Raw genomic sequence first — 922,746 nt, 5'->3', positions numbered from 1 at the left:
CTTCCCGACGGCGGCGATCATCAACGGTCGTCGCGGTATTGAAGAAGCTTATCGTACCGGTCGCGGTAAAGTGTACATCCGTGCCCGCGCGGAAGTGGAAGTAGACGCGAAAACCGGTCGTGAAACCATTATCGTGCATGAAATTCCGTATCAGGTGAACAAAGCGCGCCTGATCGAGAAAATCGCGGAACTGGTAAAAGACAAACGCGTTGAAGGCATCAGCGCGCTGCGTGATGAGTCTGACAAAGACGGTATGCGCATCGTGATTGAAGTTAAGCGCGACGCGGTCGGGGAAGTGGTGCTGAACAACCTCTACTCCCAGACTCAACTGCAGGTCTCTTTCGGTATCAACATGGTGGCACTGCACCATGGTCAGCCGAAGATCATGAACCTGAAAGACATCATTTCAGCGTTTGTGCGCCACCGCCGTGAAGTGGTGACCCGCCGTACCATTTTCGAACTGCGTAAAGCCCGCGATCGTGCGCATATCCTTGAAGCACTGGCGATTGCGCTGGCGAACATCGACCCGATCATTGAGCTGATTCGTCGTGCGCCGACCCCGTCGGAAGCGAAAGCCGCATTGATCGCACGTCCGTGGGATCTGGGCAACGTGGCTGCGATGCTGGAACGTGCTGGTGACGACGCTGCGCGTCCGGAATGGCTGGAGCCAGAATTCGGCGTGCGTGACGGTCAGTACTACCTGACAGAACAGCAGGCCCAGGCGATTCTGGATCTGCGTCTGCAGAAACTGACCGGCCTTGAGCATGAAAAACTGCTCGATGAATACAAAGAGCTGCTGGAACAGATCGCGGAACTGCTGCACATTCTGGGCAGCGCCGATCGCCTGATGGAAGTGATTCGCGAAGAGCTGGAGCTGATCCGCGATCAGTTTGGCGATGAGCGTCGTACCGAAATCACCGCGAATAGCGCTGATATCAATATCGAAGATCTGATCAACCAGGAAGATGTAGTTGTGACCCTGTCTCATCAGGGCTACGTGAAGTATCAGCCGCTGACCGACTACGAAGCACAACGTCGTGGTGGGAAAGGCAAATCGGCTGCACGTATTAAAGAAGAAGACTTTATTGACCGTCTGCTGGTGGCCAACACCCATGACACGATCCTCTGCTTCTCCAGCCGGGGTCGTCTGTACTGGATGAAGGTTTATCAACTGCCAGAAGCGAGCCGTGGTGCGCGTGGCCGTCCGATCGTCAACCTGCTGCCGCTGGAAGCCGACGAACGTATTACCGCTATCCTGCCGGTTCGTGAGTACGAAGAGGGCGTGAACGTCTTTATGGCGACCGCCAGCGGTACGGTGAAGAAAACCGCGCTGACCGAATTCAGCCGCCCGCGTTCTGCCGGTATCATTGCGGTGAACCTGAACGATGGCGACGAACTGATTGGCGTGGATCTGACCTCCGGTTCTGACGAAGTCATGCTGTTCTCGGCGGCGGGCAAAGTGGTGCGCTTTAAAGAGGACGCCGTCCGTGCGATGGGCCGTACTGCGACTGGCGTACGAGGCATCAAGCTGGCGGGCGAAGACAAAGTCGTCTCCCTGATTATTCCACGTGGTGAAGGCGCGATCCTGACCGTGACGCAAAATGGTTACGGTAAGCGTACGGCGGCGGAAGAGTATCCGACCAAGTCCCGTGCGACGCAGGGCGTTATCTCTATCAAAGTGACCGAGCGCAACGGTTCTGTTGTTGGCGCGGTGCAGGTTGATGATTGCGACCAGATCATGATGATCACCGATGCCGGTACGCTGGTGCGTACTCGCGTGTCGGAAATCAGCGTGGTAGGACGTAATACTCAGGGCGTGATCCTCATCCGTACGGCGGAAGATGAAAACGTGGTGGGTCTGCAGCGTGTGGCTGAGCCGGTGGATGACGAAGAACTCGACTCCATCGACGGTAGCGCGGCGGAAGGGGATGATGATATCGCCCCGGAAGCGGAAACCGACGACGATGTCGCCGATGACGCTGACGAGTAATCGGCGAGTTTAACGACTGCACAAAAGGGAGGCGCTGCCTCCCTTTTTTTCGTCCTGAATTCACCATTTCCCCTTGCCAAAAGGTCCTGTCCGGTGACTTTTTCCTTCATGTATAAAAATACAAAATAAAATGAATAATTATAACTCTGTGAAGGTGCTCACTGTTTGTGCAGCCATTTCCCGTTAACTTTCCTGTTACCAAACCGCGATATTTACGAGCCCTTACTGCCAGGAGAACTGAAAAATTATTAAATAACATCATCTGAATTCTTAAAGACAAAAGCGTTGGCTGCCTTCATCTGTCAATACACTTCTGACGGATGAATATACTTATACCTACACGTTGGGAGTTAACTATGATAGTTGAAATAGCAGAAGGCTTTATCCATCTTTTCCAGAGCGCAGGTAAGATATTCTCCGGGATGATCGTCAGTACCATTCCGATGCTGATAACCTTAATTTTGACCGTTAATTTTATTATGAAATTAATTGGCCAACAGCGAATGGAAAAAGTCGCCACCCTGATGGGGAAGTCAAAAATATTAACCTATGGAATTTTGCCGAGTTTTGCCTGGTTCTTTCTTAGCAGTCCGGGTGCGCTGACGATGGGTAAATTTCTGCCCGAACGTTGTAAACCCGCTTATCAGGATGCGCTGGGCAGCACCGTACATCCGCTGACCTCTCTGTTCCCACACATTGTGCCATCTGAACTCTTTATCTGGCTGGGCGTCGCCGCTGGCCTGACGCGACTCGATCTACCGGTTGCCGACCTGGCATTACGCTATATCGCTGCGGGTATTCTACTCGGTTTTATCCGTGGTTTTCTGACGGAATATATCTTCACCCGGCTGGAGAAACGCGAACTTAATCAGGAATAAGGGAAAACAATGAAAGTACTATTTTCGGCTGACGTCGTAAAGGCTGGAAGAAAAGTGGAAGAGGGACTGCTTAATGGCATGTTGATTACCTTTAATGACCATGCTCCGGAAGATTATCTCGATTATGTCCTGGTCATTAAGAATATTGTTTGTGATGTTACCCCATTACAAAAAACAATGGATTATGTTCTGCAGATTAATAATCAGACCTGGAATATAACCTGCTGGGGAGAGGCCGCATGGCAAAATTTATGCGAGTTAGGTCATGTGACAGTGGTATTTGACGGGGCTGAAAAGCCAATAGCCTATGGTTCATTACACGTTAACAGTCATTGTTCTCCATCCGTAAATGAATTGATTGGCCTATTGACAATAATGAGGAAAACCAATGAAAACCGTACTGATTAAAAAAGGTCATTCAGGGATTGGCGATGACATGTATTTATCTCGCGATACCCGCATGGTCATCCTGTCGCTTACCGGCAAAACCATTGATCCGGTCGCGAAAAAACTGGGTGAAATGCTGGAAATGACCGTGGTTAACGGCTTTGACGCCATGCCGGATGATAAGAAAATCCTTTGTGTGGTCATCAACTGTGGCGGTTCACTGCGCTGCGGCATTTATCCGCAGAAAAGAATCAAGACAATCAACGTACTCCCTACCGGTGCGATGGGGCCGCTGGCGAAATATATCACCGAAGATATTTACATCTCTGATGTCAGTCTTGAATCGCTTTCGCTGATTGAAACCATTAATCAACCGGTAACCGGGGAGGAAAACGTTGAGCTCAGTGATCCTCTCCCGGCAGACCATGCCTGTGCCGTGGCTCACGAACACGTGGAGGCAAAACCACGCGGTTCCGCGACCAACACCGCGCTGGAGTTGATGACGCGTTTTGCGACGGGAATCGGTAACTTTGTCAGCCTGCTCTACTCCTCGGCGCGTGAATCGGTCGAGCTGTGTATTAAAAACGTGATCCCCTTTATGGCCTTTATCTCGGTTCTGATCGCTCTGGTTCAGGAGACCGCGATTGGTCAGTGGACCGGGAATGCGCTGTCGCCGCTTGCCGGATCGTTAACCGGTCTGTTTGTGATTGCGATTATTTGTGGTCTGCCCTTCATCTCTCCCATTCTGGCTCCTGGCGCGGCGATTGCGCAGGTCGTTGGTGTGCTGGTAGGAACGCTAATCGGTAGCGGGGTGGTTTCACCGCTGATGGCGTTGCCGGCGCTGTTCGCGATTAACGTCCAGGTCGGTGCCGATTTCATTCCCGTTGGGCTTTCCATGCAGGAGGCGAAAGAGAAAACCATTCGTCTTGGCGTGCCCTCTTTCTTGCTGTCACGGATGATTACCGCGCCTCTGGCGGTGGCCATCGGTTATCTGTTTTCGTTTGGCTTGTTTAACTGAGGAAATGTGTAATGAACAAAATCAATGCCGCGGTGGTGGGGGCCGGTATTTATGGCAAACATCATATCAATGCGTATCACTATAATCCGTGGGTGAACCTGGTGGGGTTTTGCGAGATCAATCCGGACATCCGCGCCAACGTTGCGGCGGAGTTTCAGGTGCCTGGTTATGCCTCGCTGGCAGAGTTGTTTGCCGCGACGGACGTTGATCTGATATCAATCGCGACGCCGGATCCGTTCCACTTTGATGCCACGATTGAAGCCATCAGGGCGGGCAAACATGTGCTGATTGAGAAACCGATGGCGACAACGTCAGCGGAATGTCGGGAAATCATCCGCTGTGCGCAGCAACAAGGAGTGAAGATTGGCGTTGATTACCACAAGCGTTGGGACGGGATGGCACAGCATATTCACCATGAGCTGTTGAAACCCGAAACCGGTCAGGTCCTGCGTGGCTATATGAGCATGGACGATATTATCGACGTGCCGAAAAACTGGCTGTCATGGGCGAATGAGAGTTCTCCCGTTCATTTTCTCGGAACGCATTGTTTTGATTTGATTAGATATTATATGAACGGCGCCAATGCGGTGAGCGTCTATGCGATAGGGCAGAAGAAGAAGCTGGTGGCGGAAGGCGTTGATTCCTGGGATACCATTCAGTCGTTTGTCACCTTTGATAATGGCGCGCAATGGACCGTTGAAGTGGGGTGGTGCTTACCACCTTCATTTCCCAAAGCAAACGATGGGCGTAGTTTTGTTATTACCGAGAATAACTATTATCGCGCCGATGCGCAGTTGCGGGGATATGAAATGTTCACCCCTCAGCGCAGTGCAACGCCAAATTATAATTTTATTAATTACGTTAATAATAAAGCCAGTGGCTATGGGATTCAGCCAATACATGATTTTGTTGAGCACATATTATTTGATACCCCTTATCTGGCAACCGCTGATGATGGGTTGCAGGCGACGTTAATATGTGAAGCCGTGCATCATTCGTTATCGACAGGACGTATTGTGCAGTTATAACTCATCGGTGGTTTACGCCTCATAAACCGTTTTGCTGGCTTTAATTTCTTTGATTAAGGCAGGGTTCGTTATTCCCCCTCAACCCGGTCGATGATCATCGTTTATGAGGCGCCTTTTCATTATTCATATTCAGATAGCAATATTGCAGCGCGTGGAAAAAAAGCGTGTGTAAAGACATTTTCAGTGCGGCGAAACTGAGGGGGCTGACGCTGGACTGAGGCGTATATAAGGTTACATCGGCAAGCGTCGCGCCGCTCTGATGGCAGGAGACTGCCAGTGAGGCGGCCTCATGCTCGCGAATCAAGGTAATGAGTTGATTATCCGGCTCATCTTTGAGTCCAGGAAGCAGGATCACGGAATCACAATCCGTCAGGGTGTTTGTCAGCAATGAATGGGCATTCTGGTACTCTACGGGAATGCAGACTTTACCAATATCACTATAATCCTGAATGATATTGCTGAGTAATGAACTCAGTTCTCGCGGATGACAGAAATAGAGGTTACGGCTGGAATTAATAATTTCAAAAAAAGTATTAAGGGCCGCAGGGTTATTATTATTAATAAACTCGCCAAGAATAACATTGTTTTTCGTTGCCTGGGCCGGAAGCAGTGCCTCAGGTTCGCTGCGCAGACACTTAATTAAATCATATTTAAATGAAGTAAAGCCGGTATAACCGAGAGATTGCGCAAAGCGAACAATGGAGGGTTGGCTGGTTTGCGTCTTTTTTGAAATTGCCGTCGACGTCAGTTTTTCCGCGCCCGATAATGTAGCCAGAATGTAACGGCTAATTGTTTGCTCCGCGTGCGTACCTGTTTTTACCAGTAACTGAAGTTGTTCGATAATGTTCATTGAGGTCCCTCGGTTTTGTTTATTATGACAGATACACTTTATCCTTCAAGCAGCCTCTGTGTTGGCGATGGAGCGATCCGGCTCGTCCATGAGCCTCGTCCCTTTAAGCCAGCGCAAGCGTTGTTCAAAATGCCTGCTGCCTGTTGTCCTGCGACTCGAAGGATTTAGTGTCTAACCAGGGGACCCCAGGGATTAATTCATCCTTTCCACAATCATTGCAATGCCCTGACCGCCGCCGATGCACAGCGTTGCCAGACCCAGCGTTTTATCCCTGGCGGAAAGCGCATGCAGCAATGTCACCAGGATCCGCGCGCCGCTGGCGCCGATCGGATGCCCAAGCGCAATCGCGCCACCGTTCACGTTCACCTTTTGTGGGTCGAAGCCCAGCGTCTTGCCGACGGCAAGGAACTGCGCGGCAAACGCCTCATTGGCTTCAATCAGATCGATATCGGAAAGCTGCAATCCGCATTGTTTCAGGGCTTTCTGCGTGGCGGGTACCGGCCCCATCCCCATCAGCGCTGGCGCGACGCCGCCGCTGGCATATGCCTTAATGCGTGCCAGCGGTTTCAGTCCTGCCGCCAGTGCGGCAGATTCTTCCATGACCACCAGCGCGGCCGCGCCGTCGTTGATCCCAGAGGCGTTGCCAGCGGTGACGGTGCCGGCCTTATCAAACGCCGGACGCAGTGCCGCAAGACCTTCTGCTGTTGAGTCAGCCTTGGGGAATTCGTCGCGGTCAAAGACAATGGTTTTTTTACGCGACGTGACGCTGACCGGCACAATTTCGGCCTCAAAGGCGCCAGAATGGATGGCGGCGACCGCTTTTTGCTGAGAGAGCAGTGCGAGCTCATCCTGCATGTCGCGGCTGATACCGTATTCACGGGCGACGTTTTCGGCGGTGATCCCCATGTGATAACCATGGGTGGCACAGAGCAGACCGTCACGCAGAATCACATCCGACAACTGGCCGTCGCCGAGGCGATAACCCCAGCGGGCTTTCGCATCCAGCAGATAGGGGGCCAGACTCATGTTTTCCATGCCGCCAGCAACCAGCGCCTGTGCCTGACCGGCCTGAATTGCCTGGGCGGCCAGTGCGACGCTTTTGAGCCCTGAACCGCAGACTTTGTTGACGGTAAACCCGCAGACGGTTTCGCTAAGGCCGCTTTTTAACAGTGCCTGGCGCGCCGGGTTTTGTCCCAGACCGGCCTGCAACACGTTGCCCATGATCACTTCATCCACACGTTGCGGGTCGAGTTGCGCGCGTTCCAGCGCGGCGCTAATCACAGTCGCGCCAAGTTCGATGGCACTGGTGGTGGCCAGCGCGCCGTTGAAGCTGCCGATGGCGGTACGTACTGCGCTGACGATGACACAATTTTTCATCTTCTGTTCCTTAAAAGTGAGTCGCTGCCGTCAGAAAAAGGTCAGACCGACAACAAAAATGACACCGGAGAAAAGCAGGGCGGTGATGCAGTACCCCATGATGTCGCGAACCCCCAACCCGGCGATGGCCAGTGCGGGAAGCGCCCAGAAGGGTTGCGCCATGTTCATCCACTGCTCGCCGTAGGCAATCGCCATCACGGATTTACCCAGATCGGCCCCTAGCGCTTGCGCGGCTGGCATGACGAACGGTCCCTGAATAACCCAGTGACCACCGCCTGACGGCACGGCAAAGTTGATCAGCGCAGAGCTGAAGAAGGTCATGACCGGGAAGGTGTCTTTATTGGCGACGTTGATGAAGAACTCGGTGATGAGTCCTCCGAGACCGGAGTGCTCCATCATCAACTGGATACCGGCATAGAACGGGAACTGCACCAGGATACCGGCGGTGCTGCGCGCAGCGGCACTAATGGCGCGCATATAGGCCATCGGCGTTTTGTGCAGCAGCAGACCGGCAATCATAAACATCAGGTTGACGGTGTTGATGGTGATGTTGAACCCTTTCTCGGCGAAGTAGATCCCGAGATAAGCGATGCCTAATGCCCCAATGATCAGCGCCAGGATTCGGCTCTCTTCCAGTTTTTCGGACGGAGGCGCATCTGCTGGCAAGGTCTTCTGGAAATCAGGCTCTTCCATCAACAGTTTCGGATCGACGCTGACAACATCCGACGGTTTTGGCGTCATCATGCGGGTGATAAACGGCATGACCACAATCAGACCGAGAGTGATGAAGATGTTGAAACCGGTAAACAGGGTGTCGCTGACCGGAATCAAGCCCGCAATGTGTTCCACCGGGTTACCCGGCGTTGCCGCCAGCAGGGGCATCGAGCCGGAGAAGCCGCCGCCCCAGGTCAGAAAACCGATATAAGCGCAGGCAATCAGCAGCGGATAATCGGATCCCGGCACGCGACGGGCAACTTCACGGGCAAACATCGCTCCCACTACCAGACCGAAGCCCCAGTTAATGACGCAAGCGACGGAGCCAAAGAAGGTCACCAGCATTACGCCCTGCGCGGGCGTTTTTGCGGCAGACGCGGCAGTACGCAGCAGGTTTTTCACCGGACCGGAACTGGCCAGCGCGTGACCTGTCACGATGATCAACGCCATCTGCATCCCGAAGGCCAGCAGATTCCAGAAGCCATCCCCCCAGAAACGCACCATACTGATCGGCGTTTGCGGCGTCAGCCACAGCGCGATGCCGAACGTCAACAGCGTCAGCAGCATGGCGAAAATCAGGGGATCGGGCAGCCAGCGACTGACGAAGCGCGTCATGAAACGCGAGATACGGCCGATCATGCTTCACCTCGCTGAACGACCAGATCGGCGGCAATGTCAAACTGCGCTTCTGTTTTTGCTCGCAGAGTATCGAGGTCGCACCCGTCGACGATTTCCGTCAGCCACATTTTGCCGTCGATAAAGCGGAACACGGCGAGTTCGGTAACCAGCATATGCACCGCATGTTGGGCCGTCAGTGGCATGGTGCAGTGGCGAAGGATTTTCGCCGAGCCGTCTTTCGCGCAGTGTTCCATCGCGATAATCACTTTGCGCGCTCCGGTTACCAGATCCATCGCGCCGCCCATCCCAGGGACCATTTTGCCGGGCACGACCCAGTTCGCGAGGTTAGCCTGTTCATCAACCTGCAACCCGCCCAGTACGCAGGCATCGACGTGGCCGCCACGAATCAGCGCGAATGACATCGCGCTGTCGAACATCGCCGCACCCGGCAATATTCCGCAGGGTTGACCACCGGCGTTCACCAGATCGGGATGCGCGGTCGTGACCGGTCCCAGTCCGAGAAATCCGTTCTCTGATTGCAGGGTGATATGAATGTCATCCGGCAGATAGTTGGCGACCATCGTCGGCAGGCCAATGCCTAAATTCACAACATCACCATCGCGAAGTTCTTGCGCCACACGGCGCGCAATACGTTGTTTAGCATCCATTATTTGCTCTCCTGTGGCATGACGATATGGTCGATAACGGCGCCGGGGGTGACTATCTGGTCAGGCAACAGATCGCCTGTCTCAACGAGTTCGTCAGGTTCCACCAGGGTGATATCGGCGGCGAGGGCAATAAGCGGGTTGAAGTTGCGGGCGCTGAGTTGGTAGGTCAGGTTGCCGAGTGGGTCGGCACGGTGCGCGCGGATGAGTGCCAGGTCGGCACGCAACGGTCGCTCCAGTAGCCAGGTTTTGCCGTCAAGCGTCAGGGTTTGTTTGCCATCTTCCACAATCGTGCCGACGCCGGTTGGGGTCAGGAAGCCGCCGAGTCCAGCACCGCCGCAGCGGATCTGTTCAATCAGCGTACCCTGCGGCACCAGCTGAACGTCCATCTCTTTGGCGATCATCCGACGCCCGGTTTCCGGGTTAGTGCCGATATGGGACGCAATGACTTTGTTCACCCGGCCATTGACGATCAGCGGGCCGATGCCGGTATCGACAAAGGCGGTATCGTTGGCGATCAGTGTCAGGTCTCTGACGCCGGATTCAAGTAAGGCTTCGACAAGGCGGGGCGGGGTCCCGACCCCCATAAAACCACCAACCATGATGGTCATGCCGTCACGAAAGAATCCGGCAGCGTTCTGTAAGGTAATCAGTTTTGTTTTCATTATGTTTCCCTTTTGCATACTCCATTTTGGGTACACAAAGGGAATAGCAAGCGGGATGCCAGAATGGCTAACGGACAGGGATATTAGTTAACCTGTTGAATATAATTAAATATTCATGGGGGTGTTGTGTGATCTTAGTGCGGATGCTATGCAGAATTTTGCGCACTGTGCAAAATTCTGCATAGCAGATTCTGGTTCTACAAGCCTGCCGTATCGATACCGTATTCCTGCAATTTATACATCAGGGCACGTCGACTGATGCCTAACATCAGGGCGGCGCGGGTGCGGTTTCCTTCATGCTGTTCAAGTACCTCGATAATGATCCGCTTCTCTTCGCGTTTAATCTCTTCTTTCAGATTGCGTTCACCGGGCTGTGTGGCCTTTATCTCGCTGCCACCACCCACCGGCTGGCGGAGCGGGGCAGGCAGATCTTCTGCAAAAATGACGGCACCGGTATTCATCACCACCGCCCGCTCAATGACGTTTGAAAGTTCGCGGATGTTTCCGGGCCAGGGCCAGGTGGTAAGCATCGACATGGCCGCCGGATCGATCTCAATAATGTCGCGCTGATTTTCCGAACTGAATTTCTGCAGGAAGTGGTTAGCCAGCAGCGCAATGTCTTCCCGTCGTTCGCGCAGCGGGGGAAGTTGCAGATGAATCACATTCAGACGATAGAACAGGTCTTCACGGAAAGCGCCTTCTTTCACCATCGCATGGAGATCGCGGTTGGTGGCAGCGACGATGCGGATATCCACCTGAATCGTCTGATGCCCGCCCACGCGTTCGAATTCCCGTTCCTGCAGAATGCGCAGTAATTTAGCCTGGAGCACCAGCGGCATTTCACCAATTTCATCGAGTAGCAGCGTTCCCTGATGAGCGCGTTCGAACAGTCCCTGACGCTGAGTTTGTGCGCCGGTGAAAGCCCCTTTTTCATGACCGAACAACTCGCTTTCCAGCAGCGACTCCGGTAACGCGGCGCAGTTGATTTTGATAAACGGACCGTTTGCCCGGCGCGAATTGTAGTGAATAGCGCGCGCAATCAACTCCTTGCCGGTACCGCTTTCACCACTGATCAGAACGTTGGCCTGCGACAGGGCAATTTTCGCCGTGTCTTTGCAGATATCCATCATCCGCGGACTGTTGGTCAGGATATGTCCCCACTGCCAGCTGGTGCTCAGCGCCTGATGCAGGCTGCGGATCTCCTGTTTCATCGCCTGCAGTTGCAGGGCGCGTTGGATCAGTAAATTCAGTTCATCGAGATCGAAAGGTTTGATCACGTAATCAAACGCCCCGCTGCGTAATGCTTCGACGGCGGTTTCGACTTCGGCGTAAGCGGTCATCAGGATCACGGGGATGCGCGGCTGCTGAGTGCGCATGACTTTCAGGGCGTCGATCCCGTTCATTTCCGGCATGCGGATATCCATCAGCACCACATCCGGTGGAGCGTCGGCAAAGCGCTGCAACGCTTCCTCCCCGTTGCTGGCACAGTGCGTTTCATGCCCCTGTAGCGAAAAGGCGGTGGTGAGCATGCGACGAACGTTATCTTCGTCATCCACAATGAGGATACGGTAGCGGGTTTTCATACTGACAAGTTTCCCTGTGGGTTAATCGGTAAAATAAGGGTAAACGTCGCGCCACATCCGGGCATGCTGGCGACGTGAATATCGCCCTGATGAGCATTGATAATGCGTTGGCTGAGCGCGAGTCCAAGCCCTGTTCCTGAGGCTTTGGTGGTGAAAAAGGGGTCAAAAATCTTTTTCTGTAGCGCGATATCGATCCCACCGCCGTTATCTTCAATCGCCACGGCTTGTTGCGTGGCTGAATATTGCCAGGTGCGAATGCGGATTTCACCGCGTGCGTTGATGGCCTGCACGGCATTAATCAAAAGATTGAGGATCACCTGTTTTAACAGCTCACGATCGGCAACGATGGCAGGCAGCCCCGTATCCTGTTCAAAGTTGAACGTGATCCGTGCCTGAACGCCGGAGGTTTGCACCAGAATCAGCGTCTCTTCGATCAGCGAATTGAGCAGCACTTGCTGCCACTGGCTTTGTCGCGGCCGGGAGAAATCCAGCAACTGCTGAATGACTTTGTTGATGGAATCAATTTCTTTTAGTACCACGGACAGATATTCCTGATGCACAGGCAGGCTGGTTTGTTGACGGATGATCTGCACATAACCCCGGATGGCGGTGAGCGGATTACGTACCTCATGCGCCACCCCGGCCATCAGTTCACCCAAAGTGGCAAGTCTCTCGGTTTGCGCCAGGCGACGCTGCGTTTCTTTGCGGGCGGTCAGGTCGGAAAAAATCACCAGCGCACCGATCAATTCACCATTGGGGTTATGAATACGGCTGGTGGTGACACTGAGTTCAATGGTGCGGTCGCGCGCCGGAAAGCTAACTTCCTGTGCCAGATGCTCCGTCCCGTGCGCCAGGGTATCGAGAACCGGGCTGGCAAAATGCGGGTCGGAGAAGAGGGTGGCATAGGGGCGACCGACCAGTTCATTGAGCGTATAGCCGGTAATCATTTCCGCCGCAGGGTTCATGGTGGTGACATCGCCCTGTCTGTCGATTGCGATCACCCCATCGGCGGCGTTTTCAATGATCAGATCGTTAAGGGTTTTCGTTTCACGCAACGTTTGCGCCAACGCGTTAACGCTGCGGCTAATTTGCCCCAGTTCGCCAGGCAGATTGGGAAGTTGCGCTGGCGTTTTTTGCGCCAGCGTCGACAGACCGTCCGTGATGATGTCGATATTGGTGCCAAGGCGTCGGGAAAACAGCACGATCAAGAGCAGGCTACAGAGCAGACCTGCCGCCAGCACCGCCATGATGCGCACGTCCATCCTCCACGCCTGACGCTGGATATCTTCCGTCAACTCATTCGCCCAGATGTAGCCCAGCACGTCGCCATCCCGGGTGATGGGGATCATTGAGTTAAGAATATCGCCGCGCACCTGGCGACCGGAAAAGACGACCGGGGCATTGCTGCGCATCACTTCGCGTCCGGGGTGATCGGCGGCAATCGTCACGCCAACGTTATTTTGGTACAGCGCGGAAGGGGCGTAGGTCACAATCGCATCCAGCGCTTTGTTATAGTAGCCCGCGCCGACGCCCGGAAATGCCTGAGTGATCCGCTCGGTGATGGGGCCGAGTTCGGTATTCAGCGCCTGAATACGTTCGTCCCGCGGCAGCGCCGTAAAATGGGTAAAGCGATCGCCCAGCGCCTGATCGAGCAGGTGTACAACGGCAGATAATTTTTTCTCTTTTTCAGATAAGACTGCTGACCGTCCTTCGGTTTCTACGATATAACCAATCGACAGCGTCGGCACGATGACCATCAGAAGCGCCATCAGGATCATCTGATTGCGTAAGCGTCGCGGGTATAACCCTCTCAAAAAGCGCATGCTGGCATCCCTGTGACCCATTTTCTGACAAACGCTAATTATCGGGGGTTGCGGCAACTGTTTCTCAGCGGTGTATCATATTCCCGCAAACGCAGGCGCGGGCATTGCGACGACGCGCATTTACCGCTACCTTAACCACACTCCATTTATCGCCTGAGGCGGAGCTTCGCCCTTTTGAAATACCTTGCATCCTTTCGCACGACCCTGAAAATCTCGCGCTATCTGTTCAGAGCGTTGGCGCTGTTGATTTGGCTGCTGATTGCCTTTGCTTCGGTGTTCTACATTGTGAACGCCTTGCATCAGCGGGAGTCAGAGATCCGCCAGGAGTTTAATCTCAGTTCCGATCAGGCCCAGCGCTACATTCAGCGCACGTCGGATGTGATGAAAGAGCTCAAGTACATCGCGGAGAATCGCCTGACGGCGGAGAACGGCGTGTTGTCTTCGCGGTCGCGTGACGATAAAACCGAGGTGCCGACCTTTCAGCCGCTGTTTGCCGATTCCGACTGCGCGGCAATGGGCAACGCCTGGCGCGGATCGCTGGAGTCGCTGGCGTGGTTCATGCGCTACTGGCGTGACAACTTTTCCGCTGCGTACGATCTGAATCGTGTATTTCTCATTGGCAGCGATAATCTCTGCATGGCGAATTTCGGCCTGCGCGATATGCCCGTCGAGCGCGATAACGCGCTGAAAACGCTGCACGAGCGGATTATGAAGTACCGCAACGCGCCGCAGGATGAATCCGGAAACAACCTCTACTGGGTGGCGCAGGGACCACGTCCAGGGATTGGCTATTTCTACGCGCTGACGCCGGTTTATCTGGCAAACCGCCTGCAGGCGCTGTTGGGCATTGAACAATCCATTCGAATGGAAAACTTCTTTACGCCGGGCAGTCTGCCGATGGGCGTGACCATTCTGGATGAAAATGGGCATGCGTTGATTTCGCTGACCGGGCCGGAAAGTACCATCAAGGCGGAACCTCGCTGGATGCAGGAACGCTCCTGGTTTGGCTATACGCCGGGCTTTCGTGAGCTGGTGCTGAAGAAAAATCTGCCGCCGTCTTCGTTAAGCATTGTCTATTCCGTTCCGGTCGATCTGGTGCTGGAACGGATCCGGATGCTGATTCTGAATGCCATTCTGCTGAACGTGCTGGTAGGTGCGGCACTGTTTACTCTCGCGCGGATGTACGAACGACGAATCTTTATTCCGGCGGAAAGCGACGCCCAACGGCTGGAAGAGCATGAGCAGTTTAACCGTAAGATTGTCGCGTCCGCACCGGTCGGGATCTGTATTCTGCGCACCGTTGACGGTATTAACATCCTCAGTAACGAGCTGGCCCATACCTACCTGAACATGCTCACCCATGAGGATCGACAGCGGCTGACTCAAATCATCTGTGGACAGCAGGTGAACTTTGTCGATGTGCTGACCAGCAATAACACCAATTTGCAGATTAGCTTCGTCCATTCCCGCTATCGCAATGAAAACGTGGCGATTTGCGTGCTAGTGGATGTTTCCGCCCGCGTCAAAATGGAGGAGTCGTTGCAGGAGATGGCGCAGGCGGCTGAACAGGCGAGTCAGTCGAAATCGATGTTCCTGGCGACCGTCAGCCACGAGCTGCGCACGCCGCTGTATGGCATTATCGGTAACCTTGATCTGCTGCAAACCAAAGAATTGCCAAAAGGGGTCGATCGCCTGGTGACGGCGATGAATAACTCTTCCAGTCTGCTGCTGAAAATCATCAGTGACATTCTCGACTTCTCGAAAATCGAATCGGAGCAGTTGAAAATTGAGCCGCGTGAATTCTCGCCACGTGAGGTGATGAGCCACATTACCGCGAACTATCTGCCGCTGGTGGTGCGCAAGCAGCTCGGGCTGTACTGCTTTATCGAACCGAATGTGCCGGTTGCGCTTAATGGCGATCCGATGCGCCTGCAACAGGTGATTTCTAATCTGTTGAGCAACGCGATTAAATTCACCGACATCGGCTGCATTGTGCTGCATGTCAGCCGCGACGATGATTATCTTAGCATTCGGGTGCGGGATACCGGCGTCGGGATCCCGGCGAAAGAAGTGGTGCGCTTGTTCGATCCGTTCTTCCAGGTCGGTACGGGTGTGCAGCGCAATTTCCAGGGAACGGGGCTGGGACTGGCGATTTGCGAAAAGCTGATCAGCATGATGGATGGTGACATTTCGGTTGATTCTGAACCAGGGATGGGGAGCCAGTTTACAGTGCGTATTCCGCTGTATGGCGCGCAGTATCCGGCGAAAAAAGGGCTTGATGGACTTACCAGAACACGTTGCTGGTTGGCGGTGCGTAATGCGTCTTTGTGCCAGTTTGTCGAAAACAGCCTGACGCGTAACGGTGTTGAGGTGATGCGTTATGAAGGGCAGACACCGGCGAGTGATGACATGTTGATCACCGACGATGCCCTGGAACAGCCGTGGCAGGGGCGGGCAGCGGTGATTTTCTGTCGGCGCCACATTGGTATTCCACTGGAAAGGGTGCCGGGGGAATGGGTGCACAGCGTGGCGTCGCCACATGAACTGCCGGCGCTGCTGGCCCGGATCTACCGTATTGAGCTGGACGATGAGGAGCTCTCTTCCGCGTTACCGGCTCCGGAAAAAGCGGCGGCCACCAATGATGACATGATGATCCTGGTGGTTGACGATCATCCGATTAACCGCCGTCTGCTGGCCGATCAACTGGGATCGCTCGGGTATCAGTGCAAAACCGCCAATGACGGCGTGGATGCCCTGAACGTGCTGAGCAAAAACCATATCGATATCGTGCTGAGCGACGTAAACATGCCGAATATGGATGGCTATCGACTGACACAGCGCATACGTCAGTTAGGGCTGACTTTACCGGTAGTTGGGGTGACGGCCAACGCTTTGGCCGAAGAGAAGCAGCGCTGTCTGGAGTCGGGGATGGACAGTTGCCTGTCGAAGCCGGTCACGCTGGACGTTATCAGGCAGACGCTGGCGGTGTATGCGGAGCGGGTCAGGAAAACGCGAGCATAAAAAAGCCCGGTAAGCGCTGAAACTTACCGGGCTTTTTTACGTCTGCAAGAATCAGTCTTTGTCTGCCGGACTCAGGGTCACGGAAGAGAGATAGTTCAGCAGTGCGATATCGTTTTCAACGCCCAGTTTCATCATTGCTGATTTCTTCTGGCTGCTGATGGTTTTGATACTGCGGTTCAGCTTCTTGGCGATTTCAGTCACCAGGAAACCTTCGGCAAACAGACGCAGAACTTCACTCTCTTTCGGAGAGAGACGTTTGTCACCGTAGCCGCCCGCGCTGATTTTTTCCAGCAGGCGAGAGACGCTTTCCGGGGTGAACTTTTTGCCTTTCTGCAGCGCAGCCAGCGCTTTCGGCAGGTCTGTTGGCGCGCCCTGTTTCAGGACAATCCCTTCGATATCGAGATCAAGCACCGCGCTCAGGATTGCCGGGTTATTGTTCATGGTCAGAACAATGATCGACAGGCTTGGGAAATGACGCTTGATGTATTTGATCAGGGTGATCCCATCGCCGTACTTGTCGCCCGGCATAGAGAGATCGGTAATCAACACGTGTGCATCTAATTTTGGCAGGTTGTTGATCAGTGCTGTGGAGTCTTCAAATTCGCCAACAACATTCACCCACTCGATTTGCTCAAGTGATTTGCGAATACCGAACAGTACAATCGGATGGTCATCGGCAATAATTACGTTCATATTGTTCATGTAAAGGCTACCTTGCTACAGCAAGCTCTTGACGTAGGTGTCAATGTCGCTGATGTATTTTTCTATTCCTGGAGCATCTTTCTCACGAATCAGATGTTCCAGCGTTTCACATAACTGCTTGCCGGGTACCAGATTTAGCATGGCAAACACGCCTTTCAGGCGGTGAGCCGTTTGGGCTAGCGCAGCAAAATCGCTGATTGCAGCCTCAGTATACAACCTCTTAACATCATCCGGTACTGTGTCTACAAATAGTGCGTAATAACCGCTGGCATGAAGTTCGGCGTTTTCATCACCTCCCAGAGGGGATTCCGGGATCGCTTCTTGTGCCAGTTGCTCTTCAATTAGTTGTAGTACAGCTTCCTGCATAGCGTTGCTCATATTAAAGTTGACGCGAAGCTGGCCTGGGCCAATTTTCCGCACGCCTGACTCATCATCGCTTAAAAGCAAGCCGGAGGCAGTAAGATTAGACGGATTATCAGTTAAAAAGAGATCATATTCTTGACTTATGAGTCTCTCATCCGGGGTGATGCAGGTCGCTCCCCAGTTTTCCAACTGGCGAAGCACGATATTGCGCACCTCGTTAGAGGTCACGTCGATCATCACGCTGACATCATCCAGCAGACGCTCTTCGTCTTCTTTATGCTGGTCGAGCGGCGTCATTTTAACATGGACTGTATAGCGTGTACCCAGCGCATCTCGCGCTTTTATGCTCAAATGTCCGCCAAGTTTACGCGCCAGCTGATCGCATAACCAAAAGGCCAGCGGATTGGCTTTACCGTAACGGTCTTTCTGCGTCTCACTGATGAACGGGAAATGCAGGTTGTCAATTTCGCTTAACGTCACGCCTTCGCCGGTATCCAGAATGCGGAACGTCAGGCGCTCGGCCACCGATTCGTCCTGATCAACCTCGAGCGTGATTTTGCCAATCTGGGTAGTTGTTACCGCGTACTGCATCAACAGCAGTAAGATCCGTCGCAGTGCATCGCGATCGCCATGTCGTTCGTCGTTTGCCTTCAGATGGTTGTTGATGAGCAGTTGCAGGCCTTTACGCTTCATCGCGGGCAGCACTTGCGGGACGACTTCGTCAATTAACGCCTGAACCGAGAAGAGGGTAGGCTCACTCTTCCAGGCGTCGTTTTCCAGCATGTTCGCCAGTTGAATTTCATCGATCATGCGGACCAGTACATCGGCATGATTCGCCAGTTGCTGTGCATCAGACGTTTGCAACTGGGCAACTTCCGCTGCCAGCGTTTTGACCGGCTCTTTCAACGTCTCGCTGATGTTTTGCATAAAGGCGACGCGGCCCTGCTGATTTTTTTCATATAACCGCTGAGCCTGTTTGAGCTTTTTGTTCACCAGCACTTCACGATCCTGGTCGCGGATAATAAAGATCTGGGTGCGTGGAGCGACCTGGCTGCGGAACAGGCGTATCTCATACAGCTCGTTATTGACGGTCGCCTGGATCACGCCCTGATGCTGTTCCGCCATGCTGGTGATGTTTTGCAGATTCAGATGCGGCAACAGATGGTCGGCAATTTTGTTACTCATCACCGTGCGGTTCGCTTCTTGATCATGCACCAGCAGACCCAGCGGCAGTAGGGAGACAATCTCTTCGTTAATCGCACGCAGAATCCGTAGCTCATTATTAGCTGCGGTATTGGGCGCGACTTCCGTTGTGCGTCCCGGCTGGTTGCGGAAGGTGGTATAGCCGAACAGGGCGAGCGCCAGCAGCCCGATATTCAGCAATAGCGGTAACAGGATGTTTTGCAGCGTATCGAGCAGTAGGGTGCCAAACGGCACCTGCCAGACCAGGCGCATTCCCGTCGAGTTCAGCGCCGACGAGATTTCAATTTTCGAACTGTTAAAGCTGATGCTTACGCTGTCGGGCGATTCTTTATCTGCATTGCGTGCGCTGGCTGGAGTCGTGTCAGGCTCAAGGCGGAAGCTGTCCAGTGGCATGCCGGGAGGAATTAAGTCGTTGATGGGCAGGTCAAACGCGACAACGGTCGCCAGGTGTCCCGGCTGATTAAACGTGGTTCGCAGCGTAAAATAGTGGCCGTTTTGCCACGCCAGCCGACGCAGCGATGAGAAACTTTCCCGTTCGTCAAGCGCATTGGCCTGCTGGAGCATTTCTGCCCGACGGGAATCGACAATGCTGCCGATGGTCGACTCTTTAAATCCTGAAGAGAGATCTTTTAACGGCAGCGTCGAGATGAGCGTCAGGCTGTTATCCTGCCCGTTGAGATAATACATGGACCACGGCACCGTCTCAGCGCCCCACAGCGTGTCGAGGTAGGACGAGATGCGCTGCGTCATTTCCAGCGTTGAGCTGTCATGCGAGCCAAAGATCAGCGCTTCGGTTTTTCGCCGTGGTTTTTCAAGATAGTAAACGTCCTGTTTCAGGCGCGTTTCCTGCAATCCTTCGCTGCTCGACGGATTCGTCGTCGCGGCGATGTTGTCATAGATTTGCCAGGTCGCGTAACGCCAGGTATCGATACGCTTATGAATTGCATGGGTGATATCGACGATTTGATAGCTTTTATCTTTCAACCAGGCGTTAACCGCGCTTTGCACCATCACGCCCATCGTCACCAGCAACACAATGATCAGCAATAAAAAGAAACGGGTAATGCTTCCCGGCAGGAGGGAAAATCGGGACGTAGCCGTTGTATCAGACTGACTCATTCGTGGTTATGACCTGTAAAACAACGCAGAAGGTGAAAGGGCAGTATAAAGGGTACGGTGTGAATTTCCACACTCTCTACTCATTGATGTTCTGCATTTTTTGCCAAAAAGAATTCATCAGTTAAATGGCGTAAAAGTGTACAGGCCCACCAGAGGCGTACACATATTCCCCGTCAAGTGTGAAGAAATAGCACGAAATAACAAGAAATCGGTTTCTGATATCAGTCAGTGACTGAGTGAAGGTAAATAGTTAATAGTTGTTATTATTTTTATGCGGTAGCACATAAAGAGAAAATAAGTGTAAAGAAGGGTAAAAAAAAACCGGACGCATCGCATCCGGTTGAAATAGGGGTAAACAGACATTCAGAAATGAATGACGGTAATAAATAAAGTTAATGATGATAGCGAGAGATATTTTAGAGATGCATGACGATTTTGTTTTGTCATTCAGTGCTATCAAACTTATTTGTGTAATTAATTGTTTTATATGTATTTTATATATTTCTTGAGTGATCGTGCTTATTTTTTGTCTTTTTGAAGCAAAAAAAAAGTTCCTTGGAATTTACATTTTGAAACATCTATGTGGATAAATGAAACATCTTAAAAGTTTTAGTATCATATTCGTGTTGGATTATTCTGCAATTTTGAGGAGAATGAACTTGCCGACTGGTTAATGAGGGTTAATCAGTATGCAGTGGCATAAAAAAGCAAATAAAGGCATATAACAGAGGGTTAATAACATGAAAGTTAAAGTACTGTCCCTCCTGGTACCAGCACTGCTGGTAGCAGGCGCAGCAAATGCGGCTGAAATTTACAACAAAGACGGCAACAAATTAGACCTGTTCGGTAAAGTCGACGGTCTGCATTATTTCTCCGATGATAAAAACGCTGATGGCGATCAGACCTATATGCGTATCGGCTTCAAAGGCGAAACCCAGGTTAACGATCAGATCACCGGTTACGGCCAGTGGGAGTATCAGATCCAGGGTAACGCGCCTGAATCCGAAAACAACTCCTGGACTCGTGTTGCCTTCGCCGGTCTGAAATTCGGCGATGCGGGTTCTTTCGACTACGGTCGTAACTACGGCGTTGTGTATGACGTCACGTCCTGGACCGACGTCCTGCCAGAATTCGGTGGGGATACCTACGGTTCTGATAACTTCATGCAGCAGCGTGGTAACGGCTTCGCGACTTACCGTAACGCTGATTTCTTCGGTCTGGTTGATGGCCTGAACTTTGCCCTGCAGTATCAGGGTAAAAACGGTAGCCCATCTGGTGAAGGTGCTGATGGCATCGCTTACACCGGCGTGACTAACAACGGTCGTGAAGCGCTGCGTCAGAACGGTGACGGCGTTGGCGGTTCTGTAACCTATGACATCGGCGAAGGCTTCGGTCTGGGTGCGGCAGTGAGCAGCTCCAAACGTACTGATGAGCAGAACAGAGCGATCTACCTGGGTAACGGCGATCGCGCTGAAACCTACACCGGTGGCCTGAAATACGACGCTAACAACCTGTACCTGGCGGCGCAGTACACTCAGACCTATAACGCAACGCGTGTAGGCGGCGAAGGTTGGGCAAACAAAGCGCAGAACTTCGAAGTGGTTGCTCAGTACCAGTTCGACTTCGGTCTGCGTCCGTCCGTTGCTTACCTGCAGTCCAAAGGTAAAAACCTGGGGACTCTCAACGGTCGTAACTACGACGATGAAGATCTGCTGAAATATGTTGATGTGGGCGCAACCTACTACTTCAACAAAAACATGTCCACCTACGTTGATTACAAAATCAACCTGCTGGATGACAACAACTTCACTCGTGATGCCGGTATCAGCACCGACGACGTTGTTGCACTGGGCCTGGTTTACCAGTTCTAAGTTTGCTTAATGTCGATAAAAGGCCCTGCGGGGCCTTTTTTTGTGCGGTTTTTCGGCGTACAACCGCCGGTTTTTGGTGTACTCTTGCGCCTCTTTTGCAGGAGGACAATCACGTATGGAAATGAACGTTGCTCGTGCGGCCTTACTGGCTGTGACTCTCTTTTTTACCGGGTGCGATAACGCACCGGACGCGGCGCAAACGCCTGCCGCGGCTCCGGTCGTGCTGGAAGGGAAAACAATGGGCACCTTCTGGCGCGTGAGCGTGGTCGGAGTCGATGCCAAATCAGCAGCGGCGCTACAAACGAAAATTCAGACGCAACTGGATGCCGACGACCAACTGCTCTCCACTTATAAAAATGATTCGGCGCTGATGCGCTTCAACCAGTCGAAAAGTCTTTCTCCCTGGCCCGTCAACGAGGCAATGGCGGACATTGTTACCTCAGCGCTGCGTATTGGGCAAAAAACCCAGGGGGCGATGGACATCACCGTTGGGCCGTTGGTGAACTTGTGGGGGTTTGGTCCCGACAAGCAACCGGTCCAGATCCCGACGCAGGCGCAAATTGATGCGGCAAAAGCCAACAGCGGGTTGCAGCACCTGTCGGTGATCAACCAGGCGAAACAGCAGTACCTGCAAAAAGATCTGCCAGATTTGTTTGTCGATCTCTCCACTGTCGGTGAAGGCTATGCCGCCGATCACCTGGCACAGTTGATGGAGCGCGAAGGTATCGCACGCTATCTGGTCTCTGTCGGGGGGGCGCTGAACAGTCGCGGGATGAACGCTGAAGGGCATCCGTGGCGGGTGGCGATCCAGAAGCCTACCGACCGTGAAAACGCGGTTCAGGCGGTGGTGGATATTAACGGGCACGGTATTAGTACCTCCGGCAGCTATCGCAACTATTATGAGCTGAACGGAAAACGCCTCACTCATGTTATCGATCCGCAGACGGGACGCCCCATTGAGCATAATCTGGTGTCAGTGACGGTGATAGCGCCAACGGCGCTGGAAGCGGATGGCTGGGATACCGGACTGATGGTGCTCGGCACGGAGAAAGCCAAAGAGGTCGTACGCCGGGAAGGGCTGGCGGTGTACATGATTATCAAAGAGGGGGAGGGATTCAAAACCTGGATGTCTCCGCAGTTTGAAAGTTTTCTCATTCGTGAACAAAATTAAAAAGCAAGATTGCGGGTTTTCGTGTGATGGGTTTCGGACACACTGCCGCTAAGCAGGCACTATGCTTAACGAAGGAGTCCAGTATGAAAAATTCTCTACGCGTAAATGACGACCAGCGCTGGCAATCGGTGCTGGAACGTGATTCTGAGGCTGACGGACAGTTTGTCTTTGCGGTGCAGACGACCGGCATCTTTTGCCGACCTTCCTGCACGGCAAAACATGCGCTGCGTAAAAATGTCCGCTTCTTTCCTGACGCGCAGGCCGCGTTGCTGGCCGGGTTTCGCCCGTGTAAACGCTGTCAGCCGGATAAAGCCAACGCCCGGCAGCATCGACTGGATAAAATTACGCTTGCCTGTCAGCTTCTGGAGCAGGAGAGCCCCATCACGCTCGATGCGCTGGCTGAACAGGTGGCGATGAGTCCGTACCATCTGCATCGCGTGTTCAAAGCCACGACCGGGATGACGCCAAAAGCGTGGCAGCAGGCGTATCGCGCCCGCCGACTGCGCGACGCCCTGAGCCACGGCGAAAGCGTGACGCAGGCGATTCTGAATGCCGGATTCCCGGACAGCAGCAGCTACTATCGTAATGCTGATGCAACGCTTGGGATGACGGCGAAGCAGTTCCGTCGCGGCGGTGACAAGCTGGCGGTGCGCTATGCGCTGGCGGATTGCTCACTCGGACGCTGTCTGGTGGCGGAAAGCGAGCGGGGGATTTGCGCCATTTTGTTAGGGGATGACGATGCGGCGCTGAAGGCTGAACTGCAGACATTGTTCCCGGCCGCTCAGGCTCAACCCGCCGATCCCGCTTTCCTGCAGCGTATTCGCCACGTTATCGCCAGTATTGACGGGCGTGATGCCGCGCTGTCGTTGCCGCTGGATATTCAGGGTACCGCGTTTCAACAACAGGTCTGGCAGGCGCTGCGGGCGATCCCTTACGGTGAGACCGTCAGCTACCAGCAACTGGCAAAAGCCATCGGTAAGCCGAACGCGGTTCGTGCCGTCGCCAGCGCCTGTGGCGCGAATAAACTGGCGATCGTGATCCCCTGTCACCGCGTTGTGCGAGGCGACGGTTCGCTTTCCGGTTATCGCTGGGGCGTGTCGCGTAAGGCACAAATCCTGCGACGTGAGTCTCCTGATGAGGGGGCATAATGCTTGATTTGTTTGCCGATTCGCAGCCCTGGCAGGAACCGCTGGCACCTGGTGCCGTCATTTTGCGTCGCTTTGCCTTCAACACAGCGTTGCAACTGGTGCAGGAGATTGAGGCGGTCGCCCGTCGGTCGCCGTTTCGCCAGATGATCACCCCCGGCGGTTACACCATGTCGGTGGCGATGACTAACTGTGGACGGCTGGGCTGGACGACCGACCGTCACGGCTACCTCTATTCGCCAATCGATCCGCTGACGGGGGACGCCTGGCCGGATTTTCCGCCGTCCTTCCTGCGGTTGTGTCAGCAGGCGGCAACGGCGGCAGGCTATACGGATTATCAGCCGGACGCCTGCCTGATCAACCGCTATGCGCCTGGCGCAAAGCTTTCGCTGCACCAGGATAAAGACGAGCCGGATCTGCGGGCGCCCATTGTTTCTGTCTCGCTGGGATTACCGGCTGTCTTTCAGTTTGGCGGCCTGAAACGTAGCGATCCGCTGACGCGCGTTCTACTGGAACATGGCGATGTAGTGGTCTGGGGCGGCGAATCGCGCTTGTTTTACCACGGAATTCAGCCGCTGAAGGCTGGGTTCCATCCGGCGACCGCCGACTGTCGTTACAATCTGACTTTTCGCCAGGCGGGTAAAAAAGAATAAAAATAAGAATTATTATTGCTGAACGCGTTGAGATGTTTAAACTGCGGGCTGTTATTCCTTGTCCGGGTTGTATGAATGGAACTACTTCTTCTTGTCTGGCGGCAGTATCGCTGGCCATTTATTTGCGTGATGGCGCTCAGCCTCGTCAGCGCGGCGCTGGGGATTGGCCTTATCGCTTTTATCAATCAGCGTCTTATTGAGACTGCGGATCCCTCTCTGCTGGTTTTACCGGAATTTCTCGGACTACTGTTACTGCTGATGGCGGTGACGCTGGGTTCACAACTGGCGCTCACCACGCTGGGACACCACTTTGTCTTCCGTCTGCGCAGTGAATTCATCAAGCGTATTCTCGATACGCACGTGGAACGTATTGAACAACTGGGCAGTGCCTCTCTGCTGGCCGGGTTGACCAGCGACGTGCGCAATATCACCATCGCTTTTGTTCGTCTGCCTGAACTGGTGCAGGGGATTATTCTGACCGTCGGTTCGGCGGCGTATCTGGCGATGCTGTCGACCAAAATGCTGTTGGTGACCGCTATCTGGATGGTCATAACCATCTGGGGCGGGTTTATGCTGGTATCGCGGGTTTACCGGCACATGGCGACGCTGCGCGAAACCGAAGATAAGCTGTATAACGATTATCAGACGGTGCTGGAAGGACGCAAAGAGCTGACGCTCAACCGCGAGCGGGCGGAACATATCTTCAACAACCTCTATATTCCGGATGCCAAAGCGTATCGCCACCACATTATTCGCGCCGATACCTTCCACCTCAGCGCCGTAAACTGGTCGAACATTATGATGCTCGGCGCGATTGGCCTGGTGTTCTGGATGGCAAACAGTCTCGGCTGGGCGGATACCAACGTTGCGGCGACCTACTCGTTAACGCTTTTATTCCTGCGCACGCCGCTGCTGTCGGCGGTGGGGGCACTCCCTACGCTGCTTACGGCGCAGGTTGCTTTCAACAAGCTGAACACATTCGCGCTGGCACCGTTTAAAGCAGAATTTCCGCGCCCGCAGGCGTTCCCGGGATGGAAAACCCTCGAACTGCGTAACGTCATGTTCCACTATCAGGACAACGCGTTCTCCGTGGGGCCGGTGAATCTGACGATCAATCGCGGTGAGTTGCTGTTCTTAATCGGCGGTAACGGCAGCGGCAAATCGACGCTGGCGATGCTGCTGACGGGGCTGTACCAGCCGCAGTCCGGGGAGATCTTGCTGGACGGTAAGCCTGTCAGCGCCGAAAAGCCGGAAGATTATCGCAAGCTCTTTTCCGCGGTGTTTACCGACGTCTGGCTGTTTGACCAGCTACTGGGACCAGAAGGCAAACCGGCCGATCCTGCTCTGGTTGAGAAGTGGCTGGGGCACCTGAAAATGGCGCACAAACTGGAACTGAGCGATGGCCGGATCCTGAATCTGAAACTGTCGAAGGGGCAGAAAAAGCGCGTGGCGCTGCTGCTGGCTCTGGCGGAAGATCGCGACATTATCCTGCTCGATGAGTGGGCGGCCGATCAGGATCCGCACTTCCGCCGCGAGTTTTACCAGGTGTTGTTGCCGCTGATGCAGGAGATGGGGAAAACCATTTTCGCCATCAGTCACGACGACCACTATTTTATTCACGCCGATCGTTTGCTGGAAATGCGTAACGGACAACTGATTGAGCTGGTGGGCGATGAGCGTGATGCTGCGTCACGCGATGCCGTCGCGCGCACGGCCTGATTCATCTGACCGTGGTCCCGATGGCGCAAGGCGTTTCGGGACAACGGTTGTTTTTTTATTCATCTGACGCCCCCGTTTATTGTTATTTACATAACCTCGCGCCATGCTTAATGGCATCTCGTATCATGGATTTATGATTAATGTTCGCAAAACACCAAAACAGCGCAAGGCTGCGCGATGAAGAGCGTGCGCGGCTGATCTGGCTGCTTACCACCGATAAAGCCATTGTTTCCACCCTGTTAGGCAAGCTCACCCTGGCTGAGCAATATGATGTCGGAACGTTAGCCGACGATATTGCTGAGGTAGGCGCGCTGGTCGACCATCTTCCACCACCTGACCTGGCGGATACCCTTGAAGCGCTCCCGTCGGAAGAACGTCACGCCCTCTGGCGGCTGATTCAGAGTGAAAAGCGTGGATACGTCCTGCTTGAGGCGTCCGAAAACGTCTGGGATGACCTGATCGATGAAATGACCGATCGGGAACTGCTTGAGGCGCTGCAATATCTCGACATCGACGAACAGATTTACCTGGTTCAGCACCTGCCGCGTAACCTCACAGGCCGGTTGCTGGCGACGCTGCCGCCCGAAGAGCGGGCCCGCGTGCGCCAGGTCATGCATTACGAAAAGAATCGCGTCGGCGCGATCATGGAATTCGAGGTCATCACCGTGCGCCCGGATGTGACGCTGCAAGTAGTGCAGCGTTATCTGCGTCGTCTGGGCAAGATGCCGGAAAACACTGACAAACTGTTTGTCACCCGTCGCGACAAAACGCTGGTCGGTGAGCTAACCCTGACCTGTATTTTGCTCAATGACGTGCAGTGCAAAGTCAGCGAGGTGATGGATGACGATCCGCTGACCTTCGCCCCGGAAGATAAAACGGAAAATGCGGCGCGTACCTTCGAGCGTGACAACCTGGTCAGTGCGGCGGTAGTCGATTCTGCCGGTAAACTGATGGGACGCTTGACGATCGACGAGATCGTCGACGTGGTCTACGAAGAGACGGACACCGATCTGCGTCGAATGGGCGGATTGAGCGCCGAAGAGGATGTTTTTGCGCCCGTTCCCAAAGCGGTGAAAACGCGCTGGGCGTGGCTGGCTATCAACCTGTGTACTGCGTTCATTGCCTCGCGCGTGATTGATGGCTTTGAACACACCATTTCACAACTGGTGGCGTTAGCGTCGCTGATGCCCATTGTCGCCGGGATCGGCGGGAATACCGGTAATCAGACCATCACCATGATTGTTCGGGCGCTGGCGTTACAAAACATCCAGCCGGGCAACCTGACGTTTCTTATTCTGCGCGAGATGGGGGTGGCACTGGTCAATGGCCTCGTCTGGGGGGGGATTATGGGCGGGATCACCTGGTGGCTGTACGACGACATGGCGCTCGGCGGGGTGATGACCCTGGCAATGATGCTGAACCTGTTAATGGCGGCGCTGATGGGGGTGATTATCCCGATGACGATGGTGAAGCTCGGGCGCGACCCGGCGGTCGGCTCGAGCGTGATGATCACCGCGATTACCGATACCGGCGGATTCTTTATTTTTCTTGGGCTGGCGACGCTGTTTCTGATGTAGTGCGTCGTTTACGTTTCACGACGCGAGGCAGTAATCCCATCGCCACCACCCCGGCAACCACGCCAATCGCCAGGTTGCCGGTGGAGACCGTTGCGCCAACGGTAATGACCATTACCAGCGTTTCCACCACGGGCAGTGTCGTCAGGGTGGCGGGCTGGATACTGTGCCAACTGAACGTTTTCACCGCCACAATCACCATGATCCCGGCCAGAACCGACATCGGGATTTTCGCCATCACGTCGCTCAGCGCGGTGACCAGCAGCAGTAAAATCAACCCGGCGGCGATCGTCGACACGCGGCTACGGCCTTTCCCCATCTCCACATTCACGATGGTCTGTCCGATCATCGCGCAGCCAGCAATGCCGCCGTAAAAGCCCGCCAGAATGTTGGCGAACCCCAGACCCGCGCTTTCACGATTTTTGTTCGACGGCGTGACCGTCAGGTCATCAACCAGTTTCGCCGTCAGCAGAGACTCCATCAGGCCCACAAAGGCGATACTCAGCGCGCAGGGCCAGATAATTGTCAGCGTTTGCAGATTCAACGGCACTAACAGCTGCGTCAGTCCCGGTAGCCCGCCGCTCATTGCGCCTTCATCACCAACGGTCGGCAGCAATTGTCCGGTGGTTGCGGTAAACAGCGTCAATAAAACAATGGCAATCAGCGGCGCAGGAATGCTTTTAATAACGCGCGGCACCCACAACACAATGAGTAGCGTTAAGGCAAACAGCCCCCAGATGAGCGGGCTTTTGCTCCAGAAATGGGGGACCTGGGCGAAAAAAATCAGAATACCGAGGGCGTTCACAAACCCGGTCATGACGGCGGCGGGAATAAAACGCATCAGGCGCGCCATCCCGGTAACGCCAAACAGAATCTGGATAAACCCGGCTAATACGACCGCTGGCAGAATGTACTGTACGCCATGCTGGTGCACCATCGGGCCTATCACCAGCGCAACTGAACCGGCTGCTGCCGTGACCATCGCCGGGCGACCGCCCATGAAAGACATTGCCAGACAAAGCACCACTGAGGCAATCAGGCTGACTTTCGGGTCAACGCCGGCAATCACCGAAAAGGAGATCACTTCCGGGATCAGCGCCAGCGCGGTGATCACCCCAGCCAGCGTTTCGCGTACCAGCAGACGTGGGGCGCGAAGAACGCCACTGACCGTGTGTTCCGCTGCCAGAGCAGGAGACGAAGGGGTTACAGACATATTTACTCTCAGGTCGGAAAGGGCCTGATAACAGCAGACCGACAGGCGTCCGTGCGGTGAATCACAACGCGCCGCATAGTACCTTTCTGGAGCGTCTGTTTCCAGAAAATATTGTGAATAACCCTATAAAGATTCAACGTATTTTTAACGTTTTTAAAATCTTAATATAATTTATAAACAATATTTAAATATTATTACTGAAGTGTTAACGTTGGTGCCGCTCGATTTTCACCTGCAAAAAAGCAAAAAAACGATACTAAAAGTAAGGCATTAACCATATGAAAAAAGTGACTGCCATGCTCTTCTCGATGGCCGTAGGGCTGAATGCTGTCTCGATGGCGGCAAAAGCGAAAGCGACGGAAGAGCAGGAGACGGACGTACTGTTGATCGGCGGCGGCATCATGAGCGCCACACTGGGAACTTATCTACAGGAACTGGAACCCGACTGGTCGATGACCATGGTGGAGCGCCTGGACGGTGTCGCGCAAGAGAGTTCAAACGGCTGGAACAATGCCGGTACCGGGCACTCTGCGCTGATGGAGTTGAACTACACACCAAAGAAAGCCGACGGGAGTATCAGTACCGAAAAGGCAGTCGAAATTAACGAAGCTTTCCAGATTTCCCGCCAGTTCTGGGCGCATCAGGTCAAGAGTGGCGTGATGCACAACCCGCGCACCTTCATCACCACCGTTCCGCACATGAGCTTCGTCTGGGGTGAAGAGAACGTCAACTTCCTGCGCGCCCGCTATGCGGCCCTGCAACAAAGCACGCTGTTCCGTGGTATGCGCTACTCCGAAGACCACGCGCAAATCAAAGAGTGGGCACCGCTGGTGATGGAAGGGCGCGATCCGAAACAGAAAGTCGCCGCTACGCGTACCGAAATGGGAACGGACGTGAACTACGGCGAAATTACGCGCCAATTGATTGCTTCGTTGCAGAAAAAGCCTAACTTTGCACTGGAGTTGAGCACCGAAGTCCGTGGATTTAAACGTAACGACGATAATACCTGGACGGTGACCGTCGCCGATCTGAAAAACGGCGAAGCGGAACATAACATCAAAGCCAAATTCGTCTTTATCGGTGCGGGCGGCGCAGCGCTGAAACTGTTGCAGGAAACCGGTATTCCGGAAGCCAAAGAGTACGCAGGCTTCCCGGTTGGTGGGCAATTCCTGGTCGCAGAAAACCCGGACGTGGTGAACCGGCATCTGGCGAAAGTGTACGGTCAGGCTTCCGTCGGCGCGCCGCCGATGTCGGTCCCGCATATCGATACCCGTATTCTGGATGGTAAACGTGTCGTGCTGTTCGGGCCGTTCGCCACCTTCTCCACTAAATTCCTGAAAAACGGTTCGCTATGGGATCTGCTGAGTTCAACCACGCCTTCCAACTTCATGCCGATGGTCAACGTCGGGATGGATAACTTCGATCTGGTGAAATACCTGATTAGCCAGGTGATGCTGAGCGATGATGACCGCTTCGACGCGCTGAAAGAGTACTATCCGCAGGCGAAGAAAGCGGACTGGCGTTTGTGGCAGGCGGGTCAGCGTGTCCAGATCATCAAACGTGATGAAGACAAAGGGGGCGTGCTGCGTCTGGGGACGGAAGTGGTGAGCGACAAAGAGGGGACCGTTGCCGCACTGCTGGGCGCGTCACCGGGCGCATCCACTGCGGCACCGATCATGCTCCATCTGATGGAAACCGTCTTTAAAGAGAAGGTGAGTACGCCGCAATGGCAGGCGAAGCTGAAAACGATTATTCCGTCTTACGGTACAAAACTGAACGGCAACGTTGAGGCGACGCAGCAGGAACTGCAATACACCAGTGAAGTGCTGGGGCTGCAATATGTTCAGCCGCAGACGACGGGCGCGGCACCAAAAGCGCAGCTTAAACCACAGGCTCAGCCTGCGCGTAAAGAAGTGGCAGATATCGCACTGTAACGGTATTGCCGGATGGCGCTGTGCCGCCATCCGGCATCATCAGAGACTTAACGCGTTACCGCGTTCTGCACGTTATCTTCCGCTTTCCAGATGCGGAATTTCACATCAACATTTGCCGGGGTATACACCACGATCGGCAACTTGCTGTTGTAACGCAGCATACCGTCATTACCCAGATAGGCGGTCACAAATTTCTGCTCTTTTTTGCCATCCGGACAGGCCATCATGGTCGATACCGGGGAGGTGACTTTATTAAAGACGTAGTAGTCATAACCCCAACCTTCCAGCGTTTTGCTTTCCAGCTCGCCGCCCAGGCGATGCTGATTGCAGTCGACTTCCAGCGTCTGTCCGATCATTAGTTCCACTTTAAGAGTAGATTCATCTTCCTGATGGGGTAGCTGAATAACCTGGCGCTTCATGCCTTTTTCCGCCTGCGGCCAGGGGGCGATTTTTTCCAGCGGTTGCGGATTAGCTTCCGTGGAGGCCGCCCACACAGAGGTGCTGGCGAAAGCAGCGAACAAAACGGCAGGAACCATTGTCTTTATTTTTGAGTTCACAGGTTTTCCTTTTTTATCTTATGAACGATTTCACGGCAGATTAACATATAGACCAGAATCATTGATCTGTCTTTACGTATTTTTAAAGTCTATTTACTGTGGTTATGTAAATTGGTTGGTTATTTATTCTTGTTTTTGCCGTTTGTTTTGGTTAATTATCCCGGCAATCATTGCGATATATAAAATATTACATAACCATTTGATCTGTGCGGAGAAGCACATTCTGACAAGCTTCATTAACACTCTTTTGATCCAACCACTGGTTTTACCCCGATTGGGGTATGCACCTGGAACACATCCTTTACTATCTTACCGATCATAATAATGACTTAGTAGTAACGCGGTTTTTATTGTCGTTCACCCAGCCGGGGGAGCGTCGTTTATGGAAGGGCGATGCCATGGTTGATCTATCCCGTCGAGGCATACTGACTGGCAGTTGGCGTAGTGCCAATCGTGGGATTCGTCCGCCGTGGATCATGGAAGCATCCCAGTTTCTGTCCCAGTGCACCCGTTGCGACGCCTGTATTCAGGCTTGTGAACACGATGTTTTGCAGCGTGGCCCGGGTGGCTATCCGAGCGTTAATTTCCAACAAAGCGAATGCACCTTCTGCTACGCCTGCGCGCAGGCTTGCCCTGAATCTCTCTTTTCTCCGCGCCACACCAGGGCATGGGATCTGATTTTCACCATTGGGCAAGCGTGTCTGGCGTATCAGTCCGTAGAGTGCCGCCGCTGTCAGGATAGCTGTGAACCGCAGGCGATCCTGTTTCGCCCAACGTTGTCCGGCATTTATCAGCCACAACTCGATAACCAGAACTGTAACGGATGCGGCGCGTGTGTCGCCAGTTGCCCGGTGTCAGCCATTACCGCGGAGTATAACCATGCACATTAACTGGCAGGTCTGCAGCCTGATTGTTCAGGCCAAAGGCGAACAAGTACAGGATATTAGCACGCAGCTAAATGCTTTGCCGGGCTGCGAAGTGGCCGTAAGCGACGAGCAAAGCGGCCAGATGATTGCGGTGGTTGAAGCAGAACACAGCGAAACGCTGATGCAAACAATTGAGTCGGTACGCAACGTTGCGGGCGTGCTGGCGGTGTCGCTGGTTTATCACCAGCAGGAAGAACAAGGTGAGGAAACACCATGAAACTCAGTCGTCGTAGCTTTATGAAAGCTAACGCCGTTGCGGCCGCTGCGGCGGCTGCCGGGCTAAGCGTACCGGGCGTTGCCCGCGCAGTTGTCGGTCAACAGGAAGCCATTAAGTGGGATAAAGCCCCGTGCCGTTTTTGTGGTACAGGCTGTGGCGTGCTGGTCGGCACTCAGCAGGGGCGTATTGTCGCCTGTCAGGGTGATCCGGAAGCCCCGGTTAACCGTGGTCTGAACTGCATCAAGGGCTATTTCCTGCCCAAAATTATGTACGGAGAGGACCGTTTAACGCAGCCATTGCTGCGTATGAAAGACGGTAAGTACAGCAAAGACGGTGAATTTACGCCGATCAGCTGGGATCAGGCTTTCGATGTGATGGAAGAGAAGTTTAAAACCGCGCTGAAAGAGAAAGGCCCGGAGTCTGTCGGCATGTTTGGTTCCGGCCAGTGGACCATCTGGGAAGGTTACGCCGCCTCCAAACTGTTTAAAGCGGGCTTGCGCTCGAACAACCTCGATCCCAACGCGCGTCACTGCATGGCCTCAGCGGTGGTAGGCTTTATGCGTACCTTTGGCATGGACGAACCGATGGGCTGCTACGATGATATCGAGCATGCCGATGCGTTTGTCCTGTGGGGCTCGAACATGGCGGAAATGCACCCGATCCTCTGGTCGCGCATTACCAACCGTCGTCTCTCCGATCCGAATGTTAACGTCTCCGTGCTGTCTACCTTCCAGCACCGTAGCTTCGAGCTGGCGGACAACGGGATGGTGTTTACGCCACAGTCTGACCTGGTGATCCTCAACTACATCGCTAACTACATCATTCAAAACAACGCGATTAATCAGGACTTCTTCAGCAAACACGTCAACGTCCGCAAAGGGGCAACGGATATCGGTTACGGCCTGCGTCCGACGCATCCGCTGGAAAAAGCCGCGAAAAACCCAGGCTCTGATGCTTCTGAGCCGATGAGCTTTGAAGACTACAAAGCGTTTGTGGCTGAATACACGCTGGATAAAACCGCTGAAATGACCGGCGTGCCGAAAGATCAGCTGGAGCAACTGGCGAAGCTGTATGCCGACCCGAACAAGAAAGTCATCTCTTACTGGACGATGGGCTTCAACCAGCATACGCGCGGCGTGTGGGCCAACAACCTGATCTACAACATTCACCTGCTGACTGGCAAAATCGCGCAGCCGGGGTGTGGACCGTTCTCACTGACCGGTCAGCCTTCTGCCTGTGGTACCGCGCGTGAAGTGGGAACCTTTGCCCACCGTCTGCCGGCGGACATGGTGGTCACTAACGAAAAACACCGTGAGATCTGTGAAAAGCACTGGAATATCCCGGCTGGAACCATTCCGGCGAAAATCGGTCTCCACGCAGTTGCCCAGGACCGGGCATTGAAAGACGGTAAGCTGAACGTCTACTGGACGATGTGTACCAACAATATGCAGGCCGGTCCGAACATCAACGAAGATCGTCTGCCGGGCTGGCGCGATCCACGCAACTTTATCATTGTCTCCGATCCGTACCCGACCGTCAGCGCGCTGGCCGCGGACCTGATCCTGCCAACCGCAATGTGGGTGGAGAAAGAAGGGGCTTACGGTAACGCCGAGCGTCGTACCCAGTTCTGGCGTCAACAGATTAAAGCGCCGGGCGAATCGAAATCCGATCTGTGGCAACTGGTTCAGTTCTCGCGTCGTTTTAAAACGGAAGAGGTCTGGCCGGAAGAGCTGCTGGCACAGAAACCGGAACTGCGCGGCAAAACCCTGTACGACGTGCTGTTTGCCACCCCTGCGGTGAGCAAGTTCCCGTTGACGGAGTTGAAAGAGGATCAGCTTAACGACGAATCTCGTGAGCTGGGCTTCTATCTGCAAAAAGGGCTGTTTGAAGAGTACGCCTGGTTTGGTCGTGGACACGGTCACGATCTCGCCCCGTTCGATGACTATCACAAGGCGCGCGGCCTTCGCTGGCCGGTGGTTGACGGGAAAGAGACGCAGTGGCGCTACAGCGAAGGCAACGATCCATACGTCAAAGCAGGTGAAGGCTACAAGTTCTACGGTAAGCCAGACGGTAAAGCGGTGATCTTCGCGCTGCCGTTTGAACCGGCCGCAGAAGCGCCGGATGCCGAGTACGACCTGTGGCTTTCCACGGGGCGTGTACTGGAGCACTGGCATACCGGCAGTATGACGCGCCGCGTGCCGGAACTGCACCGTGCGTTCCCGGAAGGGGTTCTGTTTATCCATCCGCTGGATGCGAAAAAACGGGATATGCGCCGTGGCGACAAGGTCAAAGTGATCTCACGTCGTGGTGAGGTGATTTCCATTGTTGAAACCCGTGGACGTAACCGTCCGCCGCAGGGGCTGGTCTACATGGCGTTCTTCGACGCCGCACAGCTGGTGAATAACCTGACGCTGGATGCGACGGATCCGCTCTCTAAAGAGACGGATTTCAAGAAGTGCGCCGTGAAACTGGCGAAGGTGTAACACGCCATGTCCAGGTCAGCGAAACCCCAAAATGGCCGCCGCCGCTTTCTGCGCGATGTTGTTCGCACTGCAGGCGGACTGGCTGCCGTTGGCGTGGCGCTGGGGTTACAGCAGCAAACCGCACGGGCTACAGGCGTGCGGTTGCGCCCGCCTGGGGCCGTGAACGAGAACGCCTTTGCCAGCGCCTGCGTGCGCTGCGGGCAGTGCGTTCAGGCATGTCCGTATGACACCTTAAAACTGGCGACGCTCGCATCAGGGTTGTCGGCGGGGACGCCGTATTTTGTTGCCCGCGAGATCCCGTGCGAGATGTGTGAAGACATTCCGTGCGCCAAAGTCTGCCCCAGCGGGGCGCTGGACCGGGAGATTGCCTCCATTGACGATTCGCGGATGGGGCTGGCGGTGCTGCTGGATCAGGAAAATTGCCTGAACTTCCAGGGATTACGCTGCGACGTCTGTTATCGAGAATGCCCAAAAATCGATGAGGCTATCACGCTGGAACTGGATCGCAACATGCGAACCGGCAAACATGCGCGATTTATCCCGACCGTTCACAGTGACGCCTGCACGGGTTGCGGGAAATGTGAAAAAGTCTGCGTGCTGGAACAGCCGGCAATAAAAGTGTTGCCGCTGTCGCTAGCGAAAGGGGAGTTGGGTCACCATTACCGCTTCGGCTGGCTGGAGGGGAACGATGGCAAATCGTAAACGTGATGCCGGGCGTGAAGCGCAGGCGAAAAAAGGCGTCTGGCGGAGTCATCGCTGGCTGATTTTCCGCCGGCTCTGTCAGTTTATGGTGCTGGGGATGTTTCTGAGCGGCCCGTGGTTTGGCGTGTGGATCCTGCATGGGAATTACTCCAGCAGCCTGTTGTTGGAGTCGATCCCGTTGACCGATCCGCTCATCACCCTGCAAAGCTTGGCGAGCGGTCATCTGCCTGTGGCGGTGGCGCTAACAGGTGCGGCGATTATTACCGTGCTTTATGCCCTGGCAGGAAAGCGATTGTTTTGCGGTTGGGTTTGCCCGCTGAACCCGATTACCGATTTTGCGGCCTGGCTACGCAGAAGGTTTGACCTGAATCAGTCCGCAACCATTCCACGTCATATACGGTACGTACTTCTGGTTGTCGTGCTGGTGGGTTCAGCACTGACCGGGACGCTACTGTGGGAATGGATTAACCCTGTTTCACTGCTGGGGCGTAGCCTGGTGATGGGATTCGGTAGCGGCGCACTGCTGATTATCGCTCTGTTTTTATTTGATTTGCTGGTCGTTGAACACGGCTGGTGCGGGCATCTTTGTCCTTTAGGCGCACTGTATGGCGTGCTGGGTAGCCAGGGCGTATTAACCGTTGCGGCGCAAGACCGACAGAAATGTAACCGCTGTATGGACTGTTTTCATGTTTGCCCGGAACCGCATGTATTACGTGCCCCGGTGCTGGATGAGCAAAGCCCGGTGCAGGTCACCAGCCGCGATTGCATGGCCTGCGGTCGCTGCGTGGATGTCTGTTCTGAGGACGTATTTACAATAACTACACGATGGAGTTCGGGAGCGAAATCATGAAAAGCCATGACCTGAAGAAAGCGCTGTGTCAATGGACAGCCCTGCTGGCCCTGGTGGTGAGCGGTGCGGTTTGGGCGGCAAACGGAGTGGATCTTAGCCAGTCTCCGGAAGTGTCGGGGACACAGGAAGGGGCGATTCGCATGCACAAAGAGCAAGAGCGTATGCCGCTGAATTACGTGAATCAGCCGCCGATGATTCCCCATAGCGTCGATGGTTACCAGGTGACCACTAACACCAACCGCTGCCTGCAATGCCACGGCGTTGAAAGCTATCGTACCACCGGCGCGCCGCGTATTAGTCCGACGCACTTTATGGACAGCGACGGCAAAGTGCTGGCCGAAGTGGCGCCGCGTCGTTACTTCTGTCTGCAGTGTCACGTGCCGCAGACTGACGCCCCGCCGATTGTGGGTAACACCTTTACCCCATCGAAAGGTTACGGGAAATAAGAGGTTATTATGGAAAATGCTAACCGTAAACCAGGCCGGATTAAGCGCCTCTGGCAATGGTGGCGTCGCCCCAGTCGCCTGGCGCTGGGTACGCTGCTGTTAATCGGGTTCGTCGGCGGGATTATTTTCTGGGGTGGATTTAACACCGGGATGGAAAAGGCCAACACCGAAGAGTTCTGCATTAGCTGCCACGAAATGCGCAATACCGTGTATCAGGAATACATGGAAACCGTACACTACAACAACCGTAGCGGTGTGCGTGCGACCTGTCCTGACTGCCACGTACCACACGAGTTTGTGCCGAAAATGATCCGTAAGATCAAGGCCAGTAAAGAACTGTACGCAAAAGCATTGGGACTGATTGATACCCCGCAGAAGTTCGAAGCGCATCGTCTGACGATGGCACAGAATGAATGGCGAAGAATGAAAGATAACAATTCTCAGGAGTGTCGTAACTGTCACAACTTTGACTTCATGGACTTAACGGCCCAGAAGAGTGTCGCCGCAAAAATGCACGATCAGGCGGTGAAAGACGGGCAAACCTGTATTGACTGCCATAAGGGGATTGCGCATAAGCTCCCCGATATGCGCGACGTCAAACCGGGCTTCTGACGGGATGGTAATGAGTGGGTAGTATGCTTGAAGCCAGAAAGCTCCTCTGTGAGCGGGATGAACGAGTCCTGTTTAGCGATTTGTCATTCCAGGTCAACGCCGGGGAGTGGATACAGGTCACCGGCGGCAACGGCGCAGGGAAAACCACCCTGTTGCGGTTGCTGACAGGACTTTCTCGTCCTGATGCCGGTGAGGTGTGCTGGCAGGAGCAACCGCTACATCGTGTGCGGGACAGCTACCATCAAAATTTGTTGTGGATTGGCCATCAGCCGGGGATCAAAACCCGGCTGACGGCGTTGGAGAACCTGCGTTTTTTCCATCAGGACGGCGATATCGCGAAATGTCTCGCGGCGCTGGCGCAGGCCGGTCTTGCCGGTTACGAAGATATCCCTGTTAACCAGCTTTCTGCCGGACAGCAGCGCCGGGTGGCGTTAGCGCGTCTCTGGCTGACCCGCGCCACGCTCTGGATCCTCGACGAACCCTTTACCGCCATTGATGTGAACGGCGTTGAACGCCTGACGCAGCGGATGGCGCAGCATACCGAAGAAGGTGGGATCGTTATCCTCACCACCCACCAGCCAATGAACGTTGCTACAGACCGTATTCGCCGGATTGCGCTGACTCACGAGAGGGCAGGGCAATGATGTGGCGTATCTTCCGTCTCGAACTGCGCGTTGCCTTTCGCCATAGCGCGGAAATTGCCAACCCGCTGTGGTTCTTCCTGATTGTTATTACGCTGTTCCCGCTGAGCATTGGGCCGGAACCACAGCTGCTGGCGCGCATTGCGCCGGGGATTATTTGGGTTGCTGCACTGCTGGCCTCGCTGCTGGCGCTGGAGCGACTGTTTCGCGATGACCTGCAGGACGGCAGCCTTGAGCAACTGATGCTGCTGCCAATCCCATTACCGATGGTGGTGCTGGCAAAAGTGATGGCCCACTGGATGGTCACCGGTCTGCCGCTATTGATCCTCTCTCCGCTGGTGGCATTGCTGCTGGGGATGGACCTCTACGGCTGGAAAATTATGGCGCTGACTCTACTGCTGGGGACGCCGACGTTGAGCTTTCTCGGCGCACCAGGGGTGGGGTTAACGGTCGGGTTAAAGCGCGGCGGTGTATTGCTGAGCGTACTGGTACTGCCGTTGACCATTCCCTTGTTGATTTTTGCGACTGCCGCGATGGATGCGGCATCCATGCATCTTCCAGTGGATGGATACATGGCGATTTTGGGCGCGTTACTGGCAGGTAGCGCGACGTTAAGTCCTTTTGCAACGGCGGCGGCGTTACGCATTAGTTTGCAGTAATGAGTTGCCTGATGGCGCTGCGCTTTTCAGGCCGACAAGAGCCGGGTTTTTAGGTCGGATAAGGCATCAGCCGCTATCCGGCATGACGGTAACTTTATTCGTTTGAGTCTGGTGACTGAACTATGTGGAAAACACTTCATCAACTGGCTATGCCCCCACGGCTGTATCAGCTTTGTGGCTATTTTGTGCCGTGGCTGGCCGTCGCCTGCCTCCTGGTTCTGGCGACGGGCTGGATCTGGGGGTTCGGTTTTGCGCCGGCGGATTACCAGCAGGGGCAGAGCTACCGCATTATTTATCTGCACGTTCCGGCGGCGATCTGGTCAATGGGGATTTATGCCTCGATGGCGGTAGCCGCGTTTATCGGTCTGGTCTGGCAGATGAAGATGGCGAACCTGGCGCTGGCTGCAATGGCGCCGATTGGCGCGGTGTTTACGTTTATTGCGCTGGTCACCGGCTCGGCCTGGGGTAAACCGATGTGGGGTACCTGGTGGGTGTGGGATGCGCGGCTGACGTCAGAACTGGTGCTGCTGTTTCTCTACGTCGGCGCAATTGCTCTGTGGCACGCCTTTGATGACCGTAAGATGGCGGGGCGCGCGGCGGGGATCCTGGTGCTGATTGGCGTGGTGAACCTGCCGATCATTCACTATTCGGTGGAGTGGTGGAACACGCTGCATCAGGGCTCGACCCGTATGCAACAAAGCATCGATCCGGCCATGCGCACGCCGCTGCGGCTGGCGATTGTCGGCTATCTGCTGCTGTTTATCACGCTGTCGCTGATGCGGATGCGTAACCTGATTCTGATAATGGAAAAACGTCGCCCGTGGGTGAGTGAACTGATCTTAAAAAGAGGCCGCCAATGACCACTGCATTTGCATCCTGGAGTGATTTTTTTGCGATGGGCGGCTACGCCTTTTACGTCTGGCTGGCTGTGGCGCTGAGCGTCATCCCGCTGGCAGTGCTGGTCATTCATACCGTGACGCAGCATCGCGCAATTTTGCGTGATGTCTCCCGTCAGCGGGCGCGTGAAGCCCGCCTGCGTGCAGCGCAGACACAACGGGAGGCGGCGTGAATATTCGACGTAAGAACCGTTTATGGATTGCCTGCGGCGTGCTTGTCGGGTTAGCGCTGACGATTACGCTGGTGCTGTATGCGCTGCGCGCCAACATCGACCTGTTCTACACGCCAGGCGAGATTCTCTACGGCAAGCGCGAAACACAGCAAATGCCGGAAGTGGGCCAGCGGCTGCGAGTAGGTGGTATGGTTATGCCCGGCAGCGTCAAGCGCGACCCCAACTCGCTGAAGGTGAATTTCAGCATCTATGATGCCGAAGGCGTGGTGGATGTGACCTACGAAGGCATTCTGCCGGACCTGTTCCGTGAAGGACAAGGCGTGGTGGTGCAGGGGGAACTTGGCGAGAAAAACCATATTCAGGCGAAAGAAGTCCTCGCCAAGCACGATGAAAACTACACGCCGCCGGAAGTTGAAAAAGCGATGCAGGATAACCACCGCCGTCCCGAGAGCGTCTATAAGGATAAAACATCATGATGCCTGAAATTGGCAATGCGCTGTTATGCCTGGCACTGGGCGTTGCGTTGTTACTCTCAGTCTATCCGCTGTGGGGCGTGGCGCGAGGCGATGCGCGGATGATGGCGTCGGCAAGACCGTTTTCCTGGCTGTTGTTTATCCTCGTGATGGGCGCCTTTCTGGTGCTGGTCAACGCCTTTGTAGTGAATGATTTCACCGTCGTTTACGTCGCCAGTAACTCCAACACGCAGCTGCCGGTCTGGTACCGCGTCGCCGCCACCTGGGGGGCGCATGAAGGCTCGCTGCTGCTGTGGGTGTTGCTGATGAGCGGCTGGACCTTTGCCGTCGCGCTGTTTTCCCAGCGGATGCCGTTGGTTATCGTCGCCCGCGTACTTGCGGTGATGGGGATGGTTAGCGTCGGTTTTCTGTTGTTCATCCTGTTTACCTCCAACCCGTTCACCCGCACGCTGCCGAATTTCCCGATAGAAGGGCGCGATCTCAACCCGTTGTTGCAGGATCCTGGGCTTATCTTCCATCCGCCGCTGCTGTATATGGGCTATGTTGGTTTCTCGGTCGCCTTCGCGTTCGCTATCGCGGCGTTGATGAGCGGTCGCCTGGACAGCACTTTCGCCCGTTTTTCCCGTCCATGGACGCTGGCCGCGTGGGTTTTCCTGACGCTGGGGATTGTGCTGGGTTCAGCATGGGCGTATTACGAACTGGGCTGGGGAGGCTGGTGGTTCTGGGATCCGGTGGAAAATGCCTCGTTTATGCCATGGTTAGTGGGAACCGCACTGATGCACTCGCTGGCGGTCACTGAACAGCGCGGCAGTTTCAAGGCGTGGACGCTACTGCTCTCCATCTGCGCGTTTTCGCTCTGTCTGTTGGGGACGTTCCTCGTGCGTTCGGGCGTGCTGGTGTCGGTGCATGCGTTTGCTTCCGACCCGTCTCGCGGGATGTTCATTCTGGCCTTCATGGTGCTGGTCATCGGCGGCTCGCTGCTGCTGTTTGCCACGCGAGGACATAAGGTTCGCTCCCGGGTCAATAACGCCCTCTGGTCGCGTGAATCGCTGCTGCTCGGTAATAACGTGCTGCTGATTGCCGCCATGCTGGTCGTGCTGCTCGGCACGCTGCTGCCGCTGGTGCATAAGCAACTCGGTCTGGGCAGTATCTCTATTGGCGAACCGTTTTTTAATACCATGTTTACCTGGCTGATGGCGCCGTTTGCCCTGCTGTTGGGTGTTGGCCCGCTGGTCCGCTGGGGACGCGATCGACCGCGTAAACTGCAACGACTGCTGGTTATCGCGCTGGTCAGCACCCTCGTACTCTCTCTGCTGCTGCCGTGGCTGTTTGAGAACAAGATTGTCGCCATGACCGTAGTCGGGCTGGCAATGGCCTGCTGGGTGTTTGTGCTGGCGATGGCGGAGCTTGCGCAGCGAATTTCACGTGGCGCGAAAATGACGCTGAGCTACTGGGGAATGGTGGCCGGGCACGTCGGCCTGGCGGTGACAATTGTCGGCATCGCCTTCAGCCAGAACTACAGCGTCGAGCGCGATGTTCGCATGAAAGCCGGTGACAGCGTCGATATTCATGAATATCGCTTCACCTTCCGTGAAGTGAAGGATATCACCGGACCAAACTATCGCGGTGGTGTGGCGATTATCAGCGTGACCCGTGATGGCAAGGCAGAAGCAACGTTGCACGCTGAAAAACGGTTCTACAACAGCACCAGTTCGATGATGACGGAAGCGGCGATTGATGGTGGCATCACCCGCGATCTGTACGCCGCGCTCGGTGAAGAGCTGGATAACGGCGCGTGGGCTGTTCGTCTATATTACAAACCGTTTATTCGCTGGATCTGGGCGGGTGGGATATTGATGGCGCTGGGAGGGCTGTTATGCCTGTTTGACCCGCGTTATCGCAAACGCGTACAACCGCAAAAATCGGCGTCGGAGGCGGTATGAAGCGCAACGTACTTTTGATTCCCTTTGTGATTTTTCTCGTGATTGCCGCAGCGCTGCTGTGGCAACTGGCGCGTAACGCAGAAGGCGACACGCCGACGAATCTGGAGTCGGCGCTGATTGGGAAACCGGTACCGACTTTCCGGCTTGAGTCGCTGGAGAACCCCGGTAAGCATTATGAGGCAGACGTGCTGACTCAGGGTAAACCGGTCTTACTCAACGTCTGGGCAACGTGGTGTCCGACCTGCCGCGCTGAGCATCAGTACCTGAACCAGCTGTCGGCACAGGGGATTCGCGTAGTGGGGCTGAATTATAAAGACGATCGCCAGAAGGCCATCGTCTGGCTGAAAGAGTTGGGCAATCCTTACGCGCTGAGCCTGTTTGACGGCGACGGTATGCTGGGCCTGGATCTTGGGGTCTATGGCGCGCCGGAAACCTTCCTGATCGACGGTAAAGGCATTATTCGCTATCGGCATGCCGGGGATTTGAACGCCCGCGTCTGGGAGAGTGAAATCAAGCCGCTGTGGGAGAAATACAGTAAGGAGGCCGGGCAATGAGAATTTTGCTGAGTGTGCTGATGCTGCTGTTTTCTGCTAACGCGCTGGCCACCATTGATGTGATGCAGTTTAAGGATGAGACCCAGGAGCAACAATTCCGCCAGTTGACTGAACAGCTGCGCTGTCCAAAATGCCAGAACAACAGCATCGCGGATTCCAATTCGATGATTGCGACCGACCTGCGGCAGAAAGTCTATGAGCTGATGCAGGAAGGGAAAAGTCAGAAAGAGATCGTCGACTATATGGTGGCGCGCTACGGTAACTTCGTCACCTATGATCCGCCGCTGACACCACTGACTGTCCTGCTGTGGGTGCTTCCCGTGGCGGCAATTGGCGCAGGTGGCTGGATTATCGTTGCCCGTTCGCGTCGGCGGGTACGCCTGAAACAGGAGGTGTTCCCGGATGAGATATCGTTACCGGAGGGTAAACGAGCCGGGCTGGCGGTTTATCTGCCAGGGATAGTGATTGCCGTCATCGTGGGGGCCGTCAGTTATTACCAGACCGGGAGCTATAAGCAGGTGGAAATCTGGCAACTGGCGACGGCACAAAGTCCGGCACTGCTGGAACGCGCGCTGGATCCAAAAGCGCAGCCGCTGGATGAGGAAGAGATGACGCGTCTGGCGCTGGGGCTACGTACTCGTCTGCAAAGTGATGCGACGAACGTAGAAGGCTGGATCATGCTGGGGCGGATCGGAATGGTGCTTGGCAATGCCAGTACCGCTACCGAAGCGTATGCCAACGCCTATCGACTCGATCCGAAGAACAGCGATGCTGCGCTGGGCTATGCCGAGGCGCTGACCCGTTCTTCCGATCCTGATGATAACCGTCGTGGAGGGGAGCTGCTGCGAGAACTGGTGCGTAGCGATCACGCCAATGTGCGGGTTCTGAGCATGTATGCCTTCAACGCCTTTGAGCAGGAGCGTTTTGGCGAGGCGGTTGCCGCCTGGGAGATGATGTTGAAGATGCTGCCAGCGAACGATACGCGTCGTGCGGTGATTGAGCGCAGTATCGCGCAGGCGATGCAGCACTTATCGCCAAAGAGCGAGTAACCACCCGGCCAGATGGCGAGGCACAGGCCCGATAAGCGTAGCGCCATCGGGCATTTGCTGGGCTATTGCATACCGCGGGTTTGTAAAAACACGATGGTCGCGGCAACGCGTGAGCGTACGTTGAGCTTGCGCAGCAGGTTGCGAATATGCACTTTTACGGTTTGTTCGGAAATATTGAGGACCGAGGCAATCTGCTTGTTAGACAGCCCCTGTGCCAGCTCGTGCAACACATCCAGCTCTCGCTCGGTCAGCATGCTGAACGGATCGTCCTCTTCACCAAACATTTCGCGCTCGCGCAGATAATCGCTGACGCGTTCGCTGAAAACTTTGCCGCCATTGGCGCCTGTGCGAATGGCATCCAGCAGAACTTCCGGATCGCTGTCTTTCAGCAGGTAGCCATCTGCGCCGGCGTCAATCAGGGCGTAGATGTCGTTGGCCGAATCCGAAACGGTGAGAATGATGATCTGCGCCGTGATCCCATCGCGGCGCAGGGCGTTCAACGTATCCAGACCGCTCAGCCCTTTCATATTCAGATCAAGCAGGATTAAATCCAGATCGAGACGGTTTGCCAGATCAATCGCCGTTGCACCATCGCCCGCTTCGGCAACCACCTCAAATGTCGGATCCAGTTCCAGTAATTGACGGATACCACGACGCATAAGAGGGTGGTCATCTACCACCAGCACCTGAAAAGGCGTTGCTTCAGGCATAGTTATCTCCCGAGATTTTATTAGAATCATTATTGTTATTCGATCGCGAATCGTCCAGATTCACCGCATCGATAAGAGGGAGAAATATTACCCCAGATTACGCATGGGTAAGAAGTAAAACCTGAAAGATGAAAGGATATTCAGGAGCATAAAAAAACCAGCCCATCAGGGCTGGTTCTTAAGGAGTATTTTGGTCGGCACGAGAGGATTTGAACCTCCGACCCCCGACACCCCATGACGGTGCGCTACCAGGCTGCGCTACGTGCCGACTCGTGGGAGCTAATACTACCGCTTTCCGTACCGAATGCAAGGGGACATCCAGCTAACTGATTAATAATAAATCAGTTAGCGATAAAACGCTTCTCGTCTGTCAGCACCTGTAATAACAGACTCAACTGTGGCTTCTGATCTTTAATCTTCTCGCCGCGTAAATCGTATGTCTGGTACTTGCCGTTGTTGTTCAGCACCAGCGTCATTTCCGGCGTGGTGATTGCCAGCGTACTGAGATCGGCCGCCGTTACCCAGTAGTGACGACGATTGGCATTGAACAGATCCTGCCCCTGCGAATATTCATTAGCCGGCGTGCTGACGTGGAGCAGACGCTGCATCAATGTGGTCATGACGTCTGTGTGATCGGTCAGGCTGTTGATCCGCTGTGCGGGAGTCCCCGGCCAGTGAATAATGAGCGGAACCTGCAGGTGGCCGTGCGACCAGGCGAAGTTTTTCTCTTCATCGCTCAACGCGACGCCGCGACCGGCGGTGATTATCACCACCGTGTTATCCAGTTTACCGGACTCACGCAGTGCGCCGAGCACACGGTTGATCTGCTTATCGACATCTCCCGCCGCGCGAGCGTAGCGGCGAACGAAGTTAGACTGGTTGCTGTCGTCAACGTTGGTGCCGTTAAACGAAACCCATGAGAACCAGCGGTTGTCTTCCTGCGCGTAACGCCCCAGCCAGTTGATCCACTGGCTGGCGGTCTGTTCGTCAGACTGCGTCTGTACGCTTGGCATCGAGAAATCAGACAGTAACGCCTGGCGGTAGAGTGGGCTGGTAAAGCCGTCGGAAGAGAACAGTCCCAGCTGATAGCCTTGCTGATTCAGAGCCGAAATCAGCGCAGCCGGCGTTCGGGTGGACAGAATACCGTCCATATAGCTCGGCGACACGCCGTAAAACAGGCCAAAAATACCGTTATCGGTGGTGTTGCCGGAACTCATGTGGCGCGTGAAGGCAATGTTTTGCCCGGCAAATTCGGCAAGTGCCGGCATCTGCTTTTCATAGCGCGAATAGTTCAGGCCATCGACCGTGATCAGCAGGACGTTTTGCCCGGTTCCCATATCGCGATAGCGTAATTCGCTCAGTGGATACTGCACGGACACCGCTTCCGGATTCCCCTGTTCGACCAGACGGCGCTGATACTCCTGCGCATCCAGCAGGCCATGTTTTTCCAGAAACCGGCGCGCGGTCATCGGATAGGAGAGCGGCAGGTTGGCGCGCTGCATGGTGATCGGACGATAGAAATTGGCATCCGCCCAGATATAGACCACATGTGAAGCAATAAATGACACAAAGAAGAAGGCGGCCAGCGGCTTGGCGAAGTGACGACGACGCGTCAGGCTGCGCAGTTTTTGCCAGCTCCAGGTCGCAAACAGCATTTCAATCAACAAGATAACCGGTACGCTGATAAACATCAGCTGCCAGTCGCGCGCCATTTCATTTTGGTCGGGGTTAATCACCAGTTCCCAGACGATGGGATTAAGATGCAGGTGGAAACGGGTAAACACTTCGCTGTCGATCAGCAGAAGCGTCATTCCGGCCGTCGCCAGAATGGCTGACAGGAAACGCATCAGCCTCTGGGACATCACAATGAACGTCAGCGGGAACAGAATCAGCAGATAGGTGGCAAACACCAGAAAGCTGAAATGGCCGACGATACTCAGATAAGAGTAAACGCGACCGGCCAGCGTTGTCGGCCAGTCGGCGACAAACAGGTAACGGCTGCCGAGCACGATAGCCAGCAGAATGTTGAACAGTGCAAACCAGTGCCCCCAACTAACCATCTGGGAGACTTTTTCACGGTAGCGCTGACGATGAGTTACCATAACGTGTCGTTCGTTTCCCCGAAATCGGCTTTTAGTGCGCTTTGTCGTCGTTAACCGAGGACTGCAATGCGCGGGCAAAAGAGTTCGCAATCGCCTGGCGCTGAGCCGGGGCAATGCTGGTATTAATAAGGTTGGTGACCATGTTTCCCAGCACCATCAGGGAAAGATCAGTCGGTGCCTTATGTTTTTCCAGTACGTTGAGCATCTCGGTGAGCAGCTGTTCAACGTGTTCGTCACTATAGCGGGAGATTTGTGGCATAAATCGACATCAGTTTATTCATGAAAGGGCAACATATTACCGTAGCAACAGTTTTTTTTCCGCTTTTTTATCCTCAATAATTCGCGTTACCGTGCGACAGGCAAAACGGCGCTGCATCTTCTGTTGCGTCGCCTCGCCGGTGGTGGTTGAATACCGCCCGGTCTTTAAGGAGAGTTTATCATGAGTCTGGATATCAACCAGATTGCCCTGCACCAGCTTATCAAGCGTGATGAGCAAAACCTTGAGCTGGTCCTGCGCGATTCATTACTGGAACCGACAAACACCGTTGTCGATATGATGGCTGAACTGCATCGGGTCTATAGCGCGAAAAACAAAGCGTATGGCCTGTTCAGCGAAGAGAGCGAACTGGCGCAAGCGCTGCGCTTACAGCGCCAGGGTGAGGAGGATTTTCTCGCCTTTAGCCGTGCGGCGACCGGACGTTTACGTGACGAGCTCGCCAAATACCCGTTTGCTGACGGCGGCATTGTGCTGTTCTGTCATTATCGCTATCTGGCGGTAGAGTATTTACTGGTGGCGGTGCTGAACAACTTAAGCAGCATGCGCGTCAATGAGAATCTGGATATCAACCCGACGCACTATCTGGATATCAACCATGCGGATATCGTCGCGCGTATCGATCTGACCGAGTGGGAAACCAATCCGGAATCCACCCGCTATCTGACCTTCCTGAAGGGGCGGGTAGGGCGAAAAGTGGCTGACTTCTTTATGGATTTCCTCGGAGCCAGCGAAGGTCTCAACGCCAAGGCGCAAAACCGTGGACTGCTGCAGGCGGTCGATGACTTCACCGCTGAAGCGCAACTGGGTAAGGCCGAGCGCCAGAACGTGCGCCAGCAGGTGTACAGCTACTGCAACGAGCAGCTTCAGGCCGGTGAGGAAATTGAGCTGGAGTCGCTGTCAAAAGAACTTTCTGGCGTCAGTGAAGTGAGTTTTAGCGAGTTTACGGCAGAGAAGGGCTATGAGCTGGAAGAGAGCTTCCCGGCCGATCGCAGCACGCTGCGCCAACTGACCAAATATGCCGGCAGCGGCGGTGGGTTAACCATTAACTTTGACGCGATGCTACTGGGCGAGCGTATTTTCTGGGATCCGGCAACGGATACGTTGACCATTAAAGGCACGCCGCCGAACCTGCGCGATCAGCTTCAGCGCCGTACGTCTGGCGGTAATTAAAAGCCATAAAAAAACCCCGCCGGAGCGGGGTTTTCTTCAACTTGTTGGCGATTACGCGCGAACGAAGTCGATGTGAGTCAGCTTTGGCTTGAACGCGTGACGCTGTACAGCCTGAGCTTTAACTTTTACTTCTTTACCGTCAACAACGATGGTCAGAACGTCGCTATAGAAACCTTCTTTAGCTTGCATGTTCATGATGGAATCGTGGTCCAGTTCGATAGCAATCGGGGCTTCTTTGCCACCGTAGATGATTGCCGGGAACTTGTTAGCGGCACGCAGGCGGCGGCTCGCACCCTTACCCTGCTCTTTACGTACTTCAGCGTTGATAGTAAACATTTAAATCTCTCTTTAATAATTCCTGCTACAGGCGACCCAGCAACAGGTAAGTGATCTGCTTTGCGTATGCAAAAGCGGGCGAGATTCTATCCTCAAACGCCCGTTACATCAATCAAAAGTACGATTAACCGCGTAATTCATGTGCCCGACGGAAACGCCCCTCGTAATCGAATACCTTTTCCCGCACCTGCCAGTACTGGCCTTTCATCCGCGCCACCACAAAGTCGGGATGGCGTAACAAGGGTTGTTGCGCGAGGATATCCGCCGCGGTGATCCAGCGTAGCGGCACACCTGGCGTGCGGGTATGCGGGCGGATAAACAGTTGTTCAAATGCCGTACGTTGGGCAGGGGTTTGCAGGCGAAAGCGCTCGCTAACGTCCGCGCCATCTTCGTCATAGTAGGTGATTTTCAGCCATTCGCCTTTCTCGTCATGGCCGTGCTGCAACGTCATGCCGCTACAGCGGAGCACCAGCGCGTCTTTCAGTTTCAACGCTGCTTTCAGCATGTCGTCGGGATCGACAAGGATCGTATCGCATTCCCGACAGCGGCGAGCGGCAATGTCGTTTTCGGCGTTGCACTGCGGGCAATTTTTAAAGCGGAAGCGAAAATCGCACTGCTCGCGATGTCCTTCATCATCTTCAAACCAACCCTGACAGCGGCGGCCAAAATGTTCGAGCAGCGTACCGTCAGCGGTGGTTTTGCCCCAGAAGGTATTTGCGAAACCGCAGGCCGGGCAGAAGACCTGGACCGGCACGTTATCACTTTTGCCTTTCGGACTCCCCACCTCCGGAGAATAGAGATCGTGCGGATTACCGGCGTAATCCAGAATCAAACAGTCCGTTTTTCCCGGTGCGAGACGCAGGCCGCGACCCACAATTTGTTGGTACAGACTGACTGACTCGGTGGGGCGCAGAATGGCAATGAGATCGACGTGCGGGGCATCGAAGCCCGTGGTTAAGACGGAGACGTTGACCAGATAACGAAAACGCTGAGCCTTAAACGCGTCTATCAGCTCATCACGTTCAGGACCCGGCGTGTCGCCGGTAATCAGCGCGGAATCCGCTTTCGGCAGCAGTCCGGCAATCTCTTTGGCATGCTCGACGGTGGCGGAAAAAATCATCACCCCTTTGCGGGTCTGGGCGAATTCAATAATCTGGCTGATGATATGCGGTGTGATACGCTGCTGCTTTTTCAGCTCACGGTTCAGGTCGGCTTCGCTAAACAGACCGTTGCTTTGCGCCTGCAGGCGGCTGAAATCGTACTGCACCACCGGCATGTCGAGGCGTTCCGGCGGCGTAAGATAGCCGTGCTTAATCATGTAGCGCAGCGGCAGTTCGTAAATGCAGTCGCGAAACAGCGCCTTGTCGTCGCCGCGCACCATACCGTGGTAGTGAAAATGATAGATCCAGCCTTTGCCCAGACGAAAAGGGGTGGCGGTCAGCCCCAGCAGGCGAATGTGGGGATTGGCGTTGCTCAGATGGGTGAGTATCTGCTGATACTGGCTCTCTTCGTCATCGCCGATACGATGGCATTCATCAACAATCAGCAGCGAAAACTCGCTCTGGAAGGCGTCCAGATTGCGAGCCACGGACTGAACGCTGCCGAACACCACTTTACCGTGGCTCTCTTTACGTTTAAGTCCGGCGGCAAAAATATCGGCTTCCAGCCCCAGTGCGCAGTATTTGGCATGGTTTTGCGCCACCAGCTCTTTCACATGCGCCAGAACCAGCACGCGGCCTCTGGCGACGCGCGCCAGTTCAGCAATCACCAGGCTTTTACCGGCGCCAGTGGGCAGAACAATCACCGCAGGCGTGCGATGGCGACGGAAATGGTTGAGCGTGGCATCCACGGCTTCTTGCTGGTAGGGGCGAAGTGTAAAAATCATGGTCTCACAATACGTAACGAACTCGGGTATAGTATGCCACGAATCGTTTTCCCTTGAGGGATGTTGTTAGCCCGCTATACTGGGCAGATAACGGCTCCACTTTTCGGGCGACGCGCCCGACTCCCGTATTTTTACAGGCAAAATCACACTCATGCGACTTGATAAATTTATCGCTCAGCAACTCGGCGTCAGCCGCGCTATTGCCGGGCGTGAAATCCGCGGTAGCCGTGTTACCGTGGATGGTGAAATCATCCGGAATACTGCGTTCAAACTGCTGCCAGAACACGACGTAGCATATGACGGCAACACGCTGGTTCAGCAAAACGGCCCACGTTACTTTATGCTTAATAAACCCCAGGGCTATGTGTGTTCGACGGATGACCCGGATCATCCGACGATCCTGTATTTCCTGGATGAGCCGGTCGCGCATAAATTACACGCTGCGGGTCGCCTGGATATCGACACCACCGGTCTGGTGCTGATGACCGACGACGGGCAGTGGTCGCACCGCATCACCTCTCCGCGTCACCACTGCGAGAAAACGTATCTGGTCACGCTGGAGTCGCCCGTCGCCGAAGATACCGCCGCGCAGTTTGCAAAAGGCGTGCAGTTACATAATGAAAAAGATCTCACCAAACCGGCTGTGCTTGAGGTTATTACCCCGACGCAGGTGCGTCTGACCATCAGCGAAGGACGCTATCATCAGGTGAAACGGATGTTTGCCGCCGTGGGTAACCACGTGGTAGAACTGCACCGCGAGCGGATAGGCGCCATTACCCTTGATGCTGACCTTGAGCCCGGTGAGTATCGCCCTTTGACCGAAGCCGAAATTGCCAGCGTCGGCATGTCGTCCAGCTAAATTCAGGAGTTTTTTGTGACCACCCGGCAGCACTCGTCCTTTGCCATTGTTTTTATTCTCGGTCTGCTGGCGATGTTAATGCCGCTGTCGATCGATATGTACCTTCCGGCGCTACCGGTGATCTCCGAGCAGTTTGGCGTGCCGGCGGGCAGCGCGCAGATGACGCTTAGCACCTATATTCTGGGCTTCGCAGTCGGGCAGCTACTGTATGGGCCGATGGCGGATAGCCTTGGGCGAAAACCGGTGATCCTCGGTGGCACGCTGGTGTTCGCTGCCGCCGCCGTAGCCTGTGCGCTGGCGCAGACCATCGATCAGCTGATTGTGATGCGATTCTTCCACGGTCTGGCTGCAGCCGCTGCCAGCGTGGTGATCAATGCGCTGATGCGCGATATGTATCCTAAAGAAGAGTTCTCCCGCATGATGTCGTTCGTCATGCTGGTGACCACGATTGCACCGCTGATGGCACCAATCATCGGCGGCTGGGTGCTGGTGTGGTTGAGCTGGCACTCTATCTTCTGGATCCTGGCGATCGCCGCGGTTCTGGCCTCTGTCATGATCGCAACGCTCATTAAAGAGACGTTACCGGTTGAAAAGCGCCAGCCGTTCCATATCCGCACGACAATAGGTAACTTTGCCTCGCTGTTTCGCCATAAGCGGGTGCTGAGCTATATGCTGGCAAGCGGCTTTAGCTTTGCCGGGATGTTCTCTTTTCTCAGCGCCGGGCCGTTCGTGTATATCGAAATCAACCACGTATCGCCGCAGGATTTTGGCTACTACTTCGCGCTAAACATCGTCTTTTTATTCATTATGACGATTTTTAACAGTCGCTTCGTACGCCGGATCGGTGCGCTGAACATGTTCCGTACCGGATTGTGGATCCAACTGGCGATGGCGGTGTGGATGGTGCTGAGTGCGCTGTTTGGCATCGGTTTCTGGGCGCTGGTGCTGGGGGTGGCAGTCTTTGTCGGTTGCGTGTCGATGATCTCTTCCAATGCGATGGCGGTGATCCTCGATGAGTTCCCACACATGGCGGGAACGGCCTCATCGCTGGCGGGCACTTTCCGCTTTGGCATTGGCGCGCTTGTTGGCGCGTTACTCTCTCTGGCAACGTTTAACTCAGCCTGGCCGATGATTTGGTCTATTGCCTTCTGTGCAAGCTGTTCAATTTTGTTCTATCTCTATGCGAGCCGCCCGAAAAAACGGTGATCAAATACACAATATGGAAGCCGTTCGGCTTCCTTTGTTGATGTATGTCAACGACAATCCTATCATTCCCCCGATATATGTTTATTTTATGTAAAATCAATTTATGTAAAAAGTCACATCATTGTAGTTAAAAAGGTTGAGTTAGATCGCAGAAACGGGTACATATAGCCCGCGCTCCTGTCCCGACTGGAAATCTCTATTTTAATAAAGGCCATACCCAACATACTGGCCACGCGGGAGAAGGATTGCCACGTTATGCATCCGTTTAAGGACGGATTGTCAATGATGTGTTAATATAGATGTAAATAAATTGTGAAGTGATTGTGCTTCCGGGGAAAGAAAGTGACAACATTACAGCTCTCAATCGTTCATCGCTTACCACAGAACTATCGTTGGTCTGCGGGTTTCGCAGGTTCGAAAGTTGAACCGATTCCGCAAAATGGCCAAAGCGTCGAAAACAGTCTGGTGGCGCTTAAACTGCTGAGTCCGGATGGCGATAGCGCCTGGCCGGTGATGCATAAACTCAGTCAGGCGCTCAGTGATATCGAAGTGCCATGTTCCGTACTGGAATGTGAAGGCGAACCGTGCCTGTTTGTGAATCGCCAGGACGAATTTGCCGCGACTTGTCGTCTGAAAAACTTTGGCGTGGCCATTGCCGAACCGTTTTCTAACAACAATCCATTTTGAGCGTCAGCTTAGCGTGAGAAGTTGACGCGTATACGCCTGTTGCGGTGCGCTAAAGACGCGCTCGCATTGCCCCTGCTCAATAACCTCTCCCTGTTTCAGCACAATCACCTGATGGCATAGCGCACGTACCACGTGCAGATCGTGGCTTATGAAGATATAGGCCAGGCGATGCTTTTGCTGTAGCGATTTCAACAGCGCGAGAATTTGCGCCTGCACGGTCCGGTCGAGAGATGATGTCGGTTCATCAAGAACAATCAATGACGGCTTCAGGATCAGCGCTCTGGCTATCGCAATCCGCTGGCGCTGACCGCCGGAAAACTCCGCCGGATAGCGGTGGCGCGTGTCGGCATCCAGTCCCACTTCCGCCATCACCGCCATGACCTGCTGCTCGCGCTGTTCGGCTGAGAGCGATGGTTGATGAACGCGCAGTCCCTCTTCAATGATTTGTAACACGCTCAGACGCGGATTCAGCGAGGAGTTGGGATCCTGGAAGACCACCTGAATACGATGACGTACGGACAACAACTGTCGGCGGTTAAGATGTTGTAACTGTTGGCCGTCAAATTCTATGCTGCCCTGAGAGGTGATAAGCCGCAGGAGCGCCAGCCCGGTGGTACTTTTCCCTGACCCTGACTCACCAACCAGCCCCAGCGTTTCACCCGGTTGCAGACTGAAACTGATGCCTTTCACCACCTCATTGTTTGCCACCACGCGCTTGAGAATCCCTTTGCGAATGGGGAAGGCGACGCGCAAATCCTCGACCTTTAGCAGAGGTGAATGTCCGGCTGGTAGCGGTACGGGGTCGCCTGTCGGCTCGCTGTTGAGCAATTTCTGCGTATAGGGATGCGTGGGCGCGTGGAGAAGGGGAGCGGCCCGGTTTTGCTCAACGCATTGCCCGTTTTGCATCACCGCTATGCTGTCGGCGAGCTTCCTGACAATACTGAGATTATGGGTGATAAACAGCATCCCCATGTTCAGCTCGCGCTGGAGTTCGCGCAACAGTTGCAGGATCTGCGCCTGTACCGAGACATCCAGCGCGGTAGTCGGCTCGTCGGCGATGAGTAATTCGGGTCGCGTTAACAGCGCCATCGCAATCATCACCCTCTGACGCTCGCCGCCGGAAAGCTGGTGCGGATAATCGCCCAGCCGGGTTGCAGCCTGCCGAATACCGACCCGATCGAGGCAGCTTATTATCTCTGCGCGTGCCGCCTCCCGGCGCATACCGCGGTGCAGGGAAAGGACTTCATAGAGCTGTTTTTCGAGGTTATGGAGCGGGTTCAGCGACACCATCGGCTCCTGAAAAATCATGGCGATCTTGTTGCCGCGCACGCCGCGTAGCGTCTGCTCGCTGGCGTGGAGTAATGACTCGCCGTGAAAACGGATATCGCCGCTAAGATATACGGCGGGCGGCGTGGGCAACAGGCGCAGAATCGACAGTGCGGTAACACTCTTGCCGGAACCGGATTCTCCTACCAGCGCCAGCGTTTCGCCGGCCTCCACGCGCAACGACACCGCGTTAACTACCGTACGAACCGTTTCCTGCTTACGAAATCCCAGCGTCAGATTGTCTATATCGAGCAAAGGTTGCGTCATGTTACACCGCCTTGTTGGGATCGAATGCGTCACGGACGGCCTCGCCAATAAAGATCAGCAGCGAGAGGAGAATGGCGACCGACAAAAACGCAGTAATACCCAGCCACGGCGCCTGCAGGTTGTTTTTGCCTTGCAGGAGTAACTCACCGAGCGAAGGAGAACCTAACGGTAAACCAAAGCCAAGAAAATCGAGCGACGTCAGAGTGGTGATGGAACTGCATAAAATGAACGGTAAGAAGGTCAGGGTGGCAACCATCGCGTTGGGCAGCATATGGCGAAAGATAATACTGCGGTCGCTGACGCCGAGCGCCTGGGCGGCCCGGATATAGTCGAAGTTTCGCGTGCGTAAGAACTCCGCACGCACCACGCCGACCAGACTCATCCAGCCAAACAGCACCGTAATCGCCAGCAGCCACCAGAAGTTAGGCTGCACGACGCTGGAGAGCAAAATAATCAGGAACAGCGTCGGCATACCCGACCAGACCTCGATAAACCGTTGGCCCCATAAATCCACTTTGCCACCGTAGTAGCCCTGTAGCGCTCCGGCCAGTACACCCATGACGCTTGAACACAAAGTCAGCATCAGGCCGAAAAGAATGGAGATCCGCGTGCCGTAAAGCACTCGCGCCAGTACGTCGCCGCCGTTGGCATCGGTACCCAGCCAGTTCTGCGCCGAAGGGGGCGAGGGGAAGGGTTTGTCAGTCGCAAAGTTGATGCTGTTCGCCCCAAAGCGCACCGGAGCCCAGAGGACCCACCCGCGGCTTTCCAGTTGTTGCTTCAGCCACGGGTCCTGGTAATCCGCCCTTGTTGCCAGCGGCCCGCCAAAATCGCTCTCACTGTAGTTCTTGACCAGCGGGAAATACCAGCTTCCGTCGTAGCGCACTAACAGCGGTTTATCGTTAGCAATCAATTCAGAACACAGACTCAGACCAAACAGGACGAGAAAAATCCACAGCGACCAGAAGCCACGACGATGATGGCGAAAACGCGCCCAGCGGGCCTGATTGACGGGGCTTAAATGGGCCATTAACGTCCCTCAAAATCAATGCGCGGATCGACCAGCGTATAGCTGATATCACTGAGAATATTCAGCAGCAGGCCGATCAAGGTGAAGATGTACAGCGTGCCAAACATCACCGGGTAGTCGCGTGACACCGTTGCCTCATAACCCAACAGGCCCAGACCGTTGAGGGAAAACATCACTTCGATCAGCAGCGAACCGGTAAAAAACATGCTGATGAAGGTGGCCGGAAAACCGGCGATCACCAGCAGCATGGCGTTACGAAAAACGTGCTTCCGCAGGATATTCCCTTCACTGACCCCTTTGGCGCGGGCAGTGACGACATACTGCTTGCGCACTTCATCAAGAAAGGAATTTTTGGTCAGCATCGTTAATGCAGCAAACCCGCCAATGACTGTCGCCAGGACGGGTAAGGTGATGTGCCACAGATAGTCGGTTACCTTTTGATACCACGGCAGCGTGTCAAAATTCGCCGAGACCAGACCACGCAGCGGGAAGAGGTCGTAATAGCTGCCGCCGGCAAAGAAGACAATCAACAGTATTGCGAACAGAAACGCCGGGATAGCGTAGCCGATGATAATAAACGCGCTACTCCAGACGTCAAACCGGCTGCCGTTATGCACGGCCTTGCGGATCCCCAACGGAATCGACACCAGATAGATGATGAGCGTACTCCACAACCCCAGGGTGATCGACACCGGCAGACTCTCTTTGATGAGCGTCAGTACCGAGGCGCTACGAAACAGGCTGTCGCCGAAATCGAAGCGGATATAGTTCCACAGCATGGTGAAATAGCGCTCGTGCAGTGGCTTATCGAAACCGTAGCGTTGGGTGATTTCGGCAATCACTTCCGGATCAAGGCCGCGTCCCCCGCGATAGTTGCTGTCGCTGATATTTCCCACCCCGGTTCGGGCATGGCTGGCGCGAACACCTTCGCTCCCGGCACCGGGCAGCGCGCTCGTTTGACCAAATTCGATGGCGGCAATCGCCTGATCGACCGGGCCGCCGGGGGCAATTTGCACGATAAAAAAGTTGATGGTGATGATTGCCCAGAGCGTCGGGATAACCAGCAACAAACGACGAATCAGGTACGCGCCCATTTATTCACCCTGCCGTCTGGCGGCAGGTAACTTCGCTGCCCGGTTTACGTCATACCACCAGTTATCCAGGCCAATGGTATAAATTGGACGAATGCCTGGACGGGAAAATTTATCCCACCAGGCCAGTCGATCTTCCGCCATGTACCACATCGGCAACATGTAGTAATTCCAGGTCAGCACGCGGTCCAGCGCACGTCCAAGCGGCAGCAGTTTGTTTTTATCACCCTGTGCGGCGATGATTTGGGCGATCAGTTTGTCGACCACCGGACTTTTCACACCTGGAGAATTATAACTTGAGTCGATATACTCGGACGCCCAGGAGATTTGCAGATCGGAACTGGGCCACGGCATCGCCTGCCACAGGGTCGGCATCATGTCGTAGTCCCGGCTGCGCAGGCGATTGGTGAGCTGTGAGTTATCCACCTGACGAATAGTCATCGTAATCCCCAGACGCTGGAGATTATGCTGGAAGGGCAAGACCCACTGGCTGTTACTGGCGGCGGAAATGAGCAGTTCAAAATTCAGCGGTTTGCCAGTGACCGTGTTAATCCGTTGCTGACCTTTCAGTTCCCAGCCCGCGTCTTTCAGTAATTTATCCGCTTTTAACAGGTTTTCCCGATCGTAACCGTCGCCTTTGGACACGGGAGGCTGATAAATCTGGCTGAAGACTTCCGGCGGCAGATCCTTTTTCATTGGCGCAAGCAGGACCAGTTCAGCCGCATCGGGGTAGTTTCTGGCCGCATACTCGGTGTTCTGGAAATAGCTGTTTGCCCGGCTCCAGGCGTTGTAGAACAGCGCTTTATTCATCCATTCAAAATCAAACGCCAGCGTAACGGCTTCACGGACGCGTCGATCATTGAAAACGGGGCGCTGAATGTTGAACGCCAGCCAGCGCGTATCCTGCGCTGATTCATTTTTCTGCTCATCTTTGATGATGTACTGATTATCAAAGTTTTTGCCAACATAGCGCGTCGCCCAGTTTTTGGCATCGCTCTCCAGGCGCAAATCAAACGCGCCGGCCTTAAAGGCCTCAAAGGCTACGTTGTCGTCGAGATAATAGTCATAACGAATGACATCGAAGTTCCAACGGCCACGATTGACCGGCAGATTGGCCGCCCAGTAATCCTTCACGCGCGTATAGACAATATATTGCCCCATCTTCCACTGACTAATGCGATAAGGACCACCACCCAGCGGCGGTCTGGACAACGGGTCGCTGAGCTTATGATCTTTCCAGTACGCTTGTGGCATTACGGGTAATGAGAACAGACTGAGCATATCCTCTTTACCCGGCTTCGCGAGCTCCATGCGTACGGTGAGTGGGGCAATGGCTTTAACCGTTGTGCCTTTGTAGACCAGACGAAACTGTGGCACGCCTTCAGTCATAAATTTGTTGAAAGTGAAGGCGACATCTTTGGCCATGACGGGCGAGCCATCATGAAAACGAGCGCGGGGGTTGATCGTGATTTCCACCCACGAATAATCCTCTGCATAGCGTGCGCTCTCGGCGATCAGCGGATAATAGCTGCCGGGCTCGTCATCAGAGGTGGTAAACAGGGTGTCGTAAAGCTGTTCGGTCCGGGCGCCGGGGTTACCTCGCAGGGCGTAGCGGTTGAAGTTGTCGAAGGTGCCGAGCGCGGAAAGGGTAATCTGACCGCCTTTGGGGGCGGCGGGATTGGCGTAATCAAAATGATCAAAGTTGAACGCGTATTTAGGCTCTCCCAGTACCGCGAAGGCATAACTCTCTTTGATCGCCTGCGCCTGGACACTCGCGCTTATCAACATGACAAACAGCAGCAATATGCGAACGATTATCTGCAAAGGGATTCCTTGTCTTGCTTACCTGCCCGCGCAGGTCACTCTGATGCCTGAATAATAGGGCAGGTGGCGTCTGTTGTGAATCCACGCGTTGGGACTTTACCATTTCAGCGCGTGTGGCTGTGAAACCCAATCAACAAATTTGTCGAGCGGCAGCGGGCGGCTAATCCAGTAGCCCTGCAGGAAGCGAACCCCGCGTTCATGCAGCCATTTTGCCTGCTCAGGCGTTTCCACCCCTTCGGCTACCGTCATCATATCGAGGCGTTTAGCGAGCGTCAGCACTGCATCCAGCACCGGCGAAGTGACGGTTTCTGTTCCAATGGCGTTAATAAAACCGCGATCGATTTTCAGATAATCCAGGGTGTAGCGTTCCAGATAAATCAGCGCACTGTGGCCGGTGCCGAAGTCGTCTATCGCAATTTCGAAGCCCGCGGCGTGCAGCCACTCAAATAACTGTGACGCTTCATGTTGCTTGAGCATGTCGCGTTCAGTAATTTCCAGCACGATCTGGAAGTGGTTGGGCGGCATCGCGGCGACTAACTGCCGAACGTCATCTTTAAAACTGCTGCTGTGCAGGTGATCAGGCGCAATATTGATACCGTACTTCGCGCCGACCGGGAGGACTTTTTGCAGCGTAGGGGCGTCCCGCGCCACCAGCTTAAACAGATGTTGGGTCAGCGGCACAATCATGTGCTGGGCCTCAGCGTAATGAATAAACGCATCAGGTGGGATTTCTCCCGCCGTTGGGTGTCTCCAGCGCAGCAACACTTCCAGCCCGGTGACCTTCAGCGACTGCGTATCCACGACAGGCTGATAGACGACGTAGAACTGATCGCGTTTGATCCCGGTGAGGATCTCTTTTCCGGGCCGCAAGCGAATGCTCATGACGTAGTAGCAGAGTAAACCCGCAATGATCCCACCCATCCCGCCGAGAAGCAGGGCATACCATAAGTCGGGCCAGGTCCAGTTGGTTGCGTATAGCCTGATCGTCACCGGAACACCGGCAATTTTTGCTTCGCGCTCCGGTGAACCGTCGAGTTCATCAACGGTGAGCAGATGGTCTGAAAAGGTCGACAACACGGTGTTGCCGACGATGATGGCAATCCCGTCAAAGTCTTCCTGGCGGGCGGTATAGAGCAAATACGGCGTAAGGTTGATATTCAGGGAGGTGAAAACGCCGCTATTCATCATCAGGGGATTACGATACCAAATCACCATCGCGGGTTTATTGGGCATCATCGGCGTTCCCGGGATAATCGCCATATCGATATCTTTACCAATATCGAGGCTGGGGACCAGTTCAGTCAGCAGCGTATCCATGCCTCCGGTTGCCGATGAGCAAAATGCTTTCTTATCCTTGACCAGCAAAAAGGCACGAACGTTCAGGCTAAAGGCGGCACGGGAAGTGAGTTCTGCGCTGACTTGTTTACAGGTCTTTAAAGTCAACGGTTGAAGAATGTCGGTAGTACTTTTGAGATCGGCAAAATAGCTAACCAGGTAATGCTGAATGTCAGAAACCAGCCTGTCGTATTTAACTTCCCGCTTATGCCACGCCATCACGAATTGTAAGCTACTGATAACAATAGCAACGACAACCCCGGTAATCAGGCAGGTAAGCACGATTTTTCGACCAGTCGTTAAGGCGTGAGTGAACATGATGCCTGGCTTTATCCTGAGATTGCGATGATGATAAATGTGATGGAATAACAAGACTATAGCCTGGATTGCTTCGGCGAGTCATGCTTTTCCACAGGGAGAAAAAGGGAATCAAAAAAAAAGCACCGCCGAAGCGATGCTTTTCGTCTGTCTCGTCAGGGTCGCCAAGGGATAGCAACCAAACGATTAACTGCGGCTCAGAACCCGACGCGCTTCGTTATAGCGCTTCTTCCAGTATGGCTCGTTCATGCTGGAGATGATGACACCGCTGCTGGTAGAGGCATGAACAAACTGGTTGTTGCCAATGTAAATACCAACATGACGGCCCGTCGAACCTGCGCGAAACAGAACCAGATCGCCAGTACGCAGATTAGTGCGCGAAACGGATTTACCGGTTTCCTGTTGCTCGTAGGTGGAGCGTGGGAGTTCTAAACCAAACTGTTCACGGAATGTACGCTGTACAAAGCTGGAACAATCAATACCTTTTTTGGAGTTGCCGCCGAGACGATAGCGCACGCCTTTCCAGTCAGCGTACTGATCCATAATCCGCGATTTAACATCGAGGTTACGTACCATACTCTCAAATTCATCCTGAGAAGCTTGCAGTGAGGAAGCTTCTTGATTCACACCAAGCGTCTCAGAATGCGTGTTCTTTGCGGTGTTTGTGGTAGTGCTACATGCAGAAAGCAGTACCGCGACTGCTATCGCGGGGATCCCGCGCAAGATATATCTCAAGATCGGTTGAGATTTGACCATTTTGTTTGTTTTCCCTTGAAGTCCTTAACGATAAATATCGTTATAAAAAATGCCAAACGTGACGAGACTAATTACCTGCGCACAATGAGACAATTCTTTAAGCGCAAAACTGTGGCAGAACGCACAAATTTATTCGCGAAGAGAATAATAACCCAGCGAGGCAAAACGAGTTCGAGGTTACCCGATCGTTTCAGGCTTGGCGAGTGATTTTATCTGAATTTTAATAAGAAAATGTGATACAGAAAGTGAATAAACGGGATTGGTCAATTTAAACGCAAAATGGCGGAAAAACAGGCAACTCATTCATTCTAAAAGGTAATGTTATGACAAAATAATGACGATGAGATGAATAATTTATCTTAACACATCATCAGGGCGTAAGAATAAACCCTGATAATGTTAATAACTGTGGGTTATTTGTTTAAGATTTGTGTGTTTTTGCCGGGAAGATAATTGTCGAAAAGCGCGATAAGGCGATCGCTTAACGGGGTCAGGAGACACCAGGGCAGGCCAATTAGAACCACGGTTAATGATCCTACGGCGATATCGGTGAACCAGTGGGCGCCGATCATGACACGCGGGAAAGCAAAAACCACAACAATAATAAGGCCGATAAATCCTGCGGCTTTTCCGAAATAGCGCAACATAAATGCGGCGAAAATAAGCAGCATCATCCCGTGATCGCCAGGGAAACTGTCTTTGGAGGCATCCTTCGTCGAAATATGCAGCAATTCGCTGACGCGATAAATATTAGCAAAACTGAGCGTAGGACTGGCGCGTTTTACAGGCAGCAGCGCCTGACCTGCCTGGTTCAGAACCACGGCGGTAAGCAGCATCACCAGACCGATGATGACAATACGGCGGCGGCCTGCAGGCGTCTCTTTCAGCCAGAAATTCAGCATCAGACAACCCATCGCCAGCAGGGAACAGGCGTCAAACGCCCGATTATTGGTGATGGCGACCAGCCACAGGAAGGCCTGGCTCTCTACCAGTTTCTGGTTAAAGAAGTGGAAAATGCCGGCGTCAACCGGGAACCAGAATCCATGATTCACGGGCATATACCAGCTCATGAATAACGCCAGACCGGCAACATTCAGCAGAAGTATCAGTGGTAACCGGATTTTCATATTTAACGTGTTCGCTGTTCAATAAATCGCAGGCAACCTTACGCGTGTTCAGCTAAACGAAGCTTCAACAATGCGCTCTGCAACGTATTCCAGTCTGCCTCGGTGCTGGAAATCAGTTCAATACGACTGTCCGGCGGCGCGACATTCTGCGTTTCAATGTGCAGATCTTCGCCCTGGCGATTAATGCGCACGAGGCCTTCCGGAATACGCATGACTCCCTTCACCCGGCCAACCGGCGCCAGTCGTGCCCATTCCAGCAGTCCGATGGTGTCAAAGACCGTATCGGCATCAAAAATCCAGCCGCAGGCCTGATGCCCCTGACCGCTGTTCAGGCTACGACGCCAGCGTTGTTGAGTTGGCAGGCTCAGCGCCGCCAATCCTCGCGGTTCTGGATGGCTGTGCGAATGCGCGGCGCTGGTGGGCAATTCAGCCAGATTCAGACGCGGTAAATCGAGCAACTGTCTGTCAATCTGACCATGCGTGACCTGCACTAACTGACGGTTGCCGCCAAACTGTTGCCACCAGGTTTGCAGCGCACGTTCACTTTCCGCAGTCGCACGATCGGTTTTATTCGCCACAATGATATCTGCTGCCGCTAACTGATCGCGGAAGTTCTCATTGGTAACGCTTTTTTCATCCAGCAATCCGCGAGGATCAAGAATGCACAACGTGGCGCGCAGGTCGATCCAGGGTTCATACACCGGTGCGGTGAGGAGGGAGAGGATCTGTTTCGGATGCCCCAGTCCAGTTGGTTCGATCAGCAGGCGGTCTGGTTTTCCCTGACGCAGCAGGGTATTCAGTCCAACCTGCATGGGCAGGCCGTTCACGCAGCACATACAGCCGCCGGGGATCTCTTTGAGCAACGCGCCGCTATCAGCAAGCAGAGCGCCGTCAATGCCGACCTCACCGAACTCATTGACCAGTACCGCCCATTTTTCGGCGGGGTCTTTGTGCGCTAACAGATGGAGGATAGAAGTGGTTTTTCCGCTGCCAAGGAAACCGGTGATGAGGTTAGTTTTGGTCACGCCTGCTCCAGAATAATGTACCGTAACGGTTTCCATTAATCCTGGCGAAAAAAAGTGAAAAAGAGAAGGGCGGGGCGAACGAAGACGGCCTTCGTTCACCTTAATGGCAGAAATTGTTAATTTTTTAACGTATCAATCACCGCCTGATGTGCACCGTGTTGCGCGATACGCTGCCAGGCCGTTTCAATCGTCTGGACAAAAACCGGATTGTGCGGGAGGTCGTTGCCGAAAATTTCCGATAAGGAGAGCAGTGCCGACACGCGCTGATCCTCATGATGGGTGGTCACTATAGCGCGGATTTTATCATTCAGCGGGTCGCGAACGTCGATGGTCGTGCCGGCATCATCGACGCCGCTGACATAGCGCATCCACCCCGCCACGCCCAGCGCTAAGAGTGGCCATGCGCTTTCGCGTGCCAGATGGAGACGAATGCCCGCCAGCATCCGCTGCGGCAGTTTCTGACTGCCGTCCATCGCGATTTGCCAGGTTTTATGCTTCAGCGCCGGATTCGCAAAGCGTTCAATCAGGCTTTGCGCGTAACCGGTCAAATCCACGTCAGTAATAGTGAGCGTCGGCGCCTGTTCGTCCATCATCAGTCGGTACGCGGCTTCGCGGAATGCGCTGTCCTGCATGCACTCATTAATATGCTGAAATCCGGAAAGATAACCGAGATACGCGAGAAACGAGTGGCTGCCATTAAGCATCCGTAATTTCATCTCTTCCCAGGGACGCACATCGCTGACCATCTGCACGCCAGCCGCTTCCCATGCGGGACGACCGGCGACAAAGTGGTCTTCAACCACCCATTGAATGAACGGTTCACAGCTGATGGCGCAAGGATCGGTCACGCCCAGTTCGCGAGTGATCTCCGCCAGCGACTCTTCCGTCGCGGCCGGAACAATGCGGTCAACCATCGTGGCAGGGAAGCTGACGTGCTCGCGGATCCAGTCCGCCAGCGCGGGGGATCGTTTTTCCGCCATCCCCAGCACGGCGTTCTTCACGACGTGGCCGTTATCAGGAATGTTATCGCAGGAGAGTACAGAAAAAGCTGCCAGGCCGCGTGCCTGCCGACGTGACAGCGCTTCCACCAGAATACCCGGTGCTGAATGGGGTTCATCAGGCGATTGCAGGTCGTGAACAATGCGCGGATTTGTCAGGTCCAGCGCGCCAGTAGCCGGATCGATGCAATACCCTTTTTCGGTGATGGTCAGTGAGACAATCGCCACCTGAGGTTCGCAGAATTTTTCGATTATAGCGGCGAGCGAATCGAGTTTCGCATTCAGACATTCGTTGACGGCACCGACAATAATCGCCTGATTGCCGTCTGCGCCTTTTTCCAGCACGGTGTATAAATGATCCTGCTCGCGGAGTTGACGCATCAGCGTGTCGCCGCTGAACAGGCTGATTTCACAAATTCCCCAATCTCCGCCCTGGGCGTTCAGCACCCGATCGGTCAGTAATGCCTGATGCGCACGATGAAAGGCACCAAAACCGAAATGCACCATGCGGGTTTTCAGTTGCTGGCGGTCATAGCGTGGCGTTTGTACGCCATCCGGCAATATTGCTGAGGCAATTGTAGTCATTTATTACACACCTGATTAACCATAAATTAACAACGCCAGTGTAAAGTTATATGACAACAAATGAAATTGGTAAGCCTGATTTATCCGGGTAATGTGAGCTGGATCAATCAATCACGCCCCTTTTATTGATCACCTCGTAGAAGCCTGTATGGTAGTCGTCATTCTGGTAAGCTAATTTGGTATAACAACTTTGTGAGGTAAAGCAATGGAACAAACCTGGCGTTGGTACGGGCCTAACGATCCGGTATCGCTTGATGATGTGCGTCAGGCTGGTGCAACGGGTGTTGTGACAGCATTGCACCACATTCCGAACGGTGAAGTGTGGCCGGTCGATGAGATTAAAAAACGTCAGGCGATTCTGGCGGAAAAAGGGTTAACCTGGTCGGTGGTCGAAAGTATTCCGGTTCATGAAGAGATCAAGACCCGCTCCGGTCAGTATCAGACATGGATCGCAAATTATCAGCAGAGCATCCGTAATCTGGCAGCCTGCGGCATCGACACCGTCTGCTATAACTTTATGCCGATTCTGGACTGGACGCGTACCGACCTTGAGTACGAATTGCCAGACGGTTCGAAAGCGCTGCGTTTCGATCAAATAGCCTTCGCCGCTTTTGAGTTGCATATCCTCAAGCGTGCGGGTGCGGAAGCGGACTATAGCGAAGAAGAACAGCGTCAGGCGTTGGCCTATTTCAATGCCATGAGCGACGCGGATATCGAAAAACTGACCCGTAATATCATTGCCGGTCTGCCTGGTGCGGAAGAGGGTTATACGCTCGATCAGTTCCGCGCGCGTCTGGCCGAGTATGACGGCATCAGCAAAGACGATCTGCGTGACAATATGGCCGTGTTCCTGCGTGCGATTGTCCCGGTGGCTGAAGAAGTGGGCGTGCGTCTGGCAGTGCATCCTGACGATCCGCCGCGTCCGATTCTCGGGTTACCACGCATTGTCTCCACCATTGAAGATATGCAGTGGCTGAAAGAGACCGTCGACAGCATCTACAACGGTTTCACCATGTGCACAGGCTCTTACGGCGTTCGTGCGGATAACGATCTGGTGAAAATGATTGAAACCTTTGGCGATCGTATCCACTTTACCCATCTGCGCTCGACGTGCCGCGAAGCGAACCCGAAAACCTTCCATGAAGGCGCACATTTGCAGGGTGATGTGAATATGGTCGCGGTGGTGACGGCGATTCTGACCGAAGAGCAGCGCCGCAAGAAGGCGGGGGATTTGCGTCCCATTCCGATGCGCCCCGATCACGGTCATCAAATGCTGGACGATCTGCATAAGAAAACCAACCCGGGTTATTCCGCGATTGGCCGTCTGAAAGGGCTGGCGGAAGTGCGCGGTGTAGAACTGGCGCTGAAAATGACCCAGTTCCGCGACCTGCTGTAAAACAGCAAACGACAAAAAAAGGACAGCTCAGGCTGTCCTTTTTTACATCCATTCAAAAATTAATCCGCACGGCCCATATAGCGGCGCTCTTCGATATGAATGCGGATTTTCTCACCGGCGCTCAGGTATTCTGGCACCTGAATAACCAGACCGGTGCTCAGCGTCGCGGGTTTGTTACGCGCACTGGCGGAAGCGCCTTTGATGCCTGGAGCGGTTTCCACGATTTCCAGATCCACCGTCTGCGGCAGTTCGAGCGCCAGCAGTTGACCGTCCCAGGTCAGCACCTGCATATCCGGCATTCCACCTTCCGGGATAAACAGCAGCTCTTCTTCGATCTGATCTTTGGTGAAGGTATAAGGCGTGTAGTCTTCTTTATCCATGAACACGTATTCGTTGCCATCGATATAGGAGAAGTCGACGCCACGGCGGCTCAGGGTCACGGTATCGACAATGTCATCGCCCTTGAAACGCTCTTCCACTTTCAGACCCGTGCGGACATCGGAGAACCGCATTTTGTACAGCGTTGCCGCGCCACGGGCTGTCGGGGACTGAATATCGATATCTTTCACAATCAGCAGTTTGCCGTTGTAATTCAGTACCATACCTTTTTTGATTTCGTTCGCTCTTGGCATCGAAAAGATCCTGTTATAGAGATTAGCTAAATTATCGCGTCAAACTACTCGCGCCGGGTCATTCAGGCAAGTGGAATTCACCTTTAGCTGGTGCAAAAAAGGTGGTACTGTGCGCGCCTGTCCGGTGGTCACAATAAAGAGAGTCAGATTATGGAATGCCGTCCGGATTGTGGGGCGTGTTGTATTGCCCCTTCTATTTCCAGCCCCATCCCCGGCATGCCGCAGGGAAAGCCCGCAAACGTCAGGTGCGTCCAGCTCTCAGATGACAACCTGTGCCGTATCTTTGGCTCCAGCCTCCGCCCCAACGTCTGTCGCAGCCTCAAACCGTCCCAGGAAATGTGCTTAACGAACCGCGACGAGGCGATGACCTGGCTTATTGATCTTGAAGCGCTGACCGCGCCCTAAACATCCTTAATGCGCGACAGGCAGGCCATGGTGGCGACAATCATCACCAGCGCAAACCAGAAAACGGCATGGTAGTTCCAGATTTCAGCGGCAATGCCCGCCAGCGATCCGGCGATAATCCAGCCGACGCGGATGGTATTGGTGTAGAGCGTGGTGGCGGACCCTGCCTGACCAGGCATCAGATCCTGAAAATAGAGCATACCGATGCCGCCGAGAATACCGATATAGATGGCGTTCAGCAATTGTAAACCCAGCAGCACAACAGGGGAGTGCGCGACCAGCATTCCTGCGTAAAAGCAAAAACCGGCAGCGACCGCAATGCACATTAGCAGACGTTTACCCAGACGTTTTGCGAAGTAGCCAGCAATCAACATGGTCGGGATTTCCAGACCGGCCGCTGTCCCCATCATCACACCCGCCAGTTTCTCCGGCAGATGCAGCTCATTAATAATAAACAGCGGCATATTAATGATATACAGGCTGTTGGTACCCCACATTAAGGTACAAATGGCAAACAGCAGCAGGGTATCGCGACGGTTACGACGCGGCGCTTCCAGCGTACCGATCGCCAGTGCGGTCTCTTTGCGCATGGATGGTAAGAAAAACCATACCATTGCCCCGCAAACCACAAACGCCACCGCGGCACTGAGGTACATCACCGTAAAGCTGAAGCCCATTGCCAGCGCGTAAGCCAGCGGCGGGCCGATCACCCACGCGAGGGAAACCTGGGCGCGCAATATGGAGCTGAACATCACCGCTTCACGGCCTGTGCGGTCAGCATGTTCGCGGGCCAGGGCAAACATTTGCGGGTTGGCGGTCGAACCAAAACTGCTGAGAAACACCCCGACAAACAGCAAAATAAAGTAGTTACGATTCCAGGCAAATAACACGCACGCCAGCATGCCCAGCGCACAGCAGAAGACGATCAGCTTTTTGCGATCGCCTTTTTTATCTGAACGTCCCGCCAGAAACTGGCTCACCAGGATGCCGATCACCGCACTGCCGGTAAAAAAGAAGCCGACCATTGCTGGGCGCGCATGGACTTCATCAGTCAGAAAAAGGCTTAGCGTGGGGGTCTGTAGCGCACCGGCGATACCGGTGAGAAAGGCGACAATAAGGAAAGCCGTAGACGTCAGGTCAAACGTTTTTGGCGAGGCGGCAGCGGGGGTATTGTGCATGTTTGGATATCAGTAGTGTGACGAGACGCGGAGTTTACGCCGCTTAGTGAGAAATAAACAGATGACTAAATCAAAATCGCCACGAAAAATCAAAATGGCATTTCACTCTGACAATGCTGTTAGCTGACGCTGCTGAATCTTAAGTGAAATGACGCTGTATTGACTTCAGCAACCTACCGCCAGTGAGGCAAAAATGTGCATTGCTTCTAAATTTTGCGATCAAAAATGCAACTTTACTTGCGTGCTGAAGCAGAAAGCGCAAGACTTCTTGAAACGTTTCAGCGCTGTCGAGTTTCAGTTGAGGGAACCGTATAGCGTCTTTTTTCTCATGTAAGCTGAATCGTTTCAATTCAGCAGGAGAGGAGAACCATGTTTCAGTTATCCGTTCAGGACATTCATCCGGGCGAGCAGGCCGGAGATAAACAGGAAGCCATCCGTCAGGTTGCCGCTGCGTTAGTGCAGGCTGGCAACGTTGCGGACGGCTACGTAGACGGCATGCTTGCTCGCGAGCAGCAGACGTCCACTTTTCTCGGCAACGGGATTGCGATTCCGCATGGCACAACCGACACCCGCGATCAGGTGCTGAAAACCGGTGTACAGGTTTTTCAGTTCCCGCAGGGCGTAACCTGGGGTGACGGTCAGGTGGCATATGTGGCGATTGGCATCGCCGCCAGCTCCGATGAGCACCTTGGTCTGCTGCGTCAGCTGACGCACGTGCTGAGCGATGACTCCGTAGCTGAACAGCTTAAGTCAGCGACCACTGCTGAAGAACTGCGTGCGTTGTTGATGGGCGAAAAGGAGAGTGAGCAGCTGAAGCTCGACAACGACACGCTGATGCTGGATGTCGTCGCGACCGATTTAGTGACGTTGCAGGCGCTGAATGCGGCACGTTTGAAAGAGGCTGGCGTCGTAGATGCGGCGTTTGTCGCGAAAGTGATTAACGAACAGCCGATGAACCTGGGTCAGGGGATCTGGCTCAGCGACAGTGCTGAAGGCAACCTGCGCAGCGCCGTGGCGGTAAGTCGTGCGGTAAATGCTTTTGACGTACAGGGCGAAAAAGCGGCGCTGCTAGTGACCGTTGCCATGGCTGACGACCAGCCCGTCGCCGTGCTGAAGCGTCTGGGCGATCTGCTGCTGGAGACGAAAGCTGACCGTCTGCTGAACGCCGACGCGGCGACTGTCCTGGCACTGCTGACCAGCGATGACGCTCTGACTGATGATGTGCTGAACGCCGAGTTTGTGGTCCGCAATGAGCACGGCCTGCATGCCCGTCCGGGGACCATGCTGGTCAATACGATTAAACAATTCAACAGTGAAATTACCGTGGCAAACCTTGATGGAACCGGCAAACCGGCAAATGGACGTAGTCTGATGAAAGTGGTGGCGCTGGGCGTGAAGAAAGGACATCGCCTGCGCTTTACGGCGCAGGGGGCTGATGCTGAACAGGCGCTGAAAGCGATTGGCGATGCCATCGCTGCCGGTCTTGGGGAGGGCGCGTAATGAGCAGACGTGTTGCGACCATCACGCTAAACCCGGCCTACGATCTGGTGGGGTTCTGTCCTGAAATTGAGCGCGGTGAAGTTAACCTGGTAAAAACGACCGGTCTGCACGCGGCGGGGAAAGGGATCAACGTCGCCAAAGTGCTGAAGGATCTCGGGATCGACGTGACGGTCGGCGGTTTCCTCGGCAAAGATAACCAGGACGGTTTTCAGCAGTTGTTCAGCGAACTGGGAATTGCTAACCGTTTTCAGGTGGTGCAGGGGCGTACCCGCATCAACGTCAAGCTGACCGAAAAAGACGGTGAAGTCACCGACTTCAACTTCTCCGGTTTTGAGGTCACGCCTGCCGACTGGGAGCGTTTTGTTAATGATTCCCTGAGCTGGTTGGGTCAGTTCGACATGGTGTGCGTCAGCGGCAGTCTGCCATCCGGCGTGAGTCCGGAAGCCTTCACCGACTGGATGACGCGTCTGCGCAGTCAGTGTCCATGCATTATCTTTGATAGTAGTCGTGAAGCCCTGGTTGCAGGACTAAAAGCCGCGCCGTGGCTGGTGAAACCGAACCGCCGTGAACTGGAAATCTGGGCCGGCCGCAAGCTGCCAGAAATGAAAGATGTGATTGAGGCGGCGCATGCGTTACGTGAACAGGGTATCGCACATGTGGTGATCTCCCTGGGGGCAGAAGGCGCGCTGTGGGTGAACGCCTCGGGAGAATGGCTCGCCAAACCGCCTTCGGTTGACGTGGTCAGCACCGTAGGCGCCGGGGATTCGATGGTTGGCGGCCTGATTTACGGTCTGCTGATGCGTGAATCCAGCGAACATACGCTGCGTCTGGCGACAGCCGTTGCTGCGCTGGCAGTCAGTCAGAGCAATGTTGGTATTACCGATCGTCCTCAGTTGGCCGCAATGATGTCGCGTGTCGACTTACAACCGTTTAACTGACAGCAGGAGAGGCATAATGAAAACGCTGCTGATTATTGACGCTAACCTCGGGCAGGCTCGCGCTTACATGGCGAAAACTCTGCTCGGTGCGGCGGCGCATAAAGCAAATCTGGATATCATCGACAATCCAAATGACGCTGAACTGGCGATCGTACTGGCCGATGCCATCCCTAATGACAACGCGTTGAACGGCAAAAAAGTCTGGCTGGGTGATATTGCCCGGGCGGTGGCGCATCCTGAGCTATTTCTTAGCGAAGCCAAGGGTCACGCGAAGCCTTATAGCGCACCGGTTGCTGTAGCGCCTGTTGCCACAACCAGCGGTCCGAAACGCGTCGTGGCCGTGACGGCATGCCCAACCGGCGTAGCACATACCTTTATGGCGGCGGAAGCGATCGAAACCGAAGCGAAAAAACGCGGCTGGTGGGTGAAAGTCGAAACCCGCGGTTCTGTGGGCGCTGGCAATGCCATTACACCGGAAGAAGTGGCCCAGGCGGATCTGGTGATTGTGGCCGCAGATATTGAAGTGGATCTGGCGAAATTTGCTGGTAAACCCATGTACCGTACCTCTACCGGTCTGGCGCTGAAGAAAACCGCGCAGGAACTGGATAACGCTGTGGCGCAAGCCGTGGTATATGAGCCCGCCGGCAAAGCGCAGGCTGCGGCGAATGAAGGGAAAAAAGAGAGTGCTGGCGCGTATCGTCACCTGCTGACGGGCGTGTCCTACATGCTGCCGATGGTGGTTGCCGGCGGTCTGTGTATCGCGCTTTCCTTCGCCTTTGGTATCGAAGCGTTTAAAGTCGAAGGGACACTGGCGGCCGCGCTGATGCAAATTGGCGGCGGTTCAGCCTTTGCTCTGATGGTGCCGGTTCTGGCGGGCTACATTGCTTTCTCGATTGCTGACCGTCCGGGTCTGACGCCAGGTCTTATCGGCGGTATGCTCGCCGTCAGCACGGGTTCTGGCTTTATTGGCGGGATCATTGCGGGCTTCCTTGCAGGCTATGTGGCGAAGGCCATCAGCACGAAGTTGAAGCTGCCGCAGAGTATGGAAGCGCTGAAACCGATCCTGATTATTCCGCTGATTTCCAGCCTCGTGGTGGGTCTGGCTATGATCTACCTCATCGGTAAACCGGTCGCCGGGATCCTCGAAGGGTTAACGCACTGGCTGCAAACCATGGGGACGGCGAATGCGGTGCTGCTGGGTGCGATCCTCGGTGGGATGATGTGTACCGACATGGGAGGGCCGGTTAACAAGGCGGCATACGCGTTTGGCGTCGGTTTGCTGAGTACACAAACCTACGCGCCAATGGCGGCCATTATGGCGGCAGGCATGGTGCCACCGCTGGCGCTGGGGCTGGCAACCATTGTTGCGCGTCGTAAGTTCGACAAGGCGCAGCAGGAAGGGGGTAAAGCGGCGCTGGTACTGGGTCTGTGCTTTATCACCGAAGGAGCCATTCCTTTCGCCGCGCGCGACCCGATGCGTGTTCTGCCGTGCTGTATCGTTGGCGGCGCGCTGACGGGGGCGATCTCAATGGCGGTTGGGGCGAAACTGATGGCACCGCATGGTGGTCTGTTTGTTCTGCTGATCCCAGGGGCGATTACCCCGGTGTTGGGATACCTGATTGCCATTGTCGCCGGTACGCTGGTTGCGGGTCTGGCCTATGCCTTCCTGAAACGTCCGGAAGAAGATGCCGTCGCCAAAGCGGCATAAAGTCATCATTTCACACCAGGGCAGAGAGTTCTCTGCCCTTTTTTTTATCTTCGTTTTGTGTCCTTCCTCTCAAATATTTCCTCGCTTGCAAACTGTATCTATAAAAAATTGTGATTCTGTTCATATCTGGCGGTTTTTGCTCTTGCCAGTGCGTTTACTTTCATAAAAACAAGCTTACTATAAACACATGTTTGAATATAAACATGTGCTCTAATAAGTCGTTTGAGCCGTGAATAGTCTTAACAATCTCAAAGTCATGGTATTTTCGTACCAGGAGATGTGCTATGCGCGAAAAGGAATACATCATCACGATTGGTTCCGCCAATATGGACGTTGCAGGATATTCGCATGCTTCCTTGAATTATGCGGACTCAAATCCGGGTAAAATTAAATTTACACCTGGCGGAGTTGGTCGCAATATCGCTCACAATCTTGCATTGCTCGGGAAAAATTCCTGGTTAATGACGGCGGTTGGCAATGATTTCTATGGCCAATCGTTATTGGCGCAGACGAATCAGTCAGGCGTGCATGTGGATAATTGCCTGATTGTTGCCGGTGAGAACACCTCAAGTTATTTATCGCTTCTCGATAATACCGGTGAAATGCTGGTGGCAATCAATGACATGAGCATTACCGAACATATTTCGGCGGCGTTTCTGGCGCAGCATCTCAATTTTATCCGGGGTGCCCGTGTCATTGTGGCAGATTGTAATATTAGTGAACAGACGCTGGCCTGGTTACTGGATAACGTGGGGGATGTACCGGTGTTTGTTGACCCGGTATCGGCGTGGAAATGCGTCAAGATCCGCGAGCGTCTGGCCCAAATTCATACCCTCAAACCTAATCGTCTTGAGGCGGAAACTCTCAGCGGCATTGCGCTTTCAGGGCGCGAAGATGTTGCGAAAGTCGCTGCCTGGTTCCATGCGCGTGGCCTGCACCGTCTGGTACTCAGCATGGGGGGCGATGGGGTCTATTACAGTGAAAAAGACGGTGAGAGCGGCTGGTCGCTACCGATAAAAACCCATGTCGTTAACGTTACCGGAGCGGGAGATGCCATGATGGCGGGACTCGCTTCCTGCTGGGTTGAAGGCATGCCCTTCATTGATTCTATTCGATTTGCACAGGGTTGTTCCTCAATGGCGCTGGCCAGTGAATATACCAATAACCCTGAATTATCTGTTGCGAACGTTAAAACCCTTGTGGAGAACACAGAATGTCTGAATTAACGATTTCCTCTGAATTACTGCATATTTCGCCAGAAGTCCAGGACGCTATTAACAGTAAAAAACCGATTGTTGCGCTTGAATCGACAATTATTTCTCACGGTATGCCTTTTCCACAAAATGCGCAGACGGCAATTGAAGTCGAAGAAACTATTCGTAAGCACGGTGCTGTGCCGGCAACGATTGCCATTATTGGCGGAGTAATGAAAGTCGGCCTGAGTAAAGAAGAAATTGAATTATTAGGTCGCGAAGGACATAGCGTAACTAAAGTCAGTCGTCGTGATTTACCGTTTGTGGTAGCCGCTGGAAAAAATGGCGCGACCACGGTTGCTTCAACCATGATTATTGCCGCCCTTGCGGGTATTCACGTTTTTGCTACCGGGGGTATTGGCGGCGTTCATCGCGGTGCGGAACATACGTTTGATATTTCCGCCGATCTTCAGGAACTGGCTCATACCAATGTAACCGTGGTTTGTGCCGGCGCGAAATCTATTCTCGATTTAGGTTTAACCACGGAATATTTAGAAACGTTCGGTGTGCCGTTAATTGGATATCAGACCACTGCGTTACCGGCATTTTTCTGCCGTACCAGTCCGTTTGAGGTCAGCATTCGTCTCGACAGCGCGAAGGAAATTGCCCGGGCGATGGCAGTGAAATGGCAAACCGGCCTGAACGGAGGTCTGGTGGTCGCCAATCCAATCCCGGAAACCTACGCCATGGCGGAAGAGAAAATCAATGCGGCGATTGACCAGGCCGTCCGGGAAGCGGAAGAGCAGGGCGTTATCGGTAAAGAGAGCACGCCGTTCCTGCTGGCGCGCGTTGCTGAATTAACCGGAGGCGACAGCCTGAAGTCCAACATCCAACTGGTGTTTAACAACGCCGTACTGGCCTGCGAGATAGCGAAGGAATATCAACGCCTCGCCTGATCGAAACGAACGGGCAGCGTGCGGTCGCCCGAAACCACCAAAACCTGGCCTCGCGCCGGGTTTCCTGGCATGAAGGGAAATCATTATGGATATAATGAGAAGTGTTGTGGGTATGGCGGTACTGCTGGTGATCGCATACTTACTGTCAGTGAATAAAAAACACATCAGCTTACGTACCGTGGGCGCAGCGCTGGTGCTGCAAATTGCGATTGGCGGGATCATGCTCTATTTCCCGCCGGGCAAATGGCTGGTTGAACAGGCGGCGCTGGGTGTGCATAAAGTTATGTCTTACAGTGACGCGGGCAGTGCCTTTATTTTTGGCTCTCTGGTTGGGCCAAAAATGGATGTGCTGTTTGATGGCGCCGGTTTTATCTTCGCCTTCCGCGTGCTCCCGGCGATCATTTTTGTCACCGCGCTTATCAGCCTGTTGTACTACATTGGCGTGATGGGACTGCTGATTCGCATCCTGGGCGGGATTTTCCAGAAGGCCCTGAATATCAGTAAGATTGAATCGTTCGTTGCGGTCACGACGATTTTCCTCGGGCAAAACGAGATCCCGGCGATTGTGAAGCCGTTTATTGACCGCCTGAATCGCAATGAACTGTTTACCGCGATCTGTAGCGGGATGGCCTCGATTGCGGGCTCGATGATGATTGGCTACGCCGGTATGGGCGTGCCGATTGATTATCTGCTGGCGGCCTCGCTGATGGCGATTCCTGGCGGGATCCTGTTTGCGCGTATTCTGAGTCCGGCAACGGAAGAGTCAAAAGTCACTTTCGAAAACCTCTCTTTCACCGAGACGCCACCGAAAAGCATTATCGAAGCCGCGGCAAGCGGTGCGATGACCGGGCTGAAAATTGCCGCAGGCGTGGCAACGGTGGTCATGGCGTTTGTCGCGATTATCGCATTGCTTAACGGCATTATCGGCGGAATTGGCGGCTGGTTCGGCTATGGTCATGCGACGCTTGAAGGGATCTTCGGCTGGGTGTTAGCCCCGCTGGCGTGGATCATGGGCGTTGACTGGAGCGATGCCACCCTGGCAGGGAGCCTGATTGGGCAGAAGCTGGCAATCAACGAATTTGTCGCTTACCTCAACCTGTCGCCTTATTTGCAGGATGGCGGCACCCTGGATGTGAAAACCATCGCCATCATCTCTTTTGCGCTGTGTGGGTTTGCCAACTTTGGTTCCATTGGCGTAGTGGTCGGGGCGTTCTCGGCTATTTCGCCTCAGCGCGCGCCGGAAATCGCCCAGTTGGGTATGCGGGCGCTGGCGGCAGCCACGCTCTCTAACCTGATGAGTGCGACCATTGCCGGGTTCTTTATTGGACTGGCGTAGCGTGGCTGATGGCTTATCCGGTCAGGGGACCGACCCTGGGCCGGATAAGCCGTTTTCACTGGCTTGTTTTTAACAGATACAGCGCGTTATCAGCGGAAAGGGTGGGGTTGTTGATACTGACGCTGGCGCGTGACAGGGCCGCACAGGCCATTGCGAAATTCGCGCTTTCGCGAAAATCGCTCCCTTCCAGAAAGCAATAGATCAGTCCGGCCATAAAACCGTCATCGGCACCGAAGCTGTCGACCACCGTATGCGCGGGCGGCGTGAGCAAGAATTGCTCGCCATCTTTCTCGCTACAAAAGACTGACTCATCTTCCAGACAGACAAAAATCTGTTGAATGCCCTGTTGATGAAGGGCATTCACCGCGCTGAGTCGATCGGCATCGCTGTTGATGGGGTGACCCCATAAGATCTCCAGCTCTTTTTGTGTCGGTTTCAGCGTATGGATGCGCGTAAACCAGGTTTTCACCTTCGTCGCTTTGAACTCGGAAACGGTATCAATAAATACCGGAATATCATCAGCAACCGTAAAGACCCATTCGATGGCTTCCGGCGTCAGGTTGCAGTCCGCCAGCACCACTCCGGCGTGACGGATTAAATCCCGCGAGCTGTTCAGCAACTGCGGCGTCAGCTGTTGCAGGATATGGGTATCATTAATTGCCAGCACCGTCTCTTCTTGCTGATTGGCGATGGAGAGATAAGTTGAGGTGTTATGCCCGTGCAGGCGAATGCAACTGGAGATATTGACGCCTGCCTGGCGTGTTTGTTCCAGCAACGTCTCGCCGTAAAAATCACTGCCGACAGCGGAAATCAGATGCACATCGCGACCCAGCAGGGCGAGGTTATGGGCAATGTTGCGCCCGACGCCACCTGCAGAACAGTGGATACTGCCTGGGTTAGAGGCGGCCTGCGGGTAGTGGATATCCGCCATCCCACGAATATCCATGTTAATCGCCCCTACCACCACGCAATAGGCCTGTTCGGTAAGTATGTAACCTTTTCCTTTGATTGCCCCTTTACGCATCAGGTCCATGATGTGCGCGGCGACGCGTGAACGGCTGATCTGCAAAATATCAGCGATTTCGTTTTGCTGAATCAGCGGGTTGCGGCGCAGAATTTTGAGTATCTGTTTTTCCCTGTCGTTCATGATTACGCAACCGCCTTTTCAGTTTGCTGCGCTTTCAGCCACGCGATCTCTTCTGCCCAGATGTCGGGATTGATGGTTTCCAGCACCAGCGGAATGCCGTCGAAACGGGCGTCCTGCATGATCCAGCGGAACGCGTCATGACCAATGTTGCCTTCGCCCAGACTGTGGTGACGGTCGACCCGGCTGCCAAAGGCACTCTTGGCATCGTTCAGGTGCATACCGCGCAGATACTGGAAACCGACGATGCGCTCGAATTCGGCAAAGGTTTTTTCGCATTCGGCGGCGGAACGCAAGTCGTAACCCGCGGCGAAAGCGTGGCAGGTGTCAATGCAAACGCCGACGCGTGATTTGTCTTCTACGCCATCGATGATGGCGGCAAGGTGCTCGAATTTGAATCCGAGGTTGCTGCCCTGACCGGCAGTATTTTCAATCACCGCAGTCACCCCTTCGGTCTGGGCGAGTGTGATGTTGATCGACTCAGCAATCTTTGCCAGACACTCGTCTTCCGAAATTTGCATCAGGTGGCTGCCTGGATGGAAGTTAAGCAGAGATAAGCCGAGTTGTTCACAACGCTGCATTTCATCAAGAAAAGCCGCGCGGGATTTTTCCAGCGCCTCGCCGACCGGGTGGCCCAGGTTGATCAGATAGCTATCGTGCGGCAGGATTTGAGCGGATGTGAAGTGGTATTGCTCACAGGCGGCTTTAAAGTCATCGATGATTTGCGCGGTAAGAGGGGCGGCGCGCCATTGACGTTGATTTTTAGTAAAGAGTGCAAACGCGGTTGCCTCGATTTCAGCGGCGCGAATTGCGGCATTTGCCAGCCCGCCAGCTGCGCTGACGTGTGCTCCGATGTATTTCATTAAAGACTCCTGTTAACCCACCAGATGTGGCCTGGCGGATTTGTGTATCCGGAAATTGAATCTTGCCAATCATAGCGGGTTAACAGGGTCAGGATGTAGTGAATTATGCAATAACGTGCTGGACCAGGACGTTAATCACGCCACCGCCGACAATCAGCCAGATGAACAGCACCAGTGCCATCAACAGCGGTTTCGCCCCGGCTTTCTTCAGCGCGCTGACATGCGTCGTCAGCCCCAGTGCCGCCATTGCCATGGCCAGCAGGACCGTATCCAGTGTGACCAGCATGTTCACCACTGCCTGCGGTAGCAGGTGGAATGAGTTGAAAATGGCGACCACAATGAACAGAATCGCAAACCACGGAATGGTGATTTTGCTTTTTTCCCCACCGCTGGCCGGTGACAGTTGCTTAACGCGAGCGGCCATAAAGATGAGGAACGGAGCCAGCATCATGACGCGAAGCATTTTGGCAATCACCGCTGCGTTTTCGGCGTCCGGGCTAATCGCGTGTCCTGCCGCCACAACCTGAGCAACTTCATGCATGGTGGAGCCAATGAAGATGCCGTAGGTTTCCGGACTAAACCAGTGCGCCAGCAGCGGATACATCGCCGGGTAGAGGAAAATCGCCATCGTCCCGAAGATCACGACCGTTGCGACGGCAACCGTGACTTTGCTGGCTTCGGCTTTCACAACTGGTTCCGTCGCCAGTACCGCCGCCGCGCCGCAAATGCTGCTACCCGCGCCGATCAGCCAACTGGTCTGGCGATCCAGCCCAAAGACTTTTTGCCCCAGAAAGCACGCCAGCATAAAGGTGCTGGACAGCGTCAGGATGTCGATCAGAATGCCGCTGACACCTACGTCAGCAATTTGCGCGAAGGTGAGGCGAAAGCCGTAGAGGATGATCCCCAGGCGCAATAAATGTTGTTTGGCAAACAGGACGCCGCCGTCACAGCTTTTCCAGATCTGGGGATAGACGGTGTTACCGATCACCATCCCCAATAAAATCGCTAAGGTGAGGGCGCTGAATCCGGCACCCGCCACGGCGGGAATGGACCCGCCCCATAAGGCGACTCCGGTAATCACTGCACTCAGGGCAAGCCCCGGAATAAAATGCCACATTGTTCGACGATGATTCGTTAAGGTGAGTTCTGTCATTGCCTTCTCCTCTTTTATGGGCAAAAGGTTACGGCGAACTGGCTTAAAAATAAAATTGATTATATATTTATAATTAATCTTTATAAGTGGTAAGCGACCATGCACATCACCCTGCGGCAACTCGAAGTCTTCACCGAAGTTTTGAAAAGCGGCTCAACAACGCAGGCATCGGTGATGCTGGCGCTGTCGCAATCGGCAGTCAGCGCGGCGCTGACCGATCTGGAAGGTCAACTGGGCGTTCAGCTTTTCGACCGCGTAGGCAAACGGCTGGTGGTGAATGAGCACGGGCGCTTGCTTTACCCGCGGGCGCTGGCGTTGCTGGAGCAGGCGGTGGAGATCGAGCAGTTGTTCCGCGAAGACAACGGCGCGATACGCGTGTATGCCAGCAGCACCATCGGCAACTATATCCTTCCGGGGGTGATTGCCCGTTATCGGCGAGATTTCCCCGCGCTGCCGCTGGAACTTAGCGTCGGCAACAGTCAGGATGTGATTACAGCGGTGCTCGATTTTCGGGTCGACATTGGGCTTATCGAAGGGCCGTGTCACAATACGGAGATCATCTCGGAGCCGTGGCTGGAAGATGAACTGGTGGTCTTCGCCGCACCATCTTCACCGCTGGCGCAGGGACCGGTGACGCTTGAACAGCTCGCAGCCGCCCCCTGGATCCTGCGCGAACGCGGTTCCGGGACGCGCGAAATTGTCGATTATCTGCTGCTGTCGCACCTGCCCAAATTTGAAATGGCGATGGAGCTGGGAAACTCAGAAGCCATCAAGCATGCCGTTCGTCATGGGCTGGGCATTAGCTGTCTGTCACGACGCGTGATTGATGAACAACTCCAGGCGGGAACGCTGAGCGAAGTGGCGGTGCCGCTTCCGCGTCTGGTGCGTACGCTCTGGCGGATCCATCATCGCCAGAAACACCTCTCTAATGCGCTCCAGCGCTTCCTCAATTATTGCGAATAATGCCTGCCGGGGACCGATCGCCTGACGGTGATAAGTCCTGGGGGCAGTAAGTTCCCCATTCTCTGCTATTACTTATAATCCGCGGCCAGTCATGAAGGTCTCTTATAACAGCGCATTTGTGCCGGAAGACGAGCGTTTCGTCTGCTACAATCGCGCCTCATTTTTTGGATGGATAGCATTTTCACATGGTTTCCGAAACTAAAACCACAGAAGCGCCCGCGTTACGTCGCGAACTGAAGGCGCGTCACCTGACGATGATCGCGATTGGCGGTTCTATCGGTACAGGTCTTTTCGTGGCATCTGGTGCCACCATTTCCGCAGCGGGTCCAGGCGGTGCGCTGTTTTCCTATATTCTGATTGGCCTGATGGTGTACTTCCTGATGACCAGTCTGGGCGAACTGGCGGCGTATATGCCGGTGTCCGGTTCGTTTGCGACCTACGGTCAGAACTATGTTGAAGAAGGCTTCGGCTTCGCGCTAGGCTGGAACTACTGGTACAACTGGGCGGTGACCATCGCTGTTGACCTTGTGGCGGCACAGCTGGTGATGAGCTGGTGGTTCCCTGATACCCCAGGCTGGATCTGGAGTGCGCTGTTCCTCGGCGTCATCTTCCTGCTGAACTACATCTCGGTCAGAGGTTTTGGTGAAGCGGAATACTGGTTCTCACTGATCAAAGTGGCCACTGTGATTATCTTCATCATTGTTGGCGTTATGATGATCGTCGGTATTTTCAAAGGCACTCAGCCGGTGGGCTGGAGCAACTGGACGACGGGCGATGCGCCGTTTGCCGGTGGCTTTGCGGCGATGATTGGCGTGGCGATGATTGTCGGTTTCTCCTTCCAGGGGACGGAACTGATTGGTATTGCCGCCGGTGAATCTGAAGATCCGGAGAAGAACATTCCGCGTGCGGTGCGTCAGGTGTTCTGGCGAATCCTGCTGTTCTATGTCTTCGCGATTCTGATTATCAGCCTGATCATTCCGTACACCGATCCGAGCCTGCTGCGTAACGATGTGAAAGACATCAGCGTCAGCCCGTTCACGCTGGTCTTCCAGCATGCCGGTCTGCTCTCTGCGGCGGCGGTGATGAATGCGGTGATCCTGACGGCGGTGCTGTCGGCGGGTAACTCCGGGATGTACGCCTCAACCCGTATGCTTTACACCCTGGCCTGCGATGGTAAAGCGCCGCGTATTTTTGCGAAACTGTCTCGCGGCGGTGTTCCGCGTAATGCGCTGTATGCCACGACGGTGATTGCCGGTCTGTGCTTCCTGACCTCAATGTTCGGTAACCAGACGGTGTACCTGTGGCTGCTGAATACTTCCGGGATGACGGGCTTTATCGCCTGGCTGGGGATTGCCATCAGCCACTATCGTTTCCGTCGTGGGTATGTTCTGCAAGGGCATGACGTGAAGGATCTGCCGTATCGTTCCGGCTTCTTCCCGCTGGGGCCGATCTTCGCGTTTGTTCTGTGTCTTATCATCACGCTAGGCCAGAACTATGAAGCGTTCCTGAAAGACACCATTGACTGGGGCGGCGTGGCGGCAACCTATATTGGTATCCCGCTGTTCCTGATTATCTGGTTCGGCTATAAGCTGACCCGCGGGACTCACTTCGTACGTTACAATGAAATGCACTTCCCGGAACGCGTGAAGAAATAGTCGTCACCGCATGAATAAAGCGATAAAAAAGCCTCCGTTGCGGAGGCTTTTTTTTGGGAGGGACTCAGAAGTTGTACGTCAGACCTACCGTATAACGACGACCATCGAGAATGGTGTCATAGGTATCGTAATCAATCTGTTTATCCAGCGCGTTATACACCCCGGCTGTCACCAGCAGGTTTTTGTTCGCGTTGTAACGCAGACCGACATCAACCTGCGTATAGGACGGTGTGCCCTGCGACATTGAGGTGCGGCTCAGGTATTCAGACGTTTTACCGCGGAAGTTCAGACGGCTCCAGAAGCCGACGGTCTCCGTTGCCTGCCAGTCCAGCGTGGTGTTAAACATATGCTTTGGCATTTTGTTTAATGGCTTGCCTTCAAACTGGCCGCTCTTCTGTTCTGACTCGGTATAGGTGTAGTTAGCCGTCCAGTTGAGGTCGCGGGTCATCTTCCAGCCGAATGTGGATTCCACGCCACGCATGTTGGCTTTATCGACGTTCACGCGATCGCTGACAAAATCATAGCTTTCGCTGCCAATCGTACAGGCCGGATCGGCGCTGCTGTTGCAGCGACGGACTTCGGTGATCTTGTCTTTGAAATCAGTATTGAACAGGGTGATGCCGGCATTAAGGTTATCGCCGTTATCCCACAGCAGTCCCAGCTCTTCGCTCAGGCTCTTTTCCGGTTTCAGATCCGGGTTGCCGACAATAATGCCATTCAAACGACCGCCACCGGTTACCTGACCCCAGTTTGCGGAGGATTGACGCAGATCGGGTGCGCGGTAGCCTGCGGAGACGCCACCTTTTAAGGTCCATTGATCGCTCAGATGCCAGACGCCATAACCGCGCGGCGTCCAGTTGTCGCCGTAGTTTTCGTCCTTATCCATACGGATCCCGCCGGTCAGGGTAAAACTATCGGTCATCGCCCATTCGTCTTCTGCAAACAGCGCCCAGCTCCAGCGGGTCAGTTTATTCAGACCGTCAGCCGCTTCCAGTTGGTTGCCGTTATCGCGCAGTTTTTCATAACGGTACTGACCGCCCAGCGTCATCGTATGGGCGCCGAGGAAAATCTGGTTCTGGTTATTGAAGATCGTGTTGTATGACTTCATCTCACGACCCGGGTTGTGGGTCTCTTCCTGCTGGATATAGCTGGTGCTGTTGAAATCATCGTAATAGCCGCTGTGCGTCAGTGAATACGTGGTGTGCTCATAGCGGTTTTCACTTTTCGTGTTTGGCTTACAGGTGCCTTTCCGGCAGGTTTCCTCGGCCATCGATTTACCTGGCGTACTGTTGCGATCCTGCAATTCACGAGCGATATCAAAATCGATGTCGTTCTTATCATCCGGTGTAAAGTTAAGGGTCAGACCGCCGTTACGCAGGCGCTGCTCATTGTAACCGTTGACGATCTGATCTTCCGCGCGGCGGGACAGCAGTCCGGTGACTTTCGCACCCAGCAAGCCGTCGATCAGCGGACCAGAAGCATAGGCATTGGTCTGGAACAGATCGCCGGAGTCGCTGTTTTCCTGGAAAGTAGCGTCACCGTGCAGAGAACCGGTCCAGCCTTTGGTGTTAGAGACTTTTTTGGTGATCACGTTAATCACGCCGCCCATCGCATCGGATCCGTACAGCGAGGACATCGGGCCACGGATGACTTCGATACGCTCGATGGACTCCAGCGGCGGCAGCCAGCCCTGCTCGATCCCAGAATTATCGCTGTTCGGACGCGTACCGCGAGTGCTGATGCGTTTACCGTTCACCAGGAACAGCGTGTATTGCGACGCCATCCCTCGGATGCTGATATCACTGCTGCTGCCCCCGCCTGTGACGACTACGCCAGGGACATCTTTCAGTGCATCGGTAACGTCACGATAAGCTTTGTCTTCAATTTGCTGTTTTGAAATAACCGAAATTGAAGCTGGGGCGTTCTGGATCTTCTGCTCAAATCCCGTCGCGGTAACCACAACGGTATCCTGATCGGCAGCATGAACGAGCGATGGGAGGCATGCCGCGCTGACGACGATGGCAATAGCCTTAACGTGAGGTATAGTCATTTTGTCATTCCATTAAACGAATAAAAACCGCGTGCCATGTAAAAGGCCATGACAACTGTATGTGTTTGTCTTTTAAGAACTCTTAGCGGTAAAGAAGCGGGGGAAATTGTACAAAAGAATGAATATTTGTAAACACAAATGATAATTGAAATCATTTGCGTTTGTTTGGTTTGTAAGGAAAAACCTTTTAAGTCAATAAGATAGCGGAACGTAAATGTGAGGAAAAAATGAAGAAATCATGGAGATGTGGAGAAGAAGAAGGAGGGCGCATTGCCCTCCTGCGGTTATTTCATCAAATGTTCGGCATGGAAGCGCAGATGATCCTCAATGAATGAGGCAATAAAGTAATAGCTATGATCGTAACCAGGCTGAATACGCAGCGTCATCGGCCATGCGGTCTGGCGTGCGGCTTCAGCCAGAACCGCGGGTTGGAGCTGATCGGCCAGAAACTGATCGCTGTCGCCCTGGTCAATCAGCGTCGGGATGGCGTCTTCCGGCTGGCTGGCGTACATCAACGCACAGCTATCCCATTGCGCCCATGCGGCGCGATCCTCGCCGAGATAGGCGAGAAACGCTTTTTCTCCCCACGGGACGCGGCACGGGTTAACGATGGGGGCGAATGCAGAAACGCTGGTGTATTTGCCTGGATTTTTCAACGCCATGATCAGCGCACCGTGACCGCCCATGGAATGTCCACTGATCGCGCAGCGATCGCTGACGTTAAAATGCGCCTGAATCAGCGACGGGAGTTCGTCCCGCACGTAATCATACATGCGGAAATGAGCAGCCCAGGGTTGCTGCGTCGCATTGAGATAAAAACCGGCCCCCTGACCAAGATCATACCCCTCATCGTTGGCGACCTGTTCACCGCGCGGACTGGTATCCGGCATGACTAAAACGATGCCTAATTCAGCCGCGATACGCTGCGCACCGGCCTTAGTGGTAAAGTTTTCATCATTACAGGTTAACCCGGACAGCCAGTACAGAACCGGCGGAGGGGTAGTATCACGAGGGGGAGGGAGAAAAATGCTGAACGTCATTGCACAGTTCAGCGTGGTGGAGTCGTGACGCCAGCGTTGCTGCCAGCCTTCAAAACAGCGGTGCTCTTCGAGCATTTCCATGCGTGGCTCCTTGTTATGTTGAACCTGAATGTGTTCGCAAACTCCCCATAATACAGATAATTCATGGCACTGTGAGTAACTTTCACTTCCGCATCGCGCAGACTTGCTTCATCATTGAGCACACGTCGATGTAACCCTTCCCGTCCCCTTTTACGAAACGTGGTTTGAAAGGCAACGGCGATTTCAATAATTATCGTTGTGAATACTGGATTATGTGCGCGGCCTCACGCACAATAATCAGGCTGTCAACAGCCTACAAACTTTGCCCCACGCAGGGCAGAGGCGCCACACCTGCAGGAGAAGAATAAATGTCATCACTCAGTAAAGAAGCGGCCCTGGTTCATGAAGCGCTGGTAGCGCGAGGGCTGGAAACGCCGCTGCGCCCGCCCGTGCATGAGATGGATAACGAAACGCGCAAACGTCTTATCTCAGGCCATATGACCGAGATCATGCAGTTGCTGAACCTCGACCTGAGCGATGACAGCCTGATGGAAACCCCGCATCGCATCGCCAAAATGTATGTCGATGAGATTTTCTCAGGCCTGGATTACGCCAATTTCCCGAAAATCACCGTCATTGAAAACAAAATGAAAGTCGATGAGATGGTCACCGTACGCGACATCACTCTCACCAGCACGTGTGAACACCATTTTGTGACCATTGATGGTAAAGCCACCGTGGCCTATATCCCGAAAGAGTCGGTGATTGGTTTGTCGAAGATCAACCGCATCGTCCAGTTCTTTGCCCAACGTCCGCAGGTACAGGAGCGTCTGACGCAACAGATCCTGACCGCGCTGCAAACTCTGCTGGGAACCAATAACGTGGCCGTATCGATTGATGCGGTGCATTACTGCGTGAAAGCACGCGGTATTCGTGATGCCACCAGTGCAACCACCACCACCTCGCTTGGCGGTCTGTTTAAATCGAGCCAGAATACGCGTCAGGAATTTTTGCGCGCGGTCCGTCATCACAACTGATTAAGGCAGGAGCTATGGAGCGTAATGTCACGCTGGATTTTGTCCGTGGCGTCGCCATCCTTGGCATCCTGCTGTTAAATATCAGCGCCTTTGGTTTGCCAAAGGCGGCTTACCTCAATCCCGCCTGGTACGGAAATATCACGGCTTCAGATGCCTGGACATGGGCCATTCTGGATCTGTTCGCGCAGGTAAAATTTCTCACTTTGTTTGCACTGCTGTTTGGCGCGGGCCTGCAAATGCTGCTGCCGCGCGGTAAGCGCTGGATCCAGTCCCGCCTGACTCTGCTGGTGCTCCTTGGTTTTATTCATGCCTTGCTGTTTTGGGACGGCGATATTCTGTTGGCCTATGGGCTGGTGGGGCTGATCTGCTGGCGACTGGTGCGCGATGCACCATCGGTGAAAAGCCTGTTTAACACCGGCGTGATGCTCTATGTGGTCGGCATTGCCGTTCTGCTGCTGCTTGGCGCGATCTCCGGCAGTGAAACAAACCGCGCCTGGACGCCGGATGCGTCTGCGTTGCTGTATGAACAATACTGGAAGGTGAATGGCGGCGTGGAAGCCATCAGTAATCGGGTCGATGCCTTATCGAATAGCCTGCTGGCGTTGGGCGCGCAGTACGGCTGGCAACTGGCGGGTATGATGTTGCTCGGGGCGGCACTGATGCGCAGTGGCTGGCTGAAAGGGCAGTTTCGTCTTTCGCATTACCGACGCAGCGGTTTTTTACTGATCGCCGTGGGTCTACTTATTAACCTGCCTGCCGTGGTCGTACAGTGGCAACTGGAGTGGAGCTATCGCTGGTGCGCGTTCTTGTTACAGGCTCCGCGTGAGCTTAGCGCACCATTTCAGACGCTCGGCTATACCGCGCTGATGTTTGGTTACTGGCCGCAGTTAAGCCGCAGCAAAATCGCTCATGCGATTGCCTGTGTCGGGCGAATGGCGCTGACAAATTATCTGCTGCAAACCGTGATTTGCACCACGCTGTTTTATCAATTCGGCTTATTTATGAAATTTGACCGACTGGAACTGCTGCTGTTTGTCATCCCGGTGTGGCTGGCAAACCTGCTTTTCTCCGTGATCTGGTTACGATTCCTGCCTCAGGGCCCGATGGAGTGGCTCTGGCGGCAATTAACCCTGCGAGCGTCAGGGACGTCATTGTCCCGTACATCCAGATAACGATCTGGATCACAATCATTAACAAAATGGATGTAAGCGCTTTCATCGCTGTGACCGCACTCACGTAGTCCTTTTCCCTCCGCTGACAAAATAGCCGCCAGTTATGCAGCGAGTGGCTGCAATTCCAGACAGGGTAGTGAATATGATCACCATTCGTGATGTGGCGCGTCAGGCAGGCGTATCGGTAGCGACGGTTTCCCGCGTGTTAAATAACAGCGCGCTGGTCAGTCCTGATACGCGCGAGGCGGTAATGAAGGCGGTGACGCTGCTGGGCTACCGGCCAAACGCCAATGCCCAGGCGCTGGCCACGCAGGTCAGTGAAACCATCGGCGTGGTGGTGATGGACGTGTCCGATGCGTTTTTTGGCGCGCTGGTGAAAGCGGTAGATCTGGTCGCTCAACAGCATCAAAAATATGTGCTGATCGGCAACAGCTATCATGAAGCCGAAAAAGAGCGTCATGCCATTGAGGTGTTGATCCGCCAGCGCTGTAACGCGCTGATCGTTCACTCAAAAGCGTTAAGCGATCGGGAACTGGGCGAGTTTATGGATCAGATCCCCGGTATGGTGCTGATCAACCGCATTGTCCCTGGCTACGCCCACCGCTGCGTGTGCCTGGACAATATCAGCGGCGCGAAAATGGCGACCCGTATGTTATTGAATAATGGTCATCAGCGGATTGGCTATCTGGCTTCCAGCCACCGCATTGAAGATGACGTCATGCGCCGGGAAGGGTGGAGCAGTGCGCTTAAGGAGCAGGGCATTGTGGCGCCTGAAAGCTGGATTGGCATCGGATCGCCGGATATGCAGGGCGGTGAGGCGGCAATGGTTGAGCTGCTGGGGCGCAACCTGCAGCTAAGCGCCGTGTTTGCCTATAACGACAATATGGCCGCGGGCGCGCTGACGGCGCTAAAGGACAACGGCATTTCCATTCCCTTACACCTTTCAATCATTGGTTTCGACGATATTCCCATCGCCCGTTACACCGATCCCCAGTTGACAACGGTGCGCTATCCCATTGCTTCTATGGCAAAACTGGCGACAGAACTCGCATTACAGGGCGCTGCGGGAACGCTGGATTTATCCGCGACCCACTGCTTTATGCCGACCCTCGTGCGGCGTCATTCGGTTGCTGTACGACAGAATGCGGCGGCGATCACTAACTTATGATTTCGCCAGATGTAACCGCTTTCAATATGTGAGTAAATTCACAGTATCTTAACATTGTGATAGCTATGATGGCACCGCTTGTCGCACTGTAACTACGATGTAACTGTGAGTAATCACTTTTACCGAGGTAAAAGCGCTTTAAGCGAAATTAAAGCCTATTTCTGGAGCGTTACCGGGCAAGGAAGAGAGATTTTTTTAAAATGAGCTTCGGCGTTTACATAACACTTCATTAACGTTTTGTCCCGCCGGGCATTTATCTTACGTACTACCCTGCATAATAAAACCGGAGTTACCATGAATAAGAAGGTGTTGACCCTTTCTGCCGTTATGGCAAGCATGTTATTCGGCGCGGCTGCACACGCTGCGGATACTCGCATCGGTGTGACAATCTACAAATATGACGATAACTTTATGTCCGTGGTGCGTAAGGCTATCGAAGCAGATGCGAAAACGGCGCCAGATGTGCAACTGCTGATGAACGACTCGCAGAACGACCAGTCCAAACAAAACGATCAGATCGACGTGCTGCTGGCAAAAGGCGTGAAAGCGCTGGCCATCAACCTGGTTGACCCGGCGGCTGCGGGCACCGTTATCGAAAAAGCGCGCGGTCAGAATGTGCCTGTGGTCTTCTTCAACAAAGAACCTTCCCGTAAAGCCCTGGACAGCTATGACAAGGCTTACTACGTCGGTACTGACTCCAAAGAATCCGGTATTATCCAGGGCGATCTGATTGCCAAACACTGGGCGGCAAACCAGGGCTGGGATCTGAACAAAGACGGTCAGATTCAGTTCGTGCTGCTGAAAGGCGAGCCGGGTCATCCGGATGCTGAAGCGCGTACCACTTACGTTATCAAAGAGCTGAACGACAAAGGCATCAAAACCGAACAGCTGCAGTTAGATACCGCCATGTGGGACACCGCAATGGCGAAGGACAAAATGGATGCGTGGCTTTCCGGTCCGAACGCCAACAAAATTGAAGTGGTTATCGCCAACAACGATGCGATGGCAATGGGCGCCGTTGAAGCGCTGAAAGCACACAACAAAACCAGCGTACCGGTATTTGGCGTCGATGCGCTGCCAGAAGCGCTGGCACTGGTGAAATCCGGCGCACTGGCCGGTACTGTGCTGAACGATGCGAACAACCAGGCAAAAGCGACCTTTGACCTGGCGAAAAACCTTGCCGATGGCAAGGGGGCGGCTGACGGCACTGAGTGGAAAATCGAAAATAAAATCGTCCGCGTTCCTTACGTAGGCGTTGATAAAGATAACCTGGCCGAGTTCACTAAGAAGTAAGTTTGTGGGGCGCGATGTTATCGCGCCCTTTCATCACGCACTCTGCGAGGCCAACAAGGTATAATTATGGTCAGCACAACTACTCAGCCGTCAGGCGAATTCTTGTTGGAAATGAGCGGCATCAACAAGTCTTTTCCCGGCGTTAAGGCACTTGATAATGTTAATTTAAAAGTCCGCCCACATTCGATTCATGCATTAATGGGAGAGAATGGCGCAGGAAAGTCGACACTATTAAAATGTCTTTTTGGGATCTATCAAAAAGATTCTGGCAGCATATTATTTCAGGGTAAAGAAATCGATTTTCATTCAGCCAAAGAAGCGCTGGAGAATGGTATTTCAATGGTACACCAGGAATTAAACCTGGTATTACAACGTTCTGTTATGGACAACATGTGGCTGGGGCGTTATCCCACCAAAGGCATGTTTGTCGATCAGGATAAAATGTACCGCGATACCAAAGCGATTTTTGACGAGCTGGATATTGATATCGATCCGCGTGCGCGCGTCGGAACATTGTCCGTCTCGCAAATGCAGATGATTGAAATTGCCAAAGCGTTTTCGTATAACGCCAAAATTGTGATTATGGATGAACCGACCTCTTCATTAACCGAAAAAGAGGTCAACCATCTGTTCACCATTATTCGCAAGCTGAAAGAACGCGGTTGCGGTATTGTCTACATCTCCCACAAAATGGAAGAAATTTTCCAGTTGTGTGATGAAATTACCGTGTTGCGCGACGGACAGTGGATTGCGACGCAACCGCTGGAAGGGCTGGATATGGACAAGATCATCGCCATGATGGTCGGCCGTTCCTTGAACCAGCGATTCCCGGATAAATCCAACAATCCGGGGGAAGTGATTCTTGAAGTGCGCAACCTGACCTCGCTGCGTCAGCCGTCTATTCGGGATGTTTCCTTTGATTTGCATAAAGGCGAGATCCTCGGTATCGCAGGACTGGTCGGCGCTAAGCGTACTGACATCGTTGAAACGCTGTTTGGTATCCGTGAGAAATCATCGGGCACCATTACGCTGCACGGCAAAAAGATTAATAACCACAGTGCGAATGAAGCCATTAACCACGGTTTCGCGCTGGTCACCGAAGAGCGTCGTTCTACCGGGATTTATGCTTATCTGGACATTGGTTTTAACTCCTTAATTTCCAATATTCAGAATTACAAAAATAAAGTGGGTCTGTTAGATAACTCACGAATGAAAAGTGATACCCAATGGGTTATTGACTCTATGCGGGTAAAAACGCCAGGTCACAAGACGCAAATTGGTTCGCTTTCAGGCGGTAACCAGCAGAAAGTGGTTATTGGTCGCTGGCTGCTGACGCAACCGGAAATTTTAATGCTCGACGAACCCACCCGTGGGATCGACGTCGGTGCGAAGTTTGAAATTTATCAGTTAATTGCGGAACTGGCGAAAAAAGGTAAGGGGATCATTATTATCTCCTCCGAAATGCCGGAATTGTTAGGGATAACGGATCGTATTCTGGTCATGAGCAACGGCCTCGTTTCTGGAATTGTTGATACAAAAACGACAACGCAAAACGAAATTCTGCGTCTTGCGTCTTTGCACCTTTAAGATCAGGGGCTCCTCATGAGTGCGTTAAATAAGAAAAGTTTTCTTACTTATCTGAAAGAGGGCGGTATTTACGTCGTTCTTTTAGTCTTGCTGGCCATTATTATTTTCCAGGATCCCACGTTCTTAAGTCTGCTTAACTTAAGTAATATTCTGACCCAGTCTTCCGTGCGTATTATCATTGCACTGGGCGTCGCCGGTCTGATTGTCACCCAGGGGACAGACCTGTCAGCGGGTCGTCAGGTGGGTCTGGCGGCGGTGGTGGCGGCAACGTTGCTACAGTCGATGGAGAACGCCAATAAAGTGTTCCCCGAAATGGCGACCATGCCGATTGCGCTGGTTATCCTGATCGTCTGTGCTATTGGCGCGGTCATCGGTCTGGTGAACGGGATTATCATTGCTTACCTGAACGTAACACCGTTTATTACGACGCTCGGCACGATGATTATCGTCTACGGGATCAACTCCCTGTATTACGACTTCGTGGGGGCTTCACCGATTTCGGGCTTTGATAGCGGCTTCTCGACCTTTGCGCAGGGCTTTATCGCACTGGGCAGCTTCCGGCTGTCGTATATCACGTTCTATGCGCTAATCGCCGTGGCGTTTGTCTGGGTGCTGTGGAATAAAACCCGCTTCGGTAAAAACATTTTCGCCATCGGCGGTAACCCGGAAGCGGCTAAGGTATCAGGCGTGAACGTGGCGCTGAACCTGCTGATGATCTATGCGCTGTCCGGTGTGTTCTATGCCTTCGGCGGTCTGCTGGAAGCGGGGCGTATCGGCTCGGCAACCAACAACCTGGGCTTTATGTACGAACTGGATGCGATCGCGGCGTGCGTGGTCGGCGGCGTGTCGTTTAGCGGTGGGGTGGGAACGGTGTTCGGCGTGGTGACCGGTGTGATCATCTTTACCGTCATCAACTACGGTCTGACCTACATCGGCGTTAACCCGTACTGGCAGTACATCATCAAGGGCGGCATCATTATCTTTGCGGTCGCACTGGATTCACTGAAATACGCGCGTAAGAAGTAATCCCTTCAGGGCAGAATCAAACCGGTGCAGACGTGCTCTGCGCCGGTTTTTTTATTTGATAAAAACTAACCAGATGCCGACAAGCAGCGCGCCGACCGAAAGGCCAAAGTAGACGCCAATATAGCTCCAGTAAGCGCCAGGTTCCGCTGCGCGCTGAATTAAGCGCGGCGTTTGCGAACCTTTGACCGTTTTCTCAACGACGCCAGAGCGTAACCCTTTAATACCTTCCCGCAGGGTCCAGGCGACGATCATCAGTACGCCAATCACGATAAAAAGCGTTTTGTCTTCCATGCTTATTTTCCTTGTCTCTTTTGCAGTTCAAGCAATTGTTCCGGTGTTACGGCCGGATAGCCCTGGGCATCGTCGGGAACCTGATGCAGGGAGGGAATTGGCACTAACGGGCCGAGGAAACGGGGTTCACGTTTAAACAGATACAGATCGGCCAGCGCGCCAAAACGTGCGCCAAACTCGCGTACCCGAACCGTCAGCATATCTTTTGGCGACGGCACGGCGTAGCACTGTGCCTGAATCCCCATATGCAACGCGATAAACAGCGCGCGTTCGCAGTGGAAACGCTGGGTAATGATGATGAAGTCATTGGTGTCAAAGACTTTACGGGTGCGGACAATCGAATCGAGCGTGCGGAATCCGGCGTAATCTAACACAATATCGGCAGGATCGACGCCAGCGGCAATCAGGTCTTTGCGCATCGTCATCGGTTCGTTATAGCTTTGCAGGGCGTTGTCGCCGCTGAGCAGCAGATAGTTAACTTTGCCGCTGTTATAGGCGTTCAGCGCACCCTGAATACGGTAGCGATAATACTGGTTGATCACCCCGGTACGATAATATTTGGCCGTGCCGAGCACCACGCCAACCTGGCGGTAGGGCAGGTCCTGAAGCTCATCGTAAATATAGGGGGCAGTTTTCCAGCTCATCCAGCGATCAAGGCCCAGCACGATCAACAGCAGCAAGCCGATCAGGACCAACAGGCTGTAGAGGGCGCGCTTTAGCATGAAGAAAACTCTGTCACTGGATGAAATTTCAATCAGGCTACTGTACCCGCTGGCGAAGCGCAAGAAACAGCAGTCTGATTGGGGGGATTTTCAGCAATACGTGAAACAAGCGTAGGCCTGATAAACGTTGCGCCATCAGGTGGTTAGACCGGATAGCGATGAAAACGCCTTATCCGGCCTGTGCGCGGACGCCCTCAGACAATTAGCCCAAAAGTACGCGATCGATGTTGCTGCAGCCCAGCGCTTTCAGCGTGGCGGCGGTGGCATCCCACTGGATCAGCGGCGCGTCGGCTTTTTCCGCCAGCACCGCACGCTGAATATCGGCATAACCATAGCCGTTCAGATTCAACATAATCAGCGCGCCCTGTAGCGGTGGGATGGTCGGGTTAAATGCGGCGTTTTCGCCATAGCTTCCGCTAAAGATACGTCCATCTTTGCACTCCAGCGCTACACCGCTCGGTGACTGGCTGTACGGCATATGACTGCGGCTCGCGGCGGCAATGGCCGCTTGCGTCAGCGCATCTCCCTGAGGGGCGAAACCGTGATCTTGTTCGTCCATCAGTAGCGTTTTGATGTCGAGATCTTTCGGCCCAAACGCATCCGGCAAATAGTCGCGCAGCGTATGCGGTTCCCGACCGGGCAGGTGAATGCGCAGATCCAGCCCGCTGTTCAGTTCGTTCATAAACTGGCGGCAGTGGCCGCACGGGGTGTAGTTAACGGTGATTGCGGCGAGACCTTTCTCGCCGCGCAACCAGGCGTGGCTGATGGCGCTTTGTTCAGCGTGAACCGTTTGTTGCATCGTCGCGCCGAGGAATTCCATATTGGCGCCGAAATACCACGTTCCGCTCACGCCGCGCGCAATTGCGCCAACGTTAAAGTTCGACAACGGCGTACAGGCGCAGGCCGCCGCCAGCGGCAGCAGCGCGAATGCCAGTGCGTCTTCGTCCAGTCCCGTTGCGCTTTTAAGCATTGATACCTGCTCAGCCGTCAGCGACGCGGGGAAATGCGTATCTGCCAGAATGGGCGCCAGCGCGGATTGCAGGTTGTCCGCAAGTTGGCTAAACGCAGTGTGAAAACGTGGGTGCATGGCGTTGCCTCATAACAATGTATTGGGATCGTAGTGTACGGGCCTGTTATGGCTATATGTGTGATCTAATTCTCATTGTGTATGCAACTTATGAAACATAAATTAAAAATGCGCGACGTATCGCAAATTTTAGCCCACAACCGCGAGAATAACCGGAAACAGGAACGGGGCGATCAGCGAGGTAATAATCCCGCAAATCACCAGAGCCAGCGAACTGAATGCGCCTTCCTGATAATCCAGCTCCGCACAGCGGGCGGTGCCGAGGGCGTGGGACGCGGTGCCCATCGCCAGTCCGCGTGCGGCTTTGGTTTTAATGCGCATGGCGTTTAACAGGGTATGACCAAAGACGGCGCCGAGTATACCGACGAAAATCACGCACACGGCGCTGACCGCCGGAATGCCGCCGATGCTGCCGCCCACGGCCATCGCAATCGGCGTAGTGACGGATTTCGGTAAGACGGAGGCGGCGATTTCAGGCGTGGCGCCCATCAACAGCGCCACTGTGGTGCCGGTCACCATCGCCACAACGCTGCCAACAAAACAGATAGTAATGATTGACTTCCAGCGGGCGCGAATCTGATGCAGCTGTTCATACAGTGGATAGGCCAGCGCCACGACCGCCGGTTGCAGCAGGTCATTCAGCACTTCGCTACCTTTAAAATAGCTGTCGTAGGAGATGCCGGTCAGCAGGAGGAACGGGATAATCACCACCATCGCCACCAGCAGCGGATTCAGTAAGGGAAATTTAAACCGTGTCGCCAGTTTGCGCGCACCGAAAAAAACCGCCAGCGTCAGCGGTAAAGACCACCAGATTGACGACATCATTCTTTAGATCCTTCCTGACCCACCACTTTCCGTTCACCGTGAACCAGATGTGAACTCCAGCTCACGACCAGAAACACCACCAGCGTACTGATCGCACACGACACCACCACCGGGCCAAACTGCGCGCGCAGCAGATCGAAGTACTGCATCACGCCGACGCCAATCGGCACAAATAACAGCGCCATATAGCGAATCAGCACATAGCAGCCAGGATTCACCCATTTCGCCGGGATAATTTGCAGCGCCAGCAGCACAAACAGGATCAGCATCCCGATGATGCTGCCAGAAATGGCGACAGGCAGCAGGGACGCAATAAAAATGCCTGCATACAGACAGGCATAAATCAGCACGAAAGCGCGTAAGTATTGCCAGATGATATTCAGTGTCTTGCTCATGTTGAAATTCCTCGAAGCGACGGATTCATCATACAATTAAACTTTAAAACGTGCTATCGATCACATCATGAATTCTTAGCATACTGAACATAGACAGCGGGAACATTGGGCAATATCCCCAATACGTGATGCTAAACTTGTGCCAGCAGTTGCAGAAAACGACTCAGCGCGCTGGACGGCGTCTCATTATTGCGCCAGAACACGCCCACGCTGCCTTTTTGTTCAATCTTCGGTAGGTTGAGGATCACCAGCTGTCCCTGGCTGGCATAGCGCTGCGCCAGCCGTAAAGAAAGGATAGAGATCATATCGCTGCTTTGCAGCAGGTTAGTACTGACGTTCATCGATGCCGACTCGATGGTGTTCTCCGGCAACATCACTCCGTTATCGACCAGCGCGTTATCAATACTCAGGCGGATAGGCGTTCCCGTCGGCCAGACGATCCAGCGCCAGTGCGCTAGATCGGCCCAGCTCAGGGTGTCAAACTTCGCTAATGGATGGTGGGGACGGGCGACAAAGCAAACGGGTTCGGTATACAGCACCTGATAATTGAGCGGAAGCTGCAGTGCCCGCCCACCGACGCGGCCGACCACGACATCCACGGAACCGGCAAGCAGGTCGTGCAGCAGCGGCGTCATGACCTTTTCTTCAATGTTAAGGTGCAGCGTCGGCATCTCCACGAGCAGATTAAGGATCGCCTGCGACACACAGTCGGTCGCCACTGGCGAGCAGCCAATCTTCAGGCTCCCTACCAGCCCGCCTTCTTTAAAGCGTGCCATTTCATACTGTGAACGCTCCATGTCATTGATTAAGCGCTGGGCGTGTTGCAGCAGCAACTTGCCGCCTTCCGATGGGCGCAGGCCTTTACTGTGACGTTCAAAGAGCGTGATCCCCATCTCATCTTCGAGCTGTGACAGCCATTTCGACAGCGCGGGCTGGGTGATATTCATCATTCGTGCAACGTGCGTGAGATTCCCTTGTTCGCCCAGCGCCACCAGCATTTGCAGATGGTGCAGCTTCAGTTTTTGCGCCCAGTTTGCCATCAGCGATAACCTCCAGGTTATGTCTCTGCATGAAATGCCATTGTACATTTTATCGCCCAGTCTACAAACTCGTAACATACCAAAAACAAAACAACATCTGTCCCTACCTGCACCGAGGCATTCACTATGACTCAACGACGTGAACTACAAGCCCTGATCGATGCTGCTCCTGTCAGCAAGACACAGTGGCGGGTGATCATCTGCTGCTTTCTGGTGGTCATGCTTGATGGTTTTGATACCGCAGCCATTGGCTTTATTGCACCCGATATTCGTACCCACTGGCAGTTAACTGCCGGAGACCTCGCTCCGCTGTTTGGCGCAGGTCTGTTAGGACTTACCGCCGGCGCCTTACTTTGCGGACCGCTGTCTGACCGTTTCGGTCGCAAACGGGTGATTGAGCTCTGCGTGGCGTTGTTTGGTGCGCTGAGCCTGATCTCCGCCTTTTCGCCGGATTTGCAAACGCTGGTTATCCTGCGCTTTCTGACCGGTCTGGGCCTCGGCGGTGCCATGCCCAACACCATCACCATGACCTCTGAATACTTGCCCGCCCGCCGCCGCGGTGCGCTGGTCACCCTGATGTTCTGTGGCTTTACGCTCGGTTCAGCGATGGGCGGAATTGTCAGCGCGCAGCTGGTGCCGGTTATTGGCTGGCACGGGATCCTGGTCCTCGGCGGCGTGTTACCGCTGATGCTGTTCTTCGTCCTGCTCGCGGTCCTGCCGGAATCTCCACGCTGGCAGGTCCGTCGCCAGTTGCCGCAGGCAACCATCGCCAGAACGGTCAGCGCGATCACCGGCGAACGTTACGACAATACCCAGTTTTACCTCCAGGAGGCGGCGGCGATAGCCAAAGGCAGCATTCGTCAGCTGTTTGTTGGCCGTCAGTTGCCCATTACCCTGATGTTATGGGTGGTGTTCTTCATGAGTCTGTTAATCATCTATCTGCTGTCGAGCTGGATGCCGACGCTGTTGAACCATCGTGGGATTGACCTGCAGCAGGCTTCCTGGGTGACGGCGGCGTTCCAGATTGGCGGTACGCTCGGCGCGCTGGCATTGGGCGTGCTGATGGATAAACACAATCCCTTCCGGGTGCTGGCTACGAGCTACGCGCTGGGAGCGGTATGCATTGTCATGATTGGCCTGAGCGAAAACGGTTTATGGCTGATGGCGCTGGCGATTTTCGGTACCGGGGTAGGTATCAGCGGATCGCAGGTGGGCCTCAATGCCTTAACCGCCACGCTCTATCCCACCCAGAGTCGGGCGACGGGCGTGAGCTGGTCCAACGCGGTGGGGCGCTGCGGAGCGATTGTCGGTTCGCTTTCCGGCGGCGTGATGATGGCGATGAATTTCTCTTTCGACACCTTGTTTTTCATTATCGCTGTTCCGGCGGCCATTAGCGCGGTGATGTTAGCCGTACTTACGGTAGTTGTCCGCCAGTCAGCCTCTGTCCCTGATGCTATGCCGCACGCAAGCGTCGTGAACGAATAAGGAGAATCCCTATGTCAGACCATAATCAGGATGTTAAAAACAGCCGTCAGCAGTTTTACCAGCATATTTCGGGGCAGAACCTGACCCCGCTGTGGGAATCGCTGCATCATCTGGTTCCACAAACGCCGAATCCGACCTGTGCGCCAGCATACTGGAACTACCAGGAAATTCGTCCGCTGCTGCTGGAAAGCGGCAACCTGATTGGCGCAAAAGAGGCGATTCGTCGCGTGCTGGTACTGGAAAACCCGATGCTGCGCGGTCAGTCCTCTATTACGTCAACGCTCTATGCGGGACTGCAGCTCATCATGCCGGGCGAAGTCGCTCCCAGCCATCGTCATAACCAGTCGGCGTTACGCTTTATTGTGGAAGGGAAAGGGGCATTTACCGCCGTGGACGGTGAACGCACCCAGATGCACACCGGCGATTTTATTCTGACCCCGCAGTGGCAATGGCACGATCACGGTAACCCTGGCGATGAGCCTGTCGTCTGGCTGGACGGTCTGGATCTGCCGCTGGTTAACATTCTGGGCTGTGGTTTTGCCGAGGATTACCCGGAAGATCAGCAGCCGGTTTCACGCAAAGAGGGCGACTATCTGCCGCGCTATGCCGCCAATATGTTGCCGCTGCGCCATCAGAAAGGCAATTCATCGCCAATTTTCAACTATCGCTATGACCGCAGCCGCGACGCGCTGCAAGACCTGACCCGTCTGGGCGATGCCGACGAGTGGGATGGCTACAAAATGCGCTATGTCAACCCGGTGACCGGCGGCTACCCGATGCCATCGATGGGGACGTTCCTGCAACTGTTGCCAAAAGGCTTTACCTCGCGGGTGGCGCGTACCACTGACAGCACCATTTATCACGTGGTTGAAGGGGCGGGTGTTGTCACCGTCGGCAACGAGACGTTCCATTTCTCAGCCAAAGATATTTTTGTGGTTCCGACCTGGCACGGCGTGTCATTCAAAACCACCGATGAGACCGTTTTATTCAGTTTTTCGGACCGACCGGTACAGGAAGCCCTCGGGTTGTTCCGCGAAGCCCGCTATTAATTTGGGAGAGAACCATGACTCAGTATGTATTTGCACCACAGGCCCCCGTTACTGTCCCGGTTGTCGGCAGCGATGCGCAGTTCCCCGTCCGTCGCGTGTACTGCGTGGGGCGTAACTACGCCGCCCATGCCCGCGAAATGGGGTTTGATCCGGACCGAGAGCCGCCGTTCTTTTTCTGTAAGCCTGCCGATGCGATTGTGCCGGTTGCCGCAGGCGAAACGTTAGCACTGCCATACCCGGCGCAAACGGATAACTATCACTATGAAATTGAGCTGGTGGTCGCCATCGGCAAAAAGGGCAGCGATATCCCGTTAGAAAACGCTCATGAGTATATCTGGGGCTATGCCACCGGACTGGACATGACCCGCCGCGATCGCCAGATGGAGATGCGTCAGATGGGCCGTCCGTGGGAAATCGGCAAAGCGTTCGATCTCTCTGCGCCCATCGCGCCGCTGCATAAAGCGGATGAAATTGCGGATATCACCTCTGCGCCCATCTGGTTACAGGTGAATGGCGACGATCATCAGCGCAGCGACATTCGCCATCTGATCTGGTCGGTAAATGAAACGATCAGCTATCTGTCCGGCTTCTTCGAACTGCAACCGGGCGACCTGATCTTCACCGGCACGCCGGAAGGCGTGGGTGCCGTAGTGAAAGGGGATGTGATCACCGGAGGCGTGGACGGACTGACGCCTATCGCTGTGAAGATTGTCTGAGGTGATGTATGAAGCTGTACAGTTTTTTTAACAGTTCGGCGTCGTACCGCGTGCGTATCGCGCTGGCATTAAAGGGCATCGACTACCACACGGTGGGCGTCAATATCCGTATTGGGCAGCAAAATGAACTGGCCTACCGGCGGATGAATCCGGTGGGGCTGGTACCAACGCTGGTAACCGATGATGGCGAAGCGCTGGGCCAGTCGCTGGCGATTATCGACTGGCTGGACCGGCATTTTCCGCAATCACGCTTGCTGCCCGTCAGCGATCCGGCGCGCACGCAGGTGCTGGAGATTGTCTATGCCATCGCTTGCGATATTCATCCGGTTAATAACCTGCGGGTGCTGCGCTATCTGAGCGAGGAACTGAAGGTCAGTGAAGAAGAGAAAAAACGCTGGTACGCGCACTGGATCCAGCAGGGGTTAAGCGCCGTTGAGCAGCTACTGCGTCAGAGTCAGTCGCAGAACTTCTGCGTGGGTAATGCACCGACGCTTGCCGACTGCTGTCTGGTCCCGCAATGGGCGAATGCGTTAAGAATGGGGTGCGATCTGAGCGGCTATCCGCGCTGCAAAGCCGTGTATGACGCCTGCACACAGCTCCCGGCGTTCATCGCCGCCGCCCCGGAAAATCAACAAGATAAAATCTCAGCCTGAGAAGGAGAATGACAATGGCTAAAGTGACGAGCGCAATTATTGTCGGCGGCGGAATTGGCGGGGCAGCCACCGCGCTTTCGCTGGCGCGTCAGGGTATCAAAGTGATGCTGCTGGAAAAAGCCCATGAAATTGGTGAGATCGGCGCGGGCATTCAGCTCGGTCCCAACGCCTTCTCTGCGCTGGACAGCCTCGGCGTCGGCGACGTCGCGCGTCAGCGTGCGGTGTTTACCGACCACATTACCATGATGGATGCCGTGAACGCGGAAGAAGTGGTGCACATCGAGACCGGGCAGGCCTTTCGCGACCACTTCGGCGGTCCGTATGCGGTCATCCACCGGGTCGATATTCACGCTTCCGTCTGGGAATCCGTACTGACTCATCCAAACGTTGAGTACCGGACCTCGACCAATGTGGTCGACATTCGCCAGACGGCGGACGACGTAACGGTGTTCGACGAGCAGGGGAATAGCTGGACCGCTGATATTCTGGTCGGTTGTGATGGCGTGAAGTCGGTGGTGCGTCAGAGTTTGCTGGGCGATTCGCCGCGCGTGACCGGACACGTCGTTTACCGTGCGGTGATTGACTGTGCGGACATGCCGGAAGACCTGCGCATTAACGCGCCAGTGCTCTGGGCCGGGCCGCATTGCCACCTCGTGCACTACCCGCTGCGCGGTGGCAAGCAGTACAACCTGGTCGTCACCTTCCACAGCCGCCAGCAGGAGGAGTGGGGCGTGAAAGACGGCAGTAAGGAAGAGGTGCTGTCGTATTTCGCCGGGATCCATCCGCGCCCGCGGCAGATGCTGGATAAACCCACGACCTGGCGTCGCTGGTCAACCGCCGATCGCGAACCGGTAGAGAAATGGGGCACTGAGCGCATCACGCTGGTGGGCGATGCCGCGCACCCGGTGGCGCAGTACATGGCGCAGGGTGCCTGTATGGCGCTGGAAGATGCTGTGACGCTGGGTAAAGCGCTGGAGCAGTGCGATGGCGATGCGGCGAAAGCCTTTGCGCTGTATGAGTCGGTACGCATTCCACGCACGGCGCGCATCGTCTGGTCGACGCGCGAAATGGGGCGCGTGTATCACGCAGCAGGCGTGGAGCGTCAGGTGCGAAACCTGTTGTGGAAAGGTAAATCGCAGGCGGAGTTTTATCGCGGCATGGAATGGCTGTACGGCTGGAAAGAAGATAACTGTCTTCTGCCACGCTGAGAAAACAGGCGCTTTGCGCCGTCATCCGGCAAAAGGTTTTGCTCATCGCACAGAGGCGCTATGATAGCGCCTCTTTTTTTTGCGGATAACGATATGCGTGTTTTACTGGCGCCGATGGAAGGCGTACTTGATTCACTGGTGCGCGAACTTCTGACGGAAGTGAATGACTACGATCTTTGCATCACCGAATTTGTGCGCGTGGTGGATCAACTCTTGCCAGTAAAAGTCTTTCATCGACTCTGTCCCGAACTGCTCAACGGTAGCCGGACCCCATCCGGCACCTTAGTGCGCGTGCAACTGTTAGGGCAGTATCCCCAGTGGCTGGCGGAAAATGCCGCCCGCGCCGTGGAACTCGGTTCTTACGGTGTTGATCTTAACTGCGGGTGTCCGTCAAAAATGGTCAACGGCAGCGGCGGCGGTGCGACGCTGCTGAAGGACCCGGAACTCATCTATCAAGGCGCGAAAGCGATGCGTGAAGCGGTGCCGGCGCATCTGCCGGTGACGGTGAAAGTGCGTCTGGGCTGGGACAGCGGCGACAAAAAGTTTGAGATTGCAGATGCCGTCCAGCAGGCCGGGGCGAGTGAACTGGTTGTACACGGGCGCACCAAAGAGCAGGGCTATAAGGCGGAACATATCAACTGGCAAGCGATTGGCGAAATTCGCGAGCGACTGTCTATTCCGGTGGTTGCCAATGGTGAAATCTGGGACTGGCAAAGCGCCCAGGAATGCCTGGCCGTCAGTGGCTGTGACGCGGTGATGATTGGCCGCGGGGCATTAAACATTCCCAACCTCAGCCGGGTGGTGAAGTATAACGAGTCGCGAATGCCATGGCCGCAGGTTGTCGAACTGCTGAAAAAGTATACCCGTCTGGAAAAACAGGGCGACACCGGTTTATATCATGTCGCGCGTATTAAACAATGGCTGGGCTATTTGCGAAAAGAATATGAAGAAGCCACGGACGTTTTCCAGTCGATTCGCGCCTTAAATAATTCACCGGATATTGCCCGCGCGATCCAGTCGATTGAAATTTAATATTATTGAGCTGCATATATTCTGCTTGGATATATTTTGCCAGGTGTGACTTTTCATTGCTGAAGATGTTATGCCACGCGTAACTAAAAAAGCGCGCACAACAACGGGTAAGCTCCGCGCACCTTTTCTTATCAGAATATTTTAATGACTCGTTACTCTTTTCACGCGCTGAAAGCGGGCTTTCCGCTGGTTATTCTGCTCGCGGGATGTGCTCACATGCATGACACTCAACAGACGCTGACTCAACAACTTCCCGCTTCTCACGTAGATTCGGCGCTGCCGTCAGCGTTGAAGAACGGGTGGCCCGGAAGCCAGTGGTGGCAGGATTATCATGACGCACAGTTGAACGAGTTAGTGAAGAACGCACTTTCCCGTTCTCCGGATATGCAGGTGGCGGAACAGCGAATCAGACTGGCCGAAGCGCAGGCTAAAGCCGTTGAAGCCCAGGACGGGCCGCAGGTCGATTTCTCCGCCAATGCCGAACGGCAGAAAATGTCCGCGGAAGGCATCATGGGGCCGTTTGCCCTGAACGATCCGGCCGCAGGCACGACGGGGCCGTGGTACACCAACGGTACGTTTGGCCTGACGGCCGGTTGGGATCTCGATTTATGGGGCAAGAACCGCGCGGAAGTGACCGCGCGCATCGGGGCGGTGAAAGCGCGGGAAGCCGAGCGTGAGCAAACCCGTCAACTGTTAGCCAGCGGCGTGACGCGGCTTTACTGGGAATGGCAGACCGAGGCGGCGCTGAGCAAACTGCTGACTCAAATTGAACGGGAACAGCGTAACATCATTGCTAGCGATCGCCAGTTGTACAATAACGGCATCACCTCTTCGGTAGAAGGCGTGGAAACGGATATCGATGACAGTAAAACCCAGCAGCAGTTGAATGAGGTTGCCGGGAAGATGAAGGTGATTGAGGCGCGTCTGAGCGCGCTGACCAACACGCAGTCGGCGGCGCTGAAGCTGCATCCGGTGAGCCTGCCAAAAGTGGAAAGCCAGTTACCGACGCAACTGGGCTACTCCTTACTGGCGCGCAGAGCGGATTTACAGGCGGCGCACTGGGTGATCGAATCGTCAATGAGCAGCGTGGAGGCGGCGAAGGCAGCATTCTACCCCGACGTCAATCTGATGGCCTTTTTGCAACAGGATGCGCTGCATCTGAGCGATCTGTTCCGCAGTTCCGCCCAGCAGATGGGCGTGACCGCAGGCCTGACGCTGCCGATCTTCGACAGTGGCAGACTGAATGCCAACCTTGATATCGCTCAGGCGCAGAACAATTTGTCGATCGCCAGTTATAACAAAGCCGTCGTTGATGCGGTAAATGACGTGGCGCGCACGGCCAGTCAGGTGGCGACGCTGATGCAGAAAAATCAGCATCAGCAGCAGATTGAACATGACGCCGATCGAGTGGTCAGCCTGGCGCAGGCGCGCTATAACGCCGGGATTATCGCAGGCTCTCTCGTTAGCAAGGCCAGAATTCCCGCGCTGCGCGAGCAGAGTAACGGACTGATTTTGCAGGGGCAGTGGCTGGATGCCTCCATCCAGCTTACCAGCGCGCTCGGCGGCGGTTACCATCATTCCTGATTATTTCGGTTGCTTCGAAGAGAGTTTCTATACTTAAGGCTCAGTTCTGTTGCAACCGGAGGATGATATGGCAAAAGCAGCAATCGTGACGGCTTCCGATTCAGGTATTGGCAAGGCGTGCGCCCTTCAGTTAGCGAAAGCGGGATTTGATATCGGCATCACCTGGCATTCAGACGAGCAGGGAGCGCGTGATACCGCCCGTGAGGTGGAAAGTCATGGCGTCCGGGCGGAGACCCTTCAACTGGACCTGAGCCAGCTGCCGCAGGGTGCACAGGCGCTGGAACATCTGATTGCGCGCTTTGGCCGGATCGATGTGCTGGTCAATAACGCGGGAACGATGAGCAAATCCGCATTCCTGGAGACCTCCTTTGACGACTGGCGGCAGATATTTACGGTCGATGTCGATGGGGCGTTTCTCTGCTCACAGTTGGCGGCCCGCCAGATGGTGAAGCAGGGACAGGGGGGGCGCATTATCAATATTACCTCGGTGCACGAACATACCCCGTTACCTGAGGCCAGCGCCTACACGGCGGCGAAACATGCTCTCGGCGGACTCACCAAAGCCATGGCGCTTGAGCTGGTCCGCCATAACATTCTGGTTAACGCTGTGGCGCCTGGGGCGATAGCCACGCCGATGAATGATATGGATGACAGTGACGTTAAGCCGGGAACCGAGCCGTCAATCCCGCTGGGAAGACCTGGGTCGACGCGGGAAATCGCCAGTCTGGTCGCCTGGCTGTGCTCGGAAGAGGCGGGTTATACCACCGGGCAATCGTTTATTGTGGATGGGGGATTTATGCTGGCCAATCCCCAGTTCAGGCCGGAATAACCCGCTTACCCCACCTGTTTACGGCTGCGGCGTTTCAGCCACCAGCGAACGCCGATCACCAGCACCACTGCCAGAATCAGCCAGATCCAATGTTTGAGATGCTGATCGAGATGATGCAACCATGGCGCGACCACTTCACCTCCTGCATAACCCAGGGTGGTGAAGATCAGCGCCCAGACCAGCGCGCCAAGGATATTCAGCGGTAAAAAAATCTTTGGCGGCAGATGGCTGGCGCCAATCAACAGCGGGCCAATCACGCGAAACCCGTACATAAATCGGGTGCCGATCACGAACAGATACGGGCGACGCTGGATCATCTTCTGCGCCTGACGAATTTTGTCACGATGACGAGCAAAGCGGCGCAGGATCCTGCCACCAAAGCGGCGTCCCAGCAGATAAAGTAACTGATCGCCTATCATGCCGCCTAAGGCCACGGCCACGACCACGAGGGGGAACTTGAGTAATCCCTGATGCGCCGCCACGCCCCCCAGCAGAGTAATGGTTTCGCCTTCCGCCAGACTTCCAACCACCAGCGCGGCATAACCGTATTGCGCAATAAGACTGTTTATATCCATACGTATGTATGACCTCCACAATGGTAAGCATACACCCTCTGAATTCGTGATGCTCAAAAAGGGCCATCAGGCGCGGCGGCATTTCTTTATCTGTACAATAAATAATCGCAAAGCTGAATTATACTTGAAGTGTTAGGTTCACAGCTGACAACAAGGGGGCGGTATGAACCATGTCTGGGGGCTGTTTTCTCATCCCAATCGTGAAATGCAGGTGATCAACAGCGAGAACGAAACGGTTTCGCATCACTACACCCACCATGTGCTTTTGATGGCGGCCATCCCGGTCATTTGTGCCTTCATTGGTACGACGCAAATCGGCTGGAATTTTGGCGACGGCACTGTCCTGAAGCTTTCTCTGTTTACGGGCCTGGTGCTGGCTGTTCTGTTCTATGCCGTGATGCTGGCGGGCGTGGCGATCATGGGGCGCGTGATCTGGTGGATGGCGCGGAGTTATCCGCAGCGTCCGTCTTTGACGCACTGTATGGTGTTTGCCGGTTATGTGGCGACGCCGCTGTTTCTTAGCGGTCTGGTGGCGCTGTATCCGCTGGTGTGGCTTTGCGCATTTGTCGGGACGGTAGCGTTGTTCTATACCGGCTATCTGCTCTATGTAGGCATTCCGACATTCCTGAATATCAATAAGGACGAAGGGCTGAGCTTCTCCAGTTCAACCCTGGCTATCGGCGTACTGGTACTGGAAGTGCTGCTGGCGCTGACCGTCATCCTCTGGGGATACGGCTATCGCTTGTTCTGATTATCGTGCTGCGTTGCTGGTGCAAAAGCCAGCAACGCAGCCTTTCCTGACGATTCTCTTCTGGCGGCAAGGTCATTAGCTCGCTATGATTCCTCTGCTAGCCTGAGCCATCCTGACTTCGGCGGTGCGTGTCATCACGCGTGAATCATTTTCTGAAATCTCATCATGCTGAAATTCCGAGTTTCCATACTGAGCCTGGCGCTGATGCTGGCTGTGCCTTATGCGCCGCAAGCGCTGGCAAAAACGGCGGCGGCTGCCGCGGCGTCTCAACCTGAGATTGCCTCCGGTAGCGCGATGATCGTGGATCTGAACACCAATAAGGTGATCTATTCGAACCATCCGGACCTGGTGCGTCCGATTGCGTCGATAACCAAATTAATGACGGCGATGGTGGTGCTTGATGCACGGCTGCCGCTGAACGAAAAACTGAAAGTGGATATCAGCCAGACGCCAGAGATGAAAGGGATCTACTCTCGCGTGCGGCTGAACAGTGAAATCAGCCGTAAAGATATGTTACTGCTGGCGCTGATGTCCTCGGAAAACCGGGCCGCAGCAAGCCTGGCGCACCATTATCCGGGCGGCTATAACGCCTTTATTAAGGCGATGAACGCGAAGGCAAAAGCGCTGGGCATGACCCGGACGCATTTTGTGGAACCAACCGGTTTGTCGATTCACAACGTGTCGACCGCGCGCGATCTCACCAAACTGCTGATCGCCAGCAAGCAGTATCCGCTGATTGGGCAACTGAGCACCACGCGTGAAGATATGGCGACCTTCGCCAACCCGGCGTATACGCTGCCGTTTCGCAATACCAACCATCTGGTGTATCGCGACAACTGGAATATTCAGCTCACTAAAACTGGTTTCACCAACGCCGCAGGGCATTGCCTGGTGATGCGCACGGTAATCAACAATAAACCGGTGGCGCTGGTGGTAATGGATGCATTCGGCAAGTACACCCATTTTGCCGATGCCAGTCGTTTACGCACGTGGATCGAAACCGGGAAAGTGATGCCGGTTCCGGCGGCGGCATTGAGCTATAAAAAGCAAAAAGCCGCACAGATGGCTGCAGCGGGCGGCAATGCGGGTGAGCAGACCGCGCAAAACGATTAATTACTCTGGCAGCGTCCAGTCACCTTCGTTGAGTGGGCGCTGCATAATCAACGTATCCCGCCAGTCTCCTTTCTTATACCCGACGCTACGCAATTGTCCGGCAATCTCGAAACCGTGTTTTTTATGCAACCGTAGCGACCCGGGATTGTTATGCCCGTCGCCAATCACCGCCACCATCTGCCGCCATGGCCCTTCCTCGCAGCGGGTGATTAACGTCTGCATCAGCAGGCTGCCAATGCCGCGTCCGGTCATGCTGGCATCGACATAAATCGACTCTTCCAGGGTATAGCGATAGGCCGGGCGCGGGCGATATTGTGTGGCGTAGCAATAACCGACAACCACGCCGCGATAGAGCGCCACCAGCCACGGCAGACCATACTGCGCGACCGTACGCATACGTCGGCGCATCTCATCGATCGTCGGAGGCGTTTCTTCAAAAGAGGCGCGGCCATTCAACACATGCCACGCATATAACGAGGAGATCGCCTCTACGTCGTCGGGCAGCGCGTCGCGCACCGCAATATCGTTATCAGAAAGCGTATCGGCAACAGACATGGTTCTCACCTTTGCGAAGAAAACCGGAGTCCTCACGACTCCGGTACATCTGCTTACTTTTGCACGATATTTCGTGCAAATCCAGCCTGCGCCATTAAGCAGTTTACTGGAGTTAATCAGAAGAGGGGACTTTCCAGAATTTCTGCTTACTGGTCTTGCCTATTCCGGGATTCATACTGTTGGTCGGGTCATTTTCGCGATAAAAACGGGTCAGCGCGGGCGGTGCTTCATACAGATGCCCGACGTTATGCTCTGCCGGATATTGCGCACCGCGCTGTTGCAGCAGTTCCAGCATTTGCTCTTTCAACGCGTGAGCATCCACGCCTTTCTTCACGATGTAATCCTGGTGGAAGACATAGCACATAAAGTGACCGTAATAGAGTTTATGTACCAGTTGGCTGTCGATTTCCGCCGGCAAATGTTCATACCATTCGGTGTCATTGCGGCGCAGGGCGATATCCAGCGCCAGAATATCCTCCACCTCATCGGCATGAACCGCCTGGTAGCGAATCGCTGCGCCAGCGGCTGCAAAGCGGTGCAGGAAGGCCTTGCTGCCTTCTTCCGGCGTGCAGGCAAAGAAGTCGCCTTCTGCGGTTTTAAAAAATTCCGTGAGCCAGTTTTGCGCTTCAGCGACGCCATCGCCCGCCATTTTTAACAGCAGATGATGTTCATATTTATCGCGCCAGCTTTTCATGCGCGGCGGCAGATGACTCGGGAACAGGTGACCAAACTTTTGCATCGCGCGGTCGGTAAAGTGCGGACGGAAGAATTTCACCTTTTCCAGCATCGCATCGGTGCGGCCCTTCAGCGTGAAGAAGAACGGCATTTTGTCGGTGCCGAGCTTGTCAATCATCAGGAAGGTGTCTTTGCCGTATTGTTCAGCAATGTCGTAGATATCGCGGTGCATGTATTCACCCGCGACCGGCAGATTGTCGAACGTCGACAGAATATGGCGACGGAGCGCTGTCAGCACCTCGGGTTGGTTGGTGCCAATGTAAAATACCTGCTGGTTTTTTTCCGCTTCAAAGGTGTCGAGACGCACGGCGAAGACCGCCAGTTTCCCGGCGCAGCCGGAGGACTCGAACAGGCGCTCCGGGTCAGCGTTATAGCGCGCGGGGGTGTCGGCATCAATGTCTCTGACGCGGGTGACGTAGTCGTGGTCATGCGCATGACGCCCGTCGTGGCGGACATTTTCCTCTTTGATCCGCTCATCGTCCAATTGACTCAGGATCTGCTCCGGCGTTTGCCCCAGATCGATCCCCAAATGGTTAACCAGTTGCAGCTTGCCGTTTTCATCAATGCGGGCAAACAGGGACATTTCGGTATACGCTGGGCCTCTTTGCACCAGCGAGCCACCGGAGTTATTACAGATCCCACCAATGACCGACGCGCCGATACATGATGAGCCAATCACCGAGTGCGGTTCACGCCCCAGGGGTTTCAGCGCTTTTTCCAGTGAGTACAGCGTGGTACCTGGATACGCCAATACCTGCTCGCCTTTGCCCAACACGTGCAGTTTGTCGAGGCGCAGGGTGCTGATAATCACAATCTCGCGGTCATAGTCATTGCCGTTCGGCGTGGAACCTTCGGTCAGGCCGGTATTGGCGGCCTGCATCAGGATAATTTTATCGGCGTTGACGCAGGCGTTCAGTACGCGCCAGAGTTCCAGCAGCGATCCGGGAAAGACCACCGCCAGGGCGTCGCCCTGACCGGAACGGAAGCCCTTGCGATAGCGGGCGGTTTTAGCCGGTTCGGTAAGCAGGTGTGAATGTCCCACCAGACGGGCGAGCTCATTCAGGAAGGTTTTATTATCAGTTGTTGTAATGGAAGACATTTTCCACTCCTTGTGGTGGGACAAAATATCAGGTTCAAGCATAGCGCTTTGTATGACAATACGCTTTCTCATTCACGCTGTCTTTGAATTGGCGGCGTTGAAAATTAAGAGAATAACCTTAGCTTTCTGCCGCGCTGCCGTTTAGGCTTATGGCAAAATGTGGTTTTTGCTATATTTTCGCTGCCACGTCGGGCTTTAGAGGAAGAGAGAATCAACATGAAATGGCTATGTTCTGTAGGTGTCGCAGTTAGTCTGGCATTGCAACCCGCGCTGGCGGAGGAGCTGTTCGGAAACCATCCGCTGACGCCGGAAGCGCGGGACGCGTTTGTCACCCAGTTGCTGACGAAAATGACTGTCGATGAAAAGATTGGTCAGTTGCGTTTAATCAGCGTCGGTCCGGATAACCCGAAAGAAGCGATCCGCGAGATGATCAAAGACGGCCAGGTGGGGGCAATTTTTAACACCGTTACCCGTCAGGATATCCGCAAAATGCAGGATCAGGTGATGGAACTGAGCCGCCTGAAAATCCCTCTCTTTTTTGCCTACGACGTATTGCACGGCCAGCGTACCGTCTTCCCGATTAGCCTCGGACTGGCGTCCTCTTTTAACCTCGACGCGGTGAAAACCGTCGGACGCATCTCGGCGTATGAAGCCGCCGACGACGGCCTGAACATGACCTGGGCGCCGATGGTCGATGTCTCCCGCGATCCGCGCTGGGGACGCGCCTCGGAAGGCTTTGGCGAAGATACGTATCTGACCTCCATCATGGGAAAAACGATGGTGGAAGCGATGCAGGGCAAAAGCCCAGCGGATCGCTATTCGGTGATGACCAGCGTTAAGCACTTCGCCGCCTACGGCGCCGTGGAGGGCGGTAAAGAGTACAACACCGTCGACATGAGCCCGCAGCGCCTGTTTAACGACTACATGCCGCCGTACAAAGCCGGGCTGGATGCAGGCAGCGGCGCGGTGATGGTGGCGCTGAACTCATTGAACGGCACGCCAGCGACCTCTGATGCCTGGCTGCTGAAAGACATTCTGCGCGACAAGTGGGGCTTCAAAGGCATTACCGTTTCTGACCATGGTGCTATCAAAGAGCTGATTAAACACGGCACCGCCTCCGACCCGGAAGATGCCGTCCGCGTGGCGCTCAAGTCCGGCATTAACATGAGTATGAGCGACGAGTATTACAGCAAATATCTGCCAGGGCTGATCAAATCCGGCAAAGTGACGATGGCGGAGCTGGATGACGCGGCGCGGCATGTACTCAACGTGAAATATGACATGGGGCTGTTTAACGATCCGTACAGCCATCTGGGGGCAAAAGAGTCTGATCCGGTGGATACCAACGCCGAAAGCCGTCTGCACCGGAAAGAGGCGCGTGAAGTGGCGCGTGAAAGTCTGGTGCTGTTGAAAAACCGCCTCGACACGCTGCCGCTGAAAAAATCGGGGACGATTGCGGTTGTCGGCCCGCTGGCGGACAGCAAACGCGACGTGATGGGCAGTTGGTCCGCCGCAGGCGTTGCCGATCAGTCCATCACGGTGCTGACCGGTATTAAAAATGCTCTCGGTACAAAGGGTAAAGTGGTGTACGCCCATGGGGCCAACGTCACTAACGATAAAGACATTGTCACCTTCCTCAATCAGTACGAAGAGGCGGTGAAGGTGGATCCACGTTCACCTCAGGAGATGATTGATGAAGCCGTCAAGGCGGCGAAGCAGTCTGACGTAGTTGTCGCCGTAGTGGGTGAGGCGCAGGGCATGGCACATGAAGCGTCAAGCCGTACGGATATCACGCTGCCACAGAGCCAGCGCGATCTGATTGCGGCCCTGAAAGCGACCGGCAAACCGCTGGTGCTGGTGCTAATGAACGGTCGTCCGCTGGCGTTGGTGAAAGAAGATCAACAGGCCGATGCGATTCTGGAAACCTGGTTTGCCGGTACAGAAGGCGGCAACGCGATCGCCGACGTCCTGTTTGGCGACTACAACCCGTCGGGCAAACTGCCCATGTCTTTCCCGCGTTCGGTAGGGCAGATCCCGACCTATTACAGCCACCTCAACACCGGTCGTCCGTATAACGCCGACAAGCCGAACAAATACACCTCTCGCTACTTTGACGAAGCGAACGGTCCGCTCTATCCATTTGGTTATGGTCTGAGTTACACCACGTTTGACGTTTCTGACGTGACGCTCTCTGCGCCAACCCTGAAACGCGACGGCAGCGTGACGGCAAGTGTGAAGGTGACCAACACCGGTAAGCGTGAAGGTGAGACGGTGATCCAGCTGTATGTGCAGGACGTCACGGCTTCCCTGAGCCGCCCGGTGAAAGAGCTGAAAGGCTTTAAGAAAGTGAACCTGAAACCTGGTGAAACGCAAGCCGTTAGTTTCCCGATTGATATCAATGCGTTGAAGTTCTGGAATCAGCAGATGAAGTTCGATGCCGAACCCGGCAAGTTCAACGTCTTTATCGGCGTCGATTCTGCCCGCGTGAAGCAGGGGTCGTTTGAATTGCTGTAACGGTTACAGGGGGAACTGACCAATGGGTTCCCCCTTGTTGGTCCCGTGAAAATACGGAAATGTCGGGTTAACCGAATACTTTTCGACTATGCTTTCCCCTCAAGTCGCTGAAAAAGTCGGCAAAAAGATGAGGAAAGCTTCATGACAATCTCAAAGATTTGGGCCGGTTCGCTGGCGCTGTTAGCGGCAGTGAGCTTACCCTTGCAGGCGGCGTCGCCGGTAAAGGTCGGTTCGAAAATTGACACCGAAGGCGCGCTGCTCGGCAACATCATTTTGCAGGTGCTGGAAAGCCACGGCGTCAAAACGGTCAATAAAGTCCAGTTGGGCACCACGCCGGTCGTGCGCGGCGCGATCACCTCAGGCGAACTGGATATCTACCCTGAATATACCGGTAACGGCGCGTTCTTTTTCAAAGATGAAAACGATCCGGCGTGGAAAAACGTACAAGCTGGCTTTGAGAAAGTCAAAAAACTCGATGCGGAGCAAAACAAGCTGGTCTGGTTAACGCCGGCGCCAGCCAATAATACCTGGACTATCGCGGTGCGCAGCGATGTCGCCGAAAAAAATAAACTCACCTCACTGGCCGATCTCGGGCGTTATCTGAAAGAGGGCGGTACTTTCAAACTGGCCGCCTCCGCTGAATTTATCGAGCGCGCAGACGCGCTGCCCGCTTTCGAAAAAGCCTACGATTTCAAACTCAGTCAGGATCAGTTGCTGTCGCTGGCAGGGGGTGACACCGCCGTGACCATCAAAGCGGCCGCGCAGCAAACGTCCGGCGTCAATGCCGCGATGGCCTACGGTACGGATGGTCCGGTCGCCGCGCTGGGGCTACAGACCTTAAGCGATCCTAAAGGCGTTCAGCCCATTTATGCGCCAGCGCCTGTGGTGCGTGAGGCGGTACTGAAGGAATACCCGCAGATGGCGGAATGGCTGCAACCGGTGTTTGCCAGCCTCGATGAAAAAACGTTGCAACAACTTAATGCCAGCATTGCCGTTGAAGGGTTGGACGCCAAAAAAGTGGCGGCGGACTATCTGAAACAAAAGGGATGGGTGAAGTAAACGGACTGAAAAAGGTTGGGTGACGTGTCAAAAGTCAGTATTCAGCGCGTACTGTTGCTGCTGGTTATTCTTTCAGCCGCTGCTGTCGCGCTGCCGTTTGTGAACTATGCGCCGAATCGCCTGGTATCGGGAGAGGGACGCCAGCTCTGGATGCTCTGGCCAGGTTCGGTGTCGATGCTCACCGGCGCGGGTTGCGCCATGTTGACCTTGTGCTTTGTGCCGGGAAGAAAGGGGGCCGTGTGCACGCTGGTGGTGGCGCAACTGCTGGTGATCCTGATGTTGTGGAGCGTCGGCAAGGCGGCGACGTATCTGGCTGAAACCGGGACACCGCTGGCGCGAACCAGTGTGGGAAGCGGTCTGTGGCTGGGGCTTGCGCTCGGATTGCTCGCCTGCAGCGATGCCATCCGACGGATCACCGGGCAACCTCTCTGGCGCTGGGTGTTACATACGCAGATAGCGATTGTTCCCGTCCTACTCCTGTTGACGGGAACGTTCGACGATCTCTCGTTACTCAAAGAGTACGCTAACCGCCAGGATGTCTTTGATGATGCACTGGCTCAACATTTGACGCTGTTGTCAGGTACCGTATTGCCCGCGCTGGTGATTGGCATTCCCCTCGGTATCGGATGTTATTTTTTCCCGTCCCGCCAGGGACCGGTGTTTACCGTCCTCAATGTGATCCAGACCGTTCCTTCCGTTGCCCTGTTTGGCTTGTTGATTGCGCCGCTTGCCGGACTGGTAAAATCGTTCCCCTGGCTTGCCACGGTGGGCGTGTCGGGAACCGGTTTGACCCCGGCGTTGATCGCGCTGGTGCTGTATGCGCTTCTGCCGCTGGTTCGTGGCGTGGTGGCCGGGCTGAATCAGGTTCCCCGTGATGTTCTGGAAAGCGCACGCGCGATGGGCATGAGCACCGCTCAGCGTTTCCTTCACGTGCAGTTGCCGCTGGCGTTGCCGGTCTTTTTACGTAGTTTGCGGGTGGTGATGGTACAGACCGTCGGGATGGCCGTCATCGCGGCGCTGATTGGCGCTGGCGGTTTTGGCGCGCTGGTGTTTCAGGGACTGCTCAGCAGTGCCGTGGATCTGGTGCTGCTGGGGGTGATCCCGGTTATCGCGCTGGCGGTACTGATTGATGCGCTGTTTGATTTAGGGATCGCTCTGCTGAAGGTAACCCACCATGATTGAATTTAGCCACGTAAATAAAGCCTTTGGTGAGCACAACGCGGTTAGCAACCTGAACCTGCACATTCAGGAAGGCAGTTTCTCAGTACTGATTGGTACCTCGGGCTCGGGGAAATCCACGACCCTGAAAATGATTAACCGACTGGTGGAGCATGACAGCGGCAGGATCCGCTTTGCAGGCGAAGAAATCCGCAGTCTGCCGGTGCTGGAACTGCGCCGACGGATGGGCTACGCGATTCAGTCGATTGGCCTGTTTCCGCACTGGACGGTGGCGCAGAACATCGCCACCGTGCCGCAACTGCTGAAGTGGCCGCGCAGAAAAATTGATGAGCGGGTGGCAGAATTAATGGCGCTGCTCGGGCTGGAAGAGGGATTGCGCGAGCGCTATCCGCACCAGCTTTCCGGTGGGCAGCAGCAGCGCGTGGGCGTGGCGCGGGCGCTGGCCGCCGATCCGCAGGTGCTGTTAATGGATGAACCGTTTGGCGCGCTGGATCCGGTCACGCGTGGGGCGTTGCAGCAAGAGATGACCCGCATCCACCGTTTGCTGGGGCGAACCATTGTGCTGGTGACGCACGACATTGATGAAGCGCTGCGACTGGCGGAGCATCTGGTGCTGATGGACGGCGGCGAGATAGTCCAGCAAGGGACACCGTTGGCGATGCTGACGGCCCCGACGAATGATTTTGTGCAACAGTTTTTCGGTCGCAGTGAACTGGGGGTGCGACTGCTGTCACTGCGCACCGTGGCGGACTATGTTCGCAGGGATGAGCGCATTGACGGAGAGGCGCTGACGGAAGCGATGACGCTGCGCGATGCGCTTTCAGCGTTTGTCGCGCACGGCCGCGATGTGTTACCGGTGGTCAACCGGCAGGGCATGGTTTGCGGGACGCTGCATTTTCGCGATCTGCTATCGGAGACGCTGACGCATGAAACGACTGCGTGACCCGCTGCTCTGGCTGATCGCACTTTTCCTGCTGATGCTGGCAGGTTTACCGCACAGTCAGGCGATTTTCGCCAGCCTGTTTCCCGAACTTCCACGTCCGGTCTATCAGCAGGAGAGCTTTCTCGCGCTGGCGCTGGCCCATTTCTGGCTGGTGGCCGTGTCGAGCCTGTTTGCTGTGGTGATTGGTGTCGGCGCCGGGATTGTGGTGACCCGACCATGGGGAAGAGAGTTTCGTCCGTTGGTGGAGACCATTGCCGCCGTTGGACAAACCTTCCCGCCCGTCGCGGTATTGGCGATTGCGGTGCCGGTGATGGGGTTTGGTCAGCAACCGGCCATTATTGCGTTGATTCTGTACGGCGTGTTACCCATCCTCCAGGCGACGCTGGCGGGGATAGGATCGATCCCGGAAAGTGTGTGCAGCATTGCCAGTGGCATGGGGATGAGTCAGGGACAACAGTTACGCAAGGTTGAGCTGCCGCTGGCGGCACCGGTGATTCTGGCAGGTGTGCGAACGTCGGTGATTATCAATATTGGCACCGCGACTATCGCGTCGACGGTAGGTGCCAGCACGCTCGGTACACCGATTATCATTGGTCTGAGCGGGTTCAATACGGCGTATGTCATTCAGGGGGCGCTGCTGGTTGCGCTGGCGGCGATCATCGTAGACCGCCTGTTCGAACGGTTAGTGCAGCACCTTAGCCGGCACGCAAAATGAAGGTATAGCCTGCAAGCATCACGCCGCCAATACCGCCAATGGCCATGAGTAAAAAGAGGGTGATGACACCGATTTTCGCTATGCTCATGATGTTCTCCTTATGTTAACCCAGAGATTATACAGAGAAGCGTAGCTGTTAATGAATCATTAAATGCCAAGCGGGTAAATATCGTGCCCTTCCGCACGCCAGGCATTCAGTTGCTGTTGCTGCGCCGATGTCTGATTTTCACCGCACCACACCAGTAAGGTGCGCCCTTCGAACAGGTCCGGGCGAAACTGGCTCAGCGAATGGGCCAGAACGTCAACCCGCCATCCCTGCTGACTGGCGACCCAGCCTTCCAGCCACAAACGCGTGGTATCGTGAATATTCCAGCCCACCACCAGCGCATCTTTCCCCTGTTTTTTTCTGGCTGAGGCGAGGCAAATGGCGACGTAATTGATCAGTACGCCATCAAGGATCCCCAGTAGCGCCAGTAGCGTCGGCTGTTGGCACTGCAATCGTCGACGTAGCGGAAGAAAAAGATGGGTGGTCAGCGTTTGCGCGGGGAAATCCTGGCCACGCTCTTTCAGCCAGACCCGCAGGTTGTGCAGATTGTTGTTTTGCAGATAGTGCAACAGGATTTCCTGTTGTTCACGCCAGCCGTTTTGCAGGTCTACGTTCTCATTGCTCAACAGCATTTTGACTTTGCTGACCTGCACCCCGTTATCTATCCAGTGCTTGATTTCGCGGATCCTGTCGATATCCGAATCATTGAACAGGCGATGCCCGCCGTCGGTACGCTGGGGTTTCAATAATCCATAACGCCGTTGCCACGCGCGAAGCGTAACGGGGTTAATATCACAAAGCAAAGCCACTTCACCTATGGTGTAAAGCGCCATTATTTTATCCTTGCTCGCGAGGTCCCAGTCTAACTTTAGTCGCTCTTTTTCGAACCAGGTAGTTTTGTCTGTTTTTTGTTCAGGTGAGGGGTGGTTTTATCAGTACACCGGTACTTTTTGTGTGATATCCCTTACTAATTTCTCATTTTATGCAACAGTTCAAAGACAGATCCCGCGAGTCGATGTATGTTACGCGGTTTTAGTTGATGTGTGGTCTGCAGGTATGTACGAGTTTAATCTGGTGTTGCTGCTGCTTCAGCAGATGTGCGTGTTCTTGGTTATCGCATGGCTGATGAGTAAAACTCGTTTATTCATACCATTGATGCAGGTAACCGTTCGTTTGCCGCACAAACTGCTGTGCTACGTAACCTTCTCCATTTTCTGTATCCTCGGCACCTATTTCGGTCTGCATATTGACGACTCTATCGCCAACACACGGGCAATTGGCGCGGTGATGGGCGGTCTGCTTGGCGGGCCGGTCGTGGGTGGACTGGTGGGGCTGACCGGGGGTCTGCACCGCTACTCAATGGGCGGCATGACGGCGCTCAGTTGTATGATCTCCACTATCGTGGAAGGATTGCTGGGTGGCCTGGTGCACAGCGTGCTGACGCGGCGGGGACGCACGGATAAAGTCTTTAATCCGCTGACGGCCGGGGCGATCACATTTGTCGCCGAAATGGTACAGATGCTGATCATTTTGCTGATAGCCCGGCCGTTTGACGATGCTTACCGACTGGTCAGCAATATCGCCGCTCCCATGATGGTCACCAACACCGTCGGCGCGGCGCTGTTTATGCGTATTTTGCTCGACAAGCGGGCGATGTTTGAAAAATATACCTCTGCGTTTTCCGCTACTGCGCTGAAAGTGGCGGCCTCCACCGAGGGGATCTTGCGCCAGGGATTCAACGAAGTGAACAGCATGAAGGTGGCGCAGGTGCTGTACAAAGAACTCGATATCGGCGCGGTGGCAATCACTGACCGCGAGCGGCTGTTAGCCTTTACCGGGATTGGCGACGACCATCACCTGCCGGGCAGGCCGATCTCCTCCGGTTACACGCTGCGGGCCATCGAGACGGGCGAGGTGGTTTACGCTGACGGCAACGAAGTGCCGTATCGCTGCTCACTGCATCCACAGTGCAAGCTCGGTTCTACGCTGGTCATTCCCTTACGCGGAGAAAACCAACGGGTGATGGGCACCATCAAACTCTATGAAGCGAAAAACCGGTTGTTCAGTTCCATTAACCGAACGCTGGGTGAGGGGATTGCGCAGCTACTTTCTGCGCAGATCCTTGCTGGACAATATGAACGTCAGAAAGCGATGTTGACGCAGTCAGAAATTAAGCTGCTGCATGCGCAGGTCAATCCGCATTTTCTGTTTAATGCGCTCAACACCATCAAAGCGGTGGTGCGCCGCGACAGTGAACAGGCGAGCCAACTGGTACAGGATCTCTCTACCTTTTTCCGTAAGAACTTAAAGCGCCCGTCGGAGATCGTCACACTGGCCGACGAAATTGAGCACGTGAATGCCTATCTGCAAATTGAGAAAGCGCGATTCCAGTCGCGGTTGCAGGTGAGTTTAAACGTGCCGGATGCGCTGGCGCATCAACAGTTGCCAGCCTTCACCCTGCAACCCATAGTCGAAAACGCCATTAAGCATGGGACATCGCAACTGTTGGGCACGGGGGAGGTGTCCATCACCGCCCGTCAGGAAGGGCAGTATTTGATGCTGGATATTGAAGATAACGCCGGGTTGTATCAGCCCTCCGCGAACGTCAGCGGTCTGGGCATGAATCTGGTGGATAAACGCCTGCGTGAACGGTTTGGCGATGATTATGGTATTAGCGTCGTCTGCGAACCGGATTGCTTTACCCGAATAACCCTACGACTGCCCCTGGAGGAGACGCATGATTAAAGTGCTGATTGTGGATGATGAACCGTTAGCGCGGGAAAATCTGCGGATCCTGTTACAGGAACAAAGTGATATCGAGATCGTTGGCGAGTGCGCCAACGCCGTAGAAGCGATTGGCGCGGTGCATCGACTGCATCCGGACGTGCTGTTTCTGGATATTCAAATGCCGCGTATCAGCGGGCTGGAAATGGTGGGTATGCTCGACCCGGAGCATCGGCCGTATATTGTTTTTCTGACCGCTTTTGACGAATACGCAATTAAAGCCTTTGAAGAACACGCTTTTGATTATCTGCTTAAACCGATAGAAGAGGCGCGGCTGGAGAAAACCCTTAGCCGCCTGCGCCAGGAGCGGAGCAAACAGGACGTATCGGTATTGCCGGAAAACCAACAGTCGCTGAAGTTTATCCCCTGTAGCGGCCATAGCCGGATCTATCTGCTGCAAATGGATGATGTCGCTTTCGTCAGCAGTCGCATGAGCGGTGTTTATGTCACCAGCAGCGACGGCAAAGAAGGCTTTACTGAATTGACGCTCAGAACGCTGGAAAGCCGCACGCCATTGCTGCGCTGTCATCGACAATATCTGGTTAACATGGCTCAGTTACAGGAAATTCGTCTGGAAGATAACGGTCAGGCGGAACTGATACTGCGTAATGGGTTAACCGTTCCGGTCAGTCGCCGCTATCTGAAAAGTTTGAAAGAGGCGATTGGCCTGTAAAACTGATACACTGCGCGCCATTGCATTATCGACAGTTGAAGGCTCTATGCTAAGTAACGATATTCTTCGTAGCCTGCGCTACGCCCTGAAAGCCAATAATAACGACATGGTGCGCATTCTTGCGCTGGCCGACATGGAATCCACCTCTGCGGGTTTCGACACCTGGATGACCAGGGAAGATGAAGAGGGGTTTGTCCGCTGCCCGGATATTATCCTCTCCGGATTCCTGAACGGCCTGATTTACGAGAAGCGTGGCAAAGATGAGTCAGCGCCTGAACTGGCGCTTGAGCGTCGGGTGAACAACAATACGGTGCTGAAAAAGCTGCGTATCGCTTTTTCACTGAAAACGGATGATATTCAGGCGATTATGACCCAGCAGAACGTTCGCGTTTCAATGCCGGAAATCACCGCCATGATGCGTTCTCCGGATCATAAAAACTACCGCGAGTGTGGTGATCAGTTTATGCGTTATTTCCTGCGCGGATTGACGGCGCGTCTGCACGGCAATAAAGGCTGATAGAAAGCGACGACCCGGCTGGATGCCAGGTCGTCGTCGTTTGATTATTTCACTTCTTTAAAGCCAGCGGTTTCCAGCATTTTCTGGCTCTGTTTCATGCTAATGCCGTTGCTTGGGTCACCCGAGAATTGCGTACCCATCACGCCCTGCAGCTTTTTAAAGTCAACTTTTTCCATGTCAACAGAAACGGTTTCTTCCGCGTAGCCATCCTTATAGGTCAGCTTTTCTTCCACGCCAGGAATGTTTTGATATTTTTCGCTGATCGGATCGAGGATTTTCGCCGCATCTTCTTTGGTTTTTACCCCGATAGAGGCGTAGTTGATTTTGTTCTCTGAGGTCTGCTTAATGACTTTGTCACCCTTGTAGGTATAGGTCATTACGATCTCAGTGCCATTGACGTCCGCTTTGAATGTTTTGCTTTCTTCCTTGTCGCCACATCCTGCCAGAGAGAAAACGAGAACTGACGCAAAAACGACCGAAAAAAACGTATTTAATGCTTTCATGTAAAACTCCATTTTATTAAACGTCTGCTGCTCAAAAATAAACCTTGCAGGGTATGTATACCAGAAATGAGGCAGGAGAGGGGAAAATGGCTACTGAATATGTCTGATAATGATCATTGAAAAATCTGAAATCATGCGAGTTATTGCCTGGATTAATATGACGCAAAAGAAAAAGCGCCGTGAGAGCGGCGCTTTAGAGAGGCTTATTTAACCTGGTGTCCAGGCTTTGCGCCTTCATCCGGGGTCAGCAGGAAGATGTCTGTCCCGCCAGGACCTGCGGCCATCACCATCCCTTCTGAGATGCCAAAGCGCATTTTACGCGGCGCCAGGTTTGCCACCATGACCGTATGACGACCAATCAGCACCTGCGGGTCCGGATAAGCAGAGCGAATGCCGGAGAAGACGTTACGCTTCTCGCCACCCAAATCCAGCGTCAGGCGCAGCAGTTTATCGGAGCCATCAACGAATTCAGCGTTTTCAATCAACGCTACGCGCAGATCGACTTTCGCGAAATCGTCAAAGGTAATGGTTTCCTGAATCGGGAAGTCCGCCAGTGGGCCGGTTACCGGAGCTGCCATAGCTTTCACCTCTTCTTTAGAGGCTTCCACCAGCGCTTCCACCTGCTTCATATCGATACGGTTATACAGAGCTTTGAAAGTATTGACCTTATGGCCCAGAAGCGGTTGCGCAATAGCATCCCAACGCAGTTCGGTGTGCAGGAATGCTTCAACGCGCTCGCTCAGCGTCGGCAGCACCGGCTTCAGGTACGTCATCAGCACGCGGAACAGGTTGATGCCCATCGAGCAGATCGCCTGCAGATCGGCGTCGCGACCTTCCTGTTTCGCCACCACCCACGGCGCCTGTTCATCAACATAGCGGTTCGCGACATCCGCCAGCGCCATGATTTCACGGATCGCTTTGCCGAACTCACGGCTTTCCCACGCCTCGCCAATCACAGCCGCTGCATCGGTAAAGGTTTTATACAGCGCAGGGTCAGCCAGTTCAGCCGCCAGTACACCATCGAAACGTTTGTTGATAAAGCCAGCGTTACGGGAGGCGAGGTTAACCACCTTGTTGACGATATCGGCGTTTACGCGCTGGACGAAGTCTTCCAGATTCAGGTCGATATCATCAATGCGCGAAGAGAGCTTCGCAGTGTAGTAGTAACGCAGGCTGTCTGCATCAAAATGGTTCAGCCAGGTGCTGGCCTTAATAAACGTGCCGCGGGATTTGGACATCTTCGCGCCGTTGACCGTGACATAACCATGCACGAACAGGTTCGTCGGTTTACGGAAGTTGCTGCCTTCCAGCATGGCAGGCCAGAACAGGCTATGGAAATAGACGATATCTTTGCCGATGAAGTGATACAGTTCGGCAGTAGAATCTTTCTTCCAGTATTCGTCGAAGCTGACGGTATCGCCGCGCTTATCGCACAGATTTTTGAAAGAGCCCATGTAGCCGATTGGCGCATCCAGCCAGACATAGAAATATTTGCCCGGCGCATTCGGGATTTCAAAACCAAAGTAAGGGGCATCGCGGGAGATATCCCATTGCTGCAGGCCGGATTCAAACCATTCCTGCATTTTGTTCGCCACCTGCTCCTGCAGCGCGCCGCTACGGGTCCACGCCTGTAGCATTTCGCTGAAAGAGGGCAGGTCAAAGAAGAAGTGTTCGGAGTCACGCATCACCGGCGTCGCGCCAGAGACCACAGACTTCGGCTCGATCAGCTCCGTCGGGCTATAGGTCGCGCCGCACACTTCGCAGTTGTCGCCATACTGATCCGGTGATTTACATTTCGGGCAGGTACCTTTCACAAAACGATCCGGCAGGAACATACCTTTTTCCGGATCGTAGAGCTGAGAAATGGTGCGGTTCTTAATAAAACCGTTCTCTTTCAGACGGGTATAGATGAGCTCAGACAACTCCCGGTTCTCGTCGCTGTGCGTGGAGTGGTAGTTGTCATAGCTAATGTTGAACCCGGCGAAATCCGTCTGGTGCTCCTGACTCATTTCACCAATCATCTGCTCCGGGGTGATGCCAAGCTGCTGTGCTTTCAGCATGATCGGCGTGCCGTGGGCGTCGTCGGCGCAGATGAAGTTGACCTCGTGGCCGCGCATTCGTTGGTAACGGACCCAGACATCAGCCTGGATGTGCTCCAGCATATGGCCGAGGTGGATTGAGCCGTTGGCGTACGGCAGCGCGCACGTTACCAGAATTTTCTTCGCGACTTGAGTCATAGTAGATGTTACTTCTTCTCTGTTGAAAGGGGGTTCTGATGTTACCTGAAAGGGAATAACTACGCCAAGAATTAAGGGCATCAAACCACAAATGAATAATCGTTACCGCTGGAGTACACTACCTCACTACAATTGACCTTTTCAGAACAACAAAAAGGAGTCGGGATGAACGCACAATCCCAGGCCAAATCACCAGAAACCCTGCGCGCCATGGTCGCCGGGACGCTGGCCAATTTTCAGCACCCCACCCTGAAGCATAACCTGACGACACTTAAAGCGTTACACCACGTCGCCTGGATGGATGACACGCTGCACGTTGAACTGGTCATGCCGTTCGTCTGGCACAGTGCCTTTGAGGTGTTAAAAGAGCAATGTAGCGCTGATCTGCTGCGAATTACCGGGGCGAAGGCGATCGACTGGAAGCTTTCTCACAACATCGCCACCCTGAAGCGCGTGAAAAATCAGCCGGGCGTGAACGGCGTGAAGAACATTATCGCCGTCAGCTCCGGCAAAGGCGGCGTCGGTAAATCGTCGACTGCGGTAAACCTGGCGCTGGCATTAGCGGCAGAAGGGGCGAAAGTAGGGATTCTGGACGCCGACATTTATGGTCCGTCGATCCCAACTATGCTGGGGGCGGAAAACCAGCGCCCAACCTCGCCGGATGGTACCCATATGGCACCGATCATGTCTCACGGGCTGGCGACGAACTCCATCGGTTATCTGGTCACTGATGATAACGCGATGGTGTGGCGTGGGCCGATGGCCAGTAAAGCGCTGATGCAGATGCTACAAGAGACGCTGTGGCCGGATCTGGATTACCTCGTGCTGGACATGCCGCCGGGTACTGGTGATATCCAGCTGACGCTGGCACAAAACATCCCGGTCACGGGGGCCGTTGTGGTGACCACGCCGCAGGATATTGCGTTGATTGACGCTAAAAAAGGCATTGTCATGTTCGAAAAAGTCGAGGTGCCGGTGCTGGGCATTGTCGAAAACATGAGCATGCATATCTGCAGCAACTGCGGTCATCATGAGCCGATCTTTGGTACCGGTGGCGCGCAAAAACTGGCTGAGCAGTATCACACGCAACTGTTGGGACAAATGCCGTTGCATATTAGTCTGCGTGAAGATCTCGATCGCGGGACGCCAACCGTGGTCAGCCGTCCGGACAGTGATTTCACCGTAATGTATCGCGAACTGGCGGGACGTGTTGCCGCACAGCTTTACTGGCAGGGTGAAGTCATCCCCGGCGAAATTGCCTTTCGCGCCGTCTGATTTCGGCTAATCGGTTTTATTCTTTCTATTCACCGCATTGATTTTATATCGGTGTGGTGAATATCTAATTTGAATAACGCTATCTGAGTTATGCAGAGCCACTGAATAACGTGGGCGTTCTTCTTAAATCTGACCGTCTGTGCGGGGTTATCCTGATGACCTTAACGATAAAATAAGCGTTGGATTCCCCCTCAGCCCGAGGGGGGCGAACCTCAACGATGATAGAAAATCTCGCCGTCGTAAGCTTTAATAATTTTACCGTCAGCATCATTGATCAGCACATAGGCACCGCCCATGTAGGTCCAGTGTGTCCCGGCATCTGGCGCAGGTAAATTACGCAGATTCCACTGTTTGATGGTGTACTCGTCAGTGCGATACATCTCTGGCACCGTATCGCCAGGCTTGAAGTGGGTAAAGTCGGCGATGAAACCACTGAGTTCATATTGATCAATCCCCTTCGCGGGGACGGCTGTAGCTGGTGCGGCCCAGACCGCGCTGGATGCGAGCAGCAGCGCGCCTACCACCAATTTATTGTTCATACTTCTACGCTCTCCACTGTTAGGACCCTCAAAATCAGTCGTGTATCTTTCCCGGCCTTCATGATAACTGACAAGCGCGGGTTTGTTAGATTCCCGAAAAATTCGTAAAAAATGTAAAATTTATTAGTCTGACATGCACTATAGAAGAAAATCGCCAAATACGGGGAGAGAGGCGATGCCTTTCGGAACACAGGCTAACAGTGGATTAGCCCCATATGCAAAAATGCAGACGTTCAGCGTACATCACGCCTGCAATAAAACCCGCACTGATGATAAGGGTGTGCAGGAAAAAATGAAAAATAATTAACTTCACTATCCGGAGGCTCATTTTTAAATACGTATTACAGACGATGTTGTTGAGAATTGTCTAGCTATAACAATTAATTAATGTCAACATATAAACAGATTGAAATAAAACTATGGATTGTTTCTGAATTTTCAATATTGATAAAGATCATGGAAAACCCGCTGAATAGCAATTAAGAATCATCGTTTTGATGACATTAGTCTTTTGTATTTGTTACGTTAATTAATTGCAAATTTGAAGGCGGGGAATAACTATTTTCTTCGGATTTATCCTGGTGTCATGCATTCTCTAAGTTATTTGATCTTAATTTCCCTAAATTATATTGACATATGAAAGCGGCCTAAATATTCTGCGCACTAAATAGTGATATAAAAACACGCTGCTTTTGCAGGGTGATATTATTTTGTTAATTAATGATGGTGATGGCAGTGATGAAACAGTTAACTATAAAAAAGGCGGTATTTTCGCTTTTGGTTGTCAGTATTCTGTCCGGCTGTGTGTCGGAAGAGCAGCGCCTGGCGCGCTGTGAAGCCAAAGGCGTCAGTCGTGATGTCTGCTATCAGGTAGAACAGTCTAATCAACAGATGATTATCAATAACGCGGAGCAAAACGCGTATGTGAATGCACGTGAAGCGGTAAAGCAACACGCTCAGGCGGCAAAGAAAAAAAACATATATCACTTTGAAGGCATGGAAATTAAAAAGGTGAGCACCGGGCTTGATATTGATGGAGCTCATGCTGCGGTTATCGAGAAAGAGGAAAAAGCGACAGTCTATCAACAAGGGTTGCACTATTTTGTCGTGTACACCAACGGACGGTTAGCCGTGCTGAACGAACAGAGACAGTTTTTGGGGTGGGCGAAATGAGAAATTATCTGTTAGCGCTTATTCCGCTAACGTCCTTTTCCGCAGATGCTTCTGATATTGCGCAGGCACAACAAGCCGTTGCTCATGCCCAACCAATGGTTGACGCGGTATAAGAGGATATTGCCGCCGTGCGGGTGGCGGCTTTCACTATTGATGTTCAGGCTGAACAGGTAAATGCAGAGTAGCGAAAGGGTTACAAATCGGGGCAGTGAGGGTATCATCACGCGAGTGACCTGACCGTCACGCAGAAAAATTTCGTTAATGACTCGGGGTGCCCCTTTTCACGAAGGGCTGAGAAATACCCGTACCACCTGATCTGGATAATGCCAGCGTAGGGAAGTCAGACACTGCTCGTGTCCCTTCTTCGCGCGGGCAGGAGCGTAACCATGCAGCCTGACCTGCACAGCCGCGAACATGCGGTTCGTACCTTACAAGATTTTCGTACCCTTTCTCCGTTAACACATTGTATGACCAATGACGTCGTGCAGAGTTTTACCGCCAATACGCTACTAGCGCTGGGGGCTTCTCCGGCGATGGTGATTGAGCCCGAAGAAGCTCGCCAGTTTGCAGCCCTTGCCAGCGCGTTGCTCATCAACGTCGGCACGTTGACACAACCGCGTGCACATGCAATGCGGGCGGCGGTTGAGCAGGCAAACAGCGCCAAAACTCCATGGACACTGGACCCGGTTGCCGTAGGCGCGCTTGAATACCGTCGCCGTTTCTGCCTAGAACTCCTTGCCTTAACACCGGCTGCCATTCGCGGTAACGCCTCTGAGATCCTGGCGTTAGCCGGTGAAAGCGCTGGGGGGCGTGGAGTGGATGCTACCGACCCGGTTGCAACGGCTCTGCCGGCGGCGCAGATTCTGGCACGCCACACCGACGCTGTTGTGGTAGTCACCGGCGAAGTGGATTACATCACCGACGGCGAGCGCACTCTGAGCGTCACCGGCGGCGATCCGCTGATGACGAAAGTCGTGGGCACTGGCTGTGCGCTTTCTGCCGTGGTCGCCGCCAGCTGCGCGCTACCCGGAAACCGGATCGAAAACATCGCGTCCGCCTGTGGATGGATGAAACTGGCAGGACAGCACGCCAGCAAAATCTGTCACGGACCCGGCAGTTTTGTTCCGGCGTTTCTTGATGCGCTCTACACCCTGGATGCGGAGGTCGCAGCATGAAGCGGATTAACGCACTGACCATTGCCGGTACCGATCCCAGCGGCGGCGCCGGTATTCAGGCCGATCTGAAAACCTTCTCGGCGCTCGGCACTTACGGCTGTGCGGTAATTACCGCGCTGGTGGCGCAGAATACACGCGGCGTGCAGTCGGTGTATCGCATTGAACCGGATTTTGTCGCCGCGCAGCTCGATTCGGTGTTCAGCGATGTGCGCATCGATACCACCAAAATCGGTATGCTGGCGGAAACCGATATCGTTGAGGCGGTGGCGGAGCGACTGGAACGCCATCAGGTGCAGAATGTCGTACTCGACACAGTCATGCTGGCGAAAAGTGGCGATCCGTTATTGTCGACTTCCGCCGTTGAGACATTGCGCAGGCGACTGTTGCCACAGGTTTCACTCATTACGCCTAATCTGCCCGAAGCGGCAGCGCTGCTGGATTGCCCGCACGCACGAACAGAACAAGAGATGCTGGAACAGGGGCGGGCGTTGCTGGCGATGGGCTGTGGCGCAGTGTTGATGAAAGGCGGTCATCTGGACGATGAACAAAGTCCTGACTGGCTCTTTACAGTGACCGGTGAACAGCGCTTTACCGCACCGCGGGTGATGACCAAAAACACGCACGGCACCGGATGTACGCTCTCTGCGGCGCTGGCCGCGCTGCGTCCACGGCATGCTGACTGGGCCGGGACAGTGCAGGAGGCGAAAGTCTGGCTGTCGGCGGCGCTCGCGCAGGCTGACACACTGGAGGTTGGACACGGCATCGGGCCGGTTCATCATTTCCACGCGTATTGGTAGCGTATATACTGGCAGCAGACTGGCTGTCAGGAAAAAGACTCATGGAACAAGCGCATACTCAACTTATCGCGCAACTGAACGAACGTATTTCAGCGGTGGATAATACCCCGCTGTATATCAAGTTTGCCGAAACGGTGAAAAATGCCGTGCGGAGTGGTGTGATTGCGCATGGCAACATTTTGCCTGGCGAACGCGATCTCAGTCAGTTAACGGGCGTTTCGCGCATCACGGTGCGCAAAGCGATGCAGGCGCTGGAAGAAGAAGGCGTGGTGACGCGTGCTCGCGGCTACGGCACGCAGATCAACAACATCTTTGAATATTCGCTGAAAGAGGCGCGTGGGTTTTCTCAACAGGTGGTGCTGCGCGGGAAAAAACCGGACACCTTATGGGTCAACAAACGGGTGGTTAAGTGTCCGGAAGAGGTGGCGCAACAGCTGGCGATTGCCGCCGGCAGCGATGTGTTTCTGCTTAAGCGCATCCGCTACGTTGATGAGGACGCAGTTTCTATCGAGGAGTCGTGGGTACCCGCGCATCTTATTCATGATGCCGATGAAATTGGCATATCGCTGTACGACTATTTCCGCAGCCAGCATATCCATCCCCAGCGCACGCGCTCACGGGTGAGTGCAAAGATGCCGGATGCTGAATTCCAGTCGCATATCCAGATGGACAGCAAAGTGCCGGTGCTGGTGATCAAACAGGTAGCGCTTGACCAACAGCAGCGGCCCATCGAGTACAGCATCAGCTACTGCCGAAGCGATTTATACGTCTTTGTGTGCGAGGAGTAACGCCTCGCGAAACGGCGCACAGTCACCGCCGCGATGTCCTACCACCCACGATGCCACGGCGTTGCCGAGCAGCACGGCATCCGCCAGCGACCAGCCCGACGCCAGCCCGGACAACATGCCGCCCGCGTGGCTGTCACCGGCGCCAATCGTGTCAACGACCGTTGTCGGGAAGGCGGGGACGCATCCGGAAGATTGCGCGCTGAAGTACCAGGCGCCTTCTTTGTCATGGCGCACGATTAACGGCGCAGAAAATTGCTTCACCCATTGCGCACCTAAGTCTTCCACATCCTGGCTGAGACCAAACCGCTCCGCCGCGATTTCGGCTTCCTGACGATTGAGCGACACCAGAGGGCGACAAGCCAGAATGCGTGACATCAGTGCATCAGGAATATCGCCAATGCGCGGGCCAAAATCGATAAACGGCATAACGCGATCCAGCCCTTCCAGCCACTGCACCAACAGCTCGCCGCAGGGTGAGGAGAGTTGATAGCCCGAAAGATAAATCAGGCTGTCAGGTGGGATGGTGAGCTGGGCCAGCCAGTCGGTATTCCACTGGTTCTCCACGCCGCTGAATGACATAAACGTGCGCTCGCCATCCGGTTCGACCAGCGCAAGGCACCAGCCGTTGTCACCTTGTGTGGTCTCGATGAGGCTGTGTAACCCTTCTTTCGCCATCCGGTTACGAATGATCTCGGCCCATACGCCCTGGCCCAGCGGCAGGGCGTTACCGGCATCAATACCCAGCCGTTTCAGCGCCACGGCGATGTTCAGCGCGCAGCCGCCGACGTTAACGCCTTGCTGTTTGAGTTCAATGTCACACCCGCGCCAGGGCAGGGCATAGGCATCAGCGATGACATCGATGACCGCCGCGCCGATAACCGTGACCGGATGGCGGGTCGTTAACCCCGGCAACAGTTCGGCTAAACGTGAAGTGTTCATGACGCCTCCCGACGTTGGCGCAGACGAGCAAGCGCCGTCGCATAGCGGTTGAAATCGAGCTGATTGACCGTATCCAGCTCTTGTTTCCATACCGGGTTGATGGCACCTATACCCTGCAACGCGCCGCAAATGGCCGTTGCCATTGCTCCAATGGTATCGGTATCGCCGCCGAGGTTGGCACACAAAATGGCGCAGCGATTGGGATCCGTTTGCGCCAGTTCGACCATCGCGATGGCGCAGGCCACCGATTCGATCGTGCTGGTTCCGGCGCCAATCACCTGATACAACTGTTCGCTGGCCGCTTCGGCTCCGTCAGCATTGCGCACAATTTTCAGCGCCATCTCCAGACGCGCACAAAGCGATGCGCTGAACGTAGTAATGCGCTTTTGCTGGGCGTGCAGGGCGATGGCGGGAAGCGAGTCAACAATTGCGGCCCAGGAATCACCCTCAATCGCCCGTGAAATCGCCCATGCCACCACCACCGCACCGGCGATAGCCAGATCGGATTTGTGCGTCGGGCTGGAGGCCAGCGCGATATCCTCAATAAACGCATCCAGATCGCGGGCGGGCAGCAGGCATCCCAATGGCGATACGCGCATGGCCGCGCCGTTGGTGACGCCGTTATTCTCCAGTTCTGCTACCGGTTTCCCGTCGCGAATCGCGTTCAGGGCGATTTTCGACGTCGGCCCGAGAACGTTTTTATTGAAGGCGTCAAAGCGCAACGCCCAGTCGAGAATGTTCCGTCCAATCAGGTCCGGGTCGATCTCGCCGTCGCGTTCCAGCAGAGCATCCGCCAGACAGAGCGCCATTGAGGTATCGTCGGTAAATTCTGCGCGGCCAAAATAACAGGCCGCATTATTTTCTTTTGGGCCCGGCAGAAAGCGGTCAATCCAGCCAAAGTGTGCTTTGACGCGGGTTCTTGGCCACAGTTCTGACGGCATACCCATCGCATCCCCTAACGCCTGCCCGTAAAGAGCACCGAGAATACGTTCTGCTTTCATTTTACTTCCCCTTGTGTCAACGCAGTCTCGCGAACCTCAATAGCGGTAATTTCTTTGTCCGATTCGCGAAAGAAAATCATGAATAGTAGGGCTATCACGGCGATCATCACCGCCCCGAATGTCCACATGCCCGCCCAGTTGAAGGTCAGGCCATTGACCGGCTCCGGATAAGCAAACATTTTTTCCATCATCACGCCGCCGAGACGGTAGCCCAGCAGGCTGCCGAAGCCCTGACAGCAGAGCGTAATCAACCCCTGTGCGGCGGTACGCATATGCACTGGCGCTTTTTTATCGACGTAGATGTACGCCGTCACGTAATAGAAGTCATAGCTCACGCCGTGCAGCAAAATACCGAGGAACAGGAGGGCATAGGTGAAATATTCGTCTGCGCTGCCGTAGATGAAAAAGCCGTAGCGGATCGCCGCGGTGATAAGACCAAGTAGCAATACCTTCTTAATACCAAAGCGTTTCGTAAAGAAAGGCAGCGCCAGCATAAAGAAGATTTCGGAGAACTGACCGAGGGTCATCCAGCCGGTGGCGTTTTTCATCCCCACTTCGGTCAGATACCCATTGGCGAAGATGTAATAGAACGCCAGTGGCATCGCGAAAAGGAACGAGCAGAAGAAAAAGACGAGGAAGTTTTTATCACGCAGCAGGATCAGCGCATCCAGGCCCAGCATGACTTTGACGTCCATCTTGCCGGTGCTTTTCGGCGGGGTATCCGGCAGAAAGAAGGCAAACACACCCAGCAGCGCAGAGCTGGCCGCCGTCACCAGCAGCGGGATGTTGGTTGGCGAGATGTCATTATAGCCCAGCATCTGTGGCAGGAATCCACAGGCGAGACCAGAGGCAATCCAGCCGATGGTGCCCATTACGCGGATGCGCGGGAAGTCACGCTCCACGTCCGGCACGTTAGCAAACGCGATGCTGTTGGTCAGCGCAATGGTTGGCATATAGGTGAGCGAATAGGCCAGCAGCAGCGGGAAGAATCCACCGAACGTCGTCTGCTGAGCGGCAAAATACATCAGTACCGCACCGGCGAACATCAGTACTGCCAGCACTTTTTGCGCCGAGAAGAAACGGTCGGTCAGCGAGCCCACGAGGATTGGCGACAGAATTGCGGCGATCGCCGTACAGGCATAAGACCAGCCAATCTCACCGGCGGTAAAACCACTTTTACTCAACCAGAGCCAGAGCGGAACAAACCAGGCTCCCCAGATAAACCATTCAACGAACATCATGAACGACAGTTTCACTGTAGTTTTCATCTTTAAATCCTTCATGACAGGTAAGGTACGTCATGACAGTACCACTTAATAATACCTTTTAAATACCTTTGAGGTGAAACCTTGACCGTCTTAACACTTTATCGTCAGTGAATCGTGCCAGCAGATAGCGCTGAAAAATCCCCGAAAGATGGAAAAAATGGTCGGTCGGTACCAGACTTATGGCTGCCCGCAAAACGCGGGTCAGGACAATCCACATTCCGACGCATTCGGAACTTACGGGAGCATAACTATGACTGATATTGCGCAGTTGCTTGGCAAAGACGCCGACAGCCTCTTACAGCATCGTTGCATGACCATACCCTCAGACCAACTCTATCTGCCCGGACATGATTACGTCGACCGCGTGATGGTGGACAACAACCGTCCGCCTGCGGTACTGCGTAACATGCAGACGTTGTATAACACCGGGCGTCTGGGGGGAACGGGTTACCTGTCCATTTTACCGGTCGATCAGGGAGTGGAACACTCGGCAGGGGCGTCGTTTGCCGCCAACCCGCTCTATTTCGACCCGAAAAACATCGTTGAACTGGCGATCGAAGCCGGATGTAACTGTGTGGCCTCAACCTATGGCGTACTGGCTTCCGTCTCGCGTCGTTACGCGCATCGCATTCCGTTTCTGGTGAAACTCAACCATAACGAAACCCTCAGCTATCCGAATACCTACGACCAGACGCTGTATGCCAGCGTAGAGCAAGCGTTCAATCTGGGGGCGGTGGCCGTAGGCGCAACCATCTACTTTGGTTCAGAAGAGTCACGTCGGCAGATTGAAGAGATTTCCGCCGCCTTTGAACGGGCGCATGAGCTGGGTATGGTCACCGTACTGTGGGCCTATCTGCGAAATGCCGCGTTCAAAAAAGAGGGCGTCGATTACCACGTCTCCGCCGACTTAACCGGGCAGGCGAACCATCTGGCGGCAACGATTGGTGCGGATATCGTCAAACAGAAAATGGCGGAAAATAACGGCGGATACAAAGCCGTGAATTATGGCTACACCGACGATCGCGTCTACAGCAAACTGACCACAGAGAACCCGATCGATCTGGTGCGCTATCAACTGGCAAACTGCTACATGGGGCGTGCCGGGTTGATTAACTCCGGCGGCGCGGCAGGCGGCGAAACTGACCTGAGCGACGCGGTACGTACGGCTGTAATCAACAAACGTGCAGGCGGGATGGGGTTGATTCTGGGTCGTAAAGCTTTCAAAAAATCGATGGCTGACGGCGTGAAATTGATCAACGCCGTGCAGGATGTCTATCTCGATAACAAAGTGACGATTGCTTAACGCAGTAGCGGGCAATCTGGCGGCAGTCGACACCGCAACGCGGCGGGCAGGATTTCGATATGAAATTCCTGTCCGCTCAGCGGTTCGCCATCAAGATTAAAGGTAATGTCATGCGGTGCCCGGATATCAAACCAGGCTGAAGCGCCGTCGATGATATTGGGGTTTTCCTCCTGTGGTTTCAGGGTGGAAAATAGCGCGGGCAGGATCTCTTCCCCGGTGAAAATCCGCAGTTGCAGCAAACCGTCGTTGATCAACGCATTCGGACACAACTGCTGACCGCCGCCAGCCTGACGCCCATTACCAATTCCAATCACCAGCGCATCACCCTGCCAGTGGAAGTTCTCACCACGGATTTCGCAACGGTCCGGTTTTAGCGTATCCATGCGCATCAGGCCGTGAATGATGTATGACACGCCGCCCAGCGCCGCTTTCAGTTTTTCCGGCGTCTCGGTGGTGATACGCGTACCAAAACCACCGGTTGCCATATTGATAAAACAGGTTTTATCGTTGACTTGCGCCATATCAATCTCAATGGCGTTACCGACAATCGCCAGCTTCAGCGCCTTATCTAACTCCTCAGGGATCCCGACGCTGGTGGCAAAGTCATTGGCGGTGCCCAGTGGCAGAATGCCCAGTGCGGGAATATCGGCCCCCTCACACTGGATCAGCGCCATCGATACTTCGTTAATCGTGCCGTCACCGCCGCCGGCGATCACCGTTTCAACGCCCAGACGACGAGCCTCTTCGACATAGCGCTGCGCATCGCCTTTTTCCCAGGTAACGCGAACGTGAATCTCTACTCCTTCGTCACGGAGCAGCCCAATGGCGTCCCGCAGTACGGGGTTATCAGCACTTTTACCATTCAGAATCAATACGCTGGAGGGAAAATGATCCATTCCTTTTTTGCCTGTTTGTTTTTGGAATCTATGAAGAAAGTGTATAGCAGAAACGAAAAGGGGAGGTCAGAACAGGCTTAAAATACGCACACAATATACGATCAGGCCGCAAAAAAATAAGCCTGCGTAAGGGAGATTACGCAGGCTAAGGAGGTGGTTCCTGGTACAGCTAGCATTTATGGGTTATGTTTTTCAGCGAAACGGATAATACCCTTAATGAACGAAGCGGTATGTGATCGGTTTCTAAGATTCCTCCTGGCGTGAAAAAATAACCCTGATTAACTATTTAGCGTGCGGATTTCGCGTCGATTCGCCGGAAAAATTGCGCATTAACAGTGCATAATCCAGCATCAGATCCTGTGGAACAGGGATCCATACGGTATAACCGTCCCCCGGCGCCACTGGCATTGGCTCGCCTTTGGCGTTTTCCATCTGCGCTAACGTGAAGTTCACGTTGCCCTGTGGGGTCATCAGTTCCAGGCTGTCGCCGACGGAGAATTTATTTTTCACTGCCACGGCCGCGAGGTCGCCATTGCGCTCACCGGTAAACTCACCCACGAACTGCTGACGCTCGGATACCGAGTAACCGTATTCGTAGTTCTGATAATCGTCATGGGTGTGGCGACGCAGAAAACCTTCGGTGTAACCACGGTGCGCCAGACCTTCCAGCGTTTCCAACAACTGCGGATCAAACGGCTTACCGGCAGCGGCGTCGTCAATCGCTTTACGATAAACCTGTGCGGTACGCGCGCAGTAGTAGAAAGATTTGGTACGGCCTTCAATTTTCAGCGAGTGCACGCCCATCTGCGTCAGGCGCTCAACGTGGGCGATGGCACGCAGATCTTTCGAGTTCATGATGTAAGTGCCGTGCTCGTCTTCGAACGCGGTCATGTATTCGCCCGGGCGCTGGGCCTCTTCAATCATAAACACTTTATCGGTTGGCGCGCCGATACCCAGCGTCGGCTCCACGTTTTGTACCGGGATCGGCTCGTATTTGTGGACGATATTACCGACCACATCTTCTTTGCCTTCCTGTACGTTATATTCCCAGCGGCAGGCGTTGGTACAGGTGCCCTGGTTCGGGTCGCGCTTATTGATGTAACCGGAAAGCAGGCAGCGACCAGAATAGGCCATGCACAGTGCGCCGTGAACGAAGATCTCAATCTCCATCTCCGGTACCTGGTTGCGGATCTCTTCAATCTCTTCCAGCGACAGTTCGCGCGACAGAATCACACGGGTCAGCCCCATCGATTGCCAGAATTTTACCGTCGCCCAGTTCACGGCGTTGGCCTGGACCGAGAGGTGAATCGGCATTTCCGGGAAATTCTCACGTACCAGCATGATAAGACCTGGATCGGACATGATCAGGGCATCCGGACCCATTTCCACCACTGGCTTCAAATCGCGGATAAAGGTTTTCAGCTTCGCATTGTGCGGGGCGATGTTGACCACCACATAGAATTTTTTCCCTAGCTCATGGGCTTCATTAATGCCGCGCTGCAGATTCTCGTGGTTGAATTCGTTATTGCGCACGCGCAGCGAGTAGCGCGGCTGGCCCGCATAGACGGCATCTGCGCCATAGGCGAAAGCGTAACGCATATTTTTCAGCGTTCCCGCCGGTGAAAGGAGTTCCGGTTTAAACATAATGTTCTCGTTCTGATGACAGGTCAGATCCGCTTCACCTGATGAAGCGGCTAGAGGAGAGTCCTCACGTTAAGGGCGGGCATTGTAGCGCTGCGGGCAAATGAGGTAAAGGAAAACGCCGGGCCCGATAACGCGGCGTTATCGGGCCACTATTTGCGCTACCGTGTCAGACAATCCGGCAGGCATCCGCTTCCCAGCGATAGCCGACGCCATACACTGCACGGATAAACGACTGCTCTTCGTCAAGCGCTTCCAGCTTGCGACGCAGGTTTTTGATATGACTGTCGATGGTGCGGTCGGTCACCACGCGATAATCATCATAGAGATGATTCAGCAACTGCTCACGGGAAAACACTTTCCCCGGTTCGTGAGACAGCGTTTTCAGCAGGCGGAACTCCGCAGGCGTCAGGTCGAGCATTTTATTACGCCAGGAGGCCTGAAAACGGCTTTCATCGACGATCAGCGGGCTTTCGGCGTCCAGTTGCTGTAATTCACGCTGCGGCTTACAGCGGCGCAGAATGGTCTTCACGCGGGCGACCACTTCGCGCGGACTGTAGGGTTTGCAGATGTAATCATCCGCACCAATTTCCAGTCCCAGCAGGCGGTCGATCTCCTCAATTTTGGCGGTGACCATCACGATTGGCACCTCGGAGAAGCGACGGATTTCGCGACACAGGGTCAGGCCATCGGTACCCGGTAGCATCAGATCCAGCAGGATTAAATCCGGCGGCGTCTGGCGCACATAAGACAGTACCTGATCGCCATGGCTAATCAGCGTCGGGGCATAGCTCGCGGCGCGCAGATAGTCGATAAGTAACTGTCCCAGCTTGGGTTCATCTTCCACAATCAGAATGCGTGGCGTGTTTTCATCAATGGGTAACTCAGTCATACGTCTCTCTGTAAATCGCGTTCCAGCGGTAATTCTACTGTAATGCTTACCCCGCCAAAAGGCGAATGGGCAGCGTGGATGCGGCCATTATGGGCCTCAACGATGTTGACGCAGATCGCCAGTCCCAGTCCGGACCCTCCGCTGGCGCGGTTGCGCGATCCTTCGGCGCGGTAGAATCGCTCGAACAGTTTCTTAAGCTGATCGTCACTGACGCCCGGCGCGGAGTCGGCGAAGGTGATCAGCACGCGCTTGTCGCGCTGCTCTGCGCTGATACGTAAGCTGCCGCCGCTGTCGGTGTAACGAAGGCTGTTTTCTAACAGGTTGTTGAATAACTGCATCAGGCGATCGCGATCGCCGAACACGGTAACGCTATCGGGCAGGGAAAACTGTAGCGTCAGACCCCGGCTGGCAAAACGTTCGCGGAATGCGCCGCCCGCCACTTCCAGCAGTGGGATCACGTCGACGGTAGTTTTTTGGTAGGCCAGCGCGCCTTCGTCAGACATCGAAAGCTGGTGCAGATCGTCGACCAGTTTGGTCAGTGTCCCCACTTCCGCCTGTAACGAGGCCACCGATTCCGGCGTGAATTTTCGCACGCCGTCCTGAATCGCTTCCAGTTCACCGCGCAGAACTGCCAGCGGCGTGCGCAGCTCATGCGAGATATCGGCCATAAAATCGCGACGCATCTGCTGATTCTTTTCCAGGGTACTGGCGAGCTGGTTAAAGTCCTGCGCCAGTTTGCCCAGCTCATCGGCGCTGGTGGCGGCAACACGGGTGGTGAAATCCCCCGCAGCCAGTTTGTGCGTGCCTTCGACCAGCCGTTTGACCGGGGCCAGCAGTCCGCGCGCGAGTGGAAAGGTCGCCAGCGCCGCCAGCAGGGTTGAGAGCGCCACAATCAGCCAACTGGTGCGCCGCTGCTGTTTATCGAAATTAATGTCGGTGTTACGTGTCAGACGTTCAACAGGGGAGGCAATGACGGCACCGACCTCCTGACCGTTAACCAGAATGGGCCGCCGCGTACCGTCTGCGGGAACCGGGCCGCGCGGGCCAACCATGACATGCGCATCCTGGTCCACCACCCAGAACTGCGTGCGCCAGCCGTGTGGCGGCATACCAGGGCCTTGTTTATCATCGTCTTTGTCATGTTCAAAGGAGCGGAGGATCTGAAACACAAAGCGGTCATTATTGCGCAAAAAGCGCCAGCTGCCGTGCTGTTGGTACTGTTCTCCTAACGCATCGCTGAGCATGGTCAGACGCTGCTCGTTGCCGTTTTTGATGTAGTCAATGAACCCTCGCTCGAAGCTGATGCGTACCGCCCAATGCATACTGATCAACAACACGATGCAGGTGGCGAAAATCGCCAGAAACAGTTTGCCGGTAATGCCGGGTCGCCAGAGCTTCATCAGGTTCTCCTTTTGCGTCGCGCAATGACGACATTTTTATGGGTATCGTTTGGGACGCGGGCAAAGATCACGGCGGGCAACGCAATGATTAAAGCCATGCACAGCCAGGTGTACATAAAGACGGTATGCGACGTTCCGCTATCCACCGTAAACTGTTGTTGTCCGAACATCCCTAGCAGCAGACCGGCAACGGTGACGCCGATACTCATTGAGAGTTGCATAATCATCGACAGCAGGCTGTTCCCGCTGCTGGCCAACTCATCCGGCAGATCTTTCAGGGTCAGGGTGTTCATGGAGGAGAAACGCGTCGAATTGACCATGCCCTGAACAAACAGCACCAGCGGCAGCACGTAATACCAGCCCAGCAGCGCAGTGGACATAAACAGCAGGGTTACCACCGACAACCCAAGCGTCGTGGCGACCAGCACCCGACGGTAACCAAAGCGGTTAACCACCTGTACAACAATGCGTTTCATGCCCATGCTACCCAGCACCATCGGGATCATCATCAGCCCGGCGTGAAACGGGGAAAAGCCGAGACCAATCTGCAAAAAGACCGGCGTCATGAAAGGCAACATGCCGCTGCCGATGCGTCCGGCAAAGCTGCCGAACAGCCCCAGCGAGAAGGTTGGCGTGCGGAACAGGTGGAGACTGAACAGCGCTCGCGGGTTAGCTTTGGCGTGTTTCAGGTAGAGCAAAATGGCCGCCACGCCGCCCACTACCAGCGCGCCGAGCGCGAACGACGACATCCCCATCCCTTTGCTGCCGTCCAGCGCGATGGTCAGAACCGCCATCCCCGTCGCTAGTAGCAGAAAACCCGAGAGATCAAAGCGTCGGGTTTGCATGGTGTAGTTGGGCATCAGCAGCAGCGTGGCGATCGCGCCGACAATACCGACCGGCAGATTAATCAGGAAAATCCAGTGCCAGGTGGCATATTCCACGAGGATCCCGCCCAGCGCCGGGCCCAGCAACGGGCCTATCTGACCTGGCAGCGTGACAAACGTCATCGCCGCCATGTACTGTTCGCGCGGGACAATCTTCATCACCGTCAGCCGGCCGACCGGTACCATCATGGCACCGCCAACGCCCTGTAACACCCGCGCCATGACCAGTTCATTGAGCGTGCCGGAACCGGCACAAAACAGCGAGCCCAGGGTAAACAGCACAATGGCGGTAAAGAAAATATTCCGCACACCGATTTTGTCTGCCAGCCACCCGCTGGCAGGCAGCATGACCGCCACGGTCAGCACATACGAAACCACGACCATGTGCATATGCAGCGGGCTTTCCCCGAGGCTTTTTGCCATCGAGGTAAGCGCGGTATTGACGATGGTGGTATCCAGCGACTGCATAAAGAAGCCGAATGCCACAATCCACAGTTGCCAGCGGGTGCTGTTGGGAAGTTCTGTCATGTCTCTGTTATCGGTTTACGGTGTTTACGCGAAAAACGCAGCCGCAGACGGTCGAAGAAGAGGTACACCACCGGAGTGGTATAGAGTGTTAACAACTGGCTCATCACCAGACCGCCGACAATGGTAATCCCCAGCGGCTGACGCAGTTCAGAACCGTCACCGCCGGAAAGCACCAGCGGCAGCGCGCCAAACAGCGCGGCCAACGTGGTCATCATAATCGGGCGAAAACGCAGCAGACAAGCCTGGAAAATCGCCTGTTCTGGCGTTAGGTTGCCATGCCTTTGCGCCTCCAGCGCAAAATCGACCATCATGATGGCATTTTTCTTCACGATGCCAATTAAGAGCATGATCCCTATCAGGGCGATGAGGCTGAACGGGGCATCGAAAATCTCCAGCGCTAAGAGCGCGCCCACCCCCGCGGAGGGAAGCGTGGAGAGGATGGTTAGCGGGTGGACATAACTTTCATACAGTATGCCAAGCACAATATAGACCGTGGCGATCGCGGCAATAATCAGGATCACCTGGGAATTCATGGTTTCCTGGAAGACCTGCGCGGTCCCGGCAAAACTGCCGCGCACGGTAGACGGCACGCCCAGTTGGGTCATCGCCCGATTAATGGCGTCACTGGCTTCTGACAACGAGGAACCCGTAGGCAGGTTGAAAGAGACGGTGGACGCTGCCGACAGCCCCTGATGATTCACCGACAATGGCGCGTTCGCCGGTTGCCATTTGGCAAACCAGGAGAGCGGAATCGCCTTACCGTCACTGTTAATGACGTACATTTTCTCCAGCGCGCTGATGTCCTGGGTGTAACGCGGGTCGACTTCCATCACCACTTTATATTGGTTCATCGGCTGATAGATGGTGGAGATCTGCCGCTGACCAAAAGCGTTGTTTAACAGGCTGTTTGCCGCCTGCACGTCAATACCCAGGCGCGCCATGGTTTCACGATCGTAGGTAAGATTCATCTCCGCGCCGTTATCCTGTTGATCAGAGTTGACGTCCGCCAGTTGGGGCAGGGCGGCTAAGGCTTTACGAATCTTCGGTTCCCATTCGCGCAGCGCCGCCAGATCGTCTGACAGCAAGGTGTACTGATAGCTGGCATTGGACTGGCGTCCGCCGACACGAATATCCTGCACCGCCATCAGGAACAGATTGGCACCGGGCTCTTTTGCCAGTTTCACCCGCAGACGGTCGATCACCTGCTGCGCGGTCTCCCGGCGTTCATCACGGGACTTAAGGGTGATAAACATCATCCCGCTGTTGACTCGCGAGCCGCCGGTAAATCCGGTGACATTATCCACTGCCGGATCATCGCGAATAATCTTCATAAAGTCCTGAAGCTTACCGCGCATCGCCTGAAACGAGATGCTCTGGTCAGCCTGAATCCCGCCCATCAGTACGCCGGTGTCCTGTTCCGGGAAGAAGGTTTTCGGAATCGAAATGTAGAGCCAGATATTCAGCGCAATAGTGCCGAGCAGCACCACGCCGACTAGTCGCGTATGGTTGAGCACCCATTTCAGCGACTTACCGTAGCCCTGTTGCAGCGCGACCAGCATGCGGCCAAATCCGCGCAGCCGCTTCTGCTCCCGTGGCTGGCTGGATTTTAGCATCCAGCCGCACATCATCGGGGTGAGCGTGAGCGACACCAGCAGCGAGATACCAATCGCCACCGACAGCGTGACGGCAAATTCACGCAGTAATCGTCCCGGCAGCCCGCCCATCAGCAGCAGCGGCAGGAACACGGCGACCAGTGACAGGCTCATGGACAGCACGGTAAAGCCCACTTCACGCGTGCCCTGAAGCGCAGCCTGCAAAGGTTTCATTCCGGCTTCCAGGTGGCGCGAGATATTTTCCAGCACCACAATGGCGTCATCGACCACAAAGCCGGTGGCGATGGTCAGCGCCATCAGCGACAGGTTATTGAGACTGAATCCGCACAGATACATCGCGGCAAAGGTGCCAATTAACGAAACCGGAACCGCCACGGCGGGGATCAGCGTGGCGCGTCCGGATCGCAGGAACAGAAAGACCACCAGAATGACCAGCGCCACGGAAATGACCAGCGTCTGCTCAACTTCCTCCAGCGAGGCGCGGATGGTCGGCGAGCGATCCTGCGCGATTTGCATATCAATCGACGCCGGGATGGTGGACTGCAACTCCGGGAGTCTGGCCCGAATGCTGTCGACCGTCTGGATAATGTTGGCTTCCGGCAGTTTGCGGATCATCAGCAAAATCGCCGGCTTGGCGTTGGTCATCCCGGCGTTGCGGACATCCTGTACTGAGTCCGTCACCGTGGCGACATCACCCAACCGTACGGCGCCGCCATTATTGTAGTGAATCACCAGTGGTTGATATTCCGCTGCCGTTTTGAGTTCGTCATTGGTCTGGATCTGCCAGCGATGCGTGGAATCTTCCAGCGCCCCTTGCGGTTTGCGCACGTTGGCGTTGCTGATAGCGGTGCGTACCTCATCCAGCGAGACGCCCTGATTAAACAGCGCCTGCGGATTCAAACCGACGCGCACGGCGGGCAGCGAGCTGCCGCCTACGTCGACGTCGCCGACACCGTCGATTTGTGCGATGGTCTGCGCCAGTTGGGTTGAGGCGAAGTCGTAGAGCTCACCTTGTGAGTATGTCTCCGAGGTTAGCGTCAGAATCATGATCGGCGCGTCGGACGGATTGGCTTTGCGGTAAGTTGGGCGGCTCGGCATGCCACTTGGCAGCAGACTTTGCGCCGCATTTATCGCGGCCTGCACATCTCGCGCCGCGCCGTTGATATCGCGATCGAAGTTAAATTGTAAAATGATGCGCGTGCTGCCGAGGGAACTGCTTGAAGTCATCTCACTGACGCCGGCAATGCGCCCAAGTGATCGCTCCAGCGGCGTTGCGACGGATGACGCCATGGTCTCCGGCGAGGCTCCTGGCAGCGAGGCGCTGACCATAATCACTGGAAAATCAACCTGCGGCAGCGGGGCGACAGGCAACAGTCGAAATCCCAGCACGCCGCAGAGCGTGATGGCGAGAGAAATTAAAATCGTCGCCACCGGGCGGTAAATGAAGAGAGCGAAAAACTTCATTTACGCCTCCTCTTCCCGGTGAGAGAAGCGGTTTTTCATATACAGTGACAGGCGGTCAAACAGCAGATAGATAACCGGGGTGGTGAACAGCGTCAGCACCTGGCTGACCAGTAAGCCGCCCACCATACCGATCCCCAGCGGACGGCGCAGTTCTGCCCCCACGCCGGTGCTCAGCATCAGTGGCAGTGCGCCCAGCAGCGCCGCCAGTGTGGTCATCAGGATCGGACGAAAACGCAGCAGACAGGCCTGGAAAATCGCCTCGCGCGGCGCCATCCCCTGTTCGCGCTCAGCGGCAAGGGCAAAGTCGATCATCATGATGGCATTCTTCTTCACAATGCCGATCAGCAAAATAATGCCGATAATGGCGATCACGCCGAGTTCACTACCGGCAATCATTAGCGCCAGCAGCGCGCCGACTCCAGCCGTGGGCAGCGTAGAGAGAATGGTGATTGGGTGAATAAAGCTTTCGTACAGCACGCCGAGCACGATATACATCGCCACCACCGCCGCGACAATCAGCCAGATGGTGCTGCTCAGCGCCGCCTGGAAGGCGAGGGTGCTACCCTGGAACTGAGTGGTGATATCCACTGGCAGATTCAGCGTTTTTTCGCTGTCCAGAATCGACTGGACCGCATCGCCCAGCGAATAACCGTCCGGAACGTTGAACGAGATAGTGGTGACCGGGAATTGATCCAGATGGTTAATCGAGAGCGGCGCAAAGCGTTGTTCAACCTTAGCGATCGCGCTGAGCGGCACCATGCCGCCGTCGCTGCTGGTCAGACGGATTGAATCCAGCGCCGCCAGTCCAGGCGTCATTTCCGTATTGTGTTCCAGTACCACGCGATACTGATTCGCCTGAGTGTAGATCGTGGAAATCAGGCGCTGACCGAAAGCGTTATACAGTGCGTTATCGACATCCGCCATGCTGATCCCTAGCCGACTGGCGCTGTCGCGATCGACATTCACATACGCCACCAGCCCCTGATCCTGCCAGTCGCTGCTGACGTCAGAAAGCTGCGGCAACGCCTGTAGTTTTTCCATTAGTTGCGGCACCCAGGTGCTGAGGGCATCCAGCGAGGTGGCCTGCAGCGTGAACTGATATTGCGTGCGGCTGACCTGTGTATCAATCGTCAGATCCTGCGTCGGTTGCAGATACAAGTCGACGCCCGGCACTCTCGCCACGGCGTCCTGCAAACGGGCGATCACTTTCTGGACGCGGTCATCACGTTCGTCGAGCGGCTTCAGGTTGATTTGCAGACGCGCGCTGTTCAGTGACGGGTTGGTGCCATCGACGCCAACGAAGGAGGTCAGGCTCTCAACCGCCGGATCTTTCAGTATCACGTCCGATACCTGCCGCTGGCGCTGGGCCATACTGGTAAAGGAACTGGACTGCGGTGCCTGCAACGTGCCCTGAATGATGCCGTTATCCTGGATCGGGAAGAAGCCCTTCGGAATAAACACCCACAGCATGATGCTTAACAGCAGGGTGCCGAGCGCCACGCTCAACGTCAGCCACGGATGGTTCAGCACCTTCGCCAGCCAGTGTCCGTAACCGGCAATCACCCGATCAAACATTTTCTCCGACGCGCGGGAGAAGCGGTTTTGCTTACGCAGTGACTCCTGGCTCAGCATTCTGGCGCACATCATCGGCGTCAGGGTTAACGACACCACGGCAGAGATTAAAATCGCCACTGCCAGCGTCACGGCAAATTCGCGGAACAGACGTCCGACGATATCGCCCATGAACAGCAGCGGGATCAGGACCGCAATCAGCGAGAAGGTCAAGGAGATGATGGTAAAACCGATTTCTCCGGCTCCTTTCAGCGCGGCTGTCAGCGGCTTTTCCCCTTTTTCGATATAGCGCGAAATGTTTTCGATCACCACAATCGCATCATCCACCACAAAGCCGGTGGCAATGGTCAGCGCCATAAGCGTCAGGTTGTTGATGGAGAAATCGAGAAACACCATTACCGCAAACGTGCCGATCAGCGACAGCGGGACGGCGACGCCCGGAATAATGGTGGCGGGAATATTGCGCAGGAACAGATAGATAATCATCACAACCAGCGCAATAGCCAGCATGAGCTCAAACTGCGTGTCGCTGACCGAGGCGCGGATGTTAGTCGTGCGGTCAGACAGTACCGTCACGTTTACCGATTTTGGCAGGCTCTCTTTAAGCTGTGGCAACATCTGATGAATGCTGTCCGCCGTTGAGATGATGTTCGCGCCAGGCTGGCGCTGGACGTTCATCACAATAGCCTGTTCTTTATTTGCCCATGCGCCGAGCCAGCTGTTTTCCGCCCCTTGTTCTACGGTCGCGACATCGCCCAGACGAACCGGCGCGCCGTTCTGGTAAGCAATAATGAGCTGACGGTATTCGTCGGCAGACTGCATCTGATCGTTCGCCGAGAGCGTCACCGCGCGGGTGGGGCCATCAAGGCTACCTTTGGCGGAGTTGACGTTTGCGCCGGTAATCGCTGTGCGGACGGTTTCACTGGTCAGGCCCAGCGCGGCAATGGCCTGTGCATTGAGCTTCACGCGGACCGCCGGACGTTGACCGCCGGAGAGCGTCACTAACCCGACGCCGGAGACCTGGGAGATTTTCTGCGCCACGCGGGTTTCGACCATGTCTTCGACCTGGGTCATCGGCATGGCGGTAGAGGTCACCGCCAGCGTCATGATCGGCGGATCGGCAGGGTTGACCTTGCTGTAGACCGGCGGGTTCGGCAGGTCGCTCGGCAGCAGGTTGGTGGCGGCGTTAATGGCCGCCTGAACTTCCTGTTCGGCCACATCCAGCGGCAGGGTCAACTGGAACTGGAGCGTCACCACCGACGCGCCGCCGGAACTTTGCGACGACATCTGTTTCAGCCCGGACATCTGGCCGAACTGGCGTTCCAGCGGCGCGGTGACCGCAGAGGTCATCACATCCGGGCTGGCGCCAGGATACAACGTCACCACCTGAATGGTGGGATAGTCCACCTCCGGTAGCGCGGAGACGGGCAGAAAACGATAGCCGATGATCCCGGCGAGGAGAATCGCCACCATCAGCAGCGTGGTGGCGACAGGACGCATAATAAACAGGCGCGACGGGCCGCCTGTGCTGCTCGGAGGTAACACCTGCATCAGGAGCGCGCTCCTTTCTGACCGTATTCACGGCTGGTGGCTTTTGTATCGGTGGTGACGGCGGCTTGCGCTTCCACCACTTCCACTTTCGCCCCTTCCGTCAGGCGGTCAATCCCGTCGGTGACGACGCGGTCACCGGCCGAAATCCCGGCGCTGATCACCACCTTCTGACTGTCCTGAATGCCCGTTTTGACCAGATGCTTACTGACTTTGTTTTCATCGTTCAGCACCCAGACGAAGTGTCCTTCGTTGCCCATTTGTAGAGCGGCTGTCGGGATCACCACGGCGTTTTGTTCCGTGTCGACCAGCATCCGGGCATTCACAAACTGATTCGGGAACAGCGCGTCATCCTGGTTATCAAAGCGAGCTTTTACTTTGATCGTCCCGGTCGTGACGTCGATCTGGTTGTCCAGACTCAGCAATACGCCCGCGCTGAGCTTTTTCGAATTGGTGCGATCCCAGGCTTCAACAACCAGCGATTGTCCGCTTTTTTGCGCCTGCACGACGGTGGCGATATCGCTTTCCGGTAGGGTGAAAATCAGGTCGATGGGATGCGTCTGGGTGATCACCACAATACCGTTGGTATCACCACTGGAAATCTGATTGCCGACATCTACCTGTTTCAGACCAACCCGACCATCAACCGGTGTGGTGATTCGGCTCCAGTCAAGTTGTAGCTGCGCGCTGGCGACGCTGGCCTCATCGGCCTTAATCGTACCTTCGGATTCGCTCACCAGCGCCTGCTGGGCGTCCAGCTCCTGGCGGGAGACTAAGTTGCTTTTGACCAGTTGCTGGTAACGAGCCAGATCGCGACGCGCGTTAGCGAGGGTGGCTTTGTCTTTCGCAAGGACGCCCTGCGCCTGTGCCAGTGCCACTTTAAACTGGCTGGGATCGATCTCCGCCAGCAGGTCACCGGCTTTAACCTGTTGACCCTCCTGGAAATGAAGCGCCAGTAGTTGTCCATCCACGCGGCTACGTACGGTGACGGTGTTAGCGGCGGTCATCGTGCCCAGACCGGTGAGATAACGCGGAACGGCCTGCTCCGTGGCGGTCGCGGCCTGCACTGGCGCGAGTGGACCTGAGCGCATACCACGACGACCTGCGCCAGCCGTGGGTTTCGCTTGTCCGGTTGCGCCGGGCGCGCTGCTCTGCGGTTCGCTCCGGTTCTGCCAGAACCCGTATGCGGCGATGGCGGCGATGACCACCACGATGGTGATTACCCAGCGGGATTTGTGACTGCCTTTCATCGTTATGAGTTTCTCATCCTGAAACGTTTCGCGGAATGATACTAGTTTAGCCAGCCATCAAGGGAGAAAAATGGAGGAATTATGAAACCCTGTACGGATTCATCCGAATGGCGGCGCGCTTTGCGAGGCGTTACGCAACAATCATCGCTGAAAAAGGCGCATGAAAAATTGTGCGCTACAGTGGCGGCACGGCAAAAAGGAGGTAAGCCACGGATTTCAGCAGGACGCTGAAACGGGAAAGCCCCTCCCGAGGAAGGGGCCAAAATAAGGAAAGGGTTATGATGAAGGTAGTCATCATACTGGTGATACTCTTAGTCATTAGCTTACCGGCTTACTAAGACACCAGGGGGAGGGGAAACCCTCCCTTACCCTCACTCCTGAAACTAAGCCACATGAACCTTAATGTCAATCCATCCGCGTTCAGCTTGCGAGGCGTTTAGCGGAATACCACTTCAGCCCAGCGGGCCAGACCGGCGGTGACGGAGCCGAAGTCATCGCCACCGGCAATGGGAATACCCGGCAGTTTGGCGGCCAGCGCTTTTTTGATCAGCGGCGAGCGTGCGCTGCCACCGGTCAGATAGATGACGTCTGGCTTTTCCTGGGCGTTATCCAGCGCCAGTTGCACCTGTTCCAGTATCCGGGAAAGCGGCTGATCCAGCGCGCTCTCCAGCCCCTGTTGGCTGATGACGGCGGCCAGATCGTCACGGATAAACGGGAGCGCTGCATTAACTTCGGGTTGTGCAGACAGCGTAATTTTGCTCTCTTCGGCGCTGCGGACCAGCCGATAACCGAGACGCTGACGCCAGACTTTCAGCAGCAGCGCCACCTGCTCCGGTTCGCGGGCATCGCGTACCAGGTCGTTCAGCAGACGCCCCGTGGCGCTGCTGTAGAAATCGCTTTGTGCCGGAACGTCGTTGATCGCCACCGCGTTCCACCACGGCAGCACCGGTAGGGCGATCCCTTTCTCGGTTTCGCCCCCCATCCCCAGCAGCGGCATCAGGTGTTTAAACGCCAGCGCGATATCCAGATCGTTCCCGCCAACGCGACAGCCGCTGTGACCCAGCAGGCTGGATTCGCGGTCAGCGCGGTGATGCCATTGTGGCCCCATCAGCAGTAACGAACAGTCGGTGGTCCCCCCGCCGATATCCACCACCAGGACGCGTTTCTCTTCCTGTAATGTCGCTTCGTAATCCAGTCCCGCCGCCACCGGCTCATACTGGAAAACGACATCCTGAAAGCCAGCTCGTTTTGCCGCTCGTTCCAGAATACCCTGCGCCTGGCTGTTCGCCTCATCGCCGCCTAATCCCTGGAAGTTAATGGGACGTCCGATCACGGCCTGGGTGATGGCTTCGGGGAGTTGGTTTTGTGCCTGTTGACGAATGTGCAGCATCATTGCGCAGACTAAATCTTCGAACAGCGCGACCTGTTGCGGTTTTAGTCCGCTGGCGCCGAGGAAGGATTTCGGCGACTTAACGAAGTACACCTCTTCCGGGTCATCAATATAGTGTCCAAGCGATGACAGGCCAAACTGTACGCTGCTGGCGTGAACGTCAATGTCCTCGTCGCGATTGAAGCGAATGGCCCGACGCAACAGCGCCTGCGTTTCATCGTCTGGTGTCGGAACATCATGATGGCGGTAGAGCCATTCGCTCACCGATTCACGCGTCGGCGCGCAAAGCATGGAAGGCAGCAGCGTACTGCCATTTTCCATTTTCAGCAGTTGCGGCTTGCCGTCGCGCATGACGGCGACAGAACAGTTAGCGGTACCGTAATCAAATCCAATAAACACCTTGAAAATCCCCATGCCAGTGAAGAAGGGGCGTGACTTTAGCGAAATGTCGTCGTCGCGACAACTGGAATATGAAAGCAAAGCACAACGCCTGAATAGCGATTATGCTGAAGGTTTGCAGAAAAAGGAGAGGATGATGTTTACCCTGAACTGGCAACCGCCTTATGACTGGTCATGGATTCTGGGTTTCCTTGCCGCCCGTGCGGTCGACGGGGTGGAAACCGTTGAGGCGTTACGCTACACGCGAAGCCTGGCGATAGGACAACATAAGGGAATCATCGCCGCCGTTCCCGACACCGCGACGAACACGCTTCAGGTGACGCTGAGTGAAGGGCTATTGCCGGTCGCGGATATCTGCCTTGAAAAAATGGAGCGACTGTTTGATTTGCGCTGTAAACCACAGCAGATCAGCCATGCGTTAGGTGAACTGGGCGCGGCGCGTCCGGGACTGCGCCTGCCCGGTTCGGTGGACGCCTTTGAGCAGGGCGTCCGGGCGATTCTGGGCCAACTGGTGAGCGTGGCGATGGCGGCAAAGCTGACGTCGAAGGTTGCACGATGGTATGGCGACGTGTTAGTGGACAGCCCGGAGTACGTCTGTTTCCCTACGCCTGAACAGCTAGCCGCAGCCGATCCGCTGGAACTGAAAGCGTTGGGCATGCCGCTGATGCGCGCCAACGCGCTTATCTATCTGGCGCAGGCCGCCCGGGATGGAATACTGGTAACCCAGCCGCCGGAAGATATTGAACAGGGAATCAAAATGCTACAGGGATTTCCGGGGATTGGTCGCTGGACGGCAAACTATTTTGCCCTGCGCGGCTGGCAGGCGAAGGACGTGTTTTTGCCTGACGACTATCTGATCAAACAACGTTTCCCGGGGATGACTCCCGCGCAGATCCGTCGCTATGCGGAGCGCTGGAAACCCTGGCGCTCCTACGCGTTATTGCACATCTGGTATACCGAGGGATGGCAGCCGTCAGTTGATCGCGAAATAACTGGTGTTGAGTAGCAGATCCAGCGGTTGCGCTTCGGCGATGATATCGCCATAAATCTGGTCGATACCAATACCTGACAGCGTATCCATGACGATCGGCGTTTGCACCGGCCCGGCAATGGTTTTCATCCCCAGGCGCTGGGCGTGGCCCTGGATAATCGACACCAGCATTTCATCCATCATGTTGCCGTGAATGCTGGCGCTCAACTCACTGTCGAGCAGCAGGTAATCCGCCAAACTTTTGGTCATCAGATTGAAGATCTGCAGATCGCGGCCAATCTGGCTCACAATGATGTGACACCCTGCCTGGCGCAATGTCTGAATTGCTTTGGTGCTCTCCTGTGGGTTCAGTAACAGCGCTTCCGCAGGCACAATCAGATGTAGCAGGCGTCCCGGCAGAGTGCTCTGCTCCAGTTGAGCCAGAAGTTCGTCAATCAGCGTTGTGCTGATTAATCCCGCCACCGAAAGCGGCAGGGCGACGCTGAGTCCTTTGCTGGCAACCGCTGGCGCTGCATGATGGAAAAATTCATGGAGCACGCGGCGATCCAGCGCATGGCTGAGCGCCGGATCGGCTAAGCTTGCCCGAAAGGCCTGCTCTTCCATGACTTCTCCTTCACTGGTCCACAGTCGCAGCGAGATCAGCCAGAAATTACGTGCTTCGGGAATGCGTGGTGACGCAACGCCGCGGGCGACCATCAGCAAGTGGTTATCTTTAATCATCCGCCATTGCTCATCCAGCGACATCATCGCGCGCTCGTGATGCGCCTGCTCTTGTTGTGGTTCATACACGGTCACCTGGCCGCGCCCGCCATTTTTAGAGGCATAGCAGGCGATATCTGCCTGCGACATCACCTCAACCGCCTGGCAATTGTTCTCGTCGATGAGCGTGATCCCGGCGCTGGCACCAATGCGATGCAGGCGGCCTTCCCACATAAAGTGGTAATCATTGACGGCGTTAACGATCCGCGTGGCGATAAAGCGCGCGCTTTCAATATTACACTCCGGCAACAGCAGGCCGAACTCATCACCGCCCAGACGCGCCAGCACGTCGCTGGAACGCAACATGCTGAGCATCAGTTGCGCCAGTTCGCGCAGCAGCGCATCGCCCGCCGCGTGACCGGCGCTGTCATTTACCGCTTTAAAACGATCAAGATCGATAAAGACCAGCGCGTGGCGCTGATGCGCACTGCGGACGGTTTGCAGCAGCAGTTTCAGCTTGTTTTCAAAACTAGCCCGATTGGTCAGGTGGGTGAGGGCGTCGTGGGTGGCGCTGTAGCTTAGCTGGCGCAACATCTTACGTGACTCGGTGACATCCTGAATCACCAGCACTGAACCGATATTTCCACCGTCCAGGGTGCTAAGCGGGGTTATGCTGTAGTGAATGTCGTAACTGCCGCCGTTGCGACAATGGAGAACCACATCCTGTTCGATGGCGGAGCGGGACATATCAGCACTGTAGATGTTCTCCATCAGCGGGCCGTTATCGCCAAAGGTGATGCGCAGTACCGTCAACAGCGGTACGCCAATGGCATTCTCCTGCTGCCAGCCGCTCATCTTCTCGGCGACCGGGTTCATAAAAGTAACTTTCAGATCAACGTCAATACACACCACCGCTTCCCCGATGGAGTCGAGGGTAATGTGCAAACGCTCTTTTTCCTGAAACAGCGCTTCATTCAACTGCTTCACTTCGGTCATGTCCATATTGATACCGAGCAGTCGTTCGACTTCGCCATCTTTATTTAACACCCGATTCGCCAGCGAGCGGATATGGCGGACGCCGTCTTTCACCGCAATGCGGAATTCCATCTTAAAAGGCTGGCGCGCGGCTAAGGAGTCACGAACCACCTTTTCTGCATACTCGCGGTCTTCCGGGATAACGCAGTCGTACCAGAGCGACCAGGTAGGCTTAACATGAGCGGGAACCTCATACAGTTCGAACATACGCTTATCCCAACTGATGACGTCGGGTTGCAGTTCCCATTCCCAAATCCCAATGCCGCCAGCTTCGTTTGCCAGCGTGATGCGTTCCATCAGCCGTTTGTTAACCCATTCTGTATGTTTGAGATCGTTGATGTCTTCAATTTGGGCAATAAAGTAAAGCGGCGTGCCGTCAGAATGGCGGACCAGCGAGACGGTCAGCAGCGCCCAGACGATCTCGCCCGTACGGGTGTAATAGCGTTTCTCCATCGAATAGCTATTAATGTCGCCGCTCACCAGCATGGTGAGTTGCTCCAGATCTTTATGCAGGTCTTCCGGCCAGGTGAGCTGTTGAAAGGTCAGCGCGCGTAACTCATCCTGGTTATAGCCGAGAAACTGGCATAACGCTTTGTTGGCCTGCAGCCATTGCCCTTCTGTACCGACCAGCGCCATACCGATCGCTGAATACTCCATCGCGTTGCGAAAACGTTCTTCGCTTTCCGTAATGTGCTTACGTTCGGCGCGAAAGGCGTACATCACCATGGTCATGATGTTCGCGGGTAAGAGAATCATTAAGAACGGCAGCCACGGCAGGTTGTTCATGACATGCACTTTGGGGGTGACCAACAGTGACGGGTCGGCCGCCATCATCAGCGATACCATCATGACGGTAGCGAGGAAGATGAGAAAGGCTTCCATCCGTGGCAACCGCACGGCGCTCCACATCAGCAGTACGATCACTAACGTAAAGGGCCATGGAACATACTTCATGGCGAACCAGCTCAGAACCAGGGTGACGACTAGCGTCAGCAATGTTTCCAGGAGCAGACGCGGGTTGCGGTGGCGCAACAGGTAGTGTGGTTTGAACAATAATCCCAACGGTACCAGCGCCAGCGCGCCGATGGATTCCGACAGCACCCAAATCAGAAACGCTTTCAACGGCGTTTCATTCGGCGACATAATCCACACCAGAATACCGCCCAACAGCGGCGGGATAACCGCACTGCCGAAGGCAAGACGTAGCCAGTCATTGAGATTCTGTAACGGGTTGTACCAGGGTAACAGCTTACGTAGCAGCATGGCGCCGACGACGGCTTCAATGATGTTGATCGCGGTGTAGGTAAAATTCAGCGCGCTGGGCGGGAACAAGACCAGCGATGCGCCGATGCTCCCTAACGAACAGGCGAGCGCAATTCCGGGCCACATCCGTCCGGCGTGACGGTAAAAGGCCACCATCATGATCGACGTCGGGAACCAGAGCGGGGCGAGTTGGGTGCCAAACTGGGATAATTCCAGTGAGAAAAGGGTAAAAATAAAAGCCGTCAGCCCTAAACTGACGAAGCGCAGCAGAGGATGCGGCAAGGTAACTAAAACATGTTGGGATGGTTTACTCATTACCCTGTATCCGAGTGGCCGGAACGTCGCGGAACGCCCGGACGCATCGTGATATTCTCTGTTTATGCTAGTACAAACAATTTACAATTTATATCCCGGTTGCTCATTATTTGACATTATATGGCGATTAATTACTGCGAAACCGGGTTAATTCCGCGGGGTGCTCTAAATCTGAACAAATAAATTTGCGACAGGGAAACGTTGGGCGCGAAATACACTCCCTGCTATCTCGACTGGTATCGCACGCCCGAAATCCCTATAATTGCCGCGTTTGACGCCCATGCGGCGTCGTCCTTCCTAACCAGGTTATTCAGGTCGCTAAATTTATGACTGATCAGTCCCATCAGTGCGTCATTATCGGTATTGCTGGCGCATCAGCTTCCGGCAAGAGTCTTATTGCCAGTACCCTTTATCGCGAGTTGCGTGAACAAGTCGGTGACGAACATATCGGCGTTATTCCCGAAGACAGCTATTACAAAGATCAAAGCCATCTGTCGATGGAAGAACGCGTTAAAACCAACTACGACCATCCGAATGCGATGGATCACAGCCTCCTGTTTCAGCACCTGCAGGCCCTCAAACGGGGTTCGGCGATCGAACTACCGGTATACAGCTACGTCGAACACACCCGCATGAAAGAGACGGTTCGTGTTGAGCCAAAGAAAGTCATCATTCTTGAAGGGATTTTGCTGCTGACCGACGCGCGTTTACGCGAAGAGATGAACTTCTCTATTTTTGTCGATACCCCGCTGGATATCTGCCTGATGCGCCGTATCAAGCGTGATGTTAACGAACGTGGTCGTTCAATGGATTCCGTCATGGCGCAGTATCAGAAGACCGTGCGTCCGATGTTCCTGCAATTTATTGAACCGTCTAAACAATACGCCGATATTATCGTGCCGCGCGGTGGGAAAAATCGCATCGCCATTGATATTCTGAAAGCGAAAATCAGTCAGTTCTTTGAATAAGCCCGGCGAATTGTGTACCGTTCAGTGATAACCTGGTTTGCCCTTAATGCACAATGCGTTAAGCGCCCGATGCACGAAAGGAGAAAGTGCCATGCGTCTGTGTGACCGAGATATTGAAGCCTGGCTTGATGAAGGCCGTTTGTCGATCAACCCGCGTCCGCCCGTTGAGCGCATTAATGGCGCAACCGTGGATGTGCGCCTGGGCAATAAATTTCGTACATTTAGTGGACATACCGCTGCCTTTATCGATTTAAGTGGACCGAAGGCAGAAGTGAGCGCTGCGCTGGATCGCGTTATGAGCGATGAGATCGTCCTGGCGGAAGGGGATGCATTTTACCTGCATCCTGGCGAACTGGCGCTGGCAGTGACCTATGAGTCGGTGACCCTGCCAGCGGACCTGGTGGGGTGGCTGGACGGTCGCTCTTCACTGGCGCGCCTGGGTCTGATGGTTCATGTGACAGCGCACCGTATCGATCCGGGCTGGTCTGGCTGTATCGTGCTGGAATTCTATAATTCCGGTAAATTGCCGCTGGCTCTGCGCCCAGGGATGCTGATCGGCGCGTTGAGTTTCGAGCCGCTATCGGGGCCTGCGCTTAGACCTTACAACCGTCGTGAAGATGCGAAGTATCGCGATCAGCAGGGCGCTGTCGCCAGCCGGATTGATAAAGACTGAGTCTACTCCATTGAGGATAGCATGAGACGATTTCTGACGACGCTGATGATTTTGCTGGTCGTGTTGGTGGCCGGCTTCTCCGCGTTAGTATTGTTAGTCAATCCGAATGATTTCCGCGCTTATATGGTGCAACAGGTGGCTGCGCGAAGCGGTTATCAACTGCAACTGGACGGCCCACTGCGCTGGCACGTCTGGCCGCAACTCAGCATCCTCTCCGGGCGTATGGTGTTAACGGCAGAAGGGGCCGCTGAACCCCTGGTTCGTGCGGATAATATGCGTCTGGATGTCGCACTGTGGCCGCTGCTGAGCCATCAGCTCAGTGTCAAACAGGTGATGCTCAAAGGCGCAGTGATTCAGCTAACGCCGCAAACGGAAGCGGTACGCCGTGAAAACGCCCCGGTGGCCCCGAAAGACAACACCTTGCCAGATGTTGCTGAAGATCGCGGTTGGTCGTTTGATGTCGCCAGCCTGCGTGTAGCGGACAGCGTACTGGTCTTTCAGCATGAAGATGATGAACAGGTAACCGTTCGCGATATTCGTTTGCAAATGGAGCAGGATGCACAGCATCGCGGCACCTTCGAATTTTCAGGCCGGGTGAATCGCGACCAGCGCGACCTTACCCTTGCTTTCAACGGTACCGTTGACGCTTCCGACTATCCGCATAACTTCACCGCGGGTATTCAACAGTTAAGCTGGCAGTTACAGGGCGCCGATCTGCCGAAACAGGGCATCCAGGGGCAGGGACAACTGCAGGCGCAGTGGCAGGAAGAGAAGAAAACGCTCACCTTCAGCCAACTCAATGTGACGGCGAACGACAGCGCCCTGACCGGAAACGTGCAGGTGACGCTGAAGGAACAACCGGCATGGCTCGTCAACCTGCAATTTGCCCGCCTGAATCTGGATAACCTGTTAGCGCCGCCCGAAAATGCCAGCAGCGCCAACGGCGCGGTGGCGCAGGGGGGAAGTCAGCCGCCGCTGGCGCGTCCGGTGATTTCAAGTCGTGTGGATGAACCCGCCTATCAGGGGCTGAAAGGCTTTAGTGCCGATATCGCGCTGAAAGCGGATAACGTGACATGGCGTGGGATGAATTTTACCGACGTCAGTAGCCGTATGACGAATCAGTCCGATGTGCTGACGATCGCCGAACTGCAAGGCAAACTCGATGGCGGGATGATATCGTTGCCGGGGACGCTGGATACGCGTGCGCAAACGCCACAAGTGGTATTCCAGCCGCGTCTGGACAACGTCGAAATCGGTACGATCCTCAAGGCATTCAACTATCCGATTGCCCTGACCGGCAAAATGTCGCTGGCGGGAGATTTTTCCGGTGTGGATATCGATGCCCAGTCATTCCGTCACAGCTGGCAGGGGAAAGCCCATGTTGACATGCGCGACACGCGGATGGAGGGCATGAACTTCCAGCAGTTGATTCAGCAGGCCGTGGAACGCAGCGGCGGCGATGTACAGTCGATGCAAAGCGTTGATAACGCGACGCGTCTGGCCCGCTTTGTCACGGACCTGACGCAGGATCACGGTAAACTGACGCTGGATAACATCGCAGGCGAGTCCGCAATGTTGTCCCTGACGGGGCAGGGGACGCTCGACCTGGTCGGGCAAACCTGTGATACGCAGTTTAACGTGCGGGTGCTGGATGGCTGGAAGGGCGAAAGCAAGCTGATCGATTTCCTGAAGGCGACTCCGGTTCCGCTGCGAGTTTACGGTAACTGGCAGGCGCTGAATTACAATCTGCAGGTGGATCAGTTACTGCGTAAGCATATGCAGGATGAAGCGAAGCGTCGTCTGAACGACTGGGCGGAGCGAAATAAAGATTCCCGCAACGGCAAAGATGTGAAGAAACTGCTGGATAAACTCTGATTCGGTAGGGCGTGTGTACCGGATGGCGACGCTTCGCGTCTTAATCCGGCCTGGAAACGGATAATGGCCATATGCCGGGCGGCACATTCGTCACCCGGCATTGTTTTATATTAAACCTCGTAATCCATCTCATCCTCATTGCGTAAAGGCATAATTTGAACCTTCTGTACGCGATGGCTTTCCACCTGCAACGTTTTGAGCAGGAAATCGCCCACCTGGACTTCTTCTCCCGGCTTCGGCACGCGCTGCAATTCTTCCATCAGCAGACCCGCAATGGTGTGATATTCCCGTTTTTCATCAAGCGGCAGCGGGACATATTGCACCAGATCTTCCAGCGGCATGTGGCCGTTGACGGTCCATGAGCCGTCCGGGTTTTTCTGGATGTCATGGCGGGCATCTATCTCTTCCGCCTCGTTCGGCAGATTACCGGCAATGGTTTCCGTGACGTCACTGAGCGTCACGATCCCTTCCACTGAGCCGAATTCATCGACGACAAAAGCAAAGTGTGTCCGCGCATTGCGGAACTGCTCCAGCGCCGGAAGCAGAGGTAGCGTTTCCGGGAACACCAGCGGCTGACGAATCAATACCCGCAGGTTCAGAGGTTCACCGCGCAGCGACTGTTGTAGCAGGTCAATCACGTGCACCACGCCCAGCAGATCTTCCTCATCGTGACCACCGGTCACCACCAGGCGCGTATGCTGGTTTTTTTCCAGCAGCGAGCGAATCTCTTCTTCCGGCGCGGTGAGGTCGATATGCTCGATGTCATGGCGCGAGGTCATAATACTGCTGACCGTGCGCTGATTGAGGTTGAGTACGCGCTCAATCATTCGACGCTCTTGCGGGTTGAAAATCTGGCTGTCGTCATGGTCAACCAGCAGCGAGGCGGTTTCCGCATCCAGTTCGGCTTCTTCTTTCTGGCCGCTCAACAGACGCATTACCGCCTCGGTCGTCCGTTGGCGCAGGGTGTGATTGGCCGACAGGAAACGACGACGGTTAAAGATAGCCAACTGGTTCAACGCTTCGATCATCACCGAGAAGCCAATGGCGGCGTACAGATACCCTTTCGGAATCCGGAAGCCGAAGCCTTCCGCCACCAGACTGAAGCCGATCATCAGCAGGAAGCTGAGACAGAGGATGACAATGGTCGGGTGGCTGTTCACAAAGCGGGTGAGCGACTTACTCGCCAGTAGCATCAGGCTGATGGCAATAATCACCGCCGCCATCATCACCGCCAGGTGATCCACCATACCGACGGCGGTGATCACGGAGTCGAGCGAGAAGATGGCATCCAGCACCACAATTTGCGCCACCACACCCCAGAATTTCGCCCCTTTACGCTGAGTGGGGTTGTTGCTGTCTTTCCCTTCGAGCCGTTCGTTCAGCTCCATTGTGGCTTTAAACAGCAGGAAGAAGCCCCCAAACAACATGATCAAATCGCGGGCGCTAAAGCTCAGACCGTGCACGCTAAACAGCGGTTTGGTCAGCGTGACCAGCCACGAGATTGATGCTAGCAGCAGCAGACGCATCAGCATTGCCAGGATAAGCCCGGTCACGCGCGCACGGTCGCGCTGCGCAGGCGGCAGTTTCTCTGCGAGGATGGCAATAAAGACTAAGTTATCAATGCCGAGGACTAATTCGATCACGACCAGCGTGACCAGTCCGGCCCAGATTGACGGATCGGCGATCCATTCCATAGTAAATGTAATACCTTTCGTTATATGACAATTGTCACAATTCGATCATGGATAAAGCGGACGGAAAATGCAATGGCGAGAGGGGATTTCTCATGTATTCACCTTGCTGATTGCGCTGAAAATAACCATAAAGTTTCTGTCGGGAATAATTAAATATGGCAAAAAGCTATTTAGGAAATATCGCAGGGTGAATAGAGGAAATAGATTCTGTCAACATCAAGTAATTCCTAAAATCTGGCCAATATATCGCTTAATATTAATCTTAAAAACAGAGAATAGCAGGCGTGTTACCTTGCCTGCAATTACGTTAGCTGTAACAATTCTTCCAGCGTTAATGATGGACGAGTAAATATATTACGTGGGGTTCCGGTTCATTAATGGCTGACATTCAGAATGCCTTAACATTTTCTCTGTTACGACAAACAGTGAAATAACAAGGCTTATAAAAACATAACCTAATCAGTGTATTGGTAGCTAAAAAGCCAGGGGCGGTAGCGTGCCTGAACGCCTGATGACGAGTCTGCATTATTCTGTCAATAGCTTACGGATGAATTCAATTTTTTTAGGACTGATGCCAGTTAAATTTCTTTTCAATTAACTGCAATGTAAATGTGTACGGCGAAGTCGCTATTTAAATTGCACAGGATAATTACTCTGCCAAAGTGATAAATAATCAATGATGAAATCCAAAATGAAATTGATGCCATTATTGGTGTCGGTAACCTTGATAAGCGGTTGCACAGTACTTCCGGGCAGCAATATGTCTACGATGGGCAAAGACGTGATTAAACAGCAAGACGCTGACTTTGATCTCGACCGGATGGTGAACGTGTATCCACTCACGCCACGACTGGTAGAACAATTACGCCCGCGCCCGAATGTCGCCCAGCCGAATATGTCGCTGGACCAGGAGCTCGCCAGCTATGAGTACCGTGTCGGGGCAGGGGATGTGCTGAGCGTGACCGTCTGGGATCACCCGGAACTCACTACGCCTGCGGGCCAATACCGTAGCTCCAGCGATACCGGTAACTGGGTTCAGCCCGATGGCACCATGTTTTACCCGTACATCGGCAAGGTCAGCGTGGTCGGAAAAACCCTGGCAGAAATCCGTAGTGATATTACCGGGCGCTTAGCGAAGTACATTGCTGACCCGCAGGTGGACGTTAATATCGCCGCTTTCCGTTCGCAAAAAGCCTACATCTCCGGGCAGGTGAATAAATCCGGGCAGCAGGCGATCACCAACGTGCCGTTGACCGTGCTGGACGCCATTAACGCCGCCGGCGGCCTGACGGAAGTGGCTGACTGGCGCAACGTGGTGCTGACGCACAAAGGTAAAGAACAACGCATTTCACTGCAGGCGCTGATGCAAAACGGCGATCTCAGCCAGAACCGTCTGCTTTATCCCGGCGATATTCTCTATGTGCCGCGCAATGACGACCTGAAAGTGTTCGTGATGGGTGAAGTGAAAAAACAGAGCACCCTCAAAATGGACTTCAGCGGCATGACGCTGACCGAAGCGCTGGGTAACGCCGAAGGCATCGATCTGACCACCTCCAACGCCAGCGGCATCTTCGTGATCCGTCCGCTGAAAGGCAAAGGCCCTGGCGGCAAGATTGCCAACATCTATCAGCTCGATATGTCTGATGCGACCTCTCTGGTCATGGCGACGGAATTCCGTCTGCAGCCGTATGACGTGGTGTATGTCACCACCGCACCGGTCGCGCGCTGGAACCGTCTGATCAATCAGTTGCTGCCGACCATCAGCGGTGTCCGTTACATGACGGATACGGCCAGCGACCTTCATAACTGGTAATCGTCATGTTTAACAAAATATTAGTGGTTTGCGTGGGGAACATTTGCCGTTCCCCGACGGCAGAGCGTTTGCTTAAACAATATCACCCGCAGATAACGGTGGAATCCGCCGGTCTGGGCGCGCTGGTGGGAAAAGGCGCTGACGCTTCAGCGGTGAGCGTGGCGGCAAGTCATGATCTTTCTCTGGAAGGACACTGCGCGCGTCAGGTCACCGGGCGGCTGTGCCGGGACTATGACCTGATCCTGGCGATGGAAAAAAGACATATCGCCTCTCTGCACGAACTGGCGCCCGAGATGCGTGGCAAGGTCATGCTTTTCGGGCACTGGGACGATGAACGCGAAATTCCCGACCCGTATCGTAAAAGCCGTGAGGCGTTTGAAGCGGTGTACGCCTTACTTGAACGGTCTGCTCGCCAGTGGGCGCAGGCATTGAACGCAGAGCAGGTAAAATAATGACAGAAAAAGTAAAACAGTCTGCCGCACCGGTAACGGGCAATGATGAGATCGATATCGGTCGTCTGGTGGGAACCGTTATTGAAGCGCGCTGGTGGGTGCTGGGCATTACGGCGGTCTTTGCGCTATGCGCGGTGATTTACACACTCTTCGCCACGCCGATCTACAGTGCGGATGCGCTGGTACAGATTGAACAAAACACCGGCAACTCGCTGGTGCAGGATATCGGCTCTGCGTTATCCAACAAGCCGCCGGCTTCGGAAGCGGAAATTCAGCTCATCCAGTCGCGTCTGGTATTAGGCAAAACGGTGGACGATCTGGATCTGGATATTTCGGTCACCAAAAACACCTTCCCGCTGTTCGGCGCGGGCTGGGAACGGCTGATGGGGCGACAGAATGAATCGGCAAAAGTCACCACCTTTACCCTGCCGAAAGGGATGAACGAGCAGACCTTCACCCTGACAGTGCTAAGTGACAAAGACTACCAACTGACCAGCGACGGCGGCTTCAGCGCGCGCGGACAGGTCGGGCAGACGCTGAGCAAAGACGGCGTCACGATAGTAGTCAGTGAAATTCATGCTCGACCGGACACGGAATTTACTGTCACCAAATTCTCCACGTTAGGGATGATCAATAACCTGCAAAACAACCTGACGGTAGTCGAAAACGGCAAAGATACCGGCGTGCTCAGCCTGAGCTTTACTGGCGAAGACCGCGATCAGATCCGCGACATTCTCAACAGCATTACCCGAAATTATCTGGAACAGAACGTTGAGCGCAAATCTGCCGAGGCGGCGAAAAGCCTGGCCTTCCTGGCGAAACAGCTGCCGGAAGTGCGCCAGCATCTGGACGTGGCAGAGAATAAACTCAATGCGTTTCGTCAGGATAAAGACTCCGTCGATTTGCCGCTGGAAGCGAAAGCCGTGCTGGACTCAATGGTTAACATTGATGCGCAGCTTAACGAACTGACCTTTAAAGAAGCGGAAATCTCGAAACTCTTCACCAAAGCGCACCCGGCGTACCGCACGCTGCTGGAAAAACGTCAGGCGCTGGAAGATGAAAAAGCCAAACTGAACGGGCGCGTGACGGCGATGCCGAAAACGCAGCAGGAGATTGTGCGCCTGACGCGTGACGTTGAGTCGGGTCAGCAGGTCTATATGCAATTGCTGAACAAACAGCAGGAGCTGAAGATCACCGAGGCCAGCACCGTGGGTGACGTGCGGATCGTTGACCCGGCCATTGCCCAGCCTGGCGTGCTGAAGCCGAAGAAAGCGCTGATCATTCTCGGCAGCATCATTCTGGGCCTGATGCTCTCTATCGTTGGTGTGCTGCTGCGTTCACTGCTCAACCGCGGTATCGAAAGCCCGCAGGTGCTGGAAGAGAATGGCATCAGCGTATACGCCAGCATTCCGCTGTCGGAATGGCAGAAAGCGCGGGATAGCGTCAAGACCATTAAGGGTGTTAAGCGTTACAAGCAGAGCCAACTGCTGGCAGTGGGTAACCCGACCGATCTGGCGATTGAAGCCGTGCGCAGCCTGCGCACCAGCCTCCACTTCGCCATGATGCAGGCACAAAACAATGTCCTGATGCTCACCGGGGTTAGCCCGTCTATCGGGAAGACCTTTGTCTGCGCCAACCTTGCGGCGGTGATCAGCCAGACCAACAAGCGTGTACTGCTGATCGACTGCGATATGCGTAAAGGCTATACCCACGAACTGCTCGGCACCAATAACGTCAACGGTCTGTCCGAGATTCTGGTCGGCAAAGGGGATATCGCCTCCTGCGCGAAACCGACGTCCATTCCTAATTTTGACCTTGTACCGCGCGGTCAGGTACCGCCAAACCCGTCTGAGCTGCTGATGAGCGAACGCTTTGCTGAACTGCTGCGTTGGGCGAGTAGCCACTATGACCTGGTGCTGATCGATACGCCGCCAATCCTGGCCGTCACCGACGCCGCGATTGTCGGACGTCACGCAGGCACGACGTTGATGGTCGCTCGCTATGCCGTCAATACCCTGAAAGAGGTGGAAACCAGCCTGAGCCGTTTTGAGCAAAACGGCATTCAGGTGAAAGGGGTGATCCTCAACTCCATCTTCCGGCGCGCCACCGGGTATCAGGATTACGGGTACTACGAGTACGAATACAAGTCCGACACAAAATAAAAAATCGTGAGTGGCCTACACGTTGGGCCCTCCGGCATCACTTCCTGGGAAAAGAGCATGAATACAGAAAATCCGCTGATCTCCATTTATATGCCAACCTGGAACCGGCAGCAGCTCGCCATTCGGGCAATTAAATCGGTGCTGCGTCAGGACTATCCCCACTGGGAGATGATCATTGTTGATGATTGCTCTTCCTCTTATGAACAGCTACAGCAGTTTGTTGAGGGATTAAACGACCCGCGCGTACGTTACACCCATAATGAGATCAACTCTGGCGCCTGCGCGGTGCGTAATCAGGCCATCGTCCAGGCGCAAGGGCATTACATCACCGGTATTGATGATGATGATGAGTGGACGCCAAACCGTTTGAGCGTGTTCCTTGCCCATAAACATCAACTGGTGACTCACGCTTTTTTGTACGCCAACGATTATGTCTGCGAAGGCGAAGTTTACTCGCAGCCGGCGAGCCTGCCGCTGTATCCGAAATCCCCTTACTCGCGCCACCTGTTCTATAAACGCAACATCATTGGCAATCAGGTCTTTACCTGGGCGTGGCGGTTTAAAGAGTGCCTGTTCGATACCGAACTGAAAGCCGCGCAGGATTACGACATCTTTCTGCGGATGGTGGTGGAGTATGGCGAACCGTGGAAGGTGGAGGAGGCGACGCAGATCCTGCACGTTAATCATGGCGAAATGCAGATCACCTCGTCGCCGAAGAAATTCTCTGGCTACTTCCATTTTTACCGCAAGCATAAAGATAAATTTGACCGCGCCAGTAAGAAATATCAGCTGTTTACGCTCTACCAGATCCGCAATAAGCGCATGACCTGGCGCACGTTGCTGACGCTGTTTTCACTGCGCAACGGCAAGCGTCTGGCTGACGGGCTGCGAGGACGTTAAGCATGCTGGAAGATATCCGTGCGAACAGCTGGAGCCTGCGCCCGTGCTGCATGGTGCTGGCCTACCGGGTTGCTCATTTCTGCTCCGTCTGGCGCAAAAAAAACGTGCTGAACAATCTGTGGGCCGCGCCGGTGCTGGTGCTGTATCGGCTGATAACCGAATGCCTGTTCGGCTATGAAATCCAGGCGGCGGCCACCATCGGACGACGCTTCACCATTCATCATGGTTACGCCGTGGTGATTAACAAAAACGTGGTGGCCGGTGACGATTTCACGGTTCGTCATGGCGTCACTATCGGCAATCGTGGTGCTGACAGCCTGGCCTGTCCGGTGATAGGCAACGGCGTCGAACTGGGTGCCAACGTGATCGTGCTGGGTGACATCCGCATCGGAAATAACGTGACGATTGGCGCAGGCAGCGTGGTGCTCGACAGCATCCCGGACAATGCGCTGGTGGTGGGCGAGAAGGCCCGGGTGAAGGTAATTAAATGAATATTGTGCAATTTAATGTGCGACTGGCGGAAGGTGGTGCGGCTGGAGTGGCATTAGATCTGCATCAGCGCGCACTGCAAAAAGGGCTGACTTCGCAATTTATTTACGGCTACGGCAAGGGCGGGAAAAAGAGCGTCAGCCATAGCCACTATCCTCATGTCATCAAACAGACGCCGCGTCTGACCTCGGTGGCGAATATCGCCCTGTTTCGCCTGTTCAATCGCGATCTGTTTGGCAATCTGAACAATCTCTATCGTACCGTGACCCGCACGTCAGGCCCGCTGGTGCTGCATTTTCACGTTCTGCACAGCTACTGGTTGAATCTGGCTGACGTGGTAGCGTTCTGCGAAAAGGTGAAAAACCACAAGCCGGACGTCACGCTGGTCTGGACACTGCACGATCACTGGAGTGTGACCGGGCGCTGCGCCTTTACCGACGGCTGCGAGGGGTGGAAAACCGGCTGCCAGAAATGCCCGACGCTGAGTAATTATCCGCCGGTGAACGTTGACCGCGCGCATAACCTGGTCGACGGAAAACGCCAACTGTTCCGCCAGATGCTGACGCTGGGTTGCCAGTTTATCTCTCCAAGCCAACACGTTGCCGATGCGTTTAACAGCCTGTACGGCGCGGGGCGCTGCCGCATTATCAATAATGGGATCGATGTGGCGACCGAAGCGATTCTGGCAGAATTGTCTCCGGTCAATGAGACCCCGGGGAAACCGAAAATTGCGATTGTGGCTCATGACCTGCGCTATGACGGAAAAACCAATCAGCGTCTGGTGCGCGACATGATAGCGCTGGGCGATAAGGTTGAACTGCATACCTTTGGCAAATTCTCGCCGTTTGACGGGGCAAACGTGGTGAATCACGGCTTCGAAACCGACAAACGCAAACTGATGAGCGCGCTCAACCAGATGGACGCGCTGGTGTTCAGCTCCCGCGTGGACAACTATCCACTGATTTTATGTGAAGCGTTATCAATCGGCGTGCCGGTGATCGCCACCCACAGCGACGCGGCGCAGGAAGTGCTGCGCAAGGCGGGCGGAAAAACGTTTGCCGCTGAAGAGGTGCTGTCACTGGTGCAGATGAACAAAACTGACATCGCGCAGACGGTTTTTGGTACCTCGCTCAGCGCCTTCCGCGAGCGCAGTCGTGCGGCGTACAGTGGTCAACAGATGCTGGAGGAATATGTCTCGTTCTATCAGAATCTGTAGCTATCTGCTGCTGCCGCTGATCTACCTGCTGGTCAACGTCAAAATTGCCCAACTGGGCGAAAGCTTCCCCATCACTATTGTCACTTTTTTACCCGTTTTATTGCTGCTGTACGTTGAACGAATCAGCATTAAGAAGCTGATGATTGCATTAGGGATTGGTGCAGGGCTGACGGCGTTTAACTATCTGTTCGGTCAGTCGCTGGACGCCAGCAAATACGTCACCTCGACGATGCTGTTTGTCTATATCGTGATCATTATCGGTATGGTCTGGAGCATTCGCTTCAAAACCATCTCGCCGCATAACTACCGTAAGATCCTGCGCTTTTTCTATCTGGTAGTGGCGTTGGTGGTGGTGCTGGCGGCGGCGGAAATGGCGCAAATTATCCTGACCGGCGGCAGTAGCCTGATGGAAAGCATTTCGAAGTACCTTATTTACAGCAATAGCTATGTGTTGAATTTTATTAAATTTGGCGGCAAGCGAACCACCGCACTCTATTTCGAACCGGCATTTTTTGCTCTGGCCTTAATCTCAATTTGGCTCAGCATCAAACAGTTTGGTATCAAAACGCCTAAAACCGATGCTATGATTCTGGCAGGGATAATATTATCAGGATCGTTTTCAGGGGTAATGACATTTATCCTGTTTTACCTGCTGGAATGGGCGTTCCAGTATCTGAATAAGGATGCGATAAAGAAAAAACTGCCGCTGGCGATAATCTCATTAGCCGTGTTTTTAGTAGGGGTGATATTTGCATTTCCTTATATCTCCACACGTCTTGGAGATTTAGGAACGGAAGGGTCGTCTTCTTATTATCGTATTGTCGGTCCGTTAGTGATGGTCGGTTATTCTTTAACCCATATCGATGGCGTCGTCAGATTTGGCTCACTTTATGAATATGTCGCATCATTCGGAATCTTTAACGGTGCAGATGTCGGGAAAACAATAGACAATGGTTTGTATCTGCTGATTATTTATTTTTCCTGGTTCGCGGTGTTAATGACGCTGTGGTACATGTGGAAAATCTTAAAAATGACGTTAAATGCATTTGGCGATAATCGGAATTTTCGGGTGCAACTTTATCTTTTTACACCGGTGTCACTGTTTTTTACCGGTTCAATATTTAGCCCGGAATATGCATTTTTAATCGTTTGTCCGTTTATTTTGCGCAAGGCGCTGAATATGACAAAAGTATGATGAGGTTAATTCTATGCTGCTCAGTATTATCACCGTCGCGTTTCGCAATCTGGACGGCATCGTCAAAACCCATGCGTCGCTGGCGCATCTGGCGAAGGCGACCGACATCCGCTTTGAGTGGATCGTGGTGGACGGCGGTTCAAATGACGGTACGCAAGAATTTCTGGAAAACCTCTGCGGTAACTACCACTTACGTTTTGTCAGCGAACCGGATAACGGCATCTATGATGCGATGAACAAGGGCATTGAAATGGCGCGTGGCAAGTTCGCGCTGTTCCTTAACTCCGGCGATATCTTTCATCCGGATGTCGCCCACGTTGTACGTCAGTTACAGACACAAAAAGATGACGTGATGATTACCGGTGATGCGCTGCTCGATTTTGGCGATGGTCATAAAACGAAGCGTAGCGCGAAACCCGGTTGGTATATCTATCACAGCCTGCCGGCCAGCCATCAGGCAATCTTTTTCCCGCTGGCGGGACTAAAAGTCTGGCACTACGACCTGCAATATAAAGTGTCATCGGATTATGCGCTGGCCGCCAGATTGTATAAAGAAGGTTATGACTTTAAAAAACTGGACGGTCTGGTCTCTGAATTTTCAATGGGCGGTGTGTCAACGACGAATAATCTGGAATTATGCGAAGACGCCAAAAAAGTGCAGCGTCAGATATTACGCGTGCCGGGTTTTTGGGCTGAATTATCGAAGCTATTACGCTTACGTACGACAGGTAAAACGAAAGCCTTATATAACAAAGCCTGAAATATAAGGATTAATGATGCAGGATTTACGTGGTTTCTCCGTACCGAAAGGATTTCGCGGCGGAAATGTAATTAAAGTGCAATTGTGGTGGGCCGTACAGGCAACATTATTTTCCTGGTCACCGCAGGTGTTATATCGCTGGCGCGCTTTTTTGCTCCGTCTGTTTGGCGCGAAAATAGGAAAAAACGTAGTCATTCGACCGTCAGTGAAAATTACCTATCCGTGGAAATTAACCATTGGTGATTATGCCTGGGTAGGGGATGACGTCAATTTATATACGCTCGGCGATATTACGATTGGTGCCCATGCGGTGGTTTCGCAGAAAAGCTATTTGTGTACCGGCAGTCACGATCATACCAGCGCGCATTTTGATATTAACGCCACCCCGATTGTGATTGGCGATAAATGCTGGCTGGCAACGGATGTGTTTGTGGCGCCAGGCGTAACGATAGGCGATGGCACTGTCGTCGGTGCGCGCAGCAGTGTTTTTAAATCGCTACCGGCAAATATGATTTGCCGTGGCAATCCCGCAGTTGTGATACGCGAACGCGTTGAAAAGTAATCAGTTTCCCCGTCATGTTTCGGGTTGTAGCGGTGTTGGCATTCCTTGATTATCCGGTCACTTACTTCTGTAAGCTCCTGGATAAGCGGCGTCACCGCCTTGCTATAGCCCGAACGATTTAGGGGATAATTAAGAGGTAATAAAATGTCTAAAGTCGCTCTCATCACCGGCGTTACCGGGCAGGATGGTTCTTACCTGGCAGAACTTCTGCTGGAAAAAGGTTATGAAGTTCACGGTATTAAGCGTCGTGCGTCTTCATTTAACACCGAGCGCGTGGATCACATCTATCAGGATCCCCATGCGAGCAACCCGAAATTCCATCTGCACTACGGTGACCTGACGGACTCCTCCAACCTGACGCGTATTCTGCAGGAAGTGCAGCCGGATGAAGTCTACAACCTGGGTGCGATGAGCCACGTTGCGGTTTCCTTCGAATCGCCGGAATACACCGCCGATGTGGATGCGATGGGAACGCTGCGTCTGCTGGAAGCCATCCGCTTCCTCGGTCTGGAAAAGAAAACCCGTTTCTATCAGGCATCGACCTCTGAGCTGTACGGTCTGGTGCAGGAAATCCCGCAAAAAGAGACCACGCCATTCTACCCGCGCTCGCCGTATGCGGTCGCCAAACTTTACGCCTACTGGATCACCGTCAACTACCGTGAATCCTATGGTATCTACGCCTGTAACGGCATCCTGTTTAACCATGAATCGCCGCGTCGTGGCGAAACCTTCGTCACCCGTAAAATCACCCGCGCGATTGCTAACATCGCTCAGGGGCTGGAGTCCTGCCTGTATCTCGGCAACATGGATTCCCTGCGTGACTGGGGCCATGCGAAAGACTACGTCAAAATGCAGTGGATGATGCTGCAACAGGAACAGCCGGAAGACTTCGTGATCGCGACCGGCGTGCAGTACTCCGTGCGTCAGTTCGTCGAAATGGCGGCGGCCCAGCTGGGGATCAAACTGCGCTTTGAAGGCGAAGGCGTGGAAGAGAAAGGGATTGTGGTTTCTGTCACCGGTCATGACGCGCCAGGCGTGAAACCGGGTGATGTGATTGTGGCCGTTGATCCGCGCTACTTCCGTCCGGCAGAAGTGGAAACTCTGCTGGGTGACCCGAGCAAAGCGCATGAGAAGCTGGGCTGGAAACCGGAAATTACGTTGCAGGAAATGGTCTCCGAGATGGTCGCTAAAGATCTGGAAGCGGCGAAGAAACACTCCCTGCTGAAATCTCATGGCTACGAGGTTGCCATCGCGCTGGAGTCCTGAGAATGAGCAAACAACGTATTTTTATCGCTGGTCATCGCGGAATGGTGGGTTCCGCGATTGCCCGCCAGCTTGCGCAGCGTGGTGATGTGGAGCTGGTGCTGCGCACCCGCGATGAGCTGAACCTGCTGGACAGCAAGGCAGTGCTGGATTTCTTTGCCACTGAGCGTATCGATCAGGTTTATCTGGCGGCGGCGAAGGTGGGCGGTATTGTTGCCAATAACACGTATCCGGCCGATTTCATCTTTGAAAATATGATGATGGAAAGCAACATTATTCACGCCGCGCATCTGCATAACGTGAATAAGCTGCTGTTCCTCGGTTCGTCCTGTATCTATCCCAAACTGGCAAAACAGCCGATGGCGGAGAGTGAACTGTTGCAGGGCACGCTGGAACCAACCAACGAGCCGTATGCCATTGCCAAGATTGCCGGTATCAAACTGTGCGAGTCATACAACCGCCAGTACGGGCGCGACTATCGTTCCGTGATGCCGACCAATCTGTATGGTCCACATGACAACTTCCATCCGAGCAATTCGCACGTGATCCCGGCGTTGCTGCGTCGTTTCCACGAAGCGACCATGCAGAATGCGGCGGACGTGGTGGTGTGGGGCAGCGGGACGCCGATGCGTGAGTTTCTGCACGTCGATGATATGGCCGCCGCCAGCATCCACGTGATGGAACTGGACAGCGAAGTCTGGCAGGAGAACACCCAGCCGATGCTGTCGCACATTAACGTCGGTACGGGCGTGGATTGCACCATTCGCGAACTGGCGCAGACCATCGCTCAGGTTGTGGGCTACAAGGGCCGCGTGGTGTTTGACGCGACGAAGCCGGACGGTACGCCGCGAAAACTGCTGGATGTGACCCGTTTGCATCAGCTGGGCTGGTATCACGAGATCTCACTGGAAGCGGGCCTTGCCAGCACATATCAGTGGTTCCTTGAGAATCAGCATCGGTTCCGGGGGTAAACATGTTTTTACGTCAGGAAGATTTTGCCACCGTCGTGCGTTCCACGCCGCTTGTCTCCCTCGATTTGATCGTGGAAAACGCGCAGGGGGAATTTCTGCTGGGTAAACGACTGAACCGACCGGCGCAGGGCTTCTGGTTCGTGCCCGGTGGCCGGGTGCAAAAAGATGAGCCGCTGAGTGCGGCCTTCGAACGCCTGACCGAAGCCGAACTGGGGCTACGTTTGCCGCTGTCTGCCGGGGAGTTTTATGGCGTCTGGCAGCATTTCTATGACGACAACTTTTCCGGTGAAGACTTCTCAACGCATTACATCGTGCTCGGTTTCCGTCTGCGGGTGCAGGCGCATGATGTGCCTCTGCCTGACGCGCAGCACGGCGCTTACTGCTGGCTGACGCCCGCGGCGTTGCTGGCTAGCGACAACGTCCATGACAACAGTCGGGCGTATTTTTTGCCGGAATGTCAGGCTAAGGCGCTGGGATTATGAGGATCCTTGTGTATGGCATCAACTACTCACCGGAATTAACCGGCATCGGTAAATACACCGGTGAAATGGTGGAGTGGATGGCGCGCGAAGGCCATGACGTGCGGGTTATCACCGCGCCGCCGTATTACCCGCAGTGGAAAGTGGGCGAGCGCTATTCAGCCTGGCGCTATCGCCGGGAAGAGGGGGATGCCACTGTCTGGCGCTGCCCACTGTATGTGCCAAAGCAGCCGTCAACACTGAAACGATTACTGCATCTGGGCAGCTTCGCCCTCAGCAGCTTTTTCCCGCTGATGGCGCAGCGTCGCTGGAAGCCGGATCGCATTATTGGCGTGGTGCCCACGCTGTTTTGTACGCCGGGAATGCGGCTGCTGGCGAAACTCTCAGGCGCCCGCACGCTGCTGCACATTCAGGATTATGAAGTCGATGCGATGCTGGGGCTCGGTCTGGCAGGCAACGGTAAAACCGGCAAAGTGGCACAGCTGGCGACCGCTTTCGAGCGTAGCGGTCTGCATAACGTCGACAATGTCTCCACCATCTCCCGCTCAATGATGAATAAAGCCCAGGCGAAAGGGGTGGCGGCAGAGAAAGTGATCTTCTTCCCTAACTGGTCAGAAGTCGCCCGTTTTCAGAATGTTAACGATGACGAGGTTATCAGCCTCCGCCAACAGCTTGGTTTGCCGGATGACAAAAAAATCATTCTTTACTCCGGCAATATCGGCGAGAAGCAAGGGCTGGAAAACGTTATTGCGGCGGCGGAACAACTGCGTGAGCAGCCGCTGGTTTTCGCTATCGTCGGGCAGGGCGGCGGCAAAGCGCGTCTGGAGAAAATGGCCCGCGAGCGCGGTCTGCGCAACGTTCTGTTTTTCCCGTTGCAGCCTTACGAGGCGCTACCTGCGCTATTGAAGATGGGCGATTGCCACCTGGTGGTGCAAAAACGCGGGGCGGCGGATGCCGTTCTGCCCTCCAAGCTGACCAATATTCTGGCGGTGGGCGGCAATGCGGTGATTACCGCAGAACCGGAGACGGAACTCGGCCAGCTTTGCGACCGCTATGCAGGCATTGCGGTGTGCGTTGAGCCGGAATCGGTCGATGCGCTGGTGGCAGGGATAACGATGGCGCTCACCATGCCAAAAAACAACACGGTGGCACGTGAATATGCCGAACGCACGCTCGATAAAGAGAATGTGCTACGTCAATTTATGAATGATATTCGGGATTAAATTATGAGTCAGACAACACTCTATCCGGTTGTGATGGCCGGTGGCTCCGGTAGCCGCTTATGGCCGCTTTCCCGTGTACTTTATCCTAAGCAGTTCCTGTGCCTGAAAGGCGATCTCACCATGCTGCAAACGACCATTTGTCGTCTTAACGGTGTGGAGTGCGAAAGTCCGGTGGTGATCTGCAACGAGCAGCATCGTTTTATCGTCGCGGAGCAATTGCGTCAGCTTAATAAACTGACGGAGAACATTATTCTTGAACCGGCGGGACGTAATACCGCGCCGGCCATTGCATTAGCGGCGCTGGCGGCAAAACGTCACAGTCCGGACTGCGACCCGCTGATGCTGGTGTTGGCGGCAGACCACGTGATTGCCAACGAAGAGGCCTTCCGCGACGCGGTGCGCAACGCAATGCCGTACGCCGAAGCCGGAAAGCTGGTCACGTTTGGTATCGTTCCGGATCTGCCGGAAACGGGCTACGGCTATATCCGTCGTGGCGATGTCACCCCCGGCGTTAACGATGCCGTGGCGTTTGACGTTGCGCAGTTTGTGGAAAAACCGAGTCTGGAAACAGCGCAGGCCTATGTCGCCAGCGGTGATTATTACTGGAACAGCGGGATGTTTCTGTTCCGCGCCGGACGCTATCTGGAAGAGCTGAAAAAATACCGTCCCGATATCCTGGAAGCCTGCGAAAACGCGATGAGCGTGGTCGATCCGGATCTCGATTTCATTCGCGTGGATGAAGCATCATTCCTGGCGTGTCCGGAAGAATCTGTCGATTACGCAGTAATGGAACGCACGGCGGATGCGGTGGTGATGCCGATGGATGCGGGCTGGAGCGATGTCGGCTCCTGGTCCTCGCTGTGGGAAATCAGCGCCCATACCGCCGAGGGAAACGTCCATCACGGCGACGTCATCAGCCATAAAACCGAAAACAGCTACGTCTATGCCGAATCGGGACTGGTGACCACCGTCGGCGTGAAAGACCTGGTGGTGGTGCAGACCAAAGACGCGGTGCTGATTGCCGACCGTAACGCGGTGCAGGACGTCAAAAAAGTGGTTGAACAAATCAAAGCCGATGGCCGCCACGAACACCATATTCACCGCGAAGTGTACCGTCCGTGGGGGAAATATGACTCCATCGACGCCGGTGACCGCTATCAGGTCAAACGCATCACCGTGAAACCAGGGGAAGGGCTGTCGGTACAGATGCACCACCACCGCGCCGAACACTGGGTGGTGGTGGCGGGTACCGCCAAAGTCACCATTGACGGTGAGATCAAACTGCTCGGTGAAAACGAGTCTGTCTACATTCCGCTGGGAGCCACCCACTGTCTGGAAAACCCAGGGAAAATTCCACTCGATCTGATTGAAGTGCGCTCAGGTTCTTACCTCGAAGAGGATGATGTAGTGCGGTTTGAGGATCGCTACGGCCGGGTGTGACGCCCTAACCATCATCTTTCGCGCCGCAGATGCGTTGGCTTCCTTTACGCACCCCGGTCACTTCGTTGACTAAGCTCCCGGGGATACGCGCAGTCGCCGCCTTCCTGCAACGCGAAATCTAATGGTTATGTACTTTACAAAAAATATCTCCAGTCCGGAGAGGGACAACTGTTGCCTGAATAAGGGTAAAAACATGACAAAATTAACCTGTTTCAAAGCCTACGATATTCGCGGCAGGCTGGGCGAAGAGCTGAACGAAGAGATTGCGTGGCGGATTGGTCGCGCTTACGGCGAATTTTTGAAGCCGAAAACCATTGTGCTGGGCGGCGACGTGCGTCTGACCAGTGAGGCGCTGAAGCTGGCGCTGGCAAAAGGGTTGCAGGATGCCGGCGTTGACGTGCTGGATATCGGCCTGTCGGGCACCGAAGAGATCTACTTCGCGACTTTCCACCTTGGCGTGGACGGCGGGATTGAAGTCACCGCCAGCCACAACCCGATGGACTACAACGGCATGAAGCTGGTGCGCGAAGGCGCGCGTCCCATCAGTGGCGATACCGGTCTGCGTGACGTGCAGCGTCTGGCCGAGGCCAACGACTTCCCGCCGGTGAACCCCGCGCAGCGCGGAAGCTATAAGCAAATCTCCCTGCGTGATGCCTATATCGACCATCTGTTCGGCTACATCAATGTTAAAAACCTCACCCCGCTGAAGCTGGTGATCAACTCCGGTAACGGCGCGGCAGGCCCGGTGGTGGACGCCATCGACGCGCGCTTTCAGGCGCTGGGCGTGCCGGTAGAATTGATCAAAGTGCATAACACCCCGGACGGCAACTTCCCGAACGGCATTCCTAATCCGCTGTTGCCGGAGTGTCGCGCCGATACCCGCAATGCGGTGATTGAACATGGCGCGGATATGGGGATTGCCTTTGACGGTGATTTCGACCGCTGCTTCCTGTTCGACGAGAAAGGCCAGTTCATCGAGGGTTACTACATTGTCGGCCTGCTGGCGGAAGCGTTCCTCGAAAAACAGCCGGGCGCCAAAATCATTCACGACCCGCGTCTGTCCTGGAACACGGTGGATGTGGTGAAAGCGGCGGGCGGCACGCCGGTGATGTCGAAAACCGGTCACGCTTTCATTAAAGAGCGGATGCGCCACGAAGACGCCATCTACGGCGGCGAGATGAGCGCCCACCACTATTTCCGTGATTTTGCTTACTGCGACAGCGGAATGATCCCGTGGTTGCTGGTGGCGGAACTGGTGTGTCTGAAGGGACAGTCACTGGGTGAACTGGTACGAGACCGGATGGCGGCATTCCCGGCGAGCGGCGAAATCAACAGCAAGCTGGAGGAACCGGCGGCAGCGATTTCTCGGGTGGAACAACACTTTGCCAGCGAGGCGCTGGCGGTGGACAGAACCGACGGGATCAGCATGTCGTTCGTCGACTGGCGTTTCAACCTGCGCTCCTCCAACACCGAACCGGTGGTACGCCTGAACGTGGAGTCACGCGGCGATATTCCGCTGATGGAAGCGCGAACGCGCACTCTGCTGGCGTTACTGAATCAGTAAGGTCAGATCTTCCCTTACCCGCTGGCGGGTAAGGGGCTAATAACAGGAACAACGATGACAAATCTAAAAAAGCGCGAACGGGCCAAAACCAATGCATCGTTAATCTCTATGGTGCAACGCTTTTCAGATATCACCATCATGTTTGGCGGGCTGTGGGTTGTCTGCGAAGTCAGTGGACTGCCTTTCCTGTATATGCACCTGTTGGTGGCGCTGATCACGTTGGTTGTTTTCCAGATGCTGGGTGGCATAACCGATTTCTATCGCTCATGGCGCGGCGTCAAAATTTCCACTGAACTGACTCTCCTGCTGCAAAACTGGACGCTGAGCCTCGTCTTTAGCGCCGGTCTGGTGGCATTCAATCAGGATTTCGATAACCGCCTCGCGGTCTGGCTGGCGTGGTATCTGCTGACCAGCGTCGGACTGGTCTTCTGCCGATCGTTTATTCGCATCGGTGCAGGATGGCTACGCAACCGTGGCTACAACACGCGCCGGGTGGCCGTCGCGGGCGATCTGCCTGCCGGACGGGCGTTGCTCGATAGCTTCCGCAACGAACCGTGGTTAGGTTTTGAGGTAGTTGGCGTTTATCACGATCCGAAACCGGGCGGCGTTACCTCTGACTGGGCAGGTAACCTCGAACAACTGGTTGAAGACGCGAAAGCGTCACGCATCCATAACGTCTACATTGCGATGGCGATGTGCGACGGCGCGCGGGTGAAAAAACTGGTGCGCGAACTGGCGGATACCACCTGTTCGGTGATCCTCATTCCGGACGTGTTTACCTTCAACATTCTGCATTCCCGCATCGAAGAGGTGAGTGGCGTGCCGGTGGTGCCGCTGTATGACACGCCGCTGTCGGGTATCAACCGTCTGCTTAAGCGTGCGGAAGATATCGTGCTGGCGTCGCTGATCCTGCTGCTGATCTCCCCAGTGTTGTGCTGCATTGCGCTGGCGGTGAAGTTGAGTTCGCCGGGGCCGATCATCTTCCGTCAGACCCGTTATGGCATGGACGGTAAACCGATCAACGTGTGGAAATTCCGCTCAATGAAGGTGATGGAAAACGACAAGGTCGTCACACAGGCGACGCAGAACGATCCGCGCGTCACCCGAGTGGGGAATTTCCTGCGTCGTACCTCGCTGGATGAACTACCGCAGTTTATTAATGTGCTGACCGGTGGCATGTCTATCGTCGGGCCGCGTCCGCATGCGGTGGCGCATAACGAACAGTATCGTCAACTGATTGAAGGCTACATGCTGCGCCACAAGGTGAAGCCGGGGATCACCGGTTGGGCGCAAATCAACGGCTGGCGCGGTGAAACTGACACGCTGGAGAAAATGGAAAAACGCGTGGAGTACGATCTGGAGTACATCCGCGAGTGGAGCGTGTGGTTCGACATCAAGATCGTTTTTCTGACGGTGTTTAAGGGCTTTGTTAACAAAGCGGCGTACTGAGGAACGGTCATGAGCTTACGTGAAAAAACCATCAGCGGCGCGAAGTGGTCGGCGATTGCCACGGTGATCATTATCAGCCTTGGGCTTATCCAGATGACGGTACTGGCGCGGATCGTCGATAACCACCAGTTCGGCCTGCTGACCGTGTCGCTGGTGATCATTGCGCTGGCCGATACGCTGTCTGACTTCGGTATTGCCAACTCCATTATTCAGCGCAAGGCGATAAGCCATCTTGAGCTGACCACGCTGTACTGGCTGAACGTCGGGTTGGGAATCATCGTCTGTGTGGCGGTCTTCCTGCTTAGCGATGTGATTAGCAATGTGCTGCATAACCCGGATCTGGCGCCGCTGATTAAAACGCTGTCGCTGGCGTTTGTGGTGATCCCGCACGGGCAGCAGTTCCGCGCGCTGATGCAGAAAGAGCTGGAGTTCAACAAGATTGGGATGATTGAAACCAGCGCTGTACTGGCAGGCTTTACGTTTACCGTTGTCAGCGCGCATTTCTGGCCGCTGGCGATGACGGCCATACTCGGTTACCTGGTAAATAGCGCGGTGCGCACGCTGTTGTTTGGCTATTTTGGCCGCAAGATCTACCGTCCGGGTCTGCACTTTTCGCTGGCGTCCGTTTCGTCGAATTTGCGCTTTGGTGCGTGGCTGACGGCGGACAGCATCATCAACTACGTCAACACCAACCTTTCCACGCTGGTGCTGGCGCGTATTCTCGGTGCCGGCGTCGCAGGGGGCTATAACCTGGCGTATAACGTGGCAGTGGTGCCGCCGATGAAGCTCAACCCCATCATCACCCGCGTGCTGTTTCCGGCATTTGCCAAAATTCAGGACGACACCCAGAAGCTGCGCGTGAACTTCTACAAACTGCTTTCCGTGGTGGGCATTATCAACTTCCCGGCATTGCTGGGCCTGATGGTGGTTGCTAATAATTTTGTGCCGCTGGTCTTTGGCGAGAAGTGGAACAGCATCATTCCTGTGCTGCAACTGCTGTGCGTGGTGGGGTTGCTGCGCTCGGTTGGTAATCCGATTGGTTCGCTGTTGATGGCGAAAGCGCGGGTAGACATCAGCTTTAAATTCAATGTGTTTAAAACGTTCCTGTTCATCCCGGCGATTATTGTCGGCGGGCAGATGGCGGGCGCAATTGGCGTGACGCTGGGCTTCCTGCTGGTGCAAATTATCAACACCATTCTGAGCTATTTCGTGATGATCAAACCGGTGCTGGGTTCCAGCTACCGCCAGTACATTCTGAGCCTGTGGCTGCCGTTCTATCTCTCATTGCCGACGCTGGCGGTGAGCTACGGTCTGGGTATCGCGTTACAGGGACATCTGTCGCTCGGTGTGCTGCTGGCGACGCAGATTGCCGCCGGTGCGCTGGCGTTCGCGGTGATGATCGTGCTCTCACGCCATCCGCTGGTGGTGGAGATGAAGCGCCAGTTTTGTCGCAGCGAAAAAATGAAAACCTTGCTTCGTGCAGGATAAGTTTTGCCGGATGGCAACGATTTTAAGAGGGTGAAATGAAATTATTGATTCTGGGCAACCATACCTGCGGCAACCGTGGCGACAGTGCGATTTTACGTGGTCTGCTGGACGCCATTCACCGCCTCGAACCTGACGCGGAAGTGGATGTGATGAGCCGCTACCCGGTGAGTTCGTCCTGGCTTTTGAATCGCCCGGTGATGGGCGATCCGCTCTTTTTACAGATGAAACAGCACAACAGCGCGGCTGGCGTAGTGGGGCGGGTGAAAAAAATCCTCCGTCGTCGCTATCAGCATCAGGTGCTGCTTTCCCGCGTTACTGATACCGGCAAGCTGCGTAATATCGCGATTGCTCAGGGTTTTACCGATTTCGTGCGTTTGCTTGCGGGTTATGACGCTATCGTTCAGGTGGGCGGTTCGTTCTTCGTCGACTTGTACGGTGTTCCGCAGTTTGAACACGCGCTGTGTACCTTTATGGCGAAAAAACCACTGTACATGGTCGGTCACAGCGTCGGTCCGTTCCAGGATCCGCAATTTAATCAACTGGCCAACTATGTTTTCGGCCACTGTGATGCACTGATCCTGCGGGAGTCGGTCAGCCTGGAGCTGATGAAACGCAGTGACATCACCACCGAAAAAGTGGAGCACGGCGTGGATACCGCCTGGCTGGTGGATCATCATGATGAAGATTTTACGCCGGGCTATGCCGTTCAACACTGGCTGAGCGTAGCGGCGCAGCAGAAAACGGTGGCAATTACTCTGCGAGAACTGGCGCCGTTTGATAAACGCCTGGGCACCACGCAGGAGGCTTATGAGAAGGCCTTCGCCGGTGTGGTCAACCGCATTCTGGATGAGGGCTATCAGGTTATCGCACTGTCTACCTGTACCGGCATTGACAGCTATAACAAAGATGACCGCATGGTGGCGCTGAATCTGCGCCAGTACGTCAGCGACCCGGCGCGTTACCACGTGGTGATGGATGAACTCAATGATCTGGAGATGGGCAAGATCCTCGGCGCATGCGATCTGACGGTTGGCACACGCCTGCATTCCGCCATTATCTCGATGAACTTCGCGACGCCTGCTATTGCGATTAATTACGAGCACAAATCGGCGGGCATCATGCAGCAACTGGGGATGCCGGAGATGGCGATAGATATCCGTCATCTGCTGGATGGCAGTCTGCAAGCGATGGTGGCGGATACGCTCGGACAGTTGCCGCAGATCAATGAGCGTCTTGCGCAGGCGGTGCGTCGCGAGCGTGAACAGGGATACCGTATGGTGGAGTCGGTGTTAACGCGCATCGGGGAGGGGAAATGAAGGTCAGCTTTTTTTTACTGAAATTTCCGCTGTCGTCGGAAACCTTCGTCCTCAACCAGATTACCGCGTTTATCGACATGGGTTTTGACGTTGAGATTGTCGCCCTGCAAAAAGGTGACACGCAAAATACGCATGCCGCCTGGGAAAAATATGGCCTGGCGGCCAGAACGCGCTGGCTACAGGACGAGCCGCCGGGACGTCTGGCAAAGCTGCGCACTCGGGCAGTGAAAACGCTGTCAGGACTGCACCGGGCGACGACGTGGAAATCGCTCAATTTTTCTCGCTACGGCGATGAATCACGTAACCTGATCCTCTCATCAATCTGTGCGCAGATAAGTCAACCCCTGCGTGCGGATGTCTTTATCGCCCACTTTGGTCCGGCGGGCGTAACGGCGGCGAAGCTGCGTGAGCTGGGCGTTATTCAGGGCAAGATTGCGACGATTTTTCACGGTATTGATATTTCCAGTCGGGAAGTTCTTAACCATTACACGCCGGAGTACCAGCAATTGTTCCGTCGTGGCGATCTGATGTTGCCGATTAGCGATCTCTGGGCTGGAAGGCTGAAAAGTATGGGCTGTCCACCGGAGAAGATTGCCGTTTCGCGGATGGGCGTGGATATGACGCGCTTTACGCACCGGCCAGTGAAAGCACCCGGTACGCCGCTGGAGATTATCTCTGTTGCGCGACTGACTGAGAAAAAAGGACTGCATGTGGCGATAGAGGCCTGCCGCCAGTTGAAAGAGCAGGGTGTGGCGTTTCGTTATCGCATTCTGGGTATGGGTCCCTGGGAGCGGCGATTGCGCACGTTGATTGAGCAGTATCAGCTCGATGATGTGATTGAGATGCCGGGATTTAAGCCCAGCCATGAAGTGAAAACGATGCTGGATAACGCGGATGTCTTTCTGTTGCCGTCAATTACCGGCACGGATGGCGACATGGAAGGCATTCCCGTTGCGTTGATGGAAGCGATGGCGGTGGGGATCCCGGTGGTCTCTACCGTTCACAGTGGGATCCCGGAGCTGGTGGATGCCGGGGAATCCGGCTGGCTGGTACCGGAAAACGACGCCCATGCGCTGGCGCAACAGCTCGCGTTGTTCAGCCAACTTGACCACCAGACGCTGGAACCCATCATCCAGCGTGCGCGTGAAAAAGTTGAACATGATTTTAATCAGCAGGTGATCAATCGTCAGTTGGCCAGCCTGCTGCAAACGATGTAAACCGAGGTTGTATGCCAGAGAAAACACTCTCCCGACGTACCTTCCTGACGGCAAGCTCCGCGCTTGCCGTACTTCCTGTCCTCCATTCACCTTTTGCCCGCGCCGTTGCGTCCCGCAAAACCGTCAATATTCAGGATTACAATGCGAAAGACTGGATTGCCTCCTTTCGACAGGCCTTCAGCGACGCAGAGACCGTGGTGGTGCCAGCGGGACTGGTGTGCGAGAACATCAATACCGGCATTTTTATCCCACCGGGAAAAACGCTGCATGTGCTGGGCCGCCTGAGCGGTAATGGGCGTGGTCGCTTTGTGTTGCAGGAGGGATGTCAGGTCACTGGCGAGAAGGGGGGGAGCCTGCACAATATTACGCTGGATGTTCGCGGTTCCGACTGCGCGATTACCGATCTTACGATGAGTGGTTTCGGGCCGGTGACGCAAATTTATATCGGCGGGAAAAAGCCGCGCGTGATGCGCAATCTGGTCATCGATAATCTCACCGTGACCCAGGCCAACTATGCGATTCTGCGTCAGGGATTCCACAATCAGGTCGATGGCGCGCGTATTACCCACTGTCGTTTCAGCGACTTACAGGGCGACGCCATTGAATGGAATGTCGCTATTAACGATCGCAATATCCTGATTTCTGACCACGTCATTGAACGGATCAACTGTACCAACGGCAAGATTAACTGGGGGATTGGCATTGGGCTTGCGGGGAGCACCTACGACAACACCTATCCGGAGCAGCAGACGGTTAAAAATTTTGTGGTCGCCAACATTACCGGATCAGATTGTCGGCAACTGGTGCATGTCGAGAACGGCAAACATTTTGTGATTCGCAATGTGAAGGCGAAGAACATCACCCCGGATTTCAGCAAGAAGGCCGGCATCGACAATGCGACGGTTGCCATTTACGGTTGCGATAATTTTGTGATTGATAATGTCGATATGGTTAACAGTGCCGGGATGCTCATTGGCTATGGCGTGGTCAAAGGGAAATATCTCTCCATCCCGCAAAATTTCAAACTCAACCATATCTCCCTTGATAACACGCAGCTTGAATATAAATTGCGCGGCATTCAAATTTCGTCGGGTAATGCCACCTCCTTCGTTGCACTGACTAATATCGAGATGAAACGCGCGACGCTGGAGTTGCATAATCAGCCGCAGCATCTTTTTCTGCGCAATATCAAGGTGATGCAAGAGTCAGCAACGGGACCGGCGCTGAAGATGCACTTTGATCTGCGCAAAGACGTGCGCGGTAAGTTTATGGCGAAAGAGGACACGCTGTTGTCGTTGGCAAACGTACATGCGGTGAATGAGAAGGGGCAAAGCTCAGTGGATATAGACCGCATAAACCATCATGTGGTGAACGTTGATGCGATCAACTTCCGCTTACCGGAGGGGAGGGGGTGATGCAACCCGCCATAATCTTACTGGATATCATGTGTTAAAAGATTATAATTGCGGAATTACTGTTAAAGCTGGGGCTGGGCAGCACTGACTACTCAGGGAAGATTCTCATCTTTATCTTGTGTTTTTGTCTTAATAACCAGACTAAGTGATTTATGAACGATAACGTTTTGCTCATCGGAGCCTCCGGGTTTGTTGGAACGCGCCTCCTTGAAACCGCCGTTGATGACTTTAACATTAAAAATCTGGATAAACAGCAAAGCCATTTCTATCCGGAAATCACGCAAATTGGCGATGTCCGCGATCAACACGCACTGGATCAGGCGCTTTCGGGTTTTGATACCGTAGTCCTGCTGGCGGCTGAGCATCGCGATGATGTGAGCCCAACTTCTCTTTACTATGATGTCAATGTTCAGGGTACTCGCAATGTTCTTGCCGCCATGGAAAAAAATGGTGTCAACAACATCATTTTTACGAGCTCTGTTGCTGTATATGGTCTGAACAAAAATAACCCTGATGAGACACATCCACACGACCCCTTCAACCACTATGGTAAAAGTAAGTGGCAGGCCGAAGAAGTGCTACGTGAATGGCATGCAAAAGCACCTGATGAGCGTTCGCTGACTATTATTCGACCAACGGTGATATTCGGTGAGCGTAACCGCGGCAATGTTTATAATCTGCTTAAGCAGATTGCGGGCGGTAAATTCATGATGGTGGGGTCTGGCACTAACTATAAGTCTATGGCCTATGTTGGCAACATTGTTGAATTCATTAAGTATAAACTTAAGAATGTACAGCCAGGCTATGAAGTCTACAATTATGTAGATAAGCCTGATCTGAACATGAATCAGCTTGTTACGGAAGTTGAACAGAGTCTGGGCAAAAAGATCCCTTCAGTTCATCTGCCGTATCCATTAGGCATGCTTGGGGGCTATTGTTTTGATGTTCTCAGTAAACTCACTGGGAAGAAATTTGCGGTAAGTTCTGTTCGTGTCAAAAAATTCTGCGCTACCACGCAGTTCGATGCGACTAAAGTTCACTCTTCAGGGTTTGTAGCGCCTTATACCCTTTCTCAGGGGCTGGACAGAACGTTAAAGTTCGAGTTTGTCCATGATAAGAAAGACGATATTACGTTTGTTTCCGAGTAAGACATGACGTTAAAGTGATTGCACTGCTACCTACGATAATTCGGAAAGCGACTAAGCTATTGTAAGCAGAGAAGGTTTTCCGAGTTATCTGAGTTAAACCTCACGTTGATGAAGTGTAGTGTGAGAAGACATTTTATCTCAACGGTGTGAATTCAATCACGCCAAGGGAGAAGGAAGCCTGGAACTGACTAGCTCATGGCAAAGACCCAGACTTCATCAGCCATTCAAAGGTAGGATAGATAATGACGAATTTAAAAGCAGTTATCCCGGTAGCAGGACTCGGTATGCACATGTTGCCTGCCACCAAGGCAATTCCTAAAGAGATGCTGCCGATCGTCGACAAACCCATGATTCAATATATCGTTGACGAAATCGTAGCTGCAGGGATCAAAGAAATCCTCCTGGTGACTCACGCGTCTAAAAACGCCGTTGAGAACCATTTCGATACATCCTATGAACTTGAGTCACTCCTTGAGCAGCGCGTGAAGCGTCAGTTGCTGGCGGAAGTGCAGTCTATTTGTCCTCCTGGCGTGACCATTATGAACGTGCGGCAGGCGCAGCCGCTGGGGCTGGGTCACTCCATTCTTTGCGCGCGTCCGGCGATTGGCGATAACCCTTTTGTGGTGGTATTGCCTGATATCGTTATTGATACCGCCAGTGCCGATCCGCTGCGCTATAACCTTGCGGCAATGGTTGCGCGTTTTGAAGAAACTGGCCGTAGTCAGGTTCTGGCGAAACGTATGCCGGGTGATCTTTCCGAGTACTCCGTCATACAGACGAAAGATCCGCTGGATAATGAAGGCAAGGTCAGTCGCATTGTCGAATTTATCGAGAAACCCGATCAGCCGCAGACGCTGGATTCTGATCTCATGGCGGTAGGGCGTTATGTCCTCTCAGCGGATATCTGGGCCGAACTGGAAAGAACCGAACCGGGCGCCTGGGGCCGTATCCAGTTGACCGATGCGATTGCAGAACTGGCGAAAAAACAATCTGTTGACGCCATGCTAATGACCGGCGACAGCTACGACTGCGGTAAGAAATTGGGCTACATGCAGGCGTTTGTGAAGTACGGACTGCGTAACCTGAAAGAAGGGGCGAAGTTTAGGGATAGTATTGTTAAAATGATAAACAATTAATTTGTGGCAATTAACGAATTAATAAACTGATATCAAAGCAGTAGTCTTATAAGAGCTAATAATTAGCTACTGCTTTTCTTTTTGCAAAAAAGTGCACTGGTAACTGTTAAGCCAGGGGCGGTAGCGTGGAATTTTGAATGCGTAAAAACAAGGCTGCTGGTCATATGATAATATTAGCCGTTGGTACCCTATTAACGGCATTGTTAAATTTTGCTACGCAATTCATGCTTGCAAAACATATGTCACCAAGCGATTTCGGGATTTTTTCATCTGCTTTTTATTTAACAATGACTGTTGCTCCATTATGTGGTTTCGGAATACCACAATTTTGGTTGAAAGCGTTTGGAAGTGAGGGGTGGGGAGGTGTTAGATTTATTATTCCTGGTTTAACATTTACATTATTCACGACGTCAATCATAATTGTCATTCTCTCAGGTTGGTTCTTATATACGGAATATTATCATCAAAAATTATTATTTTTATTGTCATTTATCGTTCTTTCCCAAGTGATAATAGAGTTACTAGGCGCGCTTTATCAATTAGAAGAAAACTATATAGCTGTATCTGTAGTGCAAACATCAGTATATATTCTGCGTTTCAGCGTATTAATTATTATTTACCTTCTTTTTAATGAAGTTTCTATAAGTAGCATTTCTGTTGGGTACGCAATGATATCCTTTTTGATGGTAATTTCAACTTATAGAGTGATTGAAAGGCTAATTAAGAAGAATGTATATTTAAAGGGTCATACTGAAAGAAAATTCATTAAACGCCAAAATGTTGATAAGCTTGAGATGATTAAAGAGTCTGCAATTTTTGGGATTTCTGGCGTTTTCTATATGGTTTATTATCAAGTTAATATTGTCCTTGTTAAATATTTTATTTCCACAGAAGATGCAGGTTATTATAGTGTCGCGTTTTTATTCATTTCTGCCGCTATACTGTTCCCTACAGTGATATATCAAAAATATCTTCTTCCAAAACTACATCGATGGGCTTATCAGGACATCTCAAAACTAAAAACAGTATATAAATATGGCAACATACTAATGTTTATGCTTGGGGTTATAGTAACAAGTATCATATATTTTTTATCTCCATTTATAATTCCATTCTTATTTGGATGGAAATATATCGATGCAATTGAATTAATTCAATTAATGGCAGTCAGTATTCCAATTATTTATTTAGCAAGTAATTCAGGTGCAATACTTGTTACTAAAGATAATATGCGATCAAAAGTGAAAATAATGTGTATCGCGAGCATTATAAGTCTGATTAGCTTTTTCTTGTTCTACAAACATATCGGCGTTTATGCCGGAGTTCTTGCAACAATTTTAAGTAATTTATTCATATGCCTTGCATATAATTATAAAAGCATTCTTTTTTTTAGGGAGGGTGAATGAGTATTCAGAATGTAATAAAAAATAACTACTGCATAGGATGCGGAGCATGTTCTTATAAAAATAATAAGATAACACTTGAATGGGATGAATATGGAATACTTAAACCGCAGGGTAATATTGATGAACTTGATGATGAAATATGTCCATTCTCATCTCACCATAATGAAACGAGTATAGCAGATTCATTATATGGGGAAGTTGATAGTTTAAGTTTCCATCAGAAAGTTGGCTATTATCATGAGATTTTCGCTGGTTATGCTAGTGAGGGAAATTATAGAGAAAATGCAAGTTCTGGAGGACTCACAACATGGTTGCTTGTCGAATTGATGTCAAAAAAATTAATCGATGGTGTAATTCATGTTGGGGCATCAAAAAGCAATGAGCAGTTATACACTTATTCAATATCAGAATCTATTGAAGATATAAAATTAAAAACACGATCTCAATATTATCCAACAAAATTTGATAATGCACTAGAAAATATTGATTCAAGGAAAAAATATGCTGTAGTCGGTATTCCTTGCTATATCAAAGCGATCCGCCTCTTGTGTAAGAAAAATGATGAACTAAATATCTCTTTGAAATATTTTATCGGCATATTTTGTGGGCATCTCAAGACAAAAGCATTCTCTGAACTTCTCTCCTGGCAGCAAGGTATCTTACCTTCAAATCTTAGGCACATAAATTTTCGAGTCAAAAATTCATTTGGGACAGCTAGCCGTTATAGCATAAAAGTCACATCATCAAGTGGTGTTGAAAGGATGGCTCAGACAGGACATCTATACGGAACAGATTGGGGATTAGGATTATTCAAACCTGAAGCATGTGAATGGTGTGATGATATAGCAGCTGAAGTTGCCGATGTTGTCTTTGGGGATGCATGGCTTCCAAAATATGTCTCGGATCCAAAAGGGACCAATATAGTATTATCGAGAAACCTTGAAATATCGACTCTTTTAAAAGAGGCGGCTGGCGCGGAGCGACTATTTTTAGAGCATATTGACGTTGATGATGTCATACATGCTCAGGCAGGCAATTATAGGCATCGACAGGAAGGACTTTTAATAAGAATTAAGGATGCAGATCTTGAAAAAAAATGGCATCCTCAGAAAAGAGATTTTTTACTACCTACAAAAGTTGATGAAAATCGCAAGGAAATCTATCGCATAAGAAAAATTATATCAAGTAAATCACATGCAATATTCTTCGAAGCCAAAAAGAAGAATAATTTGATGTTTTTCTTTTATAAAATGGCATTCCATGAAGTTAAGTATCGAATTCTAACTAAATCATTAATTAAAAATAGCATTAAGCATATATATTTTATTGCTAATTATTTGAAGAGAAAAGGTGTCAAATGAGTAAAAAGATAGGGTTGCTCACGTTACCATTGATTTCTAATTATGGTGGCATTCTACAATGCCTGTCGCTAACTTTTGTTCTGAAAAAAATGGGGCATGATGTAACGCTAATTGATATAAGACCTGCGTTAAATCCAACAAGGCGTTTTTTGTTATATATATTAGCACGATGTCCATTTCAGAATATTCGTGGCATTCGTGAGAGATTTATTAAAGAAAAGCAAAATAAAAAAACCATTAAGAAGTACATAAATAAACATACAAAGAAAATTGAAAATTTAAATCAATTAAAAAATGAAAGCAAAACATTGGTTCTGGATGCTATGATCGTAGGTAGTGACCAAGTCTGGCGCTATGATTATATCAATAATGACATGTATTCTGCCTATTTCTTAGATTTTTATGAGGGCGAAAAATGTAAAAAAATATCATATGCAGCTTCATTTGGAGTTGATGTCTGGAAGCATGAAGACAAAAGACAATTAACCAGGTCATTACTTAAACAGTTTGATGCGATTTCAGTACGTGAAGATACAGGCGTTGATATTTGCCGAAATGAGTTTTCTATAGAGTCTGTAATACATGTTCTTGATCCAACTATGCTTGATTTATCCTTCTATGATGATCTTCTTTCAGAGCATTCACCAAATCAGGATACAGGTTATTTACTTAAGTATATTCTTGATGAAAAAGAAACAGCGAGTGTTTTCTCAAGCATAATTAAAGATAAACGAGAGATAAATTCAGAAAAAGACATACATGATGACAATAAATATTATACCCTTGCTGAATGGGTGCAGAGATTTAAGAATGCAGAATATGTAGTGACAGATTCTTTCCATGGCATGGTATTTTCAATCATCTTTAACAAGAATTTCATAGCAATAGGGAATAAATCCAGAGGGCTAAGCCGCTTTATATCTCTCTTAACACTGTTGGGGCTTAAAGAAAGACTCGTTTATCCAGAGGATATTAAAAGTGGTACTGACTTAACTAATGTTTTGTCAAATGATATTGATTATGTGAGAGTCAATGAAATTGTTGAAGTCTGGCGAAAGAAATCATTAAATTATTTGGCAGATAGTCTTAGATAATTCAAAGAAACCATTTAGAGATAATATATTTAAATGCATACAGCCCCACTTTCATATAAGTTAATCCTTTTATTAGGCGGTGTAAGTTTATTATCCATCCCTTTTTCACCAATTGCCAGTTTTGCCATTTCAATTTTAACGCTACTTACAATGTCAAAACATCTTATTGGCTATTTTCGTCAATGTTTAATATTGCTGGCATTCATTTCGCTTTTAATAATTATCGCGTCCAGAAATTACACTGATGAACTTGATCATGATTTAAGTCATTATTTCATGGTGTATAAAGCAATTTCCTCTGGATATTACAGTGAAATTTTTGGGTTTTCAGGTGGCATCGAAGTTGGGTGGCCATTGATATATTTATTTATATCGAAATGCACGGCAAATATATCACCAGTGGGTCTTGCAGTAATTAATACTTCTATATGTCTCATTCTCCTGTACGTATGGATGCTTAAATATGCTTTCAAAAATGAGTTACATAGTCAGATAGGAATAATCGCTGCGTTAATTATTCTATTTGCATCAATTCAGACGTATGGCTATTTACAAAGGCAAGCTATATCGACAGTAATATTACTTTTTGCTATATCGACGTCAGGTAAAAAAAGTTTCTTTTATTTAACAATAGCTACGTTATTCCATTTAACTTCACTTCCTATAGGATTACTTTATTTATTCTTGAAGAGATACTATAGTAAAATTAGTTTGCGTCATATAATTATAATTTTTATTTTACTGATAATAATAAAATTAAATTTATATTTTGTTCTCAACTTTTTATCTGAAGTTGGGGCAGGATTACCAGGGGTAAACAAATTAAATTTTTATTTGATGACAGCAACAGAGTTTAGCTTTACATCAAAAAGATTTGCAATATTAATCTTCCCATTAACGATTGTACTGATGCTATGCTGGAATAAAATTAACAATAGCTATTGGAAAATTATCGCGATATATAGTTGTCTTTCATATATAGGTTTCTTGGGGGTCCCTTTGGGACCTGAGAGAATTAATTTTATATTGCTATATATATATGGCTATTTTGTATATATGTATATATATAAATTCTACCCTTCTTTAACAACATATTTTATATTGATTTATGTCTTGTTGTTTATTGCTGAGAAAATGAATTTTTTCGGAAATTCTTTAGATCCATTTTGGTCCCGATATCCTTTCTTTTCATTTGAACCGTTTTATTATCTCTACTAATTAATAATCTGCTGGAGAATGTAATGTTATTGTCAGTTGTAATACCACTATTTAATAAAAAAGAATCGATCCAGTCAACAATTACAGCAGTATTAAATCAAAGTTATGCAAGATTTGAATTAATTATAGTGAATGATGGTTCGACTGATGGAAGTGAGAATGTAGTAAGAGAATTTAATGATAAACGCATTAGACTTATTAATATTGAAAACTCCGGGGTGTCAGTAGCACGAAATATTGGCATAGAAGCGGCTAAATCAGAATATGTTTGTTTACTAGATGCTGATGATTATTGGAATTCTGTTCATTTGGAAAAAATCGTCAATCTAATTACTTCGTATCCGCATTGTGCATTGTATTCTTCTAGTTACTTTGAGATTTTAGAAGACGGAACTACATTCATACCAAAGAATAAATATTCGAAAAGTTATATGGGTGTATTAGAAGATTTCTATTTAGATTACTCTTGCTGCAGAGGTCTTATTCACTCATCTTCTGTTTGTGTAAATAAATTTCTATTTCAAAAGATGGGAGGATTTCCTCGAGGTGTGAAACTCGGGGAGGACATTTACGTGTGGCTAAAAATGTCTATGCTTGGGGACGTAGCATACTCTGGGGATCCCCAAGTTGTCATTCGGAGGAATGCTGAAAATAGAACATCAACTAGAGTGAACAATGATATTCTATACCATGTTAAGTATTTCCATGAGCATCCAGAAGAAAAAAATATGCTATCTGATGAAAAGATTAATTCATTAAACATTTTCCTTAAAAAAAATGTATTTATTAATGCACTTTACTCCTTATCTATAAAGGATAAGGTAACGTTCGATAAGTATTTGATTGCTTTAAAATCGATTAGTTTGTCATATTATATATATCATAGTATATTAGGTAAAATACTTAATCCAAAGTTGCTTAAAATACTTAGAAAATTTAGAAATAGAATACAGAGCTCATAATGGAATTTTTTTTTTGAGTATGTAATTATCTAACGGGTAAAGTTATGTCTATATTAGTGACAGGTGGTTGTGGGTATATCGGAATCCATACCGTGTATTCTTTGGTTTCCCAAGGATATTCGGTTATAGTACTGGATAATTTTTCAAATTCAACTATTGAACCTTTGCGTAGAGTTGAATCTATGACTGGCCAGAATATTACTTTCTATGAAGGCGATTCTTGTTGTGAGAAAACACTGGAAAATATCTTCAGCAAAAATAATGTTACTGCGGTGATTCATTTTGCAGGATTAAAGTCAATAGGTGAGTCTATTAAAAAACCTGTTGAATATTATGTAAATAATGTTTCAGGTACACTGACGTTATTGAAATGTATGATAAAAAATAATATTACTAATTTTATTTTTAGTTCTTCGGCAACTGTCTATGGCAAAACAACTAGTTATCCAATAAGTGAATCAACATCTATAGGGGGAACTACAAACCCATATGGAAGCTCAAAATTATTCATGGAGTTAATGCTCAATGATATATCACAAGCTCATGAACAACTGAAAATCACAATATTACGATACTTTAACCCTATTGGCGCACATGAATCCGGAAATATTGGCGAGCAGCCTAATGGAATACCAAATAACCTAATGCCCTATTTAACACAGGTCGCAATTGGCTCTTTGCCGTATTTAAAAGTATATGGATTTGATTACCCTACACACGATGGTACAGGTGTTCGGGATTATATCCATGTAATGGATCTTGCTGAAGCTCATGTACAGGCATTGTCTAAAATTTCTTCTTCTGATGGTCTACAAATTTATAATTTGGGTACTGGCAAGGGATACTCGGTTTTAGAGATAATTAATACGTTCGAAAGCGTTACTGGAATTAAAATCCCATATAAATTAGTACCTCGTAGAAAAGGTGATATTGCAGAGTGTTGGTCTGATAGTTCAAAAGCAAATATCGAATTGGGATGGAAGGCCAGGAGGGGGATCATCGAAATGATTCGAGACGCCTGGAAATGGCAGTCTAACAACCCTAATGGATATGGAAAATAATTCCCACTAAAATAATTATATGGTAACTGAATGAATTCCGTTAAAAAAAATCTAGTTTTTGTGATTACAAAGTCAGAAGTTGGCGGTGCTCAAAAATGGGTAAGCGAGCAAAAAAAAATTCTCGATAATTATTTTAATGTTTATCTTGTTACTTCAGACAAAGGATGGCTAACAGAGGAATTTCCTGTTAGTAATACATTTATTATTCCAAGCTTAATAAATGTAAAAAACATACTAAACATATTTCATGTTGCTAGAGCTTTAAAAAAAATTAAAGCTGATATTGTTGTTAGTAATTCGGCAAATGCCGGCCTGTATGCTCGTCTTTCTAAACTAATTTGGAAGCACCGTGCTATTTATGTCTCACATGGGTGGTCGTGTATATATAATGGTGGTCGAGCACAAAAAATTTACTGTCTAATTGAAAAATGGCTGTCTTATCTTTCTGATTCTATTTTATGTGTTTCAGATAATGACAGGAGAAATGCTATTAAAGTAATAGGTATCAAAGAGTGTAAACTGGCCCTTATAAATAATGCAACTCTTCCTGCTGAAACTATGGTTGACCCCGTTAAGTATCATTCTGGGCCATTAAGACTGGTTTTTGTTGGACGGATGACATACCCAAAGAGACCCGAATTGCTTGCTGAAGCATTGCATAACAAAGAAGATGTCAATATGTTTTTTATTGGCGGTGGTGAGTACCTTGAGGCGCTTAGGGTGAAGTATAGAAATCAAGATAATATTCATTTTCTTGGTGAAGTTAAAGGGTTTTGTAGCTACAGGGATTATGATGCCTTTATTTTGACTTCAGATAGTGAAGGGCTCCCAATGTCTGCAATAGAGGCTGGGGTTGTTGGCCTTCCATTACTATTAAGTGATGTTGGTGGTTGCAGTGAACTCATTTATGAATTTGATGGTGAAAAAAACGGAATTTTATTTGGGAACAATGTTGAGGAAGTTTCATCAGCTATTGATGAAATGCAAGCGCATTATAACGAATATAGATTCGTGGCAAATAAAGTTGCGCATCACTTTAATTTAAATAATCTGAAAGATGAATACATTAACTTATATAAAGGTTCGCAATAGTAAATTAGCCTACTCTGGCACCAGGGTCTGGTCATTACTTTTCCTCTGCTGTAAGATTTATCCACATTCAAGCCGCGCATACATCGCGCGGTGACCACACCTGACAGGAGTATGTAATGTCCAAGCAACAGATCGGCGTCGTCGGTATGGCAGTGATGGGGCGCAACCTGGCGCTCAACATCGAGAGCCGTGGTTATACCGTCTCCGTGTTCAACCGCTCCCGTGAAAAGACCGAAGAAGTGATTGCCGAGAACCCGGGCAAGAAACTTGTGCCTTACTACACGGTGAAAGAGTTTGTTGAATCCCTCGAAACGCCTCGTCGTATCCTGTTAATGGTGAAAGCAGGCGCGGGTACCGATGCAGCCATTGATTCTCTGAAACCGTATCTGGATAAAGGCGATATCATCATTGATGGTGGTAATACTTTCTTCCAGGACACCATTCGTCGTAACCGTGAACTTTCTGCTGAAGGTTTCAACTTCATCGGCACCGGTGTTTCCGGTGGTGAGGAAGGTGCGCTGAAAGGGCCGTCTATCATGCCGGGTGGGCAGAAAGAAGCCTACGAACTGGTGGCTCCGATTCTGACGAAGATCGCTGCAGTCGCTGAAGATGGCGAGCCTTGCGTGACTTACATCGGTGCTGATGGCGCAGGCCATTACGTGAAAATGGTTCACAACGGTATCGAATATGGCGATATGCAGCTCATCGCTGAAGCCTATTCTCTGCTGAAAGGCGGCCTGAATCTCTCTAATGAAGAGCTGGCCAGCACCTTTACGGAATGGAACAACGGCGAGCTTAGCAGCTACCTGATTGATATCACTAAAGACATCTTCACCAAAAAAGATGAAGAGGGTAAATACCTCGTTGATGTCATTCTGGACGAAGCGGCAAACAAAGGTACCGGTAAGTGGACAAGCCAAAGTTCTCTGGATCTCGGCGAACCGCTGTCTTTGATCACTGAATCTGTTTTTGCGCGTTACATCTCCTCGCTGAAAGACCAGCGTGTTGCTGCTTCTAAGGTCCTGACCGGTCCGAAAGCGCAGCCTGCAGGTGATAAAGTTGAGTTTATTGAGAAAGTTCGTTGTGCGCTGTATCTCGGCAAAATCGTTTCCTACGCGCAGGGCTTCTCTCAGCTGCGTGCGGCGTCCGACGAGTACAACTGGGATCTGAATTACGGTGAAATCGCGAAGATTTTCCGTGCAGGCTGCATTATTCGTGCGCAGTTCCTGCAGAAGATCACGGATGCCTACGCGAAGAATGCAGGCATTGCCAATCTGCTGTTAGATCCGTACTTCAAGAACATCGCTGATGAATATCAGCAGGCGCTGCGTGATGTTGTTGCCTACGCTGTTCAGAATGGCATCCCGGTACCGACCTTCTCTGCGGCCGTTGCCTACTATGACAGCTATCGTGCTGAAGTACTGCCAGCTAACCTGATCCAGGCACAACGTGATTACTTCGGTGCGCATACCTATAAGCGTACTGATAAAGAAGGTGTTTTCCATACCGAATGGATGGATTAATTACATTGTTTGTCAGAAGCCCGGTCTAAAGACCGGGCTTTTTTTTATCCTGATTCTTATTGCATAATTTTCATCGCTTAATATTAACTTAATATTGTCCCTTTAGGATGATAAAGATAATCCTAATTGTATTAGGCTTCGTTGACACATTATTCGCCCAGGCGCTAAAACAATAATAACGTGTCAGGATGTGAATACATCATGATGTCTAATTAAGTTAATTCTGAGAGCATGCAATGAAAATCACCATCTCCGGTACCGGATATGTCGGGCTGTCCAACGGTCTGCTAATCGCACAGCATCATGATGTGGTTGCGTTAGACATCATCCCCTCTCGTGTTGAAATGTTGAATGATCGGATATCTCCGATTGTCGATAAAGAAATTCAGCAGTTCTTAACGTCGGAGAATATTAATTTCAAAGCCACACTGGATAAGCATGACGCCTATCGAAACGCAGATTATGTTATTATTGCGACGCCAACCGATTATGATCCGAAGACCAATTATTTCAATACTTCCAGTGTAGAGTCAGTCATTCAGGATGTGACAGCGATTAATCCAAATGCGGTGATGATAATTAAGTCTACCGTCCCGGTTGGGTTTACCGCCGCGATGGGTAAGAAATTTAATACGCAAAATATTATTTTTTCCCCTGAATTTTTGCGTGAAGGTAAGGCGCTCTATGACAACTTATATCCGTCGCGTATTGTCATCGGCGAGCGCTCTGAACGGGCAGAGCGGTTTGCCGCTTTGCTTCAGGAAGGGGCGGTGAAGCAAGATATTCCTACGCTGTTTACGGATTCTACTGAAGCAGAAGCGATCAAGCTTTTTGCTAACACCTATCTGGCGATGCGCGTGGCCTATTTTAACGAACTCGATAGCTACGCTGAAAGTTTAGGTTTAAATACCCGCCAGATCATCGAGGGGGTTTGTCTGGATCCGCGTATTGGAAATCACTACAACAATCCCTCATTTGGTTACGGCGGTTATTGCCTGCCAAAGGATACCAAGCAGCTTCTGGCTAATTATCAGTCAGTCCCGAATAACATTATTTCAGCGATCGTTGATGCCAACCGCACCCGTAAAGACTTTATCGCTGATGCCATTCTCGCCAGAAAACCAAAGGTTGTAGGGATATATCGTCTGATCATGAAAAGCGGCTCGGATAACTTCCGCGCATCGTCCATTCAGGGGATCATGAAGCGCATTAAAGCCAAAGGTGTAGAAGTGGTGATTTATGAACCTGTGATGCAGGAAGAGATGTTTTTCAACTCGCGTATTGAGCGTGATTTGACACAGTTTAAACAACAGGCTGACGTCATTATCTCGAACCGGATGGCTGAAGAACTCAAAGACGTATTCGAGAAAGTCTATACCCGAGACCTTTTCGGTAGTGATTGATAAGTCAACTGAGGGGAAGGGAGTCCCTGATAATGGGCTAAAGACCTACCAGAATTTTCGCAATCCTGTCAAATTTCCTATGGCATAAATTACGTTTCCCGATAAACTGTGGCGAGTTTAGAGCTTTCTTGTTTAGGGCAATGATGACAGTGGAAAATAACAACCTATCCGGGCGCAGCAACGAACCGGAACAGATTGATTTGATTGACTTAGTGATTCAGATTTGGCGCGGTAAAGTGACAATAATCATCTGCATTATTGTGGCTATCGCTCTGGCCGTGGGTTACCTGGCGGTGGCGAAAGAAAAATGGACCTCAACGGCGATTATTACTCAACCTGATGCGGGCCAGTTGGCATCCTATACCAATGCCATGAGTATCCTTTACGGTCAGGATGCGCCAAAAGTGAACGATGTTCAGTCGGGTGTTATTGGCCGTTTTAACTCGGCATTTTCCGTGCTTTCTGAAACGCTCGATAATCAGGAAGAACCAGAGAAGCTGACCATCGACGCGTCTGTAAAAGGCCAGCCTCTTCCGTTGAAAGTCTCCTATCAGGCAACCTCGGCTGAAGCTGCGCAAAAAACGCTGGCGCAGTACATTCAACAGGTTGATGAAGCGGTCTCCAAAGAAATTAATACTGACCTCGCGATGAGCATTAAAACACGTGCTTCTGACTTAGAGCATTCACTCGTAGCGCAGGAAAAGGTCGCTCAGGAACAAAAAGCACTGCGCATTGCCCAGATCAACCAGGCGCTTTCCGTTGCGAAACAGGCCAACATCAAGCTGCCGCAGGTCCAGCAGGCCGATCAGGTCTCTCAGGACATCATGTTTATGCTGGGGAGCGATGCGCTTTCATCGATGGTGAATAACGAAGCGACCCGCCCGCTAACGTTTTCGGATGACTACTACCTGACCCGTCAGAATCTCTTAGCGGTTAAGGCGCTGAAAGTGCAGCCTGACAGTATTCATGCCTATCGCTACGTGATGAAGCCGACGTTGCCGATTCATCGCGATAGCCCGAAAAAAGCGATTACCCTGGTACTGGCGGTACTGCTCGGTGGAATGGTTGGTGCCGGCGTGGTGCTGGGGCGTAACGCGCTGCGTAACTACAAACCCAAAGCGCAGTAATATTACCCCCTCAAGAAAAAACCGGGCCAGTTGGACTGACCCGGTTTTTTTACGCCTTACGATCACTGATGGCGCTTGCGCAGGTTCTCAATGACCGTCGTCAGGTCGAGATCCTGATCCTGTAGCAGGACCAACAGGTGATACATCAAATCCGATGCTTCGTTGGTCAGTTCGAATTTGTCATGTACCGTGGCTGCCAGCGCGGTTTCGACACCTTCTTCACCCACTTTTTGTGCGATGCGCTTGGTGCCGCTGGCATACAGTTTCGCGGTATAGGAACTTGCCGGGTCGGCTGTTTTGCGTTCAGCGAGTAGCTGTTCAAGTTGATACAAGAACAACCACTGATGACTGGTCTCGCCGAAGCAGCTACTGGTGCCTTTGTGGCAGGTGGGTCCGACAGGATTCACCAGCACCAGCAGGGTATCGTTATCACAGTCTGGCGCAATGCTGACCACGTTCAGAAAGTTGCCTGACGTCTCGCCTTTGGTCCACAGACGCTGTTTGGTGCGTGAGAAAAAGGTGACTTTGCCGGTTGCAAGGGTTTTATCCAGCGCGTCTGGGTTCATATAGCCCAGCATCAACACTTCACCGGACACCGCGTGCTGTACGACGGCGGGCATCAGTCCGTCGGTCTTTTCCCAGTCCAGTTGGCTGCGTTGTTGCTCTGTTAACATATCCTGATCTCCACGCCCTGCGTTGCCAGGTACGCTTTTAATTCACCAATATTGATTATCTGTTTGTGGAAGACGGAGGCGGCAAGCGCGCCATCGACATCGGCATCGCGGAAAGCCTCGAGGAAGTGTTCCATGGTTCCCGCACCGCCGGACGCGATCAGCGGTACGCGGCAAACGTCACGTACCTTTTTCAACTGTTCGAGGTCGTAACCGTTACGCACGCCGTCCTGGTTCATCATGTTGAGGACGATTTCTCCGGCACCGCGCTTTTGCACTTCCTGTACCCAGTCAAGAGTTTCCCAGGTGGTAACGCGGGTGCGGCTTTCGTCGCCGGTATACTGATTGACATGGTACTTACCGGTTTCAGCGTCGTACCAGGTATCAATACCCACCACAATACACTGTACGCCAAAGCGATCTGCCAGACGGGTAATCAGCGTCGGGTCAGCCAGCGCTGGCGAATTGATGGAGATTTTGTCTGCACCAAACGAGAGAATTTTGGCCGCGTCGTCAACCGACTTGATCCCGCCCGCCACGCAGAAAGGAATGTCGATCACTTCCGCGACGCGCGAAACCCAGCTTTTATCGACCACACGACCATCGCTGGACGCGGTAATATCGTAAAACACTAGTTCATCGGCACCTTCATCGGCGTAGCGTTTCGCCAGCGGGACGATGTCGCCGATGATTTCGTGATTACGGAACTGCACGCCTTTCACGACCTGACCATCGCGAACGTCGAGGCAAGGGATTATACGTTTTGCCAGCATTGGATCGCCTCCTTAACGGTGAATTTGCCTTCCAGCAGCGCACGCCCGACGATCACGCCGCGCACGCCGGTTCCGCGCAGGGCCGCAACGTCATTGATGTCGCCAATGCCACCGGAGGATTGAAAGGCAATTTGCGGGTATTTTGCACAGACTTCTTCATACAAGGAGACATTCGAGCCCGCCAGCGTGCCATCGCGAGAAATATCCGTACAGAGCACATGTTTCAGGCCCACTGGCAGATAGGTTTCGACCAGTTCTTCGAGCGAAACGCCGGAGTTTTCCTGCCAGCCGCTCACCGCCACCTGTTTGTTTCCTTGCTCATCTATGCGGACATCGAGCGCCAACACCAGGGCATCAGCGCCAAAACGCGCGAACCAGCCTTTCACCATGTCTGGCGACTTTACCGCCGTGGAGCCAACCACCACACGAGCGACACCCGCTGCCAGCAGGGCCGCAACGTCGTCTTCAGTACGTACGCCGCCGCCGACCTGGACCGGTACGTTCACGCCAGCTACCAGGGTTTTTATCAGCGGGATCTGTCGTTTCGCCGGATCTTTCGCGCCGGTTAAGTCAACCAGGTGTAACACCTCGGCACCCTGCGCTGCGTAATCCTGTAAACGCGGTAGTGGGTCGGTGCCATAATCGCGCTGCTGTGCATAATCGCCCTGATGGAGACGCACGACGGTGCCGTCGATCAAATCTAAAGCCGGAATAATCATCACATCTCCAGAAAGTTTTTCAGCAACTGTGCGCCAGCGGCACCCGAACGCTCCGGGTGGAACTGCACGCCAAAGAAGTTATCTTTTTGTACGGCGGCGGTGAACGGTTCGCCGTAGTGGCATTGGGCGATGGTCCACGGATTGACCGGCATGGCATAGCTGTGCACAAAATAGAAATACGCGCCGTCTTCAATACCCTGGAATAACCGGTTGCCTGCCTGCGGGTAGACGCGGTTCCAGCCCATATGCGGCAGCGGTAAACCGAAATCGGTCATCTTCGGTACGTCCTGATCGACGATGCCCAGCAGGTCGACGCCGTTCGTCTCCTCACTTCGCCGCCCCAGAATTTGCATTCCGAGGCAAATGCCCAGCACTGGCTGCGTGCAAGCTTTTATCAGCTCGATCAGTTCGCGCTCGCGTAACTGGTCCATTGCCGCCTGTGCCGTACCGACGCCGGGGAGAAAAAGTTTATCGGCCATTAACACCACGTCCGGGTCGCGGCTGACCACCGGATCATAACCGTGACGCGCGACTGCGGATTTCACCGAGTTCAGGTTGGCGCAGCCGGTGTCGAGGATCACCACGTTCATCACAGCACTCCTTTGGAGGAGGGAAGGGTATCACCCTCAACGCGAATGGCCTGGCGCAGGGTACGGCCGAAAGCTTTGAACAGACTCTCCACGCGATGATGGTCGTTTTTACCTTTCGTTTTCAGATGCAGCGTCACGCCCATGGTGTAGGAGAGTGATCGGAAGAAGTGTTCGATCATCTCGGTACTCAGATCGCCGACGCGCTGATAGGTGAACTCGGCACGGTATTCGAGGTGCGGACGCCCGGAGATATCCAGCGCACAGCGCGCCAGGCATTCGTCCATCGGTAGCACAAAGCCAAAACGGTTGATACCGCGCTTATCACCGAGCGCCAGTTTTAACGCTTCGCCCAGCGCCAGACCGGTGTCTTCCACGGTGTGGTGATCGTCGATGTAAAGATCGCCTTTGACGGTAATCTCCATGCGGAACCCGCCGTGTGTCGCAATTTGATCGAGCATATGGTCGAAGAAGCCGACGCCGGTGTTAATTTTGCTGCCGCCTTCACGGTCCAGCCACACTTTAACGTCAATCTGCGTCTCTTTGGTGACGCGCTCAACGTGGGCGTAGCGATCGCGTTTCGTCAGTTGCTCACCGATTGCCGTCCAGTTCAGCGTCTCGCGATGGTAACGGAGCCCGGTAATCCCCATGTTTTCAGCCAACTGGATATCGGTAGCGCGATCGCCAATCACGTAGCTGTTGGCGCTGTCCATCGCCTGCTCAGCGAGATAGCGTTCGACCAGCTTCACTTTCGGCTTACGGCAGTCGCACTCCTCTGCAGGCAAGTGCGGGCAGATCAGCACTTCATCAAACTGCACGCCCTGAGAGGTCAGGATTTGCATCATCAGATTATGCGGGCCGTCGAAATCGGCTTGCGGGAAGCTTTGCGTTCCCAGACCGTCCTGATTAGTGATCATCACCAGCTTAAAGCCCGCGTTTTGCAGCTTCAGCAGCACCGGCACTACGTCGGGCTCGAAGGCGAGTTTGTCAAAGCGATCCACCTGGAAATCGCTCGGCGGTTCGGAAATCAGGGTTCCATCACGATCGATAAAGAGATACTTCTGGCTCATACTTGCTCCGCACGTAAAGCGTCAATGACGCGCTGGCTTTCTTCACGGGTACCAACAGTAATACGCAGACAGCCGCTTAAAGAAGGTTGCTTGTTCTGGTCTCGTAAGATAATGCCCTGATCCCACAAAGATTTAAATACGCTACTGGAGGCGGTAAAGCGCGCCAGAATGTAGTTGGTTTCGGAGTCAAAAACCTGTTCAACACAGGCAATCTCTTTAAGCGCCTTCACCAGGTACTGACGCTCAAGCAGGATCTGCGCCACGCGTTCGCGCATAGCATTGACGCCTTGCGGGCTCAGCGCTTGTTCGGCAATGTCGGCAACAGGGGTAGAAAGCGGGTAGGGCGCGATCACTTTCAACAACAGGTTAATCACCTCCTCATTCGCCAGCGTAAAGCCGCAGCGCAGACCAGCGAGGGCAAACGCCTTGGACAGCGTGCGCAGAATGACGAGGTTAGGATACTCAGAAAGCCAACCCGCCAGCGTTGCCTGCGGGCAAAACTCGATATAGGCCTCGTCGGCGACCACAATGGCTTTGTCGCGCGTCAGTTCCAGCAGCGTGCGCAGATCCTGCGGGTTAATCAGTTGTCCGGTGGGGTTATTGGGACTGCACACGTAAACCACCTTCACGCCATCCAGATTGTCAGAAATGGCCTGCATATCCAGTTGCCAGTCGGCGAGCGCCGGTACGGTACGGCATTCGACGCCGATGGTTTCGGCGCTGACGCTATACATCCCATAGGTGGGCGGGCAGAAGAGAATCGCGTCTTTCCCCGGTTCGCAGAAGGCGCGGATAAGCAGCTCAATGCCTTCATCTGCGCCACGACTGACCAGTACCTGCTCCGGTTTAACTCCGGCGTACTGCGCATAATTTTCAATCACCGCTTTCGGCTGGCATTCCGGGTAACGGTTCAACGTTTGTCGGGTGAGTTGATATTCAACCGCTGTCGGGAATTCGTTGGCATTGAGCCAGACGTCGCCGTTGCCGCCCAGACGACGAGCAGATTGATACGGGGTCAGATTGCGGACGTTTTCACGGGCTAAGTCGGTGACGCTGAACGTGTTTTCAGTGCTCATGCTTGCTCCTTCAGGGCGTTAACGCGCAGGGTGACGGCATTTTTGTGAGCGGTCAGGCGTTCCGCCGCCGCCAGTGTCTCGATGGTTGAAGCCAGCGCGGAGAATCCCGCTTTCGACAGTTCCTGAACTGTCATGCGCTTCTGAAAATCCGCAAGCCCGAGGCTGGAACAGGTGGCGGTATAGCCGTAGGTCGGCAGCACGTGGTTAGTCCCGGAGGCGTAATCACCCGCTGACTCCGGCGACCAGTCGCCGAGGAACACCGAACCGGCACTGGTGATGTCATCAACCAGCTCGCGGGCATGACGGGTTTGAATAATCAGGTGCTCAGGTCCATAGAGGTTAGAGATGGCAATACACTGCGCCAAATCTTTCGTCACGATTAATCGACTGGCGCTGAGCGCCTGACGCGCCGTTTCTGCGCGCGGGAGTTCAGCCAGTTGACGTTCAACGGCTTCGGCAACGCGACGGGCGATGTCGGCATCCGGGGTCAGCAGAATGACCTGGGAATCCGGACCGTGTTCCGCTTGCGAAAGCAGATCGGAGGCGACGAAATCCGGCGTGGCGCCGCTGTCGGCAATCACCAGTACTTCGGACGGTCCGGCTGGCATATCAATCGCCGCGCCGTCAAGACGCTGGCTCACCTGACGCTTCGCTTCGGTCACAAATGCGTTTCCAGGGCCAAAAATTTTGTCTACTTTCGGCACGGATTCGCTGCCAAACGCCAGCGCGGCAATGGCCTGTGCACCGCCAACATTAAAGACTTCCTGCACACCGCACAGCTGCGCCGCGTAGAGAATTTCATCGGCAATCGGCGGCGGGGAACACAGCACCACCTTCTTACAGCCCGCAATACGTGCCGGGGTGGCGAGCATCAGCACGGTAGAAAAGAGCGGGGCGGATCCGCCGGGAATATACAAACCGACGGACGCCACCGGACGCGTCACCTGCTGGCAGCGGACGCCTGGCTGGGTTTCCACATCAACGGTCGGTAATTGTTGCGCGTTGTGGAAGGTTTCAATGTTTTGCACCGCGACAGCCATCGCCTGTTTGAGATCGTCGCTTAGTCGTGCGCTGGCGGCGGCTATCTCTGCTGGGGTCACCTTCAGCGCCGCAACCTCGGTTTTATCAAACTTCGCGCTGTACTCGCGCAAGGCGTCATCGCCACGGGTTTTGACGTTATTCAGAATCTCGCTCACGGTGCGGGTGATGCTGTCAGACGCGGAAATCGCCGGGCGCGTCAGTAATTCACGCTGCTGCTCAGGGGAACAGGCGTTCCAGTTAATGATTGTGCTAAAGCTCATGGCCATCACTCCATCATCTTCTCAATCGGCAGCACCAGAATCGAGCTGGCGCCGAGCGCTTTCAGTTTTTCCATCGTCTCCCAGAACAGGGTTTCGCTGCTGACCATGTGCATCGCCACGCGTTGCTGATCGCCAGCCAGCGGCAGAATAGTTGGGCGTTCGGCGCCTGGCAGCAGCGCGATGACCTCTTCCAGACGCTCGCTTGGCGCGTGCATCATGATGTATTTCGATTCGCGAGCCTGGATAACGCCCTGAATACGGGTCAGCAGCTTATCGACCAGTTGCTGCTTGGCGTCGGTCATCTCACCGTCACGCTGGATCAGACAGGCTTTAGAACGGTAAATCACTTCGACTTCGCGCAGCCCGTTGGCTTCCAGGGTCGCGCCGGTCGAGACCAGATCGCAGATGGCATCGGCGAGGCCCGCGCGCGGAGCCACTTCCACAGAACCATTCAGCAAGCAGGATTTAAAAGAGACGCCTTTCTGGTCGAGATAACGTTTGAGCAGGTGCGGATAAGAGGTGGCGATGCGCTTGCCATCCAGCGCGGCGGGGCCATCCCAGGCTTCATCCACTGGCGTTGCCAGGGAAAGGCGGCAACCGCCAAAGTCGAGACGACGCAGCGTAAAGTAGCGAGGATCTTCACCCTGGGCGCGGCGGTTCAGCAGTTCTTCTTCCAGAACGTTCTCACCGATGATGCCCAGGTCAACCACGCCGTCCATCACCAGACCGGGGATATCGTCGTCACGCACACGCAGAATATCAATTGGCATATTCTCTGCCATCGCAATCAGGCGCTGAGTGTGTAAATTAATTTTAATCCCACAGCGGGCGAGTAATTCGCGTGAGTCATCGCTCAAACGACCTGATTTCTGAATAGCTATGCGTAAACGGCTGTTGTCTAACATTCTCTTTTCCTCTTTATCCTGTCTGAACCTGTCTGAATTTCGCGCCAAAAAAAAGCCCCCGGAAGATGATCTTCCGGGGGCTTTCTCATGCGTTCATGCACCACTGGAAGATCTGAATGTCTCCCAGCACACATCGCCTGAAAGACTAGTCAGGATGATGGTGATGATGGTGATGTTTAAATTGAACGCGTGTCATAAAATTCTCGATGAATGCTTATTCATGTGATGCCTTTTAAGCTAAACCACTTTAACGTCTTAAAGCAAGCGCTTTTTTTAATTCCTATTTATAGTATGAATTGTCAGTCTTAAAGCGCTGGCGTAGCCTTATAGACATAGTGCTGGAGTCAGGAGAAAACGGATGAAAAAGGTCGCAGTTGTCGGTTTAGGATGGTTAGGCATGCCGCTGGCGATGTCGCTCGCTGCCAGAGGCTGGCAGGTGACGGGGAGCAAAACCACCCAGGATGGCGTGGAAGCGGCCAGAATGAGCGGGATCGAAGGATATCCGCTACGGCTCGAGCCTGAATTGGTGTGTGAAACAGACGATCTGGATGCGCTGATGGATGTCGATGCCCTGGTGATTACCTTACCGGCTCGACGCAGCGGTCCGGGAGAGGACTTCTATTTGCAGGCGATGCAGGAGCTGGTGGACAGCGCGCTGGCGTATCGTATTCCGCGCATTATCTTTACCAGTTCGACCTCCGTCTATGGTGATGTCCAGGGGACGGTAAAAGAGGGAACCCCGCGCAATCCGGTCACCGCCAGCGGTCGTGTGTTAAAAGAGCTGGAAGACTGGCTGCATAATTTACCGGGTACCTCAGTTGATATCTTGCGACTGGCCGGGTTGGTAGGGCCGGGGCGTCATCCAGGTCGCTTCTTCGCGGGCAAAACCGCGCCTGACGGCGAACACGGCGTCAATCTGGTGCATCTGGAAGATGTGATTGCCGCCATTACGCTGCTGTTACAGGCACCGAAAGGGGGACACATCTATAATATATGTGCGCCTTCGCATCCTGCACGCAATGTGTTTTATCCGCAGATGGCGCGTCTGTTGGGAATGGAGCCGCCGCAGTTCCGCGATTCAGCGGATAACGGTAAAGGTAAAATTATCGATGGCAGCCGGATTTGTAATGAGCTTGGGTTTGAATACCAGTATCCCGATCCGCTGGTGATGCCGTTGGAGTAATGCATACCGCCAGCAGTTAGTCGCCATACAACGCAAGGGGGCGTGTATGAAACCACTGCTGGACGTGCTCATCATCCTTGATGCCCTTGAGAAAGAGGGCAGCTTCGCGGCGGCGTCCGCCAAACTGTATAAGACGCCGTCAGCTCTTAGCTATACCGTCCACCGTCTGGAAAGCGACCTCAACATTCAGATCCTCGATCGCAGTGGCCATCGCGCCCGGTTCACGCGCACGGGGCAAATGCTGTTAGAGAAAGGGCGAGAAGTTCTGCATACCGTGCGGGAACTGGAAAAGCAGGCGATAAAACTCCACGAAGGCTGGGAAAATGAACTGGTGATCGGCGTGGACGATACCTTTCCTTTTTCCCTGCTCGCCCCCCTGATTGAATCCTTTTATCAGCACCACAGCGTCACGCGCCTGAAATTCATTAATGGCGTGTTGGGGGGATCGTGGGATGCGCTGATCCAGGGCAGGGCGGATATTATTGTTGGCGCGATGCATGAACCTCCTTCATCCAGCGACTTTAGCGTTGCGCGCCTGGGTGAGCTGGAACAGATTTTCGCCGTTGCGCCACACCATCCGCTGGCTGAAGAAGCCGAGCCGCTGAGCCGCAGTACCATCAAACGCTATCGCGCGATTGTGGTCGGCGACAGTTCGCCTCTCGCTGCTGCAACGGCGACGCAACTGCTTGACGATCAAGAGGCAATCACCGTCTTCGATTTTAAAACCAAACTGGAACTGCAAATCAGCGGTCTGGGATGCGGTTATCTTCCGCGTTATCTGGCGCAGCGCTTCCTGGAAAGTGGGGCGCTGATCGAGAAAAAAGTGGCGGCGCAAATTCTCTTTGAACCAGTATGGATGGGGTGGAATGAGCAGACGGCGGGGCTCGCCAGCGCCTGGTGGCGGGATGCGATTTTAGCAAATAGTGCTATTGCGGGGATCTATAAAAAAGACGATAGCGAAAAATCAAACATTTAAGAAAAAATAGTTCGCGACAAGCTACTCATTCTCTTGTCTTTTCGCCTCATTTTAGTGCACAATGCGCCGCTTGCAAAAAATGACATTAACCGACGTTTTAATACGCGTCGGTTATTTTTTTGCATCAAACCAATCATTCATACAAAGAGGCCGGGCTTCGTACCGGATAGATATTTACTAAAAACCGACAGTTGTTGTCGCTGAGGAATCCAGAAGATGGGGCAATTTTTTGCTTACGCGACGGCATTCGCCGTAAAGGGGAATGACCATGTCGCATAACGCTACTCCAAAAACCTCTCGCGTGGAATTGCGTAAAACGCTTACGCTGATTCCGGTTGTCATGATGGGCCTTGCCTATATGCAGCCAATGACGCTGTTCGATACGTTTGGTATCGTTTCAGGCCTCACTGACGGTCACGTTGCAACGGCGTATGCCTTTGCGCTGGTCGCTATTCTCTTTACTGCGTTGAGCTACGGTAAACTGGTTCGCCGTTTCCCGTCCGCTGGCTCGGCGTATACCTATGCCCAGAAATCCATTAGTCCGACCGTCGGCTTTATGGTTGGTTGGTCATCTCTGCTGGACTACCTGTTCATGCCGATGATCAACATCCTGTTGGCAAAAATTTATTTTGAAGCGCTGGTGCCGTCCGTACCGTCGTGGATCTTTGTTGTCGCGCTGGTGGCCTTTATGACCATTTCCAACCTGCGCAGCATCAAGACCGTGGCAAACTTCAATACCCTGATTGTGATCCTGCAGATGGGCATTGTGGCGGTGATTGTTGGCCTGATCATCTACGGCGTTTCGAACGGTGAAGGCGCGGGTACGCTGACCAGCACGCGTCCGTTCTGGTCGGAAGGCGCACACGTCGTGCCAATGATTACCGGAGCAACGATTCTGTGCTTCTCGTTCCTGGGCTTTGACGGTATCTCTTCGCTGTCTGAAGAGACCAAAGATGCAGAGCGCGTGATCCCGAAGGCTATCTTCCTGACGGCGCTGATTGGCGGCCTGGTATTCATCGGTGCCTCTTACTTCCTGCAACTGTACTTCCCGGATATCTCTCGCTTTAAGGATCCGGATGCCTCTCAGCCTGAAATCATGCTGTATGTGGCGGGTAAAACCTTCCAGTGGGGCGTGCTGATTTTCTCCAGCGTGACCGTTCTGGCGTCCGGTATGGCGGCACACGCAGGCGTCTCTCGTCTGATGTACGTGATGGGCCGTGACGGCGTATTCCCGACGCGCTTCTTTGGTTACATTCATCCGAAGTGGCGTACCCCGGCATGGAACGTGCTGCTGGTGGGGGCAATTGCGCTGATGGCGATTAAATTTGACCTGGTGACGGCGACGGCGCTGATCAACTTCGGTGCGCTGGTGGCGTTTACCTTCGTGAACCTGTCTGTGATTTCACAGTTCTGGATCCGCGAAAAACGCAACAAGACGCTGAAAGACCACTTCAATTATCTGGTGCTGCCGGTATGTGGCGCGCTGACTGTTGGGGCGCTGTGGATCAACCTGGAAGAGAGCTCTATGGTTCTGGGGCTGATCTGGGCCGGTATTGGTCTGGTGTATCTGGCCTGCGTGACCAAAAGTTTCCGCAACCCGGTTCCGCAGTACGAAGATATCGCCCAGTAATTCATAAGGTTTGTAGACCCGGTAAGCGAAGCGACACCGGGCAGGAAGCCGGAGTTAACCACTCCGGCTTTTTTTATGTCTCTGGTTTATTTCCCGTCATTATTCATAACCATTCGTTCTAAATTAGAGAATTTCGTTATTGGTTCCCGGCCGCATGCTCAGGAATAATTTCCTGATTGATATTCTTCAGGCTAATGAATTTATGTTTTCAATGATTTTAAGCGGGGTTATCTGCGGCGCGCTGTTGGGCTTTGTAATGCAACGTGGTCGATTCTGCCTGACCGGCGGTTTCCGCGACATGTATATTGCTAAAAGCAACCGTATGTTTTATGCGCTGCTGATTGCGATTTCCGTGCAGAGCGTCGGTGCCTTTGCGCTGATTCAGGCGGGAGTGATTCGTTACGATGCGGGCGCGTTCCCGTGGCTCGGTACCATTGTTGGCGGTTATATCTTCGGGATTGGAATTGTCTATGCGGGCGGATGTGCCACCGGAACCTGGTATCGTGCGGGTGAGGGGCTGATCGGCAGCTGGATAGCACTGGCGACCTACATGGTGATGAGCGCGGTAATGCGTTCGCCCCATGCCAGCGGTTTAAACCAGACGTTAAAAACGTACAGCACGGAGCACAACTCCATTGCTGACACGCTGAACCTCTCCGTCTGGCCGCTGATCGCCGTTCTGCTGGTGGTGACGCTCTGGGTAGTCAGTAAAGAGCTGAAAAAGCCAAAGCTGAAAGTCGCCTCTTTGCCGCCGCGTCGTACCGGGCTTGCACATATTTTGTTTGAAAAACGCTGGCATCCGTTCGTGACGGCGGTACTGATTGGTCTTATCGCGCTGCTGGCCTGGCCGCTGAGTGAAGCTACCGGGCGTATGTTTGGACTCGGGATCACCTCGCCGACGGCTAACATTCTGCAGTTCTTGGTGGCGGGAGACAGCAAAATCCTTAACTGGGGCGTTTTCCTGGTGCTGGGGATTTTCCTTGGTTCGTTCATCGCGGCGAAAGCCAGTCGTGAATTCCGCGTGCGGGCTGCCGATGCGGCAACCACGCTGCGCAGCGGCTTCGGCGGGATCCTGATGGGATTTGGCGCCAGTATTGCCGGTGGCTGCTCTATCGGTAACGGTCTGGTGATGACGGCGATGATGACCTGGCAGGGCTGGATTGGCCTGGTATTTATGATCCTTGGCGTCTGGACCGCGTCATGGATTGTGTTTGTTCGACCGCAGCGTAAAGCCCGTCTGGCAACCGCTGCGGCAAATTAAGCGTAAGGATTAATGATGGCGATTAAAAAACTGGACGTGGTCACACAGGTTTGCCCGTTCCCACTGATTGAAGCAAAAGCCGCGCTGGCTGAAATGGCGAGCGGTGACGAACTAGTAATTGAGTTTGACTGCACACAGGCGACAGAAGCGATCCCACAGTGGGCTGCTGAAGAAGGGCATGCGATTACAGATTATCAGCAGGTTGGCGATGCCGCCTGGAGCATCACCGTCCAGAAAGCGTGATAACAGGCCCTCCGCCGTGGCGCGGAGGGCGATTCTCAGACGATCTCTTCAGCGTACTGCCACAGCGCCTTCAGCAGTACCTGCTTCTCTTTATCATCCGCATATTCCTGATACAACATCTGCAACTCGTCGGCGTAGCGCTGCAAATATTCCGGCGTAAAGACCTGACGACGGTGCTCCAGCCAGCGCTGTTGCTCCGCTTCATCCAGCGTGCCGGGGAAATTACGCGCCCGATAGTTGAACAGCAGTTTCTCAATACGTGGATCGACAAAGGTGATGTCCAGTGCCGGCAGGTTTTGCGGGTCGGTTTCCAGCACAATTTTCATTGCCGCACGGTCAGCATCGCTAAAGAAACCATTATAAAGCTGGGCATCGACGTTGTCAGACGGCGTGAACGGCTCGGCTTCGGCAAAGATGGCGACCACTTTGTCACGCACCTGCGGATTTTCACGCAGGACTTTCAGATTATCGAGACAGTGCTGGCGATTAATCCCCAGACGGTCGGCATCTTCCGGGCGCAGCGTGTTCGCCTGCGCCAGCACCGGGCATTTGTTGATGTGCACCAGCTTCAGCGGCACGGCGGCGGTATCGCCCAGATCGGCTTTGGCGGTGTACAGACGTTCGCGCAGGGTGTCGCTGTCCAGTTCCAGCAACGGCGAAATATCACCGGCCAGGTCGACCATGATCACCGCATTACGGTTATCCGGATGCCAGGCCAGCGGTGCAACCCAACTGGTGTTGCCGCGCCATGCGCCAAACATGCCGGAAACATGCACCAGCGGTTTCATTTGCGGCACGTCAATCAGCGCGGCCAGCTTGTGCTTATTGCGGTGCGTATAGAGATACTCAAACAGACGTGGCTGCCGTGACTTCACCAGTTGCGCCATCGCAATGGTGGCATAGACATCCGCCATCGCATCGTGCGCGTTGCTGTGCTCAATACCGTTTGCTTTCGTCAGATGCTCCAGGCGAAAGCTGGGGAGGCCGTCGTCATTTTCCGGCCAGTTGATGCCTTCCGGGCGCAGGGCGTAGCAAGCGCGCATCACGTCCAGCAGATCCCAGCGCGAATTATCATGCTGCCAGCTCCAGGCGTAGGGATCGTAGAAGTTACGGTACAGCACGTTGCGCGTAACCTCGTCGTCGAAGCGCACGTTGTTGTAGCCAATAATGCAGGTTTTCGGCACCGTAAACAGGGCGTGGATCCGCGCGGCAAACGCAGCTTCATTATCACCTTTCTCTCGCGCTTCCTGCGGGGTGATTCCGGTGACCATCACCGCGCCCGGCTGGGGCAAATAGTCATCCGCCGGTTTGCAGTAAAAAACCTCAGGTTCACCGATGATGTTGAATTCGCTATCGGTACGCAGAGCGGCAAATTGCGCAGGTCTGTCGAGCGCCGGATGAATGCCAAAGGTTTCGTAATCGTGGAAGAGAAAGGTGGGTTGTTGCTTGCCGTCATTCATAAATAAGTGGGTTCCGTGACTTCTGGTTGCGCGCTGCCTGGACTGCACAGAGTACCAAAATTCGGCGTGGTAATCAGCCTGACTCACAGAGAAGAAAGACAGAAAGCGGCTGGAGATAAGGTGCAACGGATCAATCAAACAGGGAATAATGTGCGATAAGTCACATTTTCTTGCAATTATTCCCTGTTCGTTTATCAGAATTTCCGTAAAAAGGACGGCTCTTTTGAAACGTCTGAGGACATGCTGTTGAAACCCCGTCTGTTTATTACCGCTTCTTTACTCGCGATGCATCTCTCTTCTGCACTTGCTGCCGGTACGGCTGACTTTGCGCCACCGCCACCTGGCATTGAAGCCGGTTCATGGGTGCTTATGGATTACACCACGGGGCAAATTCTCACGGCGGGTAATGAACATCAGCAGCGCAATCCTGCCAGCCTGACCAAGCTGATGACCGGTTACGTGGTTGACCGCGCCATTGACAGCCAGCGCATTACCCCGGACGACATTGTCACCGTGGGACGCGACGCGTGGGCGAAGGACAACCCGGTGTTCGCCGGATCCTCATTGATGTTCCTCAAAGAAGGGGACCGGGTGTCCGTGCGCGATTTAAGCCGTGGGTTGATTGTTGATTCCGGTAACGACGCCTGCGTAGCGCTGGCTGACTATATCGCCGGAGGACAACCGCAGTTTGTCGCGATGATGAACAATTACGTCAAGAAGCTCAATTTGCGGGATACCCATTTTGAGACGGTGCACGGACTGGATGCCCCTGGTCAGCACAGTTCAGCTTACGATCTGGCGGTGTTGTCCCGGGCAATCATTCATGGTGAGCCGGCGTTTTATCACATGTACAGTGAGAAAAGCCTCACCTGGAACGGTATTACCCAGCAAAACCGTAACGGACTGCTGTGGGATAAAACCATGAACGTTGATGGCCTGAAAACCGGGCACACCTCAGGCGCGGGGTTCAATTTGATTGCTTCTGCGGTGGACGGTCAGCGCCGACTGATTGCCGTGGTGATGGGCGCGAATAGCCCAAAAGGGCGTGAGGAGCAGGCACGTAAACTGCTGCACTGGGGACAACAAAATTTCGACACGGTGCAAATCCTGCGCAGCGGTAAGCAGGTCGGAACGGAGCGTATCTGGTACGGTGATAAAGAGAAAATCGCGTTAGGTACCGAACACGATTTCTGGATGGCGCTGCCAAAGGCGGAAATGCCGCACATCAAAGCGAAGTACATCCTGGATAAGAAGGAACTGGAAGCGCCGCTTGCCGCCCATCAACGGGTCGGGGAAATCGAACTCTACGACCGCGACAAACTGGTCGCTCACTGGCCTCTGGTCACGCTGGAAGCTGTCGGTAAGGGAGGCGTCTTCTCCCGTCTGAGTGATTATTTCCATCACAAAGTCTGAATCGTACTGACAGAGACTGGCAGGAGTTCGGTTCCGCTCACATAATAACCACAAAGTGCTTGTGACGGCGGTTTAGTCTTCGTTATGCTGTATATAAATACAGTGTAACGATGGAGGCAACATGAATTACGAGATCAGAAACGCTGATAAGCGCACCGTTGCAGGTTTCCACCTGGTGGGACCGTGGGAGCAAACGGTGAAACAAGGCTTTGACCAGTTGATGATGTGGGTCGATGGCAAGCAGGTTGTGGCGCAGGAGTGGATCGCCGTTTACTTCGACAATCCGGATGAAGTGCCCGCCGAAAAACTGCGCTGTAGTACGGTCGTTTCCGTGCCTGCTGATTTTGTCATCCCGGAAAACAGCGAAGGCGTGACGCTCAGCGAAATCGACGGCGGTCAATATGCGACGGCAGTTGCACGCGTCGATAATAATGATTTTGCCACGCCGTGGTATCAGTTCTTCAATAGCCTGATGCAGGACAAGGCATATGAAATGGCATGCAAACCCTGCTTTGAAGTCTATCTGAATAACGGTTGCGAAGACGGTTACTGGGATATCGAGATGTATATCGCGGTGCAACCAGCCACGAAGTAAGTCTAAAACCAGGCGGACCGGCGCGGAGCGACTACGCTTAGCGAGATGTCCTGTCCGCCACAGTGAACTTCTGCGCGTAAAAACAGGTACAATCATTTTGCTTTTTCCTGATGGAGTGCATGAGTGCGTGCCGACAAGTCACTGAGTCCATTTGAAATCCGCCTGTATCGCCATTACCGCATTGTGCATGGTATTCGCATCGCGCTGGCCTTCATCCTGACTTTTTTGCTTGTTCGTTTATATAACATTCCGGAAGGGACATGGCCCTTGATTACGCTGGTGGTGATTATGGGGCCGATCTCGTTCTGGGGAAACGTGGTTCCCCGTGCCTGGGAGCGGATTGGTGGTACGATCCTCGGATCGGTGCTGGGTCTGGTGGCGCTGCGTCTTGAGCTATTCTCATTGCCACTGATGCTGCTCTGGTGTGCGGCAGCTATGTTCCTGTGTGGATGGCTCGCGTTAGGAAAAAAACCGTATCAGGCGCTCTTGATTGGCATCACGCTTGCTGTCGTCGTGGGTGCGCCCGCTGGCGATATGGAGACCGCACTCTGGCGCGGCGGCGATGTCATTCTGGGGGCGCTCCTCGCCATGCTGTTCACCGGAATCTGGCCGCAGCGCGCCTTCATTCACTGGCGCATCCAACTGGCGCACTGCGTGACGGCCTATAACCGGGTGTATCAGGCCGCGCTGTCGCCTAATCTGTTAGAACGTCCCCGTCTGGATAAACATCTGCAACAGCTATTAGGTGACGTGGTAAAAATGCGCGGACTTATTACGCCGGCGAGCAAAGAGACGCGTATCCAGAAATCTATTTTTGAAGCCATTCAGACCGTCAATCGTAATTTGGTTTGCATGCTCGAATTGCAGATCAATGCCCTGTGGGCGACCCGTGAAAGCCATTTCGTCATGCTCAATGCCCATACGCTGCGGGAAACGCAGCAAATGACCCAGCAGGCGCTGTTGACGATTGCCCATGCCTTGTTCGAAGGTAATCCGCAGCCGATTCTCGCCAACAGCGAAAAACTGAACGAGATCGTTAACGAATTGCGCACGCTGATCCGTCAGCACGATGAACATCATGTGGCTGAAACGCCGATTCATGGCTATGTCTGGCTAAGCCTGGAAACCGCCCGTCAACTGGAGCTGCTGTCGCATCTTATCTGTCGCGCACTGCGCAAATAAAAAGCAGGTAAGGGGAATGCTGCCCTGGCTGCTTCGATTCAGCAAGGAATAAGGGTATGATGGAAACCAGAATGAAGCCATTGTCATTTGCGGCTGCGAAAAGTAATGTTAGCCCTATCGTTTAAACGAATCCGACTCTCACATTATCAGGGGTGTAAAAATGGAAACTACCAAGCCATCTTTCCAGGACGTGCTGGAATTTGTCCGTCTGTTCCGTCGTAAAAACAAACTGCAGCGTGAAATCCAGGACGTTGAGAAAAAGATCCGTGACAACCAGAAACGTGTTCTGCTGCTGGACAACCTGAGCGATTACATCAAGCCGGGGATGAGTGTTGAAGCTATTCAGGGCATCATCGCCAGCATGAAAAGCGACTATGAAGATCGCGTTGATGACTACATCATCAAAAATGCAGAGATCTCCAAAGAACGCCGCGACATCTCCAAAAAGCTGAAAGCGATGGGTGAAATGAAAAACGGCGACGCGAAAGCGGAGTAACGTTTTGCCAGCAGTGAGGATCCGTCAGGCGATCCTCACTGTCGTTTTACGCCACCGCTGACCATTCGCAATAAATGCTGTTCCGGCCAGTGCTCAGTCAGTCTGTTCCTTGCCAGTAACCACTTAACGTAATCAACATCGTGTCGCTGTCTGTCGAGCATCAGTCCGACGACGCTGCCGCTGTGCGCCACGTTCACGCCGTATAAACCACACTCTTCAACCAGCGACAATAGCGCGTCGAAATCCGGTTTTGGCAACAGCATCTGGCTGGCAATAGCGCTCAGCGTCGCCGCTTCTCCCATACGATAAGGATTTTGCTCCGCACAGGCTTCCTGTACTTTTTCCCATGCCCGCTTCAGCGCCGGTGCGCCCGCATGTAAACCTGCCTGCCGGGGAATGCGATGATAATCCGCGGTGCGTAAAGTTTGCGGACTCTCCAGTACGAGAAGATCCAGCGCCGGTTGAGCATCGCAGGGGATTTGCGTTGATGCGTCGTTGTGGTCAAACAGCGTCAGTTGCTGAAAAACGGTGCTGTCCGTCGGTTCCAGCGAGACGCATAGTTGCGCGAGGGTGGACTCATCCAGCTGATGGCCCAGATGCTGCGCGGTGGCGACAGCGGTTGCGGCAATATCCGCCGTACTGCTGGCCATGCCTTTGGCAATCGGGATAGTTGAATGGATCGAAACACGGATATCCTGACTCAGGTGGGCAGGGTAGTCCCAGTGTTCAAGAAGTCGGTTGACCATCGCCCGCGAAAGAGGGCGCTCATCCGCCAGAGGGGAACCGGTGCTGACCTCGACGGTGCTGTACCAGTCAACCGGACAGGAGATCAGTTTCTCGCTGCCCATTATCCAGCCCTGAATAAGTTCACCGCACGACGCGGGGCACTGCGCAACAGCCACGTTATCACCTTTCTGATCTGTAATCCTCGGCGCATAGTGTCATGGCGATTGCGCTATTACCATGATTTGCCGCAATTTGCGCGGCGCGAACTCAGGCCGACACGGCGATACTTTCTGATTCTGCGAGAGCAATCCGCATCACATCCTGGGCTATCATCAGCTCTTCGTTGGTGTTGATGACCGCCACTTTAACCATGGCGTTTTCCGCCTGAATAAAGGTCGCATTCCGCTGATTCTTCTCTTCGTCTACGATCAGACCCAGGAAGTGCAGATTCTGGCAGATTGCCGCTCTGGCGCGCGCTGAGTTTTCCCCGATACCTCCGGTAAACACCAGCGCATCCAGACCACCCATTTGCATGATATAGCTGCCAATCGTGGCGCGAATACGCTCTGCAAACAGTGACAGGGCGAGCGCGGCGCGGGGATTTCCGCCGTCAGCAGCCTGCTCAACGTCACGATAATCATGCGAGACGCCTGAAACGCCAAGCAGTCCGGATTCATTGTTCAACAGGTGGTTAAGTTGCTGTGGCGTTTTGCCTTCACGTTGCGCAACCCATGGCAAGATGGACGGGTCGATATCCCCGCTGCGGGTACCCATCATCACGCCGGACTGTGGGGTGAAGCCCATCGAAGTATTAACCGACTTACCGCCTTTAATCGCGCAAATACTGCTGCCATTGCCCAGATGGCAACACACGACCCGCAGCGCGCTAAGCGGGACGCCAAGTTTTTCGGCGAGCGTCGCGCTGACGTACTTATGGCTGGTTCCATGAAAACCGTAGCGACGGATGCCAAACTCTGCGTAATACCGCCACGGAAGCGGATAGATATAGGCTGGCTCTTCCAGCGTTTGATGAAACGCGGTATCAAACACGGCAACCGAAGGCACGTTGGGCAGCAACTGGCGAAACACGTTGATGCCGAGCAGGTTAACCGGGTTGTGCAAGGGCGCCAGTTCGGCAAGGCGTTCAATTTCCGCCAGTGATTCATCGGTCACGCGCGCAGAATCTTTAAACGATTCCCCGCCATGCGCCACACGATGGCCGACCCCCTCGATGTCCTGCAGGCTGGTAATAATGCCGTGGCTGATCAGCATTTCGAGAAGCAGGGTCACCGCCTCGCGATGGTCGGCAACCGGGGTGGTCTGCTGCCATTTTTGATCCTGCGCTTTCAGGGTGATCCGGGCATCCGGCAGGCCGATACGTTCAATCAGCCCCTGACACAGCAAATCACCCTGCGGCATGTCCAGTAACTGAAATTTAAGGGACGAGCTGCCCGCGTTGATCGCCATTATTTTGTGAGACATGAAGATTCCTTTTGGTTCAGAAAGGCAAACAGTTCATCGAGTCCGGAATGGTTGACGGCGCTGGTCACGAACACACGTTCTGCGCCAGCCTGTTCCAGCCAACCTGTGACCTGCGCAATTTTCTGCGGGTCCGCTAAATCTGATTTGGTCACAACGCCGAACGCCGGTCTGTTCATTGGTGCCGTAAAACCGGGGGAAAAAGGTGACCACTGTGCATCGCTGTTGAGCACGAGCGCAATGACATCCGCCTCGCAGGCACTCGCCAGCAGCGCGCTGTAAAGACAGCGGTTTTCCAGATATTCGCCAGGCGTGTCGATGGTTTCGGCAGACCAGACAATCGCCTGCGTTTTCTGATATGCGAGAGCCTCGCCGCGCAGACACTGCGTCAGCGAGGTCTTACCGCACTGGCTGGGGCCAATTAACATCATGCGCTGCATCACGCTATGTCCGCGTGATGGAACAGGTTGTAAAGCGCATCATTTCGCCGAGCGTGCGCGTAACCTGTTTGAGGGCGTATTCCACCGCCGAGACGTCGCCGGTTAACACCACCGCACCCGTGAAGCGGTCAAGAAAGCCGATCTCGACTGCGCCGGATTTCGTCGCGATATCGCAGGCAATAATGGATGCTTCACTTGGCGTGATGGTGAGAATGCCAATCGCCGAGACGCTGTCCTGCAACCCCAGCTTTTTGAACAGGTCTTTGCCGGGATTCGCAATCAGATGCGCCAGCGTGACCTGTTTGCCTGGTACGTACTCTTGGATCATGCGATCCGTGGTCGGTTGCCTTTCCATCATCCCTCCACCATCTGACGCCACATCGCTTCGTGCGGGCGAGGGATCACTGAACGATAAACCAGCAGGCCTTTTTCACCCGCGCTCTCACTGGCAACCGCGACCGCGTTGTTGACATCGGAGACATCACCCGCGACCACCATGTAGCATTTACCTCCGATACCGAACGCCATATGAACGCGCACGAGCGTAACGTTGGACGCCTTCACCGCCCGGTCAGCCGCGCTGATACAGGCTGCTACGCTCCAGGTTTCAACTATCCCCACAGCCTGACGTTTGTCCACGCTGTTCAGTCCGCTAATCGCGGGAAGCACGCTGGCATGAATATTGGGTAACACCAGACTGTCGACCAACATCTCGCCAGCGAGCGCATTTCCGGTCTCGATCGCCTGTTGTACTGCGCCGACATCGCCGCCCAGCATGAGCAAAAACTTACCCGGACAAATGGTTTTGCTGACCAGCAGATCCACATTGGCGCTTTTCAGCATGGCATCGCCTGCTTCCATCCCTTTGGCAATGCTGGTGAGTTCTAAAATACCTATGGCCTGAGACATGGTTAACCTCTTACAACGATGATGGCCTGATCTGTTACCTCACAGACAATGCCGTCAATACTGGCGTGAACAGGCGCGCCGAGCGCACCTTGCGGAATTTCAGCGACGCACTGACCACGCGCGACACGCTCGCCTTTCTGAACGCAGGGTACCGCGCTGGCGCCGATGTGCTGGCGCAACAGCAGCGTCGTTCTCTCAACAACGGGCTCGCTGTCGACTAAGGGCGCTTCCCGATACCACGGTGTCAGCCCCAGTTTGGCGATGAGTCGTTTTACCGGCACCAGACGGTATTTTGCCATCTCATCCGCCGGGTTGAGCGGCCCCTCGTAGCGCTGATTCTGTGCACGTAGCTCGCGCTTCAGCATCCGGTTAATCCGCATAGGTGAAATACCTACCGGGCAGGCCACACTTTCACAGACGTTACATTCAGAACAGGTGAGGGCACTGAGCAACAGCTGTGGCGTGGCGGCCTGATGGAAATTGACTGCGCGCACCAGCAGATGCGGAGAGAGCTCGTGACCGATGAGATGCCTCGGGCAGAGATCGGTACACAGGCGACACTGTTCACAGACTGTTCTCGCCACCGACAGCACGGTGCGCTCATCCTGCATACGTCGCTGAATCAGTGGATGTGTTTTCGGCAAAACCAGCAGTCCGCCGGTGGTTTTCGTGACCGGCGCGTCCAGTGACGTCACCAGGCTTCCCATCATCGGTCCGCCGTTGATAAACCCGGGATCGTCGATGGTCGCGCCGCCAGCCATCTCCAGCACGTCGCGTAAGGACATACCGATGGGGACGGTCACGGTCTGTGGACGAGCAACGGCGCCGTTGATAGTGAGCGTGCGGCGCGTCACTGGATAGTGCTGTTCGACCGCGCGGGCGATATTCAGTACGGTTTGTACGTTATTGACCACAACGCCCACGCTGACCGGCAGCGCAGCGGGGGGAACGCGGCGACCCGTCGCCATCCAGATGGTCAGTACTTCATCGCCTGCCGGATAAACATCAGGCAGAATGTGCAGTCTGATCGCCGGAGGTAAAAGCGGCGTCAGGGCGGTAATCGCTGGCTGGTACTTCTCTTTCAGGGCGATGATCCCTTCGCAGGCGCCGGTGGCCTTCATTGCATACTGTACGCCGCGAATCAGACGCGCTGCCTGCTGCGCCATGAGTTGCTGATCGACTTTCAGCATCGGCTCGCATTCGGCTGCATTGACGAGAAAAATGTCCACCTGAGCCTGGAGTTTGACATACGTCGGAAAACCGGCACCACCAGCCCCCACAATGCCTGCCGCACGAACGCGTTCAACGAGCGTCGGCGCATCCAGGACGTCTGGTTTATCATTCAGGGCGGTATTCATAACAATTCCTCAAGCAGTTCCTGAATGGCCCCGACATCCGCCGCTCTGGGGTTGGTTTTCAGCGTCACGTCTGCCAGCGCGGCTTGAACCATTGCCGGAATGCGCGCTGACCAGTTCTGTTTCTGTTCTTTAAGCGCCACGGCAAGGGTTGGGATAGCACACGCTTTTTTCAGTTGCTCGATGTGCTGCACCAGCGCGTTCACGCTCGCCGTTTCATTGGCGCTGTCAGTACATAAATGACAGGCCTTCGCGAACCGGGCGTAACGTTTAGCCGCTCGCGGATCGTGCGCGTTGAAGCGGATCACCGACGCCAGCAGCAGGGCATTCGCCAGACCGTGCGGTAAATGGAACTGACCGCCTAACTGGTGGGCGATGGCGTGGTTCAGTCCCAGTCCAGCCTGGCTGAAGGCCATCCCTGCCAGCGTAGAGGCGTTGTGCATTTTGCCGCGTGTAGCGAGGCAGTCGCCTTTACGAACCGCGACAGGCAGATACTGAAAGACTATCTGAGCGGCTTTTTCCGCGAGTGCGTCGGTAAAGTCACTGGCGCGCGTGGACACATAGGCTTCCAGCGCGTGCGTCAACACATCCATTCCGGTATTGGCGGTAATGGCGGGTGGGACGCTGACGACCAGCATCGGATCAAGGATCGCCATGTCCGGGTAGAGCGCGTTATTGAACAGCGGATATTTAATGCCTTTCTCCGGATCGCTTATCACGCAGGCGCTGGTCACTTCCGATCCGGTTCCGCTGGTGGTTGGGATCGCCACACAGGTTTCAATATCAATATCAAATTGACGACTGAACCAGACAATGGCTTTCGCAGCATCCAGCGCGGAGCCACCGCCGAAACCAATCACCACGTCGGGGCGCAGGGACTGCATTTGTGCAATCCCCTGAACGACGGTTCCGATAGTGGGGTCGGGCGTAATCTCACTGAAGACGCTGATCCGGTTATCTGCCGGTATCGCCTCGCGAAGCGTATCAATCAGCGGCGAACGGGCGAGAAAACCATCGCAGATAATCCAGATGTGCTTGTTCGTAAAGCGGCCAAGCACTTTCAGGCTTCCAGGGCCGCTGTACAAACGGGTTTGTAGTGAAAAAGTATTCATCACAACCTCATTAGCGGATTGAGAAACCGTTAGTCAGCACACAGCGACGGGAGCGGGCAAACGTGCGTGCCGATGTTGTCCCTTCACCCGTCGGCGTGGCGATGGTGAAGGTGGTAAACCCTTCGCCGCCGACGCCAATCCCCGCATAGGAGGGGCCGTTTTTAACGAAAATGGAGGTCTGCAGCGTTCGCGCCGCAAGGTTCAGGCGAGAGACATTCTGCGAATGCATAATGGCGGTGTGGTGTAATCCTTCTTCCACTTTCAGCGCCAGCGACAACGCGGCGTCAAAATCTTTCACCTTCACCACGGGCAGCATCGGCATTAACTGCTCGCTGGTTACCCAACTGTCGTCGGCGCTGACGACGCCAATCAGCAGGCGCGGCGCTTTTGCCGGGAGCGGAATACCGGCGGCTTCAAGCATAGCGCAAGGGCTTTTACCCACCAGTTTTTTATTGGCTACCCCCTCTGGCAGACAGGTTGCACGCAGCTTCTCTGTCTCGGCTGGACTCAACAACAGCGCGCCGAAACTTTGCATCTGCTGAATCAGTTGTTCAGCGACGGATTCCACCACTATCAGGCTTTTTTCTGCGATGCACGGCAGGTTGTAGTCAAACGACGCGCCGTTGATAATATCTTCCGCCGCTTTCACCAGATCGGCCGTCTCATCGACGATGCAAGGAGGATTCCCCGCGCCTGCACCAATCACTTTTTTTCCGCTCTTCATACCCATTGCCACAATGCCCGGACCGCCGGTAATCGCCAGCACGGCAATTTTCGGGTGCGCCATCATCTGCTGGGTGGCTTCAAACGTCGGTTCGGCAACGGTCACCACCAGATTGCGAATGCCGCAGCGACGAAACGCAATATCTTCAATCATGGCGATAAGTTTCAGTGACACGGCCTTCGCACCCGGATGCGGGCTGAAATAGACGCTGTTGCCCGCCGCCAGCATGCTGATGCTGTTGTTGATAATGGTCTCTGTCGGGTTAGTGCTGGGGGCGACGGAGCCGATCACGCCAAACGGTGAATATTCAAACAGCACCATGCCGCCATCGCCGGTGAGCGCGGTGGTAGTCAGATCTTCGATGCCAGGAGTATTGTCCAGCGCCGCTTTGTTTTTGAGGAACTTGTCCTCTTTGTTACCCATTCCCGTTTCCGCGGCACTCTCTGCTGCCAGCGAGGCCAGCTGTGGCGTGAGCTCTTCACGAATGGCGCTGATAATAGCGCTGCGCGTTTTCAGAGGTGACTGCTGATAACGCAAGAATGCCTGGTGGGCAGCATCGACAGCTTCACCAACAGACTGAAAGATGCCGTTCCCTTTGATTTCAGTTTTTGCGGGAGCCAGTTGCTCGCTCAGAATAGTGCGGATGAGGGTTTCCAGTTCGGTCGTATTCATTGATGTGTTCTCACGTTTATTGCCGCAATGGCAGCCTGTGCAATGTCCATGTCCTGTTCAACGCTTCCACCGCTGATACCAAGACCCCCAATAAGCAATCCATCACGCCATAGCGCGTAGCCGCCACCAAAAGTGACGACTTTTCCCTGCATATGACTTTCCAACCCGTATAGCGGCGCGCCGGGCTGAACTACTGACGCAAGTTCGTGCGTCGCGGTTTTCATCGCCACCGCAGTCCAGGCTTTTTTCGGCGCCAGTTCACTGCTGACCAGCAGGGCATCCGGCATCCGCCAGGTGACGGCTTCGGTGCCGTTAGCATCAACAATGCTGATGACCACCGGGACGTTTAAGACTTGCGCTCGCTCGACGGCGGCGCGTGTTAACTGGTGAAGATCGCCAAAGGAGAGCGACATCGTAGATTCCTTTTTGACAGGGGCGTGACCCGCTGCCAGATAGCGCTTCGTCACTTCCCGGATAATGGTGTCCTGATGGGCGTCGTGATCTTCCGCGCGCGCCAGTGCATACAAGCAGTCTGACAGGCGGTTGATATAGCGCATCAGCACATGCCTGACGGTGACCTCGGCCGCGAGTTCCACCAGACGGCGTTCGGCCCGGCGCGCCAGAGTGCGGGCAAAATGCAGGCGGCTTGCGGCTTCGCAACGGCCAGGCAAAATGAAACTGCGCAAGGGGGCAACGCGTCCCATCGCGGTGTCGATAGCCGCTTCCAGTGCGGCAATTTCCTCAGAGCTGATATAGCGCTGATCCGCAGACGGCTGCTCGCTTTCGCTGGCAAGTTCAGCGCTGAACCAGAAAATTTGCAGTTGAATGGCCTCCAGCAGCGCGCGATGCTGCGCGCTATGGGTGGCGCAGACGCACAGGCTCAGCGCGGCGTTAAGCTCATCGAGCGTGCCATACGCTTCCACGCGGGGGTGCGTTTTACTGACGCGCTGTCCGGTAAAGAGCGCGGTTGTGCCAGCATCACCTGTGCGGGTATAAATCGCCATAACTCCCCCTTACCGAGAAAGCGTGTCGACAATGCCGACAACGGCCAGATCGATGGCCTCATTCGGCCCGGAAAAAACATGTCTGGCGCTGGAGCCACTACTCAGGAGCACCAGTTCGCCAACGCCTGCGCCGACGGAGTCAACGGCGACTTCATCACCTGCCGTTGGGTTCGCCGGCAATTCACCGTCGGCACTCACGCGGCGTACCAGCAGAAGTTTTTTTCCGACCAACGAGGGCGATTTTTGCGTGGATACCACCGCGCCTGTAACACGTGCCAGATGCATGGTTCACTCCTGCTTCATCAATTGGATGTGGCGCGAGCTCGCGGTCTCGCGAGCCAGCGCGGTAACAACACATTTGCGATGCAGCACCAGCAACCCTGCAGGTAACGGGGCAACATCGGCATAACTTAACAGTCGGGTGGGGTGCAGCATGATAGGCTGCCCCTGTTCGTCACAGAGAATCAGCGGCAGTCGGGCCAGTTTTTTTACCGGCACGGCGGGCAGTAACCGACGTTGCACTGAGAGTTGCACCCGCAGGCCCAATGCCAGCGCCTCATGGATCATGACGGCGGCGGCATGTGACGAATCGTTGTTGGCGATCTGCTCCAGCAGGGGCAGATCGACCTGTAAAATATGCACAGAGGCATACTGAGAAAACAGGGCGCGGGACGGTGTTTCCCGCAGTTGCGCGACGCTCAGCGTGACGGTGCTTTGCGCACGACGTTGCAGGCGGGAGACCACCTCCTCGACGATTCGCTGCAACAGATCGCCGTTCATCGCTCAGTCACCAGTGTGACGAAAGCATTGGGATCATCTGCCCCGGCGGCATTGGCCTCGTCCGTATCAATATGCATCTCCAGACGCATGTCGGGGGAAACGCGTACCGCAACGTTATCGAAGATCAGCCGACGATCGGTGCCCTCAATGGCGACACTGACGCTATCGCCGTGAGCAACGCGCAGGATCAGCGCATCCAGCGGCGACATATGAATGTGGCGCTGGGCGACGATCACCCCGGAGGTGAGTTCGAGTTCGCCAAAGGGACTCACGAGGCGAATACCCGGCGTACCTTTGAGATTTCCGGACATCCGCAACGGCGCGGCGATGCCCAGCGTTCTGGCATCTGTGCGCGAAATCTCCACCTGGCTGGTGCTACGCAGCGGCCCCAGCAGGCGGACATTTTTCAGTTGACCTTTTGGTCCCACTAACGTGACGGTTTGCTCAGCCGCATACTGTCCCGGTTGTAGAAGCCCTTTTTTCTCACTAATAGGATGTCCCGGAAATAGACGGGCATAATCCTCAGCGTTAAGGTGGATATGACGGTTGGAAACGCCCAGTGGAATGGGGCGATCCCGTAATTCATTCAGCACTTTGCTGACCGTCGTTTCCAGAAGTTGCTTATCCATTACGCTTAACCTCGTTTACCTGAATGCAGGCAGAGCGACCGGGGTTCGCCTTTCTGGCGCTTACAGGCCGGGTCCAGACACAAATTGCAGCTGATGATCCCGTCTTCAGGCGCCGCTTCCGGTGCTGACTCTTCTACAACGACTTCAGTTTCAGGTTCTTCGATGGGGGCTGGCACGGATTCCGGTGCAGACACCGTTGCGGGTGCAGGCACAGGTGCCGGAGTGGCAGCCATCGCGCGAGAAAGAATGCCCTCGCCAGGTCTGGCGATCACTTTATGCGCGACCAGGCCATCTTGCTGTTCAGCGAGATGAGCACCGGTGATAATGGCAGACTGTACTGATGCCACATCACCGGTGATCTTGATCACCGTCCAGCCTGAACCGTTGGTTTTTTCAAGGCCAACCAGCGTGATGGAAGCCGCTTTCGCCATGGCATCTGCGCAACAGATGGCTAATGCCAGACCACTAACTTCGAGTAATCCCAGTGATTGCTTCACGCTGTGCTCCTTTTCGATAATGCTCAGGCCGATTTCGGTAAAATAGCCTCAACGTCGCTGTGCGGACGCGGGATAACGTGGCTGGATTTCACCTCACCCACGACGCTTGCTGCCGCGCAGCCTGCATCAACGGCGGCTTTAACGGCGCCGACGTCACCGCGAACCATGACGGTCACCAGGCCGGAGCCGATTTTTTCGTAACCGACCAGTTGCACGTTGGCGGATTTCACCATGGCATCTGCGGCTTCAATCGCGCCGACCAACCCTTTTGTTTCAACCAGACCCAGTGCGTTATTCATACTGCAATTCTCCTGTGGATTAAGCATTGAGATCCCGGAAGGGGATCCCTTTGACTAACCTTGCCGCGTTGTTTCCAGTACTTCGCCGGTCAAGGCTGTTTTGGCGATACGTCAGCGTAAAAAGCGGCGCTGAAGTGGGTAAATTCTTGTAGTGCACGACCAGGGTTTCTTCATTGCAGGCGATGCCGACCAGTAGCGGAGACTGGCGGGCCGCCTGCCATGCGCTCTGAACGACTTCTCCCGCCGCCTGGTTTTGGATCACAAACGGAATGCCTTCTTCTTCAATGCCGAGCAGCACCTCTTTCCAGACTGAAAGGCAGTCGCCGATGGTCGAAATCACAATGGCAGGCGTGGTGACGCTACTGTCCATGGGCAAACTCCTTATGCCAGGAGAGGATGAGCCCAGTCGCAACCGCGTTTCGCGGGCCTTCGGTGCCGCGAATGTTTCCGCGTCCGGCCACCAGGCGATAATGCGCCAGGGCGTCCGTCACCAGTTGCGGCACTTCAAAGTCCAGCGAGGAGCCACCGACCAGAACGACAAACGGAATATCGCGGATATTGCCCGTCGGGCTAACCTGTCGCAGTGCGCGCAGGGCGTTGGTGACAAACACGCGCTCTTTGGCGCTGCGGCGAATGGCGCGAACTTTCTCCAGCGCGAGATCGCCGGGCAGGGGCACCAGTTCATCCGGCTTGACCACACAGACGCGGGCAAACACCGCAGGGGGAAGTGGCGTCGGGAAGAATTGAACGCTACCGTCTTCATGGCGCAGATGGAAAAGGCTTTCGACTTTGGCTAACGGATACTTTTTGATCTCTTCCGCCAGATAGCGGTCATCAAGTCCCAGCTCCCGGGCGATGATCATGGTAACCATGTCGCCAGCCCCGGCGAGGTGGGTGGCGATAATTTCGCCTTTGGGATTGATAATGGAGGCGTCGGTCGAGCCCGCACCTAAGTCCAGAATCGCCAGCGGACGCGTGGTACCTGGCGTGGTGAGCGCGCCCAGAATTGCCGCTTCGGCTTCTGCACCGCCAACCTGTACATCCACGTTCAGCTTTTCTTTGATTTCGCTGGCGATCATTGCCATCTGCAGACGGTCTGATTTCACCATCGAGGCGATACCGACAGCCTGCTCAAGAGAAAACTCACCGGCCAGTCCACCGGTGACACTGACCGGAACGGAGGTATCTACGGCCAGTAAATCCTGGATAAAAATTTCGTTGCTTGGCTTATTGGTCAGTTCAGCCATTGTCTGGCGAACGTGTTCCAGCATACCGCCAATATTGGTGCCCGCTTCACCGGTAACGTTGTCCAGTTTCGGGCATTCGCCAACTGCTTTCATAATGGCATCGGCGCCTGCAGCGACATCAACGCGTAGCGTGCGCCCTTGGGACTGCAGTTCAATGTTTCCGGCAGGAATGGCACGTGCTTTAACATCGCCTGACGGGGTTTTCACCACCACGGCGGAACGGTTGCCAATCAGCGCTCGCGCCATCGGGACAATGTTTTTGGTCTCGTCCGCATTGAGATTAAACACCGTCGCGATGCCATAAGGATTTGACAGCGTTTCGATGACTTTACCGGGCACGGCGACCTCAATGGCGGCCAGCATTCCGAGCGGGATACGGTCGATGTACAGCACTTCGTCAACGATGGGCAGGGGTTTTTCCAGTCGGTTACTGACCAGAACGCCATCGTCCTGTTGCAAAATGACACCGGTTAACTGGTAACCGGCACGGACAGAGGCGTTAATCATGGTGGCGACATCAGCGAAATCGAAAGCAGATGACACCACCAGAATTAACGGGGTATCCGCCGGTCGGGTGAGTAACTCTTCCGGCGTGATAGTGATCCCCACCCCCAGGCCGACGCCGCCCGGTGTTTTCGGGTTATGACCGATCATGGTGGATTCGGTGATGATGGTTTCCGTGATGGTTTCCATCGCGACATCACCAATCACCGGGGTGGCTTCGTTGATACGGATAAGCGAGATATCGCTGACATTGATGCCTGCACGGTTAGCCGCAAGCGTGAGCGCCTCCTGAATCCCAAACACATTACGCAATGTGCCTTTTATCCCGGTGGTTTCTGCCAGCGCGCTACCGGTAATGGTGAGCGCGCCAGTGTCATCCAGCGTCGCCAGCGCGACTTCTGTGGATGAGTTGCCGATATCAATACCAGCTATATATCTCATGACCTTTCCTTAGTCGTCGCCTTTCAGCTTCTTACGCTCGACGTACAACACCGCCGCTTCACGAACAAACGCGGCGCAGATTTTGGCCTGATAGCGGTTTTCAAGATCGTCCGCGATCGCGAGCAGTTCTTCTTTCGTTGAACGATAAGGACGCAGGGCGTTATAGATCTCGAGAATGCGATCGTCCGGCACCGCCGTCAGTTCTGCGGCGCGCTCAAAGTTCATCGCCAGGCGGTCACGTCCGGCATCTTTGGCAATAGCCGCCTGAATGCGCAGCGTTTCCGGTGTGATACGCATATCCTGTGCGGTCACTTTGTTGCTCAGAACGTTTTCGAGGGTGAACTCATCCAGCGTTTTGTTGGTGGCCGTTTTAACCCACTCAGGGTGCTTACTGGCGAGCGGATAGTCAGTCACTTTGGCGGTCTGGGTCGTAGTGCCCGAAGCTGCTGCCGGGGCAGATGTGTCGCCCTGCAGGCTGTTCATGCGGCTCAACACATCCCGAACCATCGATTCAATTGCATCGGTATTCATAAAGGGATCCTTATTAAAGCGCCACGCGCAGTTCCTGCGGGTTTTTGCCCGTCACGACGTACTTCGTCTCTTTAATGTGCAAGATGGCGGATTTAGCCTGATATTTCGGGCGCGCCATCTGGTCGTTCAGCGTCGGGACCGGCTGCGGTGATTCACGCTTGGCATAACGCGCGGCGTTTTTCCCAATCTGGCGATAGGTTTCCAGCGTCAGCAGCGGAGCCTGCGGGAACAGCTCCAGGTTGGACAGCGGCGGCAGTCCCTGTTGATGGATGACCGTCGTGCCTTTTGACTGGATGCCGATAGAGATGCCGGAACCACTCAGACGGTTACCCTCAACGGCAACGAAGGCCACGTCGGATGATTTAAAGCAGCGAATTACACGCGCTTTAATACCTTCCTCTTCAATCCCGGCAATCACTTCGCGCAGAATGTTTTTATGCGGTAGACCGACGATGTTAACGGTCTGAGAGAGACCAAACGCCGGGCCGACCGCAATAATCACTTCGTCCTGTTGCGTGCCCTGTTTCGCCTCGCCAATTTCCGTCAGGAAACTGTCACCGGCCGGTGCAGCAGGCGCGGTTGACGTTCCCGGTGCACGAAATGAGACGGGCTTATCGCTGGTCTGCATTTCGGACAGCACGTCTTCGATAATCTGGCGCAGCAATTTTTCATTAATTTCCATTGTTCACCCCTTAGCCAAGCTCGTTGGGATCAAGTGCGCCAGGGATGTTTTTAATTTCTTCCCAGCGTTCGCCTTGCAGGCGATAACCTGTTGCCGGACCGGCATAATCGTTGACGTCATTGACGGCAGAGAGCACTTGTCCATCGCCGACGATGATGGCGGAGGTATGCAGATAGTCCCCGGTTAACTTGGCCTTCTGGATGTTGAGCATGTCCTGCGCGACATCGGTAAAGCCGCCCTGAGCCAGTGCTTTCACCACTTCCAGACCGTTGCGGTTCTTATTGATGATTTCCTGCGCAAACTTGATGTCCTCAACGATGTTACGTTCAGGCATATCTTTCGAACCGTGGGCGTAGGTTGCGGCTTCAACTTCTTCATCCGTAATGGGCGGCAGCCCCATGCCAGCGAAAACCGCCTGCAGAGCGCGCGCTGCTTTGTTACGAATGGCGATAACGTCTTCTTCACGTACCGGACGCAGACCACCGTCCACTTTCAGGTCGCGCTGGATAACGTTGTAGTCATCAAAGTCTTCCGCATCTTCGTTGGAGCCCGCGAACATGTTGTCGTAGTTCGGCACGGCGGAATAACCGGAAGAGATAAAGTCTGTCCCCGGCAGGAACTGCATCAGCAGACGCGCGGTACGACGCATATCGGAGTGGGTAAAGGTCTGGTCGTTACTGGAGGCGCATTCCAGATCCAGCGAGGAACAGATCAGGTTTTCTGCCAGTACCGCACGAATTCCTGATGGCACTGCGGACGGAACGCCGATGCAGCTTACGGAGCCGTTTTGCAGACCCTGTACGCCTGCCGCTTTGGTGATGTAAATGCAGCGCGCTTCGAGATACAGCATGGATTTGCCCTCGGCATAACCCATCTGTACTTCAGAACCTGAACCGGAAGTGAAGCGCATTTTCAACCCACGCGAAGCGTAAGAAGAGGCGAGGAAACCTTTTGACCACGGCGTGTCGTCGCCGTCAGTAAAGACCGGTTCGGTACCGTAGACGGAAATGGTTTCGGCGTAGCAGGTGTGTCCCAGCATACCGAGCTTCAGTTCGGTTGCCTCTTCCAGTGAACACTGGGTTAACACGCCGGGGCGGCCCACCTGGGAACCGACGAGCAGTGCAATGGCGTTGAACGGAGCATAACGCGCCACGGCTACTGTGGTCTCTTGCTCGTCAAATCCGCGCCATGCGCCTTCTGCGGCGTCGGCCGCAATCTGTACCGGGTTATCTTTGACGTTGGTGACGTGCGCCTGTTGGGATGGCGTGCGACGCGCGCGCATCTTTTGCATCGCCATCATCATCTCAACCACGTTCATGTGCGAAACCACTTCGACAATTTTTGCCGGGGTCATCGCCGTGGTCAGTGGCACAATGTCGCGACGTTTTACGTTAGGATCGCACAGCATGTTAGCGAGTTTTACGGAGTCCATCGCCATCACTTCTTCTGCGCGTGCCAGGTTGATGCCGTAACGGGCAATGAAGTGGTCAATCAGGTCAAACTGGCTGACCGATTTGCCATCGAGTTCGGTGACGGCGCCGTTAACGATTTTAATCGACGGCTTGGGATCGTTCGGGCTTTCCATCGCAATGAAGCCTTCTTCGATCCACTCCTTAACGAATCCGTCCTGATTGACAGGGCGTTTCGCCAGTGCTTCAAATCTTTTCGATCTCATGAATGAGCCTCACGGAGTTCAGATATAGGACGGGCGATCGTTTTTCGGTTCAGCACCGAGGGTCGCAAGAACGGTTTTACCGATTTCTCGCGCTGAGATAACCGCCTGACGCACTGCGCCAGAATCGCCGGAGATCACCAGGATCGCTTCGTTACTGAAGCTGGTGCCATGTGCCGGAGAGCTGTAGGCCACAACTTCAACGTTCGCGGCTTTCAGGGCGGTATCTGCCATTAACACGCCGACGGAAGCCGGAGCACCCACAATCACGCCGCAGGCACGGCCAACCGGCGCACCAAACGCTTTTTCCAGCGCGTAACTGGCGCGAGCGGTGTACTGCAGTTCGATATGTCCGGCTTCGTTGCCATACACATCACCAAAGGTGCGATCGAGTTCTTTCAGCGCCACTTCAATTCCGCGCTTAACGTCGGAAACGTCGTTACCGCCGATAATGATGAGAGAACCGTGACCCGCGCCGCCTTTGGTATCGCGAGGGAGTTCAATGCTTACCACTTCGGTATTGGTGGCTTTGACCGCTTCGTCTGCCGCCATAATGTGCGGACCCGCGCCGGTACGCGCGCCCAGGATGCCAATGGAGCGATAGCGCTTCTCAAGCTTCATTGCTTCCAACAGGGCACTGTCTACGTTTGCAATCACCAGACCTACGGTGTCGCCAATCGCGGTGCCAACAAATTCCGTTAAACTGCAGCTCTTCTCTGCCATAGCCGTCTCTCGTTTTGGATGGGTTTTATCAGGGATACCCGCTTGATCAGGCGTTGCCACACGGGCAATGACCTGCGCCATGATCTGTTCAACCAGTTCATTGCTGCTCATGGGTTAATTCCCTTCGGTAAGATTTTTTCAACATCGGTATGAGGGCGTGGAATCACGTGTACGGCTTTCACTTCTCCCACGTTGCGCGCAGCAGCAGCACCAGCATCGGTCGCCGCTTTTACGGCACCGACATCACCGCGAACGATGACGGTTACCAGCCCTGAGCCAATTTTTTCGTAGCCGACCAACATGACATTGGCTGACTTCACCATTGCATCTGCGGCCTCTATGGCTGCAGTTAAGCCTTTGGTTTCTACCATTCCTAATGCTTCTTGTTGCATAAAGACCTCGCCTGGGTTGTCCCGATATTCATGACTATAAAAAGAAGCGAGGAAAAAGAATGGCTGACTTGAAAGTCTGGGTGAAAAATTAGTGGGCTGTGAATGTGACAAACTTGCTATGTTTTATTTTATCTATTTGTTTTTATTGTTTTTATTATTTTTTATTAATGTGATATTTTAGCTTTTTATATTCCATATTTACATTTTAGAGGGTGACAAGGTTAATTTAATTTGCTATGCGGAAAATCACAATTTGTGACGTTGATTGAAAAAGGAAAATCTTCAAATAACCAATTTTTGCTATCACGAATCGTCCTGGTTAATTACATTCAGGCACTCTACACGCTGCCTTTGAATAAATAGATGGCAAGAAATTGCTATAACAACACGATTTTTCCAGGTCTGAGAATGCGCAGTTTGCCAACAATTTTCAGCGGCCTCTTCCTATAGTAGTGCCGTTGTACTCTACGACCAGCAAGGGTCCGCTGGTAAGGACACGAACGCTTCTAAGAAGGTGTCACAATGAATGATTCACTGAAAGCGCAATGCATTGCCGAGTTTTTGGGTACCGGATTGTTTTTGTTTTTTGGTATCGGCTGCCTTAGCGCACTGAAAGTCGCAGGCGCCAGTCTGGGTCTCTGGGAAATTTGTATTATTTGGGGTCTGGGTATTTCGCTTGCGGTTTATCTGACGGCGGGAATTTCCGGAGCGCATCTGAACCCGGCCATCACAGTCGCACTCTGGCTGTTTGCCTGCTTCCCGGGACGCAAAGTTCTGCCTTACATCATCGCGCAGGTCGCGGGAGCGTTTGGCGGTGCGGTGCTGGCTTATCTGCTTTACGGCAATTTATTCACCGAGTATGAAACTGCCCACAACATGGTTCGCGGCAGTGTCGATAGCCTCTATCTGGCCAGTATTTTCAGTACCTATCCGGCGGCTGCGCTAAGCGTGTGGCAGGCGGCAGGGGTCGAAATCGTCATCACCTCAATCCTGATGGGGCTGATTATGGCGCTGACCGACGATGGTAACGGTGTGCCTAAAGGGGCACTGGCGCCACTGCTGATCGGTATTCTGGTGGCGGTAATTGGTGCATCCACAGGCCCATTAACCGGCTTTGCCATGAACCCGGCGCGTGATTTTGGTCCTAAGCTGTTCGCCTGGATGGCAGGTTGGGGAGATATTGCGATGACTGGTGGACGCGATATTCCGTACTTTATTGTGCCGATTATTGCGCCATTGATTGGTGCGTGTGCGGGCGCGGCTATCTATAAGTACCTTATCGGTAAGAATTTGCCCTGTAATACGTGTAAAATCGAAGAGACGGACGCGTAATTTTGGCTGGCGTGGCTAATATCACGTCTTTAATTTCTTTTTCGTGATCTGCTTTCACGAACTGACTAAAAAGTCTCCCCACCCAGGGAGACTTTTGTTATTGTCCCTTGTACTTTCTGTCATTTACATACAAGGATGGGGATGATAAGAAGTAAATGTAAAATTTATGTTTTCATTATAACAATGGATTAACTGAGGGATTTTATCATGATTTCTGCGAGCACCCTGAACTCAGAACTCATTAATAAAATCGCACAGGATTTTGCGCAAGCGACCAGCCTGGCTGTTGTGGTTGTCAATATTCACGGTGATGAGATTTCTGAGCTGTTTAATTTCACACCTTTTTGCCAACTGATGCGTCAGCATCCGCAACACAGTACCCGGTGTCGTATGAGCGATCGCTGTGGGGGACTGGAAGCGTCAAAATCGGATCAACCCTGTATCTATCGCTGCCATGCCGGGCTTACCGATTTCTCTATTCCTCTCGTGATCGCAGGCCATCTTGTTGGATTCGTTCTCTGCGGCCAGGTGCGTTTACGTAACGATGATGGTGCCGATCTGCTCGATATCATGAAGGTTGACGATCGCTGGCAGGCCGATCCTGAACTGCTCAATGAGTTCAGTAATGTCCCGGAAATGGACTATTCTCGCGTGATGGCCTCGGCGGATCTGCTCAAACTCATTGTTGAAAACTGCCTCAAGAAGCAACTCAATTTCGTGGTGATCAAAGACAGCACGCAACCTGCTGAGCCTTCACGCCCGACCCGCGCCGCCAGCCCTCATGACAGCAAAATGAAAAAGGCGTTACGCTATATTGATGCCCACTTGTCAGACGATCTTCGCCTTGAAGATGTGGCCTCGCATGTTTACCTGAGCCCGTACTACTTCAGCAAACTGTTCAAAAAATATCAGGGCATTGGTTTTAACGCGTGGGTCAATCAACAGCGCATGGCCAGTGCCAGAGAGCTGCTTTGTCACAGTGACTGGAGCATTGCCAGTATTGCCCGCAATTTAGGTTTTTCGCAAACCAGCTATTTTTGCAAAGTGTTCCGTCAGACTTATCAGGTTACGCCGCAGGCCTATCGGCAAAAAATAAATGAAAACTTGCCTGCTGAATCGGCATAAATAGCAATATTTTGCTATTGCCGATTTTTGATATTCCCGCGTAATCCGGTCATTTATAATGGTTAAGTGTTTTTAGTACAGCAATAAATTGTCATAGCGCAATAAAATATCGCTCTTTACGGAATAAACTTCACCAGTTTTTATTTCTGTGATGAGATACAGTGTCATTGTTAAGAGGTTTCATTATTCTCTTGCATGACATTTCATTCAGAATCGTTTTATTGCGGCGTTTTTTGTTGATAAAAAATGCGTAACGAATAAGTAACGAAAAGTATTGTTGTGATGAGGAGAATTCATTCTGTTCATCATTTAAGCCGACAGGTTTGACACATTTGTGTCTGGGAAGGGGGTGAAAATCCCCCGCAGCCCCCGCTGCTGTGATGCTGACAACCCCGTGAAGACCACTGATCGCAAGATTGGGAAGGACGGGCGAGGACGACGCTAAGCCAGAAGACCAGCCTGTCGGATACTACCAACAACTTCGGTGGGAAGTGGGTTGCTCAGATGCGTACAGTCGGAAGACTGGGTGTCAGTACATCCCTACCACCCTGAACAGGATCAGGGTCATGGCGGCAAAGCAGTACGCGTTTGTTCTGGCAGGTACCGGTAGCGGCTGTGGTAAAACCACAGTGACGCTGGGCTTGCTGAACGTGATGAAACAACGTGGTTTACGCGTCCAGCCCTGCAAAGTCGGCCCTGATTACCTTGACACCGCCTGGCATACGGCCATCAGCGGTACCGCCTCCCGCAACCTCGACAGTTTTATGCTCCCCGAGCCGGTGCTTAATGCGCTGTTCCGCGAACAGATGCAGGATGCAGATATTGCAGTGATCGAAGGGGTGATGGGGCTGTACGACGGTTACGGTACAGATCCTGATTATTGCAGTACCGCCGCGATGGCCAAGCAGTTGGGCTGTCCGGTCATTCTGCTGGTTGACGGGAAAGCCGTTTCTACTTCCATTGCCGCCACGGTGATGGGCTTCCAGCATTTCGACCCGACGCTGAACATTGCCGGCGTCATCGTTAACCGCGTCAACAGTGAGCCCCATTTCCAGTTGCTGAAAACCGCTATCGAGCACTACTGCGCTGTGCCGGTGCTGGGTTACGTCCCGCGCGTTGACGGCGTCGCGCTACCCGAACGGCATCTGGGATTGGTGACCGCGCGTGAGTCCGTCGTCAATCAACAATCGTGGCAGGATTTCGCCGCCCGGCTGGAAAGTACACTGGATATCGATCGGTTGCTGGCGTTAAGCCACCTTCAGGCATTGCCGCCAGGCGAATGGCCTGAACGTCCTGCGCCCAACGCCGGAGAAGGACTGACGCTGGCGATGGCTGATGATGAGGCCTTTAATTTTTATTATCCCGATAACGTGGCGCTGCTGGCGCGTACCGGCGTCAACATTGTGCGCTTCAGCCCGCTCCACGATCGCGAATTACCCGATTGTCAAATGGTCTGGCTGGGCGGCGGTTATCCGGAACTGCACGCGTCCGCGCTGGCGGCCAATACTACTATGCTGACAAGCCTGCGCGAGGCGCATCAGCGCGGTGTCGCCATTTATGCCGAATGCGGCGGATTGATGTACCTCGGCAGCCTGCTGGAAGATGCCGACGGGGTTGAGCATCGCATGGCCGATATCCTTCCCGGTCGCAGCAAAATGGGTAAACGGCTAACCCGCTTTGGCTATTGTGAAGCGCAGGCTTTGCAGCCCACGCTGCTGGCCGCGGAAGGCGATGTGCTGCGCGGTCATGAATTCCATTACTCCGATTTTTCCCCTGAAACCCCCGCTGTGCTGGCTTGCCGTAAAGTCCGTGACGGTCAGATGGTGCAGGCGTGGTCCGGTGGCTGGCGAACGGGCAACACCTTCGCCAGCTACCTGCACGTTCACTTTGCTCAGCGTCCATTAATGCTTAATCACTGGCTGAATGCCGCGCGGGAGGCGTTATGACGCTACTGGCATGGTGTGTGGCCTGGCTTCTCGATGTCGTGATTGGCGACCCACCACACTGGCCGCATCCGGTGCGCTGGATAGGCAATCTGATCACTACCGTGCAGCGGATTATCCGCCGCTACTGCCACAGCGACCGGGCGTTACGCATGGGTGGTGGGGTGATGTGGCTGGTGGTTGTCGGCTTGACGTGGGCGGTTGCCTGGGGCGTGTTACACCTGGCGGCGTGGATTCATCCATGGCTCGGTTGGGTCGTTGAAGTCTGGATGATTTTCACCGTGCTGGCGGGGCGCTGTCTGGCAACGGCGGCGCAAGAGGTTGAGCGCCCGCTGCGCGAAGGTAACCTTGCACAAAGCCGCGAAAAGCTCTCGTGGATTGTGGGGCGCGACACATCGCAACTTCAGCCAGAACAGATCAACCGGGCGGTCGTGGAAACCGTGGCGGAGAATACGGTTGACGGCATTATCGCGCCGCTGTTCTTCCTCTTAATTGGCGGCGCGCCGATGGCGATGGCCTACAAAGCGGTGAACACCCTGGATTCCATGGTGGGTTATAAACACGAAAAATACCGGGCGATTGGCATGGTCAGTGCTCGCCTGGACGACGTCGCGAACTACATTCCTGCACGGCTGAGCTGGCTGCTGCTGAGCGCGGCAGCGGTGTTGTGCCGTCGTGACGGCGCCCGGGCGCTCTGTGTGGGCTGGCGGGATCGCTATAACCACAGCAGCCCGAACTGTGCCTGGGCGGAGGCTTCCGTTGCCGGTGCGTTGGGCATTCGACTGGGCGGCCCGAATGATTACTTTGGCGAGCGCGTTGAAAAACCGTGGATCGGCGACGCGCAGCGCACTATTTCCATAGATGACATTTCCCAAACGATTCGACTGATGTGGGTTGCCTCAACGCTGGCTCTGGTGCTGTTCCTTGTGACGCGCTGGCTGGTAATGGGTGTGGCCTGAGGATAAATGACAATGCAATACATCCAGCAACCCCAGGCGATTGAAGCCAAAAGTTTTGACATCATTGGCGAGATCATTCATGAAACGCGCCCGGAGTACCAGTTTGCCAGTCCGCTACATGAAGCCATCATCAAACGGGTGATTCATACCACCGCTGACTTCGACTGGCTGGATATTCTCTGGTTTTCGGATGATGCGCTGGAACAACTTTGTGCGGCGCTGAGCCGCCCGACGGTTATCTATACCGACACCACCATGGCGCTTTCGGGGATCAATAAAACCCTGCTGGCGAAGACGGGGGGCGAGTGTCGCTGCTATATCAGCGATCCGCGCGTGGTAGCGCAAGCGAAAGCGCAGGGTATCACTCGCTCAATGGCGGCTGTCGACATTGCCGTGACGGAAGAAGGCGAAAAAGTGTTTGTCTTTGGCAACGCGCCCACTGCGCTGTTTCGCCTGTTGGAAAAAGATGTAGCGGTAAGCGGCGTGGTGGGCGTGCCGGTGGGATTTGTCGGCGCGGCGGAATCCAAAGAGGCGCTGACGCACAGCCCGTTGCCCGCCATTGCCGCCCTCGGACGCAAAGGCGGCAGTAACGTTGCGGCGGCGATCGTGAACGCCATGCTGTATTACATGCAGGGGGCGCGATGAGCGATCAGACTTTCGACGCGCCCGTCTGGCATAACGGCAAAGCGCTGCGCAAAGGTTATACCACTGGATCGTGCGCCACGGCGGCGGCAAAAGTCGCCGCGCTGATGGTGTTGCGTCAGCATCTGATCCATCAGGTATCGATTGTCACACCTTCCGGCGTCACTCTGTGTCTGAACGTGGAATCTCCACACATTGAAGGACAGCAGGCCATTGCAGCGATCCGTAAAGATGGCGGCGATGATGTCGACGCCACCCACGGGATGTTGATTTTCGCCCGCGTCACGTTGAATGACAGCGGTGAAATTGTCCTGTCCGGGGGCGAAGGCGTCGGCACCGTCACCCGCAAGGGGATTGGTCTGCCTGTCGGCAGCGCGGCAATTAATCGCACCCCGCGTCACACCATTGAGTCCGCCGTGCGTGAGGCGATAGGCCCGGTACGCGGGGCGGAAATCGAAATATTTGCCCCGGAAGGCGAAGAACGAGCGCAAAAAACCTACAACTCGCGTCTCGGTATTCTTGGCGGAATTTCCATTATTGGCACCACCGGTATTGTGACCCCCATGTCCGAAGAGAGCTGGAAGCGGTCGTTATCGCTGGAGCTGGAAATCAAACGTGCCGCCGGACTGGAGCGGGTAGTTCTGGTGCCGGGTAATCATGGTGAGCGTTTCGTCCGCGAACAGATGGGCATCGATACCAACGTGGTGGTCACCATGAGCAACTTTGTCGGCTACATGATTGAAGAGGCGGTGCGGCTGGGATTTCGCCAGGTCGTGCTCGTCGGTCATCCTGGGAAATTGATCAAAATTGCTGCCGGGATCTTCCATACCCACAGCCACATAGCCGATGCGCGAATGGAAACGCTGGTGGCGCATCTGGCGCTGCTCGGCGCGCCGCGGGAGTTGCTGACGCTGGTAAGCGATTGCGACACCACTGAAGCGGCAATGGAGCACATCGACGCGTTCGGCTTTCAGCACCTCTACAACCATCTTGCTGAACGCATCTGTCAGCGCGTGATGCAGATGCTGCGCTTTACCAAAACCCCGCCGACCTGCGACGCGATCATGTTTTCGTTTGATAACCAGGTTCTGGGTAGCAACCGCCCCGTCGACGCTATCGCCCGGGAGATGCAATGCTGACGGTCGTGGGGATGGGGCCAGCCGGTCTGCACCTGATGACGCCGGCGGCGCGCGCGGCGGTTGATGAGGCCGATGTGCTGGTCGGCGGTAAGCGCCATTTGCAGCAGTTCCCGGACTTTCGCGGCGAGCAGTTTGCGCTGGGCGCCAACATTCCCGAACTGCTGGCATGGATTGCGGCGCATCAGGATAAGCGGGTGGTGGTTCTGGCTTCTGGCGATCCGCTGTTTTACGGCATCGGTACGCGGATGGTGGCGCATTTTGGCGTTGCGCAGGTACGCATCATTCCAGGTATCAGCGCGGTGCAGTATCTGTGCGCGCAGTCGGGAATCGACATGAATGACATGTGGCTCACCAGTAGCCACGGGCGCAGCGTCTGTTTCGATACGCTGGCGCAGCATAACAAGGTGGCAATGGTCACCGACGGTCAGTGCGGGCCGCGTGATATTGCTGCACAACTGGTTGCACGAGGAAAGGGCGATCGCTGGATGGTGATTGGTGAAAACCTGGCGATGGAAAACGAACGGATCCACTGGCTGCGCGTCAGCGAGGTCCATGCCGAATATGAGATGAATGCAGTGGTGATCCTTGATGAAAGATGAGCTTTTCCTGCGCGGTGAGAAGGTGCCGATGACCAAAGAAGCGGTACGTGCGCTCGCTCTCGCAAAACTTGAACTGCACCGGGCCAGTCACCTGATTGATATCGGGGCCGGAACCGGCAGTGTGTCCATCGAAGCCGCGCTACAGTTTCCGTCGCTACACATTACGGCTATTGAGCGCAATCCGGCGGCGCTGCGTTTACTCGACGAAAACCGTCAGCATTTCGCCTGCGCGAATATCGATATTCTGCCGGGTGAAGCGCCAATGATGATGACCGAGAAAGCCGATGCCGTCTTTATGGGTGGCAGTGGGGGACACCTCACGGAACTGATCGACTGGTCTATGCGCCAGTTGCACGTTGGTGGACGCCTGGTGATGACCTTCATCCTACAGGAAAACCTCAACACCGCGCTGGCACATTTGCAACAGCGCGGTGTGCAGGACGTGGACTGCCTGCAAATGCAGATTTCGTCGTTGACCACGCTGGGCGCGGGTCACTATTTCAAACCGAACAATCCCGTTTTTGTCATCGCCTGCCAGAAGGAAGAACGCCATGTCTGAGACATTTGATCCCCGTTGTGTGTGGTTTGTCGGCGCAGGTCCGGGTGATCGGGAGCTGATTACGCTTAAGGGTTACCGGCTGTTGCAACAGGCGCAGGTGGTGATTTATGCCGGATCGCTGATCAACACCGAACTGCTGGAGTATTGTCCGGCGGACGCAGAGTGCCACGACAGTGCGGAACTGCATCTTGAGCAAATCCTCACCCTGATGGAAGAGGGGGTGAAGGCCGGAAAAACGGTAGTGCGCCTGCAAACCGGCGACGTGTCGCTGTATGGCTCGGTGCGCGAACAGGGGGAAGAGCTGACCAAACGTGGTATCCCCTGGCAGGTGGTGCCGGGGGTCAGCGCTTTCCTCGGCGCGGCGGCGGAGCTGGGGGTTGAGTACACCGTGCCGGAAGTCTCGCAAAGCCTGATTATTACGCGACTCGAAGGTCGCACGCCGGTGCCAGAACGTGAACAGCTGGAATCGTTCGCCAGCCACCAGACCTCAATGGCAATTTATCTCTCCGTCCAGCGCATCAACCGGGTTGCGGAACGGTTGATTGAGGGCGGTTACCCGGCGACCACGCCGGTGGCCGTGATCTACAAAGCGACCTGGCCGGAAAGTCAAACTGTGCGTGGCACGCTGGCGGATATCGCCGATAAAGTGCGCGACGCCGGGATCCGCAAAACGGCGCTCATCCTGGTCGGGAATTTCCTCGGAGATGAGTATCACTACTCCAGACTTTATGCCGCGGACTTTAGCCATGAATACCGTAAAGCCTGAATCAATCGCGCTGTTTTGCCTGACGCCCGGCGGTGTAACGCTGGCTAAACGGCTGGCAACGATGTTACCGCTGACCTGTTTTACCAGTGAAAAATTGCTGGAGGACGGTTTCTTACCGTTCGACGGCGGGTTCGCCCACGCCGCGCGCGACGCGTTTTCGAACTATTCCGCGCTGATTTTTATCGGGGCGACCGGCATCGCGGTGCGCGTGCTGGCCCCGCTGGTGAATGACAAATTCAGCGATCCGGCGGTGGTGGTGATCGACGAGCGCGGCCAGCATGTGATCAGCCTGCTTTCCGGCCATGCGGGCGGCGCGAACGCGCTGACCCGTTATCTCGCCGGCATGCTGGGCGCCGATCCGGTGATTACCACAGCCACCGATGTCAATGAGATGGCGGCACTGGACACCCTCGCGTTTCAGCTCAACGCCCGTATGACCGACTTTCGCACCGCAGTAAAAGCGGTGAATCAGATGCTGGTGAGCAACCAGCGCGTGGGTCTGTGGTGGGATGAAGAACTGGATGAAGACGTCCGCCACTGCGATCGCCGTGGGTTCATTACCGTTACCGATCTCCAGCAGTTGCCTGAACTGGATGCGCTGGTGTGCGTCACGTTACGTAACGAATTGCCGGATATTCCGGTTCAACACTGGAAACTGGTGCCACAACGGGTGGTCGCTGGCATTGGCTGTCGTCGCGATACGCCGTTCCCACTACTGGCTGCGCTGCTGGCGCGTCAGCTTGAAGCGCAGCGCTTTGATCCGCTGGCGCTGAAAGCCATCGGCAGCGCGTCGCTCAAGAAAGACGAAGAGGGGCTGATCCAACTTGCCTCCTGCTGGCGTGTGCCGTTTGAAACCTTTAGCGCTGACGCGCTGCGTGAGCATGAACATCACTTTCCGGCTTCGCCGTTTGTTCGCCAGACGGTCGGCGTCGGAAGCGTCTCGGGTCCGGCAGCATGGCTGCTGAGTCATGGGCAATTGACCGGCGAAACCTTGCGTGAGCAGGGCGTCACTATCACTTTGGGAGTTTCACACTGATGTTAACCGTAATCGGAATCGGCCCCGGCTCACAGGCCATGATGACCATGGAAGCCGTTGAGGCCCTGCAGGCGGCAGAAATTATTGTGGGTTACAAAACCTACACTCACCTCGTCAAAGCGTTTACCGGTGACAAGCAGGTGATCAAAACCGGCATGTGCAAAGAGATCGAGCGCTGCCATGCGGCGATTGAACTGGCGCAGGCCGGACACAACGTGGCGCTGATCAGCAGCGGTGACGCCGGTATTTACGGCATGGCGGGGCTGGTGCTGGAGCTGGTCAGCAAACAGAAACTGGACGTTGAAGTGCGCCTGATCCCGGGGATGACTGCCAGTATCGCGGCGGCGTCGCTGCTCGGCGCGCCGCTGATGCACGATTTTTGTCACATCAGTTTAAGCGATTTACTTACGCCGTGGCCGGTTATCGAAAAACGTATTATCGCCGCCGGAGAAGCGGACTTCGTCATCTGCTTCTACAACCCGCGCAGCCGGGGCCGTGAGGGACATCTGGCGCGCGCATTTGAACTGCTTTCCGCCAGTAAGAGCGGGCAAACGCCGGTGGGAGTGGTGAAATCTGCCGGGCGTAAAAAGCAGGAGAAATGGCTGACTACGCTGGGCGAGATGGATTTTGAACCGGTGGATATGACCAGTCTGGTGATCGTCGGTAACAAAGCGACTTATGTGCAGGACGGTCTGATGATCACGCCACGAGGTTACGTGCTGTGAGTTTTGGTGAGGTTCTGGTCATGGGCGGCACCAGCGATGCCCGTGCGCTGTGCCAACAACTGGATGCCGCTAATGTGGCCTACACCCTGTCGGTGGCGACGCCGACCGGGAAACAACTGGCTGGCGATATCAAGGGGCAGGTGCGCTGTGGTCGGCTCGAGCAGGATGAAATGGTGAACTGGCTGAAGGAGAACGGAACGCGATGGGTGATCGATGCTTCGCACCCGTATGCCGAAGTGGTGAGCCGCAATATTCTGTGCGCCTGCGAACGGGCTGGCGTGCTGCTGAGCCGCTACCAGCGCCCGGAACAGCTTAGTGAACTGACGCATCCGCTGCTCTTTACCGTACAGAGCATTGCCGAGGCGTGCGACGTTGCACGACGTTTTGGCGAGCGCGTACTGCTGACCACCGGAAGTAAAGATCTGGCGCTGTGGCGCGCGGGGTTGCCGGAAAAAACGCTGCTCGCCCGCGTGTTGCCCGTCCCCGAGGTGATTCAACAGTGCGCCGATCTGGGCTTTGGTGTAGGCGAGACGTTCGCGCTGTGCGGGCCGTTCAGCGCTGAATTTAACGCTGCGTTTTATCGTCAGTGTCAGGCTGACGTCGTGATAACCAAGGCTTCTGGCGCAGAGGGCGGTTATCAGGAAAAGGTTCAACCCTGTCTGGATGCAGGTATTCCCTGCATCGTGATTACCCGCCCGGCGCCGCTGGTGACGGGAGATGAGTTACTGGAAAGTCAGGCCGCATTTGCGCAACGTTTGGCGCGCTGGCTGGCCGCTGCTTAAGGAATCAGAAAATGAAAAAAGCGCTTCTGGTGGTTAGCTTTGGCACCAGCTATCACGATACCTGCGAGAAGAACATTGTGGCCTGCGAGCGCGATCTGGCCGCCAGCTGTCCTGACCGCACCCTGTTCCGTGCCTTTACCTCTGGAATGATTATTCGCAAGCTCAAACAGCGTGATGGTATTGAGATAGATACCCCGCTGCAGGCGCTGCAAAAGCTTGCTGATCAGGGATATCAGGATGTGGCGATTCAGTCGCTGCACATCATTAACGGCGACGAATATGAAAAAATTGTCCGTGAAGTGCAGACTCTGCGTCCGCTGTTTGCCCGCCTGACGCTGGGCGTGCCGCTGTTGAGCAGCCATGACGATTACGCGCAGTTAATGCTCGCCCTGAAACAGCAGATGCCTGTCCCCGCCGCCAATGAGAAAGTGGTATTCATGGGCCACGGCGCCAGCCATCACGCGTTTGCCGCTTATGCCTGCCTCGACCACATGATGATGGCGCAGGGCTTCCCGGCGCGCGTCGGCGCGGTGGAGAGCTATCCGGAAGTCGATATTCTGATTGAGAGCCTGAGCAAAGAGGGGGTCAAAGCCGTCCATCTGATGCCGCTGATGCTGGTTGCAGGGGATCACGCCATCAATGATATGGCTTCGGACGACGATGATTCGTGGAAAACGCTGTTTACGGCGGCGGGGATCACGGCAACGCCGTGGCTGAGCGGTCTTGGCGAAAATCCGGCGGTGCGGGCGATGTTCGTCGCGCATTTGCAACAAGCGCTGAGCGTGGCGATGGAGGAAGCGGCATGAGCGGCAAACTGTACGCCCTGAGCACTGGCCCGGGAGCAGCCGATCTGATTACCGTTCGCGCCTCACGTATTCTGGGTTCACTGGATATTCTCTATGCCCCGGCGGGACGTAAGGGTGGCGACAGCCTCGCGCTTTCCATCGTGCGGGAGTACATCGGCACGAACACAGAAATTCGTTGCTGCCATTTCCCCATGAGCGCAGACAGCGCGGAAAAAGAGGCGGTCTGGGATGAAGTGACCGCAGCGTTGGTTAAGGAAGTGGAGGCAGGCAAACAGGTGGGATTTATCACCCTGGGTGACGCCATGTTGTTCAGCACCTGGGTCTTTTTACTACAGCGCATCGGGTGTCCTGACTGGCTGGAGATCGTGCCTGGTGTGACGTCGTTTGCCGCCATTGCCGCCCGATCCAAAACGCCGCTGGCGATGGAACAGCAGTCGCTGGCGGTGATCTCCTGTACCGCACCGGAAGCGGAGATCGCCCAGGCGCTACGTCAACACGACAGTCTGGTACTGATGAAGGTCTATGGTCGCTTTGCGCGGATTAAAGCGCTGCTGGATCAGGCCGGATTACTGGATTGTGCACTGATGATGTCCGAGGCCACGCTCCCTGGAGAGCAGTGCTGGCGGCATCTCAACGAGGTCAGCGACGATCAGCCGTTGCCTTATTTCTCGACCATCCTGGTCAACAAACAGTGGGAGTATGCAGAATGAAACTCGAACAACAGCTCAAACAGCTGTCATTCAGTGGTCTGGCTGCGGCGCTATTGCTGATGATTGTGCCGGAGCAGGCGTTCGCCATGCACATCATGGAGGGATTTTTACCGCCGATGTGGGCGCTGGCCTGGTGGTTGCTGTTTTTACCGTGCCTGTGGTACGGACTGGTGCGCCTGCGACATATCGTGATGGATGACAGCCATCAGAAAGTGCTACTGGCGCTGTGCGGGGCGTTTATTTTTGTGCTGTCGGCACTGAAGATCCCGTCGGTTACCGGTAGCTGCTCACATCCGACAGGCGTCGGGCTGGCGGTGATCCTGTTTGGTCCGGGCGTGGTGGCGGTTCTCGGCGCTATCGTACTGCTGTTCCAGGCGCTGCTGCTGGCGCACGGTGGCTTGACCACCCTGGGCGCTAACGGCATGTCGATGGCGGTGATTGGCCCGGTTGTCGGCTATATGGTGTGGAAGATGGCCTGTCGCGCCGGGATCCGTCGTGATGTTGGCGTCTTCCTCTGCGCCATGCTGGCGGATCTGGTGACTTACTTTGTGACATCTGTACAGCTTGGCGTGGCCTTCCCGGATCCCGAAGCGGGCGCGCCAGGATCTGTCGTCAAGTTTATGGGGATTTTCTGCCTGACGCAGATCCCGATTGCTATCGCCGAAGGCTTGCTGACCGTGATGATCTACGACCAGCTGACGAAACGGCAACTGATAACCGCGCAAGGACATTAACATGAAAAAGACGCTGATATTGTTAGCCATGGTGATTGCTTTGGTCGTGTTGCCGTTCTTTATCAATCACGGTGGTGAATACGGTGGCTCGGACGGTGAAGCGGAAAGCCAGATTCAGGTGGTTGCTCCGCATTATGAGCCGTGGTTCCAGCCGCTGTATGAACCGGCGAGCGGAGAAATTGAAAGCCTGTTGTTTACGTTGCAAGGCTCGCTTGGCGCGGCGGTGATTTTCTATATTCTGGGCTACACCAAAGGCAGACAACGCCGTGATGACCGGGCTTGATCGACTGAGCTATCAGAGCCGCTGGTTTCACGTCGCACCAGAGCGTAAGTTCCTGTTCTGGCTGCTGCTGATGACTCTGGCGTTTACCCTGCCCGCCTGGGGGCAGGGTATCGAGCTGGCGCTGATTGCCGGGCTGACCTGCTGGCTGCTGCGCATCTCCCTGCGCCGTTGGTGTCGCTGGATGGCGCTGCCGTTTGGTTTTCTGGTGGTGGGGGTGGTGACGATTCTGTTCAGCGTCAGCCGCGACCCACAAACGCTGTTGGTCAGTTTTCCGCTTGGCAGTTACTGGCTGGGGGTCACGGCGTCTGGGCTGCACACCGCGAACGAGACGTTCTGGCGGAGTCTGGCCGCGCTGGCCGCCACGTTCTGGCTGGTGCTTAACCTGCCGTTTCCGCAGCTGATTTTACTGCTCAAACGGGCACGGATACCGCGTCTGCTGACGGAACAGATCCTGCTGACCTGGCGCTTTATTTTTATTCTGTTAGATGAAGCGATGGCGATTCATCGCGCGCAGACGCTGCGTTTTGGCTATCGTAGTCTGCCGATTGGCTATCGCTCGCTGGCGATGCTGGTGGGCGTTTTGTTTACCCGGGTGCTGATTCGCTATCAGCAAATGGCGGCGACGTTAGATATCAAATTGTATCAGGGCGATTTTCACCTGTAAGGAAAAGCATGCTTGCCACCACCGAACTCTGGTTTCGTTATCAGGATGCGCAGGTACTTAAAGGGCTGACGCTGGATTTTTCACAGCATGCCGTCACCGGACTGGTGGGAGCCAACGGCTGTGGGAAATCCACCCTATTTATGAATCTGAGCGGATTACTGCGACCGCAACAGGGCGCGGTATTGTGGCAGGGAAAACCGCTGGACTACAGTAAGCGTGGCCTGCTGGCGCTGCGTCAGCAGGTCGCGACGGTGTTTCAGGATCCCGATCAGCAAATTTTCTACACCGATATCGACAGCGATATCGCCTTCAGCCTGCGCAATCTTGGCGTGGAGGAGGGAGAAATTGCCCGACGAGTCGACGAGGCGTTGACGCTGGTAGATGCGCAACATTTTCGCCAGCAGCCGATTCAGTGCTTAAGCCACGGACAAAAGAAGCGGGTGGCCATCGCCGGTGCGCTGGTGCTACGGGCAAAATACCTGTTACTGGATGAACCCACGGCGGGGCTTGATCCTTCAGGACGTAGCCAGATGATCGACATCATCAAACGGATTGTGGCGCAGGGAAATCACGTGGTGATCTCCAGCCATGATATTGATCTGATTTATGAAGTCAGCAATGCCGTCTACGTTTTACGTCATGGCGAAGTGCTGGCGCACGGTGAGCCGGGTGAGGTTTTTGCCCGTACAGAACTGATTGAAGAGGCCGGGTTAACGCAACCCTGGCTGGTGAAACTGCACGCAGAGCTAGGTATGCCGCTGTGCAAAACCGAAGATGAATTTTTCCGTTGTATGCGACAACGCGCAATCAAGGAGGCGTCATGACGCAGGCCATTATGTTGCAGGGAACGGCGTCTGACGTCGGCAAGAGTGTTCTGGTGGCGGGACTGTGCCGCATTTTTTATCAGGATGGTCGGCGGACCGCACCGTTTAAGTCGCAGAATATGGCGCTCAACTCCGGCATCACGCCGGAGGGGAAAGAGATGGGCCGCGCGCAGATTTTCCAGGCCGAAGCGGCGGGCATTGTGCCAGATGTCCGCATGAATCCGGTGCTGTTGAAACCGACCAGCGATCGCAAGGCGCAGGTGGTGCTGATGGGACAGGTGGCGACCGATATGGATGCGGTCAGCTATCACGAATACAAGCCGCGTCTGCGCGAGCAGATCCTCTCAGTTTACACCAGTCTGGCACAGGATTTTGACGTGCTGGTGCTTGAGGGGGCGGGCAGTCCGGCGGAAATTAATCTGCGTGACCGCGATATCGTCAATATGGGGATGGCCGAAATGGCGCAGTGTCCGGTGATCCTGGTGGCTGATATTGATCGCGGCGGGGTGTTCGCGTCGATCTACGGCACGCTCGCGCTGCTGCATGAGCACGAACGTGCTCGGGTGAAAGGGGTGATCATCAATAAGTTTCGCGGTGACGTGGCGCTGCTTTACTCCGGGATCGAACAGATTGAAAACCTGACCGGTGTGCCCGTACTGGGCGTAATGCCGTGGCTGGATGTCGATCTCGAAGATGAAGATGGCGTGGCGCTGCAAAAAGGGAAATACCTGCGCACCGAAAAACGCGACATCAACATTGCCGTGGTGCAGATCCCGCATATCTCCAATTTCACCGATTTTAACGCGCTGGCCGCGCAGCCCGATGTGCGCGTGCGCTATGTGCGTCATCCGCAAGAACTGGCGGACGTTGACCTGGTGATCCTGCCGGGCAGTAAAAATACGCTCGGCGATCTGGTGTGGCTACGTGAAAGCGGCATGGCCCACGCGGTTTTGCAGGCGCACCAACAAAACATCCCCATTGTCGGGATCTGTGGTGGCTACCAGATGTTGGGCGAGACCATTATCGATGAGGTCGAGTCAGGGCTGGGAACGCTACCGGGTCTGGGGCTGCTCGATACGGTAACGCATTTTGCCCAGCGGAAAACCACAACCCAGGTAACGGCGACGATGTCGTCGACACTGCCGGACTGGTTGTCTGCGGCGTCCGGGTTGCCAGTGCGCGGCTATGAAATTCACATGGGCGAAACGACGCTGAACGGCGATTGCCAGTCGGTGATGCAACTGCAGAAGCACGGCGAAAACGTCGCGGATGGTGCCGTCACCGCCGACGGACGAGCGTTTGGGACTTATCTGCATGGCTTGTTCGACAGTGATGATTTTACGCGAGCGCTGGTCAATGGCCTGCGCGTGCGTAAGGGGCTGACTCCCCTGGATCCCACCTTCCAATACGCGCAATATAAATCGCAGCAGTTTGATCTGCTGGCGGATGCGATGCGGCAACACATCGATATTGAGAAAATATATACCATCATGCAGCAACATCGGGAGTCAGTATGATGATTCTGGTCACTGGCGGCGCACGCAGCGGTAAGAGTCGTCATGCCGAAGCCCTGATCGCTGATTTCCCGCAGGTGCTGTACATCGCGACATCGCAGATTTTTGATGACGAAATGGCAGCGCGCATTCAGCATCATCGTGATGGACGTCCAGCGCACTGGCGTACCGCCGAGCGCTGGCAGCATCTTGATGCGCTGATCACTGCGGATAACGCGCCGGATGAAGCCATTCTACTGGAGTGCATCACCACCATGGTCACTAACCTGCTGTTTGCTTTGGGCGGCGACAGTGACCCCGATAGCTGGGATTACGCCGCGCTGGAAACGGCGATTGAGGCGGAGATCCAGACGCTGATCGCGGCCTGTCAGCGATGTCCGGCCAGGGTGGTGCTAGTGACCAACGAAGTCGGGATGGGGATCGTGCCGGAAAACCGTCTGGCGCGGCACTTTCGGGATATCGCCGGGCGTGTGAATCAGCGTCTGGCGGCAGCGGCGGATGAGGTCTGGCTGGTGGTATCTGGTATTGGAGTCAAAATTAAATGAGTAAGTTGTTCTGGGCAATGCTCTCTTTTATTACGCGTTTGCCCGTTCCGGGTCGCTGGTCGCAGGGACTGGAATTCGATCAGTATTCTCGCGGTATTGTGACTTTCCCGCTCATCGGTCTGCTACTCGGTGCGTTGAGTGGGCTGGTGTTTATGCTCTTTCAGCCCTGGTGCGGCGCACCACTGGCGGCGCTCTTTACCGTGTTAGCGCTGGCGCTGATGACCGGGGGCTTTCACCTCGACGGTCTGGCTGATACCTGCGATGGCGTTTTCTCCGCCCGCAGCCGCGAACGTATGCTGGAGATTATGCGCGACAGCCGACTGGGAACGCACGGCGGTCTGGCGCTCATTTTTGTCTTGCTGGCGAAAGTGCTGGTGATCAGTGAACTGTCGCTACGCGGCACTCCTGTGCTGGCCGCGCTGGCAGCCGCCTGTGCCGTTGGGCGTGGGACAGCCGTGTTGTTGATGTATCGCCACCGCTACGCCCGTGAAGAGGGATTAGGCAACGTGTTTATCGGTCATGTCACCGGGACGCAAACCTGTTTTACCCTTGGTCTGGCCGCGATTCTGGCGGCGGTTCTGTTGCCTGGAATGCAGGGGGTGGCGGCACTGGTCGTGACGATGGTGTCTGTCTTCCTGCTGGGACAACTGTTAAAACGGACGTTGGGTGGGCAAACCGGCGATACGCTGGGTGCGGCAATAGAACTTGGCGAGTTGATATTCCTGCTGGCTCTGCTGTGAGTCAGCCAACACAATGAGAACGCATATGCAAACGTTAACCTCTTTACTCCGCGAAATTCCGCCGCCAGACCGTGGCGCGATGACACGCGCGCAACAGCATATTGATGGCCTGCTTAAACCGCCCGGTAGTCTGGGTCGGCTGGAGGCGCTGGCGGTACAGCTGGCCGGTATGCCAGGTCTACACGGTGTACCGCGTGTCGGTGAAAAAGCGATACTGGTGATGTGCGCCGATCACGGTGTCTGGGATGAAGGGGTTGCCGTTTCGCCTAAAGTGGTGACCGCCATTCAGGCGGCAAATATGACGCGCGGCACGACGGGCGTTTGTGTGCTTGCCGCTCATGCCGGTGCAAAGGTTCATGTGATCGACGTGGGGATTGATGCTGAACTCATCCCCGGCGTAGTGAACATGCGCGTCGCACGTGGGTGTGGAAACATCGCCACTGGCCCTGCGATGAGCCGTACGCAGGCGGAAGAGCTACTGCTGGAAGTCATTCGCTACACACGCGAACAGGCGCAGCGCGGCGTGACGCTGTTTGGCGTTGGCGAGTTGGGGATGGCGAATACCACGCCTGCTGCGGCGATTGTTAGCGTCCTGACAGGCAGTGAGGCTGAAGCGGTGGTGGGAATTGGCGCTAACCTGCCGCTTTCCCGTGTAGGCAATAAAGTGGAGGTGGTTCGCCGGGCGATTGCCGTCAACCAGCCCAATCCGCATGATGGGGTGGATGTGCTGGCGAAAGTCGGTGGATTTGACCTGGTGGGCATGGCGGGAGTTATCCTGGGCGCCGCGTCCTGCGGTTTACCGGTGTTGCTGGATGGCTTCCTGTCCTATTCCGCTGCGCTGGCCGCCTGTCAGATTGCGCCGGAGATCAAACCGTATCTGATCCCATCACATTTCTCCGCCGAAAAGGGCGCACGGATTGCGCTGGAGCACCTGGAGCTTGAGCCTTATCTCAACATGGGAATGCGCCTGGGGGAGGGGAGCGGTGCTGCACTGGCGATGCCGATTGTGGAAGCGGCCTGCGCGATGTACAGCAACATGGGAGAACTGGCGGCCAGCAATATCGTGCTGCCGGATGGCAAAGAAGCGTAATAAGGTAACCTTGCCTGGCCGGTAAACCGCGCAGTTTGCTGGTCAGTGTGAGAGAAGAGGTTAATCGCCTTTAAAAACGCTATAATTTGCCCACATCTGCCGCGACTGAGGAAAGGGAAATGTTGCCTCGTGTAAAATTGTTTTGTTCATTATTTATGCTGCTTGCAAGCCAGAGCGCGCTGGCTGTCAGCTATCCACTGCCACCTGAAGGAAGTCGTCTGGTTGGAAATCCGCTGACGATTACCGTTCCCGACAAGAATACGCAACCGCTTGAAGCATTTGCCGCTCAGTATGGGCAGGGGCTGAGTAATATGCTGGAAGCGAATCCGGATGTGGATGTGTTCCTTCCGAAGTCGGGTTCAACGCTGATTGTGCCGCAGCAAATCATTCTGCCTGCTACCGTTCGTCAGGGCATTGTTGTGAACGTGGCGGAGATGCGTCTTTACTACTATCCAAACGGCAGCAACACGGTTGAGATTTTCCCGATTGGTATTGGCCAGGCAGGACGAGAAACGCCGCGTAACTGGGTGACGAGAGTCGAGCGTAAGCAAGAGGCGCCGAGCTGGACGCCGACGGCGAATACCCGCCGTGAATACGCAAGCAGAGGAGAAAGCCTGCCCGCCTTCGTTCCTGCGGGGCCGGATAACCCGATGGGGCTGTACGCCATCTATATCGGCAAGCTGTACGCTATTCATGGCACCAACGCAAATTTTGGCATTGGTCTGCGCGTGAGCCAGGGCTGCATTCGTTTACGCAATGATGATATCGAACATCTTTTCCAGAACGTGCCCGTCGGCACCCGCGTGCAGATTATCGATCAGCCGGTGAAAACCACGACGGAACCTGACGGTAGTCGCTGGATAGAAGTGCATGAACCACTGTCCCGCAACCGCGCGGAATATGAATCTGACAGAAAAGTCCCGCTGCCGATCACACCTGTGATGCGTAGCTTTATGAGCGCTGAGGGTGTGGATACGAACCGTGTCAGCGAAGCGCTCGAACGCCGTTCGGGGATGCCCGTCAACATCAGCCACGGACAAACTCGCATTTAATGACGCCGGGATGGTGTTCTGAAAAGCAAAAAGCCCGCTAAAAAGCGGGCTTCTTAAATTTGGCTCCTCTGACTGGACTCGAACCAGTGACATACGGATTAACAGTCCGCCGTTCTACCGACTGAACTACAGAGGAATCGTGTGAACGGGGCGCATATTAGCGACGCCCACTGCCGTTGTCAAAGCCTGAATGCACCATCGCGATCGTTTGTCGAAATATTCCTCATTTCGTTGTTTATTCAGACACAACGGGTGATTTTGTCAGCTTTTGATGTTCCGGGCGCGGGTATTTCCATAGCCAACGTCCGCTAACCATACGCCAGTAAAACAGCGCTGCACGTACCGCCCAGTCGAAGAACATTCCCATCCAGACCCCGACAACACCCCAGCCAAGTACAATCCCCAGCGTATAACCAGCAACCACTCGACAGCCCCACATTCCCAGCATCGATACCCACATGGCAAAACGTGCATCGCGCGCGCCTTTAAACCCTGAAGGTAAAACCCAGGATGCAGCCCAGATCGGCATAAACGCCGCGTTGAGCCAAATCAGGATGACAACCACGTCTTTTACCTCCTGATCGCGGGTGTAAAACGAGGCCATCAGCCCGGCAAACGGCGCGCTCAGCCAGGCAATCGCGGTCAGGCCAATCGTGGAAAGCCAGAACACGTGGCGCAATTGAATCTCCGCCTGGGCAATCTTTCCGTTTCCAAGACGTCTTCCGGTAATAATGGTGGATGCCGACCCCAGCGCGTTTCCTGGCAGGTTAATTAGCGCGGCAATGGAGAATGCGATGAAATTACCGGCAATGACGCTGGTGCCCATCCCGGCGACAAACATCTGCGTTAATAACTTGCCGCCGTTGAACAGTACCGATTCAATGCTGGCCGGGATACCAATCCCCATCACTTCCCAGATAATGGCGAAGTTCAGCGGTTTAAAATAACTTTTCAGCGGAATGCGCAGCGCCGGGTTAAAGCCAATCATCAGCACCCAGATAATGGCAACCGCGCCAATATAGCGCGAAATAGTCAGGCCCAGTCCTGCGCCGACAAAGCCGAGCCCTTGCCAGGAAAAAACTCCGTAAATCAGGATGCTACTGATAATGATATTAAGGATATTCATCCCACCATTTATCAGCAGCGGAATTTTCGTATTGCCCGCGCCGCGCAACGCGCCACTACCAATCAGAGCAATCGCTGCGGCAGGATAACTAAGGACCGTTAATTCCAGGTAAGTCAGCGCCAGCGCCTTCACTTCCGCTGTCGCTTCGCCTGCCACTACATTGATAATCTGCGCGCCAAAGTAATGAATCACCGCCGCCAGGATCACGGCAAACAGCGTCATAATCACCAGAGATTGTCGGGCCGCAGCACGGGCGCGTCGGCGGTCACGTTTACCGAGGCTAAAGGCCACCACCACCGTCGTCCCCAGATCGATAGCGGCAAAAAAAGCCATAATTACCATGTTGAAGCTGTCAGCGAGACCGACGCCCGCCATCGCTTCTTTACCCAACCAACTGACCAGAAACGTACTGAGTACGCCCATCAGCAAAACGCAGGTATTCTCCAGAAAAATAGGCACAGCAAGTGGGGTAATTTCGCGCCAGAAAAGTACCTTATAGCTCTTGCGTTTGGCATACCAGGGCGTGCGGGTGACGGCCTGACGTAGGGCAGCGGAGACGTTCAAAATGGACCTTAGAGAAGAAAGTTGAAACCTCATTTCAAATGATGAGGGAGAAACGGAAAAGCTGCAAAGTTTTTTGCCGATTAAATCTCCGCAATTGCAACAAATTGTTGAGAGAAGCGCCAATTAACCGTGCATGTCTGAAATGGGGTTTGACAAAAGATTTTTCGCCGCTAAGATAAGCCTCCACAACGATTCCTCTGTAGTTCAGTCGGTAGAACGGCGGACTGTTAATCCGTATGTCACTGGTTCGAGTCCAGTCAGAGGAGCCAAATTTAAGAAGCCCGCTTTTTAGCGGGCTTTTTGCTTTCTGCCTCTGGTTCTTCTTAACGGAATGGTGGCTCGTTGAAGGTGCGCAGTTTGCGGGAGTGCAGACGGTCGCCTTCAGCACGCAGCAGGTCAATGGCGCGAATACCAATCTGCAGGTGTTCGGAAATGGCCCCCTCGTAGAAACGGTTTGCCTGACCGGGCAGTTTGATCTCACCGTGCAGCGGTTTATCCGAAACGCACAACAAGGTGCCATAGGGCACTCGGAAACGGTAACCTTGTGCGGCGATGGTGGCGCTTTCCATATCAATTGCCACGGCGCGACTCAGGTTAAAACGTAGCGCAGAGGCGGAGTAACGCAATTCCCAGTTGCGATCGGAGGTGGTCACCACCGTTCCGGTACGCAGACGTTGTTTGACTTCTTCACCGGGCATGCCGCTGACCATCTTCGTTGCGTCATACAGGGCGCGCTGTACCTCTGCAATGCTAGGAATCGGGATATCCGGCGGCAGTACCGCATCCAGCACCTGATCATCTCGCAGATAGGCATGGGCAAGCACATAATCGCCAATCGCCTGGCTTTCACGCAGGCCGCCGCAGTGACCAATCATCAACCAGACATCAGGGCGCAGAACCGCCAGATGGTCGCAAATTGTTTTGGCGTTAGACGGGCCTACGCCAATATTTACCAGCGTGATCCCCTGACCGTCGGCAGTGATCAGATGCCAGGCGGGCATCTGGTGTTTCTTCCAGGCCAGATCGGAAATGGCTTCTTCGGGCGCTTCCGTTTCAGCGGTGATCCAGATGCCTCCGGCGCAGGAAAGCGCAATATATGGGCTGTCCGGATCGAGAATTTGACTGCATCCCCAGCGCACAAACTCATCCACATAGCGGGTGTAGTTGGTGAACAACACGAACGGCTGAAAATGTTCCACCGGCGTGCCGGTATAGTGACGTAACCGGGCGAGTGAGAAATCGACCCGTCGTGCGTCAAAGTGCGACAGGGGAGAATACTCGACGGGATGATAGATGCCATCTGCGGTTTCATCACCAATTTGCGCCAGTTCGGTGGTTGGGAAATGGCGGGTTAGCCCAGCGCTCATTGAGCGGTCAAGTGTGAGCTCAGAACCGTCAATCACGTACGGATAGGGGATCTCATGCTGTGATGGCTCGACGGTGATCTGCGCGTCGTAGTCCTGATACAACAGCGTGAGCTGTTCTTCCAGATAGGGGCGGAACAGTCCCGGACGAGTGATGGTCGTGGTATAGCAACCTGCATGAGTAAAACGCCCATAAGCACGGGTTTTCGGGGGATTGGTGGCATTGCCATCCCAGGTAACAGAAAGCGATGGATAAACAAAAAGACCTTTACTCCGGGCGGTGAGATCGGGAAGTTCCCCCGTTTCAATGTACGTGCCAATGGCACTGCGTAGCGCCTGAACCGACTGCTCGTAGAGTGCATCAAGTTTTTCCAGCGCTTGTGCAGGCGTCAGGCTGGAGCCCTTACTCTTCATCTGTGTCTCCTTGTTCTACAGGTGTACTGCTCACCCGATAGTATGTCACCGGAATGTGAAACAAAAGTCAGAGTTTTAGAGAAGAGGCGAGAGCCGAATGGCCCTCGCAGAGAACTCAGGCGTGTTGCTTATCTTTCATCAGCAATGCGGTGGCGGCCGAAATCAGGCAGCCTGCCAGCAGGTATATAGCCACGCTGTGCCAGTCGCCACCGGAGAAGGTAACCAGCGCCGCGGCGATGAAGGGGGTGAATCCGCCGCCCACCACGCTGGCAACCTGATAACCCACGCCAGCCCCACTGTAGCGATATCCTGCACCGAACATGCCGGTGAACATCGGTTGCTGCACACAGACCACCATGTCATGAGCAATGTTAGCAAGCATGATCGAGAAGAACACAATCCAGAAAATCGACTGTGATTCGAGAGCCATAAAGAACGGAAATGCGCTTAGCGTGCCAATCAACGCACCGGTAATATAGACGCGCCGACGGCCAAAGCGGTCTGCCAGCCAGGCAAAGCAGGGGATGGTCAGGCAGCTTAACCCACCGACCAACAGGCCGATATTCAGAAAGAGCTCACGCGGCAGGCCGAGGTTTTGCGTTGAGTAATTCAGGGCGAATGCGGTAACGATGTACATAGTCAGCAGTTCGCACAGACGGAGCGCAATAATCTTTAAAAAGGCACCCGGATGGCGTACGAGCGCTTCCATCACCGGCAGGCGCTTTTTCTCTTCAGGCGCCTGCTGTTTCTGCTGTTCAAATTCTGCTGACTCTTCCATCCCGTTTCGCACCCATAACGCACCAAGCACCAGGACGATGCTGAACAGGAACGGAATACGCCAGCCCCAGCTCAGGAACTGCTCGTCGGTCGTCAGATAACTGATCAATGACACAAGACCTGTGGAAAGCAGCAGACCGACGCCGTAGCCCACTTGTACACCACTGCTATAGAACGCTTTTTTGTTTTCTGGCGCGCTTTCTACGGAGAGTAATGCGGCACCGCCCCATTCACCGCCGACCGCAAATCCCTGAATCGCGCGCAGCAGTACTAACAGTACCGGCGCCCACCAACCAATAGCGGCGAATGAAGGAAGAATGCCAATCAATGCTGTGGCAATACCCATCATCCAGACGGTGAGCATCAGCATCCGCTTACGGCCTAAGCGATCGCCGAAGTGGCCGAAGATCACGCCGCCCAGCGGACGGAACAGGAAACCGACACCAAAGGTGGCAAATGCGGCAAGCGTACCCATTGCCGGGCTGACCTGCGGGAAAAACTCACGGTTAAAGACCAGTGCGGCGGTAATGCCATAAAGCAGAAAATCGTACCAGTCGACGACGGCACCGGCAAAGCTGCCCAGCGCGGCACGTCTGGCGCGATTAAGCGATGGGGTTTCCTCTACGGAGGGGGTGGAGATGAGGGTGGAATCCATAGTAATCCTGTCTGTACTGATTTTATTATTAGTATGGGAATAAGAGTCACACACATTGCGGCCAACCTATAAGTGGTTGTTATGAGACTACCGCGACAGACAGGAAGAGAAAACGATTTTTAATCCACAAAGGGCAGAACAGGAAAATGAAGCGGATATGGCGTCCGAAAAAGCAAAAAGCCCGCTAAAAAGCGGGCTCTTCAAAATTTGGCTCCTCTGACTGGACTCGAACCAGTGACATACGGATTAACAGTCCGCCGTTCTACCGACTGAACTACAGAGGAATCGTGTGAACGAGGCGCATATTAGCGACGACGATTGGGGTTGTCAAAGGGGGAAATGCGATTGTGCGTCTGTTTGCTGACAAAACCAGCAAAGCGGTGAACTTTCGGTCTCCGGTGGGCTTTGCCCCATTCTGGTGCGTGTCTACCCCGGATGGGGCAGATCGGAAACCGCTGACGAGAATCGATATTACCGATAACAATCATAAATGCTTATTTTACGGCGATTTAACACCAATTCCTCCTCTTATCCGAAACTGGCAAGCATCTTGCAATTCTCTCCTGACATCACTGCCAGCATGGGTTCTGGCATTCCGGACAGGAGGCAAAATGAACTTCAGACGATTGAAATATTTCGTGAAAATTGTCGATATTGGTAGCCTGACACAGGCCGCTGAAGTATTGCATATCGCACAGCCCGCGCTGAGTCAGCAGGTTGCCACTCTTGAAGGCGAGCTCAATCAGCAATTGCTCATTCGCACTAAACGAGGGGTGACGCCGACTGAAGCGGGAAAAATCCTCTACACCCATGCGCGGACGATCCTTCGTCAGTGTGAACAGGCGCAGTTAGCTGTCTGTAATGTTGGGCAAACCTTAACGGGACAGGTGTCGATCGGTCTTGCACCGGGCACTGCTGCGTCGTCGGTCACCATGCCGCTGCTACAGGCGGTGCGCGCAGAACTGCCCGAGGTACTGGTGTATCTGCATGAAAACAGTGGGGCCGTACTGAACGATAAATTATTGAGTGGTCACCTGGATATGGCGGTGCTCTACGAGCGTTCTCCGCAGGCAGGCATTACCAGCCAACCTCTGCTCAAAGAAGACCTCTTCCTTGTTGGTACCCGCGATTGCCCGGGGCAGAGCATAGACCTTACCGCTGTTGCACAGATGAATCTTTTTCTCCCTCGTGACTACAGCGCAGTCCGGTTGCGGGTTGATGAAGCCTTCTCACTGCGGCGTTTAACGGCGAAAGTCATCGGCGAGATTGAGTCGATAGCCACGCTGACCGCCGCGATTGCCAGCGGCATGGGCGTGACGGTGCTACCGGAATCCGCCGCGCGTTCTCTGTGTGGTGCGGCAAATGGCTGGATGGCACGCATTACTTCGCCGTCGATGAATCTGTCGCTGTCGCTGAATATGTCAGCAAGAGGGAGTTTGTCACCGCAAGCACAGGCGGTGAAAGAGATCCTGATGTCGCTGGTGAGCAGTCCGGCACTGGATAACCGCGAGTTGCAGTTGGTCAGCTAAACGTTATTCCATGACGGAATAAGATGCAGGTTTTTATTATTTGTTATGCCGGACATCTGACTTTAACAATAGCGGCATGTCTGATGTATCCGGAGCAACAAGTGAATTTCCAGCAGCTAAAAATTATCCGTGAGGCAGCCCGTCAGGATTACAACCTGACGGAAGTCGCCAATATGCTCTTTACCTCACAGTCAGGGGTGAGTCGGCATATTCGCGAGTTAGAAGATGAGCTTGGGATCGAGATATTTATCCGTCGGGGCAAGCGTCTGCTTGGCATGACCGAGCCAGGTAAGGCGTTATTGGTTATCGCCGAGCGCATTTTAAATGAAGCCAGTAACGTACGCCGACTGGCGGATTTGTTCACTAATGACACCTCGGGCGTGTTAACTATCGCCACGACGCATACGCAAGCGCGATACAGTCTGCCGGGGGTGATCAAAGCCTTCCGCGAATTATTCCCGGAAGTTCGTCTGGAATTAATTCAGGGAACGCCGCAGGAAATAGAGACGTTATTACAAAATGGCGGAGCGGATATTGGTATTGCCAGCGAACGGCTGAGCAACGATCCCCTTTTGGTTGCTTTCCCCTGGTTCCGCTGGCATCACAGCCTGTTAGTGCCGAATAATCATCCGTTGACCCTGGTTTCGCCGCTTACGCTGGAGTCGATCGCCCACTGGCCGCTGATCACTTATCGGCAAGGGATCACCGGGCGTTCCCGCATTGATGAAGCTTTTGCCCGTAAAGGTCTGCTGCCGGATATTGTTCTCAGCGCGCAGGATTCCGATGTGATTAAAACCTATGTCGCGTTAGGACTTGGGATTGGTCTGGTGGCGGAACAGTCCAGCGGTGAACAGGAAGAGGGGGCGCTGACGCGACTGGATACCCGGCATCTGTTTGACGCCAATACTGTCTGGCTAGGACTGAAGCGCGGGCAACTCCAGCGCAACTACGTCTGGCGATTTATCGAACTGTGTAATGCGGGATTGTCCGTGGAGGATATCAAGCGGCAGGTGATGGACCCTGATGACGTGGCGATTGATTATCAGATATAAAGCAAAAAGCCCGCTAAAAAGCGGGCTTTTTAAATTTGGCTCCTCTGACTGGACTCGAACCAGTGACATACGGATTAACAGTCCGCCGTTCTACCGACTGAACTACAGAGGAATCGTGTGAACGAGGCGCATAATACTGACCTCGCTACGGCGTGTCAACAGTAAAATTAGCACGCTTTTTCAAGTGGTTAATTAATCCCCAAAATGGAGGATCAGTGAACCTGCGCAGGGTCAAATGGGTCATCGTCTTCGTTATCACGAAGGCGTTGCAGAGGGTCCTGCTGATAGAACTGGCAGAAACGTTGCCACAGCGCGGGGAACCGTGGCGCAAAGAGTTCCGGGGCGCTGAAGAAATATTCTGACAGGACCGCAAAACATTCCGCCGGATCGCTCGCCGCATAGGCATCAATGCTCGATGCCGTTTCACCCACCAGATCAATTTCATCCTGAATATTGTTCATTGCGGCGTGCAGGTCATGCTCCCAACTGGCGACTTCCCGCAGAGGAATCAGCGGGATGCCGCTGGCGCGATCGCCATTACGCATGTCCAGCTTATGGGCAACTTCATGAATAATCAGGTTAAACCCGGAGGCGTCGAAGGAGTCCTGAATATCCAGCCAGTTCAGGATGATTGGTCCTTGCTGCCAGCTTTGTCCGGACTGAACAACGCGCTGGTTGTGGACCAGACCAATATCATCTTCCCATTCGTCATCGACGACAAAGGGCGCAGGGTAGATCAGCACTTCATGGAAGCCATCCAGCCATTCGATACCCAGTTCCAGAACCGGCAGACAGAAAAGCAGGGCGATGCGCGCGCTTTTCAGCGAGTCGAGTTCGAAACCCTGAAGGGCGACCAGCCTTTTTTGTTGCAGGAATCGCTCTGCCAGCGCAATGAGTCTGGCTTGTTCTTGCGCGGTCAGGGTCACAAGCAGGGGGATTGCAAGGGCTTCCTCCCACTGAGCAGACTCATTTTGTGCGGTGTCTTGTGCTTTCCAGGGCCACTTAATCATCGATTTGCTCGCAAACTCGTCACTTGAACAAAATTGAAGGGACAGGGTCTGTTAAAATGCCAAATTACCTGGCATGATGGCAACCATCAAAACGGAGAGATGCCGGAGCGGCTGAACGGACCGGTCTCGAAAACCGGAGTAGGGGCAACTCTACCGGGGGTTCAAATCCCCCTCTCTCCGCCACTATTCAAACACTTACCCTTCCTGTTGTCAGTGACACACGTCCCGTTGAGAAAAACGAACAGAGATATAACGCCGAAGTTCCCTTCAGCGCCATTATGTTCGTCACATTTTCAATGACGATCACGAACAGCCAGGAAGCCTGGAATCACAGATTGCCGGTTCCACCATCTACCAGTAGTTCCGTACCTACGGTATAACCCGACTCATCAGATGCCAGATAGAGCGCGGCCTTCGCCAGTTCCGTTGGCGTACCCATGCGTCCCAGAGGCACCAAGCTGGCAATGTCACTTTGCAGCGTGCGCTGCGCTTCTTCACTAAGTCCCAGCTTATTGAGCGCGGGTGTGGCAACTGGGCCTGGACTTAAGCCATTAACGCGTATTCCTCGGGGTAAGAGTTCTGCCGACAGTGTGCGTGCGAGCGATAATAATCCGGCCTTACTGGCGGCGTAAACGCTGCTGGTTGGCAGACCAATATGCGCGCTGACCGAGCCGCAAAGGATCACGGAAGAGGGATTATTCAGAAGTGGCAGCAGTGCCTGCAGCAAAAAGAAAGGCCCCTTTAGATTGATTTGCATCAGGCGGTCCCACTTTGCCTCATCCCACTCTTCGATCAGTCCGTGCGTGACGTCACCCGCATTGACGAAAACGGCATCCAGCCCCGGCCAACGCGAAGCGAGGGTTTCTGCCAGCCCTTTTTGTGCCTGAATATCCCCGGCATCGGTGGCAATCACCCATGCGCTGTCACCCAGAATGCGTTGGGCTTGAGCGAGCGTGCCGGGATTGCGCCCTGTGACAGCGACATGCGCGCCTTCGGCAATAAACTCCTGCGCAGTTGCCAGACCAATACCACTGGTCCCGCCTGTAATGAGCGTATATTTACCTGTTAAGCGACCCATTTTACTTCTCCTGAATTGTCTCTGGAGAATGCACTATAGAAACGTTAGTATCTAAAGGAAACCAGGTACCAAATGGATACTAAAGAGGCAAGAGGTGTGCTATGGCGGAATCAGCCGACGGTGTAACGGAGAAAAATTTTCAGCATCAACCCTGTCCGATGACTCGCTTCGTCAGTCTGGTCTCCGGAAAGTGGGCAATACCGATTTTGTACCGTCTGATCGTACTGAATGCCCCGGTGCGTTTCGGCGAGTTATTGCGGGCTGCAGCCCCCATTACGCAAAAAGAGCTGACAAAACAGCTGCGTTTATTTGAGTTACGCGGACTGGTGTCACGTACAGTTTATCCGGAAATTCCACCGCGCGTTGAGTATCAGATAACGCCATTGGGATTGACCATGCATGGTGCACTGGCGCCTCTGGCTGACTGGATGCGGGAAAATGGCGACAAGCTCAATACTGAGTGACATTTCAGGCACAAAAAAGCCCGCCGGAAGCGGGCCTGGAATTATTCTGGCGATTAGAACTGATACACCAAGCCCACAGCAACGATGTCATCGGTCGCGATGCCATTGTCTGCATAGAAGTGGTCATCGTTATCCAGCAGGTTGATTTTGTAATCAACGTAGGTGGACATGTTTTTGTTGAAGTAGTAAGTCATACCTACATCAACGTATTTCACCAGATCTTTGTCGGTGTAACGTGGGTTACCATCACCATCATGATCCTGACCACCCAGTTCCTTCCCTTTAGATACCAGGTAGGCGATAGAAGGGCGCAGACCGAAATCGAACTGGTACTGTGCAACCGCTTCAAAGTTTTTGGTCTGGTTGGCAATACCGCCATTGGTTTCACCTTTACCGCCGCCGTAATAGGTCATATTGCGAGTTTCGGCATACATCGTGGCCAGATAGATATTGTTCGCGTCATATTTCGCGCCAATGGTCCAGGCTTCAGCTGTTTCACCACCGGCGTAGTTGTTGGCACGAGAACGATCGCCATATCCGCGAGAAACCTGATCATCCGTGCGGTCAGATGAAGAATAGGCAGCACCCAGGCTTAAACCGAAGTCAAAGTCATAAGAGGTGGACATACCGAAACCGTCGCCGTTTTCCTGGGCCAGTTTACGATTTGTGCTATTGCCCGAGCCTTCCTGGCCAAAACTTGCGCCTTCATTGTTGCCCTGATACTGCAGCGCGAAGTTCAGGCCATCAACCTGACCAAAAAAGCCTTTGTTACGGTAGGTGGCTACGCCGTTAGTACGACCCAGCATATAGACGTCGGTCTGGGTGTAGGAGTCACCACCAAATTCCGGCAGCATATCAGTCCACGCTTCGACGTCATAAACCACGCCGTAGTTACGACCATAGTCGAAGGTACCATTCTGACCGAAACCTAAACCCGCGAAGCCCAGACGCGTTGCGGAATCGCCTTTGTCACCTTCGGTACCGCTTGCGTTAATGTTATATTCCCACTGACCGTAACCAGTCAGTTGATCCATGATCTGGGTTTCACCCTTGAAGCCCAGACGCACATAGGACATGTCGCCATCACTGTCAGTGTTGTCTGAGAAGTAGTGCAGTCCATCCACTTTCCCATAGAGGTCCAGTTTATTGCCGTCTTTATTATAGACTTCAGCAGAATGGGCTGCGCCAGCAATCAATAATGCTGGAACGAGCATTGCCAATACTTTTCTTTTCATTATGTATTCCCTTATGATAATAATCTTCATGAATAAGTGCTGCTTTCCAGAAGAGCACGTCTGGATACTATTCCAGGAGTTCATTTTATTTTAAAAATAACATGTAACAATTGTATTTTAAATATTTCTAAATGTTTCAATATGGGTATTTATAATTCATATTGTATGATAAATATAAAACAAATTCATGATCTTTATGGTTTAATATCAAGTATTTATGCTTTTTGTTTTGATATTGATGACTTGGATGTTTTCCAGATGACAATCGTACCCATTTGCCGAGTGTGATAATTAAAAAAAACCGGCATAAATGCCGGTTATAAAAAAATGATTAAATGATAAAAAGGCTAATAACACGTTTATAGTGCCATGATTAATATAAAACAAAAACCAGATTCATGGGTTGGCGTTTTATTTGTTTATGATATGAGTAAATAAACAGGAGTCTGGATATTTTTGAAAATAAATGGAAATAACAGAGTGTTTTGTGACATAACTAAAATTGCCCTGGATCAATACATCTGCAAAATCAATGATTCGTGACTATATTGTGACGCACAGAACAGAAAAATGTGACTATAATCACAAAAAAAGAGCAAAAAAATCTCTCGAGTTACGTCACAAAAATGGAGTTTCCTTTGAGCAGTATGGAAGAAAGAGCAACGCGGAGTCTGGGCGGTAAACTGGCATTGTGGGTGTTTTACGCTTTCTGCGTCTATTTTGTCTGGGCCATGCTTCGTTATGCCTGGGTGATCAGCCACATCCAGTCAATTCCGGTTGCCGGATTTGAAAGTTCGCTTGGCTCAACCAGCGGAAAATGGATGGGGGCTTTGCTGGGGTTTCTGGTACTTGGGCTGGTGGGGCTGATTCTTGGCGGCATCGCCTGGTATACGCGCCCGCGTCGTCAGCCAACGTGAAGCTGCCGGAGAAACTTGCTACTGTAGCCTTTCTTAACGTACGGGAGGCACTGTGGATCTTCAGCACTGGCAATCACAATTTGAAGCATGGCTTTGCCATCATCACACCCGGCAGGACGCCGCGCATGATATTTTTCACTTCCGCCGCGTCTGGGCGACATCCCGACAGTTGATGGAGGGACAGACGGTCGATGAGCTGGTCGTGCTGACCGCGTGTTATTTTCATGACATTGTCAGCCTTGCCAAAAATCATCCGGATCGTCATCGCTCGTCGGTCCTGGCGGCGGCAGAAACCCGCCGTATCCTCATCCGTGATTTTCCCGCTTTCCCCGAGTCGCAACTGGCCTCGGTTTGCCATGCGATTGAAGCCCACAGTTTTAGCGCAAATATTGCCCCCCTCACGTTGGAAGCGAAAATTGTTCAGGATGCCGACAGGCTTGAAGCGCTGGGCGCGATTGGGTTGGCGCGTGTTTTTGCCGTTTCCGGCGCGTTAGGCGTGGCGCTTTTTGATGGCGAAGACCCCTTCGCCGAGCGGCGAGCGCTCAACGATAAACAGTTTGCCCTTGATCACTTCCAGACCAAATTACTGGCGTTGCCCGACACCATGCAAACCGAGCGTGGCCGGGAACTGGCCCGGCATAATGCCGGCTTCCTGGTGAACTACATGGCAAAACTGAGCGCGGAGCTAAAAGGGGAGTACGAATCTGTCGATCCGGCGGTGATCCGCACGTTTAGTCCCAGCCACTCGTGAGGTCAATTTTATGTTAACCTGACGCCACTCTTTTTTGGTCGGTTAACGATATGCAGCAAAATCTTTCAGTAACAGGTTCGCTGGTTCCCGCAACAGACAGCAATGCAGACGTTCCGCAGGCGTTATTGGCGAAATTGTTGGAAATTTATGATGTTAAAACGCTGGTGGCTCATCTGAATGGAATCGGCGAGAACCACTGGAGTCCGGCCATTTTAAAGCGCGTGGTGGCGAATGCCTCCGCCTGGCACCGATTAAGCGAACGAGAGTCGGGGTTTTTGCGTACCCTGTTGCCCACGCCGCCAGCGCACCATCCGCACTATGCCTTCCGCTTTATCGATCTCTTTGCCGGTATTGGCGGTATTCGTCGCGGATTTGAGGCGATAGGCGGGCAGTGTGTGTTTACCAGCGAGTGGAACAAACATGCGGTGCGTACCTATAAAGCTAACTATTACTGCGACCCGGCCAGCCACCACTTTAATGAAGACATTCGCGACATCACGCTCAGCCATCGCGAAGGTGTCAGCGACAGTCAGGCGGCGGATCATATTCGTCAGCATGTGCCGCAACATGATGTCCTGCTGGCAGGCTTTCCGTGCCAGCCGTTTTCCCTTGCCGGGGTGTCGAAGAAAAATGCGCTGGGACGCGCCCACGGTTTTGCCTGCGATACTCAGGGAACACTGTTCTTTGACGTTGTGCGAATCATCGATGCCCGCCGTCCACCGATTTTTGTTCTGGAAAACGTGAAAAACCTGAAGAGCCACGATCAGGGCAAAACGTTCCGCATTATTATGCAGACGCTGGACGCTCTGGGTTACGACGTTGCCGATGCAGAGGATAATGGCCCGGACGATCCGAAAATCATCGACGGCAAACATTTTTTGCCGCAGCACCGGGAACGCATCGTGCTGGTCGGGTTTCGTCGCGATCTGAACCTGAAGCGCGATTTTACCCTGCGTAACATCAGCACGCGTTACCCGCCGCGGCGGACGACGCTGGAGGAATTACTGGAACCAGTGGTTGAAGCCAAATATGTGTTGACGCCTGTACTGTGGAAATATCTCTACCGCTACGCGAAAAAACATCAGGCGAAAGGTAACGGTTTTGGCTACGGCATGGTCGATCCCGCGAATCCGAATAGCGTGACGCGAACGCTTTCCGCGCGCTATTACAAAGATGGTGCTGAAATTCTGATCGACCGCGGTTGGGATTTCGCCACCGGGGAAGTGAATTTCGACGATCCGCAAAATCAACAGCATCGTCCACGTCGCCTGACGCCGAGAGAGTGCGCACGACTAATGGGCTTCGAGTCGCCGCAGGGATACCAGTTCCGTATCCCTGTTTCTGACACCCAGGCCTATCGCCAGTTTGGAAACTCGGTGGTCGTGCCCGCGTTCGCCGCCGTGGCGAAATTGCTGGAAGAGAACATTAATGCGGCGGTCGCGTTACGGCAGCAAGAGAGCGCTCATGGCGGACGTTCACGATAAGGCAACGCGCAGTAAAAACATGCGGGCCATTGCAACCCGCGATACGGCTATCGAAAAACGACTGGCGGGGCTGCTGACGGAGCAGGGGCTCGACTATCGCGTTCAGGATGCTTCACTACCCGGTCGTCCTGATTTTGTGGTGGATGAGTATCGCTGTGTCATTTTTACCCACGGCTGTTTCTGGCACCACCATCACTGTTATCTGTTCAAAGTGCCCGCGACGCGCACCGATTTCTGGCTGGATAAGATTGGTAAAAACGTGGCGCGCGATCGCCGCGATATCCAGCATTTACAGGAACTGGGCTGGCGGGTGCTGATCGTCTGGGAATGTGCGCTACGCGGACGGGAAAAGCTTAGCGACGCTGCGCTGTCAGAACGTCTTGAAGAGTGGATCTGCGGCGGCGGCGCGCCCGCGCAGATCGACACTCAGGGGATGCATTTACTGTAACGTTTTTTTGTTTTCCACCGCGTCAGGCATCGGTTTGGCCGGGAAAAGGTATTTCCCCAACGTGACCAGAACGACCGCAAAGACAATGACCCCCAGCGCCAGCCATTCAATCGGCGCCAGACGTTCACCTCCCAGTCCCGTCCCCAGTAACACCGCAACGACCGGATTCACATAGGCATAACTGGTTGCCAGCGCGGGGCTGACGTTACGGATCAAATACATATAGGCATTGATGGCAATGATGGAACCAAACAACGCCAGGTAGCCGACCGCCAGCAAGCCTGACAGCGACGGCAGCGCGGTCAGTTTTTCACCGCTGAGCAGTGAGGCACACATCAGTACGATCCCGGCGGCGAGCATCTCTATTGCGCCGGCCATCATCCCCACCGGTAGCGTAATACGCGAACCGTAGACGGAGCCAAACGCCCAACTGATCGAACCGATCAGAATTAATATCGCCCCCCACGGATTGCCGCTCAGATTACCACCGCTGTTGAGCATCACGATCCCCGCCAGCCCAATCGCAATCCCCAGCCATTCGAGCCTGCGGGTTTTAATGCCAAAGAAATGGCTAAAGCACAGAGTGAATAGCGGCACCGTCGCCACCACGACCGCCGCGATCCCGGAAGGGACGTTTTGATGCTCCGCCACGGTAACCAGACCGTTGCCGACGGCCAGCAGTAAAATACCAATCAGCGCCGCGTTAAGCAGAGGACGAAGCGGCGGCAGTTTATGGCCGCGCAGTAGTAAAAAGGCGGTTAACAGTCCCCCGGCGGCGAGAAAGCGCACGCCAGCCATCATCAGCGGCGGCCAACTTTCCACACCGATACGGATGACGAAATAGGTGGAACCCCAGATGATATACAGCGCGAACAGCGCGCTGAAAAGCGGTAACAACTGCCTGAAACGCATAATCCCTCACGTGAAAAACGCTAACAAGCGACATAGTAAACGCGAAAACTATCAGGCTGGCGAGCGATATAATTCATGCGTTTTGTTAAAAAAATGTTGACGAATAACACCAGTTTCGGCCTCGCGTGTTTTACTCCATACTTAACGCTTCAAGAATAAAAAAATGAGGGAATAATTTTGGCAGGAAGTAGCTTACTGACCTTACTCGATGATATCGCCACGCTGTTGGATGACATCTCGATGATGGGCAAACTGGCCGCGAAGAAAACCGCTGGTGTACTGGGGGATGACCTGTCGCTTAACGCGCAGCAGGTGACGGGGGTAAGAGCAAACCGCGAGTTGCCGGTGGTCTGGAGCGTTGCGAAAGGCTCGCTGGTTAACAAAGTGATCCTGGTGCCGCTGGCGCTGCTCATCAGCGCCTTTATTCCCTGGGCGATTACGCCGTTGTTGATGATTGGCGGCGCCTTCCTCTGTTTTGAGGGCGTGGAGAAAGTCCTGCACACCTTCGAATCGCGAAAACACAAAGAAGATCCGGCTGAGCGACAGCGGCGGCTGGAAGCGCTGGCGGCGCAGGATCCGCTGGCGTTTGAGAAAGATAAAATCAAAGGCGCAGTGCGAACCGACTTTATTCTTTCAGCAGAGATCGTGGCGATTACGCTCGGGATTGTGGCCGAGGCGCCGTTGCTCAACCAGGTGCTGGTTTTGTCAGGCATCGCGCTGGTGGTGACCATTGGCGTTTATGGCCTGGTTGGTCTCATCGTTAAGCTGGATGATATGGGGTACTGGCTGGCAGAAAAAACCAGCGTGCTGGCGCAGACATTAGGGAAAGGGCTGCTGGTTGTCGCGCCGTGGCTGATGAAATCACTGTCGGTGGTGGGTACGCTGGCCATGTTCCTGGTGGGCGGGGGAATTGTGGTACACGGTATTGCGCCGTTGCATCATGCCATTGAACAGTTTGCCCAGCAGCAAAATGCCGTGGTGGCGTTGATTTTACCGACGCTGCTGAATCTGGTATTGGGGTTTATCATCGGTGCCATCGTTGTGCTGCTGGTGAAAGCCGTTGCCAGAATGCGCGGGGTTGCGCACTAAAAGTCTTCCTCAGAATGAGGCAAAACCGGACATCCTCGTCTAAGGTGAAAACGTTCACTGGATACAGGAGGTAACATGGTTTTTTTGGTCAGTGAGGAAGTGACTGTGAAAGAGGGCGGTCCGCGTATGATTGTCACCGGCTATTCCAGCGGTATGGTGGAGTGTCGGTGGTATGATGGGTTTGGCGTCAAGCGAGAGGCATTCCATGAGTATGAACTCGTCGCTGGCGCTACCTGTAGACGGTGTGATGAAGCCTGATGACAAAACGCCCGGCGGATGTCGGGCGTTTTCTTAAAAAATGCGTGGCGGCAACAATACGTAACGTACTGCGTTATGCCAGGATTAGGAAAGCAACAGCGAGTAGGGAGTGGGCAGAGTGCCGCACGAAGCAACGATGGAAAACGGGGGCTGGCTGAAAACGTTGGCGCGGCGACTCGGCCCTGGCCACGTCGTGAATCTCTGCTTTCTGATTGTCATGTTTTTTTCGACTCTTCTGACCTGGCGGGAAGTGGTCGTCCTGGAAGACGCCTATATCTCCAGCCAGCGTAATCATCTGGAAAATGTCGCCAACTCGCTCGACAAGCAGTTGCAATTCAATGTGGATAAGCTGCTGTTTCTGCGTGACGGGATGCATGAGGCGCTGATCACCCCGCTGGGGTTTTCGGTCTTAAGAGATGCGGTTACCCATTTTGAGCAGTTGCGTCATTCACGCGTCTGGCAACTTGAGCTGGATAAGCGACGGACGCTGCCGCTGAATGGCGTTTCTGATGCGTTTGTAAGTCAAACTCAGTTGCTCTCGCGTGACGATCAATCGCTGAATAACGAGCTGACCGCCGCGCTGGAAGTGGGCTATTTGTTGCGTTTAGCGATCATCCGTACATCGATGTCGCAACAGGCGATGTATGTCTCGCGCGCGGGCTTTTACGTCTCCACGTTACCGACATCGCTGTCCAGCGATATTACTACCCGATATTACGACTACGTGATCCAACCCTGGTTTACCGAGCAGTCGCAGCGAAAAAACCGCATGCGCGGCGTACGCTGGTTCACCACGCCGTCACCCGATCTCTCTTACGAGCAGCAGCGCGTGACCGTTAGCGTACCGCTGGATTATCACTTTTACTGGCTTGGCGTGCTGGCGATGACCATCCCCGTGTCGGCAGTCGAACGGTTTATGGATGAAGCCATCGATAAGGACGTGGAGGGGGTGTATCAACTCTATGACAGCAAACTGAAGCTGCTGGCCGGTTCCTCGGCGGAATTGAGAAACGCGAACACCTTTGATGAGCGCGAACTGGCGATGCTCGCGCACGATATCGAACAGGATACCGTAGGCGGTTTGCGCATGGGGAGCCGCTACATCAGTTGGCAACGTCTGGATCATTTCGATGGCGTACTGGTGCGGGTACATACCTTAAGCGAAGGGGTACACGGCGATTTCGGCAGCATCAGTATTGCGCTGGCGTTACTGTGGGCGCTGTTCACCGCGATGCTGATCATCTCCTGGGTGGTCATCCGTCAAATGGTCAGCAATATGTTTGTGCTGCAAAGTTCACTCCAGTGGCAGGCCTGGCACGATACGCTGACCCGCTTGTATAACCGCGGCGCGCTGTTTGAAAAAGCTAAGCACTTGACTCAGCGTTGCCGAACGCAAAAACAACCGCTGTCGGTTATTCAGATCGATCTGGACCACTTCAAAAGTATTAATGATCGCTTTGGTCACCAGGCCGGGGATCGGGTGTTAACGCATGCCGCAGGCTTAATCAGCGGGACATTGCGTACTTATGATGTTGCGGGACGAGTCGGCGGGGAGGAGTTCTGTGTGGTCCTGCCGGAAACGTCTCTGGCGCAGGCGGAGCAGATAGCTGAGCGCATCCGCCTGCGGCTGAATGAGAAAGAGATTCTGGTGGCGAAAAGTGCCACGTTGTGGATTAGCGCCTCACTCGGGGTGAGCAGTACCCAGGAGACCGGAGACTATGATTTTGAGCAGCTCCAGTCACTGGCGGACCGTAGACTCTACCTGGCAAAACAGGCAGGCCGTAACCGGGTCTGTGTCTCGGATAAAGGCTAAGGCGTGGCGAAAAAATGGGTCATGCCTTCGTCCCAGCCTTCCGGTCCCTCTCGCTGCGTGCGGTAAACCTGCACGGTGCTGTCGGGGCGTAAAATTACCCCTTCGCGACTTAAGCCTTTCACGATGACGGCGTAATCCATCGCCTCCAGCAGTGGCGCGTCATTCGGGCCGTCGCCCAGTCCGACGGTGACCGGACGTCGCTTCCCCTGTTGCTGATATTGGGCAATCAGCCCGTTTGCAGCCTGATCTTTTCCAGCGCTGGCATCCAGGACATGCCAGAAGCGAGCGCCATGGACAAACTGTAATCCCAGGTCGTTTAGCTGTCGGGTGAAGTCGGCCATTCGCTCATCGCTGTCGCGCCAGATCAGCGTGACTGAGGCTTCATGCAGGCGCGTTAAGCTGGCCTGGGCATGTGTCAGGCCAGTCCACTCGGCGATGGTGGATTCATCGACATCATCAAACGTCGTAAATTTAAACGAGGATCGGGTACGAAGTTTGTTAATCACGGCGCTAATTTCAGCATGTGAAGCACCGGCTATCTGTCGCGGGAAGTCAGGATGCGTCTGCCAACGGCTGTCCAGTTCAACCACGGCGCCATTCTCAGCAATCAGCGGCAATCCCTGTAAGCCGAGTAACTTCTGGATGTGCAGCATTTCCGCCGCCGTTTTGCTGCTGCACAGGATCAGCGGAATATTTTTCTCACGCAGTCGGGCGAGCCAGGCGGCGGCAGGCTGCCAGTCATAAGTGTGACTGTCCAGCAGCGTGCCATCCAGATCGGTAAAAATCAGCAGTGGAGCGTCGAGTGAAAGCATTTTTATTCCTGTCACGTGGGCCGCCGTATTCTGGATAAATCCTAAAAACAGGGTGTTTGGCCTGAAGGGGGAATGGGATCGATCCCGTCATCAGGCGCGCTGGCAGCCGGTCCGCCCCAACCATTAGAAGGATTAATCATTTGTCTGAAAAATATTTGCTTGTCATGCAAAAAAATTGCGGATAAGGTTTAGCGTACATCAGATTTCCTGGTGTAACGAATTTTCAAGTGCTTCTTGCATAAGCAAGTTTCATCCCGACCCGTCAAGGTCGGGATTTTTTTCGCTGCAGCTCATCGATTAATTTCTGTCACGCTAAAATCATGGATGTCGAGCTCAAACGCCTCGGCCAATTCATGCCATGTATGATACTCACGGCCATCCACACTGACTCTGTCCGGGTCGTTTCCGCTACGATGGATCTCACTCTCGCTGATTTCATTAATCGCCGCCAGCAACGCGTCAACATCGACGCTGACTTCACGTTTTGCGGTATCGCTGTACTCTTTCGCGGTCTTCATTTCAACCTCGTCATTCACCGTGCCAAAGTCTAAGTATAGACCGTTGAGAAAACCCGCAATCGAACCGCTCAGACGCTGTCAGGCAGCGGTTTTTGTTCTACACTGGCACAAAGCCACAGGAGGATAATGATGAAGGTGAATGATCGGGTCACAGTCAAAACGGACGGCGGTTCTCGTCGTCCTGGCGTGGTACTGGCAGTGGAAGAGTTTAGTGAAGGCACAATGTACCTGGTTTCGCTGGAAGACTACCCGCTCGGCATCTGGTTCTTTAATGAGTCAGGGCATCAGGATGGTATCTTTGTGGAGAAGGCGGAGTAGGATTGCGACAGCCGATGTAAACCCGGCTGGTGGGACATCCACCAGTCGGGACGTCTCATCGCATGTTAACAAAGATACCGTTGGTCACGTTATCGGTTAGTCTGACGACATGATAGATAACCTGTTTGTTATGCGTCTTTATCTTTCGTTTTATATTCCCCTTATGGGATGACACCGTTTTTGCCTTGATATTCATTTGATCCGAAATTTGAATTGTTCCCTGGCCTTCCATCCACATGCGCAGCATGCTGGACTCAGTACGACTTAATGATAACGTCGGTAAATTTATTACACTGGCGGAATCCGTCTCTTTTTTCAGAATATCGCCAAGGAGATCGTCCAGTGATTTTGGCTTTATTGATTTTGAACTGATCAATAAGTTTTTTCTGACTAACAGATATTCATCAAAATGCACATTGGCAATTGCCATAAAAACAATAAATAACGTATTGGGATGCTGATTAATGATTTGCTTTATATGCTGACTGTTGGCTGGGTCATGGATAAAACAGTCTTCATTAATAAACACCACAGAAGGTTGGTGTGTATCACAAGCGATGTCGAGTTCGTCAACGGTCTCGATGTCGTTGATTTCCCTTTTTTTCACCCCTCTGCTTACCAGATACCCGGTCAAACCTAGCCGGGTGTAACTGCATAGATCCATAATAATCGTTGACATGGCTTACCCTCACTCAATGCGTAACGATAATTCCCCTTACCCGAATATCTCACACAACTTAACGGAACCGAATGCTTCACCTAATGAGACGCGTTTGCGGTTTTCAGGCGGACTTACTATCCCGTAAAGTTACGTATAATTTGCCTGGAATTGTCTTAAAGTAAAGTAAATGTTGCGTTATGTGAGTGAGATAAAAACAAATAAAGCGCGTGAGAGTTATCCTGGTAGATGTTTTTACTGAATGACTTTAGGATAATCCTTAGAATAACAAGATAAACATTATGGACTATTATTAACGGGCAATTCACTAACAATATCAGCTAATAAATTGAAAATTTCGCTAAATAGGTGTTCACAAAACGGCGCAATCAACGGCATTAATGCCGCGATTAACGCGATGCCCACGGTCAGGGTAAGCGGAAAACCAATCACAAATACGGATAATTGCGGAGCCATACGATTTAGTAATCCCAGTGCCAGGTTCAGCGTTAGCAGCATGGTGATGACCGGCAGCGCCAGCATCAACCCGTTGAGGAAGATCAGGCTGCCCGCTCTGGCCAGCGCCAGAAACGCGTTGCTGTTCACCGGATTACCGCCAATGGGCAGGGTGTGGAACGTGTCGACCAACAGCGAAATCAGCCACAGATGACCGTCAAAGGTCAGGAACAGCAGCATCGCCAGCATATCAATGATTCTGGCAAGCACCGGCATATTCAGATGGCTTGCCGGATCGACAAAGGTGGCAAAGGAAAGCCCCATCTGCAGACCGATAATCTCACCCGCTGTACGCACCGCCGCAAAGGCAAACTGCATGGTAAAGCCGAGCGCGATGCCGATCAGAATTTGCTGCATCGCCAGCCATAGCGCATTAAACGAAAAAATCGGCACGTCGTTAGGCGGCAACGAAGGGGCAATGACGAGGGTAATGATGATCCCCAACCCCAGTTTCACCCGTTTGGGGACGGCACGTTCCCTGAGGATCGGAGCGGTAGTAATCAGCGCCAGTACGCGCAGCAGCGGCCAGAAATAGAGGCTCAGCCACTGCAGCCATTGATCGCTGGTTACCTGCAACATCCGTCGTCTTACCCGATGATGTATGGCAGGTTGGTGAACAGCGTGCGCACGTAATCCAGCAGCAAATTCAGCATCCACGGACCGGCCACGATAATCGCCGTAAACACCGCCACGATTTTCGGGATAAACGACAGTGTCATTTCGTTAATCTGTGTGGCGGCCTGTAAAATACTGATGATAAGCCCCGTCACCAGCGCGACCAGCAGCAGGGGGGCGGCAAGCGCCAGGGCAACTTTCATGGCCTCGGTGCCAATCATCATGACCGATTCGGGTGTCATTTTTCGCCTCTAACTGTAGAAACTTTGTGCAAGCGAACCCACCAGCAGTTGCCAGCCATCAACCAGCACGAACAACATCAGTTTGAACGGGAGGGCAATGGTTGCCGGGGGAACCATCATCATCCCCAGCGCCATCAGCACGCTGGCGATCACCAGGTCGATAATCAGGAAAGGAATGAAAATCGTAAAGCCGATCTGGAACGCGGTTTTCAGCTCGCTGGTCACATAGGCGGGAAGCAAAATGCGCATCGGTACCGCTTCTGGCCCCTGAAGCGGACCGCTGTTTGCCAGACGGGCGAACAGGGCCAGATCGGCTTCGCGGGTCTGGCGCAGCATAAATTCACGTAGCGGCTGTGCGCCTTTGTCCAGCGCTTCCTGCATCGAGATTTTCTCTTCGCTGAACGGTTGATAGGCCTCAACATAAATCTTGTCGATGACCGGCGACATGATGAAAAAGGTCAGGAACAGCGCCAGTCCCAGCAGCACCTGGTTTGGCGGTGCGGACGGTGTACCGAGCGCATTACGCAACAGACCGAAGACGATGATGATGCGGGTGAAGCTGGTCATCATCAGCAAAATAGCCGGAATAAAGGTCAGCGAGGTGATGAAGACCAGCGTCTGTACGGGGAGCGACCAGCTTTGTCCGCCGCCGGGCAGCGGTTGGCTCACCAGTCCAGGAAGTTGCGCCAGCGCGGCGGGGCTGATTAGCCATAGACCGGTCAGCGTAAGGGATAACAAACGGCGCATCAGGATCTCCCGGAACGCTTAAGCAAACTCTTCATCATGGCCTGAAAATCGGCAGGAGCAGACGGCGTCTCTTCTGGCACGACAGGGGCTGGGGGGAGGGTATGCAGCACATTGATGGTTGACGCCGTGACGCCAAGCACCAGCCGTGCATCCTCAACATCCACAATCACCACCCGCTCGCGCGGACCCAATGAGGTACTGGCGGAGACTTTCAGGCCGCGCGTACTGCCGCCTTTCGGCGCAAAACCCAGGCGCTTGATTACCCAGGCGGCTACCAGGATCAACAGGATGATCCCCAACAGCGCGCCGCTTACCTGCATCAAAGGCGAGCCCGGTATGGCAGAAGGCTGTTGAACGGTGGCCTGGGTTTTCATGATTAACGACTCAGACGACGCATACGCTCGGACGGGGTGATGATGTCGGTAATGCGTACACCGTATTTATCGGCCACGACCACCACTTCACCCTGGGCGATCAGATAGCCGTTGATCAGGATATCCAGCGGTTCACCCGCCAGGCCGTCCAGCGCCACCACGGAACCCTGCGTCAGGCGCAGCAGCTCTTTAATGGTCATCCGCGTGCGGCCCAATTCGACGGTCAGTTTGACCGGAATATCCATGATCAGATCGATATCCTGTAGCGTGCCGCTGACATCGCCACCGCCAAGCTGCTGGAAAACGGCGTCGGCCGCACTTTTGCTGGTCGTGGTTTTTTGCTCGTTCAACGCGTCAGCCCACAGATCGTCCAATGCGCCAGTGTTCTCATCAGACGGATTATTCATGTCACTCATTTGGGCTGTTCCTCATTCAGCGAATTCAAAATCGGGTTAATCAAATGTTCCACGCGTAACGCATACTGGCCGTTAACCGTGCCGTATTGGCTTGTCAGTACAGGTACACCGTCCACATGAGCAATAATGCGGTCTGGTTTTTCTATTGGCAGCACATCGCCGGGTTGCAGTTTTAATATCTGAGAAAGGCGCAGCGGAATATCGGCAAAGTTCGCCACCAGCTCCAGCTCGGAGTGTTGAACCTGACGCACCAGATTGTCGCGCCAGTTCTGATCTTCATTGCGGGAGTTTTCCAGCGGCGGGTTCACCAGCAGTTCGCGCAGCGGTTCAATCATGCTGAACGGCAAACAGATGTTGAACTCACCGGTCAGGTTGCCAATCTCGACATGGAAAGGGGTATTGACCACGATATCGTTCGGTGACGTGGTGATGTTGGTAAACTTCACCTGCATTTCAGAACGCACGTATTCCACTTCCAGCGGATTGATCGCCTTCCAGGCGTCGCTATAACCTTCCAGCGCCAGTTTCAGCATGCGGTTGATGACGCGCTGTTCGGTGTGGGTAAACTCGCGGCCTTCCACTTTCGTCGGGAAGCGGCCATCACCGCCAAACAGGTTGTCGACGGCGATAAACACCAGGCTCGGCGAGAACACTACCAGACCCGTACCGCGCAGCGGCTTCAGGTGGATCAGGTTCAGGTTGGTCGGTACCGGCAGGTTACGAGCAAACTCGTGATACGGCTGAATGCGGATCGCGCCGACGGTGATATCCGGACTACGACGCAACAGGTTAAACAACCCCATCCGGAACTGACGGGCAAAACGTTCGTTGATGATCTCCAGCGCCTGCAGACGCTCGCGCACTACGCGACGCTGGGTATTGGGATCGTACGGGCGAATTTCGCTTTCGCCCGCGATACCCGGAGTCGGCTCGTCTTTCGTGTCGCTGTCGCCATTCAACAGCGCATCGATTTCAGCCTGAGAAAGAATACTGTCGCCCATGTCTTTACCGCAGAATGAAAGCTGTATACAGCACGTCGGTGACGTCCTGTTTGGGTTGTCCGGCAACGAGCGGAGGGGAAAGCGTCTCTTTAATCGCCGCGATCAATTTTTGCTTACCTTCTTCGGTAGACAGTGCGTTGGCGTCCTGACGAGAGAACAGCAACAGCAGACGGCTACGGACTTCTGGCAAATATTCGTTCAGGCGCGTGCGCGTGGCTTCATCCTTCAGACGCAGCGTCACGCCGATATACAGAACGCGATCCGCATCGCCCAGATTGACGGTAAACGTATCCAGGGCGAAGAACACCGGCGCAGGCGGCGGCGGTGGCTCATTGGCCGCCGGAGTGGGATGCTGCTGCATACGCCAGTAGCTATAGCCTGCGGTGGCGCAGGCGGCAAGGGTAATGATTACCAGCAGCGGGATCCAAATTGAGCGTTTGCTCTTTTTGCTAATCGCGGAATCAGTCATCTGATACGGGCTTCCTGTTTCGGTACAGCTTATCGGCTGATTATCCCGTGTCCTGACCACGGCAAAGCGTGGAAAAGACGCGGATAATCGTGCTACCTCTGGCGTTAGGCGAAGATATCGACGGCGCCATTACCGCGTGCGGCGGACTGGAGCGAAGCGGGAACCGCCAGCTCGCTCTCGTCATCAACCATGAGCCGATCCTGTCCCTGCGTGCGAGCCGTCTGCTGCTGTTGGGATGAGGCGTGCTGCTGGTCGGCGAAACTCTCGCTGCTAATGCTGCTTTGTCCCAGTTGAATGCCACTTTCCGCCAGTTGCGTGCGCAGCGTCGGCAGGGCGGCTTCCAGCGCCGCGCGAACGTGACTATGGGCTGAGACCATCTGCAATTGTGCCTGGTTATCATCAAGTTTAAGCGAGATTTGTACCTGACCCAGATCTTCCGGATGCAGACGCAGTTCCGCGCTCTGCTGACCCTGACGGGTAAACAGCGTGATGTGTTGACTCAGGGATTGCTGCCACTCATGGCTACCCAACGGTGCGCTCAGAACCGGTGCGGCGCTGGTGGGCAGCGGCTGTGAGGCGGAATGCGGGGTTGTGGTTATCGCGATGCCTGGCGTCACGGGTGAAGGCGTACTGTCGATCTCCGCGTTGACGGCAGCGGCAGCCACCACAGGCGTAGTGACCGGCTGACCTTTAGCGCTTTCCGCAGCGATCACCGGCGTGGCATTGTCCATTTTGCTTTTTTTCGCATCGTCATGGGTCAACGGACTGGTCGCGGCCTGCGCGAGCGAACGTGGATCGGTGCTCAACGTGGTGCTCAGCACACGCCCTTTTTCACCGGTAGTTACCGGCGGTGTCGTCATTCCCGGTTGACCCGGCAGCATGGCGAAAAGAGCGCTGAGGTTGGCGAGATCGTCATCGCTGAGAGCCGTGGCACCTTCATCTTTCTGCGCGGACTGGCGCAGGGCCGCGAGCGCACTGCTCTTTTGTGTGGGTGTCAGGGCGGACAGCAGGGCCTGCGCATCGCTCAGTCCTTTTTGCAACTCTTCAGACTGTCCTTCTTTGGCCGCTAACAGGTCGGCCAGTTTCACGGTCTGCGAAGCGTCACCGTCCTGTGCCAGCAGTCCTTTTTGCAGTTTGCCGCTGGCGGCATGTAAATCGGCTAACGTCAGCGGCGCGTCTTTACTCTGTGCGTCGCCTGCGCCTAATGCGCCTGCCAGCAGGGTCAGAAAATCCTGGGCGGAATCCGTCGCCTTACCGGACGACAAGCCGGTAATAAGGTCAGTGTCCGTGGTGACCCGTTGGGGTAAAGTGATCATTCTGGTTTCCTCATTGCTGCACGCTGCGCAAATTCATCCATTTTTTTCTGATCCAGGCGGTTTTCAGCCAGTAAGGCCGCCGCGTTCTGTCTGTCTTGTAAGGTTTGCCAGGCCTGAAGCCGTTGTTTTTTTTCACGCCAGCTGTTCAGCGCCATATCTACTTTTTGCGTCCACTGCGTTAACTGCTGGCGGTGTTGTTCCACCGCTTTTTCCAGGGTCTGAATAAATTGCTGATAGTTAATCCAGCGATTACTGGCAATCCCCTGACTCATATCGTTGTTGAGGTTGCTGCGATATTCATTCTGGTAGTCAAGCAGCATCGTGAGCTGTTCTTCCGCCTGCTGAAAACCGCGGCGCATTTCACCTAACAGCAGCGCCGCGTCATCCACCTCTTTTTCGGCGAGATCTTTGAGTGTTGCCAGTGCACCATGTTCAGCCATGACCATTACCCTCTTGCTTCATCACACCGTCGGGAAAATCAGATCGAGCGCCGACAGAGAATCCTCCCAGTCAGCGCGTTCGAAAATACCTTGCTGCAAAAACGCCTCCAGTTGTGGCCACAGCGCGATGGCTTTATCGAGCATCGGATCGCTGCCTTTGGCATAGGCGCCGACGCTGACGAGATCGCGGTTGCGCTGGAAGCTCGACAGCAACTGCTTGAAGTGACGTACTTTGGCGTAGTGTTGTTCCGTTATCAGCGCCGTCATCGCACGGCTAATCGACGCTTCAATGTCGATAGCGGGGTAGTGTCCGGCCTCCGCCAGACGTCGCGACAGCACAATGTGACCATCAAGGATGGCTCGCGCCGAGTCGGCAATCGGGTCCTGCTGATCGTCGCCTTCGGTCAGTACCGTATAAAAGGCGGTGATGGAACCGCCGCCGTGGATCCCGTTACCTGCGCGTTCAACCAGCGCCGGAAGTTTGGCGAAGACCGACGGCGGATAGCCTTTGGTGGCCGGTGGTTCACCGATCGCCAGCGCGATTTCACGCTGGGCCATGGCATAACGGGTCAGGGAATCCATGATCAGCAGCACGTGCTGACCGCGATCGCGGAAATCTTCGGCGATACGGGTGGCATAAGCGGCACCCTGCATGCGCAGTAAGGGCGACACGTCCGCCGGTGCGGCGATCACGACCGAACGCGCGCGTCCGTCGGCACCGAGAATGTTTTCGATGAAATCCTTCACTTCGCGACCACGTTCGCCAATCAGTCCAACGACGATGACGTCGGCGCGGGTATAGCGCGCCATCATGCCAAGCAGCACGCTTTTCCCGACGCCGGAACCGGCGAACAGCCCCATACGCTGGCCGCGACCGACGGTTAACAGGGCGTTGATCGGGCGCACGCCGGTATCCAGCACATGCTCAATCGGCGTACGTTGCAACGGGTTAAACGGCTGGGTAATCAGCGCTCCGGTTTCCGTGGTGTCGGGGGAGGGAAGGCCGTCAAGCGGTTTGCCGCTGCCGTCGAGCACGCGACCTAACAGCGCCGGACCCAGCGGCAACTGTTTACCGCTTTGCAACCCTTCACCGGCGATGTTTTTGGCGTAGACACGCGCGCCGGGCAGAATGCCTTCGACCTCTTCGAGCGGCATCAGAAACAGGCGCTGACCGTTAAAGCCCACCACTTCACTTTCCACTTCGCGGGTTTCCGTTCCGTCCTGGCGTTCAATCACGCAGGTCGCGCCGAGCGGCAACTGCAACCCGGTGGCCTCCAGAACCAGGCCGGTGGCGCGGGTCAGTCGTCCGTAACGACGAACGGCCGGAAGCTGCGCCATTTTGGCTTCGAAATTATCCAGCGTTGTCAACCAGCGAGTCAGGCGTGAGGTCATCAGATCACTCCCGGCGCGGCCAGACGACACAGTTCTTGCCAGCGGGTCGCCACGCTGGCGTCGAGATCGCCTTCATCCGCAGAAACTTTGCAGCCGCCATGGTGCAGGGTCGGATCGCCACGCAAACGCCAGCCGTGCAGGCTGAGGGTGGCACCGAGCATCTCTTCAACGCGCTGTAAATCATCCGGATGGACGCGCAGCTGCGGTTTGCCGCTGAACAGGGGCTCCTGTTGTAAGAGCTGTTGGATCTGCTTGATTAAGGCGGAATTATCTACCGCGGGCGTCTGACCAATGACCTGACGCGCGGCTTCCAGCGCCATCTGCATCAGACGCGAAGCGATCACGCTGTCCAGCGCGTCCAGCGTGTGCTGGAATTCGCTGACCAGTTGTTGCATCCGCGCATGAAGCGGGGCCTGCTGGGTGCGCGCCTGCACCTGGCCCTGTTCAAGCCCTTGTGCCAACCCTTCCTGATAGCCTTGTTCATGACCGGACTTACGTCCTTCCGCCAGTCCCGCGTTGTAACCTTGCTCGTGGGCCTGAATTTTCAGCTGGGCTAACTGTTGCTCAAGCTGTTGTTCCGCACTGATCTCGGGTTCGTCCTCTTCAGACACGGGGTCATCGTCGTGCTCCATGGGCACAAATTCAGCCAGCGGCGGCGCGAGATCGTCCGGGGTCCAGATTTTCCACGGCAGCTCGTTAGACATAAGTATCCTCGCCGCTGCCAATCATCATCTCGCCGGTCTCGGCCAGACGACGCACAATCAACAGAATGGCCTTCTGCTCGTTTTCCACTTGCGACAAACGCACCGGGCCACGGTTGGCGAGGTCGTCGCGCAGGATATCTGCCGCACGTTGCGACATATTGCGCAGGAACTTCTCGCGCAGCGGCTGTTCCGCGCCTTTCAGGGCGATCAGCAGCGACTCGGAATCCACTTCCTGTAGTAAACGCTGGATGCTGCGGTCGTCCACATCGACCAGGTTTTCGAACAGGAACATCTCGTCGATAATTTTTTGTGCCAGCTCGCCGTCGAATTCGCGCACAGCGGTAATAACCGCTTCTTCTTGCTGCGTTTTCATCAGGTTGATAATTTCTGCCGCCGTTCTCACGCCGCCCATTTTGCTGCGCTTGAGGTTCTGACCGTCGAGCAGGCCGTTGAGCACTTCGGTCAGTTCCGCCAGCGCGGCAGGCTGTACGCCGCCGAAGGTGGCGATACGCAGCATGACATCGTGACGCAGACGTTCGTCGAACAGCGCCAGGATATCCGCCGCCTGACCGCGTTTGAGGTGCACGAGGATGGTGGCGATAATCTGCGGGTGTTCGTCGCGGATAAGGTCGGCGGCGCTTTGCGGCTCCATAAAGTTGAGCGTTTCAATGCCGCTGGCGGTATCACGGGTTTCAAGAATATCTTCCAGCAGGCTGGAGGCTCGCTCTTCGCCCAGCGCCTTCACCAGTACCGAACGCAGATATTCGTTGGCATTGATGTTCAGGGCGGCGAACTGCTCGGCTTCCTGCTCAAACTCCGCCAGCACGTCGGTCAGCTGTTTGTTGGAGATCTGGCGGACGTTCGCCATGGCGGCGCTCAGGGTCTGCACTTCGCGCTGGGAGAGGTGTTTGAACACTTCCGCCGCGCGATCTTCGCCAATGGTCATCAACAGGATGACGCTTTTATCGGTACCGGAAAGAGCATTACTCATGATCGTTATTCATCCACTGGCGAATGACCAGCGCCACGACGCGCGGATCGTTATCTGACATTTCGCGAATGCGCTGGCTCATCACTTCGGCGCCCAGGCGCTGATTTGCCCGACGCTGCTGAGTCTGCTCATCTTTACTGAGGCGAACCTCAACGGCTTCTTCGGTCTCCTGACGGAGTTGCTCGCGTTCCTGCGCGGCTTTCGCCTCTTCAGCGCGACGGGTCAACTGCGGACGAATCGCTTTGCGCCACAGGATCCATGCCACCAACAGCACCAGCAACCAACGTCCGGCCGAGATCAACTGTTCGATAAACAACGGCTGTTTCCAGAACGGCAGTTCGCCAGCGTTGTCATCGGTAGCGCTGAACGGTGAGTTGACCACGTTCAGGGTATCGCCGCGCTTGTCCGAGAAGCCCATTGCTTCACGGGTCAAATCTTCAATCTGCTTCATTTGATCGGCAGTGAGCGGCAGTGGCTTGCCATCCGGCAACGTTTTGTAGTTCACGACCACGGCGACGGAGAGTCGCTGTATATCGCCGACGTTCATTTTTGTGTGGCGAATGGTGCGGTCAACTTCATAGTTGCTGGTTTCGTTGCGTTGGGTATTACGTGGACCAGCACTGGCGCTGGTGGCCGTCTGCTGCTGCGCGTTCTGTCCATTTTGTGCATTCTGCGCATTTTGCTGATTCGCTGGCGGCGTGGTGATCGGCGCCGTATTGGCTGGCGCAGGCTGGTTAGAGAGGGCACCCGGTACGCCACCTGGCAGACCGGAGCCAATTTGCTCGCTTTCATTCAGTTGACGCGAACGCAGTACGGCCTGAGAGGCATCGCCGTTTGGCCGATACTGTTCTTCTGTCTGCTCTTTATTGGCGAAATCCAGCTGCGCGGTGACCTGCGCGTGGACATTCCCGTTACCGACAATCGGTGACAGGATCGATTCGATACGGCGCTGGACACGGCCTTCCACGTCGCTGGCGTATTTCAGCTGTGCGTCGTTCAGATCGCGACTGCTGGTATTCGACTGCGTGAGCAGATGACCGGCCTGATCGACCAGCGTCACGTTGCCCGGCGGCAGACCGGCTACCGCGCTGGAAACCAGATGCACGACCGCAGTGATTTGACCTTCATCCAGCGCACGCCCCGGTTCCAGATTGACGGTCACCGAGGCTGAAGGGGATTTCTGTTCACGCACGAACAGAGACGGCTTGGGCATTGCCAGATGTACGCGGGCGCGCTTAACCGGGCCAAGGGTTTCGATGGTGCGTGCCAGTTCGCCTTCCAGCGCACGCTGGTAGTTAACCTGCTCGCTAAACTGGCTGATGCCGAACTTTTCCTGATCCAACAGCTCAAAGCCCACCGCCCCCCCTTTCGGCAGTCCTTGTTGGGCAAGACGCAGGCGCAGTTCATGGACTTTGTCGGCGGGAACTTCAATCGCGCCACTGCCTTCCGAGAAGCGGTACGGGATGTTCATCTGGGTCAACTGGGTGACGATCGCGCCGCCATCCTGATCGGATAAATTGCTGAATAACGTACGATAATCAGGCGCTTTAGCCCACAACACCATCGCCACAATAATGGCGACGGCCGCAGAGCCTGCCACAATCAGAGGAATTTTGGGATTCGCACGCAGGCGATTAAGCCACTCGAGAGGTTTAGATTGGGTTGCAGCCGATGCAGTCGCGTTCATCTCGCACCTCGTGACTGCTCGTGGACGGCTTTATTTGCAAAGTGGAACAAGACTCACTCCCGGGTCAGCAAAATCGAAAAATTGACGGTCTCATTATTTGCGGTTTCGTTTTTTTCTATGCGGCAAAAACCGGGGTTTTTTATCGTTATTTAGCGCCTTTATCTTATTGACAAACTGGTAATCTCTGCTGCGTAGAAAACCATCCAGAGGATTATCATGTCAGCGATTCAGGGGATTGAAGGGGTTATCAGCCAGCTCCAGGCGACGGCGATGAGCGCCAGGGCGCAGGAGACACTGCCGCAACCGACCGTGAGTTTTGCCGGTCAATTGCACGCGGCGCTGGACCGCATCAGCGATACGCAAACTGCTGCCCGCGTACAGGCGGAAAAATTCACGCTGGGTGAGCCGGGGATTGCGCTCAACGATGTGATGACCGATATGCAAAAAGCCTCAGTTTCCATGCAGATGGGAATTCAGGTGCGCAACAAACTGGTGTCGGCCTATCAGGAAGTGATGTCCATGCAGGTGTAGGTTTGAGTGCCGGATGGCGTTGGCGCTTATCCGGCCTGTGATTCCCTGTAGACCGGATAAGGGGCCGTTGCCTTCCGGCAAACAGTTACTTCTGAATCAAATAACGAATTGTCGGCCCATCTTGCTGAATATCGAGCACGGTATAGCCATGGTTGCGCGCATCCAGCGGAATGTTATTGATGGACTGCGGACAGTCGCTGACCACTTCCAGAATTTCCCCTTTCTTCAACTGCGGCATCGCTTCCAGCGTCGCGACGGCAGGGTAAGGGCAGGGCTCGCCGACCATATCAAGGCGATAATCAGGAACAATGTTTTTCATGCGGATTCCTTAGCAGGGGTCAGCCCGGCACGACGGAAGAAATGTTTTTCCCAGCCGATGATTAACATCAGGGCGGCAAACAGCAGCAGATAGGTTACCAGCAGGCCGCCGAGCGGACCGAAGGTATTGAGCAGGTTAATTTTATCCCAGTTGGTGGCCAGCGCAGGGGCGAAGTCATCCCAGTAGTAGGCCAGAATCGTTGAGCCGATGACGTTACCGAGACCCACCCACCAGTAGTGTACCTGGCCTTCCACCGCGCGGTACATCCAGCCGGTTTCACACCCGCCCGCCAGCACGATACCAAAACCAAACAACAGCCCGCCGATTACTGCATTTGGGCCCGCCCACATGATTTTGGCTTCCACGCCCAGTTGTACGTAGCTGAAAATACCGATTGCGCTGACGCCCATCCCGAAGATGATCGCCTTTGCCATATGGGTGCGTCCGGTGATCCACAGATCGCGGAAGGCGGAGGTGAAGCAGATTTGCGCGCGCTCGATCAGCAGACCAAAACCCACGCCGAACAGCATCGCCAGACCCAGCTTCGGCTGGTTCATGGCGGTCAGTAGCGCCCAGCCAATCATGCCGATAAACACCAGCATGCCGAGGCGGAAACGACGGCGCGCCTGATCCGGTTTCTGCGTCAACGGCGACGCAGCGGAGACTTTCTGCATGTTGACCGGAATGCGGAATATTGGCAGCAGGGTAAAACGTGCGCCAAACCAGGAACCGATGGCGGTTGCCAGGGCAAAGAACCAGGCGTGCAGAGAGAATTGAGGAATACCAGTAAAGAATGCCGCCAGGTTGCAGCCCATCGCCATACGCGCGCCGAACCCGGCGATGATCCCGCCCAGCACCGCCTGCATGATGCGGATGCGACTGCGCGGCATGCGTAGTTTGACGTTGTTGGCCCACAACGCTGCCGCGAAGCAACCGCCGAACATACCGAGGATCATCATCCCGTCGATGCGAGTGAGCGGGGTGCCTTCCAGGTGGATCAGCTTGTAGTAGCCCCATTCTTCCGCATGGACGCCAAACAGTTGCAGGATTTGTCCGCCCCAGCGGGTAAATTCACCCGTGACGGCCCAGAAGGTGCCAGTGATGCCAAAATAATACGTAGAGAGAATACCCGCTGCGATGACCGCAGGGATGGGCGCCCAGAATTTAACTAACCAGGCTTGTTTGAATTGTTGCCATGACATGTGTTTTGCCTCTGAACTCAGAAGGTGTGAAACAAGAAAGCGGATAGTACACCACGGCGGCAATTTTGCCTGGTACTATTAAGCGGTAATCCCAAATGGATCAAAGTTCTGCTGGCACCGCGAAAGGCTGGCGACCGCAGGCCTTTAATGCCACAATCCTCTTTTCTTCGCATGCAGGATGAATGATGAAAAAATGTGCAATCGTTGGGGCGTTACTGATGTTAGCGGGATGCGCCGAGGTGGAAAACTACAATGATGTGGTCAAAACGCCTGCGCCCGCCGGGCTGGAAGGGTACTGGCAGACTAACGGGCCGCAGCGCAAACTGGTGAGCCCGGAAGCTATTGCCAGTCTGGTGGTGACCAAAGAGGGCGATACGCTCGATTGTCGCCAGTGGCAGAGGGTTATTGCGCTGCCGGGTAAGCTAACGATGTTGTCCGGTGACTTAACCAACGTGACGGTCAAACGTGAACTTTATGAGATCGAGCGGGAAGGGAACACCCTGGAATATGACGGGATGACCCTGCAACGCGTGGACCGTCCAACGGTGGAGTGTGCCGCCGCGCTGGAGAAATCCCCGCTGCCAACGCCATTACCGTAATCAATTGTCCCCGACACTTTTCCCTGTCGGGGCGCTTCATCAGATCACCTCTTCAATGACCCATACGCTGACGCTGCCGCCATTGCAGTAAAACGTAGCCCCGCCATTTTCGTCAGTGATGACGATCTCCTCGCGGTTTCCCAGATAGTCGCGCCAGGTTTTATTGCCGTAGTTTTCACCCAGCATAAGCGTTTTTTCACCGTCGTCGCCATTGGATAACACCACCACGCATCCGGGATCGTCGTCCGTTCCGCTACGGCTGAAAGCAATGCAGTTGGGGTGATCAAACCAAAGCGTCTGAATGCCGTGGGCGAAACGCTGGCGGGCAAGAATGAGTTCGGCGAGTTGCTCGATGACAGGCATGTCGATGGTATAGGTTTCTCCGTCGCCTCCGGTATCTTCATAGTGCGCGCCATAGAGATCTGGATAGAAAATCGACGGTACGCCATTTTCCCGCAGCAGGATGAGCGCGTAGGCCAGCGGTTTGAACCATGCTTCAACGGGGGCTTCCAGCGCCTGCAACGGCTGGGTGTCATGGTTGGCGACCAGCGTCACGGCGTGAAACGGATCGGCTTCTACCAGCGTGCCGCTGAAGATCTGGCTCATGTCGTAATCACGTCCCTGACGCGACGCTTCATGAAAATTGAGCTGTAACGGGGCGTCGAACAGCATCGTTTTGCCTTCCACCTGGTCGATATAGGTTTGCAGCTTATCCACTTCGTGCGACCAGTATTCGGCAACGATAAACAGCGGCTTCGGTGCCACCTCCTGAACGTGTTCAATCCACTCTTTATAGAACCAGGCCGGAATGTGCTTTACCGCATCGAGACGAAAGCCATCACACTGCGTTTGTTCCATCACCCAGCGCGCCCAGTATTTAATCTCTTCGGTGACGGCGTGATTACGAAAGTCGATGTTTTCGCCCATCAGGTAATCGAAATTGCCCATTTCATCGTCGACCTGGTCGTTCCAGCCCTCGCCGGTATAGTCGTTGACGATTTTAAAAATGCCGTCTTCGTCAGGGTTTTCGATGTGGTCGATGCCGCTGAAGCATTTGAAATCCCAGATGAACTGCGAGTACTGACCGCCTCGCGCCGGGAAGGTGTAACGCGTCCAGGCTTCGCATTCGATGATCTCATCGGCAATCTGCGTGCGATCGTCTTCGTTGACCCGCTGTACGCGCAGGGGCTCTTTTTCGTCCGCCCCCATTTTGTGATTCACCACCACGTCGAGTAGCACCGCGATGTCGTTTTTCTTCAGCGCGTCGATAGCCGTAAGAAGCTGCGCCTTATCACCATATTTGGTGGCAAGGGAGCCTTTTTGGTCAAACTCGCCGAGATCAAACAGATCGTAAGAGTCATAGCCGACGGAATAGCCGCCTGACGCGCCTTTATAGGCGGGCGGCAACCAGACCATGTTGATACCGATATCATTGAGGCTGTCTGCGCGCTCTGTCACCTCTTGCCAGAGTTTGCCACCTTCAGGGTAATACCAGTGGAAGAACTGCAGTAACGTGGGGTTTTTCATCTTCCGAGCTCCAGAAGTCTTGTAGACGACCTCTGGAGTATGGAAGATTTTTGCTAACGTAGCGGGAATTATTGTGGAGCAGGGGGAGCGTCGGGTACCAGCAGCATGCCAGAAAGTCGACCATAAGCATTGTTGAGCGACTGCTGACGCGTTGACTGGCCTATCAGACCACTAAGCTCATCGAGCCGTTGGCGCAGTAAACCTTTCAGGCATTCTTCGTTATCCAGCGTCTGTTTGATATAACTGGCCACGATATCCTGAATGCTGCGTGTCATGCCCGGTGGAGTTTGCGTTTCAACGACCGCTTCAATACTTTGCAGATAGGTGACTTCCTGTTCCAGTAAAAGGTCCCATTCACCCCGCTGCGCAAGTTCGAGCAGCGACTGACTGAGCAGCGCAATGCGCTGCCAACGGTTGATAAACTCCACGGCTGAGGTCATTAACGAGACTCCTGGGAAGATGCTTTCGGTGAGATCTGTTTCCAGGCTTCCGCAATGTTGCCGAGTAACCCTTCCACTTCTTCAATGGCTTGACTGTCATTGCGTAAATTAGCAAGTAATAAACGACGGATCATATAGTCATACAGCGAAGAGAGATGGTCGGCGAGTTCGCCGCCATTCTCCTGATCCAGTCCCGCTTTCAGACCATTATCAATGATATTGATAGCCTTACTCAATGCTTCCCCTTTGGCGGTAATATCACCTTGCTCTAAAAACAGGCGAGCGCGCACCAGGGCGCTGTTTGCGCCATCAAACAACATTTCGATCAACTGGTGCGGACTCGCACTCATCACGCCGCTTTCCACGCTGATTTGCGCATAAGCTTTGGTACCGCTCGCGGTATACATGTTTACCTCTGGTTATCAGGAACTGGTCATCGCAGTAAATTGCTGGTTCAGGTAGCTACTGGTGTTATTCAACTTGCTCATCATGGTATCCAGTTGCGTAAATTGAGCCTTATACCGCGCAATGGTATCGTCGATACTGGTGCTGACGGCCAGATATTGCTTGGTCAGCTTTTTCAGTGTGGCGTTAATGTTGTCTTGTGCACTATCAATAATGCCGTCGTCGGCCAGGTAACCTTTAACTTGCTCTGCAATTTTGCTGGTGATTCCGGTTTCTTTACCATCACCGACCAGTAATTCGCGTGTACCAGCGGTATTTTCATCCAGCGCTTTTTTCAGTTTGGCATCGTCGATTTTTAATTTCCCGGTTGTGCCGTCGGATGTGATGCCAATTTCGTTCAGGGTTTTAAAGGCTCCGGTGCTGCCGGCATTAGAAAACTGAGCGCGAATACCCGTCTGAATAGTACGCACAACGCTATCCCCGAGCAGCGCACCGTTATTTTGATCCTGTTCTTCTGCTCCAGGATCCACCTCAGTGTACTTGGTCAGTGATGAGAAGGTGTCAAGCAAGGAGTTATAGGCATCCACCCAGCCTTTAATCGCATCAGTCGCTTTGCTATTGTCTTTGGTGACCGTCAGGCGTGCGTCGGTGACTTCTTTGGTCAGATTCAGCGTGACGCCCTGCGGCGCATCGGTAATCGTATTACTGGGACGCTCAATCTCGATGCCATTAACGGTAAGTTGCGCATTTTGCGCGCTAACCAGCTGTTTCATATTCCCGCTGCCAGCGGTGCTGTCATAGGCTAATAAATCGTTAAGTTTGCTGTCGCCTTCAACCGAAATTGTCATCGTGTTCTCAGTGCCAGAGTCGGCAGTGAGAACTAACTGATAATCACCTTCTTTTACTTTGACGATACTGGCCGAAATACCACTATCGGCATCGTTAATGGCATCGCGAATACCTTCCAGAGACGTCTGGTCTTTAGACAGTTTAATTTCCAGCGGCTCTTTGCGCCCGGCTTGTTCAATTTTGATGGTGCGAGTGTCAGAAGAGGTATCACCCAGCGCATCTTTCGTGGAACTGATGTCTACTGTGGTACTAAGTGACTGCGCCTGCGCCAGTTTGGTCACGCTGACGGTATAAGTTCCTGCTGCTGCGCCCGCAGTCGTCGTCGCGGTTAAATCTTCCGTGCTGCTGGTAATGGTTGTGCTCTTAAAAAGATCGGCACTGTTCAAAGTGGTGTTGGCGGTCTGAAACTTTTCCAGTGCGCTTTTAAGCGTGCCATAAGCCGTTAATCGCGCGGTATTTGCGCTCTGTTGCTGTGTAATAGGCGTTAAGCGTTTTTTTTCTGCAGTGGTCAGGTTCGTCAGCAATGTGTCCAGTGGTAAGTTTGAGCCTACGCCCAATGATGTAAACGAAGCCATGCCTTATTCCTTTTGATTGCAAACAGTAGTTAAACGCGTTATCGGCAATCCCGGGGCAAAGTTTAATAATAGTTTTCGAAAAATAATGCCCGGAATAATGGCGTATAAAGAGGGTATTTCAATGGCTAAGAAAAAATGATTGGGAAACTCAAAATTCTCTAAAGTTCGAAATTCAGGTGCCGATACAAGGGTTACGGTGAGAAACCGTGGGCAACAGCCCAATAACATCAAGTTGTAATTGATAAGGAAAAGATCATGGCACAAGTCATTAATACAAACAGCCTGTCGCTGTTGACCCAGAACAACCTGAACAAATCTCAGTCTACCCTGAGTTCTGCTATTGAGCGTCTGTCTTCCGGTCTGCGTATCAACAGCGCGAAAGACGATGCTGCGGGTCAGGCGATTGCTAACCGCTTCACCTCTAACATTAAGGGCCTGACTCAGGCTTCTCGTAACGCCAACGACGGTATCTCCATTGCGCAGACAACTGAAGGCGCTCTGAACGAAATCAACAACAACCTGCAGCGTGTGCGTGAACTGACTGTTCAGGCAACTAACGGCACGAACTCCGATAGCGACCTGACCTCTATTCAGAACGAAATCACCCAGCGTCTGAGCGAAATCGACCGCGTATCCGGTCAGACTCAGTTCAACGGCGTGAAAGTACTGGCTCAGGACAACACCCTGAAAATTCAGGTTGGCGCTAACGACGGCGAAACCATCTCCATCGACCTGAAAAAAATCGACACCCAGAGCCTGGGCGTGTCTGACTTCCGCGTGAACGGCGCGCAGAAAGCCACTGCCAGCGACCTGATTTCTAAATTTGGCGCGACCGGTACTGATAACTACACCGCTATGGTTAGCGATGGTACTAAAAATCCTGGTGATGCTGACTATTCTGCGGAATCAACCAAAATTACTGTTGATGTTAAATCCCAGACAGTAATGAACGATGGTAAGGCACTGTATGTTAGTGCGAAAGATGGCAGCTTAATTGATACGGCCACAGTTGGTAATACAGCTTCCACCATTTATACAACCACTGCAGCCCAAAATGATAGTGCTGAGGGGCTGGCAAAATTAGGTGCTAGTGCAAAAGCTGGTGATAAATTCACTTATGATGGCATGGAATTCACCGCTAAAGCTGATTCTGACGAATTTGGTAATGGTACCTATACGGCGAAAGTCGATGGAAAAACCGTCACCTTCACTGTTGCTGGTGAAGATGTTGATGGAGATAAAGCAACAGTTAAGACTGACGTAGCACTGTATGCTTCTCAAAGTGGAACTTTGACCACTAACGCAACAACCGCCAACAAAGCCGCTACAGTAACCGATCTGCAGAACGTCAGTGCAACCAAAACAGGTAGCACGCTGAAATCAAGCGGTGCAACCTATAACGTTGACGTTGACGGCGTTGTGACTAACGATGCTGACGATAAAGTCATGTACCTGACTACCGACAAAAACGGTAGCGCTAAACTGGTTAACGAAGACGTGGCGAAAGCCAGCACCAGCACTGAAGACCCGCTGGCTGTGATCGACGCTGCGCTGGCACAGGTTGACGCTCTGCGTTCTGACCTGGGTGCGGTACAGAACCGTTTCGATTCTACCATCACCAACCTGGGCAACACCGTTAACAACCTGACTTCTGCACGTAGCCGTATCGAAGATGCTGACTACGCGACCGAAGTGTCCAACATGTCCAAAGCACAGATCCTGCAACAAGCAGGTACTTCTGTTCTGGCACAGGCTAACCAGGTTCCGCAGAACGTTCTGTCTCTGCTGCGTTAATTTACGCTTCTTGCGCAAACCCCGCTCCGGCGGGGTTTTTTCGTTCTGGCTTTACCGGTAACCCCTAAATAACCCCTCATTTCACCCACTATTCACCCGATTAAAACCCCTGCAGAAACGGATAATCATGCCGATAACTCATTTAACGCAGGGCTGTTTATCGTGAATTCACTGTATACCGCTGAAGGTGTAATGGATAAACACTCGCTGTGGCAGCGTTATGTACCGCTGGTGCGTCACGAAGCGTTGCGCCTGCAGGTGCGTTTGCCCGCGAGCGTAGAACTGGACGATCTGCTACAGGCGGGCGGTATCGGGTTATTGAATGCAGTTGACCGATATGACGCTCTGCAAGGAACGGCATTTACCACTTACGCAGTGCAGCGTATTCGTGGGGCGATGCTGGATGAACTACGCAGCCGCGACTGGGTGCCGCGTAGCGTTCGGCGCAATGCCCGCGAAGTGGCACAGGCGATGGGGCAACTGGAACAGGAATTAGGGCGCAACGCGACGGAAACTGAGGTGGCGGAGCGGCTGGCGATTCCTGTAGAAGAATATCGTCAGATGTTGCTTGATACCAACAACAGCCAACTCTTCTCCTATGACGAGTGGCGGGAAGAGCATGGCGATAGTATCGAGCTGGTGACAGAAGAACACCAGCAGGAAAACCCGTTACAACAGCTCCTTGAGAGCAATTTGCGCCAGCGCGTGATGGATGCCATTGAAGCCCTTCCGGAACGCGAACAACTGGTGCTCACGCTCTATTACCAGGAAGAACTCAATCTCAAAGAGATTGGCGCGGTTCTGGAAGTCGGAGAGTCACGGGTCAGCCAGTTGCACAGTCAGGCCATAAAACGGTTACGCACGAAGCTGGGTAAGTTATAGCGAACGACGTTGTCGGCGCTGAAAAATGCCGCACAACGTATTGACTACCAGGAGTTCTCATGACGGTGCAGCAATCAAAAAGACGGCCTCTAAGCCGCTACCTCAAAGACTTTAAACACAGCCAGACGCATTGCGCCCATTGCCACAAGTTACTGGATCGCATCACGCTGGTGCGCAAAGGGCAGATCGTCAATAAAATCGCCATTTCCCGCCTCGATACGCTCATGGATGAAGCCGCCTGGCAGCAGGAGCAGAAAGAGTGGGTGGCGCTATGCCGTTTCTGCGGCGATCTGCACTGCAAAACGCAGAGCGATTTCTTCGACATCATTGGTTTTAAACAATTCCTGTTTGAACAGACCGAAATGAGCCACGGAACCGTACGCGAGTATGTTGTCCGTTTGCGCCGTCTCGGTAACCATCTCAGCGAGCAGAAAATTTCTCACGATCTACTCCAGGACGGTTATCTTGATGAAAACCTGGCGCCGTGGCTGCCGGAGACCAGCACCAACAACTATCGCATCGCACTGCGTAAGTACGCCCAATATAAAGCGCATGCTCGCCCCGAACCGCAACAGAATTCCTCCCTCCGGATGACTTCTGATATATATTAAAAATGAATAAGATGTAGCAGAGTGATTTATGTCGTTACCCATAAACGCTCTACACTACGGGCATTCATAACAACATTCGGGGTAAATATGAAATTAGCACTTCTGGGACGCCAGGCGCTGATGGGCGTGATGGCTGTGGCGCTTGTCGCGGGAATGAGCGCAAAAACGTTTGCAGATGAAGGTCTGTTGAAGAAGGTTAAAGATCGCGGCACGCTGCTGGTGGGGCTGGAAGGTACCTATCCGCCGTTCAGTTTCCAGGGCGATGACGGTAAATTGACCGGTTTTGAAGTGGAATTTGCCGAAGCGCTCGCGAAGCATCTGGGCGTGAAAGCCACGCTGAAACCGACCAAATGGGACGGGATGCTGGCCTCTCTGGATTCTAAACGCATCGATGTGGTGATCAATCAGGTCACCATCTCCGACGAGCGGAAGAAGAAATATGATTTCTCTACCCCTTATACCGTCTCCGGTATCCAGGCGCTGGTGAAAAAAGGCAATGAAGGCGCGATTAAAACCGCAGCCGATCTGAAAGATAAGAAAGTGGGCGTGGGCCTGGGGACTAACTATGAAGAGTGGTTACGTCAGAACGTCCAGGGCGTTGATATCCGGACTTATGATGATGACCCGACGAAATATCAGGATCTGCGCGTAGGCCGTATCGACGCCATTCTGGTGGATCGTCTGGCGGCGTTGGATCTGGTTAAAAAGACCAAAGATACGCTGGCGGTCACCGGTGAAGCCTTCTCCCGTCAGGAGTCAGGCGTTGCGCTGCGTAAAGGCAATGAAGATCTGCTGAAGGCGGTGGACGCAGCGATTGCTGAAATGCAGAAAGACGGCTCGCTGAAGGCGCTTTCTGAGAAGTGGTTTGGCGCGGATATCACCAAATAGTCCAAACGATATGAAAAAAAAGGCGCTTTAATCAGCGCCTTTTTTATTTCATGCGTTTGAACGTGCATAATAAAAAGAACATCACAACAACGAATAATCGGAGGCTTTATGCCACTGCACAACCTGACACGCTTTCCGCGCCTGGAATTTATCGGTGCGCCGACGCCGCTGGAATACCTGCCGCGCTTTTCTGACTACCTGGGACGGGATATCTTCATCAAACGCGATGACGTCACACCGATGGCGATGGGCGGAAATAAGCTGCGCAAGCTTGAGTTCCTGGCCGCAGATGCGCTGCGTGAAGGCGCTGATACGCTGATCACGGCAGGCGCGATTCAGTCTAACCACGTGCGTCAGACGGCGGCGGTCGCCGCGAAGCTGGGACTGCACTGCGTGGCGCTGCTGGAAAACCCCATTGGCACCACGGCGGAAAACTATCTCACCAATGGCAACCGACTGCTGCTGGATCTGTTCAACGTACAGGTTGAGATGTGCGATGCGCTACATGCACCGGATGCCCAATTGCAAGAACTGGCCACCCGAATCGAAGCGCAGGGCTTTCGTCCCTACATTATACCGGTTGGTGGTTCAAACGCGTTGGGGGCATTAGGCTATGTTGAAAGCGCGCTGGAAATCGCTCAGCAGTGTGAAGGCGCGGTGCAGCTCTCTTCGGTGGTGGTAGCATCTGGCAGTGCAGGAACGCACGCCGGGCTGGCGGTTGGGCTGGAACAACTGATGCCGGATGTGGATCTGATTGGCGTAACCGTTTCACGCAGCGTAGCCGATCAAAAACCGAAAGTGGTGGCGCTGCAACAGGCTGTTGCCAGAGAACTGGAACTGACAGCGGCGGCGGAGATTTTGTTGTGGGATGACTACTATGCCCCAGGCTATGGCACGCCAAATGAAGAGGGGATGGAAGCCGTGAAGTTGTTGGCGCGTCTGGAAGGGATCCTTCTCGACCCCGTCTATACCGGAAAAGCGATGGCCGGACTGATTGACGGAATCAGCCAGAAACGCTTTAAAGACGAAGGCCCGATTCTCTTTATCCATACTGGTGGGGCGCCTGCGCTGTTTGCCTACCATCCACACGTGTAATTTCGGATAAGCTCATGCAAGAAAGTATCCAACTGGTTATTGATTCCCTGCCGTATCTGCTCAAAGGGGCTGTGTTTACGCTGCAACTCAGTATTGGCGGGATGTTCTTCGGCCTGCTGCTGGGATTTATCCTCGCGCTGATGCGCCTGTCGCCGCTGCTGCCACTGCGCTGGCTGGCGCGTTTCTATATCTCTATTTTTCGCGGTACGCCGCTTATCGCACAACTGTTTATGATCTACTACGGTCTGCCGCAATTTGGTATTGAGCTGGATCCGGTGCCGTCCGCAATGATTGGCCTGTCGCTCAATACGGCGGCCTATGCCGCGGAAACGCTGCGCGCGGCGATTTCATCGATTGATAAAGGACAGTGGGAAGCGGCTGCCAGTATCGGGATGACGCCGTGGCAGACAATGCGTCGCGCCATTTTACCGCAGGCTGCCAGGGTAGCGCTGCCGCCGCTGAGCAACAGTTTTATCAGTCTGGTGAAAGACACGTCGCTGGCGGCCACCATCCAGGTGCCAGAACTGTTCCGTCAGGCGCAGCTGATCACCTCGCGCACGCTGGAGGTATTCACCATGTATCTGGCGGCATCGCTGATCTATTGGATCATGGCAACCGTGCTGTCTTCATTGCAGAACTACTTTGAAAATCAACTGAACCGCCAGGAGAGAGAGCCGAAATGAGTGCGATCGACGTAAAAAACCTGGTCAAGAAATTTCATGGGCAGACGGTGCTGCACGGCATCGATCTGCAAGTGCAGGCGGGAGAGGTGGTCGCGATCATCGGTCCCAGCGGGTCGGGAAAAACGACGCTTCTGCGCAGTATTAACCTGCTGGAACAACCGGAAGCGGGTACGATCACCGTGGGTGATATCACCATTGATACGGCGCGATCGCTCGGTCAGCAACGAACGCTGATTCGCCAGTTGCGCCAGCATGTGGGCTTCGTGTTCCAGAGCTTCAATCTCTTTCCCCATCGCACGGTACTGGAGAATATCATTGAAGGTCCGGTTATCGTGAAAGGCGAGGGCAAAGAAGAGGCGATGGCGCGGGCGCGGGAACTGCTGGCGAAAGTGGGGTTGGCCGGGAAAGAGACCAGCTACCCGCGGCGCTTATCCGGCGGGCAGCAGCAGCGAGTGGCGATTGCCCGTGCGCTGGCCATGCGCCCGGAAGTGATTCTGTTTGATGAACCGACGTCTGCGCTCGATCCTGAGCTGGTGGGCGAGGTGTTGAGCACTATCCGTCAACTGGCGCAGGAAAAACGCACCATGGTGATTGTGACCCATGAAATGAGCTTTGCCCGCGATGTTGCGGACCGGGCGATATTTATGGATCAGGGGCGCATTGTGGAACAGGGGCCAGCCAAAGCGCTATTTGCCAATCCACAGCAACCGAGAACCCGTCAGTTTCTTGAGAAGTTTCTGCTGCAATGATTGGTTTTCTCCACTCGTCCGGGATTATCCCATTTCGGCCGAGTGGAGATGCATAAATAGTAATACCAGACGCATGATGATGAACGTATTTCCCTGGACAAAATACGCGAACTGAAACAACGCTCAAGTAATCTGCTCCCTGACCGATATTTTATACATCTACCGTATGTTTATGTGATAGGTTATTTCTCACATTTAAAATGATTATCACTCTCAAGGGTGCGAATACTGAGTATGCAGGATTTAGATTTCTTTACCTGGCGACGGACGATGCTGTTACGCTTTCACGAAATGACTTGCGCAGAAGACGTCTACAGCGAATTACAGCAGCAGACACTATTGCTGGAATTTGATTATTACGCGCTGTGTGTCAGGCATCCGGTTCCGTTCACGCGTCCTAAAATTTCCCTTCATACCACTTATCCCGATGCGTGGGTTTCGCAATATCAGGCGGAAAACTATTTCGCGATTGATCCTGTGCTGAAGCCGGAAAACTTCATCCAGGGACATCTGCCCTGGAATGACGCATTATTCAGTGACGCGCAGACGATGTGGGATGCTGCTCGTTCACACGGATTACGCAAAGGCGTCACGCAATGTCTCATGCTGCCAAATCGCGCATTAGGCTTTCTCTCGGTCTCACGGTCAAGCCTGCGTAATACGCCGTTTGCGGGCGATGAAGTCGAATTGAAACTGCAGTTGCTGGTGCGCGAAAGCTTAACGGCACTTTCCCGACTCGAAGATGAAATGGTGATGGCGCCGGAAATGCGCTTTAGCAAACGAGAAAAAGAGATTCTGAAATGGACGGCGGAAGGGAAGACTTCAGCTGAAATTGCGATGATTCTGTCGATATCAGAAAATACCGTTAACTTTCACCAGAAGAATATGCAGAAGAAGTTTAACGCGCCGAATAAGACGCAGATTGCGTGCTATGCCGCGGCGACCGGGCTTATCTGAAACAATAAACGTTCTGCGTGGCAGACGATAAACCGGCTGAAAGCATTGCTCTCAGCCGGTTTTTCTTTACTGACGGTAAGCTTGTTTAATTTGCTTAACAGTGCTGGAAAATACTGCAGCCTGCGCGTCGTCTTCGACCAGCGCGATCTGTTTTTCCATTTTAAGAATCACGCGGCCCGCATCGGCCTGGCCCATGGCTTGCAGCATCAGCGTTAACAGCGCCTTCAGGCAGGTGACTTCATTAGCCAGTTCTTGATTATTCTCGGCAGTGGAAAAATCAGGCGTACTCATTTATTTTCCTCGTAATGTTTCAGTAAAAATTTGCGATGATAAATGTTAAGGCCGCGGAGTATACCATAAGCTGAGGGAAAAATAGCAGTGGTTGTTTTTCGATCGGAAATCACACCAGCGGAGTTAAATTAAACAACAACATAAGAAGTCTATATTTTCCTCATTTATTGTTTATTCCGAGTATTTTACTCGTTAATTATTGTTACAAACTTACCTGTCTATTTAGCATTTAGGCGAGAGAAAGCGAGCTTTTGTCACTATTGTGAAACCTCGTTCCCGAAAATAGTGCGTGTAACTGGCTGTTCTTAGCCTAAGTTTCCACAAAGCGTACAGACTAATTTCCGAAAACGAGAGCAAAATCGGTTACCGGACGTTTTTTACGTTTTAAAGTTGAGATAAAACCCGCTAATATAGTGGCGATCCACTATCAGTAGCGTTATCCCTATTCTGGAGATATTCCTTTGATCAACGTTCTTCTTGTTGATGACCACGAACTGGTGCGCGCAGGGATACGACGCATTCTTGAAGATATAAAGGGTATAAAAGTTGTCGGTGAAGCAGGTTGCGGTGAGGATGCCGTTAAATGGTGTCGCGCCAACACCGTCGACGTCGTGTTGATGGACATGAACATGCCCGGTATTGGTGGCCTTGAAGCCACGCGCAAAATTGCGCGTTCAACTGCCGATATTAAAGTGATTATGTTGACCGTTCACACGGAAAACCCGTTGCCGGCAAAAGTGATGCAGGCCGGAGCCGCAGGTTACCTGAGTAAGGGCGCTGCGCCTCAGGAAGTGGTAAGTGCCATCCGCTCGGTTTATTCCGGGCAGCGCTACATTGCTTCTGACATCGCCCAGCAAATGGCATTAAGCCAGATTGAACCCGAAAAAACGGAAACCCCGTTTGCCAGTTTGTCTGAGCGCGAATTGCAGATTATGCTGATGATCACTAAAGGTCAGAAGGTGAATGAGATTTCCGAGCAGTTGAATCTCAGCCCTAAAACGGTGAACAGCTATCGCTATCGTATGTTCAGTAAACTAAACATTCATGGTGATGTAGAGCTGACTCACCTGGCAATTCGCCATGGCCTGTGTAATGCGGAGACGTTAACAAGCCAGTGAGCGATCAGTTTGACGCGAAAGCGTTCCTAAAAACCGTAACCAGTCAACCCGGCGTTTATCGTATGTATGATGCCGGTGGTACGGTTATCTATGTGGGTAAAGCGAAAGACCTGAAAAAACGGCTTTCCAGCTATTTCCGCAGCAACCTGGCTTCGCGTAAGACCGAAGCGCTGGTTGCGCTCATTCAGCAAATCGATGTGACGGTGACGCACACCGAAACGGAAGCGTTGCTGCTCGAGCACAACTATATCAAGCTGTATCAGCCGCGTTACAACGTGCTGTTACGTGATGACAAATCCTATCCCTTTATTTTTCTCAGCGCGGATACGCATCCCCGGCTGGCTATGCACCGTGGCGCGAAACATACCCGAGGCGAATACTTTGGCCCGTTTCCCAACGGCTATGCCGTCCGTGAAACGCTGGCGCTGTTACAGAAAATTTTCCCGATCCGTCAGTGTGAAAACAGCGTTTATCGCAATCGCTCGCGCCCTTGTCTGCAATACCAGATCGGCCGTTGCCTGGGGCCCTGCGTCGAAGGCCTGGTGAGTGAAGAAGAGTATGCGCAGCAGGTTGACTATGTTCGGTTGTTTTTATCCGGTAAAGATGACCAGGTCTTAACTCAACTGATCGCGCGGATGGAGAAAGCCAGTCAAAATCTGGCGTTCGAAGAGGCTGCGCGTATACGCGATCAGATCCAGGCCGTGCGCCGGGTGACGGAGAAACAGTTCGTTTCCAACGCGGGGGACGATCTGGACGTGATCGGCGTTGCGTTTGATGCCGGGATGGCCTGTGTCCATGTGCTCTTTATCCGCCAGGGGAAAGTGCTGGGCAGCCGCAGTTATTTCCCGAAAGTGCCGGGAGGGACTGAACTGGGCGAAGTGGTAGAAACCTTCGTCGGGCAATTCTACCTCCAGGGCAGCCAGATGCGCACGTTGCCTGGCGAGATCCTGCTGGATTTCAATCTGCACGACAAAACGCTGCTGGCCGATTCGCTTTCTGAACTGGCAGGGCGTCGTATTAATGTGCAGACCAAACCCCGCGGCGATCGCGCACGTTATTTGAAACTGGCGCGGACCAATGCCGCCACGGCGCTGACCACGAAACTCTCTCAGCAGTCGACCATTACCCAACGGTTGACGGCGCTGGCAACCGTGCTGAAGCTGCCAGCTGTAAAACGGATGGAATGTTTTGACATCAGCCACACGATGGGCGAACAGACGGTGGCATCGTGCGTGGTCTTTGATGCGAACGGGCCGCTGCGTGCGGAATACCGTCGCTACAATATCACCGGTATCACGCCGGGCGATGACTATGCGGCAATGAATCAGGTACTGCGTCGCCGTTATGGTAAAGCCATCGAAGAAAGTAAGATTCCGGATGTGATCCTGATCGACGGCGGAAAAGGGCAACTGGGGCAGGCGAAGGCCGTTTTCGCCGAGCTGGATGTCCCCTGGGATAAAAACCACCCTCTGCTGTTAGGTGTTGCAAAAGGCGCTGACCGTAAAGCCGGTCTGGAAACGCTGTTCTTTGAACCGGAAGGTGAGGGATTTAGCTTGCCGCCGGATTCGCCGGCATTGCATGTGATTCAGCATATCCGCGATGAGTCCCACGATCATGCCATTGGCGGCCACCGTAAAAAACGGGCGAAAGTGAAAAACACCAGTACGCTGGAGACCATCGAAGGCGTTGGACCGAAGCGTCGCCAAATGTTGTTGAAATATATGGGTGGTTTGCAAGGATTACGTAACGCCAGCGTTGAAGAAATTGCAAAAGTGCCGGGTATTTCGCAAGGACTGGCAGAAAAGATCTTCTGGTCGTTGAAACATTGAGTCCGCTGTAGCAACATAGGGGTAAATTCTCTGACAACAGATAGTTACCCGTCACTATGCAATTTAATATTCCAACGTTGCTTACGCTGTTTCGCGTCATACTTATCCCATTCTTTGTCGTGGTGTTTTATCTGCCATTCACCTGGGCGCCGTTCGTTGCTGCGCTGATCTTCTGTATCGCTGCGGTGACCGACTGGTTTGACGGTTTTCTGGCGCGTCGCTGGAACCAGAGTACGCGCTTTGGTGCGTTTCTCGACCCGGTTGCGGATAAAGTGCTGGTGGCAATTGCGATGGTACTGGTGACCGAGCACTATCACAGTTGGTGGGTGACGCTGCCCGCGGCCACGATGATTGCACGTGAAATCATCATTTCCGCGCTGCGTGAATGGATGGCGGAACTGGGTAAGCGCAGCAGCGTGGCGGTCTCCTGGATCGGCAAAGTCAAAACCACCTCGCAAATGGCAGCGCTGGCCTGGCTGCTGTGGCGTCCGAATATCTGGGTGGAGTACGCGGGGATTGCACTGTTCTTCGTCGCTGCGGTCCTGACGCTGTGGTCAATGTTCCAGTATTTGAACGCCGCGCGTGGGGATTTGCTTGAACAGTGATCGTTTCGCCGTAAATTTCAGCAAACGAGCGTAAGTGGCGAAAAATATCGTTGACTCATTGCGTCAGGTAAGTAGAATGCAACGCATCGAACGGCAGCGCAGATTGCCAGACGATAGTAAAATCAAGTGATTAACGATTTGCTTGATGATGCGGGAATAGCTCAGTTGGTAGAGCACGACCTTGCCAAGGTCGGGGTCGCGAGTTCGAGTCTCGTTTCCCGCTCCAGATTAAGACATCGGCAGTTGCGGGTGTCAGTCGCAAGACAAAGATTTAAGGCGCGTTAGCAAAGCGGTTATGTAGCGGATTGCAAATCCGTCTAGTCCGGTTCGACTCCGGAACGCGCCTCCACTTTCTTCCCGAGCCCGGATGGTGGAATCGGTAGACACAAGGGATTTAAAATCCCTCGGCGTTCGCGCTGTGCGGGTTCAAGTCCCGCTCCGGGTACCATGGGAAAAGCAGAATAATCAAAGCAATAAGCAGTGTCGTGAAACCACCTACGGGTGGTTTTTTTGTGTCTGAAATTTGCCTCCAGATTGTCTGGTAACCGTCTGTGGGCGTCTTTTCATGGACGAGAGTTCATTGTGTATTGTGCTGAAACCGAACGCGTTTTCTGTATACTGATCTCCAGTCTGGCGATTCGCAGTGAGGCGACATCATGTTAAGCATTGAAGCTAAGCGCAAAAGAGACGCACTTTTCAGGAATTACGCAAGCAATGTAGATTTCGTGCTTAACACGCCTCTTCATGAGCAAAGAAGAGTATGGGAAGAAGGGGCAAAGAATGTTCCGTTACCCGAAAATGTCAGCACAGAAGAAATTGATGAAGAGGGTATTTCAGCGGAGTGGGTGCGACATTCGCAGGCCGAAAAGCGGAAAGTTATTCTGTACCTTCATGGCGGAGGTAACAGTCAGGGATCAAGCATCACACACCGGAAACTGGTTGGACATATTGTCCATTATGCAAACGTGAATGCCCTCACGCTCAACTATTCATTAGCTCCTGAAAATCCCTTTCCCGCCGGTTTGATGGATGCCAAATATGCGTGGCAGTGGCTATTAGCGCAGGGGTATCGGCCTGATGAGATCATTCTTGGCGGTGACTCAAGCGGTGGAGGGCTGGTTTTATCTCTGCTCCTGCTACTCAAAAGTGAAAATTTTCCGTTGCCGCATTCCGGTTTCTTATTATCTCCGATGCTTGATTACACCTTATCGGGCGACAGCATCTCTTCCTGTGCAGATAAGGACCCGCTGATCGTTATTGAGGATTTGCGGCAAACCGTCGCATACTATTGTTCTGATGCCGAAACCTCAAATCCGCTGGTTTCTCCTCTTTTTGGCGATCTGACCGGACTTCCCCCTCTCCTGGTACAGACAGGAAGCGATGAATTACTTCTCGATGACGCGATCCGCCTGACGAAACTAGCCACAGAGGCCGGTGTTAACGTTCAAATTGAAGTGTGGAAAGGTATGTGGCACGTATTCCAGTCATCCGCAGACAAGATACCGGAAGCAAATCGCGCAATACGCCGAATTGCTTCCTTTATTCATTCGCAGCCGCTTGAGGCGTTGTAGAGGGGACTTCAAACAAAGCGCGTCAATATAATACGCAACAGAGATATATTGGGTCTGTAAAAAACCAGGAATAATCTAGTCCCTATTTAACAAGTCAATGATAAAAATAGAATGATATTTTCACAAATAAATAGCTCTATACATTTGGCATTTTTCTGGCTATATTTAATACGGGTGATTTCTATTCTTCATCTTTCAGTAGATGAAATCATCTGATGTTACGAGAGTATTTTATCATTTAACATGAAGGCCATTATTCTGAAACGTACAGTTTTGGTGGTTTTCTGTGCATCTAATTTTATATTCTACCGGCTTTTATATGACGCCTGAAAAGTAATATTTCTTTTAAAAACAAAGAGAATTATTATCAGGAGTATTGGTTTTTAATAAATCGGAATAATGGGAATTGGATGCTAATTATCTTAATTAGCAAGGTTATACGCTGTTATTAAGAACCTGGTATTGATGAAATATATCGTAGTGAGGAGATAGTGTTATTGTTTTATTTAAAATCATTAGCCGGGAAATTTTCTTTCTGGGGAAAAACGTTATCGCAGCGACACTGGCAATGAAAATGCTTATCAGGAGGACAGACAAATGATTCAAGGGATATTGAAAAAGATATTATTAGCAGCTTCAGGTTGTACCGTTATAGTTGCTTTTCCTGTCTACACGGAAGAATTAGTCAGCCGGAATTACACCACCGGCATAAACCAGATTGCTTCGGGTGATCATACCGTAACGGCGGGTGATGTGTTGCTGGATGCCAGCGGATATACCGGAATGTTTTATTACCAGCGTTCAATACTTAATACGACTAATGGCAGGATGAATATTGACATTGCTCAGGGCAAGACATTGAGCATTATAGGGTTTAATAATAATCCCGTTGATAACAGTTCTGCGGTTTATGCCTGGAAAAGAGGAACACTTAGCGGAACGATGACCTTTACCGGAGGCAATGTTGTTGTCAGCAATGTTGTTAAAGACAGCTATTCCGATATCTATGGACTCTTTGCCGGGCCTGGAGGGGTACTAAATTTTGAGAGCGATGGTGAAAATAAAATCAATCTCTCTGTGCTCGTGCCTCTGGCCGATGAGGTTTCTACGCACCGCCATGGTATTGGTCTTTATGGGGGAGAGTTGAATTTTGACGGAGGGCTGTTTTACATCAATGTTGATGGCGATCCGGGGAGTTACTCGATTGACAGACGCATCGGGATATTAATAGCCGGGGGCAGTTCAGTGAACGTCAGGGCGGATAACATTCTGATTGATACAAATGAATCTGCAATCATGGTCGGGAGAGATGCAGGATCGGCTAATTACCCGATGGCCAATAATGTCGTCAACAGCGCGAATCTGGAAGCAAATTTCATCCATCTGAAAAGCAGCCAGGGTATTTTATCCAGAGTGAGTAGCGATTACCTCACCCGCTCGCGTTTCACCTTCACCGGCACTACGCTCATTGAAGCCATTGTCCATGGAGATATAGACAATCTTTTTGGTGACAATGTTGGGGGGGACATTCTTTCTGCTAACTCGACAGATTTTGTCTTTAACAGCGACACGACCCTGATTGGTGAAAACCTGACGCCACTCGGTACGCGTGGTGAATATGAACACGAATATCTTGGATGGTTAGATGGGCACTGGCTTAGAGGCGTCGCGCTGATGGATACCTCATCATTAATCGCCAATGCGGATTTCAAACTCCAGAGCAACGGGGGATATTACAACACGGGACTCTACCTGTGGGAAAGTCAGGCCCTCTTCAAAGGGAGAACGTCTATTTCCGTATTAAACGGCGTGGATACAACTCGGGGTGTCTATCTTTATGGCAGTCCCGAAGAAACGACTTATGCTGAATTTCAGGATGACCTGACGGTTTCCACTTCAGGTTCTCAGGCGGAGTATATTTCCGGGATTGAAGTTCTTGCCGGAGGCAAAGCGGACATTCAGAAAGGGTTATTTATCAATGATAATCCTGCGATAACCTGGTCGCTGTTCTCATCAGGCGATGGAAGCCTGATTGATGTGAACACATCAGAAACCGGAACCGTTCAGATTGACGGCGATATTGGGGCGACAAACGGCGGTACGCTGAATATGACCCTCAATAATGCCAACTCCTGGTTAACCGCGGCCAGTTATACCGCAACAACAACGTCGACCAGCCAGGGTGTCGTAGACATGAATATCACTAACGGCGCGGTATGGAACATGACTGGCAATTCGCATGTCACTAACCTGTCGCTGTCGGGCGGGCGCGTGAATATGCTGGCGCCGGGCAATACTGGCGCGTTTAAGTCTTTGACTGTGGAAGGCGATTATACCGGCGGTGGCACCCTGATGATGAACACGGTACTCGGAGGGGATAACTCCGCAACGGACAAACTCATCGTAGAGGGAAATACCTCCGGCCACACGTTGGTGGCAATCAATAATATTGGTGGCATGGGCGCGCAGACGGTCGAAGGGATTGAAATTGTCAATGTTGCAGGAAACTCCAGTGGGACTTTCGAGAAAGAGAGTCGCATTGTTGCCGGTGCGTATGATTACAATGTGATCCGGCGCGGCAGCAACTGGTATTTAAGCAGCACTGGGGGGCTGAGTGACCCCGTTGACCCGGGCGTGCCAGCTTCGCCAGAAATCCCGCAGGCACCGGTTCACCCTGGTGGTCCTTCACAGATTCGCCCGGAATTTGGCAGTTATCTGGCTAATAACCTGGCTGCCAATACCCTGTTCATTTCGCGGCTTCACGATCGTCTTGGCGAAACGCAGTATACCGATGCGCTAACTGGTGAGAGTAAAACTACCAGCATGTGGATACGCAACGTGGGAAGTCATACGCGCTTTAACGACGATAGCGAACAGTTAAAAACCCAGAGCAATAGTTATGTGCTGCAACTTGGCGGCGATCTGGCGCAGTGGAGTTCAGATGGTCTGGACCGCTGGCATCTTGGGCTAATGGCGGGTTATGCCAACAGCCGTAGCCGCACCACATCAGCGTTAAATAACCATCATTCCCGTGGTTCGGTCGACGGTTACAGTGTGGGTCTGTATGGTACCTGGTATGCCAACGAACCTGATCAATCCGGAAGCTATGTGGACACCTGGATGCTCTATAACTGGTTTGATAACACCGTCAATGGTCAGTATCAGGCAAGTGAAACGTATAAATCCAAAGGCATCACGGCTGCGGTTGAGGCGGGTTACAGCCTGAAGGTTGCAGAAAGTCAGCAATTGACCTACTGGATCCAGCCCAAAGCTCAGATCGTCTGGATGGATGTGCAGGCGGACGATCATCGGGAACGTAATGGCACGCCGGTGAAGGCGGATAGCACTGGTAATCTGATGACCAGTCTGGGTGTCAGAGCATACGTCAATCGTAAACCCACCGTCGAAGAGGACAAGATGGCAGGCATCCAGCCATTTGTTGAAGCGAACTGGATCCACAACTCACACAGCCCGCGAGTGACCATGGGTGAGATGCCAAATGACGTCCAGGGAGTGAAAGATTTGGCAGAACTGAAAATTGGTGTGGAAGGACAACTCTCCTCTCGCTTGACGGTCTGGGGAAATATCTCCGGGCAAGTGGGGAGCGACCACTACAGCAATGCCCAGGGCATGGTGGGTGTGAAATACAACTGGTAAGCATGGGACTGGATATTCCATGAGAAGGGTGAGGGGCAGGGTAAAATCTGCTCCTTTTTTATTCGGGCCTGAGTCGAGTCTGTTCCAGCTAATTACAAAAGATGGGTCGTCTGTCTTCGTTTCAGAGGGTATCTTGAGAGAATCGATGTTTATCTCCCTCCATGGCCATGAGAAAACGACCATGAAAAAAGACGTTCATCAGGTGAAGCAGTACCGTCGTGTGATACCTGATGTTGAAATACTGTCGTTATATTCAGCGCGCGCGTTCCCTCGTCACTCTCATGATCAATTCGGCATTGGGGTTTTCATCCAGGGAAGCCATCGCTCATGGAGTAATATCGGCAATGTAAATGCGGTAACAGGGGATATCATCATGGTCAATCCCGGCGAAATTCACGACGGGATCCCCGCTACGGGTCCGCGGGGCTGGCACATGTTGTACATCAATCCTGACGTCTTTATAAAAGAATGGAATACCGACATACCCACAGGTGATTTAACCCTGAAGCCTGTGGCTAACGATCCTACTCTTGGTCTGATGATTAGGCAGTTTCTTCATCAGCTGGCTACCGATGATCCTGATGCTATGGCGATTGAAGAGATGATCATGCGTTGCCTTATGCAGGCTGGACGGCACCACACCCTTTCTGCCGCACCGCGTATTCTGCCTTCTCCGACAGTACGACGGGTAAAAGAGTTCATTGATGATGCCCCGGAGGAGAACATGACATTGACAGGATTAGCCAGTCTGTGTGACATCTCCCGATTCCAGCTCATTCGCCGTTTTTCCAGGGAGGTGGGGATGACGCCGCATGCTTATCTTTTACAGTCCAGAGTTCGGCTGGCAAAAAAACTCTTGGCACAGGGCAAGAGAACGGTTGATGTTGCATTAATGGCTGGTTTTTCCGATCAAAGCCATCTGACTCATGCATTTCAGAAACAGACAGGCATCACGCCGGGGCAATATCGTTCCGCGATGGTGGATTAACCATCTGCAATTTTCTACAAGATCTGCAGGGGTATCCTGATAAACACTGCCTCTCCTGTTTTGTGTTTACCAGAGATAACGCCATGCTAATCAGTATCGAATTCTTATTAACCTCTTTGATTGTGATCATTTCGCCGGGAACCGGTGCTATCTACACCATCGCGATGGGGCTGTCGCGGGGGACAGCGATGAGTTTGCTGGCTGCCGTGGGATGTACAATGGGGATTGTTCCGCATATGTTGGCCGCCATCACGGGATTAGCCGCCATTTTCTACTCCAGTGAAATGGCGTTTACCGTCATCAAATATGCCGGGGTCGTGTGGCTGTTATATATGGCGTGGAATATCATAAAAGAGAAATCAACATTACAACCGGATGATTGCGACATTTCTCAGTCAAGGGTAAAAGTGATCCTGCACGCGATATTTATCAATCTGTTAAATCCCAAGTTGTCACTGTTCTTTTTGGCCTTCCTTCCTCAATTCATTCAAACCACATCAACCGCACCGGCAACCGATATGTTAATACTGAGTCTGATCTTCATGTTAATGACGCTGCTCGTGTTCATGTTGTATGGTGTTTTTTCATCCTTTATGCGCACGAAGGTATTAAACCACCCGATGATTTTGTCGGGACTACGGATCCTGTTTTCATGTGGTTTTGTGAGTCTGGCGGTGAATTTATTGTTAACCCAGCGTGGGTAGCGCGAGTCAGGTCTATGGCATACTATGTCTGTGGGAAGGTTATTCCTGAGAATTGCTCTTGCGGTGAGTTTATTCATTACGCCGCAAGAACGCTCTGTAATAGGATGGGATATTATCGGCAAGCAATGGCGTCAAGTTGAAACAACATTCCTGATGTGCCTCCGCGATGAGCAAATTCAGTCTGAATGGATTTTCTGGCCGGAAATTGGCCATCAAAGCGCTGCTTCATGACGTTCTCCATCACCGGAATATCCCACACGTCGCGGAACAGCGCATCAATTTTCACGACTGACTGCAGCGTCAGGCCGATAGTGCTTAGCCTTTCACTCAGATTATCAAACGCGCCATTGATTTGTGCCTCAATGGGTTGTCCGATATTACCAACACAGTAACTCACAAAGATAAAACCGCCAGCCTCAACCATTCCGGCAAGCGCCCAGTCTTCATTTATTTCATGCCTTGTAATCGTCGTCATAATGTAAGTCATTATCCTTTGGTTTTACATGGGGTCGTTTCTGTCACCATACTAGCCTCAGACATTCTCATGATAAAGGGATCTTTCAAAGATGAGAAATAAAAAAGGTCAAATGTCCTTAAAGATTTTTTTATCATTTTTTATAAATACTCCGACGTGGTTAATGCGTTTCTCCAGAGGGGAGGCTTCTCGATCCAGGTAAGAAAATAACATTATTTTTAGTAAGTAACATTCGGTGTAAAGAATGAGTAACGTATTTAAACTTCTTATGGTCAGTGAGAAACTCAGGCTGCTTATCCCGGCGTCATTGCATGAGACGGGTGATCTCAGGACTGCATCATTCATCAATATTCCTTTAATATGATTTTATTGTGTGCTGACAGTTTAATGTTTTTGTTTTATCTTATTGCAAATCATACGGTTACAAACATGATTTTTACTTGAGATGTCTGATGTTCTTCATTTAAGGTCGTTTAAGGCTATTTAAAATGACAGTTTAAGATATTTACAGCAATAATCAATATCATAAAGACGGTAGTTGTCTTTATTGTGGTTTTGTTTGAATTTTTCAATTAATTTTCAGGAATGTATCGCCAGGCGAAAGGAATCGACTCTGTGGAAACGGTAAAAATATAATGTTGTAATAGATGAATTTAGCATGCAATTTCAAATCCTGGAAATATCGCTGTTACAAGTGGAGTTAACGAATAATGCATATATTTTCACATGATCAGTACTTTATTGCTGGTCTGCAGCAAATACTGTTCTTTACTGGTCTTGATAAATCACCTGAGATTGTTGTTTTTGATCCAGGAGGTGGTACTGTTTATATTACAAACAGTATTGAATGTCTGCGTGCGGATACAATGGATACGTTAACGCATTTTACACAACTACGATGCTATTCATTGACCCGAAATGCGCCTTTAACGGAGTACTTTTATGTACTGGATCAGCTGAAGCAGAATAAGCGGATCCCTCTGCATACCCGATCATTGTCGAACAGGGAACGGATAATCATTGAATATTATCTGGCGGGACTCGGAAAGCGCGCCATTGCACGAAACATGCTGCTCAGCGAGGGAGCTATCAGCAATAGTCAGTTAAGAGCGTTGCGGAAAATGAATATGAAGAATATTGCATTGTTTCTTCAGGTTATGCGCAACTGGTGCGTCTTCAGAGCCAAATATTCCTGTGAACGCAGTATCACATTTTTGCCATAGGCTTTAAGAATTATCGATTATTCCATTGGGCAACATGTCCAGGGGACGACATGGTGATGAAGAACCATTTTAGGGGGATAACGGGAATTATCCAAAGGACATGGCGATGATATTGTACTTAATTAATGGAACAGTAGAGTTCAATCCGCAGACCAGAAGCCTGAAAAATCAATCAACTGGAGAGGTTGTTTATTTACAGCAACCCGCCACGGCATGTTTCCTTTATCTTATTTTGAATCAGGGTAGGGTCATCGCGCAAAAAGAACTGGTAAACGAAGGCTGGAAAGCGCGTGATGTTGTGACCCTGCCCAATACGTTTTATCAGACTATTTTAACATTACGTAAGACACTGGAAGAGATAGGATTACCAAGACATATGGTAAAAACTATTTCCCGTCAAGGACTAACATTATCATCAGATATTGTGATTGAACCGTTTCCTCTTCAGAATCTTGCTATTTCAGAAAATTCATCAATCAAAACGCTAACCAGTGAAAAAGAATGCACCGCAAGCATTCTACCGAACAAATCCCGCGGGCTACGCATTGGAATATCCTTTTTCTTTATTGTGACGATAATAAACTGCATGTTTATGTATCAGAATCGATTGAAAATGCCATTTCAGAATTTTGTGGCCCTGCACATGGATAAGAAAAATGATAATCGCTGCCATGTCTATTATGAAGTGACGCAGTCGGTCACTGATAATTACGCTGCGCTGATAAAAAAATATCCGAACTTTTGCCAGGACAACAATTATATCTTTCTCTCTGACTACGCCAACACCGGACGTGCTGTGGCTTTTGTGTGCAACAAAGATGTTCGATCTGACACTGAGGCATTTTGTTCATCTCATTTTTTCTGGAATTTACACCAATGAGTAAAAATACGGTTGTATTACTCCTGATTTGGTTGTTCAGCACATCGGTGATTTCCGGTGTTTACCTGTTATATCTGCTATTCAAACCGTCATACCTGGATTGTATTGGTGATGCTGACTGGAATGTTGGTGATGCCCGTTTTGTTGGCGCGGTTTCCTATCAGATGCACAAGCGAGAAGGGCTGGCCGTCATTACGGGTAAAGTGGATGGCGAGACAAAGATTAATGTCAATCGGCTGGTCTATTTTAACTATACCCAGCAGTTCAGAACGCGGATTTTACATACAGTACGCATTGTCAAAACCTTTTCCGATACCGTGACGGATGAAAAACTCGAAAAGATATTATCTCCATTCTTTTTGAAGAAAGGTGGTGAATTGACCCTGACCGTGGATGAGTATCAATCTGCGTATGTCTTTTCAAACGCCAATGTGCCGTATCTATTTTGCAGAAAGAAATGATGAGGAGAATGGGTACCCTATGTGAGGTGTCCCACGCGGCAATCAGTATCCGTTTCCTCGTTCGCCATGTAAGATAGCCGCTGGCGAGAGTGTTTACCGAGGACAAGTATGATGAAAACGGGACCGTTGAACGAAAGTGAACTGGAGTGGCTGGATGATGTGCTGACCAAGTACAACACCGAACATGCCATTCTTGACGTGGCAGAACTGGATGGACTGCTGACGGCTGTACTCAGTTCACCACGTGAAATTGAGCCAGAGCAGTGGCTGGTTGCCGTATGGGGTGGGGCGCAATATGTGCCGCGCTGGTCCTCTGAAAAAGAGATGACGCGTTTTATGAATCTCGCTTTCCAGCATATGGCGGACACCGCTGACCGGTTGAATGATTTCCCGGAACAGTTTGAACCGCTGTTTGGTCTGCGCGAAATTGAAGGGCGTGAGATTACCATCGTGGAAGAGTGGTGCTTCGGCTACATGCGCGGCGTTGCGCTTTCCGACTGGTCCGCGCTACCGGATACACTGAAACCCGCTCTTGACGCCATTGCGTTGCACGGTACAGAAGAGAATTTCGAGGTGGTTGAGAAACTCACCCCGGAAGCGTTTGAAGAAAGCGTTGAGGCGATCCGCCTGGCAGCGTTGGATCTCCATGCATACTGGATGGCGCACCCGCAGGAAACGCCAGTGCAGGTGCCAGTGAAAGCGGAAGTGAAAGTCGGCCGCAACGATCCATGCCCGTGTGGAAGCGGTAAAAAATACAAGCAGTGCTGTCTGCACTGAAAAGAAAGGGGCTGACGCCCCTTTTCTTTATCCCACTTCGGGCAGCAGTCCGGCGGCAATCAGAAATTGTACGCCGATCACCACAATGCCACAGGTAAACACCAGTGCCAGTGCGGGGCGTCCGCCCAGTACGCGATAGCCCGCCTGCGGATTCTGTTTACGACTCTGCCATGCCAGCAGTGAAGGGATGATCAGCGCCAGCACTGCCAGCGCGACGCCGGCGTAGCCCAGCGCCATCACAAAACCACGTGGATAGAAGAGGGCGAAAGCCAGCGGTGGCAGAAAGGTGATTGCACCCGTTTGCAACCGGCCAGCGGCTGTATTGCGGCGCTGAAACAGATCGGCCAGATAATCGAACAGCCCCAGAGCGACGCCGAGGAAAGAGGTTGCCAGCGCTAAGTCAGCAAAAAGGTGCACCGCCAGCTCAACGTGCGGCGAGGCAACGACCTCCCGTAACGCCTGCAACAAACCATTCAACCCGGCATGATTTGCCAGCAGTCCCATAAACGTTGTGGAGTTGATGCTACCGAGCGTCGCCAGTTGCCAGAAAATATAGGCCACTAACGGAATCGCGCTGCCGATAATAAATACCCACCGCAGTTTGCGGATGTTGCCTTCCATGTAACTCACGATGCTGGGGACGCTGCCGTGAAAGCCGAAAGAGGTGAAAATGACCGGGATAGCCGAAAGCGCCAGCCCCTGCTCAAGCGGCAGGGTCAGAAGATTGACTTTATGAATGTGCGGCATCAGCAGCGCCAGCATCACGACCAGGAAAATAATCTTGGCGCTAAAGAGAAAGCGGTTAAACAAATCGACCAGCGAGGTGCCCACGCAGACGACGCCACCGGCAACAAAGGTGAACAGTAATACGCCAGCGGTGGGGGACATTTCGCTTCCGGTCCAGTCGCTGATACTGGAGGCGAGTAACTCACCCGCGCCGCTGATATAGGCAGCGGTCAGCGCATACATCAGGAACATCATACTGAAGCCGGTTATCCACTGACCATAGCGTCCCAGATAGCGCTTAGCCAGCGTCCCTAAACCGGTGTCAGCCGGGACGTGCTGATACACTTCAAGCAGCAACAGCGCGGTGTAGCACATCAATGCCCACAACCCAATCAATAACGCTAAAGTGACGCCAAAACCGACCCCGGCGGCCGCCAAAGGCATCGCCAGCATCCCTGCGCCAATCGTGGTGCCTGCCACGATGAAAACACTTCCCAGAGTTCTATTCTTCACGCTTTACACTGTCCCAGAGAAAAACAACGGTTAGATCTGCGGCGCAGGGTAAGGCAAAACGCTATTTTCGTCAAATGACCGTTACATCGACTGTATAAGAATATTTACGCCCTAAATGAGCGCAACCTGCGTTGGCGCAAAGCAGCGGATGCCGTTTCGCCGTAGGCTACGCACTTTATTGAGGAGGAATGATGGATTCTGTTCACGGTCACGAAGTGTTGAATATGATGATTGAGTCAGGCGAGAACTATTCTACGGCTAGCCTCGAAGCTGCGATTAAGGCGCGGTTTGGCGAAGCGGCGCGTTTTCATACTTGCTCAGCGTCGGACATGACGGCGGGAGAACTGGTGGCGTTTCTGGCGGCGAAAGGGAAATTTATCGCTCAGGATGGCGGTTTCTCTACGCACGAAAGCAAGATATGCCGTCATTAAGAAAACGGTGAGGAATTTCCTCACCGTTTTATGATTAATTTGCGGTATCGAGCGTCGACAGTTCTTTATCGATAAAATACAAACCTTCGCCGCTTTTTCCTGCCAGCGTTAATTTATCAATCACCGATTTAAACAATTTCTCTTCTTCATGCTGTTCGGCAACATACCATTGCAGGAAATTAAAGGTCGGATAATCCTGACTGGTCATTGCGGCATGCGCCAGCTCGTTAATTTTCTGGGTGATCAACTGTTCGTGTTCGTAAGTCACACGGAATAACTCATCCAGCGATGCATATTCAGCAAAAGGCGATGAGACGGTATTAATGCGCGGCAGGCTGCCGGTATCGGTCAGATAGTCAAACAGACGCTGCATGTGCGTCATCTCTTCCTGCGCGTGGCGACGCAGGAACGCGGCGGCACCTTCAAAGCTGTGGTAGCTACACCAGGCGCTCATCTGCTGATAGAGCAGGGAGGAATATAATTCCAGGTTCATTTGCTCATTCAGTTTGTCGATCATTTCTGTTTTCAGCATGACTTCGCTCCACAAAATTCATAAATATGTTGATGTGGCGTCACTATAATTTGTTATTTAAATATTTGCAAAAGGTAAAATAATAAATTTAATTATTAAAAATACGAATGGGAATAAAACGCATTTGCGCTATAAAATAATTAGCGCGGGATAAATCAGGCCAGTTAATACTGGCCCGTAAATTAATAATAATGAGGTGCTGCTTGCGAAATGGCGATGCCCTGACATTGCCAGGAGAGTGTAATTTTCGTGTTCATACACAGGGAGCCAGCATAAACACTGCAGGTGCTGACGGGTTGACCGAATGGCTGGGCGCTGGCATAGCCTAGTTGCTGACACGCGCGTGTGGCGGTGCCCTGGGCGATATAATCGTCGGTATAGGCGTTTTGCAGCATCGCCTGATCATAAGTCAATCGCACAACGCCGGTTGTCGCGCTGGCATCACTTACCTGCGCCTGTCTGTTGATCGCGCATCCCGTCAGGAGTATCAGTGAGAGGGCAATAAAAAGAGTCTTCATGGTATCGCTCTGAATGTTCGGTGATACGCTATCCTAATTCACACATCAGCGTTTCAATGGCCTGAATAACTTATAGATCAGCAACGACTAATTCACACGACGACGGTCATTTTGCGGTCACCTGAAGAAAATGTGAAGCTACCACTCATTTTTAAAACCATCTTTCATAAAATTTGAAAGTATGTTTGCTAAGTAGTACTGTGCGGTATCGTGATGACTCAAGGCGGGACTTCCCGCATCGCATTCAGGAGAAGACAGAATGAAAATTGCACTGATGATGGAAAACAGCCAGGCGGGTAAAAACGCCATCATTCACCGCGAGCTCAAAGCGGTGGCGGATGAAAAGGGTTTTCCGGTATTCAACGTCGGGATGAGCGACGAGAATGACCACCACCTGACCTATATCCACCTTGGCATCATGGCGAGCATTCTGCTGAATTCAAAAGCGGTTGATTTTGTGGTGACCGGCTGTGGTACAGGCCAGGGCGCGTTGATGTCACTGAATATTCATCCGGGCGTGGTGTGTGGCTACTGCATTGATCCGGCGGATGCCTTCCTGTTCGCGCAGATTAACAACGGTAATGCGCTGTCTCTGCCGTTTGCGAAAGGGTTTGGCTGGGGGGCAGAACTGAACGTGCGCTTTATCTTCGAGAAAGCCTTTACGGGGCGCAATGGCGAAGGTTACCCGCCAGAGCGTAAAGAACCGCAGGTGCGTAACGCCGGGATCCTTAACCAGGTCAAAGCGGCGGTCGTTAAAGACAACTATCTTGATACGCTGCGTGCAATCGATCCGGAACTGGTGAAGACGGCAGTTTCTGGGCAGCGTTTCCAGCAATGCTTCTTTGAAAATGGCCAGAGCAAAGAGATTGAAGCGTTCGTTCGCGAAATCCTCGGCTAATTTTTGCTGACAAGCCGGAGGGCGTAATGCGCATCCGGCTTTCCACTTTACTTCCTGGCAGACACCGCGCTGCCCGCCTCTTTCACCAGTCGTAACGTCTCCACCATGCCAGTCAGGCAGATAAGCGCGATGACCACAAAAACCAGACGAAAGCTGATGCCGCTAAACTGAATCCCGAGGTACAGCACCAGCAAAATAAGCCAGACAGGCGTGCTGAAGGTGATCTGGGTGGCAGAAGAGATTCTTCGTTTGCTTTCTGTGGTTCGAGCTTCTTGCATCGTGCACTTGCCATTCAAAAAAACGATAAAAATTCACCAGAACTGATATTGCTGTAGGTAATTGATTTATCGGTGAAAGAGTCGCAAATGCAAAGAATATGTTAAGTATAAAACGTGATGCAAATCACGAAGTAGTTGATTTTTGTGATGACGGTCATACTATATGCGCATAGACGATAACACCTGCATAACAAAATAGTTGGAGTCATGGCATGAAACTGCGCAAAATCCTGAAAAGCATGTTTGAAAATTATTGCAAAACGTTTAAAGACGTACCGCCGGGCGATATGTTCCGCTGATAAAAAACCTGCTTCGGCAGGTTTTTTTATACCCGTCGTCCGCGGCGTCAGGTGTGGCTATCGTTTCGGCCTCTGAATCGGTACTATGACGGTCTTTCATCACTAACAGGAACGCCTGCTATGTCCCAACCGCTGAATGCCGATCAGGAACTGGTCTCTGACGTTGTCGCCTGCCAGCTCGTCATCAAACAAATTCTCGATGTTCTCGACGTGATTGCTCCCGTTGAAGTTCGCGAAAAAATGACCAGCCAGCTGAAAAACATTGATTTTTCAACGCATCCCGCAGCTGCCGATCCCGTCACGCGGCGCGCTATCCAGAAAGCGATCGCACTGATTGAACTGAAATTCACGCCGCAGGGCGAAGCGCACTAAAATAAGCCGTTGTTTTATATTATAGAAATACTTTTTGCAATGCCTCCCAAAGTGGAGGCATCAGGCTGAAAAGGCTTTGCGAATTGGCCTGCCGGGGAGTGAAATGCAGGCCAATAGCGTGGTCAATTAATGCTGTTGATAATTGACGACGTTGAGCACGTGCTGATCGGTCTGCTCCGGGCACAGTCCCGCGCGTTTGGCGCTACGCACTTCCTCAAGAATCGTTTGTAACAACAGCCCATCTTGCTGCTGTTCTTTTTCCAGAGCGTGGAGAAAATTCAGGGTAGGCGCATCGTTCAGGGCTTCCGCTTCGTTGGTGAGCTGCGAAAGCGTGCTGGCGCGCTGCTCATAATCTTCCATTGTTTTCTGAAACAGTTCTTCCAGCGAATGTAAGTCTTCGCCTGGTACATCAATGGCCTTAACGACCGGATTCGCCCCGGCATTTTTCATGAAGTTAAAGACGCGCATCATTTGGGTGACATTACTCTGGGCTTGAGTACGTAAGAAAGTCGCAGTACCCATCAGACGGTGTTCAGAACACCACTCACTCAGATGGAGGTAGAGATTGGAAGCATAAAACTCAAGATTCATTTGATTATTGAGTTTGTTTACCATTCCAACTGCAGCCATATCAATATCCTTATTTCCTGATAGAAGGGATGTGCAGCGCTAATCTGCACAACTTACTGTTAGCAGAATACGTCCATTCTGCCAGTCCATTATGTGATCGAAGAGTCAATTCCATCGCGAATCGAAAATAAGCATACCTGCATCAACGGAATAAGAAAATCCTTAAGTGGCATTGTTTATGATTTTTTACACATTACTGAAGTTAATACATCAACCCGTATTTGGTAAACATAATGTGAAATTATATATCTGATTGATTTTGTTGAAGCTTGAATGGTTTTCTGAGTTTGAAATGATGTTTTAAGTCACAAAAGTGGATAGTTTAGCGTGGTAATATCAGAATATTGATAATCTTTACCGTCCCTGCCGCGATAATAATCCTGTGAAACCGTTCTGGCAGAAATAATGCCAGTTTGTCTCTTACTAAAAATCAGGGCAGCGACATCTTGTTCAATTATAACCGAATGATTAATTCGTCATTTTCGGTGTTATCAGCCTGTAATAAATGAGGAAAGGTGAATGAAAAGAGTGGCCGTCTTGCTGGCATCGGGTTTCGAGGAAGCGGAAGCGATCGTTACTATTGATATCTTGCGTCGTCTGAATATTGACGTCGATACCCTGGCCTGCGCGGAATCTCGCGCCGTCGTGAGCTACCACAATGTCCCAATGGTCACCGATTACACGCTGGCGGGGCAGCAGGAGCGCCTGTATGACGCGGTGGTGCTGCCGGGCGGCCCACAAGGGAGCGTAAACCTGGCGGCGAATCCACAGGTTATTGAGTTTGTCTCGCGCCATGATGCCGCCGGAAAATTAATTTGTCCCATTTGTTCAGCGGCCGCTCGTGTATTAGGCGGCAACGGCTTACTGAAGGGGCGTCGTTATGTCTGCTCAGGCGATCTCTATAAAACGGTGACTGATGGCGTTTATGTTGATGCGCCGGTTGTGGAGGATGGGCATCTCCTGAGTAGTAAAGGATTAGGCCATATTTTTGATTTTGCCCTGACGCTGTCAGCCCGTTTGTTAGGCGTTGACCAACCCGTTCGTGAACATGCTGAACATATCTATTATCCGTGGTAATTCGTTTGTACCCGAATACAGGGGTATTCGGGTACAAGGATTTGTGAGCTGACCTTATGGATTAATGTGCTACGCCATTTTTTATTTGTCTGACAATTACCCCATTTCTTATGTCATTTTCCGCTGAATTTATGTACGCAATTACTGTAATTCTGCGGTGTGATGCCGCTCTCCTATGGAGAATCAATTTCCCGCTACAACTATTCCAGCACTGGCACTTATCTTGAGTTCTTTTGGTAATGCCTTGTTTTTCGTCTGAATTACATAAAGTCGTTGAATATTACCCTACATAAAATGACGCTAAAGCTGGAGTTAACCATGCACAAATTCACTAAAGCGCTGGCAGCCATCGGTCTGGCTGCCGTTATGTCACAATCCGCTATGGCAGAATCGATGAAACTGGGTTTTCTGGTGAAACAACCGGAAGAACCCTGGTTCCAGACGGAGTGGAAATTTGCCGATAAAGCCGGGAAAGATTTGGGCTTTGAAGTGATTAAAATTGCGGTGCCGGACGGCGAGAAGACGCTGAATGCGATCGACAGCCTGGCGGCGAGCGGGGCGAAGGGGTTTGTTATTTGTACCCCGGATCCAAAACTGGGTTCCGCCATTGTCGCGAAGGCGCGCGGCTATGACATGAAAGTGATCGCCGTGGACGATCAGTTCGTCAATGCCAAAGGCAAACCGATGGATACCGTCCCGTTGGTGATGATGGCGGCAACCAAAATCGGCGAGCGTCAGGGCCAGGAACTGTATAAAGAGATGCAGAAACGGGGTTGGGACGTCAAAGACACCGCGGTTATGGCGATTACGGCCAACGAACTGGATACCGCACGTCGTCGTACCGGCGGTTCGATGGAAGCGCTGAAAGCCGCCGGTTTCCCGGAAAAACAGATTTACCAGGTTCCTACCAAATCTAACGATATCCCCGGCGCATTTGATGCTGCCAACTCCATGCTGGTTCAGCACCCTGAAGTTAAACACTGGTTGATTGTCGGCATGAACGATAACACGGTACTCGGCGGCGTGCGCGCCACTGAAGGCCAGGGCTTTAAGGCGGCGGACGTGATCGGCATTGGTATTAATGGCGTTGACGCAGTGAGCGAACTGTCGAAAGGGCAGGCGACCGGCTTCTACGGCTCACTGCTGCCAAGCCCGGACGTTCACGGTTATAAATCCAGCGAAATGCTCTACAACTGGGTGACTAAAGGCGCAGAACCACCGGCATTCACCGAAGTGACTGACGTGGTGCTGATCACCCGTGACAACTTCAAAGAAGAGCTGGCGAAAAAAGGGTTAGGCGGTAAGTAAGACGACAGCAAGTGAAAAGCCGGATGGCATCGCTCATGTCGCCATCCGGCAACCGGTTAGAACGATACTGACTCACGGAGACGTTATGCAACAGTCTACCCCGTATCTCTCATTTCGCGGCATTGGTAAAACCTTCCCCGGCGTTAAAGCGCTTACGGATATCAGTTTTGACTGTTACGCCGGTCAGGTGCATGCGCTGATGGGTGAAAATGGCGCCGGGAAATCAACGCTTTTAAAAATTCTCAGCGGTAACTATGCGCCAACCACGGGCTCTTTGGCGATTCGCGAGCAAGAAATGAGCTTCGCGGATACCACCGCCGCGCTGAACGCCGGCGTTGCCATTATTTACCAGGAATTACATCTCGTGCCGGAGATGACCGTTGCCGAGAATATCTATCTCGGGCAACTGCCACACAAAGGCGGCATTGTGAACCGCACTCTGCTTAATTATGAAGCGGGTTTACAACTTAAACATCTGGGGATGGATATCGATCCTGCGACCCCTCTGAAATATCTCTCCATCGGCCAGTGGCAGATGGTGGAAATTGCCAAAGCACTGGCGCGCAACGCCAAGATTATTGCCTTCGATGAACCGACCAGTTCGCTCTCTGCAAGGGAGATCGAAAACCTGTTCCGGGTGATACGCGAACTGCGTAAAGAAGGGCGCGTCATTCTGTATGTCTCGCACCGCATGGAAGAGATTTTCGCCCTCAGTGATGCGATTACCGTGTTTAAAGATGGCCGTTACGTGAAAACCTTTACCGACATGCAGCAGGTCAACCACGATGCGCTGGTGCAGGCGATGGTTGGGCGCGATCTGGGCGATATTTACGGCTGGCAGCCACGTCCCTATGGCGCAGAACGCCTGCGTTTGCATGCCGTAAAAGCGCAGGGCGTACGCACACCCATCAGCCTTACGGTACGCAGCGGCGAAATCGTTGGGCTGTTTGGGCTGGTAGGCGCGGGCCGCAGTGAGTTAATGAAAGGCTTATTTGGCGGCACCCGTATCAGCGAAGGGCAGGTGTACATCGACGAAAAACCGATTGATATCCGCAAGCCGGCGAATGCTATCGCGGCAGGCATGATGCTGTGCCCGGAAGACCGGAAAGCGGAGGGGATCATCCCGGTGCATTCGGTACGTGACAACATCAACATCAGTGCCCGGCGTAAGCATGTGCTGGGGGGATGTGTGATCAACAACGGATGGGAAGAAACCAATGCTGACCATCACATTCGCTCGCTGAATATCAAAACCCCCGGTGCCGAACAGTTAATTATGAATCTCTCCGGTGGTAACCAGCAAAAGGCGATTCTCGGTCGCTGGCTATCGGAAGAGATGAAAGTGATTTTGCTCGACGAACCGACACGCGGCATTGATGTTGGCGCGAAGCACGAAATTTATAACGTTATTTATGCCCTGGCCGCACGCGGCGTTGCCGTGCTGTTCGCCTCCAGTGACCTGCCGGAAGTCCTCGGCGTGGCTGACCGCATTGTGGTGATGCGGGAAGGAGAGATCGCCGGGGAATTACTTCACGAACAGGCGGATGAGCGCCAGGCGCTAAGCCTTGCGATGCCTAAAGTTAGCCAGGCTGTCGCCTGAGAAAGGAGAGAATGATGTCTTCCGTAACAACTTCCGGATCGGGCGCACCAAAGTCGCCATCACCCTTTAGCCTGGGACGTATCTGGGACCAGTATGGCATGCTGGTGGTCTTCGCCGTCCTGTTCCTCGCCTGCGCTATTTTTGTGCCGAACTTCGCAACATTCATCAACATGAAAGGGCTGGGGCTGGCGATCTCCATGTCGGGCATGGTGGCCTGCGGCATGTTGTTCTGCCTGGCATCAGGAGATTTTGACCTGTCCGTGGCGTCGGTGATTGCCTGTGCCGGGGTGACCACGGCGGTGGTCATCAACATGACCGAAAGCCTGTGGATTGGCGTGGGGGTGGGTCTGTTGCTGGGGGTGCTGTGCGGGCTGGTTAACGGCTTCGTGATTGCACAACTCAAGATCAACGCGCTGATCACCACGCTGGCAACGATGCAAATCGTCCGTGGTCTGGCATACATCATTTCCGACGGTAAAGCGGTGGGGATTGAAGACGAGCGCTTCTTTACCCTCGGCTACGCCAACTGGTTCGGCTTACCGGCGCCGATCTGGCTCACGGTAGGCTGCCTGATTATCTTTGGCTTGTTGTTGAACAAAACCACCTTCGGGCGCAACACGCTAGCGATTGGGGGCAACGAAGAGGCGGCGCGTCTGGCCGGGGTGCCGGTGGTGCGTACCAAAATCATTATTTTCGTGCTCTCCGGTCTGGTCTCTGCGGCGGCCGGGATTATCCTCGCCTCGCGTATGACAAGTGGACAGCCGATGACCTCCATTGGCTATGAACTGATCGTCATCTCCGCCTGCGTGTTAGGCGGCGTTTCCCTGAAGGGCGGCATCGGAAAAATCTCATATGTGGTGGCGGGGGTCCTGATCCTGGGGACCGTGGAGAATGCGATGAACCTGCTGAACATTTCGCCCTTCGCCCAGTACGTCGTACGCGGCTTGATCCTGCTGGCAGCAGTGATCTTCGACCGTTACAAACAAAAAGCCAAGCGTACGGTCTGATAAAAAAGTCTAACTTTTTAGTCTAGTTCCTCTCCTTTGCCAGCCGCTACACCCGGCTGGCAATTGTCTTTGCAAATGGCGAGCATCGTCACACTGTCTATACTTACGGTTGCTTATGAGGCGCGATTCGCGCGGCTCAGATATAACAATAAGGAGGAGTACCGGGTGGCAGAACCGTTAACCGTAACCCCTGAACAGTCCGTGCACTATGCTTATTTTTTTGATCTCGATGGAACCCTTGCGGAGTTAAAGCCGCATCCAGACCAGGTGGTGATTCCTCCCACGATCCTTCAGATGCTCCACCACCTTGCAGAACGCAACGCAGGGGCTTTGGCATTGATTTCAGGGCGCTCAATGGTTGAACTTGACGCGTTGGCTTACCCCTGGCGCTTTCCGCTGGCAGGGGTGCATGGGGCTGAACGCCGTGACATCAATGGGAAAATGCATATTGTGCATCTCCCTTCGGCAATAGAACGCGATATTAGCGTGCAGTTACATACGGCGCTGGCAAAACTGCCGGGGACGGAGTTGGAAACCAAAGGGATGGCGTTTGCGCTGCACTATCGACAGGCGCCAGAACATGAAGCTGCGCTGCAGGCGCTGGCGCTGCGTATTACGCAAACCTGGCCGCAGCTTGCGCTCCAGCAAGGGAAGTGCGTTGTCGAAATTAAGCCGAAAGGCACCAATAAAGGTGAAGCGATAGCCGCGTTTATGCGTGAAGCGCCGTTTGCCGGGCGGGTCCCTGTTTTTCTGGGTGACGATCTGACCGATGAGACCGGGTTTCGCGTGGTGAACGAGGCGGGTGGCATTTCAGTGAAGGTGGGAGAGGGGGAGACGCAGGCGCAATGGCGATTAGCCGGGGTGCCAGACGTCTGGCGCTGGCTGGAGTCTGTTTACACTGCACAACAAGAAACAACCATGAATGACAGGAGAGATGGCCATGAGTCGTTTAGTCGTAGTATCTAATCGAATTGCGCCCCCCGATAACAAAACCAGTGCAGGCGGCCTGGCCGTTGGTGTGCTGGGCGCGCTGAAAGCGGCGGGGGGACTGTGGTTCGGTTGGAGTGGCGAGCTGGGTAACGAGGATCAGCCATTAAAAAAGGTCACCCGGGGCAATATCACCTGGGCGTCGTTTAACCTGAGCGAAAAAGACCACGAGGAGTATTACAACCAGTTCTCTAATGCCGTGTTGTGGCCCGCCTTTCACTACCGTTTAGATCTGGTGAATTTTCAGCGCACCGCCTGGGAAGGCTATCTGCGGGTGAACGCGCTGCTGGCAGATAAGCTGCTGCCGTTACTGAAAAAAGATGACATCCTCTGGATTCATGATTATCACCTTTTGCCGTTCGCCAGCGAACTGCGTAAACGTGGCGTGAATAATCGTATTGGTTTCTTCTTACACATTCCTTTCCCAACGCCGGAAATCTTTAACGCGTTGCCGTCATCGGAAGAGTTGCTTGAGCAGTTATGCGATTTTGACCTGCTGGGATTCCAGACGGAAAACGACAGGCTGGCCTTCCTTGACTGTCTCTCCAGCCTGACGAGAGTCACGACTCACGATACGCGCAGCCACACGGCCTGGGGAAAATCGTTCAGCACCGAGGTGTATCCCATCGGAATCGAGCCGCAGGAGATTGCCCAGCAGGCTTCTGGTCCACTGCCGCCAAAACTGGCGCAGCTGAAAGCGGAGCTGAAGAATCTAAAGAATATCTTTTCCGTTGAGCGACTGGATTACTCAAAAGGGTTGCCAGAGCGTTTTCAGGCCTACGAGGCGTTGCTGGAGAAATACCCTCAGCATCACGGAAAAATCCGTTATACGCAGATTGCGCCCACTTCACGTGGCGATGTGCAGGCGTATCAGGATATCCGTCACCAGCTTGAGACAGAAGCCGGGCGCATTAACGGTAAATACGGGCAACTGGGCTGGACGCCACTGTTCTATCTCAACCAACATTTCGACCGCAAATTACTGATGAAAGTGTTTCGCTATTCAGATGTAGGGCTGGTCACGCCGCTGCGAGATGGTATGAATCTGGTGGCGAAGGAATTCGTTGCTGCCCAGGATCCCGCCAATCCAGGCGTTCTGGTGTTGTCTCAGTTCGCCGGTGCGGCAAATGAGCTGACCTCAGCGCTGATCGTTAATCCTTACGATCGCGATGAAGTCGCGGCGGCGCTGGATCGTGCACTCACAATGCCGCTTTCCGAGCGTATTTCGCGGCATGCTGAGATGCTGGAAGTGATTGTCAAAAACGACATCAACCACTGGCAGGAGCAGTTTATCTGCGATCTAAAGACGATCACCCCGCGCAGCGCTGAAACTCTTCAGCAACGGAAAGTCGCGACGTTTCCAAAGCTTGCCTGAGCGAGGTTTTTAGGGATCAATCTCCTTCAAGCGGGACCAGCAGGACGTCCACCAGGCTTGAACTCACCACACTTTTCGCCGAGCAGGAGGCTCGCGAAAAGAAGCTATGGTTGTGGTTGCCACAGATGACCAGATCCACGTCGTGTTTGCGGCACACGTCCAGAATATGCTCGCTTAACTCGCCGTAGGTAATGAACGTCTGCGCGATCGGATAGCCCGCCTCTTTCCCCAGTTTTTCAAGAAAATCAGTGGTCTCCTCATGCATTACCGCGCGTAAATCCTCCAGCATGGGGGCGGCAAATTGATTGTATAACTCGGGGTCGGAGGCGAGGGTGATGAGGCTGATTCGTGCGTTGACGGGACGGGCAATGGAGACGGCTTTCGCCAGGAGTTGTTGGCTTTCCGGGGTGACTGCCACGGCGACAAGAATGTGGGTGTAGCTCATAACTCGCTCCTTATTGCAAGAATATGAGGTGGTTCTTCAGCATTACTCCGATTTGCTGACAACTGCAATGCCTCTATATGACAATAATGTGAACGCTATCATAATTATTCATTAATATTCCTTATAGGTGGAACTCAGGAATAACTAAAAAAGTTAACCAAATCGATTGACTTAAATTAAATCAGCGAGTCAATCAAAATTTGGTTTAACAAATTCATGTTCGTGATTAATCGCAATCTAATCATAAGCTCTGCGTATTCATAAAAAATAAGTAACAATTAACATATTGTTTCACAAGCATAAAAATAATTTTGCTTGCGCAGGCGGATAAATGCATTTCAATTATTTTACTTACGTGATATTAACGCTGGTTGCGTAAAATCTTTCGCCGCCCCTGACGCTTGATTTAATACCCGTGAGAATAAAATGGTGTTTTGCTGATTAATTTCCCAGCAAAATAAAAGCCCAACTGATGGATTTATGTTAACGATTAAGTTAATTTATGTGATGTGCATCACATATTTTCCAAATTCGCAGCGTGGATTTGTTGTATGTCTCGGGTGTGACGAGTACAGTTGCGTCGAATTAGGAAAAATCTTAGGCATTTGTAAGAATTCATGTGCTCGCGTTACAACCAGGCAAGATGCCAGCGTGACGCACGCATTGATGTTTTAAGCGCCTGAGTCGAAGGTATGTGTTTGACCTATTTGCTTTTTTTACCGGGAATTCCCGGCGACATCACGGGGTGCGGTTTTTCCGCATAAAAATAAAAGTTGGTTATTCTGGATGGGAATAATGCATACATCCGAGTTGCTGAAACACATTTATGACATCAATTTGTCATATTTACTCCTTGCACAGCGTCTAATCGTTCAGGACAAAGCGTCCGCCATGTTTCGTCTCGGAATCAACGAGGAAATGGCGACCTCTCTGGGGGCGCTGACCCTTCCGCAAATGGTAAAACTGGCAGAAACGAATCAGCTTGTGTGTCATTTCCGTTTCGACAGTCATCAAACCATTACGCGTCTGACTCAGGATTCCAGAGTAGACGATCTCCAGCAAATTCACACCGGTATCATGCTGTCCACGCGTCTGTTAAGTGATGTCAATCAGGCTGATGAAACCGCGCGTAAGAAAAGGGCCTGATGATGAGTGAAAAAAGCATTGTTCAGGAAGCTCGTGATATCCAGTTAGCGATGGAATTGATCACACTGGGTGCCCGTTTGCAAATGCTGGAAAGCGAAACGCAGTTAAGCCGCGGTCGCCTCATCAAGCTGTACAAAGAACTTCGCGGCAGTCCCCCGCCAAAAGGCATGCTGCCGTTTTCCACTGACTGGTTTATGACCTGGGAGCAAAATATACATGCTTCCATGTTCTGTAATGCCTGGCAGTTCTTACTTAAAACGGGCCTGTGTAGCGGTGTTGATGCCGTCATTAAGGCGTATCGACTGTACCTGGAACAGTGTCCGCAGGGTGAAGATGGGCCGCTGTTGGCGTTGACTCGCGCGTGGACGCTGGTGCGTTTTGTCGAAAGCGGCTTGCTTCAGTTATCAAGCTGTAACTGCTGTGGTGGTAATTTCATTACCCACGCTCACCAACCTGCGGGCAGTTTTGCCTGCAGTTTATGCCAGCCGCCTTCCCGTGCGGTAAAAAGACGTAAACTTTCCCAGGATGCTGCCGATATTATTCCACAACTGCTGGATGAACAGATCGAACAGGCTGTTTAACCGATACGGTGTGGACGAAACACTCCAGCAGCGGTAAGTCATTACCGCTGCTTTTTTTTGCCTCGCCAACGCGTTAACGCCCCGACTGCACATCCTGTCATAGTCAACAGCAGAAGGATGATGTCGTGCTTATCTTATTAGGTTACCTGGTGGTTATTGGTACAGTTTTCGGCGGTTACATGATGACTGGTGGAAACCTGGGGGCACTCTATCAACCGGCTGAATTTGTCATCATCGGTGGCGCGGGAATAGGGGCATTTATCGTGGGTAACAACGGTAAAGCCATCAAGGGGACACTGAAAGCGCTGCCGTTACTGTTTCGTCGTTCGAAATACACCAAAGCGATGTATATGGATCTGCTGGCACTGCTCTATCGCCTGATGGCTAAGTCTCGCCAGCAGGGGATGTTCTCGCTTGAACGAGACATTGAGAACCCGAAAGAGAGCGAAATTTTTGCCAGCTATCCCCGTATTCTGGCCGACTCGGTGATGCTGGAATTCATCGTCGATTACCTGCGCCTGATCATCAGCGGCAACATGAATACCTTCGAGATCGAAGCGCTGATGGACGAAGAGATTGAAACGCACGAAAGTGAATCGGAAGTCCCGGCCAACAGCCTGGCACTGATGGGGGATTCACTGCCGGCGTTTGGTATCGTTGCGGCGGTGATGGGGGTTGTACACGCCCTCGCGTCAGCGGATCGACCGGCTGCAGAACTGGGCTCACTGATTGCCCATGCGATGGTCGGTACATTCCTCGGTATTCTGCTGGCCTACGGTTTTATTTCACCGCTTGCCAGCGTCCTGCGTCAGAAGAGTGCGGAAACCAGCAAAATGATGCAGTGCGTGAAAATCACGTTGCTGTCAAATCTGAACGGTTACGCCCCGCCGATCGCCGTCGAGTTTGGGCGTAAAACGTTGTATTCCAGCGAGCGCCCGTCATTCATTGAACTGGAAGAACATGTTCGCGCCGTGAAAAACCCGAACCAACAGCAGCATACGACGACTGAGGGCGCATGAAGAATCGGTCTCATCCTATCGTCGTGGTTAAACGGCGCAAACATAAGGGGCATGGCGGCGGCGCACACGGATCGTGGAAGATTGCTTACGCTGACTTTATGACCGCCATGATGGCCTTTTTTCTGGTGATGTGGCTCATTTCCATCTCCAGCCCTAAAGAACTGATTCAGATTGCCGAATACTTCCGTACCCCGCTGGCGACAGCGGTGACGGGAGGGAATCGCATTTCCAATAGCCAGAGCGCGATTCCTGGCGGTGGCGATGACTTTACCCAGCAACAGGGTGAAGTGAATAAGCAGCCGAACCTCGATGAACTGAAAAAACGTATGGAACAAAATCGCCTGAGCAAACTGCGTGGTGACCTCGATCAGCTCATCGAATCGGATCCCAAACTGCGGGCGCTGCGTCCACATCTGAAGATTGACCTGGTGCAGGAAGGGCTGCGTATTCAGATTATCGACAGCCAGAATCGCCCGATGTTTAAAACCGGTAGCGCTGAGGTTGAGCCTTATATGCGTGACATCCTGCGGGCAATCGCCCCGGTGCTGAACGGTATTCCCAACCGTATCAGCCTGTCCGGGCATACGGATGATTTCCCTTACGCGAACGGTGAAAAAGGCTATAGCAACTGGGAGCTCTCTGCCGATCGCGCCAATGCTTCGCGGCGTGAACTGGTACAGGGCGGTCTGGATGACGGAAAAGTATTACGGGTGGTCGGCATGGCCGCCACGATGCGTATGAGCGATCGCGGTCCGGATGATGCCATCAACCGCCGAATCAGTCTGTTGGTGCTGAACAAACAGTCCGAACAGGCCATTTTGCATGAAAACGCTGAAAGCCAGAACGAGCCGGTAAGTGTATTACAACAGCCTGAGGCTAGTCCGCAGGTAAGCGTTCCCACATCGCCACCAGCCAATCCGAGGTGATAGCGTGAGCATGGATATAAGCGATTTTTATCAGACTTTTTTTGATGAAGCTGACGAGTTGTTGGCTGACATGGAGCAACATCTGCTCGATCTGGCGCCCGAAGCGCCGGATGCCGAGCAACTGAATGCCATATTTCGTGCAGCGCACTCCATCAAAGGGGGCGCCGGCACGTTCGGCTTTACCGTTTTGCAGGAAACCACGCATCTGATGGAGAACCTGCTGGATGATGCGCGTCGCGGTGAGATGCAGCTCAATACCGCCATTATCAACCTGTTTTTGGAAACGAAAGATATTATGCAGGAACAGCTCGATGCCTATAAAAGTTCGCAGGAGCCGGATGCCGCCAGTTTCGAATACATCTGCACGGCATTACGCCAGTTAGCGCTGGAAGCAAAAGGTGAAACCGCGCCAGCGGTGGTGGCGAATGCCCGACTGAGCGTGGTCGACAACACGACACCTGACGACGTGGTCGTGGCAGAAGAAGCGAAATTACGCATCTTTCTCTCGCGCCTGAAGGCCAGTGAAGTGGCCCTGCTGGAAGAAGAGCTGGGCAATCTGTCCACCCTGTCTGATGTCGTCAAGGGCGAAGACAGCCTGGCGGCCACGCTTGATGGCGACATTGCAGAGGATGACGTCATTGCCGTGCTGTGCTTTGTGATTGAAGCCGACCAGATTGCCTTTGAGAAAGTGGTGACAGCGACGGCACCCGCGGTCCAGCCGGAAGTGGCTGAAGTGGCTGAAGTGGTTGCGGTCGAACAGCCTGTCGTCGCCGTCCCAGCGGTGAAAGCGGTTGGCAGAGAAGCGCAAACCGGACGCGTAGAGCGGGAAAAACCGGCACGCGCCAGTGAATCCACCAGCATTCGCGTGGCGGTGGAGAAGGTTGATCAGCTGATCAACCTGGTCGGTGAGCTGGTGATTACCCAGTCAATGCTGGCCCAGCGTTCGAACGAACTCGACCCGGTCAATCATGGCGATCTCATCACCAGCATGGGGCAGTTACAACGTAACGCCCGCGATCTGCAGGAATCGGTGATGTCGATTCGTATGATGCCCATGGAATACGTGTTCAGCCGCTTCCCGCGTCTGGTGCGCGACCTGGCGGGCAAGCTTGGTAAACAGGTTGAACTGACGCTGGTCGGCAGCTCGACGGAACTCGACAAGAGCCTGATTGAACGCATTATCGACCCGCTAACGCACCTGGTGCGTAACAGCCTCGACCACGGAATCGAACTGCCGGAAAAACGCATGGAATCCGGTAAGAATGTGGTGGGCAATCTGATTTTGTCGGCGGAACATCAGGGCGGCAACATCTGCATCGAAGTGACCGATGACGGGGCTGGACTGAACCGCGAGCGCATTCTGGCGAAGGCGATCTCCCAGGGGATGGCGGTCAATGAAAACATGACCGATGACGAAGTGGGGATGCTGATTTTTGCCCCAGGCTTCTCGACGGCCGAGCAGGTGACCGACGTTTCCGGACGCGGCGTGGGTATGGATGTGGTGAAACGGAATATCCAGGAGATGGGCGGCCACGTTGAAATCCAGTCGAAGCAAGGGACCGGCACCACCATTCGTATTTTGCTGCCGCTGACGCTGGCGATCCTCGATGGCATGTCCGTGCGCGTCGCCGACGAAGTCTTCATTCTGCCGCTGAATGCGGTGATGGAATCCCTGCAACCACGTGACGATGATCTGCATCCGCTGGCCGGGGGCGAGCGTGTGCTGGAAGTACGCGGCGAATATCTGCCGCTGGTTGAGTTGTGGAAAGTCTTTGAAGTGGAAGGGGCGAAAACCGAAGCCACCCAGGGCATCGTGGTGATCCTGCAAAGCGGCGGTCGCCGTTACGCGCTGTTGGTCGATCAGTTGATCGGTCAGCACCAGGTGGTGGTTAAAAACCTGGAGAGTAATTATCGCAAAGTGCCGGGTATTTCAGCCGCCACTATTCTTGGCGATGGCAGCGTCGCGCTGATTGTGGATGTCTCCGCCCTGCAGGGTTTAAATCGCGAACAACGTATGGCGATCACCGCCGCCTGATTGAGTAAGAAAGGGTAAAATATGACCGGTATGACTAATGTAAGCAAACTGGCCGGCGAGCCGTCAGGTCAGGAATTCCTGGTGTTTACGCTGGGAGATGAAGAGTACGGTATCGACATCCTGAAAGTGCAGGAGATCCGTGGTTACGATCAGGTCACGCGCATTGCCAACACGCCTGCCTTCATCAAAGGGGTGACCAACCTGCGCGGCGTGATTGTGCCGATTGTCGATCTGCGCGTGAAGTTCTGCCAGGGTGATGTTGATTACAACGATAACACCGTGGTGATTGTGCTGAATCTGGGACAGCGCGTGGTGGGGATCGTTGTCGATGGCGTGTCTGATGTGCTGTCGCTGACCGCAGAGCAAATCCGTCCTGCACCGGAATTTGCCGTAACGCTGTCAACGGAATACCTGACCGGACTCGGTGCGCTGGGCGACCGGATGTTGATTCTGGTGAACATTGAGAAACTGCTGAACAGTGACGAAATGGCGCTGTTAGATATGGCCGCCTCTCACGTCGCCTAATCGCATGATCAGATGACGGCGTAAACGCCTTATCCGGCCTACCACCTCAAGGTAGGCCGGATAAGCGAAGCGCTATCTGACAGTCAACCGTTATGCTCCGACCTGCTGTGACACCGCCTCCTCACTCTCTTCCAGTAAACCTTCGTTTTGTGCCAGCATCGCCGTCGCAATACCGTTACCTAACACGTTAATGGCGGAACGGCCCATGTCGAGAAAATGGTCGATACCCATCAGAAGCAAAATGCCGGCGACCGGAATGTTAAAGCTCGGAATCGTTGCCGCCAGCACCACTAACGCGGAACGCGGAACGCCGGCAATACCTTTTGACGCCAGCATCAGCGTGAGCATCAGGACGCTAATCTCAGCAAACGACAGATGAATGTTGTAGGCCTGCGCGATAAACATCGACGCAAAAGAGCAGTAAACCATTGAACCGACCAGGTTGAACGAGTAACCAATGGGCAGCACGAAAGAGGCGATGTTGCGCGAGCAGCCAAATGTCGTCAGTTGCTCCAGCGTTTTCGGATAGGCCGCTTCAGAACTGCTTGTGGTAAAGGCCACCAGAACCGGATCCTTGAGCATACCAAGCAGGCGAAACACCTCTTTTTTCAGTACCAGATATCCCACTGCCAGCAACACCAGACAGGTCATCAGAATTGCCACGTAATAACCGCCAATGAACGAGGCGTAGTTGAGTAAAATGCCCAATCCTTCGGTGGCGATCACCGAGGAGATGGCGGCAAAAATGGCCAGCGGGGCGACGTACATCACGTAGCCGGTCACTTTCAACATAATGTGGGAAACCACGTCCAGCGCCGCCACCAGCGGGGTATTGAATTTTTCGCCCAACGACGCGCCGCCGATCCCGAAGAACATCGAGAACACCACAATCTGCAAAATTTCGTTATTGGCCATCGCACCGGCAATGCTGGTAGGAATGGTATGTGACAGGAAACCTTTCAGGCTCATCCCGCCGACGGCGAGACCGGTATCCACGGCTTCTTTCGGGATAGCCAGATTGAGTCCGCTGCCGGGTCGTTCCAGGGTGACAATAAAAAGGCCCACCAGAATGGAAAGAATAGAAGAGCTGATGAACCAGATCATCGCTTTGCCGCCCACACGTCCGATGGTGGACGTCTCGCCAAGACGCATAATGCCCACAGTCAGAGTGCTGAACACCAGGGGGGCGATAACCATCTTAATCAAACGTAAGAAGATGTCGGTGAGGAGGGTGATGTTATCCGACCAGGCGGCAATGACGCTTTCGGATGTATACGAGTGAATAACCGCACCTGACACAATACCTGCCAGCATGAAAATCACGATGAATATCGTGAGTTTATTTGCATTTGCCACTAAAAATCCCTCGGGCTGAATTTAACAATTTTTTATCAGCGATACATATGTTTTATGTATTTAATTACGCCGAATCATTTCCTACCTAACCTGGAGTAATTCGTCGTGGGTTACAACTTTTTTTTATTATTTGCTTATTTTGTTGTATTCATGACCGCGTACTTTTTAGCACGGGATAGCATAAACGTCTGTGACTGCCAGCCACGCGTCTGCCATCTCAGTGACTGGGTGGAGTGGATATCGCCTTCTGACCTGGATTTCCCTTTCGCAAACGTAAAGTTCTTATCAAGGGTGCCGATAACGTTGTTAACTCGTTTTCAGGAAGGTGCCTTATGTTTAACCGTATCCGCGTTGTCACAATGCTGATGATGGTGCTGGGGGTTTTCGCACTGCTACAGCTTGTCTCTGGTGGTTTGCTGTTTTCGTCTTTACAGCAGAATCAAAAAAGTTTTGTTATTTCCAACGATCTACGCCAACAGCAGAGTGAACTGACCTCGACATGGGATCTGATGCTGCAAACACGTATCAACCTCAGCCGTTCCTCTGCACGCATGATGATGGACGCCAACAATCAGCAGAGTAGCGCAAAAAACGATCTGCTGAAGAGCGCGAAAAATTCCCTCGCTCAGGCGGCAGAGCACTACGCCAGATTTAAAGCTATCGATCCGCTGCCAGAGATGGTGGAGGTCAGCAACAATGTGGACGAAAAATACCAGAACTATTTTGCCGGTTTAACCGAACTGGTGCAGTTCCTGGAAAGCGGCAACATGGATGCCTTTTTCGCGCAACCGACGCAGGGAATGCAAAACGGGCTCGGCGACGCGAAGAGCAAGTACGCCAGCGTCAGCGAAAAACTCTATCGCCAGGCGTTTGATGAAAGCGCGCGCGACTACCAGTTTGCGCAGTGGCAACTCGCCATTCTGGCGGTGGTGCTGGTGCTGATCCTGGTGGTGGTGTGGTACGGCATTCGTCACACCCTGCTCAACCCGCTTGCCAGCGTCATCGCTCATATTCGTGAAATCGCCGGCGGTAACCTGACCAACACGCTGACCGTTGCCGGACGTAATGAAATTGGCGAACTGGCTGGTAGCGTCGATCACATGCAGCGCTCGCTGGTAGACACCGTCACCCAGGTGCGCGAAGGCTCCGATGCCATCTACGCCGGTACCACGGAAATCGCCACCGGCAACACCGATCTTTCATCGCGGACCGAACAACAGGCGTCGGCGCTGGAAGAGACGGCGGCCAGCATGGAAGAGTTAACCGCGACGGTGAAACAGAACGCCGACAATGCCCGACAAGCGTCGCAACTGGCGCAGAGCGCCTCGGAAACCGCGCAGCACGGCGGCAAAGTGGTGGATAACGTCGTTAAAACGATGCATGAAATTGCCGGTAGCTCGAAGAAAATTGCCGACATTATCAGCGTTATCGACGGTATTGCCTTCCAGACCAATATCCTGGCGCTGAACGCCGCGGTGGAAGCCGCGCGAGCAGGTGAGCAGGGGCGTGGCTTTGCGGTGGTCGCCGGTGAGGTACGTAATCTGGCCAGTCGCAGTGCGCAGGCGGCAAAAGAGATCAAAGCGCTGATTGAAGATTCCGTTTCGCGCGTGGATACCGGCTCCGTGCTGGTCGAAAGCGCGGGCGAGACCATGAACGATATCGTCAATGCGGTGACCCGCGTGACCGACATTATGGGCGAAATTGCCTCTGCTTCTGATGAACAAAGCCGTGGCATCGATCAAGTGGCGCAGGCGGTTTCTGAAATGGACCGCGTGACGCAGCAAAACGCCTCGCTGGTCCAGGAATCCGCAGCCGCTGCGGCCGCGCTGGAAGAACAGGCCAGCCGACTGACGATGGCGGTCTCCGCATTTCGTCTTGCCGCGCGTCCTTATGCGGTAAAAACCAAAGAAGAACGGACTTCTGCAGACGCGCCCCGCAGCGCGCAGAAGCCCTCGTTAAGCATGGAGCACGATACTAACTGGGAAACATTTTGACCGAAATTTAACACTGCGGCCGTTGCCGCCTGATGGGAGCGTTGATGTTTAATCGTATTCGAATCTCGACCACGCTGTTTTTGATTTTGATCCTCTGCGGTGTATTGCAGATTGGCAGTAATGGCTTGTCTTTCTGGGCATTTCGGGACGGTTTTCAGAGCCTGAATCAGGTCGAGCAGAGTAATCAGCAACGCGCGGCGCTGGCACAAACGCGTGCCGTTTTATTACAGGCGAGTACCGCCCTCAACAAGGCCGGGACATTAACGGCGCTGAGCTATCCGCCCGATGACATCAAAAGCCTGATGGTTATCGCGCGCGAAAGCCTGGCGCAGTCCGCCACGCTGTTCAATGGCTTCAAGGCTATCGAGGCGAATACGGAATCGGGCAAAGCGCTGCAGGACGCAACGGAGAAAAGCTTCACCCAGTGGCACAGCGATCTGGAGCATCAGGCCACCTGGCTTGAAAACAACCAGTTGTCAGACTTTCTGACCGCGCCAGTGCAGGCGTCACAGGATGCCTTTGATGTGAACTTTAACGCCTGGCAGCAGAACATTAACCATGTGCTGCTGGTGGCGGGGCAACAGAGCAAAAACAACTATCACATGTCGGCAGCGATCTTTATCAGCATGGTCATTATTGCCGCGCTGTTAACCACCGGAGCGCTGTACTGGTCGCGCAAAATGATCGTCCAGCCGCTGGCGATTATCGGCAGTCATTTTGACAGCATTGCCGAGGGCAACCTGGCGCGGCCGATTGCGGTTTACGGGCGTAATGAGATTTCGGCGATCTTTGCCAGCCTGAAAGCGATGCAACAGGCGCTGCGGGAAACCGTCAGCGACGTGCGTCAGGGCAGTCTGGCGATGCACACCGGGATTTCTGAAATCGCGATGGGTAATAACGATCTCTCCTCACGCACCGAGCAGCAGGCGGCGTCATTGGCGCAGACGGCGGCCAGCATGGAGCAGTTAACGGCTACCGTCGGTCAAAACGCCGACAATGCGCGCCAGGCTTCCGGGCTGGCAAAAAGCGCCGCCGATACGGCGAAAACCGGCGGCGAACAGACCACCAAAGTCGCCAGTACGATGCAGGCGATTGCCGCCAGTTCGCAAAAGATTGGCGACATTATCGGGGTGATAGACGGTATCGCCTTCCAGACCAATATTCTGGCGCTCAACGCGGCGGTCGAAGCGGCGCGTGCTGGTGAGCAGGGGCGTGGATTTGCTGTGGTTGCCGGAGAAGTACGAAACCTGGCGAGCCGCAGCGCCCAGGCAGCAAAAGAGATTAAAGGGTTAATTGAAGAGTCGGTGAACCGCGTCCACCAGGGATCGCAACTCGTCGATACGGCTGCCCGCACCATGACGGAAATCGTCAGCTCGGTCACCCGAGTCAACGACATCATGGGCGAGATTGCCTCGGCGTCAGACGAACAACGCAGAGGAATAGAGCAGGTGGCACAGGCCGTCACCCAGATGGATCAGGTGACACAACAGAACGCCGCGCTGGTGGAAGAAGCCGCCGCCGCGACCGGGCAACTCGCGCATCAGGCCGACACGCTGTCAGCCCGTGTAGCAGTATTCAAACTTGAAGAGCATGTGGTAACACACCAAGAATCGGCACCGCCGCAGGCTGTGCCCGTTGTATCCTGAATGTGATTGAGAAGGCGCTATGACATCATCTCTGCCCAACGGGCAAACGTCATTATTGTTACAGATGACCCAGCGCCTTGCGCTGTCCGACGCGCACTTTCGTCGGATATGTCAATTAATCTACCAGCGTGCGGGGATCGTGCTGGCGGACCACAAGCGGGACATGGTTTACAACCGCCTGGTCCGTCGTCTGCGTACGCTGGGAATGGATGATTTTGGTCACTATCTCAGCGTGCTGGAAGCGAATCAAAGCAGCGCAGAGTGGCAGGCTTTTATCAACTCGTTGACCACTAACCTGACCGCTTTTTTCCGCGAAGGGCACCATTTCCCGGTATTGGCGGAAAGCGCGCGTCGTCACAGCGGCGAATACCGGGTCTGGAGCGCCGCGGCATCGACCGGTGAAGAGCCGTACAGTATCGCCATTACGTTGGCCGATACGCTGGGCATGGCGCCAGGGCGCTGGAAGGTGTTCGCCAGCGATATTGATACCGAAGTGCTGGAAAAGGCCCGTAGCGGGATCTATCGCCTGGACGAACTGAAGACCCTGTCGCCGCAGCAGCTCCAGCGTTATTTCATGCGCGGAACCGGTCCTCATGATGGGCTGGTGCGTGTACGTCAGGAACTGGCAAGCCACGTCGAGTTTTCCGTGATTAACCTGCTCGATAAGCAGTACAACGTGCCGGGACCGTTCGACGCCATTTTCTGCCGCAATGTGATGATCTATTTCGATAAAACGACGCAGCAGGACATTCTGCGCCGTTTTGTCCCTCTTCTTAAGCCTGATGGTCTGCTGTTTGCCGGGCATTCAGAGAACTTTAGTAACCTCGTGCGCGACTTTAGCCTGCGCGGTCAAACGGTTTATGCGCTAAGTAAGGGTAAAGCATGAGTAAAATCAGGGTGTTGTCGGTCGATGATTCTGCATTGATGCGCCAAATCATGACCGAAATTATTAACAGCTATAGCGACATGGAGATGGTGGCAACCGCACCCGATCCGCTCGTCGCCCGGGATTTGATCAAGAAATATAACCCTGACGTGCTGACGCTGGACGTCGAAATGCCGCGGATGGACGGCCTCGATTTTCTTGAAAAGCTGATGCGACTGCGTCCGATGCCGGTGGTGATGGTGTCGTCGCTGACGGGGAAAGGCTCGGAAGTGACGCTGCGGGCGCTGGAACTGGGGGCGATCGATTTTGTCACCAAGCCGCAGTTGGGGATCCGCGAAGGGATGCTGGCCTACAGCGAGATGATTGCGGAGAAAGTGCGCACGGCGTCACGCGCACGTCTGACAGCCCATAAACCGCTTGCGGCGCCGGTCACCTTAAAGGCGGGACCGCTGCTCAGTTCGGAAAAACTGATTGCGATTGGCGCCTCGACGGGGGGCACCGAGGCAATTCGCCATGTGCTGCAACCGCTGCCACTCTCCAGTCCGGCGGTCATTATTACGCAGCATATGCCGCCCGGTTTTACCCGCTCGTTTGCTGAACGTCTGAACAAGCTGTGTCAGATAACCGTGAAAGAGGCGGAGGACGGCGAGCGTGTTCTGCCGGGTCATGCCTACATTGCGCCGGGCGATAAACACATGGAACTGGCACGCAGCGGGGCAAACTATCAAATCAAAATTCATGACGGTCCGCCGGTTAACCGGCACCGGCCGTCGGTGGATGTGCTGTTTCATTCGGTAGCGATTCATGCGGGGCGCAATGCTGTCGGGGTGATCCTGACGGGAATGGGCAACGACGGTGCCGCCGGAATGTTAGCGATGCACCAGGCGGGCGCCTGGACGATTGCGCAAAATGAAGCAAGTTGTGTGGTGTTCGGCATGCCGCGCGAAGCCATCAATATGGGTGGCGTCAGCGAAGTGGTCGATCTTAGTCAGGTTAGCCAGCAGATGCTGGCGAAAATCAGTGCCGGACAGGCAATACGTATTTGAATCAGGAGTAATTTTTTATGGCGGATAAAGAGCTTAAGTTTTTGGTTGTGGATGACTTTTCCACCATGCGTCGCATCGTGCGTAACCTGCTTAAGGAGTTGGGATTTAACAACGTGGAAGAAGCCGAAGATGGCGCGGATGCGTTGAATAAACTGCAGGCAGGTGGGTTTGGTTTTGTCATTTCCGACTGGAACATGCCGAACATCGACGGTCTCGAGTTGCTGAAAACCATTCGCGCGGACAGCGGAATGTCCTCACTGCCGGTGCTGATGGTCACGGCAGAAGCGAAGAAAGAGAACATCATTGCCGCGGCGCAGGCCGGGGCCAGCGGCTACGTAGTGAAACCGTTCACGGCGGCGACGCTGGAAGAAAAACTCAATAAAATCTTTGAGAAACTGGGCATGTAAGGGGCTGACCATGATGCAACCACAGATTAAACCCGTAGATGAACATTCTGCCGGGGATATCATTGCCCGCATTGGTAGCCTGACCCGTATGCTGCGTGACAGTCTGCGCGAACTGGGACTGGACCAGGCGATTGCCGAAGCGGCAGAAGCCATTCCTGATGCCCGTGACCGTCTGGACTATGTAGTACAGATGACCGCGCAGGCGGCTGAGCGCGCCCTGAACAGCGTTGAGGCTTCTCAGCCGCATCAGGACGAGATGGAGAAAGGGGCGAAGGCGCTGAGCAAGCGTTGGGACGAGTGGTTTGAAAACCCGATTGAGCTCTCTGACGCCCGCGAGCTGGTGACAGACACTCGAAAATACCTCGGCGATGTGCCCGGGCATACCAGTTTCACCAACGCACAGTTGCTTGACATCATGATGGCGCAGGACTTCCAGGATCTGACCGGTCAGGTGATTAAACGCATGATGGATGTGATTCAGGAGATTGAACGTCAGCTGCTGATGGTACTACTGGAAAATATTCCAGAGCAGAGTTCTCGACCCAAACGCGAAAGTGAAAGCCTGCTGAATGGTCCGCAGGTCGATGCGACCAAAGCGGGCGTTGTCGCCAGCCAGGACCAGGTGGACGACCTGCTCGACAGCTTAGGTTTTTGAGAAACAGTAGCACCCAGCGAAAGCTGGGTGATCACACGGTTAGCGGAGATCCATCTTCACGGTAACGTTGCCTTCAAATTGACCCGGCTCTGGTTTAGTCGACGTGGTGCTAACTGGGGCCGCTTTCATTATTATTATGCCGTTGCCCTGCTCGTCCATCGTGACCGGTAAGTCGACTGAACCGTCCAGCACAACGTTTCCGTTATTCTGATCAAACATTCGTACGCCGACATCATCCCGGCCCTGCATTTTGGCAATCAGGCTGTTGCTGCCCGGAGCGACACCCTGATCGGCGCTGAGTGTCAGTTTAATTTTCCCGCTGTTAGCTGCTGCGGGATCGTCGCAATGGTAAGAGATATCGACGTCCCTGAGCGTATAACTTGTCGGGGGCTCACCGGGTGAAAAGAACTGTGAAGTAACAATATTGCCCAGTTCAACTTCTATGGTGCTGCCAGCGTTAATCGTACAACTGAGCGGGACGCTGAGCTTACCTGACAGCCTTAAATTAGACACAAGCTGCATGTCGGTGCTGGCACAATAGTTTCCGGTCGAAAGGCAGGAGTAGCTTTGCGCAATAACGGTTTCAGGGATGATTTCTTCACCCAAAATGGCTTGCTTAACATAAAGGGTGAGCACAGCGACATTCCACTTAAACTCCCGTTTTATACTGCTGCCGCCGGAAGGACGCGTTGAATCGCTGCAAACATCTTTGGTCCCTTCACTCGGTTTTATCGTTTCTGAACTCCTTTTCATGCTAGTGAACGGCGTTGGGTAGCTATCAATATTGATTGGCGTTAAGCCAGTTCCATCGGGTGAGTTTATGGCATCGGTGTAGCCCGTGACATCGACATCGAAATGTTCGGTCAGATAGCCATATCCCACTGTACCTGCGGGTAACGGACTTCCCGCTGCGGTGATTTCATATACGTAAGTGCCTGAGGATGTGTTCATCCCCTTCGGGCAGGCGCAGTTGGCAACCACGGATGGCCCTTGTGCAACCAGATGATAATCAGCATCATTGCCGATAACTTGTCCTGCTTGATTATTTTCAGCAGGGATCTCCACGTTGACAGTCGCGCTGTAGTCCACCGGAGGTGGAAAACAGTTGGTTAATACGACTGTGGCCGCCTGAGTGCTGGTCATAAAAGCCAGGAGTGTCACCATCAGAGCGTGTTTAAATACCAGACGGCGAATAAGGCAGGCCTTTTTTTTATTCTGCATGGTTTGTCTCCGGCTTGCAGAGCGCACTGACCTGGCGAATACCACCGGGAGCAGTGTCAGAAGAGGGGGGGAGTGTAACCTCAGCATGGCAGATCTGTTCTGCTGAGCTGCCCCATTTCACGGTCAGGGGGATAGTTTCGCCGACGCCGGCGAGATAGAGCACGCCGCGATCGTCGACGATGCCGCTGAGGGAGAGGTTGTCCACACTGGCGACTGCGCCAAAGGGAATGGCGCGTCCATCAGGACGGCTGAGCGAAACCAGAACCCGGTAGCCGATATGCGCCGCAAATTGTGTGCTAACGGCGGCGTTGCGACTTGGCACCACTGTCATCGCTGTGGCATCCGTATCCACATCAGACGGCAAACTGGTCGTATCGACGCGGATAACGTTTTCCTGATAGGGCGTCAGTGAAGGGATGACGGCGTTGCCAAAAAGGTCGGTTTGAATGCCGCGCTGATTGACAAAACGCACGCCAGACGCACCTTTGGCGCTGACTATGGCGAATTGATCGCCTAAGGGCTGAGAAAGTGTGATACCAGCCGGATGAGCGACAATGCCACCGCTGAGTCCGTAGCTCAGTTGCTGAGAGCTATCGGATGCATAAGCGTATCCGGCGTTGAGGTTGGCATAGGGTGAACGATAGCTGCTGTAGATGCTACTGCTGTCTTCTCCGTTGTAGTTAGTCCGACTCTGCTGAAAAGAATAACTGAGGCGATCGTCATCCAGTAACGTGCCATTAAGCCCGACGTTATGCGTGGTGCTCCCTTGCTTGCTGGTGCTGAGATTATAGCTGGCCCAACTTTTAGGCAGCCATTGAGAAAGCGGCAGGTTAAAACTCAGAGATAGCATCTGATCGCCGGGCTGATCGCTGGTTTTGCTATAGGTATAAGCCAGATTGAGGCTGACACCGCCGATCATCCGATTGATGCCTGAGGTGATGCTTCGCTCTTTATTGCGGGTCTTCCAGTAATCCTGTTGATAACCAGAGATGTAAACATTACTGTCCAGCAGGCTCTGGGCAAGGTTAATCTGAATCCTGCTACGTTTGTTGTAGTGGTAAGACCAGTTGATATCACTTGCATCATATTTTTGGTTTGCATCGGCGAACGTGTAATAACCGCTGGTCGAATAACGATAGTTCGCCAGAGTTAGGTTGGTGTCTGTTGATTCAAACTGTTTGGAATACAACAAACGCCAGGACTGTCCGTTATGCTGCTCGTTGTTATCCAGATTCGCGCGGGCCAGGGCCACATCGGTTGAAATAGCACCGAACTCACCCATCATCATGCCTGTACCGAGATCGCACGCCTGGTAATCCGACGAAGTGGTCACGCCACCAAACAATGTCAGAAAGTTATTCAGACCATAAATGGCGCTACCCTGAGCAAAAATGGGGGTATGGCTTGCATGTGCATCGTCTGCGCGAAAACGGGCGAGGGTGACTTCGTAGCGAATACTCCCCGGACGCTGCATGATAGCGACGCTTGAATAGGGTTGGGTGAAATGATGCTCGGTTCCATCGGCTTCCTTAACGGTAACTTCGAGATCGCCGCTATTGCTGGTGGAGTAGAGATCAGTAATTTCAAACGCACCCGGTGCGACGTTGGCCTGGTAGATGATATATCCATTTTGCCGCACCGAGACTTCGGCGTTAGAACTTGCGATACCACGAATAATTGGGGCAAATCCACGCTGGTTAAAGGGTAGCATTTGATCGTCAGAAGCTATGTTGATGCCGCGGTATTGGATTCTGTCAAAGATTTCCCCACGGGTACTGTTTTCGCCAGCGACAAACTGGGCTTTTAAAGAACGAATGTCGTGTTGCAGCCAGGTATTGATGGTTTGCCACGTTTGCGTCTCATCGGAACGATTCCACGTTGAATAGTTGCGTAGTCGCCAGCCGCCGAGATTGGCGCCGCTTTGCAGGTTAAGATATTGACTGGAATAGCGGGACGACTCGCCCCCGGTACGCTCTGAGCCAGAGAACGCATAGTTGGTGAAAAGTACCGGCACACCGTCGTTCCACATTAATTCTGCGGCCATATCACCATAGTGTTCATCAATAGCTGCTTGCGGCATACTGATGAACAATGTCATCGTGTTAAATTCAAACTTAACGGCAGCAAAGGGAATATAGTCCCCTAGAGGTTTCTCAAGTGGCTCATCGACTGGCAATTTCGCCAGTTCAGCATAGGCATCGACGCGAATACCCCATTGCCGCAACTGCGTTGGCGTTAAGCTCGGTTGTAGCGCTCCTGATTTATCATTGATAAAGGCAATCAATTTATCGTCGATGTAGCGCTTATTCATGAATACTTTGGTTCGATACGTGCCAGCTAACTGGCCATTTGCTTTGGAAAAGAGAGAGAGATCGATATCCTGTTGTGATAGCTCATCCCCCTCTAGAGCTGAAGGAGAAAAATAATACTCCCGTGCAGACACATGACTTACTGCAACGAGGAGCAAACCACTCAATCCTTTGATGAGAGTGGGGAAACGAAGCAAAGGAGGGGACAGGTGTAGTCCTTTAGCAGCCATTGCTTACCACTATTTCTGCGTTAAACTGGCGGTAAATTCAGCGGTTGCATTGCCATAATCGGTAATGCAACGCCAGGCTACCTTCGAACCCACAGTGGCGTTAGCAAGGGGAAATGTGTTGCTGGCTTTAGGGGCCACCATTTCGACGGCTGTCACTGACTTGCCATTAACCCGTAGGGTATCGAAAACGCTGTAATATTCCCCGCTATTAGTAATAGAGATCTGCCCATTGCGCTGGCTGAATTGAAGATGCTTACAGGCTTCTACAGGAGCGTCTTTTAATCCCACCGGACGCCAGAACAGTTTTAGCCTGGTTTTGTAAATAAGGCGTAAGACGTTTTTTGTCGAATCATCAGTGGCGGTGGCCGGGATGGTGCGAACGTTCATATAAAACAGGGATTCACGATCGGTGGGTAGCGCTTTACCCGACCAGGTAATACGTAAGTTCTGCTCTTTTTGCGGATCGAGCCGGAACAATGGGGGGGGTGACAATAAACGGACCCCGTGTTTTTCCATCGCCAGTGTCTGTCCATGATTGAATAAGCCAAGGGAGCTCTTTTTCTGTATTGGTCAGCGTCAATGCAGCTTCTTTCTTGCTTGCATCATAGATAATACGTGTGCGTCCCACCTGGATACCTGCCGCATGGCTGAAAGCGGTAAATGCATAAGTCGTGATAAAAAAGATGAGCAAAGGAGTACGCATATAATTCCTTTTAATGCACGCACATGTTAGAAACTATCCTGGACGTGTTATTAAGCTTATCATTAATAACACGCGAGGAAATGTTTTAGCTTCACCTATAAAGAATATTAATTGTTAAATCGGCATCGGCCGCACCTGCGGTTATTGTTGAAGAGACAGATTTATAACGGGCCTGCAGAGTGGTTGAAATAGTGTCTGATGCAACGGCTGGCAATGGGATAAAGACTTGCCCGTCCGACTTATCAAGTTTGATCAGAGTATCTGTATGCCCTTCTTCGCTGAGCACGATACCTATGCCACCTGCCCCGGAGACGGCCAGTTTATCCGTTGTGCTCGCAACCGTTGTACCATTAAAGGTGAGCTGAACATTTGATAATCCATCACTTGCCATCGGGCAGCTGCTAAGCGAAATAATCACCGGAACCAGGTCGGTTTCAACGCCTACAGATGTAAAGTAAGATGTCGGATAAGTACCCAGCGGCACGTTATAAGTGGTACCACTGTCGCCGACAATCACACAGCTCGGCGTAATGATTTCCCCTGTAAAGTGGATTGTCCCTGCATTATCTTCTGGCGCCGCAACAGCGGTTGAAGTTGACAGCGCCAAAATCAGGCAAACAAAAATGTTCCTTTTCACTGTCTTATTCCCCATGTAAATAAAATTGGCGTATCAATTGAAAAAAAGTATATCTTTGAGATATAACCCTTAAGGGTATAGTGCAGTATACACAGAAATTCGTTATTCGAAAGTCCGTTTTTTAATTCTTGAAGTGAAATAATTAAGCTCGGGAAGGAAATATTGTTGTTTATACATGGTCCGCATGAATATAAGTTGATTTATATTTATTGATAATGGTGCTATGTTTTAACGATAAAAAAGTTGTAATGATAAATTTATATTAAAAATATAATGTTTAATTATTAATGATTGTAATTAAATGTTAATATCATCTTGCAGTAAAGCCATAACCAGACATTGAAGATTTCGCGCTTAAAGGTTATCAACGGTTTAAAAAGACCAGTTTACAGGGTCTTTTTAAGCCATTGCCCGGATGAAGATACTGTCATCATAACGCAAAGACAATCTGGGTTGAGCGCGTTCCTTGGCAGACGAAAACGACAACGACGACAAAACAGAAGCCCCCACACCCCACCGACTTGAGAAAGCGCGGGAAGAGGGGCAGATCCCCCGTTCCAGAGAACTGACCTCACTGCTGATTTTGCTGGTGGGCGTCTGCATTATCTGGATTGGCGGTGAGTCGTTGGCCAGACGGTTATCGGGCATGTTGTCGGCAGGACTGCGTTTTGACCACAGCATGGTCAATGATCCTAATCTGATCCTCGGGCAAATTATTCTGCTGATTAAAGAAGCGATGATCGCGCTGCTGCCGCTGATTACCGGCGTGGTGCTGGTGGCGCTGATCTCGCCGGTTCTGCTTGGCGGTCTGGTCTTCAGCGGTAAATCACTGCAACCCAAATTTTCCAAGCTCAATCCGCTGCCAGGCATCAAACGCATGTTTTCCGCGCAGACCGGGGCGGAATTGTTGAAAGCCATTCTGAAATCCACACTGGTGGGCAGCGTGACGGCGATGTATCTGTGGCATAACTGGCCGGAGATGATGCGCCTGATGGCGGAGTCACCGCGCGCGGCGATGGGCAATGCGCTGGATCTCGTTGGGCTGTGTGCGCTGCTGGTGGTGCTGGGGGTGATCCCGATGGTCGGATTCGACGTGATTTTCCAGATCATGAGCCATTTGAAAAAATTACGCATGTCACGCCAGGATATCCGTGACGAATTTAAACAGAATGAAGGCGACCCTCATGTGAAGGGGCGTATCCGGCAGATGCAGCGCCAGGCGGCGAGTCGACGCATGATGAGTGATGTCCCTAATGCCGATGTCATCGTCACCAACCCGACTCACTATTCGGTGGCGCTGCAATACGACGAAAATAAGATGAGCGCGCCGAAAGTCGTGGCGAAAGGGGCCGGACTTGTGGCCCTGCGCATTCGCGAGATCGGTGCCGAGAACAAAATTCCCACCCTTGAAGCGCCGCCGCTGGCGCGTGCGCTTTATCGCCATGCTGAGATTGGTCAGCAGATCCCCGGACAACTGTACGCCGCCGTCGCGGAAGTGCTGGCCTGGGTGTGGCAGCTTAAACGCTGGCGGCTCGCCGGTGGGGAACGTCCACCACAACCTGCAAATCTTCCAGTGCCTGAAGCCCTGGATTTTATGAACGAGAAGACTACCGATGGCTAATCTGGTTGCGATGCTGCGCCTGCCCAACAACATGAAAACCACGCAGTGGCAGATCCTTGCCGGGCCAATCCTCATTCTGCTGATCCTGTCGATGATGGTCCTGCCGTTGCCGGCGTTCATCCTTGACCTGCTGTTTACCTTTAACATCGCACTGTCGATTATGGTGCTGCTGGTGGCGATGTTCACCCAGCGCACGTTGGAGTTTGCCGCGTTTCCGACCATTCTGCTGTTCACTACGCTGCTGCGTCTGGCGCTGAACGTGGCTTCCACTCGTATTATTTTGATGGAAGGGCACACTGGCGCGGCGGCGGCGGGCAAGGTCGTTGAAGCGTTTGGTCACTTCCTGGTCGGCGGTAACTTTGCTATCGGCATCGTGGTGTTTGTTATTCTCGTCATCATCAACTTTATGGTTATCACCAAAGGTGCCGGGCGTATCGCTGAAGTGGGCGCGCGCTTCGTTCTTGACGGGATGCCGGGTAAACAGATGGCGATTGACGCCGACCTTAATGCCGGCCTTATCGGTGAAGATGAGGCGAAAAAGCGTCGTTCTGAAGTGACTCAGGAAGCCGACTTCTATGGCTCAATGGACGGTGCGAGTAAGTTCGTTCGTGGCGACGCCATCGCCGGTATTCTGATTATGGTGATTAACGTTGTGGGCGGTCTGCTGGTGGGGGTGCTGCAACATGGGATGAGCATGGGGCATGCTGCGGAAAGCTATACCCTGTTGACCATCGGTGATGGTCTGGTGGCGCAGATCCCCGCGCTGGTGATTTCAACCGCGGCGGGCGTCATCGTCACCCGCGTCAGTACCGATCAGGACGTCGGCGAGCAGATGGTCGGGCAACTGTTCAGTAATCCGAGCGTGATGTTGCTGAGCGCCGCGGTTCTGGGTCTGCTGGGCCTGGTGCCGGGCATGCCAAACCTGGTGTTCCTGATGTTTACCGCCGCGCTGCTGGGACTGGCCTGGTGGATCCGGGGGCGTGAGCAGAAGGCGCCTGTCGAGCCACAACCGACTAAAGTTGCGGAAAACAACTCAGTGGTGGAAGCCACCTGGAACGATGTGCAACTGGAAGACTCACTCGGCATGGAAGTGGGCTATCGCCTGATCCCGATGGTCGATTTTCAGCAGGACGGTGAACTGCTGGGGCGTATCCGCAGTATCCGTAAAAAGTTTGCCCAGGACATGGGCTTTCTGCCGCCAGTGGTGCACATCCGCGACAACATGGATCTGCAACCTGCGCATTACCGCATCCTGATGAAAGGGGTGGAGATTGGCAGCGGCGACGCCTATCCGGGACGCTGGCTGGCGATAAACCCAGGCACGGCGGCGGGGACATTACCCGGCGAACAGACAGTGGATCCGGCATTTGGACTGGACGCGATCTGGATCGAAAGCGCCTTAAAAGAGCAGGCGCAGATTCAGGGCTTTACCGTGGTGGAGGCCAGTACCGTAGTTGCCACCCATCTGAACCATCTGATTGGTCAGTATGCGGCTGAACTGTTCGGTCGCCAGGAGGCGCAGCAACTGCTGGATCGCGTGTCGCAGGAGATGCCGAAGCTGACCGAAGATTTAGTGCCGGGTGTGGTGACCCTGACCACGCTGCATAAAGTGTTGCAGAATCTGCTGGATGAAAAAGTGCCGATTCGCGATATGCGCACCATTCTGGAAACGCTGGCGGAACATGCGCCATTGCAGAGCGATCCGCATGAACTCACGGCGGTGGTTCGCGTGGCGCTGGGGCGCGCGATCACCCAGCAGTGGTTCCCGGGTAATCATGAAGTTAACGTGATTGGTCTCGACACCGCGCTCGAACGTCTGCTATTGCAGGCACTCCAGGGCGGTGGGGGACTGGAGCCGGGCCTCGCCGATCGACTATTGGCGCAAACTCAGGAGGCGCTGTCCCGCCAGGAAATGCTGGGTGCGCCGCCGGTGCTGCTGGTTAACCATGCGTTGCGTCCTCTGTTGTCGCGCTTCCTGCGCCGCAGCCTGCCGCAACTGGTGGTGCTGTCGAACATGGAGCTGTCCGATAACCGTAACATCCGCATGACGGCAACCATTGGAGGTAAATAATGCGCAAACTGCTTTGGCTGTTACTTTTCCCGCTGGTGGTACAGGCTGCCGGGGAAGGGGCGTGGCAGGCCAGTAGTATCGGCATAACCCTGAATCATCGCGGCGTGGCGGCCTCGTCGTCGCCGCTTTCATCCAGCCAGCCCGTCTCCGGTCTGATGACGCTGGTCGCCTGGCGATATGAACTGAATGGCCCGACGCCTGCCGGTTTACGCGTGCGCTTATGTTCACAATCACGCTGTGTAGAGATAGAAGGGCAGAGCGGCACCACGCAGGCATTTAACAACGTGCCTGCCGTTGAACCCCTGCGTTTCATCTGGGAAGTCCCCGGCGGTGGTCGCTTAATTCCCGCATTAAAAGTTCAGAGCAATCAGGTGATTGTGAACTATCGTTAACGGTTATTCTCCTCATCAGGCAGTACGCTAAACTGCTGCCTGACTCTCATTTTTGACCTTACCTTTTGATTGAAAAGAAACGCTGTTTTATAAATCGGTGACACGCGTTGCCGGTCTCTTTGCGTTTTTGCCATTTCACTCTCACCGGTGGCAAAAACGAAAAGGTATCCCACTTTGTAAGCTCTTACTGTAGCCGTGTAAGAACTCCTTTGGCGCAGCCAAACGGCCGGGAGTCCCCCAACCATTTGCAGGGTTAACGGCAATGAAAACACGTAAAATTGGATTGGTGAATTATTTCGCCTATGGTTCAGGCGATTTTCTGGGAGCAGGCACCACGGCGCTCACGGCAGCCTGGCTGCTCTATTTCTATACGACGTTCTGCGGGCTTTCTCCTATCGAAGCGACCTTCATCTTTGCGGCTGCAAGGGTGCTTGATGCTGTCGTCAGTCCGCTGATGGGCTTTTTGACCGATAACTTCGGTTCCACCTGGCTCGGTAAACGCTTTGGTCGGCGTAAATTCTTTATCTTGCTGGGGATCCCATGTGTATTCAGCTATTCACTGATGTGGGTAGGGGACATGGGATTCTGGTATTACCTGCTGACCTATCTGCTGTTTGATATCGTCTATACCATGATTCTGGTGCCTTACGAAACGCTGGTGCCGGAGATGACCGATGATTTCAAACAGAAAACCAAGTTTTCCGGCGCGCGTATCGGAATGGCGCAAATGTCCGCCATTCTGGCCTCTTTCCTGCCCGGCATTTTGTTAACCGCCTTCGGCAAGGACAACCCCATCTCCTTCTTTTATGCAAGCCTGGTGTTCTCAGTGCTGTGCGCACTGATGCTGACTTTTGTCTGGTTCTTTACCTGGGAACGCCCGCGTGAAGAGTGGACGGAAGCGGCGCTGCGGGCGGAAGAAGAGAAAAAGAGCCTGACGTTCAGCCAGAGCATGAACCGCCTGTTCGTAGAGTTGAGTTCCACACTGCGGATTAAGATTTTCCGTCAACATCTGGGGATGTATCTCGGCGGTTACATCGCGCAGGACGTGTTCAACGCCGTCTTTACTTACTATGTGGTGTTTGTCCTGATGCAGGAAGCGTCAATGGCGTCGAATTTGCTCGGTACGATGGCGATTTTCCAGTTCATTGCGGTTATTGCCATGATCCCGTTGTGCATCCGTTTTGGGCCCGCGCCGTCCTATCGAATGGTCGTGGTGTTGTTCGGTCTGAGCTCGCTCTCTTACGCGGTGCTTTACTACGCCGGATTGAGCGACATCTACTCTCTGTTGCTGCTGGTTTCTGCGGTGGCTGGGCTGGGCCGCGGCGGTATCAACTACGTTCCGTGGAACACCTACATTGCGGATGTCGATGAAGTCATTACCGGTCAGCGCCGCGAAGGGATCTTCGCCGGGATCATGACCCTGACGCGTAAAGCGTCGCAGGCAGGGGCGGTGATGCTGGTTGGGATTGTCATGCAAATGTCGGGCTTTGTTTCAGGGCAGAGCACGCAGCCTGAAGCGGTCAGCCATACCATTCTGTTGATTCTCAGTTGCGGTACGCTGCTGGTGCTGGCCTGTGGCTTCCTGGTCTCCCTGCGCTTCAAACTGAATTTGCAGACCCACAGCACGCTGCGTGAAGAGACGGTGAAAATGCGCGAATCCGGTCGCACAATGCCGGAAAGTATTACCCCACAGGCACGCGCCACCGTCGAGATGCTTGCCGGGCTGCCGTATGAATCACTTTGGGGTAACAACAATATTGGTTACCTGAATCGTAATAAACCCGCGGCTCCTTCACTGAAGCAGGCTGCGATATGGAATTCGACTTATCACAGAGGGTAAAGATATGAAGGTTTGGCCTGTCAAACATAGCTCGTTACTGCGTCAGCCGGAACGGTTTATCTCACGGGAAGCGCTGAAAGCGTTAATTCAGACGGTGACGACCAATCTGGTGAACATTAAGGACGAGACGGGTCAATTTCTGCTGCGCCTTGACGACGGACGTGTGATAGACACCAAAGGCTGGGCAGGATGGGAATGGACGCACGGCGTTGGGCTGTACGGGATGTATCAGTACTACCAGCAGACCGGCGACGAAACGATACGCGACATCATCGACAACTGGTTTGCTGACCGTTTTGCTGAAGGGACCACCACCAAAAACGTCAACACGATGGCACCATTTTTGACTCTGGCGTATCGCTACGAGGAGACGCGTAATCCCGCTTATCTGCCGTGGCTTGACGCGTGGGCGGAATGGGCGATGTATGAGATGCCGCGCACCGATCACGGCGGTATGCAGCACATCACGCTGGCGGAAGAGAACCATCAGCAAATGTGGGATGACACCCTGATGATGACGGTGCTGCCACTGGCGAAAATCGGTAAGTTGCTTAAGCGTCCTGAATATGTGGAAGAGGCGACCTATCAGTTTTTGCTGCACGTACAGAATCTGATGGACCGGGAGACTGGCCTGTGGTTCCACGGCTGGAATTACGACGGGCATCATAACTTTGCCAGTGCCCGTTGGGCACGCGGCAATAGCTGGCTGACCATTGTGATCCCGGACTTCCTCGAACTGGTGGACCTGCCAGAAAATAACGCCGTGCGCCGCTATCTGGTACAGGTGCTGAATGCGCAGATTGCTGCGCTGGCGAACTGTCAGGATGAAAGCGGGTTGTGGCACACGCTGCTTGACGATCCGCACTCCTACCTGGAAGCCTCCGCTACCGCAGGATTTGCCTACGGAATTTTAAAAGCGGTGCGCAAGCGTTATGTCAGTGCGGACTATGCCGAGGTGGCGGAAAAAGCGATTCGTGGAATTGTGCACAACATTTCCCCGCAAGGGGAGTTGCTGCAAACGTCTTTCGGTACGGGCATGGGCCACGATCTCGACTTCTACCGGGCGATTCCGCTGACTTCCATGCCCTATGGCCAGGCGATGGCGATGCTGTGTCTGACGGAGTATTTGCGGAAGTATTTCTGATAGCCTGAAAAAACAGAACCCGGCATTTGCCGGGTTCTGTTTATCGCTTACATGCGTTCTACGGTTTCGATACCCAGAGTATCCAGACCGAGCTTCAACGTTTTCGCCGTCAGCAGCGCCAGTTTCAGGCGGCTGTTACGAACTTCTTCGTTTTCTGCGCTCAGGATTGGGCAGTGTTCGTAGAAGCCTGAGAACAGACCGGCGACGTCATACAGGTAGGCACACATTACGTGCGGCGTCCCTTCACGCGCAACAACGGTCAGCGTTTCTTCAAACTGCAGCAGACGGGCAGCCAGTTGCGCTTCGCGATCTTCGCTGAGCTGTACCTTCGCGTTCGCCAGATCATTTTCATCCAGACCGGATTTACGGAATACCGACAGCACACGAGTGTAGGCATACTGCATGTAAGGCGCGGTATTGCCTTCGAAGGCCAGCATGTTATCCCAGTCGAATATGTAGTCGGTGGTGCGGTTTTTGGACAAATCGGCGTATTTCACCGCGCCTATCCCGACGGCGTTGGCCAGTTTTTCCAGTTCGTCTGCCGGCATGTCCGGGTTCTTCTCGCTCACCAGACGACGGGCGCGTTCCAGCGCTTCGTCCAGCAGGTCTGCCAGTTTCACCGTACCGCCTGCGCGCGTTTTGAACGGCTTACCGTCTTTGCCCAGCATCATGCCGAACATGTGATGTTCCAGCGGCACGGCGTCAGGCACGTAACCGGCTTTACGCACGATGGTCCACGCTTGCATCAGGTGCTGGTGCTGACGGGAGTCGATGTAATAGAGCACGCGATCGGCATGCAATGTTTCATAACGGTACTTGGCGCAGGCAATATCGGTGGTAGTGTACAAATAGCCGCCATCTTTCTTCTGAATGATGACCCCCATCGGTTCGCCTTCCTTGTTTTTATACTCATCAAGGAATACGACGGTGGCGCCTTCGCTTTCGACGGCCAGACCCTTGGCTTTCAGATCGGCCACGATCCCCGGCAGCATCGGGTTGTACAGGCTTTCGCCCATCACATCGTCGCGGGTCAGGGTTACATTCAAACGGTCATAGGTGATCTGATTCTGGGACATGGTGATGTCGACCAGTTTGCGCCACATCTGCAGGAAGTATTCGTCGCCACCCTGCAGTTTTACCACGTAGCTACGGGCGCGCTCGGCGAAGGCTTCATCTTCGTCGTAATGTTTTTTGGCTTCACGATAGAAACCTTCGAGATCCGCCAGCGCCATTTCACCGGCGTTTTCCTGCTGCTGTTTTTCCAGATACGCGATCAGCATGCCGAACTGAGTGCCCCAGTCGCCGACGTGGTTGGCGCGAATAACGTGGTGGCCGAGGAACTCAAGGGTACGCACGGCGGCGTCACCGATAATGGTGGAGCGCAGGTGGCCGACGTGCATCTCTTTCGCCACGTTTGGCGCGGAGTAATCGACAACCACCGTCTGCTTCGCCGGTTTAGTCACGCCGAGACGATCGGAGGTCAACGCCTGTTCCACATGTTCCGCCAGGAATGCCGGGTCGAGGAAGATATTGATAAAGCCAGGGCCCGCGATTTCAACTTTGCTGGCGATACCGTTCAGATCCAGATGAGTCAGCACCTGCTCAGCCAGTTGTCGTGGAGCCATACCCAGTTTTTTAGCAACTGCCATCATGCCATTGGCCTGATAGTCGCCGAACTGTACTTTTGCTGACTGACGAACCTGCGGTTCGCAATCTGCAGGCGCGCCTGCAGCAATCATGGCCTGACTGACTTTTTCTGAGAGAAGAGCCTGAATATTCACCGGAATACCTTACGTTGATGAAGCGGGTTGATGTTTACCGCACCAGTTTAAGAATTAAGGGCGGGAGTATACTGCAAATGCCCCCCTGCGTCAGCACTGCGCAGCCGTAAGCGCGTACAGAAAATAAGCGTTAAAGGAGTGCATAAGCATGCATACCACAAATCCTGCAATCTACGGTTGGTTGCGAGAGGTCAACGGAGTAAATTAGCGGCTTTGAACACCGATAAGAGCTCTTATTATGGCGAACTGGCAGACCATTGACGAACTGCATGATATTTCCGCAGATTTACCGCGATTCACTCAGGCGTTCACAGAACTTTCCACTCGCCTCGGTCTGGATGTTGCACCGCTTGAGGCCGATCACATTTCTCTGCGTTGTCATCAGAACGCCACTGCTGAACGCTGGCGTCGAGGATTTGAACAATGCGGCGAGCTGCTGTCGGAAAATACCATCAACGGGCGACCAATTTGTCTGTTCAAATTGCATGAGCCGGTGTGCGTCGCGCACTGGCGCTTGAGCATTGTGGAACTGCCGTGGCCCGGGGAAAAGCGGTATCCTCATGAAGGGTGGGAACACATTGAGATTGTCCTGCCTGGCGCTCCTGAAACCCTGAATGCCCGTGCATTAGCGCTGCTTTCAGATGACGGACTGAGCCAGCCGGGCATTTTTGTGAAAACCAGTTCACCGAAAGGGGAACACGAACGTCTGCCGAACCCGACGCTGGCGGTCACTGACGGGAAGGTCACCGTCAAATTCCACCCGTGGTCAATTGAGGCAATCGTCGCCAGCGAACAGCAACAGGAGTGAATATGACATTGCTGGAAATCTGTTGTTACAGCATGGAGTGCGCGCTTACGGCGCAGCAAAACGGCGCGGACCGCATTGAACTGTGCGCCGCGCCAAAAGAAGGGGGCTTAACGCCATCACTGGGCGTGCTGCGCTCGGTTCGTCAGGCGGTGACGATTCCGGTACATCCGATCATTCGGCCGCGCGGTGGAGATTTTTGTTATACCGACGGTGAGTTCGCGGCGATGCTGGACGATGTACGGACCGTACGTGAACTGGGGTTTCCCGGACTGGTGACAGGCATTCTTGATCCTGACGGTCATGTCGACATGCCACGTATGCGGCAGATTATGGACGCGGCAGGTCCTCTGGCTGTGACCTTTCACCGCGCGTTCGATATGTGTGCTAATCCGTTAAATGCACTACATAATCTTGCGGAACTGGGTGTCGCCAGAGTGCTGACGTCGGGGCAGAAATCAGATGCAGTGCAAGGTTTAGCAAATATTATTGAACTTATTGCTCACCCCGGTGCTCCAATCATTATGGCCGGAGCGGGGGTTCGCGCAGAAAATCTGCCGCGTTTCCTGGATGCCGGAGTACGGGAAGTACACAGCTCCGCCGGAACCTTGCTGGTTTCACCTATGCGCTATCGCAATCAGGGTCTGTCAATGTCGACAGATAAGCAAGCGGATGAATATTCCCGCTATGCGGTAGACGGCAAGTCGGTTGCTGAAATGAAAGGAATCATTGTTCGCCATCAGGCCAAATGATTTTACCGTTGCATCATGTCGCCCAATATGATGCTTGCTCGTACCAGGCCCCTGCCCATTCAACAGGGGCCTTTTTTTACGCTAAATTTCGCTGATGAATGAAACCATAGGCCGGAGGCGCTTCGCTTATCCGGCTTACGACCCATGACATCACGGCTTACGCGCAATTAATACGGCACGTAATGGGGCGGGGTAGCCTTCGACCGTTTTGCTGTGATCGTTCGGATCGAGGAAATCGGCCAGCGATTCGGTGACCATCCATTCGGTACGGCGCTGCTCTTCGGTCGTCGTCACGCAGACATCCGCGATGCGAACATCAACGAAGCCACATTTTTCCAGCCAGTTTTTCAGCGCCAGCGCGGAAGGGATGAAATAGACGTTGCGCATCTGCGCGTAGCGATCGCCCGGCACCAGCACAGTATTTTCATCGCCTTCCACCACCAGCGTTTCCAGCACCAGTTCGCCGTCTTTCAGCAGTTGATCTTTCAACTGCCAGAGATGCTCCAGCGGGGAGCGGCGATGGTAAAGCACGCCCATCGAAAAGACGGTATCAAACGCATTCAGCGCCGGAAGTTGTTCTATACCCAGCGGCAGCAGATGCGCACGCTGATCGTTCCCCAGCAGCTTTCGCACCGCTTCAAACTGGCACAGGAACAGTTGCGTCGGGTCAATACCAACAGCCAGATGCGCACCCGCGCCAATCATGCGCCACATATGGTAGCCGCTGCCGCAACCCACATCCAGAATCGTGCGACCGGTCAGATCCGACAGATGCGGCAGTACGCGATCCCATTTCCAGTCAGAACGCCATTCGGTATCAATGTTCACGCCATACAGCGAGTATGGCCCTTTACGCCATGGCATCAGATTTCGCATCAGGGTGTCGATACGCTTGATCTGCCCCGGGCTCAGCGGCGCTTCACTTTCCGCCGTCACGCTGTGTAATAAATCCAGACGGTACGGCGTCAGTTCCGGCAGAAATTCCACCGCGTTTGACCACTGCTTAAACAGACCGTGCTGATCGCGCTGCCAGGCGGCAATCTGCGCGGGCAGCGTTTCCAGCCAGTGGGCAAGATGATTTTTGGCAATCAGCTGATAGAAGTTACCAAAGTCGATCATGCGCTTGCCTCAGCTTTCAACGCCACCAGTGAACCAAAGTTGAAGCACTGGAACCACAGTTCGCTGTGCTCAAAACCGGCCTGACGCAGGCGGGCTTTATGGGTTTCAACTGAATCGGTCAGCATCACGTTTTCCAGCATGCTGCGCTTCTGGCTGATTTCCAGTTCGCTGTAGCCGTTGGCTCGCTTGAAGTCGTGGTGCATGTTGAACAGCAGTTCGCCCACTTTCGCATCTTCGAAGCTGAATTTTTCCGACAGCACCAGCGCGCCGCCCGGATTCAGCCCCTGATAAATCTTATCCAACAACGCCTGGCGCTCCGGCGGCTCAAGGAATTGCAGGGTAAAATTCAGTACCACCATTGAGGCGTTCTCGATGGTGATGGCGCGGATGTCGCCTTCCACAACCTCAACTGGCGTGGGCGCCTTGTAAGCATCGATATGACGGCGGCAGCGTTCAATCATCGCCGGGGAGTTATCAACGGCGATAATTTTGCAGTTTTCATGATGGATATTGCGACGCACCGAGAGCGTCGCCGCACCCAGCGAACAACCCAGATCGTAGACCTGCGTATCCGGCTGCACAAAGCGCTCGGCAAGCATGCCAATCATCGAAATAATATTGGAATAGCCGGGAACAGAACGCTGGATCATATCCGGGAAGACTTCGGCTACCCGTTCATCGAAGGTCCAGTCGCCCAGGCTGGCGATGGGCGCAGAAAAAAGCGTGTCGCGGTGAGACATAACGTAAAAATCCGGGAAAAATAAAGTGGCGTATTGTGCGCTAATGCAGGGAGAAAACCAACTCCCACGGCATATACCAAAGGTTCGCCAGCACCATCAGTAACAATGCACACCAGGTGGCACTCATGCCGGAGCGACGCCAGCGGAACAGACGGTGATGGAAACCGTAATAATGCATCAGCCGACCCACGAGCAGAATAATGCCGCAAATATGCACCATCCAGGTTTCTGCGCCGTTCATTTCCATAAACAGCAGCAGCACTAACGCGACGGGAATATATTCCACCGCATTACCATGAATGCGGATGGCTGTCTGGAGTTCACTGAAGCCGCCGTCACCATAGGCAACGCGGTATTGCATCCGCAGGCGGACAACGTCAAAAGAAAACTTCATCAACAACAACGCACCCAAAACGGCATACAGCGCGCTTACCATACAAACTCCCTTTAAAATGGCTGATGGCACTGTCTATGATAGGTGGCAATTTCAGAAAAGAGAAGATTGCTGTGGAATGGACGGAGCAGTTCCGATATCCGGTAAAACATCTCGCAAGTCCTGCCACAGGGTATCGACCAGTTCCGGAGCCTGCGCGATATCCGGGGTATGCAAAAAGAGATACGGTGTGGTGGCCTGTTCCCAGAGCGGTAATTTTTTTAGCCAGTCGGCAAAGAACGCCCGGTTTTGTCGCATATCATCGCTGCCGATAAAGCGCACCAGTGGATGGTTCGCGGTCACTAATGCATGTACCGGCAGTTTCGGCTTCTTGCGCTGGGCGTCGCGGATTGCTTCATTATGCGCATGGGCCGCGTGTACCGGACGACTGTCGAGGATAACCCGATTCACTCCGCGCTGATGCAATCCGCTATTAAGCTGCTGTTCAGCGTCGCCTTTAGCGAAAAATTCAGGATGACGGACTTCGACGCCGTAGGTAAATATCTGTGGCAGGGCATCGAGAAAATGCCAGAGCGCAGGGAGATCACGTGGGCCAAAGGTGGCGGGCAATTGCAGCCAGTACTGACCGATGCGGCTTTCCAGCGGCGACATTCGGGTCAGGAATTCGTGCAGCAGATCATCGCAATTGCGCAGAGCTGCCTGATGGGAAATGGTCGCTGGAAATTTAAAACAGAAACGAAACGCATCCGTCGTTTGTGCGTACCAGCGTGCCACAATCTCCGCTTTTGGTAGCGCATACAGCGTGGTGTTGCCTTCCACACAGTTAAAGTGGCGGGCGTACTCTTCAAGACCGGTGATGCCAAGACGCACCCATTTTGGGTGCGACCATTGCGGCAGGCCAATGTAGATCATAAGGCGTTGACGATCTCTTCTGTGCTGCGCACTCGCGCAATACGAGGGAAAATGTGCGTCAGGCTGTTCTTATGCTGGTCGGCGCTGGCGGCACTACAGGCGTCTTCGGCAATCACCAGGCTAAAACCCAGCTCCCAGGCGTTACGTGCGGTGGACTCGACGCCGATATTGGTCGAAATCCCGCACAGTACGATGGTGTCGATACCGCGGCGGCGTAACTGAAGCTCAAGATCCGTGCCATAGAATGCGCCCCACTGGCGCTTGGTGACTTCCAGATCGCTGTCGTCTTTGCCCAGCGCAGGCGGATAGGTCCACCAGTTTTCCGGCAGCGCATGGGCCGGTGCCTGTGCATCTACGGGTTGTTTGAGCGCTTCGGCGTAATCATCAGACCAGCCCACGCGGACCATAACCACCGGGGAGCCGTTAGCACGAAACGTCTGTGCCAGTCGGGCAGCGCGCGCCACCACGTCATTGGCAGAATGAGGGCCGCCGGCGAAGGGCAGGATCCCTTCCTGCAGGTCGATAATGACCAGGGCGGTCGTTTTTGCGTTCAGTTGTAACATGATAACTCCCGTCAAGAATCGAAATTCCGTTACACCTTAATCGCGATTGGGTGTGTAACGAGCGACAATTTTTGTTATTTTTTGTGAGAATACGCAATGCCCGTCCAGGAAACAGGCGTACAGTCAGTACCGGGCTTATCGTGCGGCGGAATTTCCAGTATAATAGCCGCCTTTTTTCATTCAGTTGTGACATACAGTTAAAGCTGCGACATCGTGGCCTGCAAGACAGGCGACAATCCGCCTGCGGCTAATTAAGGGATATCTCATGCGTACAGAATATTGCGGACAGTTGCGTCTGTCCCACGTGGGGCAGCAGGTGACTCTGTGTGGTTGGGTCAACCGTCGTCGTGATCTTGGTAGTCTGATCTTCATCGACATGCGCGATCGCGAAGGTATCGTGCAGGTGTTTTTCGATCCGGATCGTGCGGACGCGTTAAAGCTGGCCTCTGAACTGCGTAATGAGTTCTGCATCCAGGTGACGGGCACCGTGCGTGCGCGTGACGAGAAAAACGTCAACGGTGAGATGGCAACCGGCGAAATTGAAGTGCTGGCCTCTTCGCTGACGATCATCAACCGTGCAGAATCACTGCCGCTTGACTCTAACCACGTGAACACCGAAGAAGCGCGTCTGAAATACCGTTATCTGGATCTGCGTCGCCCGGAAATGGCGCAACGCCTGAAAACCCGCGCGAAGATCACAAGCCTGGTACGTCGCTTTATGGACGACCACGGTTTCCTCGATATCGAAACCCCAATGCTGACCAAAGCCACGCCGGAAGGCGCGCGTGACTATCTGGTTCCTTCGCGTGTACACAAAGGCAAATTTTACGCGCTGCCGCAGTCACCTCAGCTGTTTAAACAACTGCTGATGATGTCCGGCTTTGACCGTTACTACCAGATCGTCAAATGCTTCCGCGACGAAGACCTGCGTGCTGACCGTCAGCCTGAATTTACCCAGATCGATGTGGAAACCTCCTTCATGACCGCCGAACAGGTACGTGAAGTGATGGAAGCGCTGGTGCGTAACCTGTGGAATGAGGTGAAAGGTGTGGAACTGGGTGACTTCCCGGTCATGACTTTTGCTGAAGCCGAGCGTCGTTACGGTTCTGACAAACCGGACCTGCGTAACCCGATGGAACTGGTGGACGTTGCCGACCTGCTGAAGGCCGTTGAGTTTGCCGTGTTCTCTGGTCCGGCGAACGATCCGAAAGGTCGCGTTGCTGCGCTGCGTGTACCAGGCGGGGCGAGCTTAAGTCGTAAGCAGATCGACGACTATGGTAACTTCATTAAGATCTACGGCGCGAAAGGTCTGGCTTATATCAAAGTCATCGAGCGAGCGAAAGGTCTGGAAGGTATCAACAGCCCGGTGGCGAAATTCCTCAATGCGGAAATCGTGGAAGCCATCCTTGAGCGCACAGGCGCGCAGGATGGCGATATGATTTTCTTCGGTGCGGACAACAAGAAAGTGGTGGCTGACGCGCTGGGCGCGCTGCGTCTGAAACTGGGTAAAGACCTGGGTCTGACTGACGAAACGAAATGGGCGCCGCTGTGGGTCATCGACTTCCCGATGTTTGAAGACGACGGCGAAGGCGGCCTGACCGCGATGCACCACCCGTTCACCTCACCGAAAGACATGACGGCTGCAGAACTGAAAGCGGCGCCAGAAGACGCGGTGGCGAATGCCTACGATATGGTGATCAACGGCTACGAAGTCGGTGGTGGTTCCGTGCGTATTCACAGCGGTGAAATGCAGCAGACCGTGTTTGGCATTCTGGGCATCAATGAACAGGAACAGCGTGAGAAGTTTGGCTTCCTGCTCGACGCACTGAAATACGGTACGCCGCCGCACGCGGGTCTGGCATTCGGTCTTGACCGTTTGACCATGCTGCTGACCGGCACCGATAATATTCGTGACGTAATCGCCTTCCCGAAAACCACCGCTGCGGCGTGTCTGATGACCGAAGCGCCGAGCATCGCGAACCCGGCAGCACTGGCTGAACTGGGTATCGACGTGGTGAAGAAGGAAGAGAAATACTGATATGGCTGATATGCACGAAATCATTCGCGCTACCTCGCGGCGGCAACGGAGTGAGTTCCCATGATCATAGCTAACACTATGAATGGGATGAGCGAAGGCAGCCAACAACGAGATAGCGTGAAGGATAAAGTGTATAAGCGTCCCGTTTCGGTTCTGGTCGTTATCTACGCGCAGGACTCGAAACGGGTGTTGATGTTACAGCGACGCGACGATCCTGAATTCTGGCAGTCGGTTACCGGCAGTGTGGAAGAGGGAGAGACCACGTCGCAGGCCGCCATGCGCGAAGTAAAGGAAGAGGTCGCCATTGACGTTGCGGTTGAGCAACTGACCTTAATTGACTGTCAGCGCACGGTGGAGTTTGAGATTTTTTCTCATTTACGTCATCGCTATGCACCGGGTGTGTTGCGCAATACAGAATCCTGGTTCTGCCTTGCGCTGCCGCACGAGCGTCAGATCGTTTTTAGCGAACATCTGGCCTACCAGTGGCTTGATGCGCCAGCTGCGGCGGCGCTCACCAAGTCATGGAGCAACCGGCAGGCGATTGAAGAATTTGTGATTAACATCGCCTGAGAGGGCGTGCTTTTTTGAGGAAATATTTATGGCAGGTCATAGTAAATGGGCCAACACCAGACACCGTAAAGCGGCGCAGGATGCGAAGCGCGGCAAAATCTTCACCAAGATTATTCGTGAGCTGGTGACAGCAGCCAAACTGGGCGGCGGCGATCCGGATGCGAACCCGCGTCTGCGTGCGGCTATCGACAAAGCGCTGGCTAACAACATGACCCGTGACACGCTGAACCGTGCAATCGCCCGCGGCGTGGGTGGTGATGATGATGCGAACATGGAAACCATCATCTATGAAGGTTATGGTCCTGGCGGCACTGCCGTGATGATTGAATGTCTGTCTGACAACCGTAACCGTACCGTTGCCGAAGTACGTCACGCCTTCAGCAAAACCGGGGGTAACCTGGGCACGGATGGTTCTGTTTCCTACCTGTTCAGCAAAAAAGGCGTCATCTCATTCGAGAAAGGGGATGAAGACGCCATTATGGAAGCGGCACTGGAAGCGGGTGCGGAAGACGTGGTGACCTTCGATGATGGCGCGATTGATGTCTACACGGCATGGGAAGAGATGGGTAAAGTGCGTGACGCACTGGAAGCCGCCGGTCTGAAAGCCGACAGTTCTGAAGTCTCTATGATCCCGTCGACCAAAGCGGAAATGGATGCGGAAACCGCACCGAAACTGATGCGTCTGATCGACATGCTGGAAGATTGTGACGACGTGCAGGAAGTTTATCACAACGGTGAAATCTCTGATGAGGTTGCCGCTACATTAGAATGATGGGGCTTAATCCCGTTAGAACCGGAGGCGCGTGATGTCCATCATTCTCGGTATTGATCCGGGCTCCCGCATCACCGGTTACGGCGTGATACGTCAGGTCGGTAGACAACTGACGTATCTCGGCAGCGGCTGCATTCGTACCAAAGTCGACGATCTTCCGTCACGCCTGAAGCTGATTTATGCCGGCGTGACGGAAATCATCACCCAGTTTCAGCCCGACTACTTTGCCATCGAGCAGGTGTTTATGGCGAAGAACGCCGATTCTGCGCTCAAACTGGGGCAGGCGCGCGGGGTAGCGATTGTGGCGGCGGTCAACCAGGAACTGCCGGTATTTGAATACGCGGCACGTCAGGTCAAGCAGACGGTGGTTGGCATTGGTAGCGCAGAGAAAAGTCAGGTGCAGCACATGGTGCGAACCTTGCTGAAACTGCCCGCGAATCCGCAGGCGGATGCGGCAGATGCGTTGGCCATCGCCATTACGCACTGCCATGTTAGTCAGAATGCGATGCAAATGAGCGAATCACGCCTCAATCTTGCCCGAGGTCGCTTGCGATAATGACAAATGAGGCTGGATATCTATCCAGCCTTTTTTTATGATACAGCTTTACTTTCGGCCCAACGCAGGAGCGTAACGTGATAGGCAGACTCAGAGGCATCATTCTGGAAAAACAACCCCCGCTGGTGTTACTCGAAGTGGGCGGCGTCGGCTATGAAGTGCATATGCCCATGACCTGTTTTTATGAGCTCCCGGAATCCGGAAAAGAAGCCGTTGTCTTTACCCACTTCGTGGTTCGCGAAGACGCGCAGCTGCTGTACGGTTTTAACAATAAGCAAGAGCGCACGTTGTTTAAAGAACTCATTAAAACCAACGGCGTCGGGCCTAAACTGGCGCTGGCGATCCTCTCCGGGATGTCCGCACAGCAGTTCGTCAATGCTGTCGAACGCGAAGAACTGGGCGCGTTGGTCAAGCTGCCTGGTATTGGCAAAAAAACGGCTGAACGACTGATTGTCGAAATGAAGGACCGTTTCAAGGGTCTGCATGGCGATCTCTTTACGCCAGCCGCCGATCTGGTGCTGACCTCGCCAGCGAGCCCGGCGACGGACGATGCCGAACAGGAAGCGGTTGCGGCGCTGGTGGCGCTGGGCTATAAACCACAGGAAGCCAGCCGCATGGTGAGCAAAATCGCTCGCCCGGATGCCAGCAGTGAAACACTGATCCGCGAAGCCCTGCGCGCCGCGTTATGAGGTAAAGGATGATAGAAGCAGATCGCCTGATTTCGGCAGGTGCCGCACTCACAGAAGATGTCGCCGATCGCGCCATTCGCCCGAAATTACTCGAAGAGTATATCGGTCAACCTCAGGTGCGTTCGCAGATGGAGATTTTCATCCAGGCGGCAAAACTGCGGGGTGATGCGCTCGACCACCTGCTGATTTTTGGTCCTCCCGGACTGGGGAAAACCACGCTTGCCAATATCGTTGCCAATGAAATGGGCGTCAATCTGCGTACCACTTCCGGCCCGGTGCTGGAAAAAGCGGGCGATCTGGCTGCGATGCTGACCAACCTTGAGCCGCACGACGTACTGTTTATCGATGAGATCCATCGACTGTCGCCGGTGGTGGAAGAGGTGCTCTATCCAGCGATGGAAGATTATCAGCTGGATATTATGATCGGCGAAGGGCCGGCGGCGCGTTCAATTAAAATCGATTTGCCGCCGTTTACCCTGATTGGCGCAACGACTCGCGCGGGTTCACTGACCTCTCCTCTGCGCGATCGCTTTGGCATTGTGCAGCGTCTGGAGTTTTATCAGGTGCCGGATCTCCAGCATATCGTTGGGCGCAGCGCGCGCTTTATGGGGCTGGAGATGAGCGAGGAAGGGGCGCTGGAAGTGGCGCGTCGCGCACGCGGTACGCCGCGTATCGCCAACCGGCTACTGCGGCGCGTACGGGATTTTGCCGAAGTGAAGCATGATGGCACCATTTCCGCCGATATAGCTGCTAAGGCGCTGGATATGTTGAATGTGGATGCGGAAGGGTTTGATTACATGGACCGCAAGCTGCTGCTGGCGGTGATCGACAAATTCTTTGGTGGGCCGGTCGGGCTGGATAACCTGGCGGCAGCCATCGGTGAAGAGCGTGAAACCATTGAAGATGTGCTGGAGCCGTATCTGATTCAGCAAGGTTTTTTGCAGCGCACGCCGCGCGGAAGAATGGCGACAGTACGCGCCTGGAACCACTTTGGCATTACGCCACCGGAAATGCCTTAATGCCTGATGGTGCTGCGCTTATCCGGCCTACAAAATCACGTAGGCCGGATAAGACGCGTTAGCGTTGCCATCCGGCAACATACCCGTCAGCTTGCCTGCTTCTTCATCATGCTGAAGATAAACAGCAGTGCGGCGCACAGCACCACTGATGGGCCCGCAGGGGTATCGTAGAAGGCCGAGAAGGTCAGCCCACCTGTAACCGCTATCATTCCAGTTCCTACTGCAACGCCAGCCATCTGTTCCGGCGTCCGCGCAAAACGACGCGCTGTAGCTGCCGGGATAATCAGCAACGAGGTGATGATCAGCGCCCCGACGAACTTCATCGCCACGCCAATGGTTAATGCTGTCACCAGCATCAGTAAAAGCTTCACGCGCTGCAGTTTCACCCCGTCAACAAATGCCAGATCGGGGCTGATGGTCATTGACAGCAGATTGCGCCATTGCCAGAAGAGGATCGCCAGCACGATCACCACGCCCATGGCGATAGAGATCAAATCGTCCGGCGTAACCGCCAGCAGATCGCCAAACAGGTAAGCCATAAGATCCACGCGAATATTCGACATCAGGCTGACCACGACCAGGCCCAGCGACAGCGCACTGTGCGCCATAATGCCAAGCAGCGTATCGATGGCAAGGTGAGGGCGCTTCTCCAGCCAGACCAGGCCTGTCGCCAGCATTAGCGTCACAGCAATGACCGCATAGAAAGGGTTCACATCCAACAACAGGCCAAAAGCGACGCCGAGCAGCGACGCATGTGCCAGCGTATCACCAAAATAAGACATCCGACGCCAGACGACGAATGAACCCAGTGGACCCGCCGCACAGGCCAGCATGATCCCGGCTAACCAGCCAGGCAGTAATAATTCAATCATGATTGACCATTTCCCCGGCGCAACACAATACGACCCTGCAGGTCGTGGCGGTGATTATGATGATGACGGTAAATTCCCAGTTGCTCCGCGCCGCGAGGGCCGAACATCGAGATAAATTCCGGGTGCATGGAAACGATTTCAGGAGTACCTGAACAGCAAATGTGATGATTCAGACACAACACTTCGTCGGTTTTTGCCATCACTAGATGCAGGTCATGGGACACCATCAGCACGGCGCAATCCAGCTCACGACGTAACTGATCGATAAGGTCGTACAGCGCGACCTGGCCGTTGACATCTACGCCCTGAGTGGGTTCGTCAAGCACCAGAAGCTGTGGCTGATTGAGGAGCGCGCGCGCTAACAGGACGCGCTGCGTCTCGCCGCCGGAGAGCTTTTGCATCGGCGCGTCAATCAGATGCCCGGCCTGTACACGTTTCAGGGCCGGCAGGATGTCATCTTTCTTCGTACCGGGGCGCAGGCGTAAGAAACGACTGACGGTAAGCGGCAGGGTGGTATCGAGATACAATTTCTGCGGAACGTAGCCAATTCGCAGCTTACCATTACGCGTGATCACCCCTTCATCCGGGGCGACCAGTCCGAGAACGACGCGAACCAGCGTTGACTTCCCGGCGCCATTTGGGCCGAGTAGCGTTAAAATTTTTCCGGGTCTCAGTTCAAGCGAAACGTCAGAAAGGACGCGGCGCTGGCCGAAAGAGACCGAGACATTTTCCAGTGAAACCAAAGTCGTCATGTCAATTTTAGTCTTGCAGAAGTTATAGAATGTTATAATATCACATTTCTCACATTCGTTACGATGATTGGTCGCATTATGTTACATAAAAATACGCTTCTTTTCGCTGCATTATCCGCCGCTCTTTGGGGCAGCGCAACACAGGCGGCAAATGCCGCCGTTGTCGCTTCTCTCAAGCCATTAGGGTTCATTGCTTCTGCCATTGCTGATGGCGTCACGGAGACCCAAGTCTTACTTCCGGATGGGGCATCCGAGCATGATTATTCACTACGTCCATCTGACGTAAAACGCTTACAGGGCGCGGACTTAGTTGTCTGGATTGGGCCGGAAATGGAAGCGTTCATGGAAAAGTCCGTCAGCAACATTCCCGCCGCTAAACAGGTAACGATTGCGCAACTCAAAGACGTGAAACCGTTGCTCATGAAAGGGGCTGACGATGATGATGATGAGCACGACCACGATCATGACCACGGCGAAAAAGGTGACGCACATCACCATCATGGTGATTACAACATGCATCTTTGGCTCTCCCCAGAGATAGCGCGGGCCTCAGCGGTTGCAATCCATGGAAAATTAGTGGAACTTATGCCGCAAAGTCGAGCCAAACTTGACGCCAACCTGAAGGATTTTGAGGCACAATTAGCCGCAACCGATAAGCAGGTCGGTAACGAGCTCGCACCGCTCAAGGGCAAAGGGTATTTCGTTTTTCATGACGCCTATGGCTATTACGAAAAACACTACGGACTCACTCCATTGGGTCACTTCACCGTCAACCCTGAGATACAACCTGGTGCGCAGCGTTTACATGAAATAAGAACACAGTTGGTTGAGCAAAAAGCAACCTGCGTTTTTGCTGAGCCACAGTTCAGGCCAGCGGTCGTTGAAGCCGTTGCGAGAGGGACATCCGTTCGAATGGGAACGTTGGATCCCCTCGGGACAAACATCAAACTGGGTAAAACGAGCTATTCAGCGTTCTTGAACCAACTAGCGAACCAGTATGCGAGCTGCCTGAAAGGAGATTAATGAGGAAGTGAATACGTGCAACAGATAGCCCGCTCTGTCGCCCTGGCATTTAATAATCTGCCCAGACCCCATCGCGTTATGCTGGGGTCGCTTACTGTTCTGACACTGGCCGTTGCTGTCTGGCGGCCTTACGTTTATCACCCGGAATCTGCCCCCATTGTTAAAACGATCGAACTGGAGAAGAGCGAAATTCGTTCACTGCTCCCGGAGGCCAGCGAGCCTATCGATCAGGCGGCACAGGAAGATGAAGCCATTCCTCAGGATGAGCTGGACGACAAAACCTCGGGAGAAGCGGGCGTTCATGAATATGTCGTTTCGACGGGCGATACCCTCAGCAGCATTCTGAATCAGTACGGCATTGATATGGGTGATATCACCCAGCTTGCCGCGTCCGATAAAGAGCTGCGTAATCTGAAGATTGGTCAACAGCTCTCCTGGACGCTGACCGCGGACGGCGATTTACAGCGTCTGACGTGGGAAATGTCGCGTCGCGAAACCCGTACCTATGACCGTACTGCGGCGAACGGCTTTAAAATGAGCGCGGAAACGCAGCAGGGCGATTGGGTAAACAGCCTGATGAAAGGCACCGTTGGCAACAGCTTTGTCGCCAGTGCGAAAGCTGCCGGGCTGACCAGCGCTGAAATTAGCGCGGTGATCAAAGCGATGCAGTGGCAGATGGACTTCCGCAAACTGAAAAAAGGCGATGAGTTCTCTGTGCTGATGTCTCGTGAAATGCTGGACGGCAAGCGTGAGCAGAGCCAGTTGTTGGGCGTGCGTTTGCGTTCAGAAGGTAAAGATTATTACGCTATCCGTGCCGAAGACGGTAAGTTCTACGACCGCAATGGTACCGGGCTGGCGAAAGGCTTCCTGCGTTTCCCGACGGCGAAACAGTTCCGCATTTCGTCTAACTTCAACCCGCGTCGAACCAACCCGGTTACCGGACGTGTCGCGCCGCACAGAGGCGTGGACTTCGCGATGCCGCAGGGGACGCCGGTGCTGTCCGTGGGTGACGGTGAAGTCGTCGTGGCGAAACGCAGCGGTGCGGCTGGCTATTATGTGGCGGTGCGTCACGGTCGTACCTATACCACGCGCTATATGCACCTGCGTAAACTGCTGGTGAAACCGGGACAAAAGGTTAAACGTGGCGATCGTATCGCACTCTCCGGTAATACCGGACGTTCTACTGGCCCGCATCTTCACTATGAAGTCTGGATTAACCAGCAGGCGGTTAACCCGCTGACGGCGAAACTGCCGCGTACTGAAGGACTGACCGGTAAAGATCGTACCGATTACCTGGCGCAGGTCAAAGAGGTTCTGCCGCAGTTACGCTTCGATTAATCACTCATGACCTCAAAGCCGGTACGCAGCGCGTGTGCCGGCTTTTTTATTTTGTGCGCGGCAGGGTGCGCCGCTACACTATCATCAGATTTACTTTTCGCGTCATCAGGCACTGGATAAGCATGGAAACAAAAAAAAATAATAGTGAGTACATCCCTGAGTTTGAGAAATCTTTTCGCCATCCGCGTTACTGGGGCGCATGGCTGGGCGTCGCGGCGATGGCGGGTATCGCCTTAACGCCTGCATCCTTTCGCGACCCGCTGCTGGCAAAACTGGGCCGTTTCGCCGGGCGTCTGGGTAAAAGCTCGCGTCGCCGGGCGTTGATTAACCTGTCATTGTGCTTTCCGGAACGTAGCGAAGCTGAGCGCGAGGCTATCGTCGATGAGATGTTTTCAACTGCGCCGCAGGCCATGGCGATGATGGCGGAACTGGCGATTCGCGGTCCGGAAAAAATTCAGTCGCGCGTTGACTGGGAAGGGCTTGAAATCATCGAGGAGATGCACCGCAACAACGAAAAGGTGATCTTCCTGGTGCCGCATGGCTGGGGTGTGGATATTCCGGCAATGTTAATGGCGTCTCAGGGCCAGAAGATGGCGGCAATGTTCCATAATCAGGGAAACCCGGTGTTTGATTACGTCTGGAACACGGTGCGCCGCCGCTTTGGTGGTCGCCTGCATGCGCGTAATGACGGCATCAAGCCGTTCATTCAGTCTGTTCGTCAGGGGTACTGGGGATATTATCTGCCCGATCAGGATCATGGTCCTGAACACAGTGAGTTTGTCGATTTCTTTGCCACCTATAAAGCGACGTTGCCGGCCATTGGTCGACTGATGAAAGTGTGTCGGGCGCGCGTCATTCCGCTGTTCCCGGTATACAACGGCGATACCCACCGGTTGACGATTCAGGTGCGCCCGCCCATGGACGATCTTCTGACCGCTGATGACAACACTATTGCCCGTCGAATGAATGAAGAGGTGGAAGTTTTTGTTGGCCCGCATCCCGAGCAATATACCTGGATCCTGAAACTGCTGAAGACCCGCAAACCGGGCGAGATCCAGCCGTATAAGCGCAAAGATCTCTACCCCCTCAAATAAAAAAAGGCCTCTCACATGAGAGGCCTCTTTGTATCAGCCGTCGATTACTCGACGGTCAGAATACGCGTGGTATTGGTTGAGCCAATGGTGCTCATCACGTCGCCCTGCGTCACGATCACCAGATCGCCGGACACCAGGTAGCCTTTGTCACGCAGCAGATTCACCGCTTCGCTTGCTGCGACAACGCCTTCCGCCGCACTGTCGAAATGCACCGGCGTGACGCCACGGTACAGCGACGTCAGGTTCAGCGTACGCTCATGACGGGACATGGCGAAAATCGGCAGGCCGGAGCTGATGCGAGAAGTCATCAGCGCAGTACGACCGGATTCCGTCATGGTAATGATCGCGGTCACCCCTTTCAGGTGGTTTGCCGCGTACATGGCGGACATCGCAATCGCTTCTTCAACATTGTCGAACTGTACGTCCAGACGATGTTTGGAGACATTGATGCTGGGGATTTTTTCTGCACCCAGGCAGACGCGCGCCATCGCCGCGACGGTTTCCGCCGGGTACTGGCCTGCCGCCGTTTCGGCTGACAGCATGACCGCATCGGTACCATCCAGCACGGCGTTCGCGACGTCCATCACTTCCGCACGGGTTGGCATTGGGTTGGTGATCATCGACTCCATCATCTGGGTCGCGGTAATCACCGCGCGGTTCAACTTACGTGCGCGACGAATCAACGTCTTCTGGATGCCGACCAGTTCCGGATCGCCAATCTCAACGCCGAGGTCGCCACGAGCGACCATCACCACGTCAGAAGCCAGAATGATGTCATCCATCGCATTCTGGTCGCAGACCGCTTCCGCACGCTCAACTTTGGCCACAATCTTGGCATCACAGCCCGCATCACGCGCCAGGCGGCGAGCGTAGTTCAGATCTTCGCCGCAACGCGGGAAGGAGACAGCCAGATAGTCAACGCCAATCTGAGCGGCGGTCACGATATCGGCTTTGTCTTTTTCGGTCAGGGCTTCTGCGGAGAGACCGCCGCCCAGCTTGTTGATGCCTTTGTTGTTGGAGAGCGGGCCGCCCACGGTCACTTCCGTGAACACTTTCATACCCTGAACTTCCAGCACTTTTAACTGCACGCGGCCATCGTCGAGCAGCAGAATGTCGCCAGGTACCACGTCTGCCGGCAGACCTTTGTAGTCAATGCCGACTTTTTCTTTGTCGCCTTCACCTTTACCCAGGTTGGCATCCAGGAGAAATTTGTCACCGATGTTGAGGAATACTTTGCCTTCTTTAAAGGTAGAGACGCGAATTTTTGGCCCCTGGAGATCACCCAGAATGCCTACGTGGCGTCCCAATCTGGCAGCGATCTCACGAACTTTATCCGCGCGCATTTTATGATCTTCTGGCGAACCGTGAGAGAAATTCATCCGCACGACGTTAGCACCAGCAGCGATAATCTTTTCAAGATTGTTATCGCGGTCGGTAGCCGGGCCTAATGTCGTAACGATTTTGGTTCTGCGAAGCCTTCTGGACATGTAATACTCCGTTGACTGAAACAACTAGGTGTTGCGTGAAAATTGATCCGGCAGTTCTGAAAAACCTTACCCCCGTCATACTTCTGGTTGCCTGTGCGTTGGCCTCCTTGCTCACCCCAGTCACTTACTTCAGTAAGCTCCTGAAGATTCGCTGCGTTGCCGCCTTTCCACAACTCGAATTACGTAGGGTCTACATAGCATAGCGAACAAGACCGGATGACGAATTTAAGTCGTACTTATTATTGCTATTAGCGGTCATTACTCTTGATGAGCAGTTCTTTATCAAAACGCGATTCCTTGAGCGCTTCTTTGACACGCTTCAAGTTATCTCTGAATTTTGCCCCACGGCGCAAAGTAAATCCCGTAGCCAGCACATCTATCACGGTCAACTGCGCAAGTCGAGAGACCATGGGCATATAAATGTCAGTATCTTCCGGCACATCGAGCGTAATTGCCAGCGTGGCTTCACGCGCCAGCGGCGTATCAGCGGAGGTTAACGCGATCACCATGGCATCGTTATCACGTGCAAGCTGCGCCAGTTCGACCAGACTCTTGGTGCGACCGGTATGCGAAATCAGCACGACCACGTCATCGTCACTACAATTCATACAGCTCATCCGTTGCAAAACGACGTCGTCGGAGTAGATAACCGGAACGTTGAAACGGAAAAACTTGTTCATGGCATCATGGGCGACGGCGGCGGACGACCCCAGGCCAAAGAAAGCGATTTTCTTGGCCTGCGTCAGTAAATCCACCGCGCGGTTGATCGCCGATTTGTCCAGCGACTGGCGAACGTGGTCAAGACTGGCCATCGCGGATTCGAAAATCTTGCCCGTATAGGATTCGACACTGTCATCTTCATCCACATTACGATTAACATAAGGGGTACCATTTGCCAGACTTTGTGCCAGATGCAGTTTAAAATCGGGGAAGCCCCGGGTTTCCATGCTGCGACAAAAACGGTTCACCGTCGGTTCACTGACGTTGGCTTCCTGCGCAAGCGTGGCAATACTGCAATGGATGGTCCGCTCGGGTGAGGCGATGATGACATCGGCGACTTTGCGTTCAGATTTGCTCAAATGTTCCAGTTGAGACTGGATCTTTTCCAGCATATTCATGATGTAGACCCACGGAAATAACGATTTCAGTGATACAAGAAATCGAGAGGCAATTTTGGTAGATAGTACCCCTGCTAATCAGAGAAGGGGGCAAAATGGTCAGCAGAGTTGTTGTTTTTTTTCATAACATGATCAACATCGTGTTTTGACTCAACGTTATGCGTCGCAAACCAACGACAATTTTGACCAATTTGCGCCGTTAAGCGCCAACCGCACAGTGGGTTAAGCGTTTACGGTTTCCGGAATCACGTAAAAGCAGTACAGTGCACTGTAATAAAATTACAAGTAATGCCTGGCAAAGTACCAGGATAGCTAACTAAGGAGAATGACATGGCGGTAACGCAAACAGCCCAGGCATGTGACCTGGTCATTTTCGGCGCGAAAGGCGACCTTGCGCGTCGTAAATTGCTGCCTTCCCTGTATCAACTTGAAAAAGCCGGTCAGCTCAACCCTGAAACCCGCATTATCGGGGTAGGCCGTGCCGACTGGGATAAAGATGCCTACACGAAGGTGGTGCGCGAAGCGCTCGAAACCTTCATGAAAGAAAAGATAGATGAAGGATTGTGGGACACCCTGAGCGCTCGCCTGGATTTCTGCAATCTGGATGTGAATGATACCGCGGCGTTTACTCGTCTTGGGGCGATGCTCGATCAGAAAAACCGCACCACGATCAACTACTTCGCCATGCCGCCAAGCACGTTTGGCGCAATCTGTAAGGGACTGGGCGAAGCGAAACTGAATGCCAAACCGGCACGCGTGGTGATGGAAAAACCGTTGGGTACCTCACTGGCGACATCTCGCGAGATCAACGATCAGGTTGGCGAATATTTTGAAGAGTGCCAGGTTTACCGCATTGACCACTATCTGGGAAAAGAGACCGTTCTGAACTTGCTGGCGCTGCGTTTTGCCAACTCCCTGTTTGTGAATAACTGGGATAACCGCACGATCGATCATGTGGAAATCACCGTGGCAGAAGAGGTGGGCATTGAAGGGCGTTGGGGTTATTTCGACCAGGCCGGGCAGATGCGCGACATGATCCAGAACCACCTGCTGCAAATTCTGTGCATGATTGCGATGTCGCCGCCGTCGGATCTGAGCGCTGACGCCATTCGTGATGAAAAAGTGAAGGTGCTGAAGTCGCTGCGTCGTATCGATCGCTCAAATGTGCGTGAAAAAACCGTTCGCGGCCAGTACACCACCGGCTTTGCTCAGGGCAAAAAAGTCCCGGGCTATCTGGAAGAAGAGGGTGCGAACAAGAGCAGTAACACCGAAACGTTTGTGGCGATCCGCGTCGACATTGATAACTGGCGCTGGGCGGGCGTGCCGTTCTACCTGCGTACCGGTAAACGTCTGCCGACGAAATGTTCTGAAGTTGTGGTTTACTTCAAAACGCCTGAATTGAACCTGTTTAAAGAGTCCTGGCAGGATCTGCCGCAGAACAAGCTAACCATTCGTCTGCAGCCGGATGAAGGCGTGGATATCCAGGTTCTGAACAAAGTTCCGGGTCTTGACCACAAGCATAACCTGCAAATCACCAAGCTGGATCTGAGCTACTCCGAAACATTCAATCAAACGCATCTGGCGGATGCTTACGAGCGTCTGCTGCTGGAAACTATGCGCGGCATTCAGGCGCTGTTTGTGCGTCGGGATGAAGTCGAAGAGGCGTGGAAGTGGGTAGACTCCATTACCGAAGCGTGGGCGATGGACAACGATGCGCCGAAACCGTACCAGGCCGGGACCTGGGGGCCGGTTGCTTCGGTGGCGATGATCACCCGTGACGGTCGTTCCTGGAATGAATTCGAGTAAAAAGTGTCTACCACTCCTGTGTTATTTTACCGGTAACATGATCTAACACAGATTGTTGAACAATTTTTGCACTTTTAAGCCTCGTGTGGATTCACCCGCGAGGCTTTTTTTATTACACTGCCTGAAACGATTTTGCCCCTGAGCTCCGGTGAACAAGCGTTTCCTGTATTTATACACGCAGTAAATGAACTTGCCAAACCTGTAGCTCTGACAGATAAATTTCAGGAGCCTCTATGAATCCGAATTTGTTACGCGTAACACAACGTATTGTTGAACGTTCCCGTGAGACCCGTTCTGCCTACCTCGCTCGTATAGAACAGGCTAAATCCTCGACCGTTCACCGCTCACAACTGGCATGCGGGAATCTGGCGCACGGATTCGCGGCTTGTCAGCCAGACGATAAAGCCTCTCTGAAAAGCATGTTGCGTAACAATATCGCGATCATCACTTCCTACAACGACATGCTCTCCGCACATCAACCCTACGAACATTATCCGGACATCATTCGCAAAGCGCTGCATCAAGCCAATGCGGTCGGGCAGGTCGCGGGCGGCGTTCCGGCAATGTGTGACGGCGTCACGCAGGGGCAGGACGGTATGGAGCTTTCGCTGCTGAGCCGCGAAGTGATTGCGATGTCCGCCGCGGTGGGACTCTCTCACAACATGTTCGACGGCGCGCTGTTCCTCGGCGTCTGTGACAAAATCGTCCCGGGTCTGGCGATGGCGGCGCTGTCATTCGGTCATCTGCCTTCCATCTTCGTGCCGTCAGGTCCAATGGCGAGCGGCCTGGCGAATAAAGAGAAAGTCCGCATTCGTCAGCTCTATGCTGAAGGTAAAGTTGATCGTATGGCGCTTCTGGAGTCTGAAGCCGCCTCCTATCATGCGCCGGGCACCTGCACGTTCTACGGTACCGCGAACACCAACCAGATGGTGGTGGAGTTCATGGGGATGCAACTGCCGGGGTCCTCGTTTGTTCACCCGGATGCTCCGCTGCGTGAAGCGCTGACGGCAGCAGCAGCGCGCCAGGTGACGCGCCTGACCGGTAACGGTAACGAATGGATGCCGATCGGCAAAATGATTGATGAAAAAGTGGTGGTGAACGGGATTGTCGCGCTGTTGGCGACCGGCGGTTCAACGAACCATACCATGCACCTGGTGGCGATGGCCCGCGCTGCGGGTATCCAGATTAACTGGGATGACTTCTCTGACCTCTCCGACATCGTGCCGCTGATGGCGCGTCTCTATCCTAACGGCCCGGCGGATATTAACCACTTCCAGGCCGCGGGCGGTGTCCCGGTCCTGATGCGTGAACTGCTGAACGCGGGTCTGCTGCATGAAGATGTCAACACCGTGGCCGGTTACGGCCTGAAGCGCTACACCCTGGAACCGTGGCTGAACAATGGCGAACTCGACTGGCGTGAAGGCGCGGCCAAATCGCTGGACAGCAATGTCATTGCTTCCTTTGACCAGCCGTTCTCTCATCATGGTGGCACTAAAGTGCTGAGTGGTAACCTCGGTCGTGCGGTTATGAAAACGTCCGCCGTACCGGCCGAGAATCAGGTGATTGAAGCGCCGGCCGTTGTTTTTGAAAGTCAGCATGATGTCCTGCCGGCCTTTGAAGCGGGTCTGCTGGACCGTGACTGCGTGGTAGTTGTGCGTCATCAGGGACCAAAAGCGAACGGAATGCCAGAATTACATAAACTCATGCCGCCACTTGGTGTATTATTGGACCGTCGTTTCAAAATTGCGTTGGTTACTGATGGTCGACTTTCCGGTGCGTCCGGTAAAGTGCCTTCAGCCATCCATGTAACCCCGGAGGCCTATGATGGCGGACTGCTGGCAAAAGTACGCGATGGCGACATTATTCGGGTGAACGGACAGACAGGTGAATTGACGCTGTTGGTTGATGAGGCGGAGCTTGCCGCTCGCCAGCCGCATATCCCGGATCTGAGCGCATCGCGCATCGGTACGGGGCGTGAAATGTTCGGCGCGCTGCGTGAACAGTTGTCCGGCGCAGAACAGGGCGCAACCTGTATTCATTTTTAAGGCATATTTTGTAATCAGGCGAGAGAAAAACTCTGATGAAAAACTGGAAAACAAGTGCAGAAGCAATCCTGACCACCGGCCCGGTTGTCCCGGTGATCGTAGTGAATAAACTGGAACACGCTGTGCCGATGGCAAAAGCGCTGGTTGCGGGTGGGGTGCGCGTACTGGAAGTGACGTTACGTACCGCCTGCGCGATGGATGCTATCCGCGCTATCGCCAAAGAGGTTCCGGAAGCCATTGTGGGTGCGGGTACGGTGCTGAATCCGCAGCAGCTGGCTGAGGTTACTGCAGCCGGTGCGCAGTTCGCTATCAGCCCAGGTCTGACCGAGCCGCTGCTGAAAGCGGCAACCGAAGGCACGATCCCGTTGATTCCTGGCATCAGCACCGTTTCTGAACTGATGCTGGGTATGGACTACGGCCTGAAAGAGTTCAAATTCTTCCCGGCAGAAGCCAATGGCGGCACTAAAGCACTGCAGGCCATTGCCGGTCCGTTCTCTCAGGTGCGTTTCTGCCCGACTGGCGGCATCTCTCCCGCTAATTACCGCGATTACCTGGCACTGAAAAGCGTGCTGTGCATCGGCGGTTCCTGGCTGGTGCCGAATGACGCGCTGGAAGCCGGTGACTACGATCGTATCACCAGACTGGCTCGCGAAGCGGTTGAAGGCGCGAAGCAGTAAGCTACCCATGTATAAGCCGTAGGCCCGATGAGACGCGTTAGCGCCGCCATCGGGTTTTGCCGGATGGTGGCATGACTGCCTTATCCGGCCTACGGTTGCTGTTGTTTACCCTGTCACTTTCACCTGCGCGGCGGCGTTCTTCGCGCGTTCAATAGCGTCAGCAACGTTGTCTGCCGTTGCCAGCGCCACACCCAGGCGACGCGATCCTTCAATTTCCGGCTTACCGAAGAAACGGACCTGCACACCGGCACCGACGGCGGCCTGAACATTGCCAAACGTCACGTCCTGACTGGTCAGTTGCGGTAAAATCACCGCAGAAGCTGCCGGACCATACTGACGAATGGCCCCCACGGGCAGTCCGAGGAAAGCGCGTACATGCAGGGCAAACTCCGACAGATCCTGAGAGATCAGCGTCACCATGCCGGTATCATGCGGGCGAGGGGAGACCTCGCTGAAGATGACCTCATCCCCGCAAACAAACAGCTCCACGCCAAACAGACCGTGACCACCCAAGGCTAATACCACTTTACGGGCAATGTCCTGAGCGCGTTCCAGCGCCAGTGCGCTCATCTGTTGCGGCTGCCAGGATTCACGATAATCGCCATCTTCCTGGCGATGACCCACCGGTGCACAGAAATGGACGCCATCGACCGCGCTGACGGTGAGCAGGGTGATTTCAAAATCAAACTTCACAACCCCTTCGACGATGACCCGACCGGCACCCGCGCGACCGCCCTGTTGGGCATAGTCCCAGGCTTGTGCCAGCTGCGCTTCGGAACGAATAAAACTCTGCCCCTTGCCGGATGAACTCATCACCGGTTTGACAATGCAGGGATAACCAATTTCAGCCACGGCGTCGCGGAAGGTGGCTTCACTGTCGGCAAAACGGAAGGTTGATGTGGGCAGTGCCAGTTCTTCTGCCGCCAGGCGGCGAATACCTTCACGGTTCATCGTGAGTTTTGTCGCGCGCGCGCAGGGCACGACGTTCAACCCTTCCTGTTCCAGCGCTACCAGCATATCCGTGGCAATGGCTTCAATCTCTGGCACGATATAGTGCGGTTTTTCCAGCTCCACTACGCGACGAAGCGCGTCGCCATCCAGCATATTAATGACGTGAGAACGATGTGCGACATGCATGGCCGGTGCGTCGGCATACCGGTCCACCGCGATCACTTCCACGCCGAGACGCTGGCACTCGATGGCCACTTCTTTACCCAGTTCACCAGAACCCAATAACATCACCCGAGTTGCTGCCGGACGCAGCGCTGTGCCTAATATCGTCATGAAAATATCCCCCAACAAATTTGGCCGCAGTATATACGAAAACGTTTGCGTCTGTCTTTATTGCCAGGTTGATTTCAGCGGTGAAATAGAATATACTGTACATAAATACAGTAATATTGAGAGGCTGCAACATGGCGGTTGAAGTTAAATACGTAGTCATTCGGGAAGGTGAGGAAAAAATGTCATTTACCAGCAAAAAGGAAGCCGATGCGTATGACAAGATGCTGGATACGGCGGATCTACTCGACACCTGGCTTGAACAGTCCCCGCTAACGCTGGAAGACGAACAGCGTGAAGCACTGTCGCTGTGGCTGGCCGAACAAAAAGAGGTGCTGAGCACCATCCTCAAAACCGGCAAGTTGCCTTCTCCGCAGGTGGTTGATAATGACGCCGCTGCCGGGGACGATACGCAGGCGGCCTGAATCTGACTTGCGCTCCTGACGTTTTGTACCATGCTTTTCCCTGTATCACTGTGCTATGGAGAAAGGGAAAAGTATGAAAAGAACGGGCGTGTTAGCCTGCTTGCTGTTGTTATGCACCAGTGTATCGGTGTCTGCGGCAGGTACGGACAGTAAGACGGTTAAGTTCCTTAACTGTGAAGGTCTGGATACCGAGGGTATTGCGGCGAGCGTTAAGCGCGATTATCAGCAGAATCGCATTGCGCGTTGGGCCGACGATCAAAAACATGTGGGTCAGGCCGACCCGGTGGCATGGGTTAATCCAAAAGAGATCACCGGTGGCGAGGGTAAGTGGGTAGTACCGCTGACCGTGCGTGGGAAAAGTGCGGATATTCATTATCTGGTGAAGGTCGACTGCAAGGCCGGCACGGCGGAATATCGTTCGCAATAGCACGAACATTTGCGCATCTTTAGCGCTGACAGACATTTCCTGACATCCCCTCGGGTACGCTTTGACAATTCATTGTCAGTACTTGAGGGGCAAAATGGCTAACTGGCTTAATCAATTACACTCTCTTCTCGGGCAAAACGGATCGTCCTCCTCTTCTTCAGGTGAACAGGGATTAAGTAAGCTGCTGGTACCCGGCGCGTTGGGTGGTCTGGCGGGGTTACTGGTCGCTAACAAATCCTCACGCAAACTGCTCAGCAAATATGGCACCAGCGCGCTGCTGGTCGGCGGCGGTGCGGTAGCGGGGACGGTCTTGTGGAACAAGTACAAGGATAAAATCCGTGCGGCGCATCAGGGTGAACCACAGTTCGGCGCGCAAAGTACGCCGCTGGATGTGCGCACCGAACGGCTGATCCTGGCGCTGGTCTTCGCCGCGAAAAGTGATGGCCATATCGATGCCAACGAGCGGGCGGCAATCGAACAGCAACTGCGTGAAGCAGGCGTAGAAGAGCAGGGGCGCGTTTTCATTGAACAGGCGATTGAGCAGCCGCTCGATCCGCAGCGCCTTGCGCAGGGGATCCGCAACGAAGAAGAGGCGCTGGAGATCTATTTCCTCAGCTGTGCGGCGATTGATATCGACCACTTTATGGAGCGCAGCTACCTGAACGCGCTGGGTGATGCGCTGAAGATCCCACAGGATGTCCGTGATGGCATTGAGCAGGATCTGAAACAGCAAAAACAGGCATTACCTGGCTAACGAAATACCGCGCGCAGCATGTTTCGCTTGCATCATTCGTGACTTTTGCCACCCTTAGAGGATGTATAAAGACGAAAGAAACAGACACATGCTGCCAAAAGCAAATCGTATCCCTTACGCCATGACGGTCCATGGCGACACGCGCATTGATAACTACTACTGGCTGCGGGACGACACGCGCTCGCAGCCCGAGGTGCTTGACTACCTGCAACAGGAAAACCGCTACGGACATCAGGTTATGTCTACGCAGCAAGCCTTGCAGGATCGCGTGCTAAAAGAAATTATCGATCGCATTCCTCCCCGCGACACCTCTGCGCCATACGTGAAGAACGGTTATCGCTATCGCCATCTCTATGAACCCGGGTGTGAGTACGCCATTTATCAACGCCAGTCTGCACTGAGTGAGGAATGGGATGACTGGGAAACGCTGCTTGATGGCAACAAACGGGCGGCACACAGTGAGTTCTACACTCTGGGGCGACTGGCGATAACGCCGGATAACACCATTATGGCGCTGGCGGAAGATTATCTTTCGCGCCGCCAGTACGGGATCCGTTTTCGCAATCTGGAAAACGGTAACTGGTATCCGGAGATGCTGGATAATGTGGCTCCCGAATTTGTCTGGGCAAATGATTCCCTGACCTTTTACTACGTCCGTAAACATGCCACGACGCTCTTACCTTACCAGGTCTGGCGTCATACCGTCGGCACGCCCTCAGCCGATGACGAGCTGATTTACGAAGAAAAAGACGACACTTTCTACGTCAGCCTGCACAAAACGACGTCGCAACATTACCTCGTCATTCATCTGGCGAGCGCGACGACCAGCGAGGTTTTACTGCTGGATGCTGAACTGGCTGATGCTGAACCTTTCATCTTCCTGCCGCGCCGCAAGGATCACGAATACAGCCTCGATCACTATCAACATAAGTTTTATCTGCGTTCGAACCGCGAGGGTAAAAATTTTGGTCTTTATCGCACCCGTGTGCGCGATGAGAAACAGTGGGAAACGCTGATCCCGGCCCGTGAAGCGATCATGCTGGAAGGGTTTACGCTTTTTACCGACTGGCTGGTAGTGGAAGAGCGCCAGCGTGGCTTAACCAGCCTGCGGCAGATCAATCGTAAAACTCGCGAGGTGGTGGGGATTGCCTTCGACGATCCGGCTTATGTCACCTGGCTTGCGTACAATCCGGAACCGGAAACCTCACGCCTGCGCTATGGCTACTCCTCGATGACCACGCCGGACACGCTGTTTGAACTGGACATGGATACGGGTGAACGACGGGTAATTAAACAGACAGAGGTACCGGGATTTGACGCCGCCAACTATCGCAGTGAACACCTGTGGATCACCGCCCGTGATGGTGTCGAGGTTCCGGTATCACTGGTCTATCATCAGAAATACTTCCGTAAGGGGCAAAATCCGTTACTGGTTTACGGCTACGGTTCCTACGGCGCCAGCATGGATGCCGATTTCAGCAGCAGCCGGTTAAGTCTGCTGGATCGTGGATTTGTCTATGCCATCGTTCACGTGCGAGGCGGAAGCGAACTGGGGCAGCAGTGGTATGAAGACGGTAAATTCCTGAAAAAGCGCAATACCTTCAACGACTATCTTGATGCCTGTGATGCGTTGATTGCCCAGGGCTACGGCTCGCCCTCTCTCTGTTATGGCATGGGCGGTAGCGCGGGAGGAATGCTGATGGGCGTGGCGATCAACGAGCGTCCCGAACGCTTTCATGGCGTGGTTGCCCAGGTGCCGTTTGTGGATGTGGTGACGACGATGCTGGATGAGTCGATACCCCTGACGACCGGTGAGTTTGAGGAGTGGGGGAATCCAAAAGATCCGCAGTATTACGCTTACATGAAAAGCTACAGTCCGTACGATAATGTCAGGGCGCAGGCTTACCCGCATCTGTTGGTCACCACCGGACTGCATGATTCGCAGGTCCAGTACTGGGAACCGGCAAAATGGGTGGCGAAACTGCGCGAGCTGAAAACTGATGACCATCTGCTGTTACTGTGCACCGATATGGATTCCGGACACGGCGGTAAGTCAGGTCGTTATAAATCCTGGGAAGGCGTGGCGCTGGAATTTGCATTCCTGATTGGTCTGGCACAAGGAACATTGCCCGGTAACGGCGCTGTTCAGGCGTTATCCAGATAGTGTTTGAGGGTTAAACGCAGCTCCGGGCTCATGCTGTCGAGGTTGTTAAACAACCAGCGCAAATAGCCCGGATCGCGCTCTGCGACATCGGAAACGGCTTTGCCGCGATACTTACCAAAGGTGAAGGTGGTCAGTAACCCCGGCCGCCCGGTGATATCGACCATCTGCTCCGCCGTCCAGCCGGAAGTATTCATAATATCGATGAGCAGCGCGGCGGTAATATAGCAGTCATAGAGTGCGCGGTGGTGATGCAGACCCGCAGGCGTTTGCACGTTCAGTTTACGTGACTTATAGAGCGCCATATTACTGTACTTAATCCCTGGCCAGAGGCGACGGGAAAGTTTCATGGTGCAGATCCACTCGCCTGGCATGTCTGGCAGCACACGACGGTCAAAGCTGGCGTTGTGCGCCACATACCATTCGCTGCCGTAATAGTGGGGGATAACCTCTTCAATCCACGGCTTATCTGCCACCATCGCTTCGGTAATGCGATGAATGGCCATCGCCTGTGGCGAGATTGGCCGGTCAGGGCGCACCAGGTGGCTCATAGGATTCACGATCTTACCGTCAACCACGTCAACAGAGGCGATCTCTACAATCCCGCCCTGCAGGCCACAGGTCTCAGTATCGATGATGCGCAGCATGTAAAACTCCTGACCGAAAACGATTAGCGTAATGGAATGATATCACCTTGCCAACCCTGCGTTGTGCGCTGCCCCGTTAATAACAGCGAACCACGGTCGGCGCGGACAATTAATTGCCCGCTTTCATCCCATAATGCGCTACTTCCTCGCGCATTGGCCATCAGTACGGCAATCGAGAATTGATGTGAGAAATGTTGTAACTGCGACGTGGAGGTCAGCAATTCCGGCTCACTGACGCTTTGGCTGGTGGTAAACAGAGAAAACGCCGGATCCATATCGACACCTTCCGGTTGCTCATCCACCACGCTGATGGCTTTAAGACCCTTACCAAGACACGCGCCGTGGCTTTGAGGAAACAGACGCAGTGAGGTTATCCATGGTGCGAAGACGGCAATCCCTTTGACAAAACGGTTGTTATGCTCGACCGGAAGACCGGCAATGATCGTCATGCGGTGCGCGTGAGCGGCCTGAGAGAGCGGTTGTAGCAGACTGATATCGATATCCGGCGGCGCAGGCAGGCACTGCGATTCGTCCATGCAACCGAGTAAGGAGAGGGCGGGAAACACCAACAGTTCGCACTGTTGCCGGGCTGCTGCGTCGATGAAATTCAGGTGATGAGCGATATGTTCACGAACAGATGTTTTTAGCGGTTCATACTGTGCAGCAGCGATTTTCCAGCGTGACATAATGACTTCCTTTTCATAGTGTCTACAATCATCCTTAAATCATAGAATAAGAATGCACTTATACTGTAGCAGGCAATATGTAAGGATATGTAACTTCACGCCGAAAAATTATTTAGGTTTCGGCTCATACGGTAAACGGGACAACGAAACGGACGCCAGACGATGGGCGATCAGACGCTCGCGAAACCAGTCGCGCAGATGTGCAGGTTGCTCACGTTCTACCACTTCAGCGACAACGGGCATGTTGTAGCGCTCTTTAAACGCGACGCCGGCAGCGGCCAGATCTACGTTTACTTTGTCCATTTCAGCCTGTTCAAGCTGAGCCAGATTTTTGTGCATGGGCTTCTCCTTCGATCTTGCGCGCAGAAGTTACTAAGAGTCGACCACAATGGCAAGCCGCAATTGATGATTGTCGACGCGAACATTATAGAAGGTTATCCTCTCAGGATAAGTCATTACAAAAGGGAATAGTTGATATGGTCTTTCCTGCACGTACTTTCCGCTATACGCTCCTTTTTCTGGCAGCCGCTCTGGCAACCCCCACCGTGTGGGCGCATGCGCATCTGACACACCAGTATCCCGCGGCGGATGCCGAGGTGACCGCCGCGCCGCAGGCGCTGACGCTTAATTTCTCTGAAGGTATTGAGCCCGGATTCAGCGGGGCGACAATTACCGGTCCAAAACAAGAGGGAATCAGAACCCGTCCCGCAAAGCGTAACGAACAGGATAAAAAACAGCTCATCGTCCCGCTTGATGAAACGCTGAAGCCGGGCGAATACACGGTGAACTGGCACGTGGTGTCTGTCGATGGACACAAAACCAAAGGGCAGTACACCTTTAGTGTGAAATAAACATGCTGACGCTGACGTGGGTTGTTCTCCGCTTCATCCATTTTACCGCCCTGATGCTGGTGTTTGGCTCTGCGCTCTACAGCGCATGGCTTGCGCCGGCATCGATCCGCCGTCTGATGAGCAGACGCTTCCTGCGCCTGCAACAACATGCTGCGTTATGGAGTTTTGTGAGTGCATTACTGATGCTGGCGATCCAGGCGGGGCTTATGGGCTCTGGCTGGCAGGATGTTATCTCCGTGTCTGTCTGGGGCGCGGTATTGCAAACTCAGTTTGGCGGTGTGTGGCTCTGGCAAATCGTTCTGGCGCTGGTTACGTTGGTTGTCGCGTTGATTGTGCCGCGTGATTTAGCGCGACTATTACTGCTCTTAACTCTCGCACAGTTTGCCCTGCTGACGGGGATTGGGCATGCCACACTGCACTCGGGGGTTATTGGTGCGCTCCAGCAGACAAACCATGCAATGCATCTGATTTGCGCTGCAACCTGGTTTGGAGGACTGCTACCGGTGATTTATTGCATGCACATGGCAAAAGGACGCTGGCAACAGCAGGCGGTTTACACCATGATGCGTTTTTCCCGCTATGGGCATCTTGCCGTGGCGGGCGTATTACTCACCGGTATCACCAATCTGCTGTTTATTCAGGGTTTTTCCCTGCCATGGCAGACCGCCTGGGGGCAACTGCTTTTGCTAAAATGTGCACTTGTCCTGCTAATGGTGGCAATCGCACTGGCGAATCGGTATCTTCTCGTACCACGAATGCGGCAGGATAGTCGACGCATCAATCGGTGTTTTATTTGGATGACGAAGATCGAATGGGGAGTTGGCGCCGTCGTGCTGGCAATCGTCAGTGTGTTTGCGACGCTGGAACCGTTCTGAAGGACAGGCAAAATTCATGAAAAAAGTGATTCTCTCTTTGCTGCTTCTGACTAGCTCAGGGGTTGCGCTGGCGGCACCGCAGGTCATCACCGTAAGCCGTTTTGAAATCGGTAAAGATAAATGGGCGTTCAATCGTGAAGAGGTGATGCTGACCTGTCGGCCAGGAAACGCGCTGTATGTGATTAACCCCAGCACGCTTGTTCAGTATCCGTTAAACGATGTTGCACAAGAGCAGGTGGCGAGCGGTAAAACAAATGCGCAGCCCCTGTCGGTGATTCAGATTGACGATCCGGCAAAACCGGGTGAAAAAATGAGTCTGGCACCGTTTATCGAACGAGCGGAAAAGCTCTGTTAGTTACCAAAAGTATCTTTCTGATTTCCAATAAAAAACCGCAAGCCTTTTGTAAAGCGTCTTGCGGTTTTTACATTTCAGCCAGTGATCAGCGCCGTTTTTTTCCAGCCGTGCAAGCCGCAGACTGGAAAACCTGGCGTCGTCATCTATTCTTAAAAGGCAAGGCGACTTAGCCTGCATTAATGCCAACTTTTAGCGCACGGCTCTCTCCCAAGAGCCATTTCCCTGGACCGAATACAGGAATCGTATTCGGTCTCTTTTTATCTATAGAACGGGTGCTTTTCCTGAGCCTAATGGCATTTCGCACTTATCATTCTGAGTAAACCATACCCACACCCGGGCATAAACGTCCAGCGTTTTTTGCTGCTATTGTTAAATTTGTGTTAGGGCGTGACTGAGGACAAAACTCTCATGAAACAGCCTGAAAAAAGCTACCAAATGATCGAAGGGGCACAGTGGCGACACATCTGGGTGGTCGGGGATATCCACGGCTGTTTTGCGCTGCTGATGGCAAAGCTGCGGGCCTGTCGCTTTGATCCCTGGCAAGATTTACTGGTCTCTGTGGGCGATCTCATCGATCGCGGTCCTGACAGTTTGCGCTGCCTGCAGTTGCTGCATAAGCGCTGGATGGTGGCAGTCAGAGGGAACCATGAACAGATGGCGATAGATGCATTGCGTACGTCACAGTGGTCGTTGTGGACGATGAATGGTGGCGGCTGGTTTACGGCGTTGCCTGAGCAGAAACGGCATCATGCAACGCTGGCACTGGAATACTGCCAGCATCTGCCGTGGATCCTGGAATTGCATTGCCGCGAGGCGACCCATGTGGTCGCCCACGCCGATTACCCGGAAGATATTTATCAGTGGCAAAAGCCGGTTAACCTTACGGAGGTGTTGTGGCGACGCGCGCGACTGAGTGCGCATCTGGCAGGAGAAGGGACAGCTATCGCCGGCGCTGACCATTTCTGGTTTGGCCATACGCCGTTGCGTCAACGTGTAGACAGCGACAATCTGCACTACATCGATACGGGAGCGGTATTCGGCGGCGAGTTAACGCTGGTACAACTACAGTAATTAAAAGTCGCTGTATTGCTGGGCGGGCGCCCAGAATCCATCGATAAAATCCTCAACCGGAAAGCAGCCGCCCTGACGAATCCGTTGATCGTCCATATAATACAGGCACTGCCGCTCTGTATCGTAAACATCCACTACGATATCTTCGCAACCACCATCCAGATAACAGACAAACAGAACCAGTGCGAACATCCTATCCTCATTTTGTACAGCCATAACAAAAGTGTAGGAGGAATTAACGCAAGCGGGAAGGGGGAAATAAATAACCCGCCGGCAGACGGGTTCTTTTTGAATCAGGCAAGACGCATGATCCAGGCATCAGACTTACGATCGTAGTGTTTACGGAAAAGAACCGAATGTTCGCCATTCAGTAGGGCCGGAACGCTGGTTTCGTCGTCCCAGGCATCCAGTTGCATGCATAAATCCGGATCAGATTTACACGGAATGGTTAACGTTCGGTCTCCCGGTGACTCGCCGTGTAACTCGGCATCGTCAATTTCAAAGGCGCCAATGCGCACACTGGTTTTCATCATCGTGCTCTCCGTTAATTCGCTGATTGTGGTACGACCAGTTAGGCCGTCCATTTTTCAGCGTAGTCAACGCAGGCAAAAGCGCCAGTCAAAAAATGCGCAAATTTTCTGATTTCAGACATTACCGGTAAACAATTTGCCATCACGAACCAGTTCACGCGGGTAACTGTTTTTCAGGCGCGAGCCGATCCGTTTGGCAAGGCCAATCGGCTGATGCTGGAAGGTCACCAGCACATCGTCAGTGGTGGGGACGGTCTGCGGGTAGACATCGCGACCGCGATACCACTCTTCGGCTTCCTGCTGAGACAGTTCAAACGCACAACGATGATTGACATCAGCCAGCGCGATGACCGCTTCGTGCTGCCAGCGATAACCTTTATTATGCGTTTCAGCCAGCTTAATGCCGAGCCGGGAGAAACGGACTTTGCCGATCAGCGGTTCTATCTCCGCCGGGAAAAGCCAGACCTCTTTATCACGCTGCCAGAGGTGCAGGTTTTCGCCCCAGTGCAGACTGAGGGCATTAGCTGCCTGGGTCAGATTCGCGGCTTCGCGACCTTTGACGGGGGTGAAGGGGAAGGTGCCCACTTTGTACTTCGGTGCTGGCAGTGCGGGAATGGAGGCCGTTTTACGCAGGCGGGCGACGAAGAATCCTTCGCAGTCATAAATCTGCGGGAACACATGCAAGAAACCTTCTGCCGTCAGCGCCTGATTCGCCTCAGGAAAAAGATCGCCCAACGGTAAAAATTCCACTGCCTCCGGCCAGGTCTCTTTCAGCCAGGCCAGCACCGACTCGTTTTCTTCACGATTCAACGTACAGGTTGAATAGACCAGCGTACCGCCAGGGCGCAGGACGTGAAACGCACTTTCGATCAGTTCGCGCTGGGTTGCGGCAATCTCAAGATTGCTCTCAACGGACCAGTTTTTTAGCGCATCCGGATCCTTACGCACCACACCTTCACCCGAGCAAGGTGCATCAAGCAAAATCGCATCGAACATTTCCGGCAGCGCTGCACCAAATACGCGGCCGTCAAAATGGGTCAGTGCCACGTTACTGATCCCACAGCGACTGATATTGGCATGCAGCACTTTCACCCGACTGGCTGAGTATTCGTTCGCGAGGATCGCGCCCTGATTACCCATGCGCGCAGCGATTTGCGTGGTTTTTGAGCCAGGCGCGGCAGCAACGTCCATCACGCGTTTGGGGGAATTATCGTCGGCAAACAGGGCGGCAACCGGCAACATGGAACTGGCTTCCTGAATATAAAACAGACCGCTCAGATGCTCGGCGGTACTGCCGAGCGGCAGCGCATCTTCATCCTCACGCTCAATCCAGAAACCTTCTTCGCACCAGGGAACGGGCGTCAACGACCAGCCATACGGGGCGGTTAAGGTGAGAAAATCGGCCACAGAAATCTTAAGCGTATTCACGCGGATGCTGCGGCGTAATGGGCGCTGGCAAGCGGCGAGAAAATCGTCAAAAGAGAGGTGCGCAGGCATTGCCTCGCGCATTTGCGTTAAAAAGGCGTCAGGAAAATAAACAGCGTGTTGAGTCACGGGGGAGTACCACCGGCAGAAAAACAAGCGCGCAGTGTAGCATAAAGGCTCCGGCGCGAGCACGCCGGAGCCGGATATTAACGTGGCAGCGCGGTGCCCCATTCACGCCACTCTTTCGGTTCACTTTCCAGCAGCAGGAAGTGTTTACCCGCCTGCGCTTTCGGCGCCAGCGGAGTGCCAGGGGGCGTGGCGAAGGCGATGCCGCCGCGAATGAACTGATTAAAGGTACCGGTCTTCACTACGCCGCCCGTCAGGCCGAAGTCCAGACTGTAACCGGACGCCAGCCAGAAGACAGAGTTGTTGCGGACCAGGTGCTGGTAGCGTTGACTGATGCGCAAGGCGATCATCACGCGGTCAGACAGGGTGCCGAGCGTCATGCCGGTGACAGTACCAACTTCAATCCCGCGGAACAGTACCGGCGTACCGATCGCCAGCGAGCCCGCTTCGGGAACTTCGAGCACAATACTCAGCCCGTCAAGGTAGCGTGAGTCGGTAATGGTCGCTTCTTGCAGTTCAAAGTCACGGCGCGGATTACCCCGACCCGGCTCGACGTTGATGTAGGGTTGCAGGATCGTGTCGAGATGTTCCACGCCAGCGGCCGAGATTTGCGGCGTAATCACAGAGAAGCGCGTCCCGCCACGGGCGAAGGTCTGCACATATTCCGGATACAATACCGCCTTCGCCTGTACCTCGTTGCGCGAAGTGAGCAGCTCAAGCGTCTGGATCTGTCCGATATCAATACCGAGGTAGCGAATGGGCATTCCTGCCGCCAGTTTCCCGGCATCAAAGGCGTGAAGGGTAATCTGCCCGCCAACCGCACGTGCGGCGGTTTCGGAAGCATACAAAATGCGCTTGTCGCCTTTGCGCTGGCTGGCGCTGGCGCCGCTGAGGTTATCAAAGCTGATCGCCCCCTTCAGCGCACGCGACAGGGGAGAGGCCTGCACGGTCAACCCGCTGCCGTTGAGCTGCACTTTAGCGCCACCTTCGGCCCAGAAGACGCTATTGCTGGTCAGCAGGTTGCGGTACTCCGGTTTGATGTGCAGATCGATATCAAAGGCGTCGGCGCGCGGGCGTACGGTAATCACTTCACCCACTTCAAATTTACGATACAGCACCACGGAGCCGGCCTGCACGTCCGGCAATGTTTCTGCTCGCAGGCTCAGGGTAGTGGTCGGCAGATCGCTCAGGCTATTCTCTACCGCTTTTTCCAGGTTGGCATACAGCGGATAGCTTGATTTCATTTCCCCTTTGCTGCCGGGCAATATGCGAATACCGCCACTGATCCATTCGCTGGCGCTGGCACCGAGGAACTCCACGCCATCCAGACCTACTTTGACATCCACGCGGCTGTTGACCACGAATTTGCTGTCACCCTGGACCAGGCCACGATGTTGCGGATCGACCGCCACAATAAACTCGACCCCTTTGCTGGTCAGCTTACGTTCGATCACCTGGCCCACCTGGACGCCGTGAAGGATCAGCGGTTGACCTGCATCGATACCGTAGCTTTCGGGCGCGGTCAGGGTAAAGGTCAGGACGTCCGGTTCGTGGAGCAGTGCTTTTTCACCGGGGACGACCACGAACTCGCTGCGCGGTTCACCGGTGCCGGGCACCAGTTCAAAGGTTTTACCCGTCAGTAACGAACTGATATTAGCGTCACTGAGAGAAAGTTTGGGACTGCGCAATTCAATGCGCGTGCCGTCACGTAACAGTGCTACGACGCTGGGGTCAACGGTCATTTCACCGGTGACTTTGCCACCGGATTGTAAATCCAGTTTTGTGAGCTGGCCGACTTCGAGCCCCTGATACATCAGGGGAGTAGAATCAGCCTTCAGTCCTTCGCCGCTCGGCAGTTCAAGTTTAATAATGACGCCGCGCTGACTGTGGGCCAGATCTTTATACAGGCCGAAGGTATCATCTTGCTCTGCCGTTTTTGAATCATCGGGTGAGTCAAAGGCGATTGCACCATTCACCAGGGCCGCCAGACTTTCCAGTTTAACCTTCGCACCACTCAGGCTGACGTCAGCATCCACGCCGGAAACGTTCCAGAAGCGACTGCCTTTTTTCACCAGATTGGTAAAGCGGCGTTCAACCAGCACGTCGATGGTGACGCCCTGTTTGTTCGGGTTAATGCTGTAGTCGTAGACTTTACCGACCGGGATTTTGCGGAAATAAACCAGCGAGCCGCTGTTCAACGAACCGAGGTCGGGCGCGTTGAGATGAATCATCAGATCGCCGTTATCCAGCCGATATTTCGGCTGGGTGTCGAGGGCGACGAAATGATCTTGCTCTTTACCTTTACCGGGCATCATGCCGATATAGTTGCCGCCGACCAGCGCATCGAGGCCAGAGACGCCTGCGAGCGACGCTTTAGGCGTCACCAGCCAGAACTGCGTCTCTTCGCGTAGCGCGTCTTTCATGTCGGACTTGATGCTGACCCGCACCTCAATTTTGCGTAAATCCTTGCTCAGGCTGATGTCCTGAACCGTACCCACCTCAACGCCCTGATAGCGAACAGGCGTACGGCCCGGGACAATGCCATCCGCAGACATGAAGTCGATGGTCACAGTGTTACCGCGATCTTCATAGCTATTCCATATCAGCCATCCCGCAATCATTAATGCGATCAGCGGGAGTAGCCAGAATGGTGAGATACGGCGTTTCGTTTTAATCTGCGCTTCAGTCTGCGAAGCGGGCGTTTCCTGACTCATGTGCATCCCAAAGTAAGCGGCTGTCCAGCCATTCCACTGCAAGAATAGTCAAAATGACCGCTGAGCCGAAATAAAACGCAGCCGGTCCCATAGTAAAAGCAAGAATCTGGTCGCGGTTAATCAGCGACATGGTTAAAGCGATAACAAAAAGATCCAGCATCGACCAGCGACCGATCCACGTGACCAGACGCAAGAGTTGCATTCGCGTGCGTAAACCCTGTTCGCATTTGAACTGAATGCTGAGTAGCAGCGTAAACATGACGATCACTTTAGTGAATGGCACCAGAATACTGGCGATAAAGACCACGGCGGCCACGGCGACATTGCTGTTCGCCAGCGACAGGATACCGGACATGATCGTATCTTCCTGTCGTCCGCCGTTCACGTAGATAACCGAGATAGGCAGAAGGTTAGCAGGCAGCAGCAAAACAATCGATGCCAACAATGCCGCCCAGCATTTTTGGATGCTCTGGTTTCGGCGCTCGCGTAAAGGAATATGGCAGCGCGGGCAGCGGCCACGCGGGTCCGGATAGCCGGTAAAATGGCAGCCGAGACAAACGCGCAACTGCTCATCCGGACGCTTTGCCGGTCTCTGCGGATAAAAACGTTCCCACAGTTGTTCGATGTTCAGGTGCGACAGCGTCAGGATGCTCAGGACCACCAGCGCAATAAAGGCGTAAAGTCCTACGCCCGGCTGCAAAAAAGCGTAATCCTGAACTTTGATCGATGCCACACCAATGCCCACCAGATAGATGTCCAGCATCACCCACTCTTTAAGCCTTTCCAGCATTAGCAGCACCGGGCGCAAATTCATACCGAGAATATTGCCGAACCACAGATACGCAATTGCGGTGACGAGGATCAGCGGCGCGCCCGCGACACAAAACAGCACCATCGCCGCGGTAATGGGATCGCCTTGCTTTGTCATCTGCCAGATCCCCTGCATCACATTGGCATCAATACGGATGCCCAGCAGATAGATGTGCAGCAGCGGCTCGCCCCAGGCGAAGGGCATCAGCAACAGCATGGTGACCGCCATCGCGCCCAGCCGCGTCAGCGACCAGTCGCGGCCATCACGAATTTTCGCCTGGCAGCGGGGACAGTATGCGCTCTGGTGAGAACGCATCTTCGGCAGACTAAACAGCAAATCGCACTGAGGGCAACGCTGATAGTGCGCACGAGGCAGTGCTTCGCTGATGGATCGGATCGCTATTTTTTTTGTCGGCGTGATCTGGGGTGTCTTGAGAGCCATGTATCGCGAATCAAAGTGTTAGATTTATGTAATCTTAACTCATGACGGGAATGATCTTGAGCATTAACGCATTTAATGCTTATTTTAATAGGCTGGCAGTATCAGAGTAAGACAACTAAGTGATTATATAATGAACAAGACAGAGCTATACGCGGAACTGAACCGCGATTTCCAGGCATTAATGGCAGGAGAGACCAGTTTTCTGGCCACGCTGGCGAACACCAGCGCACTGTTATACGAACGTCTTTCGCAAGTGAACTGGGCGGGGTTTTACCTGCTTGAGGGCGATACGCTGGTATTAGGTCCGTTTCAGGGCAAAATTGCCTGTGTACGAATCCCGGTGGGTCGCGGTGTGTGCGGCGCAGCCGTTGCCCACAACCAGGTGCAGCGGGTTGACGACGTTCACGCCTTTGATGGTCACATCGCCTGCGATGCGGCCAGTAATGCGGAAATTGTCCTGCCATTAACCGTCAATGGTCATATTATTGGCGTGCTGGACATCGACAGTACGGCGTTTGGGCGCTTCACCGCTGAGGATGAAGAGGGGCTTCGCCGGCTCGTTGCGCAGCTTGAAACCGTGCTTGCAATGACGGATTACAAAAAATTCTTTGCGAGCGTCGCAGGATAATCAACGGATAACGTAGCAATTACTGATGGCGTCATTATAATGACGCCTGTTCATGCCTGCTGCTTGTTGGCTACGTCCGTTGTAATCAGGAAATTTCATGGAAAATCAACCTAAGTTGAATAGCAGTAAAGAAGTCATCGCGTTTTTGGCCGAGCGTTTTCCGCAGTGTTTTAGTGCGGAAGGCGAAGCGCGCCCACTGAAAATTGGCATTTTTCAGGATCTGGTAGAGCGTATTGAGGGCGAAATGAACCTCAGCAAAACGCAACTTCGTTCCGCTTTACGTCTTTATACTTCAAGCTGGCGTTATCTGTACGGCGTTAAGCCGGGCGCAACGCGTGTCGATCTCGACGGCAACCCGTGCGGTGAGCTGGATGAGCAGCACGTTGAACATGCGCGTAAGCAGCTTGAAGAAGCGAAAGCTCGCGTTCAGGCGCAGCGTGCAGAACAGCAAGCGAAAAAACGTGAAGCTGCCGCTGCTGCAGGGGAAACTGAAGACGCCCCGCGTCGTGAACGTAAGCCGCGTCCTGCACCACGCCGCAAAGAAGCGACTGAGCGTAAACCGCGTGCTGAAAAACCTGCCGCGAAAGCGCCTCGCGCACCTCGTGAAGAGAAATTGACTCCGGTTTCGGATATTTCAGCGCTGAGCGTTGGACAGTCTCTGAAGGTGAAAGCGGGCAACGATGCGATGGATGCCACCGTATTAGAAATCACCAAAGATGGCGTCCGTGTACAGCTGAATTCGGGTATGTCTTTGATTGTACGCGCAGAACACCTGGTGTTCTGAAACGGAGGCCAGGCCTGGCATGAACACATTTTTTAGGCTTACCGCGTTAGCTGGCCTGCTTGCAATAGCAGGCCAGACCTTCGCAGTGGACGACATTACGCGTGCCGATCAGATTCCTGTTCTTAAGGAAGAAACCCAGCACGCGACGGTGAGTGAACGCGTCACGTCGCGTTTTACGCGTTCTCACTACCGTCAGTTCGATCTCGATTCGGCCTTTTCCGCCAAAATTTTCGACCGCTATCTGAATTTACTCGACTACAGCCACAACGTGCTGTTGGCGGGTGATGTCGAACAGTTTGCGAAGAAGAAAGGGCAACTGGGTGACGAATTGCGTTCGGGTAAGCTCGACGTTTTTTACGATCTCTATAATCTGGCGCAAAAACGCCGCTTCGAGCGTTTTCAGTACGCACTGAAAGTGCTGGAACGTCCGATGGACTTCACCGGGACTGACACCTTCAATCTCGATCGCAGCAAAGCACCCTGGCCAAAAGATGAGGCTGAGCTGAATGCGCTGTGGGACGGCAAGGTGAAGTTCGATGAGTTAAGTCTGAAACTGACCGGCAAAGACGATAAAGAAATTCGTGAGACGCTGACGCGTCGTTATAAATCCGCGATCCGTCGTCTGACGCAAACCAACAGTGAAGATGTCTTCTCACTGGCGATGACCGCGTTTGCGCGGGAAATCGATCCGCATACCAACTATCTCTCGCCACGCAATACCGAGCAGTTTAATACCGAGATGAGCCTGTCCCTTGAAGGGATTGGTGCCGTGCTGCAAATGGACGATGACTATACGGTCATTAACTCCATGGTGGCTGGCGGTCCGGCGGCGAAGAGCAAGGCGATTAGCGTCGGCGATCGCATTGTTGGTGTGGGTCAGACCGGTAAGAGCATGGTCGATGTGATCGGCTGGCGCCTGGATGATGTGGTTGCGCTTATCAAAGGGCCAAAAGGCAGCAAGGTTCGTCTTGAAGTTCTGCCTGCCGGCAAAGGCACAAAAACCCGTATTGTCACACTGACGCGTGAGCGTATCCGTCTGGAAGACCGTGCCGTTAAAATGTCTGTGAAGACGGTAGGTAAAGAGAAAGTCGGCGTACTGGATATCCCGGGCTTCTACGTTGGCCTGACTGACGATGTCAAAGTTCAGTTGCAGAAACTGGAAAAACAGAACGTCAGCAGCATCGTCATCGATCTGCGGACCAACGGCGGCGGGGCGCTGACGGAGGCTGTTTCGCTGTCCGGTCTGTTTATTCCTTCCGGTCCGGTGGTTCAGGTTCGTGACAACAACGGTAAAGTCCGTGAGGACAGCGATACCGATGGTGTTGTGTATTACAAAGGCCCGCTGGTGGTTCTGGTCGATCGCTTCAGCGCGTCGGCATCGGAAATTTTCGCCGCGGCCATGCAGGATTACGGTCGTGCGCTGATTGTTGGTGAGCCGACTTTCGGTAAAGGTACCGTGCAGCAGTATCGTTCGCTGAATCGTATTTACGATCAGATGCTGCGTCCAGAATGGCCCGCACTGGGCTCCGTTCAGTACACGATCCAGAAGTTCTATCGTGTGAATGGCGGCAGTACTCAGCGTAAAGGCGTCACGCCGGATATCATCATGCCGACGGGGAATGAAGAGACCGAAACCGGTGAGAAATTTGAAGATAATGCGTTGCCGTGGGATAGCATCGATGCCGCAACGTATGTGAAATCAGACGATCTGACGCCGTTCGGCCCTGAATTACTCAAAGATCATAACGCGCGTATCGCGCAGGATCCTGAGTTCCAGTACATCATGAAGGATATCGCCCGTTTCAATGCGATGAAGGATAAACGCAACATCGTATCTCTGAATTACGCACAACGTGAAAAAGAGAATAACGAAGATGATGCGCTGCGCCTGGCGCGAATCAATGACCGGTTTAAACGAGAAGGAAAACCGGTTCTGAAGAAACTGGACGACCTGCCAAAAGATTACCAGGAACCGGATCCGTATCTTGATGAAACAGTGAAGATTGCGCTGGATCTGGCGACGCTCGAGAAAGCGAAGCCCGCGGTACAACCGACCGCAACGAAATAACCTCATACAGGCACAAGAAATTGTGCCTGTTTTTTTAACAAGCGCATGAAGTCGTCAGCCTGATGCAGAAAAATGTAAAGTTGTGTCTTTCTGGTGACTTACCGGGCATTGATGCTTGAAAATAGCCGTACGACCCATACGATGTGGGTAATCGCATAGTGCGTTTTGTTAAGTTGAGGTTAAAAGAAAATTATGATGCGAATCGCGCTTTTCCTGTTGACGAACCTGGCCGTCATGGTCGTTTTCGGGCTGGTGCTGAGCCTGACAGGGATTCAGTCGAGCAGCGTTCAGGGCCTGATGATTATGGCGCTGCTGTTCGGTTTCGGTGGTTCCTTCGTTTCACTGCTGATGTCAAAGTGGATGGCCTTACGCTCCGTCGGTGGGGAAGTGATCGAGCAACCGCGTAACGAAAGAGAGCGTTGGTTGATGAATACGGTCGCCACGCAGGCGCGTCAGGCCGGTATCGCCATGCCGCAGGTCGCTATCTACCATGCGCCGGACATTAACGCGTTTGCCACCGGGGCGCGCCGTGATGCCTCTCTGGTTGCGGTCAGTACCGGTCTGCTGCAAAACATGAGCCCGGATGAAGCTGAAGCCGTTATTGCTCACGAAATTAGCCATATCGCGAACGGTGACATGGTTACCATGACGCTGATCCAGGGGGTTGTGAACACCTTTGTTATCTTCATCTCGCGCATTCTGGCGCAGATCGCCGCTGGTTTTCTCGGTGGTAACCGTGATGAAGGCGAAGGCAGCAATGGCAACCCGATGATCTACTTTGCGGTCGCAATGGTACTGGAACTGGTGTTCGGTATTCTGGCGAGCATCATTACCATGTGGTTCTCTCGTCACCGTGAATTCCACGCTGATGCGGGGTCCGCCAAACTGGTCGGCCGTGAAAAGATGATTGCTGCGCTGCAGCGTCTGAAAACCAGCTACGAACCGCAGGAAGCATCCAGCATGATGGCCTTCTGTATCAATGGTAAAGGTAAATCGCTGAGCGAACTGTTTATGACTCACCCGCCGCTGGATAAACGTATCGAAGCGCTGCGCAGTGGGGAATACCTGAAGTAAGCCTGTCGGTAAGAAGAGAAAGCGCGTCCATGGACGCGCTTTTTTTTACGCCTGTGCCCGGGGCTGTGTGATGCGTAGACCGCTCACCACCGCTGCCACGGTCGCCAGAATCCCTGCCATCAGTAAAGAAACATGCGTGCCGTTATCTCCGAACTGGTTCAACAACAGCGCAACCAACGCCGCACCTGAGCTTTGTCCTAACAGACGGGCGGTGCCCAGCATGCCGCTGGCGCCGCCGCTGCGTTCACGTGGCGCAGAGGTGATGATCGTGTGGTTATTGGGGGATTGAAATAAACCAAACCCGGCACCGCAGAGAATCATCGGCCAGATGATATTCAGATCGGACGGCACGGCAGGAAGTAATACCAGGGCAAACAGTCCACTTGCCATCACCAGCAGGCCCAGCGCGCCCAGTAAACCGGCATGGACGCGTTCAATCAGATACCCGGCCAGCGGCGCCATGACCATCGTTGCCAGCGGCCAGGGGGTGAGCAACAAACCGGTTTCTACTTCACTCCGCCCCAGTACCGTTTGCAGATAGAAGGGCAGGGAGACCATCGCCAACATCTGCGCGCAGAAAGAGCAGATTGAGGTGCCAATCGACAGTGAAAAAAGAGGAATACGCAGCAGGTCGACCGGCAATAATGGTACCGGTAATGAAAGCTGACGACGGATAAAGAAATAGCCCACCACCATCATTGCCGCCACTTCGGCCCCGATCAGCGTCATGGGTTGTCCCTGTGCAAAACCACTCAGTGCGGTGATCAACAGACCAAACGTCAGCGCATTCATCACGGCGCTGGGGAGGTCAAAACGCGGTTTATTGCTGCGTGAGCCATTAGGCGGCAGAAAGCGCATTGCCAGGATCAACGCAATAATCCCTAACGGCACATTGATCAGAAACAGCCATTTCCACGAGGCAATTGAGAGGATGGCGGCCGCGATGGTTGGGCCTGCGGCCGCAGAGACGGCAACGATAAAGGAGTTGATACCCATCCCGCGACCCAGATGGCGCTGAGGATAAATCAGACGAATCAACGCCGTGTTGACGCTCATCAGCGCCGCGCCGCCGAAACCCTGAACGACGCGCGCCATCGTCAACATTTGTAGCGAGTCCGCGAGAGCGCAAAACAGTGAGGCCAGCAGAAAAACCACTAGTCCGCATTTGTAGATGCGTCGATAGCCAAACATATCGCCGAGAAACGACAGCGACAGTAACGAGACGACAATGGCGATCTGATAGGCGTTGACGACCCATATTGAGCTGGCGGCTGAAGCGTGTAAGTCAGTGGCTATCGTGGGGAGCGCCACGTTGGCAATGGCGCCGTCCAGTACGGCCATCGAAATACCAATAACGATGGTTAAAATAGCACCATATCGCTGTGGAAGCGGCAGGCCGTCGGCCTGGGATTTATTCATGTGATTGATAGTTTTTGCGAAGAATATGATCAGGGTAGTGATTTTAGCATTGATATTCAGGCTTTATATCGCAGATTTGTAACGAAGTAAGCAAAGATGGATTGCGGGGGCCTGGCCATGAAATTATAATAAAAAATCGTTCTGATTTTTATAAAACACTCGTAATGAGGTGATAGATGGCTAACGCAGATCTGGATAAACAGCCTGATTCTGTATCTTCCGTGCTGAAGGTTTTTGGCATTCTGCAGGCGCTGGGTGAAGAGCGCGAAATAGGGATTACCGAGTTATCACAACGCGTCATGATGTCAAAAAGCACCGTTTATCGCTTTTTACAGACCATGAAAACACTGGGATATGTGTCACAGGAAGGTGAATCCGAGAAGTATTCTCTGACGCTGAAACTGTTTGAACTGGGCGCTCGCGCGCTACAGAATGTTGACCTTATCCGCAGTGCGGACATCCAGATGCGTGAACTCTCTCGTCTGACGAAAGAGACGGTGCACCTCGGCGCGCTGGACGAAGACAGCATCGTCTACATTCATAAGATTGATTCGATGTACAACCTGCGCATGTATTCGCGTGTGGGTCGCCGCAACCCGCTTTACAGCACCGCGATTGGTAAAGTGCTGCTGGCCTGGCGCGATCGTGACGAAGTGAAGCAGATTCTGGACGGCGTTGAGTACAAGCGCAGTACCGGGCGCACTATCACCACCACGGAAGCATTGCTGCCGGTGCTGGATAAAGTCCGCGAACAGGGTTATGGCGAAGATAACGAAGAACAAGAAGAAGGTTTACGCTGCATTGGCGTACCGGTATTCGATCGTTTCGGCGTCGTGATTGCGGGGCTGAGTATCTCCTTCCCCACGCTGCGTTTTTCTGAAGAAAAACTGCATGACTACGTTTCGATGCTGCATACCGCGGCGCGTAAAATCTCTGAGCAGATGGGTTACAACGATTATCCGTTCTGACGATGTCATGCTGTCGATAGTAAAGAAACGGCCGGCATTTTCGCCGGCCGCTTTAATCCTGTGACATTCTGCTTAAGCAATACGCCAGGCGCGACTCACGACGATGGGATATTAACCGTTATCGACGACCACGGTACTCTTGCGCAATATCGGACAATCCGTTAATCCGATGATACCGCTATCGGTATGAACATATTGCGCGGTGGCGGTTCCTCGCGCGGTGAGATACTTGCATTGCAACCCCAGCCCGGCAGCATTCTCCTGACTGCCTATCAGCACACCATACCCACTGAGTAATAATCCAATCCATACAAGCGCAAACAACACGATAGCGCGAATAATCAAACGCATTATGACCTCTTTTCTTCTATAAGTTAGATTGAGCTTAGCGCTTACGCTCATTGATACAAGTAAATGATTCTTAAAAAATCGCGAATGTCTGCTGTAGTTAGTCCTGGTTTAAGATACGCATGATAATTTGGTGGCATAAGATGTTGATGCGGAGAGTGGAGTGAAAAAGTTTCGATGGATAATTCTGGTGGTGGTAGTGCTTGTGTGTCTGCTGCTGTGGGCCCAGGTGTTCAACATCATGTGTGACCAGGATGTACAATTTTTCAGCGGAATTTGCGCCATCAATAAATTTATCCCCTGGTGAGATCATTTTTTCATCCGTTGATTTCCTTCCTGTGGCGCGGTGGTAAAATGGCGCGTCTACATTGAGGTGGTGAAATGAACGAAGTCCTGAATTCCGGCGTGCTTAATTTTGCGTCGTTGATTGTATCGGTGGGGGTTCTGGTTATTGGGCTGGTGCTGTGGTTCTTTATCAACCGTGCGAGCTCGCGAACCAATGAGCAGATTGAGCTGCTTGAAGCGTTGTTAGACCAGCAGAAGCGACAAAATGCACTATTGCGTCGTCTCTGTGAAGCGAACGAGCCGGAAAAAGTGGCAGAGGCATCGCCTAAGGCTAATGACCCGCAAGAGGATGAGGATATCATCCGTCTGGTCGCAGAACGTTAATCCTCGTGTAACAGGAAGCGAAGGGGCTGGCGTCTCGCCAGTATTTCCTTCCTGGTTTGTTATCCTGCACCCTATTAGTGCAGTCGCATGCCGCTTCGCTATATCCGTTCCTTCTTGTGTCATTGTGCGAGTTATTGCCAGCACACACGTAATTATATTTTTCCATACGTTAATAATGTGATCTTCCCCGTTTTGTGAGAATGATCGGCTTTATAATAAGCGAAACGTTTCTTTCACTATTTTTGTGCATTGTCATCATTCTTTCATTAAATGAGTGCATAAGAACAGTAGATATCAAGATGGAGCGAAATGTGGCGTTATTATGATATCGGGCCATTTTGCGTTGAAACAAATTATGCATAACAAAGCAGAATTTGTGATAACCGCAGATCGCTACGTTTTGACATCGCAACGATCTGGAAGTCGCGAAATTATTGAGCTATGGTTGAAAAGATCCCGCCGCGCTGCGGGTCTGGTAAGGGCTCAGCGAGCGCGCGGGAATATATCGGCTTGAGGATTGACGCATAACTGTGCAGATACTCTGTATCGACTGGCGAGATTTGTGCGACCGATCGAGACACGTTTAAAAATGGCTTGCCATAATTAACGTTGTATGTGATAACACGTTTTGGGTTAAACGAGGTACAGTTCTGTTTATGTGTGGCATTTTCAGTAAAGAAGTCCTGAGTAAACACGTTGTCGTTGAATACCGCTTCTCTGCCGAGCCTTATATTAGTGCCTCAAGCAGTAATGTCTCAGTTTTATCTATGTTATGCCTGCGGGCGAAGAAAACACTCTAAGGAATTTTGCAAATGGCAAAGATTAAAGGTCAAGTTAAGTGGTTCAACGAGTCTAAAGGTTTTGGCTTTATTACTCCGGCTGATGGCAGCAAAGACGTGTTCGTACACTTCTCCGCTATCCAGGGTAATGGCTTCAAAACTCTGGCTGAAGGCCAGAACGTTGAGTTCGAAATTCAGGACGGCCAGAAAGGTCCGGCTGCTGTTAACGTAACAGCTATCTGATCGACACCACTGATTTGAAGCGCATCTGCGCATCAACCTCAGATTTAAAGCCTCGCTGATGCGGGGCTTTTTCATTCATCTTCCTTCAAAGTATGTCTGAATGCCTCCTCCGTTAGCGCTTTGTTGCAAAGCCGTGATGTTATTAGCATAGTTTTCACAGCTTTCCCGCCGTTATTCCCGTTAAATCAGTCACCTGAATATCATGTTTGCCGGAGAACAGGTGAAAAAGAAAAATGATGGTACGGTGCGAAGTTTCACACCGCTGCGTTTTGCGCTGCTTTGTATCGCCATATTGCTGAGCCTGGGACTGTTGCTAGGGCGCGTTGCCTGGTTGCAGATTGTCGAACCCGACCGTCTGGTCAAACAAGAAGATATGCGCTCATTGCGTGAAGTCACCACGGCATCGCCGCGTGGAATGATCACCGATCGGCAGGGGCGACCGCTGGCGGTCAGCGTACCGGTGAATGCGGTGTGGGCTGACCCCCACACGTTATTGAGCAAAGGAGGCGTAGGCGACAACGAACGCTGGCAGGCGCTGGCCAACACGCTACATCTTTCACTCACGAACCTGGCGGCGCGCGTTAACCACGATCCGTCGGCAAGGTTTATCTATCTTGCGCGTCAGGTCTCTCCTCAACAGGCGCAGTGGATCGATAAGCTGAACCTGCCCGGCATCAATTTGCGCGAAGAGTCCCGGCGCTTTTATCCGGCAGGACATGTCGCGGCGAATCTGATTGGTTTCACCAATATCGACGGGCAGGGCATTGAAGGGGTTGAGAAAAGTTTTAACGCACAGTTAATCGGAAAGCCGGGCTCCCGCCTGGTCCGCAAAGATAAATTCGGTCACGTGATTGAAAACATCACGGAAGTTAATCCTGTGCCAGCGCATGAACTACAACTCAGCATTGATGAGCGGCTGCAGACCGTCACCGAGGATGCGCTGGACAATGCGGTTAGCTGGAACAAAGCGGAATCCGGCGCCGCCGTGCTGGTGAACGTTGCCACTGGCGAGATCCTGGCGATGGCCAGCTTCCCCGATTTTAACCCCAACAATCGTGATGGTGCGGTGCTTGATGATTTTCGCAATCGTGCGATTAGCGATACTTTCGAGCCGGGCTCGACGGTGAAACCGCTGGTTATCATGACGGCGCTTGAGCAAGGGATTGTCCAGCCTGATAGCGTGATCGACACGCATCCGTTTTACCTCGACGGGCATCGGATTCGCGATGTGGGCTTTTATCCGGAACTGACGCTGACCGGCATTTTGCAAAAATCGAGTGACACCGGGGTCTCGCATCTTTCATTAGCGATGCCCGTCCAGCGTGTCGTCGATACCTATCGCCGCTTTGGCTTTGGTCAACCCACGGAGCTGGGACTCACCGGTGAGAGTCAGGGGGTGATGCCGCAACGTCGTTACTGGAGCGATCTGGATCGCGCGACCTTTGCCTTTGGCTACGGCCTGATGGTGACGCCGCTGCAACTGGCGCACGTCTATGCCACGATTGGCAGTTTTGGCCTGTACCGACCACTCTCTATCACGCGCATCGACCCGCCCGTTATCGGCAAGCGCGTCATGTCGGAAGCGCTGGTCAGACAGGTGGCGCACATGATGGAAAGCGTCGCCCTGCCGGGGGGCGGCGGGACGAAGGCGGCGGTCCGGGATTATCGCGTGGCGGTTAAAACCGGGACGGCGAAGAAGATCGGCGCTGACGGTAAATACGTTGATAAATATGTGGCTTACACCGCAGGGGTGGCACCGGCAAGCAACCCGAAGTTTGCGCTGGTGGTAGTGATCAACGATCCGCAGAACGGGGCCTATTACGGTGGCGCGGTGTCGGCACCGGTTTTCAGCCAGATAATGGGCGATGTGCTGCGACTGGAAAACGTCAAACCGGATGGGATGCCCGCCGACTCCAGCCATTTGCTGGTGATGCAGAGCAATTCGCCGACACACTCCACGCGCTAAGTGATTCTCCCGGGGCGTAAATCGCGTTACACTTGCGCCCTGAATTTACCTGCCGGAGTTGTTATGTCGTTTTCCTGTCCACTTTGTCACCAGCCCCTTGCGCACGTTAATAACAGTTTTATCTGTCCGCAGCGGCATCAGTTTGATGTGGCAAAAGAGGGATACGTTAACCTGTTGCCGGTACAGCATAAGCGTTCACGCGATCCGGGCGACAGCGCGGAGATGATGCAGGCACGGCGTGCGTTTCTGGATGCCGGACATTATCAACCCTTGCGTGATGCTATTGTTGAGCAGCTTTCCGCGCGTCTCGACGCGTCGGCAACCTCGATTCTTGATATCGGCTGTGGGGAAGGGTATTACACTCATGCCTTTGCCGATGCGTTGCCGACGGCGACCACCTATGGACTGGACGTGGCGAAAGTGGCCATTAAAGCGGCGGCCAGACGCTATCCGCAGGTGACATTCTGCGTCGCCTCGAGCCATCGTTTGCCGTTTGCAGATGCAAGCCAGGACGCCATTGTGCGGATTTACGCGCCGTGTAAAGCGCAAGAGCTGGCGCGCGTGGTCAAACCGCAGGGGGGGGTGATGACGGCAACGCCGGGACCGCGCCATTTAATGGAGCTGAAAGGGTTGATTTACGATGAGGTCCGACTCCATGCGCCGCATGCTGAGCAACTGGAAGGGTTCACCCTGCTGGAGGATATCGCACTGGCGTATCCGATGCGCCTGAACGGAAAGGAAGCGGTAGCGCTATTGCAGATGACGCCTTTTGCCTGGCGGGCAAAGCCGGAGGTCTGGGAACGTCTGGCGAGTACAGAAGTGTTTAACTGCCAGACAGATTTTCGTCTTCACCTCTGGCAGCGTGCGGATTAACCGTGAAAGTGCGTCCAGAGGATCTGGACGCCGATACCGATCAGTACCACCCCGCCCAGAATTTCAGCCCGTTTGCCAAGCAGCGGGCCAATGAAGCGACCAACCATCATTCCCAGTGTGGACATGATAAGCGTGGCACAGCCAATAGCCAGTGCCGTCGCGATAATATTGACCTGTAAGAACGCCAGACCCACGCCGACCGCCATAGCGTCGAGGCTAGTGGCGATAGCGGTGGTGACCAGTAACCAGAAACCGTGACGGCGCAGCGGTTCATCATCTTCATTATCCGCGCCGCGAAATCCCTCAATAATCATTCGTCCGCCCAGAAAGACCAGCAGGATGAAAGCAATCCAGTGATTCCATTCCAGCACGAATTTGCTGGCTAACATACCGAGCGCCCAGCCGATTAGCGGCGTTAATGTTTCAACTGCGCCGAAGATTAAACCGGTACGCAGGGCTTCAGAGAATTTGGGTTTATGCAGGGTAGCGCCTTTGCCAATTGATGCGGCAAAAGCATCCATCGACATGCCAAAAGCGAGAATAATAGTGGCGGTGATATTCATGACAGCGTCCTGACCGGGGTTTCCATAAAACACACCACTGCCCCCAGTAAACATGCACACCTGAACCCGGGGTTCATACAGTATGCATAGCAGTTGATGTGCCTATGGTCTCGCCTGACTGAAAGAGATTTCAGTCCGTACGTGCCACGTTTTGCAACGAGTATGTTGACACGTACATTTCCGGAGTCTGGAAATCGGCTACTCCCCAAATGACGGCGCAACCTTAACATATTTTGAGAATATAAAACAACAACGGAGAAATATTATTTGATCTCTAATTGAAAACGATTTTCATTTGGGTTTATTGGTAGATAGAACGTTAAAATAAATAACATTTGCGCTGTCGTATTATAGCCTTAGCTATGTTTTTAACTGCAAGTAAATTGCGAAAAATAAAGCCCAGGCTATATCTCTAACTTACTGAGAGGAAACGAGAAGTTTATATATCTTTTCCAGATCGTCGATATTCCGTACACGAATAAGCAGACGCCGTTGCTCTAATTGCATCACCAGAACACCATCTTCCGATAAATTCATCGCTTTAATGCGGTTATATTCTATCCAGACGTTGGCGAAGAAAAATCCATCCTGTTTGAAGAGGATCTTAGGGACCCGGATCCAGAAAATATAAAACCCCATTAAGGCCAGAGCACATAATAACCAGGTGGTGATGATTGCCCCATGGCTGGTGACATTGTTGTAGATAAGAATTGCGATGAGGCCAATGAAGATGATGCTGTCGACGCGGCTTCGGCGCAGCAGGGGAATAGCAAGCAAAGTCGGGCCATTGCGGCGTGGCATGATGAACTGATCGTAAATGGCGTAAGCCAGTAACGCGGCAATAAAGAAAACCAGCACCAGGTCCGTGATAGTCATTGATCCTTGTTCCTCCAGATAAAAAAAGGGGCCTTATAGGCCCCGGTAGTGTACTACAGTCTTACAGACCCAACAGGCCGAGCGCATAACCCGCGATACCGATGACAAAGAAGCCAACGATAATCCACAGCGGGTTGACTTTCTTACGCAGCAGCCACATACAGGCGAAGGTCAGCAGCAGCGGAACCAGACCCGGCATCAACTGGTCGAGAATGGTCTGTACGGTGGTAACACGTGTCTGTCCATCCTGACCGGTGATAGTTGAAACCACCAGTGGGATGTTCACATGCGTCCACTTGTTCACCAACGCCCCCATGACAAACAGGCCGAGGATTGACGCCCCCTCAGTCAGTTTTTGCAGGAAGCCGCCGCCCATATCTTTAACGATATCGACACCTTTGCGATAACCGTAGGCGACACCGTAGTAACGGGTCAGCAGACGGACTGCGTTGAACAGAATGAAGAACAGCAAGGGACCGAGCAGGCTGCCGCTCATCGCGATACCCGCACCTAACGCGGCGAATACCGGACGCACAGTACCCCAGAAAATCGGGTCGCCCACGCCTGCCAACGGGCCCATCAGACCGACTTTGATACCGTTAATGGCACCATCGTCAATTTCTGCCCCGTTAGCACGCTGTTCTTCCATCGCCAGCGTTACGCCGAGCACCGGCGCGGCTACGTACGGATGGGTGTTAAAGAATTCCAGGTGACGCTTGATGGCTTGCTTACGCGCATCATTGTTCTCTGGATACAGGCGACGGATAGCCGGTACCATGGAGAAGCAGAAACCCAGCGCCTGCATACGTTCGAAGTTCCATGAACCCTGAAACAGGTTAGAACGAATGAACACGCCACGAATGTCACTCTGTGTGAGTTTTTTCTCAGTGGTAGTTTTAGTCATATCAACCATTTCGCTCACCTGCTAGTCCAGTTCGTTATCGAGGGAGTTGTCACCCGCAGCCTGTGCTGGTGCACCCGCCACGCGGTTATATTTCGGGCTCAGTTGGATGTAGAGGATGGCCATGACCGCACCAATCACACCCAGAGCAACCAGGTTGAAGTTAGTAAATGCCGCAGTCACGAAGCCGAGGTAGAAGAACGGCATCAGGTAGCCTGCACGCATCATGTTGATAACCATCGCGTAACCGACCACAACGATCATGCCACCGGCGATGTTCAGACCGCCAGTCACCACTTCCGGAATCGCATTCAGCATGCCCTGAACTTCGCTGGTGCCTACGGAAATCGCAACGATAACCGCCGGGATAGCGATACGCATCGCCTGCAGGAACAGGGAAGAGACATGCAGCCAGGAGAGCGCTGTCAGGTTACCGTTTTCCGCCGCTTTATCCGCCGCGTGCTGGAATGCCACGGTGATAGTACGAACGATGATCGTCAGAACCTGGCCTGCTGCAGCCAGCGGAATCGCCAGCGCGATACCGGCACCGATGCTTTGGTGACCCGCAATAACCAGAACGGTAGAGATAATGGACGCCAGTGCGGCATCAGGTGCAACGGCAGCACCGATGTTCATCCAGCCAAGGGCGATCATTTCCAGGGTACCACCGATGATAATACCGGTTTTCATATCCCCGAGAACGGCACCAATCAGCGTACAGGCCACCAGTGGGCGGTGGAACTGAAATTCATCGAGTACCGACTCCATACCCGCGATACATGCGACGATGAACACCAGCACAATCTGAAGAGTGGTAATCTCCATTGTACTTCTCCTATTGCTATAACAGCCTTAAGTGTGAAAGCTCATTCAATGCCAGGGGTTACTTGCCCACTTTGGCAATCAAATCCATCATTTTCAGTTTCTGATCGGTTGACACTTTACGCGCCTCAAGCTCAATACCGCGGGCATTAAGTTTGTTAAAGGCTTCGATGTCTTTCTCATCGACAGAGATGGCGTTGTTGACCTGCGTTTTACCCTGACGGAAAGCCATGCCGCCAATGTTTACGGAGGTGATTTTTACGCCGCCTTCGACAATGCGTTCAACATCGGTCGGATTGGTGAACAGCAGCATTACACGTTCGCCCGCGTATTTCGGGTTGTTGTAAACGCGAATCATCTTGGCAACATCCACCACGTGAGCGGTCACGCCAGGAGGCGCCACCTGCGTCAACAGCGTTTTACGCACGGTGTCTGCCGCCACTTCATCGCTGACTACGATAATGCGGGTCACGTTGGTTTCTTTGGTCCAGCGGGTAGCCACCTGACCATGGATCAAACGGTCATCAATACGGGCAAGACCGATTTGCATATAATCGTTCGGTCCCATTGGTTTTGCCGGAGCCGCGGCTTTGGGGGCCGTTGCGACGGGGGCAGGGGCGGCTTTTTCCACCGGTTTCGCTTTCAGCGCTTTCACGCCTTCGCGACCGGTTTCAACTGCCAGCGCGACCAGTTCATCGAAGCTTGGGTTGTCGTCACGCGCCATCAGCGTTTCGACCAGCATAGGGATGTTCACCCCGGCAATCACTTCATACTGTTCTTTGTCGACGACAATGCGGCTGGCAGCGTTGAACGGACTGCCTCCCCATGTATCGACGAGAAACAGCACGCCGTTACTGGTATCGAGTTTTGCCAACTGAGCGTTGTACTTTTCAATCAGCGTTTCGGCATTTTCGCCGGGCACGAAATCGATCCAGCCGACGTTTTCCTGCTCGCCTAACAGCATTTCTGCTGTCTTGAGTAACTGCTCTGCAGCCCAACCATGTGTGCCTATAACAATAGCAATGGTCACTTGCTACCTCCTTTATTATCGTTAACACATCAACGTGAGAGATGTATTTGAATCGCCGTCCGCAACAGAATCGATTCAGATAAGGGTTACAATGGAAAACATATGATGTCCGTGAATTATTTTAGATATCGAAAAAAATATTTTATGTGATGAAGATCCGTAATTTAGTTTTCGGCAATGAGAAATTTCGTAGAGTAAAATATCCCTGTTACAACACTTTGCAAAGGAAGGTAAATCTTTGCCAAAAACAGGTTGCCTCTGTTATGTTTACGTTCTGTTTAACTAACCAGGAGTATAGGGCACTAGCCCGCTGTATGGATCGTCACCGACGTCATTTCACTTTCAGGCCGCATCGCGCCTGCCAGTCTGGCATGTCTTGCCACACGTTTTATCTGCACTGTGTTTTATCGCCTGTTAACCATTCCTTAAGCAGGAGCTTGTCATGGAATTCTTAATGGACCCCTCGATTTGGGCGGGTTTGCTCACGCTTGTCGTCCTGGAAATTGTCCTGGGTATCGATAACCTGGTTTTTATTGCGATTCTTGCGGATAAGCTGCCGCCGAAGCAGCGTGACAAAGCGCGTCTGATTGGTTTATCCCTGGCGCTCGTGATGCGTCTGGCCTTGCTGTCTATTATTTCGTGGATGGTCACCCTGACCCAACCGCTGTTCACCGTCATGGATTTCACTTTCTCCGGTCGCGATCTGATCATGCTGCTGGGGGGGATCTTTCTGTTGTTTAAAGCCACGACGGAACTTCATGAACGGCTGGAAAACCGCGAACACGATTCCGGGCATGGTAAAGGTTATGCCAGTTTCTGGGTGGTCGTGACGCAGATCGTTATCCTGGATGCGGTATTCTCGCTGGATGCGGTGATTACTGCCGTCGGTATGGTGAACCATCTGCCTGTGATGATGGCGGCGGTTGTGATCGCGATGGCGGTGATGCTGCTGGCATCCAAGCCGCTGACGCGTTTCGTCAACCAACATCCGACGGTGGTGGTGCTCTGTCTGAGCTTCCTGCTGATGATTGGTCTGAGCCTGGTCGCCGAAGGTTTTGGTTTCCATATTCCGAAAGGCTACCTGTACGCCGCGATTGGCTTCTCGATCATTATCGAAGTGTTTAATCAGATTGCGCGTCGCAACTTTATTCGCCATCAGTCAACACTGCCGCTGCGTGCGCGCACGGCTGACGCGATCCTGCGTCTGATGGGGGGTAAACGTCAGGCGGCGGTAGCGCATGAATCCGACAGCCAGGCCGCCGTTCCGATCCCGGAAGGGGCATTTGCGGAAGAAGAACGCTATATGATTAACGGCGTGCTGACGCTGGCACAGCGCTCGCTGCGCGGCATCATGACTCCGCGCGGTGAAATCAGCTGGGTGGATGCTAATCTGAGCGTTGATGAGATCCGCGAGCAGTTGCTCTCCTCGCCGCACAGCCTGTTCCCGGTGTGTCGTGGCGAATTGGATGAGATCATCGGTATCGTGCGGGCGAAAGAGCTGCTGGTGGCGCTGGAAGAGGGCGTTGACGTCGCGGCTATTGCGTCGGCTACACCGGCTATCGTGGTGCCGGAAACGCTGGACCCTATCAACCTGTTGGGTGTCCTGCGTCGTGCACGCGGTAGCTTTGTTATCGTCACCAACGAATTTGGCGTGGTGCAGGGGCTGGTTACGCCGCTGGATGTCCTTGAAGCCATTGCCGGTGAGTTCCCGGATGCTGATGAAACGCCGGAAATTACCGTTGACGGCGAAGGCTGGTTAGTCAAAGGCGGCACCGATCTGCATGCCCTGCAACAGGCGCTGGCGGTGGATAACCTGGTTGATGAAGACGAAGACATCGCCACGGTCGCGGGACTGGTGATTGCGGCTAAGGGTCACATTCCCCGTACGGGCGATGTGATCGAGGTTCCTCCGCTGAGCATTACCATTGTCGACGCTAATGACTACCGCGTGGATCTGGTGCGAATTGTTAAAGAACAACCTGCGCAAGAAGAAGAGGAATAATCCTCTCTAACGCAGGGGCATAACGGGCGCGATGCGTCCGTTATGCCTGGGCGGCGGCGGGTGACTGCCCGCCAGCCACTGCGGAAAATCGCGCAGCGGCATCGGCTTCGCAAATAAAAATCCCTGCAGTAAATCCACACCGTGGCGACGCAGATGCTGCGCCTGCTCCTGCGTTTCAACCCCCTCCGCGACCAGTTCGATATTTAGTCGTTGCCCAAGGGCGATGATGATGTCGGTCACCGTTGAATTGACCGCATCAGTACCAATCGCATGGGTAAAGGACTTATCAATTTTCAGAATGTCAGGGCGCAACTTTTCCAGCCATGACAACGAACTGTTGCCGGTTCCAAAATCATCGATCGCCAGCTTGATGTTTTGCCGTTGCAACGCGTGAACGATTCGGTAATCAACATCCTGCAGCGCATCCCGCTCGGTCAGTTCTATCACCAGTTGCTGAATGGGCTGCTGACTGAACCAGTACTGATCGAGATCTTTTAGCAATTCACCCTGCTGAAAATGGCTGGCAGCGACATTAATACCAATATGAAACTGGCTGCTCATGGGGAAAAAATGACGTTGCCGAATGGTTTCCGCTAGCACATAACGCGTCAGTGGTGCGATCTGGTGATGCTCTTCGGCAATCGGGATAAAGACGTCCGGTGAAATCCACCCCTGACGTGGATTATTCCAGCGCAGCAGGATCTCCACCCCCATGCACTGTCCGGTCCGCCCGTTCAGTAGCGGCTGGCAAAAAAGCTCAAATTCGCGCTGTGCCAGCGCGAGGTTAATCTCCCAGGAAAAACTCATTCGACTGGCGGTGGCCAGCCACGCCAGATAGCCCACCAGCAGACTGAGCAATAATGCCAGCGGCAGCTGCGCGGGCAGGGCTTTGAACGCCAGCGCTTCTGCTGCTGGCCCGGTCACACTAATAGTAAAGGGATAGTGCTGTGAGGTGAGTTGATAGCGTTGCTCATCGTTGAGCGCAGGCAGGCGCTGTACTACGCCGCTCCCGTAAATTAAATGTCGGTTGCCGACTGTCAGGCTGGCAGCGGTAATCTGCGGCTTACGCGGTTCCAGCAGCAGCCTGGTAAGCAGGTCGATATTGATAATCTCCAGTATTCCGTCCTTTCCGTCGGGAGAGGCCGGGTACCACTGGACGAGAATCGGGCTGCCTTTAATCAGCAGTGGATCGGTGGACAACAGCAGTTGCGCGTTTGCGGTAGGGAGGTCGGGCTGAAGCTGATGAACCGGGATATTGCGATAGCCAAAGACGCTGGAACAGTACAGTATGCCGCGCTGGACCAGGGCAATTGCGCGTACCGTTTGCAGTCTGGCAGCTTGTTTGCGCAGCGGGAGATGCGTAGCGGAGCAGGGAAGGCCAATCAGTGGTAACAGGATATCGCGGCCATTCTGCAACGGACGTAGTACTTCATCGAGCGTGGCGACCGCCCTGGAGGCAAAGGTAACGGTGTGGTGGTGATTTAAATTGCGCTGTGAAATAAATCGGACGCCCAGGGTCAGGATGAGCGTAATGAGCGCGCAAAGTATGCACAGGATAAAACGTTTACGACGATATTTTTTTATGATCCGTTGTGCTGTCTGCATGCGGGCCGCCTGATAACCGTCAGCCACAAAAGCCAACCGTAACAGAGCAAGTGTAGTGGGGAAATGGCGAGCAGACGAGAAAGGGGGCAAAATTTCGCCCATCCGTTGCAGATGGGCGAGGAAAAAGTATTAGTGTTGCTTGCTGAGGTGTTTAGTCACACTGAACTTTAATCGCCAGGCCGCCGCGTGAGGTTTCGCGGTATTTGGCGTTCATATCCTTACCGGTTTCGTACATCGTTTCGATGACTTTATCCAGTGAGACGCGCGGTGCGCTGGTACGACGCATCGCCATCCGTGCGGCATTGATCGCTTTTACAGAGGCAATTGCATTACGTTCAATGCACGGTACCTGCACCTGACCGGCAACCGGGTCGCAGGTCAGCCCCAGGTTATGCTCCATGCCAATTTCAGCGGCGACACACACCTGCTCCGGGCTCGCGCCCAGCAGTTCCGCAAGACCGGCCGCCGCCATTGAGCAAGCCACGCCCACTTCGCCCTGACAGCCGACTTCCGCTCCCGAAATCGAGGCATTCATCTTATACAACGCGCCGATGGCGCCTGCCGCCAGGAAGTAGCGGGTATAAATATCGGGACTGACGGACTCAATAAAGTGATCGTAGTAGGCCAGAACGGCTGGCACGATACCGCACGCGCCATTGGTTGGCGCGGTGACCACCCGACCGCCTGCCGCGTTCTCTTCGTTGACCGCGAGGGCGAACATGTTCACCCAGTCGATCACATTCATCGGGTCGTTAGAGAGCTTATCGCTTGAAACCAACATCCGACGCAGCGCAGAGGCGCGACGCGGAACGCGCAGTGGACCCGGCAACACGCCTTCGGTATTCATACCGCGATCGATACAGGCCTGCATGGTCTGCCAGACGTGACCGAAGTATTCTTCAATCTCTTTTTTGTCGTGCAAGGCCAGTTCGTTCTGCATCGCCAGTCCGGAAAGGGACAGGCCAGTGTTGTTGCAGTACTCCAGCAACTCGGTTGCAGATTTGAACGGATAAGGAACGCTTACCTCATTTGCCGCATCCTGACCAAAGTGCTCTTCATCGACGATAAAACCGCCGCCGATGGAGTAGTAGGTTTTGCTGTAAACGACGGCATCGCCGTTATACGCATGGATCTGCATGCCGTTTTCGTGCAGCGGCAGGTTGCCGTTATGAAAACGCATGCCGTCGTTTTGGGGGAAATCCACTTCGTGCTGACCGTGCGCCAGCAGCAGGCGACCGCGCGCCTCTACGTCGCGGATGAAACCTGGGATACTATCAATATCCACGGTGGCTGGCTCATTGCCTGCCAGACCCATAATAATGGCGATATCGGTGTGGTGACCTTTACCCGTGAGCGACAGTGAACCATACACGTCGACGGCAACACGAGTAACGCTATCCAGTAATCCTTTTTCGACCAGGTCATCGACGAACTGTTTACCCGCCTTCATAGGCCCTACAGTATGGGAAGATGAGGGACCAATCCCCACCTTAAACATGTCGAATAGACTAATCACGATAATACTCCTGACAGGGTGACTGGAAACTTCCAGAAACGATGTAATAACTGCGCATAGTGTAAGAGGGAACGCGGGGATCGGCTTAACTATTCACATGAATTAAACTAATGGGTAACCGCGTTTTTACTAATGTTGTGACGGGAGTTTCAGGTTGTGTCTTCTGCGCGTAAAGATAAGTATAGTCAGGGCTTCACACCAATTTGTAGCGCCAGTTCACGAATAATTCCGGCGGTCATTCCCCAGACGAAATAATGCTCATACCAGGAAAGCCACACGCGATGCGAATCCCCGCGACGCCAGACATCCAGCGGGTGATAGCGGCCTAAATGCAGCGCCTGCGCCAGCGGCATTTCAAAGACGGCGGAAACCTCGTCTTCGCTGGCGCGGTAAGGCAGATTAGGCGGAATAATGCCCACTACCGGCGTGACCTGGAAGCCGGTCACGCTGTCCACCGGCGGCAGCACGCCGATCACATCAACGGCTTCAGGCGGGATTGCCACTTCTTCTTCGGCTTCACGCAGCGCGGCGGCGATGAGAGAGGCGTCGGTGCTGTCAACCGCGCCGCCGGGGAAGGCCACCTGCCCGGCGTGTTTGCGTAAATGCACCGAACGCTGGGTCAACAGCAGCCCTGGCTGGGGGCGGCGAACCACGGGAATGAGCACGGCGGCCTGGCGCAGGTTCAGCGACTCGCGATTAATCTGCGGGCGCAAAAGTTGGAAGCGCGATAGAAAATCATCCAGCGTCAGGCTCTTGTTTTCCACGTTTCAGTTCTCCAGTTGTTGCAGGATACGATTCACTTTATCAAAGGTTTCCTGATATTCCGCCTGTTCCTCGCTATCGGCAACAATACCGCCGCCAGCGGAACAGTACAGTTGACCGTTCACGGCGGTCAGGGTGCGGATGGTAATGCTGGTATCCATATTGCCGCAGACGCTCAGATAACCGATGCTGCCGCACCAGGCGTTACGACGGTGGGGTTCCAGCTCATCAATAATTTCCATGGCGCGCACTTTCGGTGCCCCGGTAATCGAGCCGCCCGGAAACGCGGCGCGGAGCAGGTCACTGGCATGCCGCGTGGGGGGTAACCGCGCGATCACGGTGCTGACCAGATGATGCACCGCCGGGAAGGGTTCAACCACGAACAGTTCCGGCACCTTCACCGAGCCCGGTACCGCCACGCGACCAATGTCGTTGCGCATCAGATCGACAATCATTACGTTTTCCGCCCGATCCTTTGCTGAGTTCGCCAGTTTCTGCGCCTGTTTCCGGTCTGCCTCTTCCTGCGGCAATCGCGGCAGGGTGCCCTTAATGGGGCGGGTCTGAATGTCGCCATCAGCCAGAAGAATAAACCGTTCAGGCGACAGGCTCAGAATGGCGCCGTCATCCAGGCGTAAAAACGCGCTGAACGGGGCGCGGTTCGCCTGATTGAGCCGCGCGAAGGCCAGCCACTCATCGCCCTGATAAGACGCCTGAAAACGCTGGGCCAGATTGACCTGATAGCAGTCGCCACTGTGCAGATACGCCTGCACCTGGCGGAATTTTTCGCCGTATTGCTCACGCGTCATGTTCGATTGCCAGTCGGTGGTTAACCTGAACGGCACACGCGCAGGAGGTTGCTGGCTTTCCAGCCAGGCGAGTCTGGCGTGGGCGTCCGTGTGGCTGAGTAAGCTCACGGTCTGGCGCTGATGATCGACAATCAGCGCCCAGTCGTAGAGGCCTATCGCCATGTCCGCCAGCGCGATATCCTGCCGGGCATGGCTGGGCAAAGATTCGAAGCGGCGTCCCAGATCGTAGCCAAATAACCCCAGTGCGCCACCCTGGAACGGTAAATCGGCGTTCACTGGCGGCTGAAGATTCAGCGCGGTCAGTGTGCTTTGCAGTACGGCCAGCGGATCGTCATGAGTAAGACGACAGCCTTGCGCATCGCGAATCTGCGTGGTTTCGCCGTGCGTTTTCACGGTGCAAAGCGGATCGGCTACCACAATGTCAAAACGGCTATGTGGGTGATCCGCGTGACCGGAATGCAGCAGCATTGCCCACGGCAGATGGCTTATTGGCGCGAAATACTGTTCGGCGGCGTCCTGACGCCAGGGGAGCGTGATAATAGCGGGAGATAACGTCTTCATTGATCCTGACTGTACTGGCTATGTTCCGGGTTGCATGAAATAATTAGCGCAGACAATTTAGCAGGAGTTAACGATGTTTGCAGGTTTACCTTCACTCAGTCACGAACAGCAACAGAAAGCGGTTGAGCGTATTCAGGAACTGATGTCACAGGGTGTGAGCAGCGGTCAGGCGATTGCGCTGGTGGCCGAAGAGCTGCGCGCCACCCATACCGGTGAGCGGATTGTGGCGCGTTTTGAAGACGAAGACGAGTAGTCCCGGCTTACACCGCGGCGACAATTTTAATCTCAACTTTATATTTCGGGTTCATTAATCCAGCCTGAACCGTACAGCGTACCGGCGCATGACCGGCCACAACCCAGGCGTCCCAGGCTTTGTTCATCGCTGCGAAATCATGCTTATCGGCAAGGAAAATGGTGGCATCAAGAATGCGTGACTTGTTGCTGCCTTGCTGTTCCAGCGCGGCGTCAATCTGTGCCAGCGTGTTGGCGGTCTGCTCGAAGGCATCGGCATCAAGGTTTGCTGGTACGCCAGTGTAGTAGAGCGTGTTGTTGTGGATCACCACGTCAGACCAACGATCTTCGGCATCAATACGGATGATAGTCATAAAGCCTTCCTCTTTTACGTTCTGCATAAAATGGCAAGACTGCCATATTGTCAGGGCGGCGTCACCTCTTCAACTGGCGTAAGCCGCTGCGGCCTGACATAATCCCTGTTCAAATCAACAGGGGGTAGTGTGACGGACGATTTTGCACCAGAAGGTCAACTGGCTAAAGCGATACCGGGTTTCAAACCGCGCGAACCACAGCGGCAGATGGCGATGGCCGTCGCTCAGTCCATCCAAAAATCACAGCCTCTGGTGGTAGAAGCCGGAACGGGGACAGGGAAAACCTACGCCTATCTGGCACCGGCGCTGCGCGCAAAAAAGAAAGTGATTATCTCGACCGGTTCGAAGGCGTTGCAGGATCAGCTATACAGCCGCGATCTGCCAACGGTGGCTAAAGCGCTGAAGTACACCGGAAGGCTGGCCCTGTTGAAAGGACGTTCAAACTATTTATGCCTGGAGCGCCTTGAACAGCAGGCGCTGGCGGGTGGCGATCTGCCTGTTCAGACCTTAAGCGATGTGATCCTGCTGCGCTCGTGGTCGAATCAGACCGAAGATGGCGACATCAGTACCTGTGTCAGCGTAGCCGAGGATTCTCAGGCCTGGCCGCTGGTCACTAGCACAAACGACAACTGCCTCGGCAGCGACTGCCCGTTGTATAAAGACTGTTTTGTGGTGAAAGCACGTAAAAAGGCGATGGACGCGGACGTGGTAGTGGTGAACCATCACCTGTTTCTGGCCGATATGGTGGTCAAAGAGAGCGGTTTCGGTGAGCTGATCCCGGAGGCGGAGGTGATGATTTTCGATGAAGCTCATCAGCTACCGGACATCGCCAGCCAGTATTTTGGCCAGTCGCTCTCCAGTCGTCAGCTGATGGATCTGGCGAAGGACATCACCATTGCCTATCGTACCGAGCTGAAAGACACCCAGCAGTTACAGAAATGCGCCGACCGTCTGGCGCAAAGCGCGCAGGATTTCCGCTTGCAACTGGGTGAGCCGGGATATCGCGGCAACCTGCGTGAACTGCTGGCCGATCAGCGGGTGCAGCGCGCGTTTTTACTGCTCGATGATACGCTGGAGCTGTGTTACGACGTGGCGAAATTATCCCTTGGACGTTCGGCGTTGCTTGATGCCGCGTTTGAGCGCGCTACGTTGTATCGCGCACGTCTCAAACGGTTGAAAGAGATCAACCAGCCCGGTTATAGCTACTGGTACGAATGTACCTCGCGCAATTTTACCCTCGCGCTGACCCCGCTGACGGTGGCGGACAAGTTCAAAGAGGTGATGGCGCAGAAGCCAGGAAGCTGGATTTTCACCTCGGCAACGCTGTCGGTGAATGATGACCTGCATCACTTTACGGCGCGTCTGGGGATTGAAGAAGCGGAATCAATGCTGTTGCCGAGTCCGTTTGATTACACCCGCCAAGCCCTGCTCTGTGTGCCGCGTAATCTGCCACAAACCAATCAACCGGGCGCGGCGCGACAGCTGGCGGCAATGTTAAGACCGATCATCGAAGCGAACAACGGACGCTGCTTTATGCTCTGTACCTCGCATGCGATGATGCGCGATCTGGCGGAGCAGTTCCGCGCTACCATGACGCTTCCGGTGCTGTTGCAGGGTGAAACCAGCAAAGGCCAACTGCTGCAACAGTTCGTCAGCGCGGGTAACGCATTGCTGGTGGCGACCAGCAGCTTCTGGGAAGGGGTGGACGTGCGCGGCGATACGCTGTCGCTGGTGATCATCGACAAACTGCCGTTTACATCGCCAGACGATCCGCTACTGAAGGCACGGATGGAAGACTGTCGTTTACGTGGCGGCGATCCGTTTGATGAGGTGCAACTGCCCGACGCGGTGATTACGCTGAAGCAGGGCGTCGGTCGTTTGATCCGTGATGCCGATGACCGTGGCGTGTTGGTGATTTGTGACAATCGACTGGTGATGCGACCTTATGGCGCGACGTTTCTTGCCAGCCTGCCGCCGGCGCCGCGCACCCGGGATATCGCCCGTGCTGTGCGATTCCTCGCAATACCATCCTCCGAGTAATTTGTTACGGAGTATGGTAAGATGCGGGCCATTTTATTGATCTAAGCACGAAGACTCATGCGAATTCTGGCTATCGATACCGCCACAGAAGCCTGTTCTGTGGCGCTGTGGAACGACGGTACTCACTCTGCTCATTTTGAGCTTTGCCCACGAGAACATACTCAACGCATCCTGCCGATGGTGCAGGATATCCTTGCCGCTAACGGCACCTCTCTGACTGAACTCAATGCGCTGGCCTACGGGCGCGGGCCGGGCAGTTTTACTGGCGTGCGCATCGGAATTGGCATCGCCCAGGGGCTGGCGTTAGGTGCTGACCTGCCGATGATCGGCGTCTCCACGCTGGCGACAATGGCGCAGGGCGCATGGCGTAAAACCGGCGCGACTCGCGTTCTGGCGGCCATTGATGCGCGAATGGGCGAGGTCTACTGGGCCGAGTATCAGCGTGATGAAAAGGGCGTCTGGCACGGTGAAGAAACCGAGGCCGTGTTGAAGCCTGAGCAGGTCACCGAGCGCTTACAACAGCTTTCCGGCGAATGGGTGACTGTCGGGACGGGCTGGCCTGCCTGGCCTGAACTTGGCAAAGAGAGCGGACTGGCGCTGCGCGACGGTGACGTCCTGCTGCCCGCCGCGGAAGATATGTTGCCGATCGCCTGCCAGATGTTGGCTGACGGTAAAACCGTGGCGGTCGAACACGCGGAACCGGTTTATTTACGTAACAACGTGGCCTGGAAGAAACTTCCCGGAAAAGAGTGAATCTCAGTAGTATGACCCGTAAAACATCGGGTTAGCCGTTTGAGAAAAGGAGTCGCAGTATGGCGGTTCAAAAACAAGTTGTGAAAGGCCTGCTCGCGGGCGCCATCGCCCTCATGTTAAGCGGGTGCGTCACGGTTCCGGAGGCGATTAAGGGCTCCAGCCCCACGCCGCAGGACGATCTGGTGCGGGTGATGAATGCCCCGCAGCTGTATGTCGGACAGGAAGCGCGCTTTGGCGGTAAAGTGGTGGAGATTCAAAACCAGCAGGGAAAAACCCGTCTGGAAATTGCCACTGTTCCGCTCGATAGCGGGGCGCGGCCGATTCTGGGCGAACCGTCGCGTGGTCGTATATACGCCAATGTGAATGGCTTCCTCGACCCGGTTGATTTCCGGGGGCAACTGGTGACCGTCGTTGGGCCGATTACGGGTACCGTTGAAGGTAAAGTGGGTAGCACGCCGTACAAATTCATGACCATGGACGTGACGGGCTACAAACGCTGGCGGCTTGCTCAGCAGGTGGTGATGCCACCACAACCGATCGACCCGTGGTTCTACGGCGGGAGAGGCTGGCCGTATGGCTATGGCGGTTGGGGATGGTACAACCCTGGTCCTGCACAGGTTCAAACGATCGTCACAGAGTAACGCGTTGTATTATCAGTAAAAGAAACAGCGGCTGGTCCGCTGTTTCTGTTTTATTAACGTCATAACAAAAATAAATAGTGACGCGCTTCGCAACCTTTCAGTTGAGTAATTAATAAACTGGTACGCTGAGTTAATATTATGTTAACGACTTGTTTATTATCTGGGGTTGAGATGACGACGAACACTCATTTTAGAGGTGATGCAGTGAAGAAGGTTTGGTTAAACCGTTACCCCGCAGATGTGCCTGCGGAGATCAATCCTGACCGTTATCAATCCCTGGTGGAACTGTTTGAACATGCTGTCGCGCGTTATGCCGATCAGCCCGCGTTTATGAACATGGGGGAGGTAATGACCTTCCGCAAGCTGGAGGAGCGTAGCCGCGCCTTCTCAGCTTACCTGCAACAGGGGCTGGGGCTGAAAAAGGGCGACCGCGTCGCGCTGATGATGCCAAACCTGCTGCAATATCCGGTGGCGCTGTTTGGCATTTTGCGTGCCGGGATGATTGTGGTGAACGTCAACCCGCTTTATACCCCGCGTGAACTGGAGCATCAGTTAAACGACAGCGGCGCGGCGGCGATTGTGATTGTCTCCAACTTCGCCCATACCCTGGAAAAAGTGGTTGATAAAACCAGCGTTAAGCACGTCATTCTGACCCGTATGGGCGACCAGCTTTCCACGGCTAAAGGCACGCTGGTGAACTTCGTAGTGAAGTACATCAAACGACTGGTGCCGAAATATCATCTGCCGGATGCGATCTCTTTTCGCAGTGCGCTGCACGCCGGGTACCGTATGCAGTATGTTAAACCGGAAGTGGTTTCTGAGGACCTGGCGTTTTTACAGTACACCGGCGGAACGACCGGAGTGGCGAAAGGGGCGATGCTGACGCATCGCAATATGCTGGCTAACCTGGAGCAGGTGAAAGCCACTTACGGACCGCTTTTGCATCCGGGTAAAGAACTGGTGGTGACCGCGTTGCCGCTGTACCACATTTTTGCCCTGACCATGAACTGCCTGCTGTTTATCGAGCTGGGAGGGCAGAACCTGCTGATCACCAACCCGCGCGACATTCCGGGGCTGGTTAAAGAGCTGGCGAAGTATCCGTTTACCGCGATGACCGGCGTGAACACTTTGTTTAACGCCTTGCTGAACAATAAAGAGTTCCAGCAACTGGATTTCTCTTCGTTGCATCTTTCTGCGGGCGGCGGCATGCCAGTGCAACAGGCGGTGGCAGAACGCTGGGTAAAACTGACAGGACAGTATCTGCTTGAAGGGTATGGCCTGACCGAATGCGCGCCGCTGGTCAGCGTTAACCCGCACGATATTGATTATCACAGCGGCAGCATCGGCCTGCCAGTGCCATCGACCGAAGCCAAACTGGTGGACGATGACGACAACGAAGTGTCACCGGATCAGCCGGGTGAACTGTGCGTGAAAGGGCCGCAGGTGATGCTGGGCTACTGGCAGCGTCCTGATGCGACTGATGAAATCATCAAAGACGGCTGGCTACACACCGGTGATATCGCAGTCATGGACGATGAAGGCTTCCTGCGCATTGTCGATCGTAAGAAAGATATGATTCTGGTCTCCGGCTTTAACGTTTATCCGAACGAGATCGAAGATGTGGTGATGCAGCATCCGGGCGTGCTGGAAGTGGCTGCCGTCGGTGTTCCGTCCGGCAGCAGCGGCGAAGCGGTGAAGATTTTTGTGGTGAAAAAAGAGGCTTCACTCACCGAAGAGGCGCTGGTCACTTTCTGCCGCCGTCAGCTCACGGGCTATAAAGTCCCGAAACTGGTTGAATTCCGCGATGAACTGCCGAAATCAAACGTCGGCAAAATTTTACGTCGAGAATTACGTGACGAAGCCCGTGCCAAAGTGGACAATAAGGGCTGAGCGTTAAGCAACACGTCAAACGCCGGGTGAATCCGGCGTGAGAGTGATCGCAAACCTTATGCCGATACCGGACAAGCCGAGATCACCTTATTAAAACCAGGAAAATCAATTTATTGATTTTCGGCTGATAACCACAAAGAAGGAAAAACCTCGCTTTTTTCTTCTTTGTCAGCAATCTGACGCCGGGTGAATCCGGCGTTTTTTTTGGCGTAAACCGAAGAGAATGCAATTTGAATTACCAAATGATCACCACTGACGACGCGCTGGCGACCCTGTGCGAAGCGGTCCGTGCGTTTCCTGCGATTGCCCTGGATACCGAATTTGTTCGTACCCGCACCTATTATCCGCAACTGGGCCTGATTCAGCTGTTTGACGGCGAACATGTCGCGCTGATTGATCCGCATGGTATTAGCGACTGGTCGCCGCTGAAAGCGATTCTGCGCGATACCGCCATCACCAAGTTTTTGCACGCGGGCAGTGAAGATCTGGAAGTCTTTCTGAATGCGTTTGGCGAACTGCCGCAGCCGCTGATCGATACCCAAATCCTGGCGGCATTTTGTGGTCGTCCCCTGTCGTGGGGTTTTGCATCAATGGTGGAAGAGTTCACCGGCGTGGCGCTGGATAAGAGCGAGTCACGTACCGACTGGCTGGCGCGTCCACTGACTGAGCGCCAGTGCGAATACGCGGCAGCCGACGTCTGGTATCTGTTACCGATTGCCGGGAAACTGATGGCGGAAACCGAGGCGGCGGGCTGGTTGCCTGCGGCGCTGGATGAGTGTCGTCTGATGCAAACCCGTCGTCAGGAGATCCTGGCACCGGAAGATGCCTGGCGCGAGATCACCAACGCCTGGCAGCTACGCACGCGTCAACTGGCCTGCCTGCAACTGCTTGCCGACTGGCGTCTGCGTAAAGCGCGTGAGCGCGATCTGGCCGTTAACTTCGTGGTTCGCGAAGAGCACCTGTGGTCCGTGGCGCGCTATATGCCCGGCAGCATGGGTGAACTCGACAGCCTGGGGCTTTCTGGCAGTGAAATTCGCTTCCACGGCAAAACGCTGCTCTCGCTGGTTGCCAAAGCGCAGGCGTTGCCGGAAGAGGCGCTGCCGGAACCGCTGCTGAATCTGATGGATATGCCGGGTTATCGCAAAGCGTTTAAGGCGATCAAGGCGCTGGTGACGGAAGTGAGTACGGAACATCACGTCAGCGCAGAGCTGCTGGCGTCACGTCGTCAGATCAACCAGCTGCTCAACTGGCACTGGAAGTTAAAGCCGCAGACAACGGAACCTGAACTCATTTCCGGCTGGCGTGCGGCGTTAATGGCGACGAAGCTCAATACGCTATTGCAGGAATACCCGCAATAAGCGGCTGTTGCCGGATGTCATTAGCGGCATCCGGCACGATGGTTTTACGACTCTAACACCTTACAAATGGCATCACCGACCTGCTGCGTCGATGCGCTACCTTTCAGATCCGGCGTTTTAGGGCCAGTGGCAATGACGTGCTCAATCGCTGCCAGAATTCCGTCATGCGCGGCGGTGTACTTCGCTTCTCCTGCACCGAGGAAATCCAGCATCATCGCCCCCGCCCAGATGGTCGCAATCGGATTGGCGAGGTTTTTGCCATAAATATCCGGTGCGGAACCATGTACCGGTTCGAACAACGAGGGGAAGTTACGCTCAGGGTTCAGGTTAGCCGAGGGGGCAATGCCAATGGTGCCGGTACAGGCCGGACCGAGATCGGAAAGAATGTCGCCAAACAGATTCGAGGCGACCACCACATCGAAGCGCTCCGGCTGCATCACAAAACGGGCGCAAAGAATATCAATGTGCTGCTTGTCCCAGCGGATATCGGGGTAGTGCTGCGCCATGGCTTCTACGCGTGTATCCCAGAACGGCATACTGATTGCCAGACCATTGGATTTGGTCGCCGACGTCAGCGTCTTACGCGGGCGGCTTTGGGCTAATTCAAACGCATAGCGCAGAATACGATCCACGCCCCGACGGGTGAAAACGGACTCCTGGATGACCACTTCATGCTCAGTGCCTGGGTTGATATGTCCGCCCAGTGAAGAGTATTCCCCTTCAGTGTTTTCACGCACGACGTAGAAATCAATATCGCCAGGCTTCTTGCCGGCCAGCGGGCAGGGCACGCCGGGGAAGAGGCGAACCGGGCGCAGGTTCACATACTGATCGAATTCCCGACGGAATTTCAGCAGCGACCCCCACAGGGAAATATGGTCCGGAACCGTCTCCGGCCAGCCGACGGCGCCAAAGTAAATCGCGTCAAAGGAGGATAACTGTTCGCGCCAGTCATCCGGCATCATTTTCCCGTGCTCAAGGTAATAATCGCAACTGGCCCATTCGAACGTCTCAACGCTGAGCGACAGATCCCAACGTCTGGCGGCGGCCTGCAAAACGCGAATGCCTTCTGGCAGCACTTCCTTACCGATGCCATCACCAGCAATGGCGGCAATACGACAGGTTTTTTTCATACCAGTTCTCACTTGTAGGGTAGCAAAATTGACTTCCTCCTTATCCTATAATTGACTGATCCATAGTTAATCTCCCTAACTGGTGAAACATAAAACACAGATCATGAATAATCCTCCTCTGCTGACTGATTTACGCGTCTTTATGCTGGTCGCCCGTCGGGCGGGATTCGCTGCCGTCGCCCAGGAACTGGGGGTCTCACCCGCCTATGTCAGTAAACGCATTGCGCTGCTTGAACAGAACCTGAATGTGGTTCTGCTGCACCGCACCACGCGTCGCGTCACCATTACGGAAGAGGGTGAGCGCATCTATGAATGGGCGCAGCGTATTCTGCATGATGTCGATCAGATGATGGATGAACTCTCTGATGTCCGGCAGGTTCCGCAAGGGATGCTGCGCATCATCAGTAGCTTTGGTTTTGGTCGACAGGTGGTGGCTCCTGCGCTGTCCGCCCTGGCAAGACAGTATCCGCAACTGGAGTTGCGCTTTGATGTGGAAGACCGGCTGGTGGATTTAGCCAATGAAGGTGTCGATCTCGATATCCGTATTGGCGACGACATTGCGCCAAATTTGATCGCCCGCAAGCTGGGAACGAACTACCGAATCCTTTGTGCATCGCCGTCGTTCCTGGCACAGCACGGTACGCCAAAACAGCTTGCCGATCTTGCTACCTGTTCCTGCTTAGTGATCAAAGAGCGTGACCATCCCTTTGGGATCTGGCAATTGCAGAATAAAGAGGGGGAGCACGCCATTAAGGTGACCGGGCCGCTGTCATCGAATCATGGTGAGATTGTGCATCAGTGGTGTCTGGACGGACAGGGGATTGCGCTGCGCTCCTGGTGGGATGTCTGCGATAACATTGCCAGCGGTCATCTGGTGCATGTCCTGCCGGAGTATTACCAACCGGCCAATATCTGGGCGGTGTATGTTTCACGACTGGCGACGTCAGCCAAAGTGCGTATTACGGTGGAATTCTTACGCCACTATTTTGCCGAGCGCTATCCGGCATTCTCACTGAAATAAAGCGGGGGATAAGCGCTTCCCTTGGACTGGTGCATCCGTTAGCATATTGTTTCGCAGTTAAGCGAAAAAGTGGTTTCAGGAAGAAGAGGTTAACGTGTTTGCAGAGTATGGTGTACTGAATTATTGGACTTATCTGGTCGGGGCTATTTTTATTGTCCTGGTTCCGGGACCGAACACGATATTTGTGCTGAAAAACAGCGTCGGACGTGGAATGAAGGGCGGTTACCTTGCGGCAAGCGGGGTATTTATTGGTGACGCGGTGCTCATGTTTCTGGCGTATGCCGGGGTGGCGACGCTGATTAAAACGACGCCAGTGCTGTTTAATATCGTCCGCTATCTCGGTGCCTTTTACCTGCTTTATCTGGGCGCAAAAATCCTCTATGCCACGCTTAAAGCAAAAAGCGGTGAGACAACTGAAGACGCGGTTCCCTTTGGCGCCATTTTTAAACGTGCGCTGGTATTGAGCCTGACGAACCCAAAAGCCATTCTGTTCTACGTCTCCTTTTTTGTGCAGTTTATTGATGTGAATGCGCCGCACGCGGGACTGTCATTCTTTATTTTAGCGATCACGCTTGAAGTGGTAAGCTTCTGCTACCTGAGCTTCCTGATTATCTCGGGCGCCTTTGTCACACAGTATATTCGTACTAAAAAGAAACTGGCGAAGATCGGAAACTCGCTGATTGGCCTGATTTTTGTCGGTTTCGCCGCACGGCTGGCGACCCTACAGTCGTAAGCCATGGAGCCCGCCATCGGCGGGTTTTTTATTGAGGTAAACGACAACAAAACAGCGTGTCATTGGCGGTTCACTTTTGAATAATCTCATGTAAAATCCGCACTTTATATTTCGTTCGCAGGATAATCGATGAAGTATCGTTCTGATATTGACGGCATAAGGGCGATTGCCGTATTGCTGGTGGTGTTATTTCACGCCGGATTTTCGCTATTTGCATCCGGTTTCATCGGGGTCGATATTTTCTTCGTCATTTCAGGCTTTCTCATCGCATCGATAATAAAAGACCGAATGGATGCGGGGCATTTCAGCTTTAGCGATTTTTATTTGCGTAGAATATGGCGATTGCAGCCAGCAATGCTGACAATGATGCTGCTGTGCGTTGTCATTGCGTCGCTATTCTGGTTGCCTGAAGATTATGCCTCTTTTCTCAAAAGCATAAAGCAGACGCTGCTGATTGTCTCAAACCGCTATTTTGGCGATGAAACAACCGCCTATGCAGCGCCTGATTCAAACGCCATGCTGTTGCTTCACACCTGGTCTTTATCCATCGAGTGGCAATGGTATGTCTTTTTCCCGGTAATCTATTACGTCATCCGTAAAAAAACGCACGAACGGGCGCTTAACTACCTGGCGCCATTGCTGACGATTGCAGGCATCTATATCGCCTGGCACTACTCAGGTGCGCATCCGACGAAAACGTATTATTTCTTCGCCTCCCGACTCTTTGAGTTCATGCTCGGTGTCTGTGCCTGTATTTATCTCCCGATGGCACAAAAAATAAACAAGATCGCGCTTAATAGCCTTTCGTTCATTGCGGTGGCGGCAATATTGTTTGTTAGCGTCAGAAGTGATGTCATTCTGGGTTATCCCAATGCTTACACCCTGATCGTTTGTGTCAGTACCGCGGTGTTAATTTTCACCGGTAGCCAGCAAAATATTCTGACCTGTAAATTGCTGTCATTCCCGCCGTTGGTCTGGCTTGGCACGATCTCCTATTCGCTTTATCTCTTTCATTGGCCGATTTTCGCGACACTGCACTACATCGGTATTACCAGTGTCTATGCCAGAATGGCTGGTCTGGGTCTGGCTGTGTTGCTGGCGATGGGATCATATTATTTCATCGAGAAACCCTACCGGAAGCCTCGTCAGTCGTTAAAAAAAACGCTGATTCTGCTGGTGGTTATCCCACTGATTGCCATTATTACCCTGATGTCGGTCAGTAAGCGTTTTGACGGATTTAGCTATCTACGATTCGGCGAGTCGTTAAGTCATATCAACCATGTGCTCAAAGAGACGAAGATAAAGCAGCGTCAGGATTGTATGAACGAAAACGTCACAGGAACCGATATGGCTTGTGTGGTGGGGGATAAAACCGCTTCTGAGAAAGCGCTCCTGATGGGCGATTCGCACTCTAATCAGTACTGGAATTTCTTCGATATTATGGGGAAAAATGCGCATGTTGCTGTTGATATGAAAGCGACTTCACTGTGCCTGGCGATTCCCCGTGTGTATCACGACGATCTCTATACTTATAAAGGCGATTATTACCGGGCCTGTCATGAGAATGTCAAAAAATACTATGAAGCGATCCGAAACCATAAATATAAATATGTGATCATTTCTCAGGTCTGGGAAAACTATGCGGCATTCAGGGTCAGATCGCAGATTGAGGATTCCCCATCGCCTGCGGAATCTATCAATATTCTCACCCGAGCCACGGAACAGGCAATACAGGACATTATTGATGCCGGGGCGCAGCCGGTACTGGTGAAAACGATGTTCCCGATGCCGAAGAATTTCCTGACCTGTTTTTATGAACATTTTAAGACGCGGGGAGAGTATGAGCCTCAGGCATGCAACCAGAATCCACAGATTAATAAAAGTGTCTGGACGGAACTGTTTTTTGCCACGTTACAGGCCCGCTTCCCATCGTTGATTATTGTCGATCCCAAAAATGTGCAATGTCCTGACGGGCTGTGCAGGACGGAAATTGAGGGCATACCGCTGTATCGTGACGTCGGTCATTTAAATGATTACGCCACGAAAGCGTTGGGGGAGGTGTATCTGGAGCAATTTGGCAATCCATTAAAAACACCTGGTCGATAATATAGCAGGAGGAGAGCCTGGAGACAGGCTTTCCTCTGTCAGACAAAACCAGTGATGAATGTCACTTGCCCCTTTTGGTGTATTTAAAATGCCAGTTATGAGGCGTAACCTTTCTGGAACAGCGGTTTACTCACAATCGCATCCTACCGACTGGAAGAGGGAAGGACATGCTTCAGATTCCACAAAATCATATTCACACACGTGCCACGCCGTTCTGGAACAAAGAAACGGCACCTGCCGGAATTTTCGAACGCCACCTTGATAAAGGAACCCGACCGGGCGTTTATCCCCGTTTGTCGGTGATGCAGGGGGCGGTCAAATATCTCGGATATGCGGATGAACACAGTCCGGAAGCCGAAACAGTGATGATCATTGAAGCGGGCCAGTTTGGTGTGTTCCCACCGGAAAAGTGGCACAACATCGAAGTGATGAGCGATGACACCTATTTCAATATCGACTTTTTCGTCGCGCCAGAGGTACTGATGGAAAGCGCGAATCAACGAAAAGTCATTCATACCGGGAAGAAATAATCATGGGCAAAGCAACCTATACCGTCACTGTGACGAATAACAGCAATGGCGTCTCTGTCGATTACGAAACCGAAGCGCCAATGACTTTACTGGTGCCTGACGTCGCCGCTGAAGTGGTGAAAGATCTCGTCAATACCGTGCGTTCCTACGATACGGAAAATGAGCACGACGTCTGCGGCTGGTAAGTCACTCTATGCAGAGAGGAAACCGGCTGTCATCGCCGGTTTTTTTTTCGCTTTCCGGAAATGCTCCCTCATACCCGTCCTGAAACGGCGGACGTCGTCACCCAGCGCAAAAAATTTACAAACCGTATATTTGTAGGATCAATAAATGCTTACGCACAATGTGGCGACGCTTTGCGCAGCGGCGTGTTGCCAATGACTTGATCCCTGTCGGAGTTGAAATTACTGTATATAAAAACAGTGTTAAAGGTGTGCATTATGACGTTGTACAGACCTGCGGAATGGCATGAAGTCATTACCTTTCCACTTTTCAGCGATCGGGTTCCATGCGGATTCCCCAGTCCGGCGGCCGATTACGTTGAGCAGAGTATCGATCTCAACAAATTACTTGTTCAGCATCCCAGTTCGACTTATTTCGTCAGGGCTGCTGGCGACTCGATGATCGATGCGGGGATCGGCGACGGCGATCTGCTGGTGGTGGACAGTTCACGTACTGCCAGCCACGGAGATATCGTGATTGCGGCGGTGGAGAGGGAATTCACGGTGAAGCGGTTGCAGTTGCGACCTACCGTTCAGCTTAACCCTATGAACAGCGCCTATTCTCCCATCATCATCGGCAGTGAGGACGCCCTGGCGATTTTTGGCGTCGTGACATTTATTGTAAAGGCAGTGAGTTAACTATTGCTGCGTATTGTTCGTCCCCCTGACGTTGCAAACCGTACACGGCTGATTTCTTTGTCATTCCCCGGTGGCCTTAAGTGGTATCCCAATGGCAGGCAGGTTAATTACTCATTAACCTGCCTGTTTTGTGAGCAGACATACCCACTTCGGTTTACGTTGTTACGGAGAGGAACGGAGATATCCGGCTGACGTAGGGATACGGCATGCGAACAAACCTGATTAACAACGTCATGTCACTCACCCACAGGGTTATGCACCGTTTCTGTGGATAACCGACCACTTTTCAGGCAGAACAATCCACTAAAAAAAGCGCCAGAATTTTGCTTGCAAGTTATAAAATATTTTAAATAATACTGTATATAAATACAGTTATTGTGGGGTGTGACGTGTTTGCGTTATGCGATGTGAATTCATTTTATGCGTCCTGTGAGACGGTGTTTCGGCCCGATCTGAAAGGCAAACCGGTTGTTGTGCTGTCGAATAACGATGGTTGCGTGATTTCCCGCAGTCCCGAAGCGAAACCGTGGGTGGTCATGGGAGCGCCCTATTTCAAGCAAAAAGAGGCGTTCCGGCGTCATGGGGTGGTGTGTTTCAGTTCGAATTATGAACTCTACGGCGACATGAGCAATCGGGTCATGTCGACGCTCGAAGCGCTATCACCACGCGTTGAAATTTACAGTATCGACGAGGCCTTTTGCGATTTGACGGGAGTCCGAAACTGTCGGGATCTCACGGATTTTGGCAAAGAGATCCGCAACACGGTCTTAAAGCGGACACATCTGACGCTCGGCGTGGGGATTGCACAGACAAAAACGCTGGCCAAGCTGGCCAACCACGCGGCGAAGAAGTGGCCGCAGCAGACGGGTGGTGTTGTGGATCTGTCGAATCTCGAACGGCAGCGAAAACTGATGGCGGCTCTGCCGGTTGATGAGGTGTGGGGCGTTGGTCGTCGTATCAGTAAAAAGCTGACCGCGATGGGCATAAAAACGGTACTCGATCTGGCGGATACGCACATCGCGGTGATACGCAAGCACTTCAATGTCGTACTGGAAAGAACCGTGCGGGAGTTACGCGGTGAGCCTTGCCTGGCGCTTGAGGAGTTTGCGCCCGCGAAGCAGGAGATTGTTTTCAGTCGCTCATTCGGCGAGCGCATTACGGAATACGAACAGATGCGCCAGGCGATTTGTGCTTATGCGACGCGCGCGGCGGAGAAGCTCCGGAGTGAGCATCAGTATTGCCGGTTCATTTCGACATTTGTGAAAACGTCGCCGTTTGCGCCGAATGAAACCTGGTACGGCAATAGCGCGTCCGTAAAACTGCTGACACCGACACAGGACAGCCGGGACATCATCAGCGCAGCCACGCGATGCCTGGACGCTATCTGGAAAGAGGGGCATCGTTATCAGAAGGCTGGAGTCATGCTCGGTGATTTTTTCAGTCAGGGCGTGGCGCAACTCAATCTGTTCGATGATAACGCACCGCGTCCCGGCAGCGAGAAGTTGATGGAAGTTCTGGATACGCTCAATGCCAAACAGGGAAGAGGAACGCTGTACTTTGCCGGGCAGGGGATTCAGCCACCATGGCAGTTAAGACGGCAGATGCTTTCTCCGCGCTACACCACGCGTTTTTCCGATCTGCTGGTGGTCAGGTGATCGTCGCTGCAGGTATGAATCATCGGGAGACAGAAAACACGGTCTCCCTTCACATAATCTGCTCCTACATGGGGAAAGTCAGCGTGAGTCCCACGCCCGTTTCTTTGAGATCCACATAACGGGACAGATGGATTTTTGCGGCAAGATCGGTGCAATGGCTGGGATAAAGCGTAGTAGCCGACAATGCGCTAAGATATTTCCCGGTTTCCGAGAGTAAGGATTCATCAGCATTAAGGAGATGAAAGCCGCCTATAACGGAAGCAATTTTCGATTCTCCAGTGACTGATTTTGCGTGCTCAATAATATTACAAATCCCGGCGTGAGAACATCCGGTGACAATCACCAGTCCATCCTTTGTCTTAATTGCCATTGCACTATCATCAATCACGTAATCAGCCGTTAACTCACCATCATGATTATGTGTGTGGCCTACCGGATTTTGCGCTTCAAAATGGTTAAGGCGGGGGATTTGCCCTAAAAAAGTGATGTCTTCGGATAATTTCAGGGGTTGTGTGGAACTGACGATATTAAAGAAGTAATCAAAACAAAGGGCATTATGGTTCATCCCAATGGGTTTCGACTCATAAAATTTAGGCGTAAATGCGGCGGGGTGGGCGATGATATCGACTTTCTTTGCTGGAGATGATGGAAGTCTGTCGTAATGCTGGAATAAATGGTTTAACCCCCAGGTGTGATCGTTATGTCCATGTGATAATACAATTTTATCAATGTGCGTAAGATCGATATCCAGGATCTGTGCATTTTTTAAAAAAATATCAGAATAGCCAACGTCAAAAAGAAGTTTTAAGCCTGAGCATTCAATGTAATAGCAAACGCCAGGTTCTCCGGTCAAATACCTGTCAATGTAAGTATTGTTATCTACCAGTATGGTTAATTTCATCACTCTGCATCCCATTCGGATTCACTATATCGATTGAGGCCATTATCGAACCTTTTGATTTTCTGACGCAAATCATAACCGCGATCTCTGTCACATAAGCGAGGAGCGGAAACGGCGGACGTCAAAACAAGGGGTAGTCGCACAGCGCAATGTGGTGTATAAAAGACTTATACAAAAAGTATAAATTAATACATTATGTATTAGCTATGGAACGCAGGAGAGATGCACATGCACCCGGATATCACATTGAACACAACATCCCATGGGCTTCCTCCCGCTGGACACTACTCGGCGAGCGTGACAGCAGGGGGATTTGTTTTTATCTCAGGGCAACTGCCAATCACCCCGCATGGTGAGAAAAAGGCGGGGGCGTCTTTTGAGGAACAGACCAGACAAGTTCTGGAAAATGTCGATGCCTGTCTGAAGGGGGCCGGTGTCTCCCGTCAGCATCTGGTTTCCGTACGTGTCTATGTGACAGATATCAACCAGTGGCCGACGTTTAACGACATTTACGCCGAATGGATTGGCGATTTCCGTCCATCTCGTGTCGTTGCTGGGGTGGCAGAACTGCATTATGGTTCTGCCTTAGAAGTAGAAGCACTCGCGCTGGCGCAATAAGCCCGACGCTTAACGCTATACAGGTGAAAAAATGGTTGAGATTACACTCCCGGAATATGCTGATGTTGCCGCCGCCGCAGGGCGTATTGAAGGATATGCAAACAAGACGCCGGTGATGACCTCCCGGACCGTCAATGCGGAATTTGGCGCTGACGTTTTCTTTAAATGTGAAAACCTACAGCGTATGGGAGCCTTTAAGTTTCGTGGGGCGATGAATGCATTACGCCAGTTTACGCCGGAACAACGTGCTGCTGGCGTGGTGACATTTTCTTCCGGAAACCATGCTCAGGCGATAGCGCTGTCAGCTAAATTGCTGGGTATTCCGGCGACAATCATCATGCCTCATGATGCGCCAGCCGCGAAAGTAGCGGCAACCAAAGGGTATGGTGGCAATGTTGTTATGTACGATCGCTATACGGAAGATCGTGAACAGATTGGCCGTGAACTGGCTGAGAAACAGGGACTGACGCTCATCCCTCCCTACGATCATCCGCATGTTATCGCCGGTCAGGGCACGGCCACCAAAGAGTTAATTGAAGAGGTTGGTCCGCTGGATGTTCTTTTTGTCTGTCTGGGGGGCGGTGGTTTACTTTCAGGTTCAGCACTGGCCGCCCGGCAACTTTCGCCAGATTGCATAATTTATGGCGTGGAGCCTGAAGCCGGTAACGACGGACAGCAGTCTTTTCGAAGCGGAAAAATCGTTCACATCGATACGCCAAAAACGATTGCTGATGGTGCACAGACGCAACATCTGGGGCACTATACGTTCCCTCTGATTCAAAAATACGTCAATGATATTCTGACCGTTTCAGACGATGAATTAATTGCTTCGATGAGGTTTATGGCCGAGCGTATGAAAGTCGTCGCAGAACCCACGGGCTGTCTTGGCTTTGCAGCGGCAAGGGCGAGAAAAGCAGAACTCAGCGGGAAAAAAGTCGGCATTATCATCAGCGGCGGCAATGTGGATATCGCGCGCTACGGTGAGTTTCTGGCCGGGAAATCCGTTTCGTGAGGCTGTAAACGGATAGCAATAATGACAACGGGCATCACTGTGGGAGACCGGCATGCCAAAAAACGACGAGAATTCGCTTCTCAGCCAACTTGACACTATCGCGAAGGGATTAAGCGAAACGTTTTCTCCTTTTTGCGAAGTGGTTGTTCATGACCTCAAGGATCCTGAGCATGCGATTATGTCGATACATAATAATTTATCCGGTCGTGAGGCGGGACAACCGGCGACGGAACTCGGGCTGGCAAGGATTGCCTCTTCAGATTTTCCTGAAATAATTGCGAACTACGGCAATCAGTTTGCTGATGGCCGTCCGGTAAAAAGTACGTCTATTGGCATTAAGGATGAAAAGGGTAATTACGTCGCCGCATTATGCCTTAATGTCGATATGACGCTTTTCCGGGGGATGCAAAGCGCGCTGGCGCGTTTTACCGAAACAGAGAGTTCACCGGTGCGTGAACATCTTGACCCCGGGAGCACTGAAGTCATTCGCCAGCGCATTGATGACTTTGCCGCGAAACGCGCCACCACGGCGCGCGCGCTTAAAACGGAAGACAGAAAGGTTCTGATCCAACAGTTACGCAAAGAGGGATTGCTGAATGTGCGTAAATCCATGGATACGGTGGCACAGCATTTAGGGGTGTCACGGGCGACAGCCTACCTCTATGCGCGCCAGTCCGGGTGAATTCGCCGGTGTGCGATATATCATCTCTTATATATTGCCCAGCATGAATAATGAGCAAACGAACGGTAATAATAAGGGAAAGTCATCCACACCTATTGCAGGGGTAATTTGAGTTATGTATTATCTCGCCCGGTTCTGATAATGAGTAGATTCTCAATCGGAAATAAAAACCGGCAGACCGCCATTAGCTCATCTGGAAGAGCGAACGACTTTTGTTGTAGGGAACGGGGTTCGAGGCCTCGATGGCGGCCCAAATTTGAAGGCCCAGACATCTGTCTGGGCCTTTTTGCTTTCTTCGCTTACCCGCCGGGCTCAAAGCCCTTCCGTCACAATCTTTGCAGCGGCGGCCAGAATATCTTTACGCCCTTTGGCATCCTGCTGTGGCTGTGTAAAGTAGGTGACGAGGATCAGCGGCGCACGATCTTCGGGCCAGATCACCGCGATATCATTGGTTGTGCCGTAATCACCGCCTCCGGTTTTATCGCCAACCACCCACCCTTCAGGGAGTCCGGCACGAATGCTCTGACCGCCGGTCGTATTGCCTTTCAACCATTCGACAAGCTGTGCACGCTGTGCGCCAGCCAGCGCATCGCCCAGCGTCAGTTTGTGCAGGCTTTTCGCCATCGCCAGCGGCGAGGTCGTGTCGCGCTCATCGCCAGGGATGGCGGTGTTCAGCTCGGGTTCTTTCCGGTCCAGACGAAACGTCGTGTCGCCAATTGAGCGGGCAAAAGCCGTGACGTTACTGGTACCGCCCAGGTGCTCAAGTAATTTATTCATTGCCGTATTATCGCTGTATTGCAGCGTGGCAGCGCTTAGCTCCGCTAATGTCATCTCTTTATCGACATATTTTTCCGTCACCGGATTCCAGTTCGTCAGATCGGCTTTTTTGATGACCATTTTCTGCTGCAAAATATCGTGCTGAGTTTCACTCTGTTTTAATACCGCGGCAGCGACCATCGTCTTACTGGTGCTGCACATGGCAAAGCGCTCATCACCGCGATAAAGAATTTGCGAACGATCGGCGGTATTAATCAGCGCAACGCCCAGTCGACCACCCGATTGTTTTTCTAATGCTGTCAGCTTTTCTTGGACCTGTGCGGGATCCCCCTGCGTGCGAGCCAAAAGCGGTGAACTGGCAGTAAAGAAAGCGAGCACGGCGGCAATAAGTACCGTCTGATGACCTCGTTTTTTAAACATAAATAACATCCTTGATAATCAGTAAATTGATCAATGCACGCACTTTATTTTTCCGCTCAAACAGACAAAAGAAGAAAGAGAATTAAAGGCGCATGATGTGTTTGCGATGCCAGAACTATCCGCTCTCTGCGCTTGCTTAACAAGCGAGAAGAATTTACCCTGGGATAAAGAAAATCTTATGAGTCTTTATTATGCGCTCTAATCTTCCGCTTAATGCCCTACGAGCCTTTGAGGCTTCGGCTCGCCATTTGAGTTTTACTCGTGCGGCACTGGAACTTTGTGTCACGCAGGCCGCCGTCAGCCAGCAGGTACGTATCCTGGAAGATCGCCTGAACAGAGTGCTGTTTAAACGTCTGCCCAGAGGGCTGGAGATGACGGATGAGGCGCAGGTACTGTTTGCCGTCCTGACCGACGCCTTTGGTCAAATCGACACCATTTTTCGTCAGTTTGAGGGTGGGGAATATCGCGAAGTGCTCACGGTTGCTGCGGTTGGTACCTTTGCCGTTGGCTGGTTACTGCCGCGCATTGAACAATTCCGGCAGGCGCATCCGTTCGTTGAGCTACGCCTGCGTACAAATAATAACGTTGTGAATCTGGCGGCTGAGGGACTGGATTTTGCCATCCGCTTTGGCAATGGCTTGTGGCCCGCCACCCATAACGAAATGCTGTTTGAGGCTCCGCTGACTGTCCTGTGCACGCCAGAAACGGCCCAACGGCTCAGGCGGCCAGCCGATCTCTTGCAAGAGAATCTTCTGCGTTCATATCGGGTAGATGAGTGGGATAACTGGTTTGCTGCAGCAGGCGTGACGGCAGAGCGGATCAATGGTGCCGTTTTTGACTCCTCACGTCTGATGGTTGAAACGATTATCCATACCGGCGGTGCGGCACTGGTTCCGGCAGTGATGTTTGCCAGAGAACTGGCGGCCGGACAACTCGTTCGCCCCTTTGACATTGAGATCCAAATGGGCGGTTACTGGCTCACCCATCTGAAGTCGAAACCGATGACGCCCGCGATGGAAATCTTCCGCGACTGGATCGTGAAAATGGCATAAACGGGAGCCAGCAGGCTCCCGTTTGCGGCTCAGCGAACGACCAGCACCGGACAGTGCGCGTGACGCACAACGGCGGCGGCGGTAGAACCTAACAGATATGTTGAAATACCGGGCTGGTGTGACGCGATGATCACCAGGTCAGCACTGACGGTATCCGCCAGCTTCAGGATCTGATCCTTCGGGGGGCCGTATACCACATGCGTCTGTACCCGTCCTTCAGGGATATCGAATTGCTTCACAATCTCGTTGAGTTTTTGTAATGCCTTCGTCTGCAGTCCATTTTTATCCGGGAGTTCGCCAGAGTAGGCGAGCCCCAGGGATGCATAAAAGGGGACTGAGGGAATGACTGACAGAAAATGGACTTTTGCCGTTTTGGCGTGGATTTTGACCTGAGGAATAAGCTGCCGGGTGAGATCGGCTTCTGAGATATCAATGGGCACCAGAACAGAACGATACATAGCCATTACCTCCTGTTTTTTGTCTCCGGTTTCAGTATATCGAATCTGGTTTTTGCATAAAAAGTGACCAGATCAAGTTTCCTTCATTTACGCGCAACAGTGTTGAATAAATTTTATTGTTATAATATAACATTTCATCTTGTTCATTTGATTGAGGGTACGACGTTGGCTATTCATTGGAAAAAATTATCTGTTTCTCTGGGAATGTTGTGGTTCAGCAGTTATGCCTTCGCCCATGGCGATCACGCGCATGGTGTGCCGTTGACGGAGATGGAACAGAAAGCAGCGGAAGGCGAATTTGCGGATAGCAATGTTAAGGACAGGGCGCTTACCGACTGGGATGGCATGTGGCAATCCGTTTATCCTTATCTGGTCAGCGGTGAGCTGGATCCGGTTTTCAAACAGAAGGCGGCAAAGGATAAGGGGAAAACGGCGGAAGAGGTGAAAGCCTATTACCGGAAAGGCTATGCGACGGAAGTCGACACCATTGGTATCGAAAATGGCGTGATGGAGTTTCATACCGGTAAGCAGGTGGCCTCCTGTCAGTATGACTATGCCGGGTACAAGATCCTGACCTACACCTCAGGTAAAAAAGGGGTGCGTTATCTGTTTGAATGCAAAGACGCAAACAGTAAAGCGCCGAAGTTTGTGCAGTTCAGCGATCATATTATTGCGCCGCGGGCGTCGAACCACTTCCATATTTTTATGGGCAATACCTCACAGCAGGCGCTACTGGAAGAGATGGATAACTGGCCAACCTACTATCCTTATCAACTCAAGGCGCAGGCCGTGGTAGACGAAATGCTGCACCACTAAATTCAGGCTCAGCCCGTTGCTTGTCAGCGGGCTTCCTGTCGCGCTAAGGTGGCACCTGACATGATGACGGTGAGGCGATGACATTGAAGATTCCGGATACCCTTCGGAAACAACTGGAAAAGGCGACGGCCATCATTGAACGGATCTTTGAAGAGGATCTGTTGGCCATTCACCTGTACGGATCTGCCGTTGAAGGTGGGTTAAAACCTCACAGCGACATTGATTTGCTGGTCACCACGCGTGTGCCGCTGACGACGGCACAGCGAGAAGCGCTGATGCAGGAACTCCTGTCGGTGTCAGCCTGGCCTGGTACGTCGACGCTCTGGCGGGCGCTTGAGGTGACGGTTGTGGTGCATACCGATGTGGTGCCCTGGCGTTTTCCCCCCCGACGGGAAATGCAGTTTGGCGAGTGGTTGCGCGAGGATATTCACGCCGGGAAGTATGAGCCCGCACAGCAGGATAGCGATCTGGCGATTTTATTGACTCAGGTGCGTAGTGCCAGCATGGCTTTAACCGGCGAGCGTGCGGATTTGCTTTTTGAGCCGGTCCCGGAAAACGACATTCGGGAGACATTCCGTCAGACGCTGACGCTCTGGCAGGACAACGGTGATTTACAGGGCGACGAGCGCAATATCGTGTTGACCCTGGCGCGCATCTGGTACAGCGTGGCGACAGGTGGCTTTACCGCGAAAGACAGCGCGGCAGACTGGTTAATGCCTTATCTCCCGGACGAGCACGCTTCTCTACTTGCAGCCGCGCGGCTCGACTATCTGGGACAGGCAAGCGTTGACTGGGCAGAGATAATGCCCGCTGTTTCGCGCTTTGTCTGCTATGCAAAAGCAAAAATAGCCGAACAGTTATCGCACGTGGATAAGTGATGCCATATTTCAGGCATCGTGATTGCCGCAACAGAAAAATGGCTGATAATAAAAAAGGCAGATTGCTCTGCCTTTTTTTATCAGGAATTATCTGAGAAGAGCGTTTATTTCAACTCTTCAGCTTCCGGCAATGTAACGTTAAGTTCGAGAATGGAAATATCGCCGTCCTTTTGTTCAAGCTGAACGGTGACCATTTCCGGATCAATTTGTACATACTTACAAATGACCTCAAGAATATCTTTACGCAACTGCGGTAAATAATGCGGCTCAGCGTCACTACGACGACGCTCAGCAACGATAATCTGCAATCGCTCTTTCGCGATGTTCGCTGTACTCTTTTTCCGCGAGAGAAAAAAATCCAGTAATGCCATAACTTATCCTCCGAACAGGCGTTTGAGGAAACCTTTCTTCTCTTCGTCAATGAAGCGGAAAGGACGTTCTTCTCCCAACAGACGATCTACCGTATCGGCATACGCTTTACCTGCGTCTGCATTGATGTCCAGAATGACCGGTTCGCCCTGGTTAGAGGCGCGCAGAACAGACTGATCTTCCGGGATAACTCCGACGAGTTTAATGCGCAGGATCTCCAGCACATCTTCCATACTGAGCATGTCGCCACGGTTAACACGGCCTGGGTTGTAGCGCGTCAACAGCAGATGTTCTTTAATCGGATCTTCACCGTTTTCGGCACGGCGCGATTTAGACGCCAGGATTCCCAGGATACGGTCAGAGTCGCGTACCGAGGAGACTTCCGGGTTGGTGGTGATAATCGCTTCGTCGGCGAAATAGAGCGCCATCAGCGCGCCAGTTTCAATCCCCGCAGGGGAGTCGCAAACGATAAACTCGAAATCCATTGCTTTCAGATCGTCGAGAACCTTTGCCACGCCTTCACGCGTTAATGCGTCTTTATCGCGCGTCTGAGAGGCCGGAAGAATAAAGAGATTCTCAGTGCGCTTGTCCTTGATGAGCGCCTGATTGAGTGAAGCATCACCCTGAATGACGTTGACGAAATCATAAACAACCCGACGCTCACACCCCATGATCAGATCGAGGTTACGCAGGCCGATATCAAAATCAATAACGACAGTTTTCTTTCCCTTCTGGGCCAAACCAGTAGCGATGGCCGCGCTGGAGGTGGTCTTGCCAACGCCCCCTTTACCCGAAGTAACTACAATAATGCGTGCCATAGAAATTCCTTGTTAAAAAGGGATCAATTCAACGGTTGAACTGTCAAAGCGTTATCTACTAACTGCAGACGTGCCGCTTTGCCATAAAATTCTGCTGGGATTTTATCACTCAGCCAGTAAACACCTGCGATAGACACCAGTTCTGCCGTCAGATGGGTACAAAAAATTTGCGCATCCCGGTCACCACTTGCCCCTGCCAGCGCGCGGCCTCTCATCATGCCATAGACATGAATATTGCCATCGGCGATCAGCTCAGCGCCAGCACTGACGTGACTTGTAACAATCAGATCACATTGTGGTGCATAAATGCGTTGACCGGAACGAACGGGTATATCAATAAATCGCGTTTTTGTGACGGGAGTAGCGTTTTGCACTACAGCGGCGGGAGCAACGGGTTCAGCCGGAGCGGAACGCGCCATTTTCTCTTTACCTTCAGTGAGTAAAGGAAGGCCCATTTTGTCGATTTCAGCTTTGAGCCGGGCATCTTTACAACCGCTGACGCCAACAATACGCAATCCCGTCGACGCCACCACCTTCTGCAACTGCGGCCAGTTTACCGGCGCATCAAGGCTACTGACATTCACTACCACAGGAGCATGTTTTAAAAAAGCAGGAGCCTGAGCGATTTTGTCTTCTAACGCCTGACGAATAACCTCGGGTTCTGCTTCATGTAAATGAACCACTGATAAGGTGAAGCTACTGCCTTTAAGTTCGATGGGCGTGTTTGACATCCTGGCCTTACTCAATTTGCTATTTATCATCCCCGATGTGGAGTGATATTCCGAAGTCCAGAAGGCATGTTATAGTCACTATTATATTGAGGCAAGTCGCCATCCGTTTAATTCAGAGTAAAATGTATGTTTTGTGTGATCTACAGAAGTGCTAAGCGTGACCAGACCTATTTGTATGTCGAAAAAAAAGACGATTTCTCACGTGTGCCTGAAGAACTGATGAAAGGATTTGGTCAACCACAGCTGGCAATGATATTGCCGTTAGATGGTAGCAAAAAGTTAGTCAACGCCTCGCTGGATAAAGTAAAACAAGCCTTAACGGAGCAGGGATATTATTTACAACTGCCTCCGCCACCCGAAGATTTATTGAAGCAACATCGTTTCAACGCCTCACAAAACAATCCAGAAACCGATAAATAAACGGTACCCGGCGTCATACCTGTCGGTGCCATTCCTGAAGTCAACGATGACAAATTAGGGGAAAATGAATGTATCAACATCATAACTGGCAGGGTGCGCTGCTTGACTACCCGGTAAGCAAAGTGGTGTGCGTGGGGAGCAACTATGCCAACCACATCAAGGAAATGGGCAGCGTCACGCCGGATGAGCCGGTGCTGTTTATCAAGCCGGAAACCGCCCTGTGTGATTTGCGCCAGCCGCTGGTCATTCCGACGGATATGGGCTCGGTGCACCATGAAGTCGAACTGGCGGTATTGATCGGCGCGACGCTGCGTCAGGCGACCGAAGAGCATGTTCGTAAGGCTATCGCTGGATATGGCGTGGCGCTCGATCTGACGCTGCGTGATATCCAGGGCAAAATGAAGAAGGCCGGGCAGCCCTGGGAGAAGGCAAAAGGATTCGATAATTCATGCCCGTTATCCGGATTCATTCCGGTCGCAGAATTTAACGGCGATCCGCAGGCGACGCCACTGGGGCTGACGGTCAATGGCGAGGTTCGCCAGCAGGGTACAACGGCGGATATGATCCATAAAATCGTCCCCTTAATCGCCTATATGAGCAAATTCTTTACCCTCAAAGCGGGTGACGTCGTGCTGACCGGCACCCCGGAAGGCGTCGGACCGCTCGCCAGCGGCGACGAGCTGGTGGTCAATTTTAACGGTCACACCCTGACAACCCGCGTCCTGTAACGCCTGCTTGCCGCCTTTTTAGGCGGCAAAACTTGCATCAACGTGCCAGACTGGTTATAAGGTGCAGCTTTATAGCAATGGCGGATACCCTGATGAGCGATTTACCTTTCTGGCAACGTAAAACCCTGGATGAAATGACCGATGCCGAATGGGAGTCGTTATGTGATGGCTGCGGTCAGTGCTGCCTGCATAAGCTGATGGACGAGGATACCGACGAGATTTATTTCACCAACGTCGCCTGCCGCCAGCTCAACATCAAAACCTGCCAGTGTCGCAATTACGAACGTCGGTTCGAGTACGAGCCTGACTGTATCAAGCTAACGCGTGATAACCTGCCCACCTTTGAATGGTTGCCGATGACCTGCGCCTATCGTCTGCTGGCGGAAGGGAAAGGACTGCCTGAATGGCACCCGCTGCTGACGGGGTCGAAAGCGGCAATGCACGGCGAGCGAATTTCGGTGCGTCACATTGCGGTAAGAGAGTCAGAAGTCCATGACTGGCAGGACCATATTCTCAACAAACCGTCATGGGCGGACTAAACCGCCTGGTCTGATTTCAGGCTAACGGCAAAAAAAACGCTCCCGGTTGGGAGCGTCAGACTGCTGACAAAGAAGGAAAAAACGTGGTTTTTCCTTCTTTGTGGTTATCAGCCGAAAATCAATGAATTAATTTTCCGGGTTTTTAATGAGGTGATCTTTGCTTGTCCGGTATCGGGATGATGTTTGTCATCACTCTCACGCTCCCGGCTGGGAGCGTCTGAGATTAACGACCGAACAGATCGCGTCTTTTCGGTTTAAGCGGCTGAGCAATCAGCACCAGAACCGCGACGACCAGATAGGCAACGAAAATGCCTAATAGCCATTGCGGCATTTCCAGAGATAAAAATTCCCACTGACGCTCGGCGCAATCACCAGAGGCGACAAACACCTGTGGTAACCATTTGTCCAGTGGCAACCAGGCAGGGAAGCGAGCCATGAAATCACAGGTCATGAACGGGGAAGGGTGTAACTGGATCATGGTATGTTCCCATGTCAGTTGAACCCCACGCCAGGCACTGTAGATCCAGATAATCAACGCCACATAGCGCAACGGTGTTTTAGGCGCAATAGCCCCAACCAGACCGGCCCCCATGACGCCAAACAGCGCACAGCGTTCGTAGATGCACAGTACGCACGGCTTAAGCAGCATAACGTGCTGAAACCACAGCGCGACCAGTTCAAGCGCTAAGGCAGTAAAAGCCATCAATAACCACGCGCCCCGACCCCGTGAGCACTGGTTCAAATATCGCAACATAATAATTTCCCTGCAACATGCGTAGACACGGCAGTGTAAACCAATTCGATTACCGCGCCACCAGGAGAAACTCAAATATTGTGTAATTGGAGAAATATCACGCAAAAAGGCAAACCGGGCAGTGAAATGCCCGGTTAGTTGTTATGAAAGTGTAGCTAACCAACCGGTTTGCATCATCCACTCGGTCATTGGCGTCAGGGTAAACTCGACGCACAGCAGGCCGACTAGCGTCAGCACGATGGTATAGGGCAGCGCCATCCAGACCATCCGACCATAGGAGAGGCGAATCAACGGTGCCAGTGCGGAGGTAAGCAGGAACAGGAATGCCGCCTGACCGTTCGGCGTCGCCACGGACGGCAGGTTTGTCCCGGTGTTGATCGCAACGGCTAACAGCTCGTATTGTTGCAGGGAGATCGCACCACTTTCCATGGCCGCTTTGGCCTCGTTAATGTAGATAGTACCAACGAAAACATTATCCGAGATCGACGAGAGCAGACCGTTGAAGAGATAGAACAGCGTCAGTTGCGCGTGCTCTGAGGCTTGCAATACGTACTGAATAATCGGCGAAAAGAGATGCTGGTCGATAATCACCGCGACAATGGAGAAAAAGACCGTCAGCAGCGCGGTGAATGGCAGAGATTCGGTGAACGCCTTGCCAATGGCATGTTCATCCGTCACGCCGGTCAGCGACGTTGCGAGGATAATCACGGAGAGGCCAATCAGTCCCACTTCCGCCAGATGCAGCGCCAGGGCAATCACCAGCCAGACGCCGATAATCGCCTGCACAATCAGTTTTACTCTGTCCTGACGTGAACGCTGATGGCGGCTCTGATCGTCAAACTGCTGCAAGACGTCACGCACTTTTTCCGGCAGTGTTTCGCCATAGCCAAACCAGCGCAGTTTCTCAACCAGTACACAGGTGAGCAGGCCGCAAATCAGTACCGGAACGGTAACAGGCGACATCCGCAGGAAGAAGTCGCCAAAGTGCCAGCCAGCGGCTTTGGCGATGATCAGGTTCTGCGGCTCGCCCACCATCGTCATCACGCCGCCCAGAGCGGTACCCACCCCGGCATGCATCATCAGACTGCGCAGAAAGCCGCGGAATTGCTCAAGCACTGTTTTGTAGTGTTGATCAATGTGACTGTCATCCAGGATGTCGCTATCATCGCCGCGGGAAGAGGCCACGCGGTGATAAATGCCGTAGAACCCGACGGCGACGCTGATCACTACCGCTACCACGGTCAGTGCGTCAAGGAAGGCGGAAAGGAAGGCCGCCGCCACACAAAACGCCAGCGACAGCAGCATTTTAGAACGAATGCTCAGCAGCAGCCGGGTAAAAATAAACAGCAACAGCTGCTTCATAAAATAGATGCCCGCGACCATGAACATCAGCAGCAGTAAAACTTCCAGATTGTTTGCCACCTCTTCGCGAACATGCGCGGCGCTGGTCATCCCGATGATAACTGCTTCAATGGCTAACAAACCGCCCGGTAGCAGTGGATAACACTTCAGCGCCATCGCCAGCGTGAAGATGAATTCCGCCACCAACAACCAGCCCGCAACAAACGGGTTGATGATGAAAATCAGTGGATTAACTATCAGGAAGATCAGTAGCGCAAGCTTGTACCAGTCTGGCGACTGGCCTAAAAAGTTGCGCCAGAGCGCGCGGCCCCATGAGAGTTCCATTATGGTTTCCCTTACCTTATTTATTGAAATGATGTTTTTATGGTTAGCGACAAAGAGTAACGGTCAGTCTGAATGCAGGCAAGCCTTTCACCCCAGACAGCCAGCGTTATCAAGAAAATGAAGCCTTGATCCACTTTTTCTTCGTTGTGTCTCCTATCGGGCATGTAACCCGTCTGGTATGATGAGTGTAACTATGTTTTGCTGTGTAATGGAAATCTCACTATGGTCATTAAGGCGCAGAGCCCGGCGGGTTTCGCGGAAGAGTACATCATTGAAAGTATCTGGAATAACCGCTTCCCTCCTGGCACTATCTTGCCTGCAGAACGAGAACTCTCCGAACTGATTGGGGTGACACGTACCACTTTACGTGAAGTGCTGCAGCGCCTGGCGCGAGACGGTTGGTTGACCATTCAGCATGGCAAACCGACGAAGGTGAATAATTTCTGGGAAACCTCCGGACTGAATATTCTTGAAACGCTGGCGCGTCTCGATCACGAAAGCGTCCCGCAGTTGATCGACAATCTGCTTTCGGTGCGGACCAACATCTCCACCATCTTCATTCGTACCGCGTTTCGTCAGCATCCTGACAAAGCGCAGGAAGTGCTGGCGACCGCGCAGGAAGTGGCCGATCACGCCGATGCGTTTGCCGATCTCGATTACAACATTTTCCGTGGTCTGGCATTTGCCTCCGGCAACCCGATTTATGGTCTGATCCTGAACGGCATGAAAGGGTTGTATACCCGCATTGGTCGTCACTATTTTGCCAATCCGGAAGCGCGAAGCCTGGCGCTGGGTTTCTACCATAAGCTGTCGCAACTGTGCCTGCAGGGCGCGCACGATCAGGTGTACGAAACGGTGCGTCGTTACGGTCACGACAGCGGCGAGATTTGGCACCGGATGCAGAAAAACCTGCCTGGCGATTTAGCCATTCAGGGCCGCTAAAAACGAACCCCCTCACGATGAGGGGGTTTTTGTTTACAGGCTGTTCATTCTGGGGGGGCAGCGCTCCAGCAGTTCCACGCTTCCGTCCTCGTTTTGCTGTTCCAGCAACACATCAAATCCCCACAGCCGATGCACATGCTTGAGCACCTCTTTGCGGCCTTTATCCAGCGGCGCGCGATTATGCGGAATATAGCGCAGGGTGAGGGAACGATCGCCCCGCAGATCCACGTTCCAGACCTGAATATTCGGCTCTACGTTGCTCAGATTATATTGCGACGAGAGGCGGTTGCGGATTTCGCGGTAGCCTTCTTCGTTATGAATGGCAGAGATTTCCAGATAGTTATGCCGATCGTCATCCAGCACCGTAAAGAGGCGAAAATCGCGCATCACCTTCGGCGACAGGAACTGGCTGATGAAGCTCTCATCTTTGAAGTCGCGCATGGCAAAATGCAGCGTTTCCAGCCAGTCGGAACCGGCGATATCCGGGAACCAGTACTTATCTTCTTCCGTCGGCGACTGGCAGATGCGCTTGATGTCCTGGAACATAGCGAAACCCAGTGCGTAAGGGTTTATGCCGCTGTACCACGGGCTGTTATAAGGCGGCTGGAACACCACGTTGGTATGGCTGTGTAAAAACTCCAGCATAAAACGTTCGGTGACTTTCCCCTCGTCATACAGGTGGTTCAGGATGGTGTAATGCCAGAACGTGGCCCAGCCCTCGTTCATCACCTGCGTCTGTTTTTGCGGATAAAAATACTGACTGACTTTGCGCACGATGCGCAGGATCTCGCGCTGCCATGACTCCAGCAGCGGGGCATTTTTTTCCATAAAGTAGAGCAGATTTTCCTGCGGTTCTGAGGGATAGCGCCGCGCTTCGGCAATCGTCTTCTCTTCCTCTTTTTTCGGCAGGGTACGCCACAGCATGTTCACCTGGCTTTGCAGATACTCTTCACGACTCTGTTGGCGGGCCTTCTCCTCCTGGAGGGAGATTTTCTGCGGGCGTTTATAGCGATCAACGCCGTAGTTCATCAGCGCGTGGCAGGAGTCGAGCAATCGCTCAACCTCGTCCACGCCGTATCGCTCTTCGCACTGAGTGATGTAATTACGCGCGAAGATCAGGTAATCAACAATGGAGCTGGCATCAGTCCAGCTGCGGAACAGATAGTTATTTTTGAAGAACGAGTTATGTCCGTAACAGGCGTGCGCCATCACCAGCGCCTGCATGGTAATGGTGTTCTCCTCCATCAGGTATGCAATACACGGGTTGGAGTTGATCACAATCTCATAGGCCAGCCCTTGCTGACCGTGCTTATACAGTCGTTCGGTCTCGATGAATTTTTTACCAAACGACCAGTGAGGATAGTTAATCGGCATTCCGACGCTGGAGTATGCATCCATCATCTGCTCGGAGGTGATGACCTCAATCTGGTGCGGGTAGGTATCCAGTCTGTAGAGTTTCGCCACCCGATCTATTTCCGCCAGGTAGACATCCAGCAGCTCAAACGTCCAGTCGGGTCCATCGCTCAAGCGTGTGGTGTCCTTGTTCATGGAATCAATCGTAGCCATTCGCGCACCCTCATTGTTGGCGGCACTCTCTGTGTGGAGCACCTCATTTCAAGCATAGAACACCCGGTTAAAAACCGTGTCAGTGAAGAAATATTTTCTTTGCGATTTCCGCTGGTCGACTCGCCAGATTACGGGGTAGTCACGATATTTTCTGCTGGATAAAAATAACCCACAGCAGGAGATACCAAAGCAGAGAGTTCACTGTTCTACCTGCTATATGTGAGATGTGTCACCATAAAAAAGCCATATGTTGAATAATATTTTCATCTGGGTTATCAAGATGTAATTAGATGATTGTTCTTTTACTGTTACTGTTAACGGAGTGGCTATGCGAGTTGTCATACTGGGAAGTGGCGTCGTTGGCGTGACCAGCGCCTGGTATCTGAGTCAGGCTGGACATGATGTTACCGTCATCGATCGTGAACCCGGCCCGGCGCTGGAGACCAGCGCGGCGAATGCGGGGCAGATCTCTCCGGGCTATGCCGCGCCCTGGGCTGCGCCGGGTGTACCGCTGAAAGCGATTAAATGGATGTTCCAGCGCCATGCGCCGCTGGCCGTTCGTCTTGACGGGACACAGTTCCAGTTAAAGTGGATGTGGCAGATGCTGCGCAACTGCGACACCAGCCACTACATGGAAAACAAAGGGCGGATGGTACGTCTGGCGGAATACAGCCGTGACTGCCTGAAAGCGCTACGTGCATCGACCGGTATCCAGTATGAAGGGCGGCAGGGCGGGACGCTGCAACTGTTCCGTACCGCGCAGCAGTATGAGAACGCCACGCGCGACATCGCCGTGCTGGAAGACGCCGGTGTGCCGTATCAGTTGCTGGAAGCCAGTCGACTGGCGGAAGTCGAGCCGGCGCTGGCAGAAGTGGCGCACAAACTGACCGGCGGCTTGCGTCTGCCGAATGACGAAACCGGCGACTGCCAGCTCTTTACCCAGCGTCTGGCGCAGATGGCCGAACAGGCGGGCGTCAAATTCCGCTTCAACACACCGGTGGATAAACTGCTCTGCGAAGGCGAACAGATTTACGGCGTGAAATGTGGTGATGAGATCGTTAAAGCTGATGCGTACGTCATGGCGATGGGGTCTTACTCCACGGCGATGCTGAAAGGGATTGTCGATATTCCGGTCTATCCGCTGAAAGGCTATTCGCTGACGATTCCGGTGGCGGAAGAGGACGGCGCGCCGGTTTCTACTATTCTTGATGAAACTTACAAAATCGCCATTACCCGTTTTGACCAGCGCATCCGCGTGGGGGGGATGGCGGAAATTGTCGGTTTCAATACCGAACTGCTTCAGCCGCGTCGGGAAACGCTTGAGATGGTGGTGCGCGATCTCTACCCGCGCGGGGGGCATGTTGAGCAGGCGACATTCTGGACCGGTCTGCGGCCAATGACGCCGGACGGTACGCCCGTTGTGGGACGTACCCGCTTCAAAAATCTGTTGTTAAATACCGGACACGGTACGCTGGGATGGACGATGGCCTGTGGTTCAGGGCAGTTGCTGAGCGATATATTGTCAGGTCGCACGCCCGCCATTCCGTATGACGATTTGAGCGTGGCGCGCTACCACGCAGGCTTTACGCCTTCACGTCCCCAACATCTGCACGGCGCACATAACTAAGAAGGACGAGAGATGACCCGCCCTATACTGGCCAGCCTTGACCTGCAGGCGATGAAACAAAACCTGAGCATTGTGCGTCAGGCCGCACCGGACGCCCGCGTCTGGTCAGTGGTGAAAGCCAATGCTTATGGACACGGCATAGAACGTATCTGGAGTGCGCTGGGCAACACCGACGGTTTTGCCCTGTTGAATCTGGAAGAGGCGGTCACCCTGCGTGAGCGCGGCTGGAAAGGGCCGATCCTGATGCTGGAAGGTTTTTTCCACGCTGAAGATCTGGAACGGTATGACACCTGGCGTCTGACCACCTGCGTGCACAGCAACTGGCAGCTCAAAGCGATCCAGAATGCGAAGCTGAAGGCGCCGCTGGATGTCTATGTGAAGGTTAACAGCGGCATGAACCGCCTGGGATTCCAGCCGGAACGGCTGCAAACCGTCTGGCAGCAACTGCGCGCGATGCCGAACGTCGGTGAAATGACGCTGATGTCGCATTTTGCCGACGCTGAGCACCCTGACGGGATCCACAATGCAATGGCGCGCATCGAGCAGGCTGCGGAAGGGCTGGATTGCCGGCGTTCGCTGTCAAACTCCGCGGCCACGCTGTGGCATCCTGATGCACATTTTGACTGGGTACGCCCGGGCATTATTCTCTATGGCGCTTCGCCGTCAGGTCAGTGGCGCGATATCGCCAATACCGGACTGAAGCCAGTGATGACGCTGAGCAGCGAAATCATTGGCGTACAGACACTAAAAGCGGGAGACCGCGTCGGCTATGGCGGACGTTATACCGCCAGAGGCGAGCAACGCATTGGCATCGTGGCGGCTGGCTATGCGGATGGCTATCCGCGCCATGCGCCTAGCGGCACGCCGGTGCTGGTGGACGGTGTCCGGACCACGACGGTGGGGACAGTGTCAATGGATATGTTGGCGGTGGATTTGACGCCATGCCCGCAGGCGGGCATCGGAACGCCGGTGGAGCTGTGGGGCAAAGAGATCAAAATTGACGACGTGGCGCAATCAGCTGGAACGGTGGGTTATGAGCTGATGTGTTCGCTGGCGTTGCGCGTTCCTGTTGTGACGGTGTAACTTTTATGGTATTGCCGGATGCCGGCGCGATGCGCCTGATCCGGCCTACAGCACACGCTACGCGGCGTCTCAGTAGGCCAGATAAGCGCAGCGCCTTCCGGCAGAGTCACTATTCTTCGTCTTCATCCCCGGCAACGCGGACACCGACTTTGCGCACCTGATTATCCTCTTTTTCGGCAACCGTCCAGATCATCCCGGCAAATTCGACCTGGTCGCCGACGACCGGGGCGGCACCCAGCAGTTGCTGAACAATTTCACCCAGCGTTTGCTGCTTATCGCGGTACTCCGTTCCGTCATCCAGACCATAAATCAGCGCCACATCGGCATACTTAGCGTTGGCTTCGAGAATAAAGTCGCCGAAGAAGCGCTGATCCAGCGCCACCGGCGGCGACTGGCTGAACAGTTTGCCCAGCGCCGGAAGATCGCGTTCACGCCCGATGACGCACAGTACATCGCCTTCACGCAGACGGGTGCTGCCGGTGGGATGAAACAGTACATTGTCACGAAACAGCGCCGCAATACGTGTTTCCTGAGGCATATGCAGATCGCGCAGCGCCGCGCCGACACACCATTTATCGGCACTGAGCTGATAGACAAACTGCTCCCACGGATTGTCCGGATGAATATCCAGACCCACGCGTGAGACCGGCCAACCGACCGGTGGTACCACCACCTTCGCCTTTTTCGCCGCCCAGGAGAGCGACGTCCCCTGCAAAACCAGTGACACCAGCACTACGAAGAAAGCGACGTTAAAGAACAGACGGGCATTTTCCAGACCCGCCATCATCGGAAAGACGGCAAGAATGATCGGTACCGCACCGCGCAGACCCACCCAGCTAATAAAGACGCGTTCACGCAGATTAAAACCGCGGAACGGCAGCAGTCCAATAAATACAGAGAGTGGACGGGCAATGAAAATCATCCCGGCGGAAAGAATCAGCGCCGGAATAGCAATCGGCAACAGGTCAGAAGGATTCACCAGCAGTCCGAGCACAAGGAACATGCCGATCTGTGCCAGCCAGGCCAGTCCGTCGAAGTTTTGCAAAATGCCGTAGCGGTTGCGGATAGGGCGATTGCCCAGTAAAAAACCGCACAGATAGACCGCCAGGATCCCGCTGCCTTCCAGCGCCGTGGTCAGGGCAAACACCAGAATCCCGCCGCTCAGGGCTAATAGCGGGTAGAGTCCGGCGGGCAGAGAGATACGATTAATCATCTGCTGTAACAGATAGCCGCCGCCCAGCCCAAGCAGGATGCCCAGACCAAACTGCTGAATAATGTGGACAGCGAACATCCAGCTTAAGCCGGTTTCGTGTTGCTGAATCATCTCGATCAGCGTAATGGTCAGAAATACTGCCATCGGGTCATTACTGCCGGATTCAATTTCCAGCGTCGCGCCGACACGCTCGTTCAGCCCTTTGCCGCCAAGCAGGGAAAAAACCGCCGCCGCATCCGTTGAACCGACAATGGCGCCAATCAACAGACCCTGAATCAGATCGAGATTAAACAGCCAGGCGGCAATCATACCGGTTAACCCGGAGGTGATCAGGACGCCAACGGTCGCCAGAGAAAGCGCCGGGCCCAGCGCGACACGAAACGAACTGGCCTGCGTGCGCATCCCGCCATCGAGCAGAATAATCGCCAGCGCAAGGTTACTGACCATATAGGCGAAGGGATAATTATCGAACGGGATGCCGCCGACGCCATCGACGCCCGCCAGCATGCCAATGGCCAGGAAGATAACCAGAATCGGAATGCCAAGGCGTGATGAAAATGAACTGAGTAAGATACTGCTGGTAACGAGGACGGACCCCAAAATGAAAAGACTGATTATTGCCGCGGCGTCCAACGTTCGATTACTCCTCAATCAGGAATTTTTTGGTGCATTGACATTATCATATTAACGGCTACATCCGGGCGTTACTTAGTCCTGCAGCCGTTTTTTTTATGATTTCAGAAAGGGATGACCCGAGATCGTCAGTTGTGTACCGTTTTGACTGTTTTGCAATACGGCATGCGCGCCCAACGCCAGCGTAACGGTTCGCGGCTCATGACCAAAATCGAGTCCAGTTATCAGGGGAATAGAGAGGCGTTCACGTAAAAACGCATACACGGTGTTAAGATCGTAACCGGCATCATACTCATTCGGGGTGCTACCGCTGAAACTGCCCAGCACAATGGCGCTCTGCCGGTTCAATATACCGGCGTCAACCAACTGCAATAACATGCGCTCAACGCGAAAAGGGTGCTCGTTAATGTCTTCCAGTACCAGAATGCCGTTTTCTATTTTGGGCATCCACGGGGTACCGATGAGCGAAATCAGCATCGCCAGATTACCGCCCCACAGCGTTCCTTGTGTGTGGCAGGCCGGACCGTCGCCTTGCCATTCCACCGTGTACTGCGCGTGACGCAATGCCTGCCAGAAATGGGTTTGCGTAAAGGTATTCAGCTCCGGCGCGCCAACGTTCGCCGCCAGCATTGGACCACTGAAAGTGATGACATTGCCCAGCGCCAGCAGACCGCACTGGATCGCCGTAAAATCACTGTGTCCGCAAATAAGCAGCGGATCCCGCTGTTGTCGGGCGGTAAGGGCCTGCCAGTCGATGTGTTGCAGTAGACGGCTCGCTCCATAGCCACCGCGCACCGGCATGACGATGGTGTCCGGCGCGGTGAGATGCACAAGGTCGTTCACGTCCGCCAGACGCTCCGAATCCGTACCCGCAAAGCGTTGATGGCGACGACTGACCACCGCCGTATTATCGACCTGATGCCCGGCCTCTTTAAGGCGCTGGATACCAAGTAAAGCCGCGTGCTGATTGATGCAGTAACCCGAGGGGGCAATTAAGTGAAACCGGGACATGGCAATTCCTTGCTACAACAGAAACCAAATGTATATCATGCCGCTTATAGTAGAACGTTTTGCCGGAGGGTGCTTTGCTTATCCGGTTTATAACGGTGGTTTTAGTAACAAAGCGTTCCGGCGATAAGGACAGAAGACGTGAAATTGAGATGGTTTGCTTTTTTAATTGTGCTGCTTGCAGGCTGTAGTTCAAAACAAGATTATAAAAATCCCCCGTGGAACGCGGAAGTGCCGGTAAAACGTGCCATGCAATGGATGCCGATCAGCGAAAAAGCCGGTGCGGCGTGGGGCGTTAGCCCACAATTGATTACGGCGATTATCGCCATTGAGTCAGGCGGGAATCCCAATGCGGTTAGCAAATCGAATGCGATAGGGTTGATGCAATTAAAAGCGTCAACTTCAGGACGCGATGTCTATCGTCGGATGGGCTGGAGCGGCGAGCCTACGACCAGTGAACTGAAAAACCCGGAACGGAATATCTCAATGGGCGCTGCCTACCTGAGTATTCTGGAGACCGGCCCGCTCGCCGGCATTGAGGATCCGCAGGTGATGCAGTACGCGCTGGTCGTCTCCTACGCTAACGGCGCAGGCGCACTGCTACGCACGTTCTCTTCCGACCGGAAAAAGGCAATTAACAAAATCAACGATCTCAGCGCTGATGAGTTCGTTGAACACGTCGCGGATAATCATCCTGCGCCTCAGGCGCCGCGCTACATCTATAAATTGCAGCGCGCGCTGGATGCGATGTAATTAGTCGCGCACTTTATTTGATTTTTCGCGCGCTTCGCGCTCAAGGGAAAAGATAATCCGCTGAAGTTCCCGCTCCACCGCCGGGCCGACGTTGAGAAAACGAAAGCTCAGGCGGGGAGTGGAAATGGTCTCGTTTTTGCCGTCAATCACTTTGCGTTCGGTGACGGAAATCAGCTGTGCGTCAAAGTGAAACATCCCCCATTCCCCCATATCCAATGCCACCTGCGAAAAACGCATCCCTTCGGTGAGACCTGACGGTTTCGGGCCTTCCAGCAGAGCACCCATTCCGCCGAGGGAAAGATCGTACAGACGAAAACGTAGGGTGCTGTTATCCGGCATCTGTGCCGTACAACCGTAGGGAGGATGGAGCGGTGCGCAGATGCGGAAGTATTCCCGTCGTTGCACAAACCATAGCGCCGGAGGGAGCGGGGTGATAAAGGCGGGAAGCTGCTGATACTCACCGCTGTGCAACTGCTCAAGAGTAAACTCGACCTTCGCGCCCTGGGTTTCGGCGGTAAAGGTAATATTGCGCGCTTTTTGCACGGCGAGATTTTCTTTTTGCTGACTGCCAAAATCCATCACCAGTCTTTCGGCCGAGACGTCAAGGATCTTGCTGATGAATTGTCCGCCGGACCAGGAGACGCGCAAAGGCACCTGGTTGCTGTTTAAGTCGCGAAGAACCCCCAACACCGCCAACGGATTTTGCTTCAGGAACTGCTCATTGTAATGACTCACGCGGAATGCCTCCTGGCTGCCTGACAGTCTATCGAACGGTTATCGGCAAGACGCAGGAGAACTTAATACAAACGCGTGATTTTTTTTACCAAAGACAAATAATTCAGCCTCGCGGAAACAACGGGGATCAAGGGGTTGCCTATACTTAACGGACAAGCGCAAGAAACGGTTGCGTGTGGTTTCCCTGAAAAGAGGGTCTGAACATGGGAATTATTGCCTGGATTGTATTTGGTTTGATTGCCGGTGTTATCGCCAAATTGATCATGCCGGGACGTGACGGCGGCGGATTCATCCTGACCTGTATACTCGGCATCGTCGGTGCTGTAGTGGGCGGATGGCTGGCGACCATGTTTGGTATTGGCGGCACGATCAGTGGTTTTAACCTTCACAGTTTCCTGGTCGCTGTGGTGGGCGCCATTGTGGTGCTGGTGGTATACCGGCTCGTACGCCGCGATTAATAACAATACGGCTCCTGCGGGAGCCGTGTTTTTAATGGTATTCCCCTTCAATTCCTCTCTTGATTTACCCATTGAAATGAGAATAATTGGCATTCCAATTTAAACTGATAATTATTCTCACTATGACAACTTCTTGTTTTCGACTTTGTGCGCTTTCTGGCTGTATCTCACTGGCTCTGACCACATTGTCATATGCGGCGGACACCAACGAATCGACTATTGTCGTTTCAGCGACAGGTCAGGAGAGCCTGTTGCCTGCCTGGACTAACAGCGCCACCAAATCTGCTGTCCCGGAAAGTAAAACGCCGCAGGTGATTAATACCATCGATAATCACGAGATCGCGTTACGTCATGCGAATTCCGTCAACGAGATCCTGCGCTATGCGCCGGGGGTGTCGACAGAAATGCGCGGCAATACCTCCTACCTGAGCGAGTACAAGATTCGCGGTTTCTCTGTCGATCAGGAGTACTACAACGGCCTGCAGTTGCCGTACAACGTCACTGGCAACACCAAAGCACGTATCGACCCGCTGCTGGTGGAAAGCGTCGATATTCTGAAAGGGCCCGCCTCTGTGCTGTATGGCAGCGGTTCGCCAGGAGGACTGGTGAATATTCAGGGCAAAAAACCGCAGGCTGAACAAAAAACGGAGATCGGCTTTAATACCGGTACGCGAAATCTGAAAGAAGGCTATCTGGATTCCACCGGCAAAATCAGCGACAGCGACTGGAATTACCGTCTGCTGGGCAAGGCGACGGAGGGCGACGATCAACCGCGCACCACCCGTTATGAAGACTATCTGTTGGCGCCCTCCGTCACCTGGCAACCAGACAGCAAAACGCGCCTGACGCTGGATGCGCTGGTGCAAAATACACCGTCGTTGTCGCCGTCAAACCCGTTACCCATTGCCTATTTGCGCTCGGGGTATGCCGATCGCCGTGATTACGCCGGTGATGAGTGGAGTGGCTTTAAGCAGCGTCAGTGGATGGTGGGTTACCATTTCGAACATGAATTTGACAGCGGTTGGGGATTCAGTCAGCAGGCGCGCTATTTTGATGTTGATACGCACCAGCGCAGCGTCTATTCAACCGGCAATGGCACAAACCCGGTCTGGATGCTGAACCGCTTTGCCTATACCACCGATGAAGATCTGAAAAGTTTCAACATTGACAACCAGGTAACGAAAACGGTCACGCTGGGCGACTGGCAGCACCATATTCTGGCCGGTTTTGATTATCAGAAACTCGACAGCCATTACTTCTACCGTTACGCCAGCGCCACGCCGGGAATCGACATGCGCGACCCGGATTTCCATCAGGTGCATACTGCCGATCTGGGGTTGTACACCGCACAGAAAAACCGCCTTTCTTATCAGCAAAATGGCTACTACTTGCAGGATCAGGTGGCGTTTGGCGGCTTAAATCTGTTGGCCAGTCTGCGTTATGACGACTATCGGTCAACGACGACCGACGCGCTGCAAAATGATGAGAAAACCTGGATCGCCCAGGACCGGGTGACCAAACGTTTTGGCGCGCTTTATGCCTTTGAAAACGGTATTTCACCGTTTATCAGTTATTCCGAAGGCTTCAAACCGATTTCACCGCAGGGCACGCTGACGTCAAAAGAGGTGAAGCCGACAACCAGCAAACAACTGGAAGGCGGGGTGAAATACCTGCTGGCCGATTACGCGACCACGCTGACGGCATCCGTGTTTAACATCCGTCAGAAGAATGTTCTTTCCGCCACGCCAACCTGGGATTATCGGCAGACCGGGGAGATCGAATCAAAAGGCGCGGAACTGTCGGTGATTAGCCGACCAGGTGACAACGTCACGTTGGTTGCCAACTACGCCTATACTCATGCGATCAATACTGAAGACGAAACATACGAAGGCAAACGCCCGACACAGGTGCCGGAGAATGCGTTTAATCTGTGGGGCGATTACACCTTCGATGCGACCATACTGCGCGGGCTAACAATGGGCGCAGGGGCGCGCTATACCGGGCCGATGGAAATTGCGCCGGATAACAAGAGCGGTAAACTCGGAGGCACAACGCAGTACGATCTCGCCGTGTCATATCAGTTGGGCGAGGCGCTGCCTTCATTGCGCGGCGTGACGTTAAAAGCCAGCGCGCAGAATATCACCAACAAAGAAACCTTCAGTTGCTACGACAGCACCAATTGCTGGATTGGTCGTGATCGTACCGTTCAGGTCGGGGCAAGCTACCGTTTCTGATCGCGTGAAGCGAAAACCGGCCTGGTATTTCCAGGCCGGTCAGGCGTTGGCTATTACGGCGTTGCCTGTTTTTGTGTCGGTTCGGTGGAGGTCTGGCGAGTCACAGGACGTTTTTCCGGCACGTTGTCGCATGGATTTTCCTTCGAACAGATCAGGTCGAGCATCTTCAGCGTGACGCCGTTGCTCCAGCCAAAACCATCCTGTAACGGATATTCACCGCCGCCACCGCCGGTTCCGGTGCTGCTGACGTCATATTTTTCCACCAGCTTTTGCTCGCGATCGTAAGTGTGCTGCACGTTGGTCAGAAAACGCCAGCTTACCTCCATTGCCACCTCACTCTGTCCATAGTTCTGTAAGCCCTCGGTGGCGACCCACTGCAACGGCGCCCAGCCGTTTGGCGCATCCCATTGCTGTCCGCTTTTCACCGAGGTGGTGGCAAGCCCGCCCGGCTGAAGCAGATGCGCGCGAGTGGCCACGGCCATTTTGCTGGCGCGATCTTTCGAGGCCGCGTTGACATACAGTGGGAACAGGGCGGCAGCGGTCAGTTGATTACGCACCTGCTTGCTCTTCAGATCGTAATCCGCATACCAGCCTTCTTTGTCATTCCACAGGTAGTGCTCAATCGCTTTCTGTCTGGCGTTCGCCAGCGAATCGTACTGGTTGGCTTTTGCTTCATCCCCCGCGGCTTTGCTGGCGCGCGCGAGGATTTTTTCCATCTTGTACAGCAGCGCGTTAAGATCCACCGGAACGATGCTGGTGGTCCGCAGCGTGCCGAGCTGCTGTGGGTTATCCATCCAGCGCGAACTGAAATCCCAGCCGGATGCCGCCGCAGCGCGCAGATCGCGATAAATGTCGGTGGCCGGACGGTTTGGATTGCTTTTTGCCGTGGCGATATCCTCAACCCAGGATTCCGGTCGCGGCGTATCCCGCTCATCCCAGTAGCGGTTCAAAATGGTGCCATCATCCAGTTTCACCACCCGTTTGTTCTGTTGACCTGCCTGCAGCGTTTCGACGCCTTCCATCCAGTAGAGATACTCTTTTTGCAGCTGCGGCAGGTATTTTTTCAGCGCATCGTCGCCGTCATGCTGCGCCAGCAGTTCCACCATCAGGGAGAAGAAGGGGGGCTGGGAACGGCTCAGATAGTAGGTGCGGTTGCCATTGGGGATATGACCGAAGGCATCAATCTCCCAGGCAAAGTTCGCCACCATATCGGCAATTTTGTCCCAGTGATCGCTTTCGGCAAGTCCCAACATGGTGAAGTAGCTGTCCCAGTAATAGACTTCCCGGAAGCGCCCGCCGGGTACCACGTAAGGTTCAGGCAGCGGCAGCAACGAATCCCATTTTCCCGCGCTTTCGGTAGAGCGTGTTAATACTGGCCACAGCCCGTCGATATGTTCGCGCAGCGATTGTCCTTCCGGCGGAACATATTTTTCTCCCTCTTTTGGCAACGTGAAGTTGACGCTCACAAAGTGGCGTAAATCGAAACTGGATTGATTTTTTTGCATCCGGTAATCCGCAAGGATCATCAGCGGATCGCTGTTTGGCACGGCATCAGCAAAGGTCTTTTGATCGGGGAACAGTCTGGCATTCTGCACATCGTTAAACAGCGGGCCGAGCAAAATATCCGGCGGTTGCGGCGGGGTAACCGGCATCTCTTCTGCGTGCACAGACAGTGAAGAGAAGGACAGAAGGGTGCCGGAAACCGCTAATTTTATGACCCACGACAGCGAACCAGACGTGCAAAAAGCAGGGGTATGCATTGATTCATCTCCTTAGTGTGTACCGAAAAACGGTATCTACCATGAGAAAATCGTAGTCCAGGATCGCCCCCGGCGCGTTGTTACCCTCCTTTTTTTGCGACGTTACAGGGTTTTCCTTTCCCTGACGACGCGATTTTGCGCCACATCAAGGGTCAACCGCTCACCCGTCTGCACATCGTCAAGTGCGTCGCCCTGCTGGCATATCCAGGCGATGCCCATCTCGCGGGCGATCAAGGCGCCATGCGCGAGCGGACTGCCTTCACGCAGGCAAATGCCTTTCACCACGTTCGGGTCGAATTCCGGCACCGTTGAGGGAAACAGATTGTCGGCGACCAGGATGGCAGGCGCGGTGAAATCAGGCAACGTCAGCGGGCTTTGCAGCAAATGACGTAGCGTGCGATGCAGGAGATCGTCGATATCGATGTAGCGCGCCTGCAGATAGGCATCATCCAGTTGCCGATACTGCATGCTGAGGCTGCTCAGCACCTGCTGCCAGGCATATTCCGCCGTACAGTGTTCACTACGCAGGATCCCGCAGGCGGTATCAAACAGCTCTGGATCGTCCAGCAACATATGGTGACCAGAGAAAATGGCCGCCAGGTTACCAGGCCAGTGTTCTTCCATGCGGGTGAGCAGCGTCATCAGATCGAGCAGGGTGAGATCCAGCGCGTTACGCAGTCGCGCCTGTTCTGCAACGGGACTGAGATCCGAGGCTTGTCGAACCGGCGGCAGCGTCGGGGTGTAACAGAACGCGCTGCCCGTAATCTTCTCCGTCGACGATGCGGTAATTGCGACATCGTCCAGCGATTCACCGAAGTTCTCCGCAGCCAGTTGGCTAAATGCGGCCAGCGCGTCATCCGCCTGCGCTCCGCTTGCCAGCAGACGGATCGTGTCATTACAGCGAACCTGCAACAGCGATATCTGATTAAGGCTATCCGGCGTGACGCACTTGCCATTTTTTTCCAGCAGCAGATCCGCGTCAAAGGCTGACAGCGTTGCCACAAGCCGGGACGCCGGACGAATGTGCAAACCGTTAGGGTTTTTGATCACCACGGACACTGATTTTGCCGCTGCGTCCGGTGCGCTAAAAACCGGAGTCATGCGGCGCTCATCAGCAGAAGAGGGTAAACCCAGTTGCTCGCGCTTAGCTTCAAGGGCGTTCGTCGCATCGGCGATGACCTTTTCGATATCCGCGCCCGCGGCGGCGCTCACCGTTGCCGCCAGCGTCCCTTCAACCAGTGGCGCGGCGCACAGTCGCACTTTCCCGGCAATGCTCGGGTCGAGAAGATCCAGCGCCGTTTCCGCACTGAGCAGGGCACTGCCGATGTCCATCATCACCAGCACGTGGTCGGTATCAGCAACAGACTCGATCGCCTCCATCACCTTGATAGGGTCGGTACCGATGGGGTTTTGCGGATCGTCGATACCGGCGGCAACGGCGATTTTACAGTCGCCGCCCATTAACATCTGTTGCGCCAGTTCGCCCACCCCCTCACCGAGGCGGGCGCTGTGAGAGACTATCACCAGGTTTACCATCTTACTGTCCTTACTCTTTTGCTGCGGCTGCCAGCATCTGGATCATAAACATCACCGAGGTTGCGCCCGGATCCTGATGCCCGATGCTGCGCTCGCCCAGATAGCTGGCGCGACCTTTGCGGGCTTGCATCGTAATTGTGCTTTGCGCGGCGGCTTCAGCCTGAACGGCGGCGGCGTCCAGCGCGGCGGTGACGGAGAGGTTCTGTTCGCTCGACTGGCGCAGTGACTCCGCCACCGGCACCCAGACATCACACATCGTTTTATCACCCGGCTCGGCTTTACCCCGGCTGATCACGCCATCGGCGCCTTCACGCATCATGTGATAGAGTTCATTAAGCGACAAACTCTGGTGCGCCTGAGTGACCTGCGCGGCGCGGATAAAAAAGGTGCCGAACAGCGGGCCGCTGGCTCCCCCGACGTTTGACAGCAGCGTCATCCCGGTATTTTTTAAAATGAACCCAATATCTTTATCCGCAATGGACGGTAATTTTTCGACCACTTTGCTAAAGCCGCGATGCATATTCAAACCGTGGTCGGCATCGCCAATCTCGCGATCCAGCCCGGTGAGATAATCACTCTCTTTGCTGAAAATCTCCCCGCAGCGATAAAGCCAACTCACAATTTGTTCTCTGTTCAGTGACATGACGCTCTCCTTAGTTGCCCCAATTCAGGCCTGGGGTATGAACCGGTGCGTCCCAGAGTGCCAGCGTCTCGTCATCCACTTTTAACAGGGTGATGGAAAAGCCGGTCATATCCAGTGACGTACAGTACGAACCAATCAAATTACGTTCGATAACGATACCCGCCTGCTGGCAGCGTTCGTCAAGGCGGTTATAGACGCCATACAGTTCAGAAAGCGGCGTGGCGCCGAGGTTATTGACCAGCGCGATGACGCGATCGCCACGCTGCAAAGGCTGTTTGCCTTGCTTATCCTCCTGCCAGACGCCCTGAGCGGGATCCCAGTGGCGCAGCGTGCGGCTATAGGTGCCGTTTTCCAGCAGGGTATCGAACATCTCATCAACGGTCTGATCGAGGGAGACGAAAGCGCGACGGTCGATGCCGGGCTCGCCGTGGATCCCGACTCCGAACTCCATTTCATTGTCGGCAAGGGTGAAAGAGGGCTGACCGGCGGCCGGAACCGTACAGGCAGCGAGGGCGATACCGATCGAATGGCCGTGATTATTAAGTTTACGGCCAAGTTCCGCACACGCTTCCAGGGAATCGCCGCGCTCTGCCGCCGCCCCGACCAGTTTTTCAATCAGCACGGTGTCGGCGACGCCGCGTCGTCCGGCGGTATAGAGACTGTCTTTGACGGCCACGTCGTCATCCACCACCACAGTGGTGACTTTCACGCCACTTTCGTGCAGCAGTTCAGTGGCGGTTTCGAAGTTAAGAATATCGCCGGTGTAGTTTTTCACGATCAGCAGCACGCCTTCGCCGCCGTCAATCTGCATGGCGCATTCAAACATTTTGTCGGGTGTTGGAGAGGTAAAAATTTCGCCGGGGCAGGCGCCAGACAGCATGCCCTGACCAATATAGCCGCAGTGCATGGGTTCATGCCCGCTGCCACCGCCGGAAAGCAGCGCGACTTTGCCCTGAACGGGGGCATCTGCACGGGTCACATACACCGGATCCTGATGCAGGGTCAGCGACGGGTGCGCTTTTGCGAGGCCAGCCAGTTGTTCACTCAGTACGTCTTCCACACGGTTAATCAGCTTTTTCATTCTCTTGCTCCGGGTCTTAGGCTCCAGGGGATCGATGGTGTACAACGCCACGGCGACCGCTCGCTGCCGATAACGTAATTGTGCCCCAGCGCGCCAAAAAGAAAATTCATCGATGTTATGTTCCAAAAGAGAACATTTATTTTGATGAATGTTCCATAACGGAACGTAAAAGCGCGAGATACCGCAGAATTGCGAGCGACCGCACCCTGAAATGAGGGAAAACAGACAGTGAATAACAGCGTGAACATAAGCGATGAATCGAATATCCCTGAATTTATTCGCGACTCGTGGCTACGCTGCGGCAAAATAATGCAGCGTGATTTCTGGGCGCAACCGCACCGGGCACAGGGACTGACGTTTGATTCGATTTGTCGGCGTAAGACGGCGATGCTCACGCTTGGACAGGCGGCGCTGGAGGACGCATGGGAATACATGGCGCCGCGAAAGTGTGCGCTGTTCATTCTGGATGAGAGTGCGTGTTTGCTGAGCCGCTGTGGCGATCCAAAAACGCTCGGGCAACTGGCGGAACTCGGTTTTGTCGACGGCACCTATTGTGCCGAAAGCATCATTGGCAGTTGCGCGCTGTCGCTGGCCTCTGTCGTAGGGCAACCGGTAAAAACGCTGCCCGATCACCATTTTAAACATGCGCTCGGTGCGTGGTGTTTTTGCTCAACGCCTGTTTTCGACAACCATGGACGCCTCTTAGGATCCATTGCGCTGGGCTGTCCGGCAGATCACGCATCGCCTGCCGATCTGCCATTAACCCTGGCGATTGCGCGTGAAGTGGGAAACTCGCTGCTCACCGACAGCCTGCTTGCCGAATCAAACCGTCATCTCAATCAACTGTACGGTTTGCTGGAGAGCATGGATGACGGCGTGATGACCTGGAACGCGCAGGGCAGTCTGCAATTCATCAATGCTCAGGCGGCACGGCTACTGCATCTTGATGTGACGGCTGCCCATGGCAAAAACCTCAATGAACTCCTGACGCTGCCCAGCGTGCTGGTGCGTGCGATCCGCCATCAGCGCCCGCTGCATCATGTTGAGGCGACATTTGAAAGCCAGCATCAGTTCATTGATACCGTGATTACTCTCAAACCGATTGTCGAAACGCAGGGCACCAGTTTTATTCTGCTGCTGCATCCGGTGGAGAAGATGCGCCAGTTGATGACCAGTCAATTGGGTAAAGTAAGCCATACCTTCGCGCAGATGGCGCAGGACGATCCGCAGACCCAGCGTATCGTTCATTTTGGTCGTCAGGCGGCGCGGGGCAGTTTTCCGGTGTTGTTATGCGGCGAAGAGGGCGTGGGTAAAGAGTTGCTGAGTCAGGCTATTCATAATGCCAGCGAACGGGCAGAAGGCCCGTATATTGCGGTGAACTGTCAGCTGTATGCCGATCAGGTACGGGATTTTATCGCCAGTACGGCGGATGACGACAGCGAAGGGCGGTTGAGCCGCCTGGAACTGGCGCACGGCGGTACGCTGTACCTGGAAAAAATTGAGTATCTGGCGCCAGAACTGCAGTCGGCGTTGTTACAGGTGATTAAACAAGGGGTGATCACTCGCCTGGACGCGCGGCGGGTGGTGCCAGTTGACGTGAAAGTGATTGCCGCCACAACGGTAGATCTGGCGCGGCTGGTGGAACAAAACCGCTTTAGCCGCCAGCTCTATTACGCGTTGCACGCCTTTGAAATAATGATTCCACCGCTGCGACAGCGGCGTAACAGCATTCCTTCGCTGGTGAATCACCGCCTGCGTCGCCTGGAAAAACGCTTTTCGACCCGCCTGTTTATGGATGACGATGTGCTGACTCCGCTGATTGCCTGCGACTGGCCGGGGAATGACTTCGAGCTCAACAGTGTCATTGAAAATACGGCGCTGAGAAGTGACAACGGGCGTATTCACCTGAACCATCTGCCGGAATATCTCTTTAACGAGCACCGTGCCTCAGAACCCGCGACCGATCGTTTCTCTGCCAGCGTCGCTTTCAGTGATATTGAGAAAGACGCCATTATTCATGTGGCAAGGGTGACCGGTGGGCGGATTCAGGAGATGGCCAGCCTGCTGAAAATTGGCCGCACCACCTTGTGGCGAAAAATGAAATTGTACCATATCAACGCGGCTCATTTTAAGTTGAGTCCCTGATAAGCGGGATTGTTGCAGGAGAGTGAAGGCGATTTTTGTAGGTTGCGACAAAGGGTACCCATGACGGGTGCCCTTTGTGCGATCTGCAGTCTGGTACCAGGGAGGCGGGTCTGTTCTGAACGGTGAGTCCAACGGGTCGATGGACACTATCCCTGATACCCGGCTAAATATGCTTCGTTATAACAACGTGATAAGGTTAAAAACCTGCCATAATGGCAGATTCCTTTCATTCTTAATTAGAGGTTTGCAACGTTATGATAGACTTTTTGAACATCATCGTCATCTTCAAGGGCATTAACAAGACCTTCAAAGATTTCTAAATCTTCTGGTGAAAGTTCAACTTCAGATTGAGCAATCATTTCTAATTCTGTTGTTGAGAATTCAGTAATACCTGCTGCTTTTAGCGCTGCAATTCCTTTGTGAAGGTCCGTAGGTTCAGTATAAATAACGATGTTTCCTTCTTCTTCGGTTACATCGCGAACATCAACTTCAGCTTCAAGCAAAATTTCAAAAATATGGTCAGGGTCTGTTCCTTTAAATACAATCACGCCAGTATTGTCAAACATATAGCTGACAGAACCTGCCGCGCCGATATTGCCGCCTTTTTTATTGAAAATTGTGCGGACATTAGCAATCGTACGGTTAACATTCGACGTTAACGTTTCAGCGATAACCATTGCACCATTGGGGCCAAAGCCTTCATAACGCCCTGGCACGAACGTTTCATCTCCGCCACCTTTAGCTTTATCAATGGCTTTATCAATAACGTGTTTTGGGACCTGTGCTTGTTTTGCACGTTCAATAACGAACTTTAAAGATGTGTTTAATTCAGGGTCTGGTTCACCTTGTTTAGCCGCGGCATAAATTTCTACACCGAACTTTGCATATACGTTAGATGTTGCACCGTCTTTAGCCGTTTTTTTAGCAACAATATTGGCCCATTTACGTCCCACTGGAATAGTCCCCTCGAAAATTTAATCACAAAGCATACAGGTTAATAACCTGCGTGCTTTTCCTCGTACATTATATCATGATATGTAAATTCTCGTCTATGAGAAATAAAAATATCCCATTTCATGGAGTGTTGTTTTAATACTATCAATTGTTAATATTATGGATAAACTATATTCGAAATGTTTCTGATTCTTTTCCTATTCTTAATTGTTGAACCGCAGCAATAATACATACGACAAGAGAAACAAAAGTGATTAACCTGGCAAAATACCTTTTTAAAGGCTTTCGATAACGCATTAACTAAACAGCTATCAAAATGCTGGGTCTGGCATTATGCAGGCCACAGGAGAGATCGGATTATGAAGGTTGTCATTTCAAATGGCATTCATGCAAGTACCGCCTTCGCCTTATATAACACGTTCACGTCTGCTGTTGGCTCGCAGAGGATAGACTGGCTGGTCCTCAGGTCTGCTATGAACGATAAACGAAGGTCAGAAGCGCCTGAAAACTCGCTATCAGAAGAAATACTCTTTATTAACTACACCATGAAATACCTTTTGGTGATAGGGTTATATTTCTCAATAACAGGAGATAAAACTAATGATTGTAAGAACCTGGCACGGCTGCGTTCCACTTGAACATGCGGATGGTTTTGCTATGCATCTGGAGAAAACAGGAGTAGAGCATTCAAAGAGCATCCCAGGAAACATAGGCGCGTTTGTTCGCAGAGAAACGCAGGGTGGTTGGGAACTTTTTTTTCTTGCTACCTACTGGCAGGATCTCCAGTCGGTGAAGGCGTTTGCTGGAGAAAACTATCACGTGGCGGTCACCTACCCGGATGACGAAGAATTTGAACTACTTTCTGATCCTTACGTTTTCCAGCATGTTGTTGAGTCCGTCTCACCCCTTTAATCCCATGTCGGGGCAACCTGTCTGTAACCCGGAAGTAGAATAACACCCGTACTAATTACTATCAGCAACGTCCGCTCATGGCACATAGCCGACGTGATATTGATTTCCCCTGGCGACGAGTTTTGCCCAACATTTCAAAGAAAATGTGGGCAGCATGTCGATGGACTACCCTATGCGTTAGCGCATGTTGTTGGCCTGCGATCGTCTGAAAAATACCGAAACATCGTCGTACTGATTGCCAACGCGTTGGATTACGAGTCTGACAGTGCGTTTGGTAAAGTCTTTAAACGTCTGATGGGCTGTTCACCCAGATTGCACCGCCAGGTAAGCGGCAGCAATTAAAAATCCACGCCAGGCGTGGATTTTTGAGGGGGCGATAGCAGGAGATTAGTGTTCACGCCTTGCCATCAACAGTGCCAGGTCGACGAGGCGGTTGGAGAATCCCCATTCATTGTCATACCACGCCAGAATTTTGACCATATTTCCGCCAATCACCAGCGTCGACAGGCCGTCGATAATGGAAGAACGCGGGTCGCCCTGGTAGTCGCTTGAGACGAGTGGTTCATCGCTGTAACCGAGGATCCCTTTCAGTGGTCCCGCTGCGGCGGCTTCACGAAACGCATTATTGACCTCTTCCGTCGTCACATCCCGCTCAAGCGTTACGGTTAGATCGACAATGGAAACCACCGGAACCGGTACGCGCAGCGAGTAACCGGTCAAACGACCATCCAGCTCAGGAATGACTTTGCCAAGCGCCTTCGCGGCACCGCTGGAGTAAGGCACAATCGACAGTGCGGCGGCGCGAGCGCCACGAAGGTCTTTTTCCGGCTGGTCATGCAGCGCCTGACTGTTGGTATAGGCGTGGGTGGTGTTCATCAGACCATGCTTAATACCGAAATGCTGGTGCAGAACCTGCGCGGCAGGTGCCAGACCGTTAGTGGTGCAACTACCGTTGCTGACCACGACGTGTTTATCCGGGGAGTAGAGGCCATCGTTAACGCCCATCACGATGGTTAAATCTTCGTTTTTACCGGGGGCGGAGATAATCACGCGCTTTGCACCACCGCTGTGGATATGCACCGCTGCTTTGTCACGGTCAGTGAAGAAGCCGGTTGCTTCAATAACAATATCAACTTCGCTTTGACGCCATGGGATGTTGGCGGGGTCGCGTTCGCTGAACACGGTAATGGGTTTACCGTCAACGACAAGCTGCCCTTCACCGGCGGTGACGTCGGCATCGAGTTTTCCGAGCAGCGAATCGTATTTCAGCAGATGCGCCAGTGTCTTACTGTCTGTCAGATCGTTGATTGCCACAATCTGAATATCCGGGTTACCCAGCGCTGCACGCAGTACGTTGCGTCCGATACGGCCAAAACCGTTAATACCGACCTTTACCATGATTAACTCCTTATCTGTTGTCTCTGAAGGTAATGTAGGTCGGTCATCAGTTGGCGTAAATGACAAAAAAGGATCACTTTACGCCATTTTACGACAGTGAAAGCGCTGACGATATTCTCCCGGGGTGAGCTGGAGCTGTTTTTCAAACAGTCGCCGTAGGTTAATGCTGCTGCCAAATCCCGTTTGTTCAGCGATACGATCCAGCGTCTCGTTGGTCTGCTCCAGACGCTGTCGTGCAGCAGCCAGACGAGCTTCGGCGACGTAACGGGCCGGCGAAGCGCCGGTTTCCCGGGTAAACACGCGGGTGAAATTACGCGGGCTCATGGCGACTTTTGCCGCCAGTTTATCCACACTCAGGTCGGCGGTGAGGTTTTCGAGCAGCCAGGCCTGTAGATCGCTAATGGGGCCCTGGGTACTGCTCTGCTGAAGGTTGTAGCGGCTAAACTGCAACTGGCCTCCGGGTCGGCGCAGGTACATGACGAAGTCCTGAGCGATGTCGCGTGCCAGACTGAAGCCGTAGTCCTCTTCAACCAGGGCAAGCGTCAGGTCAAAGCCGGAACTGACTCCGCCTGACGTCCAGATGTGTTCGTCCTGAATGTAGAGCGGACCGCCTTCGACGCGCACCTGAGGGAATTCTGCCTGCATAGTTTCCAGTAGCTTCCAGTGGGTGGTGGCTCGTCTGCCGTCCAGCAGTCCGGTTTGCGCCAGCAGCATCGCGCCGCCGCAAATGGATGCAATGCGGCGGGCATGGGGAGCGGCAAGGCGCAGCCAGTCAACCACTGCAATCCCTTCCTGCGGATTTTGACCTCTGCCGGTGATAATGATGGTATCCAGAGGCTCACGAGGGTCAATTTCATGCAGGCGATGATCTGCCAGTAAATTTAAACCAGACTGACCATGGATCACCTGATGCGGTTGAGTTGTTGCTAACTGCACCTGGTAACAGATGTCCGTAGCACCTTCCGGATGCAGGCGATTGGCCTGCATCAGAATGTCGGCAATACCAGCGGATTCAAACAGCATACCGCCATCGGGGACAATGATGAGTATCTTCTTCATGTCCTGAAAAGTAATCTTTTTACAGAATAAGTCAACAGCACAGACGCAGATGGAAGCGGTCTTATCCCTGCCGCAGAGACTGTCCCGCCTCTGACCGCCAGTAAACGGGCGGTGAGTCGTGACAATAAGCGGCGAAGAGAGGGTCAATCAATTCATCAGGCTGGCGTAGAGGTATTCGCAGTGACCCTGACCCACGACAGAGGCATTACTGACATTGGCGTTTACTCAACGGGCAACCGGCATTGCGGCGCCATGCGCCGGGGGCCTGACCATACTGACGCTTGAAGCTGCGGTTGAATGACTGCTGAGAGTCAAAGCCCAACGCGATCGCCACGTTCAAAATCGGTTCGTCGCTGTGGGTTAAGCGTTCAACCGATTTTCGCAGCTTTTGCGCGCGAATATACCCGGCGATGGGATAACCCGTATGTTCTTTGAAGATGCGCTGAAGGTGCCATTTCGAATAACCGGCTCGTCTGGAAACGGTGTCGATGTCCAGGCGGTTATCAAGGTTGTTATTGATCCAGTCGAGTAAATCGTGAATAAATGCGCCAGTGTTCATCTCGCTTCCCCCGGGCTGCGTATCAAAAAGCATCTTTATCTGTTGCATTTAAAGGTGGCTCCTTTTGAAAATAATTGCAAGTTTTATTGTTACATTTAAATCCCTGCCTGAAACAGGTCTTTTCACATCCGCTCAAATAGCACATAAAGTGCAACAATTATTCTTGCACTTAGTTAAGCGCCTTCCTACAATCGCCGCGATAGTGTATTTGCAACTGTTACAGTTTTGTGGCGATGAACGACACAAATGGCCTTAAGTCAGCTACCGGACAAAGGAGGTGGCGCGGCGTCTCCCGCAGCGTCTTGCCCGGCGGCTACCAATACCGGAATAAAAATAATGAGCCTGCAAAAAACCTGGGGTAACGTTTATCCGAGCGCGCTGGGGGTGATGTTGCTCTCTATGTTGCTTGTCGGATGTGATAACAGCGTCGCGCAAAACGCCGCGCCGCCTGCGCCCGCCGTCAGTGCTGCTGACGTGGTCGTAAAATCCATTAGCCAGTGGGATAGCTTTAACGGTCGGATTGAAGCGGTGGAGAGCGTCCAGCTACGCCCCCGCGTCTCTGGTTACATTGATAAAGTGAATTACACCGACGGTCAGGAAGTGAAAAAGGGCGAGGTGCTGTTCACGATTGATGACCGAACCTATCGCGCGGCGCTGGAACAGGCGCAGGCGAACCTGGCAAGAGCTAAAACGCAGGCAAGCCTGGCGCGAAGTGAGGCAAACCGCACCGATAAACTGGTCAACACGAATGTGGTATCCCGCGAAGAGTGGGAGCAGCGCCGTTCGGCTGCCACCCAGGCGCAGGCCGATATTCGCGCTGCGCAGGCGGCGGTTGACGCCGCGCAGCTGAATCTGGACTTCACCAAAGTCACCGCGCCTATTGACGGTCGCGCCAGCCGGGCGCTGATCACCAGCGGGAACCTGGTGACTGCGGGCGACAGCGCCAGCGTCCTCACCACGGTGGTCTCGCAGAAGACGGTTTACGTCTATTTTGACGTGGACGAGTCAACCTATCTCCACTATCAAAATCTGGCCCGTAGCGGGCAGGGGGCGTCCAGCCATCACACGGCGCTGCCGGTTGAGATTGGCCTGACGGGCGAGGAGGGCTATCCCCATCAGGGCAAAGTGGACTTCCTGGATAACCAGCTGACGCCGAGTACCGGCACCATCCGTATGCGCGCGCTGCTGGATAACGCGCAGCGTCAGTTCACACCGGGACTTTTTGCCCGCGTACGCCTGCCGGGTAGCGCGGAATTCAAAGCCACGCTGATTGACGACAAAGCGGTGCTGACCGATCAGGATCGTAAGTACGTGTATATCGTGGATAAAGAGGGTAAAGCACAGCGTCGTGATATTACGCCGGGGCGTCTCGCCGCCGGCTTACGCATCGTGCAGCAGGGACTGAACCCTGGCGACAGAGTCATCGTCGAGGGCTTACAAAAAGTGTTTATGCCGGGTATGCCGGTTAACGCCAAAACCGTTGCCATGACCGCCAGCAGCGCCCTCAACTGATCCCTTGACCTGAGAATCCAACCCATGGACTTTTCCCGCTTTTTCATCGACAGGCCGATTTTTGCCGCCGTCCTGTCGATTCTGATTTTTATCACCGGGTTAATCGCCATCCCGCTGCTGCCGGTGAGCGAATATCCTGACGTCGTGCCGCCAAGCGTGCAGGTGCGCGCGGAATACCCCGGCGCCAACCCGAAAGTGATTGCCGAGACCGTGGCGACGCCGCTGGAAGAGGCGATCAACGGCGTTGAGAACATGATGTACATGAAGTCCGTCGCGGGCTCCGACGGCGTGCTGGTGACCACCGTCACCTTCCGTCCGGGAACCGACCCGGATCAGGCGCAGGTTCAGGTGCAAAACCGCGTTGCGCAGGCCGAAGCGCGTCTGCCGGAAGACGTGCGGCGTTTGGGCATTACCACCCAGAAACAGTCCCCGACGCTGACGCTGGTGGTGCATCTGTTTTCGCCCAACGGTAAGTACGACTCCCTGTATATGCGTAACTACGCCACGCTGAAGGTGAAGGACGAGCTGGCGCGCCTGCCGGGCGTCGGCCAGATCCAGATTTTCGGCTCGGGTGAATACGCGATGCGCATCTGGCTGGATCCCAACAAGGTGGCGGCGCGCGGGCTGACCGCGTCGGATGTGGTGACAGCGATGCAGGAGCAAAACATACAGGTGTCCGCCGGGCAGCTTGGTGCCGAGCCGCTGCCGAAAGAGAGCGATTTTCTGATCTCCATTAACGCCCAGGGCCGTCTGCATACAGAAGAAGAGTTTGGCAATATTGTCCTGAAAACGACGCAGGACGGTACGGTCGTCCGCCTGCGCGACGTGGCGCGTATCGAAATGGGGTCCGGCAGCTATGCGCTGCGTTCCCAGTTGAACAATAAAGACGCGGTCGGGATTGGTATCTTCCAGTCGCCGGGGGCGAACGCCATTGATTTGTCTAACGCGGTACGCGCGAAAATGGACGAACTGTCCACGCGCTTCCCGGCAGATATGAAGTGGGCGGCACCTTACGATCCGACGGTCTTTGTACGTGATTCGATTCGTGCGGTGGTGAAAACGCTACTGGAAGCGGTGGTGCTGGTGGTGCTGGTGGTGATCCTGTTCCTGCAAACCTGGCGCGCGTCGATTATTCCGCTGATCGCGGTGCCGGTTTCGGTGGTGGGTACTTTCAGCATTCTCTACCTGCTGGGCTTCTCGCTGAATACCCTGAGTTTGTTCGGGTTGGTATTAGCCATCGGTATCGTGGTGGACGACGCCATCGTGGTGGTGGAAAACGTCGAGCGAAACATTGAAGAGGGGCTTGCGCCTCTTGCGGCAGCTCACCAGGCGATGCGAGAAGTGTCCGGGCCGATTATCGCGATTGCGCTGGTGCTGTGTGCGGTGTTTGTGCCGATGGCGTTTCTCTCGGGCGTCACCGGGCAGTTCTACAAGCAGTTTGCGGTGACGATCGCGATTTCCACGGTCATCTCTGCCATTAACTCGCTGACGCTCTCTCCGGCACTGGCGGCACTGCTGTTAAAACCGCACGGCGCGCCGAAAGATTTCCCGACCCGGCTAATCGATCGTCTGTTCGGCTGGATTTTCCGTCCGTTTAACCGCTTTTTCCACCGCAGTTCAAACGGCTATCAGGGGCTGGTGGGCAAAACGCTGGGACGACGCGGCGCGGTATTTGCGGTGTATCTGCTGCTGCTTTGTGCCGCAGGCGTCATGTTTAAAGCGGTGCCCGGCGGGTTTATCCCGACGCAGGATAAGCTGTATCTGATTGGCGGCGTGAAAATGCCGGAAGGTTCGTCGCTGGCGCGCACCGACGCGGTGATCCGCAAAATGAGCGAAATCGGGATGAATACCGAAGGCGTGGACTATGCGGTTGCGTTCCCGGGGCTGAACGCGCTGCAGTTCACCAACACGCCGAATACCGGGACCGTCTTTTTTGGCCTGAAGCCGTTCGACCAGCGTAAACATTCTGCGGCGGAAATAAATGCGGAGATCAACACGAAAATTGCGCAAATTCAGGAAGGTTTTGGCTTCTCCATTCTGCCGCCGCCGATATTAGGGTTGGGGCAGGGCTCCGGGTATTCGCTGTATATTCAGGATCGCGCAGGTCTGGGTTATGGCGCGCTGCAAAACGCGGTGAATACCATGTCCGGGGCGATTATGCAGACGCCGGGAATGCATTTTCCGATCTCAACTTATCAGGCTAACGTTCCGCAGTTGGATGTACAGGTCGATCGTGATAAGGCGAAAGCGCAGGGCGTGTTGCTGACCGACCTTTTCGGTACGCTGCAAACCTATCTGGGCTCGTCGTACGTGAATGACTTCAACCAGTTCGGCCGTACCTGGCGCGTGATGGCGCAGGCTGACGGGCAGTTCCGCGACAGCGTGGAAGACATAGCCAATTTACGCACCCGTAATAGCCAGGGCGAAATGGTGCCAATTGGCAGTATGGTGAAAATCACGACCACCTACGGGCCGGATCCGGTAATCCGCTACAACGGCTACCCGGCGGCGGATCTGATTGGCGATGCCGACCCGCGCGTGCTCTCGTCTGCGCAGGCGATGACGCAGCTGGACGCGATGTCTAAGCAGATCCTGCCGAACGGGATGAACATTGAATGGACGGATCTGAGCTTCCAGCAGGCCACCCAGGGCAACACGGCGCTGATCGTCTTCCCGGTCGCGGTGCTGCTGGCGTTCCTGGTCCTGGCGGCGCTGTATGAAAGCTGGACGCTGCCGCTGGCGGTGATCCTTATCGTCCCGATGACCATGCTCTCCGCGCTGTTTGGCGTCTGGCTGACCGGGGGTGATAACAACGTGTTCGTGCAGGTGGGACTGGTGGTGCTGATGGGGCTGGCCTGTAAAAACGCGATTCTTATCGTGGAGTTTGCCCGCGAGCTGGAAATTCAGGGCAAAGGCATTATGGAAGCCGCGCTGGAGGCGTGCCGCCTGCGTTTACGTCCGATTGTGATGACCTCCATCGCCTTTATTGCCGGGACTATTCCGCTGATCCTCGGCCACGGCGCGGGCGCAGAAGTGCGCGGCGTCACCGGGATCACGGTCTTCTCCGGGATGCTGGGCGTGACGCTGTTTGGTCTGTTCCTGACGCCGGTGTTTTACGTGACGCTGCGTAAGTTCGTTACGCGCGGTAAACCGATAAGGGATGTTTTGCCGGTTTCTTAAGGAATTGCACATAACATAAAACCGCCTTCACCGTTAAGGCGGTTTTTTGCGGTTAAGGAAATAATTAATGCGCTTTTTTAGACTGGGTATCAATCTCAGGGACCGGATCGCACCCGCTGGTATCGGCTTTTTTGACCTTCTCCAGCGCGCTTGCCACGGTATGGCGAGCTAATACCTCTAACGAAGCTTGCTCCGCTTCATCGGCGATAGATTTGAAGTACCAGCAAGCGTTGGCGCTGACCACGCAGCGAGCCGGTACGTCAGGACGCGATGCCCATAGCTTTTTATCTTCAATAACAGAAAGGTAGATATCACGCAGGGTGATCTCTTCCGCCGGGCGACCAAGATGAATAGAACCGTTGCGGCCAAGCGTTGAGACGATGATACCGTCTCGCGTGAGCGGAACCATTAATTTGCGAATAAAGCTCGGATTTGCTTCCAGACCATAGGCCAGAATTGCACTTGTCGAACGTTCACCCGATTGCTCCGCCATCGCTACGCTGAGAACCATCTGCAAAGCTGTCGGGAAGCGGTAATCTAACATTTTATTGTCCTGGGTTGCGGTGAATCTTGTTCTTTTTGGCACCGCGGAGGTGGATAATCAGTAAGCATCAATATAACAAAAACGGTAATTTTTTTGAAGCAGTCAACATTTGACCTGACATGCCAGACGAACAGCCTGGGATCTCAGTCCAGAGAATCAGACACTGAAACGATGTTATCGAACCAAAGGAGTGAAACCCTGTTTTACACATTGTTATAAACCCAGGTGACGTCAAATAATTCTGTGCTGAACGTGGTTTGTATTCGTTATAGCCATACTCATATTCAGTGGTGAGTTTCTTTGCCTGAACAATATCGCCGAATCTGCGTTCACTTATAACACCAAATGTACGCTATACGTAGGGGGGCAAAATATCATCAATTCAGGTCTGTGGAGTAAAAATATCAGTCTATCCTTTCTGAAACTTTCAATGGATTAAAGCCTGTCGTTTAAGAATAGTGGTGTTTTCTTTTTATCGGAATACGTTAGTATCAATGTTAACTATTTTCGATGCAATTAATGGAAGTGGGTTGAGGGGGTATCATTAGATTAATATGGAATCGGTTGTTGTTTTTTTATTCTTTTGTTTCCGGTATGAAATTATGCGATAAAAATTGAGTTGTCTTTTTCAATTAAAAAACAACATGATACGGTTTGTTTTACACGCGATTTCCTGTCTCGTTTCACAATGTCAATGTTTTTCTAAGAGAATGGTCACGTTAAAGTCCTCTCCCTTTCTGCCGATAGATACGCTGGCACATGTTTAAAACATGATCAATTTCAATATGTTAGCTTGACTCCGCCCTTAAGTCGAACGCTCCCGGCATTGTTCTGGTTTTTTCAACGGGTGGCAGGGAAAAGGTGACTTTTTTTGTATGAGATAGCAAATGAAAATAAATGATTTTGGTGTTGGTACCCGAATGGGAGTTGGCTTCAGTATTGTTCTCACCCTTGTCGTTATTATGGCTGTAACGGGGATCGTTAAATTAAATGGCATATTGAAAGAAACCCATGCTATTACGGACAGGTTGCTGGTGCTGGAGCGACTCACGGGGGCGTGGGGGGCGGCAATTGACTATAATGGTGCGATGGGGCTATCTGTACTGACTTCCTCTGATGATGGAATTAAAAAATTTGCCCAGTCAAAGATGAAGGTAATGTCAGAGCGGGTGAGTGCCATTCAGAAGGAACTGGCAGAATTAATTGTCTCTGATACGGGTAAGTCACTCCTGGCGACCGTGGGAGATAAAAGAAAGCTGTACATCGATATCCGCAATGAGGCGATTCGCATCAGTGAACAAGGGAATGGTGATGCCACCAATGCATTTATTCGCCAGAAACTCATTCCCGCCATGGAGGTCTATTCCGGCAGCGTAAAAGCACTGGAAAATTACGATAAAGCACAAATTGATGAAGCCAGTGGGTCCATTCAGGAGAATGGCTCGGCGGCAATTCAGGCTCTGATTGTTCTTGGCGTCATCGCTATTGTCGTCGGCAGTCTGTTAGCGTGGTTTATCACACGTGGGATAACTCGCCCATTGCTGTCAGCCGTTAATGTGGCTCGGGAAGTGGCGTCCGGTAATCTGGGTATCGACGTCAAAGTGGAATCCCGAGACCAGCCTGGACAACTGATGCTCTCCCTGAGGGAAATGACAGAGAGTCTGCGTAATACGGTACGCAAGGTTCGTGAAGGGGCCGACAGCATTGCGTTAGCCGCGGCTGAAATTAATAGTGGTAACACCGATCTGGCCTCTCGCACGGAAGAGCAAGCGGCAGGGGTAGAAGAGACTGCCTCGACGCTGGAAGAGCTGACGGCAACTATTAACAATACTGCAGCAAACACGGCGCAGGCGCATCGTTACGTGAGTGAGACAGCTTCTGTCGTGAAACAGAATGGCGCCGTTATGAGTGAAGTGTCTTCCCGGATGCAGGAAATTTACGATTCCTCATCAAAAATGGCGGACATCATCCAGGTTATTGATGGTATAGCCTTCCAGACCAATATTCTGGCGCTGAATGCAGCAGTAGAAGCTGCGCGAGCGGGTGAATCCGGACGTGGTTTTGCTGTGGTGGCTGGAGAAGTCCGAACACTGGCACAACGCAGTGCGTCAGCTGCCCGTGAAATTAAGGAATTGATCGATGATTCTGTCTCCCGTATTGCCTCTGGCCGCAATCTGGTTGAAAAAGCAGATGCTGGCATGATGGGAATTGTTTCCAACGTCCAGAACATGACTCAACTGATTGAGGAAATCGCACAAGCGAGTCGGGAGCAGAGTGATGGGATTGCCCAAATCAACAGTGCGATGGGACAGATTGATACCACCACACAGCAAAATGCCGCGCTCGTTGAAGAGTCAGCTGCAGCTGCCTCTTCAATGCAGGAGCAGTCTCGTGTACTCCAGGATATGGTGAGCGTGTTCAGTTTGAATGAGGAAGGAATACAACCAGTAAACATGACCTCAGAAAAACGTGTTAGTCGCCCGAGGGAGAGGAATAATGGCGAAAAATATGTAGTGTCCAAAAAGATAGCTTCAGAAACAGACAACTGGGAAACGTTCTGAGCACCCTAATACGAAAAATCCACGCAATTGCGTGGATTTTATAGTTTTTTGTGATTCTCATGAGATTCAGCGAAATCTCATGAGACAACAGAAACGAATTAGACGTTGAACAGGAAGTTCATCACATCGCCATCTTTAACGATGTAATCTTTCCCTTCAGCACGCATTTTACCGGCTTCTTTCGCGCCTTGTTCACCTTTGTAGGTGATGAAGTCGTCAAACGCGATCGTCTGTGCGCGGATAAAGCCTTTCTCAAAATCGGTATGGATTTTACCTGCCGCCTGCGGTGCGGTGGCGCCGACAGGAATGGTCCATGCACGCACTTCCTTCACACCAGCGGTGAAGTAGGTCTGCAGGTTCAGCAGCTTGTAACCAGCACGGATCACGCGGTTCAGGCCCGGTTCTTCCAGCCCCAGTTCCTGCATGAACTCGTCGCGCTCGTCATCGTCGAGTTCAGCGATGTCCGCTTCAACGGCGGCGCACACCGGAACCACGACGGAACCTTCCTTCGCGGCAATTTCACGTACCTGATCGAGATACGGGTTGTTTTCGAAACCGTCTTCGTTCACGTTGGCGATATACATGGTCGGTTTCAGCGTCAGGAAGCTCAGGTAGCGGATCGCCGCTTTATCTTCGTCAGTCAGATCCAGAGAACGCAGCATGCCAGCTTCAGAGAGTTGCGGCAGGCATTTTTCCAGCGCGGCCAGCTCGGCTTTTGCGTCTTTATCGCCGCCTTTGGCTTTCTTCTGTACGCGGTGAATAGCGCGTTCGCAGGTATCGAGATCCGCCAGCGCCAGCTCGGTGTTGATCACGTCGATATCTTCCGCCGGGTTCACTTTGCCCGAAACGTGAATAATGTTGTCGTTTTCAAAGCAGCGCACCACGTGGCCAATCGCTTCGGTTTCACGAATGTTGGTCAGGAACTGGTTACCCAGACCTTCACCTTTGGACGCGCCTTTTACCAGACCGGCAATATCAACAAATTCCATTGTGGTCGGCAGGATACGCTGCGGTTTAACGATCTCAGCCAGCTGCTCCAGACGCGGGTCGGGCATCGGCACGACGCCGGTATTCGGCTCAATCGTACAGAATGGGAAGTTTGCCGCTTCAATACCGGCTTTGGTCAGCGCGTTGAACAGGGTAGATTTCCCGACGTTGGGCAAACCGACGATACCGCATTTGAATCCCATGATTTAAATCACCTTAATATCTTAATAATCAACCTGTTGTAGAAAACAGATTGTAGAAATGGAAATAACTTTGCCTATTATACACAGCGTACGGCAAAAATGCCGCACATCACTGCTTATTGCGCTTTAAAGGCGTGCAATCGATTCGTTGCTTTGGTCAAACCGTCTTTGAACCATACCTCAGTGCAACGCGCCGCTTCGTCAATCGCGTCGTCAATTAACTTCTGTTCTGAAACAGGCGGTTTGCCTAATACAAAGCCGACAACTTTATTTTTATCGCCCGGATGACCGATTCCGACACGTAAGCGATGAAAGTTAGGGTTATTGCCGAGCTTGCTGATAATGTCTTTCAGCCCGTTGTGTCCGCCATGACCTCCGCCGAGTTTAAATTTTGCCACGCCAGGGGGAAGATCCAGTTCATCGTGGGCCACTAAAATTTCGTCGGGATTGATGCGATAAAAACTCGCCATTGCGCCGACCGCTTTGCCGCTCAGATTCATAAACGTGGTGGGAACTAATAAACGGACATCTTCACCTTCCAGACTGACTCTGGAGGTGTAGCCAAAGAATTTCGGCTCTTCGCGCAGAGGAGCACGCAACCGCTCTGCCAGTAAATCGACGTACCATGCGCCCGCATTATGTCGGGTGGCTGCATATTCAGCGCCGGGGTTCGCCAGGCCGACAATCAGTTTAATCGTCACGTTTTTATCCTGAGTGTTTCAATAACTGGCGCGTAGTTTACTGTCTGTCGCCCCGCTTGACAAAGCACCGTGTCACTTTACCCGGAAACTGAATAATTGCCTGTATTGATTATTGGAAAGTCAAGGTGTTCAGAGGCTTATTTGTAAAGATTTGTTGAATAATGGGGTGTAATTGTGATCGCAGGCGCACTACCAAAGTGGTGTGTTGTCTATACTTTACACATATGGATTAGGGGTATTCCCTGAAGCAACCCAAAAGTTCCGGAGGTGACACATGAAACGCAAAAACGCTTCGTTACTCGGTAATGTGCTCATGGGTTTGGGGTTAGTGGTTATGGTGGTTGGTGTGGGTTACTCCATTTTAAACCAGTTGCCGCAATTTAACCTGCCACAATTTTTCGCACATGGTGCAGTGCTCAGTATCTTCGTCGGCGCCATTTTGTGGCTGGCGGGTGCCCGCGTAGGGGGGCATGAACAAGTCAGCGACCGCTACTGGTGGGTGCGCCATTACGACAAACGTTGCCGCCGTAACGATAATCGTCGTCACAGTTAACGTTCCCTGCAAGATAATGACCAGCCAGCATCAGGCTGACTGGTCACGGTTTGCGATTTCTTTCTCGCGTTATTGTTGTGCGCGTCTTTTCATCCGCAGCATCATCCATAATAACGCCAGCATGATGGCGAGATACCCCATGACGTACATTCCCTGATGTTTTCTCGCCGTCAGGTCGGGATCGGCCGCCCAGGTCAGAAAGGCGGTGACATCCCGTGCGTATTGTTCTTCAGTTTGCGCGACATGCGATTCTGACTGCCATTCGATTTCGCCGTCCGCCAGCGGTTTTGGCATGTTAATCACCCCACCAGGATAATAACGATTCGCCTTCAGTTCTGGGTCATCAGGCAGATAACCGGTTAAGAGCGCGAAGAGGTAATCCGCGCCTTGCTCAGTGTAGGGAATAAACGCGTCCAGCAGAAATTGCGGAAAGCCGCGATCGTAGGTTCGGGCGCGAACGATATAACTTAAATCCACGGGCAGGGCGCCGTTATTCAGGTGTCTCGCTTCCTGATCGTTGAGATAAGGCGAAATAAAGCTGTCGTTCAGGGTGCCGTCCCGCTCACCGGGTTGACCGTCATCCTGAATAATCGGAAAGACATAGCCGCTGGCGAGATTTTTCGCGTCTTCTGTCGTTAGTTCCGGGCCGCCGGGTTTGGTCAGCGTGCGAAACGTCAGGTATTTCATGCCGTGACAGGCCCGACACTTCTCTTCATAGACCTGCAAACCGCGTCGCAATTGCGCCTTATCATATTTTCCGGAGAGACCGCTGAAGCTCCACTCCTGGCGCGTGGGAACAGGCTCTTGCGCGAATGTGGGGCTCATCGCGCAGAGTACCACCCACAGCATGCTGCATCTGAGTAATTGTCTCATCATCTTCAGTCCTGCTTTTCCAGAAAACGACGACAGGGCAGCACCAGTAAAAACCAGGCGAAATAGCCGATTGTCGACAGTTGCGAGACCGCGCGGATCCATCCCTCTTCATTACGAATGCCCTCCGTCAGATCGGGGCCAACCAGGGCTTTTGATCCCAGCCACCCAAGAAAACAGACGTTCAGCACCCACAGCCAGAAACCCCATTTCACCCATTTGCTGTAGTGACGAAAACGTGCGCGGGAGGTATCCAGCCACGGCAGAAAATAGAAGATCAGCACCGCGCCGCACATCGCCACCAGCCCGACGAGTTCGTTCGGGAAGCAGCGCAGAATGGAAAAGAAGGGGAGAAAGTACCACTCCGGGGCAACAATCGCCGGAGTCACCGTGGGATCCGCCGGGATGAAGTTATCCGCGCTGCTCAGATAGTGCGGCGCGAAGAACAAAAACCAGGTGAACAGCATCAGGAATAACGTGATTTTAATAGCATCTGCATCCGTGATTCGGTAATCGAAGAGCAGACGACGAGACGCTTTCTCACTGAAGGCCCGTTTCATCGCGTGAGCAAAGGCCGACTGTACCGTACGGACGTGGAAAATCGTCATCACCACGACCACAACGGGAAGAATAAAGTGCAGGACGTAAAAGCGCCCAAGCGTGGAGGTGCCAGGCGCATAGCCGCCTACCAGCAAGGTATACAACCCGTCGCCCACTACCGGAATAGCGCGGGCGAAACTGGTGATCACCGTCGCTGCCCAGTAGCTCTTTTGCCCCCAAATCAGGCTGTAGCCAAGAAACGCGGTGATCATCAGCAGCACGTACAACGTGACGCTAACCATCCACATCGTCACATACGGTCTGCGGTAGACGCTGTAATACATGCCACGGAAAATATGCAAATAGCAGGCAAAGAAAAACAGCGATGCGCCGATGGCGTGCATATTGCGCAGCAACTCTCCGTGACTGACCGCGCGCATGATGTGGATGATGGAATCAAACGCCAGCGATGTCGTCGGGACGTAAAACATCGCCAGCACGATACCGGTCAGGATCTGTATTCCCAGCATCACCAGCAGGATCGCACCAACGGCAAACAGCCATACACCGGCGATGGAGCGCGGGAAAGGAATGCGCCAGCGGATCATCTCACACGTCCTTAGCGCCTATACGCACGGTCAGACCATCAGGATGAAAGGCAAACTCAGGAACGGCCAGATTAGTGGTTGCGGGGCCGCGGGTGACCCGTCCGGACGTATCAAACTCCGAACCGTGACACGGGCAAATCCAGCCCTGTCCACCGGGTCTGGTATTGGGAACACAGCCGGCATGCGGACAATACCCCTGAACAACCAGCCACTGCGGATAGTCAGACGCGACCCGTTCGCTGTCCGATTGCGGATCGACAAGCGTGCTGTGGTCACCCGTGCGGGCCGCGACGATCTCTTCCGGCGTGCGATGATGGATGAGGATCAGCTTCCCTTGCCAGATGCGTCTGAGGGTTTGTCCTGCGGCGATCCCCGCCAGCGAGACGTCTATCGGCTCATTTTCTCCGCGCGTTGTTTCGTCCGGACCTAATGCGGAAATTAACGGCCAGACGGCGGCGGTCACTCCCGCTGCGCCAACAAATTTTGTCAATTTGCACAGGCAGTTGCGTCGTTGCTGCTGAATGTCTTTATCCGGCTGTTTGTTCTCCACCACCACAGCGCTCTCCCTTACTGTTTATCAATACGCGAATAGATATCCTGAAAGCGCTTATTAGCGATCCCGGGGGCCGTAAACGCGCGATAGCTGTCCGGCAGGGTGGCGTTGCCGACTTTAATCAGCATGACCATCCCTTGCGCATAATGCGGGGTGCATTTAATGCCGTAGAAGCCCGCGTTGTCATACTTCACTGCGATCTCCTCATCGATTTTGCCGATAAATCCCGGGTAGCCCGCAGGCGAGAGTTCAGCAATCGAGGCTGCGTTGTGACTCTTATGTTTGCGGATAAATTTCACCGTATCACCAGGCTGAATCTCCAGGTAGTCTGGCTCATAGACCATGGGGCCTGCTGAACCGCGATTCTTCATCAGTACTTCGTGGGTTTGCGCGAAGGCAGAAGCGGTAAGGACCAGCAAACACAATACGTTCAGGCTCTTTTTCAGAGAGTTCATGGGGGGCTTCCTTAGGTTTCTTCAGGTCTTTGATAACGAATAAAACAGTTCGCACCATGGCGATCGCGCTCGACGATGGCGTCAATGCCAAACCAGGCGCGGAGATTCTCGCGGGTGAAAATGGTGCAGGGACGGCCCTGCATTTCCAGACGACCGGCGTTCATCACGATGATGCGATCGCAGAACATGGCCGCATGATTGAGATCGTGGAGAGCGGCGACAACCGTCAGTTTTTCGCGTTTCACCAGACTGAGAAGGCCAATCTGATGTTGAATGTCGAGGTGATTAGTGGGCTCGTCCATCAGTAGCAGTTGTGGCTGCTGAGCGAGCGCGCGGGCAATATGCAGGCGTTGTTTTTCGCCGCCGGAAAAGGTGTGCCAGCAGCGATGGCGAAGATGCTGAAGATCGACTTTCTCCAGCATGGTCTGGACGATATCGTCATCGTTGTCCGACCACGGATTCAGTAGGCTCAGCCACGGGGTTCGCCCCAGCGAGACGGCCTGTATCGCGGTCAGGCGCTCACTGGTTTCTGCCTGCTGCTCAACCAGCGCGACCTGCTGCGCCAGTTGACGACGTGAATAGCGATGCAGCGCTTTTTGCTGCAACAGGATGTGACCGGCGGTGGGCTTCAGCAGACCGGCCAGCAATGAAATCAGCGACGTTTTCCCGGAACCATTGGGGCCGATAATGCCGACAAACTCACCCGGCGCCACGCTGAGTGAGACGTCATTGACGATCACTTTGCCTTTCACCTGCCAGTGCAGACTTTTCGCCTGAATTATCGCGTCGCGGATGGCAACCGGAGTCGGTACAGGATTGACGGTCATTTGGTCGGGTTTCCTCTGATCAGGATGATGGAGAACGCGGGCGCACCGACCAGGGCCGTAATAACGCCGATAGGCAGAACTTGTCCGGGGAGAAGCGTGCGGGAGATAACATCGGCGACGATCAGGAAAATGGCGCCGATCAGCGCGCTGACAGGCAGCAAACGATGGTGCTGATTGCCTACCAGCAGACGGGCGGCGTGAGGGATCACCAGTCCCACAAAGCCAATAGCGCCGACGATGGAGACCATAATGGCCGTCATACCCGTTACGGCGGCAATCAGCACGCCACGTGTGCGTTTTACCGGAATCCCCAGTGAGGCGGCGGACTCCGCGCCAAAAGAGAAGGCATCCAGATGGCGGGCATAACAGAAGCATATCGCAACGCCAACTAACGCTGTGGGGATCGCCAGCACCACATCCGGCCAGCGGACGCCGCTCAGATTCCCGAGTAACCAGAACATAATGCCGCGTGCCTGTTCCGCGTTAGCTGAACGGGTGATGATCAGCGAGGTCAGCGCATTGAATAACTGGGAACTGGCAATGCCAGCGAGAATGATTTGCGTCGTCACCCCACCGCCTTGTTTGCCGCCTGCCGCTACCGCCAGAAGGGCCACAAACAAAAAGGCAGTCAAGGCACCGACAAATGCGCCGAACGACATGCTGATCATCCCGGCGCCCAGTCCGGTCAGCGCAACCAGCACCGCACCGGTTGATGCGCCTGCGGAAATGCCCAGCAGATACGGCTCGGCAAGCGCATTGCGCAGTAACGACTGTAAAACCACGCCCGACACGGCCAGGCAGGCGCCACAACTGGCGGAGACCAGCGCACGGGTCAGGCGATAGTTCCAGACAATCCCGGCATCCAGCGCATCAACCGGATAATCGGTATCAAACAGATGGTTTGCCAGCGTGTTGAATACGTGCTGCCAGGGAATAAACGTCTCGCCAATGGCGATCCCTGCCAGCAGGACGCCACACATCAGCACGCTAACCCAGAGGGCATGGCCACAAACATTGACCGCCAGCCGACTAACGGCGTGACGCGTCCTGCGTAAATCGCTCATAGTAACCTGCGTTTGGAGTGCATAACACGCGCCGGCCCCGTCAGGAACTGGCGCGAAACGAGGGTTAATGCGCGGCTTGTGGATGCGCTAAGCCATACTCAACCAGGGCGTCAGCCAGTTTTTCAACACCGTCAATCGTTCTGATTCCGGCATTCATGGTCTGTACATCAATCACTGGTAAATGATCGGCTTTTACGGCGGGGATCAACTGGGTGACCGGGTCGGATTTCAAATAATCCATTTTCACCTGCCAGTCATCGGCCGGGAAACGTCGACGACTCATTTCCCCCAGCACAATCACTGTCGGTTGGGCTTTGGCGATGGTTTCCCAACCGACCGTTGGCCACTCCTCTGCGGAATCAATGATGTTTTTGATACCCAGGGTCTGCGCAATCCAGGCAGCAGGCCCTAATTTCCCGGCGACATACGGATCCAATTGCAGGTCGGCGCTGGAGAACCAGAAAACGGCGGAGACGCTGTTGTCCATCCCGGCGATTTTGTTCTTCGCTGCCGTTTCACGTGCTTTGAGGCTGGCAATCAGTTCTTCGCCCTTATCCTGAACGTCGAAGATCCTCGCTAAGTCGGCCACTTCCTGATAGACCATTGCGATATCAAACATGCCTTTGCGCACGCCGTCACCGCCATCTTCGTTATCTTTCGCGCAGTCTGCCGGTGCGGTATAGACCGGCACTTTCAGTTCGCTGAACTGTTCATAAGACGCCACCGTGCCCGCAGGGCCGATCTGCCATTCGAACTGGCTGGCGACCAGATCCGGTTTTTTGGCAATGATGCCTTCGAAGCTGGGGATGTTCTGCGCAATAACCGCAATCTTGTCATTTGCCGCCTTATACGCGTCGGGAACGGGCCCGAACCACAGCGATGTGCCTACCACGCGATCGGCCAGGCCCAGCGCATACAGGATCTCAGTGCTGTTTTGTCCTACGGTGGCAACACGTTTTGGCGCTGCGTGAAATGTCATATCCCGACCACAGTTTTTTATCGTCAATGGATATTCCGTTTTGGCTGCATGAGAAAGACCTGAGGTGAGAAACAGTGCGGCACCAGCAACAACCAGAAGCATTTTTTTATAAGGTAAAGAGGTAACATTAGCGTGCATTATTATCATCCCGTTCATGCCAGAATCTGAACGTCTGGTCATGGATTATATCGTTCCATATATCGGGAGAGTTCATGACGATAGATGACAGGACATCGTGAAATTTATGCATGACGTTATGCAAATAAAGAAAGTCAGCGGTTCAGTCAAGGATCTGATTCACTCTTTCACGGTGCCTAATATCAAATAATTCATCACATGGACCATCCCGTCCACTCAATGGGGTATAAATTTGACAGCAGGTCTCCTGACTCACGGTAATCAGAATATCGGCCTTCCCATAAAGATTCGCTTTACAGTGACCTGCAACAAAATATGCTGCACGAGGATATTCTGCATCCGCCTACAGTTGCGGGGGCAGTCATGGAATGGGATTGCAATAATCCGCACCATGTTCCTATTCATTACAATGTTGGTGCAATGAAATACTGTCGAAAAAGACTGTATCGGCATTTGTTAACAAGATCAATCGCAAGGGGAAAGACGAATTTTATTGAGTGGGATAAATTTTAGTTGTTGTGTATCAATGTGTTATGTTTTTTTTGAGGATGAAATTGCGGATGTCGAAATGTAATAATGAAAAGCTAAATGAGAATTGATTGACATTGATCAAGTAATATTCTTATTCATGCGTGATTTACGTGATCTCTCCATATGCACTAATTGCCAATCATCGTGCATATCCATCACAACCTGAAAATGATTACGTCGCCAGAATGAATAACCTCCCGGTAAAAAATGATGGGTATGTAAGTATAATAAGTTGTACCGTTGCTGCTCGCAGAATGTTTCAGCAAAAGCGAGTAACTGACGTCCAATACCTTTTCTGCGGTAACGTTTGTCCACATAGCAGCGACAAATTTCTGCCGTTTCTGTCAAAATATAGCGTCCGCGAAGTTCGGCTATACGGTCGTCATATTGGCAGACGGCCAGGGTCGCAATGAGTTCCTGCTTTTCGCTCCAGGCGCACAGCAATACATTGCGCTGCTGTTGAATATACTGCTGTTGCAGGTTAAAAACATCCTGTCCGGGAGTAGGGGCAGGTCTGTCAGCCGCAAAAAATTCATTCAGATGTTGAATCAGAAATAACTGAACCGCCGGAATATCTTCTCCGGTCATTTCACGTAGCGTAAATGAAATCACGAGTTGTCACTCTTATTTGCAGAAACTGAAAGCTGATAATAACAACACGGGAGGGGAAAAACAGGGGACAGAGCGGAAAATGTTACCGGCCTGTACAGGAACAGACCGGTAAGCGCAAAAAGATTATAAATCAGCCAGCGCCGCGTCGCGGTTCGGGAAAAAGGCCAGACGACCCGGAATCGGCTTAATGCCAGCGCGCGCCATCGTGCGCAGCGGCTGGAACTCAAGGTTACTTACGCGCAGTTCGCAGCCTTCTGGCAATCTTTTCACAAAGCGCTGGAAGGCATCCAGACCACCTGCGTCCAGCACCGGTACCGCGTCCCATTTCAGTACGACAATGCGTTTTCCTTCGATGCGTGACTCCAGATCGGTAAACAATCCTTCAGCGGCTGCAAAGAACAGTGGGCCGATCACGCGCAGCACCAGTACATCATCGGGGACCTCGACGTTAACCGCTGCCAGTCGCGTCATGCGTGCAATACGGCGCATAAACAGTAACGAGGCCAGTACAATCCCGACGCTGATGGCAATGACCATGTCAAACAGCACTGTCAGTGACATACACATCATCATCACAATGATGTCGTCTTTGGGCGCATGACGCAGCAAATCCACAACTTTGTGCGCTTCACTCATGTTCCAGGCCACCATCAACAGCAGGGCCGCCATCGCCGACAGCGGCAGCCATGAGAGCAGCGGTGCCAGCGCCAGCAGCGCCATGATCACCAGCAGCGCGTGGATCACGGCGGAAATAGGGGATGTTGCGCCAGCGCGGACGTTTGCCGCCGAACGGGCAATCGCCGCCGTTGCGGTAATCCCACCAAAGAAGGGGGCGACAATATTACCCAGGCCCTGACCAATCAGCTCGCTGTTGGCTTTGTGTTTCGTGCCGGTCATTCCGTCGAGTACCACGGCGCAGAGCAGGGACTCGATTGCCCCCAGCATGGCCATTGAGAAGGCCGCCGGAAGCAGGGCGCGCAGGGAATCCCAACTCAACGTGAAATCAGAATCCGGCAGGTTCCACGGCAGCACCAGTTGCGGCAGCAGTTGCGGTATCCCGTTGCCCTGTGAGCCGTCGGCCAGAATATAGTGGAACTGAGAACCAATGGTGGCAACGTGGCCGCCCAGCAGGTTGACGATCCCCATGACAGCACAGCCGGCGAGTAGGGCGGGCAGGTGGCCCGGCAGGCGAATGCCCAAACGCGGCCACATCATCAGCGTGCCCAGCGTGACCACCCCGATGGCGGCATCGCCCAGGTTAATGCTCGGCAGAGCCATAAATAGCGCGCCGACTTTTTGCAGATAGTGTTCCGGAACGTGGGCCATCTGCAAACCGAGGAAATCTTTGATTTGCATGGTACCAATGGTGATACCAATCCCTGAGGTAAAACCTAAGGTAACTGAGACCGGGATGTACTCAATCAGGCGGCCAAAGCGGGCCAGGCCAAAGAGGATCAGGAAGACCCCGGACATCAGCGTCGCGACAAGCAGGCCTGCCAGCCCAAACTGTTGTGAAACGGGGTAGAGGATCACCACAAACGCGGCGGTCGGGCCTGAGACGCTAAAACGCGAGCCCCCGGTTAAGGCAATAACAATCCCGGCCACAGCGGAGGTATAAAGTCCGTACTGCGGCGCGACACCACTCCCGATAGCCAGTGCCATCGCCAGCGGGATAGCAATAATCCCGACGGTGATCCCGGCAATCACATCACGGGTAAACCGTGAGGCGGTATATTTTTCTTTCCAACAAGCGTCGATGAGGGCGCGGAAAGGCATCACATGTGAGGAAAAAATTCTGTTCACAATAATGTTTCATCCATGAGCGCATCATCTGTCAACTCAATGAAATGGCGGGTTGGCAGGTGAAGGAGGCATAAGTCATACAAATAAAGGTTACAGACAAAAAAACCCGCCGCAGCGGGTCTTTGAGCCGGGTTCGATTAATGCTCGAACATAGCAGAAATCGATTCTTCGTTGCTGATACGACGAATCGCTTCGGCCAGCATACCCGACAGGGTCAACGTACGCACGTTCGGCAGTGCTTTGATTTCGTCGGTCAGCGGAATGGTATCGCAGACAACGACTTCATCAATCACAGAGTTACGCAGGTTGTTTGCCGCATTGCCTGAGAAGATCGGGTGAGTGGCATAAGCAAATACGCGTTTTGCACCACGTTCTTTCAGCGCTTCAGCTGCTTTACACAGCGTACCACCGGTGTCGATCATATCGTCAACCAGCACGCAGTCACGACCCGCTACGTCACCGATGATGTGCATCACCTGAGAGACGTTTGCACGCGGACGGCGTTTGTCGATGATCGCCATATCGGTGTCATTAAGCAGCTTAGCGATAGCGCGGGCACGCACGACGCCACCGATGTCCGGAGAAACCACAATCGGGTTATCCAGATTCAGCTGCAGCATATCTTCTAACAGAATTGGGCTACCAAATACGTTATCAACCGGTACGTCGAAGAAGCCCTGGATCTGTTCAGCATGCAGGTCAACGGTCAGAACGCGGTCAACGCCGACGCTGGACAGGAAGTCAGCGACAACTTTTGCCGTAATCGGCACACGAGCGGAACGTACACGACGATCCTGGCGCGCATAGCCAAAATAAGGGATAACGGCGGTGATACGGCCTGCGGAAGCACGGCGCAGGGCATCAACCATAACGACCAATTCCATCAGGTTGTCGTTCGTTGGAGCACAAGTGGACTGGATGATGAAAATATCACCACCGCGTACATTTTCGTTAATTTGTACGCTGACTTCGCCGTCGCTAAAGCGACCTACAGCGGCGTCGCCGAGAGAAGTGTACAGGCGGTTGGCAATACGTTGTGCTAGTTCCGGGGTGGCGTTACCAGCAAAAAGCTTCATATCAGGCACGAGAAGAACCTCAGGCATGCGTCCATTGGTGGAAAGAGTTTGCCAAAAACTGTGCGGGCCAGGCAGGACTCTCTCCATGCGGTGTATTAACGAGCGCGATGCAACGTCTGGAACAGGGTGACGTTGTCACCGAAACTCAGCTTGCCCGGCTTACCCGTCATCATTTATGTTTTATGCGCGCTGGGTTCAAGGCCTCACACCAGTCACATACTGATGTATGCGGCTGGCAATTCGTCATCTCGCCAACGTACTGAAACTTCAATGAGTTAGAGTAACGCTCTATGCAGTGGAGAGAGGTTGACACCCTTCGCCACAAAGGCATTGAGCCATTCCGGGGCTTGCTCAAGCACCTGCCGGGCACGAGACTCTGTATCGAATTCAGCAAAGACACAGGCTCCTGTACCAGTCAGGCGCGACGGCGCGTATTCTAACAGCCAGGAAAGCGCCGCATCAACCTCGCGAAAACGTTTTCTTGCGATAACCTCGCAATCATTGCTGAATTCACATTTTAATAACGTTTCTATTGACCTTTTTGGCGTATTACGGGGGAGGTCGGGATCGTTAAAAATCATCGGCGTTGGAATACTGACGCCAGGATGAGCCACCAGGTACCATTTTTCGGCCGGTTCCACCGGGGTCAGGATCTCTCCGACGCCTTCGGCAAAGGCGGCGTGTCCGCGGACAAACACCGGCACGTCAGCCCCGAGCGTTAAACCGAGCTCGGCCAGTTCGTCCAGCGACAGACCACACTGCCAGAGATGGTTTAGCGCGACCAGTACGGTTGCCGCGTTCGACGATCCGCCGCCCAGGCCTCCGCCCATCGGCAGACGCTTTTCGATACGGATATCCGCACCGCTACCGGCTGGCAGCCGACCGCGCTCTGCGGCTGTTTTCATCAGCAGTCGCGCGGCACGGACGATCAGGTTGTCTTCATGTGCCACGCCGTCAACCGGCGTCAGGAGATGAATTTCGCCGTCGCGACGCGGTTCCAGGCTGAGGGTGTCGCCATAATCGAGGAACTGAAACAGCGTTTGCAGCGTGTGATAACCGTCCGCACGTCGTCCGGTGATGTATAAAAACAGATTCAGTTTTGCCGGAGAGGGCCACTGGGTCATCATTTTACAATCCAGTTATCCATTTTCAGCTTGATACGCTGAGCACCGTCGGAGAGTTCCATATTGGCCGGCATTGCCGGGGAGGTTTTGCTGTCGTACGCGCTATAGACCACTTTCCAGTTTTTTCCGCCCTGGCTGTAGTTCACTTCGCTCAGGCGGTACTGGTCGTCGAGTTTATAGTCGGTCGCGTCGCCCGGCAGGCCCAGGATCCACTGACGCAGGCTGTTTAGCGGGATCGGCATACCGGTCAGCTTGCCGATCATCTCTTCGGCATCGTCAGCGGTATAGCGCTGGCCTTTATTGTCCATCAATTGCACGTTACCCGGCTGCGCGTTCAGTTCAAGCTCGGTGCTGCCAAGCGGGTTGGTCAGCAGCAGGCGATAGCGATCCTGGCCGGTCTGCTGCCAGAAAAAGCGCGCATAGACCTTCTGCTCGTCGGAAATATAGGCAAACGCGCCGCGCGTTTGATACTGATTTAACTGGCGAACCTCCTGCTGATGTTGCCGCCATTGAGGAGAGTCCGGACTTTTCCCCGGGCCTTTCGGCGCGTTGAGCGTACAGGCGGTCAGAACCAGGGTTGCCAGCGGAAGCAGGCGGATCAGGCGAAAATCAGGCAGGGTCATAATGATGACGAATCCTTGTGATACGTTGCAATAATAACCCTTAATGCTAGCGCCGCGCGGGTATATCGTCTACGTTCACGTTATCTTAATTTAAGCAATAAGCGATTACTCCAAAAGGGGGCACTCTCTTTTATTGATTCCGCGCATCCTGTATGATGCGAGCAGACTAACCATATCAACGCTGGTACTACTCCCGCAGACATGACCCTTTTAGCGCTCGGCATTAACCATAAGACGGCACCTGTATCGCTGCGAGAACGCGTAACGTTTTCGCCAGATACGCTCGATCAGGCGCTGGAAAGCCTGCTTGCGCAGCCAATGGTGCAGGGCGGCGTGGTCTTGTCGACGTGTAATCGCACGGAGCTGTATCTGAGCGTGGAAGAGCAGGATAACCTGCAGGAAGCGCTGATTCGTTGGTTATGTGATTTCCACAATCTTGATGAAGACGATCTGCGCAGCAGTCTCTACTGGCACCAGGATAACGATGCAGTCAGCCATCTGATGCGTGTCGCCAGTGGTCTGGATTCGCTGGTACTCGGTGAACCACAGATTCTTGGCCAGGTGAAAAAAGCGTTTGCGGATTCACAAAAAGGCCACCTGAACGCCAGCGCGCTGGAACGTATGTTCCAGAAATCGTTCTCCGTTGCCAAACGGGTTCGTACCGAAACCGATATCGGCGCCAGCGCCGTGTCCGTTGCGTTTGCCGCCTGTACGCTGGCGCGCCAAATCTTTGAATCACTTTCCACGGTCACTGTGCTGTTGGTCGGCGCGGGCGAAACCATCGAACTGGTGGCGCGCCATCTGCGCGAACACAAAGTGCAGAAGATGATTATCGCCAACCGCACCCGTGAGCGGGCGCAGGTTCTGGCCGATGAAGTGGGTGCTGAAGTGATCGCACTCAGCGACATCGACGAACGTCTGCGGGAAGCTGACATTATCATCAGTTCAACCGCCAGCCCGCTGCCTATCATTGGTAAAGGGATGGTGGAGCGTGCGCTGAAAAGCCGCCGCAATCAGCCGATGCTGCTGGTGGATATCGCCGTTCCGCGCGATGTCGAACCGGAAGTCGGTAAACTGGCGAACGCTTATCTCTATAGCGTTGACGATCTGCAAAGCATCATTTCGCACAACCTGGCGCAGCGCAAAGCTGCGGCAGTGGAAGCCGAAACGATTGTCGCGCAGGAAACCAGCGAGTTTATGGCCTGGCTGCGTGCTCAGGGCGCCAGTGAAACCATTCGTGAATACCGGAGTCAGTCTGAGCATGTACGGGATGAACTGACTGCAAAAGCGCTTGCTGCTCTGGAACAGGGCGGTGACGCGCAGGCCATTATGCAGGATCTGGCATGGAAACTGACCAACCGCCTGATCCATGCACCAACCAAATCTCTTCAGCAGGCCGCCCGTGACGGGGATGACGAACGCCTGAATATCTTGCGCGACAGCCTCGGGCTGGAGTAGCAACACACCCTTCTTTTTACAAGGTGCATTTACGCCTATGAAGCCTTCTATCGTTGCCAAACTGGAAGCCCTGCATGAACGCCATGAAGAAGTTCAGGCGCTGCTGGGTGATGCGGGAACCATCGCAGACCAGGAACGTTTTCGCGCACTGTCGCGCGAGTATGCACAGCTAAGCGATGTTTCTCGCTGTTTTACGGACTGGCAACAGATTCAGGACGATATCGAAACAGCACAAATGATGCTCGACGATCCTGAAATGCGTGAAATGGCGCAGGAAGAACTGCGCGAAGCGAAAGACAAGAGTGAACAACTGGAACAGCAGCTACAGGTATTGTTACTGCCGAAAGATCCGGACGATGAACGCAATGCGTTTCTGGAAGTCCGCGCCGGGACTGGCGGTGATGAAGCGGCCTTATTTGCCGGTGATCTGTTTCGCATGTACAGCCGCTATGCCGAAACACGCCGCTGGCGCGTGGAGATCATGAGCGCCAGCGAAGGCGAGCACGGCGGCTATAAAGAGATTATCGCCAAGATCAGCGGCGACGGCGTCTATGGTCGACTGAAGTTTGAGTCCGGCGGGCATCGTGTGCAGCGCGTACCGGCAACGGAATCGCAGGGCCGAATCCACACCTCTGCCTGTACCGTGGCGGTGATGCCGGAGCTGCCGGAAGCCGAACTGCCGGATATCAACCCGGCCGATCTCCGTATTGATACCTTCCGTTCCTCCGGGGCGGGTGGTCAGCACGTTAACACCACCGACTCCGCGATCCGTATTACTCACCTGCCGACCGGCATTGTGGTGGAGTGTCAGGACGAACGTTCGCAGCACAAGAACAAAGCCAAAGCGCTCTCGGTGCTCGGCGCGCGTATTCGCGCGGCAGAAGTGGCGAAGCGTCAGCAGGCCGAAGCGTCAACGCGTCGTAACCTGCTGGGCAGCGGCGACCGCAGCGACCGCAACCGGACCTACAACTTTCCGCAGGGGCGTGTGACCGATCACCGCATCAACCTGACGCTCTACCGTCTGGATGAAGCAATGGAAGGCAAACTGGATATGCTGATTGAGCCGATCGTGCAGGAATACCAGGCCGATCAGCTGGCGGCGCTGTCCGAGCAGGAATAATGGATTTTCAGCACTGGTTACGTGAGGCGATAAGCCAGCTACAGGAGAGTGAAAGCCCGCGTCGCGATGCCGAGATCTTACTCGAATTCGTGACCGGAAAAGGGCGCACCTGGATACTGGCGTTTGGCGAAACGACGTTGACCGACGCCCAGCAGGCGCAACTGGCGACGCTGCTGGCTCGCCGTCAACGGGGGGAACCGATCGCACATTTAACTGGCGTGCGGGAATTCTGGTCGTTGCCGCTGTTTGTTTCACCGGCCACGTTGATCCCGCGTCCGGATACCGAATGTCTGGTGGAGCAGGCGCTGGCGCGACTGCCAACAACCCCGTGCCGCATTCTCGATCTGGGTACTGGCACTGGTGCGATTGCGCTGGCGCTGGCGTCTGAGCGCCCTGACTGCGAGGTCACGGCGGTTGACAGAATGCCGGATGCCGTTGCGCTGGCGCAGCGTAATGCGGCTCATCTGGCTATCAACAATGTCCATATTCTGCAAAGCGACTGGTTTAGCGCCTTGCCGGGGCAGCAGTTTGCGATGATTGTCAGCAATCCGCCGTACATTGACGAGCAGGATCCGCATCTGGCGCAGGGCGATGTCCGCTTCGAACCGCTGAGCGCCCTGGTCGCCGGTGACTGCGGAATGGCCGACATTGTGCACATCATCGAGCAATCTCGCACGCGGCTGGAAGCGGGCGGTTTTCTGTTGATCGAGCATGGCTGGCAGCAGGGCGCCGTGGTGCGTGTCGCCTTTAATCGCGCGGGCTACCAGGCGGTAGAAACCTGTCGCGATTATGGCGACAACGAGCGTCTTACGCTCGGATGCAAGCCCGTATGAACAGCGTTACGCTCCTGTTAGGGGTTCACCTCGCTAGCATTGCGCTTTCCGTTAGTCTGTTTGTGCTGCGTTATGGGTGGCGTGAATGTCATTCTGCGCGGGCTCACGCGCGCTGGACGCGCGTCGTACCGCCGATTGTTGACACCGTTTTGTTGCTCACTGGTGTGGGGTTGATCGCTAAAACGCACATCCTGCCATTCACGGAGCAGGGGACATGGCTGACTGAGAAGCTGTTTGGAGTTATCATTTACATCGTTTTGGGTTTTATTGCGCTCGATTACCGTCGGGCGCGCAGTCGGCAGGCGCGATTAATCGCGTTCCCGCTGGCGCTGGTGGTGCTGTACATCATCATTAAACTCGCCACCACAAAAATACCGTTACTGGGGTAAGTCATGAGGTCGTTAGCTGATTTCGAATTTAACAAAGCGCCATTGTGCGACGGGATGATCCTGGCATCGGAATCGATCCGCCTGGATTTCCCTTCGCAAACTGTCTATGACGAGCTGGAACGTCTGGTCAGCCTGGCGCAAGAAGAAATTAGCCAGCTTTTGTCTCAGGATGAGCAACTGGAAAAATTGCTGGCACTTTTCTACGGCGAGTGGGGCTTTACTGACACCCGCGGCGTTTACCGCTTGTCCGACGCGCTATGGCTTGACCAGGTACTGAAGAACCGCCAGGGCAGTGCGGTGTCACTGGGGGCAATTTTACTGTGGATTGCCAACCGATTGTCATTACCGCTGGTGCCGGTGATATTCCCGACGCAGCTTATTTTGCGTATCGAGTCGCTGGAAGGCGAGATGTGGCTCATCAACCCGTTTAACGGGGAAACGTTGAATGAGCATACGCTGGAAGTGTGGCTGAAGGGGAATATCAGTCCGGTCGCTGAGTTATTTAACGAGGACCTGGATGAAGCGGATAACGCGGAAGTGATTCGCAAGCTGCTGGACACGCTGAAATCTTCCTTAATGGAAGAACAACAGATGGAGCTGGCGCTGCGAGCGAGCGAAGCGTTACTGCAATTTAACCCGGAAGATCCGTATGAAATACGTGACCGGGGCTTAATTTATGCGCAACTGGAATGTGAACATGTCGCGCTGACCGATTTAAGCTATTTCGTTGAGCAGTGTCCGGAAGACCCGATCAGCGAAATGATTCGTGCGCAGATTAATAACATCTCGCATAAGCAAATTGTCCTGCATTAATTTATCGACATTCTTACTCATCATTAAGGCGATCCTATGAAACAAAAAGTGGTTAGCATTGGCGACATCAAGGTAGCAAACGATCTGCCGTTCGTGCTGTTTGGCGGGATGAACGTGCTGGAATCGCGCGATCTGGCGATGCGCATTTGTGAGCACTACGTGACCGTTACCCAGAAACTGGGTATCCCTTACGTGTTCAAGGCCTCTTTTGATAAAGCCAACCGTTCCTCTATCCACTCCTACCGTGGACCGGGCCTGGAAGAAGGGATGAAAATCTTCCAGGAACTGAAGCAGACCTTTGGCGTAAAAGTGATCACCGACGTTCATGAAGCCAGCCAGGCGCAGCCTGTCGCTGACGTTGTAGATGTGATTCAGTTACCGGCGTTCCTCGCGCGTCAGACCGATCTGGTGGAAGCGATGGCGAAAACCGGCGCGGTCATCAACGTGAAGAAACCGCAGTTCGTGAGCCCGGGTCAGATGGGCAACATCGTGGATAAATTCCATGAAGGCGGTAACGACAAGGTGATCCTGTGCGACCGTGGGGCAAACTTCGGTTATGACAACCTCGTTGTCGATATGCTGGGCTTCAGCGTGATGAAGAAAGTTTCTGGCAACAGCCCGGTGATTTTCGACGTGACCCACGCGCTGCAGTGCCGCGACCCGTTTGGCGCAGCGTCTGGTGGCCGTCGTGGTCAGGTGACTGAGCTGGCGCGTGCCGGTATGGCGGTCGGTCTGGCCGGTCTGTTCATTGAAGCGCATCCGGATCCGGACAACGCGAAATGCGACGGCCCCTCCGCGCTACCGCTGGCGAAGCTGGAACAGTTCCTGGTGCAGATGAAAGCGGTTGACGATCTGGTGAAAAGCTTCGACGAGCTCGACACTGAGAACTAAGTCACGCAGAAACAGAAAACCCCGCCGCAGCGGGGTTTTTTTCGTCTGAGGGATCAGGCAAAGATCGTCATCAGATAGGCGGCAAACAGCGCCAGATGCGCCGCACCGTTCAGTACGTTAGTGCGCCCCGTTGAGAACGAGATATGGCACAGCACCAGTGACGCCACCATCACCACCATTTCTGGTGCGTCTAAGCCGAACACCAGGTCATTCCCCGTCGCCCACGCAATCAGCGTTACCACCGGTACCGTCAGGGAGATAGTGGCCAGCACTGAACCGAAGAACAGATTCATGGCGCGCTGCACCTGGTTATTCAGCACTGCTTTCAGCGCCCCAAGCCCTTCCGGAGAGAGGATCAGCAGCGCGACCAGGAAGCCGGTAAAGGCGACCGGGGCGTTCAGTTCGGTCAGCAGTGTCTCCAGCGGGTTTGCGTTCATCTTGGTGACGGCAATGACCGCAATCAGATGAATCACCAGCCAGACGGCATGCCACACATTACTGTGCGCAGAGGGCTTACCGTGATGCGGGTCGTCGTCGTCGCTGTCATCTTCGTGCTCATAAACAAACAGACTCTGGTGCGTTTTGGTCTGAATGAGCAGGAATACGCCGTACATCGCGGCAGAAATTAAGGCCACCAACAGCGCCTGGCCGGTGGTGAAATTCGCACCGGGCAGCGCCATCGGAAACACCAGCACGATAATTGCCAGCGGAAACAAGGCAATCAGATACTGTTTGATACCGAACAGATTCATATACTGAGTGGCGAACTTACGCCCGCCCAGTAATAACGAAAAGCCCACCAGACCACCAGTGACAATCATGATGATGGAATAGAGCGTGTCGCGCATCAGCGTAGGTGCCGCATCACCGGTCGCCATCAGCGCTGAGATCAGGCTGACTTCAAGAATGACCACGGACAGGCTCAGAATGAGTGAGCCGTAGGGTTCGCCGAGGCGATGAGCCAGTACGTCGGCGTGACGAACAACGCTAAAGGCGCTGCTTAAAATACCAATCAGGGCAAGAAGGTTAATGCCGATTACCGCTGGTAGTGAATGGCTGCCCCCCCACAGGAACAGCACTACCAGCGCCACAACCGGGAAAATAAGCGATGTCTCCTTATGGCGGGTTTTCACCGCCTCATGTGCATGTGTCATGAATGCTCTCCATCTCTGCAGGTCGATTTTAGTTATAAATGTAATAAAGCGTGTAAAAAATAACAGAAAACGCAGGCTTTACGGTGATATTTTACGAAATTTTACGGCATTTCGGCCTTTCACCTTTAAAACGACAGAAAGAGAAACTCTTGTTTATAGAGTGTTTAAATAACAGAAACTTATGCAGGCTACAGAATGAATAAACCTTATTGTAGTGGCAGAGGCGCTCAGGGTTGACCACACTTAAGGTTTAGCCAAAAAGTGGAGTCAATGATGCCCTATCAAGCAAAAAAAGATCTGCCAGACAGCGTACAACACGTCTTACCCGCCCATGCCCAGGAGATCTACAAAGAGGCGTTCAATAGCGCCTGGGAGCAGTACAAGGACAAAGCCGATCGCCGCGATGATGCCAGTCGGGAAGAGACCGCACATAAGGTGGCGTGGTCAGCAGTGAAAAAAGAGTATGCCAAAGGTGAAGATGATAAGTGGCATAAGAAATCCTAACCACTTCAATTATAAGGTCTAACGCTATAGCTCCCGTGAACGCGTAGGCGAATCGTGCTACCCGCCCCCGTTGCTGCCTTGCAAGCGGCCCATGAATTGCATATTGTCGTGATATTGGTTTCAAAATGAGCAGTTAAAATGCCCGGAAGGCGTCAAAAAGTTGTCGCAGGGAAGTATGCAGTGGCGGAGGTGTAAGGTGTTAACGCGTGATTTCTTGATGAATGCCGATTGTAAAACGGCATTTGGTGCTATTGAAGAATCACTCTTATGGTCAGCAGAGCAACGTGCAGCGTCCCTTGCGGCGACGCTGGCATGCCGACCAGATGATGGACCGGTGTGGATCTTCGGTTATGGATCGTTGATGTGGAACCCGGCGTTAGAATTTGAGGAGTCATGTACCGGTACGCTGGTGGGATGGCATCGGGCCTTTTGCCTGCGTCTCACGGCAGGGCGCGGAACCGCGTGTCAGCCGGGACGAATGCTTGCACTAAAAGAGGGCGGACGCACCACCGGTGTGGCCTATCGTCTTCCGGATGCCTCGCTTGAACAGGAATTAACGCTGTTGTGGAAGCGCGAAATGATCACCGGCTGCTACCTGCCGACGTGGTGTCAACTGGCGTTGGACGACGGACGAACGGTCAATGCACTGGTATTTATTATGGATCCGCGCCATCCGCTGTATGAGTCGGACACCCGAGCGCAAATTATCGCCCCGTTGATTGCTGCTGCCAGTGGGCCGCTTGGCACGAACGCGCAGTACCTGTTTTCGCTTGAACAGGAGTTGCAGAAACTGGGGATGCAGGATGAGTGTCTTAACGATCTGGTGACTAACGTGCGCGGTTTGTTAGGGGAGTCCCTGCCTGAAGGTGTTTTGCGGCCGGGTTTCGCGTGAGGCTTATGTCGGCCCGGCTGCGTAAGCGCGACCGGGCCATTTGCGTATCAGGCGGCGATATAACTGATGGAATGTTCAAGCGACTGGCTATGACTGTCGATCAGGACATTCCAGACGCCGGTATACGGTACGGTCAACCATGCGTTATCACGGTTCTGCACGCTTAATATGTCGGTCTGCGTGTCTTTAACGTGATTTTTTTCGCTCATCAGATGGATGTGGCAACGCTCCGAACAGCGTACGACCACGGTATCCCCACCAAATAACTTCAAACTTGCCTTTACTAATGCCATTTCTCACCCCGTATTGAAAACAACGTACTTCCTTTCGAAAGTGCTGCGTGATGTTGTTCACATTTTACCCATGAGGCATAACACCAAAGAGTTAGGCTGCGGATGCTGATTTTGATCAAAAAATGGCATAACGATTAAACAATAGTGACAAAATCCCGGAGAAAAGCGTGATCGGGCGCACTTACTTTTGGTAAAGATACGCCCCAATAAGATTAAATTCGGAAATAACCGGCTGTTTCAGCAAGCTTGCCTGAAAAGGGGGATTAAAAGGTGAGCACTTTGTCGGCGGCCAGCGTCCATTGTGCCAGTTCCACCAGCGTTCCGACTTCCACGCCGTCGATCAGCGGCAGTGTCGTGATCCCGCGCCCGTCCGTGCAGGTCTTGCACAGTTTTACCGGGACGTTCTGGGCAGTAAGGATCTCCAGCATCTGCTGGATGTTGTAGCCTTCTGTGGGCTTCTGACCGCGCAAACCCGCCGTAACGGCATCCGACATCAGAAACAGACGAAGGTCGAGGTCGCTCGCCTGTTCACGTAACGCGATCGCCAGTCGCAGGCTGTTAAATAACGATTCGCTACCGTATGCCGCACCGTTGGCAATGATCACTATCTTTTGCATGTTGACTCCTGTTAGCGGGGAAGTTTGAAATGTCAGTCACTTATGTTACCGCGCAAGCGGGGTGATACCAACGAAAGTCTGCGGAAAAGGAGAGCCTGGCAAGAGTAAGGATATTCCTGAAAGTGTGAGAAAACCTGCAAAACGACGAGGAGTCAGGTAAGCTTTTAAAGGTTAAGTTAACTGAATTCCGTAAGAAGCTATCGTCAATTTGAGTCGTTTTGTATCGCATTCCCTCCCTCTCTGGTTACTCTTGCTGTTAGCAGGCGGTCACGCCAGTGCACAATCCTCCTTTATGCAACAGGCCGAAAATCCCTTTGATAATAACCAGGACGGGTTGCCCGATCTGGGCATGGCTCCCGAATCGCATGAAGGCGAAAAACATTTCGCCGAGATGGTAAAAGCCTTTGGCGAGGCGAGCATGATCGACAACGGTCTGGACACCGGCGAGCAGGCAAAACAATTTGCCTTTGGCCAGGTGCGCGATGCGGTGAGTGAGCAGGTGAATCAACAACTGGAATCCTGGCTGTCGCCATGGGGGAAGGCCAGCGTCAACGTGCAGGTCGATAACGAAGGCAATTTCAACGGTAGTCGCGGAAGCTGGTTTGTCCCCTGGCAGGATAACTCGCGCTACCTCACCTGGAGTCAACTGGGTCTTACTCAGCAGGATGACGGGCTGGTGAGTAATGTGGGTATCGGCCAGCGCTGGGTGCGTGACGGCTGGCTGCTCGGCTATAACACTTTCTACGATAATCTGCTCGATGAAAACCTCCAGCGCGGCGGGCTGGGCGCTGAAGCGTGGGGGGAATACCTGCGGCTGTCGGCCAATTATTACCAGCCGTTTGCCTCATGGCGCGCCCATACGCCGACGCTGGAGCAACGAATGGCGCGCGGTTACGACGTAACGGCGCAAATGCGACTGCCGTTCTACGAATATCTCAATACCAGCGTTAGCGTGGAACAATATTTTGGTGACAGCGTCGATCTGTTCGATTCCGGAACGGGCTATCACAATCCGGTGGCGGTGAAACTGGGGCTGAATTACACCCCGGTCCCGCTGGTCACGGTCACCGCCCAGCACAAGCAGGGGGAGAGCGGTCTCAGCCAGAACAACCTCGGGCTTAACCTGAACTACCGCTTCGGCGTACCGCTGAAAAAACAACTGGCTGCCAGCGAGGTGGCGGAGAGCCAGTCGCTGCGCGGAAGCCGCTACGATCATCCGCAGCGCAACAACCTGCCGACGATGGAGTATCGTCAGCGCAAAACCCTGAGCGTATTTCTGGCAACCCCACCGTGGGATCTGCATCCGGGCGAAACGGTGCCGATAAAATTGCAGGTACGTAGTCGGCATGGCGTTCGTCATCTCACCTGGCAGGGGGACGCGCAGGCGCTGAGCCTGACGGCGGGGGCGAACGCGGAAAGCGTTGAGGGCTGGACGGTGATTATGCCGGCCTGGGACAGCAGCGAAGGCGCGAATAACCGCTGGCAGTTGTCGGTAGTGGTGGAAGATGAGAAGGGGCAGCGTGTCTCTTCCAATGAGATCACGCTCACGCTGACGGAACCCTTTATGGCAATGCCAGGGGACGATCCGCGCTGGAGGTTGCTCCCGGAGGAGTAATCAGAAGATACGTTCCTGATGCACCCACACTGCCGCTTCAACACGTGATTTAAGCTTCATCTTCTTCAGCATATGCTTCACGTGGACTTTCACCGTGCTCTCGGTGATATCCAGGCGGCGGGCAATCATTTTGTTCGGTAGACCCTGGGCGATAAGCTTCAGAATGTCACGCTCACGCGGGGTGAGTTGGGTGACATCGCGATCGGAGGTGGCACGGTTGGCGCGCAGGCTGGCAGCCAGCACCGGCGTTAACGCTTCGCTTAAGACCATTTCTCCGGCGGCAGCCTGCTGTAACGACTTAAGCAGATCTTCCGGTTCCATATCCTTCAGCAGATAACCATCAGCCCCGCGCTTGAGCGCCGTCACGACATCTTCCTCATGATTCGACACGCTAAAGACGACGATCCGTCCGGACAGCGCTTTCTCACGTAATTTGTCTAAGGTTTCCAGCCCGTTCATCCCTGGCATGTTCAGGTCGAGCAGGATCAGATCCGGGTCAAGCGATTCGGCCAGTTCGATACCCTGTTCGCCGTTGCTGGCTTCACCGACCACGGTGATATCGGGCGCCATGCTGACAAGCTGTTTGACGCCGGTCCGCAACATCGGATGATCGTCGATGAGCAGGATAGTTGCCGGTTCCTGATTATTCATGGGTATCTCCTTGAACTTCTGTGAAGTATTTTTCGGGAATAAACGTGACAGCGACTTCAGTGCCTCCCGTCTCGCGACGGCGTACCTGGCAATCTCCGCGCAGGCTCTGTGCCCGGTCGCGCATAATGATCATGCCATAGTGGTTACTGCGTTCGGCGTTCTCAGGAACGCCGCAGCCGTTGTCCTGTACAGTCAATTTTACCTGCTTGCCTTTCAGCGCCACGGTGACCACCACATCATCAGCGTGAGAATGCTTAAGCGCATTGCTTAAGGCTTCGCGGGCAATTTGCAGCAGGTGAATCGCCTGATGCGAAGGCACCAGGCGCGGTGGTAACTGATAATCCAGTTTCACCGTAAAACCAAAACGGACGCTGTATTCCTGGCAGCTGGCTTCCAGCGCGGGGCGCAGACCGGGTTCCGTCAGCCGTAAGCGAAACGTCGTCAACAGTTCACGCAGTTGCGCCCATGACGCATTCAGCTCGTTGCGGATCTGGCCGAGCAGGTCGCGGCTGCTGTCCGGCAATGTCTCTCCCTGCATTTGCAGGCAACTGACCTGCATCTTCATACAGGACAGTGATTGTGCAATAGAATCATGCAGTTCGCGCGCAATGGTTGCACGCTCTTCCATGACAATCAACTGCTGCTGGCGTTCCTGATTGCGATCCAACGCCAGCGTCGCGGTGAGCTGTTCCACGACGGTATCCACCAGTTGCTGCTGATCGTGACTCAGGTGATGCCCCTGCGGCAGGGTCGCCAGCAAAATGCCGTACTGGGTATGGGTGTCCGTTAAGCGCCATTTCAGCGTCATTCCCCCTTCAATTGGCGGCAGCGACTCGCGGGGACAGAGATGGCACCCTTTATCATCACAGCTGATATCGGACTGGCAGGTAAATTCCTGATGGTTCTCTTCATCTTCCTGGTCATAAACCCGCAGTTCGATGTCATGCATTTGGGTCAGGTTTTGCAGACCGTTCAGCACCGGGGAGAGTCGTTCGCAAAGCGGCACCGGCGAATGCAGACGGCGGTTGGCCTGCCAGAGAAAAGAGAGGATCTGGTTTTTCTGCTCCAGCCCGGCCGTTTTTTCTCTGACGCGTTGTTCGAGCACTGAATAGCTTTCTGCCAGTTCGTCGGACATGTTATTAAGCGCGTCGCCGAGCATCGCCATCTCATTACGCCCGCCGATTTGCGCGCGTTGGGTAAAGTCGCGCTGACTGACGGCGCGGGCCATCGACAACAATTGCTTCCACGGCTGAAGCAGTCGCGCCCGCAGCCAGATAATGGTAAAGACCAGCAGCAGCGCCATAAAAATCGCCATCACCCGGTGCACCATCACCACGCGTTCGATGCGCATTTCGGTGGTGTGGTCAAACGCGGAGACGAGCCGATCAAGGCCAGCGACAAACTGGTTGACGTCGGCCGCGACGGCGTCTCTGCTACTGGCTTGCCGCAGGCCGGGGGAGAGTTCGCGATGCCAGTAATCCTGGAGGGCGCGCAGTTGTTCCTGCTGACCGTCGCGTTCTGCTGCGCGGGTCAGTTCCGGGCTGAACGCGGTCTGCTCCATCTCATCAAGCAATTTCTGGTCGTCACCGCTCAGTGGTACCGCGGCGAGCAGTCGATAGCTTTGCATCCGCAGCGATCCGGTTTTATTAATGGCGTGCGCGCTACCCTGGACGCCCTGAACCAGCCAGCCAGAGACAGCCATACCCGCCACGCCGATCGCGGTTGAGAGCATCACAATAAGCGCCACCTGGTTAACCAGCGTGAGCGGAGAGAGACAACGTTTTAGCATAAAACCTTCTTCCTTCAGGTCTCCGGACAGCGAATGGGGAAACCTCAATGAATGACGAGAGTGCCGGGCAGAATCGGCAGTGGCGTTATTCTCGACCATCCCCTGGAGTATACCCATACCTAAAGCGAGTTACCTCTTAATTGCCGTATCCGGAGGGGATTTGAGGAAGGGGGTAGCTGCGGCAGGCAGCACTGTGAAAAACCACGTATTTTTTGGTGAATTATCCTACTCACTTAGGGTGATCATGATTTTTCTGTTGAGATATCGACAACTTTTCCTTTGATTTATATCAACTTACCTCGCGCTGTAAACCCTAATGTTTCAGGCATCGAATCGAGTATCAGAGGTGTCTATGAGTCACTCATCCGTCCCCGAAAGGGCATCTGGAGCTGTAATCACAGAATGGCGGCCGGAAGATCCGGCATTCTGGGCACAGCGAGGTCATCGTATCGCCAGTCGCAACCTGTGGATTTCTGTCCCCTGTCTGCTGCTGGCGTTTTGCGTCTGGATGTTATTCAGTGCTGTTGCGGTGAATCTGCCGAAAGTCGGTTTCACGTTTACCACTGAACAGTTGTTTATGCTGACGGCGTTACCGTCGGTCTCTGGCGCGTTATTACGTGTGCCTTACTCCTTTATGGTACCGGTCTTCGGCGGTCGTCGCTGGACCGCGTTCAGTACCGGGATCCTGATTATCCCGTGCGTCTGGTTAGGGTTCGCGGTGCAGGATACGTCCACACCGTTCAGTACCTTTATCGTGATTTCACTGCTGTGCGGCTTTGCCGGCGCAAACTTTGCCTCCAGTATGGCGAACATCAGCTTCTTCTTTCCAAAGCAGAAGCAGGGCGGTGCGCTTGGGTTGAACGGCGGTCTGGGAAATATGGGCGTCAGCGTGATGCAGCTTGTTGCGCCGCTGGTGGTCTCGCTGTCGATCTTCGCTGTCTTTGGCAGCCACGGCGTTGATCAACCGGATGGTTCGCAACTGTATCTGGCGAATGCCGCATGGATCTGGGTGCCGTTCCTCGCCTTCTTCACGCTGGCGGCCTGGTTTGGTATGAACGAACTGGCGACCTCAAAAGCATCGTTGAAGGAGCAATTGCCGGTTCTCAAGCGCGGTCATCTGTGGATCATGAGCCTGCTTTATCTGGCGACGTTCGGCTCGTTCATAGGGTTTTCCGCCGGTTTTGCGATGCTGTCAAAGACCCAGTTTCCGGAGATTCAGATCCTGCATTATGCATTTTTTGGTCCCCTGGTTGGCGCGCTGGCGCGTTCTGCGGGCGGGGCGATCTCTGACCGATTAGGCGGGACTCGTGTCACGCTGGTGAACTTCGTGCTGATGGCGATTTTCAGCGGTCTGCTGTTCCTGACCTTACCAACCAACGGCGCGGGCGGCAGTTTCATCGCCTTCTTCGCGGTCTTCCTTGCCTTGTTTATGACGGCCGGGCTGGGTAGCGGCTCCACCTTCCAGATGATCTCCGTTATCTTCCGTAAGCTGACGATGGATCGCGTGAAGGCTGAAGGCGGCTCTGAAGAGAAAGCGATGCGCGAAGCGGCGACCGATACGGCAGCAGCGTTAGGCTTTATCTCTGCGATTGGCGCGATTGGCGGCTTCTTTATCCCGAAAGCGTTTGGTACCTCGCTGGCCTTAACCGGCTCACCGGTTGACGCGATGAAAGTCTTCCTGATCTTCTATATCGCCTGTGTGATTATCACCTGGTTGGTATACGGACGACATTCGAAAAAATAAAAACAGCAGTCATGTATTCCCCATTGCGCGGCGTTAGACCGCGCTTTTTTTTTGCCTCTGATTAGTTACAACATACTGATGGTTTTATTGTCACGTCGCTCTGTCAGTTCGTTGCGAAAAGAGGTCAACCAGAGGGGCATACCCCTTAATACCCACTCGTAAAGAATTTAACATTTACGGAAAATACGATTGAAAAAATAAGCTTTAGAAACAGATGGATATAGTTAAATGCCCAATCCTCCGAAAGGGGTATTTCAAAAATTACCCTCCGTTTTCATCCCTGTATGCCTTGATCGTTATCAATTCTCACGACCTTTCAGAGCGTTACCTTCGCTCTCAATCAAGCAATGTCGATTTATCAGAGAGCCGTCAGGCTCCACAGGAGAGAACCGATGAGTAAATTCCTGGACCGGTTTCGCTACTTCAAGCAGAAGGGTGAAACCTTTGCCAATGGGCACGGCCAGCTTCTCGAAACCAACCGGGACTGGGAGGATGGATATCGCCAGCGTTGGCAGCACGATAAAGTTGTGCGCTCAACTCACGGGGTTAACTGCACCGGCTCATGTAGCTGGAAAATCTACGTTAAAAACGGTCTGGTGACCTGGGAAACCCAGCAAACCGACTACCCACGTACCCGTCCGGACATGCCAAACCACGAGCCTCGTGGCTGTCCGCGTGGTGCGAGTTACTCCTGGTATCTCTACAGTGCTAACCGACTGAAATACCCGCTGATGCGCAAACGTCTGATGAAGATGTGGCGTGAGGCGAAGACACTGCACAGCGATCCGGTTGACGCCTGGGCGTCCATCATCGAAGACGCCGATAAAGCAAAAAGCTTTAAACAAGCGCGTGGTCGCGGTGGTTTCGTCCGTTCTTCCTGGCAGGAAGTGAATGAGCTGATTGCCGCTTCTAACGTCTATACCGTGAAAACGTACGGCCCGGACCGCGTGGCGGGCTTCTCGCCGATCCCGGCGATGTCGATGGTTTCTTATGCGTCCGGCGCGCGTTATCTCTCCCTGATTGGCGGCATCTGCCTGAGCTTCTACGACTGGTACTGTGACCTGCCACCGGCATCTCCGCAGACCTGGGGTGAGCAGACCGACGTGCCGGAATCCGCTGACTGGTACAACTCCAGCTACATCATCGCCTGGGGATCTAACGTTCCGCAGACCCGTACGCCGGATGCTCACTTCTTTACCGAAGTCCGTTATAAAGGCACCAAAACCGTTGCGGTAACGCCGGACTACGCTGAAATCGCCAAGCTGTGCGACCTCTGGCTGGCGCCGAAGCAGGGCACCGATGCGGCGATGGCGTTGGCAATGGGTCACGTCATGCTGCGTGAATTCCATCTCGACAATCCGAGCCAGTACTTTACCGACTACGTACGTCGCTACACCGATATGCCGATGCTGGTGATGCTGGAAGCGCGTGACGGTTACTATGCCGCGGGCCGTATGCTGCGCGCTGCTGACCTTGTGGATTCACTGGGCCAGGAAAATAATCCGCAATGGAAAACCGTTGCCATTAACAACAATGGTGACATGGTTGTGCCGAACGGCTCGATCGGTTTCCGCTGGGGTGAAAAAGGCAAATGGAACCTCGAGCAGCGCGATGGTACGACCGGTGCCGAGACAGAACTGCAATTGAGTCTGCTGGGTAGCCAGGACGAGATCGCCGAGGTGGGCTTCCCGTACTTTGGCGGTGAAGGCACCGAGCACTTCAATAAAGTCGAACTGGAAAACGTGCTGCTGCACAAACTGCCGGCTAAACGTCTGCAACTGGCAGACGGCACAACGGCGCTGGTTACCACCGTCTATGACCTGACGATGGCTAACTACGGTCTGGAACGCGGTCTGAACGATGCCAACTGCGCCACCAGTTATGACGACATCAAAGCGTATACCCCGGCATGGGCAGAACAGATTACCGGCGTGCCGCGTGCACAGATCACACGCATCGCGCGTGAGTTTGCCGACAACGCCGATAAGACGCATGGCCGTTCGATGATCATCGTCGGTGCCGGTCTGAACCACTGGTATCACCTCGATATGAACTATCGTGGTCTGATCAACATGCTGGTGTTCTGTGGCTGTATCGGCCAGAGCGGCGGCGGCTGGGCGCACTATGTCGGTCAGGAAAAACTGCGTCCGCAGACCGGCTGGCAGCCGCTGGCGTTTGCCCTTGACTGGCAGCGTCCGGCACGTCACATGAACAGTACGTCGTACTTCTACAACCACTCCAGCCAGTGGCGCTATGAGACCGTTACCGCGCAGGAACTGCTGTCACCACTGGCGGATAAATCGCGCTACAGCGGTCATCTGATTGATTTCAACGTGCGTGCTGAGCGCATGGGCTGGCTGCCGTCCGCACCGCAGCTTGGTACCAACCCGTTGACTATCGCCGAAGACGCGAAGAAAGCCGGGATGACGCCGGTGGATTACACCGTCAAATCATTGAAAGAAGGTTCGATCCGTTTCGCGGCCGAGCAGCCGGAGAACGGGAAAAACCATCCGCGCAACCTGTTCATCTGGCGCTCCAACCTGCTGGGCTCATCCGGTAAGGGGCATGAATACATGCTGAAATACCTGCTGGGAACCGAACACGGGATCCAGGGGAAAGATCTGGGTCAGCAGGGAGGCGTGAAGCCGGAAGAAGTGGAATGGCAGGACAACGGTCTCGACGGCAAGCTGGACCTGGTCGTGACGCTGGACTTCCGTCTGTCGAGTACCTGTTTGTACTCCGACATCGTGCTGCCAACGGCGACCTGGTATGAAAAAGACGACATGAATACCTCGGATATGCATCCGTTTATTCATCCGCTGTCTGCGGCCGTTGACCCGGCCTGGGAATCGAAAAGCGACTGGGAAATCTACAAGGCTATCGCGAAGAAATTCTCAGAAGTCTGCGTGGGGCATCTCGGGAAAGAGACAGATGTCGTCACGCTGCCGATTCAACACGATTCTGCCGCCGAACTGGCGCAGCCGCTGGACGTGAAGGACTGGAAAAAAGGCGAATGCGATCTGATTCCGGGCGTCACCGCGCCGCACATTATGACCGTTGAGCGCGATTACCCGGCGACTTATGAACGGTTCACCTCGATCGGCCCGCTGATGGAGAAAATCGGTAACGGCGGTAAAGGGATCGCCTGGAATACTCAGAGCGAAATGGACCTGCTGCGTAAGCTTAACTACACCAAGGCAGACGGCCCGGCAAAAGGCCAACCAATGCTCAACACCGCCATTGACGCGGCAGAGATGATCCTGACCCTGGCGCCAGAAACGAATGGCCACGTGGCGGTAAAAGCCTGGGCCGCGCTCAGCGAGTTTACCGGACGCGACCATACGCATCTGGCGACCAATAAAGAAGAGGAAAAAATCCGCTTCCGCGATATCCAGGCGCAGCCGCGTAAGATCATCTCCAGCCCGACGTGGTCCGGTCTGGAAGACGAACACGTCTCTTACAACGCCGGTTACACCAACGTACACGAGCTGATTCCGTGGCGTACGCTGACCGGTCGTCAGTCGCTGTATCAGGATCACCAGTGGATGCGTGATTTCGGCGAAAGCCTGCTGGTTTACCGTCCGCCTATCGACACCCGTTCGGTGAAATCAGTGATGGGCGAGAAATCCAACGGTAACCCGGAAAAAGCGCTCAACTTCCTGACGCCGCACCAGAAATGGGGCATCCACTCTACCTACAGCGACAACCTGCTGATGCTGACCTTGTCGCGCGGCGGCCCGATTGTGTGGATGAGTGAAACCGACGCCAAAGATTTGGGCATTGAAGATAACGACTGGATCGAAGTGTTCAACAGTAACGGTGCCCTGACGGCGCGTGCGGTGGTAAGCCAGCGTGTTCCGGCCGGGATGACCATGATGTATCACGCCCAGGAACGTATCGTGAACCTGCCAGGGTCTGAAATTACCCAGCAGCGCGGCGGGATCCACAACTCAGTGACCCGTATTACGCCAAAACCCACTCACATGATTGGTGGCTATGCGCAACTGGCCTACGGCTTTAACTACTACGGTACCGTCGGTTCAAACCGTGATGAATTTGTTGTGGTACGTAAGATGAAGAACATTAACTGGTTGGATGGCGAAGACAATGACCAGGTACAGGAGAGCGTAAAATGAAAATTCGTTCACAAGTCGGCATGGTGCTGAATCTCGATAAGTGCATCGGCTGCCACACCTGTTCTGTGACCTGTAAAAATGTCTGGACCAGCCGCGAAGGGATGGAATACGCCTGGTTCAACAACGTGGAAAGCAAGCCTGGCGTTGGTTTCCCGAATGACTGGGAAAACCAGGAGAAATGGAAGGGCGGCTGGATCCGTAAAATCAACGGCAAACTGCAGCCGCGTATGGGGAACCGTGCGATGCTGCTCGGTAAAATTTTCGCCAACCCGCATCTGCCGGGAATTGACGACTATTACGAGCCGTTTGACTACGACTACCAGAACCTGCACAACGCGCCGGAAAGTAAGCACCAGCCGATTGCCCGTCCACGCTCGCTGATTACCGGCAAGCGGATGGACAAAATCACCAGTGGTCCGAACTGGGAAGAAATTCTGGGTGGCGAATTTGAAAAACGCGCCAAAGACCAGAACTTCGAAAACATGCAGAAGGCGATGTACGGTCAGTTTGAAAACACCTTCATGATGTATCTGCCGCGCCTGTGCGAGCACTGCCTCAACCCGGCGTGCGTGGCGACCTGCCCGAGCGGCGCCATCTACAAGCGTGAAGAAGACGGCATCGTGCTGATCGACCAGGATAAGTGCCGCGGCTGGCGGATGTGCATCACTGGCTGTCCGTACAAAAAGATCTACTTCAACTGGAAGAGTGGGAAGTCCGAGAAGTGCATCTTCTGTTATCCGCGTATTGAAGCTGGCCAGCCAACCGTCTGTTCCGAAACCTGCGTGGGCCGTATTCGTTATCTCGGCGTACTGCTGTATGACGCAGATGCGATTGAAAGCGCGGCGAGCACCGAACACGAAAAAGATCTGTATCAGCGCCAACTGGATGTCTTCCTCGATCCGAACGACCCGGTGGTCATCGAACAGGCGCTGAAAGACGGTATTCCATTGAGCGTGATTGATGCCGCACAGCAGTCGCCGGTTTATAAAATGGCGATGGACTGGAAGCTGGCACTGCCGCTGCATCCGGAATATCGCACGCTGCCGATGGTATGGTATGTGCCGCCGCTGTCCCCGATTCAGTCGGCGGCGGATGCGGGTGAGCTTGGCAGCAACGGCATTCTGCCGGACGTCGACAGCCTGCGTATTCCGGTTCAGTACCTTGCTAACTTGCTCACCGCAGGCGATACCCAACCGGTGCTGCTGGCGCTGAAACGGATGCTGGCGATGCGTCACTATAAACGTGCGGAAACCGTTGACGGTAAAGTGGATACCCGCGCGCTGGAAGAGGTGGGCTTAAGCGAAGCACAGGCGCAGGAGATGTACCGCTACCTGGCGATTGCCAACTACGAAGATCGTTTTGTCGTACCGAGCAGCCATCGTGAACTGGCGCGTGATGCGTTCCCGGAGAAAAGCGGTTGTGGCTTTACCTTCGGCGACGGTTGCCACGGTTCTGACACCAAATTCAACCTGTTCAACAGCCGCCGCATTGACGCCATCGATGTGACCAGCAAAACGGAGCCGCACCAATGATTGAACTCGTCATTGTTTCGCGTCTGCTCGAGTACCCGGATGCTGCCCTGTGGCAGCATCAGCAGGAACTGTACGATGCACTCGCGTCATCTGAAAATCTTGATAAAGAGGATGCGCATACGCTCAGCGTTTTCCTGCGCGATTTAACCGCGCAGGAGATGCTGGATGTGCAGGCCAACTACAGCGAACTGTTTGACCGCGGTCGGGCAACCTCGCTATTGCTGTTCGAACATGTCCACGGTGAGTCACGCGACCGCGGTCAGGCGATGGTTGATCTGATGGCGCAGTACGAGCAGCACGGTTTACAGCTCGACAGTCGTGAATTGCCGGATCATCTGCCGCTGTATCTGGAATACCTGGCACAGTTGCCGAAGCGCGAGGCGCTGGGCGGGTTGCAGGACATCGCCCCGATTCTGGCGCTACTGAGTGCGCGTCTGCAACAACGTGAAAGCCGCTATGCGGTGCTGTTCGACCTGCTGCTGAAGCTGGCGAATGCGACGATCGACAGTGACAAAGTTGCCGAAAAAATTGCCGATGAAGTTCGCGACGATACGCCGCAAGCGCTCGATGCGGTCTGGGAAGAAGAGCAGGTGAAATTCTTTGCCGATCAGGGCTGCGGCGAGTCTGAAATCTCCGCTCACCAGCGTCGTTTTGCCGGAGCCGTTGCGCCGCAATATCTGAATATCACCACCGGAGGACAGCAATAATGCACTTCCTGAATATGTTCTTCTTTGACATCTATCCGTATATCGCCGGGTCTGTGTTTCTGATTGGTAGCTGGCTGCGTTATGACTACGGTCAGTATACCTGGCGCGCCGCGTCCAGCCAGATGCTGGATCGCAAGGGGATGAACATGGCCTCAAACCTGTTCCACTTCGGGATTCTGGGGATCTTCGCCGGTCACTTCCTCGGTATGCTGACGCCGCACTGGATGTATGAAGCGTGGCTGCCTATTGAAGTGAAACAGAAGATGGCAATGATTGGCGGCGGCGCGGCGGGCCTGATGTGTCTCGTGGGTGGCGTGTTGTTGCTCAAACGTCGTCTGTTTAGCCCACGCGTGCGGGCGACCACCACCGGCGCTGACATCCTGATCCTCTCGCTGCTGGTGATCCAGTGTGCGCTGGGACTGTCGACCATTCCGTTCTCCGCCCAGCATATGGACGGCAGCGAAATGATGAAACTGGTGGGATGGGCGCAGTCTGTGGTGACGTTCCACGGGGGGGCATCGGCGCATCTGGAGGGGGTGGCGTTTATCTTCCGTCTGCACCTGGTACTGGGGATGACGCTGTTCCTGCTGTTCCCGTTCTCCCGTCTGGTACACATCTGGAGCGCGCCCGTGGAGTATCTGACGCGCAAATACCAGATTGTTCGCGCCCGTCACTGATGGGTGGCTTTATCAGAAACCTCGCATTTGCGGGGTTTTTTTTTCGCCCCAGCCGAGGTTATTTCCTGCCGCCGCAAACAGAATTAACGCGCCGCCTGTCAGTTGTGTGGCGTTAAGTGAATGACCAAACACCACGTTATCGACGACGATCGCCACCACCGGATAAATAAAGGATAACGAACCGGTAACAGGCGTGGGCAATTTCTGAATGGCGCTGTACAGCAACTGGTACATGATGCCGGTATGAACAATCCCCAGCGTCAGTAAGATACCCCACGGGTATGCGTGGATGAGCGCCTGGAACTGGACCAGTGGCAAGAGCATGACCACCCCCGTCAGCACCTGAATAAAGGCAATATGCTGTGGCGCGATGCTTCTCAGTCTGCGGGTAATGATTGCCGTCAGGGCGTAAAAGAACGCTGCACCAAGTGCGAGGGCCACACCGGTTAACCAGGCTGTAGGATGGCCTCCGGTCAGTTCACCCGATAATAAAATGACCACGCCACCAAAGGCGAGGAACAGCCAGCCCCATTTTACTGCACTGACTCGCTCGCCCATCAGCATTCCCATCATCACCAGCATAAAGGGCTGGGTGTTGTACACCACGGTCGACAGACCGATTGAGATGCGCTCGTAGGCGGCAAACAGCAGCAACCAGTTTACGACCAGCGCGATGCCGCCCAGGATTGCCAGCCCCAACGTGACGCTGGTCAGCGGGCTAAACGGTTGTTTGCTGAGACGGATAAAGAGAAATAGCGCGATAGCCCCAATCAGGCAGCGCCAGAACACCACGTCAGTAACCGGCAGGCCGGAAAGTAACACAAACGCGCCGATTGAACCGGAAATCACCATTGCCAGGCTCATTTGCCAGACGCCTTGCTGAAGATCACGCATCACACACCTCCTGATTGAAGGCTCTATTTTCGAAAATGGCTGTTCGCTTTTACAGCGTTGATATAAGGTGAAATGCGTGAATAACTTTTTATTATCAGGAAAAATTGATGAATGACCTTATTGATGAAATCGACCGACGGATAGTAGCGTGTCTGGTAGAAGATGCGCGGATGTCATTAAAGGTATTGAGTGGTCGGGTAGGATTGACTTCACCGAGTACCGCTGAGCGTGTGAAACGCCTGGAAGAGCGCGGCGTCATTCAGGGATATGGCGCGCAGGTAAACCTGACTGCGCTGGGATATACCTTGCAGGCGCTGGTACGGGTTCGGCCTTTACCGGGCCTGCTTCATAAAGTGGATAAATATATTCAGGCGATGCCCGAATGTATTGAAAGCGACAAAGTGACCGGCGAGGATTGTTTCGTTATCCGGCTGGTGGTGCGCACCATCGATCAACTCGATACCCTGCTTGATGGACTTTCCGAGCATGCGCAGTGTAATACATCGATCGTGAAAAGCTCGCCGGTGAAGCGCAGATTGCCACCGATGTAGCGTTTTGCTGGGTGGCGTTCGAATCGAACCTTAATCGAAGCTTCTCATCCTTCCCCGCATGGGCAGAATATAGGGAAACATCAATTGATTTGGCAAAGGGATAACAGGGAAGTGATGGTGGTGGGGGAAGGATTACTCGGCGCGTTGCGCCTCGCCCTTCGGGTCGTTGCCTGCGGCAACGCTTTCTCGCTACGCTCGAATCGAACCTTTGTCGAAGCTTCTCATCCTTCCCCGCATAGGCAGAATATAGGGAAACATCGATTGATTTAATAAAGGGATAACAGGGAAGTGATGGTGGTGGGGGAAGGATTCGAACCTTCGAAGTCGATGACGGCAGATTTACAGTCTGCTCCCTTTGGCCGCTCGGGAACCCCACCACGGGGTAATGCGTTTTACTGGCCTGCTTCCATTTCGGGAAGCGGGGCGCATCATATCAAATGATGCGCCCCTGTAAAGCATTCCGGCGAGAAAAATAAACTGGTTGCCTGATTTTTACCCGTAAAGGCGTAAAAGCTAACCAATTCATTTCTCAGTCGATTAAAGAATAATCGTCCGGTTGCCGTACACAAACACGCGCTGGGCAAGTACCTGATACAACGCGCGGCTCAGAACGTTCTTTTCGACGTCGCGCCCGGCGCGCATCATGTCTTCGGCCGTGTAGGTGTGATCCACATGGATGACGTCCTGCATGATGATCGGACCTTCGTCCAGATTGTCATTCACGTAGTGCGCCGTCGCGCCGATGATCTTCACCCCGCGCTCATAAGCCTGGTGGTAAGGGCGTGCGCCGATGAACGCCGGCAGGAACGAGTGGTGAATATTAATAATCTGGTTCGGGAAGCGCGCCACAAACTCCGGTGTCAGCACGCGCATATATTTCGCCAGCACCACGTAATCCGGTTGGTGCGCGTCAATCGCGTCCGCCATCTTCTGATCGTGCTCTTCACGGGTTAATCCTTCGTGACTGACCAGCTCGAAAGGAATTTCAAAACGCTCGACCAGCGAACGCAGCGTTTCGTGATTACCAATCACGGCGGCGATATCCACATCCAGACCGCCATAGTTGGCTTTCATTAACAGATCGCCCAGACAATGCGCTTCTTTGGTGACCAGAATCACCACGCGACGGCGCCCGGCAGGATTCAACTCGCGAATGGAGCCTTCCGGTAAGGCGCTATCCAGATCGGCCAGCAGCGTGGCGTCGTTAAAAATGCCTTCCAGTTCGGTGCGCATGAAAAAACGACCGGTGCGGTGGTCTACAAACTCATTGTTCTGCACGATATTCAGTTCATGTTTGTAGCAAATATTCGTAATACGCGCGATAAGCCCCTTCTGGTCAGGGCAGATGGTACGAAGCACTTTTCGTTGTAAAGAATGCATTGCAGCGGTAATCCTGTTGATGATGTTTGCTGAGTGAATACTGTCGGGCAATTGACTAGCCGCAGCATTTTTTAAATTTTTTACCTGAGCCACAAGGGCAGGGGTCGTTGCGTCCAAATTGCGGGCGTGTACCATCGATATAGTACCACTGACCGTTTTCTTTTAAAAAACGAGAACGTTCAATGATCGCCCCTGGTTTTTCGTGTTCGCGAAAACGGGCGACAAAACTGACGTAACCGGTGTTGTCCGCCTCAGACACGGTGTGTTCGAAAACGGTCAGCCCCAGCCATTCAGTTGTGGCAAATCCGGCACCGATCTCATCCCGGAAACGGGCCGCGTGACAGACCGAATGCCAGGTCCTGATCAAATAATCTGCGTCTTTCATCACAAAAGCGCAGTAGCGCGAACGCATGAGGTGCAATGGATCGGGTGCGACTTGCTCGCCAGACAGATATCGGTGGCAACATAGGCTATACTCGACTGCGCTACCACAGGGACAAAGCTGAGACACAAAAAACTCCCTGATAAAAAAACGGCGTATAAAAAAGCCTGGGTAGCACTATGTTAACTGAGCGTTGGAGATGTTGCTACGCCCGTAAGCCAGGGGAAGTTTGTTGGTCAAATGAGAAAAATGAAAATAGGTCTGGCGCTGGGCTCAGGTGCTGCGCGAGGCTGGTCCCATATTGGTGTCATCAAAGCCCTCAAACACATGGGCATTGATGTTGATATCGTCGCTGGGTGCTCCATCGGTTCGCTGGTTGGTGCCGCCTACGCCTGTAACAAATTGCCCGCGCTTGAAGAGTGGGTCTGTTCATTCAGCTATTGGGATGTCCTGCGTCTGATGGATCTCTCCTGGCGTCGGGGCGGACTGTTGCGCGGCGAGCGCGTCTTTAATCAATATCGCAACGTCATGCCCGTGGCTGAAATTGAACAGTGCAGCCGTCGGTTTGCGACGGTGGCGACCAATCTCAGCACGGGGCGTGAATTATGGTTTACGGAGGGCGATCTCCATCTTGCCGTTCGCGCCTCCTGTAGTATTCCCGGCCTGATGTCGCCCGTCGCTCACAATGGCTACTGGCTGGTGGACGGCGGCGTCGTTAATCCGGTTCCCATCTCACTGACCCGCGCACTGGGCGCGGATATTGTGATTGCCGTCGATCTGCAACATGACGCGCATTTGATGCAGCAGGATCTGTTGTCATTGAATGTCAGCGATGACAGCCCGGAGGGAGATAATGACGGACTTTCCTGGCATGCGCGCCTGAAAGAACGGCTGGGCAATATTACCGCCCGCCGTGTGGTGACAGCGCCAACCGCGATGGAAATCATGACCACCTCGATTCAGGTGCTGGAAAATCGTCTCAAGCGTAATCGCATGGCGGGCGACCCGCCGGATATCTTAATTCAACCGTTCTGTCCACAAATCTCCACCCTGGATTTTCATCGCGCCAGCTCTGCCATAGAAGCAGGGCGATTAGCGGTAGAGAAAAAGATGGACGAGCTTTTACCTCTGGTGCGTGCCGGCGTTTGACGCACCATTTTTAACTACACTTAAGCATATTCTGACAGGCGTGTGTGGCAATAGCATGCCACTATTGAGTAAAGCCAGTCAGGGGAGAGAACATGACGCAGCCATTGGTCGGAAAACAGATTCTAATCGTTGAGGACGAGCCGGTTTTCCGCTCGCTTCTGGATTCGTGGTTTTCCTCTTTGGGAGCGACAACAGCACTGGCGGCCGATGGCATAGAAGCACTGGACCGTTTAGCTGATTTCACACCCGATCTCATGATTTGCGATCTTGCAATGCCAAGAATGAACGGCCTCAGTCTGGTGGAGCATTTGCGTAATCGCGGTGACCAGACGCCGATTCTGGTGATCTCGGCGACAGAAAATATGGCGGATATTGCCAAAGCTTTACGTCTTGGCGTAGATGACGTCCTGCTGAAGCCGGTGAAAGACCTGACCCGACTGCGGGAAACGGTGTTTGCCTGCCTGTATCCGAATATGTTTAATTCCCGGGTTGAAGAAGAAGAGCGCCTGTTTCGCGACTGGGATGCGATGGTGGATAATCCTGCCGCCGCGGCAAAATTACTTCAGGAACTTCAGCCTCCGGTGCAGCAGATTATTTCGCATTGCCGGGTCAATTACCGACAACTGGTTTCGGCGGATAAGCCTGGACTGGTGCTGGATATCGCGCCACTTTCGGATAACGATCTCGCATTTTATTGTCTGGACGTTACCCGGGCTGGCGACAACGGTGTGCTGGCGGCGTTACTCCTGCGGGCGTTATTTAATGGTCTGTTACAGGATCAACTTGCACATCAGAATCAGCGTCTGCCGGAACTGGGAGCATTATTGAAACAGGTCAACCATCTGCTTCGCCAGGCCAATTTACCCGGACAGTTTCCGCTATTAGTTGGCTATTATCACAGTGAGCTTAAAAATCTGATTCTGGTTTCTGCCGGACTCAATGCGACATTAAATACCGGATTGCATAATGTGCAGATCAGTAACGGCGTTCCACTGGGAACGTTGGGTAATACTTACCTTAACCAAATTAGCCAACGCTGCGACGCCTGGCAGTGTCAAATTTGGGGGGCAGGAGGTCGGCTACGTCTTATGTTGTCTGCGGAATGAACAATCGAGAGGGCGGATGCAAATTGCCGTATCTGCCTTTCTCTGCGGGTGTTACTATCTGCGCCAGTCTTATACGTATTTATCTTAATTATACGAACACGCATCCTTTTCGGACCTGAGGCTTGTGTCAGTCCTGATATACTCGATGCGATACAGATTGATGAACACGTTCAATACATGAACAGTCCAGGAGAATTTAAATGGCTGCCATTAACACGAAAGTCAAAAAAGCCGTTATCCCGGTAGCGGGATTAGGAACCAGGATGTTACCGGCGACGAAAGCGATCCCGAAAGAGATGTTGCCGCTGGTTGATAAGCCATTAATTCAGTATGTCGTAAACGAGTGTATTGCTGCGGGCATCACTGAAATTGTACTGGTGACGCACTCCTCGAAAAATTCGATCGAAAACCACTTCGATACCAGTTTCGAACTGGAAGCGATGCTGGAAAAACGCGTTAAGCGCCAGCTACTCGAAGAAGTTCAGTCTATTTGTCCGCCACACGTCACGATAATGCAGGTTCGCCAGGGGCTGGCAAAAGGCCTGGGCCATGCGGTATTGTGCGCCCATCCCGTGGTTGGTAATGAACCTGTCGCGGTTATTTTGCCTGACGTTATTCTTGATGAGTTTGAGTCCGATTTATCCCAGGATAATCTGGCTGAAATGATCCGTCGATTTGATGAAACCGGAAATAGCCAGATTATGGTTGAACCGGTCGCGGATGTGACCGCATACGGTGTGGTTGACTGTAAAGGCGTACCGCTGGCACCAGGTGAGAGCGTGCCAATGGTGGGCGTTGTGGAGAAACCGAAAGCCGATGTCGCCCCGTCAAACCTGGCGATTGTTGGCCGCTACGTGTTGAGCGCGGACATCTGGCCTCTGCTGGCGAAAACCCCTCCAGGCGCGGGTGACGAAATTCAGTTGACTGACGCGATTGACATGCTGATCGAAAAAGAGACTGTTGAAGCCTACCATATGAAAGGAAAGAGCCACGACTGCGGCAATAAATTAGGTTATATGCAGGCGTTTGTGGAATATGGCATTCGACATAATTCGCTTGGTAGCGAATTTAAGGCCTGGCTCGAAGAAGAGATGGGTATTAAAAAGTAACCAGACGTTATAATTAACGAACTGAGACGGCGCTGACATCCAGCGCCGTTTTTTTATACCAACGCTTGATGAGAAATCGTCAGATTGCAGGCATAAAAAATCCCGCAGAGCGCGGGATTTTAAGCAAGGAGATTACAGATTATTCCTTAATCAGGAAATCGTCCAGTTGTTTACCTTGCTCTTCCATTGCTTTCTTGATCACTGCCGGAGTACGACCCTGACCAGTCCAGGTTTTAGTTTCACCGTTTTCGTCAACGTAGCTATATTTAGCCGGACGCGCTGCACGTTTAGCTTTGGTGCCGGATTTAACCGCTGCCATGCTATTCAGCAGTTCATTCGGATCAATACCGTCAGCAATCAGCATTTCACGATATTGTTGCAGTTTACGAGTGCGCTCTTCAACTTCAGCGGCTGCCGCGCTTTCTTCTTCACGACGTTCGTTAACAACAACTTCTAATTTTTCCAGCATTTCTTCCAGCGTCTCAAGGGTACATTCTCTTGCCTGCGCACGAAGAGTACGGATGTTGTTCAGAATTTTAAGTGCTTCGCTCATTGTAGTAATCTCAAACTTATATTGGGGGTGGTTTGTTGAGCTAATAATAGAGCGTTAAATTCAGATGTGCAATAGCCAGGAATGTAAGGAATTCAAAATTGCCCTTTATTTTTTGCCTGCAATAAATATCCGAACTTAAATTTTTCTTGAAGGAACGCACAAAAAAAGGCTTATTGGCTGAGCGGTTACTCCTTTTTTCAGGCGAGAACATCCGGATTCAGGTCACATTTTCACATGATGAAATAGACATTCATTGTAGTGATTTCAACCTTTTGTATTAGTTTTGTTGATGGGCACAGTCTATTACTTCGCAACAGTTATGTAGAACAGTAACAATAAGTTCAGGGTTTCCATTAGGTCAGCGTTGATAAGCAGCGTTGATGAATATCAAACGCACATTACGACAAGAATGGGAGCCGCCGCGCATTGTTTGTTCAATTGTTAATTCGTATTTTCCGTACATTCGGCCCTACAGATTTTTCTCGCGCCGGGAGGGGGAGGCGGAAGATATAGCCAACGAGAACAGAACCTGGCACCGATAACGATTGAAATTATGCTACACTGCGCCCCGTCTTTATTTCACTTTGGTGAGGGTCTGTGGCCGATGGCACAGCTATATTTCTACTATTCAGCAATGAATGCAGGTAAGTCGACAGCCTTACTGCAATCTTCATACAATTACCAGGAACGCGGGATGCGTACTGTCGTATATACCGCGGAAATAGACGATCGTTATGGTGCGGGGAAAGTGAGTTCGCGTATCGGGTTGTCTTCTCCCGCCAAATTGTTTAACCAGAATTCATCGTTGTATGAAGAGATTGCAGCTGATAATGCGCGTCAACCTATTCATTGCGTGCTGGTGGATGAATGTCAGTTTTTAACCCGGCAGCAGGTTTATGAATTATCGGAAGTTGTTGATCAACTGGATATTCCGGTGTTGTGCTACGGATTACGCACTGATTTTCGCGGTGAACTATTTGTGGGTAGCCAATACCTGTTGGCGTGGTCAGATAAGCTGGTGGAATTAAAAACGATCTGCTTCTGCGGGCGTAAAGCAAGTATGGTGTTGCGTCTTGATCAGGCGGGCAGACCCTACAATGAAGGCGAGCAGGTAGTTATTGGCGGCAACGAGCGGTATGTCTCGGTCTGTCGTAAGCATTATAAGGAAGCGCTGGAGGAGGGCTCTCTGACGGCGATACAGGAACGCCATAGCCACGACTAATTTTACCTACTGATAAACGCTTAGCGACGCGCTGAACCGTTTACAGACCCGACCGTGGGGCAACAACAGAGACGGATTTCGGAGACAAAAAAAGCGGCCTCATCAGAGGCCGCTTTTACGTTGTAACAGTTCAGCGAGAATTACGCAGATTTCTTTGCTTTTTTCTCTGCTTTCGGAGCAGCGGCAACTTCTTTCGCCGCCGGGGTGCCTTCAGAGAACTCACGACCGTAGAAGGTATCCAGCAGGATCTGTTTCAGTTCGGAGATCAGCGGGTAGCGCGGGTTAGCGCCGGTGCACTGGTCATCGAATGCATCTTCAGACAGCTTGTCAACGTGAGCCAGGAAGTCAGCTTCCTGAACGCCTGCTTCACGGATTGACTTCGGAATACCCAGTTCAGCTTTCAGGCTTTCCAGCCATGCCAGCAGTTTCTCAATCTTCGCAGCAGTACGGTCGCCCGGTGCGCTCAGACCCAGATGGTCTGCGATTTCAGCATAACGACGGCGTGCCTGCGGACGGTCATACTGGCTGAAGGCAGTCTGTTTGGTCGGGTTGTCGTTCGCGTTGTAGCGAATAACGTTGCTGATCAACAGGGCGTTCGCCAGACCATGCGGAATGTGGAACTGTGAGCCCAGTTTGTGCGCCATGGAGTGACACACGCCGAGGAAGGCGTTCGCAAACGCGATACCGGCGATAGTGGCTGCACTGTGAACACGTTCACGGGCGACCGGGTTTTTAGACCCTTCGTTGTAAGACGCCGGCAGGTTTTCTTTCAGCAGTTTCAGCGCTTGCAGTGCCTGACCATCAGAGAACTCAGAAGCCAGTACGGAAACGTAAGCTTCCAGGGCGTGAGTGACGGCATCCAGACCACCGAAGGCACACAGGGACTTCGGCATGTCCATGACCAGGTTAGCATCGACAATTGCCATATCCGGGGTCAGGGCGTAGTCAGCCAGCGGGTATTTCTGACCGGTCGCATCGTCAGTAACAACCGCAAACGGAGTTACTTCAGAACCGGTACCAGAAGTGGTGGTGACCGCAATCATTTTCGCTTTGACACCCATTTTCGGGAACTTGTAGATACGTTTACGGATGTCCATAAAGCGCAACGCCAGTTCTTCGAAGTGAGTTTCCGGATGTTCGTACATCACCCACATGATTTTCGCGGCGTCCATAGGGGAACCGCCACCCAGCGCAATGATCACGTCAGGTTTGAAGGAGTTTGCCAGCTCTGCACCTTTACGGACAACAGAGAGCGTCGGGTCCGCTTCCACTTCAAAGAACACTTCAGTTTCAACGCCAGCCGCTTTCAGCACAGAGGTGATCTGGTCTGCATAACCGTTGTTGAACAGGAAGCGGTCAGTCACGATGAGCGCACGTTTGTGGCCATCAGTAATCACTTCATCCAGCGCGATTGGCAGTGAGCCACGGCGGAAGTAGATAGATTTCGGAAGTTTGTGCCACAACATGTTTTCAGCTCGCTTAGCAACGGTTTTCTTGTTGATCAGGTGTTTCGGACCAACGTTTTCAGAGATGGAGTTACCACCCCAGGAACCACAACCCAGAGTCAGGGAAGGTGCGAGTTTGAAGTTATACAGGTCACCGATACCACCCTGAGATGCCGGGGTGTTGATCAGGATACGTGCGGTTTTCATCATCTGACCGAAGTAAGCCACGCGCTCCGGCTGGTTGTCCTGGTCGGTGTACAGGCAAGAGGTATGACCGATACCGCCCATCGCCACAAGTTTCTCCGCTTTAATGACCGCGTCTTCAAAATCTTTCGCACGGTACATCGCCAGCGTCGGGGACAGTTTTTCGTGAGCGAACGGTTCGCTCTCATCAACCACTTTCACTTCACCGATCAGGATCTTAGTGGTTTCTGGCACAGTGAAACCTGCCAGTTCAGCGATTTTGTGCGCAGGCTGACCTACGATAGCGGCGTTCAGCGCGCCATTTTTCAGGATCACGTCCTGAACCGCTTTCAGCTCTTTGCCTTGCAGCATGTAGCCACCGTGGCTGGCGAAACGTTCGCGAACGGCATCGTAAACAGAATCAACCACAACAACAGACTGTTCAGAAGCACAGATAACGCCGTTGTCGAAGGTTTTGGACATCAGTACAGAGGCGACTGCACGTTTGATATCAGCGGTTTCATCAATAACTACTGGCGTGTTACCTGCACCCACACCGATAGCGGGTTTACCGGAGCTGTATGCGGCTTTAACCATGCCAGGACCACCAGTCGCCAGAATCAGGTTGATATCCGGGTGGTGCATCAGTGCGTTAGACAGTTCAACGGAAGGTTGATCGATCCAGCCAATCAGATCTTTCGGCGCACCGGCAGCGATAGCAGCCTGCAGTACGATATCGGCCGCTTTGTTGGTAGCATCTTTTGCACGCGGATGCGGAGAAAAGATGATCGCGTTACGGGTTTTCAGGCTAATCAGAGACTTAAAGATTGCCGTAGAGGTTGGGTTAGTGGTTGGTACGATACCGCAGATGATACCAATTGGTTCAGCAATGGTGATGGTCCCGAAGGTGTCGTCTTCAGACAGCACGCCGCAGGTTTTTTCATCTTTGTAAGCGTTATAGATGTATTCAGAAGCAAAGTGGTTTTTAATCACTTTATCTTCGACGATACCCATACCGGATTCGGCAACGGCCATCTTCGCGAGAGGAATTCGAGCATCTGCAGCAGCCAGAGCGGCGGCGCGGAAGATTTTATCAACTTGTTCTTGAGTGAAACTGGCATATTCACGCTGGGCTTTTTTGACGCGCTCGACGAGTGCGTTAAGTTCAGCGACATTAGTAACAGCCATAATGCTCTCCTGATAATGTTAAACTTTTTTAGTAAATCATCTGCTCGATACGTGAGTATAGACAGCGGGCGTTAGTTTGTATAACAGCCAGAAAATCAATTGGTTACTTAACGTTCAGTTTGCTCTGATTTACTAAAAGAGCTTATGCGTCAGCGTCATCTAACTCTAACGCGTTACTTCCAGGTGGCGTAAGCAAGGTTACTCACTTCTGAGTAGCGATTACGTGATCTGGATCAAGATTTAGCAAAGCTGACACCTTTCAGCAGGCCGTTTTAGCCCTAAACGCTAAGTGTTGTGTAATTGTAGTGGTGAATGGGTCTCAAATTATCATAATTAAAACATATTAGTAACACTCAGGAATGGTAGCAATTTTACGTTTGCCCTGGTGAAATGTGCTGTGAAAAGGCGTATCTTCAGCACGGTTTTTACTCGGTTATTTTAACTTACTTTATACGGCTAACGCTTCGGAGCTAACCGTGATCCAAACGCTGTTTGATTTTCCTGTTTATTTTAAATTTTTCATCGGGTTGTTCGCGTTAGTGAACCCGGTTGGGATTATTCCTGTCTTCATCAGTATGACCAGCTACCAGACAGCGGCGGCGCGCAACAAAACGAACCTCACTGCTAACCTGTCCGTTGCGATCATTCTGTGGACCTCGCTATTCCTCGGCGACGGCATTCTGCAACTGTTCGGTATCTCAATTGATTCGTTTCGTATCGCCGGCGGGATCCTTGTGGTCACCATTGCGATGTCGATGATTAGCGGCAAACTGGGTGAGGATAAGCAGAACAAGCAGGAAAAATCAGAAACGGCGATCCGTGAAAGTGTAGGTGTGGTTCCCCTGGCGCTGCCGCTGATGGCAGGCCCCGGCGCGATCAGTTCAACCATTGTGTGGGGAACGCGTTATCACAGTGTGATGTACCTGCTTGGCTTCTTTGTGGCGATTGCGCTTTTTGCCCTGTGCTGTTGGGGACTCTTCCGCATGGCACCGTGGTTGGTGCGTGTTCTGGGCCAAACGGGTATTAACGTGATTACCCGAATTATGGGGCTACTCTTAATGGCGCTGGGCATCGAGTTTATTGTCACCGGTATTAAGGCCATATTTCCAGGGCTTTTAAGCTAATTCGCTTTCAGATGAAATATCCCACGGAGCTGTTCACGGCTCCGTCTTTTTTATTGTCCCGTCTCGTCACCTTTCTTACTTTCAGTCCCGCCTACCGGGAATCACTGATGCCTCTGTCGGTATTAAGTCCCTTGATTTAACAGTCTTTTTAATCCCTTTGCGAGGCTCTGCATTGTTATTTTGCTCACATCACAATCCGGGGCTTGCTGAAGGATAATTGAGATGATATTAGTTAATTCAATGAACTTGCAGAGTAATGTGCTAAAAAATAACCAATTGTTAAATTTTTGTATATTTATACGCCTTTTGCAGAGATCAAGGGTCTCAGACGAATGGGGTATCACTAATTGATTGATTGCTAAGCGATTGTTGTTATTTTGCTTGTTTCGGAACGTTCCGCCGGAACGCAATTTTTTCTCTAAAAGAGAATTGCTTAACAAATCTGTAAATTGTATTGGCGGTTAATAAATGCTTTTGTTACTTTCCGACAGTTCATATTGCAGCGGATTGCTTGTTGATGAGAATAAATATCAACTAAGCAGTCTGGCCACTATTCATGCGCCCCCTGACAGGGGAGGTGCATAACGAATCGACGTAAGGTGATCAAACGAATCGCCAGAATAAATAAAGTCGGTGATAGCAGGCAGTAAACGACCTGGCAGCTGAAAGTCTCCGAAGCTGATCAGAGATCCCTGACGGGATTAACAGGCTGGTGATAAAACCAGTAATTATAATGAGGGAGTACAAACACAATGACCAACACGAAGAAAAGTTTAGTGGCGGCAGGAATTTTAACTGCGCTCATCGCCGGAAATGTCGCGACAGCTGCCGTCGTCCCCGCAGGTGTGCAACTGGCGGAAAAGCAGACGCTGGTGCGAAATAATGGTTCGGAAGTTCAGTCTCTCGATCCGCATAAAATCGAAGGGGTGCCGGAATCCAATATCAGCCGCGATCTGTTTGAAGGCTTAATCATCAGTGACGTCGACGGTAAACCGTCTCCGGGCGTGGCTGAGAAATGGGAAAATAAAGATTTTAAAGTCTGGACATTCCATCTGCGCAAAGATGCAAAATGGTCCGATGGCTCACCGGTGACGGCCCACGATTTTGTTTACAGCTGGCAACGTCTGGCGAATCCGAATACCGCATCCCCGTACGCCAGTTATCTGCAGTATGGTCATATTGTCAATATTGATGACATCGTTGCCGGCAAGAAACCGCCAACCGATCTTGGCGTTAAAGCCATTGATGATAATACCTTTGAAGTGACCCTCAGCGAGCCTGTACCTTATTTCTACAAACTGCTGGTGCACTCATCCGTTTCCCCGGTTCCTAAAGCCGCCGTTGAAAAATACGGTGAGAAGTGGACTCAGCCAGCCAATATCATCACCAACGGTGCGTATAAGCTGAAAGACTGGGTGGTTAACGAGCATATCGTGCTCGAGCGCAATCCTAATTACTGGGACAACGCCAAAACGGTCATTAATCAGGTGACGTACCTGCCGATCGCATCAGAGGTGACAGACGTTAACCGTTACCGCAGCGGTGAAATCGACATGACCTATAACAACATGCCGATTGAACTGTTCCAGAAACTGAAAAAAGAGATCCCGAACGAAGTTCATGTTGACCCGTATCTGTGCACCTACTATTACGAAATCAATAACCAGAAAGCACCGTTTACGGATGTCCGCGTGCGTACCGCGCTTAAGCTGGCGCTGGACCGCGATATTATCGTTAATAAAGTGAAAAACCAGGGCGACCTGCCGGCATACAGCTTCACGCCTCCGTATACTGACGGCGCAAAACTGGCTGAACCAGAATGGTTTGGCTGGACGCAGGAAAAACGTAACGAAGAAGCGAAAAAATTACTGGCCGAAGCCGGATATACCGCTGATAAACCGTTGACCTTCAACCTGCTGTATAACACGTCCGATCTGCACAAGAAACTGGCTATCGCCGCGGCGTCCATCTGGAAGAAAAACTTAGGTGTGAACGTCAAGCTGGAAAACCAGGAATGGAAAACCTTCCTCGATACGCGTCATCAGGGCAACTATGATGTTTCCCGTGCGGCCTGGTGTGCGGATTACAACGAACCGACTTCCTTCCTGAACATGGTGTTGTCTGACAGCTCAAACAACACGACGCATTATAAGAGCCCGGCGTTTGACAAGATCCTTGCCGATGCGCTGAAAGCAACGAATGAAGAGCAGCGTACTGAGCTTTACGGCAAAGCCGAGCAGCAGCTTGATAAAGATTCTGCGATTGTGCCGGTGTTCTACTACGTCAACGCCCGTCTGGTGAAACCGTGGGTGGGTGGTTATACCGGTAAAGACCCGATGGATAATATCCACGTCAAAGATTTGTATATTATCAAGCATTAATGGCAAAGGGTGGGGCAGCAGACGTTGCCCCACAGTGTCTTTTTTCGTCGACTCTCAACACCTCTCATTAGCGGTTCTGCGTGAAGGGGTGTAAAGGCACACGCCAGAAGGTACGGGCAATGTTGAAATTTATTCTACGCCGCTGTCTGGAAGCAATTCCGACGCTGTTTATTCTTATTACCATTTCGTTCTTTATGATGCGTCTTGCGCCGGGAAGTCCCTTCACCGGTGAACGCGCGCTGCCGGCAGAAGTTCTGGCAAACATTGAAGCGAAATACCATCTTAACGACCCTATCATGACCCAGTATTTCAGCTATCTGAAGCAACTGGCGCACGGTGATTTCGGTCCTTCCTTTAAATACAAAGATTATACGGTTAACGACCTGGTCGCTTCGAGTTTTCCGGTATCGGCGAAACTGGGTCTTGCCGCCTTTTTTCTGGCCGTGATCCTCGGGGTGAGCGCTGGCGTAATTGCCGCGTTGAAGCAAAACACGCGATGGGACTATGCGGTCATGGGGGTGGCGATGACCGGGGTGGTAATACCGAGCTTTGTGGTCGCGCCTCTGCTGGTCATGATATTTGCGATCACCCTCAAATGGCTGCCGGGTGGCGGCTGGAATGGCGGGGCGCTGAAATTTATGATCCTGCCGATGGTGGCGTTATCACTGGCCTATATTGCCAGTATTGCGCGTATCACCCGTGGCTCAATGATTGAAGTGCTGCACTCAAACTTCATTCGCACCGCGCGAGCGAAAGGGCTGCCGATGCGCCGTATTATTTTCCGCCATGCGTTGAAACCGGCGTTACTCCCGGTGCTCTCCTATATGGGACCGGCATTTGTCGGGATTATCACAGGTTCAATGGTCATTGAGACAATCTATGGTTTGCCGGGGATTGGTCAGCTGTTTGTTAACGGCGCGCTGAACCGCGATTACTCGCTGGTTCTCAGCCTGACGATCCTCGTGGGGACATTGACCATTGTCTTTAATGCGATTGTTGACGTGCTCTATGCCGTCATCGACCCGAAAATTCGTTACTGATACTGGAGCTCGCGATGATGTTAGGTAAGAAAAACAGCGAAGCGCTGGAGAATTTCAGTGAGAAGCTGGAGGTCGAGGGGCGCAGCCTGTGGCAGGATGCTCGCCGTCGTTTTATGCATAACCGCGCTGCGGTTGCCAGTCTGATTGTGTTGGTGGTGATTGCGCTGTTCGTGACGCTGGCACCGATGCTGTCGCAGTTCACCTACTTCGATACCGACTGGGGCATGATGTCTAGCGCGCCGGATAGCGAGTCTGGTCACTATTTTGGTACCGACTCCTCTGGACGCGACCTGCTGGTGCGCGTGGCGATTGGCGGGCGGATCTCGCTGATGGTCGGCATCGCGGCCGCGCTCGTTGCGGTGGTCGTGGGGACGCTGTACGGCTCGCTTTCAGGCTATCTGGGCGGCAAAATCGACTCGGTGATGATGCGCCTGCTGGAAATCCTCAACTCCTTCCCGTTTATGTTCTTCGTTATCCTGCTGGTCACCTTCTTCGGGCAAAATATTCTGCTGATTTTTGTGGCGATCGGGATGGTTTCCTGGCTGGATATGGCGCGTATTGTGCGCGGGCAAACCCTGAGCCTGAAGCGGAAAGAATTTATTGAAGCCGCGCAGGTGGGCGGCGTGTCGACCGGTAACATCGTCCTGCGTCATATTGTGCCTAACGTGCTGGGCGTGGTGGTGGTGTACGCCTCCTTGCTGGTGCCAAGCATGATCCTGTTCGAATCGTTCCTCAGCTTCCTGGGGCTGGGGACGCAGGAGCCGCTGAGCAGTTGGGGCGCGTTGCTAAGCGATGGCGCCAACTCGATGGAAGTGTCGCCGTGGCTACTGCTGTTCCCGGCCGCTTTTCTGGTGGTGACGTTGTTCTGTTTTAACTTTATTGGCGATGGCTTGCGTGATGCCCTCGACCCGAAAGACCGTTAAGGAGTGCAGCCATGAGCGTAATTGAAACTGCAGGCGTGCCGTTCGCGCAGCAAAGGGCTAACGCACTGCTGGACGTAAAAGATCTTCGTGTGACGTTCAGTACCCCGGACGGTGATGTCACCGCGGTGAATGATTTGAACTTTACGCTGCGCGCCGGAGAAACCCTCGGCATCGTCGGTGAGTCCGGTTCAGGTAAATCACAGACCGCGTTTGCGTTGATGGGGCTGCTGGCCGCGAATGGTCGGATAGGCGGTTCGGCGACGTTTAGCGGCCGCGAGATCCTCAATCTGCCGGAGCACGAACTGAATAAGCTGCGCGCCGAGCAAATCTCGATGATTTTTCAGGACCCGATGACCTCGCTGAATCCCTACATGCGTGTCGGGGAGCAACTGATGGAAGTGCTGATGCTGCATAAAAGCATGAGCAAAGCGGAGGCGTTTGAAGAGTCGGTCAGAATGCTGGATGCGGTCAAAATGCCGGAAGCGCGTAAGCGGATGAAAATGTTCCCGCATGAATTTTCCGGCGGTATGCGTCAGCGCGTGATGATCGCAATGGCGCTGCTGTGCCGGCCGAAGTTACTGATTGCCGACGAACCGACGACCGCCCTGGATGTTACCGTGCAGGCGCAAATCATGACGCTTCTCAATGAACTGAAGCGTGAATTCAACACCGCCATCATCATGATTACCCACGATCTTGGGGTGGTGGCCGGGATTTGCGATAAAGTGCTGGTGATGTATGCCGGTCGGACGATGGAATACGGTAATGCCCGCGATGTCTTTTATCAGCCCGTTCATCCTTATTCGATAGGTCTTCTCAATGCGGTGCCGCGTCTGGATGGCGAAGGTGACGAGATGCTGACGATTCCGGGGAACCCGCCCAACTTACTGCGTCTGCCGAAAGGCTGTCCGTTCCAGCCGCGCTGTCCGCATGCGATGGAGATTTGTAGCACCACTCCGCCGCTGGAGGAGTTCAGTCCAGGTCGCCTGCGCGCCTGCTTTAAACCGGTGGAGGATCTGGCATGAACGCTGTAGATGAAAAACGTAAAGTCCTCCTGGAAATCGCCGATCTGAAGGTGCATTTCGACATTAAAGATGGCAAGCAGTGGTTCTGGCAGCCCTCAAAAACGCTGAAGGCAGTCGATGGCGTGACGCTGCGGCTGTATGAAGGAGAGACGCTGGGGGTCGTTGGCGAATCCGGCTGCGGGAAATCGACCTTTGCCCGGGCCATTATCGGGCTGGTAAAAGCGACCGATGGTCGGGTGGCATGGTTGGGTAAAGACCTGCTGGGGATGAACCCCGATGAATGGCGGGACGTTCGCAGTGATATTCAGATGATTTTCCAGGATCCGCTGGCATCGCTGAACCCTCGCATGACCATTGGTGAAATCATCGCTGAACCGCTGCGAACCTATCATCCGAAATTACCGCGTCAGGAAGTGCGCGATCGGGTGAAAGCGATGATGATGAAGGTGGGCTTACTGCCAAACCTGATTAACCGCTATCCGCATGAGTTTTCGGGCGGTCAGTGCCAGCGTATCGGGATTGCCCGGGCGTTGATTCTGGAGCCGAAGCTGATCATCTGCGATGAGCCGGTCTCCGCGTTGGACGTGTCAATTCAGGCGCAGGTCGTCAACCTCTTGCAGCAGCTTCAGCGGGAAATGGGGCTGTCGCTGATCTTCATCGCCCATGACCTGGCGGTCGTAAAACATATCTCTGATCGCGTGCTGGTGATGTATCTGGGTCATGCCGTGGAACTGGGGACCTATGACGAGGTCTATCACAACCCACTGCATCCCTACACTAAAGCGCTGATGTCGGCGGTACCGATTCCCGATCCCGATCTGGAAAAGAACAAGACGATTCAGCTACTGGAAGGGGAATTGCCGTCACCGATTAACCCGCCGTCAGGCTGTGTATTCCGTACCCGTTGTCCGATAGCCGGCCCGGAATGTGCGAAAACGCGTCCGGTACTAGAAGGCAGTTTCCGGCATGCGGTTTCCTGCCTTAAAGTAGACCCGCTATAATCGCAAGGGCTGACAAACTGTCAGCCCTTCTTTTCGCAGAGGTTATCGTGTCGTTTTCCTTGTCATCGCTTCGCAGGCAGATTTATCACCGCTTGTTCGATCTGAACACCCGCTCAGGGCGACGGGGCGAGGGGTTATGTGCTCTGTTCGCGCTGTTGAGCGTGCTGGTTATTTTTATTGAATCGGGCCTTGGCACGCAATATCACCTGACGCTTGATGAGTGGCATATTTTTGTCTGGCTTGAACTCATCATCACGCTGGTCTTTACGCTGGAATATTTGCTGCGTTTAGTGAGCTGGCCGAATCCGGCGAAATATGTCTTCAGCTTCTGGGGCTTAATTGATTTAGCGACTATTCTGCCGTTGTATGTGATGTGGCTGTGGCCGGAAATCAGCCTCAATTACGTTTTTGCCTGGCGGGCTATGCGGGCCATTCGTATCCTGCGGATCCTTAAGCTGTTGCGTTTTATGCCTTCATTACGGGTATTCTGGCGGGCGATTATGAGTGCCCGGCATCAACTGATTCTGTTTTATTCGTTTATCGGCATTTTGATGATTATTTTCGGCACGCTGATGTATCTCATCGAAGGACCGGAATATGGATTCACCACGCTGAATGCGTCGGTCTACTGGGCGATTGTGACCGTCACGACGGTTGGGTATGGCGATATTTCGCCACATACGCCATTGGGGCGGATTGTGGCATCAGTCCTGATTTTGATTGGCTATTCAGTGATTGCCATTCCTACTGGGTTGATCACCACGCATATGAGCATGGCGTTTCAAAAGCGGAATCAACAGCGCCAATGCCCACAGTGCCAGCAGAGCCAGCATGAACATAGCGCGAAATTTTGTAACCACTGCGGCAGTAAATTGCCGGACTAAATAAAAAGAGCCGCGATTGCGGCTCTTGTCTTTGATTATTCGCGCCAGAGAATATGGCAGAGCTTGTGATTTTTTTCGCGACACAGCAACACGCGGGCAAAAATATCGTTGATCTCGCCGTCTTCACTGTCTGCCAGACCAATTACCACTTCGGCAAAGAAGTCCGGGTTCAGGTCATAATCCACGTGATCCTGCCAGTCTTCTGACGGATCAAATAACTCTGCGCCGCCGCGCTCCTCAAACTGCAGGTTGAACAGAATAATGTCCGCCGGGTCGAGGTTATCGGCCGCCAGTTCGAGAAAAATATCGTAAGCCTGCTCAAGCGTTTCGTCTTCAGTCAGGCGATTGTTCAGATCCATATCCATAGTGACTACCTGTTTACCGTCTCTTGGGCACGTTTTACAGCAACGGACTGAAGAAGTAAAACAGTCGCTCGGTGATCCGCTGCCAGAGCGGGCGTTTTAGCCACAAATTCGCGTCCAGCAGGCGAGAACGGGAGATATAATCGTCCTGCACAGCCGCCAGATCGCCGCCGAATCCGACGTCATCAATCACCAGCGTGATCTCAAAATTCAGCCACAGACTGCGCATATCCAGATTCACGGTCCCGACCAGACTGAGTTCACCATCGACCAGTACGCTCTTGGTATGCAACAGACCGCCTTCGAACTGATAAATTTTCACCCCGGCCGCCAACAGCTCGGTAAAGAAGGCGCGGCTGGCCCAGCCAACCAAGAGTGAATCGTTCTTGCGTGGCAGAATAATACTGACGTCCACACCGCGCTGCGCCGCTGTACAGATGGCATGCAGCAAATCGTCGCTCGGCACGAAGTAGGGGGTAGTCATAATTAAATATTCACGCGCCGAATAAGCCGCCGTCAGCAGCGCCTGGTGTATCAGATCTTCCGGAAAGCCTGGGCCGGAAGCGATGGTATGAATTGTGTGTCCGCTGGCCTCTTCGAACGGCATTATGTTGACGTCCGGCGGCGGAGGCAGAATGCGTTTGCCGGTTTCAATCTCCCAGTCGCAGGAATAGACGATGCCCATTGCGGTTGCGACCGGACCTTCCATCCGCGCCATCAGATCCACCCACTGACCGACGCCCACATCCTGTTTGAAAAAGCGCGGATCCACCATATTCATGCTGCCGGTATAAGCAATATAGTTATCAATCATCACCATTTTGCGGTGCTGACGCAGGTCCATGCGACGCAGGAACACACGGAACAGGTTAACCTTCAGCGCTTCGACCACTTCGATACCGGCGTTGCGCATCATCGCCGCCCAGGGGCTGCGGAAGAAAGCGACGCTACCGGCAGAGTCCAGCATGAGTCGGCAATGGATCCCGCGTCGTGCGGCAGCCATCAGGGATTCCGCCACCTGATCCGCCATACCGCCAGGTTGCCAGATATAGAACACCATTTCGATGTTATGTCGTGCCAACTGAATATCGCGGATCAGCGCCTGCATCACATCGTCAGAATCGGTGAGCAACTGGAGTTGGTTGCCTTTAACCCCCGCGATGCCCTGGCGACGCTCACAGAGTTTGAACAGCGAAGCGGCGACGCTGCTGTTCTCTTCGGCAAAGATATGTTTGCAGGCTTTAAGATCGTTCAGCCACTTTGCGGTGGATGGCCACATTGCGCGAGCGCGTTCTGCCCGACGCTTGCCCAGATGCAGTTCCCCGAAGGATAAATAAGCAATAATTCCGACCAACGGCAGAATATAAATGATCAGCAGCCAGGCCATCGCAGAAGGAACCGCGCGACGTTTCATTAAAATACGTAATGTTACACCGGCAATGAGCACCCAGTAGCCCAGAATGACCAGCCAACTCACCACCGTGTAGAAGGTTGTCATAGATTAAAAATCCTTTTGAAAGCGTATTGTTATGAGTTTACGCGTCATGATAAATCTGGCAAATAAAAACACGGCAAAAGCGCTAGCCTGCCTGTCTGTGGGGGGTATAATGCCCATTCTTGCACTGTAAGAGTAGGTATCATGAAGCGGAGTAGAACGGAAGTGGGACGCTGGCGGATGCTGCGTCAGGCCAGTCGCCGTAAAGCGCGTTGGCTTGAAGGACAGTCGCGTCGGAATATGCGGATCCACTCAATCAGAAAATGTGTCCTGAATCAGCAACGGAATTCGCTGCTGTTTGCGATCCATAGCCTCTGAGTGAACAGGGCACCGCATGCGGTGCCCAATGAACACGTCTTTCAGAACGTCTTCTTAAAGGGTTTCACTGAAACCTGCGCGTAAACCCCGGCGGCAACATACGGGTCAGCCTCGGCCCAGGATTGCGCCTCTTCCAGTGAGTCAAATTCAGCAATCACCGTGGAGCCGGTAAAACCTGCCGCACCGGGATCGTTACTATCTACCGCTGGCATGGGGCCTGCAGTCAGGAGACGTCCTTCGTCGTGAAGCAACTGTAGTCGTGCCAGATGCGCGGGGCGGACGGAAAGACGCTTTTCAAGTGAATTCGGGTTATCTTGCGCGTAGATGACATAAAGCACGGATAGGGCTCCTTGTTCGGTAAAAGTGCTAAATACGTTATTTGAAAGGCCTCTTTACTGCAACGCAAAGATGACAGCCTTGTTAAGGCCGTACAATTGTCAGGGAATTTTTAGGAGAAAAATGGCGCTTATGGCGATGGCTTATTGAATATGATTGCTATTTGCATTTAAAATTGGGGCCTGGTTTTTCAACTGAAACGATTATGACTTCAATGACCCTTGATTTACCTCGTCGCTTTCCCTGGCCGACGCTACTTTCTGTCGGCATTCATGGCGCTTTAGTGGCGGGACTCTTGTATACCTCGGTACATCAGGTTATTGAATTGCCTGCCCCTGCGCAGCCCATCTCCGTAACGATGGTTTCGCCAGCCGACCTGGAACCGCCGCAGGCTGTCCAGCCGCCGCCGGAAGCGGTTGTCGAGCCTGAACCTGAGCCGGAACCGATTCCCGAACCGCCCAAAGAGGCGCCGGTTGTTATCGAGAAACCGAAGCCTAAACCCAAGCCCAAACCGAAACCGGTGAAAAAGGTACAGGAGCAGCCGAAGCGTGATGTCAAACCTGCCGAGCCGCGTCCGGCGTCGCCGTTTGAGAATACCGCGCCTTCGCGTCCGGCCACCAGCACTGCGCCGGCAACCAGCAAGCCGACAGTGAGCGTTCCGGCAGGTCCACGTGCGTTAACGCGTAACCAGCCGCAGTATCCTGCGCGCGCTCAGGCATTACGCATTGAGGGGCGGGTAAAAGTGAAGTTTGATGTTACGTCCGATGGCCGGGTGGACAACGTACAAATCGTGTCAGCGCAACCGGCTAACATGTTTGAACGTGAAGTGAAGAATGCGATGCGCAGATGGCGCTATGAAGCCGGTAAACCGGGTTCAGGGCTGGTCGTGAATATCGTCTTCCGTCTGAACGGCACCACGCAAATCGAATGATCATCTGGTGATAACGTAAAAGCCTCCGTAATGGAGGCTTTTTTGTATTTATTCTACCGGTAGCGGGCGGGGTTTACCGTCTGGATCTACCGCGACGTAGATAAACAGTGCCTCTGTCGCTTTGTAGCGCTGGCCAATTGGCTCTGACGCCACTTTCTTGACCCAGACTTCAATATTGATGCTGACGGAAGTGGTTCCGCGCTTCACACAACGGGCGTAGCAACATACCACATCGCCGACGGCAACCGGACGCAGAAAGCTCATTCCTTCCACACGGACGGTCACCACGCGACCATGGGCAATCTCTTTGGCCTGAATAGCACCGCCAATATCCATCTGCGACATCAGCCAGCCGCCAAAAATATCACCGTTGGCATTGGTATCGGCAGGCATAGCCAGTGTGCGTAAAACCAGTTCGCCCTGCGGGGCGTGAGTTGTTGTTGTCATTGTAAAACCGACTGTAGAAAAAAATTTCAGGCGCGATGCTACTATGATTTTAGCATGGAGAACAGAGGGGAAACGCCCGCGAGACGGGCGTTTGGGTGATTAGAATGACATCGTTACGCCCGCATAGTAAGCGCGTCCGGGTTCGTTGTAGGTTGAGGCGCCATCGTTTTCACGATAGATCCGCTTGTCGAAGAGGTTACTGATCCCGGCATTCAGGCGCAGGTTTTTCGTCATCTGGTAATTAGCGCCGAGTCCGACAACCGCGTAGGCACCCATCTCCTTATCCGACATGGCACCCGTTTCGTTGCGCGTTTCAGCATACTCGCGCGGTTTTTGTCGACCGTACTGCGTCCACTGTAGCTGCGTGGAAAGCTTGTCGTTCACCTGCCAGTCGAGCAGGGTATTAATGGTGTATTTCGGGATCACGGAGAGCGGGTTACCGGTGTCCTTGTTCTCTGATTTGATCATATACGTCGCGTTTGTGCGCCAGCTTAACGTTTCCGGCACCAGCGGGATCACCACGTTACCTTCCAGACCTTCGACAATCGCTTTGCCACCATTTTCCCATTGCAGGATGTTATTTCCGTTGGAGGCGTAACCGATAATATCGGTCCCGGCGACGATTTTATTCTTATAGTCATTACGGAACCAGGTGATTCCCGCATCCCACCCAGCGTAATTAAATTCCAGGCCGATCTCTTTGTTAATACTGATTTCCGGGTCCAGATCCGGATTACCCAGCAGATAACAACTGCCGGTGGCGATAGTATTCGGACACCCGTTGCCGCGCGTGGAGAGCAAATATCCCTCGCTGGACTGATACAGGTTTGGCGCTTTAAAGACGCGCGCAATCCCGGCTTTCAGCTTAAACAGATCGCCCAGTTCCTGCGACATATTCAGACTGGGGCTCCAGTTGCTGCCAAATTCGTCGTGATAGTCAAAACGGATCCCCGGAATAATATCCGTGCCAGGCCGCGCTTCGATATTATCTTCCAGATATATACCGGTGAGCGTGGCGCTATTTTTGGAACTGCGACTGGAGGCGTCACCGGAGACATTGCCAATCTGCACGCCGGATGCGCTGGTGGCCTGCATAGACGCCGGATCGTTGAGTTCGTCACGGTTCCACTCCGCACCCACCGTCAGGGTTTGATCAACCAGCCAGAAGACAGGGATGTTGAGTTCTCCGGAAGAACGATAAGATTCCAGGCGGCTGGTGGCGTATTCGGTGTTATTGATCATCCCTTCCACTTTACCGGTCGAGCCTTCCTGCATTCGGGTGTTATTGGTTTTTTCGTAGTAGACGCCGAATGTAGACTGCCCCCAGTCCCAGATGCCGTTATGCGTCAGCCCCCACGACTGACGATACATCCGGTTGGTTTCATCGCCGTAAAGGGTACTGACCAGCCCGTCAGGACTGACGTTAGCGTTGCTATACTGGGTATCCCCGGCATAGATATTGCCCTGACGACTGTAGCTGTAGTCAAAATCGACAATTTGCTGTGGCGTCAGTTTCCAGGAGAGCAGGGCGTTGATGTCTTTATTGCGCACCCCTTCGCGCCCTGCGGCATAGGATCTATTTTGCCGGGTATTGATATCCGCCGCATCGGCGTCAGTTTTGTTGATGTTGCCATACAAACGCATGGTGAGAACATCGTCAATGAGCGGGCCGCTCAGATTGACGTTCGCTCGCCTGGTGGCACCTTCTTTGCTGTTCTCGGGCTGGTTGGTATAAAGAGACAGCGAACCATGCCAGTCGTTCGTTGGCCGTTTAGTGATGATATTTACGACGCCACCCGCCGCGCCGGAACCGTAACGTGCCGCTGCCGGGCCACGCAGCACCTCAATACGCTCGACCATCTCTGCCGGTACCCAGTTTGTGTCACCACGGGTATCACGCTCCCCGCGCCAGCTATAGCGCACCGAGTTTCGCGAGGTGACCGGCACGCCGTCAATCAAGATCAGCGTGTTTTCCGGACCCATGCCGCGAATATCAATCTGACGGTTATTTCCCCGACTGCCGCTGGCGCTGTTGCCCGTCAGGTTCACACCGGGCATGGTGCGAATAATATCGGAGAGGTCGTTGACCGGTGGGGATTTTTCAATGTCTTTGGCGGTGATAATAGAAACACCGGGTTGTTGCTTGAGAGCTTCTTCGGCGGTGGCCTGGACGACCATCGTTTCACCGTCGTTCAGAACGTCGTCTGTGGCGAATGCATTTCCGCTTAATGCTGTGGCAATCAAAAGCGCCAGTGGGCGTGGAGAAATTTTTGTTATCGTATTCATCAACTGACATCCCAATTGTAAAAATTCGATACGGAATATAAATGATAATTATTCTCATTTCAATGTTGTGAAGGCAATCTCCATAATATCTTCACGATTCAGGCAATTTAGGGCGAGTACGGCAGGGATTGTGCAGAAAGCAAAACCAGGCCCATGGGCCTGGTTGGATGAGCATTTACGATTTGTCTTCTTGCGGGAGATGGCGATAGATATAAACACCACTCAACAGGGTAAAGATCAGCGTCAAGGCGGTGAGGCCGAATACCTTAAAGTTCACCCAGATATTTTGCGGTAGCCAGAAGGCGATGTAGATATTGGCAAGCCCACACAGAATAAAGAAGATGGCCCACGCGAGGTTGAGCTTAGACCAGACCGGCTGTGGTAGCGTCAGTTCTTTACCCAGCATGCGCTGGATCAGCGGCTTTTTCATGATCCACTGGCTAACCAGAAGCGCACCGGCAAACAGGCCGTAAATCACCGTCACCTTCCATTTAATAAATTCATCGTTATGGAAGAAGAGGGTTAACCCGCCGAACACGGCCACCAGAACAAAAGTGATCAGCGCCATTTTTTCAACTTTGCGATAGCGAACCCAGCTGTAGATGAGCACGATTGCCGTTGCGACAATGAGCGCCGAGGTGGCCGCATAGATGTCGTACACTTTGTAAAAAACAAAGAAGACAACCAGCGGTAAAAAATCAAGAAACTGCTTCATTCTTCGATTCCGTAATCAAACGCGTCGGGCATTACTGCCGGCGACGCAGACAGGGTTATTGGCGAATCAACATATACAGACGGAACAGGTAGATGAGCAATATGGCGGAGATCAGATTGCTCAACGTATTCGCGATAACGGCGCCAACGTTAGGGTCAAGCGCAGCAAAGCTGGAGGCAAACAGCAACAGTAGCGTTTTTGCCAGCAGCCAGCCCATCACAGCCGGGGCGACCAGTCGCATATTAGACCACGCCAGACGCATACTGTTGCGCATTGCGGCGAATACACCCATTTTATCCTGAACCAGCATAATCGGCGCAAGCGCCAGCAGGATAGCCAACAGGATGCCTGGTACCACGACCAGCATAATCCCGAGCTGTACCAGCAGGGTCGTCAGTAAAATCAGGATGAACAGACGCGGCAGGATCGGCGCACTGGCACCGATCGCGCGCAGGGCGCTGACGCGATGACCGGCTGAAATTAACTGAATCATTAGCAGAACGCCACCGGCCAGGACGGCATTACCAATCAGTCCTGAAAAGGTAGACGCTGCCGAGGCGCGCAACAGGATCTGCTGCTGCTCCGGCGTCATGTTTTGCACCAGTTCGAACAAGCCTACGCTTCCTTCAAGATGATCCCCTTCACTCAGTTGCGCAATCTGCGCATCGCTGGGTGAGAAGGCATGCCCTAATACCACCGTGATGAACGCGCACAGCAGCGAGATCAGCAGGATGGTTAAAAATTGATTACGGAAAAAATTCCCGGTGTCACGGTATACAGATTTCGCCGTGATAGACATGCACTCTCCTTGAGTTCTGCAGGTGTTGTTAAGCATGCAATTGTACCCTGGATAACTGCGCAGTGGCAGCATCAAGGGGTGTATGGAAAAGCATATCTTTGTAAAGCCAGAGTAATTTGCTCAACAAATCTACGGGGAGTCAGTTTTAACAAACGCAAAAAACGCAAGAAATGCATTCATCATGGAAATATTAAAAATTGATCTGATTCCAATAGTTGTATTTTCAATGCCACTTCTACTTTAATCTGGATCAACAAACATTGAATTTGATAGTCGAATGTGACCCTGGAGAGATCACTTATTACTCCAATGTAGGTATATTTGTAACGTATTTATAACCATAACGATGGAGCGGATATGAAAAAATTAACAGTGGCGGCGTTGGCAGTATGTACACTTCTCTCTGGCAGCGTTTACGCGCATGAAGCTGGCGAGTTCTTTATTCGTGCCGGTTCGGCGACGGTAAGACCGACGGAAGGTGCGGATGGAACGTTAGGCCATTTAGGCGGCTTTAATGTCAGTAACAACACGCAGTTAGGTTTGACATTCACTTATATGGCGACCGATAACATCGGTGTTGAACTGCTGGCGGCAACGCCATTCCGCCATAAAGTAGGCACGCAGGCAACCGGTGATATCGCCACCGTTCATCACCTGCCGCCAACCCTGATGGCGCAGTGGTATTTCGGTGATTCCAGCAGCAAACTGCGTCCTTATGTTGGCGCAGGCGTTAACTACACCACCTTTTTCGACACGAAATTCAATGATGATGGTCAGAATGCAGGGCTGTCCGATCTTAGTCTGAAAGACTCGTGGGGTGTGGCAGGGCAAGTCGGTCTGGATTATCTCATCAACCGCGACTGGCTGATCAACATGTCAGTGTGGTACATGGATATTGATACCGAAGCCAAATATAAATCTAACGGCGCCGTACTGCCGGAAGGTCGTTACAACGACAACATCCGCCTCGATCCGTGGGTATTTATGTTCTCTGCCGGTTACCGTTTCTGATTGGCCTAAAAAAGACCCCGTATTTACGGGGTCAACAGGGACATGACACACACGGTTTTATCGCTATATCTGCTTATGCTTTGTCCTTTGGTTCGCCATCACCCAGCTCAGCGCCGGTTAATGGGTCTGCGTTCGGATCGGACTGGGTCCTTTTCGCCATGGCTTTGACCATCGCCTGTTGCTCTTTGGTCAGTTTGACGGTCGCCAGGCCATCTCCGCCATCCACGGCAGGCTGCGGATCGGCAACATAATCGAAATAGTCATCGCTGTTCCAGCTTCCACGCGGATCGTCGCCTTGCGACATGTTGTAATACACATTCGTGTATTGCTCGACCGGTGGCAGTTTGCCCGGCGGAAAATTATTACGAATAGAGTAGAGCGCCTTTTCAAAGGAGAGCTGGTGTGCCGCTTCGCGCGTCATCAAAAATGCCAGTGCATCCTTAACACCGGGATCGTCCGTTACGTTGATCAGGCGTTCGTAGATGATTTTAGCGCGTGCTTCAGCCGCGATATTGGAGCGTAAATCGGCTGTCACTTCGCCAATCGTATCGATATACGCCGCAGTCCAGGGCACACCGGCGGAGTTAGTGAGGGCCGGACCGCCGCCATACAGCAGCGAGGTGATATGGCTGTCATTCCCATTTGCCGTTAAGGATCGGTACAGTTCTGCTTCATTTTCCGTCCCCTCAGCCAATGCGCCTTTGACCCCTTTATTCAGCATCCCGACAAGGGAGCCGATGATTTCAAGGTGACTCAGTTCTTCGGTCGCAATGTCCATCAGCATCTCTTTGCGTCCAGCATCATCATCACCCAGGCCCTGAGTGAAGTAACGACATGCCGCAGCCAGTTCGCCCTGTGGGCCGCCAAATTGCTCCAGCAAAAGATTCGCTAAACCAGGGTTAGGCTCGCTGACTCGCACCGTATATTGAAGTTGCTTAACGTGTCGAAACATTATGCCTCCTGATGTATTTGTTATTTTTTGGCTTCTACGCCGTCAGTTTCCGAGCGCAGTAAAAATTGTTCCGTCGTTTGCGGAATATGCTTAATCAGCCAGTCAGCCATTTGTTTCTCTTCATTGAGAATAGATTCAATAGCCGGAATTGAGGCGGTATCGCCTGCTTTTTGCGCCGCAGCAAGCAGGGAGGTATAGCAGGCAATTTCGAATTGTTCAAAAACATAACCGCTGATCGAACCTTTTACGATTTCATCAGATGGAAAAATACCACCAATGGATTGTCCCAGCGCCGCCATTTTACTCATGGAATCTTTAATGACAGAACGTGAGATATTATTGCGGTCGAGGATCTCTTCCAGAATCGTAATTTGATGTTTGGTTTCGCTAATATGTTGCTCAATTCTCGAGCGTAGATCAGGATAGTTATCGATACGACCCGCCATGGATTCCAGCATCGATTCGGCTTGTTTTTCCATAGCATGGGCGTCACGAAGCCAGTCATGATAATGTTCGATAGCATTCATTTGTAATGTCCTCTGGGAATGAATTAATTAAAAGCGGATATTTAATAACCAGGATAAAAATAATTCAGGATTTATTTTGCGCTTTCTTATTCACGTTGCCGATGGCTAAATCGGTCAGTTTAATATCGGTTGCTTTCTCTTCTTCCAGGGTTTCATTCAGCAGTTTCACTGCTTTGCGATAGCCCAGTTGCTCTGCGAGAGTGGCAAGGGTGCCGTAGCTGGCAATCTCATAGTGCTCAACTTTCTGTGCGGCGGCAATAAGCGCAGCGTCACGCACGTCGTTTTTCTCGGTGCTCTCAATGACCTCGTTGGCCTCTTCGATCAGACCTTCCATCGCCACACACTTCATGCGTTTTACTTTAATACCCGCTTCGGATTCAACGATCTGATCAATACGTTCATTTGCCCTTGGGTCTCTTCAAGGTGGGACTGAAATGCCTGACTTAATTTTTCACTGGAGGCAGCTCTGGCTAATTTCGATAGCGCCCGAGTCAATTGTTTTTCTGCGCTGTAGGTGTCTGAAAGCAGGTGGATAAAAACATCTTCAACAGTTTTAATATTCATCTCTATTCTCCTGGGATGATACTGCGAGTCGAAAGACTCGCAGCGTTCGTAAACGATAAATCTTAAAAATTATAAAAAAAAAGGATGTCTACGATTTGTCGGATTTATTTCCGCCACGGCTGTTTTGGCCGCCTTTTTTACCTGCTTCAGAAGCACGTTGCGGATCGTTTTTAAAATTTCCGCCGCTATGTTGGCCACCTTTACGGCCCGCTTCTGATGCTTTTTCACGATTCTCGGCGAAATTTCCAGAACCACCACGATGTTCGGCCATGTTATTTCTCCTGTTTCGTTGGTAAACATAAATGTTAATTTGTGACCGGTGTCGGTACCTTTCTAAAATTAGTCGCTATCCCGGGATAGTCAAATTGTTACGGATTTGTCACGAGGGGGAAATATAATGTGGTGCAGCCATCAGAAAATAATAATGTAGCCCTTTAGAAATGAGCGACTTAACGCCTTATAATTCACTATTCTATTAATAACTCATGGTATCATAATGTGTGGTTATATTAATACTGTTAATGTAATTGACGTAAATTTACATTTATGTGGATGGGTTGACATTGTAAATAATCATAAGACTGTCTCTTTAAGAATATTCCTGGTCGCAGATCTGTGCTACAACCCAGAGGACGCAGGCATCAAAACCGCTCTTTCAGCCTGATGACAGGCTAACGCTGAGTGTTTGCGCACCACGTAAAGCGGCGCAGGTAGACTAAAATTATTTGTAGCGGGGCGGTTCTACTCACAAGTCGTCTGACAGAAGGGCGAGATTCTCCCGTGAGACCTGTACTGCCTTCTTAAAATCGAATAACGTAGTGTTAACAGCGTGTTGATGCTCAGGGTGCCTTAGTGAAAATCGTGCAGGACAGTTTAAGAAACAGACAGGCACTTATTATTTCAGCGCTAACCACGCTGCTATTTACATCACTTTTTTTGTTTATTATTTATGAGCAGCGACTGGCAGCAGTCAATGAAGGAATGAACCGCCTGCAAAAGCGGATGCTTGATATCTTCAATGATAATGAAATGATCGCGGATGCGACCGGCGTGCGCTACCGGCAGATCAAAGCCGCCGATCAGTGTGGTGCCATGTCACTATTTCTCCCTCGTGGAAGGGTCTGGGGAATTAACGCCGACAGGAAACGCATTCACTCCGCATCGGGCGCGATGGTGGCGCGTGAACCGACGTTAAACGCACTGTGCATGTATACCGCCGCTGAGTTTATTCGCGGTAGGGTGAATGCGCTTAACCCCGGAAATTTCGATGCTCATCGCTACGTTATTGCCGAGGATGCGAGCTATTTTTACTGGTTTACGCCGACTGACACCAAAGCGTTTAATTATCGTACGTCGCAAATGGCGCAGAATATCTCCGACTTCTTTTTACCTCCCGTCGATTTTTATACCCGCCTGTTGGAAAAGAGTGTCAAAACGAAGGCCTTAAGCTCCACGGATTTTTATAACGATAAAATCACGGATGAGAAAGCCTTTAGCGTCGTGAGTTATATTTATGACCTCTCGCGTACTGAGATTTCCGACCATATCCTTGGCTATCTGGTTTACGATCATGCGAAGCCGGAACTTCAGGAGGCATTACGCGACGCCTTTGATGGACAGGTGCCGCATGGGCTGAACGTTTCGCTGGTGAATACTTTGAATCAGCAGTCGCTTTGTCTGTGGGGGGAATGTAAAAAGCGTCCGGAAATTGCCTTCAAAGTGCTCTCTGAGAAATATGTCATTCACTACGCTATCTCGCTCAGTGGGTTTGCGATGCATGACACCCAGGCGGGGTTGCTGATCCTGATGGCACCGTTCTTCTTTGTACTGATCATGATGGGGTTAAAATCCTGGCTAAATGAGAGCGATCTGAAAGTCTACATCGACTCGTTGACGGGCTGTTTCAACCGTAAAATTCTCGACATCATCAAGCGGCGGGATCTCTCTGACAGTTCGGTGGTGTTGGTTGATTGCAATAAATTCAAAGCAATTAACGACACCTGGGGACACGTTGCCGGGGACAGAGCGCTACAGATTATTGCCAACCGGATGTTGTCCAATACCCGCACCAGTGACGATCTGGTGATTCGCACCGGGGGAGATGAGTTCGTGATTGTGCTGTATAAGGCGAAAACGAGCGATGCGGTCGCCATCGCGGAACGTATCACCCAGCAAATCAATGAGTATCAGTTTCTCGTGAAGGAGACGCAGGTGCCGCTTTCCATCTCATGGGGCGTAGCCGAAGTGACTGAGGGCATTGATGATGCCATTCAGTATGCAGATGGCGAGATGTACAAAATGAAGCAGGCTAAATAATGGGACCGCCAGCGCGAGACTGGCGGTCTTTGGGTATTACTGACGGGTAGCGGCTTTTAATCTGCTGACGAATGATTTGAGTTCTGCGAGCATCTGATCAGGCTGCTCGACATTTTTCTCAACGATTTTGACGATCGCGGAACCGGAGATCGCGCCAGCGGCGCCGGCGTCAATGGCGGCAGACACCTGCTCCGGTGCGGAAATACCAAAGCCCTGTAAAGCAGGCGCGGCGTTGTACTCTTTCAGTTTCTCTACCAGATGATGCAAAGGCAGCGCAGCGCGGTTTTCTGCGCCCGTCACCCCTGCGCGAGACAGCAGATAAGTATAACCCCGGCCATAAGAGGCGATCTGGCGCAGCAGGTCATCATCGGCATTGGGCGGGCAGATGAAAATCGGCGCAACGTTGTGGCGCAGCGCCGCCTGACGGAATGGCGCGGACTCTTCCACCGGCACGTCGGCGACCAGAACCGAATCCACGCCGACCTCGGCACATTTGGCATAAAACGCGTCAATACCTTTGCTGAATACCAGATTCGCGTACATCAACAGACCAATGGGAATGGTCGGATGTTTTTCGCGAATGGCGGCCAGCATCTCAAAACAACGGGTCGGCGTGACGCCAGCGGCAAACGCGCGCAGCGTGGCGCTCTGAATGGTCGGGCCATCAGCGAGCGGATCGGAGAAAGGGATCCCTAACTCCAGCGCATCTGCACCTGCCTCAATCAGGGCATCGATAATCTTCAGCGACTGTTCAACGCCAGGGTCGCCGAGGGTCACGAAGGGAACAAAGGCACCTTCCTTGCGATCGTTTAGTTGTGCAAACAAACTTTCATAGCGTTCCATCAGATTTCCCCTCGCGCTTTCAGAATATCGTGTACGGTGAAAATGTCTTTGTCCCCACGACCGGAAAGGTTAACCACCAGCAGTTGCGCTTTCTCCGGATTCTCACGCATCATTTTCAGCGCGTGGGCCAGGGCGTGTGACGACTCGAGCGCCGGGATAATGCCCTCGTGCAGACAGAGCGTTTTAAAGGCGTCCAGCGCTTCATCATCGGTGATCGACACGTAGTCGGCACGACCAATGCTGTTCAGGTACGCATGCTGTGGGCCGACGGACGGGAAATCCAGACCTGCAGAGACGGAGTAGGACTCCTCGATCTGTCCCTCATCGGTCTGCATCATTGGCGCTTTCATACCAAAATAGATCCCGACGCGACCGTGCTTCAACGGCGCACCGTGTTCACCGGTTTCAATCCCGTGACCACCCGGTTCTACACCAATCAGCCCAACGTTTGGCTCATTAATAAAATCGGCAAACATCCCGATGGCGTTGGAACCGCCGCCCACGCAGGCGATCACCGCGTCCGGCAGGCGACCCTCTTTTTCGAGGATCTGCGCTTTGGTTTCTTCACCGATCATGCGCTGGAATTCACGCACGATGGTCGGGAACGGGTGCGGGCCAGCAGCGGTGCCGAGCATGTAGTGCGCGGTGTCGTAGCTACCAGACCAGTCACGCAGCGCCTCGTTACAGGCGTCTTTCAGCGTGGCTGAACCGCTGTGAACCGGAATCACTTCCGCACCCATCAGACGCATACGGAAGACGTTTGGTGACTGGCGCTCAACGTCTTTTGCCCCCATGTAGATACGGCATTTCAGGCCGAGCAGGGCGCTGGCGAGCGCCGAAGCTACCCCGTGCTGGCCCGCGCCCGTTTCCGCAATAATCTCGGTTTTACCCATGCGTTTTGCCAGCAATGCCTGACCTAACACCTGGTTGGTTTTATGCGCGCCGCCGTGCAGCAGATCTTCACGTTTCAGGTACAGCGTGGTATTGGTCCCGGCGGTGATGTTCTGACATTTGGTCAACGCGGTGGGACGCCCTGCGTAGTTTTTCAACAGGTCGGTAAACTGGGCCTGAAACTCGGGATCTTTTTGCGCACTGACAAACGCGTCTTCCAGTTGACGCAGAGCAGGCATCAGAATCTGCGGCACATACATGCCACCGAATTCACCAAAATAGGGATTGAGTAATGTTGTCATGTCCTTTTCCTTAATATGCGCGCAGTGTCTGAAATACCGAGGCCAGAAGGCGTGCATCTTTGATGCCCGGCTGTGACTCTACACCTGAATTAAAATCGAGACCGGCACAGCCAGTCTTAGCAGCCTCAACGCAGTTATCCGCGCCAAGACCGCCTGCCAGCAATACGTTATCCAGCGATTGTCCTTGCAGTAACGACCAGTCAAAACGCTGACCGCTGCCGCCCTGGCCGTTATCCAGCACGTATTTGTCGACATGCTGATAATCGCGGGCCGGGAGAGTGTCACCGACGCTCAGCGCTTTCCAGATCTGTACGTTTTCAGGCAGCGCGGCGCGTAGCGCATCAACATACGCCTGATCTTCGCGGCCATGCAGCTGTACGGCTGTCAGTGAAAGCTGTACAGCTTTTTCACAGACGTCGGCGATGTCGTGATTGCGGAATACGCCAACATACTGTAGCGGGGCGGCGGACTGCACTTCGCGGGCCTGTTCAATATTGACAAAACGAGGTGATGAAGGAACAAAAATCAGTCCACCATAGATCGCGCCAGACTCGCAGGCGGCTTTGGCATCTTCTGGACGCGTCAGGCCACAGACCTTATTCTCGCCCAGCAGAACACGGCGTACGGCGGCGTTAAGATCGTCATGCGCCATGAGTGCGGAACCAATCAGGAAACCATTAGCAAAATGGCTCAACTCGCGAACCTGAGCGTAGGTGTTGATCCCCGATTCGCTAATCACCGTCACACCCTGGCCCAGTTTCGGCGCCAGTTGGCGCGTCCGATTTAAGTCAATCGACAGGTCGCGCAGGTCGCGGTTGTTAATCCCGACCACTTTCGCGCCAAGCGCAATGGCGCGCTCCAGTTCGTCTTCATTACTGACTTCTGTCAGCACGCCCATTTTGAGACTGTGTGCCACGGCAGAAAGCTGGCGATACTGCTCGTCGTCGAGGACCGAAAGCATCAGCAGACAGGCGTCGGCCTGATAGTGGCGCGCAAGGTAAATCTGGTAAGGGTCGATAATAAAGTCCTTACACAAAATCGGCTGCGGCGCGATGCGGCTCACGATCGGCAGGAAATCAAAACTGCCCTGGAAGTACTTCTCATCCGTCAGAACGGAAATGGCGGAGGCGTAATGTTTATACACCCCGGCAATCCGCGCCGGATCGAAATCATCGCGGATCACGCCTTTAGACGGGGAGGCTTTCTTACACTCCAGAATAAAAGCCGTACGCGCGCCCTGTAAGGCGTCATAAAAGTGACGCGAGCTGGGCTGGACATCGTTTTGAAAACTGGCCAACGGTTGTTGCTGTTTGCGGGCTTCCACCCAAATCGCCTTGTCTGCGACGATTTTCGCTAAAACGGTTTGCATCATTTACCCTCTTGCCGCCAGAGCGGTGACTCGGTCATAAGCGGAACCACTGTGCAAGACCTCGAGAACGGTTTGCGCATTAGCCTTGAGATCTTCTTCACCATGCAGTCGCATTAACATTGCGACGTTTGCGGCAACGGCTGCCTCATGGGCGGCGTCACCTTTACCTTGTAGTAAGCGTGTCAGAATGTCACGGTTTTCTTCCGGCGTACCGCCTGCCAGTTGTTCCTGGTGGTAAGGGGTCAGGCCAAAGTCATCTGCCGTCAGCTGATAGCTTTTGATCTCGCCGTCATGTAGCTCCGCCACAATGGTCGGCGCATGCAGAGAGACTTCATCCATTCCGCCGCTGTGTACGACCGCGGCACGCTGGTAACCCAGCACGCGCAGGGTTTCGGCAATCGGCAAAACCAGTTCAGGGCTATAAACGCCAATCAGCGCCAGCGGCGGATGCGCCGGGTTAATCAGCGGCCCCAGTACGTTGAACAGCGTACGGGTCTTCAACTGCTGGCGTACCGGCATCGCATGACGGAAACCGGTGTGATATTTCGGGGCAAACAGGAAGCAAACGCCCAGTTCGTCCAGCGCCTGACGCGATCGGTCGGCATTCATATCGAGATTGATACCGAAGGCGGCCAGCAGGTCTGATGAGCCGGATTTACTGGAAACGCTGCGGTTGCCGTGTTTTGCCACCTTCAGGCCGCATGCCGCCGCGACAAATGCACTGGCGGTAGAAATATTAATGCTGTTACTGCCGTCGCCGCCGGTGCCAACGATATCGGCGAACAGATAATCAGGGCGGGGGAACGGCGCAGCGTTTTCCAGTAAGGCGGTTGCCGCACCGGCAATCTCATTCGGATGCTCGCCGCGAATCTTCATGCTGACCAGCGCGGCAGCCAGCTGTTCCGGTTTCAGTTCACCGCGTACCACGGCGGAGAACAACTGGTGGCTTTCCTGCTGGCTCAGGGTCTGTGCCTGATACAGTCTTTCGAGGATCGGCTGCAAGGTATTGGTCGGCTCCAGCTTCTGCTGCGCCCAGGCCAGCGTCTGCTCAAGCAGACGTGCACCCTGGGTGGTCAGAATGGATTCCGGGTGGAACTGTAAGCCGCACACGCGATCGGCATCATGACGAACCGCCATCACCATGCCGTTAAAATGGGCGTTGATGGTCAGGCCGGCGGGGATATTGCTACCGATCAGAGAGTGATAGCGGGCAACCGGCAGCGGATTCGTCAGACCGGCAAACATAGCCTGTCCATCGTGTTCAATGCTGGATGCCTTACCGTGCAGGATCTCGCCGGCCTGTCCGACGTAGCCGCCGTAGGCTTCGACAATCGCCTGATGGCCCAGGCAGATACCGATAATTGGCAGCTTGCCGCGCAGACGGGTCAGCAGTTCCGGCATGCAACCTGCTTCACTGGGTACGCCAGGGCCTGGAGACAGCACCAGCACCGGGTTCTTCATGGTGGCCAGACGCTCAATCAGAGTCTGAGCCGGAATATGGTTACGGTAAATCACCACGTTATGACCGTTGGTACGCAGCTGATCTGCCAGGTTATAGGTGAATGAGTCGATGTTGTCGAGCAGCAGAATGTCAGCCATCAGAAAGTCTCCTGTGCGTGGTGCGCGGTGGCAATGGCACGCAGGACCGCGCGCGCTTTGTTACGGGTTTCGTCGGCTTCTGACTGGGGAACAGAATCGAGCACAATACCGGCGCCCGCCTGGACGGTGGCGATACCGTCTTCCACCAGCGCGGAGCGAATCACAATGCAGGTATCCAGATCGCCGTGCGCGGTGAAGTAACCGACTGCACCGCCGTAGCTGCCGCGTCGACGGCCCTCGGCTTCGGCAATCAACTGCATTGCCCGCACTTTCGGTGCCCCGCTCAGCGTGCCCATGTTCATGCAGGCGCGGTAGGCGTGCAGGACATCGAGATCGTGGCGTAATTCGCCGACGACGCGAGAGACCAGGTGCATAACGTGAGAATAACGGTCAACTTTCGTCAGGTCTGCCACGTACCGACTGCCTGGCGTACAGATTCGGGCGAGATCGTTACGCGCCAGGTCAACCAGCATCAGATGCTCGGAAAGCTCTTTATGGTCGGTGCGCATCTCCAGTTCAATGCGGCTGTCGAGGTCGCGATCTAACGTTCCGTCGGCGTGACGACCACGAGGACGCGTACCGGCAATCGGGTAAATTTCAATCTGGCGGCTGGTGGCATCGTATTTCAGTGAACTTTCCGGCGACGCACCAAACAAGGTGAAATCGTTGTCCTGCATAAAGAACATGTACGGGCTGGGGTTGCTCTTCTTCAGCACGTAATAGGCCGCCAGCGGCGACGGGCAGGGCAGTGAGAAGCGGCGGGACGGGACCACCTGAAAAATTTCCCCGGCGCGGATCGCTTTCTGCATTGAGCGAACCACCGCGCCAAATTCTTCATCGCTCTGATTACATTCACAGCGCATTTGTGGCACGGAAACGACCGGTAACGGCGGCGCAGGTTCGGTCAACTGCTGGCTCAGACGTGCCAGACGTGCGGTGAGTCGCTGTTTTTCCGCCTCATTGTCGCTGAACAGGCTGGCCTGAATGCGGGAGCTTTGTTTCTGGTGGTCGATCACCACAAGCGTTTCCGCCAGATAGAAACAGTAATCCGGGCAGCGGTTGCCAGCCTCAAGCTGCGGTAAATCTTCAAAACCGGCAACCAGATCGTACGCAAACAGACCGCCAAAGAACATCGCTTCGCGCTCTTGCGCCGGGACGTTCACCAGTCCCTGCAGCAGGCGGAAGGCGTCAAAGACCGAGAGTGCGCACAGGCGTGCATCTTCGTCTAATAATGGGCTGACTGGCGGGAAACGCAGCACGCGACCTGCGTCCTGGCGTTCATTTTCAACGCCTGCGGGCAGGGCGGCATCGAGCAATGTCAACAGTGCGGCGCCATTGTCAGTTAAGGCCTGAATGGTGACAGTGTCACCGGTAGCGGTGATGCGTAGTGCGCTATCCACCAGTAACAGGCTTTTAAGGTCGTCTTTGCTGTCGATATCCGCAGATTCCAGCAGCAGCGTTGCCGGACGATTGCCGCAAACCTGGTGGAACAATTCCGTCGGGTTTTTGCGATAGGCGGCATCGCAGGTAATGAGTTCAAGTGTCGGTTTTGATGTCTGCATGGTTATTCTCATTAATTTTGTTCAAAAAAAAGCCCGCGCTGTTGGCGGGCCGGGTATCTGGTGGCGATCTACACGCGAAATACACTGCCCGAAATCAGGAAGTGCGCCACCCACCGTGCAGAACAAACGTTGCTTTCATTTCGATACCCTTTTGCTTGTGAACTTTCGTACTAGTTAACTAGTTCGATGGGTTATTGTCAACACCTGATTTCAGTAAATTTGCCGGAACCGTTATGATGCGCAGGAAAGACTATTTTTGAGAGACGGGAGTTCGCCTTGAGCGACACGAATTATGCAGTGATTTATGACCTGCACAGTCACACCACGGCATCCGATGGACGGCTGACGCCAGAAGCACTAGTCCACCGCGCCGTCGAGATGCGTGTAGGCACGCTGGCGATTACCGACCATGACACCACAGCCGCGATCCCCGCGGCAAGCGAAGAAATTTCACTTTCTGGCCTTGCGCTAAATTTGATCCCTGGCGTTGAGATCTCCACGGTCTGGGAAAACCACGAAATCCATATTGTGGGTCTGAATATTGATATTGAAAATCCGGCGATGTGCGCGTTTCTGGCGCAACAGACGGAACGCCGACAGCAGCGGGCGCGGCTCATCGCTGACCGCCTGGAAAAAGCGCACATCACCGGCGCATGGGAAGGGGCATTGCGCCTGGCCGATGGCGGCGCGGTGACCCGTGGCCATTTCGCCCGTTATCTGGTGGAGTGTGGTAAAGCGACCACCATGGCGGATGTGTTTAAAAAGTATCTCGCGCGCGGGAAAACAGGATACGTTCCGCCACAGTGGTGTACAATAGAACAAGCTATTGATGTCATTCATCATTCTGGCGGTAAGGCGGTACTGGCCCATCCTGGGCGGTATGATCTTAGCGCTAAGTGGCTGAAAAGGCTGGTGGCGTATTTTGCGCAACATCGTGGTGATGCGATGGAAGTCGCGCAGTGCCAACAGTCCCCGAATGAGCGCACGCAACTGGCTACGCTCGCCCGCCAGCATCAGCTATGGGCATCGCAAGGTTCTGATTTTCATCAACCTTGCCCGTGGATCGAGTTGGGTCGCAAGCTCTGGCTGCCGGCAGGCGTTGAAGGCGTCTGGCAGACGTGGGAGCAGCCACAGAACACCACAGTGAGGGAAGTATGAGCCAGTTTTTTTATATTCATCCTGATAACCCACAGCAGCGCCTGATCAACCAGGCGGTTGAGATTGTGCGTAAGGGCGGGGTGATTGTGTATCCAACCGACTCCGGCTACGCGCTCGGTTGTAAAATTGAAGACAAAGGCGCGATGGAACGGATTTGCCGTATTCGCCAGTTGCCGGATGGACATAACTTCACCCTGATGTGTCGCGATCTGTCCGAACTGTCGACCTATTCGTTTGTCGACAACGTGGCTTTTCGCCTGATCAAGAACAATACGCCGGGTAACTACACCTTCATCCTTAAGGGGACGAAAGAGGTACCGCGTCGGTTGTTGCAGGAAAAACGTAAGACCATTGGTCTGCGCGTGCCGTCGAACCCGATCGCGCTCGAACTGTTGCAGACGCTGGGCGAGCCGATGCTCTCTACCTCGCTGATGCTGCCAGGCAGTGATTTTACCGAGTCCGATCCGGAAGAAATTAAAGATCGACTGGAAAAGCAGGTGGACCTGATTATTCATGGCGGTTATCTGGGCCAGCAACCCACAACGGTGATTGATTTAACCGATGATTCTCCGGTTGTCTTGCGTGAAGGCGTCGGCGACGTTAAACCTTTCTTATAAGGACGCAACTCTGTATACTACGCGGCCTTAAAATGGCGCTGAAAAGCGCCGTTGATTCTCCTGTTCGACGCCTGTGAAGGCGACAGCTAAAGGAAGCTCTATGAGCGAAAAGTTACAGAAAGTGCTGGCGCGCGCTGGCCACGGCTCCCGCCGTGAAATTGAATCCATCATTGCAGCAGGTCGCGTCAGTGTAGACGGCAAAATTGCCACGCTGGGCGATCGCGTTGAAGTGACTCCCGGCCTGAAAATTCGTATCGACGGTCACCTGATTTCGGTGAAAGAGTCGGCGGAACAAATTTGTCGCGTTCTGGCCTATTACAAGCCGGAAGGTGAACTGTGCACGCGTAACGACCCGGAAGGTCGTCCTACGGTGTTTGATCGCTTACCGAAACTGCGCGGTGCTCGCTGGATTGCGGTAGGGCGTCTGGACGTTAATACCTGCGGTCTGCTGCTGTTCACTACCGATGGTGAACTGGCAAACCGCCTGATGCATCCGAGCCGTGAAGTTGAACGTGAATACGCGGTGCGCGTCTTTGGCCAGGTTGACGATGCTAAACTGCGCGATCTGAGCCGTGGCGTGCAGCTGGAAGACGGTCCGGCGGCGTTCAAGACCATCAAGTTCAGCGGTGGTGAAGGGATCAACCAGTGGTACAACGTCACCCTGACCGAAGGGCGCAACCGTGAAGTGCGTCGGCTGTGGGAAGCCGTTGGCGTGCAGGTAAGTCGTCTGATTCGCGTACGCTACGGTGATATTCCGCTGCCGAAAGGTCTGCCGCGCGGCGGCTGGACGGAACTGGATCTCGCCCAGACCAACTATCTGCGTGAGCTGGTGGAACTGGAGCCGGAAACCACCTCGAAAGTGGCGGTAGAGAAAGATCGTCGCCGCATGAAGGCAAATCAGATTCGCCGTGCCGTGAAGCGTCACAGCCAGGTGAGCGGCGGTCGCCGTGCAGGCGGTCGTAATAACAACGGTTAATCCGCTATCCCGTAATTGCTAAAAGGCCCCGAGGGGCCTTTTTTAATAATCAATCCCCATCTGGGCTTTGACCCCTGCCTCAAAGGCATGTTTGACCGGTCGCAGTTCACTGACGGTATCGGCCAGTTCGAGAATATCCCGATGGCAGCCGCGACCGGTGATGATCACCGTCTGGTGAGACGGGCGCGCATTCAGCGCGTTAATCACCTCTTCAAGCGGCAGATAGTCGTATGCCACCATATAAGTCAGTTCGTCCAGCACCACCATATCCAGTTGCGGATCGGCAAGCATGCGTTTGCCGTGATCCCATACAGCCAGACAGGCTGCGGTGTCAGCTTCGCGGTTTTGCGTCTCCCAGGTAAACCCGGTCGCCATCACCTGAAATTCAACGCCGTGCGGCTCCAGCAGGTTACGCTCGCCGTTGGGCCAGGTCCCCTTGATAAACTGCACCACGCCGACCTTTTTACCGTGTCCCACTGCGCGAGTGGCGGTGCCGAAGGCGGCGGTGGTTTTTCCTTTCCCGTTGCCGGTGAAGACAATCACGATGCCGCGTTCGTCCTGGGCCTGGGCTACCCGGGCGTCAACCCGGTCCTTCACGCGCTGCTGGCGTTGTTGATAGCGTTCTTCACTCATTGGGCGATTCCTGGTTTGCGGCCCGGTTGGGCGTCGAAGGTCATGCCGGTCTTGCGGCGGCTGTCGTCGCCCATTAGCCACAGGTACAGCGGCATAATATCGGCGGGTGTTTTGAGTTTTTGCGGATCTTCCGTTGGAAAGGCGTTGGCGCGCATCCCGGTACGGGTGCCGCCCGGATTGATGCAATTTACGCGCAGCGGACGGTTTTGGTACTCATCTGCCAGCACCTGCATCATGCCTTCGGTAGCAAATTTAGAGGCCGCGTAGGCGCCCCAGTTAGCACGACCCTGCTGGCCCACGCTGGAGGAGGTGAAGACTAACGATCCGGAATCTGACTTAAGTAATAAAGGAAGCAATGCCTGGGTCAGCATAAACGTTGCATTGACATTGACCTGCATAACCTGTTGCCAGACCTGCGGGTCCTGCTCGATCATCGGACAGACGTCACCCAGTAAACCGGCATTGTGTAAGACGCCGTCCAGTCGCGGATACTGTCCGCCGATGCGCTGCGCCAGTTGATGACAGTCATCAGCGGTGCAGGTTAACAGATCGAGTGTAAACCACTGCGGCTGGCGGTCCGTTTGCTGGGTAATGCTGTCGGCGACGTGGCGCAATTTCTCATCATTACGGCCGAGCAAAATGACGTTGGCGCCATAGCGAGCGTAGGTCAGGGCCGCTTCACGGCCAATGCCGTCGCTGGCGCCGGTCACCAGAATAATGCGATCCTGCAGAAGGTCTTGTTTCGGTTGATAATGCATGGGGACTCCTCGGCGACATGCCTGGTCGCTCTGCTTCTCGTTGGTGTGTCGGGTTTATGCCTGAAACAGGACTCAATTTCAATCAGCCAACGGCGATAACGCCCTAAAATGAACACTTTGTCATACTTTTATCCATCCGCATATCCCGCGAGACGACGCATTACACCTGATGTACACTGAGCCGACGCTAAGTTGTTTAACCAAGGTGGGACGTGTGGAATTGTTGTCTGAATATGGCTTGTTTTTAGCAAAAATCGTGACCGTTGTGCTGGCTATCGCGGCGATTGCCACCATTATCGTGAATGTTGCCCAACGTAAGCGCCAGCGTGGCGAACTGCGGGTTACCAACCTCAGCGAACAATATAAAGAAATGAAGGATGAACTGGCGATGGCGCTGCTCGATAGCCATCAACAGAAACTCTGGCATAAAGCGCAAAAGAAAAAGCATAAGCAGGAAGTGAAAGCCGCCAAAGTAAAAGCCAAACGGGGCGACAGCGACACGTCGGATAAACCGCGCGTCTGGGTGCTGGATTTCAAAGGCAGTATGGATGCCCACGAGGTCAGTTCACTGCGTGAAGAGGTGACGGCCGTACTGGCGGTGGTGAAACCGCAGGACCAGGTGGTGGTGCGTCTGGAAAGCCCTGGTGGCGTTGTGCACGGCTACGGCCTTGCCGCATCACAACTGCAACGCTTACGCGATAAAAAGATCCCGTTGACCGTGACCGTGGATAAAGTCGCGGCGAGTGGCGGTTACATGATGGCCTGTGTGGCGGACAAAATTGTCTCCGCACCCTTCGCGATTGTCGGTTCGATTGGCGTGGTTGCGCAGATCCCCAACTTCAACCGTTTCCTGAAAGGCAAGGATATCGATATCGAGTTGCATACCGCCGGACAGTACAAACGGACGCTGACGCTGCTGGGTGAGAACACCGAAGAAGGGCGGCAGAAGTTTCGTGAGGATTTAAACGAAACCCATCACCTGTTTAAAGATTTTGTCCATCGTATGCGTCCGACTCTGGACATTGAACAGGTTGCGACGGGTGAACACTGGTACGGACAGCAGGCGCTGGAGAAAGGGCTCATTGATGAGATAAATACCAGCGACGAGGTGATCCTTGGGCTGATGGAAGGACGAGAGGTACTGAACGTTCGCTATCTGCAACGGAAGAAACTGGTCGATCGGGTGACAGGCAGTGCCGCGGAAAGTGCCGATCGGCTGCTCCTGCGCTGGTGGCAGCGCGGACAAAAACCGTTGATGTAAGAGACGGTATTAATGAAAAACGCGAGGCTCCAAGGCCTCGCGTTTTTGCTTTAATCAATCAGGTGATACTTTTCAGAAAGTACATGCGCCAGATGTTTAAACATATTGAACACGGCAGTGCTCTTTGGCGTGGGTAAACCTTGCTCGTCTAAAAAGTAATCCCCACTGAAGACCAACACCCCATTTCGCTGGGTCACACCGGTGGCAACAATGCCCGCCAGCGTATCTTCATGCTCACGAATGATTTTGTTGGCTTCAATCAACAGTGTTTCGCGATCGATAGGTTGTGTCTCTTTGCGCATTTTTTACTCCTTAAACAAGGGCATTAGTCTACGCCGACCGACTCTTTTGGGCAAATATTCCCTCAGTGTGTACAAGGGGTTGTCAACCTTTGCTGACTGGCAGGATTTAGTTTTGCATGCTAATAAAGTTGCGTAACGAATTTTATCAGGTACAGTGTGACGCTTTCGTCAACCAGGCAACAGATTTGCTTGACATTCGACCGAAATTCCGTCGTGCTATAGCGCCTCTGTGCGAAAAAACCTGTCAACTCAGTCACCTGGCTATTTAGTGTACAGAGTCAGTACAAGGGGTTGATATCCGCAGACGCAGGGACCATATCCGTGGCTCGTCGCCAGTGGATGGTGTATCAACGTGCGACGCATTCCTGGAAGAATCAATTTAGGTAAAGGTGAATATGGGTAAAGCTCTTGTCATCGTTGAGTCCCCGGCAAAAGCCAAAACGATCAACAAGTATCTGGGTAATGACTACGTGGTTAAGTCCAGCGTCGGTCATATCCGTGACTTGCCGACCAGTGGCTCAGCAGCTAAAAAGAGCGCCGACTCTACCTCCACCAAAACGGCTAAAAAGCCCAAAAAGGATGAACGTGGCGCGCTCGTCAACCGTATGGGCGTTGACCCGTGGCACAACTGGGATGCGCACTATGAAGTGCTGCCCGGTAAAGAGAAGGTCGTCTCTGAACTGAAACAACTGGCTGAAAAGGCCGACCACATCTATCTCGCAACCGACCTTGACCGCGAAGGGGAAGCCATTGCATGGCACCTGCGGGAAGTGATCGGGGGTGATGACACGCGTTACAGTCGCGTGGTGTTTAACGAAATTACCAAGAATGCGATTCGTCAGGCGTTTGAAAAGCCGGGCGAACTGAACATTGACCGGGTTAACGCTCAGCAGGCACGTCGCTTTATGGATCGCGTGGTGGGCTATATGGTCTCGCCGCTGTTGTGGAAAAAGATTGCTCGCGGTCTGTCAGCCGGTCGCGTTCAGTCCGTGGCGGTGCGTCTGGTCGTTGAGCGTGAGCGCGAGATTAAAGCGTTTGTACCGGAAGAGTTCTGGGAAATTGATGCCAATACCACCACGCCTTCCGGCGATGCGCTGCCTTTGCAGGTGACCCATCAGAACGACAAGCCGTTTCGTCCGGAAAACCGTGAGCAGACGCTTGCGGCGGTAAGCCTGCTGGAGAAAGCGCGCTACAGCGTTCTGGAACGTGAAGACAAGCCGACCAGCAGCAAGCCGGGCGCGCCGTTTATCACCTCCACGCTGCAACAGGCGGCCAGCACGCGTCTCGGTTTTGGCGTGAAAAAGACCATGATGATGGCGCAGCGTTTGTACGAAGCGGGCTACATCACCTATATGCGTACCGACTCGACCAACCTGAGTCAGGATGCCGTGAATATGGTGCGCGGTTACATCGGCGACAATTTCGGCAAGAAATATCTGCCGGAAAGTCCGAATCAGTACGCCAGCAAAGAAAATTCGCAGGAAGCACACGAAGCGATTCGTCCTTCCGACGTCTCCGTGCTGGCGGAAACGCTGAAGGATATGGAAGCCGACGCGCAAAAACTGTATCAGCTGATCTGGCGTCAGTTTGTCGCCTGTCAGATGACCCCGGCGCAGTACGATTCCACCACCCTAACCGTGGGTGCGGGTGATTTTCGTCTGAAGGCGCGCGGTCGTATTCTGCGCTTCGACGGCTGGACGAAAGTGATGCCCGCGTTGCGTAAAGGTGATGAAGACCGGACGCTGCCGGCGGTGAATAAAGGTGATGCGCTGTCTCTGGTTGAACTGATCCCGGCTCAACACTTCACCAAGCCACCGGCGCGCTTCAGCGAAGCCTCGCTGGTGAAAGAGCTGGAAAAACGCGGAATTGGCCGTCCGTCGACCTATGCGTCGATCATTTCGACCATTCAGGATCGTGGCTACGTGCGGGTGGAAAACCGTCGCTTCTATGCGGAAAAAATGGGTGAGATTGTCACCGATCGTCTGGAAGAGAATTTCCGCGAGCTGATGAACTACGATTTCACCGCGCAGATGGAAAACAGCCTCGACCAGGTCGCGAATCACGAAATCGAATGGAAAGGCGTGCTCGACAACTTCTTCAGTGATTTTACTCAGCAACTCGACAAAGCGGAGAAAGATCCGGAAGAGGGCGGGATGCGTCCGAACCAGATGGTGTTGACCAGCATCGACTGCCCCACCTGCGGACGCAAAATGGGAATTCGCACCGCCAGTACCGGCGTGTTCCTTGGCTGCTCGGGTTATGCGTTGTCGCCGAAAGAGCGCTGCAAAACCACCATTAACCTGGTGCCGGAAAACGAAGTCCTGAACGTGCTGGAAGGTGATGACGCGGAAACCAACGCCCTGCGCGCCAAACGTCGTTGTCAGAAGTGCGGTACGGCGATGGACAGCTACCTGATCGATCCGAAGCGCAAGCTGCATGTTTGTGGTAATAACCCGACCTGCGACGGCTACGAGATCGAAGAAGGCGAATTCCGTATCAAAGGGTATGACGGTCCGATCGTCGAGTGCGAAAAATGTGGCTCTGAGATGCACCTGAAGATGGGGCGTTTCGGTAAGTACATGGCATGCACTAACGACGAGTGTAAAAACACCCGTAAGATCCTGCGTAACGGTGAAGTTGCACCGCCGAAAGAAGATCCGGTTCCGCTGCCCGAGTTGCCGTGTGAAAAATCGGATGCGTATTTCGTGCTGCGTGATGGCGCTGCCGGGGTCTTCCTGGCCGCCAATACTTTCCCGAAATCCCGTGAGACGCGCGCGCCGTTGGTGGAAGAGTTATACCGCTTCCGCGATCGTCTGCCAGAAAAACTGCGTTATCTGGCCGATGCGCCGCAACAGGATCCGGAAGGCAATAAAACGCTGGTGCGTTTTAGCCGTAAGACCAAACAGCAGTATGTTGCCGCTGAAAAAGACGGGAAAGCGACCGGCTGGTCTGCCTTCTTTGTTGATGGCAAATGGGTCGAAGGCAAGAAGTAACCGCCCACGGTGCAGTTGTGCTGAAGAGGGTCGCGTAAGCGGCCCTTTTTTTGTTTTTATAGCGGACTTATTATTTTTTACTCACCGCTATACAGCCTGTTTATTAATGATATAGTGGTTATAGTTAACGGCTTTTTTATTATTAAATCGTATTAGCAGCGCATCACTGCCTGCTCTGAAACGATGACCTGATGGCGCTAATCTGGATGGTTTAACATGAAATTACAGCAGCTTCGCTACATTGTTGAGGTGGTGAATCACAACCTTAACGTCTCCTCCACCGCGGAAGGCCTTTATACCTCGCAACCGGGTATCAGTAAGCAGGTTCGCATGCTGGAAGACGAACTTGGCATCCAGATCTTTGCCCGTAGCGGTAAGCATCTGACTCAGGTGACGCCGGCTGGTCAGGAGATTATCCGCATTGCGCGCGAAGTGCTCTCCAAAGTGGATGCGATAAAGTCCGTTGCCGGTGAGCATACCTGGCCGGATAAAGGCTCTCTCTATATTGCGACGACGCATACCCAGGCGCGTTATGCGCTACCGAATGTGATTAAAGGTTTTATTGAGCGCTATCCTCGTGTGTCGCTGCATATGCACCAGGGATCGCCGACACAGATCGCTGAAGCGGTTTCAAAAGGAAATGCCGATTTTGCCATCGCTACCGAGGCGCTGCATCTGTATGACGATCTGGTTATGTTGCCATGCTATCACTGGAATCGTTCGATTGTGGTGACGCCTGAGCATCCGCTGGCCAATAAAGGGTCGGTGACCATTGAAGAACTGGCACAGTATCCACTGGTGACGTACACCTTTGGCTTTACGGGGCGCTCTGAACTGGATACCGCGTTTAACCGCGCAGGTTTGACGCCACGTATTGTCTTTACGGCGACTGACGCCGATGTGATCAAAACCTACGTGCGTTTAGGCTTAGGAGTGGGGGTGATTGCCAGCATGGCCGTCGATCCGCTGTCTGACCCGGATCTGGTTCGCGTGGACGCCCACGACGTCTTCAGCCACAGCACGACAAAGATTGGTTTTCGTCGCAGCACGTTCCTGCGCAGTTACATGTATGATTTCATTCAACGTTTCGCCCCGCATTTGACGCGTGACGTGGTGGATACCGCCGTGGCGTTGCGCTCGAACGAAGAAATAGAAGAGATGTTTAAAGATATCAAATTACCTGAAAAGTAATCGTCACAGAAAACGGTCGGTATCTTTTGTTAGCAGGAGATACCGAAAGTTTTAATTAAATCGCCATTGGTTTTATTAAGGCTGGCGTAATAATAATGTCCACATGATGATTATGGATAATCAACCGTAAAGTAGTGTCTTATTCCCCGCCTCGCAAATTTCCCTTTTCAAATATTTATTTTCGATCAAAAGATTGATTTATTCACTGGAAACGATTCGTAAATTCACTGGATTTTTGACTAAAGTTTCATTAGGATTTGTCTCATCTGATGATTAATTGTACCGATTGTTGGTGCTTAAATGATAAGTGATGCCGATTGTATGAGGTTAGCAATGCCGTCTGAAAACCAGGAGCCACGTCGGGACCCTGAGATGAAACGCAAAGCCTGGCTTGCGGTTTTCCTGGGCTCAGCGCTGTTTTGGGTCGTGATCGCACTGTTGATCTGGAATGCCTGGGGGTAAAAATGGAGGTTCACGACCCACAACAGACGTCGTTACCTACATGTCACTCTGGTGACACTGTACGAGAAACGAAAAAAGGCGCGTGCGTGAAAACTGTTCCCAAATCCTGGAAGCTGACTCAGCAACAGCAAAAGTTTATTGAGTTATTCGACGAAGACGATCAACAGAAACAATAATCGTCACCATTCTTATTACCGTTTCTTTTGTACCGATAAATTATCACGGTGCGCTTTTACCTATACACCGCAGCAATAAAGCGTTGAGAAAGTCTCAACACAATGTATTAAACAAAACGGGTATAGCCGATGATGTCTGCAAATATGAAATACTGGTCCTGGATGGGCGCATTTTCCGTCTCGCTGCTCTTTTGGGCTGAACTGCTCTGGATCGTGATGAATTAATCTCAACCCTTCCGCCTGATGGCGCTACGCTTAGCAGGCTCATATGTGGCCTGAGCAACACATTGATATCGAAAAGTCTGTAGAACAGGTAAGCCTTAGCCGCCACCCGGCATAAACACAAATCTACAGGTTGCCAGCAATCTGAAACCTCGCTACGGCGAGGTTTTCTTCCCCCTCATACACGCGCTCGTCCTCACTTGTATCTTCGCCGTTCGGTTTTTCCTCTTTTATCAATTTGGGTTGTTATCAAAACGTTACATTCTGTTTGTGTTATCTTTAATATTCACCCTGAGGAGAATCAGGGCATCGCAACCCTGTCATTAAGGAGGAGCTATGTCGTCAACCCTACGAGAAGCCAGTAAGGACACACTGCAGGCCAAAGACAAAACCTACCACTATTACAGTCTGCCGCTGGCTGCGAAATCTTTGGGCGATCTCACCCGTCTGCCCAAATCACTGAAAGTCTTACTGGAAAACCTGCTGCGCTGGCAGGACGGCGATTCGGTTACCCAGGACGATATCCAGGCGCTGGCAGGGTGGCTAAAAAATGCCCATGCCGATCGCGAAATTGCCTACCGTCCAGCACGCGTACTGATGCAGGACTTTACCGGCGTCCCGGCGGTGGTGGACCTCGCCGCAATGCGCGAAGCGGTAAAACGCCTGGGCGGCGATACGGCGAAAGTGAATCCTCTCTCGCCAGTGGATCTGGTGATCGACCACTCCGTCACCGTTGACCATTTTGGCGATGATGATGCATTCGAAGAGAACGTGCGCCTTGAAATGGAACGTAACCATGAGCGCTATGTGTTTCTGAAATGGGGCCAACAGGCCTTCAGTCGCTTCAGCGTCGTGCCGCCGGGAACCGGTATTTGCCACCAGGTTAACCTGGAATATCTTGGCAAAGCGGTGTGGAGCGAATTGCAGGACGGTGAATGGGTGGCTTATCCGGACACGCTGGTCGGCACAGATTCACACACCACCATGATTAACGGTCTGGGTGTTCTGGGCTGGGGCGTGGGTGGTATCGAGGCTGAAGCGGCAATGTTGGGGCAACCTGTCTCAATGTTGATCCCGGATGTGGTGGGTTTCAAACTGACCGGAAAACTGCGTGAGGGGATCACTGCAACGGATCTCGTGTTAACCGTCACCCAGATGCTGCGTAAGCACGGTGTAGTCGGCAAATTTGTCGAATTTTATGGCGACGGGCTGGATTCCTTACCGCTGGCTGACCGGGCCACCATTGCCAATATGTCGCCGGAATATGGTGCGACCTGTGGTTTCTTTCCGATCGACGGCGTGACGCTGGACTATATGCGGTTGAGCGGACGCAGTGAAGACCAAATCGAACTGGTGGAGAAATACGCGAAGGCGCAGGGGATGTGGCGCAACACCGGTGATGAACCGATCTTCACCAGTACCCTGGCACTGGATATGAATGATGTTGAGGCAAGCCTCGCCGGACCGAAACGTCCGCAGGATCGCGTTGCACTCGGCGATGTGCCGAAAGCCTTTGCTGCCAGCAGCGAACTGGAACTGAACACTGCGCAGAAAGACCGTCGGCCAGTAGAGTATGTGCTAAACGGACAGTCATATCAGCTTCCTGACGGTGCGGTGGTCATCTCGGCCATTACCTCCTGTACCAACACCTCTAACCCCAGCGTGCTAATGGCGGCGGGTTTGCTGGCGAAAAAAGCCGTTACGCTGGGACTGAAGCGTCAGCCGTGGGTGAAAGCGTCGCTGGCGCCAGGGTCGAAAGTGGTGTCAGATTATCTGGCAAAGGCGAAACTGACACCGTATCTCGATGAACTGGGCTTTAATCTGGTGGGATATGGCTGTACGACCTGTATTGGTAACTCTGGACCGCTGCCGGAGCCTATCGAAACCGCGATTAAGAAGGGCGATCTGACCGTAGGCGCGGTGCTGTCAGGCAACCGTAACTTTGAAGGTCGTATTCACCCGCTGGTGAAAACCAACTGGCTGGCGTCACCGCCGCTTGTCGTTGCCTACGCGCTCGCGGGCAATATGAACATCAACCTGGAGAAAGATCCGCTCGGCCACGATCGCAAAGGCGATCCGGTCTATCTGAAAGATATCTGGCCGTCGGCGCAGGAAATTGCCCGCGCCGTCGATCTGGTCTCTTCAGAAATGTTCCGCAAAGAATATGCGGAAGTGTTCGAAGGGACGCCTGAGTGGAAAGCGATCAATGTTGACCGTTCAGACACTTACGGCTGGCAAAATGACTCGACCTACATTCGCCTGTCGCCGTTCTTTGACGAGATGCTGGCGCAGCCAGCACCGGTGACCGATATTCACGGCGCGCGCATTCTGGCGATGTTGGGGGATTCGGTGACCACTGACCACATTTCTCCGGCCGGGAGTATTAAAGCTGATAGTCCTGCAGGGCGGTATCTGCAAAACCACGGCGTGGAGCGCAAAGACTTCAACTCCTACGGTTCGCGACGCGGTAACCACGAAGTGATGATGCGCGGGACCTTCGCTAACATCCGTATTCGCAACGAAATGGTGCCGGGTGTGGAAGGCGGAATGACGCGACATCTGCCTGGCACCGAGGTGTTGTCTATCTATGATGCGGCTATGCAGTATCAGCAGGAGAACATCCCGCTGGCGGTGATTGCTGGTAAAGAATATGGGTCGGGTTCCAGTCGTGACTGGGCGGCGAAAGGGCCGCGATTGCTGGGAATTCGCGTCGTCATTGCGGAGTCGTTCGAACGTATCCACCGCTCCAACCTGATTGGGATGGGGATCCTGCCTCTGGAGTTCCCACAGGGTGTTACGCGCAAAACGCTGGGGCTAACCGGGGAAGAGACTATCGATATTGCCGATCTGCAACAACTGAAACCTGGCGCGACGGTGCCGGTGACGTTAACCCGGACCGACGGGAACAAAGAGGTGGTGCAGTGCCGTTGCCGCATCGATACCGCGACCGAGTTAACTTACTACCAGAACGATGGCATTTTACATTACGTGATTCGTAACATGCTGAAGTAAGTCGTAAAAAAGCCTGCATGACACGATGCAGGCTTTTTTTAACGCATGGCTTACTTACTCAACAAGTGACCCATCTTGGCCGCTTTGGTATCCAGATAATGTTCATTATTGGGATTACGGCCCACAATCAGCGGGACCCGCTCCACGATATTGATCCCGGCTTCAGTGAGAATCTCAACTTTCTTCGGGTTATTGGTGAGCAGACGTACTTCGTCAACGCCCAGCAGCTTGAACATATCCGCGCAGAGGGTGAAATCGCGCTCATCCGCGGCAAACCCTAACTGGTGATTGGCCTCTACGGTGTCGTAGCCCTGGTCCTGCAACGCGTAGGCGCGAATCTTATTGAGCAGGCCGATGTTACGTCCTTCCTGACGATGATAAAGCAGAATACCGCGTCCTTCTTCCGCAATATGCGTCAGGGCGGCTTCCAGTTGAAAACCACAGTCGCAGCGCAGGCTGAACAAGGCATCGCCCGTCAGACATTCTGAATGGACACGGGCCAGAACCGGCGTCTGACCTGAAATATCACCATATACTAACGCGACGTGATCGTGTCCGGTTGCCAGTTCTTCAAATCCCACCATCAGGAAATCGCCCCATGGGGTTGGCAGTTTGGCTTCTGCCACTCGTTTAAGCTGCATGTGTTTCTCCAGATAATGCCGGCACGCGATGTTGTGCCGTTGCCTGTTGGCTTATCTTCTTATTTTGCCATAAGGCGACGGACTTCACCTAATCGCCGCCGCGCAATCATCCTGCGAATGGCACAAATCTGTCAATTTCCCCGAACAGGGGATTTTTCGGTTATGATTGTGACACTTATCCGTTAAAGAGGTGTTCATGCTGTCGATTGCAAAGCGTACTGCGGCTGGCGCGGGATTGTTGTTGATTATGCCCGTTACCGTGTGGGTGTCCGGCTGGAGCTGGCAACCGGGGCAGGATACCGGATGGCTAAAAGCGATGTACTGGATAACCGAAACGGTCACTCAGCCGTGGGGTATCATCACACATGTTATTCTCTGTGGCTGGTTCTTCTGGTGTTTGCGCTTTCGTCTTAAAGCGGCGGTAATGCTTTTTACTATTCTGGCGGGGGCGATCCTGCTAGGTCAGGGCGTCAAGTCGTGGGTGAAAGAGCGGGTACAGGAACCGCGTCCTTTCGTGATATGGCTGGAAAAAACGCATCATATTCCGGTTGATGAGTTCTACACTTTAAAACGTAAGGATCGCAGCGACCTGGTGAAGGAGCAACTTACCACCCAGCAGGCTATTCCACACTTTTTACGCCAACACTGGCAAAAAGAGACCGGGTTTGCGTTTCCGTCAGGTCACACGATGTTTGCGGCAAGCTGGGCGCTGCTCGCTGTCGGCTTATTGTGGCCGCGACGCCGGACGGTGACGATTGCCATTTTACTGGTGTGGGCGACGGGCGTGATGGGCAGTCGTTTGCTGCTCGGCATGCACTGGCCGCGTGATCTGGTGGTCGCGACGCTGATTTCATGGGCGCTGGTGACGCTGGCGACCTGGCTTGCACAGCGGTTCTGCGGGCCTTTGACGCCGCCGCCAGAAGAAAGGCAGGAGATTGCTGAACGTGAGCAAAACCGCTGACCAGGGTTGATTTTGACTGGTTTACCCTTAAATCATCCAATAGCTGACTGCTTTCCCATTTCGCACACGCCGTGAAAATGGTAATTTAAAAGGCTAAATGCGGTAAGTTGAACACGATTTATTCGCTTAAACCACATAACGGGAAGTAATGTGAAATATTTACTCATTTTCTTACTGGTGTTGGCGATATTTGTTATCTCGGTAACATTGGGTGCGCAGAACGATCAACAGGTGACATTTAATTACCTGTTGGCTCAGGGCGAGTATCGTATCTCAACCTTGTTGGCCGTTTTGTTCGCTGCGGGTTTCGCCATTGGTTGGTTGATCTGCGGTCTTTTCTGGCTGCGGGTTCGTGTTTCTCTGGTGCGTGCTGAACGTAAAATTAAACGACTGGAAAACCAACTCTCGCCTGCGACAGACGTTGTGGTGACGTCTGGTACGTCGGTCGCGAAGGAATAATCGTTTATGCTGGAGTTGTTGTTTCTGCTTTTACCTGTTGCTGCCGCCTATGGCTGGTATATGGGTCGCAGAAGTGCGCAACAAACAAAACAGGATGAAGCTAACCGCCTGTCCCGCGATTACGTCGCGGGGGTTAACTTCCTCCTGAGCAACCAACAAGATAAAGCGGTGGATCTGTTCCTCGATATGTTGAAAGAGGATACCGGCACCGTTGAGGCTCATCTCACCCTCGGAAACCTGTTCCGCTCTCGCGGCGAAGTCGACCGCGCCATCCGTATTCACCAGACTCTCATGGAAAGCGCCTCGCTGACCTATGAACAGCGGCTGCTGGCGGTTCAGCAGTTAGGCCGTGATTACATGGCCGCCGGGCTGTATGACCGGGCGGAGGATATGTTTAATCAGCTTACTGATGAAACGGAGTTTCGCGTAGGCGCGTTGCAGCAACTGTTGCAGATCTATCAGGCGACCAGTGACTGGCAGAAGGCCATTGAGGTTGCCGAGCGACTGGTCAAACTGGGTAAAGATAAACAGCGTATCGAAATCGCCCATTTTTACTGCGAACTGGCGTTGCAACAGATGGGCAGCGACGATATGGATCGCGCCATGGCGCTGCTGAAAAAAGGGGCAGCGGCGGATAAAAATAGCGCCAGGGTTTCTATCATGATGGGCCGCGTCTGGATGGCGAAGGGCGATTACGCGAAGGCCGTTGAATGTCTCCAGCGGGTGATTTCCCAGGATAAAGAACTGGTCAGCGAAACGCTGGAAATGCTCCAGACCTGCTATCAACAGCTAGGTAAAAATGATGAATGGGCGGAATTCTTGCGCCGTGCGGTAGAAGAAAATACCGGCGCGGCCGCAGAACTGATGCTGGCCGATATTCTCGAAGCGCGCGAAGGGACGGAGACCGCGCAGGTGTATATTACCCGTCAGCTCCAGCGTCATCCGACGATGCGCGTATTCCATAAGCTGATGGATTATCACCTTAACGAAGCCGAAGAGGGTCGTGCAAAAGAGAGCCTGATGGTGCTGCGTGATATGGTGGGCGAGCAGGTGCGTAGCAAGCCGCGCTACCGCTGCTCTAAATGCGGTTTTACCGCGTATACCCTGTACTGGCACTGTCCATCCTGCCGCGCCTGGTCAACGATTAAGCCAATTCGTGGACTTGATGGATTGTAATTTTTAAAAAAAAATCCGCTTTAGTTACAACATACTCATAGTTTAGTCCATTTCCTCACGTTGGCATCGGCGCCACATCGCCTGGCAGTGGTGTAATCGCGTCTGTTAATTTTTGCGCCTGACAGGTAGAATGCACGCCGTTTACCCATTTGCCCCCTTAGCAAGAAGGCCTGGTTATGACGTTAACTGCTTCATCTTCTCCCCGCGCTGCTACCGATTCTCCCGTCGTCGTTGCTCTCGATTATAATAACCGTGATAGCGCCCTGGCGTTTGTCGATCGAATCGACCCGCGCGACTGTCGTCTGAAAGTTGGCAAAGAGATGTTCACGCTGTTCGGACCTCAACTGGTACGCGATCTCCAGCAGCGTGGCTTTGATATCTTTCTGGATCTGAAATTCCATGATATCCCAAATACCGCCGCTCATGCGGTGGCTGCTGCAGCGGATCTTGGCGTCTGGATGGTCAACGTCCATGCGTCGGGTGGGGCGAGAATGATGACCGCCGCCCGTGAAGCGCTGGTGCCGTTTGGTAAAGATGCGCCGCTGTTAATCGCGGTCACCGTGTTGACCAGTATGGAAGCCAGCGATCTGGCGGATATCGGCGTGACACTGTCACCGGCTGAGCACGCCGAGCGCCTGGCGGCATTGACGCAAAAATGTGGTCTGGATGGCGTGGTCTGTTCAGCTCAGGAAGCGGTGCGCTTTAAGCAGGCATTTGGCCGCGATTTTAAACTGGTTACCCCGGGTATCCGACCGCAGGGGAGCGCCGCTGGCGATCAGCGGCGGATAATGACCCCTGAACAGGCACTGGCGGCGGGTGTTGATTATATGGTTATTGGTCGTCCGGTGACGCAGTCTGACGATCCGGCGCAGACGCTGAAGGCCATCAATGCGTCATTGAAGCGGGAGGCGTAATGAGCGATTCCAACAGCCGTCTGGTTTATTCGACGGAGAGTGGGCGGATTGATGAACCTAAAGCCGCGCCCGAACGTCCGAAGGGCGACGGGATTGTCCGTATCCAGCGCCAGACCAGCGGGCGCAAGGGGAAAGGCGTGTGCCTGATTACTGGTATTGATCTGGATGACGGCGAACTCAGCAAACTGGCTGCGGAACTGAAGAAAAAATGTGGCTGCGGTGGAGCAGTCAAAGATGGCGTAATTGAAATTCAGGGTGATAAGCGCGATTTAATTAAGTCGCTACTGGAAGCTCGCGGCCTGAAAGTGAAACTGGCAGGTGGTTAACGAAAAAGCCACGATATAAATATCGTGGCTTTTATTGTTACTGCTAAATAAACTGTGTAGTGCAGACCAGAAAAAAATAATCGTATTATTATATCGAGCCGGACAACCGTAGATTATTTACGATTATTTACCTACCTGGTGGCCGATAATACCACCGACAGCGGCACCACCCAGCGTACCCAGTGTGCTACCATCCGTTAAGACAGCGCCACCTAATGCACCCGCACCCGCACCAATAGCGGTGTTACGATCACGTTTAGACCAGTTAGAACAGGCGCTCAGGGACATTGCCAGGGCAATCGCCAGCACGGCGGCGGTCATTTTTTTGCTCGTTACAAACATAATACTTTCTCCTGAATTAATGATTCACGGAAGTAAGCTCTCTTTAACTATAGTTAAAATATCGGTCATTAAAGAGGGCATCCGTGAAACCTTAGTGCGCAGGGTAATATCACGCAGGTGATAGTCACTTCCTGTTATATCGCTAATAGTAATTTTACGACTTTCGCCTGTGAACAACAGGTAAATAGTCTTAATTCGGGAGTCAGAATAGTCTCAGAGCGCAAATGATCTGCGATGAGCAAATCATTTGCGGATATTTTACTCGGCGTCGACGATATTAACGGTCAGACCACGCTGTTCCATCAGCGCCCGGTCACTGGCGCTAATTCTGGCATCGGTGATCACACGGCTAAACCGCTCGATAGGGCCAAGGGTGTAGGGATGGACCGCGCCGAATTTTGAACTGTCGGTCAGGACAATGGCTTCCGATCCTTTCTCCAGCACGGCATTGACCACATCAGCACGCATCATGTCGCGCCCCGTGAATCCCGTTTCGGTCTGCCAGCCATCAATGCCGATAAACGCCTTACTGAAATGGACCTGCTGAATAAACTGGCGAGTCAGCGGTCCCACCATGCTTTCGCTTTTTTTCTGATAAATACCGCCAAGCAGGATCACTTCGCAGGGCGTCTCTTTTAGCAGGTGCGCAATGTAACTGCTGACCGTGATGATGGTGACGTCCTTTTGTTCCGCCAGCGTTCTTGCCAGCAGGGCATTGCTACTGCCATTTTCAATGAATACCGACTCGCCAGGGCTGACCAGCGACGCCGCAAACTCGGCAAGCTGACGCTTCAGGGTGTAGTTGGTCATCATCCTGGTTTCCACATCTTCGCTATCCAGCGAAACGGCGAAACCGTGCGCGCGGCGCAGAAAGCTCTGCTTCTCGAGGGTATTTAGATCCTGTCGAATGGTAACTTCAGAAACGCCAGTGATTTTGGCCAGTTCAGAGACGCTCATCTGGCCTTTATCAATGACCATTTGCAAAATTTTTTGTTGTCGGGAGTTCATAGCGTTAGTTTTTATAGCGGTAATGATACCGCGAGATTAAACACATGCGGCGGTGTGGCATCCAGGCGACACAAGCCGCGCGCGAAAAATTTAGATCTCCCACGGTGCCCGGGGCTTGTTCGCCGCTGATATGGCGTCATCCTGCACCTTACTCAACAATTCCGCCTTCAGAATTTCGAGATTATGGATGGCGGAGTGGACATCACCGGCCACCAGGATATCAAGCACGGTATCAATACGCTCGGCAACCCGTTTAGCATCGATATCAGACATGGGGGGATCCTTGGTCAAAGTATGAAAGGATTTAATGATGCAAAAAATGGCGGCAAAAGAGAAGGGAAAATTCAGCCAGACCTGAACCTTTGGGGAATATTATATATTCCGCGATTACAGACAGATATGAATAGGGCGAAAAGCGATACTTCCCGTTTCGCCCGGATGATCATATTGCTGGCTTAGCGCTTTTTCTTGTTGAGGTAACGTTTGTACCAGCGCTCAAACGCAACGGCAGGCATCGGTTTGGCAAATAAAAAACCTTGTCGCTCATTGACGCCGTTTTTCGTCAGAAAAGCATCCTCTTTGGCGCTCTCCACACCTTCGGCAATCACCTGGAGATTCAAAGCCTGTGCCACGGCGACGATCGCGCGCACCATCGATTGTGACACCGACTTTTTGTGAATGTCGCGGACAAAAATCTGATCCAGCTTAATGGCATCAATTGGGAAACGTGTCAGTTGCGAAAGCGAGGAATAACCGGTACCAAAGTCATCCAGGTGCACCTGAGCGCCAAGCTGGCTAAACTGCTGAATGACGGATAGCGCAAGTTCTTCGTTCTCAATCAGGCAACGCTCCGTCAGTTCGACATCAATAGGGCAATATTCGAAATTGAGCTCGCGCAATACGCGCTTCAGATCGGTGAAAATCGTTTGATCAGCCAGTTGCCGGGCAGAGATGTTAACCGCCACGCGCAGGTTTATGCCTTTATCCCGCCATTTCGCGACCTGGCGTATAACATCGAGGATCACCCAGCGGCCGAGCGGCACAATCAGCCCGGACTCTTCAGCGTATGAGATGAACTCCAGCGGAGGGATAAGCCCACGTTCAGGGGACTGCCAACGCACCAGCGCCTCAAGGCCGCGGACTTCACCTCGCCAGGTCACTTTCGGCTGATAGTGAATCAGTAACTGATCGTTTTCCAGCGCTTTGCGCAGGTTGGTGTCCAGCCACAGGTATTCGAATACCCGCTCGTTCATTTCTGGCGAGAAAACGCAGAACTGGCCACGTCCGCCTTCTTTGGCGGTGTACATTGCGGTATCCGCATTGCGGATCAGGTTGCTGCTGTCCTCGCCGTGCTGAGGCGCCATCGCGATACCGACAGAACAGCCGGTATAGACTTCTATGAGGCCGATACGAAAGGGCTGGCGCAATCGGGTGAGGATCCGCGAGGCGACCGCCTCAAGCGAGCTCTGAGACGTCTGGCTGGCCAGCACAATAAACTCGTCACCGCCGAGACGTGCCAGCAGTTGATTCTCTTCCAGACAGCTCAGGAGGGCTAACGATACCGCCTGCAAAAGCTGATCGCCAAACATATGACCATAGGCATCGTTCACCTTCTTGAAGTTATCCAGGTCGAGATAAACAATACCCACCTGACTGTCGCCAGCCTGTTCGATGGCCTCATTAATCAGTTCATGGATAGCGTTGCGGTTTGGCAACCCGGTAATCGTGTCGGTATTCGCCAGCACGCGCAACCGTTCCTGCGTACGTCGTTCTTCCGTGATGTCCGTACCGGAACAGATCAGGTAGATTTCGTTTTTACCGCTGCCGCTGTGGACAAATTTATTGCGGAACAGGAACAGACGCTGTCCCTTGCGGGTCTTTACCCAGCGTTCCACTTCATACGAGTTGCCGTTGCGAAAGAAGCCGCTGATGTTGCGACGCGAAGCGGCGGCTTCCCGGCGGCTCATGAAGAGTTTAAAGACGCTCTGTCCAATCACTTCCTGCTCTTTCAACCCGGTGTACTCTTCACACAGGCGATTGAAACGCTGAATGTTACCCCGACTGTCGAGGATCACAATCGCCGAGTTGGCTTCTGTCACTACTTGTTCAGCAAACGAGAGCCCCTTGACCAGGTCACGCGCAACAGAAGGGGTGTCGTGCCAGGCCGACGCACTGCCAGCCCATTCATGTTTGTTAATTTTGCGGCCCACCAGGTGCACCGGGACATCGTTGTCTTCAAAGGGGAGTGTCATCATGAGACCGGAGGTGATGACGGTCATTTCACGGATCCGTTCGGCTTGCTCGGGCGCAAGCTCAACGCTCTCCACTCGGTCGGTCGCTTCGGTGACGGACAAATGCAGGGTGTTGGAATCTTCTGACAAACGCCAGTAAGGCGCGTGAGTACCCAAAAAGCTATACAACGTTGTGGACTCCAGACTGTCTTTCATCATGAACACCCTCCCGCTTAAAGCACAAACAACCCTGAATGGAAGGGATTAGCCAGCGTTAATTAAAAATTACGGTAGCTGAACATCTTGTTTTGTTTATGTATTTATTTGTAATTCAGAACCGGGAAAAAGCATAGGCGCTGTAGAAAATATATCCGGCTGACAGTCAGAGTGTAGTGAGAGAATGGCGATTTGGGGGAAAGAAAACGGCCTTTCCTGAAAAGAAAGGCCGTTACTGGGCAGGTCGTCAGGCGGCAGGACGGGCGATGATGCTGCGGGTTTCCATCCGCACTTCGGCGATGGTGACATCAATCACATCCGTCACTTTATAGACGGTTTCACCTTTGATCTGGACGGTGCCGCTCTCCTGGCTGCAAACCAGTTCATCGCGCACCGCATGCAGGAATGGCGCAGGGATAAAGGCTACCGCGCCGTTATCCACCAGACGTACACGCATCCCGCCACGGCTGACATCAATGATTTCCGCCGCGAAGCGGGTATCCGTGCCCGCTTTATCACTCAGGAAGCGGGCATATAACCAGTCGCCAACATCGCGTTCCGCCATGCGGTTCAGGCGACGACGCTCAGCCATCTGTACGGTGATCTCTTCCTGCGGACGGTTAATGGTTTCACCTTTGATGACGGCTTTCAGCAGGCGATGGTTGATCATATCGCCATACTTACGAATCGGTGACGTCCAGGTGGCGTAAGCCTCCAGACCCAGCCCGTAGTGCGGACCCGGCTCAATGCTGATTTCCGCAAAAGACTGGAAGCGACGAATACGGCTGTCGAGGAAACCCGACGGTTGCGCATCCAGTTCACGACGCAGCTTGCAGAAGCCTTCCAGAGTTAATACTTCTTCGGCGTTCACATGCATTCCGTGAGATTGCAGCAGCGCGGCCAGCGCATCGGCATTGGCCGGGTCAAAGCCCAGGTGAACGTTGTAAATGCCAAAGCCGAGTTTGTCGCGCAGCACGCGTGCGGCACAGATGTTGGCCGCAATCATGGATTCCTCGACAATCCGGTTCGCGATGCGACGCGGTTCTGCGACGATATCGAGCACTTCACCTTTTTCGCCGAGAATGAAGCGGTAGTCTGGGCGATCTTTAAACACCAGCGCATGCTGATGACGCCACTCACCACGGCTCAGGCAAATACGCTGCAGCAGACGAATCTGCTGGGCGATGTCTTCACTTTCAGGCTGCCAGCGACCGCGGTTTTCCAGCCAGTCAGAGACGTTGTCATAAGCCAGTTTTGCTTTTGACTCAATGGTGGCAGCGAAGAACGTGATGTCATCTTCAATGGTGCCATCTGCGGCAATGGTCATGCGACAGGCGAGTACCGGGCGCACTTCATTGGCGCGCAGTGAGCAGAGGTCGTCAGACAGTTCGCGTGGCAACATTGGAATGTTGAAGCCCGGCAGATAGTTAGTGAACGCCCGGATTTTCGCGGCGTTATCCAGTTTGCTGCCTTCGGCGATCCAGGCGGTAGGGTCGGCAATCGCCACGGTCAGTTGCAATTTGCCGTCAGCCAGTTCTTCGGCATACAGCGCATCGTCCATATCTTCCGTGCTGGCGCTATCGATAGTAACGAAATTCAGCGCTGTCAGATCCTGACGTTCCAGCCCTTCATCCAGCATTTCCGTCGCTACGCCATCCGGCGCTTCTTTTTCAAGATTATGCCGCGCCAGGGTGACCCACCAGGGGACGAAGTGGTCGTCGGCAAACGTGATGAACTGGGTTAATTCGGCGAAGAAGGTGCGATCGCCTTTGAGCGGATGACGGCGCATTTCAGCAACGGCCCAGTCACCCTCTTTAAATTCATGCTCCACACCGCGAGCGGCGCGGCAGGGAATGGCGTCTTTCAACAGCGGGTGATCCGGCACGATGGACAGGCGATCGTTCTTACCCTGTACTTTACCGACAAAGCGGGTCAGGAACGGCTCAACCAGCTCTTCCGGCTCCGCAGATTCGCGATCTTTTTCAGTGTGGATGACGGCGATGATACGGTCGCCATGCATCACTTTTTTCATCTGCGGCGGTGGAATGAAATAACTTTTTTGCGCATCGACTTCCAGGAAGCCAAAGCCTTTTTCCGTGGCTTTTACCACCCCTTCAGCACGTGGCGTCTGGGAATGCAGTTGCTGTTTAAGCTGCGCTAGCAGCGGGTTGTCCTGAAACATATTTGTCTATTTTCGTGGCCATAAGAGCGGCTGACAGTTTTACGCGAAAGTACCTGATGCGGCAAGCGCTCTTTATGGCAATGAAAGGGTTAATGTGTCTCGCCCAGCGCGATTTTCAGACGATTCAGCCATCCGCATAACCCCGACCAGGCCAGCAGGTTGATTGCCTGTTCAACGGAGGTACAGGACTCGTTGAACGGGTTGAACTGCGCGGCACTGAAACGATCGGGGGCCCGCGTCAGCAATTGTATCGCCTGGAACAGCGGACGCTCAACCGGCTGCTGTTGTTCCCGGCGTTCTATTTCGTGTTCGCTCTGGCGCAGTAAGTCGGCGAATTCCACTGACGTCGCCTGCTGGTTAAAGCAGCTTGCACTGCCGTTAATTCGCGATGTCAGTAGTGTGGTGAAATTGTGCGCGGGGGACTCAATGGACAATGTGCTTTTAAGCAGGGTACCGAGCAGCGTAAGCAGCGTCGGTTGATGAACCAGATTAGGAGCGATGGGCTGAAGGGCGGCGATTGGCTGATAACACGACAGACACTCCAACTGTTCCGCCGTTGCGAAGCGCAGTTCGACCTGCTCGTGCGCCGAGTGCCAGGTGGAATCGGGTTGCTGAAACAGGGATACGTCGGCGAATGATTGCGTGTCCAGACCTGGCACCCAGCGTACCGGTTGCCCCAGCCATGCCTGAAACGTAGCGACGACACGCGCCTGAAAACCGACATAGCCGATGATTTGGTTCATCAATGCAATATCCCACGCAGAAAGGCCAACATCGCATAAATGCTGGCGCGCGCGGTTATCAATCACTGAGGGTGAACTGGCGAGCTGGCGCGCGTACTGAGTAATCTGCGCCAGCCGGTGATTACTTTCACGTGACGAATCCGGGCCGGGAAGCGGCGTCAAACGGGCGGCATAGTGGTTGCAAAGCCGCTGAACACCATACACCTGGGCGACCGTCAACGCGGTACTCATGCGTTCATAGGCGCTGAAGGTATGTAGGCGGTTCAACAAAACGGTGTCAGGAAACAGTTCATGAGCAAGATGGCGGGCCGGTTGCAGCCAGGACTGAAAGGGTAAAAGCGCATCTTCAGGGATCACCAAATCCAACAGAAAGCGGTCTTCAACGTGTGCGGCTTCGGGCACCAGCGGCAACACGTCCTGCGGACCGGTGCTAGACTGGGTTTCATGATACCAGTGGCTTTTGCCGTTGAATCGGCGTTGTTCCATGGGCGTTCCTTGGTCTGTATGTGGCGACCCGGACACGTCGTCGTCGAATCACGCCGGATCGTTCTCGCTGCTTTATCCTGGCGTAAGCGGGGGAAGGGATGAAAGATTGTTGCGTGATAACAAAGATCAAAAAGCTATATTGCTGGGAAGAGTTAAGAGCATGGGCGGCAGGGCGCCGCCCACGGGGGAGGTCGGCACGATTATTTCAGTTCCAGTTCGTTCATTGCAGCGATACTGAATCCGCCGTCAACGTGAACCACTTCGCCAGAGATACCGCCGGACAGATCGGAGCACAGGAAGGCTGCAGAGTTGCCCACATCTTCGATAGTCACGGTACGACGAATCGGGGTTACCGCTTCGCAATGCGCCAGCATTTTACGGAAATCTTTGATGCCGGAGGCGGCCAGAGTCCGGATCGGACCGGCAGAGATGGCGTTAACACGTACACCTTCCGGGCCCATCGCGTTCGCCATATACCGAACGTTCGCTTCCAGAGACGCTTTTGCCAGCCCCATTACGTTGTAGTTCGGGATCGCGCGCTCAGCGCCCAGGTAGGAGAGCGTCAGCAGGGCAGAACCCGGATTCAGCATAGAACGGCAGGCTTTCGCCATTGCCACAAAGCTGTAGGAGCTGATGTCGTGAGCGATTTTAAAGCCTTCGCGGGTGACCGCGTTCACGTAGTCGCCGTCCAGCTGATCGCCAGGGGCAAAACCGATCGAGTGAACGAAACCGTCAAATTTCGGCCAGGCTTTGGCCAGCTCTGCGAACAGGGTGTCGATGCTTTCATCTTCTGCGACATCGCATTGCAGAACGATGTCTGAACCCAGTTGAGCAGCAAATTCTTCCACACGGCCTTTCAGTTTGTCGTTCTGGTAGGTGAATGCCAGTTCCGCACCTTCGCGGTGCATCGCCTGAGCGATACCCCAGGCGATGGACAGTTTGCTGGCAAGACCGGTTACCAGAATACGCTTACCGGAAAGAAAACCCATAGCTTAAATCCTTATGTGAATGTTGTGGCGACCGGCCTCGGTTAGGGGGCCAGTGCCGTTAAAGCGCGGTCATTTTAACATGTGACATCGGGCGATCGAGTCCGACCACAACAGGAGAGCGGTTAACGGTCTTTTCGCCAGGCATCGGCCGTCAGCGCTTCGCCAAAATGACCGGCGATTAATCGTTTTGTCAGTTCATGCAGCGGAGAGGCCAGTACATCGGCGGTACTGCCGCGTTCGACGACTTCCCCCTGATGCATCACCAGAACCTGATCGCTAATGTGTTTCATCATGCCAAGATGCTGGGTGACGTAGATATAAGAGATACCCTGTTTCTCCTGCAATTCCAGCATCAGGTTGATTAACTGCGAGCGCATCGACATATCGAGCGACGCCAGCGCTTCATCGGCAATAATGACTTTCGGGCGCAGGATCATCGCGCGGGCGAGTCCCAGACGCTGTTTTTGTCCTGGCGCCAGCATATGCGGATAATAGCTGACATGATCGGGCAGCAGTCCTACCATCCGCATGGTCTCAATAATCTGCTTGCGTCGCTGTTCCGGCTCAAGGTCGGTATTCAGGCGCAACGGAAAATCGAGGATTTGCGAAATACGCTGACGCGGGTTCAACGAGGTCGACGGGTCCTGGAAAATCATGCGAATGCGCTGACTGCGAAACGAATAATCACCAAATTCGAGCGGATGATCGTCAATCAGTAACTCGCCGCTGGTTGGCTCGACCATTCCTGCCAGCATTTTGGCCAGCGTGGATTTGCCGGAACCGTTCTCGCCGATGATGGCCAGCGTCTGTCGCTCACGGAGGGTAAAGCTCAGCGGTTTCACGGCTTCTACGGTCTGACGGCGAAACCAGCCTGTCCGGTAGCGGAAGGTTTTACTCAGATTGCGAACTTCAAGTAAGGTCTCAACCATCTCACTCTCTCTCCATGTTGAGGGGGAAATGACAGGCGTAGAGATGATTTTTCGCCCCGGTCAGACGCGGCGTTTCTATACATTCGCGCTGTGCGTAGGGACAGCGTGGCCCAAGACGGCAACCGATGGGCAATTGTTCCAGCAAAGGGATGGCTCCGGGCATGGTGTTCAGACGACTTTTGTGCGGCATGGCGCTACCAAAGTCAGGAATAGCGCGGATCAGTGCCTGGGTGTATGGGTGATGGGGCGTCGTCACCAGCTCTTTACTCGGCGCGGTTTCCACCGTCTGACCACAGTACAGCACGTTAATCTTGTCCGCCCACTGGCTGAGCATCTGCAGGTCATGGCTGATCAGCAAAATGGTAGTATTGCTGTTCTGATTCAGGCGCGTCAGCAGGCGGAAGATCTGCGCCTGAGTGGTCGGCTCCATCGCGTTGGTCGGCTCATCCGCAATCAACAGTCGCGGTTGATTCGCCAGCGCAATGGCAATCATGACTTTCTGACATTCACCGTCGGTCAGTTCATACGGGAAGCTGCGCATGGCGTCTTTATGATCTTTAATCCCGACGCGGTGCAGCAGTTCAATGGCGCGACGTTTCCGCCAGCCAATACGTTGCCACCAGCGGCCTTTGTACGTCCATGCCGGAATGTTTTGCATCAACTGGCGACCCACGCGCTCGGACGGATCCAGACACGACTGCGGCTCCTGGAAAATCATCGAAACGTTATGTCCCACCAGTTTACGTCGCTCACGCGGCGAAAGGCGCAGCAGGTCGATATCGTCAAAACGCATCCGGTCGGCGGTGACGCGCCAGTTATCTTTGGCAACGCCGCAGATGGCTTTGGCAATCAGGCTCTTACCGGAGCCGGATTCACCCACCAACCCACGAATTTCCCCTTCGCTTAAGGTCATGCTGACGCGGTCGACGGCTTTGACCCACTCTTCACCGGCCTTAAATTCAATGGTCAGGTTGCGGATATCCAGTAATGGCATTATTCCACCCCCGCAATGATAGCGCGGCGAACGCCGTCACCCAGCAGGTTGACCAGCAGGACGCTGATCATGATGGCTGCACCGGGCAGCATCACCGTCCACGGCGCAACGTAAATCAGCTCCAGCGCATCGCCCAGCATCGCACCCCATTCGGGAGAGGGGAGCTGCGCGCCAAGATCGAGAAAACCGAGCGCGGCAATATCCAGTATCGCCATCGACAGCGCGCGGGTGATTTCGGTGATCAGTCCTGCGGTAATGTTGGGCAATATGGCGAACCAGAGGATGTTCAGCGTCGAGGCGCCATCAAGACGCGCCGCGATGACGTACTCTTTTTCCAGTTCGTCATGCACCATGCTGTAGACCGAACGGACCATGCGTGGCAACAGCGCCAGCCAGACGGCAAACATGGCATGGGTTAAATGCGGCCCGGCGAAGGCGACAACGATAATCGCCAGCAGCAGAGACGGAATCGACAGCAGCGTATCGAGAATATGGTTCAGCACGGCAGAACGCAGACCGTGCGTTGCTCCGGCGACCACGCCGAGAAACAGCCCGCACAGCGTTGCGGCGAGCGTAACGACAAACGCGCCGCCCACGGTGGGGGCTGCGCCGCTGAGCAGTCGGCTCAGGACGTCGCGTCCCAGATCGTCAGTACCGAGGAAGAAAGAGACTTCGCCATAGCGTGACCAGGAGGGCGGCAACAACTGATAGCCGAGGAACTGCTGATCGATGCCATACGGCGCAAACCAGTTGCCGAACAGGCACAGTACCACCAGCCCTGCACAGCCGTACAAGCCAACCATTGCCGTAGTATCGCCATAAAATTTGCGCCATGCGGTGCGCAGCGTACCTGGCGGGCGCTTTTCGCTATAAACGCTATCGTAAGGCATACCATTCCTTATGTTTCAGAGGGTTAGCCATAGCACCCAAAATATCGGAAATCACGTTGACGATGATGACCAGCGAACCAATGACCATCACGCCTGCGGATATCGCTGCGTAGTCCTGCTGACGGATGGCGTTAATCAACCAACGACCGAGACCAGGCCAGCTAAAGACCATCTCGGTGATCATTGCCAGCGTCAGCATCGTTGAGAATTGCAGGCCCAGGCGGGGGATCACCGGCGGTAAGGCGTTATGCAGTACATGGCGCCGCAGGATCGTAAATCGTGACAAACCGCGCGTGGCCGCAGCCTTCACGTAGTTCTGATCAAACACCTCAATGGTACTGATACGCATCAGGCGAATCACTTCGGTGGTCGGCGCAACCGCCAGCGTCAGCACCGGCAACACCATATGGCGCACTGCGCTCATCACCATCTCATCCCGCCAGGGAGAGTCAGAGATCCACGCATCGACAATAGCCAGACCGGTGACCGGTTTCACTTCGTAAAGCAGATCGAATCGGCCCGACACCGGCAGCCAGCCGAGAGTCAGGGAAAAGAAAAGGGTCAGCAGCAGTGCCAGCCAGAACACGGGGATTGAAAAGCCGAGCAGGGCGAGGGCGCTGATCAAGCGGTCCTGCCACTTGTTGCGGGTAATGCCCGCCAGCATACCCACCGGAATCCCCACCATTAGCGCAAAGCCGAACGCCAGCGTGCATAGCTCCATCGTGGCCGGGAACACCTCTTTGAGCTGTTCAGTGATAAGCTGTCCGTTGATGCTGGAGACGCCAAAGTCCCAGTGGATGAGGCCATTGAACCAGAACACCCAGGCATTCCACAACGATGCGCCTTGTAGCGGCGCATGCGGCGTAAAATAGCTCAGACTGAAGCCGATAAAGGTCAGAAAAAACAGCGTGACCATCAGCAACAGCAAACGACGCAAGGTGAAGATAATCATGGTTTTTTCACCTCATCGTTTTTTTCGCGCGACACGCCGGCGAAAGAGGCATTACCAAATGGGCTCAACACCAGGCCTTTAATGTCATACCGATAGGCCTGCAGGCGCAGTGACGAGGCGAGCGGCAGGATGGGCAACTCTTTAGCGAGAATGTTCTGCGCTTCATCATACGCATCAATACGCGCAGAAAGCTGCTGAGAAGAGAGCGCTTTGCGCAGCACGTTGTCGAACTCCGGGTTGCACCAGTGGGCGAAGTTAGTCTGTGAATTGATGGCCGCGCAGCTGAGCAACGGGCGGAAGAAACTGTCCGGATCGTTACTGTCGGTTGCCCAGCCGGACAACGTCAGATCATGGTTCATGTCCATCAACCGCGCCTCCTGGAAACGACCTTCAACCGGTACAATCACCACGTTCACCCCAACCTGCGCCATATCCGCCTGGATAAGTTCAGCGGTTTTCAGCGGGCTCGGGTTCCACGCCTGTGAACTGGTCGGCACCCACAGGCGCAGCGTCAGATTCTCCAGCCCCAGCGCTTTGAGTTGCTCACGAGATTTGGCCGGATTGTATTCTGTTATTTTAGCCTCGTTATCATAGGCCCACGAGGCGCGAGGTAAAATAGAGGCCGCCGTTTCTGCCGTGCCGTAATAGATAGATTGCATCAGACGCTGGTTATTAATGGACAGCGCCAGCGCGTGGCGAACCGCCGGATTATTCAGCGGAGGCTTGTCGGTATTAAACGCCAGGTAGGCGATGTTCATCCCCGGACGCAAGGTCAGGCGCAGGCGTGGGTCGTCGCGCAGGATCGTCAACTGGCTGGCGGCGGGCCAGGCCAGCACGTCACATTCGCCGGTAAGCAGTTTCGATAAACGTCCGGTTCCGCCGGATCCGAGATCCACTACCACCTGCGGCATCAGCGGCTTGCCCCGCCAGAATTTGTCATGACGTTGCAGGCGGATGTATTGTCCAGCGCGATACTCGGAAAGCTGGAACGGGCCGGTGCCAACCGGCTGGCGGTCAAGCTGTTCCTGGCGATCCTGTTTTGTCAGTTGATCAGCATACTCCGCCGACATCACGGACGCATAGTGGGTTGCGAGGTGCCATAAGAAAGAGGCGTCCGGCTTCGTCAGGCGAAATTCCACGGTGTGACTGTCGAGCTTACGCACGCTCTGCACGTTATCGGCGAACTGCAGACTGTCGAAATAGGGGAAATTGCCGCCGTTGACGTTATGCCACGGATGGTTGCGATCAAAGATGCGCTGAAAGGTAAAAACCACGTCGTCGGCATTCAGTTTACGCGTAGGCGTAAACCAGTCCGTTTTCTGAAACGCCACGTCGCGGCGCAGATGGAAGCGGTAAGTGGCGCCGTTATCCAGCACTTCCCAGCTTTCCGCCAGTTCCGGGACCAGACGATAAGTATAGGGATCGACATCCAGCAACCGATCATAGAGCTGGGCGGCGAGCGTGTCGACAATCAGCCCGCTGCTCACTTTTTGCGGATTGAAGGTATTGACCTGTCCATTCACGCAATAGACAAAGCCGCTGTCACGAATATCTTCACGTGGGGCGGTTTCAGGCGCAGCAGTAGCCTGACCACTCAGAAGTCCAGCCATCACGATCAGAGACGATAAAACCAGGCGCATAATTTTTAAGGTTTTTAGGTACGATTTGCAAAGTGTATCGCACTATAGCCCGCGAGGTACAAATGTCTGCGGGCAACTGGCGTAAATATGCGCAATCAGGGGGTGAGACGCGCTAAATCTGATGTTTTTTGAGCAATGCGCGCAACTGGTGATAGGTCAGCCCGAGTAATTCCGCCGCCCGTTTCTGATTAAATTTTGCCTGTTCCAGACTGGTTTGCAGCAGCTCTTTCTCCTGTTGCTGCTGAAACGCACGTAAATCGAGGGGCAGCGAAGGACCCGTTGCTGCAGTTTCAGCGGCAGGGGACGTTGGCGCGTGGCGTTTAAATGGGTCGATCACAATCTCATCCAGCGGCGTTTCGCTGGTGCCATGCCGGTATACCGAACGTTCGACCACGTTTTTTAATTCGCGGATATTTCCCGGCCAGGCGTAGTTAAGCAGCGTCTCTCTGGCATACGCTGTAAATCCGGGGAACAGCGGCAGACGAATTTCCCGGCACATCTGAATAGCAAAGTGTTCTGCCATGAGCATGATATCCGCCTGACGTTCGCGCAGCGGCGGCAGTTGCACCACGTCGAACGCCAGTCGGTCAAGCAAATCTGCCCGGAAGGATCCTTCGTTAACCATCGACGGAAGATCCGCATTGGTCGCACAAACCAGACGGACGTTTACCTGTAATGGCTGACTGCCGCCGACGCGCTCGAGCTCGCCGTACTCAATCACTCTGAGCAGCTTTTCCTGTACCAGCATTGGGGCCGTGGCGAGTTCATCCAGGAACAGCGTGCCGCCGTCGGCCCGTTCAAAACGTCCGGGATGGCGCTTTTGCGCACCGGTAAACGCCCCGGCTTCATGACCGAACAGTTCACTATCGAGCAGGTTTTCATTCAGCGCCGCGCAGTTAAGCGAAATAAACGGCCCCTGCCAACGAGAGGAGAGATAATGCAGACGGTTGGCAATCAGTTCCTTACCGGTACCGCGCTCGCCGATAATCAGTACCGGTTTGTCCAGCGGTGCGAGGCGGGAAACCTGCTCCAGTACCTCCAGAAAGCTGTTGGCTTCCCCTAACAAATTATCTTTGTATTCTGCCATGATGAATTTCACCACATGTTAGTGTATTTCACCACTTTACTCTGTTTTCTCGTCGAGGTAAAACCGTACATCTCAATATAAATCAATAAATTAAAAAGTTGGCACGCGGATTGTATTAGAGAATCAGCAGGGCATCGCCCGACATCAGAAAAATGTGAGGATAGAATTATGGGTATTTTTTCTCGTTTCGCCGACATCGTGAATGCCAACATCAACGCACTGCTCGAGAAAGCGGAAGATCCGCAGAAGCTGGTTCGTCTGATGATTCAGGAAATGGAAGATACGCTGGTTGAAGTGCGTTCCAATTCGGCACGTGCGCTGGCGGAAAAGAAACAGTTATCACGCCGCATCGAACAGGCGACGGCTCAGCAGGCAGAGTGGCAGGAGAAAGCGGAGCTTGCGCTGCGTAAAGAGAAGGACGATCTGGCCCGCGCCGCGCTGATCGAAAAACAGAAGTTGACCGATCTGATTGGCAATCTGGAGCATGAAGTGACGCTGGTGGACGATACGCTCACGCGCATGAAAAAAGAGATTGGCGAGCTGGAGAACAAACTCAGCGAAACCCGTGCCCGTCAGCAGGCGCTGACGTTGCGCCATCAGGCCGCCAGCTCATCCCGTGACGTGCGTCGTCAACTGGACAGCGGTAAGCTGGATGAAGCGATGGCGCGCTTTGAATCTTTCGAGCGTCGCATCGACCACATGGAAGCGGAAGCTGAAAGCCACAACTTTGGCAAACAGAAAACGTTGGATCAGCAGTTTGCCGACCTGAAAGCGGATGATGAAATCAGCGAACAACTGGCGCAACTGAAAGCCAAAATGCAGCAAGACAAGCAATAATAATACCTGGCGGCGCTCGAACGCGCCGCCGCTCATCACCTGTAAGGAGACCTCATGAGCGCGCTATTTCTGGCCATTCCGTTAACCATCTTCGTGCTGTTTGTGTTACCGATTTGGCTATGGCTGCATTACAGCAACCGTTCCAGTCGCGGAGAATTATCGCAAAGCGAACAGCAACGTTTAGTTCAGTTGACCGATGACGCGCAGCGCATGCGTGAACGTATTCAGGCGCTGGAAGATATTCTCGATGCGGAACATCCGAACTGGAGGGATCGCTAATGGGCGGTATTGATCTGAACAAAAAATTATGGCGTATTCCGCAGCAGGGCATGCTGCGAGGCGTGTGCGCAGGGATCGCGCAGTATCTGGATGTGCCGGTAAAACTGGTGCGTATTTTAGTGGTGTTGTCGATCTTCTTCGGGCTGGCCTTTTTTACCCTGGTCGTCTACATCATTCTGGCATTTGTGCTTGATCCGATGCCGGATAACCTTGCCGCAGGCGAGCAGCAACCGTCCAGCGGTGAGCTATTGGATATCGTCGATAAAGAACTGGCGGCGGGGGAGAAACGCTTACGTGAAATGGAGCGTTATGTCACCTCGGACACGTTTACTTTGCGTAGCCGTTTCCGTCAATTGTAAGTCATTAAGAGAGCTGAGATGAATAATCGCTGGCTACGCGCCGGGCAAAAGGTAAAACCCGGTATGAAAATAGCAGGTAAGCTGGTGCTTCTGACTGCGCTACGCTACGGCCCCGCGGGTGTCGCAGGGTGGGCAGTAAAATCCGTCGCCCGTCGTCCGCTAAAAATGTTGCTGGCGCTGGCTCTGGAACCGTTTTTAAGCCGTATGGCGGCGAAAATTTCAAAACGTTATTCTGGAAGTTAATTTCCATTGCCTTCTTTTTAACAATTAAATCACATCCTGGTTATTAATTTGCGGCAGCTCACAAATCGATTGTTGAGCTGCTAAAATTCTATTAATTCCTGCTTTTAACCTCTTTCACTGCATTGACAGTTAATTTCCTCGAGAGTAGTCTTTTTTGTCATGGGACCGCTACCACGGAAAAACAAAGTGAACCGAAAAATTAAGGAATGCCTCAGCGCCGTCTATGGCGATACATGGACAGGGCTTCACGATGGGTCATTAAAAATGCGCATGGAAAGGGCGCGTAAGATTATTAATAAAAAGCGTAAACCTCATTGGGATGAAAGTGATGTGGTGCTCATTACGTATGCCGATCAATTTCATAGCGAGAAAGAAAAACCGCTGCCAACCTTTAATCAGTTCTGGATGCGCTGGTTTTCCTCGGTATTCTCACATGTTCACCTTTTGCCATTTTACCCCTGGTCATCAGATGATGGTTTTTCGGTTATTGATTACTATCAGGTGTCTCCCGAAGCCGGCGAGTGGAATGATATTCGTGAGTTAAACCGCTCCTGTTGTTTGATGTTTGATTTTGTTTGCAATCATATGTCAGCAAAAAGTGACTGGTTTGAACGTTATTTGCGGCAAGCTCCTGGATACGAAAACTTTTTTATTGAGATGGACCCAGAGACTGATTTACATGCCGTAACGCGTCCACGGGCATTGCCGTTATTAACACCGTTTACCATGCAGGATAAATCCGTTCGTTATTTATGGACGACATTTAGCGAAGACCAGGTTGATCTCAACTACAGTAACCCGGACGTGCTACTTGCCATGATTGACGTACTGCTGACCTACCTGGAACACGGAGCCGATTATGTACGTCTGGACGCCGTTGGCTACATGTGGAAAACGCCGGGTACGACCTGCATTCATCTGGAAAAAACGCATCAACTGATCAAGTTATTTCGCGCGATAGCAGATGAGGTTGCCCCCGGCACGGTCATCATTACTGAGACCAATGTCCCGCACAAAGACAATGTTTCCTATCTGGGTAACGGGCATGACGAAGCACATATGGTTTATCAGTTCTCTTTGCCGCCACTTGTCCTGCACTCCCTGCATCGCCAGGATTGCCGGGTGCTGTGCCAATGGGCGCAGTCGTTATCATTACCTTCGACAGAGACCACCTGGTTCAACTTTCTGGCTTCGCATGATGGCATTGGATTGAATCCACTGCGCGGGCTGTTAGCGGAAGACGATATTCTGACACTGGTGACGGATCTGCAGAAAGAAGGGGCCTTAGTGAACTGGAAAAATAATCCAGATGGCACCCGGAGTCCGTATGAATTAAATGTGACCTGGATGGATGCGTTAGGCCATCAGGATGACAGCGATGAAGAACGCCTTGCCAAATTTATTCTCACCCATGTTCTGCTATTAACCTTCCCTGGCGTTCCTGCGATTTATATTCAGAGCATTCTGGGGTCGCGCAATGACTACGAAGGCGTCGAAAAACACGGTTATAACCGGGCTATTAACCGAAAAAAATATGAGCAAAAATCAATTGAACAGGAATTGATGACTGAAGGTTCTCTTCGTCATGAGATTTATCAGGCGTTGTCCCGATTAATTGTTATTCGCAGGGGTAATAAGGCGTTTCATCCCGAGAGCATGTTTGATATTCGCTGTCTGACACCTTCTGTTCTGCGGATTATTCGCTCGACCGATGAACATGAAAAAATCAATGCACTTTTTAATTTTAGCGATCGCCAACAAATCATTGATGCCAGTATTTATACAGGCGTTGATTTAATTAGCGGAGTGAGTGTTTCCGGAGAGACATTAACACTGCAACCCTGGCAGGTTATGTGGATTAAAAAATAAAAAGGAATATCTGATGATCAAAACTAAAATGGTGCTGTTATCAGCACTGGTTTCCTGCGCCCTGATTTCTGGTTGTAAGGATGATAAACCCGCCCATGTTTCAATTGAGTTTATGCACTCTTCTGTGGAACAGGAGCGCCAGGCCGTTATTACCACGCTGATTAAACGCTTTGAAAAAGCGAACCCGGATATCAGTGTTAAACAGGTTCCAGTTGAAGAAGATGCCTATAACACCAAAGTTATTACGCTGGCGAGAAGCGGGTCGCTACCGGAAGTGATCGAAACCAGTCATGACTATGCCAAGGTCATGGATAAAGAGCAGTTAATCGATCGGGATGCGGTGGCGAACGTCATTCAGAAGGTCGGGGAAGATATCTTCTACGATGGCGTATTGCGCATCGTTCGTACCGAAGATGGCAGCGCGTGGACAGGGGTTCCGGTGAGCGCCTGGATCGGCGGTATCTGGTATCGCAAAGACATCCTTGCTCAGGCGGGACTGGATGAACCGAAAAACTGGGAAACGCTGCTTGCCGCTGCGCGAAAACTCTATGATCCGGCGCATAAAAAATATGGCATTGCCCTGCCGACCGCAGAAAGCGTGCTGACGGAGCAATCATTCTCGCAGTTTGCCTTATCCAATAATGCCAACGTCTTTGATGCCCAGGGCCACATCACGTTCAACACGCCTGAAATGAATCAGGCGTTGGGATATTACCGCGATCTGGCCGCCACCACGATGCCGGGCTCTAACGACATCATGGAGGTGAAAGATGCCTTTATGAATGGTACTGCGCCGATGGCGATTTATTCCACCTACATTCTCCCCGCGATAATTAAAGAAGGGGATCCCCAGAACGTGGGCTTTGTGGTTCCGACCGAAAAGACAGCGGCCGTTTATGGCATGTTGACCTCACTGACGATCACGAATGGGCAAAAAGAAGAGGAGACGGCGGCAGCCGAGAAGTTTGTCGCGTTTATGGAACAGGCAGACAACATCGCTGACTGGGTGATGATGTCGCCGGGCGCTGCGTTGCCGGTCAATAAGGAGGTCGTAAAAACCCAAACCTGGCAAAACAACAGCGTGATTAAAGCGTTAGGTGAACTCCCGGCACAACTCATTGCTGAGCTACCGAATATTCAGGTTTTTGGCGCGGTAGGGGATAAGAACTTCACCCGTATGGGGGACGTCACCGGTTCCGGCGTGATAAGCACGACGGTACATAACGTGACGGTAGGCAAAGCCGATCTCCCGACAACGCTTCAGAAAAGCCAGCAAAAACTGGATGCCCTGGTAGGGCAGCGTTGATGGGTAAGAGGAACGTCGTTATGGCCCGATTATTCTCCGGTCGCTCCGATATGCCCTTTGCGATGCTATTGCTGGCACCCAGTTTGATTCTGTTGGGTGGCCTCGTGGCATGGCCGATGCTATCGAATATTGAAATCAGCTTTCTGCGCCTGCCGCTGAATCCGCGTATCAACGCCACATTTGTTGGGGTCGCGAATTACGTTCGCATCCTTTCCGATCCGGATTTCTGGCATTCGTTGTGGATGACGGTCTGGTATACCGCGCTGGTGGTGACGGGCAGTACCGTGCTCGGACTCGGGGTGGCGATGTTCTTTAATCGCGAGTTCCGGTTACGCAAGACGGCGCGCTCACTGGTGATTCTCTCTTATGTCACGCCGTCTATCTCGCTGGTCTTTGCCTGGAAGTACATGTTCAACAGCGGATACGGCATCGTGAACTATCTGGGAGTCGATCTGCTGCATTTGTACGATCAGGCCCCCTTGTGGTTCGACAATCCCGGTAGCAGTTTCGTGCTGGTGGTGCTGTTTGCCATCTGGCGCTATTTCCCGTACGCCTTTATTTCGTTTCTGGCAATTTTGCAGACCATCGATAAATCGCTCTATGAAGCAGCCGAAATGGATGGCGCGAATGCCTGGCAGCGTTTTCGTATCGTCACGCTGCCCGCCATTATGCCGGTCCTGGCGACGGTGGTTACCCTGCGTACCATCTGGATGTTTTATATGTTTGCCGATGTGTACCTGCTGACGACAAAGGTCGACATTCTCGGGGTGTATCTCTACAAAACAGCGTTTGCTTTTAATGATTTAGGTAAAGCTGCAGCCATTTCCGTCGTGCTTTTTATCATTATTTTCGCCGTCATTTTACTGACCAGAAATAGGGTGAACCTCAATGGCAACAAATAAACGCAGACTCGGACGCGTGGGCTTTTATTGTGGCCTGATTGTGTTTTTGATCATCACATTGTTTCCCTTTTTTGTGATGTTAATGACGTCGTTCAAAAGCGCGAAAGAAGCGATTTCATTGCACCCGACATTGCTGCCGCAAGAGTGGACGCTTGAGCATTACATCGACATTTTTAATCCACTGATTTTTCCGTTTATTGATTACTTTCGTAACAGCCTGCTGGTCTCCGTTGCGTCATCGGTGGTGGCGGTATTCCTGGGCACGCTCGGTGCCTACGCGCTGTCCCGACTGCGTTTTAAAGGGCGGATGACCATCAATGCCAGTTTTTACACCGTCTACATGTTCTCCGGCATTTTGCTGGTGGTCCCGCTGTTCAAAATCATTACCGCGCTGGGCATTTACGACACAGAAATGGCGTTGATTGTCACCATGGTCACCCAGACGTTGCCGACCGCCGTATTCATGCTGAAAAGTTATTTCGACACGATTCCGGATGAGATTGAAGAAGCGGCGATGATGGATGGGCTGAATCGCCTGCAAATCATCTTTCGTATTACCGTGCCGCTGGCGATGTCCGGACTGGTATCGGTTTTTGTCTACTGCTTTATGGTGGCCTGGAACGATTATCTGTTCGCCTCGATCTTTCTTTCCAGCGCCAGCAATTTCACGTTGCCGGTGGGCCTGAACACCCTGTTCAGTACGCCGGATTATATCTGGGGGCGGATGATGGCGGCGTCGCTGGTGACGGCATTACCGGTTGTCATTATGTATGCACTTTCGGAACGGTTTATTAAGAGTGGTTTGACCGCGGGTGGCGTGAAGGGCTAAAGCGGCCAGTTTAAACAAGGAGTGGTAAATGAAGAAGTTAGTCGCAACAGAACCGCGCGTCGCGGCGCTGGTAGAGTATGACGATCGCGCTGTCATGGCGAATGAGGTGAAAATTCGCGTGCGGTTTGGCGCACCGAAACACGGTACGGAAGTGGTGGATTTTCGCGCCGCCAGTCCGTTTATTGATGAAGATTTTAATAGCGAATGGCAAATGTTTACGCCACGTGCGAAAGACGCGCCGCGCGGTATTGAGTTTGGTAAGTTCCAGCTCGGCAATATGGTCGTTGGCGACATTATCGAGTGCGGGAGCGACGTCACTGACTATGCCATTGGTGATAGCGTCTGTGGTTACGCCCCTTTAGCCGAAACGGTCATTATTAACGGCGTCAATAACTACAAACTCCGCAAGATGCCGCAGGGGGCGAGCTGGAAAAACGCGGTGTGCTACGACCCGGCTCAGTTTGCGATGAGCGGCGTGCGTGATGCCAACGTGCGGGTAGGTGATTTCGTCGTCATCGTTGGTCTTGGCGCGATTGGGCAGATAGCTGTCCAGTTGGCAAAGAAAGCTGGCGCGTCGGTAGTCATTGGCATCGATCCGATCGCCCATCGTTGTGATATCGCTCGCCGCCACGGCGCGGATTTCTGCCTGAATCCGATGGGTACTGATGTCGGTAAAGAGATCAAAATGCTGACCGGTAAGCAGGGGGCGGATGTCATCATCGAAACCAGCGGCTATGCCGACGCGTTGCAGTCCGCGCTACGTGGGCTGGCTTATGGCGGCACTATCTCTTATGTCGCGTTTGCCAAACCCTTTGCCGAAGGTTTCAATCTCGGGCGCGAAGCCCATTTCAATAACGCCAGAATTGTCTTCTCGCGCGCGTGCAGCGAGCCGAACCCGGACTATCCGCGCTGGAGTCGCAAACGTATTGAGGAGACCTGCTGGGAACTGCTGATGAATGGTTATCTTAACTGTGAGGATCTTATCGACCCGGTGGTGACCTTTGCGGCTAGCCCGGAAAGCTATATGCAGTATGTCGACAGACATCCGGAACAGAGCATCAAAATGGGCGTCACATTTTAAGCGTAAAGGAAGACGAGCAATGAAAATCGGCACACAGAATCAGGCATTTTTTCCGGAAAATATTCTGGAGAAGTTTCGCTGTATCAAAGAGATGGGTTTTGATGGCTTTGAGATCGACGGCAAATTGCTGGTTAATCACCTTGATGAAGTCAAGGCTGCCATTAAAGAAACGGGCCTGCCAGTCACGACCGCCTGCGGTGGTTATGATGGCTGGATCGGCGATTTCATCGAAGAGCGTCGTCTGAACGGATTACAGCAGATCGAACGCATTCTTGAAGCGCTGGCGGAAGTGGGTGGGCAGGGCATCATTGTGCCTGCGGCATGGGGAATGTTTACCTTCCGTCTACCGCCAATGACCTCGCCGCGCAGTCTGGCTGGCGATCGCAAAGCAGTTAGCGACTCGCTACGTTACCTTGACAGTGTGGCAGCACGTACCGGTACCACCGTCTATCTCGAGCCGCTTAACCGTTATCAGGATCATATGATCAACACGCTGGCGGATGCGCGTCGGTACATTGTGGAAAACAATCTGAAGCACGTACAGATCATCGGCGATTTCTACCACATGAATATCGAAGAAGAAGATATGGCGAAGGCGCTGCACGATAACCGCGATCTGCTGGGACATGTGCATATCGCGGATAATCATCGCTATCAACCGGGCAGCGGCAGCCTGAACTTCAGCATGCTGTTTGATCAGTTGCGCGAAGATAACTATCAGGGCTACGTGGTGTATGAAGGGCGGGTGCGGGCAGAAAATCTGTCGGAAGCCTACCGTCAGTCATTGGCCTGGTTGCGTACCTGCTAAGAGGTTGCCGTGAAAAGTGCAATGACTCGTTCTCCGCTTCGCGTTGCCATCATTGGCGCCGGACAGGTAGCGGATAAAGTTCATGCTTCGTACTACTGCACCCGCGAAGATCTGGAACTGGTGGCTGTCTGTGACAGCCGCCGTTCTCAGGCGCAAACGCTGGCAGATAAATACGGCAATGCGCAGGTCTGGGACGATCCGCAGGCGATGCTTCAGAAGGTAAAGCCCGATATCGTCAGCATCTGTTCACCGAATCGTTTTCATTACCAGCATACTTTGCTGGCACTGGAGGCCGGTTGTCACGTGATGTGTGAGAAACCGCCAGCGATGACCCCGGATCAGGCGCTGGAGATGCGTAATACCGCGCGTCGTATGGGTAAAGTACTGGCCTATGATTTCCATCATCGGTTCGCGCTGGATACGCAGTTACTGCGTGAGCATGTCATGGCGGGCGTTCTTGGTGAAATCTACGTGACCAACGCCAGAGCGCTGCGTCGTTGCGGCGTTCCCGGATGGGGGGTTTTTACCAATAAAGCGCTGCAGGGCGGCGGGCCGCTGATCGATCTTGGTATTCACATGCTGGATGCCGCGATGTATGTACTGGGGTTCCCAATGGTGAAACGGGTCTGGGCCCACAGTTTTCAGAAAATTGGCACACAGAAAAATTGTGGCCAGTTCGGTGAGTGGGATCCGACGACCTATACCGTAGAGGATTCTCTGTTTGGCACCGTCGAGTTCCACAACGGCAGCATTCTGCGTCTTGAAACCTCCTTTGCGTTGAATATCCCCGAACAATCCATCATGAATGTGAATTTTTGTGGTGACAAAGCGGGGGCAACGCTGTTCCCGGCGCAGGTCTATACCGATAAGGGCGGCGAACTGGAGACGCTATTTGCCCGTGAATGTGCAGACGATCAGCGTCATTTTCGCAGTATGGAAGCTTTCGTGAATCATGTTCGCGGTGAGCCGGTCACTATCGCGGACGCCGAACAGGGATGGCTGATCCAGCAACTGGTGGCGGCGCTGTATCAGTCTGCAGAAACAGGGATGTGTGTTGAATTATGAGCAAGCCAGTTACGTTATCCGAATCGGGTTTTTGTCCGCACAGCCTGAATAAATATGCCTCACTACTGGCGACAGGCAATGGTTACCTGGGGTGTCGCGCCAGCCACGAAGAAGCTTATACTCATCAAACGCGTGGGATGTATCTGGCCGGGTTGTATCACCGGTCCGGGAAGGGGGAAATCAATGAACGGGTGAACCTTCCGGACGTTATTGGCGTCGACATCTTCCTGAATGGTGAGCTTTTCTCGTTGCTCAGCGGAACTCTCGAAAGCTGGCAGCGACAGATCGACTTCGCTACCGGCGAGTTAACGCGTTCGCTGATCTGGCGTGCGCCTGACGGGGCGCGTTTTGCCATTGAGAGTCGACGCTTTGTATCAGCAGAGCAATTGCCACTCCTGGCGATGACGTTGTCGATTACCCCGCTCGACAGCGATGCCTTAATTGCGTTATCGACCGGCATTGACGCGACAATCACCAACCATGGTCGCCAGCATCTGGATGAAACGCAGTTGCGGGTGTTCGGACAACATCTCCTGCAAGGGATTTACACCACTCAGGATGGTCGAAGTCATGTCGCTGTTTCCACACATTGCCGCGTCAACGGTGATGCGCAGTCCTGCTTTACGGCAAAAGAACGGCGGCTGATGCAGCACACCAGCTCGTTGATGAAAGCAGGGGAATGCCTGACGCTGGAAAAACTCACATGGGTGGACTGGTCCACAGAGTGCGATGTCTCACTGGAAAGCTGGGGGCAAAAGGGGATTCTGCACCTGAATGCCTGCGTGGGGCTGGGTTATGACGCGTTACTGGCGCAATCCGCCGCCAACTGGCAGCGCTGGTGGCAGCATTGTCGAGTAGAAGTGAATAGCGTAAACGCAGACGATCAGCGTGCGCTGGACTTCGCCCTGTATCATTTACGGATTATGACACCTGCCCATGATGAGCGTTGTAGCATCGGCGCGAAGGGGATGACCGGTGAAGGTTATAAAGGACACGTTTTCTGGGATACCGAAGTCTTTCTGCTTCCTTTTCATCTGCTCACTTACCCTGACGTCGCGCGGAATTTGTTGCGCTACCGTTGGCATAATCTGGCCGGGGCGCGGGAAAAAGCGCGAATAAACGGCTGGCAGGGGGCGCTGTTTCCATGGGAAAGCGCGCGCAGCGGTGATGAAGAGACGCCGGAGTTCGCGGCGATCAACATTCGAACCGGATTACGTCAGAAGGTGGCTTCTGCGCAGGCGGAACATCATCTGGTGGCCGATATTGCCTGGGCCGTTGTGGCGTACTGGCAGGTCACAGGCGATGAGCAATTTATGTCCCATGAAGGACTAACGCTTCTACTGGAAACGGCACGGTTCTGGCTGAGTCGTACAACGGAAGTGAAGGGGCGACTTGAGATCCATGATATCATTGGCCCGGATGAATACACCGAACACGTGAATAATAACGCCTTCACTAACTATATGGCGTATTACAACGTCGAGCAGGCACTGCATTTTGCCCGTCGCTATGGTTGCACGGACGACGCGTTTATTCATCGTGCCGAGCATTTTCTCCAGTTCTTATGGCGACCAGAGGTTCTGGCAGATGGCATTTTACCGCAGGATGATACGTTTCTCAGCAAACCGGCTATTGATCTGAGCGCGTACAAGACAACGGCGGGCAAGCAGACGATCCTGTTGGATTACTCGCGGGCGGAAGTCAATGAACTGCAAATTCTGAAGCAAGCGGATGTGGTGATGCTGACCTATATGCTCCCGGAGTTGTTCACAGCGGAAGTTTGCCTCAACAATCTCCATTTCTACGAAGCGCGCACCATACATGACTCCTCTTTAAGTAAAGCGATTCACGGGATCGTAGCGGCACGCTGTGGCAACCCAGAACAGGGTTATCAGTTCTGGCATGAAGGCGCGCAGATCGATCTTGGCGACGATCCGCACAGTTGCGACGACGGCATCCACGCGGCGGCAACGGGGGCCATCTGGCTGGGGGCGATTCAGGGATTTGCGGGGCTGAGCGTACGTAACGGTGCACTGCACCTCGACCCGGCGCTGCCAGAGGGATGGAAAAAACTGATGTTCCCTCTGTACTGGCAGGGAAGCGAGATGATGATTTCGCTCAGCAAAAGTCACGTGACGATAAGCAGTTCACGACCGGTTACGCTGTGGCTTAATGCAAAACCAATCGTTATTGATGGTGAATACAAACTCGCATTTCCTGACATGATTTTGCCTGTTTTTGGGACCGCTACCACGGAAAGGGGAAAAGAATGAAACCACAGGCAATAGTGTTTGATCTTGATGGGGTCATTACCGATACGGCACATCTGCATTTTCTTGCCTGGCGAGAGGTGGCTGCTGAATTGGGAATCGTGATTGATGAGGTGTTCAACGATCGCCTGAAAGGGATCAGTCGTGGTGAGTCGCTGCTGCGTATTTTGCGTCACGGTGGAAAAGAAGGGGTATTCACCCAGGCGGAACGGGAGCAGATCGCCGCGCGTAAAAATGCGCTTTATGTTGACTCGCTGCGCTCACTGACGCCGGAGGCGGTACTGCCGGGAATTAAGGAACTGCTGACTACGCTGCGTACGGAACAGATAAAAACCGGACTGGCGTCAGTGTCACTGAATGCGCCCGCGATCTTACAGGCGTTGCAAATGACATCGTTATTCGATTTTTGCGCCAATGCCGCGCTGATCCGCCGTTCTAAACCGGATCCGGAGATTTTTCTCGCGGCGTGCAACGGTCTGCACGTTAATCCACGGGCATGTATTGGAATAGAGGATGCGCAGGCGGGGATTGAGGCGATTAACGCCAGTGGAATGCGTTCGGTGGGTATTGGATCCACCTTAACCGACGCAGATTTGCTACTTCCGACAACGGAATTTTTGACGTGGCCGCGCTTATCGGCTTTCTGGCAACTCGACAAGTAAAGGAATCAACATGGCACAGCTTTCGTTGCAGCATATACAAAAAATTTATGACAACCAGGTGCATGTGGTTAAAGACTTCAATCTGGAAATTGAAGACAAAGAGTTCATCGTTTTTGTCGGCCCGTCGGGATGCGGAAAATCAACCACGCTACGAATGATTGCGGGACTTGAGGAGATCAGCGCGGGCGAACTGTTGATCGACGGCAAGCGGATGAATGATGTGCCCGCAAAGGCGCGCAATATTGCAATGGTCTTCCAGAACTACGCGCTGTATCCGCACATGAGTGTCTATGACAACATGGCGTTCGGTCTGAAGATGCAAAAGATTGATCCCGGCGTTATTGACGAACGCGTCAACTGGGCAGCGCAGATCCTCGGTTTACGGGAGTACCTCAAGCGCAAACCTGGCGCATTGTCGGGCGGGCAACGCCAGCGTGTTGCGCTGGGCCGGGCCATTGTGCGTGAAGCGGGCGTGTTTCTGATGGATGAGCCGCTCTCTAATCTCGACGCCAAACTCCGTGTCCAGATGCGCGCAGAGATCAGCAAACTACACCAGAAGCTGAATACCACCATGATTTACGTCACGCACGACCAGACAGAAGCCATGACCATGGCGACGCGGATTGTGATCATGAAAGATGGGATCGTCCAGCAGGTTGGAGCGCCCAAAATGGTTTATAACCATCCCGCAAATATGTTTGTTGCAGGTTTTATCGGTTCTCCGGCAATGAATTTTATCCGTGGCGCGATTGACGGAAATAAATTTGTTACGGAAACCCTTAAATTAACCCTTCCGGAAGAAAAATTACGGGTATTAAAAGCGAAGGGTTATGAACATAAAGCTGTCGTGCTGGGGATCCGCCCGGAGGATATTCACCCTGGAATACAAGAAGAGAATAGCGTGACAGCAAAAATAAGCGTGGCGGAACTGACCGGCGCAGAATTTATGTTGTACAGCACGATTGGGGGGCACGAGCTGGTGGTCCGTGCCGGGTCTGTTAATGACTATTATGCAGGAGACAATATCACCATCCATTTTGATATGGCGAAATGCCATTTCTTTGACGTAGAGACGGAATTCGCTATTTAACAATAAATATCTCCAGGGGCGTGGCCCCCTGGCTTTCGCGATATTTTATTTATCTGTACTTTAACAAGGAATAAAAATGAAAACCTTACTGTCCTCTTCAGCGCTGCTGATATGCGCTGGGATGGCCTGCGCGCAGGCTGCCGATAATAAAGACTGGCATTTTAATATTGGTGCCATGTACGAAATTGAAAACGTTGAAGGTTACGGCGAAGATATGGACGGACTTGCTGAACCGTCTGTCTATTTTAATGCCTCGAACGGTCCGTGGAGAATATCCCTGGCCTATTATCAGGAAGGCCCGGTTGACTATAGTGCTGGCAAACGCGGTACCTGGTTTGATCGCCCGGAACTGGAAGTTCACTATCAGATCCTGGAAAGTGATGATTTCAGTTTTGGTTTGACGGGTGGCTTTCGTAACTACGGCTATCACTATGTGAATGAAGCGGGCAAAGACACCGCAAATATGCAGCGCTGGAAAGTGGCGCCGGACTGGAATGTGAAGCTCACGGATGATTTGCGCTTTAGCGGATGGCTGGCGATGTATCAATTCGTCAACGATCTGACGACCACCGGCTATTCAGACAGTCGTGTCGAAAGCGAAACGGGCCTGAATTATACCTTTAATGAAACGGTGGGACTGACGGTAAATTACTATCTGGAGCGCGGTTTCAACCTTGCTGAACATCGTAATAATGGCGAGTTTTCTACTCAGGAAATTCGCGCCTATTTACCGATTTCGCAGGGCAATACCACGCTGACACCCTATACCCGTATTGGTCTGGATCGGTGGTCAAACTGGGACTGGCGAGACGATCCGGAGCATGAAGGTCATGACTTCAACCGTCTCGGATTACAGTATGCCTATGATTTCCAGAATGGTCTGTCGATGACGCTTGAATACGCCTATGAGTGGGAAGATCACGATGAAGGTGACAGTGACCGGTTCCATTATGCGGGCATAGGCGTTAACTACGCCTTCTGATAGCCCTGGCTGCCCGTCAATTACGGGCAGCCATTCGCTCAGGCCAGAGATGCGGTCAGAGAGATACGGGTTTCGACGGTGATGGAGCGAGCGTCGGTTTTTCCGGCAATATGCTTAAACAACAGATCGCAGCTTTGCTCGCCGAGTTCACGTGTCGGGACGTCAATGCCGCCGGGCGGAGGGGTGAGAATAAAAGAGAGCATTTCGTTGCTGTAACCGACGACCGCCAACTGCTGCGGAATGGCAATTTTTCTCTCCGACGCTGCGCGATATAAACTGAGGATCTTAATGCTGTCGGTGGCAAAAACAGCATCCGGTAAGGGGTGCTGGTTTAATAATGCTCTCGCCGCTTCCAGCGCACTTTCGTGCGTATAGCCACCATCAATAATCCAGCGTTTATTTTCTGCCAGTTGATGCGTCGCCAGACTGCGCTTATAGCCATTTACGCGATCAACAGAAACATGGTATTCCAGCGGCGCATGCAAACAGGCAATATTCTGATGGCCGCTGTCAATCAGGGCATCAGTCAGTGCAATACTGTCACGATAATTATCGGTATCGACCGAGTAAACGTGAGTGTATTGACCTTCTACCTTACCGATGACCACCACTGGAATATCATATTTATCCAGACGCTCGAAAAAAGTCTCATCTGCGGGCGAACTAAGCATGATAATGCCTTTGATCATCTTCTGCTTAATCTTGCTCTCGCACTTTTGCAGATCGTCTTCAGTACTACGTGACGTTTGTAGGATCACGTCGAAACCTTCCTCCTCTGCTTTTGCGGTAATGGCGTGCAAAACTTCAGAGAAGAAGGGGTTACCAGCAGTTGTTTTGGTCGAGCGTGTTGAAATCACCATGATGGCGTCAAACCCGGATGAGGTCAGGGCGCGGGCCAGTTTATTCGGCTGATACTGCAGTTCATCAATAGCGCGCTGCACTTTTTCCAGCGCTTCCGGTGAGATATTGGTTTGCTTGTTTAATACGCGCGAGACCGTCGACTTCGACACACCCGCCACGCGAGCGATATCATAAATAGTGGGGGTCATACTCCTGCAACTCCATCGGAGAGTTAATACCATACATCTTAGGGAGTTAGTCTGCGGTTGACAACACAGCGCGGTGGATTGTGCCGTGTAGCAATGAACTTCATGAATCAGCATTTCTGTGGCAGCCCGAACCTGGCGCGGCAGATTGATTGCAGACCATTGCATGAAGTTATCGGGTTTGATAAAACCTGATATCCCATCCTTTAATAATGCGACGCTCATGATGCAAAGCCACTCTTTCCTGGTCCCTTTTCAGGGCGAAACGCTTTACGCTGAAAGTACGTTTGGCCGCAATGGACATGTCCTGATGCTACACGGCGGCGGGAAAGACAGAACCATTTTCCACAAGTATCGCGTTATGTTGGATGAGTCAGGTTTTGGAACGACGATATTCGATTTTTTAGGTCATGGAGAAACCGGCGGCGACATTCGCGATTCCTCGTTGTTGAGCCGCACCCAACAGGCAACGGCGGTGATGGATTTTCAGGGGCAGATTTTTACCGGTTGTGTGGGCGTCAGCATGGGGGCGTACAATGCGCTTCAACTCAGTAAAATGGTTCCGCTGCGCTCGTTGATTCTGATGGTGCCAGGTGTCTATGCCACGCCCGCGTATCCGGTTAAATTTGGCCCCGATTTTTCGGCCATCATACGCCAGGATCGCAGTTGGGACGCGACGGATGCGTGGGCCATCACCGCTGAATTTACCGGTAATTTGTTGGTTATCGCTGCCGAAAATGACACTATCATCCCTGCCGATATACCGAAAAAACTGGTCTCGTCGGCAGCGCAGGCCTGCCAAAAGACACTACTCACGATCGATGGGGCGGGTCATAACTCGATCTGGGAGCAGTTGATGCGTTCAAGAGCATGCTATGAAAGTGTTCGCTCGGCTTTTGAACGCTGCTTAGCTCATTAGCATACTTTTATTTCAGCCTGTCCTGTTTTCCCTTAACGGGGTCAGTCGGGTGAACATCCCACTCGACACAACCCGATTGAAAATCAACGACCTGCCCCTATATTAGAGGGATGCGTTATACTTTTTTCTGGTCTTCAGGCATAACGGGATGGCGATGAAGAGACTCACCAATGAACTCAATGCGCTGGTTAATCGCGGTGTAGACCGGCATTTGCGCCTCGCGGTCACCGGGCTGAGCCGGAGCGGAAAAACCGCATTTATCACGGCGATGGTTAATCAGTTGCTCAATATCCATGCCGGTGCGCGGCTGCCGCTGCTTAGCGCAGTACGCGAGGAGCGCCTGCTCGGGGTGAAACGTGTCCCCCAGCGAGATTTTGGCATTCCTCGCTTTACCTACGATGAAGGGCTGGCACAGCTGTATGGCGATCCGCCGACGTGGCCGACGCCCACCCGTGGGGTCAGCGAAATTCGCCTGGCGCTGCGCTATAAATCCAATGACTCTCTGCTACGTCACTTCAAAGAGACGTCGACGCTGTACCTGGAAATTGTCGATTATCCCGGCGAATGGCTGCTCGATCTACCGATGCTGGCGCAGGATTACCTGAGCTGGTCACGGCAAATGACCGGTCTGCTTACCGGGCAGCGAGCGGAATGGTCGGCGAAATGGCGACAGCTGACGCAAGGGCTGGATCCGCTGGCACCCGCCGATGAGAACCGCCTGGCCGACATTGCGGCAGCGTGGACGGACTATTTGCATCAATGTAAACAGCAGGGACTGCATTTCATCCAGCCGGGGCGGTTCGTCCTGCCTGGTGATATGGCCGGCGCGCCAGCGTTGCAGTTTTTCCCCTGGCCGGATGTGGACGCGTGGGGTGAATCAAAACTGGCTCAGGCAGACAAGCAGACTAACGCCGGGATGCTGCGTGAACGCTTTAACTATTACTGCGAAAAGGTGGTGAAGGGGTTCTATAAGAACCATTTTCTGCGTTTCGACCGCCAGATTGTGCTGGTGGATTGCCTGCAACCGCTCAACAGCGGGCCGCAGGCGTTCAACGACATGCGTCTTGCCTTAACTCAACTGATGCAAAGTTTCCATTACGGTCAGCGTACGCTGTTCCGCCGGCTGTTCTCGCCGGTGATCGACAAGCTGCTGTTTGCCGCCACCAAAGCGGATCATGTGACGATCGATCAGCACGCCAATATGGTGTCGCTGCTGCAACAGTTGATTCAGGATGCCTGGCAGAACGCCGCGTTTGAAGGGATCAGCATGGATTGTCTGGGGTTGGCCTCCGTTCAGGCTACCACCAGCGGGCTGATTGACGTGAACGGTGAGAAGATCCCGGCGCTACGCGGGAATCGCTTAAGCGATGGCTCTCCGCTGACGGTCTACCCCGGTGAAGTGCCGGCACGTCTGCCGGGACAGGCGTTCTGGGACCGCCAGGGATTTCAGTTTGAAGCATTTCGACCGCAAAAAATGGACGTCGATAAGCCGCTGCCGCACATTCGCCTGGATGCCGCGCTGGAGTTTTTAATAGGAGATAAATTGCGATGAGCGAACCGATAAAACCGCGGATTGATTTCGCTGGTCCGCTTGACGTCGAGCAGAGCCCGGCTTTTAAAGCGCAACAAACGTTTAGCGAGACGCAAGCTCAGTCCTTTGCCCCGGCCACCGTTGATGAACCGCTGGAAGAAGAGGGACAAGCCGAAGCGGTGATTGACGCGGCGCTACGCCCTAAGCGCAGTCTGTGGCGCAAGATGGTGATGGGCGGCCTGGCGCTGTTCAGCGTAAGCGTGGTGGGACAAGGTGTTCAGTGGACAATGAACGCCTGGCAAACCCAGGACTGGGTGGCGCTCGGCGGTTGCGCGGCCGGGGCGCTGATTATTGGGGCGGGAGTCGGATCGGTGGCAACCGAATGGCGACGTCTGTGGCGTTTGCGTCAGCGTGCTCACGAGCGCGATGAAGCGCGTGACCTGCTGCACAGCCACGGTGCCGGCAAAGGACGGGCCTTCTGCGAGAAACTGGCCCAGCAGGCCGGAATCGACCAGTCGCATCCGGCGTTGCAGCGCTGGTATGCCTCGATCCACGAAACGCAGAACGATCGCGAAGTGGTCAGCCTTTACGCCCATCTGGTTCAGCCGGTGCTGGATGCTCAGGCGCGGCGAGAAATCAGCCGTTCGGCGGCGGAGTCGACGCTGATGATCGCAGTCAGTCCGCTGGCGCTGGTGGATATGGCATTTATTGCCTGGCGCAATTTGCGACTGATTAACCGCATCGCCACGCTGTACGGGATAGAGCTGGGCTATTACAGCCGTTTGCGTCTGTTCCGACTGGTGTTGCTCAACATCGCTTTTGCCGGAGCCAGCGAACTGGTACGGGAAGTGGGGATGGACTGGATGTCGCAGGATCTCGCGGCGCGCCTGTCGACCCGAGCCGCGCAGGGGATCGGCGCGGGGTTGTTAACCGCACGACTGGGGATCAAAGCGATGGAGCTTTGCCGCCCGTTGCCGTGGCTGGACGATGACAAACCGCGCCTGGGTGATTTCCGGCGTCAATTGATCGGGCAGCTCAAAGAGACGTTGCAGAAAAACGGCTCCCCGCGAGAAAAGTAATCTAATCACAGGCGTTGACCGCGTAACTTTACGCCGAACCGCCTGTTTTTCCGTCATGCTGTCAATATTTGTTGACAGAATCCTTCCTGGTTCCCCATTCCTGGCTTATCATCATATCTATAGCTCATTATTCAGTTGAAGGTTCCCCCATGCGTCTGGAAGTCTTTTGTGAAGACCGACTTGGTCTGACTCGCGAATTACTTGATTTACTGGTGCTACGCAGCATCGATTTGCGCGGTATCGAGATTGACCCCATCGGGCGAATCTACCTTAACTTTGCTGAACTGGAGTTCACTAACTTCAGCAGTTTAATGGCGGAAATTCGCCGCATTGCAGGCGTCACCGATGTACGCACTGTGCCATGGATGCCATCAGAGCGGGAGCACCTCGCGCTTAGCGCGCTGCTTGAGGCACTGCCTGAACCTGTTCTGTCGCTGGATCTGAAAAGCAAGATTGAGATAGCGAACCCGGCAAGCTGCCAGCTGTTTGCGCTTAACCCGGAGCGGATGCGCAACCATACCGCTGCACAACTGATCAACGGTTTTAACTTCCAGCGCTGGCTGGAAGGCAATCCGCAGACGTCCCATAACGAACATGTGGTGATCAACGGGCAGAATTTCCTGATGGAAATCACGCCGGTTTATCTGCAAGGGGAAACTGACGAAACCATGCTCACCGGTGCGGTGGTCATGTTGCGTTCAACACTCCGGATGGGACGTCAGTTGCAGAATCTGGCAACCCAGGATGTCAGCGCTTTTAGCCAAATCATCGCCGTCAGCGGAAAAATGAAGCATGTTGTCGAACAGGCGCGCAAACTGGCGATGCTGAGTGCGCCGCTGTTGATTACCGGCGATACCGGCACCGGTAAAGATCTGTTTGCGTATGCCTGTCACCAGGCCAGCCCGCGCGCGGGCAAACCGTATCTGGCGCTCAACTGCGCGTCGATCCCTGAAGATGCGGTGGAAAGCGAACTGTTTGGTCATGCGCCAGAAGGCAAAAAAGGCTTCTTCGAGCAGGCAAACGGCGGTTCGGTGCTGCTTGATGAGATTGGTGAAATGTCGCCGCGCATGCAGACCAAGCTACTGCGGTTCCTCAATGACGGTACGTTTCGTCGGGTGGGGGAAGATCATGAGGTACATGTCGATGTGCGCGTGATCTGTGCGACGCAAAAGAATCTCGTTGAACTGGTGCAGAAAGGGCTGTTTCGCGAAGATCTCTATTATCGCCTTAACGTGCTGACGCTGAATCTGCCGCCGCTGCGCGATTGTCCACAGGACATCATGCCGCTGACTGAACTGTTTGTGGCGCGTTTCGCCGATGAGCAGGGCGTGCCGCGTCCTAAACTGGCTGCCGATCTCAGTACGGTATTGACCCGTTACGGCTGGCCCGGCAATGTGCGTCAACTGAAAAACGCCATCTACCGGGCGCTGACGCAGCTTGAAGGTTACGAACTGCGACCGCAGGATATTTTGCTGCCTGACTACGATGCGACGACGGTTGCGGTAGGTGAAGATGCGATGGAGGGGTCGCTGGATGATATCACCAGCCGTTTTGAGCGCTCAGTGTTAACCCAGCTTTATCGCAGTTATCCCAGTACCCGCAAGCTGGCGAAACGCCTGGGGGTATCCCATACCGCGATTGCGAATAAGCTGCGTGAATATGGCCTGAATCAGAAGAAGGGCGAAGAGTAAAAAAATGCCTCCGAAATGGAGGCATTTTTGTATGACGGGGACCTTACGCTTTCAGGACTTCCAGCGCAGCGGCATAGTCAGGTTCGTTGGTAATTTCATTCACCAGTTGGCTGAAGATGACGTTGTCATTTTCATCCAGAACGACGACCGCACGCGCGGCCAGACCTTTCAGCGGGCCTTCGGTGATTTCAACGCCGTAGTTTTTCAGGAATTCAGCGTTACGCAGCGTGGACAGCGTGATAACGTTGCTCAGACCTTCAGCGCCACAGAAGCGGGACTGGGCAAACGGCAGATCGGCAGAAACACACAGCACCACGGTATTGTCGATTTCGGTGGCCAGTTGGTTAAACTTACGTACCGATGCGGCGCAAACGCCGGTATCGATGCTCGGGAAAATGTTCAGGACTTTGCGTTTGCCAGCAAACTGGCTCAGTGCGACGTCAGACAGATCTTTTGCCACGAGGGTAAAAGGCTGCGCTTTGCTACCCGCTTGAGGAATGGAGTTGGCGACTGCAACCGGGTTGCCCTGGAAATGAACGGTTTGTGACATGGTTATCTTCCTGTTTACATATAGTTAACGTCACAGCTAGTTTATGCCAACAGCCGATAACACGGCAAACGCTATTTCGGTGAAGCGCACAAACCACCACGTCATTGCTTAAGGAGAAAAAATGCGTTCTGTGAAGGTATACGAGGAAGCCTGGCCGTTACATACCCCTTTTGTGATTGCCCGTGGCAGCCGCAGTGAGGCGCGTGTCGTGGTGGTTGAACTGGAAGAAGAGGGTGTGAAAGGGATTGGTGAGTGCACGCCCTATCCGCGTTACGGGGAAAGTGATGCCTCCGTAATGGCACAGATCATGAGCATTGTCCCGCAACTGGAAAAGGGGGTGACCCGGGAAGCGCTGCAAAAACTGCTCCCAGCAGGTGCGGCACGCAACGCGGTTGACTGTGCGCTGTGGGATCTCCAGGCACGCCAGCAGCAACAAACGCTGACGGAAACCCTTAACGTGGCGCTGCCGACGACAATTGCCACCGCACAGACCGTCGTGATTGGTAGCCCGGAACAAATGGCGGCCAGCGCAGCGGCGCTATGGGAAGCCGGAGCCAGGCTGCTGAAGGTGAAGCTGGACGATCGCCTGATCAGCGAACGTATGGTGGCGATTCGGTCGGCAGTACCAAAGGCGACCTTAATTGTCGATGCCAATGAGTCCTGGCGGGCGGAAGGGCTGGCGGCGCGCTGCCAGCTGTTAGCAGATTTGGGTGTCGCGATGCTGGAACAACCGCTTCCGGCGCAGGATGATGCCGCGCTGGAAAATTTTATCCATCCGCTGCCGATCTGCGCCGATGAGAGCTGTCATACCCGTAGCAGCCTGAAAGCACTTCATGGGCGTTATGAAATGGTCAATATCAAGCTGGACAAAACCGGCGGACTGACCGAGGCGCTGGCGCTGGCTACCGATGCCCGCGAACAAGGATTTGCCCTGATGCTGGGCTGCATGCTTTGCACGTCACGGGCCATTTCTGCCGCATTACCGCTGACGCCGCAGGTCAGCTTTGCCGATCTTGATGGTCCTACCTGGCTGGCGGTCGATGTGGAGCCCGCATTGCACTTTACGACCGGACAACTGCATCTTTAGGATGCCAGCGCAGAAGCGTCGACATCGCCTGGAGATATTTCTCGCTGGCCTCATCTGATGAGATCGGTGGGAATTCCGCTGTGATGCAGTGTAAATTCAGATCCGCACACCAACTGCCGAAAGAGCCGGGCGTTTCGTAACCAACGCTTGTCACCAGCGGTAGTTCGAACGCTTGCGCCAGCCATTCACCGAGCTCGCTGCTTTTGGGATCTTCAATACAGGCCAGTGGGTCATGGAAAGAAACCACCCACGCGGGGTGAATGCGGTGAATGAGCTGACATAACGCCTGAGTTTCCGGTTCCGAACCCGGATGATCCCCTGTTAACAGCACCACGTCACGCGTTTCCGCAGCGCTGTTCCAGCGATAAACTGTCTCGCCGGCTTTCCAGTTTGCTGACGGAAAATTGCGATTAAGGTCGACGCCGTTAGCGTTCGCACGCAAACCGAGCTGACAGCCGTCCGGGTTCACTGCGAGGATCACATGGTGGCGGCGCAGTGAAGGCGTCAGCGTGCGCAGTGCGCAGGAGAGCGTGACCACCGATGCATTTTCGTCACCATGCGTTCCCGCGATAATCAAGCCACTGTCACGACTGGCGACGGCTGCCGGAAACCAGATCAGCGGTGCGCCCAACAGTGAACGACCATAATGTTCAGTTCCTGGCGGGAAGGCGCCGCGTTCGGCGCGAGGGCGGGTAACGGTCATAAGCGTCTCTGAATTCAGGGATTATTACTCGCAGTGTTGTGCAAATTGGGTCGATAATCAAATCGTTTTCGCATGGACGGATTTTTAGTCGTAATATCAATTTTCTGCAGGAAGATGTTTGCATTTCCTTCAGGCGAAACAAATAATTACGCCATCGTGAATAAGCCGGATTGAGGGGACTCTATGAAGCACGCTGTTTCAGTAACCTGTTGTGCGCTGTTGGTTAGCAGCATTTCTCTGTCATATGCTGCGGATGTTCCCAGCGGAACGGTACTGGCAGAGAAGCAGGAGCTGGTTCGCCATATAAAAGATGAACCGGCGACGCTTGATCCGGCAAAAGCGGTTGGCCTGCCGGAAATTCAGGTTATTCGCGATCTGTTTGAAGGACTGGTGAACCAGAACGAGAAGGGTGAAATCGTACCTGGCGTCGCCACGCAATGGAAAAGCAACGACAATCGCATCTGGACGTTTACGCTGCGGGATAATGCGCGTTGGTCAGATGGTACGCCGGTGACCGCCCAGGATTTTGTCTATAGCTGGCAACGCCTGGTGGATCCGAAAACGCTGTCCCCCTTTGCCTGGTTTGCCGCGCTGGCAGGGGTCAATAACGCCCAGGCGATCATTGATGGCAAAGTGACGCCCGATAAGCTCGGTGTGACCGCCATTGATGCCCGCACCCTGAGAGTGCAACTGGATAAGCCGCTGCCGTGGTTCGCCAACCTCACCGCCAGTTTTGCGTTCTATCCGGTGCAAAAAGCCAACGTGGCAAGCGGTAAAGACTGGACCAAACCGGGCAACCTGGTGGGGAATGGCGCCTACGTGTTGCAGGATCGCGTGGTGAATGAAAAGCTGGTGGTGGTGCCGAATACGCAGTACTGGGATAACGGAAAAACGGTGCTGCAAAAAGTGACTTTCCTGCCGATTAATCAAGAGTCATCGGCCACTAAACGTTACCTGGCGGGTGATATTGATATCACCGAATCATTCCCGAAAAATATGTACCAGAAGCTGTTAAAGGACATTCCAGGGCAGGTTTATACGCCACCGCAGTTGGGAACCTATTACTACGCCTTTAACACGCAAAAAGGGCCAACGGCGGATTCCCGCGTGCGTCTGGCGCTGAGCATGACCATTGACCGTCGCATTATGGCGGAGAAAGTGTTGGGTACCGGGGAAAAACCGGCCTGGCACTTTACGCCGGACGTCACTGCCGGTTTTACGCCTGAACCGTCTCCGTTCGAACAGATGAGCCAGGAAGAGCTGAATGCCCAGGCGAAAACGCTGTTGCGTGCGGCGGGATACGGTCCGCAGAAACCGCTTAACCTGACGCTGTTATACAACACCTCTGAGAACCACCAGAAAATCGCCATCGCGGTGGCCTCGATGTGGAAGAAAAACTTAGGTGTGGATGTGAAGCTGCAAAACCAGGAGTGGAAAACTTACATCGACAGCCGTAATACCGGGAATTTCGATGTGATTCGTGCTTCCTGGGTGGGGGATTACAACGAGCCTTCGACCTTCCTGTCGCTGCTGACGTCGACGCACTCAGGCAATATTTCGCGTTTTAACAACCCGGCGTATGACAAAATCATCACTCAGGCGACGATGGAAAACACGGATAAAGCGCGTAATGCGGACTACAATGCGGCGGAAAAAATCCTCATGGAGCAGGCACCCATTGCGCCAATTTATCAGTACACCAACGGGCGCTTAATCAAACCGTGGCTGAAAGGGTACCCGATCATGAACCCGGAAGATGTGGCCTACAGCCGGACCATGTATATCATCAAGCACTAACCCTCCGTCAGCAGGCGCGGAAACGCGCCTGCCGTTCACACCGTATAAATGCGGATATCATGTTCGCGAAACGCCTCGCAATACGCCTTGCTGATATTCGCTTCAACTACCATGACATCGATCTCACTGCTCTGGGCGACGACATAGCGAGCCACCGCCGGGATCTTGTCCGCCGTCAGCGCGACAATGGTCTCATTACACTGTCGGATCACTGCGCGTTTGAATTCACAATCGGCGTAATCAAACCCGGTCAGACCGGATTCCGGCGCCATCGCGCAGCCGCCGATAAACCCCTGGTCGAATAACATCCCCTGAACCTGCGCAATCGCCGAAGCGCCGACGCAACCACCAGAAGAGCGCTGCAGCTGACCGCCGAGCATGATGACGTCATACAGGGGCTTTTTTAACAGTACGGCAGCGATTTCCGGCGAGTTGGTCACCACGGTCAGAGAAAGTTCTGCCGGAAGCGCCTCCGCCATCGCCAGGTTGGTCGTACCGGTATCGATAAAAATACAGCTACCGGATTTGACCAGTCGTGCACATTTTTGCGCGATGCTGCTCTTTTGGTCGGGCTTCTTCGTTTTGCGAATGGAATAGTCACCCGCTTCCGGCAGCATCATGACCGCGCCGCCATACACCTTCTTGCAGATGCCTTCCTTGCTGAGTTCATGGAGATCGCGGCGAATCGTGTGCTCCGAGACGTTCAGCCGGGAGGCGAGGTCACTGCATACCACGCGCCCATTCTCCTGCAGGATCTGCTGAATCAGGGCTTGTCGTTGTTCCGGGAAAGCTGCATAATCGAGCATAATAAATCCTGAAAACCATATCATCGAGCAATATAGAGCATGATCGGGCAAAACGGTCAGTGCTGTCAACATTCTAACGGGTTGAAACGAGGGGAAACATGAAAATCGCACATATGGCGTTATGGACCACAGAACTGGAAGCGCAGGCGCGCTTCTGGACCGGTTTTTTTGGCGGGACGCTTAATGAGAAATACATCAGCAAGAACAACCCCGGATTTGAGTCTTATTTTGTGCGCATCGGTGATGATATTGCGATTGAACTGATGACGAAACCCGCCCTGCGAGCCCTGCGCCCGGATAACCAGACGACCGGGTGGGTGCATCTGGCAATCGCGGTTGGCAGTGCTAAAAAAGTGGATGCGCTGGCAAAAAAAGCACGGGCGCAGGGGATCCTGGTTTCACCACCGCGCACGACCGGGGACGGTTATTATGAAGCCGTCATCAAAGACCCGGACGGGAATTTCATCGAAATTGTTGAATGAACAGAAAATAACGCATTGTCTGAGTAAGGAGCCTCAGGTAAATATGTCCTGAGGCTATCACGAGTCGGGCAGGGGCGTTTTACATTAACCCTGACTGCTATTATTGAGATAGAGTGTCTGGCTCGGGAAGGCGAAATCAGCGCCATGGCTCTGCACGATATCAATAATGTTAAGATAAACCTGTTGTTGAACCGCTAACCACTCTTCCCAGACCGTTGTTCGGGTAAAACAATACACCATAATATTTAATGAAGAGTCACCAAAGCCGTTAAAATAGACCAGCAGCGTTTGTTGCTGATCGATATCGGCATGGGTTTGTAGCATTTGTCGAATAGCATTGACGATCGTGCCCACTTTGCTGGCATCTTCGTAACGTAACCCGACAACCGTGTTGATTCGACGGTTACTCATCCGACCGGGATTCTCTACGCTAATCGAGGAAAACACAGAGTTTGGAACGTATAACGGACGGTGATCAAAGGTGGTGATTTTGGTCATCCGCCAGCCAATTTCCGCCACGGTGCCTTCGATATTGCGATCTGGGGAACGTACCCAGTCGCCGATACTGAAGGGGCGATCGAAATAAAGCATAATGCCGGAAAAGAAGTTACTGAGGATATCTTTCCCTGCCATGCCCACGGCGATGCCGCCGATGCCGCCAAAGGTGAGTAACCCCGACAGGCTCATGCCGAAGTGTTCACCATAAAGCAAAATAATGACGACAATGAGGGTGATTTTGATAATCCGCGATAAAATTCGCGCGCTGGTGACGTCTCGCCCTTTTTTAATTTGCGATTTTTCAAACTGATTAATCACCAGAAACAATTTAATAGTCAGAATCAGGGCGATCAACGACGTACAGACAAAGTCGATAATACTGGATGAAACCGCGCTGATGTTATAATGGCTAATAACGGTGTTAGCGATTCGCCCTAATGTACCGATAATCAGCGCATAAATAAGAAACTGAGCCGTATGGAAGACAAACCCTTTCTTGCGTTTATGTGCATGACGAAAGAAAACATTCATCAGAATTAAGCTAAAGACGCTACTCAAAATAACCGTCAGATTGAAGACGTTTTTTACGAACAGCTCTGCAAACATATTTATCCCCGGCTTTCCGCTGCCACTGACATAACAAAAAATAAACTGCAACTCATTAATGGTACTCAGGATAAACATTCAAGTCATCAATAAAAAGGGGGAATAAATAGCGCTTTTAGCGTTTTTACGCAAAGGCGCTTTCAATGTGACGGATTTGTCAGGGGAACTGATGCAGACTTTTTCATATTGTCATGGTATTGTTGCGCTAAGGTAACAAAAGTTTGGTGACAGAAGGACACTATGATGATAATGGAAAAGCTGAAGACGGCGAAGGGCAAAAAGTTTCTGCTCTGTCTGCTGGGTGTGTTTATTATTGCCGCATCGGTTGTCACGCGCGCCACGATCGGTGGGGTGATTGAACAGTATGATATTCCGCTTTCTGACTGGACGACGTCGATGTATGTCATTCAGTCATCAATGATTTTCGTCTATAGCCTGGTTTTCACCGTGCTGCTGGCCATCCCGTTGGGAATTTATTTCCTCGGCGGTGAGGACAAGCATTAAAAGAAAAGGCCCAAATCATTGGGCCTTTCGTTTTTTACACAACGCGTTAGTCGTCTTCCTCGTCGTCAAGCTCAACGGGCGTCTGGTACTGGTCGGGTTTGATGACCAGCAGGTCACAACGCAAATGGTCGATGACCTGTTCTGCTGTATTCCCCAGGAAGGCAGCGGAAATGCCCGTGCGGCCCACTGTACCCAGAACCACAATCCCCGCCTGCAGATGTTCCGCTAAATCGGGGATTACCTCCTCCGGTAATCCTTTCTCAACGTGTGTGACTTTCTCGTCGATACTGAATTTTTGCCGCAGCGCTTTCATTGCCAGCAGGTGCTGACCGCGAATCGCATCGTTGTAGACGCTGGGATCAAATTCCGGCAGTTCAATCGCGATGTTGATCGGCGTGACAGGGTAGGCCCCGACCAGATGCACCTCTGTATGGTTGACCTGTTCGGCGAGTTGCAGCGTCTCTTTTACCAGCTTCTCATTCAGCGCATTATGGTAGGGTTCTTCACTGGCCAGGTTTACCGCCACCAGCGCTTTACCGCCTTCCGGCCAGGGTTGATCTTTCACCATCCACACCGGACTTGGGCATTTACGCAGCAGATGCCAGTCGGTAGGAGTGAAGATCACTGCTTCCAGTCGGTCATGCTGGTGCGCCATTTTCAGCACCAGATCGTGTCCGCCGCTGATCACTTCCTGAATAATGGCTTCAAAAGGACGGTTGTGCCAGACCACTTTAATTTCAACAGGAACGCCTGCTTCAATATAGTATTTTGCTTGTTCGCGTATCCACGCCGTCCGCTGACTAATGACGCCCTGACGCATTGCCGTACGCTCATCAGGCGACAACAGGGTGGTCATCTCGTAGGAAAAGTCATAGATCGGCAAAAAGGCTTTAATTTTGCCACCAATCCGTTGATGCAAATAAACCGCACGCCGTAACGCAGGTTGATCGTCCTGATTCGGATCGATAACCACCAGCATGTTTTGATACATAGCCATACAGGGTCTCCTTACAACTGTCATCGCAGTTTGTAACTAAAAGAGTAACCCAAGAATGTGAATTGAAACAGGGAAGAACCTTCTGTCAGATCAATAAATCAGGAAAATTTAACGATTCGACAGAAGGGTTTCAGAAGGGTTGCGGAAAGATTAAGCAACGTTGCGGGTGTGTCCGGCGAGAACCGCCAGCGCATCACTGTTTTCGATAGTGATGTATTTCCCTTTCACCGCCAGCATTCCGCTTTTCTGGAAACGACCCAACAAACGGCTGATTGTTTCAACAGTCAGGCCCAGGTAGTTACCGATATCGCCACGGGTCATGGTCAGACGGAATTCACGTGGAGAGAAGCCACGCTGCGCAAAGCGACGAGACAGGTTATAGATAAATGCCGCCAGACGCTCTTCCGCGTTTTTCTTCGACAGCAACAGGATCATATCCTGGTCACCTTTGATCTCACCACTCATCAGACGCATCATCTGCTGACGCAGATTAGGCATTTTGCCGGACAGATCATCAAGAGTCTCAAACGGGATTTCACAGACCATGGAGGTTTCCAGTGCCTGCGCAAAACTCGGATGATGGCCGCTACCAATCGCGTCGAAACCGACCAGGTCGCCCGCGAGATGGAAGCCGGTGATTTGCTCATCGCCTTGTTCAGTAATGGTATAGCTCTTGATCGTACCGGAACGAATGGCATAGAGCGATTTCAGCTCATCACCCGCTTTAAACAGCGTCTGGCCTTTCTGGATCGGCTTTTTACGCTCGATAATATTATCAAGCTGATCAAGCTCATGCTCGTTAAGTGTGAACGGGATGCAAAGCTGGCTGATACTGCAATCCTGGCAATGGATAGCACAACCGCCAGACTGAATGCGCCGTATAATTCGCTTTTCCGGGATCATAGGTCTGCTCAAGCCGTAATTGATATTTGTCAATTTTAACATCTTTTTGGTGAGCACGTAAGTCTGAGGTCACCCCAATAGCGGATAATTCCGACATGTGTGAATAAAATATTTCTATCCCTTTGAAAAACCTTACTTTCCCTGTGGCGTCTTTACGTAAAAGTGTGAGCAAGAAGGCACGAATTGCCTGGATACTACAGCAACAGGTAACCTTCATGGCGCAACAACCACTCTTTCCGCTGCACGCCACCGGCGTAACCGGTCATGGTGCCGTTACGTCCGATCACGCGGTGGCAGGGCACCACGATGCTGATCGGATTTGAACCGTTCGCCGCGCCAACCGCTCGCGCCGCGCCAGGGCGTCCCAGTTGCTCAGCCAACTGACCGTAGTGCATCACCTGACCACAAGGAATAGTGCGCAAGGTTTGCCAGACTTCCCGCTGAAAAGGGGTGCCGCCGGTGGCGGTTGGCAGCGTATCGATCGCGCTGAGGTTACCGGCAAAATAGTCGGCAAGTTTGTCGCACAGACCGCCCGGATTGGTCGCACTAATACGGGTATAACCTTGTGCGCGGTAATGAATATCCAGCAGTTGCACCATGCGCTCACTGTACTGTTCCCACTCGATAGCGCGAAGTCTGAACTGCTCGTCGCAAATGACCCAAAGTGGGCCCAGCGGGGTCATCATTTTCTCTTCCAGTAGTGTCAGCATCGGTTGCCTCGTTGGCATGCAGTCGGTGGGGCATCAACGTATCATGGTCACTGCCAGCAGTGCTATACCCCTGATTTGGGATAAAAAAATAGAGCCTGTCGACATCCGCCAGACTCTACAGTACACACAGCAGTTTATCCTTCATCTATGCCCGTTATTTTTCCTGGTGGCGGGTAATGTCTTATAGCAAGAACCGTTTAACTATGCCAGCAAACTGGAGTGATTGATTTCACGAAAATCTAAGGTAAATCAACCAGATTAAACGGCACTGCTGCACTGTTTTACTCTGAGTAAAACCAGCGTTAATTAGTAAAGCAAAGGTATGTGACACGTGGATGTTTACTGGAAGCATCTGTAAACCGTTGTCGCCCTCCAGGGGGACGGCTATGATAGTAGCTGCCTTTAAAAAGCGGGAGGACACAGCATGAATCTTGACGACAAATCGTTATTTCTTGACGCCATGGAGGATGTTCAGCCGCTGAAACGTTGCGCCGACGTACACTGGCAGCCCGTGCGCAATGCGCGGACCCCGCAACGTATTGATACACTCCAGCTTGATAATTTTCTCACCACCGGTTTTCTGGAGATCGTCCCGCTGGCGCAACCTTTAGAGTTTCGCCGTGAGGGGCTGCAACAGGGCGTACTCGATAAGCTGCGTACGGGGAAATACAGCCAGCAGGCGAGCCTCAATCTGTTGCGTCAGCCAGTGGAAGCCTGTCGTCAACAGCTGTACAGCTTTCTGCTCCAGTCGTTACGCGATGGACTGCGCAATGTGCTGATCATTCACGGTAAAGGGCGAGACGATAACTCACATGCCAACATCGTGCGCAGCTATCTGGCACGCTGGTTGACCGAATTCGACGAGGTTCAGGCCTACTGCACGGCGCTGCCACATCACGGCGGCAGCGGAGCGTGCTATGTGGCGTTGCGTAAATCCGCACAGGCGAAGCAGGAAAACTGGGAACGTCACGCCAAGCGCAGCCGTTAATGCAGTAAAAGCGACAACTCCTGCGCGGCTTTTTGCAGCTCGGGCAGTACGCGGCTGCGCAGCTCGTCCGCCGTCACCTGTCCGGCATGTACACCCACATTCAGCGCCGCCTGGACCTGACCCTGGCTGTTCATCAGCGGCACAGCAATGGACCGCAGCCCCATTTCCAGTTCCTGATCGTTGAGCGCATAGCCCTGCTGCCGGACTCTCTTCAGTTCGGCGCGCAGGGCGGGGACGGAATCCACAGTCTGCGAGGTGTAGCGGATCATGGTGATGCGCCCGAGCATGTCGTTCAGCTTGTCCTCAGAAAGATGGCTAAGCAAAACGCGTCCCATTGAGGTGGACCACGCGGGCAGCCGACTGCCGATGTCCAGATCGATGGTCATAATGCGTGAGCTGGAGGCGCGGGCGATATACAAAATATCGTCACCGTCGAGGGTGGCGATGGAACAGGATTCATTGAGCATTTCACTCAGATGTTTCAGAACCGGTTGAGTGGCGCGAGCCAGCGGAGTGGAGGCCAGATAGGCATGTCCCAGTGCCAGGATCCGCGGACGCAGTTCGAAATTTTTCCCATCTTCGGCATAAACGAAACCCAGTTTTCCCAGCGTATACAGACAGCGTCTGACTGCCGCGCGAGGGATCCCGGTTTTCTGGCTAATCTGCGATATCGACATAACCCGTCGCTGCGGCGTGAACGCCTGAATCACCTCCAGCCCGCGTGCCAGTGATGCCATATAGTTTGGATCGCCCTTAAACGGATCGGTCTCGTTGTTCAGTCGGTCATCAGGATGTTTTTCCACTGTTTTCCTCTCGTTGTTCGCCACGGATCACATTCTTCGTACAAACATAAACGATGTTCGATTATCGCACCATATTTCGATTATCGCCCTTGCCTGACTTCGTTAAGTGGGTCACATTTTGTGCGAACAACGCAAAAATGTGCGAAATCCGCACCACAAGGAGCGAGCTGATGATTGATAAAAGTGTGCCTTCGCTGGAGGAGGCCATCGCCGGGATCCCGGACGGTGCGACCATCATGATTGGTGGTTTTGGTACGGCCGGACAACCCACCACATTGATTGATGCGCTCATCGCGCAGGGGGCTCGCGACCTTACCATCATCAATAACAATGCGGGTAACGGTGAAGTCGGTCTGGCGGCACTGTTGAAGGCCAGACGCGTACGCAAAATGATCTGCTCTTTTCCGCGTCAGGTGGATTCACAGATTTTCGATGACCTGTATCGCCGTGGCGAGGTTGAACTGGAGCTGGTACCTCAGGGGAATCTGGCGGCGCGCATTCAGGCTGCCGGTGCTGGCCTGGGGGCTATCTATACGCCAACAGGCTACGGTACGCCGCTGGCTGAAGGCAAAGAAACCCGCCACATCGAAGGGAAAAACTATGTGCTCGAATACCCGATTAACGCCGATTTTGCCCTGATAAAGGCGCATCAGGCCGATCGCTGGGGGAATCTGGTGTACCGCAAAGCGGCACGAAACTTTGGTCCGATCATGGCGACCGCCGCGCAAACCACGGTGGTGGAGGTGAATCAGATTGTCCCTCTCGGCGAGCTTGATCCCGAGCACGTCATCACGCCGGGGATTTTTGTCCAGCGCGTATTTTCTCTGGAAAACCTCACCCACGCCGCGCTGCGGGCCTAAGGAGTAAACGATGAAGAAATTATCCCGTGACGAAATGGCCAGACGCGTAGCGCAGGATATCCCGGAAGGAGCATACGTCAATCTGGGGATTGGTTTACCAACCCGTATCGCCAACTACCTGCCTGCGGAAAAAGAGATTTTCCTGCACAGTGAAAATGGCCTGCTCGGGATGGGGCCAAAACCGGCGGAAGGGGAAGAAGATCCGGAGCTGATTAATGCCGGGAAAGAGTACGTCACGCTGTTGCAGGGCGGTTGCTATTTCCACCATGGTGACTCCTTCGCCATGATGCGCGGCGGGCACCTGGATATCTGCGTGCTGGGGGCGTATCAGGTCTCAGCCTCCGGGGATCTCGCCAACTGGAGCACCGGCGCGCCGGACGCCATTCCCGCCGTGGGCGGCGCGATGGATCTGGCGATCGGCGCGCGTCAGGTATTTGTGATGATGGACCATCTGACCCGCGACGGCGAGTGCAAACTGGTTGAACACTGTACCTATCCCTTAACCGGCATGGGCTGCGTCAGCCGCATTTATACCGACCTGGCGGTGATCGACATTACCGATTCGGGACCGGTTGTCCGGGAAATTTTCAATGGTCTGTGTTTTGAGGAACTGCAACGTCTGACGCCGGTGACTCTGAGCTGTGAACCGCTGGCGCAAAGCGCATAAGGAACTATGATGAATCAGGCATTTATCTGCGATGCAGTGCGCACACCGTTTGGTCGATTCGGCGGAACGCTGGCGAACATCAGGGCCGACGATCTGGCCGCTATTCCACTGAAAGCACTGCTTGAACGCAACCCAGGCCTTGATCCTGCGGCGATCGATGACGTGATTTACGGCTGTGCGAATCAGGCGGGAGAAGATAACCGCAACGTGGCGCGGATGGCGCTGCTGCTGGCCGGGTTGCCGGAAAGCGTCCCGGGCAGTACGGTAAACCGTCTGTGTGGTTCCAGCCTCGATGCCATTGGTATTGCCGCGAGAGCGATTAAAAGCGGCGAAACACAGCTGATGATCGCCGGTGGCGTGGAGAGCATGTCACGTGCGCCGTTTGTGATGGGCAAAGCGGAAAATGCGTTCAGCCGCAACATGAAAATCGAAGACACTACGATTGGCTGGCGCTTTATCAACGCGCAAATGAAAGCCCGCTATGGCGTGGATTCTATGCCGGAAACGGCAGAAAACGTGGCGCAGGAGTTTGGCATAACGCGCGCCGATCAGGATGCGTTTGCGCTGCGCAGCCAGTTGAGAACCGCTGCCGCTCAGGAGCAGGGGCTATTTGCACAAGAGTTAATTTCAGTGACAGTGTCACAAAAAAGAGGCGAGCCGCTGCTTTTTGGCAAAGATGAACATCCGCGTGCGACATCGCTGGAGGCGCTCGCCAGGCTGAAAGGGGTCGTCCGTCCTGACGGTACCGTGTCGGCGGGCAATGCGTCTGGCGTTAACGACGGTGCCTGTGCGCTCCTCATCGCCAGCGAGCAGGCGATGGCGCAGCAAAGTCTGCACCCACTGGCGCGGATTGTCGGCGTGGCAACTGCCGGCGTCGCCCCGCGAATTATGGGGTTTGGCCCGGCGCCAGCGGTCCGTAAAGTACTGGCGCAGACGGGCTTAACGCTTGGCCAGATGGATGTTATCGAGCTTAACGAGGCGTTTGCCGCGCAGGCACTGGCGGTGATGCGTGATTTGGGGTTACCCGATGATGCCGCGCAGGTGAATCCTAACGGCGGTGCGATTGCCCTCGGTCACCCGTTGGGGGCATCAGGTGGGCGTCTGGCGATGACCGCCGCTTACCAGTTGCAGCGTACCGGCGGACGCTATGCACTCTGTACCATGTGCATTGGCGTCGGCCAGGGGATCGCATTGATTATTGAACGTGTGTAAGGAGCAGGAATGACCTTGCTAACCCCGTTGATGCGCGGAACGGCGCTCACGGCAGAATTTTCAGACATCCAGCTTCTTCAGGGGATGCTCGATTTTGAGGCCGCGCTTGCCCGTGCGCAGGCGGCCTGCGGCGTGATACCGGCAACGGCTGTCGGGCCTATCACCCAGGCTTGTCATGCGCAGGAGTTTGATCGACAAGCACTGGCAGAATCGGCGCGGGCGGCGGGCAATCTGGCCATTCCGTTGGTGCAACACTTAACCGCGCGGGTGAAGCGTGAGGATCCTGACGCCGCACGTTACGTACACTGGGGGGCAACCAGCCAGGATGTGATCGATACCGGACTGGTCCTGCAATTGCGAGTGGCGCTCAATCACACGCAATGTGCGCTGAGTCAATTGACGGCGGTCTTTGCTCAGCAGGCGCATCGCTATCAGCATACCGTCATGCCGGGTCGCACCTGGATGCAGCAGGCGCTGCCGGTGACCTGGGGGCTGAAACTGGCCGGTACGCTTGATGCGCTGCAGCGCTGGCAGGAACGCCTGCAATCGCTGTTGCCGCGTGTACTGGTGCTGCAGTTTGGCGGTGCGGCGGGAACGCTGGCGTCACTTGGGCAGAACGCGCTACCGGTGGCAGAGCGACTCGCGCAGGAACTGGCGTTGACGTTGCCAGATACGCCCTGGCATACCCAGCGCGATCGGCTGCTGGAAGTGGGGGCATGGTACGCCGGTGTCGGCGGTACTCTCGGTAAGTTTGCTCAGGACTTCGCGCTGCTGATGCAGACCGAAGTGGCGGAAGTGAGCGAACCCGCCGTCGCGGGTCGGGGCGGATCGTCGGCGATGCCGCACAAGCGAAATCCGGTGAGCTGCGCGGCGATCCTCACTGCCATGCAGAAAACGCCGGGACTGATGGCCACACTCTACAACAGTCAGTTACAGCAGCATGAACGTGCGCTCGGCGGCTGGCAGGCAGAATGGGAAGTTCTGCCGGAGATCGTCATGCTGGTCGGGCACGCAATTGAGGAAACCCAATCGCTCGTCCTGAATATGCAGGTCTTCCCGCAAAAGATGCGTGACAATCTGGATATCACTCAGGGCCTGATGATGGCGGAATCGGTCACGCTGGCATTGGCGGCGTTTATCGGCAAGCAGGATGCCCATCGTCTGATTGAAAGGCTGTGCCATCGCGCGGTGACAAGCGGTCATTCCCTGCATTCGGTACTCGTTGAGGAGCCGCAGGTGATGGCCCATCTTAATGAATCTCAACTGGTGGCGTTACTGGACCCAGGCACGGCAACGGGCTGCGCGGCGCAGTTTGTGCAACGCGTGCTTGCACGTTATGAGGAACAACAGCATGGAACTGAATTACCAGATTGATGGCCCGGACGACGCGCCGGTGGTAGTGCTATCCAATTCTCTCGGTACGACGCTTGCGATGTGGGCGCCACAGCTTGCGGCGCTGAGCGCGCAATATCGAGTGCTGCGTTATGACACCCACGGACATGGCGGGACGAACAATGTGGGGCCAACCGATCTCGCCCGGCTGGGGCAGGATGTGATTGCGTTACTCGATCACCTGGATATCCCGGCAGCGCATTTTTGCGGGATCTCAATGGGAGGACTCACCGGGCTGTGGCTGGCCTGTCATCAGCCGCAACGATTGCTGAGCGTAACAGTGATTAACAGCGCTGCACGTATAGGCGACGAGGCGAGTTGGCGCGCCCGCGCGCAAAGCGTTCGTCAGAATGGACTGCGCGAGATTGCCGCCAGCGCCCCGGAACGCTGGTTCAGCCCTGCTTTTCGTCAGTCGGCACCGCAAACGGTCGCCGCATTGTGTGAGCAACTCGCCGCGTCGTCAGCCGAAGGGTACGCCGCCTGCTGTGAAGCGCTGGCAACGGCCGATTTGCGTGAGCAAATTGCCGGGATCACACGGCCAGTGCTGCTGATTGCCGGTGAAAATGACCCCGTCACCACGGCGGACGACGCTCAGTTTATGCACCAGCGTATTGCCGGTTCTGTACTGGCTGTGGTGAAGGCGTCCCATTTATCCACTATTGAAGCGCCGGGTGCGGTGAACGCGGCGTTGTTATCGTTTCTGGGAGGACAATATGCAGGATGAAGAACGTTATCAGCAGGGAATGGCCGTACGCAGGGCGGTTCTGGGCGATGCGCATGTTGACAGGACGGTGGAAAACCTGACGCCGCTGAATGAAGAATTTCAACACTTTATTACCCGTTATGCCTGGGGCGATATCTGGAGCCGCCCCGGACTGGATCGGCATACGCGCAGTATGATAACCATTGCGATGCTGATTGCGTTAAACCGCGAAGCGGAGCTAAAAATGCATCTCAATGCCGCGTTCAACAACGGCGTGACGCGTGAGGAGTTGAAAGAGCTGATCATGCATTCGGCACTTTATTGCGGTCTGCCCGCCGCCAATGCGACATTGCATCTGGCACAGCAAGTTTTTGACCAGCGCGACGCCGACGGGAAGTAAATCAGGCCCCCGGCGGCGGTGCGTGTCGTCGGGGACGCTGTTTCTCAGGCGGCCAGTACCCGGTTTCTGCCATCATTTTTGGCCCGGTAAAGCGCAGCATCCATCCGCTTAAACAGTTCATCGATACTTTCGTTCGGTTCGCGGTGGGCCACGCCAATGCTCACGGTAAAGCGCGGCAGGCCGGGAAGCCCGATTTTCGCGACCGACGCGCGGATGGATTCGGCTAACTGCAACGCGGTCTCCAGCGGCGTGCGCGGTAACAACAGGACAAACTCCTCGCCGCCCCAGCGAAACACTAAATCCCCTTTGCGTGCGCAGGACTCCAGGTTTCGCGCCAGCTCGCAGAGAACCTCATCGCCTTTCAGGTGACCATACAGGTCATTAATGCTTTTAAACCGATCGGTATCAATGAGCAGCAGGCTGTAGTCCTGGGCCAGGGTGAGATGCTGCATCTGCCCCTGTTCGGTCAGTTGATAGAACTGGCGGCGATTGAGCAGTCCGGTGAGTGCGTCATGCAGGGCGGCGCGCTCCAGTTCCTGTTCAAGACGTTTCTGCTCGGTAATATCGTGAATGATGCACAACATCAGTCTGTCGCCGTAGATTTCAATCGGCCCGGCATAGGTTTGCACATGGCGGGTGGTGCCATCGGCAATTTTATGGACAAAATTCAGCGGTTTATGCCCACCCGGCAGTCGCGCAATTTCATGCATAACAGGCAGAACCTGGCGACCCAACATATTGATTTCCCATGTGTGTTTTTGGCACATCGCCTCCAGGCTGTAGCCGTAAAAATTGAGCGCCGCCAGGTTGGCGTCGACAATCAGACCATCTCTTGACGGATCGATCAGCAGCATAGGGGCGGAGTTCGTGAGAAAAAATCGGGCATAAAATCCCTGCTTTTTACGCTGATAGGTGGCAGACCGGCTGGCTTTCAACCCCTGTACCGCCGGGATATCAATGCCTTCGAACAGAATGACTTCACCGGTTCCTGGCAGATCGTTAATCGATAACCGACAGGTGAGTGCGGCCTGATGATTTTCACGAGGCACCGTCAGAATCTCGACAATATCCCGCTGGCGGCGAAGATCGGTAATATAGTTCGGCAACGTATTCTGCGCATGGGTGGAATACACCCCTTTACGCAGCTGGCTGAAGGTGTACCCTTGCATCACCTCTCTGGCGATACGATTGGCAAAAACTAATTCTTCGGTACAGGGGGAGACGATCCAGACCGGCTGTGTTAATAAATCCAGTGCATTCAGGTTGTGCGCAATCATCAGTAATCCTGTTCTTTTTATTAATTATTGTGCGACCATGCCGATGAAATGCCTTGACCAGATCCCCATACCAAGCGTAATACCGCCCGATAAGCGCCAGAATGCCGATTCTCGACCCGCGCACGCTGTCGAGGGAGACAAATGCAGCGATGAACGTAACAAGAAACGAGATGCTGATTCAAACGGGCGCCCATGGTACGTGCAACATCTGGCTTTCCATCGAATGTCTGTCGTGCAGTTAAATTTAGCAGGGATTCATCCATTCGCATGAGAAATGAAAGGTCAGCTACTGGAATTTTTGCCCACCTCATTAACGTCCAGAGGCGAAAGGCGGCAAGAGCGCGAATGCGCTTATTAACACGTTATGAAATCTAATCATTTAAGCCAGATTAAACGTTCATCAATGATGAGTGTCGTATCACTTAATTGTTAAGCAGTAGAATCGCTTGGGAGGGTAGGGGAAAGCGGCCTCACCTCATGATGAACAATAAGCATAAGGTAAACTTAATCGGCAATATCCTTCTTTAAGGTAAATTTTATGGATCTCTGCGTGAAGTTTGGACAGAGAGCGGAACGAGAAGAATATATGCTTTTCTGATGCTATATAAATATGACCTGCCATATTAACCTCTAACAGGTTTAAAATGTTAAAACACATTAGCGTCAGAACATTTATTATCGTATTTCTGCTATTTACCTTTGGCCTGATTAACACTGTGCAAATAATGTACTCGGTCAGGCTGTCGGTTATTATTTCAATGAACGTGATTTTTTTGTTGGCGCTATTCGCCTTATGGTGCTACATGACAATATATCTTGTCACACCCATTAATACCGTAAAGAAAAGTATTGAACAGGTGACAGCGGGAAATCTCGCCGTTTATATTCCCGAATTTGGTAATAACTGTGCCGGGAGACTGATTCCGGGTATCAACAGCTTATCCGGCAGTATCGCGACGCTGGTACGTGAGATCCGACTTTCCTCGAAGACGGCGCTGTTGTTGTCAGAGCAACTGGCCGCCCGTAGCGCTGAATTATCCGTAAAAACGGAGCAGCAGTCTGCCTCTTTAATCCAGACGGCGGCCAGCATGGAACAGATGGCCGCCAGCACGCGTAACAACGCTGACCACACGCGACTCGCTAACCAGCAGGCCAATAGCGCGATGCAATGTGCATACAAAGGCAGCGAATTAATGGTTCAGGTTGCCAGCAACATGCATTCGATTACGACTTGTACCCAGCAAATGACAGAAATAATTACCCTGATTGATGATATTGCGTTTCAGACCAATATTCTGGCCCTGAATGCCGCAGTCGAAGCGGCGCGCGCCGGTGAGCAGGGAAAAGGATTTTCCGTGGTGGCGACGGAGGTGCGAAATCTGGCGCACAGAAGTGCCGAAGCCGCAAAAAATATTCGGGGGCTTATCGACGTCACCCATCAAAATGTGCAGCAAGGCGCAACGGTTGTGGGCGAGACAGAAAAGAATATGCAGGAAATCGTCCAGGGCGCTGGGCAGTTAAGTCAGCTGATGCATGAAATATCAACCACCACGGCGGAACAGGAAAAAGGAATAAATCAGATAACCCAGGCAATGAATGAACTGGAAAAAGTTACTCAAAGTAACGCATTGATGGTGGATGAATTATCCGGATCGTCGGATGTACTGAAATCACAGGTTGTCGATCTCCAGTCGAAAACCCATCAGTTCCGTTTAAGTGATGCAACAGAAGTGATTTCTCCCTCAGCGCACAAGCGCTACGCTCGCGGGTTTTCATAAGTCCTGATAACACATTGGGAGAATGAGTGGTTGCTTAACATGCGTCGACAGCTAGACTAACCAGAAAAGCGCGAAGTATGGGAGGCAAAATGGAAGCCATTAAAGGGTCTCAAGTTAGTGTGCCGGATGCAGTATTTGCCTGGTTGCTGGATGGCAAGGGCGGTGTGAAACCGCTGGAAGATGATGATGTGATCAGCCGTGAGCATCCGTGCTGGCTGCATCTGAACTACACGCATCCGGACAGCGCGCAATGGCTGGCGACGACGCCGCTACTGCCGAATAATGTCAGGGATGCGCTGGCGGGGGAAAGCCTTCGTCCACGCGTCAGCCGTCTGGGTGAAGGGACGCTTATTACGCTACGCTGCATCAATGGCAGTACGGATGAGCGCCCGGACCAACTGGTGGCGATGCGTCTGTATATGGATGAACGGCTGATTGTCTCCACGCGTCAGCGGAAGGTGCTGGCGCTCGACGATGTCGTCAGCGATCTCCAGGAAGGCACCGGGCCAGTTGACTGCGGCGGTTGGCTGGTGGACGTATGCGATGCGCTGACCGATCACGCCAGTGAATTTATCGAACAGTTACACGATAAAATCATCGATCTTGAAGACAATCTGCTCGATCAGCAAATCCCGCCGCGCGGCTTCCTCGCGTTATTACGAAAACAATTGATTGTGATGCGCCGCTATATGGCGCCGCAACGTGATGTCTATTCGCGACTGGCCAGCGAGCGTCTGGCGTGGATGACGGACGATCAGCGACGCCGGATGCAAGATATTGCCGACCGACTGGGCAGGGGGCTGGATGAAATTGATGCCTGTATCGCCCGCACGGGCGTTATGGCGGATGAAATTGCCCAGGTAATGCAGGAGTCGCTGGCAAGACGTACCTATACCATGTCATTGATGGCGATGGTTTTCCTTCCCAGCACGTTTCTGACCGGACTGTTCGGCGTCAATCTCGGCGGCATACCCGGTGGAGGGTGGCAATTTGGCTTTTCACTCTTTTGTATTCTGTTAGTGGTTCTGATTGGTGGTGTTACTTTATGGTTGCATCGTAGTAAATGGTTGTAAAAACGGGTGTTTTAAGAGATTTCTCTGCCTAAAAACGGCTTTAAGATTGAGCGAAGTCAATAAATAGCACGCCTGTTCGGGGCAATATCACTCTTGCAGGTGAATGCAACGTCAAGCGATGGGCGTTGCGCTCCATATTGTCTTACTTCCTTTTTTGAATTACTGCATAGCACAATTGATTCGTACGACGCCGACTTAAATAAGTCGGCTTTTTTTTGCCTGTACGTTTTCAGCGACTACCCTGAAAGGGAGCCAATGAAATCCCGGAGGCAAAAATGTTCCATCTGTTAACTCACCGCCAACAAGACATTCATTTCTCGGATCCCGTTCCCACCGATCCCGTTCCTGTGCCCGATCCGATCCCACGTCCACAGCCGATGCCCGACCCGCCGCCCGACGAAGTACCGATTAAGTTGTCGCATCACAGCCGCAGATCTGCGAGGATACGCGCCTGCCGACTGTGAGTCGTTTACCGTGAGATTAAATTGTGACTGCTTTTGCTACTCTGAATGTATTACCCGCCGCCCAGCTCGAGAATCTGAACGAGTTGGGGTATCTGTCCATGACCCCTGTCCAGGCGGCGGCGCTGCCAGCGATCCTTGCCGGGCAGGATGTGCGGGTGCAGGCAAAAACCGGCAGCGGTAAAACGGCAGCATTTGGTCTCGGTTTGTTACAGCATATTGATGCCACTCTGTTTCAGACGCAGTCGCTGGTTCTGTGCCCGACGCGCGAACTGGCGGATCAGGTGGCCGGTGAACTACGTCGTCTGGCGCGTTTCTTACCGAATACCAAAATCCTGACGCTTTGCGGTGGTCAACCCTTCGGAGCACAGCGCGATTCTCTTCAGCACGCGCCGCATATTATCGTCGCCACGCCTGGTCGTTTGCTCGACCATTTGCAAAAGGGCACCGTTTCGCTGGACGCGTTGACCACGCTGGTGATGGATGAAGCAGACCGGATGCTGGATATGGGATTCAGTGAGGCAATCGACGAGGTGATCCGTTTCGCGCCCGCGTCGCGTCAGACGCTATTGTTTTCGGCCACCTGGCCGGAAGCGATTGCCGCAATCAGCGGTCGCGTGCAGCGAAATCCGCTCGCTATCGAAATTGACACGGTGGATGCGCTCCCCGCCGTCGAACAGCAATTCTTTGAAACCTCTGCGCACGGTAAGATACCGCTGTTGCAAACGTTGCTCAGTCAGCATCAGCCGGCTTCCTGCGTGGTGTTCTGTAATACTAAAAAGGATTGTCAGGCGGTGTGCGATGCGCTCAATGAGGCCGGGCAAAGCGCGCTGGCGCTTCATGGCGATCTGGAACAGCGAGACCGCGATCAGACGCTGGTGCGTTTTGCCAACGGCAGCGCGCGGGTGCTGGTGGCGACGGATGTTGCGGCCCGCGGGCTTGATATCAAATCTCTGGAGCTGGTGGTGAATTTCGAACTGGCGTGGGATCCGGAGGTGCACGTCCACCGGATTGGCCGTACCGCGCGCGCCGGGAACAGCGGTCTGGCTATCAGTTTTTGTGCTCCGGAAGAGGCGCAGCGGGCGAATATTCTCTCTGAAATGCTGCAGATCCGCCTTAACTGGGTCCCTGCGCCAACGCAACGCAGCATCGCGCCGCTGGTCGCCGAAATGGCGACATTGTGTATCGACGGTGGCAAGAAAGCCAAAATGCGACCAGGCGATGTGCTGGGGGCGTTAACCGGAGATATGGGTCTGGATGGCGCGGACATTGGCAAAATTACCGTGCATCCGGCGCATGTCTATGTGGCGGTCCGTCAGGCAGTCGCGCATAAGGCGTGGAAACAACTGCAGAATGGGAAGATTAAAGGTAAAACCTGTCGGGTGCGTTTACTGAAATAAACCCGAGTTGGGCCGGAGATGAAAACGATCCGGCCCATGGCTATTACTTCACTTCGACAACGTTCAGGCGAAGTTCATCAAGCTGATTATCGTCTTCTTCCGGTTGCCAGCCTGCAGGCTGGAGCGGGATCTCTTCACGATCAAATGCCAGATCGCCGCCATCAATAACGTCAGAACCGTGCTTAATCCCTTTGAAGTCGAACAGGTTAATGTCGCTCAGGTGTGAAGGCACCACGTTCTGCATGGCGCTGAACATGGTTTCAATACGGCCTGGATAACGCTTATCCCAGTCACGCAGCATATCGGCAATCACCTGACGTTGCAGGTTTGGTTGCGAACCGCACAGGTTGCAAGGGATGATCGGGAAGCCTTTGGCTTCAGCAAAGCGTTCGATATCCTTCTCGCGGCAGTAAGCCAGTGGGCGGATCACGATATGTTTACCATCATCGCTCATCAGTTTCGGCGGCATCCCTTTCATTTTCCCGCCGTAGAACATATTCAGGAACAGGGTTTGCAGAATGTCGTCGCGATGGTGACCCAGCGCAATTTTAGTCGCACCCAGCTCCGTCGCCGTGCGATACAGAATACCGCGACGCAGGCGTGAACAAAGAGAGCAGGTGGTTTTGCCTTCCGGGATCTTATCTTTCACGATCCCATACGTGTTCTCTTCAACTATTTTGTACTCAACGCCCAGTTGCTCAAGATACTCAGGCAGAATGTGTTCAGGGAAACCGGGCTGTTTCTGATCCAGGTTAACGGCAACCAGCGAAAAGCTAATCGGGGCGCTTTGCTGTAGATTGCGCAAAATTTCCAGCATGGTGTAGCTGTCTTTACCACCGGACAGGCAGACCATGATCCGGTCGCCATCTTCAATCATATTGAAATCGGCAATCGCTTCGCCGACGTTACGGCGCAGACGTTTCTGCAATTTATTCAGGTTGTACTGTTCTTTCTTCGTCGCTTGTTGATTTTCTAACATTATTTACTGTCTCGAACACCGGAAAGGGGCATGTCACGACACGCGTATCACCGTGCCAGTTTTGCGTTTCGCCTGGCAGTCTGCTCGTCGTCAATACGTCGATTCAGGCTACGTCAATTTCATATACCACCTGCGCGCGTTTCATGCCCCATCGGGTTTGCAATAAAAGACGTGAACGCTTCGGTTGAGCGAAGCCTACAGGCAAAAGTATGTCGCGTATGGTACGGATTACGGCGACGAATACCAGCACCTTTTACACGTCCGACGGTAAACGGCTTAAACTTACTTCTGAATTCTGGTCAGGCAATGATTTTCTGTCACTGGGGCGACGCTGACGATGATTAGCCTGGTCACGGTGCGACAGAATCAGGGCATTACGGATCCCGCAAAAAGTCAATACGCCATTCTGGAGCGTAATGATCATATTTCCGTTATTCCTGATGAAAGCTAAGGAGAAGAAGGATGAATGAAGCAGCCTATAACGAAGCGAAAACCACCGGCGAACTCACGAAACAGCTAGCCAATGTGTTCATTGACCGAGGATTATCGTTAACCACCGCTGAGTCCTGCACCGGCGGTAATCTGGCGACGGCACTCTGTGCGGAATCCGATACCGCCGCCTTTTATGATATTGGTGTTATTACCTTCAGTGACAGGGCGAAGCAGACACTGCTCGGCGTACAGGCCAGTACGCTGGAAAAATATACCGCAGTGAGTGAACAGACGGTCAAAGAGATGTCCACGGGCATACGCGAGCGTGCCGGGACCGATATCAGCATTGCCATCAGTGGGTACGCCGGTCCGGACGGTGGGGAAGACGGAACGCCCGCCGGAACGGTCTGGTTTGCGTGGAATCTCCGCGGGGAGATTGTCACAAAGCGCGAGCTTTTTTCTGGTGAGTGTCAGGATGTTATCGAAAAAGCAGTCCGTTTCAGCCTTGCAGTACTCCTGGAAGAGATCTCTGCCTGGGAGGGGCGTTGACCCCAGTGATCAATCACGCTCTGCGATCTGACGCTCAATGATAGCCTTCACCCCCGGAAACCTTGCCGCGGAAGACAAAGTAGCTCCAGGCGGTGTACATCAAAATGACCGGGATAATCAGCAGGGTTCCCACCAGCATAAACCGTTGGCTGGCAGGCGGTGCTGCCGCCTCCCACAGCGTGATATGCGGTGGGATAATATGCGGCCATAAGCTGATGCCCAGCCCGCTGAAGCCGAGGAAAATCAAACCCAGCGTCAGAATAAAGGGTCGCGCATGGCTGTTCATCTCTGCGCTCAGTCGCCAAATCCACAGGCTCAATACCAGCACAAGAATGGGCACCGGGACAAACCAGAAGAAATTGGGCAGGGTAAACCACCGTTCGGCGATAGCGGGCCAGCCGAGCGGCGTCCAGACGCTCACCACCGCGATAACCCCCAACAGGGCGAGGAGGACTTTACGGGTCAGAACGCGCATTCGCGCTTGCAGCGAACCCTCGCTTTTCATAATCAGCCAACTGGTGCCGAGCAGCAGATAGGCGACGATCAGGCCGACGCCGCAAAAGAGGTTGAAGGGGGTGAGCCAGTCCAGTGCTGAACCCGCAAAACGGCGTTCTGTCACCTCGAAGCCGTTAATCACCGCGCCCACCACAATGCCCTGGCTGAATGTCGCGAGCAGCGAACCGCCGGCAAAGGCGTAATCCCAGAATGGTCGGTGGGAAGGGGTCGCCTTAAAACGAAACTCAAAGGCCACGCCACGAAAAATCAGACCGATGAGCATCATTGTCAACGGAATTGCCAGTGCGTCGGTGATCACCGCATAGGCCAGCGGGAACGCGCCAAAGAGGCCCGCGCCGCCGAGCACCAGCCAGGTCTCATTGCCGTCCCAGACGGGTGCCACGCTGTTTACCATCACGTCACGCTCACCAGCGTCGTGAACCACGCTGAACAACATCCCAATGCCCAGATCGAAACCATCCATCACGATGTACATCAGCGTGGCAAAGATAATGATGACAAACCACATTACGGTGATATCGATACCCATTACGCCTTCTCCTCTTCATCCGTCACCGGTTCTGCCGCCGAGAGGGGGCGAGCCGGGGTGCCATCCGTTTGTGACGTCAGTTCACTGACAGGTTGCGGACCTTTGCGAATGAGCCTGAAAATGTAGTAATAACCCACGCCAAAAACAGCACAGTAGACGATGATAAAGACCAGCAAGCTGATGACCATTTGCATCGTGCTGTGTAATGACACCGCATCGCGGGTGCGTAAGAATCCGTAGATCACCCACGGTTGACGTCCTGCTTCCGTCGTGACCCAACCCGCCAACAGCGCCAGTAGTCCGGCAGGGCCCATTCCCAGCGCAAACCACAGGAACGGGCGAGACTGATACAGGCGCTGGCGCCAGCGCAGCCAGACGCTACAGAGACCCAGCGCAATCATGAGTAAACCTATGCCTACCATGATACGAAACGACCAGAAGACAACAGGGGAGTTAGGGCGATCTTCTTTGGGATAATCCTTCAGCGCAGGAACCTGTTTATCCAGACTGTGGGTCAGGATTAAACTACCCAGCGCCGGGATCTCCAGACCGTATTTTGTGCGCTCCTCTTCCATGTCCGGCATCCCAAACAGCAAGAGCGGTGTAGCCTCGCCGGGCGCGTTTTCCCAGTGGCCTTCGATAGCGGCAATTTTTACCGGCTGATGCTCAAGGGTATTGAGACCGTGCATATCGCCGACCACCGCCTGAATCGGCGCGACGATTAACGCCATCCACATCGCCATGGAAAACATTTTGCGGATGGCCGGCGTGTCGTTGCCGCGAAGTAAATGCCAGGCGGCAGACGCTCCCACAAACATCGCGCTACTCAGGAAGGCGGCGATCGACATATGGAACAGACGATACGGAAAGGAGGGGTTGAAAATGATCGCCATCCAGTCCTGCGGGATCACATGACCGTTTTCAATGCTGAAACCTTGCGGCGTCTGCATCCAGCTGTTTGACGCGAGGATCCAGAAAGTGGACATCAGCGTTCCCAGTGCCACCATGCAGGTGGTGAAAAAATGCAGCGCTGGAGAAACTCTGTTCCAGCCAAACAGCATCACGCCCAGAAAACCCGCCTCCAGGAAGAAGGCGGTGAGCACTTCGTAAAGCAGCAGTGGGCCGGTAATACTGCCGGCAAACTGGGAAAAGCCGCTCCAGTTTGTGCCGAACTGGTAGGCCATCACCAGACCGGAAACGACGCCCATGCCAAAATTGACGGCAAAGATTTTTAGCCAGAAGTTGTAAAGCGAACGCCAGAGGTTGTTGTGCGTGCGCAGCCACATTCCTTCCAGTACCACCAGATAGCTGGCCAGCCCGATGGTAATCGCCGGGAAAAGAATGTGAAAAGAGACAGTGAAGGCGAACTGAAAACGGGCCAGATGAAAAGCATCAAGTTCAGGCACGGTATGCTACCCCATGACAAAGCGCTGCCATAAGCAGAGCGCAACAAAACTGTTTTTTCTTACCAACCAATAACCTCGGGCGCGGTTATCGTTTCTCCGCACTTTTATTGATATTACCGACCGCCAGGTCAGTTAATTTCAAATCGGTTTCTTTTTCTTCTTCAAGCGTTTGCGCCAGAAGTTTTACCGCGGCGGGATAGCCCAACTGTTCGGCGAGGGTTGCCAGCGTGCCGTAACTGGCAATTTCATAGTGCTCAACTTTTTGGGCGGCCGCAATTAATGCAGCATCGCGAACTTCATTTTTTTCTGTACTTTCGATGACCTCATTGGCTTCTTCAATTAAGCCTTCCATCGCTACGCATTTCATGCGTTTAATCTTAATCTTCGGTTCCTGTTCGATTATCTGGTCTATACGCGAAATTTGCCCTTGAGTTTCTTCCAGGTGCGCATTAAACGCGGCGCTGAGTTTTTCGTCAGAGGCCGCGCGGGCCAGTTTCGCCAGACCACGGGTTAATTGTTTTTCCGCGCTATAGGTGTCTGAAAGTAAATGGATGAAAACATCCTCGAGCGTTTTCATATTCATAACATCCTCTCCCGGTTCAGAAAAAATAACTGCGAGTCTACAGACAGACCCGCAGGACACTTTATTTATTAAAGGCTAAAGCAGTCTTACAATCAGGAGTTATCAGACTTACGTCCGCCACTATGGCTGTTCTGACCGCCTTTTTTCCCTGCTTCGGATGCACGCTGCGGATCGTTTTTGAAGTTCCCGCCGCTGTGCTGACCGCCTTTTTTACCCGCTTCAGATGCTTTATCACGGTCTTCTGCGAAATTACCGGAACCACCACGATGCTCTGCCATATCTCACCTCTTGTATATCGGTTATGTCAGTCAGATACAAAAATGTAATTTGTATCCGTCGTTGTTCAGGGCTTAAAGTTAGCGGCTATCCGCGAGGAGTCAAATTTCCACAAAAAATCAGAAAAAATTGACGGGTTACTTTTCAATATATTATCGAAAACACCCGCCTCGCTTATTTTATGGGGGTTTTGTAAATGTTGGTATGTAACTGTCTGAGCGCAGGGCGATTAAAAAAATAGTCTTCAGAATAAAACAGTATTCATTAAGAGGCGGCGTTTGAATGACCGAAAATTAATCACTCAGACGGCTTTGAGAACCTTCTCGCCAATTTTGTTCTACGCTTAAAAGTCCGTAGGAAAAATAACGAGAGGTAAACGCATGGCTGACCAGAATAATCAAAAGCAGATCACCAATAAAACGCATTCTGAGCATTTTCCGGCTCCGCCATTTCCGCACCAAAAACAACCTTTTCCAGGACTTGCCAGTAAAATGCAGCCCCGTCCCGATCATGGCGAAGAGAGCTATCAAGGGAGCGGCAGGCTTAACGGCAAGAAAGTCTTAATCACCGGGGGCGATTCCGGTATTGGTCGCGCGGTGGCGATTGCTTATGCGCGGGAAGGTGCCGATGTGGCAATTAATTATTTACCTGATGAAGAAGAAGATGCCCGTGAAGTGGTTGAACTGATTAAAAAAGCAGGCAGGAACGTGGCCGCGATTCCGGGTGATATCCGCGATGAAACCTTCTGCCAGACGCTGGTTAACCAGGCGGTAGATGCGTTAGGCGGGCTGGATATCCTGGTGAATAACGCGGGGCGCCAGCAATTCTGTGAGTCAATTGACGATCTCACTACCGAAGCGTTTGATGTCACGTTCAAGACCAATGTTTACGCGACATTCTGGATTACGAAGGCTGCACTTCGTCATCTCTCATCGGGCAGTGTGATCATTAACACCACCTCGGTCCAGGCGTACGAACCGAGCGATATCCTGTTGGATTATGCGCAGACCAAAGCGGCGATCGCCGTCTTCACCAAATCGCTGGCGAAACAACTGGCGCCGAAGGGGATTCGGGTTAACGCCGTCGCGCCGGGTCCCTACTGGACGGTGTTGCAGTGCTGCGGAGGTCAGCCACAGGAAAAAATCGAGAGATTTGGCGCGCAGTCCCCGCTTGGTCGACCCGGTCAACCGGCGGAAATCGCACCGCTGTATGTCACGCTGGCGGCACCAGAGAACAGCTACACGTCCGGTCAGGTCTGGTGTTCAGACGGTGGCACCGGGACCTTATAACGCACGGTTTGCCAGCCAATGACGACAGGAGAAATGTGAATGAAAGCACTCACTTATCATGGCCCGCATCACGTTAGCGTTGATTCTGTGCCCGATCCGGGCCTTGAGGCGCCGGACGATATTATTCTTCACGTGACCGCCACCGCCATTTGCGGATCGGATTTGCATCTTTACCGCGGCAAAATCCCTGGTACGCATCATGGCGATATTTTTGGTCATGAGTTTATGGGCGAAGTGGTGGAGACCGGTCCGGAGGTGACGGCAGTCAGTAAAGGCGATCGGGTGGTGATACCTTTTGTCATCGCCTGTGGTGAGTGCTTTTTCTGTCATCTGCATCAATATGCCGCCTGCGAAAATACCAACAGCGGTAAAGGTGCAGCCCTGAACCGTAAAAACATCACGCCGCCCGCCGCGCTGTTTGGCTACAGCGATCTCTACGGCGGGATCCCTGGCGGGCAGGCAGAATTTGTCCGCGTCCCGAAGGCGAATGCCGGCCCCTTCAAAGTGCCGGATACATTGCCGGATGAAAAGGTGCTTTTTCTGTCAGATATTTTGCCAACAGCGTGGCAAGCGGTGAAGAATGCCGACATCAGGCAGGGTTCAAGCGTGGCTATCTTTGGCGCGGGCCCGGTGGGTTTACTCTGCGCCGCCTGTGCCCGGCTGAACGGTGCGGAGCATATTTTTGTCATTGATCATAACGACTACCGGCTCGAGTTTGCGCATCAGCGTTACGGCGCGATCCCGATTAATTTTGATAAAAACGACGATCCGGCAGAATGGATCATTGATAACACGCCCGGACATCGCGGTGTGGATGCGGTGATTGATGCTGTCGGTTTTGAGGCGAAGGGCAGTCTGACAGAAACCGTGCTGAGCACGTTGAAAATTGAAGGCAGCAGCGGTAAAGCGCTCCGGCAATGTATCGCCGCTGTGCGCCGTGGTGGGATCGTCAGCTCCCTGGCGTGTATGCCGGTTTTATTCATGGATTCATGTTTGGTGATGCCTTTGACAAAGGACTGACCTTCAAAATGGGTCAGACCCACGTGCATGCTTATCTGCCGGATCTGCTTAGTCTCATTGAACAGGGGCTACTGACACCGGAAGAAATCGTGACTCACCATATGCCACTCGAAGAGGCCGCGCGGGGTTACGAAATATTTGAAAAGCGTGAAGAGGCGTGTCGAAAAGTGATTCTGGTGCCTGGTCTGACGCAAGAAAAGACCACCGTCTGAGGCGTGGATTGATCAGCAACACCGGTTATGGCACAACGAAAAGCCCGCAGCGATGTGCGGGCTGAAAATGCTAGCGTACGACCAGAACGGAACACTCTGCATGGCGTACCACGGCAGCGGCGTTCGACCCTAACAGATAGGTGGTAATGTCCGGACGGTGGGATGCGATAATCACCATATCCGCAGGCAGTGTTTTCGCCATTTCCAGAATCTTATCTTTTGGCGAGCCTTCAACGACATGGATCTGCACTCTGTCCGACGGGATAGTGAACTTCTTGATAATCTCTTCCAGTTGAGATTTCGCTTCGGCTTTCAGATCGTCCATGGCAGGCAACTCCGCAGAGTAGGCCAGGCCCAGTGCAGAATAGTAAGGCAGAGACGGAATGACGGTCAGGAAATGAACCTGAGCATCGTCAATTTTCGCCTCGGCTTCGACATGATTAATCACACGTTGAGTTAATTCTGAGTCTGAAATATCGATAGGTACAAGAATTGTTCTGTTCATTAAACCTCCTGTTTGAGTATCCCTATAAAGTGTAACGTCTTATCACCGATTCAGTACAATGACAAAGATCACAATTCAACATTATTTGCTTTTGATTTCCGGGTACTTTCCCTTAATAACCCCGTCATAAAATCGGCCTTTTGAGACCACAGAAAGAAAATTTCGGTATATATGCGCAGGAACTCCGCGATATTGCAGAACACCGGTCTGGTAGAAACGGATTTCCAGCGTTGAGGATTTCTCGTCATAGCCGACGGAGGCAATTCGTGATGATTTTACAGGCTGATGGTTCATGGCGGCATCCTCAACGGCAGGTCATACCATGAATATATCATTTAACCCACGGGGATTTTAGTCTTCGTGATATCGCATTTTGTTATAGGCAAAACGAATGGGTTATGACGGTGAGGGAAAGGGCAGAAGCCCGCCGATACCAGCGGGCAGAAGGGCTTAGAACTGATAGACCATACCGAGTGCGACGACGTCATCGGTATTAATATTGTTACGAGAATAGAAGTTGTCGTCGTTATCCAGCAGGTTGATTTTATAATCAACGTAGGTGGACATGTTTTTGTTGAAGTAGTAAGTCGCGCCAACATCCGCGTATTTCACCAGATCTTTGCTGTCGTCATTGCCCTGACCGGTCAGATCTTTACCTTTTGACATCAGGAAGGACACCGCCGGACGCAGACCGAAGTCGAACTGGTATTGCGCCGTCACTTCAAAGTTCTGGGTTTTGTTTGCTACGCCGTCATCACCGTACGGGGTCATGTTACGGGTTTCAGAGTACATGGTAGCCAGATAAATGTTGTTAGCGTCATATTTCAGACCCGCTGTCCAGGCATCTGCCTTATCGCCACCCGCGACGCGGCCACCCGCATTGACTTGCTCGTTGGTACGGTCGGAGGTGGTGTAGGCTGCACCGAAGCTAACGCCCATTCCGAAGTCATAGGTCGACGAGATACCGAAACCGTCGCCGTTGGAGTTCTGGACAGTACGATCGCCGCCGTTGCCAGTACCTTCCTGCTCATTGGTGATTTGATCTTCGTTGGCACCCTGATACTGCAGTGCGAAGTTCAGACCGTTAACCAGACCGAAGAAGTCCGTGTTACGGTAAGTGGCAACACCGTTGGTGCGACCTACCATAAAGTTATCGGAATAGGTGTAGGAGTCGCCGCCGAATTCAGGCAGCATATCGGTCCAGCCTTCCACGTCATACATCACGCCGTAGTTACGACCGTAGTCGAATGAACCGTATTCACCAAATTTCAGGCCAGCAAAAGCAAGACGCGTGAAGCTGTTGCCGTGGTCGCCTTCGGTGGTGTTGGCGTTAACCTGATATTCCCACTGACCGTAACCGGTCAGTTGATCATTAATTTGTGTTTCACCTTTAAAGCCCATACGAACATAAGTTTGATCGCCATCACTGTTGGCATTATCAGAGAAATAATGCAGACCATCAACTTTGCCATAAAGATCTAATTTGTTGCCGTCTTTATTATAAACTTCAGCAGCATGTGCTGCGCCTGCTGCTAACAGGGCAGGGATGACAAGGGCCAGTACTTTTCTTTTCATCGCAGTAATCCTTTAGTTTTATATTTAGCTTTCACTCCCTCTGTTGGGGAGTAATAACATGCTAAAGGAGAAGTTCCGTAAAGAGATAAGTATCAATTGTTACGTCTTAAGTGAAACCTTAAATAAATAATTCCATCGAAATGACAATAATTGGTGTGAATATAATTGCATAAAGCATATAAAATAAAAATTATACAAAATAAATCCAGTGCGATATTCTTCGTTCGTTATATGCCTTTATTGTCACATACTGCTTTTTTGTTGGTCCAATGCAACGCGTACTGATTTGCCGACAAAGAAATTGACAAGCCCGAACAGATGTTCGGGCTTTTTTTTTGGCCGACGTGAACCCTCCGATCAGTCAGTACTGGTCTTCTCCGCTTTACCGGCCAGTTGCGCCAGGAAGTCATAGCGTTTTTGCAGATCGGCCGCGGCGTCCTTCCATAACTGCTCTGCCACTTCCGGTTGCTGCGCATTCAGGCGACGGAAACGCTGCTCGTTGAGTAATGTCTCTGCCAGCGCATCTGACGGCGGGCGAGAGTCCAGCGCCAGCGGCAATTTGCCTTCATCCGCACGACGTGGGTCAAAGCGGTAGAGTGGCCAGAAGCCGGTCGCCGTCAACTGACGCATCTGATCGTGACTCAGTGCGAGGTCATAGCCGTGTTCTTCACACGGGCTGTAGGCGATGATCAGCGACGGACCAGGATACGCTTCCGCTTCCTGAATCGCCTTCACGGTCTGGTTGAGTTGCGCCCCGAGCGAAATCTGTGCGACATAGACATGACCGTACATCATCATGCTGACGCCCAGATCTTTACGCGCCTTCCGTTTGCCGTGCTCACCAAATTTCGTTACCGCGCCAAGCGGTGTGGCTTTCGAGGCCTGACCGCCCGTGTTGGAGTAGCACTGCGTATCCAGCACCAGAATATTGACGTTTTCAGTCAGGCTCATTACATGATCCAGCCCGCCGAAGCCAATATCGTAGGCCCAGCCATCGCCGCCGATCAGCCAGATGGATTTTTCAACCAGCGCATCGGCGTCGGTGAGCAGTTCACGTGCGCCATCGACATCCTTCAGATGCTGACGCAGCGCGGCAACTTGCTCACGACGCACGTCAGGGGTCGCATCGGTATGTAATGCGTCGTTCAGTTCAGCCGGGATCTGGTCGGCAAACTGTTCGAGCAGACGCAGCACGCGTAAGCGATGCTGATCGACCGTCAGACGAAAGCCCAGACCGAACTCTGCGTTATCCTCAAACAGCGAGTTTGCCCATGCGGGACCGCGCCCATTGGCATCGGTTGTGTACGGTGTGGAAGGCAGGTTCCCACCGTAAATTGACGAACACCCCGTGGCGTTGGCAATCAGCATTCTGTCGCCATAGAGTTGGGTCAGTAACTTGATATACGGCGTTTCGCCACAGCCGGAACAGGCACCGGAATATTCAAACAGTGGCGTAATCAACTGAGAGGTACGAATATCGATACGTTCGAGTTTATTGCGGTCAATTTCCGGCAGACTGAGGAAAAAGTCATAATTCACTTTCTCTTCTTCGACGTGCTCAAGGCGCGACATCATATTGATGGCCTTGATTTCCGGATTCTGACGGTCTTTCGCCGGGCACACTTCCACACACAGATTACAGCCGGTGCAGTCTTCCGGCGCGACCTGCAGAACGTATTTCTGTCCGCGCATATCGCGTGATTTCACATCCAGCGAATGCAGGCTGGCGGGAGCATTCTCCATTGCTTCCGGCGAAACCACTTTGGCACGAATAGCCGAGTGCGGGCAGGCCGCAACGCAGTGGTTACACTGAGTGCAAAGCTCCTCTTTCCAGATGGGGATCGCTTCGGCGATGTTGCGTTTCTCCCAGCGGGTGGTACCCATAGGCCAGGTGCCGTCGGGCGGCAGCGCAGAGACGGGAAGGGCATCGCCGAGCCCCGCGAGCATTGCCGCGGTCACCATCTTCACAAAATCAGGCGCGGCGTCAGACACCACCGGAGGACGGTGGGCGCTGTGCGGATCAACCGTCTGCAGCGGCACCTCAGCAACAGACTCGCGCGCCAGCGCCAGTGCCTGCCAGTTGCGTTCCACCAGGTCCTGACCTTTGCTGCTGTAACTTTTAGCGATTGCCCCCTGAAGTTCAGCCAGCGCGCTATCGCCCGGCAGAATTTGAGTCAGATGAAAAAACGCCATCTGCATGACGGTGTTAATCCGCGCCGCCAGGCCACATTCACGGGCGATTTTCGCCGCATTAATGACGTAGAAACGCGCTTTCTTCTGGTTCAGTACCGCCTGCACTTCCTGTGGCAAGCGTGACCAGACCTCATCTGCGGGATACGGCGTATTCAGCAGGAAAATACCACCAGGCTTCAGTCGTTCAGCCATCTGGTATTTATCGATAAACTGCAGCTGGTGACAGCCGACAAAATCGGCCTGTGAGATCAGGTAAGCAGAGCGGATCGGCTGTTCACTCACGCGCAGGTGAGACACCGTCAGACCGCCTGCCTTTTTGGAGTCATACACGAAGTAGCCCTGGGCATACCACGGCGTTGAATTACCGATGATCTTGATGTTGTTCTTGGTCGCCGAAACGCTGCCGTCACTGCCGAGACCGTAAAATAGTGCTTCCAGCTTCGCCGTCGTCGGCAAGGTGTTATCAGGCAGTGGCAACGACAGGTTGGTGACATCATCGTAGATACCAACGGTGAAGCGCGGTTTGGGTTTTGCCTGGCACAGTTCATTAAAGACCGCGAGCACGCAGTCCGGGCCAAACTCTTTTGAAGAGAGACCATAACGGCCGCCAATCATGCGCGGCAACGTTTCACGCTCACTGCCGTTGAATGCTTCCGCCAGCGCGGTCATCACATCGAGATACAGGGGTTCGGCCTGGGCACCCGGTTCTTTGGTGCGATCGAGCACGGCAACCGCGCGGACGGATTCAGGCAAGGCCCGCAGCAGATGTTTAGCTGAGAAGGGGCGGAACAGGCGGACTTTCAGCACCCCGACTTTCTCGCCGCGCGTCAGCAGTTCGTCAACCACTTCTTCGCTGGTGCCGATAGCAGAACCCATCAGAATGATGACCCGTTCGGCCTGCGGATGACCATAATATTCGAACGGCTGATACTGACGACCGGTTGCGGCAGCGAAATCATTCATCGCCTGTTCGACATGATCGTATACCGCGTCATACCACGGGTTGGTCGCCTCGCGGGACTGGAAATACGTATCGGGATTCGCTGAGGTGCCGCGGATCACCGGGTGCTCTGGGTTGAGCGCCCGGGCGCGATGTGCATCAATTTCAGCCTGCGGCATCAGGCCGCGAATCGTGTCATCTGCCAGCGGGATGATTTTGTTGATTTCATGCGAAGTGCGGAAACCATCAAAGAAGTGAATAAAGGGAACCCGGCTTTTCAGGGTCGCGATTTGCGAGATCAGCGCGAAGTCCTGCGCCTCCTGTACGCTTGCGGCGCACAGCATGGCGCAGCCGGTCTGGCGGACCGCCATGACGTCTGAATGATCGCCAAAAATCGACAACGCGTGGGTTGCCACGGTACGGGCGGCGACATGCAGTACAAAGGGGGTTAATTGTCCCGCCAGTTTGTACAGCGTGGGGATCATCAGCAGTAACCCCTGTGAAGAGGTAAAGGAGGTGGCAAGCGCGCCGGTTTGCAGCGCACCGTGAACGGTCGCTATTGCACCGCCTTCCGACTGCATTTCGACGACGCGCGGCGTATCTCCCCAGATGTTTTTCAGCCCGTTGCCTGCCCAGGCGTCAGCCTGTTCAGCCATCGTTGAACTGGGCGTAATGGGGTAGATGGCGATAACTTCACTGGTACGAAACGCCACCGAAGCGACTGCACCATTACCGTCAATAGTAATCATATGACACCCTTACATTGCGCAAAAAAGAGGGACGCAGGAAACCACTTAGCGTCCTGATAGTTATTTCTCTAGTATAGGACTTTCCTGTATTCCCTAGAAGTTGTGCCACTTTCGAGTGCACAAATTGACACAAAGCTCGCAAAAACAATGACAATTTTATTGCCCGGTAGGTAACACCGGGTTGTATATTTAATTGTGCTTTTTTGTTATGAGTTGGTTATTGCCTGCGAGGCAGGCGATATTAAAAACATATTGTCCAAAAGTGGAGTGAGATTTTCTTTAAGGATTTCCTTAATGAATTTATTATCCTCGCCATTATCGTCATGATGTGAATTTCTTAATAAGACTTTTTAAGTTCGGTGTCAGGCCGCCCGCGCCTATACTGAGCGCAATTCAGGACGGGAAGGGCCTGTAAACCTTTGCGTTATTGAAGGTCGATACTCTTGTTATCGTGAATAGACGTTAAAACAAAAATAACTCTTTTATTTATCATTATTGATAACTTTTTTCGTGCGCCAAAAGTATGGATGTGTTCAGGTATTTAATTGTTTTGATTAGGTTATGTTACGAATTTTATTACTTACTTTACTTATTTCCGCCTCATCGTCGTCATTTGCCTTTGTGAAAATTCAGACCAAAAACTGGGGAGCCAATACCTTTTCGCCACTCTCTTATTCTGAAGGGCACTTTTCACAAGCGCCTGTTCAGAATAAGAAAGCGCAGCTTAAGCATCGCATTATGAGTGAATTTGCGCAGTGGAGAGGAACCGATTACCGCTGGGGAGGTGACAGTCGCAATGGTATTGATTGTTCGGCGTTCACGCGCAGAATTATTGCCTCGGTTATCCATAGACGCTTGCCGCGTACCGCGCAGGAGCAAAGTCGCATGGGGCAGAGAGTCAGTCAGCGTGAGCTAAAAGTCGGCGATCTGGTGTTTTTTAAGACGGAGCCGAACGTGCATCACGTTGGCGTTTATATCGGCAATGACTCCTTTATACATGCCTCCAGCTCGCAAGGCGTGACAATGTCACATTTGTCGAATCAGTACTGGCAGGCGCACTATTTGACCGCTCGCCGGGTGAGCGCATAACGACAGAACAGGCCTATGGGATCCCAATCCAGGGGAAAAAGCGCAATAAAATGCGGCGAGGCCGCATAATTGCGCGTTTTGACTCTCGACGCGACGGATTCGGATGCCTATTATTAGTGCGGCTTGTTTACGCTTACAGAATATGAGGGGAGTCAAATGCGCGCAGCGTTTTGGGTAGGATGTGCCGCGTTATTGTTGTCGGCTTGCAGCAGTGACAATGAACCTGTTCAGCAGGCGACAGCAGCGCATGTCGCACCGGGTTTAAAAGCATCGATGACCAGTTCCGGTGAGGCAAATTGCGCCATGATAGGCGGTTCACTTTCCGTTGCCCGTCAGTTAGACGGATCGGCAATTGGTATGTGCGCGCTTCCCAACGGCAAACGTTGCAGTGAACAATCCCTCGCCGCGGGAAGCTGTGGTAGCTATTAAGCACCCATTACTACATTAAATCGGCAAGCTTATAGCTTAACGTATGTTCCGCTGTGGCCAGGGTGAGCTGGTTGGCGGTCAGGTCTACTTGTGCGCCCTGTTTCAGCATGGTGCTGAGGGTATTGTCCAGCTCGTTGAGCTGGGGATCGGCGCACATCATTCGGGTCATCGCCATCTCTTTTACTTTCAATGCACCGTCAGAAAGTGATGCCTGACCGTTGAAGCGATTACAGATATTGCCCGAAATCATCATCTTTTCGCCAAAACTCAGTTCAAGCGGATGACCCGTTGCATTGACCGGTTTACCGTCTACGCTCTCCAGCACAAAGCGGTGATGCTGTAATTGCTCACGGCTGACCGATACTTTTCCGTTGCTTACACAACCTGCAACCAGCAGGCTCAGCGCAACCAGCGCTATGACCTTCTTCATGTTAACTCTCTGCATTTAAACGTAATCGCCACCGACAGCATACCGATCTCATCGCCAGTGGCTTTGGGGAAATTCTGAAATGCCCTCCTGCGAACAGGAAGGCGGCGGATCAGAACAGGGCGTTAGGGCAGGTTTCTCCGTTCGCTAACTGTTGTAAATTTTGCAGCGTAGTCTCAGAAATACTGGTCAACGCTTCAGCGGTGAGGAAAGCCTGATGCCCGGTAAACAGGACGTTATGACAGGCCGACAGGCGACGGAAAACATCATCCTGGATAACGTCGTTCGACTTATCTTCGAAGAACAGATCGCGCTCGTTTTCGTAAACGTCCATCCCCAGTGAACCTATTTTCTGATTTTTCAGCGCTTCAATCGCCGCCTGAGAATCGATCAGGGCGCCACGACTGGTGTTGATGACCATCACGCCATTTTTCATCTGATCAAACGCGGCATGGTTCAGCAGGTGATAGTTTTCCGACGTTAACGGGCAGTGCAGTGAAATCACATCGGATTCGGCGAACAGCGTCGGCAAATCAACATACTCCACGCCGAGTTCGAGCGCAGCTGCGCTGGGGTACGGATCAAACGCCAGCAGACGCATTCCAAAGCCTTTCAGAATACGCAGGGCCGCGATGCCGATCTTCCCGGTACCAATCACCCCCGCCGTTTTTCCGTGCATCGTGAAGCCGGTTAATCCTTCCAGTGAGAAGTTGGCATCACGGGTACGCTGATAAGCGCGGTGAATACGGCGGTTCAGCGTCATCATCATGCCAACCGCATGTTCCGCGACGGCTTCCGGAGAATAGGCCGGGACACGAACGACCTGCAGACCTAACTCTTTTGCCGCATCCAGATCGACGTTATTGAACCCCGCGCAACGCAAAGCAATGTATTTAACGCCATGATTTTTAAGTTCTTCGAGCACCGGGCGACTGCCATCATCGTTCACGAAAATACAAACCGCCTCGCAGCCATGAGCGGTTTTAGCCGTTTTCTCCGTCAACAGAAAATCAAAGAATTCAAGTTCAAAACCAAAGGCTTCGTTAACCTGCTGCAGGTACTTTTTGTCGTACTGTTTTGTACTGTAGACGGCGAGTTTCATAAGTCTTTCTCCAGTGATATCGAATCACAATTATCGAATTCAAATTATTTTACAAAACATAAAATATTATTGAAAGTGATACCTATAATGAATAATTCTAGAGCATCAATAGATTGTTCGTTCAGTGTATCGATTGCAGATTTCAGCAGGTGACAGTGCTGCTCCACACCTCTGTTTCGGTGACGCAAACAGCCCGCTGTTCGTCAGGATACGACTGATATGGCGTCAACATCGATTAATATCAATATGTTCCTGTGTAACAGTCTGCATTTCACCCGAACGATTTACTCACTTCCTACGGCCGTTGACTTTCACATTATCCGGGCCAGATTGCAGAATAGAGGGCAATATTTTGTCGGCTATTGCCCGCTATTAATCTTTAGATTTATCTGATAAGTCTCTGTAATTTATCTGACTTTCTGATCTTAACGATGGTGAAAAGTTTGTGTGTCACCCTGGAGCATCTATTCTTAATCTGGGCATGGTTAACTAAACATGACACAATAACGGCCTAATTCGGCTTAATTTTTCGCTAAATCAGGATATTAACTGCCCATGAAGGGTAAATATAAAGCCGTTCTGGCGCTTCTCTTACTCGTGATCCTCGTGCCGTTGACTCTGGTGATGACGCTGGGGTGGTGGGTTCCGACGCTGGCGGGCATCTGGCTGCCAGTTGGAACGCGCATTGCACTGGATGATAGTCCCCGATTCACGCGCCACGGTTTACATATTCCTGAACTTCGCTATCTGGTTGATGATTGCCAGTTGGCCAGGGTCAGTCAGGCCTGGTTGTCGCATCCCAGCCGTTGGCAACTGGATATTGGCACACTGGAACTCGATTCTGCCTGTCTGGCAAAACTGCCGCAAACGGAACAATCTCCCGCGGCGCCGCGCACTCTCGCGGAATGGCAGTCCATGCTGCCCAATACCTGGATCACCATCGACAACGTTATTCTTTCACCCTGGCAGGTGTGGCAGGGCAAACTGAACGTTTCGCTGACCCCTTCGCTCCAGCAACTGCGTTATCAGGGCGATAAAGTGAAGTTTCAGGGGCAGTTGCGCGGTCAGACGCTGACGGTGAGTGAGCTTGATATCATGGCGTTTGAAGACCAACCGCCGGTCAAACTGGTTGGTGAGTTCACGATGCCGCTGGTGCCGGATGGACTGCCGGTGAGCGGACACACCGTTGCCACGCTCAGTCTGCCGCAGGAGCCATCGTTGGTCGATGCGGAACTGGAGTGGCGTGAGAATGCCGGGCAGCTCATCGTAATGGCACGGGATAATGCCGATCCGCTGCTTGACCTGCCGTGGGAACTCACGCGTCAGCAGTTAACCATCAGCGACGGACGCTGGTCGTGGCCTTATCAGGGGTTTCCCCTCAGCGGGCGTCTGGGCGTGAAGGTGCAGAACTGGCAGGAAGGCACCGAGAACGCGGTGATCAGCGGACGGTTTAATGTGCTGACCCAGGGGGAGGCGGGGAAAGGGAACGCCGTGCTTTCGTTTGGGCCGGGAAAACTGAGCATGGACAACAGCGCGATGCCGCTGCAACTGACTGGCGAAGCCAAGCAGGATGATCTGATTTTCTATGCCAGATTACCTGCCCGGTTGACCGGCAGCCTGACCGATCCGGAGCTGGCGTTTGAACCAGGCGCGCTGCTGCGCTCGCGCGGACGGGTCATCGACTCACTGGATATTGACGAAATTCGCTGGCCGCTGGCGGGCGTGAAGGTCACGCAGCGTGGCGTGGACGGACGATTGCAGGCGATTCTGCGCGCCCATGAGAATCAGATGGGGGATTTTGTTCTGCATCTGGACGGGCTGGCGAATGATTTTCTGCCCGATGCGGGGCGCTGGCAGTGGCGCTACTGGGGCGAGGGCAGTTTTACCCCGATGCACGCGAAATGGGATGTGGCAGGCAAAGGTGAATGGCATGACAACACCATCACGCTGACCGATTTGTCTACGGGATTTGATCAGCTTCAGTACGGCACCATGAAGGTTGAAACACCCCGTTTAATCATGGATAAACCGGTCGAATGGGTGCGTGATGCCGCACATCCCCGGTTTAGTGGGGCGCTCTCGTTCGATGCCGGAGAAACCCATTTCTCCGGCGGCAGCGTTTTGCCGCCCTCAACGCTCAAGTTCAGCGTGGAGGGGCGCGATCCAACTTTTTTTCAGTTCAAAGGCGATTTGCATGCCGGGGCGATCGGCCCCGTGCGGTTAAACGGTCGTTGGGATGGCTTACGTTTACGTGGCCAGGCCTGGTGGCCAAAACAGTCACTGGAGGTGTTCCAGCCGCTGGTGCCGCCAGAGTGGAAAATGAAATTACGTGAGGGCGAACTGTATGCCCAGGTAGCGTTTTCGGCAGCGGCAGAACAAGGATTCGAGGCCGGTGGTCACGGCGTCTTGAAAGGCGGCAGCGCCTGGATGCCGGATAACCAGATCAACGGCGTCGATTTTGTATTGCCGTTCCGCTTTAGTGAGGGCGCGTGGCAATTGGGCACGCGTGGACCGGTGTCGCTACGCATTGCCGAAGTCGTCAACCAGGTGACTGCTACCAATATCACCGCCGATCTGGAAGGCGCTTATCCGTGGAGTGAAGCCGATCCGCTGCTACTGACTGACGTGAATGTGGATGTGTTGGGCGGTAAGGTTTCCATGCAACAACTGCGCATGCCGCAGCACGATCCGGCGCTGGTGCGGGTGCAAAATATCTCCTCAAGCGAACTTATCAGCGCAGTAAATCCGAAACAGTTTGCCATGTCCGGGCCGGTGAGCGGTGCGCTCCCTCTGTGGCTGAATGATGAGAAATGGATTATCAAAGATGGCTGGTTAACCAATCCGGGTCCGATGACGCTGCGCATCGATAAAGACACCGCCGATGCGGTGGTAAAAGACAACATGGCAGCAGGGGCGGCCATCAACTGGTTGCGGTATATGGAGATTGCCCATTCATGGACCAAAATCAATCTGGACAATCTGGGCGTATTGACGATGCAGGCGCAAATTCGTGGCAACAGCCATGTGGATGGCAAGGTCGGTACGGTGAATCTCAACTATACCCACGAAGAGAATGTCTTTACGCTGTGGCGCAGTCTGCGCTTTGGCGACAATCTCCAGGCATGGCTTGAACAAAACGCGGCGCTGCCGGAAAAAACCTGTCAACAAGGCAAGGAATGTGAGGAACCCCAATGAAAACAATGATAGCCATGCTGGCGCTTCTCCCGCTGTGGTTCGTAACGGGCTGTACGCCGCGCATTGAAGTCGCGGCGCCAAAAGAGCCCATCACCATTAATATGAACGTCAAAATTGAGCATGAGATTCATATCAAAGTGGATAAAGATGTTGAAAGCCTGCTCAAATCCCGCAGCGACTTGTTCTGAGGTGATGATGAAAAGAACTTTTATTCTGGCGGCGCTCATTCTGAGTTTGCTGAGTGGCAGTGCCTTTGCGCTGACGTTAAATGAGGCCAGAACCCAGGGCCGGGTCGGTGAAACGTTCAATGGTTATCTGGTGGCGCTGAAACAGGATGCGCAGACGCTGGCGCTGGTCAGTGAGATCAACAAAGCACGCAGCGCCAGCTACCAACAGTTGGCCGAGAGTCATAACATCCCGGTCGATGAAGTGGCGAAAATGGCCGGACAGAAACTGGTCGAGCGGGCGAAACCAGGAGAATATGTCCAGGGCATTAACGGGAAGTGGTTGCGGAAATAATCATTTCACATTGCCGTCTGCGGTTTTTCCTTTTTGTTGGGTGACGCGTAATAATTTGCAGGGTAAGTTTCTATACTCTGTTTTCTTACGCGCTATTCAGCAGAAGGGGCAGTTATGGCAAGTCACGGCATCACAGAAACGTTTACTCTCGGTTCCCGGCAGGTCAAACGCATAGGGTATGGGGCGATGCAACTGGCGGGGCCTGGGGTTTTTGGTCCACCGCGCGATCGTCATGTTGCCTTGACGGTGCTTCGGGAAGCGATCGCGCTGGGCGTCAATCATATTGATACCAGCGATTTTTACGGTCCGCACGTTACCAATCAAATCATTCGCGAAGCGTTGCATCCTTATCCGGACGATCTGGTGATTGTCACGAAAATCGGTGCCCGCCGTGGAGACGATGCCTCCTGGCTACCGGCATTCTCACCAGCGGAACTCAGGCAGGCGGTTCACGATAATCTGCGCAATCTGGGTCTGGATGTACTGGATGTCGTTAACTTACGCATTATGCTGGGCGAGGGTCACGGCCCGCATGAAGGTTCCATTGAAGAGAGTTTCAGCGTGCTGGCTGAGCTTCAGCAGCAGGGGCTGGTCAGACACATCGGTCTGAGCAATGTGACTGCCAGCCAGGTGGCGCAAGCGCGCAGTATCGCAGAGGTGGTCTGTGTGCAAAATGAGTACAATATCGCCCATCGTCAGGATGATGCGCTGATCGACGCGCTGGCGGAAGACGGCATTGCTTACGTTCCCTTTTTTCCGCTGGGCGGGTTTACGCCGCTACAGTCTTCAACGCTCTTCGACGTGGCCGCAAGCCTGAATGCAACGCCAATGCAGGTTGCGCTGGCATGGTTGCTCCATCGCTCACCGAATATTTTGCTGATACCGGGTACCTCTTCAGTGACGCATCTGCATGAAAACATGGCGGCAGGGGATCTGACACTTTCAGCGGAAGTGCTGGCGACCCTGGACAGTATTGCGCAAAAGGCATAAGGCGGAGGTTGACCATGACTGAAAAACGAAATGCACAATGTCACTGCGGGGCTGTCAAATTTACCGTTCAACTTAGCGATGGGTTTAATACCATCCGGCGTTGTAACTGTTCATTTTGTCGGATGCGCGGTGCGGTGGTTGTTTCTGCGCCGTTGATGGGGATAACGGTTCTCTCAGGGCAGGATAAACTGACGGAGTATCGTTTCAATACCGGCACAGCAAGGCACTTTTTCTGTTCAGTGTGTGGGATTTACACTTTCCACCAGCGACGTTCCAGTCCGGATCAGTATGGCGTGAACGTGGCATGCATTGAGAATGTGTCGCCGTTTGATTTTGCCTGCGTGGAAGTCACTGACGGGGTGAATCATCCGAGTGATGGTGCGAGTAATGGCGTGGTGGGATATTTGCGTTATCAGGCGAAGTGATAAAAAAACCTCCCGCCGGAGCGGGAGGGGGAGAACTTACGCTGCAACCACGCTATCGATGGCGGCTTTGGCGTCAGACTGCGCTTTAGACGCTACTTCCGGGCCGTAGGCAATCCCTTCTGCGAACACGAAGTTCACATCGGTGATGCCGATAAAGCCGAGGAAGACTTTCAGGTACGGCGCAATCAGATCAGTTGGGGTGTCTTTGTGGATACCGCCACGGCTGGAGAGGATCACCGCACGTTTACCGGTCACCAGACCTTCCGGCCCTTTCTCGGTGTAGCGGAACGTCACGCCAGCACGTGCAATCAGGTCGAAATAGTTTTTCAGCTGCGTCGGGATGTTAAAGTTGTACATCGGCGCCGCGATAACGATCACGTCGTGTGCTTTCAGTTCAGCGATCAGTTCATCAGAGAGCGCCAGTGCGTCCTGTTGACGAGGCGTCAACGGCGCGTCGCTCGGGCGCAGGGCACCCACCAGTTCGCCATCCAGTACCGGGATCGGATTAGCAGCCAGGTCACGGACGGTGATTTCGTCAGCAGAGTGCTTTTCACGCCACTGTTCAACAAAATAATCAGACAACTGACCAGACTGAGAGTACCCTGCCAGAATACTGGATTTGAGAACTAATACCTTGCTCATGGGTGTTTCCTTATAGGTGTTTGAATGGGCTGTGCCCCGTTGCTTGTTGACACTTTATTCACAATCCTGTCGCAGAGAAAGCGCAATATATCGAATCCTATGTTCGAATTTATTGAACAACACACAAAATGTGCTGATGTGGTACTCTATACCTATCATTTAGAAGAGATTTAACCAGGCAGTGCTCTGCCTTTTAACGCTATGACAGAACAACAAAAATTATCCTTTCATGCCTTACAGCAGCAGTTAGATTCATTAATGCTGCGCGATCGGCAGCGCTTTTCGCGCCGCCTGCACGGTGTGAAGAAGGTTAAAAATCCTGATGCACAACAAGCCATTTACCAGGAGATGGCGAAAGAGATTGAACAGGCAGCAGGTAAAGTTGTGCTACGTGAAGCGGCGCGACCAGAGATTACTTACCCGGAAAACCTGCCCGTCAGTCAGAAAAAACAGGCGATCCTCGACGCCGTTCGCGACCATCAGGTGGTGATCGTGGCCGGGGAAACCGGCTCGGGGAAAACCACTCAGCTCCCGAAAATCTGTATGGAACTGGGGCGTGGGGTGAAAGGGCTGATTGGCCACACCCAGCCGCGTCGTCTGGCGGCGCGAACGGTGGCGAACCGTATCGCCGAAGAGCTGCAGACAGAGCCGGGCGGGTGCATTGGTTATAAGGTGCGCTTTAGCGATCACGTCAGCGATAACACGATGGTGAAGCTGATGACCGACGGTATCCTGCTGGCGGAAATTCAGCAGGACCGTCTACTGATGCAGTATGACACCATCATTATCGATGAAGCGCACGAACGCAGCCTGAATATCGATTTTCTGCTCGGCTATCTGAAAGAACTGCTGCCGCGCCGTCCGGATCTGAAAATTATCATCACCTCCGCGACCATCGATCCGGAGCGTTTTTCGAAGCATTTCAACAATGCGCCGATTATTGAAGTGTCTGGGCGCACCTTTCCGGTGGAAGTCCGCTATCGACCGATCGTCGAAGAGGCCGATGACACCGAACGCGACCAGTTGCAGGCCATTTTCGATGCGGTAGATGAGCTGGGGCGTGAAAGCCCCGGCGACATCCTGATCTTCATGAGCGGTGAGCGCGAGATCCGCGATACCGCCGACGCACTGAATAAACTCAACCTGCGCCATACGGAAGTGTTGCCGCTGTATGCGCGACTGTCGAATAGCGAACAGAACCGCGTCTTCCAGTCGCACAGCGGGCGGCGCATTGTGCTGGCGACCAACGTGGCGGAAACCTCGCTGACGGTACCGGGGATCAAATATGTGATCGACCCTGGTACGGCGCGTATCAGCCGCTACAGCTACCGCACCAAAGTACAGCGTTTGCCGATCGAGCCCGTATCGCAGGCCTCCGCCAACCAGCGTAAAGGGCGCTGCGGTCGTGTATCCGAAGGCATCTGCATTCGTCTTTATTCTGAAGATGATTTCCTGTCGCGTCCTGAGTTTACCGACCCGGAGATTCTGCGCACCAACCTGGCGTCGGTCATTTTGCAGATGACGGCGCTGGGGCTGGGCGATATCGCCGCGTTCCCGTTTGTCGAAGCGCCGGATAAGCGCAACATTCAGGACGGCGTGCGTTTGCTGGAAGAGTTGGGTGCGATTACCACTGATGAACAGGCGACGGTCTATAAACTGACGCCGTTGGGGCGCCAGTTGAGCCAGTTGCCGGTGGATCCGCGCCTGGCGCGCATGGTGCTGGAAGCGCAAAAACATGGCTGCGTGCGCGAGGCGATGATCATTACCTCGGCGCTGTCGATTCAGGATCCGCGCGAACGCCCGATGGACAAACAGCAGGCGTCTGATGAAAAACACCGTCGCTTCCACGATAAAGAGTCCGATTTCCTTGCCTTTGTGAATCTGTGGAATTACCTCGGCGAACAGCAAAAAGCGTTGTCGTCCAACGCGTTTCGTCGCCTGTGCCGGACCGACTATCTGAACTATCTGCGCGTGCGTGAGTGGCAGGATATCTACACCCAACTGCGTCAGGTGGTAAAAGAGCTGGGTATTCCGGTGAACAGCGAACCGGCGGAATACCGCGAGATCCATATTGCGCTACTGACCGGGCTGTTGTCGCATATTGGCATGAAAGATGCCGATAAGCAGGAATATACCGGCGCGCGTAATGCCCGTTTTTCGATTTTCCCCGGTTCCGGCTTGTTCAAGAAGCCGCCGAAGTGGGCAATGGTCGCGGAGCTGGTGGAAACCAGCCGTCTGTGGGGGCGCATTGCAGCACGCATCGATCCCGAGTGGGTGGAACCGGTCGCTCAGCATCTGATTAAACGCTCGTACAGTGAACCGCACTGGGAGCGGGCGCAGGGCGCGGTGATGGCGACGGAAAAGGTGACCGTCTACGGTCTGCCGATCGTCGCAGCGCGTAAGGTGAACTACAGCCAGATTGATCCTGCGCTGTGCCGTGAACTGTTTATCCGCCATGCGCTGGTGGAGGGCGACTGGCAGACGCGTCATGCTTTCTTCCGCGAAAACCTCAAACTGCGTGCCGAAGTGGAAGAACTGGAGCATAAATCGCGTCGCCGTGACATTCTGGTGGACGACGAGACGCTGTTCGAGTTCTACGACCAGCGCATCAGCCATGATGTCATTTCTGCCCGTCACTTTGATAACTGGTGGAAGAAGACCACCCGCGAGACGCCGGACCTGCTCAATTTTGAAAAGAGCATGTTGATCAAAGAGGGCGCGGACAACATCAGCAAGCTGGATTACCCGAACTTCTGGCATCAGGGCTCGCTGAAACTGCGGTTGAGCTATCAGTTTGAACCGGGGGCGGATGCGGACGGGGTGACGGTACATATTCCGCTGCCGTTGTTGAATCAGGTCGACGAAAATGGTTTTGAATGGCAGATCCCGGGCTTACGTCGCGAACTGGTGATTGCGCTGATTAAATCGCTGCCGAAGCCGGTGCGGCGTAACTTTGTTCCGGCCCCGAACTATGCCGAGGCGTTTTTAGGCCGCGTGACGCCACTGGAGCTGCCGCTACTGGACGCGCTGGAGCGTGAGCTGCGTCGGATGACTGGCGTGACGGTTGACCGCGAGGACTGGCACTGGGATCAGGTGCCCGATCATCTGAAAATCACCTTCCGGGTGGTGGATGATAAAAACAAGAAGCTGGAGGAAGGGCGCTCGCTACAGGAGCTAAAAGACCGGCTGAAAGGAAAAGTGCAGGAGACGCTCTCGGCGGTGGCCGATGATGGCATTGAACAGAGCGGGTTGCACATCTGGAGTTTTGGGCAACTGCCGGAAAGCTACGAGCAAAAACGTGGCAATTACAAAGTCAAAGCGTGGCCTGCGCTGGTGGATGAGCGCGACAGCGTGGCGATCAAACTCTTTGATAATCCGCTGGAGCAACAGCAGGCGATGTGGTCTGGCTTACGCCGTTTGTTGCTGTTGAACATCCCGTCGCCGATCAAATATCTGCACGAGAAGCTGCCGAATAAAGCCAAGCTGGGTCTGTACTTCAACCCGTACGGCAAAGTGCTGGAGCTGATTGACGACTGCATTTCCTGCGGCGTGGATAAGCTGATTGATGCTAACGGTGGTCCGGTCTGGACGGAAGAGGGTTTTGCCGCGCTGCATGAGAAGGTTCGTGCCGAGCTGAATGAGACGGTTGTGGAGATTGCGAAGCAGGTCGAACAGATCCTGACCGCCGTCTTTAACATCAATAAACGCCTGAAGGGGCGCGTGGACATGACGATGGCGCTGGGGCTTTCCGACATCAAAGCGCAGATGGGCGGACTGGTGTATCGCGGATTTGTCACCGGCAACGGCTTCCGTCGTCTTGGCGATACGCTGCGTTACTTGCAGGCGATTGAAAAACGTCTTGAGAAACTGGCGATTGATCCCCATCGCGATCGCGCGCAGATGCTGAAAGTCGAAAGCGTACAGCAGGCCTGGCAGCAGTGGTTCAACAAGCTGCCGCCGGCGCGACGCGAAGACGAGGAGGTGAAAGCGATCCGCTGGATGATTGAAGAATTGCGGGTCAGCTATTTTGCCCAACAGCTGGGAACGCCGTATCCCATTTCGGATAAACGTATCCTGCAGGCGATGGAGCAGATTAGCGGGTAATTCAGTACCGGATGGCAATATATTGTCCGTAGGCCCGATAAGCGCAGCGCCATCGGACGCAGGTGAGACGTTCGAGTCTGTACCGTATTGTTACAGAAGCGGCCAGAGGATCTGGCCGCGAAGGGATTACAATTCGTTAGGCTGAGCGTTGATCGCCGGGCTACGTTTCACCCGACTGGCAAAGAAAATGGCAACCAGGGATATCGCCACGGTGGTAAGCAGATACCACGCCACGGGCACCCAGTCGCCGTCATATTTCGCCAGCAACCCGGTAGCGATGAGGGGAGCGGTACCGCCCGCCAGCGCTGCGCCAATCTGGTAACCGAGGGTGATGCCGGTGTAGCGAACGTTAGCGCTGAAAATTTCCGAGCACAGCGTTCCCAGCACGGCGGTGACCGGTGCCCACAGCACGCCGAACATCACGATGGTCGCCAGCATAATGCCCCAGGTGGTGCCGGTATTCAGCAGCAGGAACCATGGCACGATAAACAGGCCAAGCAGGGCGACGCTGATGGCATACATCCGTTTGCGGCCAATTTTGTCCGACAGCAGCCCCATCAGCGGGATCATCACCGTAGCAATCAGTGCACCCACGGTGACGGCTTCCAGCACCTGGGACTTCTGATAACTCAGTGTGCTGGTGGCATAGCTGACCACAAAGGTCGAGAAAATATAGAACGGCGCGGTTTCCACCACCTTCAAACCTGCGGCAATCAGCACTTCACGCCAGTGATGAGTCAGCGTATCGCGCAGCGGTGCTTTGGCAACCTGACCCGTCGCTTTGACCTTTTTGAAGTCTGGCGTTTCATCGATATCCCGACGGATCCACAGTCCTAACAGCACCAGCACGGAGCTCAGCAGGAAGGGAATACGCCAGCCCCAGGAGAGGAAATCTTCCTCGCTAAACAGGGTCATCAGCGAGACGATAAACGTCGCCATCAGCATGCCAATAGTCACGCCCGCCTGCGGAATACTGCCGAAGAAGCCTTTGCGTTTTTCCGGCGCGTATTCATAGGCCAGCAGGAGTGCGCCACCCCATTCGCCACCAATGCCCATCCCCTGAATGATGCGCATCAGGATAAGCAGAATGGGGGCCCAGATACCGATCATCTCATAGGTGGGCAGTAGACCGATCATCACCGTCGCGCCGCCCATCAGGGAAAGCGTCAGCACCAGCGTTTTCTTACGCCCGATGCGATCGCCGATGTGGGCGAAAATTACCCCGCCAATCGGGCGAATAAAAAAGGTCAACGAGAAGGAGAGGTACGAGAGGATCAGACCGATTACCGGGTCAACCATCGGGAAGAAAATCTTGTTAAACACCAGCGCAGCCGCGGTGCCATACAGAAAGTAATCGAACCACTCAATCGCACTGCCGGTCAGACTGGCGACAAGTACCTTCTTATTTTTCTTCAGAATAACCGTACTGCTTTCATGGGTCGTCATTAACTGTAAACCTCCGCCAGAGAACAAAAAAGGTGTCACCTGGCAGTGCGGCAGGTGCAACCTGTTACGTTAAAAGGTTGTGGAATTGTTAATCAAACTAGGTGTGTTAGTAACATTTAACAAGAGGAGGCACGCCGTAATGGGCTAAAAAGAGAGCATTTTGCCAGGATGATTTTCTGTAATTGCAGAATAAATGACGTTAATTATTCATATTCTGATAATTAAACAGGATAATGTGCAGGTGCAACCGCCCGATTTTTAGACGTTTTGTGTTATTTCACTGAGATGACAAAAAAAGCGTCGAAATATCAATCATCAGCCTTTCAGAGAGATCTACTGTTTATTCAGCGTGGGTGCGGTACTCTGCTGAAATAAGAGGAGGAGCTTAATGATGCAACCGTTCCCGAGACTTTCCGCCACCACCCTTGAGGCGATCAACACGGTGGGGCAGTGGCTGGCGCAGGATGATTTCTGCGGCGGGCCTGCTTACCCGGCAGACTGCGTGGTACTGGCGGGCAATGCCGTCATCCCGACAATTGACGCGGCCTGCCAGATAGCCCAACAGCAAGAGGTTCCGCTGCTGATCGCTGGTGGGATTGGTCACTCCACGACCTTCCTGTATGCCGCCGTTGCCCAACATCCCCGTTACAACACGATCCAGACGACCGGACGCGCCGAAGCCGCCATCCTGGCGGATATTGCCCGGCAGTTCTGGCACATTCCCGCAGACAAAATCTGGCTGGAAGATCAGTCAACTAACTGCGGAGAGAACGCCCGTTTTAGCGCGCAAATGATCGCGCAGGCCGCAACACCGATTAACACGGCCATTGTGGTACAGGATCCTACGATGCAACGGCGTACCGTAGCGACCTTTCGCCGGGTAACCCGTGACGATCCGGACGCACCGCGCTGGCTGAGCCATCCAGGATTTACGCCTGTCTTGTGTCAGCAGGAGGACGATATTGTATTTGCTAATGACCCTGGCGGCCTGTGGAGCATCGATCGCTATTTAGCGCTGGTGGTGGGCGAAATCCCGCGCTTGCGCAATGATGACACCGGCTATGGACCTCGGGGGCGTGACTTCATTGTGCATGTGGATTTTCCGCCGGAGGTCGAGGCCGCGTGGCAGATCCTGCAACAGGATGCGGCGCTGAATGAGGCGATGAACCACCGTTCGTTACGCTAACACCTGCCCGTTTGGGAGTATTTTCTCTCAAACGGGCAAAACAAAAATGCCTGCGTTTTCGTTCTCCCCAGCCTGACCCCTCTCTTTTATGAAGCAGTTCACAGAATTACGACACCAGCCGGGATCGCCGAGGCATGATTGATATTTATTAACAATAGTTTCACTTGTTAAAAACAATTCAATCACAGGAGTAGCGCATGTCAGTACCCGTACAACATCCTATGTATATCGATGGACAGTTTGTGACCTGGCACGAGGATGCCTGGATTGATGTCATCAACCCGGCGACGGAAGAGGTGATTTCGCGTATTCCTGATGGTCGTGCAGAAGACGCGCGCAAAGCCATTGCAGCAGCGGACCGTGCGCAGGCTGAGTGGGAAGCGCTGCCAGCGATCGTTCGTGCTGGCTGGCTGCGCAAAATTGCCGCCGGGATCCGTGAACGTGCTGGCGAAATCAGTGCCTTAATTGTGGCTGAAGGAGGAAAAATTCAGCAACTGGCCGAGGTGGAAGTCTCTTTTACTGCCGACTATCTCGACTATATGGCGGAGTGGGCTCGTCGCTATGAAGGCGAAATTCTGCAAAGCGATCGCCCTGGCGAGAATATCTTGCTGTTTAAGCGCGCGCTGGGGGTCACCACCGGGATCCTGCCGTGGAATTTTCCGTTCTTCCTGATCGCCCGTAAGCTGGCTCCGGCCCTGTTGACCGGGAACACCATCGTGATTAAACCCAGCGAATTCACGCCCAATAACGCGATTGCGTTTGCCAAAATTGTTGATGAGATTGGTCTGCCGCGTGGTGTGTTTAACCTGGTGCTGGGGCGTGGTGAAACCGTCGGCCAGGAACTGGCCGGTAACCCGAAAGTGGCGATGGTCAGCATGACCGGCAGCGTGGCAGCAGGTGAAAAGATTATGGCGACTGCGGCGAAAAATATCACCAAAGTGTGCCTGGAGTTGGGTGGCAAGGCGCCAGCGATTGTGATGGATGATGCCGATCTTGAACTGGCGGTCAAAGCGATTGTGGATTCCCGGGTCATCAATACCGGACAGGTTTGTAACTGCGCGGAGCGTGTCTACGTACAAAAAGGGATTTATGACCTGTTCGTGAACCGCCTGGGCGAAGCCCTGAAAGCGGTACAGTTCGGAAATCCAGGCGAGCGTAACGATATCGCCATGGGGCCGCTGATCAATGCCGCGGCCCTGCAACGTGTGGAGCAGAAAGTGGCGAGGGCGGTACAGGAGGGGGCGCGGGTGGCGCTCGGCGGCAAAGCCGTTGAGGGCAAAGGTTACTTCTATCCGCCAACATTGCTGTTGGATGTTCGCCAGGAGATGGCCATCATGCACGAAGAGACCTTTGGCCCTGTGCTGCCTGTGGTGGTCTTCAATACGCTGGAGGAGGCTATCGCGATGGCTAATGACAGTGATTACGGCCTGACATCGTCTATTTATACGCAGAATCTCAACGTCGCGATGAAAGCCATTAAAGGGCTGAAGTTTGGTGAGACTTATATTAATCGCGAGAACTTTGAAGCAATGCAGGGCTTCCACGCGGGATGGCGTAAGTCGGGGATTGGCGGCGCAGACGGCAAGCACGGGCTGAACGAGTATCTGCAAACCCAGGTGGTTTATTTGCAGTCCTGATCGGCAAAGCAGGGCGGAGGTTTCACTCCGCCTTTACGCTTAAAGTTTGACGAACTTATCAAGGGTACGGATCAGTTGCGTCACGAATCCGTATTCGTTGTCGTACCAGGCCACGGTTTTTACCAGTTGCAGATCGCCCACCTCGGTAATTTCGGTCTGGGTGGCATCAAACACAGAACCAAAGTGCGAACCGATAACGTCTGAAGAGACAATTTCTTCATCGGTATAGCCAAAAGATTCATTATCGTGCGTGGCTTTCTTCAGCGCGTTGTTAACCTCTTCCGCCGTCACTTTCTTAGCCAGAATCGACACCAGTTCAGTGACAGAACCGGTTTTCACCGGCACGCGCTGAGCATGACCTTTCAGCTTGCCGCTGAGATCCGGAATAACGAGACCAATTGCTTTTGCCGCGCCTGTGGTATGCGGAATGATGTTTTCAGCGGCCGCACGCGATGCGCGCAGATCTTTGCCACGCGGACCGTCCACCAGTGACTGCGTGCCGGTGTAGGCGTGAATGGTGGTCATGGTGCCCACTTTAATACCAAAGTTGTCGTGCAGCGCTTTCGCCATCGGCGCCAGGCAGTTGGTGGTGCAGGAAGCCACCGAAACAATCACATCACTGGCATTCAGCGTGTCATCGTTAACGTTGTAGACAATGGTCTTCATATCGCCAGCCGGCGCAGAGATCAGCACTTTTTTCGCGCCAGCATCGATATGCGCCTGAGACTTTTCAGTTGAGGTATAAAAGCCGGTGCATTCAATAATGACTTCCGCTCCTTTCGCTTTCCACGGGATATTTTTGGCGTCTTTTTCTGCATAAACCGCGATCGTTTTCCCGTCAACAATCAGCGCGTCTTCGGTAAAGTCTACGCTCCAGGGGAACGGACCATAGTTAGAGTCATGCTTTAGCAGATAGGCAAGGATTTTAGGGGAGGTGAGGTCGTTGATCGCGACCACATCAACATCGCTTTTGACTTCGAGTAACCGACGCAACACCAGGCGACCAATACGACCAAAACCGTTAATGCCAATTTTACTCATGATTAACTCCTGTGAGGATGTAGCGGACATTCTTTTTTCCCTACCAGGCATAGTCCAGGATGCCGGGGTGAGCAATCGCACATCTTGCCGTTAACCCTAACTGTCTGAAATGCGGCGTAGAAAAGTTAATGAATTTTTAAGGAAAGATCGCTATGTTGTCGCTTTATTGTTTTTTACTCAGGAAGTGTTATGGGCAATAAGTACTCAAGCCTGCAAATTGGCATCCACTGGCTGGTCTTTTTACTGGTGATTGTCGCTTACTGTGCGATGGAGTTTCGGGGCTTTTTTCCTCGCAGCGATCGTCCCCTCATTAATATGATTCACGTTTCTAGTGGGATAGCGATTCTGGTGCTGATGGTGGCGCGTCTGCTGATCAGGCTGAAATATCCGGCTCCTCCCATCGTGCCCAAACCGAAGCCGATGATGACCGGACTGGCGCATCTTGGGCACCTGGTGATTTATCTGCTGTTCATCGCGCTGCCATTGATCGGCATGGTGATGATGTACAACCGTGGTAATCCGTGGATGGCCTTTGGTCTGGTGATGCCGCACGCGGCAGAAGGGAACTTTGACCTGGTGGATACGCTGAAATCCTGGCACATCACGCTGGCCAATCTGGGCTATTTTGTGATTGCGTTGCATGCCGCCGCCGCGCTACTGCACCACTATTTCTGGAAGGACAACACGCTGCTGCGCATGATGCCGCGTAAACGCTAGCGTGACTATACAGGCGCGGGGAACGCTTCCGGCGCCTGTAATTAATATAGGCACGACCCTCCCGGGTAATTCTGTTGGTTTCTGAGCTGGTAAAAGAGTATCCCGATTTCTCATAAACCATTCCCACTTCCGGACCGATTACGGTCAGGGCGCCCGCGTCAGATGGAATATTTTGCCCGGGAATTTTCCAGTATTTTATCGTGGCATAAAGGTGAGTGTAGGGCGTCGCTTCATCCCACCTATCCGTAAGGGGATAAGGTTGTAACGAGTGGTATCGCGCACGAAATGACTCCGCCGCAGATATCCCAATCCCCGGAACGTTAGTCGCATAAATATAGTCATTCCCCTGATGGGCAATAGCAGGTGTAGCCGTGAGCAGGGTAAAGCGAGGAGAGAGTCCGTCGATGTCGCAAACCCCAACATCGAGATCAATAACGTGATTCTCAGCCGTATAAATAACGGCCCACTCAGACAGTGGCAACGGCAATGACATGCGAATGTTATCAACATTGACCTCGGTTGCCTTATAGATTTCAGGCCACGCGTGATAACGCGTTATCGCGCGGGGTTGGGATTCGCAGTGAATAACCGTCGCCGACGCTGATGCTACATTCAAAAAAAGAACCAGCATAGCCAACGTGAAAATAGACCTAATAATGCGATGGCTGGCAATCTCAGTGGATTGCCACATCAGTTTTAAATATCTCATGTTATTAACATTGCGTAGTAAAAAATTAACTCCGACACGCGACGACGCGTATTGTTACCTAATAAACTCGCTTTAGAGCTTTTATTCTGTTCGCCAGGCTCACTGTTAAAAGGGTCACTATTACTGGTAATTAGCGATAACCTGTACCACGGCGTTGGCAGGGCCTGGTGCTGAATTACCGGCGGTACGAATATACCGCGCCGCCATCTTTATGGTGTTATCTGAACCGTGGAATCCGTTCCCCCCTACAGGGGTATCATCCGCACTGAAGTTGGGGTTAAGCGTATTGGCAGCAACATAACTGTTTAAGACGACGGGGTTTAACGGTTCTTGTGAATTCTGCGTGGTGTAATCACCCCAGGCCAGTTGTATCCCATAGCCCTGGGCACCTGTGCCGTCGAGCGCGATAATCCCTCTGTTGGCATCCACCACTTGGGTGTAAGGCGCTATACTGATCTGCACTTTTCCGTTTGGGGAATTAGGTGAAAGTTCTGACTTGGGGTCAATATTATAGGGATAAGTATAGGTCGATTTGGAGTTCGTCATTCCATCATATCCCATCGCATTCGGGCATATCAAATTGAAACTGGCATCCTTCCAGGGGAAAGGTGCGGTTGAATCGCCCATATCCACCTTAACATTGTCCCCTTGTATATTGCAGGTGCCAGACTGAAAGGTCATGGTAATGGTTAAAATTCGCGACCCACTAATATAGGCCTTATCGTCACTGACTATCCGGTCGGGGTTCGAACTGGTAAAGGTGCTACCCGAGGACATATATAAAACGGCGGTGTCGGGTCCGGTAATGGTGACCGGGCCGTTATAGGCGGGAATAGTGCCAGGAATTTTCCAGTACTTTATATCTGCTTCAAACTGGAGGCCTAGAATATCCCGGGTATAAAAAAGTGCTTTAGGATAAGCGTTCACAGCATTTTTCCCGACGACATCGGGTGCTGAAACAGAAATGCCAATACCAGAAATATTGGTGCTATAAATGTCATAGCCGTTTATGGAGCCTACAGGCTGTGCGTTGTTCAGAAAAGCATAATACGTGCTGACAACGGAGTTACAGTTTCCTGTATCAATGCCAATAATCGCGTTTACAGAATAAATGGTGTGCCAGTCGGGGATATTAGCCCCTAAGGTAATGGTCGCCCCTGGTGAGGTTAGATTAAAGGGCTGATGCATCGTCGACCATTGGTTATAATTATTGGTGGAGCTTGTTGATGGGTCGCATTTAACTACATAGGCCGAGGCCGAGGCCGAGGCAATATGGAAGAAAAAAAGAATAAATAGATATTTCAAAAAAGACATAGCTACACCTTTTGGCATACGGCAGTAAAACGCTGGATCGCGTTTTTACCTTTCGCGCTGGAATTATCTGGATTAAGGGAATAAGGGACACGACATTGATTATTCGCGTTCTCACCCCATTTCACGAGCAATGTTCCTTTTTGCTTACTGACTTTAACGTAAATAACTCCGCCCTGGGACACCGCACCCACGTGCGTGTCTTCATCATCAAAAATGTCGGCGCCAAAGGGGAGCGGCTCTCCCTGCCAGCTTGTGGTAATCAGCACCGGCGTGCCGGTATGGGTAGCAAATTTTACTTTGACCACCGATCCTGAACGCGGAACAACATTCTGCGCCGTGTTTTCAAAGTCAACGCCCAAATCAGAGCCTTCAGGGTTAATACCTATCCGATTTTCCTGATAGGGGACCAGTGACGGTGACAGAGCGTAGCCTGAACCATCAATGACGGCACCTGCATAACCCGTGACTTTGGCACCTTCTGCCCCTTTTGCTTCAATCAGGGCATAGTTATCGCTGCTGTAAGGCGAGAAAGTAACCCCACCCGAGTGGACGACCATCCCCCCGGACATCCCGACGGAGGTACTGCTATAGCCTTTACCGGTGCTGTAGCTACCGTTCATCGTTGCCTTGCTTCCCTCCCAGGTTCCGCTGACGCTGCCAGAGCTTCCCGAATTGTCATCATGCGCACCGCTAACGTTGTAGCCGTATTTATTGTCTTCACCGAACGAGCCAGAAAGGTTTGCCTGTTGACCACGTCCGCCGGCACTGTCCTGGTTATAGCGCATGCTCAGATAAGGCATTCCTGTACCATTACCCATGCCTAACGGCATGGAAAACGTCAGATACCAGGTGGTTTGATCATTTCCGTTTCCCGCTTTGTTTCGGCTGGCGTTAATGCTGTAGTTCAGCAGCTTATAGTTATTGGAATACCCCAACTGATACTGGGTGTTGTAACCCTCGTTGTTATTCCAGTAGTTTTGCATTGATGAGCTGACATAAAGGTTACCCAGCCCGGCAGGGAGGCCCTGATTAAAGCTTAATGAGAACTGATTTTTAGAACGGGAGACGCTATCCGGATCGCTGCCATTATTCATTGCGTCGCGTGTACTCATGGCGGTTTGAAAATCCATATAACCGGAGCTGGAATAACGATAGGCAGCAATCGTGATGTTACTGTTTGTCGCATCAAACAGTTTGTTGTAACTCAGTCGATAACTTTGCCCCATCGGATTACCGATCTTGCCGCCGATCTGACTCGTCGATTGAGTGACATCCGCGCTGATCGCCCCCGCTCTCGTACCTATTGCTCCCCCCAGCAGGACAGCCTGATAGTGCTGACTGTACTGTAAGCCCGTATAGGCAGTCAGGATATTGGTTAAGCCGCGCATGTAGGTTGTTTCATAGAACAACGGCATTTCAGCGGCGTTGTAGTCGCGAAGCTTGCCAACCGTTGCAGTGAATTGCTGGGTCCCCGGACGCAGTGATTGCGCCAGAGACGAATAAGGCACTGAGTATTGCTGGGTGCTACCGTCCGCTTCTTCGACGGTGACATCCAGATCGCCGCCATACCCTGTCTGCCCGAGATCATCGATCAGAAACGCTCCCGGTGTCACGGTGGTCTGATACAAAATATGGCCAGACTGACGTATCGTCACTTTAGCATTCGTCTTCGCGACCCCTCGGATTTCCGGCGCGTATCCGCGCTGAGAGGCGGGTAACATTCTGTCGTCGCTGGCCAGTTGTGCGCCGGTATACGAAACCGAATTAAACATCTGGCCTGAGGTAAAATATTGACCAAGATAAAGATGACCATGAACAAACTCGGCATCGCGTTGTACATAGCTATTGCTACTTTGATAGCCGCCGCCCTGTTCCGGTGTCCAGGAATAAGAGCCATTGTGGCGAAAGTACCAATTACCAATATTTAGCCCGGCATTTAACGAAGAATAGAGCGAACGTGCCGTGTCGGCATTATTGTAGCGGGAGTCATAGCCATTGACATAATAGCCGAGCATCAGTGCCGGAACACCACTGTCCCAAAGTGACGGATCAACACTTCCTTGCGCCGTGTGCTGAAGGTAGATTTGTGGTATTTCAATATTAAGTTGCTGCTTATCCGCATCAAAATGTACGGTGGCATTTGGCAAGAGTTGGGAGAGGTCAGAACATGCTGCGGGGTTAGACAGTTCGCTGCGCGAATCTTTTGGTACTCTGTCCATATTAAGTTTAATCAACTGAATGATTTTCGGCGTTAAACAGGCCTCAGCCCGGTATTTATCGACTTCAGTAAAAGTGACCTCTTCATGTGAAATTTGAGAACCATTTACAATGATATCGATAAGGTATTTTCCGGGGATAACATTTGAGCCGTAGGTGAAGCGATTTACATCGATTTGATTTGCCCTGTCCTGGCGCAAAAGTTGTGTGTCAAATTCAGCAGCAGTCTCTTCAGATGAGACAGACTTATCCTCCCCAGAATGGTTCTCAGTGTTATTAGCGATAGCGCTAAATGAGAAAGACAATATAACTGTAGAAAAGCAACAGAGATAGAATCCGGGGAGAAATTTATTTGAAATAGACACACGATCTACCCTCAAAAGGCGTTAGCGTTTCGCTTTATGATCAATGAGCGCTCCATAGTCATTGATTGTGCTAAAAGATAACCCATCAATATTGCCCGTATTGTTCAAAGGGAATTGTTTTGTTTCACCCGGTGCCAGCATTTTACCGGCAGTTTCAGATGTGATGTTCTTGTCTTTAAAGTTAACACTAAAAATAGTGACGTTATATTTTGAGCTGTTTTGCACCGTGGCATTTTTACCATTTAATTGCCAGTGTAATTGTTCTGGTGCATCACTGCTTTTACCTTCTAACCCTTCAGGGCGGTAAAAAAGTTTAATACGCGTGCGAAAGACAACATTGAGTTTCTGTTTGATGTCGTCACTGTTCTTATCTTTTGCCGGGACCTCAAGAACATTGAGCCAAAACACTGACTCTTTGTCAGTAGGGAGCGCTGGAACCCCGGTATAGCTGATACGCAGCGTCTGGCCCTTATTCGAGTCTACCCGATTGATCGGCGGAGTGATCACGAAAGGGACGGATATTTTTTCGGGTGACGTGTTCTCATTCCCCGTATCGATCCAACTCTGAATTAATACAGGTCTGGCGTTTTTATTTGTCAGGCTGAGCGTAACCTGACTTTTACTTCCCTGGTATATGACTCTGGTTCCATCCAAAACAATACTGGCGTGACCTGGCTGACTCATCATCATGCCAGCACTAAGGGCGCAATATACTGTTGCTGCCTTTTTACTGAAAAATAACATACAAAATACCTAAGGTTTAACCAGGGAAATAAAATAAGTGATTACTGATACATCAGCTCATAATCCACAGTGCTGACGACTGACCCCGCAGTTGCAGAACCGGCTGCCGATACATATTCAACAAAATAGGGCATCCGGGTTTTACCACCTGCTTCAGTGTCAATAGCGGTGAATTGTGACGTGGTTGACTGACCTGGGTCGTTCACTTTAATTGTGCTACGATTCGAATCCAACAGGCGGAACTGAACATTTGTCGCTGCATCAGTTGACGCTGTATTATTCAGATAGCCCTGGTTGTCACCGTTAGCACTTTTAAAGTTGGCCGCCACTTTGGTTTTTGCAGGCGTACCCAGGGTGCAGTTTTCAGCCACAATAAAGAACGGTACCTGGCCTGCAGAGGAGTTTGCACCAGCCAGCGCTGTTTTTGAAACTTCGTCCAGGGCAATTGTACCTGTACCAGCCGTTCCAACAGCGGCGCCTTTATATTCCAGAGAAACGTCGCATGTTGCATCTGTAATATTACCGTTAAAAGTAATGGTATTTGCTGCGAAGGCGTGCGGTAGATTAACTAAATTCACCGCCAGAATTGTGCCAGCAGCTATTAATTTATTAAATTTCATTTATAGCTCCATCAGAGTGTCGCACTCGTCTTTGTGTAAAATAACTATGGAATAATAAAAGGGACTATTACTACTATATTATAGTAGCTTTAGGTGTCATAATTTATGCCCCATTATAATGGAGGTCTATTGTTTTATGGTCCATATTTGTACTTCAAATTTTGGTTTGAATTATAAGCTGTTAATTTTATTTGAATTTAATTAATTATTAACAATGTAATATACAATATTAAGTATGCGGATAATCTATATTAAACATACATTGCATTAACAATATCTACGAAATTATTTTTAGATGGATACTGTTTTGTGTCATTTTTGCAACCATGTTTTTACCGTGATAGCCATTTTCTGCTATCATAGTGGCATGTGTACGTAGGTTGGTAAAAATAAAAAATGAAGAGCACATTCAATCCAGTAGAGATGGCGGGGCCCATAAGCACGCGCGTTGAATCGCCCTATTTGACGATATTGTTGGATACACTTGATTCGCACCTGCGCTATCAGCAGTGCCCTGTTGGTAAGCGCATTACCATCAGCGCTGCTCACCAGCCTGATTGTTATATTATTCGTAAGGGGGCGCTCTCACTTTACCGGCAGCCCGATGATATTCTTATCGAACTTATCGAAGCCCCGACACTACGTGGGATCATCCCGGTACATGAGTCCTCCCGATCAATACATATCCTTCGCGTTATTGAGCCGGCTGAAATCGCCACGTTGAATAAAGAGGATTTATACGCGCTGCTGACAGAACACAACCTGTGGGAACCCTATGCCAGACATCTGCAACTGATCGCCAGCATGGCCGCAGAGGTACTGTTTAAGCTCGTCTCACCCACCGTATTTGAGCAGGTTCGCTATCAGCTTTTCGAGCTCATGAGCAAACCGCAAACACTGAGAGAGTCGATTACCGCCGAGAATTATATCCGCGGAAAAACCCGGCTTTCTCGTTCCGCAGTGATGAACGTGCTCTCGGCATTAAAAGCCGGAGGCTACATTACAATACTGAATGGGCATCTGAAGGAAATAAAACATATTCCAGCGCAGTTTTAGATATCTGCAAAATTGATATTTCTGGCATGAGATAAATCTACATAACCCAAATTAAAACAGGGCTAAAGTATGGTTTTCGCCGGTGATGAACGAAAGGTACATAGGTAAACCCGCCTTTAAAGGCTGAAACAGTGAAATTTAACGCTCACTAAATAGAAAACGCTTTTTTTCCCTCCTGCGATTAAAACTCTGATAGTATACCCCCCTATAGTATTAAGGGGGGGCTATGCCGCATTCACCTGAAGATAAAAAACGTATTCTGACTCGCGTCAGGCGCATTCGGGGGCAGGTGGATGCCCTGGAGCGTGCGCTGGAGTCTGGCGAACCTTGCCTGGCTATCCTGCAACAAATCGCTGCGGTCCGCGGTGCGTCCAACGGTTTAATGGGCGAAATGGTTGAGATCCACCTGAAAGATGAGCTGGTGAGTGGTGAAACCACTCCTGACCAGCGCGCCGTGCGTATGGCTGAAATCGGCCACCTTCTTCGCGCTTATCTAAAATAAACCTATCACCTCGCAATAAAGGGAAGAGACAGATGAAATCACGTGCAGCAGTCGCGTTTGGCCCCGGTCAGCCGCTCAAAATTGTTGAGATTGACGTCGCAGCGCCGAAAAAAGGCGAAGTTCTGGTTAAAATTACCCACACCGGGGTTTGCCACACTGACGCGTTTACGCTGTCTGGTGACGATCCGGAAGGTGTGTTCCCGGCGGTACTGGGACATGAAGGCGGCGGTGTAGTGGTCGACGTCGGCGAAGGCGTGACCAGTCTGAAGCCGGGCGACCATGTTATCCCGCTGTATACCGCCGAATGCGGAGAGTGCAAATTCTGTAAATCCGGGAAGACCAACCTCTGTCAGGCCGTGCGCGCCACTCAGGGAAAAGGTCTGATGCCGGATGGCACCACTCGTTTTTCTTACAATGGCGAACCAATCTATCACTACATGGGTACCAGTACCTTCAGCGAATACACCGTATGTGCGGAAATCTCACTGGCGAAAGTCAACCCGCAAGCCCCGCTGGATAAGGTTTGTCTGCTGGGGTGTGGCGTCACTACGGGCATAGGTGCCGTGCATAACACCGCGAAAGTCAAAGAGGGCGATACCGTTGCCGTGTTTGGCCTTGGCGGGATCGGCCTGGCGGTGATTCAGGGCGCTGTACAGGCGAAAGCGGGGCGTATTATTGCTGTCGATACCAACCCGGAAAAATTCAAACTGGCGGCTGAAATGGGCGCAACCGACTTCATTAATCCGAAAGATTATGACAAACCGATCCAGGAGGTGATTGTTGAGCTCACCGACGGTGGTGTCGACTTTAGCTTCGAATGTATCGGTAACGTCGACGTGATGCGTGCGGCGCTGGAATGCTGCCATAAAGGATGGGGCGAGAGCATCATCATTGGTGTTGCCGGGGCGGGCCAGGAAATTAAAACTCGCCCGTTCCAGCTGGTGACAGGCCGGGTCTGGCGTGGTTCCGCGTTTGGCGGCGTCAAAGGGCGCACCCAGTTACCGGGCATGGTGGAAGAGGCAATGGCCGGGAAAATCCAGTTGGATCCGTTCATTACCCATCGTTTGCCGCTGGAGCAAATCAACGACGCGTTTGACCTGATGCACGAAGGTAAATCCATCCGTACCGTTATCCATTTCGGCGATAACTGATTCATCCGCCAGCGGAAATCACCGCTGGCGCTTTCCATTTTTTAACATAAATGTTGTCAAACTGTGACGAAAACGGCGCTTTTCCCGGTAAGTAAAATTCGCGGAATGCCGATGACTATCTTACGGGCGCGTATTACGCATTAATCCTACAAGAGAGTCGACGGTCATGGACAACACATCATCGATGCAAGCACCACATAAGCTGGGCTTTCTGCATCACATCAGGCTGGTTCCGCTGTTTTCCTCCATTCTCGGTGGCATCCTTTTACTGTTCGCGCTGAGCTCCGGTCTGGCGGGCTACTTTCTCATGCAGGCTGACCGCGATCAGCGGGATGTGACGGATGAGATCCAGGTCCGCATGGGATTATCGAACAGTTCGAACCACCTGCGTACCGCGCGAATCAACATGATTCATGCCGGCGCGGCGAGCCGAATTGCTGAAATGGATGACATGAAAGCCAACATTGCGGCGGCGGAAAAGCGTATTAAGCAGTCTGAAGAAGGGTTTACTATTTACATGGCGCGCAAGGTGAAAACCCCTGCGGATGAAGCGTTGGATGGCGAACTGGAGAGCAGTTTCAAAGCCTATATAGCGGGAATGCAACCGATGCTCAAGTACGCCAGAAACGGCATGTTCGAAGCGATCATCAACCACGAAAGCGAACACGCAAGACAACTGGATGCCAGTTACAATAAGGTCCTGCTGAAGGCGATTGAACTGCGCATGGCGCGCGCTAACCAGTTAAGCGAACAGGCTCATCAGCGCACCCAACTGGGCATGATATTCATGATTGGCGCTTTTGGTCTGGCACTGGTGCTGACGCTAATGACGTTTATTGTTCTGCGTCGTACCGTCATTCAGCCGTTGCAGCATGCCGCGCAGCGTATTGAGCAAATTGCCGCCGGTGATCTCACCATGCAGGATGAACCTACCGGGCGTAGCGAGATTGGGCGACTGAGCCGCCACCTGCAACAAATGCAGCGTTCGCTGGTGCAAACGGTCGGTTCGGTGCGTCAGGGGGCAGAAGAGATTTATCGCGGTACCAGCGAAATCTCGGCGGGCAATACCGACTTGTCGTCACGCACCGAAGAACAGGCGGCGGCGATCGAACAGACGGCGGCCAGCATGGAAGAGTTGACCGCGACGGTGAAGCAAAACGCCGATAACGCACACCACGCCAGCAAACTGGCGGAAGATGCGTCCGGCAAAGCCAGTCGTGGCGGGCAGATGGTTTCCGGCGTGGTCCAGACGATGGGCAATATTTCGACCAGTTCGAAGAAAATCTCTGAGATCACAGCGGTTATCAACAGCATCGCTTTCCAGACCAATATTCTGGCGCTGAACGCCGCGGTTGAAGCCGCGCGTGCCGGTGAGCAAGGGCGTGGATTCGCCGTGGTCGCCAGTGAGGTCCGCACGCTGGCCAGCCGCAGTGCCCAGGCAGCGAAAGAGATTGAAGGGCTTATCAGCGAATCCGTCCGTCTCATCGATCAAGGTTCTGGTGAAGTGGTCGCGGCGGGGAACACGATGACCGACATCGTGGAGGCGGTAAAACGCGTCACCGATATCATGCTGGAAATCGCCGCGGCGTCGGACGAGCAGAGCCGCGGGATCGTGCAGGTCAGCCAGGCCATCTCTGAGATGGACAAAGTGACTCAGCAGAACGCTTCGCTGGTGGAAGAGGCCTCTGCGGCAGCGGCGTCGCTGGAAGAGCAGGCGGCACGACTGACGGAGGCGGTGGGGACGTTTCGCTTACAGGGTGGAACCACGAGCAAGCGCGTACCGACAACAAACACCCCCGTTCAGCCTCTGACACAGCCGGTTACCGATCACGGGGATAACTGGGAAACCTTCTAAGCGCCATTGCCGGGTGAAGGCGCAAAGGCGCCTCATCCGGCCTGTTATAACGGCATCGATTTACGGATAGCGGCAATTAAGCGTTGCGCGCCAGAAGAGAGCGGTGAATCCACACGGGTGAGAATACCGATCGGCTCGCCTGCGCCCTGTGTGGGCACGGGTAGCGAAACCAGCGTCGCCTGGCGCAAATCCTCTTTCACCGCGCCAGAGGGCACAAACCAGACGTAGTTATAATCAACCGTTAACTGGCGCGACAGCGAGGCGGAGAGCGTCTCAATGCAGCCGGTTGGCATCTTACAACCCTGGCTTTGCAACAGCGTCTCGGCATTCTGCCGTGGTACTGTGCCTTTGGGCGAAACAACCACGGGCCACTCCATCACGCGACTCAGCGTCACGTTTTCCTGCAATAGTGGGTGATTCGGACGCACGACCAGCTTTAATGACTCGAGAAACAGCAGCTCATAATTAAGGCCGCTCATCAATTCCGGATCGGACATCCGGCCAATGCCGATGTCGAGCTCGCCGGATTTCAGGCCCGCCAGCAGCATGGTATTGTTCATCGTTGCCACCTGCAGCGTGGTCTCTTTTTGCTGCTGATGAAACTGACCGATGACCGACGGAAGAATACCCAGCGCGGCGGTCGGTAGCGCGCCTATTCTTACCACATCATTGTTAAGACCTTCTTTACGGTTCAGCGCCTGCCCGGCGGTGTTGAGCGCATCTAGCACTTTCACCGCATGGGTTAAGAACTGCTCGCCAGGTAACGTCAGTTGCGCCCCGAGCCGTCCGCGCTCAAAGAGGCGGGTGCCGGTCAGTTGCTCCAGTTCGTTAAGCGTTTTGGAAAGCGCAGGCTGGCTGAGGTTAAGGGTTTCGGCTGCGCGCCCCAGGGTTCCTTGTTGAGCGACAGCGACAAATGTATGAAGATGGCGCAATCGGATGCGCTGACTGAACAGACTATTTTTTTCCATAAGCGATGTTAAGAACAGAGCGATGCCGGTGACAAGTAAAGTTGTTTGTTTTTGATAACTTGATTGCAAAATATTATTAACATTTAACTTATTTAAGTAACAGCACTTTCTCTTCGGAGGCGAAAATGATCCATGTCGTAGGCCACCTGAATCCGGACAGTGACGCCATTTGCACCGCTTTTATGGCTGCCCGCTGGTTGAACATGCGCGGACGTCAGGCCTCGGCCTGGCGCCTGGGTGAACCCAATCGCGAAACCCAATTTCTGTTTGAGCGTGCGGGGCTGGACATGCCGCGGTTACTGACGATGCCGCTGACAGACCTCGACGTCTGGCTGGTGGATTTCACCGAGCCAGCGCAGGGACCGGAAACCCTTATGGCGAGCAATATCGTGGGTATTATCGATCATCACCGTCTGGGTGGACTGGTGACCCGTTTGCCGCCAGAAGTGTGGATAAAGCCGGTGGGCAGCAGCGCCACGCTGCTATGGCAACTGATGAGTCCGGAGGACAGGGCGCAGATAACGTCTGCGCAGGCGTTATTACTATTGGGCGCAATATTGAGTGACACTGTCACGCTTCGCTCGCCAACCACCACGGCGGATGACCGTCAGGCCGTTGAAGCACTGACAACGCGTGCCGGGGTTGAGCTGGCGGCGTTCAGCGCTGACCTGCTGAGTGCTAAAACCAGCGTCGAAGGATTAAGTGCCAGTGAACTGCTGCAAAAAGATATCAAGCGTTTCACCATCAAGGGTCAGCAGGTGAGCGTTGCGCAGATCGAACTGTATGCATTGAGCCAGGTCGCTGACGTGATGGATGCCCTGCGTCAAGAGATGGCCGATTATGCGACCCGCAGCGGGGCGGATTTGGTGGTGCTGATGTTGACGGATATCAACGCTGGCAATTCGCAACTCTGGTTTGCCGGCCCGCGCCAACTGGAACTGGCACAACCGGTGACGGTAGAGGGGATGTTGAGCCGCAAGAAACAGATGCTGCCGTGGCTCGAAAGCCATGTTGCGAAAGTTGACCAGGCCTGACAAAACGGGCTGAGAGATTCAGCCCGTTCTCTTCATCAGACGTCGAAAAAGACGGTTTCGTTTTCTCCCTGCAGGTGAATATCGAAGATATAGACGATCTCGCTACCACGCTGTTCGCGGCGGGCAATCAGTGTCTGACGGCGAACTTCCCATTCGATCAGATTGAGCACCGGATCGCGCTGATTGGCTTCTTGCTCATCCGCAAAATAGAGACGGGTGTTCAGGCCAATGTTGATGCCGCGCGCGACGATCCACAGATTAACGTGGGGGGCCATCAGGCGGCCATCGCGTCCCACAACACAGCCCGGCTTAATGGTATCGAACCGCCACACGCCGCTGTCGAAGTCTGAACAGGTTCGTCCCCAGCCGCGAAAGTCCGCGTCGAGCGGCTTATCTTCCTGACGGTCAGCCGGATGGTTGTAGCGTCCATGGGCGTTGGCCTGCCAGATCTCCAGCAGCACATCGCGCAACGGCGTACCGGAACCATCAATCACCCGTCCCTCGATCACAATACGTTCGCCTTCGGTATGGCTATTGGTCAGCGTGGAGCTGAAGTTTTTCTCAAAGATGTGAAATCCAGCGGCGTCAGGCGCAAGCCCAATGTGCACATACGGTCCCGCCGTCTGCGAGGCGGTTTCCTGCAAATACTCTTTCATTGCGCGCCTCCCTGAGTGCGGTTTTCAAACAACGTAGCGCGCTGTCCGCGAAGTACGAGGTCAAAGCGATATGCCAGGCAGTCGAGCGGTACGGCGGCGTGGGTATCCAGTTCGGCAATCAATGTGCGGATCGCATCATCGTTATTGATAGTTTTCACAATTGGGCACTGTTTGATCAACGGGTCGCCTTCAAAATACATTTGCGTAATCAACCGTTGGGCAAAGGCCTCGCCGGAGAGTGAAAAGTGAATATGCGAGGGACGCCAGTCACTGACCTGATTGCGCCACGGGTAAGGGCCGGGTTTGATGGTACGGAAAAAGTAATAGCCGTTCTCATCGGTTAATACCCGTCCGCAGCCGCCAAAATTAGGATCAATCGGCGCGAGATACTGGTCTTTTTTATGACGATAGCGACCACCGGCATTGGCCTGCCAGACTTCGACCAGCGTATTTCTCATTGGGCGGCCAAAACCATCGCGCACGTAACCGTGGACGATAATCCGTTCGCCAATCGGCAGGCCGTCTTTGGCGTAATTCATAATCAGGTCGTTATCCAGCGGGCCAAGATCGTTGTCGCTGAATACCGGCCCGGTGATTTCAGACAATGAATTCTGCAAAGAGATCAGCGCGTTGCGTGGCGAGCGCAGAACGCTGGTCTTATAGCCGGGGGCGAAGGCGGGCGGATGGCTGTTATAGTCGCGATGGATCACCTCGCGAGAGGACACTTTTTCACGCATAGCGGACTCCGGTACAGGGAAGAGATTTATTGTTTTATGATGACCTGAGGCAGTGTGTGTAAATGTGTTGTTAATTAAAAGTGAATTTACGTCGATTATTTCATAACCAGTGGCTATACCATGGCGCAAGGACTGATGCAGAGCGAATTCAGGTGAGATCACACTTTGTAAATTCTTCTCCCCAGAGTGAATGGTGTTTCCTACACTCCAGGTAACATTCACTGGAGGCATGACATTATGGCGAACACCATCACGGCAGATGAGATTCGGGAACATTTTTCGCAGGCAATGTCAGCAATGTACCAGCAGGAAGTTCCGCAATACGGCACGTTACTGGAACTTGTGGCTGACGTGAATCTGGCAGTTCTCGAAAATAACCCCACGCTGCATGAAAAACTGGCCAATGCAGATGAACTGGCGCGCCTCAACGTGGAGCGTCATGGCGCAATTCGTGTCGGAACGGCAGACGAACTGTCCACGCTGCGACGCATGTTTGCGATCATGGGGATGTTTCCGGTCAGCTATTACGATCTCTCTCAGGCCGGGGTGCCGGTACATTCAACGGCATTTCGTCCCATTGACGATGCATCGCTGTCGCGAAATCCGTTTCGCGTCTTTACCTCCTTACTGCGACTTGAACTGATTGAAAACGCGTCGCTCCGCCAGCGTGCGGCGGAGATCCTCGCGCAGCGCGATATCTTTACGCCACGCTGTCGCGAACTGCTCGACGTCTGGGAGAGTCAGAAGGGGTTTAACGCGACGCAGGCTCGCGAGTTCGTGAAAGAAGCGCTGGAAACGTTTCGCTGGCATCGCCACGCCACCGTGGATGAAAAAACCTATCATGCACTGCATAACGAACATCGCCTGATCGCCGATGTGGTCTGTTTCCCGGGCTGTCACATTAATCATCTGACACCCAGAACGCTGGATATCGACCGGGTGCAGTCGATGATGCCGGAATGCGGCATTGAACCGAAAGTCCTTATCGAAGGCCCGCCGCGCCGTGAGGTGCCGATTCTGCTGCGCCAGACCAGCTTCAAAGCGCTGGAAGAACCGGTGCTGTTTGCGGGCGAAATGCAGGGGACACACACGGCCCGCTTCGGCGAGATTGAACAACGCGGCGTGGCGCTGACGATAAAAGGGCGTCAGCTATACGATGAATTACTGCGCCATGCCGGTACCGGGAAAGACAACCTGACGCATCAACTGCATTTGCAGGAGGTGTTTAACGCGTTTCCGGACAGCGAATTCCTGCTGCGCCAACAGGGACTGGCCTGGTTCCGCTATCGTCTGACGCCGTCAGGCGAAGCGCACCGCAATGCGATTCATCCTGGCGACGATCCGCAACCGCACATTGAACGTGGCTGGGTGCAGGCGCAGCCCATCACCTATGAAGATTTCCTGCCTGTCAGCGCGGCGGGGATTTTTCAGTCGAATCTCGGTAACGAAACGCAGGCGCGCAGTCATGGCAATGCCAGCCGCGAGGCCTTTGAACAGGCGCTGGGGTGTCCGGTGTTTGACGAGTTTGTGTTGTATCAGGAAGCGGAAGAACGCAGCAAACGGCGTTGCGGCCTGCTTTAATCCAGGTATCCTGTAGGGATCTGCGATTAACGGGTAAATATGGACATGATCAAACCTGGTATTCCACTGATTCAAACCGTACAGGGACAGCTAATGGGTGTCGTCCAGGACGACATCCACCTTTGGCGCGGTATTCCTTACGCCGCGCCACCAACGGGGAAATGGCGTTGGCGCGCGCCGCAGCCGGTTACTCCCTGGTCCGGGATTCGTGACGCCAATACCTTCTCCAGCGCCAGCTGGCAGGACATTGAGTACTGCAAAGAGTTGGGCGGCGGCGATCCCGGCGCATTTTCTGAAGACTGTCTCTATCTCAACGTCTGGTCTCCGGCGGAACGTCATCAGCCGCTTCCGGTGATGGTCTGGCTGCACGGCGGCGGCTACACCATTGGCGCAGGTAGTCTGCCGCCTTATGACGGCGTTGCGCTGGCAAAGCGCAACGTGGTTGTCGTGACCGTCAACTATCGTCTCGGTCACCTCGGCTTTTTTGCTCATCCGGCACTGGAAGGCGAAGAGGGCGAGGCTCTCAATAACTTTGCTTTGCTCGACCAGATAGCGGCGCTGCGCTGGGTACAGGAAAACATCGCTGCGTTCGGCGGCGATCCGCAAAACGTGACGCTGTTTGGTGAGTCGGCCGGGGCGCGCAGCGTACTCTCGCTGCTGGCTTCGCCGCGCGGAAAAGGGTTGTTTCATAAAGCGATTGTGCAGAGCGGCTACACGTTGCCGGACACGCCTCGTGAAATCGCGCTGGAAAACGGCGTTGCGCTGGCTGAACACTTTGGTTTGCAGAATGCAACGGCGGAACAGCTACGCGCGATTCCGGCCGAGGCCTTCTGGCCGTTGGGCGCACCGTACAAAATTGCGCCAACACCTGTCTCTGGCGATGCGGTACTTCCGGAGCCGATGCTGGACGTCTTTTTCGCCGCCAGACAGCACCCGATGCCGGTGATGATTGGTTCTAACAGCGATGAAGCCAGCGTGATGGCGGTTTTCGGCGTCGATCTTGCCGAACAAATTCAGAAACTGCGTCGTGAACGCAGGCTGGGACTCGGCCTGATTAAGCTACTGTATCCGGGCGTGAAGGGCGATGAAGAACTGGGACGGCAGGTGTGTCGGGATATGGCGTTTACGGCATTAGGCTACGTGGTGATGCAGGCGCAACAGCGGGTCGGCGAGCCGTGCTGGCGGTACTGGTTTGATTACGTTGCGGAATCGGAGCATCACACCTATGCCAACGGCGCCTGGCATGGCAACGAAGTGCCTTACGTGTTTAATACTCTAACGCTCGCTGAACCTTCACGAAATTATGTAAACGAAAACGATCTCGCCTTTGCTGTCCACGTTGCGGATTACTGGGTCAATTTTGCCCGTCATGCCAGTCGGAGTTGCGATGTGCTGCACGGACCGGTCCGTTGGCCGGCCTGTATTCAGGGCCGCGATCGGTTGTTACGTATTGGGCTGAATAAGTTTGCTGGTTTTAAGGTGGAGAACCGGTTTATGCGGGCGCGACTTGCGCTCTTTAAACGGGTGATGACCCAGCACGTCAGTCTCGATTAGCTTTGCAAAAGTTGAAAGTTTGCGCGGGGAACTTTACGTGGGAATCAGGCTGTTCCCATCGACACAAAATATTTTCCATTTTGTTCAGATAATCTGCGGCCAACAATTGGATTATTAATCAATTTTGTCTAGAGTGAGCGGTCAGAATTATGCATCTTCTTGCCGCTGTCGAGCGCCAGCGCGGGACCCTTCACATGACCAGAAGGATTTACTTTCAGGTATGAATCGCAGACGATTTATTAAAGGTTCAATGGCAATGGCCGCCGTGTGCGGTACCAGTGGTATTGCATCACTTTTCACCCGTGCCGCGTATGCGGCGGAATCCGACATTGCGGACGGACAAACCGTCCGCTTTGATTTTTCCGTGCTGCAGTCCATGGCGCACGATCTTGCGCAGAAACCGTGGGGCGGTGCGCCGCGCGCATTGCCCAATACGCTGGCGAATCTGACGCCGCAGGCTTACAACAGCATTCAGTACGATGCCGCGCAATCGCTGTGGAACAATGTCGAAGATCGCCAACTGGATGCGCAGTTCTTCCACGTTGGGATGGGCTTCCGTCGTCGCGTGCGCATGTTCTCCGTCGATTCCAGCACCCATCTGGCGCGGGAGATTCACTTCCGCCCGGAACTGTTTAAATACAATGATGCCGGCGTTGATACCAGACAACTGGAAGGGCAAACCGATCTCGGCTTTGCCGGTTTTCGCGTCTTCAAAGCGCCTGAGTTGGCACGACGCGACGTGGTTTCTTTCCTCGGTGCGAGCTATTTCCGCGCCGTCGATGATACCTATCAGTACGGGCTTTCCGCGCGTGGTCTGGCGATAGACACCTACACCGACACCAAAGAAGAGTTCCCGGATTTTACCGCCTTCTGGTTCGATACGGTGAAACCCGGCGCCACCACCTTTACCGTGTACGCGCTGCTGGACAGTCCGAGCATCACCGGCGCCTATAAGTTTGTGATTCACTGTGAGAAGAGCCAGGTGATCATGGACGTTGAAAACCGTTTGTATGCTCGCAAAGACATCAAACAGTTGGGCATCGCGCCGATGACCAGCATGTTCAGCTGCGGCAATAACGAACGCCGCATGTGCGATACCATTCATCCGCAAATCCATGACTCCGATCGTCTGGCGATGTGGCGGGGCAACGGCGAGTGGATTTGCCGCCCACTGAATAACCCGCAAAAGCTGCAATTCAACGCCTATACCGATAACAACCCGAAAGGGTTCGGCCTGCTGCAACTGGATCGTGATTTCTCCCACTATCAGGACATCATGGGCTGGTACAACAAGCGCCCAAGCCTGTGGGTGGAACCTCGTAACAAGTGGGGCAAAGGCACCATCGGGCTGATGGAGATCCCGACAACCGGCGAAACGCTGGATAACGTGGTCTGCTTCTGGCAGCCGGAAAAGGCCATCGAAGCGGGTGATGAGCTGGAATATAAATACCGTCTGTACTGGAGCGCACAGCCGCCGGTCCGTTCGCCACTGGCGCGCGTGATGGCCACCCGCACCGGTATGGGAGGATTCCCGGAGGGCTGGGCGCCGGGCGAGCACTACCCAGAGAAATGGGCGCGACGTTTTGCAGTCGATTTCGTCGGTGGCGATCTGAAAGCGGCCGCACCGAAAGGCATTGAGCCGGTGATTACGCTGTCCAGCGGCGAAGCGAAGCAGATTGAAATTCTCTACGTTGAGCCGTTTGACGGTTACCGCATCCAGTTTGACTGGTATCCCACGTCAGACTCGACCGAACCGGTGGACATGCGTATGTTCCTGCGCTGCCAGGGCGACGCGATCAGTGAAACCTGGCTGTACCAGTATTTCCCGCCGGCGCCGGATAAACGGACCTACGTCGACGATCGCGTGATGCGTTAATCTGCGCCAACGCCCTTCGAAATGCGAAGGGCGTCAACAGCCAGGCATGCGAAATATCTGTTCAGGAATTAAACACGATCCTGTTCGCATTTTTCCCTAAGTCAAATGGGTAAGCTGATGGAGTGTATTTCTTATACACATGGTTTATCACTAACAGGGAGAGCGTATGTTTCCAGAATACAGAGATCTGATTTCCCGACTGAAATCCGAGAATCCTCGCTTTTTGTCGCTTTTTGAAAAGCATAACAACCTTGATCATGACATTGCCAGGCTGGAAGGTTCCGATGGTCGGGGATACAATCTCGAAGTCGTTCGGCTGAAAAAACAGAAGCTTCAACTGAAGGACGATATGCTCAAAATACTGCAGAAAGAAAGTGTTGACGCGGGATAATCCGCATTTATGAGCCGCCAGCCCTGGCGGCTTGAGAGAGATGACAAACCTTATCCTGATACCGGATAAGAAGAGATCACCTCATTAAAAATCAGGAAAATCAATTTATTGATTTTCGGCTGATAATTACAGAGAAGGAAAAACCACGCTTTTTCCTTCTCTGTCAGCAATCTAAGCCGCCAGCCCTGGCGGCTTTTTTGTGCCTGAAACTCAGCGATGTGGTAAAACCAACTGGCATCCCGCGTGGGTATAACGCTGAACAATATCATCCGCTAACGCGCTGTCGCTGATAATCGTTTTAATGCAAGAGAGCGTGGCGACGGCATGGGGTTCCACCGCATCAAACTTTGAATGATCGGCCATCAGTATCACTTCTCGTGAACGCTGAATAATCCGCGTCTTCACGCCGACTTCAAACAGGGTGGCGTTAGTGATCCCCGTGGCCAGCGACAGCGCATCGCAGGAGATAAAGGCCCGTTCCACTGAAAACGCATTGAGCATCTCCAGCGCCAGGCTTTCACCTACCGAAAAGTAACCCGGACGAATAAGCCCGCCGATAATGTAACTTTCGACGTGCGGAAAACAGCCCAGTTCATTGGCGATTTTGATGTCGTTGCAGATGACCTTCACACGTGCATCGGCCAGACATTTCGCCAGTTCGAGACAGGTCGAGCCGGAATCGAGAAAGAAACAGTCACCGTCTTTGATCATCGTGCGGGCAAGGGCGGCAATCTCTTTTTTTGCCTCGGATTGCAGTGTCCGCTTAACCTCAAAGACATACTCTTTGTCGTCCATACTGTCGTCGAAATCCAGACAGCCATGACCGCGAGTCATACCGGGATACTGGCTGGCGATATACTGGAAATCGCGACGGACGGTCGCCTCCGCATAACCAAACAGTTCCATGGCCTGTTGGGTGGAGAGATGACGATGTTGCCACAGATAGTGCAGCATCTGTTTGATACGGTCAGGGCGCTGTTGGCTCATCGAAGCAATCTCCTCTTACAGTCCTGCAAACCGGGATAACGTGGTGTGATAATTCTCTGATGAGAACAGTGCACGCCCCACGACAAGATGTTGTGCGCCCGCCGTCGCCAGGTGTTGTGCCGCAGAAAGCGTAATGCCGCCATCGGCCCAGCACGCGGCTTGTGGAAAATACTCACGCACCTGGCGGACTTTGGCGCACAGGGTGGGAATAAACTGTTGTCCGACCCCGTCTGGTTCGCTGGTCATCACCATTAGCGCATCCAGTTGCGGGGCCAGATAGCGATACCCGTCAATTGGTGTGGCGGGATTCACCGCCAGCCCGGCTTTTGCGCCGATTTCGCGAATTTCTGCCAGCGTCTCAGAAGGGTATGCCAGCGCTTCGGCATGAACAAAAATCCATGTCGGTTTGATCTCCGCCAGGATGGGAAACCAACTCTGCGGGCGGGCAATCATGAAATGAAACGAAAGGGGATGCGTCGTCTGTTGGGCGACAGCCTGTACGGTTTTGAGGCCAAAGGTGATGTTGTTAATAAAGCTGCTGTCTTCGATATCCAGATGCAGTGAGCCGATATCGGCATCGGCCAGCGCGCTCAACGTCGCCCCGTAGTGCAGTGGATCTGCCGATGCGAGAGAAGGGTGCAGAATCATATCGCCTCCGTTAACCGGTAATCTGCGCGAACAGCGCGGCGTCAGTTTGCGCGTGTCGGACTGCTGCGAGTCGTTCAGGCGAATCGATAAACTGGCTGATGCGCTGGATGGTGAGGATATGCGCATTGGCATCCGTCGCGCTGACGCACAGCAGCAGCCAGACCGGATCACACTCTTCATGCCCAAAAGCAACGGGCGTTTTTAACGTCGTGATGCTGACCTGATTATGGTTAGCGCCTTGTTCGGGCCGCGCATGAGGCAAGGCGATGCCGGGGGCAATGACATAGTACGGCCCCCAGTTCAGGGTGTTGTCGATAATACCGTCCACATAGTCTGGTTGCGCCGCGCCAAAGGTAATCAGTGGGCGAGCAGCGATTTCGACGGCCTGACGCCAGTCCCTGGCCTCTCGCTGTGCCTGTACCCACTTAACATCGTTAATCATCAGTCGTTGACTCCTTGCCGGTTAGGGTTACTCTGATAGCGATCCCCGTCGAGACTTTTGACGAAGGCGGCAGGGATCGCTGTTCTACCGGGGGTAAGCGCGCTGCTTATCCCCTTTTTATTGCCGCAGGTGATGCACTTTTTCCATAAAGCGACTGACCCGCGCCTGATCGACAAAGTTGGCGAACACGCCGTCCTTTTTAAAGGTGGTGGCGGTTACGCAACCGTCGGCGATGCTCAGTTGCTCCTCGACGTTTTCCAGACACACCCCGGTATTCGCCAGCACCACGGTATCCGGTACCGTTTCTTTAACCCGCTTCAGCAGGGCGCTGTCGGTGCGTGCGCCCGCCGTCAGACCAGAGACGCAAAGGGCGTCAGGATGGTTGTTAAAGACCGTGGATTTGGCAATGGAACAAATATCGCGATTACCCAGATACACCGCCGCTTCAGGCACAATGTTGAACAGCGTTTTGACTTCACCTGCGCCGATGCGGTGCTGATGACGAATGGTCTCGCCGACGTTCGTGTCCCAGACCCCAAAGTCGCTGGCGTAGGCACCGGTAAAAATCTCGCGAATGAATTTTGCGCCCGTCGCCATTGCCAGATCGAATGATGCGACCGGATCCCACAACACATTGACGCCAAACGGAATGCGGATTTCGCTCATCAACTGCCCAATCACCCTCGCCATTGCTGCCGTGGTTTCCGGGCGAACCTTCGTGAGATAGGGAAGACTAAACTCGTTGGAAAACATGACGGCATCCACGCCGCCATTCTGTAGCGCCAGCAGATCGTCCCGGGCGCGGTCGATAACCCAGTTCATCCCTTTCTGTGCATCAAAGCTCGGGTCGCCGGGCAATGCACGCAAATGGCACATGGCAATGACGGCTTTTTCCGTTCCAATAACCTCTTTCAGCCAACTCATGAAGGTACTCCTTATTCCGATAGTTCACGTTTACGTAAGAACAGCACGACGCTGGCGACGATACCCACCGCCACGACGACGCCAATAATGCCAAGCGACATCAGCTCCGAGATTGACCAGCCAAACATGTTGCCCACGGACAGCGCGGAGATTTGCGCGTTTTCACCGGCAAAACTAAAGCCGCCCTTAAGCGCCATGTCGGTGAAATACGGGGCAAACTGCGTGGCAATCAACAGGACGGTGACCATGACAATCACGCCGCTGATCAAGGTACGAATCAGGTCGCCGCGATGGATCACCGTCGCCATACAGATAAAGAACGGTGCGACGGGCAGATCGGCAAGCGGTAGCACTTTGTTGCCGGGTAAGATGCTGGCCAGAATCAGCATGATGGGGATCAGCAGCAGACCAACGGCAATCGTGGTGGGATGGCCCAGCGTGACGGCGGTATCCAGACCGATATACACCTCGCGCCCTTTGAAATATTTCTGGAAAAATTTCCGTGCGCCGTCGGAGATGGGGAGCAACCCTTCAACAATCAGGCGGATCATGCGCGGGAACAGCACCATAATCGCCGCGACGGTAATCATCAGGCTGGCGCATCCTTTAAAACCTTCACCTGCAGCGAGGCCAAAGATCAGGCCGAGCACGACGCCAATAATGACCGGATCGCCCACCATCCCGTAGCGTTTCTGGATCTCCTGGGCATCGATGTTGCGTCCCTTCATGAACGGGATTTTTTCGTAGATAGCATCCAGCAGAACGAACAGCGGCACGGAACTCGAACCATAACCTTGCGGGATCGAGATCCCATCCAGACCGACAATGCTTTGCACGCGTTTTGCCGTCCAGTCGGCCATTTTTAGCGACAGCGCCGCGTGGCAAATGGCCCCCAGCACGCCATAAATCAGGCTACCGGTCATTAACTGGACCACGGTGCCGGTAATGGCGTAGTGCCAGTAGTTATAGATATCGACGTTCATGGTTTTGGTCAGACGAGTGACCAGCATCGCAACGTTGAGCAGAAAAATGATCGGGATAATCATTGCGCCAATGGCGGTGGCGTACCCGACGCCGGAAGCCGGCCCTGCGCCGACGTCAAACACATGCAGGGTCAGGCCGAAGCGTTCAATCATCACTTTGATGGGCGGGCTGAGGCTGTCGATCGCCATCACGATCACCAGTCCCATCCCGACAAAACCAATCCCTACCGTCACCCCGGCCTTGATCGCCTGCAGCCAGGGAATACGGAAGATCAACCCAATCACAATCATGATGATGGGGACAAAAACAGTACCGCCGAGAGACAGGATGTAGTCAAACATAGTGCCTCCTTGTTATTGCGTTAACAGTGCCTTGATTTCTTGTTTTAAGGCGTCGTCGTTAATTCCCGTTAGCAGGGCCGCGCCGTTTAACGTGGGAACACCGTAATCGTTGTTGGTGCGCATGGAGGTCACAATCAGGTCCATGCCGTTACAGTTCAGCGGGATCTCATTAAGACAGCACTGGGCGGTGCTTGCCGCAATGCCTTGCTCGGCAAGGAACTCCTGCAACTTGTGTGCAATCATGGTTGACGTCGACATGCCGGTACCGCATGCCACAAGGATCTTTTTCATAATGGATTTGCCTCTTGTGTAGTGCCTGAATCAGGCTCAACGGGAAAGTGCCCGGCTGGCAGGCCAGCCAGGGCGGTCAATAAGCGAATGCAGTCAGTCAAATCACGCAGACTGGCGACTTCCGCCGGAGAATGGGTATAACGACAAGGGATGGAAAGGCTGGCGCAGGGAATGCCGTCCTGCTCAACCTGGATATAACCGGTTTCAGTGATAACGCCAGGCGCCACTTCGCGCTGCACGGGAATATGGTGCGCAAGAGCCGTTTGCTCGAGCATCTGGATCAGCCGTGGTGGTGTAATTAATCCCGCCAGCGTGCCACGACCGTGGTAGTTCAGACAGGTGATGCCAACGCCCTGATTGACGCGAACCTCTGAGTAGTCCTGCAGATCCGGCGTATCGCAGGACGGCGTGATATCAATACCGATTGCAAGATCTGGTTTAACGCGACGTAAAACCGGGACAATGCCGCGGATGTTGAACTCTTCCTGCACCGAGGCCACCAGATACACCGCGATATCCAGCGACGCCGCACCGATGGCATCCGCGACGCCCAGTAGCGCGGTACATCCCAGACGATCGTCCAGCGCTTTGCTACACACCAGGTCGTTCGCCAGCAGTTGCGGCGGGTTATACAGCGTAACCGGTGTGCCAACCTGAATGCCCATCCGCTGGGCGTCGGCTTTATCTTTCGCGCCAATATCAATCCACAGTTTATCGACGGAAGGCGACTGCGTGCGTTCATCCCCCTTTGCGAAGTGGTACGCCTTAATGCCGATGCATCCCATCACCGGGCCGTTATCCCCGGCAAGCGTGACCATCGAGCCGGACATGGTGACCTGCGCCGGGCCGCCCACGCGTTCGAAGCGCAAAAAACCCGACGGCTCAATTTTGCGCACCATAAAGCCGACTTCATCCATATGGGCAAACATCATCAGGCGCAAGGCGTTTGGGTTATCACTGCCGTAGCGGGCGACGACATTTCCTAAGCGATCGCGCCAGACCTCTTTTGCCTGACGTGAAAATTCGCGTAGCATGACCTCAGCGACGCTGTTTTCATGCCCAGAAACCGCATTGAGATGCAAAAGCGAGAACAGTGTTTCCTGCACAGAAAATGACATAAGTATCTCCGTAGACGATAAAACAATCACTCGTTGAGCGTTTTATAGGCGCTGGCTGGGCGAATAATTGTGAGCTGCTTCACGTGGAAATAGCGAAAGCTGAGGAAATAAAAAATAATGTGAGGTGAGTGGAATAAAAACGCTCAATGCTGATGAAAGTCTGAACGTGGGAGGAAGGAACGGGTGAGTGAAATTATTGAGATCGATGACACGCTGCAGCTACGGGCGGTTGAAGAATGTCACGTTACCGGGCTGTATCAACTGGTATGTAAAAACAAGGCATGGCTAATGCAGTTCTTTGACTGGCCGCAGTACGTCAATACGGTAGAGGATACGCGCAAAACGGTGCAGGGTAATATGATGCTGCATCAGCGGGACTACGCCAAAATGTTCCTCATTTTTGCCGGCGAGGAGATGCTGGGCGTGCTGTCGTTCAATCAGATTGAGCCGTTGAACAAAGCGGCCTATATCGGTTACTGGATAGACGAAACGCAGCAGGGGAAAGGGATCCTGTCGCGGGCGTTGCAGGCATTTATTCACCACTATGCCGGGCGCGGCGAAATCCGTCGCTTTGTGATCAAATGCCGGATAAAGAACCAGGCAAGCAATCAGGTTGCGCAGCGTAATGGCTTTGAACTGGAAGGCTGCCTGAAACAGGCGGAGTTTCTGAACGGGCACTATGACGATGTTAACCTGTATGCTCGCATCATTGATTCGACGCTACAGTGAGCCAATCAGCGGCGTGCGGGTGATATGCTGATCGCCGTTGAACACTTTCGGCCCGCGCAGGTGAATGGCGTCGTCTGTGGCGGCTTCCACGGTGGTATGTCCCCGGATATCAACGTGATTTTCAATCAGCACCTCACCAAGAATGCGCGCATCGCCTTCAATCAGGATATGATCGTCGAGTAAAATGGGACCGCCGCACAACACGGCGTTTCCGCCCACCAGAACGTGATGTTTAAGGACACAGTTACCTTCAATCCGCGCTTGTTCCGCCACCTGTGAACTGTAGCGTAGCGTGGGGATCGCATCGTCTCCCGTTCCGGCGATCACCTGCGCCCGTCCGTACACTTTCGCGCAATCGCAAATCCAGACGTCGTTTTCGTCATTTCCTTCAATCAGCGCCTCATCAAAGACCTCTGCCCGATGCTCAATAAAGGCGTAACTGACGATGGCATCGCCATAAATTTGTGCCTGATGGACAATGCGTGAATGGCTGACCGTGGTGCGGTCATAGATTTGCAGGATCTGATCGCGCTCGACGGTCAGCCCGCGTGCCGCGATGATTTCCGATTGCTGCAAAATTCGCGCATCGCCAAAGAGGTGGCAATCGCCACGGACCGTGGATGACTGAATGGTGACGTTGTCACTTATTCTGGCGCCGTGACTGAGTTCAGCGCGGTCAATCCAGACATTATCGCTAATGTGAACGTTGTCGCGCAGAAGACAGGGTTGTGTGATACGCGCATTGCCCGAAATCGTACAGCCGGAAAAGGCCAGCGTATTTTCGTCGTAAATCCAGCAGTGTCCGGCGTGGTCCAGCACGCTTTCATCATCAATCCAGCCGCCGGCGTCACCGGCTTTCACATCATTAAAGTCAATGAGTGCAATAATCTGGCGTAGTAATACGCTCATTTTATTGCCATTATCCTGGTAGCTGAACGCGCGCGGTTCGTCGCTGAGTCGGTATTTACGCATGAAGGCATTCCGTTTAGTGGCTTACTCTAACCCTAGCAAATTCTGCGGCACTGGCTAAAACGGATGAAATTCCATAAAATGCATTTCAAATATACTTTATAAAATAAACAAAATGAGTAACAGCAAGCATAGCGATCGTGTTCTGAACCTTCCCGCCGGTTACTTTGGCATGGTGCTGGGAACGATTGGAATGGGGTTTGCCTGGCGTTATGCCAGCCAAATCTGGCCTGTCAGTCACTGGTTTGGTGATGGTCTGGTGATTCTGGCGATGATGATATGGGGGCTGCTGACGCTGGCGTTTATCACGCGTCTGATTCGTTTCCCGCACAGCGTGATTGCTGAAATTCGCCATCCGGTGATGAGCAGTTTTGTCAGCCTGTTTCCGGCCACCACAATGCTGGTGGCGATGGGTTTTGTACCGTGGTGTCGTCCGCTGGCGATGGGGTTGTTCAGCGTCGGGGTGGTTATTCAACTGGTTTACGCCGCGTGGCAGACCGCCGGGCTGTGGCGCGGCTCGCATCCGCAAGAGGCGACGACGCCCGGACTGTATTTACCGACGGTCGCCAACAACTTTATCAGTGCGATGGCCTGCGGCGCGTTAGGCTATACCGATGCCGGACTGGTCTTTTTAGGCGCCGGCGTCTTTTCCTGGCTGAGCCTGGAACCGGTTATTCTGCAACGTCTGCGCAGTGCCGGGGAATTACCCACTGCCATGCGGACTTCGCTGGGGATCCAGCTTGCGCCTGCGCTGGTGGCCTGTAGCGCCTGGCTGAGCGTCAACGGCGGCGAGAGCGACACGCTGGCGAAAATGCTGTTTGGCTACGGCCTGCTGCAACTGCTGTTTATGCTCCGCCTGATGCCCTGGTATTTGTCGCAGCCGTTTAACGCCTCATTCTGGAGTTTCTCGTTCGGCGTGTCGGCGCTGGCGACCACCGGATTACATCTTGGTCACGCCAGCCCGTCGGGCTTTTTTCACACGCTGGCGCTGCCGCTATTCATCTTTACCAATGTTATCATTGCATTATTGCTGGTACGCACGTTCGCGCTGCTGATGCAGGGAAAACTGCTCATTCGCACAGAGCGCGCGGCATTACTGAAATCTGAGGATAAAAAATGACCCTTCGTGACGAAAATTACTTCACTGAAAAATACGACTTAACCCGCACCCACTCGGAAGTGCTGGAGGCGATGAAGGTCGTTAAACCGGGAAAAACGCTGGATTTGGGCTGTGGCAATGGGCGTAACAGTCTCTATCTGGCGGCGAAGGGCTTTGACGTGACCGCGTGGGATAAAAATCCGATGAGCATTGCCAACGTCGAGCGAATTAAGGCGGCAGAAGGGCTGGACAATCTCCAGGCCAACGTGGTGGATCTCAACGCGCTAACGTTTGAGGGCGAATATGATTTTATTCTCTCCACCGTGGTGATGATGTTCCTCGAAGCCAAAACGATTCCGGGTTTAATCGAGAATATGCAGCGCTGCACTAAACCTGGCGGTTATAACCTGATTGTTGCCGCCATGGATACCGCTGATTTTCCGTGCACCGTGGGTTTTCCCTTTGCGTTTAAAGAAGGAGAACTTCGTCGTTATTACGAAGGCTGGGATTTACTGAAATATAATGAAGATGTTGGTGAATTGCATCGTACTGACGCCAACGGTAACCGAATTAAACTGCGCTTTGCCACGCTGCTGGCACGTAAAACAGCCTAAGTCGATGTTCCGCTAACCCCCTCTGCGCCCAGCATTTTTCTTAAAAATGGGCGCTCTGAAAAAATTGTGCTTTGGTTACCATTTTTAATCCAACGCAGATGATTTCCCTTTGCTACTATTTCAACTGCATATCTGCATATTCTAAGGGATCGTTTCATGCGTACTCATACTTTATTTAAAGTTGCAGTGCTTACTGGTTTACTGGCGTTATCTGGCTGTGCCTCAAAAGTGACGCAGCCTGATAAATACTCGGGTTTTTTAAAAGACTACTCAGGTCTTAAGGAAACAAAATCTGCTACGGGGCATCCGGTATTGCGTTGGGTTGATCCCAACTTTAGTGATACCAAATATGACAACATCGTCTGGAACCCAATAACCTATTATCCGGTCCCGAAACCTTCCACACAGGTTGGACAGAATGTGCTGGATCAGTTGTTAAACTACACCAACACAAAGATGAAGACCTCTATTGGTCAACGTAAACCGCTGGTGACCACGCCGGGACCGCGTAGCCTGATCTTCCGCGGGGCGATCACCGGGGTGGATACCAGCAAAGAAGGGCTGCAGTTCTATGAAGTGGTGCCTGTGGCGTTGGTGGTTGCCGGTACCCAAATGGCAACCGGTCACCGCACGATGGACACCCATCTCTACTTTGAAGGCGAGTTAATTGATGCGGCGACCAATAAGCCGGTGATTAAAGTCGTGCGTCAGGGTGAAGGCAAAGATCTGAATAACCAGAATACGCCGATGGCATTTGAGACGCTGAAACAAGTGGTTGATGACATGGCGACCGATGCCACCATGTTTGATGTAAACCAGAAATAATCGTGACGCGCCATCGTTTGATGGCGCGTTTCTTTATGCTGTCCGGCGGCGCAACAGCGCCGGTGGACGGGCAAACATCACCAGGTTTCCCACCAGAATCAGAATCAGTCCCGCTACCGCATTCACCTGCCAGCTATAACCTTCATAAACCGTAGAAAATGACAGCGCAACCAGCGGAAAGAGCAATGTGCTGTACGCGGCATTACTCGCGCCAATTCTTCCTACCAGCGTAAAGTAGGCACCGAAGGCGATGACCGATCCGAATACTGCCAGATACAGCAGGGCGCCGATGTAGCTGAAGGTCCATTGCGGAGTGAAGTTATCCCCGCGCAGAAGGGCAATCGTTGCAATCAGCAGCGTGCCATACAGCATGGCCCAACTGTTAGTAGTCATCACTTCCAGACCTTTTTTCTGATGGCGCAAGCTGATCATATTTCCCAGAGAGAAACCAAATGTCCCCAGCGCGCTCAGACCAATCCCCAGCAGCAGCGATCCGCTAAATCCGCTGTTCATCAGATCCTGCCAGAAGAGGGTGACGATACCCGTCAGTCCCAGCGCGGCGGCGCAGTAAAACCGCAGCGGAGGTTTTTGCCCAAAGAAGAAGAAGCTATTCACCGCGTTAAACAGCACCGCCATGGAAAAGATAACTGATTCCAGTCCGGTATTGATCCAGGCGGCCGCCGTGTAAAAACACCAGAAGTTAAAGCAAAAAACGCAACTGCCTTGCAGCAGACAAAACAGATGGTCACGTAACGACAGCGTCCGTAACTTTCCACGAATCTGCATAATCAACATCATCAACGCCGTCGCCACCGCAAAACGCCAGAAAATCGAGACGGGTGCGGCAACCGGACCTTGCTGTAAATAAATAGCGATCCACGTGGTACCCCAGATCACCACGACCAGACAATATAATAGTGCGTTCATTATTTTCTCCCTTCATACCTAATAATTCACTGTCGCAGATTGCACGGGCGACGCGCTTTCATCGGATTGCGGGATACTTGCAAAATCTTGCGCTTTTTTCCGTCGGACGGGTGGTAACCGCAATGACCTGCGATAGACTGAATGCCTGAATAACAGTGTTTATGTGGTGGTATGACCCGGTCCTACGATGCCTTTGAAAAGTTGAGTCAGCACAATGCCGTGTTACACGAGTCGGTCGAGCTGCGCTCGGGCGTTCAGTTAGCTGCATGGTCGAATAAGCGCGATACCATCACGCAGTATTGCGATCATCACACGCTCAGTCTGTATGTAGCGGATGGTTACGAGAGCTATCAAAAAACGGCCTCAGGCTGGAAAAATGGGGGCGGCCCGGACCGGTTTTGCCTGTTGCCAAAAGAGAGTGAATCTACCTGGGATATCCGCGACGACCTCTCGTTCGTGCATCTTTACTGCACTGACGCGCATTTGCGTGAAGTCGGGGAAAAAGTCTGGGATAAAAGCCCTTACCGTTTTACGCTGGATGAACGGACGTTTGGCAACGATCCAGGAATTACAGCAGTTTACCGCCAGTTTTTACTGGGCAACGACTGGCACCAGCCCGCGAATCACCTGACGCTCAGCGCCGCGTCGTCATTGCTGATGACCCATCTTATTCAACACTACAGCAACGTGCAGTGGCGATTGCCGACGGTAACGGGTGGACTCGCGCCGGTGACGCTGCGTAATGTGCTGGCTTATATCGACGCCCATTTGGCGGAGCCGCTGACGCTAGCCGATCTGGCGCATGAAGCTGCGCTGAGCGAATTTCATTTCGCCAGAATGTTCCGCCAGTCGATGAAAATGGCACCGCATCAGTACGTGATGCAGCGCCGGATGGCAGTGGCAAAGCAACTGGTCTGTCACTCACAGCGTCCGTTAACGGAGATTGCGCTGGCCTGCGGATTCAGTTCGCCAAGTCACTTCAGTAACCGTTTCAAGCAGGTGACCGGGAAGACGCCATCGCAGCTACGCGCGTCGCGCCAGCCTTAAGACGGTGTAACAGATCCCGCCCGCGATCAGCCCCCAGAACGCCGAACCAATTCCGTACAGCGTCAGCCCGCTGGCGGTGACCAGAAACGTCACCACGGCGGCATCACGTTCGTTTTCATGACTCAACGCCTGATACAGGCTACCCGAAATCGTCCCCAGCAGTGCCAGTCCTGCCAGCATCTGGATACCGCTCGCTGGCAGCGCCGCCAACATCCCGGTAATGGAACTGCCGAAAATACCGGCCAACAGATAGAACACGCCGGCGGCAGCGGCGGCCAGCCAGCGTTTTGCTGCATCTGGATGGGCCTCCGGACTCTGGCAAATCGCCGCGGTGATAGCGGCAATGCAGATGGAATAAACGCCGAAAGGAGATAACAGCAGCGCCAGTAATCCGGTGACAATGATCAGGGGCGAGACGGGGACATCGTAACCCGCAGCTTTCATGGTCGCCACACCGGGCGCATTCTGCGACGCCATCGTCACCAGAAAGAGCGGTACGGCAATCCCCAGACAGTGGGCCAGCGAAAACTGAGGGGAAATAAACGTGGGCAACACCGGGGTCATCGCTAACGAAGAGGTGGCAATGTCACCTTCAAATAACGCAATGACCGCACCCGCAATCAGCGCCGCAATCACCGCATAGCGCGGTGCAATACGCTTCAGAATCAACCACGCCAACAACATGCCGCCACAAAGCAGAAACTGATCATTGAGACTGGCAAATGCCTGCAGGCCAAAGCGGAGCAAAATTCCGGCCAGCATGGCTGCCGCCAGCGAATGGGGGATGACCTGCATCAGGCGGGCGAATAATCCGGTCACGCCGCACAACACGATCAGCGCGTTGGCGATGATGAACACGCCAATCGCCTCCGGCAGCGTCAGTCCCTGGAGTCCAGTCACCAACAGCGCCGCACCGGGTGTTGACCATGCCGTCAATACAGGCGCACGATACCAGAGCGTCAGGATCAACGTACTGCTCCCCATCGCGAGGCCCAGAGCGCTCATCCAGCCGGCAATTTGCGCGGAACTGGCACCCGCCGCCACGGCGGCCTGCCAGATGATGGCCGCTGAACTGGCATAGCCGACCAGTACGGCGACAAAGCCAGAAAGCAGCGTGGGTAAGGGGAGGGAAAATGAACGCATAGGCATTCCTTGTGCGTTATAACGGTCATTTAATCTAGCATCTGGGCGTTATAACGTACAAGTGGTAAGCTGATGTTTTGGGAGGATATCAATGGACAACCTGACACACTATCTGGCGAACACCTTGAAAACATTGCGCAAACAGCGTGAGTGGAGTTTATCGCGCCTGGCCGAGGCCACCGGTGTGTCAAAAGCGATGCTCGGGCAAATTGAGCGCAACGAGTCCAGTCCCACGGTGGCGACGTTATGGAAGATTGCCACCGGGCTGAATGTCCCGTTCTCTACCTTTATTTCGCCGCCGGAATCTGAGCCACTGCCGACGTTTGATCCGCAAGAGCAGGCGATGGTCGTGACGCCGTTGTTCCCGTGGGATCCGGTGCTGTGTTTTGATCACTTTTCAATTTTGTTGGCACCCGGTGCGCTCAGCGAATCCACGCCGCACGAAGCGGGCGTGATTGAACATGTGGTGGTAATCGCAGGCGATCTGGAGATGTGCATTGACCAGCAATGGCGCGTCATCAGGGCCGGAGAAGGCATTCGTTTTGCCGGCGATAGCGCCCATGCTTATCGCAACAGCAGCGAACAGACCGTGCACTTTCATTCGCTCATCCATTACCCGCGCAGTTAAGCGGGAAAACTATTTCGCAAAGCGGCGCTTCTGACTACAATAGCCGCCATTTTGCTGCTACTGGATAAAAACAACGCTATGCGCCCGTCTCCACATCGCCTTGAATTGTTAAGCCCGGCACGTGATACCGCCATCGCCCGCGAAGCCATTTTACATGGTGCGGACGCCGTCTATATCGGTGGCCCCGGTTTTGGGGCGCGTCATAATGCCAGCAATAGCCTGCAAGATATCGCGGAGCTGGTGCCGTTCGCCCATCGCTATGGCGCAAAAATCTTTGTCACGCTGAACACGATCCTTCACGACGATGAACTGGAACCCGCACAGCGACTGATTACCGATCTCTACCAGACCGGCGTGGATGCGTTGATTGTGCAGGACATGGGGATTCTGGAACTCGACATTCCGCCGATCGAACTGCATGCCAGTACCCAATGCGATATTCGCAGCGTGGAGAAAGCCAAATTTCTCGCTGACGTGGGGTTCACGCAGATCGTGCTGGCGCGTGAACTGAGCCTTGAGCAGATTCAGGCCATTCATCAGGCGACCGATGCCACCATCGAATTTTTTGTCCACGGGGCGCTGTGCGTGGCGTATTCCGGGCAATGTTATATCTCGCATGCGCAAACGGGGCGTAGCGCCAACCGTGGCGACTGCTCACAGGCGTGCCGTCTGCCATATACCCTGAAGGACGATCAGGGACGGGTGGTGTCGTATGAAAAACACCTGCTGTCGATGAAAGATAACGATCAGACCGCTAACCTTGGCGCGCTGATCGACGCCGGTGTGCGTTCCTTCAAGATTGAAGGGCGTTACAAAGACATGAGCTACGTGAAGAACATTACCGCGCACTATCGGCAGATGCTGGATGCCATCATTGAGGATCGCGGTGACCTGGCGCGGGCTTCCGCCGGACGCACGGAACATTTCTTTACCCCATCAACGGACAAAACCTTTCATCGCGGCAGCACCGACTACTTTGTGAATGCGCGCAAAGGGGATATCGGCGCCTTTGATTCGCCAAAGTTTATCGGCCTGCCGGTCGGTGAAGTGCTCAACGTGGCGAAAGATCACCTCGACGTTGAGGTCAGCGAGCCGCTGGCGAACGGCGATGGCCTTAATGTCCTGATCAAACGTGATGTTGTCGGCTTTCGTGCCAATACGGTGGAAAAAACCGGACAAAATCGCTATCGCGTCTGGCCGAACGAAATGCCTGCCGAACTGCATAAATTGCGTCCACACCATCCGCTGAACCGCAATCTTGACCATAACTGGCAGCAGGCGTTAACCAAAACCTCGAGCGAGCGTCGGGTGGCGGTGGATATTGAGTTGGGCGGCTGGCAGGAACAACTGATCCTGACGCTGACCAGCGAAGAGGGCGTCAATATCACCCATACGCTGGATGGACAGTTTGATGAGGCCAACAACGCGGAAAAAGCGCTGAACGGACTGAAGGACGGACTGGCAAAACTGGGGCAGACAATCTATTACGCGCGCGATATCGCAGTGAATTTGCCCGGCGCGCTGTTTGTGCCGAACAGCCTGCTTAATGCGTTCCGCCGGGAAGCGGTAGAGATGCTGGATGCCGCGCGCCTTGCGAGCTACCAGCGCGGCGTTCGCAAGCCGGTGTCCGAGCCTGCGCCGGTTTATCCGCAATCACACCTGAGTTTTCTGGCCAACGTATACAACCATAAGGCGCGGGCGTTTTACCATCGTTATGGCGTGCAGTTGATTGATGCGGCGTATGAAGCGCATGAAGAAAAGGGCGAGGTGCCGGTGATGATCACCAAACACTGCCTGCGCTTTGCCTTTAATCTGTGTCCGAAGCAGGCGAAAGGCAATATCAAAAGCTGGAAGGCGACGCCGATGCAACTGGTGAACGGCGATGAGGTGCTAACGCTTAAATTTGACTGCCGTCCGTGCGAAATGCATGTGATTGGTAAAATCAAAAATCACATTCTGAAGATGCCGCTGCCTGGCAGCGTGGTGGCTTCCGTCAGCCCGGAAGAGCTGATGAAAACGCTGCCGAAGCGTAAAGGCTAACAAAGCTGCCGGATACGCATAGCGCTATCCGGCGCCCCATTAATGTGATTTAAATCCTGCCGCCGTCATGATCAGGCGAAAGAACATCCCTACGGCGGCCAGCGCCAGCACGCTGCCGCCCCACAAAATGACCAGCCACATCAGGCGTTTCCAGACAGAGTGTTGCATCAGTGATACCCCTCGCCATGTTGAACTTTGCCGCGAAACACGTAATAACTCCAGAAGGTGTAAACCAGAATAACAGGGATGATCAGTAACGCACCGACCAGCATGAAACCCTGACTCTGCGCGGGTGCGGCTGCCTGCCAGAGCGTAATGGATGGCGGAATGATATGCGGCCAGATGCTGATCCCGAGTCCGCTAAAGCCGAGGAAAATCAGCCCGAGAGTCAACACAAAGGGCAGCGCGTGGCGGTGCGGTTGATGAAGCGTTCGCCATAGCCAGATGCTAATCACCGCAACCAGTAGCGGAACCGGCAGCAGGAACCACAGATTCGGCAGGCTAAACCAGCGTTCCGCTATCACCGGGTGTGCCATCGGCGTCCACAGGCTGATCATCGCAATCACCAGCAGCATCAACAGCAGTAACTTTTTCGCCACGGCTCGCATTTTATCCTGCAACGGATTTTCACTTTTCATTACCAGCCAGGTGGCACCCAACAGGGCGTAAGTGACCACCAGTCCCGCGCCGCAGAACAGGGTGAAAGGGGTGAGCCAGTCAAACGGCCCGCCGCTGAAACGACGCCCGGTGACGGCAAAACCATTGATCACCGCACCCACCACCACGCCCTGAGTGAACGTCGCGAGAATCGAACCGCAGAGAAAAGCTTTATCCCAGAACGGGCGATGCGCTGGCGTGGCTTTGAAGCGAAATTCAAAGGCGACACCGCGAAAAATCAGCCCGATAAGCATCAGCGTCAGCGGGATCGTCAGGGCGTCAATAATCACCGCATAGGCCAGCGGAAACGCGCCAAATAATCCCGCTCCGCCGAGGACCAGCCAGGTTTCATTACCGTCCCAGACCGGAGCGACGCTGTTAACCATCACATCGCGATCGTCAGCGTCGCGAATGGCAGGAAACAAAATGCCAATACCCAAATCGAATCCATCCATCACGATGTACATCAGCGTGGCGAAAACGATAATAACGAACCAGATTACCGATAAATCAATACCCATTAGCGGTGTGCCTCATGTTGAGAATCGAGGACGGCAGCAGACAGTGGTCTGGCAGGCGTGCCGGTAGGCGGCGTCGGGGAAATCGTGTCCAGCGGTCCTTTGCGGATGAGGCGGATCATGTAGCTGTAGCCCACGCCGAAGACGGCGCTATAGACGACAAAGAACGCCAGCAGAGAAATACTCATGTGCAGGTCGCCGTGAGCGGAGACCGCATCCGCCGTGCGTTGTAACCCGTAGACGACCCACGGCTGGCGGCCCACTTCCGTCGTGACCCAGCCGGCCAGAATGGCTATCAATCCTGACGGTCCCATCCATAAAGCAAAGCGCAGGAACGCTCGCGAGGTATAAAGACGCTGCCGGTAGCGTAACCACAGAGCGCAAACACCTAGCAGGATCATGAGCATACCCAGCCCCGCCATAATACGAAACGACCAGAAGACCATCGTCGAATTGGGGCGATCCTCTTTCGCAAACTCTTTAAGCGCCGGGACCTGTTTATCCAGGCTGTGAGTCAGGATCAGGCTACCCAGCGCCGGGATCGCCAGACCATAGCGGGTTCGTTCCTGTTCCATATCCGGCCAGCCGAACAGCAGCAGCGGCGTCGATTCTCCTGGCGGATTTTCCCAGTGGCCTTCAATGGCGGCAATTTTGGCTGGCTGGTGTTTGAGGGTATTCAGACCGTGCATGTCGCCAATGAGCGCCTGTAACGGTGCGACAATCAGCGTCATCCACAGCGCCATCGAAAACATGGCGCGAATAGCGGGCGTCGCGTTGCCACGCAGTAAATGCCAGGCCGCAGAGGCCCCAATAAATAACGCGCTACTGAGAAACGCCGCCACCGACATATGCAATAAGCGATAAGGGAACGACGGGTTGAAAATGACGGCGAACCAATCCACCGGCACGACCTGGCCGTTGACGATCTCATAGCCCTGCGGCGTCTGCATCCAGCTGTTGGAGGCGAGGATCCAGAAGGTGGAAATAATCGTGCCCAGAGCGACCATACAGGTGGAGAAAAAGTGTAATCCGGGGCCAACCTTGTTCCAGCCAAACAGCATCACACCGAGGAACCCGGCTTCGAGGAAGAAGGCGGTGAGCACCTCATAGGTCAGTAATGGCCCAGTGATACTGCCAGCGAACTCGGAAAACCCGCTCCAGTTGGTGCCAAACTGATAGGCCATCACCAGGCCAGACACCACGCCCATGCCAAAGTTAACGGCGAAAATTTTTGACCAGAACTGATATAGCGAGCGCCAGACAGGATTTTTGCTTTTCAGCCAATGACCTTCCAGCACCGCAAGATAGCTGGCAAGACCAATGGTGATCGCCGGAAAAATAATGTGGAAGGAAACCGTAAAGGCGAACTGGATCCTTGCCAGATGAAACGCATCAAGACCAGACATGCATTGCTCCGCACTAAAAATTGATTCAGCGCAATTCTAGGCCGGTAAGGGTTTCAGTGGCAGAAACAGAACGGTTCTATTTAACCATAACAGTTGCGTGAATGTTGCAAATTGCATCTGTTGATATAAATTCTGGAATCTGCCTTCCCGAATTGATATGAGCGGCTCTACACGACGGGCATTTTTCTGTATTTCCCTTTTATCAGGCGAGAAAAGTAAGCATAAATGTTTACTTTCCCGTTCGTCTCGTTCCTGCGCCAGAAGGTGGCTATGTGGTTTCGTTTCCGGATATTCCGGAAGCGCTCACCCAGGGTGAGACCCGCCAGCAATCCCTTGATACCGCTCTGGAAGCGTTAGTCACCGCTTTTGAATTCTATTTCGAAGATAGCCAGTCTGTCCCGTTACCTTCGCCGGTGAAGGAAGGTGACGACTTTGTTGAGGTCCCGCTCAGCGTCGCGTCAAAAGTCCTTTTGCTCAACGCTTTCCTGGCGTCAAAAATCAGCCAGCAGGAGCTGGCGAAACGCATTGGCAGACCGAAACAGGAAATTACCCGCCTGTTCGACTTACGACACGCAACAAAAATTGATGCGGTGCAGACGGCGGCGCGCGCGCTCGGCAAAGAACTGTCGCTTACGCTGTCGTAAACCATAACAGTTCTTAGGATGTTGAGTATTTAATTCACTGATATACACTGCAAGGATCACCTGCCACGGATCCACGAGTGAATAACAATGAAAAAGTACCAGCGTCTGGCTGAACAACTCTGCGAACAGATTGCCTCTGGCGTCTGGCAACCTGGCGATCGCCTGCCGTCGCTGCGTGAGCAGGTGGTCAGCAGCGGGATGAGCTTTATGACCGTCGGGCATGCCTATCAGCTGCTGGAAAGTCAGGGGCGGATCATTGCGCGCCCGCAGTCTGGCTATTATGTCGCGCCGCGCCCGGTTCACCAGCCAACGGTGCAACCGGCCCAGGTGATGCGCGACGAAGCGGTGGATATCAACACTTATATTTTCGAGATGCTACAGGCCAGCCGGGATGCGTCGGTGATGCCGTTTGCTTCTGCATTTCCCGATCCGCGTTTATTTCCCCTCCAGCAACTGAACCGTTCTCTGGCACAGGTGAGCAGAACCGCAACCGCGATGAGCGTAATTGAGAATCTGCCGCCGGGTAACGCGGAACTACGCCACGCCATTGCCCGTCGCTACGCCTTACAGGGCATTACCGTCTCGCCGGATGAAATCGTCATCACCGCCGGGGCGCTGGAGGCGCTCAACCTGAGCCTGCAAGCGGTGACTAAACCCGGTGACTGGGTGATTGTCGAAAACCCCTGTTTTTATGGCGCGTTACAGGCGCTGGAGCGACTGCGGCTTAAAGCGCTGTCGGTTGCCACTGACGTGAAGGAGGGGATCGATCTCGCGGCGCTGGAGCAGGCGTTGCAGGCGTATCCGGTTAAAGCATGCTGGCTGATGACCAACAGCCAGAACCCGCTTGGCTTTACTCTCAGTCCGGAGAAAAAAGCGCGTCTGGTTGAGATACTCGATCGTCATAATGTGATGTTGATTGAAGATGACGTTTACAGCGAACTCTATTTTGGCCGGGAGAAACCGCTACCGGCCAAAGCGTGGGATCGGGCCGACAAGGTGCTGCATTGTTCGTCATTCTCCAAGTGTCTGGTACCGGGTTTTCGCATCGGTTGGGTCGCCGCAGGCAAACACGCCCGCCAAATCCAGCGTTTACAACTGATGAGCACACTTTCCACCAGTTCGCCGATGCAACTGGCGCTGGTCGATTATCTCTCAACGCGCCGTTATGACGCCCATTTGCGCCGCCTGCGTCGTCAACTGGCAGAACGTAAACAGCAGGCCTGGCAAACGCTGCTGCGCCATCTCCCTGGCGAAGTGAAAATACATCACAACAACAGCGGCTATTTTCTCTGGCTGGAACTGCCGGAATCACTGGATGCGGGCGAACTGACCGCACAGGCGTTGGCCCACCACATCAGCATCGCGCCGGGAAAAATGTTCTCGACCTCAGACACCTGGAAACGCTTTTTCCGCTTCAATACCGCATGGGGTTGGGGGGAACGTGAAGAAGCCGCGGTAAAACAACTGGGGCAACTCATTCGCGCGCAGATGAAATAAAACGTGCGCGCGATTCAATATAAAAGAATGGCGCGTTCTTATTTAGAAAATATCAGCAAAAACCGTACGACGTTATTTCCCGTAGACCATCATAGGAAATATCAATAGCTTTTGTTTTTCCTCCTCGTCAGCTAACCCCTTGTCTATACTCCAGAAGATAGCCACACAACGCCGCAGTCCGGGGCGTAATGCGCGTTATGTCACAACCTGATTAAATTTCCTCATGCCGGGAGGTGCGCTGACGGCGCGCCGACTATTTTTAGGAAAGGACATATATTTACGGCAAGGCTGCCGCTCAATATTTTGCGACAGGAGTAAGATCTTATGAGCAAGAAATTTGCCCGCAGCAGCCTGTGCGCGCTCAGTATGACGCTGATGACCGCGCACGCCGCCGAACCCCCCACCACGTTAGGTCAGACTGAAGGTCGCCTGGATATTATCGCCTGGCCGGGTTATATCGAACGCGGTCAGACCGATAAACAGTACGACTGGGTAACACAATTCGAAAAAGAGACCGGCTGTGCGGTTAACGTCAAAACGGCGGCGACATCGGATGAGATGGTCAGCCTGATGGCGAAAGGGGGCTACGATCTGGTCACGGCCTCAGGTGATGCTTCGCTGCGTCTGATCATGGGGAAACGCGTGCAGCCGATCAATACGGCGCTCATCCCGAACTGGAAAAACGTCGATCCTCGCGTGGTCAAAGGCGACTGGTTTAACGTGGCGGGCAAAGTCTACGGTACGCCGTATCAGTGGGGGCCGAACCTGCTGATGTACAACACGCAAACCTTCCCGACGCCACCAGATAGCTGGAGCGTGGTATTCGTCGAACAAAACCTTCCGGACGGAAAAACCAACAAAGGCCGCGTTCAGGCCTATGACGGACCGATTTACATTGCCGATGCGGCGCTGTTCGTGAAAGCCACCCAGCCACAACTGGGGATCTCGGACCCGTATCAACTCACCGAAGAACAGTACCAGGCGGTGCTGAAAGTGCTGCGCGCACAGCAACCGTTGATTCACCGCTACTGGCACGACACCACGGTGCAAATGAGCGATTTCAAAAATGAGGACGTCGTGGCCTCGAGCGCCTGGCCGTACCAAGCGAACGCGTTGAAAGGTGAAGGACAACACATTGGCACAGTGTTCCCGAAAGAGGGCGTCACCGGTTGGGCTGATACCACCATGTTGCACAGTGAAGCCAAACACCCGGTTTGTGCCTATAAGTGGATGAACTGGTCGCTGACGCCAAAAGTTCAGGGTGATGTAGCCGCCTGGTTTGGATCGCTGCCGGTGGTCACCGAAGGCTGTAAAGCCAGTACGCTGCTGGGCGATAAAGGCTGCGAAACCAATGGTTACCGCTATTTTGACAAAATCGCCTTCTGGAAAACGCCTGTTGCTGAAGGCGGTAAATTCGTGCCGTACAGTCGCTGGACGCAGGATTACATCGCCATCATGGGCGGTCGTTAACGTCACTGGGGTGATTTATGACGTACGCAGTGGAGTTTGACAACGTCACGCGCCTGTATGGTGACGTGCGGGCGGTCGATGGCGTCAGTATTGCGATTAAAGACGGGGAATTTTTCTCTATGCTGGGGCCATCTGGCTCCGGCAAAACCACCTGCCTGCGCCTGATTGCCGGTTTTGAGCAGCTTTCGGGCGGATCGATTACTATCTTTGGCAAGCCTGCCAGCGATTTGCCGCCCTGGGAGCGGGATGTGAACACCGTGTTCCAGGACTATGCGTTGTTTCCGCACATGTCGATTCTCGACAATGTCGCCTATGGGCTGATGGTCAAAGGTATTGATAAAAAACGGCGACATGCCCAGGCTCGCGAGGCGCTGGAGAAGGTGGCGCTGGGGTTTGTCTTTGAGCGCAAGCCGTCACAGCTTTCCGGCGGTCAGCGTCAACGGGTGGCGATCGCCCGGGCGTTGGTCAACGAGCCGCGTGTGTTGTTGCTGGATGAACCGCTCGGTGCGCTGGATCTGAAACTGCGCGAGCAGATGCAACTGGAGCTGAAAAAACTCCAGCAGTCGCTGGGGATCACATTTATCTTCGTCACGCACGATCAGGGCGAAGCGCTGTCGATGTCCGATCGTGTGGCGGTATTTAACAACGGGCGCATTGAACAGGTGGATTCACCGCGTGAGTTATACATGCGACCGTGCACGCCGTTTGTTGCGGGTTTCGTCGGGACAGCGAACGTCTTTGATCCGGCGATGGCCTCGAAGGTATGCGGGGTGACGGGCAGCTTCTCGCTGCGCCCGGAGCATATCCGGCTCAATGTTCCTGGCGAGATCCAGGCGCAGGGGGTGATTCAGGCGGTGCAGTATCAGGGCGCCGCCACCCGTTTTGAGCTAAAGCTTACCGGCGGTGAAAAGCTGCTGGTCAGTCAGGCTAATCAGTCGGGAGAACCCTTTGCGACCACGCTTGCGCCCGGTCAGCCGGTGATGGTCTCCTGGCCGCGCGAGGTCATGGTACCGCTGGTCGAGGAGAGGTGAATGGCAATGAACGTGCTCTCCACGCCTTCACGGCCCGGCGGCTTGAGTAGACTCACCGGTTTTTTCTGGCGTTATCCCGGGTTGGGACTGTTTTTGCTGTTGCTTGGTCCGCTGATGTGGTTTGGTATTGTCTACTTCGGCTCGCTACTGACGCTGCTGTGGCAGGGGTTTTACACCTTTGACGACTTCACCATGTCGGTAACGCCGGACCTGACGCTTGCCAATCTTCGTGCGCTGTTTAATCCCGCCAATTACGACATCATTTTACGCACGCTGACGATGGCGATCGCGGTGACGATAGCCAGTGCGATTCTGGCGTTTCCGATGGCGTGGTACATGGCGCGCTACACCCGCGGCAAGATGAAAGCATTTTTCTATATCGCGGTCATGCTGCCGATGTGGGCGAGTTATATCGTCAAAGCCTATGCATGGACCCTGCTGCTGGCAAAAGATGGCGTGGCGCAATGGTTTCTGAACCATCTTGGTTTAGAACCTTTACTGACCAGTCTGCTGACGCTGCCAGCCGTGAGAGGAAACACGCTCTCAACGTCGGGATTAGGGCGCTTTATGGTGTTCGTCTACATCTGGCTGCCGTTCATGATCCTGCCGGTTCAGGCCGCGCTGGAGCGGTTGCCGCCGTCGCTGTTACAGGCGTCTGCCGATTTGGGCGCGCGTCCACGACAGACCTTCCGTTATGTGGTTCTGCCGCTGGCGATCCCCGGAATTGCCGCCGGTTCGATCTTCACCTTTTCCCTGACGCTGGGCGATTTCATCGTGCCGCAGTTGGTGGGACCGCCGGGGTATTTCATCGGCAACATGGTCTATTCGCAGCAGGGGGCGATTGGCAACATGCCAATGGCGGCGGCGTTTACGCTGGTACCGATCGTGCTGATAGCCCTTTATCTGGCGTTCGTGAAACGTCTGGGAGCGTTTGATGCACTCTGAGCGCGCACCGTTTTTCCTCAAACTGGCGGCCTGGGGCGGGGTTGTTTTCCTGCACTTTCCCATTCTGATCATCGCCGCCTATGCGTTTAATAGCGAGGACGCGGCCTTTAGCTTTCCCCCGCAGGGACTGACGCTGCGCTGGTTTAGCGTTGCGGCACAGCGGAGCGATATTCTGGATGCCGTGACGTTGTCACTAAAAATCGCCGCGTTATCGACGGCGATTGCGTTGGTGCTTGGCACACTGGCAGCGGCGGCGCTCTGGCGGCGTGATTTCTTCGGCAAAAACGCCATCTCGCTGTTGCTGCTGTTACCGATCGCCTTACCGGGGATTGTCACCGGTCTGGCGCTACTGACCGCGTTTAAGACGGTCAATCTCGATCCGGGTTTTTTCACCATTGTGGTCGGTCACGCGACGTTCTGCGTGGTGGTGGTGTTTAACAACGTGATAGCCCGCTTTCGTCGTACTTCATGGAGTCTGGTGGAGGCATCTATGGATCTTGGCGCGAATGGCTGGCAAACCTTCCGCTATGTCGTGCTGCCGAATCTGGGTTCGGCGCTGCTGGCGGGGGGAATGCTGGCGTTCGCGCTGTCATTCGATGAAATCATCGTCACGACCTTTACTGCCGGTCATGAACGGACGCTGCCGCTGTGGTTGCTCAATCAGTTAGGGCGACCGCGTGACGTACCGGTGACAAACGTCGTGGCACTGCTGGTTATGCTGGTCACAACCATTCCGATTCTGGGGGCGTGGTGGCTCACGCGCGAAGGCGACAGCGTCGCCGGAAATGGTCAATAAACAACGATATGGGAAAATGCTATGCAACATCAATTACTGATTAACGGCGAGCTGGTCAAGGGTGAAGGTGAAAAGCAGCCCGTCTATAACCCTGCCACCGGCGAGGTGCTGCTGGAAATTGCAGAAGCGTCTCCCGCTCAGGTAGATGCGGCCGTCCTCGCCGCCGATCGTGCGTTTAGCGAATGGGGACAGACAACCCCGAAAGTGCGCAGTGAACTGCTGCTGAAGCTGGCGGATGTTATTGAGCAGAATGCGCATGAGTTTGCTGAACTGGAATCGCGCAACTGTGGTAAACCGCTGCATTGTGCGCTCAATGATGAGATCCCGGCGATTGTCGATGTGTTTCGCTTTTTCGCCGGTGCTGCCCGCTGTCTGAACGGTCTGGCGGCGGGGGAATATCTGGAGGGCCATACCTCGATGATTCGCCGCGACCCGGTTGGCGTGGTGGCCTCCATTGCGCCGTGGAACTATCCGCTGATGATGGCGGCATGGAAACTGGCCCCCGCGCTGGCTGCCGGTAATTGCGTGGTGATCAAACCTTCGGAAATCACGCCGCTGACCGCGCTGAAGCTGGCGGAATATGCCAAAGATATCTTCCCGCCGGGTGTGCTCAATGTGCTGTTTGGCAGAGGCAAAACGGTTGGCGATCCGCTGACCGGGCACAAGAAGGTGCGTATGGTCTCGTTAACCGGCTCCATCGCGACCGGTGAACACATCATCAGCCATACTGCGCCGTCGATTAAGCGCACGCATATGGAACTGGGCGGTAAAGCGCCGGTGATTGTGTTTGATGATGCCGATGTGGATGCGGTGGTGGAAGGTGTGCGCACCTTCGGCTTTTACAATGCCGGTCAGGACTGTACCGCCGCCTGTCGCCTCTACGCGCAGAAGGGTATTTACGACGCGCTGGTGGAGAAACTGGGGGCCGCCGTAGCCAGCCTGAAAACCGGCGCACCGGAGGAGGAATCGACCGAACTGGGACCGCTGAGTTCACTGGCGCATCTGGAGCGCGTCACTAAAGCCGTTGAAGAGGCCAAAGCGCTGGGACATATCAACGTGGTCACCGGTGGAAAAAAAGTAGAGGGGCCGGGCTATTACTTTGCCCCGACGCTTCTGGCAGGGGCTAAACAGGAAGATGCAATTGTCCAGCGAGAAGTGTTTGGTCCGGTGGTCAGTGTGACCGTCTTCGAGGATGAAGAGCAGGTGCTGGAGTGGGCCAATGATTCGCAATATGGCCTCGCGTCGTCGGTCTGGACGCGCGACGTCGGACGCGCTCACCGGGTCAGCGCGCGTCTGCAGTACGGTTGTACGTGGGTTAACACCCATTTCATGCTGGTGAGCGAAATGCCGCACGGCGGGCAGAAACTGTCCGGTTATGGCAAAGATATGTCACTTTATGGGCTGGAGGATTACACCGTGATCCGCCACGTAATGGTTAAACATTAAGGGTAATTTACGCCCGAAAGGTGGCGTGGGAAGATGATCACTCGAAGGCAGAGAGAAATATTCTCTCTGCCTGTCTGCGCCGCAAGCTCTCAAAAATTACATAAACCAGCCAAATCTCAATGAGATAAGAGCAAAAAGACCCACAGCAGCAAAGAGATTTATTAACACTACGGTTCTACTGGATACATTCATATTTGCCACCTTGCGTTAGTGCCCCTTTGTGTATAGTCCGGCATCCTGTGATCCGCAATAGTACGAACCAGGGACTTAACGTAAGCGGTCATAAAAAATGGCAAATGGTTTGACCGAAGGGGATAAAACTTGATGTATGTCAAAAAATGGAGCATATTGCGCGCGATTTATTCTTCTGGCCGGATGCCCGTAAATGTCTTTGTACCAAAAAATGTTGATGTTCTATGCGGTGATGGCCGCGATTGCCTTTCTGATCACCTGGTTTCTCTCGCACGATAAAAAACGCATCCGCTTTCTGAGCGCCTTTCTGGTCGGGGCCACCTGGCCCATGAGTTTCCCGGTGGCACTGTTGTTTTCATTGTTTTGAGCAGACATCGCCGGCATCCATTCCGGCGGAACGCTCAAACCGTTGCCAACAGCGCGTTTAGTGCCTTTCGGTCGGCTTCAGTCACTTCCTGCGGATGCTGATATCCCTTGTTTTCCATTGCCCGGGTATACAGCGCAACCAGCCAGTCATAAACATAGCGGCTGGCGGCGTGCACCGGCTGTTCTTCCAGATGCGTCAGACGCGCCATCGGCTGGCGTTTGACCGCGCTGAAAATTGCCGTTCCTTTAGCGATTCGGCTGGCGGGTCGCTCTGTTTCTGCCACTTCGGCATAGCCAATCCAGGCAATAAAGTTGGCGATGCAGGCGTGCAACTGAGCGCCGCAAACCTCTTCACGCTGCAATATTTGTTGCAGTTGCTGCGGCAGTTGCAGGCGATAGCTGGTGATCGCCAGGATGTCGATGACCTGACGCAGCGCAGCGGGCGTCAACCCTAAACGCTGCGCCTGACTGTCATCGCGACTCCACTGGCGAATATGGTTGAGCCACAGGCGGTGCGCCTGATAGCCCGTCTCCTTGTTCTCTGACGGCTGCGGCGTATCACGGACTTCGGCGAAAAGGTCAATGGTCTCATTGAATAAAGCGCTGACCTGTTCTTCACGCGGTTGCTGAATGCGGAGCAGGGTTTCAAACTGTTGAACCGCTGGTAACAAACCATCAAGCAGATCGCCGTGATGTGCCGCCTGTTGCTGTAGCTGGCGAACCACCGCTTCCGCATTGAGCGCTTCAGCAGGTTGCGCAAACATCAGTTCACGAACACGCTGCTGATGCTGTTCGCTCAGCGCCTCCAGGCGTGCCTGACGCTGCGGGGCTGAAGTGACTTGCGACAGCCACTCGATCAGGCGCAGCAGACTGTGTTTGTCCAGCGCCTGCAGGGTGCCCCAGTGTTGGCCTGGTTTTCCCATCAGATGCTGCACCGCTTCATCAAGATTCTGTTGTGTTGTAAAGCGCGCATCTTGCGGCGTAATGGCCCATACCACGCCGGGCAACGCGGTCTCGCGCGTCGGCTGTGTATCGTGCACCCAGTTGAGCAGTGTTCTGGCCGTAGACGGTGTTTGTGTGCGGGTGGCGGTGGCGTTACAGATGACCAACACATCGGGCTGTAACTGCTGGCGGTAATGCTCCAACAACCAGCCGAGTTTGGCCTGCCAGAGCGGCTGCGGGTGACTGAGCGGCGCAAGCGGAATATCCAGCAGATCGACGTTATCGAGTACGCACTCTTCGACGCTCAGTACCATCTCGCGGGTCAGCAGAGCCAGCGATGCCTGAGCCAGGCTGACGGCATTAAGTAATTTCTCATCCACTATCGGATGGACAACCACATCGCTTTGCGCCTCCTGCGAGGCCAGAAATTCCTGGGTGATAAAATTTTCAGACGGTAAGCCAAACTGATCGACCAACAGGCTCAGCGGCGCGGCGACTTCGCCGGCATGACCCGTCTGCTGGAGGACCTGCGCCAGTTGCAGCCACTGCTGCGTCAGTTCTGGCTGTTCACCCCACAGCAACGACCAGGCGCTGGCACGGGTTGAGAGATCGACCGTCGGCAGCAGCAGGGCAAACTGGTGCCACAGCGCGTCATCAATCTGCTGTTGTGAGGCGGGGATACAGCGCTGCCAGAAGCGGGCAATGGTCGCGACTTCCTGCGCCGTCACGCCCTGAACCGGGTGCAACTGACGCAGCGACTGCCACTTTTCAATACGCGATTCGATAATCGCTTTTTCCACCTGCCGGTACGCTGGCTGCGCGCAGGCCTGGGTGATGAAGATCTGCACCAGTTCTGCTTCCGTAACCAGCCGCAGGCGTAACGGCCACTCGTCATCCGGCAGTTTTTTTTGCCGTGTAAAGCGCAGCGCCATATTAGTTGGCGCGTGTCCGGGGTTGAGATGACTGAAATAGTCAAAGCTGCGGTCCGGGGTCATGACATTGACCTTACCGTTGCCGCTGCTGCACAGCGCGGCAAGGAGATGGGCTTTTGCCGCCTGCGAGTAGCCGTAAAGTCCAATGCTGGCGCGATCGTGTCTGGCGGCATTGAGCGCGGATTCGGTGGCGGCTGCGCGGTTGAGTTGGGCCAGTAGCGCATCCGCTTCGTCATCCAGCGTGACGGCATGCTGCCGGGTACGGTTAACCCACGCGATCGCGGCCTGAGTGGTATTCAACATCTTGCTCATTTCAGGTACACGCTCCCGCTGTCAATCCAGTAATGGCTGCCGCTGTGTCGGCGGTCAGCCAGGGTATTCAGTTTTAAAGTCAGGGCATTCGGCGCCACCGGCGTGCCGTCCTGTAACCACGCATCGCTCAGCACAAACGACTCGGGGCCGGTCTCTTTGTTGCCGCCGCGCAGTTGCAAACGCACGTTTAACACGCCGTCACCGGCGATATTCTTTGCCAGATCGGCGGCGTTAATGCTCAGCGTATACAGCGGCGTCGCGGGCCAACGACTGTTCGCCAGTTGGCGAAAACCGAGCGTAACGTTACCGCGGAGCGGGAAGTGCACGCGGGTGTCGAGCTTCGCGCCGGGTTTATCAAGATCGATATCCTGATACCAGACGTTTTCCTCACGCAACGTATTCATCGTATTGTCGAGGACGCCGAGGTAACGCACGGTCGAGTAGGCGCCAATATCAGCGGCTTTAAAGTTAAAGCGCGGCAGTCGCAGATCCAGCGCCAGGCTGCACAGCATCGCGCCGACTGCGGCGGTGGATTTCGGATTGCCGATGCGTCCCTGTTGGCTGAACGGATACCATTCGTGGACGCGGTAGTTATCCATCCACACCATGCGGTTGACCGGAACCGGCTGCAGATGGCGGATCAGCGCCTGAACTGCCGGGATACAGGTCGGTCTGCCGGTGACCAGCAGAACATCACAACAGTAATGTGAAATGGCTTCGCAGACCGCATGCAGTGGGGACGTCAGGGTAAACTGACCTGCCAGCATCGCCTCCTGTAACTGGCTGAACTGCACCTGTAACGGGACGCTAAAGAGATCAAACGTCGGCGAGCCCGACGGCAGCGCGTGATCAATCGCCTGCTGAATGTAATTGAGCACGTTGCGGGTCGGACGATGGTTCAGCAGATCGCCAAAGGTAGCGTGCAGTCCGGCCAGCGGATCGTTAATGTCGCTCTTCTCCCACGCAGAAAGGACCGCGTGACCGAGCGGCATAAAGAGCTGAAGCGCCGTTTGTTGTCGCAAAACGGCCTGGGTGTCGATGCGTCCGGAATCGCCAAACAGCGTGGCGAGCAGGGCGGCGGCATCCGTCACTCCCGCCTGCTGCAGCCGGGTTTGCAAGGCCGGTAAAATGCATTTCTGGATCACATCCAGCAGCATGTCGTCGCCCGCGACCTTAAAACCTTCGCGGAACAGCAGATGCGGCGTGATTTTCACATTGGCGCCGACGCCGTCGTCCAGTTGATAGTGAACAATCGCCATATCGGTGGTGCCGCCGCCGATATCAATCGAGGCCACGCGCAGCGCCCGGCCTTTCGTTTCGCCAGGTTCCGGCAGGCGATCCGGGCGGGCAAGGGTGTTGAAGAATGCTTCGCTGCGTCCGGCGTAATGGGAAATGGCTTCGTTATACAGCCAGACCAGTTGACCACAGCTGGCCTCGTCCCACTCCATCTGAATTTCTGGCACCGGAACCACGCTTTTTTCCTGCTGCTTGCGGGTGCTGAAATCTTCATCCTGCGGGTGCCAGCCCATCGCTTTCCAGACAATCGCTATCGCTTCAAACATGCGCAGACGGAAGATCTCACGCTCCTGTTTCGGCATCGCCGAAGGGAGTGTGAGGATCAATGAGCGTAACTGACGTGGGGACGCCGGGAAACCCAGACGCAGTCGAGTTGCGACACTGTTAATTTGTCCCAGCGCCTGGGCGAGGATCTCACACAGCATGTGGGTCATCAGCGTACTGCGGCTGTACTGAGGCGAAAACACCGGCAGACGGTCATCCTGCGGCAGCGAGTAGAGCGGCTGTCCATCGTCGTTCATCAGGTTCATCAGCGGAAAGGCGGTGGCAAGCGGTTCGCGCTGGGTTTTGCTGTTCATCTGGCTGAAGCGCCAGTCATGCAGTACCGGCGTTTCATCCCACAGATAGCGGCGCGGACTGGAAATGCCGCTGTTACCGTCCGTCCCCGTACGCTGCATCGCCAGCTTGCGCGCTTCGTCACCGACCCGCACAATCGACGGCCAGATGAACGCATCTTCACGGCCGCTTTCTACCGAGAAATGCTGTTTACCAAAGCGGGCTTCTGAAAATTCAAGACGACTGGTGAACAGCGGATCGTTGAGATACTGCGGTTCGCTGAGCGAACGGACCTGCAGTTCCGCCGTCTGGCGCAGCCCGTCATTGGCGTCGCCGTGATCTTCAATCAAGACGCCGCAGGTATGGGTGTTACCGACATCCAGAATCAAATCAACCGGGATCGCCGGGGTACTGAGGGTGTGGGTCACCAGTTTGACTTCCGGTACGGCGAGCTGTTCACCCAGCAGCGTCAGCAGGTTCAGCCAGTGCGCCTGATACTCAAAGTTACGCAGCGCCAGGCTGATGGCCTGCTCAGTCCGGTTTTCCTGCTGGCTGACGTGGTTGAGGAACGCCTCGCGTAGCCAGCCGTCAATCCAGGTCTGATCGAGAAAATCGGCGATCTCATCATCGCGCCAGGCGAGGGCAAAACGGGTGCCGTTCAGCAGATCGTTTTCGCCGGGCGCAAGCGAGGCGGGGGCATTCTCGCTCAACTGGCTATCGAGCGCGAGCGTCACACGATGGGTGTTGCCCGCGCTGTCGGGTTCGGCAAGCTTACGTACCTGAACGCGCGCCCAGTTGTCTGGCCCTTCAACGAAGGTGCGCGGCGGATTAAAACGCAGGAACGGCAGCGGCAGCCAGATGCCGTCGAGAACCTCCAGGGAATAATGCAGCGTTTGCGTACTTTCCGGTTTTACCACTTCCGGCTGCGAGCCCGGTCGCGCAGGCAGGGTATAGCGACCATTCGCCAGGTCGTAATCCAGACGCAGCAGGGGACCGTTGGCCGTTTTACGCACGAAGCGACCATGATGCGCGGATTCCTGCGGCGTCAGCCCGAAATCGAGAAACTGCACGCCGCTGTTTGCGATGAGCGTGACGCTCTGTTTGTAATCACACAAATTCACCAGCATAAAATCAGGCCCCTGTCTTCTTGAACGTCAACGGGATCGCGGCTTTCGCATCGAAGCGGGCGGTACAAACGGCGACATCATGAGTCCCGGCTTTGCAGGTGATTTCCGGCATTGGATAGCGTGAACCGTCGGTGCAGCGCGCATTGCCGCGACTCTTAATCATTAATTCCCCGCTCTGATGCAGCCCTGAGAAGAGGTCCGCGCGGCAGACGATGTTATCGCCGTGAACCACGCGCGCCGTGCCTTTATTGTTCTGGATCTGGTAACGCAGAGACGGCGCTTTACCGGTGACGGGATCTTTCACGTCCACCATGACGCGCCAGTTACCGTTGAGAAAGCGCGTAGTACCAGCCTTCATCTGATTCGCATCCATCACCAGCGCGTCTTTCGGGATCGCGGCAATCACCACCGGCTCATCGGCAGGTTTCTCTTTTTTCACTGGTGCAATGACCTCTGCCTGATGCAGCGGCAGCGCGACGGTGAGCGTTGGCAGAGGCGCCATTTCCGGCTGCGGCGCATTGACCACTTCCGTTGCAATGGCGGGGGCCTGCGCTTTCCACAGCAGCGGGGCGGCAATGGCGGCAACGATCACTGCGGCGACGGGCAGACTCCAGAGCGGCAGGCGACGTGACGGTTTAACCGCAACAGGCATCACCTTTTCTTCCGCGAGCGCGGGAACCGGCTGCGGTGCAATCACGGGGTCAGGCTCGCTGACCGGTACGATCGGCGTAGAGAGCAGCGGTTCATCCGCCTGGGCAAACGTCACTTCAGGCGCGGGCTCTTCGACAGGTTCTGGTTCAATGTGAATTTCCGGTTCGGGTTCTTCCTGGATACGCAGGCATTCCAGTACCTCCTCACGGATGTTCTCATTGAGATTGATAAATCCCCAAAAGGTGATGACCGGCTTGCCATCTACCAGAAAAACGTGATTCTCACCAGGAAACTGGACGGCCTTTTCCAGCAGCGAACCAAACAGTTGCAGTGACGTCTTCCCGGACTGCAGGCTTTTGCGGCTCAGCGATGCAGCGCTTTCCAGCGTCGCGGAAAGGTAGCGCAGGGCGCGAAGGCGAGCCTCTTCATCGGCGGCTTTCCACGCGACGGCTACGCCTTCAAGGGGGGAATACCAGTCAACCCGATCGCCGCTGTCGTTGACTTGTGGAATGGCGAGACAATCTACCATCGCCTGCTGTTTACGCAGACGGAGCGTTTCACGAATTTGTAGTGCTGAATCAAAGACGGCCTGGCCGCCACCGCCGACGGCCTGATAATCATCCAGATTGCCGCTGCGCAAGAGTGTTTTTGCCACGATAAGGTCCCTAAGACTTTTTCACGCATCTACTTTACGGATTCGTGGCTCAGGCAAACGGTGGAAGAGAGGCAAAAAGGGGTGAATTTTCTGGGCATAGAGGCGTTGACGTTTTCGAAAAGCCTTAACGGAAATTCTGTGGCGAAAGATCCAACAAAAATGTGCGGATTCGCATAACCTGAGACGGATTTGTTATTTTTCAGTTTTCTTAATCTATGCTCCTATAACCCCCTCAATAATAACGATGAAGGTTCATATCATGTCCACAGGGAAAACGCTGCTCGCACTGGCGCTCAGTGCAGTGCTACCGACCGGAGCCGCGTTTGCGGCAAATAACGACACGATTGTTTATTGCTCGGAAGCCTCGCCAGAATCCTTTAATCCGCAAATTGCCAGCTCTGGCCCGTCGTTTGTCGCCAGTTCGCAGGTGCTCTACAACCGGCTGATCAATTTTGACCCGGTAAAAAACACGCCGGTACCGTCGCTGGCCACGGACTGGACCATTTCTGAGGATGGCAAAACTTACACCTTTACGCTGCGTCAGGGCGTGAAGTTCAACAGCAACAAGTTCTTCAAGCCGACCCGCGACTTCAACGCCGATGACGTCATTTTCTCAGTATTACGCCAGAAAGAGGCCACGCATCCGTACCACAATGTGTCGCAGGGCAGCTATGAGTATTTCAACGACGTCGGTTTCGATAAGCTGATTAAAGAGGTGAAAAAGGTCGATGATTACCATGTACAGTTTGTGCTGAGCGAGCCAAATGCGGCGTTTCTTGCCGACTGGGGCATGGATTTTGCCTCGATCCTCTCGGCGGAATACGCCGACGCGATGCTGAAAAAAGGGACACCGGAAAACGTCGATAACTGGCCGATTGGTACCGGGCCGTACGTGCTCCAGCAGTACAAGCAGGATTCGCAAATTCGCTATCTGGCAAATCCGAATTACTGGGACGGAGAGGTGCCGACAAAGCATCTGATCTTCTCCATCACGCCAAACGTGCAGACGCGAATGGCGAAACTGCAAACCAACGAATGTCAGATTATCCCGGCGCCATCGCCGGTACAGTTCGACGAAATCAAAAAGAATAAAGACCTGACGCTGCATGCCGTTGAGGCGCTCAACGTCGGTTATCTGGCCTTCAACACCGAGAAAAAGCCGTTTGATAACGTGCTGGTGCGTCAGGCGCTGAACTACGCCACCGATAAACAGGCGATTGTGAAGGCCGTTTTCCTCGATTCGGCGAAAGTGGCAAAATCCCCGATCCCGCCGAATATGATGGGTTTTAACCCGGAACTGAAGGATTACGCATACGATCCGGAAAAAGCGAAAGAGCTGCTGAAGCAGGCCGGGCAGGAAAAAGGGTTTGAGGTGACGCTCTGGTCGATGCCGGTGCAGCGACCGTATAACCCCAACTCGCGACGCATTGCCGAGATGATTCAAAGCGACTGGGCAAAAGTGGGCGTGAAGGCGAAGATTGTCTCTTACGAGTGGGGCGAATACCTTTCCGGTATGCGTAAAGGCGAACATGACAGCGCGCTGTTTGGCTGGATGTCGGATAACGGCGACCCGGACAACTTTGCCGATGTGTTGCTGGGTTGCAACAGCATCAAAACCGGATCGAATGCCGCACGTTGGTGTGATAAGGAGTATGATTCACTGGTCCAGAAAGCGAAGCGGGTCAGCAAGCCGGAAGAGCGTGTGAAACTCTACCAGCAGGCGCAAGAGATCTATTATCAGCAGGCGCCGTGGATTGCGCTGGCAAACGGCAAAACGTTCTACGCCACGCGCAGCAACGTGACCGGTTATAGCGTCAGCCTGATGGGCAGTGATTTTTCGAAAGCAAAACTGAATTAAGGAGTTTTTATGTCGCACCTGGATGAGATCAGCGCCCGTGTCGATGCCGCTATTGATGAGGGCGTCATTACCCATATGAATGAACTGCTGATAGCCCTGAGCGATGATGCGCAGTTAAGCCGTGACGATCGCTACACGCAGCAGCAGCGGCTAAGAACCGCAATTGCGCATCACGGTCGTCAGCATAAGGAAGATATGGAAGCGCGTCGCGAACAACTCACGAAAGGCGGCACGATCCTTTGATTTAGTCTCTGTAGTGCCGGATGACGCTGCGCTGACTTGGCCTATGGCGATGGATATGTGTAGGCCTGATAAGCGTAGCGCCATCAGGCATTAAAACTGGCGTCTCGCCACCAGCCAGGCGCCGACCACCAGCATCACTGCGCCGCAGACCGGGCCGATCAAGGCTCTTAGCGGGACGCCGTGACTGCGCAAAATATCCAGTACGAGACCGCCAATGAGCTGGCTGGCGACCAGCACCGCAATCGTGGTCGCAGCCCCCACATGCTGATAGCCGCTAATGCTGGCGAAAACGAAAAACGAGCCCAGCAGACCCGGAATCAGCGTCCACCAGCGCACGCTGGCGGCCAGTTCACCAAATCCCGCCATTCCCTGTTTGAACCACAGAATGCTGACAAACAGCACAATTCCGACCAGCGAGTTCAGCAACATGGCGATCAGGATGGTCGATGAGGTCTGCGTAATCCGCACCATCAGAGTGTTTTGCACCACCAGGCCGATACCAGCGGCGATCAGAAAGGTGAGGGTGAGCGACTGGTTCATCCGTGCGCGTCCGGTTCGTGGCGATCGTCAAGCTGCAACTGCATAAAGGTCAGATCCAGCCAGCGGCCAAATTTGGTGCCTACCTGCGGCATCTGCGCTGTGGTGTTAAACCCGAGCGTTTCATGTAAATGCAATGAGGCGAGGTTTTGCGATTCGATACCGGCAACCATCACATGTTTACCACAGCGGCGAGCTTCCTCGATTAACCGGCTCAGTAACTGGCGTCCCAGCCCTTTTCCCTGATGATCCGGATGGACATAAACCGAATGTTCGACGGTATGGCGGAAGCCATCAAAGTTACGCCAGTCCCCAAAGGAGGCATATCCCGTGACAACGTCACCTTCTACGCTCACCAGTACCGGATAACCCAGCGCCTGTCGTGCCTCATACCATGCGATGCGGTTATCGGTATCGACCGTCTGGTCGTTCCAGATGGCCGCCGTGTGCAGCACCGCATGGTTATAGATCTCTGCGATGGCGGCGCAGTCCTCTTTGCTGGCGAATCGAATAGACATGTTGAACCTCAGGGGTTGTACACTATAGTATTACGATATGAATACTATTGAAGACAGCATAAATCAACGGATCAGCGCAAGAATTCGCCTTGAACGTGAATCCCGCAGCTGGTCGCTCACCGATCTGGCTGAACGGGCGGGTGTGTCGCGCGCGATGATCCACAAAATTGAACGCGGTGAAAGCAGTCCAACGGCGACGCTGCTTGGCAGGCTCTCCGGGGCGTTTGGCATCAGTATGTCCACGCTGATTGCCCGTGCTGAAATGCAGGAGGGCAAACTGTCCCGTTTCGATGATCAGCCCGTCTGGCGCGACCCGCAAAGCCACTATCTGCGCCGCCATGTGTCGCCGCGCAGCGATTTGCCGATCGATCTGGTGCAAATTGAATTGCCGGCGGGCAGCGATATCCCGATGCCTGCCTCATCGTATGTGCAGGCCCGGCAACTGATCTGGCTGCAGCAGGGCGAACTGGTGTTTATGGAAGGTGACACGCGCCACGAGATGAAGGCGGGTGACTGCCTGGAACTGGGGCCGCCGAATGACTGTCGTTTTATCAATGAGACGACGCAACCCTGTGTTTACCTCGTTGTGCGCTTAAACCAGGCCGGGAGTGAATGACCGCCGCGGCCTGCTACTATTGATGGATTCATGCTAAAAGCAGAGGAGAACATCATGGCTCAACAAACACACCGTAATCGTCGCTGGGTATTAGCATCCCGACCCCATGGCGCACCGGTGGCAGAGAATTTCCGTCTGGAAGAGGACGATGTCGCCACCCCTGGTGAAGGCCAGGTTTTACTGCGCACCATTTATCTGTCGCTCGATCCGTATATGCGTGGGCGCATGAGCGATGAGCCGTCATACTCACCGCCGGTGGAGATTGGCGGAGTGATGGTGGGCGGCACCGTCAGTCGTGTGGTGGCGTCAAATCACCCCGATTATAAACCGGGTGAATGGGTGCTGAGTTACAGCGGCTGGCAGGATTACGATATTTCCGACGGCACGGGGCTGGTGAAGCTTGGAGACAATCCTGAAAATCCGTCGTGGGCGCTCGGCGTGCTGGGGATGCCTGGATTCACCGCCTATATGGGATTACTGGACATCGGCCAGCCAAAAGCGGGCGAGACGCTGGTCGTAGCGGCCGCCACGGGGCCTGTCGGCGCCACGGTTGGACAAATTGGGAAACTGAAGGGCTGTCGCGTGGTGGGCGTGGCTGGCGGAGCGGAAAAATGCCGTCATGCTACCGAGGTGCTGGGCTTCGATCTCTGTCTGGACCATCATGCCAGCGATTTTGCTGAACAACTGGCGAAAGCCTGCCCGCAAGGCATTGATGTCTACTACGAAAACGTGGGCGGGAAAGTGTTTGATGCCGTGCTGCCGTTACTGAACACCTCGGCGCGAATTCCTCTTTGTGGTCTGGTCAGCGGTTATAACGCGACAAACTTACCGGCTGGGCCTGACAGACTGCCGCTGCTGATGGCGACCCTGCTGAAAAAACGGATCCGTATGCAGGGCTTTATCATCGGTCAGGATTACGGACATCGTCTTCACGAATTCCAGCAGGAGATGGGACGCTGGGTGAAAGAGGGGAAAATCCATTATCGTGAGCAGGTTACCGACGGACTGGAGAACGCGCCGCAAACCTTTATCGGCCTGTTGACCGGTAAAAACTTTGGTAAAGTGGTGATACGCCTCGCCGACGACGCGTAAACCATACCTGGCGGCGAGAGCCGCCATAAAAAAATGGGCAAATTTTTAAATTCCAGCTTTAATTATTTAGGGTATATATCACCGCGTAACCGACGAATAATCTGTCGGCGTTGTTAATAAAACGCGGGTAAAGTACTATTCATTACGTTTCACATTTTTTAAACCAGGCGATATTTATATCAATTAGGCGATTTAGCTTAATTGCGATTGGCTATGTTATGAGGTGAAGAAACAGAATGCCTGGTATGGAAAAAACGCAACATATAAGTTTGACCACGCAAGTTGAAAGAGGGCTAAAAGACAAATTAAGCATTGGCGCATTACGTCCTGGCACCAGGCTAATCACTAAAAATATCGCGCAGGAGCTGGGGATCAGTATCACCCCGGTTCGGGAAGCGCTATTACGCCTGGTCTCCGCAAACGCATTGGCTATCGCGCCTGCACAAGCCTTTATGGTTCCGGATATTACAATGACGCGGTTTAGCGAAATCATACACATCCGCTGCGAGCTTGAAGGCATGGCGGTAATGACGGCGACGGACGAGGTGACGGCGGAGCGGATGGAGATTCTGCAAGCGCTTCTGGCGGACTATCAGCTGGCCCACGAGAGCGGTACGGTCGAGGATCGCCTGCTGGCAAACCGGGCGCTGCGCTTCAAAATCTATCAGTTTGCGAATATGCCTACCCTGGTCGAAATGATCGAACAGCTTTGGGTACGCATGGGGCCGAGTCTGCATTTTCTCTATGACAGGGCGAAGCATGACGCTTATCAACACAACGTCGGGCATTATCAGGAATTGCTGAATGCGATGGCGGCGGGAAATAAAGACGCCAGCCGTCATTGTTTAATTGACCTTATCAATAAAAATGTAGCGATAATTAAACAACAGTACCATCATTAAGCCTGGCTTAAATATAGCGGGGAATATCCCCGCTAGTACGTTATGAATAATCGATTTTACTCAAAACGCCAGGCCAGATTGACACCTACACCGTAGTTTCGTCCTGGCGCCGGTTCGTAGTAACGGCCATTCGATTCATTCACGATAACTGAGCCGACATACTCTTTGTCGAACAGATTATCGACACGACCGAACACGTCCACCGTCAGGCTGCTGACGGTGAATTTATAGCCGGTATTCAGGCCGACAACAGTATAAGACGGGGCTTTGGCGGTGTTCTCATCGTCAGCCATGATATCGCCCATATAGCGCGCTTCGGCTCCTGCGTACCAACCTTCATCAGGCACGTAGCCCAGCGAAGCAAACCCCATGTTCCGCGCGATGCCGGGCATTCGGTTGCCATTGCAGTTCTGGTCGCGACACACGTTACTGCGATAAGTGGCATCCAGCCAGGTCCAGGAAGCGTTGAACCGCCAGTTTCCGGCAAAGCGTTGATCCCAGGCGAGCTCCGCACCCTGGCGGCGCGTCTTCCCGGCATTCTTATAGGTCGTGCGTCCGCCGCTACTGGAATCAACGACCAGTTCATCGTCGGTATCGGTCTGGAAAAGCGCCGCCGTCAGCAATCCATCGCCGATCCGGGTTTTGCTGCCGATTTCCACCGTATCGTTGGTTGAAGGTTTGAGACCAAAATTCATCCCGCTTTGCCCGTCTGCACGGTAAGAAAGCTCGTTGATGGTCGGCGTTTCGAAGCCCCGGCCCGCGGCGAGATAGACGTTCCAGGCGTCGGTTAAGGCGTATTTCAGCGAACCGGCAGGTAACCACTGATGGTAACTGGCGTCACCGCTGTCATCGCCATTGCCTGGCGTGACGTAATGATCGTTGGAATCGAACCACACCGAACTGTAGCGCACGCCAGCATCCAGCGAGAGTTTGTCGGTCAGTTGCCACTGGGTTTGCAGATAGGGATCCACGTTCCACATCAGGTTACGTTCATCGCGGCGCAGATCGCCTTTCTGACCGTACTCCGGTACGCCATTGTTCAGTCGATAGTTGTTATAGCCTTTGCGGTTTTCGCTCATGTTTTCGTAGTTCAAACCGGTGGTGAAGATTACGGGGACGCCCAGTTCACCGCGATGCGTCCAGCGACTGTCGATACCCTGGTAATGGCGCTGCAAAGCGATCACGCCGCCCGCATGAGAGGGGCGACGCTGTGGCGCCATAGGTATCGACTGATACTGCGTGGTTTCGCGCTCTCCGGCGTACATCATGATGCTCATGTCATCCTGCGCGCTGAGCTGGCGTTCATAACGCAATCCGGCCTGGGTCTGCTTGATGGTTTTGCGCGTGTTGTATTGTTCAGCGCGGGGGGATTGTTGAGGGTCCGCCCGCCATTCCGCTTCAGTCAGACCACCCGGATCGTCGGCTTTAATATCGACGCTATTGAAAATCAGACTCAGCTTGCTGGCGTCATCGATACGTACGCCCAGTTTTGCGTTGGCCAGATTTTTTTGCGCGCCGCTGCGATCGCGATAGCCGTGGGTGGTGAAACGGGTAGTGGAGACCGTGTAATCCACGTCGCCCGCCTGAGTACCATCACCCATCGCGCCCGTGGCTTTCAGCCCATAACGCCAGCTCCCGAAACTACCGTAATAGCTGCTCGCTTCTATCGTCGGCGGCTGTTGACCGGTTTGGGTCGTGACATTCATCACGCCGCCGGAAGCATTACCGTATAGCGCAGAGAAGGGACCGCGCAGCACTTCAACGTTCTGTACGCTGCTGAGGTCGATGTTCGAGGTCTGCCCCTGACCGTCCGGCATCGTCGCCGGAATGCCGTCCACATACAGACGAATGCCGCGGATCCCATAGGTGGATCGGGAGCCGAACCCACGCATCGAGATCTGCAAATCCTGCGCATAGTTTTGCCGGTTTTGCACCTGAAGTCCCGGCACGCGGGTCAGTGATTCCGACAGGTTGATGCGCGGCGCGGCCAGACGCATATCTTCACCGTCAACGACGCTGACGGCTGCAGGGGTATCCAGTTCTGATATCGCCTGGGGTGAAGCGCTGACGATCATTGTCTGGTCATCGCCAGCCTCATCTGCCATAACCGACGATGAGAACACAAGCGGGAGAAAAAGTGCGGGTACTGCGATATGTCGTGTGGAAATAATATTCATGAAAAAGGCCAGTTAAATTGAACGTACCCAGAGGTATGTAAGTTCTATGTTAATGGATTTGTAAATATTTGAAAATTTTAACGGCACGATGCGTTAAAAATTAATGGGGAAATTAAGAAGATTGTAGCCAGAATGCGAATAAATGCTCCACATTCACATGAATAATGATTACCATTCCCATCTATAAACAAGAGCAATACCAGGATGTTGCTCGTTGAAGCGATGTGAAGCAGCAAAATAGCTATTTATCAAAGGGAGTCGTCATGCATTTTCGTCATCTGTTCTCACCGCGTCTGCGGGGTTCATTGCTGTTAGGTTCACTGCTGGTTGCTTCTTCATTCAGCGCTCAGGCTGCAGAAGACCTGCTGCGTAAAGGTGTGGGCAAAGGCGCCTACGAAATGGCCTTCAGCCAGCAGGAAAACGCCCTGTGGCTGGCGACCTCGCAAAGCCGCAAACTGGACAAGGGCGGTATCGTCTATCGTCTTGATCCGGTGACGCTGGACGTCACGCAGGTTATCCACAACGATCTCAAACCGTTTGGTGCCACCATCAATAATGCGACCCAGACGCTGTGGTTTGGCAACACGGTCAACAGTGCGGTGACGGCCATTGATGCGAAAACGAGTGAAGTGAAAGGGCGACTGGTTCTCGACGCCCGTAAGCGCTCAGAAGAGGTACGTCCGCTGCAGCCGCGTGAGCTGGTTGTCGATGAAGCGACCAATACGGTTTATATCAGTGGTCTCGGTAAAGAGAGCGTGATTTGGGTGGTGGATGGCGAAAAAATTGCGCTGAAAGAGACGATCCAGAATACCGGTAAAATGGGCGCGGGCCTGGCGATCGACAGCCAGGCGAAACGTCTGTACACCACCAATGCCGATGGCGAATTCATTACTATCGATACTGCCACCAACAAGATCCTCAGCCGTAAAAAACTGTTGGAGGATGGCAAAGAACATTTCTTCATCAACCTGAGCCTTGATACAGCAGGTCATCGCGCATTTGTGACCGACTCAAAAGCGGCTGAAGTGGTGGTTGTCGATACCCGCAACGGCAACGTGCTGGCGAAAGTCGCGGCGCCGGAGTCGCTGGCCATTCTGTTCAACCCAACGCGTAACGAAGTGTACGTCACGCACCGTCAGGCGGGTAAAGTGAGCGTGATTGACGCGAAGAGTTACAACGTGGTGAAAACGTTTGATACGCCAACCTTCCCGAACAGCCTGGCGCTGTCCGCCGATGGCAAAACGCTGTACGTAAGCGTGAAGCAGAAATCTACGCGTGAGAAAGAAGCCACTGAACCGGATGATGTGATTCGCATCGCCCTGTAAAGTAAAAGGCCTGCACCGTGTGCAGGCCTTGTTGTTTATGGCGCGCTGCGGTGTATTTCCGCCACTCGCTTACGCACGCCGTACCAACCGGCGACCAGCAGGATGGCAATCAGCGGCAGGGAAGCAATGGTCCATGTCCCGTTCGGATAATCGAAGGCCATCAGGACCAGCACGCTCAACAGGAACAGCAGCGTTAACCACGAGGTAAACGGCGCGCCAGGCAGTTTGAAGCTGACATCGGCGGCTTTTCCTTCTTTGATTGCCTGACGCAGACGCAGCTGGCAGACCACAATAAAGCCCCATGAAGCGATGATCCCCAGTGACGCAAAGTTCAGCACGATTTCGAAGACCTGCGATGGCACCAGATAGTTGAGAAAAACTCCAACAACGTACACCGCCAGCGTCGCCAGAATTCCCGCGTAGGGCACATGCTGACGACTCATCTTACTCATGAATTTTGGCGCAGATCCGCCCATCGCCATCGAACGCAAAATGCGCCCGGTGCAATAGAGGCCGGAGTTCAGGCTGGAGAGGGCGGCAGTCAGCACGACGATGTTCATAATGCTGCCAATGTAAGGCACGCCGAGCTTCGAGAAGAAAGTCACAAACGGGCTTTGTCCCGCCTGATAGGCGTTCCATGGCAACAGCAGCACCAGCAGTACCACAGAACCGACGTAGAACAGGCCGATACGCCAGATCACGCTGTTGATGGCTTTAGGCACCATCGTCTGCGGATCTTTACATTCACCGGCGGCGGTTCCCACCAGTTCGATAGACGCAAAGGCAAAGACCACCCCTTGTACCAGCACCAGCGCCGGCAGCAGGCCGTGGGGGAAGAATCCGCCGTTATCGGTAATCAGATGAAAACCGGTGGCGTTACCGTCCAGCGGTTTACCCGAGCCGAGGAAAATCGTCCCGACCACCAGAAAGAGTACAATGGCCAGCACTTTGACCAGTGCAAACCAGAACTCCATCTCCGCAAACCACTTCACGCCAATCATGTTCATGGTGCCGACGATCGCCAGCGCGCCAAGGGCGAAAACCCACTGCGGAACATCACCAAACGCCCCCCAGTAATGCATATACAGCGCGACGGCGGTGATATCGACGATACCCGTCATTGCCCAGTTGATGAAGTACATCCATCCCGCGACGTAGGCGGCTTTCTCACCGAGAAATTCACGGGCATACGACACGAAGCTACCACTGGAAGGGCGGTGTAAAACCAGTTCGCCCAATGCGCGCAAAATAAAGAATGAAAAGATCCCGCAGACCAGATAGACCAGCGCCAGCGCGGGGCCTGCCATTTGCAGGCGCGCACCGGCGCCCAAAAATAATCCGGTCCCAATGGCGCCGCCGATGGCGATCATCTGGACCTGACGGTTGCCCATCACTTTGTGATACCCCTCTTCATGGGCATTCAACCAGCGTCGTTTCGCCGCGTGCTGCTCCGACACCGTTGTTTCTTGTGTATTCATTACGTTACCTGTTTACCTGTCTGAAAAATCGAACCTTTTGCCGCAACTCCCCGGCGCGACGCCGGTGATGCTTCCCGTCATTCTGGGTAGGGATAACACCACCGGCGGAGCATCCTACCTGCAAATAATAAACGGTGCAAAATAGTCCATTTAAAATGATCAGATTGCGTAATAATCAACCAAAACTGAAGTGGAATCCCGCTCTGAACAGGCAGAGCGGGAGGGGGATTAGGCGGAGGTGCCGAAGACGCTCACCGCCTGTTGCAGGCGTGAGGAGCGCCTGGAAAGACTGCCGGCGGCATCCCTGACGCTTTCCACCATCGCGGCGTTGTTATCGGTCATGGTCCCGATGCGGGAGATCGAATCGTTGATCAGTTCCAGCGCCTGGGTTTGTTCACGCGTCGCAAGGCCAATTTCTCTGATCATGGTCGACATCTGGAACACGTCCTCGATCATCCCGGTCAGATGGGTTTCCGTCTGCTCAACCATGCTCACGCCGGCATTAACGTTGGCGACGTTCTTCTCAATCAGCGAAGTAATCTCTTTGGCTGCCGACGCGGAGTGTTGCGCCAGATTCCGCACCTCGGCGGCAACGACCGCAAACCCACGTCCGGACTCACCGGCGCGCGCGGCTTCGACCGCTGCGTTAAGCGCGAGGATATTGGTCTGGAAAGCAATACTGTCGATCACGCCAATGATGTCGACGATCTGCCCGTTATCACGGGAAATCGACTGCATCATGCCGATCGTCTGCTTCATAAAATCGCCCCCTTCGCTGGCGTTAGCGCTGGTTCTGTCCGCCATCGTCATGGTTTGTGCGGCGGTATCCGCCGTTTGCTGTACTGCGCTGCCAATCTCTTCAATGGCTGCCGCAGTTTGTTGTAGATTGGCCGAGGTCTCTTCGGAACGCTTATGCAACGCCGTGCCTTCCTGACTGACGCGCTTGCTGATTTCCTGAATCCCGGCAATTTGCGTACTCACATCATCCACCAGTGAATTCAGATTTAATCCGGCCTGATTAACCAGACGCATCATCATCCCCAGTTCATCGACACGATTTAAATGAATGCTGTCGGGCTTTCGCCCGGCGACCACTTTCTGCATCTGGGCCAGGATCTGTTTAACCGGATGACAAATTTGATACTTAAGGTAAATAGCCAGCAGCAAAAATAAGAGGGTAAATGCGCCTGCCTGAATAAGCGGATTAATGGCTAAGAAAATAATACCCAAGGTGAGAAACAGACTGATACCGATAGCATAATTGACACGTTGACGGATGGACAACCATTTAAATGCCGACAAACAAGCCAGTACACCACGACGGATAATAATTCCCTTAAATAAACGATGCCCCTTGAAATTGTTATTATTTATCTTGTGATAAAGCTGCTCGCTTTGCTCAATTTCCTGTCGCGCGGGAACGGTACGTACCGAGATGTATCCGGTTAATTGTTCGTTATGCCAGACGGGGGTGACGTTGGCGCGAACCCAGTAATGATCGCCGTTATGACGGCGGTTCTTGACCATGCCGGTCCAGCTGTCGCCCTGTTGCAGGGTAAACCACATATCGGCAAATGCAGCAGGCGGCATATCCGGGTGACGGATGATATTGTGCGGCTCGCCCATCAGTTGATTTTCGCCAAATCCGCTGGCGTCGATAAACGCTGAATTCGCATAGGTAATATGGCTTTGCGTATTCGTTGTCGATAACAGCGTCGTTTTCTCGTTAAGTAAATACTCTTTCTGTGTAACAGGGATGTTACTTCTCATGAAAGACTCCTGGTGATGCTGTGCGGAATAAACACAAAAGTCCGTCAGCCTGGGCTGACGGATAATAAAGATTGATGTATTTAGAATGCTGCATTCTCTACTAAACATAAGAATGGCGAAAGTATTTAAAATGAAATTTACAGGCTTTAATTAAACTGTGATGTCATTAAAATGAAAAATAAATACATCTGCGTAACCTGTGAAGGTGGGTGTGCTCCCTTAAGTAAAACCTGACCGATAAAAAAATGACAAAAAGACAATATGATTGTGCAATTACGGTTAACATCATAAGTTTTACAGACCTATTAATTTTCGTAGGGGGCAGACGGGAAGAACAGTGAGAAAGCCATGCCAGAAATGCAGGTTACTCTACACTTAGAGTTTTAACCTGCAGGAGGCAGTATGATAAAGGTTTATGGCGCGCCTGGGTGGGGTTCAGCGATCAGCGAATTAATGCTTACGCTGGCGGATATTCCGTATCGTTTTGTCGATGTCAGTGGCTTTGACAGCGAAGGGCCACAGCGAGATCTGTTGCAAAAAATCAATCCGCTGTGTCAGGTACCGACGCTGACGCTTGAAAATGGTGAAGTAATGACTGAAACAGCCGCCATCGCGCTGATGGTCCTCGATCGTCGCCCCGATCTGGCACCGCCCATCGGACGCAGCGAGCGTCAGCAGTTTCAGCGTCTGTTGATCTGGCTGGTGGCCAATATCTATCCGACATTTACGTATGCCGACTACCCGGAACGCTGGGCGCCTGATGCGCCCGCAGAGTTGAAAAAGAACTGTATTGAATACCGTAAATCACTCTATCTCTGGCTCAACGATCGGCTCAGCGCGGAACCGTATGCTTTCGGCGAACAGTTAACGCTGCTCGATTGTTATCTGTGCGTGATGCGCACCTGGGGGCCGGGGCATGACTGGTTTCAGGATAATACGCCGAATATCAGCGCAATAGCGGACGCCGTGTGTCAGCGGGCAGAATTACGTCAGGTGTTGAAAAACAATGGGATCCTCTGAAAGCAACGGGAGTGGCGGGTAAACGCACACTAAACTCTTCAGCGAAGGGGAATTTGACGTGATTGTCTGCAGTTCCGATACCCTGGCGGAGGGGGCAATGATGGAAGCGGAAAGCCGTGGATGACGTATTCCGCTGGATTTGGCCGTCATCGGTTTTGGCGACCTCGATTTTGCCGCCAGCAATCGCCCGTCGATCACCACCGACAGCGTCGACCGCCGCGCCATTGGTCAGCGCGCCGCCACGCTGCTGGCGAATCGCATTGAACAAGCGGCAGTGGAAGAGGCCATTATCGATATCGGTTTTCACCTGATCGAGCGTGAATCCGCATAAACCGACACATGCATGTTGTCGAGTGTGCTAGCGTTAACGTCACACTGACAATAAGGAACCTGCTATGCCACACGTTGATATTAAATGTTTTCCGCGCGACCTGAATGATGAACAAAAAGCGGCGCTGGCCGATGATATAACTGAGGTGATCATCCGTCATCTGAAAAGCAAGGAGCGCTCAGTGAGCGTGGCGCTGACTGAAGTTCCGGAGGATCAGTGGCAGGGCGTCTGGGAGCGCGAGATTGAACCGCAAATGGACGTGCTGATTAAAAAGCCAGGCTACAGCATGTAATACAAAAGCCCGGTCACGAAGGTTGACCGGGCCGCATCGGGTTATCGCGTGACGACATTGAATCAGAACTCAAATTTATCCCTTTCTCCAGGCGGCTCGCTCCTTTTTACCTGTTGTCTACCTTTCATCCGTTCTGTGGAATGTCATTGACTGAGGTATAAATTGTCAGTCCATGCTGGCGGGCGACCTCGATATCCATGTCGGCACCTTTAGATGCCCCTGCAATCCGGTAAATCGCGTCACAGCGGGTAATGAGTCGGTGGGCGACCGGGTAGAGCATCGCTTCGCTGATCTCATCATCTAACGACATGGAACCTGCCGCCTTTGCCAGCGGCAACGCGAGCCATTCGCCAATCAGCGGAATGTGTCCGCGTTGGTATACCTCCAGTGCAGCGGCTTCGAGACGATGAAGGTTGGCGTCGATCAGTGCCTGGTTTCCGTCGGTACCGCTGCGATAAGGGCCGGCGATTAAAATGAGTTGTGCTGTCATGATATCCTCACTCTTTGTTGTCGTAGGCAGAAATGCACATTTCTGCACGTTTTAGTTGCCTGAAGGCCGTTGTATTTGTAGAGTACGTATCATAAACAGCAAATTCGTGTACGATCAAGATCAATCGTGCACATTCAGGAATAACCCTATGCTTACCGATCAGCGAAAGAAATTGATCCTTGAACTGCTGGCCGCCGAAGGTCAAGTGTTATCGAAAACGCTCAGTAACCGGTTCGCGGTTTCCGAAGACACGATCCGCCGCGATTTACGTGAACTTGCCGCGGAAGGATTTCTGCAGCGTGTACACGGCGGGGCGCTGCCATCGTCTGGTGCGACGGCGCCTTTTCTTGAACGAAAGTCATTGAAAACCGACGCCAAAAAGCGCGTGGCGCAAAAAGGGGCTACGCTGATTTCCCCCGGTCAGGTGGTAATCATTGATGGTGGGACGACAACAACAGAACTGATCGCCTGTCTGCCGGAAGATTTAAACATTACCGTGGTGACCCACAGTCCGGGCATCGCATTAGGGCTGGTCAATCATCCGCTTATCGAGATCATCCTCATCGGTGGCCGCGTGTATAAGCACTCCATTGTCACGGTAGGCGCGGCGACGGTTGAAGGAATGCGTAACATTCAGGCCGATCTCTTTTTCATGGGCGTGACGGGGATTCACCCGGAAGCGGGGTTAACCACGGGAGATTACGAAGAAGCGTGCATCAAACGTGCATTTTCCGCCAGAGCCGCAGAAACTATCGTCCTGGCGTCACCGGAGAAGATCAGCACCGCGTCTCCTTTTGCCATTGGCGACGTATCGCTGATTAATACGGTCGTCGTGGAAGAGAATACCGACGAAAGCTGGATCCGCGCGATAAACGCGAAGGGGATCACGGTGGTGAGGGCGTAGTTAGCCCGCCGTCACGCGTTTGCCGCTGGTGACAAATGTACCGGCGCCAAGATGATGCAGGGTGTTGAGTTTGTCGTCATCGAACTGCCAACGGCCTTCGACAAACACCCGTTCATCGGCGGCGGCAGAAACCACTTCACCGAATAAGGTATCGTATTTCTCCTGCGCAGCGGTGGCGGGGAGGAGGCGGCATTCCATCCATGCCAGACATTTTTCTTCGACGACCGGCAGTCCCAGTACGGGGCCTTTGACCACCGGAATGCCGTAACAGTTGAATTTGTCTTCATCGCGCCCGGAAACGCTGCCAACGGCGTAAGTCCAGTTAGTGGCGGCAACACCGGGAATGACAATACCGAACAGGCCGCTGCGCTCAATTAATTCCCGCGACCAGGCCGTTTTATCGACCACAATGGCGAGACGAGGCGGATCAAACTCAACGGGCATCGACCATGCGGCGGCCATGATATTGCGCCGGTTGCTGACCTCATCGCGGCTGGTGATCAGTACCGTGGGACCATGATTGAGCAGACGACTGGCGTGGCGTAATTCGACAGGACGAAATCGACTCATAGAATTGTCTCGCAAAGGGTTTTTCTCAGTATTATTGAAAACTGACGTTGCGCCAAGCGCCGAATAACACCCGCCTCACTCTTTGGCACATCGTTTATACTCGGATAACGATTTAAGGCCCACAACAGGAAATCTGATGATGCCTATCCTGAATGCTTATTTTGCTCGTCTGAACTGGTCAGGGCGTGCCGAAGTCAATATTGAGACGCTTCGGGCGCTACATTTGCAGCATAACTGTACTATCCCGTTTGAAAATCTCGACGTGCTGTTACCGCGAGAAATGCACCTTGATGACAGGTCGCTGGAAGAGAAACTGATTACCGCACGTCGCGGCGGCTATTGCTTTGAGCAAAATGGCGTATTTGAGCGCGTACTGCGCGAACTGGGGTTTACCGTGCGTAGTTTGTTGGGACGCGTGGTACTGGCTAATCCTCCGAGCCTGCCACCGCGAACTCACCGTCTGCTGCTGGTTGAACTGGATGGCGAATCGTGGATCGCCGATGTGGGATTTGGTGGTCAGACGCTTACTGCCCCCATTCGTCTGCAAGCGGACATTATCCAGAAGACGCCACATGGAGAATACCGTTTGCAGCAGGAGGGGGACGACTGGATCCTGCAGTTTTGTCATCACGATCGCTGGCAATCGATGTACCGTTTTGATCGGGTGGTGCAGCAGCAAAGTGATTATGTGATGGGCAACTTTTGGTCTGCGCACTGGCCGCAATCGCATTTTCGTCATCATCTGCTGATGTGCCGTCATTTGCCGGACGGGGGAAAATTGACCCTCACTAACTTCCATTTCACGCATTACGAAGGTGACAGAGTGGCAGAACAGCGCAATTTACCGGATGTCGCCTCATTGTACGCGCTACTACAGGAACGTTTTGGTCTGGGAGTGACAGACGCGAAGCATGGTTTTACGGAAACTGAGCTTGCCAGGGTGATGGCGGCGTTTGATACGCATCCCGAAGCGGGAAAATAATGAAAACCCGGTAGGCGCAGGCGCTTACCGGGCATAATTTTAAAAATCTATCGCCCATTCAGCGTGAAACAGAATCACCGCGTTACCCGTGATGGTGACTTTTTCCGGCTGGTTATTCTGAATCGTCACGTTAATTTCAACGGTGCCATCGCGACCCAATGCCCGTCCCTGATGTCCTTTTACCTGCAGCGATTTCCCGTCGTGTTCCAGTAAACCGTGATGCACCAGCCAGGCACCCATCGGGCCATTGGCATTGCCGGTCACCGGATCTTCAACAATACCAATTGCCGGTGAGAACATGCGCCCGTCAGTCTCATTTTTGCCCGGACGGATCTGGAATGGGAAAAAGCCATTGCAGCCAATTTGCTGACTGATGGTACAAAGCGCAGAAAGATCGGGCGCGAGGGCATCGATATCGACTTCAGGCTTAAGCGGAATCATCACTTTAGAATGGCCTGTCGACGCCACCTGAATCGGCAAGCCCGGCAGCATATCGCTTTCATTCAGGTGCAGCGCACGAAGAATAGCCGCGCGGATGTCACCTTCAATCGGCGCTTCAAAGGTTGGCGTGCCTTGTTCCAGCGAAATACGGTAATCACCGTCATCATGACGGATCGCCACCCGGTGTCGACCCGCCAGCGAGGTTTGCCAGACTGTGGTGTTGCCCAGTCCCAGCACCGTTGCGCGGACATAATGCGCCGCAACGGTGGCGTGCCCGCAAATCGGCACTTCTACGGTTGGCGTAAAGTAGCGAATGCGGACATCGCTGTCATCGCTTCGCAGCAGGAATGCGGTTTCGGAGTGGCGTAGTTCGCGGGCAATCAGTTGCATCTGTGTTTCGCTGAGGCCATCGGCATTCAGGACGACACCTGCGGAATTGCCGCGAAAGGGGGTTCTGGTGAAAGCATCAACGTGGTAAACCTGTGGTTTCATTAGCGTTCTCCCTGAGTGAGGGAAGCATCATAACGTGGAAAAGGCCGGATAGCGATGCATCTGTCAATCCGGCGTGTGAAAGAATAAAACCCGGCAGGCATTTACATGAGCCGGGTGTTTTATTATCAGAAGGAGGCTTTAATCCCCACCATTGCAGAGGTATCGCTGTAGCCGTTGTTACCAACCTGCTGAGCGACGTTGCCCCACAGGGCGACGTTCTTCGTCAACTGGCCTTCAACACCGGCTTTCAGTTCGCCGATATTGCGGGCGCCTTTCAGATTCACATTTTCACCGTTCATTGAGACGCCAAAGTCTTTGCTGTTGTGGATCCAGTTGGCTTCGACAAACGGCTGGAAGGTGTGGTCTTTGCCGTCGTCCAGTGTGTTGTGGCCCTTGCCGAACAGACGGACGCCGACGCGTGTCTGGATGTTGCCATCGCCGTTACCTTCAACGCGGGTACCGTTAACTTCTTTGTGCTCATCTGCCTTCACGCCCATCCAGGTGATCTGGGCTTTTGGCTGAATATACAGCGCGTTACGCTCGCTGAGTTCGGCCAGTTTCCAGGTGTAGCCGGATTCAACAGAGGCGGTGAAGCCCTTAGAATCATACTCTTCAGATTCGACGTCACGACCAGAAACGGTGTTATCAAACCAGCTGTACTGCGCCCAGGTATCGACATACGCGCCTTCATGCGTCGCGTTGTCCTGCAGCCAGGTGCCGTACAAACCAACGCTGTAACCACTGATGCGGCTGTCGGCCCGGTTACCGTTACGCTGGTTTTCGGCACGCGCTTTCTGGTTCGCATAACCGGCCATCAGACCCAGATGGTAGCGGTCAGTGTTGTCCGAAGACCACTGCGCAATGTCGCCGCCCAGTTGCATGACATAACGGTTGGCCTGCATATCCAGTTGACCACTGCTGTCTTTCTGACGGGTATGACCGCCCACGTTACGCAGCCACATACTGGTGACGGCTTCTTTGCCGGTCAGCGCGTCCACGTAATGCGTTTCGCCCAGACGATCCTGCAAACGGGTATTGAACAGCGTGTTTGCCGCCTGCAGGTTCATGCCGTACAGACCGGCTTCCGGACGCACCGCGTGTTCGCGCGGCGTCGGAGCTGGCGGCTGCGGATCGGTAGGATTCAGAGGATCCAGCGGAGTAACCGGAGACAGGGCGCTGCTCAGATACCAGTTTTTATTATTCTCGCCTTCACCGCGATGCAGGGTGTAGTCATACGCACCGGCCACGATACGGCCATTTTGTTTAAACACACCGTCAGAATTGCCGCCAACGCTAATCAGTTCGATGCCCGACGTCGTCAGACCGCCCGCGCCCCCGGCGTTCAGTACTTTAACGTTCGTGCTGCCGGAGGTGTTGCCCGCAACGATCATCCGGTCAGTCGGTGAGCTGTCATCGCCCAGTTGGGTGTTCATCACGAGATTACCGTTAGTGCCTGTGTAATCACCGTCCACTGTCAGGGTTTTGAAGCTCGCGGTATCACGCGTCAGCATACGACGCTTTGTGGCGGCTGGCATAAAGGTCAGCGTGGAGTCATTCAGCGTCAGGTTGGTGAGCTGAGAACTTTTGGTCATGTTCCAGGCCGAGCCGTCGGCCAGCGACAGGTTATTCACTGCATTGCCGCTGGTGACCATCCCGCCGACGAAACGCGACTGGTTAATCGCATTCACATCAACCACGGCGGAATCCAGGGCTTCAATCGTCCCGACAACGTCGATTTTCTGCGGGTTAATCGTCACGCGGGAGTCGGCGTTTTCCGCCAGAATGGCAGTGGCATCCGGGTCGTTGTAGTTAACCCCCATCTGTACCCCACCGTTCAGCGTGATTTCGCCGCCCTTGTCCGCACGGACGTAGTTCCAGCTCCCGCTGCGGGTGGTATCGACAACATCAATGTTCAGACGACCATTAATGTCGATTTTACCCGCCGTGAGCGCATCTTCTTTACTGGCCCGAATGCCGGTACCGGTCGTCTGTTGATGCCCTTGAGTATCCAGGGTAATGGTCAGGTTACTACCGGTATATTGCGAGGAGCCCATTGAATCGACGCCTTCAAGAACCGTCTGATCCGCGCCTGATTTTAACAATACTGACGTCGTTCCATGAGTGGTGATGTACGAATCCAAATCGATGTCATCAATACCATCAGATAGCCAGATACCTGTAGCAACCGCCCCAACGTGATTGGCAGTGATATCGACCGCGGTATCCCCAAAGGCTTCAATATAACCCGCGTTAGCATTAATGCCGTCTGCAAACTCATCAGCAACGGATTTCACGGTGGCATTCTGATAACGAATAAGCGAGCGGTGAGTGGAATTTGTCGATTCTGAAACGATCCCCACGGAGTATTCCGTACTCTTGTTATTAACAATCAGGTTTTCAGCGTTGATGAGGGTTCCTTCTTTCGCATAAATGCCAAAAATGTGTCCCTTCGCTCCGGTGATGGTTGCATTCACCGTGGTGTCACCGGTCAGGGTAATCACGCCGTTATTCTTATCAGCGTAAATACCCATGATGTCCTTATTATCACGTTTGTGGCTGATGTTTATGGTTAAATCATCAGCAATAATCGCGCCTTTTTTCGCAAGATAGGCATCGCTTGATCCGCCGACATTGAGAATGCCAACCGCGAACATCGTGTGATAATCATTGTCCAGCGCCAGGTCAGGGCGTCCTTCAACCGTACCCGGAATGTAATCCCCGACAAGCTGATTAATGGTAGAACCTGACCCCAAATTGATTGTGCCGCTATTGGCAACAAAGACAGCGCCAGAGGCAAGTGAAAAATCGCCATCTTCAAACTCGCCCATGCCGCTAACAATCGGTGTTCCAGCCGGAGCCGTCACCGTAATCGCGCCATTGTTTTCTACGAAGAGGGTGTTGTCTTCCCCTGCGACGCTGATAATTTTATAGCTGCCACCTGCAACCAGGGCACCACTGCCGGTGATAATGCCATCATCTTCATCATAAATTTTTGCATTTACGTTATTTGTCATTAACAGGCTGCCGATCAACAGCGCCATAGTGGTTAATTTAAATTCTTTCATATCCCTATTCGCTTTTTTTAATAGACAAATACAGCACGGAATAAATTATATTTCTCAACGCTGCGTTTTGGTTTCCAGACAGAGCGAAAGCAATTTGAGTCAGACGATATCTGCCGAATTCCTTCCAGTAATTCATTCGTGCAACAGTGATTTATTTTTCATGTTGCTGAATGGATCACAAATGAATTGATCTTACGTAACTAAAGAAATCAGTTAAGTGTGAAGTGAAATAATGGATTACAGATGAAATGACGTTAATTTCGCAACAGGCATTGCATATAATAAAAGAGAGGGGTTGATGTCATCTTTATGATTTTTAAAGAGATAACATGTCTTAAATCCGATTTAAGATTTATTAAGATGTTTCATGGCGTAATTTAAACTCATCAGTATCATGACAGACAAATAAACCGCACGGGTAGGAATATTTCCTACCCGAGAATTTTTAAAAATCTATTACCCGCTGTGCGTGAAACAAGTTCGCCGCATTGACGAATATAGTCACTTTAAGCAGTTGGTTACCCTGAATGACTACTTCAATATCGACAATACACTCGCGGACTAATACTCGCTCCTGATGTCTTTTCACCAGCAGCATTCTCCCTGAGGTGAAGAAGCGTCATAACGTGCAGCGTGTCGGATGGCATTACCATCCGACACCGAAATGCCTAACGACGGGAACGAACGATCTGGTAGCGTCGGGTAAAGTACTCAAACGGTGCGCTCCAGACGTGAACCAGACGGGTGAACGGGAAGAGCAGGAAGATGGTCATTCCCAGCACCAGATGCACGCGGAAGATAAACGCCACGCCGTCGAGGTGGGCAGAAGCCCCGCCACGGAAGGTGACAACCGACTGCGCCCATTCCACCAGTTTCAGCATTTCACTGCCGTCCGGGTGCTGGGCGGAGAACGGTATTGTGCTTAAGCCCAGAATGCACTGAATCAGCAGAATGCAGAGGATCAGGATATCTGCCGTGGACGAGGTGGCCCGGACGCGAGAGTTGGTCAGACGACGCACCAGCAAGCCCGCGCCGCCTACCAGCGTCAGTACGCCGCAGATCCCGCCGGCAATCATCGCCATCTGTTGTTTCACCGCAACAGGCAGGAACCAGGCGTACATCCAGTGTGGGGTTAACATGCCGAACAGGTGACCAAAGAAGATCCCCAGAATACCGATGTGGAACAAATTCGACCACAGGACCATCCCGCGCTTGTCCAGCATCTGACTGGAAGACGCCCGCCAGGTGTACTGGCCGTAGTCATAGCGCAGCCAACTGCCAAGGATAAACACCGTCCCGCAGAGATAGGGGTAGATGTCGTAAAAAAAGACGTTCAGGAACTGTATCATTTCGGGCCTCCCGCGCTGACGTCGACGTACTGTGGCGCCACGTCCTGGCTAAAGCGTCGTTGATATTGCTGTAACGGCGAACTGTCACAGGCCGTGGCGTTATCTTCGATAAATTTCACCTGTTCCTCTTCCCAGACGGCATCCAGCGCCTGTCGGGTATCATCACGGTCCTCGGCGTTCACCTGTTTCGTGACGCTGTCACTTGATAGTGGGCTGCCCGCCAGAAAAAGCAGGGCATCAAACAGTTGATACCACGGCGTGTCGCGCTGCTTTAAGCGCCCGCCCAGCAGGGCCAGAATTGGAGCGACGTTCTGCAAACCTTCGCGCGCTTCCGCTTCCGGCAGTACGCTCAGGTATTCCAGATACAGTGGCAGATGGTCCGGCAGCTCGCGACAATCAAGCTGTAGCCCGACTTTCTCGTACTGCGCCAGCAAATCGACCATCGCCTGACCGCGATCGCGCGATTCAGCATGCACATGCTCGAACAACAGCAGCGAAGTGGCGCGCCCTCGATCAAACACTTCGCACCATTCGGCCTGTTTATCGAGCAGCGGCGCGCTGAGCAGGGTTTCGGTGAAGTCGGTGAGCATCGGCGCATCGTGTCGCACCAGCGCCAGCGCATCGTCCTTACACTCCCACAGTTGCTCATCCGGATACTCCATCAGCAGGCCAATCACCTTGAGGATTTGCATCATTCCCCCTCCGCTTTGTCACGTACTTCGGTGATGTTGATCGCGTCAATACGGCTACTGTTGAACAGATTAAATTTGGTATCGGAGCCGTGGCATCCATCACCGAAAGAGAAGCCGCAACCGTTGCGCTCAGGGAAGGCATCACGCGCCATTTCACGGTGGCTGGTCGGGATGACAAAACGGTCTTCGTAGTTGGCAATCGCCAGGTAGCGATACATCTCTTCAATCTGTTCCACGGTCAACCCGACTTCGTCAATCGCGCGGGTGTCGGTGACGCCTTCCACGGTCTGCGAGCGCATATAATGACGCATCGCCATCATGCGCTTCAGCGCCCGCAGCACCGGGCCGGTGTCGCCAGCGCTCAGCATATTGGCGAGGTACTGCACCGGAATACGCAGGCTTTCGATCGCCGGTAGTACGCCGTCGCTTTTCGGCAGTCCACCCGCATCGGCGTAAGACTGAATCGGCGACAGCGGCGGCACATACCAGACCATCGGCAGAGTGCGGTATTCCGGATGCAGCGGCAGCGCCAGCTTCCAGTCCATCGCCATTTTGTAAACTGGCGAACGCTGCGCCGCGTCGATCACGTTCTGTGGAATGCCCTGTTTAAGCGCTTCTTCTATCACCGCCGGGTCGTGCGGATTCAGAAACACGTCGCACTGACGCTCATAGAGATCGGTTTCATGCTCGGTGCTGGCCGCTTCTTCAATGCGGTCCGCATCGTAGAGCAGCACACCAAGATAACGGATGCGCCCGACGCAGGTTTCGGAACAGACCGTCGGCTGGCCCGATTCAATGCGCGGATAACAGAAAATGCATTTTTCGGATTTGCCGCTTTTCCAGTTGAAGTAGATTTTTTTGTATGGGCAGCCGCTGATACACAGACGCCAGCCGCGGCATTTATCCTGATCGATCAGCACAATGCCGTCTTCTTCACGCTTGTAGATAGCGCCGCTCGGACAAGTGGCGACACAGCTTGGGTTCAGGCAGTGTTCACACAGACGCGGCAGATACATCATGAAGGTGTTTTCGAACTGGCCGTACATCTCCTTCTGGATCTTGTCGAAGTTACGGTCTCGCGCGCGCTTTTCGAATTCGCCGCCGAGCAGCTCTTCCCAGTTCGGGCCCCAGATGATTTTGTCCATCCGCTTACCGTCAATCAACGAGCGGGGACGGGCGGTAGGTTGATGTTTGCCTTCCGGCGCGCTGTGCAAATGCTGATAGTCGTAGGTGAAGGGCTCGTAGTAATCATCGATTTGCGGAATGACCGGGTTAGCGAAGATTTTGGTGATGACGCCCATTTTGCCGCCCAGACGTGGTCGGATTTTACCGTTCACGTCGCGAACCCAGCCGCCTTGCCACTCTTCCTGGTCTTCCCAGTTTTTCGGGTAGCCGATGCCGGGTTTCGTCTCAACGTTGTTAAACCACGCGTACTCCATTCCTTCACGTCCGGTCCAGACGTTTTTACAGGTGACGGAGCAGGTGTGGCAGCCAATGCATTTATCGAGGTTCAGTACCATGCCAACCTGTGAGCGTATCTTCATTTTTTCGCCTCCTGTACCTGATCCCGACCTTCATCATCCAGCCAGTCAATGTTTTTCATTTTTCTAATCATGATGAACTCGTCGCGGTTGGAGCCGACGGTACCGTAATAGTTAAAGCCGTAAGCAAGCTGCGCATAGCCACCAATCATGTGCGTCGGTTTCGGGCACACGCGGGTGACGGAGTTGTGGATCCCGCCGCGCATCCCGGTGACTTCCGAACCGGGGATATTCAGGATGCGTTCCTGGGCGTGGTACATCATCGTCATGCCGGGCGGCACGCGCTGGCTCACCACCGCACGGGCGGTGAGGGCGCCGTTGGCGTTGAAGGCTTCGATCCAGTCGTTATCCTCAATGCCGAGCTCTTTCGCATCCGTTTCACTGATCCAGACAATCGGCCCGCCGCGCGACAGCGTCAGCATTAGCAGGTTTTCGCTGTAGGTGGAGTGAATGCCCCATTTCTGATGCGGTGTCAGGAAGTTAAGCGCTTTCTCCGGGAAGCCGTTCGGTGGGATCTCCCGCATTTCGCTGACGCTGCGGGTGTCAATCGGCGGACGATAAGCCACGAGGCTTTCGCCGAATGCCCGCATCCATTGATGGTCCTGATACAGCTGTTGACGACCGGAGAGGGTACGCCACGGGATCAGTTCATGGACATTGGTATAGCCCGCGTTATAGGAGACATGCTCGCTTTCCAGTCCGGACCAGGTCGGGCTGGAGATGATTTTGCGTGGCTGTGCCTGAATATCACGAAAGCGAATCTTCTCGTCTTCTTTGTTGAGCGCCAGATGCGTATGTTCGCGACCAGTCATCGCGCCGAGCGCTTCCCATGCTTTCACGGCGACCTGACCGTTGGTTTCCGGGGCCAGAGCGAGGATCACTTCCGACGCGTCCAGCGCGGTTTCAATCAGCGGACGACCTTTCGCCGGGCCATCACGCTTGGTGTAGTTGAGCTTGCCGAGGAAATCGACCTCCGTCTGGGTGTTCCACGAAATGCCCTTGCCGCCGTTACCCAACTTGTCCATCAAGGGGCCGAGCGAGGTGAAACGCTCGTACGTCGCGGGGTAATCGCGCTCCACCACGACAATGTTCGGCGCGGTTTTACCGGGGATTAACTCGCATTCCCCTTTACGCCAGTCCTGAATGTCGAACGGCTGCGAAAGTTCTGCCGGTGAATCGTGCTGCAACGGCTGCAACACCACGTCGGTTTCTTGTCCCAGATGGCCGACACAGACCTCAGAAAAGACGCTGGCGATGCCTTTGTAGATTTCCCAGTCGCTTTTTGATTCCCACGCCGGATCCACCGCCGCAGACAGCGGATGAATAAACGGATGCATGTCCGAGGTATTCATGTCGTCTTTTTCATACCAGGTGGCAGTGGGCAGAACAATATCGGAGAACAGGCAGGTGCTGGACATGCGGAAGTCGAGCGTCACCAGCAGATCGAGCTTGCCTTCAATGGCGGAGGATTCCCATTCAACCTCTTCAGGTTTAATGCCTTCGCGGGAACCCAGCGCTTCCCCCTGAATGCCGCTCTCTGTTCCCAGTAAATATTTGAGCATGTACTCGTGGCCTTTACCGGAAGAACCAAGGAGGTTAGAGCGCCAGACAAACAGGTTACGCGGATGGTTCTTGCCGCTGTCGGGTTGTTCGCAGGCAAAACGAATATCGCCGGATTTCAACGCCTGAACGGTGTATTCCACGGGAGACAAGCCGGCTTTTTCGGCGCTGGCCTTCACCGTCAGCGGGTTGAGGTTGAGCTGCGGCGCAGAAGGCAACCAGCCCATGCGCTCGGCACGCACGTTGAAATCAATCAGATGACCGGTGAATTTCGAGGCATCCGCCAGCGGTGAGAGCAGTTCCTGGGCGGTGAGTTTTTCATAGCGCCACTGACTGGCGTGATTATAGAAAAACGAAGTGCTGTTCATCTGGCGCGGCGGACGGTTCCAGTCGAGCGCAAAAGCCAGCGGTAGCCAGCCGGTTTGCGGACGCAGTTTTTCCTGGCCGACATAGTGCGCCCAGCCGCCGCCGCTCTGTCCGACACAGCCGCAGAACACGAGGATGTTGATCATTCCCCGGTAGTTCATGTCCATGTGATACCAGTGGTTAACACCGGCACCAAGGATAATCATCGAGCGACCGTGGGTTTTATGTGCGGTATCGGCAAACTCACGGGCGATGGTTTCAATCTGGAAACGCGGCACGCCGGTGATCTGCTCCGCCCACGCCGGGGTATAGGCCTTCACCTCGGCATAATCCTTCGCACCGTACATGTCATCCAGACCGCGATCGAGGCCGTAGTTGGCCAGCACCAGATCGTAAACGCTGACCACCGGACAACGGCGGCCATCGACAAGCGTCAGTTGCTTCACTGGCAACTGGCGCACCAGTACCGGTTCCTGCTTCACGCTGCGAAAATGCGGGTTTTCGTTGCCGCCAAAATAGGGGAATGCGACGCCCAATACCTCATCATGCTGACCAAGCAATGACAGCGACAGCTCGGTTTCCGTACCCGCCGCCAGCGACTCAAGGTTCCATTTACCTTTTTCGCCCCAGCGGAAACCAATCGAGCCGTTAGGCACCACCAGTTCACCGGTGGTGTTGCAGGCGACCGTTTTCCACTCCGGGTTATTACTTTCGCCCAGACCGTCGACCAGATCCGAGGCGCGCATCATTCGTCCTGGCACATAGCTGCCGTCTTCACGGGCGTCCAGTAATACCAGCATCGGCATATCGGTATAGCGACGGCAGTAGTTAAGGAAGTAGTCGCTGGGATTGTCGAGGTGGAACTCTTTTAAGATCACGTGGCCCATTGCCATCGCCAGCGCGCTGTCGGTACCTTGTTTTGGTGCCAGCCACTGATCGCTGAGTTTGGCGACTTCGGAGAAGTCAGGGGTAATGGCGACCGTTTTCGTCCCTTTGTAACGGACTTCGGTAAAGAAGTGTGCATCCGGAGTACGCGTTTGCGGTACGTTGGAGCCCCAGGCGATGATATAGCTGGAGTTGTACCAGTCGGCCGATTCCGGCACGTCAGTCTGCTCGCCCCAGGTCATCGGTGACGCGGGCGGTAAGTCGCAGTACCAGTCGTAAAAACTCAGGCAGGTACCGCCGAGCAGGGAAAGGTAACGGGTCCCGGCGGCGTAGGAGACCATCGACATTGCCGGGATCGGCGAGAAACCGGCGACGCGGTCCGGTCCATAGGTTTTCACCGTCCAGACGTTGGCGGCGGCAATCAACTGGTTAAGCTCTTTCCAGCTAGAGCGGATGAATCCACCGCGTCCGCGTACCTGCTTGTAGCTCTGGCTCTTTAGCGGGTCGTTCATGATTGACTCCCACGCCAGCACCGGATCGGCATGGGTGGACAGCGCGTCACGCCACAGTTCGATCAGACGCTTACGCACCAGCGGGTATTTCAGGCGGTTGGCGCTGTACAGATACCAGGAGTAGCTGGCACCACGCGGGCAGCCGCGCGGTTCATGGTTAGGCAGATCCGGACGCGTCCGGGGATAGTCGGTCTGCTGGGTTTCCCAGGTCACCAGACCATTTTTGACGTAGATTTTCCAGCTACAGGAGCCGGTACAGTTCACCCCGTGGGTGGAACGGACAATCTTGTCAAACTGCCAGCGCTGACGATAGCTGTCTTCCCAGTCCCGGTTGGTATGCATCACCTGGCCGTGACCGTCAGCAAAGGTGTCACCCTTTTGTTTAAAGTAACGGAAGCGATCCAACAGTTTACTCATGACATTTCTCCTGCTCCATAGGGTCTTGTAGGCCGGATAAGTCCTGGAGACCTGATAAGACGCCGCGGCGTCGCTATCAGGCGTAAAATTCTTGCCGGATAGGCGCAAGCGCCTTATCCGACCTACAAAACATCGGTGAATATGTTGTTACTTTTGCTTCGGTTTACGGCGGCCATAGACCAGCCAGGTCACCAGCACGCAGACGATGTAAAACACCAGAAAGATTTTCATGGCACCGACGGGAGAACCGGTCATCGCCAGTGAACTGCCGAAGGCCTTAGGAATGAAGAAGCCGCCGACGGCGCCAATAGCGGAAATAAAGCCCAGCGCGGCGGCGGTGTCGGTCACCGCTTCACGCTGTGCCTGTTCGTCACTGCCACCACGCAGTTTCACCCTGTAGATGGTGAGCTGGCGGAAGATGACGGCGATCATCTGGAAGGTAGAGCCGCTGCCCAGACCGGCGGTCAGGAACAGCCCCATAAAGACCAGATAGAAGGCAATAAAGCTGCCGGAACCGGAGCCGGGAAGCGTCAGGAAGAGCAGGGCCGAGAACAGCGCCATAAAGATGAAGTTAATCAGCGTCACCCGGACGCCGCCGAACTTATCAGAGATGACACCACCTGCAGAACGCGCCAGCGCGCCGATAAACGGGCCAAAAAACGCCAGATTGAGGATGTTCACGTCAGGGAACTGCGTCTTCGCCAGCATGGCAAAACCCGCGGAAAAGCCGATGAACGATCCGAATGTGGCCAGATAGAGCAGGCTCAACAGCCAGAGGTGAAAGCGCTTGAGCACCGGTAACTGAGACGCAATAGAGGCTTTGGAACTGGCAATATCATTGGTGCCAACCCAGGCGGCAATCGTGGCAATCGCCAGCAGCGGCACCCAGATCCAGGCGGCGTTTGCCAGTGAGAGCAGTGACCCATCGGGTTGCGGTACGCCCTGAACGCCGAGGAAGGCGAAGATCGGCAGAAAGATCACCAGCGGCGCGACGAGTTGCATCACGCTGACGCCGAGATTACCCAGTCCACCGTTCACTCCCAGCGCGCTGCCTTGTTTCGATTTTGGGAAAAAGAAGCTGATGTTGCCCATGCTGGAAGCAAAATTTGCGCCAGCAAAACCGCATAGCAGCGCGATAATGATAAATACCTCGAAAGGGGTGGTGGTATTTTGCACCGCAAAGCCGAGCCAGACGCAAGGAATAATCAGGATTGCGGTACTAAACACCGTCCAACGGCGTCCGCCAAATATAGGTACCATAAAGGAGTAGGGAACACGTAATATTGCACCAGAAAGAGAAGGTAATGCGGTTAATAAAAAGAGTTGATCGGTGGTGAAATTAAAACCAATTTTATTAAGATTGACGGCAACGGCACTAAATAACATCCAGACGCAGAAGGCGAGTAAAAGGCAAGCGACTGAGATACAAAGGTTTCTTCGCGCTATGTGCTTTCCTTTATTTTCCCAAAATGCAGGATTTTCCGGCTTCCAGTCACTCAAAAGATAACGATTATTTTTCTCATTTTGTCGTGCCATATTACCCCTCACATGCACAGATCGTTCATAAAAAAATAAGAAATAGTCTGCGTAAAAGGGCGCTATACGCCCTTTTTAGAATTTATTAATGCTTTTAGGAATATTGATGAAAGGATAGATAAGAATGCGCAACCACGCAGAGCGAAGGGGGAATAACAGGTTGCTTAAGTGTTACCAAATGTAAATAAAAAGTATAAGTGATTAACATTCATTCGTTCAGGAAAAAAGCTCCAGCTCAATCATGCGATCAAGATGGCGATCAAACGCCGGATCGGCCATCTCTTGAATGCCGAGAACGTACATGCCATCAAGGCCACAGACCAGTGCAATCAGGCGCCAGGCGATGTCGGCAGGGTCGGAGGCGAGGGTGAACTCTCCGGCGGCGAGTCCGCTTTCGATAATTGCGACCGTTTCCTCGTGCCACATGCGCATGGTGAGGAGATAAGCGCTTTTGATTTCCGGGTCTTTATCCGCAAGGATCTGCGCTTCGCGCCAGAGCTTAATGTAGGGCTCGAATCCGCGATCATCACTGCCCAGCGCGGCGTGCAGACGTGTGCGCCAGGTGGCATCTTCCGCGACCAGTTCCGCATCCAGCAAGGTGCGAATCAGACGAACAAAAGCCTGTGATTTCAGTTCGCCAGCGGAGGTGAAATGGTGGTGGACTTGCCCGGTGGCCACTTTTGCTTCTGTGGCTATCCGTCGGACGGTCATGGCCGAAAAACCGTCTTCGAGCGCCACGCGCATGGCGGCCTGCAATATCACTTCGCGACGCTCATCTTTGTTCAGATAGCTCATATCCCCTCCATTCTTTGCGGAGAGGCAGTGTATCAACAAGCTGGACAACCGTTCAATTGTTACACGCTACAACTGAAGCGAGAGTTCCATCGCGGAACGACGCAGGGGGGCCAGCGCTTTTTCCTTCAACGCGGCGGCGCTCATTGATGACGCCGGCACCCCGACATTGAGGGCCGCCACCACGTTGCCACTGCGGGAAAGCAGCGGAACGGCCAGGGAACAGAGTCCAACTTCGATCTGTCGGTCAGCCAATGCGTAACCCTGGATACGTACCCGGGCGATCTCTTCCCGCAGCGCCGTCAGGTCGCAAATCGTATGCGGGGTATAGCGGAGGAGCTGAGCGCGTGACAATGTCACTTCTAACTGTTCTTCGGGAAGCGCGCTAAGCAGCACGCGACCCATCGACGTGGCCCATGCGGGCAGACGGCTACCGCGTCCAATGTCGACGCTGAGCAGGTTATTCACCGCCGCGCGGGCGATATACAGTACGTTATCGCCATCAAGCGTGGCAGCAGAACAGGATTCGCCGAGTGATTTACCCAGATTATCCAGCGCGGCCTGCGCCACTTTTGCCAGCGGCGTACCGGCGAGATAGGCGTGACCCACGGCCAGTAAGCGTGGCAGCAGTTCATAACTGCGGCCGTCGGGACTGTGCACCATACCCAGTGCCGCCAGGGTATAGAGACAGCGACGCACAGCCGCACGGGAAATCTGCGTTTTCTGGCTGAGTTGTGAAATCGTCAGGCGCTGACGTTGAGGAGTAAACGCATTCAGGACTTCCAGACCCCGCGCCAGGGACAGCATAAAATTAGGGTCAGACTTAGCCGGCGGGCTATTGATAACTATCTGATTTTTATCGCTCATTGAGTCCTTCTCCTGTGCAACGCAAATCTTAAACCGCATCAACTATACCGCGCGAATGAACGCGAGCCCGGGAATATCCCCATTTTCCCACCGGGATCACACTATTAACCTCAACGTAACAATCACGCCGATAATCGCACAACATTTCGATTATCGCCGTTGACCACCTCCATAGCACACACCTATTGTCAAAAGCATCGTCACCGTGGGTTATCACCGGTGGCACGAAAAGTAATGATATTTATGCTCAGGAAGAAACGAATGACTGCGACCGTTGAACATATTGAAAGCTGGGTGGTTGATGTCCCGACGATTCGGCCTCACAAACTTTCCATGACCACGATGGGGTGCCAGACGCTGGTGATTGTCCGAATCACACGTTCAGACGGGATCTGCGGCATTGGCGAAGCCACTACTATTGGTGGTCTGAGCTATGGGGTGGAAAGTCCGGAGGCGATTCAGTCCGCGATTACGCACTATTTCACACCTCTGTTGAAAGGCCAGCCTGCCGGGAATCTGAATGCGCTGACGTCGCGTATTCGCAGTGCAATCAAAGGCAACACCTTTGCCAAATCGGCTATTGAAACCGCGCTGCTGGATGCCCAGGGAAAAGCGTTAGGACTGCCGGTTTCCGCACTGCTGGGCGGCGCGCTGAATACCGTCCTGCCGGTCTTATGGACGCTCGCCAGCGGCAACACGGACAACGATATTGCCGAGGGACAGCGGCTGCTGGATGCCGGGCGGCATCGGGCATTTAAGCTGAAGATCGGCGCCCGGGAGCTGGAAACCGACCTGCGTCATACCCGTGCCATTGTGGAAGCGCTGGGGGATCGCGCCAGCATCCGTGTTGACGTCAACCAGGCGTGGGATGCCACTTCAGCGGCAAAAGGATGCCGGGAACTGGCGGCCATGGGCGTTGACCTGATTGAGCAACCGGTGAGCGCCGAAGACAACAATGCGCTGGTTCGCCTGAGTCATCGCAGTGACGCGGCAATCCTGGCGGATGAATCCGTTGCCAGCCATTTCGACGGTTATCGTCTGGCGCAGCAGGGGTTCAGCGGCGCCTATGCGCTGAAGATTGCCAAAGCCGGTGGACCGGCCAGCGTGCTGAAACTGGCGCACGTTGCACAGGCGGCAGGAATCGGACTGTACGGCGGCACGATGCTCGAAGGTACCGTGGGTACGGTGGCATCACTGCATGCATGGTCAACTCTGCCGTTGCAGTGGGGCACAGAGATGTTTGGTCCGCTGCTGTTAAAAGATGACATCGTCAGCCTTCCGCTCTCCTTCGCCGATGGTTGTGTCACGCTACCGCAAGCACCGGGACTGGGAGTCGAACTGGATGAGGAAAAACTGCAGTTTTATGCCCGCAAGCGTCGGGAATAACAGGAGAGACAAATGTTATTTAAAGTGGATATGACCGTGAATATTCCTTACGGAATGCCGGCGAATGAAATTGAAGAAATTAAATCACGGGAAAAAGCCTATTCCCAACAGTTACAACGAGACGGTAAATGGCGACATATCTGGCGCGTTGCAGGGCAGTACGCCAATGTCAGTATCTTTGATGTCGATGATCCCGAAGAATTACACCGGATATTAATGGCACTGCCGTTATATCCATTCATGGATATTCGTATCGAAGCGCTGTGCCGCCATCCATCGTCTATTCAGAATAACGACCGATAATATCAGTACCGCATGCCGGAAATGATCCGGCATAACCCTACAGAAAATAATAAGCGAGACGCATTATGAGCCATTCTTTTATCCAACAAGATGACGTACAGAAATTATTGCGTGAAGGTGCCGGATTAAATGGGCCGGAAGGGAATGAACGTTTTAAATCGATTATTCATCGCCTGCTCGGTGATATTTGTACCCTTATTGATGATTATAATGTCACGCAGGAAGAATTCTGGCATGCGGTGAATTATCTGCATGAACTGGGCGGACGTCAGGAAGCGGCCCTGCTTGCTGCCGGTCTGGGTCTGGAACACTTCCTCGATCTGCGCCAGGAAGCGATCGAATCCCGCCAGTCATCAGAGACCGGTACCCCGCGTACCATCGAAGGGCCATTGTATGTGGCTAACGCACCGCTGGCTGATGGCTATGCCCGGATGGATGACGGCAAAGATGCTGGCGAAGTGATGTGGTTGCACGGTCAGGTCAAGGACGTACACGGACAACCGGTGGCCGGGGCGATTGTCGATATCTGGCATGCCAACACGCTGGGCAATTACTCTTTCTTCGATCAGAGCCAGAGCGACTACAACCTGCGCCGTCGCATTCGTACCGACGCTGAAGGGCGCTACAGCGTGCGCAGTATTCTGCCTTCGGGTTACGGTTGCCCGCCGGACGGCCCGACGCAGAAATTGCTCAATCAACTGGGCCGCCACGGCAACCGCCCGGCGCACATCCACTTCTTTGTCTCTGCGCCGGGCTTTAAGCACCTGACCAGTCAGATCAACCTGAACGGTGACCAGTATCTGTGGGATGATTTCGCCTTCGCTACCCGTGATGGTCTGATTGCCGACCCGGTGAAAATCAGCGATCCGGCGTTGATTCAGCAACGCGACCTTGCCGGTGAACATACAGAAGTCTGTTTCGACTTTACGCTGTGCGCGGCGCAACGTGCTGAAGAAGAGCAACGAATTACCCGACTGCGCGCTCAGGAATAATACGCGACGCCTGTCTGACCCATACCGTTTTATACCCTACATAATTTGAGCGCAGCCAACACAACTGCCACTTGAAGTATGACGGGTATATACATCCTGAATTATGCAGGAGGGATACACTCATGCAAAAAACGCTCTCGGCATTAAAAGATAAAATCACGCAGGCTCTGATTGTGGATCGTGATAATCATATTTATCGTTGCCATCGTTCTATATTTACCGATGAGCAGTTATTTAATCTGGAACTCAAACATATCTTCGAAGGGAACTGGGTATTTCTGGCGCATGAAAGTCAGATCCCGGAACCCGGTGATTATTTTACGCTGACCCTGGGACGTCAACCGGTCATAATTACCCGCGATAAAAAGAACGAACTGCATGCGCTTATTAATAGCTGTGCGCATCGTGGCGCGATGTTATGTCGACGAAAGACGGGAAATAAAAACTCCTTTACCTGTCCGTTTCACGGCTGGACCTTCAGTAATAACGGCAAACTGTTGAAGGCGAAAGATGAAAGTACCGGTGGTTATCCGGAGACATTCAGGCATGACGGGTCGCACGATCTGAAATCGCTTCCGCGCTTTGCCTCATATCGCGGATTTCTGTTCGGTAGTCTGAGTGAAGATGTGCTGCCGCTGGAAACCTACCTCGGCGAGACCAGCAAAATTATCGATCTGATGGTCGATCAGGCTCCCGAGGGGCTGGAAGTCCTGAAAGGTTCGTCCAGCTATGTCTATGAAGGCAACTGGAAACTGGGGGCGGAAAACGGGGCCGACGGCTATCACGTCAGCGTGGTGCACTGGAATTATGCCTCAACCATGTCGCGCCGTAATTACGAAGCGGAAGGCACGCGGGCGGTGGATGCCAACGGCTGGTCTAAGAGTCTCGGCGGTGGCTACGGGTTTGAACACGGTCATATGCTGCTGTGGACGCGGGCGATGAACCCTGAAGTCCGCCCGGTTTACGATCATCGTGAGCGGTTAAAGGCGGAATTTGGTGAAAATCGCGCCGACCAGATGGTCAATGAGACACGGAATTTGTGTCTCTATCCCAACGTGTACCTGATGGATCAGTTTTCCACGCAGATCCGCGTGATTCGCCCCATCGCGGTCGATAAAACCGAAGTGACGATCTGGTGCTTTGCGCCTAAAGGCGAATCTGACCAGGCTCGCGCGCTACGCATTCGCCAGTATGAGGATTTCTTTAACGTCAGTGGGATGGGAACCCCCGACGATCTGGAAGAGTTCAGCGCCTGCCAGCGCGGCTATCTGGGAGAAAATCTGGCGTGGAGCGATCTCAGTCGCGGCGCGCTGCACTGGGTAGATGGTCCGGATGAACATGCGCAACAGGCAGGATTCAGACCGCTGTTGAGTGGTGTGAAGTCCGAAGATGAGGCGCTCTACATCGCTCATCATCATCACTGGCAAAACCTGATGCTCGCGGCGGTGGAAAAAGAACAGCAGCAATATGAACAGTCGATTACGCAACGCGTGGAGGTGGGCGGATGTTAACGCTTGAACAGGTTCGCCAGTTTCTCTACTACGAAGCGCGGTTGCTGGACGATCGCCAGTGGGACGCGTGGCTCAACTGCTATAGCCCGAAGGTAGTCTTCTGGATGCCCGCCTGGGGCGATGATGATAAAACCACCCGCGACCCACAGCGGGAGATTTCGCTTATCTATTATCCCAATCGGGACGGACTGGAAGATCGGGTGTACCGCATCAAAACCGAACGTTCCGGCGCCAGCACCCCGGAGCCGCGTACCACGCATATGATCAGCAACGTCGAACTGCTGGGCGAGAAAGAAGGCGGCATCGAGGTGCGCTACAACTGGGTCACTTACAGCCACCGTTATCAGCATACCGATGCCTACTTCGGCACCACACACTGCACGCTGGTTGAACAGGACGGCCAGCCGCAAATCACGCGGAAAACCGTGCGACTCAATAACGACTATATCCGTCAGGTGATTGACGTTTACCATATTTAAGAGGTGCTTATGAGTTTTACAATTGCCCTCAATTTTGAGGACGGCATCACCCGTTTTATTCAATGCAACGCCGGTGAAAAGGTACTGGATGCCGCTTACCGGCAGAAGGTGAACCTGCCGATGGATTGCTCCGACGGCGTTTGCGGCACCTGTAAATGCCACTGCGCCAGCGGCGATTACGCGCTGGGAGAGGACTTTCTGGAAGAGGCGCTGAGCGAGGATGAAGCCACTGCACGACAGGTGCTGACCTGCCAGATGATTCCCGCCAGCGACTGTGTCATTGACGTGCCGGTCGCTGCGGCACAGTGTAAAACCAGCATCACGACGACGCATGCAGATGTGCTGGCGATCAATGCGCTCTCTGACACCGCGATTGAACTGGTCGTACGCCCGGATACCGCGCTCCATTTTCTCTCCGGGCAGTACATCAACATTCAGGTTCCGGGGACGACGCAGCAGCGTGCCTACTCATTCAGTTCGCTGCCGGGCAGTAACGAAGGACGCTTTCTGATCCGTAATGTGCCCGGTGGGTTGATGAGTCAGTGGCTGACCCAGCGCGGACAACCCGGTGATACCGTTACGCTTAGCGGTCCGATGGGCAGTTTTTATCTGCGCCACGGCGAACGCCCGGTGCTGATGCTGGCTGGCGGTACCGGACTGGCCCCGATGCTGTCCATGCTGGAAACGCTCGCTGCGCAGGGGAGCCAGCGTCAGATCTCGTTACTGTATGGCGTGACCTATGATGTCGACCTGGTCAAAACCGACGCGCTGGACGCCTTTCAGCAGAAACTGGCTGACTTCCGCTGGTTACCGGTTGTCGCTGACGCGCAAAGTGGTTGTCCACAGCGCGGGTTTGTCACCGATCATCTTAGCGAGGCGATGCTCAATCAGGGCGATGTGGATATTTATCTTTGTGGTCCGCCGCCGATGGTCAATGCCATCACCACGGCGTTACGCGAGCGAGGCATTACGCCAGCCGGATTCTGGTACGAAAAATTTATCGCCAGCCAGAGTGCGGCGGCGTAAGGAGCCTCTATGCGATTTAACGATAAAGTTGTGGCCATTACCGGCGCGGCGCAGGGGATTGGTCGCCAGACCGCTATTCAGGCCGCGCAAGAAGGGGCGCGGCTGTTGCTTATCGATCGTTCCCGCCATGTCCATGAACTGGCGGCAACGCTGGCGTCGGGTGGGTGTCAGGTGCTGGCGCTGGAAGCGGACCTGGAACAATGGGAAAGCACCGAACAGGTTTTTGCCGCAGGCGTCGCACATTTTGGACAACTGGACGTGCTGGTCAATAACGTCGGCGGGACTATCTGGGCCCGACCGTTTGCCGAATACCAGCCGGATCAGATTGAGAAAGAGATCCGTCGTTCGCTGTTTCCGACACTGTGGGGCTGCCGCGCAGCGCTCCCGTGGATGCTGAAACAGGGGCGCGGCAGTATTGTGAATATCTCTTCTGTTGCCACAGGCGGGGTAAACCGCGTGCCATATTCAGCCGCGAAGGGCGGCGTCAACGCGCTAACACGATCGATTGCAATGGAATACAGCGGCTGCGGTATTCGCATCAATGCGGTGGCACCCGGAGGGACCGACGCCCCGGCGCGTCTCGTTCCGCGTAATGACGAAACGCCGTCCGCCCAGGAGCAGGCGTGGTATCAGCAGGTGATTGATCAGACCATCGACAGCAGTCTGATGCACCGCTATGGCACGCTGGCGGAGCAGGCGAATGCGATCCTGTTCCTCGCCAGCGATGACGCCAGCTATATTACCGGCATCATCTTACCGGTTGCCGGAGGCGATCTCGGCTGATGTTGTTCTACCCGTAAGCCGACACGGGAGGTCGGCTTGCTGTTTTATTCCGCTGGATTGCCATCATTCACCGACGTCAAAATCATTCACAGATTCAATAACCCTCATCTTCGATAATCACGTAGCTGAACAAAAAGTTGGACATACGTTCAATTTTCCGTAGGATCGTGGAAGCTGGACATGTGTCCAGTTTGTATTTACAGGGAGCTTTATGTTTCGTCAGTGGTTAACGTTAGTGATTATTGTGCTGGTCTACATTCCTGTTGCGATTGATGCAACGGTGCTGCACGTTGCCGCACCCACGCTGAGTATGACGCTGGGTGCCAGTGGCAACGAGCTGTTGTGGATCATTGATATTTACTCGCTGGTGATGGCAGGGATGGTACTACCGATGGGCGCGCTCGGCGATCGCATCGGCTTTAAGCGCCTGCTGATCCTCGGCGGGACGCTCTTCGGTCTCGCATCACTGGCTGCCGCCTTTGCCCACACCGCCAGCTGGCTGATCGCCACTCGGGCCATTCTGGCAATTGGCGCGGCGATGATCGTACCGGCGACGCTGGCCGGGATCCGCGCCACCTTCTCGCAAGCACGCCATCGCAACATGGCGCTTGGCGTCTGGGCGGCAGTGGGGTCTGGCGGGGCGGCATTCGGCCCGCTGGTCGGCGGCATGTTGCTTGAGCACTTCTATTGGGGCTCAGTGTTCTTAATCAATGTGCCGATTGTACTTGTCGTGGTGGCGCTCACTGCGCGCTATGTTCCGCGTCAGGCCGGACGTCGCGATCAGTCGCTCAATCTGGGACATGCCATTATGCTGATTGTCGCGATTTTGCTGCTGGTTTACAGTGCGAAAACGGCGCTGAAAGGGCACATAGCCACCGGCGTTATCGCGCTGGCGCTGGTGAGCGGCGCACTGTTGCTGGCGCAGTTTGTCCGCATTCAGCTGGCGGCGAGTCGTCCCATGATTGATATGCGCCTGTTCACCCATCGTATTATCTTAAGCGGCGTGGTGATGGCGATGACAGCGATGATTACACTGGTCGGTTTTGAGCTGTTAATGGCGCAGGAATTGCAGTTTGTTCATGGCTTAACGCCGTATCAGGCTGGATTGTTTATGCTGCCAGTGATGCTGGCCAGTGGGTTTAGCGGCCCGATTGCCGGGATGCTGGTATCACGACTGGGGCTGCGGAAAGTGGCAACCGGCGGAATGGCGCTAAGCGCATTGAGTTTCTATGGCCTGGCGGCAACGGATTTCAGTACCCAGCAAATTCAGGCCTGGATGTTAATGGCGCTACTGGGATTCAGTGCCGCCAGCGCGCTGTTGGCCTCAACGGCGGCGATCATGGCGGCGGCGCCAGCCGAGAAAGCGGCAGCGGCCGGGGCGATCGAAACGATGGCCTACGAGCTGGGGGCGGGGCTGGGAATTGCTATCTTTGGTCTGTTGCTCAGCCGCAGTTTCTCTGCGTCGATTGTGCTGCCTGATGGTCTGAACGCCGGAGAAATGGAACGTGCCTCGTCTTCAATGGGTGAAGCGGTACAACTGGCGCAGTCGCTTCCCTCGGCATTGGCGGATCCTGTTCTGCTGGCCGCGAAGCAGGCTTTTACCTGGTCGCATAGCGTGGCATTAAGCAGCGCCGGGAGCATGCTGATTTTGCTGGCAGTCGGCATGTGGTTCAGTCTGGCGAAGGCCGCACGCGAGTAACTCAGTAGGTGAACTGGCAGCGGTTGTCCAGTTCTTCCACTTCCTTGCCGCTCAGACGAGCGTACTGACCTGTAAGCCGCCAGAATGCGGGTTGCGTTTCGGTATAAATCTCAGCGGCGAGGATCAGACGACGACGATCGACCTCGTTAAATTCGAGCAACGTCCAGGGAATGAAGTAGCGCTCAGTGTCGGTCAACTTGATCCACAACGGACATCCACAGCCGGAACAAAAATACCGTTCCCCGCGTGGCGACGATGCAAAGTGCGCCGGGTCGGATGCATCGGCATCCATCATCGGCTGCCCACAGGCTTCCAGATACATCGCGATCCCACCGGACCATTTCTGGCAAATCGTACAGTGACAGGCGTAGACATCGAGGGATTCGAGGTCGACGGTGAAATGGCTCTGCCCGCAGAGACAACGTCCTGTATAGGTTTGCACGGCATTCTCCTTATGACCGATTCGATTTCGGGGGAAAAAAAACCAGCCCATCGTGGGCTGGCTTTTGTACAGCTCAATTCTAAAAAATTAGAACTGATAGGTCAGGCCAACGGCAACGATGTCGTCAGTGCCTACACCAGCAGCACGAGTAAAGTTGCTTTCGTCGATCAGGTTGATTTTGTAATCAACATAAGTAGACATGTTTTTGTTGAAGTAGTAGGTTGCGCCAACATCAACGTATTCAACCAGATCCTGGTCGCCCCATGCACCCAGGTCTTTACCTTTGGATTTCAGGTAAGCCAGGGACGGACGCAGACCGAAGTCGAACTGATACTGAGCAACAACTTCAAAGTTCTGAGTTTTGTTCGCGATGTGATCATCACCGAACGGCGTCATGTTACGAGTTTCAGAGTAGGTAGTTGCCAGGTAGATGTTGTTTGCATCATATTTCAGGCCAGCAGCCCACACTTCAGCGTTGTCGCCGGAAGCATTCAGGCTGTTGTTACCGTAAGCAACCTGGTCATCAGTACGGTCAGATTTCGCATAAGCGGCGCTTGCTGCAAAACCTTCGTACTCATAGCTGGTGGACAGACCGAAGCCGTCACCGTTCGCTTTAACTTCGTCGCCACGATCGTTTTTACCCTGATACTGCAGGGCAAAGTTCCAGCCTTCAACCAGACCGAAGAAGTCGGTGTTACGGTAGGTTGCAACGCCAGTGGTACGGGCAGTCATGAAGTTGTCAGTCTGGGTCCAGGTGTCACCACCGAACTCAGGCAGAACGTCGGTCCATGCGCCAACGTCGTAAGCAACGCCATAGTTACGGCCGTAATCGAAAGAGCCGAACTCAGCAAATTTCAGACCAGCAAACGCCAGACGAGTTTTGTTGCCTTTGTTGCCATTCGCTTCGTCGTTGTTGCCTTTGAATTCATATTCCCACTGGCCGAAACCGGTCAGCTGATCGTTAATCTGCGTTTCACCTTTGAAACCCAGACGTGCATAAGTTTTGTCGCCATCATCGCCGTCATTGTCGGAGAAATAGTGCAGAGCGGTAACTTTACCGTACAGATCCAGTTTGTTGCCGTCTTTGTTATACACTTCTGCCGCATTCACGACGCCTGCTGCCAACAGGCTAGTCACTGCCACTGCAACTAATTTAAGTTTCATTGTTAACAATCCTTATAATTTTCTTGGTGTGATTCCTGAACCATTGTCGATCGAATCATTTAATCAATGGCAAGCTATTTTTAAATTACGCAGCAGTATCAATTCAATAATAAGTTTCATGTAATTGCAGATTATTTCCATTTGTGTGATCCAGATCGCCTTAAGTCAAATCTGAGTCGCAGATATTCTTAGAAATTACCTTTCATGAAATATTTTCACAGGGGACTATATACGCGGAATTGGTTATTAATTGAGTTAGTTAACAATGTGTACTATATACGGGTTAATAATTGTCAAACAATGTAACCCACTGATTTATTAGCGTCTTGTTAGCATAAATTTAACATAAAGTTAAAGAGTTAACGCTCTTACTAAAGATGAAATAAATAAATCCGATTCCATTGATTAATACAGTTATGGTTGAGTGGTCAGAAAAATCAAATAAGAATTTTCTAACAAAAGATGAATATCCTAAAAATAAACGAGTGACAATTTGTCGTGCGAAGGTGAAGTCCGGGCCAGAAAGCGTACCAACCCGGTAGAGTGTTATGCGCGGCGTGTGGCCCACCAGCAGAGCAGAGAACCGATGCAGACCATAATGGCTCCCTGCCAGAAAGAGAACGATAGCGGGGCGCTCAGCAGCACGGCTGCCAGCGCAGATGACAGCACCGGTGTGAAATACGAACCAACCGCCATGATGGTGACATTCCCGTGCAAAATTCCCACGTTCCAGGCCGCATAGGCAAAGCCCAATGTCAGGGCGGCAGAGACCAGTTTTATCACCACCGGTGTACTGAACACCATTTCAGGTTGCGGCGTCAGAAAATAGTGGACCCACAAACTGAGTGCGGTCAGTAAAACAAAAACTGTGATGCCATTAAATCCACGCGCATATTTATTGGTTACGGTACAGTAGGTCGCCCAGATAAATGCCCCAAGAAAGGCGAGAAAATAGCTCAATGGACTGCTGGTGATATTGCTGATAATTTCCCCTGGATTCAGACCATTTTCGCCCCCCAGCACCCAACAAATACCGGTTATCGCGAGCAGTAATCCAGGAACGATTATCCAGCTGGTTTTTTGACCATTAAACAAAATCGCGAATAAAATAGTCAGACTTGGCCATAAATAATTAACCATACCGACCTCAATCGCCTGATGACGTGTGGCGGCATAGCCCAACGATAACGCCAGACATATTTCATAACTGACAAACAGCACGCTACCGGCGATTAAATAACCAACAGGAAAACGACGGATAGTGGGAAATCCCACGGTAAATATCAGTAACAGTCCACTTAATGAATAAATTGCCGCCGCACCGCCGACTGGCCCAAGTCCTTCACTGACGCCGCGAATCAGACCTACCATGGTGCTCCACAGCACAATGGCTATAAGTCCAATCAGCGTTGCTTTTTGTTTCGTCATTCCGTTTGCCGTTTCCCATGCCTTATCTAAAAAGAAGTCGAAATATATAGCACTTTTTTAGCGAAATTATCCAGGTGAATCCAAAGAGGGGTTACCACCTTAGTGGTATACAAAACCGACAATTGGGGCTATTTAGTAGCGGAACCGTTTCGTTATTGATTTGACTCAAAAAAAATATGGGTATTGCTGTTAGTTTCCTCGGCGACATGACAACTCTGGAAAAAGAGGGAAAGCAATGAACGTCAGCCGCAGAAAGTTTTTTAAAATCTGCGCGGGCGGTATGGCTGGAACAACGGTTGCTGCGCTGGGATTTACGCCCAAAATGGCACTGGCTCAATCGCGAAATTATAAACTGTTGCGCGCGAAAGAGATCCGAAACACCTGCACATACTGTTCCGTAGGTTGCGGGCTATTAATGTATAGCCTGGGAGATGGAGCAAAAAACGCCAAAGAAGCGCTTTATCATATTGAAGGTGATCCGGATCATCCGGTCAGCCGTGGCGCATTGTGTCCGAAGGGCGCCGGTCTGCTGGATTACATTCATAGCGAAAACCGTCTGCGCTACCCGGAATACCGTGCACCCGGCTCCGACAAATGGCAACGCATTAGCTGGGATGATGCACTGACCCGCATTGCAAAACTGATGAAAGCCGACCGCGACGCCAACTTTATCGAGAAAAATGAACAGGGCGTAACGGTAAACCGCTGGCTTTCCACGGGGATGCTCTGCGCCTCCGCCGCCAGTAATGAAACCGGCATGCTGACGCAAAAATTTGTGCGCTCACTCGGCATGCTGGCAGTAGACAACCAGGCGCGCGTCTGACACGGACCAACGGTAGCAAGTCTTGCTCCAACATTTGGTCGCGGTGCGATGACCAACCACTGGGTTGATATCAAAAACGCCAACGTCGTGATGGTGATGGGCGGTAACGCCGCTGAAGCCCATCCAGTGGGTTTCCGCTGGGCGATGGAAGCGAAGAACAACAATGACGCCACGCTGATTGTTGTCGATCCCCGTTTTACCCGTACCGCCTCGGTTGCGGATATTTATGCGCCGATTCGCTCCGGCACGGACATTACGTTCCTGTCCGGTGTGCTGCGGTATCTGATTGAAAATAACAAAATTAACGCCGAATACGTCAGGCATTACACCAACGCCAGCCTGCTGGTACGGGATGATTTTACCTTTGATGACGGTTTATTCAGCGGTTATGACGCGAAAAAACGGCAGTACGATAAGTCGTCCTGGAACTACCAGTTCGATGAAAACGGCTATGCCAAACGCGATGACACTCTGTCGCATCCGCGCTGTGTATGGAATTTGCTGAAACAGCACGTTTCCCGCTATACGCCGGACGTCGTCGAGAACATCTGCGGGACGCCGAAGGCTGACTTCCTGAAAGTGTGTGACGTGCTGGCCTCCACCAGTGCGGCGGATCGTACAACCACGTTCCTGTATGCGCTGGGCTGGACCCAACATACGGTCGGGGCGCAGAACATCCGCACGATGGCGATGATCCAGCTGTTGCTCGGCAACATGGGGATGGCCGGCGGCGGCGTGAACGCCCTGCGTGGTCACTCGAATATTCAGGGGCTGACTGACCTCGGACTGCTTTCCACCAGTCTGCCTGGTTATCTGACGCTGCCGTCGGAAAAGCAGAGCGACTGGCAGACCTGGCTGAACGCCAACACGCCGAAAGCCACGCTGGCGGATCAGGTGAACTACTGGAGCAACTATCCGAAGTTTGCCGTCAGCCTGATGAAAGCGTTCTACGGCGATGATGCGCAGAAAGAGAATGACTGGGGCTTTAACTGGTTGCCGAAATGGGATCAGGCCTACGACGTCATTAAATACTTCAACATGATGGATAGCGGGAAAGTCACCGGCTACATCTGTCAGGGCTTCAACCCGGTTGCGTCCTTCCCGGACAAAAACAAAGTGGTTCGCAGCCTGAGCAAGCTGAAGTACATGGTGGTGATCGATCCGCTGGTGACTGAAACCTCAACCTTCTGGCAGAACCACGGCGAGTCGAACGATGTCGATCCGGCGTCCATTCAGACGGAAGTGTTCCGCCTGCCATCCACCTGTTTTGCTGAAGAAGATGGCTCCATTGCCAACTCCGGACGTTGGCTACAGTGGCACTGGAAAGGTCAGGATGCACCGGGTGAAGCGCGTAACGACGGTGAAATTCTGGCCGGGCTTTTCCATCGTCTGCGCGAAATGTATCGCACAGAAGGTGGTAAAGGTGTGGAACCGCTGCTGAAAATGCGCTGGGACTACAAACAGCCGGATCACCCAGAGTCAGAAGAAGTGGCGAAAGAGAACAACGGCTACGCGTTAGCCGATCTCTATGACGCCAACGGCGTGCTGATTGCGAAGAAAGGGCAACTGCTCACCAGCTTCGCGCAACTGCGTGATGATGGTACGACCTCGTCTTCCTGCTGGATCTACACCGGTAGCTGGACGGAGAAGGGCAACCAGATGGCCAACCGCGATAATGCCGACCCATCAGGGCTGGGCAACACGTTGGGTTGGGCATGGGCATGGCCGCTGAACCGTCGCGTGCTGTATAACCGCGCTTCAGCGGATATCAACGGTAAGCCGTGGGATGCGAAACGCATGCTGATCCAGTGGGACGGGGCGAAATGGACGGGTAACGATATCCCGGACTTCAACACCGCGCCTCCGGGCAGCGCAACCGGCCCGTTTATCATGCAGCCCGAAGGACTGGGGCGCTTGTTTGCCCTTGATAAACTGGCGGAAGGCCCGTTCCCTGAACACTACGAACCAATGGAAACGCCGCTGGGTACTAACCCGCTGCATCCGAACGTGGTGTCCAGTCCGGTCGTGCGCATCTATGAAGATGACGTCTTGCGCTTAGGGAAGAAGGACGCGTTCCCGTATGTCGGAACGACCTATCGTCTGACCGAACACTTCCACACCTGGACCAAGCACGCGCTGTTGAACGCTATCGCGCAGCCGGAACAGTTTGTGGAGATCAGCGAAACGCTGGCCGCCGCCAAAGGCATTGGCAACGGTGACTACGTGAAGGTAAGCAGCAAGCGCGGATTCATTCGTGCGGTTGCGGTGGTGACACGTCGTCTGCGTACGCTGCACGTCAACGGTCAGGAGGTTGAAACCGTCGGGATCCCGCTGCACTGGGGCTTTGAAGGGGTGGCGCGTAAAGGCTATATCGCCAACACCCTGACGCCAAACGTCGGTGACTCAAACTCGCAAACGCCGGAGTACAAAGCGTTTTTAGTTAACATCGAGAAGGCGTAAGGGGGGCGAGCATATGTCTTTGGAAACGCAGGACATCATCAAACGGTCCGCAACAAACACGATTACGCCGCCACCGCAGGCGCGTGATTACAAAGCCGAGGTCGCCAAGCTCATTGACGTCTCCTCCTGTGTGGGCTGCAAAGCCTGCCAGGTGGCCTGCTCTGAGTGGAACGATATCCGTGACGAGGTAGGACATTGTGTCGGGGTGTACGACAACCCCGCCGATCTCAGCGCCAAGTCCTGGACGGTGATGCGTTTTAGCGAAACCGAACAGAACGGCAAACTGGAATGGCTGATTCGTAAAGACGGCTGCATGCACTGTGAAGATCCGGGCTGCCTGAAGGCCTGCCCGTCTGCAGGTGCAATCATCCAGTATGCCAACGGGATTGTCGATTTTCAGTCCGAGCACTGCATTGGCTGCGGCTACTGCATCGCCGGGTGTCCGTTTAATATTCCGCGCCTTAATAAAGAGGACAACCGCGTCTATAAATGTACACTCTGCGTCGATCGCGTCAGCGTGGGTCAGGAACCGGCCTGTGTCAAAACCTGTCCGACCGGGGCGATTCATTTCGGCACCAAACAAGAGATGCTGGAAATGGGCGAGCAGCGCGTCGCGAAGCTAAAAGCGCGCGGCTACGAACATGCTGGTGTCTATAACCCTCAGGGCGTTGGCGGTACGCATGTGATGTATGTCCTGCATCACGCGGATCAGCCGGAGCTCTACCACGGTTTACCGAACGAGCCGAAAGTCGACACCTCTATCAATCTGTGGAAAGGGGCGCTGAAGCCACTGGCGGCCGCCGGATTTATCGCCACCTTTGCCGGGCTGATCTATCACTACATCGGTATAGGTCCGAACAAAGAAGTGGACGATGACGAGGAGGACCATCATGAGTAAATCGAAAATGATTGTGCGCACGAAGTTCATCGATCGCGCCTGTCACTGGACGGTGGTGATTTGCTTCTTCCTGGTCGCGCTGTCGGGGATTTCATTTTTCTTCCCGACGCTGCAATGGCTGACGCAAACCTTCGGTACGCCGCAGATGGGACGCATTTTGCACCCGTTCTTTGGCGTGGCGATCTTTATCGCGCTGATGTTCATGTTTGTCCGCTTCGTTCACCACAACATCCCGGACAAGAAAGACATACCGTGGCTGAAAAACATTGTCGAAGTGCTGAAAGGCAACGAACACAAAGTGGCGGATGTCGGCAAATATAACGCCGGACAGAAGATGATGTTCTGGTCGATCATGAGCATGATTTTTGTGCTGCTGGTGACCGGCGTGATTATCTGGCGTCCGTATTTCGCGCAGTATTTCCCGATGCAGGTGGTGCGTTACAGCCTGCTGATCCACGCAGCGGCAGGGATCATTTTGATCCACGCCATCCTCATTCATATGTACATGGCATTCTGGGTGAAAGGATCGATTAAAGGGATGGTTGAAGGGAAGGTGAGTCGCCGCTGGGCGAAGAAGCACCACCCGCGCTGGTACCGTGATATCGAGAAAGCAGAAGCGAAAAAAGAGAGTGAAGAAGGGCTAAACTAATTCCTTTTTCAGCAGATGAAGGCGCTACGCAGGTAGCGCCTTTTTTTTGCCATAAAAACGTCATGATCCTGTCATTAGCTAAACGTAACGTGTTGTCTTCACAAATAACCGAAGAGTTAACCAACAATGCATCTGGTCAAAAAATTGCTCGCTGTGAGCGTACTTCTTTCCGCGTCAGTTCAGGCGCAGAACATTCTCGAATTCCCACAGCCGGAGAACAATCCGGAAGAATTTTACGCCGTGACGGAAATCCCGGCAGGCGGGATCATTAAATATGAAACCGACGCCAATACCGGCTTTATCGTTGCAGACCGCTTTCAGTCGATGCCGGTGGCCTATCCGGCAAACTACGGTTCGCTGACCCAGTCGCTGGCAGGTGATGGCGATCCACTGGATGTGATTTTTTATACCCGTGCGCCGATGGCACCGGGAACGCTGATCAAACTGCGTGCGATTGGCGTACTGAAAATGATTGATGGCGGCGAGAAGGATGACAAAATTGTGGCGGTTCCTGCCAGCAAAATTGATCCTACGTATGACAATATCAAGGAACTGGCCGACCTGCCGAAAATCGAAGTTCAGCGCCTGGAATCGTTCTTCCGCGTCTACAAAGAATTACCGGAAGGGCGCAAGAAAGTGGAGCTGAACGGCTTTAACGACGCGGCGACCGCAAAGCAGGAAATCAAACAGGCATGGGACGCCTGGAAAGCGAAAAAACCACAGCAATAAGCGATTTTGCCGGACGGGGTTTACCCGTCCGGCGGTCAACGCGATTACTGCACCGCCAGACGGCGCAGACGGGACACGTCCACGCTTTTTTGCGCTTGTGCCAGACTCCAGGTATTTTGCAGATTTAGCCACATCTCCGGGGAGCTGCCGATCACCACCGAGAGTTTGATCGCCATTTCCGGGGTGAGTGCCGCTTTGCCCGTGAGTAACCGGCTGGCGGTTGAGGGCGCAATCTCCATTGCTCTGGCAAATTCACGCAAACTGACGTTCAGTTCGTCCAGCGCTTCCTGAATGATATCCCCTGGGCGGGGATGATTCGCCATTTTCATCAGTGATAATCCTCGTCATCCAAAATATACGCATCGCCATTGACGAATTCGAACGTCATACGCCAGTTGCCTGAAACCGATATTGACCAGACGCCATCACGATCGCCGCTCAGAGGATGCAGCCGATAACCGGGCATGTTGATATCGTTCACGCAGCCTGCGGCGTCAATCACGGCGAGGCGGTGTCGCAAACGTTTGACGTGCTTTGCCAGCACGCCTGACGTTTTACCGTGAAGAAACAGGTCGCGTAATCCCTTGTGCCTGAAATTCATGATCATCCTTTTCACCTCGTTCCTTCATGAGGAACATTAGCATTGTGTTCCGTTCGGCGCAACAATTTTCGCCATCGCGTGTGCGATTGTGTGGCGAAATGAACAAAGAGAAAAGGAGAGGGGATGAATACTGGAAAGCGCCACGCAAATTGCCCGGCAAACCTCACGTTGCCGGGCATTGAGGGTTAAAGACGCGCGGTGATGTCGTCTATCTCTTTACGCCACTGAGCCTGCAACTGCGGTTTCTGGTGTCTCGGTTTTCGCGCCAGATCCTCAGCCAGACGCTGTTCGAGTACGAGCAGTTTTTCCAGCAGTTGCTCCTCATCAACCAGCTCCGCGACCAGTGAAGCATTATCCTCCAACACCGCTGGTAAGTGTTCTGTTGCGGATTGTCGGATACGGGCATTGATGGCGTCGACATCGTGCCATTCGCTGAGCTCGCCGTCGTCAACAAACCAAAACCGATTACAGCTCTGGCTGATGAGTTGCCGATCGTGACTGACCAGCAGCACGCCGCCTTCAAAGGTTTGCAGGGTCTGCGCCAGCGCCTCTTTACCTTCCATATCCAGATGGTTGGTCGGTTCATCCAGCATCAGCAGGCTATAGCGCGCCAGCGACAGACCGACAAACAGCAGACGAGAGCGCTCGCCACCGCTTAACGTACTGACCGATTGCGCGTGGCGTATCCACGGGAATCCCGCGCTAATTAGCGCCATTTTACGGATATCCGGCTGCGGGGCGAACGGTTCCAGGGCGTCAAACAGCGACGCGTCATCCGGTAATTGATGCAGCGTTTGATCGTAGTAGCCCAGCGTCACGCGAGGGTGGAGGCGCAGCGAATCTGATTCCTGTTCGGTCTGATAATGTTGCCAGATCAGTTTTAACAGCGACGATTTACCGCAACCGTTGCGCCCGACAATCGCCACCCGATCGCCGCTCTTCAAACGGATGCCCGCAATGGTAAACAGCGTCGGCGCCTCCGGGGCAGGCGTGACCGACAACTGAGACAGTTCCAGCAGACGGTCTGCCCGCAGCGCGTCGCCGCGCAATGTTAGTGACCACTGACTTCCTGCCGTCAGATCCGTTTGCACCTCCTTCAGACGTAATACCTGCTTTTCCATTTGCTTCGCTTTGCGCGACAGATCTTCGTTATCATACACCCGGCCCCAGGTGGCCAGTCGTTTCGCACTGGCGGTGATGCGATCGATCTCTTTTTGTTCCGCCTTATGGCGCAACGCGTCGCTGGCGTCGCGTTCAAGCAGTGCCTGGCGTGCCGCGCTACAGGGCAATGCAAAGGCGTGTAGGGTACGATCGCGCAAGATCCACGTGCCGTTTGTGATCGCGTCAAGCAGTTGCGGATCGTGAGACACGACCACAAAACTGCCGGACCAGTTCTGTAGAAACTGCTCCAGCCACAGTAACGTCGGTAAATCCAGGTGGTTTCCCGGTTCGTCAAGCAGCAGCAGATCAGGCTGGCGCATCAGCGCGCGGGCCAGCAGTAAACGTGTATGCTGACCGCCACTCAAGGTTTGTGCCGTTAATTGCCGATCCTGGACACTGAAGCCCATTTGCGCGAGTAACGCCTCGACCTGCCAGAGCTGGCTGGCCCGTTCATGTTCAGGAAGTTGTGCCAGAACGGCTTCCTGTAACGTCAGCGGCAGGATCTCGTCGGGCAGGTGCTGTTCGACACGCGCAAGATGACAGTGGTTCGCCAGCGCCAGGCTGCCGCCAGTCGGGACAATCGAACCGTCGAGAACTTTCAGCAGCGTGCTTTTGCCGCAGCCGTTGTAGCCGATAAGCCCAATGCGATCGCCTTTTTTCAGGGTAAACGTCAGATCGTCGAAAAGCGTGCCGAACGCGGTATCAACGTGCAGGGATTGTGCGGTTAGTAATGTGCTCATTGTTGCTTACTCAAGAGTTACAGGCGTCAAAACGCCTCGTCAAACATCGCTGACGATAACCCGGTAAGCCCGAGAGAAGGGGAATTCAGAAGTTAGCTTCGCTCAAGCAGAAGTTATCGCAGCACGATACCGATAACGCTTGAGCACTGGCGATCGCCAAAAGCATGTGAAGCGATGAAGCGTTCACAGTACAGCATAAGTATCCTCCTTTTATTTATCCGAATGTTAATCGATGGCGAAAGTGTAATCGCAAGTGATGAGACAGCGCAAGCCTGAAGGCCCGGCAGCGCGTGCTACCGGGCAGTTCGTCAGATAGACGTACGACGATAGTCGCGATATTCCGCCTGCCAGAAGTTCTCTTCGATAGCCTGCAACAGCGCTTCAGCGGAGGTTTTCACCGCCACACCCTGTTGCTGCGCCATCTTCCCGACGGCAAACGCAATGGCGCGCGAGACGGTCTGAATGTCTTTCAGTTCAGGCAACACCAGACCTTCACCGTTAAGCACCAGCGGCGAGTACTGGGCCAGCGTTTCACTGGCGGACATCAGCATCTCATCGGTAATGCGGGAGGCGCCGGAAGCAATCACACCCAGCCCAATCCCCGGGAAAATATAGGCATTGTTACACTGGGCGATGGGATAGACTTTGTCTTTCCAGACCACCGGCATAAACGGGCTACCGGTAGCGACCAGCGCGTTGCCTTCGGTCCAGGCGATGATGTCCTGCGGCGTCGCTTCCACACGCGAGGTGGGGTTAGACAGCGGCATCACGATCGGACGCGGGCAATGCTTGTGCATTTCGCGGATGATTTCTTCGGTGAACAGACCGGTTTGCCCGGAAACCCCAATCAGAATATCAGGCTTAACGTTACGGACCACATCAAGCAGCGACAGCACTTCGTTGTCGCTGTCCCACGCCTGCAGATTTTCACGCTTCTGCACCAGTTTGGTCTGGAAGGAGAGCAGATTCGGCATCTGGTCAGTCAGCAGGCCAAAGCGATCCACCATGAAGACTCTCTCACGCGCGGCTTCTTCACTTAATCCTTCCCGCTGGATTTGAGCAATGATCTGTTCGGCGATACCGCAACCAGCGGAACCCGCGCCAAGGAAAACAATTTTCTGTTCGCTAAGCTGGCTGCCTGCCGCCCGGCTGGCGGCGATCAGCGTACCGACGGTCACCGCGGCGGTGCCCTGAATGTCGTCGTTGAACGAACAGATTTCGTCGCGATAGCGGTTAAGTAGCGGCATGGCGTTTTTCTGCGCGAAGTCTTCAAACTGCAGCAGAACGTCCGGCCAGCGATGCTTAACGGCCTGAATGAATTCATCGACAAACGCATAGTATTCGTCGTCGGTGATGCGCGGATTGCGCCAGCCCATGTATAACGGATCGTTGAGCAGTTGCGGGTTGTTAGTTCCCACATCCAGCACGACGGGCAGGGTGTAGGCCGGGCTGATGCCACCACAGGCGGTATACAGCGAAAGCTTACCGATGGGAATACCCATCCCGCCGATCCCCTGATCGCCAAGACCAAGAATTCGCTCACCGTCGGTGACCACAATCACTTTGATGTTGTGGTTGGGGACGTTTTGCAGGATGTCATCCATGTTGTGGCGGTTCTGATAAGAGATGAACACGCCGCGCGCGCGACGATAAATCTCGGAGAAACGTTCACAGGCCGCACCTACCGTTGGGGTATAGATCACTGGCATCATCTCATCGAGATGGTTGTTAACCAGTCGGTAGAACAGGGTTTCGTTGGTATCCTGGATATTGCGCAGGTAGATATGCTTGTCGATTTCCGTTTTGAATCCCTGATACTGGATCCAGGCACGTTCTGCCTGTTCTTCAATCGACTCAACCACTTCCGGCAGTAACCCCAGCAGGTTGAAGTTACGGCGCTCTTCCATGCTGAATGCACTGCCTTTATTCAGTAAGGGGAATTCCAGCAATACAGGGCCAGCGTAAGGAATATAAAGGGAACGCAGTTTTTTACTTTTGGTTTCCATGTCACTCACTCTTTTTTTGAATATCCGTCCCTGGCACTTTTTATAATATGTTGCCATTCCGCCAGGGCATCGGGCACAGAGTATAAAGCATCGTGCATGAATTAAGGCTTTTGTAAGCAAAAACACCATCGCGTTTGCGATGGTGTTTATCGTCATATTCGGACTGTGCGGTTACTTTTTGCTGTCTGCGTGGCGTTTTCTGCCGGTAGGGTTGTTCACCACGCTGGATTTATCACCTTCAGTCACCACTTTGCGCTGATTGGAGATTTTATGGTCCAGTCCAAGAATATGACGGGCCTGACGGTTCGATTTCATTCTAACTCCTTTATCCTGTTACTGGTTTCAAGGATGAGTCCATATGACTGCGGACGAAATATAACCCTTAAGGTCGACGGTACCGATGGATACCGACCTGATTGATAGTCGGACATTTAATCGGAAAGGTCAATGTGTAAGCAGGGAATTAAGAAGTCTCTGCTAACGGCCACGAAATCGGATGAGCGTCCTATACTTGTTATCCCGACGACAATAAGGAGCGAACGATGACAATCCATAAGAAAGGTCAGGCACACTGGGAAGGCGACATCAAACGCGGAAAAGGCACCGTTTCGACGGAAAGCGGCGTGCTGAACCAGCAGCCTTATGGTTTCAATACCCGTTTTGAAGGGGCGAAAGGCACCAATCCGGAAGAGTTGATCGGCGCAGCGCATGCTGCCTGTTTCTCAATGGCGCTTTCATTGATGCTTGGTGAGGCGGGCTTTACGCCGGAGGCTATCGACACCACGGCTGACGTGTCGCTGGACAAAGTTGATGCCGGTTTTGCGATTACCAAAATCGCGCTGCACAGCGAAGTGAACGTGCCGGGAATCGATGCCGCCACCTTCGACGGTATTATTCAGAAAGCGAAAGCCGGCTGCCCGGTGTCGCAGGTGCTGAAAGCTGAAATCACCCTCGATTATCAACTGAAGTCGTAACGGCAGTATTGCCCGGTCGCGTGATGCTGACCGGGCATAAATACGTTGAATTCGGCCTACGATTCCCGGGCATTATCAGGCACGCCAACAACGAACGTCCGTTCCCGCATCAAGCCTGCGCAGCGCCTGTCGAGTTTCGCAGCCGTGGGTCGCCAACGGGCACCGGTCGCGAAAAAAACAGCCCGTCGGCAGTACCCGGTTGCCAGGTAATTCCGTTTTGCGAATCACCCGTTCTTCTGCCAACGGCACGCCGGTTTTTGGCACGGAATCCAGCAGCAGACGGGTATAAGGATGTGCCGGGGTGGAGAGCACCTGCGCGGTATCGCCGAGTTCGACGATTTGCCCGAGGTACATCACTGCCACCCGGTCGCTCATATGGCGTACAACCGAGACATTATGTGAGATCAGAATGTAGGTCAGATTGCGACTGGCCTGCAACGCAACCAGCAGATTCAGGATCTGCGCCTGGACGGAAATATCCAGCGCGGAGGTCGGCTCATCCAGCACGATCACATCCGGTTCTGACGACAGTGCTCGGGCAATCGCGATACGCTGGCGCTGTCCGCCAGAGAAAGCGTGCGGCAGACGATCGAGATATTCCGGACGTATCCCGACCTGGCTGGCTAAGGTTGCCGCCAGCGCCCGTCGCTCCCGTTCACTGCTGCGTGTTTGAATCCACACCGGTTCGGTGATAATTCGCCACACTGGCAGACGTGGATCCAGTGAGGAGAGCGGGTCCTGAAATACCATCTGCATTTCGGTCGACGATGAATCCTGTTGATACTGCCCCTGGCTGGGCTTTAGCATTCCCATAAGCAACTGCGCCAGTGTGCTTTTCCCACAGCCGGATTCACCGACAATCCCCAGCGTTTCGCCCCGGCGGATCTGTAAATCCATGCCGTTGAGCGCATGCACGCGTTCGGTGACCCGTCCCAGCCAGTTTTTCTTCGCCGGGAAATTGACGTGCACATCGTGTAAAGCCAGTAACGTTTCAGACATGGGGATTCTCCAGATGAGGATACCAGCAGGCCGAGTGCTGGTCGCCAGCGCCATGTGGGCTCATAGCGGGTACCGTTTCACAAAGCGGGCCCGCGGCAAAGCAGCGATCCCGGAACGCGCAGCCGCGCGGCAGACGGGTGAGATCCGGTACGGTGCCAGGGATCGCCGGCAGCGGCTGGCGTGCTTCTCCCTGCTCCGGAGCGCATTTCAGCAGGCCAATCGAATAGGGATGGGTAGGATGGTGGATCACGGCATCGGTCTGACCACTTTCAATCACGCTGCCGGCATACATCACGTACAGCCGATCGCACAGTTGCGATACCACCGCCATGTCATGACTGATAAATAGCACGGCCGTACCGCTGGCGCGGGCCTTGTGTTTCAGCAGGCGCAGCACCTGCAACTGTACGGTGACATCCAGCGCAGTGGTAGGTTCATCAGCGATGATCAGCGCCGGTTCGCAGGAGAAGGCAAGGGCGATCATTACCCGCTGACGCATGCCGCCTGAAAGCTCAAACGGAAAGCGGGTCATCACGCCGGCGGCGTCGGGGATCTGCATCTCCTCCAGCAGGGTAATCGCCTTTTCCCTGGCCTGCGCACGGCTCACCGTCTGATGATGGCGAATCACTTCCACCATCTGCTGGCCGATACGTCGCGTCGGGTTGAGGGCCGTCATCGGCTCCTGGAAGATCATCGCCACGCGCGCGCCGCGCCATTGACGCATTTGTTTCTCGCTGGCGTTCAGCACATCTTCGCCCAGTAGCGAGACGCGCCCCTGATGAATGCGGTAGCTGCCTTCCGGCAGCAGGCGCATGGTGAGCATTGCGGTGACTGACTTCCCTGAACCCGATTCACCCACCACGCCAACAATCTCGCCGCGTTGAATGCGCAGCGACACATGGCTCAGGGCGTGAACGTCGGCCTTGTATCCCGGAAAACTCAAGTGTAAATCGTCTATTTCCAGCACCGGTTGAGTCATTACTGTTTTCCTCCTGCTTTCGGATCCAATAAATCACGGATCCCATCACCGAACAGGTTAAAACCGACGGCCGTGATCAGGATGGCGGCGCCAGGGAAAGCGCAATACCACCACTGATCGAGAACGTAATTACGACCAATCGCGACCATCGCGCCCCATTCGGCGCTCGGTTGCTGAGCGCCAAGCCCGATAAAGCCCAGCGTGGCCGCCATCAGAATGGCGCTGCCAATATCCAGCGATGCCTGCACAATCAGCGGCGGCAACGAGTTACGCAGGATGTGCCAGCTAATCAAATGCCAGCGGGAAGCGCCATACGTGCGGGCGGCCTGAACATAGGTAAACTGGCGCACGACCAGCGTTTGTCCCCGCGCCAGACGCACGTAAAAGGGAATACGTACAATGGCAATCGCCAGCATCGCGTTAAACAGGCTCGGCCCGAGCGCTGCGGCCAGCGCCATCGTCAGCACCAGCGAGGGGATCGACAGCATAATATCCATCATCCGCATGATGATGGCGTCAGCGCGACCGCCCATGACGCCGGACAGGCAGCCGAGCAGTGAGCCAATACCGCCCGCAATCCCGACCACCACCAGCCCGGCGACAATCGACTGCTGGCTGCCCACCAGCACGCGGCTGAACAGGTCGCGTCCAACCTCATCGGTTCCGAACCAGTGCGCCGCCGTTGGCGGCAACAGCCGCGCACTTAAATCGATTGCATTCGGATCGTAAGGCGTAATCCACGGCGACAGCACCATCAGCAACAGCATCAGGACAATAATCACACCGCCAATCATCGTCAGCGGACTGCTTTTCATCAGCCAGAGCAGTCTGGCCCAGTCAATGCGCCGACGCGTCACGCGTACCGGCGTCTCTTCGGTTAACATCATTCAGCACCTCCACGCCCAATGCGCGGGTCCACCCACAGATAGAGCAGATCCACCACCAGATTGACCAGTACATAGGCAAAAGAGACCACCACGGCGAAGCCCATCACAGCCGGGAAATCGAGCGCCTGAATAGAGGTCACCACCCAGGCGCCCATTCCGGGCCAGGCAAAGACGGTTTCGGTCAGTACCGCGCCATACAACAGATCGCCCATCGCCAGTCCAAGCACGGTAATTGACGGGATCAACGCGTTGGGCAGCGCATAACACAGCACGATGTACCAGCCGGGAAGACCGCTGGCTTTCGCCGTGCGGATATAATCTTCGCTGAGCTGTTCCAGCATCGCGGAGCGGATTTGCCGCGCCACAATTCCCAGGTGAACAAACGCCAGCGTCAACGACGGTAAAATCAGATGCTGTAAGGCATTAAAAAAGACCTCACCGTTGCCTTCCAGCAGGGCATCGATCAGATAAAACCCGGTGACATGCATTGGCGGATCCAGCCAGTCATCCAGTCGTCCGCCACCCGGCAAAATTTGCAGATGGCCGTAAAACAGCACGATGACGCCCAGCCCCAGCCAGAAGGCTGGCGTCGAAATACCGGTGATTGCCATCAGACGTACCAGGTGATCCAGCCAGCGGTTACGCCAGACGGCGGAAAGAATGCCCAACGGAATACCAATGACCAGCGCCAGCAGCAGTGAACAAAAGGCCAGTTCCAGCGTTGCCGGGAAAAAGACGCGAAGTTCTTCCATCACCGGACGCCCGGTGCGAATGGAAATGCCTAAGTCCCCCTGGAAGATATCACTCACATAGCGCGCGAACTGCACATACAGCGGTTGATTCAGCCCAAGCTGTTGGCGAATGTTTTCGACAATCTCGTCGCTTGCCCGGTCGCCCGCCAGCAGGCGCGCCGGATCGCCGGGGATCAGGTGCGAAATAATAAAGGTGATAACGCAAACGCCGGCCACCACAAGGACAAGTCCCCAGCAGCGCTGGCGCAAAATGCTCCAGAAAGTCATTGGCTTCCCCTTGCGGAGCCTGTACGGCTCCGCATTAACGTGGCTTATTTGCTCATGGTGCCGATATTAAAGACCTGTTCGAGCATCGGGTTGAACACGAAGCCTTTGACCTCTTTGTTCATCGCTAACTGGTAGTTCTTCTGGAACAGGTAGACGTAGGCCGCTTCATCAATGACGATTTTCTGCGCCTGCTGGTAGTCCTTGGTTCTGGCGGCCTGGTCGGTGGTGCTTAGCGCACTGCGCAACAGCTTGTCGACATCGGCGTTTTCATAGAACGAGCGGTTACCGGGTAGTCCTTTCTTGTCAGACTCGAACCAGTAGTTCATGAACATATAGGGGTCAGCGAAATCCGGGCTCCAGTTGCCGATGGCGATGTCATAATCACCTTTGCCTACACGGTCACGCATAGTGGCGTTCGCCAGTTTCTCCAGCTTGACGGTAATTCCCAGTTTGCTGAGGCTGGCCTGAGTGGCAAGGGCGATCGGCTCCCAGTTCGGATCGTTGTCGGAATAGAGGAAGCTCAGGCTGGTGGGTTTGCTGGCAACTTTTTCCCATTCCGCTTTCGCTTTGGCTTCATCAAAGTTGTATTGCAACGCAGAGGCGTCGTAACCCCACATGCCTTCCGGGATCGGCCCGCGCATCTGCTTGCCGTTGCCGCTGAGGATCCCTTTCACCATTCCCTGATAGTCGGTGGACCAGGAAATCGCCCGGCGCAGATCCGCCTGATTCAGCGGTGCTTTGCTGTTGTTCAGATAGAGATAGGTCACGCGCAGTGACGGATAGTCAGCTACGGCAACTTTGCCTTCCTGTTTTAACGCGTTGAGCTGATCCACCGGCAGGGCATCCGCGATGTCGATATCGCCGCGCGACAGTTGCAGACGACGCGACGCGCTCTCGCCGATAATTTTCACCGATACGCGTTTAAAGTTCGGTTTTGGACCGGCGTAATGCGGGTTCGGGACCAGCACCAGCTGTTGGCCTTTCTGCCAGCTTTTCAGCATAAACGGCCCGGAACCTGCGGTGTTTTGTGCCAGAAAACCACGGGCGTCATCTGCGGCATGCGTTTTCAGCACCGCCGGGTTGATGATGGACGCGCCGTCATTGGCCAGCGTGTAAAGGAACGGGGCGAACGGTTGACTGAGGGTAAATTTCACCGTGTGCGCATCGACCGCGTCTACCTTGAGATCTTTAGGAAACGCTTCTGCCGGCCCCTGGCTGATTTTCAGCAGGCGTTCGAAGGACTGTTTCACCGCCTCAGCGGTGACGGGGGAACCATCGGCAAATTTGGCCTGATCGTTAAGCGTAAAAGTCCACTCTTTCTGGTCATCAGAGGCTTTCCAGCCGCTTGCCAGGTCACCCTCCACCTCGGTTGAGCCTTTATCGCCTTCGGTTTTGTACTTCACCAGACGCTGATAGGACGGGTAGGTCACCGTCCAGTCGTTATTATCGATAGTCACCGCCGGATCAAGGGTTTGCGGATCAGCGGCTTTACCGATCACCAGCATGTCTTTCGGGACGGCAGCCTGGACCGCAGGCAGGGCCATCGCCAGGGAAACGGCAATCAACGCGGGACGAAACAACGAAGTTACTTTCATGACGACGCTCCGGAATCAAAAAGAGGTGTGTGTTGTTGTGGTTGTAACGGGAAAACAGGCAATACAGTCTTCCAGCAGCGGATAGCGACTCGCGGCGGGTAACTCAAAATGCCACCACTCGCTGCTGATGCCGACAAAGCCACCGCCAAACATAATGGCGTTGAGTAACAACCGGTTACGCTGTGCAGCGGCAGGAACAGAAGGGTGATATGCATGTGAACGGTCGTGCATTTCATCAAAACCCGCGCCCATATTGAGGATCTTGCCATTGGCGCCTTTCAGCGTGACGTCGATGGCCGTTCCGCGACTGTGGTTCGAGCCGATGGCTACATCGACCACGTACTGCGGATCGGGGCAGGCATCCCACAGGATTGACTGTGCCTGTTGCGGACGATAGGCGTCATACACCACCAGAGAAAGGCCCGCCAGTTGCGCAATGCTGATGCTTTTCGCCAGCGCGGTGACCGCATCCTGGTGCAGCAGGCAGCGCGATTCGCGATAAATCGGCGCGCCGGTCAGGTTATCGGCGGTCGCATATTTGAGGTCGATATCCAGCGTCGGAAAAATCACCGACAGATCGACCAGTTGCGGAGTTTCAGACATAGCACGTTTCCTGTTTATTGTTCGAATTGACCAAATTCTTGTTGTAACTGGCGGTTGGTCTGTAGCCGCCCGGTAAGTGAATCGCCCAGTTGTTCCGCCACGCCGGAAAGCAGCAGGTTGAACAGGCAGCTCACCGGCGCCAGCGAATCCCAGAAATGTCCGGTGTCCGTTTTCACCTGCAGTAAATCAATGGGGTAATCCCGCGCCCAGGGACACCAGACATCGGTGATCAGCGCCAGCGGAATGTGCCGCTCGCTGGCGACGCGACAGTACTGCCGGGCGATGGCGGAGTAAGCGCGGGTATCGGTCAGCACCACATACGGTTTCTCAAATCCGGAGTTGAGGGATTCCACCCAACTGCCGGAGAGCCCTTCGGAGTAGTTCACCCGAGGACGCAGATATTCGAGATGACTGAAGAAGGCATTGGCGATCCCCCGCGTCGACTGGATCCCCAGGACATACACCGCTTCCGCCTGCGCCAGTTGTTGGGTAATACGCTGGAAAGCGTCCCCTTGCGCCAGTTGATAAACATGGGCGATCGCGTCAATCTCCAGCGATAGCGACTGCCGCGCGCGGTCCGGCAACTGTTGCTGTTGTTGCCAGGAGTCCAGACGTTCGTTCATTCCCCAGGGCTGATAGGGGACAGAAGGCAGTTCACGCAGGCTGGCTTTAGCATCTTCCAGATTGCGATAGCCGATTTTGCGCAGATAGCGCCCAACGGTAATCCCGCTGGTACCCGTCGCTTTGCCAATGCTGTCGGCGGTTTCAAACGGGATTTGCGCCACGTGGGTCAACAGCCAACTGGCAACCCGCTTTTCACTCGGCGTATGCAGGCTGAAGGTCTGTTCAATTCGGTTCAGTAACTCAGGTTTTGCTGTCATCACCGTCTCGCTGTTACCAGGCTGTCAAATGTCCACTGACTGTTAGTTCATTAACAATGCAGGACGCGTGCCATGTTCAAAAACGCCGCCGCGACGGGCGTTAATTGTTAAATTAATGCCGTATTAGTTAACTTATGATCAACATTTGTGCAGCGTAGTGCAGTTTTGGTGCAACGGTAAGGCGAAAGGGCGGTTATCTGCCGGATACGCAGGCGCGATCACACTCTCGCGACGAAATAAACGGCAAACATCAGGATCGGTACCGGGAAATATCAATAACAGCCATAACCAGTGTGGGTGTATTTATTTCTGTGAGGGGAAGGGTATTATTCTTTTCGTTCTACATTAACGGTTTAAAGCGCTCATGTAGAGGTTATTTATATCATTAACGGAGCCATCATAATGAACAAATTTTCCCTTTCTACAGCAGGTATTTTAGTGGCAGCGCTGTTAACCAGTGTCAGCGTCAATGCAGCAACCACTGACGCGAAAACCGACGTCACTCCTAAAAACATGAGCTGCCAGGAGTTCATTGACCTGAACCCGCAGACAATGGCGCCGGTTGCCTTCTGGGTATTAAACGAAGATGAAGACTTTAAAGGCGGCGACTACGTTACTTTCGATGAAACAGTAACAACGGCGGTTCCTCTGACCGTTGAAATCTGTAAAAAACATCCGCAGAGCGAACTGACTAAAATTAAAGACGAAATCAAAAAAGAATTAAGTAAATAAGATTAAGCATGTATTTAAACCCAGCCAGAGTGCTGGGTTTTGCTATTTGTGACAACGTCACATTATTAATTTAAGTCAATACGGAATTCTGTATAAAGCTCTAAAAATACGTGCCGATACTGAATATAAATTACCCTGAAAATAAAAGGATGTTTATATGGTCTGGTATCCGTCACGTATTTCGACTCGTTTGACACTCGGGGGGATCGCGTTACTTGCCGTAACGACGTTAGTGATTGTTGTCATTATGCTTTGGCGCGGGCAACCCCGCGTCGTTGAAGTCAATACGGCACTGATCGAGGAGACCGGGCATGGCCTGACGCGTCAACTCAGCAGCGTCCTGTCACGTATTGAGGGAGAAACCGTCAGTTTGTCGCGACTGGCTGAAGTCCTGCCAAATGATGAAGCGCTGTACCGCGCTGTCGTGCCGCATATTCTCGGCGAACAAAATAATTCGATCATCACCGGGGGCGGGATCTGGCCTGAGCCGGACGCGTTTACGCCTGGTGTTGCGCGGCGCAGCTTTTTCTGGGCGCGCGGTGCTGACGATAAGCTGGTGTATTCCGACGAATACAACGCAGCAGGTGGCAATGGCTACCACAACGAAAGCTGGTATCAGGGCGCGAAGGGCCATTCGCAAGAAAACTGTGTCTGGTCTGATGTTTATCAGGATGCCATTTCCGGAATCAACATGGTGACCTGCAGCATTCCCTATCAACTGGCGGGTAAATTCGCCGGTGTGGCAACCACCGATATTCGACTCGATAACGTCGCCAGCTTTATGCAGCAGCAGGGTGGACGCACCGGAGGATACGCCTTTGTGGTCGACAAACAGGGGCAAATTCTCTATTTCCCACAAAACGATCGGGATCACTACAAGACCGTCGGCGATCTGGTGAAGGCATCAGGCTGGCTGAGTCCTGTCGCTCAACGTTTGCAGAAACTGCGCACTGAAACCACCGATGTCACCTCCGTGGCGCTGGAAAATGATGGCATTCTGAACGCACCATCACGCGTGATGTTGTTCCCGATGGCCGATACCGGTTGGGTAGTGGGACTGGTAACACCGCAAGAACGCATCGTCGGGCTGGCAAAAGTCATGATGCGCGATGTTCTTGAAGTGCTGATCCCGGTCATGACGTTGCTGCTGGTGGGCTCCTGGCTGGTGGTTCGCCGGTTGATTGCCCGTCTGGACGACACGCGGCAGGCACTGGACGATATCGCGCAGGGAGACGGCGATCTGACCCGGCGCTTAGAAGTGAAGGGCAAGGACGAAATTTCAGCGATTGCGGAGGCGTTTAACCTCTTCGTGGACAAAATTGCCGCCATTTTGCTTACGGTGCGCAGCAGCAGTGAAGTGGTGGCGAATAACGCCGTTAGCCTTGCTGACAGTAATACTGAGCTGTCAACACGCGTTACCCAGCAGGCAGCTGCGCTGGAAGAGAGTGCGGCTGCGATGGAACAGCTTAATGCGACCGTTCATCAGAATGCGGGTAATACTCAACTGGCGGATGAACTGTCAGAAAGTACGGCGCAAACGGCCAACCGCTGCGGTGATGTTATGCATGGGGTGATTTCAACCATGGATAACGTCAGCGCCTCTTCGGGCCGCATGGTTGAGATTGTCTCGGTAATTGACAGCATTGCCTTCCAGACCAACATCCTGGCGCTCAATGCTGCTGTGGAAGCGGCTCGCGCCGGGGATGCAGGACGTGGATTTGCGGTGGTGGCGTCTGAAGTGAGAACGCTGGCGCAGCGTAGCGCGACCGCTGCTCAGGAAATCAAAGCGCTCATTGATGAGTCGGTGTCGCACGTCAATGACAGTAGCGAGCAAATTCATCATGCCGGCGATCGTCTACAGGAACTGGTGGGACATGTTCGTCAGGTGCGTCAGTTAATGGGCGAAATTCGCGTCGCAGGGGAAGAACAGCGTAAAGGCGTAGCCGAAGTGACGCTCGCGGTTACGGAAATGGACAGCACGGTCCAGCAGAACGCGTCGTTGATTGATGATGCCGCGGCGCGGACGCAGATCTTAAAAGCGGAAGCAGAAGAGCTGGCCTTACAGGTGTCATCGTTTAAATTGCCGTAACGCCAGGAAGCCCGGTAAGCGCCAACGCCCCGGGCATTCCGTCACAATGAATCAGATTTTCAATGGCAACGCCGTCTGCATCCAGGCGGCGATCTCATCAGCTGGTATGGGGCGAGAAAAATAATATCCCTGAATCACCGGGCAATTCATCGAGCGCAACAACTCAAATTGTTCTTTCGTTTCAACCCCTTCCGCAATGACAATCAGGTTCAGACTCTGCCCAATAGTGATAATCGCTTCCAGCAAGGACTGAATACGTTTCTCGGTCTGGCAGCGATCGACAAACGTTTTATCGATTTTCAATTCCGTCACGGGCAGGCTGACCAGGCGCGAGAGACCGGAAAAACCAGTGCCGAAGTCATCGATCGACAGTCCCACGCCCATGTTGCGTAAGATCTCAATGCGTCTGAAGATCTCTTCATCCTGCTCCATCATCATGCTTTCGGTGATTTCGACCGTCAGTTGATCGCCCGGAATAGCAAATTCCACCATGGCTTCCGACACCTGGTCCGGCAGTTGGTTGCTGCGAAAGTGCAGGGCAGAGAGGTTCACCGACAGGGTCGGAATGGTCAGCGACAGCTGGCGCCACTCCGACAACTGGCGACACGCTTCTCTGACCACCCAGCGACCAATATTCTCAATTTCACCCGTCTCTTCAGCGAGCGGAATAAAACGGTTCGGGGGGACGTGACCATGCACCGGATCGCTCCAGCGCGCAAGCGCTTCGAAACCATACAGTTCGCCGGTCTGAGCAAAGATCTGCGGCTGGTACACCAGTCGTAGCCGGTTATTGGCAATGGCGTTTTTCAATGCGGCGCCCAGTTGCAGACGCTCTTTCACCGCGAGGTTCATTTCCGGGTTGAAGAACTGCCAGCCGTTGCCGCCCGCTTTACGAATAAAATCCATCGCGTTGTGCGCAGTGGACAGCAGATAGTCACGATTTTTTCCTGCTTCATAGCTAATTCCAATGCTGAGGGTCAGCGGGAAGGGTTTGTCGTCAAACAGGGTGGCTTCACTGCCGATATTGATCAGTTCATCCGCAAACTGGGTAATATTACTCATTTCATTGTCGTCACTGACCAGCACGAACTGCGTGCCTTCAATACGGCTCAAATACTGATCGGGTCTGAGCCGCTCGCGGATTTTATTGATGACCTGTTGCAAGACCTGATCGGCCACGGCATAGCCGAGACTGTCGATAACATCCTGGAAGTGATCGACGCTGATGAGAAACACCACTGGTGAAATCCCTTTCGCGCCGTGAATGAGATCATCGAGATAGGAGTGCAGATGATTGCGGTTGGGCAAACCGGTGAGCGGATCAAATTGCAGGAGATGCTCAATATGCTGTCGGCTTTTTTCCTGTTCGAGCGCCAGGGCCGCCATATGCTGACTGATGTCTGCCACGCGTTCAATAAAGGCGCTGGTCTCTTTTCCTTTCGCTGTTTTAATTAACAGCGTCCCGGCTGGCTCACCATCCCGTTGACGGATGGTGAGCGTCCAGACGTTCACCTCTTTTGCGTCAATCTCTTTCGATGACGACGCCCAGAACTGGCGGACGTTATCTTTTAAGGCATACAGTGAAACATGCGTATCCCGCAGCACCGCCTCAATATTGCGGCAAATAATATCGCCCATTTCGTGAAACGGCGGGCTACTGCACATCGCCGCCAGAATGTTGCCTTCGAGCTGACGAATCTGCCGCTCTTCGGTGATATCGGAAAACGTCATAACCAGATTTTGCAGTGCGTTTCGCCGGTCATAAACCTGACTGATAGACACTTTAATCCAGATCTTTTCACCCGCACGGGTGATTACCAGAAACTCATCCTGATCGCGGGTCGTTTTCCAGAGTAACTGTGTGAGTCGCAGGCCATTGTCCGACGGCTCTTCGGGGAGGTTGAGCAGGTTGTCCGGCTGTTGACCCTTTGCATCGGTAATGTCGTAACCAAACATCTCGCTAAAAGCGCGGTTGCACTGCACAATACGCCGCTCAGGGTCGAGTACGATTACCGGGCGGTCCAGGTGGTCTACCGCCAATACCAGGAGGCGTTTCTGTTCCTTTTGCTCCATCTCTACGCTAGCGTCACGCACAAAGGCAAGATAGAAAATTTTGCCTTCAACGTTGACCTTGGAAAGGGCGAAACGGGTCCAGACTTTGGTCCCGTCTTTTCTTTCCAGCAGCAATTCCCGGCTCATGCCTTCAACGCGGGGCTGACCCCCTTCACGGTTATGACGGATAAAATCGGGGTGCGCTGCGCGTAAATCATGCGGGATCAACATCGAAATCCCCTGACCAATCACCTCTTCACGACGGTATCCCCACAGTTTTTCCGCAGCAGAATTGAAAAATAAAACCTCGTCATTGTCATTGATTAGCACGGCACCCATCATGTTCTGCTCAAGAGCAGGAATGAAGATGCTGTCTCCGGTGCTTTTAACGTCGGATAGCTTCATTTATTACCTCTGCTTCCGTATACCCATTAAGAAGCGGGTTTCCACAGTTCAACACAATTTCTGCCCCGTCTTTTTGCGGTATATAACGCTTCGTCTGCTATCTGAATTAAACGTTCATAATCCGGATGACCATTAAACATCGCTGCCCCAATGGACAATGAAAGCGGAATAAAATCCCCCGCAGGCGATTTTATTTTTGTTTTCTCGACGCGACTGCGAATACGCTCCGCAATACGTAGCGTATCGGTTTGTGTCGCTTCAGTAAGAACAATAATAAATTCATCGCCACCGTAGCGAAAAACGTAATCACTGCTGCGAACGTTGTCATAAAAAGCCTGAGACACCCGACGAAGGATCTCATCACCGGTATTGTGCCCCCAGGTATCATTGATCTCTTTAAATTTATCGACATCAATAATAAGAATAGAGAGGGGGGTGCCGGCGCGATTAGCATGGGCGATTTCCCGCTTGAAGATGGTTGGCAGGAAACGTCGGTTGAGTAATTTGGTCAGTACATCCATCCCTACCTCATGGCGGGACACTTCCTCAAACAATTCACGCAGTAGCGTAATGATCTGCGAGACGGTATTGCGGATTTGCAGCAGGAATTTCACCCGTGATGCTTTATTGCTTAACGTTTTCGTTGTCCCACTGGTGTGGTGAAACACGCCGTCAAAGTCCTGAATCAGTCGTGAGATGTGACCGACTTCCGCAATACCACTGAAATAATGACGTCCTTTATGATTAAACCACAAACCAAAATCCGCCTGGCTTAACGGCAGGCTGTTGCCGAGATCGGAGTCGAGTAAGACCTTATAGATAATGTCCATTTCCCACGACAGTAACGCGGCGATTTGGCGCTCTTTCTCTTCTTCTGCGTTTTCCAGCAAAGAAAAAATACGGTAGTTTTCATCTTCTTTTGCTGCGGTACTTTCACTAAAGGAGAAGGCTCTGGACATGACTTCCATCGCCAGATCAATACTGTTAATGGAGAAGTGGTAGACAAGCAGCTTATGTGTCGCTTCATGGTGGCTGTCAATGATGATCGGATAGAGAATTTTCTTCAGTACGCGAAAACCCATTTCAACCAGTTCCACCGGAATACCAATACGCGCATGCACTTCAGCCACCGTATGCTGTATTTTTATCAGTTCATCAATATTGTCGACTTCACTGGAGAGCACATCCACAATCCACTTTTCAAGTGCGCTTTTGAGTTGGCGCTCAACCTGTTCATTACTCAAAAACTCCTCAGCATGCGGATCGGCGAGAACAATACGATAAAACTCAATGCTTAAAGCATGGGCATGGGCGATCGCTATCTCAGAAGCGAGTCTGCGAATGTGAGGGTCGGTCTGTTCAACCAGCGCGACCCATTCGTCTTTCATTCTTTTAAGATACATCTCCATGGTGAAGATCCTTACAGTAGTTAGCGAACAACATTTTGCCTGGCTCAAATGCGCAATCTGGATAGTAAGATGAATCTAAAACATAAAACACCTGAAAGCGTGCAGGGTGACATTAATGAAATAGTGTAATGCCTTAAGCCATATTTTCATTCATTCCGGTGAAGTAAGCCTGAAACAATTATGGATATAGCCAAAAGTAGCAAGAAAAATCCTTTTTAAGCGACTTTTTAAACGCATCAACGTCTGAAAAGTATAGTCCATCCGTTTGATCGTTGAGAGGAATCATGTCCCCCTGTAAGGTAGCTCACACTCTCTTTTAATGTCAGCATTTTTTCAATTCATAAAATGATATGAGAGTTTTTTGAGCGATATGGTCATCATTACGTAATAAATCCCGTTTTGACTGCGGGTAATAATAATCACGTATCAGTGGAGGCTTGAATAATCTTTTTCTCTTAGATATCCCATTTAATCATTACACTATCCTGAAGCGTATCACTGGCATAAATAATGCTATCCCGCCTGTTGAGGCGTTAAATGATGACAACGGGCAATGATGGAGCGAGCGCGGGGACTGGAAACGGAACCTAAATGGCGACGCAAAGAGAGATCGATGTTTCTCTTTACGTTACAGTGTCACTTAGACCAGCGATTTCTCAGGTAACTGACAGCCTGCTGGGCCTGCGGTTGGTTGAGATTGTTTTCTCTGAACAAAATAGTGCCGCTGATTTGTGGCATTGATTCATTTAAATCGAGCTGTTTCTTCAGTTCCGGAACGCCGCCGTTGACCGTCCAGTCCGGTTCATTGCGAGAGGGCTCGCCGACCTTATACAACGCAACGCCAATATAGAGCCGTGTTTTTGTCGGTTTCACGACGTCCGCCCACCATTTTGCCAGCACATCATAACGTGCCGCATCACGAGAGAAGGGCCAGTAAATTTGCGGTGCGATATAGTCCAGCAGGCCTTGTTGAACCCAAAGCCGCGTGTCAGCATACGACTCATCATAAGCGGCAGCGCCACGGGTATCCGATCCGGCCGGATCGTGCGAACGGTTCCGCCAGACACCGGCTGGACTGACGCCAAACTCCACGTCCGGATTGATCTGTCTGATCGTCCGCGAAACCTGTTCAATTAATAGTTGAGTGTTATGCCGACGCCAGTCCGCCTTTGAGCTAAATCCCTGGCCGTAGCGCCGGAAGGTCAGGTTGTCGTTCAGCGCGGAACCGGGGGATTCAGCGTAGAAATAGTCGTCAAACTGGACGCCATCCACCGGATACTGTTTCACCACTTCAGCCACGATACTGGTTATCCAGTCACGGGCCTCCGGGATCCCCGGGTCGAGAACATAGCGGTCACCGGCGGTACGGATCCAGTCGCGATGGAGGACAAACACGCTGGCTGGCTGAAGCGACACGGTACGGTTCAGTTCATTCACCGTTGACGGTTTCACATTGGTGGAGACGCGATAAGGGTTAAACCAGGCGTGAACGCGCATACCACGTTTGTGCGCTTCATCGAGCATGAACTGGAGCGGATCGTAGCCCGGATTTTCACCAATCTTCCCGGTGAGCATGTCCGACCACGGTAAAATGGATGACGGCCAAAGGGCGGTGCCGTCAGGTTTAACCTGGAAGAAGACCGTATTTATACCCAGTGACTGTAAATTATCGAGTTTGTCTGTTAGGGCTTTCTTTTGCATGGCGATCCGCGTGGTGGCGCTACTGACATTCACGGATGCAACCGGCGGCCAGTCAAGACGGGAAACCGTCGCCAGCCACACGCCGCGAACAGGCACATTCAGTTTTTGCGTCTTATACGGCGATGTCGGCGTCGATTTTGGCGGCGTCACCAGTGAGACAGGCGGCTTTGATGAACAACTCGCCAGAAAGATCGTTGCGACAACCAACGTACTGATTTTTTTAACGCGAGACAGAGAGCAAACGGCACGAGAACAGATATCCATATAGGCCAGTCATCCGGTTAACACAAAAGAGAAATTATTTTGTTCCTAATCGACGTTAAGTCAAGCCGGAGAAGGGGTGAGGCGTACAATAAACAGGCTAGCGGAGAGGAATGATTTGTTCAACGGCTTAAAAATGTGTTTACGAATCACCAGAACGCATCTCGCTGAGTATGAGTGAAAACCAGAGCGGTTCTGAAGGCCAATACAGCAGAGAATGACTCAGACACCGGTACAGTGCGGTTGGTGATATTTCATTTAACATAATATACATTATGCGCACCAATAAAGATTAAGACAGAATCTGCCATTTCACGGTCGTCCATTGTCCTGCTGATTACAAGCGTTCTCGCCAGTTCCTGATGCCTACAAACAGAATTCGCTGCAGCCTCTCCAATGAATTACATTCACCAGGCCTCTGGCTCTCTTAGCATATGGACAATGTTGCACGGATTCATGATCCAGCCGCCCTTGAAACCGTTGGGTAACGGTTCAACTGCGTCACAGCGGACTACGCCACATTGTTCAACGTATTGTTCGGCAGCGCTGAAATTAGGCGTGAATAATTCCAGCCAGAGTTCAGCCTGACTGAGTCCCGGCGCTTCATCAATCCAGAGCCTGTTCGATCCGAGTTCGAATCCGACTGCTGGCGGCTTATCGATAATTTCCGGTAATCCAATAACATTGCGATAAAAATCAATCGTCTGTTGATACTGATGTGATGGGACCTTCATCGCAATGTCGATGCCACCTTTGATATCTGGTTTATTCACAAGGAATTTCCTTCCCAGTCGCTGGCAATACTAAACTAGTATAGTTCATACCTTATGCACACTTAGTTGAACCATTGACAGGAGAATTACTGATGTCCGATTGGAATCCGGCGCTGTATATGCAGTATGGCGCAGAACGTTCAAGACCCGCTGCTGAACTGCTGGCCAGAATTCAACTTGAGCATGTCTCTTCCGTGGTTGATTTGGGATGCGGCCCCGGTAACAGTACGGCGTTACTCCAAAGCCGCTGGCCTGGAGCGAGTATTACCGGTGTAGATACCTCTCCCGCGATGCTGGACGAGGCTCGAACGGCTTTGCCAAATTGTCACTTTGTTGAAGCGGATATTCGTCAGTTTCAACCCGTCACACCGCCCGATGTCATTTATGCCAATGCCTCGCTACAGTGGATCCCCGATCACTATGATCTGTTTCCCCGCCTGGTCACCCTGCTGAATGATAACGGCATTCTGGCCGTGCAAATGCCGGATAACTGGCTGGAACCTACACACGTGCTGATGCGTGAAGTGGCTTATGAACAGGATTATCCGAATCGTGGTCGTGACGCCCTGCCCGGCGTTCACGCCTACTACGACATTCTGAGCGAAGCGGGATGCGAAGTGGATATCTGGCGCACAACCTATTATCACAGGATGCGTTCCCATCAGGCGATTATTGACTGGGTCAGTGCCACAGGGTTGCGCCCCTGGCTGCAGGATCTCAATGAACACGAACAGCAACGGTTCCTGGAGCGTTATCATCAGCTTTTACAAGAGCAATACCCACTTCAGGAAGATGGCCAGATATTACTGGCGTTTCCGCGCTTGTTCGTGATTGCGCGTCGCCAGTCCTGATCTCACTCTCTCAGCGGACAGGCTGCTTTCCAGGCGGCCAGCTTCGCTTCATTATTCCCGGTTGGTCGTGATAATAGCCAGTGTGAAAGCTGACGATCGTCCGTTGCGGTACTCTTCTTTACCTGACGAGTTGCAGGTGTCACTTTGGCAGGCGGTGCTGTTAAGTTCCCCGCCGTCGCCGGTGAATGTATTTTGACTAATAGCTGACAATGTCCGCCCCGTACTGCCGTTTTGCGAACGCTGAATTCGATGTCGTGTTTATCGTAGCGGTGACAAAGATAATGCAGTATCCCGCTGGCCCGGCGCAGGTCAATATGAAATGCCTGGCTTACGTCATTGCGTGAAAATTCTTTATTGCGCAGAAATCCCCACCAGGCAACGGCTCTGAACAGCGGCATTTCCCCTAAATGCCGGATTTCCTCGGGCATGTGAAAACGGTGCTCCGCGCGTCTTTTCGTGGTGGAGGACGATGAATTAATAAACATCGCGTTCCCTTAATAACGATTGGCCTGAATATCAGGTGGATTAAAAGTGTCCAATACATTTATCACGCAAATAGAGTGGAATTATTTGATCTCAACGCGCCTGAGATAAATCGCTTTAATTACCTTGTAACGGAGGTTTCCTGCGTTATTCGTCAGGTAATAGAGTGATGCAGTCTATTAATTCACACTTTTCGTTAATAGTTCAGGGAGGTGTTGATGATAGAGACAACCCCGCACATCCTGCAGAATGCGCGGGGTTAAGCGTTAAAAGAGCAGCTTCAGACCAAGCACTGCCTGGGTATCGCTAAATCCCTCACTACCGATCTGCTGACCAATATTTCCCCACAAATGCAGGCGCGAATTTATTTTCGCCTCGACGCCCGTTCTAAGCTCTGCAATATTTTTCGCTCCATCGACTGAGCCACTGATCTCATTCATTGAGACCGTATCATTACGCGTATTATGCAGCCAGTTCAGCTCAACAAAAGGTTGAAAGAGTCGATCTTTACCTTCATCGCGAATAGGGTAACCCTGCATAAAGGCTTTTACCCCAAGACGACTTTGTAGATTACCCTTCCCTTTATCCCGCACCCATGTGCCGTTATCTTCACGGTGATCGTCGGCAGAGACGTCCATCCAGATAAGCTGCGCTTGCGGTTGCAACCAGTAACTCAGACGCGGTTGTTCAGCCAGTTTAACGGTGTGTCCCATCTCAAGAGATGCGGTCATTCCTTTCGAACGATAGCGTTCTTCCGCCAGAGATTCTCCGCGTACCGTGTTTTCAAACCAGTTGTAGAGCACCCATGCGTCTATCCAGGTCCCCTGCTTCGCGGCATTATCGGCATACCAGGTCGCGTACAAGCCTGCGCTGTAACCTGAAACCGTGCTGTCCGCACGATAATGGGATAATGATGACCGGGTATTGCTCTGACTGTTGGCATAACCCGTCATGACACCAAGATGCCAGCGATCCTCCAGACCGGAACTCCACTGAGCCAGATCGCCACCAATCTGCACCACATAACGATTACTTTGGCTGCTTAGCTGGCCGGAACGGTCATGAAAACGAGTATGCCCGCCAACATTGCGTAACCACAGACTGGTGACACGCGTTTCCCCGGTGATCGGGTCGATATACTGCGTTTCATCTAACCGGTCGTGCAAACGGGTAACAAACAGGGTGTTAGCCGCCCTGCGGTTTGCCAGGTATGCCCCCATTTCCGGGCGCATCACCGCCGCGGATGAGCGCTCGACGCCTGGGGATGGCGTAGGCAAGGGAATCGGATCATCCTCTTTCGGTTCAATAATCGGGTCATCTATAGGATCGATATCGTCGACGGGCGCCCAGGTATTGACCAGATACCAGTGGTTGGAATCCATGATCCCGTCGTCATTTTCACTTTCAACTCCGCGCAAAAGCGCGTAATCATACCCCCCGGCAACCAGACGGCTTTGGGCAACAAATTCACCCGCAGAATCCCCTGCAACCTGGACAACTCGCGCACCGTTCAGATCACCAACCGCGACATTGCCTAATTCCTTCAACACGACCCGGGTTGTTCCTGCGGTGTTTCCCAAGACATTAAGCTGGTTAACCACCGGTTTTTGTTGCACTTGATCCTGTGTGCTGTTCAGGCTCAGTAAGCCATTGTCACTGTTGTAATCGCCCCTGACCGTCAGGACACTACTTGACAGCGCCAGAGCATCGCGGTTGGCCAGCGGATCGCCAAAGCTCAGCCTCCCACCAAGCTGAAGTGACAGAATGGTCTGACTGTAGCCGTTCAGATCGAGTGTGGCGCCCTCCCCGACAGTAAAATCAGAATTCGGGCTAAAACCTGTGACACTTCCGGCGCTGAGCGTTCCGCGACTGATGTGAGTATTTCCGGTATAACGATTATCGCCGCTCAGTTGCGTCGTACCCGGTCCGCTATGGTTGACATTACCGTAGCCTTTTATCGCTGCATTAAGAGAATAATCTTCGCTGGTGTGGTTAAAGTTCAGTGTTGCAGTACTATTTTTCTGGTTTGTGTCACTCAGTATAATGAGCGGCGTCTCGATAGATCCTGCTTCTTGTGCAGTTTCACCGGGTTTGCCACCTATATTCAGTGTGGCGGTACTTCCTGTCCCTATGCCAAGCCAGATTCCCTCTCCTGTCTTAACTTTGCCGCCATTACTGATATTAAGTTCACCTTTGGCATCATTTGGCGTGGTTCCAAAGCCCCCTAAAATGAGTAATGTACCAACCTCTAAAAGAGAATTTTCGCCGTCGACATTCACGACGCCGTTTCCTTTAAGCGTTGAGTTTAACGTCTTTCCGACATAGCCAATATTCATATGTCTACTAACTGAAAGTTGACCACCGTTCAAAATATCCAGTCGGCCCTCTGCCTGATCGCCCACAACAGCCCAACCGGAACGGATCGACGAATTCTCACCTTCTACCGTGGTCAGTCCTTTTGCATCAGCATAAAATTCACCGATGCGCAGTTCGTTAATATTGGAGATCTGACTTCCCTCTTTAACGGTTAATGTTCCGTCGCCGTTATTTTTGCCGACAAACAGATTCTCGCCACTGAGATCCCATTGCGCACCTTCGGTTAACGTAACAATTCCGACAGCACCATTACCAATCGCGCTTGCAGAGGATTTAATGGTGCGTCCTCTTATTGTGAGTTCACCTTTTGTGCCCTGACCGACGGTCAGGGAGCCAAACTCACGCCAACCAGGCTCGTTATTCACTTCCGCAGATAAAATGACCTGGGCATTTTCGTTAATAAGAACACTACTGTTCGCCGTCGTGGGCGTCCAGGATGCTGTTAATGTCTTTGTCGCTTTGAGTTTTTTCTCAATACACTCTGCGGCCGTTTCACTTTCACAGCGTATTTCCTCTGCCAACAGACCTGTCGGGGCAAAAAGACCGGTGGTGGCAAGCAGCAGTCCTGGAATAACCGGCAACGGAGAGAGAGACTTTATTGATACCAGTGATGGCGTCGACGCCTTTGCATCGACACGCGGGGTGTCATTCATTCCTGATTGAATAGCGTTCATAGATAATCCTCCTGATCATCGTTTAACATCCTGATATGCACTGATGGCATGCCGATGTTTTAAGAACGCCTTACGACCCTTATCAAGAGTTATTTTTAATCGCGCAGAAAATATGCGGACATTATCTGAAATTCAATCATCGGTGATAAGTTAATCCTGAAAACCGATGTTAGCGCATTGACACACCCAGCCTGTCGTTCATTTACTGGAATGTTCCCTTCTTTTACGTCAACTGGTAGTGCTTATCCGGCATCAGTTTCGCTGGAATGGTCGATTCATCATTCATCTCCAGCAGGTCAATTTCGATGGCATTACAGATAGCATCCAGGGGCAAATCGTTATTCTCTGTTCCAAACGGATCCTCCAGTTCTTCCGCCAGTGCATCCAGAGAGATGAAGGTATAGGAGATGAGGACCGAAATAAAAGGCGTCATGTAATGCAGATCGACCACCAGGGCGAAAGGCAGCATGATGCAAAACAGATAAACGGTGCGATGGAGGATCAGCGTATAGGCAAACGGGACCGGCGTATTGGCGATTCTTTCGCAACCGGCAAGAACGGCGGACATGTCATTTAAGCGATTGTTTAAACTATGAAACAGGATATCCGAGAGTTGCCCGTCTCGACGACGTGTCGCCAGCCATTCACCCATTATCAGTAAAATGCGGTTTGCCGGAGAGTGAGAGGCAAATACACGTTGCAGATCTGCCGTGCCAAGATACTTCGCCAGCGGTTCAGCCTGCGGTTTACGCCGCAGCGTCATGCGCAGACAGTGAGCGAAGGCGATTTGCAGTCGGACAAACTGCCCTAACTCGCGGTCATCCGGTAAGACCGTTTTGACTTCCCGCAGCAGTGAACGAGAAGCGATCATCAGTTGTCCCCAGAGTTGACGCGCCTCAACATAACGGGAATAACAGGCGTTATTACGAAAACCCAAAAAGATAGCGATTGCCACACCGAGGATGCTGAACGGTGCAAGGGTAAATTTGATACCCAGCATCGTATACCACGGCAGCAGGACGATCACGACAATAGACAGCAGAAAATTAAGCAGCAAGCGGGAAGAGATTTTTGCCAGTACAGAGCCGTGCCAGACGAATATCAGGCGTAACCAGTGCTGTTGCGGACGAACGATCATGACGGTTTTCTGGAAAGAAACGAATCCTGCTATTAAACGTGATCTGGATCAAACATTCAAGCATGTCCAACGTGACGTTGTCACCTGCCTTATGCTAATAGACATGTTCATGCACAAGGCTAACAGAGGGGAATAGTTATTAAATGCATTGTATGTTGTAACTATAGTGCTTGTATAAGAAACCCGGCCTTAGCCGGGTCACTGCTTTAGCAAAGCGGTTTCACCGCTTCTCGCATTCCTTTTGACAGAATGGCATCGAGATCGGCAGCCACCTGCTCAACCAGCCCCGCCACTTTCGTCAGGTCTTGCTCCCAGTGTTCTTCTACCGCCAGCACGTCACTCACCAGTTGCTGAGTCGTCATCTGGCGATCGCCATGCTGGCTCCAGAGTTGCTGAAAACGGGTGATCCAGTGCGCATCGTCCTGAACCGGGTAAGCTTCCCCATTACGCTCACCGCGATAGAACGCAATCAGGGCGGATAACGCGAAGGTCAGACGAGCCGGGAGTTGGCCGTTCGCCTTCTGCCCTGCCAACAACTGGGGAAGAATGCGGGTGCGGAATTTAGTCATCCCGTTCAACGCAATCGACAGCAACTGGTGCTTAATATAGGGGTTACGGAAACGTCCGGTAACCGCACTGGCAAATGACTCCAGTTCATCACGCGGCAGATCGAGAACCGGGATGATCTCCTCATAAATCGCTTTTTCCACAAAGGCGCAGATTTCGGTGTCATTCATCGCCTCGCCGACCGTATCCAGTCCTGCCTGGAATGCCACCGGTACCAGCGCCGTGTGCGCACCGTTAAGGATGGCCACTTTACGCTCTTTGTACGGCTTAATATCCTTAACAATCAGAACGTTAAGCGGATATTTATCGAGACGCAGTTCTGCTGCCAGTGATTTCGGTCCCTGGATCACAAACAGATAAAAGTGTTCGGCTGTATCGAGGAAACCATCGTGATAGCCCAGTTCGCTCTCCAGTTGCGCCGCTTCATCGCGCGGATAACCCGTGACAATACGGTCCACCAGCGTGGAACAGAAGACGTTTGCCTGATCCAGCCAGGTGATAAATGCCGCTGGCAGTGACCACTCCTGCGCATAGCGCAGCACCAGCTCACGTAAGGCATCACCATTATAATCAATCAGTTCGCAAGGGATGATGATCCAGCCTTTATCCGACGCGCCGTTGAAATGGCTGTAGCGTTCAAACAGCAGACGCGTCAGCTTCGCCGGATAACTTACCGCTGGCGCATCATCAAATTTATCACCTGCGTGATAACTGATACCTGCTTCCGTGGTGTTAGAGAACACAAAACGCATCTCAGGATTGTGCGCCAGTTTCAGGAACGCATCGTAATCACCGTAAACGCTGATTTCACGATTCACCGAACGAATCAGACGAGCATCGCTGACGGCTTCTCCCTGTTCATTCAGACCGCGAATGATTGTCGTGTAAAGACCATCCTGGGTACTGAGTGAAGGTGGGAATGTACTTTCAATAGGTCGAACAATGACCACACCAGAATTCAGATCGGTATGTTCATTCAGCAGATCAACTTGCCAGTCAATAAAGGCGCGAAGGAAGTTACCTTCACCAAACTGAATGATGCGTTCAGGATAGTGAGCACCGGGAAAATCGCGACGGTTAAGTGTTTTCACAATGGGTTCCCTTTCGATTAGTCATACAACCTGATTAAATTGGTAGAACAGGTTAGCAAAACTTCACGAGAGTAAAACTCTGTTTTGATCAATTCATGACAACTATTTATAGAGATTTATAGAAAAGCGTGGTGCCGGTCAGCTTTCCATCTGGCATCAGCGCATAATCAGGGATCTCACCGGCTTTGCGCCAGCCGCAAGAGTGGTAGAACAACTCAGCATCGCTTCCTGTAGCGGTATCCAGCACCAGCTGCGTTTTTTGCTGCTGTATTGCGCACGTTTCCAGTGCCGTCATCAACTGACGAGCGAATCCCTGACGACGTGCGCTGGAGTGAACTAAAAGTTTCGCCACGTCCGCGCGATGAGGTTGATTTTCCGGCTGCTTGAGAATGAGTTGCACGGTACCGACAATCACGCCTGAGGGGTTGTCGACCGCAAGAACGACGCGATCCCCTCTGCCCGCACTTTGCGCGACGTCATGCCAGAATGCACGTGCTTTTGAACAGGTAAACGGTAATACAAAACTGACTGATGCGCCGCGCGTCACACAGTCGGTCAGGACGTCACAGAGCTCATCAATTCTCGCCTCGATAGCTCCCGCATCCAACACATAACAGGATTTTGCCAGGGTCATGTTGCCTCCGTAATAGAGACAACACCATGCACTTAACATTGTGATAACACAACGGGGAGTTCCATAGGATATTGTTATGCCAGATCGCTTCCAGCAAAGACGGTCTTATCCGTCCGGCGATCGCTGGTCCGATTACGACCTTCGTTCTTCGAACGGTACAAACACTCGTCCGCTTCAACCATCAAGGTGTTGAAAACGTCCGTCAGCAAATGGGTGCCGATACTGCCATTCCCAAGGCCAATGCTGACTGTCAGATAGATATTCTGCTGGTTCCAGGTGAAGGGTTGCTGTGCGACCGCCGTACGAATATTTTCCGCCAGCAGCATTCCCTCATCAGGGTGGACTGAGGGAACCACCACGACAAATTCTTCCCCTCCCATACGCGCCACCAGCCCCCGGTCACCGATAATCTCGCGAATACGTTGTGCAAACACGCGGAGTACTACATCGCCGCATTCATGACCGAAGTTGTCATTAATGCTCTTGAAATAGTCGATATCCAACAGCATGACGGTGATATGCTGCGAGCGCGGATACTCCTGACGCTTCAGCGCTTCATAAAGTCCGGAACGAGAATAAACGTGGGTAAGAAAATCGAAATCGGCGCGCAGGGAAACCTGCTTCATCAGGGAATTAATCGCCGCCACGCTGACTGAAACCATAATGGGGCAAATTGCCATCGTGGCAATTCCCAGTCGGGCTGAGAACATCTGCGGCGTAGACAATGGTGACGCCACCGCGATATTGATTATCGAATTTGCCACCAGCACAATTTCAACGGCGCCGGTAAGAAAAGTCAGCAGACAAGTGACCTGCGGGGTGTAGCGCACCGCACACCAGATCAGCGCCGGCAGCGGAAAGGCCAGGCTTCCGGCGCCGCCAATAATGACCGATGCCAGCACCGAGATAATTAACGCCGCCACCGGCATCAGTTGTTCGGGTTTAAAGCGTTTTACCGCGCCAGGAATACCCAGCGTCAGCATACAGGGCACAATCAGCACCCCGGTTGAGAATTGTTCGCTGAACCAGTCAGCCACCAGTGGCCAGAATGACAGTCGGTCGATACCCACAGATCCCATCGCGCCAATTATGGCGCAGAGCAGTGCCGCAATCAGACAGTAATTAAATAAGCGTAACGCACTGATAGGCTCATATTTATTTTTCCCCAGTCGCTTATCGCGGATCACCAGTTGGGCGACAACCACGATAAACACCATGTTGGAGAGATTAATAATCAGCGATACCCATCCCCACTCGGTGGTGATCGCATCATAACCCAGCATGGCGACGTAGCTAACAGCATAATAATGCAGCTTGTTTAACCAGACATAACGGGCAAAAATCCCGGCGATCACGCCGTTGAGCGGCCAGAACAGCGAGAGTTCATGCACCAGGCGCAGCTCGGCGCCAATAAAGTAGAACAGTGTGGTTAAAGCAAAAATAACGCTGGCGTTACGCAGTGAATGGCCTTCCTGAAACAGCCGGAAAGACGGAATGTGGAGTACGTGCATTAAATATCTATCCATATAATTGCCGTCGGCAATTATCTCTGCGTAATGGTTATAATATTTAAGAGAATAGCATGAATTATTCTCAAAGGTAGTCGTACTCCAGCTGCGTTAACATTTTTATTTGTTAAATTCGCCAGCAATAAACCATGCTTATTTTATGGGATTAACGTAACCATTTAATTATTACGGTGTATTCATTTGAAGCACTAACCAGTGATGGATAACAGCGACCACATACTGCTGTTGCTCATCGCTCAACGGCTGTCCCTGGGCGATATTATGCCATTTAGCAAGACAGCCGCGACAGCAGGTCGCCGTGGCATGTTGGGCGATAAATACCGGATGACCGCGCATCGGCGTTTGTTTGCCGTCATTGACCGGTGCGGCTGGCGCAAGTCGCTTCGCCACAAAATCCGCAGCATGTTGATCGATAACCTCTGCCCCTTTATCCCAGCAATACTGTCTCTCTTTCGTGCCCAGACGAAAACCGGAGCGAAACGGCGAGCGCGACAGACGGGCAAAAAGCGGATCAAACGTGTTCATCAGTAAACTGAACGTCCTAAGCGTTGAGTCAGTTGTTCCAGCGCAGCGATACCCGCGAGCGAATTCCCGGTCGGATCCAGTTCAGGACTCCACACGGCGATCGCCATCTCATGCGGCACTATCGCCACAATTCCCCCGCCTACACCCGATTTCGCGGGCAAGCCAACACGCCACGCAAATTCCCCGGCGTTCTGATACATTCCGCTGGTCGCCATCAGCGCATTGATCTGTCGTGCCTGCATCGGCGTCACCACGGGCTCATCAAGATGAAACGCTTTCCCCTGGTTCGCCAGAAAGACAAACGTCTTCGCCAGTTCCACACAGCTCATTTTCAGCGCACAGTAATGAAAATAGTTTTGCAGGACCGTCGTCACGTCATGATGAAAATTACCGAAGGATTTCATCAGCCAGGCAATGGCGGCATTACGGGCGGAGTGTTCGAACTCTGAACGGGCCACCACCGCATCATAAGCGATATCCGGCACACCGCTCAGCGCACGAACCACTTCCAGCATACGCTGACGCGGTGCGCTGAGTCGCCCCTGTAACATGTCACAGACAACCAGCGCCCCGGCATTAATAAACGGATTACGCGGAATGCCGTACTCCATTTCTAACTGCACCAGCGAATTAAACGGCGAACCGGACGGATCTTTCCCCACCCGTTGCCAGATCTCATCCTCTGAATAGTGACGCATTGCCACCACCAGACTGAGTACCTTTGAAATTGACTGAATAGAAAAGCGTTCAGTCGCATCCCCGGCCTGCCAGAGCTGACCTTCCACGGTACAAATCGCAATACCCAGTCGGGACCCGTCAACCGAGGCCAGCGCGGGAATATAGTCCGCAACTTTGCCCTGACCTATCAGCGGGCGAACCTCCGCCAGAATGGTCTCTAAAATTGAATTGTCCAGAGTGATTGCCACACCACGCTCCTTGCCTGCCGGTCTGAAAAGGGCTGCGAGTATAACAGAGCGGAATACCCCACGTCAGGCCGGAAGTCGGAATCTCGCCACGGCGTGAATCAACTGGTGCGATTCATTATGCAACTGCTGCGAGGAAGCCGATGCCGTATCCACCAGTTCGCGGGTATCACGCGCGACCAGGTTCAGCGCCTGCAGCTGACGCGTCATTTGATGGATTCGGGCTCCCTGATGCAGCGTCGCGGCGGAGATATCATTCAGCGAGGCGCCCAGATTTTCCACCAGCGCGATCACCTGCTGTAAGTTCTCTTCCAGATGCGTCACTGCGCTTGACCCTTCTTCTATTCCTTGCAGAGAGTGATAGATCAGCGCCTGAATATCCTGCGTGGACTGACTGCTCTTGCGCGCCAGCAATCCCACTTCTCTTGCCACCACCGCAAAGCCGCGTCCCTGCTCACCGGCATGGGCGGCTTCGATAGCCGCGTTCAGCGCCAGAATATTAGTCTGGAAGGCGACGTTATCAATCAGCGCAATAATCCCGCGCATTTCCGCCGAGCGCGTCACAATCGCCTGCATTGAACGATTCACGGTATCCATCATTCGGTCACCGCCTGCCGCAATGGCGCGCGCTTCTTCCGCACGCTGATTCGCCAGTTGGGCATATCCGCTGTTATCTTCAACGTGCGTTTCCAGCACAGAAATATGCGAGGTGACGTTATGCAGTTCTTCACTCTGTTTCGCCGACTGCTGATACAAGCGCGTATTGTTCTGCGCCAGCCTTTCGATATTGTCAGCCATCGCCGTCGTTGCCTCACTGACCTGCTGGACCAGCTCACGTAGCCCCTGCTGCATCGCACCAATTCTTACGTGGAGCTGCGACACTTCCCGGTTAGACCCAGGTACGGCAGGAAGCGGCAGTGAGAGATCGCCTGCCGCCAGAATATCAATATGTGCGATCAGCCGACGCAGCGGAGAAATCACCCAGCGCGACATCCCCCACCAGACCGCGATCGCAATGGCCAGCAGCATTATCGGCAGGAGTAAGAACAGATGCTGAAGATTGAGTAGACGATCCAGCAGTTGTTGTCGTCCACTCTCCCGCTCCTGGGCAGTGACTTTTTGCACTCTGGCATAGTTATCATTGAAGTCAGCCTGAAACGCCTGAATGGGCACCGCAAAGAACGCGTCAATCGACTGCGTCTTACTTAGCCCTGTCACCTGTTCCTGGATACCGCCGCTAAAACGCTGATAGCTGTCGACCAGCCCGTCGTCCGCCTGCGGGTTCATTTCGCGCCATGCCTGCCACGCGGTTGTCGACTGAGTTAACGCCTGCCGGGCTTCGTCAATCAACGGCTGCCAGCTGCCTTCAGAACCCGTGGCGGCATCCTGCATAAAGTAAACACCCGCCCGATTGAGCAGATCGCTGGCGGTCAGAAGCGCAATCCGTGCCTCTTCAACTTTTGTCTGTTGACGCAACGCCTGTTGGTTACGCTGCTCGTTTTCCCGGGCCTGACTGACAGAAAACGACAGCATCAATGACGACGTCATTTGCAGCACGGAAAACAGCGCAATGATGCAAAAAATCCCGGTTAACAGGCCAAACTGCTGCGGTAGAAAACGGCGCGCAACGCGACGTAAAATTTGAGTTAAGTTCATAATATTCTTCAGTATCAACACGTTAAGCGCGAGTCTACGAAGCGTAAATGACAAAACTATGGCAGAAATGTGACAAGGCGCCCCGCAGAGCGCCGGAAAGATTAGCGTCGGTTCTTCCAGACGGTCTGCACATTACAGAATTCACGCAGACCAAAGTGCGAGAGTTCGCGACCAAAGCCGCTCTTCTTCACGCCGCCAAACGCCACCCGGGCATCGCTGGCGCTAAAGCCGTTGATAAAGACACCGCCGCATTCCAGACGTGCGGCCATCTCCAGTGCCCGGGCTTCATCGGCGGTAAAAAGGGTCGCCGACAGACCAAAGTCACTGTCGTTTGCGAGTTCCAGCGCATGCTCAGCACTCTTCGCTATGGCGATCGCCGCAACCGGCCCGAACAGTTCTTCGCGAAACGCCGTCATCTCAGGGGTTACGTTGGTCAGCACCGTGGCCGGATAAAAGTTACCGGCTCCGGACGGCATCTCACCGCCAAGTCGTAACTGAGCGCCTTCGGCAATCGCCGCCTGCACCTGCTGATGCAACTCGTCACGCAGATCGGCACGCGCCATCGGTCCGAGTTCGCTCTCCTCCGCCAGCGGATCGCCCTGCTTCAGCGCGGCGGCAGCCGCCACAAAGCGCGCGATAAAGCACTCTGCGATCCCCTCTTCGAGAATAAAGCGTTTCGCCGCCGCACAAACCTGCCCACTATTTTGGTAGCGTCCGGCCACCGCCGCCTGCACTGCCAGATCCAGATCGGCATCGTTAAGCACAATAAACGGATCGGAACCTCCCAGTTCCAGCACACATTTTTTCAACGCGGCTCCGGCCTGAGTGCCAATGGCTGCCCCTGCACGCACGCTACCGGTCACCGTCACGGCCGCAATCCGCGCATCGTTTATCAATGTGCTGACGCCCTGATTATCCGCATTCAGCCAGCCGTAGACGCCGACGGGTATCGCTGCATCAGCAAAAACCTGGCGGATGATTTGCGCGCAGCCAATGACGTTCGGCGCAGGCTTAAGCAGATAGCCATTACCGGCCAGCAAAATCGGCACCGCTCCGCGCAGCACCTGCCACAGCGGAAAGTTCCACGGCATGACCGCCAGAATGGTACCTAACGGACGATACTCAATGACCGCCTGTTGGTTTTCCACCTGCGTGGGTTCAGCGTCCAGCATCGCCGGGCCGTGTTCTGCATACCAGTCACACAGTGACGCCGATTTTGCCACCTCTGCACGCGCCTGTTTAATCGGTTTGCCCATCTCACGGGTAATGCACTGCGCCATCTCTTCGCCACGCACGCGTAAGGCCTGGCCGATGTCACGTAATTTCTGCGCCCGATACGCCACCGTAGTCTGTTTCCAGTCGCGAAATCCCACGGCCGCAAGCTGTAGCGCCTGTTCAATGTCCTGGGCCGTAGACCACGGCAATGCTGAAAGGCGTTCGCCATTGTACGGGTTGGTGGAAATGGCGTGGGTTGCCGGTGAAATCGTCATACAGTCTCTCCATCGTTCTTGATGCGATCATCATGGACGCATTTACTCTTTCCGAAAAATGAATAATATTAACCAAACTATTCACGATGAGAGAACATTATGGATCTGACCCAACTGGAGATGTTTAACGCGGTTGCCGAAACGGGCAGCATCACCCAGGCAGCGGCGAAGGTGCACCGTGTCCCCTCCAATCTCACCACCCGCATTCGCCAACTGGAGGCCGATCTCGGCGTCGATCTGTTTATTCGCGAGAATCAGCGCCTGCGCCTTTCCCCCGCCGGGCACAACTTTCTGCGCTACAGTCAGCAGATCCTCGCGCTGGTTGACGAGGCGCGAATGGTTGTCGCGGGTGATGAACCCCAGGGGCTGTTCTCACTGGGCGCGCTGGAAAGTACCGCCGCGGTACGCATACCGGCTACGCTTGCTCGCTACAATCAGCGCTACCCCAAAATCCAGTTCTCCCTGGCGACCGGGCCTTCTGGCAACATGCTGGACGGCGTGCTTCAGGGTCATCTCAATGCCGCCTTTGTGGACGGACCGATTACCCACCCCGGTCTTGAAGGGATGCCGGTGTATCAGGAAGAGATGATGGTGGTTACGCCGCACGGTCACCCGCCAGTGACACGCGCCAGCGAGGTCAACGGCAGTCACATTTACGCCTTTCGCGCCAATTGTTCCTATCGCCGCCATTTCGAAAGCTGGTTTCATGCCGATCGGGCAATGCCAGGCACGATCCACGAAATGGAGTCCTATCACGGCATGCTGGCCTGTGTGATCGCCGGTGCCGGTATCGCGTTAATCCCCCGTTCGATGCTGGAAAGTATGCCCGGACATCAGCAGGTTGAGGCCTGGCCGCTGTCCGGTAACTGGCGCTGGCTGACGACCTGGCTGGTCTGGCGGCGCGGGGCGAAGATGCGCCAACTGGAGGCGTTCATTGAGCTGCTGACGGAACAATGCTGAAAACGAGATCTGAATCACAAAACGGTTGTCTTTTCATCAGCAAACGTTTTAAGATCGCATCCTCTCCTTTTCGCAACGAACCGATGCACTCTTATGACAACTCAAACGGTTTCCCGCAAAGTCGCGTGGTTACGGGTCGTTACGCTGGCTATTGCTGCGTTTATTTTCAATACCACAGAATTTGTCCCCGTGGGTCTGCTTTCCGACATCGCACAGAGTTTTAGTATGCAGACCGCACAGGTCGGGATCATGCTGACGATCTACGCCTGGGTAGTCGCGCTGTTGTCCCTGCCGTTCATGTTGCTGACCAGTCAGGTTGAGCGGCGTAAGCTGCTGATATGCTTGTTTGTGCTGTTTATTGCCAGCCATGTGCTCTCGTTCCTGGCGTGGAACTTCACCGTGCTGGTGATTAGCCGCATCGGGATTGCCTTTGCGCACGCGATCTTCTGGTCGATTACCGCCTCACTGGCGATCCGCCTTGCTCCCGCGGGCAAACGCGCTCAGGCATTAAGTTTACTCGCCACCGGAACGGCGCTGGCGATGGTGCTGGGCTTACCGCTTGGTCGTATTGTTGGTCAGTATTTTGGCTGGCGAACCACCTTCTTCGCCATCGGGATGGGGGCATTCATCACCCTGATTTGCCTGATCAAGCTGCTGCCGAAATTACCAAGTGAACATTCCGGCTCGCTGAAAAGTCTGCCACTGCTGTTCCGCCGTCCGGCGCTGATGTGCCTCTATCTGTTGACGGTGGTGGTGGTGACGGCGCACTACACCGCGTACAGCTATATCGAACCGTTTGTGCAGACTGTTGCCGGGTTGAGCGCGAATTTCGCCACCGTACTGTTACTGGTGCTGGGCGGTGCAGGCATTATCGGCAGCATCATCTTTGGCAAGCTCGGCAATCACCATGCCTCGGCGCTCATCGGCATCGCCATCGCGCTGCTGCTGCTCTGCCTGGTATTGCTGTTACCTGCCGCTGACAGTGAATCTCATCTGGCTGTTCTGAGCGTTTTCTGGGGGATTGCCATCATGGTGATTGGCCTCGGGATGCAGGTGAAGGTGCTGGCGCTGGCTCCGGATGCCACGGATGTAGCGATGGCGCTGTTTTCCGGCATTTTCAATATTGGTATTGGTGCGGGCGCGCTGGTGGGAAATCAGGTGAGTCTGCACTGGTCGATGTCAACCATTGGCTACGTGGGGGCCGTTCCGGCACTTGCCGCGCTGATCTGGTCGGTGATTATCTTCCGTAAATGGCCGGTCTCATTAGAAGAACAACCACAGCATTCCTGACAGACAGCCCGGTCATCGCGACCGGGCTTTTTGATCAGTAGGTTTTAATAATTTCCAGCACGCCGTTAATAATAAACTGCACGCCCATACAGACCAGCAGAAAGCCCATCAGCCGGGAAATGGCTTCAATACCGCCCTTGCCCACCAGACGCATAATCGCCCCGGAACTGCGTAAGCATCCCCACAGGATCACCCCCACCAGGGCAAAGATGAGCGGCGGCGCGACGGTAATCACCCAGTCAGGAAAATCCGTGCCGTGACGCACCGTTGAGGCGGAGCTGATAATCATCGCAATGGTCCCCGGCCCCGCCGTGCTTGGCATTGCCAGCGGCACAAACGCGATATTGGCGGTCGGCTCATCTTCCAGCTCTTCCGACTTGCTCCGCGCCTCCGGCGATTCATGCGCTTTTTGCTGCGGAAACAGCATGCGGAAACCGATGAACGCCACAATTAACCCCCCGGCGATACGCAGGCCCGGAATGGAGATACCGAAAGTATTCATCACCAGTTGGCCCGCATAGTAGGCCACCATCATGATGGCAAACACGTAAACCGATGCCATTAACGACTGGTGATTCCGTTCTGCGCTGTTCATGTTCCCGGCAAGACCGAGAAACAGCGCGACGGTCGTCAACGGATTCGCCAGAGGGAGAATCACTACCAGCCCCAGCCCTATTGCTTTAAACAAATCCATCATATTGGCCGTCATTCCTGTTTCACCCATGTATTAGCGGCAAGTATAAGTGGAAAACCATGAAGTTAGCCATTCTGGTGCTGTAAGCATTCGTTAGCGACCTGAGAGATAACCGCTAATTATCATTAACTAAATAAAATGTGACACAGCGCGTGTCTTTTCGCTTTTAGCAAAACGTGTGATCGGTAAATCCATTCGTTTGACTTATAGTTGCCTGGGCAATATTATCTGCCGTAACTAAATACTTGCCAGGGCAACCATTGTGAAAAGCACCAGTGACTTATTCAATGAAATCATCCCACTGGGGCGCTTGATCCACATGGTCAATCAGAAGAAAGATCGTCTGTTGAACGACTATCTCTCGCCGCTGGATATCACGGCAGCACAGTTTAAGGTGCTCTGCTCTATCCGTTGTGCGGGCTGCATTACCCCGGTTGAACTGAAAAAAGTGTTGTCTGTCGATCTCGGCGCCTTAACGCGCATGCTCGAGCGTCTGGTCTGCAAAGGCTGGATTGACAGACTGCCTAACCCACATGACAAACGCGGTGTGCTGGTGAAACTCACCGAACACGGCGCGGCAATTTGTGAGCAATGTCATCAATTAGTAGGACAAGACCTGCACCAGGAATTAACAAAAAACTTAACGGCGGACGAAGTGGCAACACTTGAGCATTTGCTTAAGAAAGTACTGCCGTAAAACAAGAAGAGGTATGACGATGTCCAGACGCAATACTGACGCTATCACCATTCATAGCATTTTGGACTGGATCGAAGATAACCTGGAATCGCCGCTCTCACTGGAAAAAGTGTCTGAGCGTTCAGGTTACTCCAAATGGCACCTGCAACGGATGTTCAAAAAAGAGACCGGCCATTCATTAGGCCAGTACATCCGCAGCCGTAAAATGACCGAAATAGCGCAGAAATTAAAAGAGAGTAACGAGCCGATTTTATATCTGGCAGAACGTTACGGTTTCGAGTCGCAGCAGACGCTGACCCGGACATTCAAAAACTATTTCGACGTTCCGCCGCATAAATACCGTATTACCAATATGCGCGGCGAATCGCGGTATTTGCTACCGCTGAACCATTGTAACTAACCATCGCCTGTAAACGACGTAATCGAGGAAATCATGAAACTGTTGTCTTCTGCAATGCTGGCCCTGCTGCTTGTTGTCTCAGGTCAGAGCGTTGCGGAGCAATCCGCGCAGCCCACCACGACAAACAGTCGTGACACGATGATTGTCCCCACTTCACAGGAACAGTCGCCGTTTGATTTTAATCACATGGGCGCGGGAAGTGACAAGTCCGACGAACTGGGCGTGCCCTATTACAACCGGCACAGCCTGTGATTCGTTTTCGCCCTGCTGAAAAGCGGGGCTTTTTTTATCCCCCTGATCGTTATATTCTTAAAATTTCCCGCAGCGCCGTTTTCGCTCTTCTTTTACGTATTCATTTTATTCAATAGGCAAATTATGCTGCTTCAAGAAAGTTAGCTTATCCCAGTAGCCTCTTTGAAATAAAATTTTATTATTTACTATTTGGAAAAAACCGCAACCTCTCAGACCTAATGGGTCACGCCACTCTAAAATTGCCCATTGTCCATCTTCGAAAATATTTTCAACGATACAAACCATATCCGTGTAAGAAAAATCTTGTTCAAACATTTTCTTTATCGCCTCTTTACCAATAACTGGCTCATTGGCAACCTGATGGTTTATTGCATTCTCATCATATAATTCTGAAATAGTTTCTATATCAGCATTATTAAATGCGTCAACCCATTGGCAAAGTATCTCTTTTGGCGTCATATAATTTACCTCCAACCTGTGAACATTCCCTCGTCTTAACATATCATCAAAAAATTATCAAGTTCAACATTTATTTAAAATATAGCCATTACTTAAAAATAGAGCAGCCTGTACATGGCTGCTCTATTAAAATATCTGTTACTATTTTTAAATTCACTTCTAAGTATTAAATGACAATGGATGATTGTGATAATATTAACGTCAGTTTTTACCTGCCAGGCCTGATCAGCGCAGCGACATCAGGCAATCCCTGCGCTATTTGCTTTTTCCGACCTACGATCCCCTCACCTGCGCCGTTCTGCGCCAGCGAAAACCAAACACATTGATGTACAGACCGGCCATGATCAGCACCGCGCCAAACAGCTGTAATGCGCTCAGCGTTTCGTCGAGCAGCAGCGCCGCGCTGGCCAGTCCCACCACCGGCACCAGCAGGGAGAGCGGCGCAACACGCCAGGTTTCATAACGCCCGAGCAGCGTCCCCCAGATCCCGTAGCCGACTATCGTGGCAACAAAGGCCAGATAGACCAGCGATAAGATCGTGGTCAGATCGATGGCAATCAGGCTTTCAACGATTTGCGTCGCGCCGTCGAGCAACAGCGACGCTGCAAAGAACGGCAGTATCGGAATCAGTGCGCTCCAGACCACCAGCGACATTACCGGCGGGCGCGAGGCATGCCCCATTATTTTTTTATTGAAGATATTGCCGCAGGCCCAGCTAAATGCCGCCGCCAGCGTCAGCATAAAGCCGAGCATCCCGACATGCTGTCCGTTGAGGCTGCCTTCAATCAGCACCAGCACACCAAAAATTGCGAGCGCAATTCCGGCAATTTGTTTGCCCTGCAAACGTTCGCCAAAGGCAAATGCGCCCAGCACGATGGTGAAAAAGGCCTGAGCCTGCAATACCAGCGACGCCAGTCCAGCTGGCATGCCAAACTTGATCGCGCAAAACAGAAAGGCAAACTGACCGAAGCTGATTGTCAGGCCGTAACCGAGCAGCAGCGACAGCGGAATACGCGGACGCGCAACAAAAAATATCGCCGGAAACGCCACCAGCAAAAAGCGCAACCCCGCCAGCATCAGCGGTGGCATTGCATGCAGCCCCACCTTAATGACAACAAAGTTCAGCCCCCAAACCACCACCACCAGTAATGCCAACAGCCCGTCTTTGCGCGTCATACCACCGCTCCGCGAAGTTTAAATTTTTGTAAACAAGTTAAAGTAACGGAAATGAGTAGCCCGCAACAGATCATTAATTCTGGTAGGGATAGCAGTGCACAATAGAACAATTTATCCGCTATACATCACACTTTTGCCGTGTTATTTCTTTACATATCTAAAACAAATATAACGAAACGCACTGTCGGGCAGAGAAATGAACAAAACGCTGAGACGATCCACCCTTGCTTTACTCGCCTCCTCACTGTTACTGACGATCGGTCGTGGCGCAACGCTGCCCTTCATGACCATTTATCTGAGTCGCCAGTACGACCTGAGCGTGGATCTGATCGGCTATGCCATGACCATTGCGTTGACCATCGGCGTGGTCTTTAGCCTTGGCTTTGGCATTCTGGCGGACAAATTCGACAAGAAGCGCTACATGCTTCTGGCGATTTCCGCCTTTGCCTTTGGCTTTATCGCCATTCCGTTGGTTGATAGCGTGATGCTGGTGGTGCTGCTTTTTGCCCTGATCAACTGCGCTTATTCGGTGTTTGCCACCGTGCTGAAAGCCTGGTTTGCCGACCATCTTTCGCCCGGCGCGAAGGCAAAAATCTTTTCGCTCAACTATACGGTACTGAATATCGGCTGGACCGTTGGCCCGCCGCTCGGCACGCTGCTGGTGATGCAGAGCATCAACTTACCCTTCTGGCTCGCCGCCTTCTGCTCCGCCTTTCCGCTGGTGTTTATCCAGTTTCTGGTCAAGCGTTCTGCCGCCGCCGTTAATAGCGAAAACAGCGTCGCCTGGTCGCCTGCGGTACTGCTGCATGATAAAGCACTGTTCTGGTTTACGCTGTCGGCGTTTCTGGCCTCGTTTGTTTCCGGTGCGTTTGCGTCCTGTCTCTCTCAGTACGTGATGGTCGTCGCCGATGGCAATTTCGCTGAGAAAGTCGTGGCGGTGGTGTTGCCCGTCAACGCCGCGGTGGTCGTCAGCTTGCAGTATGCCGTGGGGCGCAGACTGACGCCGGCTAACATTCGTCCGCTGATGGGCTTTGGCACCGTCTGTTTTGTCATTGGTCTCGGCGGATTCATGATCTCCGGCAACAGCCTGCTGCTCTGGGGCATATCCGCCGCGATCTTTACGCTTGGCGAAGTGATCTACGCACCAGGTGAATACATGTTGATCGATAACATCGCCCCACCGGGTATGAAGGCCAGTTATTTCTCCGCGCAGTCGCTGGGTTGGTTGGGTGCGGCGTTTAACCCGTTGGCCAGCGGCGTCATTCTGACCTCATTCCCCGCCTGGACGCTGTTTATCGTCCTGATGGTGGCGATTATTGTCGCGTGGGCGCTGATGCTTAAAGGCATGCGTGTCAGACCCTGGGGCCAACCGGCGTTGTGTTGAGCTGATGTCGTGCAGGTCCAAGGCCTGCACGGCTGTCAGATAGCCACTAAACCGCGTACCCCTTCCGATTCCATATTTTCGCCGCGTCCCCGTTGAATAATGCTACCGCGCGACATCAGCAGATAGTTATCCGCCAGTTCCGCTGCAAAGTCGTAGAACTGCTCAACCAGCAGAATCGCCATATCGCCACGCCGGGCGAGCTGAGCGATCACCTGCCCTATCTCTTTGATCACCGACGGCTGAATCCCCTCCGTCGGTTCATCGAGGATCAATAACTGCGGACGACTCGCCAGCGCGCGGCCAATCGCCAGTTGCTGCTGCTGACCTCCGGAGAGATCGCCGCCGCGCCGCTGTTTCATCTCTTTCAGTACCGGGAATAGTGTGTAGATCTCTTCCGGAACCGCTTTCGCTTCGCGTGACGAAAAGCGCGACAGCCCCAGCAACAGGTTTTCTTCCACCGTCAGTCGCGGGAAAATTTCGCGGCCCTGCGGCACATACGCGATGCCCGCCTGTACCCGCTGATGCGGCTTGCGATGGGTGATGTTCTTTTCCTGCCAGGTCACCGTTCCGCTACGCGCCGGTATCAGCCCCATCAGACATTTCAGCAAGGTGGTTTTACCGACGCCGTTGCGACCCAGCAGGCAGGTCACTTCACCAGGGCTGGCGTCAAAGGTGACGCCGCGCAGAATATGGCTGCCACCATAATATTGATTCAGTTCATTTACCTGTAGCATCTGTACTCCTTAGCGCCCAAGATAGACGTCAATCACCTGCTCGTTGGCCTGCACCTCACGCAGACTGCCTTCCGCCAGTACGCTTCCCTGATGGAGCACCGTGACGTGGTCGGCGATGGTTTCTACAAAGCCCATATCATGCTCCACTACCATCAGCGAATGTTTGCCCGCCAGCGTACGAAACAGTTCTGCAGTATATTCCGTCTCTGCATCGGTCATGCCAGCGGCGGGTTCATCCAGCAATAGCAGGTGCGGCTCCTGCACCAACAGCATACCGATCTCGAGAAACTGCTTCTGGCCGTGTGACAGCATCCCGGCATGGCGCCCTCTTTCGGTCCGCAGGCGCAGCAAGCCAAGCATCTCATCGATGCGGTCGCGCTGTTCGCTGTTTAGCTTTGCGCGCAGTGACGCCCACACCGATTTATCGTTTTTCATCGCCAGCTCAAGGTTTTCTGCCACCGTCAGCGCTTCGAACACCGTCGGCTTTTGAAACTTACGGCCAATACCCTGACGGGCAATGGCGATCGGATCCAACGCGGTCAGATCGGTTGACTGGTCATACAGCGCCTTTCCGCTTTGCGGACGCGTCTTCCCGGTAATCACATCCATCAGCGTGGTTTTCCCCGCGCCGTTAGGACCAATGACGCAACGCAGTTCGCCAACGCCAATATTCAGCGTGAGATTGGTTAATGCCTGAAAACCGTCAAAGCTGACGTTGATGTTTTCCAGTTGCAGCACCGGGTCCGTCTGCTGGCGATAGCGATCGCCGGGAACCTGGCGGGTAAAAAGGCCTTCATCCGGCTGCATTATTTGTCTCCTTTACGAAACAGGCCAATCACGCCACGGGGTAAAAACAGCGTGACGCCGATGAAGATCAGCCCCAGAAACAGCTGCCAGTATTCCGGCATGATGACGGTGAAGAGGCTTTTGGCACCGTTTACCATCACCGCACCAATGACCGGGCCGATCAGCGAGCCACGCCCGCCGAGCGCCACCCAGATGGCGGCTTCGATAGAGTTAGTGGGCGACATTTCGCTGGGGTTAATGATCCCGACCTGCGGCACATACAGTGCGCCTGACAACCCGCACAACACGGCAGAGAGCGTCCAGACCAGCAATTTGAAACCTTTCGGGTCATAGCCGCAAAACATCAGCCGGTTTTCCGCGTCGCGCACGGCGGTGAGGATCCGGCCAAACTTACTGCGCGCCAGCGCAAACCCCAGCCACAATGCCAGTACCAGCAACCCTAGCGTCGCCAGAAACAGTCCGATACGGGTGGTGGTGGCAGTGACCGGCAGCCCCAGAAGCGTGGTAAAACCGGTAAACCCGTTGTTGCCGCCAAAACCGGTCTCATTACGAAAGAACAGCAACATACCGGCGAAGGTCAGCGCCTGCGTCATGATCGAAAAGTAGACGCCTTTAATCTTCGAGCGGAAAGCGAAGTAGCCAAAGATCAGCGCCAGTCCGCCGGGCACCAGTACCACCAGCGCCATTGCCCACGCAAAATGCTGGGTTCCCCACCAGAACCACGGCAACTCGCTCCAGGAGAGAAAGGACATAAACGCGGGCAGCCCTTCACCGGAGGCCTGGCGCATCAGATACATCCCCATCGCGTAACCGCCAAGCGCAAAGAAAAGCCCGTGTCCCAGCGACAGCATCCCGGCATACCCCCAGACCAGATCCAGTGCGACCGCCACCACCGCATAGCAGAGAATTTTCCCGGCAAGCGTCAACGTCCACACGGAAATCGCCAGCGGATGATCGGCGGGCAGCAAGGCAAGAAACGGCAGCACCATCAGCGCTAGCAGGATAATCCCCGCCAGCACCCGACTGATACGCGGCGCTTTACGCGCCAGTGTTAAGGCCATTGGCATGGTCATTATTCGGTGACTCTCCCTTTCAGAGCAAACAGTCCCTGGGGTCGCTTCTGGATAAACAGAATGATCAACACCAGAATGACAATCTTCCCGAGTACCGCACCCATCTGCGGTTCGAGGATTTTGTTGAATACGCCGAGACCGAACGCCGCCGCCACGCTACCGGCAAGTTGGCCGACGCCGCCCAGCACCACCACCAGAAAGGAGTCGATGATATAGCCCTGGCCCAGTTCCGGACCGACGTTACCCAGTTGCGACAGGGCGACGCCGCCAAGTCCGGCAATACCTGAACCCAGACCAAAGGCCAGCATATCCACACGCCCCGTCGGAACACCGCAGCAGGCCGCCATACTGCGGTTCTGGGTCACGGCGCGTACCCGCATGCCCAGCCGCGTTTTGTTCAGCAGCAGCCAGGTGAAGAACAGCACCAGCAGCGCGAACCCCAGCACCACAATGCGATTCCACGGTAGCACCAGACTGGCGTAAACCTGTACGCCACCCGACAGCCACGCCGGATTCGCCACCTCCAGGTTTTGTGCCCCGAAGGTCATCCGCACAAGCTGGATCAGCATCAGGCTGATACCCCACGTCGCCAGCAGCGTTTCCAGTGGACGTCCGTAAAGATGGCGGATCACCCCGCGTTCCAGAATCATTCCCGCGCCTGCGGTAAACATAAAGGCAACCGGCAAGGCAACCAGCGGATAAAAGGCCAGCCACTGCGGGACAAACTGCGCCATCGCCTGTTGCACCATCCACGTACAGTAAGCCCCGAGCATCAGCATTTCGCCGTGCGCCATGTTGATCACTCCCAACAGGCCGTAGGTGATCGCCAGCCCGAGCGCCGCCAGCAGCAGCACCGATCCAAGCGACAGCCCCATAAACGCCTGTCCAAGCAGATCGCCAATCGCCATTCGCTGTTGGATACGCGCCAGGCTGTCACTGGCCACCGCGCGCACGCTGGCATCCGGTTCATGCGCTTTGTCAGTAAACGGTTGCAGGCGTGCCTGCATTTCCGGATCGCTGGAGTCGCCCAACAGTATGATCGCCTGACGGCGAATCTCCGCCGATGGACTGGCCAGTTGCAGGTTAGCCAGAACGCGGGTCAGGCGTGATTTCACCTCCGCATCAGTTTCCTGTGCCAGGCGCTGTTGGATAAAAGGCAGCATGGACGGCTGTGCGTCGCGCTGTAGCGTACGGGTAGCCGCCAGCCTTTGTGTGACACTGTCACTAACAAGTTGATGCGTCGCCAGCGCGCCGGCAACAAGAATGCGCAGTCGGTTGGTCAGGCGTAGGGGTTTTAACGTTCCCGTTGGGCTACTGGCCGTTCCCAGAGGCACAACCTGCGTTCCCTCGCGGGTGAAAGCCTGTTTTGTGCTGTCGGTGAGCAGCGCCTCCCGGCTCAGCGCCGTCAGCAGCGGCAAACGCTGAGGGTCAGGTGTTGCCGCCCACTGTTCGAGCAGTTGCGCCTGGACGGTACGGCTGGCGGCGACAAACGCGTCGGCATCGCTGGCCTGAACGAACCCTGGCAGAAGCCCGAACGCCAGCAACAAACCGCGAATAAAGCCCATGGCTTTCATGTCAAGATCTCCAGAAGTCACCCTCTGCGGGAGGGATAAGCACGTTGACAAACCTTGCGACGCTTTCGCCTTATCCGACCTACATCTGCTTAACCCTGCTCGGTGTAGGCCCGATAAGCTTGCGCCATCGGGCATGTCGCCGTCTGCCCCCGCCGAAGCGGTTGATTTTAGTTGCTGGCGGTTTTCACTGGTTGTTCTGATTTCTTGTCATTACCGGCAATGAACGGGCTCCACGGCTGGGCGCGAACCGGTTCTTCAGTCTGCCAGACGACGTTGAACTGACCATTGCCTTCAATCTCGCCAATCATCACCGGTTTATGCAGATGGTGGTTGGTGGCATCCATCGTCAGCGTAAAGCCCGACGGTGCCGGGAAGGACTGTCCGGCCATTGCCGCCCGAACTTTATCGACATCTGTCGTCCCGGCTTTTTCGACGGCCTGCGCCCACATATGCAGACCCACGTACGTGGCTTCCATCGGATCGTTTGTCACCACGGTGTCAGCATTTGGCAGCTTATGGGCTTTGGCGTACGCACGATAATCGGCAACAAATTTCTGGTTGGTGGCGTTATCGACCGATTCGAAGTAGTTCCAGGCGGCAAGGTTGCCAACCAGCGGTTTGGTATCAATCCCGCGCAGTTCTTCTTCACCCACCGAGAACGCGACCACCGGAACATCGGTGGCTTTCAGGCCCTGGTTTGCCAGCTCTTTATAAAACGGGACGTTGGAATCGCCGTTGATGGTTGAAACGACAGCCGTTTTGCCACCTGCGGAGAATTTTTTGATATTGGCGACAATGGTCTGGTAATCACTGTGACCAAACGGGGTGTAAACCTCTTCGATGTCTTTATCCGCAACCCCTTTCGAATGCAGGAACGCACGCAGGATCTTGTTGGTGGTGCGCGGATAAACATAGTCGGTGCCCAGCAGGAAGAAGCGTTTGGCGCTCCCGCCATCCTCACTCAGCAGGTATTCAACCGCCGGGATCGCCTGCTGGTTGGGTGCCGCGCCAGTGTAGAAGACGTTCGGCGACATCTCTTCCCCTTCGTACTGTACAGGGTAGAACAGCAGGCCGTTCAGCTCCTCAAAAACCGGCAATACTGACTTACGCGACACGGAGGTCCAGCAGCCAAACACTACCGCCACCTTATCCTGGCTCAACAGCTGTCGGGCTTTCTCGGCGAACAGCGGCCAGTTCGAAGCCGGGTCAACCACCACCGGTTCCAGCTTTTTGCCTAATACGCCCCCTTTGGCGTTGATCTCATCAATCGTCATCAGAGCCACATCTTTCAGCGGTGTTTCGGAGATCGCCATCGTGCCGGACAGTGAGTGCATAATGCCCACTTTAATGGTATCGGCGGCCTGAACGCTAAAACTGAGTCCCATCGCAGCCACCGAGGCCGAGAGGGCAAACGCTTTGAGTAAGGTACGACGTTGCATAATTTCACTCCTGAAAATAAAAATGCTGTGAGTTCTGGTGCTACCGACAAACAACACGGCGCAAAAAAGAGTTCAGGAGGAATAAGGCAAAAAGGATGCCAGGACGAAGGCAGAAAGGAAAAAGCGTTGGCGTGCGCGGCCTGCAAGGCTTCGCGCGGGGGATGCTCCACAATGTACCCGCGTTGCATTATTTATGTGCAACGCGGTGTGCATTATTGAGGCAACTTACCAGACCTGTTGAGCTATTTCGGTGATAAGTTTGATTTTGTTCCACTGCTGGGCTTCCGTGAGCGAATTCCCCTCTTCCGTTGAGGCAAAGCCGCACTGCGGGCTGAGACAAATTTGCGCGTGGTCGACATATTGTGCCGCTTCCTGCAGGCGTGCTTTTACGCCATCCGGGTTTTCCAGTTCACCATTTTTCGTCGTCACCAGTCCCAGAACCACCTGCTGATGGCCAGGACGGATAAAACGCAGCGGCGCAAAATCGCCAGAGCGATCGTTGTCGTACTCCAGGAAGAAAGCATCGACATTGACGCTGCCGAACAGGATCTCTGCAACCGGTTCATAGCCGCCTTCAGAGATCCAGGTTGAACGGAAGTTGCCGCGGCATACGTGCAGTCCCACCGTCATGTCGGCGGGTTTATCCGCCAGCGCCCGGTTGATCACATCGGCGTAAATTCGCGCCAGCGCGTCAGGGTCGTCACCACGTTCGCGAATTTGCTGGCGCTGAGCATCGGAACAGAGGTAAGCCCACACCGTGTCATCCAGTTGCAAATAGCGACAACCTGCAGCATAGAAAGCGTGGATCGCATCGCGCCAGGTGGTCGCCAGATCGTCAAAATAGTCCTTTAGATCCGGATAGACCGTGGCATCGATATCTTTACGTCCGCCGCGAAAGTGCAACACGCTGGGGCTGGGAATCGTCATCTTCGGCTGGGCGTTACCGCTAATGCTCTTCAGATAGCGAAAATCTTCCAGCATCGGATGATCGCCGAACGCCAGTTTACCCGTGACCCGAACGCCATGTGCTTTGGTCTGTACGCCGTTAAACTGAATTCCCTGCTGTGAGTCATAACGTTCAACCCCTTGCAAACCATCGAAGAAATCAAAATGCCACCAGGCGCGACGGAACTCGCCGTCCGTCACTACATGCAGACCACAGGCGCACTGCTGTTCGACCACCCGACGAATGGCGTCGTCTTCAATGGCGCGCAGCTGCGGTGCGCTTAACTCGCCGCGTGAAAACTGCTGACGAGCCACTTTGATATCGTCGGGACGTAAAAAGCTGCCTACGACTTCTGCGCGAAATGGGGCCTGTTGTCTTTGCATGTGATCTCCTTCGTCGTCAGGCAAAGGTTGCCTGACGTGATAGTTTCTTATTTGAACACTTAGACTTCTGGATGTCTATGCGTCCAAATTGACATACCCTTGTCTGACAGGCAAACGAGATAAATTCATGGCTAATGAAAAAAATTCATCTTCACTCCGCAAGACAGGAAAACGCGAACCCTTCATCTTCCCATCCGGTGATGCCGCCAATCATTACCTTTACCGGTATGCCCAGTCTGGCGAGCGTTAATGCCGCGCGGTCGGCACCGTTACAGTGAGGTCCGGCGCAGTAAACCACGAACAGCGTATCCGCAGGCCACTGCGCCATCCGTTCGGCGGTCATCATGGCGTGCGGCAGATGAATCGCCCCGGGAAGATGACGACGTGCAAACGCCTCCGGTTTTCCCACCACGTGGAGTAAGACGAAATCGGGTTCCCCCTTGCGCATACTCTCATGGACGTCGGCACAATCGGTTTCCAGACTCAAACGCGACAGGAAATGGTTGACCGCAACGGTGGATGCGGCGGCGGGAAACTCAGTGACATGACTCATTCTACTTTCTCCTCAGTGACGATTATGTTTACAATAATTTAACCATCTCTGAGCTGACGTACCGCCTTCGACCATGCCAAAAAACACCAGGATTCTGCCAAAATCGCCGCGCCCGCTTGTGGTCGTACTCGCCTATGACGGACTGTGCACCTTCGAGTTTGGCGTAGCGGTCGAAGTCTTTGGTCTGCCGCGCCCGGAACTGGGCGCGGACTGGTATCGTTTTGCCGTCGCGTCGGTCGATGCTGGTCCACTCCGCGCGACCGGCGGCGTGCGGTTGATGGTGGATGGGGGACTGGAACTGTTGGCTGAGGCCGATATCGTTGTGGTTCCCGGCTGGCGAGGCAGCGACGCGCCGGTACCCGAAGCCTTGTGTACCGCGCTGCGTGCCGCGTGGGCGCGAGGTTGCCGTCTGTTGTCGATCTGTTCTGGCGTGTTTGTACTGGCAGCGACAGGGTTGCTGGACGGGCGCAAGGCCACCACTCACTGGCGCTACACGGACACGCTCCGTCAGCGTTTTCCGGCTATCGAGGTGCTTGATGACGTTCTCTACCATGATGCCGGACTGTTGCTGACCTCGGCGGGCAGCGCAGCGGGGATCGATCTGTGTCTTTATCTGATCCGCGAGGACTATGGTCTTGAGGTTGCCAACAGCGTTGCCCGACGGCTGGTGGTGCAGCCCCATCGCGATGGCGCACAGCCACAGCAGCTTCTGCGCCCCGTTGCCCGGCAGCGTGAAAGTCAGACGCTGGGCCAGTTGTTTGATTTTCTGCATCAGAATCTGACGGTGAATCACGATACCGCCTCGCTGGCCAAACGCGCCGGGATGAGTCCGCGGACGTTTTTGCGTCGTTTTACCGATTGTACCGGCACCACGCCTGCACGCTGGATCCTCAACGAACGCTTATTACGGGCGCGCGATTACCTGGAAAACTCACCGCTCAGCGTGGAATTGATCGCGGAACAAACTGGTTTTGGCAGCGCCGCGTTATTTCGCCACCATTTTCGCCACATGTATTGTCTGTCTCCTTCACAATATCGAAAGAAATTTACGCTTATCGCTAAATAATCACCTAATTCAGCTTTTGTTTAGGTTAAAGCTGCTATTATCTCTTTCACCAACCAAATTAAGGTAAGCGAGGAAACACACTACTCATTAAATGGAGGCAAACATGCTGGGTAATATGAACGTTTTTATGGCCGTTCTGGGAATTATTTTATTTTCTGGATTTCTGGCCGCGTATTTCAGCCACAAATGGGATGACTAATGAACGGAGAAAGTCCTGAACCGATAAGGCCCCTTGTCGCATCACTGCACAAGGGGCCATTTTTTATGGCTGACGGGCAAAAAAAACCGCCGGATAACCGACGGTGAATGCTTGCATGGATAGATTTGTATTTTACTTTTTCCACCGTCCCGCCACTCCCGGCAGCGACAATGGATCACTTACACCTTACCACGCCGATTCTCAATGAATGTTAAACGGCAGGCGCTAAGATTGAGGCGTTTCTCGTTTCCACTCTTTTTTACTCTGGCAAGATGCAGTACGGGAAGACCACGGCTCAACAGAGCGTGTATTCTGTAAGTCCTGCGTTTCGGGACGGGAATTCCAGCGTTTTCTCTGTAATTTCTTGCCCATGAACAGCTGCATATTACCTCCGGTTGTCACTGCTTTAATCCATTAATCAATTTGTTGAAGGGAATGTAGCATATCGAGTACAGGTTAATGTCAATAAACCGCCTGTTTTGTAAAGGCGGCAACCCACCACGAATTATTGGCAGCGAAAACGTCAACTAGCGGTTTAATTTACCGCGGCGCTAACTGACTGAGAATGGTGTGCCCCAGATAATTACTCCAGTTAAAACTATTTTGCAGAACCACCACCGCATTCTGGTTCTTTTTATCAAAGCCAATATAACTGGAATAACCGCCAATATATCCGACCTGATATGTGATCTGACGATCGGCTAACGTATCGGTTACCCATGCAATATTTGCGGCTTCTTTCTGACGATAAAACTGGGTTCTGGCGACGTCCGCAAATGCACGGGCAAGCCCGGCGTTGTCTTGCGAGGCAAAATGCGCTCGCGCATAGCCCGCCAGATCGCGCGCACTGCTGTATAAACTCGCCGCCCCGACCATATTTTGGTTAAACGTCCAGTCAGGCGTCAGTTCACCGCGTCGAATAAGCTTGGGCTGATCCCCCGCGTGACCTAATGCGCGATACGGATAGGCGTTGAGCGTCATGGGCTCAAAACTGCTGTTGTTCATCTGTAATGGCTGGAAGATCAGACGATACGCCAGCGACGGGATCGACTCGCCGGTACGATGCTGCACGATGAAACCGAGCAGCGCGTAACCGATATTGGAATAGTGCGGCACGCGTGCCTCGGGCGCGGTGAAGTCGGCAAGAGAAGTCAGCACCGTATCGTTATCCAGTTGGGTATAGAAATTCTCCCCCGAACTGAAATAGCGCAGGAGATTTTCCAGAGTCAGCAGATCCATCGGCTGTCTGGGCAGGCCGGAGGTATGCGTCGCCAGTTGCAGCAGGGTAATCTTTCTGGCGTCATCGCTCAGCGGCGTATCTGCTGGCAGAAGCTGCGCCAGCGTGTCGTTCCAGTGCAGCACACCCTGATTCACCAGCACGGTAGTGATTTCGGCCGTTACCCCTTTACTCAGCGACCCCAGCGCAAACAGCGTGTCTGGGGTGATCGGATATTGATGTCGGCTGTCGGTCACACCGTAACTGTGGAACTCAGCGGGTCCGTTATGTTGAATGACCGCAACCACCATTCCGCTCACCTGCTTTTCCTGCATATACTGGTGGATCATCGGATCGATACCGCGAGCATAGTACCCCACCACCGCCTGCGCACTCTGTTCGGCAGGCATATTCAACTGCGATAAGGTGCTGTTGCTACAACCAGTCAGCAGCAGAGCAGAAGAAAGAAGGAGTGGCGCGGACGCTTTCATGAGCAGAAAGTCGCCTGAAGGATATCAGCGCAGAAAGGCAGGAAAACAGACATGTACAATACGGACTCCGGAAAAAGGAGCCCGCATTGTACATCAAGTTGCTAATAATGAAGTGTCGATTGTGTTATCCCGCCAGGCCACGATGTTTGAGCATGTGCTCGATCTGTGGCTCACTACCCCGCCATGCCGGGTAAAGGCGTTCTAAATCTTCACTGTTGCCCCGTGATAAAATCGCGTCACGGAACCGCTGGCCGTTCTCACGCGTCAGTCCGCCCTGCTCCACAAACCACTGATAGCCGTCATCCGCCAGCATTTGCGTCCACAGATAGGCATAGTAGCCTGCCGCGTAACCGCCCCCAAAGATATGGGCAAAATAGCTGCTGCGATAGCGCGGCGGCACCGCCGGAAGATCGAGTTGCTCCGCCGCCAGCCGTTGTTTTTCAAATGTTTCAACGTCCTGAGGGGGTTCGTCAACAGACAGACGGTGCCAGCCCATATCCAGCAGCGCGGCGCTCAGCAGTTCGCTCATGTCATACCCCTTATTGAACAGGCTGGCCTTACGCATTTTGTCCTGTAACGCCTCTGGCATTTTTTCGCCGGTGACCGCATGGCGGGCATAGCGGTCAAACACCGTCGGATGGCTCGCCCAGTGTTCATTGATTTGCGATGGAAACTCGACGAAATCACGCGGCGTATTGGTTCCCGACAGCGACGCATAGCGCTGTGATGCAAACAGTCCGTGCAGGGTATGGCCGAACTCATGGAACAACGTGATGACATCATCCCAGAGTAACAGCGCGGGCTGTCCTGAGGCGGGCTTCTGATAATTACAGACGTTGTAAATAACCGGCTGGGTTTCGTTGAGCGTCGACTGCTCGACGAAATTGCCCATCCAGGCACCGCCGCTTTTCGAATCCCGGGCAAAGAAATCGCCGTAAAAAAGCGCCAGCCCAACACCGTTATGATCGAAGATTTCCCAGACGCGCACATCCGGATGGTAGACCGGAATATCAAAGCGCTCGATGAATTTGATGCCGAACAGCTGGTTGGCGGTCCAGAACACCCCTTCGTGCAGAACGGTATTCAGTTCGAAATACGGCTTGAGCTGTGATTCATCTAACGCATATTTCGCACGCCGCACCTGCCCGGCATAAAAAGACCAGTCCCAGGCCTGCGCGGTAAACCCACCCTGTTCATCGTCAATTACCTGTTGGATATCGGTCAGTTCACCCAGCGCCCGTTGGCGCGCAGCAGGGACGATCGCGCGCATAAAGGCCAGTGCGGCCTCCGGCGTTTTTGCCATCTGATCGGCGATTTTCCACGATGCATAATCGGCAAACCCCAGCAGTTGCGCCTGGCGGGCGCGCAGGGCTACCAGCCGCTGAATCAGCGCACGCGTGTCATTGTCATCGCCTTTTTCGGCACGACGCCACCCGGCGTTAAACAGATTCTCCCGGGTCTGGCGATCGCGCAGTGCACATAATGCCGGCTGTTGCGTGGTATTCAGCAGTGGTATCAGCCATCCCTCGGCGAGCCCTTTTTCGCTCGCCGCCTGTCGCGCGCTGGCGATCTCTTCCGCGCTGAGCCCCTCCAGTTGACGGGCGTAATCGACTACCAGTCCGCCAGATTTATTCGCCGCCAGCAGGCGCTGGTTAAACTGGCTGGTGAGCGTCGCGGCTTCGGTATTGAGCGCCCGGAGTTGCGCTTTATCGGCATCGCTCAGTTGGGCCCCGGCGAGAACAAAACGCTGGTGTGTCACCTCGATCAGACGCACGGATTCATCGTCGAGCCCCAGCGCATCACGTTGTTGCCAGACGCAATCAACGCGGGAAAACAACGCGCGGTTCAACCAGATATCATTCGCCAGTTCCGCGAGCTCGGCAGAAAACGCCTCATCGAGACGCTGAAGTTCATCATGCGTATGTGCCGCGGTCATGGCGAAGAAGACGCTGGTGACGCGGGTTAACAGCTCACCACTTTTCTCCAGGGCGAGAACCGTATTGGCAAAATCCGGGGCCGCGCTATTAGCAATTATGGCGGCGATGTCCGCGCGCTTTTGCTTGATCCCTTTGTCAAAGGCGGGACGATAGTGTTCCGTTTTAATCAAATCAAAACGGGGCGCCTGATACGGTAACAGGCTGTGGCTAAAGAACGGATTCGTTAACGACATCTTTCACTCCTGAAAACGATTTGTTCAATAGAGTAGGCTTCAGGGTAAAAGACCGCAATCCTGTAAAACCAGGGTTACCCGTGAGAGCGGATCACATGCTATGGTAGTCAAACGTAAAAAGCGTTGAGGAACAGTGAGATGATCGTTTTAGTAACCGGAGCAACCGCAGGTTTTGGTGAATGCATTACACGTCGTTTTGTTGAGAACGGGCATAAAGTCATTGCCACTGGCCGTCGCCAGGAACGCCTGCAAGAGTTAAAAGAGTCGCTGGGTGATAACGTGCTGATCGCGCAACTGGATGTGCGTAACCGCGCAGCCATTGAAGAGATGCTGGCATCGTTACCTGCCGAGTGGCGTGACATCGACCTGCTGGTCAACAACGCCGGGCTGGCGCTGGGTCTGGAACCTGCGCATAAAGCCAGCGTGGAAGACTGGGAAACCATGATCGATACCAACAACAAAGGGCTGATTTACATGACCCGCGCCGTCCTGCCGGGCATGGTCGAGCGTAACCGTGGGCATATCATCAACATCGGCTCTACCGCAGGCAGTTGGCCTTATGCTGGCGGCAACGTGTATGGCGCGACCAAGGCGTTTGTACGTCAGTTCAGTTTGAACCTGCGTACCGACCTGCACGGCACGGCCGTTCGCGTCACGGATATCGAGCCGGGTCTGGTGGGCGGCACCGAGTTTTCTAACGTGCGCTTTAAAGGCGATGACAATAAAGCGGGAAAAACCTATGAGAACACTACGGCGCTGACGCCGGAAGATGTGACCGAAGCGGTCTGGTGGGTCGCCACCCTGCCTGCCCATGTGAACATCAATACGGTAGAAATGATGCCAGTGACGCAATCTTTTGCCGGACTGAGCGTTCATCGCGGTTAATTTGCCTCCCGGCCCGCGGGCCGGGTATAGCTCGCGACAAAAAAGTGGTAGAATTTGTGGGTTAATTTTCTAAAAAGTAAGAGCGAATGACCGTCGAAACGCAACTCAATCCTACACAGCCCGTAAATCAGCAGATTTATCGCATTCTTCGCCGTGACATCGTGCACTGCCTCATTGCGCCAGGCACGCCGCTGTCCGAAAAAGAGGTGTCTGTTCGCTTCGATGTGTCTCGCCAACCGGTGCGTGAAGCGTTTATTAAGCTCGCGGAAAACGGCTTGATTCAGATCCGTCCGCAGCGCGGCAGCTACGTCAACAAGATCTCCCTCTCGCAGGTGCGAAACGGCTGTTTTGTCCGTCAGGCTATCGAATGCGCGGTGGCGCGGCGGGCCGCAGCCCAAATCACCGACAGTCAGTGCTATCAGCTTGAACAGAATCTTAATCAGCAGCGGATTGCGATTGAGCGCAAACAGCTGAATGATTTCTTCGAGCTGGATGACAATTTTCACCAGAAGCTGGCAATCATTGCGGACTGCCAGCTGGCCTGGGACACCATCGAAAATATCAAGGCCACCATCGACCGTGTGCGTTATATGAGTCTTGATCACGTCTCTCCACCGGAAATGTTGCTTCGCCAGCATCTCGATATTTTTTCAGCCCTGGAAAAACATAACGCCGATGCTGTCGAGAAAGCCATGACTCAACATCTGCAAGAAATCGGCGAGTCGGTCCTGCTGATCCGCCAGGAAAACAGCGATTGGTTCAGCGAAGAGTAATTCCCCTGCCTCATCTCTCGTGAGATGAGGTCTCTCCCTCCCCCCTGCATGTCTACATCAAAAAAGATGTGAGATTGATCAAAAACAAAAAAAATCCTGACTGATAAGCGTATTTATATAGCGCCCGTTACGTGGGACCTGAGCCCACGGGCTTTGACGGTAAGTTAGAAAGGAGAAAATACCATGATGACATACGATCGTAACCGTAACGCAATCACCACAGGCAGCCGTGTGATGATCAGTGGCACCGGCCATACCGGTCGCATTAAAGCGATTGAGAGCGAAGGCCTGGATGCGGCGCAAATTCGTCGTGAAAAAACAGTCGAAGTGGAAGGCTGTGAAGGCAAATTTGCCCCGGTAGAACTGATTCGTCTCGGCATGAACTAATGGTGTGAGTGCCGGATAATGCCTTGATTATCCGGCAGTCCTGAGGCATTTACTTCACGTTTGCTGCATACTTTGCCACGGTGGCTTTCGCCCCTTCCGCCAGCAGCGTCTGATACGCGTCTTTCACGGCCTGCGTGAATAACGCGACCTGCGGCAGTTCGTTACCAAAGATTGCCTCAATAGCCAGCAGCGCTTCAATACGGCTTGCGCCTTCCGCACTGTTTTGTACCGCCTGTTGGATCACTGGCAGAAGCGGATCGTTGACTTCAATGGCATTTCCCTGCTCATCCACGCCGCCGACATAGCGCATCCAGCCCGCCACGCCCAGCGCCAGCAAATCAAAACGACTGTTATGTGCCAGATGCCAGCGTACTGAATCGAGCATCCGCTGAGGTAATTTCTGGCTACCGTCCATCGCAATCTGCCAGGTACGGTGACGCAGCGCCGGGTTGCTGTAGCGTTCAATAAGCAGGTCTGCATAGCGAGTGAGATCCACCCCCTGCACTTTCAGCGTGGGCGCCTGCTCGTTGAGCATCAGTGCGCGGGCAGCCACCCGATAATTTTCATCACCCATGCAGTCGTTGATATGCTGATACCCGGCGAGATAGCCCAGATACGCGAGGAATGAGTGGCTGCCGTTGAGCATCCGCAGTTTCATCTCTTCAAACGGGATCACGTCAGAGACCAGTTCTGCCCCGGCTTTTTCCCACTGCGGACGGCCGGCAACAAAGTTATCTTCAATCACCCACTGACGGAATGGCTCGCAGGCCACACCGGCCGGATCGCGCACGCCGGTCAGGTGTTCAATTTTATCCAGCGTGTCAGCGGTGACGGCCGGAACAATGCGGTCAACCATCGTCGACGGGAACGTGACGTGTTGTTCGATCCATGCGGCCAGTTCGGCGTCCACGGCACGCGCGTAAGCGGTGACCACGTTACGCATCACGTAACCGTTTTCAGGCATGTTGTCGCAGGACATCACGGTGAAGGCGGCTAAGCCCGCCGCTTTACGGCGCGCCAGCGCTTCAACCACCACACCCGGCGCAGATTTCGGCTGATGTGGGTTTTGCAGATCGGCTGCGATCATCGGGTGATCCAGCATCAATTGTCCTGTCGCCGGGGAATGGCAATACCCTTTCTCAGTAATCGTCAGTGAAACAATCGCAACCTGTGGTTCACACATCGCCGCCAGCACGCTCTCCAGCCCGTCAACCTGAGCATGCAGCGCCTTTTTCACCACCCCCACGACTCTCGCGGTCCAGGCATCGGCAGACATTTCCGCCACGGTATAGAGATTATCCTGCTGTTTGAGATCGGCGATCTGCTGTTCCCCGCCGATCAGGTTCACTTCGCAATATCCCCAGTCGCTGTTGTGCTCCGCCGCCAGGATATCGGTATAGACGCCCTGGTGCGCACGGTGGAAAGCACCAAAACCAAGATGAACAATACGCGGGATCAGTCGGTTGCGATCGTAGTCAGGAAGCGTCGCTTTTGCCGTTAAGAGCTTGTTTTGCATTGTATGACCTACTTTGAATGAAATCAGGACGGTTCCAGAGTAACGCCTGTATGGTTGTATGTTTTGATTTGAATTAATCTTTTGCCAATTGGTATAACATCATTTGAAAGTTATGTGACAGGATGCAATTCCTGATGCTGAGCCTGACGCCCAGGGCAGGCTCCCTGGGCTGAGTACTGGCTGCATCCCTGCAGCCATTAGGGGACAATCCTCTTAATCGTGCTTGCGCCACTCCTGGTATTCACGCTTGAGTCGCTGTGGCGCCGTTTCAGGCATCATGAGCAAGCCGATAACAGAAATGATGCCGAGAACAATCACATAGCTTGCTAACCCGTAGTAATGCCCACCGGTCATCTGCAAAATCTTCACTGCCACCAGCCCCAGTACCCCGCTGCCAATCAGTGAACCCAATTGCCAGATTAAAGCGATGCCGCTGCAGCGAATATGCGTCGGGAACAGCTCCGGGAAGAACGATGCCTGCGGTGCGTAGCACATGCTATGGCCAAAGCTAATGACGATAATCATCACCAGCTGCGTCAGCCAGAAATTGTCCTGATTAATGGCCAGGAAGAACGGAATAATCATTATGACCTGAATCAGCGCGCCCATGATATACACCGGCTTACGACCAATTTTGTCACAGAGCGCCCCCATCATGGGTATGGCAAGCACTTCGATCACCACCGCGATGATCATGGTTTCCATTAAGATATTGGCATCCAGATTATTGGCTTTGCCGTACGCCAGGACGATTACCGTGAACATGGCAAACGTACAGGCTTCAATCAGTTTTGCGCAGACGCCTTTTACCACGATGCCAGGAAAATCGCGGATGACTTCAATGAGTGGACGGGACTCTTCTGCTTTCGTCTCACGAATCTGCGCAAAGACAGGAGACTCATCGATTCTCAGGCGAATAAACAGGCCAACGATCACCAGCAGCAGACTAAGCAGGAACGGAATACGCCAGCCGTAATCCATCATTGCTTCAGGAGATAAGGTGGCATTGAGCAGTGCAAACAGTGCCATCGGTAACAAAAAGCCGACCGGCGCACCAATTTGTACCCAACTGGCAAAGAATCCGCGCCGTTTAGGTTCGGCATATTCTGCCGTCATCAAGACCGCCCCGGCCTGTTCACCCCCGACACCAAACCCCTGGAGTACGCGAATGAAGATCAACAGAACGGGTGCCCAGACACCGATTTTTTCGTACGTTGGCAATAAGCCAATGCAGAATGTCCCGAGCCCGACAATCAGTATCGTGATAACCAGCGCTTTTTTACGCCCCACTTTATCGCCGATATGTCCAAAGACAATGCCGCCCAAAGGTCTTGCCAGGAAGCCCACCGCATAAGTGGCAAATGCGGCCAGCGTACTGATTAACGGATCGTCACTGGGGAAAAACAGGTGACCAAAGAACAGCACTGCCGCAGTGCCATAGGCAAAAAAGTCATAGTATTCAGCAGCTGTACCAATCGCTGAAGCAGAAGCGACGCGACGAACTACGGGTTTGCTATCAACATCATTTTTAATATCAACGGAACTAACCATAAATAATTACCTTCGTTGGTTCAGAGGTGAACAACATCCGTGTCGTATAAATGTTAACTTACCAGTTCCACAAGGTGCCATCTTCAAGCCGGGCAACCGGCAGATAGGCGGGGTCATAGGGATATTTCGCCGCCAGTTTTTCATCGAACTCGATACCCAGTCCCGGCTTCTCGCCCGGATGCATATAGCCGTTGTCAAAGGTCCAGTTGTGCGGGAAGACTTCCAGCATCTGTTCGGAATAGCCCATGTATTCCTGCACGCCAAAGTTCGGTACCCACAGGTCAAAATGCAGCGCAGCGGCCATACAAACCGGAGAAAGATCGGACGGGCCGTGTGAACCGGTACGCACCTGGTAGAGCGAAGCGAAGTCGGCGATGCGACGCATGCCGGTGATCCCGCCCGCATGGGTGATCGTGGTGCGGATATAATCGATGAGCTGTTCTTCAATAAGCTGCTTGCAGTCCCAGATGCTGTTGAAGACTTCACCGACGGCAATCGGGGTCACCGTGTGCTGACGGATCAATCGGAAGCACTCCTGGTTCTCGGCAGGCGTCGGATCTTCCATCCAGAAAAGGCGATAATCTTCAATGCTTTTACCAAAGCGCGCCGCTTCTATGGGTGTCAGGCGGTGGTGCATGTCGTGAAGGAGATGCTCGTTAAAGCCGAACGTATTGCGCACCGCCTCGAACAGTTTCGGCGTGAAATCAAGATACTTTTCCGTCGACCACAGTTGCTCTTCCGGCCACTGTCCTTTCGTGGCGGGTTCATAGGCCTGCCCTTTTCCCTTTGCCATGCCGTAGGTGGTTTTCATACCTGGCACGCCGCACTGAACGCGAATGGCTTTGAAGCCCATCTCTTTATGGCGTGCATAGTCTTCCAGCACATCATCCACGGTGTGACCGGTGGTGTGACAATAAACCATCACCCCTTCGCGTGATGCGCCGCCAAGCAGTTGATACAGCGGCATGTTGGCGGCTTTCGCTTTGATATCCCACAGCGCCATGTCGACGGCGGAGATAGCAGACATGGTCACCGGGCCACGACGCCAGTACGCGCCTTTATAAAAGAACTGCCAGATATCTTCGATGCGGTGCGCATCCCGACCGATCAACTGTGGGCAAAGATGATCTTTCAGGTAAGACGCGACGGATAACTCACGTCCATTCAGCGTGGCGTCTCCAAGACCGGTGATACCGTCCTCGGTCGTAATCTTCAGTGTGACAAAGTTACGTCCCGGACAGGTGACAAAAACCTCAGCCCCTACAATCTTCATTTTTTCTTCCTGGTTCTGTGTGGTGATGGTGAGAATCTACGCAATACACATACTACCATACAAGTATGAGCGGTTTATTTTTCAATCTTGATCACAAAAAATCACGGGCTATAAAAAGGAGGCTTTTCAGGGAAAACGTCTGGCGGATGCCTGAACAGAGAAACAGCAGACACCTTAATCCATTGAATTTAAATAAGAATAAAGAGGGATTTACGAGAAATGACACATGTCATACGCCAAGAGCATGACACATCTTGCGCAGGTAACGCTTAGCCGCGCCCCCATCCCGCTACTATAATCAGCATTCCGCACAGTGCGATGAGCGCCCCGCTCCAGTCATACAGGCTGAGTTTGACGCCATCGACCACGCGCAGCCAGATCAGTGCGGTACAGACATAAACGCCACCGTATGCGGCATACACCCGACCGCTGGCGGCAGGATGCAGCGTCAGCAGCCAGACGAACAGTGCCAGCGCAACGCCTGCGGGTAACAACAACCAGACGGTGGCTCCCCGCTTCAGCCAGAGCCAGGGCAGAAAGCAGCCGATAATTTCGCAAAGCGCAGTGGCAAAAAAAAGCAGCGTGGTTTTAAGCATCTGAATCGTTCATTGACCTGAGGTTCAGGCATGATACGCCATAATCCCCCGATCTTATCCATAACCTTGCGGCGGGTATGCCCTGCGCAAGGAATGGTGTAGAATTTGCCTGCAAATGATGCTTTTTGCGTCGCTCATAAAAGGAACTTGCCATGAACATTACGCTTCGCAAACGCCTGTGCCTGACGGCAATGCTGCTGCTGGGTGCTGTCGTCTACACCGCGACCGCGCAGGCTGAGACCAGCCGACTGGTGATTGAATCAGGCGATAGCGCCCTGAGCCGTCAACAGGCGGCCATGCAAAAAGAACAGTGGGATGACACGCGCAGTCTGCGTCAGAAAGTGAACAAACGCGCGGAAAAAGAGTGGGATAAAGCGGATGCCGCCTTTGATAACCGCGACAACTGCGAACAGAGCGCCAACCTGAATGCGTACTGGGAACCAAACACCCTGCGCTGTCTGGATCGTCGCACCGGTCGCGTGATTGCCCCTTAATATAACGCGTTAAAAAGACATTAAGGATTAGGTATGACAAGCGCCCTCAGTGTTAAGCTGCGCCCGCTGGAGCGTGAAGATTTACGTTTTGTCCATCAACTTGACAACAACGCCAGCGTGATGCGCTACTGGTTTGAAGAGCCTTACGAAGCGTTCGTCGAGTTGTCCGATCTCTACGATAAGCACATTCACGATCAAAGTGAACGCCGTTTCGTCGTGGAATGTGATGGCGAAAAAGCGGGCCTGGTCGAACTGGTTGAAATTAACCATGTCCACCGTCGGGCTGAATTTCAGATCATTATTTCCCCGGAATACCAGGGAAAAGGTCTCGCCTCACGGGCCGCTAAACTGGCGATGGACTACGGATTTACCGTACTCAACCTCTATAAGCTGTACCTCATCGTTGATAAAGAGAACGAGAAGGCGATCCACATCTACCGTAAGCTGGGCTTTATGGTCGAAGGCGAGCTGATTCATGAATTCTTTATCAACGGGGAATACCGCAATACGATCCGGATGTGTATCTTCCAGCATCAGTACCTGGCAGAGCATCGCTCGCCGGGATCGACGATGCTAAAACCTACCGCGCAGTAACCGCTGCGCGGTCCTCTCAATAGTAATCGATGGTATTTTTGATCGTGTAGTTGTGCTCGACCGCGGGTTTGACGCTTTCATCAACGATCACCAGCGTACAGTCGGTGGGATTGGCATGACGGTCATAGTCGCAGGTCTGTTTAACGTTCCCCAAAGGGTGATCGTTAAGCAGACTCACCGCCGTGTAATCCAGCTTCTTGCGCGGATCGGTCGAGGGTTTCGCGCTGACGGATAACGTCTGCTCCTTGCTGATCGTGGTCTTGCCGAGCGGATACCCTTCCGCATCATAGCGGTACTGGACTTTCATCTCTTTTCCCGTTGCCGCAACGACAAAACCATTATCATCGGTATCCCAGACGACGCCCGCTGACGGCAGTTCCGCCAACTGACATTTCCCCTGCAAACGCACCTTTTTCTCCAGCGTCTCGGCATCGCGATAATAGTTCGCGTCCAGCACCAGCGCTACAGCGGTATTGTTTTCGAGATCGTGTAACTCAAGCGAGTCAAAACAACCTTCTTCAGACAACGTACCGTTGACGCGCTTCGTCACTTCTCCCTTCTCATTAAGCAACGTCTGGCTGAAATCTTTTACCGGCCCGCGTAAGGGATCAAAGTCAAATTCATTAGAAAAGCTGGCCATTTCCGGCGTAAAGGAGAGCGGCGTTGCGCTGTTGTCACATCCCACCAGCGCAACACCAAGCGACAAAAGAAATATCTGTTTTTTCACAGGTTCCCCAAGAGAAAAAGATGATCTTCAGTCATAGTAGCAAAGACTGTCGTTTACTGTATACCTGCGCGAAAGTGGCATAAACAAGGGTAAATCGTGAGCAGAATTCACGGTTTCCTCTCACGTTAATTGATCAAGATCAAACTAATGTGTATCTGTTTTTTACAGTATTCCTAAAAAATACGCCTCGTGGCATTTAAGTAATGATTACCCGTCAAATGACTAGCCGATGAGTCATTCCTTTGACAATGAAAATGACTCATCCTGCCTATCCATTATCTCATTGTATAAGGATAATTATTTGTACAATTCCTATTATTTTAAATAGCCTTAATAAGATATATTACTTGCAAAAAAAACATATAAGATCTTATATAAGAAAATAAACATTATATTAAATAGATAAAACCTATTAAAGATTCCAATAATTCAAAGATAAAACCATTTCGTTATTTTCAATGATGCAAATAAAATATGCCTTAGATAAACAATATTTATTTACACATATTATATCGCGTTCAACATAAAAGCATTAAGAGATTGTTTTAAAGACGAAATGTTATTTTCAACACCAGGCACTCTCTTATGGAAGAGACAATTATGAAAATTAAATACTTGCACCACCCAAAATCAATGCTCGCAATCGCTGTGGCACTGGCTGTACAAACTGCCGCCGCAGCGAATGTGGATAATATCAATCTGTTAGCTGTTACCCCTCCGACCGGAGGCAACAGTATTGTCCTTGTTAATAATAATGACACACTCACCCTTTCTAACACAGAAAATACTGAGAGTTACTGGAATAACTTCAGTACATTACGTGTTGGAGACGCTAGCGCCGGATCAATGATCATTGACGGGCGGGATATTCTGACAACAACAGGGGCGGAAATTGGCCGTGCGGCAACAGGCTCTGTGACATTAACCAATGGCGCAACCTGGGAACTGAATAATTCGTTAATTCAAATTGGGCTGGAGGGCGGTACCGGCATACTGAATGTACATAACGGTAGCAAAATCACCGGTATTGCTGGATTACGCGTCGGCGAATTTTACGAAACGGGAGAGGGTCTACTTTCCATCGACGGTGCTAATTCATCCGTTGCGACCAACCATATTATCGTTGGAGATCAGAATCACGGTAAATTATTGATTACCAATGGAGGTAAACTCTCAACGACGGAGCACATGAACATTGGCTACGTCGGCAATACGAGTAACACCAGTCGTAATGGCTACGGTGTCGCCCTCGTGGACGGTGAAAACTCACTGCTGGATGTGACGGAAGGTATTTACCTCGGGGGGTTCGCAACAACGCCCAATGACGCCACCGGGATCCTCACCGTCAGCAACGGAGCAACGGTCCGCTCGGATAACTTAATCTGGCTGGCAGTGGGAGAAGGCAGTACCGGCATCCTGAATATTGGCGGCGCAAAGGGCGAAGCACAACAGGCTGCGGGAACACTGGACCTGCCGTGGATCTACCTTGGCAACACCAGCGGTATGAGCACGGCAGAGCTCAACTTTAATCACAACAGCGACGACTTCGTGCTGGCATCACGAATCTACGGTAATGGTGAAGTCAATCATGTTGGGTCCGGTATCACCACGCTGACAGGAGCCAATACCTACAGCGGCAACACGCTTGTCTCCAGAGGTACGCTGCGCGCAGGTGCGGAGAATACGTTTAGCGCCGCGTCAGATTACACCGTCAGCGAAGGCGCCAGTCTGGATCTCAATGGTTATTCGCAAACCCTGAACTCGCTGGATCTGGCAGGTACAGCAACGCTCTCCTCCCCATCACAAGCCAGAGCGGCCTTTACGCCGACCACGTTAACCATCGCGGGCAACTACGCGGGTAACAACGGTCTGCTGGCCTTGCGTACCGTACTGGGTGATGACCTTTCCGCGACTGATAAAATGATTGTCCGTGGTGACACCAGTGGCACTACACGTGTCAGCGTCACCAACGCTGGCGGCGGCGGTTCGCAGACGGTAGAAGGCATCCCCATTGTGGAAGTCGAGGGTGCTTCTAACGGGACCTTCGTCAAAGAAGGTCGTATCGTCGCGGGTGCTTACGATTACAACATCATTAAAAAGAACAACCAGAACTGGCATCTGACCAGCGAGGCGATTCCGACTCCGTTACCGCCAGATGAACCCGCGCCAGCCTCACCGGAAACGCCAGAGCAGCCTATTCCCCAGCCTGGTGAACACCAGTATCGCCCGGAAACCGGCAGCTATCTGGCGAACACCCTTGCCGCCAACACGCTGTTCACCACCCGGCTTCACGATCGTCTGGGTGAAACCCAGTACACTGACGTCTTTACCGGCGAGCAGAAGGTTACCAGCCTGTGGATGCGTCATGTCGGTGGGCATAACCGCTTCAAAGACAGTTCCGGGCAGATCAGCACCCAGAGTAACCGCTACGTGATGCAACTGGGCGGTGATATCGCACAATGGAGCACCGACGGCCTCGATCGCTGGCATCTGGGTCTGATGGCCGGTTACGCCAACAGTAAGAGCCGCAGCCACTCCAGCCTGACCGGCTACACCTCTCGCGGGGAGATCAGCGGCTACAGCGCCGGTCTGTACGGCACCTGGTATGCCAACGACGCCGATAAAACCGGTGCGTATGTCGATGGCTGGCTGCTCTATAACTGGTTTGACAACACCGTGTCCGGACAGGGTCTGGCGTCTGAAAAGTATGACTCGGACGGTATCACCGCCTCTGTCGAAACAGGCTACACCTGGAAACTGGCCGAATTCAGCGAGCGTAACGCGCTGTACATCCAGCCTAAAGCGCAAATCACCTGGATGGACGTGCAGGCTGATACGCACGTTGAGAAAAACGGCACCCGGGTGGTGGATAAAACCGACGGCAACCTGCAAACGCGTCTTGGCGTCAAAGCCTACCTGCAAGGCCATAACGCCATGGATGACGGCAAAGGCCGCACCTTCCAGCCGTTCGTGGAAGTCAACTGGATCCACAACACGCAGAATTACAGCGTGCAGATGGATGACATCAGCAACGACGTGAAAGGCAGCCGCAATATCGGCGAGCTGAAAGCCGGTGTTGAAGGCCAACTGACGAAGAACGTCACCCTGTGGGGTAACGTTGCCCAACAGATTGGCGATAACGGTTATAAAGATACGCAAGGTATGCTGGGGCTGAAATACAGCTTCTAATCCCTTCCCCCATGGCGACATGGAGATTTATCACAAACCCTGACCTTGTCAGGGTTTGTGTGTTTAGGGAGTAAAGCGATCTTTCAGATTCATCAACAAGGTTGGCGGCCATGACAAATGCTTACACTCGCAATGCTATGCTTATTATGAGCATCTCAACAATGGAGCTGATGATGAAATTATCCCGAGGACTACTGACAGGCATTCTGCTGACCGCCTCCCCGCTGGTTTTTGCCGCCCCTGACTCCTGCGAACGCGTCAAGAGTGATATTGAGCAGCGCATCATCAATAACGGCGTGCCGGAGGCCAACTTCACCCTGAGCATCGTACCAAACGATCAGGCCGATCAGCCGGACTCACAGGTCGTCGGACATTGCGCCAACGACACACATAAAATTCTTTACACCCGGACCAGCAGTGGTAATGCCCCTGCCAGCACCACGCCTTCTCAGGAAGGCGCCAACGCCGAACCCCAGTAATTCCGCCTGTTTTTTCCCCTCCGGCAACGGAGGGTTCCCCTCACTTTGATATGCATTAATAACCCCTACTCATTAAGGGGTAAAATTCATTTCTGTTTAGCATGTCTCTGATATCGATATAGAAAATATTATACAGCGATCTGTTTTGAAGGTGCGGCATCAGCACAACGCCCTCCACACCACGTTGATTAAAACAGAAAAAATGCGAATGGCTGTTCCCCGGACAAGGAAGCAACCAGGCCAGTTTTTGACATTAGCAAAGTGAGCAACCATGAAAATCACCACGCCTGAGGCCCTCATGAAGGCCAATATCAGCCGCCGTAGTCTGGTGAAATCATCCGCTATTGGCAGCCTTGCGCTTGCCAGTAGTGCTTTCACCCTTCCTTTCACCCGTATCGCCCGCGCCGCCGACGGCATGACGCCAGCGCCGGTCGAAGAAAAAGCGGTCTGGAGTTCCTGTACCGTCAACTGCGGAAGTCGCTGCCTGCTGCGTCTGCATGTTAAAGATGACACCGTTTACTGGGTTGAATCTGACACTACCGGCAACGATGAGTACGGAAACCACCAGGTTCGCGCCTGTCTGCGCGGTCGCTCAATACGTCGCCGCATGAACCATCCGGACCGTTTGAAATATCCAATGAAACGTGTTGGTAAACGCGGCGAAGGGAAATTTGAGCGTATCTCCTGGGATGAAGCGCTGGATACCATCGGCGACAACCTGAAGCGGATCCTGAAAGAGTATGGCAATGAGGCGGTGCACGTACTGTACGGCACCGGTGTCGACGGCGGCAACATTACCAACTCCAACGTCCCCTACCGTCTGATGAACTCCTGTGGTGGCTATCTTAGCCGTTATGGCAGTTACAGTACCGCGCAAATCAGCGCCGCCATGAGCTACATGTTTGGCAGTAACGATGGCAACAGCCCGGATGACATTGCCAACACGAAACTGGTGGTGATGTTTGGCAACAACCCAGCGGAAACCCGCATGAGTGGCGGCGGCGTCACTTATTATGTTGAACAGGCTCGCGAACGTTCAAATGCGCGAATGATAGTGATCGATCCACGCTATAACGACACCGCCGCCGGACGTGAAGACGAATGGCTGCCCATCCGCCCCGGTACGGATGGCGCACTGGCGGCTGCGATTGCCTGGGTGCTGATTACGGAAGATCTGGTCGATAAACCGTTCCTCGACAAATATTGCGTCGGCTACGATGAAACCACCCTGCCTGCCGACGCGCCGCGTAACGCGCATTACAAGGCCTATATCCTCGGTGAAGGCCCGGATGGCATTGCCAAAACACCGGAGTGGGCTTCTCATATCACCAGTATTCCGGCGGATAAAATCATTCAACTGGCGCGTGAAATTGGTTCGGCGAAGCCGGCCTATATTTGCCAGGGCTGGGGACCTCAGCGTCACTCCAACGGCGAGCAAACCGCGCGGGCGATCGCCATGCTGTCGGTGCTCACCGGTAACGTCGGTATCAACGGCGGCAACTCAGGCGTCCGTGAAGGCACCTGGGATCTCGGTGTGGAATGGTTTTCGATGCTTGATAACCCGGTGAAAACGCAAATCTCCGTCTTCACCTGGACCGACGCTATCGATCACGGCACCGAAATGACCGCCACACGCGACGGCGTGCGTGGTAAAGACAAGCTGGATGTTCCTATCAAATTCATGTGGTGTTACGCCAGTAATACGCTGATTAACCAGCATGGCAATATCGCCCACACTCATGACGTGCTACAGGACGACAGCAAGTGCGAAATGATTGTCGGCATCGAACATTTCATGACGGCATCGGCGAAGTACTGCGACATTCTGCTACCGGATTTAATGCCGACCGAGCAGGAAGACCTGATTTCTCACGAATCCGCCGGCAACATGGGCTATGTGATCCTCGGTCAGCCCGCGACTTCAGCGAAGTTTGAAAGAAAACCGATCTACTGGATGCTCAGTGAAATCGCCCGCCGACTCGGCCCGGACGTCTACCAGACATTCACTGAAGGACGCTCGCAGCATGAATGGGTGAAATACCTGCATGCGAAGACCAAAGAACGCAATCCAGAAATGCCGGATTACGAAGAGATGAAGCAAACCGGTATCTTCAAGAAAAAATGCCCGGAAGAACATTATGTCGCCTTCCGCGCCTTCCGTGAAGACCCCAGTGCTAACCCGCTGAAAACGCCGTCAGGGAAAATTGAAATTTACTCTGCGCGACTGGCCACTATCGCCAATACCTGGGAACTGAAGCAGGATGAGATAATCCACCCTTTGCCCGCCTATGCACCCGGTTTTGACGGCTGGGACGATCCGATCCGCAAAACGTACCCGCTGCAGCTCACCGGATTCCATTACAAGGCGCGCACTCACTCCAGTTACGGCAACATTGATGTCCTGCAACAAGCTTGCCCACAGGAGATCTGGATTAACCCGATCGATGCCAGCGCGCGTGGGATTCAACACGGCGACACCGTCCGGGTGTTTAACAACAATGGGCAGATGCTGATCCCTGCCAAAGTGACCCCACGCATTCTGCCCGGCGTCACGGCCATCGGTCAGGGTGCGTGGCTCAAAGCCGACATGTTTGGTGATCAAATAGACCACGGCGGCTCCATTAACATCCTGACGTCGCACCGCCCTTCGCCGCTGGCCAAAGGCAATCCTTCGCACAGTAATCTTGTTCAGGTTGAAAAGGTCTAAGGAGTAACCGATGACAACTCAGTATGGATTTTTTATTGATTCCAGCCGTTGCACCGGGTGCAAAACCTGCGAACTGGCCTGCAAGGACTACAAGGATTTAACCCCGGATGTCAGCTTCCGCCGCATTTATGAATATGCGGGCGGAGACTGGCAGGAAGACAACGGCGTCTGGCACCAGAACGTGTTTGCCTATTATCTCTCTATTGCCTGTAACCACTGTGAAGATCCGGCCTGTACCAAGGTCTGTCCGAGCGGGGCGATGCACAAACGGGAAGACGGCTTTGTGGTGGTGGATGAAGATGTCTGCATCGGCTGTCGTTATTGCCATATGGCCTGTCCGTACGGCGCGCCGCAGTACAACGCGGCAAAAGGTCACATGACCAAATGCGACGGCTGTCATGACCGGGTGGCGGAAGGCAAGAAACCGATCTGTGTCGAGTCTTGTCCGCTGCGTGCGCTGGATTTCGGTCCTGTCGACGAACTGCGTCAGAAACACGGCGATCTGGCGGCGGTTGCTCCGCTGCCTGGCGCGCACTTTACGAAGCCAAGTATTGTGATCAAACCGAATGCCAACAGCCGTCCGACCGGGGATACCACCGGTTATCTGGCGAATCCGAAGGAGGTGTAAAATGGGAAATGGATGGCATGAATGGCCGCTGGTGCTGTTTACCGTACTCGGCCAGTGCGTCGTAGGCGCGCTGATTGTTAGTGGACTTGGCTGGTTGGCAATGAAAGACGATGCCGCCGCCCGGCAACGTCTGGTTCGCAGCATGTTTTTCCTCTGGCTGGTGATGGGGCTGGGATTCCTGGCGTCAATCATGCACCTGGGGTCGCCGATGCGGGCATTCAACTCCCTCAATCGCATTGGCGCATCCGGGTTGAGCAATGAAATTGCCGCAGGCTCCGTCTTTTTCGCCGTGGGTGGAATCTGGTGGCTGGTCGCCGTTCTGGGTAAAATGCCGCTCGCGCTGGGGAAATTCTGGCTGCTGGTCAGCATGATACTGGGGATCGTCTTCGTCTGGGCGATGACCCGCGTTTACCTGATTGATACCGTGCCGACCTGGTATACTGGCTATACGACGCTGGCGTTCTTCTTGACGGCGTTGCTCAGCGGCCCGCTGTTCGCAGCATTGCTGCTGCGGGCGGCCCGCGTCACCTTTAATGGTACCCTGTTTGCCAGTATCAGCGTGCTGGCCTTGCTGGTCAGCGTGGCGGTCATCGTCCTGCAGGGCATGTCGCTGGCGACCATTCACAGTTCGGTTCAGCAGGCTTCCGCGCTGGTGCCGGATTACGCCTCTCTGCAGGTATGGCGCGTGGTGCTGGTCGCTGCCGGACTGGGCTGCTGGATCTGCCCGCTGGTACGCCGTAAAGAGCCGCATGTCGCCGGGTTGCTGTTGGGACTGCTCCTCGTGCTTGGCGGCGAAATCATTGGCCGCGGCCTGTTTTATGGCCTGCATATGACCGTCGGTATGGCGGTGGCAGGTTAACAAATCCGTGCGGGGAAACCCGCACTTTTCAGGATGTTTCAGATGACTGATTTTACTCAACGTGATGATTTTGCGATGACGGCACGCGTGCTGGGGGCGCTGTTTTACTACGCCCCCGACAGCGCCGAAGCCGCGCCTCTGGTGTCTGCGTTAACCGCTGATGACTGGCAGACACAATGGCCGCTGGCAGCGGAAACCCTGTCCCCGCTGGCAACGGACTTTACACGCGTCAGCGATGAGTCACTTCCCGAGGCATTCCAGCGCCTGTTCGTGGGACCCTACGCGTTACCGTCGCCGCCCTGGGGATCGGTCTGGCTAGATCGTGAAAATGTCCTGTTTGGCGAATCGACGCTGGCCCTGCGTCAGTGGATGCGCGACAACGGTATTCACGTCGAGACAGAGCAGAACGAACCCGAAGATCATTTCGGCTCGTTATTGCTGATGGCGGCATGGCTGGCGGAAAGTGGCCGACACAGCGAATGCGAACAACTGCTGGCTTGGCATCTGTTCCCCTGGTCATTCCGCTTTCTCGACGTGTTCATTGAGAACGCCGGACATCCTTTTTATCAGGCGCTTGGTGAACTGGCCCGCCATACTCTGGCACAGTGGCAGTCTCAGTTATTGATGCCGATCGCGGAAAAAACGCTGTTCCGCTAACGTTTATAAGGCAGGTTTTTCCTGCCTTTTCTGATACCTGCATTATTTTTAATTGTTACAGCGTCACTTTTTATCAGCGTTTTTAAGACAATTCTTTACATACCCTGCTTATCCTTTACGGCATAAGGCCAAATCGCGTTTGGCGATTAATCGTCTGCGTATCTAATTCACCTTCCCGCTGGAATCCTTCCCACCCTGTTGCTATAGCTCAAAACACCCTGCCAAACCATGGCATAACAACATGCGACGATTTTTCGCCGCCATAACGCATGCAAACAGGGAGACACACTGCAATGCACACATCCACGTTAACCCGCGTGCTGGGCTTTAGTATTGCTATCATTCTGCTACTGGCACTGCTGGTATGGGGAATTGGCATCGATACTCTCAAATCGCGTCAGGTTGATTTGCTTTATCTCGGTCAACAGCACCTGATTTTAGTCCTTACCTCGATGTTTTTTGCCCTGCTGGTCGGTATTCCAAGCGGTATTTTGCTTAGTCGCCCCGCCGCCCGCGGTATTGCCGAATATGTCATGCAGATCTTCAATATTGGCAATACCTTGCCCCCGCTGGCCGTTCTCGCGCTGGCGATGGTGATTATCGGCATTGGTGACATGCCTGCCATCGTTGCGCTGTTTCTGGCGTCGTTGCTGCCGATTGTGCGTAACACCTGGGCAGGATTGAGTTCTGTACCGTCGTCGCTGATTGAAGCGGCAAACGGCATCGGTATGACGAAATGGCAACGGTTGCGTCAGGTAGAAATCCCCAACGCCTGGCCGGTAATACTTTCCGGGATCCGCATTGCCACGGCGATCAACGTCGGTACTGCCCCGTTGGCGTTTCTGATTGGCGCCAGCAGCTACGGCGAACTGATTTTCCCTGGCATCTATCTTAACGACTTCCCGACATTGATTCTGGGAGCCACCGCCACCGCGCTATTCGCCCTGATCCTCGACAGTCTGCTCGCCTGGCTTGGGCGCGTCCTGAGCCCACATACGGCCTGATGGCAATGATAAGAACAAGGAGCGCTAAATGAATCTCAAGAAAAAATGGCTGGGATGGTTCGCCGCCGCGCTGTTCATCAGCACCCAGGCTCAGGCGGCCCCGATTATTCTCGCCACCAAAAGTTTTACCGAGCAGCACATTCTCTCGGCAATGACCGTTCAGTATCTGCAAAAAAAGGGATTTCAGGTTCAGCCGCAGACCAATATCGCCACAGTGATTTCGCGTAATGCGATGATCAATAAACAGATTGATATGACATGGGAATACACCGGCACTTCACTGATTATTTTCAACCACATCAATAAGCGAATGAGCCCGCAGGAGTCATACGACACGGTAAAACGCCTTGATGCCAAACTGGGACTGGTATGGCTGAAACCGGCAGATATGAACAACACCTACGCCTTCGCCATGCAGCGCAAACGTGCCGAAGCGGAGAACATCAACACCATGTCGGAGATGGTGGCGAAAATTGAACACATTCGCCAGACCGATCCCGATAACAACTGGCTGCTGGGTCTCGACCTGGAATTTGCCGGACGTAGCGACGGAATGAAGCCGTTGCAGCAGGCTTATCAGATGGATCTCGACCGGCCGCAAATCCGCCAGATGGACCCCGGACTGGTTTACAACGCCGTACGCGATGGCTTTGTTGACGCCGGTCTCATCTACACCACTGACGGCCGTGTGAAAGGGTTTGATCTCAAAGTACTGGAGGATGATAAGGGCTTCTTCCCAAGTTACGCTGTCACGCCGGTGGTGCGTAAAGAGACGCTGGAAGCCCATCCGGGACTTGCTGAGGCGCTCAATACCCTCTCGGCCCAGTTGAACAATGACGTGATCAGTTCGCTGAATGCGAAGGTCGATATCGATCACCAGTCACCTCAGCAGGTTGCTCGTGAATTCCTGCAACAAAAGAACCTGCTGTAAGGAGCGCATATGGATACGATTCACTACATGATGGATAACGCGGGTTATCTGGCGATGCTCACCTATCAGCATCTGTGGCTAGTGGCGCTGGCGGTTGGGTTGGCGATTGTGATTGGCGTGCCTCTGGGGATCCTGATTGTCCGCCACAAATGGCTGGCAACGCCGGTGTTAAGCGTCGCGACGCTGCTGCTGACGATTCCCTCTATCGCCCTGTTCGGGTTGATGATCCCCCTGTTTTCGCTGATCGGTCACGGAATTGGCGCACTGCCCGCCATTACCGCCGTGTTTCTTTACTCGCTGCTGCCTATCGTGCGTAACACCCATACCGCGCTGGACAACCTCCCGCCGGGCTTACGCGAAGCGGGTCGCGGTATCGGCATGACCTTCTGGCAGCGCCTGCGTTGGGTGGAGATCCCGATGGCATTACCGGTGATTTTCGGCGGTATCCGCACCGCCGTGGTCATGAATATCGGCGTCATGGCAATTGCCGCGGTGATCGGCGCAGGCGGCCTGGGATTACTGTTACTGAACGGCATCGGCGGCAGCGACATTCGCATGCTGATTGCCGGTGCATTGATGATTTGTTTTTTAGCGATTGTGCTCGACTGGCTGTTACACCGCCTGCAAGTCGTTCTGACACCTAAGGGGATACGATAATGATAAAACTGGAAAACCTCACCAAACAATTTTCACAGAAAAAGGGTCAGCCGCTGAAGGCCGTCGATAACGTTAATCTGAACGTGCCGGAGGGAGAAATGTGTGTTCTGCTGGGGCCGTCGGGCTGCGGTAAGACCACCACCCTGAAGATGATTAACCGTCTGATTACCCCGAGCAGTGGCAACATCCTGATAAACGGTGAAAATACCAATGAAATGGATACCGTGACCCTGCGCCGTAATATTGGCTATGTGATCCAGCAGATTGGCCTGTTTCCCAATATGACGATTGAAGAGAACATCACGGTCGTCCCCCGCATGCTGGGCTGGGACAAAGCCCGCTGTAAAAGCCGCGCCGAAGAATTAATGGAGATGGTGGCGATGGATGCCAAAAAGTTTCTGCATCGCTATCCAAAAGAAATGTCCGGCGGTCAGCAACAGCGTATTGGCGTGATTCGCGCCCTGGCGGCGGATCCGCCGGTCCTGCTGATGGACGAGCCGTTTGGCGCCGTCGACCCCATCAACCGCGAAGTGATCCAGAATCAGTTCCTTGAGATGCAACGTGCGCTGAAAAAAACCGTGATGCTGGTGAGTCATGATATTGATGAGGCGCTGAAACTTGGCGATCGCATTGCCGTGTTCCGTCAGGGACGGATTGTCCAGTGCGCCAGCCCCGATGAACTGCTGGCCAAACCGGCCAACGATTTTGTCGGTTCATTCGTCGGTCAGGACCGCACGCTTAAGCGTCTGCTGCTGGTTTCGGCGGGCGATGTGACCGATCAACAACCGACGCTGACTGCTCAGCCATCCACGTCGCTGAAGGAAGCCTTTGGCATTATGGATGACAACGATATTCGCGCCATTACGGTGGTGGATGGCGAAGGAAAACCACTGGGCTTTGTGAAACGTCGCGAGGCGCGCCAGGCCAGCGGCACCTGCGCAGATATCCTTCATCCCTTCCGTATTACCGGTAAAGCCGAAGATAACCTGCGGATTGTGCTCTCCAAACTGTATGAAAGTAATACCAGTTGGATGCCGATCGTTGACGAGGAAGGACGCTACAACGGTGAGATCTCACAGGATTACATCGCCGATTATCTCAGTTCCGGACGTACCCGCCGGGCGTTGAACATTCACGAAGAGTGAGGGTTTGTGAAATGACCGGGGAGTATCGTCTACTCCCCGGTTTATTGAAGGCCTGGGTGTTTGCGTCTGTCCTGTCGGGGACGTTACGCCATGATTCTGTCGACCGACAGGACGCTACCCAGCATTGACAGGCGAATGTACTGTCCGAGTTCACGCTGCTCGGCACGCGGTAAATAAGGCAGTTCGCCAATCAGCGGTGCTGGCAGTTTTTTGCTCAGTACATCGATAATCTCTGCGTAATGTGCCAGACCCGGATTAATACGGTTAGCGACCCAACCGATCAGCGGTAAACCGTCATTGGCGATCGCCTGAGCCGTCAGCAGCGCATGGTTAATACAGCCTTCCTGAATACCGACCACCATCAACACCGGTAACTGCTCCTGCACCACCCATTCGGACAGTGGACGCAGATCGTTCATCAGGCTGCGCCAGCCACCCGTGCCTTCAACCACGACATGATCAACCTTTTCGCTCAGGCTAGCCAGCCCGTTAGAAAGCAAGGTGTAATTGATTGGGCCACTGTGGGCCACGCTACTTTCATCTTCGCTCAGGGCGATGGGGTTAACCGCCTCATAGGGTAATTCCAACGTCGACACGCTTTGCAGCACCAGCGCATCCCGGTTGCGCAACCCTTCGGGCGTCTCTTTGCTGCTTTTCGCAACCGGTTTATATCCTGCAACGCTTTTCCCCCCCGACGCTAACGCTTGTAGCAATGCGCGGGAAACAACCGTCTTCCCAACAGAAGTGTCTGTACCTGTAATAAAGAAACGCTTCAGCATCACCAACTCCACCGTTATGCTTCGAAAATATAAGCCAGGAAAATAATACAGTGGAGAAAGTCTAAGGTATGCCCGGTGGAATCAGCTTGAGTTAGCGCAATTTTTGGTAGAACAGTTAAAAAATGTTAACCCTGTAATAGACGAATCAACAAAGAACCATTATACATCGCGTCTTTTACCAGCGCGGCTCCCGCCATTGTCCCCTGATTAGAAAACTGTGTGCTCTCAACGACCATATTTTTGCTGTAGGCCGGTAGCGCCTGCTGGCGGATGCTGTCCGCAATCGCCGGAAACAACACGTCTGCGGCTTTACTGAGCGGCGATCCAATCAGGATTTTTTGCGGATTGAACAGATTGACCATAATGGCAAGGATACGGCCAACGTGGGTTCCCACGCCGCTGATAATGTCTTTTGCCAGCAAATCGCCCTGCAACGCCGCCTGACACAGCGAATCGACCGTCAACGGCTGGCCGTGAAGCGAAGAGCTCATGGATTGCGCCAGTCGCAGTTGCGCCAGCTCCAGCACACTTTCCACGCTGGCGATGGTTTCCAGACAGCCGTGGTTGCCACAGTAGCAGCGTTTTCCGTAAGGATCGACCTGGGTGTGGCCAATCTCCACCAGGCTGCTGCTACCCGCATGCAGTAAATGACCGTCGGTAATCACCCCGGCGCCAACGTTATGATCGATGACCACCTGAATGACATCGCGCGCACCGCGGGACGCGCCAAACAGCGCCTCTGCCATCGTCCAGGCGCTGATATCATGCTGAATGTAGACCGGCACGCCGGTGTGCTGCGCCAGCGTATCACCGAGCGGCATCTCTTTCACATCGGCATAAAACGGCATACGATGCACGATCCCATTCTCGGTATCGATAATGCCGGGTAAGGTAATGGCAATGGAAGTCAGACGTTCGAGCTTCTGCTGATGACGAATAAAAAACTGATCGACCAGCGTGACAATACGCGCCAGCAACGGCGTTTCATCGTTGAGCGGCAGTTCAAGACAGTCTTCTACGACCAGCTTGCTGCTGAGATCGCGCAGGGCGAGAAAGATTTCTCCACGACTGATGCGAAGGGACAGATAGTGCCAGGCTTCGGTTTCCACCACCAGCCCCACTGCCGGGCGTCCGCGACTCCCGGCTTCTTTAATTTCCAGTTCCTGGACCAGATGCGCTTCCAGCATTTCACGCACAATCTTCGTGATACTGGCGGGTGCCAGTTGCGCAAGACGCGAAAGATCAATACGCGATACCGGTCCCAGCTGATCAATCAGCCGATAAACGGCGCCCGCATTGGTCTGCTTTATTTGATCGATGTGCCCAGGCTGACTATCAGCAACCACCTCTGACTCCCTTTATTTTCGCGCTCCGAAATAATCTGTAGGCTATGGTGAAGCACTTCAATACACAACGTCAACTTTTTACTTAGCCGTGTGATTAACTGCACATTTTCAGCCGTTATTAAATGAATTTAAGCGTTCCTGACGGCCTGAATTAATTGCTGACGAAAGCGTAGCGCCGCCTGGCTTGGTTCATGATGCGCCGACCAGACCAGCCACATTTCCGAAACCGCATCGTCTTCCGCAATCGGTACCCAACACATCTCATTGAGCTGCACTTTTTTAAACGAGGCCGGAAGGATCGACACCCCTAATCCGGCAGCGACCAGCCCAATGATCGTCATCGCCTCACCGACCTCCTGGGTAATCACCGGCGTCAACTGGTAACGGCGCATCATGCCGAGAATATCGTCATAAAGACCCGTTCCGACGTGCGGGTCAAAGAAGACAAACGGCTCTTTCGCCAGTTCGGCCAGCGTCACCACCGGCTTTTGCGAAAGCGGGAAAACCCTGGGGATCATCGCCATCAGCGGTTCATGCAAAATCACCTCATGATGCAAGCTCTCTGGCAACGGGGTATTGCGCATCAGGCCCAGATCCAGCGCCCCTTCGCTCAACGGCGCCAGCTGTTCGCGGGTGTTCATCTCGCGGGTCTGCAAATGCATATCCGGGTATTTCTGGCGGAACAGCGACAGGGTATCCGACACCGCGCGGATAAACGGTGCCGACGAGGTAAAACCGATGCGCAACTCTCCGGCTTCCCCCTGATGCAGACGCTCCGCACGGGCGGCGGCATCATTGACCAACCCGAGGATCTGCCGACTGTCGGCGAGAAATTGCTTGCCAGCGGCGGTCAGGGCGACGCTACGGTTAGTTCGCGCGAGCAGGCGCGCGCCGACCTGCTGCTCAAGCATCTGTATTTGCTGGCTCAGCGGTGGCTGCGAAATGTTCAGTCGGGTTGCGGCGCGCCCAAAATGCAGTTCTTCCGCCACGGCAACAAAGTAACGAAGGTGACGCAGTTCAATATTCATATTTTAAACGTATTATTTGAGACTATTAATATATTAGACAGAATAATGAGATTTTCCTACTCTACTCAACAAGGTTATGCCCGTCCCCTCAAAACACGGGTTTGTTGCGCAAGGATTTCCAGTGAGTCGTACAACTACTGTCAATGACGCGACGGCGAGCGATATTGACGACCAACGCATTTCTCAGCCGGTTCAGTTTATTCAACGCGGTACTTCTGCCTTTATGCGCGTCACGCTGGCGCTCTTTTCTGCCGGACTGGCGACTTTCGCCCTGCTGTACTGCGTCCAGCCTATTCTGCCGGTGTTGTCCCATGAGTTTGGCGTATCTCCCGCCAGCAGCAGTATTTCACTGTCGATCTCCACCGGAATGTTAGCCGTTGGTCTGCTGTTTACCGGTCCGCTTTCGGATGCCATCGGGCGCAAGCCGGTGATGGTGACCGCGTTGCTGCTCGCCTCCTGCTGTACGTTGCTCTCGACAATGATGACCAGCTGGCATGGCATTCTGGTGATGCGCGCGCTGATCGGCCTTTCACTCAGCGGCGTGGCGGCGGTCGGGATGACCTATCTGAGTGAGGAGATTCACCCCAGTTTTGTCGCATTTTCAATGGGGTTGTACATCAGCGGCAACTCGATTGGCGGGATGAGCGGACGTCTGATTAGCGGCGTGTTTACCGATTTCTTTAGCTGGCGTATTGCGCTGGCTGCTATTGGCTGCTTTGCGCTGGCATCAGCCCTGATGTTCTGGAAAATACTGCCAGAATCACGCCACTTCCGGCCCACGTCGCTGCGCCCCAAAACGCTGTTTATTAATTTCCGGATCCACTGGCGCGACCAGGGACTGCCGCTGCTGTTTGCCGAAGGCTTTCTGTTGATGGGGTCGTTCGTCACCCTGTTTAACTACATCGGCTATCGTCTGATGCTTTCACCGTGGGAACTCAGTCAGGCTGTGGTCGGTTTGCTTTCCGTCGCCTATCTGACCGGAACCTGGAGTTCACCGAAGGCCGGTTCGATGACGGTACGTTACGGGCGCGGTCCGGTGATGCTCTTTTCCACCGTCGTGATGCTGTTCGGTTTGTTAATGACGTTGTTCAGTTCGCTGTGGCTGATTTTCGCCGGAATGCTGCTCTTTTCAGCCGGATTCTTTGGCGCGCATTCGGTGGCCAGTAGCTGGATAGGGCCGCGTGCGCGTCGCGCCAAAGGCCAGGCCTCTTCGCTGTATCTGTTCAGCTATTATCTGGGGTCCAGTATCGCCGGTACGCTCGGCGGTGTGTTCTGGCATAACTATGGCTGGAACGGCGTTGGGGGATTTATCGCGATTATGCTGGTACTGGCTATTCTGGTCGGCACACGACTGCATCACCGTCTTCACGTCTAGTCTGAAAGAAAAGCCCGGGCTCACCGGGCTTCTCGCCTCTCAACCAACAGTGGTTACCACATTCCTAAGATTGATGAAAAGCCCATCAATTCTCTGACGGCATCCAGTGCCAGAAGAGCAAAGACAACCCAGTGGAGTGGATTCATTTTGCTGTGTGTGTTTATTGTTATTGAACGGGTACGATGTTCCCGTTGGCTACTATAAAAAAGGCTATCGATAAACATAACTACCCATTATGGTGGGGGAACTCAACCCGCCTGTTACGTCGAAGAGGTTACATGGACAACAAAAACTATCAACAACTTACCCGCACCTTCCTGCGTCTCTCTCGCTTCTCGCACCTCTCCGCCATCGCCAGTTGGGATATGTTCGCCATGATGCCACCCGGTGGCAGTGCGGCGCGGGGTGAAGCGCTGGCGGAACTGAGCGTTCTGGAACATCAAATCCTGACCGAACCGAAAGTGGCGCAATGGCTTGCCGCTGCCGCCCAGGAGGATCTCAATGATGTGGAACAGGCCAATCTGCGGGAAATGACGCGTCTGCATACCCAGGCCGCGTTGTTACCGGAGTCGTTGGTGGAGGACAAATCTCTCGCCGGCAGTCGCTGTGAGCACGCCTGGCGCAGTCAGCGTCCTGCCAACGACTGGCAGGGATTCTCTGCGAATTTAAAAGAAGTCGTGAAACTGAGCCGCGAAGAGGCCAGACTGCGCGCCGACGTGAAAGGTTGTTCTCCCTATGACGCGCTGCTGGACATTTACGAGCCGGACATGACCATCGCACAGCTGGACGGCCTGTTTGCCGATCTCAAATCGTGGCTGCCGGATCTGCTCAACCGCGTGGTTGCCCGCCAGTCGCCGCAGTCGCTGATTGCCCCTGTTGGCCCCTTCCCGACTGCCGTTCAGCGCGAACTGGGACTGGAGACAATGTCTGTACTCGGTTTCGATTTTAATGCCGGTCGCCTCGACATCAGCGCACATCCCTTCTGCGGCGGCGTGCCGGAAGATGTGCGCATCACGACGCGCTATGACGAAAACGAATTACTCAGCGCCCTGTTTGGCGTGATCCACGAAACCGGCCACGCCCGCTATGAGCAAAACCTGCCGCGTAACTGGCTGGGTCAGCCCGTCGCCCTTGCCCGCTCCACCGCGATCCACGAATCCCAGAGTCTGTTTTTTGAAATGCAGGTAGGACGCAGCAATGCATTTTTAAGGCGGCTGCTACCTGCCGTGAAGCGTCATTTTGGCGATCAGGCTGCCTTTGAAGAGCAAAATTTCATTGCCTGGAACCAGCGAGTGAAACCCGGTTTTATCCGCGTGGATGCGGATGAAGTCAGCTACCCGGCGCACGTCATCCTGCGCTATGAGATTGAGCGCGCATTGATCAATGGCGATATTGAGGTGGACGACATTCCGGCGCTGTGGGACGAAAAAATGCAGACCTGGCTGGGCCTGTCAACAAAAGGGAACTATCGCGACGGCTGCATGCAGGACATTCACTGGACGGACGGCGGGTTTGGTTACTTCCCTTCTTACACGCTGGGCGCGATGTATGCCGCACAGTTGTTCAGCGCCGCGAATCGCGCATTGCCGGATCTTAGTCAGCAGATTGCAGGCGGCGATTTCAGCGCCTTGTTTGACTGGCTGCAACAGAACATCTGGCAGCACGGCAGTCGCTTTACCACGGCGCAGTTGATTACTCAGGCTACCGGAGAAGCATTGAGCAGCCGTCATTTCCGCGCCCATCTTGAATCTCGCTATCTGTAAATCCCCTCGCCGGGCCGCTGCGCCCGGCGTTGTACATATCGTTACACGCCGAAACCAATGACTCACGGAAGCGCACAGCATCCAGCGATATAGTGATTTCAACGGCCCCGCAGTGGGGTTGAATGAAAAACCAAATCGAGGGTATGAGAATGAAAAAAGTATTAGCTCTGGTTGTTGCCGCTGCTATGGGTCTGTCTTCTGCGGCGTTTGCGGCTGACACTACATCAACTGCACCGGCTGCAGCGCCTGCTGCAAAAGCGGCGCCGGCCAAAACCACACATCATAAAAAACATCACAAAGCGACTACCGAGAAAGCGCCAGAACAAAAAGCGCAGGCCGCGAAAAAACACGTGAAAAAAGCCAAAGCCACGACTGAGCAAAAGGCCCCTGAACAGAAAGCTCAAGCCGCTAAAAAGCACACCAAAAAACACAGCCAGAAACCGGCCGCTAAACCTGCCGCTCAACCGGCTGCTTAAATCCTGACTGTGTAAACTGGCGCGAACCCTTGCGCCATTCTTCAACGGCGCTGAACGCTTTCCCGGTTTAGCGCCGTCCTTTTCGGAGGGTAACATGGTGCGCCGTTATCGCTTTGAGTTCATCCTTATCACGCTTATTTTATGTGCGCTCATAGCCGCCCGCTTTTATCTTTCCTGATCGTAGTACTCTGATTTTTCTCTCACTTTTACGCCGTTACGTCTATAGTAATTACTGAGGGTTCTCTTTTAATAATCATAATTACCCACACAGAGTGTGATATGCGTAAAACCGTTACTGTATTACTGGGTTCGTTGTGCTTTTCATCGGGTATTGCGCATGCGGATAAGCCTGACGCGGATACCGGGACCAGTGAAATCAAAACGTTATTTTTTGGTCAGGACGATCGCGCGCCGGTAAGCGATCCGACTCAATCGCCGTGGGATGCCATCGGACAACTGGAAACCGCCAGCGGTAACCTCTGCACCGCAACGCTCATCTCCCCACATCTGGCGCTCACTGCCGGACATTGCTTGTTAACGCCGCCAAAAGGGAAACCGGATAAAGCCGTCGTCCTGCGTTTTGTCTCGAAAAAAGGTCTCTGGCGTTATGAAATTCACGGTATTGAAGGCCGGGTGGATCCCGGTCTGGGAAAACGTCTGAAGCCCGATGGCGACGGCTGGATTGTGCCACCGGCAGCCGCGTCTTGGGACTTTGGCCTGATCGTTCTGCGCTATCCCCCTTCCGGCATCACGCCGTTACCGTTGTTTGAGGGCGATAAAGCGGCACTAACCGCCGCACTCAAAGAGGCCGGACGCAAGGTCACGCAGTCGGGGTATCCGGAAGATCATCTGGATACACTCTATTCTCACCAGGATTGTATCGTCACCGGCTGGGCGCAAAGTTCGGTGTTATCTCACCAGTGCGACACGCTGCCGGGCGACAGCGGTTCACCGCTGATGCTGAAAACCGAGGCGGGCTGGCAGTTAATCGGCGTTCAGAGTTCCGCCCCGGCGGCGAAAGATCGCTGGCGCGCAGATAACCGGGCGATCTCGGTGACGGGATTTCGGGAAAAGCTGGATGCGCTGGCCGGGGAACAATAAGGCGCATCGTGCTGCCCGCGAATCGCGGGCAGCGATTCATCAGGCCAGTTTAATCATCACCATGCCAGCCAGCAGCAGCACAACGCCGATCCAGCCTTTATGATTCAGACGTTGCCCGAACAGTATCCATCCGGCAGCCAGCGTCGCGGCGATACCAAATCCCCCCCACAGCGCGTAGGCAACGGACAGGTCAATGCCCTTTACCGCCTGTGAAAGCGCACTGAAGGCGGCGAGTACCGCGACCAGCGAGAGAATACCGTACAATTTCCGACGAAAGCCGTCAGAGAATTTTAAAAAGACGTTGGCGATAATTTCCAGCACGATCGCCATCCCTAACCAGGCGGCGTGAACCCATTCAAACTGTTGCATGGGTCACCTCTTTCGTTGACTGACGCGCCTTGCGGGTACCGGATTTGATCAACACGATCCCCACTACCAGCGTTGCCAGACCGGCAATTTTCATGACCGACAGCGGCTCATCAAATAACAACACGCTAAACAGCGTAATAAATAAAATACCGATCCCTTCCCACAATGCGTAAGCCACACCGAGGGCGATTTTTTTAACGGCAAAAGAGAGGAAAATATACGAGGCGGCGATCATCACCAGCATTAAAATAAACCCGCTGTTGTCATCGCTTACGCTTGCCCATTTCATCGACAATGTGCCGGTAATTTCAGCGGCAATCGCCAGACCTAATAAAATCCAGTAAAACATGGTGCTTCTCCTGCTTGAGAATATAATCCTGTGGGCTTGCACAACGCTGCAAACCAGAAAATAAAATCAGTTAGCCAGACGCGTAGCGTCAGCTCGAACAGAAGAAGGGACTAAAGCGCGTTGCGCCAGTGCTGCTCACCTGCAAGCAGGAAAGAGGAGGAAGTGCGAAGAAGAATTTGTGTAGAAAAAAACGTCCTGAACATATTGTCCATAATATTACAATTATCCGCAGTGTTGCTTCTCGTCATCGCGGATGATAATTGTCCTCGGTAGTTGAACACGCCTGATTTGTATCATAGGCCAGGAATTAACTCAAAACCTTTTCACTTCTTTACCCGAATCGTTTGATTTTTCACAGGACGATTCGACCACAATCACATTATTATACGCGGCAAGCAGAAAAATACAGGACGCTCCATGGCAAAACCAATCATCACGCTGAACGGTCTTAAGATCGTCATTATGCTGGGAATGCTGGTGATCATTCTTACCGGTATCCGCTTTGCGGCGGATATTATTGTGCCATTTATTCTGGCGTTATTTATTGCCGTCGTCCTCAGCCCGCTGGTACAGCGGATGGTGAAACTGCGCGTTCCGCGCGTGCTGGCGATATCCTTGCTGGTGATCATCATCGTCATGGCGATGGTGTTACTGCTGGCTTACCTCGGAACGTCCCTCAACGAACTGGCGCGCACCCTGCCCCAGTATCGTTCCTCACTGGTCATTCCGCTGAAAAACCTCGAGCCCTGGCTGGTCCGCTTAGGCATCGGCGTCTCAGTGGATGAGATGGTGAAGTATATTGACCCCAACGCGGCGATGACCCTGATCACCAATTTGCTGGCGCAATTAACCAATGCCATGTCATCGATATTTTTACTCCTGCTGACAGTGGTCTTTATGCTGCTGGAAGTGCCGCAACTCCCCACTAAATTCCAGCAGATTATGGTCCGTCCGGTCGAGGGGATGGCCGCCATTCAGCGCGCCATTGATAGCGTATCGCACTATCTGGTGCTGAAAACGGCAATCAGTCTGGTCACCGGACTGGTGGTCTGGGGCATGCTGTCGGCACTGGACGTTCGATTCGCCTTTATCTGGGGGTTGTTGGCCTTTGCACTCAACTATATCCCAAACATTGGTTCAGTGCTGGCGGCGATCCCGCCCATCATTCAGGTGTTGGCGTTTGGCGGCCTGTACGATGCGCTGGTGGTGCTGGCGGGCTATCTGATCATCAACCTGGTGTTCGGCAATATCCTTGAACCACGCATCATGGGACGCGGTCTGGGGCTCTCTACGCTGGTGGTGTTTCTGTCGTTGATCTTCTGGGGTTGGCTGCTGGGTCCGGTGGGGATGCTGCTTTCGGTACCGCTGACCATTATCGTCAAGATTGCGCTGGAACAATCCATTGGTGGGCAAAGTATTGCCATTCTGTTAGGCGATGCAAATAAAATGTGACCGACGTAAAAACGGCCTCCGCAGAGGCCGTTTCAACAGAACAACGGATTACAGCGCTTTCAGAATCGCATCCACGCTGGCTTTGGCATCGCCAAACAGCATATGGGTGTTCTCTTTGAAGAACAGCGGGTTCTGCACACCGGCGTAGCCGGTATTCATCGAACGTTTGAAGACAATTACGTTCTGCGCTTTCCACACTTCCAGCACCGGCATCCCAGCGATAGGACTGTTTGGATCGTCCTGCGCCGCCGGGTTCACGGTATCATTCGCGCCAATAACCAACACGGTGTCGGTATCGGCGAAATCATCGTTGATCTCGTCCATTTCCAGCACGATGTCGTAAGGCACTTTCGCTTCCGCCAACAGTACGTTCATGTGACCAGGCAGACGACCTGCCACCGGGTGGATGCCGAAACGTACCTTGATACCGCGCGCGCGCAGCTTCTCGGTAATTTCCGCGACCGGATACTGTGCCTGCGCCACCGCCATGCCGTATCCCGGGGTGATGATCACCGTATGCGAGTTTTTCAGCATATCCGCAGTCTCTTCTGCGCTGATCTCACGGTGTTCGCCCACTTCTTCATCACCACTGGACGCTGTACCATCGGTGCCAAAGCCCCCTGCAATCACGCTGATGAACGAGCGGTTCATCGCCTTACACATGATGTAAGACAGAATCGCACCGGAAGAACCCACCAGCGCACCGGTCACGATCAGCAGATCGTTGCTCAGCATGAAGCCCGCCGCCGCTGCCGCCCAACCCGAATAGGAGTTCAGCATGGAGACCACGACCGGCATATCCGCCCCGCCAATGGACGCCACCAGGTGCCAGCCAAACGCCAGCGCAATAATGGTCATCACCAGCAGTGCCAGGACCTGCAAGCCAACGCTTTCGGTACGGACAAAAACCACCAGCAGCAGGAAAGAGACCACCAGCGCCGCGAGGTTCATTTTGTGACGGTTCGGCAGCATCAGCGGTTTAGAAGAGATCTTGCCGCGCAGCTTACCAAATGCCACCACTGAACCGGTAAAGGTCACCGCACCGATAAAGATGCCAAGGAACACTTCGGTCAGGTGAATATTAACCAGAATCGGCTCAAGGCCCGCTTCGTGATACAGATAGCTGTTGAAGCCGACCAGTACCGCAGCCAGGCCGACGAAGCTGTGCAGAATCGCCACCAGTTCCGGCATTTCGGTCATTTCAACCTTCTTCGCCAGACGAATACCAATCGCGCCGCCGATGATCATTGCCACCAGGATCCAGGCAACGTTGCCGGTGTCCGGGCCAAAAATCGTGGCAATCAGCGCAATCGCCATCCCGGCGATACCGAAGTTGTTACCCTGCTGAGACGTTTCATGTTTTGAAAGTCCCGCCAGACTGAAAATAAACAGGATCGCGGCAACAATGTATGCAGCTGTAACTAATCCTCCAGACATGTGTTACCCCTTAGTTTTTCCGGAACATTTTCAGCATGCGCTGAGTCACGGTGAAGCCACCGAAAATATTGATGCTGGCAATCAGGACCGCGATGAAGCTCAGGAAGCTAACCCAGCCGCCCTGGCCAATCTGCAATAGCGCGCCAACCACGATGATCCCCGAAATGGCGTTGGTCACGGACATCAGCGGCGTATGCAGAGCATGAGAGACGTTCCAGACCACGTAGTAGCCTACCACGCAAGACAGTGCGAACACCGTAAAGTGACCGAGGAACTCTTTCGGCGCGACGTCTGCCAGCCAGCCGAACAGAATGATCACCAGCGCCATCAGCGCGTATTTACGCCACGGCGATGCCGGTTTTTCCGGCTCTTTTGCAGCCGGTGCGGCTTTCGCAGCGGCCTGCGGTTGAGCAGATACCTGAATCGGCGGCGCCGGCCAGGTAATTTCGCCGTCACGCACGACCGTGACGCCACGCACGACCACGTCGTCGAAATCAACGGTAATATTGCCGTCTTTCTCTTTGCACAGCAGTTTAAGCAGATTAACAAGGTTGGTGCCGTACAGCTGTGAAGACTGTGTCGGCAGACGCCCTGGCAAGTCGGTATAACCGATCACCTTAACGCCGTTGGCCGTGGTCGTGACCTGATTGGCGACGGTGTATTCGCAGTTCCCGCCGTTTTGCGCCGCCAGATCGACAATCACGCTGCCCGCTTTCATGGAATCAACCATTTCGCGGGTGATCAGTTTCGGTGCTGGTTTACCCGGAATCAGCGCGGTGGTGACAATAATGTCGACCTCTTTTGCCTGCGCAGCAAACAGCGCCATTTCCGCTTTGATAAACGCTTCAGACATCACTTTGGCGTAACCGTCACCGCTTCCCGCTTCCTCTTTGAAATCCAGTTCGAGGAATTCAGCGCCCATACTCTGGACCTGTTCTTTCACTTCCGGACGGGTGTCAAAGGCACGCACAATCGCGCCCAGGCTGTTCGCAGCGCCTATGGCGGCCAGACCAGCAACACCGGCCCCGATCACCATCACTTTGGCTGGAGGGACTTTACCCGCAGCGGTGATCTGCCCGGTAAAGAAGCGGCCAAACTCGTGCGCGGCTTCCACAATCGCCCGATAACCGGCAATGTTTGCCATCGAGCTTAATGCATCCAGCGACTGCGCACGTGAAATACGCGGTACAGAATCCATTGCCATCACCGTCACATTACGCTCGGCGAGCTTTTGCATTAACTCTGGATTCTGCGCAGGCCAGATAAAGCTGACCAGCGTGGTGCCCGGATTGAGTAACGGAATTTCTGCATCTTCCGGTGCGTTAACCTTCAGAATGATCTCTGATTGCCAGACAGCGCTGCTATCGACAATTTCCGCGCCCGCTTCTACAAAAGCTTTATCGTCAAAACTCGCCAGTCCACCCGCGCCGCTCTCAACCGCGACGGTGAAACCCAACTTCAGCAGTTGCTCAACCGTTTTCGGCGTCGCTGCTACGCGGGTTTCATTGGTAAACCGTTCTTTTGGTATGCCAATTCGCATAATGTTCCCTTCCATCGGTATTTTTGATGATGGTTTGTCAGTTAACGTGGAATTGCGCAGGCAATTTCACGCAGGAGGTATAGGTTACCCCGGAAAAATAAAACAGTAACAAACTCTCTATAACGTACTGAAAATAGCGCTTGTGATCTAGCGCCAAAAAACAGTATTTGTCGGGTTATCAGCAAAACAGGAACGATTCAGCCTTCTGACCGGGATAATGACCTTCAATTCGTGGTGAAAGGCCCATAAATCGCTCATACGATGCGGCAAAACATGATTAAGCGCCACGGCAGATCAACTAATTAACATTAAATTAACTTATAAAATTCAGTACGTTCATCAGTTTTTACTGTGAAATGACCATTTTTTCGACATATCATAATTTGTTATCGACCTTGTGACCTCATCTGCTGTGTCGATTGAAAAATCACGCAGACAGTCACCGGGTTTAAATGCAATAATCAGCCACGTTTCTAGTCAATAACAATACCAGTACCTGGTTTGCGCAAGGCGAAGGATTATTTTTATGAAGCTTAAGAACACACTCCTGGCGTCCGCACTTCTTTCTGCGACGGCTTTTTCCGTAAACGCAGCAACAGAATTGACGCCGGAGCAAGCGGCAGCACTGAAACCTTACGACCGTGTCACGGTCACAGGCCGTTTTAATGCGATTGGCGATGCGGTGAAGGCCGTTAACCGCCGCGCAGATAAAGAAGGCGCCGCCTCATTTTATGTTGTCGATACATCTGATTTTGGTAACAGCGGTAACTGGCGTGTTGTTGCAGACTTCTACAAAGCCGACGCCGAGAAAGCGGAAGCCAGCAAGAACCGCGTGATCAATGGCGTGGTTGAATTGCCAAAATCAGAAGCCGTCATGCTGGAACCGTATGATACCGTTACGGTACAGGGTTTCTACCGCAGCCAGCCGGAAGTGAATGATGCCATCACCAAAGCGGCAAAAGAAAAAGACGCTTACGCCTTCTACATCGTGCGTCAGATCGATGCGAACCAGGGCGGTAACCAGCGCATTACAGCTTTTATCTATAAAAAAGATGCGAAGAAACGCGTGGTGCAGAGCCCTGACGCGATCCCGGCGGATTCCGATGCCGGTCGCGCAGCGTTAGCTGCTGGTGGAGAAGCGGCGAAAAACGTCGAAATTCCTGGCGTTGCAACTACCGCGTCGCCGAGTTCTGAAGTTGGACGTTTCTTCGAAACGCAATCCACGAAAGGTGGGCGTTACACTGTCACTCTTCCGGATGGCACCAAAGTTGAAGAGCTGAACAAAGCCACGGCGGCCATGATGGTGCCGTTCGACAGCATCAAGTTCACCGGCAACTACAGCAGCATGACTGAAGTCTCTTACCAGGTTGCCAAGCGTGCAGCGAAGCAAGGGGCTAAGTATTACCACATTACCCGCCAGTGGCAGGAACGTGGTAACAACATGACCATCAGCGCCGATCTGTATAAATAAGGCTCTCCGGTCATAAAATAAGGCGGCTTTATGCCGCCTTTCGCTTTATCAGGCACAAATTTTCCTCTGATCATTGCATGCAGTCTCTTCTCTCCGTAAAATCCCGCGCCTTAGTGGCTTTCACCATTTTTATGCGCTTTGCCACAATAATTATTCTCCATCGATCGTTTGTACCACGGGATAACCATGGAAAAGAAACTGGGACTGAGCGCTCTCACCGCGCTGGTTTTAAGCTCAATGCTTGGCGCAGGTGTTTTCAGTCTGCCGCAGAATATGGCCGCTGTCGCCAGCCCGTCGGCGTTACTTATTGGCTGGGCGATTACCGGGGCCGGGATATTGCTGCTGGCGTTTGCCATGCTAATCCTGACCCGTATCCGTCCCGAACTGGATGGCGGCATCTTCACCTATGCCCGCGAAGGTTTCGGTGAGCTGATCGGGTTCTGCTCGGCCTGGGGCTACTGGCTGTGCGCGGTGATTGCCAACGTCTCCTATCTGGTCATTGTCTTCTCTGCTCTCAGTTTCTTCACCGATACGCCGGAGTGGCGTCTGTTTGGCGACGGCAATACCTGGCAGGCGATCGTCGGTGCGTCGATTCTGCTGTGGGTGGTGCATTTTCTGGTGCTGCGCGGCGTACAAACGGCGGCCAGCATCAACCTGGTGGCAACGCTGGCGAAATTGCTGCCGCTCGGTCTGTTTATCCTGCTGGCCTTTATGGCGTTTAAGCTTGAGGTTTTCAGCCTCGACTTTACCGGCCTCGCGCTGGGTGTCCCGGTCTGGGAACAGGTTAAGAACACGATGCTCATCACGCTGTGGGTATTCATCGGTGTGGAAGGCGCGGTCGTCGTCTCGGCGCGGGCGCGTAACAAACATGATGTCGGTCGCGCCACGCTGTTAGCGGTGCTCTCTGCGCTTGCCGTTTATCTGCTGGTCACTCTGCTCTCGCTTGGCGTAGTTGCCCGCCCGGAACTGGCGGAGATCCGTAACCCGTCAATGGCAGGTCTGATGGTCAAAATGATGGGGCCGTGGGGTGAGATTATCATTGCGGCGGGTCTGATTGTCTCCGTTTGTGGAGCCTATCTGAGCTGGACGATTATGGCGGCGGAAGTCCCGTTCCTTGCCTCAACGCATAAAGCCTTCCCGCGGATTTTCGCCCGTCAAAATGCGCAAGGCGCGCCATCGGCTTCACTGTGGCTCACCAACCTCTGCGTTCAGGTCTGTCTGGTGCTGATCTGGCTAACCGGTTCGGATTACAACACGCTGCTGACCATCGCCTCAGAGATGATTCTGGTCCCCTATTTCCTCGTCGGCGCCTTCCTGCTGAAAATCGCCCCCCGTCCGCTTCATCAGGCGGTAGGTGTCGGTGCATGCATTTATGGCTTATGGTTATTGTATGCTTCCGGGCCGATGCACCTGCTGCTCTCCGTGGTGCTTTATGCTCCGGGTCTGCTGGTGTTCCTGTATGCTCGTAAGACGCATACGCATGATAACGTTTTGAACCGACAGGAAATGGTTCTGATTGGTCTGTTGCTGGTTGCCGCCGTACCGGCGACCTGGCTGCTGGTGGGGTAAACGCATCCCATCGTTTGACGCTAATAGCCTGATTCGCAGGCGCATAAGGAGTTTTTCGATGGGAACCCAACACCCTCTGCCCATTTTAGTGACCGGTGGTGGCCGCCGTATCGGCCTCGCCATTGCCTGGCACTTTATCAACCAGAAACAGCCGGTGATCGTCAGTTACCGTACGCATTATCCGGCGATTGACGGGCTGACCAAAGCGGGCGCCCTGTGCATTCAGGCTGATTTCTCCACCAATGAAGGCATTCTTACCTTCGCCGATACGGTAAAAGAACGCGCCAGCGGTCTGCGCGCCATCGTCCACAATGCCAGCGCATGGATGGCAGAGAAGCCGGGAACACCGCTCTCTGATGTCCTGGCCTGTATGATGCAAATCCACGTCAATGCCCCCTATCTGCTTAACCATGCGCTCGAAGGCATGCTACGCGGGCATGGTCACGCCGCCGCTGACATCATTCACTTTACCGACTACGTTGTGGAGAAAGGCAGTGACAAGCATATCGCTTATGCCGCCAGTAAAGCGGCGCTGGATAATATGACCCGTTCATTTGCCCGCAAGCTCGCGCCAGAGGTGAAGGTCAACGCCATTGCCCCTTCGCTGATCCTGTTTAACGAGGGGGATGACGCCGAGTACCGCCAGCAGGCGCTAAACAAATCGCTGATGAAAACGGCTCCGGGGGAAAAGGAGGTGATCGATTTAATCGATTATCTGCTAACCAGTTGTTTTGTGACGGGTCGTAGCTTCGCCGTAGACGGTGGCCGTCATCTGCGTTAGTGCAGTTTGACCCAGCAAAAGATCAGCAGCCAGGCGCTCAGGCACCAGCAGATCACTGCCCCGCCCAGCGCCACTGGCAGCTTCAGAAAACCGGTGAAATACCACAGCGAAACGAGATAGACAAAATAGGGAATAATCGACCACATGCTGAAGACAATGGTCGTTCTTAGCGCGTCAATGCCCCGCTCGCTGGCCACGATATAATGGGCAATCAGCGCGAATGTCGGGAACAGCGGGATGAGTCCTGCGATGTAGTAATTCTTCGTTTTTGCCAGCAACCCAATCAACACCACCACCAGCGCACCCAGCGCGGCTTTAATCACGAGTCCCATTACCTTGCCTTTACACATCAATAACATCAGCAACCAGCATAACGGAAGCATCACCGTTTAGGAAAGATTAATGGAAGGTAACGCCCCGGCGGTGTATGTTGACGTTTTTGATCGGCAATCAAGACGATGAACACGATTGTATTTGTTGAAGACGATCCTGAGGTCGGCGCGCTCATTGCGGCCTATCTGGCTAAACACGATTTCGATGTGATTGTCGAGCCGCGTGGCGATCTGGCTGAAGCGCGGATCCTCCAGGTTCAGCCGGACCTGGTATTGCTGGATATTATGCTCCCCGGTAAAGACGGCATGACTCTCTGTCGTGACCTGCAAGGGCAATGGCAGGGCCCGATCGTCCTCCTCACTTCGCTGGACAGCGACATGAACCACATCCTGGCACTGGAAATGGGCGCCTGCGATTACATTCTGAAGACCACGCCGCCAGCGGTCTTGCTGGCCCGTCTGCGGCTGCATCTGCGACAGAGCGATCAGTCAGGCCATAGCAAAGGGATTCAGCCTGCCGCCGTCACGCCGCATAAAACGCTGCGCTTTGGTTCCCTGACTATCGACCCCATCAACCGTGTCGTTTTGCTCAGTGGTGAACAGGTTATACTTTCCACCGCGGATTTCGAGCTGCTATGGGAACTCGCCACGCACGCCGGTCAGATTATGGACCGCGATGCGCTGCTGAAAAATCTGCGCGGTGTAAGCTACGACGGCATGGATCGCAGCGTCGATGTCGCCATTTCGCGTCTGCGTAAGAAACTGCTCGATAATGCGGCTGAGCCCTATCGTATTAAAACGGTACGCAATAAAGGCTATCTGTTTGCCCCGCACGCCTGGGATGATGTGCCATCACGGCATTCGGGGATGTAAATGAAGAAACTGTTCGTGCAGTTTTATCTCCTGCTGTTTGTCTGCTTTCTGGTGATGACACTGCTGGTCGGGCTGGTGTATAAATTCACCGCAGAGCGGGCTGGCAGGCAGTCGCTCGATGACCTGATGAAAAGCTCGCTGTATCTGATGCGCAGCGAGTTACGCGAGATCCCGCCGCGCGACTGGGGTAAAACGCTCAAAGAGATGGACCTCAATCTCTCTTTTGACCTGCGCGTTGAGCCACTGACAAAATTCACGCTGGATGATCAGAGTATGCAGCGTCTGCGTGAAGGCGACATCATTGCACTCGACGATCAGTACACCTTCATTCAGCGCATTCCGCGCAGTCATTACGTGCTGGCCGTGGGTCCCGTACCCTATCTCTATTTTCTCCATCAGATGCGCCTGCTGGATATCGCGCTGATGGCGTTTATCGCCATCTCATTGGCCTTTCCGGTGTTTATCTGGATGCGTCCACACTGGCAGGAAATGCTGCGACTGGAAGCCGCCGCCCAGCGGTTCGGTAAAGGTCATCTCAGTGAACGACTGCATTTTGACAGCGGCTCCAGTTTTGAACGGCTGGGCATTGCTTTTAATCAGATGGCGGACAATATCAATGCGTTGATTGCCAGTAAAAAACAGCTGATCGACGGGATTGCCCATGAATTGCGCACCCCGCTGGTTCGCCTGCGCTACCGACTGGAGATGAGTGAAAATCTCACGGAACAAGAATCTCTGGCACTCAATCGCGATATCGGACAGCTCGAAGCCTTAATTGAGGAGCTGTTAACTTACGCCCGCCTCGACAGACCGCAGAATGAACTGCATCTTAGCGAGCCGGATCTCCCGGCCTGGCTCACAGCGCATATTGATGATGTGCAAAGCGTGAATCCTGATCGGACATTGCAGGTTCCGCATCTCGCCCGGGGCAACTACGGTGCGCTGGATATGCGACTGATGGAGCGCGTGCTGGATAATCTGCTGAACAACGCGCTGCGCTACTGCCAGTCCACGGTGCAGATAAGCCTGCAGCTCAGCGATCGTTTCGCCACGCTGACCGTCGACGATGACGGGCCGGGCATTGCCCCGGAAGCCAGGGAGACTGTTTTTGAGCCTTTTGTCCGTCTGGATCCGAGTCGGGACCGCGCCACCGGCGGGTGCGGTCTGGGTCTGGCGATTGTCTATTCCATCGCCCAGGCGATGGGTGGCACGGTGAGCTGCGGGGAAAGTGAACTGGGTGGTGCTCGCTTCAGCTTTTGTTGGCCGATCTGGCACACACTTCCGGAATTAACCGCTGGCTGACGCTATTCGCACGGTAGTCGCAGGTGAGATAACGTGCTATACATTGAGTATGTTGTAACTAATGAGGTGCGCAATGGCCCGTTACGATCTTGTCGACAGACTGAACACCACATTTCGCCAGATGGAGCAGACGCTGGCTGAACTAACGCAAGCGCTCGGAGAACATCATCTGATGATTGCCCGTGTCTTTTCGCTGCCGGAGGTGACCAAAGAGGCCGAGCACGCCCCGCTGGATACCATTGCGGTGAAGCAGCATCTGGGTAAAGAGGCCGAAGCGTTGGCGCTGGCGCACTATCGCCACCTGTTTATTCAGCAGCAGTCCGAAACCCGTAGCAGTAAAGCGGCGGTGCGTCTGCCGGGCGTGCTGTGCTATCAGGTGGGTAGTGCCAGCCAGGCGGCGCTGGAAAATCAGGTACAGCGCATCAATCAGTTGAAAACCACTTTTGAGCATATTGTCACCGTGGAGTCCGGTTTGCCGTCTGCGGCGCGCTTTGAATGGGTCCATCGCCATCTGCCGGGGCTGATTACGCTCAATGCCTATCGGACGCTGACGGTGATAAACGATCCGGCGACGTTGCGTTTTGGCTGGGCGAATAAACATATCATCAAGAATTTGCAACGCGATGAGGTACTGGCGCAACTGGAAAAGAGTCTGAATACGCCGCGCAGCGTACATCCCTGGACCCGCGAGGAGTGGCAGGCAAAACTGGAGCGTGAATATCAGGATATCGCCGCCCTGCCACAACAGGCAAAACTCAAAATTAAGCGTCCGGTCAAAGTCCAGCCCATTGCCCGGGTCTGGTACAAAGGCGAGCAAAAGCAGGTACAGCATGCCTGCCCTACGCCGCTTATCGCGTTGATCAATATGGAAAACGGCGCAGGTATGCCGGATATTGGCGAGCTACTGAACTACGATGCCGAAAACATACAGCATCGCTTTAAACCGCAGGCACAGCCGCTGCGTATGATAATTCCGCGGCTGCACCTCTATGTGGCGGATTAACGACCTGGTTTCATACTGCCGACCATCTGCTCTGGCCGCACCCAGTTGTCAAACTCCACTTCGGTGAGATAGCCCAGCGCCAGAGCCGCAGCTTTCAGCGTCAGCCCCTCTTTATGTGCTTTCTTGGCGATTTCCGCCGCGTTGTCGTAGCCGATATGGGTATTCAACGCGGTGACAAGCATCAGTGATTCATTGAGCAACTGATTAATCCGCTCACGATTGGGTTCGATACCGACCGCACAATGTTCGTTGAAACTTTCCATACCGTCCGCCAGCAGACGCACCGATTGCAGGAAGTTGTGGATCACCATCGGACGGAAGACGTTCAGTTCGAAGTTACCTGATGCGCCGCCGATGTTAATCGCCACATCGTTCCCCATCACCTGACAACACAGCATCGTCAGCGCCTCACACTGGGTTGGGTTAACCTTGCCCGGCATGATCGAGCTGCCCGGTTCATTTTCCGGGATGGCGATTTCGCCAATGCCACAGCGTGGCCCCGACGCCAGCCAACGCACATCGTTGGCGATTTTCATTAGCGACGCCGCCAGCCCTTTCAGCGCGCCGTGAGCATGAACCAGCGCATCACAGGTCGCCAGCGCTTCGAACTTGTTCGGCGCGGTGATAAAGGGAGCCTGGGTGATGGCCGCCAGTTCGTCGGCGACGCGACGGGCATATTCCGGATGCGTATTCAGCCCGGTGCCGACCGCTGTGCCGCCCAACGCCAGTTCCGCCACGTGCGGCAGACTGTTTTCAATGTGCCGCAGGTTATGTTCTAACATCGCCACCCAGCCAGAAATCTCCTGTCCCAGCGTCAGCGGCGTGGCGTCCTGGAGATGAGTACGGCCAATTTTGACAATATCGGCGAAAGCGTCTGATTTCTCGTTCAGCGTCTTCATCAACACCTGCAACTGCGGAACCAGATGATTGCGCAACGCCAGCAGCGCAGCCACATGCATTGCCGTCGGGAAGACGTCGTTCGAACTCTGGCTCTTGTTGACGTCATCATTTGGATGGACTTTGCGCTCCATGCCGCGAACGCCGCCCAACAACTCACTGGCCCGGTTTGCCAGCACTTCGTTCATATTCATGTTGCTTTGCGTACCCGACCCGGTCTGCCAGATAGCCAGAGGGAATTCTTCCGCGTGTTTATCTGCCAGCACCTCATCCGCGGCCTGCATAATGGCGGCAGCTTTGTCGGCGGCCAGCAACCCTAAATCGTCGTTAACCTTTGCCGCTGCGCGCTTGGTGAGCGCCAGCGCGTGGATCAGCGAGACGGGCATTTTCTCGGTGGAGATCCGAAAATGCTCAAGTGAACGTTGGGTTTGTGCCCCCCACAGTTTATCTGCCGGGACATCAATCGCGCCCATCGAATCTTTCTCGCTGCGTACCGTTACCATGACCTGCTCCTTAGATAATGAATTGATTAGGTTATGTTCGACATTGCCCACATGCTTGCGGTCTTATGAGTATCAACGATGACAGCACCACCGTTTGGTGGTTTGTGCGATAAAAAAAACCGCCCCGAAGGGCGGCTGACGTTACTTAACGCAGCGTGCGCACTGCGACGTCTGAATCTGCTGGAAGAAGTCGTTTCCTTTATCGTCAACGAGAATAAAGGCCGGGAAATCTTCGACTTCGATTTTCCAGATCGCTTCCATTCCCAGTTCCGGATACTCCACGCACTCCAGGCTCTTGATGCTGCCCTGCGCCAGTACGGCCGCCGGACCACCAATGCTGCCGAGGTAGAATCCGCCGTGTTTTTGACAGGCGTCAGTCACCTGCTGACTGCGGTTACCCTTCGCCAGCATGATCATACTCCCGCCCTGCGACTGAAGCTGATCAACATACGAATCCATACGCCCGGCGGTGGTCGGACCGAGTGAACCGGAGGCATAGCCTTCTGGCGTCTTCGCCGGACCGGCGTAGTAAATCGGGTGATCTTTTACATACTGCGGCAGCCCTTCGCCATTATCCATCCGCTCTTTTAATTTAGCGTGCGCGATATCACGAGCAACAATGATCGTGCCGTTCAGGGAAAGACGGGTCGACACCGGGTATTGCGACAGCTGTTCGAGGATCGCTTTCATTGGACGATTCAGGTCAACGCGAACCGCTTCCCCTTCGCCCGCTTTACGCAGTTCTTCAGGAATGTATTTACCCGGATTGTGCTCCAGCTTCTCGATCCAGATGCCTTTACGGTTGATCTTCGCTTTGATGTTGCGATCTGCCGAGCAGGAGACGCCCATCCCGACCGGACAGGATGCGCCATGGCGCGGCAGACGGATCACGCGAATATCGTGGGCAAAGTATTTGCCGCCAAACTGCGCGCCTAAACCAAGGTTTTGCGCCTCCGTCAGCAGTTCATTTTCCAGCTCGACGTCACGGAACGCCTGACCATGTTCATTCCCTTCGGTCGGCAGTTCGTCATAGTATTTCGCCGACGCCAGCTTCACGGTTTTCAGGTTCGCCTCTGCCGACGTCCCACCGATCACAAAGGCGATGTGGTATGGCGGACATGCTGCAGTTCCCAGCGTCCGCATCTTCTCAACCAGGTAGTTTTTCAGTTTGCCCGGCGTGAGCAACGCTTTGGTTTCCTGATAGAGATAAGTCTTGTTCGCGGAGCCGCCGCCCTTCGCGATGCAAAGGAATTTGTATTCATCGCCATCGACGCTGTAGAGGTCAATCTGCGCTGGCAGGTTGGTGCCGGTGTTCACCTCTTTATACATATCCAGCGCGGCGTTTTGCGAGTAGCGCAGGTTATCTTCGATGTAGGTGTTGTATACCCCACGCGCCAGCGCCGCCTCATCACCACCACCGGTCCAGACGCGCTGGCCTTTTTTGCCGACAATAATCGCCGTGCCGGTATCCTGGCAGGTTGGCAAAATACCCTTCGCCGCGATGTCAGAGTTACGCAGGAACTGCAGCGCCACATATTTGTCGTTTTCGCTGGCGTCCGGGTCGCGCAGAATATCAGCAACCTGTTGTTGGTGTGCGGGGCGCAGCATAAATGAGGCGTCATGGAAGGCCTGGCGCGCGAGCAGTGTTAACGCTTCCGGATCGACTTTAAGGATCTCTTGTCCTTCAAATTCGGCGACGGAGACGTATTCACTGGTCAGCAGGGTGTATTCGGTATCATCCTTTTTAAGGGGAAAAGGATCCTGATAATGAAAGGGTTTGTTTGACATTGTTCTCTCACTTACTGCTCGGTCTGATTTTCTTAGGCTTCAGGGCAGATGTTCCATTGCCCTCGTTAAAAGCGAGTTACACTATCCTACACAATTTTTTAACAAAAACTGAGACAAGTACGACTTTTTGCGCCCACAGGTTACTTCCCACAGGTTTCTTGCTTTAATAGTCGAATTAAGTTCCCACTGATTTCCAACTTGCAACAGGGCATTGAACATGCAAAAACTCATCAACTCCGTGCAGAACTACGCCTGGGGAAGTAAAACGGCGCTGACGGAACTCTATGGTCTGGCGAATCCGCAGCAGTTACCTATGGCAGAGCTGTGGATGGGCGCCCACCCGAAAAGCAGTTCGAAAATTGAAGATGCCAACGGTCAGGTCGTCTCGCTGCGTGATGTGATTGACGGCAATCAATCCGCGCTGCTGGGTGATGCCGTGGCAGAGCGCTTCGGCGAATTGCCGTTCCTGTTCAAAGTGCTGTGCGCCGCGCAGCCGCTGTCCATCCAGGTGCATCCGAACAAGCGCAATTCTGAAATTGGCTTCGCTAAAGAGAACGCCGCCGGTATCCCGATGGATGCCGCAGAGCGCAACTACAAAGATCCCAATCACAAGCCGGAGCTGGTCTTCGCGCTGACCCCGTTCCTTGCCATGAACGCGTTTCGCGAGTTCTCTGAAATCGTTTCGCTGCTGCAACCGGTGGCTGGCGCACACACTGCCATCGCTCATTTTCTCGAACAGCCCAACGCCGAGCGGCTGAGCCAGTTGTTTGCCGCTCTGTTAAGTATGCAGGGTGAGGAGAAATCCCGTGCGCTGGCAATTCTGAAAGCGGCGCTGGAAACCCAGCAAGGCGAGCCGTGGCAGACCATCCGTCTTATCGCGGAGTTTTACCCGGACGACAGCGGCCTCTTCTCACCTCTGCTACTGAACGTGGTGAAGCTGAACCCGGGTGAAGCGATGTTCCTGTTCGCCGAAACGCCGCATGCCTATCTGCAAGGTGTGGCGCTGGAAGTGATGGCCAACTCCGATAACGTGCTGCGCGCGGGTCTGACGCCGAAATACATCGACATTCCGGAACTGGTTGCCAATGTGAAGTTTGAAGCAAAACCGGCGAACCAGTTGTTGACCACGCCGGTGAAACATGGCGCGGAACTTGATTTCCCGATCCCGGTTAATGATTTCGCGTTCTCCCTGCACGACCTGTCTGCGCAAGAAACCGCGATTGACCAGCAAAGCGCCGCGATACTCTTCTGCGTTGAGGGCGAAGCTATCCTACGCAAAGGCGAGCAGCGCCTGGTGCTGAAACCGGGAGAATCGGCATTTATCAGCGCCGAAGAGTCGCCGGTGAGCGTCAGCGGCGTGGGCCGTGTGGCGCGGGTTTACAACAAACTCTAGCAACTTACTGAATTTTGTAGTTACTCTTGCTAAGCTTGTAATCGGCTTATGACTTTGCCAGGCGGTCTCTACCGCCTGGTTTCATTTTATGGATAAACAATATGAAAAAATCGCTGGTAGCTGCAGGTGTGATTGTCGCACTCGGCGTCGTCTGGACGGGCGGTGCGTGGTACACAGGTAAAAAGCTGGAAACCCATCTTGCTGAGATGGTCGACCAGGCCAATGCGCAGATTAAACTCACCGCGCCGGAAGCAAACGTGGAACTCGCTTATCAGAACTATCAGCGTGGCATCTTCAGCAGCCAGTTACAGTTGGTGCTCAAGCCGGTGGCCGGAAAAGAAAATCCCTGGCTGAAAGCTGGCCAAAGCGTGGTGCTTGACGAATCCGTCGATCACGGCCCCTTCCCGTTCGCGCAACTGAAAACCTTTAATCTTCTGCCGTCGATGGCCTCGGTGAAGACGACCCTGGTCAACAATGACGTCAGCAAACCGCTCTTTGAGATGGCGAAAGGTGAAACGCCTTTTGAGATCAATTCGCGAATCAGCTACAGCGGCGATACCCGTTCCGCAATGTCGCTGAAACCGCTGAACTACGAAAAAGGGGCGGAGAAAGTCGCCTTCAGCGGCGGCGAATTTATTTTCAATGCCGATAAAGAAGGCAACGTGGTTTCCCTTTCCGGTGAAGCGAAGAGCGGTCTGGTCGATGCGGTGAACGAGTACGATCAAAAGGTCCAGCTCTCCTTTAACGACCTGAAAACAGAAGGTTCCAGCACGCTTGCCAGCTTTGGTGAGCGCGTCGGCGATCAGAAAGTCACGATTGGGAAAATGGCCCTCGCCGTTGAAGGCAAAGAGATGGCGCTGCTGGAAGGCATGGAGATCAGTGGGAAGACCGATCTCGTGGATGACGGTAAAACCATCAACAGCCAACTGGATTACACCCTGAACAGCCTCAAGGTTCAGAATCAGGATCTGGGAAGCGGCAAGCTGACGCTGAAAGTCGGTCAGATTGACGGCGCGGCATGGCATCAGTTTAGCCAGCAGTATAATGCCCAGACCCAGGCGCTGTTATCGCAGCCGGACGTGGCGGACAACCCGGAACTGTATCAGCAGAAAGTGACCGAAGCTTTCTTTGGTGCCCTGCCGCTGTTGATGAAAGGCGAACCGGTCATTACCATTGCGCCGTTGAGCTGGAAAAATGCCAAAGGCGAAACGGCGCTGAATTTGTCCCTGTTCCTGAAGGATCCGGCCACCGCGCAAGGTGAACCGCAAACGCTGGCCGACGAAGTCGACCGCTCGGTGAAATCGCTCGACGGTAAGCTGTCGATTCCGGTGGATATGGCCGTTGAGTTTATGACTCAGGTCGCCCGTCTGGAAGGTTATCAGCAGGATGAAGCCGCTAAACTTGCCAACCAGCAGGTGAAAGGCCTGGCCGCGATGGGACAGATGTTCCGCATTACCACCCTTGAAGACAACACCATTGGCACCAGCCTGCAGTACGCGAATGGTCAGGTGACCTTAAACGGGAAGAAGATGCCGCTGGAGGAGTTTGTCGGAATGTTCGGCATGGTGCTGCCCCAGCCGTAATCACCAGAACCCCTCTGCGGAGGGGTTTATTCTTGCACCACCAGTCGCGCAGATAGCGTCTGACTGCGGGTGTGACTTTCCTCACGCGCAATGCGTTGCAGGATGCGTTCCGCCAGACTGTAGCCCATTTCCCGCGCCGGCATTGTCGCCCAGACAATTGGCAGATCGTCCAGCGCGTTTTCCGCCACATCGGCAAAGGCGCCTAATGAAACCTGCTGCTCAAAGTAGCGATCAACCCCCACTTCACCGCTCTGCCGTCCCGCCCGCATCAGGCCAAACCATGCGCCCATCGCAATCGTTTCGTTGTAGCACACCACGGCGCTGATGGTCGGATTGCGTCGTAGTAACGCGCCGATGGCCTCGGCGGCCTGCTTCTGGCTGGATGCGCATTCCATGACCCAGTCGCTGTGAAACGGTAAACCGTATTTCAGCAGTGTCGCACAGTAGCCGCCGACGCGTTCCGCACGCGTTAATGATGAACTCTGCCCACCCAACCATGCGATGCGCTGATGACCGTGACGAATCAGATGCTCCGTCAACAATTGCGCGGCCTGCATATTGTCCGGACGCACGGTATCTACGTCGTCCAGATAACTGGCTCGCGAGGCGAAAACCACCGGAATGCCCTTTTCTTCCGCCATCAGGCGCAGGTCATCGCTGCTGCCCGCCGCCCCGGCGATCACCACGCCGTCAACGCCCTGATTCAAGAGCATGGCAAAACGCTGCGCCAGTTGTTCACCATCCTGACCACCATGCAACAAAAACGCCATCCGGCCCTGTGCTTCCAGTGCTTCCGTTAATCCCGCCGTCAGTTCAGCATAAAACGGAGCCGACAGATCGCGGACAATCAATCCAATCACTCCGCTCTGGCCCCCCCGTAACACCGAAGCCTGACGGTTACGCACAAAACCGAGTTGTTCTATCGCCGCATTCACCCGTTCGCCGGTGGCGGTTGAAATACGACCTTTGCCGCTGAGTACCAGTGAAACCGTGCTGACGGAGACGCCCGCCGCCAGTGCAACATCGTGGATAGTGATTTTTTTGGCTATGGCCATAAAAACGCCAGACTCCCTGATAATGTGACAGATAAAACGTTTTATCTATTACCTCTATTTATACGCGTTAATATCGTCTGATAATGTGATTTTCACCGCACTAAAAAGTGATAAAACGTTTTATCTTCTTGATCAAATTTTCTCATTACCGATGGATTTGCACAAGGAGTCGTTAGATGACGGCGAAAACAACACCAAAAATTACGCTGTGGGAATTTTTCCAGCAGTTAGGGAAAACGTTTATGCTGCCCGTGGCGCTGCTTTCGTTTTGCGGGATTATGCTGGGGATTGGCAGTTCGCTAAGCAGCCACGATGTGATCACCCTGCTTCCGGCACTGGGTAATCCGGTGCTACAGGCCATCTTTACCTGGATGAGCAAAGTTGGCTCCTTTGCCTTCAGTTTCCTGCCGGTGATGTTCTGTATTGCGATTCCGCTCGGGCTGGCGCGCGAAAACAAAGGCGTGGCGGCGTTTGCCGGTTTTGTCGGTTACGCGGTAATGAACCTCGCCGTTAACTTCTGGCTGACAGCAAAGGGTATTCTGCCGACCACCGATGCGGCGGTCCTGAAAGCCAACAACATCCAGAATATCCTCGGTATTCAGTCAATTGACACCGGGATCCTCGGTGCGGTAATCGCCGGTATTATCGTGTGGATGCTGCACGAGCGTTTTCATAACATTCGTTTGCCGGATGCGCTGGCCTTCTTCGGCGGCACCCGCTTTGTCCCAATCGTCTCCTCAGTGGTGATGGGACTGGTTGGTCTGGTGATCCCGTTAGTGTGGCCGGTTTTCGCGATGGGGATCAGCGGTCTGGGTCATATGATTAACAGTGCGGGCGACTTTGGTCCGATGCTGTTTGGTACGGGCGAACGCCTGCTGTTGCCGTTTGGTTTGCATCACATTCTGGTGGCGTTAATTCGTTTTACCGACGCCGGGGGCACCCAGGAAGTGTGCGGTCATACGGTGAGCGGCGCGCTGACCATTTTCCAGGCGCAACTGAGTTGCCCAACCACGCAGGGCTTCTCAGAAAGCGCCACCCGCTTCCTGTCACAGGGTAAAATGCCGGCATTTCTCGGCGGCTTGCCAGGTGCGGCGTTAGCGATGTACCACTGCGCGCGTCCTGAAAATCGTCACAAGATCAAAGGGCTGCTGATCTCGGGTCTGATTGCCTGCGTCGTTGGCGGCACCACGGAACCACTGGAATTCCTGTTCCTGTTTGTCGCTCCGGTGCTGTATGTCATTCACGCATTGCTGACTGGTCTGGGCTTTACCATGATGTCGGTTCTGGGTGTGACTATCGGTAATACTGACGGCAATATCATTGACTTTGTGGTGTTTGGGATCCTCCACGGACTGTCCACCAAATGGTATCTGGTACCGGTCGTCGCGGCAGTCTGGTTCGTGGTGTACTATGCTATCTTCCGCTTCGCTATCACTCGCTTTAACCTCAAAACACCGGGTCGTGACAGTGAGATTGCCAGCTCGATCGAAAAAGCCGTTGCCGGTACGCCGGGAAAATCAGGTTATAACGTACCTGCTATTCTGGCTGCGCTGGGCGGTGCGGATAACATCGTTAGTCTGGATAACTGCATTACCCGGCTGCGTCTTTCTGTTAAGGATATGTCGCAGGTTGATGTGCAGGCGCTGAAGGACAATCGAGCCATCGGTGTCGTGCAGTTGAATCAACATAACCTGCAGGTGGTGATTGGCCCGCAGGTCCAGTCGGTTAAAGATGAAATGGCCGGTCTGATGAACACCGTTCAGGCATAAGGACACGCACATGTTTGATTTTTCACAGGTTGTTGACCGTCACGGTACATGGTGCACGCAATGGGATTACGTAGCCGATCGCTTCGGCACTGCCGACCTGCTGCCGTTTACTATCTCTGATATGGATTTCGCGACGGCTCCCTGCATCCTGGAGGCGCTGAATCAGCGCCTCGCTCACGGTGTGCTGGGCTACAGTCGCTGGAAGAATGAGGCGTTTCTCGGCGCGATTGCCCACTGGTTTGCCCGGCGCCACAATACGCGTATCGATACCGGATCGCTGGTGTATGGCCCTTCAGTGATCTATATGGTGTCACAGCTCATCCGCCAGTGGTCTTCTGTCGGTGACGGCGTGGTGCTCCATACCCCTGCCTATGACGCGTTCTATAAGGCTATCGAAGGCAATCAGCGCCATGTTGTTCCGGTGGCACTGGAACAGCGCAATGGCCACTGGCATTGCGATATAGAGAAACTGGATGCGGCGCTGGCGCGCCCGGAAAGTAAAATTTTGCTGCTATGCAGTCCGCATAACCCGACCGGTAAAGTCTGGACGCGCGAGGAACTGGAAGCGATGGCGGAACGCTGCCAGCGTCACGGCGTGCGGGTCATATCTGATGAAATTCATATGGATATGGTCTGGGGCGAACAGCCGCACATCCCCTGGAGCAATGTGGCGCGTGACAATTGGGCGCTGTTTACCTCTGGCTCCAAAAGCTTCAATATTCCGGCGTTGACCGGCGCTTACGGGATGATTGAAGACGCTGACAGTCGTGATACGTATCTCAACGCGTTGAAAGGTCGCGACGGTCTGTCCTCTCCCGCCGTGCTGGCACTGACTGCCCATATCGCGGCCTATGAACAGGGTGAGCCGTGGCTGGACGCGCTACGGGCGTATCTCCGGGACAATCTACGCTACATTGCAGATACGCTGAACGACGCTTTTCCTGAACTTAACTGGCCGGTGCCGCAGTCGACCTATCTCGCGTGGATCGATCTGCGGATATTAAACGTTGATGATAATGCATTGCAGAATGCGCTGATTCAGCAGGAAAAAATCGCCATCATGCCCGGCTTTACTTACGGTGATGAAGGACGCGGTTTTGTACGACTGAATGCCGGTTGTCCACGTTCAAAACTCGAAAAAGGCGTGAACGGATTAATTAACGCGATCCGATCGGTACGCTGACCCCGGTTGCGCAATGGAATTAATCATTGCGCAACATAGCTTTTCTCCTGCTTTTGTTTTTATAATAGCGCGCACTTTTATATACGAATAATGAGTGCGACCATGATTGATAATTCCCTGCCGTTAACTGACATTCATCGCCACCTTGATGGTAACATCCGGGCACAAACCATTCTGGATCTTGGCCGCCAGTTCAATTTGCCCCTCCCCGCACAAACCCTTGAAACGCTGATCCCTCATGTACAGGTCACGGCCACTGAACCGGATCTCGTTAGCTTTCTGTCGAAACTGGACTGGGGCGTGAAGGTCTTAGCGTCCCTCGACGCCTGTCGCCGCGTCGCGTTTGAAAATATCGAAGACGCCGCCCGCAATGGCCTGCACTATGTAGAACTGCGTTTTTCTCCGGGCTACATGGCAATGACACATCAGCTACCGGTTGCTGGCGTGGTGGAAGCGGTCATCGCTGGCGTACATGAAGGCTGTAAAACCTTTGGCGTGCAGGCGCAACTGATCGGCATCATGAGCCGGACCTTCGGCGAGGCCTCGTGTCTACAGGAGCTGGAAGCACTGCTGGCGCACCGCGATCGGATCACCGCGCTTGACCTTGCCGGTGATGAACTGGGCTTCCCCGGCAGCCTGTTCCTGTCCCATTTCAACCGCGCGCGTGACGCAGGCTGGCACATTACGGTGCACGCCGGAGAAGCTGCCGGTCCGGAAAGCATCTGGCAGGCCATTCGCGAACTGGGTGCGGAACGCATCGGCCACGGCGTGAAAGCGGTTGAGGATCCGGCGCTGATGGATTTCCTCGCGGAACAACGGATTGGCATCGAATCCTGTCTGACGTCGAATATTCAGACCAGCACCGTGGCATCATTGTCCACGCATCCGCTGAAAACGTTCCTCGAGCATGGCGTCCTCGCCAGCCTGAATACTGACGATCCGGCGGTTCAGGGAGTGGATATCATTCACGAATATACCGTTGCGGCACCGGCAGCAGGACTGAGCCGTGAGCAGATTCGTCAGGCACAGATTAACGGACTGGAAATCGCCTTTCTGAACGCGGCGGAAAAACAGGCGCTGCGAGAAAAAGTGGCGGCGGCATAGCGAAAAGAGGCCCGATGTGATTCATCGGGCCTTTCAGACATCAGGCAAGGCATAACGTCGAACGATGTTTCGCCGACTCAATTCCCAGCTCAATCAGTTCCATAATCTGGATAGCCTGGCTCGCCGGTACCGGGTTCTCTCCGTGACCATTCAACGCATCGCGGATCCCGGCATAGTACGCCGGATAATTCCCCGGCACGGTCAGCCAGGTCTCTTCCACCCGTGTTTCGCCTTCAACGCGTGTGACGATGCCATCACGCATATCGTAGCCCCAGTCTTCTTGCGGCAGGCGCTCGCCATTTTTCAGACGCTCTTCCTGCGGATCCAGACCGTACTTCACATAGCTGCCGCGCGAACCATGCACGATGTAACGCGCCGACTCCGCTGCCGCCAGCATCGTACCGTGTAAGATCACCCGACGCTGCGGGTAGGAAAGCGTGGCATGGAAGTAGTCCGTTGACTGTGCCCCCGGGCGCAACTGGGCCAAATCTACCGTCATGCTGACAGGCAGACCGAACAGATTGATCGCCTGATCAAGCAGATGCGGTGCCAGATCGTACCAGATACCGCTTCCCGGTCCCCCTTGCTCACGCCAGCGATCCCGTACCTGCGGACGAAAGCGGTCGAAATGCGATTCAAAATAGGCGACCTCACCCAAAACGCCTTCCGCCAGCATCGCTTTCAGGGTCAAAAAGTCACTGTCCCAACGACGATTGTGGAAAACAGAGAGCACCCGTCCCAGACTGCGTGCCAGCGCATCCAGTTCGCGCGCTTGTGACAGTGTCACGGTGAAAGGTTTATCAACCACCACATGTTTACCCGCTTCCAGCGCCGCTTTGGCCAGCGGGAAATGGGTATCGTTTGGTGTGGGTATGACGATCAGATCAATATTAGGGTCGTTAAACAGATGCTTCGGCTCAGAGACAACGGCCACGGAAGGCCAGTCCGCCTTCACTTTCGCTGCATCGCTACTGGAAACGACGGCCAGTTCCAGTCCCGGCGTGCCATCAATCAGGGGGGCATGGAACGTTTTACTGGCGTATCCGTAGCCAATCAGTCCTACACGGATGTTGTCACTCATATATATGCCTCTCGTTTCAGTCTGTGACTATTTCACACTATCCATGAACCACTCACAATAGTTTAATAACCCTGAGGCTATAAAGGTCGTTATTTAACTTAAGTCAAATAAATGTCACTTTCGGGCAGTTTGTCGGTATAAAGTCGCTGAAATCGTTCCCGAAACACTTGCCGGGATAATTATTGCTAAGTAACATCTGCTGCCGGTATTTAAGGATAAATCAAGCAAATGTCGTCAGTCATCAATCGTCTTATTGAATTAACAGGTTGGGTGGTTCTTGCGGTGTCCGTGGTCCTCCTTGGCGTTGCCAATCATATCGATAATTATCAGCCTCCCGAACCGACTGCCGCTGTTCAGCAGAAATAGCGCACCAGGCGGCGTATGTCGCCTGGAAAGTCGGTTTTCCCGAATTATTTGCAGAAAAAGCCGAAAAATTATCTGAAAAAGCGAATTGTGCGGCCTCCCATGCCGGCGCTTGTTGCCAGTGATGGCGAAGCGCGTTACCCTTCGCTCTGGTGTCGTCTGGCACTGCAAACATCATTTAAGAAAATACTTTTTCGGCCTTTACCTGCCGGTTCCTTTCACCGGGACAGGTTTATTTTACCTTCACCACTCGTGGCTTTATTTTTATATATAGGGATCCCTGTTTATGACTGTTCAGGATTATTTATTAAAATTTCGCAAAATTAGCTCGCTCGAAAGCCTGGAAAAGCTGTTTGACCACCTGCACTACACCCTGACCGACGATCATGACATTATCAATATGTATCGCGCGGCCGATCATCGCCGCGCAGAACTGGTCTCCGGCGGTCGCCTTTTTGATGTTGGTCAGGTACCGAAATCCGTCTGGCACTACGTGCAATAAGAAAGTAGCGCTTGCCGGTAAAAGCTTTATAATAATTGCCCCAAAAACAACGGTACGTCTGGCAATTCCGGAGATTTTATGACCACAACACCGGCACAGCGCATTGGCGGTTGGTTACTGGGCCCGCTGGCCTGGCTTTTAGTCGCCTTGCTGAGTGCGTCGCTGGCCTTGTTCCTGTATGCTACGGCGCTCGCCTCGCCCAAAACGTTAGCGATGCTGGCGGAGCAAAGTACCGGCAACCTGCTGTTGTGGGGCGTCTCTTTTCTCACCGCGATTGCCATGTGGTATTACACCCTGTGGTTGACGATTGCGTTCTTTAAGCGCAGACGCAGTGTGCCGAAGCACTATATTATCTGGCTGCTGGTCTCCGTCTTACTGGCGGTCAAGGCTTTTGCCTTTTCACCGGTGCCCGACGCCTTAGCTGTGCGTCAGTTACTCTTCCCATTGCTGGCGGCAGCACTGTTAGTGCCCTATTTCAAGCGTTCCTCGCGTGTGAAAACGACCTTTGTGAACCCGTAATAACCTTACAGTTAACCTGTTGTCGCCTGCTGTAGATTGTCAGATAATAGGCGGCTTTTTTATTTCAGGCCGAAAAATGACTGATTACCTGCTGCTGTTTGTCGGAACTGTACTGGTCAATAACTTTGTACTGGTTAAGTTTCTGGGGCTTTGTCCTTTTATGGGCGTTTCCAAAAAGCTGGAAACCGCGATGGGGATGGGGCTTGCGACCACGTTTGTGATGACGCTGGCCTCAATCTGCGCCTGGCTGATTGACACCTGGATCCTGATCCCGCTCAATCTCATTTATCTGCGCACGCTGGCCTTTATTCTGGTTATCGCGGTCGTGGTGCAATTTACTGAAATGGTGGTGCGCAAAACCAGCCCGGCGCTCTATCGCCTGCTGGGGATTTTCTTACCGCTGATCACCACCAACTGCGCGGTTCTCGGTGTCGCGCTGCTGAATATCAATCTCGGCCATAACTTTTTACAGTCGGCGCTGTACGGTTTTTCCGCCGCCGTCGGCTTCTCGCTGGTGATGGTGCTGTTTGCGGCGATTCGCGAGCGTCTCGCCGTTGCAGATGTCCCGGCACCGTTTCGCGGTAACGCCATTGCGCTGATTACTGCCGGGTTAATGTCTCTGGCCTTTATGGGCTTTAGTGGTTTGGTGAAGTTGTAATGAATGCTATCTGGATTGCCGTTGCCGCCGTGAGCCTGCTGGGCCTGGTGTTCGGCGCTATCCTGGGTTACGCCTCCCGTCGTTATGCGGTGGAGGATGATCCTGTCGTTGAAAAAATCGATGAGATTCTGCCGCAGAGCCAGTGTGGGCAATGCGGCTATCCCGGCTGTCGCCCCTATGCGGAAGCGATTGGCAGTCAGGGTGAAAAAATTAACCGCTGTGCGCCTGGCGGCGAAGCAGTGATGTTAAAAATCGCTGAACTGCTGAACGTGGATCCCCAGCCGATTGATGGCGATGAACAGGATGTGGCGCCGGTCCGCATGCTGGCGATGATTGATGAAGCCAACTGTATCGGCTGCACCAAGTGTATTCAGGCCTGCCCGGTGGACGCCATTATTGGCGCAACGCGTGCCATGCACACGGTGATGAGTGATTTGTGCACGGGCTGCAATCTGTGCGTGGATCCCTGCCCGACTCACTGCATTGAACTGCGTCCGGTCGCCGAAACACCTGACAGCTGGAAGTGGGATTTGAACACGATCCCCGTGCGTAATATCCCCGTGGAACAACATGCTTAAGTTATTCTCTGCTTTCAGAAAAGATAAGATCTGGGATTTCAACGGCGGTATCCATCCGCCGGAAATGAAAACCCAGTCAAACGGCACGCCGCTGCGTCAGGTTCCCCTCGCGCAGCGCTTTGTTATGCCGCTCAAACAACATATCGGTGCCGAAGGTGAACTGTGCGTCGCCGAAGGGCAACACGTATTGCGCGGACAAGCGCTGACCCGTGGATGGGGAAGAATGCTCCCGGTTCATGCGCCCACTTCCGGGACGGTGGTCGCCATTGCGCCCCACTCAACGGCGCATCCTTCGGCATTAGCTGAACTTAGCGTGATCATCGACGCCGACGGCGAAGACCGCTGGATTGAACGCGAAGGTTGGCAGGATTACCGTTCGCAGAGCCGCGAAGCCCTAATCGAACGTATTCACCAGTTCGGCGTCGCTGGACTGGGCGGTGCCGGCTTTCCAACCGGCAATAAATTAAAGGGTGGCGGCGACAAAATTGAAACGCTGATCATCAACGCGGCGGAATGTGAACCCTATATCACTGCCGACGATCGGCTGATGCAGGATTGTGCGGCGCAGGTTGTCGAGGGTATCCGCATCCTGGCGCATATTCTGCAACCTCGTGAAGTCCTCATCGGTATCGAAGATAACAAACCGCAGGCCATCTCAATGCTGCGTGCGGTGCTGGCCGACGCGCGGGATATCTCACTGCGTGTCATCCCGACGAAATATCCGTCGGGCGGCGCAAAACAGCTGACCCAAATCCTGACCGGGAAGCAGGTTCCGCACGGCGGTCGTTCTTCCGACATCGGCGTACTGATGCAAAACGTCGGTACGGCGTATGCGGTAAAACGCGCGATCGTCGATGGAGAACCGATTACTGAACGGGTTGTGACCCTCACCGGTGAAGCGGTCAGTCGTCCAGGCAACGTCTGGGCGAGGCTGGGTACACCAGTGAAACATCTGTTAAATGATGCCGGTTTCTGCCCTTCTGCCGATCAGATGGTGATTATGGGCGGCCCGCTGATGGGCTTCACCCTACCGTGGCTCGATGTGCCGGTCGTAAAGATCACCAACTGTTTGCTGGCACCGTCAGCGACAGAGATGGGTGAACCACAGGAAGAGAAAGGCTGCATTCGCTGTAGCGCCTGCGCCGACGCCTGCCCGGCAGATCTTCTGCCCCAGCAGCTTTACTGGTTCAGTAAAGGGCAACAGCATGACAAAGCCACGGCGCATAACATTGCCGACTGCATTGAATGCGGTGCCTGTGCCTGGGTTTGCCCGAGCAATATTCCGTTGGTGCAATATTTCCGTCAGGAGAAAGCCGAGCTTTACGCAATAAGCCAGGAAGAGAAACGCGCGGCGGAGGCTAAAGCGCGCTTTGAAGCGCGTCAGGCTCGCCTGGAGCGAGAGAAAGCGGCGCGTCTGGAACGTCACAAGAAAGCCGCCGTGCGGCCTGCGGCAAAAGATCAGGATGCCATTGCCGCCGCCCTGGCTCGCGTCAAAGAGAAACAGGCGCAAGCGACTCAACCGGTGATGATCAAAGCCGGTGAAAAACCGGACAATAGTGCGGTGATAGCCGCTCGCGAAGCGCGCAAAGCGCTGGCACGAGCAAAACAGGCCGGGAACGTCACCGCAGTGGATGCCGATCCGCGTAAAGCCGCCGTTGAGGCCGCGATCGCCCGCGCGAAGGCGCGCAAGCAAGAACAACAAGCCAGCAGCCAACCTGCCGCACCAACTGAACCGGTGGATCCGCGCAAAGCCGCCGTTGAGGCCGCTATCGCCCGTGCGAAGGCGCGCAACCAAGCTCAGCAGGCCAGCAGCCAACCTGCCGCACCGGCTGAACCGGTGGATCCGCGCAAAGCCGCCGTTGAGGCCGCTATCGCCCGCGCGAAGGCGCGCAAACAGGCTCAGCAGGCCAGCAGCGAACCTGCCGCACCGGCTGAACCGGTGGATCCGCGCAAAGCCGCCGTCGAGGCCGCTATTGCCCGTGCGAAGGCACGCAAACAGGCGCAGTTGGCCAGCGACGAACCAGCTGCCCCCTCCCTGGAACCGGTCGACCCACGCAAAGTGGCCATTGCCGCTGCAATAGCGCGCGCAAAAGCTAAAAAAGACGCTCAGCAGCAGGTTGTTAACGAGGAATAAATGATATTCAGAATCGCAAGTTCTCCCTACACGCATAATCAGCGTCAAACCTCGCGCATTATGCTGCTGGTCTTACTGGCTGCGGTGCCAGGCATCGCCGTGCAATGGTGGTTTTTCGGCTGGGGGACGCTGTTCCAGATCGTACTCGCCTGCGCCAGTGCGCTGCTGGCGGAGGCCGCCGTACTCAGATTGCGTAAACAGCCGGTAGTGGCGATTTTAAAAGATAACTCCGCGCTGCTGACCGGTCTGCTGCTGGCCGTCAGTATTCCTCCCCTCGCCCCCTGGTGGATGGTGATCCTCGGTACGGTATTCGCGGTGATCATTGCCAAGCAATTGTATGGTGGTCTGGGACAAAACCCGTTCAACCCGGCGATGATTGGTTATGTGGTGCTGCTAATCTCCTTCCCGGTGCAGATGACCAGTTGGTTGCCCCCGCAGGATATTGCCGCCAGCGCGCCGGGACTGGTCGATGCGCTGCAGGTCATCTTTACCGGGCATACCGCCAGCGGCGGTGATATGAATACGTTGCGTATGGGGATTGACGGGGTAAGCCAGGCCACGCCGCTGGATACGTTCAAAACCTCTCTGCATGCAGGTCATTCTGTTGAGCAGATCATGCAGTACCCCATTTACAACGGTATGTTTGCCGGTGCGGGCTGGCAGTGGGTCAACCTGGCCTGGCTGGCTGGCGGTGTTTTTCTGCTACAGCAAAAAGCTATTCGCTGGCATATTCCGGTAAGCTTCCTGCTCTCATTGGGCGTCTGTGCGACGCTGGGCTGGCTGTTTGTCCCCGAGTCGCTGGCTTCCCCGCAAATTCATCTGCTCAGTGGGGCAACGATGCTTGGCGCATTCTTCATTCTGACGGATCCGGTGACGGCCTCGACGACCAATCGCGGTCGTCTGGTGTTTGGCGCACTGGCGGGCCTGCTGGTGTGGTTAATCCGTAGCTTCGGCGGCTATCCGGATGGCGTGGCCTTTGCCGTACTGTTAGCCAATATTACGGTGCCGCTGATTGACTACTACACGCGCCCGCGCGTGTACGGACACCGCAAAGGATAATCCATGCTGAAAACGATTCGTAAACATGGCATCACCCTGGCGCTGTTTGCCGCTGGCTCGACCGGACTCACCGCCGCCATCAACCAGTTGACCAAAACCACCATTGATGAACAGGCAGCCATTCAGCAAAAGGCGCTGTTTGATCAGGTCTTGCCTGCCGATCGCTATAATAACCGTTTGCAGGATCGCTGCGTCGTGGTCAGCGCCCCTGAGCTGGGCAAAGGCGAGCATCGCGTTTATATCGCTGAGCAGGACGGGACTCCCGTGGCGGCGGTACTTGAGGCGACGGCACCGGATGGTTATTCCGGTGCCATCCAGTTGTTGGTCGGCGCCGATTTCAGCGGTACGATTTTAGGCACTCGCGTGACGGAACACCATGAAACGCCGGGTCTGGGCGATAAAATAGAACGGCGTCTGTCTGACTGGATCACCGGTTTCAGCGGAAAAAAAATCCAGAGTGATAACGACAGCCACTGGGCCGTGAAAAAAGACGGCGGGGATTTTGACCAGTTTACCGGGGCGACGATTACGCCACGTGCGGTGGTCAATGCCGTCAAGCGTGCCGGACTGTATGCCCGAACACTGCCGGCACAACTTCCTCAACTTCCGGCCTGCGGAGAATAAATCATGAGCGAAATTAAAGACGTCATCGTTCAGGGATTGTGGAAAAACAACTCGGCGCTGGTACAACTGTTGGGACTGTGCCCTCTGCTGGCGGTAACCTCTACGGCGACCAATGCGTTGGGGCTGGGCCTTGCCACTACGCTGGTATTGACCCTGACTAATCTGGCGGTCTCGACATTACGTCGCTGGACGCCGGCAGAAATTCGTATCCCAATTTATGTGATGATTATCGCGTCGGTCGTCAGTGTGGTACAGATGCTGATCAACGCCTATGCCTTTGGCCTCTACCAGTCGCTGGGGATTTTTATCCCGCTGATCGTGACCAACTGCATTGTGGTGGGACGTGCTGAAGCCTTCGCCGCCAAAAAGGGTCCGGCGCTCTCTGCGCTCGACGGGTTTTCCATCGGGATGGGCGCAACCGGCGCTATGTTTGTGCTGGGCTCTCTGCGTGAGATTATCGGCAACGGAACCTTGTTTGACGGTGCGGATGGGCTGCTCGGTAGCTGGGCAAAGGTACTGCGCGTGGAAATTTTCCACACCGACTCTCCTTTCCTGCTGGCAATGCTGCCCCCCGGCGCCTTTATTGGCCTGGGACTCATGCTGGCGGTGAAATATCTCATTGATGAGAAGATGAAAAAACGTCGCGCCAGTGCGTCTGTCGCAACGGAGTTGCCTTCCGGTGAACCAGGGAATGTCTCATGAATAAAGCAAAGCGGTTAGAAATTTTAACCCGATTACGCGCGAATAATCCGCATCCGACGACCGAACTGAATTTCAGCTCGCCCTTTGAACTGTTGATCGCCGTGCTGTTATCGGCCCAGGCGACAGATGTCAGCGTGAACAAGGCCACGGCGAAACTCTATCCGGTTGCTAATACCCCCGCCGCCATGCTGGAACTCGGCGTTGAAGGCGTGAAGTCCTATATCAAAACGATCGGCCTGTTTAACAGCAAAGCCGAAAACGTGATTAAGACCTGCCGCATCCTGCTTGAGCAACATCATGGCGAGGTGCCTGAGGATCGTGCGGCGCTTGAAGCCCTGCCGGGCGTGGGTCGCAAGACGGCAAACGTCGTGCTGAATACCGCCTTCGGCTGGCCCACCATCGCCGTCGACACGCATATCTTTCGCGTCTGTAACCGTACCCACTTTGCGCCCGGTAAGAACGTTGAGCAGGTGGAAGAGAAATTGCTGAAAGTGGTGCCCGCAGAGTTTAAGGTCGACTGCCACCACTGGCTGATCCTGCACGGTCGTTACACCTGTATTGCCCGCAAGCCGCGCTGTGGCTCCTGCATCATCGAAGATCTTTGTGAATACAAAGAGAAGGTCGATATCTGACTCGTCGGGGCAACCCCATCCGCCCCGCCATAACTTTTTGTTATCCTCTACTTCTTCCTCTTCATTCCGTCAATGATTCCACGTCATCAGGTTTAGACAAATGAATAATCCTGGTGATTAGTGCTTATTCAGGTTAATCCTTTTTTTAATAACGAAAATTTCTATCCAACTGTGATCCCGATCATAGTGATAACCCTATGTAAATTATTTTGTTGAATTTGGTTAATTATACAATCAGATGACAAGGAGTCAGTTTTTATACACAAAACATTACACTGACTATTTTTTAGATACTGGCCTTTATCACTACGTTAAACGGCATATAGCAGAACATATCGCCATACAGCGATTTTCAGGGCCCGTTGACAGCGTAAAAAACTGCCATTACGCAATTAAAAAAATTTAACGCTAGATAACATTTATCTACCCCGATGAATTCACCAGATGAGATATATGTAACAGGTTATTACAAAAGACTTGTCTGAAAGTGCAAGATAGTGAACATTACTTGCCGTTTCCCCTCCCACTATAACAATTTCACGGCTACCCAGTGGTATCACGTGACAGAACACCCCCGTTAATATGGGATGTAAAAAAAGAGGCTAAAGTGTCTACTGCAAACAAGAAACCAACGGAAAGCGTCAGTCTTAACGCTTTCAAACAACCGAAGGCGTTCTATCTCATCTTCTCGATTGAGCTCTGGGAGCGTTTCGGTTATTACGGCTTACAAGGAATTATGGCCGTTTACCTGGTTAAACAACTGGGTATGTCTGAAGCGGATTCAATCACTCTTTTCTCGTCTTTTAGCGCCCTGGTTTACGGTCTGGTCGCCATTGGTGGCTGGTTAGGCGATAAAATTCTGGGTACCAAGCGCGTCATTATGCTTGGTGCGGTAGTACTGGCTATTGGTTATGCCCTGGTGGCATGGTCCGGACACGACGCTGGCATCGTTTATATGGGCATGGCCGCCATTGCCGTGGGTAATGGTCTGTTTAAAGCTAACCCGTCCTCGCTACTCTCAACCTGCTATGCAAAAGATGACCCGCGTCTTGATGGTGCATTTACGATGTACTACATGTCCGTCAATATCGGTTCATTCTTCTCAATGCTGGCAACGCCGTGGCTGGCCGCGCATTACGGCTGGAGCACCGCGTTCGCGTTGAGCGTTGTCGGTATGCTGATCACCGTGGTGAACTTCGCGTTCTGCCAGCGTTGGGTGAAGAACTACGGTTCTAAACCTGACTTTGAGCCGATTAACTTCCGCAACCTGCTGCTGACCATCGTCGGTGTTATCGCGCTCATCGCGATCGCCACCTGGCTGCTGCATAACCAGCAAATCGCCCGCATGGTTCTGGGTGTGATCGCGCTTGGTATCGTGATTATCTTCGGTAAAGAAGCCTTCTCTATGCAGGGTGCGGCTCGTCGTAAAATGATCGTGGCGTTCATTCTGATGCTGGAAGCGATCATCTTCTTCGTGCTGTACAGCCAGATGCCGACATCGCTGAACTTCTTCGCTATCCGTAACGTTGAGCACTCCATTCTTGGCATCGCGTTCGAACCTGAACAGTATCAGGCGCTGAACCCGTTCTGGATCATCATTGGTAGTCCTATCCTCGCGGCTATCTATAACAAGATGGGCGACACCCTGCCGATGCCGACGAAGTTTGCCATTGGTATGGTGCTGTGTTCAGGCGCGTTCCTGATCCTGCCGCTGGGTGCCAAATTCGCCTCCGATGCGGGCATCGTTTCCGTTAACTGGCTGATCATCTGCTACGGCCTGCAAAGTATCGGTGAGCTGATGATTTCCGGTCTGGGCCTGGCCATGGTGGCACAGCTGGTTCCACAGCGTCTGATGGGCTTCATCATGGGTAGCTGGTTCCTCACCACTGCCGGCGCCAACATCATTGGCGGTTATGTCGCCAGCATGATGGCGGTTCCGGAAAACGTAACGGACCCGCTGATGTCTTTGGAAGTGTATGGTCGCGTGTTCCTGCAGATTGGCGTGGCGACCGCAGTGATCGCTGTTCTGATGTTGCTGACGGCGCCGAAACTGAACCGCATGACTCAGGACGACGAACCTCGCGAGAAAGCGTCTAAAACCGCTACCGCGTAAATTTCTGGGAAACGCATAATGAAGCTGCTAACGTTGCGTTAGCGGCTTTTTTTTTGCCTGAACCCGAACCAGGATACGTTAAACCTCAGTTGAAAGGAGTTATCGATGAAACTGTTCTACAAGCCAGGCGCCTGCTCTCTTGCCTCCCATATTACCCTTCGCGAGAGTGGGAAAGACTTCACGCTGGATGGCGTGGATTTGATGAAAAAGCGTCTGGAAAACGGCGATGATTTTTTCGCGGTCAATCCGAAAGGACAGGTTCCCGCTTTGCTGCTCGATGATGGTACGCTGCTGACCGAAGGCGTGGCGATAATGCAATATCTCGCCGACAGCGTTCCTGATCGCCAGTTGCTGGCTCCCGTAAGCAGCATTTCACGCTACAAGACGCTGGAATGGCTTAACTACATTGCGACTGAACTGCATAAAGGCTTCACGCCGCTGTTTCGCCCTGACACTCCAGAAGAGTATAAACCGACCGTTCGCGCGCTTCTTGAGAAGAAAATGCAGTACGTTGATGCCGCTCTCAAAGAGGGACAATGGATTTGTGGCTCGCGTTTCACTATCGCGGATGCCTACCTTTTCACCGTACTGCGCTGGGCGTATGCGGTAAAACTCAATATGGACGGGTTAGAGAATATTGCGGCATATATGAAACGAATGGCTGAGCGTCCGGGCGTTGCGGCAGCGCTGAAGGCGGAAGGAATACAGTAAGCGAATCAGGCCGGATGGCGGCGGTCAACGCCGCATCCGGCAGGCAAGTCAAAGCTGTGTGGCGCTAAAGTAGTGGTCTGGTTGAGCGATACGATCCTGCGCCGCCACCACCTGCAGTTCATATTCCTGCATTGCTTTGGTAGCAATCATAATCTCATACACCGCCGCCGTCACATGTTCCAGCGCCTGCTGGATTGTCGCCCCCTGCAGCAATTTCACTAACAGTAAACCACTGGTCACATCGCCCACGCCGACCGGCTGACGGACACCGAAATCCACCAGCGGACGACTGATGTGCCAGGCGTCATCGGCAGTAACCAGCAGCATTTCAAAACGATCCTGACTGTAACCCGCTCGCGCCAGGTGTTTGACCAGCACAATCTCCGGCCCCTGTGCAATGAGCTCGCGGGCGGCGGTAACCGCTTCATCCACGGTGTTCACCGCGTGTTCACAGAGAATTTCCAGCTCAATCAGATTCGGGGCGATGATGTCGCTGGCAGGTAACGCGTGGCGAACATGAAATTCGGCGACGCCAGGCGCGACAATACACCCCTTTTCCGGATGTCCCATCACCGGGTCACAAAAATATTTCGCCGCCGGATTCGCCGCTTTCACCTGACGCACAATCCCCAGAATATGCTCGCCCTGCTCGGCAGAACCCAGATAACCGCTCAGCACCGCATCACAGCGCTTCAGCTGATCGATATCGGCAATGCCCTGCACAATCTCCGTCAGATGCGAGGGCGGCATGACGCAGCCAGTCCATTTGCCGTATTGCGTGTGATTAGAGAATTGAACCGTATTGAGGGGCCAGACGTTGGCACCGAGGCGGCGCATCGGAAACTCCGCGGCGCTATTGCCAGCATGTCCAAAAACAACGTGGGACTGAATGGCGAGGATATTCTTCATTTTTTGCTTACCACAACCCTGAAAAAATAAAGGGGCGTGGTTTCCCACGCCCCTGCTAACTTTCGATTACTTCCAGCACACCAGACAGTAATTCTTCTTACCGCGACGCAGCAGCGTGTAGCGGCCGTACAGACGATCGCCTTCGGTGAAGGTGTACTCCGGATCCGACTGCTTCTCGCCGTTAATGGTGATCGCGTTTGACGCAATGGTCTTACGCGCCTGACCACGAGACGGCTGCAGTTCGGAATCCACCAGCGCCTGCATCAGATCTGCGCCTTTTTCCATCTCGACCATTGGCACACCGTCCTGCGCCAGTTGTTCGAAGTCCGCTTCGCTCAAATCGCTCAGCGTACCGTTAAACAGGCTCTCGGTGATACGTTTTGCCGCGATAAGGCCCTCTTCGCCATGCACCAGACGCGTGACCTGCTCGGCCAGCACGTACTGCGCACGCGGCGCTTTACCGCTGTTCTTGTCTTCTTCTTCCAGCGCATTGATCTCTTCAATGTCCATGAAGGTGAAGAACTTCAGGAAGCGATACACGTCGGCGTCCGCCGTGTTGATCCAGAACTGATAGAATTTGTACGGACTGGTTTTCTTCGGATCCAGCCATACTGCGCCGCCTTCGGTTTTGCCGAACTTGGTACCGTCCGCTTTGGTGATCAGCGGAACGGTCAGACCGAAGACCTGATTCTGATGCAGACGACGCGTCAGGTCGATCCCGGAGGTGATGTTACCCCACTGATCGGAACCACCGATTTGCAGCGCCACACCATGCAGTTTATTCAGACAGGCAAAGTCATAACCCTGTAACAGGTTGTAGGAGAACTCAGTGAAGGAGATCCCTTGATCGTCACGGTTCAGACGTTGCTTCACCGCTTCTTTGTTGATCATCTGGTTGACAGAGAAATGCTTACCGATATCGCGCAGGAAGGTCAGCACGTTCATGTTGCCGAACCAGTCATAGTTATTCGCCGCGATAGCGGAGTTGTCGCCGCAGTCGAAATCCAGGAACGGAGCAACCTGTTTACGGATTTTGTCTACCCACTCCTGAACGGTGTCTTCGGTGTTCAGTTTACGCTCGGCGGCTTTAAAGCTCGGGTCGCCAATCAGACCGGTCGCGCCACCGACCAGCGCCACAGGTTTATGACCTGCCTGCTGGAAGCGTTTCAGGCATAACAAGGGAACCAGATGCCCCAAATGCAAGCTGTCAGCGGTAGGATCGAAGCCGCAATAGAGCGCGATCGGGCCTTGCGCCAGTCGCTCTGCTAACGCTTCCTCGTCCGTCACCTGGGCAACCAGCCCCCGCTCTTGCAATTGTTTAATCAAGTTACTGCTTGCCATCAAAATCTCCATGTATAAAACGACTGCACCTTTGCCGGTACACGACTTTTCGCCAGACGCGAAAGCTCTATAGAATAAAGCGCTGGCGCACACAGCGCTAGCGCTTAACGCAACAATTTTCCGGGTTTATGGTGCGAGACGGTCAATTTTCCATGCGTCATTTTCACGCTGGTATAAAAAGCGGTCATGCAGTCGGTGCTCACCGCCCTGCCAGAACTCCATCTGTTCTATGCTGACGCGGAATCCGCCCCAGAAACTGGGCAGCGGCACTTCTCCTTGCTGGAATTTCTGTTTTAATTCGAGGAATTTACTTTCGAGGATCCCGCGCGCGGAAATGCGGCTGGACTGTTTCGAGACCCAGGCGCCGATCTGGCTGTCACGCGGACGGCTGTGGAAATACTTCACCACTTCCAGGGTCGATAAGCGTTCGGCTTTACCCGTCACCATCACCTGACGTTCCAGCATATGCCAGGGAAACAGCAGGCTGATGCGGGGATTTTTTTCGATTTGATGCGCTTTACGGCTGCCGAGGTTGGTATAGAACACCAGCCCTCTTTCATCGTAGTGTTTCAGCAACACAATACGCTGATACGGTTGGCCATTTTCGTCAACGGTCGCTACAACCATGGCGGTGGGATCCGCCAGTCTGGCGTCACATGCCTGAGCCAGCCAGCGTTCGAAAAGCGTTAACGGCTCAGCGGGAAGATCGCGGCGGCGCAGACCGCCTTTGGTGTATTCACGGCGCAGATGCGCGATTTGCTGCAATTCGTCGTTATCAGACATGGGGTTCGCTACGGATTGTCAGTGGGTGGCGCTATTGTGCGCCGCCCTGCTGGAAATCTCAACGCTTCGGGTTTTGTAACTGGCAGTTATTCAGCACGATACGGTCACGTTTGTAGACGGTCGCGCCGTCGCCTTTCGACCAGAACACATAGATTCCGTCGGTATAGCGCGCGCCTGACGCCGAAATACCCTGCTTCAGATTAAGCAGTTTGTTGTCATAAACAAAATTCACCTCCTGACGGGTATTATTCAATTTTACCGTCAGCGGTTTTTCATCACACTGGTATTCCAGCGTATCCGTTTGCATACGTTCAACAAACTGGTTGTAGACGCTACAACCAGAGAGCATAAGCGGAAAACAGATGAGTAGCAGTTTTTTCATAGACGTATCCTGTAGACTTTCCTGGTCCAGGAGAGTGAATTCACCCTCCTAATCTCCACAGTGTAACGGCAGAAGACGAAAGAAAAATTCAGTTAACTCTGAGTTCGTGGGTTGGCGGGAAACACCGCGCCCAGAATGCTTGCTTCAGAGGCACCGGTCACCGAGGGCAAATTGCCCGGAAGACCAGCCAGCGTGCGCCACGCCAGCCAGGCAAATGCCAACGCTTCCATATCATCGCCGCTGATCCCGGCCTCATCGGTGGTCGTCACTTCCGTTCCCGGCAGCAGTCCCGCCAGTCGGGTCATTAACAAAGGATTACGACTACCGCCGCCGCAGACCATCAGACGTTCACAGCCCCCACTCAGCAACACCTGTTCAGAGATGGTGACCGCCGTCAGCTCCGTCAACGTCGCCTGAACATCGCGCGGCGCAATCCCCGGGAACGCCGTCAGTTGCCGTTCAATCCAGCCGTAGTTGAAGTATTCACGCCCGGTACTTTTCGGTGCCGGTAGCGAGAACCAGGGATCGCTGAGCATCGTTTGTAGCAACGGAATAATCACCGTCCCACCGCAGGCCCATTGCGCATCTTTATCATAGGGTTTGCCGCACTGCCGCCAGATCCAGGCATCCATCAGCATATTGCCGGGTCCGGTGTCGTATCCACGCACGGGCTGCCCTGGAATCAGCAGCGACAGATTCGCGATGCCGCCAATATTGAGCACCATTCTCCGCTCGGTCGGATGCGCGAGCAGCGCCTGATGAAATGCAGGTACCAGTGGCGCGCCCTGTCCGCCCAGCGCGATATCACGACGACGGAAATCGCCGACTACCGTGATTCCGGTATGCGCCACAATTTGATTGTTATCGCCGATCTGCAGCGTATGCGGCGCCGCGCCGGTGGGTTCATGCCACACCGTTTGCCCGTGGCAACCGATAGCGATAATGTCTTGCGGACGCAGTTTTTCCTGCGCCAGTAGCGCGTTGACCGCCTCGGCAAACAGTTTGCCCAACCGAACATCCAACTGCCCCAACTGGGAAAGCGTCAGAGATTGCCCCTGGCAAATATCGAGAATCGCCTGTTTAAGGGAAACAGGCATCGACCAGGTGAGACTCCCCTGTTGGGCCACCATCGTGTCATCTATCGTCGCCAGTACGACATCAACACCATCAAGGCTGGTGCCTGACATCACGCCAATGTAACGGCCCGATTTCATACATGTTCCTTTTTAAGCATGACTTTTTGCCAACACTCCATCATAAACGCGCAGTCAATGCTACGCTTCATTCACGTTTTTCCCGAAAGCACCCTCGCCGCGTTGATTTAATAAATTCACTGAATAGTTCGTTTAAAGTTGGTTAAGCTGCCTGTTATTATGATTTCTGCATCATTCAGACAGAACATGTGACCTTAAACGCGCAAATGCCATATAATTTGACCATGAGGGATGCTTGGGTAGCGTTTCATGGTGAACAGGAGATTTTTAAATGATTAAACGTGTACTGATCGTTTCACTGGCTGGCTTATCTTTAGTGGGTTGTGCCGACACGGATAGCCTTTCAGGCGATGTCTATACCGCTTCTGAAGCGAAGCAGGTTCAGAACGTTACCTACGGGACGATTGTAAACGTGCGTCCGGTAAAAATTCAGGCTGGTGATAATGATAACGTGATCGGCGCCATTGGTGGTGCTGTGCTCGGTGGCTTCCTGGGTAACACTGTGGGTGGTGGTACGGGTCGTTCTCTGGCAACGGCGGCGGGTGCTGTCGCCGGTGGTGTCGCCGGACAAGGCGTGCAGGGTGCGATGAATAAAACGCAGGGTGTTGAACTGGAAATCCGTAAGGATGATGGCAACACCATCATGGTTGTTCAGAAACAAGGTGATACGCGTTTCTCTGCCGGACAGCGTGTCGTACTGGCCAGCAACGGTCGTCAGGTTACCGTTTCTCCGCGCTAAGTGAATTAACGTGTGGTCAGGTCCTGACCACACGTTTCATGACATTAATCGTGCGACTGTAGCTCAATAATATTGTGTTCAAGTCGGGTGATCAGTTTAATCAGCAGGTCAATTTCCTGCGCAGAAATCCCTTCCAGAATTTCACCACGCGTTTTGTTGATAACCGCTTCCATATCAGCAATCAGCGGCTCTGCCTTTTCTGTCAGTTTAATCCGTTTGGCCCGGCGATCGCTGACACAGGTCTGACGCGAAATAAGCCCTTTCTCTTCGAGCTGATCCAGCGTACGTACCAGTGACGGCTGTTCGATGCCAATCGCTTTTGCCAGTTGTATCTGTGATTGATCCGGTGGCAGTTGATGAATATTATGCAGCGTAACCCAGTGCGTCTGCGTCAATTCCAGAGGCTTAAGACGGTGGTCTATCAAAGCACGCCAAATGCGCACCAACCGTGCCAGATCAGAACCTAGTGGCGATTCCAATTTCATCTCCTTATAATTAGCTTGCTAAGATATTATACTGATTTTAGAATAGTGTGCAGCAATTGTATTGCTAAAACAAATGTATTGCTGCATTTGGTTACCGACAGACATATTTTTCAGACATTACGCGAAAAAAGCACGCTTCGTACCAGTTTTTGCTAAACCTGGATAAACGTAGCCTGACGCAAAGGACTATTGCTTGTGACCTCCGCACACAATACAACAGGGATGCCCTTACAGGATTTAGTGATTGGCGCATCTGTTTACTTCCCGCCGCTGTTCAAGGCCTTTGCGCTGGGATTTCTCCTCTGGCTTTTCATCCATCGCCTGCTGCGCGAACGGATTTACTCGGGTGAAATCTGGCATCCTTTATTGATGGATCTGTCAATTTTTGCCCTCTGCGTCTGTTTGGGTCTTCTTTTATTGGTTGCATTGTAAATATGACGCTGAAAACACTGAAATATTTCTCCACCATTGTGGTTGCTACCCTCGCCGTTCTGGCGGGATGGTTTATGTGGAATTATTACATGCAATCCCCGTGGACGCGTGACGGAAAAGTGCGAGCCGAACAGGTCAGCGTTACGCCGCAGGTGTCCGGCGCCATCGTCGATCTCCCGATAAAAGATAACCAGTTCGTCAACGCCGGCGATCTGCTTTTTCGTATCGATAAGACCCCTTTTCATATCGCCGAGCTCAACGCGCAGGCGCAACTGGCTAAAGCACAATCGGAACTGGCGAAAGCCAATAACGAAGCCACTCGCCGTCGTCACTTATCGCAGAATTTTATCTCCGCTGAAGAGCTGGATACCGCCAATCTGAACGTCAAAGCGATGCAGGCAAGCGTAGACGTCGCTCAGGCGACGCTCAGACAGGCGCAGTGGCAACTGGCGCAGACGGATGTCCACGCCCCGGTCTCCGGGTGGATAACCAATTTGTCGACGCGTACCGGTGACTTCGCCACCTCCGGTCAACCGTTGTTTGCCCTGGTGGACAGCCACTCCTTCTATGTGATGGGTTATTTTGAAGAAACCAAGCTGCGTCATATCCGCGAAGGCGCACCTGCCCAGATTACACTTTACAGCGGCAATATTAAGTTACAGGGTCACGTATCCAGCATTGGCCGCGCGATTTACGACCAAAGCGTGGAGAGCGATTCCGGTCTGGTGCCGGATATTAAACCCAACGTGCCCTGGGTGCGTCTGGCGCAGCGCGTTCCGGTGCGTATCGAATTTGACCAGCTTCCACGTGACGTAACGCTCGTTTCCGGCACGACCTGTAGCGTAGCGATCGGCAACTAAATGAAGCGACTGCGCGTGTCTCTGGGCAATACGCCGTGGCTGAAAGCGACGGCCGGGCAGTGGCGCTATGCCCTGCGTAATACCCTCGCGATGTGCCTGGCGCTGACGTTTGCCTACTATCTCAATCTGGATGAACCCTATTGGGCGATGACCTCCGCCGCCGTGGTCAGTTTTCCCACCGTCGGCGGCGTAATCAGTAAAAGTCTCGGGCGCATTGCCGGCAGTCTGCTGGGGGCGACCGCAGCGTTAATTCTTGCCGGGCATACGCTCAACGAACCGTGGCTGTTTTTGTTGAGCATGTCCGCCTGGATTGGTTTCTGTACGTGGGCCTGCGCGCAGTTTACCAACAATGTGGCTTATGCCTTCCAGCTCGCGGGATACACCGCCGCCATTATTGCCTTCCCGATGGTGAACATTGTCGACATCACTCAACTCTGGGATATCGCCCAGGCGCGTGTTTGCGAAGTGATTGTCGGGATCCTCTGCGGCGGCACGATGATGATGATTTTGCCCAGCACCTCTGATGGCACCGCGCTACTGACCGCGCTGAAGAACATGCACGCGCGCCTGTTGGAACACGCCAGCCTGCTGTGGCAACCTGAGTCTACTGACGCCATCCGCTCGGCCCACGAAGGGGTGATCGGGCAGATTTTGACAATGAATTTACTGCGTATTCAGGCATTCTGGAGCCATTACCGCTTCCGGCGTCAGAATGCGCTGCTGAACGTCCTGCTGCACCATCAACTGCGCCTGACCAGTGTCATCTCGAGCCTGCGCAGAATGTTACTGAACTGGCCGACGCCTCCGGCCCACACACGTGATGTTATTGACCAACTGTTGACAGCACTGGCCCGTTCACAAACTGACAGTTATGCCGTCGCGCGGATTATTGCGCCACTCGCCCCCACCGACGTAAGCGACTATCGTCACGTCGCCTTCTGGCAGCGGTTACGTTATTTCTGCCGTCTCTATCTGCGTACCAGCCGTCAGCTACGCGTGATTGAAAATGGCGGGCCGCTTACTACCGTTAACATTCCGCGCGCGCCGGCGCTGGCACGGCATACCGACCACGCAGAAGCCCTCTGGAGCGGCCTGCGCACCTTCGTCACGCTAATGGTGATTGGCACATGGAGCATTGTTTCACAGTGGGAATCGGGATCGGCGGCGCTGACCCTGGCGGCCATCAGCAGCGTGCTTTACTCCGTCGTCGCCACACCTTTTAAATCACTCTCACTGCTGATGCGCACGCTGGTATTGCTCTCGCTGTTCAGTTTCGTGGTCAAGTTCGGGCTGATGGTGCAGATTAGTGACCTGTGGGAGTTCCTGCTTTTTTTGTTCCCCTTGCTGACCACCATGCAATTATTGAAATTGCAGATGCCAAAACTGGCGGGGCTTTGGGGGCAACTGATTGTCTTTATGGGTTCGTTTATCGCCGTGACCAACCCGCCGGTCTATGACTTTGCCGATTTTCTGAATGACAATACGGCGAAGATTGTCGGCGTGGCGTTGTCATGGCTGGCGTTCGCGATTTTGCGTCCCGGTTCGGATGCACGCAAAAGCCGGCGTCATATTCGGGCGCTGCGCCGGAGCTTTGTCGATCAGTTGAGCCGTTATCCGACGTACAGTGAAAATGAGTACGAGTCGCTGACCTATCACCATATCAGTCAGTTAAGCAACAGTCAGGATGCGCTGGCACGGCGTTGGCTGCTACGCTGGGGCGTGGTGTTGCTCAACTGTTCGCACGTCGTCTGGCAACTGCGCAGCTGGGAATCGCGTTCTGACCCGCTGTCGCAGGTCAGGGACATCTGTATTGCTTTACTGCATGATGTGATGAGCGAACGCGGCGTCCAGCAACGACCGCTTGCCGCGACGCTGGCTGAACTCCTGCGGATTTGCCAGACGCTGTCTCACCATCATCAACCCGCCGCGCAAGAACTGGCGGCGATCGTCTGGCGACTGTATTGTTCGCTTTCCCAACTGGAACAAGCGCCGCCAGAAGGGTCGCTGACGTCCTGATTATTTGATCACGCCACAAGCGAAACGCGCCCCACCACCGCCCAGGGGTTTGGGCTGATCGGACATATTATCGCCACCGACGTGGATCATCAGCGCTTTGTCTTTGATGTCGTTAAGAGATTTCAGGCGCGTTGCCGTGACAGGAACAATGGCTTTACCTTCGTCATTCACCACCAGCACGGGCAAATCGCCCAGGTGCCCTTCGCCATCCGGTCCGGCGTGTTTACCGGTTTTGTGCGGGTCAAAATGTCCCCCCGCAGACTCAGCAGCAGACGCTTTACCGTCTTTAATGGCAGGCTGACAGCTGCCGTTGGCATGGATATGAAAACCATGTTCTCCCGGCGGCAACGCTTTCAGATCCGGTGTAAACTCCAGTCCGTTCTCGGTTTCCGCAATGGTGACTTCCCCGATGGACTGCCCGACACCTTGCGGGGTAACCAGATTCATCTCCACTGTTTCACTGGCGGCTTGCGCCCCCGCACAGGCTAACAGGGTTAACACAGCCAGACTCAATCGCTTCATAGGACCTCCGTTCTGTATGTATGTCGGTTAAGTGTAAACCAGTGACGCGATTTTGAACGGAGATCCTCGATTTTACGTTTACGGGACGTCGTAACCCAGTGCAGCTTTACGGATACGGAACCACTGCTGACGACTCATTTTCAGAGACTCGGCTTTCACTGCCGCACGTACACGCTCGATTTTTCCGGAGCCTATGATCGGCAGCGGCTGCGACGGCAGACGCAGTATCCAGGCGTAAACCACCTGCTCAATAGAAGAGGCATTCAGTTCTTGCGCAATGACCGCCAGTTCGTTACGCAGCGGCTGGAACGCATCGTCATTAAAGAGACGTCCGCCACCAAGGCAGGACCAGGCCATTGGGCGAATACGCAGTTGCTGAAGCTGATCGAGGGTGCCGTCTAACAGCAGCGGTTGGTGAACCGGAGAGATCTCCACCTGGTTGGTCGCCAGCGTGAACGGAAGGCGCGATTGCAGCAGCGTAAACTGCGCCGGGGTGAAGTTGGAGACGCCGAAGTGACGCACTTTTCCACTCTGATGCAGATGTTTGAAGGCTTCGGCGACCTCATCGGCATCCATCAGCGGGTCCGGGCGGTGGATCAGCAGCAGATCCAGATGGTCGGTCGCCAGATTGATCAACGACTGTTCCGCACTTTTCACAATATGATCGCGGTCGGTGATGTAGTGGCCGAGCGCGTTTTCCGCACGGGCGGTGGTGGCGATCCCGCATTTGGTGACAATCTGCATCCGCTCACGCAGATGAGGAGCCAGTTTCAGCGCTTCGCCAAAGGCGGCCTCGCACAGATAGCCCCCGTAAATATCCGCATGGTCCACGGTCGTGACACCTAAATCCAGGTGCTCTTCAATAAAGCTCACCAGCTCCCGGGGGGACATATTCCAGTCCATCAGTCGCCAGTATCCCATGACAAAGCGGGAGAATTCCGGGCCTTGTGGCGCAAGAGTAATACGCTGAACCATAACTGCTTCCTCGTGAAGTAAATTACAGCGAGTATATACAATTAGTGGCTTAAAAGAGTGAAGGCTGTTGAGGTTCTTCTGGCGCGGCGGGTTTATTTGCGCGTAATTTACGCAGCAGACGCTGACGGCATAACCGCAGCACATCTTGTTTTTGTGCGTCGCTCATTTTTTGCCAGTTGAACCGCTCATCCCGACTGCGCAGGCACCCCCGGCAAAAACCGCGTTCATCTGACTGGCAAATTCCCCGACATGGGCTCTGAACGGGAAAAAACTCTAACTGCTCTGCCACGCCCTTTCCTCTTCATTAGGTCTTCACTCTATTGAAGACGTAAACACGATTTCTGGCAACCTGTCTTGCATTAGACCGACTGGTCTATTACACTCCCTGCCATGAACAAGCAAACTGAGTACGATACCCGCGAACACTTACTGGCTACCGGTGAGCATCTTTGCATGCAGCGAGGCTTTACCGGTATGGGACTGAGCGAGTTGCTCAAAACCGCCGGGGTGCCGAAAGGATCGTTTTATCACTACTTTCGCTCTAAAGAAGCCTTTGGCGTCGCAATGCTGGAACGGCATTTTGCCGGTTATCATCAGCGGCTGACGGTGCATTTTGACACGGGTCCAGGCAATTACCGCGATCGCATTCTGGCTTATTATCAGGAAACCCTGAATCAGTTTTGCCAGCAAGGAATCATCAGCGGCTGCCTGACGGTTAAACTCTCCGCCGAAGTGTGCGACCTGTCGGAAGATATGCGCACCGCAATGGACCAGGGGGCCGGGAAAATTATGGTCATCCTGGCGCTGGCGCTGGAAAAAGGACGTGATAGTCATTGTTTGACGTTTGCAGGAGAACCACTGCAGCAGGCGCAAATCCTTTATGCGCTGTGGCTGGGAGCGAATCTGCAGGCCAAAATTTCTCGCAGTGCCACCCCGCTGGAAAACGCGTTGGCGCACGTGAAAAATATTATCGCAACGCCTGGTGCTTAACAGGCGTTTTATTTAACTACTTACTAGACGACCGGTCTATTCATAACGGAAAACATTATGTCATCAGATAAACTGTTTACCCCACTGAAAGTGGGCGCGATCACCGCACCAAACCGTATTTTCATGGCCCCGCTGACGCGTCTGCGCAGCATTGAGCCAGGCGACATCCCGACTCCGTTAATGGCCGAGTATTATCGCCAACGCGCCAGCGCGGGTCTGATCATCAGCGAAGCGACGCAGATTTCCGCACAGGCGAAGGGTTATGCCGGCGCGCCGGGCCTGCACAGTGATGAGCAGATCGCCGCATGGAAGAAAATCACCGCCGGTGTTCATGCTGAAAACGGCCACATCGCCGTTCAGTTATGGCACACAGGCCGTATTTCTCACGCCAGCCTGCAACCGGGTGGACAGCCGCCGGTATCCGCATCCGCTATCAGCGCCGGGACCCGTACTTCCCTGCGTGATGAAAATGGTCAGGCTATCCGAGTGGATACCTCTATGCCACGCGCGCTGGAAACCGATGAAATCCCGGGAATCGTCAATGATTTCCGCCAGGCTATCGCCAATGCGCGTGAAGCCGGTTTCGATCTGGTTGAACTGCACTCCGCTCACGGTTATCTGCTGCATCAGTTCCTTTCCCCTTCTTCTAACCATCGTACCGATCAGTACGGCGGTAGCGTGGAGAATCGCGCGCGCCTGGTGCTGGAAGTAGTCGATGCGGGCATTAAAGAATGGGGTGCGGACCGTATCGGGATTCGCGTTTCGCCTGTTGGCACCTTCCAGAATGTCGACAATGGTCCGAACGAAGAAGCCGATGCGCTGTATCTGATTGAAGAACTGGGTAAACGCGGCATCGCCTATCTGCACATGTCTGAACCAGACTGGGCTGGCGGCAAGCCGTATACCGACGCGTTCCGCGAAAAAGTACGCGCTCGTTTCCACGGTCCGATTATCGGTGCCGGCGCCTATACGCGTGAAAAAGCAGAGATCTTAATTGAGAAGGGTCTGATCGATGCCGTCGCGTTTGGTCGTGATTACATCGCTAACCCGGATCTGGTGGCGCGTCTGCAACGTAAAGCTGAACTCAACCCGCAACGCAGTGAAAGTTTCTACGGCGGCGGTGCGGAAGGCTACACCGATTACCCGACGCTCTAATTCCCTCCATCGCATTCCTTCATTGATAGCGGCGTAAAAACGCCGCTATACTAAAACAACATTTTGAATGTATTGACCATTTTTTAAGGGGACAAAACATGCGTTTACTTCATACGATGCTGCGCGTTGGCGATCTGCAACGTTCTATTGATTTTTACACTAAAGTGCTCGGCATGAAGCTGCTGCGCACCAGTGAAAACACTGAATACAAATACTCACTGGCATTTGTCGGTTACGGCGAAGAAAGTGACGAAGCGGTGATTGAATTGACCTATAACTGGGGCGTTGACAAATACGAGCTGGGTACGGCTTATGGTCATATCGCCCTGAGCGTCGATAACGCGGCTGAAGCCTGTGAGCGCATTCGTCAGAATGGCGGTAACGTCACTCGTGAAGCTGGTCCGGTTAAAGGCGGCACGACCGTGATCGCTTTTGTTGAAGATCCGGACGGTTACAAAATCGAGCTGATCGAAGAGAAGGACGCCGGGAAAGGTCTCGGTAACTGATTCCTGCCGGGCGCAGTGGCTTTCTGCGCCCGTTGTTTTACTGCATCACTCCGCTTTTTTTGGCATAATGCGCGCTGCAATTTTTCCGTACTAAGAGACCCTGATGTCCGATAACGCTCAACTTACCGGTCTGTGCGACCGTTTTCGTGGTTTCTATCCTGTCGTCATTGATGTTGAAACGGCCGGATTTAATGCCAGAACCGATGCGCTGCTTGAGATAGCTGCCATCACGCTGAAAATGGATGAACAAGGCTGGCTGATGCCGGACAGCACGCTGCAATTCCACGTAGAACCGTTTGAAGGCGCAAATTTACAGCCTGAAGCACTGGCGTTTAACGGTATCGATCCATCCAACCCGCTGCGTGGCGCGGTGAGTGAATATGACGCCCTGCACGCCATTTTCAAAATGGTCCGCAAAGGCATTAAAGACAGCGGTTGCAGCCGCGCCATTATGGTCGCCCATAATGCAACGTTCGATCATAGCTTTATGATGGCTGCCGCTGAGCGTGCGTCGCTCAAACGCAACCCGTTCCATCCGTTCGTGACGTTTGATACTGCCGCCCTGAGCGGACTGGCTCTGGGACAAACGGTGCTCTCCAAAGCGTGTCTGGCGGCTGGCATGGAGTTTGACGGTACCCAGGCGCACTCAGCGCTGTACGATACCGAGCGCACCGCCGTGCTGTTTTGTGAAATTGTTAACCGCTGGAAGCGTCTCGGCGGCTGGCCGTTACCTCTGCCCGAAGAAGCCTGATTTGGTGACCTGATAACGTCGGTTATCAGGTCGCTCCCCCTTCCACCTATACTGTATATTTGACCAGTATCAATACACCCTGCGCATTTCCCGCTATTCTGTTAAAAGGTCTTGATTCGCCAACATCGCTAAAGGGACAGGGAACATGTCAGCAAAAAATGCGCCGCCTCCGCTGCCGGATATTTTCTCACCGGCAACCCGCGACTGGTTTACCTCGGCATTTCAGCATCCTACGCCGGTGCAGTCGCAAACGTGGGCCGTGACCGCCGCGAATCAGCACGCGCTGGTGATCGCCCCGACCGGTTCGGGGAAAACCCTTGCCGCGTTTCTCTATGCCCTGGATAGCCTGTTTCGTGAAGGCGAGGCAGCGCACGCCACCTCCTCCTCCGGCAAAGAAAAGAAAGTCACCCGAATCCTCTATATTTCCCCGATAAAAGCCCTGGGTACGGATGTCCAGCGCAACCTGCAAATTCCCCTGCTGGGGATTAGCGAAGAACGGAAGAAATCCGGCGCGCCAGAGGTGGCTATTCGGGTTGGGATCCGCACCGGCGATACGTCGCCTCAGGAGCGTGCGAAGCTGAGTCGTCATCCGCCCGATATTCTGATCACCACGCCGGAGTCGCTTTATCTGATGCTCACCTCCCGCGCCAGAGAGACGCTGCGCGGCGTTGAAACGGTGATCGTCGATGAAGTACATGCGGTAGCTGGCACAAAACGCGGCGCGCATCTCGCGCTGAGTCTCGAACGGCTGGATGCGCTTCTGGCAACGTCGGCGCAGCGCATTGGTTTGTCGGCGACCGTGCGTTCGGTTAAAGCCGTTGCCGCTTTTCTGGGCGGCGATCGTCCGGTTACCGTTATCAATCCGCCTTCTACCCGTCACCCGGATATCCACATCGTCGCTCCAGCCGCCAATCTTGATGACGTCTTAGCGGACAATAGCGACAGCGGCGAGGCCATTCACAAGGGTCGAGAAGGTTCCATCTGGCCGCGCATTGAAGCCGGTATTCTCGATCAAATCCTTAGCCATCGTTCCACCATTGTTTTCACCAACTCGCGTGGGCTGGCGGAAAAGCTGACGGCCCGCCTGAATGAACTGTATCTTTCGCGACAACAAGCGTTGCCCCAACCGCAGGCAAAGCCGGTGCACTTTGACTCGCTAACCGGGTCCACCAGTAACCGGGCGCAGGACGCCGCAGAATACATTGCCCGTTCGCATCATGGTTCGGTGTCCAAAGAACAGCGCGCCGTCACCGAACATGCGCTGAAATCCGGCGAACTTCGCTGCGTGGTGGCGACCTCCAGTCTGGAACTGGGGATCGACATGGGGGCGGTTGATCTGGTGATTCAGGTGGCGACGCCCCTTTCTGTCGCCAGCGGCCTGCAGCGCATCGGGCGCGCCAGTCACCAGGTCGGCGGGGTATCAAAGGGGCTGTTCTACCCCAGAACCCGTCGGGATCTGATTGACTCTGCCGTCATCGTCGAATGTATGTACGCCGGACAACTGGAAACGCTGACGCCGCCACGCAACCCGCTGGATATTCTGGCGCAGCAAACCGTTGCTGCCGTATCAATGGATCCACTCAATGTTGATGACTGGTATGCCCTCGTCCGCCGGGCTTCACCGTGGCAGGATTTGCCGAGAAGCGCATTTGACGCCACGCTGGATATGCTGGCAGGGCGCTATCCCTCCGGCGATTTTGCCGTCTTCCGACCGCGCATAATCTGGAACCGCGAAACCGGGTTATTAACGGCCCGTCCTGGCGCGCAGCTTCTGGCGGTAATCAGCGGCGGTACCATTCCGGACCGCGGCATGTTCAGCGTGCTGCTTCCCGAAGGGGATGAACAAGCCGGATCGCGTCGCGTAGGCGAACTGGATGAAGAAATGGTGTACGAGTCACGCGTCAACGACATCATCACGCTGGATGCAACCTCGTGGCGAATTCAACAAATCACCCGCGATCAGGTTATCGTTGTCCCCGCGCCCGGACGCTCGGCCAGACTGCCGTTCGGGCGCGGCGAAGGCGTCGGGCGCCCGGCGGAACTGGGAGAACGCATTGGTGATTTTATCCATACGATGTCCGATGACAACGCAGAACGCCGGCTCTCACCCCGACTGCGCGATGACAATGTTCTGTCGAATATCAAAGGGTTAATTGACGATCAAAAAAATGCTACGGGCGTGCTCCCCTGGAGTCGTCATCTGGTGCTTGAGCGCTGTCGCGATGAAATGGGTGACTGGCGGGTTATTCTGCATTCCCCTTATGGTCGTCGGGTACACGCGCCCTGGGCGCTGGCGATTGCCGGACGCCTCCATGCGCAGTGGGGGGCTGACGCGTCGATTGTTGCCAGTGATGATGGGATTGTCGCGCGCATACCGGACAGCGACGGGAAACTGCCCGATGCCGCTATTTTCCTGTTTGAACCGGAAAAACTGCTGCGCATTGTCCGGGAGGCCGTCAGCAGTACGGCGCTGTTTGCTGCCCGCTTCAGAGAATGCGCCGCCCGCGCCCTGCTGATGCCGGGCCGCACGCCAGGGCGTCGTTCGCCGCTCTGGCAGCAACGCCTGCGCGCCAGTCAGCTTCTGGAAATCGCGGCGGGCTATCCTGATTTCCCCATTATTCTGGAAACGGCTCGTGAGTGCCTGCAGGACGTTTACGATCTCGACGCACTTGAGCAGGTCATACGCCGGTTGAACACCGGCGAGATCCAGATTTCTGAAGTGACCACGCCAACCCCCTCACCCTTCGCCACCGATCTACTCTTCGGCTACGTCGCGGAATTTATGTACGCCACCGACGCGCCGCTGGCGGAACGTCGGGCTTCGGTACTGGCGCTGGACAGCGAGCTGCTGGGCAACCTGTTAGGCCAGGGCGATCCACTGGAGTTGCTTGACCCGGAAATTATCCGCCAGGTTGAAGATGAACTTCAGCGGCGGGCGGCGGGCAGGAAAGCCCAGGGGATGGAAGGCGTTTACGATTTACTGCGCGAACTGGGACCAATGAGCGTCGACGAAATTGCCGCCAGACACGAAGGAACGCTCGCTGACATCAGGACATGGCTTGATGAGCTGTCCGCTGAAAAACGTATTTTCCCGGTCGTTATCGCGGACACGGCGCAGATGGCCTGCACGGACGATGCAGCCAGACTTCGTGACGCGCTGGGTATTCGCCTGCCTGCGACGATTTCACCGGCGTGGCTGCATCCGGTGAACGCGCCGCTGCGCGATCTTTTCCTGCGCTTCAGCCGTACCCGCACGTTGTTTACTCGCGCCCAGATTGCGCAGACGTTCGGGTTGGGGGTAGCCGTCGCCGGCGATCAACTGCGTCAATTGCGCGATGAGGGTGTCCTCATTCCGTTGCGTGCCAGTACTTCTTCCACGCCTGACGAAGCGTCAACGTGGGTGAATGAGGACGTATTTCATCGTCTTCGCATCCGCTCGCTGCATGCGGCAAGAGAGGCAACCCGTCCGGTTCCGGCAACGAGCTACACCCGACTGTTGCTGGAGCGTCAGGGACTTATTTCATCCGCCGACGGCAGCCCGGCGCGCCTACCGCCCTCCTCCACGGGTACGCTGGAAGGAAGTGACGGCGTCACGCGTGTTATTGAGCAACTGGCCGGAGTCGGCCTGCCTGCCTCGTTGTGGGAAAGCCAGATTTTCCCTGCTCGTGTCCGCGATTATTCACCGGATATGCTCGATGAGTTGCTGGCGACGGGTGAAGTCATCTGGTCAGGACAAAAGAAACTGGGCGACGATGATGGACGGGTGGTACTGCATTTACGGGATTACCTGGCAGAAACGCTTTCCCCGCCATCCGGTGACAGCGAGGCGATTTCAGACTTACAGCGCGCAATTTTGGACGTTCTTTCTGGTGGTGGCGCATGGTTTGCGCAGCAACTTAGCGCGTTGATTCAGACGCGTGCGGCAGACGCTGGCGGTGACGAGTGGTTAACGCCAGCCACGCTGCATGAGGCACTTTGGGGTCTGGTCTGGCAAGGGTATATCACGACCGATATCTGGGCTCCGCTGCGTGGCCTGACGCGTACTGTCGCCGCATCGCGTCAGCCGTCACGACGTTCGCCGCGTATGCGTCGTGGACGCCCGGCTTATGCCGCGCCGCGCCTCTCGTCCATCGCTGTACCGGTTTCTTACACCACGCCTGCGCTGGCCGGTCGCTGGTCGCTGCTGCCGCGAGAGACGTTGAATGATACTGAACGGATGCTGGCCTGTGCCGAGAATATGCTCGATCGCTACGGCGTAATTGGTCGCCAGGCCGTGATTGCCGAGAATGTGCCTGGCGGCTTTCCCGCCATGCAGACGCTGTGCCGAAGCATGGAAGATTCTGGGCGAATTCTGCGTGGGCGGTTCGTGGAGGGAATGGGCGGCGCGCAGTTTGCCGAGCGGGACACTGTCGATCGTCTGCGCGATCTGACGTCGTCGACGTCTGAACAACAGGCGTTTACGGCGGTGGCGCTATCTGCGAACGATCCCGCTAATCCCTGGGGAACGCTACTACCGTGGCCGACACATCCGTCATCTCTGGTCCCCGGGCGGCGTAACGGCGCGTTTGTCGTGATTTCCGCTGGACAGTTGCGGCTGTACCTTGCTCAGGGAGGAAAAAAGATGATGATCTGGACAGAAAATGAGGAAATGCCTTCGCCGGAGATTTTCAGGGCGCTGACGAGCGCCTTACGCCGTGAACCGCGACTGCGTTTCACACTGTCGGAAGTTAACGATAAACCGGTACGGCAAACCCCTCTCTTTACCCTGCTACGGGAAGTCGGGTTTTCCAGTTCGCCGCAGGGGCTGGACTGGGGATAGGAAGCGCAGAAATGAAAAGGAGCTTAACCTGAGTCAGGAAAAGCTCCCCTTTAACCGTCTACTGATTACTCAGCGTCTGATTCTTCAGATTTGTATTTTGCAGCGGTCTCTTTGATCAACTGCTGCAGTTCGCCGCGCTGGTACATTTCAATCAAAATGTCGCAGCCGCCAACCAGTTCACCGTCAACCCACAGTTGTGGAAAGGTCGGCCAGTTTGCATATTTTGGCAGTTCTGCGCGAATATCCGGGTTTTGCAGAATATCCACATAGGCAAAACGCTCACCACAGGCGGAAAGTGCCTGCACAGCCTGGGCGGAGAAGCCGCAGCTTGGCAGTTTTGGAGAACCTTTCATATACAGGAGAATCGGGTTTTCAGCGATCTGGCGCTGGATTTTTTCGATAGTGGTGCTCATTGTCTTGCTTCCTTAACTTCTTTTACGGCAGTCGACTGACATTGTAGCGTTTCAGAGCGACATCGGAAAATAACATTTTCATTACGCTTTACTATTTTATCGTCTGAACGCATAAGTTGCATTCCCAATAATAGTTTCCTCAGTGCCTGTGTCGAAAGTGTGCGCTAAATAAGCAGATTTAGCTTTGGCTGCTGTTTTTTTTTGCACTCAATAGCGAAACCGTATTTTTAACAATAAAAGCTATTAACTTTATTCGTTTCTATAGATTAGAATCATCAGGTTTTGTAAATCACACGCAGGTATGATTGCGACCTGCCTTAACAGAGGAATGCTCAGTGGCGCGGATAAACCGACTTTCCCTCACGCTCTGTGCTTTGCTATTTACAACGATTCCCTTTATGCCGATGGCACATGCGTCCAAGCAAGCCAGGGATACGGCTGGTCTTACGGATAGTAAGAAAACCAGCAACAAAAAGAAAAGTACGGCAACAGCAAAAAAAACGAATAAAACCAATCAAAAAACCGCCAGGAAAACGACCAGCAAAACCAGCACGAAAACCGCCTCTTCTTCTAAGAAAAAAATCACCGCCTCTGCCAAAACCAGCAAAACAGCCAGTCGCAAAAGTAAAACCGTCGCTGCGAAAAAGACAGCCGCTGTCAGCTGGAGTGAAAAGTGCACCCCGCGTAAAGGACACAAGCCGACGTGTGTGAAAGTGAAGAACACGGCGTCAGGAAAAATTGCGGATGCCCATAAAGTGAAAGTGCAAAAAGCGACCAGCACGGCGATGAACAAATTAATGAGTCAGATTGGCAAGCCGTACCGCTGGGGTGGTACGTCTCCGCGCACCGGTTTCGATTGCAGCGGTCTGGTTTATTACGCTTATAAAGATCTGGTTAAATTCCGTATTCCGCGCACAGCAAATGAAATGTATCACCTGCGTGATGCCGCACCGATTGATCGTGGGGAATTGAAAAATGGCGATCTGGTGTTCTTCCGCACTCAGGGACGTGGTACTGCCGATCACGTCGGCGTTTATGTCGGCAACGGCAAATTTATTCAGTCACCGCGCAGCGGTCAGGAAATCCAGATCACATCGCTCAGCGAAGATTACTGGCAACGCCACTATGTCGGCGCTCGCCGGGTCATGACGCCCAAAACCATTCGTTAAAACTTTACCCTGTTGTTAACGCAACAGGGTAAGTTCATCTTTTGTCTCACCTTTCAATTTGCTACCCTATCCTTACGCACAATAATGTTATTGCGCGAAATACTATTAATAATAAGGAGAGAAGCAATGTCGTTCGAATTACCTGCACTACCGTATGCCAAAGATGCGCTTGCGCCGCACATTTCCGCCGAGACGCTGGAATATCACTATGGCAAACACCATCAGACCTATGTCACCAACCTGAACAACCTGATCAAAGGCACCGCCTTTGAAGGGAAATCACTGGAAGAGATCGTACGCAGTTCGGAAGGCGGCGTGTTCAATAACGCTGCTCAGGTCTGGAACCACACGTTCTACTGGAACTGCCTGGCACCGAATGCTGGTGGCGAGCCAACCGGCGAACTGGCTGACGCGATTGCCGCCTCTTTCGGCAGCTTTGCCGAGTTCAAAGCGCAATTTACCGACGCGGCGATCAAAAACTTCGGCTCTGGCTGGACCTGGCTGGTTAAAGGAAAAGAGGGCAAGCTGGCTATCGTTTCAACCTCCAACGCTGGCACGCCGTTGACCACCGACGCCACGCCGTTGATGACCGTCGACGTATGGGAGCATGCATACTACATTGACTACCGCAATGCGCGTCCTGGCTACCTGGAACACTTCTGGGCGCTGGTAAACTGGGAGTTTGTAGCGAAGAACTTCGCCGCGTAAAAAAGATAACGCAGAAGGGAATCCCTTCTGCGTTTTTGTCCTGCCGTTAACTGGCGACGCACACCTGTTCAGGTTGTTTTCTCGCCGAGATAAACACAAGCAACAGCGCCATACCCGCCACAATCGCCCCCATCACAGGAACAAAACTGTAGCCTAATCCGCCTGAAATGACGGCCCCGCCAGCCGCAGCGCCCAGCGCATTTCCAAGGTTAAACGCGCCAATGTTCACGGAAGATGAGAGACCCGGCGACTCATGAGCCACACGCATGACGCGCATTTGTAACGGAGGGACGACCGCAAAGGTTGCCGCCCCCCAGACCACCATGCTGACCGCCGCGCCCAGTTCATTCTGCGCCAGGAAAGGGATCGCCAGCATATTTACCATCAACAGCAGCAAAAAGCCCTTCAGCGTGCCGTTAACCGAGCGATCGGCCAGTTTCCCTCCGAGGTAGTTGCCAATGGAGAAGCCCACACCGATCAGAACCAGCATCCCGGTCACAAAGGCCGGTGTCGCATGGGTGATGCTTTGCAGAACAGGCGAAATATAGGTATAGAGCGTGAACATGGCGCCCGCTCCCAGTACGGTAGTCAGTAGCGCGGAGAGCACCTGAGGACGCATCAGCACCGCCAGCTCTTTTTTCACTTCCGGGCGCGCCCCGGCACCGCCTTTTGGCAATGATAAGAAGAGACTCAACATCGAGATAACGCCCAGCCCCGCTGTCGCCATAAACGACATCCGCCAGCCGATGGTTTCACCCAGCCAGGTCGCCGCCGGCACACCGCCGATATTGGCGATGGTCAGCCCCATAAACATGGTCGCAACGGCGCTCGCCTGCTTGTGCTTCGGCACCACGCTTGCCGCCACCACCGAGCCCAGGCCGAAGAATGCGCCGTGGTTAAGGCTGGTTAAAATACGTGACAACATCAGTGTGGTGTAATCTGGCGAAATCGCCGAGAGCACGTTACCGAGCGTAAAGATAGCCATCAGAAAAATGAGCGCATTACGGCGTCCGCGATGTGACAGCAACAGCGTCATCAACGGCGCGCCGACCATCACGCCAACCGCATAGGCACTAATCAGCATACCTGCCGCGGGAATAGACACATCAACGCCACGCGCGATGACGGGCAGCAATCCCATTGGCGAGAATTCGGTGGTGCCGATGCCAAACGCACCAATGGCCAGCGCCAGTAACGGATAATTAATTTTCATGCAGTGATGACTCCGGCTCTTCGCGACAGGGCGCGATGCTTAACAAAGAGTCAAAAGCATGACATCAATCACAAAAAAAGAGAAGTTAACAAAAATACAAAAGACTTTTGCAGATTCAATAACAATATGGCGGGAGGTTCGAGGGAGCAGGAACTCCCCCGAGGGGATCAGTGCAGTGCCGCCGTCAGGCCGCCCGCAACGATTAAAGCCAGAACAATAAACGTGGTCACTAATGAAAATTTCAGATCGGTGCTCATCAACTTTTCTCCTTTTTATACCCACACAAAAAGTGATATAGCGCATTTTTACACACTTGAGTGTAAAAATCTCCCACGATTTAGAGTGATATGTGCTTTTAATACTTCCCCTTTTCGTAAAGATCAGACAAAATTCGACGCTTACTTGATTAGCGTACCGGCCATTGACCCCTTCCTGACGTTCCGTGTCGTTTCCCGGCGTGCCGCAGCCCTGACGTTGGGCACAGGATGAGTAAAGGCAAACGTTTACTTGGCGTAATTTAATGTTCAGGTTGGGTCTGGAGTGAGATTTAATGGCAACAATTAAAGATGTAGCGAAGCGCGCAAACGTTTCCACTACAACCGTGTCACACGTAATTAACAAAACGCGTTTCGTCGCTGAAGAAACACGCAATGCAGTGTGGGCGGCAATCAAAGAATTGCACTATTCCCCCAGCGCGGTTGCCCGTAGCCTGAAAGTTAACCATACCAAATCTATCGGTTTGCTGGCGACGAGCAGCGAAGCCCCCTATTTTGCTGAAATTATTGAAGCGGTTGAGAAGAACTGCTTCCAGAAGGGCTATACCCTGATCCTCGGCAACGTCTGGAACAACCTGGAAAAGCAGCGTGCCTATCTGTCGATGATGGCGCAAAAACGCGTTGATGGCCTGTTGGTAATGTGTTCCGAATACCCCGATCCCCTGCTCTTGATGCTGGAAGAATATCGTCATATCCCAATGGTGGTGATGGACTGGGGCGAAGCCAAAGCCGACTTCACTGATACGGTGATTGATAACGCCTTCGAGGGCGGCTACATGGCAGGCCGTTACCTCGTCGAGCGTGGACATCGCGAAATTGGCGTGATCCCAGGACTGATGGAGCGTAACACCGGCGCAGGCCGTTTGGCCGGATTTATGAAAGCGATGGATGAAGCGCTGATTAAAGTGCCTGAAAACTGGATTGTACAAGGCGACTTCGAGCCGGAATCCGGCTACCGCGCCATGCAGCAAATTCTGTCGCAGGCGCATCGCCCAACGGCGGTCTTCTGTGGCGGCGATGTCATGGCGATGGGCGCCCTTTGTGCCGCTGATGAGATGGGTCTGCGCGTCCCGCAGGACGTGTCGCTGATAGGCTACGACAACGTGCGCAACGCCCGCTTCTTTACACCAGCGTTGACCACCATCCACCAGCCGAAAGATTCACTGGGTGAGACGGCCTTTAATATGTTACTGGACCGTATCGTCAATAAACGCGAAGAGTCGCAGTCTATTGAAGTCCACCCGCGCCTGGTGGAGCGCCGCTCCGTGGCGGATGGCCCGTTCCGCGACTACCGTCGTTAAGCCTCTTCTGCGGGAGTCTCATCGGGCTCCCGCAGCCACTCTTTGTTCAGCGTTTCACTGTCTCCCAGATAATCCAGCAGCCAGATCAGCGCAGGTGACATATCATTCTGCTGCCAGGTCAGGCAACAGGCCGCATCCGGGAAAGGATTCTCCAGATTTAACGCGACCCACTGCCCCTTGTTGAGATACGGCTTGGCGAAATGTGTCGGGACCATGCCGACACAGAGTCCGGCGCTGATACAGGTCGCGGAAGAATCCCAGTCCGGCACCACCACCCGCTTCTGATTGTCCAGCAGCCAGGTCACGCGTTTCGGCAGCGTGCGGGAGGTATCTTCCAGCACCAGCGACGGCCAGTTGCGCAACGCGTCATCGCTTAACGGCCCGCTCATGGCGGCCAGCGGATGCGTACTGGCAACGACACAACACCAGCTCAGCTTACCCATATCGCGGAAAGTGTATCGTCCGCCAACCGGGATCGCCTGGGTTGCCCCGATGGCGAGTTCGACCCGACCATCTGACAGCGCGTCCCAGACGCCATTAAACACCTCCTGGAAGACCAGTAGTTCCACGTCATCAAAGTGGCGGTAGAAATCGACGATCAATTGCCGCGTGCGTTCCGGGCGCACGATATTGTCCACCGCAATGGGGAGTTGCCCACGCCAGCCGTTAGCGATCTGCTGACACTGTTGACGCGTGATCTGCATTTTTTTGATGACAGAGCGGCCTTCTTTCAAAAACCAGGCGCCCGCCGGGGTTAACACCACATCACGATGGCGACGTTCAAAAAGCGGGACGGCCAGCCACTCTTCCAGTTGGCGAACCGTATAGCTGACCGCTGAAGGCACCCGGTGCAACTCCTGGGCCGCGGAACTGAAGCTCCCGTTGCGTGCCACGGCATCGACCACTTCCAGCGCATATTCTGACCACATAATCTGCCTACAAAATTTTTGAATGCAATAAACAAATATTACCGTTTCACAAGCCCAAATTCACTCCCTACACTCAGCGCCAGTGTGATTAATCAAAATTAGAGAACAACTATGCAACCAGGAAAAGGGTTTTTAGTCTGGCTGGCAGGGCTCAGCGTGTTGGGTTTTCTGGCAACCGACATGTATTTGCCCGCTTTTGCCGCCATTCAATCTGACCTGCAAACACCGGCCTCTGCCGTAAGCGCCAGCCTGAGTCTGTTTTTAGCAGGCTTTGCCGTCGCCCAACTGCTGTGGGGACCCCTCTCTGACCGTTATGGCCGTAAACCGATCCTGTTGCTGGGTCTGTCTGTCTTCGCCCTCGGTAGCCTGGGTATGCTGTGGGTGGAGAGCGCAACGGGCCTGTTAGTACTGCGTTTTATTCAGGCCGTGGGAGTCTGCGCGGCGACCGTCATCTGGCAGGCGCTGGTTACCGATTACTATCCTTCTCATAAAATTAACCGCATTTTCGCGACCATCATGCCGCTGGTCGGGCTGTCTCCTGCACTGGCGCCGTTATTAGGCAGTTGGATTCTGACCCATCTTTCCTGGCAGGCGATCTTTGCCACGCTGTTTTTCATCACGCTGCTGCTGATGCTGCCCGCCCTGTTTTTAAAGCCCACCACCCGGGCTCGCGATGACAGCAAGGACAAACTGACGTTCACCACCCTGCTGCGTGCGAAAGCGTACCGCGGCAACGTCCTGATTTACGCCGCCTGTTCTGCCAGCTTCTTTGCGTGGTTGACCGGTTCCCCGTTTATTTTGAGTGAAATGGGCTACAGCCCGGCGGTGATTGGGCTGAGCTACGTACCGCAGACCATTGCTTTTCTGATTGGCGGCTATGGCTGTCGCGCCGCGTTGCAAAAATGGCAGGGACAACAGCTCCTGCCCTGGCTGCTGGTTATCTATGCGCTGAGCGTGGTGGCAACCTGGGCGGCAAGTTTTATCCATCACATCACGCTTGCAGAGATCCTGATCCCCTTCTGCATAATGGCGATTGCCAACGGGGCTATTTACCCGATTGTGGTTGCCCAGGCGCTGCGTCCATTCCCGCAGGCGACGGGTCGTGCCGCAGCCCTGCAAAATACCCTGCAGTTGGGTCTGTGCTTCCTGGCAAGCCTGGTCGTTTCCTGGCTTATCAGCACACCGCTGTTGACCACGACCAACGTGATGTTGTCTACGGTGGTACTGGCTGGACTGGGCTATAAGATGCAACTGCATCCTTCTAACGACTGTGCGCAGCATGATAATTGCGGGATTGCCCACAGCGAATCCCATTGATATCACTCATAATCACCGTTAATTAGTCGGCTAACAATTTTTGGTTGTATCATCGTTTTTTGAGGCCTATACTAAATTTCGGTTGTTAAAAATTACGATAATTATTATGTGTTAACGGGAACCGGAGCGTTCCCGGTTCCCCATGGATGGCCTTTTCGGCAAGGGGTCCTCCCTTCCTCTGTTCTACGTCGGATAATAGACTCGCGGAATGTTTCCGTGAGATTTCTCACAAAGCCCAAAAAGCGTCTACGCTGTTTTAAGGTTCTGATCACCGACCAGTGATGGAGAAACTATGAGTTCATCGTGTATAGAAGAAGTCAGCGTACCGGATGACGACTGGTACCGTATCACTAACGAATTATTAAGCCGCGCAGGCATTGCCATCAACGGCTCTTCACCAGCAGATATACGCGTTAAAAACCCCGATTTTTTCAAACGCGTTTTACAAGAGGGGTCGCTCGGTCTGGGTGAGAGTTACATGGATGGCTGGTGGGAATGCGATCGGCTGGACCAGTTTTTTAGCAAAGTTCTGCGAGCAGGACTGGAAAACCAACTTCCCCATCATTTCAAAGATACCCTCCGCATCGCGGCCGCTCGCCTGTTCAATCTGCAAAGTAAAAAACGAGCGTGGATCGTCGGTAAAGAACATTACGATCTCGGCAACGATCTGTTCAGCCGTATGCTCGACCCTTTTATGCAGTATTCCTGCGCGTACTGGAAAGACGCGGATACTCTGGAGGCGGCGCAGCAGGCCAAACTGCGGTTAATCTGCGAGAAATTGCAACTGCAACCCGGTATGCGTGTGCTGGATATTGGCTGCGGCTGGGGTGGTTTATCGCACTATATGGCGATGCATTACGGCGTCAGTGTGGTTGGCGTGACGATTTCAGCCGAGCAACAGAAAATGGCTCAGGCCCGCTGTGCCGGGCTGGATGTGTCGATTCTGTTGCAGGATTATCGTGATTTGCACGATCAGTTTGACCGCATTGTCTCGGTAGGCATGTTTGAGCACGTCGGCCCTAAAAATTACGCGACCTATTTTGACGTGGTTGATCGCAATCTGAAACCCGAAGGGCTGTTCTTATTACATACCATCGGTTCGAAAAAAACCGACAATAATGTCGACCCGTGGATCAACAAGTATATCTTCCCGAATGGGTGCCTCCCGTCAGTACGTCAGATAGCCAACGCCAGTGAATCGCACTTTGTGATGGAAGACTGGCATAACTTCGGCGCGGATTACGACAAGACGCTGATGGCATGGTACGAGCGTTTTCTCGCTGCCTGGCCTGAAATTGCCGAGAACTATTCCGAGCGTTTTAAACGGATGTTCAGCTACTACCTCAACGCCTGCGCCGGCGCGTTTCGCGCCCGCGATATTCAGCTCTGGCAGGTGGTATTCTCGCGCGGCGTCGAAGACGGCCTGCGCGTAGCCCGCTAAACTTTCTTATGCCCCCGCCGTCTTGCGGGGGCTGGAGGGTTTTACGCTTCGCTGGCGGTTTTCGTTACCGCCGCTTCACGCGCAGCCAACACGCGTTCTACCGTATCCACCACCGCCTGCGTTTGCGGATCGATTTCGATATTGACGCGCGCGCCCAGTTTTTTCTTACCCAGCGTCGTGCGTTCCAGGGTTTCCGGAATGAGATGCACGCAAAAACGCGTCGCGGTGACTTCTCCGACGGTCAGGCTGATCCCATCAATCCCGATAAAACCTTTGTACAAGATGTATTTCATTAGCGTCGGATCCTGGACTTTGAACCAGATCTGACGGTTGTTTTCGGAGGTTAAAATCTTTGACACTTCCGCGGTGGTCATGATGTGACCGGACATCAGATGCCCGCCAATCTCATCGCTGAATTTTGCCGCACGCTCGACGTTAAGCAGGTCGCCCACCTTCAGATCGCCCAGATTGGTGATCCGCAGCGTTTCTTTCATCAAATCAAAACTAATGCGATTGCCGTTAATTTCTGTGACGGTCAGGCAACAGCCGTTATGCGCCACCGATGCGCCCGTTTCCAGCGCGTCCAGCATGTATTCAGGTAATTCCACTACATGGGTGCGAAAATTGGGTTTTTCATCGATCGACACCAGTTTTGCGGTGCCCTGCACAATACCTGTAAACATACCTGCAACTCCTGAATTCAGTTAAGCCATTTCTGCCTGCCACAATAGCAGTTGGAAAATCAGGTTGCCAGTGAAGTGCCCCTTGGCCTGTTTTTTTCACTGGTGAAATTAGCATTCATCGCTACAATAGACTGAAATTTCCCCTTACATCTTCTTCTTGCTGCCACCCGTGGCGGCTTTTTTAGTCTCTCAAATAAAAACAAAATGATAGGTGTACACGTGCAGAAGTATATCAGTGAAGCGCGTCAGTTATTGGCTCTGGCAATACCGGTGATTCTTGCGCAAATCGCCCAAACCGCAATGGGGTTCGTCGATACCGTGATGGCGGGTGGTTACAGCGCCACCGACATGGCGGCCGTCGCCATTGGGACCTCCATCTGGCTGCCCGCCATTCTGTTCGGCCACGGGTTGCTGCTGGCGCTGACTCCGGTGATTGCTCAGCTCAATGGTTCCGGACGCCGCGATCGCATTGCGCATCAGGTGCGTCAGGGCTTCTGGCTAGCGGGTTTCGTCTCACTGCTGATTATGATTGTGCTGTGGAACGCCGGTTATATCATCCGCTCTATGCATAACATCGATCCGGCCCTGGCGGATAAAGCCGTCGGTTACCTTCGTGCATTGTTATGGGGCGCACCGGGCTATCTGTTCTTCCAGGTTGCGCGTAACCAGTGCGAAGGTCTGGCGAAAACCAAACCCGGCATGGTGATGGGTTTTCTTGGCCTGCTGGTCAACATCCCGGTGAACTATATCTTTATCTATGGTCACTTCGGCATGCCGGAACTCGGCGGTGTCGGCTGCGGTGTGGCGACTGCGGCGGTCTATTGGGTGATGTTTAGCGCCATGCTCTGGTACGTGAAACATGCGCGTTCAATGCGCGATATCCGCAATGAACAGCGTTTCAGCAAGCCGGATAACGTGGTGATGAAGCGCCTGGTGCAACTGGGTCTGCCGATTGCGCTGGCACTGTTCTTTGAAGTCACATTATTCGCCGTGGTGGCGCTCCTGGTTTCACCGCTGGGTATTGTCGATGTCGCCGGTCACCAGATCGCCCTGAACTTCAGTTCGCTGATGTTTGTTTTGCCGATGTCACTGGCGGCGGCGGTCACTATTCGCGTGGGCTATCGTCTCGGACAAGGTTCAACGCTGGATGCGCAAACCGCCGCGCGTACCGGTTTAGGTGTTGGCGTCTGCATGGCGTGCCTGACGGCTATCTTTACCGTGACGCTGCGTGAGCACATCGCCCTGCTCTATAACGACAATCCTGAAGTCGTGACGCTGGCGGCGCAACTGATGCTGCTGGCGGCAGTTTATCAGATATCGGACTCCATCCAGGTCATCGGCAGCGGGATCCTGCGTGGTTATAAAGATACGCGTTCGATTTTCTTTATCACCTTTACCGCCTACTGGGTGTTGGGATTACCGAGCGGTTATATTCTCGCCCTGACCGACCTGGTGGTGGACAGGATGGGGCCGGCTGGATTCTGGATGGGCTTTATCATCGGCCTGACGTCGGCGGCGGTTATGATGATGCTGCGAATGCGCTTCCTGCAACGTCTGCCTTCTACGGTGATTCTGCAGCGCGCTGCGCGATAAAACGACGATAGCCGCCAGCTGGCGGCTATTCTCTCGACATTTTGCGCACTTCCTCCGCAATCGAGTGAAATCCGGAAGAAAATTACCATTTCCCTCTTGCCACCTCCCGGCTCTGCCGCTAATATTCGTCCCCGTTGTCACACACAACGTTGCGTTCATAGCTCAGTTGGTTAGAGCACCACCTTGACATGGTGGGGGTCGTTGGTTCGAGTCCAATTGAACGCACCATTTTGCGTCCGTAGCTCAGTTGGTTAGAGCACCACCTTGACATGGTGGGGGTCGGTGGTTCGAGTCCACTCGGACGCACCATTTCACCGCCTGGTGATAGGGTGCCTGTTCTCTTTCCCTGCTCTCCTATTTTTCTCTGGTATTATTTCTCATCACTCAGTTTCGCGTAATAAAAGTCAATAAATTACCCATTCATTGATTCATATTCCTGACTTGCGGGTGTGGGGGAAGTCTTCGCTTACCTTCCCATTAACCGTGTTGTATTGATGTAGCTTATTAACTACTTTCACTCCTCGCTTGCCATGACCTCCACTGCAGCATGAATGGGGTTTGCGCGCCCTGATTCTGGTACACTCCCCGACATAGTGTCAGGGAGAAGAGTTCAGTTCATTGTCACTGTGAATGATCATTACGTCGTTGAATGGAGAATGGATATGCCGAAATTGTTACAACTTCACTTCGCTTTTACTGGCCCATTTGGCGCAGAAATGGCTGAGCAACTGCGTGGTCTGGCGGAGTCGATTAACCAGGAGCCGGGATTTATCTGGAAGGTGTGGACGGAGAGTGAGCAAAACAAGGAAGCGGGAGGGATCTATCTTTTCGAAAGCGAGGAGACCGCGCTGGCTTATCTGGATAAACATACCGCGCGTTTAAAAAACCTTGGCGTTGACGAAGTCATCGCGAAAGTGTTTGACGTGAATATTCCGTTGAGCAAAATCAACAACGCCAGAGTGGGTTAATAATGCCGCAGAGGGGGATTTTCCCCCTCTGCGGATTTAACGTGACGCCAGGCTGGAGAGATATTTTTCCCCCGAGCGTTGCACGATTTGACTGGCATTGTGGGTAATATTCTGCCCTTCAAATGCCCCGTACAGACTGGAAAACGTCACCGTGTTTAACCGCTGGATGATCCCACCGACGGTTTTCGATGACAGCGGCAACATGTTCGGATAGCTCCACATAAACGACACCGCGTCAGCACCGGGAGTGACCTGCAAGATATCTCCGGCGAGGATCGTCCCTTCCCCCTCCTCCAGATACAGAACCGTTCCCCCCGCAAAATGGCCGCCCAGACGCAATAAGCTGACGCCAGGAAGCACGTTGTGTTCTTCCCCTTCCCATAGCCGAATCCAGGGGCTGTCGCGCATGATCCAGTCCCTGTCAGCCGCGTGGAGCCAGACGGGAGCGTCAAACGCCTCCGCCCAGTCCTGCATGGTGGTGTAGTAATGAGGATGCGAAATCGCGATGGCGCTCAATCCCCCCATAGCGCGGATGAGCGTTCGGGTTGCCGGATCCAGATTCGCAACGCAATCCCAAAGGATATTTCCCACCGGCGTCCTGAGCAGAAACGCCCGCTGATTTATGGCAAAGGAAGGAACCGTTTTCAGACTGAAAAGTTGCGGCGTATGCTGCTGCCACTTATTGGTATGGCTGGCGATGAGCTCATCAAAGTCCATCCAGGCCTGCCCGGATACAGGGATATATTGCCGCTCATCGTCGCAGATTTTACAACGTTTAACGTTGCCGTGGTGGTTATCGTATGAGGTGCCACAGGCTTTACACAGCGTTATCATCGTCACTCCTTTCCTCACAATAAACACCGTAAGTATGGCAGAGGACACCGCTCGCAGGCACGTAAGCGATTCCAGACCGAAACATCCGGGCCTTCCTCAACTACACTGACATGATGTAACCGCAATCCCAGCGGCAAAATAAAAATAACAGGACGGACAGGAGTATGAAAAAAATCGCGATTATCGGAGCTGGCCCCACAGGCGTCTATACCTTTTTCTCATTACTAAAAGAGGAGCAGCCACTGGAGATCGTCGTTTTTGAACGCGGAAACCGGGCAGGAATTGGTATGCCTTACACCCATTCTGATAATAGTCCAATGATGTTGGCAAATATTGCCAGTATTGAGGTCCCACCTCTTTTTGACACCTGGCTTGAGTGGTTGCAAACCCAGGAAGCGCAGTACCTTGCACAATTTGCCGTTAAGAAAGAAACGCTGCACCAGCGTCAGTTTCTGCCACGCATTCTGCTCGGCGACTATTTTCGCGCGCAGTTTTTGCAGGCCGTCCACCACGCAGAAAATCGAGGATTTAAGGTGAGGTTGTACGAATCCTGTGAAGTCACGGATGTCTCAGCTGTGTCCACTGGCGTACAACTCTGGACCGATCAACACACGGAGCCGCTGCATGTCGACTTAGCAGTGATTGCCACGGGACACGTCTGGCCGGACGATGACGAATCCACGCACGCATTTTATCCCAGCCCCTGGTCCGGCTTGATGGACGCGGACGTGCCCGCCGCCAAAGTGGGCATTCTTGGAACCTCATTGAGCGCTCTGGATGCCGCAATGGCGGTTGCGGTACAGCATGGAACCTTTCACGAAACAGAGGAACATCAGGTCAATTTCACACTGAATAAAGGCAGTGAAGCGCTGGAGATTACGCTGATGTCCCGTTCCGGCATTTTGCCGGAAGCCGACTTCTATTGTCCTATACCCTATGAACCGCTGGAGTACGTTACCGATGAGGCTATTCAGCGCGAAATCGCTGCCGGTTCAACAGAACTCCTCGATCGCGTTTTTAGACTGATGCAGCAAGAACTCGCCTTAGCCGATCCCAAATGGGCCAGGCAAATGTCGCTCTCCTCACTGGATGCGGATAGCTTTCCCGTCGCGGTGTTTGCCGACAGAGCGCGCAGCGATCCGTTCGAATGGGCGGCCGCAAATCTGAAAGAGGTCGACGAGAATAAGCGTAACAAACACACCGTTGCCTGGCGCTATACCTTGCTGCGTTTACATGAAAAGGTTCAGGAGATTGTTACGCACCTGAATGAACAGGATAGTGAACGATTTAACGTCGGTCTCGCTCGCGTATTTATTGATAATTATGCGGCGATCCCCTCAGAGTCAGTTCGCCGAATGCTGGCGTTGCACGCAGCCGGTATTCTGCGCATTCTCACGCTGGGACAGGATTACAGGAAGGAGATAAAAGCGGATCGCACTGAGATTACGACGCACAACGATCGCCTGTCCTTTGACGTATTCATCGATGCACGTGGCCAAAAACCCCTGAAGACCAAAGACTTACCGTTCCCGCGATTACGCCAGCAATTACTGTCGTGTGGAGATGCAATTCCGGACGTTGGCGATGATTACACGCTTCAGGCACCAGAGAACGTTCGCGGACGAATTGCCTTTGGTGCCTTGCCCTATTTAATGCACGATCGGCCCTTTATCCAGGGACTCGTCGCCTGCCAGGAAATTGGCAACGCGATGGCCAGGGCAGTATCAAAACCGGCTTCCCGCCTGCGCAGACGTTTATCGATTTACGATCGCTAACGCCGCACGCATTGTGGATGCATCCAGATTCCTATTTGCTCTATACTTGTTGGAAGTCAAAAACGAGCGAAGAAAGGTGAATAATGGAAATTGATCTCGATAATCTGGTCTTTAACGGACTGGAAGAGGCGCAGGAACGTAATGCTGAACGTCTGGACGATGCGGACAAAAAAGCAGAATCGGTGATTGCCGATGATGACTGCGGCGACGCCTGCAAAATCTGATTTGTTTCAGCCTACCGCGCAGTTCTGCGCGGTAGTTCCTTCAACGTCTTTTATTTCCTTTGCATCTCCGTGGTGAGTGCAGATTTCATTCCAGTACACCTCGCGCATCCGACGGTGTTCAGCGTGTTGTTTGATCACGAAACCACTCCGGGTCAATGTTAGCAATGTCCACGCCGTACAGGCTGGCGACAGGAAGAATGGACTCCACAACGCGCTGCAGATTGACCTCTGCACCGGGCTGTCGGGTCCACTTTGGCGTGATGGCAACTCGCATCCAACGACGCGCCATCTGCATGTTTACCTTCTCCATCTCCGGCTCCTCTGTTTTGTCAGGTGCTTTTCATTGCAGCGCAAACCGCACAAAAAATGAAATGCGAATTCTGCGCACCGTTATCTGTTTTTGTTCGTTAGTAACCCTTCGTTAACACACTGTTCACTAATAACTTTTTGCATATAAATAAGACTTTTTTCTTCTTTTGCTGCGGGTTCGGGTTGTGGGAGCGTAAAAGGACAAACCAATAATTTCAGGGATATCAAAGAAAATGATGGCAACGAAAACACAACGTACGAAAAAAACGATTCTCGCCCTCGGCGTCATGCTCGCCACGAGTTTTTTGAGCATTCAGGCGCAGGCCGATCAACTCGCTGATATCAAGGCCGCAGGCGTGGTCAAGGTTGCGACGTTTGACGCTAACCCGCCGTTTGGCTCCGTCGATGCGAAAACCCATCAGATCGTGGGTTACGATGTTGATTTCGCTCAGGCGCTGGCAGCATCACTGGGTGTGAAACTGGAACTGGTCGCCACCAATCCCGCTAACCGTATTCCGCTGCTGCAATCGGGGAAAGCCGATCTGATCGTTGCTGATATTACGATCACCCCCGAGCGCGCCCAGGTCATCGATTTCTCTGTGCCCTACTTTGTCACCGGTCAGCAATTCCTGGTGCCTGCCTCGTCACCCGATAAGCTGGATGAGTACAGCCGCGCACGCATTGGCGCAGTGAAAGGAACCACCGGTGAGCAGGCGCTACATCAGCGGTTCCCGCAATCCCGCGTGCTGGCCTATGACGATATCCCGCTGGCGTTAACTGCCCTGCGCAACGGCAACGTGCAGGCTATCACTCAGGACTCCACTATCCTGGCGGGTTTGCTCAGTGGCGCACCGGACAAAGCGCAGTTTAAAATCCTGCCGGATTTACTCAGCAAAGAGGAAATCGGCGTGGGCGTGAAGAAAGGCGAACCGGCGTTGTTGAAAGCGGTTAACGATGAATTATTGCGACTCGAATCCAGTGGGCAGGCAGGCAAAATTTATGATGTCTGGTTTGGCCCGGAAACGAAAAATCCGCAGCCGCGCGCCTTTAAAATTGAGGCCAGATAAGATGCTGGCTGGTTTATTCACCCCGTCCGCAGCCGGAGCTGCGGATTTCCACACATTGCGCCAGGCGCGAGTTGAGTTACGCGACGTGGTGAAAGCGTACGGCGATCACCGGGTACTCAACGGCGTCAGTCTCACCGTCGAACCCGGTGAAGTTGTGACTATTCTTGGCCCCTCGGGATCGGGGAAATCGACCCTGATCCGCCTGATTAACCAACTGGAATCATTGAGTGGCGGCGATATCTTTATTGATGACAAACCGGTCGGTCAACTTAAGGGGGCCGCGCTGCGACAGCTGCGTAGCCGCATTGGTTTTGTATTCCAGCAGTTCAATCTGTATGCCCATCTGACGGCGCAGCAGAATATCACCCTCGCGCTGGAGTACGTCCACGGCTGGAATAAAACCGACGCTACACAACGCGCTTATGCCCTGCTGGAACAGGTTGGGCTGGAAGAGAAGGCTGGCGCTTATCCGGCACAGCTTTCCGGCGGTCAACAGCAGCGGGTGGCGATTGCCCGCGCGCTGGCCTCTTCGCCGCAAATTCTCCTGTTTGATGAGCCCACCTCTGCTCTCGATCCGGAAATGATCGGTGAGGTGTTACAGGTCATGAAACGTCTGGCGCACAGCGGTATTACAATGATTGTGGTCACCCACGAGATGCATTTTGCCCGTGAAATCGCCGACCGGGTGGTGTTTATCGACGGCGGCGATATTCTCGAAATCGCCTCCCCGGAGGCCTTTTTTACCCGGCCGCAGCACCCGCGCACCCAGCGTTTTCTGCAAAAAGTGCTGGATCCGTTGCATCAGGAGTTATCACGATAATGCCGTCAATGGACTGGCAGGGAGTGCTCACCGGCCTGCCCCTGCAATGGATCCTCTCCGGATTTCTCACCACGCTGTGGGTCAGCGCCGCAGGCATTTTCCTCGCCACGCTGCTGGCCATTTTGCTGTTAGCCCTTCGTCTTTCCGGCCATCGCATGGGCCGTCGCCTGGTGGCTGGTTGGGTATCGCTGTTTCGTAACACCCCGCTGCTGGTCCAGTTGCTGTTCTGGTACTTCGCCGGCTGGAACCTGCTGCCGCGCAGTTTTATTGCTTTTGTCAACGCAGAGCATGGCTGGTCAATCCTGCCCGGCAACGTCTGGTGGCTGACCCCCGAGTTTCTTTGCTCAGCGTGGGGACTCGGCGTCTTTACCTCGGCATTCCTGGTCGAAGAGGTCGCCTCCGGGTTACAGGCAGTCTCCGCCGGACAACGCGAAGCCGCGATCTCACAGGGATTTTCCTCATGGCAGACCTTCCGCCATATCCTGCTGCCGCAGGGACTAACCAATGCCTGGCAACCGGTGGTGGGGCAATATCTCAACCTGATGAAACTATCGTCATTAGCCAGCGGGATTGGCTTTGCGGAACTGACCTACCAGGTTCGCCAGATTGAAAGCTACAACGCCCATGCGCTGGAGGCCTTTGCCGTGGGCACTGCGCTTTATCTGTTCGCCGGCGTGGCGTTCGGTCTGCTGTTGACCCATCTGGGGCCCGCCCCCCGACTGGAAAAAAAGCCGCAACTCCGCCGGTTCCGGTTCAGGAGTCCCCAGCATGATCGCTAATATTGCGGTGATAACCGACAATCTGGATTATCTCCTGTGGGGACGACTGGCCGACGGTCAACCTGGCGGTGTATTGTTGACCCTGATGATGGCGCTGGGTGCGGCGGTGCTGGCCTTACCTGCCGGTATTGCCCTTGCCGCTCTCGCCTGGCGTTTTCCGGGCGTTATCCGTAAGGGATTGTTCATCTGGGCAGAGCTCATACGCGGGATACCACTGATCTTCGTTATTTTCTGGATGTGGTATCTGCTCCCTATGCTTACCGGCAGCGATCTGCCCGGTGCGGCAACGGTGACGCTGGCGCTGGCCTGGTTTACCGCTGCGTCGGTGATGCATTCTGTGTACGCGGGACTCAACGCACTACCCGCCGGACAATATGATGCGGCAGTGGCGCAGGGTTTTAGCTCTGTTCAGGCATTAAGAAGGGTTCTGCTACCGCAGGTGTTACGCCATATCCTGCCCTCCCTGACCGGGATATGCATTGGTCTGCTGAAGGACACATCGCTGGCGTTTATCGTCAACGTACCCGAACTGACGACGGTGGCGGGACAGGTTAACAGCCGGGAACAGATTTACCCGGCGGCTATCTTCATCTTTACGGGCCTGGTCTACTATCTGCTTTGCTACGGGCTGGAGAAAGCGACCCGGCGACGGTTTGCGCTTCGTTGAACGATCAGCACTCAACAAACTGGTGCGCATCGTCGAGTCGGTATTTCACACCGGCGCGGATCCCGGCTTCACCTTCAACCGCGACGGCGAAACGCATGCGTTTGCCGTCATGATACGCCAGCGCCGCGCAGCCGCCCGGTCCCAGCACGACGGAATCCACCACCCCGCTACTGGCAACAATCGCGTTATCGCCGTTACAGATGATATGCACATTATCGCCGCTGTTAGCGATTTTTGCATTGGCGCCAAAACAGACTATCTGGCTCAGGTCGCCGTTACTGGCGACATGGTTTCTATCACCGAGCGAACTCACCCGCACACGCATCCCGCTGCTGGCGATCCGCGTTCCGTTACCGGCACTACTGATTCGCGTTGAGTTCCCTGCCACAGCCAGCCGCGCGCGATCCCCGGAACTGCTGATATGGCTGTTGTAGCCAACGCTGCCAATGCGCACGCAGTAACCCGCACTGGCAATTTGTGACGCATAGCCTGCGCTGGCGATCTTCATGTTATCACCCGCACAGCCCAGATTCGCGTTATCACCCGCGTTCGCCACCTGCTGATCGCCCATTGAGGCATCTGGCCGCGCCAGTCGCGACATGGCGGAGATATCCTGGCGGGCAAAATTTTCTTCATCCAGCCAGCGCGACCAGGCGTATTCCACCAGGCTGTTCGCCCAGTCGAGATAACCTTCGCGACTCAACGCCCGATGCACATCAGCGTAGTTGCCGCCTTCAGGAAAACGGCGCAGAAACCAGCGGTACATCACCGCGCCAACCCGCCAGTTGCGTAAATCTTCTCGTGTGATCAGCATACGTTAATGCCGGTGATAGCCATCGACCATGCAGCGGAACGTCTCGCCAGGCGTGCGGCCCGTAGTGCACAGGTAGAGGTGACCAAAAATAAAGAACAGGCTGATGATTGCCAGCGCGAAGTGCGCCTGCAACAACCAGTAGCGTACGCCGGGGAACAGGTCGCCCACGACCTGCGGATAGAGCGCCAACAATCCGCTCAGCAGCAACAATGGCAACAATCCGTACATCACCCCGACATAGGCCGCCTGCTGTAACGGATTAAACTTCGAACGCGGTGTTGCCGGGAACGGATGCGCTTCCCCCTGCATAATGCCGAACAGATAGAAACGGGTCTGTTTCATCGCTCGCGCCACCCAACCCTGGGGACGGATAATGTAATGATGACCGTTCCCGCCCAACGCATTGATCAGCACGAAACCGACCCAGCACGCCAGCAGCAAAAATCCGCAGACTTCGTGCACCGTCAGCAAGCTTTTCATTACCGCCGCGCTGACCAGAGAGAAATGGTTGATTAGCCCGCTACCGAGCAGGAGTAAAAACAGCAAGGCATTCGACCAGTGCCACAAGCGTACCGCGCGAGAATACAGGTAAACCTTCTCACCATGCCCGGCGGCTGCCTTGTTGGCCGCGCGAAAGCGAAGCCAGGCGTGTAACCCCAGCACCAGCCACATCGCTACCAGCAGAAGTCCGGCGATCACCAGCCAGACGGGCCAATACTCGGGAGAAAATACCGGCACATAATTTGCCAGTTGGGCCTGGAACTGTTCAGCATTCTGCGACGCGTTCATACATTATCCTTTTTAATCAAATGTTGACCGAACCGACGATACAGATGGGGTTTGCCCGCGCCCGGAAGTTGATACTGGTAATAGTTATTTTCCTGTAGCCAACGCTGGATGTCCGGGCTGTCTTCGCGTCCAAACAGCAGCGCATGTTCCGGGCAGGCGGTCACGCAAATGGGCGGAAAACCTTTTGCCAGTCGCGACTCGGCGCAAAAATCGCATTTGTCCGCTACTTTGGTTTGCGGATTCAGGTAACGCACCTGATAGGGGCACGCGCCGATGCAGTAACTACAGCCAATGCAGCGCGAACTGTCGACACGAACGATCCCTTTCTCATCGCGCCACGACGCACCGGTCGGGCAAACCTCAATGCAGGGCGCATCATCGCAGTGCTGGCAGGAGTGACGGAAGTAGTGATACAGCGTCTCGTTGTCATTATCTGAAACGGGAATATGCGCAATCGACAGGCGACTTCCCTGCGCGGGAACATGATTCGTTTTGCGACAGGCGCGGGTACAGATGTTACAGCCATTACATCGCGATTCATCATGGATCATGACGTAACGAACGGGGCCGCTGGCTGTTGTCTTCGCCAGCAGCGTCTGGCCGGGTCCGCTGAAGAAAATGACCGTTCCCATGCCAAGCACAAATTTTCGTCGAGTGAAGGACATCTTGTTATCCTCTAATGCTGTGGTCGCGCTCGTCCACGCTTTCCATGAATTCAGGGATTCTGAAACTGCTCAACTTCCAGCCATTCGCACAAGCCGTATGCTTTGCCGTAACTCATAAAGCGTTCGCTGAATAAATACGGCACGTCGTTCGACGACGAGACCGGGCGAATATCGGCATAGTCGGGGTGCGTTTCAATCGCGGCCAGCGCGGCTTCTATCTGCTCAGGCGCGAAACCGTAAGGCGATTGTTCCAGCATGGCGATTTTGTACGGACGCGGATAGGTCTGACAGTCAAAGCGCACCGCCAGTGCGATTGCCCGACAGATATCCTTTTCCACCACCTGAACACACATGCCGGCATAGTTGGCGGTCATGGTCTGGGTTGAGTAGTAATATTCATCCTGAGAGCCCTGCACACAGGCGATATCCTCGCCGGCGAGCCCCTCTTTGAGCGTGTCCAGTAGCGGTGTGAGCGCCGCCTCTTCTACGGAGTACGGCGGCTGCAAGAACAGCTCGCGCGCGACAAGCTGGCCGTTCGCCGAATGCTGGCGGATAAAATCCGCCATAATCTCAGCAGGGCTTTCTGCTACCGCCTGTTCATCCGCGCAGGCTATCGGCTCATGTCGCCCCTGCAACCACTGCCGCTTTTCGAGATCGACATCCGGCGCGATAAGTTGGCTCACTTCCTCTGGTTGGCTCATTTTTTTTCCTTACGCCGGCAACAGATTCTGCGCGGCCAGGTCATCGGCGACATCTTCCAGGCCGAGTCGATTCAACGTCTCACGCGTCGGGCAGCCCAATTCAGGGTGCCAGCCCATCTCTTTATAAAACAGCGTCAGGGATTCACGCATATCGTCGCGGTCCATC

General features: G+C 53.6%; 871 protein-coding genes, 13 tRNA genes, 1 other RNA gene, 7 pseudogenes, 3 riboswitches and 2 other annotated features (2 of these 897 only partly in view). Of the genes and pseudogenes, 496 read left to right on the top strand and 396 right to left on the bottom strand.

All coding sequences use genetic code 11. The features are described 5' to 3' along the window. The 5 genes from gyrA to HVX64_RS15440 all read left to right on the top strand — a co-directional run. A protein-coding gene (gyrA, locus tag HVX64_RS15460) for a DNA topoisomerase (ATP-hydrolyzing) subunit A (protein WP_044266198.1) crosses the window boundary here: on the top strand, positions 1–1,990 show its 3' portion. Its footprint begins 647 nt before the window's first position; the window shows 1,990 of its 2,637 coding nt (coding positions 648–2,637); its start codon lies beyond the left edge, outside the window; the stop codon is at positions 1,988–1,990. Positions 1,991–2,346: 356 nt separating this feature from the next. Then, on the top strand, positions 2,347–2,868 hold the full coding sequence (locus HVX64_RS15455; protein ID WP_042317872.1) for a PTS glucitol/sorbitol transporter subunit IIC: 522 nt from the start codon (positions 2,347–2,349) through the stop codon (positions 2,866–2,868). Positions 2,869–2,877: 9 nt separating this feature from the next. Continuing rightward, positions 2,878–3,276 carry a PTS glucitol/sorbitol transporter subunit IIA gene (locus HVX64_RS15450; RefSeq protein WP_044258567.1) on the top strand — a complete coding sequence of 133 codons (399 nt, stop codon included), beginning with the start codon at positions 2,878–2,880 and terminating at the stop codon, positions 3,274–3,276. Next, positions 3,257–4,273, top strand: coding sequence for a PTS glucitol/sorbitol transporter subunit IIB (locus tag HVX64_RS15445; protein ID WP_044258569.1), 1,017 nt, complete (start codon positions 3,257–3,259; stop codon positions 4,271–4,273). Before HVX64_RS15450 ends, HVX64_RS15445 begins: the two co-directional genes overlap by 20 nt. 11 nt (positions 4,274–4,284) lie before the next feature. After that, positions 4,285–5,301 (top strand): Gfo/Idh/MocA family oxidoreductase, encoded by a 1,017-nt coding sequence (locus HVX64_RS15440; protein ID WP_044258571.1) that lies wholly within the window; start codon positions 4,285–4,287, stop codon positions 5,299–5,301. A gap of 94 nt (positions 5,302–5,395) precedes the next feature. On the opposite strand, the gene HVX64_RS15435 is transcribed toward HVX64_RS15440, so the two are convergent. The 7 genes from HVX64_RS15435 to atoS form a co-directional block, all read right to left on the bottom strand. Then, a complete protein-coding gene (locus tag HVX64_RS15435) occupies positions 5,396–6,151 on the bottom strand; it encodes a MurR/RpiR family transcriptional regulator (RefSeq protein WP_044258574.1) in 756 nt (251 codons plus the stop codon). Between the two features lie 192 nt (positions 6,152–6,343). After that, positions 6,344–7,528, bottom strand: coding sequence for an acetyl-CoA C-acetyltransferase (locus HVX64_RS15430; protein WP_044258577.1), 1,185 nt, complete (start codon positions 7,526–7,528; stop codon positions 6,344–6,346). Positions 7,529–7,558: 30 nt separating this feature from the next. After that, on the bottom strand, positions 7,559–8,881 hold the full coding sequence (locus tag HVX64_RS15425; protein WP_043000062.1) for a TIGR00366 family protein: 1,323 nt from the start codon (positions 8,879–8,881) through the stop codon (positions 7,559–7,561). Then, positions 8,878–9,528 (bottom strand): 3-oxoacid CoA-transferase subunit B, encoded by a 651-nt coding sequence (locus tag HVX64_RS15420; protein WP_043000063.1) that lies wholly within the window; start codon positions 9,526–9,528, stop codon positions 8,878–8,880. Before HVX64_RS15420 ends, HVX64_RS15425 begins: the two co-directional genes overlap by 4 nt. Continuing rightward, positions 9,528–10,190, bottom strand: a complete 663-nt coding sequence (gene atoD / locus HVX64_RS15415; RefSeq protein WP_043000064.1) for an acetate CoA-transferase subunit alpha — start codon at positions 10,188–10,190, stop codon at positions 9,528–9,530. The genes HVX64_RS15420 and atoD overlap by 1 nt, the downstream gene beginning before the upstream one ends. Before the next feature lie 197 nt (positions 10,191–10,387). Beyond that, entirely contained in the window at positions 10,388–11,773 is a 1,386-nt protein-coding gene (gene atoC / locus HVX64_RS15410) for an acetoacetate metabolism transcriptional regulator AtoC (RefSeq protein ID WP_044258579.1), read from the bottom strand. Next, a complete protein-coding gene (gene atoS, locus HVX64_RS15405; protein ID WP_044258580.1) occupies positions 11,770–13,596 on the bottom strand; it encodes a two-component system sensor histidine kinase AtoS in 1,827 nt (608 codons plus the stop codon). Before atoS ends, atoC begins: the two co-directional genes overlap by 4 nt. A 174-nt stretch (positions 13,597–13,770) precedes the next feature. On the opposite strand from atoS, the gene rcsC reads away from it, so the two are divergent. After that, entirely contained in the window at positions 13,771–16,617 is a 2,847-nt protein-coding gene (gene rcsC, locus HVX64_RS15400) for a two-component system sensor histidine kinase RcsC (protein ID WP_044258582.1), read from the top strand. A 51-nt stretch (positions 16,618–16,668) separates the two neighbouring features. On the opposite strand, the gene rcsB is transcribed toward rcsC, so the two are convergent. Then, positions 16,669–17,319, bottom strand: coding sequence for a response regulator transcription factor RcsB (gene rcsB, locus HVX64_RS15395; protein ID WP_001061917.1), 651 nt, complete (start codon positions 17,317–17,319; stop codon positions 16,669–16,671). Positions 17,320–17,334: 15 nt separating this feature from the next. Then, positions 17,335–20,004 (bottom strand): phosphotransferase RcsD, encoded by a 2,670-nt coding sequence (gene rcsD / locus HVX64_RS15390; protein WP_044258583.1) that lies wholly within the window; start codon positions 20,002–20,004, stop codon positions 17,335–17,337. A 740-nt stretch (positions 20,005–20,744) separates the two neighbouring features. Here rcsD and HVX64_RS15385 point away from each other — a divergent pair. From HVX64_RS15385 to mgtE, 6 genes are all read left to right on the top strand, one after another. After that, positions 20,745–21,875, top strand: a complete 1,131-nt coding sequence (locus HVX64_RS15385) for a porin OmpC (protein WP_043000069.1) — start codon at positions 20,745–20,747, stop codon at positions 21,873–21,875. Between the two features lie 115 nt (positions 21,876–21,990). After that, entirely contained in the window at positions 21,991–23,046 is a 1,056-nt protein-coding gene (apbE, locus tag HVX64_RS15380; RefSeq protein ID WP_043000070.1) for an FAD:protein FMN transferase ApbE, read from the top strand. Positions 23,047–23,129: 83 nt separating this feature from the next. After that, positions 23,130–24,194: a bifunctional DNA-binding transcriptional regulator/O6-methylguanine-DNA methyltransferase Ada gene (gene ada, locus HVX64_RS15375; RefSeq protein WP_044258584.1), complete on the top strand. Its 1,065-nt coding sequence runs from the start codon at positions 23,130–23,132 to the stop codon at positions 24,192–24,194. Next, a complete protein-coding gene (gene alkB, locus HVX64_RS15370) occupies positions 24,194–24,844 on the top strand; it encodes a DNA oxidative demethylase AlkB (RefSeq protein ID WP_044258586.1) in 651 nt (216 codons plus the stop codon). Before ada ends, alkB begins: the two co-directional genes overlap by 1 nt. A gap of 75 nt (positions 24,845–24,919) precedes the next feature. Next, complete coding sequence (locus HVX64_RS15365) at positions 24,920–26,563, top strand: multidrug ABC transporter permease/ATP-binding protein (protein WP_044258587.1); 1,644 nt, start codon at positions 24,920–24,922, stop codon at positions 26,561–26,563. A gap of 140 nt (positions 26,564–26,703) precedes the next feature. After that, positions 26,704–28,140 (top strand): magnesium transporter, encoded by a 1,437-nt coding sequence (gene mgtE / locus HVX64_RS15360; RefSeq protein ID WP_044258589.1) that lies wholly within the window; start codon positions 26,704–26,706, stop codon positions 28,138–28,140. Here the strand turns inward: mgtE and HVX64_RS15355 are convergent. Then, entirely contained in the window at positions 28,103–29,350 is a 1,248-nt protein-coding gene (locus HVX64_RS15355; protein ID WP_044258590.1) for a SulP family inorganic anion transporter, read from the bottom strand. The genes mgtE and HVX64_RS15355 overlap by 38 nt on opposite strands. 278 nt (positions 29,351–29,628) lie before the next feature. Here HVX64_RS15355 and mqo point away from each other — a divergent pair, with 278 nt between their 5' ends. Continuing rightward, complete coding sequence (gene mqo, locus HVX64_RS15350) at positions 29,629–31,284, top strand: malate dehydrogenase (quinone) (protein ID WP_044258592.1); 1,656 nt, start codon at positions 29,629–29,631, stop codon at positions 31,282–31,284. A 47-nt stretch (positions 31,285–31,331) separates the two neighbouring features. On the opposite strand, the gene eco is transcribed toward mqo, so the two are convergent. Beyond that, positions 31,332–31,829 (bottom strand): serine protease inhibitor ecotin, encoded by a 498-nt coding sequence (eco, locus tag HVX64_RS15345; RefSeq protein ID WP_043001880.1) that lies wholly within the window; start codon positions 31,827–31,829, stop codon positions 31,332–31,334. Between the two features lie 410 nt (positions 31,830–32,239). Between eco and napF the strand changes: the two genes are divergently transcribed. The 15 genes from napF (at position 32,240) to HVX64_RS15270 (ending at position 44,465) form a co-directional block, all read left to right on the top strand. Continuing rightward, positions 32,240–32,731, top strand: coding sequence for a ferredoxin-type protein NapF (gene napF, locus HVX64_RS15340; RefSeq protein ID WP_043000077.1), 492 nt, complete (start codon positions 32,240–32,242; stop codon positions 32,729–32,731). After that, complete coding sequence (gene napD / locus HVX64_RS15335; protein ID WP_043000078.1) at positions 32,721–32,984, top strand: chaperone NapD; 264 nt, start codon at positions 32,721–32,723, stop codon at positions 32,982–32,984. Before napF ends, napD begins: the two co-directional genes overlap by 11 nt. Further along, positions 32,981–35,467 (top strand): nitrate reductase catalytic subunit NapA, encoded by a 2,487-nt coding sequence (gene napA, locus HVX64_RS15330; RefSeq protein WP_044258593.1) that lies wholly within the window; start codon positions 32,981–32,983, stop codon positions 35,465–35,467. The genes napD and napA overlap by 4 nt, the downstream gene beginning before the upstream one ends. 6 nt (positions 35,468–35,473) lie before the next feature. Beyond that, complete coding sequence (napG, locus tag HVX64_RS15325) at positions 35,474–36,169, top strand: ferredoxin-type protein NapG (RefSeq protein ID WP_043000080.1); 696 nt, start codon at positions 35,474–35,476, stop codon at positions 36,167–36,169. Beyond that, positions 36,156–37,019, top strand: coding sequence for a quinol dehydrogenase ferredoxin subunit NapH (gene napH / locus HVX64_RS15320; protein WP_044258594.1), 864 nt, complete (start codon positions 36,156–36,158; stop codon positions 37,017–37,019). The genes napG and napH overlap by 14 nt, the downstream gene beginning before the upstream one ends. Next, complete coding sequence (napB, locus tag HVX64_RS15315; RefSeq protein ID WP_042317908.1) at positions 37,016–37,465, top strand: nitrate reductase cytochrome c-type subunit; 450 nt, start codon at positions 37,016–37,018, stop codon at positions 37,463–37,465. The genes napH and napB overlap by 4 nt, the downstream gene beginning before the upstream one ends. Positions 37,466–37,474: 9 nt before the next feature. Beyond that, the gene (napC, locus tag HVX64_RS15310; RefSeq protein ID WP_043000082.1) at positions 37,475–38,077 is read left to right on the top strand and encodes a cytochrome c-type protein NapC; all 603 of its coding nucleotides are present in this window, start codon (positions 37,475–37,477) and stop codon (positions 38,075–38,077) included. Between the two features lie 23 nt (positions 38,078–38,100). Continuing rightward, a complete protein-coding gene (ccmA, locus tag HVX64_RS15305) occupies positions 38,101–38,721 on the top strand; it encodes a cytochrome c biogenesis heme-transporting ATPase CcmA (RefSeq protein ID WP_042317910.1) in 621 nt (206 codons plus the stop codon). Further along, positions 38,718–39,377, top strand: coding sequence for a heme exporter protein CcmB (gene ccmB / locus HVX64_RS15300; protein ID WP_043000084.1), 660 nt, complete (start codon positions 38,718–38,720; stop codon positions 39,375–39,377). Before ccmA ends, ccmB begins: the two co-directional genes overlap by 4 nt. 122 nt (positions 39,378–39,499) lie before the next feature. Then, a complete protein-coding gene (locus HVX64_RS15295; RefSeq protein WP_044258596.1) occupies positions 39,500–40,237 on the top strand; it encodes a heme ABC transporter permease in 738 nt (245 codons plus the stop codon). Continuing rightward, positions 40,234–40,446 carry a heme exporter protein CcmD gene (gene ccmD, locus HVX64_RS15290; RefSeq protein WP_043000086.1) on the top strand — a complete coding sequence of 71 codons (213 nt, stop codon included), beginning with the start codon at positions 40,234–40,236 and terminating at the stop codon, positions 40,444–40,446. The genes HVX64_RS15295 and ccmD overlap by 4 nt, the downstream gene beginning before the upstream one ends. Continuing rightward, positions 40,443–40,922: a cytochrome c maturation protein CcmE gene (gene ccmE, locus HVX64_RS15285; RefSeq protein ID WP_043000087.1), complete on the top strand. Its 480-nt coding sequence runs from the start codon at positions 40,443–40,445 to the stop codon at positions 40,920–40,922. Before ccmD ends, ccmE begins: the two co-directional genes overlap by 4 nt. Further along, entirely contained in the window at positions 40,919–42,862 is a 1,944-nt protein-coding gene (locus HVX64_RS15280) for a heme lyase CcmF/NrfE family subunit (protein ID WP_181825047.1), read from the top strand. Before ccmE ends, HVX64_RS15280 begins: the two co-directional genes overlap by 4 nt. Continuing rightward, positions 42,859–43,416, top strand: a complete 558-nt coding sequence (gene dsbE, locus HVX64_RS15275) for a thiol:disulfide interchange protein DsbE (RefSeq protein WP_043000089.1) — start codon at positions 42,859–42,861, stop codon at positions 43,414–43,416. The genes HVX64_RS15280 and dsbE overlap by 4 nt, the downstream gene beginning before the upstream one ends. Further along, the gene (locus HVX64_RS15270) at positions 43,413–44,465 is read left to right on the top strand and encodes a cytochrome c-type biogenesis protein CcmH (protein WP_044258601.1); all 1,053 of its coding nucleotides are present in this window, start codon (positions 43,413–43,415) and stop codon (positions 44,463–44,465) included. The genes dsbE and HVX64_RS15270 overlap by 4 nt, the downstream gene beginning before the upstream one ends. 62 nt (positions 44,466–44,527) lie before the next feature. Here HVX64_RS15270 and narP read toward each other — a convergent pair whose 3' ends face one another. From narP to HVX64_RS15250, 4 genes are all read right to left on the bottom strand, one after another. Then, positions 44,528–45,175: a nitrate/nitrite response regulator protein NarP gene (narP, locus tag HVX64_RS15265; RefSeq protein ID WP_044258603.1), complete on the bottom strand. Its 648-nt coding sequence runs from the start codon at positions 45,173–45,175 to the stop codon at positions 44,528–44,530. 191 nt (positions 45,176–45,366) lie between these two features. Further along, positions 45,367–45,443 (bottom strand) — tRNA-Pro (locus HVX64_RS15260). A 73-nt stretch (positions 45,444–45,516) separates the two neighbouring features. Further along, positions 45,517–47,277: an LPS biosynthesis-modulating metalloenzyme YejM gene (gene yejM / locus HVX64_RS15255; protein WP_044258605.1), complete on the bottom strand. Its 1,761-nt coding sequence runs from the start codon at positions 47,275–47,277 to the stop codon at positions 45,517–45,519. Positions 47,278–47,308: 31 nt separating this feature from the next. Next, positions 47,309–47,536 (bottom strand): YejL family protein, encoded by a 228-nt coding sequence (locus tag HVX64_RS15250; protein ID WP_042317936.1) that lies wholly within the window; start codon positions 47,534–47,536, stop codon positions 47,309–47,311. A 180-nt stretch (positions 47,537–47,716) separates the two neighbouring features. Between HVX64_RS15250 and yejK the strand changes: the two genes are divergently transcribed. After that, entirely contained in the window at positions 47,717–48,724 is a 1,008-nt protein-coding gene (yejK, locus tag HVX64_RS15245) for a nucleoid-associated protein YejK (protein WP_044258606.1), read from the top strand. Between the two features lie 51 nt (positions 48,725–48,775). On the opposite strand, the gene rplY is transcribed toward yejK, so the two are convergent. Together rplY and HVX64_RS15235 are read right to left on the bottom strand one after the other, a co-directional pair. Further along, positions 48,776–49,060, bottom strand: a complete 285-nt coding sequence (rplY, locus tag HVX64_RS15240; protein WP_043000095.1) for a 50S ribosomal protein L25 — start codon at positions 49,058–49,060, stop codon at positions 48,776–48,778. Positions 49,061–49,184: 124 nt separating this feature from the next. Next, complete coding sequence (locus HVX64_RS15235) at positions 49,185–50,945, bottom strand: DEAD/DEAH box helicase (protein WP_044258608.1); 1,761 nt, start codon at positions 50,943–50,945, stop codon at positions 49,185–49,187. 151 nt (positions 50,946–51,096) lie between these two features. Here HVX64_RS15235 and rsuA point away from each other — a divergent pair, with 151 nt between their 5' ends. The 3 genes from rsuA to HVX64_RS15220 all read left to right on the top strand — a co-directional run bounded on the left by rsuA (position 51,097) and on the right by HVX64_RS15220 (position 53,697). Further along, the gene (gene rsuA, locus HVX64_RS15230; protein ID WP_043000097.1) at positions 51,097–51,804 is read left to right on the top strand and encodes a 16S rRNA pseudouridine(516) synthase RsuA; all 708 of its coding nucleotides are present in this window, start codon (positions 51,097–51,099) and stop codon (positions 51,802–51,804) included. A 15-nt stretch (positions 51,805–51,819) separates the two neighbouring features. Continuing rightward, positions 51,820–53,010: a Bcr/CflA family multidrug efflux MFS transporter gene (locus HVX64_RS15225; RefSeq protein ID WP_043000098.1), complete on the top strand. Its 1,191-nt coding sequence runs from the start codon at positions 51,820–51,822 to the stop codon at positions 53,008–53,010. A gap of 342 nt (positions 53,011–53,352) precedes the next feature. Then, positions 53,353–53,697: a YejG family protein gene (locus HVX64_RS15220; protein ID WP_043000099.1), complete on the top strand. Its 345-nt coding sequence runs from the start codon at positions 53,353–53,355 to the stop codon at positions 53,695–53,697. A gap of 3 nt (positions 53,698–53,700) precedes the next feature. Here the strand turns inward: HVX64_RS15220 and yejF are convergent, their stop codons facing one another. The 9 genes from yejF to HVX64_RS15175 form a co-directional block, all read right to left on the bottom strand. After that, positions 53,701–55,290 carry a microcin C ABC transporter ATP-binding protein YejF gene (gene yejF / locus HVX64_RS15215; RefSeq protein WP_044258610.1) on the bottom strand — a complete coding sequence of 530 codons (1,590 nt, stop codon included), beginning with the start codon at positions 55,288–55,290 and terminating at the stop codon, positions 53,701–53,703. A gap of 1 nt (position 55,291) precedes the next feature. Further along, complete coding sequence (locus tag HVX64_RS15210) at positions 55,292–56,317, bottom strand: ABC transporter permease (protein ID WP_043000101.1); 1,026 nt, start codon at positions 56,315–56,317, stop codon at positions 55,292–55,294. After that, entirely contained in the window at positions 56,317–57,411 is a 1,095-nt protein-coding gene (locus HVX64_RS15205; protein WP_044258612.1) for a microcin C ABC transporter permease YejB, read from the bottom strand. The genes HVX64_RS15210 and HVX64_RS15205 overlap by 1 nt, the downstream gene beginning before the upstream one ends. Further along, positions 57,412–59,226 (bottom strand): extracellular solute-binding protein, encoded by a 1,815-nt coding sequence (locus tag HVX64_RS15200; protein ID WP_181825436.1) that lies wholly within the window; start codon positions 59,224–59,226, stop codon positions 57,412–57,414. Between the two features lie 102 nt (positions 59,227–59,328). Further along, entirely contained in the window at positions 59,329–60,885 is a 1,557-nt protein-coding gene (locus HVX64_RS15195; protein WP_044258614.1) for a cyclic di-GMP phosphodiesterase, read from the bottom strand. Positions 60,886–61,071: 186 nt separating this feature from the next. After that, complete coding sequence (gene mepS / locus HVX64_RS15190) at positions 61,072–61,641, bottom strand: bifunctional murein DD-endopeptidase/murein LD-carboxypeptidase (protein ID WP_043000104.1); 570 nt, start codon at positions 61,639–61,641, stop codon at positions 61,072–61,074. Positions 61,642–62,054: 413 nt separating this feature from the next. Then, positions 62,055–62,768: a phosphatase PAP2 family protein gene (locus tag HVX64_RS15185; RefSeq protein ID WP_043001882.1), complete on the bottom strand. Its 714-nt coding sequence runs from the start codon at positions 62,766–62,768 to the stop codon at positions 62,055–62,057. A 38-nt stretch (positions 62,769–62,806) separates the two neighbouring features. After that, positions 62,807–63,793, bottom strand: a complete 987-nt coding sequence (locus HVX64_RS15180; protein ID WP_044258739.1) for a GTP-binding protein — start codon at positions 63,791–63,793, stop codon at positions 62,807–62,809. A 116-nt stretch (positions 63,794–63,909) separates the two neighbouring features. Continuing rightward, positions 63,910–65,376, bottom strand: coding sequence for a fructuronate reductase (locus tag HVX64_RS15175; RefSeq protein ID WP_044258617.1), 1,467 nt, complete (start codon positions 65,374–65,376; stop codon positions 63,910–63,912). Between the two features lie 205 nt (positions 65,377–65,581). On the opposite strand from HVX64_RS15175, the gene uxuA reads away from it, so the two are divergent. Further along, positions 65,582–66,772 (top strand): mannonate dehydratase, encoded by a 1,191-nt coding sequence (gene uxuA / locus HVX64_RS15170; protein WP_044258619.1) that lies wholly within the window; start codon positions 65,582–65,584, stop codon positions 66,770–66,772. Between the two features lie 59 nt (positions 66,773–66,831). Here uxuA and yeiP read toward each other — a convergent pair whose 3' ends face one another. Continuing rightward, positions 66,832–67,404: an elongation factor P-like protein YeiP gene (yeiP, locus tag HVX64_RS15165; protein WP_012131588.1), complete on the bottom strand. Its 573-nt coding sequence runs from the start codon at positions 67,402–67,404 to the stop codon at positions 66,832–66,834. Positions 67,405–67,554: 150 nt separating this feature from the next. On the opposite strand from yeiP, the gene HVX64_RS15160 reads away from it, so the two are divergent. Beyond that, a complete protein-coding gene (locus HVX64_RS15160; protein ID WP_043000107.1) occupies positions 67,555–67,809 on the top strand; it encodes a YkgJ family cysteine cluster protein in 255 nt (84 codons plus the stop codon). On the opposite strand, the gene setB is transcribed toward HVX64_RS15160, so the two are convergent. Further along, on the bottom strand, positions 67,806–68,987 hold the full coding sequence (gene setB, locus HVX64_RS15155; protein WP_044258621.1) for a sugar efflux transporter SetB: 1,182 nt from the start codon (positions 68,985–68,987) through the stop codon (positions 67,806–67,808). The two genes, HVX64_RS15160 and setB, sit on opposite strands and share 4 nt — an antisense overlap. Before the next feature lie 369 nt (positions 68,988–69,356). Here setB and fruB point away from each other — a divergent pair, with 369 nt between their 5' ends. The 6 genes from fruB to HVX64_RS15125 all read left to right on the top strand — a co-directional run bounded on the left by fruB (position 69,357) and on the right by HVX64_RS15125 (position 76,618). Continuing rightward, positions 69,357–70,487 carry a fused PTS fructose transporter subunit IIA/HPr protein gene (gene fruB, locus HVX64_RS15150; protein ID WP_181825046.1) on the top strand — a complete coding sequence of 377 codons (1,131 nt, stop codon included), beginning with the start codon at positions 69,357–69,359 and terminating at the stop codon, positions 70,485–70,487. Continuing rightward, the gene (fruK, locus tag HVX64_RS15145) at positions 70,487–71,425 is read left to right on the top strand and encodes a 1-phosphofructokinase (RefSeq protein ID WP_043000110.1); all 939 of its coding nucleotides are present in this window, start codon (positions 70,487–70,489) and stop codon (positions 71,423–71,425) included. The genes fruB and fruK overlap by 1 nt, the downstream gene beginning before the upstream one ends. Before the next feature lie 16 nt (positions 71,426–71,441). Continuing rightward, positions 71,442–73,133, top strand: coding sequence for a PTS fructose transporter subunit IIBC (gene fruA, locus HVX64_RS15140; protein WP_044258626.1), 1,692 nt, complete (start codon positions 71,442–71,444; stop codon positions 73,131–73,133). A 284-nt stretch (positions 73,134–73,417) separates the two neighbouring features. After that, a complete protein-coding gene (locus HVX64_RS15135; protein ID WP_181825045.1) occupies positions 73,418–74,359 on the top strand; it encodes a pseudouridine kinase in 942 nt (313 codons plus the stop codon). Further along, entirely contained in the window at positions 74,347–75,282 is a 936-nt protein-coding gene (locus tag HVX64_RS15130; protein ID WP_044258629.1) for a pseudouridine-5'-phosphate glycosidase, read from the top strand. The genes HVX64_RS15135 and HVX64_RS15130 overlap by 13 nt, the downstream gene beginning before the upstream one ends. 85 nt (positions 75,283–75,367) lie before the next feature. Further along, positions 75,368–76,618 (top strand): NupC/NupG family nucleoside CNT transporter, encoded by a 1,251-nt coding sequence (locus tag HVX64_RS15125; protein ID WP_043000113.1) that lies wholly within the window; start codon positions 75,368–75,370, stop codon positions 76,616–76,618. A 55-nt stretch (positions 76,619–76,673) separates the two neighbouring features. Here HVX64_RS15125 and HVX64_RS15120 read toward each other — a convergent pair whose 3' ends face one another. The 3 genes from HVX64_RS15120 to HVX64_RS15110 all read right to left on the bottom strand — a co-directional run bounded on the left by HVX64_RS15120 (position 76,674) and on the right by HVX64_RS15110 (position 79,778). After that, on the bottom strand, positions 76,674–77,765 hold the full coding sequence (locus tag HVX64_RS15120; protein ID WP_043000114.1) for a sugar kinase: 1,092 nt from the start codon (positions 77,763–77,765) through the stop codon (positions 76,674–76,676). 2 nt (positions 77,766–77,767) lie between these two features. Then, positions 77,768–78,625, bottom strand: coding sequence for a deoxyribonuclease IV (nfo, locus tag HVX64_RS15115; protein WP_043000115.1), 858 nt, complete (start codon positions 78,623–78,625; stop codon positions 77,768–77,770). Between the two features lie 103 nt (positions 78,626–78,728). Then, positions 78,729–79,778, bottom strand: a complete 1,050-nt coding sequence (locus HVX64_RS15110; protein WP_044258631.1) for a YeiH family protein — start codon at positions 79,776–79,778, stop codon at positions 78,729–78,731. Between the two features lie 99 nt (positions 79,779–79,877). Between HVX64_RS15110 and yieE the strand changes: the two genes are divergently transcribed. Beyond that, positions 79,878–80,741, top strand: coding sequence for a DNA-binding transcriptional regulator YeiE (gene yieE, locus HVX64_RS15105; protein WP_043000117.1), 864 nt, complete (start codon positions 79,878–79,880; stop codon positions 80,739–80,741). 185 nt (positions 80,742–80,926) lie between these two features. Then, positions 80,927–82,396, top strand: coding sequence for a lysine-specific permease (gene lysP / locus HVX64_RS15100; RefSeq protein WP_044258633.1), 1,470 nt, complete (start codon positions 80,927–80,929; stop codon positions 82,394–82,396). A gap of 64 nt (positions 82,397–82,460) precedes the next feature. Here lysP and HVX64_RS15095 read toward each other — a convergent pair whose 3' ends face one another. After that, positions 82,461–84,446 carry a ligand-gated channel protein gene (locus HVX64_RS15095; protein WP_044258635.1) on the bottom strand — a complete coding sequence of 662 codons (1,986 nt, stop codon included), beginning with the start codon at positions 84,444–84,446 and terminating at the stop codon, positions 82,461–82,463. 284 nt (positions 84,447–84,730) lie between these two features. Continuing rightward, the gene (gene fghA / locus HVX64_RS15090) at positions 84,731–85,567 is read right to left on the bottom strand and encodes an S-formylglutathione hydrolase (RefSeq protein WP_044258637.1); all 837 of its coding nucleotides are present in this window, start codon (positions 85,565–85,567) and stop codon (positions 84,731–84,733) included. A 308-nt stretch (positions 85,568–85,875) separates the two neighbouring features. On the opposite strand from fghA, the gene folE reads away from it, so the two are divergent. The 6 genes from folE to mglC all read left to right on the top strand — a co-directional run bounded on the left by folE (position 85,876) and on the right by mglC (position 92,790). After that, positions 85,876–86,544: a GTP cyclohydrolase I FolE gene (gene folE, locus HVX64_RS15085; RefSeq protein WP_043000121.1), complete on the top strand. Its 669-nt coding sequence runs from the start codon at positions 85,876–85,878 to the stop codon at positions 86,542–86,544. Positions 86,545–86,558: 14 nt separating this feature from the next. Continuing rightward, a complete protein-coding gene (gene yeiB, locus HVX64_RS15080; protein ID WP_044258639.1) occupies positions 86,559–87,716 on the top strand; it encodes a DUF418 domain-containing protein YeiB in 1,158 nt (385 codons plus the stop codon). Positions 87,717–87,858: 142 nt separating this feature from the next. Then, on the top strand, positions 87,859–88,884 hold the full coding sequence (gene galS / locus HVX64_RS15075) for an HTH-type transcriptional regulator GalS (RefSeq protein ID WP_044258641.1): 1,026 nt from the start codon (positions 87,859–87,861) through the stop codon (positions 88,882–88,884). Between the two features lie 294 nt (positions 88,885–89,178). After that, positions 89,179–90,177 (top strand): galactose/glucose ABC transporter substrate-binding protein MglB, encoded by a 999-nt coding sequence (gene mglB / locus HVX64_RS15070; protein ID WP_043000124.1) that lies wholly within the window; start codon positions 89,179–89,181, stop codon positions 90,175–90,177. 66 nt (positions 90,178–90,243) lie between these two features. Then, positions 90,244–91,764: a galactose/methyl galactoside ABC transporter ATP-binding protein MglA gene (mglA, locus tag HVX64_RS15065; protein WP_043000125.1), complete on the top strand. Its 1,521-nt coding sequence runs from the start codon at positions 90,244–90,246 to the stop codon at positions 91,762–91,764. A gap of 15 nt (positions 91,765–91,779) precedes the next feature. Then, a complete protein-coding gene (gene mglC, locus HVX64_RS15060) occupies positions 91,780–92,790 on the top strand; it encodes a galactose/methyl galactoside ABC transporter permease MglC (protein WP_043000126.1) in 1,011 nt (336 codons plus the stop codon). Between the two features lie 51 nt (positions 92,791–92,841). On the opposite strand, the gene HVX64_RS15055 is transcribed toward mglC, so the two are convergent. From HVX64_RS15055 to HVX64_RS15030, 6 genes are all read right to left on the bottom strand, one after another. Beyond that, the gene (locus HVX64_RS15055) at positions 92,842–93,081 is read right to left on the bottom strand and encodes a DUF2542 family protein (protein WP_044258646.1); all 240 of its coding nucleotides are present in this window, start codon (positions 93,079–93,081) and stop codon (positions 92,842–92,844) included. Positions 93,082–93,083: 2 nt separating this feature from the next. Continuing rightward, complete coding sequence (gene sanA / locus HVX64_RS15050; RefSeq protein WP_043000129.1) at positions 93,084–93,803, bottom strand: outer membrane permeability protein SanA; 720 nt, start codon at positions 93,801–93,803, stop codon at positions 93,084–93,086. Between the two features lie 202 nt (positions 93,804–94,005). Beyond that, complete coding sequence (gene cdd / locus HVX64_RS15045) at positions 94,006–94,890, bottom strand: cytidine deaminase (RefSeq protein WP_043000130.1); 885 nt, start codon at positions 94,888–94,890, stop codon at positions 94,006–94,008. Positions 94,891–95,019: 129 nt separating this feature from the next. After that, on the bottom strand, positions 95,020–95,715 hold the full coding sequence (locus HVX64_RS15040; RefSeq protein ID WP_044258648.1) for a CidB/LrgB family autolysis modulator: 696 nt from the start codon (positions 95,713–95,715) through the stop codon (positions 95,020–95,022). Then, positions 95,712–96,110 carry a CidA/LrgA family protein gene (locus tag HVX64_RS15035; protein WP_043000132.1) on the bottom strand — a complete coding sequence of 133 codons (399 nt, stop codon included), beginning with the start codon at positions 96,108–96,110 and terminating at the stop codon, positions 95,712–95,714. Before HVX64_RS15035 ends, HVX64_RS15040 begins: the two co-directional genes overlap by 4 nt. A gap of 131 nt (positions 96,111–96,241) precedes the next feature. Beyond that, complete coding sequence (locus HVX64_RS15030; RefSeq protein ID WP_042317990.1) at positions 96,242–97,150, bottom strand: LysR substrate-binding domain-containing protein; 909 nt, start codon at positions 97,148–97,150, stop codon at positions 96,242–96,244. Between the two features lie 126 nt (positions 97,151–97,276). On the opposite strand from HVX64_RS15030, the gene HVX64_RS15025 reads away from it, so the two are divergent. The 8 genes from HVX64_RS15025 (at position 97,277) to HVX64_RS14990 (ending at position 105,706) form a co-directional block, all read left to right on the top strand. Further along, on the top strand, positions 97,277–98,635 hold the full coding sequence (locus HVX64_RS15025) for an aromatic acid/H+ symport family MFS transporter (RefSeq protein WP_043000133.1): 1,359 nt from the start codon (positions 97,277–97,279) through the stop codon (positions 98,633–98,635). A gap of 11 nt (positions 98,636–98,646) precedes the next feature. Further along, the gene (gene gtdA / locus HVX64_RS15020; protein ID WP_044258651.1) at positions 98,647–99,684 is read left to right on the top strand and encodes a gentisate 1,2-dioxygenase; all 1,038 of its coding nucleotides are present in this window, start codon (positions 98,647–98,649) and stop codon (positions 99,682–99,684) included. A gap of 14 nt (positions 99,685–99,698) precedes the next feature. Further along, positions 99,699–100,400, top strand: a complete 702-nt coding sequence (locus HVX64_RS15015; RefSeq protein WP_044258653.1) for a fumarylacetoacetate hydrolase family protein — start codon at positions 99,699–99,701, stop codon at positions 100,398–100,400. 8 nt (positions 100,401–100,408) lie between these two features. Then, positions 100,409–101,053 (top strand): maleylacetoacetate isomerase, encoded by a 645-nt coding sequence (gene maiA, locus HVX64_RS15010; protein WP_043000136.1) that lies wholly within the window; start codon positions 100,409–100,411, stop codon positions 101,051–101,053. Between the two features lie 14 nt (positions 101,054–101,067). Further along, a complete protein-coding gene (locus HVX64_RS15005; RefSeq protein WP_043000137.1) occupies positions 101,068–102,261 on the top strand; it encodes a 3-hydroxybenzoate 6-monooxygenase in 1,194 nt (397 codons plus the stop codon). Between the two features lie 93 nt (positions 102,262–102,354). After that, positions 102,355–103,293: a tRNA dihydrouridine(16) synthase DusC gene (dusC, locus tag HVX64_RS15000; RefSeq protein ID WP_044258742.1), complete on the top strand. Its 939-nt coding sequence runs from the start codon at positions 102,355–102,357 to the stop codon at positions 103,291–103,293. A 144-nt stretch (positions 103,294–103,437) separates the two neighbouring features. Next, positions 103,438–104,877: a multidrug resistance outer membrane protein MdtQ gene (gene mdtQ / locus HVX64_RS14995; protein WP_044258654.1), complete on the top strand. Its 1,440-nt coding sequence runs from the start codon at positions 103,438–103,440 to the stop codon at positions 104,875–104,877. Between the two features lie 67 nt (positions 104,878–104,944). Continuing rightward, positions 104,945–105,706: an SDR family oxidoreductase gene (locus HVX64_RS14990; protein WP_044258656.1), complete on the top strand. Its 762-nt coding sequence runs from the start codon at positions 104,945–104,947 to the stop codon at positions 105,704–105,706. A 5-nt stretch (positions 105,707–105,711) separates the two neighbouring features. On the opposite strand, the gene HVX64_RS14985 is transcribed toward HVX64_RS14990, so the two are convergent. Beyond that, positions 105,712–106,281 carry a DedA family protein gene (locus tag HVX64_RS14985; RefSeq protein WP_043000141.1) on the bottom strand — a complete coding sequence of 190 codons (570 nt, stop codon included), beginning with the start codon at positions 106,279–106,281 and terminating at the stop codon, positions 105,712–105,714. Positions 106,282–106,444: 163 nt separating this feature from the next. On the opposite strand from HVX64_RS14985, the gene HVX64_RS14980 reads away from it, so the two are divergent. Next, entirely contained in the window at positions 106,445–107,032 is a 588-nt protein-coding gene (locus HVX64_RS14980) for a Yip1 family protein (protein WP_043000142.1), read from the top strand. A 165-nt stretch (positions 107,033–107,197) separates the two neighbouring features. Beyond that, positions 107,198–108,145: a D-alanyl-D-alanine endopeptidase gene (gene pbpG, locus HVX64_RS14975; RefSeq protein WP_044258658.1), complete on the top strand. Its 948-nt coding sequence runs from the start codon at positions 107,198–107,200 to the stop codon at positions 108,143–108,145. On the opposite strand, the gene HVX64_RS14970 is transcribed toward pbpG, so the two are convergent. Both HVX64_RS14970 and dld read right to left on the bottom strand, forming a co-directional pair. After that, positions 108,146–108,700, bottom strand: coding sequence for a GNAT family N-acetyltransferase (locus tag HVX64_RS14970; protein ID WP_043000144.1), 555 nt, complete (start codon positions 108,698–108,700; stop codon positions 108,146–108,148). A 112-nt stretch (positions 108,701–108,812) separates the two neighbouring features. Continuing rightward, positions 108,813–110,534 (bottom strand): D-lactate dehydrogenase, encoded by a 1,722-nt coding sequence (dld, locus tag HVX64_RS14965; RefSeq protein WP_044258660.1) that lies wholly within the window; start codon positions 110,532–110,534, stop codon positions 108,813–108,815. A gap of 216 nt (positions 110,535–110,750) precedes the next feature. Here dld and bglX point away from each other — a divergent pair, with 216 nt between their 5' ends. From bglX to HVX64_RS14940, 5 genes are all read left to right on the top strand, one after another. Further along, complete coding sequence (gene bglX, locus HVX64_RS14960) at positions 110,751–113,048, top strand: beta-glucosidase BglX (protein WP_044258662.1); 2,298 nt, start codon at positions 110,751–110,753, stop codon at positions 113,046–113,048. A 141-nt stretch (positions 113,049–113,189) separates the two neighbouring features. Continuing rightward, complete coding sequence (locus tag HVX64_RS14955; RefSeq protein ID WP_181825044.1) at positions 113,190–114,107, top strand: ABC transporter substrate-binding protein; 918 nt, start codon at positions 113,190–113,192, stop codon at positions 114,105–114,107. Positions 114,108–114,122: 15 nt separating this feature from the next. Then, positions 114,123–115,289, top strand: a complete 1,167-nt coding sequence (locus tag HVX64_RS14950; RefSeq protein WP_044258666.1) for an ABC transporter permease — start codon at positions 114,123–114,125, stop codon at positions 115,287–115,289. Continuing rightward, positions 115,282–116,229 (top strand): ABC transporter ATP-binding protein, encoded by a 948-nt coding sequence (locus HVX64_RS14945; RefSeq protein WP_044258667.1) that lies wholly within the window; start codon positions 115,282–115,284, stop codon positions 116,227–116,229. Before HVX64_RS14950 ends, HVX64_RS14945 begins: the two co-directional genes overlap by 8 nt. Continuing rightward, positions 116,213–116,944 (top strand): ABC transporter permease, encoded by a 732-nt coding sequence (locus HVX64_RS14940; RefSeq protein ID WP_044258669.1) that lies wholly within the window; start codon positions 116,213–116,215, stop codon positions 116,942–116,944. Before HVX64_RS14945 ends, HVX64_RS14940 begins: the two co-directional genes overlap by 17 nt. Here HVX64_RS14940 and HVX64_RS14935 read toward each other — a convergent pair. Both HVX64_RS14935 and mlrA read right to left on the bottom strand, forming a co-directional pair. Further along, positions 116,925–117,032: a protein YohO gene (locus HVX64_RS14935; protein ID WP_044258671.1), complete on the bottom strand. Its 108-nt coding sequence runs from the start codon at positions 117,030–117,032 to the stop codon at positions 116,925–116,927. The genes HVX64_RS14940 and HVX64_RS14935 overlap by 20 nt on opposite strands. Before the next feature lie 59 nt (positions 117,033–117,091). Next, positions 117,092–117,823, bottom strand: a complete 732-nt coding sequence (mlrA, locus tag HVX64_RS14930; protein WP_043000151.1) for an HTH-type transcriptional regulator MlrA — start codon at positions 117,821–117,823, stop codon at positions 117,092–117,094. A gap of 223 nt (positions 117,824–118,046) precedes the next feature. On the opposite strand from mlrA, the gene HVX64_RS14925 reads away from it, so the two are divergent. From HVX64_RS14925 to HVX64_RS14915, 3 genes are read left to right on the top strand one after another with little or no spacing between them, the layout of a single operon-like run. Beyond that, positions 118,047–119,735 carry a sensor histidine kinase gene (locus HVX64_RS14925; protein ID WP_043000152.1) on the top strand — a complete coding sequence of 563 codons (1,689 nt, stop codon included), beginning with the start codon at positions 118,047–118,049 and terminating at the stop codon, positions 119,733–119,735. Beyond that, positions 119,728–120,447, top strand: a complete 720-nt coding sequence (gene btsR, locus HVX64_RS14920) for a two-component system response regulator BtsR (protein ID WP_043000153.1) — start codon at positions 119,728–119,730, stop codon at positions 120,445–120,447. The genes HVX64_RS14925 and btsR overlap by 8 nt, the downstream gene beginning before the upstream one ends. A 46-nt stretch (positions 120,448–120,493) precedes the next feature. After that, the gene (locus HVX64_RS14915) at positions 120,494–120,964 is read left to right on the top strand and encodes a DUF1456 family protein (protein ID WP_043001885.1); all 471 of its coding nucleotides are present in this window, start codon (positions 120,494–120,496) and stop codon (positions 120,962–120,964) included. Positions 120,965–121,008: 44 nt separating this feature from the next. Here the strand turns inward: HVX64_RS14915 and HVX64_RS14910 are convergent, their stop codons facing one another. Continuing rightward, entirely contained in the window at positions 121,009–121,467 is a 459-nt protein-coding gene (locus HVX64_RS14910) for a YehR family lipoprotein (RefSeq protein ID WP_043000154.1), read from the bottom strand. A 203-nt stretch (positions 121,468–121,670) separates the two neighbouring features. Continuing rightward, positions 121,671–123,704: a methionine--tRNA ligase gene (metG, locus tag HVX64_RS14905; protein ID WP_043000155.1), complete on the bottom strand. Its 2,034-nt coding sequence runs from the start codon at positions 123,702–123,704 to the stop codon at positions 121,671–121,673. Positions 123,705–123,869: 165 nt separating this feature from the next. Between metG and apbC the strand changes: the two genes are divergently transcribed. After that, positions 123,870–124,979, top strand: coding sequence for an iron-sulfur cluster carrier protein ApbC (apbC, locus tag HVX64_RS14900; protein WP_043000156.1), 1,110 nt, complete (start codon positions 123,870–123,872; stop codon positions 124,977–124,979). Between the two features lie 212 nt (positions 124,980–125,191). Here the strand turns inward: apbC and rcnB are convergent, their stop codons facing one another. Then, positions 125,192–125,518 (bottom strand): Ni(II)/Co(II) efflux transporter accessory subunit RcnB, encoded by a 327-nt coding sequence (rcnB, locus tag HVX64_RS14895; RefSeq protein WP_044258673.1) that lies wholly within the window; start codon positions 125,516–125,518, stop codon positions 125,192–125,194. 729 nt (positions 125,519–126,247) lie between these two features. Between rcnB and HVX64_RS14890 the strand changes: the two genes are divergently transcribed. From HVX64_RS14890 to HVX64_RS14875, 4 genes are all read left to right on the top strand, one after another. Next, positions 126,248–126,691 (top strand): hypothetical protein, encoded by a 444-nt coding sequence (locus tag HVX64_RS14890; RefSeq protein ID WP_231912857.1) that lies wholly within the window; start codon positions 126,248–126,250, stop codon positions 126,689–126,691. Between the two features lie 257 nt (positions 126,692–126,948). Beyond that, positions 126,949–127,046: riboswitch (TPP riboswitch) on the top strand. 31 nt (positions 127,047–127,077) lie between these two features. Continuing rightward, positions 127,078–127,866 carry a hydroxyethylthiazole kinase gene (thiM, locus tag HVX64_RS14885; RefSeq protein ID WP_181825043.1) on the top strand — a complete coding sequence of 263 codons (789 nt, stop codon included), beginning with the start codon at positions 127,078–127,080 and terminating at the stop codon, positions 127,864–127,866. Next, entirely contained in the window at positions 127,863–128,663 is an 801-nt protein-coding gene (thiD, locus tag HVX64_RS14880) for a bifunctional hydroxymethylpyrimidine kinase/phosphomethylpyrimidine kinase (protein WP_044258677.1), read from the top strand. The genes thiM and thiD overlap by 4 nt, the downstream gene beginning before the upstream one ends. Before the next feature lie 41 nt (positions 128,664–128,704). After that, positions 128,705–129,451: a GntR family transcriptional regulator gene (locus HVX64_RS14875; RefSeq protein WP_043000160.1), complete on the top strand. Its 747-nt coding sequence runs from the start codon at positions 128,705–128,707 to the stop codon at positions 129,449–129,451. Here the strand turns inward: HVX64_RS14875 and HVX64_RS14870 are convergent. From HVX64_RS14870 to HVX64_RS14860, 3 genes are read right to left on the bottom strand one after another with little or no spacing between them, the layout of a single operon-like run. Continuing rightward, positions 129,425–130,390 carry a PfkB family carbohydrate kinase gene (locus HVX64_RS14870; protein ID WP_044258681.1) on the bottom strand — a complete coding sequence of 322 codons (966 nt, stop codon included), beginning with the start codon at positions 130,388–130,390 and terminating at the stop codon, positions 129,425–129,427. The genes HVX64_RS14875 and HVX64_RS14870 overlap by 27 nt on opposite strands. Beyond that, entirely contained in the window at positions 130,387–131,391 is a 1,005-nt protein-coding gene (locus HVX64_RS14865) for an ADP-ribosylglycohydrolase family protein (protein ID WP_043000162.1), read from the bottom strand. Before HVX64_RS14865 ends, HVX64_RS14870 begins: the two co-directional genes overlap by 4 nt. Continuing rightward, a complete protein-coding gene (locus tag HVX64_RS14860) occupies positions 131,388–132,659 on the bottom strand; it encodes a nucleoside permease (RefSeq protein WP_044258683.1) in 1,272 nt (423 codons plus the stop codon). Before HVX64_RS14860 ends, HVX64_RS14865 begins: the two co-directional genes overlap by 4 nt. Positions 132,660–132,909: 250 nt before the next feature. On the opposite strand from HVX64_RS14860, the gene fbaB reads away from it, so the two are divergent. After that, positions 132,910–133,962: a class I fructose-bisphosphate aldolase gene (gene fbaB / locus HVX64_RS14855; protein WP_043000164.1), complete on the top strand. Its 1,053-nt coding sequence runs from the start codon at positions 132,910–132,912 to the stop codon at positions 133,960–133,962. Here the strand turns inward: fbaB and yegS are convergent. The 8 genes from yegS to HVX64_RS14815 all read right to left on the bottom strand — a co-directional run bounded on the left by yegS (position 133,959) and on the right by HVX64_RS14815 (position 147,650). Next, positions 133,959–134,858, bottom strand: coding sequence for a lipid kinase YegS (yegS, locus tag HVX64_RS14850; protein WP_044258685.1), 900 nt, complete (start codon positions 134,856–134,858; stop codon positions 133,959–133,961). The two genes, fbaB and yegS, sit on opposite strands and share 4 nt — an antisense overlap. Positions 134,859–135,140: 282 nt before the next feature. Then, positions 135,141–136,502 (bottom strand): tRNA 5-hydroxyuridine modification protein YegQ, encoded by a 1,362-nt coding sequence (gene yegQ, locus HVX64_RS14845; protein WP_043000166.1) that lies wholly within the window; start codon positions 136,500–136,502, stop codon positions 135,141–135,143. 166 nt (positions 136,503–136,668) lie between these two features. Then, positions 136,669–137,391 (bottom strand): two-component system response regulator BaeR, encoded by a 723-nt coding sequence (gene baeR / locus HVX64_RS14840; RefSeq protein ID WP_043000167.1) that lies wholly within the window; start codon positions 137,389–137,391, stop codon positions 136,669–136,671. Next, complete coding sequence (gene baeS / locus HVX64_RS14835; RefSeq protein ID WP_044258687.1) at positions 137,388–138,791, bottom strand: two-component system sensor histidine kinase BaeS; 1,404 nt, start codon at positions 138,789–138,791, stop codon at positions 137,388–137,390. Before baeS ends, baeR begins: the two co-directional genes overlap by 4 nt. Further along, positions 138,791–140,203 carry an MFS transporter gene (locus HVX64_RS14830; protein ID WP_181825042.1) on the bottom strand — a complete coding sequence of 471 codons (1,413 nt, stop codon included), beginning with the start codon at positions 140,201–140,203 and terminating at the stop codon, positions 138,791–138,793. Before HVX64_RS14830 ends, baeS begins: the two co-directional genes overlap by 1 nt. Further along, positions 140,200–143,280 (bottom strand): multidrug efflux RND transporter permease subunit MdtC, encoded by a 3,081-nt coding sequence (mdtC, locus tag HVX64_RS14825; RefSeq protein WP_044258690.1) that lies wholly within the window; start codon positions 143,278–143,280, stop codon positions 140,200–140,202. The genes HVX64_RS14830 and mdtC overlap by 4 nt, the downstream gene beginning before the upstream one ends. Next, positions 143,281–146,403: a multidrug efflux RND transporter permease subunit MdtB gene (gene mdtB, locus HVX64_RS14820; protein ID WP_044258691.1), complete on the bottom strand. Its 3,123-nt coding sequence runs from the start codon at positions 146,401–146,403 to the stop codon at positions 143,281–143,283. Next, on the bottom strand, positions 146,403–147,650 hold the full coding sequence (locus HVX64_RS14815) for an MdtA/MuxA family multidrug efflux RND transporter periplasmic adaptor subunit (RefSeq protein WP_044258692.1): 1,248 nt from the start codon (positions 147,648–147,650) through the stop codon (positions 146,403–146,405). Before HVX64_RS14815 ends, mdtB begins: the two co-directional genes overlap by 1 nt. A 278-nt stretch (positions 147,651–147,928) precedes the next feature. On the opposite strand from HVX64_RS14815, the gene HVX64_RS14810 reads away from it, so the two are divergent. After that, complete coding sequence (locus HVX64_RS14810; protein ID WP_105887528.1) at positions 147,929–147,988, top strand: type I toxin-antitoxin system Ibs family toxin; 60 nt, start codon at positions 147,929–147,931, stop codon at positions 147,986–147,988. Between the two features lie 98 nt (positions 147,989–148,086). Here the strand turns inward: HVX64_RS14810 and yegD are convergent, their stop codons facing one another. Beyond that, on the bottom strand, positions 148,087–149,439 hold the full coding sequence (gene yegD / locus HVX64_RS14805; RefSeq protein ID WP_044258745.1) for a molecular chaperone: 1,353 nt from the start codon (positions 149,437–149,439) through the stop codon (positions 148,087–148,089). A gap of 136 nt (positions 149,440–149,575) precedes the next feature. Between yegD and alkA the strand changes: the two genes are divergently transcribed. After that, positions 149,576–150,445: a DNA-3-methyladenine glycosylase 2 gene (gene alkA, locus HVX64_RS14800; RefSeq protein WP_044258693.1), complete on the top strand. Its 870-nt coding sequence runs from the start codon at positions 149,576–149,578 to the stop codon at positions 150,443–150,445. On the opposite strand, the gene HVX64_RS14795 is transcribed toward alkA, so the two are convergent. Then, entirely contained in the window at positions 150,413–153,742 is a 3,330-nt protein-coding gene (locus HVX64_RS14795) for a diguanylate cyclase (protein WP_044258695.1), read from the bottom strand. The genes alkA and HVX64_RS14795 overlap by 33 nt on opposite strands. 326 nt (positions 153,743–154,068) lie before the next feature. Between HVX64_RS14795 and udk the strand changes: the two genes are divergently transcribed. The 3 genes from udk (at position 154,069) to asmA (ending at position 157,258) form a co-directional block, all read left to right on the top strand. Continuing rightward, entirely contained in the window at positions 154,069–154,710 is a 642-nt protein-coding gene (gene udk, locus HVX64_RS14790) for a uridine kinase (RefSeq protein ID WP_042318055.1), read from the top strand. 91 nt (positions 154,711–154,801) lie between these two features. Further along, a complete protein-coding gene (gene dcd, locus HVX64_RS14785; protein ID WP_043000174.1) occupies positions 154,802–155,383 on the top strand; it encodes a dCTP deaminase in 582 nt (193 codons plus the stop codon). Positions 155,384–155,404: 21 nt separating this feature from the next. Further along, positions 155,405–157,258: an outer membrane assembly protein AsmA gene (asmA, locus tag HVX64_RS14780; RefSeq protein ID WP_181825041.1), complete on the top strand. Its 1,854-nt coding sequence runs from the start codon at positions 155,405–155,407 to the stop codon at positions 157,256–157,258. A 110-nt stretch (positions 157,259–157,368) separates the two neighbouring features. Here asmA and HVX64_RS14775 read toward each other — a convergent pair whose 3' ends face one another. Beyond that, positions 157,369–158,952: a TerC family protein gene (locus HVX64_RS14775; RefSeq protein ID WP_043000176.1), complete on the bottom strand. Its 1,584-nt coding sequence runs from the start codon at positions 158,950–158,952 to the stop codon at positions 157,369–157,371. Between the two features lie 676 nt (positions 158,953–159,628). Between HVX64_RS14775 and HVX64_RS14770 the strand changes: the two genes are divergently transcribed. From HVX64_RS14770 to wzzB, 32 genes are all read left to right on the top strand, one after another. Beyond that, entirely contained in the window at positions 159,629–160,765 is a 1,137-nt protein-coding gene (locus HVX64_RS14770; protein ID WP_043000178.1) for a polysaccharide export protein, read from the top strand. 5 nt (positions 160,766–160,770) lie between these two features. Next, positions 160,771–161,217: a low molecular weight protein-tyrosine-phosphatase Wzb gene (gene wzb, locus HVX64_RS14765; RefSeq protein ID WP_043000179.1), complete on the top strand. Its 447-nt coding sequence runs from the start codon at positions 160,771–160,773 to the stop codon at positions 161,215–161,217. After that, the gene (wzc, locus tag HVX64_RS14760; protein WP_043000180.1) at positions 161,217–163,379 is read left to right on the top strand and encodes a tyrosine-protein kinase Wzc; all 2,163 of its coding nucleotides are present in this window, start codon (positions 161,217–161,219) and stop codon (positions 163,377–163,379) included. Before wzb ends, wzc begins: the two co-directional genes overlap by 1 nt. A 57-nt stretch (positions 163,380–163,436) precedes the next feature. Beyond that, complete coding sequence (gene wcaA / locus HVX64_RS14755; RefSeq protein WP_044258698.1) at positions 163,437–164,279, top strand: colanic acid biosynthesis glycosyltransferase WcaA; 843 nt, start codon at positions 163,437–163,439, stop codon at positions 164,277–164,279. 2 nt (positions 164,280–164,281) lie between these two features. Next, complete coding sequence (gene wcaB / locus HVX64_RS14750; RefSeq protein WP_043000182.1) at positions 164,282–164,770, top strand: colanic acid biosynthesis acetyltransferase WcaB; 489 nt, start codon at positions 164,282–164,284, stop codon at positions 164,768–164,770. After that, positions 164,767–165,984, top strand: a complete 1,218-nt coding sequence (gene wcaC, locus HVX64_RS14745; protein ID WP_044258700.1) for a colanic acid biosynthesis glycosyltransferase WcaC — start codon at positions 164,767–164,769, stop codon at positions 165,982–165,984. Before wcaB ends, wcaC begins: the two co-directional genes overlap by 4 nt. Continuing rightward, positions 165,959–167,179 (top strand): colanic acid polymerase WcaD, encoded by a 1,221-nt coding sequence (gene wcaD / locus HVX64_RS14740; protein ID WP_043000184.1) that lies wholly within the window; start codon positions 165,959–165,961, stop codon positions 167,177–167,179. The genes wcaC and wcaD overlap by 26 nt, the downstream gene beginning before the upstream one ends. 13 nt (positions 167,180–167,192) lie before the next feature. Further along, positions 167,193–167,939, top strand: coding sequence for a colanic acid biosynthesis glycosyltransferase WcaE (wcaE, locus tag HVX64_RS14735; protein ID WP_043000185.1), 747 nt, complete (start codon positions 167,193–167,195; stop codon positions 167,937–167,939). Between the two features lie 16 nt (positions 167,940–167,955). Continuing rightward, complete coding sequence (wcaF, locus tag HVX64_RS14730) at positions 167,956–168,501, top strand: colanic acid biosynthesis acetyltransferase WcaF (RefSeq protein WP_043000186.1); 546 nt, start codon at positions 167,956–167,958, stop codon at positions 168,499–168,501. Positions 168,502–168,645: 144 nt separating this feature from the next. Further along, positions 168,646–169,767 (top strand): GDP-mannose 4,6-dehydratase, encoded by a 1,122-nt coding sequence (gene gmd / locus HVX64_RS14725; RefSeq protein ID WP_043000187.1) that lies wholly within the window; start codon positions 168,646–168,648, stop codon positions 169,765–169,767. A gap of 2 nt (positions 169,768–169,769) precedes the next feature. Continuing rightward, a complete protein-coding gene (locus HVX64_RS14720; RefSeq protein ID WP_043000188.1) occupies positions 169,770–170,735 on the top strand; it encodes a GDP-L-fucose synthase in 966 nt (321 codons plus the stop codon). A gap of 2 nt (positions 170,736–170,737) precedes the next feature. Beyond that, positions 170,738–171,217 carry a GDP-mannose mannosyl hydrolase gene (locus tag HVX64_RS14715; protein ID WP_044258703.1) on the top strand — a complete coding sequence of 160 codons (480 nt, stop codon included), beginning with the start codon at positions 170,738–170,740 and terminating at the stop codon, positions 171,215–171,217. Next, positions 171,214–172,437: a colanic acid biosynthesis fucosyltransferase WcaI gene (gene wcaI / locus HVX64_RS14710; protein WP_043000190.1), complete on the top strand. Its 1,224-nt coding sequence runs from the start codon at positions 171,214–171,216 to the stop codon at positions 172,435–172,437. The genes HVX64_RS14715 and wcaI overlap by 4 nt, the downstream gene beginning before the upstream one ends. Positions 172,438–172,440: 3 nt before the next feature. Continuing rightward, on the top strand, positions 172,441–173,877 hold the full coding sequence (gene cpsB, locus HVX64_RS14705) for a mannose-1-phosphate guanyltransferase (RefSeq protein ID WP_043000191.1): 1,437 nt from the start codon (positions 172,441–172,443) through the stop codon (positions 173,875–173,877). Between the two features lie 193 nt (positions 173,878–174,070). Further along, a complete protein-coding gene (cpsG, locus tag HVX64_RS14700) occupies positions 174,071–175,441 on the top strand; it encodes a colanic acid biosynthesis phosphomannomutase CpsG (RefSeq protein ID WP_043000192.1) in 1,371 nt (456 codons plus the stop codon). A 54-nt stretch (positions 175,442–175,495) separates the two neighbouring features. Beyond that, positions 175,496–176,890, top strand: coding sequence for an undecaprenyl-phosphate glucose phosphotransferase (gene wcaJ / locus HVX64_RS14695; protein WP_043000193.1), 1,395 nt, complete (start codon positions 175,496–175,498; stop codon positions 176,888–176,890). A 9-nt stretch (positions 176,891–176,899) separates the two neighbouring features. After that, positions 176,900–178,378 carry a colanic acid undecaprenyl disphosphate flippase WzxC gene (gene wzxC, locus HVX64_RS14690; RefSeq protein WP_043000194.1) on the top strand — a complete coding sequence of 493 codons (1,479 nt, stop codon included), beginning with the start codon at positions 176,900–176,902 and terminating at the stop codon, positions 178,376–178,378. A gap of 35 nt (positions 178,379–178,413) precedes the next feature. After that, entirely contained in the window at positions 178,414–179,694 is a 1,281-nt protein-coding gene (wcaK, locus tag HVX64_RS14685) for a colanic acid biosynthesis pyruvyl transferase WcaK (protein WP_043000195.1), read from the top strand. Next, on the top strand, positions 179,691–180,911 hold the full coding sequence (wcaL, locus tag HVX64_RS14680) for a colanic acid biosynthesis glycosyltransferase WcaL (protein ID WP_043000196.1): 1,221 nt from the start codon (positions 179,691–179,693) through the stop codon (positions 180,909–180,911). Before wcaK ends, wcaL begins: the two co-directional genes overlap by 4 nt. Before the next feature lie 11 nt (positions 180,912–180,922). Next, positions 180,923–182,326, top strand: a complete 1,404-nt coding sequence (gene wcaM, locus HVX64_RS14675; RefSeq protein ID WP_043000197.1) for a colanic acid biosynthesis protein WcaM — start codon at positions 180,923–180,925, stop codon at positions 182,324–182,326. Positions 182,327–182,478: 152 nt separating this feature from the next. Next, positions 182,479–183,474, top strand: a complete 996-nt coding sequence (locus HVX64_RS14670) for an NAD-dependent epimerase/dehydratase family protein (protein WP_043000198.1) — start codon at positions 182,479–182,481, stop codon at positions 183,472–183,474. A 242-nt stretch (positions 183,475–183,716) separates the two neighbouring features. Further along, a complete protein-coding gene (gene galF, locus HVX64_RS14665) occupies positions 183,717–184,610 on the top strand; it encodes a GalU regulator GalF (protein WP_043000199.1) in 894 nt (297 codons plus the stop codon). Between the two features lie 137 nt (positions 184,611–184,747). Then, positions 184,748–186,016, top strand: a complete 1,269-nt coding sequence (locus tag HVX64_RS14660) for an oligosaccharide flippase family protein (protein WP_043000200.1) — start codon at positions 184,748–184,750, stop codon at positions 186,014–186,016. Continuing rightward, positions 186,013–187,377: a Coenzyme F420 hydrogenase/dehydrogenase, beta subunit C-terminal domain gene (locus HVX64_RS14655; protein WP_043000201.1), complete on the top strand. Its 1,365-nt coding sequence runs from the start codon at positions 186,013–186,015 to the stop codon at positions 187,375–187,377. The genes HVX64_RS14660 and HVX64_RS14655 overlap by 4 nt, the downstream gene beginning before the upstream one ends. Continuing rightward, positions 187,374–188,471, top strand: a complete 1,098-nt coding sequence (locus HVX64_RS14650; protein ID WP_043000202.1) for a polysaccharide pyruvyl transferase family protein — start codon at positions 187,374–187,376, stop codon at positions 188,469–188,471. The genes HVX64_RS14655 and HVX64_RS14650 overlap by 4 nt, the downstream gene beginning before the upstream one ends. Positions 188,472–188,504: 33 nt before the next feature. Then, the gene (locus tag HVX64_RS14645) at positions 188,505–189,689 is read left to right on the top strand and encodes an EpsG family protein (RefSeq protein WP_043000203.1); all 1,185 of its coding nucleotides are present in this window, start codon (positions 188,505–188,507) and stop codon (positions 189,687–189,689) included. A 23-nt stretch (positions 189,690–189,712) separates the two neighbouring features. Continuing rightward, positions 189,713–190,651 carry a glycosyltransferase family 2 protein gene (locus tag HVX64_RS14640; protein WP_181826272.1) on the top strand — a complete coding sequence of 313 codons (939 nt, stop codon included), beginning with the start codon at positions 189,713–189,715 and terminating at the stop codon, positions 190,649–190,651. A 44-nt stretch (positions 190,652–190,695) separates the two neighbouring features. Continuing rightward, positions 190,696–191,712: a UDP-glucose 4-epimerase GalE gene (gene galE / locus HVX64_RS14635; RefSeq protein ID WP_043000205.1), complete on the top strand. Its 1,017-nt coding sequence runs from the start codon at positions 190,696–190,698 to the stop codon at positions 191,710–191,712. A gap of 30 nt (positions 191,713–191,742) precedes the next feature. Further along, a complete protein-coding gene (locus tag HVX64_RS14630; protein WP_044258708.1) occupies positions 191,743–192,804 on the top strand; it encodes a glycosyltransferase in 1,062 nt (353 codons plus the stop codon). Positions 192,805–192,920: 116 nt separating this feature from the next. Continuing rightward, positions 192,921–194,327, top strand: coding sequence for an NADP-dependent phosphogluconate dehydrogenase (gndA, locus tag HVX64_RS14625; protein WP_044258710.1), 1,407 nt, complete (start codon positions 192,921–192,923; stop codon positions 194,325–194,327). Between the two features lie 236 nt (positions 194,328–194,563). Beyond that, positions 194,564–195,730 carry a UDP-glucose 6-dehydrogenase gene (gene ugd, locus HVX64_RS14620; protein ID WP_044258713.1) on the top strand — a complete coding sequence of 389 codons (1,167 nt, stop codon included), beginning with the start codon at positions 194,564–194,566 and terminating at the stop codon, positions 195,728–195,730. Positions 195,731–195,873: 143 nt separating this feature from the next. Next, positions 195,874–196,857, top strand: coding sequence for an LPS O-antigen chain length determinant protein WzzB (gene wzzB, locus HVX64_RS14615; protein ID WP_181825435.1), 984 nt, complete (start codon positions 195,874–195,876; stop codon positions 196,855–196,857). A 62-nt stretch (positions 196,858–196,919) separates the two neighbouring features. On the opposite strand, the gene hisIE is transcribed toward wzzB, so the two are convergent. The 9 genes from hisIE to hisL form a co-directional block, all read right to left on the bottom strand. Then, positions 196,920–197,531, bottom strand: coding sequence for a bifunctional phosphoribosyl-AMP cyclohydrolase/phosphoribosyl-ATP diphosphatase HisIE (hisIE, locus tag HVX64_RS14610; protein ID WP_044258716.1), 612 nt, complete (start codon positions 197,529–197,531; stop codon positions 196,920–196,922). Continuing rightward, entirely contained in the window at positions 197,525–198,301 is a 777-nt protein-coding gene (gene hisF, locus HVX64_RS14605; protein WP_043000209.1) for an imidazole glycerol phosphate synthase subunit HisF, read from the bottom strand. The genes hisIE and hisF overlap by 7 nt, the downstream gene beginning before the upstream one ends. After that, the gene (hisA, locus tag HVX64_RS14600) at positions 198,283–199,020 is read right to left on the bottom strand and encodes a 1-(5-phosphoribosyl)-5-[(5-phosphoribosylamino)methylideneamino]imidazole-4-carboxamide isomerase (RefSeq protein ID WP_044258718.1); all 738 of its coding nucleotides are present in this window, start codon (positions 199,018–199,020) and stop codon (positions 198,283–198,285) included. The genes hisF and hisA overlap by 19 nt, the downstream gene beginning before the upstream one ends. Further along, positions 199,020–199,610 carry an imidazole glycerol phosphate synthase subunit HisH gene (hisH, locus tag HVX64_RS14595; protein WP_043000211.1) on the bottom strand — a complete coding sequence of 197 codons (591 nt, stop codon included), beginning with the start codon at positions 199,608–199,610 and terminating at the stop codon, positions 199,020–199,022. The genes hisA and hisH overlap by 1 nt, the downstream gene beginning before the upstream one ends. Continuing rightward, complete coding sequence (gene hisB / locus HVX64_RS14590; protein ID WP_044258720.1) at positions 199,610–200,677, bottom strand: bifunctional histidinol-phosphatase/imidazoleglycerol-phosphate dehydratase HisB; 1,068 nt, start codon at positions 200,675–200,677, stop codon at positions 199,610–199,612. The genes hisH and hisB overlap by 1 nt, the downstream gene beginning before the upstream one ends. Beyond that, positions 200,674–201,753 (bottom strand): histidinol-phosphate transaminase, encoded by a 1,080-nt coding sequence (gene hisC / locus HVX64_RS14585; RefSeq protein ID WP_044267042.1) that lies wholly within the window; start codon positions 201,751–201,753, stop codon positions 200,674–200,676. Before hisC ends, hisB begins: the two co-directional genes overlap by 4 nt. Further along, on the bottom strand, positions 201,750–203,054 hold the full coding sequence (gene hisD, locus HVX64_RS14580; protein ID WP_044258749.1) for a histidinol dehydrogenase: 1,305 nt from the start codon (positions 203,052–203,054) through the stop codon (positions 201,750–201,752). Before hisD ends, hisC begins: the two co-directional genes overlap by 4 nt. 5 nt (positions 203,055–203,059) lie before the next feature. Then, a complete protein-coding gene (gene hisG / locus HVX64_RS14575; protein ID WP_043000214.1) occupies positions 203,060–203,959 on the bottom strand; it encodes an ATP phosphoribosyltransferase in 900 nt (299 codons plus the stop codon). Between the two features lie 46 nt (positions 203,960–204,005). Next, positions 204,006–204,129 (bottom strand) — a sequence feature (His leader region). Further along, complete coding sequence (hisL, locus tag HVX64_RS14570) at positions 204,105–204,155, bottom strand: his operon leader peptide (RefSeq protein WP_001364200.1); 51 nt, start codon at positions 204,153–204,155, stop codon at positions 204,105–204,107. Its footprint overlaps the feature before it by 25 nt. A gap of 162 nt (positions 204,156–204,317) precedes the next feature. Between hisL and HVX64_RS14565 the strand changes: the two genes are divergently transcribed. From HVX64_RS14565 to tsuB, 6 genes are all read left to right on the top strand, one after another. Then, the gene (locus tag HVX64_RS14565; protein WP_043000216.1) at positions 204,318–205,142 is read left to right on the top strand and encodes an SDR family oxidoreductase; all 825 of its coding nucleotides are present in this window, start codon (positions 204,318–204,320) and stop codon (positions 205,140–205,142) included. Positions 205,143–205,188: 46 nt separating this feature from the next. Further along, the gene (locus tag HVX64_RS14560) at positions 205,189–206,118 is read left to right on the top strand and encodes a LysR family transcriptional regulator (protein WP_043000217.1); all 930 of its coding nucleotides are present in this window, start codon (positions 205,189–205,191) and stop codon (positions 206,116–206,118) included. Positions 206,119–206,334: 216 nt separating this feature from the next. Next, entirely contained in the window at positions 206,335–206,397 is a 63-nt protein-coding gene (gene yoeI, locus HVX64_RS14555; protein WP_099433339.1) for a membrane protein YoeI, read from the top strand. Next, positions 206,387–207,748 (top strand): APC family permease, encoded by a 1,362-nt coding sequence (locus HVX64_RS14550; RefSeq protein WP_044258725.1) that lies wholly within the window; start codon positions 206,387–206,389, stop codon positions 207,746–207,748. The genes yoeI and HVX64_RS14550 overlap by 11 nt, the downstream gene beginning before the upstream one ends. A gap of 202 nt (positions 207,749–207,950) precedes the next feature. Beyond that, complete coding sequence (tsuA, locus tag HVX64_RS14545; RefSeq protein WP_181825040.1) at positions 207,951–209,009, top strand: thiosulfate utilization transporter TsuA/YeeE; 1,059 nt, start codon at positions 207,951–207,953, stop codon at positions 209,007–209,009. 15 nt (positions 209,010–209,024) lie between these two features. Further along, the gene (gene tsuB, locus HVX64_RS14540; RefSeq protein WP_000985275.1) at positions 209,025–209,252 is read left to right on the top strand and encodes a thiosulfate utilization sulfurtransferase TsuB/YeeD; all 228 of its coding nucleotides are present in this window, start codon (positions 209,025–209,027) and stop codon (positions 209,250–209,252) included. A 35-nt stretch (positions 209,253–209,287) separates the two neighbouring features. On the opposite strand, the gene sbcB is transcribed toward tsuB, so the two are convergent. Beyond that, complete coding sequence (gene sbcB, locus HVX64_RS14535) at positions 209,288–210,712, bottom strand: exodeoxyribonuclease I (RefSeq protein ID WP_043000219.1); 1,425 nt, start codon at positions 210,710–210,712, stop codon at positions 209,288–209,290. 240 nt (positions 210,713–210,952) lie between these two features. Between sbcB and dacD the strand changes: the two genes are divergently transcribed. The 4 genes from dacD (at position 210,953) to HVX64_RS14515 (ending at position 214,398) form a co-directional block, all read left to right on the top strand. After that, entirely contained in the window at positions 210,953–212,125 is a 1,173-nt protein-coding gene (gene dacD, locus HVX64_RS14530; protein WP_044257558.1) for a serine-type D-Ala-D-Ala carboxypeptidase DacD, read from the top strand. A 121-nt stretch (positions 212,126–212,246) separates the two neighbouring features. Then, positions 212,247–212,720: a DNA gyrase inhibitor SbmC gene (gene sbmC / locus HVX64_RS14525; RefSeq protein ID WP_043000221.1), complete on the top strand. Its 474-nt coding sequence runs from the start codon at positions 212,247–212,249 to the stop codon at positions 212,718–212,720. 123 nt (positions 212,721–212,843) lie between these two features. Next, positions 212,844–213,902 (top strand): FUSC family protein, encoded by a 1,059-nt coding sequence (locus tag HVX64_RS14520; protein WP_044257559.1) that lies wholly within the window; start codon positions 212,844–212,846, stop codon positions 213,900–213,902. A gap of 160 nt (positions 213,903–214,062) precedes the next feature. Continuing rightward, positions 214,063–214,398, top strand: a complete 336-nt coding sequence (locus tag HVX64_RS14515) for a DUF496 family protein (protein ID WP_042318175.1) — start codon at positions 214,063–214,065, stop codon at positions 214,396–214,398. 35 nt (positions 214,399–214,433) lie between these two features. On the opposite strand, the gene HVX64_RS14510 is transcribed toward HVX64_RS14515, so the two are convergent. The 21 genes from HVX64_RS14510 to pduA form a co-directional block, all read right to left on the bottom strand. Then, the gene (locus tag HVX64_RS14510) at positions 214,434–215,300 is read right to left on the bottom strand and encodes an L-threonine kinase (protein WP_044257560.1); all 867 of its coding nucleotides are present in this window, start codon (positions 215,298–215,300) and stop codon (positions 214,434–214,436) included. A gap of 91 nt (positions 215,301–215,391) precedes the next feature. Next, on the bottom strand, positions 215,392–216,606 hold the full coding sequence (locus tag HVX64_RS14505; protein WP_044257561.1) for an acetate/propionate family kinase: 1,215 nt from the start codon (positions 216,604–216,606) through the stop codon (positions 215,392–215,394). Next, positions 216,591–217,043, bottom strand: a complete 453-nt coding sequence (gene pduV, locus HVX64_RS14500; protein ID WP_044257562.1) for a EutP/PduV family microcompartment system protein — start codon at positions 217,041–217,043, stop codon at positions 216,591–216,593. The genes HVX64_RS14505 and pduV overlap by 16 nt, the downstream gene beginning before the upstream one ends. A gap of 4 nt (positions 217,044–217,047) precedes the next feature. After that, positions 217,048–217,398: a propanediol utilization microcompartment protein PduU gene (pduU, locus tag HVX64_RS14495; RefSeq protein ID WP_042318179.1), complete on the bottom strand. Its 351-nt coding sequence runs from the start codon at positions 217,396–217,398 to the stop codon at positions 217,048–217,050. Next, a complete protein-coding gene (gene pduT, locus HVX64_RS14490) occupies positions 217,398–217,952 on the bottom strand; it encodes a propanediol utilization microcompartment protein PduT (RefSeq protein ID WP_043000226.1) in 555 nt (184 codons plus the stop codon). The genes pduU and pduT overlap by 1 nt, the downstream gene beginning before the upstream one ends. A gap of 2 nt (positions 217,953–217,954) precedes the next feature. Further along, positions 217,955–219,310, bottom strand: coding sequence for a 4Fe-4S dicluster domain-containing protein (locus tag HVX64_RS14485; RefSeq protein ID WP_044257563.1), 1,356 nt, complete (start codon positions 219,308–219,310; stop codon positions 217,955–217,957). After that, positions 219,307–220,419, bottom strand: a complete 1,113-nt coding sequence (locus tag HVX64_RS14480) for a 1-propanol dehydrogenase PduQ (RefSeq protein WP_044257564.1) — start codon at positions 220,417–220,419, stop codon at positions 219,307–219,309. Before HVX64_RS14480 ends, HVX64_RS14485 begins: the two co-directional genes overlap by 4 nt. Before the next feature lie 10 nt (positions 220,420–220,429). After that, complete coding sequence (gene pduP, locus HVX64_RS14475; protein WP_044257565.1) at positions 220,430–221,815, bottom strand: CoA-acylating propionaldehyde dehydrogenase PduP; 1,386 nt, start codon at positions 221,813–221,815, stop codon at positions 220,430–220,432. Further along, on the bottom strand, positions 221,812–222,819 hold the full coding sequence (pduO, locus tag HVX64_RS14470) for a two-domain cob(I)yrinic acid a,c-diamide adenosyltransferase PduO (RefSeq protein WP_043000230.1): 1,008 nt from the start codon (positions 222,817–222,819) through the stop codon (positions 221,812–221,814). Before pduO ends, pduP begins: the two co-directional genes overlap by 4 nt. A gap of 9 nt (positions 222,820–222,828) precedes the next feature. Then, positions 222,829–223,104: a propanediol utilization microcompartment protein PduN gene (pduN, locus tag HVX64_RS14465; RefSeq protein WP_012906340.1), complete on the bottom strand. Its 276-nt coding sequence runs from the start codon at positions 223,102–223,104 to the stop codon at positions 222,829–222,831. Between the two features lie 3 nt (positions 223,105–223,107). Next, entirely contained in the window at positions 223,108–223,599 is a 492-nt protein-coding gene (pduM, locus tag HVX64_RS14460) for a microcompartment protein PduM (protein ID WP_044257566.1), read from the bottom strand. Further along, a complete protein-coding gene (locus HVX64_RS14455) occupies positions 223,596–224,228 on the bottom strand; it encodes a phosphate propanoyltransferase (RefSeq protein WP_043000232.1) in 633 nt (210 codons plus the stop codon). The genes pduM and HVX64_RS14455 overlap by 4 nt, the downstream gene beginning before the upstream one ends. A 5-nt stretch (positions 224,229–224,233) precedes the next feature. Continuing rightward, on the bottom strand, positions 224,234–224,725 hold the full coding sequence (locus HVX64_RS14450) for a BMC domain-containing protein (RefSeq protein WP_044257567.1): 492 nt from the start codon (positions 224,723–224,725) through the stop codon (positions 224,234–224,236). 23 nt (positions 224,726–224,748) lie between these two features. After that, entirely contained in the window at positions 224,749–225,024 is a 276-nt protein-coding gene (gene pduJ, locus HVX64_RS14445) for a propanediol utilization microcompartment protein PduJ (RefSeq protein ID WP_042318188.1), read from the bottom strand. Positions 225,025–225,043: 19 nt separating this feature from the next. Then, positions 225,044–225,394 (bottom strand): glycerol dehydratase reactivase beta/small subunit family protein, encoded by a 351-nt coding sequence (locus HVX64_RS14440; protein WP_043000234.1) that lies wholly within the window; start codon positions 225,392–225,394, stop codon positions 225,044–225,046. After that, on the bottom strand, positions 225,384–227,216 hold the full coding sequence (locus HVX64_RS14435) for a diol dehydratase reactivase subunit alpha (protein ID WP_043000235.1): 1,833 nt from the start codon (positions 227,214–227,216) through the stop codon (positions 225,384–225,386). The genes HVX64_RS14440 and HVX64_RS14435 overlap by 11 nt, the downstream gene beginning before the upstream one ends. A 9-nt stretch (positions 227,217–227,225) precedes the next feature. After that, positions 227,226–227,747, bottom strand: a complete 522-nt coding sequence (gene pduE, locus HVX64_RS14430; RefSeq protein ID WP_043000236.1) for a propanediol dehydratase small subunit PduE — start codon at positions 227,745–227,747, stop codon at positions 227,226–227,228. A 13-nt stretch (positions 227,748–227,760) separates the two neighbouring features. Further along, entirely contained in the window at positions 227,761–228,429 is a 669-nt protein-coding gene (gene pduD / locus HVX64_RS14425) for a propanediol dehydratase medium subunit PduD (RefSeq protein WP_043000237.1), read from the bottom strand. A gap of 10 nt (positions 228,430–228,439) precedes the next feature. Further along, positions 228,440–230,104 (bottom strand): propanediol dehydratase large subunit PduC, encoded by a 1,665-nt coding sequence (gene pduC / locus HVX64_RS14420; RefSeq protein WP_042318193.1) that lies wholly within the window; start codon positions 230,102–230,104, stop codon positions 228,440–228,442. 18 nt (positions 230,105–230,122) lie between these two features. Beyond that, positions 230,123–230,935 (bottom strand): propanediol utilization microcompartment protein PduB, encoded by an 813-nt coding sequence (gene pduB, locus HVX64_RS14415; RefSeq protein WP_043000238.1) that lies wholly within the window; start codon positions 230,933–230,935, stop codon positions 230,123–230,125. Continuing rightward, entirely contained in the window at positions 230,932–231,216 is a 285-nt protein-coding gene (gene pduA / locus HVX64_RS14410; RefSeq protein ID WP_012906330.1) for a propanediol utilization microcompartment protein PduA, read from the bottom strand. Before pduA ends, pduB begins: the two co-directional genes overlap by 4 nt. A gap of 522 nt (positions 231,217–231,738) precedes the next feature. Between pduA and pduF the strand changes: the two genes are divergently transcribed. From pduF to ldtA, 23 genes are all read left to right on the top strand, one after another. Beyond that, positions 231,739–232,548, top strand: a complete 810-nt coding sequence (pduF, locus tag HVX64_RS14405; protein WP_043000239.1) for a propanediol diffusion facilitator PduF — start codon at positions 231,739–231,741, stop codon at positions 232,546–232,548. A gap of 207 nt (positions 232,549–232,755) precedes the next feature. Beyond that, on the top strand, positions 232,756–233,673 hold the full coding sequence (gene pocR / locus HVX64_RS14400) for a regulatory protein PocR (protein WP_043000240.1): 918 nt from the start codon (positions 232,756–232,758) through the stop codon (positions 233,671–233,673). Between the two features lie 302 nt (positions 233,674–233,975). After that, positions 233,976–234,151: riboswitch (cobalamin riboswitch) on the top strand. 88 nt (positions 234,152–234,239) lie between these two features. Then, positions 234,240–235,619 (top strand): cobyrinate a,c-diamide synthase, encoded by a 1,380-nt coding sequence (locus HVX64_RS14395; protein WP_044257568.1) that lies wholly within the window; start codon positions 234,240–234,242, stop codon positions 235,617–235,619. Then, positions 235,616–236,575, top strand: a complete 960-nt coding sequence (gene cbiB / locus HVX64_RS14390) for an adenosylcobinamide-phosphate synthase CbiB (protein ID WP_044257569.1) — start codon at positions 235,616–235,618, stop codon at positions 236,573–236,575. The genes HVX64_RS14395 and cbiB overlap by 4 nt, the downstream gene beginning before the upstream one ends. Positions 236,576–236,587: 12 nt before the next feature. After that, a complete protein-coding gene (locus tag HVX64_RS14385) occupies positions 236,588–237,220 on the top strand; it encodes a cobalt-precorrin-8 methylmutase (RefSeq protein ID WP_044257570.1) in 633 nt (210 codons plus the stop codon). Beyond that, complete coding sequence (gene cbiD, locus HVX64_RS14380) at positions 237,217–238,356, top strand: cobalt-precorrin-5B (C(1))-methyltransferase CbiD (protein ID WP_044257571.1); 1,140 nt, start codon at positions 237,217–237,219, stop codon at positions 238,354–238,356. The genes HVX64_RS14385 and cbiD overlap by 4 nt, the downstream gene beginning before the upstream one ends. After that, on the top strand, positions 238,350–238,955 hold the full coding sequence (locus HVX64_RS14375) for a cobalt-precorrin-7 (C(5))-methyltransferase (RefSeq protein WP_043000245.1): 606 nt from the start codon (positions 238,350–238,352) through the stop codon (positions 238,953–238,955). Before cbiD ends, HVX64_RS14375 begins: the two co-directional genes overlap by 7 nt. Then, the gene (locus tag HVX64_RS14370; protein ID WP_043000246.1) at positions 238,945–239,514 is read left to right on the top strand and encodes a decarboxylating cobalt-precorrin-6B (C(15))-methyltransferase; all 570 of its coding nucleotides are present in this window, start codon (positions 238,945–238,947) and stop codon (positions 239,512–239,514) included. Before HVX64_RS14375 ends, HVX64_RS14370 begins: the two co-directional genes overlap by 11 nt. Beyond that, on the top strand, positions 239,507–240,280 hold the full coding sequence (locus tag HVX64_RS14365) for a cobalt-precorrin-4 methyltransferase (protein WP_044257572.1): 774 nt from the start codon (positions 239,507–239,509) through the stop codon (positions 240,278–240,280). The genes HVX64_RS14370 and HVX64_RS14365 overlap by 8 nt, the downstream gene beginning before the upstream one ends. Beyond that, positions 240,261–241,316 (top strand): cobalt-precorrin 5A hydrolase, encoded by a 1,056-nt coding sequence (cbiG, locus tag HVX64_RS14360; RefSeq protein WP_181825039.1) that lies wholly within the window; start codon positions 240,261–240,263, stop codon positions 241,314–241,316. The genes HVX64_RS14365 and cbiG overlap by 20 nt, the downstream gene beginning before the upstream one ends. Next, positions 241,316–242,041, top strand: a complete 726-nt coding sequence (locus tag HVX64_RS14355) for a precorrin-3B C(17)-methyltransferase (RefSeq protein ID WP_042318211.1) — start codon at positions 241,316–241,318, stop codon at positions 242,039–242,041. The genes cbiG and HVX64_RS14355 overlap by 1 nt, the downstream gene beginning before the upstream one ends. Next, complete coding sequence (locus HVX64_RS14350; protein ID WP_044257574.1) at positions 242,038–242,823, top strand: cobalt-precorrin-6A reductase; 786 nt, start codon at positions 242,038–242,040, stop codon at positions 242,821–242,823. The genes HVX64_RS14355 and HVX64_RS14350 overlap by 4 nt, the downstream gene beginning before the upstream one ends. An 11-nt stretch (positions 242,824–242,834) precedes the next feature. Then, positions 242,835–243,629, top strand: a complete 795-nt coding sequence (locus HVX64_RS14345) for a sirohydrochlorin cobaltochelatase (RefSeq protein WP_043000251.1) — start codon at positions 242,835–242,837, stop codon at positions 243,627–243,629. Beyond that, complete coding sequence (locus HVX64_RS14340) at positions 243,626–244,339, top strand: cobalt-factor II C(20)-methyltransferase (RefSeq protein WP_043000252.1); 714 nt, start codon at positions 243,626–243,628, stop codon at positions 244,337–244,339. Before HVX64_RS14345 ends, HVX64_RS14340 begins: the two co-directional genes overlap by 4 nt. After that, a complete protein-coding gene (gene cbiM / locus HVX64_RS14335) occupies positions 244,336–245,073 on the top strand; it encodes a cobalt ECF transporter S component CbiM (protein WP_044257575.1) in 738 nt (245 codons plus the stop codon). The genes HVX64_RS14340 and cbiM overlap by 4 nt, the downstream gene beginning before the upstream one ends. Before the next feature lies 1 nt (position 245,074). Then, a complete protein-coding gene (locus HVX64_RS14330) occupies positions 245,075–245,356 on the top strand; it encodes an energy-coupling factor ABC transporter substrate-binding protein (protein WP_043000254.1) in 282 nt (93 codons plus the stop codon). Beyond that, positions 245,343–246,020 carry an energy-coupling factor ABC transporter transmembrane protein gene (locus HVX64_RS14325; protein ID WP_043000255.1) on the top strand — a complete coding sequence of 226 codons (678 nt, stop codon included), beginning with the start codon at positions 245,343–245,345 and terminating at the stop codon, positions 246,018–246,020. The genes HVX64_RS14330 and HVX64_RS14325 overlap by 14 nt, the downstream gene beginning before the upstream one ends. Positions 246,021–246,028: 8 nt before the next feature. Then, positions 246,029–246,844, top strand: coding sequence for an energy-coupling factor ABC transporter ATP-binding protein (locus HVX64_RS14320; RefSeq protein WP_043000256.1), 816 nt, complete (start codon positions 246,029–246,031; stop codon positions 246,842–246,844). Further along, positions 246,841–248,361 carry a cobyric acid synthase gene (locus tag HVX64_RS14315; RefSeq protein WP_044257576.1) on the top strand — a complete coding sequence of 507 codons (1,521 nt, stop codon included), beginning with the start codon at positions 246,841–246,843 and terminating at the stop codon, positions 248,359–248,361. Before HVX64_RS14320 ends, HVX64_RS14315 begins: the two co-directional genes overlap by 4 nt. After that, positions 248,358–248,903, top strand: coding sequence for a bifunctional adenosylcobinamide kinase/adenosylcobinamide-phosphate guanylyltransferase (gene cobU / locus HVX64_RS14310; protein WP_043000258.1), 546 nt, complete (start codon positions 248,358–248,360; stop codon positions 248,901–248,903). Before HVX64_RS14315 ends, cobU begins: the two co-directional genes overlap by 4 nt. Next, entirely contained in the window at positions 248,900–249,643 is a 744-nt protein-coding gene (cobS, locus tag HVX64_RS14305; protein ID WP_044257577.1) for an adenosylcobinamide-GDP ribazoletransferase, read from the top strand. Before cobU ends, cobS begins: the two co-directional genes overlap by 4 nt. Positions 249,644–249,668: 25 nt before the next feature. Continuing rightward, the gene (gene cobT / locus HVX64_RS14300) at positions 249,669–250,733 is read left to right on the top strand and encodes a nicotinate-nucleotide--dimethylbenzimidazole phosphoribosyltransferase (protein WP_043000260.1); all 1,065 of its coding nucleotides are present in this window, start codon (positions 249,669–249,671) and stop codon (positions 250,731–250,733) included. A 119-nt stretch (positions 250,734–250,852) separates the two neighbouring features. Then, entirely contained in the window at positions 250,853–251,785 is a 933-nt protein-coding gene (gene ldtA / locus HVX64_RS14295; protein ID WP_090049505.1) for a L,D-transpeptidase, read from the top strand. Positions 251,786–251,845: 60 nt separating this feature from the next. On the opposite strand, the gene HVX64_RS14290 is transcribed toward ldtA, so the two are convergent. Further along, positions 251,846–251,921 (bottom strand) — tRNA-Asn (locus tag HVX64_RS14290). Between the two features lie 99 nt (positions 251,922–252,020). Further along, a complete protein-coding gene (locus HVX64_RS14285; RefSeq protein ID WP_044257578.1) occupies positions 252,021–253,508 on the bottom strand; it encodes an EmmdR/YeeO family multidrug/toxin efflux MATE transporter in 1,488 nt (495 codons plus the stop codon). 160 nt (positions 253,509–253,668) lie between these two features. Between HVX64_RS14285 and HVX64_RS14280 the strand changes: the two genes are divergently transcribed. Next, a tRNA-Asn gene (locus tag HVX64_RS14280) sits at positions 253,669–253,744 on the top strand. Positions 253,745–253,798: 54 nt separating this feature from the next. On the opposite strand, the gene HVX64_RS14275 is transcribed toward HVX64_RS14280, so the two are convergent. From HVX64_RS14275 to HVX64_RS14265, 3 genes are all read right to left on the bottom strand, one after another. After that, entirely contained in the window at positions 253,799–255,253 is a 1,455-nt protein-coding gene (locus HVX64_RS14275) for an AMP nucleosidase (protein WP_044257579.1), read from the bottom strand. A 115-nt stretch (positions 255,254–255,368) separates the two neighbouring features. Next, a complete protein-coding gene (shiA, locus tag HVX64_RS14270; protein ID WP_044257580.1) occupies positions 255,369–256,685 on the bottom strand; it encodes a shikimate transporter in 1,317 nt (438 codons plus the stop codon). Positions 256,686–256,893: 208 nt separating this feature from the next. Then, a tRNA-Asn gene (locus tag HVX64_RS14265) sits at positions 256,894–256,969 on the bottom strand. A 327-nt stretch (positions 256,970–257,296) separates the two neighbouring features. Here HVX64_RS14265 and nac point away from each other — a divergent pair. Beyond that, a complete protein-coding gene (nac, locus tag HVX64_RS14260) occupies positions 257,297–258,214 on the top strand; it encodes a nitrogen assimilation transcriptional regulator NAC (protein WP_044257581.1) in 918 nt (305 codons plus the stop codon). A gap of 101 nt (positions 258,215–258,315) precedes the next feature. Beyond that, a complete protein-coding gene (gene cbl / locus HVX64_RS14255; protein WP_044257800.1) occupies positions 258,316–259,266 on the top strand; it encodes an HTH-type transcriptional regulator Cbl in 951 nt (316 codons plus the stop codon). Positions 259,267–259,302: 36 nt separating this feature from the next. Here the strand turns inward: cbl and HVX64_RS14250 are convergent. Then, positions 259,303–259,378: transfer RNA gene (locus HVX64_RS14250), tRNA-Asn, on the bottom strand. Between the two features lie 100 nt (positions 259,379–259,478). Beyond that, entirely contained in the window at positions 259,479–260,276 is a 798-nt protein-coding gene (mtfA, locus tag HVX64_RS14245) for a DgsA anti-repressor MtfA (protein WP_043000268.1), read from the bottom strand. A gap of 93 nt (positions 260,277–260,369) precedes the next feature. On the opposite strand from mtfA, the gene HVX64_RS14240 reads away from it, so the two are divergent. Continuing rightward, a tRNA-Ser gene (locus tag HVX64_RS14240) sits at positions 260,370–260,459 on the top strand. A 145-nt stretch (positions 260,460–260,604) separates the two neighbouring features. Here HVX64_RS14240 and HVX64_RS14235 read toward each other — a convergent pair. After that, on the bottom strand, positions 260,605–261,354 hold the full coding sequence (locus HVX64_RS14235; protein ID WP_044257582.1) for an SDR family oxidoreductase: 750 nt from the start codon (positions 261,352–261,354) through the stop codon (positions 260,605–260,607). Between the two features lie 101 nt (positions 261,355–261,455). Here HVX64_RS14235 and HVX64_RS14230 point away from each other — a divergent pair, with 101 nt between their 5' ends. After that, positions 261,456–261,818: a helix-turn-helix domain-containing protein gene (locus tag HVX64_RS14230; RefSeq protein WP_044257583.1), complete on the top strand. Its 363-nt coding sequence runs from the start codon at positions 261,456–261,458 to the stop codon at positions 261,816–261,818. A gap of 53 nt (positions 261,819–261,871) precedes the next feature. Here HVX64_RS14230 and ompC (HVX64_RS14225) read toward each other — a convergent pair whose 3' ends face one another. Beyond that, positions 261,872–263,053: a porin OmpC gene (ompC, locus tag HVX64_RS14225; RefSeq protein WP_044257584.1), complete on the bottom strand. Its 1,182-nt coding sequence runs from the start codon at positions 263,051–263,053 to the stop codon at positions 261,872–261,874. A 647-nt stretch (positions 263,054–263,700) separates the two neighbouring features. Between ompC (HVX64_RS14225) and drpB the strand changes: the two genes are divergently transcribed. Genes drpB through HVX64_RS14205 form a run of 4 tightly spaced genes read left to right on the top strand, consistent with a single transcriptional unit; the run spans position 263,701 to position 266,653 of the window. Then, on the top strand, positions 263,701–263,970 hold the full coding sequence (gene drpB / locus HVX64_RS14220) for a cell division protein DrpB (protein WP_072200637.1): 270 nt from the start codon (positions 263,701–263,703) through the stop codon (positions 263,968–263,970). Between the two features lie 52 nt (positions 263,971–264,022). Further along, complete coding sequence (locus tag HVX64_RS14215; RefSeq protein WP_044257586.1) at positions 264,023–264,721, top strand: phosphohydrolase; 699 nt, start codon at positions 264,023–264,025, stop codon at positions 264,719–264,721. A gap of 50 nt (positions 264,722–264,771) precedes the next feature. Further along, the gene (locus tag HVX64_RS14210; protein WP_181825038.1) at positions 264,772–266,205 is read left to right on the top strand and encodes a DNA cytosine methyltransferase; all 1,434 of its coding nucleotides are present in this window, start codon (positions 264,772–264,774) and stop codon (positions 266,203–266,205) included. Further along, positions 266,186–266,653 (top strand): very short patch repair endonuclease, encoded by a 468-nt coding sequence (locus HVX64_RS14205; RefSeq protein WP_044257588.1) that lies wholly within the window; start codon positions 266,186–266,188, stop codon positions 266,651–266,653. The genes HVX64_RS14210 and HVX64_RS14205 overlap by 20 nt, the downstream gene beginning before the upstream one ends. Here the strand turns inward: HVX64_RS14205 and yedA are convergent. Beyond that, complete coding sequence (yedA, locus tag HVX64_RS14200; protein WP_044257589.1) at positions 266,645–267,565, bottom strand: drug/metabolite exporter YedA; 921 nt, start codon at positions 267,563–267,565, stop codon at positions 266,645–266,647. The genes HVX64_RS14205 and yedA overlap by 9 nt on opposite strands. A 171-nt stretch (positions 267,566–267,736) precedes the next feature. Between yedA and HVX64_RS14195 the strand changes: the two genes are divergently transcribed. The 3 genes from HVX64_RS14195 to dgcQ all read left to right on the top strand — a co-directional run bounded on the left by HVX64_RS14195 (position 267,737) and on the right by dgcQ (position 270,725). Continuing rightward, positions 267,737–268,654, top strand: a complete 918-nt coding sequence (locus HVX64_RS14195; RefSeq protein ID WP_090049404.1) for a DUF808 domain-containing protein — start codon at positions 267,737–267,739, stop codon at positions 268,652–268,654. A gap of 75 nt (positions 268,655–268,729) precedes the next feature. Next, positions 268,730–268,912 carry a DUF2158 domain-containing protein gene (locus HVX64_RS14190; protein WP_043000278.1) on the top strand — a complete coding sequence of 61 codons (183 nt, stop codon included), beginning with the start codon at positions 268,730–268,732 and terminating at the stop codon, positions 268,910–268,912. A 118-nt stretch (positions 268,913–269,030) separates the two neighbouring features. Next, entirely contained in the window at positions 269,031–270,725 is a 1,695-nt protein-coding gene (gene dgcQ, locus HVX64_RS14185; protein ID WP_043000279.1) for a cellulose biosynthesis regulator diguanylate cyclase DgcQ, read from the top strand. On the opposite strand, the gene HVX64_RS14180 is transcribed toward dgcQ, so the two are convergent. Both HVX64_RS14180 and yodD read right to left on the bottom strand, forming a co-directional pair. Then, the gene (locus HVX64_RS14180) at positions 270,722–271,537 is read right to left on the bottom strand and encodes a mannosyl-3-phosphoglycerate phosphatase-related protein (RefSeq protein WP_044257591.1); all 816 of its coding nucleotides are present in this window, start codon (positions 271,535–271,537) and stop codon (positions 270,722–270,724) included. The genes dgcQ and HVX64_RS14180 overlap by 4 nt on opposite strands. Before the next feature lie 290 nt (positions 271,538–271,827). After that, on the bottom strand, positions 271,828–272,055 hold the full coding sequence (yodD, locus tag HVX64_RS14175) for a YodD family peroxide/acid resistance protein (protein WP_042318260.1): 228 nt from the start codon (positions 272,053–272,055) through the stop codon (positions 271,828–271,830). A 129-nt stretch (positions 272,056–272,184) separates the two neighbouring features. Between yodD and dsrB the strand changes: the two genes are divergently transcribed. Continuing rightward, positions 272,185–272,373 (top strand): protein DsrB, encoded by a 189-nt coding sequence (gene dsrB / locus HVX64_RS14170; protein WP_042318262.1) that lies wholly within the window; start codon positions 272,185–272,187, stop codon positions 272,371–272,373. A gap of 55 nt (positions 272,374–272,428) precedes the next feature. On the opposite strand, the gene rcsA is transcribed toward dsrB, so the two are convergent. The 14 genes from rcsA to fliF form a co-directional block, all read right to left on the bottom strand. Then, positions 272,429–273,052 (bottom strand): transcriptional regulator RcsA, encoded by a 624-nt coding sequence (gene rcsA / locus HVX64_RS14165; RefSeq protein WP_044257592.1) that lies wholly within the window; start codon positions 273,050–273,052, stop codon positions 272,429–272,431. A 279-nt stretch (positions 273,053–273,331) separates the two neighbouring features. Then, positions 273,332–274,126, bottom strand: coding sequence for a flagellar biosynthetic protein FliR (fliR, locus tag HVX64_RS14160; RefSeq protein ID WP_181825037.1), 795 nt, complete (start codon positions 274,124–274,126; stop codon positions 273,332–273,334). 8 nt (positions 274,127–274,134) lie between these two features. After that, positions 274,135–274,404 (bottom strand): flagellar biosynthesis protein FliQ, encoded by a 270-nt coding sequence (gene fliQ, locus HVX64_RS14155; protein ID WP_044257593.1) that lies wholly within the window; start codon positions 274,402–274,404, stop codon positions 274,135–274,137. Positions 274,405–274,413: 9 nt separating this feature from the next. Next, on the bottom strand, positions 274,414–275,151 hold the full coding sequence (gene fliP, locus HVX64_RS14150) for a flagellar type III secretion system pore protein FliP (RefSeq protein ID WP_043000284.1): 738 nt from the start codon (positions 275,149–275,151) through the stop codon (positions 274,414–274,416). Continuing rightward, a complete protein-coding gene (fliO, locus tag HVX64_RS14145) occupies positions 275,151–275,528 on the bottom strand; it encodes a flagellar biosynthetic protein FliO (protein ID WP_082010086.1) in 378 nt (125 codons plus the stop codon). The genes fliP and fliO overlap by 1 nt, the downstream gene beginning before the upstream one ends. Beyond that, on the bottom strand, positions 275,528–275,941 hold the full coding sequence (fliN, locus tag HVX64_RS14140; RefSeq protein ID WP_042318274.1) for a flagellar motor switch protein FliN: 414 nt from the start codon (positions 275,939–275,941) through the stop codon (positions 275,528–275,530). Before fliN ends, fliO begins: the two co-directional genes overlap by 1 nt. Continuing rightward, positions 275,938–276,942 carry a flagellar motor switch protein FliM gene (gene fliM, locus HVX64_RS14135; protein WP_042318275.1) on the bottom strand — a complete coding sequence of 335 codons (1,005 nt, stop codon included), beginning with the start codon at positions 276,940–276,942 and terminating at the stop codon, positions 275,938–275,940. Before fliM ends, fliN begins: the two co-directional genes overlap by 4 nt. A gap of 4 nt (positions 276,943–276,946) precedes the next feature. Further along, a complete protein-coding gene (gene fliL / locus HVX64_RS14130) occupies positions 276,947–277,411 on the bottom strand; it encodes a flagellar basal body-associated protein FliL (protein WP_043000286.1) in 465 nt (154 codons plus the stop codon). A gap of 104 nt (positions 277,412–277,515) precedes the next feature. Continuing rightward, positions 277,516–278,727 carry a flagellar hook length control protein FliK gene (gene fliK, locus HVX64_RS14125; RefSeq protein WP_044257595.1) on the bottom strand — a complete coding sequence of 404 codons (1,212 nt, stop codon included), beginning with the start codon at positions 278,725–278,727 and terminating at the stop codon, positions 277,516–277,518. Then, on the bottom strand, positions 278,724–279,167 hold the full coding sequence (gene fliJ, locus HVX64_RS14120; RefSeq protein WP_043001895.1) for a flagellar export protein FliJ: 444 nt from the start codon (positions 279,165–279,167) through the stop codon (positions 278,724–278,726). Before fliJ ends, fliK begins: the two co-directional genes overlap by 4 nt. A 21-nt stretch (positions 279,168–279,188) precedes the next feature. Next, on the bottom strand, positions 279,189–280,559 hold the full coding sequence (gene fliI / locus HVX64_RS14115; protein WP_043000288.1) for a flagellar protein export ATPase FliI: 1,371 nt from the start codon (positions 280,557–280,559) through the stop codon (positions 279,189–279,191). Beyond that, positions 280,559–281,263, bottom strand: a complete 705-nt coding sequence (gene fliH, locus HVX64_RS14110; RefSeq protein ID WP_043000289.1) for a flagellar assembly protein FliH — start codon at positions 281,261–281,263, stop codon at positions 280,559–280,561. The genes fliI and fliH overlap by 1 nt, the downstream gene beginning before the upstream one ends. Further along, positions 281,256–282,254, bottom strand: a complete 999-nt coding sequence (fliG, locus tag HVX64_RS14105) for a flagellar motor switch protein FliG (protein WP_042318283.1) — start codon at positions 282,252–282,254, stop codon at positions 281,256–281,258. Before fliG ends, fliH begins: the two co-directional genes overlap by 8 nt. Continuing rightward, positions 282,247–283,941, bottom strand: coding sequence for a flagellar basal-body MS-ring/collar protein FliF (gene fliF, locus HVX64_RS14100; RefSeq protein ID WP_043000290.1), 1,695 nt, complete (start codon positions 283,939–283,941; stop codon positions 282,247–282,249). The genes fliG and fliF overlap by 8 nt, the downstream gene beginning before the upstream one ends. A 216-nt stretch (positions 283,942–284,157) precedes the next feature. Between fliF and fliE the strand changes: the two genes are divergently transcribed. Beyond that, the gene (gene fliE / locus HVX64_RS14095; protein WP_043000291.1) at positions 284,158–284,472 is read left to right on the top strand and encodes a flagellar hook-basal body complex protein FliE; all 315 of its coding nucleotides are present in this window, start codon (positions 284,158–284,160) and stop codon (positions 284,470–284,472) included. 85 nt (positions 284,473–284,557) lie between these two features. Here fliE and yedF read toward each other — a convergent pair whose 3' ends face one another. Continuing rightward, entirely contained in the window at positions 284,558–284,791 is a 234-nt protein-coding gene (gene yedF, locus HVX64_RS14090) for a sulfurtransferase-like selenium metabolism protein YedF (RefSeq protein ID WP_000790504.1), read from the bottom strand. Beyond that, complete coding sequence (yedE, locus tag HVX64_RS14085) at positions 284,788–285,993, bottom strand: selenium metabolism membrane protein YedE/FdhT (RefSeq protein WP_044257596.1); 1,206 nt, start codon at positions 285,991–285,993, stop codon at positions 284,788–284,790. The genes yedF and yedE overlap by 4 nt, the downstream gene beginning before the upstream one ends. A 185-nt stretch (positions 285,994–286,178) precedes the next feature. On the opposite strand from yedE, the gene yedD reads away from it, so the two are divergent. Next, positions 286,179–286,592: a lipoprotein YedD gene (gene yedD / locus HVX64_RS14080; RefSeq protein ID WP_043000294.1), complete on the top strand. Its 414-nt coding sequence runs from the start codon at positions 286,179–286,181 to the stop codon at positions 286,590–286,592. A 39-nt stretch (positions 286,593–286,631) separates the two neighbouring features. On the opposite strand, the gene amyA is transcribed toward yedD, so the two are convergent. The 4 genes from amyA to fliD all read right to left on the bottom strand — a co-directional run bounded on the left by amyA (position 286,632) and on the right by fliD (position 290,388). Continuing rightward, complete coding sequence (gene amyA, locus HVX64_RS14075; protein ID WP_044257597.1) at positions 286,632–288,119, bottom strand: alpha-amylase; 1,488 nt, start codon at positions 288,117–288,119, stop codon at positions 286,632–286,634. Positions 288,120–288,187: 68 nt separating this feature from the next. Then, complete coding sequence (gene fliT, locus HVX64_RS14070; RefSeq protein WP_043000296.1) at positions 288,188–288,559, bottom strand: flagella biosynthesis regulatory protein FliT; 372 nt, start codon at positions 288,557–288,559, stop codon at positions 288,188–288,190. Next, the gene (fliS, locus tag HVX64_RS14065; protein ID WP_043000297.1) at positions 288,559–288,966 is read right to left on the bottom strand and encodes a flagellar export chaperone FliS; all 408 of its coding nucleotides are present in this window, start codon (positions 288,964–288,966) and stop codon (positions 288,559–288,561) included. Before fliS ends, fliT begins: the two co-directional genes overlap by 1 nt. 15 nt (positions 288,967–288,981) lie before the next feature. Further along, positions 288,982–290,388, bottom strand: coding sequence for a flagellar filament capping protein FliD (fliD, locus tag HVX64_RS14060; RefSeq protein ID WP_044257598.1), 1,407 nt, complete (start codon positions 290,386–290,388; stop codon positions 288,982–288,984). Between the two features lie 255 nt (positions 290,389–290,643). On the opposite strand from fliD, the gene HVX64_RS14055 reads away from it, so the two are divergent. The 8 genes from HVX64_RS14055 (at position 290,644) to sdiA (ending at position 298,047) form a co-directional block, all read left to right on the top strand. Then, positions 290,644–292,182 carry a flagellin gene (locus tag HVX64_RS14055; protein ID WP_044257599.1) on the top strand — a complete coding sequence of 513 codons (1,539 nt, stop codon included), beginning with the start codon at positions 290,644–290,646 and terminating at the stop codon, positions 292,180–292,182. Positions 292,183–292,344: 162 nt separating this feature from the next. Continuing rightward, positions 292,345–293,064: an RNA polymerase sigma factor FliA gene (gene fliA / locus HVX64_RS14050; protein WP_044257600.1), complete on the top strand. Its 720-nt coding sequence runs from the start codon at positions 292,345–292,347 to the stop codon at positions 293,062–293,064. Between the two features lie 59 nt (positions 293,065–293,123). Next, on the top strand, positions 293,124–293,675 hold the full coding sequence (gene fliZ / locus HVX64_RS14045) for a flagella biosynthesis regulatory protein FliZ (RefSeq protein WP_044257601.1): 552 nt from the start codon (positions 293,124–293,126) through the stop codon (positions 293,673–293,675). 87 nt (positions 293,676–293,762) lie between these two features. Beyond that, positions 293,763–294,563, top strand: coding sequence for a cystine ABC transporter substrate-binding protein (tcyJ, locus tag HVX64_RS14040; RefSeq protein WP_043000301.1), 801 nt, complete (start codon positions 293,763–293,765; stop codon positions 294,561–294,563). Between the two features lie 108 nt (positions 294,564–294,671). After that, a complete protein-coding gene (gene dcyD / locus HVX64_RS14035; protein ID WP_044257602.1) occupies positions 294,672–295,658 on the top strand; it encodes a D-cysteine desulfhydrase in 987 nt (328 codons plus the stop codon). A gap of 14 nt (positions 295,659–295,672) precedes the next feature. Continuing rightward, positions 295,673–296,341, top strand: a complete 669-nt coding sequence (gene tcyL, locus HVX64_RS14030) for a cystine ABC transporter permease (RefSeq protein WP_042318310.1) — start codon at positions 295,673–295,675, stop codon at positions 296,339–296,341. Further along, positions 296,338–297,090: an L-cystine ABC transporter ATP-binding protein TcyN gene (tcyN, locus tag HVX64_RS14025; RefSeq protein WP_043000303.1), complete on the top strand. Its 753-nt coding sequence runs from the start codon at positions 296,338–296,340 to the stop codon at positions 297,088–297,090. Before tcyL ends, tcyN begins: the two co-directional genes overlap by 4 nt. 234 nt (positions 297,091–297,324) lie before the next feature. Then, complete coding sequence (gene sdiA, locus HVX64_RS14020) at positions 297,325–298,047, top strand: transcriptional regulator SdiA (protein ID WP_043000304.1); 723 nt, start codon at positions 297,325–297,327, stop codon at positions 298,045–298,047. A gap of 66 nt (positions 298,048–298,113) precedes the next feature. Here the strand turns inward: sdiA and HVX64_RS14015 are convergent, their stop codons facing one another. Further along, a complete protein-coding gene (locus tag HVX64_RS14015) occupies positions 298,114–298,338 on the bottom strand; it encodes a DUF2594 family protein (protein WP_042318315.1) in 225 nt (74 codons plus the stop codon). Then, on the bottom strand, positions 298,335–298,451 hold the full coding sequence (locus HVX64_RS24295) for a hypothetical protein (RefSeq protein WP_044257603.1): 117 nt from the start codon (positions 298,449–298,451) through the stop codon (positions 298,335–298,337). The genes HVX64_RS14015 and HVX64_RS24295 overlap by 4 nt, the downstream gene beginning before the upstream one ends. A gap of 348 nt (positions 298,452–298,799) precedes the next feature. Here HVX64_RS24295 and uvrY point away from each other — a divergent pair, with 348 nt between their 5' ends. The 10 genes from uvrY (at position 298,800) to HVX64_RS13965 (ending at position 308,810) form a co-directional block, all read left to right on the top strand. Further along, complete coding sequence (gene uvrY, locus HVX64_RS14010; RefSeq protein ID WP_043000305.1) at positions 298,800–299,456, top strand: UvrY/SirA/GacA family response regulator transcription factor; 657 nt, start codon at positions 298,800–298,802, stop codon at positions 299,454–299,456. Further along, complete coding sequence (gene uvrC, locus HVX64_RS14005; RefSeq protein WP_043000306.1) at positions 299,453–301,285, top strand: excinuclease ABC subunit UvrC; 1,833 nt, start codon at positions 299,453–299,455, stop codon at positions 301,283–301,285. The genes uvrY and uvrC overlap by 4 nt, the downstream gene beginning before the upstream one ends. Positions 301,286–301,341: 56 nt before the next feature. Beyond that, positions 301,342–301,890 (top strand): CDP-diacylglycerol--glycerol-3-phosphate 3-phosphatidyltransferase, encoded by a 549-nt coding sequence (gene pgsA, locus HVX64_RS14000; protein WP_044257604.1) that lies wholly within the window; start codon positions 301,342–301,344, stop codon positions 301,888–301,890. 150 nt (positions 301,891–302,040) lie between these two features. Continuing rightward, positions 302,041–302,116, top strand: a tRNA-Gly gene (locus HVX64_RS13995). Positions 302,117–302,165: 49 nt separating this feature from the next. Beyond that, positions 302,166–302,239: transfer RNA gene (locus HVX64_RS13990), tRNA-Cys, on the top strand. Between the two features lie 12 nt (positions 302,240–302,251). After that, positions 302,252–302,338: transfer RNA gene (locus HVX64_RS13985), tRNA-Leu, on the top strand. Positions 302,339–302,546: 208 nt separating this feature from the next. Further along, positions 302,547–303,461, top strand: a complete 915-nt coding sequence (locus tag HVX64_RS13980) for an alpha/beta hydrolase (RefSeq protein ID WP_052443912.1) — start codon at positions 302,547–302,549, stop codon at positions 303,459–303,461. Positions 303,462–304,058: 597 nt separating this feature from the next. After that, positions 304,059–307,118 carry an autotransporter outer membrane beta-barrel domain-containing protein gene (locus tag HVX64_RS13975; RefSeq protein ID WP_052443913.1) on the top strand — a complete coding sequence of 1,020 codons (3,060 nt, stop codon included), beginning with the start codon at positions 304,059–304,061 and terminating at the stop codon, positions 307,116–307,118. A gap of 181 nt (positions 307,119–307,299) precedes the next feature. Beyond that, entirely contained in the window at positions 307,300–308,106 is an 807-nt protein-coding gene (locus tag HVX64_RS13970) for an AraC family transcriptional regulator (protein ID WP_044257805.1), read from the top strand. Positions 308,107–308,228: 122 nt separating this feature from the next. After that, the gene (locus tag HVX64_RS13965) at positions 308,229–308,810 is read left to right on the top strand and encodes a LysE family translocator (protein ID WP_231622303.1); all 582 of its coding nucleotides are present in this window, start codon (positions 308,229–308,231) and stop codon (positions 308,808–308,810) included. Positions 308,811–308,922: 112 nt separating this feature from the next. Here HVX64_RS13965 and HVX64_RS13960 read toward each other — a convergent pair whose 3' ends face one another. Further along, complete coding sequence (locus tag HVX64_RS13960) at positions 308,923–309,285, bottom strand: RidA family protein (RefSeq protein ID WP_043001899.1); 363 nt, start codon at positions 309,283–309,285, stop codon at positions 308,923–308,925. A 710-nt stretch (positions 309,286–309,995) separates the two neighbouring features. Between HVX64_RS13960 and HVX64_RS13955 the strand changes: the two genes are divergently transcribed. The 4 genes from HVX64_RS13955 to HVX64_RS13940 all read left to right on the top strand — a co-directional run bounded on the left by HVX64_RS13955 (position 309,996) and on the right by HVX64_RS13940 (position 312,626). Continuing rightward, positions 309,996–310,508: a LuxR C-terminal-related transcriptional regulator gene (locus HVX64_RS13955; RefSeq protein ID WP_043000311.1), complete on the top strand. Its 513-nt coding sequence runs from the start codon at positions 309,996–309,998 to the stop codon at positions 310,506–310,508. Positions 310,509–310,608: 100 nt separating this feature from the next. Then, entirely contained in the window at positions 310,609–311,388 is a 780-nt protein-coding gene (locus tag HVX64_RS13950) for a winged helix-turn-helix domain-containing protein (RefSeq protein ID WP_044257606.1), read from the top strand. Beyond that, on the top strand, positions 311,385–311,849 hold the full coding sequence (locus tag HVX64_RS13945; RefSeq protein ID WP_043000312.1) for a hypothetical protein: 465 nt from the start codon (positions 311,385–311,387) through the stop codon (positions 311,847–311,849). The genes HVX64_RS13950 and HVX64_RS13945 overlap by 4 nt, the downstream gene beginning before the upstream one ends. Positions 311,850–311,960: 111 nt before the next feature. Continuing rightward, a complete protein-coding gene (locus HVX64_RS13940) occupies positions 311,961–312,626 on the top strand; it encodes a YecA family protein (RefSeq protein WP_043000313.1) in 666 nt (221 codons plus the stop codon). A 27-nt stretch (positions 312,627–312,653) separates the two neighbouring features. Here HVX64_RS13940 and tyrP read toward each other — a convergent pair whose 3' ends face one another. After that, the gene (gene tyrP / locus HVX64_RS13935) at positions 312,654–313,805 is read right to left on the bottom strand and encodes a tyrosine transporter TyrP (RefSeq protein WP_231622304.1); all 1,152 of its coding nucleotides are present in this window, start codon (positions 313,803–313,805) and stop codon (positions 312,654–312,656) included. A 251-nt stretch (positions 313,806–314,056) separates the two neighbouring features. On the opposite strand from tyrP, the gene HVX64_RS13930 reads away from it, so the two are divergent. Next, positions 314,057–314,296: a YecH family metal-binding protein gene (locus HVX64_RS13930; protein WP_044257607.1), complete on the top strand. Its 240-nt coding sequence runs from the start codon at positions 314,057–314,059 to the stop codon at positions 314,294–314,296. Positions 314,297–314,330: 34 nt separating this feature from the next. On the opposite strand, the gene ftnA is transcribed toward HVX64_RS13930, so the two are convergent. Further along, positions 314,331–314,828, bottom strand: a complete 498-nt coding sequence (gene ftnA, locus HVX64_RS13925) for a non-heme ferritin (protein ID WP_042318344.1) — start codon at positions 314,826–314,828, stop codon at positions 314,331–314,333. Positions 314,829–315,010: 182 nt separating this feature from the next. Then, the gene (gene yecR, locus HVX64_RS13920) at positions 315,011–315,346 is read right to left on the bottom strand and encodes a YecR family lipoprotein (protein WP_044257608.1); all 336 of its coding nucleotides are present in this window, start codon (positions 315,344–315,346) and stop codon (positions 315,011–315,013) included. Positions 315,347–315,605: 259 nt separating this feature from the next. On the opposite strand from yecR, the gene HVX64_RS13915 reads away from it, so the two are divergent. Then, positions 315,606–316,244, top strand: coding sequence for an RpiB/LacA/LacB family sugar-phosphate isomerase (locus HVX64_RS13915; protein WP_043000317.1), 639 nt, complete (start codon positions 315,606–315,608; stop codon positions 316,242–316,244). A 47-nt stretch (positions 316,245–316,291) separates the two neighbouring features. Here the strand turns inward: HVX64_RS13915 and HVX64_RS13910 are convergent, their stop codons facing one another. Then, entirely contained in the window at positions 316,292–316,522 is a 231-nt protein-coding gene (locus HVX64_RS13910; RefSeq protein WP_044257609.1) for a hypothetical protein, read from the bottom strand. 212 nt (positions 316,523–316,734) lie between these two features. Here HVX64_RS13910 and azuC point away from each other — a divergent pair, with 212 nt between their 5' ends. Together azuC and HVX64_RS13900 are read left to right on the top strand one after the other, a co-directional pair. Continuing rightward, positions 316,735–316,821 (top strand): stress response protein AzuC, encoded by an 87-nt coding sequence (azuC, locus tag HVX64_RS13905; RefSeq protein ID WP_086513008.1) that lies wholly within the window; start codon positions 316,735–316,737, stop codon positions 316,819–316,821. 120 nt (positions 316,822–316,941) lie between these two features. Continuing rightward, a complete protein-coding gene (locus HVX64_RS13900) occupies positions 316,942–317,193 on the top strand; it encodes a DUF2766 family protein (RefSeq protein ID WP_043000319.1) in 252 nt (83 codons plus the stop codon). A 126-nt stretch (positions 317,194–317,319) separates the two neighbouring features. Here HVX64_RS13900 and HVX64_RS13895 read toward each other — a convergent pair whose 3' ends face one another. Then, a complete protein-coding gene (locus HVX64_RS13895; RefSeq protein ID WP_043000320.1) occupies positions 317,320–317,823 on the bottom strand; it encodes a non-heme ferritin-like protein in 504 nt (167 codons plus the stop codon). A 519-nt stretch (positions 317,824–318,342) separates the two neighbouring features. Between HVX64_RS13895 and HVX64_RS13890 the strand changes: the two genes are divergently transcribed. The 6 genes from HVX64_RS13890 to otsA all read left to right on the top strand — a co-directional run bounded on the left by HVX64_RS13890 (position 318,343) and on the right by otsA (position 325,177). Then, positions 318,343–318,900 (top strand): DJ-1/PfpI family protein, encoded by a 558-nt coding sequence (locus HVX64_RS13890; protein ID WP_044257610.1) that lies wholly within the window; start codon positions 318,343–318,345, stop codon positions 318,898–318,900. A 318-nt stretch (positions 318,901–319,218) separates the two neighbouring features. Beyond that, positions 319,219–320,208: an arabinose ABC transporter substrate-binding protein AraF gene (araF, locus tag HVX64_RS13885; RefSeq protein ID WP_043000322.1), complete on the top strand. Its 990-nt coding sequence runs from the start codon at positions 319,219–319,221 to the stop codon at positions 320,206–320,208. An 85-nt stretch (positions 320,209–320,293) separates the two neighbouring features. Continuing rightward, entirely contained in the window at positions 320,294–321,808 is a 1,515-nt protein-coding gene (gene araG / locus HVX64_RS13880) for an arabinose ABC transporter ATP-binding protein AraG (RefSeq protein ID WP_044257611.1), read from the top strand. 14 nt (positions 321,809–321,822) lie between these two features. Beyond that, the gene (gene araH, locus HVX64_RS13875; protein WP_044257612.1) at positions 321,823–322,815 is read left to right on the top strand and encodes an arabinose ABC transporter permease AraH; all 993 of its coding nucleotides are present in this window, start codon (positions 321,823–321,825) and stop codon (positions 322,813–322,815) included. A 165-nt stretch (positions 322,816–322,980) separates the two neighbouring features. After that, positions 322,981–323,781: a trehalose-phosphatase gene (otsB, locus tag HVX64_RS13870; protein ID WP_044257613.1), complete on the top strand. Its 801-nt coding sequence runs from the start codon at positions 322,981–322,983 to the stop codon at positions 323,779–323,781. Beyond that, positions 323,756–325,177, top strand: coding sequence for an alpha,alpha-trehalose-phosphate synthase (otsA, locus tag HVX64_RS13865; RefSeq protein WP_043000326.1), 1,422 nt, complete (start codon positions 323,756–323,758; stop codon positions 325,175–325,177). The genes otsB and otsA overlap by 26 nt, the downstream gene beginning before the upstream one ends. Positions 325,178–325,193: 16 nt before the next feature. Here otsA and uspC read toward each other — a convergent pair whose 3' ends face one another. Beyond that, positions 325,194–325,622 carry a universal stress protein UspC gene (gene uspC, locus HVX64_RS13860; RefSeq protein ID WP_043000327.1) on the bottom strand — a complete coding sequence of 143 codons (429 nt, stop codon included), beginning with the start codon at positions 325,620–325,622 and terminating at the stop codon, positions 325,194–325,196. Between the two features lie 795 nt (positions 325,623–326,417). On the opposite strand from uspC, the gene flhD reads away from it, so the two are divergent. The 6 genes from flhD to cheW all read left to right on the top strand — a co-directional run bounded on the left by flhD (position 326,418) and on the right by cheW (position 331,854). Then, entirely contained in the window at positions 326,418–326,768 is a 351-nt protein-coding gene (flhD, locus tag HVX64_RS13855; RefSeq protein ID WP_043000328.1) for a flagellar transcriptional regulator FlhD, read from the top strand. A 2-nt stretch (positions 326,769–326,770) separates the two neighbouring features. After that, positions 326,771–327,349 (top strand): flagellar transcriptional regulator FlhC, encoded by a 579-nt coding sequence (gene flhC / locus HVX64_RS13850; RefSeq protein WP_042318680.1) that lies wholly within the window; start codon positions 326,771–326,773, stop codon positions 327,347–327,349. A gap of 125 nt (positions 327,350–327,474) precedes the next feature. Further along, on the top strand, positions 327,475–328,368 hold the full coding sequence (gene motA / locus HVX64_RS13845) for a flagellar motor stator protein MotA (RefSeq protein ID WP_044257614.1): 894 nt from the start codon (positions 327,475–327,477) through the stop codon (positions 328,366–328,368). Continuing rightward, positions 328,365–329,294 (top strand): flagellar motor protein MotB, encoded by a 930-nt coding sequence (gene motB, locus HVX64_RS13840; RefSeq protein WP_043000330.1) that lies wholly within the window; start codon positions 328,365–328,367, stop codon positions 329,292–329,294. Before motA ends, motB begins: the two co-directional genes overlap by 4 nt. A 4-nt stretch (positions 329,295–329,298) precedes the next feature. Beyond that, positions 329,299–331,329 carry a chemotaxis protein CheA gene (gene cheA, locus HVX64_RS13835; RefSeq protein WP_044257615.1) on the top strand — a complete coding sequence of 677 codons (2,031 nt, stop codon included), beginning with the start codon at positions 329,299–329,301 and terminating at the stop codon, positions 331,327–331,329. A gap of 21 nt (positions 331,330–331,350) precedes the next feature. After that, positions 331,351–331,854, top strand: a complete 504-nt coding sequence (gene cheW, locus HVX64_RS13830) for a chemotaxis protein CheW (protein ID WP_043000332.1) — start codon at positions 331,351–331,353, stop codon at positions 331,852–331,854. A gap of 90 nt (positions 331,855–331,944) precedes the next feature. Here cheW and HVX64_RS13825 read toward each other — a convergent pair whose 3' ends face one another. Continuing rightward, on the bottom strand, positions 331,945–333,210 hold the full coding sequence (locus tag HVX64_RS13825) for a dicarboxylate/amino acid:cation symporter (protein WP_181825036.1): 1,266 nt from the start codon (positions 333,208–333,210) through the stop codon (positions 331,945–331,947). A 332-nt stretch (positions 333,211–333,542) separates the two neighbouring features. Between HVX64_RS13825 and tar the strand changes: the two genes are divergently transcribed. From tar to cheZ, 6 genes are read left to right on the top strand one after another with little or no spacing between them, the layout of a single operon-like run. Beyond that, positions 333,543–335,204: a methyl-accepting chemotaxis protein II gene (gene tar / locus HVX64_RS13820; RefSeq protein WP_044257617.1), complete on the top strand. Its 1,662-nt coding sequence runs from the start codon at positions 333,543–333,545 to the stop codon at positions 335,202–335,204. 44 nt (positions 335,205–335,248) lie between these two features. Then, positions 335,249–336,850, top strand: coding sequence for a methyl-accepting chemotaxis protein IV (gene tap / locus HVX64_RS13815; RefSeq protein WP_044257618.1), 1,602 nt, complete (start codon positions 335,249–335,251; stop codon positions 336,848–336,850). Between the two features lie 19 nt (positions 336,851–336,869). Further along, positions 336,870–337,736, top strand: coding sequence for a protein-glutamate O-methyltransferase CheR (gene cheR / locus HVX64_RS13810; protein ID WP_043000336.1), 867 nt, complete (start codon positions 336,870–336,872; stop codon positions 337,734–337,736). Then, positions 337,733–338,782, top strand: a complete 1,050-nt coding sequence (locus tag HVX64_RS13805) for a chemotaxis response regulator protein-glutamate methylesterase (protein WP_043000337.1) — start codon at positions 337,733–337,735, stop codon at positions 338,780–338,782. Before cheR ends, HVX64_RS13805 begins: the two co-directional genes overlap by 4 nt. 17 nt (positions 338,783–338,799) lie before the next feature. Next, entirely contained in the window at positions 338,800–339,189 is a 390-nt protein-coding gene (gene cheY / locus HVX64_RS13800; protein WP_043000338.1) for a chemotaxis response regulator CheY, read from the top strand. A 10-nt stretch (positions 339,190–339,199) separates the two neighbouring features. Next, positions 339,200–339,844, top strand: a complete 645-nt coding sequence (gene cheZ, locus HVX64_RS13795) for a protein phosphatase CheZ (protein WP_043000339.1) — start codon at positions 339,200–339,202, stop codon at positions 339,842–339,844. 39 nt (positions 339,845–339,883) lie between these two features. Here the strand turns inward: cheZ and HVX64_RS13790 are convergent, their stop codons facing one another. From HVX64_RS13790 to HVX64_RS13775, 5 genes are all read right to left on the bottom strand, one after another. Beyond that, positions 339,884–341,065, bottom strand: a complete 1,182-nt coding sequence (locus tag HVX64_RS13790) for a fimbrial protein (RefSeq protein ID WP_044257619.1) — start codon at positions 341,063–341,065, stop codon at positions 339,884–339,886. Next, positions 341,055–343,604 carry a fimbria/pilus outer membrane usher protein gene (locus HVX64_RS13785; protein WP_181825035.1) on the bottom strand — a complete coding sequence of 850 codons (2,550 nt, stop codon included), beginning with the start codon at positions 343,602–343,604 and terminating at the stop codon, positions 341,055–341,057. The genes HVX64_RS13790 and HVX64_RS13785 overlap by 11 nt, the downstream gene beginning before the upstream one ends. A 9-nt stretch (positions 343,605–343,613) precedes the next feature. Beyond that, a complete protein-coding gene (locus HVX64_RS24240) occupies positions 343,614–344,096 on the bottom strand; it encodes a molecular chaperone (protein ID WP_346010915.1) in 483 nt (160 codons plus the stop codon). Beyond that, complete coding sequence (locus HVX64_RS24290) at positions 344,026–344,307, bottom strand: fimbria/pilus periplasmic chaperone (RefSeq protein WP_346010914.1); 282 nt, start codon at positions 344,305–344,307, stop codon at positions 344,026–344,028. Before HVX64_RS24290 ends, HVX64_RS24240 begins: the two co-directional genes overlap by 71 nt. A gap of 91 nt (positions 344,308–344,398) precedes the next feature. Next, complete coding sequence (locus HVX64_RS13775; protein ID WP_228530439.1) at positions 344,399–344,944, bottom strand: fimbrial protein; 546 nt, start codon at positions 344,942–344,944, stop codon at positions 344,399–344,401. 466 nt (positions 344,945–345,410) lie between these two features. Between HVX64_RS13775 and flhB the strand changes: the two genes are divergently transcribed. From flhB to HVX64_RS13750, 5 genes are all read left to right on the top strand, one after another. Further along, on the top strand, positions 345,411–346,565 hold the full coding sequence (gene flhB / locus HVX64_RS13770; protein WP_043000344.1) for a flagellar biosynthesis protein FlhB: 1,155 nt from the start codon (positions 345,411–345,413) through the stop codon (positions 346,563–346,565). Next, positions 346,558–348,636: a flagellar biosynthesis protein FlhA gene (gene flhA, locus HVX64_RS13765; RefSeq protein WP_043000345.1), complete on the top strand. Its 2,079-nt coding sequence runs from the start codon at positions 346,558–346,560 to the stop codon at positions 348,634–348,636. The genes flhB and flhA overlap by 8 nt, the downstream gene beginning before the upstream one ends. Then, complete coding sequence (gene flhe, locus HVX64_RS13760) at positions 348,636–349,028, top strand: flagellar protein FlhE (protein WP_043000346.1); 393 nt, start codon at positions 348,636–348,638, stop codon at positions 349,026–349,028. Before flhA ends, flhe begins: the two co-directional genes overlap by 1 nt. A 262-nt stretch (positions 349,029–349,290) precedes the next feature. Beyond that, positions 349,291–350,868: an MFS transporter gene (locus HVX64_RS13755; protein ID WP_181825034.1), complete on the top strand. Its 1,578-nt coding sequence runs from the start codon at positions 349,291–349,293 to the stop codon at positions 350,866–350,868. A 4-nt stretch (positions 350,869–350,872) separates the two neighbouring features. Further along, complete coding sequence (locus HVX64_RS13750) at positions 350,873–352,012, top strand: glycoside hydrolase family 105 protein (RefSeq protein ID WP_044257622.1); 1,140 nt, start codon at positions 350,873–350,875, stop codon at positions 352,010–352,012. 47 nt (positions 352,013–352,059) lie between these two features. Here the strand turns inward: HVX64_RS13750 and argS are convergent, their stop codons facing one another. Then, positions 352,060–353,793: an arginine--tRNA ligase gene (gene argS / locus HVX64_RS13745; protein WP_044257623.1), complete on the bottom strand. Its 1,734-nt coding sequence runs from the start codon at positions 353,791–353,793 to the stop codon at positions 352,060–352,062. 238 nt (positions 353,794–354,031) lie between these two features. On the opposite strand from argS, the gene HVX64_RS13740 reads away from it, so the two are divergent. Together HVX64_RS13740 and cutC are read left to right on the top strand one after the other, a co-directional pair. Then, positions 354,032–354,601 carry a VOC family protein gene (locus HVX64_RS13740; protein WP_044257624.1) on the top strand — a complete coding sequence of 190 codons (570 nt, stop codon included), beginning with the start codon at positions 354,032–354,034 and terminating at the stop codon, positions 354,599–354,601. A gap of 2 nt (positions 354,602–354,603) precedes the next feature. Beyond that, positions 354,604–355,350, top strand: a complete 747-nt coding sequence (gene cutC / locus HVX64_RS13735) for a copper homeostasis protein CutC (RefSeq protein ID WP_043000351.1) — start codon at positions 354,604–354,606, stop codon at positions 355,348–355,350. A gap of 150 nt (positions 355,351–355,500) precedes the next feature. Here cutC and cmoB read toward each other — a convergent pair whose 3' ends face one another. Genes cmoB through HVX64_RS13710 form a run of 5 tightly spaced genes read right to left on the bottom strand, consistent with a single transcriptional unit; the run spans position 355,501 to position 359,078 of the window. Then, positions 355,501–356,469, bottom strand: a complete 969-nt coding sequence (gene cmoB, locus HVX64_RS13730) for a tRNA 5-methoxyuridine(34)/uridine 5-oxyacetic acid(34) synthase CmoB (RefSeq protein ID WP_044257625.1) — start codon at positions 356,467–356,469, stop codon at positions 355,501–355,503. Further along, entirely contained in the window at positions 356,466–357,209 is a 744-nt protein-coding gene (cmoA, locus tag HVX64_RS13725; protein WP_043000353.1) for a carboxy-S-adenosyl-L-methionine synthase CmoA, read from the bottom strand. Before cmoA ends, cmoB begins: the two co-directional genes overlap by 4 nt. A 40-nt stretch (positions 357,210–357,249) precedes the next feature. Next, positions 357,250–357,645 (bottom strand): MAPEG family protein, encoded by a 396-nt coding sequence (locus HVX64_RS13720; protein WP_042318401.1) that lies wholly within the window; start codon positions 357,643–357,645, stop codon positions 357,250–357,252. A 51-nt stretch (positions 357,646–357,696) separates the two neighbouring features. After that, positions 357,697–358,515, bottom strand: a complete 819-nt coding sequence (locus HVX64_RS13715) for a DUF72 domain-containing protein (protein WP_044257626.1) — start codon at positions 358,513–358,515, stop codon at positions 357,697–357,699. Next, on the bottom strand, positions 358,512–359,078 hold the full coding sequence (locus HVX64_RS13710; protein ID WP_044257627.1) for a hydrolase: 567 nt from the start codon (positions 359,076–359,078) through the stop codon (positions 358,512–358,514). The genes HVX64_RS13715 and HVX64_RS13710 overlap by 4 nt, the downstream gene beginning before the upstream one ends. Before the next feature lie 265 nt (positions 359,079–359,343). Here HVX64_RS13710 and aspS point away from each other — a divergent pair, with 265 nt between their 5' ends. From aspS to ruvB, 6 genes are all read left to right on the top strand, one after another. Then, a complete protein-coding gene (gene aspS / locus HVX64_RS13705; RefSeq protein ID WP_044257628.1) occupies positions 359,344–361,116 on the top strand; it encodes an aspartate--tRNA ligase in 1,773 nt (590 codons plus the stop codon). A 117-nt stretch (positions 361,117–361,233) separates the two neighbouring features. Beyond that, positions 361,234–361,686: a dihydroneopterin triphosphate diphosphatase gene (nudB, locus tag HVX64_RS13700; RefSeq protein ID WP_044257809.1), complete on the top strand. Its 453-nt coding sequence runs from the start codon at positions 361,234–361,236 to the stop codon at positions 361,684–361,686. 28 nt (positions 361,687–361,714) lie between these two features. Further along, a complete protein-coding gene (locus HVX64_RS13695; RefSeq protein ID WP_043000357.1) occupies positions 361,715–362,458 on the top strand; it encodes a YebC/PmpR family DNA-binding transcriptional regulator in 744 nt (247 codons plus the stop codon). Positions 362,459–362,492: 34 nt separating this feature from the next. Beyond that, positions 362,493–363,014, top strand: coding sequence for a crossover junction endodeoxyribonuclease RuvC (gene ruvC / locus HVX64_RS13690; protein WP_000022509.1), 522 nt, complete (start codon positions 362,493–362,495; stop codon positions 363,012–363,014). 77 nt (positions 363,015–363,091) lie between these two features. Further along, positions 363,092–363,703, top strand: coding sequence for a Holliday junction branch migration protein RuvA (ruvA, locus tag HVX64_RS13685; protein ID WP_043000358.1), 612 nt, complete (start codon positions 363,092–363,094; stop codon positions 363,701–363,703). An 8-nt stretch (positions 363,704–363,711) separates the two neighbouring features. Then, complete coding sequence (gene ruvB / locus HVX64_RS13680; RefSeq protein ID WP_043000359.1) at positions 363,712–364,722, top strand: Holliday junction branch migration DNA helicase RuvB; 1,011 nt, start codon at positions 363,712–363,714, stop codon at positions 364,720–364,722. 86 nt (positions 364,723–364,808) lie between these two features. Here the strand turns inward: ruvB and znuB are convergent, their stop codons facing one another. Together znuB and znuC are read right to left on the bottom strand one after the other, a co-directional pair. Beyond that, entirely contained in the window at positions 364,809–365,594 is a 786-nt protein-coding gene (gene znuB / locus HVX64_RS13675) for a zinc ABC transporter permease subunit ZnuB (RefSeq protein ID WP_044257629.1), read from the bottom strand. Continuing rightward, positions 365,591–366,346, bottom strand: a complete 756-nt coding sequence (gene znuC, locus HVX64_RS13670) for a zinc ABC transporter ATP-binding protein ZnuC (RefSeq protein ID WP_044257630.1) — start codon at positions 366,344–366,346, stop codon at positions 365,591–365,593. The genes znuB and znuC overlap by 4 nt, the downstream gene beginning before the upstream one ends. A 78-nt stretch (positions 366,347–366,424) precedes the next feature. Between znuC and znuA the strand changes: the two genes are divergently transcribed. The 3 genes from znuA (at position 366,425) to lpxM (ending at position 369,801) form a co-directional block, all read left to right on the top strand. After that, positions 366,425–367,369 carry a zinc ABC transporter substrate-binding protein ZnuA gene (znuA, locus tag HVX64_RS13665; RefSeq protein ID WP_044257631.1) on the top strand — a complete coding sequence of 315 codons (945 nt, stop codon included), beginning with the start codon at positions 366,425–366,427 and terminating at the stop codon, positions 367,367–367,369. 15 nt (positions 367,370–367,384) lie between these two features. Beyond that, positions 367,385–368,707 carry a murein DD-endopeptidase MepM gene (mepM, locus tag HVX64_RS13660; RefSeq protein WP_043000363.1) on the top strand — a complete coding sequence of 441 codons (1,323 nt, stop codon included), beginning with the start codon at positions 367,385–367,387 and terminating at the stop codon, positions 368,705–368,707. Between the two features lie 122 nt (positions 368,708–368,829). Continuing rightward, positions 368,830–369,801 carry a lauroyl-Kdo(2)-lipid IV(A) myristoyltransferase gene (gene lpxM / locus HVX64_RS13655; RefSeq protein WP_044257633.1) on the top strand — a complete coding sequence of 324 codons (972 nt, stop codon included), beginning with the start codon at positions 368,830–368,832 and terminating at the stop codon, positions 369,799–369,801. Positions 369,802–369,845: 44 nt separating this feature from the next. Here lpxM and pyk read toward each other — a convergent pair whose 3' ends face one another. Together pyk and HVX64_RS13645 are read right to left on the bottom strand one after the other, a co-directional pair. Further along, the gene (pyk, locus tag HVX64_RS13650) at positions 369,846–371,288 is read right to left on the bottom strand and encodes a pyruvate kinase (RefSeq protein WP_043000365.1); all 1,443 of its coding nucleotides are present in this window, start codon (positions 371,286–371,288) and stop codon (positions 369,846–369,848) included. A 248-nt stretch (positions 371,289–371,536) separates the two neighbouring features. Next, positions 371,537–372,406 carry a MurR/RpiR family transcriptional regulator gene (locus HVX64_RS13645; protein ID WP_044257634.1) on the bottom strand — a complete coding sequence of 290 codons (870 nt, stop codon included), beginning with the start codon at positions 372,404–372,406 and terminating at the stop codon, positions 371,537–371,539. Positions 372,407–372,736: 330 nt separating this feature from the next. Here HVX64_RS13645 and zwf point away from each other — a divergent pair, with 330 nt between their 5' ends. The 3 genes from zwf to kdgA all read left to right on the top strand — a co-directional run bounded on the left by zwf (position 372,737) and on the right by kdgA (position 376,934). Beyond that, on the top strand, positions 372,737–374,212 hold the full coding sequence (zwf, locus tag HVX64_RS13640) for a glucose-6-phosphate dehydrogenase (RefSeq protein WP_043000367.1): 1,476 nt from the start codon (positions 372,737–372,739) through the stop codon (positions 374,210–374,212). 233 nt (positions 374,213–374,445) lie between these two features. Beyond that, entirely contained in the window at positions 374,446–376,257 is a 1,812-nt protein-coding gene (gene edd / locus HVX64_RS13635) for a phosphogluconate dehydratase (protein ID WP_044257635.1), read from the top strand. A gap of 35 nt (positions 376,258–376,292) precedes the next feature. Further along, a complete protein-coding gene (gene kdgA / locus HVX64_RS13630) occupies positions 376,293–376,934 on the top strand; it encodes a bifunctional 4-hydroxy-2-oxoglutarate aldolase/2-dehydro-3-deoxy-phosphogluconate aldolase (RefSeq protein WP_043000369.1) in 642 nt (213 codons plus the stop codon). Positions 376,935–377,039: 105 nt separating this feature from the next. Here the strand turns inward: kdgA and purT are convergent, their stop codons facing one another. Then, complete coding sequence (gene purT, locus HVX64_RS13625; RefSeq protein ID WP_181825033.1) at positions 377,040–378,218, bottom strand: formate-dependent phosphoribosylglycinamide formyltransferase; 1,179 nt, start codon at positions 378,216–378,218, stop codon at positions 377,040–377,042. A 131-nt stretch (positions 378,219–378,349) separates the two neighbouring features. Between purT and yebG the strand changes: the two genes are divergently transcribed. From yebG to ptrB, 4 genes are all read left to right on the top strand, one after another. Continuing rightward, positions 378,350–378,640: a DNA damage-inducible protein YebG gene (gene yebG / locus HVX64_RS13620; RefSeq protein WP_043000371.1), complete on the top strand. Its 291-nt coding sequence runs from the start codon at positions 378,350–378,352 to the stop codon at positions 378,638–378,640. A gap of 73 nt (positions 378,641–378,713) precedes the next feature. Then, positions 378,714–379,067 carry a protein YebF gene (gene yebF / locus HVX64_RS13615; RefSeq protein WP_043000372.1) on the top strand — a complete coding sequence of 118 codons (354 nt, stop codon included), beginning with the start codon at positions 378,714–378,716 and terminating at the stop codon, positions 379,065–379,067. A gap of 94 nt (positions 379,068–379,161) precedes the next feature. Beyond that, entirely contained in the window at positions 379,162–379,821 is a 660-nt protein-coding gene (locus HVX64_RS13610) for a tellurite resistance TerB family protein (RefSeq protein WP_043000373.1), read from the top strand. Positions 379,822–379,909: 88 nt separating this feature from the next. Continuing rightward, positions 379,910–381,985, top strand: coding sequence for an oligopeptidase B (gene ptrB, locus HVX64_RS13605; RefSeq protein ID WP_044257637.1), 2,076 nt, complete (start codon positions 379,910–379,912; stop codon positions 381,983–381,985). Here ptrB and exoX read toward each other — a convergent pair. The 3 genes from exoX to HVX64_RS13590 all read right to left on the bottom strand — a co-directional run bounded on the left by exoX (position 381,967) and on the right by HVX64_RS13590 (position 383,654). Beyond that, positions 381,967–382,629 carry an exodeoxyribonuclease X gene (gene exoX, locus HVX64_RS13600; RefSeq protein ID WP_043000375.1) on the bottom strand — a complete coding sequence of 221 codons (663 nt, stop codon included), beginning with the start codon at positions 382,627–382,629 and terminating at the stop codon, positions 381,967–381,969. The genes ptrB and exoX overlap by 19 nt on opposite strands. Positions 382,630–382,652: 23 nt before the next feature. Continuing rightward, entirely contained in the window at positions 382,653–383,315 is a 663-nt protein-coding gene (locus HVX64_RS13595; RefSeq protein WP_044257638.1) for a carbon-nitrogen hydrolase family protein, read from the bottom strand. Positions 383,316–383,423: 108 nt separating this feature from the next. Next, positions 383,424–383,654, bottom strand: a complete 231-nt coding sequence (locus HVX64_RS13590; RefSeq protein ID WP_042318454.1) for a DNA polymerase III subunit theta — start codon at positions 383,652–383,654, stop codon at positions 383,424–383,426. A gap of 137 nt (positions 383,655–383,791) precedes the next feature. On the opposite strand from HVX64_RS13590, the gene yobA reads away from it, so the two are divergent. The 4 genes from yobA to pphA all read left to right on the top strand — a co-directional run bounded on the left by yobA (position 383,792) and on the right by pphA (position 386,467). Further along, on the top strand, positions 383,792–384,166 hold the full coding sequence (yobA, locus tag HVX64_RS13585; RefSeq protein ID WP_044257639.1) for a CopC domain-containing protein YobA: 375 nt from the start codon (positions 383,792–383,794) through the stop codon (positions 384,164–384,166). A 2-nt stretch (positions 384,167–384,168) separates the two neighbouring features. Further along, entirely contained in the window at positions 384,169–385,041 is an 873-nt protein-coding gene (gene copD / locus HVX64_RS13580; protein ID WP_044257640.1) for a copper homeostasis membrane protein CopD, read from the top strand. A gap of 16 nt (positions 385,042–385,057) precedes the next feature. Then, positions 385,058–385,396: a YebY family protein gene (locus HVX64_RS13575; RefSeq protein ID WP_043000379.1), complete on the top strand. Its 339-nt coding sequence runs from the start codon at positions 385,058–385,060 to the stop codon at positions 385,394–385,396. A 408-nt stretch (positions 385,397–385,804) separates the two neighbouring features. Beyond that, positions 385,805–386,467 (top strand): protein-serine/threonine phosphatase, encoded by a 663-nt coding sequence (gene pphA / locus HVX64_RS13570; protein ID WP_043000390.1) that lies wholly within the window; start codon positions 385,805–385,807, stop codon positions 386,465–386,467. On the opposite strand, the gene HVX64_RS13565 is transcribed toward pphA, so the two are convergent. The 5 genes from HVX64_RS13565 to yebS all read right to left on the bottom strand — a co-directional run bounded on the left by HVX64_RS13565 (position 386,468) and on the right by yebS (position 392,514). After that, entirely contained in the window at positions 386,468–386,659 is a 192-nt protein-coding gene (locus tag HVX64_RS13565; protein WP_043000391.1) for a YebW family protein, read from the bottom strand. A gap of 101 nt (positions 386,660–386,760) precedes the next feature. Beyond that, complete coding sequence (locus tag HVX64_RS13560) at positions 386,761–386,997, bottom strand: YebV family protein (RefSeq protein WP_161215572.1); 237 nt, start codon at positions 386,995–386,997, stop codon at positions 386,761–386,763. A 114-nt stretch (positions 386,998–387,111) separates the two neighbouring features. After that, complete coding sequence (gene rsmF, locus HVX64_RS13555; protein WP_220186612.1) at positions 387,112–388,551, bottom strand: 16S rRNA (cytosine(1407)-C(5))-methyltransferase RsmF; 1,440 nt, start codon at positions 388,549–388,551, stop codon at positions 387,112–387,114. Positions 388,552–388,628: 77 nt separating this feature from the next. Then, complete coding sequence (locus HVX64_RS13550; RefSeq protein ID WP_043000394.1) at positions 388,629–391,262, bottom strand: PqiB family protein; 2,634 nt, start codon at positions 391,260–391,262, stop codon at positions 388,629–388,631. Continuing rightward, positions 391,231–392,514, bottom strand: a complete 1,284-nt coding sequence (gene yebS, locus HVX64_RS13545) for a membrane integrity lipid transport subunit YebS (RefSeq protein WP_043000395.1) — start codon at positions 392,512–392,514, stop codon at positions 391,231–391,233. Before yebS ends, HVX64_RS13550 begins: the two co-directional genes overlap by 32 nt. A gap of 130 nt (positions 392,515–392,644) precedes the next feature. On the opposite strand from yebS, the gene HVX64_RS13540 reads away from it, so the two are divergent. The 4 genes from HVX64_RS13540 (at position 392,645) to htpX (ending at position 397,068) form a co-directional block, all read left to right on the top strand. Next, positions 392,645–393,142, top strand: a complete 498-nt coding sequence (locus HVX64_RS13540) for a GAF domain-containing protein (protein ID WP_043000396.1) — start codon at positions 392,645–392,647, stop codon at positions 393,140–393,142. Positions 393,143–393,239: 97 nt separating this feature from the next. Next, complete coding sequence (gene proQ, locus HVX64_RS13535; protein WP_043000397.1) at positions 393,240–393,926, top strand: RNA chaperone ProQ; 687 nt, start codon at positions 393,240–393,242, stop codon at positions 393,924–393,926. A gap of 19 nt (positions 393,927–393,945) precedes the next feature. Then, positions 393,946–395,994 carry a carboxy terminal-processing peptidase gene (prc, locus tag HVX64_RS13530; protein ID WP_043000398.1) on the top strand — a complete coding sequence of 683 codons (2,049 nt, stop codon included), beginning with the start codon at positions 393,946–393,948 and terminating at the stop codon, positions 395,992–395,994. Between the two features lie 192 nt (positions 395,995–396,186). Next, on the top strand, positions 396,187–397,068 hold the full coding sequence (gene htpX, locus HVX64_RS13525; protein ID WP_042318474.1) for a protease HtpX: 882 nt from the start codon (positions 396,187–396,189) through the stop codon (positions 397,066–397,068). Positions 397,069–397,113: 45 nt separating this feature from the next. Here htpX and HVX64_RS13520 read toward each other — a convergent pair whose 3' ends face one another. Next, complete coding sequence (locus HVX64_RS13520) at positions 397,114–398,487, bottom strand: MFS transporter (protein ID WP_044257641.1); 1,374 nt, start codon at positions 398,485–398,487, stop codon at positions 397,114–397,116. Between the two features lie 176 nt (positions 398,488–398,663). Here HVX64_RS13520 and kdgR point away from each other — a divergent pair, with 176 nt between their 5' ends. Next, entirely contained in the window at positions 398,664–399,455 is a 792-nt protein-coding gene (kdgR, locus tag HVX64_RS13515) for a DNA-binding transcriptional regulator KdgR (protein WP_043000400.1), read from the top strand. Between the two features lie 111 nt (positions 399,456–399,566). On the opposite strand, the gene HVX64_RS13510 is transcribed toward kdgR, so the two are convergent. Then, complete coding sequence (locus HVX64_RS13510) at positions 399,567–399,806, bottom strand: YobH family protein (RefSeq protein WP_043001907.1); 240 nt, start codon at positions 399,804–399,806, stop codon at positions 399,567–399,569. A 160-nt stretch (positions 399,807–399,966) separates the two neighbouring features. Here HVX64_RS13510 and mgrB point away from each other — a divergent pair, with 160 nt between their 5' ends. From mgrB to rlmA, 6 genes are all read left to right on the top strand, one after another. Further along, positions 399,967–400,110, top strand: a complete 144-nt coding sequence (mgrB, locus tag HVX64_RS13505) for a PhoP/PhoQ regulator MgrB (RefSeq protein WP_042318479.1) — start codon at positions 399,967–399,969, stop codon at positions 400,108–400,110. Positions 400,111–400,184: 74 nt separating this feature from the next. Continuing rightward, positions 400,185–400,472 (top strand): YebO family protein, encoded by a 288-nt coding sequence (locus HVX64_RS13500; RefSeq protein ID WP_044257642.1) that lies wholly within the window; start codon positions 400,185–400,187, stop codon positions 400,470–400,472. A 656-nt stretch (positions 400,473–401,128) separates the two neighbouring features. After that, positions 401,129–401,272, top strand: a complete 144-nt coding sequence (locus HVX64_RS13495) for a DUF2627 domain-containing protein (RefSeq protein ID WP_043000402.1) — start codon at positions 401,129–401,131, stop codon at positions 401,270–401,272. 12 nt (positions 401,273–401,284) lie between these two features. Continuing rightward, positions 401,285–401,494 carry a transcription antiterminator/RNA stability regulator CspE gene (gene cspE, locus HVX64_RS13490; protein ID WP_001062678.1) on the top strand — a complete coding sequence of 70 codons (210 nt, stop codon included), beginning with the start codon at positions 401,285–401,287 and terminating at the stop codon, positions 401,492–401,494. Between the two features lie 220 nt (positions 401,495–401,714). After that, positions 401,715–403,460, top strand: a complete 1,746-nt coding sequence (gene ftsI, locus HVX64_RS13485) for a peptidoglycan glycosyltransferase FtsI (protein WP_044257813.1) — start codon at positions 401,715–401,717, stop codon at positions 403,458–403,460. A 63-nt stretch (positions 403,461–403,523) separates the two neighbouring features. Continuing rightward, complete coding sequence (gene rlmA / locus HVX64_RS13480; RefSeq protein ID WP_043000403.1) at positions 403,524–404,333, top strand: 23S rRNA (guanine(745)-N(1))-methyltransferase; 810 nt, start codon at positions 403,524–403,526, stop codon at positions 404,331–404,333. Here rlmA and mntP read toward each other — a convergent pair. The 5 genes from mntP to manX all read right to left on the bottom strand — a co-directional run bounded on the left by mntP (position 404,330) and on the right by manX (position 408,525). Further along, positions 404,330–404,896, bottom strand: coding sequence for a manganese efflux pump MntP (mntP, locus tag HVX64_RS13475; protein WP_043001909.1), 567 nt, complete (start codon positions 404,894–404,896; stop codon positions 404,330–404,332). The genes rlmA and mntP overlap by 4 nt on opposite strands. 417 nt (positions 404,897–405,313) lie before the next feature. After that, on the bottom strand, positions 405,314–405,772 hold the full coding sequence (locus HVX64_RS13470) for a DUF986 family protein (protein ID WP_043000404.1): 459 nt from the start codon (positions 405,770–405,772) through the stop codon (positions 405,314–405,316). 61 nt (positions 405,773–405,833) lie between these two features. Continuing rightward, entirely contained in the window at positions 405,834–406,685 is an 852-nt protein-coding gene (locus tag HVX64_RS13465) for a PTS mannose transporter subunit IID (protein WP_043000405.1), read from the bottom strand. 12 nt (positions 406,686–406,697) lie between these two features. Then, a complete protein-coding gene (locus tag HVX64_RS13460; protein WP_042318487.1) occupies positions 406,698–407,498 on the bottom strand; it encodes a PTS mannose/fructose/sorbose transporter subunit IIC in 801 nt (266 codons plus the stop codon). A 58-nt stretch (positions 407,499–407,556) separates the two neighbouring features. Next, a complete protein-coding gene (gene manX, locus HVX64_RS13455) occupies positions 407,557–408,525 on the bottom strand; it encodes a PTS mannose transporter subunit IIAB (protein ID WP_043000406.1) in 969 nt (322 codons plus the stop codon). A 442-nt stretch (positions 408,526–408,967) separates the two neighbouring features. On the opposite strand from manX, the gene yoaE reads away from it, so the two are divergent. Further along, positions 408,968–410,527, top strand: coding sequence for a CNNM family cation transport protein YoaE (gene yoaE, locus HVX64_RS13450; RefSeq protein WP_043000408.1), 1,560 nt, complete (start codon positions 408,968–408,970; stop codon positions 410,525–410,527). A gap of 6 nt (positions 410,528–410,533) precedes the next feature. Here the strand turns inward: yoaE and HVX64_RS13445 are convergent, their stop codons facing one another. From HVX64_RS13445 to pabB, 4 genes are all read right to left on the bottom strand, one after another. Beyond that, positions 410,534–412,132 (bottom strand): EAL domain-containing protein, encoded by a 1,599-nt coding sequence (locus tag HVX64_RS13445; RefSeq protein ID WP_044257643.1) that lies wholly within the window; start codon positions 412,130–412,132, stop codon positions 410,534–410,536. Positions 412,133–412,283: 151 nt separating this feature from the next. After that, on the bottom strand, positions 412,284–413,648 hold the full coding sequence (sdaA, locus tag HVX64_RS13440; RefSeq protein WP_044257644.1) for an L-serine ammonia-lyase: 1,365 nt from the start codon (positions 413,646–413,648) through the stop codon (positions 412,284–412,286). 185 nt (positions 413,649–413,833) lie between these two features. Further along, positions 413,834–414,412 carry a CoA pyrophosphatase gene (locus tag HVX64_RS13435; RefSeq protein ID WP_043000411.1) on the bottom strand — a complete coding sequence of 193 codons (579 nt, stop codon included), beginning with the start codon at positions 414,410–414,412 and terminating at the stop codon, positions 413,834–413,836. Between the two features lie 3 nt (positions 414,413–414,415). Beyond that, positions 414,416–415,777, bottom strand: coding sequence for an aminodeoxychorismate synthase component 1 (pabB, locus tag HVX64_RS13430; RefSeq protein ID WP_099433095.1), 1,362 nt, complete (start codon positions 415,775–415,777; stop codon positions 414,416–414,418). 73 nt (positions 415,778–415,850) lie between these two features. Here pabB and HVX64_RS13425 point away from each other — a divergent pair, with 73 nt between their 5' ends. Then, positions 415,851–416,030 (top strand): YoaH family protein, encoded by a 180-nt coding sequence (locus tag HVX64_RS13425; protein ID WP_044257646.1) that lies wholly within the window; start codon positions 415,851–415,853, stop codon positions 416,028–416,030. A 7-nt stretch (positions 416,031–416,037) separates the two neighbouring features. Here the strand turns inward: HVX64_RS13425 and HVX64_RS13420 are convergent, their stop codons facing one another. Then, the gene (locus tag HVX64_RS13420) at positions 416,038–416,382 is read right to left on the bottom strand and encodes a RidA family protein (protein ID WP_043000414.1); all 345 of its coding nucleotides are present in this window, start codon (positions 416,380–416,382) and stop codon (positions 416,038–416,040) included. A gap of 129 nt (positions 416,383–416,511) precedes the next feature. Here HVX64_RS13420 and HVX64_RS13415 point away from each other — a divergent pair, with 129 nt between their 5' ends. From HVX64_RS13415 to rnd, 5 genes are all read left to right on the top strand, one after another. Then, entirely contained in the window at positions 416,512–418,422 is a 1,911-nt protein-coding gene (locus HVX64_RS13415) for an ATP-dependent DNA helicase (protein ID WP_044257647.1), read from the top strand. A 57-nt stretch (positions 418,423–418,479) separates the two neighbouring features. Further along, positions 418,480–419,175, top strand: a complete 696-nt coding sequence (gene tsaB / locus HVX64_RS13410) for a tRNA (adenosine(37)-N6)-threonylcarbamoyltransferase complex dimerization subunit type 1 TsaB (RefSeq protein WP_044257648.1) — start codon at positions 418,480–418,482, stop codon at positions 419,173–419,175. Positions 419,176–419,234: 59 nt separating this feature from the next. Further along, entirely contained in the window at positions 419,235–419,816 is a 582-nt protein-coding gene (locus tag HVX64_RS13405; protein ID WP_044264737.1) for a Slp family lipoprotein, read from the top strand. A gap of 204 nt (positions 419,817–420,020) precedes the next feature. Then, the gene (gene fadD / locus HVX64_RS13400; protein WP_061070023.1) at positions 420,021–421,706 is read left to right on the top strand and encodes a long-chain-fatty-acid--CoA ligase FadD; all 1,686 of its coding nucleotides are present in this window, start codon (positions 420,021–420,023) and stop codon (positions 421,704–421,706) included. A gap of 230 nt (positions 421,707–421,936) precedes the next feature. Then, positions 421,937–423,064 carry a ribonuclease D gene (rnd, locus tag HVX64_RS13395; protein ID WP_082010091.1) on the top strand — a complete coding sequence of 376 codons (1,128 nt, stop codon included), beginning with the start codon at positions 421,937–421,939 and terminating at the stop codon, positions 423,062–423,064. 44 nt (positions 423,065–423,108) lie between these two features. Here rnd and HVX64_RS13390 read toward each other — a convergent pair whose 3' ends face one another. Continuing rightward, positions 423,109–424,194, bottom strand: a complete 1,086-nt coding sequence (locus HVX64_RS13390; protein WP_043000420.1) for a tartrate dehydrogenase — start codon at positions 424,192–424,194, stop codon at positions 423,109–423,111. Between the two features lie 103 nt (positions 424,195–424,297). Here HVX64_RS13390 and HVX64_RS13385 point away from each other — a divergent pair, with 103 nt between their 5' ends. From HVX64_RS13385 to HVX64_RS13355, 7 genes are all read left to right on the top strand, one after another. Continuing rightward, entirely contained in the window at positions 424,298–425,215 is a 918-nt protein-coding gene (locus tag HVX64_RS13385) for a LysR substrate-binding domain-containing protein (RefSeq protein WP_044257651.1), read from the top strand. Between the two features lie 94 nt (positions 425,216–425,309). Next, positions 425,310–425,948 carry a leucine efflux protein LeuE gene (leuE, locus tag HVX64_RS13380; RefSeq protein ID WP_043000422.1) on the top strand — a complete coding sequence of 213 codons (639 nt, stop codon included), beginning with the start codon at positions 425,310–425,312 and terminating at the stop codon, positions 425,946–425,948. 129 nt (positions 425,949–426,077) lie between these two features. After that, positions 426,078–428,054: an acyltransferase family protein gene (locus HVX64_RS13375; RefSeq protein WP_044257652.1), complete on the top strand. Its 1,977-nt coding sequence runs from the start codon at positions 426,078–426,080 to the stop codon at positions 428,052–428,054. A 167-nt stretch (positions 428,055–428,221) separates the two neighbouring features. Further along, positions 428,222–428,584, top strand: coding sequence for a DUF1971 domain-containing protein YeaR (gene yeaR, locus HVX64_RS13370; RefSeq protein ID WP_043000424.1), 363 nt, complete (start codon positions 428,222–428,224; stop codon positions 428,582–428,584). Between the two features lie 2 nt (positions 428,585–428,586). After that, positions 428,587–428,769 (top strand): DUF1869 domain-containing protein, encoded by a 183-nt coding sequence (locus HVX64_RS13365; protein WP_012132688.1) that lies wholly within the window; start codon positions 428,587–428,589, stop codon positions 428,767–428,769. Between the two features lie 255 nt (positions 428,770–429,024). Beyond that, positions 429,025–429,444 carry a translesion error-prone DNA polymerase V autoproteolytic subunit gene (locus HVX64_RS13360; protein WP_043000425.1) on the top strand — a complete coding sequence of 140 codons (420 nt, stop codon included), beginning with the start codon at positions 429,025–429,027 and terminating at the stop codon, positions 429,442–429,444. A gap of 389 nt (positions 429,445–429,833) precedes the next feature. Beyond that, positions 429,834–431,099: a Y-family DNA polymerase gene (locus tag HVX64_RS13355; protein ID WP_044257653.1), complete on the top strand. Its 1,266-nt coding sequence runs from the start codon at positions 429,834–429,836 to the stop codon at positions 431,097–431,099. A gap of 64 nt (positions 431,100–431,163) precedes the next feature. On the opposite strand, the gene HVX64_RS13350 is transcribed toward HVX64_RS13355, so the two are convergent. Next, positions 431,164–432,000, bottom strand: a complete 837-nt coding sequence (locus HVX64_RS13350) for an MBL fold metallo-hydrolase (RefSeq protein ID WP_044257654.1) — start codon at positions 431,998–432,000, stop codon at positions 431,164–431,166. 228 nt (positions 432,001–432,228) lie between these two features. Between HVX64_RS13350 and HVX64_RS13345 the strand changes: the two genes are divergently transcribed. The 4 genes from HVX64_RS13345 (at position 432,229) to HVX64_RS13330 (ending at position 434,565) form a co-directional block, all read left to right on the top strand. Next, positions 432,229–432,618, top strand: a complete 390-nt coding sequence (locus tag HVX64_RS13345; protein WP_043000428.1) for a RidA family protein — start codon at positions 432,229–432,231, stop codon at positions 432,616–432,618. A gap of 31 nt (positions 432,619–432,649) precedes the next feature. Continuing rightward, positions 432,650–433,630 (top strand): threo-3-hydroxy-L-aspartate ammonia-lyase, encoded by a 981-nt coding sequence (locus HVX64_RS13340; RefSeq protein ID WP_044257655.1) that lies wholly within the window; start codon positions 432,650–432,652, stop codon positions 433,628–433,630. A 52-nt stretch (positions 433,631–433,682) separates the two neighbouring features. Beyond that, positions 433,683–434,312: a helix-turn-helix transcriptional regulator gene (locus HVX64_RS13335; protein ID WP_181825031.1), complete on the top strand. Its 630-nt coding sequence runs from the start codon at positions 433,683–433,685 to the stop codon at positions 434,310–434,312. A 178-nt stretch (positions 434,313–434,490) separates the two neighbouring features. Beyond that, positions 434,491–434,565 (top strand) — tRNA-OTHER (locus HVX64_RS13330). Between the two features lie 59 nt (positions 434,566–434,624). Here HVX64_RS13330 and blaSED read toward each other — a convergent pair. Further along, positions 434,625–435,509: an SED family class A beta-lactamase gene (gene blaSED, locus HVX64_RS13325; protein WP_044257656.1), complete on the bottom strand. Its 885-nt coding sequence runs from the start codon at positions 435,507–435,509 to the stop codon at positions 434,625–434,627. A 191-nt stretch (positions 435,510–435,700) separates the two neighbouring features. On the opposite strand from blaSED, the gene HVX64_RS13320 reads away from it, so the two are divergent. After that, complete coding sequence (locus HVX64_RS13320; protein ID WP_044257657.1) at positions 435,701–436,561, top strand: LysR family transcriptional regulator; 861 nt, start codon at positions 435,701–435,703, stop codon at positions 436,559–436,561. Positions 436,562–436,590: 29 nt separating this feature from the next. Here HVX64_RS13320 and uspF (HVX64_RS13315) read toward each other — a convergent pair whose 3' ends face one another. After that, positions 436,591–437,019 carry a universal stress protein UspF gene (uspF, locus tag HVX64_RS13315; protein ID WP_043000433.1) on the bottom strand — a complete coding sequence of 143 codons (429 nt, stop codon included), beginning with the start codon at positions 437,017–437,019 and terminating at the stop codon, positions 436,591–436,593. A 204-nt stretch (positions 437,020–437,223) separates the two neighbouring features. Here uspF (HVX64_RS13315) and zinT point away from each other — a divergent pair, with 204 nt between their 5' ends. Both zinT and HVX64_RS13305 read left to right on the top strand, forming a co-directional pair. Further along, positions 437,224–437,835, top strand: a complete 612-nt coding sequence (zinT, locus tag HVX64_RS13310) for a metal-binding protein ZinT (RefSeq protein WP_229233548.1) — start codon at positions 437,224–437,226, stop codon at positions 437,833–437,835. 77 nt (positions 437,836–437,912) lie between these two features. Then, positions 437,913–438,713, top strand: coding sequence for an aminoglycoside nucleotidyltransferase ANT9 (locus HVX64_RS13305; protein ID WP_044257658.1), 801 nt, complete (start codon positions 437,913–437,915; stop codon positions 438,711–438,713). A 104-nt stretch (positions 438,714–438,817) separates the two neighbouring features. Here the strand turns inward: HVX64_RS13305 and minE are convergent, their stop codons facing one another. The 3 genes from minE to minC are packed head-to-tail and all read right to left on the bottom strand — an operon-like array spanning position 438,818 to position 440,631. Further along, entirely contained in the window at positions 438,818–439,084 is a 267-nt protein-coding gene (minE, locus tag HVX64_RS13300; protein WP_043000436.1) for a cell division topological specificity factor MinE, read from the bottom strand. A gap of 3 nt (positions 439,085–439,087) precedes the next feature. Continuing rightward, positions 439,088–439,900, bottom strand: coding sequence for a septum site-determining protein MinD (gene minD / locus HVX64_RS13295; RefSeq protein ID WP_043000437.1), 813 nt, complete (start codon positions 439,898–439,900; stop codon positions 439,088–439,090). A 23-nt stretch (positions 439,901–439,923) separates the two neighbouring features. Then, positions 439,924–440,631, bottom strand: coding sequence for a septum site-determining protein MinC (gene minC, locus HVX64_RS13290; RefSeq protein ID WP_044257660.1), 708 nt, complete (start codon positions 440,629–440,631; stop codon positions 439,924–439,926). 126 nt (positions 440,632–440,757) lie between these two features. Between minC and HVX64_RS13285 the strand changes: the two genes are divergently transcribed. The 3 genes from HVX64_RS13285 (at position 440,758) to HVX64_RS13275 (ending at position 442,318) form a co-directional block, all read left to right on the top strand. Beyond that, positions 440,758–441,051, top strand: coding sequence for a YcgL domain-containing protein (locus HVX64_RS13285; protein ID WP_043000439.1), 294 nt, complete (start codon positions 440,758–440,760; stop codon positions 441,049–441,051). 68 nt (positions 441,052–441,119) lie between these two features. Then, positions 441,120–441,779 (top strand): fumarylacetoacetate hydrolase family protein, encoded by a 660-nt coding sequence (locus HVX64_RS13280; RefSeq protein ID WP_044257661.1) that lies wholly within the window; start codon positions 441,120–441,122, stop codon positions 441,777–441,779. Positions 441,780–441,871: 92 nt separating this feature from the next. Then, the gene (locus tag HVX64_RS13275; RefSeq protein WP_042318693.1) at positions 441,872–442,318 is read left to right on the top strand and encodes a YcgN family cysteine cluster protein; all 447 of its coding nucleotides are present in this window, start codon (positions 441,872–441,874) and stop codon (positions 442,316–442,318) included. A gap of 223 nt (positions 442,319–442,541) precedes the next feature. Here HVX64_RS13275 and dsbB read toward each other — a convergent pair whose 3' ends face one another. Together dsbB and nhaB are read right to left on the bottom strand one after the other, a co-directional pair. Continuing rightward, positions 442,542–443,072: a disulfide bond formation protein DsbB gene (gene dsbB, locus HVX64_RS13270; protein WP_043000441.1), complete on the bottom strand. Its 531-nt coding sequence runs from the start codon at positions 443,070–443,072 to the stop codon at positions 442,542–442,544. A gap of 141 nt (positions 443,073–443,213) precedes the next feature. After that, complete coding sequence (gene nhaB / locus HVX64_RS13265) at positions 443,214–444,758, bottom strand: Na(+)/H(+) antiporter NhaB (protein WP_043000442.1); 1,545 nt, start codon at positions 444,756–444,758, stop codon at positions 443,214–443,216. Between the two features lie 222 nt (positions 444,759–444,980). Between nhaB and fadR the strand changes: the two genes are divergently transcribed. Continuing rightward, positions 444,981–445,700, top strand: coding sequence for a fatty acid metabolism transcriptional regulator FadR (fadR, locus tag HVX64_RS13260; RefSeq protein ID WP_042318544.1), 720 nt, complete (start codon positions 444,981–444,983; stop codon positions 445,698–445,700). A 33-nt stretch (positions 445,701–445,733) separates the two neighbouring features. Here fadR and HVX64_RS13255 read toward each other — a convergent pair whose 3' ends face one another. After that, positions 445,734–447,266, bottom strand: a complete 1,533-nt coding sequence (locus HVX64_RS13255; RefSeq protein WP_044257662.1) for a SpoVR family protein — start codon at positions 447,264–447,266, stop codon at positions 445,734–445,736. A 328-nt stretch (positions 447,267–447,594) separates the two neighbouring features. Between HVX64_RS13255 and HVX64_RS13250 the strand changes: the two genes are divergently transcribed. Both HVX64_RS13250 and dadX read left to right on the top strand, forming a co-directional pair. Further along, positions 447,595–448,893, top strand: coding sequence for a D-amino acid dehydrogenase (locus HVX64_RS13250; protein ID WP_044257663.1), 1,299 nt, complete (start codon positions 447,595–447,597; stop codon positions 448,891–448,893). A gap of 12 nt (positions 448,894–448,905) precedes the next feature. After that, positions 448,906–449,976 carry a catabolic alanine racemase DadX gene (dadX, locus tag HVX64_RS13245; RefSeq protein ID WP_044257665.1) on the top strand — a complete coding sequence of 357 codons (1,071 nt, stop codon included), beginning with the start codon at positions 448,906–448,908 and terminating at the stop codon, positions 449,974–449,976. A 109-nt stretch (positions 449,977–450,085) separates the two neighbouring features. On the opposite strand, the gene HVX64_RS13240 is transcribed toward dadX, so the two are convergent. Both HVX64_RS13240 and ldcA read right to left on the bottom strand, forming a co-directional pair. Then, entirely contained in the window at positions 450,086–451,822 is a 1,737-nt protein-coding gene (locus tag HVX64_RS13240; protein WP_043000446.1) for a potassium/proton antiporter, read from the bottom strand. Positions 451,823–451,918: 96 nt separating this feature from the next. Then, positions 451,919–452,833: a muramoyltetrapeptide carboxypeptidase gene (gene ldcA, locus HVX64_RS13235; RefSeq protein WP_044257666.1), complete on the bottom strand. Its 915-nt coding sequence runs from the start codon at positions 452,831–452,833 to the stop codon at positions 451,919–451,921. A 138-nt stretch (positions 452,834–452,971) separates the two neighbouring features. On the opposite strand from ldcA, the gene emtA reads away from it, so the two are divergent. Further along, on the top strand, positions 452,972–453,583 hold the full coding sequence (gene emtA / locus HVX64_RS13230; RefSeq protein ID WP_042318553.1) for a membrane-bound lytic murein transglycosylase EmtA: 612 nt from the start codon (positions 452,972–452,974) through the stop codon (positions 453,581–453,583). Here emtA and HVX64_RS13225 read toward each other — a convergent pair whose 3' ends face one another. Then, complete coding sequence (locus tag HVX64_RS13225) at positions 453,584–454,318, bottom strand: flagellar brake protein (RefSeq protein ID WP_044257667.1); 735 nt, start codon at positions 454,316–454,318, stop codon at positions 453,584–453,586. It abuts the gene before it with no gap. Between the two features lie 203 nt (positions 454,319–454,521). On the opposite strand from HVX64_RS13225, the gene HVX64_RS13220 reads away from it, so the two are divergent. Together HVX64_RS13220 and HVX64_RS13215 are read left to right on the top strand one after the other, a co-directional pair. Then, complete coding sequence (locus HVX64_RS13220) at positions 454,522–454,776, top strand: GlsB/YeaQ/YmgE family stress response membrane protein (RefSeq protein ID WP_043000449.1); 255 nt, start codon at positions 454,522–454,524, stop codon at positions 454,774–454,776. 122 nt (positions 454,777–454,898) lie between these two features. After that, positions 454,899–457,010: a TonB-dependent siderophore receptor gene (locus HVX64_RS13215; protein WP_044257815.1), complete on the top strand. Its 2,112-nt coding sequence runs from the start codon at positions 454,899–454,901 to the stop codon at positions 457,008–457,010. A gap of 53 nt (positions 457,011–457,063) precedes the next feature. On the opposite strand, the gene HVX64_RS13210 is transcribed toward HVX64_RS13215, so the two are convergent. The 4 genes from HVX64_RS13210 to dhaK all read right to left on the bottom strand — a co-directional run bounded on the left by HVX64_RS13210 (position 457,064) and on the right by dhaK (position 462,030). Next, a complete protein-coding gene (locus tag HVX64_RS13210; RefSeq protein ID WP_044257669.1) occupies positions 457,064–458,770 on the bottom strand; it encodes an alpha,alpha-trehalase in 1,707 nt (568 codons plus the stop codon). 102 nt (positions 458,771–458,872) lie between these two features. After that, positions 458,873–460,306 carry a dihydroxyacetone kinase phosphoryl donor subunit DhaM gene (dhaM, locus tag HVX64_RS13205; protein ID WP_044257670.1) on the bottom strand — a complete coding sequence of 478 codons (1,434 nt, stop codon included), beginning with the start codon at positions 460,304–460,306 and terminating at the stop codon, positions 458,873–458,875. Between the two features lie 10 nt (positions 460,307–460,316). Continuing rightward, positions 460,317–460,949, bottom strand: coding sequence for a dihydroxyacetone kinase subunit DhaL (gene dhaL / locus HVX64_RS13200; protein WP_044257671.1), 633 nt, complete (start codon positions 460,947–460,949; stop codon positions 460,317–460,319). A 10-nt stretch (positions 460,950–460,959) separates the two neighbouring features. After that, the gene (gene dhaK, locus HVX64_RS13195) at positions 460,960–462,030 is read right to left on the bottom strand and encodes a dihydroxyacetone kinase subunit DhaK (RefSeq protein ID WP_181825030.1); all 1,071 of its coding nucleotides are present in this window, start codon (positions 462,028–462,030) and stop codon (positions 460,960–460,962) included. Between the two features lie 240 nt (positions 462,031–462,270). Here dhaK and dhaR point away from each other — a divergent pair, with 240 nt between their 5' ends. After that, the gene (dhaR, locus tag HVX64_RS13190) at positions 462,271–464,175 is read left to right on the top strand and encodes a dihydroxyacetone kinase operon transcriptional regulator DhaR (protein WP_181825433.1); all 1,905 of its coding nucleotides are present in this window, start codon (positions 462,271–462,273) and stop codon (positions 464,173–464,175) included. A gap of 236 nt (positions 464,176–464,411) precedes the next feature. On the opposite strand, the gene HVX64_RS13185 is transcribed toward dhaR, so the two are convergent. Beyond that, positions 464,412–465,128: a YebC/PmpR family DNA-binding transcriptional regulator gene (locus tag HVX64_RS13185; RefSeq protein WP_043000457.1), complete on the bottom strand. Its 717-nt coding sequence runs from the start codon at positions 465,126–465,128 to the stop codon at positions 464,412–464,414. A gap of 601 nt (positions 465,129–465,729) precedes the next feature. Between HVX64_RS13185 and HVX64_RS13180 the strand changes: the two genes are divergently transcribed. Further along, positions 465,730–466,041: a hypothetical protein gene (locus tag HVX64_RS13180; RefSeq protein ID WP_044257675.1), complete on the top strand. Its 312-nt coding sequence runs from the start codon at positions 465,730–465,732 to the stop codon at positions 466,039–466,041. A gap of 387 nt (positions 466,042–466,428) precedes the next feature. Here HVX64_RS13180 and gap (HVX64_RS13175) read toward each other — a convergent pair whose 3' ends face one another. From gap (HVX64_RS13175) to HVX64_RS13165, 3 genes are all read right to left on the bottom strand, one after another. Continuing rightward, the gene (gap, locus tag HVX64_RS13175; RefSeq protein ID WP_043000460.1) at positions 466,429–467,439 is read right to left on the bottom strand and encodes a type I glyceraldehyde-3-phosphate dehydrogenase; all 1,011 of its coding nucleotides are present in this window, start codon (positions 467,437–467,439) and stop codon (positions 466,429–466,431) included. 78 nt (positions 467,440–467,517) lie between these two features. Then, positions 467,518–468,498, bottom strand: coding sequence for a helix-turn-helix domain-containing protein (locus tag HVX64_RS13170; protein ID WP_043000461.1), 981 nt, complete (start codon positions 468,496–468,498; stop codon positions 467,518–467,520). Between the two features lie 205 nt (positions 468,499–468,703). Beyond that, positions 468,704–469,057, bottom strand: coding sequence for a helix-turn-helix domain-containing protein (locus HVX64_RS13165; protein WP_043001911.1), 354 nt, complete (start codon positions 469,055–469,057; stop codon positions 468,704–468,706). 336 nt (positions 469,058–469,393) lie between these two features. Between HVX64_RS13165 and HVX64_RS13160 the strand changes: the two genes are divergently transcribed. Beyond that, on the top strand, positions 469,394–470,569 hold the full coding sequence (locus HVX64_RS13160) for an efflux RND transporter periplasmic adaptor subunit (RefSeq protein WP_044257676.1): 1,176 nt from the start codon (positions 469,394–469,396) through the stop codon (positions 470,567–470,569). Positions 470,570–470,593: 24 nt separating this feature from the next. Beyond that, positions 470,594–473,749 carry a multidrug efflux RND transporter permease subunit OqxB gene (oqxB, locus tag HVX64_RS13155; RefSeq protein ID WP_044257677.1) on the top strand — a complete coding sequence of 1,052 codons (3,156 nt, stop codon included), beginning with the start codon at positions 470,594–470,596 and terminating at the stop codon, positions 473,747–473,749. A gap of 64 nt (positions 473,750–473,813) precedes the next feature. Here oqxB and HVX64_RS13150 read toward each other — a convergent pair whose 3' ends face one another. Continuing rightward, positions 473,814–474,293 carry an Rrf2 family transcriptional regulator gene (locus HVX64_RS13150; RefSeq protein ID WP_044257678.1) on the bottom strand — a complete coding sequence of 160 codons (480 nt, stop codon included), beginning with the start codon at positions 474,291–474,293 and terminating at the stop codon, positions 473,814–473,816. A gap of 887 nt (positions 474,294–475,180) precedes the next feature. Here HVX64_RS13150 and HVX64_RS13145 point away from each other — a divergent pair. Next, entirely contained in the window at positions 475,181–476,854 is a 1,674-nt protein-coding gene (locus tag HVX64_RS13145; RefSeq protein WP_052443916.1) for a methyl-accepting chemotaxis protein, read from the top strand. A gap of 98 nt (positions 476,855–476,952) precedes the next feature. Here the strand turns inward: HVX64_RS13145 and ychF are convergent, their stop codons facing one another. Together ychF and pth are read right to left on the bottom strand one after the other, a co-directional pair. After that, entirely contained in the window at positions 476,953–478,044 is a 1,092-nt protein-coding gene (gene ychF, locus HVX64_RS13140) for a redox-regulated ATPase YchF (RefSeq protein WP_043000470.1), read from the bottom strand. A gap of 116 nt (positions 478,045–478,160) precedes the next feature. Continuing rightward, the gene (pth, locus tag HVX64_RS13135) at positions 478,161–478,745 is read right to left on the bottom strand and encodes an aminoacyl-tRNA hydrolase (RefSeq protein ID WP_043000471.1); all 585 of its coding nucleotides are present in this window, start codon (positions 478,743–478,745) and stop codon (positions 478,161–478,163) included. Between the two features lie 274 nt (positions 478,746–479,019). On the opposite strand from pth, the gene ychH reads away from it, so the two are divergent. Further along, the gene (gene ychH / locus HVX64_RS13130; protein ID WP_012132144.1) at positions 479,020–479,298 is read left to right on the top strand and encodes a stress-induced protein YchH; all 279 of its coding nucleotides are present in this window, start codon (positions 479,020–479,022) and stop codon (positions 479,296–479,298) included. A 69-nt stretch (positions 479,299–479,367) separates the two neighbouring features. Here the strand turns inward: ychH and HVX64_RS13125 are convergent, their stop codons facing one another. The 12 genes from HVX64_RS13125 to lolB form a co-directional block, all read right to left on the bottom strand. After that, positions 479,368–480,171: a cytochrome c1 gene (locus HVX64_RS13125; RefSeq protein WP_044257818.1), complete on the bottom strand. Its 804-nt coding sequence runs from the start codon at positions 480,169–480,171 to the stop codon at positions 479,368–479,370. Between the two features lie 5 nt (positions 480,172–480,176). After that, positions 480,177–481,316: a cytochrome b N-terminal domain-containing protein gene (locus HVX64_RS13120; RefSeq protein WP_044257679.1), complete on the bottom strand. Its 1,140-nt coding sequence runs from the start codon at positions 481,314–481,316 to the stop codon at positions 480,177–480,179. Between the two features lies 1 nt (position 481,317). Beyond that, positions 481,318–481,869 carry a ubiquinol-cytochrome c reductase iron-sulfur subunit gene (gene petA, locus HVX64_RS13115; RefSeq protein WP_044257819.1) on the bottom strand — a complete coding sequence of 184 codons (552 nt, stop codon included), beginning with the start codon at positions 481,867–481,869 and terminating at the stop codon, positions 481,318–481,320. Between the two features lie 14 nt (positions 481,870–481,883). Continuing rightward, entirely contained in the window at positions 481,884–482,324 is a 441-nt protein-coding gene (locus HVX64_RS13110; protein ID WP_043000473.1) for a pseudoazurin, read from the bottom strand. A gap of 11 nt (positions 482,325–482,335) precedes the next feature. Continuing rightward, positions 482,336–483,151: an ABC transporter ATP-binding protein gene (locus tag HVX64_RS13105; protein ID WP_044257681.1), complete on the bottom strand. Its 816-nt coding sequence runs from the start codon at positions 483,149–483,151 to the stop codon at positions 482,336–482,338. Then, positions 483,148–484,215 carry an iron ABC transporter permease gene (locus HVX64_RS13100; protein ID WP_044257683.1) on the bottom strand — a complete coding sequence of 356 codons (1,068 nt, stop codon included), beginning with the start codon at positions 484,213–484,215 and terminating at the stop codon, positions 483,148–483,150. Before HVX64_RS13100 ends, HVX64_RS13105 begins: the two co-directional genes overlap by 4 nt. 64 nt (positions 484,216–484,279) lie before the next feature. Further along, positions 484,280–485,332 carry an ABC transporter substrate-binding protein gene (locus tag HVX64_RS13095; RefSeq protein ID WP_043000476.1) on the bottom strand — a complete coding sequence of 351 codons (1,053 nt, stop codon included), beginning with the start codon at positions 485,330–485,332 and terminating at the stop codon, positions 484,280–484,282. 219 nt (positions 485,333–485,551) lie between these two features. Beyond that, positions 485,552–485,780: riboswitch (cobalamin riboswitch) on the bottom strand. A gap of 161 nt (positions 485,781–485,941) precedes the next feature. Beyond that, complete coding sequence (locus HVX64_RS13090) at positions 485,942–486,451, bottom strand: GNAT family N-acetyltransferase (RefSeq protein ID WP_043001918.1); 510 nt, start codon at positions 486,449–486,451, stop codon at positions 485,942–485,944. A gap of 147 nt (positions 486,452–486,598) precedes the next feature. Beyond that, a complete protein-coding gene (gene dauA / locus HVX64_RS13085) occupies positions 486,599–488,278 on the bottom strand; it encodes a C4-dicarboxylic acid transporter DauA (RefSeq protein WP_071888393.1) in 1,680 nt (559 codons plus the stop codon). Positions 488,279–488,415: 137 nt separating this feature from the next. Then, positions 488,416–489,363, bottom strand: coding sequence for a ribose-phosphate diphosphokinase (gene prs / locus HVX64_RS13080; RefSeq protein ID WP_001518537.1), 948 nt, complete (start codon positions 489,361–489,363; stop codon positions 488,416–488,418). Between the two features lie 266 nt (positions 489,364–489,629). Beyond that, positions 489,630–490,481 carry a 4-(cytidine 5'-diphospho)-2-C-methyl-D-erythritol kinase gene (gene ispE / locus HVX64_RS13075; RefSeq protein ID WP_043000478.1) on the bottom strand — a complete coding sequence of 284 codons (852 nt, stop codon included), beginning with the start codon at positions 490,479–490,481 and terminating at the stop codon, positions 489,630–489,632. After that, complete coding sequence (gene lolB / locus HVX64_RS13070; RefSeq protein WP_044257686.1) at positions 490,478–491,101, bottom strand: lipoprotein insertase outer membrane protein LolB; 624 nt, start codon at positions 491,099–491,101, stop codon at positions 490,478–490,480. The genes ispE and lolB overlap by 4 nt, the downstream gene beginning before the upstream one ends. Before the next feature lie 201 nt (positions 491,102–491,302). On the opposite strand from lolB, the gene hemA reads away from it, so the two are divergent. Genes hemA through kdsA form a run of 6 tightly spaced genes read left to right on the top strand, consistent with a single transcriptional unit; the run spans position 491,303 to position 496,605 of the window. Next, positions 491,303–492,559, top strand: a complete 1,257-nt coding sequence (gene hemA / locus HVX64_RS13065; protein ID WP_043000480.1) for a glutamyl-tRNA reductase — start codon at positions 491,303–491,305, stop codon at positions 492,557–492,559. A gap of 37 nt (positions 492,560–492,596) precedes the next feature. Further along, the gene (prfA, locus tag HVX64_RS13060; RefSeq protein WP_044257688.1) at positions 492,597–493,679 is read left to right on the top strand and encodes a peptide chain release factor 1; all 1,083 of its coding nucleotides are present in this window, start codon (positions 492,597–492,599) and stop codon (positions 493,677–493,679) included. Then, a complete protein-coding gene (prmC, locus tag HVX64_RS13055) occupies positions 493,679–494,512 on the top strand; it encodes a peptide chain release factor N(5)-glutamine methyltransferase (protein WP_044257690.1) in 834 nt (277 codons plus the stop codon). Before prfA ends, prmC begins: the two co-directional genes overlap by 1 nt. Then, a complete protein-coding gene (sirB2, locus tag HVX64_RS13050) occupies positions 494,509–494,901 on the top strand; it encodes an invasion regulator SirB2 (RefSeq protein ID WP_044257822.1) in 393 nt (130 codons plus the stop codon). Before prmC ends, sirB2 begins: the two co-directional genes overlap by 4 nt. Positions 494,902–494,904: 3 nt before the next feature. Beyond that, positions 494,905–495,714, top strand: coding sequence for an invasion regulator SirB1 (sirB1, locus tag HVX64_RS13045; protein WP_043000484.1), 810 nt, complete (start codon positions 494,905–494,907; stop codon positions 495,712–495,714). 36 nt (positions 495,715–495,750) lie between these two features. Beyond that, the gene (gene kdsA, locus HVX64_RS13040; RefSeq protein WP_043000485.1) at positions 495,751–496,605 is read left to right on the top strand and encodes a 3-deoxy-8-phosphooctulonate synthase; all 855 of its coding nucleotides are present in this window, start codon (positions 495,751–495,753) and stop codon (positions 496,603–496,605) included. Between the two features lie 53 nt (positions 496,606–496,658). Here kdsA and chaA read toward each other — a convergent pair whose 3' ends face one another. Beyond that, on the bottom strand, positions 496,659–497,759 hold the full coding sequence (chaA, locus tag HVX64_RS13035) for a sodium-potassium/proton antiporter ChaA (RefSeq protein WP_043000486.1): 1,101 nt from the start codon (positions 497,757–497,759) through the stop codon (positions 496,659–496,661). 273 nt (positions 497,760–498,032) lie between these two features. Here chaA and chaB point away from each other — a divergent pair, with 273 nt between their 5' ends. Together chaB and HVX64_RS13025 are read left to right on the top strand one after the other, a co-directional pair. Further along, positions 498,033–498,263, top strand: a complete 231-nt coding sequence (gene chaB, locus HVX64_RS13030; RefSeq protein WP_044257692.1) for a putative cation transport regulator ChaB — start codon at positions 498,033–498,035, stop codon at positions 498,261–498,263. A gap of 196 nt (positions 498,264–498,459) precedes the next feature. Further along, positions 498,460–499,155: a gamma-glutamylcyclotransferase gene (locus tag HVX64_RS13025; protein WP_044257693.1), complete on the top strand. Its 696-nt coding sequence runs from the start codon at positions 498,460–498,462 to the stop codon at positions 499,153–499,155. 47 nt (positions 499,156–499,202) lie between these two features. Here HVX64_RS13025 and HVX64_RS13020 read toward each other — a convergent pair whose 3' ends face one another. Further along, complete coding sequence (locus HVX64_RS13020) at positions 499,203–499,448, bottom strand: DUF1883 domain-containing protein (RefSeq protein ID WP_042318612.1); 246 nt, start codon at positions 499,446–499,448, stop codon at positions 499,203–499,205. Between the two features lie 263 nt (positions 499,449–499,711). Beyond that, positions 499,712–500,065, bottom strand: a complete 354-nt coding sequence (locus HVX64_RS13015; RefSeq protein ID WP_043000489.1) for a DsrE/DsrF/TusD sulfur relay family protein — start codon at positions 500,063–500,065, stop codon at positions 499,712–499,714. A 208-nt stretch (positions 500,066–500,273) separates the two neighbouring features. Here HVX64_RS13015 and HVX64_RS13010 point away from each other — a divergent pair, with 208 nt between their 5' ends. After that, positions 500,274–501,680: a YchO/YchP family invasin gene (locus tag HVX64_RS13010; protein WP_044257694.1), complete on the top strand. Its 1,407-nt coding sequence runs from the start codon at positions 500,274–500,276 to the stop codon at positions 501,678–501,680. Here HVX64_RS13010 and narL read toward each other — a convergent pair whose 3' ends face one another. Both narL and narX read right to left on the bottom strand, forming a co-directional pair. Further along, a complete protein-coding gene (narL, locus tag HVX64_RS13005; protein ID WP_042318615.1) occupies positions 501,681–502,331 on the bottom strand; it encodes a two-component system response regulator NarL in 651 nt (216 codons plus the stop codon). Continuing rightward, positions 502,324–504,120: a nitrate/nitrite two-component system sensor histidine kinase NarX gene (narX, locus tag HVX64_RS13000; RefSeq protein WP_044257695.1), complete on the bottom strand. Its 1,797-nt coding sequence runs from the start codon at positions 504,118–504,120 to the stop codon at positions 502,324–502,326. The genes narL and narX overlap by 8 nt, the downstream gene beginning before the upstream one ends. Positions 504,121–504,472: 352 nt before the next feature. Here narX and HVX64_RS12995 point away from each other — a divergent pair, with 352 nt between their 5' ends. The 5 genes from HVX64_RS12995 to narI (HVX64_RS12975) all read left to right on the top strand — a co-directional run bounded on the left by HVX64_RS12995 (position 504,473) and on the right by narI (HVX64_RS12975) (position 512,916). Continuing rightward, positions 504,473–505,864 (top strand): NarK family nitrate/nitrite MFS transporter, encoded by a 1,392-nt coding sequence (locus tag HVX64_RS12995; RefSeq protein WP_044257696.1) that lies wholly within the window; start codon positions 504,473–504,475, stop codon positions 505,862–505,864. Positions 505,865–506,256: 392 nt separating this feature from the next. Next, complete coding sequence (locus tag HVX64_RS12990; RefSeq protein WP_181825029.1) at positions 506,257–510,000, top strand: nitrate reductase subunit alpha; 3,744 nt, start codon at positions 506,257–506,259, stop codon at positions 509,998–510,000. Continuing rightward, positions 509,997–511,532, top strand: coding sequence for a nitrate reductase subunit beta (gene narH, locus HVX64_RS12985; protein ID WP_044257698.1), 1,536 nt, complete (start codon positions 509,997–509,999; stop codon positions 511,530–511,532). The genes HVX64_RS12990 and narH (HVX64_RS12985) overlap by 4 nt, the downstream gene beginning before the upstream one ends. Then, a complete protein-coding gene (gene narJ, locus HVX64_RS12980; protein WP_044257699.1) occupies positions 511,529–512,239 on the top strand; it encodes a nitrate reductase molybdenum cofactor assembly chaperone in 711 nt (236 codons plus the stop codon). The genes narH (HVX64_RS12985) and narJ overlap by 4 nt, the downstream gene beginning before the upstream one ends. Beyond that, positions 512,239–512,916, top strand: coding sequence for a respiratory nitrate reductase subunit gamma (narI, locus tag HVX64_RS12975; protein WP_044257700.1), 678 nt, complete (start codon positions 512,239–512,241; stop codon positions 512,914–512,916). The genes narJ and narI (HVX64_RS12975) overlap by 1 nt, the downstream gene beginning before the upstream one ends. Positions 512,917–512,928: 12 nt before the next feature. Here narI (HVX64_RS12975) and HVX64_RS12970 read toward each other — a convergent pair whose 3' ends face one another. Beyond that, entirely contained in the window at positions 512,929–513,810 is an 882-nt protein-coding gene (locus HVX64_RS12970; protein ID WP_044257701.1) for a DMT family transporter, read from the bottom strand. A 107-nt stretch (positions 513,811–513,917) separates the two neighbouring features. Here HVX64_RS12970 and HVX64_RS12965 point away from each other — a divergent pair, with 107 nt between their 5' ends. After that, on the top strand, positions 513,918–514,361 hold the full coding sequence (locus tag HVX64_RS12965) for an Lrp/AsnC family transcriptional regulator (protein ID WP_044257703.1): 444 nt from the start codon (positions 513,918–513,920) through the stop codon (positions 514,359–514,361). 115 nt (positions 514,362–514,476) lie between these two features. On the opposite strand, the gene HVX64_RS12960 is transcribed toward HVX64_RS12965, so the two are convergent. From HVX64_RS12960 to HVX64_RS12945, 4 genes are all read right to left on the bottom strand, one after another. Continuing rightward, positions 514,477–514,607, bottom strand: a non-coding RNA gene (locus HVX64_RS12960) — RtT sRNA. Positions 514,608–514,653: 46 nt separating this feature from the next. Next, positions 514,654–514,738: transfer RNA gene (locus HVX64_RS12955), tRNA-Tyr, on the bottom strand. Positions 514,739–514,898: 160 nt separating this feature from the next. Next, positions 514,899–515,741 (bottom strand): formyltetrahydrofolate deformylase, encoded by an 843-nt coding sequence (gene purU, locus HVX64_RS12950; RefSeq protein WP_043000499.1) that lies wholly within the window; start codon positions 515,739–515,741, stop codon positions 514,899–514,901. A gap of 55 nt (positions 515,742–515,796) precedes the next feature. Further along, positions 515,797–516,252 (bottom strand): YchJ family protein, encoded by a 456-nt coding sequence (locus HVX64_RS12945; RefSeq protein WP_043000500.1) that lies wholly within the window; start codon positions 516,250–516,252, stop codon positions 515,797–515,799. 111 nt (positions 516,253–516,363) lie between these two features. Here HVX64_RS12945 and rssA point away from each other — a divergent pair, with 111 nt between their 5' ends. From rssA to galU, 3 genes are all read left to right on the top strand, one after another. Further along, a complete protein-coding gene (rssA, locus tag HVX64_RS12940; protein WP_043000501.1) occupies positions 516,364–517,272 on the top strand; it encodes a patatin-like phospholipase RssA in 909 nt (302 codons plus the stop codon). A 92-nt stretch (positions 517,273–517,364) separates the two neighbouring features. Continuing rightward, on the top strand, positions 517,365–518,378 hold the full coding sequence (gene rssB, locus HVX64_RS12935; protein WP_043000502.1) for a two-component system response regulator RssB: 1,014 nt from the start codon (positions 517,365–517,367) through the stop codon (positions 518,376–518,378). Positions 518,379–518,578: 200 nt separating this feature from the next. Further along, the gene (gene galU, locus HVX64_RS12930; protein WP_043000503.1) at positions 518,579–519,487 is read left to right on the top strand and encodes a UTP--glucose-1-phosphate uridylyltransferase GalU; all 909 of its coding nucleotides are present in this window, start codon (positions 518,579–518,581) and stop codon (positions 519,485–519,487) included. A 139-nt stretch (positions 519,488–519,626) separates the two neighbouring features. Here the strand turns inward: galU and hns are convergent, their stop codons facing one another. Then, positions 519,627–520,040 (bottom strand): histone-like nucleoid-structuring protein H-NS, encoded by a 414-nt coding sequence (gene hns / locus HVX64_RS12925; protein WP_042318627.1) that lies wholly within the window; start codon positions 520,038–520,040, stop codon positions 519,627–519,629. A 604-nt stretch (positions 520,041–520,644) separates the two neighbouring features. Here hns and tdk point away from each other — a divergent pair. Next, on the top strand, positions 520,645–521,262 hold the full coding sequence (tdk, locus tag HVX64_RS12920) for a thymidine kinase (protein ID WP_044257707.1): 618 nt from the start codon (positions 520,645–520,647) through the stop codon (positions 521,260–521,262). A gap of 140 nt (positions 521,263–521,402) precedes the next feature. Here tdk and adhE read toward each other — a convergent pair whose 3' ends face one another. After that, positions 521,403–524,078 carry a bifunctional acetaldehyde-CoA/alcohol dehydrogenase gene (adhE, locus tag HVX64_RS12915; RefSeq protein WP_044257708.1) on the bottom strand — a complete coding sequence of 892 codons (2,676 nt, stop codon included), beginning with the start codon at positions 524,076–524,078 and terminating at the stop codon, positions 521,403–521,405. A gap of 476 nt (positions 524,079–524,554) precedes the next feature. Here adhE and ychE point away from each other — a divergent pair, with 476 nt between their 5' ends. From ychE to HVX64_RS12880, 7 genes are all read left to right on the top strand, one after another. Next, positions 524,555–525,202 (top strand): NAAT family transporter YchE, encoded by a 648-nt coding sequence (ychE, locus tag HVX64_RS12910; RefSeq protein WP_043000505.1) that lies wholly within the window; start codon positions 524,555–524,557, stop codon positions 525,200–525,202. A gap of 752 nt (positions 525,203–525,954) precedes the next feature. Next, entirely contained in the window at positions 525,955–527,583 is a 1,629-nt protein-coding gene (oppA, locus tag HVX64_RS12905; RefSeq protein WP_043000506.1) for an oligopeptide ABC transporter substrate-binding protein OppA, read from the top strand. A gap of 119 nt (positions 527,584–527,702) precedes the next feature. Beyond that, positions 527,703–528,623 carry an oligopeptide ABC transporter permease OppB gene (gene oppB / locus HVX64_RS12900; RefSeq protein WP_043000507.1) on the top strand — a complete coding sequence of 307 codons (921 nt, stop codon included), beginning with the start codon at positions 527,703–527,705 and terminating at the stop codon, positions 528,621–528,623. A gap of 14 nt (positions 528,624–528,637) precedes the next feature. After that, complete coding sequence (oppC, locus tag HVX64_RS12895; protein WP_043000508.1) at positions 528,638–529,546, top strand: oligopeptide ABC transporter permease OppC; 909 nt, start codon at positions 528,638–528,640, stop codon at positions 529,544–529,546. Positions 529,547–529,557: 11 nt separating this feature from the next. Next, positions 529,558–530,571, top strand: a complete 1,014-nt coding sequence (gene oppD, locus HVX64_RS12890; protein ID WP_043000509.1) for a murein tripeptide/oligopeptide ABC transporter ATP-binding protein OppD — start codon at positions 529,558–529,560, stop codon at positions 530,569–530,571. Further along, a complete protein-coding gene (oppF, locus tag HVX64_RS12885) occupies positions 530,568–531,572 on the top strand; it encodes a murein tripeptide/oligopeptide ABC transporter ATP-binding protein OppF (protein ID WP_043000510.1) in 1,005 nt (334 codons plus the stop codon). Before oppD ends, oppF begins: the two co-directional genes overlap by 4 nt. Positions 531,573–531,619: 47 nt before the next feature. Continuing rightward, complete coding sequence (locus HVX64_RS12880; protein ID WP_043000511.1) at positions 531,620–532,456, top strand: ion transporter; 837 nt, start codon at positions 531,620–531,622, stop codon at positions 532,454–532,456. A 35-nt stretch (positions 532,457–532,491) separates the two neighbouring features. Here the strand turns inward: HVX64_RS12880 and HVX64_RS12875 are convergent, their stop codons facing one another. Together HVX64_RS12875 and cls are read right to left on the bottom strand one after the other, a co-directional pair. After that, complete coding sequence (locus HVX64_RS12875; protein ID WP_043000512.1) at positions 532,492–532,821, bottom strand: HI1450 family dsDNA-mimic protein; 330 nt, start codon at positions 532,819–532,821, stop codon at positions 532,492–532,494. A 34-nt stretch (positions 532,822–532,855) separates the two neighbouring features. After that, a complete protein-coding gene (gene cls / locus HVX64_RS12870) occupies positions 532,856–534,316 on the bottom strand; it encodes a cardiolipin synthase (protein ID WP_044257710.1) in 1,461 nt (486 codons plus the stop codon). Between the two features lie 141 nt (positions 534,317–534,457). Here cls and HVX64_RS12865 point away from each other — a divergent pair, with 141 nt between their 5' ends. Continuing rightward, complete coding sequence (locus tag HVX64_RS12865; protein WP_086512586.1) at positions 534,458–534,631, top strand: YciY family protein; 174 nt, start codon at positions 534,458–534,460, stop codon at positions 534,629–534,631. Between the two features lie 41 nt (positions 534,632–534,672). Here HVX64_RS12865 and HVX64_RS12860 read toward each other — a convergent pair whose 3' ends face one another. Then, positions 534,673–534,969 carry a YciI family protein gene (locus HVX64_RS12860; RefSeq protein WP_043000514.1) on the bottom strand — a complete coding sequence of 99 codons (297 nt, stop codon included), beginning with the start codon at positions 534,967–534,969 and terminating at the stop codon, positions 534,673–534,675. Between the two features lie 212 nt (positions 534,970–535,181). On the opposite strand from HVX64_RS12860, the gene tonB reads away from it, so the two are divergent. Then, complete coding sequence (tonB, locus tag HVX64_RS12855; RefSeq protein WP_044257824.1) at positions 535,182–535,898, top strand: TonB system transport protein TonB; 717 nt, start codon at positions 535,182–535,184, stop codon at positions 535,896–535,898. A gap of 48 nt (positions 535,899–535,946) precedes the next feature. Here the strand turns inward: tonB and yciA are convergent, their stop codons facing one another. The 5 genes and pseudogenes from yciA to HVX64_RS12830 all read right to left on the bottom strand — a co-directional run. Beyond that, the gene (yciA, locus tag HVX64_RS12850) at positions 535,947–536,345 is read right to left on the bottom strand and encodes an acyl-CoA thioester hydrolase YciA (RefSeq protein ID WP_043000515.1); all 399 of its coding nucleotides are present in this window, start codon (positions 536,343–536,345) and stop codon (positions 535,947–535,949) included. A gap of 99 nt (positions 536,346–536,444) precedes the next feature. Next, complete coding sequence (locus HVX64_RS12845) at positions 536,445–538,631, bottom strand: TonB-dependent siderophore receptor (RefSeq protein ID WP_044257712.1); 2,187 nt, start codon at positions 538,629–538,631, stop codon at positions 536,445–536,447. A 175-nt stretch (positions 538,632–538,806) separates the two neighbouring features. Further along, positions 538,807–539,346, bottom strand: coding sequence for a septation protein A (locus HVX64_RS12840; protein WP_043000517.1), 540 nt, complete (start codon positions 539,344–539,346; stop codon positions 538,807–538,809). A gap of 55 nt (positions 539,347–539,401) precedes the next feature. After that, positions 539,402–540,145: a YciC family protein gene (locus tag HVX64_RS12835; protein ID WP_044257714.1), complete on the bottom strand. Its 744-nt coding sequence runs from the start codon at positions 540,143–540,145 to the stop codon at positions 539,402–539,404. Positions 540,146–540,173: 28 nt separating this feature from the next. Then, positions 540,174–540,251: pseudogene (locus HVX64_RS12830) on the bottom strand (YkgJ family cysteine cluster protein); the annotation flags it as partial. A 251-nt stretch (positions 540,252–540,502) separates the two neighbouring features. On the opposite strand from HVX64_RS12830, the gene ompW reads away from it, so the two are divergent. After that, positions 540,503–541,156, top strand: a complete 654-nt coding sequence (ompW, locus tag HVX64_RS12825; RefSeq protein ID WP_043000519.1) for an outer membrane protein OmpW — start codon at positions 540,503–540,505, stop codon at positions 541,154–541,156. A gap of 73 nt (positions 541,157–541,229) precedes the next feature. Here the strand turns inward: ompW and HVX64_RS12820 are convergent, their stop codons facing one another. The 4 genes and pseudogenes from HVX64_RS12820 to HVX64_RS12805 all read right to left on the bottom strand — a co-directional run bounded on the left by HVX64_RS12820 (position 541,230) and on the right by HVX64_RS12805 (position 543,470). Continuing rightward, the gene (locus tag HVX64_RS12820; RefSeq protein ID WP_044257716.1) at positions 541,230–542,108 is read right to left on the bottom strand and encodes a manganese catalase family protein; all 879 of its coding nucleotides are present in this window, start codon (positions 542,106–542,108) and stop codon (positions 541,230–541,232) included. Between the two features lie 20 nt (positions 542,109–542,128). Continuing rightward, positions 542,129–542,635 (bottom strand): ferritin-like domain-containing protein, encoded by a 507-nt coding sequence (locus HVX64_RS12815; RefSeq protein ID WP_043000521.1) that lies wholly within the window; start codon positions 542,633–542,635, stop codon positions 542,129–542,131. A gap of 64 nt (positions 542,636–542,699) precedes the next feature. Then, a pseudogene (locus tag HVX64_RS12810) lies at positions 542,700–543,199 on the bottom strand (ferritin-like domain-containing protein). A gap of 88 nt (positions 543,200–543,287) precedes the next feature. Continuing rightward, entirely contained in the window at positions 543,288–543,470 is a 183-nt protein-coding gene (locus HVX64_RS12805) for a general stress protein (protein WP_044257720.1), read from the bottom strand. Between the two features lie 581 nt (positions 543,471–544,051). Here HVX64_RS12805 and HVX64_RS12800 point away from each other — a divergent pair. Further along, on the top strand, positions 544,052–545,515 hold the full coding sequence (locus HVX64_RS12800) for a GGDEF domain-containing protein (RefSeq protein WP_181825028.1): 1,464 nt from the start codon (positions 544,052–544,054) through the stop codon (positions 545,513–545,515). Positions 545,516–545,551: 36 nt separating this feature from the next. Here the strand turns inward: HVX64_RS12800 and trpA are convergent, their stop codons facing one another. The 5 genes from trpA to HVX64_RS12775 are packed head-to-tail and all read right to left on the bottom strand — an operon-like array spanning position 545,552 to position 552,081. Next, the gene (trpA, locus tag HVX64_RS12795) at positions 545,552–546,358 is read right to left on the bottom strand and encodes a tryptophan synthase subunit alpha (RefSeq protein ID WP_043000525.1); all 807 of its coding nucleotides are present in this window, start codon (positions 546,356–546,358) and stop codon (positions 545,552–545,554) included. Beyond that, positions 546,358–547,551: a tryptophan synthase subunit beta gene (trpB, locus tag HVX64_RS12790; protein WP_044257721.1), complete on the bottom strand. Its 1,194-nt coding sequence runs from the start codon at positions 547,549–547,551 to the stop codon at positions 546,358–546,360. The genes trpA and trpB overlap by 1 nt, the downstream gene beginning before the upstream one ends. A 10-nt stretch (positions 547,552–547,561) precedes the next feature. Continuing rightward, on the bottom strand, positions 547,562–548,920 hold the full coding sequence (trpCF, locus tag HVX64_RS12785) for a bifunctional indole-3-glycerol-phosphate synthase TrpC/phosphoribosylanthranilate isomerase TrpF (protein ID WP_044257825.1): 1,359 nt from the start codon (positions 548,918–548,920) through the stop codon (positions 547,562–547,564). A gap of 3 nt (positions 548,921–548,923) precedes the next feature. Continuing rightward, entirely contained in the window at positions 548,924–550,519 is a 1,596-nt protein-coding gene (trpD, locus tag HVX64_RS12780) for a bifunctional anthranilate synthase glutamate amidotransferase component TrpG/anthranilate phosphoribosyltransferase TrpD (RefSeq protein WP_044257722.1), read from the bottom strand. Next, positions 550,519–552,081: an anthranilate synthase component 1 gene (locus HVX64_RS12775; protein WP_043000528.1), complete on the bottom strand. Its 1,563-nt coding sequence runs from the start codon at positions 552,079–552,081 to the stop codon at positions 550,519–550,521. Before HVX64_RS12775 ends, trpD begins: the two co-directional genes overlap by 1 nt. 23 nt (positions 552,082–552,104) lie before the next feature. After that, positions 552,105–552,199: a sequence feature (Trp leader region), on the bottom strand. Positions 552,200–552,357: 158 nt separating this feature from the next. On the opposite strand from HVX64_RS12775, the gene rnm reads away from it, so the two are divergent. The 3 genes from rnm (at position 552,358) to rluB (ending at position 554,832) form a co-directional block, all read left to right on the top strand. Further along, on the top strand, positions 552,358–553,239 hold the full coding sequence (gene rnm / locus HVX64_RS12770) for an RNase AM (RefSeq protein ID WP_181825027.1): 882 nt from the start codon (positions 552,358–552,360) through the stop codon (positions 553,237–553,239). After that, positions 553,236–553,856, top strand: a complete 621-nt coding sequence (locus tag HVX64_RS12765) for an L-threonylcarbamoyladenylate synthase (protein WP_043000530.1) — start codon at positions 553,236–553,238, stop codon at positions 553,854–553,856. The genes rnm and HVX64_RS12765 overlap by 4 nt, the downstream gene beginning before the upstream one ends. A gap of 100 nt (positions 553,857–553,956) precedes the next feature. Continuing rightward, a complete protein-coding gene (gene rluB / locus HVX64_RS12760; protein WP_043000531.1) occupies positions 553,957–554,832 on the top strand; it encodes a 23S rRNA pseudouridine(2605) synthase RluB in 876 nt (291 codons plus the stop codon). Positions 554,833–554,874: 42 nt separating this feature from the next. Here rluB and cobO read toward each other — a convergent pair whose 3' ends face one another. Together cobO and HVX64_RS12750 are read right to left on the bottom strand one after the other, a co-directional pair. Next, positions 554,875–555,465 carry a cob(I)yrinic acid a,c-diamide adenosyltransferase gene (gene cobO, locus HVX64_RS12755; RefSeq protein ID WP_044257724.1) on the bottom strand — a complete coding sequence of 197 codons (591 nt, stop codon included), beginning with the start codon at positions 555,463–555,465 and terminating at the stop codon, positions 554,875–554,877. Continuing rightward, complete coding sequence (locus HVX64_RS12750) at positions 555,462–556,223, bottom strand: YciK family oxidoreductase (protein ID WP_044267179.1); 762 nt, start codon at positions 556,221–556,223, stop codon at positions 555,462–555,464. The genes cobO and HVX64_RS12750 overlap by 4 nt, the downstream gene beginning before the upstream one ends. Positions 556,224–556,437: 214 nt before the next feature. Here HVX64_RS12750 and sohB point away from each other — a divergent pair, with 214 nt between their 5' ends. Next, on the top strand, positions 556,438–557,484 hold the full coding sequence (gene sohB, locus HVX64_RS12745; RefSeq protein WP_043000534.1) for a protease SohB: 1,047 nt from the start codon (positions 556,438–556,440) through the stop codon (positions 557,482–557,484). Between the two features lie 50 nt (positions 557,485–557,534). Here the strand turns inward: sohB and HVX64_RS12740 are convergent, their stop codons facing one another. Then, complete coding sequence (locus HVX64_RS12740; protein ID WP_042318668.1) at positions 557,535–557,786, bottom strand: YciN family protein; 252 nt, start codon at positions 557,784–557,786, stop codon at positions 557,535–557,537. A 395-nt stretch (positions 557,787–558,181) separates the two neighbouring features. Here HVX64_RS12740 and topA point away from each other — a divergent pair, with 395 nt between their 5' ends. The 6 genes from topA to acnA all read left to right on the top strand — a co-directional run bounded on the left by topA (position 558,182) and on the right by acnA (position 565,842). Further along, positions 558,182–560,779: a type I DNA topoisomerase gene (topA, locus tag HVX64_RS12735; RefSeq protein ID WP_043000535.1), complete on the top strand. Its 2,598-nt coding sequence runs from the start codon at positions 558,182–558,184 to the stop codon at positions 560,777–560,779. 216 nt (positions 560,780–560,995) lie between these two features. Continuing rightward, positions 560,996–561,970, top strand: a complete 975-nt coding sequence (gene cysB / locus HVX64_RS12730) for an HTH-type transcriptional regulator CysB (protein WP_043000536.1) — start codon at positions 560,996–560,998, stop codon at positions 561,968–561,970. 321 nt (positions 561,971–562,291) lie between these two features. Beyond that, entirely contained in the window at positions 562,292–562,432 is a 141-nt protein-coding gene (locus tag HVX64_RS12725) for a YmiA family putative membrane protein (protein ID WP_212807457.1), read from the top strand. Positions 562,433–562,434: 2 nt separating this feature from the next. Beyond that, complete coding sequence (locus HVX64_RS24135; protein WP_224267581.1) at positions 562,435–562,608, top strand: hypothetical protein; 174 nt, start codon at positions 562,435–562,437, stop codon at positions 562,606–562,608. A 129-nt stretch (positions 562,609–562,737) separates the two neighbouring features. Continuing rightward, entirely contained in the window at positions 562,738–562,833 is a 96-nt protein-coding gene (gene ymiC / locus HVX64_RS24130; RefSeq protein WP_224267580.1) for a small membrane protein YmiC, read from the top strand. Positions 562,834–563,166: 333 nt separating this feature from the next. After that, positions 563,167–565,842 (top strand): aconitate hydratase AcnA, encoded by a 2,676-nt coding sequence (acnA, locus tag HVX64_RS12720; RefSeq protein WP_043000537.1) that lies wholly within the window; start codon positions 563,167–563,169, stop codon positions 565,840–565,842. 50 nt (positions 565,843–565,892) lie between these two features. On the opposite strand, the gene ribA is transcribed toward acnA, so the two are convergent. Continuing rightward, positions 565,893–566,483 carry a GTP cyclohydrolase II gene (ribA, locus tag HVX64_RS12715; protein ID WP_044257729.1) on the bottom strand — a complete coding sequence of 197 codons (591 nt, stop codon included), beginning with the start codon at positions 566,481–566,483 and terminating at the stop codon, positions 565,893–565,895. Positions 566,484–566,679: 196 nt separating this feature from the next. On the opposite strand from ribA, the gene pgpB reads away from it, so the two are divergent. The 5 genes from pgpB (at position 566,680) to yciH (ending at position 570,319) form a co-directional block, all read left to right on the top strand. Then, positions 566,680–567,444, top strand: a complete 765-nt coding sequence (gene pgpB / locus HVX64_RS12710; RefSeq protein WP_044257730.1) for a phosphatidylglycerophosphatase B — start codon at positions 566,680–566,682, stop codon at positions 567,442–567,444. A gap of 150 nt (positions 567,445–567,594) precedes the next feature. Beyond that, on the top strand, positions 567,595–567,903 hold the full coding sequence (locus tag HVX64_RS12705; protein ID WP_042318731.1) for a LapA family protein: 309 nt from the start codon (positions 567,595–567,597) through the stop codon (positions 567,901–567,903). Between the two features lie 6 nt (positions 567,904–567,909). Then, complete coding sequence (lapB, locus tag HVX64_RS12700) at positions 567,910–569,079, top strand: lipopolysaccharide assembly protein LapB (RefSeq protein ID WP_043000540.1); 1,170 nt, start codon at positions 567,910–567,912, stop codon at positions 569,077–569,079. Positions 569,080–569,255: 176 nt separating this feature from the next. Continuing rightward, a complete protein-coding gene (gene pyrF / locus HVX64_RS12695; RefSeq protein WP_043000541.1) occupies positions 569,256–569,993 on the top strand; it encodes an orotidine-5'-phosphate decarboxylase in 738 nt (245 codons plus the stop codon). Continuing rightward, positions 569,993–570,319 carry a stress response translation initiation inhibitor YciH gene (gene yciH / locus HVX64_RS12690; RefSeq protein WP_043000542.1) on the top strand — a complete coding sequence of 109 codons (327 nt, stop codon included), beginning with the start codon at positions 569,993–569,995 and terminating at the stop codon, positions 570,317–570,319. Before pyrF ends, yciH begins: the two co-directional genes overlap by 1 nt. Before the next feature lie 123 nt (positions 570,320–570,442). Here yciH and osmB read toward each other — a convergent pair whose 3' ends face one another. The 13 genes from osmB to pspF all read right to left on the bottom strand — a co-directional run bounded on the left by osmB (position 570,443) and on the right by pspF (position 585,008). Further along, positions 570,443–570,661 carry an osmotically-inducible lipoprotein OsmB gene (gene osmB, locus HVX64_RS12685; RefSeq protein ID WP_042318738.1) on the bottom strand — a complete coding sequence of 73 codons (219 nt, stop codon included), beginning with the start codon at positions 570,659–570,661 and terminating at the stop codon, positions 570,443–570,445. Between the two features lie 258 nt (positions 570,662–570,919). After that, positions 570,920–571,669 (bottom strand): DNA-binding transcriptional regulator YciT, encoded by a 750-nt coding sequence (locus HVX64_RS12680; protein ID WP_043000543.1) that lies wholly within the window; start codon positions 571,667–571,669, stop codon positions 570,920–570,922. Positions 571,670–571,759: 90 nt separating this feature from the next. Continuing rightward, positions 571,760–571,942, bottom strand: a complete 183-nt coding sequence (locus HVX64_RS12675; RefSeq protein ID WP_044257733.1) for a hypothetical protein — start codon at positions 571,940–571,942, stop codon at positions 571,760–571,762. 182 nt (positions 571,943–572,124) lie between these two features. Continuing rightward, positions 572,125–574,116, bottom strand: coding sequence for a cyclic di-GMP phosphodiesterase (gene pdeR, locus HVX64_RS12670; RefSeq protein ID WP_044257827.1), 1,992 nt, complete (start codon positions 574,114–574,116; stop codon positions 572,125–572,127). A 247-nt stretch (positions 574,117–574,363) separates the two neighbouring features. Then, complete coding sequence (locus HVX64_RS12665; RefSeq protein WP_044257734.1) at positions 574,364–576,298, bottom strand: exoribonuclease II; 1,935 nt, start codon at positions 576,296–576,298, stop codon at positions 574,364–574,366. A gap of 89 nt (positions 576,299–576,387) precedes the next feature. Continuing rightward, a complete protein-coding gene (locus HVX64_RS12660) occupies positions 576,388–577,527 on the bottom strand; it encodes a carboxymuconolactone decarboxylase family protein (protein WP_181825026.1) in 1,140 nt (379 codons plus the stop codon). 200 nt (positions 577,528–577,727) lie between these two features. Beyond that, positions 577,728–578,516 (bottom strand): enoyl-ACP reductase FabI, encoded by a 789-nt coding sequence (fabI, locus tag HVX64_RS12655; RefSeq protein WP_043000547.1) that lies wholly within the window; start codon positions 578,514–578,516, stop codon positions 577,728–577,730. 122 nt (positions 578,517–578,638) lie between these two features. Continuing rightward, positions 578,639–579,445 carry a peptide ABC transporter ATP-binding protein SapF gene (sapF, locus tag HVX64_RS12650; protein ID WP_043000548.1) on the bottom strand — a complete coding sequence of 269 codons (807 nt, stop codon included), beginning with the start codon at positions 579,443–579,445 and terminating at the stop codon, positions 578,639–578,641. Position 579,446: 1 nt separating this feature from the next. Continuing rightward, on the bottom strand, positions 579,447–580,439 hold the full coding sequence (gene sapD, locus HVX64_RS12645) for a peptide ABC transporter ATP-binding protein SapD (RefSeq protein ID WP_043000549.1): 993 nt from the start codon (positions 580,437–580,439) through the stop codon (positions 579,447–579,449). Beyond that, positions 580,439–581,329, bottom strand: coding sequence for a peptide ABC transporter permease SapC (gene sapC / locus HVX64_RS12640; protein WP_043000550.1), 891 nt, complete (start codon positions 581,327–581,329; stop codon positions 580,439–580,441). Before sapC ends, sapD begins: the two co-directional genes overlap by 1 nt. Beyond that, a complete protein-coding gene (gene sapB, locus HVX64_RS12635) occupies positions 581,316–582,281 on the bottom strand; it encodes a peptide ABC transporter permease SapB (RefSeq protein ID WP_043000551.1) in 966 nt (321 codons plus the stop codon). Before sapB ends, sapC begins: the two co-directional genes overlap by 14 nt. Next, positions 582,278–583,921, bottom strand: coding sequence for an ABC transporter substrate-binding protein SapA (gene sapA / locus HVX64_RS12630; protein ID WP_044257738.1), 1,644 nt, complete (start codon positions 583,919–583,921; stop codon positions 582,278–582,280). Before sapA ends, sapB begins: the two co-directional genes overlap by 4 nt. Before the next feature lie 112 nt (positions 583,922–584,033). Continuing rightward, on the bottom strand, positions 584,034–585,008 hold the full coding sequence (pspF, locus tag HVX64_RS12625; protein ID WP_044257740.1) for a phage shock protein operon transcriptional activator: 975 nt from the start codon (positions 585,006–585,008) through the stop codon (positions 584,034–584,036). A gap of 168 nt (positions 585,009–585,176) precedes the next feature. Between pspF and pspA the strand changes: the two genes are divergently transcribed. From pspA to HVX64_RS12550, 15 genes are all read left to right on the top strand, one after another. Then, complete coding sequence (gene pspA / locus HVX64_RS12620; RefSeq protein WP_043000554.1) at positions 585,177–585,845, top strand: phage shock protein PspA; 669 nt, start codon at positions 585,177–585,179, stop codon at positions 585,843–585,845. Positions 585,846–585,899: 54 nt separating this feature from the next. Further along, positions 585,900–586,124: an envelope stress response membrane protein PspB gene (gene pspB, locus HVX64_RS12615; RefSeq protein ID WP_042318763.1), complete on the top strand. Its 225-nt coding sequence runs from the start codon at positions 585,900–585,902 to the stop codon at positions 586,122–586,124. Continuing rightward, on the top strand, positions 586,124–586,483 hold the full coding sequence (gene pspC / locus HVX64_RS12610; RefSeq protein ID WP_043000555.1) for an envelope stress response membrane protein PspC: 360 nt from the start codon (positions 586,124–586,126) through the stop codon (positions 586,481–586,483). Before pspB ends, pspC begins: the two co-directional genes overlap by 1 nt. 18 nt (positions 586,484–586,501) lie before the next feature. Continuing rightward, the gene (gene pspD, locus HVX64_RS12605; RefSeq protein WP_044257743.1) at positions 586,502–586,726 is read left to right on the top strand and encodes a phage shock protein PspD; all 225 of its coding nucleotides are present in this window, start codon (positions 586,502–586,504) and stop codon (positions 586,724–586,726) included. A 159-nt stretch (positions 586,727–586,885) separates the two neighbouring features. Continuing rightward, on the top strand, positions 586,886–588,595 hold the full coding sequence (locus tag HVX64_RS12600; RefSeq protein WP_275943504.1) for a sugar phosphorylase: 1,710 nt from the start codon (positions 586,886–586,888) through the stop codon (positions 588,593–588,595). Between the two features lie 13 nt (positions 588,596–588,608). Continuing rightward, the gene (locus HVX64_RS12595) at positions 588,609–589,901 is read left to right on the top strand and encodes an ABC transporter substrate-binding protein (RefSeq protein ID WP_044257746.1); all 1,293 of its coding nucleotides are present in this window, start codon (positions 588,609–588,611) and stop codon (positions 589,899–589,901) included. 20 nt (positions 589,902–589,921) lie between these two features. Next, the gene (locus tag HVX64_RS12590) at positions 589,922–590,803 is read left to right on the top strand and encodes a sugar ABC transporter permease (protein ID WP_043000559.1); all 882 of its coding nucleotides are present in this window, start codon (positions 589,922–589,924) and stop codon (positions 590,801–590,803) included. Continuing rightward, positions 590,790–591,632 (top strand): carbohydrate ABC transporter permease, encoded by an 843-nt coding sequence (locus tag HVX64_RS12585; protein WP_109740279.1) that lies wholly within the window; start codon positions 590,790–590,792, stop codon positions 591,630–591,632. Before HVX64_RS12590 ends, HVX64_RS12585 begins: the two co-directional genes overlap by 14 nt. 28 nt (positions 591,633–591,660) lie before the next feature. Continuing rightward, on the top strand, positions 591,661–592,713 hold the full coding sequence (locus HVX64_RS12580) for a zinc-binding alcohol dehydrogenase (protein WP_044327764.1): 1,053 nt from the start codon (positions 591,661–591,663) through the stop codon (positions 592,711–592,713). A 19-nt stretch (positions 592,714–592,732) separates the two neighbouring features. Further along, positions 592,733–593,521 (top strand): sugar phosphate isomerase/epimerase, encoded by a 789-nt coding sequence (locus HVX64_RS12575; RefSeq protein ID WP_181825024.1) that lies wholly within the window; start codon positions 592,733–592,735, stop codon positions 593,519–593,521. Between the two features lie 9 nt (positions 593,522–593,530). After that, a complete protein-coding gene (locus HVX64_RS12570; protein WP_181825023.1) occupies positions 593,531–594,586 on the top strand; it encodes a Gfo/Idh/MocA family oxidoreductase in 1,056 nt (351 codons plus the stop codon). Then, a complete protein-coding gene (locus tag HVX64_RS12565) occupies positions 594,583–596,859 on the top strand; it encodes a glycoside hydrolase family 65 protein (protein WP_044257754.1) in 2,277 nt (758 codons plus the stop codon). Before HVX64_RS12570 ends, HVX64_RS12565 begins: the two co-directional genes overlap by 4 nt. Beyond that, the gene (pgmB, locus tag HVX64_RS12560; protein WP_181825022.1) at positions 596,856–597,518 is read left to right on the top strand and encodes a beta-phosphoglucomutase; all 663 of its coding nucleotides are present in this window, start codon (positions 596,856–596,858) and stop codon (positions 597,516–597,518) included. Before HVX64_RS12565 ends, pgmB begins: the two co-directional genes overlap by 4 nt. Positions 597,519–597,528: 10 nt before the next feature. Then, complete coding sequence (locus tag HVX64_RS12555; protein ID WP_044257757.1) at positions 597,529–598,608, top strand: ABC transporter ATP-binding protein; 1,080 nt, start codon at positions 597,529–597,531, stop codon at positions 598,606–598,608. Positions 598,609–598,684: 76 nt separating this feature from the next. Further along, entirely contained in the window at positions 598,685–599,590 is a 906-nt protein-coding gene (locus HVX64_RS12550) for an OmpG family monomeric porin (protein WP_181825021.1), read from the top strand. A gap of 38 nt (positions 599,591–599,628) precedes the next feature. Here HVX64_RS12550 and HVX64_RS12545 read toward each other — a convergent pair whose 3' ends face one another. After that, positions 599,629–600,639 carry a LacI family DNA-binding transcriptional regulator gene (locus tag HVX64_RS12545; protein WP_043000568.1) on the bottom strand — a complete coding sequence of 337 codons (1,011 nt, stop codon included), beginning with the start codon at positions 600,637–600,639 and terminating at the stop codon, positions 599,629–599,631. 118 nt (positions 600,640–600,757) lie between these two features. Between HVX64_RS12545 and HVX64_RS12540 the strand changes: the two genes are divergently transcribed. From HVX64_RS12540 to tyrR, 4 genes are all read left to right on the top strand, one after another. Further along, entirely contained in the window at positions 600,758–601,555 is a 798-nt protein-coding gene (locus HVX64_RS12540) for an alpha/beta hydrolase (protein ID WP_181825020.1), read from the top strand. 154 nt (positions 601,556–601,709) lie between these two features. Beyond that, positions 601,710–603,107, top strand: a complete 1,398-nt coding sequence (locus HVX64_RS12535) for a YcjX family protein (RefSeq protein WP_043001924.1) — start codon at positions 601,710–601,712, stop codon at positions 603,105–603,107. After that, positions 603,104–604,165 (top strand): YcjF family protein, encoded by a 1,062-nt coding sequence (locus tag HVX64_RS12530; protein WP_044257758.1) that lies wholly within the window; start codon positions 603,104–603,106, stop codon positions 604,163–604,165. The genes HVX64_RS12535 and HVX64_RS12530 overlap by 4 nt, the downstream gene beginning before the upstream one ends. A gap of 149 nt (positions 604,166–604,314) precedes the next feature. Further along, positions 604,315–605,856, top strand: coding sequence for a transcriptional regulator TyrR (tyrR, locus tag HVX64_RS12525; protein ID WP_043000570.1), 1,542 nt, complete (start codon positions 604,315–604,317; stop codon positions 605,854–605,856). Between the two features lie 43 nt (positions 605,857–605,899). Here the strand turns inward: tyrR and tpx are convergent, their stop codons facing one another. Further along, positions 605,900–606,406 (bottom strand): thiol peroxidase, encoded by a 507-nt coding sequence (gene tpx, locus HVX64_RS12520; protein ID WP_043000571.1) that lies wholly within the window; start codon positions 606,404–606,406, stop codon positions 605,900–605,902. Between the two features lie 121 nt (positions 606,407–606,527). Between tpx and ycjG the strand changes: the two genes are divergently transcribed. After that, positions 606,528–607,493: an L-Ala-D/L-Glu epimerase gene (gene ycjG, locus HVX64_RS12515; protein WP_181825019.1), complete on the top strand. Its 966-nt coding sequence runs from the start codon at positions 606,528–606,530 to the stop codon at positions 607,491–607,493. On the opposite strand, the gene mpaA is transcribed toward ycjG, so the two are convergent. Next, positions 607,468–608,196, bottom strand: a complete 729-nt coding sequence (gene mpaA, locus HVX64_RS12510) for a murein tripeptide amidase MpaA (protein ID WP_043000573.1) — start codon at positions 608,194–608,196, stop codon at positions 607,468–607,470. The two genes, ycjG and mpaA, sit on opposite strands and share 26 nt — an antisense overlap. Before the next feature lie 183 nt (positions 608,197–608,379). Between mpaA and HVX64_RS12505 the strand changes: the two genes are divergently transcribed. Beyond that, positions 608,380–609,993 (top strand): peptide ABC transporter substrate-binding protein, encoded by a 1,614-nt coding sequence (locus tag HVX64_RS12505; RefSeq protein WP_044257762.1) that lies wholly within the window; start codon positions 608,380–608,382, stop codon positions 609,991–609,993. A 35-nt stretch (positions 609,994–610,028) separates the two neighbouring features. Here the strand turns inward: HVX64_RS12505 and HVX64_RS12500 are convergent, their stop codons facing one another. Continuing rightward, complete coding sequence (locus HVX64_RS12500) at positions 610,029–610,799, bottom strand: DeoR/GlpR family DNA-binding transcription regulator (RefSeq protein WP_043000575.1); 771 nt, start codon at positions 610,797–610,799, stop codon at positions 610,029–610,031. Between the two features lie 98 nt (positions 610,800–610,897). Between HVX64_RS12500 and HVX64_RS12495 the strand changes: the two genes are divergently transcribed. Then, positions 610,898–611,281, top strand: a complete 384-nt coding sequence (locus HVX64_RS12495; RefSeq protein WP_044257766.1) for a VOC family protein — start codon at positions 610,898–610,900, stop codon at positions 611,279–611,281. Positions 611,282–611,365: 84 nt separating this feature from the next. Here HVX64_RS12495 and HVX64_RS12490 read toward each other — a convergent pair whose 3' ends face one another. Beyond that, positions 611,366–612,385 carry a mechanosensitive ion channel family protein gene (locus HVX64_RS12490; RefSeq protein WP_044257829.1) on the bottom strand — a complete coding sequence of 340 codons (1,020 nt, stop codon included), beginning with the start codon at positions 612,383–612,385 and terminating at the stop codon, positions 611,366–611,368. Between the two features lie 243 nt (positions 612,386–612,628). Here HVX64_RS12490 and HVX64_RS12485 point away from each other — a divergent pair, with 243 nt between their 5' ends. After that, positions 612,629–612,889: a DUF2534 family protein gene (locus tag HVX64_RS12485; protein WP_043001925.1), complete on the top strand. Its 261-nt coding sequence runs from the start codon at positions 612,629–612,631 to the stop codon at positions 612,887–612,889. Positions 612,890–612,935: 46 nt separating this feature from the next. On the opposite strand, the gene uspE is transcribed toward HVX64_RS12485, so the two are convergent. From uspE to ogt, 3 genes are all read right to left on the bottom strand, one after another. Next, on the bottom strand, positions 612,936–613,886 hold the full coding sequence (gene uspE, locus HVX64_RS12480) for a universal stress protein UspE (RefSeq protein WP_043000578.1): 951 nt from the start codon (positions 613,884–613,886) through the stop codon (positions 612,936–612,938). A 150-nt stretch (positions 613,887–614,036) separates the two neighbouring features. Further along, complete coding sequence (gene fnr / locus HVX64_RS12475) at positions 614,037–614,789, bottom strand: fumarate/nitrate reduction transcriptional regulator Fnr (RefSeq protein ID WP_003020397.1); 753 nt, start codon at positions 614,787–614,789, stop codon at positions 614,037–614,039. Between the two features lie 194 nt (positions 614,790–614,983). Further along, positions 614,984–615,499 carry a methylated-DNA--[protein]-cysteine S-methyltransferase gene (ogt, locus tag HVX64_RS12470; protein ID WP_043000579.1) on the bottom strand — a complete coding sequence of 172 codons (516 nt, stop codon included), beginning with the start codon at positions 615,497–615,499 and terminating at the stop codon, positions 614,984–614,986. Between the two features lie 424 nt (positions 615,500–615,923). Between ogt and smrA the strand changes: the two genes are divergently transcribed. Further along, on the top strand, positions 615,924–616,487 hold the full coding sequence (smrA, locus tag HVX64_RS12465; protein ID WP_044257769.1) for a DNA endonuclease SmrA: 564 nt from the start codon (positions 615,924–615,926) through the stop codon (positions 616,485–616,487). Here the strand turns inward: smrA and HVX64_RS12460 are convergent. Next, complete coding sequence (locus HVX64_RS12460) at positions 616,484–617,290, bottom strand: IclR family transcriptional regulator C-terminal domain-containing protein (protein WP_043000581.1); 807 nt, start codon at positions 617,288–617,290, stop codon at positions 616,484–616,486. The two genes, smrA and HVX64_RS12460, sit on opposite strands and share 4 nt — an antisense overlap. A 170-nt stretch (positions 617,291–617,460) precedes the next feature. On the opposite strand from HVX64_RS12460, the gene HVX64_RS12455 reads away from it, so the two are divergent. The 6 genes from HVX64_RS12455 to pcaC are packed head-to-tail and all read left to right on the top strand — an operon-like array spanning position 617,461 to position 622,524. Continuing rightward, positions 617,461–618,150 (top strand): 3-oxoacid CoA-transferase subunit A, encoded by a 690-nt coding sequence (locus tag HVX64_RS12455; protein ID WP_044257772.1) that lies wholly within the window; start codon positions 617,461–617,463, stop codon positions 618,148–618,150. Positions 618,151–618,160: 10 nt separating this feature from the next. Continuing rightward, positions 618,161–618,817, top strand: a complete 657-nt coding sequence (locus HVX64_RS12450; RefSeq protein WP_044257774.1) for a 3-oxoacid CoA-transferase subunit B — start codon at positions 618,161–618,163, stop codon at positions 618,815–618,817. Between the two features lie 9 nt (positions 618,818–618,826). Beyond that, positions 618,827–620,029, top strand: a complete 1,203-nt coding sequence (pcaF, locus tag HVX64_RS12445; protein ID WP_044257775.1) for a 3-oxoadipyl-CoA thiolase — start codon at positions 618,827–618,829, stop codon at positions 620,027–620,029. Positions 620,030–620,038: 9 nt separating this feature from the next. Then, positions 620,039–621,403, top strand: coding sequence for a 3-carboxy-cis,cis-muconate cycloisomerase (locus HVX64_RS12440; RefSeq protein ID WP_044257778.1), 1,365 nt, complete (start codon positions 620,039–620,041; stop codon positions 621,401–621,403). Beyond that, on the top strand, positions 621,381–622,145 hold the full coding sequence (gene pcaD / locus HVX64_RS12435; protein ID WP_044257779.1) for a 3-oxoadipate enol-lactonase: 765 nt from the start codon (positions 621,381–621,383) through the stop codon (positions 622,143–622,145). The genes HVX64_RS12440 and pcaD overlap by 23 nt, the downstream gene beginning before the upstream one ends. After that, the gene (pcaC, locus tag HVX64_RS12430; protein ID WP_043000587.1) at positions 622,135–622,524 is read left to right on the top strand and encodes a 4-carboxymuconolactone decarboxylase; all 390 of its coding nucleotides are present in this window, start codon (positions 622,135–622,137) and stop codon (positions 622,522–622,524) included. The genes pcaD and pcaC overlap by 11 nt, the downstream gene beginning before the upstream one ends. Positions 622,525–622,568: 44 nt before the next feature. Here pcaC and HVX64_RS12425 read toward each other — a convergent pair whose 3' ends face one another. Continuing rightward, positions 622,569–623,801: a sensor domain-containing diguanylate cyclase gene (locus HVX64_RS12425; protein WP_043000588.1), complete on the bottom strand. Its 1,233-nt coding sequence runs from the start codon at positions 623,799–623,801 to the stop codon at positions 622,569–622,571. Positions 623,802–624,445: 644 nt separating this feature from the next. On the opposite strand from HVX64_RS12425, the gene HVX64_RS12420 reads away from it, so the two are divergent. From HVX64_RS12420 to dbpA, 4 genes are all read left to right on the top strand, one after another. After that, the gene (locus tag HVX64_RS12420; protein ID WP_044257781.1) at positions 624,446–625,579 is read left to right on the top strand and encodes a methyl-accepting chemotaxis protein; all 1,134 of its coding nucleotides are present in this window, start codon (positions 624,446–624,448) and stop codon (positions 625,577–625,579) included. Between the two features lie 89 nt (positions 625,580–625,668). Then, positions 625,669–626,652, top strand: a complete 984-nt coding sequence (zntB, locus tag HVX64_RS12415) for a zinc transporter ZntB (protein WP_043000590.1) — start codon at positions 625,669–625,671, stop codon at positions 626,650–626,652. Between the two features lie 284 nt (positions 626,653–626,936). Continuing rightward, positions 626,937–627,116: a hypothetical protein gene (locus HVX64_RS24270; RefSeq protein ID WP_305764052.1), complete on the top strand. Its 180-nt coding sequence runs from the start codon at positions 626,937–626,939 to the stop codon at positions 627,114–627,116. Positions 627,117–627,139: 23 nt separating this feature from the next. Then, positions 627,140–628,513 carry an ATP-dependent RNA helicase DbpA gene (gene dbpA / locus HVX64_RS12410; RefSeq protein ID WP_044257783.1) on the top strand — a complete coding sequence of 458 codons (1,374 nt, stop codon included), beginning with the start codon at positions 627,140–627,142 and terminating at the stop codon, positions 628,511–628,513. A 43-nt stretch (positions 628,514–628,556) separates the two neighbouring features. On the opposite strand, the gene ttcA is transcribed toward dbpA, so the two are convergent. Together ttcA and HVX64_RS24125 are read right to left on the bottom strand one after the other, a co-directional pair. Continuing rightward, complete coding sequence (gene ttcA / locus HVX64_RS12405; RefSeq protein WP_043000592.1) at positions 628,557–629,492, bottom strand: tRNA 2-thiocytidine(32) synthetase TtcA; 936 nt, start codon at positions 629,490–629,492, stop codon at positions 628,557–628,559. A 103-nt stretch (positions 629,493–629,595) separates the two neighbouring features. Continuing rightward, positions 629,596–629,749, bottom strand: a pseudogene (locus HVX64_RS24125) (site-specific integrase); the annotation flags it as partial. Between the two features lie 205 nt (positions 629,750–629,954). Here HVX64_RS24125 and HVX64_RS12400 point away from each other — a divergent pair. Further along, on the top strand, positions 629,955–630,473 hold the full coding sequence (locus tag HVX64_RS12400) for a 2-oxo-tetronate isomerase (protein ID WP_044257784.1): 519 nt from the start codon (positions 629,955–629,957) through the stop codon (positions 630,471–630,473). 34 nt (positions 630,474–630,507) lie between these two features. Here the strand turns inward: HVX64_RS12400 and cydB (HVX64_RS12395) are convergent, their stop codons facing one another. The 4 genes from cydB (HVX64_RS12395) to HVX64_RS12380 all read right to left on the bottom strand — a co-directional run bounded on the left by cydB (HVX64_RS12395) (position 630,508) and on the right by HVX64_RS12380 (position 633,785). After that, entirely contained in the window at positions 630,508–631,518 is a 1,011-nt protein-coding gene (cydB, locus tag HVX64_RS12395) for a cytochrome d ubiquinol oxidase subunit II (protein WP_044257787.1), read from the bottom strand. Then, positions 631,518–632,924 carry a cytochrome ubiquinol oxidase subunit I gene (locus tag HVX64_RS12390; RefSeq protein WP_044257789.1) on the bottom strand — a complete coding sequence of 469 codons (1,407 nt, stop codon included), beginning with the start codon at positions 632,922–632,924 and terminating at the stop codon, positions 631,518–631,520. The genes cydB (HVX64_RS12395) and HVX64_RS12390 overlap by 1 nt, the downstream gene beginning before the upstream one ends. An 85-nt stretch (positions 632,925–633,009) precedes the next feature. Continuing rightward, a complete protein-coding gene (locus HVX64_RS12385; protein WP_044257790.1) occupies positions 633,010–633,507 on the bottom strand; it encodes a ferritin-like domain-containing protein in 498 nt (165 codons plus the stop codon). A 92-nt stretch (positions 633,508–633,599) separates the two neighbouring features. After that, positions 633,600–633,785: a general stress protein gene (locus tag HVX64_RS12380; RefSeq protein WP_043000597.1), complete on the bottom strand. Its 186-nt coding sequence runs from the start codon at positions 633,783–633,785 to the stop codon at positions 633,600–633,602. A 378-nt stretch (positions 633,786–634,163) separates the two neighbouring features. On the opposite strand from HVX64_RS12380, the gene HVX64_RS12375 reads away from it, so the two are divergent. Further along, entirely contained in the window at positions 634,164–635,072 is a 909-nt protein-coding gene (locus tag HVX64_RS12375; RefSeq protein ID WP_181825018.1) for an SDR family oxidoreductase, read from the top strand. A gap of 39 nt (positions 635,073–635,111) precedes the next feature. Further along, a pseudogene (locus tag HVX64_RS12370) lies at positions 635,112–636,304 on the top strand (zinc-dependent alcohol dehydrogenase). A gap of 70 nt (positions 636,305–636,374) precedes the next feature. Here HVX64_RS12370 and uspF (HVX64_RS12365) read toward each other — a convergent pair. The 4 genes from uspF (HVX64_RS12365) to nifJ all read right to left on the bottom strand — a co-directional run bounded on the left by uspF (HVX64_RS12365) (position 636,375) and on the right by nifJ (position 642,266). Beyond that, positions 636,375–636,809: a universal stress protein UspF gene (gene uspF, locus HVX64_RS12365; protein WP_043000600.1), complete on the bottom strand. Its 435-nt coding sequence runs from the start codon at positions 636,807–636,809 to the stop codon at positions 636,375–636,377. An 81-nt stretch (positions 636,810–636,890) separates the two neighbouring features. Continuing rightward, positions 636,891–637,103, bottom strand: coding sequence for a KTSC domain-containing protein (locus HVX64_RS12360; protein ID WP_043000601.1), 213 nt, complete (start codon positions 637,101–637,103; stop codon positions 636,891–636,893). Positions 637,104–637,259: 156 nt separating this feature from the next. Next, a complete protein-coding gene (ompC, locus tag HVX64_RS12355; protein ID WP_043000602.1) occupies positions 637,260–638,384 on the bottom strand; it encodes a porin OmpC in 1,125 nt (374 codons plus the stop codon). A gap of 357 nt (positions 638,385–638,741) precedes the next feature. After that, positions 638,742–642,266 (bottom strand): pyruvate:ferredoxin (flavodoxin) oxidoreductase, encoded by a 3,525-nt coding sequence (gene nifJ, locus HVX64_RS12350; protein ID WP_044257794.1) that lies wholly within the window; start codon positions 642,264–642,266, stop codon positions 638,742–638,744. A 738-nt stretch (positions 642,267–643,004) separates the two neighbouring features. Here nifJ and HVX64_RS12345 point away from each other — a divergent pair. Then, positions 643,005–643,355 carry an NlpC/P60 family protein gene (locus HVX64_RS12345; RefSeq protein WP_225738872.1) on the top strand — a complete coding sequence of 117 codons (351 nt, stop codon included), beginning with the start codon at positions 643,005–643,007 and terminating at the stop codon, positions 643,353–643,355. A 156-nt stretch (positions 643,356–643,511) separates the two neighbouring features. Then, positions 643,512–643,784, top strand: a complete 273-nt coding sequence (locus HVX64_RS12340; RefSeq protein WP_043000605.1) for a DUF333 domain-containing protein — start codon at positions 643,512–643,514, stop codon at positions 643,782–643,784. 10 nt (positions 643,785–643,794) lie between these two features. Here the strand turns inward: HVX64_RS12340 and hslJ are convergent, their stop codons facing one another. Both hslJ and HVX64_RS12330 read right to left on the bottom strand, forming a co-directional pair. Then, the gene (gene hslJ / locus HVX64_RS12335; RefSeq protein WP_181825017.1) at positions 643,795–644,214 is read right to left on the bottom strand and encodes a heat shock protein HslJ; all 420 of its coding nucleotides are present in this window, start codon (positions 644,212–644,214) and stop codon (positions 643,795–643,797) included. A gap of 109 nt (positions 644,215–644,323) precedes the next feature. Further along, positions 644,324–645,313: a 2-hydroxyacid dehydrogenase gene (locus HVX64_RS12330; RefSeq protein WP_156595208.1), complete on the bottom strand. Its 990-nt coding sequence runs from the start codon at positions 645,311–645,313 to the stop codon at positions 644,324–644,326. A 555-nt stretch (positions 645,314–645,868) separates the two neighbouring features. Here HVX64_RS12330 and HVX64_RS12325 point away from each other — a divergent pair. From HVX64_RS12325 to HVX64_RS12305, 5 genes are all read left to right on the top strand, one after another. Further along, complete coding sequence (locus HVX64_RS12325; RefSeq protein WP_044257837.1) at positions 645,869–648,508, top strand: YdbH family protein; 2,640 nt, start codon at positions 645,869–645,871, stop codon at positions 648,506–648,508. After that, positions 648,505–648,696, top strand: a complete 192-nt coding sequence (locus tag HVX64_RS12320; RefSeq protein WP_044257839.1) for a YnbE family lipoprotein — start codon at positions 648,505–648,507, stop codon at positions 648,694–648,696. Before HVX64_RS12325 ends, HVX64_RS12320 begins: the two co-directional genes overlap by 4 nt. 7 nt (positions 648,697–648,703) lie before the next feature. After that, positions 648,704–649,027, top strand: coding sequence for a YdbL family protein (locus HVX64_RS12315; protein WP_043000610.1), 324 nt, complete (start codon positions 648,704–648,706; stop codon positions 649,025–649,027). Between the two features lie 114 nt (positions 649,028–649,141). Next, positions 649,142–650,017, top strand: a complete 876-nt coding sequence (locus HVX64_RS12310) for an aldo/keto reductase family oxidoreductase (protein ID WP_044257840.1) — start codon at positions 649,142–649,144, stop codon at positions 650,015–650,017. 14 nt (positions 650,018–650,031) lie between these two features. Further along, entirely contained in the window at positions 650,032–650,442 is a 411-nt protein-coding gene (locus HVX64_RS12305; RefSeq protein ID WP_043000612.1) for a GFA family protein, read from the top strand. A 36-nt stretch (positions 650,443–650,478) separates the two neighbouring features. On the opposite strand, the gene azoR is transcribed toward HVX64_RS12305, so the two are convergent. Next, complete coding sequence (azoR, locus tag HVX64_RS12300) at positions 650,479–651,084, bottom strand: FMN-dependent NADH-azoreductase (protein ID WP_043000613.1); 606 nt, start codon at positions 651,082–651,084, stop codon at positions 650,479–650,481. Between the two features lie 201 nt (positions 651,085–651,285). On the opposite strand from azoR, the gene hrpA reads away from it, so the two are divergent. Further along, positions 651,286–655,188, top strand: coding sequence for an ATP-dependent RNA helicase HrpA (gene hrpA, locus HVX64_RS12295; protein WP_044257842.1), 3,903 nt, complete (start codon positions 651,286–651,288; stop codon positions 655,186–655,188). A gap of 126 nt (positions 655,189–655,314) precedes the next feature. On the opposite strand, the gene HVX64_RS12290 is transcribed toward hrpA, so the two are convergent. Continuing rightward, positions 655,315–656,634, bottom strand: coding sequence for an MFS transporter (locus tag HVX64_RS12290; protein WP_043000615.1), 1,320 nt, complete (start codon positions 656,632–656,634; stop codon positions 655,315–655,317). 391 nt (positions 656,635–657,025) lie between these two features. Here HVX64_RS12290 and HVX64_RS12285 point away from each other — a divergent pair, with 391 nt between their 5' ends. Beyond that, positions 657,026–657,820, top strand: coding sequence for a YdcF family protein (locus HVX64_RS12285; RefSeq protein WP_044257960.1), 795 nt, complete (start codon positions 657,026–657,028; stop codon positions 657,818–657,820). 197 nt (positions 657,821–658,017) lie between these two features. After that, a complete protein-coding gene (aldA, locus tag HVX64_RS12280; RefSeq protein WP_044257845.1) occupies positions 658,018–659,457 on the top strand; it encodes an aldehyde dehydrogenase in 1,440 nt (479 codons plus the stop codon). Between the two features lie 39 nt (positions 659,458–659,496). On the opposite strand, the gene gap (HVX64_RS12275) is transcribed toward aldA, so the two are convergent. Beyond that, the gene (gap, locus tag HVX64_RS12275) at positions 659,497–660,498 is read right to left on the bottom strand and encodes a type I glyceraldehyde-3-phosphate dehydrogenase (protein ID WP_044257846.1); all 1,002 of its coding nucleotides are present in this window, start codon (positions 660,496–660,498) and stop codon (positions 659,497–659,499) included. 189 nt (positions 660,499–660,687) lie between these two features. Here gap (HVX64_RS12275) and cybB point away from each other — a divergent pair, with 189 nt between their 5' ends. Beyond that, positions 660,688–661,215, top strand: coding sequence for a cytochrome b561 (gene cybB / locus HVX64_RS12270; RefSeq protein ID WP_043000618.1), 528 nt, complete (start codon positions 660,688–660,690; stop codon positions 661,213–661,215). An 829-nt stretch (positions 661,216–662,044) separates the two neighbouring features. Here the strand turns inward: cybB and HVX64_RS12265 are convergent. From HVX64_RS12265 to HVX64_RS12250, 4 genes are read right to left on the bottom strand one after another with little or no spacing between them, the layout of a single operon-like run. Further along, on the bottom strand, positions 662,045–663,238 hold the full coding sequence (locus HVX64_RS12265) for a hypothetical protein (protein ID WP_181825016.1): 1,194 nt from the start codon (positions 663,236–663,238) through the stop codon (positions 662,045–662,047). A gap of 2 nt (positions 663,239–663,240) precedes the next feature. Then, positions 663,241–665,820 (bottom strand): fimbria/pilus outer membrane usher protein, encoded by a 2,580-nt coding sequence (locus HVX64_RS12260; RefSeq protein ID WP_181825015.1) that lies wholly within the window; start codon positions 665,818–665,820, stop codon positions 663,241–663,243. Between the two features lie 21 nt (positions 665,821–665,841). Next, positions 665,842–666,564: a fimbria/pilus periplasmic chaperone gene (locus HVX64_RS12255; protein WP_044257850.1), complete on the bottom strand. Its 723-nt coding sequence runs from the start codon at positions 666,562–666,564 to the stop codon at positions 665,842–665,844. 41 nt (positions 666,565–666,605) lie between these two features. Beyond that, the gene (locus HVX64_RS12250) at positions 666,606–667,184 is read right to left on the bottom strand and encodes a fimbrial protein (protein ID WP_052443920.1); all 579 of its coding nucleotides are present in this window, start codon (positions 667,182–667,184) and stop codon (positions 666,606–666,608) included. Between the two features lie 396 nt (positions 667,185–667,580). On the opposite strand from HVX64_RS12250, the gene HVX64_RS12245 reads away from it, so the two are divergent. The 4 genes from HVX64_RS12245 (at position 667,581) to HVX64_RS12230 (ending at position 671,748) form a co-directional block, all read left to right on the top strand. Beyond that, entirely contained in the window at positions 667,581–668,240 is a 660-nt protein-coding gene (locus HVX64_RS12245) for a helix-turn-helix domain-containing protein (RefSeq protein WP_082010093.1), read from the top strand. Positions 668,241–668,466: 226 nt separating this feature from the next. After that, a complete protein-coding gene (locus tag HVX64_RS12240; RefSeq protein WP_003833178.1) occupies positions 668,467–668,742 on the top strand; it encodes a metal/formaldehyde-sensitive transcriptional repressor in 276 nt (91 codons plus the stop codon). A gap of 32 nt (positions 668,743–668,774) precedes the next feature. Beyond that, on the top strand, positions 668,775–669,893 hold the full coding sequence (locus HVX64_RS12235; RefSeq protein ID WP_043000619.1) for an S-(hydroxymethyl)glutathione dehydrogenase/class III alcohol dehydrogenase: 1,119 nt from the start codon (positions 668,775–668,777) through the stop codon (positions 669,891–669,893). Positions 669,894–670,059: 166 nt separating this feature from the next. Continuing rightward, entirely contained in the window at positions 670,060–671,748 is a 1,689-nt protein-coding gene (locus tag HVX64_RS12230) for a methyl-accepting chemotaxis protein (RefSeq protein WP_181825014.1), read from the top strand. 44 nt (positions 671,749–671,792) lie between these two features. On the opposite strand, the gene HVX64_RS12225 is transcribed toward HVX64_RS12230, so the two are convergent. Then, positions 671,793–672,716, bottom strand: a complete 924-nt coding sequence (locus HVX64_RS12225) for a LysR substrate-binding domain-containing protein (RefSeq protein WP_043000621.1) — start codon at positions 672,714–672,716, stop codon at positions 671,793–671,795. A 125-nt stretch (positions 672,717–672,841) separates the two neighbouring features. Here HVX64_RS12225 and HVX64_RS12220 point away from each other — a divergent pair, with 125 nt between their 5' ends. Next, positions 672,842–673,750, top strand: coding sequence for a manganese-dependent inorganic pyrophosphatase (locus HVX64_RS12220; protein ID WP_044257853.1), 909 nt, complete (start codon positions 672,842–672,844; stop codon positions 673,748–673,750). Between the two features lie 35 nt (positions 673,751–673,785). On the opposite strand, the gene pcaG is transcribed toward HVX64_RS12220, so the two are convergent. Further along, the gene (gene pcaG, locus HVX64_RS12215) at positions 673,786–674,406 is read right to left on the bottom strand and encodes a protocatechuate 3,4-dioxygenase subunit alpha (RefSeq protein ID WP_044257855.1); all 621 of its coding nucleotides are present in this window, start codon (positions 674,404–674,406) and stop codon (positions 673,786–673,788) included. Then, on the bottom strand, positions 674,403–675,143 hold the full coding sequence (gene pcaH, locus HVX64_RS12210; protein ID WP_043000624.1) for a protocatechuate 3,4-dioxygenase subunit beta: 741 nt from the start codon (positions 675,141–675,143) through the stop codon (positions 674,403–674,405). Before pcaH ends, pcaG begins: the two co-directional genes overlap by 4 nt. Before the next feature lie 237 nt (positions 675,144–675,380). Here pcaH and HVX64_RS12205 point away from each other — a divergent pair, with 237 nt between their 5' ends. The 4 genes from HVX64_RS12205 to HVX64_RS12190 all read left to right on the top strand — a co-directional run bounded on the left by HVX64_RS12205 (position 675,381) and on the right by HVX64_RS12190 (position 680,545). Beyond that, positions 675,381–676,724, top strand: coding sequence for a VOC family protein (locus tag HVX64_RS12205; RefSeq protein WP_044257856.1), 1,344 nt, complete (start codon positions 675,381–675,383; stop codon positions 676,722–676,724). 45 nt (positions 676,725–676,769) lie between these two features. Continuing rightward, a complete protein-coding gene (locus HVX64_RS12200) occupies positions 676,770–678,278 on the top strand; it encodes a carboxylesterase/lipase family protein (RefSeq protein WP_044257963.1) in 1,509 nt (502 codons plus the stop codon). Positions 678,279–678,498: 220 nt separating this feature from the next. Next, entirely contained in the window at positions 678,499–680,154 is a 1,656-nt protein-coding gene (locus tag HVX64_RS12195) for a glucan biosynthesis protein (protein WP_044257857.1), read from the top strand. Between the two features lie 166 nt (positions 680,155–680,320). Beyond that, positions 680,321–680,545, top strand: a complete 225-nt coding sequence (locus HVX64_RS12190; RefSeq protein WP_181825013.1) for a YdcH family protein — start codon at positions 680,321–680,323, stop codon at positions 680,543–680,545. Between the two features lie 210 nt (positions 680,546–680,755). Here the strand turns inward: HVX64_RS12190 and HVX64_RS12185 are convergent, their stop codons facing one another. From HVX64_RS12185 to HVX64_RS12155, 7 genes are all read right to left on the bottom strand, one after another. Continuing rightward, a complete protein-coding gene (locus tag HVX64_RS12185; protein WP_044257858.1) occupies positions 680,756–681,532 on the bottom strand; it encodes a DeoR/GlpR family DNA-binding transcription regulator in 777 nt (258 codons plus the stop codon). 15 nt (positions 681,533–681,547) lie between these two features. Beyond that, positions 681,548–682,180 (bottom strand): ribulose-phosphate 3 epimerase family protein, encoded by a 633-nt coding sequence (locus HVX64_RS12180; protein WP_044257859.1) that lies wholly within the window; start codon positions 682,178–682,180, stop codon positions 681,548–681,550. Positions 682,181–682,190: 10 nt separating this feature from the next. After that, complete coding sequence (gene sgcA, locus HVX64_RS12175) at positions 682,191–682,622, bottom strand: SgcA family PTS sugar transporter subunit IIA (RefSeq protein ID WP_044257860.1); 432 nt, start codon at positions 682,620–682,622, stop codon at positions 682,191–682,193. A 117-nt stretch (positions 682,623–682,739) separates the two neighbouring features. After that, complete coding sequence (sgcQ, locus tag HVX64_RS12170; protein WP_042318916.1) at positions 682,740–683,546, bottom strand: BtpA family protein SgcQ; 807 nt, start codon at positions 683,544–683,546, stop codon at positions 682,740–682,742. Positions 683,547–683,557: 11 nt separating this feature from the next. Then, positions 683,558–684,871 (bottom strand): PTS sugar transporter subunit IIC SgcC, encoded by a 1,314-nt coding sequence (gene sgcC, locus HVX64_RS12165; protein WP_044257862.1) that lies wholly within the window; start codon positions 684,869–684,871, stop codon positions 683,558–683,560. 12 nt (positions 684,872–684,883) lie between these two features. Further along, positions 684,884–685,162 carry a PTS sugar transporter subunit IIB SgcB gene (gene sgcB / locus HVX64_RS12160; protein WP_086512595.1) on the bottom strand — a complete coding sequence of 93 codons (279 nt, stop codon included), beginning with the start codon at positions 685,160–685,162 and terminating at the stop codon, positions 684,884–684,886. Further along, entirely contained in the window at positions 685,159–686,280 is a 1,122-nt protein-coding gene (locus HVX64_RS12155) for a M42 family metallopeptidase (protein ID WP_044257863.1), read from the bottom strand. The genes sgcB and HVX64_RS12155 overlap by 4 nt, the downstream gene beginning before the upstream one ends. Before the next feature lie 183 nt (positions 686,281–686,463). Here HVX64_RS12155 and rimL point away from each other — a divergent pair, with 183 nt between their 5' ends. Further along, positions 686,464–687,009, top strand: coding sequence for a 50S ribosomal protein L7/L12-serine acetyltransferase (gene rimL, locus HVX64_RS12150; protein WP_044257864.1), 546 nt, complete (start codon positions 686,464–686,466; stop codon positions 687,007–687,009). Here rimL and ydcK read toward each other — a convergent pair. Further along, positions 687,001–687,981 carry a YdcK family protein gene (gene ydcK / locus HVX64_RS12145; RefSeq protein WP_044257866.1) on the bottom strand — a complete coding sequence of 327 codons (981 nt, stop codon included), beginning with the start codon at positions 687,979–687,981 and terminating at the stop codon, positions 687,001–687,003. The genes rimL and ydcK overlap by 9 nt on opposite strands. Positions 687,982–688,093: 112 nt before the next feature. Here ydcK and tehA point away from each other — a divergent pair, with 112 nt between their 5' ends. The 3 genes from tehA to HVX64_RS12130 all read left to right on the top strand — a co-directional run bounded on the left by tehA (position 688,094) and on the right by HVX64_RS12130 (position 690,516). Beyond that, a complete protein-coding gene (gene tehA / locus HVX64_RS12140) occupies positions 688,094–689,098 on the top strand; it encodes a dicarboxylate transporter/tellurite-resistance protein TehA (protein ID WP_044257870.1) in 1,005 nt (334 codons plus the stop codon). Next, positions 689,095–689,691, top strand: a complete 597-nt coding sequence (gene tehB, locus HVX64_RS12135; RefSeq protein ID WP_044257871.1) for a tellurite resistance methyltransferase TehB — start codon at positions 689,095–689,097, stop codon at positions 689,689–689,691. Before tehA ends, tehB begins: the two co-directional genes overlap by 4 nt. A gap of 156 nt (positions 689,692–689,847) precedes the next feature. Beyond that, complete coding sequence (locus HVX64_RS12130) at positions 689,848–690,516, top strand: DUF3313 domain-containing protein (RefSeq protein WP_043000637.1); 669 nt, start codon at positions 689,848–689,850, stop codon at positions 690,514–690,516. A 33-nt stretch (positions 690,517–690,549) separates the two neighbouring features. On the opposite strand, the gene HVX64_RS12125 is transcribed toward HVX64_RS12130, so the two are convergent. Next, positions 690,550–691,443 carry a DMT family transporter gene (locus HVX64_RS12125; RefSeq protein WP_044257872.1) on the bottom strand — a complete coding sequence of 298 codons (894 nt, stop codon included), beginning with the start codon at positions 691,441–691,443 and terminating at the stop codon, positions 690,550–690,552. 171 nt (positions 691,444–691,614) lie between these two features. On the opposite strand from HVX64_RS12125, the gene HVX64_RS12120 reads away from it, so the two are divergent. Continuing rightward, positions 691,615–692,490 carry an AraC family transcriptional regulator gene (locus HVX64_RS12120; RefSeq protein ID WP_043000639.1) on the top strand — a complete coding sequence of 292 codons (876 nt, stop codon included), beginning with the start codon at positions 691,615–691,617 and terminating at the stop codon, positions 692,488–692,490. On the opposite strand, the gene HVX64_RS12115 is transcribed toward HVX64_RS12120, so the two are convergent. Beyond that, the gene (locus HVX64_RS12115) at positions 692,467–693,633 is read right to left on the bottom strand and encodes a benzoate/H(+) symporter BenE family transporter (protein WP_044257876.1); all 1,167 of its coding nucleotides are present in this window, start codon (positions 693,631–693,633) and stop codon (positions 692,467–692,469) included. The genes HVX64_RS12120 and HVX64_RS12115 overlap by 24 nt on opposite strands. A gap of 91 nt (positions 693,634–693,724) precedes the next feature. Between HVX64_RS12115 and HVX64_RS12110 the strand changes: the two genes are divergently transcribed. Continuing rightward, entirely contained in the window at positions 693,725–694,261 is a 537-nt protein-coding gene (locus HVX64_RS12110) for an XRE family transcriptional regulator (RefSeq protein ID WP_043000641.1), read from the top strand. A 78-nt stretch (positions 694,262–694,339) separates the two neighbouring features. Further along, positions 694,340–696,301 carry a U32 family peptidase gene (locus HVX64_RS12105; protein WP_044257877.1) on the top strand — a complete coding sequence of 654 codons (1,962 nt, stop codon included), beginning with the start codon at positions 694,340–694,342 and terminating at the stop codon, positions 696,299–696,301. A gap of 39 nt (positions 696,302–696,340) precedes the next feature. On the opposite strand, the gene HVX64_RS12100 is transcribed toward HVX64_RS12105, so the two are convergent. Genes HVX64_RS12100 through HVX64_RS12090 form a run of 3 tightly spaced genes read right to left on the bottom strand, consistent with a single transcriptional unit; the run spans position 696,341 to position 698,882 of the window. After that, on the bottom strand, positions 696,341–696,469 hold the full coding sequence (locus tag HVX64_RS12100; RefSeq protein WP_071888398.1) for a DUF2474 domain-containing protein: 129 nt from the start codon (positions 696,467–696,469) through the stop codon (positions 696,341–696,343). Further along, positions 696,469–697,479, bottom strand: a complete 1,011-nt coding sequence (gene cydB, locus HVX64_RS12095) for a cytochrome d ubiquinol oxidase subunit II (protein ID WP_044257879.1) — start codon at positions 697,477–697,479, stop codon at positions 696,469–696,471. The genes HVX64_RS12100 and cydB (HVX64_RS12095) overlap by 1 nt, the downstream gene beginning before the upstream one ends. After that, positions 697,479–698,882 (bottom strand): cytochrome ubiquinol oxidase subunit I, encoded by a 1,404-nt coding sequence (locus tag HVX64_RS12090; protein WP_044257881.1) that lies wholly within the window; start codon positions 698,880–698,882, stop codon positions 697,479–697,481. Before HVX64_RS12090 ends, cydB (HVX64_RS12095) begins: the two co-directional genes overlap by 1 nt. Before the next feature lie 221 nt (positions 698,883–699,103). On the opposite strand from HVX64_RS12090, the gene HVX64_RS12085 reads away from it, so the two are divergent. The 7 genes from HVX64_RS12085 (at position 699,104) to patD (ending at position 706,711) form a co-directional block, all read left to right on the top strand. After that, positions 699,104–699,526, top strand: a complete 423-nt coding sequence (locus HVX64_RS12085) for a type II toxin-antitoxin system HicB family antitoxin (RefSeq protein WP_044257883.1) — start codon at positions 699,104–699,106, stop codon at positions 699,524–699,526. An 87-nt stretch (positions 699,527–699,613) separates the two neighbouring features. Beyond that, on the top strand, positions 699,614–701,023 hold the full coding sequence (locus HVX64_RS12080) for a PLP-dependent aminotransferase family protein (protein WP_044257885.1): 1,410 nt from the start codon (positions 699,614–699,616) through the stop codon (positions 701,021–701,023). 324 nt (positions 701,024–701,347) lie between these two features. After that, positions 701,348–702,493, top strand: a complete 1,146-nt coding sequence (gene ydcS, locus HVX64_RS12075; protein ID WP_044257887.1) for a putative ABC transporter substrate-binding protein YdcS — start codon at positions 701,348–701,350, stop codon at positions 702,491–702,493. Positions 702,494–702,510: 17 nt separating this feature from the next. Beyond that, positions 702,511–703,524 carry an ABC transporter ATP-binding protein gene (locus tag HVX64_RS12070; protein ID WP_181825012.1) on the top strand — a complete coding sequence of 338 codons (1,014 nt, stop codon included), beginning with the start codon at positions 702,511–702,513 and terminating at the stop codon, positions 703,522–703,524. Further along, positions 703,525–704,469, top strand: a complete 945-nt coding sequence (locus HVX64_RS12065) for an ABC transporter permease (RefSeq protein ID WP_044257891.1) — start codon at positions 703,525–703,527, stop codon at positions 704,467–704,469. It abuts the gene before it with no gap. Further along, positions 704,459–705,265, top strand: coding sequence for an ABC transporter permease (locus tag HVX64_RS12060; protein WP_043000649.1), 807 nt, complete (start codon positions 704,459–704,461; stop codon positions 705,263–705,265). Before HVX64_RS12065 ends, HVX64_RS12060 begins: the two co-directional genes overlap by 11 nt. 21 nt (positions 705,266–705,286) lie before the next feature. Further along, a complete protein-coding gene (gene patD, locus HVX64_RS12055; protein WP_043000650.1) occupies positions 705,287–706,711 on the top strand; it encodes an aminobutyraldehyde dehydrogenase in 1,425 nt (474 codons plus the stop codon). Positions 706,712–706,807: 96 nt separating this feature from the next. Here the strand turns inward: patD and yncL are convergent, their stop codons facing one another. Continuing rightward, complete coding sequence (gene yncL / locus HVX64_RS12050) at positions 706,808–706,903, bottom strand: stress response membrane protein YncL (protein WP_071887673.1); 96 nt, start codon at positions 706,901–706,903, stop codon at positions 706,808–706,810. A gap of 193 nt (positions 706,904–707,096) precedes the next feature. Here yncL and ortT point away from each other — a divergent pair, with 193 nt between their 5' ends. After that, positions 707,097–707,270: an orphan toxin OrtT gene (gene ortT / locus HVX64_RS12045; RefSeq protein ID WP_042318948.1), complete on the top strand. Its 174-nt coding sequence runs from the start codon at positions 707,097–707,099 to the stop codon at positions 707,268–707,270. Positions 707,271–707,304: 34 nt separating this feature from the next. Here the strand turns inward: ortT and HVX64_RS12040 are convergent, their stop codons facing one another. Genes HVX64_RS12040 through HVX64_RS12030 form a run of 3 tightly spaced genes read right to left on the bottom strand, consistent with a single transcriptional unit; the run spans position 707,305 to position 713,739 of the window. Further along, on the bottom strand, positions 707,305–709,455 hold the full coding sequence (locus HVX64_RS12040) for a virulence factor SrfC family protein (protein WP_044257893.1): 2,151 nt from the start codon (positions 709,453–709,455) through the stop codon (positions 707,305–707,307). Continuing rightward, positions 709,452–712,433 carry a virulence factor SrfB gene (locus HVX64_RS12035; RefSeq protein ID WP_044257894.1) on the bottom strand — a complete coding sequence of 994 codons (2,982 nt, stop codon included), beginning with the start codon at positions 712,431–712,433 and terminating at the stop codon, positions 709,452–709,454. The genes HVX64_RS12040 and HVX64_RS12035 overlap by 4 nt, the downstream gene beginning before the upstream one ends. Positions 712,434–712,437: 4 nt before the next feature. Continuing rightward, positions 712,438–713,739, bottom strand: coding sequence for an SrfA family protein (locus HVX64_RS12030; RefSeq protein WP_044257895.1), 1,302 nt, complete (start codon positions 713,737–713,739; stop codon positions 712,438–712,440). Positions 713,740–713,998: 259 nt separating this feature from the next. On the opposite strand from HVX64_RS12030, the gene HVX64_RS12025 reads away from it, so the two are divergent. After that, positions 713,999–715,597, top strand: coding sequence for an ABC transporter substrate-binding protein (locus HVX64_RS12025; protein WP_044257897.1), 1,599 nt, complete (start codon positions 713,999–714,001; stop codon positions 715,595–715,597). A gap of 9 nt (positions 715,598–715,606) precedes the next feature. Further along, positions 715,607–715,840, top strand: a complete 234-nt coding sequence (locus HVX64_RS12020; RefSeq protein ID WP_043000655.1) for a YdcY family protein — start codon at positions 715,607–715,609, stop codon at positions 715,838–715,840. Between the two features lie 90 nt (positions 715,841–715,930). Here the strand turns inward: HVX64_RS12020 and HVX64_RS12015 are convergent, their stop codons facing one another. Next, entirely contained in the window at positions 715,931–716,380 is a 450-nt protein-coding gene (locus tag HVX64_RS12015; protein ID WP_043000656.1) for a DMT family transporter, read from the bottom strand. Beyond that, positions 716,377–716,895, bottom strand: a complete 519-nt coding sequence (mddA, locus tag HVX64_RS12010) for an L-methionine sulfoximine/L-methionine sulfone acetyltransferase (protein ID WP_044257899.1) — start codon at positions 716,893–716,895, stop codon at positions 716,377–716,379. Before mddA ends, HVX64_RS12015 begins: the two co-directional genes overlap by 4 nt. Before the next feature lie 37 nt (positions 716,896–716,932). Between mddA and HVX64_RS12005 the strand changes: the two genes are divergently transcribed. The 3 genes from HVX64_RS12005 to HVX64_RS11995 all read left to right on the top strand — a co-directional run bounded on the left by HVX64_RS12005 (position 716,933) and on the right by HVX64_RS11995 (position 719,505). Beyond that, on the top strand, positions 716,933–717,511 hold the full coding sequence (locus tag HVX64_RS12005; RefSeq protein ID WP_044257902.1) for an XRE family transcriptional regulator: 579 nt from the start codon (positions 716,933–716,935) through the stop codon (positions 717,509–717,511). A 54-nt stretch (positions 717,512–717,565) separates the two neighbouring features. Then, the gene (locus HVX64_RS12000) at positions 717,566–718,603 is read left to right on the top strand and encodes an NADP-dependent oxidoreductase (RefSeq protein WP_044257903.1); all 1,038 of its coding nucleotides are present in this window, start codon (positions 717,566–717,568) and stop codon (positions 718,601–718,603) included. Between the two features lie 236 nt (positions 718,604–718,839). Next, positions 718,840–719,505 (top strand): GntR family transcriptional regulator, encoded by a 666-nt coding sequence (locus tag HVX64_RS11995; protein WP_044257905.1) that lies wholly within the window; start codon positions 718,840–718,842, stop codon positions 719,503–719,505. A gap of 56 nt (positions 719,506–719,561) precedes the next feature. On the opposite strand, the gene pqqU is transcribed toward HVX64_RS11995, so the two are convergent. After that, entirely contained in the window at positions 719,562–721,682 is a 2,121-nt protein-coding gene (gene pqqU, locus HVX64_RS11990) for a TonB-dependent receptor PqqU (protein WP_044257907.1), read from the bottom strand. A 263-nt stretch (positions 721,683–721,945) separates the two neighbouring features. Between pqqU and HVX64_RS11985 the strand changes: the two genes are divergently transcribed. Beyond that, positions 721,946–723,007 (top strand): YncE family protein, encoded by a 1,062-nt coding sequence (locus HVX64_RS11985; RefSeq protein ID WP_044257908.1) that lies wholly within the window; start codon positions 721,946–721,948, stop codon positions 723,005–723,007. 35 nt (positions 723,008–723,042) lie between these two features. Here the strand turns inward: HVX64_RS11985 and ansP are convergent, their stop codons facing one another. Together ansP and HVX64_RS11975 are read right to left on the bottom strand one after the other, a co-directional pair. Next, on the bottom strand, positions 723,043–724,485 hold the full coding sequence (gene ansP / locus HVX64_RS11980; protein ID WP_044257909.1) for an L-asparagine permease: 1,443 nt from the start codon (positions 724,483–724,485) through the stop codon (positions 723,043–723,045). Between the two features lie 228 nt (positions 724,486–724,713). Beyond that, on the bottom strand, positions 724,714–726,255 hold the full coding sequence (locus tag HVX64_RS11975; protein WP_043000664.1) for a PAS domain-containing methyl-accepting chemotaxis protein: 1,542 nt from the start codon (positions 726,253–726,255) through the stop codon (positions 724,714–724,716). A gap of 402 nt (positions 726,256–726,657) precedes the next feature. Between HVX64_RS11975 and HVX64_RS11970 the strand changes: the two genes are divergently transcribed. The 3 genes and pseudogenes from HVX64_RS11970 (at position 726,658) to pptA (ending at position 727,898) form a co-directional block, all read left to right on the top strand. Further along, positions 726,658–727,275 (top strand): glutathione S-transferase family protein, encoded by a 618-nt coding sequence (locus HVX64_RS11970; RefSeq protein WP_043000665.1) that lies wholly within the window; start codon positions 726,658–726,660, stop codon positions 727,273–727,275. A 28-nt stretch (positions 727,276–727,303) separates the two neighbouring features. Further along, positions 727,304–727,606: pseudogene (locus HVX64_RS11965) on the top strand (substrate-binding domain-containing protein); the annotation flags it as partial. A 64-nt stretch (positions 727,607–727,670) separates the two neighbouring features. After that, positions 727,671–727,898 (top strand): tautomerase PptA, encoded by a 228-nt coding sequence (pptA, locus tag HVX64_RS11960; RefSeq protein ID WP_044257912.1) that lies wholly within the window; start codon positions 727,671–727,673, stop codon positions 727,896–727,898. A gap of 124 nt (positions 727,899–728,022) precedes the next feature. On the opposite strand, the gene HVX64_RS11955 is transcribed toward pptA, so the two are convergent. After that, positions 728,023–728,388, bottom strand: a complete 366-nt coding sequence (locus HVX64_RS11955) for a DUF4406 domain-containing protein (RefSeq protein ID WP_043000668.1) — start codon at positions 728,386–728,388, stop codon at positions 728,023–728,025. Between the two features lie 148 nt (positions 728,389–728,536). On the opposite strand from HVX64_RS11955, the gene HVX64_RS11950 reads away from it, so the two are divergent. Then, positions 728,537–729,292, top strand: a complete 756-nt coding sequence (locus HVX64_RS11950) for a DeoR/GlpR family DNA-binding transcription regulator (protein ID WP_044257913.1) — start codon at positions 728,537–728,539, stop codon at positions 729,290–729,292. On the opposite strand, the gene HVX64_RS11945 is transcribed toward HVX64_RS11950, so the two are convergent. Continuing rightward, positions 729,293–729,862, bottom strand: a complete 570-nt coding sequence (locus HVX64_RS11945) for a flavin reductase family protein (RefSeq protein ID WP_043000670.1) — start codon at positions 729,860–729,862, stop codon at positions 729,293–729,295. It abuts the gene before it with no gap. A gap of 136 nt (positions 729,863–729,998) precedes the next feature. On the opposite strand from HVX64_RS11945, the gene nhoA reads away from it, so the two are divergent. Beyond that, entirely contained in the window at positions 729,999–730,844 is an 846-nt protein-coding gene (nhoA, locus tag HVX64_RS11940; protein ID WP_044257914.1) for an N-hydroxyarylamine O-acetyltransferase, read from the top strand. A 39-nt stretch (positions 730,845–730,883) separates the two neighbouring features. On the opposite strand, the gene HVX64_RS11935 is transcribed toward nhoA, so the two are convergent. The 9 genes from HVX64_RS11935 to HVX64_RS11895 all read right to left on the bottom strand — a co-directional run bounded on the left by HVX64_RS11935 (position 730,884) and on the right by HVX64_RS11895 (position 745,359). Beyond that, on the bottom strand, positions 730,884–731,777 hold the full coding sequence (locus tag HVX64_RS11935) for a PhzF family isomerase (protein WP_061070107.1): 894 nt from the start codon (positions 731,775–731,777) through the stop codon (positions 730,884–730,886). Positions 731,778–731,902: 125 nt separating this feature from the next. Next, a complete protein-coding gene (locus tag HVX64_RS11930; RefSeq protein WP_181825011.1) occupies positions 731,903–734,842 on the bottom strand; it encodes an autotransporter outer membrane beta-barrel domain-containing protein in 2,940 nt (979 codons plus the stop codon). A gap of 668 nt (positions 734,843–735,510) precedes the next feature. Further along, positions 735,511–736,191 (bottom strand): respiratory nitrate reductase subunit gamma, encoded by a 681-nt coding sequence (gene narI / locus HVX64_RS11925; protein ID WP_043000673.1) that lies wholly within the window; start codon positions 736,189–736,191, stop codon positions 735,511–735,513. Next, complete coding sequence (narW, locus tag HVX64_RS11920; RefSeq protein ID WP_044257968.1) at positions 736,188–736,883, bottom strand: nitrate reductase molybdenum cofactor assembly chaperone; 696 nt, start codon at positions 736,881–736,883, stop codon at positions 736,188–736,190. The genes narI (HVX64_RS11925) and narW overlap by 4 nt, the downstream gene beginning before the upstream one ends. Further along, positions 736,883–738,427, bottom strand: coding sequence for a nitrate reductase subunit beta (gene narH, locus HVX64_RS11915; RefSeq protein WP_043000675.1), 1,545 nt, complete (start codon positions 738,425–738,427; stop codon positions 736,883–736,885). Before narH (HVX64_RS11915) ends, narW begins: the two co-directional genes overlap by 1 nt. Further along, on the bottom strand, positions 738,424–742,164 hold the full coding sequence (locus HVX64_RS11910; RefSeq protein WP_044257917.1) for a nitrate reductase subunit alpha: 3,741 nt from the start codon (positions 742,162–742,164) through the stop codon (positions 738,424–738,426). The genes narH (HVX64_RS11915) and HVX64_RS11910 overlap by 4 nt, the downstream gene beginning before the upstream one ends. A 147-nt stretch (positions 742,165–742,311) precedes the next feature. Then, positions 742,312–743,700 (bottom strand): NarK family nitrate/nitrite MFS transporter, encoded by a 1,389-nt coding sequence (locus HVX64_RS11905; RefSeq protein WP_044257919.1) that lies wholly within the window; start codon positions 743,698–743,700, stop codon positions 742,312–742,314. 216 nt (positions 743,701–743,916) lie between these two features. After that, positions 743,917–744,495 (bottom strand): TetR family transcriptional regulator, encoded by a 579-nt coding sequence (locus HVX64_RS11900; protein ID WP_044257920.1) that lies wholly within the window; start codon positions 744,493–744,495, stop codon positions 743,917–743,919. Between the two features lie 66 nt (positions 744,496–744,561). Next, entirely contained in the window at positions 744,562–745,359 is a 798-nt protein-coding gene (locus HVX64_RS11895; protein WP_249418881.1) for an IclR family transcriptional regulator C-terminal domain-containing protein, read from the bottom strand. Positions 745,360–745,593: 234 nt separating this feature from the next. Between HVX64_RS11895 and HVX64_RS11890 the strand changes: the two genes are divergently transcribed. From HVX64_RS11890 to HVX64_RS11855, 8 genes are all read left to right on the top strand, one after another. Beyond that, on the top strand, positions 745,594–746,745 hold the full coding sequence (locus tag HVX64_RS11890) for a muconate cycloisomerase family protein (protein ID WP_225738875.1): 1,152 nt from the start codon (positions 745,594–745,596) through the stop codon (positions 746,743–746,745). A gap of 12 nt (positions 746,746–746,757) precedes the next feature. Then, positions 746,758–747,048 carry a muconolactone Delta-isomerase gene (catC, locus tag HVX64_RS11885; protein WP_044257925.1) on the top strand — a complete coding sequence of 97 codons (291 nt, stop codon included), beginning with the start codon at positions 746,758–746,760 and terminating at the stop codon, positions 747,046–747,048. A 65-nt stretch (positions 747,049–747,113) separates the two neighbouring features. Next, positions 747,114–748,040 (top strand): catechol 1,2-dioxygenase, encoded by a 927-nt coding sequence (gene catA, locus HVX64_RS11880; protein WP_043000681.1) that lies wholly within the window; start codon positions 747,114–747,116, stop codon positions 748,038–748,040. A gap of 122 nt (positions 748,041–748,162) precedes the next feature. Further along, positions 748,163–749,551: a Rieske 2Fe-2S domain-containing protein gene (locus HVX64_RS11875; RefSeq protein ID WP_044257926.1), complete on the top strand. Its 1,389-nt coding sequence runs from the start codon at positions 748,163–748,165 to the stop codon at positions 749,549–749,551. Beyond that, complete coding sequence (gene benB / locus HVX64_RS11870) at positions 749,545–750,030, top strand: benzoate 1,2-dioxygenase small subunit (RefSeq protein ID WP_043000683.1); 486 nt, start codon at positions 749,545–749,547, stop codon at positions 750,028–750,030. The genes HVX64_RS11875 and benB overlap by 7 nt, the downstream gene beginning before the upstream one ends. A 9-nt stretch (positions 750,031–750,039) precedes the next feature. Continuing rightward, on the top strand, positions 750,040–751,056 hold the full coding sequence (benC, locus tag HVX64_RS11865; RefSeq protein ID WP_044257928.1) for a benzoate 1,2-dioxygenase electron transfer component BenC: 1,017 nt from the start codon (positions 750,040–750,042) through the stop codon (positions 751,054–751,056). A 9-nt stretch (positions 751,057–751,065) separates the two neighbouring features. Then, positions 751,066–751,839: a 1,6-dihydroxycyclohexa-2,4-diene-1-carboxylate dehydrogenase gene (locus HVX64_RS11860; protein ID WP_043000685.1), complete on the top strand. Its 774-nt coding sequence runs from the start codon at positions 751,066–751,068 to the stop codon at positions 751,837–751,839. A gap of 211 nt (positions 751,840–752,050) precedes the next feature. Further along, positions 752,051–753,538, top strand: a complete 1,488-nt coding sequence (locus HVX64_RS11855) for an MFS transporter (protein WP_090050119.1) — start codon at positions 752,051–752,053, stop codon at positions 753,536–753,538. A 1-nt stretch (position 753,539) separates the two neighbouring features. Here the strand turns inward: HVX64_RS11855 and HVX64_RS11850 are convergent, their stop codons facing one another. The 3 genes from HVX64_RS11850 to yddG all read right to left on the bottom strand — a co-directional run bounded on the left by HVX64_RS11850 (position 753,540) and on the right by yddG (position 756,572). After that, positions 753,540–753,860 (bottom strand): GFA family protein, encoded by a 321-nt coding sequence (locus HVX64_RS11850; protein WP_229233665.1) that lies wholly within the window; start codon positions 753,858–753,860, stop codon positions 753,540–753,542. A 207-nt stretch (positions 753,861–754,067) separates the two neighbouring features. Next, positions 754,068–755,144 carry a porin OmpC gene (gene ompC, locus HVX64_RS11845; RefSeq protein WP_044257932.1) on the bottom strand — a complete coding sequence of 359 codons (1,077 nt, stop codon included), beginning with the start codon at positions 755,142–755,144 and terminating at the stop codon, positions 754,068–754,070. A gap of 546 nt (positions 755,145–755,690) precedes the next feature. Beyond that, complete coding sequence (gene yddG / locus HVX64_RS11840; RefSeq protein WP_044257934.1) at positions 755,691–756,572, bottom strand: aromatic amino acid efflux DMT transporter YddG; 882 nt, start codon at positions 756,570–756,572, stop codon at positions 755,691–755,693. Positions 756,573–756,807: 235 nt separating this feature from the next. On the opposite strand from yddG, the gene fdnG reads away from it, so the two are divergent. The 4 genes from fdnG (at position 756,808) to HVX64_RS11820 (ending at position 762,131) form a co-directional block, all read left to right on the top strand. Further along, positions 756,808–759,855 carry a formate dehydrogenase-N subunit alpha gene (gene fdnG / locus HVX64_RS11835; RefSeq protein ID WP_156135250.1) on the top strand — a complete coding sequence of 1,016 codons (3,048 nt, stop codon included), beginning with the start codon at positions 756,808–756,810 and terminating at the stop codon, positions 759,853–759,855. 13 nt (positions 759,856–759,868) lie between these two features. Beyond that, entirely contained in the window at positions 759,869–760,753 is an 885-nt protein-coding gene (gene fdxH / locus HVX64_RS11830) for a formate dehydrogenase subunit beta (protein ID WP_043000690.1), read from the top strand. Further along, positions 760,746–761,402: a formate dehydrogenase-N subunit gamma gene (gene fdnI / locus HVX64_RS11825; protein WP_043000691.1), complete on the top strand. Its 657-nt coding sequence runs from the start codon at positions 760,746–760,748 to the stop codon at positions 761,400–761,402. The genes fdxH and fdnI overlap by 8 nt, the downstream gene beginning before the upstream one ends. A 126-nt stretch (positions 761,403–761,528) precedes the next feature. Further along, positions 761,529–762,131, top strand: coding sequence for an inorganic diphosphatase (locus HVX64_RS11820; RefSeq protein ID WP_044257938.1), 603 nt, complete (start codon positions 761,529–761,531; stop codon positions 762,129–762,131). 44 nt (positions 762,132–762,175) lie between these two features. Here the strand turns inward: HVX64_RS11820 and HVX64_RS11815 are convergent, their stop codons facing one another. The 5 genes from HVX64_RS11815 to sra all read right to left on the bottom strand — a co-directional run bounded on the left by HVX64_RS11815 (position 762,176) and on the right by sra (position 766,954). Beyond that, positions 762,176–762,460, bottom strand: a complete 285-nt coding sequence (locus tag HVX64_RS11815) for a HigA family addiction module antitoxin (RefSeq protein ID WP_043000693.1) — start codon at positions 762,458–762,460, stop codon at positions 762,176–762,178. Next, positions 762,460–762,738, bottom strand: a complete 279-nt coding sequence (locus HVX64_RS11810; RefSeq protein ID WP_044257939.1) for a type II toxin-antitoxin system RelE/ParE family toxin — start codon at positions 762,736–762,738, stop codon at positions 762,460–762,462. The genes HVX64_RS11815 and HVX64_RS11810 overlap by 1 nt, the downstream gene beginning before the upstream one ends. Before the next feature lie 179 nt (positions 762,739–762,917). Further along, on the bottom strand, positions 762,918–764,633 hold the full coding sequence (locus HVX64_RS11805) for an ABC-F family ATP-binding cassette domain-containing protein (RefSeq protein WP_044257940.1): 1,716 nt from the start codon (positions 764,631–764,633) through the stop codon (positions 762,918–762,920). Positions 764,634–764,941: 308 nt separating this feature from the next. After that, positions 764,942–766,639 (bottom strand): malate dehydrogenase, encoded by a 1,698-nt coding sequence (gene maeA, locus HVX64_RS11800; RefSeq protein ID WP_044257943.1) that lies wholly within the window; start codon positions 766,637–766,639, stop codon positions 764,942–764,944. Positions 766,640–766,810: 171 nt separating this feature from the next. Then, positions 766,811–766,954 (bottom strand): stationary-phase-induced ribosome-associated protein, encoded by a 144-nt coding sequence (gene sra, locus HVX64_RS11795; RefSeq protein WP_042319017.1) that lies wholly within the window; start codon positions 766,952–766,954, stop codon positions 766,811–766,813. A gap of 227 nt (positions 766,955–767,181) precedes the next feature. Here sra and osmC point away from each other — a divergent pair, with 227 nt between their 5' ends. Beyond that, positions 767,182–767,613, top strand: coding sequence for a peroxiredoxin OsmC (gene osmC / locus HVX64_RS11790; RefSeq protein ID WP_043000697.1), 432 nt, complete (start codon positions 767,182–767,184; stop codon positions 767,611–767,613). Between the two features lie 75 nt (positions 767,614–767,688). Here the strand turns inward: osmC and HVX64_RS11785 are convergent, their stop codons facing one another. The 7 genes from HVX64_RS11785 to HVX64_RS11755 are packed head-to-tail and all read right to left on the bottom strand — an operon-like array spanning position 767,689 to position 774,576. After that, positions 767,689–768,612, bottom strand: a complete 924-nt coding sequence (locus HVX64_RS11785; RefSeq protein ID WP_043000698.1) for an ABC transporter ATP-binding protein — start codon at positions 768,610–768,612, stop codon at positions 767,689–767,691. Continuing rightward, positions 768,605–769,591: an ABC transporter ATP-binding protein gene (locus HVX64_RS11780; RefSeq protein ID WP_044257945.1), complete on the bottom strand. Its 987-nt coding sequence runs from the start codon at positions 769,589–769,591 to the stop codon at positions 768,605–768,607. Before HVX64_RS11780 ends, HVX64_RS11785 begins: the two co-directional genes overlap by 8 nt. Then, entirely contained in the window at positions 769,591–770,478 is an 888-nt protein-coding gene (gene ddpC, locus HVX64_RS11775) for a D,D-dipeptide ABC transporter permease (protein ID WP_043000700.1), read from the bottom strand. Before ddpC ends, HVX64_RS11780 begins: the two co-directional genes overlap by 1 nt. Beyond that, on the bottom strand, positions 770,475–771,497 hold the full coding sequence (locus HVX64_RS11770; protein WP_181825009.1) for an ABC transporter permease: 1,023 nt from the start codon (positions 771,495–771,497) through the stop codon (positions 770,475–770,477). Before HVX64_RS11770 ends, ddpC begins: the two co-directional genes overlap by 4 nt. A gap of 44 nt (positions 771,498–771,541) precedes the next feature. Then, complete coding sequence (locus HVX64_RS11765; protein WP_058588065.1) at positions 771,542–773,092, bottom strand: ABC transporter substrate-binding protein; 1,551 nt, start codon at positions 773,090–773,092, stop codon at positions 771,542–771,544. Positions 773,093–773,107: 15 nt separating this feature from the next. Then, entirely contained in the window at positions 773,108–773,695 is a 588-nt protein-coding gene (gene ddpX, locus HVX64_RS11760) for a D-alanyl-D-alanine dipeptidase (RefSeq protein WP_181825008.1), read from the bottom strand. 14 nt (positions 773,696–773,709) lie between these two features. Next, a complete protein-coding gene (locus HVX64_RS11755; RefSeq protein WP_044257952.1) occupies positions 773,710–774,576 on the bottom strand; it encodes a MurR/RpiR family transcriptional regulator in 867 nt (288 codons plus the stop codon). 402 nt (positions 774,577–774,978) lie between these two features. On the opposite strand from HVX64_RS11755, the gene hdeB reads away from it, so the two are divergent. Together hdeB and HVX64_RS11745 are read left to right on the top strand one after the other, a co-directional pair. Further along, positions 774,979–775,308, top strand: coding sequence for an acid-activated periplasmic chaperone HdeB (gene hdeB, locus HVX64_RS11750; RefSeq protein ID WP_043000705.1), 330 nt, complete (start codon positions 774,979–774,981; stop codon positions 775,306–775,308). A gap of 157 nt (positions 775,309–775,465) precedes the next feature. Beyond that, the gene (locus HVX64_RS11745) at positions 775,466–777,397 is read left to right on the top strand and encodes a methyl-accepting chemotaxis protein (protein ID WP_044257953.1); all 1,932 of its coding nucleotides are present in this window, start codon (positions 775,466–775,468) and stop codon (positions 777,395–777,397) included. A gap of 51 nt (positions 777,398–777,448) precedes the next feature. Here HVX64_RS11745 and dosP read toward each other — a convergent pair whose 3' ends face one another. The 4 genes from dosP to HVX64_RS11725 form a co-directional block, all read right to left on the bottom strand. Continuing rightward, complete coding sequence (gene dosP, locus HVX64_RS11740) at positions 777,449–779,854, bottom strand: oxygen-sensing cyclic-di-GMP phosphodiesterase DosP (protein WP_044257956.1); 2,406 nt, start codon at positions 779,852–779,854, stop codon at positions 777,449–777,451. A gap of 26 nt (positions 779,855–779,880) precedes the next feature. Next, positions 779,881–781,263 carry a diguanylate cyclase gene (locus HVX64_RS11735; protein ID WP_044268086.1) on the bottom strand — a complete coding sequence of 461 codons (1,383 nt, stop codon included), beginning with the start codon at positions 781,261–781,263 and terminating at the stop codon, positions 779,881–779,883. A 636-nt stretch (positions 781,264–781,899) separates the two neighbouring features. Next, positions 781,900–783,228 (bottom strand): glycoside hydrolase family 10 protein, encoded by a 1,329-nt coding sequence (locus HVX64_RS11730; RefSeq protein ID WP_044257958.1) that lies wholly within the window; start codon positions 783,226–783,228, stop codon positions 781,900–781,902. Between the two features lie 404 nt (positions 783,229–783,632). Next, a complete protein-coding gene (locus HVX64_RS11725) occupies positions 783,633–783,998 on the bottom strand; it encodes a glyoxalase/bleomycin resistance/dioxygenase family protein (protein ID WP_043000710.1) in 366 nt (121 codons plus the stop codon). Between the two features lie 92 nt (positions 783,999–784,090). On the opposite strand from HVX64_RS11725, the gene tam reads away from it, so the two are divergent. After that, positions 784,091–784,849 (top strand): trans-aconitate 2-methyltransferase, encoded by a 759-nt coding sequence (gene tam / locus HVX64_RS11720; RefSeq protein WP_044258896.1) that lies wholly within the window; start codon positions 784,091–784,093, stop codon positions 784,847–784,849. A gap of 2 nt (positions 784,850–784,851) precedes the next feature. On the opposite strand, the gene HVX64_RS11715 is transcribed toward tam, so the two are convergent. From HVX64_RS11715 to sad, 10 genes are all read right to left on the bottom strand, one after another. Beyond that, a complete protein-coding gene (locus HVX64_RS11715) occupies positions 784,852–785,277 on the bottom strand; it encodes a CaiF/GrlA family transcriptional regulator (protein WP_082195364.1) in 426 nt (141 codons plus the stop codon). A gap of 321 nt (positions 785,278–785,598) precedes the next feature. Next, complete coding sequence (locus HVX64_RS11710) at positions 785,599–788,382, bottom strand: autotransporter outer membrane beta-barrel domain-containing protein (protein ID WP_181825416.1); 2,784 nt, start codon at positions 788,380–788,382, stop codon at positions 785,599–785,601. Between the two features lie 223 nt (positions 788,383–788,605). Then, a complete protein-coding gene (locus HVX64_RS11705) occupies positions 788,606–789,520 on the bottom strand; it encodes a bestrophin family protein (RefSeq protein WP_043000713.1) in 915 nt (304 codons plus the stop codon). Between the two features lie 206 nt (positions 789,521–789,726). Next, complete coding sequence (locus tag HVX64_RS11700) at positions 789,727–791,178, bottom strand: tagaturonate reductase (RefSeq protein WP_181825415.1); 1,452 nt, start codon at positions 791,176–791,178, stop codon at positions 789,727–789,729. Positions 791,179–791,284: 106 nt separating this feature from the next. After that, positions 791,285–791,812 carry a GNAT family N-acetyltransferase gene (locus HVX64_RS11695; RefSeq protein WP_044258891.1) on the bottom strand — a complete coding sequence of 176 codons (528 nt, stop codon included), beginning with the start codon at positions 791,810–791,812 and terminating at the stop codon, positions 791,285–791,287. A 74-nt stretch (positions 791,813–791,886) separates the two neighbouring features. Beyond that, a complete protein-coding gene (locus HVX64_RS11690; protein ID WP_044258890.1) occupies positions 791,887–793,323 on the bottom strand; it encodes a diguanylate cyclase in 1,437 nt (478 codons plus the stop codon). Positions 793,324–793,506: 183 nt separating this feature from the next. Further along, positions 793,507–793,866, bottom strand: coding sequence for a DUF4186 domain-containing protein (locus HVX64_RS11685; RefSeq protein WP_044258888.1), 360 nt, complete (start codon positions 793,864–793,866; stop codon positions 793,507–793,509). Then, positions 793,866–794,792: a glutaminase B gene (glsB, locus tag HVX64_RS11680; protein WP_044258885.1), complete on the bottom strand. Its 927-nt coding sequence runs from the start codon at positions 794,790–794,792 to the stop codon at positions 793,866–793,868. The genes HVX64_RS11685 and glsB overlap by 1 nt, the downstream gene beginning before the upstream one ends. 63 nt (positions 794,793–794,855) lie before the next feature. After that, the gene (locus tag HVX64_RS11675) at positions 794,856–796,445 is read right to left on the bottom strand and encodes a methyl-accepting chemotaxis protein (RefSeq protein ID WP_044258884.1); all 1,590 of its coding nucleotides are present in this window, start codon (positions 796,443–796,445) and stop codon (positions 794,856–794,858) included. 101 nt (positions 796,446–796,546) lie between these two features. Next, on the bottom strand, positions 796,547–797,935 hold the full coding sequence (gene sad, locus HVX64_RS11670) for a succinate-semialdehyde dehydrogenase (protein WP_044258882.1): 1,389 nt from the start codon (positions 797,933–797,935) through the stop codon (positions 796,547–796,549). 99 nt (positions 797,936–798,034) lie between these two features. Between sad and HVX64_RS11665 the strand changes: the two genes are divergently transcribed. Continuing rightward, on the top strand, positions 798,035–798,895 hold the full coding sequence (locus HVX64_RS11665; RefSeq protein WP_044258879.1) for a LysR family transcriptional regulator: 861 nt from the start codon (positions 798,035–798,037) through the stop codon (positions 798,893–798,895). Positions 798,896–798,988: 93 nt separating this feature from the next. Beyond that, the gene (locus HVX64_RS11660; RefSeq protein ID WP_044258876.1) at positions 798,989–800,185 is read left to right on the top strand and encodes a sugar transporter; all 1,197 of its coding nucleotides are present in this window, start codon (positions 798,989–798,991) and stop codon (positions 800,183–800,185) included. Positions 800,186–800,219: 34 nt separating this feature from the next. Here the strand turns inward: HVX64_RS11660 and HVX64_RS11655 are convergent, their stop codons facing one another. After that, entirely contained in the window at positions 800,220–800,882 is a 663-nt protein-coding gene (locus HVX64_RS11655; protein WP_043000722.1) for a MarC family NAAT transporter, read from the bottom strand. 259 nt (positions 800,883–801,141) lie between these two features. On the opposite strand from HVX64_RS11655, the gene marR reads away from it, so the two are divergent. The 3 genes from marR to marB are packed head-to-tail and all read left to right on the top strand — an operon-like array spanning position 801,142 to position 802,228. Further along, entirely contained in the window at positions 801,142–801,576 is a 435-nt protein-coding gene (marR, locus tag HVX64_RS11650; protein ID WP_043000723.1) for a multiple antibiotic resistance transcriptional regulator MarR, read from the top strand. A gap of 19 nt (positions 801,577–801,595) precedes the next feature. After that, positions 801,596–801,976, top strand: a complete 381-nt coding sequence (marA, locus tag HVX64_RS11645; RefSeq protein ID WP_139155862.1) for an MDR efflux pump AcrAB transcriptional activator MarA — start codon at positions 801,596–801,598, stop codon at positions 801,974–801,976. 33 nt (positions 801,977–802,009) lie between these two features. After that, the gene (marB, locus tag HVX64_RS11640; RefSeq protein WP_043000725.1) at positions 802,010–802,228 is read left to right on the top strand and encodes a multiple antibiotic resistance protein MarB; all 219 of its coding nucleotides are present in this window, start codon (positions 802,010–802,012) and stop codon (positions 802,226–802,228) included. Positions 802,229–802,333: 105 nt separating this feature from the next. Here marB and HVX64_RS11635 read toward each other — a convergent pair whose 3' ends face one another. Both HVX64_RS11635 and eamA read right to left on the bottom strand, forming a co-directional pair. Next, positions 802,334–802,687 carry a nuclear transport factor 2 family protein gene (locus HVX64_RS11635; RefSeq protein ID WP_044258874.1) on the bottom strand — a complete coding sequence of 118 codons (354 nt, stop codon included), beginning with the start codon at positions 802,685–802,687 and terminating at the stop codon, positions 802,334–802,336. Positions 802,688–802,960: 273 nt separating this feature from the next. Beyond that, entirely contained in the window at positions 802,961–803,863 is a 903-nt protein-coding gene (eamA, locus tag HVX64_RS11630; protein ID WP_043000727.1) for an O-acetylserine/cysteine exporter, read from the bottom strand. Between the two features lie 196 nt (positions 803,864–804,059). Between eamA and ydeE the strand changes: the two genes are divergently transcribed. Next, the gene (ydeE, locus tag HVX64_RS11625) at positions 804,060–805,247 is read left to right on the top strand and encodes an efflux MFS transporter YdeE (RefSeq protein ID WP_044258871.1); all 1,188 of its coding nucleotides are present in this window, start codon (positions 804,060–804,062) and stop codon (positions 805,245–805,247) included. Positions 805,248–805,282: 35 nt separating this feature from the next. Here ydeE and urtE read toward each other — a convergent pair whose 3' ends face one another. The 7 genes from urtE to HVX64_RS11590 form a co-directional block, all read right to left on the bottom strand. Then, the gene (urtE, locus tag HVX64_RS11620) at positions 805,283–805,981 is read right to left on the bottom strand and encodes an urea ABC transporter ATP-binding subunit UrtE (RefSeq protein ID WP_043000729.1); all 699 of its coding nucleotides are present in this window, start codon (positions 805,979–805,981) and stop codon (positions 805,283–805,285) included. A 9-nt stretch (positions 805,982–805,990) separates the two neighbouring features. After that, positions 805,991–806,788, bottom strand: coding sequence for an urea ABC transporter ATP-binding protein UrtD (urtD, locus tag HVX64_RS11615; RefSeq protein WP_043000730.1), 798 nt, complete (start codon positions 806,786–806,788; stop codon positions 805,991–805,993). Then, positions 806,788–807,861: an urea ABC transporter permease subunit UrtC gene (gene urtC / locus HVX64_RS11610; protein ID WP_044258869.1), complete on the bottom strand. Its 1,074-nt coding sequence runs from the start codon at positions 807,859–807,861 to the stop codon at positions 806,788–806,790. The genes urtD and urtC overlap by 1 nt, the downstream gene beginning before the upstream one ends. Beyond that, a complete protein-coding gene (gene urtB, locus HVX64_RS11605) occupies positions 807,861–809,435 on the bottom strand; it encodes an urea ABC transporter permease subunit UrtB (protein WP_156595251.1) in 1,575 nt (524 codons plus the stop codon). Before urtB ends, urtC begins: the two co-directional genes overlap by 1 nt. A gap of 167 nt (positions 809,436–809,602) precedes the next feature. Further along, positions 809,603–810,874: an urea ABC transporter substrate-binding protein gene (gene urtA / locus HVX64_RS11600; RefSeq protein WP_043000733.1), complete on the bottom strand. Its 1,272-nt coding sequence runs from the start codon at positions 810,872–810,874 to the stop codon at positions 809,603–809,605. Positions 810,875–811,099: 225 nt separating this feature from the next. Next, positions 811,100–812,203, bottom strand: coding sequence for a cobalamin-independent methionine synthase II family protein (locus HVX64_RS11595; RefSeq protein ID WP_044258865.1), 1,104 nt, complete (start codon positions 812,201–812,203; stop codon positions 811,100–811,102). 151 nt (positions 812,204–812,354) lie between these two features. Beyond that, positions 812,355–812,756 (bottom strand): rhodanese-like domain-containing protein, encoded by a 402-nt coding sequence (locus tag HVX64_RS11590; protein WP_044258864.1) that lies wholly within the window; start codon positions 812,754–812,756, stop codon positions 812,355–812,357. Positions 812,757–812,829: 73 nt separating this feature from the next. Here HVX64_RS11590 and ftrA point away from each other — a divergent pair, with 73 nt between their 5' ends. Beyond that, positions 812,830–813,822, top strand: coding sequence for a transcriptional regulator FtrA (ftrA, locus tag HVX64_RS11585; RefSeq protein WP_043000736.1), 993 nt, complete (start codon positions 812,830–812,832; stop codon positions 813,820–813,822). Positions 813,823–813,925: 103 nt separating this feature from the next. Then, positions 813,926–814,021 carry a protein MgtS gene (gene mgtS / locus HVX64_RS11580; RefSeq protein ID WP_000901367.1) on the top strand — a complete coding sequence of 32 codons (96 nt, stop codon included), beginning with the start codon at positions 813,926–813,928 and terminating at the stop codon, positions 814,019–814,021. 540 nt (positions 814,022–814,561) lie between these two features. Here mgtS and HVX64_RS11575 read toward each other — a convergent pair. Next, positions 814,562–815,728 carry a serine hydrolase domain-containing protein gene (locus HVX64_RS11575; protein ID WP_181825414.1) on the bottom strand — a complete coding sequence of 389 codons (1,167 nt, stop codon included), beginning with the start codon at positions 815,726–815,728 and terminating at the stop codon, positions 814,562–814,564. Positions 815,729–815,852: 124 nt separating this feature from the next. Next, complete coding sequence (gene dcp / locus HVX64_RS11570; RefSeq protein ID WP_044258862.1) at positions 815,853–817,898, bottom strand: peptidyl-dipeptidase Dcp; 2,046 nt, start codon at positions 817,896–817,898, stop codon at positions 815,853–815,855. A 138-nt stretch (positions 817,899–818,036) separates the two neighbouring features. Here dcp and ydfG point away from each other — a divergent pair, with 138 nt between their 5' ends. The 3 genes from ydfG (at position 818,037) to ydfZ (ending at position 819,943) form a co-directional block, all read left to right on the top strand. Further along, a complete protein-coding gene (ydfG, locus tag HVX64_RS11565; RefSeq protein ID WP_043000738.1) occupies positions 818,037–818,783 on the top strand; it encodes a bifunctional NADP-dependent 3-hydroxy acid dehydrogenase/3-hydroxypropionate dehydrogenase YdfG in 747 nt (248 codons plus the stop codon). An 86-nt stretch (positions 818,784–818,869) separates the two neighbouring features. After that, positions 818,870–819,556, top strand: a complete 687-nt coding sequence (locus HVX64_RS11560) for a GntR family transcriptional regulator (protein WP_044258861.1) — start codon at positions 818,870–818,872, stop codon at positions 819,554–819,556. 183 nt (positions 819,557–819,739) lie between these two features. Further along, entirely contained in the window at positions 819,740–819,943 is a 204-nt protein-coding gene (ydfZ, locus tag HVX64_RS11555; protein ID WP_044258859.1) for a putative selenium delivery protein YdfZ, read from the top strand. Positions 819,944–819,992: 49 nt separating this feature from the next. On the opposite strand, the gene HVX64_RS11550 is transcribed toward ydfZ, so the two are convergent. From HVX64_RS11550 to HVX64_RS11535, 4 genes are all read right to left on the bottom strand, one after another. After that, positions 819,993–821,459 carry a mannitol dehydrogenase family protein gene (locus HVX64_RS11550; RefSeq protein WP_044258858.1) on the bottom strand — a complete coding sequence of 489 codons (1,467 nt, stop codon included), beginning with the start codon at positions 821,457–821,459 and terminating at the stop codon, positions 819,993–819,995. 213 nt (positions 821,460–821,672) lie between these two features. Further along, positions 821,673–823,010 carry an MFS transporter gene (locus HVX64_RS11545; protein WP_043000741.1) on the bottom strand — a complete coding sequence of 446 codons (1,338 nt, stop codon included), beginning with the start codon at positions 823,008–823,010 and terminating at the stop codon, positions 821,673–821,675. A gap of 58 nt (positions 823,011–823,068) precedes the next feature. After that, on the bottom strand, positions 823,069–824,283 hold the full coding sequence (gene rspA, locus HVX64_RS11540) for a starvation-sensing protein RspA (RefSeq protein ID WP_043000742.1): 1,215 nt from the start codon (positions 824,281–824,283) through the stop codon (positions 823,069–823,071). A 269-nt stretch (positions 824,284–824,552) separates the two neighbouring features. Further along, entirely contained in the window at positions 824,553–824,879 is a 327-nt protein-coding gene (locus tag HVX64_RS11535; protein WP_043000743.1) for a YnfA family protein, read from the bottom strand. A gap of 152 nt (positions 824,880–825,031) precedes the next feature. Between HVX64_RS11535 and HVX64_RS11530 the strand changes: the two genes are divergently transcribed. Beyond that, the gene (locus tag HVX64_RS11530; protein WP_043000744.1) at positions 825,032–825,373 is read left to right on the top strand and encodes a DUF1283 family protein; all 342 of its coding nucleotides are present in this window, start codon (positions 825,032–825,034) and stop codon (positions 825,371–825,373) included. A gap of 33 nt (positions 825,374–825,406) precedes the next feature. Continuing rightward, positions 825,407–825,967: a spermidine N1-acetyltransferase gene (gene speG / locus HVX64_RS11525; protein WP_043000745.1), complete on the top strand. Its 561-nt coding sequence runs from the start codon at positions 825,407–825,409 to the stop codon at positions 825,965–825,967. 16 nt (positions 825,968–825,983) lie between these two features. Here the strand turns inward: speG and HVX64_RS11520 are convergent, their stop codons facing one another. Beyond that, positions 825,984–826,682: a YnfC family lipoprotein gene (locus HVX64_RS11520; RefSeq protein ID WP_224788365.1), complete on the bottom strand. Its 699-nt coding sequence runs from the start codon at positions 826,680–826,682 to the stop codon at positions 825,984–825,986. 612 nt (positions 826,683–827,294) lie between these two features. On the opposite strand from HVX64_RS11520, the gene HVX64_RS11515 reads away from it, so the two are divergent. From HVX64_RS11515 to HVX64_RS24115, 11 genes and pseudogenes are all read left to right on the top strand, one after another. After that, positions 827,295–829,883 (top strand): autotransporter outer membrane beta-barrel domain-containing protein, encoded by a 2,589-nt coding sequence (locus HVX64_RS11515; protein ID WP_181825413.1) that lies wholly within the window; start codon positions 827,295–827,297, stop codon positions 829,881–829,883. Between the two features lie 170 nt (positions 829,884–830,053). Then, entirely contained in the window at positions 830,054–830,362 is a 309-nt protein-coding gene (locus tag HVX64_RS11510; protein ID WP_080343316.1) for a DUF1161 domain-containing protein, read from the top strand. Between the two features lie 271 nt (positions 830,363–830,633). Beyond that, entirely contained in the window at positions 830,634–833,069 is a 2,436-nt protein-coding gene (gene ynfF / locus HVX64_RS11505) for a selenate/tellurate reductase subunit YnfF (protein ID WP_044254594.1), read from the top strand. 10 nt (positions 833,070–833,079) lie between these two features. Next, complete coding sequence (gene dmsB / locus HVX64_RS11500) at positions 833,080–833,697, top strand: dimethylsulfoxide reductase iron-sulfur subunit DmsB (protein ID WP_043000749.1); 618 nt, start codon at positions 833,080–833,082, stop codon at positions 833,695–833,697. Position 833,698: 1 nt separating this feature from the next. Beyond that, on the top strand, positions 833,699–834,556 hold the full coding sequence (locus HVX64_RS11495; protein WP_181825412.1) for a dimethyl sulfoxide reductase anchor subunit family protein: 858 nt from the start codon (positions 833,699–833,701) through the stop codon (positions 834,554–834,556). 42 nt (positions 834,557–834,598) lie between these two features. After that, positions 834,599–835,213, top strand: coding sequence for a Tat proofreading chaperone DmsD (dmsD, locus tag HVX64_RS11490; RefSeq protein WP_044254600.1), 615 nt, complete (start codon positions 834,599–834,601; stop codon positions 835,211–835,213). Between the two features lie 293 nt (positions 835,214–835,506). Continuing rightward, positions 835,507–836,217, top strand: a complete 711-nt coding sequence (gene osmY / locus HVX64_RS11485; protein WP_043000752.1) for an osmoprotectant ABC transporter permease OsmY — start codon at positions 835,507–835,509, stop codon at positions 836,215–836,217. Positions 836,218–836,245: 28 nt separating this feature from the next. Continuing rightward, positions 836,246–837,148, top strand: coding sequence for an osmoprotectant ABC transporter substrate-binding protein OsmX (osmX, locus tag HVX64_RS11480; RefSeq protein ID WP_043000753.1), 903 nt, complete (start codon positions 836,246–836,248; stop codon positions 837,146–837,148). A 9-nt stretch (positions 837,149–837,157) separates the two neighbouring features. Beyond that, on the top strand, positions 837,158–837,805 hold the full coding sequence (osmW, locus tag HVX64_RS11475) for an osmoprotectant ABC transporter permease OsmW (protein WP_043000754.1): 648 nt from the start codon (positions 837,158–837,160) through the stop codon (positions 837,803–837,805). Next, on the top strand, positions 837,805–838,950 hold the full coding sequence (gene osmV, locus HVX64_RS11470; RefSeq protein ID WP_043000755.1) for an osmoprotectant ABC transporter ATP-binding protein OsmV: 1,146 nt from the start codon (positions 837,805–837,807) through the stop codon (positions 838,948–838,950). The genes osmW and osmV overlap by 1 nt, the downstream gene beginning before the upstream one ends. After that, a pseudogene (locus HVX64_RS24115) lies at positions 838,947–839,078 on the top strand (hypothetical protein); the annotation flags it as partial. The gene osmV and the pseudogene HVX64_RS24115, both read left to right, overlap by 4 nt. Here the strand turns inward: HVX64_RS24115 and bioD are convergent. The 3 genes from bioD to HVX64_RS11455 form a co-directional block, all read right to left on the bottom strand. After that, a complete protein-coding gene (gene bioD / locus HVX64_RS11465; protein ID WP_043000756.1) occupies positions 839,034–839,729 on the bottom strand; it encodes a dethiobiotin synthase in 696 nt (231 codons plus the stop codon). The pseudogene HVX64_RS24115 and the gene bioD sit on opposite strands and share 45 nt — an antisense overlap. Before the next feature lie 125 nt (positions 839,730–839,854). Continuing rightward, positions 839,855–841,075, bottom strand: coding sequence for a sugar metabolism global transcriptional regulator Mlc (mlc, locus tag HVX64_RS11460; RefSeq protein ID WP_043000757.1), 1,221 nt, complete (start codon positions 841,073–841,075; stop codon positions 839,855–839,857). A gap of 128 nt (positions 841,076–841,203) precedes the next feature. After that, positions 841,204–842,103: a LysR family transcriptional regulator gene (locus HVX64_RS11455; protein ID WP_044254605.1), complete on the bottom strand. Its 900-nt coding sequence runs from the start codon at positions 842,101–842,103 to the stop codon at positions 841,204–841,206. Between the two features lie 121 nt (positions 842,104–842,224). Here HVX64_RS11455 and HVX64_RS11450 point away from each other — a divergent pair, with 121 nt between their 5' ends. The 5 genes from HVX64_RS11450 (at position 842,225) to HVX64_RS11430 (ending at position 846,818) form a co-directional block, all read left to right on the top strand. Continuing rightward, entirely contained in the window at positions 842,225–843,478 is a 1,254-nt protein-coding gene (locus HVX64_RS11450) for an MFS transporter (protein ID WP_043000759.1), read from the top strand. 278 nt (positions 843,479–843,756) lie between these two features. Continuing rightward, a complete protein-coding gene (locus HVX64_RS11445) occupies positions 843,757–845,241 on the top strand; it encodes a carboxypeptidase M32 (RefSeq protein ID WP_044254608.1) in 1,485 nt (494 codons plus the stop codon). A gap of 149 nt (positions 845,242–845,390) precedes the next feature. Then, entirely contained in the window at positions 845,391–845,717 is a 327-nt protein-coding gene (gene asr, locus HVX64_RS11440) for an acid resistance repetitive basic protein Asr (protein WP_043000761.1), read from the top strand. A gap of 94 nt (positions 845,718–845,811) precedes the next feature. Further along, the gene (locus HVX64_RS11435; protein WP_099434124.1) at positions 845,812–845,895 is read left to right on the top strand and encodes a hypothetical protein; all 84 of its coding nucleotides are present in this window, start codon (positions 845,812–845,814) and stop codon (positions 845,893–845,895) included. A 101-nt stretch (positions 845,896–845,996) separates the two neighbouring features. Then, positions 845,997–846,818 (top strand): serine protease, encoded by an 822-nt coding sequence (locus HVX64_RS11430; RefSeq protein WP_044254610.1) that lies wholly within the window; start codon positions 845,997–845,999, stop codon positions 846,816–846,818. Positions 846,819–846,857: 39 nt separating this feature from the next. On the opposite strand, the gene mdtI is transcribed toward HVX64_RS11430, so the two are convergent. Further along, positions 846,858–847,187, bottom strand: a complete 330-nt coding sequence (gene mdtI / locus HVX64_RS11425) for a multidrug/spermidine efflux SMR transporter subunit MdtI (protein WP_043000763.1) — start codon at positions 847,185–847,187, stop codon at positions 846,858–846,860. Continuing rightward, positions 847,174–847,536 carry a multidrug/spermidine efflux SMR transporter subunit MdtJ gene (mdtJ, locus tag HVX64_RS11420; RefSeq protein WP_043000764.1) on the bottom strand — a complete coding sequence of 121 codons (363 nt, stop codon included), beginning with the start codon at positions 847,534–847,536 and terminating at the stop codon, positions 847,174–847,176. Before mdtJ ends, mdtI begins: the two co-directional genes overlap by 14 nt. A 417-nt stretch (positions 847,537–847,953) precedes the next feature. On the opposite strand from mdtJ, the gene HVX64_RS11415 reads away from it, so the two are divergent. Beyond that, entirely contained in the window at positions 847,954–848,988 is a 1,035-nt protein-coding gene (locus tag HVX64_RS11415; protein WP_044254613.1) for an AI-2E family transporter, read from the top strand. A 48-nt stretch (positions 848,989–849,036) separates the two neighbouring features. Here the strand turns inward: HVX64_RS11415 and pntB are convergent, their stop codons facing one another. Both pntB and pntA read right to left on the bottom strand, forming a co-directional pair. Next, on the bottom strand, positions 849,037–850,425 hold the full coding sequence (pntB, locus tag HVX64_RS11410) for a Re/Si-specific NAD(P)(+) transhydrogenase subunit beta (protein ID WP_043000766.1): 1,389 nt from the start codon (positions 850,423–850,425) through the stop codon (positions 849,037–849,039). Positions 850,426–850,435: 10 nt separating this feature from the next. Beyond that, the gene (gene pntA, locus HVX64_RS11405; protein ID WP_044254616.1) at positions 850,436–851,965 is read right to left on the bottom strand and encodes a Re/Si-specific NAD(P)(+) transhydrogenase subunit alpha; all 1,530 of its coding nucleotides are present in this window, start codon (positions 851,963–851,965) and stop codon (positions 850,436–850,438) included. Between the two features lie 526 nt (positions 851,966–852,491). Between pntA and ydgH the strand changes: the two genes are divergently transcribed. The 3 genes from ydgH to folM all read left to right on the top strand — a co-directional run bounded on the left by ydgH (position 852,492) and on the right by folM (position 855,786). After that, on the top strand, positions 852,492–853,436 hold the full coding sequence (ydgH, locus tag HVX64_RS11400; RefSeq protein ID WP_043000768.1) for a DUF1471 family protein YdgH: 945 nt from the start codon (positions 852,492–852,494) through the stop codon (positions 853,434–853,436). A 186-nt stretch (positions 853,437–853,622) separates the two neighbouring features. Continuing rightward, entirely contained in the window at positions 853,623–855,005 is a 1,383-nt protein-coding gene (locus HVX64_RS11395) for an amino acid permease (RefSeq protein ID WP_044254619.1), read from the top strand. 58 nt (positions 855,006–855,063) lie between these two features. Continuing rightward, positions 855,064–855,786 (top strand): dihydromonapterin reductase, encoded by a 723-nt coding sequence (folM, locus tag HVX64_RS11390; protein WP_043000770.1) that lies wholly within the window; start codon positions 855,064–855,066, stop codon positions 855,784–855,786. Here folM and HVX64_RS11385 read toward each other — a convergent pair. After that, the gene (locus tag HVX64_RS11385) at positions 855,783–856,118 is read right to left on the bottom strand and encodes a GlpM family protein (protein WP_042319174.1); all 336 of its coding nucleotides are present in this window, start codon (positions 856,116–856,118) and stop codon (positions 855,783–855,785) included. The genes folM and HVX64_RS11385 overlap by 4 nt on opposite strands. Before the next feature lie 126 nt (positions 856,119–856,244). On the opposite strand from HVX64_RS11385, the gene rstA reads away from it, so the two are divergent. The 3 genes from rstA (at position 856,245) to tus (ending at position 859,296) form a co-directional block, all read left to right on the top strand. Next, positions 856,245–856,991 carry a two-component system response regulator RstA gene (gene rstA / locus HVX64_RS11380; RefSeq protein WP_043000771.1) on the top strand — a complete coding sequence of 249 codons (747 nt, stop codon included), beginning with the start codon at positions 856,245–856,247 and terminating at the stop codon, positions 856,989–856,991. Then, on the top strand, positions 856,992–858,293 hold the full coding sequence (gene rstB / locus HVX64_RS11375; RefSeq protein ID WP_044254624.1) for a two-component system sensor histidine kinase RstB: 1,302 nt from the start codon (positions 856,992–856,994) through the stop codon (positions 858,291–858,293). A 73-nt stretch (positions 858,294–858,366) separates the two neighbouring features. Then, complete coding sequence (tus, locus tag HVX64_RS11370; RefSeq protein WP_044254627.1) at positions 858,367–859,296, top strand: DNA replication terminus site-binding protein; 930 nt, start codon at positions 858,367–858,369, stop codon at positions 859,294–859,296. Here the strand turns inward: tus and fumC are convergent. Both fumC and fumB read right to left on the bottom strand, forming a co-directional pair. Next, positions 859,293–860,696, bottom strand: a complete 1,404-nt coding sequence (gene fumC / locus HVX64_RS11365) for a class II fumarate hydratase (protein WP_044254630.1) — start codon at positions 860,694–860,696, stop codon at positions 859,293–859,295. The genes tus and fumC overlap by 4 nt on opposite strands. Before the next feature lie 141 nt (positions 860,697–860,837). After that, positions 860,838–862,484 carry a class I fumarate hydratase gene (gene fumB, locus HVX64_RS11360; protein WP_044254633.1) on the bottom strand — a complete coding sequence of 549 codons (1,647 nt, stop codon included), beginning with the start codon at positions 862,482–862,484 and terminating at the stop codon, positions 860,838–860,840. A 217-nt stretch (positions 862,485–862,701) separates the two neighbouring features. Between fumB and manA the strand changes: the two genes are divergently transcribed. Together manA and HVX64_RS11350 are read left to right on the top strand one after the other, a co-directional pair. Next, positions 862,702–863,877 carry a mannose-6-phosphate isomerase gene (manA, locus tag HVX64_RS11355; protein WP_044254636.1) on the top strand — a complete coding sequence of 392 codons (1,176 nt, stop codon included), beginning with the start codon at positions 862,702–862,704 and terminating at the stop codon, positions 863,875–863,877. 101 nt (positions 863,878–863,978) lie between these two features. Further along, positions 863,979–865,460 carry a YdgA family protein gene (locus HVX64_RS11350; protein WP_044254638.1) on the top strand — a complete coding sequence of 494 codons (1,482 nt, stop codon included), beginning with the start codon at positions 863,979–863,981 and terminating at the stop codon, positions 865,458–865,460. Positions 865,461–865,486: 26 nt separating this feature from the next. Here HVX64_RS11350 and HVX64_RS11345 read toward each other — a convergent pair whose 3' ends face one another. Continuing rightward, positions 865,487–866,515 carry a Mal regulon transcriptional regulator MalI gene (locus HVX64_RS11345; protein ID WP_043000778.1) on the bottom strand — a complete coding sequence of 343 codons (1,029 nt, stop codon included), beginning with the start codon at positions 866,513–866,515 and terminating at the stop codon, positions 865,487–865,489. A 176-nt stretch (positions 866,516–866,691) separates the two neighbouring features. Between HVX64_RS11345 and malX the strand changes: the two genes are divergently transcribed. From malX to add, 3 genes are all read left to right on the top strand, one after another. Continuing rightward, positions 866,692–868,284 (top strand): PTS maltose transporter subunit IICB, encoded by a 1,593-nt coding sequence (malX, locus tag HVX64_RS11340; protein WP_044254641.1) that lies wholly within the window; start codon positions 866,692–866,694, stop codon positions 868,282–868,284. 10 nt (positions 868,285–868,294) lie between these two features. Further along, positions 868,295–869,467 (top strand): MalY/PatB family protein, encoded by a 1,173-nt coding sequence (locus HVX64_RS11335; protein ID WP_044254644.1) that lies wholly within the window; start codon positions 868,295–868,297, stop codon positions 869,465–869,467. A 102-nt stretch (positions 869,468–869,569) separates the two neighbouring features. Beyond that, complete coding sequence (gene add, locus HVX64_RS11330; protein ID WP_044254647.1) at positions 869,570–870,571, top strand: adenosine deaminase; 1,002 nt, start codon at positions 869,570–869,572, stop codon at positions 870,569–870,571. A gap of 40 nt (positions 870,572–870,611) precedes the next feature. Here the strand turns inward: add and HVX64_RS11325 are convergent, their stop codons facing one another. After that, positions 870,612–871,652, bottom strand: coding sequence for an oxidoreductase (locus HVX64_RS11325; protein WP_043000782.1), 1,041 nt, complete (start codon positions 871,650–871,652; stop codon positions 870,612–870,614). A gap of 240 nt (positions 871,653–871,892) precedes the next feature. Between HVX64_RS11325 and blr the strand changes: the two genes are divergently transcribed. The 12 genes from blr to gstA all read left to right on the top strand — a co-directional run bounded on the left by blr (position 871,893) and on the right by gstA (position 882,247). Further along, on the top strand, positions 871,893–872,018 hold the full coding sequence (gene blr / locus HVX64_RS11320) for a division septum protein Blr (RefSeq protein ID WP_043001937.1): 126 nt from the start codon (positions 871,893–871,895) through the stop codon (positions 872,016–872,018). A 283-nt stretch (positions 872,019–872,301) separates the two neighbouring features. Next, the gene (gene ydgT, locus HVX64_RS11315) at positions 872,302–872,517 is read left to right on the top strand and encodes a transcription modulator YdgT (protein ID WP_043000783.1); all 216 of its coding nucleotides are present in this window, start codon (positions 872,302–872,304) and stop codon (positions 872,515–872,517) included. A 78-nt stretch (positions 872,518–872,595) separates the two neighbouring features. Next, a complete protein-coding gene (locus HVX64_RS11310; RefSeq protein ID WP_043000784.1) occupies positions 872,596–873,036 on the top strand; it encodes a DUF2569 domain-containing protein in 441 nt (146 codons plus the stop codon). 76 nt (positions 873,037–873,112) lie between these two features. Continuing rightward, positions 873,113–873,694 (top strand): electron transport complex subunit RsxA, encoded by a 582-nt coding sequence (gene rsxA, locus HVX64_RS11305; RefSeq protein WP_003029144.1) that lies wholly within the window; start codon positions 873,113–873,115, stop codon positions 873,692–873,694. Continuing rightward, entirely contained in the window at positions 873,694–874,272 is a 579-nt protein-coding gene (rsxB, locus tag HVX64_RS11300) for an electron transport complex subunit RsxB (RefSeq protein WP_043000785.1), read from the top strand. The genes rsxA and rsxB overlap by 1 nt, the downstream gene beginning before the upstream one ends. After that, on the top strand, positions 874,265–876,406 hold the full coding sequence (gene rsxC, locus HVX64_RS11295; protein ID WP_044254650.1) for an electron transport complex subunit RsxC: 2,142 nt from the start codon (positions 874,265–874,267) through the stop codon (positions 876,404–876,406). Before rsxB ends, rsxC begins: the two co-directional genes overlap by 8 nt. Further along, positions 876,407–877,465 carry an electron transport complex subunit RsxD gene (rsxD, locus tag HVX64_RS11290; RefSeq protein WP_044254653.1) on the top strand — a complete coding sequence of 353 codons (1,059 nt, stop codon included), beginning with the start codon at positions 876,407–876,409 and terminating at the stop codon, positions 877,463–877,465. It begins immediately after the preceding gene. 3 nt (positions 877,466–877,468) lie between these two features. Continuing rightward, the gene (gene rsxG, locus HVX64_RS11285; protein WP_044254656.1) at positions 877,469–878,089 is read left to right on the top strand and encodes an electron transport complex subunit RsxG; all 621 of its coding nucleotides are present in this window, start codon (positions 877,469–877,471) and stop codon (positions 878,087–878,089) included. A 3-nt stretch (positions 878,090–878,092) separates the two neighbouring features. After that, the gene (locus HVX64_RS11280) at positions 878,093–878,791 is read left to right on the top strand and encodes an electron transport complex subunit E (RefSeq protein WP_044254659.1); all 699 of its coding nucleotides are present in this window, start codon (positions 878,093–878,095) and stop codon (positions 878,789–878,791) included. Beyond that, positions 878,788–879,423: an endonuclease III gene (gene nth / locus HVX64_RS11275; protein WP_043000791.1), complete on the top strand. Its 636-nt coding sequence runs from the start codon at positions 878,788–878,790 to the stop codon at positions 879,421–879,423. The genes HVX64_RS11280 and nth overlap by 4 nt, the downstream gene beginning before the upstream one ends. Positions 879,424–880,030: 607 nt before the next feature. After that, positions 880,031–881,536 (top strand): dipeptide/tripeptide permease DtpA, encoded by a 1,506-nt coding sequence (dtpA, locus tag HVX64_RS11270; RefSeq protein WP_043000792.1) that lies wholly within the window; start codon positions 880,031–880,033, stop codon positions 881,534–881,536. Positions 881,537–881,641: 105 nt separating this feature from the next. After that, on the top strand, positions 881,642–882,247 hold the full coding sequence (gstA, locus tag HVX64_RS11265; protein ID WP_044254662.1) for a glutathione transferase GstA: 606 nt from the start codon (positions 881,642–881,644) through the stop codon (positions 882,245–882,247). A gap of 48 nt (positions 882,248–882,295) precedes the next feature. Here the strand turns inward: gstA and pdxY are convergent, their stop codons facing one another. From pdxY to anmK, 5 genes are all read right to left on the bottom strand, one after another. Then, complete coding sequence (pdxY, locus tag HVX64_RS11260) at positions 882,296–883,156, bottom strand: pyridoxal kinase PdxY (RefSeq protein WP_043000794.1); 861 nt, start codon at positions 883,154–883,156, stop codon at positions 882,296–882,298. A gap of 66 nt (positions 883,157–883,222) precedes the next feature. Then, entirely contained in the window at positions 883,223–884,497 is a 1,275-nt protein-coding gene (gene tyrS / locus HVX64_RS11255; RefSeq protein WP_043000795.1) for a tyrosine--tRNA ligase, read from the bottom strand. Between the two features lie 126 nt (positions 884,498–884,623). Next, on the bottom strand, positions 884,624–885,280 hold the full coding sequence (gene pdxH / locus HVX64_RS11250) for a pyridoxamine 5'-phosphate oxidase (protein ID WP_043000796.1): 657 nt from the start codon (positions 885,278–885,280) through the stop codon (positions 884,624–884,626). Between the two features lie 58 nt (positions 885,281–885,338). Then, a complete protein-coding gene (mliC, locus tag HVX64_RS11245; protein ID WP_044254665.1) occupies positions 885,339–885,662 on the bottom strand; it encodes a C-type lysozyme inhibitor in 324 nt (107 codons plus the stop codon). A 92-nt stretch (positions 885,663–885,754) separates the two neighbouring features. After that, positions 885,755–886,876, bottom strand: coding sequence for an anhydro-N-acetylmuramic acid kinase (gene anmK / locus HVX64_RS11240; RefSeq protein WP_044254668.1), 1,122 nt, complete (start codon positions 886,874–886,876; stop codon positions 885,755–885,757). 271 nt (positions 886,877–887,147) lie between these two features. On the opposite strand from anmK, the gene slyB reads away from it, so the two are divergent. Then, complete coding sequence (gene slyB, locus HVX64_RS11235) at positions 887,148–887,615, top strand: outer membrane lipoprotein SlyB (RefSeq protein WP_181825411.1); 468 nt, start codon at positions 887,148–887,150, stop codon at positions 887,613–887,615. A gap of 44 nt (positions 887,616–887,659) precedes the next feature. On the opposite strand, the gene slyA is transcribed toward slyB, so the two are convergent. Then, positions 887,660–888,100: a transcriptional regulator SlyA gene (slyA, locus tag HVX64_RS11230; RefSeq protein WP_080343305.1), complete on the bottom strand. Its 441-nt coding sequence runs from the start codon at positions 888,098–888,100 to the stop codon at positions 887,660–887,662. 222 nt (positions 888,101–888,322) lie between these two features. Between slyA and HVX64_RS11225 the strand changes: the two genes are divergently transcribed. From HVX64_RS11225 to HVX64_RS11215, 3 genes and pseudogenes are all read left to right on the top strand, one after another. Next, positions 888,323–888,532, top strand: a complete 210-nt coding sequence (locus HVX64_RS11225; protein WP_044254938.1) for a DUF1656 domain-containing protein — start codon at positions 888,323–888,325, stop codon at positions 888,530–888,532. Positions 888,533–888,534: 2 nt separating this feature from the next. Continuing rightward, positions 888,535–889,392, top strand: coding sequence for an HlyD family secretion protein (locus tag HVX64_RS11220; protein ID WP_043000800.1), 858 nt, complete (start codon positions 888,535–888,537; stop codon positions 889,390–889,392). Continuing rightward, positions 889,393–891,466, top strand: a pseudogene (locus tag HVX64_RS11215) (FUSC family protein). It abuts the gene before it with no gap. Here the strand turns inward: HVX64_RS11215 and sodC are convergent. The 3 genes from sodC to HVX64_RS11200 form a co-directional block, all read right to left on the bottom strand. Further along, entirely contained in the window at positions 891,409–891,930 is a 522-nt protein-coding gene (gene sodC / locus HVX64_RS11210) for a superoxide dismutase [Cu-Zn] SodC (RefSeq protein ID WP_043000802.1), read from the bottom strand. The pseudogene HVX64_RS11215 and the gene sodC sit on opposite strands and share 58 nt — an antisense overlap. Positions 891,931–892,008: 78 nt before the next feature. Then, positions 892,009–892,905: an aldo/keto reductase family oxidoreductase gene (locus HVX64_RS11205; RefSeq protein WP_043000803.1), complete on the bottom strand. Its 897-nt coding sequence runs from the start codon at positions 892,903–892,905 to the stop codon at positions 892,009–892,011. A gap of 49 nt (positions 892,906–892,954) precedes the next feature. Next, the gene (locus HVX64_RS11200) at positions 892,955–893,194 is read right to left on the bottom strand and encodes a DUF1289 domain-containing protein (protein ID WP_043000804.1); all 240 of its coding nucleotides are present in this window, start codon (positions 893,192–893,194) and stop codon (positions 892,955–892,957) included. A 101-nt stretch (positions 893,195–893,295) separates the two neighbouring features. Between HVX64_RS11200 and HVX64_RS11195 the strand changes: the two genes are divergently transcribed. From HVX64_RS11195 to HVX64_RS11175, 5 genes are all read left to right on the top strand, one after another. After that, positions 893,296–893,895 (top strand): TetR/AcrR family transcriptional regulator, encoded by a 600-nt coding sequence (locus HVX64_RS11195; protein WP_043000805.1) that lies wholly within the window; start codon positions 893,296–893,298, stop codon positions 893,893–893,895. Between the two features lie 57 nt (positions 893,896–893,952). Further along, a complete protein-coding gene (locus HVX64_RS11190; RefSeq protein WP_044254674.1) occupies positions 893,953–895,050 on the top strand; it encodes an alkene reductase in 1,098 nt (365 codons plus the stop codon). 98 nt (positions 895,051–895,148) lie between these two features. Continuing rightward, a complete protein-coding gene (gloA, locus tag HVX64_RS11185; RefSeq protein WP_043000807.1) occupies positions 895,149–895,556 on the top strand; it encodes a lactoylglutathione lyase in 408 nt (135 codons plus the stop codon). 103 nt (positions 895,557–895,659) lie between these two features. Continuing rightward, positions 895,660–896,307, top strand: a complete 648-nt coding sequence (rnt, locus tag HVX64_RS11180; protein WP_043000808.1) for a ribonuclease T — start codon at positions 895,660–895,662, stop codon at positions 896,305–896,307. 145 nt (positions 896,308–896,452) lie between these two features. Further along, complete coding sequence (locus HVX64_RS11175; RefSeq protein ID WP_181825410.1) at positions 896,453–901,126, top strand: ATP-dependent helicase; 4,674 nt, start codon at positions 896,453–896,455, stop codon at positions 901,124–901,126. Positions 901,127–901,191: 65 nt separating this feature from the next. Here the strand turns inward: HVX64_RS11175 and grxD are convergent, their stop codons facing one another. After that, positions 901,192–901,539 carry a monothiol glutaredoxin 4 gene (gene grxD, locus HVX64_RS11170; protein ID WP_042319226.1) on the bottom strand — a complete coding sequence of 116 codons (348 nt, stop codon included), beginning with the start codon at positions 901,537–901,539 and terminating at the stop codon, positions 901,192–901,194. A gap of 335 nt (positions 901,540–901,874) precedes the next feature. Here grxD and HVX64_RS11165 point away from each other — a divergent pair, with 335 nt between their 5' ends. Beyond that, entirely contained in the window at positions 901,875–902,708 is an 834-nt protein-coding gene (locus tag HVX64_RS11165; RefSeq protein WP_043000810.1) for a C40 family peptidase, read from the top strand. Positions 902,709–902,834: 126 nt separating this feature from the next. Further along, positions 902,835–903,416, top strand: a complete 582-nt coding sequence (gene sodB, locus HVX64_RS11160) for a superoxide dismutase [Fe] (RefSeq protein WP_044254680.1) — start codon at positions 902,835–902,837, stop codon at positions 903,414–903,416. Between the two features lie 46 nt (positions 903,417–903,462). Here the strand turns inward: sodB and HVX64_RS11155 are convergent, their stop codons facing one another. Both HVX64_RS11155 and HVX64_RS11150 read right to left on the bottom strand, forming a co-directional pair. Beyond that, positions 903,463–904,629 carry an MFS transporter gene (locus HVX64_RS11155; protein ID WP_181825409.1) on the bottom strand — a complete coding sequence of 389 codons (1,167 nt, stop codon included), beginning with the start codon at positions 904,627–904,629 and terminating at the stop codon, positions 903,463–903,465. A gap of 167 nt (positions 904,630–904,796) precedes the next feature. Continuing rightward, positions 904,797–904,886: a YnhF family membrane protein gene (locus tag HVX64_RS11150; protein ID WP_086512609.1), complete on the bottom strand. Its 90-nt coding sequence runs from the start codon at positions 904,884–904,886 to the stop codon at positions 904,797–904,799. A gap of 293 nt (positions 904,887–905,179) precedes the next feature. Between HVX64_RS11150 and purR the strand changes: the two genes are divergently transcribed. Beyond that, positions 905,180–906,205 carry an HTH-type transcriptional repressor PurR gene (gene purR, locus HVX64_RS11145; protein ID WP_044254689.1) on the top strand — a complete coding sequence of 342 codons (1,026 nt, stop codon included), beginning with the start codon at positions 905,180–905,182 and terminating at the stop codon, positions 906,203–906,205. Here purR and punR read toward each other — a convergent pair. Then, positions 906,202–907,134 carry a DNA-binding transcriptional activator PunR gene (gene punR / locus HVX64_RS11140; RefSeq protein ID WP_044254691.1) on the bottom strand — a complete coding sequence of 311 codons (933 nt, stop codon included), beginning with the start codon at positions 907,132–907,134 and terminating at the stop codon, positions 906,202–906,204. The genes purR and punR overlap by 4 nt on opposite strands. Before the next feature lie 111 nt (positions 907,135–907,245). On the opposite strand from punR, the gene punC reads away from it, so the two are divergent. Beyond that, positions 907,246–908,451: a purine nucleoside transporter PunC gene (punC, locus tag HVX64_RS11135; protein ID WP_181825408.1), complete on the top strand. Its 1,206-nt coding sequence runs from the start codon at positions 907,246–907,248 to the stop codon at positions 908,449–908,451. Between the two features lie 292 nt (positions 908,452–908,743). Continuing rightward, positions 908,744–909,892 (top strand): cyclopropane fatty acyl phospholipid synthase, encoded by a 1,149-nt coding sequence (cfa, locus tag HVX64_RS11130; protein WP_044254697.1) that lies wholly within the window; start codon positions 908,744–908,746, stop codon positions 909,890–909,892. A 41-nt stretch (positions 909,893–909,933) separates the two neighbouring features. Here the strand turns inward: cfa and HVX64_RS11125 are convergent, their stop codons facing one another. Further along, positions 909,934–910,575 carry a riboflavin synthase gene (locus HVX64_RS11125; RefSeq protein ID WP_043000817.1) on the bottom strand — a complete coding sequence of 214 codons (642 nt, stop codon included), beginning with the start codon at positions 910,573–910,575 and terminating at the stop codon, positions 909,934–909,936. 219 nt (positions 910,576–910,794) lie between these two features. Between HVX64_RS11125 and mdtK the strand changes: the two genes are divergently transcribed. From mdtK to HVX64_RS11105, 4 genes are all read left to right on the top strand, one after another. Then, the gene (gene mdtK, locus HVX64_RS11120; RefSeq protein ID WP_043001940.1) at positions 910,795–912,168 is read left to right on the top strand and encodes a multidrug efflux MATE transporter MdtK; all 1,374 of its coding nucleotides are present in this window, start codon (positions 910,795–910,797) and stop codon (positions 912,166–912,168) included. Positions 912,169–912,319: 151 nt separating this feature from the next. Then, a tRNA-Val gene (locus HVX64_RS11115) sits at positions 912,320–912,396 on the top strand. 4 nt (positions 912,397–912,400) lie between these two features. After that, a tRNA-Val gene (locus HVX64_RS11110) sits at positions 912,401–912,477 on the top strand. 353 nt (positions 912,478–912,830) lie between these two features. Beyond that, complete coding sequence (locus tag HVX64_RS11105) at positions 912,831–913,136, top strand: monooxygenase (RefSeq protein ID WP_043000818.1); 306 nt, start codon at positions 912,831–912,833, stop codon at positions 913,134–913,136. 36 nt (positions 913,137–913,172) lie between these two features. On the opposite strand, the gene HVX64_RS11100 is transcribed toward HVX64_RS11105, so the two are convergent. Next, positions 913,173–913,970 (bottom strand): MBL fold metallo-hydrolase, encoded by a 798-nt coding sequence (locus tag HVX64_RS11100; RefSeq protein WP_043000819.1) that lies wholly within the window; start codon positions 913,968–913,970, stop codon positions 913,173–913,175. Between the two features lie 164 nt (positions 913,971–914,134). Here HVX64_RS11100 and HVX64_RS11095 point away from each other — a divergent pair, with 164 nt between their 5' ends. Both HVX64_RS11095 and HVX64_RS11090 read left to right on the top strand, forming a co-directional pair. Continuing rightward, positions 914,135–915,745, top strand: a complete 1,611-nt coding sequence (locus HVX64_RS11095; RefSeq protein WP_044254701.1) for an FAD-NAD(P)-binding protein — start codon at positions 914,135–914,137, stop codon at positions 915,743–915,745. 83 nt (positions 915,746–915,828) lie between these two features. After that, entirely contained in the window at positions 915,829–915,969 is a 141-nt protein-coding gene (locus HVX64_RS11090; protein ID WP_090050030.1) for a hypothetical protein, read from the top strand. Positions 915,970–916,087: 118 nt separating this feature from the next. On the opposite strand, the gene HVX64_RS11085 is transcribed toward HVX64_RS11090, so the two are convergent. Next, complete coding sequence (locus HVX64_RS11085) at positions 916,088–916,279, bottom strand: hypothetical protein (protein WP_044254704.1); 192 nt, start codon at positions 916,277–916,279, stop codon at positions 916,088–916,090. A gap of 232 nt (positions 916,280–916,511) precedes the next feature. Here HVX64_RS11085 and HVX64_RS11080 point away from each other — a divergent pair, with 232 nt between their 5' ends. From HVX64_RS11080 to HVX64_RS11065, 4 genes are read left to right on the top strand one after another with little or no spacing between them, the layout of a single operon-like run. After that, positions 916,512–917,345, top strand: coding sequence for an ABC transporter substrate-binding protein (locus HVX64_RS11080; protein WP_043000822.1), 834 nt, complete (start codon positions 916,512–916,514; stop codon positions 917,343–917,345). Between the two features lies 1 nt (position 917,346). Next, positions 917,347–918,165, top strand: a complete 819-nt coding sequence (locus tag HVX64_RS11075; RefSeq protein WP_043000823.1) for an amino acid ABC transporter ATP-binding protein — start codon at positions 917,347–917,349, stop codon at positions 918,163–918,165. Next, positions 918,162–918,944 carry an amino acid ABC transporter permease gene (locus HVX64_RS11070; protein ID WP_172961336.1) on the top strand — a complete coding sequence of 261 codons (783 nt, stop codon included), beginning with the start codon at positions 918,162–918,164 and terminating at the stop codon, positions 918,942–918,944. Before HVX64_RS11075 ends, HVX64_RS11070 begins: the two co-directional genes overlap by 4 nt. Then, the gene (locus HVX64_RS11065; protein WP_044254710.1) at positions 918,934–919,611 is read left to right on the top strand and encodes an amino acid ABC transporter permease; all 678 of its coding nucleotides are present in this window, start codon (positions 918,934–918,936) and stop codon (positions 919,609–919,611) included. The genes HVX64_RS11070 and HVX64_RS11065 overlap by 11 nt, the downstream gene beginning before the upstream one ends. A gap of 4 nt (positions 919,612–919,615) precedes the next feature. Here the strand turns inward: HVX64_RS11065 and ydhT are convergent, their stop codons facing one another. The 5 genes in view from ydhT to HVX64_RS11040 are tightly spaced (at most 50 nt apart) and all read right to left on the bottom strand, a layout consistent with a single transcriptional unit that may run on beyond the window. Continuing rightward, entirely contained in the window at positions 919,616–920,425 is an 810-nt protein-coding gene (gene ydhT, locus HVX64_RS11060) for a protein YdhT (protein WP_044254713.1), read from the bottom strand. 3 nt (positions 920,426–920,428) lie between these two features. Further along, positions 920,429–921,214 (bottom strand): thiosulfate reductase cytochrome B subunit, encoded by a 786-nt coding sequence (gene phsC / locus HVX64_RS11055; protein ID WP_044254716.1) that lies wholly within the window; start codon positions 921,212–921,214, stop codon positions 920,429–920,431. Continuing rightward, positions 921,211–921,879, bottom strand: coding sequence for a 4Fe-4S dicluster domain-containing protein (locus HVX64_RS11050; RefSeq protein WP_044254719.1), 669 nt, complete (start codon positions 921,877–921,879; stop codon positions 921,211–921,213). The genes phsC and HVX64_RS11050 overlap by 4 nt, the downstream gene beginning before the upstream one ends. A 50-nt stretch (positions 921,880–921,929) precedes the next feature. Beyond that, positions 921,930–922,580, bottom strand: coding sequence for a YdhW family putative oxidoreductase system protein (locus HVX64_RS11045; protein WP_044254721.1), 651 nt, complete (start codon positions 922,578–922,580; stop codon positions 921,930–921,932). A 9-nt stretch (positions 922,581–922,589) separates the two neighbouring features. Further along, positions 922,590–922,746, bottom strand: partial view of an aldehyde ferredoxin oxidoreductase gene (locus HVX64_RS11040; protein WP_043000828.1) — the end only. Its footprint extends 1,946 nt past the window's final position; the window shows 157 of its 2,103 coding nt (coding positions 1,947–2,103); its start codon lies beyond the right edge, outside the window; its stop codon occupies positions 922,590–922,592.

Source organism: Citrobacter sp. RHB20-C16 (genome assembly GCF_013890155.1).
Taxonomy (GTDB): domain Bacteria; phylum Pseudomonadota; class Gammaproteobacteria; order Enterobacterales; family Enterobacteriaceae; genus Citrobacter_A; species Citrobacter_A amalonaticus.
The sequence above is the reverse complement of the archived record's forward strand: the minus strand, read 5'-3'. Positions and strand labels throughout refer to the sequence as shown.

Coding starts and splice junctions, on each gene's coding strand:
- HVX64_RS15455 (WP_042317872.1), top strand. CDS start 2,347: ATGATAGTTGAAATAGCAGAAGGCTTTATCCATCTTTTCCAGAGCGCA.
- HVX64_RS15450 (WP_044258567.1), top strand. CDS start 2,878: ATGAAAGTACTATTTTCGGCTGACGTCGTAAAGGCTGGAAGAAAAGTG.
- HVX64_RS15445 (WP_044258569.1), top strand. CDS start 3,257: ATGAAAACCGTACTGATTAAAAAAGGTCATTCAGGGATTGGCGATGAC.
- HVX64_RS15440 (WP_044258571.1), top strand. CDS start 4,285: ATGAACAAAATCAATGCCGCGGTGGTGGGGGCCGGTATTTATGGCAAA.
- HVX64_RS15435 (WP_044258574.1), bottom strand. CDS start 6,151: ATGAACATTATCGAACAACTTCAGTTACTGGTAAAAACAGGTACGCAC.
- HVX64_RS15430 (WP_044258577.1), bottom strand. CDS start 7,528: ATGAAAAATTGTGTCATCGTCAGCGCAGTACGTACCGCCATCGGCAGC.
- HVX64_RS15425 (WP_043000062.1), bottom strand. CDS start 8,881: ATGATCGGCCGTATCTCGCGTTTCATGACGCGCTTCGTCAGTCGCTGG.
- HVX64_RS15420 (WP_043000063.1), bottom strand. CDS start 9,528: ATGGATGCTAAACAACGTATTGCGCGCCGTGTGGCGCAAGAACTTCGC.
- atoD (WP_043000064.1), bottom strand. CDS start 10,190: ATGAAAACAAAACTGATTACCTTACAGAACGCTGCCGGATTCTTTCGT.
- atoC (WP_044258579.1), bottom strand. CDS start 11,773: ATGAAAACCCGCTACCGTATCCTCATTGTGGATGACGAAGATAACGTT.
- atoS (WP_044258580.1), bottom strand. CDS start 13,596: ATGCGCTTTTTGAGAGGGTTATACCCGCGACGCTTACGCAATCAGATG.
- rcsB (WP_001061917.1), bottom strand. CDS start 17,319: ATGAACAATATGAACGTAATTATTGCCGATGACCATCCGATTGTACTG.
- rcsD (WP_044258583.1), bottom strand. CDS start 20,004: ATGAGTCAGTCTGATACAACGGCTACGTCCCGATTTTCCCTCCTGCCG.
- HVX64_RS15385 (WP_043000069.1), top strand. CDS start 20,745: ATGAAAGTTAAAGTACTGTCCCTCCTGGTACCAGCACTGCTGGTAGCA.
- apbE (WP_043000070.1), top strand. CDS start 21,991: ATGGAAATGAACGTTGCTCGTGCGGCCTTACTGGCTGTGACTCTCTTT.
- ada (WP_044258584.1), top strand. CDS start 23,130: ATGAAAAATTCTCTACGCGTAAATGACGACCAGCGCTGGCAATCGGTG.
- alkB (WP_044258586.1), top strand. CDS start 24,194: ATGCTTGATTTGTTTGCCGATTCGCAGCCCTGGCAGGAACCGCTGGCA.
- HVX64_RS15365 (WP_044258587.1), top strand. CDS start 24,920: ATGGAACTACTTCTTCTTGTCTGGCGGCAGTATCGCTGGCCATTTATT.
- mgtE (WP_044258589.1), top strand. CDS start 26,704: ATGTTCGCAAAACACCAAAACAGCGCAAGGCTGCGCGATGAAGAGCGT.
- HVX64_RS15355 (WP_044258590.1), bottom strand. CDS start 29,350: ATGTCTGTAACCCCTTCGTCTCCTGCTCTGGCAGCGGAACACACGGTC.
- mqo (WP_044258592.1), top strand. CDS start 29,629: ATGAAAAAAGTGACTGCCATGCTCTTCTCGATGGCCGTAGGGCTGAAT.
- napF (WP_043000077.1), top strand. CDS start 32,240: ATGGTTGATCTATCCCGTCGAGGCATACTGACTGGCAGTTGGCGTAGT.
- napD (WP_043000078.1), top strand. CDS start 32,721: ATGCACATTAACTGGCAGGTCTGCAGCCTGATTGTTCAGGCCAAAGGC.
- napA (WP_044258593.1), top strand. CDS start 32,981: ATGAAACTCAGTCGTCGTAGCTTTATGAAAGCTAACGCCGTTGCGGCC.
- napG (WP_043000080.1), top strand. CDS start 35,474: ATGTCCAGGTCAGCGAAACCCCAAAATGGCCGCCGCCGCTTTCTGCGC.
- napH (WP_044258594.1), top strand. CDS start 36,156: ATGGCAAATCGTAAACGTGATGCCGGGCGTGAAGCGCAGGCGAAAAAA.
- napB (WP_042317908.1), top strand. CDS start 37,016: ATGAAAAGCCATGACCTGAAGAAAGCGCTGTGTCAATGGACAGCCCTG.
- napC (WP_043000082.1), top strand. CDS start 37,475: ATGGAAAATGCTAACCGTAAACCAGGCCGGATTAAGCGCCTCTGGCAA.
- ccmA (WP_042317910.1), top strand. CDS start 38,101: ATGCTTGAAGCCAGAAAGCTCCTCTGTGAGCGGGATGAACGAGTCCTG.
- ccmB (WP_043000084.1), top strand. CDS start 38,718: ATGATGTGGCGTATCTTCCGTCTCGAACTGCGCGTTGCCTTTCGCCAT.
- HVX64_RS15295 (WP_044258596.1), top strand. CDS start 39,500: ATGTGGAAAACACTTCATCAACTGGCTATGCCCCCACGGCTGTATCAG.
- ccmD (WP_043000086.1), top strand. CDS start 40,234: ATGACCACTGCATTTGCATCCTGGAGTGATTTTTTTGCGATGGGCGGC.
- HVX64_RS15280 (WP_181825047.1), top strand. CDS start 40,919: ATGATGCCTGAAATTGGCAATGCGCTGTTATGCCTGGCACTGGGCGTT.
- dsbE (WP_043000089.1), top strand. CDS start 42,859: ATGAAGCGCAACGTACTTTTGATTCCCTTTGTGATTTTTCTCGTGATT.
- HVX64_RS15270 (WP_044258601.1), top strand. CDS start 43,413: ATGAGAATTTTGCTGAGTGTGCTGATGCTGCTGTTTTCTGCTAACGCG.
- narP (WP_044258603.1), bottom strand. CDS start 45,175: ATGCCTGAAGCAACGCCTTTTCAGGTGCTGGTGGTAGATGACCACCCT.
- yejM (WP_044258605.1), bottom strand. CDS start 47,277: ATGGTAACTCATCGTCAGCGCTACCGTGAAAAAGTCTCCCAGATGGTT.
- HVX64_RS15250 (WP_042317936.1), bottom strand. CDS start 47,536: ATGCCACAAATCTCCCGCTATAGTGACGAACACGTTGAACAGCTGCTC.
- yejK (WP_044258606.1), top strand. CDS start 47,717: ATGAGTCTGGATATCAACCAGATTGCCCTGCACCAGCTTATCAAGCGT.
- rplY (WP_043000095.1), bottom strand. CDS start 49,060: ATGTTTACTATCAACGCTGAAGTACGTAAAGAGCAGGGTAAGGGTGCG.
- HVX64_RS15235 (WP_044258608.1), bottom strand. CDS start 50,945: ATGATTTTTACACTTCGCCCCTACCAGCAAGAAGCCGTGGATGCCACG.
- rsuA (WP_043000097.1), top strand. CDS start 51,097: ATGCGACTTGATAAATTTATCGCTCAGCAACTCGGCGTCAGCCGCGCT.
- yejF (WP_044258610.1), bottom strand. CDS start 55,290: ATGACGCAACCTTTGCTCGATATAGACAATCTGACGCTGGGATTTCGT.
- HVX64_RS15210 (WP_043000101.1), bottom strand. CDS start 56,317: ATGGCCCATTTAAGCCCCGTCAATCAGGCCCGCTGGGCGCGTTTTCGC.
- HVX64_RS15205 (WP_044258612.1), bottom strand. CDS start 57,411: ATGGGCGCGTACCTGATTCGTCGTTTGTTGCTGGTTATCCCGACGCTC.
- HVX64_RS15195 (WP_044258614.1), bottom strand. CDS start 60,885: ATGTTCACTCACGCCTTAACGACTGGTCGAAAAATCGTGCTTACCTGC.
- mepS (WP_043000104.1), bottom strand. CDS start 61,641: ATGGTCAAATCTCAACCGATCTTGAGATATATCTTGCGCGGGATCCCC.
- HVX64_RS15185 (WP_043001882.1), bottom strand. CDS start 62,768: ATGAAAATCCGGTTACCACTGATACTTCTGCTGAATGTTGCCGGTCTG.
- HVX64_RS15175 (WP_044258617.1), bottom strand. CDS start 65,376: ATGACTACAATTGCCTCAGCAATATTGCCGGATGGCGTACAAACGCCA.
- uxuA (WP_044258619.1), top strand. CDS start 65,582: ATGGAACAAACCTGGCGTTGGTACGGGCCTAACGATCCGGTATCGCTT.
- yeiP (WP_012131588.1), bottom strand. CDS start 67,404: ATGCCAAGAGCGAACGAAATCAAAAAAGGTATGGTACTGAATTACAAC.
- HVX64_RS15160 (WP_043000107.1), top strand. CDS start 67,555: ATGGAATGCCGTCCGGATTGTGGGGCGTGTTGTATTGCCCCTTCTATT.
- setB (WP_044258621.1), bottom strand. CDS start 68,987: ATGCACAATACCCCCGCTGCCGCCTCGCCAAAAACGTTTGACCTGACG.
- fruB (WP_181825046.1), top strand. CDS start 69,357: ATGTTTCAGTTATCCGTTCAGGACATTCATCCGGGCGAGCAGGCCGGA.
- fruK (WP_043000110.1), top strand. CDS start 70,487: ATGAGCAGACGTGTTGCGACCATCACGCTAAACCCGGCCTACGATCTG.
- fruA (WP_044258626.1), top strand. CDS start 71,442: ATGAAAACGCTGCTGATTATTGACGCTAACCTCGGGCAGGCTCGCGCT.
- HVX64_RS15135 (WP_181825045.1), top strand. CDS start 73,418: ATGCGCGAAAAGGAATACATCATCACGATTGGTTCCGCCAATATGGAC.
- HVX64_RS15130 (WP_044258629.1), top strand. CDS start 74,347: ATGTCTGAATTAACGATTTCCTCTGAATTACTGCATATTTCGCCAGAA.
- HVX64_RS15125 (WP_043000113.1), top strand. CDS start 75,368: ATGGATATAATGAGAAGTGTTGTGGGTATGGCGGTACTGCTGGTGATC.
- HVX64_RS15120 (WP_043000114.1), bottom strand. CDS start 77,765: ATGAACGACAGGGAAAAACAGATACTCAAAATTCTGCGCCGCAACCCG.
- nfo (WP_043000115.1), bottom strand. CDS start 78,625: ATGAAATACATCGGAGCACACGTCAGCGCAGCTGGCGGGCTGGCAAAT.
- HVX64_RS15110 (WP_044258631.1), bottom strand. CDS start 79,778: ATGACAGAACTCACCTTAACGAATCATCGTCGAACAATGTGGCATTTT.
- yieE (WP_043000117.1), top strand. CDS start 79,878: ATGCACATCACCCTGCGGCAACTCGAAGTCTTCACCGAAGTTTTGAAA.
- lysP (WP_044258633.1), top strand. CDS start 80,927: ATGGTTTCCGAAACTAAAACCACAGAAGCGCCCGCGTTACGTCGCGAA.
- HVX64_RS15095 (WP_044258635.1), bottom strand. CDS start 84,446: ATGACTATACCTCACGTTAAGGCTATTGCCATCGTCGTCAGCGCGGCA.
- fghA (WP_044258637.1), bottom strand. CDS start 85,567: ATGGAAATGCTCGAAGAGCACCGCTGTTTTGAAGGCTGGCAGCAACGC.
- folE (WP_043000121.1), top strand. CDS start 85,876: ATGTCATCACTCAGTAAAGAAGCGGCCCTGGTTCATGAAGCGCTGGTA.
- yeiB (WP_044258639.1), top strand. CDS start 86,559: ATGGAGCGTAATGTCACGCTGGATTTTGTCCGTGGCGTCGCCATCCTT.
- galS (WP_044258641.1), top strand. CDS start 87,859: ATGATCACCATTCGTGATGTGGCGCGTCAGGCAGGCGTATCGGTAGCG.
- mglB (WP_043000124.1), top strand. CDS start 89,179: ATGAATAAGAAGGTGTTGACCCTTTCTGCCGTTATGGCAAGCATGTTA.
- mglA (WP_043000125.1), top strand. CDS start 90,244: ATGGTCAGCACAACTACTCAGCCGTCAGGCGAATTCTTGTTGGAAATG.
- mglC (WP_043000126.1), top strand. CDS start 91,780: ATGAGTGCGTTAAATAAGAAAAGTTTTCTTACTTATCTGAAAGAGGGC.
- HVX64_RS15055 (WP_044258646.1), bottom strand. CDS start 93,081: ATGGAAGACAAAACGCTTTTTATCGTGATTGGCGTACTGATGATCGTC.
- sanA (WP_043000129.1), bottom strand. CDS start 93,803: ATGCTAAAGCGCGCCCTCTACAGCCTGTTGGTCCTGATCGGCTTGCTG.
- cdd (WP_043000130.1), bottom strand. CDS start 94,890: ATGCACCCACGTTTTCACACTGCGTTTAGCCAACTTGCGGACAACCTG.
- HVX64_RS15040 (WP_044258648.1), bottom strand. CDS start 95,715: ATGATGTCGTCAATCTGGTGGTCTTTACCGCTGACGCTGGCGGTTTTT.
- HVX64_RS15035 (WP_043000132.1), bottom strand. CDS start 96,110: ATGAGCAAGACACTGAATATCATCTGGCAATACTTACGCGCTTTCGTG.
- HVX64_RS15030 (WP_042317990.1), bottom strand. CDS start 97,150: ATGGCAAACTGGGCGCAAAAACTGAAGCTGCACCATCTGCAAATGCTG.
- HVX64_RS15025 (WP_043000133.1), top strand. CDS start 97,277: ATGACTCAACGACGTGAACTACAAGCCCTGATCGATGCTGCTCCTGTC.
- gtdA (WP_044258651.1), top strand. CDS start 98,647: ATGTCAGACCATAATCAGGATGTTAAAAACAGCCGTCAGCAGTTTTAC.
- HVX64_RS15015 (WP_044258653.1), top strand. CDS start 99,699: ATGACTCAGTATGTATTTGCACCACAGGCCCCCGTTACTGTCCCGGTT.
- maiA (WP_043000136.1), top strand. CDS start 100,409: ATGAAGCTGTACAGTTTTTTTAACAGTTCGGCGTCGTACCGCGTGCGT.
- HVX64_RS15005 (WP_043000137.1), top strand. CDS start 101,068: ATGGCTAAAGTGACGAGCGCAATTATTGTCGGCGGCGGAATTGGCGGG.
- dusC (WP_044258742.1), top strand. CDS start 102,355: ATGCGTGTTTTACTGGCGCCGATGGAAGGCGTACTTGATTCACTGGTG.
- mdtQ (WP_044258654.1), top strand. CDS start 103,438: ATGACTCGTTACTCTTTTCACGCGCTGAAAGCGGGCTTTCCGCTGGTT.
- HVX64_RS14990 (WP_044258656.1), top strand. CDS start 104,945: ATGGCAAAAGCAGCAATCGTGACGGCTTCCGATTCAGGTATTGGCAAG.
- HVX64_RS14985 (WP_043000141.1), bottom strand. CDS start 106,281: ATGGATATAAACAGTCTTATTGCGCAATACGGTTATGCCGCGCTGGTG.
- HVX64_RS14980 (WP_043000142.1), top strand. CDS start 106,445: ATGAACCATGTCTGGGGGCTGTTTTCTCATCCCAATCGTGAAATGCAG.
- pbpG (WP_044258658.1), top strand. CDS start 107,198: ATGCTGAAATTCCGAGTTTCCATACTGAGCCTGGCGCTGATGCTGGCT.
- HVX64_RS14970 (WP_043000144.1), bottom strand. CDS start 108,700: ATGTCTGTTGCCGATACGCTTTCTGATAACGATATTGCGGTGCGCGAC.
- dld (WP_044258660.1), bottom strand. CDS start 110,534: ATGTCTTCCATTACAACAACTGATAATAAAACCTTCCTGAATGAGCTC.
- bglX (WP_044258662.1), top strand. CDS start 110,751: ATGAAATGGCTATGTTCTGTAGGTGTCGCAGTTAGTCTGGCATTGCAA.
- HVX64_RS14955 (WP_181825044.1), top strand. CDS start 113,190: ATGACAATCTCAAAGATTTGGGCCGGTTCGCTGGCGCTGTTAGCGGCA.
- HVX64_RS14945 (WP_044258667.1), top strand. CDS start 115,282: ATGATTGAATTTAGCCACGTAAATAAAGCCTTTGGTGAGCACAACGCG.
- HVX64_RS14940 (WP_044258669.1), top strand. CDS start 116,213: ATGAAACGACTGCGTGACCCGCTGCTCTGGCTGATCGCACTTTTCCTG.
- HVX64_RS14935 (WP_044258671.1), bottom strand. CDS start 117,032: ATGAGCATAGCGAAAATCGGTGTCATCACCCTCTTTTTACTCATGGCC.
- mlrA (WP_043000151.1), bottom strand. CDS start 117,823: ATGGCGCTTTACACCATAGGTGAAGTGGCTTTGCTTTGTGATATTAAC.
- HVX64_RS14925 (WP_043000152.1), top strand. CDS start 118,047: ATGTACGAGTTTAATCTGGTGTTGCTGCTGCTTCAGCAGATGTGCGTG.
- btsR (WP_043000153.1), top strand. CDS start 119,728: ATGATTAAAGTGCTGATTGTGGATGATGAACCGTTAGCGCGGGAAAAT.
- HVX64_RS14915 (WP_043001885.1), top strand. CDS start 120,494: ATGCTAAGTAACGATATTCTTCGTAGCCTGCGCTACGCCCTGAAAGCC.
- HVX64_RS14910 (WP_043000154.1), bottom strand. CDS start 121,467: ATGAAAGCATTAAATACGTTTTTTTCGGTCGTTTTTGCGTCAGTTCTC.
- metG (WP_043000155.1), bottom strand. CDS start 123,704: ATGACTCAAGTCGCGAAGAAAATTCTGGTAACGTGCGCGCTGCCGTAC.
- apbC (WP_043000156.1), top strand. CDS start 123,870: ATGAACGCACAATCCCAGGCCAAATCACCAGAAACCCTGCGCGCCATG.
- rcnB (WP_044258673.1), bottom strand. CDS start 125,518: ATGAACAATAAATTGGTGGTAGGCGCGCTGCTGCTCGCATCCAGCGCG.
- HVX64_RS14890 (WP_231912857.1), top strand. CDS start 126,248: ATGGCAGTGATGAAACAGTTAACTATAAAAAAGGCGGTATTTTCGCTT.
- thiM (WP_181825043.1), top strand. CDS start 127,078: ATGCAGCCTGACCTGCACAGCCGCGAACATGCGGTTCGTACCTTACAA.
- thiD (WP_044258677.1), top strand. CDS start 127,863: ATGAAGCGGATTAACGCACTGACCATTGCCGGTACCGATCCCAGCGGC.
- HVX64_RS14875 (WP_043000160.1), top strand. CDS start 128,705: ATGGAACAAGCGCATACTCAACTTATCGCGCAACTGAACGAACGTATT.
- HVX64_RS14870 (WP_044258681.1), bottom strand. CDS start 130,390: ATGAACACTTCACGTTTAGCCGAACTGTTGCCGGGGTTAACGACCCGC.
- HVX64_RS14865 (WP_043000162.1), bottom strand. CDS start 131,391: ATGAAAGCAGAACGTATTCTCGGTGCTCTTTACGGGCAGGCGTTAGGG.
- HVX64_RS14860 (WP_044258683.1), bottom strand. CDS start 132,659: ATGAAAACTACAGTGAAACTGTCGTTCATGATGTTCGTTGAATGGTTT.
- fbaB (WP_043000164.1), top strand. CDS start 132,910: ATGACTGATATTGCGCAGTTGCTTGGCAAAGACGCCGACAGCCTCTTA.
- yegS (WP_044258685.1), bottom strand. CDS start 134,858: ATGGATCATTTTCCCTCCAGCGTATTGATTCTGAATGGTAAAAGTGCT.
- yegQ (WP_043000166.1), bottom strand. CDS start 136,502: ATGTTTAAACCGGAACTCCTTTCACCGGCGGGAACGCTGAAAAATATG.
- baeR (WP_043000167.1), bottom strand. CDS start 137,391: ATGACTGAGTTACCCATTGATGAAAACACGCCACGCATTCTGATTGTG.
- baeS (WP_044258687.1), bottom strand. CDS start 138,791: ATGAAGCTCTGGCGACCCGGCATTACCGGCAAACTGTTTCTGGCGATT.
- HVX64_RS14830 (WP_181825042.1), bottom strand. CDS start 140,203: ATGACAGAACTTCCCAACAGCACCCGCTGGCAACTGTGGATTGTGGCA.
- mdtC (WP_044258690.1), bottom strand. CDS start 143,280: ATGAAGTTTTTCGCTCTCTTCATTTACCGCCCGGTGGCGACGATTTTA.
- mdtB (WP_044258691.1), bottom strand. CDS start 146,403: ATGCAGGTGTTACCTCCGAGCAGCACAGGCGGCCCGTCGCGCCTGTTT.
- HVX64_RS14815 (WP_044258692.1), bottom strand. CDS start 147,650: ATGAAAGGCAGTCACAAATCCCGCTGGGTAATCACCATCGTGGTGGTC.
- alkA (WP_044258693.1), top strand. CDS start 149,576: ATGTTTACCCTGAACTGGCAACCGCCTTATGACTGGTCATGGATTCTG.
- HVX64_RS14795 (WP_044258695.1), bottom strand. CDS start 153,742: ATGAGTAAACCATCCCAACATGTTTTAGTTACCTTGCCGCATCCTCTG.
- udk (WP_042318055.1), top strand. CDS start 154,069: ATGACTGATCAGTCCCATCAGTGCGTCATTATCGGTATTGCTGGCGCA.
- dcd (WP_043000174.1), top strand. CDS start 154,802: ATGCGTCTGTGTGACCGAGATATTGAAGCCTGGCTTGATGAAGGCCGT.
- asmA (WP_181825041.1), top strand. CDS start 155,405: ATGAGACGATTTCTGACGACGCTGATGATTTTGCTGGTCGTGTTGGTG.
- HVX64_RS14775 (WP_043000176.1), bottom strand. CDS start 158,952: ATGGAATGGATCGCCGATCCGTCAATCTGGGCCGGACTGGTCACGCTG.
- HVX64_RS14770 (WP_043000178.1), top strand. CDS start 159,629: ATGATGAAATCCAAAATGAAATTGATGCCATTATTGGTGTCGGTAACC.
- wzb (WP_043000179.1), top strand. CDS start 160,771: ATGTTTAACAAAATATTAGTGGTTTGCGTGGGGAACATTTGCCGTTCC.
- wzc (WP_043000180.1), top strand. CDS start 161,217: ATGACAGAAAAAGTAAAACAGTCTGCCGCACCGGTAACGGGCAATGAT.
- wcaA (WP_044258698.1), top strand. CDS start 163,437: ATGAATACAGAAAATCCGCTGATCTCCATTTATATGCCAACCTGGAAC.
- wcaB (WP_043000182.1), top strand. CDS start 164,282: ATGCTGGAAGATATCCGTGCGAACAGCTGGAGCCTGCGCCCGTGCTGC.
- wcaC (WP_044258700.1), top strand. CDS start 164,767: ATGAATATTGTGCAATTTAATGTGCGACTGGCGGAAGGTGGTGCGGCT.
- wcaD (WP_043000184.1), top strand. CDS start 165,959: ATGTCTCGTTCTATCAGAATCTGTAGCTATCTGCTGCTGCCGCTGATC.
- wcaE (WP_043000185.1), top strand. CDS start 167,193: ATGCTGCTCAGTATTATCACCGTCGCGTTTCGCAATCTGGACGGCATC.
- wcaF (WP_043000186.1), top strand. CDS start 167,956: ATGCAGGATTTACGTGGTTTCTCCGTACCGAAAGGATTTCGCGGCGGA.
- gmd (WP_043000187.1), top strand. CDS start 168,646: ATGTCTAAAGTCGCTCTCATCACCGGCGTTACCGGGCAGGATGGTTCT.
- HVX64_RS14720 (WP_043000188.1), top strand. CDS start 169,770: ATGAGCAAACAACGTATTTTTATCGCTGGTCATCGCGGAATGGTGGGT.
- HVX64_RS14715 (WP_044258703.1), top strand. CDS start 170,738: ATGTTTTTACGTCAGGAAGATTTTGCCACCGTCGTGCGTTCCACGCCG.
- wcaI (WP_043000190.1), top strand. CDS start 171,214: ATGAGGATCCTTGTGTATGGCATCAACTACTCACCGGAATTAACCGGC.
- cpsB (WP_043000191.1), top strand. CDS start 172,441: ATGAGTCAGACAACACTCTATCCGGTTGTGATGGCCGGTGGCTCCGGT.
- cpsG (WP_043000192.1), top strand. CDS start 174,071: ATGACAAAATTAACCTGTTTCAAAGCCTACGATATTCGCGGCAGGCTG.
- wcaJ (WP_043000193.1), top strand. CDS start 175,496: ATGACAAATCTAAAAAAGCGCGAACGGGCCAAAACCAATGCATCGTTA.
- wzxC (WP_043000194.1), top strand. CDS start 176,900: ATGAGCTTACGTGAAAAAACCATCAGCGGCGCGAAGTGGTCGGCGATT.
- wcaK (WP_043000195.1), top strand. CDS start 178,414: ATGAAATTATTGATTCTGGGCAACCATACCTGCGGCAACCGTGGCGAC.
- wcaL (WP_043000196.1), top strand. CDS start 179,691: ATGAAGGTCAGCTTTTTTTTACTGAAATTTCCGCTGTCGTCGGAAACC.
- wcaM (WP_043000197.1), top strand. CDS start 180,923: ATGCCAGAGAAAACACTCTCCCGACGTACCTTCCTGACGGCAAGCTCC.
- HVX64_RS14670 (WP_043000198.1), top strand. CDS start 182,479: ATGAACGATAACGTTTTGCTCATCGGAGCCTCCGGGTTTGTTGGAACG.
- galF (WP_043000199.1), top strand. CDS start 183,717: ATGACGAATTTAAAAGCAGTTATCCCGGTAGCAGGACTCGGTATGCAC.
- HVX64_RS14660 (WP_043000200.1), top strand. CDS start 184,748: ATGCGTAAAAACAAGGCTGCTGGTCATATGATAATATTAGCCGTTGGT.
- HVX64_RS14655 (WP_043000201.1), top strand. CDS start 186,013: ATGAGTATTCAGAATGTAATAAAAAATAACTACTGCATAGGATGCGGA.
- HVX64_RS14650 (WP_043000202.1), top strand. CDS start 187,374: ATGAGTAAAAAGATAGGGTTGCTCACGTTACCATTGATTTCTAATTAT.
- HVX64_RS14645 (WP_043000203.1), top strand. CDS start 188,505: ATGCATACAGCCCCACTTTCATATAAGTTAATCCTTTTATTAGGCGGT.
- HVX64_RS14640 (WP_181826272.1), top strand. CDS start 189,713: ATGTTATTGTCAGTTGTAATACCACTATTTAATAAAAAAGAATCGATC.
- galE (WP_043000205.1), top strand. CDS start 190,696: ATGTCTATATTAGTGACAGGTGGTTGTGGGTATATCGGAATCCATACC.
- HVX64_RS14630 (WP_044258708.1), top strand. CDS start 191,743: ATGAATTCCGTTAAAAAAAATCTAGTTTTTGTGATTACAAAGTCAGAA.
- gndA (WP_044258710.1), top strand. CDS start 192,921: ATGTCCAAGCAACAGATCGGCGTCGTCGGTATGGCAGTGATGGGGCGC.
- ugd (WP_044258713.1), top strand. CDS start 194,564: ATGAAAATCACCATCTCCGGTACCGGATATGTCGGGCTGTCCAACGGT.
- wzzB (WP_181825435.1), top strand. CDS start 195,874: ATGACAGTGGAAAATAACAACCTATCCGGGCGCAGCAACGAACCGGAA.
- hisIE (WP_044258716.1), bottom strand. CDS start 197,531: ATGTTAACAGAGCAACAACGCAGCCAACTGGACTGGGAAAAGACCGAC.
- hisF (WP_043000209.1), bottom strand. CDS start 198,301: ATGCTGGCAAAACGTATAATCCCTTGCCTCGACGTTCGCGATGGTCAG.
- hisA (WP_044258718.1), bottom strand. CDS start 199,020: ATGATTATTCCGGCTTTAGATTTGATCGACGGCACCGTCGTGCGTCTC.
- hisH (WP_043000211.1), bottom strand. CDS start 199,610: ATGAACGTGGTGATCCTCGACACCGGCTGCGCCAACCTGAACTCGGTG.
- hisB (WP_044258720.1), bottom strand. CDS start 200,677: ATGAGCCAGAAGTATCTCTTTATCGATCGTGATGGAACCCTGATTTCC.
- hisC (WP_044267042.1), bottom strand. CDS start 201,753: ATGAGCACTGAAAACACGTTCAGCGTCACCGACTTAGCCCGTGAAAAC.
- hisD (WP_044258749.1), bottom strand. CDS start 203,054: ATGAGCTTTAGCACAATCATTAACTGGAACGCCTGTTCCCCTGAGCAG.
- hisG (WP_043000214.1), bottom strand. CDS start 203,959: ATGTTAGACAACAGCCGTTTACGCATAGCTATTCAGAAATCAGGTCGT.
- HVX64_RS14565 (WP_043000216.1), top strand. CDS start 204,318: ATGAAAAAGGTCGCAGTTGTCGGTTTAGGATGGTTAGGCATGCCGCTG.
- HVX64_RS14560 (WP_043000217.1), top strand. CDS start 205,189: ATGAAACCACTGCTGGACGTGCTCATCATCCTTGATGCCCTTGAGAAA.
- HVX64_RS14550 (WP_044258725.1), top strand. CDS start 206,387: ATGTCGCATAACGCTACTCCAAAAACCTCTCGCGTGGAATTGCGTAAA.
- tsuA (WP_181825040.1), top strand. CDS start 207,951: ATGTTTTCAATGATTTTAAGCGGGGTTATCTGCGGCGCGCTGTTGGGC.
- tsuB (WP_000985275.1), top strand. CDS start 209,025: ATGGCGATTAAAAAACTGGACGTGGTCACACAGGTTTGCCCGTTCCCA.
- sbcB (WP_043000219.1), bottom strand. CDS start 210,712: ATGAATGACGGCAAGCAACAACCCACCTTTCTCTTCCACGATTACGAA.
- dacD (WP_044257558.1), top strand. CDS start 210,953: ATGCTGTTGAAACCCCGTCTGTTTATTACCGCTTCTTTACTCGCGATG.
- sbmC (WP_043000221.1), top strand. CDS start 212,247: ATGAATTACGAGATCAGAAACGCTGATAAGCGCACCGTTGCAGGTTTC.
- HVX64_RS14515 (WP_042318175.1), top strand. CDS start 214,063: ATGGAAACTACCAAGCCATCTTTCCAGGACGTGCTGGAATTTGTCCGT.
- HVX64_RS14505 (WP_044257561.1), bottom strand. CDS start 216,606: ATGTCTCACAAAATAATGGCGATCAACGCGGGCAGCTCGTCCCTTAAA.
- pduV (WP_044257562.1), bottom strand. CDS start 217,043: ATGCAGCGCATGATGTTAATTGGCCCCAGCCAGTGCGGTAAGACCTCG.
- pduU (WP_042318179.1), bottom strand. CDS start 217,398: ATGGAAAGGCAACCGACCACGGATCGCATGATCCAAGAGTACGTACCA.
- pduT (WP_043000226.1), bottom strand. CDS start 217,952: ATGTCTCAGGCCATAGGTATTTTAGAACTCACCAGCATTGCCAAAGGG.
- HVX64_RS14485 (WP_044257563.1), bottom strand. CDS start 219,310: ATGAATACCGCCCTGAATGATAAACCAGACGTCCTGGATGCGCCGACG.
- HVX64_RS14480 (WP_044257564.1), bottom strand. CDS start 220,419: ATGAATACTTTTTCACTACAAACCCGTTTGTACAGCGGCCCTGGAAGC.
- pduP (WP_044257565.1), bottom strand. CDS start 221,815: ATGAATACGACCGAACTGGAAACCCTCATCCGCACTATTCTGAGCGAG.
- pduO (WP_043000230.1), bottom strand. CDS start 222,819: ATGGCGATTTATACCCGCACAGGTGATGCTGGCACAACCGCGCTCTTT.
- pduN (WP_012906340.1), bottom strand. CDS start 223,104: ATGCATCTGGCACGTGTTACAGGCGCGGTGGTATCCACGCAAAAATCG.
- pduM (WP_044257566.1), bottom strand. CDS start 223,599: ATGAACGGCGATCTGTTGCAGCGAATCGTCGAGGAGGTGGTCTCCCGC.
- HVX64_RS14455 (WP_043000232.1), bottom strand. CDS start 224,228: ATGGATAAGCAACTTCTGGAAACGACGGTCAGCAAAGTGCTGAATGAA.
- pduJ (WP_042318188.1), bottom strand. CDS start 225,024: ATGAATAACGCACTGGGTCTGGTTGAAACAAAAGGGTTGGTCGGCGCG.
- HVX64_RS14440 (WP_043000234.1), bottom strand. CDS start 225,394: ATGGACAGTAGCGTCACCACGCCTGCCATTGTGATTTCGACCATCGGC.
- HVX64_RS14435 (WP_043000235.1), bottom strand. CDS start 227,216: ATGAGATATATAGCTGGTATTGATATCGGCAACTCATCCACAGAAGTC.
- pduE (WP_043000236.1), bottom strand. CDS start 227,747: ATGAATACCGATGCAATTGAATCGATGGTTCGGGATGTGTTGAGCCGC.
- pduD (WP_043000237.1), bottom strand. CDS start 228,429: ATGGAAATTAATGAAAAATTGCTGCGCCAGATTATCGAAGACGTGCTG.
- pduC (WP_042318193.1), bottom strand. CDS start 230,104: ATGAGATCGAAAAGATTTGAAGCACTGGCGAAACGCCCTGTCAATCAG.
- pduB (WP_043000238.1), bottom strand. CDS start 230,935: ATGAGCAGCAATGAACTGGTTGAACAGATCATGGCGCAGGTCATTGCC.
- pduA (WP_012906330.1), bottom strand. CDS start 231,216: ATGCAACAAGAAGCATTAGGAATGGTAGAAACCAAAGGCTTAACTGCA.
- pduF (WP_043000239.1), top strand. CDS start 231,739: ATGAATGATTCACTGAAAGCGCAATGCATTGCCGAGTTTTTGGGTACC.
- pocR (WP_043000240.1), top strand. CDS start 232,756: ATGATTTCTGCGAGCACCCTGAACTCAGAACTCATTAATAAAATCGCA.
- HVX64_RS14395 (WP_044257568.1), top strand. CDS start 234,240: ATGGCGGCAAAGCAGTACGCGTTTGTTCTGGCAGGTACCGGTAGCGGC.
- cbiB (WP_044257569.1), top strand. CDS start 235,616: ATGACGCTACTGGCATGGTGTGTGGCCTGGCTTCTCGATGTCGTGATT.
- HVX64_RS14385 (WP_044257570.1), top strand. CDS start 236,588: ATGCAATACATCCAGCAACCCCAGGCGATTGAAGCCAAAAGTTTTGAC.
- cbiD (WP_044257571.1), top strand. CDS start 237,217: ATGAGCGATCAGACTTTCGACGCGCCCGTCTGGCATAACGGCAAAGCG.
- HVX64_RS14375 (WP_043000245.1), top strand. CDS start 238,350: ATGCTGACGGTCGTGGGGATGGGGCCAGCCGGTCTGCACCTGATGACG.
- HVX64_RS14370 (WP_043000246.1), top strand. CDS start 238,945: ATGAAAGATGAGCTTTTCCTGCGCGGTGAGAAGGTGCCGATGACCAAA.
- HVX64_RS14365 (WP_044257572.1), top strand. CDS start 239,507: ATGTCTGAGACATTTGATCCCCGTTGTGTGTGGTTTGTCGGCGCAGGT.
- cbiG (WP_181825039.1), top strand. CDS start 240,261: ATGAATACCGTAAAGCCTGAATCAATCGCGCTGTTTTGCCTGACGCCC.
- HVX64_RS14355 (WP_042318211.1), top strand. CDS start 241,316: ATGTTAACCGTAATCGGAATCGGCCCCGGCTCACAGGCCATGATGACC.
- HVX64_RS14345 (WP_043000251.1), top strand. CDS start 242,835: ATGAAAAAAGCGCTTCTGGTGGTTAGCTTTGGCACCAGCTATCACGAT.
- HVX64_RS14340 (WP_043000252.1), top strand. CDS start 243,626: ATGAGCGGCAAACTGTACGCCCTGAGCACTGGCCCGGGAGCAGCCGAT.
- cbiM (WP_044257575.1), top strand. CDS start 244,336: ATGAAACTCGAACAACAGCTCAAACAGCTGTCATTCAGTGGTCTGGCT.
- HVX64_RS14330 (WP_043000254.1), top strand. CDS start 245,075: ATGAAAAAGACGCTGATATTGTTAGCCATGGTGATTGCTTTGGTCGTG.
- HVX64_RS14325 (WP_043000255.1), top strand. CDS start 245,343: ATGACCGGGCTTGATCGACTGAGCTATCAGAGCCGCTGGTTTCACGTC.
- HVX64_RS14320 (WP_043000256.1), top strand. CDS start 246,029: ATGCTTGCCACCACCGAACTCTGGTTTCGTTATCAGGATGCGCAGGTA.
- HVX64_RS14315 (WP_044257576.1), top strand. CDS start 246,841: ATGACGCAGGCCATTATGTTGCAGGGAACGGCGTCTGACGTCGGCAAG.
- cobU (WP_043000258.1), top strand. CDS start 248,358: ATGATGATTCTGGTCACTGGCGGCGCACGCAGCGGTAAGAGTCGTCAT.
- cobS (WP_044257577.1), top strand. CDS start 248,900: ATGAGTAAGTTGTTCTGGGCAATGCTCTCTTTTATTACGCGTTTGCCC.
- cobT (WP_043000260.1), top strand. CDS start 249,669: ATGCAAACGTTAACCTCTTTACTCCGCGAAATTCCGCCGCCAGACCGT.
- ldtA (WP_090049505.1), top strand. CDS start 250,853: ATGTTGCCTCGTGTAAAATTGTTTTGTTCATTATTTATGCTGCTTGCA.
- HVX64_RS14285 (WP_044257578.1), bottom strand. CDS start 253,508: ATGAGGTTTCAACTTTCTTCTCTAAGGTCCATTTTGAACGTCTCCGCT.
- HVX64_RS14275 (WP_044257579.1), bottom strand. CDS start 255,253: ATGAAGAGTAAGGGCTCCAGCCTGACGCCTGCACAAGCGCTGGAAAAA.
- shiA (WP_044257580.1), bottom strand. CDS start 256,685: ATGGATTCCACCCTCATCTCCACCCCCTCCGTAGAGGAAACCCCATCG.
- nac (WP_044257581.1), top strand. CDS start 257,297: ATGAACTTCAGACGATTGAAATATTTCGTGAAAATTGTCGATATTGGT.
- mtfA (WP_043000268.1), bottom strand. CDS start 260,276: ATGATTAAGTGGCCCTGGAAAGCACAAGACACCGCACAAAATGAGTCT.
- HVX64_RS14235 (WP_044257582.1), bottom strand. CDS start 261,354: ATGGGTCGCTTAACAGGTAAATATACGCTCATTACAGGCGGGACCAGT.
- HVX64_RS14230 (WP_044257583.1), top strand. CDS start 261,456: ATGGCGGAATCAGCCGACGGTGTAACGGAGAAAAATTTTCAGCATCAA.
- ompC (WP_044257584.1), bottom strand. CDS start 263,053: ATGAAAAGAAAAGTATTGGCAATGCTCGTTCCAGCATTATTGATTGCT.
- drpB (WP_072200637.1), top strand. CDS start 263,701: ATGGAAGAAAGAGCAACGCGGAGTCTGGGCGGTAAACTGGCATTGTGG.
- HVX64_RS14210 (WP_181825038.1), top strand. CDS start 264,772: ATGCAGCAAAATCTTTCAGTAACAGGTTCGCTGGTTCCCGCAACAGAC.
- HVX64_RS14205 (WP_044257588.1), top strand. CDS start 266,186: ATGGCGGACGTTCACGATAAGGCAACGCGCAGTAAAAACATGCGGGCC.
- yedA (WP_044257589.1), bottom strand. CDS start 267,565: ATGCGTTTCAGGCAGTTGTTACCGCTTTTCAGCGCGCTGTTCGCGCTG.
- HVX64_RS14190 (WP_043000278.1), top strand. CDS start 268,730: ATGGTTTTTTTGGTCAGTGAGGAAGTGACTGTGAAAGAGGGCGGTCCG.
- HVX64_RS14180 (WP_044257591.1), bottom strand. CDS start 271,537: ATGCTTTCACTCGACGCTCCACTGCTGATTTTTACCGATCTGGATGGC.
- yodD (WP_042318260.1), bottom strand. CDS start 272,055: ATGAAGACCGCGAAAGAGTACAGCGATACCGCAAAACGTGAAGTCAGC.
- dsrB (WP_042318262.1), top strand. CDS start 272,185: ATGAAGGTGAATGATCGGGTCACAGTCAAAACGGACGGCGGTTCTCGT.
- rcsA (WP_044257592.1), bottom strand. CDS start 273,052: ATGTCAACGATTATTATGGATCTATGCAGTTACACCCGGCTAGGTTTG.
- fliR (WP_181825037.1), bottom strand. CDS start 274,126: ATGTTGCAGGTAACCAGCGATCAATGGCTGCAGTGGCTGAGCCTCTAT.
- fliQ (WP_044257593.1), bottom strand. CDS start 274,404: ATGACACCCGAATCGGTCATGATGATTGGCACCGAGGCCATGAAAGTT.
- fliP (WP_043000284.1), bottom strand. CDS start 275,151: ATGCGCCGTTTGTTATCCCTTACGCTGACCGGTCTATGGCTAATCAGC.
- fliN (WP_042318274.1), bottom strand. CDS start 275,941: ATGAGTGACATGAATAATCCGTCTGATGAGAACACTGGCGCATTGGAC.
- fliM (WP_042318275.1), bottom strand. CDS start 276,942: ATGGGCGACAGTATTCTTTCTCAGGCTGAAATCGATGCGCTGTTGAAT.
- fliL (WP_043000286.1), bottom strand. CDS start 277,411: ATGACTGATTCCGCGATTAGCAAAAAGAGCAAACGCTCAATTTGGATC.
- fliK (WP_044257595.1), bottom strand. CDS start 278,727: ATGATCACTTTACCCCAACGGGTCACCACGGACACTGACCTTATTACC.
- fliJ (WP_043001895.1), bottom strand. CDS start 279,167: ATGGCTGAACATGGTGCACTGGCAACACTCAAAGATCTCGCCGAAAAA.
- fliI (WP_043000288.1), bottom strand. CDS start 280,559: ATGACCTCACGCCTGACTCGCTGGTTGACAACGCTGGATAATTTCGAA.
- fliH (WP_043000289.1), bottom strand. CDS start 281,263: ATGTCTAACGAGCTGCCGTGGAAAATCTGGACCCCGGACGATCTCGCG.
- fliG (WP_042318283.1), bottom strand. CDS start 282,254: ATGAGTAATGCTCTTTCCGGTACCGATAAAAGCGTCATCCTGTTGATG.
- fliF (WP_043000290.1), bottom strand. CDS start 283,941: ATGAACGCGACTGCATCGGCTGCAACCCAATCTAAACCTCTCGAGTGG.
- fliE (WP_043000291.1), top strand. CDS start 284,158: ATGTCAGCGATTCAGGGGATTGAAGGGGTTATCAGCCAGCTCCAGGCG.
- yedF (WP_000790504.1), bottom strand. CDS start 284,791: ATGAAAAACATTGTTCCTGATTATCGCCTTGATATGGTCGGCGAGCCC.
- yedE (WP_044257596.1), bottom strand. CDS start 285,993: ATGTCATGGCAACAATTCAAACAAGCCTGGTTAGTTAAATTCTGGGCG.
- yedD (WP_043000294.1), top strand. CDS start 286,179: ATGAAAAAATGTGCAATCGTTGGGGCGTTACTGATGTTAGCGGGATGC.
- amyA (WP_044257597.1), bottom strand. CDS start 288,119: ATGAAAAACCCCACGTTACTGCAGTTCTTCCACTGGTATTACCCTGAA.
- fliT (WP_043000296.1), bottom strand. CDS start 288,559: ATGACCTCAGCCGTGGAGTTTATCAACCGTTGGCAGCGCATTGCGCTG.
- fliS (WP_043000297.1), bottom strand. CDS start 288,966: ATGTATACCGCGAGCGGTACCAAAGCTTATGCGCAAATCAGCGTGGAA.
- fliD (WP_044257598.1), bottom strand. CDS start 290,388: ATGGCTTCGTTTACATCATTGGGCGTAGGCTCAAACTTACCACTGGAC.
- HVX64_RS14055 (WP_044257599.1), top strand. CDS start 290,644: ATGGCACAAGTCATTAATACAAACAGCCTGTCGCTGTTGACCCAGAAC.
- fliZ (WP_044257601.1), top strand. CDS start 293,124: ATGACGGTGCAGCAATCAAAAAGACGGCCTCTAAGCCGCTACCTCAAA.
- tcyJ (WP_043000301.1), top strand. CDS start 293,763: ATGAAATTAGCACTTCTGGGACGCCAGGCGCTGATGGGCGTGATGGCT.
- dcyD (WP_044257602.1), top strand. CDS start 294,672: ATGCCACTGCACAACCTGACACGCTTTCCGCGCCTGGAATTTATCGGT.
- tcyL (WP_042318310.1), top strand. CDS start 295,673: ATGCAAGAAAGTATCCAACTGGTTATTGATTCCCTGCCGTATCTGCTC.
- tcyN (WP_043000303.1), top strand. CDS start 296,338: ATGAGTGCGATCGACGTAAAAAACCTGGTCAAGAAATTTCATGGGCAG.
- sdiA (WP_043000304.1), top strand. CDS start 297,325: ATGCAGGATTTAGATTTCTTTACCTGGCGACGGACGATGCTGTTACGC.
- HVX64_RS14015 (WP_042318315.1), bottom strand. CDS start 298,338: ATGAGTACGCCTGATTTTTCCACTGCCGAGAATAATCAAGAACTGGCT.
- pgsA (WP_044257604.1), top strand. CDS start 301,342: ATGCAATTTAATATTCCAACGTTGCTTACGCTGTTTCGCGTCATACTT.
- HVX64_RS13980 (WP_052443912.1), top strand. CDS start 302,547: ATGTTAAGCATTGAAGCTAAGCGCAAAAGAGACGCACTTTTCAGGAAT.
- HVX64_RS13975 (WP_052443913.1), top strand. CDS start 304,059: ATGATTCAAGGGATATTGAAAAAGATATTATTAGCAGCTTCAGGTTGT.
- HVX64_RS13970 (WP_044257805.1), top strand. CDS start 307,300: ATGAAAAAAGACGTTCATCAGGTGAAGCAGTACCGTCGTGTGATACCT.
- HVX64_RS13960 (WP_043001899.1), bottom strand. CDS start 309,285: ATGACGACGATTACAAGGCATGAAATAAATGAAGACTGGGCGCTTGCC.
- HVX64_RS13955 (WP_043000311.1), top strand. CDS start 309,996: ATGCATATATTTTCACATGATCAGTACTTTATTGCTGGTCTGCAGCAA.
- HVX64_RS13950 (WP_044257606.1), top strand. CDS start 310,609: ATGGCGATGATATTGTACTTAATTAATGGAACAGTAGAGTTCAATCCG.
- HVX64_RS13945 (WP_043000312.1), top strand. CDS start 311,385: ATGAGTAAAAATACGGTTGTATTACTCCTGATTTGGTTGTTCAGCACA.
- HVX64_RS13940 (WP_043000313.1), top strand. CDS start 311,961: ATGAAAACGGGACCGTTGAACGAAAGTGAACTGGAGTGGCTGGATGAT.
- tyrP (WP_231622304.1), bottom strand. CDS start 313,805: ATGCTGGCGATGCCTTTGGCGGCCGCCGGGGTCGGTTTTGGCGTCACT.
- HVX64_RS13930 (WP_044257607.1), top strand. CDS start 314,057: ATGGATTCTGTTCACGGTCACGAAGTGTTGAATATGATGATTGAGTCA.
- ftnA (WP_042318344.1), bottom strand. CDS start 314,828: ATGCTGAAAACAGAAATGATCGACAAACTGAATGAGCAAATGAACCTG.
- yecR (WP_044257608.1), bottom strand. CDS start 315,346: ATGAAGACTCTTTTTATTGCCCTCTCACTGATACTCCTGACGGGATGC.
- HVX64_RS13915 (WP_043000317.1), top strand. CDS start 315,606: ATGAAAATTGCACTGATGATGGAAAACAGCCAGGCGGGTAAAAACGCC.
- HVX64_RS13910 (WP_044257609.1), bottom strand. CDS start 316,522: ATGCAAGAAGCTCGAACCACAGAAAGCAAACGAAGAATCTCTTCTGCC.
- azuC (WP_086513008.1), top strand. CDS start 316,735: ATGAAACTGCGCAAAATCCTGAAAAGCATGTTTGAAAATTATTGCAAA.
- HVX64_RS13900 (WP_043000319.1), top strand. CDS start 316,942: ATGTCCCAACCGCTGAATGCCGATCAGGAACTGGTCTCTGACGTTGTC.
- HVX64_RS13895 (WP_043000320.1), bottom strand. CDS start 317,823: ATGGCTGCAGTTGGAATGGTAAACAAACTCAATAATCAAATGAATCTT.
- HVX64_RS13890 (WP_044257610.1), top strand. CDS start 318,343: ATGAAAAGAGTGGCCGTCTTGCTGGCATCGGGTTTCGAGGAAGCGGAA.
- araF (WP_043000322.1), top strand. CDS start 319,219: ATGCACAAATTCACTAAAGCGCTGGCAGCCATCGGTCTGGCTGCCGTT.
- araG (WP_044257611.1), top strand. CDS start 320,294: ATGCAACAGTCTACCCCGTATCTCTCATTTCGCGGCATTGGTAAAACC.
- araH (WP_044257612.1), top strand. CDS start 321,823: ATGTCTTCCGTAACAACTTCCGGATCGGGCGCACCAAAGTCGCCATCA.
- otsA (WP_043000326.1), top strand. CDS start 323,756: ATGAGTCGTTTAGTCGTAGTATCTAATCGAATTGCGCCCCCCGATAAC.
- uspC (WP_043000327.1), bottom strand. CDS start 325,622: ATGAGCTACACCCACATTCTTGTCGCCGTGGCAGTCACCCCGGAAAGC.
- flhD (WP_043000328.1), top strand. CDS start 326,418: ATGCATACATCCGAGTTGCTGAAACACATTTATGACATCAATTTGTCA.
- flhC (WP_042318680.1), top strand. CDS start 326,771: ATGAGTGAAAAAAGCATTGTTCAGGAAGCTCGTGATATCCAGTTAGCG.
- motB (WP_043000330.1), top strand. CDS start 328,365: ATGAAGAATCGGTCTCATCCTATCGTCGTGGTTAAACGGCGCAAACAT.
- cheW (WP_043000332.1), top strand. CDS start 331,351: ATGACCGGTATGACTAATGTAAGCAAACTGGCCGGCGAGCCGTCAGGT.
- tar (WP_044257617.1), top strand. CDS start 333,543: ATGTTTAACCGTATCCGCGTTGTCACAATGCTGATGATGGTGCTGGGG.
- tap (WP_044257618.1), top strand. CDS start 335,249: ATGTTTAATCGTATTCGAATCTCGACCACGCTGTTTTTGATTTTGATC.
- cheR (WP_043000336.1), top strand. CDS start 336,870: ATGACATCATCTCTGCCCAACGGGCAAACGTCATTATTGTTACAGATG.
- HVX64_RS13805 (WP_043000337.1), top strand. CDS start 337,733: ATGAGTAAAATCAGGGTGTTGTCGGTCGATGATTCTGCATTGATGCGC.
- cheY (WP_043000338.1), top strand. CDS start 338,800: ATGGCGGATAAAGAGCTTAAGTTTTTGGTTGTGGATGACTTTTCCACC.
- cheZ (WP_043000339.1), top strand. CDS start 339,200: ATGATGCAACCACAGATTAAACCCGTAGATGAACATTCTGCCGGGGAT.
- HVX64_RS13790 (WP_044257619.1), bottom strand. CDS start 341,065: ATGCAGAATAAAAAAAAGGCCTGCCTTATTCGCCGTCTGGTATTTAAA.
- HVX64_RS13785 (WP_181825035.1), bottom strand. CDS start 343,604: ATGGCTGCTAAAGGACTACACCTGTCCCCTCCTTTGCTTCGTTTCCCC.
- HVX64_RS24290 (WP_346010914.1), bottom strand. CDS start 344,307: ATGCGTACTCCTTTGCTCATCTTTTTTATCACGACTTATGCATTTACC.
- flhA (WP_043000345.1), top strand. CDS start 346,558: ATGGCTAATCTGGTTGCGATGCTGCGCCTGCCCAACAACATGAAAACC.
- flhe (WP_043000346.1), top strand. CDS start 348,636: ATGCGCAAACTGCTTTGGCTGTTACTTTTCCCGCTGGTGGTACAGGCT.
- HVX64_RS13755 (WP_181825034.1), top strand. CDS start 349,291: ATGAAAACACGTAAAATTGGATTGGTGAATTATTTCGCCTATGGTTCA.
- HVX64_RS13750 (WP_044257622.1), top strand. CDS start 350,873: ATGAAGGTTTGGCCTGTCAAACATAGCTCGTTACTGCGTCAGCCGGAA.
- HVX64_RS13740 (WP_044257624.1), top strand. CDS start 354,032: ATGGCGAACTGGCAGACCATTGACGAACTGCATGATATTTCCGCAGAT.
- cutC (WP_043000351.1), top strand. CDS start 354,604: ATGACATTGCTGGAAATCTGTTGTTACAGCATGGAGTGCGCGCTTACG.
- cmoB (WP_044257625.1), bottom strand. CDS start 356,469: ATGATCGACTTTGGTAACTTCTATCAGCTGATTGCCAAAAATCATCTT.
- cmoA (WP_043000353.1), bottom strand. CDS start 357,209: ATGTCTCACCGCGACACGCTTTTTTCTGCGCCCATCGCCAGCCTGGGC.
- HVX64_RS13720 (WP_042318401.1), bottom strand. CDS start 357,645: ATGGTAAGCGCGCTGTATGCCGTTTTGGGTGCGTTGTTGTTGATGAAG.
- HVX64_RS13715 (WP_044257626.1), bottom strand. CDS start 358,515: ATGATCTACATTGGCCTGCCGCAATGGTCGCACCCAAAATGGGTGCGT.
- HVX64_RS13710 (WP_044257627.1), bottom strand. CDS start 359,078: ATGTTACAACTGAACGCAAAAACGACCGCCCTGGTCATTATCGACCTG.
- aspS (WP_044257628.1), top strand. CDS start 359,344: ATGCGTACAGAATATTGCGGACAGTTGCGTCTGTCCCACGTGGGGCAG.
- HVX64_RS13695 (WP_043000357.1), top strand. CDS start 361,715: ATGGCAGGTCATAGTAAATGGGCCAACACCAGACACCGTAAAGCGGCG.
- ruvC (WP_000022509.1), top strand. CDS start 362,493: ATGTCCATCATTCTCGGTATTGATCCGGGCTCCCGCATCACCGGTTAC.
- ruvB (WP_043000359.1), top strand. CDS start 363,712: ATGATAGAAGCAGATCGCCTGATTTCGGCAGGTGCCGCACTCACAGAA.
- znuB (WP_044257629.1), bottom strand. CDS start 365,594: ATGATTGAATTATTACTGCCTGGCTGGTTAGCCGGGATCATGCTGGCC.
- znuC (WP_044257630.1), bottom strand. CDS start 366,346: ATGACGACTTTGGTTTCACTGGAAAATGTCTCGGTCTCTTTCGGCCAG.
- znuA (WP_044257631.1), top strand. CDS start 366,425: ATGTTACATAAAAATACGCTTCTTTTCGCTGCATTATCCGCCGCTCTT.
- lpxM (WP_044257633.1), top strand. CDS start 368,830: ATGGAAACAAAAAAAAATAATAGTGAGTACATCCCTGAGTTTGAGAAA.
- pyk (WP_043000365.1), bottom strand. CDS start 371,288: ATGTCCAGAAGGCTTCGCAGAACCAAAATCGTTACGACATTAGGCCCG.
- HVX64_RS13645 (WP_044257634.1), bottom strand. CDS start 372,406: ATGAATATGCTGGAAAAGATCCAGTCTCAACTGGAACATTTGAGCAAA.
- zwf (WP_043000367.1), top strand. CDS start 372,737: ATGGCGGTAACGCAAACAGCCCAGGCATGTGACCTGGTCATTTTCGGC.
- edd (WP_044257635.1), top strand. CDS start 374,446: ATGAATCCGAATTTGTTACGCGTAACACAACGTATTGTTGAACGTTCC.
- kdgA (WP_043000369.1), top strand. CDS start 376,293: ATGAAAAACTGGAAAACAAGTGCAGAAGCAATCCTGACCACCGGCCCG.
- purT (WP_181825033.1), bottom strand. CDS start 378,218: ATGACGATATTAGGCACAGCGCTGCGTCCGGCAGCAACTCGGGTGATG.
- yebG (WP_043000371.1), top strand. CDS start 378,350: ATGGCGGTTGAAGTTAAATACGTAGTCATTCGGGAAGGTGAGGAAAAA.
- yebF (WP_043000372.1), top strand. CDS start 378,714: ATGAAAAGAACGGGCGTGTTAGCCTGCTTGCTGTTGTTATGCACCAGT.
- HVX64_RS13610 (WP_043000373.1), top strand. CDS start 379,162: ATGGCTAACTGGCTTAATCAATTACACTCTCTTCTCGGGCAAAACGGA.
- ptrB (WP_044257637.1), top strand. CDS start 379,910: ATGCTGCCAAAAGCAAATCGTATCCCTTACGCCATGACGGTCCATGGC.
- exoX (WP_043000375.1), bottom strand. CDS start 382,629: ATGCTGCGCATCATCGATACTGAGACCTGTGGCCTGCAGGGCGGGATT.
- HVX64_RS13595 (WP_044257638.1), bottom strand. CDS start 383,315: ATGTCACGCTGGAAAATCGCTGCTGCACAGTATGAACCGCTAAAAACA.
- HVX64_RS13590 (WP_042318454.1), bottom strand. CDS start 383,654: ATGCACAAAAATCTGGCTCAGCTTGAACAGGCTGAAATGGACAAAGTA.
- yobA (WP_044257639.1), top strand. CDS start 383,792: ATGGTCTTTCCTGCACGTACTTTCCGCTATACGCTCCTTTTTCTGGCA.
- copD (WP_044257640.1), top strand. CDS start 384,169: ATGCTGACGCTGACGTGGGTTGTTCTCCGCTTCATCCATTTTACCGCC.
- HVX64_RS13575 (WP_043000379.1), top strand. CDS start 385,058: ATGAAAAAAGTGATTCTCTCTTTGCTGCTTCTGACTAGCTCAGGGGTT.
- pphA (WP_043000390.1), top strand. CDS start 385,805: ATGAAACAGCCTGAAAAAAGCTACCAAATGATCGAAGGGGCACAGTGG.
- HVX64_RS13565 (WP_043000391.1), bottom strand. CDS start 386,659: ATGTTCGCACTGGTTCTGTTTGTCTGTTATCTGGATGGTGGTTGCGAA.
- HVX64_RS13560 (WP_161215572.1), bottom strand. CDS start 386,997: ATGAAAACCAGTGTGCGCATTGGCGCCTTTGAAATTGACGATGCCGAG.
- HVX64_RS13550 (WP_043000394.1), bottom strand. CDS start 391,262: ATGAGTCAGGAAACGCCCGCTTCGCAGACTGAAGCGCAGATTAAAACG.
- yebS (WP_043000395.1), bottom strand. CDS start 392,514: ATGGCTCTCAAGACACCCCAGATCACGCCGACAAAAAAAATAGCGATC.
- HVX64_RS13540 (WP_043000396.1), top strand. CDS start 392,645: ATGAACAAGACAGAGCTATACGCGGAACTGAACCGCGATTTCCAGGCA.
- proQ (WP_043000397.1), top strand. CDS start 393,240: ATGGAAAATCAACCTAAGTTGAATAGCAGTAAAGAAGTCATCGCGTTT.
- prc (WP_043000398.1), top strand. CDS start 393,946: ATGAACACATTTTTTAGGCTTACCGCGTTAGCTGGCCTGCTTGCAATA.
- htpX (WP_042318474.1), top strand. CDS start 396,187: ATGATGCGAATCGCGCTTTTCCTGTTGACGAACCTGGCCGTCATGGTC.
- HVX64_RS13520 (WP_044257641.1), bottom strand. CDS start 398,487: ATGAATAAATCCCAGGCCGACGGCCTGCCGCTTCCACAGCGATATGGT.
- kdgR (WP_043000400.1), top strand. CDS start 398,664: ATGGCTAACGCAGATCTGGATAAACAGCCTGATTCTGTATCTTCCGTG.
- HVX64_RS13510 (WP_043001907.1), bottom strand. CDS start 399,806: ATGCGTTTGATTATTCGCGCTATCGTGTTGTTTGCGCTTGTATGGATT.
- HVX64_RS13500 (WP_044257642.1), top strand. CDS start 400,185: ATGAACGAAGTCCTGAATTCCGGCGTGCTTAATTTTGCGTCGTTGATT.
- HVX64_RS13495 (WP_043000402.1), top strand. CDS start 401,129: ATGTGTGGCATTTTCAGTAAAGAAGTCCTGAGTAAACACGTTGTCGTT.
- cspE (WP_001062678.1), top strand. CDS start 401,285: ATGGCAAAGATTAAAGGTCAAGTTAAGTGGTTCAACGAGTCTAAAGGT.
- rlmA (WP_043000403.1), top strand. CDS start 403,524: ATGTCGTTTTCCTGTCCACTTTGTCACCAGCCCCTTGCGCACGTTAAT.
- mntP (WP_043001909.1), bottom strand. CDS start 404,896: ATGAATATCACCGCCACTATTATTCTCGCTTTTGGCATGTCGATGGAT.
- HVX64_RS13470 (WP_043000404.1), bottom strand. CDS start 405,772: ATGACTATCACGGACCTGGTGCTGGTTTTCTTTATTGCCGCGTTACTG.
- HVX64_RS13465 (WP_043000405.1), bottom strand. CDS start 406,685: ATGGTTGATATGACTAAAACTACCACTGAGAAAAAACTCACACAGAGT.
- HVX64_RS13460 (WP_042318487.1), bottom strand. CDS start 407,498: ATGGAGATTACCACTCTTCAGATTGTGCTGGTGTTCATCGTCGCATGT.
- yoaE (WP_043000408.1), top strand. CDS start 408,968: ATGGAATTCTTAATGGACCCCTCGATTTGGGCGGGTTTGCTCACGCTT.
- HVX64_RS13445 (WP_044257643.1), bottom strand. CDS start 412,132: ATGCAGACAGCACAACGGATCATAAAAAAATATCGTCGTAAACGTTTT.
- pabB (WP_099433095.1), bottom strand. CDS start 415,777: ATGAAGACGTTATCTCCCGCTATTATCACGCTCCCCTGGCGTCAGGAC.
- HVX64_RS13425 (WP_044257646.1), top strand. CDS start 415,851: ATGTTTGCAGGTTTACCTTCACTCAGTCACGAACAGCAACAGAAAGCG.
- HVX64_RS13420 (WP_043000414.1), bottom strand. CDS start 416,382: ATGACTATCATCCGTATTGATGCCGAAGATCGTTGGTCTGACGTGGTG.
- tsaB (WP_044257648.1), top strand. CDS start 418,480: ATGCGAATTCTGGCTATCGATACCGCCACAGAAGCCTGTTCTGTGGCG.
- HVX64_RS13405 (WP_044264737.1), top strand. CDS start 419,235: ATGGCGGTTCAAAAACAAGTTGTGAAAGGCCTGCTCGCGGGCGCCATC.
- HVX64_RS13390 (WP_043000420.1), bottom strand. CDS start 424,194: ATGAAAAAAACCTGTCGTATTGCCGCCATTGCTGGTGATGGCATCGGT.
- HVX64_RS13385 (WP_044257651.1), top strand. CDS start 424,298: ATGAATAATCCTCCTCTGCTGACTGATTTACGCGTCTTTATGCTGGTC.
- HVX64_RS13375 (WP_044257652.1), top strand. CDS start 426,078: ATGAAGTATCGTTCTGATATTGACGGCATAAGGGCGATTGCCGTATTG.
- yeaR (WP_043000424.1), top strand. CDS start 428,222: ATGCTTCAGATTCCACAAAATCATATTCACACACGTGCCACGCCGTTC.
- HVX64_RS13365 (WP_012132688.1), top strand. CDS start 428,587: ATGGGCAAAGCAACCTATACCGTCACTGTGACGAATAACAGCAATGGC.
- HVX64_RS13360 (WP_043000425.1), top strand. CDS start 429,025: ATGACGTTGTACAGACCTGCGGAATGGCATGAAGTCATTACCTTTCCA.
- HVX64_RS13350 (WP_044257654.1), bottom strand. CDS start 432,000: ATGAAATTAACCATACTGGTAGATAACAATACTTACATTGACAGGTAT.
- HVX64_RS13345 (WP_043000428.1), top strand. CDS start 432,229: ATGCACCCGGATATCACATTGAACACAACATCCCATGGGCTTCCTCCC.
- HVX64_RS13340 (WP_044257655.1), top strand. CDS start 432,650: ATGGTTGAGATTACACTCCCGGAATATGCTGATGTTGCCGCCGCCGCA.
- HVX64_RS13335 (WP_181825031.1), top strand. CDS start 433,683: ATGCCAAAAAACGACGAGAATTCGCTTCTCAGCCAACTTGACACTATC.
- blaSED (WP_044257656.1), bottom strand. CDS start 435,509: ATGTTTAAAAAACGAGGTCATCAGACGGTACTTATTGCCGCCGTGCTC.
- HVX64_RS13320 (WP_044257657.1), top strand. CDS start 435,701: ATGCGCTCTAATCTTCCGCTTAATGCCCTACGAGCCTTTGAGGCTTCG.
- uspF (WP_043000433.1), bottom strand. CDS start 437,019: ATGTATCGTTCTGTTCTGGTGCCCATTGATATCTCAGAAGCCGATCTC.
- zinT (WP_229233548.1), top strand. CDS start 437,224: ATGTTGTGGTTCAGCAGTTATGCCTTCGCCCATGGCGATCACGCGCAT.
- HVX64_RS13305 (WP_044257658.1), top strand. CDS start 437,913: ATGACATTGAAGATTCCGGATACCCTTCGGAAACAACTGGAAAAGGCG.
- minE (WP_043000436.1), bottom strand. CDS start 439,084: ATGGCATTACTGGATTTTTTTCTCTCGCGGAAAAAGAGTACAGCGAAC.
- minD (WP_043000437.1), bottom strand. CDS start 439,900: ATGGCACGCATTATTGTAGTTACTTCGGGTAAAGGGGGCGTTGGCAAG.
- minC (WP_044257660.1), bottom strand. CDS start 440,631: ATGTCAAACACGCCCATCGAACTTAAAGGCAGTAGCTTCACCTTATCA.
- HVX64_RS13285 (WP_043000439.1), top strand. CDS start 440,758: ATGTTTTGTGTGATCTACAGAAGTGCTAAGCGTGACCAGACCTATTTG.
- HVX64_RS13280 (WP_044257661.1), top strand. CDS start 441,120: ATGTATCAACATCATAACTGGCAGGGTGCGCTGCTTGACTACCCGGTA.
- HVX64_RS13275 (WP_042318693.1), top strand. CDS start 441,872: ATGAGCGATTTACCTTTCTGGCAACGTAAAACCCTGGATGAAATGACC.
- dsbB (WP_043000441.1), bottom strand. CDS start 443,072: ATGTTGCGATATTTGAACCAGTGCTCACGGGGTCGGGGCGCGTGGTTA.
- nhaB (WP_043000442.1), bottom strand. CDS start 444,758: ATGGAACTCTCATGGGGCCGCGCGCTCTGGCGCAACTTTTTAGGCCAG.
- fadR (WP_042318544.1), top strand. CDS start 444,981: ATGGTCATTAAGGCGCAGAGCCCGGCGGGTTTCGCGGAAGAGTACATC.
- HVX64_RS13255 (WP_044257662.1), bottom strand. CDS start 447,266: ATGGCTACGATTGATTCCATGAACAAGGACACCACACGCTTGAGCGAT.
- HVX64_RS13250 (WP_044257663.1), top strand. CDS start 447,595: ATGCGAGTTGTCATACTGGGAAGTGGCGTCGTTGGCGTGACCAGCGCC.
- dadX (WP_044257665.1), top strand. CDS start 448,906: ATGACCCGCCCTATACTGGCCAGCCTTGACCTGCAGGCGATGAAACAA.
- ldcA (WP_044257666.1), bottom strand. CDS start 452,833: ATGTCCCGGTTTCACTTAATTGCCCCCTCGGGTTACTGCATCAATCAG.
- HVX64_RS13220 (WP_043000449.1), top strand. CDS start 454,522: ATGGGAATTATTGCCTGGATTGTATTTGGTTTGATTGCCGGTGTTATC.
- HVX64_RS13215 (WP_044257815.1), top strand. CDS start 454,899: ATGACAACTTCTTGTTTTCGACTTTGTGCGCTTTCTGGCTGTATCTCA.
- HVX64_RS13210 (WP_044257669.1), bottom strand. CDS start 458,770: ATGCATACCCCTGCTTTTTGCACGTCTGGTTCGCTGTCGTGGGTCATA.
- dhaM (WP_044257670.1), bottom strand. CDS start 460,306: ATGGTAAACCTGGTGATAGTCTCTCACAGCGCCCGCCTCGGTGAGGGG.
- dhaL (WP_044257671.1), bottom strand. CDS start 460,949: ATGTCACTGAACAGAGAACAAATTGTGAGTTGGCTTTATCGCTGCGGG.
- dhaK (WP_181825030.1), bottom strand. CDS start 462,030: ATGAAAAAGCTGATTAACCGTGTGGAAGACGTACTGAGTGAACAACTG.
- HVX64_RS13180 (WP_044257675.1), top strand. CDS start 465,730: ATGATTGTAAGAACCTGGCACGGCTGCGTTCCACTTGAACATGCGGAT.
- gap (WP_043000460.1), bottom strand. CDS start 467,439: ATGGTAAAGGTCGGTATTAACGGTTTTGGCCGTATCGGACGCAACGTA.
- HVX64_RS13170 (WP_043000461.1), bottom strand. CDS start 468,498: ATGAAGAAGATACTCATCATTGTCCCCGATGGCGGTATGCTGTTTGAA.
- HVX64_RS13165 (WP_043001911.1), bottom strand. CDS start 469,057: ATGAACACTGGCGCATTTATTCACGATTTACTCGACTGGATCAATAAC.
- HVX64_RS13160 (WP_044257676.1), top strand. CDS start 469,394: ATGAGCCTGCAAAAAACCTGGGGTAACGTTTATCCGAGCGCGCTGGGG.
- oqxB (WP_044257677.1), top strand. CDS start 470,594: ATGGACTTTTCCCGCTTTTTCATCGACAGGCCGATTTTTGCCGCCGTC.
- HVX64_RS13150 (WP_044257678.1), bottom strand. CDS start 474,293: ATGTTAGATTACCGCTTCCCGACAGCTTTGCAGATGGTTCTCAGCGTA.
- HVX64_RS13145 (WP_052443916.1), top strand. CDS start 475,181: ATGAAAATAAATGATTTTGGTGTTGGTACCCGAATGGGAGTTGGCTTC.
- ychF (WP_043000470.1), bottom strand. CDS start 478,044: ATGGGATTCAAATGCGGTATCGTCGGTTTGCCCAACGTCGGGAAATCT.
- ychH (WP_012132144.1), top strand. CDS start 479,020: ATGAAACGCAAAAACGCTTCGTTACTCGGTAATGTGCTCATGGGTTTG.
- HVX64_RS13125 (WP_044257818.1), bottom strand. CDS start 480,171: ATGAGACAATTACTCAGATGCAGCATGCTGTGGGTGGTACTCTGCGCG.
- HVX64_RS13120 (WP_044257679.1), bottom strand. CDS start 481,316: ATGATCCGCTGGCGCATTCCTTTCCCGCGCTCCATCGCCGGTGTATGG.
- HVX64_RS13110 (WP_043000473.1), bottom strand. CDS start 482,324: ATGAACTCTCTGAAAAAGAGCCTGAACGTATTGTGTTTGCTGGTCCTT.
- HVX64_RS13105 (WP_044257681.1), bottom strand. CDS start 483,151: ATGACCGTCAATCCTGTACCGACTCCGGTTGCCATCCGCGACGCGATA.
- HVX64_RS13100 (WP_044257683.1), bottom strand. CDS start 484,215: ATGAGCGATTTACGCAGGACGCGTCACGCCGTTAGTCGGCTGGCGGTC.
- HVX64_RS13095 (WP_043000476.1), bottom strand. CDS start 485,332: ATGCACGCTAATGTTACCTCTTTACCTTATAAAAAAATGCTTCTGGTT.
- HVX64_RS13090 (WP_043001918.1), bottom strand. CDS start 486,451: ATGACCGGAGAAGATATTCCGGCGGTTCAGTTATTTCTGATTCAACAT.
- ispE (WP_043000478.1), bottom strand. CDS start 490,481: ATGATGACCCAGTGGCCCTCTCCGGCAAAACTGAATCTGTTTTTATAC.
- lolB (WP_044257686.1), bottom strand. CDS start 491,101: ATGACCCTGCCTGATTTTCGCCTGATCCGCCTGCTTCCGCTGGCAACC.
- hemA (WP_043000480.1), top strand. CDS start 491,303: ATGACCCTTTTAGCGCTCGGCATTAACCATAAGACGGCACCTGTATCG.
- prfA (WP_044257688.1), top strand. CDS start 492,597: ATGAAGCCTTCTATCGTTGCCAAACTGGAAGCCCTGCATGAACGCCAT.
- prmC (WP_044257690.1), top strand. CDS start 493,679: ATGGATTTTCAGCACTGGTTACGTGAGGCGATAAGCCAGCTACAGGAG.
- sirB2 (WP_044257822.1), top strand. CDS start 494,509: ATGAACAGCGTTACGCTCCTGTTAGGGGTTCACCTCGCTAGCATTGCG.
- sirB1 (WP_043000484.1), top strand. CDS start 494,905: ATGAGGTCGTTAGCTGATTTCGAATTTAACAAAGCGCCATTGTGCGAC.
- kdsA (WP_043000485.1), top strand. CDS start 495,751: ATGAAACAAAAAGTGGTTAGCATTGGCGACATCAAGGTAGCAAACGAT.
- chaA (WP_043000486.1), bottom strand. CDS start 497,759: ATGACACATGCACATGAGGCGGTGAAAACCCGCCATAAGGAGACATCG.
- chaB (WP_044257692.1), top strand. CDS start 498,033: ATGCCCTATCAAGCAAAAAAAGATCTGCCAGACAGCGTACAACACGTC.
- HVX64_RS13020 (WP_042318612.1), bottom strand. CDS start 499,448: ATGGCATTAGTAAAGGCAAGTTTGAAGTTATTTGGTGGGGATACCGTG.
- HVX64_RS13015 (WP_043000489.1), bottom strand. CDS start 500,065: ATGCAAAAGATAGTGATCATTGCCAACGGTGCGGCATACGGTAGCGAA.
- narL (WP_042318615.1), bottom strand. CDS start 502,331: ATGAATAATCAGGAACCGGCAACTATCCTGCTCATCGACGATCATCCG.
- narX (WP_044257695.1), bottom strand. CDS start 504,120: ATGCTAAAACGTTGTCTCTCTCCGCTCACGCTGGTTAACCAGGTGGCG.
- HVX64_RS12995 (WP_044257696.1), top strand. CDS start 504,473: ATGAGTCACTCATCCGTCCCCGAAAGGGCATCTGGAGCTGTAATCACA.
- HVX64_RS12990 (WP_181825029.1), top strand. CDS start 506,257: ATGAGTAAATTCCTGGACCGGTTTCGCTACTTCAAGCAGAAGGGTGAA.
- narH (WP_044257698.1), top strand. CDS start 509,997: ATGAAAATTCGTTCACAAGTCGGCATGGTGCTGAATCTCGATAAGTGC.
- narJ (WP_044257699.1), top strand. CDS start 511,529: ATGATTGAACTCGTCATTGTTTCGCGTCTGCTCGAGTACCCGGATGCT.
- narI (WP_044257700.1), top strand. CDS start 512,239: ATGCACTTCCTGAATATGTTCTTCTTTGACATCTATCCGTATATCGCC.
- HVX64_RS12970 (WP_044257701.1), bottom strand. CDS start 513,810: ATGCGTGATCTTCAGCAAGGCGTCTGGCAAATGAGCCTGGCAATGGTG.
- HVX64_RS12965 (WP_044257703.1), top strand. CDS start 513,918: ATGAATGACCTTATTGATGAAATCGACCGACGGATAGTAGCGTGTCTG.
- purU (WP_043000499.1), bottom strand. CDS start 515,741: ATGCATTCTTTACAACGAAAAGTGCTTCGTACCATCTGCCCTGACCAG.
- rssA (WP_043000501.1), top strand. CDS start 516,364: ATGAGAAAAATGAAAATAGGTCTGGCGCTGGGCTCAGGTGCTGCGCGA.
- rssB (WP_043000502.1), top strand. CDS start 517,365: ATGACGCAGCCATTGGTCGGAAAACAGATTCTAATCGTTGAGGACGAG.
- galU (WP_043000503.1), top strand. CDS start 518,579: ATGGCTGCCATTAACACGAAAGTCAAAAAAGCCGTTATCCCGGTAGCG.
- hns (WP_042318627.1), bottom strand. CDS start 520,040: ATGAGCGAAGCACTTAAAATTCTGAACAACATCCGTACTCTTCGTGCG.
- tdk (WP_044257707.1), top strand. CDS start 520,645: ATGGCACAGCTATATTTCTACTATTCAGCAATGAATGCAGGTAAGTCG.
- adhE (WP_044257708.1), bottom strand. CDS start 524,078: ATGGCTGTTACTAATGTCGCTGAACTTAACGCACTCGTCGAGCGCGTC.
- oppA (WP_043000506.1), top strand. CDS start 525,955: ATGACCAACACGAAGAAAAGTTTAGTGGCGGCAGGAATTTTAACTGCG.
- oppB (WP_043000507.1), top strand. CDS start 527,703: ATGTTGAAATTTATTCTACGCCGCTGTCTGGAAGCAATTCCGACGCTG.
- oppC (WP_043000508.1), top strand. CDS start 528,638: ATGATGTTAGGTAAGAAAAACAGCGAAGCGCTGGAGAATTTCAGTGAG.
- oppD (WP_043000509.1), top strand. CDS start 529,558: ATGAGCGTAATTGAAACTGCAGGCGTGCCGTTCGCGCAGCAAAGGGCT.
- oppF (WP_043000510.1), top strand. CDS start 530,568: ATGAACGCTGTAGATGAAAAACGTAAAGTCCTCCTGGAAATCGCCGAT.
- HVX64_RS12875 (WP_043000512.1), bottom strand. CDS start 532,821: ATGGATATGGATCTGAACAATCGCCTGACTGAAGACGAAACGCTTGAG.
- cls (WP_044257710.1), bottom strand. CDS start 534,316: ATGACAACCTTCTACACGGTGGTGAGTTGGCTGGTCATTCTGGGCTAC.
- HVX64_RS12865 (WP_086512586.1), top strand. CDS start 534,458: ATGAAGCGGAGTAGAACGGAAGTGGGACGCTGGCGGATGCTGCGTCAG.
- tonB (WP_044257824.1), top strand. CDS start 535,182: ATGACCCTTGATTTACCTCGTCGCTTTCCCTGGCCGACGCTACTTTCT.
- yciA (WP_043000515.1), bottom strand. CDS start 536,345: ATGACAACAACAACTCACGCCCCGCAGGGCGAACTGGTTTTACGCACA.
- HVX64_RS12845 (WP_044257712.1), bottom strand. CDS start 538,631: ATGAATACGATAACAAAAATTTCTCCACGCCCACTGGCGCTTTTGATT.
- HVX64_RS12840 (WP_043000517.1), bottom strand. CDS start 539,346: ATGAAGCAGTTTCTTGATTTTTTACCGCTGGTTGTCTTCTTTGTTTTT.
- HVX64_RS12835 (WP_044257714.1), bottom strand. CDS start 540,145: ATGTCTATCACGGCGAAATCTGTATACCGTGACACCGGGAATTTTTTC.
- ompW (WP_043000519.1), top strand. CDS start 540,503: ATGAAAAAATTAACAGTGGCGGCGTTGGCAGTATGTACACTTCTCTCT.
- HVX64_RS12820 (WP_044257716.1), bottom strand. CDS start 542,108: ATGTTTCGACACGTTAAGCAACTTCAATATACGGTGCGAGTCAGCGAG.
- HVX64_RS12815 (WP_043000521.1), bottom strand. CDS start 542,635: ATGAATGCTATCGAACATTATCATGACTGGCTTCGTGACGCCCATGCT.
- HVX64_RS12805 (WP_044257720.1), bottom strand. CDS start 543,470: ATGGCCGAACATCGTGGTGGTTCTGGAAATTTCGCCGAGAATCGTGAA.
- trpA (WP_043000525.1), bottom strand. CDS start 546,358: ATGGAACGCTATGAAAGTTTGTTTGCACAACTAAACGATCGCAAGGAA.
- trpB (WP_044257721.1), bottom strand. CDS start 547,551: ATGACAACATTACTCAATCCCTATTTTGGTGAATTCGGTGGCATGTAT.
- trpCF (WP_044257825.1), bottom strand. CDS start 548,920: ATGCAAACCGTTTTAGCGAAAATCGTCGCAGACAAGGCGATTTGGGTG.
- trpD (WP_044257722.1), bottom strand. CDS start 550,519: ATGGCTGACATTCTGCTGCTCGACAACATCGACTCATTCACCTATAAC.
- HVX64_RS12775 (WP_043000528.1), bottom strand. CDS start 552,081: ATGCAGACATCAAAACCGACACTTGAACTCATTACCTGCGATGCCGCC.
- HVX64_RS12765 (WP_043000530.1), top strand. CDS start 553,236: ATGAGCCAGTTTTTTTATATTCATCCTGATAACCCACAGCAGCGCCTG.
- rluB (WP_043000531.1), top strand. CDS start 553,957: ATGAGCGAAAAGTTACAGAAAGTGCTGGCGCGCGCTGGCCACGGCTCC.
- cobO (WP_044257724.1), bottom strand. CDS start 555,465: ATGAGTGAAGAACGCTATCAACAACGCCAGCAGCGCGTGAAGGACCGG.
- HVX64_RS12750 (WP_044267179.1), bottom strand. CDS start 556,223: ATGCATTATCAACCGAAACAAGACCTTCTGCAGGATCGCATTATTCTG.
- HVX64_RS12740 (WP_042318668.1), bottom strand. CDS start 557,786: ATGCGCAAAGAGACACAACCTATCGATCGCGAAACACTGTTGATTGAA.
- topA (WP_043000535.1), top strand. CDS start 558,182: ATGGGTAAAGCTCTTGTCATCGTTGAGTCCCCGGCAAAAGCCAAAACG.
- cysB (WP_043000536.1), top strand. CDS start 560,996: ATGAAATTACAGCAGCTTCGCTACATTGTTGAGGTGGTGAATCACAAC.
- HVX64_RS12725 (WP_212807457.1), top strand. CDS start 562,292: ATGAGGTTAGCAATGCCGTCTGAAAACCAGGAGCCACGTCGGGACCCT.
- HVX64_RS24135 (WP_224267581.1), top strand. CDS start 562,435: ATGGAGGTTCACGACCCACAACAGACGTCGTTACCTACATGTCACTCT.
- ymiC (WP_224267580.1), top strand. CDS start 562,738: ATGATGTCTGCAAATATGAAATACTGGTCCTGGATGGGCGCATTTTCC.
- acnA (WP_043000537.1), top strand. CDS start 563,167: ATGTCGTCAACCCTACGAGAAGCCAGTAAGGACACACTGCAGGCCAAA.
- ribA (WP_044257729.1), bottom strand. CDS start 566,483: ATGCAGCTTAAACGAGTGGCAGAAGCCAAACTGCCAACCCCATGGGGC.
- pgpB (WP_044257730.1), top strand. CDS start 566,680: ATGCTGTCGATTGCAAAGCGTACTGCGGCTGGCGCGGGATTGTTGTTG.
- lapB (WP_043000540.1), top strand. CDS start 567,910: ATGCTGGAGTTGTTGTTTCTGCTTTTACCTGTTGCTGCCGCCTATGGC.
- pyrF (WP_043000541.1), top strand. CDS start 569,256: ATGACGTTAACTGCTTCATCTTCTCCCCGCGCTGCTACCGATTCTCCC.
- yciH (WP_043000542.1), top strand. CDS start 569,993: ATGAGCGATTCCAACAGCCGTCTGGTTTATTCGACGGAGAGTGGGCGG.
- osmB (WP_042318738.1), bottom strand. CDS start 570,661: ATGTTTGTAACGAGCAAAAAAATGACCGCCGCCGTGCTGGCGATTGCC.
- HVX64_RS12680 (WP_043000543.1), bottom strand. CDS start 571,669: ATGAACTCCCGACAACAAAAAATTTTGCAAATGGTCATTGATAAAGGC.
- HVX64_RS12675 (WP_044257733.1), bottom strand. CDS start 571,942: ATGTCTGATATCGATGCTAAACGGGTTGCCGAGCGTATTGATACCGTG.
- pdeR (WP_044257827.1), bottom strand. CDS start 574,116: ATGAAAGACAGTCTGGAGTCCACAACGTTGTATAGCTTTTTGGGTACT.
- HVX64_RS12665 (WP_044257734.1), bottom strand. CDS start 576,298: ATGTTTCAGGACAACCCGCTGCTAGCGCAGCTTAAACAGCAACTGCAT.
- HVX64_RS12660 (WP_181825026.1), bottom strand. CDS start 577,527: ATGGAACAACGCCGATTCAACGGCAAAAGCCACTGGTATCATGAAACC.
- fabI (WP_043000547.1), bottom strand. CDS start 578,516: ATGGGTTTTCTTTCCGGTAAGCGTATTCTGGTAACCGGTCTTGCCAGC.
- sapF (WP_043000548.1), bottom strand. CDS start 579,445: ATGGTTGAGACCTTACTTGAAGTTCGCAATCTGAGTAAAACCTTCCGC.
- sapD (WP_043000549.1), bottom strand. CDS start 580,439: ATGCCATTACTGGATATCCGCAACCTGACCATTGAATTTAAGGCCGGT.
- sapC (WP_043000550.1), bottom strand. CDS start 581,329: ATGCCTTACGATAGCGTTTATAGCGAAAAGCGCCCGCCAGGTACGCTG.
- sapB (WP_043000551.1), bottom strand. CDS start 582,281: ATGATTATCTTCACCTTGCGTCGTTTGCTGTTGCTGATGGTCACGCTG.
- sapA (WP_044257738.1), bottom strand. CDS start 583,921: ATGCGCCTGGTTTTATCGTCTCTGATCGTGATGGCTGGACTTCTGAGT.
- pspF (WP_044257740.1), bottom strand. CDS start 585,008: ATGGCAGAATACAAAGATAATTTGTTAGGGGAAGCCAACAGCTTTCTG.
- pspA (WP_043000554.1), top strand. CDS start 585,177: ATGGGTATTTTTTCTCGTTTCGCCGACATCGTGAATGCCAACATCAAC.
- pspB (WP_042318763.1), top strand. CDS start 585,900: ATGAGCGCGCTATTTCTGGCCATTCCGTTAACCATCTTCGTGCTGTTT.
- pspC (WP_043000555.1), top strand. CDS start 586,124: ATGGGCGGTATTGATCTGAACAAAAAATTATGGCGTATTCCGCAGCAG.
- pspD (WP_044257743.1), top strand. CDS start 586,502: ATGAATAATCGCTGGCTACGCGCCGGGCAAAAGGTAAAACCCGGTATG.
- HVX64_RS12600 (WP_275943504.1), top strand. CDS start 586,886: ATGGGACCGCTACCACGGAAAAACAAAGTGAACCGAAAAATTAAGGAA.
- HVX64_RS12595 (WP_044257746.1), top strand. CDS start 588,609: ATGATCAAAACTAAAATGGTGCTGTTATCAGCACTGGTTTCCTGCGCC.
- HVX64_RS12590 (WP_043000559.1), top strand. CDS start 589,922: ATGGCCCGATTATTCTCCGGTCGCTCCGATATGCCCTTTGCGATGCTA.
- HVX64_RS12585 (WP_109740279.1), top strand. CDS start 590,790: ATGGCAACAAATAAACGCAGACTCGGACGCGTGGGCTTTTATTGTGGC.
- HVX64_RS12580 (WP_044327764.1), top strand. CDS start 591,661: ATGAAGAAGTTAGTCGCAACAGAACCGCGCGTCGCGGCGCTGGTAGAG.
- HVX64_RS12575 (WP_181825024.1), top strand. CDS start 592,733: ATGAAAATCGGCACACAGAATCAGGCATTTTTTCCGGAAAATATTCTG.
- HVX64_RS12565 (WP_044257754.1), top strand. CDS start 594,583: ATGAGCAAGCCAGTTACGTTATCCGAATCGGGTTTTTGTCCGCACAGC.
- pgmB (WP_181825022.1), top strand. CDS start 596,856: ATGAAACCACAGGCAATAGTGTTTGATCTTGATGGGGTCATTACCGAT.
- HVX64_RS12555 (WP_044257757.1), top strand. CDS start 597,529: ATGGCACAGCTTTCGTTGCAGCATATACAAAAAATTTATGACAACCAG.
- HVX64_RS12550 (WP_181825021.1), top strand. CDS start 598,685: ATGAAAACCTTACTGTCCTCTTCAGCGCTGCTGATATGCGCTGGGATG.
- HVX64_RS12545 (WP_043000568.1), bottom strand. CDS start 600,639: ATGACCCCCACTATTTATGATATCGCTCGCGTGGCGGGTGTGTCGAAG.
- HVX64_RS12535 (WP_043001924.1), top strand. CDS start 601,710: ATGAAGAGACTCACCAATGAACTCAATGCGCTGGTTAATCGCGGTGTA.
- HVX64_RS12530 (WP_044257758.1), top strand. CDS start 603,104: ATGAGCGAACCGATAAAACCGCGGATTGATTTCGCTGGTCCGCTTGAC.
- tyrR (WP_043000570.1), top strand. CDS start 604,315: ATGCGTCTGGAAGTCTTTTGTGAAGACCGACTTGGTCTGACTCGCGAA.
- tpx (WP_043000571.1), bottom strand. CDS start 606,406: ATGTCACAAACCGTTCATTTCCAGGGCAACCCGGTTGCAGTCGCCAAC.
- ycjG (WP_181825019.1), top strand. CDS start 606,528: ATGCGTTCTGTGAAGGTATACGAGGAAGCCTGGCCGTTACATACCCCT.
- mpaA (WP_043000573.1), bottom strand. CDS start 608,196: ATGACCGTTACCCGCCCTCGCGCCGAACGCGGCGCCTTCCCGCCAGGA.
- HVX64_RS12505 (WP_044257762.1), top strand. CDS start 608,380: ATGAAGCACGCTGTTTCAGTAACCTGTTGTGCGCTGTTGGTTAGCAGC.
- HVX64_RS12500 (WP_043000575.1), bottom strand. CDS start 610,799: ATGCTCGATTATGCAGCTTTCCCGGAACAACGACAAGCCCTGATTCAG.
- HVX64_RS12495 (WP_044257766.1), top strand. CDS start 610,898: ATGAAAATCGCACATATGGCGTTATGGACCACAGAACTGGAAGCGCAG.
- HVX64_RS12490 (WP_044257829.1), bottom strand. CDS start 612,385: ATGTTTGCAGAGCTGTTCGTAAAAAACGTCTTCAATCTGACGGTTATT.
- HVX64_RS12485 (WP_043001925.1), top strand. CDS start 612,629: ATGATAATGGAAAAGCTGAAGACGGCGAAGGGCAAAAAGTTTCTGCTC.
- uspE (WP_043000578.1), bottom strand. CDS start 613,886: ATGGCTATGTATCAAAACATGCTGGTGGTTATCGATCCGAATCAGGAC.
- fnr (WP_003020397.1), bottom strand. CDS start 614,789: ATGATCCCGGAAAAGCGAATTATACGGCGCATTCAGTCTGGCGGTTGT.
- ogt (WP_043000579.1), bottom strand. CDS start 615,499: ATGCTGACACTACTGGAAGAGAAAATGATGACCCCGCTGGGCCCACTT.
- smrA (WP_044257769.1), top strand. CDS start 615,924: ATGAATCTTGACGACAAATCGTTATTTCTTGACGCCATGGAGGATGTT.
- HVX64_RS12455 (WP_044257772.1), top strand. CDS start 617,461: ATGATTGATAAAAGTGTGCCTTCGCTGGAGGAGGCCATCGCCGGGATC.
- HVX64_RS12450 (WP_044257774.1), top strand. CDS start 618,161: ATGAAGAAATTATCCCGTGACGAAATGGCCAGACGCGTAGCGCAGGAT.
- pcaF (WP_044257775.1), top strand. CDS start 618,827: ATGAATCAGGCATTTATCTGCGATGCAGTGCGCACACCGTTTGGTCGA.
- HVX64_RS12440 (WP_044257778.1), top strand. CDS start 620,039: ATGACCTTGCTAACCCCGTTGATGCGCGGAACGGCGCTCACGGCAGAA.
- pcaD (WP_044257779.1), top strand. CDS start 621,381: ATGGAACTGAATTACCAGATTGATGGCCCGGACGACGCGCCGGTGGTA.
- pcaC (WP_043000587.1), top strand. CDS start 622,135: ATGCAGGATGAAGAACGTTATCAGCAGGGAATGGCCGTACGCAGGGCG.
- HVX64_RS12425 (WP_043000588.1), bottom strand. CDS start 623,801: ATGATTGCGCACAACCTGAATGCACTGGATTTATTAACACAGCCGGTC.
- HVX64_RS12420 (WP_044257781.1), top strand. CDS start 624,446: ATGTTAAAACACATTAGCGTCAGAACATTTATTATCGTATTTCTGCTA.
- zntB (WP_043000590.1), top strand. CDS start 625,669: ATGGAAGCCATTAAAGGGTCTCAAGTTAGTGTGCCGGATGCAGTATTT.
- ttcA (WP_043000592.1), bottom strand. CDS start 629,492: ATGTTAGAAAATCAACAAGCGACGAAGAAAGAACAGTACAACCTGAAT.
- HVX64_RS12400 (WP_044257784.1), top strand. CDS start 629,955: ATGAATGAAGCAGCCTATAACGAAGCGAAAACCACCGGCGAACTCACG.
- cydB (WP_044257787.1), bottom strand. CDS start 631,518: ATGGGTATCGATATCACCGTAATGTGGTTTGTCATCATTATCTTTGCC.
- HVX64_RS12385 (WP_044257790.1), bottom strand. CDS start 633,507: ATGAATATGAAAACGCTCGAGGATGTTTTCATCCATTTACTTTCAGAC.
- HVX64_RS12380 (WP_043000597.1), bottom strand. CDS start 633,785: ATGGCAGAGCATCGTGGTGGTTCCGGTAATTTCGCAGAAGACCGTGAT.
- HVX64_RS12375 (WP_181825018.1), top strand. CDS start 634,164: ATGGCTGACCAGAATAATCAAAAGCAGATCACCAATAAAACGCATTCT.
- uspF (WP_043000600.1), bottom strand. CDS start 636,809: ATGAACAGAACAATTCTTGTACCTATCGATATTTCAGACTCAGAATTA.
- HVX64_RS12360 (WP_043000601.1), bottom strand. CDS start 637,103: ATGAACCATCAGCCTGTAAAATCATCACGAATTGCCTCCGTCGGCTAT.
- ompC (WP_043000602.1), bottom strand. CDS start 638,384: ATGAAAAGAAAAGTACTGGCCCTTGTCATCCCTGCCCTGTTAGCAGCA.
- nifJ (WP_044257794.1), bottom strand. CDS start 642,266: ATGATTACTATTGACGGTAATGGTGCAGTCGCTTCGGTGGCGTTTCGT.
- HVX64_RS12345 (WP_225738872.1), top strand. CDS start 643,005: ATGAGTGAATTTGCGCAGTGGAGAGGAACCGATTACCGCTGGGGAGGT.
- HVX64_RS12340 (WP_043000605.1), top strand. CDS start 643,512: ATGCGCGCAGCGTTTTGGGTAGGATGTGCCGCGTTATTGTTGTCGGCT.
- hslJ (WP_181825017.1), bottom strand. CDS start 644,214: ATGAAGAAGGTCATAGCGCTGGTTGCGCTGAGCCTGCTGGTTGCAGGT.
- HVX64_RS12330 (WP_156595208.1), bottom strand. CDS start 645,313: ATGAAACTCGCCGTCTACAGTACAAAACAGTACGACAAAAAGTACCTG.
- HVX64_RS12325 (WP_044257837.1), top strand. CDS start 645,869: ATGAAGGGTAAATATAAAGCCGTTCTGGCGCTTCTCTTACTCGTGATC.
- HVX64_RS12320 (WP_044257839.1), top strand. CDS start 648,505: ATGAAAACAATGATAGCCATGCTGGCGCTTCTCCCGCTGTGGTTCGTA.
- HVX64_RS12315 (WP_043000610.1), top strand. CDS start 648,704: ATGAAAAGAACTTTTATTCTGGCGGCGCTCATTCTGAGTTTGCTGAGT.
- HVX64_RS12310 (WP_044257840.1), top strand. CDS start 649,142: ATGGCAAGTCACGGCATCACAGAAACGTTTACTCTCGGTTCCCGGCAG.
- HVX64_RS12305 (WP_043000612.1), top strand. CDS start 650,032: ATGACTGAAAAACGAAATGCACAATGTCACTGCGGGGCTGTCAAATTT.
- azoR (WP_043000613.1), bottom strand. CDS start 651,084: ATGAGCAAGGTATTAGTTCTCAAATCCAGTATTCTGGCAGGGTACTCT.
- hrpA (WP_044257842.1), top strand. CDS start 651,286: ATGACAGAACAACAAAAATTATCCTTTCATGCCTTACAGCAGCAGTTA.
- HVX64_RS12290 (WP_043000615.1), bottom strand. CDS start 656,634: ATGACGACCCATGAAAGCAGTACGGTTATTCTGAAGAAAAATAAGAAG.
- HVX64_RS12285 (WP_044257960.1), top strand. CDS start 657,026: ATGCAACCGTTCCCGAGACTTTCCGCCACCACCCTTGAGGCGATCAAC.
- aldA (WP_044257845.1), top strand. CDS start 658,018: ATGTCAGTACCCGTACAACATCCTATGTATATCGATGGACAGTTTGTG.
- gap (WP_044257846.1), bottom strand. CDS start 660,498: ATGAGTAAAATTGGCATTAACGGTTTTGGTCGTATTGGTCGCCTGGTG.
- cybB (WP_043000618.1), top strand. CDS start 660,688: ATGGGCAATAAGTACTCAAGCCTGCAAATTGGCATCCACTGGCTGGTC.
- HVX64_RS12265 (WP_181825016.1), bottom strand. CDS start 663,238: ATGTCTTTTTTGAAATATCTATTTATTCTTTTTTTCTTCCATATTGCC.
- HVX64_RS12255 (WP_044257850.1), bottom strand. CDS start 666,564: ATGTTATTTTTCAGTAAAAAGGCAGCAACAGTATATTGCGCCCTTAGT.
- HVX64_RS12250 (WP_052443920.1), bottom strand. CDS start 667,184: ATGAAATTTAATAAATTAATAGCTGCTGGCACAATTCTGGCGGTGAAT.
- HVX64_RS12245 (WP_082010093.1), top strand. CDS start 667,581: ATGAAGAGCACATTCAATCCAGTAGAGATGGCGGGGCCCATAAGCACG.
- HVX64_RS12240 (WP_003833178.1), top strand. CDS start 668,467: ATGCCGCATTCACCTGAAGATAAAAAACGTATTCTGACTCGCGTCAGG.
- HVX64_RS12235 (WP_043000619.1), top strand. CDS start 668,775: ATGAAATCACGTGCAGCAGTCGCGTTTGGCCCCGGTCAGCCGCTCAAA.
- HVX64_RS12230 (WP_181825014.1), top strand. CDS start 670,060: ATGGACAACACATCATCGATGCAAGCACCACATAAGCTGGGCTTTCTG.
- HVX64_RS12225 (WP_043000621.1), bottom strand. CDS start 672,716: ATGGAAAAAAATAGTCTGTTCAGTCAGCGCATCCGATTGCGCCATCTT.
- HVX64_RS12220 (WP_044257853.1), top strand. CDS start 672,842: ATGATCCATGTCGTAGGCCACCTGAATCCGGACAGTGACGCCATTTGC.
- pcaG (WP_044257855.1), bottom strand. CDS start 674,406: ATGAAAGAGTATTTGCAGGAAACCGCCTCGCAGACGGCGGGACCGTAT.
- pcaH (WP_043000624.1), bottom strand. CDS start 675,143: ATGCGTGAAAAAGTGTCCTCTCGCGAGGTGATCCATCGCGACTATAAC.
- HVX64_RS12205 (WP_044257856.1), top strand. CDS start 675,381: ATGGCGAACACCATCACGGCAGATGAGATTCGGGAACATTTTTCGCAG.
- HVX64_RS12200 (WP_044257963.1), top strand. CDS start 676,770: ATGATCAAACCTGGTATTCCACTGATTCAAACCGTACAGGGACAGCTA.
- HVX64_RS12195 (WP_044257857.1), top strand. CDS start 678,499: ATGAATCGCAGACGATTTATTAAAGGTTCAATGGCAATGGCCGCCGTG.
- HVX64_RS12190 (WP_181825013.1), top strand. CDS start 680,321: ATGTTTCCAGAATACAGAGATCTGATTTCCCGACTGAAATCCGAGAAT.
- HVX64_RS12185 (WP_044257858.1), bottom strand. CDS start 681,532: ATGAGCCAACAGCGCCCTGACCGTATCAAACAGATGCTGCACTATCTG.
- HVX64_RS12180 (WP_044257859.1), bottom strand. CDS start 682,180: ATGATTCTGCACCCTTCTCTCGCATCGGCAGATCCACTGCACTACGGG.
- sgcA (WP_044257860.1), bottom strand. CDS start 682,622: ATGATTAACGATGTTAAGTGGGTACAGGCACAGCGAGAGGCCAGGGAC.
- sgcQ (WP_042318916.1), bottom strand. CDS start 683,546: ATGAGTTGGCTGAAAGAGGTTATTGGAACGGAAAAAGCCGTCATTGCC.
- sgcC (WP_044257862.1), bottom strand. CDS start 684,871: ATGTTTGACTACATCCTGTCTCTCGGCGGTACTGTTTTTGTCCCCATC.
- sgcB (WP_086512595.1), bottom strand. CDS start 685,162: ATGAAAAAGATCCTTGTGGCATGCGGTACCGGCATGTCGACGTCAACC.
- HVX64_RS12155 (WP_044257863.1), bottom strand. CDS start 686,280: ATGTCATTTTCTGTGCAGGAAACACTGTTCTCGCTTTTGCATCTCAAT.
- ydcK (WP_044257866.1), bottom strand. CDS start 687,981: ATGCGTAAATACCGACTCAGCGACGAACCGCGCGCGTTCAGCTACCAG.
- tehA (WP_044257870.1), top strand. CDS start 688,094: ATGAGTAACAGCAAGCATAGCGATCGTGTTCTGAACCTTCCCGCCGGT.
- tehB (WP_044257871.1), top strand. CDS start 689,095: ATGACCCTTCGTGACGAAAATTACTTCACTGAAAAATACGACTTAACC.
- HVX64_RS12130 (WP_043000637.1), top strand. CDS start 689,848: ATGCGTACTCATACTTTATTTAAAGTTGCAGTGCTTACTGGTTTACTG.
- HVX64_RS12125 (WP_044257872.1), bottom strand. CDS start 691,443: ATGAACGCACTATTATATTGTCTGGTCGTGGTGATCTGGGGTACCACG.
- HVX64_RS12120 (WP_043000639.1), top strand. CDS start 691,615: ATGACCCGGTCCTACGATGCCTTTGAAAAGTTGAGTCAGCACAATGCC.
- HVX64_RS12115 (WP_044257876.1), bottom strand. CDS start 693,633: ATGCGTTCATTTTCCCTCCCCTTACCCACGCTGCTTTCTGGCTTTGTC.
- HVX64_RS12110 (WP_043000641.1), top strand. CDS start 693,725: ATGGACAACCTGACACACTATCTGGCGAACACCTTGAAAACATTGCGC.
- HVX64_RS12105 (WP_044257877.1), top strand. CDS start 694,340: ATGCGCCCGTCTCCACATCGCCTTGAATTGTTAAGCCCGGCACGTGAT.
- HVX64_RS12100 (WP_071888398.1), bottom strand. CDS start 696,469: ATGCAACACTCTGTCTGGAAACGCCTGATGTGGCTGGTCATTTTGTGG.
- cydB (WP_044257879.1), bottom strand. CDS start 697,479: ATGGGTATTGATTTATCGGTAATCTGGTTCGTTATTATCGTTTTCGCC.
- HVX64_RS12090 (WP_044257881.1), bottom strand. CDS start 698,882: ATGTCTGGTCTTGATGCGTTTCATCTGGCAAGGATCCAGTTCGCCTTT.
- HVX64_RS12080 (WP_044257885.1), top strand. CDS start 699,614: ATGAAAAAGTACCAGCGTCTGGCTGAACAACTCTGCGAACAGATTGCC.
- ydcS (WP_044257887.1), top strand. CDS start 701,348: ATGAGCAAGAAATTTGCCCGCAGCAGCCTGTGCGCGCTCAGTATGACG.
- HVX64_RS12070 (WP_181825012.1), top strand. CDS start 702,511: ATGACGTACGCAGTGGAGTTTGACAACGTCACGCGCCTGTATGGTGAC.
- HVX64_RS12065 (WP_044257891.1), top strand. CDS start 703,525: ATGGCAATGAACGTGCTCTCCACGCCTTCACGGCCCGGCGGCTTGAGT.
- HVX64_RS12060 (WP_043000649.1), top strand. CDS start 704,459: ATGCACTCTGAGCGCGCACCGTTTTTCCTCAAACTGGCGGCCTGGGGC.
- patD (WP_043000650.1), top strand. CDS start 705,287: ATGCAACATCAATTACTGATTAACGGCGAGCTGGTCAAGGGTGAAGGT.
- yncL (WP_071887673.1), bottom strand. CDS start 706,903: ATGAATGTATCCAGTAGAACCGTAGTGTTAATAAATCTCTTTGCTGCT.
- ortT (WP_042318948.1), top strand. CDS start 707,097: ATGTCTTTGTACCAAAAAATGTTGATGTTCTATGCGGTGATGGCCGCG.
- HVX64_RS12040 (WP_044257893.1), bottom strand. CDS start 709,455: ATGAGCAAGATGTTGAATACCACTCAGGCCGCGATCGCGTGGGTTAAC.
- HVX64_RS12035 (WP_044257894.1), bottom strand. CDS start 712,433: ATGCTGGTGAATTTGTGTGATTACAAACAGAGCGTCACGCTCATCGCA.
- HVX64_RS12025 (WP_044257897.1), top strand. CDS start 713,999: ATGTCCACAGGGAAAACGCTGCTCGCACTGGCGCTCAGTGCAGTGCTA.
- HVX64_RS12020 (WP_043000655.1), top strand. CDS start 715,607: ATGTCGCACCTGGATGAGATCAGCGCCCGTGTCGATGCCGCTATTGAT.
- HVX64_RS12015 (WP_043000656.1), bottom strand. CDS start 716,380: ATGAACCAGTCGCTCACCCTCACCTTTCTGATCGCCGCTGGTATCGGC.
- mddA (WP_044257899.1), bottom strand. CDS start 716,895: ATGTCTATTCGATTCGCCAGCAAAGAGGACTGCGCCGCCATCGCAGAG.
- HVX64_RS12005 (WP_044257902.1), top strand. CDS start 716,933: ATGAATACTATTGAAGACAGCATAAATCAACGGATCAGCGCAAGAATT.
- HVX64_RS12000 (WP_044257903.1), top strand. CDS start 717,566: ATGGCTCAACAAACACACCGTAATCGTCGCTGGGTATTAGCATCCCGA.
- HVX64_RS11995 (WP_044257905.1), top strand. CDS start 718,840: ATGCCTGGTATGGAAAAAACGCAACATATAAGTTTGACCACGCAAGTT.
- pqqU (WP_044257907.1), bottom strand. CDS start 721,682: ATGAATATTATTTCCACACGACATATCGCAGTACCCGCACTTTTTCTC.
- HVX64_RS11985 (WP_044257908.1), top strand. CDS start 721,946: ATGCATTTTCGTCATCTGTTCTCACCGCGTCTGCGGGGTTCATTGCTG.
- ansP (WP_044257909.1), bottom strand. CDS start 724,485: ATGAATACACAAGAAACAACGGTGTCGGAGCAGCACGCGGCGAAACGA.
- HVX64_RS11975 (WP_043000664.1), bottom strand. CDS start 726,255: ATGAGAAGTAACATCCCTGTTACACAGAAAGAGTATTTACTTAACGAG.
- HVX64_RS11970 (WP_043000665.1), top strand. CDS start 726,658: ATGATAAAGGTTTATGGCGCGCCTGGGTGGGGTTCAGCGATCAGCGAA.
- pptA (WP_044257912.1), top strand. CDS start 727,671: ATGCCACACGTTGATATTAAATGTTTTCCGCGCGACCTGAATGATGAA.
- HVX64_RS11955 (WP_043000668.1), bottom strand. CDS start 728,388: ATGACAGCACAACTCATTTTAATCGCCGGCCCTTATCGCAGCGGTACC.
- HVX64_RS11950 (WP_044257913.1), top strand. CDS start 728,537: ATGCTTACCGATCAGCGAAAGAAATTGATCCTTGAACTGCTGGCCGCC.
- HVX64_RS11945 (WP_043000670.1), bottom strand. CDS start 729,862: ATGAGTCGATTTCGTCCTGTCGAATTACGCCACGCCAGTCGTCTGCTC.
- nhoA (WP_044257914.1), top strand. CDS start 729,999: ATGATGCCTATCCTGAATGCTTATTTTGCTCGTCTGAACTGGTCAGGG.
- HVX64_RS11935 (WP_061070107.1), bottom strand. CDS start 731,777: ATGAAACCACAGGTTTACCACGTTGATGCTTTCACCAGAACCCCCTTT.
- HVX64_RS11930 (WP_181825011.1), bottom strand. CDS start 734,842: ATGAAAGAATTTAAATTAACCACTATGGCGCTGTTGATCGGCAGCCTG.
- narI (WP_043000673.1), bottom strand. CDS start 736,191: ATGATACAGTTCCTGAACGTCTTTTTTTACGACATCTACCCCTATCTC.
- narW (WP_044257968.1), bottom strand. CDS start 736,883: ATGCAAATCCTCAAGGTGATTGGCCTGCTGATGGAGTATCCGGATGAG.
- narH (WP_043000675.1), bottom strand. CDS start 738,427: ATGAAGATACGCTCACAGGTTGGCATGGTACTGAACCTCGATAAATGC.
- HVX64_RS11910 (WP_044257917.1), bottom strand. CDS start 742,164: ATGAGTAAACTGTTGGATCGCTTCCGTTACTTTAAACAAAAGGGTGAC.
- HVX64_RS11905 (WP_044257919.1), bottom strand. CDS start 743,700: ATGGCACGACAAAATGAGAAAAATAATCGTTATCTTTTGAGTGACTGG.
- HVX64_RS11900 (WP_044257920.1), bottom strand. CDS start 744,495: ATGAGCTATCTGAACAAAGATGAGCGTCGCGAAGTGATATTGCAGGCC.
- HVX64_RS11895 (WP_249418881.1), bottom strand. CDS start 745,359: ATGAGCGATAAAAATCAGATAGTTATCAATAGCCCGCCGGCTAAGTCT.
- HVX64_RS11890 (WP_225738875.1), top strand. CDS start 745,594: ATGATATTTATGCTCAGGAAGAAACGAATGACTGCGACCGTTGAACAT.
- catC (WP_044257925.1), top strand. CDS start 746,758: ATGTTATTTAAAGTGGATATGACCGTGAATATTCCTTACGGAATGCCG.
- catA (WP_043000681.1), top strand. CDS start 747,114: ATGAGCCATTCTTTTATCCAACAAGATGACGTACAGAAATTATTGCGT.
- HVX64_RS11875 (WP_044257926.1), top strand. CDS start 748,163: ATGCAAAAAACGCTCTCGGCATTAAAAGATAAAATCACGCAGGCTCTG.
- benB (WP_043000683.1), top strand. CDS start 749,545: ATGTTAACGCTTGAACAGGTTCGCCAGTTTCTCTACTACGAAGCGCGG.
- benC (WP_044257928.1), top strand. CDS start 750,040: ATGAGTTTTACAATTGCCCTCAATTTTGAGGACGGCATCACCCGTTTT.
- HVX64_RS11860 (WP_043000685.1), top strand. CDS start 751,066: ATGCGATTTAACGATAAAGTTGTGGCCATTACCGGCGCGGCGCAGGGG.
- HVX64_RS11855 (WP_090050119.1), top strand. CDS start 752,051: ATGTTTCGTCAGTGGTTAACGTTAGTGATTATTGTGCTGGTCTACATT.
- HVX64_RS11850 (WP_229233665.1), bottom strand. CDS start 753,860: ATGTATCTGGAAGCCTGTGGGCAGCCGATGATGGATGCCGATGCATCC.
- ompC (WP_044257932.1), bottom strand. CDS start 755,144: ATGAAACTTAAATTAGTTGCAGTGGCAGTGACTAGCCTGTTGGCAGCA.
- yddG (WP_044257934.1), bottom strand. CDS start 756,572: ATGACGAAACAAAAAGCAACGCTGATTGGACTTATAGCCATTGTGCTG.
- fdxH (WP_043000690.1), top strand. CDS start 759,869: ATGTCTTTGGAAACGCAGGACATCATCAAACGGTCCGCAACAAACACG.
- fdnI (WP_043000691.1), top strand. CDS start 760,746: ATGAGTAAATCGAAAATGATTGTGCGCACGAAGTTCATCGATCGCGCC.
- HVX64_RS11820 (WP_044257938.1), top strand. CDS start 761,529: ATGCATCTGGTCAAAAAATTGCTCGCTGTGAGCGTACTTCTTTCCGCG.
- HVX64_RS11815 (WP_043000693.1), bottom strand. CDS start 762,460: ATGAAAATGGCGAATCATCCCCGCCCAGGGGATATCATTCAGGAAGCG.
- HVX64_RS11810 (WP_044257939.1), bottom strand. CDS start 762,738: ATGATCATGAATTTCAGGCACAAGGGATTACGCGACCTGTTTCTTCAC.
- HVX64_RS11805 (WP_044257940.1), bottom strand. CDS start 764,633: ATGAGCACATTACTAACCGCACAATCCCTGCACGTTGATACCGCGTTC.
- maeA (WP_044257943.1), bottom strand. CDS start 766,639: ATGGAAACCAAAAGTAAAAAACTGCGTTCCCTTTATATTCCTTACGCT.
- sra (WP_042319017.1), bottom strand. CDS start 766,954: ATGAAATCGAACCGTCAGGCCCGTCATATTCTTGGACTGGACCATAAA.
- osmC (WP_043000697.1), top strand. CDS start 767,182: ATGACAATCCATAAGAAAGGTCAGGCACACTGGGAAGGCGACATCAAA.
- HVX64_RS11785 (WP_043000698.1), bottom strand. CDS start 768,612: ATGTCTGAAACGTTACTGGCTTTACACGATGTGCACGTCAATTTCCCG.
- HVX64_RS11780 (WP_044257945.1), bottom strand. CDS start 769,591: ATGACTCAACCGGTGCTGGAAATAGACGATTTACACTTGAGTTTTCCG.
- ddpC (WP_043000700.1), bottom strand. CDS start 770,478: ATGATGTTAACCGAAGAGACGCCGGTACGCGTGACGCGTCGGCGCATT.
- HVX64_RS11770 (WP_181825009.1), bottom strand. CDS start 771,497: ATGACTTTCTGGAGCATTTTGCGCCAGCGCTGCTGGGGACTTGTCCTT.
- HVX64_RS11765 (WP_058588065.1), bottom strand. CDS start 773,092: ATGAAAGTAACTTCGTTGTTTCGTCCCGCGTTGATTGCCGTTTCCCTG.
- ddpX (WP_181825008.1), bottom strand. CDS start 773,695: ATGTCTGAAACTCCGCAACTGGTCGATCTGTCGGTGATTTTTCCGACG.
- HVX64_RS11755 (WP_044257952.1), bottom strand. CDS start 774,576: ATGACAGCAAAACCTGAGTTACTGAACCGAATTGAACAGACCTTCAGC.
- hdeB (WP_043000705.1), top strand. CDS start 774,979: ATGAACAAATTTTCCCTTTCTACAGCAGGTATTTTAGTGGCAGCGCTG.
- HVX64_RS11745 (WP_044257953.1), top strand. CDS start 775,466: ATGGTCTGGTATCCGTCACGTATTTCGACTCGTTTGACACTCGGGGGG.
- dosP (WP_044257956.1), bottom strand. CDS start 779,854: ATGAAGCTATCCGACGTTAAAAGCACCGGAGACAGCATCTTCATTCCT.
- HVX64_RS11735 (WP_044268086.1), bottom strand. CDS start 781,263: ATGGAGATGTATCTTAAAAGAATGAAAGACGAATGGGTCGCGCTGGTT.
- HVX64_RS11730 (WP_044257958.1), bottom strand. CDS start 783,228: ATGGATATCTGTTCTCGTGCCGTTTGCTCTCTGTCTCGCGTTAAAAAA.
- tam (WP_044258896.1), top strand. CDS start 784,091: ATGTCCGATTGGAATCCGGCGCTGTATATGCAGTATGGCGCAGAACGT.
- HVX64_RS11715 (WP_082195364.1), bottom strand. CDS start 785,277: ATGCCCGAGGAAATCCGGCATTTAGGGGAAATGCCGCTGTTCAGAGCC.
- HVX64_RS11710 (WP_181825416.1), bottom strand. CDS start 788,382: ATGAACGCTATTCAATCAGGAATGAATGACACCCCGCGTGTCGATGCA.
- HVX64_RS11705 (WP_043000713.1), bottom strand. CDS start 789,520: ATGATCGTTCGTCCGCAACAGCACTGGTTACGCCTGATATTCGTCTGG.
- HVX64_RS11695 (WP_044258891.1), bottom strand. CDS start 791,812: ATGACCCTGGCAAAATCCTGTTATGTGTTGGATGCGGGAGCTATCGAG.
- HVX64_RS11690 (WP_044258890.1), bottom strand. CDS start 793,323: ATGCACGTACTCCACATTCCGTCTTTCCGGCTGTTTCAGGAAGGCCAT.
- HVX64_RS11685 (WP_044258888.1), bottom strand. CDS start 793,866: ATGAACACGTTTGATCCGCTTTTTGCCCGTCTGTCGCGCTCGCCGTTT.
- HVX64_RS11675 (WP_044258884.1), bottom strand. CDS start 796,445: ATGAACTTAACTCAAATTTTACGTCGCGTTGCGCGCCGTTTTCTACCG.
- sad (WP_044258882.1), bottom strand. CDS start 797,935: ATGACGATTTCACCGGCAACCCACGCCATTTCCACCAACCCGTACAAT.
- HVX64_RS11665 (WP_044258879.1), top strand. CDS start 798,035: ATGGATCTGACCCAACTGGAGATGTTTAACGCGGTTGCCGAAACGGGC.
- HVX64_RS11660 (WP_044258876.1), top strand. CDS start 798,989: ATGACAACTCAAACGGTTTCCCGCAAAGTCGCGTGGTTACGGGTCGTT.
- HVX64_RS11655 (WP_043000722.1), bottom strand. CDS start 800,882: ATGATGGATTTGTTTAAAGCAATAGGGCTGGGGCTGGTAGTGATTCTC.
- marA (WP_139155862.1), top strand. CDS start 801,596: ATGTCCAGACGCAATACTGACGCTATCACCATTCATAGCATTTTGGAC.
- marB (WP_043000725.1), top strand. CDS start 802,010: ATGAAACTGTTGTCTTCTGCAATGCTGGCCCTGCTGCTTGTTGTCTCA.
- HVX64_RS11635 (WP_044258874.1), bottom strand. CDS start 802,687: ATGACGCCAAAAGAGATACTTTGCCAATGGGTTGACGCATTTAATAAT.
- eamA (WP_043000727.1), bottom strand. CDS start 803,863: ATGACGCGCAAAGACGGGCTGTTGGCATTACTGGTGGTGGTGGTTTGG.
- ydeE (WP_044258871.1), top strand. CDS start 804,060: ATGAACAAAACGCTGAGACGATCCACCCTTGCTTTACTCGCCTCCTCA.
- urtE (WP_043000729.1), bottom strand. CDS start 805,981: ATGCTACAGGTAAATGAACTGAATCAATATTATGGTGGCAGCCATATT.
- urtD (WP_043000730.1), bottom strand. CDS start 806,788: ATGCAGCCGGATGAAGGCCTTTTTACCCGCCAGGTTCCCGGCGATCGC.
- urtC (WP_044258869.1), bottom strand. CDS start 807,861: ATGACCATGCCAATGGCCTTAACACTGGCGCGTAAAGCGCCGCGTATC.
- urtB (WP_156595251.1), bottom strand. CDS start 809,435: ATGAAAGCCATGGGCTTTATTCGCGGTTTGTTGCTGGCGTTCGGGCTT.
- urtA (WP_043000733.1), bottom strand. CDS start 810,874: ATGCAACGTCGTACCTTACTCAAAGCGTTTGCCCTCTCGGCCTCGGTG.
- HVX64_RS11595 (WP_044258865.1), bottom strand. CDS start 812,203: ATGCAAAGACAACAGGCCCCATTTCGCGCAGAAGTCGTAGGCAGCTTT.
- HVX64_RS11590 (WP_044258864.1), bottom strand. CDS start 812,756: ATGAGTCATGTCACTGAGTTTCCCGCCGCCGCATCCACCGTTGCGGTC.
- ftrA (WP_043000736.1), top strand. CDS start 812,830: ATGCCAAAAAACACCAGGATTCTGCCAAAATCGCCGCGCCCGCTTGTG.
- mgtS (WP_000901367.1), top strand. CDS start 813,926: ATGCTGGGTAATATGAACGTTTTTATGGCCGTTCTGGGAATTATTTTA.
- HVX64_RS11575 (WP_181825414.1), bottom strand. CDS start 815,728: ATGAAAGCGTCCGCGCCACTCCTTCTTTCTTCTGCTCTGCTGCTGACT.
- dcp (WP_044258862.1), bottom strand. CDS start 817,898: ATGTCGTTAACGAATCCGTTCTTTAGCCACAGCCTGTTACCGTATCAG.
- ydfG (WP_043000738.1), top strand. CDS start 818,037: ATGATCGTTTTAGTAACCGGAGCAACCGCAGGTTTTGGTGAATGCATT.
- HVX64_RS11560 (WP_044258861.1), top strand. CDS start 818,870: ATGACCGTCGAAACGCAACTCAATCCTACACAGCCCGTAAATCAGCAG.
- ydfZ (WP_044258859.1), top strand. CDS start 819,740: ATGATGACATACGATCGTAACCGTAACGCAATCACCACAGGCAGCCGT.
- HVX64_RS11550 (WP_044258858.1), bottom strand. CDS start 821,459: ATGCAAAACAAGCTCTTAACGGCAAAAGCGACGCTTCCTGACTACGAT.
- HVX64_RS11545 (WP_043000741.1), bottom strand. CDS start 823,010: ATGGTTAGTTCCGTTGATATTAAAAATGATGTTGATAGCAAACCCGTA.
- rspA (WP_043000742.1), bottom strand. CDS start 824,283: ATGAAGATTGTAGGGGCTGAGGTTTTTGTCACCTGTCCGGGACGTAAC.
- HVX64_RS11535 (WP_043000743.1), bottom strand. CDS start 824,879: ATGCTTAAAACCACGCTGCTTTTTTTTGCCACTGCGCTTTGCGAAATT.
- HVX64_RS11530 (WP_043000744.1), top strand. CDS start 825,032: ATGAACATTACGCTTCGCAAACGCCTGTGCCTGACGGCAATGCTGCTG.
- speG (WP_043000745.1), top strand. CDS start 825,407: ATGACAAGCGCCCTCAGTGTTAAGCTGCGCCCGCTGGAGCGTGAAGAT.
- HVX64_RS11515 (WP_181825413.1), top strand. CDS start 827,295: ATGAAAATTAAATACTTGCACCACCCAAAATCAATGCTCGCAATCGCT.
- HVX64_RS11510 (WP_080343316.1), top strand. CDS start 830,054: ATGATGAAATTATCCCGAGGACTACTGACAGGCATTCTGCTGACCGCC.
- ynfF (WP_044254594.1), top strand. CDS start 830,634: ATGAAAATCACCACGCCTGAGGCCCTCATGAAGGCCAATATCAGCCGC.
- dmsB (WP_043000749.1), top strand. CDS start 833,080: ATGACAACTCAGTATGGATTTTTTATTGATTCCAGCCGTTGCACCGGG.
- HVX64_RS11495 (WP_181825412.1), top strand. CDS start 833,699: ATGGGAAATGGATGGCATGAATGGCCGCTGGTGCTGTTTACCGTACTC.
- dmsD (WP_044254600.1), top strand. CDS start 834,599: ATGACTGATTTTACTCAACGTGATGATTTTGCGATGACGGCACGCGTG.
- osmY (WP_043000752.1), top strand. CDS start 835,507: ATGCACACATCCACGTTAACCCGCGTGCTGGGCTTTAGTATTGCTATC.
- osmX (WP_043000753.1), top strand. CDS start 836,246: ATGAATCTCAAGAAAAAATGGCTGGGATGGTTCGCCGCCGCGCTGTTC.
- osmW (WP_043000754.1), top strand. CDS start 837,158: ATGGATACGATTCACTACATGATGGATAACGCGGGTTATCTGGCGATG.
- osmV (WP_043000755.1), top strand. CDS start 837,805: ATGATAAAACTGGAAAACCTCACCAAACAATTTTCACAGAAAAAGGGT.
- bioD (WP_043000756.1), bottom strand. CDS start 839,729: ATGCTGAAGCGTTTCTTTATTACAGGTACAGACACTTCTGTTGGGAAG.
- HVX64_RS11455 (WP_044254605.1), bottom strand. CDS start 842,103: ATGAATATTGAACTGCGTCACCTTCGTTACTTTGTTGCCGTGGCGGAA.
- HVX64_RS11445 (WP_044254608.1), top strand. CDS start 843,757: ATGGACAACAAAAACTATCAACAACTTACCCGCACCTTCCTGCGTCTC.
- asr (WP_043000761.1), top strand. CDS start 845,391: ATGAAAAAAGTATTAGCTCTGGTTGTTGCCGCTGCTATGGGTCTGTCT.
- HVX64_RS11435 (WP_099434124.1), top strand. CDS start 845,812: ATGGTGCGCCGTTATCGCTTTGAGTTCATCCTTATCACGCTTATTTTA.
- HVX64_RS11430 (WP_044254610.1), top strand. CDS start 845,997: ATGCGTAAAACCGTTACTGTATTACTGGGTTCGTTGTGCTTTTCATCG.
- mdtI (WP_043000763.1), bottom strand. CDS start 847,187: ATGCAACAGTTTGAATGGGTTCACGCCGCCTGGTTAGGGATGGCGATC.
- mdtJ (WP_043000764.1), bottom strand. CDS start 847,536: ATGTTTTACTGGATTTTATTAGGTCTGGCGATTGCCGCTGAAATTACC.
- HVX64_RS11415 (WP_044254613.1), top strand. CDS start 847,954: ATGGCAAAACCAATCATCACGCTGAACGGTCTTAAGATCGTCATTATG.
- pntB (WP_043000766.1), bottom strand. CDS start 850,425: ATGTCTGGAGGATTAGTTACAGCTGCATACATTGTTGCCGCGATCCTG.
- pntA (WP_044254616.1), bottom strand. CDS start 851,965: ATGCGAATTGGCATACCAAAAGAACGGTTTACCAATGAAACCCGCGTA.
- ydgH (WP_043000768.1), top strand. CDS start 852,492: ATGAAGCTTAAGAACACACTCCTGGCGTCCGCACTTCTTTCTGCGACG.
- HVX64_RS11395 (WP_044254619.1), top strand. CDS start 853,623: ATGGAAAAGAAACTGGGACTGAGCGCTCTCACCGCGCTGGTTTTAAGC.
- folM (WP_043000770.1), top strand. CDS start 855,064: ATGGGAACCCAACACCCTCTGCCCATTTTAGTGACCGGTGGTGGCCGC.
- HVX64_RS11385 (WP_042319174.1), bottom strand. CDS start 856,118: ATGGGACTCGTGATTAAAGCCGCGCTGGGTGCGCTGGTGGTGGTGTTG.
- rstA (WP_043000771.1), top strand. CDS start 856,245: ATGAACACGATTGTATTTGTTGAAGACGATCCTGAGGTCGGCGCGCTC.
- rstB (WP_044254624.1), top strand. CDS start 856,992: ATGAAGAAACTGTTCGTGCAGTTTTATCTCCTGCTGTTTGTCTGCTTT.
- tus (WP_044254627.1), top strand. CDS start 858,367: ATGGCCCGTTACGATCTTGTCGACAGACTGAACACCACATTTCGCCAG.
- fumC (WP_044254630.1), bottom strand. CDS start 860,696: ATGGTAACGGTACGCAGCGAGAAAGATTCGATGGGCGCGATTGATGTC.
- fumB (WP_044254633.1), bottom strand. CDS start 862,484: ATGTCAAACAAACCCTTTCATTATCAGGATCCTTTTCCCCTTAAAAAG.
- manA (WP_044254636.1), top strand. CDS start 862,702: ATGCAAAAACTCATCAACTCCGTGCAGAACTACGCCTGGGGAAGTAAA.
- HVX64_RS11350 (WP_044254638.1), top strand. CDS start 863,979: ATGAAAAAATCGCTGGTAGCTGCAGGTGTGATTGTCGCACTCGGCGTC.
- HVX64_RS11345 (WP_043000778.1), bottom strand. CDS start 866,515: ATGGCCATAGCCAAAAAAATCACTATCCACGATGTTGCACTGGCGGCG.
- malX (WP_044254641.1), top strand. CDS start 866,692: ATGACGGCGAAAACAACACCAAAAATTACGCTGTGGGAATTTTTCCAG.
- HVX64_RS11335 (WP_044254644.1), top strand. CDS start 868,295: ATGTTTGATTTTTCACAGGTTGTTGACCGTCACGGTACATGGTGCACG.
- add (WP_044254647.1), top strand. CDS start 869,570: ATGATTGATAATTCCCTGCCGTTAACTGACATTCATCGCCACCTTGAT.
- HVX64_RS11325 (WP_043000782.1), bottom strand. CDS start 871,652: ATGAGTGACAACATCCGTGTAGGACTGATTGGCTACGGATACGCCAGT.
- ydgT (WP_043000783.1), top strand. CDS start 872,302: ATGACTGTTCAGGATTATTTATTAAAATTTCGCAAAATTAGCTCGCTC.
- HVX64_RS11310 (WP_043000784.1), top strand. CDS start 872,596: ATGACCACAACACCGGCACAGCGCATTGGCGGTTGGTTACTGGGCCCG.
- rsxA (WP_003029144.1), top strand. CDS start 873,113: ATGACTGATTACCTGCTGCTGTTTGTCGGAACTGTACTGGTCAATAAC.
- rsxB (WP_043000785.1), top strand. CDS start 873,694: ATGAATGCTATCTGGATTGCCGTTGCCGCCGTGAGCCTGCTGGGCCTG.
- rsxC (WP_044254650.1), top strand. CDS start 874,265: ATGCTTAAGTTATTCTCTGCTTTCAGAAAAGATAAGATCTGGGATTTC.
- rsxD (WP_044254653.1), top strand. CDS start 876,407: ATGATATTCAGAATCGCAAGTTCTCCCTACACGCATAATCAGCGTCAA.
- rsxG (WP_044254656.1), top strand. CDS start 877,469: ATGCTGAAAACGATTCGTAAACATGGCATCACCCTGGCGCTGTTTGCC.
- HVX64_RS11280 (WP_044254659.1), top strand. CDS start 878,093: ATGAGCGAAATTAAAGACGTCATCGTTCAGGGATTGTGGAAAAACAAC.
- nth (WP_043000791.1), top strand. CDS start 878,788: ATGAATAAAGCAAAGCGGTTAGAAATTTTAACCCGATTACGCGCGAAT.
- gstA (WP_044254662.1), top strand. CDS start 881,642: ATGAAACTGTTCTACAAGCCAGGCGCCTGCTCTCTTGCCTCCCATATT.
- pdxY (WP_043000794.1), bottom strand. CDS start 883,156: ATGAAGAATATCCTCGCCATTCAGTCCCACGTTGTTTTTGGACATGCT.
- tyrS (WP_043000795.1), bottom strand. CDS start 884,497: ATGGCAAGCAGTAACTTGATTAAACAATTGCAAGAGCGGGGGCTGGTT.
- pdxH (WP_043000796.1), bottom strand. CDS start 885,280: ATGTCTGATAACGACGAATTGCAGCAAATCGCGCATCTGCGCCGTGAA.
- mliC (WP_044254665.1), bottom strand. CDS start 885,662: ATGAAAAAACTGCTACTCATCTGTTTTCCGCTTATGCTCTCTGGTTGT.
- anmK (WP_044254668.1), bottom strand. CDS start 886,876: ATGAAATCGGGCCGTTACATTGGCGTGATGTCAGGCACCAGCCTTGAT.
- slyB (WP_181825411.1), top strand. CDS start 887,148: ATGATTAAACGTGTACTGATCGTTTCACTGGCTGGCTTATCTTTAGTG.
- slyA (WP_080343305.1), bottom strand. CDS start 888,100: ATGAAATTGGAATCGCCACTAGGTTCTGATCTGGCACGGTTGGTGCGC.
- HVX64_RS11225 (WP_044254938.1), top strand. CDS start 888,323: ATGCCCTTACAGGATTTAGTGATTGGCGCATCTGTTTACTTCCCGCCG.
- HVX64_RS11220 (WP_043000800.1), top strand. CDS start 888,535: ATGACGCTGAAAACACTGAAATATTTCTCCACCATTGTGGTTGCTACC.
- sodC (WP_043000802.1), bottom strand. CDS start 891,930: ATGAAGCGATTGAGTCTGGCTGTGTTAACCCTGTTAGCCTGTGCGGGG.
- HVX64_RS11205 (WP_043000803.1), bottom strand. CDS start 892,905: ATGGTTCAGCGTATTACTCTTGCGCCACAAGGCCCGGAATTCTCCCGC.
- HVX64_RS11195 (WP_043000805.1), top strand. CDS start 893,296: ATGAACAAGCAAACTGAGTACGATACCCGCGAACACTTACTGGCTACC.
- HVX64_RS11190 (WP_044254674.1), top strand. CDS start 893,953: ATGTCATCAGATAAACTGTTTACCCCACTGAAAGTGGGCGCGATCACC.
- gloA (WP_043000807.1), top strand. CDS start 895,149: ATGCGTTTACTTCATACGATGCTGCGCGTTGGCGATCTGCAACGTTCT.
- rnt (WP_043000808.1), top strand. CDS start 895,660: ATGTCCGATAACGCTCAACTTACCGGTCTGTGCGACCGTTTTCGTGGT.
- HVX64_RS11175 (WP_181825410.1), top strand. CDS start 896,453: ATGTCAGCAAAAAATGCGCCGCCTCCGCTGCCGGATATTTTCTCACCG.
- grxD (WP_042319226.1), bottom strand. CDS start 901,539: ATGAGCACCACTATCGAAAAAATCCAGCGCCAGATCGCTGAAAACCCG.
- sodB (WP_044254680.1), top strand. CDS start 902,835: ATGTCGTTCGAATTACCTGCACTACCGTATGCCAAAGATGCGCTTGCG.
- HVX64_RS11155 (WP_181825409.1), bottom strand. CDS start 904,629: ATGAAAATTAATTATCCGTTACTGGCGCTGGCCATTGGTGCGTTTGGC.
- HVX64_RS11150 (WP_086512609.1), bottom strand. CDS start 904,886: ATGAGCACCGATCTGAAATTTTCATTAGTGACCACGTTTATTGTTCTG.
- purR (WP_044254689.1), top strand. CDS start 905,180: ATGGCAACAATTAAAGATGTAGCGAAGCGCGCAAACGTTTCCACTACA.
- punR (WP_044254691.1), bottom strand. CDS start 907,134: ATGTGGTCAGAATATGCGCTGGAAGTGGTCGATGCCGTGGCACGCAAC.
- punC (WP_181825408.1), top strand. CDS start 907,246: ATGCAACCAGGAAAAGGGTTTTTAGTCTGGCTGGCAGGGCTCAGCGTG.
- cfa (WP_044254697.1), top strand. CDS start 908,744: ATGAGTTCATCGTGTATAGAAGAAGTCAGCGTACCGGATGACGACTGG.
- HVX64_RS11125 (WP_043000817.1), bottom strand. CDS start 910,575: ATGTTTACAGGTATTGTGCAGGGCACCGCAAAACTGGTGTCGATCGAT.
- HVX64_RS11105 (WP_043000818.1), top strand. CDS start 912,831: ATGCCGAAATTGTTACAACTTCACTTCGCTTTTACTGGCCCATTTGGC.
- HVX64_RS11100 (WP_043000819.1), bottom strand. CDS start 913,970: ATGATAACGCTGTGTAAAGCCTGTGGCACCTCATACGATAACCACCAC.
- HVX64_RS11095 (WP_044254701.1), top strand. CDS start 914,135: ATGAAAAAAATCGCGATTATCGGAGCTGGCCCCACAGGCGTCTATACC.
- HVX64_RS11090 (WP_090050030.1), top strand. CDS start 915,829: ATGGAAATTGATCTCGATAATCTGGTCTTTAACGGACTGGAAGAGGCG.
- HVX64_RS11085 (WP_044254704.1), bottom strand. CDS start 916,279: ATGGAGAAGGTAAACATGCAGATGGCGCGTCGTTGGATGCGAGTTGCC.
- HVX64_RS11080 (WP_043000822.1), top strand. CDS start 916,512: ATGATGGCAACGAAAACACAACGTACGAAAAAAACGATTCTCGCCCTC.
- HVX64_RS11075 (WP_043000823.1), top strand. CDS start 917,347: ATGCTGGCTGGTTTATTCACCCCGTCCGCAGCCGGAGCTGCGGATTTC.
- HVX64_RS11065 (WP_044254710.1), top strand. CDS start 918,934: ATGATCGCTAATATTGCGGTGATAACCGACAATCTGGATTATCTCCTG.
- ydhT (WP_044254713.1), bottom strand. CDS start 920,425: ATGCTGATCACACGAGAAGATTTACGCAACTGGCGGGTTGGCGCGGTG.
- phsC (WP_044254716.1), bottom strand. CDS start 921,214: ATGAACGCGTCGCAGAATGCTGAACAGTTCCAGGCCCAACTGGCAAAT.
- HVX64_RS11050 (WP_044254719.1), bottom strand. CDS start 921,879: ATGTCCTTCACTCGACGAAAATTTGTGCTTGGCATGGGAACGGTCATT.
- HVX64_RS11045 (WP_044254721.1), bottom strand. CDS start 922,580: ATGAGCCAACCAGAGGAAGTGAGCCAACTTATCGCGCCGGATGTCGAT.